The 905887-nt window shown below is 60.0% G+C and carries 837 protein-coding genes, 5 tRNA genes and 31 pseudogenes (2 of these 873 only partly in view); 458 read left to right on the top strand and 415 right to left on the bottom strand.

From position 1 onward, the window contains the following. Positions 1 to 3406, bottom strand: partial view of a transcription-repair coupling factor gene (gene mfd, locus ACI5GA_RS04850; RefSeq protein WP_421421971.1) — the 5' portion only. Its footprint begins 59 nt before the window's first position; only the first 3406 of its 3465 coding nucleotides appear in the window; the start codon lies at positions 3404 to 3406; its stop codon lies off the left edge, out of view. Between the two features lie 181 nt (positions 3407 to 3587). Here mfd and ACI5GA_RS04845 point away from each other — a divergent pair, with 181 nt between their 5' ends. Beyond that, positions 3588 to 5051 (top strand): glyceraldehyde-3-phosphate dehydrogenase, encoded by a 1464-nt coding sequence (locus ACI5GA_RS04845; protein WP_404630663.1) that lies wholly within the window; start codon positions 3588 to 3590, stop codon positions 5049 to 5051. A gap of 72 nt (positions 5052 to 5123) precedes the next feature. Here the strand turns inward: ACI5GA_RS04845 and ACI5GA_RS04840 are convergent, their stop codons facing one another. Beyond that, on the bottom strand, positions 5124 to 6413 hold the full coding sequence (locus ACI5GA_RS04840) for an MFS transporter (protein WP_404630661.1): 1290 nt from the start codon (positions 6411 to 6413) through the stop codon (positions 5124 to 5126). A gap of 294 nt (positions 6414 to 6707) precedes the next feature. Between ACI5GA_RS04840 and ACI5GA_RS04835 the strand changes: the two genes are divergently transcribed. The 3 genes from ACI5GA_RS04835 (at position 6708) to sthA (ending at position 12642) form a co-directional block, all read left to right on the top strand. Beyond that, positions 6708 to 10946: a dermonecrotic toxin domain-containing protein gene (locus ACI5GA_RS04835; protein ID WP_421421967.1), complete on the top strand. Its 4239-nt coding sequence runs from the start codon at positions 6708 to 6710 to the stop codon at positions 10944 to 10946. A 1-nt stretch (position 10947) separates the two neighbouring features. Then, positions 10948 to 11127, top strand: a complete 180-nt coding sequence (locus tag ACI5GA_RS04830; RefSeq protein ID WP_421421966.1) for a hypothetical protein — start codon at positions 10948 to 10950, stop codon at positions 11125 to 11127. Between the two features lie 120 nt (positions 11128 to 11247). Then, a complete protein-coding gene (sthA, locus tag ACI5GA_RS04825) occupies positions 11248 to 12642 on the top strand; it encodes a Si-specific NAD(P)(+) transhydrogenase (RefSeq protein ID WP_404630657.1) in 1395 nt (464 codons plus the stop codon). 42 nt (positions 12643 to 12684) lie between these two features. Here the strand turns inward: sthA and ACI5GA_RS04820 are convergent, their stop codons facing one another. After that, positions 12685 to 13407, bottom strand: a complete 723-nt coding sequence (locus ACI5GA_RS04820) for a glycerophosphodiester phosphodiesterase (RefSeq protein ID WP_404630655.1) — start codon at positions 13405 to 13407, stop codon at positions 12685 to 12687. A gap of 36 nt (positions 13408 to 13443) precedes the next feature. Beyond that, on the bottom strand, positions 13444 to 14031 hold the full coding sequence (locus ACI5GA_RS04815; protein ID WP_404630653.1) for a PilZ domain-containing protein: 588 nt from the start codon (positions 14029 to 14031) through the stop codon (positions 13444 to 13446). Between the two features lie 126 nt (positions 14032 to 14157). Here ACI5GA_RS04815 and ACI5GA_RS04810 point away from each other — a divergent pair, with 126 nt between their 5' ends. The 3 genes from ACI5GA_RS04810 (at position 14158) to ACI5GA_RS04800 (ending at position 17410) form a co-directional block, all read left to right on the top strand. Beyond that, a complete protein-coding gene (locus ACI5GA_RS04810) occupies positions 14158 to 15408 on the top strand; it encodes a lipoprotein-releasing ABC transporter permease subunit (RefSeq protein ID WP_421421964.1) in 1251 nt (416 codons plus the stop codon). Between the two features lie 7 nt (positions 15409 to 15415). Continuing rightward, positions 15416 to 16099, top strand: coding sequence for a lipoprotein-releasing ABC transporter ATP-binding protein LolD (lolD, locus tag ACI5GA_RS04805; RefSeq protein ID WP_404630649.1), 684 nt, complete (start codon positions 15416 to 15418; stop codon positions 16097 to 16099). Between the two features lie 66 nt (positions 16100 to 16165). Then, a complete protein-coding gene (locus ACI5GA_RS04800) occupies positions 16166 to 17410 on the top strand; it encodes a lipoprotein-releasing ABC transporter permease subunit (protein WP_404630647.1) in 1245 nt (414 codons plus the stop codon). A gap of 127 nt (positions 17411 to 17537) precedes the next feature. Here the strand turns inward: ACI5GA_RS04800 and ACI5GA_RS04795 are convergent, their stop codons facing one another. After that, entirely contained in the window at positions 17538 to 18905 is a 1368-nt protein-coding gene (locus ACI5GA_RS04795; RefSeq protein ID WP_404630645.1) for a heavy metal sensor histidine kinase, read from the bottom strand. Beyond that, the gene (locus ACI5GA_RS04790; protein WP_404630643.1) at positions 18905 to 19585 is read right to left on the bottom strand and encodes a heavy metal response regulator transcription factor; all 681 of its coding nucleotides are present in this window, start codon (positions 19583 to 19585) and stop codon (positions 18905 to 18907) included. Before ACI5GA_RS04790 ends, ACI5GA_RS04795 begins: the two co-directional genes overlap by 1 nt. Positions 19586 to 19730: 145 nt before the next feature. Here ACI5GA_RS04790 and ACI5GA_RS04785 point away from each other — a divergent pair, with 145 nt between their 5' ends. Both ACI5GA_RS04785 and queF read left to right on the top strand, forming a co-directional pair. Then, the gene (locus tag ACI5GA_RS04785; protein ID WP_421421961.1) at positions 19731 to 20243 is read left to right on the top strand and encodes a cupredoxin domain-containing protein; all 513 of its coding nucleotides are present in this window, start codon (positions 19731 to 19733) and stop codon (positions 20241 to 20243) included. 83 nt (positions 20244 to 20326) lie between these two features. Then, the gene (gene queF / locus ACI5GA_RS04780) at positions 20327 to 21157 is read left to right on the top strand and encodes an NADPH-dependent 7-cyano-7-deazaguanine reductase QueF (RefSeq protein ID WP_421421960.1); all 831 of its coding nucleotides are present in this window, start codon (positions 20327 to 20329) and stop codon (positions 21155 to 21157) included. Between the two features lie 217 nt (positions 21158 to 21374). Here the strand turns inward: queF and ACI5GA_RS04775 are convergent, their stop codons facing one another. Both ACI5GA_RS04775 and ACI5GA_RS04770 read right to left on the bottom strand, forming a co-directional pair. Then, positions 21375 to 21638, bottom strand: coding sequence for a DUF4404 family protein (locus ACI5GA_RS04775; protein ID WP_404630638.1), 264 nt, complete (start codon positions 21636 to 21638; stop codon positions 21375 to 21377). Positions 21639 to 21746: 108 nt separating this feature from the next. Then, positions 21747 to 22382 carry an HAD family phosphatase gene (locus tag ACI5GA_RS04770; RefSeq protein ID WP_421421958.1) on the bottom strand — a complete coding sequence of 212 codons (636 nt, stop codon included), beginning with the start codon at positions 22380 to 22382 and terminating at the stop codon, positions 21747 to 21749. 203 nt (positions 22383 to 22585) lie between these two features. Between ACI5GA_RS04770 and ACI5GA_RS04765 the strand changes: the two genes are divergently transcribed. Further along, entirely contained in the window at positions 22586 to 23287 is a 702-nt protein-coding gene (locus ACI5GA_RS04765) for an MlaA family lipoprotein (protein ID WP_404630634.1), read from the top strand. A gap of 99 nt (positions 23288 to 23386) precedes the next feature. On the opposite strand, the gene ACI5GA_RS04760 is transcribed toward ACI5GA_RS04765, so the two are convergent. Continuing rightward, positions 23387 to 23686, bottom strand: coding sequence for a PilZ domain-containing protein (locus ACI5GA_RS04760; protein WP_404630632.1), 300 nt, complete (start codon positions 23684 to 23686; stop codon positions 23387 to 23389). A gap of 267 nt (positions 23687 to 23953) precedes the next feature. Here ACI5GA_RS04760 and rssB point away from each other — a divergent pair, with 267 nt between their 5' ends. Continuing rightward, on the top strand, positions 23954 to 25135 hold the full coding sequence (gene rssB, locus ACI5GA_RS04755; protein WP_421421955.1) for a two-component system response regulator RssB: 1182 nt from the start codon (positions 23954 to 23956) through the stop codon (positions 25133 to 25135). Next, the gene (rssC, locus tag ACI5GA_RS04750) at positions 25135 to 25617 is read left to right on the top strand and encodes an anti-sigma factor antagonist RssC (protein WP_404630628.1); all 483 of its coding nucleotides are present in this window, start codon (positions 25135 to 25137) and stop codon (positions 25615 to 25617) included. The genes rssB and rssC overlap by 1 nt, the downstream gene beginning before the upstream one ends. Positions 25618 to 25828: 211 nt before the next feature. Here the strand turns inward: rssC and tal are convergent, their stop codons facing one another. Then, the gene (gene tal / locus ACI5GA_RS04745; protein ID WP_404630626.1) at positions 25829 to 26755 is read right to left on the bottom strand and encodes a transaldolase; all 927 of its coding nucleotides are present in this window, start codon (positions 26753 to 26755) and stop codon (positions 25829 to 25831) included. 512 nt (positions 26756 to 27267) lie between these two features. Further along, positions 27268 to 27597: pseudogene (locus ACI5GA_RS04740) on the bottom strand (helix-turn-helix transcriptional regulator); the annotation flags it as partial. A gap of 47 nt (positions 27598 to 27644) precedes the next feature. Here ACI5GA_RS04740 and ACI5GA_RS04735 point away from each other — a divergent pair. From ACI5GA_RS04735 to dusA, 3 genes and pseudogenes are all read left to right on the top strand, one after another. Continuing rightward, positions 27645 to 28014 (top strand): annotated as a pseudogene (locus ACI5GA_RS04735) (Rieske 2Fe-2S domain-containing protein); the annotation flags it as partial. A 71-nt stretch (positions 28015 to 28085) separates the two neighbouring features. Continuing rightward, a complete protein-coding gene (locus tag ACI5GA_RS04730; RefSeq protein ID WP_421421953.1) occupies positions 28086 to 28310 on the top strand; it encodes a hypothetical protein in 225 nt (74 codons plus the stop codon). A 40-nt stretch (positions 28311 to 28350) separates the two neighbouring features. Beyond that, the gene (gene dusA / locus ACI5GA_RS04725) at positions 28351 to 29361 is read left to right on the top strand and encodes a tRNA dihydrouridine(20/20a) synthase DusA (protein WP_421421951.1); all 1011 of its coding nucleotides are present in this window, start codon (positions 28351 to 28353) and stop codon (positions 29359 to 29361) included. Positions 29362 to 29435: 74 nt separating this feature from the next. On the opposite strand, the gene ACI5GA_RS04720 is transcribed toward dusA, so the two are convergent. The 4 genes from ACI5GA_RS04720 to ACI5GA_RS04705 all read right to left on the bottom strand — a co-directional run bounded on the left by ACI5GA_RS04720 (position 29436) and on the right by ACI5GA_RS04705 (position 31830). After that, entirely contained in the window at positions 29436 to 29852 is a 417-nt protein-coding gene (locus ACI5GA_RS04720) for a HipA domain-containing protein (RefSeq protein ID WP_421421948.1), read from the bottom strand. Between the two features lie 338 nt (positions 29853 to 30190). Next, positions 30191 to 30511, bottom strand: coding sequence for a transcriptional regulator (locus ACI5GA_RS04715; RefSeq protein WP_421421946.1), 321 nt, complete (start codon positions 30509 to 30511; stop codon positions 30191 to 30193). A gap of 150 nt (positions 30512 to 30661) precedes the next feature. Then, positions 30662 to 31105, bottom strand: coding sequence for a hypothetical protein (locus tag ACI5GA_RS04710; protein ID WP_404630616.1), 444 nt, complete (start codon positions 31103 to 31105; stop codon positions 30662 to 30664). 125 nt (positions 31106 to 31230) lie between these two features. After that, complete coding sequence (locus tag ACI5GA_RS04705; protein ID WP_421425441.1) at positions 31231 to 31830, bottom strand: eCIS core domain-containing protein; 600 nt, start codon at positions 31828 to 31830, stop codon at positions 31231 to 31233. A 225-nt stretch (positions 31831 to 32055) separates the two neighbouring features. Here ACI5GA_RS04705 and ACI5GA_RS04700 point away from each other — a divergent pair, with 225 nt between their 5' ends. Continuing rightward, positions 32056 to 32982 carry a Gfo/Idh/MocA family protein gene (locus ACI5GA_RS04700; protein WP_421421944.1) on the top strand — a complete coding sequence of 309 codons (927 nt, stop codon included), beginning with the start codon at positions 32056 to 32058 and terminating at the stop codon, positions 32980 to 32982. Positions 32983 to 33139: 157 nt separating this feature from the next. Here ACI5GA_RS04700 and ACI5GA_RS04695 read toward each other — a convergent pair whose 3' ends face one another. Together ACI5GA_RS04695 and ACI5GA_RS04690 are read right to left on the bottom strand one after the other, a co-directional pair. Next, on the bottom strand, positions 33140 to 34093 hold the full coding sequence (locus ACI5GA_RS04695; protein WP_404630612.1) for an alpha/beta hydrolase: 954 nt from the start codon (positions 34091 to 34093) through the stop codon (positions 33140 to 33142). Between the two features lie 184 nt (positions 34094 to 34277). Next, complete coding sequence (locus tag ACI5GA_RS04690; protein ID WP_404630610.1) at positions 34278 to 34448, bottom strand: hypothetical protein; 171 nt, start codon at positions 34446 to 34448, stop codon at positions 34278 to 34280. Between the two features lie 144 nt (positions 34449 to 34592). On the opposite strand from ACI5GA_RS04690, the gene nudK reads away from it, so the two are divergent. The 17 genes and pseudogenes from nudK to ACI5GA_RS04605 all read left to right on the top strand — a co-directional run bounded on the left by nudK (position 34593) and on the right by ACI5GA_RS04605 (position 78278). Beyond that, positions 34593 to 35171: a GDP-mannose pyrophosphatase NudK gene (gene nudK, locus ACI5GA_RS04685; RefSeq protein ID WP_404630608.1), complete on the top strand. Its 579-nt coding sequence runs from the start codon at positions 34593 to 34595 to the stop codon at positions 35169 to 35171. 366 nt (positions 35172 to 35537) lie between these two features. Continuing rightward, the gene (locus ACI5GA_RS04680) at positions 35538 to 36089 is read left to right on the top strand and encodes a sigma-70 family RNA polymerase sigma factor (protein WP_404630606.1); all 552 of its coding nucleotides are present in this window, start codon (positions 35538 to 35540) and stop codon (positions 36087 to 36089) included. Positions 36090 to 36136: 47 nt separating this feature from the next. After that, on the top strand, positions 36137 to 37831 hold the full coding sequence (locus ACI5GA_RS04675; protein WP_404630604.1) for a multidrug ABC transporter permease/ATP-binding protein: 1695 nt from the start codon (positions 36137 to 36139) through the stop codon (positions 37829 to 37831). A gap of 162 nt (positions 37832 to 37993) precedes the next feature. After that, positions 37994 to 39319 carry a lysine N(6)-hydroxylase/L-ornithine N(5)-oxygenase family protein gene (locus ACI5GA_RS04670; protein WP_404630602.1) on the top strand — a complete coding sequence of 442 codons (1326 nt, stop codon included), beginning with the start codon at positions 37994 to 37996 and terminating at the stop codon, positions 39317 to 39319. A 118-nt stretch (positions 39320 to 39437) separates the two neighbouring features. Further along, positions 39438 to 49169, top strand: a complete 9732-nt coding sequence (locus tag ACI5GA_RS04665) for an amino acid adenylation domain-containing protein (protein ID WP_421421943.1) — start codon at positions 39438 to 39440, stop codon at positions 49167 to 49169. Further along, positions 49169 to 65350 carry a non-ribosomal peptide synthase/polyketide synthase gene (locus tag ACI5GA_RS04660; protein WP_421421941.1) on the top strand — a complete coding sequence of 5394 codons (16182 nt, stop codon included), beginning with the start codon at positions 49169 to 49171 and terminating at the stop codon, positions 65348 to 65350. Before ACI5GA_RS04665 ends, ACI5GA_RS04660 begins: the two co-directional genes overlap by 1 nt. Next, complete coding sequence (locus ACI5GA_RS04655; protein WP_421421939.1) at positions 65343 to 66752, top strand: aspartate aminotransferase family protein; 1410 nt, start codon at positions 65343 to 65345, stop codon at positions 66750 to 66752. The genes ACI5GA_RS04660 and ACI5GA_RS04655 overlap by 8 nt, the downstream gene beginning before the upstream one ends. Before the next feature lie 178 nt (positions 66753 to 66930). Beyond that, positions 66931 to 69129 carry a TonB-dependent siderophore receptor gene (locus ACI5GA_RS04650; RefSeq protein WP_421421938.1) on the top strand — a complete coding sequence of 733 codons (2199 nt, stop codon included), beginning with the start codon at positions 66931 to 66933 and terminating at the stop codon, positions 69127 to 69129. A gap of 354 nt (positions 69130 to 69483) precedes the next feature. Next, entirely contained in the window at positions 69484 to 69684 is a 201-nt protein-coding gene (locus tag ACI5GA_RS04645; protein ID WP_404630592.1) for an MbtH family protein, read from the top strand. Between the two features lie 46 nt (positions 69685 to 69730). Then, positions 69731 to 70717, top strand: a complete 987-nt coding sequence (locus ACI5GA_RS04640) for a TauD/TfdA family dioxygenase (RefSeq protein WP_421425440.1) — start codon at positions 69731 to 69733, stop codon at positions 70715 to 70717. Positions 70718 to 70728: 11 nt separating this feature from the next. Beyond that, a complete protein-coding gene (locus ACI5GA_RS04635; RefSeq protein ID WP_404630590.1) occupies positions 70729 to 71562 on the top strand; it encodes a formyltransferase family protein in 834 nt (277 codons plus the stop codon). Between the two features lie 42 nt (positions 71563 to 71604). Continuing rightward, the gene (fhuF, locus tag ACI5GA_RS04630; RefSeq protein ID WP_421421936.1) at positions 71605 to 72357 is read left to right on the top strand and encodes a siderophore-iron reductase FhuF; all 753 of its coding nucleotides are present in this window, start codon (positions 71605 to 71607) and stop codon (positions 72355 to 72357) included. 146 nt (positions 72358 to 72503) lie between these two features. Beyond that, positions 72504 to 73328, top strand: a pseudogene (locus ACI5GA_RS04625) (cache domain-containing protein); the annotation flags it as partial. A 15-nt stretch (positions 73329 to 73343) separates the two neighbouring features. Beyond that, positions 73344 to 74186, top strand: coding sequence for a methyl-accepting chemotaxis protein (locus ACI5GA_RS04620; RefSeq protein WP_421425439.1), 843 nt, complete (start codon positions 73344 to 73346; stop codon positions 74184 to 74186). Between the two features lie 202 nt (positions 74187 to 74388). Then, the gene (locus ACI5GA_RS04615; RefSeq protein WP_404630586.1) at positions 74389 to 75138 is read left to right on the top strand and encodes a gluconate 2-dehydrogenase subunit 3 family protein; all 750 of its coding nucleotides are present in this window, start codon (positions 74389 to 74391) and stop codon (positions 75136 to 75138) included. A gap of 2 nt (positions 75139 to 75140) precedes the next feature. After that, positions 75141 to 76916: a GMC family oxidoreductase gene (locus ACI5GA_RS04610; protein ID WP_421421935.1), complete on the top strand. Its 1776-nt coding sequence runs from the start codon at positions 75141 to 75143 to the stop codon at positions 76914 to 76916. Positions 76917 to 76985: 69 nt separating this feature from the next. Then, a complete protein-coding gene (locus ACI5GA_RS04605; RefSeq protein ID WP_421425438.1) occupies positions 76986 to 78278 on the top strand; it encodes a c-type cytochrome in 1293 nt (430 codons plus the stop codon). A gap of 136 nt (positions 78279 to 78414) precedes the next feature. Here ACI5GA_RS04605 and ACI5GA_RS04600 read toward each other — a convergent pair whose 3' ends face one another. From ACI5GA_RS04600 to ACI5GA_RS04545, 12 genes are all read right to left on the bottom strand, one after another. Continuing rightward, positions 78415 to 79248, bottom strand: coding sequence for an oxidoreductase (locus ACI5GA_RS04600; protein ID WP_421421933.1), 834 nt, complete (start codon positions 79246 to 79248; stop codon positions 78415 to 78417). 268 nt (positions 79249 to 79516) lie between these two features. Further along, entirely contained in the window at positions 79517 to 80842 is a 1326-nt protein-coding gene (locus ACI5GA_RS04595) for an MFS transporter (RefSeq protein ID WP_404631696.1), read from the bottom strand. A 438-nt stretch (positions 80843 to 81280) separates the two neighbouring features. Beyond that, positions 81281 to 81550, bottom strand: a complete 270-nt coding sequence (locus ACI5GA_RS04590) for a hypothetical protein (RefSeq protein WP_404630578.1) — start codon at positions 81548 to 81550, stop codon at positions 81281 to 81283. Between the two features lie 87 nt (positions 81551 to 81637). Further along, complete coding sequence (hutC, locus tag ACI5GA_RS04585; protein ID WP_404630576.1) at positions 81638 to 82375, bottom strand: histidine utilization repressor; 738 nt, start codon at positions 82373 to 82375, stop codon at positions 81638 to 81640. A 43-nt stretch (positions 82376 to 82418) separates the two neighbouring features. Beyond that, positions 82419 to 83243, bottom strand: coding sequence for an amino acid ABC transporter ATP-binding protein (locus tag ACI5GA_RS04580; RefSeq protein WP_421425437.1), 825 nt, complete (start codon positions 83241 to 83243; stop codon positions 82419 to 82421). A 62-nt stretch (positions 83244 to 83305) separates the two neighbouring features. Further along, positions 83306 to 83974 carry an amino acid ABC transporter permease gene (locus tag ACI5GA_RS04575; protein WP_404630575.1) on the bottom strand — a complete coding sequence of 223 codons (669 nt, stop codon included), beginning with the start codon at positions 83972 to 83974 and terminating at the stop codon, positions 83306 to 83308. Beyond that, positions 83971 to 84630 carry an amino acid ABC transporter permease gene (locus ACI5GA_RS04570; protein WP_404630573.1) on the bottom strand — a complete coding sequence of 220 codons (660 nt, stop codon included), beginning with the start codon at positions 84628 to 84630 and terminating at the stop codon, positions 83971 to 83973. Before ACI5GA_RS04570 ends, ACI5GA_RS04575 begins: the two co-directional genes overlap by 4 nt. Before the next feature lie 150 nt (positions 84631 to 84780). Further along, a complete protein-coding gene (locus ACI5GA_RS04565; protein ID WP_404630571.1) occupies positions 84781 to 85632 on the bottom strand; it encodes a transporter substrate-binding domain-containing protein in 852 nt (283 codons plus the stop codon). Between the two features lie 129 nt (positions 85633 to 85761). Next, complete coding sequence (locus ACI5GA_RS04560) at positions 85762 to 87138, bottom strand: FAD-binding oxidoreductase (RefSeq protein ID WP_404630569.1); 1377 nt, start codon at positions 87136 to 87138, stop codon at positions 85762 to 85764. Positions 87139 to 87141: 3 nt separating this feature from the next. After that, on the bottom strand, positions 87142 to 88329 hold the full coding sequence (locus ACI5GA_RS04555; RefSeq protein WP_404630567.1) for an alpha-hydroxy acid oxidase: 1188 nt from the start codon (positions 88327 to 88329) through the stop codon (positions 87142 to 87144). Positions 88330 to 88579: 250 nt separating this feature from the next. Continuing rightward, positions 88580 to 89827, bottom strand: coding sequence for an aspartate aminotransferase family protein (locus ACI5GA_RS04550; protein ID WP_421421929.1), 1248 nt, complete (start codon positions 89825 to 89827; stop codon positions 88580 to 88582). Between the two features lie 69 nt (positions 89828 to 89896). Next, positions 89897 to 90958, bottom strand: a complete 1062-nt coding sequence (locus ACI5GA_RS04545; protein ID WP_404630563.1) for an ABC transporter substrate-binding protein — start codon at positions 90956 to 90958, stop codon at positions 89897 to 89899. Between the two features lie 328 nt (positions 90959 to 91286). Between ACI5GA_RS04545 and ACI5GA_RS04540 the strand changes: the two genes are divergently transcribed. Then, complete coding sequence (locus ACI5GA_RS04540; RefSeq protein ID WP_404630561.1) at positions 91287 to 91922, top strand: cupin domain-containing protein; 636 nt, start codon at positions 91287 to 91289, stop codon at positions 91920 to 91922. 7 nt (positions 91923 to 91929) lie between these two features. On the opposite strand, the gene ACI5GA_RS04535 is transcribed toward ACI5GA_RS04540, so the two are convergent. The 3 genes from ACI5GA_RS04535 to ACI5GA_RS04525 form a co-directional block, all read right to left on the bottom strand. Next, on the bottom strand, positions 91930 to 92832 hold the full coding sequence (locus tag ACI5GA_RS04535; protein ID WP_404630559.1) for a LysR family transcriptional regulator: 903 nt from the start codon (positions 92830 to 92832) through the stop codon (positions 91930 to 91932). A gap of 70 nt (positions 92833 to 92902) precedes the next feature. Next, on the bottom strand, positions 92903 to 93439 hold the full coding sequence (locus ACI5GA_RS04530) for a 2,4'-dihydroxyacetophenone dioxygenase family protein (protein WP_421421927.1): 537 nt from the start codon (positions 93437 to 93439) through the stop codon (positions 92903 to 92905). Positions 93440 to 93588: 149 nt separating this feature from the next. Next, entirely contained in the window at positions 93589 to 93825 is a 237-nt protein-coding gene (locus tag ACI5GA_RS04525) for a hypothetical protein (protein WP_404630555.1), read from the bottom strand. A gap of 159 nt (positions 93826 to 93984) precedes the next feature. Between ACI5GA_RS04525 and ACI5GA_RS04520 the strand changes: the two are divergent. Then, positions 93985 to 94407 (top strand): annotated as a pseudogene (locus ACI5GA_RS04520) (SDR family NAD(P)-dependent oxidoreductase); the annotation flags it as partial. A gap of 176 nt (positions 94408 to 94583) precedes the next feature. On the opposite strand, the gene ACI5GA_RS04515 reads toward ACI5GA_RS04520, so the two are convergent. From ACI5GA_RS04515 to ACI5GA_RS04500, 4 genes are all read right to left on the bottom strand, one after another. After that, a complete protein-coding gene (locus ACI5GA_RS04515) occupies positions 94584 to 95879 on the bottom strand; it encodes a PQQ-dependent sugar dehydrogenase (protein WP_421421925.1) in 1296 nt (431 codons plus the stop codon). Beyond that, positions 95876 to 96319 (bottom strand): DUF2231 domain-containing protein, encoded by a 444-nt coding sequence (locus ACI5GA_RS04510; protein ID WP_421421923.1) that lies wholly within the window; start codon positions 96317 to 96319, stop codon positions 95876 to 95878. Before ACI5GA_RS04510 ends, ACI5GA_RS04515 begins: the two co-directional genes overlap by 4 nt. 170 nt (positions 96320 to 96489) lie before the next feature. Beyond that, a complete protein-coding gene (locus tag ACI5GA_RS04505) occupies positions 96490 to 96783 on the bottom strand; it encodes a hypothetical protein (RefSeq protein ID WP_404630549.1) in 294 nt (97 codons plus the stop codon). A 149-nt stretch (positions 96784 to 96932) separates the two neighbouring features. Beyond that, the gene (locus ACI5GA_RS04500) at positions 96933 to 97886 is read right to left on the bottom strand and encodes a GlxA family transcriptional regulator (RefSeq protein WP_421421921.1); all 954 of its coding nucleotides are present in this window, start codon (positions 97884 to 97886) and stop codon (positions 96933 to 96935) included. A 207-nt stretch (positions 97887 to 98093) separates the two neighbouring features. Between ACI5GA_RS04500 and ACI5GA_RS04495 the strand changes: the two genes are divergently transcribed. Together ACI5GA_RS04495 and ACI5GA_RS04490 are read left to right on the top strand one after the other, a co-directional pair. Beyond that, positions 98094 to 99218, top strand: coding sequence for an alkene reductase (locus tag ACI5GA_RS04495; protein WP_421421919.1), 1125 nt, complete (start codon positions 98094 to 98096; stop codon positions 99216 to 99218). Between the two features lie 101 nt (positions 99219 to 99319). Next, positions 99320 to 100090, top strand: coding sequence for an SIR2 family NAD-dependent protein deacylase (locus ACI5GA_RS04490; RefSeq protein WP_404630543.1), 771 nt, complete (start codon positions 99320 to 99322; stop codon positions 100088 to 100090). Positions 100091 to 100118: 28 nt separating this feature from the next. On the opposite strand, the gene ACI5GA_RS04485 is transcribed toward ACI5GA_RS04490, so the two are convergent. The 8 genes from ACI5GA_RS04485 to ACI5GA_RS04450 all read right to left on the bottom strand — a co-directional run bounded on the left by ACI5GA_RS04485 (position 100119) and on the right by ACI5GA_RS04450 (position 106268). Then, positions 100119 to 100556: a YciI family protein gene (locus tag ACI5GA_RS04485; protein WP_404630541.1), complete on the bottom strand. Its 438-nt coding sequence runs from the start codon at positions 100554 to 100556 to the stop codon at positions 100119 to 100121. Between the two features lie 78 nt (positions 100557 to 100634). Beyond that, positions 100635 to 101237, bottom strand: coding sequence for a cupin domain-containing protein (locus ACI5GA_RS04480; protein ID WP_404630539.1), 603 nt, complete (start codon positions 101235 to 101237; stop codon positions 100635 to 100637). Positions 101238 to 101320: 83 nt separating this feature from the next. After that, entirely contained in the window at positions 101321 to 102031 is a 711-nt protein-coding gene (locus ACI5GA_RS04475; protein WP_404630537.1) for a DUF1989 domain-containing protein, read from the bottom strand. A gap of 34 nt (positions 102032 to 102065) precedes the next feature. After that, the gene (locus ACI5GA_RS04470; protein ID WP_421421916.1) at positions 102066 to 103298 is read right to left on the bottom strand and encodes a M20 family metallo-hydrolase; all 1233 of its coding nucleotides are present in this window, start codon (positions 103296 to 103298) and stop codon (positions 102066 to 102068) included. Continuing rightward, positions 103295 to 104101 carry an amino acid ABC transporter ATP-binding protein gene (locus ACI5GA_RS04465; protein ID WP_421421915.1) on the bottom strand — a complete coding sequence of 269 codons (807 nt, stop codon included), beginning with the start codon at positions 104099 to 104101 and terminating at the stop codon, positions 103295 to 103297. The genes ACI5GA_RS04470 and ACI5GA_RS04465 overlap by 4 nt, the downstream gene beginning before the upstream one ends. A gap of 4 nt (positions 104102 to 104105) precedes the next feature. Next, complete coding sequence (locus tag ACI5GA_RS04460; protein ID WP_421421914.1) at positions 104106 to 104753, bottom strand: amino acid ABC transporter permease; 648 nt, start codon at positions 104751 to 104753, stop codon at positions 104106 to 104108. Further along, a complete protein-coding gene (locus tag ACI5GA_RS04455) occupies positions 104753 to 105412 on the bottom strand; it encodes an ABC transporter permease subunit (protein WP_421421912.1) in 660 nt (219 codons plus the stop codon). The genes ACI5GA_RS04460 and ACI5GA_RS04455 overlap by 1 nt, the downstream gene beginning before the upstream one ends. Before the next feature lie 7 nt (positions 105413 to 105419). After that, positions 105420 to 106268: a transporter substrate-binding domain-containing protein gene (locus tag ACI5GA_RS04450; RefSeq protein ID WP_404630527.1), complete on the bottom strand. Its 849-nt coding sequence runs from the start codon at positions 106266 to 106268 to the stop codon at positions 105420 to 105422. Positions 106269 to 106689: 421 nt separating this feature from the next. Between ACI5GA_RS04450 and ACI5GA_RS04445 the strand changes: the two genes are divergently transcribed. Genes ACI5GA_RS04445 through ACI5GA_RS04435 form a run of 3 tightly spaced genes read left to right on the top strand, consistent with a single transcriptional unit; the run spans position 106690 to position 108065 of the window. After that, a complete protein-coding gene (locus ACI5GA_RS04445; RefSeq protein ID WP_421421910.1) occupies positions 106690 to 107076 on the top strand; it encodes a hypothetical protein in 387 nt (128 codons plus the stop codon). Positions 107077 to 107114: 38 nt separating this feature from the next. Then, complete coding sequence (locus ACI5GA_RS04440) at positions 107115 to 107531, top strand: organic hydroperoxide resistance protein (protein ID WP_421421908.1); 417 nt, start codon at positions 107115 to 107117, stop codon at positions 107529 to 107531. A gap of 60 nt (positions 107532 to 107591) precedes the next feature. Then, positions 107592 to 108065 carry a zinc-binding dehydrogenase gene (locus tag ACI5GA_RS04435; protein ID WP_421421907.1) on the top strand — a complete coding sequence of 158 codons (474 nt, stop codon included), beginning with the start codon at positions 107592 to 107594 and terminating at the stop codon, positions 108063 to 108065. A gap of 62 nt (positions 108066 to 108127) precedes the next feature. On the opposite strand, the gene ACI5GA_RS04430 is transcribed toward ACI5GA_RS04435, so the two are convergent. Together ACI5GA_RS04430 and ACI5GA_RS04425 are read right to left on the bottom strand one after the other, a co-directional pair. Next, on the bottom strand, positions 108128 to 108430 hold the full coding sequence (locus ACI5GA_RS04430; RefSeq protein WP_404630519.1) for a hypothetical protein: 303 nt from the start codon (positions 108428 to 108430) through the stop codon (positions 108128 to 108130). A gap of 98 nt (positions 108431 to 108528) precedes the next feature. Continuing rightward, positions 108529 to 109431, bottom strand: a complete 903-nt coding sequence (locus ACI5GA_RS04425; RefSeq protein ID WP_421421904.1) for a LysR family transcriptional regulator — start codon at positions 109429 to 109431, stop codon at positions 108529 to 108531. A gap of 98 nt (positions 109432 to 109529) precedes the next feature. Between ACI5GA_RS04425 and ACI5GA_RS04420 the strand changes: the two genes are divergently transcribed. From ACI5GA_RS04420 to ACI5GA_RS04410, 3 genes are all read left to right on the top strand, one after another. Next, positions 109530 to 110699 carry an aspartate aminotransferase family protein gene (locus ACI5GA_RS04420; protein WP_421421902.1) on the top strand — a complete coding sequence of 390 codons (1170 nt, stop codon included), beginning with the start codon at positions 109530 to 109532 and terminating at the stop codon, positions 110697 to 110699. A 61-nt stretch (positions 110700 to 110760) separates the two neighbouring features. After that, positions 110761 to 112230 carry an MFS transporter gene (locus ACI5GA_RS04415; protein WP_404630513.1) on the top strand — a complete coding sequence of 490 codons (1470 nt, stop codon included), beginning with the start codon at positions 110761 to 110763 and terminating at the stop codon, positions 112228 to 112230. Between the two features lie 113 nt (positions 112231 to 112343). Next, entirely contained in the window at positions 112344 to 112931 is a 588-nt protein-coding gene (locus ACI5GA_RS04410; RefSeq protein WP_421421900.1) for a LysE family translocator, read from the top strand. Between the two features lie 14 nt (positions 112932 to 112945). Here ACI5GA_RS04410 and ACI5GA_RS04405 read toward each other — a convergent pair whose 3' ends face one another. Both ACI5GA_RS04405 and ACI5GA_RS04400 read right to left on the bottom strand, forming a co-directional pair. Then, entirely contained in the window at positions 112946 to 113770 is an 825-nt protein-coding gene (locus tag ACI5GA_RS04405) for an AraC family transcriptional regulator (protein ID WP_421421898.1), read from the bottom strand. Between the two features lie 6 nt (positions 113771 to 113776). Continuing rightward, positions 113777 to 115371: pseudogene (locus ACI5GA_RS04400) on the bottom strand (phosphoethanolamine transferase). Between the two features lie 275 nt (positions 115372 to 115646). Here ACI5GA_RS04400 and ACI5GA_RS04395 point away from each other — a divergent pair. Then, positions 115647 to 116258: a glutathione S-transferase N-terminal domain-containing protein gene (locus tag ACI5GA_RS04395; RefSeq protein WP_404630505.1), complete on the top strand. Its 612-nt coding sequence runs from the start codon at positions 115647 to 115649 to the stop codon at positions 116256 to 116258. A 150-nt stretch (positions 116259 to 116408) separates the two neighbouring features. On the opposite strand, the gene ACI5GA_RS04390 is transcribed toward ACI5GA_RS04395, so the two are convergent. The 3 genes from ACI5GA_RS04390 to ACI5GA_RS04380 are packed head-to-tail and all read right to left on the bottom strand — an operon-like array spanning position 116409 to position 119295. Beyond that, entirely contained in the window at positions 116409 to 117158 is a 750-nt protein-coding gene (locus ACI5GA_RS04390; RefSeq protein WP_421421896.1) for a substrate-binding periplasmic protein, read from the bottom strand. Between the two features lie 17 nt (positions 117159 to 117175). Further along, positions 117176 to 118522 (bottom strand): GGDEF domain-containing protein, encoded by a 1347-nt coding sequence (locus ACI5GA_RS04385; RefSeq protein WP_404630501.1) that lies wholly within the window; start codon positions 118520 to 118522, stop codon positions 117176 to 117178. 2 nt (positions 118523 to 118524) lie between these two features. Then, complete coding sequence (locus ACI5GA_RS04380; RefSeq protein WP_421421894.1) at positions 118525 to 119295, bottom strand: substrate-binding periplasmic protein; 771 nt, start codon at positions 119293 to 119295, stop codon at positions 118525 to 118527. Positions 119296 to 119572: 277 nt separating this feature from the next. Between ACI5GA_RS04380 and cydP the strand changes: the two genes are divergently transcribed. The 7 genes from cydP (at position 119573) to ACI5GA_RS04345 (ending at position 125051) form a co-directional block, all read left to right on the top strand. Next, positions 119573 to 119770: a cytochrome oxidase putative small subunit CydP gene (gene cydP / locus ACI5GA_RS04375; RefSeq protein WP_404630497.1), complete on the top strand. Its 198-nt coding sequence runs from the start codon at positions 119573 to 119575 to the stop codon at positions 119768 to 119770. Further along, the gene (locus tag ACI5GA_RS04370; RefSeq protein WP_421421893.1) at positions 119767 to 121356 is read left to right on the top strand and encodes a cytochrome ubiquinol oxidase subunit I; all 1590 of its coding nucleotides are present in this window, start codon (positions 119767 to 119769) and stop codon (positions 121354 to 121356) included. The genes cydP and ACI5GA_RS04370 overlap by 4 nt, the downstream gene beginning before the upstream one ends. A 10-nt stretch (positions 121357 to 121366) precedes the next feature. Continuing rightward, on the top strand, positions 121367 to 122509 hold the full coding sequence (gene cydB / locus ACI5GA_RS04365) for a cytochrome d ubiquinol oxidase subunit II (RefSeq protein ID WP_404630493.1): 1143 nt from the start codon (positions 121367 to 121369) through the stop codon (positions 122507 to 122509). Between the two features lie 15 nt (positions 122510 to 122524). Further along, on the top strand, positions 122525 to 122641 hold the full coding sequence (gene cydX / locus ACI5GA_RS04360; protein ID WP_404630491.1) for a cytochrome bd-I oxidase subunit CydX: 117 nt from the start codon (positions 122525 to 122527) through the stop codon (positions 122639 to 122641). Beyond that, the gene (locus ACI5GA_RS04355; protein ID WP_421421890.1) at positions 122631 to 122930 is read left to right on the top strand and encodes a cyd operon YbgE family protein; all 300 of its coding nucleotides are present in this window, start codon (positions 122631 to 122633) and stop codon (positions 122928 to 122930) included. The genes cydX and ACI5GA_RS04355 overlap by 11 nt, the downstream gene beginning before the upstream one ends. A gap of 298 nt (positions 122931 to 123228) precedes the next feature. Then, entirely contained in the window at positions 123229 to 124149 is a 921-nt protein-coding gene (locus tag ACI5GA_RS04350) for a LysR family transcriptional regulator (protein ID WP_404630487.1), read from the top strand. Then, complete coding sequence (locus ACI5GA_RS04345; protein WP_421421888.1) at positions 124149 to 125051, top strand: LysR family transcriptional regulator; 903 nt, start codon at positions 124149 to 124151, stop codon at positions 125049 to 125051. The genes ACI5GA_RS04350 and ACI5GA_RS04345 overlap by 1 nt, the downstream gene beginning before the upstream one ends. Positions 125052 to 125059: 8 nt before the next feature. On the opposite strand, the gene ACI5GA_RS04340 is transcribed toward ACI5GA_RS04345, so the two are convergent. Beyond that, the gene (locus ACI5GA_RS04340) at positions 125060 to 126988 is read right to left on the bottom strand and encodes a transglycosylase SLT domain-containing protein (RefSeq protein ID WP_421421887.1); all 1929 of its coding nucleotides are present in this window, start codon (positions 126986 to 126988) and stop codon (positions 125060 to 125062) included. A 188-nt stretch (positions 126989 to 127176) separates the two neighbouring features. On the opposite strand from ACI5GA_RS04340, the gene ACI5GA_RS04335 reads away from it, so the two are divergent. Beyond that, entirely contained in the window at positions 127177 to 129099 is a 1923-nt protein-coding gene (locus tag ACI5GA_RS04335; RefSeq protein WP_404630481.1) for an ATP-binding cassette domain-containing protein, read from the top strand. A 217-nt stretch (positions 129100 to 129316) separates the two neighbouring features. Here the strand turns inward: ACI5GA_RS04335 and ACI5GA_RS04330 are convergent, their stop codons facing one another. Continuing rightward, a complete protein-coding gene (locus tag ACI5GA_RS04330) occupies positions 129317 to 129760 on the bottom strand; it encodes a universal stress protein (protein WP_404630479.1) in 444 nt (147 codons plus the stop codon). Between the two features lie 110 nt (positions 129761 to 129870). Here ACI5GA_RS04330 and ACI5GA_RS04325 point away from each other — a divergent pair, with 110 nt between their 5' ends. The 7 genes from ACI5GA_RS04325 to ACI5GA_RS04295 all read left to right on the top strand — a co-directional run bounded on the left by ACI5GA_RS04325 (position 129871) and on the right by ACI5GA_RS04295 (position 138311). Further along, on the top strand, positions 129871 to 130308 hold the full coding sequence (locus ACI5GA_RS04325) for a hypothetical protein (RefSeq protein WP_421421884.1): 438 nt from the start codon (positions 129871 to 129873) through the stop codon (positions 130306 to 130308). A gap of 598 nt (positions 130309 to 130906) precedes the next feature. Beyond that, positions 130907 to 133054 (top strand): fatty acid oxidation complex subunit alpha FadB, encoded by a 2148-nt coding sequence (fadB, locus tag ACI5GA_RS04320; RefSeq protein WP_404630475.1) that lies wholly within the window; start codon positions 130907 to 130909, stop codon positions 133052 to 133054. Between the two features lie 23 nt (positions 133055 to 133077). After that, entirely contained in the window at positions 133078 to 134253 is a 1176-nt protein-coding gene (gene fadA / locus ACI5GA_RS04315; protein WP_404630473.1) for an acetyl-CoA C-acyltransferase FadA, read from the top strand. Positions 134254 to 134355: 102 nt separating this feature from the next. Continuing rightward, entirely contained in the window at positions 134356 to 134592 is a 237-nt protein-coding gene (locus ACI5GA_RS04310; RefSeq protein WP_404630471.1) for a DUF1653 domain-containing protein, read from the top strand. A 110-nt stretch (positions 134593 to 134702) separates the two neighbouring features. Beyond that, entirely contained in the window at positions 134703 to 137306 is a 2604-nt protein-coding gene (topA, locus tag ACI5GA_RS04305; protein ID WP_404630469.1) for a type I DNA topoisomerase, read from the top strand. Positions 137307 to 137446: 140 nt separating this feature from the next. Beyond that, positions 137447 to 137968, top strand: a complete 522-nt coding sequence (locus ACI5GA_RS04300; protein WP_421421882.1) for a DUF6586 family protein — start codon at positions 137447 to 137449, stop codon at positions 137966 to 137968. 106 nt (positions 137969 to 138074) lie between these two features. Beyond that, positions 138075 to 138311, top strand: a complete 237-nt coding sequence (locus ACI5GA_RS04295; protein ID WP_093467610.1) for a hypothetical protein — start codon at positions 138075 to 138077, stop codon at positions 138309 to 138311. Positions 138312 to 138410: 99 nt separating this feature from the next. Here ACI5GA_RS04295 and sulA read toward each other — a convergent pair whose 3' ends face one another. Continuing rightward, a complete protein-coding gene (gene sulA / locus ACI5GA_RS04290; protein ID WP_404630465.1) occupies positions 138411 to 138914 on the bottom strand; it encodes an SOS-induced cell division inhibitor SulA in 504 nt (167 codons plus the stop codon). An 11-nt stretch (positions 138915 to 138925) separates the two neighbouring features. Beyond that, positions 138926 to 139534, bottom strand: a complete 609-nt coding sequence (gene lexA, locus ACI5GA_RS04285; protein ID WP_404630463.1) for a transcriptional repressor LexA — start codon at positions 139532 to 139534, stop codon at positions 138926 to 138928. Positions 139535 to 139784: 250 nt separating this feature from the next. On the opposite strand from lexA (ACI5GA_RS04285), the gene ACI5GA_RS04280 reads away from it, so the two are divergent. Both ACI5GA_RS04280 and nagZ read left to right on the top strand, forming a co-directional pair. Next, positions 139785 to 140498: a TetR/AcrR family transcriptional regulator gene (locus ACI5GA_RS04280; RefSeq protein WP_404630461.1), complete on the top strand. Its 714-nt coding sequence runs from the start codon at positions 139785 to 139787 to the stop codon at positions 140496 to 140498. A 102-nt stretch (positions 140499 to 140600) separates the two neighbouring features. Beyond that, positions 140601 to 141599, top strand: coding sequence for a beta-N-acetylhexosaminidase (nagZ, locus tag ACI5GA_RS04275; RefSeq protein ID WP_421425436.1), 999 nt, complete (start codon positions 140601 to 140603; stop codon positions 141597 to 141599). 56 nt (positions 141600 to 141655) lie between these two features. On the opposite strand, the gene ACI5GA_RS04270 is transcribed toward nagZ, so the two are convergent. From ACI5GA_RS04270 to ACI5GA_RS04240, 7 genes and pseudogenes are all read right to left on the bottom strand, one after another. Then, complete coding sequence (locus ACI5GA_RS04270; RefSeq protein WP_421421881.1) at positions 141656 to 142309, bottom strand: HAD-IA family hydrolase; 654 nt, start codon at positions 142307 to 142309, stop codon at positions 141656 to 141658. A 76-nt stretch (positions 142310 to 142385) separates the two neighbouring features. Beyond that, positions 142386 to 142598 (bottom strand): hypothetical protein, encoded by a 213-nt coding sequence (locus ACI5GA_RS04265; RefSeq protein ID WP_421421879.1) that lies wholly within the window; start codon positions 142596 to 142598, stop codon positions 142386 to 142388. 88 nt (positions 142599 to 142686) lie between these two features. Beyond that, on the bottom strand, positions 142687 to 143160 hold the full coding sequence (locus ACI5GA_RS04260; RefSeq protein WP_421421877.1) for a periplasmic heavy metal sensor: 474 nt from the start codon (positions 143158 to 143160) through the stop codon (positions 142687 to 142689). Continuing rightward, on the bottom strand, positions 143157 to 143591 hold the full coding sequence (locus ACI5GA_RS04255; protein WP_421421875.1) for a hypothetical protein: 435 nt from the start codon (positions 143589 to 143591) through the stop codon (positions 143157 to 143159). The genes ACI5GA_RS04260 and ACI5GA_RS04255 overlap by 4 nt, the downstream gene beginning before the upstream one ends. Next, on the bottom strand, positions 143588 to 144184 hold the full coding sequence (locus tag ACI5GA_RS04250) for an RNA polymerase sigma factor (RefSeq protein ID WP_421421873.1): 597 nt from the start codon (positions 144182 to 144184) through the stop codon (positions 143588 to 143590). Before ACI5GA_RS04250 ends, ACI5GA_RS04255 begins: the two co-directional genes overlap by 4 nt. Positions 144185 to 144286: 102 nt before the next feature. Continuing rightward, positions 144287 to 144607: a YXWGXW repeat-containing protein gene (locus tag ACI5GA_RS04245; protein ID WP_404630449.1), complete on the bottom strand. Its 321-nt coding sequence runs from the start codon at positions 144605 to 144607 to the stop codon at positions 144287 to 144289. Between the two features lie 103 nt (positions 144608 to 144710). Continuing rightward, a pseudogene (locus ACI5GA_RS04240) lies at positions 144711 to 144911 on the bottom strand (glutamine synthetase family protein); the annotation flags it as partial. 105 nt (positions 144912 to 145016) lie between these two features. On the opposite strand from ACI5GA_RS04240, the gene ACI5GA_RS04235 reads away from it, so the two are divergent. Continuing rightward, positions 145017 to 145274 (top strand): hypothetical protein, encoded by a 258-nt coding sequence (locus ACI5GA_RS04235; protein WP_421421872.1) that lies wholly within the window; start codon positions 145017 to 145019, stop codon positions 145272 to 145274. A 222-nt stretch (positions 145275 to 145496) separates the two neighbouring features. Here the strand turns inward: ACI5GA_RS04235 and ACI5GA_RS04230 are convergent, their stop codons facing one another. Next, entirely contained in the window at positions 145497 to 146441 is a 945-nt protein-coding gene (locus tag ACI5GA_RS04230; RefSeq protein WP_404630445.1) for an ABC transporter substrate-binding protein, read from the bottom strand. 335 nt (positions 146442 to 146776) lie between these two features. Continuing rightward, on the bottom strand, positions 146777 to 147001 hold the full coding sequence (locus ACI5GA_RS04225) for a DUF6555 family protein (protein ID WP_093467628.1): 225 nt from the start codon (positions 146999 to 147001) through the stop codon (positions 146777 to 146779). A gap of 491 nt (positions 147002 to 147492) precedes the next feature. Here ACI5GA_RS04225 and ACI5GA_RS04220 point away from each other — a divergent pair, with 491 nt between their 5' ends. The 6 genes from ACI5GA_RS04220 (at position 147493) to xylB (ending at position 154437) form a co-directional block, all read left to right on the top strand. After that, the gene (locus ACI5GA_RS04220) at positions 147493 to 147873 is read left to right on the top strand and encodes a hypothetical protein (protein WP_421421870.1); all 381 of its coding nucleotides are present in this window, start codon (positions 147493 to 147495) and stop codon (positions 147871 to 147873) included. 308 nt (positions 147874 to 148181) lie between these two features. Next, the gene (locus ACI5GA_RS04215; RefSeq protein ID WP_421421868.1) at positions 148182 to 149729 is read left to right on the top strand and encodes a sugar ABC transporter ATP-binding protein; all 1548 of its coding nucleotides are present in this window, start codon (positions 148182 to 148184) and stop codon (positions 149727 to 149729) included. A 181-nt stretch (positions 149730 to 149910) separates the two neighbouring features. Further along, positions 149911 to 150903 carry an ABC transporter permease subunit gene (locus tag ACI5GA_RS04210; protein ID WP_421421866.1) on the top strand — a complete coding sequence of 331 codons (993 nt, stop codon included), beginning with the start codon at positions 149911 to 149913 and terminating at the stop codon, positions 150901 to 150903. Positions 150904 to 150962: 59 nt separating this feature from the next. Continuing rightward, a complete protein-coding gene (locus ACI5GA_RS04205) occupies positions 150963 to 151904 on the top strand; it encodes an ABC transporter substrate-binding protein (protein ID WP_404630437.1) in 942 nt (313 codons plus the stop codon). 25 nt (positions 151905 to 151929) lie between these two features. Beyond that, complete coding sequence (locus tag ACI5GA_RS04200; RefSeq protein ID WP_421421863.1) at positions 151930 to 152928, top strand: LacI family DNA-binding transcriptional regulator; 999 nt, start codon at positions 151930 to 151932, stop codon at positions 152926 to 152928. 24 nt (positions 152929 to 152952) lie between these two features. After that, positions 152953 to 154437: a xylulokinase gene (gene xylB / locus ACI5GA_RS04195; RefSeq protein ID WP_421421861.1), complete on the top strand. Its 1485-nt coding sequence runs from the start codon at positions 152953 to 152955 to the stop codon at positions 154435 to 154437. Positions 154438 to 154518: 81 nt separating this feature from the next. Here the strand turns inward: xylB and ACI5GA_RS04190 are convergent, their stop codons facing one another. The 6 genes from ACI5GA_RS04190 to ACI5GA_RS04165 form a co-directional block, all read right to left on the bottom strand. Then, positions 154519 to 154782 carry a hypothetical protein gene (locus ACI5GA_RS04190; RefSeq protein ID WP_404630431.1) on the bottom strand — a complete coding sequence of 88 codons (264 nt, stop codon included), beginning with the start codon at positions 154780 to 154782 and terminating at the stop codon, positions 154519 to 154521. Positions 154783 to 154929: 147 nt separating this feature from the next. Then, positions 154930 to 155349, bottom strand: coding sequence for a cupin domain-containing protein (locus ACI5GA_RS04185; RefSeq protein WP_404630429.1), 420 nt, complete (start codon positions 155347 to 155349; stop codon positions 154930 to 154932). A gap of 104 nt (positions 155350 to 155453) precedes the next feature. Then, positions 155454 to 156785, bottom strand: a complete 1332-nt coding sequence (locus ACI5GA_RS04180) for an OprD family porin (RefSeq protein ID WP_421421858.1) — start codon at positions 156783 to 156785, stop codon at positions 155454 to 155456. Between the two features lie 221 nt (positions 156786 to 157006). Next, positions 157007 to 157273 (bottom strand): hypothetical protein, encoded by a 267-nt coding sequence (locus tag ACI5GA_RS04175; protein WP_421421856.1) that lies wholly within the window; start codon positions 157271 to 157273, stop codon positions 157007 to 157009. Positions 157274 to 157509: 236 nt separating this feature from the next. Beyond that, on the bottom strand, positions 157510 to 158394 hold the full coding sequence (locus tag ACI5GA_RS04170) for a dihydrodipicolinate synthase family protein (protein ID WP_421421854.1): 885 nt from the start codon (positions 158392 to 158394) through the stop codon (positions 157510 to 157512). A gap of 26 nt (positions 158395 to 158420) precedes the next feature. Then, complete coding sequence (locus ACI5GA_RS04165) at positions 158421 to 159203, bottom strand: aldolase (RefSeq protein WP_421421853.1); 783 nt, start codon at positions 159201 to 159203, stop codon at positions 158421 to 158423. A gap of 146 nt (positions 159204 to 159349) precedes the next feature. On the opposite strand from ACI5GA_RS04165, the gene ACI5GA_RS04160 reads away from it, so the two are divergent. Next, the gene (locus ACI5GA_RS04160) at positions 159350 to 159907 is read left to right on the top strand and encodes a helix-turn-helix domain-containing protein (protein WP_421421852.1); all 558 of its coding nucleotides are present in this window, start codon (positions 159350 to 159352) and stop codon (positions 159905 to 159907) included. Between the two features lie 8 nt (positions 159908 to 159915). Here the strand turns inward: ACI5GA_RS04160 and ACI5GA_RS04155 are convergent, their stop codons facing one another. The 5 genes and pseudogenes from ACI5GA_RS04155 to ACI5GA_RS04135 all read right to left on the bottom strand — a co-directional run bounded on the left by ACI5GA_RS04155 (position 159916) and on the right by ACI5GA_RS04135 (position 163020). Then, entirely contained in the window at positions 159916 to 160287 is a 372-nt protein-coding gene (locus ACI5GA_RS04155) for an NAD-binding protein (RefSeq protein ID WP_404631688.1), read from the bottom strand. 45 nt (positions 160288 to 160332) lie between these two features. Next, positions 160333 to 160803 (bottom strand): annotated as a pseudogene (locus ACI5GA_RS04150) (NAD(P)-dependent oxidoreductase); the annotation flags it as partial. 78 nt (positions 160804 to 160881) lie between these two features. Beyond that, positions 160882 to 161190 (bottom strand): hypothetical protein, encoded by a 309-nt coding sequence (locus ACI5GA_RS04145; protein WP_421421851.1) that lies wholly within the window; start codon positions 161188 to 161190, stop codon positions 160882 to 160884. 299 nt (positions 161191 to 161489) lie between these two features. Then, the gene (locus ACI5GA_RS04140; RefSeq protein ID WP_421421850.1) at positions 161490 to 162002 is read right to left on the bottom strand and encodes a GNAT family N-acetyltransferase; all 513 of its coding nucleotides are present in this window, start codon (positions 162000 to 162002) and stop codon (positions 161490 to 161492) included. A gap of 103 nt (positions 162003 to 162105) precedes the next feature. After that, positions 162106 to 163020 carry an SDR family oxidoreductase gene (locus tag ACI5GA_RS04135; protein WP_421421848.1) on the bottom strand — a complete coding sequence of 305 codons (915 nt, stop codon included), beginning with the start codon at positions 163018 to 163020 and terminating at the stop codon, positions 162106 to 162108. 100 nt (positions 163021 to 163120) lie between these two features. Here ACI5GA_RS04135 and ACI5GA_RS04130 point away from each other — a divergent pair, with 100 nt between their 5' ends. Then, on the top strand, positions 163121 to 163957 hold the full coding sequence (locus tag ACI5GA_RS04130) for a helix-turn-helix transcriptional regulator (protein WP_421421847.1): 837 nt from the start codon (positions 163121 to 163123) through the stop codon (positions 163955 to 163957). Positions 163958 to 163986: 29 nt separating this feature from the next. Here ACI5GA_RS04130 and ACI5GA_RS04125 read toward each other — a convergent pair whose 3' ends face one another. Then, positions 163987 to 164163, bottom strand: coding sequence for an MFS transporter (locus tag ACI5GA_RS04125; protein ID WP_421425435.1), 177 nt, complete (start codon positions 164161 to 164163; stop codon positions 163987 to 163989). Positions 164164 to 164320: 157 nt separating this feature from the next. On the opposite strand from ACI5GA_RS04125, the gene ACI5GA_RS04120 reads away from it, so the two are divergent. Next, a complete protein-coding gene (locus ACI5GA_RS04120; protein ID WP_421421845.1) occupies positions 164321 to 164797 on the top strand; it encodes a substrate-binding domain-containing protein in 477 nt (158 codons plus the stop codon). 39 nt (positions 164798 to 164836) lie between these two features. Here ACI5GA_RS04120 and ACI5GA_RS04115 read toward each other — a convergent pair whose 3' ends face one another. After that, positions 164837 to 165184: a hypothetical protein gene (locus ACI5GA_RS04115; protein ID WP_404631749.1), complete on the bottom strand. Its 348-nt coding sequence runs from the start codon at positions 165182 to 165184 to the stop codon at positions 164837 to 164839. Between the two features lie 95 nt (positions 165185 to 165279). Then, positions 165280 to 166302: a hypothetical protein gene (locus ACI5GA_RS04110; RefSeq protein WP_421421842.1), complete on the bottom strand. Its 1023-nt coding sequence runs from the start codon at positions 166300 to 166302 to the stop codon at positions 165280 to 165282. A 217-nt stretch (positions 166303 to 166519) separates the two neighbouring features. Between ACI5GA_RS04110 and ACI5GA_RS04105 the strand changes: the two genes are divergently transcribed. The 3 genes from ACI5GA_RS04105 (at position 166520) to ACI5GA_RS04095 (ending at position 167796) form a co-directional block, all read left to right on the top strand. Further along, positions 166520 to 166596, top strand: a tRNA-Val gene (locus ACI5GA_RS04105). 242 nt (positions 166597 to 166838) lie between these two features. Beyond that, positions 166839 to 167396 carry a DUF4174 domain-containing protein gene (locus tag ACI5GA_RS04100; RefSeq protein ID WP_421421841.1) on the top strand — a complete coding sequence of 186 codons (558 nt, stop codon included), beginning with the start codon at positions 166839 to 166841 and terminating at the stop codon, positions 167394 to 167396. Positions 167397 to 167451: 55 nt separating this feature from the next. Beyond that, complete coding sequence (locus tag ACI5GA_RS04095; protein ID WP_421421839.1) at positions 167452 to 167796, top strand: 2-oxoacid ferredoxin oxidoreductase; 345 nt, start codon at positions 167452 to 167454, stop codon at positions 167794 to 167796. A 74-nt stretch (positions 167797 to 167870) separates the two neighbouring features. Here the strand turns inward: ACI5GA_RS04095 and ACI5GA_RS04090 are convergent, their stop codons facing one another. Then, a complete protein-coding gene (locus ACI5GA_RS04090) occupies positions 167871 to 168449 on the bottom strand; it encodes a DUF5666 domain-containing protein (RefSeq protein ID WP_421425434.1) in 579 nt (192 codons plus the stop codon). Positions 168450 to 168807: 358 nt separating this feature from the next. Between ACI5GA_RS04090 and ACI5GA_RS04085 the strand changes: the two genes are divergently transcribed. From ACI5GA_RS04085 to ACI5GA_RS04075, 3 genes are read left to right on the top strand one after another with little or no spacing between them, the layout of a single operon-like run. Continuing rightward, positions 168808 to 169884 (top strand): ABC transporter substrate-binding protein, encoded by a 1077-nt coding sequence (locus ACI5GA_RS04085; RefSeq protein WP_421421837.1) that lies wholly within the window; start codon positions 168808 to 168810, stop codon positions 169882 to 169884. Continuing rightward, a complete protein-coding gene (locus ACI5GA_RS04080; protein WP_421421835.1) occupies positions 169871 to 170869 on the top strand; it encodes an ABC transporter permease in 999 nt (332 codons plus the stop codon). Before ACI5GA_RS04085 ends, ACI5GA_RS04080 begins: the two co-directional genes overlap by 14 nt. After that, positions 170863 to 171657 carry an ABC transporter ATP-binding protein gene (locus tag ACI5GA_RS04075; RefSeq protein WP_421421833.1) on the top strand — a complete coding sequence of 265 codons (795 nt, stop codon included), beginning with the start codon at positions 170863 to 170865 and terminating at the stop codon, positions 171655 to 171657. Before ACI5GA_RS04080 ends, ACI5GA_RS04075 begins: the two co-directional genes overlap by 7 nt. Positions 171658 to 171717: 60 nt before the next feature. Here the strand turns inward: ACI5GA_RS04075 and dacB are convergent, their stop codons facing one another. The 3 genes from dacB to ACI5GA_RS04060 all read right to left on the bottom strand — a co-directional run bounded on the left by dacB (position 171718) and on the right by ACI5GA_RS04060 (position 174174). Continuing rightward, positions 171718 to 173187 (bottom strand): D-alanyl-D-alanine carboxypeptidase/D-alanyl-D-alanine endopeptidase, encoded by a 1470-nt coding sequence (dacB, locus tag ACI5GA_RS04070; protein WP_421421831.1) that lies wholly within the window; start codon positions 173185 to 173187, stop codon positions 171718 to 171720. A 420-nt stretch (positions 173188 to 173607) separates the two neighbouring features. Next, positions 173608 to 173865 (bottom strand): hypothetical protein, encoded by a 258-nt coding sequence (locus tag ACI5GA_RS04065; RefSeq protein ID WP_404630393.1) that lies wholly within the window; start codon positions 173863 to 173865, stop codon positions 173608 to 173610. Positions 173866 to 173949: 84 nt separating this feature from the next. Beyond that, positions 173950 to 174174, bottom strand: a complete 225-nt coding sequence (locus tag ACI5GA_RS04060; RefSeq protein WP_404630391.1) for a DUF6555 family protein — start codon at positions 174172 to 174174, stop codon at positions 173950 to 173952. Positions 174175 to 174655: 481 nt separating this feature from the next. Between ACI5GA_RS04060 and ACI5GA_RS04055 the strand changes: the two genes are divergently transcribed. Beyond that, entirely contained in the window at positions 174656 to 174985 is a 330-nt protein-coding gene (locus ACI5GA_RS04055; protein WP_404631684.1) for a hypothetical protein, read from the top strand. 49 nt (positions 174986 to 175034) lie between these two features. Here ACI5GA_RS04055 and ACI5GA_RS04050 read toward each other — a convergent pair whose 3' ends face one another. Then, positions 175035 to 176093: an endonuclease/exonuclease/phosphatase family protein gene (locus ACI5GA_RS04050; protein WP_421421830.1), complete on the bottom strand. Its 1059-nt coding sequence runs from the start codon at positions 176091 to 176093 to the stop codon at positions 175035 to 175037. 78 nt (positions 176094 to 176171) lie between these two features. Then, positions 176172 to 176447: a DUF1654 domain-containing protein gene (locus tag ACI5GA_RS04045; protein ID WP_404630387.1), complete on the bottom strand. Its 276-nt coding sequence runs from the start codon at positions 176445 to 176447 to the stop codon at positions 176172 to 176174. A gap of 173 nt (positions 176448 to 176620) precedes the next feature. Here ACI5GA_RS04045 and ACI5GA_RS04040 point away from each other — a divergent pair, with 173 nt between their 5' ends. Further along, complete coding sequence (locus ACI5GA_RS04040; RefSeq protein ID WP_421421828.1) at positions 176621 to 176845, top strand: YgdI/YgdR family lipoprotein; 225 nt, start codon at positions 176621 to 176623, stop codon at positions 176843 to 176845. Positions 176846 to 176912: 67 nt separating this feature from the next. On the opposite strand, the gene ACI5GA_RS04035 is transcribed toward ACI5GA_RS04040, so the two are convergent. Then, positions 176913 to 177185, bottom strand: coding sequence for a hypothetical protein (locus ACI5GA_RS04035; protein WP_404630383.1), 273 nt, complete (start codon positions 177183 to 177185; stop codon positions 176913 to 176915). 346 nt (positions 177186 to 177531) lie between these two features. Here ACI5GA_RS04035 and ACI5GA_RS04030 point away from each other — a divergent pair, with 346 nt between their 5' ends. The 7 genes from ACI5GA_RS04030 to ACI5GA_RS04000 all read left to right on the top strand — a co-directional run bounded on the left by ACI5GA_RS04030 (position 177532) and on the right by ACI5GA_RS04000 (position 184564). Then, positions 177532 to 178491 carry a sugar ABC transporter substrate-binding protein gene (locus ACI5GA_RS04030; protein WP_404630381.1) on the top strand — a complete coding sequence of 320 codons (960 nt, stop codon included), beginning with the start codon at positions 177532 to 177534 and terminating at the stop codon, positions 178489 to 178491. A 73-nt stretch (positions 178492 to 178564) separates the two neighbouring features. Continuing rightward, a complete protein-coding gene (locus ACI5GA_RS04025) occupies positions 178565 to 180115 on the top strand; it encodes a sugar ABC transporter ATP-binding protein (protein ID WP_421421827.1) in 1551 nt (516 codons plus the stop codon). Continuing rightward, positions 180115 to 181110 (top strand): ABC transporter permease, encoded by a 996-nt coding sequence (locus ACI5GA_RS04020; protein ID WP_404630377.1) that lies wholly within the window; start codon positions 180115 to 180117, stop codon positions 181108 to 181110. Before ACI5GA_RS04025 ends, ACI5GA_RS04020 begins: the two co-directional genes overlap by 1 nt. 1 nt (position 181111) lies before the next feature. Continuing rightward, entirely contained in the window at positions 181112 to 182134 is a 1023-nt protein-coding gene (locus ACI5GA_RS04015; protein WP_421421825.1) for a LacI family DNA-binding transcriptional regulator, read from the top strand. A 40-nt stretch (positions 182135 to 182174) separates the two neighbouring features. Then, positions 182175 to 183092 (top strand): ribokinase, encoded by a 918-nt coding sequence (gene rbsK, locus ACI5GA_RS04010; RefSeq protein ID WP_421421823.1) that lies wholly within the window; start codon positions 182175 to 182177, stop codon positions 183090 to 183092. Next, on the top strand, positions 183089 to 183493 hold the full coding sequence (rbsD, locus tag ACI5GA_RS04005) for a D-ribose pyranase (RefSeq protein ID WP_421421821.1): 405 nt from the start codon (positions 183089 to 183091) through the stop codon (positions 183491 to 183493). Before rbsK ends, rbsD begins: the two co-directional genes overlap by 4 nt. Before the next feature lie 42 nt (positions 183494 to 183535). Continuing rightward, positions 183536 to 184564, top strand: a complete 1029-nt coding sequence (locus ACI5GA_RS04000) for a nucleoside hydrolase (protein ID WP_404630369.1) — start codon at positions 183536 to 183538, stop codon at positions 184562 to 184564. On the opposite strand, the gene ACI5GA_RS03995 is transcribed toward ACI5GA_RS04000, so the two are convergent. Beyond that, positions 184565 to 184762 carry a hypothetical protein gene (locus ACI5GA_RS03995; protein WP_421421819.1) on the bottom strand — a complete coding sequence of 66 codons (198 nt, stop codon included), beginning with the start codon at positions 184760 to 184762 and terminating at the stop codon, positions 184565 to 184567. 216 nt (positions 184763 to 184978) lie between these two features. Here ACI5GA_RS03995 and ACI5GA_RS03990 point away from each other — a divergent pair, with 216 nt between their 5' ends. Next, positions 184979 to 185302: an I78 family peptidase inhibitor gene (locus ACI5GA_RS03990; protein WP_421421818.1), complete on the top strand. Its 324-nt coding sequence runs from the start codon at positions 184979 to 184981 to the stop codon at positions 185300 to 185302. 59 nt (positions 185303 to 185361) lie between these two features. Here ACI5GA_RS03990 and ACI5GA_RS03985 read toward each other — a convergent pair whose 3' ends face one another. Next, entirely contained in the window at positions 185362 to 185574 is a 213-nt protein-coding gene (locus ACI5GA_RS03985; RefSeq protein WP_017904083.1) for a cold-shock protein, read from the bottom strand. Positions 185575 to 185872: 298 nt separating this feature from the next. Beyond that, positions 185873 to 186187 (bottom strand): hypothetical protein, encoded by a 315-nt coding sequence (locus ACI5GA_RS03980; RefSeq protein ID WP_404630363.1) that lies wholly within the window; start codon positions 186185 to 186187, stop codon positions 185873 to 185875. A gap of 394 nt (positions 186188 to 186581) precedes the next feature. Here ACI5GA_RS03980 and thrS point away from each other — a divergent pair, with 394 nt between their 5' ends. From thrS to ACI5GA_RS03935, 9 genes are all read left to right on the top strand, one after another. Then, positions 186582 to 188504 (top strand): threonine--tRNA ligase, encoded by a 1923-nt coding sequence (thrS, locus tag ACI5GA_RS03975; RefSeq protein WP_421421816.1) that lies wholly within the window; start codon positions 186582 to 186584, stop codon positions 188502 to 188504. Further along, positions 188504 to 189055 carry a translation initiation factor IF-3 gene (gene infC, locus ACI5GA_RS03970; protein ID WP_404631682.1) on the top strand — a complete coding sequence of 184 codons (552 nt, stop codon included), beginning with the start codon at positions 188504 to 188506 and terminating at the stop codon, positions 189053 to 189055. The genes thrS and infC overlap by 1 nt, the downstream gene beginning before the upstream one ends. A 60-nt stretch (positions 189056 to 189115) precedes the next feature. Further along, complete coding sequence (gene rpmI, locus ACI5GA_RS03965; protein WP_027620572.1) at positions 189116 to 189310, top strand: 50S ribosomal protein L35; 195 nt, start codon at positions 189116 to 189118, stop codon at positions 189308 to 189310. Between the two features lie 28 nt (positions 189311 to 189338). Continuing rightward, positions 189339 to 189695 carry a 50S ribosomal protein L20 gene (gene rplT / locus ACI5GA_RS03960; RefSeq protein ID WP_295479351.1) on the top strand — a complete coding sequence of 119 codons (357 nt, stop codon included), beginning with the start codon at positions 189339 to 189341 and terminating at the stop codon, positions 189693 to 189695. Positions 189696 to 189800: 105 nt separating this feature from the next. Continuing rightward, positions 189801 to 190817 carry a phenylalanine--tRNA ligase subunit alpha gene (pheS, locus tag ACI5GA_RS03955; protein WP_404630358.1) on the top strand — a complete coding sequence of 339 codons (1017 nt, stop codon included), beginning with the start codon at positions 189801 to 189803 and terminating at the stop codon, positions 190815 to 190817. Positions 190818 to 190848: 31 nt separating this feature from the next. After that, positions 190849 to 193230 carry a phenylalanine--tRNA ligase subunit beta gene (pheT, locus tag ACI5GA_RS03950; protein ID WP_421421814.1) on the top strand — a complete coding sequence of 794 codons (2382 nt, stop codon included), beginning with the start codon at positions 190849 to 190851 and terminating at the stop codon, positions 193228 to 193230. A 3-nt stretch (positions 193231 to 193233) separates the two neighbouring features. Continuing rightward, positions 193234 to 193536, top strand: coding sequence for an integration host factor subunit alpha (ihfA, locus tag ACI5GA_RS03945; RefSeq protein ID WP_002553164.1), 303 nt, complete (start codon positions 193234 to 193236; stop codon positions 193534 to 193536). Beyond that, a complete protein-coding gene (locus ACI5GA_RS03940) occupies positions 193517 to 193873 on the top strand; it encodes a MerR family transcriptional regulator (RefSeq protein WP_108238075.1) in 357 nt (118 codons plus the stop codon). The genes ihfA and ACI5GA_RS03940 overlap by 20 nt, the downstream gene beginning before the upstream one ends. 90 nt (positions 193874 to 193963) lie before the next feature. Further along, positions 193964 to 194040: transfer RNA gene (locus tag ACI5GA_RS03935), tRNA-Pro, on the top strand. A gap of 338 nt (positions 194041 to 194378) precedes the next feature. Here the strand turns inward: ACI5GA_RS03935 and ACI5GA_RS03930 are convergent. The 4 genes from ACI5GA_RS03930 to ACI5GA_RS03915 form a co-directional block, all read right to left on the bottom strand. After that, entirely contained in the window at positions 194379 to 195386 is a 1008-nt protein-coding gene (locus ACI5GA_RS03930; RefSeq protein ID WP_421421811.1) for a transketolase family protein, read from the bottom strand. After that, a complete protein-coding gene (locus tag ACI5GA_RS03925) occupies positions 195383 to 196231 on the bottom strand; it encodes a transketolase (RefSeq protein ID WP_404632746.1) in 849 nt (282 codons plus the stop codon). Before ACI5GA_RS03925 ends, ACI5GA_RS03930 begins: the two co-directional genes overlap by 4 nt. Positions 196232 to 196249: 18 nt before the next feature. Beyond that, a complete protein-coding gene (locus ACI5GA_RS03920) occupies positions 196250 to 197551 on the bottom strand; it encodes an MFS transporter (RefSeq protein WP_421421810.1) in 1302 nt (433 codons plus the stop codon). Between the two features lie 100 nt (positions 197552 to 197651). Then, the gene (locus ACI5GA_RS03915; protein ID WP_421421809.1) at positions 197652 to 198401 is read right to left on the bottom strand and encodes an SDR family NAD(P)-dependent oxidoreductase; all 750 of its coding nucleotides are present in this window, start codon (positions 198399 to 198401) and stop codon (positions 197652 to 197654) included. A gap of 191 nt (positions 198402 to 198592) precedes the next feature. Between ACI5GA_RS03915 and ACI5GA_RS03910 the strand changes: the two genes are divergently transcribed. Next, entirely contained in the window at positions 198593 to 199510 is a 918-nt protein-coding gene (locus ACI5GA_RS03910) for a LysR substrate-binding domain-containing protein (RefSeq protein WP_421421808.1), read from the top strand. Positions 199511 to 199522: 12 nt separating this feature from the next. Here ACI5GA_RS03910 and ACI5GA_RS03905 read toward each other — a convergent pair. Then, positions 199523 to 199609: pseudogene (locus tag ACI5GA_RS03905) on the bottom strand (thioredoxin); the annotation flags it as partial. 74 nt (positions 199610 to 199683) lie between these two features. Between ACI5GA_RS03905 and ACI5GA_RS03900 the strand changes: the two are divergent. After that, positions 199684 to 199834: pseudogene (locus tag ACI5GA_RS03900) on the top strand (IS5/IS1182 family transposase); the annotation flags it as partial. A gap of 68 nt (positions 199835 to 199902) precedes the next feature. Here the strand turns inward: ACI5GA_RS03900 and ACI5GA_RS03895 are convergent. From ACI5GA_RS03895 to ACI5GA_RS03880, 4 genes are all read right to left on the bottom strand, one after another. Further along, positions 199903 to 200166, bottom strand: a complete 264-nt coding sequence (locus tag ACI5GA_RS03895; protein ID WP_421421806.1) for an SDR family NAD(P)-dependent oxidoreductase — start codon at positions 200164 to 200166, stop codon at positions 199903 to 199905. Positions 200167 to 200247: 81 nt separating this feature from the next. After that, positions 200248 to 200640, bottom strand: coding sequence for an ester cyclase (locus ACI5GA_RS03890; RefSeq protein ID WP_421421805.1), 393 nt, complete (start codon positions 200638 to 200640; stop codon positions 200248 to 200250). 67 nt (positions 200641 to 200707) lie between these two features. After that, positions 200708 to 201172: a nuclear transport factor 2 family protein gene (locus tag ACI5GA_RS03885; RefSeq protein ID WP_404632734.1), complete on the bottom strand. Its 465-nt coding sequence runs from the start codon at positions 201170 to 201172 to the stop codon at positions 200708 to 200710. Positions 201173 to 201226: 54 nt separating this feature from the next. Further along, positions 201227 to 202021 (bottom strand): SDR family NAD(P)-dependent oxidoreductase, encoded by a 795-nt coding sequence (locus tag ACI5GA_RS03880; RefSeq protein ID WP_404632732.1) that lies wholly within the window; start codon positions 202019 to 202021, stop codon positions 201227 to 201229. 111 nt (positions 202022 to 202132) lie between these two features. On the opposite strand from ACI5GA_RS03880, the gene ACI5GA_RS03875 reads away from it, so the two are divergent. Then, a complete protein-coding gene (locus tag ACI5GA_RS03875) occupies positions 202133 to 203083 on the top strand; it encodes a GlxA family transcriptional regulator (RefSeq protein WP_404632730.1) in 951 nt (316 codons plus the stop codon). 42 nt (positions 203084 to 203125) lie between these two features. Further along, a complete protein-coding gene (locus tag ACI5GA_RS03870; protein WP_404632728.1) occupies positions 203126 to 203515 on the top strand; it encodes a hypothetical protein in 390 nt (129 codons plus the stop codon). 166 nt (positions 203516 to 203681) lie between these two features. Here the strand turns inward: ACI5GA_RS03870 and ACI5GA_RS03865 are convergent, their stop codons facing one another. Continuing rightward, positions 203682 to 204497, bottom strand: coding sequence for an alpha/beta fold hydrolase (locus ACI5GA_RS03865; RefSeq protein WP_404632726.1), 816 nt, complete (start codon positions 204495 to 204497; stop codon positions 203682 to 203684). Position 204498: 1 nt separating this feature from the next. Beyond that, the gene (locus ACI5GA_RS03860; protein WP_404632724.1) at positions 204499 to 205707 is read right to left on the bottom strand and encodes an MFS transporter; all 1209 of its coding nucleotides are present in this window, start codon (positions 205705 to 205707) and stop codon (positions 204499 to 204501) included. 223 nt (positions 205708 to 205930) lie between these two features. Between ACI5GA_RS03860 and ACI5GA_RS03855 the strand changes: the two genes are divergently transcribed. Beyond that, positions 205931 to 206578: a helix-turn-helix domain-containing protein gene (locus tag ACI5GA_RS03855; protein ID WP_404632722.1), complete on the top strand. Its 648-nt coding sequence runs from the start codon at positions 205931 to 205933 to the stop codon at positions 206576 to 206578. 68 nt (positions 206579 to 206646) lie between these two features. Here the strand turns inward: ACI5GA_RS03855 and ACI5GA_RS03850 are convergent, their stop codons facing one another. Further along, positions 206647 to 207564: a LysR family transcriptional regulator gene (locus ACI5GA_RS03850; protein ID WP_421425433.1), complete on the bottom strand. Its 918-nt coding sequence runs from the start codon at positions 207562 to 207564 to the stop codon at positions 206647 to 206649. 130 nt (positions 207565 to 207694) lie between these two features. Between ACI5GA_RS03850 and ACI5GA_RS03845 the strand changes: the two genes are divergently transcribed. The 6 genes and pseudogenes from ACI5GA_RS03845 (at position 207695) to ACI5GA_RS03820 (ending at position 214221) form a co-directional block, all read left to right on the top strand. Then, positions 207695 to 208447: an SDR family oxidoreductase gene (locus ACI5GA_RS03845; RefSeq protein ID WP_404632720.1), complete on the top strand. Its 753-nt coding sequence runs from the start codon at positions 207695 to 207697 to the stop codon at positions 208445 to 208447. Between the two features lie 29 nt (positions 208448 to 208476). Beyond that, the gene (locus tag ACI5GA_RS03840) at positions 208477 to 209148 is read left to right on the top strand and encodes an isochorismatase family cysteine hydrolase (protein ID WP_404632718.1); all 672 of its coding nucleotides are present in this window, start codon (positions 208477 to 208479) and stop codon (positions 209146 to 209148) included. A 72-nt stretch (positions 209149 to 209220) separates the two neighbouring features. Then, positions 209221 to 209886 carry a glutathione S-transferase family protein gene (locus ACI5GA_RS03835; RefSeq protein ID WP_404632716.1) on the top strand — a complete coding sequence of 222 codons (666 nt, stop codon included), beginning with the start codon at positions 209221 to 209223 and terminating at the stop codon, positions 209884 to 209886. A gap of 382 nt (positions 209887 to 210268) precedes the next feature. Beyond that, a pseudogene (locus tag ACI5GA_RS03830) lies at positions 210269 to 211550 on the top strand (IS1182 family transposase); the annotation flags it as partial. A 253-nt stretch (positions 211551 to 211803) separates the two neighbouring features. Then, positions 211804 to 212814 (top strand): AraC family transcriptional regulator, encoded by a 1011-nt coding sequence (locus ACI5GA_RS03825; protein ID WP_404632714.1) that lies wholly within the window; start codon positions 211804 to 211806, stop codon positions 212812 to 212814. Between the two features lie 567 nt (positions 212815 to 213381). Further along, positions 213382 to 214221: an oxidoreductase gene (locus tag ACI5GA_RS03820; protein ID WP_421421802.1), complete on the top strand. Its 840-nt coding sequence runs from the start codon at positions 213382 to 213384 to the stop codon at positions 214219 to 214221. 211 nt (positions 214222 to 214432) lie between these two features. Here ACI5GA_RS03820 and tnpC read toward each other — a convergent pair. The 3 genes and pseudogenes from tnpC to tnpA form a co-directional block, all read right to left on the bottom strand. Next, a pseudogene (tnpC, locus tag ACI5GA_RS03815) lies at positions 214433 to 216011 on the bottom strand (IS66 family transposase). A gap of 61 nt (positions 216012 to 216072) precedes the next feature. Next, positions 216073 to 216408 carry an IS66 family insertion sequence element accessory protein TnpB gene (gene tnpB / locus ACI5GA_RS03810; protein WP_421421800.1) on the bottom strand — a complete coding sequence of 112 codons (336 nt, stop codon included), beginning with the start codon at positions 216406 to 216408 and terminating at the stop codon, positions 216073 to 216075. Beyond that, positions 216405 to 216737, bottom strand: coding sequence for an IS66-like element accessory protein TnpA (gene tnpA / locus ACI5GA_RS03805; RefSeq protein ID WP_421421798.1), 333 nt, complete (start codon positions 216735 to 216737; stop codon positions 216405 to 216407). The genes tnpB and tnpA overlap by 4 nt, the downstream gene beginning before the upstream one ends. Positions 216738 to 216842: 105 nt before the next feature. Here tnpA and ACI5GA_RS03800 point away from each other — a divergent pair. Further along, positions 216843 to 216992: pseudogene (locus ACI5GA_RS03800) on the top strand (IS5/IS1182 family transposase); the annotation flags it as partial. A gap of 590 nt (positions 216993 to 217582) precedes the next feature. Further along, entirely contained in the window at positions 217583 to 218443 is an 861-nt protein-coding gene (locus ACI5GA_RS03795) for a LysR family transcriptional regulator (protein ID WP_404632704.1), read from the top strand. A 6-nt stretch (positions 218444 to 218449) separates the two neighbouring features. Here ACI5GA_RS03795 and ACI5GA_RS03790 read toward each other — a convergent pair whose 3' ends face one another. Continuing rightward, on the bottom strand, positions 218450 to 219904 hold the full coding sequence (locus ACI5GA_RS03790; protein WP_421421795.1) for an MFS transporter: 1455 nt from the start codon (positions 219902 to 219904) through the stop codon (positions 218450 to 218452). Between the two features lie 251 nt (positions 219905 to 220155). Between ACI5GA_RS03790 and ACI5GA_RS03785 the strand changes: the two genes are divergently transcribed. The 3 genes from ACI5GA_RS03785 (at position 220156) to ACI5GA_RS03775 (ending at position 221800) form a co-directional block, all read left to right on the top strand. Continuing rightward, the gene (locus tag ACI5GA_RS03785) at positions 220156 to 220914 is read left to right on the top strand and encodes an SDR family NAD(P)-dependent oxidoreductase (protein ID WP_404632701.1); all 759 of its coding nucleotides are present in this window, start codon (positions 220156 to 220158) and stop codon (positions 220912 to 220914) included. A gap of 192 nt (positions 220915 to 221106) precedes the next feature. Beyond that, positions 221107 to 221388 carry a nuclear transport factor 2 family protein gene (locus ACI5GA_RS03780; protein WP_404632700.1) on the top strand — a complete coding sequence of 94 codons (282 nt, stop codon included), beginning with the start codon at positions 221107 to 221109 and terminating at the stop codon, positions 221386 to 221388. Between the two features lie 19 nt (positions 221389 to 221407). After that, positions 221408 to 221800, top strand: coding sequence for a RidA family protein (locus ACI5GA_RS03775; RefSeq protein WP_421421793.1), 393 nt, complete (start codon positions 221408 to 221410; stop codon positions 221798 to 221800). Between the two features lie 195 nt (positions 221801 to 221995). Here ACI5GA_RS03775 and ACI5GA_RS03770 read toward each other — a convergent pair whose 3' ends face one another. Together ACI5GA_RS03770 and ACI5GA_RS03765 are read right to left on the bottom strand one after the other, a co-directional pair. Beyond that, the gene (locus ACI5GA_RS03770) at positions 221996 to 222685 is read right to left on the bottom strand and encodes an LrgB family protein (protein WP_404632698.1); all 690 of its coding nucleotides are present in this window, start codon (positions 222683 to 222685) and stop codon (positions 221996 to 221998) included. 10 nt (positions 222686 to 222695) lie between these two features. Beyond that, a complete protein-coding gene (locus ACI5GA_RS03765) occupies positions 222696 to 223154 on the bottom strand; it encodes a CidA/LrgA family protein (RefSeq protein WP_404632697.1) in 459 nt (152 codons plus the stop codon). A gap of 633 nt (positions 223155 to 223787) precedes the next feature. Between ACI5GA_RS03765 and rclC (ACI5GA_RS03760) the strand changes: the two genes are divergently transcribed. Beyond that, entirely contained in the window at positions 223788 to 224399 is a 612-nt protein-coding gene (gene rclC / locus ACI5GA_RS03760; RefSeq protein ID WP_421421791.1) for a reactive chlorine resistance membrane protein RclC, read from the top strand. Between the two features lie 157 nt (positions 224400 to 224556). On the opposite strand, the gene ACI5GA_RS03755 is transcribed toward rclC (ACI5GA_RS03760), so the two are convergent. Next, on the bottom strand, positions 224557 to 225492 hold the full coding sequence (locus tag ACI5GA_RS03755; protein WP_404632694.1) for an AraC family transcriptional regulator: 936 nt from the start codon (positions 225490 to 225492) through the stop codon (positions 224557 to 224559). An 81-nt stretch (positions 225493 to 225573) separates the two neighbouring features. On the opposite strand from ACI5GA_RS03755, the gene ACI5GA_RS03750 reads away from it, so the two are divergent. Then, on the top strand, positions 225574 to 226407 hold the full coding sequence (locus tag ACI5GA_RS03750) for an SDR family oxidoreductase (protein ID WP_404632692.1): 834 nt from the start codon (positions 225574 to 225576) through the stop codon (positions 226405 to 226407). 6 nt (positions 226408 to 226413) lie between these two features. Here ACI5GA_RS03750 and ACI5GA_RS03745 read toward each other — a convergent pair whose 3' ends face one another. Further along, a complete protein-coding gene (locus tag ACI5GA_RS03745) occupies positions 226414 to 226731 on the bottom strand; it encodes a putative quinol monooxygenase (protein ID WP_421421790.1) in 318 nt (105 codons plus the stop codon). 370 nt (positions 226732 to 227101) lie between these two features. Here ACI5GA_RS03745 and ACI5GA_RS03740 point away from each other — a divergent pair, with 370 nt between their 5' ends. After that, a complete protein-coding gene (locus ACI5GA_RS03740) occupies positions 227102 to 227863 on the top strand; it encodes an SDR family oxidoreductase (RefSeq protein WP_404632688.1) in 762 nt (253 codons plus the stop codon). 78 nt (positions 227864 to 227941) lie between these two features. Further along, the gene (locus tag ACI5GA_RS03735) at positions 227942 to 228583 is read left to right on the top strand and encodes a response regulator transcription factor (protein ID WP_421421788.1); all 642 of its coding nucleotides are present in this window, start codon (positions 227942 to 227944) and stop codon (positions 228581 to 228583) included. A 16-nt stretch (positions 228584 to 228599) separates the two neighbouring features. Here ACI5GA_RS03735 and ACI5GA_RS03730 read toward each other — a convergent pair whose 3' ends face one another. From ACI5GA_RS03730 to ACI5GA_RS03715, 4 genes are all read right to left on the bottom strand, one after another. Next, complete coding sequence (locus ACI5GA_RS03730) at positions 228600 to 230213, bottom strand: PAS domain-containing sensor histidine kinase (protein WP_421421786.1); 1614 nt, start codon at positions 230211 to 230213, stop codon at positions 228600 to 228602. A gap of 358 nt (positions 230214 to 230571) precedes the next feature. After that, positions 230572 to 231348, bottom strand: a complete 777-nt coding sequence (locus tag ACI5GA_RS03725) for a glycine betaine ABC transporter substrate-binding protein (protein ID WP_421421784.1) — start codon at positions 231346 to 231348, stop codon at positions 230572 to 230574. Between the two features lie 13 nt (positions 231349 to 231361). Continuing rightward, positions 231362 to 232543 (bottom strand): L-dopachrome tautomerase-related protein, encoded by a 1182-nt coding sequence (locus ACI5GA_RS03720; RefSeq protein WP_421425432.1) that lies wholly within the window; start codon positions 232541 to 232543, stop codon positions 231362 to 231364. A gap of 58 nt (positions 232544 to 232601) precedes the next feature. Next, the gene (locus ACI5GA_RS03715; RefSeq protein WP_421421782.1) at positions 232602 to 233609 is read right to left on the bottom strand and encodes a zinc-binding alcohol dehydrogenase family protein; all 1008 of its coding nucleotides are present in this window, start codon (positions 233607 to 233609) and stop codon (positions 232602 to 232604) included. Positions 233610 to 234051: 442 nt separating this feature from the next. Between ACI5GA_RS03715 and ACI5GA_RS03710 the strand changes: the two genes are divergently transcribed. From ACI5GA_RS03710 to ACI5GA_RS03700, 3 genes are all read left to right on the top strand, one after another. Continuing rightward, positions 234052 to 234588 carry a carboxymuconolactone decarboxylase family protein gene (locus ACI5GA_RS03710; RefSeq protein ID WP_404632678.1) on the top strand — a complete coding sequence of 179 codons (537 nt, stop codon included), beginning with the start codon at positions 234052 to 234054 and terminating at the stop codon, positions 234586 to 234588. Between the two features lie 40 nt (positions 234589 to 234628). Continuing rightward, positions 234629 to 235450 (top strand): alpha/beta fold hydrolase, encoded by an 822-nt coding sequence (locus ACI5GA_RS03705; RefSeq protein WP_421421781.1) that lies wholly within the window; start codon positions 234629 to 234631, stop codon positions 235448 to 235450. A 152-nt stretch (positions 235451 to 235602) separates the two neighbouring features. Then, entirely contained in the window at positions 235603 to 236463 is an 861-nt protein-coding gene (locus tag ACI5GA_RS03700; RefSeq protein WP_421421779.1) for an alpha/beta fold hydrolase, read from the top strand. Positions 236464 to 236623: 160 nt separating this feature from the next. On the opposite strand, the gene ACI5GA_RS03695 is transcribed toward ACI5GA_RS03700, so the two are convergent. Further along, positions 236624 to 237604, bottom strand: coding sequence for a DMT family transporter (locus ACI5GA_RS03695; RefSeq protein ID WP_421421778.1), 981 nt, complete (start codon positions 237602 to 237604; stop codon positions 236624 to 236626). 135 nt (positions 237605 to 237739) lie between these two features. On the opposite strand from ACI5GA_RS03695, the gene ACI5GA_RS03690 reads away from it, so the two are divergent. Beyond that, on the top strand, positions 237740 to 238234 hold the full coding sequence (locus tag ACI5GA_RS03690) for an Lrp/AsnC family transcriptional regulator (RefSeq protein ID WP_421421776.1): 495 nt from the start codon (positions 237740 to 237742) through the stop codon (positions 238232 to 238234). Positions 238235 to 238304: 70 nt separating this feature from the next. Here ACI5GA_RS03690 and ACI5GA_RS03685 read toward each other — a convergent pair whose 3' ends face one another. After that, positions 238305 to 239285: a LysR family transcriptional regulator gene (locus ACI5GA_RS03685; RefSeq protein WP_421421774.1), complete on the bottom strand. Its 981-nt coding sequence runs from the start codon at positions 239283 to 239285 to the stop codon at positions 238305 to 238307. 63 nt (positions 239286 to 239348) lie between these two features. Here ACI5GA_RS03685 and ACI5GA_RS03680 point away from each other — a divergent pair, with 63 nt between their 5' ends. From ACI5GA_RS03680 to ACI5GA_RS03665, 4 genes are all read left to right on the top strand, one after another. After that, complete coding sequence (locus ACI5GA_RS03680; RefSeq protein WP_404632666.1) at positions 239349 to 240062, top strand: TetR/AcrR family transcriptional regulator; 714 nt, start codon at positions 239349 to 239351, stop codon at positions 240060 to 240062. Between the two features lie 223 nt (positions 240063 to 240285). Then, complete coding sequence (locus ACI5GA_RS03675; RefSeq protein ID WP_421421772.1) at positions 240286 to 241146, top strand: N-acyl homoserine lactonase family protein; 861 nt, start codon at positions 240286 to 240288, stop codon at positions 241144 to 241146. A 126-nt stretch (positions 241147 to 241272) separates the two neighbouring features. Beyond that, on the top strand, positions 241273 to 242400 hold the full coding sequence (locus ACI5GA_RS03670; RefSeq protein ID WP_421421771.1) for an MFS transporter: 1128 nt from the start codon (positions 241273 to 241275) through the stop codon (positions 242398 to 242400). A gap of 262 nt (positions 242401 to 242662) precedes the next feature. Continuing rightward, the gene (locus ACI5GA_RS03665; RefSeq protein WP_421421769.1) at positions 242663 to 243154 is read left to right on the top strand and encodes a cupin domain-containing protein; all 492 of its coding nucleotides are present in this window, start codon (positions 242663 to 242665) and stop codon (positions 243152 to 243154) included. A gap of 53 nt (positions 243155 to 243207) precedes the next feature. Here ACI5GA_RS03665 and ACI5GA_RS03660 read toward each other — a convergent pair whose 3' ends face one another. Continuing rightward, on the bottom strand, positions 243208 to 244188 hold the full coding sequence (locus ACI5GA_RS03660) for a LysR family transcriptional regulator (protein ID WP_404632658.1): 981 nt from the start codon (positions 244186 to 244188) through the stop codon (positions 243208 to 243210). Positions 244189 to 244232: 44 nt separating this feature from the next. On the opposite strand from ACI5GA_RS03660, the gene ACI5GA_RS03655 reads away from it, so the two are divergent. The 9 genes and pseudogenes from ACI5GA_RS03655 to ACI5GA_RS03615 all read left to right on the top strand — a co-directional run bounded on the left by ACI5GA_RS03655 (position 244233) and on the right by ACI5GA_RS03615 (position 252427). Further along, positions 244233 to 245321, top strand: coding sequence for an L-dopachrome tautomerase-related protein (locus ACI5GA_RS03655; RefSeq protein WP_421421767.1), 1089 nt, complete (start codon positions 244233 to 244235; stop codon positions 245319 to 245321). Positions 245322 to 245709: 388 nt separating this feature from the next. Further along, entirely contained in the window at positions 245710 to 246081 is a 372-nt protein-coding gene (locus tag ACI5GA_RS03650; protein WP_421421766.1) for a helix-turn-helix transcriptional regulator, read from the top strand. A gap of 212 nt (positions 246082 to 246293) precedes the next feature. Then, complete coding sequence (locus tag ACI5GA_RS03645) at positions 246294 to 246671, top strand: termination factor Rho (RefSeq protein WP_421421764.1); 378 nt, start codon at positions 246294 to 246296, stop codon at positions 246669 to 246671. Between the two features lie 173 nt (positions 246672 to 246844). Next, positions 246845 to 246946, top strand: a pseudogene (locus tag ACI5GA_RS03640) (NAD(P)-dependent oxidoreductase); the annotation flags it as partial. Positions 246947 to 247187: 241 nt separating this feature from the next. Then, positions 247188 to 249296, top strand: coding sequence for a PAS domain-containing protein (locus ACI5GA_RS03635; protein ID WP_421421762.1), 2109 nt, complete (start codon positions 247188 to 247190; stop codon positions 249294 to 249296). Positions 249297 to 249327: 31 nt separating this feature from the next. Further along, complete coding sequence (locus ACI5GA_RS03630) at positions 249328 to 249720, top strand: VOC family protein (RefSeq protein WP_421421760.1); 393 nt, start codon at positions 249328 to 249330, stop codon at positions 249718 to 249720. A gap of 26 nt (positions 249721 to 249746) precedes the next feature. Further along, entirely contained in the window at positions 249747 to 250241 is a 495-nt protein-coding gene (locus tag ACI5GA_RS03625; RefSeq protein ID WP_421421758.1) for a DUF1543 domain-containing protein, read from the top strand. 357 nt (positions 250242 to 250598) lie between these two features. Continuing rightward, positions 250599 to 251987, top strand: coding sequence for an RAD55 family ATPase (locus ACI5GA_RS03620; protein ID WP_421421756.1), 1389 nt, complete (start codon positions 250599 to 250601; stop codon positions 251985 to 251987). A 71-nt stretch (positions 251988 to 252058) separates the two neighbouring features. Beyond that, the gene (locus tag ACI5GA_RS03615; RefSeq protein ID WP_421421755.1) at positions 252059 to 252427 is read left to right on the top strand and encodes a response regulator; all 369 of its coding nucleotides are present in this window, start codon (positions 252059 to 252061) and stop codon (positions 252425 to 252427) included. A 148-nt stretch (positions 252428 to 252575) separates the two neighbouring features. Here the strand turns inward: ACI5GA_RS03615 and ACI5GA_RS03610 are convergent, their stop codons facing one another. The 4 genes from ACI5GA_RS03610 to ACI5GA_RS03595 all read right to left on the bottom strand — a co-directional run bounded on the left by ACI5GA_RS03610 (position 252576) and on the right by ACI5GA_RS03595 (position 255663). Further along, the gene (locus ACI5GA_RS03610) at positions 252576 to 253700 is read right to left on the bottom strand and encodes a sensor histidine kinase (protein WP_421421754.1); all 1125 of its coding nucleotides are present in this window, start codon (positions 253698 to 253700) and stop codon (positions 252576 to 252578) included. A 315-nt stretch (positions 253701 to 254015) separates the two neighbouring features. Beyond that, positions 254016 to 254192 (bottom strand): hypothetical protein, encoded by a 177-nt coding sequence (locus ACI5GA_RS03605; RefSeq protein WP_404632638.1) that lies wholly within the window; start codon positions 254190 to 254192, stop codon positions 254016 to 254018. A 4-nt stretch (positions 254193 to 254196) separates the two neighbouring features. After that, a complete protein-coding gene (locus tag ACI5GA_RS03600) occupies positions 254197 to 254415 on the bottom strand; it encodes a PLD nuclease N-terminal domain-containing protein (RefSeq protein WP_404632636.1) in 219 nt (72 codons plus the stop codon). 21 nt (positions 254416 to 254436) lie between these two features. Continuing rightward, positions 254437 to 255663: a zinc-dependent alcohol dehydrogenase gene (locus tag ACI5GA_RS03595; protein ID WP_421421752.1), complete on the bottom strand. Its 1227-nt coding sequence runs from the start codon at positions 255661 to 255663 to the stop codon at positions 254437 to 254439. Positions 255664 to 255796: 133 nt separating this feature from the next. Here ACI5GA_RS03595 and ACI5GA_RS03590 point away from each other — a divergent pair, with 133 nt between their 5' ends. Both ACI5GA_RS03590 and ACI5GA_RS03585 read left to right on the top strand, forming a co-directional pair. After that, the gene (locus tag ACI5GA_RS03590) at positions 255797 to 256066 is read left to right on the top strand and encodes a hypothetical protein (protein ID WP_421421750.1); all 270 of its coding nucleotides are present in this window, start codon (positions 255797 to 255799) and stop codon (positions 256064 to 256066) included. A gap of 63 nt (positions 256067 to 256129) precedes the next feature. After that, the gene (locus ACI5GA_RS03585; protein WP_421421749.1) at positions 256130 to 256534 is read left to right on the top strand and encodes a low affinity iron permease family protein; all 405 of its coding nucleotides are present in this window, start codon (positions 256130 to 256132) and stop codon (positions 256532 to 256534) included. A gap of 144 nt (positions 256535 to 256678) precedes the next feature. On the opposite strand, the gene ligD is transcribed toward ACI5GA_RS03585, so the two are convergent. Continuing rightward, positions 256679 to 260134: a DNA ligase D gene (gene ligD / locus ACI5GA_RS03580; RefSeq protein ID WP_421421747.1), complete on the bottom strand. Its 3456-nt coding sequence runs from the start codon at positions 260132 to 260134 to the stop codon at positions 256679 to 256681. A gap of 606 nt (positions 260135 to 260740) precedes the next feature. On the opposite strand from ligD, the gene ACI5GA_RS03575 reads away from it, so the two are divergent. The 3 genes from ACI5GA_RS03575 to ACI5GA_RS03565 all read left to right on the top strand — a co-directional run bounded on the left by ACI5GA_RS03575 (position 260741) and on the right by ACI5GA_RS03565 (position 263962). Then, complete coding sequence (locus ACI5GA_RS03575; protein ID WP_421421746.1) at positions 260741 to 261244, top strand: ferritin-like domain-containing protein; 504 nt, start codon at positions 260741 to 260743, stop codon at positions 261242 to 261244. A 207-nt stretch (positions 261245 to 261451) separates the two neighbouring features. Beyond that, positions 261452 to 262354 carry a manganese catalase family protein gene (locus ACI5GA_RS03570; RefSeq protein ID WP_421421745.1) on the top strand — a complete coding sequence of 301 codons (903 nt, stop codon included), beginning with the start codon at positions 261452 to 261454 and terminating at the stop codon, positions 262352 to 262354. Positions 262355 to 262855: 501 nt separating this feature from the next. Beyond that, the gene (locus ACI5GA_RS03565; RefSeq protein WP_421421744.1) at positions 262856 to 263962 is read left to right on the top strand and encodes a Gfo/Idh/MocA family protein; all 1107 of its coding nucleotides are present in this window, start codon (positions 262856 to 262858) and stop codon (positions 263960 to 263962) included. Between the two features lie 80 nt (positions 263963 to 264042). Here ACI5GA_RS03565 and ACI5GA_RS03560 read toward each other — a convergent pair whose 3' ends face one another. Together ACI5GA_RS03560 and ACI5GA_RS03555 are read right to left on the bottom strand one after the other, a co-directional pair. Continuing rightward, positions 264043 to 264840 (bottom strand): EAL domain-containing protein, encoded by a 798-nt coding sequence (locus tag ACI5GA_RS03560; RefSeq protein ID WP_421421743.1) that lies wholly within the window; start codon positions 264838 to 264840, stop codon positions 264043 to 264045. Between the two features lie 130 nt (positions 264841 to 264970). Next, complete coding sequence (locus tag ACI5GA_RS03555; protein WP_421421742.1) at positions 264971 to 266584, bottom strand: sensor domain-containing diguanylate cyclase; 1614 nt, start codon at positions 266582 to 266584, stop codon at positions 264971 to 264973. A 594-nt stretch (positions 266585 to 267178) separates the two neighbouring features. Between ACI5GA_RS03555 and ACI5GA_RS03550 the strand changes: the two genes are divergently transcribed. Both ACI5GA_RS03550 and ACI5GA_RS03545 read left to right on the top strand, forming a co-directional pair. Further along, positions 267179 to 267511, top strand: coding sequence for a glycine zipper domain-containing protein (locus tag ACI5GA_RS03550; RefSeq protein ID WP_421421740.1), 333 nt, complete (start codon positions 267179 to 267181; stop codon positions 267509 to 267511). Between the two features lie 204 nt (positions 267512 to 267715). Continuing rightward, the gene (locus ACI5GA_RS03545) at positions 267716 to 267934 is read left to right on the top strand and encodes a DUF2934 domain-containing protein (RefSeq protein WP_421421738.1); all 219 of its coding nucleotides are present in this window, start codon (positions 267716 to 267718) and stop codon (positions 267932 to 267934) included. 149 nt (positions 267935 to 268083) lie between these two features. Here the strand turns inward: ACI5GA_RS03545 and ACI5GA_RS03540 are convergent, their stop codons facing one another. From ACI5GA_RS03540 to ACI5GA_RS03525, 4 genes are all read right to left on the bottom strand, one after another. Continuing rightward, the gene (locus ACI5GA_RS03540; protein ID WP_421421737.1) at positions 268084 to 268572 is read right to left on the bottom strand and encodes a MarR family winged helix-turn-helix transcriptional regulator; all 489 of its coding nucleotides are present in this window, start codon (positions 268570 to 268572) and stop codon (positions 268084 to 268086) included. Between the two features lie 108 nt (positions 268573 to 268680). Further along, positions 268681 to 269850, bottom strand: coding sequence for an MFS transporter (locus ACI5GA_RS03535; protein WP_421421735.1), 1170 nt, complete (start codon positions 269848 to 269850; stop codon positions 268681 to 268683). 142 nt (positions 269851 to 269992) lie between these two features. Next, the gene (locus ACI5GA_RS03530; protein WP_404632608.1) at positions 269993 to 270598 is read right to left on the bottom strand and encodes a GNAT family N-acetyltransferase; all 606 of its coding nucleotides are present in this window, start codon (positions 270596 to 270598) and stop codon (positions 269993 to 269995) included. A gap of 17 nt (positions 270599 to 270615) precedes the next feature. After that, entirely contained in the window at positions 270616 to 271773 is a 1158-nt protein-coding gene (locus tag ACI5GA_RS03525) for a murein transglycosylase A (RefSeq protein ID WP_421425431.1), read from the bottom strand. 250 nt (positions 271774 to 272023) lie between these two features. Between ACI5GA_RS03525 and ACI5GA_RS03520 the strand changes: the two genes are divergently transcribed. Further along, positions 272024 to 272746: a hypothetical protein gene (locus ACI5GA_RS03520; RefSeq protein ID WP_404632606.1), complete on the top strand. Its 723-nt coding sequence runs from the start codon at positions 272024 to 272026 to the stop codon at positions 272744 to 272746. A 158-nt stretch (positions 272747 to 272904) separates the two neighbouring features. Here ACI5GA_RS03520 and ACI5GA_RS03515 read toward each other — a convergent pair whose 3' ends face one another. From ACI5GA_RS03515 to ppnN, 5 genes are all read right to left on the bottom strand, one after another. Continuing rightward, positions 272905 to 273351 (bottom strand): CBS domain-containing protein, encoded by a 447-nt coding sequence (locus ACI5GA_RS03515; RefSeq protein WP_404632604.1) that lies wholly within the window; start codon positions 273349 to 273351, stop codon positions 272905 to 272907. Between the two features lie 163 nt (positions 273352 to 273514). Continuing rightward, positions 273515 to 273922 (bottom strand): type III secretion system chaperone, encoded by a 408-nt coding sequence (locus tag ACI5GA_RS03510; protein ID WP_404632602.1) that lies wholly within the window; start codon positions 273920 to 273922, stop codon positions 273515 to 273517. A gap of 44 nt (positions 273923 to 273966) precedes the next feature. Continuing rightward, positions 273967 to 278808, bottom strand: coding sequence for an AvrE-family type 3 secretion system effector (locus ACI5GA_RS03505; RefSeq protein ID WP_421421732.1), 4842 nt, complete (start codon positions 278806 to 278808; stop codon positions 273967 to 273969). Between the two features lie 78 nt (positions 278809 to 278886). Beyond that, on the bottom strand, positions 278887 to 279480 hold the full coding sequence (locus ACI5GA_RS03500) for a GNAT family N-acetyltransferase (RefSeq protein WP_404632598.1): 594 nt from the start codon (positions 279478 to 279480) through the stop codon (positions 278887 to 278889). A 134-nt stretch (positions 279481 to 279614) separates the two neighbouring features. Continuing rightward, positions 279615 to 280988, bottom strand: a complete 1374-nt coding sequence (gene ppnN / locus ACI5GA_RS03495) for a nucleotide 5'-monophosphate nucleosidase PpnN (RefSeq protein ID WP_404632596.1) — start codon at positions 280986 to 280988, stop codon at positions 279615 to 279617. Positions 280989 to 281328: 340 nt separating this feature from the next. Here ppnN and ACI5GA_RS03490 point away from each other — a divergent pair, with 340 nt between their 5' ends. After that, positions 281329 to 281901 carry a sterol desaturase family protein gene (locus ACI5GA_RS03490; RefSeq protein WP_404632594.1) on the top strand — a complete coding sequence of 191 codons (573 nt, stop codon included), beginning with the start codon at positions 281329 to 281331 and terminating at the stop codon, positions 281899 to 281901. After that, a complete protein-coding gene (locus ACI5GA_RS03485; protein ID WP_404632592.1) occupies positions 281867 to 282589 on the top strand; it encodes a dienelactone hydrolase family protein in 723 nt (240 codons plus the stop codon). The genes ACI5GA_RS03490 and ACI5GA_RS03485 overlap by 35 nt, the downstream gene beginning before the upstream one ends. Before the next feature lie 114 nt (positions 282590 to 282703). Here ACI5GA_RS03485 and ACI5GA_RS03480 read toward each other — a convergent pair whose 3' ends face one another. Next, positions 282704 to 283117: a PaaI family thioesterase gene (locus ACI5GA_RS03480; protein WP_404632590.1), complete on the bottom strand. Its 414-nt coding sequence runs from the start codon at positions 283115 to 283117 to the stop codon at positions 282704 to 282706. Positions 283118 to 283336: 219 nt separating this feature from the next. Between ACI5GA_RS03480 and poxB the strand changes: the two genes are divergently transcribed. From poxB to ACI5GA_RS03445, 7 genes and pseudogenes are all read left to right on the top strand, one after another. Further along, on the top strand, positions 283337 to 285058 hold the full coding sequence (gene poxB, locus ACI5GA_RS03475; RefSeq protein ID WP_421421730.1) for a ubiquinone-dependent pyruvate dehydrogenase: 1722 nt from the start codon (positions 283337 to 283339) through the stop codon (positions 285056 to 285058). A gap of 283 nt (positions 285059 to 285341) precedes the next feature. Beyond that, positions 285342 to 286376 (top strand): annotated as a pseudogene (locus ACI5GA_RS03470) (HAMP domain-containing protein); the annotation flags it as partial. Between the two features lie 93 nt (positions 286377 to 286469). Further along, positions 286470 to 287234 carry a methyl-accepting chemotaxis protein gene (locus ACI5GA_RS03465; RefSeq protein ID WP_404632792.1) on the top strand — a complete coding sequence of 255 codons (765 nt, stop codon included), beginning with the start codon at positions 286470 to 286472 and terminating at the stop codon, positions 287232 to 287234. A 382-nt stretch (positions 287235 to 287616) separates the two neighbouring features. Then, entirely contained in the window at positions 287617 to 288282 is a 666-nt protein-coding gene (locus ACI5GA_RS03460; RefSeq protein ID WP_404632586.1) for an amino acid ABC transporter permease, read from the top strand. Further along, positions 288263 to 288922, top strand: a complete 660-nt coding sequence (locus tag ACI5GA_RS03455; protein WP_404632584.1) for an amino acid ABC transporter permease — start codon at positions 288263 to 288265, stop codon at positions 288920 to 288922. The genes ACI5GA_RS03460 and ACI5GA_RS03455 overlap by 20 nt, the downstream gene beginning before the upstream one ends. Then, the gene (locus ACI5GA_RS03450) at positions 288919 to 289680 is read left to right on the top strand and encodes an amino acid ABC transporter ATP-binding protein (protein WP_421421728.1); all 762 of its coding nucleotides are present in this window, start codon (positions 288919 to 288921) and stop codon (positions 289678 to 289680) included. The genes ACI5GA_RS03455 and ACI5GA_RS03450 overlap by 4 nt, the downstream gene beginning before the upstream one ends. Beyond that, a complete protein-coding gene (locus tag ACI5GA_RS03445) occupies positions 289677 to 290510 on the top strand; it encodes a transporter substrate-binding domain-containing protein (RefSeq protein WP_421421726.1) in 834 nt (277 codons plus the stop codon). Before ACI5GA_RS03450 ends, ACI5GA_RS03445 begins: the two co-directional genes overlap by 4 nt. A gap of 63 nt (positions 290511 to 290573) precedes the next feature. Here ACI5GA_RS03445 and ACI5GA_RS03440 read toward each other — a convergent pair whose 3' ends face one another. The 5 genes from ACI5GA_RS03440 to ribBA form a co-directional block, all read right to left on the bottom strand. Continuing rightward, positions 290574 to 291725 (bottom strand): ABC transporter ATP-binding protein, encoded by a 1152-nt coding sequence (locus tag ACI5GA_RS03440; protein ID WP_404632578.1) that lies wholly within the window; start codon positions 291723 to 291725, stop codon positions 290574 to 290576. Further along, on the bottom strand, positions 291722 to 292537 hold the full coding sequence (locus tag ACI5GA_RS03435) for an ABC transporter permease (RefSeq protein WP_404632576.1): 816 nt from the start codon (positions 292535 to 292537) through the stop codon (positions 291722 to 291724). The genes ACI5GA_RS03440 and ACI5GA_RS03435 overlap by 4 nt, the downstream gene beginning before the upstream one ends. Before the next feature lie 6 nt (positions 292538 to 292543). Next, positions 292544 to 293500, bottom strand: a complete 957-nt coding sequence (locus tag ACI5GA_RS03430; RefSeq protein ID WP_404632574.1) for an ABC transporter permease — start codon at positions 293498 to 293500, stop codon at positions 292544 to 292546. After that, positions 293485 to 294510 carry an ABC transporter substrate-binding protein gene (locus tag ACI5GA_RS03425; RefSeq protein WP_404632572.1) on the bottom strand — a complete coding sequence of 342 codons (1026 nt, stop codon included), beginning with the start codon at positions 294508 to 294510 and terminating at the stop codon, positions 293485 to 293487. The genes ACI5GA_RS03430 and ACI5GA_RS03425 overlap by 16 nt, the downstream gene beginning before the upstream one ends. A 325-nt stretch (positions 294511 to 294835) precedes the next feature. Beyond that, a complete protein-coding gene (ribBA, locus tag ACI5GA_RS03420) occupies positions 294836 to 295945 on the bottom strand; it encodes a bifunctional 3,4-dihydroxy-2-butanone-4-phosphate synthase/GTP cyclohydrolase II (protein ID WP_404632570.1) in 1110 nt (369 codons plus the stop codon). 123 nt (positions 295946 to 296068) lie between these two features. Here ribBA and ACI5GA_RS03415 point away from each other — a divergent pair, with 123 nt between their 5' ends. Further along, positions 296069 to 296362: a DUF1330 domain-containing protein gene (locus tag ACI5GA_RS03415; RefSeq protein ID WP_421421722.1), complete on the top strand. Its 294-nt coding sequence runs from the start codon at positions 296069 to 296071 to the stop codon at positions 296360 to 296362. A 293-nt stretch (positions 296363 to 296655) separates the two neighbouring features. On the opposite strand, the gene ACI5GA_RS03410 is transcribed toward ACI5GA_RS03415, so the two are convergent. The 12 genes from ACI5GA_RS03410 to ACI5GA_RS03355 form a co-directional block, all read right to left on the bottom strand. Beyond that, positions 296656 to 298266, bottom strand: a complete 1611-nt coding sequence (locus tag ACI5GA_RS03410; RefSeq protein ID WP_421421721.1) for an ABC transporter ATP-binding protein — start codon at positions 298264 to 298266, stop codon at positions 296656 to 296658. A gap of 11 nt (positions 298267 to 298277) precedes the next feature. Beyond that, positions 298278 to 299300 carry an ABC transporter permease gene (locus ACI5GA_RS03405; protein ID WP_421421719.1) on the bottom strand — a complete coding sequence of 341 codons (1023 nt, stop codon included), beginning with the start codon at positions 299298 to 299300 and terminating at the stop codon, positions 298278 to 298280. Then, positions 299300 to 300370, bottom strand: a complete 1071-nt coding sequence (locus ACI5GA_RS03400; RefSeq protein ID WP_404632562.1) for a microcin C ABC transporter permease YejB — start codon at positions 300368 to 300370, stop codon at positions 299300 to 299302. The genes ACI5GA_RS03405 and ACI5GA_RS03400 overlap by 1 nt, the downstream gene beginning before the upstream one ends. Position 300371: 1 nt before the next feature. Then, positions 300372 to 302315 (bottom strand): extracellular solute-binding protein, encoded by a 1944-nt coding sequence (locus tag ACI5GA_RS03395; RefSeq protein WP_421421717.1) that lies wholly within the window; start codon positions 302313 to 302315, stop codon positions 300372 to 300374. A 167-nt stretch (positions 302316 to 302482) separates the two neighbouring features. Further along, positions 302483 to 305212: a TonB-dependent receptor gene (locus tag ACI5GA_RS03390; protein WP_421421715.1), complete on the bottom strand. Its 2730-nt coding sequence runs from the start codon at positions 305210 to 305212 to the stop codon at positions 302483 to 302485. A gap of 193 nt (positions 305213 to 305405) precedes the next feature. Then, positions 305406 to 305807, bottom strand: a complete 402-nt coding sequence (locus ACI5GA_RS03385; RefSeq protein ID WP_404632556.1) for an ExbD/TolR family protein — start codon at positions 305805 to 305807, stop codon at positions 305406 to 305408. After that, a complete protein-coding gene (locus ACI5GA_RS03380) occupies positions 305807 to 306514 on the bottom strand; it encodes a MotA/TolQ/ExbB proton channel family protein (protein WP_404632554.1) in 708 nt (235 codons plus the stop codon). The genes ACI5GA_RS03385 and ACI5GA_RS03380 overlap by 1 nt, the downstream gene beginning before the upstream one ends. 47 nt (positions 306515 to 306561) lie before the next feature. After that, on the bottom strand, positions 306562 to 307389 hold the full coding sequence (locus ACI5GA_RS03375) for an energy transducer TonB (RefSeq protein WP_421421713.1): 828 nt from the start codon (positions 307387 to 307389) through the stop codon (positions 306562 to 306564). Between the two features lie 1223 nt (positions 307390 to 308612). Next, complete coding sequence (locus ACI5GA_RS03370) at positions 308613 to 309470, bottom strand: NAD-dependent protein deacetylase (protein ID WP_421421711.1); 858 nt, start codon at positions 309468 to 309470, stop codon at positions 308613 to 308615. 224 nt (positions 309471 to 309694) lie between these two features. Then, complete coding sequence (locus tag ACI5GA_RS03365; protein ID WP_404632550.1) at positions 309695 to 310519, bottom strand: HDOD domain-containing protein; 825 nt, start codon at positions 310517 to 310519, stop codon at positions 309695 to 309697. A 209-nt stretch (positions 310520 to 310728) separates the two neighbouring features. Beyond that, positions 310729 to 311130, bottom strand: a complete 402-nt coding sequence (locus ACI5GA_RS03360; RefSeq protein WP_421421709.1) for a VOC family protein — start codon at positions 311128 to 311130, stop codon at positions 310729 to 310731. A gap of 29 nt (positions 311131 to 311159) precedes the next feature. Further along, complete coding sequence (locus tag ACI5GA_RS03355; protein ID WP_421421708.1) at positions 311160 to 311930, bottom strand: MBL fold metallo-hydrolase; 771 nt, start codon at positions 311928 to 311930, stop codon at positions 311160 to 311162. Positions 311931 to 312180: 250 nt separating this feature from the next. On the opposite strand from ACI5GA_RS03355, the gene ACI5GA_RS03350 reads away from it, so the two are divergent. Beyond that, complete coding sequence (locus tag ACI5GA_RS03350) at positions 312181 to 313200, top strand: branched-chain amino acid aminotransferase (RefSeq protein ID WP_404632544.1); 1020 nt, start codon at positions 312181 to 312183, stop codon at positions 313198 to 313200. Between the two features lie 246 nt (positions 313201 to 313446). Further along, positions 313447 to 314697, top strand: coding sequence for a serine hydrolase domain-containing protein (locus tag ACI5GA_RS03345; RefSeq protein ID WP_404632542.1), 1251 nt, complete (start codon positions 313447 to 313449; stop codon positions 314695 to 314697). Between the two features lie 2 nt (positions 314698 to 314699). On the opposite strand, the gene gloA (ACI5GA_RS03340) is transcribed toward ACI5GA_RS03345, so the two are convergent. Beyond that, complete coding sequence (gloA, locus tag ACI5GA_RS03340) at positions 314700 to 315227, bottom strand: lactoylglutathione lyase (RefSeq protein ID WP_421421706.1); 528 nt, start codon at positions 315225 to 315227, stop codon at positions 314700 to 314702. Positions 315228 to 315542: 315 nt separating this feature from the next. Between gloA (ACI5GA_RS03340) and ACI5GA_RS03335 the strand changes: the two genes are divergently transcribed. Then, on the top strand, positions 315543 to 316103 hold the full coding sequence (locus ACI5GA_RS03335; RefSeq protein ID WP_404632537.1) for a tat (twin-arginine translocation) pathway signal sequence: 561 nt from the start codon (positions 315543 to 315545) through the stop codon (positions 316101 to 316103). Positions 316104 to 316114: 11 nt separating this feature from the next. After that, the gene (locus ACI5GA_RS03330; protein WP_421421704.1) at positions 316115 to 317683 is read left to right on the top strand and encodes a GMC family oxidoreductase; all 1569 of its coding nucleotides are present in this window, start codon (positions 316115 to 316117) and stop codon (positions 317681 to 317683) included. A gap of 175 nt (positions 317684 to 317858) precedes the next feature. Here the strand turns inward: ACI5GA_RS03330 and ACI5GA_RS03325 are convergent, their stop codons facing one another. Next, a complete protein-coding gene (locus ACI5GA_RS03325) occupies positions 317859 to 318764 on the bottom strand; it encodes a LysR family transcriptional regulator (protein WP_404632533.1) in 906 nt (301 codons plus the stop codon). Positions 318765 to 318887: 123 nt separating this feature from the next. Here ACI5GA_RS03325 and ACI5GA_RS03320 point away from each other — a divergent pair, with 123 nt between their 5' ends. Next, on the top strand, positions 318888 to 319646 hold the full coding sequence (locus ACI5GA_RS03320; RefSeq protein ID WP_421421703.1) for an SDR family NAD(P)-dependent oxidoreductase: 759 nt from the start codon (positions 318888 to 318890) through the stop codon (positions 319644 to 319646). An 18-nt stretch (positions 319647 to 319664) separates the two neighbouring features. Here ACI5GA_RS03320 and ACI5GA_RS03315 read toward each other — a convergent pair whose 3' ends face one another. Both ACI5GA_RS03315 and ACI5GA_RS03310 read right to left on the bottom strand, forming a co-directional pair. Next, positions 319665 to 320594 (bottom strand): AEC family transporter, encoded by a 930-nt coding sequence (locus tag ACI5GA_RS03315; protein ID WP_421421701.1) that lies wholly within the window; start codon positions 320592 to 320594, stop codon positions 319665 to 319667. Between the two features lie 338 nt (positions 320595 to 320932). After that, positions 320933 to 321784, bottom strand: coding sequence for an SDR family oxidoreductase (locus tag ACI5GA_RS03310; protein WP_421421699.1), 852 nt, complete (start codon positions 321782 to 321784; stop codon positions 320933 to 320935). An 86-nt stretch (positions 321785 to 321870) separates the two neighbouring features. Between ACI5GA_RS03310 and ACI5GA_RS03305 the strand changes: the two genes are divergently transcribed. Then, positions 321871 to 322284 (top strand): winged helix-turn-helix transcriptional regulator, encoded by a 414-nt coding sequence (locus tag ACI5GA_RS03305; protein ID WP_421421697.1) that lies wholly within the window; start codon positions 321871 to 321873, stop codon positions 322282 to 322284. Positions 322285 to 322318: 34 nt separating this feature from the next. Here the strand turns inward: ACI5GA_RS03305 and ACI5GA_RS03300 are convergent, their stop codons facing one another. Genes ACI5GA_RS03300 through ACI5GA_RS03270 form a run of 7 tightly spaced genes read right to left on the bottom strand, consistent with a single transcriptional unit; the run spans position 322319 to position 328948 of the window. Beyond that, complete coding sequence (locus ACI5GA_RS03300) at positions 322319 to 323365, bottom strand: ABC transporter substrate-binding protein (RefSeq protein ID WP_421425430.1); 1047 nt, start codon at positions 323363 to 323365, stop codon at positions 322319 to 322321. A gap of 5 nt (positions 323366 to 323370) precedes the next feature. Beyond that, positions 323371 to 324555, bottom strand: coding sequence for an NAD(P)/FAD-dependent oxidoreductase (locus tag ACI5GA_RS03295; protein ID WP_421421696.1), 1185 nt, complete (start codon positions 324553 to 324555; stop codon positions 323371 to 323373). Further along, a complete protein-coding gene (locus ACI5GA_RS03290) occupies positions 324552 to 325913 on the bottom strand; it encodes an NAD(P)/FAD-dependent oxidoreductase (RefSeq protein WP_404632521.1) in 1362 nt (453 codons plus the stop codon). Before ACI5GA_RS03290 ends, ACI5GA_RS03295 begins: the two co-directional genes overlap by 4 nt. After that, positions 325910 to 326200 carry a (2Fe-2S)-binding protein gene (locus ACI5GA_RS03285; protein WP_421421694.1) on the bottom strand — a complete coding sequence of 97 codons (291 nt, stop codon included), beginning with the start codon at positions 326198 to 326200 and terminating at the stop codon, positions 325910 to 325912. The genes ACI5GA_RS03290 and ACI5GA_RS03285 overlap by 4 nt, the downstream gene beginning before the upstream one ends. A gap of 52 nt (positions 326201 to 326252) precedes the next feature. Beyond that, positions 326253 to 327047, bottom strand: a complete 795-nt coding sequence (locus ACI5GA_RS03280; RefSeq protein WP_404632517.1) for an ABC transporter permease — start codon at positions 327045 to 327047, stop codon at positions 326253 to 326255. A 3-nt stretch (positions 327048 to 327050) separates the two neighbouring features. Further along, positions 327051 to 327923, bottom strand: a complete 873-nt coding sequence (locus tag ACI5GA_RS03275) for an ABC transporter permease (protein ID WP_421421693.1) — start codon at positions 327921 to 327923, stop codon at positions 327051 to 327053. Next, positions 327920 to 328948 (bottom strand): ABC transporter ATP-binding protein, encoded by a 1029-nt coding sequence (locus ACI5GA_RS03270; RefSeq protein WP_404632513.1) that lies wholly within the window; start codon positions 328946 to 328948, stop codon positions 327920 to 327922. The genes ACI5GA_RS03275 and ACI5GA_RS03270 overlap by 4 nt, the downstream gene beginning before the upstream one ends. Here ACI5GA_RS03270 and ACI5GA_RS03265 point away from each other — a divergent pair. From ACI5GA_RS03265 to ACI5GA_RS03255, 3 genes are all read left to right on the top strand, one after another. Further along, on the top strand, positions 328942 to 329226 hold the full coding sequence (locus ACI5GA_RS03265) for a hypothetical protein (protein WP_404632511.1): 285 nt from the start codon (positions 328942 to 328944) through the stop codon (positions 329224 to 329226). The genes ACI5GA_RS03270 and ACI5GA_RS03265 overlap by 7 nt on opposite strands. Further along, positions 329223 to 330062 (top strand): IclR family transcriptional regulator, encoded by an 840-nt coding sequence (locus tag ACI5GA_RS03260; RefSeq protein ID WP_404632509.1) that lies wholly within the window; start codon positions 329223 to 329225, stop codon positions 330060 to 330062. The genes ACI5GA_RS03265 and ACI5GA_RS03260 overlap by 4 nt, the downstream gene beginning before the upstream one ends. Before the next feature lie 305 nt (positions 330063 to 330367). Beyond that, positions 330368 to 331987, top strand: a complete 1620-nt coding sequence (locus tag ACI5GA_RS03255) for a methyl-accepting chemotaxis protein (RefSeq protein ID WP_421421691.1) — start codon at positions 330368 to 330370, stop codon at positions 331985 to 331987. A gap of 77 nt (positions 331988 to 332064) precedes the next feature. On the opposite strand, the gene ACI5GA_RS03250 is transcribed toward ACI5GA_RS03255, so the two are convergent. Then, positions 332065 to 333648, bottom strand: a complete 1584-nt coding sequence (locus ACI5GA_RS03250) for an aldehyde dehydrogenase (NADP(+)) (RefSeq protein WP_421421689.1) — start codon at positions 333646 to 333648, stop codon at positions 332065 to 332067. Between the two features lie 192 nt (positions 333649 to 333840). Beyond that, entirely contained in the window at positions 333841 to 335274 is a 1434-nt protein-coding gene (locus ACI5GA_RS03245) for a PLP-dependent aminotransferase family protein (protein ID WP_421421688.1), read from the bottom strand. 165 nt (positions 335275 to 335439) lie between these two features. On the opposite strand from ACI5GA_RS03245, the gene ACI5GA_RS03240 reads away from it, so the two are divergent. The 4 genes from ACI5GA_RS03240 to selD all read left to right on the top strand — a co-directional run bounded on the left by ACI5GA_RS03240 (position 335440) and on the right by selD (position 340409). Next, the gene (locus tag ACI5GA_RS03240) at positions 335440 to 336087 is read left to right on the top strand and encodes a LysE family translocator (protein ID WP_421421686.1); all 648 of its coding nucleotides are present in this window, start codon (positions 335440 to 335442) and stop codon (positions 336085 to 336087) included. Positions 336088 to 336398: 311 nt separating this feature from the next. Further along, positions 336399 to 338468, top strand: a complete 2070-nt coding sequence (treS, locus tag ACI5GA_RS03235) for a maltose alpha-D-glucosyltransferase (RefSeq protein ID WP_404632499.1) — start codon at positions 336399 to 336401, stop codon at positions 338466 to 338468. A gap of 164 nt (positions 338469 to 338632) precedes the next feature. Further along, positions 338633 to 339289, top strand: coding sequence for an ATPase (locus ACI5GA_RS03230; RefSeq protein ID WP_404632497.1), 657 nt, complete (start codon positions 338633 to 338635; stop codon positions 339287 to 339289). Positions 339290 to 339374: 85 nt separating this feature from the next. After that, positions 339375 to 340409 carry a selenide, water dikinase SelD gene (selD, locus tag ACI5GA_RS03225; protein WP_421421683.1) on the top strand — a complete coding sequence of 345 codons (1035 nt, stop codon included), beginning with the start codon at positions 339375 to 339377 and terminating at the stop codon, positions 340407 to 340409. A 56-nt stretch (positions 340410 to 340465) separates the two neighbouring features. Here selD and ACI5GA_RS03220 read toward each other — a convergent pair whose 3' ends face one another. The 7 genes from ACI5GA_RS03220 to glgA form a co-directional block, all read right to left on the bottom strand. Next, positions 340466 to 341521, bottom strand: coding sequence for a permease (locus ACI5GA_RS03220; RefSeq protein WP_421421680.1), 1056 nt, complete (start codon positions 341519 to 341521; stop codon positions 340466 to 340468). Positions 341522 to 341660: 139 nt separating this feature from the next. Then, entirely contained in the window at positions 341661 to 343847 is a 2187-nt protein-coding gene (glgX, locus tag ACI5GA_RS03215) for a glycogen debranching protein GlgX (protein ID WP_404632491.1), read from the bottom strand. Between the two features lie 187 nt (positions 343848 to 344034). Next, a complete protein-coding gene (locus ACI5GA_RS03210; RefSeq protein WP_404632489.1) occupies positions 344035 to 344427 on the bottom strand; it encodes a DUF2934 domain-containing protein in 393 nt (130 codons plus the stop codon). 17 nt (positions 344428 to 344444) lie between these two features. Continuing rightward, complete coding sequence (locus ACI5GA_RS03205; RefSeq protein WP_421421678.1) at positions 344445 to 347243, bottom strand: malto-oligosyltrehalose synthase; 2799 nt, start codon at positions 347241 to 347243, stop codon at positions 344445 to 344447. After that, on the bottom strand, positions 347240 to 349309 hold the full coding sequence (gene malQ / locus ACI5GA_RS03200; protein ID WP_404632485.1) for a 4-alpha-glucanotransferase: 2070 nt from the start codon (positions 349307 to 349309) through the stop codon (positions 347240 to 347242). The genes ACI5GA_RS03205 and malQ overlap by 4 nt, the downstream gene beginning before the upstream one ends. Beyond that, positions 349299 to 351113: a malto-oligosyltrehalose trehalohydrolase gene (gene treZ, locus ACI5GA_RS03195; RefSeq protein ID WP_421421675.1), complete on the bottom strand. Its 1815-nt coding sequence runs from the start codon at positions 351111 to 351113 to the stop codon at positions 349299 to 349301. Before treZ ends, malQ begins: the two co-directional genes overlap by 11 nt. A 26-nt stretch (positions 351114 to 351139) precedes the next feature. Beyond that, positions 351140 to 352726 carry a glycogen synthase GlgA gene (gene glgA / locus ACI5GA_RS03190; protein WP_421421673.1) on the bottom strand — a complete coding sequence of 529 codons (1587 nt, stop codon included), beginning with the start codon at positions 352724 to 352726 and terminating at the stop codon, positions 351140 to 351142. A 601-nt stretch (positions 352727 to 353327) separates the two neighbouring features. Here glgA and ACI5GA_RS03185 point away from each other — a divergent pair. Continuing rightward, the gene (locus ACI5GA_RS03185; protein ID WP_404632479.1) at positions 353328 to 353819 is read left to right on the top strand and encodes a GNAT family N-acetyltransferase; all 492 of its coding nucleotides are present in this window, start codon (positions 353328 to 353330) and stop codon (positions 353817 to 353819) included. A gap of 509 nt (positions 353820 to 354328) precedes the next feature. Further along, a complete protein-coding gene (locus tag ACI5GA_RS03180) occupies positions 354329 to 355882 on the top strand; it encodes a TerC family protein (RefSeq protein WP_404632477.1) in 1554 nt (517 codons plus the stop codon). Between the two features lie 159 nt (positions 355883 to 356041). Here ACI5GA_RS03180 and ACI5GA_RS03175 read toward each other — a convergent pair whose 3' ends face one another. Both ACI5GA_RS03175 and ACI5GA_RS03170 read right to left on the bottom strand, forming a co-directional pair. Next, positions 356042 to 357787, bottom strand: a complete 1746-nt coding sequence (locus ACI5GA_RS03175) for a phosphoethanolamine transferase CptA (RefSeq protein ID WP_404632475.1) — start codon at positions 357785 to 357787, stop codon at positions 356042 to 356044. 332 nt (positions 357788 to 358119) lie between these two features. Then, entirely contained in the window at positions 358120 to 358293 is a 174-nt protein-coding gene (locus ACI5GA_RS03170; protein ID WP_404632473.1) for a DUF6026 family protein, read from the bottom strand. Between the two features lie 314 nt (positions 358294 to 358607). Here ACI5GA_RS03170 and gnd point away from each other — a divergent pair, with 314 nt between their 5' ends. Genes gnd through ACI5GA_RS03150 form a run of 4 tightly spaced genes read left to right on the top strand, consistent with a single transcriptional unit; the run spans position 358608 to position 363791 of the window. Beyond that, positions 358608 to 359585, top strand: a complete 978-nt coding sequence (gene gnd, locus ACI5GA_RS03165; RefSeq protein ID WP_404632471.1) for a phosphogluconate dehydrogenase (NAD(+)-dependent, decarboxylating) — start codon at positions 358608 to 358610, stop codon at positions 359583 to 359585. Between the two features lie 13 nt (positions 359586 to 359598). Then, complete coding sequence (zwf, locus tag ACI5GA_RS03160) at positions 359599 to 361122, top strand: glucose-6-phosphate dehydrogenase (protein ID WP_421421670.1); 1524 nt, start codon at positions 359599 to 359601, stop codon at positions 361120 to 361122. Beyond that, positions 361119 to 361937, top strand: coding sequence for an HAD family hydrolase (locus ACI5GA_RS03155; protein WP_421421669.1), 819 nt, complete (start codon positions 361119 to 361121; stop codon positions 361935 to 361937). The genes zwf and ACI5GA_RS03155 overlap by 4 nt, the downstream gene beginning before the upstream one ends. Before the next feature lie 42 nt (positions 361938 to 361979). Then, a complete protein-coding gene (locus tag ACI5GA_RS03150; protein WP_421421666.1) occupies positions 361980 to 363791 on the top strand; it encodes a glycoside hydrolase family 15 protein in 1812 nt (603 codons plus the stop codon). A 76-nt stretch (positions 363792 to 363867) separates the two neighbouring features. Here the strand turns inward: ACI5GA_RS03150 and alkB are convergent, their stop codons facing one another. The 3 genes from alkB to ACI5GA_RS03135 all read right to left on the bottom strand — a co-directional run bounded on the left by alkB (position 363868) and on the right by ACI5GA_RS03135 (position 365125). Next, positions 363868 to 364545: a DNA oxidative demethylase AlkB gene (alkB, locus tag ACI5GA_RS03145; protein WP_421425429.1), complete on the bottom strand. Its 678-nt coding sequence runs from the start codon at positions 364543 to 364545 to the stop codon at positions 363868 to 363870. Between the two features lie 20 nt (positions 364546 to 364565). Beyond that, positions 364566 to 364745 carry a hypothetical protein gene (locus tag ACI5GA_RS03140; protein ID WP_404632463.1) on the bottom strand — a complete coding sequence of 60 codons (180 nt, stop codon included), beginning with the start codon at positions 364743 to 364745 and terminating at the stop codon, positions 364566 to 364568. 74 nt (positions 364746 to 364819) lie between these two features. Continuing rightward, the gene (locus ACI5GA_RS03135) at positions 364820 to 365125 is read right to left on the bottom strand and encodes a DUF1883 domain-containing protein (protein WP_404632461.1); all 306 of its coding nucleotides are present in this window, start codon (positions 365123 to 365125) and stop codon (positions 364820 to 364822) included. A 169-nt stretch (positions 365126 to 365294) separates the two neighbouring features. Between ACI5GA_RS03135 and ACI5GA_RS03130 the strand changes: the two genes are divergently transcribed. Beyond that, positions 365295 to 365651: a hypothetical protein gene (locus tag ACI5GA_RS03130; RefSeq protein WP_404632459.1), complete on the top strand. Its 357-nt coding sequence runs from the start codon at positions 365295 to 365297 to the stop codon at positions 365649 to 365651. Positions 365652 to 365659: 8 nt separating this feature from the next. Here the strand turns inward: ACI5GA_RS03130 and ACI5GA_RS03125 are convergent, their stop codons facing one another. Beyond that, complete coding sequence (locus ACI5GA_RS03125) at positions 365660 to 365941, bottom strand: hypothetical protein (protein WP_421421664.1); 282 nt, start codon at positions 365939 to 365941, stop codon at positions 365660 to 365662. 147 nt (positions 365942 to 366088) lie between these two features. Next, complete coding sequence (locus tag ACI5GA_RS03120) at positions 366089 to 366274, bottom strand: hypothetical protein (RefSeq protein WP_404632455.1); 186 nt, start codon at positions 366272 to 366274, stop codon at positions 366089 to 366091. 371 nt (positions 366275 to 366645) lie between these two features. Here ACI5GA_RS03120 and galU point away from each other — a divergent pair, with 371 nt between their 5' ends. From galU to ACI5GA_RS03105, 3 genes and pseudogenes are all read left to right on the top strand, one after another. After that, the gene (galU, locus tag ACI5GA_RS03115; protein WP_404632453.1) at positions 366646 to 367515 is read left to right on the top strand and encodes a UTP--glucose-1-phosphate uridylyltransferase GalU; all 870 of its coding nucleotides are present in this window, start codon (positions 366646 to 366648) and stop codon (positions 367513 to 367515) included. 109 nt (positions 367516 to 367624) lie between these two features. Beyond that, positions 367625 to 368980: a glutathione-disulfide reductase gene (gene gorA / locus ACI5GA_RS03110; RefSeq protein ID WP_404632451.1), complete on the top strand. Its 1356-nt coding sequence runs from the start codon at positions 367625 to 367627 to the stop codon at positions 368978 to 368980. Positions 368981 to 369097: 117 nt separating this feature from the next. Further along, a pseudogene (locus ACI5GA_RS03105) lies at positions 369098 to 370783 on the top strand (response regulator); the annotation flags it as partial. On the opposite strand, the gene ACI5GA_RS03100 reads toward ACI5GA_RS03105, so the two are convergent. After that, on the bottom strand, positions 370774 to 371487 hold the full coding sequence (locus ACI5GA_RS03100) for a DNA-binding protein (protein ID WP_421421661.1): 714 nt from the start codon (positions 371485 to 371487) through the stop codon (positions 370774 to 370776). The pseudogene ACI5GA_RS03105 and the gene ACI5GA_RS03100 sit on opposite strands and share 10 nt — an antisense overlap. 347 nt (positions 371488 to 371834) lie before the next feature. Here ACI5GA_RS03100 and ahpC point away from each other — a divergent pair, with 347 nt between their 5' ends. Then, complete coding sequence (gene ahpC / locus ACI5GA_RS03095) at positions 371835 to 372398, top strand: alkyl hydroperoxide reductase subunit C (RefSeq protein WP_062381274.1); 564 nt, start codon at positions 371835 to 371837, stop codon at positions 372396 to 372398. A gap of 133 nt (positions 372399 to 372531) precedes the next feature. After that, a complete protein-coding gene (gene ahpF, locus ACI5GA_RS03090) occupies positions 372532 to 374094 on the top strand; it encodes an alkyl hydroperoxide reductase subunit F (RefSeq protein ID WP_421421659.1) in 1563 nt (520 codons plus the stop codon). A gap of 247 nt (positions 374095 to 374341) precedes the next feature. On the opposite strand, the gene gloA (ACI5GA_RS03085) is transcribed toward ahpF, so the two are convergent. Beyond that, positions 374342 to 374863 carry a lactoylglutathione lyase gene (gloA, locus tag ACI5GA_RS03085; protein ID WP_404632445.1) on the bottom strand — a complete coding sequence of 174 codons (522 nt, stop codon included), beginning with the start codon at positions 374861 to 374863 and terminating at the stop codon, positions 374342 to 374344. Between the two features lie 161 nt (positions 374864 to 375024). Here gloA (ACI5GA_RS03085) and ACI5GA_RS03080 point away from each other — a divergent pair, with 161 nt between their 5' ends. Then, on the top strand, positions 375025 to 375549 hold the full coding sequence (locus ACI5GA_RS03080; protein WP_421421658.1) for a DUF4946 domain-containing protein: 525 nt from the start codon (positions 375025 to 375027) through the stop codon (positions 375547 to 375549). 447 nt (positions 375550 to 375996) lie between these two features. Here ACI5GA_RS03080 and ACI5GA_RS03075 read toward each other — a convergent pair whose 3' ends face one another. The 6 genes from ACI5GA_RS03075 to ACI5GA_RS03050 form a co-directional block, all read right to left on the bottom strand. Beyond that, the gene (locus tag ACI5GA_RS03075; protein WP_404632443.1) at positions 375997 to 376359 is read right to left on the bottom strand and encodes a histone-like nucleoid-structuring protein, MvaT/MvaU family; all 363 of its coding nucleotides are present in this window, start codon (positions 376357 to 376359) and stop codon (positions 375997 to 375999) included. A 374-nt stretch (positions 376360 to 376733) separates the two neighbouring features. Continuing rightward, on the bottom strand, positions 376734 to 377831 hold the full coding sequence (locus tag ACI5GA_RS03070; protein ID WP_404632441.1) for a tetratricopeptide repeat protein: 1098 nt from the start codon (positions 377829 to 377831) through the stop codon (positions 376734 to 376736). Positions 377832 to 377978: 147 nt separating this feature from the next. Continuing rightward, the gene (locus ACI5GA_RS03065; protein ID WP_421421655.1) at positions 377979 to 379376 is read right to left on the bottom strand and encodes an efflux transporter outer membrane subunit; all 1398 of its coding nucleotides are present in this window, start codon (positions 379374 to 379376) and stop codon (positions 377979 to 377981) included. Continuing rightward, positions 379376 to 382567 (bottom strand): efflux RND transporter permease subunit, encoded by a 3192-nt coding sequence (locus ACI5GA_RS03060; protein ID WP_404632437.1) that lies wholly within the window; start codon positions 382565 to 382567, stop codon positions 379376 to 379378. Before ACI5GA_RS03060 ends, ACI5GA_RS03065 begins: the two co-directional genes overlap by 1 nt. Before the next feature lie 12 nt (positions 382568 to 382579). After that, positions 382580 to 383824 (bottom strand): multidrug efflux RND transporter periplasmic adaptor subunit MexE, encoded by a 1245-nt coding sequence (gene mexE / locus ACI5GA_RS03055; protein ID WP_404632435.1) that lies wholly within the window; start codon positions 383822 to 383824, stop codon positions 382580 to 382582. Positions 383825 to 384040: 216 nt separating this feature from the next. Further along, complete coding sequence (locus ACI5GA_RS03050) at positions 384041 to 384955, bottom strand: LysR family transcriptional regulator (protein WP_421421653.1); 915 nt, start codon at positions 384953 to 384955, stop codon at positions 384041 to 384043. Positions 384956 to 385425: 470 nt separating this feature from the next. On the opposite strand from ACI5GA_RS03050, the gene ACI5GA_RS03045 reads away from it, so the two are divergent. The 5 genes from ACI5GA_RS03045 (at position 385426) to pgm (ending at position 394436) form a co-directional block, all read left to right on the top strand. Beyond that, positions 385426 to 386460 (top strand): zinc-dependent alcohol dehydrogenase family protein, encoded by a 1035-nt coding sequence (locus ACI5GA_RS03045; protein ID WP_421421651.1) that lies wholly within the window; start codon positions 385426 to 385428, stop codon positions 386458 to 386460. Between the two features lie 683 nt (positions 386461 to 387143). Then, on the top strand, positions 387144 to 388649 hold the full coding sequence (locus ACI5GA_RS03040) for a hypothetical protein (protein WP_421421650.1): 1506 nt from the start codon (positions 387144 to 387146) through the stop codon (positions 388647 to 388649). 104 nt (positions 388650 to 388753) lie between these two features. Continuing rightward, positions 388754 to 390151: an aminotransferase class I/II-fold pyridoxal phosphate-dependent enzyme gene (locus tag ACI5GA_RS03035; protein ID WP_421421648.1), complete on the top strand. Its 1398-nt coding sequence runs from the start codon at positions 388754 to 388756 to the stop codon at positions 390149 to 390151. A 102-nt stretch (positions 390152 to 390253) separates the two neighbouring features. Then, the gene (locus ACI5GA_RS03030) at positions 390254 to 392572 is read left to right on the top strand and encodes an ATP-dependent DNA helicase (RefSeq protein ID WP_421421646.1); all 2319 of its coding nucleotides are present in this window, start codon (positions 390254 to 390256) and stop codon (positions 392570 to 392572) included. Positions 392573 to 392789: 217 nt separating this feature from the next. Continuing rightward, positions 392790 to 394436: a phosphoglucomutase (alpha-D-glucose-1,6-bisphosphate-dependent) gene (pgm, locus tag ACI5GA_RS03025; protein ID WP_421421645.1), complete on the top strand. Its 1647-nt coding sequence runs from the start codon at positions 392790 to 392792 to the stop codon at positions 394434 to 394436. Between the two features lie 286 nt (positions 394437 to 394722). Here pgm and ACI5GA_RS03020 read toward each other — a convergent pair whose 3' ends face one another. Continuing rightward, the gene (locus ACI5GA_RS03020; protein WP_421421644.1) at positions 394723 to 395928 is read right to left on the bottom strand and encodes an MFS transporter; all 1206 of its coding nucleotides are present in this window, start codon (positions 395926 to 395928) and stop codon (positions 394723 to 394725) included. Between the two features lie 98 nt (positions 395929 to 396026). Further along, positions 396027 to 396884, bottom strand: coding sequence for a LysR family transcriptional regulator (locus tag ACI5GA_RS03015; protein WP_421421642.1), 858 nt, complete (start codon positions 396882 to 396884; stop codon positions 396027 to 396029). 175 nt (positions 396885 to 397059) lie between these two features. Here ACI5GA_RS03015 and ACI5GA_RS03010 point away from each other — a divergent pair, with 175 nt between their 5' ends. The 4 genes from ACI5GA_RS03010 (at position 397060) to ACI5GA_RS02995 (ending at position 399437) form a co-directional block, all read left to right on the top strand. Next, entirely contained in the window at positions 397060 to 397746 is a 687-nt protein-coding gene (locus tag ACI5GA_RS03010; protein ID WP_421421641.1) for a GNAT family N-acetyltransferase, read from the top strand. A gap of 84 nt (positions 397747 to 397830) precedes the next feature. Further along, positions 397831 to 398208 (top strand): DUF2946 family protein, encoded by a 378-nt coding sequence (locus ACI5GA_RS03005; protein ID WP_404632415.1) that lies wholly within the window; start codon positions 397831 to 397833, stop codon positions 398206 to 398208. A gap of 117 nt (positions 398209 to 398325) precedes the next feature. Beyond that, complete coding sequence (locus tag ACI5GA_RS03000; protein ID WP_404632413.1) at positions 398326 to 398934, top strand: SCO family protein; 609 nt, start codon at positions 398326 to 398328, stop codon at positions 398932 to 398934. Continuing rightward, complete coding sequence (locus ACI5GA_RS02995) at positions 398934 to 399437, top strand: copper chaperone PCu(A)C (protein ID WP_421421639.1); 504 nt, start codon at positions 398934 to 398936, stop codon at positions 399435 to 399437. The genes ACI5GA_RS03000 and ACI5GA_RS02995 overlap by 1 nt, the downstream gene beginning before the upstream one ends. Positions 399438 to 399689: 252 nt before the next feature. Here the strand turns inward: ACI5GA_RS02995 and ACI5GA_RS02990 are convergent, their stop codons facing one another. The 3 genes from ACI5GA_RS02990 to ACI5GA_RS02980 all read right to left on the bottom strand — a co-directional run bounded on the left by ACI5GA_RS02990 (position 399690) and on the right by ACI5GA_RS02980 (position 402688). Then, positions 399690 to 401018, bottom strand: coding sequence for an Nramp family divalent metal transporter (locus tag ACI5GA_RS02990; protein ID WP_421421636.1), 1329 nt, complete (start codon positions 401016 to 401018; stop codon positions 399690 to 399692). A gap of 212 nt (positions 401019 to 401230) precedes the next feature. Then, positions 401231 to 401566: a hypothetical protein gene (locus ACI5GA_RS02985; protein WP_404632409.1), complete on the bottom strand. Its 336-nt coding sequence runs from the start codon at positions 401564 to 401566 to the stop codon at positions 401231 to 401233. Between the two features lie 333 nt (positions 401567 to 401899). After that, positions 401900 to 402688, bottom strand: coding sequence for a hypothetical protein (locus ACI5GA_RS02980; RefSeq protein WP_421421633.1), 789 nt, complete (start codon positions 402686 to 402688; stop codon positions 401900 to 401902). A 433-nt stretch (positions 402689 to 403121) separates the two neighbouring features. Between ACI5GA_RS02980 and ACI5GA_RS02975 the strand changes: the two genes are divergently transcribed. The 7 genes from ACI5GA_RS02975 to ACI5GA_RS02945 all read left to right on the top strand — a co-directional run bounded on the left by ACI5GA_RS02975 (position 403122) and on the right by ACI5GA_RS02945 (position 411556). Further along, positions 403122 to 406043 (top strand): multicopper oxidase domain-containing protein, encoded by a 2922-nt coding sequence (locus ACI5GA_RS02975; protein WP_421421630.1) that lies wholly within the window; start codon positions 403122 to 403124, stop codon positions 406041 to 406043. 74 nt (positions 406044 to 406117) lie between these two features. Continuing rightward, a complete protein-coding gene (locus ACI5GA_RS02970) occupies positions 406118 to 407119 on the top strand; it encodes an SCO family protein (protein WP_421425428.1) in 1002 nt (333 codons plus the stop codon). Between the two features lie 222 nt (positions 407120 to 407341). Then, the gene (locus ACI5GA_RS02965; RefSeq protein WP_421421627.1) at positions 407342 to 408424 is read left to right on the top strand and encodes a glycoside hydrolase family 3 N-terminal domain-containing protein; all 1083 of its coding nucleotides are present in this window, start codon (positions 407342 to 407344) and stop codon (positions 408422 to 408424) included. 81 nt (positions 408425 to 408505) lie between these two features. Further along, positions 408506 to 409270 (top strand): trans-aconitate 2-methyltransferase, encoded by a 765-nt coding sequence (tam, locus tag ACI5GA_RS02960; RefSeq protein WP_421421625.1) that lies wholly within the window; start codon positions 408506 to 408508, stop codon positions 409268 to 409270. A 138-nt stretch (positions 409271 to 409408) separates the two neighbouring features. Further along, positions 409409 to 409912 carry a cupin domain-containing protein gene (locus ACI5GA_RS02955; RefSeq protein WP_421421623.1) on the top strand — a complete coding sequence of 168 codons (504 nt, stop codon included), beginning with the start codon at positions 409409 to 409411 and terminating at the stop codon, positions 409910 to 409912. 142 nt (positions 409913 to 410054) lie between these two features. Next, on the top strand, positions 410055 to 410840 hold the full coding sequence (locus tag ACI5GA_RS02950) for a sulfite exporter TauE/SafE family protein (RefSeq protein WP_404632397.1): 786 nt from the start codon (positions 410055 to 410057) through the stop codon (positions 410838 to 410840). Positions 410841 to 410923: 83 nt separating this feature from the next. Then, on the top strand, positions 410924 to 411556 hold the full coding sequence (locus tag ACI5GA_RS02945) for a LysE family translocator (RefSeq protein WP_404632395.1): 633 nt from the start codon (positions 410924 to 410926) through the stop codon (positions 411554 to 411556). A gap of 93 nt (positions 411557 to 411649) precedes the next feature. Here the strand turns inward: ACI5GA_RS02945 and ACI5GA_RS02940 are convergent, their stop codons facing one another. Continuing rightward, positions 411650 to 411979 carry a hypothetical protein gene (locus tag ACI5GA_RS02940; RefSeq protein WP_404632393.1) on the bottom strand — a complete coding sequence of 110 codons (330 nt, stop codon included), beginning with the start codon at positions 411977 to 411979 and terminating at the stop codon, positions 411650 to 411652. Positions 411980 to 412715: 736 nt separating this feature from the next. On the opposite strand from ACI5GA_RS02940, the gene ACI5GA_RS02935 reads away from it, so the two are divergent. The 3 genes from ACI5GA_RS02935 (at position 412716) to ACI5GA_RS02925 (ending at position 414785) form a co-directional block, all read left to right on the top strand. Further along, a complete protein-coding gene (locus tag ACI5GA_RS02935) occupies positions 412716 to 413339 on the top strand; it encodes a helix-turn-helix transcriptional regulator (RefSeq protein ID WP_404632391.1) in 624 nt (207 codons plus the stop codon). 20 nt (positions 413340 to 413359) lie between these two features. Continuing rightward, positions 413360 to 413749, top strand: a complete 390-nt coding sequence (locus ACI5GA_RS02930) for a RidA family protein (RefSeq protein WP_404632389.1) — start codon at positions 413360 to 413362, stop codon at positions 413747 to 413749. Between the two features lie 67 nt (positions 413750 to 413816). After that, positions 413817 to 414785 carry a threo-3-hydroxy-L-aspartate ammonia-lyase gene (locus tag ACI5GA_RS02925; RefSeq protein ID WP_421421617.1) on the top strand — a complete coding sequence of 323 codons (969 nt, stop codon included), beginning with the start codon at positions 413817 to 413819 and terminating at the stop codon, positions 414783 to 414785. 138 nt (positions 414786 to 414923) lie between these two features. Here the strand turns inward: ACI5GA_RS02925 and ACI5GA_RS02920 are convergent, their stop codons facing one another. The 6 genes from ACI5GA_RS02920 to msrB form a co-directional block, all read right to left on the bottom strand. Beyond that, positions 414924 to 416219: an MFS transporter gene (locus ACI5GA_RS02920; RefSeq protein WP_421425427.1), complete on the bottom strand. Its 1296-nt coding sequence runs from the start codon at positions 416217 to 416219 to the stop codon at positions 414924 to 414926. 61 nt (positions 416220 to 416280) lie between these two features. Next, a complete protein-coding gene (tcuB, locus tag ACI5GA_RS02915) occupies positions 416281 to 417438 on the bottom strand; it encodes a tricarballylate utilization 4Fe-4S protein TcuB (RefSeq protein ID WP_421421615.1) in 1158 nt (385 codons plus the stop codon). Continuing rightward, positions 417425 to 418894, bottom strand: a complete 1470-nt coding sequence (tcuA, locus tag ACI5GA_RS02910; RefSeq protein WP_421421614.1) for an FAD-dependent tricarballylate dehydrogenase TcuA — start codon at positions 418892 to 418894, stop codon at positions 417425 to 417427. The genes tcuB and tcuA overlap by 14 nt, the downstream gene beginning before the upstream one ends. Positions 418895 to 419021: 127 nt before the next feature. Next, positions 419022 to 419741 carry a peptide-methionine (S)-S-oxide reductase MsrA gene (msrA, locus tag ACI5GA_RS02905; RefSeq protein WP_421421611.1) on the bottom strand — a complete coding sequence of 240 codons (720 nt, stop codon included), beginning with the start codon at positions 419739 to 419741 and terminating at the stop codon, positions 419022 to 419024. Between the two features lie 27 nt (positions 419742 to 419768). After that, on the bottom strand, positions 419769 to 421589 hold the full coding sequence (locus ACI5GA_RS02900) for a cytochrome c biogenesis protein DipZ (RefSeq protein ID WP_421421609.1): 1821 nt from the start codon (positions 421587 to 421589) through the stop codon (positions 419769 to 419771). A gap of 201 nt (positions 421590 to 421790) precedes the next feature. Beyond that, a complete protein-coding gene (gene msrB, locus ACI5GA_RS02895; protein ID WP_421421608.1) occupies positions 421791 to 422309 on the bottom strand; it encodes a peptide-methionine (R)-S-oxide reductase MsrB in 519 nt (172 codons plus the stop codon). 176 nt (positions 422310 to 422485) lie between these two features. On the opposite strand from msrB, the gene ACI5GA_RS02890 reads away from it, so the two are divergent. Both ACI5GA_RS02890 and ACI5GA_RS02885 read left to right on the top strand, forming a co-directional pair. Next, positions 422486 to 423211 (top strand): response regulator transcription factor, encoded by a 726-nt coding sequence (locus ACI5GA_RS02890; protein ID WP_421421605.1) that lies wholly within the window; start codon positions 422486 to 422488, stop codon positions 423209 to 423211. Next, positions 423208 to 424701 (top strand): sensor histidine kinase, encoded by a 1494-nt coding sequence (locus ACI5GA_RS02885; RefSeq protein ID WP_404632372.1) that lies wholly within the window; start codon positions 423208 to 423210, stop codon positions 424699 to 424701. The genes ACI5GA_RS02890 and ACI5GA_RS02885 overlap by 4 nt, the downstream gene beginning before the upstream one ends. 34 nt (positions 424702 to 424735) lie before the next feature. Here the strand turns inward: ACI5GA_RS02885 and ACI5GA_RS02880 are convergent, their stop codons facing one another. Then, entirely contained in the window at positions 424736 to 425368 is a 633-nt protein-coding gene (locus tag ACI5GA_RS02880) for a response regulator (protein ID WP_404632370.1), read from the bottom strand. A gap of 31 nt (positions 425369 to 425399) precedes the next feature. Continuing rightward, on the bottom strand, positions 425400 to 426773 hold the full coding sequence (locus tag ACI5GA_RS02875) for a cache domain-containing protein (RefSeq protein ID WP_404632368.1): 1374 nt from the start codon (positions 426771 to 426773) through the stop codon (positions 425400 to 425402). 320 nt (positions 426774 to 427093) lie between these two features. Between ACI5GA_RS02875 and ACI5GA_RS02870 the strand changes: the two genes are divergently transcribed. Both ACI5GA_RS02870 and ACI5GA_RS02865 read left to right on the top strand, forming a co-directional pair. Beyond that, positions 427094 to 429154 carry a carbon starvation CstA family protein gene (locus ACI5GA_RS02870; protein WP_404632366.1) on the top strand — a complete coding sequence of 687 codons (2061 nt, stop codon included), beginning with the start codon at positions 427094 to 427096 and terminating at the stop codon, positions 429152 to 429154. Then, positions 429154 to 429351, top strand: a complete 198-nt coding sequence (locus tag ACI5GA_RS02865) for a YbdD/YjiX family protein (RefSeq protein WP_346831135.1) — start codon at positions 429154 to 429156, stop codon at positions 429349 to 429351. The genes ACI5GA_RS02870 and ACI5GA_RS02865 overlap by 1 nt, the downstream gene beginning before the upstream one ends. Positions 429352 to 429414: 63 nt before the next feature. Here the strand turns inward: ACI5GA_RS02865 and ACI5GA_RS02860 are convergent, their stop codons facing one another. Together ACI5GA_RS02860 and gspG are read right to left on the bottom strand one after the other, a co-directional pair. After that, the gene (locus ACI5GA_RS02860; RefSeq protein WP_421421599.1) at positions 429415 to 430605 is read right to left on the bottom strand and encodes a type II secretion system F family protein; all 1191 of its coding nucleotides are present in this window, start codon (positions 430603 to 430605) and stop codon (positions 429415 to 429417) included. Positions 430606 to 430610: 5 nt separating this feature from the next. After that, on the bottom strand, positions 430611 to 431069 hold the full coding sequence (gene gspG / locus ACI5GA_RS02855) for a type II secretion system major pseudopilin GspG (RefSeq protein WP_404632362.1): 459 nt from the start codon (positions 431067 to 431069) through the stop codon (positions 430611 to 430613). Positions 431070 to 431278: 209 nt separating this feature from the next. Between gspG and ACI5GA_RS02850 the strand changes: the two genes are divergently transcribed. Beyond that, on the top strand, positions 431279 to 431926 hold the full coding sequence (locus ACI5GA_RS02850; protein WP_421421596.1) for a lytic transglycosylase domain-containing protein: 648 nt from the start codon (positions 431279 to 431281) through the stop codon (positions 431924 to 431926). A 281-nt stretch (positions 431927 to 432207) separates the two neighbouring features. Here ACI5GA_RS02850 and ACI5GA_RS02845 read toward each other — a convergent pair whose 3' ends face one another. From ACI5GA_RS02845 to ACI5GA_RS02830, 4 genes are all read right to left on the bottom strand, one after another. Continuing rightward, positions 432208 to 433653, bottom strand: a complete 1446-nt coding sequence (locus tag ACI5GA_RS02845) for a curlin (RefSeq protein WP_421421594.1) — start codon at positions 433651 to 433653, stop codon at positions 432208 to 432210. Between the two features lie 43 nt (positions 433654 to 433696). Continuing rightward, positions 433697 to 434191 (bottom strand): curlin, encoded by a 495-nt coding sequence (locus tag ACI5GA_RS02840; RefSeq protein ID WP_404632356.1) that lies wholly within the window; start codon positions 434189 to 434191, stop codon positions 433697 to 433699. 81 nt (positions 434192 to 434272) lie between these two features. Then, positions 434273 to 436519 carry an Ig-like domain-containing protein gene (locus ACI5GA_RS02835; RefSeq protein WP_421421592.1) on the bottom strand — a complete coding sequence of 749 codons (2247 nt, stop codon included), beginning with the start codon at positions 436517 to 436519 and terminating at the stop codon, positions 434273 to 434275. Positions 436520 to 436555: 36 nt separating this feature from the next. Further along, positions 436556 to 437917 (bottom strand): hypothetical protein, encoded by a 1362-nt coding sequence (locus tag ACI5GA_RS02830; protein WP_421421590.1) that lies wholly within the window; start codon positions 437915 to 437917, stop codon positions 436556 to 436558. A gap of 467 nt (positions 437918 to 438384) precedes the next feature. Here ACI5GA_RS02830 and ACI5GA_RS02825 point away from each other — a divergent pair, with 467 nt between their 5' ends. The 3 genes from ACI5GA_RS02825 to ACI5GA_RS02815 all read left to right on the top strand — a co-directional run bounded on the left by ACI5GA_RS02825 (position 438385) and on the right by ACI5GA_RS02815 (position 441969). Continuing rightward, a complete protein-coding gene (locus tag ACI5GA_RS02825) occupies positions 438385 to 439854 on the top strand; it encodes a sensor histidine kinase (protein ID WP_404632350.1) in 1470 nt (489 codons plus the stop codon). Beyond that, on the top strand, positions 439829 to 441277 hold the full coding sequence (locus tag ACI5GA_RS02820; protein ID WP_421421587.1) for a sigma-54-dependent transcriptional regulator: 1449 nt from the start codon (positions 439829 to 439831) through the stop codon (positions 441275 to 441277). Before ACI5GA_RS02825 ends, ACI5GA_RS02820 begins: the two co-directional genes overlap by 26 nt. A gap of 218 nt (positions 441278 to 441495) precedes the next feature. Continuing rightward, entirely contained in the window at positions 441496 to 441969 is a 474-nt protein-coding gene (locus tag ACI5GA_RS02815) for a Dps family protein (protein WP_404632346.1), read from the top strand. 70 nt (positions 441970 to 442039) lie between these two features. Here ACI5GA_RS02815 and ACI5GA_RS02810 read toward each other — a convergent pair whose 3' ends face one another. Beyond that, complete coding sequence (locus tag ACI5GA_RS02810; protein WP_421421584.1) at positions 442040 to 443332, bottom strand: glycosyltransferase; 1293 nt, start codon at positions 443330 to 443332, stop codon at positions 442040 to 442042. Continuing rightward, on the bottom strand, positions 443322 to 443684 hold the full coding sequence (locus tag ACI5GA_RS02805; protein ID WP_404632344.1) for a response regulator: 363 nt from the start codon (positions 443682 to 443684) through the stop codon (positions 443322 to 443324). Before ACI5GA_RS02805 ends, ACI5GA_RS02810 begins: the two co-directional genes overlap by 11 nt. A gap of 272 nt (positions 443685 to 443956) precedes the next feature. On the opposite strand from ACI5GA_RS02805, the gene ACI5GA_RS02800 reads away from it, so the two are divergent. The 5 genes from ACI5GA_RS02800 to ACI5GA_RS02780 all read left to right on the top strand — a co-directional run bounded on the left by ACI5GA_RS02800 (position 443957) and on the right by ACI5GA_RS02780 (position 450662). Continuing rightward, entirely contained in the window at positions 443957 to 447460 is a 3504-nt protein-coding gene (locus ACI5GA_RS02800; protein ID WP_421421581.1) for a response regulator, read from the top strand. A 48-nt stretch (positions 447461 to 447508) separates the two neighbouring features. Next, positions 447509 to 448330 (top strand): CheR family methyltransferase, encoded by an 822-nt coding sequence (locus tag ACI5GA_RS02795; RefSeq protein ID WP_421421579.1) that lies wholly within the window; start codon positions 447509 to 447511, stop codon positions 448328 to 448330. Then, positions 448327 to 448944: a chemotaxis protein CheB gene (locus ACI5GA_RS02790; protein WP_404632338.1), complete on the top strand. Its 618-nt coding sequence runs from the start codon at positions 448327 to 448329 to the stop codon at positions 448942 to 448944. The genes ACI5GA_RS02795 and ACI5GA_RS02790 overlap by 4 nt, the downstream gene beginning before the upstream one ends. After that, positions 448938 to 450119, top strand: coding sequence for a hybrid sensor histidine kinase/response regulator (locus tag ACI5GA_RS02785; RefSeq protein WP_404632336.1), 1182 nt, complete (start codon positions 448938 to 448940; stop codon positions 450117 to 450119). Before ACI5GA_RS02790 ends, ACI5GA_RS02785 begins: the two co-directional genes overlap by 7 nt. Positions 450120 to 450284: 165 nt before the next feature. Next, the gene (locus ACI5GA_RS02780; protein WP_404632334.1) at positions 450285 to 450662 is read left to right on the top strand and encodes a response regulator; all 378 of its coding nucleotides are present in this window, start codon (positions 450285 to 450287) and stop codon (positions 450660 to 450662) included. A gap of 148 nt (positions 450663 to 450810) precedes the next feature. Here ACI5GA_RS02780 and ACI5GA_RS02775 read toward each other — a convergent pair whose 3' ends face one another. Further along, positions 450811 to 452841, bottom strand: coding sequence for a response regulator (locus tag ACI5GA_RS02775; protein ID WP_404632332.1), 2031 nt, complete (start codon positions 452839 to 452841; stop codon positions 450811 to 450813). Continuing rightward, complete coding sequence (locus ACI5GA_RS02770; protein WP_421421573.1) at positions 452838 to 454322, bottom strand: ATPase domain-containing protein; 1485 nt, start codon at positions 454320 to 454322, stop codon at positions 452838 to 452840. Before ACI5GA_RS02770 ends, ACI5GA_RS02775 begins: the two co-directional genes overlap by 4 nt. 251 nt (positions 454323 to 454573) lie before the next feature. On the opposite strand from ACI5GA_RS02770, the gene ACI5GA_RS02765 reads away from it, so the two are divergent. Both ACI5GA_RS02765 and nudC read left to right on the top strand, forming a co-directional pair. Continuing rightward, on the top strand, positions 454574 to 455386 hold the full coding sequence (locus tag ACI5GA_RS02765; RefSeq protein WP_404632328.1) for a crotonase/enoyl-CoA hydratase family protein: 813 nt from the start codon (positions 454574 to 454576) through the stop codon (positions 455384 to 455386). 90 nt (positions 455387 to 455476) lie between these two features. Then, positions 455477 to 456325: an NAD(+) diphosphatase gene (nudC, locus tag ACI5GA_RS02760; protein WP_421421570.1), complete on the top strand. Its 849-nt coding sequence runs from the start codon at positions 455477 to 455479 to the stop codon at positions 456323 to 456325. Here nudC and ACI5GA_RS02755 read toward each other — a convergent pair. The 6 genes from ACI5GA_RS02755 to ACI5GA_RS02730 all read right to left on the bottom strand — a co-directional run bounded on the left by ACI5GA_RS02755 (position 456287) and on the right by ACI5GA_RS02730 (position 461744). Next, complete coding sequence (locus ACI5GA_RS02755; RefSeq protein WP_421421568.1) at positions 456287 to 457060, bottom strand: TSUP family transporter; 774 nt, start codon at positions 457058 to 457060, stop codon at positions 456287 to 456289. The two genes, nudC and ACI5GA_RS02755, sit on opposite strands and share 39 nt — an antisense overlap. A gap of 154 nt (positions 457061 to 457214) precedes the next feature. Further along, a complete protein-coding gene (locus ACI5GA_RS02750) occupies positions 457215 to 458354 on the bottom strand; it encodes a Gfo/Idh/MocA family protein (protein ID WP_421421565.1) in 1140 nt (379 codons plus the stop codon). Between the two features lie 226 nt (positions 458355 to 458580). Then, positions 458581 to 459348 carry an SDR family oxidoreductase gene (locus ACI5GA_RS02745; protein ID WP_404632320.1) on the bottom strand — a complete coding sequence of 256 codons (768 nt, stop codon included), beginning with the start codon at positions 459346 to 459348 and terminating at the stop codon, positions 458581 to 458583. Between the two features lie 43 nt (positions 459349 to 459391). Beyond that, positions 459392 to 460459 carry a phosphotransferase family protein gene (locus ACI5GA_RS02740; RefSeq protein ID WP_421421563.1) on the bottom strand — a complete coding sequence of 356 codons (1068 nt, stop codon included), beginning with the start codon at positions 460457 to 460459 and terminating at the stop codon, positions 459392 to 459394. Positions 460460 to 460660: 201 nt separating this feature from the next. Continuing rightward, positions 460661 to 460975 carry an SCP2 sterol-binding domain-containing protein gene (locus tag ACI5GA_RS02735; RefSeq protein WP_404632316.1) on the bottom strand — a complete coding sequence of 105 codons (315 nt, stop codon included), beginning with the start codon at positions 460973 to 460975 and terminating at the stop codon, positions 460661 to 460663. Between the two features lie 58 nt (positions 460976 to 461033). Continuing rightward, the gene (locus ACI5GA_RS02730; RefSeq protein WP_404632314.1) at positions 461034 to 461744 is read right to left on the bottom strand and encodes a histidine phosphatase family protein; all 711 of its coding nucleotides are present in this window, start codon (positions 461742 to 461744) and stop codon (positions 461034 to 461036) included. A 218-nt stretch (positions 461745 to 461962) separates the two neighbouring features. Between ACI5GA_RS02730 and sohB the strand changes: the two genes are divergently transcribed. After that, entirely contained in the window at positions 461963 to 462985 is a 1023-nt protein-coding gene (gene sohB, locus ACI5GA_RS02725) for a protease SohB (protein WP_404632312.1), read from the top strand. Between the two features lie 209 nt (positions 462986 to 463194). Here the strand turns inward: sohB and ACI5GA_RS02720 are convergent, their stop codons facing one another. Together ACI5GA_RS02720 and ACI5GA_RS02715 are read right to left on the bottom strand one after the other, a co-directional pair. Next, positions 463195 to 463689 (bottom strand): DUF934 domain-containing protein, encoded by a 495-nt coding sequence (locus ACI5GA_RS02720; RefSeq protein ID WP_421421561.1) that lies wholly within the window; start codon positions 463687 to 463689, stop codon positions 463195 to 463197. Next, positions 463673 to 465331: a nitrite/sulfite reductase gene (locus ACI5GA_RS02715; RefSeq protein ID WP_404632306.1), complete on the bottom strand. Its 1659-nt coding sequence runs from the start codon at positions 465329 to 465331 to the stop codon at positions 463673 to 463675. The genes ACI5GA_RS02720 and ACI5GA_RS02715 overlap by 17 nt, the downstream gene beginning before the upstream one ends. A gap of 557 nt (positions 465332 to 465888) precedes the next feature. On the opposite strand from ACI5GA_RS02715, the gene ACI5GA_RS02710 reads away from it, so the two are divergent. After that, positions 465889 to 466977, top strand: coding sequence for an ABC transporter substrate-binding protein (locus ACI5GA_RS02710; RefSeq protein ID WP_421421560.1), 1089 nt, complete (start codon positions 465889 to 465891; stop codon positions 466975 to 466977). Position 466978: 1 nt separating this feature from the next. On the opposite strand, the gene ACI5GA_RS02705 is transcribed toward ACI5GA_RS02710, so the two are convergent. From ACI5GA_RS02705 to ACI5GA_RS02680, 6 genes are all read right to left on the bottom strand, one after another. Further along, positions 466979 to 467200, bottom strand: coding sequence for a DUF2970 domain-containing protein (locus ACI5GA_RS02705; protein ID WP_404632302.1), 222 nt, complete (start codon positions 467198 to 467200; stop codon positions 466979 to 466981). A 159-nt stretch (positions 467201 to 467359) separates the two neighbouring features. Continuing rightward, positions 467360 to 468247 (bottom strand): alpha/beta hydrolase, encoded by an 888-nt coding sequence (locus ACI5GA_RS02700; protein WP_421421558.1) that lies wholly within the window; start codon positions 468245 to 468247, stop codon positions 467360 to 467362. A gap of 18 nt (positions 468248 to 468265) precedes the next feature. Beyond that, complete coding sequence (locus tag ACI5GA_RS02695) at positions 468266 to 470506, bottom strand: TonB-dependent siderophore receptor (RefSeq protein WP_421421556.1); 2241 nt, start codon at positions 470504 to 470506, stop codon at positions 468266 to 468268. 363 nt (positions 470507 to 470869) lie between these two features. Further along, a complete protein-coding gene (locus ACI5GA_RS02690; protein ID WP_421421554.1) occupies positions 470870 to 472207 on the bottom strand; it encodes a HAMP domain-containing sensor histidine kinase in 1338 nt (445 codons plus the stop codon). Beyond that, positions 472207 to 472911, bottom strand: coding sequence for a response regulator transcription factor (locus tag ACI5GA_RS02685; protein WP_421421552.1), 705 nt, complete (start codon positions 472909 to 472911; stop codon positions 472207 to 472209). Before ACI5GA_RS02685 ends, ACI5GA_RS02690 begins: the two co-directional genes overlap by 1 nt. A 145-nt stretch (positions 472912 to 473056) precedes the next feature. Continuing rightward, positions 473057 to 473995: a class I SAM-dependent methyltransferase gene (locus ACI5GA_RS02680; protein WP_404632292.1), complete on the bottom strand. Its 939-nt coding sequence runs from the start codon at positions 473993 to 473995 to the stop codon at positions 473057 to 473059. Positions 473996 to 474106: 111 nt separating this feature from the next. On the opposite strand from ACI5GA_RS02680, the gene ACI5GA_RS02675 reads away from it, so the two are divergent. Continuing rightward, positions 474107 to 474640 carry a GNAT family N-acetyltransferase gene (locus ACI5GA_RS02675; protein ID WP_404632290.1) on the top strand — a complete coding sequence of 178 codons (534 nt, stop codon included), beginning with the start codon at positions 474107 to 474109 and terminating at the stop codon, positions 474638 to 474640. Between the two features lie 7 nt (positions 474641 to 474647). On the opposite strand, the gene ACI5GA_RS02670 is transcribed toward ACI5GA_RS02675, so the two are convergent. Next, entirely contained in the window at positions 474648 to 475904 is a 1257-nt protein-coding gene (locus ACI5GA_RS02670; RefSeq protein WP_421421550.1) for an MFS transporter, read from the bottom strand. 234 nt (positions 475905 to 476138) lie between these two features. On the opposite strand from ACI5GA_RS02670, the gene hemB reads away from it, so the two are divergent. Then, complete coding sequence (gene hemB, locus ACI5GA_RS02665) at positions 476139 to 477113, top strand: porphobilinogen synthase (RefSeq protein WP_404632286.1); 975 nt, start codon at positions 476139 to 476141, stop codon at positions 477111 to 477113. A 224-nt stretch (positions 477114 to 477337) separates the two neighbouring features. Here the strand turns inward: hemB and ACI5GA_RS02660 are convergent, their stop codons facing one another. Then, on the bottom strand, positions 477338 to 478243 hold the full coding sequence (locus ACI5GA_RS02660) for a LysR substrate-binding domain-containing protein (RefSeq protein ID WP_421421547.1): 906 nt from the start codon (positions 478241 to 478243) through the stop codon (positions 477338 to 477340). A 230-nt stretch (positions 478244 to 478473) separates the two neighbouring features. Here ACI5GA_RS02660 and ACI5GA_RS02655 point away from each other — a divergent pair, with 230 nt between their 5' ends. The 5 genes from ACI5GA_RS02655 to ACI5GA_RS02635 are packed head-to-tail and all read left to right on the top strand — an operon-like array spanning position 478474 to position 482930. Continuing rightward, positions 478474 to 479319, top strand: a complete 846-nt coding sequence (locus ACI5GA_RS02655) for a transporter substrate-binding domain-containing protein (RefSeq protein WP_421421546.1) — start codon at positions 478474 to 478476, stop codon at positions 479317 to 479319. Positions 479320 to 479331: 12 nt separating this feature from the next. Beyond that, positions 479332 to 479994, top strand: a complete 663-nt coding sequence (locus tag ACI5GA_RS02650) for an amino acid ABC transporter permease (protein ID WP_421421543.1) — start codon at positions 479332 to 479334, stop codon at positions 479992 to 479994. 7 nt (positions 479995 to 480001) lie between these two features. Further along, positions 480002 to 480679: an amino acid ABC transporter permease gene (locus ACI5GA_RS02645; protein WP_404632278.1), complete on the top strand. Its 678-nt coding sequence runs from the start codon at positions 480002 to 480004 to the stop codon at positions 480677 to 480679. Between the two features lie 11 nt (positions 480680 to 480690). Then, a complete protein-coding gene (argH, locus tag ACI5GA_RS02640; protein WP_404632276.1) occupies positions 480691 to 482193 on the top strand; it encodes an argininosuccinate lyase in 1503 nt (500 codons plus the stop codon). Then, on the top strand, positions 482190 to 482930 hold the full coding sequence (locus ACI5GA_RS02635; protein WP_404632274.1) for an amino acid ABC transporter ATP-binding protein: 741 nt from the start codon (positions 482190 to 482192) through the stop codon (positions 482928 to 482930). Before argH ends, ACI5GA_RS02635 begins: the two co-directional genes overlap by 4 nt. Positions 482931 to 483082: 152 nt before the next feature. Here the strand turns inward: ACI5GA_RS02635 and ACI5GA_RS02630 are convergent, their stop codons facing one another. From ACI5GA_RS02630 to ACI5GA_RS02615, 4 genes are all read right to left on the bottom strand, one after another. Further along, positions 483083 to 484033, bottom strand: coding sequence for a VTT domain-containing protein (locus tag ACI5GA_RS02630; protein ID WP_404632272.1), 951 nt, complete (start codon positions 484031 to 484033; stop codon positions 483083 to 483085). A 100-nt stretch (positions 484034 to 484133) separates the two neighbouring features. Further along, entirely contained in the window at positions 484134 to 485570 is a 1437-nt protein-coding gene (locus ACI5GA_RS02625) for a catalase (RefSeq protein WP_421421541.1), read from the bottom strand. A gap of 306 nt (positions 485571 to 485876) precedes the next feature. Beyond that, complete coding sequence (locus ACI5GA_RS02620; protein ID WP_421421539.1) at positions 485877 to 486527, bottom strand: ferritin-like domain-containing protein; 651 nt, start codon at positions 486525 to 486527, stop codon at positions 485877 to 485879. A gap of 222 nt (positions 486528 to 486749) precedes the next feature. Continuing rightward, the gene (locus ACI5GA_RS02615; protein WP_404632266.1) at positions 486750 to 487679 is read right to left on the bottom strand and encodes a LysR family transcriptional regulator; all 930 of its coding nucleotides are present in this window, start codon (positions 487677 to 487679) and stop codon (positions 486750 to 486752) included. Positions 487680 to 487909: 230 nt separating this feature from the next. On the opposite strand from ACI5GA_RS02615, the pseudogene ACI5GA_RS02610 reads away from it, so the two are divergent. Both ACI5GA_RS02610 and ACI5GA_RS02605 read left to right on the top strand, forming a co-directional pair. Continuing rightward, positions 487910 to 488737 (top strand): annotated as a pseudogene (locus ACI5GA_RS02610) (methyl-accepting chemotaxis protein); the annotation flags it as partial. A gap of 165 nt (positions 488738 to 488902) precedes the next feature. Continuing rightward, on the top strand, positions 488903 to 489295 hold the full coding sequence (locus tag ACI5GA_RS02605) for a PDC sensor domain-containing protein (protein WP_421425426.1): 393 nt from the start codon (positions 488903 to 488905) through the stop codon (positions 489293 to 489295). Between the two features lie 226 nt (positions 489296 to 489521). Here the strand turns inward: ACI5GA_RS02605 and ACI5GA_RS02600 are convergent, their stop codons facing one another. The 6 genes from ACI5GA_RS02600 to ACI5GA_RS02575 form a co-directional block, all read right to left on the bottom strand. Then, positions 489522 to 490085, bottom strand: coding sequence for an NUDIX hydrolase (locus ACI5GA_RS02600; RefSeq protein ID WP_404632264.1), 564 nt, complete (start codon positions 490083 to 490085; stop codon positions 489522 to 489524). A gap of 1 nt (position 490086) precedes the next feature. After that, positions 490087 to 490839 (bottom strand): GntR family transcriptional regulator, encoded by a 753-nt coding sequence (locus ACI5GA_RS02595; RefSeq protein ID WP_404632262.1) that lies wholly within the window; start codon positions 490837 to 490839, stop codon positions 490087 to 490089. Positions 490840 to 491033: 194 nt separating this feature from the next. Then, complete coding sequence (locus ACI5GA_RS02590; RefSeq protein WP_404632260.1) at positions 491034 to 491534, bottom strand: flavin reductase family protein; 501 nt, start codon at positions 491532 to 491534, stop codon at positions 491034 to 491036. Positions 491535 to 491548: 14 nt separating this feature from the next. Next, positions 491549 to 493030, bottom strand: coding sequence for an aldehyde dehydrogenase (locus ACI5GA_RS02585; protein WP_421421536.1), 1482 nt, complete (start codon positions 493028 to 493030; stop codon positions 491549 to 491551). Then, positions 493027 to 493860, bottom strand: a complete 834-nt coding sequence (locus tag ACI5GA_RS02580; RefSeq protein ID WP_404632256.1) for an alpha/beta fold hydrolase — start codon at positions 493858 to 493860, stop codon at positions 493027 to 493029. Before ACI5GA_RS02580 ends, ACI5GA_RS02585 begins: the two co-directional genes overlap by 4 nt. A gap of 42 nt (positions 493861 to 493902) precedes the next feature. Next, complete coding sequence (locus tag ACI5GA_RS02575) at positions 493903 to 494493, bottom strand: amino acid synthesis family protein (RefSeq protein WP_400607078.1); 591 nt, start codon at positions 494491 to 494493, stop codon at positions 493903 to 493905. Between the two features lie 305 nt (positions 494494 to 494798). On the opposite strand from ACI5GA_RS02575, the gene lexA (ACI5GA_RS02570) reads away from it, so the two are divergent. Genes lexA (ACI5GA_RS02570) through ACI5GA_RS02555 form a run of 4 tightly spaced genes read left to right on the top strand, consistent with a single transcriptional unit; the run spans position 494799 to position 500569 of the window. Next, positions 494799 to 495416, top strand: a complete 618-nt coding sequence (gene lexA / locus ACI5GA_RS02570; RefSeq protein WP_404632254.1) for a transcriptional repressor LexA — start codon at positions 494799 to 494801, stop codon at positions 495414 to 495416. Continuing rightward, the gene (gene imuA / locus ACI5GA_RS02565; protein WP_404632772.1) at positions 495416 to 496033 is read left to right on the top strand and encodes a translesion DNA synthesis-associated protein ImuA; all 618 of its coding nucleotides are present in this window, start codon (positions 495416 to 495418) and stop codon (positions 496031 to 496033) included. The genes lexA (ACI5GA_RS02570) and imuA overlap by 1 nt, the downstream gene beginning before the upstream one ends. A 7-nt stretch (positions 496034 to 496040) precedes the next feature. Beyond that, complete coding sequence (locus tag ACI5GA_RS02560) at positions 496041 to 497471, top strand: Y-family DNA polymerase (RefSeq protein WP_421421534.1); 1431 nt, start codon at positions 496041 to 496043, stop codon at positions 497469 to 497471. Continuing rightward, positions 497447 to 500569 carry an error-prone DNA polymerase gene (locus tag ACI5GA_RS02555; protein WP_421421532.1) on the top strand — a complete coding sequence of 1041 codons (3123 nt, stop codon included), beginning with the start codon at positions 497447 to 497449 and terminating at the stop codon, positions 500567 to 500569. Before ACI5GA_RS02560 ends, ACI5GA_RS02555 begins: the two co-directional genes overlap by 25 nt. 120 nt (positions 500570 to 500689) lie before the next feature. On the opposite strand, the gene ACI5GA_RS02550 is transcribed toward ACI5GA_RS02555, so the two are convergent. From ACI5GA_RS02550 to ACI5GA_RS02505, 10 genes are all read right to left on the bottom strand, one after another. After that, a complete protein-coding gene (locus ACI5GA_RS02550) occupies positions 500690 to 501685 on the bottom strand; it encodes a GlxA family transcriptional regulator (RefSeq protein WP_404632248.1) in 996 nt (331 codons plus the stop codon). Between the two features lie 90 nt (positions 501686 to 501775). Next, the gene (locus ACI5GA_RS02545) at positions 501776 to 502507 is read right to left on the bottom strand and encodes a CbtA family protein (RefSeq protein WP_421421529.1); all 732 of its coding nucleotides are present in this window, start codon (positions 502505 to 502507) and stop codon (positions 501776 to 501778) included. A 116-nt stretch (positions 502508 to 502623) separates the two neighbouring features. Further along, positions 502624 to 502803, bottom strand: a complete 180-nt coding sequence (locus ACI5GA_RS02540; RefSeq protein WP_404632244.1) for a CbtB domain-containing protein — start codon at positions 502801 to 502803, stop codon at positions 502624 to 502626. Continuing rightward, positions 502800 to 503162, bottom strand: coding sequence for a nitrile hydratase accessory protein (locus tag ACI5GA_RS02535; protein ID WP_404632242.1), 363 nt, complete (start codon positions 503160 to 503162; stop codon positions 502800 to 502802). The genes ACI5GA_RS02540 and ACI5GA_RS02535 overlap by 4 nt, the downstream gene beginning before the upstream one ends. Before the next feature lie 10 nt (positions 503163 to 503172). Beyond that, positions 503173 to 503796: a nitrile hydratase subunit alpha gene (gene nthA / locus ACI5GA_RS02530; protein ID WP_404632240.1), complete on the bottom strand. Its 624-nt coding sequence runs from the start codon at positions 503794 to 503796 to the stop codon at positions 503173 to 503175. A 29-nt stretch (positions 503797 to 503825) separates the two neighbouring features. Beyond that, on the bottom strand, positions 503826 to 504569 hold the full coding sequence (nthB, locus tag ACI5GA_RS02525) for a nitrile hydratase subunit beta (protein WP_404632238.1): 744 nt from the start codon (positions 504567 to 504569) through the stop codon (positions 503826 to 503828). A 26-nt stretch (positions 504570 to 504595) separates the two neighbouring features. After that, positions 504596 to 505099, bottom strand: a complete 504-nt coding sequence (locus ACI5GA_RS02520; RefSeq protein ID WP_404632236.1) for a DUF1097 domain-containing protein — start codon at positions 505097 to 505099, stop codon at positions 504596 to 504598. Between the two features lie 51 nt (positions 505100 to 505150). Next, positions 505151 to 506125 (bottom strand): CobW family GTP-binding protein, encoded by a 975-nt coding sequence (locus ACI5GA_RS02515; protein ID WP_421421525.1) that lies wholly within the window; start codon positions 506123 to 506125, stop codon positions 505151 to 505153. Positions 506126 to 506455: 330 nt separating this feature from the next. After that, complete coding sequence (iolG, locus tag ACI5GA_RS02510) at positions 506456 to 507454, bottom strand: inositol 2-dehydrogenase (protein WP_404632232.1); 999 nt, start codon at positions 507452 to 507454, stop codon at positions 506456 to 506458. A gap of 59 nt (positions 507455 to 507513) precedes the next feature. Continuing rightward, a complete protein-coding gene (locus tag ACI5GA_RS02505; protein ID WP_421421523.1) occupies positions 507514 to 508539 on the bottom strand; it encodes a LacI family DNA-binding transcriptional regulator in 1026 nt (341 codons plus the stop codon). Between the two features lie 196 nt (positions 508540 to 508735). Between ACI5GA_RS02505 and ACI5GA_RS02500 the strand changes: the two genes are divergently transcribed. After that, on the top strand, positions 508736 to 509584 hold the full coding sequence (locus ACI5GA_RS02500; protein WP_404632228.1) for an SDR family oxidoreductase: 849 nt from the start codon (positions 508736 to 508738) through the stop codon (positions 509582 to 509584). Continuing rightward, on the top strand, positions 509581 to 510732 hold the full coding sequence (locus ACI5GA_RS02495) for a phytanoyl-CoA dioxygenase family protein (RefSeq protein WP_421421521.1): 1152 nt from the start codon (positions 509581 to 509583) through the stop codon (positions 510730 to 510732). The genes ACI5GA_RS02500 and ACI5GA_RS02495 overlap by 4 nt, the downstream gene beginning before the upstream one ends. A gap of 178 nt (positions 510733 to 510910) precedes the next feature. Here the strand turns inward: ACI5GA_RS02495 and ACI5GA_RS02490 are convergent, their stop codons facing one another. Continuing rightward, a complete protein-coding gene (locus ACI5GA_RS02490; protein ID WP_421421519.1) occupies positions 510911 to 511954 on the bottom strand; it encodes a LacI family DNA-binding transcriptional regulator in 1044 nt (347 codons plus the stop codon). Positions 511955 to 512136: 182 nt separating this feature from the next. Between ACI5GA_RS02490 and ACI5GA_RS02485 the strand changes: the two genes are divergently transcribed. From ACI5GA_RS02485 to ACI5GA_RS02470, 4 genes are read left to right on the top strand one after another with little or no spacing between them, the layout of a single operon-like run. Then, entirely contained in the window at positions 512137 to 513234 is a 1098-nt protein-coding gene (locus tag ACI5GA_RS02485) for a fatty acid desaturase family protein (RefSeq protein WP_421421517.1), read from the top strand. 35 nt (positions 513235 to 513269) lie between these two features. Next, positions 513270 to 513602, top strand: coding sequence for a MocE family 2Fe-2S type ferredoxin (locus ACI5GA_RS02480; protein ID WP_404632220.1), 333 nt, complete (start codon positions 513270 to 513272; stop codon positions 513600 to 513602). Then, entirely contained in the window at positions 513599 to 514843 is a 1245-nt protein-coding gene (locus ACI5GA_RS02475) for an NAD(P)/FAD-dependent oxidoreductase (protein WP_421421515.1), read from the top strand. Before ACI5GA_RS02480 ends, ACI5GA_RS02475 begins: the two co-directional genes overlap by 4 nt. Continuing rightward, positions 514836 to 515684: a sugar phosphate isomerase/epimerase family protein gene (locus ACI5GA_RS02470; protein WP_421421513.1), complete on the top strand. Its 849-nt coding sequence runs from the start codon at positions 514836 to 514838 to the stop codon at positions 515682 to 515684. The genes ACI5GA_RS02475 and ACI5GA_RS02470 overlap by 8 nt, the downstream gene beginning before the upstream one ends. Before the next feature lie 107 nt (positions 515685 to 515791). Here the strand turns inward: ACI5GA_RS02470 and ACI5GA_RS02465 are convergent, their stop codons facing one another. After that, positions 515792 to 516160 carry an NUDIX hydrolase gene (locus ACI5GA_RS02465; protein ID WP_404632214.1) on the bottom strand — a complete coding sequence of 123 codons (369 nt, stop codon included), beginning with the start codon at positions 516158 to 516160 and terminating at the stop codon, positions 515792 to 515794. Positions 516161 to 516735: 575 nt separating this feature from the next. Between ACI5GA_RS02465 and ACI5GA_RS02460 the strand changes: the two genes are divergently transcribed. The 8 genes from ACI5GA_RS02460 (at position 516736) to ACI5GA_RS02425 (ending at position 523328) form a co-directional block, all read left to right on the top strand. Beyond that, complete coding sequence (locus ACI5GA_RS02460; protein WP_404632212.1) at positions 516736 to 517584, top strand: transporter substrate-binding domain-containing protein; 849 nt, start codon at positions 516736 to 516738, stop codon at positions 517582 to 517584. A gap of 62 nt (positions 517585 to 517646) precedes the next feature. Continuing rightward, positions 517647 to 518309, top strand: coding sequence for an amino acid ABC transporter permease (locus ACI5GA_RS02455; RefSeq protein ID WP_404632210.1), 663 nt, complete (start codon positions 517647 to 517649; stop codon positions 518307 to 518309). A gap of 12 nt (positions 518310 to 518321) precedes the next feature. Next, positions 518322 to 518984, top strand: a complete 663-nt coding sequence (locus ACI5GA_RS02450; protein ID WP_421421510.1) for an amino acid ABC transporter permease — start codon at positions 518322 to 518324, stop codon at positions 518982 to 518984. Next, positions 518981 to 519769, top strand: a complete 789-nt coding sequence (locus ACI5GA_RS02445; RefSeq protein WP_404632206.1) for an amino acid ABC transporter ATP-binding protein — start codon at positions 518981 to 518983, stop codon at positions 519767 to 519769. The genes ACI5GA_RS02450 and ACI5GA_RS02445 overlap by 4 nt, the downstream gene beginning before the upstream one ends. Positions 519770 to 519793: 24 nt before the next feature. Next, a complete protein-coding gene (locus ACI5GA_RS02440) occupies positions 519794 to 520183 on the top strand; it encodes a RidA family protein (RefSeq protein WP_404632204.1) in 390 nt (129 codons plus the stop codon). A gap of 183 nt (positions 520184 to 520366) precedes the next feature. Continuing rightward, complete coding sequence (locus ACI5GA_RS02435; protein ID WP_404632202.1) at positions 520367 to 521131, top strand: IclR family transcriptional regulator; 765 nt, start codon at positions 520367 to 520369, stop codon at positions 521129 to 521131. Positions 521132 to 521176: 45 nt separating this feature from the next. Beyond that, positions 521177 to 522382, top strand: coding sequence for an amino acid deaminase (locus ACI5GA_RS02430; RefSeq protein WP_404632200.1), 1206 nt, complete (start codon positions 521177 to 521179; stop codon positions 522380 to 522382). Between the two features lie 10 nt (positions 522383 to 522392). After that, positions 522393 to 523328: a sugar kinase gene (locus ACI5GA_RS02425; protein ID WP_421421507.1), complete on the top strand. Its 936-nt coding sequence runs from the start codon at positions 522393 to 522395 to the stop codon at positions 523326 to 523328. Positions 523329 to 523354: 26 nt separating this feature from the next. Here ACI5GA_RS02425 and ACI5GA_RS02420 read toward each other — a convergent pair whose 3' ends face one another. Next, complete coding sequence (locus ACI5GA_RS02420; RefSeq protein ID WP_404632196.1) at positions 523355 to 523630, bottom strand: peptidylprolyl isomerase; 276 nt, start codon at positions 523628 to 523630, stop codon at positions 523355 to 523357. Positions 523631 to 523799: 169 nt separating this feature from the next. Between ACI5GA_RS02420 and ACI5GA_RS02415 the strand changes: the two genes are divergently transcribed. Next, positions 523800 to 524972 (top strand): PilT/PilU family type 4a pilus ATPase, encoded by a 1173-nt coding sequence (locus ACI5GA_RS02415; RefSeq protein ID WP_421421505.1) that lies wholly within the window; start codon positions 523800 to 523802, stop codon positions 524970 to 524972. Positions 524973 to 525211: 239 nt separating this feature from the next. Here the strand turns inward: ACI5GA_RS02415 and ACI5GA_RS02410 are convergent, their stop codons facing one another. The 10 genes from ACI5GA_RS02410 to ACI5GA_RS02365 all read right to left on the bottom strand — a co-directional run bounded on the left by ACI5GA_RS02410 (position 525212) and on the right by ACI5GA_RS02365 (position 537019). Further along, the gene (locus tag ACI5GA_RS02410; protein WP_404632192.1) at positions 525212 to 525982 is read right to left on the bottom strand and encodes a 3-hydroxybutyrate dehydrogenase; all 771 of its coding nucleotides are present in this window, start codon (positions 525980 to 525982) and stop codon (positions 525212 to 525214) included. A gap of 10 nt (positions 525983 to 525992) precedes the next feature. Then, positions 525993 to 527384, bottom strand: coding sequence for a GntP family permease (locus ACI5GA_RS02405; protein ID WP_404632190.1), 1392 nt, complete (start codon positions 527382 to 527384; stop codon positions 525993 to 525995). Between the two features lie 276 nt (positions 527385 to 527660). Then, positions 527661 to 529079 carry a sigma-54 interaction domain-containing protein gene (locus tag ACI5GA_RS02400; RefSeq protein WP_404632188.1) on the bottom strand — a complete coding sequence of 473 codons (1419 nt, stop codon included), beginning with the start codon at positions 529077 to 529079 and terminating at the stop codon, positions 527661 to 527663. Positions 529080 to 529141: 62 nt separating this feature from the next. Then, on the bottom strand, positions 529142 to 530725 hold the full coding sequence (locus ACI5GA_RS02395; protein WP_421421502.1) for an ABC transporter ATP-binding protein: 1584 nt from the start codon (positions 530723 to 530725) through the stop codon (positions 529142 to 529144). Position 530726: 1 nt separating this feature from the next. Next, the gene (locus ACI5GA_RS02390; protein WP_404632184.1) at positions 530727 to 531749 is read right to left on the bottom strand and encodes an ABC transporter permease; all 1023 of its coding nucleotides are present in this window, start codon (positions 531747 to 531749) and stop codon (positions 530727 to 530729) included. Then, positions 531749 to 532813 carry a microcin C ABC transporter permease YejB gene (locus tag ACI5GA_RS02385; RefSeq protein WP_404632182.1) on the bottom strand — a complete coding sequence of 355 codons (1065 nt, stop codon included), beginning with the start codon at positions 532811 to 532813 and terminating at the stop codon, positions 531749 to 531751. Before ACI5GA_RS02385 ends, ACI5GA_RS02390 begins: the two co-directional genes overlap by 1 nt. Continuing rightward, on the bottom strand, positions 532813 to 534681 hold the full coding sequence (locus ACI5GA_RS02380; RefSeq protein ID WP_421421500.1) for an extracellular solute-binding protein: 1869 nt from the start codon (positions 534679 to 534681) through the stop codon (positions 532813 to 532815). Before ACI5GA_RS02380 ends, ACI5GA_RS02385 begins: the two co-directional genes overlap by 1 nt. A 338-nt stretch (positions 534682 to 535019) precedes the next feature. Continuing rightward, a complete protein-coding gene (locus ACI5GA_RS02375; protein WP_404632178.1) occupies positions 535020 to 535301 on the bottom strand; it encodes a peptidylprolyl isomerase in 282 nt (93 codons plus the stop codon). 163 nt (positions 535302 to 535464) lie between these two features. Further along, complete coding sequence (locus ACI5GA_RS02370) at positions 535465 to 536550, bottom strand: 3-deoxy-7-phosphoheptulonate synthase (protein WP_421421498.1); 1086 nt, start codon at positions 536548 to 536550, stop codon at positions 535465 to 535467. Positions 536551 to 536875: 325 nt separating this feature from the next. Then, entirely contained in the window at positions 536876 to 537019 is a 144-nt protein-coding gene (locus ACI5GA_RS02365; protein ID WP_404632174.1) for a hypothetical protein, read from the bottom strand. Positions 537020 to 537158: 139 nt separating this feature from the next. Here ACI5GA_RS02365 and ACI5GA_RS02360 point away from each other — a divergent pair, with 139 nt between their 5' ends. After that, positions 537159 to 537608 (top strand): GNAT family N-acetyltransferase, encoded by a 450-nt coding sequence (locus ACI5GA_RS02360; RefSeq protein ID WP_421421495.1) that lies wholly within the window; start codon positions 537159 to 537161, stop codon positions 537606 to 537608. 84 nt (positions 537609 to 537692) lie between these two features. Here ACI5GA_RS02360 and ACI5GA_RS02355 read toward each other — a convergent pair whose 3' ends face one another. Then, a complete protein-coding gene (locus tag ACI5GA_RS02355; RefSeq protein ID WP_404632170.1) occupies positions 537693 to 537926 on the bottom strand; it encodes a DNA-binding protein in 234 nt (77 codons plus the stop codon). Positions 537927 to 538008: 82 nt separating this feature from the next. On the opposite strand from ACI5GA_RS02355, the gene ACI5GA_RS02350 reads away from it, so the two are divergent. From ACI5GA_RS02350 to ACI5GA_RS02315, 8 genes are all read left to right on the top strand, one after another. Next, positions 538009 to 538374: a helix-turn-helix domain-containing protein gene (locus tag ACI5GA_RS02350; RefSeq protein WP_404632168.1), complete on the top strand. Its 366-nt coding sequence runs from the start codon at positions 538009 to 538011 to the stop codon at positions 538372 to 538374. A gap of 183 nt (positions 538375 to 538557) precedes the next feature. After that, positions 538558 to 539202 (top strand): response regulator transcription factor GacA, encoded by a 645-nt coding sequence (gene gacA / locus ACI5GA_RS02345; protein WP_421421493.1) that lies wholly within the window; start codon positions 538558 to 538560, stop codon positions 539200 to 539202. 1 nt (position 539203) lies between these two features. Next, positions 539204 to 541027, top strand: coding sequence for an excinuclease ABC subunit UvrC (gene uvrC, locus ACI5GA_RS02340; RefSeq protein ID WP_404632164.1), 1824 nt, complete (start codon positions 539204 to 539206; stop codon positions 541025 to 541027). 32 nt (positions 541028 to 541059) lie between these two features. After that, a complete protein-coding gene (gene pgsA, locus ACI5GA_RS02335; protein ID WP_404632162.1) occupies positions 541060 to 541620 on the top strand; it encodes a CDP-diacylglycerol--glycerol-3-phosphate 3-phosphatidyltransferase in 561 nt (186 codons plus the stop codon). 61 nt (positions 541621 to 541681) lie between these two features. Further along, a tRNA-Gly gene (locus ACI5GA_RS02330) sits at positions 541682 to 541757 on the top strand. 45 nt (positions 541758 to 541802) lie between these two features. Then, positions 541803 to 541876 (top strand) — tRNA-Cys (locus ACI5GA_RS02325). A gap of 184 nt (positions 541877 to 542060) precedes the next feature. Then, positions 542061 to 542147: transfer RNA gene (locus ACI5GA_RS02320), tRNA-Leu, on the top strand. A 363-nt stretch (positions 542148 to 542510) separates the two neighbouring features. Next, positions 542511 to 542669, top strand: a complete 159-nt coding sequence (locus ACI5GA_RS02315) for a hypothetical protein (protein ID WP_421421490.1) — start codon at positions 542511 to 542513, stop codon at positions 542667 to 542669. Positions 542670 to 542685: 16 nt separating this feature from the next. Here ACI5GA_RS02315 and ACI5GA_RS02310 read toward each other — a convergent pair whose 3' ends face one another. The 6 genes from ACI5GA_RS02310 to ACI5GA_RS02285 form a co-directional block, all read right to left on the bottom strand. Next, positions 542686 to 545250: an excinuclease ABC subunit A gene (locus ACI5GA_RS02310; protein ID WP_421421488.1), complete on the bottom strand. Its 2565-nt coding sequence runs from the start codon at positions 545248 to 545250 to the stop codon at positions 542686 to 542688. A gap of 62 nt (positions 545251 to 545312) precedes the next feature. After that, on the bottom strand, positions 545313 to 546362 hold the full coding sequence (locus ACI5GA_RS02305; RefSeq protein WP_404632156.1) for a DNA topoisomerase IB: 1050 nt from the start codon (positions 546360 to 546362) through the stop codon (positions 545313 to 545315). Positions 546363 to 546434: 72 nt separating this feature from the next. Next, positions 546435 to 547523, bottom strand: coding sequence for a molybdenum ABC transporter ATP-binding protein (modC, locus tag ACI5GA_RS02300; RefSeq protein ID WP_421421486.1), 1089 nt, complete (start codon positions 547521 to 547523; stop codon positions 546435 to 546437). A 5-nt stretch (positions 547524 to 547528) separates the two neighbouring features. Next, the gene (gene modB / locus ACI5GA_RS02295) at positions 547529 to 548209 is read right to left on the bottom strand and encodes a molybdate ABC transporter permease subunit (protein WP_404632152.1); all 681 of its coding nucleotides are present in this window, start codon (positions 548207 to 548209) and stop codon (positions 547529 to 547531) included. Continuing rightward, positions 548210 to 548986: a molybdate ABC transporter substrate-binding protein gene (modA, locus tag ACI5GA_RS02290; RefSeq protein WP_421421484.1), complete on the bottom strand. Its 777-nt coding sequence runs from the start codon at positions 548984 to 548986 to the stop codon at positions 548210 to 548212. 124 nt (positions 548987 to 549110) lie between these two features. Then, the gene (locus ACI5GA_RS02285; protein WP_404632148.1) at positions 549111 to 550193 is read right to left on the bottom strand and encodes an NAD(P)H-dependent flavin oxidoreductase; all 1083 of its coding nucleotides are present in this window, start codon (positions 550191 to 550193) and stop codon (positions 549111 to 549113) included. A gap of 112 nt (positions 550194 to 550305) precedes the next feature. On the opposite strand from ACI5GA_RS02285, the gene ACI5GA_RS02280 reads away from it, so the two are divergent. Then, on the top strand, positions 550306 to 550944 hold the full coding sequence (locus tag ACI5GA_RS02280; protein ID WP_421421482.1) for a TetR/AcrR family transcriptional regulator: 639 nt from the start codon (positions 550306 to 550308) through the stop codon (positions 550942 to 550944). A 47-nt stretch (positions 550945 to 550991) separates the two neighbouring features. After that, the gene (locus tag ACI5GA_RS02275; protein WP_404632144.1) at positions 550992 to 551975 is read left to right on the top strand and encodes an MDR family oxidoreductase; all 984 of its coding nucleotides are present in this window, start codon (positions 550992 to 550994) and stop codon (positions 551973 to 551975) included. On the opposite strand, the gene ACI5GA_RS02270 is transcribed toward ACI5GA_RS02275, so the two are convergent. The 8 genes and pseudogenes from ACI5GA_RS02270 to ACI5GA_RS02235 all read right to left on the bottom strand — a co-directional run bounded on the left by ACI5GA_RS02270 (position 551966) and on the right by ACI5GA_RS02235 (position 557410). Then, a complete protein-coding gene (locus ACI5GA_RS02270) occupies positions 551966 to 552436 on the bottom strand; it encodes an RES family NAD+ phosphorylase (RefSeq protein ID WP_421421480.1) in 471 nt (156 codons plus the stop codon). The two genes, ACI5GA_RS02275 and ACI5GA_RS02270, sit on opposite strands and share 10 nt — an antisense overlap. Then, positions 552436 to 552888, bottom strand: a complete 453-nt coding sequence (gene parS, locus ACI5GA_RS02265) for a type II RES/Xre toxin-antitoxin system antitoxin (RefSeq protein ID WP_421421478.1) — start codon at positions 552886 to 552888, stop codon at positions 552436 to 552438. Before parS ends, ACI5GA_RS02270 begins: the two co-directional genes overlap by 1 nt. Positions 552889 to 552928: 40 nt before the next feature. Next, positions 552929 to 554037: pseudogene (gene ada, locus ACI5GA_RS02260) on the bottom strand (bifunctional DNA-binding transcriptional regulator/O6-methylguanine-DNA methyltransferase Ada). An 81-nt stretch (positions 554038 to 554118) separates the two neighbouring features. Then, the gene (gene copD, locus ACI5GA_RS02255; protein ID WP_421421476.1) at positions 554119 to 554982 is read right to left on the bottom strand and encodes a copper homeostasis membrane protein CopD; all 864 of its coding nucleotides are present in this window, start codon (positions 554980 to 554982) and stop codon (positions 554119 to 554121) included. A gap of 3 nt (positions 554983 to 554985) precedes the next feature. Beyond that, positions 554986 to 555372 (bottom strand): copper homeostasis periplasmic binding protein CopC, encoded by a 387-nt coding sequence (gene copC, locus ACI5GA_RS02250; protein WP_404632134.1) that lies wholly within the window; start codon positions 555370 to 555372, stop codon positions 554986 to 554988. Between the two features lie 139 nt (positions 555373 to 555511). Continuing rightward, on the bottom strand, positions 555512 to 556297 hold the full coding sequence (locus tag ACI5GA_RS02245; protein ID WP_421421473.1) for an anti-sigma factor family protein: 786 nt from the start codon (positions 556295 to 556297) through the stop codon (positions 555512 to 555514). Then, positions 556294 to 556791 carry an RNA polymerase sigma factor gene (locus ACI5GA_RS02240; RefSeq protein ID WP_404632770.1) on the bottom strand — a complete coding sequence of 166 codons (498 nt, stop codon included), beginning with the start codon at positions 556789 to 556791 and terminating at the stop codon, positions 556294 to 556296. The genes ACI5GA_RS02245 and ACI5GA_RS02240 overlap by 4 nt, the downstream gene beginning before the upstream one ends. Before the next feature lie 70 nt (positions 556792 to 556861). After that, complete coding sequence (locus ACI5GA_RS02235; RefSeq protein WP_421421472.1) at positions 556862 to 557410, bottom strand: tetratricopeptide repeat protein; 549 nt, start codon at positions 557408 to 557410, stop codon at positions 556862 to 556864. A gap of 852 nt (positions 557411 to 558262) precedes the next feature. Here ACI5GA_RS02235 and ACI5GA_RS02230 point away from each other — a divergent pair. Beyond that, positions 558263 to 559591 (top strand): OprD family porin, encoded by a 1329-nt coding sequence (locus tag ACI5GA_RS02230; protein ID WP_404632128.1) that lies wholly within the window; start codon positions 558263 to 558265, stop codon positions 559589 to 559591. 228 nt (positions 559592 to 559819) lie between these two features. Here ACI5GA_RS02230 and ACI5GA_RS02225 read toward each other — a convergent pair whose 3' ends face one another. From ACI5GA_RS02225 to gcl, 3 genes are all read right to left on the bottom strand, one after another. Then, positions 559820 to 560722 (bottom strand): 2-hydroxy-3-oxopropionate reductase, encoded by a 903-nt coding sequence (locus ACI5GA_RS02225; RefSeq protein WP_404632126.1) that lies wholly within the window; start codon positions 560720 to 560722, stop codon positions 559820 to 559822. A 132-nt stretch (positions 560723 to 560854) separates the two neighbouring features. Further along, entirely contained in the window at positions 560855 to 561637 is a 783-nt protein-coding gene (hyi, locus tag ACI5GA_RS02220; protein ID WP_421421469.1) for a hydroxypyruvate isomerase, read from the bottom strand. A gap of 49 nt (positions 561638 to 561686) precedes the next feature. Next, positions 561687 to 563462 carry a glyoxylate carboligase gene (gene gcl / locus ACI5GA_RS02215; protein ID WP_404632122.1) on the bottom strand — a complete coding sequence of 592 codons (1776 nt, stop codon included), beginning with the start codon at positions 563460 to 563462 and terminating at the stop codon, positions 561687 to 561689. A gap of 108 nt (positions 563463 to 563570) precedes the next feature. On the opposite strand from gcl, the gene ACI5GA_RS02210 reads away from it, so the two are divergent. After that, positions 563571 to 564479, top strand: a complete 909-nt coding sequence (locus tag ACI5GA_RS02210) for a LysR family transcriptional regulator (protein WP_421421468.1) — start codon at positions 563571 to 563573, stop codon at positions 564477 to 564479. 36 nt (positions 564480 to 564515) lie between these two features. Here ACI5GA_RS02210 and ACI5GA_RS02205 read toward each other — a convergent pair whose 3' ends face one another. The 4 genes from ACI5GA_RS02205 to ACI5GA_RS02190 all read right to left on the bottom strand — a co-directional run bounded on the left by ACI5GA_RS02205 (position 564516) and on the right by ACI5GA_RS02190 (position 568120). Next, positions 564516 to 565181, bottom strand: coding sequence for a response regulator (locus ACI5GA_RS02205; protein WP_421421467.1), 666 nt, complete (start codon positions 565179 to 565181; stop codon positions 564516 to 564518). A gap of 137 nt (positions 565182 to 565318) precedes the next feature. Continuing rightward, complete coding sequence (locus ACI5GA_RS02200) at positions 565319 to 566125, bottom strand: hypothetical protein (RefSeq protein WP_404632116.1); 807 nt, start codon at positions 566123 to 566125, stop codon at positions 565319 to 565321. Then, complete coding sequence (locus tag ACI5GA_RS02195) at positions 566122 to 567423, bottom strand: AAA family ATPase (RefSeq protein WP_421421465.1); 1302 nt, start codon at positions 567421 to 567423, stop codon at positions 566122 to 566124. The genes ACI5GA_RS02200 and ACI5GA_RS02195 overlap by 4 nt, the downstream gene beginning before the upstream one ends. Positions 567424 to 567517: 94 nt before the next feature. Next, positions 567518 to 568120, bottom strand: coding sequence for a helix-turn-helix domain-containing protein (locus ACI5GA_RS02190; RefSeq protein WP_421421463.1), 603 nt, complete (start codon positions 568118 to 568120; stop codon positions 567518 to 567520). Positions 568121 to 568410: 290 nt separating this feature from the next. Between ACI5GA_RS02190 and glnT the strand changes: the two genes are divergently transcribed. The 5 genes from glnT to ACI5GA_RS02165 all read left to right on the top strand — a co-directional run bounded on the left by glnT (position 568411) and on the right by ACI5GA_RS02165 (position 574366). Next, positions 568411 to 569745, top strand: coding sequence for a type III glutamate--ammonia ligase (gene glnT / locus ACI5GA_RS02185; RefSeq protein WP_404632110.1), 1335 nt, complete (start codon positions 568411 to 568413; stop codon positions 569743 to 569745). Positions 569746 to 569818: 73 nt separating this feature from the next. Then, positions 569819 to 570724, top strand: a complete 906-nt coding sequence (locus ACI5GA_RS02180; RefSeq protein ID WP_404632108.1) for a class II glutamine amidotransferase — start codon at positions 569819 to 569821, stop codon at positions 570722 to 570724. 11 nt (positions 570725 to 570735) lie between these two features. Then, complete coding sequence (locus ACI5GA_RS02175; RefSeq protein WP_404632106.1) at positions 570736 to 571419, top strand: protein glxC; 684 nt, start codon at positions 570736 to 570738, stop codon at positions 571417 to 571419. A gap of 15 nt (positions 571420 to 571434) precedes the next feature. Further along, positions 571435 to 572769, top strand: a complete 1335-nt coding sequence (locus ACI5GA_RS02170; protein ID WP_400595284.1) for an FMN-binding glutamate synthase family protein — start codon at positions 571435 to 571437, stop codon at positions 572767 to 572769. Between the two features lie 271 nt (positions 572770 to 573040). Continuing rightward, positions 573041 to 574366: an ammonium transporter gene (locus ACI5GA_RS02165; RefSeq protein WP_421421460.1), complete on the top strand. Its 1326-nt coding sequence runs from the start codon at positions 573041 to 573043 to the stop codon at positions 574364 to 574366. 137 nt (positions 574367 to 574503) lie between these two features. Here the strand turns inward: ACI5GA_RS02165 and folD are convergent, their stop codons facing one another. The 9 genes from folD to ACI5GA_RS02120 all read right to left on the bottom strand — a co-directional run bounded on the left by folD (position 574504) and on the right by ACI5GA_RS02120 (position 585536). Beyond that, positions 574504 to 575406, bottom strand: coding sequence for a bifunctional methylenetetrahydrofolate dehydrogenase/methenyltetrahydrofolate cyclohydrolase FolD (gene folD, locus ACI5GA_RS02160; protein WP_421421458.1), 903 nt, complete (start codon positions 575404 to 575406; stop codon positions 574504 to 574506). Between the two features lie 91 nt (positions 575407 to 575497). Further along, positions 575498 to 577177, bottom strand: a complete 1680-nt coding sequence (locus ACI5GA_RS02155) for an APC family permease (protein ID WP_421421457.1) — start codon at positions 577175 to 577177, stop codon at positions 575498 to 575500. Between the two features lie 69 nt (positions 577178 to 577246). Next, the gene (locus tag ACI5GA_RS02150; protein ID WP_421421455.1) at positions 577247 to 579589 is read right to left on the bottom strand and encodes a DUF1989 domain-containing protein; all 2343 of its coding nucleotides are present in this window, start codon (positions 579587 to 579589) and stop codon (positions 577247 to 577249) included. Positions 579590 to 579604: 15 nt separating this feature from the next. After that, the gene (locus ACI5GA_RS02145; protein ID WP_404632094.1) at positions 579605 to 580972 is read right to left on the bottom strand and encodes an NAD(P)-binding domain-containing protein; all 1368 of its coding nucleotides are present in this window, start codon (positions 580970 to 580972) and stop codon (positions 579605 to 579607) included. A gap of 30 nt (positions 580973 to 581002) precedes the next feature. After that, positions 581003 to 581869 (bottom strand): formyltetrahydrofolate deformylase, encoded by an 867-nt coding sequence (gene purU / locus ACI5GA_RS02140; protein ID WP_404632092.1) that lies wholly within the window; start codon positions 581867 to 581869, stop codon positions 581003 to 581005. A gap of 32 nt (positions 581870 to 581901) precedes the next feature. Beyond that, positions 581902 to 583032: an aminomethyltransferase family protein gene (locus ACI5GA_RS02135; RefSeq protein WP_421421452.1), complete on the bottom strand. Its 1131-nt coding sequence runs from the start codon at positions 583030 to 583032 to the stop codon at positions 581902 to 581904. A gap of 33 nt (positions 583033 to 583065) precedes the next feature. Continuing rightward, a complete protein-coding gene (locus ACI5GA_RS02130; protein ID WP_421421450.1) occupies positions 583066 to 584082 on the bottom strand; it encodes a heme-dependent oxidative N-demethylase family protein in 1017 nt (338 codons plus the stop codon). A gap of 9 nt (positions 584083 to 584091) precedes the next feature. Then, positions 584092 to 585027, bottom strand: a complete 936-nt coding sequence (locus ACI5GA_RS02125) for a PDR/VanB family oxidoreductase (protein ID WP_421421449.1) — start codon at positions 585025 to 585027, stop codon at positions 584092 to 584094. Further along, entirely contained in the window at positions 585024 to 585536 is a 513-nt protein-coding gene (locus tag ACI5GA_RS02120; RefSeq protein ID WP_404632084.1) for a dimethylamine monooxygenase subunit DmmA family protein, read from the bottom strand. Before ACI5GA_RS02120 ends, ACI5GA_RS02125 begins: the two co-directional genes overlap by 4 nt. A 228-nt stretch (positions 585537 to 585764) precedes the next feature. Here ACI5GA_RS02120 and ACI5GA_RS02115 point away from each other — a divergent pair, with 228 nt between their 5' ends. Genes ACI5GA_RS02115 through ACI5GA_RS02105 form a run of 3 tightly spaced genes read left to right on the top strand, consistent with a single transcriptional unit; the run spans position 585765 to position 588342 of the window. Next, on the top strand, positions 585765 to 586922 hold the full coding sequence (locus ACI5GA_RS02115) for a sensor histidine kinase (protein WP_421421447.1): 1158 nt from the start codon (positions 585765 to 585767) through the stop codon (positions 586920 to 586922). After that, positions 586891 to 587562 carry a response regulator gene (locus tag ACI5GA_RS02110; RefSeq protein WP_404632080.1) on the top strand — a complete coding sequence of 224 codons (672 nt, stop codon included), beginning with the start codon at positions 586891 to 586893 and terminating at the stop codon, positions 587560 to 587562. The genes ACI5GA_RS02115 and ACI5GA_RS02110 overlap by 32 nt, the downstream gene beginning before the upstream one ends. Further along, positions 587563 to 588342 carry a PAS domain-containing protein gene (locus ACI5GA_RS02105; RefSeq protein ID WP_421421445.1) on the top strand — a complete coding sequence of 260 codons (780 nt, stop codon included), beginning with the start codon at positions 587563 to 587565 and terminating at the stop codon, positions 588340 to 588342. Positions 588343 to 588390: 48 nt separating this feature from the next. On the opposite strand, the gene ACI5GA_RS02100 is transcribed toward ACI5GA_RS02105, so the two are convergent. After that, positions 588391 to 589428 carry an LLM class flavin-dependent oxidoreductase gene (locus ACI5GA_RS02100; protein WP_404632076.1) on the bottom strand — a complete coding sequence of 346 codons (1038 nt, stop codon included), beginning with the start codon at positions 589426 to 589428 and terminating at the stop codon, positions 588391 to 588393. 86 nt (positions 589429 to 589514) lie between these two features. After that, positions 589515 to 590000: a flavin reductase family protein gene (locus tag ACI5GA_RS02095; protein WP_404632074.1), complete on the bottom strand. Its 486-nt coding sequence runs from the start codon at positions 589998 to 590000 to the stop codon at positions 589515 to 589517. A gap of 369 nt (positions 590001 to 590369) precedes the next feature. Between ACI5GA_RS02095 and ACI5GA_RS02090 the strand changes: the two genes are divergently transcribed. After that, positions 590370 to 591791: a purine-cytosine permease family protein gene (locus ACI5GA_RS02090; RefSeq protein ID WP_421421442.1), complete on the top strand. Its 1422-nt coding sequence runs from the start codon at positions 590370 to 590372 to the stop codon at positions 591789 to 591791. Positions 591792 to 591825: 34 nt separating this feature from the next. Here the strand turns inward: ACI5GA_RS02090 and ACI5GA_RS02085 are convergent, their stop codons facing one another. After that, positions 591826 to 592710, bottom strand: a complete 885-nt coding sequence (locus ACI5GA_RS02085) for an alpha/beta hydrolase (RefSeq protein ID WP_404632070.1) — start codon at positions 592708 to 592710, stop codon at positions 591826 to 591828. Positions 592711 to 592923: 213 nt separating this feature from the next. Here ACI5GA_RS02085 and ACI5GA_RS02080 point away from each other — a divergent pair, with 213 nt between their 5' ends. The 9 genes and pseudogenes from ACI5GA_RS02080 (at position 592924) to ACI5GA_RS02040 (ending at position 600732) form a co-directional block, all read left to right on the top strand. After that, entirely contained in the window at positions 592924 to 593829 is a 906-nt protein-coding gene (locus ACI5GA_RS02080; RefSeq protein WP_421421440.1) for a LysR family transcriptional regulator, read from the top strand. 191 nt (positions 593830 to 594020) lie between these two features. Further along, positions 594021 to 594446, top strand: coding sequence for a VOC family protein (locus tag ACI5GA_RS02075; protein ID WP_404632066.1), 426 nt, complete (start codon positions 594021 to 594023; stop codon positions 594444 to 594446). A gap of 327 nt (positions 594447 to 594773) precedes the next feature. Continuing rightward, positions 594774 to 595559, top strand: coding sequence for a 5-oxoprolinase subunit B family protein (locus ACI5GA_RS02070; protein ID WP_421421438.1), 786 nt, complete (start codon positions 594774 to 594776; stop codon positions 595557 to 595559). After that, on the top strand, positions 595556 to 596497 hold the full coding sequence (locus ACI5GA_RS02065; protein ID WP_421421436.1) for a biotin-dependent carboxyltransferase family protein: 942 nt from the start codon (positions 595556 to 595558) through the stop codon (positions 596495 to 596497). The genes ACI5GA_RS02070 and ACI5GA_RS02065 overlap by 4 nt, the downstream gene beginning before the upstream one ends. Then, complete coding sequence (locus ACI5GA_RS02060; RefSeq protein ID WP_421421435.1) at positions 596490 to 597248, top strand: LamB/YcsF family protein; 759 nt, start codon at positions 596490 to 596492, stop codon at positions 597246 to 597248. Before ACI5GA_RS02065 ends, ACI5GA_RS02060 begins: the two co-directional genes overlap by 8 nt. Positions 597249 to 597450: 202 nt before the next feature. Further along, positions 597451 to 598788, top strand: a complete 1338-nt coding sequence (locus ACI5GA_RS02055; RefSeq protein ID WP_421421434.1) for an MFS transporter — start codon at positions 597451 to 597453, stop codon at positions 598786 to 598788. Positions 598789 to 598991: 203 nt separating this feature from the next. Next, positions 598992 to 599084 (top strand): annotated as a pseudogene (locus tag ACI5GA_RS02050) (hypothetical protein); the annotation flags it as partial. Positions 599085 to 599201: 117 nt separating this feature from the next. After that, a complete protein-coding gene (locus tag ACI5GA_RS02045) occupies positions 599202 to 599867 on the top strand; it encodes a GntR family transcriptional regulator (RefSeq protein ID WP_404632056.1) in 666 nt (221 codons plus the stop codon). Between the two features lie 13 nt (positions 599868 to 599880). Continuing rightward, positions 599881 to 600732, top strand: coding sequence for an urea carboxylase-associated family protein (locus ACI5GA_RS02040; protein ID WP_421421433.1), 852 nt, complete (start codon positions 599881 to 599883; stop codon positions 600730 to 600732). A 91-nt stretch (positions 600733 to 600823) separates the two neighbouring features. Here the strand turns inward: ACI5GA_RS02040 and ACI5GA_RS02035 are convergent, their stop codons facing one another. Continuing rightward, positions 600824 to 601225 (bottom strand): hypothetical protein, encoded by a 402-nt coding sequence (locus ACI5GA_RS02035; protein ID WP_404632052.1) that lies wholly within the window; start codon positions 601223 to 601225, stop codon positions 600824 to 600826. 36 nt (positions 601226 to 601261) lie between these two features. Next, complete coding sequence (locus ACI5GA_RS02030) at positions 601262 to 602161, bottom strand: LysR substrate-binding domain-containing protein (RefSeq protein ID WP_421421432.1); 900 nt, start codon at positions 602159 to 602161, stop codon at positions 601262 to 601264. Positions 602162 to 602370: 209 nt separating this feature from the next. Between ACI5GA_RS02030 and ACI5GA_RS02025 the strand changes: the two genes are divergently transcribed. The 18 genes and pseudogenes from ACI5GA_RS02025 to ACI5GA_RS01940 all read left to right on the top strand — a co-directional run bounded on the left by ACI5GA_RS02025 (position 602371) and on the right by ACI5GA_RS01940 (position 618508). Beyond that, positions 602371 to 603654, top strand: coding sequence for an MFS transporter (locus tag ACI5GA_RS02025; protein WP_421425425.1), 1284 nt, complete (start codon positions 602371 to 602373; stop codon positions 603652 to 603654). An 18-nt stretch (positions 603655 to 603672) separates the two neighbouring features. Beyond that, positions 603673 to 604947 carry a glucarate dehydratase family protein gene (locus ACI5GA_RS02020; protein ID WP_421421430.1) on the top strand — a complete coding sequence of 425 codons (1275 nt, stop codon included), beginning with the start codon at positions 603673 to 603675 and terminating at the stop codon, positions 604945 to 604947. Between the two features lie 458 nt (positions 604948 to 605405). Beyond that, positions 605406 to 605531: pseudogene (locus tag ACI5GA_RS02015) on the top strand (GNAT family N-acetyltransferase); the annotation flags it as partial. A 170-nt stretch (positions 605532 to 605701) separates the two neighbouring features. Further along, the gene (locus ACI5GA_RS02010) at positions 605702 to 606118 is read left to right on the top strand and encodes a DoxX family protein (protein ID WP_421421428.1); all 417 of its coding nucleotides are present in this window, start codon (positions 605702 to 605704) and stop codon (positions 606116 to 606118) included. Continuing rightward, positions 606111 to 606743, top strand: a complete 633-nt coding sequence (locus ACI5GA_RS02005; RefSeq protein ID WP_421421426.1) for an antibiotic biosynthesis monooxygenase — start codon at positions 606111 to 606113, stop codon at positions 606741 to 606743. Before ACI5GA_RS02010 ends, ACI5GA_RS02005 begins: the two co-directional genes overlap by 8 nt. A gap of 148 nt (positions 606744 to 606891) precedes the next feature. Beyond that, a complete protein-coding gene (locus ACI5GA_RS02000; protein ID WP_421425424.1) occupies positions 606892 to 608730 on the top strand; it encodes an amidohydrolase in 1839 nt (612 codons plus the stop codon). 100 nt (positions 608731 to 608830) lie between these two features. Beyond that, complete coding sequence (gene ycaC, locus ACI5GA_RS01995; protein WP_404632042.1) at positions 608831 to 609451, top strand: isochorismate family cysteine hydrolase YcaC; 621 nt, start codon at positions 608831 to 608833, stop codon at positions 609449 to 609451. Between the two features lie 428 nt (positions 609452 to 609879). Continuing rightward, entirely contained in the window at positions 609880 to 610677 is a 798-nt protein-coding gene (locus ACI5GA_RS01990) for an SDR family NAD(P)-dependent oxidoreductase (RefSeq protein ID WP_421421425.1), read from the top strand. A gap of 24 nt (positions 610678 to 610701) precedes the next feature. Next, the gene (locus ACI5GA_RS01985) at positions 610702 to 611109 is read left to right on the top strand and encodes an SRPBCC family protein (protein ID WP_404632038.1); all 408 of its coding nucleotides are present in this window, start codon (positions 610702 to 610704) and stop codon (positions 611107 to 611109) included. A gap of 182 nt (positions 611110 to 611291) precedes the next feature. Then, positions 611292 to 611600 carry an antibiotic biosynthesis monooxygenase gene (locus ACI5GA_RS01980; RefSeq protein WP_421421423.1) on the top strand — a complete coding sequence of 103 codons (309 nt, stop codon included), beginning with the start codon at positions 611292 to 611294 and terminating at the stop codon, positions 611598 to 611600. A gap of 1 nt (position 611601) precedes the next feature. Further along, positions 611602 to 611880: a helix-turn-helix domain-containing protein gene (locus ACI5GA_RS01975; protein WP_404632034.1), complete on the top strand. Its 279-nt coding sequence runs from the start codon at positions 611602 to 611604 to the stop codon at positions 611878 to 611880. Between the two features lie 220 nt (positions 611881 to 612100). Continuing rightward, entirely contained in the window at positions 612101 to 612775 is a 675-nt protein-coding gene (locus ACI5GA_RS01970; protein WP_404632032.1) for a GntR family transcriptional regulator, read from the top strand. A gap of 105 nt (positions 612776 to 612880) precedes the next feature. Beyond that, positions 612881 to 613687 carry an ABC transporter substrate-binding protein gene (locus tag ACI5GA_RS01965; RefSeq protein ID WP_404632030.1) on the top strand — a complete coding sequence of 269 codons (807 nt, stop codon included), beginning with the start codon at positions 612881 to 612883 and terminating at the stop codon, positions 613685 to 613687. 24 nt (positions 613688 to 613711) lie between these two features. Continuing rightward, a complete protein-coding gene (locus tag ACI5GA_RS01960; RefSeq protein ID WP_421421420.1) occupies positions 613712 to 614479 on the top strand; it encodes an amino acid ABC transporter permease in 768 nt (255 codons plus the stop codon). 1 nt (position 614480) lies between these two features. Then, complete coding sequence (locus tag ACI5GA_RS01955) at positions 614481 to 615260, top strand: amino acid ABC transporter ATP-binding protein (RefSeq protein WP_421421418.1); 780 nt, start codon at positions 614481 to 614483, stop codon at positions 615258 to 615260. Positions 615261 to 615302: 42 nt separating this feature from the next. Beyond that, complete coding sequence (locus tag ACI5GA_RS01950; RefSeq protein ID WP_421421416.1) at positions 615303 to 616913, top strand: gamma-glutamyltransferase family protein; 1611 nt, start codon at positions 615303 to 615305, stop codon at positions 616911 to 616913. Positions 616914 to 617072: 159 nt separating this feature from the next. Beyond that, positions 617073 to 617753 (top strand): GntR family transcriptional regulator, encoded by a 681-nt coding sequence (locus ACI5GA_RS01945; protein WP_421421414.1) that lies wholly within the window; start codon positions 617073 to 617075, stop codon positions 617751 to 617753. 542 nt (positions 617754 to 618295) lie between these two features. Further along, a complete protein-coding gene (locus tag ACI5GA_RS01940) occupies positions 618296 to 618508 on the top strand; it encodes a hypothetical protein (protein WP_421421413.1) in 213 nt (70 codons plus the stop codon). Positions 618509 to 618511: 3 nt separating this feature from the next. Here ACI5GA_RS01940 and ACI5GA_RS01935 read toward each other — a convergent pair whose 3' ends face one another. Continuing rightward, a complete protein-coding gene (locus ACI5GA_RS01935; RefSeq protein WP_404632018.1) occupies positions 618512 to 618838 on the bottom strand; it encodes an NIPSNAP family protein in 327 nt (108 codons plus the stop codon). A gap of 175 nt (positions 618839 to 619013) precedes the next feature. Between ACI5GA_RS01935 and ACI5GA_RS01930 the strand changes: the two genes are divergently transcribed. From ACI5GA_RS01930 to pcaC, 23 genes and pseudogenes are all read left to right on the top strand, one after another. Next, positions 619014 to 619895: an NAD(P)-dependent oxidoreductase gene (locus ACI5GA_RS01930; protein ID WP_421421412.1), complete on the top strand. Its 882-nt coding sequence runs from the start codon at positions 619014 to 619016 to the stop codon at positions 619893 to 619895. Positions 619896 to 619907: 12 nt separating this feature from the next. After that, entirely contained in the window at positions 619908 to 621335 is a 1428-nt protein-coding gene (locus tag ACI5GA_RS01925; protein ID WP_421421410.1) for an aldehyde dehydrogenase family protein, read from the top strand. A 93-nt stretch (positions 621336 to 621428) separates the two neighbouring features. After that, positions 621429 to 621824, top strand: coding sequence for a carboxymuconolactone decarboxylase family protein (locus ACI5GA_RS01920; protein WP_421421408.1), 396 nt, complete (start codon positions 621429 to 621431; stop codon positions 621822 to 621824). 56 nt (positions 621825 to 621880) lie between these two features. Next, positions 621881 to 623221: an MFS transporter gene (locus ACI5GA_RS01915; RefSeq protein ID WP_421421406.1), complete on the top strand. Its 1341-nt coding sequence runs from the start codon at positions 621881 to 621883 to the stop codon at positions 623219 to 623221. Positions 623222 to 623239: 18 nt separating this feature from the next. Beyond that, complete coding sequence (locus tag ACI5GA_RS01910; RefSeq protein ID WP_421421405.1) at positions 623240 to 624151, top strand: NAD(P)-dependent oxidoreductase; 912 nt, start codon at positions 623240 to 623242, stop codon at positions 624149 to 624151. Then, complete coding sequence (locus ACI5GA_RS01905) at positions 624148 to 624537, top strand: cupin domain-containing protein (RefSeq protein ID WP_404632006.1); 390 nt, start codon at positions 624148 to 624150, stop codon at positions 624535 to 624537. The genes ACI5GA_RS01910 and ACI5GA_RS01905 overlap by 4 nt, the downstream gene beginning before the upstream one ends. Before the next feature lie 139 nt (positions 624538 to 624676). After that, a complete protein-coding gene (locus ACI5GA_RS01900) occupies positions 624677 to 625444 on the top strand; it encodes a carboxymuconolactone decarboxylase family protein (protein ID WP_404632004.1) in 768 nt (255 codons plus the stop codon). Positions 625445 to 625489: 45 nt separating this feature from the next. Continuing rightward, positions 625490 to 626332 carry an N-acyl homoserine lactonase family protein gene (locus ACI5GA_RS01895; RefSeq protein ID WP_421421403.1) on the top strand — a complete coding sequence of 281 codons (843 nt, stop codon included), beginning with the start codon at positions 625490 to 625492 and terminating at the stop codon, positions 626330 to 626332. Next, positions 626329 to 627096 carry an SDR family NAD(P)-dependent oxidoreductase gene (locus tag ACI5GA_RS01890; RefSeq protein WP_421421401.1) on the top strand — a complete coding sequence of 256 codons (768 nt, stop codon included), beginning with the start codon at positions 626329 to 626331 and terminating at the stop codon, positions 627094 to 627096. The genes ACI5GA_RS01895 and ACI5GA_RS01890 overlap by 4 nt, the downstream gene beginning before the upstream one ends. A gap of 152 nt (positions 627097 to 627248) precedes the next feature. Continuing rightward, the gene (locus tag ACI5GA_RS01885; RefSeq protein ID WP_421421399.1) at positions 627249 to 628589 is read left to right on the top strand and encodes an MmgE/PrpD family protein; all 1341 of its coding nucleotides are present in this window, start codon (positions 627249 to 627251) and stop codon (positions 628587 to 628589) included. Further along, a complete protein-coding gene (locus ACI5GA_RS01880; protein WP_421421398.1) occupies positions 628532 to 629488 on the top strand; it encodes an NAD(P)-dependent oxidoreductase in 957 nt (318 codons plus the stop codon). The genes ACI5GA_RS01885 and ACI5GA_RS01880 overlap by 58 nt, the downstream gene beginning before the upstream one ends. 78 nt (positions 629489 to 629566) lie before the next feature. Next, positions 629567 to 630694: pseudogene (locus ACI5GA_RS01875) on the top strand (transglycosylase SLT domain-containing protein); the annotation flags it as partial. Between the two features lie 1063 nt (positions 630695 to 631757). Further along, entirely contained in the window at positions 631758 to 632705 is a 948-nt protein-coding gene (locus ACI5GA_RS01870) for a sigma 54-interacting transcriptional regulator (RefSeq protein WP_404631994.1), read from the top strand. 87 nt (positions 632706 to 632792) lie between these two features. Next, entirely contained in the window at positions 632793 to 633704 is a 912-nt protein-coding gene (locus tag ACI5GA_RS01865) for a sigma 54-interacting transcriptional regulator (protein WP_421421397.1), read from the top strand. Positions 633705 to 633897: 193 nt separating this feature from the next. Beyond that, positions 633898 to 635022: a diguanylate cyclase gene (locus tag ACI5GA_RS01860; protein ID WP_421421395.1), complete on the top strand. Its 1125-nt coding sequence runs from the start codon at positions 633898 to 633900 to the stop codon at positions 635020 to 635022. A 287-nt stretch (positions 635023 to 635309) separates the two neighbouring features. Then, positions 635310 to 636935: an NADP-dependent glyceraldehyde-3-phosphate dehydrogenase gene (locus ACI5GA_RS01855; protein WP_404631988.1), complete on the top strand. Its 1626-nt coding sequence runs from the start codon at positions 635310 to 635312 to the stop codon at positions 636933 to 636935. Between the two features lie 210 nt (positions 636936 to 637145). Then, positions 637146 to 637772: a biliverdin-producing heme oxygenase gene (locus tag ACI5GA_RS01850; protein ID WP_404631986.1), complete on the top strand. Its 627-nt coding sequence runs from the start codon at positions 637146 to 637148 to the stop codon at positions 637770 to 637772. Next, positions 637769 to 639982 (top strand): ATP-binding protein, encoded by a 2214-nt coding sequence (locus tag ACI5GA_RS01845; protein ID WP_421421393.1) that lies wholly within the window; start codon positions 637769 to 637771, stop codon positions 639980 to 639982. Before ACI5GA_RS01850 ends, ACI5GA_RS01845 begins: the two co-directional genes overlap by 4 nt. A 212-nt stretch (positions 639983 to 640194) precedes the next feature. Further along, complete coding sequence (gene pcaQ / locus ACI5GA_RS01840; protein ID WP_404631982.1) at positions 640195 to 641124, top strand: pca operon transcription factor PcaQ; 930 nt, start codon at positions 640195 to 640197, stop codon at positions 641122 to 641124. Positions 641125 to 641244: 120 nt separating this feature from the next. Beyond that, on the top strand, positions 641245 to 641964 hold the full coding sequence (gene pcaH / locus ACI5GA_RS01835) for a protocatechuate 3,4-dioxygenase subunit beta (RefSeq protein WP_421421391.1): 720 nt from the start codon (positions 641245 to 641247) through the stop codon (positions 641962 to 641964). An 11-nt stretch (positions 641965 to 641975) separates the two neighbouring features. Further along, positions 641976 to 642578 (top strand): protocatechuate 3,4-dioxygenase subunit alpha, encoded by a 603-nt coding sequence (gene pcaG, locus ACI5GA_RS01830; protein WP_404631978.1) that lies wholly within the window; start codon positions 641976 to 641978, stop codon positions 642576 to 642578. 45 nt (positions 642579 to 642623) lie between these two features. Further along, positions 642624 to 643988 carry a 3-carboxy-cis,cis-muconate cycloisomerase gene (locus ACI5GA_RS01825; RefSeq protein ID WP_421421389.1) on the top strand — a complete coding sequence of 455 codons (1365 nt, stop codon included), beginning with the start codon at positions 642624 to 642626 and terminating at the stop codon, positions 643986 to 643988. An 8-nt stretch (positions 643989 to 643996) separates the two neighbouring features. Beyond that, positions 643997 to 644392 carry a 4-carboxymuconolactone decarboxylase gene (gene pcaC, locus ACI5GA_RS01820; protein ID WP_404631974.1) on the top strand — a complete coding sequence of 132 codons (396 nt, stop codon included), beginning with the start codon at positions 643997 to 643999 and terminating at the stop codon, positions 644390 to 644392. Positions 644393 to 644546: 154 nt separating this feature from the next. Here pcaC and ACI5GA_RS01815 read toward each other — a convergent pair whose 3' ends face one another. Then, positions 644547 to 645797 (bottom strand): OprD family porin, encoded by a 1251-nt coding sequence (locus ACI5GA_RS01815; RefSeq protein WP_421421387.1) that lies wholly within the window; start codon positions 645795 to 645797, stop codon positions 644547 to 644549. Positions 645798 to 646141: 344 nt separating this feature from the next. Between ACI5GA_RS01815 and ACI5GA_RS01810 the strand changes: the two genes are divergently transcribed. The 12 genes from ACI5GA_RS01810 to ACI5GA_RS01755 all read left to right on the top strand — a co-directional run bounded on the left by ACI5GA_RS01810 (position 646142) and on the right by ACI5GA_RS01755 (position 654717). After that, a complete protein-coding gene (locus tag ACI5GA_RS01810) occupies positions 646142 to 647029 on the top strand; it encodes a DMT family transporter (protein WP_404631970.1) in 888 nt (295 codons plus the stop codon). Between the two features lie 374 nt (positions 647030 to 647403). After that, positions 647404 to 647739: a hypothetical protein gene (locus ACI5GA_RS01805; RefSeq protein WP_404631968.1), complete on the top strand. Its 336-nt coding sequence runs from the start codon at positions 647404 to 647406 to the stop codon at positions 647737 to 647739. Positions 647740 to 647792: 53 nt separating this feature from the next. Then, complete coding sequence (locus ACI5GA_RS01800) at positions 647793 to 648833, top strand: type III secretion protein HrpZ (protein ID WP_404631966.1); 1041 nt, start codon at positions 647793 to 647795, stop codon at positions 648831 to 648833. A 39-nt stretch (positions 648834 to 648872) separates the two neighbouring features. Further along, positions 648873 to 649247, top strand: a complete 375-nt coding sequence (gene sctI, locus ACI5GA_RS01795) for a type III secretion system inner rod subunit SctI (RefSeq protein WP_421421386.1) — start codon at positions 648873 to 648875, stop codon at positions 649245 to 649247. Positions 649248 to 649256: 9 nt separating this feature from the next. Next, on the top strand, positions 649257 to 650060 hold the full coding sequence (gene sctJ, locus ACI5GA_RS01790) for a type III secretion system inner membrane ring lipoprotein SctJ (RefSeq protein WP_421421384.1): 804 nt from the start codon (positions 649257 to 649259) through the stop codon (positions 650058 to 650060). Next, the gene (locus ACI5GA_RS01785; protein ID WP_421421382.1) at positions 650060 to 650593 is read left to right on the top strand and encodes a type III secretion protein; all 534 of its coding nucleotides are present in this window, start codon (positions 650060 to 650062) and stop codon (positions 650591 to 650593) included. Before sctJ ends, ACI5GA_RS01785 begins: the two co-directional genes overlap by 1 nt. A 22-nt stretch (positions 650594 to 650615) precedes the next feature. Next, entirely contained in the window at positions 650616 to 651200 is a 585-nt protein-coding gene (gene sctL / locus ACI5GA_RS01780) for a type III secretion system stator protein SctL (RefSeq protein WP_421421380.1), read from the top strand. A 211-nt stretch (positions 651201 to 651411) separates the two neighbouring features. Then, entirely contained in the window at positions 651412 to 651636 is a 225-nt protein-coding gene (locus ACI5GA_RS01775) for a type III secretion protein (RefSeq protein WP_404631956.1), read from the top strand. Continuing rightward, on the top strand, positions 651623 to 652054 hold the full coding sequence (locus ACI5GA_RS01770) for a type III secretion protein (RefSeq protein WP_421421378.1): 432 nt from the start codon (positions 651623 to 651625) through the stop codon (positions 652052 to 652054). The genes ACI5GA_RS01775 and ACI5GA_RS01770 overlap by 14 nt, the downstream gene beginning before the upstream one ends. Position 652055: 1 nt before the next feature. Beyond that, positions 652056 to 654155 carry a type III secretion system outer membrane ring subunit SctC gene (gene sctC, locus ACI5GA_RS01765; protein WP_421421376.1) on the top strand — a complete coding sequence of 700 codons (2100 nt, stop codon included), beginning with the start codon at positions 652056 to 652058 and terminating at the stop codon, positions 654153 to 654155. Next, entirely contained in the window at positions 654152 to 654358 is a 207-nt protein-coding gene (hrpT, locus tag ACI5GA_RS01760; RefSeq protein WP_404631950.1) for an HrpT family type III secretion system protein, read from the top strand. The genes sctC and hrpT overlap by 4 nt, the downstream gene beginning before the upstream one ends. Before the next feature lie 2 nt (positions 654359 to 654360). Beyond that, positions 654361 to 654717 carry a type III secretion protein HrpV gene (locus ACI5GA_RS01755; protein WP_404631948.1) on the top strand — a complete coding sequence of 119 codons (357 nt, stop codon included), beginning with the start codon at positions 654361 to 654363 and terminating at the stop codon, positions 654715 to 654717. A gap of 61 nt (positions 654718 to 654778) precedes the next feature. Here ACI5GA_RS01755 and ACI5GA_RS01750 read toward each other — a convergent pair whose 3' ends face one another. From ACI5GA_RS01750 to ACI5GA_RS01740, 3 genes and pseudogenes are all read right to left on the bottom strand, one after another. Beyond that, complete coding sequence (locus ACI5GA_RS01750) at positions 654779 to 655507, bottom strand: methyl-accepting chemotaxis protein (protein WP_421425423.1); 729 nt, start codon at positions 655505 to 655507, stop codon at positions 654779 to 654781. Positions 655508 to 655636: 129 nt separating this feature from the next. After that, positions 655637 to 656569 (bottom strand): annotated as a pseudogene (locus ACI5GA_RS01745) (cache domain-containing protein); the annotation flags it as partial. 351 nt (positions 656570 to 656920) lie between these two features. Continuing rightward, entirely contained in the window at positions 656921 to 657535 is a 615-nt protein-coding gene (locus tag ACI5GA_RS01740; protein ID WP_421421374.1) for a phosphohydrolase, read from the bottom strand. A 257-nt stretch (positions 657536 to 657792) separates the two neighbouring features. Here ACI5GA_RS01740 and ACI5GA_RS01735 point away from each other — a divergent pair, with 257 nt between their 5' ends. Next, on the top strand, positions 657793 to 658305 hold the full coding sequence (locus ACI5GA_RS01735) for a helix-turn-helix domain-containing protein (RefSeq protein ID WP_404631944.1): 513 nt from the start codon (positions 657793 to 657795) through the stop codon (positions 658303 to 658305). A 162-nt stretch (positions 658306 to 658467) separates the two neighbouring features. After that, positions 658468 to 659388 (top strand): LysR substrate-binding domain-containing protein, encoded by a 921-nt coding sequence (locus ACI5GA_RS01730; protein ID WP_421421373.1) that lies wholly within the window; start codon positions 658468 to 658470, stop codon positions 659386 to 659388. A 166-nt stretch (positions 659389 to 659554) separates the two neighbouring features. On the opposite strand, the gene ACI5GA_RS01725 is transcribed toward ACI5GA_RS01730, so the two are convergent. The 9 genes and pseudogenes from ACI5GA_RS01725 to ACI5GA_RS01685 form a co-directional block, all read right to left on the bottom strand. Beyond that, on the bottom strand, positions 659555 to 660949 hold the full coding sequence (locus ACI5GA_RS01725; RefSeq protein ID WP_404631940.1) for a UDP-glucose dehydrogenase family protein: 1395 nt from the start codon (positions 660947 to 660949) through the stop codon (positions 659555 to 659557). Next, the gene (gene arnF, locus ACI5GA_RS01720) at positions 660946 to 661362 is read right to left on the bottom strand and encodes a 4-amino-4-deoxy-L-arabinose-phosphoundecaprenol flippase subunit ArnF (protein ID WP_421421371.1); all 417 of its coding nucleotides are present in this window, start codon (positions 661360 to 661362) and stop codon (positions 660946 to 660948) included. Before arnF ends, ACI5GA_RS01725 begins: the two co-directional genes overlap by 4 nt. Next, a complete protein-coding gene (gene arnE / locus ACI5GA_RS01715; RefSeq protein WP_421421369.1) occupies positions 661359 to 661703 on the bottom strand; it encodes a 4-amino-4-deoxy-L-arabinose-phosphoundecaprenol flippase subunit ArnE in 345 nt (114 codons plus the stop codon). The genes arnF and arnE overlap by 4 nt, the downstream gene beginning before the upstream one ends. Then, on the bottom strand, positions 661700 to 663349 hold the full coding sequence (gene arnT, locus ACI5GA_RS01710; protein ID WP_421421367.1) for a lipid IV(A) 4-amino-4-deoxy-L-arabinosyltransferase: 1650 nt from the start codon (positions 663347 to 663349) through the stop codon (positions 661700 to 661702). The genes arnE and arnT overlap by 4 nt, the downstream gene beginning before the upstream one ends. Beyond that, on the bottom strand, positions 663346 to 664233 hold the full coding sequence (arnD, locus tag ACI5GA_RS01705) for a 4-deoxy-4-formamido-L-arabinose-phosphoundecaprenol deformylase (RefSeq protein WP_421421365.1): 888 nt from the start codon (positions 664231 to 664233) through the stop codon (positions 663346 to 663348). The genes arnT and arnD overlap by 4 nt, the downstream gene beginning before the upstream one ends. Next, on the bottom strand, positions 664230 to 666221 hold the full coding sequence (gene arnA, locus ACI5GA_RS01700; protein ID WP_421421364.1) for a bifunctional UDP-4-amino-4-deoxy-L-arabinose formyltransferase/UDP-glucuronic acid oxidase ArnA: 1992 nt from the start codon (positions 666219 to 666221) through the stop codon (positions 664230 to 664232). Before arnA ends, arnD begins: the two co-directional genes overlap by 4 nt. Further along, positions 666218 to 667225, bottom strand: coding sequence for an undecaprenyl-phosphate 4-deoxy-4-formamido-L-arabinose transferase (arnC, locus tag ACI5GA_RS01695; protein WP_404631930.1), 1008 nt, complete (start codon positions 667223 to 667225; stop codon positions 666218 to 666220). The genes arnA and arnC overlap by 4 nt, the downstream gene beginning before the upstream one ends. Beyond that, complete coding sequence (gene arnB, locus ACI5GA_RS01690) at positions 667222 to 668373, bottom strand: UDP-4-amino-4-deoxy-L-arabinose aminotransferase (RefSeq protein ID WP_421421362.1); 1152 nt, start codon at positions 668371 to 668373, stop codon at positions 667222 to 667224. The genes arnC and arnB overlap by 4 nt, the downstream gene beginning before the upstream one ends. Positions 668374 to 668997: 624 nt before the next feature. Further along, positions 668998 to 669135: pseudogene (locus tag ACI5GA_RS01685) on the bottom strand (RidA family protein); the annotation flags it as partial. A gap of 198 nt (positions 669136 to 669333) precedes the next feature. Between ACI5GA_RS01685 and ACI5GA_RS01680 the strand changes: the two are divergent. The 4 genes from ACI5GA_RS01680 (at position 669334) to ACI5GA_RS01665 (ending at position 674480) form a co-directional block, all read left to right on the top strand. Next, entirely contained in the window at positions 669334 to 670584 is a 1251-nt protein-coding gene (locus ACI5GA_RS01680) for a 2-aminoadipate transaminase (RefSeq protein ID WP_421421360.1), read from the top strand. 422 nt (positions 670585 to 671006) lie between these two features. Further along, complete coding sequence (locus ACI5GA_RS01675) at positions 671007 to 672428, top strand: ATPase domain-containing protein (RefSeq protein ID WP_421421358.1); 1422 nt, start codon at positions 671007 to 671009, stop codon at positions 672426 to 672428. 51 nt (positions 672429 to 672479) lie between these two features. Beyond that, positions 672480 to 672854: a response regulator gene (locus ACI5GA_RS01670; RefSeq protein WP_404631922.1), complete on the top strand. Its 375-nt coding sequence runs from the start codon at positions 672480 to 672482 to the stop codon at positions 672852 to 672854. Positions 672855 to 672923: 69 nt separating this feature from the next. Further along, the gene (locus tag ACI5GA_RS01665) at positions 672924 to 674480 is read left to right on the top strand and encodes a PAS domain S-box protein (protein WP_421421356.1); all 1557 of its coding nucleotides are present in this window, start codon (positions 672924 to 672926) and stop codon (positions 674478 to 674480) included. 181 nt (positions 674481 to 674661) lie between these two features. Here the strand turns inward: ACI5GA_RS01665 and ACI5GA_RS01660 are convergent, their stop codons facing one another. Continuing rightward, a complete protein-coding gene (locus ACI5GA_RS01660; RefSeq protein ID WP_421421354.1) occupies positions 674662 to 676773 on the bottom strand; it encodes a GAF domain-containing protein in 2112 nt (703 codons plus the stop codon). Between the two features lie 543 nt (positions 676774 to 677316). On the opposite strand from ACI5GA_RS01660, the gene ACI5GA_RS01655 reads away from it, so the two are divergent. Next, positions 677317 to 678720 carry a purine-cytosine permease family protein gene (locus tag ACI5GA_RS01655; protein ID WP_421421353.1) on the top strand — a complete coding sequence of 468 codons (1404 nt, stop codon included), beginning with the start codon at positions 677317 to 677319 and terminating at the stop codon, positions 678718 to 678720. A 58-nt stretch (positions 678721 to 678778) separates the two neighbouring features. On the opposite strand, the gene ACI5GA_RS01650 is transcribed toward ACI5GA_RS01655, so the two are convergent. Together ACI5GA_RS01650 and ACI5GA_RS01645 are read right to left on the bottom strand one after the other, a co-directional pair. Continuing rightward, positions 678779 to 679039 (bottom strand): type B 50S ribosomal protein L31, encoded by a 261-nt coding sequence (locus tag ACI5GA_RS01650; protein WP_404631914.1) that lies wholly within the window; start codon positions 679037 to 679039, stop codon positions 678779 to 678781. A gap of 156 nt (positions 679040 to 679195) precedes the next feature. After that, positions 679196 to 679582 (bottom strand): cupin domain-containing protein, encoded by a 387-nt coding sequence (locus ACI5GA_RS01645; protein ID WP_421421351.1) that lies wholly within the window; start codon positions 679580 to 679582, stop codon positions 679196 to 679198. Between the two features lie 111 nt (positions 679583 to 679693). Between ACI5GA_RS01645 and ACI5GA_RS01640 the strand changes: the two genes are divergently transcribed. Both ACI5GA_RS01640 and ACI5GA_RS01635 read left to right on the top strand, forming a co-directional pair. After that, complete coding sequence (locus ACI5GA_RS01640; protein WP_421421348.1) at positions 679694 to 680602, top strand: LysR substrate-binding domain-containing protein; 909 nt, start codon at positions 679694 to 679696, stop codon at positions 680600 to 680602. 194 nt (positions 680603 to 680796) lie between these two features. Continuing rightward, a complete protein-coding gene (locus tag ACI5GA_RS01635; protein ID WP_421421347.1) occupies positions 680797 to 681429 on the top strand; it encodes a glutathione S-transferase family protein in 633 nt (210 codons plus the stop codon). A gap of 171 nt (positions 681430 to 681600) precedes the next feature. Here ACI5GA_RS01635 and ACI5GA_RS01630 read toward each other — a convergent pair whose 3' ends face one another. Continuing rightward, positions 681601 to 682095: an MgtC/SapB family protein gene (locus ACI5GA_RS01630; RefSeq protein ID WP_404631906.1), complete on the bottom strand. Its 495-nt coding sequence runs from the start codon at positions 682093 to 682095 to the stop codon at positions 681601 to 681603. 270 nt (positions 682096 to 682365) lie between these two features. On the opposite strand from ACI5GA_RS01630, the gene ACI5GA_RS01625 reads away from it, so the two are divergent. From ACI5GA_RS01625 to ACI5GA_RS01615, 3 genes and pseudogenes are all read left to right on the top strand, one after another. Further along, positions 682366 to 682905 (top strand): (2Fe-2S)-binding protein, encoded by a 540-nt coding sequence (locus tag ACI5GA_RS01625; protein ID WP_421425422.1) that lies wholly within the window; start codon positions 682366 to 682368, stop codon positions 682903 to 682905. Further along, positions 682902 to 683891 (top strand): FAD binding domain-containing protein, encoded by a 990-nt coding sequence (locus tag ACI5GA_RS01620; protein ID WP_421421345.1) that lies wholly within the window; start codon positions 682902 to 682904, stop codon positions 683889 to 683891. The genes ACI5GA_RS01625 and ACI5GA_RS01620 overlap by 4 nt, the downstream gene beginning before the upstream one ends. Beyond that, a pseudogene (locus ACI5GA_RS01615) lies at positions 683888 to 685997 on the top strand (xanthine dehydrogenase family protein molybdopterin-binding subunit). The gene ACI5GA_RS01620 and the pseudogene ACI5GA_RS01615 overlap by 4 nt, the downstream one beginning before the upstream one ends. 268 nt (positions 685998 to 686265) lie before the next feature. On the opposite strand, the gene ACI5GA_RS01610 reads toward ACI5GA_RS01615, so the two are convergent. The 5 genes from ACI5GA_RS01610 to ACI5GA_RS01590 all read right to left on the bottom strand — a co-directional run bounded on the left by ACI5GA_RS01610 (position 686266) and on the right by ACI5GA_RS01590 (position 690022). Continuing rightward, positions 686266 to 686910, bottom strand: coding sequence for an SAM-dependent methyltransferase (locus ACI5GA_RS01610; protein WP_421421343.1), 645 nt, complete (start codon positions 686908 to 686910; stop codon positions 686266 to 686268). After that, positions 686907 to 687674, bottom strand: coding sequence for a PIG-L deacetylase family protein (locus ACI5GA_RS01605; protein ID WP_421421341.1), 768 nt, complete (start codon positions 687672 to 687674; stop codon positions 686907 to 686909). Before ACI5GA_RS01605 ends, ACI5GA_RS01610 begins: the two co-directional genes overlap by 4 nt. Beyond that, positions 687662 to 688699, bottom strand: a complete 1038-nt coding sequence (locus ACI5GA_RS01600; protein WP_404631896.1) for an acyl-CoA dehydrogenase — start codon at positions 688697 to 688699, stop codon at positions 687662 to 687664. The genes ACI5GA_RS01605 and ACI5GA_RS01600 overlap by 13 nt, the downstream gene beginning before the upstream one ends. Further along, on the bottom strand, positions 688696 to 689367 hold the full coding sequence (locus ACI5GA_RS01595; RefSeq protein WP_421421339.1) for a glycosyltransferase: 672 nt from the start codon (positions 689365 to 689367) through the stop codon (positions 688696 to 688698). The genes ACI5GA_RS01600 and ACI5GA_RS01595 overlap by 4 nt, the downstream gene beginning before the upstream one ends. Before the next feature lie 118 nt (positions 689368 to 689485). Then, entirely contained in the window at positions 689486 to 690022 is a 537-nt protein-coding gene (locus tag ACI5GA_RS01590; protein ID WP_421421337.1) for a hypothetical protein, read from the bottom strand. A 244-nt stretch (positions 690023 to 690266) separates the two neighbouring features. Here ACI5GA_RS01590 and ACI5GA_RS01585 point away from each other — a divergent pair, with 244 nt between their 5' ends. After that, complete coding sequence (locus tag ACI5GA_RS01585) at positions 690267 to 691124, top strand: SDR family oxidoreductase (protein WP_404631890.1); 858 nt, start codon at positions 690267 to 690269, stop codon at positions 691122 to 691124. 21 nt (positions 691125 to 691145) lie between these two features. Here ACI5GA_RS01585 and ACI5GA_RS01580 read toward each other — a convergent pair whose 3' ends face one another. Genes ACI5GA_RS01580 through ACI5GA_RS01555 form a run of 6 tightly spaced genes read right to left on the bottom strand, consistent with a single transcriptional unit; the run spans position 691146 to position 696581 of the window. After that, positions 691146 to 693095 carry a response regulator gene (locus ACI5GA_RS01580; RefSeq protein WP_421421335.1) on the bottom strand — a complete coding sequence of 650 codons (1950 nt, stop codon included), beginning with the start codon at positions 693093 to 693095 and terminating at the stop codon, positions 691146 to 691148. Then, on the bottom strand, positions 693088 to 693960 hold the full coding sequence (locus ACI5GA_RS01575; RefSeq protein ID WP_421421333.1) for a sensor histidine kinase: 873 nt from the start codon (positions 693958 to 693960) through the stop codon (positions 693088 to 693090). The genes ACI5GA_RS01580 and ACI5GA_RS01575 overlap by 8 nt, the downstream gene beginning before the upstream one ends. Then, on the bottom strand, positions 693947 to 694966 hold the full coding sequence (locus ACI5GA_RS01570; RefSeq protein WP_421421331.1) for an ATP-binding protein: 1020 nt from the start codon (positions 694964 to 694966) through the stop codon (positions 693947 to 693949). The genes ACI5GA_RS01575 and ACI5GA_RS01570 overlap by 14 nt, the downstream gene beginning before the upstream one ends. Continuing rightward, the gene (locus ACI5GA_RS01565; RefSeq protein ID WP_421421329.1) at positions 694957 to 695361 is read right to left on the bottom strand and encodes an anti-sigma regulatory factor; all 405 of its coding nucleotides are present in this window, start codon (positions 695359 to 695361) and stop codon (positions 694957 to 694959) included. Before ACI5GA_RS01565 ends, ACI5GA_RS01570 begins: the two co-directional genes overlap by 10 nt. Continuing rightward, complete coding sequence (locus ACI5GA_RS01560) at positions 695358 to 695720, bottom strand: STAS domain-containing protein (protein WP_404631880.1); 363 nt, start codon at positions 695718 to 695720, stop codon at positions 695358 to 695360. The genes ACI5GA_RS01565 and ACI5GA_RS01560 overlap by 4 nt, the downstream gene beginning before the upstream one ends. A gap of 3 nt (positions 695721 to 695723) precedes the next feature. Beyond that, on the bottom strand, positions 695724 to 696581 hold the full coding sequence (locus ACI5GA_RS01555; protein WP_421421327.1) for an STAS domain-containing protein: 858 nt from the start codon (positions 696579 to 696581) through the stop codon (positions 695724 to 695726). A 292-nt stretch (positions 696582 to 696873) separates the two neighbouring features. Between ACI5GA_RS01555 and ACI5GA_RS01550 the strand changes: the two genes are divergently transcribed. Continuing rightward, positions 696874 to 698214 (top strand): cation:proton antiporter, encoded by a 1341-nt coding sequence (locus ACI5GA_RS01550; RefSeq protein ID WP_421421325.1) that lies wholly within the window; start codon positions 696874 to 696876, stop codon positions 698212 to 698214. 35 nt (positions 698215 to 698249) lie between these two features. Here ACI5GA_RS01550 and ACI5GA_RS01545 read toward each other — a convergent pair whose 3' ends face one another. Next, complete coding sequence (locus ACI5GA_RS01545) at positions 698250 to 698810, bottom strand: type 1 glutamine amidotransferase domain-containing protein (protein ID WP_404631874.1); 561 nt, start codon at positions 698808 to 698810, stop codon at positions 698250 to 698252. A gap of 992 nt (positions 698811 to 699802) precedes the next feature. Here ACI5GA_RS01545 and ACI5GA_RS01540 point away from each other — a divergent pair. Further along, entirely contained in the window at positions 699803 to 700021 is a 219-nt protein-coding gene (locus ACI5GA_RS01540; RefSeq protein WP_404631870.1) for a hypothetical protein, read from the top strand. Positions 700022 to 700052: 31 nt separating this feature from the next. Here ACI5GA_RS01540 and ACI5GA_RS01535 read toward each other — a convergent pair whose 3' ends face one another. From ACI5GA_RS01535 to ACI5GA_RS01525, 3 genes are all read right to left on the bottom strand, one after another. Further along, on the bottom strand, positions 700053 to 700367 hold the full coding sequence (locus ACI5GA_RS01535) for a DUF6021 family protein (RefSeq protein WP_404631868.1): 315 nt from the start codon (positions 700365 to 700367) through the stop codon (positions 700053 to 700055). Between the two features lie 288 nt (positions 700368 to 700655). Further along, entirely contained in the window at positions 700656 to 700874 is a 219-nt protein-coding gene (locus tag ACI5GA_RS01530; protein WP_404632758.1) for a hypothetical protein, read from the bottom strand. Positions 700875 to 700951: 77 nt separating this feature from the next. Then, on the bottom strand, positions 700952 to 701206 hold the full coding sequence (locus ACI5GA_RS01525) for a hypothetical protein (protein WP_404631866.1): 255 nt from the start codon (positions 701204 to 701206) through the stop codon (positions 700952 to 700954). Between the two features lie 271 nt (positions 701207 to 701477). Here ACI5GA_RS01525 and ACI5GA_RS01520 point away from each other — a divergent pair, with 271 nt between their 5' ends. Beyond that, positions 701478 to 701708, top strand: a complete 231-nt coding sequence (locus ACI5GA_RS01520) for a hypothetical protein (protein ID WP_421421322.1) — start codon at positions 701478 to 701480, stop codon at positions 701706 to 701708. A gap of 273 nt (positions 701709 to 701981) precedes the next feature. Here the strand turns inward: ACI5GA_RS01520 and ACI5GA_RS01515 are convergent, their stop codons facing one another. The 3 genes from ACI5GA_RS01515 to ACI5GA_RS01505 form a co-directional block, all read right to left on the bottom strand. Next, complete coding sequence (locus tag ACI5GA_RS01515) at positions 701982 to 702968, bottom strand: methyltransferase (RefSeq protein ID WP_421421320.1); 987 nt, start codon at positions 702966 to 702968, stop codon at positions 701982 to 701984. Further along, entirely contained in the window at positions 702965 to 704329 is a 1365-nt protein-coding gene (locus ACI5GA_RS01510) for an iron-containing redox enzyme family protein (protein WP_421421319.1), read from the bottom strand. The genes ACI5GA_RS01515 and ACI5GA_RS01510 overlap by 4 nt, the downstream gene beginning before the upstream one ends. Before the next feature lie 138 nt (positions 704330 to 704467). Next, positions 704468 to 704701 carry a hypothetical protein gene (locus ACI5GA_RS01505; RefSeq protein WP_421421317.1) on the bottom strand — a complete coding sequence of 78 codons (234 nt, stop codon included), beginning with the start codon at positions 704699 to 704701 and terminating at the stop codon, positions 704468 to 704470. Positions 704702 to 704812: 111 nt separating this feature from the next. On the opposite strand from ACI5GA_RS01505, the gene ACI5GA_RS01500 reads away from it, so the two are divergent. Continuing rightward, positions 704813 to 705073 carry a DUF1652 domain-containing protein gene (locus ACI5GA_RS01500; RefSeq protein ID WP_404631856.1) on the top strand — a complete coding sequence of 87 codons (261 nt, stop codon included), beginning with the start codon at positions 704813 to 704815 and terminating at the stop codon, positions 705071 to 705073. Positions 705074 to 705112: 39 nt separating this feature from the next. On the opposite strand, the gene ACI5GA_RS01495 is transcribed toward ACI5GA_RS01500, so the two are convergent. Then, positions 705113 to 705391 (bottom strand): hypothetical protein, encoded by a 279-nt coding sequence (locus ACI5GA_RS01495; protein WP_404631854.1) that lies wholly within the window; start codon positions 705389 to 705391, stop codon positions 705113 to 705115. Positions 705392 to 705454: 63 nt separating this feature from the next. Then, a complete protein-coding gene (locus tag ACI5GA_RS01490; protein WP_421421315.1) occupies positions 705455 to 705973 on the bottom strand; it encodes a DUF4142 domain-containing protein in 519 nt (172 codons plus the stop codon). Between the two features lie 97 nt (positions 705974 to 706070). Between ACI5GA_RS01490 and ACI5GA_RS01485 the strand changes: the two are divergent. Then, positions 706071 to 706282 (top strand): annotated as a pseudogene (locus tag ACI5GA_RS01485) (DUF6555 family protein). Between the two features lie 79 nt (positions 706283 to 706361). Here the strand turns inward: ACI5GA_RS01485 and ACI5GA_RS01480 are convergent. The 3 genes from ACI5GA_RS01480 to ACI5GA_RS01470 all read right to left on the bottom strand — a co-directional run bounded on the left by ACI5GA_RS01480 (position 706362) and on the right by ACI5GA_RS01470 (position 709312). Next, entirely contained in the window at positions 706362 to 706661 is a 300-nt protein-coding gene (locus ACI5GA_RS01480) for an RcnB family protein (RefSeq protein WP_404631850.1), read from the bottom strand. A 477-nt stretch (positions 706662 to 707138) separates the two neighbouring features. Then, entirely contained in the window at positions 707139 to 708035 is an 897-nt protein-coding gene (locus ACI5GA_RS01475) for an EamA family transporter (protein ID WP_421421313.1), read from the bottom strand. Next, positions 708032 to 709312 carry an MFS transporter gene (locus ACI5GA_RS01470; RefSeq protein ID WP_421421311.1) on the bottom strand — a complete coding sequence of 427 codons (1281 nt, stop codon included), beginning with the start codon at positions 709310 to 709312 and terminating at the stop codon, positions 708032 to 708034. Before ACI5GA_RS01470 ends, ACI5GA_RS01475 begins: the two co-directional genes overlap by 4 nt. A 135-nt stretch (positions 709313 to 709447) precedes the next feature. Here ACI5GA_RS01470 and ACI5GA_RS01465 point away from each other — a divergent pair, with 135 nt between their 5' ends. After that, a complete protein-coding gene (locus tag ACI5GA_RS01465; protein ID WP_421421310.1) occupies positions 709448 to 709906 on the top strand; it encodes a winged helix-turn-helix transcriptional regulator in 459 nt (152 codons plus the stop codon). A gap of 74 nt (positions 709907 to 709980) precedes the next feature. Here ACI5GA_RS01465 and ACI5GA_RS01460 read toward each other — a convergent pair whose 3' ends face one another. Beyond that, on the bottom strand, positions 709981 to 710922 hold the full coding sequence (locus tag ACI5GA_RS01460; RefSeq protein WP_421421308.1) for a LysR substrate-binding domain-containing protein: 942 nt from the start codon (positions 710920 to 710922) through the stop codon (positions 709981 to 709983). A 99-nt stretch (positions 710923 to 711021) separates the two neighbouring features. On the opposite strand from ACI5GA_RS01460, the gene ACI5GA_RS01455 reads away from it, so the two are divergent. After that, on the top strand, positions 711022 to 712239 hold the full coding sequence (locus ACI5GA_RS01455) for an MFS transporter (RefSeq protein ID WP_421421307.1): 1218 nt from the start codon (positions 711022 to 711024) through the stop codon (positions 712237 to 712239). Positions 712240 to 712292: 53 nt separating this feature from the next. On the opposite strand, the gene ACI5GA_RS01450 is transcribed toward ACI5GA_RS01455, so the two are convergent. Next, a complete protein-coding gene (locus ACI5GA_RS01450; protein WP_421421305.1) occupies positions 712293 to 713195 on the bottom strand; it encodes an AraC family transcriptional regulator in 903 nt (300 codons plus the stop codon). A 103-nt stretch (positions 713196 to 713298) separates the two neighbouring features. Between ACI5GA_RS01450 and ACI5GA_RS01445 the strand changes: the two genes are divergently transcribed. The 5 genes from ACI5GA_RS01445 to ACI5GA_RS01425 are packed head-to-tail and all read left to right on the top strand — an operon-like array spanning position 713299 to position 717735. Further along, entirely contained in the window at positions 713299 to 713859 is a 561-nt protein-coding gene (locus ACI5GA_RS01445) for a carboxymuconolactone decarboxylase family protein (protein WP_421421303.1), read from the top strand. Positions 713860 to 713902: 43 nt separating this feature from the next. Continuing rightward, entirely contained in the window at positions 713903 to 714973 is a 1071-nt protein-coding gene (locus ACI5GA_RS01440) for an acyl-CoA dehydrogenase family protein (protein WP_404631834.1), read from the top strand. Then, on the top strand, positions 714970 to 715821 hold the full coding sequence (locus ACI5GA_RS01435; RefSeq protein WP_421421300.1) for an ABC transporter ATP-binding protein: 852 nt from the start codon (positions 714970 to 714972) through the stop codon (positions 715819 to 715821). Before ACI5GA_RS01440 ends, ACI5GA_RS01435 begins: the two co-directional genes overlap by 4 nt. Next, complete coding sequence (locus ACI5GA_RS01430) at positions 715778 to 716977, top strand: ABC transporter substrate-binding protein (protein WP_421421298.1); 1200 nt, start codon at positions 715778 to 715780, stop codon at positions 716975 to 716977. Before ACI5GA_RS01435 ends, ACI5GA_RS01430 begins: the two co-directional genes overlap by 44 nt. 8 nt (positions 716978 to 716985) lie before the next feature. After that, positions 716986 to 717735, top strand: coding sequence for an ABC transporter permease (locus tag ACI5GA_RS01425; RefSeq protein ID WP_421425421.1), 750 nt, complete (start codon positions 716986 to 716988; stop codon positions 717733 to 717735). A 45-nt stretch (positions 717736 to 717780) separates the two neighbouring features. Here ACI5GA_RS01425 and ACI5GA_RS01420 read toward each other — a convergent pair whose 3' ends face one another. The 14 genes from ACI5GA_RS01420 to ACI5GA_RS01355 all read right to left on the bottom strand — a co-directional run bounded on the left by ACI5GA_RS01420 (position 717781) and on the right by ACI5GA_RS01355 (position 731059). Further along, positions 717781 to 718623 (bottom strand): alpha/beta fold hydrolase, encoded by an 843-nt coding sequence (locus tag ACI5GA_RS01420; RefSeq protein WP_404631828.1) that lies wholly within the window; start codon positions 718621 to 718623, stop codon positions 717781 to 717783. Positions 718624 to 718688: 65 nt separating this feature from the next. Then, positions 718689 to 719534: an amino acid ABC transporter ATP-binding protein gene (locus ACI5GA_RS01415; RefSeq protein ID WP_421421296.1), complete on the bottom strand. Its 846-nt coding sequence runs from the start codon at positions 719532 to 719534 to the stop codon at positions 718689 to 718691. Beyond that, complete coding sequence (gene ehuD / locus ACI5GA_RS01410; RefSeq protein WP_421421294.1) at positions 719527 to 720177, bottom strand: ectoine/hydroxyectoine ABC transporter permease subunit EhuD; 651 nt, start codon at positions 720175 to 720177, stop codon at positions 719527 to 719529. Before ehuD ends, ACI5GA_RS01415 begins: the two co-directional genes overlap by 8 nt. A 4-nt stretch (positions 720178 to 720181) precedes the next feature. Next, a complete protein-coding gene (gene ehuC, locus ACI5GA_RS01405) occupies positions 720182 to 720850 on the bottom strand; it encodes an ectoine/hydroxyectoine ABC transporter permease subunit EhuC (RefSeq protein ID WP_421421292.1) in 669 nt (222 codons plus the stop codon). A 54-nt stretch (positions 720851 to 720904) separates the two neighbouring features. After that, a complete protein-coding gene (locus tag ACI5GA_RS01400; RefSeq protein WP_421421290.1) occupies positions 720905 to 721906 on the bottom strand; it encodes a succinylglutamate desuccinylase/aspartoacylase family protein in 1002 nt (333 codons plus the stop codon). Positions 721907 to 721942: 36 nt separating this feature from the next. Beyond that, positions 721943 to 722815 carry an ectoine/hydroxyectoine ABC transporter substrate-binding protein EhuB gene (gene ehuB / locus ACI5GA_RS01395; RefSeq protein WP_404631818.1) on the bottom strand — a complete coding sequence of 291 codons (873 nt, stop codon included), beginning with the start codon at positions 722813 to 722815 and terminating at the stop codon, positions 721943 to 721945. Positions 722816 to 723244: 429 nt separating this feature from the next. Then, entirely contained in the window at positions 723245 to 723859 is a 615-nt protein-coding gene (locus ACI5GA_RS01390) for a hypothetical protein (RefSeq protein ID WP_404631816.1), read from the bottom strand. 85 nt (positions 723860 to 723944) lie between these two features. Next, on the bottom strand, positions 723945 to 724580 hold the full coding sequence (locus tag ACI5GA_RS01385) for a helix-turn-helix domain-containing protein (RefSeq protein WP_404631814.1): 636 nt from the start codon (positions 724578 to 724580) through the stop codon (positions 723945 to 723947). A 3-nt stretch (positions 724581 to 724583) separates the two neighbouring features. Continuing rightward, on the bottom strand, positions 724584 to 724745 hold the full coding sequence (locus tag ACI5GA_RS01380) for a hypothetical protein (RefSeq protein ID WP_421421288.1): 162 nt from the start codon (positions 724743 to 724745) through the stop codon (positions 724584 to 724586). 114 nt (positions 724746 to 724859) lie between these two features. Further along, the gene (locus tag ACI5GA_RS01375) at positions 724860 to 725696 is read right to left on the bottom strand and encodes a CmcJ/NvfI family oxidoreductase (RefSeq protein ID WP_421421286.1); all 837 of its coding nucleotides are present in this window, start codon (positions 725694 to 725696) and stop codon (positions 724860 to 724862) included. 24 nt (positions 725697 to 725720) lie between these two features. Continuing rightward, positions 725721 to 726458, bottom strand: a complete 738-nt coding sequence (locus tag ACI5GA_RS01370) for an SDR family NAD(P)-dependent oxidoreductase (RefSeq protein ID WP_404631808.1) — start codon at positions 726456 to 726458, stop codon at positions 725721 to 725723. A gap of 118 nt (positions 726459 to 726576) precedes the next feature. Continuing rightward, entirely contained in the window at positions 726577 to 727503 is a 927-nt protein-coding gene (locus tag ACI5GA_RS01365) for an aliphatic sulfonate ABC transporter substrate-binding protein (RefSeq protein ID WP_404631806.1), read from the bottom strand. A gap of 36 nt (positions 727504 to 727539) precedes the next feature. Next, positions 727540 to 728874 carry an LLM class flavin-dependent oxidoreductase gene (locus ACI5GA_RS01360; RefSeq protein ID WP_421421283.1) on the bottom strand — a complete coding sequence of 445 codons (1335 nt, stop codon included), beginning with the start codon at positions 728872 to 728874 and terminating at the stop codon, positions 727540 to 727542. Between the two features lie 31 nt (positions 728875 to 728905). Further along, positions 728906 to 731059, bottom strand: a complete 2154-nt coding sequence (locus ACI5GA_RS01355; RefSeq protein WP_421425420.1) for a TonB-dependent receptor — start codon at positions 731057 to 731059, stop codon at positions 728906 to 728908. A gap of 345 nt (positions 731060 to 731404) precedes the next feature. Between ACI5GA_RS01355 and ACI5GA_RS01350 the strand changes: the two genes are divergently transcribed. The 15 genes from ACI5GA_RS01350 to ACI5GA_RS01280 all read left to right on the top strand — a co-directional run bounded on the left by ACI5GA_RS01350 (position 731405) and on the right by ACI5GA_RS01280 (position 744323). Further along, positions 731405 to 732451, top strand: coding sequence for a substrate-binding domain-containing protein (locus ACI5GA_RS01350; protein WP_404631802.1), 1047 nt, complete (start codon positions 731405 to 731407; stop codon positions 732449 to 732451). Between the two features lie 186 nt (positions 732452 to 732637). Next, on the top strand, positions 732638 to 733588 hold the full coding sequence (locus ACI5GA_RS01345; protein ID WP_421421281.1) for a LysR family transcriptional regulator: 951 nt from the start codon (positions 732638 to 732640) through the stop codon (positions 733586 to 733588). A gap of 206 nt (positions 733589 to 733794) precedes the next feature. Next, positions 733795 to 735255, top strand: a complete 1461-nt coding sequence (locus tag ACI5GA_RS01340) for an FAD-dependent oxidoreductase (RefSeq protein ID WP_421421279.1) — start codon at positions 733795 to 733797, stop codon at positions 735253 to 735255. Then, positions 735252 to 736226 carry an ABC transporter permease gene (locus tag ACI5GA_RS01335; protein WP_421421277.1) on the top strand — a complete coding sequence of 325 codons (975 nt, stop codon included), beginning with the start codon at positions 735252 to 735254 and terminating at the stop codon, positions 736224 to 736226. Before ACI5GA_RS01340 ends, ACI5GA_RS01335 begins: the two co-directional genes overlap by 4 nt. Continuing rightward, on the top strand, positions 736223 to 737143 hold the full coding sequence (locus tag ACI5GA_RS01330) for an ABC transporter permease (RefSeq protein WP_404631794.1): 921 nt from the start codon (positions 736223 to 736225) through the stop codon (positions 737141 to 737143). The genes ACI5GA_RS01335 and ACI5GA_RS01330 overlap by 4 nt, the downstream gene beginning before the upstream one ends. Further along, complete coding sequence (locus tag ACI5GA_RS01325) at positions 737140 to 738141, top strand: ABC transporter ATP-binding protein (protein WP_421421275.1); 1002 nt, start codon at positions 737140 to 737142, stop codon at positions 738139 to 738141. Before ACI5GA_RS01330 ends, ACI5GA_RS01325 begins: the two co-directional genes overlap by 4 nt. Continuing rightward, the gene (locus ACI5GA_RS01320) at positions 738131 to 739144 is read left to right on the top strand and encodes an ABC transporter ATP-binding protein (RefSeq protein ID WP_421421273.1); all 1014 of its coding nucleotides are present in this window, start codon (positions 738131 to 738133) and stop codon (positions 739142 to 739144) included. The genes ACI5GA_RS01325 and ACI5GA_RS01320 overlap by 11 nt, the downstream gene beginning before the upstream one ends. 54 nt (positions 739145 to 739198) lie before the next feature. Further along, complete coding sequence (locus ACI5GA_RS01315; protein ID WP_404631788.1) at positions 739199 to 740764, top strand: ABC transporter substrate-binding protein; 1566 nt, start codon at positions 739199 to 739201, stop codon at positions 740762 to 740764. A 66-nt stretch (positions 740765 to 740830) separates the two neighbouring features. Continuing rightward, positions 740831 to 741358: a CMD domain-containing protein gene (locus tag ACI5GA_RS01310; protein ID WP_421421271.1), complete on the top strand. Its 528-nt coding sequence runs from the start codon at positions 740831 to 740833 to the stop codon at positions 741356 to 741358. After that, positions 741358 to 741951, top strand: coding sequence for a peroxidase-related enzyme (locus tag ACI5GA_RS01305; protein WP_404631784.1), 594 nt, complete (start codon positions 741358 to 741360; stop codon positions 741949 to 741951). The genes ACI5GA_RS01310 and ACI5GA_RS01305 overlap by 1 nt, the downstream gene beginning before the upstream one ends. 99 nt (positions 741952 to 742050) lie before the next feature. Next, on the top strand, positions 742051 to 743043 hold the full coding sequence (locus tag ACI5GA_RS01300) for a GNAT family N-acetyltransferase (protein ID WP_421421269.1): 993 nt from the start codon (positions 742051 to 742053) through the stop codon (positions 743041 to 743043). A gap of 21 nt (positions 743044 to 743064) precedes the next feature. Continuing rightward, the gene (locus ACI5GA_RS01295) at positions 743065 to 743568 is read left to right on the top strand and encodes an HIT family protein (RefSeq protein ID WP_421421267.1); all 504 of its coding nucleotides are present in this window, start codon (positions 743065 to 743067) and stop codon (positions 743566 to 743568) included. A 140-nt stretch (positions 743569 to 743708) separates the two neighbouring features. After that, positions 743709 to 743978 (top strand): LysR family transcriptional regulator, encoded by a 270-nt coding sequence (locus tag ACI5GA_RS01290; RefSeq protein ID WP_404631780.1) that lies wholly within the window; start codon positions 743709 to 743711, stop codon positions 743976 to 743978. After that, complete coding sequence (locus ACI5GA_RS01285; RefSeq protein WP_421421266.1) at positions 743975 to 744229, top strand: LysR substrate-binding domain-containing protein; 255 nt, start codon at positions 743975 to 743977, stop codon at positions 744227 to 744229. Before ACI5GA_RS01290 ends, ACI5GA_RS01285 begins: the two co-directional genes overlap by 4 nt. Next, the gene (locus ACI5GA_RS01280; RefSeq protein WP_421421265.1) at positions 744156 to 744323 is read left to right on the top strand and encodes a hypothetical protein; all 168 of its coding nucleotides are present in this window, start codon (positions 744156 to 744158) and stop codon (positions 744321 to 744323) included. The genes ACI5GA_RS01285 and ACI5GA_RS01280 overlap by 74 nt, the downstream gene beginning before the upstream one ends. Here the strand turns inward: ACI5GA_RS01280 and ACI5GA_RS01275 are convergent. From ACI5GA_RS01275 to ACI5GA_RS01235, 9 genes are read right to left on the bottom strand one after another with little or no spacing between them, the layout of a single operon-like run. Continuing rightward, positions 744313 to 744465, bottom strand: coding sequence for a hypothetical protein (locus ACI5GA_RS01275; protein ID WP_421421264.1), 153 nt, complete (start codon positions 744463 to 744465; stop codon positions 744313 to 744315). The genes ACI5GA_RS01280 and ACI5GA_RS01275 overlap by 11 nt on opposite strands. Further along, on the bottom strand, positions 744465 to 744935 hold the full coding sequence (locus ACI5GA_RS01270; RefSeq protein WP_404631776.1) for an arsenate reductase ArsC: 471 nt from the start codon (positions 744933 to 744935) through the stop codon (positions 744465 to 744467). Before ACI5GA_RS01270 ends, ACI5GA_RS01275 begins: the two co-directional genes overlap by 1 nt. A gap of 39 nt (positions 744936 to 744974) precedes the next feature. Beyond that, on the bottom strand, positions 744975 to 746348 hold the full coding sequence (locus ACI5GA_RS01265) for an ATP-binding protein (protein ID WP_421421262.1): 1374 nt from the start codon (positions 746346 to 746348) through the stop codon (positions 744975 to 744977). Then, positions 746345 to 747007, bottom strand: coding sequence for a response regulator (locus ACI5GA_RS01260; protein WP_421421261.1), 663 nt, complete (start codon positions 747005 to 747007; stop codon positions 746345 to 746347). Before ACI5GA_RS01260 ends, ACI5GA_RS01265 begins: the two co-directional genes overlap by 4 nt. Before the next feature lie 10 nt (positions 747008 to 747017). After that, a complete protein-coding gene (locus ACI5GA_RS01255) occupies positions 747018 to 747659 on the bottom strand; it encodes a tetratricopeptide repeat protein (protein ID WP_421421259.1) in 642 nt (213 codons plus the stop codon). Then, positions 747656 to 748465 (bottom strand): SDR family oxidoreductase, encoded by an 810-nt coding sequence (locus ACI5GA_RS01250; protein WP_421421257.1) that lies wholly within the window; start codon positions 748463 to 748465, stop codon positions 747656 to 747658. Before ACI5GA_RS01250 ends, ACI5GA_RS01255 begins: the two co-directional genes overlap by 4 nt. Next, positions 748452 to 749141, bottom strand: a complete 690-nt coding sequence (locus ACI5GA_RS01245; RefSeq protein WP_421421256.1) for a TenA family transcriptional regulator — start codon at positions 749139 to 749141, stop codon at positions 748452 to 748454. Before ACI5GA_RS01245 ends, ACI5GA_RS01250 begins: the two co-directional genes overlap by 14 nt. After that, positions 749138 to 750619, bottom strand: coding sequence for an AMP-binding protein (locus ACI5GA_RS01240; RefSeq protein WP_421421254.1), 1482 nt, complete (start codon positions 750617 to 750619; stop codon positions 749138 to 749140). Before ACI5GA_RS01240 ends, ACI5GA_RS01245 begins: the two co-directional genes overlap by 4 nt. After that, the gene (locus ACI5GA_RS01235) at positions 750609 to 751286 is read right to left on the bottom strand and encodes a thermostable hemolysin (protein ID WP_421421252.1); all 678 of its coding nucleotides are present in this window, start codon (positions 751284 to 751286) and stop codon (positions 750609 to 750611) included. The genes ACI5GA_RS01240 and ACI5GA_RS01235 overlap by 11 nt, the downstream gene beginning before the upstream one ends. 177 nt (positions 751287 to 751463) lie before the next feature. Between ACI5GA_RS01235 and ACI5GA_RS01230 the strand changes: the two are divergent. The 4 genes and pseudogenes from ACI5GA_RS01230 to cynS (ACI5GA_RS01215) all read left to right on the top strand — a co-directional run. Continuing rightward, a pseudogene (locus tag ACI5GA_RS01230) lies at positions 751464 to 751685 on the top strand (cytochrome B); the annotation flags it as partial. A 147-nt stretch (positions 751686 to 751832) separates the two neighbouring features. Further along, on the top strand, positions 751833 to 752495 hold the full coding sequence (locus ACI5GA_RS01225) for a carbonic anhydrase (protein ID WP_404632750.1): 663 nt from the start codon (positions 751833 to 751835) through the stop codon (positions 752493 to 752495). Between the two features lie 102 nt (positions 752496 to 752597). Beyond that, a complete protein-coding gene (locus tag ACI5GA_RS01220; RefSeq protein ID WP_421421250.1) occupies positions 752598 to 752837 on the top strand; it encodes a DUF2790 domain-containing protein in 240 nt (79 codons plus the stop codon). Between the two features lie 94 nt (positions 752838 to 752931). Next, entirely contained in the window at positions 752932 to 753402 is a 471-nt protein-coding gene (gene cynS / locus ACI5GA_RS01215; RefSeq protein WP_421421249.1) for a cyanase, read from the top strand. A gap of 99 nt (positions 753403 to 753501) precedes the next feature. On the opposite strand, the gene ACI5GA_RS01210 is transcribed toward cynS (ACI5GA_RS01215), so the two are convergent. Beyond that, positions 753502 to 754404: a LysR family transcriptional regulator gene (locus tag ACI5GA_RS01210; protein ID WP_421421247.1), complete on the bottom strand. Its 903-nt coding sequence runs from the start codon at positions 754402 to 754404 to the stop codon at positions 753502 to 753504. A gap of 103 nt (positions 754405 to 754507) precedes the next feature. On the opposite strand from ACI5GA_RS01210, the gene ACI5GA_RS01205 reads away from it, so the two are divergent. The 3 genes from ACI5GA_RS01205 (at position 754508) to ACI5GA_RS01195 (ending at position 757468) form a co-directional block, all read left to right on the top strand. Further along, complete coding sequence (locus ACI5GA_RS01205) at positions 754508 to 755926, top strand: aldehyde dehydrogenase family protein (RefSeq protein ID WP_421421246.1); 1419 nt, start codon at positions 754508 to 754510, stop codon at positions 755924 to 755926. Between the two features lie 173 nt (positions 755927 to 756099). Beyond that, positions 756100 to 756474 carry a nuclear transport factor 2 family protein gene (locus ACI5GA_RS01200; protein ID WP_421421244.1) on the top strand — a complete coding sequence of 125 codons (375 nt, stop codon included), beginning with the start codon at positions 756100 to 756102 and terminating at the stop codon, positions 756472 to 756474. 85 nt (positions 756475 to 756559) lie between these two features. Further along, positions 756560 to 757468, top strand: coding sequence for a LysR family transcriptional regulator (locus ACI5GA_RS01195; RefSeq protein ID WP_421421243.1), 909 nt, complete (start codon positions 756560 to 756562; stop codon positions 757466 to 757468). A 9-nt stretch (positions 757469 to 757477) separates the two neighbouring features. Here the strand turns inward: ACI5GA_RS01195 and ACI5GA_RS01190 are convergent, their stop codons facing one another. After that, positions 757478 to 758416, bottom strand: coding sequence for a LysR substrate-binding domain-containing protein (locus ACI5GA_RS01190; protein ID WP_421421241.1), 939 nt, complete (start codon positions 758414 to 758416; stop codon positions 757478 to 757480). 281 nt (positions 758417 to 758697) lie between these two features. On the opposite strand from ACI5GA_RS01190, the gene ACI5GA_RS01185 reads away from it, so the two are divergent. The 7 genes from ACI5GA_RS01185 (at position 758698) to ACI5GA_RS01155 (ending at position 767946) form a co-directional block, all read left to right on the top strand. Continuing rightward, complete coding sequence (locus ACI5GA_RS01185; RefSeq protein WP_421421239.1) at positions 758698 to 759462, top strand: SDR family NAD(P)-dependent oxidoreductase; 765 nt, start codon at positions 758698 to 758700, stop codon at positions 759460 to 759462. 95 nt (positions 759463 to 759557) lie between these two features. After that, positions 759558 to 760013 carry an SRPBCC family protein gene (locus ACI5GA_RS01180; protein WP_404640237.1) on the top strand — a complete coding sequence of 152 codons (456 nt, stop codon included), beginning with the start codon at positions 759558 to 759560 and terminating at the stop codon, positions 760011 to 760013. A 172-nt stretch (positions 760014 to 760185) separates the two neighbouring features. Beyond that, positions 760186 to 760950, top strand: a complete 765-nt coding sequence (locus tag ACI5GA_RS01175; RefSeq protein ID WP_421421237.1) for an SDR family NAD(P)-dependent oxidoreductase — start codon at positions 760186 to 760188, stop codon at positions 760948 to 760950. 109 nt (positions 760951 to 761059) lie between these two features. Beyond that, positions 761060 to 762748 carry a DUF1302 domain-containing protein gene (locus ACI5GA_RS01170; protein ID WP_421421235.1) on the top strand — a complete coding sequence of 563 codons (1689 nt, stop codon included), beginning with the start codon at positions 761060 to 761062 and terminating at the stop codon, positions 762746 to 762748. A 32-nt stretch (positions 762749 to 762780) separates the two neighbouring features. Then, complete coding sequence (locus ACI5GA_RS01165) at positions 762781 to 764154, top strand: DUF1329 domain-containing protein (RefSeq protein WP_421421233.1); 1374 nt, start codon at positions 762781 to 762783, stop codon at positions 764152 to 764154. A 265-nt stretch (positions 764155 to 764419) separates the two neighbouring features. Then, complete coding sequence (locus ACI5GA_RS01160; protein WP_404640245.1) at positions 764420 to 765457, top strand: WD40/YVTN/BNR-like repeat-containing protein; 1038 nt, start codon at positions 764420 to 764422, stop codon at positions 765455 to 765457. After that, the gene (locus tag ACI5GA_RS01155; protein WP_421421231.1) at positions 765454 to 767946 is read left to right on the top strand and encodes an efflux RND transporter permease subunit; all 2493 of its coding nucleotides are present in this window, start codon (positions 765454 to 765456) and stop codon (positions 767944 to 767946) included. The genes ACI5GA_RS01160 and ACI5GA_RS01155 overlap by 4 nt, the downstream gene beginning before the upstream one ends. A 158-nt stretch (positions 767947 to 768104) precedes the next feature. Here ACI5GA_RS01155 and ACI5GA_RS01150 read toward each other — a convergent pair whose 3' ends face one another. From ACI5GA_RS01150 to ACI5GA_RS01140, 3 genes are read right to left on the bottom strand one after another with little or no spacing between them, the layout of a single operon-like run. Then, positions 768105 to 768914, bottom strand: a complete 810-nt coding sequence (locus tag ACI5GA_RS01150) for an HpcH/HpaI aldolase/citrate lyase family protein (RefSeq protein WP_421421230.1) — start codon at positions 768912 to 768914, stop codon at positions 768105 to 768107. A 12-nt stretch (positions 768915 to 768926) separates the two neighbouring features. Beyond that, a complete protein-coding gene (locus tag ACI5GA_RS01145; RefSeq protein WP_404640250.1) occupies positions 768927 to 770087 on the bottom strand; it encodes an acyl-CoA dehydrogenase family protein in 1161 nt (386 codons plus the stop codon). Positions 770088 to 770142: 55 nt separating this feature from the next. Then, complete coding sequence (locus ACI5GA_RS01140; RefSeq protein ID WP_404640252.1) at positions 770143 to 770970, bottom strand: FAS1-like dehydratase domain-containing protein; 828 nt, start codon at positions 770968 to 770970, stop codon at positions 770143 to 770145. A gap of 228 nt (positions 770971 to 771198) precedes the next feature. On the opposite strand from ACI5GA_RS01140, the gene ACI5GA_RS01135 reads away from it, so the two are divergent. The 10 genes from ACI5GA_RS01135 (at position 771199) to ACI5GA_RS01090 (ending at position 780475) form a co-directional block, all read left to right on the top strand. After that, positions 771199 to 772395: an acetyl-CoA C-acetyltransferase gene (locus tag ACI5GA_RS01135; protein WP_421421227.1), complete on the top strand. Its 1197-nt coding sequence runs from the start codon at positions 771199 to 771201 to the stop codon at positions 772393 to 772395. A 144-nt stretch (positions 772396 to 772539) separates the two neighbouring features. Then, the gene (locus ACI5GA_RS01130; RefSeq protein WP_404640256.1) at positions 772540 to 773430 is read left to right on the top strand and encodes an MBL fold metallo-hydrolase; all 891 of its coding nucleotides are present in this window, start codon (positions 772540 to 772542) and stop codon (positions 773428 to 773430) included. A gap of 117 nt (positions 773431 to 773547) precedes the next feature. Next, entirely contained in the window at positions 773548 to 774450 is a 903-nt protein-coding gene (locus ACI5GA_RS01125) for a LysR substrate-binding domain-containing protein (protein WP_404640258.1), read from the top strand. A gap of 253 nt (positions 774451 to 774703) precedes the next feature. Further along, positions 774704 to 775396 carry a 3-oxoacid CoA-transferase subunit A gene (locus ACI5GA_RS01120; protein ID WP_404640260.1) on the top strand — a complete coding sequence of 231 codons (693 nt, stop codon included), beginning with the start codon at positions 774704 to 774706 and terminating at the stop codon, positions 775394 to 775396. Positions 775397 to 775399: 3 nt separating this feature from the next. Further along, positions 775400 to 776065: a 3-oxoacid CoA-transferase subunit B gene (locus ACI5GA_RS01115; RefSeq protein WP_404640262.1), complete on the top strand. Its 666-nt coding sequence runs from the start codon at positions 775400 to 775402 to the stop codon at positions 776063 to 776065. 13 nt (positions 776066 to 776078) lie between these two features. Beyond that, complete coding sequence (locus ACI5GA_RS01110) at positions 776079 to 776963, top strand: acyl-CoA thioesterase (protein WP_404640264.1); 885 nt, start codon at positions 776079 to 776081, stop codon at positions 776961 to 776963. A 170-nt stretch (positions 776964 to 777133) separates the two neighbouring features. Next, positions 777134 to 778423 (top strand): MFS transporter, encoded by a 1290-nt coding sequence (locus ACI5GA_RS01105; RefSeq protein WP_404640266.1) that lies wholly within the window; start codon positions 777134 to 777136, stop codon positions 778421 to 778423. Positions 778424 to 778455: 32 nt separating this feature from the next. Next, positions 778456 to 778779 (top strand): 4-methylmuconolactone methylisomerase, encoded by a 324-nt coding sequence (locus ACI5GA_RS01100; RefSeq protein ID WP_404640268.1) that lies wholly within the window; start codon positions 778456 to 778458, stop codon positions 778777 to 778779. A 49-nt stretch (positions 778780 to 778828) separates the two neighbouring features. Beyond that, complete coding sequence (gene catC / locus ACI5GA_RS01095) at positions 778829 to 779107, top strand: muconolactone Delta-isomerase (protein ID WP_404640270.1); 279 nt, start codon at positions 778829 to 778831, stop codon at positions 779105 to 779107. A gap of 99 nt (positions 779108 to 779206) precedes the next feature. Beyond that, positions 779207 to 780475 (top strand): acetyl-CoA hydrolase/transferase family protein, encoded by a 1269-nt coding sequence (locus ACI5GA_RS01090; RefSeq protein WP_404640271.1) that lies wholly within the window; start codon positions 779207 to 779209, stop codon positions 780473 to 780475. Between the two features lie 115 nt (positions 780476 to 780590). On the opposite strand, the gene catA is transcribed toward ACI5GA_RS01090, so the two are convergent. The 4 genes from catA to salA form a co-directional block, all read right to left on the bottom strand. Beyond that, the gene (gene catA / locus ACI5GA_RS01085) at positions 780591 to 781526 is read right to left on the bottom strand and encodes a catechol 1,2-dioxygenase (protein ID WP_404640272.1); all 936 of its coding nucleotides are present in this window, start codon (positions 781524 to 781526) and stop codon (positions 780591 to 780593) included. Between the two features lie 49 nt (positions 781527 to 781575). Continuing rightward, a complete protein-coding gene (locus ACI5GA_RS01080; RefSeq protein ID WP_404640274.1) occupies positions 781576 to 782697 on the bottom strand; it encodes a muconate cycloisomerase family protein in 1122 nt (373 codons plus the stop codon). A 21-nt stretch (positions 782698 to 782718) separates the two neighbouring features. Then, on the bottom strand, positions 782719 to 784143 hold the full coding sequence (locus ACI5GA_RS01075) for an MFS transporter (protein WP_421421224.1): 1425 nt from the start codon (positions 784141 to 784143) through the stop codon (positions 782719 to 782721). A gap of 75 nt (positions 784144 to 784218) precedes the next feature. Beyond that, on the bottom strand, positions 784219 to 785520 hold the full coding sequence (salA, locus tag ACI5GA_RS01070) for a salicylate 1-monooxygenase (RefSeq protein ID WP_404640278.1): 1302 nt from the start codon (positions 785518 to 785520) through the stop codon (positions 784219 to 784221). 148 nt (positions 785521 to 785668) lie between these two features. On the opposite strand from salA, the gene ACI5GA_RS01065 reads away from it, so the two are divergent. Beyond that, positions 785669 to 786574 (top strand): LysR family transcriptional regulator, encoded by a 906-nt coding sequence (locus ACI5GA_RS01065; protein WP_404640280.1) that lies wholly within the window; start codon positions 785669 to 785671, stop codon positions 786572 to 786574. On the opposite strand, the gene ACI5GA_RS01060 is transcribed toward ACI5GA_RS01065, so the two are convergent. Continuing rightward, positions 786536 to 787489 carry a LysR family transcriptional regulator gene (locus ACI5GA_RS01060; protein WP_404640282.1) on the bottom strand — a complete coding sequence of 318 codons (954 nt, stop codon included), beginning with the start codon at positions 787487 to 787489 and terminating at the stop codon, positions 786536 to 786538. The genes ACI5GA_RS01065 and ACI5GA_RS01060 overlap by 39 nt on opposite strands. A gap of 138 nt (positions 787490 to 787627) precedes the next feature. Between ACI5GA_RS01060 and ACI5GA_RS01055 the strand changes: the two genes are divergently transcribed. The 6 genes from ACI5GA_RS01055 to ACI5GA_RS01030 all read left to right on the top strand — a co-directional run bounded on the left by ACI5GA_RS01055 (position 787628) and on the right by ACI5GA_RS01030 (position 792281). Beyond that, complete coding sequence (locus ACI5GA_RS01055) at positions 787628 to 788503, top strand: NAD(P)-dependent oxidoreductase (protein ID WP_404640284.1); 876 nt, start codon at positions 787628 to 787630, stop codon at positions 788501 to 788503. 47 nt (positions 788504 to 788550) lie between these two features. Then, the gene (locus ACI5GA_RS01050; RefSeq protein WP_404640286.1) at positions 788551 to 788865 is read left to right on the top strand and encodes an NIPSNAP family protein; all 315 of its coding nucleotides are present in this window, start codon (positions 788551 to 788553) and stop codon (positions 788863 to 788865) included. Positions 788866 to 788876: 11 nt separating this feature from the next. Continuing rightward, the gene (locus ACI5GA_RS01045) at positions 788877 to 789848 is read left to right on the top strand and encodes a VOC family protein (protein WP_404640288.1); all 972 of its coding nucleotides are present in this window, start codon (positions 788877 to 788879) and stop codon (positions 789846 to 789848) included. After that, complete coding sequence (locus ACI5GA_RS01040) at positions 789841 to 790218, top strand: YciI family protein (RefSeq protein WP_404640290.1); 378 nt, start codon at positions 789841 to 789843, stop codon at positions 790216 to 790218. Before ACI5GA_RS01045 ends, ACI5GA_RS01040 begins: the two co-directional genes overlap by 8 nt. 9 nt (positions 790219 to 790227) lie before the next feature. Further along, positions 790228 to 791181, top strand: a complete 954-nt coding sequence (locus tag ACI5GA_RS01035) for a fumarylacetoacetate hydrolase family protein (RefSeq protein WP_404640292.1) — start codon at positions 790228 to 790230, stop codon at positions 791179 to 791181. A 149-nt stretch (positions 791182 to 791330) separates the two neighbouring features. Then, positions 791331 to 792281, top strand: coding sequence for a SphA family protein (locus ACI5GA_RS01030; RefSeq protein ID WP_404640294.1), 951 nt, complete (start codon positions 791331 to 791333; stop codon positions 792279 to 792281). Positions 792282 to 792373: 92 nt separating this feature from the next. Here the strand turns inward: ACI5GA_RS01030 and ACI5GA_RS01025 are convergent, their stop codons facing one another. Together ACI5GA_RS01025 and ACI5GA_RS01020 are read right to left on the bottom strand one after the other, a co-directional pair. After that, positions 792374 to 793153 (bottom strand): coniferyl-alcohol dehydrogenase, encoded by a 780-nt coding sequence (locus tag ACI5GA_RS01025; protein WP_421421220.1) that lies wholly within the window; start codon positions 793151 to 793153, stop codon positions 792374 to 792376. A 23-nt stretch (positions 793154 to 793176) separates the two neighbouring features. Further along, positions 793177 to 794628 carry an aldehyde dehydrogenase gene (locus ACI5GA_RS01020; protein ID WP_404640298.1) on the bottom strand — a complete coding sequence of 484 codons (1452 nt, stop codon included), beginning with the start codon at positions 794626 to 794628 and terminating at the stop codon, positions 793177 to 793179. A 197-nt stretch (positions 794629 to 794825) separates the two neighbouring features. Here ACI5GA_RS01020 and ACI5GA_RS01015 point away from each other — a divergent pair, with 197 nt between their 5' ends. Continuing rightward, positions 794826 to 795710: an AraC family transcriptional regulator gene (locus tag ACI5GA_RS01015; protein ID WP_404640300.1), complete on the top strand. Its 885-nt coding sequence runs from the start codon at positions 794826 to 794828 to the stop codon at positions 795708 to 795710. Positions 795711 to 795820: 110 nt separating this feature from the next. Here ACI5GA_RS01015 and rclC (ACI5GA_RS01010) read toward each other — a convergent pair whose 3' ends face one another. Beyond that, entirely contained in the window at positions 795821 to 796432 is a 612-nt protein-coding gene (rclC, locus tag ACI5GA_RS01010) for a reactive chlorine resistance membrane protein RclC (protein WP_421421217.1), read from the bottom strand. A gap of 125 nt (positions 796433 to 796557) precedes the next feature. Here rclC (ACI5GA_RS01010) and ACI5GA_RS01005 point away from each other — a divergent pair, with 125 nt between their 5' ends. Beyond that, positions 796558 to 797547 (top strand): NADPH:quinone reductase, encoded by a 990-nt coding sequence (locus ACI5GA_RS01005; RefSeq protein ID WP_421421216.1) that lies wholly within the window; start codon positions 796558 to 796560, stop codon positions 797545 to 797547. A gap of 77 nt (positions 797548 to 797624) precedes the next feature. Here the strand turns inward: ACI5GA_RS01005 and ACI5GA_RS01000 are convergent, their stop codons facing one another. Then, positions 797625 to 798242, bottom strand: a complete 618-nt coding sequence (locus tag ACI5GA_RS01000) for an isochorismatase family protein (protein ID WP_404640306.1) — start codon at positions 798240 to 798242, stop codon at positions 797625 to 797627. A 100-nt stretch (positions 798243 to 798342) separates the two neighbouring features. Then, on the bottom strand, positions 798343 to 799188 hold the full coding sequence (locus ACI5GA_RS00995) for a pirin family protein (RefSeq protein ID WP_421421214.1): 846 nt from the start codon (positions 799186 to 799188) through the stop codon (positions 798343 to 798345). A gap of 115 nt (positions 799189 to 799303) precedes the next feature. Between ACI5GA_RS00995 and ACI5GA_RS00990 the strand changes: the two genes are divergently transcribed. Continuing rightward, positions 799304 to 800230 carry a LysR family transcriptional regulator gene (locus ACI5GA_RS00990; protein ID WP_421421212.1) on the top strand — a complete coding sequence of 309 codons (927 nt, stop codon included), beginning with the start codon at positions 799304 to 799306 and terminating at the stop codon, positions 800228 to 800230. Positions 800231 to 800251: 21 nt separating this feature from the next. Here ACI5GA_RS00990 and cynR read toward each other — a convergent pair whose 3' ends face one another. After that, positions 800252 to 801136, bottom strand: coding sequence for a transcriptional regulator CynR (gene cynR, locus ACI5GA_RS00985; protein ID WP_421421210.1), 885 nt, complete (start codon positions 801134 to 801136; stop codon positions 800252 to 800254). A gap of 141 nt (positions 801137 to 801277) precedes the next feature. On the opposite strand from cynR, the gene cynS (ACI5GA_RS00980) reads away from it, so the two are divergent. The 5 genes from cynS (ACI5GA_RS00980) to ACI5GA_RS00960 all read left to right on the top strand — a co-directional run bounded on the left by cynS (ACI5GA_RS00980) (position 801278) and on the right by ACI5GA_RS00960 (position 805456). Continuing rightward, entirely contained in the window at positions 801278 to 801748 is a 471-nt protein-coding gene (gene cynS / locus ACI5GA_RS00980; protein ID WP_421421208.1) for a cyanase, read from the top strand. Positions 801749 to 802160: 412 nt separating this feature from the next. Further along, positions 802161 to 803063, top strand: a complete 903-nt coding sequence (locus ACI5GA_RS00975; protein WP_421421206.1) for a LysR family transcriptional regulator — start codon at positions 802161 to 802163, stop codon at positions 803061 to 803063. 16 nt (positions 803064 to 803079) lie between these two features. Beyond that, a complete protein-coding gene (locus ACI5GA_RS00970) occupies positions 803080 to 803991 on the top strand; it encodes a LysR substrate-binding domain-containing protein (RefSeq protein ID WP_404638050.1) in 912 nt (303 codons plus the stop codon). Between the two features lie 200 nt (positions 803992 to 804191). Then, positions 804192 to 804818: a glutathione S-transferase family protein gene (locus ACI5GA_RS00965; protein WP_404638048.1), complete on the top strand. Its 627-nt coding sequence runs from the start codon at positions 804192 to 804194 to the stop codon at positions 804816 to 804818. 161 nt (positions 804819 to 804979) lie between these two features. Next, entirely contained in the window at positions 804980 to 805456 is a 477-nt protein-coding gene (locus ACI5GA_RS00960) for a DUF1348 family protein (RefSeq protein ID WP_404638046.1), read from the top strand. A gap of 122 nt (positions 805457 to 805578) precedes the next feature. Here the strand turns inward: ACI5GA_RS00960 and ACI5GA_RS00955 are convergent, their stop codons facing one another. Both ACI5GA_RS00955 and ACI5GA_RS00950 read right to left on the bottom strand, forming a co-directional pair. Further along, complete coding sequence (locus ACI5GA_RS00955) at positions 805579 to 807969, bottom strand: heavy metal translocating P-type ATPase (protein WP_421421204.1); 2391 nt, start codon at positions 807967 to 807969, stop codon at positions 805579 to 805581. A gap of 74 nt (positions 807970 to 808043) precedes the next feature. Continuing rightward, entirely contained in the window at positions 808044 to 810104 is a 2061-nt protein-coding gene (locus ACI5GA_RS00950) for a pyridoxamine 5'-phosphate oxidase family protein (RefSeq protein WP_421421202.1), read from the bottom strand. 364 nt (positions 810105 to 810468) lie between these two features. Here ACI5GA_RS00950 and ACI5GA_RS00945 point away from each other — a divergent pair, with 364 nt between their 5' ends. From ACI5GA_RS00945 to ACI5GA_RS00880, 14 genes are all read left to right on the top strand, one after another. Further along, positions 810469 to 811506: an acyl-CoA dehydrogenase gene (locus tag ACI5GA_RS00945; protein ID WP_421421200.1), complete on the top strand. Its 1038-nt coding sequence runs from the start codon at positions 810469 to 810471 to the stop codon at positions 811504 to 811506. Positions 811507 to 811678: 172 nt separating this feature from the next. Continuing rightward, on the top strand, positions 811679 to 812509 hold the full coding sequence (locus tag ACI5GA_RS00940) for an alpha/beta hydrolase (RefSeq protein WP_421421198.1): 831 nt from the start codon (positions 811679 to 811681) through the stop codon (positions 812507 to 812509). Between the two features lie 98 nt (positions 812510 to 812607). Continuing rightward, entirely contained in the window at positions 812608 to 814260 is a 1653-nt protein-coding gene (locus ACI5GA_RS00935; RefSeq protein ID WP_421421196.1) for a sigma-54 interaction domain-containing protein, read from the top strand. Positions 814261 to 814514: 254 nt separating this feature from the next. Then, entirely contained in the window at positions 814515 to 815063 is a 549-nt protein-coding gene (locus tag ACI5GA_RS00930) for an OsmC family protein (RefSeq protein WP_421421195.1), read from the top strand. Positions 815064 to 815120: 57 nt separating this feature from the next. Beyond that, the gene (locus tag ACI5GA_RS00925) at positions 815121 to 816266 is read left to right on the top strand and encodes an acyl-CoA dehydrogenase (protein ID WP_421421193.1); all 1146 of its coding nucleotides are present in this window, start codon (positions 815121 to 815123) and stop codon (positions 816264 to 816266) included. Then, a complete protein-coding gene (locus ACI5GA_RS00920; RefSeq protein WP_421421191.1) occupies positions 816263 to 817594 on the top strand; it encodes an FAD-dependent oxidoreductase in 1332 nt (443 codons plus the stop codon). Before ACI5GA_RS00925 ends, ACI5GA_RS00920 begins: the two co-directional genes overlap by 4 nt. A 141-nt stretch (positions 817595 to 817735) precedes the next feature. Continuing rightward, complete coding sequence (locus ACI5GA_RS00915) at positions 817736 to 819019, top strand: CmpA/NrtA family ABC transporter substrate-binding protein (protein WP_421421189.1); 1284 nt, start codon at positions 817736 to 817738, stop codon at positions 819017 to 819019. 12 nt (positions 819020 to 819031) lie between these two features. After that, positions 819032 to 819883 carry a nitrate ABC transporter permease gene (ntrB, locus tag ACI5GA_RS00910; RefSeq protein WP_421421187.1) on the top strand — a complete coding sequence of 284 codons (852 nt, stop codon included), beginning with the start codon at positions 819032 to 819034 and terminating at the stop codon, positions 819881 to 819883. Then, entirely contained in the window at positions 819873 to 820796 is a 924-nt protein-coding gene (locus ACI5GA_RS00905) for an ABC transporter ATP-binding protein (RefSeq protein ID WP_421421186.1), read from the top strand. Before ntrB ends, ACI5GA_RS00905 begins: the two co-directional genes overlap by 11 nt. A 45-nt stretch (positions 820797 to 820841) precedes the next feature. Then, positions 820842 to 821291: a cyanase gene (gene cynS, locus ACI5GA_RS00900; protein WP_404638022.1), complete on the top strand. Its 450-nt coding sequence runs from the start codon at positions 820842 to 820844 to the stop codon at positions 821289 to 821291. A gap of 61 nt (positions 821292 to 821352) precedes the next feature. Beyond that, positions 821353 to 822231, top strand: a complete 879-nt coding sequence (locus ACI5GA_RS00895; RefSeq protein WP_421421184.1) for an MBL fold metallo-hydrolase — start codon at positions 821353 to 821355, stop codon at positions 822229 to 822231. 8 nt (positions 822232 to 822239) lie between these two features. After that, positions 822240 to 823058 carry a sulfite exporter TauE/SafE family protein gene (locus ACI5GA_RS00890; RefSeq protein WP_421421182.1) on the top strand — a complete coding sequence of 273 codons (819 nt, stop codon included), beginning with the start codon at positions 822240 to 822242 and terminating at the stop codon, positions 823056 to 823058. A gap of 279 nt (positions 823059 to 823337) precedes the next feature. Further along, the gene (locus tag ACI5GA_RS00885) at positions 823338 to 823556 is read left to right on the top strand and encodes a hypothetical protein (RefSeq protein ID WP_421421181.1); all 219 of its coding nucleotides are present in this window, start codon (positions 823338 to 823340) and stop codon (positions 823554 to 823556) included. Positions 823557 to 823803: 247 nt separating this feature from the next. After that, positions 823804 to 825150, top strand: a complete 1347-nt coding sequence (locus tag ACI5GA_RS00880) for an MFS transporter (RefSeq protein ID WP_421421179.1) — start codon at positions 823804 to 823806, stop codon at positions 825148 to 825150. A gap of 66 nt (positions 825151 to 825216) precedes the next feature. Here the strand turns inward: ACI5GA_RS00880 and ACI5GA_RS00875 are convergent, their stop codons facing one another. Then, positions 825217 to 826122 (bottom strand): LysR family transcriptional regulator, encoded by a 906-nt coding sequence (locus tag ACI5GA_RS00875; RefSeq protein WP_421421176.1) that lies wholly within the window; start codon positions 826120 to 826122, stop codon positions 825217 to 825219. Positions 826123 to 826216: 94 nt separating this feature from the next. On the opposite strand from ACI5GA_RS00875, the gene ACI5GA_RS00870 reads away from it, so the two are divergent. Both ACI5GA_RS00870 and ACI5GA_RS00865 read left to right on the top strand, forming a co-directional pair. Continuing rightward, complete coding sequence (locus tag ACI5GA_RS00870; protein ID WP_421421175.1) at positions 826217 to 826843, top strand: RraA family protein; 627 nt, start codon at positions 826217 to 826219, stop codon at positions 826841 to 826843. 16 nt (positions 826844 to 826859) lie between these two features. Continuing rightward, entirely contained in the window at positions 826860 to 827729 is an 870-nt protein-coding gene (locus ACI5GA_RS00865) for an NAD(P)-binding domain-containing protein (RefSeq protein WP_421421174.1), read from the top strand. A 438-nt stretch (positions 827730 to 828167) separates the two neighbouring features. On the opposite strand, the gene ACI5GA_RS00860 is transcribed toward ACI5GA_RS00865, so the two are convergent. Then, positions 828168 to 828788 (bottom strand): tyrosine-type recombinase/integrase, encoded by a 621-nt coding sequence (locus tag ACI5GA_RS00860; RefSeq protein WP_421421172.1) that lies wholly within the window; start codon positions 828786 to 828788, stop codon positions 828168 to 828170. Between the two features lie 29 nt (positions 828789 to 828817). On the opposite strand from ACI5GA_RS00860, the gene ACI5GA_RS00855 reads away from it, so the two are divergent. The 13 genes and pseudogenes from ACI5GA_RS00855 to ACI5GA_RS00795 all read left to right on the top strand — a co-directional run bounded on the left by ACI5GA_RS00855 (position 828818) and on the right by ACI5GA_RS00795 (position 841597). Next, positions 828818 to 830563, top strand: a complete 1746-nt coding sequence (locus ACI5GA_RS00855; RefSeq protein ID WP_421421170.1) for an AvrE-family type 3 secretion system effector — start codon at positions 828818 to 828820, stop codon at positions 830561 to 830563. A gap of 421 nt (positions 830564 to 830984) precedes the next feature. Next, a pseudogene (locus tag ACI5GA_RS00850) lies at positions 830985 to 831929 on the top strand (methyl-accepting chemotaxis protein); the annotation flags it as partial. A gap of 9 nt (positions 831930 to 831938) precedes the next feature. Next, the gene (locus ACI5GA_RS00845; protein WP_108238895.1) at positions 831939 to 832307 is read left to right on the top strand and encodes a response regulator; all 369 of its coding nucleotides are present in this window, start codon (positions 831939 to 831941) and stop codon (positions 832305 to 832307) included. Positions 832308 to 832330: 23 nt separating this feature from the next. Beyond that, positions 832331 to 832618: an STAS domain-containing protein gene (locus ACI5GA_RS00840; protein ID WP_421421168.1), complete on the top strand. Its 288-nt coding sequence runs from the start codon at positions 832331 to 832333 to the stop codon at positions 832616 to 832618. 40 nt (positions 832619 to 832658) lie between these two features. After that, positions 832659 to 833370: pseudogene (locus tag ACI5GA_RS00835) on the top strand (Hpt domain-containing protein); the annotation flags it as partial. Positions 833371 to 833495: 125 nt separating this feature from the next. Continuing rightward, positions 833496 to 834695 (top strand): annotated as a pseudogene (locus ACI5GA_RS00830) (chemotaxis protein CheA); the annotation flags it as partial. Between the two features lie 27 nt (positions 834696 to 834722). Beyond that, positions 834723 to 836375 carry a methyl-accepting chemotaxis protein gene (locus tag ACI5GA_RS00825; protein ID WP_108238892.1) on the top strand — a complete coding sequence of 551 codons (1653 nt, stop codon included), beginning with the start codon at positions 834723 to 834725 and terminating at the stop codon, positions 836373 to 836375. Positions 836376 to 836408: 33 nt separating this feature from the next. Next, positions 836409 to 836948, top strand: coding sequence for a chemotaxis protein CheW (locus tag ACI5GA_RS00820; protein WP_421421166.1), 540 nt, complete (start codon positions 836409 to 836411; stop codon positions 836946 to 836948). A gap of 9 nt (positions 836949 to 836957) precedes the next feature. Then, positions 836958 to 837767, top strand: a complete 810-nt coding sequence (locus ACI5GA_RS00815; RefSeq protein ID WP_421421165.1) for a CheR family methyltransferase — start codon at positions 836958 to 836960, stop codon at positions 837765 to 837767. Continuing rightward, complete coding sequence (gene cheD / locus ACI5GA_RS00810; protein WP_421421164.1) at positions 837764 to 838267, top strand: chemoreceptor glutamine deamidase CheD; 504 nt, start codon at positions 837764 to 837766, stop codon at positions 838265 to 838267. Before ACI5GA_RS00815 ends, cheD begins: the two co-directional genes overlap by 4 nt. Next, entirely contained in the window at positions 838260 to 839342 is a 1083-nt protein-coding gene (locus tag ACI5GA_RS00805) for a protein-glutamate methylesterase/protein-glutamine glutaminase (protein ID WP_404638001.1), read from the top strand. The genes cheD and ACI5GA_RS00805 overlap by 8 nt, the downstream gene beginning before the upstream one ends. Before the next feature lie 208 nt (positions 839343 to 839550). After that, entirely contained in the window at positions 839551 to 840468 is a 918-nt protein-coding gene (locus ACI5GA_RS00800; protein ID WP_404637999.1) for an AraC family transcriptional regulator, read from the top strand. A gap of 76 nt (positions 840469 to 840544) precedes the next feature. Beyond that, positions 840545 to 841597 (top strand): aldo/keto reductase, encoded by a 1053-nt coding sequence (locus tag ACI5GA_RS00795; RefSeq protein WP_421421163.1) that lies wholly within the window; start codon positions 840545 to 840547, stop codon positions 841595 to 841597. 52 nt (positions 841598 to 841649) lie between these two features. On the opposite strand, the pseudogene ACI5GA_RS00790 reads toward ACI5GA_RS00795, so the two are convergent. Further along, positions 841650 to 843265, bottom strand: a pseudogene (locus ACI5GA_RS00790) (sensor domain-containing diguanylate cyclase). Positions 843266 to 843470: 205 nt separating this feature from the next. Between ACI5GA_RS00790 and ACI5GA_RS00785 the strand changes: the two are divergent. Further along, positions 843471 to 843878 (top strand): DUF2000 family protein, encoded by a 408-nt coding sequence (locus ACI5GA_RS00785; protein ID WP_421421161.1) that lies wholly within the window; start codon positions 843471 to 843473, stop codon positions 843876 to 843878. Positions 843879 to 843941: 63 nt separating this feature from the next. On the opposite strand, the gene ACI5GA_RS00780 is transcribed toward ACI5GA_RS00785, so the two are convergent. Both ACI5GA_RS00780 and ACI5GA_RS00775 read right to left on the bottom strand, forming a co-directional pair. Beyond that, positions 843942 to 844706: an aldolase gene (locus ACI5GA_RS00780; RefSeq protein WP_421421159.1), complete on the bottom strand. Its 765-nt coding sequence runs from the start codon at positions 844704 to 844706 to the stop codon at positions 843942 to 843944. Positions 844707 to 844723: 17 nt separating this feature from the next. Continuing rightward, the gene (locus tag ACI5GA_RS00775) at positions 844724 to 845428 is read right to left on the bottom strand and encodes a haloacid dehalogenase type II (RefSeq protein WP_421421158.1); all 705 of its coding nucleotides are present in this window, start codon (positions 845426 to 845428) and stop codon (positions 844724 to 844726) included. A 105-nt stretch (positions 845429 to 845533) separates the two neighbouring features. On the opposite strand from ACI5GA_RS00775, the gene ACI5GA_RS00770 reads away from it, so the two are divergent. Continuing rightward, on the top strand, positions 845534 to 846415 hold the full coding sequence (locus ACI5GA_RS00770) for a LysR family transcriptional regulator (protein ID WP_421421157.1): 882 nt from the start codon (positions 845534 to 845536) through the stop codon (positions 846413 to 846415). 191 nt (positions 846416 to 846606) lie between these two features. Here ACI5GA_RS00770 and ACI5GA_RS00765 read toward each other — a convergent pair whose 3' ends face one another. Continuing rightward, entirely contained in the window at positions 846607 to 847557 is a 951-nt protein-coding gene (locus tag ACI5GA_RS00765) for a helix-turn-helix domain-containing protein (protein ID WP_421421155.1), read from the bottom strand. A gap of 190 nt (positions 847558 to 847747) precedes the next feature. Here ACI5GA_RS00765 and ACI5GA_RS00760 point away from each other — a divergent pair, with 190 nt between their 5' ends. Genes ACI5GA_RS00760 through ACI5GA_RS00750 form a run of 3 tightly spaced genes read left to right on the top strand, consistent with a single transcriptional unit; the run spans position 847748 to position 850403 of the window. Further along, a complete protein-coding gene (locus tag ACI5GA_RS00760; RefSeq protein ID WP_421421154.1) occupies positions 847748 to 848179 on the top strand; it encodes a hypothetical protein in 432 nt (143 codons plus the stop codon). Between the two features lie 2 nt (positions 848180 to 848181). After that, positions 848182 to 849633: a M48 family metallopeptidase gene (locus tag ACI5GA_RS00755; RefSeq protein WP_421421153.1), complete on the top strand. Its 1452-nt coding sequence runs from the start codon at positions 848182 to 848184 to the stop codon at positions 849631 to 849633. 20 nt (positions 849634 to 849653) lie between these two features. Further along, positions 849654 to 850403 (top strand): hypothetical protein, encoded by a 750-nt coding sequence (locus tag ACI5GA_RS00750; protein WP_421421151.1) that lies wholly within the window; start codon positions 849654 to 849656, stop codon positions 850401 to 850403. A 44-nt stretch (positions 850404 to 850447) separates the two neighbouring features. On the opposite strand, the gene ACI5GA_RS00745 is transcribed toward ACI5GA_RS00750, so the two are convergent. Further along, a complete protein-coding gene (locus ACI5GA_RS00745) occupies positions 850448 to 850735 on the bottom strand; it encodes a hypothetical protein (RefSeq protein ID WP_404637981.1) in 288 nt (95 codons plus the stop codon). Between the two features lie 282 nt (positions 850736 to 851017). Between ACI5GA_RS00745 and ACI5GA_RS00740 the strand changes: the two genes are divergently transcribed. Next, the gene (locus ACI5GA_RS00740; protein ID WP_421421149.1) at positions 851018 to 852421 is read left to right on the top strand and encodes a hypothetical protein; all 1404 of its coding nucleotides are present in this window, start codon (positions 851018 to 851020) and stop codon (positions 852419 to 852421) included. A 51-nt stretch (positions 852422 to 852472) separates the two neighbouring features. Then, complete coding sequence (locus ACI5GA_RS00735) at positions 852473 to 852640, top strand: hypothetical protein (RefSeq protein ID WP_421421147.1); 168 nt, start codon at positions 852473 to 852475, stop codon at positions 852638 to 852640. Positions 852641 to 852856: 216 nt separating this feature from the next. Here the strand turns inward: ACI5GA_RS00735 and ACI5GA_RS00730 are convergent, their stop codons facing one another. The 10 genes from ACI5GA_RS00730 to ACI5GA_RS00685 all read right to left on the bottom strand — a co-directional run bounded on the left by ACI5GA_RS00730 (position 852857) and on the right by ACI5GA_RS00685 (position 860274). Then, on the bottom strand, positions 852857 to 853876 hold the full coding sequence (locus tag ACI5GA_RS00730) for an integrase (RefSeq protein WP_421421145.1): 1020 nt from the start codon (positions 853874 to 853876) through the stop codon (positions 852857 to 852859). Positions 853877 to 854265: 389 nt separating this feature from the next. Then, positions 854266 to 854472, bottom strand: a complete 207-nt coding sequence (locus tag ACI5GA_RS00725; protein ID WP_421421142.1) for a hypothetical protein — start codon at positions 854470 to 854472, stop codon at positions 854266 to 854268. 25 nt (positions 854473 to 854497) lie between these two features. Beyond that, positions 854498 to 855751 (bottom strand): zonular occludens toxin domain-containing protein, encoded by a 1254-nt coding sequence (locus tag ACI5GA_RS00720; protein WP_421421141.1) that lies wholly within the window; start codon positions 855749 to 855751, stop codon positions 854498 to 854500. 10 nt (positions 855752 to 855761) lie between these two features. Next, positions 855762 to 856073: a DUF2523 domain-containing protein gene (locus tag ACI5GA_RS00715; RefSeq protein WP_421421139.1), complete on the bottom strand. Its 312-nt coding sequence runs from the start codon at positions 856071 to 856073 to the stop codon at positions 855762 to 855764. Position 856074: 1 nt separating this feature from the next. Further along, entirely contained in the window at positions 856075 to 857613 is a 1539-nt protein-coding gene (locus ACI5GA_RS00710; protein ID WP_421421143.1) for a hypothetical protein, read from the bottom strand. A gap of 64 nt (positions 857614 to 857677) precedes the next feature. Next, on the bottom strand, positions 857678 to 857893 hold the full coding sequence (locus ACI5GA_RS00705; protein WP_421421134.1) for a hypothetical protein: 216 nt from the start codon (positions 857891 to 857893) through the stop codon (positions 857678 to 857680). A 226-nt stretch (positions 857894 to 858119) separates the two neighbouring features. Further along, positions 858120 to 858452 (bottom strand): hypothetical protein, encoded by a 333-nt coding sequence (locus ACI5GA_RS00700; RefSeq protein ID WP_421421132.1) that lies wholly within the window; start codon positions 858450 to 858452, stop codon positions 858120 to 858122. A 12-nt stretch (positions 858453 to 858464) separates the two neighbouring features. Then, the gene (locus ACI5GA_RS00695) at positions 858465 to 858719 is read right to left on the bottom strand and encodes a hypothetical protein (RefSeq protein ID WP_421421130.1); all 255 of its coding nucleotides are present in this window, start codon (positions 858717 to 858719) and stop codon (positions 858465 to 858467) included. Between the two features lie 101 nt (positions 858720 to 858820). After that, positions 858821 to 859117, bottom strand: coding sequence for a hypothetical protein (locus ACI5GA_RS00690; RefSeq protein WP_421421127.1), 297 nt, complete (start codon positions 859115 to 859117; stop codon positions 858821 to 858823). Next, complete coding sequence (locus ACI5GA_RS00685; protein ID WP_421421125.1) at positions 859114 to 860274, bottom strand: phage/plasmid replication domain-containing protein; 1161 nt, start codon at positions 860272 to 860274, stop codon at positions 859114 to 859116. The genes ACI5GA_RS00690 and ACI5GA_RS00685 overlap by 4 nt, the downstream gene beginning before the upstream one ends. Before the next feature lie 203 nt (positions 860275 to 860477). Between ACI5GA_RS00685 and ACI5GA_RS00680 the strand changes: the two are divergent. Further along, a pseudogene (locus tag ACI5GA_RS00680) lies at positions 860478 to 860777 on the top strand (helix-turn-helix domain-containing protein); the annotation flags it as partial. A gap of 622 nt (positions 860778 to 861399) precedes the next feature. On the opposite strand, the gene ACI5GA_RS00675 reads toward ACI5GA_RS00680, so the two are convergent. The 10 genes from ACI5GA_RS00675 to ACI5GA_RS00630 form a co-directional block, all read right to left on the bottom strand. Further along, positions 861400 to 861606 carry a hypothetical protein gene (locus tag ACI5GA_RS00675; protein WP_421421142.1) on the bottom strand — a complete coding sequence of 69 codons (207 nt, stop codon included), beginning with the start codon at positions 861604 to 861606 and terminating at the stop codon, positions 861400 to 861402. Positions 861607 to 861631: 25 nt separating this feature from the next. Then, positions 861632 to 862885: a zonular occludens toxin domain-containing protein gene (locus ACI5GA_RS00670; protein ID WP_421421141.1), complete on the bottom strand. Its 1254-nt coding sequence runs from the start codon at positions 862883 to 862885 to the stop codon at positions 861632 to 861634. Positions 862886 to 862895: 10 nt separating this feature from the next. Continuing rightward, on the bottom strand, positions 862896 to 863207 hold the full coding sequence (locus tag ACI5GA_RS00665) for a DUF2523 domain-containing protein (RefSeq protein WP_421421139.1): 312 nt from the start codon (positions 863205 to 863207) through the stop codon (positions 862896 to 862898). Position 863208: 1 nt separating this feature from the next. Then, positions 863209 to 863481: a hypothetical protein gene (locus tag ACI5GA_RS00660; RefSeq protein ID WP_421421138.1), complete on the bottom strand. Its 273-nt coding sequence runs from the start codon at positions 863479 to 863481 to the stop codon at positions 863209 to 863211. Further along, positions 863478 to 864674, bottom strand: a complete 1197-nt coding sequence (locus tag ACI5GA_RS00655; protein ID WP_421421136.1) for a hypothetical protein — start codon at positions 864672 to 864674, stop codon at positions 863478 to 863480. The genes ACI5GA_RS00660 and ACI5GA_RS00655 overlap by 4 nt, the downstream gene beginning before the upstream one ends. 85 nt (positions 864675 to 864759) lie before the next feature. Beyond that, the gene (locus ACI5GA_RS00650) at positions 864760 to 864975 is read right to left on the bottom strand and encodes a hypothetical protein (protein WP_421421134.1); all 216 of its coding nucleotides are present in this window, start codon (positions 864973 to 864975) and stop codon (positions 864760 to 864762) included. Positions 864976 to 865200: 225 nt separating this feature from the next. Then, positions 865201 to 865533 carry a hypothetical protein gene (locus tag ACI5GA_RS00645; protein WP_421421132.1) on the bottom strand — a complete coding sequence of 111 codons (333 nt, stop codon included), beginning with the start codon at positions 865531 to 865533 and terminating at the stop codon, positions 865201 to 865203. Between the two features lie 12 nt (positions 865534 to 865545). Next, complete coding sequence (locus tag ACI5GA_RS00640; protein WP_421421130.1) at positions 865546 to 865800, bottom strand: hypothetical protein; 255 nt, start codon at positions 865798 to 865800, stop codon at positions 865546 to 865548. A 101-nt stretch (positions 865801 to 865901) separates the two neighbouring features. Next, positions 865902 to 866198, bottom strand: a complete 297-nt coding sequence (locus ACI5GA_RS00635) for a hypothetical protein (protein WP_421421127.1) — start codon at positions 866196 to 866198, stop codon at positions 865902 to 865904. Then, entirely contained in the window at positions 866195 to 867355 is a 1161-nt protein-coding gene (locus tag ACI5GA_RS00630; protein ID WP_421421125.1) for a phage/plasmid replication domain-containing protein, read from the bottom strand. The genes ACI5GA_RS00635 and ACI5GA_RS00630 overlap by 4 nt, the downstream gene beginning before the upstream one ends. Before the next feature lie 129 nt (positions 867356 to 867484). Here ACI5GA_RS00630 and ACI5GA_RS00625 point away from each other — a divergent pair, with 129 nt between their 5' ends. Further along, positions 867485 to 867859 carry a helix-turn-helix domain-containing protein gene (locus ACI5GA_RS00625; protein WP_421421123.1) on the top strand — a complete coding sequence of 125 codons (375 nt, stop codon included), beginning with the start codon at positions 867485 to 867487 and terminating at the stop codon, positions 867857 to 867859. Between the two features lie 81 nt (positions 867860 to 867940). Beyond that, a complete protein-coding gene (locus tag ACI5GA_RS00620; RefSeq protein WP_421421121.1) occupies positions 867941 to 868123 on the top strand; it encodes a hypothetical protein in 183 nt (60 codons plus the stop codon). 1147 nt (positions 868124 to 869270) lie between these two features. Here ACI5GA_RS00620 and ACI5GA_RS00615 read toward each other — a convergent pair. Then, positions 869271 to 870176: a LysR substrate-binding domain-containing protein gene (locus ACI5GA_RS00615; protein WP_421421120.1), complete on the bottom strand. Its 906-nt coding sequence runs from the start codon at positions 870174 to 870176 to the stop codon at positions 869271 to 869273. A gap of 190 nt (positions 870177 to 870366) precedes the next feature. On the opposite strand from ACI5GA_RS00615, the gene ACI5GA_RS00610 reads away from it, so the two are divergent. The 7 genes from ACI5GA_RS00610 (at position 870367) to ACI5GA_RS00580 (ending at position 876922) form a co-directional block, all read left to right on the top strand. Further along, positions 870367 to 871317 (top strand): branched-chain amino acid ABC transporter permease, encoded by a 951-nt coding sequence (locus ACI5GA_RS00610; protein WP_421421118.1) that lies wholly within the window; start codon positions 870367 to 870369, stop codon positions 871315 to 871317. Next, entirely contained in the window at positions 871314 to 872414 is a 1101-nt protein-coding gene (locus tag ACI5GA_RS00605) for a branched-chain amino acid ABC transporter permease (RefSeq protein ID WP_421421116.1), read from the top strand. Before ACI5GA_RS00610 ends, ACI5GA_RS00605 begins: the two co-directional genes overlap by 4 nt. Continuing rightward, on the top strand, positions 872411 to 873184 hold the full coding sequence (locus tag ACI5GA_RS00600) for an ABC transporter ATP-binding protein (protein ID WP_421421114.1): 774 nt from the start codon (positions 872411 to 872413) through the stop codon (positions 873182 to 873184). Before ACI5GA_RS00605 ends, ACI5GA_RS00600 begins: the two co-directional genes overlap by 4 nt. Beyond that, positions 873177 to 873893 carry an ABC transporter ATP-binding protein gene (locus ACI5GA_RS00595; RefSeq protein ID WP_421421112.1) on the top strand — a complete coding sequence of 239 codons (717 nt, stop codon included), beginning with the start codon at positions 873177 to 873179 and terminating at the stop codon, positions 873891 to 873893. Before ACI5GA_RS00600 ends, ACI5GA_RS00595 begins: the two co-directional genes overlap by 8 nt. 78 nt (positions 873894 to 873971) lie before the next feature. Beyond that, positions 873972 to 875120, top strand: coding sequence for a branched-chain amino acid ABC transporter substrate-binding protein (locus tag ACI5GA_RS00590; protein ID WP_421421111.1), 1149 nt, complete (start codon positions 873972 to 873974; stop codon positions 875118 to 875120). A 78-nt stretch (positions 875121 to 875198) separates the two neighbouring features. Then, entirely contained in the window at positions 875199 to 875690 is a 492-nt protein-coding gene (locus ACI5GA_RS00585; RefSeq protein WP_404637957.1) for an L-2-amino-thiazoline-4-carboxylic acid hydrolase, read from the top strand. Beyond that, the gene (locus ACI5GA_RS00580) at positions 875687 to 876922 is read left to right on the top strand and encodes a Zn-dependent hydrolase (RefSeq protein WP_421421109.1); all 1236 of its coding nucleotides are present in this window, start codon (positions 875687 to 875689) and stop codon (positions 876920 to 876922) included. The genes ACI5GA_RS00585 and ACI5GA_RS00580 overlap by 4 nt, the downstream gene beginning before the upstream one ends. A 28-nt stretch (positions 876923 to 876950) precedes the next feature. Here ACI5GA_RS00580 and ACI5GA_RS00575 read toward each other — a convergent pair whose 3' ends face one another. Genes ACI5GA_RS00575 through ACI5GA_RS00565 form a run of 3 tightly spaced genes read right to left on the bottom strand, consistent with a single transcriptional unit; the run spans position 876951 to position 880986 of the window. Beyond that, the gene (locus tag ACI5GA_RS00575; RefSeq protein WP_404637953.1) at positions 876951 to 877892 is read right to left on the bottom strand and encodes a homocysteine S-methyltransferase family protein; all 942 of its coding nucleotides are present in this window, start codon (positions 877890 to 877892) and stop codon (positions 876951 to 876953) included. Next, on the bottom strand, positions 877856 to 878911 hold the full coding sequence (locus ACI5GA_RS00570) for a glycine betaine ABC transporter substrate-binding protein (protein ID WP_421421107.1): 1056 nt from the start codon (positions 878909 to 878911) through the stop codon (positions 877856 to 877858). The genes ACI5GA_RS00575 and ACI5GA_RS00570 overlap by 37 nt, the downstream gene beginning before the upstream one ends. Next, on the bottom strand, positions 878908 to 880986 hold the full coding sequence (locus tag ACI5GA_RS00565; RefSeq protein ID WP_421421106.1) for an ATP-binding cassette domain-containing protein: 2079 nt from the start codon (positions 880984 to 880986) through the stop codon (positions 878908 to 878910). Before ACI5GA_RS00565 ends, ACI5GA_RS00570 begins: the two co-directional genes overlap by 4 nt. 333 nt (positions 880987 to 881319) lie before the next feature. On the opposite strand from ACI5GA_RS00565, the gene ACI5GA_RS00560 reads away from it, so the two are divergent. Together ACI5GA_RS00560 and ACI5GA_RS00555 are read left to right on the top strand one after the other, a co-directional pair. After that, the gene (locus ACI5GA_RS00560; protein WP_421421104.1) at positions 881320 to 882357 is read left to right on the top strand and encodes an ABC transporter substrate-binding protein; all 1038 of its coding nucleotides are present in this window, start codon (positions 881320 to 881322) and stop codon (positions 882355 to 882357) included. Between the two features lie 69 nt (positions 882358 to 882426). Then, positions 882427 to 883744, top strand: a pseudogene (locus ACI5GA_RS00555) (tyrosine-type recombinase/integrase). An 11-nt stretch (positions 883745 to 883755) separates the two neighbouring features. Here the strand turns inward: ACI5GA_RS00555 and ACI5GA_RS00550 are convergent. Further along, positions 883756 to 884046, bottom strand: a complete 291-nt coding sequence (locus ACI5GA_RS00550; protein ID WP_421421103.1) for a helix-turn-helix domain-containing protein — start codon at positions 884044 to 884046, stop codon at positions 883756 to 883758. Then, positions 884046 to 885524, bottom strand: coding sequence for an efflux transporter outer membrane subunit (locus ACI5GA_RS00545; protein ID WP_421421101.1), 1479 nt, complete (start codon positions 885522 to 885524; stop codon positions 884046 to 884048). Before ACI5GA_RS00545 ends, ACI5GA_RS00550 begins: the two co-directional genes overlap by 1 nt. A 226-nt stretch (positions 885525 to 885750) precedes the next feature. Between ACI5GA_RS00545 and ACI5GA_RS00540 the strand changes: the two genes are divergently transcribed. From ACI5GA_RS00540 to mapR, 6 genes are all read left to right on the top strand, one after another. Beyond that, positions 885751 to 886845, top strand: coding sequence for an efflux RND transporter periplasmic adaptor subunit (locus tag ACI5GA_RS00540; protein ID WP_421421099.1), 1095 nt, complete (start codon positions 885751 to 885753; stop codon positions 886843 to 886845). Beyond that, positions 886842 to 889958: an efflux RND transporter permease subunit gene (locus ACI5GA_RS00535; RefSeq protein ID WP_421421097.1), complete on the top strand. Its 3117-nt coding sequence runs from the start codon at positions 886842 to 886844 to the stop codon at positions 889956 to 889958. The genes ACI5GA_RS00540 and ACI5GA_RS00535 overlap by 4 nt, the downstream gene beginning before the upstream one ends. A 143-nt stretch (positions 889959 to 890101) precedes the next feature. Then, entirely contained in the window at positions 890102 to 890740 is a 639-nt protein-coding gene (locus ACI5GA_RS00530; protein ID WP_404637935.1) for a TetR/AcrR family transcriptional regulator, read from the top strand. Between the two features lie 97 nt (positions 890741 to 890837). Continuing rightward, positions 890838 to 892214, top strand: a complete 1377-nt coding sequence (locus ACI5GA_RS00525) for a pyridoxal-phosphate dependent enzyme (RefSeq protein ID WP_404637933.1) — start codon at positions 890838 to 890840, stop codon at positions 892212 to 892214. Further along, on the top strand, positions 892211 to 893389 hold the full coding sequence (locus ACI5GA_RS00520; protein ID WP_404637931.1) for a cystathionine gamma-synthase: 1179 nt from the start codon (positions 892211 to 892213) through the stop codon (positions 893387 to 893389). Before ACI5GA_RS00525 ends, ACI5GA_RS00520 begins: the two co-directional genes overlap by 4 nt. Before the next feature lie 310 nt (positions 893390 to 893699). Further along, a complete protein-coding gene (gene mapR / locus ACI5GA_RS00515; RefSeq protein WP_404637929.1) occupies positions 893700 to 895145 on the top strand; it encodes a GntR family transcriptional regulator MpaR in 1446 nt (481 codons plus the stop codon). A 154-nt stretch (positions 895146 to 895299) separates the two neighbouring features. Here mapR and ACI5GA_RS00510 read toward each other — a convergent pair whose 3' ends face one another. The 5 genes from ACI5GA_RS00510 to ACI5GA_RS00490 form a co-directional block, all read right to left on the bottom strand. Beyond that, positions 895300 to 896046 carry an SDR family oxidoreductase gene (locus tag ACI5GA_RS00510; RefSeq protein WP_404637927.1) on the bottom strand — a complete coding sequence of 249 codons (747 nt, stop codon included), beginning with the start codon at positions 896044 to 896046 and terminating at the stop codon, positions 895300 to 895302. Between the two features lie 101 nt (positions 896047 to 896147). Next, positions 896148 to 898238 (bottom strand): putative bifunctional diguanylate cyclase/phosphodiesterase, encoded by a 2091-nt coding sequence (locus ACI5GA_RS00505; RefSeq protein WP_421421095.1) that lies wholly within the window; start codon positions 898236 to 898238, stop codon positions 896148 to 896150. 128 nt (positions 898239 to 898366) lie between these two features. Then, entirely contained in the window at positions 898367 to 899857 is a 1491-nt protein-coding gene (locus tag ACI5GA_RS00500) for an efflux transporter outer membrane subunit (protein WP_421421093.1), read from the bottom strand. After that, the gene (locus ACI5GA_RS00495) at positions 899854 to 902961 is read right to left on the bottom strand and encodes an efflux RND transporter permease subunit (protein WP_421421091.1); all 3108 of its coding nucleotides are present in this window, start codon (positions 902959 to 902961) and stop codon (positions 899854 to 899856) included. The genes ACI5GA_RS00500 and ACI5GA_RS00495 overlap by 4 nt, the downstream gene beginning before the upstream one ends. Continuing rightward, a protein-coding gene (locus tag ACI5GA_RS00490; RefSeq protein WP_421421089.1) for an MdtB/MuxB family multidrug efflux RND transporter permease subunit crosses the window boundary here: on the bottom strand, positions 902958 to 905887 show its 3' portion. Its footprint extends 172 nt past the window's final position; 2930 of the gene's 3102 nt are visible here — the last part of the coding sequence; the start codon falls outside the window, past its right edge — the gene reads right to left on this strand; it ends in the stop codon at positions 902958 to 902960. The genes ACI5GA_RS00495 and ACI5GA_RS00490 overlap by 4 nt, the downstream gene beginning before the upstream one ends.

The raw sequence follows: 905887 nt of genomic DNA, 5'->3' as shown, positions 1-905887 counted from the left end.
TGAAACGCTCTTCGGGACGCTCCATGGGTACCATGAATTTGAACAACGTAGCGCCTTCGAATTTGTAACGCTTGGGTTGGCCCTGAATCAGCTTGATCAGCGTCAACGGTTCCACTGGAGTATCGGCGCCGAATTCGATTCGTCCACCCTGCGGCCCGGCATCGATCTTCTTGATGCCCAGTTGCTCGGCCTTGAGTTTGAGCAGCGTCATGCGAACCAGATTCTTGGTCGGTTCGGGCAGCAGGCCGAAGCGGTCGATCATCTCGACTTGCAGATCCTTCAGCCCCTCTTCGTCGGCGGCGTTGGCGATGCGCTTGTAGAGGATCAGCCGTGCGTGGACATCCGGCAGGTAGTCTTCGGGAATCAGTCCCGGCACCCGCAGGTTGATTTCCGGCCCGCCGCCCAAGGGCTGCTCCAGATTCGGTTGCTCGCCCTTGCGGATCGACTTCACCGCACGTTCGAGCATTTCCATGTACAGCGTGAAACCCACGGCCTGAATCTGACCGCTCTGGCCTTCGCCCAGCAGTTCGCCCGCGCCACGGATTTCCAGGTCGTTGGTGGCCAGCACGAAGCCCGCGCCGAGGTCCTGGGTATTGGCGATGGCCTCCAGGCGCTTTTCGGCATCAGGGGTGATCTGCTTGCGTGGTGGCGTCAGCAGGTAGGCGTAGGCCTGGTGGTGACTGCGCCCGACGCGGCCGCGCAACTGGTGTAGTTGGGCCAGACCGAACTTGTCGGCACGCTCGATGATGATGGTGTTGGCGCTCGGCACGTCGATGCCGGTTTCGATGATGGTCGAGGCGATCAGCACGTTGAAGCGCTTGTGGTAGAAATCGCTCATCACCTGTTCGAGTTCGCGCTCGTTCATCTGCCCGTGGCCGATGCCGATGCGCGCCTCGGGCACCAGTTCGGCGAGGTCGGCGGCGCACTTCTCGATGGTCTTCACGTCGTTGTGCAGGTAATACACCTGACCGCCACGCAGCAGCTCACGCAGCAGCGCTTCTTTGACGGTGGGTTTGTTCTGCTCCATCACAAAAGTGCGCACCGACAGGCGACGGGCGGGCGGGGTGGCGATGATCGACAGGTCGCGCATGCCCGCCACGGCCATGTTCAGGGTGCGCGGGATCGGCGTGGCGGTCAGGGTCAGGATGTCGACTTCGCTGCGCAGCGCCTTGAGCTGTTCTTTCTGGCGTACACCGAAACGGTGCTCTTCATCGATGATCACCAGGCCCAGATTCTTGATCTTGACGTCGTCCTGCAACAGCTTGTGGGTGCCGATGACGATGTCGATCTTGCCCTCGGCCAGTTCGGCGACTGCGGCGTTCACTTCCTTGGCGGACTTGAAGCGGCTCATCACCTCGACCTTCACCGGCCAGTCGGCGAAGCGGTCGCGGAAGCTGTTGTAGTGCTGCTGCGCGAGCAGGGTGGTGGGCACCAGAATCGCTACCTGCTTGCCGCCATGAACGGCAATGAACGCCGCGCGCATGGCCACTTCGGTCTTGCCGAACCCCACGTCGCCGCAGACCAGCCGGTCCATCGGCTTGGGCGCGAGCATGTCGGCGCGCACCGCCTCGATGGTGGTTTGCTGGTCCGGGGTTTCTTCGAACGGGAAGCCGGCGCTGAAGGTCTCGTAGTCCAGCTTCGGATCGGCGAACGCATAGCCCTCGCGCGCGGCGCGGCGAGCGTAGATGTCAAGCAGTTCGGCTGCGACGTCGCGTACTTGTTCGGCGGCCTTTCGCTTGGCTTTCTGCCAGGCTTCGGAGCCGAGTCGATGCAATGGGGCCAACTCGTCGTCGCTGCCGGTGTAGCGCGCGATCAGGTGCAGGTTGGCGACCGGAACATACAGCTTGGCCTCGTCGGCATAGGCCAGCATGAGGAATTCGGCGACCTGGTTTTCCACTTCCAGTGTGGCCAGCCCCAGGTAGCGCCCGACGCCGTGATCGATGTGCACCACGGGCGCGCCTTCGCGCAGCTCGGCCAGGTTCTTGATCACGGCGTCGTTGGCGTGGCCGTCCATGCGTTTTTCGCGACGGCGACGCTGCATGACGCGCTGGCCGAACAACGGGCTTTCGGCGATCAGCGCCAATGCCGGTTGCTCAAGCACCAGACCTTCGTCCAGTGGCGCGATGGTGATCGCCAGGCGCTCCTTGCTGTCGACGAACTCCTGCCAACTGTCCACGGTCTTCGGGCGCAGTTTCAGGCGGTCGAGCAATTCGAGCAGCACTTCACGGCGACCGGCGGACTCGGCGGTGAACAGCACACGACCGGTGAAGGCGTCGAGGAAACCCGACAGGGCCGCCAACGGCTGATTGGCCTTTGCCTCGATGGCCAGGTTCGGCAGCGCCTGTGCCGGGAAACGCTCGCGGCCCACGCCGGTTTCGAGGTCATCCTGACTGGCCACGACCCGAGGCCAGCTTTTCAGGCGGGCAAAGCAGTCTTCCACCGGCAGGAACAGCTCATCAGGCGGCAGCAGAGGGCGGTCCGGGTCGATGCGGCGCTCTTCGTAGCGATTGCGCACGTCCTTCCAGAAGGTTTCCGCCGCCGCTTCGATGCCCGGCAGCGAGAACACCTGGGTGTCTTGGGGCAGGTAGTCGAACAGCGTGGACGTTTCTTCGAAGAACAGCGGGATGTAGTACTCGATGCCCGCGGGGGTGATGCCGCTGTTCAGGTCCTGAAAGATCGGGCTGCGTCGGAAATCCACGTCAAAGCGCTCGCGGAAGCGGGCCTTGAAACGCACCACGGCCTCTTTCTGCAGCGGGAATTCCTTAGCGGGCAGCAAACGCACCGAATCGACCTTGTCGATCGATCGTTGGGTGTCCGGCTCGAAGGTGCGCAGGGTTTCGATCTCGTCGTCGAACAGGTCGATCCGGTAAGGCAGTTTGCTGCCCATCGGAAACAGATCGATCAGCGCGCCACGCACTGTGAACTCGCCGTGTTCGTAGACCGTGTCGACGTAGCGATAACCGCTGGCTTCAAGCCGTGTGCGCATCACTTCAACATCGAGCTTCTGGCCGACGTCGAGCACCAGGCTGCTGCCAAGCAGGAATCTGGTCGGCGCCAGGCGATGCAGCGCGGTGGTGATCGGCACGACCAATACGCCGTGTTCCAGCTCCGGCAAGCGGTAAAGGCTGGCGATGCGCTGGGAAATGATGTCTTGATGGGGCGAGAAAAGATCGTAGGGCAGGGTTTCCCAGTCAGGGAAATGCAGCACCGGCAAATCGGGGGCGAAGAACTTCAGTTCCTGTTCCAGCCGCTCGGCGCTCTGGCTGTCGGCGGTCAGGAGCAGGGTGAAGCGTTTCGCAGCGCTCGCGGCCTCGGCAATAGCCAGGCTTTGGGCGGCGCCGGGCAGGTTGCCCCACTGTTGTTTGCCGCTGGCGGCAGGAAGAATCGGTAGGCGCAGAACGGGCACGGAAGGTAAGGCTCCAGGCGTTGCGGCAAAGCCGGGGATTGTAACTAAATCGGGATTCCGCTGTCAGTTTTGTGCGCGTCTTTGTGGGTGCCAAATTATGTAGTGCCCGGCAATCTCAAAACTCCGGATTGCTTATAAACAAAGGCTTGAGCATAATGTAGTCCCTTTTTTCAGCCCCTACATGTGGAAGGTTCCCGTGACTCAGAAGCCCGACCAGTGTCTTGGTGAATGGATCGATCGTGAAGCCCTCGCCGAGGCGATGATCCCGCTTATCGGTCAGCTCTACCGCAACAACAACGTGGTGAGTTCGATCTATGGCCGCACTCTGATCAACCGTTCAGTCATCGCAATTCTCAAGGCTCACCGCTTTGCCCGTCACCGTCAGGCTGACGCGACCGAATTGTCCGTACACGAGACTTTCCCGCTCATCAAAGCGATGAGCGAGCTCAAACTGGGTGCCGCTTCGGTGGACCTGGGCAAGCTGGCCGTCAAATACAAGTCTGAGGCCAATGGCCGTACCGCCGAGCAGTTTGTCCGCGAAGAAATGGCCGAAGTCGTCGGTCAGCAGAATTCCGGCGCCCGTAAGGGCACTGACGTCGTTCTCTACGGTTTCGGCCGTATCGGTCGTCTGCTGGCGCGTATCCTGATCGAAAAAACCGGTGGTGGCGACGGTCTGCGTCTGCGTGCCATCGTCGTGCGCAAAGGCTCGGAAAACGACCTGATGAAGCGCGCCAGCCTGCTGCGTCGCGACTCGGTGCACGGTCCGTTCGACGGCACCATCACCATCGACGAAGCCAACAACACCATCACTGCCAATGGCAACCTGATTCAGGTGATCTACGCCAAGAACCCGACCGAGGTGGACTACACCCAGTACGGCATCAAGGACGCCCTGCTGGTCGACAACACCGGCGTATGGCGTGATGCAGACGGTCTCGGCCAGCACTTGCAGTGCCCGGGTGTCGATCGCGTGGTGCTGACCGCACCGGGCAAAGGCAAGCTGAAGAACATCGTTCACGGCATCAACCATCAGCAGATCTCGGCCGATGACAAGATCGTGTCGGCGGCGTCCTGCACCACCAACGCCATCGTGCCGGTGCTCAAGGCGATCAACGACAAGTTCGGCATCGTCAACGGTCACGTTGAAACGGTTCACTCGTACACCAACGACCAGAACCTGATCGACAACTTCCACAAGGGTGACCGTCGTGGCCGTAGCGCTGCGTTGAACATGGTCATCACCGAGACTGGTGCGGCCACCGCTGCTGCCAAGGCACTGCCTGAACTGGCAGGCAAGCTGACCGGCAACGCGATTCGCGTTCCGACGCCGAACGTCTCGATGGCCATTCTGAACCTGAACCTGGGCGCAGAAACCACCCGTGAAGAAGTCAATGAATACCTGCGCCAGACTGCGCTGTATTCCGACCTGCACAAGCAGATCGACTTCGTGAACTCTCAGGAAGTGGTCTCCACCGACTTCGTGGGTTCGCGCCACGCCGGTGTGGTCGACGCTGAAGCCACTATCGTCAACGACAACCGCGTTGTCTTGTACGTGTGGTACGACAACGAATTCGGTTACAGCTGCCAGGTGGTTCGTGTGATGGAAGATATGGCCGGGGTCAACCCGCCTGCGTTCCCGAAGTAAGCTGACGCTAAATGAAAACGCCCCGACATTGTTCGGGGCGTTTTCATTTCTGCTCACAACTCGCAGCTGCTTTTACCCCGCAACAGCTTCCATACGCGTCTGGTTGCCTTTGCGGAACAGCACCAGCGTGGCGATCAGGCCCAGCACGGCAGCACCGCTCAGCCAGATACCTGGAGCCGCCTTGTTGTTCAGCTCATGGATCAGGTAAGTACAGGCCGCCGGGGTGAAGCCACCGAAGGTCGCAGTTGCCAGGCTGTAAGCCAGGGAGAAGCCGGTGGTACGGACTTCAACGGGCATGATTTCGGTCAGGGACACCACCATCGCACCGTTATACGAGCCGTACAGGAACGACAGCCACAGCTCGACCATCAGCAGGTTCCCGAAGCTCGGGTTGGACGTCAGCCAGGACAGGGCAGGGTAGGCGGTAATGATGGCCAGAATGGTGGCGGCCAGCAGCAGTGGTTTGCGACCGATCTTGTCGGACACAGCGCCCATCACCGGCAGCCAGATGAAGTTGGAAATGCCTACGCAGACGGTGACCAGCAGGCTGTCCAGGTCAGACAGGTGCAGTTCGGTCTTGCCGAACGTCGGGGTGTACGCCGTGATCAGGTAGAACGACACGGTGGTCATGACCACCAAAGCCATGCCTGCGACAACCAGGCCAAAGTTGGAACCGATGGACTTCATCACTTCGCCCATGGTTGGGCGGTGTTTGCGAGCGCGGGCTTCGAACTCAGGGGTTTCTTCCAGCGAGCGGCGGATGATGAAGATCGCCGGAACGATCATGCAGCCGACCAGGAACGGCACCCGCCAGCCCCACTGGCTCATGTCTTCCGGGGTGAGCCAGTGGTTCAGGCCGACTCCCAGCAAACCGGCGAATACCACGGCGGCCTGTTGGCTGGCGGACTGCCAACTGACGAAGAAGCCCTTGCGGCCCGGGGTCGAAATTTCCGCGAGGTAAACCGACACGCCGCCCAGTTCCACACCGGCCGAGAAGCCTTGCAGCAGACGGCCGATCAGCACCAGCAGCGGTGCGGCGACGCCCAGTGTCGCGTAACCCGGTACGAAGGCAATCAGCAATGTGCCCATGGCCATCAACGCCAGGGTGATGATCAGACCTTTCTTGCGGCCGTGATGGTCGATGTAGGCACCCAGGAAAATGGCACCCAGCGGGCGCATCAGGAAGCCCGCGCCGAAGGTCGCCAGTGAAAGCATCAGCGATGCGAATTCACTGTCGGCAGGGAAGAATGCCTTGGCGATGGCCGTGGCGTAGAAGCCGTAGACCATGAAGTCAAACATTTCAAGGAAGTTGCCGCTGACAACGCGAAAAATCGCCTTGCCTTTGCCTGTGTTCGAGGCCATTTGGAATTACTCACTTAGGCTGTCTAGCTGGGGGATCCGTTGTATTTGTGCGTCCTCGCCTGCGCCGTCCGAGCTTGGCCTCCAACTGCGCAGATTTGTAACGATATGTGTAAAAGTGGCGGATGGCAATCAGAAGACACTCATCATCCTGCGCTGTTTTTCCCGGCTAGACCGCTGATCGCAATATTTATCTATGTCATATGCAGCGCTGATCTTGCGTTAACTCGCCAGAACGAATCCTGACCGTCCAACGGATCGGCCAGGTTTGGCATAAACCTGCGAGTTGACGACAGAATGAATAGTAAGTTTCACCTGATTGATGTTTTTTCCCACCGGCCTTCGCTGCCCGTCGAAGCTTCCCGCGCGTTAAAGACCGAGCTTGAGAAGCAATTTCCTGAATTGAAGATCGATCCTGATCTCGCGACGGTCACCGAATTGGCTCAGACCAGCGGTACGACGCTGACGGCGGCGCTGCAGGTCAGCTTTCTGACCGGGAAAACGTTTCAGTGGCGCGCGGAGCAGCACAGGCTGATCGCTGACCCAGCAGCGACGCCACCTCTTGAACTGGCTGTGGATATGGCGCAGTTGGCGATTCTCATCGATAGCGTTTCGCTCAGTCTTCCGGATGTTTTCATTCAGGCGATTACCTGTTTTTGGGATCGTGAATTTGAGGGGGGAAAGAGCCCTGGCCGTCAACTGATTGATGCGTTTGAACAACGCAACCTCAAATTGCGGCGACCGGAAATGAGTGATGCGTACTGGCGCGAGCGCTGTGAGCAAAAAGCGCTGCATGTTCTGGACGCACAGCTGATGGCGATCGAACGGGTGTCGTCACTGGCGTTCCAAGACTACGAGGAAATGGAGCGTTATCTGGCCAAGGTCACCGATATTGCTCCGTTGCTGGACGATGAGCCATCGATCGGGGCCGCAACGGTCACCCGCATGGATCAGTTGCCACAATGGCTGGCCAGCGCCTCGTCAGCCGACCGTCTTGATTACAGTCGTCGCCTGTCTGCGCTGGCGGTCGTGGCGGACAATGCTGCGGGTGAGGCATGGAACGATGATTTGCCTCCAATTCTGGAGTTTGCGCGGCGGGAAATGCAGGACGGCATGCTCAAGGATCATCCGGAAGCGACAGGCCTGACCCTGGATGATGTGACCGTCCACGTCGCCAAGGTAGTGGCTGCTGCGGTGTCATCGGCTGGGCAAATGGTCGCCGTGGGTGGTGTGCAGGAAACACAGCGTATGAGCGTGGCAGCGTTCGCGCTGGGCAACCTTTCGAGCTTGCCCAACGCCACCATTACCCTGTCGATGCGCGACGGGGGGCCGTTGCCTGCATGGCTGACGGTCGATTATCTGAAAGCTCTGATGGTTCGTGCTGATGTCGGAGACGCCTATCCCAAGCGCGTGGAGCGCTATTTGGTGACCGACGTCGCTCAGGCGGCACGGCGGAAAATCCTGTTCACCGATCAGTTGCGCGTGCAGTTGCCACTCAAGGCACTTGAGCAAAAAATTCGCGGGCAAGGGCAATTGACGCAAGCGGGCGTGCGACTGATCGATGCGCTGGTCGATAAAAATTCGTCGACCAAAAACGTCGTATTGCGTCCGCTGGCCTGGGTCGCACACGCCGGTGCCAAGGCGGATGAGGTTTGCAACATGTTTGTGGTGGGCGCGGCGGATACCTCGGAGGGCCCCGTCGTGTTGTATCGCCCCTTTGTAGCCGAACCGTTGACGGAGTATTCGACATGGTCGGCCCTTCGAAAAGCGATCGTCGACGAGGGGACGTTGCAGGAGCAGGTGCTCGTCTGGATGACCGAACAGGGTCGTGAGCGTTACGCCAACGGCGGCTTTGAACAGCCTCATATCGCACGGTTCGGTCAAGGATCGGATTTCGCGCCGATCCCGACGCCTGCACCTGCACAACTGAGTGTCAGCCCGGTTCCGGGTGACGTCATGAGCGCGCTGTTCAACGCGAACGCCCAGGCATTGATCGATCTTGCGGATCGAGAGTCGATTTCCAATGCTGAAAGCCGCTGGGCGATGATTCAGCAGGGCGGGTGGTTGGCGCTGGAGGCCGTCATGCCATTTCTCTCAGGTGCAGTCGGCACGGCGCTGTGGTTGGTGCAACTCATGACGGGCGTTGAGCGAGTGCTGGCGGCAGGTGAGCAAGGTTCGTCTGCGGCAAAGTCAGAGGCCTGGAGCTCGCTGCTGCTGACGTTGGCCATGATTCTGTTGCATCAGGGATTCAAGCCAGGAATCGCTGTTGCTACCTCAGAAGTCGGAGGGCTCAAGCCCGCCGATGGGTCGGATCCTGTGCTCGGAGACGATACTTCTGTGAAGCCGGTCAGCACTGAGTCGACACCGCTGCTGGATTTCTCCTGGACGAACCTCGGTCATCGTCTGACTGGCGACCAGGTTCTCCAGTTGGAGCGCATGAAGGTGGAGGAGACATCGGCTTTTGAAGGCCCGTCCTCGATGTCTGGGCGAGAAGGGCTCTACCTTCATGACAATCGATGGCATGTGAGGCTCGACAGCGGGATGTATGAGGTTGTTTTTGTACAAGGCGACATTCATATCCTTGATCCACAGAATGTCCGTGTGCCGGGGCCTCGCATCAGACACGACAGGCTTGGCTGGGCGCTGGACCTGTCGCTACGGCTGAAAGGCGGAGGGCCTACGCGCAATGCCCGTCAGATGGCGCTGGAAAATGCCGCCAGGCTAAAGCAGGTCATGGCGCGCGACGTGGAACTCGGGCGACAGAGAGCGGCGTTGTACAAGAAATTTGAGGGTTGGGAACTGACCACTCGGAACGTGGACAGGCAACTCCCGGGGCCAATCTACGACCTGATCGAAACGGATCTGAATGCGCTCAGGGCGCTGTTCGAGGAGCGAAAGCAGCTCCAGCAAACCCTGCGTCCGGCCGACCGGCTCGGGGAAAAAGTCACAGCGACGGATTTGCAGGGCATAGCTCGGCGCATTGCGTTTCTGGAGGCACTGCTGCTGACGAACTCGGTAAAGCTGGCGCGTGATGCCTTGGTGGCGCTGCGTTCTGATGGCGGCTATGTGACGGTCACGAATGTCGATGCTTATCTGGCACTTTTTTCCGAGCTGGTGAAGCTTCAGGACCGGGCGGTGACGTGGTCTCAGGTGCGGGAGGATGTCTGGGTGGAGCTTCGGGACGTGCCCAAGGTCGGAGAGAGCTACTGGCGGGAAGAGGCGCTGGAATTGCAGCAAAACAATCTGGTCTCTCACTTGGCGTGGCGCGTTGACCGCATGTGGTCGTTACTGGAGCTGTGTTTCACCCGGGACGTTATTTTGTCGGGAGAAGGGGATCATCAGTTCAGAAGGTTACGCGTCGATGATCCCTTGCATGCCGCCTTCAGTTCACATGTGGAGCTGGAAAAGCCCAACGACTACAGCGTTCAGGAGCAGATTGAAGTGTTGGAAAGCTCGTTGCGTGAGTATGAGCGTTGTAGCCTCGTCGCAAATCATGCACGCGATGGTGGGGCCGATACGCTGGACGCCCATTTCATGGACCGCTTCATGGCCGAGTTGTCGGCGATTTCCGAGCGCGCCGAGAAACGATTGTCGGACTTGGTGCGGGAGAGTACGGAGTCGGTGCCCCGGCGCACGGAATATGTGCCGCGAGTGAAACAGACGCGCAAGCGCGTCATCAAGACCCGAAACCACCGAACTTTGGTGGGGCGCGTGAGGGATGGAGAAACGGACTTTCCGGGGGTTGTGGTCGATGTCACTAAAGCCACGAGCGATACGGTGGTCGGGACCTATCACTTGCACGAAAACGGAGAATGGGTCGAAGTCGAAACCGTGCGCCCCCCGAAACCAGAAAGGCCCAAGAGCGTTGTTACGCTGGATGAGCTCAAGCGTCGAGCCAGCACCGTTCTTGCTCGGGTCGACACAGATATCAACGAGGCTCGACGACTATCGCTAAAAACTTATGAGCCTGCAGACATCGAAAATATTCTGGTGCTTCAGGGCGACAGGTTGAACGAGCTGGCGGACAAGTTCGCCGCTCACGTCAGCGGATTGACCGAAGATCAGATGAAGACGGATCCCGCATCACTTGAAGCTGGGAAGTTGCGCGCCGCTGCGGCCCGGCTTGTCGCCGAGGGGCGCAAGTTGCGTATCAACATGATCAAAGCGCAACCGCCGACTGCGACGCGCCTCAGTTATCTCGCCAGCGAGCAGCAAGTCGACATCGCTCGTTACGAAGGGCGCAAGAATATGTCCGGCTCGAAACGCAATGACTTTCTTCAGGAGTACGTCATTCGCAACAAGGACCAGACCGTATTGTGGTGGGCGCACTTTCATTACGCCAACGAAGATGCGCCAAACGCGGCGTTTACCGCTGCCCACTTGAAATTGCCGAGCCAGCGATTGATGGGGTATAGCGCTCAGGTGAAAGCCGCTCGGGATAACAAGGACGTGGTCAGCATCTATCGTAGTTATATTGGCAAAGACGTGGCCCAGCGCTTGTTCCTCGACCTTGTCGTCGAGCCGAAAAAGAACTGATGTGAACGCGATGTCTGCGAGAAAAAAACCGCAGGAGCTGACACAAAACCACAAAATTGCAGCTTTTGTTGTGATTCAGAGCACCAAGGGCATTATTATCCGCAGCAATCCGGCATTCGACCGGCTGTTGGAGTGTCACGTAACGCACGCATTATTCGCCTGCGACGCGACCAAGGGTTAATGTCCACCGCGGCGCAGGCCGATTAGACTGCGCCGCGAGTTTATTCTTCATGCCGTCCGTGGCGGCGTGAGTTAGCCGGAGACGCCAGCGTGGCGTCTCGGCCTGTTCTGAGGAGTACGCATGGCTGTCTACAACTACGACGTAGTGGTGCTGGGTTCAGGTCCGGCGGGTGAAGGCGCGGCAATGAACGCGGCCAAGGCTGGACGCAAGGTGGCGATGGTCGACAGCCGTCGTCAGGTCGGCGGCAACTGCACCCACCTGGGGACGATCCCGTCCAAGGCGCTGCGTCACTCGGTCAAGCAGATCATCCAGTTCAACACCAACCCGATGTTCCGCGCCATTGGCGAACCGCGTTGGTTTTCCTTCCCTGACGTGCTGAAAAGCGCTGAAAAAGTCATCAACAAACAAGTGGCATCGCGCACCGGTTACTACGCGCGCAACCGTGTTGACGTGTTTTTCGGCACCGGCAGCTTTGCCGATGAGCGCACCGTTGATGTGGTGTGCAACACTGGTGTCGTGGAAAAACTGGTCGCCAACCAGATCATCATTGCCACCGGTTCCCGTCCTTATCGCCCGGCGGACATCGACTTCAGCCACAAGCGCATCTACGACAGCGACACCATCCTCAGCCTCAACCACACCCCGCGCAAACTGATCATCTACGGTGCGGGCGTGATTGGCTGTGAATACGCGTCGATCTTCAGTGGCCTGGGTGTGGACGTCGAGCTGATCGACAACCGCGATCAGTTGCTGAGCTTCCTTGACGCCGAAATTTCTCAAGGCTTGAGTTACCACTTCAGCAACAACAACGTGATGGTGCGCCACAACGAGGAATACGAGCGGGTCGAAGGCTTGGAAAACGGCGTGATCCTGCACCTCAAGTCCGGCAAGAAGGTCAAGGCCGACGCCTTGCTCTGGTGCAACGGCCGGACCGGCAACACCGACAAGCTGGGCCTGGAAAACGTCGGCATCAAGGCCAATGGCCGTGGTCAGATCGAGGTTGACGAGGAGTACCGCACCAGCAAGCCGAACATCTACGGCGCAGGCGACGTGATCGGCTGGCCAAGCCTGGCCAGTGCTGCGTATGATCAGGGCCGTTCGGCCTCGGGCAAAGCGGTGGACAACGGCACCTGGCGTTTCGTCAACGACGTGCCGACCGGCATCTATACCATCCCGGAAATCAGCTCCATCGGCCAGAACGAGCACGACCTCACCCAGGCCAAGATTCCGTACGAAGTGGGCAAGGCGTTCTTCAAGAGCATGGCCCGCGCGCAGATCTCCAACGAGCCGGTGGGCATGTTGAAGATCCTGTTCCATCGTGAAACCCTGGAAATCCTCGGCGTGCACTGCTTCGGCGACCAGGCTTCGGAGATCGTGCACATCGGCCAGGCGATCATGAACCAACCGGGTGAAGCGAACAGCATCAAGTATTTCGTCAACACCACGTTCAACTACCCGACCATGGCCGAAGCCTATCGGGTCGCGGCATACGACGGCCTCAACCGGCTTTTTTGAGCGGCTCCGGCCGGTGGCCTGAGCCGGCCGGAGAGACCGATTTCAGTAATTCCCGAGGGTGGCGCTGGCCAAACCGGGAAAGTCTGTAATCAGGCTGTCGACGCCGAAGTCGGCGAGTCTGCGCATCAGCGCAGGCTCGTTGACGGTCCAGACCGACACATGCAGGCCCTGACTCTGGGCTTTCTTCAGGCGTTCCGGCGTGCACAGCGTCCAGTTCAGCGCCAGAATCTCACAGCCATAGTTTTGCGCGACTTTGAGCGGGTCGAGCCAGGCGTACTCGGCCACCAGACCTCTCGAGATGTCCGGCGTCAGTTCCAGTGCGGCCCCCAGCACTTCCCGTGAACTGGAGGTGATGGTGATTTTGTCCAGCAAACCGTGACGCTGGGCCATTTCACGGATCGCCAGCACGGTGGTCGCCGAGCGGGTGCGTGAGGCGCTTTTGACTTCCAGTTGCCAGTGATCGAAATCGCACTTCTCGAACAGCTCTTCCAGACGTGGAATCGGGCATGGTTGAACCCAGCCCGGACCGCCTTTGCGCGCGTCGTAGGTCACCAGATCCGCCGCGTCGTGTTCGACCACCTTGCCGCGACGGTCCGTGGTGCGTTTGAGGGTGGGGTCGTGGATCACCATCAGTTCGCCGTCGCGGGACAGGTGCAGGTCCAGTTCGCAACGTTTGACCCCGTGTTTGAGGCATTCCTGAAAGCTGGTCAGGGTATTTTCCGGTGCTTCGCCTTTGGCGCCGCGGTGGCCATAAATCAGTGTCACAGGTGCTCCTTGGATAACGCGCCTAAAGGCTGAAAGTCAGTGTGTATCGGGATTGCTTTGCTCGCGTGCCAGTCTTCTCTGGGCGGCTTGTCGTTGCAAGATATGTCGGGCCAGTAGCTGGCGCTGGGCTTCGCTGAGGTCGACCCACTCGGTGCCCACCTCAAAATCGCCGATGGTACGGGAATGGCACTGGGTGACTTTGGCCCGCAACATCATCCCCGAGGCCTGCGGCATCAGCACCATTTTCACGGAGAGCAGGGTGTCGACAGGGAAGGGCTGATGCGACTCGAATTGCAGCCCGCCTTCGGACATGATCACTTTCTGCGGGGCGCCGAGTTTGCCCAGCACGGTTTGTGCGACCACCTGGCCGAGCAGGTCGATGCGTTTGCTCATGGCTCGCAAGAAACTGTTGGTAGTGCGATCACGGTCGTCGAGCTGACGCAGCAGATGCTGGGATTCGAATTCGGCGACGTGCAACTCGCTCAGCAGGTCGAAGAGGGTGGAGGTGTCATGGTGGCTGTGTTCGTCGACGGAACCCGAGGCTGGAATGCGTTGAATTTCCAGTGCGACGCTGTCCTCGATACGGTAGTATTCGCGGCGTTCTTCTTCATCTAGTGTCGGCATGGCGAACCCATGGTAGCAGCGGTTGTCAGAGTGATTGCGTTCGATTGCGCCTCAATGAATCGAGTGTAAAGCCGCAGGCCAAGGCCCGCCACAAGGACGTTCCCATTCCTCCGAACAAGCCCTTACATGTTCAGACCTCTTTTTGTATTTATCGGCACGCGGTACACCCGTGCAAAACGCCGTAACCATTTTGTCTCCTTCATTTCCCTGACGTCGATGATCGGTCTCGCCCTTGGCGTAGTGGTGATGATAGTCGTGTTATCGGTCATGAACGGCTTCGACCACGAAATGCGCACTCGCGTACTGGGCATGGTGCCTCACGCCACCATCGAATCCGGCGAGCCGATCAGCGACTGGCAAAGTCTGGCCACACGGGTCAAACAGAACCCGCAAGTGGAGGCGGTTGCGCCGTTCACCCAGATGCAGGGCCTTCTGACCAACAACGGCAACGTGCAGAAAATCCTGCTCAATGCCATCGACCCGGTCGAGGAACGCAAAGTTTCGATTATCGATGGCTTCATGAAACAGGGCAGTCTTGACGATCTGGTGTCAGGCGGCTTTGGCGTGGTCATCGGTGACAAGGCGGCCAACAAGCTGGGGGTGAAAATCGGCGACAAGGTCACGTTCGTTTCCCCTGAAATCACCGTCACCCCGGCGGGCATGTTTCCGCGCATGAAGCGCTTCACCGTGGTCGGGATTTTCCACGTCGGCGCGGGTGAACTGGATGGCTATCTGGGCGTCACCAATCTGCAGGATCTGGCGCGTCTGCACCGCTGGAAGCCGGATCAGGTGCAGGGCCTGCGCCTGAAGTTCACCGATTTGTTCAAGGCGCCGCGCTCGGCGTATGAAATCGCGCAAAACCTGGGCGAGCACGAGTATTACTCCCGCGACTGGACCCGCACCCACGGCAACCTGTATCAGGCCATCGGCATGGAGAAATCCATCATCGGCCTGCTGCTGTTGCTGATCGTGGCGGTAGCGGCGTTCAACATCATTTCCACGTTGGTCATGGTGGTGAACGACAAGCGCGGTGACATCGCGATTCTGCGCACGTTGGGCGCAACGCCGGGCCAGATCATGCGCATCTTCATGGTTCAGGGCACCGTCATCGGCGTCGTCGGCACGGCCATTGGCGCAGGCGTCGGCATTCTCGCAGCACTCAACGTCAGCGCGGCGATCGCGGCGCTGGAGCGCCTCATCGGCCACAAGTTTCTCAATGCGGATGTCTACTTCATCGACTATCTGCCATCGCAATTGATGACCGAAGACGTGCTGCTGGTTTGCGGCGCGGCGCTGGTCCTGAGTTTCCTCGCCACCCTGTATCCTGCCTGGCGTGCGGCGCGCACCCAGCCGGCGGAGGCGCTACGTTATGAGTGAGTCGCGCATGAGTGATAAAGCTGTATTGAGCTGCCGCAACCTGGGCAAATCCTACGAGGAAGGCCCGGAATCCGTGGTCGTGCTGTCGGGCCTGCAACTGGAACTGCACCCCGGTGAGCGCGTGGCCATCGTCGGCAGTTCAGGGTCGGGTAAAAGTACCTTGCTCAACCTGCTCGGTGGTCTGGATACCCCGACTGAAGGCAGTGTGTGGCTGGCAGGCGAAGAGCTGTCGGCGTTGAACGAGAAGGCCCGTGGCCTGCTGCGCAACCGGGCGTTGGGTTTCGTTTACCAGTTCCACCATTTGCTGCCGGAATTCACTGCGCTGGAGAACGTCTGCATGCCGCTGTTGATCGGCAAAACGCCGATTCCTGAGGCGCGTCAACGCGCCACGGCGCTGCTGGAACGGGTTGGCCTCAAGCACCGTCTGGCGCACAAGCCTGCGGAACTGTCCGGTGGCGAACGTCAGCGCGTGGCGATTGCCCGCGCGCTGGTCAACCAGCCGGGTCTGGTCATGCTCGACGAGCCGACCGGCAACCTCGACTCCCACACCGCCCAGGGCATTCAAGACCTGATGCTGGAACTCAGCACTTCGTCGCGCACCGCGTTTCTGGTGGTGACCCACGACCTGTCGCTGGCCCGCCAGATGGACCGCGTGTGGCGTCTGGAAGAAGGCCGCCTCATCGAGGCGTGACGCATTGAACCTGGCGCTGCGCTAAGCGGCGTCGGGGTGTACCTATTCAGCTACGGTGCTCCACGAATGTTCAGACCGTTATCCATTTTTATCGGCACGCGCTACACCCGGGCCAAACGCCGCAACCATTTCATTTCGTTCATTTCCATGACCTCGATGATCGGGCTGGCGCTGGGTGTCCTGGCGATGATCGTCGTGCTGTCCGTGATGAACGGCTTTCAAAAGGAAATGAGCTCCCGCGTGCTCGGCATGGTGCCCCACGCAGTGATCGACGGCGTGCAGCCGCTGGACGACTGGAAGCCCGCCGCCGACGCGGCCTTGAAGAATCCACAAGTCACGGCAGCCGTGCCGTTCACGCAGATGGACGGCATGCTCTCGTACAAGGGCGCGATGCAGCCGATCGAGATCAACGGCGTCGATCCGGCGCTGGAATCCCAGGTCTCCATCGTCACTCAGCACATCGTTCAGGGCCGCTTGCAGGACTTGAAGCCCGGTGAGTACGGCGTGGTGATCGGCGAAATCACCGCGCGGCGGTTCCGCCTTAATGTCGGCGACAAACTGACCCTGATCGTGCCGGAAATCAGCAACGATCCGGGCGGTATCACCCCGCGCTTGCAGCGCTTGACCGTGGTCGGCGTGTTCAAGGTCGGTGCTGAACTGGACGGCTCCATGGCGCTGGTCAACGTGGCGGACGCTGCGGCCATCAAGCGCTGGCAGCCGAATCAGGTGCAAGGCGTGCGGCTGGCGCTGAAGGACCTGTACGCGGCGCCGCAAGTGTCAGCGGCGATTGCGGGCGGTCTGGGCGCCGACTACAAGGCCGATGACTGGACCCACACCCAAGGCAGTCTGTTCAGCGCGATGAAGATGGAAAAGACCATGATTGGTCTCTTGTTGCTGATGATCGTCGCGGTCGCGGCGTTCAACATCATCGCGACCCTGATCATGGTGGTGAACGACAAGGGCGCGGACATCGCGATCCTGCGCACCATCGGCGCCACGCCTCGGCAGATCATGACCATCTTCATGGTCCAGGGCTCGGTGATCGGGGTGATCGGCACGCTCATCGGTGGCGTGCTGGGGGTGATCGCGGCGATCAATGTCAGCCAGTTGGTGGGCTGGGTCGAGCGGGTGACCGGGCAGCACATCTTTACCTCGGACGTGTATTTCATCAGTAACCTGCCATCGCAACTGGAAGGCAGCGACGTGGTGATGATCTGCGCAGCGGGGCTGATCCTCAGCTTCCTGGCGACGATCTATCCGGCATACCGGGCTTCGCAGATCGAGCCTGCGCAGGCGTTGCGGTATGAGTGATCGGTTACAGGGCTGACACTTCGTTTTCTTGTGGGGGGAGCTTGCTCACGAAGGCGGTATTTCAGGCGCTGTATTGTGTTGAGTACATGGCCTCAATCGTGAGCAAGCTCACTCCCACAGAAGTGCATTACCCGTCATTTATGTTCGGCAATTCGATCCAGAAGCGCGTCACGCCATCCTGCGATTCGCAGCGAATGGTCCCGCCATGGGCCTTGATGATGGATTGCGTGATTGCCAGCCCCAACCCCGCATGCTCGCTACCCTCATGGCGCGCCGGATCTGCCCGGTAGAACCGGTCGAACAGTTTGGGCAACGCGTCGGGCGCAATCGTCTTGCCGGTGTTTTCGATACGGATACTGAGTGTCTGAGCCGCTGACGTCAGAGTGACCGACACCCGACCCTGCTTAGGGGTGAAGCGCAAGGCATTGTCCAGCAGATTGGAGAGGGCGCGGCGTAGCATGTGCTGGTCGCCCTTCATGACGGCATGCCCCTCGCGAACCAATGTCACCTGCGCGTCTTCTGCCAGCGGCAGAAAAAACTCCAGCAACGCGTCAACTTCTTCGTGCAATTGCAAGTGTTCTCGGTTGAGGGTCAGTAATCCATGCTCGGCTTTGGCCAGATACAGCATGTCGTTGACCATCTGCGCCATGCCTTGCAGCTCTTCAAGATTGCCCAGCAAGGCCTCGCGGTACTCATCCAGACCGCGAGGGCGGGTGAGGGTGACTTGAGTGTGTGTCAGCAGATTCGACAGCGGGGTGCGCAGCTCATGGGCGATGTCCGCCGAAAACGCGGACAACCGTTGAAACCCGTCGTCGAGACGGCCGAGCATGGCGTTGAACGCCAGGCCCAGCTCGGCCAGCTCGGCGGGCAACTCGTGATGGGGCAGGCGGGTGGTCAGCGAGCTGGCCGATACGCTGGCTGCGACCTCGCTCATGTCGCGCAAGGGTCGCAAGCCGCTGCGGGCGGCCCAGGCCCCAAGCAGCGCAGTGGCCAGCGCAGACAAACCCACTGTGAGCCAGATCAGGTGTTGCATGCGTTCCAGAAAGTGCTGGTGGTGGGTGATGTCCAGCAGCAGAGTCAGTTGTGGAGAATCCGGCTGATCCGGGCGTAGGGCAACAACGTAAGAGCGGTAGGAAATGCCATTGCCTGTCAGAGTGTGCAGACCGGTGTGGCCACTCATCTCTGGCGTCGAAGTAGGCATACTGTCGAACCAGAGCGCGCCCTCCGAACTGCGCACCTGCAAGGCGAGGTCGGGAGAGTGCGCCAGTTCCCCCTGTAATGCCTGACGATGCTCATTGAGTTGATCGATACTGGAGACGCCCATCAGCGCGTCGCGCAGGGTGGGCAGTTTGCTCTCCAGCAATTGCTGGTCCAGCTCCATGAAGTGGGCTTCGCTGGCGCGGTTGAACAGCACACCAGCGGTCAGCGACACCACAGCGGTACAGGCCGCAAACAAGAGCGCCAGGCGGCTGCCCAGAGACATCCGCTTGAACATCACAGGCTCCGCTCTTCGAGGACGTAGCCCATGCCGCGCACGGTGTGGATCAGCTTGTTCGGGTAGCCATCATCGACTTTCAGGCGCAAGCGGCGGATCGCCACTTCGATGACGTTGGTGTCGCTGTCGAAGTTCATGTCCCAGACCTGAGAGGCGATCAGCGATTTGGGCAGGACCTCGCCCTGGCGACGCAGCATCAGTTCCAGCAGGGCAAACTCTTTGGCCGTGAGGTCGATGCGCTGGCCGTTGCGTTCTACACGACGGCGTAGCAGGTCCAGACGCAGGTCGGCCAATTGCAGATGGGTTTCCAGACTGGCGCTGCTGCCCCGGCGCAACAGGCTGCGCACCCGGGCCAACAGTTCGGAGAAGGCGAACGGCTTGATCAGATAGTCGTCCGCGCCCAGTTCCAAACCTCGGACCCGATCTTCCACGGCGTCACGGGCAGTGAGGAACAACACGGGCGTGTCGAGGCCCGCGTTGCGTACCGCTTGCAGAATCTGCCAGCCGTCGCGGCCGGGCAGCATGACGTCCAGAATCAGCAGCGCGTAATCGCCGGTCAGCGCCAGATGCTGGCCGGTAGTACCGTCGGCGACGAGTTCGGTATTGAACCCCGCCTCGGTCAGGCCCTGGCGCAGGTATTGGCCGGTTTTCGCTTGATCTTCAATGATCAGTAATTTCATGTACGGTTCACAGCTCGTTGGCAAGGCCGCTTTATAACGCGAGCGGGCCAGGCAGGGGCCAAGCTTACAAAGTTGTAATGTTACGGTCAGCTTAATGCCAGAGGTGGCGACCTACTGTGAGCGTATCAATGCGTAGTTAAGGGAAATGTATATGTTTGCTCGTTTTATCGCTGCTGCTGCCTTGTTGAGCGTCAGCCTGATGTCTCAGGCCGCACCGGGCGGGCATTTCGATTTTGGTCATGCGGAAAATGCCGATCAGGCAACACGCACCGTGGAACTGACGCTGGGTGACATGTACTTCGAGCCCAAGTCCCTGCGCGTGAAGGAGGGCGAGACCGTGCGTTTCGTGCTGGTCAACAAAGGCCAGTTGCTGCATGAGTTCAACCTGGGCGATGCGGCCATGCACGCGGCCCATCAGCAGGAAATGCTCAAGATGGTCGCCAGCGGCATGCTGACTTCCACTGGCATGAAGCATGACATGGCGGGCATGGATCATGGCAGCATGAAGCACGACGACCCGAACAGTGTGCTGGTCGAACCTGGTAAGACCGCCGAGTTGACCTGGACCTTCACCAAGGCCACCGATCTGGAATTTGCCTGCAACATTCCCGGCCACTATCAGGCAGGTATGGTGGGAAAAATCTCGATTGCCGAGTAAACGCTGAAAGCGTGGGGCAAAACCTATAAACTTGCCGGTCAGGATTTTACCTCCGCCCTTTTTATACGTTTTCAGGTCCCGCCATGCATCCCGCAGCCGAACACTCGCCGCTGGGCAAGTCCAGTGAATACATCGCCACTTACACACCGTCCCTGTTGTTCCCGATTCCGCGCACGGCGAAGTGGGCGGAACTGGGGCTGACCGCCGAGACACTGCCGTATCAGGGGGTCGATTTCTGGAACTGCTATGAGTTGTCCTGGCTGCTGCCGTCCGGCAAGCCGGTGGTGGCGATCGGTGAGTTCAGCATTCCGGCTGAATCGCCCAATATCATTGAGTCCAAATCGTTCAAGCTGTACCTCAACTCACTGAACCAGACGCCATTCGCCTCGCAGGCCGAGCTGGTCTCGACCCTGGAGAAAGACCTGTCGGCAGCGGCCGGCAAGCCGGTGGATGTGCGTATTCGTTCGCTCAAGGAGATCGAAGCAGAAGGCATTGTGGCGGTGCCAGGGGTTTGCGTCGATGATCTGGACGTGACCATCAGCAGCTACGATCGCCCGCAGCCTGAGTTGCTGCGCTGCGATGAAACGCGGGTGGTGGAGGAGGTGTTACACAGCCATCTGCTCAAATCCAACTGCCCGGTTACCAGCCAGCCTGACTGGGGCAGCGTGGCGGTAGAATACCGGGGTGCGGCGCTGGATCATGCCAGTTTTCTGGCTTATATCGTCAGCTTCCGTCAACACTCGGATTTCCACGAGCAGTGCGTGGAGCGGATCTTCATGGACCTGCAACGTCTGCTGAAACCGGAAAAACTGACGGTGTACGCGCGCTATGTGCGTCGCGGCGGGCTGGACATCAACCCGTACCGCAGCACTGAGAAGCTGACCCTGGAGAATGGGCGGTTGGCGCGGCAGTGACTTGAGCGCAAGGCTTGAGGTTGTGTGCGGTCTTTGTGGGAGCCGGCTTACTGGCGAAAGCGGTGTGCCTGTGACAGATGACGTGACTGACACTCTGCATTCGCAAGCAAGCCGGCTCACACAATAATGGAGTCCGGCTTAAGATATTCGTCCCGAATTCCTTAGCAGCACTGCCGGGCGGCTACAGCGATGGGGCGGTGCTGGCGAGAGGTGGTTATCAGATCCCGATATTCCCCAGCGTCTGCACAATATTGCGCAACGTACCGGCGATGGTCGGGTGCTCGACCTCAAAGCGCTCAATGGCCAGATTGACGCCGTCGGCCAGATTGTTGTCCGGAGTGGCGGTTTCCACGGCGATTTCGGCCTGAATCTGCGCCATCAGTTCATGCAAATGCACGCGCTCTTCTTCCGTCAGCGGCGGGTTCTGTTCGAGTTGCTCGCGCAGGGTGTCCAGCTGTTCTTGCAGTTCGCGGGCAGGCATAGGGTACTCCCTTCATGAATAGTCTCAGCATGGACCGCACGGCATCGGCAAAGGTCCTTTATCGCTAAGACTAATCCACTCCCGCACACTCTGCATGACCCTGATCAATCAGGGCTTTTCGGCCTTGAGACGACGCAGGGAGATGTCTGCCAGACACGATTCCAGTTCTGCCAGATGATCGATCACCGAGTGTGCACCCGAAGCATACAGCTCCAGCGTGGCACGACCGCGCAGGCGTTCGCGTTGCAAGTCGCTCAGGACGTCCCATTGCGCAGGCGACAGTCCGCACAGCGGACCGCAAGACGCCAGGCCCACGGTCCATAAACCGGCGTTGAGGCCGGCCATCAACAGGCGCGGGTCGCCGCTGACCAATACGCAACCGTCGATCTGGCCGACGCCGAGGCTCATCAGAGCCTGCCAGCAGGCATCTGGCGCAGGCCAATGGTTGTTCGGGCTGGGCGTGGGTTGAATCAGGTTTTCAAGCGGGGCAGCCAGTTGCTCGGCGATGCCTGCGGGATATTCGTCGATCCAGGCACAGGGAATACTTTGCTGTTTAAGGCGTTTCAACGCGGCGATGGCACCTGGCGTGGGCGAGGCGAACGCGCTGGCGTCCAGGGAAAGAAAGGATGTGCCGTCCGTGCTGCGCAACGTGCGGGTCTGGGCGCCGAAATCGACCAGACAACCGCTCAGGCCAAAGAGCACAGCGGTAAACGGCAGGGCGGGCGCAGCGACGGCGGCGAGCATGAAGTTCCCTCTCAAATGCCCATAACACTAAGGGTTTTGCATGACAGTGCGATGACTGATAGGTGACATTGTTCGCCGATGTTTAGCGATCTGTAGAATTCCTTCGGATTTCGGCGACGTAAATCGTTACAGAACGCTTTATACTCTCACCTTTGGTTTGGGGCGTAGCGCCCGCTTCATCACTTTGACTGGGAGTCTTTGCTATGCCCGTGACCGGTGCTGGCTTTATCAATCGTCTGGCTCGAACGTGCTTCTGGGCCGGTTTGGCACTGGTGCCAATGGCCGCTCAGGCCGCTGACGAAGATCCATGGGAAGGCGTCAACCGCGCCATCTTCCGCTTCAACGACACCGTCGACACCTACGCGCTAAAGCCCATCGCCCAGGGTTACGAGTTCATCACGCCGCAGTTCCTCGAAGACGGCATCCACAACATGTTCAAAAACATCGGGGAAGTGACCAACTTCGCCAACGATGTGTTGCAGGCCAAACCTGAGGCTGCCGGTGTCGACACCGCGCGCCTGATCCTCAACACCACCTTCGGCCTGCTGGGCTTCTTCGACGTGGGCACCAAGATGGGCCTGCAACGCAACGACGAAGATTTCGGTCAGACCCTCGGCCATTGGGGCGTGGGCAGCGGTCCTTTTGTGATGCTGCCGTTCTTTGGCCCGAGCACCGTGCGTGACGCGTTCGCCAAATACCCTGACACGTACACCATGCCGTACCGTTACATCGACCACGTGCCGACTCGCAACACGGCCTTTGGTGTGAGCGTGGTGGACACCCGTGCAAGCCTGTTGTCGGCTGAGAAGCTGATCAACGGTGACAAGTACATCTTCATCCGCAACGCCTACCTGCAAAACCGCGAGTTCAAGGTCAAGGATGGCAAGGTCGTCGACGACTTCTGATCGAGGCCGGTCGTTCACCCGATGCAAAAAAAGGCGACTTTCGGGTCGCCTTTTATTTTTCAAAACTTTTCTAAATTGTGACGTAGTTCCGAAGTGCCATTACTTCATGGTGAGAATCGTCAACCCCAGCTTTTGCTCTCCAACACCGATATCGGCTATCCAGACCACCTCGGTGTCAGCCTCCAGGCCCTTGAGCGCGGTGTGCTCGGATTCGATTTTCACGCTGATCCGGTCGCCGACTTTGAAAGTGCGCGGCGCCTGTATCTGCATGCCGGAGCTGGATAAGTCCACGCACACCGCCGGAATGATCTGGCCTGCATAGATCAGGCTGATGTCCGCGTCGACACGCATGCGGATGTAATCTCGTTTCTCTGCATAGTCGCGATCAATCTGGCCCATGGCGCATCCTTCGTTTTTGTTGCTGATTTAGGGGTTCTTATAACTCCCGGTGATTTGTGATGTAAAGACGCCTGCCGACCGCTGGAGCACGCTTGAAACGCCCGGCGGATGGGAGTACCGTCTGCGCCTTGAAGGGCAGCTCTGTTAAATGAAGCGTTTGACCAAAAGTCCGCTACCTTTGATTCAGAGAGGCTAAAAGCGAATCCAGTAGGCGGTCCGACATCCTCCGACCGCGTACGCCAACCTGATCTGGCGCCGTTTGCCCACATGCAAAAAACCAGTGCCACGCTGCTGATTATCGATGACGACGAAGTAGTGCGCGCGAGTCTCGCGGCCTATTTGGAAGACAGTGGGTTCAGCGTCTTGCAAGCCAGCAACGGCCTGCAGGGTCTACAGACATTCGAGCAAAACAAGCCTGATCTTGTGATCTGTGACTTGCGCATGCCCCAGGTGGGCGGCCTCGAACTGATCCGTCAGGTCACCGGCCTGTCGCCGGAAACCCCGGTGATCGTGGTGTCCGGCGCAGGTGTCATGAGCGATGCTGTCGAGGCGTTGCGTCTGGGTGCGGCTGATTACCTGATCAAACCCCTGGAAGACCTCGCAGTGCTTGAGCACTCGGTCAAGCGGGCGCTGGATCGCGCGCGTCTGCTTCAGGAAAACCAGCTTTATCGTCAGAAGCTCGAAACCGCCAACCGCGAGCTGGAAGCCAGTCTGCATTTGCTTCAGGAAGATCAGGACGCCGGTCGTCAGGTGCAGATGAACATGCTGCCGACCAGCCCTTGGGCTATTGACTCGTTCGAATTCGAACACGAAATCATCCCGTCTCTGTACCTGTCCGGCGACTTCGTGGATTACTTCCGGGTCGACGACCACCGCGTGGCATTCTATCTGGCCGACGTGTCGGGCCATGGCGCGTCATCAGCGTTCATCACCGTCCTGCTGAAGTTCATGACCACACGGCTGCTGTTCGAATCCAAGCGCGGCGGCTCGCTGCCTGCATTCAAGCCGTCCGACGTGCTGGGCCATATCAACCGTGGCCTGATCAGTTGCAAACTGGGCAAGCACGTGACAATGGTTGGCGGGATCATCGACGAGCAAACCGGGCAACTGACCTACAGCGTGGGCGGGCATTTGCCGCTGCCGGTGCTGTACACACCGAGCGAAACCCGCTACCTGGAAGGGCGCGGACTGCCGGTGGGATTGTTCAATGAGGCGACGTATTCGGACCATGTGCTGGAGCTGCCGGAGTCCTTTAGTCTGACTCTGCTGTCTGATGGCATTCTGGACCTGTTGCCAGGTGATACACTCAAAGAGAAAGAAGCCAGCTTGCCCGAATGGGTGAAGTCGGCGGGCGGCAGCCTGGATGGCCTGCGTCAGAAGTTTGGATTGGCCACACTCGGGGAGATGCCGGATGATATCGCCTTGTTAGTGTTGAGCAGGAACCTTTAATGAGTACCGGTAGAATCCAGTTTGCCGAGCAAGACGGCACGTTCGTCCTGAAGTTCGTGGGTGAAGTGCGTCTGACTCTCTGCTCGGCGTTGGATGCGACGATCGAACGGATCTTCACCGCGATGAATTTTTCGACCGTGGTGATCGACCTGACCGAAACGCGCAGCATTGACAGCACCACGCTTGGCTTGCTGGCCAAGTTGTCCATTCTGTCCCGTCAAAAAGCGGGGCTGTTGCCGACTGTCGTGACCACCCACGAAGACATCACGCGCCTGTTGCAATCGATGGGCTTCGATCAGGTGTTCAACATCGTAGGCAAGCCGATTCCTCGTCCGGAAGCACTTAGCGACCTGCCATCGCAGGATCAATGCGAGGATGTGGTCAAGGCCAAGGTGCTCGAAGCACACAAGATTCTGATGGGGTTGAATGACTCCAATCGCGCGGCGTTCTGTGATCTGGTGAATGCGCTGGAGCATCAGTAGCGCATTGAGATATGGCCTTGTCTGATGACAATGGTCTGTAGGTCTTGCGATGGTTGTGGGAGCCGGCGTGCTGGCGAATACGACGGATCAGAGACATTGGGATGCCTGACACGGCGAATTCGCCAGCAAGCCGGCTCCCACACAGGCGAGTGATGCTGGCACAAAAAAAGGGTGGCACCCGCGAGGAGGCCACCCTTTTTGTTTGGGACGATTACGCTTTGGCGCGCAACAACGCTTCCAGCTTTTCCTGGTCGCGGGCGAACTGACGGATGCCTTCAGCCAGTTTCTCGGTGGCCATGGCGTCTTCATTGGAGGCCCAGCGGAATTGGGCTTCGTTCAAGGTCTGACGCGGCTCGCCGCCGTTGCCAGGCTTGAGTTTCTGCACCAGAGAGCCGGTGTCTTCCGACAGCTTTTGCAGCAGATCCGGGCTGATGGTCAGGCGATCACAGCCTGCCAGTTCTTCGATCTGGCCCAGGTTGCGGAAGCTGGCACCCATGACCACGGTCTTGTAGTCATTGGCCTTGTAGTAGTTGTAGATGCGGGTCACGGACTTCACGCCCGGATCTTCAGCGCCCACGTATTCTTTGCCTTCGGCTTTCTTGTACCAGTCGTAGATCCGGCCCACGAACGGCGAGATCAGAAACACGCCTGCGTCGGCACAGGCTTGGGCCTGGGCGAAGGAGAACAGCAGGGTCAGGTTGCACTGAATGCCTTTCTTCTCCAACTGTTCGGCGGCGCGGATACCTTCCCAGGTCGAAGCCAGTTTGATCAGGATGCGATCACGGCCAATGCCCGCCTTGTCGTACAGGTCCACCAGGCGCTCGGCGCGCTCGATGCAGGCGTTGGTGTCGAAGGAAATGCGCGCGTCCACTTCGGTGGACACACGGCCCGGCACCACTTTCAGAATTTCCTGACCGATGGCCACGGCGAAACGGTCGCTGGCCAGGCCGATGTCGTCTTTGGCGCCGCTGAACGCTTCTTTCAGACGCTCGGCGTTGCTGTCGCTGGACGCAGCCTTGAGCAGCAGGGAAGGGTTGGTCGTGGCGTCGACCGGTTTGAGTTTTTCAATGGCAGCGAAATCGCCAGTATCAGCGACCACGGTGGTGATTTTCTTGAGTTGTTCCAGCTTGGAAGTCATGAGCGTGCTCTGTCCTGTGGGTTTGAAGACATTACCCGAGCGTCGCCGGTCACTCAAGGGCGTCAACCGCATCAAACACGCTGATTCCGGTGGCCTGCGTTTGCGCAAACAACTGTCCGGTACCTCAGCCGCCAATCCGCCGTGCATGGATATTTTGAGGAGCGGGGCAGAGAACGTGATGATCGGTCGCCGGGGAGGGCAACGCTCGATCCAGACTGCTTGGAGCCTGAGCGACAGGGGTTGTTCCCTGACGATCCCCATTGTTTCGGCTGTTTTTCCCGTAGCGTGTATAGCCAAAGGCTTACACGAAGAAAAGAAAACCCGCTCTATGAACTGTAACAATTGAGCGGCATATTGGATCCGTCAGCTGAAGCACAGGAACGGCTTCGGAGGTCAAGGATGATCAGCCATTGCGCGGAGCGCTACCGACAGGATGTTGGAATGGCCATGAAATGAAAAACGACCCGCTTCGGCGGGTTTTTTTATGGGGTGCGTTTTTTTGGGGAGGGGGCTCAACGCCGGAAACGCAAGGTTTCCGACGGCAGTTCACCATAGCGCTTGCGGTACTCCTGAGAAACACGCCCCAAGTGGGCAACCCCCCATTTCAATGCGATGCCCGTCACCGAGTCGGTGCCCCCACACAGTTCACCATGCACCCGTTCCATCCGCACGTCCCGCAGAAAGGCCATCGGGCTGATGTTGCGGAATTCTCTGAAACCGGCAAACAGTGTGCGCACACTGACGCCCGCCAGTCCTGCCAGTTGCTAGATCGACAGCGGCTCATGGGCGTGGGCGAGAATGTATTCCTAGGTGCGTTTCACAAAAAATGGCGAAATTTTTCTTAACGACAATCGCCCGTGACGCACAGGGTGCATCGATGCGCTGACTTGCGCTGATCAACGCCTGCCAGCATCGCGGCACGACGCTGACACGCGTCGGCAAGGGCAATCAGTCCACGTTCACTTGCCCATTCCACGCCTGGTGCTACAAGAGCGACGGTCGACTGGTCAAGGTCAAGCCCCCCCCCGGCGAGTACCCGGAAGGCTTCGACAACGCCACGCGCGGGCTGAAGAAAGCCAGGATCGAGAGCTACAAAGGCTTTGTTTTCATCAGCTTCGATGTGCAAGGCTCCGACAGCCTCGTGGACCACCTGGGCGATGCCAGAGTGGTTCTTCGACATGATGGTAGCCCAGTCACTGACCGGCGAGCTGGAAGTGCTGCCGGGCAAGTCGGCCAACACCTACGACGGCAACTGGCAACGCTTCCTACTGGAAGGCCTGGCGCGCAAGGCCGCTGAAGAAAACGCTCTGAAACTGCGTGACGTTTGATCATGAACAGCCAATTGCATTCCCGCGTCGAACAGTTCCTCTACGCCATGGCCGAGGCCTGCGGTGCCCAGGCTCGAATGTCTGGCTTTCCTGATAAACTGTCGCGCCTTTCCAGCGGTGCAGGTCCGACGAATCGTTCCTGTGCTCGCGAAGGGCTAACAGTGGCCCTGATTTTGCTGCACGGCCGACCGAGCTTGCTTATCGTGGCGACGGCTCTTCGGAAATGAGCGAGCACAGGGTAAATGGCAGTAAACGAGAATTTTGTATATGCAGAGCACACAAGCAGAAAACCTCGCCACCCCAGTAGATCCGGTATGTAGGAGGTTTTCTGTCGCCCCGATGATGGACTGGACCGATCGCCATTGCCGGTTCTTCTTGCGTCTGCTGTCGAAAAACGCGCTGCTCTACACCGAAATGGTCACCACGGGCGCGCTGCTTCATGGCGACAGCGAGCGCTTTCTGCGCCATGACGTGAGCGAGCATCCGCTGGCACTGCAACTGGGCGGCAGCAATCCGGCGGACTTGGCGGCCAGTGCGCGACTGGCGCAGTCGGCGGGGTATGACGAGGTCAACCTCAACGTCGGCTGCCCGAGTGACCGGGTGCAGAACAACATGATCGGTGCCGTGCTGATGGGCCATCCGCAACTGGTCGCCGATTGCGTCAAGTCCATGCGTGACGCGGTGTCCATTCCGGTGACCGTCAAGCACCGCATCGGCATCAATGGCCGTGACAGCTACGAGCAGCTTTGCGAGTTCGTCGGCACGGTGCGCGAGGCCGGATGCACCAGTTTTACGGTGCACGCACGTATTGCCATTCTTGAAGGGCTGTCGCCCAAGGAAAACCGCGAGATTCCGCCCTTGCGCTACGACGTGGCCGCGCAACTCAAGCGGGATTTCCCGGACCTTGAGTTCATCCTCAACGGTGGCATCAAGACCCTGGAGCAATGCCGGGAGCACCTGAACACCTTCGACGGCGTGATGCTGGGGCGTGAGGCGTATCACAACCCTTATCTGCTGGCTGAGGTGGACCGTGAGCTGTTTGGCGGCAGCGACCCTGCGATCACCCGCGCCCAGGCGCTGGCGCAACTGCGACCTTACGTCGAAGCCCACCTGCGTAACGGCGGCGCGATGCACCACATCACCCGCCACGTGCTCGGGCTGGGCACCGGCTTCCCGGGCGCGCGTAAATTCCGCCAGTTACTGTCGGTGGACATCCACAAGACCGACGATCCGCTGGGCTTGCTGGACAAGGCGGGGGCGTTGCTGGAGGGGCGGTGAGTCGGTTGTGCCTGGTGGTAAAGCCCTTCATCGGCCTGAAAACATTCTGGACGTGGTCGCTTCCTGGGCGAGTTTCAATTCCTCGCCCCGAAGAAACTGGCCGTAAATGGCGTGGTTGCGCGGATGGTCATCGGCATTGCCCACCATCGCGTTGAGACCATGCGCACGAACAGCTCGCGCCGGTCCTCGTCCGGTACGCTTCTTCGGTACATCTCGTCCGCCAGGCGCGCATAGGATCTGGCCCGCATGTCGGGGATGTTCCAGTCCGTGTCGAGCAAGGTCAGGCCACTGAGCATGGGGATGCGTCGGAATGTCCCGTTCACGTAGGTTCGATCGAAGCGCTCCACCAGCAGCGTCGTGCCTTTTGAGTCGTTGTAGAGCGAGGTATTGGCCACACGCATGCCTTTTTTCGCGGCAAATGTCATGCAGGCATGCTCCAGCGGCGCGAGGTCAAATTGATCGAAACGGTCGCGAGGCTTGGCGAGGATCAATTTTTTTCCCCCAGAAAGGTGCGCTTGGGGCGGGCGCCGCCTACGGATGAGCGCTGCTCCCGGACGCCGAGTTTCTTGACGGCGTCTTCATTCAGGTCCCGGTCGTAGATGACTTCGCAGACGTCCAGAAAGGTGTCCAGCCCTGATAGGCGAGGCAGGGGCTTCTGGCCGATTCCGGTGGGTGGGAAAACGCACGGGGTCGGGCACCCAGATTTTTGCTTCCAGCGCGGCGGGGGAGTAAACGAACTCACCGGGCTTGTTCGGTTGTAACGTCAGTCTGCCCAGTGTCAGCACTTCTGCCGTTTCGGGGTGTTCCATGTAGATATAGGCGTTCGGCATCAGAAATCTTCCGCTTTGGCGCGGCGTTGACGAACCCTGCGTCCGGCGGTCTCTTCTTTTAGGTCGAGGAAGGACGTGACGCTGTCTTCGAGCGGGCGGAATACACTGTCCATCAATCCCAGATTCCAAAGCACAAGCATCAGGGACTTCACGCTGACAGACGGGTCTCCCTGTTCGATGCGACGAATGACCTTTTCTGGAACGCCCAGTCTGGTCACGACATCCTGCTGTCGAACACCTTGTTTCAGGCGACTGGTTTTGACCAGCAAGCCAATCCGTTGCAGCGTAGAGGTGCAATCCACTGGGAAAAAATCAATCATAAGCGGCCGTCATCGACTGTTTAAACTCTATAAACGGTCAATTAAGGCCGCTTATTTTTAGTTGCGTTGCAGTCTAGCCTATCAAAATGAGCCGTTTAGGCAATATAAGCAGTCGCTGGGGGCGGATTAAGTTCGATGATGGGTCAGCGTTTACTTCGCCACCCGATCCAGATAGTCACAAAAATGCTTCTTCGCCTCGTCCTCCGGGGTGTACAGCCCGGCCTGGGTGACGAAGGTCATGGTCACTTTCGACCCGCTTCCGGCTTTCTCCACCAGAGCGTTGAGCGGTGCGACTTTGCTGGCGCCCACTTGCTGGTAAACGTTGACGATGCCGCTCTCAGGGTTCGAGACCTTCATCTGAAAGCCTTCGGTGGTAAGCACGTTGTTGACGTTCTTGAAGGCGCGTTTGTAGGGAGTATCCGGCAGGTACGCGTAGGTGGTGAAGCTTTTGCCCACCAGCAGGTTGCCGTCGGTGCGGAAATTGTCCAGGCACTGGCGGCCGGTGGGTTGCGAGGCGCAGCCGTGCAGCATGGCTGCGGCGAGAAAGGTGAGGGTGATGCGTTGCGCCACGCTGATGACGGACTGCTGTGTCATGCCAAATACTCCGTACTTCCTGTCTGGAATGGTCTGACGCAGGTCCAGGCCTGCGAGACGTTATGGGGACAGGCATCCTACAAGCTTTTCAGTGCCCGGACGATAGTGGCCCTCACGAACGCGTTTCACGGGTCCAACCCCCGCAGCACGCGGCTGACCGTGGTCTGAATGGTGTAGGCGGGCGCTTCCACGGCGTTGAAATCCTCGGTGTAGCGCTGTGCGAAACCGTCGACACCCCATTGCTGATATTGCTCAACATGTTTGAGTTCGTGTGCCCAGAGGGCGACATCGTTTTCGGCGGCCTCGGCGGTGCGAAAGACGATGATGTCGATAAGGGTGACGGCGCCAATGTCGGGATTTTGCAGCATGGTGTTGGCGGCGCTGAATTCACCGTTGTCGCCTACCTTGTACAGCGCAGCGTCCAGCACGCTGGGTGGATACCAGCGCAGCAGCTTTTCGCGAATGGCGTCGGGGATTGGCTGGGCGAGACCGGTCGCGGCTTGCGCGCGAGACTGGCTGATCCACAACGACAGTGCGGGTCCGGCAATCTGTGTGACGTCGGTGGGCATGCCGCTGCCCAGTACCTGACCGATGTCGGGCAGACAGAAACAGCCGTTGAGGCAGATCAGTTTCTCGCCGGTCGGGCACGTCGGGGGATTAGCGTGTGCAGAGTTGATCACCAGGGTGAGTGCGCACACGAACAATGTCTTGCAGGCCGTCTGCATCGTTCGTGCACTCACATGAAAGCTCCCATGGGCGTCGCTCGTCCGACCTGATTGCGCACCAGCATAGCGGTTGCGCGCAAGGGTTGCGACGGTCTCGTGGCTCTGATCAAATCGCCGGGATATTTCATGCATTTCGCTGCGTTTTGTCACCAGTTCGTGACATTAACCGCTTTTTGGCTGAAAGCGCGTCTGTAAACAATAACGACAAGATCACAGGAGTCATCAATGCGTCCGATTCGTTTGGGGCTGGTGGGGTACGGCAAGATCGCACAGGACCAGCATGTACCGGCCATCCGCGCCAACCCGCAGTTCGAGCTGGTGGCCGTGGCCACGTTGGGGCAACCCTGTCCCGGTGTCGAGCATTTCAGCTCGTTGACCGAGTTGCTGGCGCGAGGGCCGCAGGTGGATGCGATCGCGTTCTGCACGCCGCCGCAAGGCCGCTTCGCGCTGGTTAAGCAGGCGCTGAAGGCGGGGAAGCATGTGTTGGTGGAGAAACCACCGTGCTCGACGTTGGGCGAGGCATTCTCGTTGATCGACACAGTGGATGAGGCGGGCGTCTGCGGGTTGTTCGCCTGGCATTCGCGTTTTGCGCCGGGTGTGGCCTTTGCGAAAGCCTGGCTCAAGGGCAAGGCGCTGGAACACGTACGTGTGGAATGGAAGGAGCAAGTGCGCAAGTGGCACCCCGGTCAGGCGTGGATCTGGCAGGCGGGCGGTTTAGGGGTGTTCGATCCGGGCATCAATGCGCTGTCCATCGTCACTGAATTGCTGCCGGATGCGGTGTTCGTCGAATCGGCGAGTTTGAGTGTGCCGGGCAATTGCCAGTCGCCCATTACTGCATCGCTGAACATGCGCACCGCGGGGCAAACTGAGGTGCGGGCCGAGTTCGATTTCGATCATGGTGAGAACGAACTGTGGCGTATCGAGTTGTACAGTGATCAGGGCATGTTGCGTCTGGATTCCGGTGGTGCGGTGGTGAGTATCGACGGCGCGGCGCAGACCTTGCCGGACGAGGGGGAATACCCGGCGATGTACCGTCATTTCGCGCAACTGATTGCCGAGGGCCGCAGCGATCTGGACCTGCAACCGTTGCGGATCGTGGCCGACAGTTTCTTTGTGGGGAGCAAAGAGGCGGTGGCGGATTTCTTTGAATGATTGAGCGGGTTGTTGACATCAGACTCGTTTGCCTTGGGGGGGAGTCTCTCGGCGATTACCCTGTAGCAGTCCGGCTTGCCGGCGGCAGCGATTTTCAGGACGCCATCGTCGGCAAGCTGGACTGCTACAGGCAGTCGTGATCCCGATCACCAGCGCCTCAATTCAGCACGAAATCATTCTTGTGCAGCAGTGTCCGGCTCGGGATTGAGTTGCGGTCGATGCTGCCTTGAAGGGTGTACGCCAGATCGTCGTACCAGTTGCTGTCTTCCAGGTACCAGGAATGGGACACCAGCCCATCGATGGTTTTGAATGTGCGGTTCCGCACGGCCAGGTAGCGTGGTCCGCAATCAACGTCCAGTGCCTTGTCGTCTGCGGGGGTATCTTCGGGCATGCCAACGCGGCCCACCCGGGAGCTGATGTCGATGTTCTTGGCGTTGGAGACCGCGAGCGCCTCATCGTAGCCGCTGAAATAGTTGGTCAGCCGGCCGCAGTGATTGAAGGTCGGGATCATGTCCGAATTGCCCAGCGCAAAACACGACGACGAAATATCCGCGCCGAACAGCACCAGTTGGCCGATGCGCCAGTCGTTGGCCAGGCCCGAATCACGCAGTTTGTCGACCGAGCGAAACGCTTCGCGCACCACGAACGCGCCCATGGAGTGGGCCATGACGTGCACGTTGACCGGGCAGTCCGGCTGGGAAAACGTCATGAACGGCAGGATGCCGCGTTTGACCAATTGCGCCGCCGAGTCCTGGGCCTTGCTGCGATCTGCCAGGTACAACAGCGTTTGATTCTCCGATGGCCAGTCGAACCCCACCACCATGCACGCGTACTTGCGGGCGCGCAGTTCTTTCTCGATCAGACGCTGGCGGGTCAGCGCTTCCTTGGATGGCGTGTTGTAGCCGTGCACGAAAAACACCACATCCAGTGCCTGATGGCCGGTATTGGCTTGCTGCAGGATCGACTTCATCCACTGGTTGGCAGAGTTGACGTTATGGCTGGGCAGGGGATCGTTCACGTTGGCGGGGACTTGCAGAAAGGACACCGGGCCGACGTCCTTGCCGAATACGCCATTGGCTTTGCTGCGAGTGCTCAGAATGAAACTGTCCATGAAAGGAGGTCCTTGTATTCAGCGGTCGGGAAGTGAAGACGCTGAGCAATGACCGGACAGCCACAAGCAGGGGAAAGGCGGCCAGGGGCGGCGATTGCTCGACAGCCCATCAGGTGTAGCCTCGGCTCGCGCGCTTGTCCACCGCCGCCATCACCATCACGATACCCACGCGCGACGTACCGAATCAGTACTGAGCAACACCCGCCAAAGCGATGGAGAAGGACACGATCAGCATTAGCAGGATGGTCATGTTGATGGACATCGGGAAATCCTTGTTCGGTTCGTCAATGGCGCCATGATCCCGTGTTGCCTCGACAAAATGAACGGTGCTGCGCGGTATGTTGGCTATCGACACAATCGATAGTCCGCCCCTTTGAAGACGGTCAATCCGTTGTGTTAAGCGAAGTCATGGCCACTGGACCTGGCTCGCACCGCTCGGGAAGTCCTGCTAGGGTGGAGCCGTGTTCAATCCGGTACTGTCCTGTCATCAAGGCCATTCATGTCCAGCCACCCCATTCGCGTTACCGCCGAAGAAACCCTCTCTGACAACTGGTACGTGCTGAAGAAATACAGCTTCGACCTGCAACGCCGCGACGGTAGCTGGCAATCGCAGACGCGGGAGGTGTACGACCGTGGCAACGGCGCGACCATCCTGCTGTACAACCTGGAACGCCGCACCGTGGTGTTGACGCGGCAGTTTCGCATGCCTGCGTTCGTCAACGATCACAGCGGTTACCTGATCGAGACCGCCGCTGGGTTGCTCGACAATGCCAGCCCTGAAGAGCGGATTCGGCTGGAAGCGGAAGAAGAGACGGGCTACGTGGTCAGATCGGTGCGCAAGATCTTCGATGCTTTCATGAGTCCCGGCTCGGTCACCGAGCGCATTCACTTTTTTATCGGTGAGTATCGGTCTGATGACCGGGTCAGCGATGGCGGTGGTTTGGAGGAGGAGGGGGAAGACATCGAAGTGCTGGAATTGAGCTTCGAAAAAGCGATATCCATGGTAGAAACGGGCGAGATCGCCGATGGCAAGACCATCATGTTGTTGCAGTACCTGGAGCTGCGATTGATGACGTAGGAAGGGTCCTGCTTTTCGACGTGGACACTTGGCCGGACAAGATGAGAATGCGAAGTGATTCTCATCTTCTCGCGAATTTGTATCATGAGTGACACATTTTTTTGACAAGAAAAAATTGACGTCTAGGCTGTATTGCCACGCCTCTCCCTCAATCTTCTGATCTCTCTAAAGCCTTTTAAAATAAAGGCTTACAGCGATTTTGCCAGCATATAGCCGCCATTCGTCGGCTCACGAAACGACCACATCCATATAACGAAAGTTTCACCAAGCGGTAAAATTTCTTACATTGCAATGAGAATCGTTTGCGTTATTCTTCGCGTTCCTTTGTAACCAGGGATGTCGAACAAGATGGATTTTCATCCTGCAATGAGCCAGTCCACAAGGCTGCGCTCCACCGGTGTTGGCGGGTGTTGTGCGTCCGTGGATCCGCGTCTCGACGCGTTGATGGGGACGTACCACACCCATCGGGAAGGCCTGCTGCGCCTGGCGGCAAAATTCCTCGGCTGCCGTGCCCGTGCCGAAGATGTGGTGCAGGACGCCTTCGTGAAAATGCTCGAAAGCGATCTCGCCTCCATTGAGCCTGCGCACTACATGTTCCGCGTGGTGCGCAACCTTTCGATCGACCGTCTGCGGCGCCAACGGCTGGAGCGCAATCATGGTGCCGAAACCGAGCTGGAAGAGCAGCCACGTTTTGACGTCTCCCCCGAGCGCGTGCTGGCGGGGCGTGAATCGGTGAATCAACTGGTCGGCGCGCTCAACGAACTGCCCAAACGCATGCGCATCGTCTTCAACCTCAGCCAGATTCAGGGCTACACCCAGCGTGATGTGGCCAAGGTCATCGGCACCTCACCGACGATGGTCAATTTCCTGTTGCGCGACACCCTGTCCCATTGCCGCGCGCGGCTGGGCGAGATCTAGGCGTCGTTTCACCCTTTTCTGTTTTTGCTTCTCTGCCGGAGTCATTCATGAAACTAGTTCGTCTGGTCTTCCAGCAATACCGCTGGCCCCTCGCGATGGTGCTGTTGCTGAGCATCAGCAGCGGCCTGTTGAGCGTGGGCGTGATCGCCTTCGTCAATCAGCGCATGATCAGCGTCCACGAAGGACTGGGCGCTGCGCTGTGGCAGTTCGGCCTGATGCTGGCGCTGCTGCTGGCGCTGGCCTCGGGCGCGTCGCTGTCGCTGACGGCACTGGGGCATCGATTCGTGTACGGTCTGCGCCGGGTGATGGTCAAGCGCTTGCTGGACACCAATATCGAACGCATCGAATCCATCGGCGGGGCGAAAATTTACGCCAGCCTGTCCAGTGACATCCGCGCTGTGACCATGGCGTTCGTGCAACTGCCGGACCTGATCTACGGATCGGTGCTCAGCGTTGCGGCGTTCAGTTATCTGGCCTGGTTGTCGCCTTCGCTGTTCATCACCACGCTGTGCTGGATGGCGTTCACCCTGGGCGTTGGCTGGTTGCTGGTCGGCAAACTCAACGCCCACATTCGTGCGCTGCGTGAGTCCGAAGACAAGCTCTATCAGAGCTACCAGTCCGTGATCGACGGTCGCAAGGAATTGACCCTCAACCGCGACCGCGCCCGTCGTCTCTACGAAGAAACCTTCGACGCCGCCGCATTGCGCTATCGCGAGCATTTCACTCTGGCGGATCGTTATCACGGGCTGGCCAGTAACTGGGCGAACATCATGGTGTTGGGCACCATCGGCCTGGCGTTCTACCTGGCGAACGGTCTGGGCTGGGCGCCGACCGAAGTGGCGGCGACCTACGCGCTGACCGTGCTGTTCATGCGCACCCCGCTGGTGCTCGCTGTGGCTGCAATCCCGGCGCAAGTCTCCGGTCGCGTGGCGCTGGACAAGGTCGAGTCGCTGGCGCTGGCCGAGCATCACGAAAGCTTCGACGTTGCGCCGAGCCACATTGTCGGCCATTGGCAGACTCTCGAACTGCGCGATGTCGAGTACCACTATCCGGCCCAGGGCGATGAACCCGGTTTCGATGTCGGCCCGGTCAACCTGACCCTGCGCCGTGGCGAAACGGTGTTTTTGATGGGCGGCAACGGCAGCGGAAAATCCAGCCTGGCGCGCCTCCTGAGTGGTCTGTATCGCCCGTCGGCGGGCGCGATTCTGATCGACGGTCAAGTCATCGGCGCAGACGACTGGCTCGCCTACCGTCACCTGTTCGCCAGCGTGTTCACCGATTTCCACCTGTTCTCGCAACTACTTGGCGCCGATGGCGAGAACGCCGACGCGACGCAGGTCGATCACTGGCTCGATCAATTGCACATGAAGCACAAGGTGCAGATTGGCGAAGGGCATTTGCTCGACACGCGTTTCTCTCAGGGCCAGCGCAAGCGGCTGGCGTTGCTGCTGGCGGTGCTGGAAAAACGCGACATTCTGTTGCTCGACGAGTGGGCCGCCGATCAGGACCCGCTGTTCCGCCGGTTCTTCTACCGCGAGCTGTTGCCGATGTTCAAGCAGGCCGGGATCACCGTTTTCGCCATCAGCCACGACGATCAGTACTTCGATCTGGCGGACCGGCTGGTGAAGATGGAGGCAGGCCAGCTCAGCGAATTGCAGGGCGATCGTCGCGATAACGCCAGCCGTGATGCGGTGGAAGAGATCGGCGGCGCGTACCAGCGAAAAATCGTAAAGGCTTTGTAAGTTTTTCATCGCCAAAGACTAAACAGCCGGAAGGCTCAGGCGTCTTTGTAATGATAATCAGTCTTACTCAATTTCGATGCGCGCGAACTGCCCCAGGCGTCTGTGACACAGCTCATAACTCTGCCGGATCTGACCGCGCATCGCTCCTAACGAGAGGGAAACATGGAACTCGTCTACGACTACATCGGCATTGGTTTCGGCCCGTCGAACCTGGCTCTGGCGATCGCCACTCAGGAGCATGCATTGCGCAACGGTCTGGCGCCCCAAGTGTGTTTCCTCGAAAAGAAGCCAGCGTTCAACTGGCATGAAGGCATGCTGATCGACGGCTCCACCATGCAGATTTCCTTCCTCAAGGATCTGGTGACGCTGCGAAATCCAGCCAGCCGTTTCACCTTCATCAACTACCTCAAGGAGCGGGGCCGTCTGCAGGATTTCATCAACCTCAAAACCTTCTTTCCGACCCGCGAGGAGTACACCGACTACCTGAGCTGGGCGGCCTCGCACTTCAACGAACAGACCCACTACGGTGAGGAAGTGATCTCGGTCGAGCCGCATTTTCAGGACGGTCGTTTCGTCGCGGTGGATGTGATTTCCCGTGGTCCGAGTGGCGGTATTTCCCGTCGTCGCGCACGCAATCTGGTGTTCGGCATTGGCGGCATTCCGCAGGCGCCGGCGGCGTTCGACAGCGTGCAAGACCCGCGCGTTCTGCATTCTGCGGGCTACCGGGGCGGCATCGAAAAACTGCTGGTCAACCGCCCCGGCCCTGTGCGTGTGGCGGTGGTGGGCGGCGGTCAGAGCGCGGCGGAAATTTTCGAAGATCTGGCCACCCGTTTCGACAATGTCGAGGCCAGCCTGGTGATTCGCGGCAGTGCGTTGAAGCCTTCTGACGACAGCCCGTTCGTCAACCAGATCTTCAACCCGTCGTTTACCGACACCATTTTCAATCACAGCGAAGAGCGCCGCGATGCGCTGTTCACCGAGTTCCGCAACACCAACTACTCGGTGGTCGACACCGACCTGATCGAGACCATTTTCCAGCGCATGTATCAGCAGAAAGTGCGTGGCGAAGAGCGCCATCACCTGTTGACCAATCGCGAAGTGGTGCATGCCGAAGTCGGTGCCGCCGGGATCGAGCTGTTCCTGCGCGACGGCTCCCATGACCAGACTCACAGCGAGTCTTTCGACATCGTCGTGCTGGCCACCGGTTATCGCCGCGACTACCACCTGGAATTGCTGGCCGGTCTTCAGGAATACATTCAAGGCCCAACGGTCGACCGTGATTACCGCCTGCCGCTGCGTGCGGGCAGTGAAGCGGGGATCTTCCTTCAGGGCTGCTGTGAAGACAGCCACGGCCTGAGCGACACCTTGCTGTCGGTGCTGGCGGTGCGTTCTCAGGAGGTGGTGGAGTCGATCTTCGCCGAGTACGAGCAGCCCTGTTCGAGCCGACCAGCGCCCCATGAGCGCGTGGCGCTGAAGCTGGCGCGCTGATTCAGGTTTAGCCGTCACAGGGTGGTCGTCTGCGATCACCCAATCCTTTCTTACAACCTTGCGGGAGGCCTTTCGGTCTTCTGTGGGTTGAGTCTTGCCGAAACAAACAGGTGAAAGAATGAAATCCATACGAGATCAGGCCGCGCATTTTCCCGAGTTGGTGGGCCTTTATGCGCAGAGCCAGCCGGACCGGATTGCCCTTCGACACATCGTCCAGGAAGACCAGGACCCGATCCTGACCAGCTACGCGCAACTGGATCAGCAGGCGCGTTCGATCGCGGGCGTGTTGCAGCATCATCTCGGCGCACGGGGTGGCGAACGTTGTGTGCTGATCCTGCCGACCGGCGCGGACTACGCGGCGGCGTTTCTTGGTTGCCTGTACGCCAACGTCATCGCCGTACCGGCGTTCGCGCCCGAGTACAACCGCCAGACTCATCTGGACCGCCTGACCGGCATTCTTCAGGACGCCGCCCCCGGCATGGTGCTGGGCCGTCGCGAGGATCTGGATAAATTCCAGCACCTGTTGCAACCGTTCATGCCGGTGCACGGACGCTTCATCGCCATCGAGGATGTCCACGGCGGGCTGGGCGCTTTCCAGCCCTCGCTGATCGACACCTCGTCGCTGGCGTTCCTGCAATACACCTCGGGTTCCACCAGTGCACCGAAAGGCGTGATGGTGTCCCACGACAACCTCATGGCCAACGAGATCGCCATGGCCCGGCATTTCGTCACTGACGCCTCCACCGAGAACTGGGTCAGCTGGTTGCCGCTTTACCACGACATGGGCCTGATGTGCGGCCTGCTGCTGCCGCTGTACTACGGTGGCACCCTGACGCTGATGTCGCCGAACTATTTCCTCGGCCGTCCGGCGCGCTGGCTGGAAGTGATGAGCCAATACAACGGCACCTTCTCCGGCGGCCCGGATTTCGCCTACCGCTTGTGCGTCGAGCGCATCAAGCCGAGTGCGGTCAAGCATCTCAAACTGGACAACTGGAGCCTGGCGTTCTCTGGCTCCGAGCCGATTCGCATCGCCACGCTGGACGCCTTCAGCAAGCATTTCGCCGCCGCCGGTTTCGACCGTCGCGCACTGACCCCCAGTTACGGGCTGGCTGAAGCGACGTTGTACGTCAGCGCCGCCCACCGCGACGCGCCGTTCGGCATCAAACGCTTCGACGGCAGCCAGCTCGCCGCAGGCGACGCCGACGAGGCATTGTTCGCCAATCAAAACTCCACCAGTCGCCTGCCGGGTTGTGGCTGGTGCCGCCCGGATCACGATCTGCGCATCGTCGATCCGGCGAGCCAGCAAGTGCTGCAACCTGGCCAGGTCGGTGAGATCTGGATCGCCGGTCCAAGCGTCGCCCAGGGCTATTGGCAGAACGCCGAAGCCACCGCGCAGACCTTCGTTGAAGAAGACGGCAAGCGCTGGTTGCGCAGCGGCGACCTGGGCATCGCCAGCGGTGGCGAGCTGTTTATCACCGGCCGCCTGAAAGACCTGATCATCCTCAACGGCCAGAACCTCTACCCGCAAGATATCGAGCAGTCTCTGGAAAAGAGCGTCGAGCTGCTGCGTCGCGGGCGCATTGCCGCCTTCCCGGTGACCGACGAGCAGGGCGCCGAAGGGGTGGGCCTAGCGCTGGAAATCAGCCGCAACGTGCGTCGCCTGATGAAGCCGCAGATGATCTGCGAAGCCGTGCGCGATGCGGTGGCCGAACTGTTTTTGGTCGCCCCGAAAGTCATCGTGCTGCTGGAGCCCGGCGCGCTGCCGCGTACCACCAGCGGCAAGCTGCAACGCTCGGCGTGCCGTGTCGGTTGGCAGAACGGCAGCCTCGACAGTTTTGCGATCTGGCAGGACGGCCGCTTGCTGGACACCGAAGCGCAAGACAGCGCCGCCGATGCCGCATCACTTATGCCGGAAGTCGTGGCGGCCTGGCGTGAAGTGTTGGGCAAGGACGACCTGCAAGCCAGTGATCACTTCTTCGCCCGTGGAGGCGATTCGGTCAGCGTGGTGCAAGTGCTGTCCCGCCTCAACAGCGAGCTGGGTCTGAAACTGGAACCCGCTCACCTGTTCGAACACCCGACGCTCGGTGCCTTCAATGCCCACGTCGCCAGTCAGGGCCGTGGCACTGAGCGCCCGACAGCGGTGGCGCGCATTTCCCGTGACAGTGCACCTGAGCAATCTTTCGCCCAGCAGCGTTTGTGGTTCCTGGCGCAACTGGAGCCTGACAGCAGCGCCTATCACCTGTGCGGCCAGTTGAGCCTGAGTGGCGCCATTGATGATGTCGCCCTGCAACGCAGTTTCGACGCTCTTGCAGCCCGTCACGAAAGCCTGCGCACCACCTTCGCCATCGATGCCAACGAAGTGCTGGTGCAACGCATTCATGCCCCTGAGCCGGTGTTCATCGAACAGCATGACCTGAGCCTGCACGCCCAGCCGCTGGAAGCCTTGGGCGAACTGGCCAAGGCCGCTGTCGAGCAACCCATGGATTTGCAAACCGGGCCGCTGTGGCGGGTGTTGAACGTGCGTCTGGGTGAGCATCAGCGCCAACTGGTGCTGGTCCTGCACCACATCATCTCGGACGGCTGGTCGGTCCAGGTCATCCTCAAAGAACTGGCGGCGTTGTACAGCGCCCACGTTCAGGGCCGTAACCCGGAACTGGCGCCGTTGCCGATTCAATACGCCGATTTCGCCGCCTGGCAGCGCAGCCGTCTTGCCGGTGGCGAAGGCGAGCGTCAACTCAATTACTGGCGTGCTCGTCTGGGCGACACCCAACCCGTGCTGACCTTGCCTGCCGATCGCCCTCGTCCTGCGCAACAAAGCCATCGCGGCGCCCGCTATGCCATCGCTTTCGACACGACCTTGAGCCAAGGCCTGCGCGACCTCGCCAGCCAGCACGGCGCAACGCTGTTCATGGTCATGCTCGCCGCCTACAAAACCCTGTTGCAGCGGTACGCCAGCCAGACCGACCTGCGCGTGGGCGTGCCGGTAGCAGGGCGGACCTGCACCGAAGCCGAGGGCCTGATCGGTCTGTTCGTCAACACGCTGGTGCTGCGTACCGACGTCTCGCCGCTGCAATCCTTCAGCGCCTTGATCGAAGCGGTCAAACACACGGCCCTCGGCGCGCAGAACCATCAGGACTTGCCGTTCGAACAGTTGGTCGAGGCGCTGGGCGTTTCCCGCAACCTCAGCCACAACCCGCTGTGCCAGGTGAAATTCACCCAGCAGTTCCCGCTGCCGCAGAACGTCGACATGGGCGGTCTGCGCATGGACGTCAACCAACTGGACGACTTCTCCGCGCACTTCGACCTGGGGCTGGACATCACCGACACCGCCGAAGGCATTCAAGCGGTGTTCACCTATGCCTGCGACCTGTTCGACGAGCCACGTATTGCCGGTTTCGCCGCCGATTTGTTGCGCATCTGCGCGCAGGTAGTGACCCAGCCGAGCGCACGTCTGGCCGACTTGCAGGTCTCTGCCGTGCTGTCGCGACTGGACGCCGAAGCGGTGTCGTTCCCGGCCAGCGACGTGCTGAGCCTGTGGGACGCCAGCGTCCTCGCGCAGCCTGAGCATCTGGCGTTGCGCTGTGAAGAACAGCACATCGATTTCGCCACGGCGGACGCCGATGCCAACCGTCTGGCACAGCATCTGCGTCAGGGCGGCGTGGGCGTTGAAAGCCGCGTCGGCCTGTTGCTGGAGCGCTCCGTGGAGTTCGTCGTCGGCTTGCTCGCGGTCCTCAAAGCGGGCGCGGCTTACGTGCCACTGGACCCGAAATGGCCCGCCGAACGTCAGGCCTTCGTGCTGGCGGACAGCGGCGCGCGCTGGCTGGTTAGCGATGCTGCAGCGCCTGCGGACTTCAAAGGTGAGGTCGTTGCGGTCGATGCGAATGCGCACTGGCGCTCGCAACCGGCCACCGCGTTGAACCTGCGTCCGCATCCGGAACAGGCGGCGTACCTGATCTACACCTCGGGCACCAGCGGCACGCCAAAAGGGGTGGTCATCAGTCACGCTGCACTGGCCGATTACGTTCAGGGCCTGCTCAAGCGCGTGGACTTCGCGGCTGACGCGAGCATGGCCATGGTCTCCACTGTGGGCGCGGATCTGGGCCATACCGTGCTGTTTGGCGCGTTGTGTTCGGCGCGCACACTGCACCTCATCAGCCCGGATCGCACCAACGACGCCGACCGTTTTGCCGCTTACATGGCCGAGCACAACGTCGGCGTGCTGAAGATCGTGCCGACGCATTTGAGCGGTCTGTTGCAGGCCGCCCGTGCCGCTGACGTGCTGCCCGAGCACGCGCTGATTCTGGGCGGCGATGCGCTGCCATGGGAACTGGTGGCGCAGGTCAAGCGCCTGAAGCCTGCGTGCCGTGTGATCAACCATTACGGCCCGACCGAGACCACGGTTGGCGTGCTGAGCAATGAGTTGGGTGAGGCTTTCGCGACAGGCGATAGCGCGCCGATTGGTCGTCCGTTGCCCAACGCATCGGCGTTGATCCTCAACGAACAACTGGAGCCGGTGGTGCAGGGCGACGTCGGCGAGCTGTACATCGGCGGCCCCGGTCTGGCGCGGGGGTATCACGACCGTCCGGCCATGATCGCCGCGGTGTTCATCCCCGATCCGAGCGGCAATGGCCGTCGCCTGTACCGCAGCGGCGACCGTGCGCGTTTGCTGGCTGACGGGCAGATTCAGTTCCTCGGCCGTGCCGACGATCAGGTCAAGGTGCGCGGCTATCGCGTGGCGTTGGGTGAGATCGCCCAGCGTCTGCGTCAACTCGATGGCCTGCGCGACGCCCATGTGCGGGTCGATGATCGTGGTCAGTTGATCGCCTATGCGCTGATCGCCAAGGGCGCATCGGTCGATGGCGAGGCCCTGCGCTCGCAACTGGCCGACAGCCTGCCGGACTACATGGTGCCGAGCCACGTGTTGACGCTGGAGGCTTTCCCGGTCACCGCCAACGGCAAGCTCGACCACGCCGCACTGCCGACGCCGCAGGTGGTGTCGCAGAGCTTCGAAGCCCCGCACGACGGTGTTGAAGCGACCCTCGCTGCATTGTGGGAGAAGGCCCTGAACGTCGAAGCGGTCGGTCGTCACGACAACTTCTTCACCTTGGGCGGCGACTCGATCCTCAGCTTGCAGATCATCGCCCGTGCCCGCCGTCAGGGCATCCGACTGACGCCCAAGCAATTGTTCGAGAAACAGACCATTGCCGAGCTGGCGCAAGTGGCCGTGGTCGCGGAAGCCAAGCCCGCTGCCGCAGCCGTTGCAGCGCCGGTTGCGCCTCGCGATTTTGCCCTGACGCCAATTCAGGCGCGCTTCTTTGCCTTGCCGGTGGCCCAGCGTTCCCACTGGAACCAGTCACTGTTGCTCAACCTGCCGAACGCGTTGGACACCACGCTGTTGCAGCAGGTCCTCAGCGCGCTGCTGGCGCAGCACGACAGCCTGCGCCTGAGCTTCCACCAGGGTGACGACGGGCAGTGGCTGCAACGTTATCGCGACAGCGAAAACGTCGAGCGCCTGCTGTGGACCTGCGAGCTGACCCGTGAAGAAGACCTCGCGTCGCTGAGCGATGAAGCCCAGCGCAGCCTCAACATAGAAACCGGGCCGTTGCTGCGCGTGGTGCATGCGCGCCTGCCGTCGGGCGAAGGCCGCTTGTTGCTGGCGATTCATCACCTGGCCGTCGATGGCGTGTCGTGGCGCGTGCTGCTGGAAGACTTGCAACACGCCTACAGCCGTCTGGCCGCCGGGCAAAACATGGCGCTGGCCGAGAAAACCGCGAGCTTCCAGACGTGGTCGCACGCGCTGCAAGACCTCGCACGCAGCCCGGCCTTGGCCGCGCAATTGCCGCACTGGCAAGGCTTTGCTGCCGCCGATGCCTGCCTGCCGGGGGACTCCTCGGTTCAAAGCCTGATCGGCGCGAGCGAGAGCGTCAGCCTGACCCTTGATGCGCAAGACACTCGCCGTCTGCTCAGCGAGGCGCCTGCGGCCTATCGCACCCGCATCGACGATCTGCTGCTGGCGGCGTTGTCTCAGGCGTTGTGGCAATGGACCGGGCGCCGTCGTCACGTCATCAGCCTTGAAGGCCATGGCCGTGAGAACGTCGCTGGAACTGCCGCAAGCGCGCTGGATCTGAGCCGCAGCGTCGGTTGGTTCACCAGTCTGTACCCGCTGGCACTGGATGCCAGCGACGATGCCATCGCCACCCTGAAAACGGTCAAGGAAGCGGTGCGCGCCGTGCCGGAAAAAGGCTTGGGCTACGGCGTCCTCAAATACCTGTCCAAGGCTGACCTGCCCGAACTGGTGGGACAGGGCGTGACGTTCAACTACCTGGGCCGTTTTGACGACGCCGAGGGTGCGCTGTTCTCGCTGTCCAGCCAGACCCTCGAACATTTGCGCGATCCGCAAGGCCCGCTGGCCAACGCGTTGACGGTCGATGGCCAGGTGCGCAATGGCCAGTTGCACTTGGACTGGACCTTCAGCACCGAGCGCTTCAGCCGCGCAAGCATCGAGCAACTGGTGGCGCTGTATCGCGAGCAACTGGTGAAACTGATTGCCCATTGCAGCGACGAACACAACGCCGGTCTGACCCCTTCGGACTTCCCGCTGGCCGGTCTCAACCAGGCGCAACTGGACGCGCTGGCGATCCCGGCGCGGGAGATTGAAGACATCCTGCCGCTGGCGCCGATGCAGCAGGGCATTCTGCTGCACAGTCTGCTGGAGCGCGGCAACGGCATCTACCTGATGCAAGACCAGTACGAGGTCGGCAGCGCGGTGGATTTCGAAGCGTTCAAGTTCGCCTGGCAGCAAGTGGTGCAACGTCATCCGGCCCTGCGCAGCGCGTTCCACGGGTTGGAAAGCGGGGTGCAGCGTCAGGTGGTCATGCGCCGCGTGCCGTCGCCTGCGCAACTGATCGACCTCAGTCACTTGTCCCGTGAAGCCGCCGAGGCCGAGTTGGAAGAAGTGTTGGCCGCCGAACGGGAGCAGGGCTTTGATTTCGCCCGTGCGCCACTGCTGCGTCTGCGCCTGGTGAAGTTCGGCGAAGCGGATTTCCGCATCGTGCAGAGCCACCACCACGCCCTGATCGACGCCTGGTGCCGGGGCCTGATGCTCACCGAGTTCTTCGCCCATTACCGGGCGTTCCTCGACGGGCGTCACGTCAGCCTGCCTGCCGCACGTCCGTATCGTGACTTCCTCGCCTGGCTCACCGAGCAAGACGAAGCCGTCAGCCGCGACTACTGGCGTCAGGCGCTGGCCGGTTTCACCGACGTCACGCCGTTGCCGTATCGCCACAGCCCTCACGGCGAGCCGCAAATGCGCGACGTGACCCTGGCCCTCGGCAATGCGCAGACCACGAAACTGGCCGATCAGGCCCGGCAGCATCGCCTGACCGCCAACACCTTCGTGCAGGCGGCCTGGGCCTTGTTGCTGATGCGTCATGCCGACCGCGAAGAAGTGCTGTTCGGCGTCACGGTCGCGGGTCGTCCGACCGAACTGGAGGGGATCGAAGGCGCCCTAGGCCTGTTCATCAACACGCTGCCGCTGCGGGTTCAGCGTCCGGGCATGGGCGCCTCGGCGCTGGAGTTGCTCAACGCGTTGCAGGCGCAGAACGCCGAGATGCGTCAGCACGAGCACATGTCGCTGGCGGACATCCAGTTGCTGGCCGACACCCCCCGTGGCCAACCGCTGTTCGACAGCCTGTTCGTCTTTGAAAACGTTCCGTTGGGCGCCGAGGTTCAGCAGGCCGTGAACGAATACCGGATCAATCCACTGGCCAACCGCACCCACACCAACTACCCGTTGACCGTGGTGTTGCTGCCAGGCGAATCGCTGCAATTGCAGTTGACCTACGACACCCGCCACTTCAACGACACCGACATGGAAACGCTGGTCGGGCATTTCCGCCGCCTGCTGTCGCAACTGATCGACAACCCGCAGCAGACCCTCGACCAGTTGCAGGTCCTGGAGCAGGCCGAGCGCACGCAACTGCTGGGCTACGGTGAAGGGCCGGTGCAGAAGCACTGGTACGAGATCAGCTATCTGGAGCGTTTCGAGTCCCGCGTGCAGGCGCATCCGTCGCGGGAGGTCGCGCGTTGCCAGGGCCAGAGCCTGAGCTACGACCAGTTGAATCGCGATGCCAACCGCATCGGCCACGGCCTGATTGCAGCGGGTGTGCAGGGCGATGACGTGGTGGCGCTGTTCGCGCCGCGTGGCCTGCCGCTGCTGAGCATGATCATCGGTGCGTTCAAGGCCGGTGGTGCCTACCTCGCGCTGGACGATCGTCATCCGGCGGGGCGCAGTGCGCGGATGCTGGTCAGCAGCGCGGCGCCTGTGTTGCTGACGCCACGGGATTGCCTCGTGCACGTCGAAGCCATTCTTCAAGGGATCGAGACCAACAAGCCGCGACTGCTGATTCTGGAAGACCTGTTGGCGAACGGCCGTGATGACAATCCGGGTCGCTACGTCAGCGCCGAACAACTGGCTTACGTGATCTACACCTCGGGCTCCACGGGCGAGCCGAAAGGGGTGATGGTCAACCAGCGCGGCATGCTCAACAACCAGATGTCCAAGCTGCCGTACCTACGTCTGGGCGAGGGGGACGTGATCGCCCAGACCGCCGCCACCGGTTTCGACATTTCGGTGTGGCAATTCCTGACGGCACCGCTGTTTGGCGGGCGCGTGGAAATTCTGCCGGACATTGTGGTGCATGACTCGCAACGCCTGCTGGAAGAAGTGGTGGCCAATCAGGTCAGTGTGCTGGAGTGCGTACCGGCGGTGATCGACGGCATGCTCGCCGTCGCGCCGCACAAGCTCGACGCGCTGCGCTGGTTGCTGCCAACCGGTGAAGCACTGACCGTGGACCTGGCTGCGCGCTGGTTCAACCGCTACCCGAACGTGCCGCTGGTCAACGCCTACGGCCCGGCCGAATGCGCCGACGACGTGGCCCTGCACACCCTGACGGCTGCACCGGCTGCCAAGGCCAACATGCCGATTGGTCGCCCGACCGACAATAACCGCCTGTACGTGCTGGATTCCAGCCTGCAACTGGCGGCGCCGGGAGTGGTGGGTGAGCTGTACATCGGTGGTATCGGGGTAGGGCGTGGCTACGCGGCGCGTCCGGGCCTGACCGCTGAACGCTTCCTGCCGGATCCGTTTGGTGAGCCGGGCGCACGCCTGTACCGCAGCGGCGACCTGGCGCGCTGGAACGCCGAGGGTGCGTTGGAGTACGTCGGTCGCGCCGACTTCCAGGTGAAGATTCGCGGCCAGCGCATCGAGCTGGGCGAAATCGAAAACGTGCTGCTGGCGCAACCGTCGGTGCACGACGCCGTGGTCAGCGCGCAACCCACCGCCCACGGCCCGCAATTGGTGGCCTATGTGGTTGCCGAGGCTCAGCAAGCGCTGTCCATCGACGTGCTCAAGACCGCGCTGGGTCAAGAACTGCCTGCGTTCATGGTTCCGGCCCACGTGATGCTGCTGGAGCGCCTGCCGCGCAACGCCAATGGCAAGCTGGACCGCAAGGCCTTGCCTGCGCCGACCGTGCAGGCGCGTCACTTCGAAGCGCCACAGGGCGAACGCGAGGAAATCCTCGCCGAACTCTGGCAGGGCCTGCTGAACGTCGAGCGGGTCGGTCGCGACGACAACTTCTTTGAACTGGGTGGGCACTCGCTGCTGGCGACACGGCTGTTGTCGCGCATTCGCGAGCGCTTGGGCGTGAGCATTCCGTTGGCGCAAGCCTTCGAGGCCACCACCGTCGCTGCACAGGCCGCCCTGATCGACACCTTGCAGGGGCAGACCCTGACGCTCGACCGCCTCGATGCGCTGGACGAGTTAATGAATGAGCTGGAGGAAAGCAACTGATGTCGCAACCGAGCATGACTTCGCACAGCAAGCTGCTGGCACTGGCCACCCGCTTCCTCAGCCTCGGCGCGGTGCAGCGCCGGGTGTTTCTGGGCAAGTTGCGTGAGCAGGGGCTGGACGCGTCGGCCTTGCCAATCCCGTCCGGTGTGGCTGGCGAGCGCAGTCCGACCTCCTTTTCTCAGCAGCGTCTGTGGTTTCTCGAACAACTGGAGCCGGGCAACAGCACCTATCACCTGCCGGGCGCCCTGCGCCTGAAAGGCACGCTGGACGTGGCCGCCGTGCAACGGGCATTTGCCCGTGTCGCCGAGCGCCACGCCAGCCTGCGCACGGTGTTCGACAGCGCTGAAGACGGCACGCCGCAACAGGTGGTTCTGACGTCTCAGGCGATGCCGTTCGAGCAACTGAACGCCGCCGATGACGTTGAGCAGCAACGCCTGGCCGATGAATTCGCCCGTCGCCCGTTCGACCTCGCACAAGGCCCGTTGTGGCGGGTGGCTCTGGTTAAACGCGCCGTGGACGACCATGTGCTGCTGGTCTGCCTGCACCACATCATTGCCGATGGCTGGTCGATTCAAGTGCTGTTGCTGGACTTCGTACAAGCCTATCGCGCGGCGCTTGAAGGCGACGATTCGGCGCTCCCGGCGCTGCCGTTGAGCTATGCCGACGTGGCCCTGTGGCAACGCGCTTGCCTGGAAGCCGGTGAGGGCGACCGCCAACTGGATTATTGGAAACAGCAATTGGGCGACGAGCCGCCGGTACTGGAATTACCTGCTGATCGTCCACGTCCGGCGCGCCAGAGCTATCGCGGCGCGCGCCTGCCGTTCAGCTTCGACAGCGCGCTGGCTGCCCGCCTGCGCGAGGTGGCGAAACAGCGTGGCGTGACCCTGTTCACCGTGATGCTCGCCGCCTACCAAGTGTTGCTGCAACGGCTCAGCGGCCAGACCGACCTGCGTATCGGCGTGCCGATTGCCGGCCGTCAACGGGCTGAAACCGAGGGGTTGATCGGCTTCTTCGTCAACACCCAGATTCTGCGTGACGAGGTCACGGCCGACGCCACCTTCAACCAGATCATCGACACCGTACGCCTGACCTCCCAAGGCGCGCAGGCCAATCAGGATTTGCCATTCGAGCAATTGGTGGACGCCCTGGCCCCTGAGCGCAGCCTGAGCCACAACCCGCTGTTTCAGGTGCTGTACAACCATCAGCAGCGCCAGGACGAAGCGCTGCAATTGATGCCCGGCCTGAGCGCGACCCTGATGCCGCTGGACAGCGGCAGCGCGCAATTCGACCTGGCCCTGCACACCTGGGAAAACGCCGCCGGTGAGCTGGCGGGCAACTGGAATTACGCCACCGACCTGTTTGACGCCCGCAGCATCGAGCGCTTGCATGGCCGCTTCGTGCAGTTGTTCGCGCAACTGCTGGAACAGCCTGACGCTGCGATTGGCGATTTCGACGTGCTGGATGTGAAGGACCGGGCTCAGTTGGCGTTGGTCAACGACACGAGTCGTGAGTGGTCGGCTGAAACGCCGGTCGTGCATCGCCATTTCGAGCGTCTGGCTGCACTGCATCCGGAGCGTGAAGCGCTGCGTTGTGGCGATCAGGTGTTGAGCTATCAGCAACTGGATCAGCGTGCTAACCAACTCGCGCATTACCTGCGTGCTCAAGGTGTGGGCCGTGAGTCACTGGTGGGCGTGGCGACGCTGCGTTCCGTGGAAATGGTCATCGCGCTGTACGCCGCGGTGAAGGCGGGCGCTGCTTATGTGCCGCTGGACCCTGAATATCCCGTGGATCGCCTGCGCTACATGCTGGAAGACGCGGGGATTGGCCTGCTGTTGAGCCACGACGCGGTGATCAGCGACTTGCCTGTTATAGAAGGCTTGCAGGTGCTGAACCTCGACCATCTGGCATTGGATCATCAGCCGGTCACAGCGCCGGTTGTGGAGATTCACCCTGAACAACTGGCCTACATGATTTACACCTCGGGTTCGACCGGGAAACCGAAAGGCGCAGGCAATACCCACGCCGCGCTGTTCAACCGTTTGGCGTGGATGCAGGACGCTTATCAACTCGACGCCACTGACGCCGTGCTGCAAAAAACGCCGTTCAGCTTTGACGTGTCGGTCTGGGAGTTCTTCTGGCCGCTGATGGTCGGCGCGCGTCTGGTCATGGCCCAACCGGGTGATCATCGCGACCCTGCGCTTCTGACCGCGTTGATCGAACAACACCAGATCAGCACGCTGCACTTCGTGCCGTCGATGCTTGCGGCCTTCATGGCGCAGGACGATTTATCCGGCTGTGCCTCGCTGAAACGCATCGTCTGCTCTGGCGAAGCCCTGCCTGCGGACCTTGCACGGGACACCTTGCAGCGCCTGCCGAATGCGGGCTTGTTCAACCTTTATGGCCCGACCGAAGCGGCCATCGACGTCACCCACTGGACCTGCGTCAACGAGCCGGGTGCATCGGTGCCGATTGGCCGCCCGATTGCCAACCTACAAATTCACATCCTTGACAGCCGCCTGAACCCGCAGCCGATTGGCGTGCCGGGCGAGTTGTACATCGGCGGCGACGGCCTGGCCCGTGGATATCACCAGCGTCCGGGCCTGACCGCCGAGCGCTTCGTGGCCAGCCCGTTCGGCAAGGGTGAACGCCTGTACCGCACCGGCGACCTGGCGCGCTGGCGTGCTGACGGCGCAGTGGAATATCTGGGTCGTCTCGACCACCAGATCAAACTGCGCGGTCTGCGCGTGGAAATCGGTGAGATCGAATCGGCGCTGCTGGATCATCCTGCGATCAACGAAGCGGTTGTGGTGGCTCGTCAGTTGGCCACCGGCATGCAGCTCGTGGGCTATCTGGTTGCTGAAGCGTTCGACGAAGAACAGTTGCGCACCCAACTGAAACAGCGCCTGCCGGACTACATGGTCCCGGCCCACTTGGTCACGCTGGACAAGTTTCCGCTCTCAGCCAATGGCAAGCTCGACCGCAAGGCCCTGCCTGAACCGCAGGTGCAGCAACGTGATTTCGAGGCACCGCTGGAGGGCGTCGAGAGCGAACTGGCCGCCTTATGGCAAGACCTGCTTGGCGTAGCGCAAGTCGGTCGGCAGGACAATTTCTTTGCGCTGGGCGGCGATTCCATCCTCAGCCTGCAAATCATCTCCCGCGCCAAGAAACGGGGGATTCAGCTGTCGCCTCGGCAGATGTTCGAACGCCAGACCATCGCCGAATTGGCGCAGGTCGCCCAAGTTGTCCAGTTGGTCAACCGCGATGCAACCGCCGCCCTGGCGCGTGTCGAATTCAACCGTGACATCCCGCTGACGCCGATCCAGCATTGGTTCTTCGAACAACCGATGCGCCGTCGCAGCCACTGGAACCAGTCGCTGCTGCTGACCCCGAGCGAAGCGCTGGAAGCCCCGGCACTGGCGCAGGCGTTGCAGGCGCTGATTAACCATCACGACGCGCTGCGCATGGGTTTCGTGCAGCAGGACAACGGCCACTGGCAGCAGCGTTATCGCGCAGAGGAAAGCGCTGAAGGCGTGCTGTGGCAGCGCGAAGTCAACGCGGCCCAACTCACTCAAGCCTGTGGCGAGGCTCAAGCCAGCCTTGATTTGAAAGAAGGCCCGCTGCTGCGCGCCGTGCATTTCACGCTGGCCGATGGCAGCGAGCGCGTGCTGCTGGTGGTCCATCACCTGGTGGTGGACGGGGTGTCGTGGCGCGTGCTGCTGGAAGACCTGCACAACGCCTACGTTCAGGCGCAGGCAGGTTTGACCGTCGATCTGGGCGAGAAGGGCCTGTCGTTCCAGCGCTGGGCCAATCGTCTGCTGGACTTCGCCTACAGCGACGCCGTGCTGGCCGAAGCCGATTACTGGCGAAGCCTGCCCGCCGCAGCCCAATTACCTTGCGCCCACCCCAAGGGCACATCGCAGCAAGGCGCAGTGCAGCAGTTGCACCTGCAACTGGATGCCGAGCGCACGCAAGCGTTGCTCAACGAGGCCCCGGCGGCGTATCGCACGCAGATCAACGACCTGCTGCTGACGGCATTGACCCGCGCCATGCGCCAGTGGAGCGGCGAGCCTCGCGCGTTGATTGCGCTGGAAGGCCATGGCCGCGAAGACCTGTTCGACGGCTTCGACCCGTCGCGCACCGTGGGTTGGTTCACCAGCCTGTACCCGGTCAGCCTGCATGCGGATGACGACCTCGACGCTGCCCTCAAACACACCAAAGAAACCCTGCGCGCCGTGCCCCATGGCGGGGTGGGCTACGGCCTGCTGCGTCATCTGCGCGGCGAAGCGCTGCCAGCGCTGGATGGCTGCGTGCTGTTCAACTACATGGGCCGCGTGCAGAACAGCAGTGGCCTGTTCAACCTGGCGACCGAAAGCAGCGGCAACCAGCGCGCCGCCGACGCGCCGATGGCCTGCGAGTTGTCCATCGACGCGCAAGTGCGTGACGGCCAGTTCAGCCTGACCTGCAGCTACAGCGGCGAACGTCACGAAGCGGCGTCCATTCAACGCCTGCTGGACGCGTACGGCGAAGCGCTGGACGCGCTCATCGCTCACTGCCGCAGCCGTTCGGCGGTTACCCCGTCGGACTTCCCGGCGCTGGCGCCGACCCAGGCGCAACTGGACGCGCTGCCCGTTGCGGCGCGCGACATTGAACAGCTTTACCCGCTGACACCGATGCAACAGGGCCTGCTGTTTCACAGCGAACTTGCGGATAGCCACAGTGCGGATGCTGCCCGCGATCTGTACATCAACCAGGTCGCGCTGGACATCGACCACCTGCCGCTGGCCCGCTTCAAGGCCGCATGGACCGCCGCCGTGCAGCGCCATCCGATCCTGCGCGCTTCGTTCCTGCGCCTGAGCGGCACTCAGCAACCGGTGCAACTGATTCGTCGCGATGCGGCGTTGCAGGTGCGCGAACTGGACCTGCGCCACGGTGATCAAGCCTTGGCCGACGTGCTGGCCGCTGAGCGGGAAACGCCGTTCAACTTGCACGACGCCCCGCTGATGCGGGTATTGCTGGTGCGCCAGAGCGAGACCCTGTGGAAACTGGTGTGGACCTTCCACCACATCCTGCTCGACGGCTGGAGCAGTGCGGCGGTGTTGGGCGAAGTGATTCAGGCAGCGATGTCCGACATTGCGCCGATGCCTGCCGGGCATTACGGCGATTACGTCGAATGGCTGCTGAGCCGCGACGCCGAACAGAGCGCGCAGTTCTGGCAAACCCATCTGGCCGGTTTCGAGCAGCCGACTTTGATGGCCACTGCGTTGACCGCGCCAACGTCTGCTACCGGCGAGCCGCTGCCGACGCAGGTGCTGGTCAAATCGATGGATCTGGACAGCGCGCTGCTCAACAGCGCCGCACGCCGTCAGCGCGTGACCGCCAACACCCTGATTCAAGCGGTGTGGGTGCTGCTGTTGCAGCGCTACACCGGGCAGAAGCGCGTGGCGTTCGGTGCCACGGTGTCGGGCCGTTCGGCTCAGGTGCCGGGCATTGAGCGCATGCTCGGCCTGTTCATCAACACCTTGCCGCTGGTGCAGGCGCCAGACGCGCAACAGAAGGTCGGCGACTGGCTCAACGACCTGCAGGCCCACAACCTGGAACTGCGTGAACACGAACACACGCCGCTGTTCGAAGCCCAGCGCTACGCCGGGCATGCCGGGCGTGACCTGTTCGACAGCCTGGTGGTGTTCGAAAACTACCCGGTGGACGACGTGCTGCGTGAGAAACGGGACGGAGGTGTCAACCCCAACCCTATAAAGCTGGGCTCGGTCGAACTGAGCGACAAGACCCATTACCCGTTGAGCCTGGCCGTGGTGGCGGGTGAAAAAGCCCATATCCACGTCAACTACCACAGCAACGTGTTCAGCGCCGGGCAGATCGAACGCCTGTGCGGCCACTTCCAGGCGCTGCTGGACGGCATCTGCCGCTTCCCTGAGGCGCGCATCGGCGAACTGTCGATGCTGACCGAGCAGGACCTTTGCGAGATTCACGCCTGGAACCGCCCACCGTTCTCGCCGTACGTGGACCGCCCGATTCACGAACTGATTGCTGACCACGCACGCCTGCGTCCGGACTCGATTGCGTTGGTGCACGGCGAACAACGCCTGACCTTCGCCGAGTTTGATCGCCGCGCCAATCAGCTCGCCCACGCCTTGCGTGCGCGGGGCATCGGCACCGAAGTGCGGGTGGCGATTGCCATGGAGCGCGGTGTCGATTTGTGGCTGTCGTTCATGGCCGTGCTGAAGGCGGGCGGGGCGTACATTCCGCTGGACCCGGATTACCCGACCGAACGCCTGCGCTACATGCTCGAAGACGGCGGCGTGAAGCTGCTGATTTCCCACGATGCTGCGCTGAACCGCGTGCCGGTGGGCGACGTGCCGTTGCTCAATCTGGATCAACTGGACGTGGCCAACGAACCGGTCACGGCACCGGACGTGGTGATTCATCCGCAGCAACTGGCCTATCTGATCTACACCTCGGGTTCGACCGGCAAGCCCAAAGGCGCGGCCATCGCCCATGGCGATATTTCGATGCACATCCAGACCATCGGCGAGCGCTACCGCTTCACCCCGGAAGATCGCAAGTTCCACTTCCTGTCGATCAGCTTCGACGGCGCCCACGAAGGCTGGATGATGCCGATGTGTTACGGCGCCCGTGTGGTGCTGCGTGATCAGGAGCTGTGGAGCGTCGAGCAGACCTACGACACGTTGATTCGTGAAGGCATCACCGTCGCATCCTTCCCGCCGAGCTACCTGCGCCAGTTGTCCGACTGGGCGGGCTTGCAAGGGAAGGGGCCGGGGGTGAAAACCTACTGCTTCGCCGGTGAAGCCTTCAGCCGCGAAATGCTGCACGACGTGATTCGCAACTTGCAGCCGCTGTGGATCATCAACGGCTATGGCCCGACCGAAACCGTGGTCACGCCGACGTTGTGGCTGGCTTCGGCGGAAACGGCTGATTTCACCACCGCTTATGCGCCGATTGGTGATCTGGTGGGTGATCGCCAAGGCTACGTGATGGACGCGGATTTGAACCCGCTGCCGCAAGGCCTGGCCGGTGAACTTTATCTCGGTGGCGCCGTGGCACGGGGTTACCTGGACCGTCCGGGTGCGACCGCCGAGCGCTTCCTGCCGCACCCGTTCCGTCCGGGCGAACGCCTCTACCGCAGCGGCGACCGCGTGCGTTTGAACAGCGAAGGTCTGTTGGAGTACCTGGGCCGTATCGACCACCAGATCAAGATTCGTGGTTTCCGCATCGAGGCCGGTGAAATCGAAGCGGCGCTGAAAGGCTGTGAAGGCGTGCGTGAGGCGCTGGTCATTGTGCGTGACGGGGCGAACGGCAAGCAGCTATTGGGCTACGTCGGCGGTAACGACCTCAACGACGAGCAGATCAAACAGCAGCTCAAAGTGACCCTGCCGGAGCACATGATTCCGGCGCACATCATCGTCATGGCGCGCCTGCCACAGCTGCCCAACGGCAAGCTGGACCGCAATTCGCTGCCAGATCCACAGATCAGCTCCAGCGACTACCATGCGCCGCAAACCGCGCTGGAACAACAACTCGCCGCACTGTGGCAGCCGTTGCTGGGCATCGACGCCGTGGGGCGCAACGATCACTTCTTCGAACTCGGCGGCCACTCGCTGCTGGCGATGCAACTGATCTCGCGTCTGCGCCATGAGCACGGCCTCAGCGTGCCGCTGCGCGCACTGTTCGAAGCGCCGCGCCTGGCGGACTTTGCTCAGCGCGTCGCACAACTGGAAACGCCTGCGCAGCAGCTTGAACTGACCCCACGTCATGCCACGCAAGCGGTGCAGTCTTATGCTCAACAACGCTTGTGGTTCCTCGACCAACTGCAACCGGGCGGCCACACCTACAACCTGCCGGGGGCCGTGCGTTTCATTGGCGAGCTGAACGAAGCGGCCTTGCAGAGCGCTTTCGACGCGCTGACTGCACGCCACGAAGTGTTGCGTACCCGGTTCATGGCCGGTGAAGGCATTCCGTTGCAGAAGATCGAGGCTGCGCGTTCGGTCGAGATCGAACGTCTGGACATCAGCGCTGAAGATGACGTTGAAGCCACGTTCAATGCACTGGCGCAAGGCTTCGTCCAGCGTCCGTTCAACCTGTCCCACAGCCCGGTTTGGCGCGTGGCGCTGGTGCGTGTGACGGCAAACGAACAGCGCCTGCTGCTGTGCCTACACCACATGATTTCGGACGGCTGGTCAGTTCGCGTGCTGCTGCGGGAGTTCAGCGAGCTGTACGGCGCTGCCGTGGAAGCCCGTGCCGCGCAACTGGCCGAGTTGCCGGTGCAGTACGCCGACTTCGCCGCTTGGCAGCGCGACTGGCTGGCGGCGGGGGAAGCCGAGCGGCAACTGCGCTATTGGCGCGAGGAACTGGGTGACGACCATCCGGTGCTGGTACTGCCGACTGACCGTCCGCGTCCGGCGCAGCAAAGCTATCAGGGTGATCGTCTGCTGTTCGCCTTCGATGCCGCGTTCAGCGAGCGTCTGCGCGGCTTCGCCAAGTCCCAGGGCGTCACGCCGTTCATGGCGGTGCTCTCGGCGTATCAAGTACTGCTGCATCGCCTGAGCGGGCAGAACGATCTGCGCATCGGCGTGCCGATTGCCGGGCGTTCGCGTCTGGAAGTGGAAGGCCTGATCGGCTTCTTCGTCAGCACTCAAGTGCTGCGGGCCGAGGTCTCTGCTGAGCAAACCTTCCGTGAGGTGCTGGAGCAGGCCAAAGCCAGAACCCTAGGCGCCCAGGCCCATCAGGACCTGCCGTTCGAGCAACTGGTCGAAGCGCTGCAACCTGAACGCAGTATGAGCCACAACCCGCTGTTCCAGGTGGCGTACGACCACCAGCAGCGCGCGTTCGACCAACTGGCCTTGCCCGGCGTGCAGGCTGAAATCCTGCCGTTGGACGACGGCAGCAGCCAGTTCGATCTGGCGCTGAACACCCATGAGGACGCCAACGGCGCGTGGGGCGGGTCGTGGAATTACGCCACCGACCTGTTCGACCACGCCAGCATCGAGCGTTTGCATGGCCGCTTCGTGCAGTTGTTTGCGCAGTTGCTGGAACAGCCTGACGCAGCGATTGGCGATTTCGACGTGCTGGACCTGAAGGACCGCGCGCAATTGGCGTTGGTCAATGACACGGCTCGTGAATGGTCGGCTGAAACGCCGGTCGTGCATCGCCATTTCGAGCGTCTGGCTGCACTGCACCCTGAGCGTGAAGCGCTGCGTTGTGGCGACCAAATGTTGAGCTATCAGCAACTGGATCAACGTGCTAACCAACTCGCGCATTACCTGCGCGCTCAGGGCGTGGGCCGTGAATCGCTGGTCGGCGTGGCGACGCTGCGCTCCGTGGAAATGGTCGTGGCCTTGTACGCGATAGTGAAGGCGGGCGCTGCGTACGTGCCGCTGGACCCGGAATACCCGGTGGACCGCTTGCGCTACATGCTCGAAGACGCCGGGATTGGTTTGCTGTTGAGTCACGATCCAGTAATCGACGACCTGCCTGTGATCGAAGGCTTGCAGGTGCTGAACCTCGACCGTCTTGCGCTGGATGATCAGCCCGTCACCGCGCCGGTTGTGGAGATTCACCCTGAACAACTGGCCTACATGATTTACACCTCGGGTTCGACCGGGAAACCGAAAGGCGCAGGCAACACCCATGCCGCGTTGTTCAACCGTTTGGCGTGGATGCAGGATGCCTATCAACTCGACGCCACTGATGCCGTGCTGCAAAAGACGCCGTTCAGCTTTGACGTCTCGGTGTGGGAGTTCTTCTGGCCGCTGATGGTCGGGGCGCGCCTGGTCATGGCCCAGCCTGGGGATCATCGCGATCCGGCGTTGCTGACCGCCTTGATTGAACAACACCAAATCACCACGCTGCACTTCGTGCCGTCGATGCTCGCGGCCTTCATGGCGCAGGACGACCTGTCTGGCTGTACCTCGCTGAAACGCATCGTCTGCTCTGGCGAGGCCCTGCCTGCCGACCTCGCTCGTGAAACCCTGCAGCGCCTGCCAAACGCAGGATTGTTCAACCTCTACGGCCCGACCGAAGCGGCCATCGACGTCACCCACTGGACCTGCGTCAACGAGCCGGGTGCATCGGTGCCGATTGGCCGCCCGATTGCCAACCTACAAATTCACATCCTTGACAGCCGCCTGAACCCGCAGCCGATTGGCGTGCCGGGCGAGTTGTACATCGGCGGCGACGGCCTGGCCCGTGGATATCACCAGCGTCCGGGCCTGACGGCCGAGCGCTTCGTCGCCAGCCCGTTTGGCAATGGCGAGCGCCTGTATCGCACCGGCGACCTGGCGCGCTGGCGTGCTGACGGCGAGGTGGACTATCTGGGTCGTCTCGATCACCAGATCAAACTGCGTGGCCTGCGTGTAGAAATCGGCGAGATCGAATCGGCGTTGCTGGATCATCCGTCGGTGAGCGAAGCGGTCGTAGTCGCCCGTCAACTCGCCACCGGCATGCAGCTCGTAGCCTATTTGGTTGCCGAGGCGTTCGACGAAGAGCAACTGCGAACCCAACTGAAACAGCGCCTGCCGGACTACATGGTCCCGGCTCACTTGGTCACGCTGGACAAGTTTCCGCTCTCAGCCAACGGCAAGCTCGACCGCAAGGCCCTGCCCGAGCCGCACGTACAACAGCGTGATTTCGAAGCGCCGCTGGAGGGCGTCGAACGCGAACTGGCGGCCCTGTGGCAAGACTTGCTCGGTGTTGAGCAGATCGGGCGCCGTGACAACTTCTTCGAACTCGGCGGGCATTCGCTGCTGGCGATTCAACTGGTGGCGCAGGTCCGTCGCGACCTCGCGCTGGAGTTGCCGTTGCGCGCCTTGTTCGATGCGCCGGTGCTGGCCGATCTCGCCCAGTACCTGAGCACCCGTGCCGAGCGTGCGGCGTTGCCAGCTTTGCTGCCCCGCAGCGAGCAGAGCGTCGCACCGCAGTCGTTCGCGCAACAGCGTCTGTGGTTCCTTGCGCAACTGGAGCCGGACAGCGCGGCGTACAACCTGCCGTGTGTGCTTCACCTGAACGGCGCGTTGCAGCTCGACGCCTTGCAGCGCAGCTTCGACGCGCTGGCGGCCCGTCACGAAAGCCTGCGCACCTGCTTCCGGCCGGGCGAGCAGGGCATTCCGCTGCAACGCATTCTGCCGGTGAGCAGTGTGAAGATGGCGCGGCATGACCTGCGCGACAGTGCCGATGTCGAGGCTGATTTCAGCGAACTGGCCCATGCCTTCATGAACCAACCGTTCGATCTGGATGCCGAGTGCGCGCCGTGGCGTGTGGCGCTGGTGCGCGTGGCCGAGGATCAGTGGCGCCTGCTGCTGTGCATGCACCACATCATCTCCGATGGCTGGTCGGTGCAGGTCATGCTGGAAGACTTCGCCGCGCTCTATCGCGCTTTCTCTCAAGGCGAAGACGCCAGTCTGCCAAGCCTAAGCGTGCACTACGCCGACTACGCGATCTGGCAGCGAAAGGTGCTCAGCGGTAAAGAGCGTGAGCGTCAGTTGAACTGGTGGCGCGAGGCGTTGGGCGATGAACATCCGGTGCTGGAACTGCCTGCCGACCGTTCACGGCCTGCCGAGCGCGATGGTCAGGGCGGGCGCCATGCGTTCGTGTTGCCACAGGCGCTGGCCGACAAGCTGCGGCAGACGGCGCGGGCGCAGGACGCCACGCTGTTCATGCTGTTCCTGGCATCCTTCGACACCCTGTTGTACCGCCTGAGCGGCCAGCGCGATCTGCGCATCGGCGTGCCGGTGGCTGGGCGTGCCGAGCTGCAAACCCAAGGGTTGATCGGCTTCTTCGTCAACACCCTGGTGCTACGTGCGCAGGTCAGCGGCGATCAGCCGTTCAGTCAATTGCTGGCGCAGGTCAAAAACAACCTGCTGGGCGCCCATGCTCATCAGGACCTGCCGTTCGAGCAACTGGTGGAAGCGCTGCAGCCGGCGCGCAGTCTGAGCGTCAACCCGCTGTTCCAGGTCAGCTACAACCATCAGCAGCAACCGGACATGTCGCTGCTGCAATTCGACGGCCTGAGCTGCGAGGCGCAGCAGTGGGACATTAAGGGCGCGCAGTTCGATCTGGTGCTGGGCACGTTCGAGCATCAGGACGGTCGCATCAGTGGCTACCTCGACTACGCGACCGACCTGTTCGACGCTTCCACCGTGGAGCGTCTGTACGGCCAGTTGCTCACCGTGCTGAACGCCGTGTGCGCACAGCCCCAGACCGCGATTGGTGACCTGCCATTGCTCAGTGAGGCCGATCTGGCGGCGCTGGATCAGTGGAACACGCCACCGTTCTCGCCGTACGTGGATCGCCCGATTCACGAACTGATTGCTGACCACGCACGCCTGCGTCCGGACTCGATTGCGCTGGTGCACGGCGAACAACGCCTGACCTTCGCCGAGTTTGATCGCCGCGCCAATCAGCTCGCCCACGCCTTACGCGCTCGTGGCATCGGCACCGAAGTGCGGGTGGCGATTGCCATGGAACGTGGCGTCGATTTGTGGCTGTCATTCATGGCGGTGCTGAAAGCCGGTGGCGCGTACATCCCGCTGGACCCGGATTACCCGACCGAGCGCCTGCGCTACATGCTCGAAGACGGTGGCGTGAAACTGCTGATCTCCCACGACGCAGCGCTGAACCGCGTGCCGGTGGGCGAAGTGCCGTTGCTCAATCTGGATCAACTCGATGCCTCCAACGAGCCACACACCGCGCCGGACGTGGTGATTCATCCGCAGCAACTGGCCTACCTGATCTACACCTCGGGTTCGACCGGCAAGCCAAAAGGCGCGGCCATCGCCCATGGCGATATTTCGATGCACATCCAGACCATCGGCGAGCGCTACCGCTTCACGCATGAAGATCGCAAATTCCACTTCCTGTCGATCAGCTTCGACGGCGCTCACGAAGGCTGGATGATGCCGATGTGTTACGGCGCCCGTGTGGTGCTGCGTGATCAGGAGCTGTGGAGCGTGGAGCAGACCTACGACACGCTGATCCGCGAAGGCATCACCGTGGCCTCGTTCCCGCCGAGCTACCTGCGTCAGTTGTCCGACTGGGCCGGTTTGCAAGGCAAGGGGCCTGGGGTGAAAACCTACTGCTTCGCCGGTGAAGCCTTCAGCCGCGAAATGCTGCACGACGTGATTCGCAACTTGCAGCCGCTGTGGATCATCAACGGCTACGGCCCGACCGAAACCGTGGTCACGCCTACCTTGTGGCTGGCTTCGGCGGAAACGGCTGATTTCACCACCGCTTATGCGCCGATTGGTGATCTGGTGGGTGATCGCCAAGGCTACGTGATGGACGCGGACTTGAACCCGCTGCCGCAGGGTCTGGCCGGTGAGCTGTATCTGGGTGGGGCGGTTGCAAGGGGTTATCTGGACCGTCCCGGCGCCACCGCCGAACGCTTCCTGCCGCACCCGTTCCGTCCGGGTGAGCGCATCTACCGCAGTGGCGACCGCGTGCGTTTGAACAGCGAAGGCTTGCTGGAATACCTGGGCCGTATCGACCACCAGATCAAGATTCGTGGCTTTCGCATCGAGGCCGGTGAAATCGAGGCGGCGCTCAAGGGTTGCGAAGGCGTGCGTGAAGCGCTGGTGATCGTCCGCGACAGCCCAAGCGGCAAACGCTTGCTCGGCTATGTCGGCGGCGATGTCGAAGGCAGCGGCATTAACGAAGACAGCCTCAAGCAACAACTGGGCAACACGTTGCCGGAGTACATGGTGCCTGCGCACATTGTCGTGATGGAGCGCCTCCCGCAGTTGCCGAACGGCAAATTGGACCGCAACGCGTTGCCGGATCCGCAGATGGGCAATCAGGCGTTCGAAGCACCGCAGGGCGAGCGCGAAGAGCAGTTGGCCAAGGTCTGGCAACACCTGCTGGGCATTGAAGGCGTCAGCCGTCGCGACAGCTTCTTCGAGCTGGGTGGCGACTCGATCCAATCCTTGGCGGTGATCACTCGCTTGCGTCAGGTCGGTCTGAAACTGCTGCCCAAGGACGTGTTCAGCCACCCTCGGCTGAAAGACCTCGCGCTGCGTCTGACGGTGGTCGAGGCCAGTGCCGAAGTGATCGAAGAGACGCCGCACGGCGCGGTGGCGCTGACCCCGATTCAGGCGCATTTCTTCGAGCAGCCGATGGCCAACCGCGCGCACTTCAACCAGGCGTTGTTGCTGGAGGTGCAGCGCCCGGTGGAGGCGCCGCTGCTGGCCCGAGCGCTGGACGCCGTGCTGCGTCATCACGACGGTCTGAACCTGAGCTTCCGTTCGCAAGGCGAGCAGGGCTGGGCACAGACCTATCGCGAAACGCCTGCAACGGATGGGCTATGGGTTCGCGATGTCGCGGATGATCAGACGCTGACTGAACTCTGCGAACAGGCCCAGCGCAGCCTCGATCTGGAGAACGGCCCGCTGTTGCGGCTGGTACTGGCGCAGATGGCTGGCAATCAGAATCAGAGCCAGAACCAGCGTCTGTTGCTGGTGGCCCATCACCTGGTGGTGGACGGTGTGTCGTGGCGCGTGTTGTTGGAAGACCTGTCCCGTGCCTACACGCAACTGGCGTCGGAGACTCCGGTGAATCTGGGGCCGAAATCCAGCAGCTATCAGCGTTGGGCGCAGTATCTGGTGCAGGCGGCGCAGGCTCCTGAACGGGAAGCCGAAACCGCACAGTGGTTGACGCTGATCGGGCAAGAAGAGGGCGTCTGGCCGGTGGACAACGCCCAAGGCCGTGGGACCCAGCAGGATCTCGACCAGTGCGAACTGTTGCTGGACGCCGACCTGACCCATCGCCTGCTGCGTGAAGCCCCTGCCGCGCTGAATGCGCGCATGGATGAAATCCTGCTGGCGGCGCTGGCCCAGGCCCTCAGTGGCTGGACTGGCCAGACCAACAACCTGGTGGCGCTGGAAGGTCATGGCCGTGAGGCGTTGGCTGAAGGTCTGGACGTCGGCCGCACTGTGGGTTGGTTCACTAGCTTGTTCCCGGTGCGGGTCGAGGCAGCGAGCGACATCAAACAGACCGTCGAGCAGGTGCGTGCCGTGGTGCGTGGCTTGCCTGACAAGGGTGTCGGTTTTGGCCTGCTGCGTTATCTGGGCCATGAGCGGGTGCGCGAGCAACTGGCGGCGCTGCCGGAGCCGAAAGTGGTGTTCAACTACCTCGGCCAGTTCGATCAGGATCTGGGCGATGGCCGTTTCGCGCCGTCGAAGGTGAGCGCCGGTGCGTTGGTGGATCCGTCCACACCGCTGAACCGCGAGTTGGAAATCAACGGCCAGGTGTTCGCTGGAAAACTGGGGCTGACCTTCCGCTTCAGTGGTCAGCGTTACCAGCGCCAGTCCATCGAACGCCTGCAAGCGGCTTACCGCGCCGCGTTGATCGAGCTGCTGGACGGCCTGCCCGTAGGCAACGTGACACCGGCACAGGCCATACGCAGCCAGGGCGCACCGAATCCGCTGATTCGCCTGAGCACGGGCGTCAGTGAGAAGCCAACGGTGTTCTGCGTGCACCCGGTCAGTGGAACGGTGGTGGGTTACTACGCTCTGGCGCGCCGGTTGTCGACGCAGTGGGACGTGTGGGGCATTCAGAACCGTCAGGTGCTGGACGGCCAATGGCGCGACACCTCCATCGAACAGATGGCCCGGGATTACGTCAAGGCGCTGTTGGAGCACCAGCCTTCGGGGACGTATCGCCTGATCGGCTGGTCCATGGGCGGCACGATGGTGCTGGAAATGGCTCGTCTGCTGACCCGTCTGGGCAAACGCGTGGCATTCGTCGGCCTGATCGACGGCTACGTGCCGGGCGCGGGCCAGCCTCGTCCACCGGTGCCGGACAACGCGCCTCGACCTCAAATCGATGCGGATTCAGAAGAAGGCGATGAGCACTGGCAGCAGTTGCTCGGCGTCGAGCGCCACATGCGTCAACTGGCCAACCAATGCCGGGACATCCCTGCCCTCAGCGTGCCGGTGTACGCCTGGTGGGCCGAGCGGTCCCCGGAAAATAACGAAAACGCACCGGCTCTACTGGAGCAGGGCATGGGTGGGCGCATGCAGGTTTCGGCCTGGATCGATGCCGACCACCTCTCGATCGTCCGTGATCAGCAGTTCATCACTCAACTTGCCGAGGCCCTCGCGCAAGTCAACGAACGCCCTCAGTCCCACGATTTCCAGGAGCAGGAATATGCATAGTCAACAGAACGTGACGTCGATCAAAGAGCTGAACCCGGAGGCCGCACTGGCCAACGCCCACTACCAGTTCGCGCCGACCCCGCGTCTGGAGCGCCAGGCGTCGGTGGAGTCCAACGCGCGCAGCTACCCGCGACGCATTCCACTGGAACTCAAGCGCGCCCAGGGCATTCATGTGCAGGACAGCGAAGGGCGCTGGTTCATCGATTGCCTGGCCGGGGCGGGCACGCTGGCGCTGGGGCACAACCACCCGGAAGTGGTGCAGTCGATGCGCAGCCTGCTGGACGGTCAGCGTCCGTTGCACACGCTGGACCTGATGACCGAAGCGAAAGACGAGTTCATCAACGAACTGTTCGCCTTGCTGCCGCCCGAGTTCGCCAAGGACGCGCGCATCCAGTTCTGCGGCCCGGCGGGCACCGACGCGGTAGAAGCGGCGCTGAAACTGGTGCGCACCGCCACCGGGCGCAGCAACCTGATGGCGTTCCACGGTGCCTATCACGGTATGACCCAAGGCGCGCTGGGGCTGATGGGCAACCTGGGGCCGAAGATTTATCTGGATGGCCTGGCCTCGAACGCGCAATTTTTGCCGTTCCCCTACGACTACCGCTGCCCCTTCGGTGTCGGCGGTGAAGCGGGCGAACGCATCGGCCTGCATTACATCGAAAATCAGCTCACCGACCCGGAAAGCGGCGTGCTGCCACCGGCCGGGATGATTCTCGAAACGTTGCAAGGGGAGGGCGGCGTGGTGCCTGCGTCCGCCAACTGGCTGCGGGAAATTCGCCGCATCACCCAGAACGCAGGCGTGCCGCTGATCCTCGACGAGATTCAGTGTGGCGTGGCCCGTACCGGCAAACCGTTCGCCTTCCAGCACGCCGGTATCGTCCCGGATGTGCTGGTGCTGTCCAAGGCCATCGGCGGCAGCCAGCCGATGGCGGTGGTGGTCTACAACAAGTCGCTGGACGTCTGGAAACCGGGTTCCCATGCCGGGACCTTCCGCGGCAACCAGTTGGCGATGGTCGCCGGCGCCACCACGTTGCGCATCGTGCGCGAACAACAACTGGATCTACACGCCGCTGCCATGGGCGAACGGCTGAGCGGTCACCTGCGCGCGTTGCAGAAGGATTACCCGCAAATGGGTGATGTGCGTGGTATGGGCCTGATGCTGGGCGTGGAAATGGTCGACCCCGAAGGCCGTCCGGACACGCTGGGCCGCTTCCCGCAGAACGGCCAACTGGCGTCGAAGATTCAGCGTGAGTGCCTGCAACGCGGGCTGATCATTGAGGTCGGTGGCCGTCATTCCAGCGTCATTCGCTTCCTGCCCCCGCTGATCATCACCGCAATTCAGATCGATCAGGTGGCCGAGATTTTCGGTGCTGCCGTCAGCGCTGCCGTACGCCTGCGTTAATCCATTGGAATGTATCGGCGAAGTCGCAAAAAAAGCCAGGGATGGCACTTCGCTTTTATTCTTAATAACAATGGTAATGAGAAAGATTATTTGTTAGATTTTCTCGCTTTTTTGACATTTGTCAGCGAAACGTAAAGGGCTGGGGCCCGGCGTTTTTTCAAAGGGAGGGGGAGTTCGGATGGTCAGCAACAACAAGGGTCAATTCAAGGTGAAAGCCTTGGCAGCGCTGGTCGCAACGGTCGCTTGCCATGGTGTCGCATGGGCCGAGGATGCCCCGACCAAACCGGCAAAAGGGTCAACCATTCAACTGCAGAACTCGGTGGTTTCGGGCGAAGCACCGGTCGCTGAAACCGATGTCGGTTACCAGGCGAAAAACAGCACAGCGGGCACCAAGACCAGCACTCCATTATCTGAAACACCGCGTTCTGTATCCGTTGTGACACGTCAGCGGATGCAGGATCAGGCATCGCAAACCCTCACCGACGTCCTGGGCTATGTGCCTGGCATTTTCGCACCGCCGTTTGCGGTGGGTGACGGACTGGCCGGTGACCTGTTCTCCATTCGCGGCTACAACGCCACCGACTACGGCTATGGCTTGTTGAAAGACGGCTTGCGTCTGCAGGGCAACCGCTACGACACCACCACCGAGCCGTATGGCTTGGAGCGCACCGAAGTGTTCCGTGGCCCAAGCTCCATTCTGTACGGCGAAAACGCGCCGGGCGGTCTGGTCAACCTGGTCAGCAAACGCCCGACCGAAACCGCCCAGGGCGAAGCCAAATTCACCTACGGCAGCAACAACCGTCGCCAACTGGCGCTGGACGTCTCCGGCCCGCTGACCGACGACAACAGTATTCTGGGTCGTGTGGTGATGCTGGGTCGCAATGCCGACACCCAGGTCGACACGGTGCCGGACGACCGCCTCTACATCGCGCCGTCGATGACTTTCAACTTCGATGAAGACACCTCGCTGACGCTGCTGTCGTCCTACCAGCGTGACCGCACCAAGCTGCTGTTGGGCTACCCGGCGGCCGGTACGTTGCTGGACAACGTCAACGGCAAGATCGGCAAGAGCCAGTTCAACGGCAACCCGAACTGGGACGACTTCGAGCGCGAAACCTGGACCCTGGGTTACGAGTTCAGTCACCAGTTGAACGAAAACTGGCAGTTCCGCCAGAACTCGCGCTATATGGAATCGCGTCTGGACCGCCATGAAACCTGGCCGAACAACCTGAACAACGGCGGTTTCGGCAGCAACCTGACGGCCACTTACTACGACCGCGACAACAAATCCATCGCCTACTCGGTGGACAACCAGTTCGAAGGTCACTTCACCTCCGGCGCGCTGGAAAACACCGTGCTGTTGGGCGCCAGCTACGACCGCACCTCGTTCAACCAGGACTGGGCCGCGGGCTTCAGTGGCTCCATCAACGTGTTCAATCCGGTGTACCCGGCGACGAAGCCGACCACACCGTTCACCGTGCAGAACTCTCAGCTCGACCAACAAATGTATGGGCTCTACAGCCAGTTGCAGAGCAAGTACAACAACTGGATCTTCCTGTTGGGTGGTCGTCAGGACTTCGTCCACAGCATGTACCGCAACCGTGCGAGCACCACCAGCGGCTTTGCGGATCTGGACGGCTGGGATCATCGCTTCAGTTGGCAGACCGGTTTGATGTACCAGTTCGAAAACGGTATCTCGCCTTACGTCAGCTACTCGACCGCCTTCACACCGGTGCAGCAGTCGTCGCAGCCGAACGGTGACCTGCTCGATCCGATCCTGAGCCATCAATACGAGGCGGGTCTGAAGTTTGAGCCGAAGGGCTGGAATACCACCTTTAGCGCGGCTGTCTTCCAGTTGACCAAGACCCACGACGTGGTGGCGGGTTCCAATGGTTTCAGCCAGCAGGTGGGGGAGAGCGAGTCCAAGGGTATCGAACTTGAAGCCAACAGCGACATCACCAAGAACCTCAGCCTGACAGCGTCGTACACCTACACCGATGCACGGGTGACCAAGGATGCGCCAGGTTCGCTGTTCGAAGATCACCAGTTGACCGGTATTCCGCGTAACCAGGCGTCCGGTTGGGCAACCTACCGCTTCCTCGATGGCCCGCTGAGCGGCTTCCGGATCGGGGGTGGCGTGCGTTACTTCGACAATACCTTCGCGTACACGTCGCCGACCCTGTACGGCAAGCTGAAAACCGGCGACGTGACGCTGGTCGACGCGCTGATCGGTTACGACATCGACAAACACTGGTCGGTGGACGTCAACGCGAAAAACCTGTTCGACAAGGAATACGTCAGCGGTTGCAACAACGCGGGCCGTTGCTACTGGGGTGAAGAGCGTACCGTGCTGGGCACCGTGGCTTTCCGCTGGTAATCGATCGGGTGTGAAGAAAGGGCAGGCACGGCGACGTGACTGCCCTTTTTTTGTGGTTTGTCCCGTCCTGAATAAGAGACGGCCTCACCGTATTCGTCGGAACGCCGCCCGCACCAAGGCGGCTCCCACAGGTTCGGCGTCGAACTGAAGATTTGGATTCGACGCGACTCTTGTGGGAGCCGGCTTGCTGGCGAATGGGCATGAGCGGCGTTCCGACAAAAGCACTTGGCCACAGATCACCAGACACCCTCAATCCGGATTTTTAGCAGAATCACTAATCATCCCCGCCCCTCATTCGTCTTCTAGATAAGGCCCGTGCTGCACCGGGCGAATCAACATGACGAGGTTTTGCACATGAGTTTTGACGGCGAAAACACCCAGTTCCGCGTAGTCATCAACCACGAAGAACAGTACTCCATCTGGCCCGATTACAAGGCCATCCCCGAAGGCTGGAAAAGCGTCGGTGTCGAAGGCGACAAACAAACCTGCCTCAACTACATCGAAGCCACCTGGACTGACATGCGTCCCCTGAGCCTGCGCAAGGCCATGGCCTGATTCATCTCTCATTTTTCAACGCTTGCGGAGCGTCTTGCCCATGAACATGCGCATGCTTACGCCACAACAACTGCACGTCGAAACCGGCTTCCCGCTGCGGGTCTACCCCGGCCAGCCGGGCGCCGCGCTGGCGGCTGAGTTCGTCACCCTGCGCGGCGTCGTCGACCAGTGCCTGGAACGCGATGGCGCCATTCTGTTCAGCGGTTTCGACAGCGATGGCGTCGAAGGCTTTCAGCGTTTTGCCGCTGCGTTCGGCCATCCGCTGCTCAACTATGAATTCGGCTCGACCCCGCGCAGCAAGGTCGACGGCAAGGGGGTGTACACCTCCACCGAATACCCCGCACATCGCTCGATTCCGCTACACAACGAACAGGCCTACACCACCGAATGGCCGATGCGCATCTGGTTCTACTGCGCCAAAGCGGCGGCCAGCGGCGGCGAAACGCCAATTGCCGATAGCCGCGAAGTGTTCCGTCGCATCAACCCGACGCTGCGCAAACGCTTCGAAGAGAAGCGTCTGATGTACGTGCGCAACTACGGCAACGGTCTGGACCTGACCTGGGAACAGGTGTTCAACACCGAGCGCCACAGTGACGTCGAAGACTACTGCCGCAAGCGGGGCATTCAGTGCGAATGGAACGAAGACGGCGACCTGCGCACCCGCCAACTGGTACAAGGCGTGGCTCAACACCCGCGCACCCAGGACTGGGTCTGGTTCAATCAGGCGCATCTGTTCCACCTTTCCAACCTTGACCCGGAAATGCAGGAGATCCTGCTGGACACCGTGGGCGAGGAGGGTCTGCCGCGCAACGTCTATTACGGCGATGGCAGCCCGCTGGAAGAGGACGCGCTGGCGGAAATCCGCGGCGTGCTCAATGAATGTGAAGTGGTGTTCCCTTGGAACACCGGCGACGTCCTGATGCTCGACAACATGCTCACCGCCCACTCGCGCAAGCCGTTCAGTGGTGAACGCAAAGTGGTCGTGGCGATGGCCGAAGGCGTCAGCGGCGAGACGCTGCTCAATACCCCATGAGTTCGAAACCCATGCAAAAAACCAAGCTTGTGTACGTCTGGTCGCTGCGTAACGGCGCCGCTGACAAGGCCGGCCAGTACGTCGATTACCACGGCGAAAAGCGCTACATGAAATCGCCACTGGAGCATCTGGTTCAGGCGCTCAACGACACGCCGCTGGGCGATCATTACTCGCTGGAAGGCGTCATTTTCGACGACAACCCCGAGTCGGCCCGGGACCGCGAGAGCATCAAGGAATACGGCTTCGGTCCGGGGCAGGGCGAGCACTGGCTCTACCCGGCGGACCTGAAAGTGCAGGGCCGTCTGGTCACTGACCTACTGGAAAACGTGCCGTCGACGTACCGTGCGCTGCCACTGGGCGACAGCCAGCGGCCAGCGGGCAAGTCGGATTTCGAGCGTCGTCTGGGCGAGCGTCTGCACGCGCTGGAAGCCGAAGTCGTGGTGCTCGACGGTCTGTTGGTGATCCTCGACGAACTGGTGCGTCCGGGGGCGGATTTCCATCGCCGCATCGTCAATATTCATCCGGGCATCACTCGCCTGGAATCGCCGTACGAACGGCGAGGCGCCTATGCCACTCTCGATGCGCTCTATGGCGCCAAGGGCAAGAAGGTGATCGACTGGACGACCCGCGAAACCGTCGACATCCCGGTGGTGGACATGACCGGCGCGTCGTTCCATTACGTCGACAACGGCATCGATTCCGGCGAAGTGATCTTCGACGTGCTCGACACGCCAATCGCCCCGGACGACACCATCCTTGAACTGCGCTGGAACAACTTCAACAACAGCCTGTTCCCGGCGCTGGAGCAGGGCCTGTGGGTGCTGGCGCGGCGTCAGCCTCATTGACATCGCCTGCGCCTGGACGGCGTCAGCCGGGGGAGTAGCCTCGTGATCCCCGCGCTGGCGCCGTTGTTCATTGCCGACTTCGCCCATTACCGCGACGTGTTCGTGCTCGATGACGACTTGCGTCCGGGCATGCCGCTGCGCGCCTTCTTGACCCCCGAAACCTTCGATGACGTCCTGACCCGGTTCGCCGCGCAATACTCCGCCAGCGACCGGCGTGGTCTGGCCTCGATCTGGACCCAGTATTACTTCATCAAACTGATTCCCCCGGTGGTCGCCGCTTCGCTGATCCTTGATTACCGGTTGCCCGTTCAGCTCGATCACCTGCAACTGGTGCTCGACGAAAACGCCATGCCCGTGGCGTTCAAACTCCCCGGTCCGGGCGCGCACTGGGCATCCAAACCCCTCGACACCTTTCAGCGCTTCAACGACCTGCTCGAAGGCCATCTACGGCCTTTCATCGACAGCGTTGCCGAGCAGTCCCGCGTCTCCCCGAAAGTGCTGTGGAGCAACGCGGGCAACTACTTCGAATGGCTGCTGGGTGTGCTCACCAGTGCTCTGCCTCACGCGGACCTGCGCCACGGCCACGGGCTGATCAACGCCTTGAATCTGCCCGACGGCACCCGCAATCCGCTGTACCAGCCAGTGCGCTACTTAAAGGTGGACGGCCAAGCCGAATTGAAACGCCAGCGTCGCATCTGCTGCGTGCGTTATCGGGTGGGCGGGTTGGAGGTCTGCGGGAACTGCCCGTTGGCTGAAAGACCGGGGCGCAAGCGCTCCGCGTCGGTGCGCAAGTAAAAAAATTCTGAGCGCGAACCCCTGTATTCACAGTAGGTGAAACGATACAGCCAAATAATTGGCGTCAAATTGCCATCAAAATATTTCAAGATGTACGATCACCGGCCGATAGGGAATGACCACACGACCAGGAGGTGATTCGTCTCATGAAGCTTACCGTGAAGAGCAAACTGCTCTGTTTGGCCATCATCCCCGCGTTGCTCTTTGCCCTGATTCTCAGTGGCGTGGCAGCGTGGATGTTGCAGAGCAGCGCTGTTCAGGAAATGAAGGACACCCGCGAGCAACTGGTGGAGCGCAATCGCCAGGTGCTGAAGAACTACGTCGACGTGGCACTGACCACGATCAAGCCACTGCACGATGCCTCCGCCCAGGGTGACATGGCTGCGCGGGACAAGGCGCTGGAACTGCTCAAGCCGATGAAGTATGGCGACGACGGATACTTCTTCGGCTACGACACCAAGGGTGTGCGGGTTTTCCGTGGTGACAGCCCGGCAGGCATCGGCAAAAGCTTCTGGGACACTCGCGACCCCGATGGCTCCTACCACTACCAGACCTTTGTCGAGGTCGCGAAAAACGGTACCCATTACATCGATTACGCAGCGCCCAAGCCCGGCGACGAAGCCGTTCAGGTGCCCAAGCTGGGTTACACCGTGTACCTGGACAAGTGGAACATGGTGCTGGGCAGTGCCATCAACATGGACGACATCGACGCGGCCATGGTGCTGGAGCAGCAGGACGTCACCCGGCGTATGCGGGGGATTCTCGTCAGCGTGTTCGTCGTGACCCTCGTTCTGTTGCTGGTGACCGCTGCCGCCGGGATCTGGACCGCTAATGGCATCGTGCGTCCGTTGCGCATTCTCAAGACCAATCTGGATGACATCGCGGCCGGTGATGGAGACCTCACTCACCGTCTGGTCGTGACCAGCCGTGACGAGTTGGGCGACCTGGCCACCTCGTTCAACCTGTTCGTCGACAAGATTCACGCCATGGTCCGCCAGATCGCCCAGATGACCCACGACCTCGCAGGCCTGGTGGAGCAAGCCACGCAACAGACCCTGCGTTCCGAACAGGCCATGCAGCGTCAACGTGAAGAGACCGATCAGGTGGCCACGGCCATTCACGAAATGTCGGCGGCGGCGCAAGAAGTGGCCCTTTCTGCACAACGTGCCGCCGAAGCCGCATCGGAAACCGATCAGCAAGGTCAGGCCGCGCGCAAGGTCGTGGGCAACAGCATCACCGGCATGAGTTCGCTGGTGGAGGACATCCGTCTGAGCGGCACCAGCCTGGACAGCCTGCAACAGGACGTGCGCTCCATCGTGTCGGTGCTCGACGTGATTCGCTCGATTGCCGAGCAGACCAACCTGCTGGCGCTCAACGCCGCCATCGAAGCGGCCCGTGCCGGTGAAGCCGGTCGCGGGTTCGCGGTGGTCGCGGACGAAGTGCGGGCGCTGGCCAGTCGCACGCAGCAAAGCACCCAGGAAATTCAGGGCATGATCACCCGCCTTGAAACCGGCACTCATGCCTCGGTCGCGGCCATGCGCCGTTCCACCGAAGCGGGCGAGGGCGCCAACCAGCAGACCAACGAAGTCGGTGTGTCGCTGGATTCCATCTCGGGCCTCATCGGCACCATCAACGCGATGAACGCGCAGATCGCCAGCGCCGCCGAAGAGCAGACCTCCGTGGCCGAAGAGATCAACCGCAGCGTGCACCAGATCGCCGGTGCCGTGGAAAACCTCGCCGAAGAAACCGAACAGAGCGCGCGCACCATGCGTGACGTCTCGGCACTGGGTGGCAACCTCAGCGCGCTGGTCGGGCAGTTCAAGATTTGATGAATCGTTTAACCCGATCTCACGGGTAGTCCCCAGGGTCGGAAGCTGTTTTAGTAACGCCCGAATGCTTAGCTTGGTAATGATTAGCTGGCAATCAATCGCCGATGCTTTCCCCAAATGAATGGAAAGTGTCGGTGAGCCATAAAAAGAAAACACAAGAAAAACGAAGCACACCCGTGTTCAGTCTCAGGAGAAGTGAACGATGTACGATGACGACACCTCCCCGGCGCGTCGCGATTTTCTACGCAAATCGTTAACGCTGATTCCCGTCGTAACACTGGCCAGTACCGGCCTTCCTTCCAGCACCTTCGCCCAGACCCCGGCCAGCGATGCCGCCCCCCAACCTTCCGCCGTTACGCCGCTCTCGGCAGGCGATTACAAACCCACGTTTTTCACCCCGCAAGAATGGGCGTTCGTGATCGCCGCCTGTGACCGGCTGATTCCGTCCGACCACGTCGGCCCGGGCGCCGTCGAGCTGGGCGTTCCGGAGTTTCTCGACCGCCACATGCAGACCCCTTACGCCAACGGCGGTATCTGGTACATGCAGGGGCCGTTTCTGGAGGCCGCGCCCGAGTTTGGCTATCAGGGCCGTCTGAATCTCAAGGAAACCCTGCGTATCGGCATCAAGGCCATGGACGCGTACAGCAAGAAAACCTTCTCCGGCAAAGCATTCGCCGAGCTGAGCACCGCGCAACAGGAAGACCTGCTCAAGTCCGCCGAGAGCGGCAAGCTGGCGCTGGAGGACATCTCCTCGAAGCTGTTTTTCAGCAACCTGCTCAACGAAGTGCGCAACGGCTATTTCGCCGACCCCTCCCATGGCGGCAACAAAAACATGGGCGCGTGGAAGATGATCGGCTACCCCGGCATGCGCGCCGATTACATGGACTGGGTCACCGTGCGCGACAAACCATACCCGTTCCCACCTGTTGATCTGGCCGGACGGAGGGGCTGAACATGGCGAACGCAAAACCGAAAGTGGACGCCGTGATCGTCGGCATGGGCTGGACCGGTGCGATTCTGGCCAAGGAACTGACCGATGCCGGTCTCAATGTAGTGGTGCTGGAGCGCGGCGCGGACCGCGACACGCAACCGGATTTCGCCTACCCGAAAGTGGTGGATGAACTGGAAGGTTCGGTGCACCGCCGCTACCTGCAAAGCCTGGCGCAAGAAACCGTGACCGCGCGACACAACCTCACCTCGACCGCTGTGCCGTATCGGCAAATGGGCTCGTTCAAGCCGGGCACCGGCGTGGGCGGTGCGGGCAGTCACTGGTCGGGCTGCCATTTCCGTGCGCTGCCGGAAGACTTCAAACTGCGCAGTAACGTCGAGCAGCGCTACGGCGCGACATTCATCCCGCAGGACATGACCATTCAGGATTTCCCGGTTACCTATGAAGACCTGGAGCCGCACTTCGATCACTTCGAATATGTCTGCGGCACCTCGGGCAAAGCCGGGGTCATCAACGGCGTGAAGCAGGTCGGCGGCAATCCGTTCGAAGGTTCCCGCTCGCGGGAATTCCCGCTGGGGCCGAACCCCAATTACCTCGGCGCCGAGCTGTTCTACAAAGGCGCCCGTGAGATGGGCTGGGACCCGTATCCGATCCCGGCGTCCAACGCTTCGGGGCCATACGTCAACCCGTACGGCTGTCAGATGGGGCCGTGCAACGCCTGTGGTTTTTGTAGCGACTACGGCTGCCTGAACTATTCCAAGGCAAGCCCCAACATCAGCATTCTGCCGGTGCTGCGTCAGCGTAAGAACTTCGAACTGCGCACCCATGCGCAGGTGCTCAAAGTCAATCTGGACAGCGACGGCAAGAAAGCCACCGGCGTGACTTACCTTGACGCTCAGGGGCGTGAAGTCGTGCAAGAAGCCGACCTGGTGCTGCTCTGCGCGTTCTCGCTGTACAACGTGCACCTGATGCTGCTGTCCGGGATCGGCAAGCCTTACGACCCGCAGACCGGCGAAGGCACCGTGGGCCGCAACTACTCCTATCAGAACCTCAACCGCGTGGTGCTGTTCTTCAACAAGGACGTGCAGGCCAATCAGTTCATCGGAATCGGTGGCGCGGGCACGACCATGGACAACCTCAACGGCAATCAACTGGACAACGCCAAGGCCGGCTTCGTTGGCGGCGGCATCGTCTGGGCGCGTCAACCGGGGGCAGGTCCGGTACGCGGCATCAACGTGCCGCCGGGCACGCCGAACTGGGGCACTGCGTGGAAACAGGCGGCCAGTGACGCGTTCCGCCACTCGTTCTATTTCGAAGTGCAAGGCGCATGCATGTCGTACAAACAGCACTACCTGAGCCTCGACCCGACCTATAAAGACGGCTTCGGTCGTCCGCTGCTGCGCATGACCTTCGACTGGCACGACAACGAGATCAAGGCCTCGCAGTTCCTCGTCGGCAAGGCCATGGAGATGTCGAAGATTCTCAACCCGACTGCCCTGTCCGGCGACGCCAAGAAGCCGGGCGAGCATTACAACATCACCAAGTACCAGAGCACCCACACCTGTGGCGGCGCGATCATGGGCAGCGATCCGAAAACCTCGGCGCTCAATCGCTACTTGCAAAGCTGGGACGTGCACAACGTGTTCGCCATCGGCGCCAACGCCTTCCCGCAGAACAACGGCTACAACCCGACCGGCATGGTCGGCGCGCTGGCGTACTGGTCGGCCAAGGCGATTCGCGAGCAGTACCTGAAAAACCCCGGCCCACTGGTTCAAGCATAAGGAGAGACGACCATGAAAAAGCTTCTCTCAGGCCTGTTCGTCATTGCCGTGGTTGTGCTGGGTGTGGTGATGGGGATTGCCTTCTGGCCGACGTCCACGCCGAAAATCGCGGCGCAGACGTCAACCGATCAAGCGGCGTTGATCGAGAAAGGGCGCTACCTGGCCGACGCCGGGGATTGCACGGCCTGCCACACCGCCAAGGGTGGCAAGCCGTTTGCCGGTGGCCTGCCGATCGCCTCGCCGATTGGCACGCTGTACAGCAGCAACATCACCCCCGACAAGGCCTCCGGCATTGGCAGCTACACGCTGGATGACTTCGACCGCGCGCTGCGTCACGGTATCGCCGCCAACGGCAACAGCCTGTACCCGGCCATGCCGTATCCAGCCTATGCGCGCACCCGCGATGACGACGTACGGGCGCTGTACGCGTACTTCATGCACGGCGTCGCGCCGGTCTACGCCGAAAACCGCGCCAATGACGTGCCGTGGCCGTTGTCGATGCGTTGGCCGCTGGCGGTGTGGCGCAAGGTCTTCGCGCCTGCACCCGAAGCGGTGGCGTTCGACGCCTCGCGCTACAAGGATCCGCACGTGGCCCGCGGCGCCTATCTGGTGCAGGGCTTGGGGCATTGCGGCAGTTGTCACACTCCTCGGGCGGTGACCTTGCAGGAGAAGGCGCTGGATGAGTCGGGTGAGGCGTTCCTGTCAGGCGGCCCCGTGATCGACGGCTGGCTGGCGGTGAACCTGCGCGGCAACCCGGCGGACGGGCTGGGCAACTGGAGCGCGGACGACATCGTGGCGACCCTGCGCAGCGCGCGCAGTGAAACCCACGCGGTGCTGGGCGGGGCGATGAGCGATGTGGTGGTGCACAGCACGCAACACCTCAACGACGCCGACCTTCAGGCCGTCGCGGCTTACCTGAAAACCTTGCCTGCGACGGCGCGTCAGGTCTCGACCTTCAAGGCTGATCCGGCGACCGCCAAAGCGCTGCAAGCGGGGCAGGAGGGCAGCCGGGGTGCCGAGCTGTACGTCGACAACTGCGCGGCTTGTCACCGCACCGACGGTCAGGGTTATCAGCGGGTGTTCCCGAAGATCGCGGGCAACTCGTCGGTGCTCTCGGAAGACCCGGTGTCGATGATTCGTCTGGTGCTGGCGGGCAGCAAACTGCCTGCGACGGCTACTGCGCCTTCGCAACTGGGCATGCCGGGTTTTGCCTGGCGGATGTCGGATGAAGAAGTGGCGCAACTGCTGACCTTCATTCGCAGCAGTTGGGGCAACCACGCCCCGGCGGTGAATGCCGGGCAAGTGGCGCAATTGCGGGCGACGTTGCCGAAGGCATCGCCAGCGGTCATTGCCAAGCCGTGATGTAAACACCCCTTGTGGGAGCCGGCTCGCTGGCGAAAGCGTCCATTCAGTCACCTCAATGTCGACTGAGCCAGCGCATTCGCCAGCAAGCCGGCTCCCACAGGTTTCGCGCACGGTTGACGAATTACAGTGCCAATCAAATATCCGTTGATTGGGTCACGTCTTCCCACGCGGTGATTTCTGCCTGCAACTGCGCCAACTTCTCGCGCACCAACTTCAACGCATCACTGCCCAACAACAAATGCGCAGGCGGGTTGTCGCTGGCGATCAGTTTCAGCATCGCATCCGCCGCCTTCACCGGATCCCCCGGCTGCTTGCCGCTGCGTTCCTCGCGGGCTTTGCGGATCGGGTCGAAGCTCTCGTCGTAATCAGCAATCTGCCGTGGCGAACGCTGCATCGAGCGGCCTGCCCAGTCAGTGCGGAAACCACCCGGTGCAACGGCGGTGACGAACACGTTGAACGGTTTCAACTCCTTGCCCAACGACTCGGAAATCCCTTCCAACGCAAACTTGCTGCCGTGGTAGAACGAGATGCCGGGCATGGTCATGAACCCGCCCATCGACGTGATGTTGATGATGTGGCCGCTGCGACGCTGACGGAACAGTGGCACGAAGGCCTTGGTGATCGCCACAGCGCCGAACACGTTGACGTCGAACTGGTGACGCAGTTCGTCCAGCGTCGATTCTTCGAACACCCCTTCGTGGCCGTAACCGGCGTTGTTGACCAACACGTCCACCGGGCCAAAAGCCGTGTCGACGTCGTTGACCACGTTGTCGATGGCGGCGAATTCTGTGACATCCAGCAGCACGCCATGGGCGCGACCCGGTGCCTGAGCTTCGAATGCCTCAATGGCCTGCTGATTACGCAAGGTGCCGATGACCTTGTGGCCCGCGGCCAGTGCCTGAGCGGCGAGGGCTTTGCCAAAGCCGCTGCTGACGCCAGTGATGAACAGGGTTTTTGTCGTGCTCATGTCGTTTTCCTCACGAAGCGTGATGCCGTTACTTGAAGCCCCCATGGTAGGAACTGCAGACCGGAAAACGATGGCCTGGTTCTACGCAATCCTTGCCTGATTCTGTCGGGAGGGTGCATGCATCGAAGAGCTTCGGTCTGCCGTTGTTCGTGTGGGAGCCGGCTTGCTGGCGAAAGCGGTGGGTCAGTGACAGATGCTGCGCTTGAGGAACCTCATTCGCCAGCAAGCCGGCTCCCACAGGGTTTGGTGTCTGATGCCAGAATCTCATTCAGACAGAAGTATTCGCGGTGTTTTTCGTCACCAACCTCAACCCACTGGCAATACTGCCCACTGCCGCAAACCCCGCACCGATGCTCAACGCCAACACCGGCCCGTGCTCGCTGGAAATCCCGAAGCTCAACGCCACCAATGCCGCCCCCGTGGCCTGACCAATCAACCGAGCTGTGGCAATGGTGCCACTGGCGCCGCTGGCGCGGTGTTTCGGGGCGCTGGTCATCAGGGCTTTCTGGTTCGGCGCCTGGAAGAAACCAAAACCGATGCCACACAGAATCATCCGCGCGCCAATGGACAGCACGCTGGCGTCCGCAGGCATGGTCGCCAGCGAGATCATGCCGATGCACAGCATCGCCAGACCGATCCCGCCCAGCAGGCCCGGTGGGTAACGGTCCGACAAGCGCCCGGCCACCGGCGCGATCATTGCCACGACCACCGACCATGGCGTCATCAGAAAGCCGGTCTGCACCGGATCACGGCCCAGCGTGGTTTCGAAGAAGAACGGCAGGGAGACGAAAGCCAAGCCTTGAGTGGCGAACGAGCAAAACGCGGTCAAGGCCGACAGGGCAAACATGGGCCGCCTGAGCAAATCCAGCGGAAACATCGGCGCCGGGTGCCCGGCTTCGCGTTTGAGCATCGCCGCGCCGCCCACCAGAAAGATCGCCAGCGCAATCAGCACGCTGGTCATCGAACCCAGTTGCGCGGCCTGGCTCAAGGCAAAGATCAGCGCGCCGAAGGTGATGACATTGAGGATCGCGGTCACGCGGTCGAAGGTCAGGCTGCCGGGTTTGGTCATCGGCAGGGAGTTCCAGGCGAACACCAGCGCGAACACGCCAATCGGCAGGTTGATCGCGAACAGCCATGGCCAGCTCGCGACCGACAGCACCAGCGACGCGATGGTCGGGCCGATGGAAAACGAAGTGCCGACCACCAGCGCATTCATGCCCAGGCCGCGGCCAAGGCGTTCATGGGGAAAGATCGAGCTGATCAGCCCGGCGTTCACGCTCATGATCGCGCTCGCTCCGATGCCTTGCAGCACGCGGGCGATGGTCAGGGTCGGCAGCGACCAGGAAAACGTGCACAGCGCTGAAGAGACCACGAACAGGATCAAGCCACCGAGGTACACCTTGCGTTGCCCCAACACCCCGCCCAATGCGGCGAACGGCAGCAGCGTGGCGACGGCGGCCAGTTGGTAGGCGTTGATGATCCATACCGAGGCCGCAGGCGAGGCGTTGAGATCGGCGGCGATGGCGGGCAGGGCGGTATTGGCGATGGCCGTGTCGAGGGTGGCCAGGGCGATGGACAGCAGAATCGCCACCATCCCGCGAAATTCGCGAGGGGTGAGCTTGTCGTTGACGCGCGGGGGATCTTGAGGGGTGGGTTGATTAGCGGGCTGGACCATTATCGACAACGCTCCGGGAAAGCAGCAGGCAGGTCTGCGTGGACAGGCGAAAGGCTGATAGTGCCGGTTCGTTAGGGGGCTATGCAATGGGAAATGGGCTGATTTTGGCGGGCGAACGGAACCGTTTGGCGGGCAGTTGATTGTGGGAGCCGCCTTGCTGGCGAAAGCGTCGGACCCGCCACATCAACGCTGAATGACACAACGCTTTCGCCAGCAAGCCGGCTACCACAGTGATGCGTGTCGAACCATGGATGGTTGATTGGCGCCGATCCTGTGGGAGCCGTCTTGGTGGCGAAAGCGGCTGGACAGCCAACACAGAATCTCCCACACGATTGATCGACGCTCGAAGGGCTGGGTTTACCCTCCTGCTGTGTCGATATCCTTATCCGTTTCCCCGGTCTGATTCTCTTCTTTGGTCTTGTCTGGCGACTCATGTTCTTCCGGCTCGAAATCCGGGGTGTATGCGTTGTCGCCCGAGCGGTTGCCGTCGTTAGCCTCGCTCTGAGCACCATGATTGTCCTGACTCTGCGAACCGCCCTGAGACTGGCCCATGGCATTGTCCGGCGTGTCCGGGTCGATGGCGGGGTCGTGGCGGTCTTGAGTCTGTTGATTGTTCTGGGTAGCCATATGCACCTCTTCTCGATCCCCGATTTTCCGGGGCTTGTGCATGTCGAGGGTCAGGCGGCGCGGACGTTCGATGAATCGGCTGAACGGTCAACTGTCCCGATACGCGCCGGTCACGGGCAACCGACTGCCCAGCCGATAGCGGGAAGACGGATGCACCAGCCGCACATACGTCACCACCCGGCCGCTGTTCCAGGTGCGGCGCATCAACACCAGACACGGTTCGCTCGCTTCGATGTGCAGGTGTTTGACGTCATCGGCAGAAGGGTGGCTGGCCTCGACGATGTGTTCCATTTCATCCGGTTGAATGATCTGCAGCAGGTAGCGCGCCGACTGCACTTGATCACCGAACGGCTGTTGCAGAAACTCGGGTGCGGTCTGTGGATTGACGTAACGGTCTTCGAGTTGCACTGCGATGTCGTCCTCGTAATGCACGCAGAGCAGATGAAAGACCGACGCCCCGGTGGGCAATGACAGCGCCGCGGCAATGGGCATCGACGCCGACTCCCGCGCCAGATGCAGCACTTGGCAGCGGTAACGGTGACCACGGGCGAGGATTTCGTCGGCGATGTTGGTGATGTGCAGCAGGTTCGATTGCGGTTTGCTCTCGGCGACGAAGGTGCCCACGCCTGAGACCCGCAGCAGGCGGCCTTCTTCGGTCAGTTCGCGCAACGCGCGGTTGACTGTCATGCGCGACATGCCCAGTTCCAGCACCAGACGGTTTTCCGAGGGAATCAGGTCGCCGGGTTTCCATTCGCCGGAGAGCAGTTTGCCCTGCACGAAATCCTTGGCCTGGCGGTACAGCGCCTGTGGTGCGGGCTTTTCCATCGTGACCTCCTACAGGGTCTGCGTTTATCCCGATGGATCTCGGCTACGATTTCCCATCCTGCCAAAACGCATTGCGGTCCAGATAGTTCTGCAAAAACTGCTGCAAGCGCGGCTGCTCAGCGTTGTGGAAAATCTGCTGCGGCGTGCCTCGCGCAACCACTTCGCCTTGATCGAGAAAGATCACTGAATCCGCCACCTGCGCGGCGAAGCCCATTTCGTGGGTGACGACGACCATGGTCATCCCCTCTTTGGCGAGGGTCTTCATCACCTGCAGCACTTCGCCCACCAGCTCCGGGTCCAGCGCCGAGGTGGGCTCGTCGAACAGCATGATGTGCGGCTCCATCGCCAGCGCGCGGGCAATCGCTACGCGCTGTTGCTGACCACCGGACAGTTGCGCCGGGTAGTTAGTGGCTTTGTGCGCCAACCCCACCTTGTCCAGCATCGCCATGCCCTTGGTGTTCGCTTCATCCGCCGACAGCTTGCGCACCCGACGCAGGGCCTCGCAGACGTTGCCGATGGCGGTCATGTGTGGCCACAGGTTGAACTGCTGAAACACCATACCGACGTTGCGTCGCACCTGATTGATCTGCGATTGCGGTGCCCGACGACGGCCCTTGTCCGTGTCCTGCCAGCCGAGCAACTGGCCCTCGATGTGAATCTCGCCCTCGTCGTACTCTTCAAGGAACGCCATGCTGCGCAACAGCGTGCTCTTGCCGGAGCCGGACGGGCCGATCAGGCATACGACCTCAGAACGCTGCACCTGCAAATCGATACCCTTGAGCACGCGCAAATTGCCGAAGCTTTTGCCGACCTTGTTCAGCGTCAGAATGGTCGACTGCTCGTCGGGGGCTGTTGCCGAAGTCTTCATGGCGTCACCTTGTTGCTTGTGCGGGTTTGCAGGCGCGGTGCTGCGGATCAAGAAACTGTTCATCACGATTGCCTGTTCATGAAGCGGCCGACACGACGTTCCAGAAACATGCCCAGCCGCGAGCAGAGTTCCACCAGAATCAGGTAGCCGATGCACAGCATCAGCAGGGTTTCGACGAAGGCGAAGGTCTCCGAGCCGATGCCGGTCAGCACCATCGTCAGCTCCGGAATGGTGATGATCGACAGCACAGCGGTTTCCTTGCACAGCACGGTGATCATGTTGATCAACGCAGGGAGGATGATCACCAGCATCTGCGGCACTTGAATGCGCCAGATGCATTGCAGGCGAGTGATGCCCAGGCAATCGGCGGCTTCCAGTTGCCCACGGCTGACCGACTCGAAGCCGGAGCGGAAGATTTCCGCGAAATACACGCTGCCGTAAACGCCCAGGCCAAGGATGCCTGCGGGGATCGGGTCCAGGCTCAGGCCGAACGACGGGCCGCCGTAGTACACCAGAAACAGTTGCACCAGGAACGGCGTGCTGCGGATCAGTTCGATGAACACCCGCAACGGTGCGCGCACCAAGTTGTTGCCGAAGATTTGCGCGATGGCGATCAACATACCCAGCGCCATGCCGAGCACTACGCCGCTGCTCCAGGTGCCGAGGGTGACCAGAAAGCCCGAGCCGATATCGCCCAGGTGGTCGGTGATGATTTTCGGGTCGAAGATCATGCGCCGTTCTCCTTCAACCGTTTCTCCAGCAGGCTGCCGCCGTATGCCAGCGGGATGTTGATCAGGCAATAGAAGCCCGCGAGCATCAAATAGTCCTGCACGAACATGTAGTCACTGGCGGCAAGGTTTTGCGCGGTGCGGGTGAGGTCCGCCAGACCTACGACCGAGACCAGCGACGAGGCCTTGATCAGCAGGATCATTTCGTTGACCAGCGCAGGCAGGGTCAGGCGCACGGCTTGGGGTACGCGGATGCGGATCAGCATCTGGCTGGCGCTCAGACCCAGCAGGCCCGCGGCTTCCAGTTGCCCGCCAGGGATGGCGAGAAAGCCACCGCGCAGGATCTCAGCGGTGTAGGCGCCTGCGGCCAGCGACAGGCCGATCACCGCCGCCACAGTGGGCGAAACGTTGGGCAAGCCAATGCGCGGCAGGAAGTAATAGATGAACAGCAGTTGCACCAACAGCGGAATGCCGCGGAACACGAAAATATAGGCGCCGCCCAAACGGCGCAGTAGCGGCACCGGTGACAGGCGCAGGGCACCGACAACGATACCGATGACAAATCCAATCGCCAGCGCGGCAATCGACACCTGCAACGTCACCCACAGGGCGCCGAGCAGAAGCGGAGCGTTTTGTTGCAGCAAGGGCCAATCGAACACGAGACAACTCCAGCGATCTCGAAAATGTAGCGCTGTACCTGTAGGAGTGAGCTTGCTCGCGATAGCAGTGTGTCAAATACAGATGTATCGACAGGAAAATCGCAATCGCGGGCAAGCCACGCTCCTACAAAGGGTTGTGGCGTTCCGGCCTTACCAGGTCGGCTCAAAATCGCCCTTCGGCACGTCCATCTCGGCGCCCAGCCATTTCTTTTGCAGCGCGGCCAGACGGCCGTCGTCGTGCATTTTGGTCACGGCGGCGTCGAGGGCGGCGATCAGGCTGTCGGCGTCAGCATCCTTGCGCCCCAAGTAGGCGAAGTAGGACTTCTTGCCGAACGGCGGCTGCACCACTTTATACAGATTGGCCTTCTGCGCGGCGACGAACGAGATGTTCGGCAGCGAGTTGGCCACGGCGACAATGCGCTTGGCGGCAAGGTCCGCGTAAGCCTGGTTGTTGTCGACGTATTCGCGAATGGTCACCTTCTCCGGCAGGGTCGCGGCGAAGGTTTTCAGCTCTTCCAGTTGCGCCGAACCTTTACCGGCACCCACGGTTTTACCGGCGATGTCTTCAGGCTTCTTGATGCTGTCGTCCTTGGCGCCCACCATCAGCGCCACGGTGGCTTCGGCAATCGGCGAGACGAAGTGATAACGCTCCTTGCGCGCCTTGGTCACGATGATCGGACCGGCCACCACGTCGAATTTCTTCGCTTCCAGCCCCGGCAGCACGCTTGGCCACGGCAGGTCGAGGAACTTGATCTTGACCCCCAGCTCCTTGCCCAGCTCGGCGAACAGTTCGGCGTTCAGGCCCTGCTGTTTACCCGCTTCTAGAAAGTCGAACGGGGCGAACTGCATTTCCGTACCGACCACCAGTTCCCCGGCTTTTTTCACATCGGCCAACTGGTCGGCATGGGCCGCCATCGGCAGCAGGGCAATTGCGACAGCGATGCTCAGACCCTTGAGGGTTTTACCGAGCGCTTTTTCACCGAAACAGAAATCGAGTGGCATGGGTGACTCCTCATTCTTCAGATGCGATGGTGTGTCGTCGTAGTGGTGGCGTGTGCAGCGGTTGAACGGTGTTGAGCAGAAATGTGCAGTTAGCGTGCCATACCGGTATAGACAACCGGCACGGTATCGTCAGCCGAGGATTTTCCCCGGATTCAAAATGCCCTTGGGGTCGAAGCTGCGCTTGAGTTCGGCCATGACTTCCAGCGCTTCGTCACTGACCGAGTGGTGCAGGAATTCGCGCTTGAGCAGGCCGATGCCGTGCTCGGCCGACACCGCGCCGCCCAACTCACCGACCGCGCGATACACCAGATCCTCGACCTCGAACACTGGCGCAGGCTGCGGGAGGCTGTTGAGGTCCACGGTCAGGTGCAGGTTGCTGTCGCCGATGTGGCCGAAATAGACGCTGTGGTTGCCCGGCCAGCGCTGATCGATGCGTTGACGGCAGAGGTCGGCGAACTCGCCGATCTGGCCGATGGGCAGGCTGATGTCGAAGTTCAGCGGCGCCAGACGCACCGGGAATTCCGCCGTGGCTTCGCGGATCTTCCACAGGCTGCGGGCCTGGAATTGCGAGGTGGCAAGAATCGCATCGACCACTTCACCGGCATCGAGGGCCGCTTGCAGTGCCTGCTCCAGCACCTCGCGGGTGGCGGAGGACTCCAGCAGTGCGTACAGCGGGTGATGATCAGGCATCGGCGCGACGGGGTTTTCCAGCCACGACACGCCCATGCGGAAGAAGTCCTGCCACATCAGTTCATAGGCCTGGGGCGTTCCGGCGCTGCGTTGCAGGCGACGCAGAAAGGCCACTGCGCTGGCGTAATCGGGCAGGGCGCAGAGCAGGGTGGTGGTCGGACCGGGTTGCGGCGCCATCTTCAATACGGCGCGGGTGATCACCCCAAGGGTGCCTTCACTGCCGATGAAGCACTGTTTCAGGTCATAACCGCAGTTGTTCTTGATCATCGTGTTCATCAGGTTCAACACGCGACCGTCGGCCAGCACCACCTCCAGACCGAGCACCAGGTCGCGGGTCATGCCGTAGCGGATCACCGCGTTGCCCCCAGCGTTGGTGGCGATGTTGCCGCCAATCTGGCAAGAGCCGCGAGCGCCCAGGTCCAGCGGGAACAGATAGCCCGCATCGGCCACGGCCTGTTGAATCGCTTGCAGGGTCGAGCCGGCCTTGACGGTCACGGTGGCCGACGCCACGTCGATCTCTTCGATGCCACGAATGCGCTCCAGAGACAGCGCCATGTCGGTGGCGCGTGGCACGGCGCCGCCTGCCAGGCCGGTCATGCCGCCTTGGGGTACGACGGTTTGGCCCGCTTCGTTGCAGATGCGCAGGGCAGCCGACACCTGCCGTGTGTCCTTGGGCAGGATCAGCGCGGCGGGGCAGGCGGGTGCGTGGCGGGTCCAGTCGCTGTGATGACGCGGACTGATCGCCTCGCCAGTCAGCACCTGCGCCTCGCCCAAGGCTTCACGCAAAAGGGCGATGGTTTTTTCAACGTCACTCATGATTCAACTCACGGTAAAAGACGCGTCAGCGTTGGAACTGACGTGCAATTGATTCAGGTCCGGCTGGCCAAGCAGGGTCAGGGCCAGGCGCAATTCGTTCGTCAGCAAATCCAGCGCGTGCCCGGCACCGGCCTGACCGCCCACCGCCACGCCGTACAAGGTGGCGCGGCCCAGTAGCACCGCGTCAGCACCCAGCGCGCAGGCCTTGAGAATGTCGGTGCCGCGACGAATGCCGCTGTCCAGCAGAATGCTCAGCTTGCCTTTGGCGACCTCGGCGATGGCGGGCAGGCAGTCGAGGGTCGCAGGCACGCCGTCCAGTTGCCGACCGCCATGGTTGGTCACCACGATGCCGTCCAGACCCAACGCCACGGCGCGCTCGGCGTCCTGCGGGTGCATCACGCCCTTGAGTAACAAGCGATGAGGCCAGCGATCACGCAGACGGGCGAGGAATTCCCAGCTCAGTTGCTTTTCCATCTTTTCGCCAATGAAATGCGCGGCGCCCGAGGCGTTGCGCTGGTCGGCGGGCAAATAGCGGTCGAGGTTGGCCATGCTCGGCATGCCGTGGGGCCACAGCGCCTGCTTGATCCAGCGCGGGTGGCGCAGCACGTCGAGCTTGTTGCGCAGGCTCAACTGGCGCGGGCGGGCGAAGTTGCGTTTGTCCCATTCCCGATTGCCCAGCAACACGGCGTCCGAGGTCAGCAGCAACGTGCGGCAGCCCACGGACTCGGCCCTTTGCAACAGGTCTTCCTGCACCTGCGGGTCGCTCATGCTGTAGAGCTGAAACCACAGGTTGACGTCTGGCACGGCGGCGACGATCTGCTCCAGCGAGCTGGTAGAGACGGTGCTAAGCGTGAACGGCAGACCGCGCTCGGTGGCGGCACGGGCCAGATGAATGTCGGCGTCGCGGTGCAGCATGCCGTTGTAACCGGTGGGAGCGATGGCCATCGGCAGGGGCAACTCGCGGCCCAGCAGAGTACGGCGCGTGTTGGACGTTTCCCAGGGTACCAATGTGCGAGGCAGCAGGCTGACGTCATGAAAGGCTTGGCGGTTGCGTGCCAGGGTCAGTTCTTCCTCGGCGCCACCTGCCAGGTATTCCCAGGCGAAATGTGGCAAACGACGCTGGGCCATGTGCGCCAACTCGGCGATGCTGTGGGCGCGCAGAAAATCGCAACCGGCGTGATAGCGGCGCATGTCGGTCCTTTTTTCGGGGGAGAGCAGGCTGTATAGACAGCCGAGGCAAGATGCAGGCCAGTTCATGGCACCGGGTGAACCCGTGGGTTGGTGAGGAAGGCGATAGCAGGGGTGTCACCAAAAGTTGCACCGATTGCGTACCCGCTGCCCATTGCTGGGGCGTTGCGAAACCGGTGCTGCTGTGCTGTCCAGCGTTTCGATGTGGAGCGACGCAGCCCGTGCAGGGATTGCGCCGCTCCCCAACGCAGGATCAGGCGTCGCCAAACTCGGCTTTCATGCGGCGGGCGGCGATGTCGAAAGCCGCCTTCATGGCTTCGACCACCTCATCGCTGTGCTCGAATGAAAGGTAGACACGCCCGTATGGCGACGGCATCACCAGTACGCCCGCTTCGCGCAAGGTCAGGTGCAGGGCCTTGCTGAACGCCGGGTTGGCGATCTGCACCGCGTGTTCGTAGGTGGTGGGGGCGATTGCGGCGGGCCAGAGGCCGAAGACGTTGCCGTAACCGCTGGTCACCAGAGGGATGCCCTGCGCCTTGAAGCTGGCTTCGATTGCCGCACGCAGGGTGTCGCCGCGTCGGATCAGGCGTTCGTAATCCTCTGCATCCAGTTGCGTCAGGGTGCTGGTCACCGCTGCACAGGCCAGCGGGTTGCCGCTGAACGTGCCACCTCGGGCGACGCGTCCTTCTTCGAAGCCCGCCAGAATATGCGGTTTGCCCACGACTGCGGACACCGGCACGCCGTTGCCGATGGCCTTGCCGACGCTGGCCAGATCCGGGTCCAGCCCTTCGCGCAGCCCGGCCAGGCCAGGAAACAGGCGAAAGCCCATCAGCACTTCGTCACAGATCACCAGCGCGCCGTGTTGATGAGCGATGTCCTGGACGTGTTTGAGGTAGCCGGGCAAGGGCATGATGCACCCGGCGTTGGCGAGCACCGGTTCCAGGATGACCGCCGCGATATCGCTGTCCTCGGCGAACAGCCGCTCGATGTCGGCAAAGTCGTTGAAGCGGATCAGTGTGGTGCGTTCAGTGGAGGGGCGAGCGCCGTCTTTGAATCCGGCCTCGGTGGACGTCACGTTGCCGAAACTGACGTCGTCGAACCAGCCGTCGAAACCGGCGGCCATCTTGGCGATCTTTCCACGGCCTGTGTAAGCCCGAGCCGCGCGACAGGCCAGGTGCACCGCTTCGCTGCCGGAGTTGGTGAACATGACTTTCGTCAGTTGCCCGGTGTGGTGTGCCAGTGCGGTGGCGGCGCCATGTTCGCGCACGTGCGCCCAGGACGGTGACGCGCTGTCGGCGAGGGCCTGGATGACGTTAGCGTTCACCGCGTCATTGGCGTGCCCCAGCAGTACGGCGCCGAAACCCAGCGCGGTGTCGATGTACTGACGGCCTTTGTCGTCCCAGAGATGGGCACCTTTGCCATTGCGGATGAACAGCTTCTCGCCATTCAGTTCGGGCAGGATTCGGGCGGCGCTGGACACGTCGCCCACTAGATTCGTCATGCTTGACCTCAGATTCCGGGCAGTAAAAACGCCACTCAGGATCTGATCCCGAGTGGCTTCATCGTCGTGTTATTTAGAAGCGATCCAGGCATTGAAACGCTGGTTCAGCGATTCGCTGTTGTCGACCCAGAATTCAACGTCCAGCGGCAGCGACTCGGCCAGGTTTTCCGGCGTGGTCGGCAGTTCGGCCTTCAAGTCTGCGGGCACGAAGGCGTTGGCCTTGGTGTTGGGCAAACCGTAGGCGATGAATTTCGGCAGCTTGGACAGGTTCTCCGGTTTGCTGGCGAACGCGATGAAGTCCATCGCTGCCGCCTTGTTTTCGCTGCCCTTGAGCACGGTCCAGGAGTCGATGGCCGAGACGCTGCCGTTCCACAGGAATTTGAAGTGCTTGCCTTCGTTGCGGTTGAAGCCGCTGATCCGGCCGTTGTACGCCGAGCTCATCACCACGTCGCCGGCGGAGAGCATTTGCAACGGCTGGGCGCCAGCTTCCCACCACACGATGCTGGATTTGATACTGCCCAGCTTGTTGAAGGCACGGTCCACGCCGGCCGGGGTGCGCAGCACCTTGTAAACGTCAGCCGGTTTCACACCGTCGGCGAGCAGGGCGAATTCCAAGGCGTATTTCGGGCCTTTGCGCAGGCCGCGTTTGCCGGGGAATTTGGTGGTGTCGAAGAAGTCGGCCCAGGAGGTCGGGGCGGTTTTCAGTTTGTCGCCGTCCCACGCCACACCGGTGTTCCACACGATGTTGCCGACGCCGCAGTCATTGACCGCTTCCGGGATGAAATCGGCTTTGTTGCCGACCTTGGCCCAGTCGATTTTCTCGTAGAGACCGGCTTCGCAACCCAGCGCCAGGTCTTCGGCTTCCACTTCGACCACGTCCCAGTTCGGGCTGCCGACTTTCACCTTGGCGTCCAGCACACCCACGCCGCCATCCCAGCTTTGATCGAGGACTTTTTTGCCGGTCTGTTCGGCGAAGGGTTTGAAGTAAATCTCACGCTGTGCGTCCTGAAAGTTACCGCCCCAGGAGACGATGGTCAGGTCGCGGGCGCTGGCGGATTGCGCGGCGGTCAGACCTGCAACGGCAAATGCGAGAGCGGCTAGAGCGTGGCACGGCTTGTGCTTCTTGTGCATGTGGAACCTCGACGCAGAGTGAGTGTGGGTGGTGGTAAAAATATTTACCACCGAGCATTCTGCGGGGCAAGTTTTATTTTTTTGCTCGTCTGAAATCCTGAAATCGCCCGGACAATCGGTAAGCGATTGATTTTTCACGCCCGGAATTTGATAGTGGACGCCATCGTTCACTGCACCCGTTTCTCTGGCCTGCTGGCCGCTAGAAACGCCTGTGTTCGCCGCCTGTTACTTTCTGACCGGTCGGGCGGCGCACACGAACAGGGCATGCGCTACGAAACGCGCCACGAAAACCCCATCGGGTGCGCCGACTTCATTCGAGGAACACAACGTGACAGAAGCGCCGGCGAACAGCCGCAACCCCCACGCGCCCGAAGAGCGCATTGAAGACGACCCTGCAACAGACGACACCCTGTCAGTCGGCGAGCGGCTCAAGGCCTTGCGTCAAAGCCGGGGCCTGTCGATCCGCGGCCTGGCCGAGCTGGCGGGCGTGCCCCATGCCACGCTGTCGATCATCGAGCGCGACAAGTCCAGCCCCTCGGTCAGTATTCTCAAACGCCTGCTCAAGCCCCTGAACGTCACCCTCAGCGTGTTCTTTTCGGACTCAGCCGTGGTCGACCGCGCGGTGTTCTACAAAGCCAGCGACCTGGTCGAACTGGCGGACGGCAAGATGCTGTCGTACCGGCAGGTCGGGGCGAACCTGGCCAACAGTTCGATGATGATCCTCCATGAGCGCTACGAACCCGGCGCCGACACCGGCCAGGAAGGCGAAGAGCTGTATTCTCACGAAGCCGAGGAGGGCGGCATCATCATCGAAGGACGGCTGGAAATGACCGTCGGCGACGAAGTGCGCGTGCTGCATCCCGGCGACGCGTATTACTTCGACAGCCGCTTGCCCCATCGCATGCGCAACCCGTTCGATGAAGTCTGTGTGGTGGTCAGCGCGGTATCGCCGCCCACGTTCTGAATCGCCGTCAGGCCCATGGGTTCTCCCGCAGTCGTTGTTCGAGGAAATCACGAAACACGCGGATTCTCGGGCTCAGGTGCTTGCGGTTCGAATGAATCAGATAGATCGGTTCCGTGCCCGGCAGACTGAAATCGCTCAGCAACGGCACCAGTGCGCCCTGTCGCAGATCCTCGCCGATGTGAAATTGCGCCAGCTTGACGACCCCGGCGCCGCTCAAGGCCATCTCCCTGAGCAGATCGCCTTGGGCGAATACCGCTTTGGGCGCGATGGGCACCGTGCAGACGCCGCCTGCTTCGTCGCGAAACCGCCAGGTGTTCCACGCGCTGTGAAAACCAAAGGTGAAGCAGTCGTGATCGAGCAAGTCTTGCGGCGTGTTCGGCGTGCCATGGCGCGCCAGATAGTCGGGAGAGGCGCAGGTGATCCAGGCACTCTCGCCGATCTTGCGGGCGATGCGCGATGAGTCCGGGAGGCTGCCGCTGTGAATGGCAATGTCCAGCCCCTGATCGAACAGGTCCACGTATTGCGGCCCGACCTGCACATCGACGGTGAGGCCCGGATACGCCGCCAGAAAGCTCGGCAGCCACGGCAAAATCTGGTGCTTGGCGAAGGTGGTCATGGTGTGAATGCGCAACGAGCCGCTGACCCGGTCGGGAAAGGCCTCGGCCAGCGAGTCGGCTTCGGCCATGGCGTTGATCACCTCGCGGGCGCTGACCAGATACGCCGCGCCCTCTTCGGTGAGTGCCAGGCTGCGCGTGCCGCGTTGAAACAGCCGCACCTGCAAGCGGTCTTCCAGCCGCGTGATCAGCTTGCTGATCGCCGACGGCGTCAGCCCGTTCGCCCGTGCCGCCGCCGAAAAATTGCCATGTTCGTGCGCCCACATGAAGGCCAGCATTTGTGAATAGTGATCCATCTGCACGCTCGCGACAGGCTACGGTTGGACGCAGCCTGCCAGCATTGACCCCTTTTTAACAACCGGATGCTCAGCGAATGAAGCGCTCGATGTAATCGTCCGGCAGGCCCAGCGAGGCATAGTGTTTGCGCGCGGCTTCTAGCTTGGTGAACACGTCTTCGTAGCCCACGGCAACGCCTTGCGGATCGACATAGGTGTATCCGCCCTGAACGTGAAACCAGGTGATCATTTCATCGACGCCTTCGGGCACGAACAGCGTGTGGGTTTCCCCCGGCGGCTCATAGGCGAACGATCCTTGTTCTGCGACCCAGTCGTGTTCCAGGTAGTACCAGCGGCCTTTGAGCACGAGGGCGTGCACGCCACCGCTGTGCCGATGGCGCGACAGCACGCCACTCTGACGCACTCGCAACAGGTTGATGTAATAACCGCCTGTGGTGCTCAACAGCAGCGGTTTGAACGACACCGATGCGGTGACGGGCACCCAGAGTCCATCATCCGCGAGCCAGTCGGTCAGCACGCCGGGGTGCACCATGTCGGGCGTCATGAAAGGCACTTGCGGCAGTTGATAAGGGATCGCGAGTTCGTCTGGCTTGGCTGCGGTGCTCATCGGTGTCGTTCCACGGTCAGTGATCAGGCCCCCGGCTGCTTGAATGGCTGGGGTTGAACACAGACTAGGCGAGCGTCCACAGCAGAAAAACACCTGCCCAGGCACAGTGGGTGTGAATGCTCGTCACAGGTCAACCGTCAGGCGTACGCTCAATGCAGCATTCGCCGGGTGTCGCAGAGGTTGTCCTTGAGGATGTCGTTCAGTTCCTTCCAGGGATAACGCGCCCCGGTAACGGATGTGGCACAGGCGTCGTTGTGCCGGAAGGGCTGTTCGTCCAGCGTCGGGCATTGCCCGGCACCGCAACTGCGGCAGACCAGTTTATGGCCGTGGATGATCCAGTCCTTGTTCCAGCCATCCATGGTGAAAGGGGAACGTTTGTGGGCCATGCCTGCACCTCCTGGTCGATGAATTCAAGGATTGGACCTCTGCAAATCAGAGGTCCGGACGGAGGTGAGCGACGGCAGGACGTCATCCCCGGAAGCGGTTACTCCAGAGTGTAGGTGGGTTTCGGAAAACGATGAGCTGCACGTGAGTCCGGATGTGGGAGAACTGTATCGGGGCTGTTCACCGTTCAAAAGGCGCTGCCACTGTTGGCCAAGAATGCTTCGGTGATCCTGACCGGTTCTACTGCCGCCAGCTCCGGCACCCCGGCGTTCAGCGTGTACTCGGCCTCGAAGGCCGCCGTCCGGGCCTTCGCTCGCAGCTGGATTCTGGACCTAAAGGACCGCAACGTGCGCATCAACACCCTCAGCCCAGGCGCGACCAAAACCCCGGGTCTGGTGGACCTGGGCGGCCCTGATGCGGCTCAGCAACAAGGTCTGCTCGATTACCTGGCCTCGCAAATCCCGATGGGTCGTGTCGGTGAGCCGGTGGAAATCGCCAATGCGGCAGTGTTCCTGGCCTCTGAAGATGCCAGTTTCGTCAACGGCATCGAACTGTTCGTCGACGGCGGTCAGGCTCAGATCTGATGCTCAGAAGCGGGGCGACGCGATACGTCGCCCTTTCTTTTTTCAAGCACCGATCAACTTTGAGCACGTGGTCCCGGCAAGGCCAGCGCGATACCGTACAGTACGATGGCAATCCGTTGCAGATGGCGCCGCCGGAATTCGCGCCAGGGGCAGTTCAGGAATCTGCAGCGTGTCTGTTATCGATTTCGTGTCACGCGCCAGACTGTATTGGCCAGATCATCAGCAATGATCAGCGCGCCACGAGGGTCGACGGTGACGCCCACTGGCCTGCCTCGTGTCTTGCCGTCTGCGCCCCGGAATCCGGTGGCAAAGTCGATGGGTTCGCCCGTGGCTTGTCCGTTGCTGAAGGGCACGAAGACCACCTTGTAGCCCACCGGATTGTCGCGGTTCCAACTGCCGTGTTCGCCGACGAATACACCGTCGGCGAATTTCTCTCCCATGACGGGCGTTGAGAAATCAAGGCCAAGGGCGGCAACGTGAGACCCCAGGCTGTAATCCGGTTTGATCGCCGAGGCGACTTTTGCCGGGTCCTGCGGCTGAGCGCGGGTGTCGACGTTCTGGCCCCAGTAGCTGTAAGGCCAACCGTAGAAGCCACCTTCGCGAATGGACGTCAGGTAGTCGGGGACCAGATCCTCACCCAATTCATCACGCTCGTTGGCCACGGCCCATAGTCGGCCGGTTCCTGGCTGGATTTTCAGCGCGGTGGGGTTGCGCACGCCGGTGGCGTAAGGCTTGTGCGCGCCCGTTTGAGCATCGATCTGCCAGATCTGCGCACGGTCAAGCTCCACTTCCATGCCGCGCTCGGTGACGTTGCTGTTGGAGCCAATACCGATGTACAGCGTCTGGCCGTCCGGGCTGAGGGCCAGGGACTTGGTCCAGTGGTGATTGATCTTCGATGGCAGTTCGGTGATCGTCGTGGGTGCGCCGTTGGCTTTGGTCTGGCCGTCGGTGTAGTCGAAACGCACCAGTGCGTCCTGGTTGGCGACGTACAGCTTGCCATTGGCGTAGGCCAGGCCGTATGGCGCATTGAGGTTTTCGGCGAACACGGTGTTCAGCTCGTATTTTCCGTCGCCATCGGCGTCGCGCAGCAGGGTCAGGCGATTGCCGCCTTTGACCTGCGTGTTGCCCTGAGCCTTTATGTAGCTGGCGATGACGTCTTTGGGTTTGAGCTTCGGTGCGTCGGCGCCGCCACGGCCCTCGGCCACCAGAATATCGCCGTTGGGCAACACCAGGGTTTGTCGAGGAATGCGCAGATTCGTCGCAATGGCCGAGATGCTGTATCCCTCGGGAACCGACGGCTTCTGATCGCCCCATGGCGTGGGTTCGGCGATTTTCATGCTCGGCAGCAGACCACGTTGGGCCTGAGGCATTTTCGGGTCGGGGCCATGGGTTTGCTGTGTGTCTTTCTCACCGCCACACGCGCTCAGCAACAAGGCAGCGCTCAGCGTCGTCAGAGCAAAAGCGTATTTCATTGCGCACCTCCCGTGCGGACAGCGGCCAAGTCTGGACGGGTGAAGCCGATCCACGCCGATACGATGCCGAGCAAGGTCACGATCGCGGACAAGATCAGGCCCGACGGCATCACTGCCCAGGCATCTTTCGCGTGTTCGAAAGCGTCGACCCAACCCAATCCCCATGTCACTAGCAGTATCAGAAAGTACGCCAAGGGGCGCCCGGATTTCGGTCGTGTACGCAGTAGATCGACCAGCGCGAACAGCAACGCCAGACCGCAGAACAACATGCCGCCCGCAATCAGCCAGGAGGCGAAGTTGCTCCATTGAATCAGGTAGGTTTTGTAGTAGGCGATGTCGCTCAGCAAGGCGCCGAGAAACAGCGCGACGGTGCCGCCGAGCAGGATGGAGTGGAGAGGGCCGGGAGGGCGTCGGAGGGGGAACAGGGCTGTGTCGGTCACGATGGCTCCTTATCGTTCAGTCACTTGAGGTCGAATCCGCGTGCAGGGCGCTGGACAGGCCTTTACGCAAGCTGCGCGATAAAACTGATCGTGAGGCCGAACCGTTAGTTCAACGTAATTCCCGGTGCCGGGGGCAATCGCAGCCCGGCCCGGGCCATACCTGCGTGGCGTCAGTCGTCCGCGCTGCCAGCACCTGACTGGGTTTTGTTACCGGGGCTTGAATTGCCACCACTCCCGGCTTCGCCACCCGAGCCGGGCAGCGCCGTGCCTTTGGTGTTGGCACCATTGGTGCCTTCAGGGCGCGACGATTGTTTGGAGTGGGTCGAGTGGTCCTTCGCCGGAGCGCTCATGGTGCTTTTTGGCGTGGTGCTGGATCCGGTTTCAGTGGTGGCCGCCATTACCGGCAGCGACAGCAAGCAGGTCAATCCGGTCATCGTGACCGCGTAGCTCAGTTTCTTGTTCATGTCACAGGCCTCTTATCACACAGGGCAGAGAGGGTGCGGCAGGCAGACGTGCCCGCCGCTCCCTGGTTGTGACTCAAGGGGCAGCGTTCGGGATTAACGAAAATGAAGAATGGGCGATGAACGGCATACTCGTGAGTGCAGCAATGGCCTTAGCCACGTTGCCCGATGGCCAATGAAAACAGCTCGTTGCGCATCGTCTGTGGCGGTTTGCCGAACGCCCGCAGAAACGCCTGACGCATGCGCTCCCGGTCGCCGAACCCGGTTTCTCGGGCCACGATTTCGACCGGATGACGGCTGGTCTCCATCATCACCCGCGCGGCTTCAAGACGCAGGCTTTCGATGGCCTTGGCCGGGGTTTGCCCGGTTTCTTCCCGAAAGACGCGGCTGAATTGTCGCGGGCTGAGCCGAGCCACTGCTGCCAGGGCCTCCACGGACAAATCTTCAGTCAGGTTTTCGCGGGCGTAGGCCATGGCCAGTTGCACGCGATCGGAGCGCGGGTCCAGTTCCAGCAGCGCCGAGAGTTGCGATTGTTCACTGCCCCGGCGCTGATAGATCACCAGCTTGCGTGCCACCCGACGCGCCAAGTCCACCCCCAGATCGCTTTCCACCATGGCCAGCGCCAGATCCACGCCTGCACTCATTCCGGCGCCGGTCCAGAGGTGGCCATCGATCACGAACAACCGGTCCTCTTCCAGTCGAATCTTCGGGTAACGCTGTTTGAAGGCGGGGGCGTGGAGCCAGTGAGTCGTTGCGCGGCGACCGTCGAGCAATCCGGCTTCGGCCAGCACGAAGGCGCCCACGCACAACGACACCACACGCCGAGACTGTGCCGAGGCGCTTTGCACGAAGGCCAGGAGTTCGGAGTCCGGATCGTCCAGTTCCAGAAAGCTGCTGACGATGACCGTGTCGTAACCCTCGGGCCTCATCGCAGTGCTGTTGACCGAAAACCCTTGGGACGACATCACCGGGCCGCCCTTGGGGGAGACCAGATGAAACTCGTAGGCTTGCTCGCCTCGCAGCAGGTTCGCGCATTCAAACACCGACGCCAATGAAAGGCTGAGGGATTGAAAGCGCGGATAAACGATCAGCGCAACGCTGTGCATCGGGCGTCTCCTGGCGAGTGGGAAGGTGAATTGTCAGGGGGCGGGCAGCGGCTGGCAACGCCCCTGATCGACAGTGTGCCCGGTTTTTTCACGCCGCAACGCACGTTCGACCGCAGTGTCCGGAATCCTTGCGTATACGACATTGAGGGCGTTTTTAACCGCACCTACCATGGCCTCATGTCCTCACTTTGAACCGGAAAACCGAACATGCACTTTCCATCGTTGTTTACCCCTGTCCAATTGGGCAGTCATACGCTGAAAAACCGTATTGCCTTTCCACCGCTGACCCGCCAGCGAAGCGCTCAACCGGGGGATATTGCCTCGGACCTGATGGCTGACTACTACCGGCAACGCGCTTCGGCAGGTTTCATGATCACCGAAGGCACACAGATCGAGCCGCGCGGCCAAGGCTACGCCTGGACGCCGGGCATCTACAGCAAGGCACAGATCGACGGTTGGCGCAAAGTCACCGATGCCGTGCACGCTGACGGCGGCGTGATCTTCGCGCAGCTTTGGCACGTAGGCCGTGTGTCTCATCACGCCTTGCAGCCAGACGGCCAGGCGCCCGTCGCACCCTCGGCGATTCAGGCGACCAACGCCAAAGCGTTCATCGAAACTGCCGCAGGCGCGGGTGAGTTGGTGTTGCCCTCGATGCCTCGTCCCCTGAGCGTTTCGGAAATCAAAGAATTGGTGGCGCTTTACGCGACGGCCGCGCGCAATGCGATTGCCGCTGGTTTTGATGGCGTGGAAATTCATGCGGCGAACGGCTATCTGGTCAACCAGTTCATTTCCGAACACGCCAACCAGCGTGATGACGAATACGGTGGTTCGCTGGAAAACCGCCTGCGTTTTCTGAGCGAAATCGTTCAGGCGGTCTCCGAAGCCATTGGCGCTCAGCGTCTGGGCGTGCGCTTCACTCCTTTGTTCACCACCACCGATCAGGACCGCGTCTACATCGGCATGGTGGAAAACGACCCCCACCGCACCTACATCGAAGCGATCAAGGTGCTGGAGCGGGCGGGTGCGGCTTACGTTTCGATTGCCGAAGCGGACTGGGACAACGCCCCTGATCTGCCAGAGTCGTTCCGTCGTGAGGTACGCAGCACGTTCAGCGGGCGAATCATCTACGCGGGTCGCTACACGGCAGAGCGCGGCGCGCGGCTGGTTGAAGCCGGTCTGGCTGACTTGATCGCCTTCGGTCGACCATTCATTGCTAACCCGGACTTGCCAGCGCGGATCGTCAATGGCTGGCCGCTGAACCCGGTGGACCCGGCGACGCTGTATGGCGGGAGCGAGAAGGGGTTTACGGATTATCCGGCGTACGTCGGCTGACCCACAGGCGTTGGCCGTGTCCTGGAAAGGGTTGGGCGGTGTTGGACGGATTGCGTTATAAAAGTATCCGCCCCGTACGCAATCTGGAGTGTTCGAACCCCGTGCCCACCCCCACCCAAGAAACGGCCTTCACCAACGCTGTCAACTTCCTGCGTACTGCCAAACGCGTGGTGATTTTCACCGGAGCGGGTGTGTCGGCAGAGAGCGGCATCCCCACCTTTCGTGATCAGCTCACCGGTTTATGGGCACAGTTCGACCCTGCGCAATTGGCGACCGAAACGGCCTTTCGTAAAGACCCGGCGTTGGTCTGGGGCTGGTACGAATGGCGCAGGCGGCTGGTCATTCAGGCGCAGCCCAACGCGGCCCATCGGGCCATCGCCGAGTTGGCGCGTCGCATCCCGGAACTGCTTTTGGTGACCCAGAACGTGGACGACCTGCACGAGCGTGCGGGCAGTCACAACGTCCTTCACTTGCATGGAAGCCTTCAAGCGCCACGCTGTTTTGCCTGCACCCGCGCTTACTCATTACCCTTGAGCGCCCCACCGGAGTCACCGAGTGCACTGGAGCCGCCTCGATGCCCGCGCTGCAACGGCAAGATCCGGCCTGGCGTGGTGTGGTTTGGCGAGGCATTGCCTCAGCGAGCGCTGAAAACTGCGTTTCAGGCCGCTCAAGAATGCGATCTGTTGCTCTCGCTGGGCACCTCCGGTGTCGTGCAACCTGCTGCACAAATCCCGGAGATCGCCCGGCGACACGGCGCTCAGGTGGTGCACATCAACACTGAAAAGGTCGATGCGCCGGATGATCTTGTGCTCACCGGGAAGGCAGGGGAGTGCATGACGAAACTGCTTGGCGCCGCGTTCGCTGACGCGTAACGCATTGGCGTGCACGACGTCCGCCGCTCTACTCGTCATTCGTCTCCTGCTTCGTCAACCGGCTGCGCAGCTGCGCCTCCTGTTCCTTCGACTCCGGCGTCAAGTTCTCCGCAAAATCTTCCATTTCATACAGCGGACGGATTTCGAGGTCTGAATCCCCCGGCATCGGGTTGGGGCAACGTTTTGCCCATTCGATCGCGTGTTCCATCGAGTCGACTTGCCACAACCAGAACCCGGCGACCAGTTCTCCGGTGTGGGCGAACGGGCCTGGAATGACGGTGCGGGTGGAACCGGCAAAACGGATGCGCACGGCTTGTGAAGTGGGGTGCAGCCCTTCGCCAGCCTGCATGATGCCCGCCTTGACCAGCTCTTCGTTGTAGCGGCCCATGGCAGTGAGGAGTTCGGGGGAGGGCAGCGCACCGGCTTCGGAGTCGGCGGTGGCTTTGACCAGGACCATGACGCGCATGGCGATTCTCCTGAAGTTCGACGGGCAGACGGGGTTGCCTGCCCTCAACGTCTCAACAGGATAGTCACGATTGGCGGATCAGAACGTCGCCGGGGTGTTGATCCACAAAATCCGCACGATCTGATCCGTGGCATTGCGATAGCCGTGGGGCACGTTGCTGGGGAAGTGGAAGGAGTCGCCCGGGTTCAGGGTGTAGGTGGTTTCGCCCAGGGTGAGGTCCAGGCTGCCTTCGATGATGTAGCCCATTTCTTCACCGGCGTGTTCGATCATTTCACTGACCATGCCCGGTGAGACGATGTGGATGTCGCCTTGCAGCAGCCCACCTTTTTGCGGGTGGGTGATGCGTTCCAGGTCGATGTAGCCTTTGCGGGCTTGGGCGAAGCGGTTGACTTGACGGGCACCGGCACGCAGCACGGGTTCTTCGGACACCCAGTCTTCAGAGGTCAGTTCCGACACGTTGCTGCCCAGCGCGATCGCCAGACGATGAAGCATGGCCAGCGAAGGCGAGGCGGCGTCGTTTTCCAGTTTGGAGATCAGGCTTTCCGAGCAGCCGGCGGCTTCTGCGACCTGTTTGAGGGTCAGCCCGGCGACCTTGCGGGCATGACGCAGGCGCACGGCCAGACTGGGCAAGCCCTCGGAGTGCAGGGCTTTGGCGGCGGGCGGGTGGCTGGCTTTGGACATGCATTCCTCGATGAACACAATCGCTTGAAGTGGGCGACAGGCATCCTAGGGCGACGGATGCCTGCCGTCTACTGGGGGATGGATCAGCCGTGAACCGAGAAGGTCACTTCCACCGGGTTCAGGTCGTTGATCGGCACGATATCTTGTGGGCAGGCGGACATCACCACGACCACGTCCATGTCGGCGCGGATTTCCACGTAGTCACCGGCCTTGGAGACCGGCGGCAGCCATTCAATGGTGTGGTCGGGCTTGACCGGGATGTTCATCCACAGGTTGAACGGCTGCGGCACTTCGTGGGAGCGCAGGCCGATGGCTTGCAGCGCCAGACGCATGTTGTCAGCGCAGCTGTCGTGGTAACCCTCGACGCCGAGGTTGGTGTAGCGGTGCAGGTCGCAGGCAGCGATCAGGGTGTCGTGGATGCCCGGCGAGGTGTCGCTCAGCAGGGTGCCGATGGTGCGGCGACGGTTGCTGAACAACTCGTCACCGACTTTCGGAATGATGCGGTCACAGTGGGCCCGAGCGTGCTCCATCGACAGGAATTCGCTCATGTCTTCGCTGTTGAACAGCCAGGTGTCACAGACCTGAGTGCCGTGGGTGTTAACGATTTTGATCACCTGACCGGCCTTCAGGCGCACGGCGCGGCCGCAGCGGGCAGGCACGGTGTAGGTTTGGCCGAGGACGGGGGTGCCATCGACCGAAATCGGTTCTTGCAGGGTTGCGTTGACGCCCAGCGAGGCGCCGTTGTCCGGCTGGCAGCAGGCGGGGAAGTCGTGGCTGTGAGTGACGTGGTTCATGGTTGTTTCCTTAGGGTTAAACCCAGATGTGAGATCAGGGTTGTTCGGCCAGTGCAACCAGGCTCCAGGCGAGTGCCCGGACGCCCGCTTCCAACTGTGCGGGTTCAGTGAATTCCAATGGGTTGTGGCTGATGCCGTCGCGGCTCGGGACGAACAGCATTGCGCTGGGGCAGTGCTCGGCCAGGTACATGGCGTCGTGGAACGCGCCGGAGCGAATCGGTTGCCAGGGCAGACCCGTGGCGTTACAGCCTTGTTCGAGCACGTCCAGCACCTGTCGATCAAAGACCGTCGGGGCATGTGTGAACAGGCGAGTCAGCTCGGCGTCGACAGGCAGACAGGCGCTCAAACCGGCGTCGAACGCGTCGAGCACGGCCGGGTCGGCGTGACGGAAATCGATGCTGAAGGTGACTTCCCCGGCAATGGTGTTGATCGCATTGGGGTGCACGTTCCAGCGGCCGAAGGTCAGGCGTTTGTCGTCGCCTGCCAGCCGGTCGGCCAGCGCGTCGATGGGGCCGAGGGTGTTTGTCGCCATCAGCAGCGCGTCGCGGCGCATGGGCGTTGGTGTCGTGCCGGCGTGGGCCGAGGCGCCTGTGCAACGCACCTGATACCAGCGCACGCCCTGAATGCCAGACACCACGCCGAGCGGAATATCGGCCTGTTCCAGCACCGGACCTTGTTCGATGTGCAGTTCGACGAAGGCATGGGTGGCGATTTTGTCCCGATGGGGCAGCTCGGGGAAACGCTGCGCGTGAGCGTCCAGCGCGGCACCGACGGTGATGCCTGCCGCGTCCTGATGCGTGCGGTACTCCGTCAGTCGCGAAGGATCGACATAAGCGCTGGAACCCATCGCACCGGGGCTGAAACGGCTGCCTTCTTCGTTGGTCCAGACCACCACTTCAATCGGGCGAAGCGTCTGCACATTGGCCTCGGTCAGCGCATGCAGGACTTCCAGCCCGGCCATCACGCCGTAACAGCCGTCCAGTGTGCCGCCGGTGGGTTGGGTGTCGATGTGGCTGCCCGTCATCACGGGCGGCAGGTCTTCGCGGCCATTGCGGCGGATGAACAGGTTGGCGCAGCCGTCGGTCCAGACCGTGCAACCGAGCTTTTTCGCTTCGTCGATCAGCCAGGCGCGGGCCTGCAACTCTTCCTCGGACAGCGCCTGACGGTTCATGCCGCCGTGGGTGCCCGGACCAAATGTGGCCAGGGTTTCCAGCCAGTATTGAAGGCGTGCCGCCGACACGGCGCGCAGGGTTTTTTCGGCGTTCATGGGGTCACCTGCGCACGGGGGGTGAGGCTGCGGTTGAACCAGGGTTTGAGAAATTTTTGCAGGCGTTCGGTTTTCGGTGCGTTGAACAGCGGCTCAGGGGCGCCGGTCTCGACGATACGCCCGGCCTCCATGAACACCACTTGCGAAGAAATCTGTGCGGCGAAGCTCATTTCGTGGGTGACCATGACCATGGTCATACCGTCGTCGGCCAGGCTGCGGATGACCTGCAGCACTTCCTCGACCAGTTCCGGGTCCAGCGCGGAGGTCGGTTCGTCCAGGAGCATCAGCCGAGGTTTGACGGCGAGCGCCCGGGCAATACCGACGCGCTGCTGTTGCCCGCCAGACAGCCGTGCCGGGTAGGCGTCGGCCTTGGCGCTGAGTCCGACGCGGGCCAGCGCTTGGTCAGCCAATGTTTGCGCGTCGGCCTTGGTCATTTTCTTGCCCAGCACCAGCGGTGCCATGACGTTCTCGCGCACCGTCATGTGCGGCCACAGGTTGAACTGCTGAAACACCATCGACACCGGTTTGCGCACCTCGTCGACCTTGGCTTCGCTGTCGCGATCCTGCTCGCGGCGCCCGGCGCTGCTGTAGCCCAGCAACTGGCCGTCGATCCAGACCTCGCCCTCGTCGTAGCGCTCCAGAAAGTTCATGCAGCGCAGGGCGGTGGTCTTGCCCGACCCGGAGGGGCCGATCAGCGAGACGATCTCCCCCGAATACACGCGCAGATCAAAACCGCTGAGCACACGGTTCGTGCCATAGGATTTGCCGACGCCGCGCAGTTCAAGAAGGGGTAGGTTACTCATCAGGTCAGCCTCGCAGGTGACGGGTCATGCGCTGGCCCAGGGTGCGGGCCACGGCGGCGACCGTGGTGGTCAGCAGCCAGTAGCTCAGCACCAGCAGGGCGTAAGGCATGACGTAGGAAAAAGTGGTGGAGACGATGCGCCCGGCAGTCATGGTCAGTTCAGGGACGGTGATGATCGAGGTCACGGCGCTCTCCTTGATCGTCAGGATCACCTGATTGCCCAACAGCGGCAGGGCAAAGGCCATCGCCTGTGGCGCCTGCACGTGCCAGAACACCTGGCGGCGGGAAATGCCGTGGACCCGCGCCGCTTCCACTTGCCCGTGGGGCACGCTCGCCCAGGCCGAGCGAAACAGCTCGGCGAAATAAGCGCCGCTGTACAACGCCAGTGACAGAATGCTTGCCTCGACAGCCTCAAGGCTCAAGCCGATGACCGGCAACCCGAAGTACACGACCGCCAGTTGCGCCAGAAACGGCGTGCCGCGAATCAGCCAGACATAGGCGCCGTACACTGCCGAGAAACCCGGCACCGCCAGGCGCAAAGCGTTGAGGGTGAAACCCAGAATCAACCCGGCAAAGGCCGCCGCCAGGCTGATGCCTAACGTGACCAGCAACGCGTTGGCGAAATCGGGTAGATAACTCAATAACTCATGCATCAGGTGCGCTCCCGCCAACGGCGTTCCAGCAGGCTGCCGACCAGGCTCAACAGGCTGGTCAGCGCCAGGTAAAACAGGCCCATCACCAGGTACACCTCCAGCGGGCGATAGGTCTGCGAGACCAGTTGCTGGCCGACCCGCATCAAATCGGTGATGGAAATGACCGAGACCACGGCCGACACCTTGATCACGTCGATCAGCTCGGAAATCAGCGCCGGAGATGTCAGTCGCAAGACTTGAGGCAACTGGACGTGAACCAGGGTGTTGAACTTGCCCAGGGCGAACACCGAGGCCGCCTCCATCTGGCCTTTGGGAATCGCCGCGAAGCCGCTGCTGAGAATCTGCGACTGATAGGCGGCAGTGTTCAAGGCCAGTGCCGCGACGGCCGCCACCATCGGCGGCACGTCGAGGCCGAGCGCCGAGGGTAGGTAGAACAGCAACAGCAACTGGGCGAGCATGGGCGTGCCGCGAAAGAAACTGACGTACACCCGCGTGAAGGCCACGCCCGCGCGGCTACGCCCATGGGCCAACAGATGAAGCAGGACCCCCAGCACGAAGCCCAGCAGCATCCCGATGGCGCACAACCACAGGGTGGTCAGTGCGCCGTCGAGCAAGGCAGGCCAGTACAACGCCAGACGGCTGCTGAAATCGTTCATCATCGCAGGCTCAGATGCTCGGGACTGGCATGGCGTCGGTCGGCAGGGTCATGTTGAAACCGAACCATTTGTCTTGCAGCTTCTTCAGCGTGCCGTCCTGACTCGCGCGGGCGATGCCGTCGCTGAACAGTTTGACCAGCGAGGCGCTGTCTTCGCCCTTGCGACCCACCCAGCCGAAGTAGGTGGTCGGGCCGACCATCTCCGGCAGGGTGGCGAACAGGCCCGGACGCGCTTTCATCAGCGGGCCAAGGTTGGACAGCGACTGCGCCACACCATCGAGACGGCCGTTGGCCAGATCCGCATAGGCCTCATCGAAGCTCACGTATTCCTTGATGCGCTTGAGGCCCGGCTGGCCCTCGGCCTTGAGCTTGGTGTCCAGCGCTTGCAGCACCGCCAGTTGCCCGGAACCGGCTTGGGAACCGATGACCCGACCGTTGAGGTCGGCCAGGGTCTTGATGTTGCTGTCGTCGGCACGCTTGAGCAGGGCCACGGTGGATTCGGCGATCGGCACGGTAAACGCGAACTGATCGAAGCGCGCCTTGTTGACCGTGACCGAAGTCACTACGAAATCGAACTTGCTGCTGTCCAGCCCCGGCAGGATGCCCTGGAAGGGCAGGTCCAGTTGACGCACCTTCACGCCAGGCAGGTCAGCGTCCAGCACGTAATGCATGAGGTCGGCGCCGTAGCCGACGATCTTGCCGTTCTCCACCGATTCAAAGGGCGCGAAGCGCGCTTCTGTGGCCACCACGATTTCATGCTTCTGCTTGATGCGCTGCAGAAGGTCATCGGCGTGAGCCATCGACATGCTGCACAACGTGACCAGCGATAAGGACAAGGCTTTGAGTGTGAAGCGAGTCATCGGGAATCCCCTTGAATGGACCGTATTTATATTCAAGTTACTTGAATAAAAGTACAAAAGCATGAAGTGTGCCAACCCCTTTCTGGCCGTAAGACGAGAATCAAAAGCCGAGATCACTGCTCCCTCTGTAGCAGTCCGCCCTGGTGGCGGTGGCGATGATCAGAACGCCGCCGCAGGCAAGCCGTGCTGCTACGAGTGGTGGGCAGAATCCATAATTGCGCACTGAATCTGCACATGCCTGTTTGCGATCGCCTCGATGTGGTGCATCAGGTGCGCCGTGCAACTAACAAGCGCTAATACCCCCTAACTGGCCTTGGGATGCCACCACGCGCATCTTCTCGTCTCGGCCCTGAAACCCGTGGCAGCCCGTCAACGGCGCCTCTTCATTCAGGTGAATCGACGATCTGAAAGGGTTTTGAACATGACCGACTCTGATCGCAGTGGCTGTCTGCGCGAGATCGACCGGCTCAGCAACGAACAACTGGGTACGCTGATCACTGGCGTCGTGATCCACGGCAAGGGCGCGTCGCAGCCGTTGTTCGCGGCGGTGGCGCCATTGCTCAATGCGTTTTACGAGGGGCAGATCCAGGCCGGACGCGCCCGGCACGAGCACCTCGCCGGGCTGGTTCAAGCGGCGCTGATGGCTATTTATCAGCGCTGTGCGAGCTACGACCCGGCGCACCCTATCCGCGCCTGGCTGATCGAGATCGCCCGTTGCACCCTTGTCGACTACCTGCACGGGGTGTCGGGCGATGCTTCGACCGAATCGCTTTCCAGCCATCACCGCCGGTGGGCGAGAGCCCTCTGATTCGCGCTCCTCAGTGCCATCGTTCACCAGGAGATTTCATGATCAACGTTGAAAAAATTCTGTACACCGCCCACACCCGGACCACCGGAGGGCGTGAAGGCCAAGGGCTGAGCCAGGACGGCCGACTCGACCTCAAACTGTCGCCGCCCGGGGCGCCCGGCAACGGCACCAACCCGGAACAACTGTTCGCCGTGGGCTGGTCGGCGTGTTTCATCGGCGAGCTGCGTCACGCCTGTAATGCCCGCAAGATCGGTTTCCCTGCCGACACCTCGGTGGGCGCTCAGGTTGACCTCGGCCATGGCGAACACGGTTTCTTTTTACAGGCGCGGCTGGCGGTCTCGTTGCCGGGTCTGGACGCGACTATCGCGCAGCAACTGATCGACGCCGCGCACCAGAACTGCTCCTATTCGAAAGCCACACGGGGCAACATCGACGTCACCCTCACGGCGGTCTGATCCCGCGCGATCCCCCCACGGGAGGAGGCCCATGCACTTGATCGACCGGGCAGAACACCTATGATGCGGGTGTCTCAGGCAGACAAAGTCAAGTCCGTGCTGGCCGCCGGGGCGGATTACGTGGTGATCGGCCGCGCCGGAAACATCGCCGGGCAGATTTTCCGGCTGACCGAAGGGCAGCGGGTGAATGTGGTGTACGACGGCACGGGCGCGGAGGGTTTTCAGGAGTCCATCGACTTGCTCGACTACTTCGGAACGCTAGCACTGTACGGGCCGTTCATGGACCCGATTGCGCCGCTGGATGTGTTTTCCCTGCCTCGCAGCATCAAGCTGACGTACCCCTCGGTCATGCATCACGTGCACACGCGGGAGGCACTGCTGGCGCGCTCGGCGCAGGTGTTCGAGGGCTTTGCTTCAGGCCGGTGGAGGGTGACGATCGGCCAGCGTTACCGGCTGGAGGAGGCAGCGCAAGCGCACCGGGACATGGAATCCCGGCGCACCGTTGGGAAGCTGATTCTTCTGCCGGGGGAGTGATGCGCGTGAGCACTATCGCCGGACAGGCTTTCGTCAGCCAGCCGGCTCAACCGGCTTCGCATTTATTTGGAGCCGCTGGACCCGCTGGAGCCGTTCGAACCACTGCTGCTGCCGTTGCCATTGCTCATCCCGCCCTGACCGGACGAACCATTGCCGTCCGAACTCCCCATGCCTTTGGTGCCGGGCGTCGAACTGTTGGGGGCTTTGGGGGAGCCGTCGGCGTTCGGGCCGGCGCTGCTGGAGCGAGGTCCGTTGGTGTTGGTGTCTACCGGATCGGTGGGGCCGGTGGAGCCTGCGAATGCAGAGCCTGTGGCGGCTGCCATCAGGGCCGCGAGGGTCATGGCAGTCAGTCGTTGCTTGATCATGATGTGAATCCCTTTTCTGTTGTGGATACACATTGGTCCGAAGGCCGTTCGCAGAGGTGCCGTCTGGCCGACAGGCGGTAGGCCATCATCAGACACCGTTATTTCCCCCAGACGGCCAGAGCGCTGTCGACAAAATGCCTCACCTTGGGCAGTCGATAGCGGTCTTGCGGGTACATCAGCCACATGGGCCGACTGGGTGGTTGCCAGGCCTGAAGCAGCGGGATCAGTGTCCCGGCTTTCAGGTCTTCGCTGATCAATACATCCGGCAACATCGCCACCCCCATGCCCGTCAGGGCCGCCTGACGCAGCGCGGGCGAACTGTTGACGATCATCGGACCAGACACCGGCACTTCGATCACGCCTTCGGGGCCGGTGAGCTTCCACAGTTTGTCGGCGGCGCGCCAGTCATCCCCTGCCGGGTAGGCGAAGGCCAGGCAATGGTGATTGCGCAAATCGTCAGGATTTTGCGGCGTACCGCGACGGTCCAGATAATCCCGCGAGGCGCAGATGGTCAGGGTGTAATCCTGCAAGGGCCGAGCGATCAACGCCGAAGGCTCCGCAATGCCAAGGCGGATCGCTGCGTCGAAACCGTGTTCGATCAGGTCGTGCAACTGGTTGCTGAGCACCACTTCGACCTTCAGCTCCGGGTAGCGCTGGGTGAACTCGCTGAGCATCGGTGACAGGCGTTCGGCGCCGAACGCAGGCGGCGCGGTCAGGCGCAGCGTGCCGCTGGGCTGGGTTTGCAGGTGTTCGGCCATGCGCTCGGAGTCACTGACCAGGCCCAGCACTTCCACGCAACGACGGTAATACTGCACGCCAAATTCGGTCAGGTTCTGGCGACGGGTCGTACGCTGCAACAGGCTCACGCCCAGACGCTGCTCCAATGCCTTGAGGTGGTTACCGACCATGGTCGTCGACATTTCACACTGACGTGCTGCCGCCGTCATGCTGCCGCTTTCCACCACCTTCACGAAAACGGTCATGGCCTGGAAGACGTCCATTATCAATCCCTGCTTTAAAGTGACTCAAGAAAGACGATCTTTATACAGGAAAAAGGGTTAACGATACTGGCACCACACACCGTGATGGAGCCAGAGACATGACCGCCGCCTGCCTGATGAACACCTACAAGCCGCTGCCCCTGAGCTTCGTCAGAGGGGAGGGCGCGCGCCTGTGGGACGACACCGGTCGCCAGTACCTGGACGCCGTTGCGGGGGTGGCGGTGACCAACGTCGGCCACAGCCATCCATGGATCGTGTCGGCCATCACCGAGCAAGCCGGTTTGCTGCTGCACACCTCCAATCACTACCGCATCGACTGGCAACAGCGGCTGGCGGCGAAGCTGACGCGTCTGTCGGGGCTGGAACAAGTGTTTTTCAACAACTCCGGCGCCGAGGCCAATGAAACCGCGCTCAAGCTGGCGCGTCTGTACGGGTGGGCCAAAGGCATTGAACAGCCGCTGATACTGGTCATGGACAACGCGTTTCATGGCCGCACCCTTGGCACGTTGTCGGCCAGCGACAACGGGGCGGCGCGCCTGGGTTACCAGCCGCTGTCGGGGGATTTCATCAAGGTGCCGTTCGGCGACATCGTGGCCATCAAGCAGGCCACTCACACCTATGGCGAGCGCATCGTGGCGGTAATGCTCGAACCGGTTCAAGGGGAGGGCGGCGTGACGCTGCCGCCTGCGGGGTATCTCAAGGCGGTCCGGGCGCATTGCAGTCAGAATGGCTGGCTGATGATGCTCGACGAGATTCAGACCGGCATTGGCCGCACCGGGCAGTGGTTCGCGTTCCAACACGAAGGCATCGTGCCGGACGTGATGACACTGGCCAAGGCGCTGGGCAACGGCATTCCGATTGGCGCCTGCCTGGCCTCGGCGGCGGTGGCGCGGCTGTTCACCCCCGGCAGCCACGGCAGCACGTTTGGCGGCAACCCGCTGGCGTGTCGGGTCGGCTGCACGGTGCTGGACATCGTCGAGCAACAGGGCTTGCTGACCAACGCGGCCTGGCAGGGCGAGCGTCTGTTGGCGCGCCTGCGGGAAGCGTTGGCCGGGCACCCGGACGTGGTGCAGGTGCGGGGGTTGGGTCTGATGATTGGCATCGAGCTGAACCGGCCGATTCGCGACCTCTGCCTGAACGCCGCGCAGGCCCATGGGGTGCTGATCAACGTGACCCGGGGTCAGACGATTCGCCTGCTGCCGCCACTGGTCATCGACGAGGCGGACGTCGAAACGATCGTGCGCGGGGTGGTCGCAGCACTGAGCTGAACTCCCATGACGCCGACGGACTCTGAACCCACAGATCACCAACGGTCTGTGGGGCCATTGCATGACCATCGCCAGCGTTCAAGCCAAGACAGATGACGCAAAGGGAAGGCCGTTCGAAACCGATCTCCCGGCGCGTCTGGACCGCCTGCCATGGGGGCGGTTTCACACGCTGCTGGTCCTGGCGCTGGGCATCACCTGGCTGCTCGACGGGCTGGAAGTGACGCTGGCCGGTTCCGTGTCCGGGGCGCTCAAGGAAAGCCCGGTGCTGCGCCTGAGCAACGCCGACATCGGGCTGGCCGGAGGCGCCTACATTGCCGGGGCCGTGCTGGGGGCCCTGTTTTTTGGCTGGCTGACGGACCGTCTGGGGCGCCGCAAACTGTTCTTCATCACCTTGGCGCTGTACATCAGCGCGACGGCCGCGACGGCGTTCTCCTTCAGCCTGTGGAGTTTCATGCTGTTTCGTTTTCTGACTGGCATGGGCATTGGCGGCGAGTACACGGCGATCAATTCGACGATCCAGGAATTCACCCCGGCGCGCTTTCGTGGCTGGGTCGACCTGACCATCAATGGCACGTTCTGGATCGGCGCCGCACTGGGGGCGGGCGGTTCGATTGTGTTGCTCGATCCGGACTGGATCGGTGGCGACCTGGGCTGGCGATTGTGTTTCGGCATTGGCGCGGTGTTGGGACTGCTGATTTTGCTGATGCGCCTGTGGCTGCCGGAAAGCCCTCGCTGGCTGTTGATTCATGGGCAAGCCGATGAGGCGACGCGCATCGTGGAGGGCATCGAAGCGCGCTTTCGTCAGCAGGGGCATACATTGCCGCCCGTTGACGGCAAAACCCTGCGTTTGCACGCACGGGATCACACGCCGCTGCGGGAAATCTTCGACACGCTGTTTAACCGGTATCGTCAGCGGGCGGTGGTGGGGTTGACGCTGCTGACCGCTCAGGCGTTTTTCTACAACGCGATTTTCTTTACCTATGCCCTGGTGCTCACCGAGTTTTATCAGGTGCCATCGGCGTCCATCGGCTGGTACGTGCTGCCATTGGCGCTGGGGAATTTCTGTGGGCCGCTGTTGCTGGGCAGGCTGTTCGATGTGGTGGGGCGGCGGGTGATGATCAGCCTGACTTACGCTACTTCCGCGGTATTGCTGTGCATCAGCGGGTATCTGTTTGAACAGGGTTTGTTGAACGTCACGCAACAGGCCATCGCCTGGATGGTCATCTTTTTCTTTGCCTCTGCGGCCGCCAGCTCAGCGTACCTGACCGTTGCCGAAACCTTTCCGTTGGAGATTCGAGCGCTGGCGATTGCGGTGTTCTACGCCTTCGGCACGGCGCTGGGCGGGATTGTCGGGCCGATGCTGTTCGGCGAGTTGATCGACAGCCACCAGCGCGGGCCGGTGTTTATCGGTTACCTGATCGGTGCGGCGTTGATGTTGTTGGCGGCGGCCGTGCAAGCGATCTGGGGCGTGGCGGCGGAGCGTAAGTCATTGGAGCAGGTGGCCCGGCCGCTTTCTCAGGTGCGTGATTGAGCAGGCGGCACTCGGCCAGACGCTAATCCGCGCGTTGGTCAGTTTTCTTCAATACCCACCCAACGCCCACCGCGTAACGTCTGCGTTCATTCATTGAACGGAGCACGGCGGTAATGAATTTGATGATTTCCATGGCGGCATTCGCGCTGGCGGCGTCGATTTCGCCGGGGCCGGTCAACGTGGTGGCGCTCAGTGCCGGGGCGCAGTTCGGGTTGGGGGCGAGCCTGCGGCATGTCATGGGGGCGACGGTGGGGTTTGTCGTGCTGCTGATCTTCACCGGTTTCGGCCTGCATGAAGTGCTGCATCGATACCCGGTGCTGACCGACCTGATTCGCTGGGCAGGCATGGCGTTTCTGATTTACCTGGCCTGGAAACTGGCGATGGACGATGGCCATCTCAACGTCGACAAGCCCGTACGGGTGCCGTCGTTCTGGTACGGCGCAGCGATGCAGTGGCTCAACCCCAAGGCATGGCTGGCGGCGGTGGCGGGCATGGGGGCGTTTGTCGCGGATGGCGAGGCCCGGTTGATCGGTCTGTTTGCGCTGATTTACTTCGTGGTCTGCTACCTGTCGGTGGGCTGCTGGGCCTACGCAGGCGCGTTCATGGGGGCGTGGTTGCGCAGTCCGTCGCGCATCCGCACTTTCAATCGCAGCATGGCCGCATTACTGGCCGGGTGCGCGGTGTCGCTGATTTATGTATGAAGTGACCGGCCTGATCAGGCGCGGTATTGGCCGGGCGTCGCGGCCAAATGCTTCTTGAACACCCGCTGAAAATGCGCCTGATCGGCAAAGCCGCTCTGCTGAGCAATGTCGGCAATGGCTTCACCTTCGCGCAATTGCGCCTGAGCATGCTGGATGCGCCGGTTGATCAGGTAGGCGTGGGGCGTCATGTGGTAATGCTGCTCGAAGGCCCGAATCAGGTAGGCCTCCGACAAGTTCGCGGCCTGGCAGATGTCTTCCAGACGGATCGCCTGCAAGAAATGCTGGTGGATGTACTGCGCCGCTCGCTCGACCCGCAGGCTGGCTTTCTTCAGCGGAGCATCTGAGCCGCCCAGCCGCTGTTGCATCAGGGTGAAGAAGGCGACGGCTTTTTCATGCTTTTCCAGTGCCTCGCGCGCGGGGTCGATCAACGTTTGATGCAGACTCAGCAGCCCGTCGAACAGCTCAGGGTCGGTGCTGGAAATCGCCGGAATCGCCTGAAAACCGTCCACACCACAGGCGTGTTGCACCCGGCCCAGCCACTGCGCGTCCACGTAAAACATGATGTATGACCACGGCTGATCATCGATGGGGTTGCAGGCGTGCACGTCGCCAGGGTTCATCAACACCACGGTGCCGGTGCGGATGGTCTGGCGGGTTTTCTCGTGCAGATAAGTGCTTTGCCCGGCGGTGATCGCACCGATGGAAAACACCTCGTGGGAATGCCGTGAATAACAGACCTTGCGGCCATCGGCGATGGAGCGGGCTTCGATGAACGGCAACTGCGCATCCCGCCAGAACACCGGAATCGCAGAGTGGCTGTCCGGGTTCTGGAGGGGCATGTCAGGTCATCCTTTGGCGCGTTTGCAGCTGTGGAAGATGTCCAGAGCCGACTGGTATTCGGCGGTGTTGACGCCGAGCAAGCCTAGCACCGAATGGAACAGGTAGTCATGGCTCAGGTCTGGCTGGTTCTGCTTGGCGGCCAGTCGGCTGCATCCACGTGGGTCTGCGCGCTCGGGGCGATGGCGTATGGCGCGGCATGCAGGTAGATGCCGTTTTCGCCCAGCGACTCGCCATGGTCCGAGACGTAGATCATCGAGGTGTCGACCTTGTCCTGATTGCGCTTGAGCAGTTCGATGGTCTGCGCCAGGAAGTGATCGGTATACAGAATCGTGTTGTCGTAGACGTTCTTCAACTCATCGGAGGTGCAACTGCCCAGTTGGTTGGTATGGCAGACCGGGGTGAAGCGCTCCATGGATTTGGGGTAGCGGTCGTAGTATTCCGGGCCGTGGCTGCCGTCGGAGTGCAGCACGATGATGGCGTTGTCTTGCAGCGTGTCGATGTAATCCTGCAAGCCGAACAGCAGCGACTCGTCGAGGCAGTTCTGGCCGTCGCAGAACGGGCTTGGCTGGTTCTTCGGAATGTCGCTGTGGGGTACACGCAGGCAGGTGCCCTTGCAGTCGCTGTTGTTGTCCAGCCACACGACCTTCAGGCCCGCGCGTTGCAGCATGTCCAGCAGGCCCTCGTAGGTCTTGCCTTTCTTGTCGTTGTAATCGGTGCGCGGGAATTTGGAGAACATGCACGGCACCGACACCGCCGTGGACGTGCCGCAGGACGCCACTTGGGTGAAGTTGAGAATGTCCTGCTTCTTCAATTCAGGGTTGGTTTCGCGGGCGTAACCATTGAGCGAGAAGTGGTCGGCGCGGGCGGTCTCACCGACGACGAAGATCATCAGGCTCTTCTTCGGTCGTGCCTGGGCTTCGGGGCTGAGCACCGAATCGGTGCCGACGGTCTGGATCTTGACCGTTTCCTTGATTGCCACGGTTTGCTTGGTCAGCTTGCCGATGGCGTAGATGTAGTTGGTCGGGTTGATGAAGTGGGTCAGCTTGTCTTCATCGCGAAAGATAGGCGCGTAGGTCGAGTAGAACGGCCCGACCGAGGCGGCGATCACCAGCACGCAACCGATGCATACCAACACCTTGTTGACCAGGCCCGGCAGCACGCGGCGGTAAGTCACCGGGATCAGCCAGATCAGCGCGATGGGCAGGGCGCCCAGCAGGCCCAGATACAGAAACAGCTTGCCGCTGATCAGGTCTTTCACTTCACCGGGGTTGGTTTCCAGCACGTTCTGCATCATCACCGTGTCGATGGTGATGCCGTAGGTGTTCATGAAATACGCCGCCGCTGCCGAACACAGCGCGACCAGGCTCAATACCGGCTTGAGGGTCGGGCGAAACGAGAAGGGCGTCAGCAGCAGCGTGATCGCGGCCCAGAGGAACAGCGCGAATGAGGCGTAGAACGCGACGAGCTTGACGCCTTGCAATTGCGTCAGGCCGACAAGGGCGTGCCAGGTGGCCAGGTTGTAGAACACCACCAGACAGAGGGAAAACAGCATGACCAGGCGGGTGGAGGTGACGGGGCGCAGCTTTGAACGCATTTCCATATAACGCACGACTCGAATGGACCCGAATCTGGCCGGTCAGTCGGCTTATCCTTGCGACTCACATGGCAGACGGGCTGTGGTGAAAAACGGGATGGCGCGGAGTCTTTCAAAACGATTGTGAAGACTTTGTGAATACAGCGTAGACGTGATGTGACCGAATGAATTGTTTTTCAGGAGGATACGTTGCGCCCCGGAGCGCTTTTGCTAGCCTGCGAGCAGTCGGAGCAGGAAAAACGCCATTATCTTGATGTCATTCGCCTACAGGAGCGTGTTGGATGAAACTCGTCGGTATGCTGGATTCGCCCTATGTACGGCGCGTCGCGGTCAGTCTGAAACGCATGGAGATCGCGTTCGAGCACGAGTCAGTGTCGGTGTTTCGCGGCATGGAGCGGTTCAGGGAAATCAATCCGGTGATCAAGGCGCCGACCTTCGTGACCGATGACGGGCAGGTGCTGATGGAGTCGAGCCTGATCCTCGATTACGTGGAGTTTCTAAAGGGGCCGGGCAACGGGCTGATGCCAGAGACGCTGGCCGAGCGCACCCGCACGTTGCGCCTGACGGGGCTTGCGCTGGTGGCCTATGAAAAAGCGGTGCAGATTTACTACGAACGCAACCTGCGCCCGGCCGAGATCCAGCATGCGCCGTGGGTCGCAAGGGTCAGCGAGCAATTGAAAACTGCCTGCACCGAGCTTGAGCGTGAACTGACCGAGCGCCCGCTGAGCGCCGGGGCTGACATCGGCCAGGACGGCATCAGCATTGCGGTGGGGTGGTCGTTCATTCAATTGGTGGTGCCGGATCAGGCCACGGCCGATGCGTATCCGGTGCTGGCGGCGTTTGCCGGACGGGCCGAGCAACTGGAGATATTCAAGGCGCTGCCGATGGTTTAGGGGCTGCTCGCGTCCGCTTTCGCCACCCAGGCGGCTCCCACAGATGCGGCGTCGAACAAAAGGTCCGAATCCGGCGCGGTCAATGTGGGGGCCGCCTTGGTGGCGAAGGCGTCTGTCCTGCCCCATACGAGGTGACTAACGCCCACGCGATTATTGCGCCAACACCTTCGCCACGGTCCCGTCATCCTTCAATTGCGCGAAGGCCGTGGTAATGCGCTTGACGGTATCGTCCGGGGTCTTGGCGCTCAGGGCCACGTAAAGGCCCTTGGAGAGCTCGTCGAGGGTATAGACACTTTCCAGTTCGTCGAAATCGATGTGCAGGTCGTCGCACTGTTCCCGCGCCTCACGCTCCGGCATGGGCACCAGCATGACCTGGCCGCTGAGCAGTTTGCGCAGGTTGTCGAGGTTGTTCGACGACACCACCATCTTGCTGAAACCCTTGCCTTCCAGGTACTCCTGGCGGGAATCGTCACGGATCACGCCCACGGTGTAGTTCTTGGCGTCCTGCAATGTGTTGACCACGACGTCGCGGCGGGTGCGCAGTTTGTAGAACAGCGGCGTCACGTGATCCAGTTCACCGACCCATTTGAACAGCGGTTCGCGTTCGGTGCTGCGGATGATCGGGTAGATCAGCACGTTGGGTTCCAGCCGCGCCATGTCGTAGGCCCGCGCCCACGGGTACAGGCTCATGTGGTAATCGGTGATGCCCGCCCTGGCGAGTGTCTTCTCGACGAGTTCACTGGCGACGCCCACCACCTTGCCGTTTTCCAGCGAACTGTAGGACGAGTCCTCAGTGACCACTTGAAGCGTGTCAGCCTGAGCGTTGAAGCACAGCAACAGGGCCATGCTCAGGTACAGGCCATTCAAGCTCAGTTTGGTCGACGCTTGGGGACGGCTCATCTGCATCTTCTCCCTGTTCAGATCACGCACCGGTTGCGGCCCTCGCGCTTGGCCCGATACAGCGCCGTGTCGGCGGTTTGCAGCAACTGGTCGAAACGCTCCATGTTGGCAGGCTCCAGCTCGGCAATGCCGATGCTCAAGGTAATGAACGGCGAGACCGGTGAGGCGCTGTGGGGCAGCTTCTGATTGGCCAGCAGTTCTTGCAGGCGTTCGGCGGAGGCCAGCGCCTGCTGCTTGTTCTGCCCCGGCAGCAGCACCGCGAACTCCTCGCCACCCAGCCGCGCCACCAGTTCTCCAGATCGGGAAAACAGCGCGCTCATGGTCAGCGCCACGTCACGCAGGCACTGATCGCCCGTGGCATGCCCATAGGTGTCGTTGTAGGCCTTGAAAAAGTCGATGTCGCACATCAGCACCGAAAAGGGCTGTTCGTGGCGCAACGCACGGTTGAATTCCAGCTCCTTGAGTTCATCGAAGTGGCGACGATTGGCCAGGCCCGTGAGCGGGTCGAAGCGGGTCAGGGCTTCAAGACGGATGTTGGCGGCCTTCAACTGTGCAGTGCGTTGTTCCACCAACTCGGCCAACTGGTCGCGGCTGGCGGCGAGGGCCAGTTCGTCGCGGGTCTGACGTTCGATGTGGTTGGCCAGTTTGTCCTGCAAATCATTGACGCCCGCTTCGAGCAGGTCCAGTTCGTCACTGGCCTTGCCGTCCCGTTGCAGCACCAGGTGTTGTTTCAGGTTCTGGGGTGTCAGTTGCTCCAGATGCCGGGCGATGCGCCGCACGTGCAGGGTCACCGAGCGGTTGAACATGCCCATGATCAACCCGGCCAGGGCCAGCGATTGAATGATCTGGGTCAGCATGATGATCCCGACTTCTTTCCAGAGGCGCTTCCAGAGCAGGCTTTCATCACCTTCGATGGTCAACTGGCCCACCACCTCGTTAGCGCCGGGGTAGGGCGTGACGGTCAGTTGGCGGTGCAGCGAAGGGGCGAGGGCGGAGCTGTTGTGGCCGGGGTGCTGACGCGTCAGCACTTCTGGTGCACGGCCTGGGCGCAGAATGGTCAGCTCCACGCGCCCGACCGGTGCGGCCAGTGCCACGCTGTCGATCTGGGCCTGCAAGGCTTCGTTGTCCATTTCCCACACGGCCTTGGACAGCGTGCCTTGAAACACCTGATCGATCAGGCTCAGCTCGGCGTTCATGTTCGACAGATTGGTGTTCCAGGCGAACCAGGTGCGCACCGACACCGTGGCCAGGGTGAACAGGACACAGAACGCCAGTGTCGCCAACACCAGTCGACGCGCCAGCGAACCGGTGCGCGGCGGGGCGACGGCGTTTTCGGGAATCTTCGATTCGGACTCTGCGAGCATGCTCAATTCCATTTCCGCGCAATGGCATCGTAGGTACCGTTTTCACGGATGGTCTTCAGCCCTTGTTGAAACAGCTGCACAGTAGCATCGGATGTCCCGGTGCTGAAAGCCATGTTGAAGCCGCCGGCCTCTTCCAGTTCGGGGATACGCAAGGATTGCACCAGCGTGTGGTTCGGGTCATCTCCAGCCTGCCGCGCCAGGTAGTCGGCGTTCAATTCGTCGGAGATCCACAGGTCGACATGCCCGGTACGCAATTTCTGGTAGTTGAGTTCGTAGCGGTTGCTGGACTGCAATTGTTGGCCGACGACAAAGCGTTTGCTGATCAGGTACTGCTCGCCGACATCCTCGTTGACAGTGGCGGTCTGCCAATCGCGGGCGTCTTCCAGGTCCATGAGGCTGATCGGGTGCCCGGATGACGAATAGAGGTACCAGCGCGAGGCGGCGATGGTGCCCACCCATTTGAACAGGTGTTCACGCTCGGCGGTGCGGGTGATGGAATAGATGAGCACGTCCGGGTCGTGCAAGGCCAGGTCATAGGCCCGTGCCCAAGGCATCGATTGAATGCTGGCCTGCACGTTGACTGCCTTCAGAACGGCCTGCACCACCTCGGTGCTCATGCCGGTCATCTGGCCGTCGAGCGTCATGTTGTAGGGCGGCAGTTCCTCGGTGACGATCCGGATGGGCCCGGCGTTGGCATGGAAAATAATCAGACACGACAGCACTGCGCCGTACAGCACGCTGCGAGCCTTGTATCCGGGCTTGGGGGGTGTCATGGACAGCGACCTCATGGGCTGCAGTGGCGGTGGCTATCCGTCTCCCCATGGAATCGGACGAACAAAACCGGCGTGCCTCATACACCCATGCTATCGGCTGGAAAATCCGCCACTTGAGGCGGTTACCTGCCGTTTATCATGTCAATGCGCGGGCCGCTTCAACTAGCCCCGTACTGTGGCGTTGTGTCACATCGGCTCATCGGGCTTTCTTGATCTGGATCAACGGTCTCGGAAGGTGCTGTAGGAAAATTGCTACGCACCCCGACGAGTCTTCAACATGCCCGGTCCTTTCGATTTCCTCAAACACCCGCTGGCGAAAGAAATTGGCCTGATCCTGCTGATCAAGCTCGTCCTGTTGATGGGCATCCGCAGCGTCTGGTTCGACGCGCCGGTGGACGTCAAGGATGACGGGGTGCAAGCCGGCCTGCATGTATTGGGCGCCCCTCCCGTATCTGATGAGAAGAACCCACAATGATTTCGGAATCAGTCGTTGACCTTTCTCGGCTGCAGTTCGCGATGACCGCGCTGTACCACTTTCTGTTCGTCCCGCTGACGCTGGGCATGACCTTCCTGCTGGCGATCATGGAGTCGGTCTACGTCATGACCGGCAAACAGGTCTACAAGGACATGACCAAGTTCTGGGGCAAGCTGTTCGGTATCAACTTCGCCCTGGGGGTCACCACCGGGCTGACCATGGAGTTCCAGTTCGGCACCAACTGGGCCTATTACAGCCACTACGTGGGCGACATCTTCGGTGCGCCGTTGGCCATTGAGGGCCTGATGGCGTTCTTCCTCGAATCGACCTTCATCGGCCTGTTCTTCTTCGGTTGGGACCGCCTGAGCCGCGTGCAGCACTTGGCCGTGACGTGGCTGGTGGCGATTGGTTCGAACATGTCGGCACTGTGGATTCTGATCGCCAACGGCTGGATGCAGAACCCGGTCGGCGCCGAGTTCAACTTCACTACCATGCGCATGGAGCTGACCAGCTTCAGCGATCTGCTGTTCAACCCGGTGGCGCAGGTCAAGTTCGTGCACACCGTTGCGTCGGGTTATGTGACTGGCGCGATCTTCGTGCTGGCGATTTCCAGCTGGTATTTGCTCAAAGGCCGTGACATCGGCTTTGCCCGTCGTTCATTCGCCATCGCTTCGGCATTCGGCATGGCCTCGATTCTGTCGGTGATCGTGTTGGGTGACGAATCCGGTTACGAAATCGGTGACGTGCAGAAGACCAAGCTGGCGGCCATCGAAGCAGAGTGGGAAACCGAACCGGCCCCGGCGGCATTCACGCTGTTCGGACTGCCCAACCAGGAAACCCAGCGCACCGATTACGCGGTGAAGATCCCTTACGTGATGGGCATCATCGCCACGCGCTCGGTGGACAAGCAGGTCACCGGGATCAAGGATCTGGTCAGCGAGCACCAGGGCCGCATCCGCAACGGCATGGTGGCCTATGACCTGCTGGGCAAGCTGCGCGCGGGCGACAAGAGCGAGCAGACCCTCAACGCCTTTAATGATGTGAAGAAAGATTTGGGCTATGGCCTGTTGCTGAAGAAGTACACCGACAAAGTGGTGGACGCCAACAAGCAGCAGATCAAACAGGCCGCGCTGGATTCGATACCTCACGTGGCGTCGATTTTCTGGACCTTCCGCCTGATGGTGCTCAGCGGCGTGTTGATGCTGCTGTTGTTCGCCTGCGCCTTCTACGCCTCCGCGCGCAAGAACGAATCCAGCAAACGCTGGTTGTTGAAGTGGGCGTTGTTCAGCCTGCCGCTGCCATGGATCGCCACGCAGACCGGCTGGTGGGTCGCCGAGCACGGTCGTCAGCCATGGTCCATCGGTGAAGTGTTGCCGGTGCACCTGTCGGCCTCGACCCTGTCCAGTGGCGATGTCATGGGCTCGATTCTGGCGCTGGTGGGGTTCTATACCTTGCTGCTGATCATCGAAATGTACCTGATGATCAAGTTCGCACGCCTTGGCCCAAGCAGCCTGCACACTGGCCGCTATCACTTCGAACGACGTGAAAGCGACCTGGCCGCTGCCCAACAACCGACCCTGGCCTGAGGAACACACGATGTTCGATTACGAGACACTCAAACTCATTTGGTGGGTGCTGGTCGGCGTGCTGCTGATCGGCTTCGCCCTGACCGACGGCTTCGACCTGGGCGCCGCGATGCTGATGCCCTTCGTGGGCCGTGACGACAACGAGCGGCGGGTGGTGATCAACACCATCGCGCCGCACTGGGACGGCAATCAGGTGTGGTTGATCACCGCCGGTGGTGCGTTGTTCGCTGCCTGGCCGCTGGTCTACTCGGCGGCGTTTTCCGGGTTGTACTGGGCGCTGTTGCTGGTGCTGTTCGCGCTGTTCGTGCGGCCGGTGGGCTTCGACTACCGCAGCAAACTGGAAAACACCCGCTGGCGACAAAGCTGGGACTGGGGCCTGTTCGTCGGCGGTCTGGTGCCTTCGCTGGTGTTCGGTGTGGCCTTCGGCAACCTGCTGTTGGGCGTGCCGTTCCAGTTCGATGACACCCTGCGCTCCAGCTACCACGGCAACTTCTTCCAGTTACTCAGCCCGTTTGGTCTGCTGGCTGGCGTGGTCAGCCTGAGCATGCTCGGCCTGCACGGCGGCAGTTGGTTGATGATGCGCACCGAAGGGGCGATTGCCCGTCGCTCGCGGCGTGCAGCGCAGTGGCTGTCGCTGGTGTTCCTGCTGTCGTTCGTCGCAGCCGGTGCGTGGCTGTTGCTGGGTGGCATTCAAGGGTTGGCGATCACCTCGACGTTCGATGCAGGTGCCGCGCTGAACCCGCTGGCCAAGACCGTTGAAGCCACCAACCCAGGCTGGATGGCCAACTATCACGCTCATCCGCTGACCGTGATTGCGCCACTGCTGGGCATTTTTGGTGGTTTGCTGGCGCTGCTGGGGGCCAGTGCGGGGCAGGGCAGAACCGCGTTTCTGGGCAGCAGCCTGGCGATCGTCGGTGCGCTGTGCACGGCGGGCTTTGCGATGTTCCCGTTCGTGATGCCGTCGAGCCTTGATCCCGCGTCGAGCCTGACTGTGTGGGACGCGGTGTCCAGCCACAAGACCCTGATCATTATGATGGTGGCGGCGAGCATTTTCGTGCCGTTGATCCTCTGCTACACGTTGTGGTGCTACGCCAGGATGTGGGGCAAGGTCACCACCGCACACATCGACCAGAACCCCCACGGCCTGTATTGAAGAGAGGACGACATCATGTGGTATTTCGCCTGGATCCTTGGCGTATTGCTGGCTTGCAGTTTTGGCATCATCAACGCCCTGTGGCTGGAGTCCTCGGACGCCAGTGCCGCGGAGAACGGTCGTGATCGCTAAGGCGCTGAACGCACCTTTCAGGCATTCCATCAGTCGGGCCTTGTCCCTGCTGATGGCGGTGCCACTGAGTCTGGTGCTGCTGATCCACCCGGCGTCGATGCTTGACGCCAACGGCCACTATTCCCACAACCTGCTGATGCTGATCATGTGGGGCGTGGCGGCGGGTTTCGTCCACGGTGTGGGCTTTGATCCTCGGGCGTTGGTATGGCGGGTAGTGTTTCACCCGCTGCTGGGGTGGGGCCTGATGGCGCTGGGGTTCGGAATCTGGGGGATGGCGCGGGTCGCCTGATGGCGCATCGAGCTGCTCTTGATTCTGGCTGGAGGCCGTAGGAGCGAGGTTTGCCCGCGATCTGGCGCGCAGCGGCAGCGAAACCAGTACCTCTGTTGTATCAGATACAACGCGGTGGTTGGGTTTACTGCCAGTTCCCGGCAGATCGCGAACAAGCCTCCCTCCTACGGCCTTCGGCCAGAAGCGACGATTTCATTACAGCTTCTGGCGCACTCCGTCTCGCCGACGTTAGCGGTTTAAATTGCGCCTCACCTTGCTACTATCGCGTCCATTCGCCTCCGTTTTTCGCCGAGCCCCCATGGACAGATTTCAGGAAATGCAGGTCTTCATTGCCGTATGCGAGGAGCGCAGCTTCGCCACGGCTGCCCGGCGCTTGAACATGTCCGCCCCCAGTGTCACGCGGGCAGTCGCAGCGCTGGAAAAGCGCATCGGTACCCTGTTGCTGTCACGCACCACGCGCAGCGTGCACCTGAGCGAAGCCGGGCAGCGCTACCTCACCGATTGCCGTCGCATCCTCAGTGAACTCGAAGAGGCCGAAGACTCCGCAGGCGGCAGCATCGCCGCGCCCGTCGGGCAACTGACGGTCACTGCTTCGTTGCTGTTCGGAGAGCTGTTCGTCATGCCGTTGGTGGTGGGTTATCTGCAGGAGCATCCCGGTGTCAGCGTGAACGCCTTGTTGCTGGACCGGGTCACGCAAATGGTCGAGGAAGGCATCGATGTTGCGGTGCGTATCGGCCATTTGATGGACAGTAGTCAGCATGGCGTGAAAGTCGGTGAGGTGCGCCGTGTGCTGTGCGCATCCCCCGGTTACCTCGCCATACACGGGCGTCCGAAACACCCCTCGGATCTGAAAGAGCACCGTCTGATCGTCTCGTCTGCCAGTGTGCTGGTGCGTCGCTGGGCATTCATGGAGGACGGCAAGCCGTTGAACGTTGATTTACAGACCCGCCTGACCGTGTCCGCTAACCAGGCCGCGATCACCTCGGCCAGAATGGGTTGGGGCATCACTCGCGTGTTGTCTTATCAGGTCGCCAGCCAAGTGGCGAGCAGGGAGCTGGAACTGATCCTGGAAGATTTCGAAGAGCCGCCGCTGCCGATTCACGTCTGTTATCAGGCTGAGCGCAAGGTCTCGGCCAAAGTGCGGACGTTCGTCGATTACTGCGTCCAGCGCATGCAGCAAGATCCGGCCATTCAGGCCGTGGGGCGGGAGCGTCGCTGATGGAGCGCCATCGGCAGATGACCATCTTTGAGGCCGTAGCCCGCGAACAGGGACTGGCTGCGGCTTCAAGGGCGCTGGACGTATCCGAGGCCACGGTGAGTCGGTCTCTGGCGGCGTTGGAAAAACGCCTCGGTACCCGGCTGTTGGAGCGCAGTACCCGAGGTGTAATGCTGACCGACGCGGGTCGGCAGTTCGCCAGTGATTGCACGCGGTTGTTGCGGGCGGTGGACGAAGCGGACGCCTCGGCCAACGGGCTGCACAGTGAACCTCGCGGACTGCTGACCGTGGTCACGCCGCTGTTGTTCGGCGAACGCTTGTTGATGCCGATAGCGCTGGACTTTCTGGACGCCTGGCCGGGAATCGAAATGACGGTGGCGTATCAGGATCGTTTTCCCAACCTGCACGAAGAGGGTGTCGATGTCGCGGTGTTGATCGGTGCCTTGCCCGACGCGTACATGGTCGCGCGCAAGGTGGGTCACGTACGGCAGATGATTTGCGCCAGCCCGGCCTACCTCGAACATCATCCTGCGCCCGTCACGCTGAATGAGTTGAACGGGCATTCGCTGGTGTTCTGTAGTGCTGACAACCGGGTTCTGGAATGGCGATTTCAGCGCAACGGGTCGCTGCGCAGCGTGGCGCTGAAGCCGACGCTACGTTGCACCACGCAGGTCGCGGCCCTTGATGCGGCGCTCGGAGGGGCAGGGTTGGCGTCGTGCCTGAGCTATCAGGTGCACGAGCACCTTGAAGCGGGGCACCTGCTCCCCGTGCTGGAAGCCTTCGAGCCGGAGCCGCTGCCCGTGTACCTCATTTATCGGGAAGGGCGGCGCGCCTCGGCACGGGTGCGCAGCTTCGTCGACTTTGCCGTCGAACGCATGCGACAGCTCCCGATGCTGGTCAGTTGAATCCGTCCTTACAGATCATCGAAAAACCGTTCATGCCAATCCACCAGCGGCTGTGGTGCGTTGAGCTTCTGGCCGTAGATCACTGCGTAAGACAGCACGTTCTGCACATACTGGCGGGTTTCGTCGAACGGTATGCTTTCGACCCAGACGTCGAACGCCAAGTGGTTCGCGCCCTTGAGCCACTGGCGGACCCGGCCTGGCCCGGCGTTGTAGGCCGCTGACGCCAGCACGCGGTTGCCGTTGAACTGGCCGTGGATCTGGCTCAGGTACGCCGCACCCAACTGGATGTTGGTGTCCGGGTTAAGCACCTGGGCGGGGGAGGCCAGCGGAATGCTGAACTTGCGGGCGGTCTCTTTGGCAGTGGCTGGCATCAATTGCATCAGGCCGCTGGCACCGACGCTGGAGCGGGCGTCGTCCATGAACGCGCTTTCCTGACGGGTGATGGCAAACACCCAGCTCGAATGCAGACCGCGAATCTGTGCTTCGCGCACCAGCGTGTCGCGGTGAGCCATCGGGAATCGAATGTCCAGATCGTCCCAGTACTGCGCTTGGCTGATGGTACGAATGGCCGGGAAGTACCAGCCCATGTCGTAGGCCAGTTTCGCCTGAGCCACCATTTCATCGCGGGTGAAGTGGCGGGTGACGTGGTACCACTCGCGACGACCGTTCACCACTTCGCCGCGCTGGTAAAACTCCAGCGCCCGGCGCACGCCTGGAGTGTTGCGCACTTTGTTGATCGTCGCCTGGCTCAGCATCAGTGGTTTGTTGTTGAGCATGTAAGGGGTCTGCGTGCGATCAGCGGCGAGGAAACCGTAGAAATCACGCTCCTTGGAGACCGCGCGGTACAGCGCTGGCACCTGTGGGTTGTTCGGTTGCGACAGCTCCAGCGCACGGGCCTGCCAATAACGCCAGCGGTTGGTGGTGGCCAGGTCCTGCGGCAGTCGGCGGGTCAGTTCGTAGGCATCGCCCCATCGGCCAAGGCGCAGCAACAGGCGCAGGCGCCATTCGGTGACGGTGTTGTCCTTCAAGTCAGGGTCGTATCTGGTCATGACCTCAAGGGCGCGGTCATCGTAGCTGCGCGCCAGGGTCAGGCCGATTTCCTTGGCGATCTGCACCTGTTCTTCATGGGAGAAATGCAGCACGGGGGCGTAGCTGTCCAGCAGCTCCATCGCCCGTTGCGGGTCCTGTTTGGCCAGGCGTCGCAGGCCCAGTCCCACCACATCGGACATTGCCTCGTCGGCGGGCATGAACTGGCCCTGGTTGTTGACCATTTCCGGCTTCTGCGCGACCGCGATCAGCAAGCGACCCTGAGGGGCGAGGGTGGTCATGCTGTTGACCAGTTGATTGGCCAGCGCGTAGTTGCGCGCCTGAGCGGCCAGTTTGGCGCGCTGCCAGCGTTTCTGCTCGGTGAGCTGACCCTCAACCGCCCATTGGGTGAACAGGGTGTCGCAGGCGGTCGGCAGGGTCTTGCCGGTCATCCAGAGCTTTTCGGCGTTGGCGTAACCTTCAGAGCGCATATTGTGGCTGAGCTGGTAGGTGCCATAGAGGCAATCCAGCTCGGTGAAATTGAGTTTCGGGTCGTAATACTGGACGAATGGCTGCCAATCGCCACGGGAAGCCAGCAGGCGCAACCAACGCAATTTCATGAAATTGGCCTGCGGCAGGTCGCCGTGCGCGGCCAGAAACTTCTGAACTTCGTCGTTGCTGGCAGTGTTCAGACGAGCGGTCAACTCGTCGTAGGCCAGATAAGGTTCCAGTGGATAATCGGCCAGGGCCGAGGCGTACATCCGATAGGGGCCGGTATCGCCTTTGGCCAGCGCACGTTTGGCTTGATCGTAATATTGACGTTGGGTGGTGATATCGACCGCTTGGACGGACTGGGCAGCGGTGGCCGACAGAAGCAGGCAGGACAAAAGGCTGAACAAACGACTGCGCATGAGACTTCCGTGCAGATGAACGGTGAAAAGTGCCGCTAGCTTAGCGTGTTGCCTGCGCGGGGTGAAAGGGCTCGCTTGTTGGTTGTCATAGATGGATACAAACCGTTGTGGTTGGCATCAGAGTAAGAATCCAAAGCCATACCTCACACATCTCAGGTAGAATGCGCGCCCGGTTTTTGGAGAAGCTCATGACCCTGCTCAAATTAAGCGATGTGTCCCTTGCGTTCGGCGCCATGCCGTTGTTGGACAAGGTGTCCTGGCAGATCGCCCGTGGTGAGCGGGTGTGCATCATCGGTCGTAACGGCACCGGCAAGTCCAGCATGCTGAAACTGGTCAAGGGTGTGCAGTTGCCCGATGACGGCAGCGTCTGGCGTGCGCCGGGCCTGAAAATCGGTGAACTGCCACAGGAGTTGCCCGTAGCCGATGGCCGTACCGTATTCGATGTCGTGGCCGAAGGTCTGGATGGCGTGGGCGCCTTGCTCGCCGAGTACCACCACCTGAGCCAGAACATCGTTACCGCCGAAGACCTCGACAAACTGATGCACGTGCAGTCGGACCTCGAAGCCCGTGACGGCTGGCGCCTGCAGCAACTGGTCGAAAGCACCCTGAGCCGTCTGCAGTTGCCCGCCGACAAGACCCTGGCCGACCTCTCCGGTGGTTGGCGTCGTCGCGTGCTGCTGGCCCAGGCATTGGTCGCCGAGCCTGACCTGCTGCTGCTCGACGAACCGACCAACCACTTGGACATCGGCGCCATCGCCTGGCTCGAAGAAGCATTGAAAGATTTCCAGGGGGCGGTGCTGTTCATTACCCACGACCGCTCTTTCCTGCAAAACCTGGCCACGCGCATTCTTGAGCTGGACCGCGGCGGCTTGATCGACTGGAACGGCGATTACGCCAGTTTCCTGGTGCACAAGGAAGCCGCGCTGGCCGCCGAAGAAACGGCCAACGCGCTGTTCGACAAGCGTCTGGCGCAGGAAGAAGTGTGGATCCGCCAGGGCATCAAGGCTCGCCGGACCCGCAACGAAGGCCGGGTACGTGCCCTCAAGGCGCTGCGTGTCGAGCGCAGCCAGCGTCGTGAACGCACTGGCAAGGCGAACATTCAGCTGGACACCGCCGAAAAGTCCGGCAAGCAGGTGATGGTGCTGGAAAACGTCAGCTTCGCGCACCCGGGTGGCCCGACGTTGATCAAGGATTTTTCCATGGTCCTGCAGCGTGAGGACCGCATCGGTCTGCTGGGGGCCAACGGCACGGGCAAGACCACGCTGCTCAAGCTGATGCTGGACAACCTCCAGCCGACCTCGGGCACCGTTGAGGTCGGCACCAACCTGGAAGTGGCCTATTTCGATCAGTTACGCCATCAACTGGACCTGGAAAAGACCGTCATCGACAACATTTCCGAAGGTCGGGACTTCATCGAGATCGACGGTCAGAACCGCCATGTATTGAGCTATCTGGGCGATTTCCTGTTCAGCCCTCAGCGTGCCCGTACTCCGGTCAAGGCGCTGTCCGGCGGTGAGCGCGCCCGTTTGCTGCTGGCCAAGCTGTTCAGCAAGCCCGCTAACCTGCTGGTACTCGACGAGCCGACCAACGATCTGGACGTCGAAACCCTCGAACTGCTCGAAGAAGTGTTGTCGAACTTCAAAGGCACCGTGCTGATGGTCAGCCACGACCGGGCGTTTCTCGACAACGTGGTCACCAGCACGCTGGTGTTCGAAGGCGAGGGTAAGGTGCGTGAATACGTCGGCGGTTATCAGGACTGGCTGCGTCAGGGCGGCTCGCCGCGTTTGCTGGGGGTGACGGAAAGCAAATCCGGCAAGGCTGACCTGAATTCAGCGATTGTCGAGCCGGTGGCCGCTGCGCCTGCGCCGGTTCAGGAAGCTGCTCCGGCGGCGAAAAAGAAACTCAGTTATAAGCTGCAACGAGAGCTGGAAGCGTTGCCGGGTGAGATCGATGCCAAAGAGCAACAGATCGCAGCGGTTCAGGCCGACATTGCCAATCCGGGCTTCTATCAGCGCCCTGCGGCTGAAACCACTCAGGTGCTGGCTTCTCTTGAGCAGTTGAACAAAGAGCTGGATGCGCTGGTCGAGCGTTGGGCTGAACTCGACGAGTAACGGATCAGGTCGGCCGTAATCCTTGCATGCGCCAGCAAGTCGGCTCCTGCAAGGTTCGGCGTCGAACACAATCCCTGGATCTGGCTCGATTTCTGTGGGAGCCGCCTTGGTGGCGAAAGCGGTGAATCAGTTACGTGGCCGGTAGCTGAAGCACCGCTTTCGCCAGCAAGCCGGCTCCCACACCAAGTGCACGGCTTGCGATGGATCGGGCGGCTACTTACTCGGCGCGCTTAACCAGTCGTACCGCCAATACGTCACACGGTGCGCCATGCAGCACGTCATTGGCGGTGGAGCCCAGCAGCAGCGACAGGCCGTGACGGCCATGGCTGCCCACGACGATCAGATCGACCTTGTGCTCCTTGGCCAGTTGATGGATTTCCTGGCGCGGCTGGCCGTAGGTCAGGTGGCTGTCACCGGTTTTCACTTCCGGGTATTTGAGTTTCAGGGCCTCCAGCTTTTCCTTGGCTTGGTCGAATTGCTGTTGTTGCAATTGCGACAGGTCCATCGGCACGTCGCCGCCAAAGGCCATGGCCATGGGCTCGACGATATGCACCAGCGACAGTTTGGCGTTGGTGCCCAGGGCCAGATTCATGGCCTTCTTGATGACCGGATCGCACTCTTCAGTGAGGTCCACGGCAACCAGAATATGTTCATAGGACATGGGATGTTCCTTCTGAGGTCTGCGATGATTTTGATTATGGCTCTTTTCACGCGCCTCATGGCACGCCGTCATGTTTCGCTCGTCGCTCCCCGCGACAGGGGCATAGACATATGACGGTGTGGATAGTGCTGTCAATCATTGCGGTGGTACTGAGTCCTCTGGTATGGCTGCGCCCATCTCGATCCCAGAGCGGCCGGATGGCGATTCGTCTGGCCGCACGGCGCATGGGGCTGGCCATGCAACTGATGCCCCAAGAGTGGCCGCACTGGCTACCCGTCGAGCCTCCCAGCCCTTGCGCCCAATATCATCGGCCCCGCAGCCGGCGCGACCCTGATACGTGGACTTATTGGCAAACGACGCCAGGAACCTGGGTCAATCAATGGCGTGAACCCTGTGAGGATGCTCGGTTGCTGGGCCATTTTCAGACGTTGCCTGCGGACGTCTATAAAATCGAAGCCAGCCAGCAGATGCTGGCGCTGTACTGGGCCGAGCGGGGCAATGAAGAAGTGTTGCAACGCGTTGCCGTGGTGCTGAAAGCCCTGGCCTAAATCGGAACAAGGCGCTCACATCAAATCGCAGGCATTAAAAAGCCCGATAACAACATCGGGCTGGGGGTTGGCCAGGCAGGCCGTAATTCTGTTAGCGCTTCATTCGTGACGTTTTGCGGTGCAACACCGCAAAAGAACGCTCAAATTCGTTTCACTCCAAAAACCGAAAACGACCCGTCTTGATGCGCAGTGCGGTGAATGTAGACCTTATTGGTGCATTTGTCTGCTGTGGATCCCGATTTTTTTCGGTATTTGCGCACCGGTCGTCGCTTTACGTGTTTAGTCATCCCTTCATTCATTGAACGTGATCATTTTGCTGAATGGTCGTTTATCAAATGTGTCTTTTACCTGTGATTTGCCGGTTTTGTCCGCTGTCGGGCGAATTGACAATTGCTGGAATATGGCAGAAGGTAGGCGCACCCAAATCAAACGGGCGTATGAATTGAGTGTTTGCCGTAGGAATGCTCTGACAGACGCCCGAATCGCGTCGACGGGGTAACTGGCGTTTGGTGTTCGCAACCACGAAAACGTCGTGATTTGCGCCGGATTTCAGCGTCTGACGCGTATTGTTCAGCTTCCATATCGTGGAGATCAGTTGATGATTTACGAAGGTAAAGCCATCACGGTTAAGGCTCTTGAAAGTGGCATCGTCGAATTGAAATTCGACCTCAAGGGTGAGTCCGTCAACAAGTTCAACCGCCTCACCCTCAACGACCTGCGCCAGGCGGTCGACGCCATCAAGGCCGACGCCTCGATCAAGGGCGTCATCGTCACCAGCGGCAAAGACGTGTTCATCGTCGGCGCCGACATCACCGAATTCGTCGATAACTTCAAGCTGCCGGACGCCGAGCTGATCGCCGGTAACCTTGAAGCGAACAAGATCTTCAGTGACTTCGAAGACCTGAACGTGCCGACTCTGGTGGCCATCAACGGCATCGCGCTGGGTGGCGGTCTGGAGATGTGTCTGGCAGCGGATTTCCGCGTCATGTCCACCGAAGCCAAGATCGGCCTGCCGGAAGTCAAGCTGGGCATCTACCCGGGTTTCGGCGGCACCGTGCGCCTGCCGCGTCTGATTGGCGTCGACAACGCTGTCGAATGGATCGCGTCGGGTAAAGACAATCGCGCCGAAGACGCCCTGAAAGTGGGCGCTGTCGATGCGGTGGTCGTGCCGGAGAAACTGCAGGACGCTGCACTGGACCTGATCAAACGCGCCATTTCCGGCGAGTTCGACTTCAAGGCCAAGCGTCAGCCGAAGCTGGACAAGCTGAAACTCAACGCCATCGAGCAGATGATGGCTTTCGAAACCGCCAAAGGTTTCGTCGCCGGTCAGGCAGGCCCGAACTACCCGGCGCCGGTCGAAGCGATCAAGACCATCCAGAAAGCCGCCAACTTCGGTCGCGACAAGGCGCTGGAAGTCGAAGCTGCGGGCTTCGTGAAGATGGCCAAGACTTCGGCTGCCGAAAGTCTGATCGGCCTGTTCCTGAACGATCAGGAACTGAAAAAGAAAGCCAAGAAGTATGACGAAGTCGCCAAGGACGTGAAGCAGGCTGCCGTGTTGGGCGCCGGCATCATGGGTGGCGGTATCGCCTATCAGTCGGCGGTAAAAGGCACGCCGATCCTGATGAAGGACATTCGTGAAGAGGCCATCCAACTGGGTCTGAGCGAAGCGTCGAAACTGCTGGGAAAACGCGTCGAAAAAGGTCGCCTGACCCCGGCGAAGATGGCCGAAGCGCTGAGCGCGATCCGTCCGACTCTGTCCTACGGTGACTTTGCTCACGCGGATCTGGTGGTCGAAGCGGTGGTCGAGAACCCGAAAGTCAAACAGGCCGTATTGGCCGAAGTGGAAGGGCAGGTGGGGGAAGACACCATTCTGGCCTCGAACACCTCGACCATCTCCATCAGCCTGCTGGCCAAGGCACTCAAGCGGCCTGAGAACTTCGTCGGCATGCACTTCTTCAACCCGGTGCACATGATGCCGCTGGTCGAAGTGATCCGTGGTGAGAAGTCCAGCGAAGTCGCGGTCGCGACCACCGTGGCCTACGCCAAGAAAATGGGCAAGAACCCGATCGTGGTCAATGACTGCCCGGGCTTTTTGGTCAACCGCATCCTGTTCCCGTACTTCGGCGGCTTCGCCAAGCTGGTCAGCGCGGGTGTGGACTTCGTGCGCATCGACAAGGTCATGGAGAAGTTCGGCTGGCCAATGGGCCCGGCATACCTGATGGACGTGGTCGGCATCGACACCGGCCACCACGGTCGTGACGTCATGGCCGAGGGCTTCCCGGACCGCATGAAAGACGACCGTCGCTCCGCCGTTGACGCGCTGTATGACGCCAACCGCCTGGGCCAGAAGAACGGCAAAGGCTTCTACGTTTACGAGACCGACAAGAAGGGCAAGCCGAAGAAAGTCGTCGACGCTTCCGTGCTGGAAGTGCTCAAGCCGGTCATCTACGAGCAGCGTGAAGTCAGCGATGACGACATCATCAACTGGATGATGATCCCGCTGTGCCTGGAAACCGTGCGCTGCCTGGAAGACGGCATCGTCGAGACGGCGGCCGAGGCCGACATGGGCCTGATCTACGGCATCGGTTTCCCTCCGTTCCGCGGCGGTGCGCTGCGCTACATCGACTCGATCGGTGTGGCTGAATTCGTTGCCCTGGCTGACCAATACGCTGATTTGGGCGCTTTGTACCACCCCACTGCGAAGCTGCGTGAAATGGCCAAGAACGGCCAGCGCTTCTTCGGTTAAGTGCCCAACGAACAGGTGAGAATATGAGCTTGAATCCGAGAGACGTCGTGATTGTCGACTTCGGTCGCACACCGATGGGCCGCTCCAAGGGTGGCATGCACCGTAACACCCGTGCCGAAGACATGTCGGCGCATCTGATCAGCAAACTGCTGGAGCGCAACTCCAAGGTCGACCCGGCTGAAGTCGAGGACGTGATCTGGGGCTGCGTCAACCAGACGCTGGAGCAAGGCTGGAACATCGCGCGCATGGCGTCGTTGATGACCCAGATCCCGCACACCTCGGCGGCCCAGACCGTCAGCCGTCTGTGCGGTTCGTCCATGAGCGCGTTGCACACTGCGGCTCAGGCGATCATGAGCAACAACGGTGACGTTTTCGTCATTGGCGGCGTCGAGCACATGGGCCACGTAGGCATGATGCATGGCGTCGATCCGAACCCGCACCTGTCGCTGTATGCGGCCAAGGCTTCGGGCATGATGGGCCTGACCGCCGAAATGCTCGGCAAGATGCACGGCATCACCCGTGAAGCACAGGATGCATTCGGCGTTCGCTCGCACCGTCTGGCGCACCAGGCCACCGTGGAAGGCAACTTCAAGGACGAAATCATCCCTATGCAAGGGTATGACGAGAACGGCTTCCTGAAGATGTTCGACTACGACGAAACCATTCGTCCCGAGACTTCGCTGGAAAGCCTGGCGACGTTGAAGCCGGCGTTCAACCCCAAAGGTGGCACCGTGACGGCGGGTACATCGTCGCAGATCACCGACGGCGCTTCCTGCATGATCGTGATGTCGGGCCAGCGGGCGATGGATCTGGGCATTCAGCCGATGGCGGTGATTCGCTCCATGGCGGTGGCGGGTGTCGACCCTGCGATCATGGGGTACGGTCCGGTTCCGGCGACCCAGAAAGCGCTCAAGCGCGCGGGTTTGAGCATTAACGACATCGACTACTTCGAGCTCAATGAAGCCTTCGCGGCGCAGGCGCTGCCAGTGCTGAAAGATTTGAAAGTGCTCGACAAGATGGACCAGAAGGTTAACCTGCACGGCGGCGCGATTGCGTTGGGTCACCCGTTCGGTTGCTCGGGGGCGCGCATTTCCGGCACGCTGCTCAACGTCATGAAGCAGAAGGGCGGCACCCTGGGTGTAGCCACCATGTGCATTGGCTTGGGTCAGGGCATTTCCACCGTCTTCGAACGCGTTTGATCGGTGTGAGTGTTCAAGCCGGGGCCACGTGCCCCGGCTTTCGTTTTTGTCGGGAAACGTTTTTTGAAAGTTTTTTTAAGCGTAATCCGTGAGGTCCGCAGCATGCAGTTACAGCCAGGTCTCTATCGTCACTACAAAGGCCCCGAGTACCGTGTTTTCGGTGTCGCGAAGCATTCCGAGACTGAAGAGGCAGTGGTGTTCTATCAGGCCCTGTATGGCGAATTCGGGCTGTGGGTGCGCCCGCTGAGCATGTTTCTGGAGTCGGTCGAGGTTGACGGCGAGCAAGTGCCGCGCTTTGCTTTGGTGCAGGCCGAACCTGACCTTTTTTCACGGTCATGAGGCGAGACCTTGCAGTAGCCTCTGCTTGACCTCACCTTGTAGCCACTATATATAGCGGGGCCTCGACGGCTCCAACGTCTTTTTTTCTTGCATTAGGAATTTTCCGATCCATGGGCAAATCGCTGGTCATTGTGGAATCCCCGGCTAAGGCCAAGACCATCAACAAGTACCTGGGCAGCCAGTACGTGGTGAAGTCGAGTATCGGCCATATCCGAGACCTGCCTACCAGCGGTTCGGCTGGCGCTGCGAAAGAGCCCGCCGCCAAGAAGGGCAAGACGGCTTCCGAAGCGCCTGCATTGTCGGCCAAGGAAAAAGCCAAACGCCAACTGGTGGCGCGCATGGGCGTCGACCCCGAGCACGGCTGGAAAGCCAAGTACGAAATCCTTCCCGGCAAGGAGAAGGTGATCGACGAGCTGCGCCGTCTCGCCAAAGACGCTGACACCATCTATCTCGCAACGGACTTGGACCGCGAAGGGGAGGCCATTGCCTGGCACCTGCGGGAAGCCATTGGCGGTGACGACGAGCGCTACAAACGTGTGGTGTTCAACGAAATCACCAAGAAAGCTATCCAGGAAGCCTTCTCCAAGCCGGGAGAGCTGGACATCGCCCGGGTCAACGCCCAGCAGGCCCGCCGCTTCCTGGACCGCGTCGTGGGCTACATGGTTTCGCCGCTGCTGTGGCAGAAGATCGCCCGTGGTCTGTCTGCGGGTCGTGTGCAGTCGGTTGCCGTGAAGCTGGTGGTCGAGCGTGAGCGCGAGATTCGTGCGTTCATCCCCGAGGAATATTGGGAAGTTCACGCCGATCTGGGCACCTCCAAGGGCGCCAATGTGCGCTTCGAGGTCGCCCGCGAGAACGGCGAAGCGTTCAAGCCACTGAACGAAGCCCAGGCCATGGCAGCGCTGGAGAAGCTCAAGGCGTCGTCCTACAGCGTCGCCAAGCGTGAGGACAAACCGACCAGCAGCAAGCCGTCGGCACCGTTCATCACCTCTACGTTGCAGCAGGCGGCGAGCAATCGTCTGGGCTTCGGCGTGAAGAAAACCATGATGATGGCCCAGCGTCTTTATGAGGCGGGCTACATCACTTACATGCGTACCGACTCGACCAACCTGTCGGCCGACGCGGTGGCCATGGCCCGCGCCTACATCGAGAACGAGTTCGGCAAGAAATACCTGCCGGACTCGCCGAACGTCTACAGCAGCAAGGAAGGCGCACAAGAGGCTCACGAAGCGATTCGTCCCTCCGACGTCAACACCCACCCGAGCAAGCTGTCGGGGATGGAGCGTGACGCCGAGCGTCTGTACGACTTGATCTGGCGCCAGTTCGTGGCCTGCCAGATGCCACCTGCGCAATACCTGTCGACCACTGTCAGCGTTGCGGCGAGCGAGTTCGAGCTGCGCGCCAAGGGCCGTATTCTGAAGTTCGATGGCTACACCCGTGTGCTGCCACAAATGAGCAAGCCAGGCGATGACGCTGTGTTGCCGGAAATGGCCCAGGGCGAGACGCTGAAACTGATCAAGCTCGATCCGAGCCAGCACTTCACCAAGCCGCCTGCGCGTTACTCGGAAGCGAGCCTGGTGAAAGAGATGGAAAAGCGCGGAATCGGCCGTCCATCGACCTATGCGGCGATCATCTCGACCATTCAGGACCGTGGCTACGTGGCGCTGCACAACCGCCGCTTCTACTCGGAAAAAATGGGCGACATCGTCACCGAGCGCCTGTCCGAAAGCTTCTCCAACCTGATGGACTACGGCTTCACTGCCGGGATGGAAGAGAACCTCGACGATGTGGCCCAGGGCGAGCGTGACTGGAAAAACGTACTCGACGAATTCTACGGCGACTTCAAGAAGAAGCTGGAAGTGGCCGAGGTGGCGGGCGGCGGCATGCGTGCCAACGAGCCGGTGATGACCGACATTCCGTGCAAGGTCTGTGGTCGCCCAATGCAGATTCGGACGGCGTCCACTGGTGTGTTCCTAGGCTGCTCGGGCTACAGCCTGCCACCGAAAGAGCGTTGCAAGGCTACGGTCAACCTGACGCCAGGCGATGAAATTGCTGAAGATGACGAGGGCGAATCGGAGTCCCGCGTGTTGCGTGGCAAGCATCGCTGCCCAATCTGCAGCACGGCGATGGACGCTTATCTGCTGGACGAGAAGCGCAAGCTGCACATCTGCGGTAATAATCCTGATTGCGCAGGCTACGAAATCGAAGAGGGCAGCTATCGCATCAAGGGCTACGAAGGCCCGAGCGTCGAGTGCGACAAGTGTGGCGGCGAAATGCAGCTCAAGACCGGCCGTTTCGGCAAATTCTTCGGCTGCACCAATTGCAAGAACACCCGCAAGCTGCTCAAAAATGGCGAGGCGGCGCCGCCGAAGATGGACCCGGTCAAGATGCCGGAGCTCAAGTGCGAGAAGGTCGACGACACCTACATCCTGCGTGACGGTGCCTCGGGGTTGTTCCTGGCCGCCAGTCAGTTCCCGAAAAACCGCGAAACCCGCGCTCCGTTGGTGCTGGAAATCGTGCCGCACAAGTCCGAGATCGATCCGAAGTACCACTTCCTGTGCGAAGCGCCACAGAAGGACCCGGATGGCCGTCCAGCGGTGATCCGCTACAGCCGCAAGTCCAAAGAGCAATATGTACAGACCGAGGTGGATGGCAAGCCTACCGGCTGGCGTGCGTTCTACGATGGCGGCACCTGGAAGGTCGAAGACAAGCGTTGATCGCCTGATGCCGCACAGAAAGCGGCTGGCAAGCGAAGGCGCTTTGCGTTAAAAGAATCCCTCGGTGGCTGTCCTGTGCATCGAGGGATTTTTTTGCCTGGCGTGCTCGTTCACATTCATTGATGGGGAGGCCACAAGTCATGGCTCACGAACTCTATACCCGCACCAACCAGAAGCTGTTTTTCGCAGGTCTTGCCCTTGAAGCCATGGCCAAGGCGTCCACCAGCACCGCCATGAACGCGCAAGGCCTTGTGCAAGCGGAGCGCGAGTCCGCTGTGTTCCATTTGTATGGCGCGCTGTTGGGGTTGTGCCACGAAATTGCCGGTTTCTACCGTCTGCCTCAAGCGACGACGTCTCGGGCTGAAGACCTGCTGACGCCCAAGGTGCTGGAGGCGATTGCCATTCCAGAAATGGCTGAACTGGTCGAATTGGCCGGGCAGCGTGAAACCTGGCTTGCGCAATTGCTGGCGTCCTACAACGCGCTTTTTCAGCCGCCTCGCGCACCGAAGAAGCCAAAAGGTGACGTGACGCAGCCGCTGATCATCGCGGTGGGTGTCGAGGACGAAGCCGAGCCGGAACTGACCCGCGAAGAAATGGAAAGCTGGCGACAGCAGCTCAAGGGCCTGGCGATCCGCTTTCGTGAAGGGCTGAGTGAGTGCTGAGGCGTTCCTGATATCGCATCACCGGGCGTCAGGGCATTTCGAGCGAGGTCTAGGGCATGTGTCATCAGGCTGTTATACTGCGCGCCTTTCGTGGAGAACTGTCCTGATGCCAACCTCTTTTCTGGAAATTGTCGAACTGCCTGACGGCCGCATCGAGTTGCGCCGTGCCGAGGATGAAGGGTCTCTGGTGACCTTGAATTTCTCCGAGGATGCCAAGGCATTTCTGCAAGGCCAACACGTTGAAGTCGCCAAGGCGATGCTCAGTGTGGGTGTGCAAATGGCCGGTCGTCTGGCTGAAGGCGAACTGACCAAAGAAGAAGAGGGGCCTCGCGTCCTGCATTGATCCTTTATGGATCAATCTCGTATTACCTGTCTGGCGGCTTCTCTATCACGCAGAAGCCCCGCTCTCTGTCGTCTTTGCCCTGTGTGTCGCCTGGCTGAATCAGCCCAGGCGAATGTTCAAGCTTTGCGCGTCACCCGCTCGCGCCGCATTGATGAGTTGCTGCTTCGCACTGCCTGAAATCGGATTGACCCAGCTGACCACGGTGTGGCTGCGGCCCAGTCGCAGGGCTTCGCGTGTCAATTCCAGTGCGGTTTGGGTGCCCCGCGGGTGCATCAGGATAATGCGTTCCCGGTTCAGACCTGCGTCCCTCAGCCATGCTTGAGTCACGCTGGTGGGTGGGGCAATCAGGGTCAGCCAGCGATCGCTTCGACCTTCGCTCAGGTCGCGCAGGATGGGTGCCAGCAGGTTCAGGCAGTTCCCCGCCGCACCGCGCAATGACAATTCACTGAAGACCTCAGGCTCATTGCTCCAAGGCGCTTCGACGATGTCGTCAAGCACCGGGATCTGGCGAAGAGGGGTGTCCAGTAGCTGTGCGCGGGGCATCATGAATGCATCGAACAGCGGCAGTTGTGCGTGTTGTTGCGGTGTCTGTGGGAACTGCATAAACGTTCTCCTTAGCGGCGAATCACGCCGACGCTCAACCCTTCAATGACCAGATCCTGCTCTTTCAGATTGACTTCGATAGGCGCGAATTCAGGATTCTCGGCGATCAGCCAGACCTTGCTGCCTTCGCGCTTGAAGCGTTTGACGGTGACTTCGTCGCCAATCCGTGCGACGACAATCTGGCCGTTGCGGGCTTCGCGGGTTGTGTGGACGGCCAGCAGGTCGCCGTCGAGAATGCCGACGTCCTTCATGCTCATGCCGTGGACGCGCAACAGGTAGTCGGCACTTGGATGAAAGAAGGCCGGGTTGATCGCCAGAGATTCCTCGACGTGCTGCTGCGCGAGAATCGGTGCACCCGCGGCGACCCGGCCAATGATCGGCAGGCCGCTTTCCTCGGTCTTGGCTTCGAAGCCGGGAATGCGAATGCCACGGGAGGCGCCCGGGGTCATTTCGATGGCGCCCTTGCGAGCGAGCGCCTTGAGGTGCTCTTCGGCGGCATTGGGGGATTTGAATCCGAGTTCCTGAGCGATTTCCGCGCGGGTAGGCGGGTAGCCGTTGTCTTCCAGGCAGCGTTTGATGAAGTCCAGGATTTCGGCTTGGCGTGACGTCAGTTTGATCATGTGAATCGCTCTGTCTTTTTATACAGTGACTGGAATTATATACAGTGATCGTGACTTGGCAATCCTCCTTTTCAAGTCCATCCCGCGCAACCGGGAATGAATGCCCTCGCGGCAAATCATGGGAATGGCTATAAGCCGTGATTTCTATGGTTAAATGCCGTGACTGATCAGACAGAAAGCGAACAGCCAGGGTTGACAGGCGGTCGGCTGAAACGTATGTTTCAAACAAGTGTTTGTCAGGCGAATAACCATGGCTCAGTCCGAAACAGTTGAACGAATTCTCGATGCTGCGGAGCAGCTTTTCGCGGAAAAGGGTTTTGCGGAAACATCGTTGCGGCTGATCACCAGCAAGGCGTCGGTCAATCTGGCTGCAGTCAACTACCACTTCGGTTCGAAGAAGGCGTTGATTCAGGCTGTCTTCTCCCGTTTCCTCGGCCCGTTCTGTGCCAGTCTCGACAAGGAGCTTGAACGCCGTCAGGCCAGGCCCGAGCACAAACCCACGCTGGAAGAATTGCTGGAAATGCTTGTCGAACAGGCCTTGGTCGTACAGCCTCGCAGCGGCAATGATCTGTCCATTTTCATGCGCCTCCTGGGCTTGGCGTTCAGCCAGAGCCAGGGTCACTTGCGTCGTTATCTGGAAGACATGTACGGCAAGGTCTTCCGTCGCTACATGTTGCTGGTCAACGAAGCGGCGCCGCGTATTCCGCCCATCGAACTGTTCTGGCGCGTGCACTTCATGCTGGGTGCGGCCGCATTCAGTATGTCCGGTATCAAGGCACTGCGCGCGATTGCCGAGACCGATTTCGGCGTGAACACGTCCATCGAGCAGGTCATGCGCCTGATGGTGCCGTTTCTGGCGGCAGGCATGCGCGCCGAAACCGGTGTGACGGATGCTGCCATGATCAGCGCACAGCTCAAGCCGCGCAACAAGAGCACTGCGCCCGCAGCGGCCGCCAAAGTCTGATTTGCCCTTCAGGGGTGCAGCGCATTTGCATCGCACCCCTCGATCCCGCACCATGCCGCTCTGAGCAATGGTTGTTGAAGGATCTTCGTTATGAGTTCTGGCCTGCAAGGCTCCCTGATGGTGGACATCGCCGGTACCTGGCTGACGTCCGAAGACCGTCAGTTTCTGCGTCACCCCGAAGTGGGCGGCCTGATCATTTTCGCCCGCAACATCGAAAGCCCTCGGCAGGTGCGTGAATTGAGTGCGTCTATCCGCGCGATTCGCCCTGATCTGTTGCTGGCGGTCGATCAGGAGGGCGGGCGGGTGCAGCGCTTGCGTCAAGGTTTTGTGCGCTTGCCCGCCATGCGTGCCATCGCCGACAACCCCAATGCCGAGCACCTTGCCGAGCAATGCGGCTGGCTGATGGCAACTGAAGTGTTGGCGGTAGGGCTGGACCTCAGTTTTGCGCCTGTGCTTGACCTGGATTACCAACGCAGTGCGGTGGTGGGCAGCCGCTCGTTCGAAGGCGATCCGCAGCGTGCGGCGCGCCTGGCAGGTGCGTTCATCAAAGGTATGAATGAGGCCGGAATGGCGGCCACTGGCAAGCACTTTCCCGGTCATGGCTGGGCCGAGGCAGACTCCCATGTGGCGATTCCCAACGACGAGCGCAGTCTGGAGGTGATTCGCGCCAATGATCTGGTGCCGTTTGCGCGTTTGAGCAAGCAATTGGCGGCGGTCATGCCCGCTCACGTCATCTACCCGCAAGTCGACAACCAGCCTGCCGGTTTTTCCCGTCGCTGGTTGCAGGACATTCTGCGCGGAGAGCTGGGCTTTGATGGCGTGATTTTCAGTGATGATCTTTCGATGGCCGGGGCGCATGTGGTGGGCGATGCCGCGAGCCGAATCGAAGCCGCACTGACGGCGGGTTGCGACATGGGGCTGGTGTGCAATGACCGCGCAGCGGCCGAGTTGGCGTTGAGTGCTGCGCAGCGTATGAAAGTCACGCCTCATGCCCGTATCGCCAGAATGCGTGGGCGGGGCCTGGCAACGACGGAATACCGCCAGCAACCCCGCTGGCTCGAAGCGCTCGGCGCCCTGCGTGCGGCTCAACTGATCGATTGATTCATCGCCCGGGGAAACGCCGCCGGGCTTGCGCGATGTTCTGCGTGGAGACAGATTTAGCGGGGGTGCAATGTCAGCCAGCCGTGCGCGTTGGCGGTTACGCCATATTGGTCGTAGCTGAGCAGCGATGCGTGAGCGGTTTCAAGCGCGCGCCTGTGTGTCGCGGTGATCACCATGACGTGCGCGCCAGCCGCCTCGGCCGCTGCGATGCCTGCGGGGGCGTCTTCGAACACCAGGCAATCTTCAGGCTTTACACCGAGCTTGCGGGCGGCGAGCTGAAAACAGTCCGGCGCCGGTTTTCCCTGCTCGACGTCTTCGGCAGCGACCATGATCGAAGGCAACGGCAAGCCCGCGGCCTGAATTCGGCGCTCTGCCAACAACCGCGGGGCAGACGTCACCACTGCCCAGCGATCGGTGGGCAAGGCGGCGAGAAACGCCGCTGCACCTTCTATGGACACCACCCCTTCGACGTCATCCGTTTCAGCCTGTGCCAGCAACGCTGCCTCGCGCTCTGGATCGACACCCGGCAGGTCCAGGCGACGAAGGGTGTCGATGCAGCGCACGCCGTGAATGTTGGCCAACAGCGCCTCGACATCCAGCCCCTTGCTTTGCGCCCACTGGCTCCAGACCCGCTCGGCGGCGGCGATGGAATTGGTCAGCGTGCCATCCATGTCGAATAGAAACGCGGCGAATGTGTGCTGTTTCAGCATTGCGTTGGCCCCTTGCCTGGTAGGTGTCGACAGGTTCGGGATGCTAGCACGGCGCTGTCAGCACGGCGCAGCGTACTCAGTAACGGCGCCAGTGTCCCGGCACCCACAGCCAGGCGTTGCCAGCCCAGCGATAATGTCCGCCCACCCATTGTGCGCCGGGAGCGGGCATGACCGGGACCACTTCAACCGGTGGTGGAGGGCGGCGTGGGTGCACAGTTTCGACAACGCAACCGGACAGTAAAAGCGTCACGGCCATGGCCAGAAATACAGCTTTGGTTTTGTGCGACATGAGGAATCCTCGAGACGTCTGGCCCTCGTCTGGTTGACGGAGCGTTCAAGGGTTAAACGCGACAATCGGAAAAATCCGTCGCCGGACTTCAATCGTTGACGGGGCTGGCCCTTTTCCCCTGACGTCGGGCGGTCATGGCGTCGGCGAGGGTTTGGCGTTCGTCGGCGGGCAGGCTGGCCGCGAAGTCAGCCAGTGTGGCGTCGACCCGTGTCCGAAGCGTGATGTCGGCGGCGCGCGCCCGGTCCAGATCTTCATCCAGTGCGTTACGATCCAGCGCAGGGGCCTTGAGACGACGCACGACATCCTGATGGGCCTCCCGACTGGCCATGATCAATGGCTGATTGCCGGCGCGGGTTTCGCGCAGCATGTGGCGCAATTGATTGCGTCGGGCTTCGGGCAATTGAGCCAAGGCCTGACGCAAGCCGTGCTGAACCATGGCGCCTTGCGCGCGAGGATGACTGGACCATTGGTAAACCCCACCGGCCACTGCGCCGATCAGGAAAACGTTGCCCAACAGCGAGGCGATCAGCAGGGTTCTGAGGCGTTTTGGGGATTGAATCATTGTTCCGCCTCATCAGCATCCAGGCTGAGTATCAGATCAGCATCTGCGTGGTCGAAGATGCTCGGCAACACGTCCGGTGAGCTGGATATCGGCAGGCTGAGCGAGGCGACCAGCATGCCGGTGGCGATACCAGCCAGGCCGACGCCGACGAATCCCAGGCGTGACCACCAGTCAGCGTAACGTGCCCAGAACGAAAGACGCGGCGTTGTGAATGCCGATGCCACCGTCCGTTTTATCAGCACCCAGTCCGGCGCGGGCGCAACGTGACGGTCGAGTTGTTGGTCAAGCCAGGCGGCGTCTTGAAGGGCGGATCTGGCTGCGGGGTCATCGCAGGCGAGCAACTGTCGGGCGCCCTCACGATCGGCGTCCGGCCAGCGGTTCAGGTCTGCGCCGTAGGCCTGTGCCAGGTGTACAAAGCGTTCAGGCGTCATCGCGTTCCTCTCCTTGGGGGGCGCTTGTCTTCGGTGACGGCAAGCGCTGACTCGGCTAAATGGCGACGCAAATTGCGTCGCGCTCTGGACAACAGGCTTTCCAGCGCTTCGACACTGATCTCCATGAGGGCTGCAGCCTCGGTGTTGGACAATTCCTGGTAGTACTGCAGGACGATGGCCTCTCGCTGCCTGTCCGGCAGCGCCGCCAGAGCGGCGGCCATTTGTGCGTTCTGCCCGTCGGCCTGGCACTGTTCATGCGGAGCAGGCGCGGGGTCGGCGATCTCGATCAGGCGCACGTCATCGTCCAGCGGTGTTTCCTTGCGACGACGCATGCGGTCGTAGCACAGGTTCAACGTGACGCGGTGCAGCCAGGTGTCGAAACGCGCGTGTCCGCTGCGCCAGTTGCCGGCGGTTTTCCATATCCTGAGAAAGCTTTCCTGTGCCACGTCGCGGGCCTCTTCGGCGTCACCCAGCAAGCGACTGGCCAGCGCCAGAAGGCGCGGGAGCTTGCGTGACACCATTTCTTTCACGGCTTCCGGTTCGTTGTTGCCGATGCGGGCCAACAGCTCAATGTCCGGATCAGGTTCTTTCAATATGGCGTCTCGGTCGATGGCGGGGGCTGCCCTGCTCAGTCAAGAACTGGCGGGGGAGGTCGGAAATGTCCTGTAACTACAGACCACAGCCCCGCCATAGGTTCAGCGCACCCAGCGACCTTCTATCCAGTACCAATTAGGTCCGCGGGCTTCCCAGTGACCGGGTTGCCAGCGAGCGTTGTGGCGTACTGGCTGCCAGTGTCCCGGCACCCACACGTATTGCCCACGCTGCCAGCGCCAGTGGCCCTGGTCCCAGGCATAACCGGGGCGCGCCACTGGTACCGGCTCCATGCGCACAGGCGGTGGCGCCTGACGGATGATGATTTCTTCCCGGGCGTAGGTCGGCGTGCTGGCCAAGGTGGCGAGGGCGACCGGAATGAGCAAGGCATAGCGTAATTTCGCCAGAGATCGTGCTGCGCTCATGACAACTCCTTCAAACCTGCACACGAAGTGAGTGCAGTTGAGGGGTTAAACGCAGCACGTCGGAGAATCCGTCGCGCCATTTCGATTTATTTTTCGACGGCTCGATTCCCGCCAACATGGCGGCCGCCGCGAGATAAGGGTTGGCGTCGGCGCCACAGACGCGGTGTTCGATGTGTCGACTGTTGGCCGGGCCGCCGGGGATACGCAGGCTGACGGTACGGTTATCCACGCCCCAGGTAGGGGCCAGCGGCGCGTAGCTGTTGGCTTGGAAGCGTTGGTAGGAGTTGGCGTCGAGGATGAACAGCTCGAACAGTTCGATGTCAGGGTGGTGTGCCAGAAAATCACGGGCGCTTTCTACGGGTGCGAATTTCATCGATCTCTCGCTTGCGCCATGGGGGCGCGCGGGGCCGTGCCTGACAACGGAGAGTCTGGCGAGCAGGCGCAGGGTTGTCATGGCAGGTGGACCGAAAAAAAGGCGGAAAAGGAGGAGGCTGGCGCGGTTTTCCAGCGCGCTCAGGCGAGCGATGAAGTGTCCGGCGGGCGTGTGGAGTGGCGTACTTTGGCGCGGCGCAACGCCACGGGCAGGTTGGTGACGCTCATCTTAAGGGTCCATCCGGTCGACGAGGGCAGTGAGGAGGTCTCACTGTTGATTGGCGACGGTTATTGAGTAGACCGGTTTGGCCGAACCTGCGAGCGCCGAGTGATCTGTGTGAGGGAAAACTGGGAAAGTCAATGTGGAGTCGTGCTGAAAGTTGTCCACGAAAATCGTGAATATCTCTGTGGATAACCTGCTGTAAGCCCTTAAATGAAAGGGCTTACTCACAATGGTCGATTAATGATCAGTTCTTTCAATCGTGCTGATCGGCATCGCCAATTGTCAGAAAATGGTTCAGTGGAAGGCGCTGTTGAAGGAGGTGTCGATCACGCTTTGGGTCTCGAACGCTTTCGGCAGCGCGCCGGTCTGCACCAGAAAATCGGCTGTGCTTTGGTAGTCTTTCGCGGCTTCGGCGTCCACCGGTCCGATGCTCATGTCAGCCTGTCCAATCCAGTGACGTGAAACGGCCTGATCAAGATTGGCTTTTTTGGCCCACAGGTCTGCATAGGTTTCCTTGTTCGCCTGCACCCAGGCACGGGCTTTTTGCAGGCGCCCCAGGAAGTCGGCGATGGCGGCACGTTTGGGCTCGATCGAGTGGGCGTTCGCCGCGATGCTCGACAGACCTGGCATCAGGCCGCGTGCGGTGATGATCGGTCGGGCGCCCGAGAACACCTGTTGCTGCGAGATGTAGGGTTCCCACACCGGGAAGGCGTCGATGCTGCCTTGTGGCAGAGCAGCTGCGGCATCGATGGGCATCAGTTTGACGAACTCGACGTAATCCTTGGGCAGACCGGCTTTCTCCAGCGCGCGAAGGGTCAGTTGCTGGCTCCAGGCGCCAGGCCAGTAAGCGACCTTCTTGCCTTTGAGGTCCTGGATGGTTTTGGCGGGCGAGTCCTTGGGCACCAGCAGGGCGATGGTGTCCGGGTTCTGGCGAGACACGCCGATCAGTTTGACTGGCGCGCCCTTGGCAGCGAGGAAGATAAACCCGGAGTCCCCCAGAAAACCCAGATCCAGCGCTCCAGCCTCCAGGCCTTCGGCCACAGGGGCTGCGGACTGGAAGTGCTTCCAGTCGACGTTGTAGGGCGCGTCTTTCAGCACGCCGGAGGCTTCGACGGAGGCGCGGACGTTGTAGTAGTTCTGATCCCCGATGACCAGGGTGACAGGGCTGGCCGCATGGGCGAACGGAGTGAGCAGGGCCAGTGAAATCAGGCCGTGACGGAGGAAGCTGGACAGGGTCATTGCGGTGTCTCGATGAGTGTCGGTCGAGCGAGGTGATGCCGACGTGGAAGATTGAAGCGGTCAGGATCGGCCTGAGCGTGGAGCGGGGATTGCAGGGGATGTGCCAGACGGCATTCGCCTTGGGTGGCGCGTCAACAGGCGCATTGGCACCGGAAGCAGGGGATTTGGCGCGGGGTGGGTTTTCTCGACGGTACATCTGCTGCGCCGGCTGTTGGCGTATTCAGCATGTTGCGGATTGGGTGTTGCTCAGCGAACAGTGTTTCGATTGACCGGATATCGACCGGCCCCGCTCATGCGCGCGCGGCACATCAACGGGGTCGCCTCGGAACGGAAGGTCAGGATTCCGCCCACTCCACATCCGTCAATCCCAATTGCTCGGCTTTGGGCTTGCTGACTTTCGGCACTTTATCGGATCGGTACTTCGGGATCTGCCCAAACCCTGCATCCACGGACGCCCAATGCCAGGCCGAGGCGTTGTCCATGGTTTCAGCGCTGATGTAGAAGCTCTTGTACTTACCGTGCAGCAGATAATCGATTCTGAAATGCTTGTACTGTGCCACTCTCGCAAACCTCCCTATCAGTCGCTCACATTCCCTTGAGTCGGATCTGGCGGGAAAATTCAGTCGAATTATTTCTTTCGTTGCCAAACGGTTACGCGTGGTACAGACGGGTGGAATAACGCGTACAGATGTGCGCGAATGAAGGTTGATGCGTGACGGATGCCAGACACACCGCCGTCGCGAGCGTCGTGCCGACACCTCCGCTTTTGATCTTGATCTTCTCGCGCAAGAGCCCAGACACCACCGAACGCGACTTGCGCTCAGCCTGCACGCAAGTCGCGTTCGGTGGTGTCTGGGCTATTTGGGTATGAAAAGTGAAAGGCAAGGGCAACGGGCTAGGCCGAGAGATGCTTGTACAAAAAAACTTTCAAACCGGTGGAATAAACCCAGTCCCCAAGCGTTTACCTACGACTGCCGTGTCAATCGGCAGCGGGAGCCTGGGAGGTTTCTGGCGTTGCTCCCTCAATGACAAAAAAACCAAGGAGTTCACCATGCTGAAAAAAATCATCCTCACCGCCGCCGTTGCCCTGACCTGCGCCTCAAGCCTGGCGTTCGCCGCCAGCCCGGCGATGACCGGCAAGACCGACAAGGGCGAAGTGCTCACCGACCACATGGGCATGACTCTGTACACCTTCAACAAAGACAGCGCGGGCAAGTCCGCCTGCAACGGCGATTGCGCCAAGGCCTGGCCGCCACTGGCCGCAGGGGCCAGCGACAAGGGCGAAGGCAAATACAGCGTCGTGACCCGCGACGACGGCAGCAAACAGTGGGCATACAACGGCATGCCGCTGTACACCTGGACCAAGGACACCAAAGCCGGTGACACCACGGGTGATGGCTTCAAGGACATGTGGAAAGTGGCCAAACCCTGATTTTTTTACCGATGTGGGTAGCGCGCTGATCGTGGATCGGAACCCCGCGATCCAGAGCGTTTCGTGATGCGTCAAAGGCGACCCCACCCGGTCGCCTTTTTCTTTTGTGGCAACGCAAGCGCTTGCGTGAATCGTTTCAGCTCATCTATTGTGTTTCAACGTACTTCCCGAGGGCTGCCCGCAAGCGAGGTGGCTCAGGCATAAAAACAAGAAAGCCCGGAGACACTCATGAACAGCCCATCCGCTGTGCTGCCCCGTATGTTCTGTGCGCTTGACGCACCATTCTTTCCCGCCAAGGGTGCTCGACCATGAGCGCCGCCCTCGCCGAGACTCCCGTGCCCGTGCTGGAAATGAGCGCCATTTCCAAGACCTTCAATGGCCTGCGTGTGCTGAAAAACGTCGCGCTTCAGGTGTATGCCGCAGAGGTCCACGCGTTGATGGGCGAGAACGGTGCAGGCAAGTCCACCTTGATGAAGATTCTTTCCGGGGCTTACCAGGCGGATGCCGGAGGCGAGATCCGGGTGGCTGGTAAGGCGTTGTCGGCGCTTGATCCGTTGAGCGCCAAGGCACAGGGCATTGCGGTGATCTATCAGGAATTGAGCCTGTGCCCGAACCTCAGTGTCGCGGAAAACATCTACCTGGGGCGCGAGTTGCGGCGCGGCTGGAGCATCGATCGCAAGGCGATGGAGGCCGGGTGCGTGGAGGTGCTCGTGCGGCTGGGCGCTGATTTCAAGCCTTCGACCAAGATCAGTGCGCTCTCGATTGCCGAGCGTCAACTGGTTGAAATCGCTCGGGCGCTGCATGCCGAGGCGAAGATTCTGGTGATGGACGAGCCGACCACGCCGCTCTCGTCCCGCGAAACCGATCGGCTGTTCGCATTGATCAAGCAATTGCGCGATCAGGGCCTGGCGATCATTTACATCAGCCATCGCATGGCCGAGATTTATGAGCTGTCGGATCGGGTCTCGGTGCTGCGTGATGGCGAGTACGTCGGCATGTTACAGCGTGACGGGCTGTCGGCTGATGCGCTGGTGAAAATGATGGTGGGACGCGATCTGTCCGGGTTTTACAAGAAAGAACATGCGCCGTACAACCCCGGTGACGTGGTGATGCGCGTGCGCGACATGGCCGACGGCAAGCGGGTGAAACCGTGCAGTTTCGATCTGCATGCCGGTGAAGTGCTGGGCATTGCCGGCCTGGTCGGGGCAGGACGCACCGAGCTGGCACGGTTGATTTTCGCGGCGGACCCTCGCACTTCAGGCACGCTGGAAGTGGCCGGAAAACCGGTGGCCGAGCTGCGCAATCCCACTGACGCCATTCGCGCCGGAGTGGTGTACCTCACCGAAGATCGCAAGGCTCAGGGGCTTTTTCTGGACATGAGCGTACGCGACAACATCAACGTCTGCGCCTGTGTAGCGGATGCCCATGCCGGTGGGGTGCTGGATCGTGGTCGCGCTGCACAGCGCGCGGCAGACGCTATCGCGGCGCTGTCGATCCGAGTGGCGTCGGGCAAGGTCAACGTCGGCGCGCTGTCGGGCGGCAATCAGCAGAAGGTACTGCTGGCGCGGCTGCTGGAGGTCAAGCCCCATGTGCTGATCCTCGACGAGCCGACCCGCGGCGTGGACATCGGCGCCAAGTCCGAGATCTACCGGATCATCAATGAGCTGGCGAAGGCCGGGGTGGGAATTGTGGTGATTTCAAGCGAGTTGCCGGAAATCATTGGCACCTGCGACCGGGTATTGGTGATGCGCGAAGGGCAATTGGTCGCCGAGCTCGGCGGCGCATCGGGGCATGAGATTTCCCAGGAGCGGATCATTGATCTGGCGACTGGCGGGAGCGTTTCAAACGCCGTATGACCCGTGGGAGCGAATTCATTCGCGATGTAGCCAGGACAGACGACACACAGCTGTCGTCTGAAATGCCCTCATCGCGAATGAATTCGCTCCGGTACAGCGTTTCAGCGGCGCCACGGCGGTGGAGTGCAGATGTGGTTCATTCATTCCACGCCATTCAATAACAACAAAAGGAACCCAAGCCATGAGTCTGCCCTTGCAAAACGCACCCGCTGTCGCCGCCATCAGCCGACGCGAGCGCCTGCGCGAACGGATGCGCACCCTTGGCATGTTGCCGGTGCTAGTGTTGCTGCTGGCGGGCTTCGCGCTGATGACCGACAGTTTCATGACCTGGCAAAACCTGTCGATCATCACCCAGCAGGCGTCGGTCAATGTGGTGCTGGCGGCGGGCATGACGTTCGTGATTCTCACGGCGGGCATCGATCTGTCGGTCGGGGCGATTCTCGCAGCGTCGGCGGTGGTCGCGTTGCAGGCATCGATGTCGCCGCAATGGGGCATGCTGGGGATCTTCGCGGGGATTGGCTTCGGATTCCTGTTGGGCCTCGTCAATGGTGGATTAATCGCTTTCATGCGCTTGCCGCCGTTCATCGTCACCCTCGGTGCGCTGACCGCGATGCGCGGCCTCGCACGCCTGTTGGCAGACGACAAAACCGTGTTCAACCCGGATCTGCCGTTCGCGTTCATCGGCAATGATTCGCTGTTGGGCGTGCCGTGGCTGGTGATCATCGCGGTGGCGGTGGTGTTGATTTCCTGGTTCATCCTGCGGCGCACGGTCATGGGCGTGCAGATTTACTCGGTGGGCGGCAACCCGGAAGCTGCGCGGCTGTCCGGGATCAAGGTGTGGAAGGTCTTGCTGTTCGTCTATGCCGTTTCCGGCGCGCTGGCCGGGCTGGGCGCGGTGATGAGTGCGTCGCGCCTGTTTGCAGCCAATGGTCTGCAGCTGGGGCAATCCTATGAGCTGGATGCCATCGCGGCGGTGATTCTTGGCGGCACCAGTTTCACTGGCGGCGTCGGCACCATTGGCGGCACGTTGATCGGTGCGCTGATCATTGCCGTACTGACCAACGGCCTGGTGCTGCTCGGTGTCTCGGACATCTGGCAGTACATCATCAAAGGCATCGTGATCATCGGTGCGGTGGCGCTGGACCGTTATCGCCAGTCCGGCGCGCGGACGTGATCGTCTGAGCGAACGTTTCGATACCCGTTGCACGCGTTAATAACCACAAGAGAGAAGCCATGAACTTCAAACGCAAATTCCCTGCCGTTGTCTCCCTGTGCCTGGCGGCGTTGCTGTCCCAAGGCGTCGAGGCCCGCGAACTGAAATCCGTCGGCATCAGCCTCGGTTCGCTGGGCAATCCCTACTTTGTGACCCTTGCCGAAGGCGCCAGGGCCAAAGCGCTGGAGATCAATCCCAACGCCAGGGTCACCTCTGTGTCTGCTGATTACGATTTGAGCAAGCAGTTCTCGCAGATCGACAATTTCATTGCGGCGGGGGTGGATCTGATCCTGATCAACGCCGTTGACCCGAAAGCCATTGCCTCGGCGATCAAGAAGGCCCAGGCCGCCGGAGTCAAAGTGGTCGCCGTCGACGTCAGCGCCGCTGCCGTGGACGCCACGGTACAGACCGACAACGTGGAGGCGGGCAAACTCGCCTGCCAGTTCATCGTCGACAAGCTCTCGGGCAAGGGCAACGTGATCATTGAAAACGGCCCTCAAGTCACTGCGGTGACCGATCGAGTGGCCGGGTGTAAAGCTGCGTTCGCTGCTGCACCGGATATCAAGATTCTCTCCGACGATCAGGACGCCAAAGGCTCCCGCGACGGTGGCCTTAATGCGATGCAGGGCTACCTGACGCGCTTTCCGAAAATCGACGGCCTGTTCGCAATCAACGACCCGCAAGCCATTGGCAGCGATCTGGCGGCCAAACAGCTCAAGCGCAGCGGGATCATCATCACTTCGGTCGATGGCGCGCCGGACATCGAACATGCACTCAAATCCGATTCACTGATCCAGGCCTCCGCCAGTCAGGACCCATGGGCCATGGCGCAGCAAGCGGTGGTGATCGGCAACGACCTGCTCAATGACAAGAAACCCGCTGAGGCGGTGACCCAGCTCACGCCCAAGTTGATCACCCGGGACAACATCGGGTCCTACACCGGCTGGTCGAGCAAACGCTGAAGCGTCGGGCGCAGGAGCGAACGCGGTGGTCAAGATGGAGGACGTGGCGCGGCGGGCGCGGGTGTCGACGTCGACGGTGTCCCATGTGCTCAACGGCACACGCAAGGTCAGCCCGGAAACGGTGGGCGCGGTACAGCAGGCGGTGCGTGAGTTGGGTTATATCCCCAACACCCTCGCGCGCTCGCTGGCCCGTTCGCGCACCAACACCATCGGGGTGGCGATCTCGGCGCTGTCCAACCACTACTTCAGCGAAACCGTACATGCCATCGAAACCGAATGCGCGCGTCACGGGATCATGATGCTATTCGTTGACACCCATGATGATCCCGTTCAGGAACTGCGGGTGGTCGAGGCGCTACACCATCGACGGGTCGACGGAATACTGCTGGCGCCGAGCAGCGATCCCGAGCGTGCAGCGTTGGCGTACTTGCAGGCCAACGCCATTCCTGCCGTGTTGGTGGACCGGCTGGCGGCGCAGGGTTTCGATCAAGTGGGCGTGGAGAATCGAGATTCGACCCGCAAGCTGGTGACGCACCTGATCGGCCACGGTCATCGGCGCATTGGCATGATCGCCGGGCATCGTGGCCTGAGCACGACGGAGGAACGTATCGAAGGGTATCGCCATGCGCTGGCGGAGGCCGGCCTGACCTTCCAAGACAGTCTGTTGGTCAACGGTGAATCCAACAGCGAGTCGGCCCGGGTCGCGGCGGCTGCGTTGCTGGCTTTGCCAGCGCCACCGACCGCGATCATGGCGGCGAACAACCTGATGACCATTGGCGCGATGCACGCGTTGCGAGAGGCGAACATTGCTGTCCCGCAGCAAATGGCGTTGGTGGGCTTCGACGACTTCGACTGGGCGGATTTCTTCCTGCCGCGCCTGAGCGTGATCGCCCAGCCGGTGAAGGCACTGGGTGAGCGAGCCGTGCAATTGTTGTTACGACGCATCGATCATCCAGACGAGGAGCGGCAGTCAGAGCGGCTGGCGGCGACGCTGCGTATTCGAAACTCATGTGGATGCCCGTGAGGCGTCCCGCTCAAAGGAATCAATATGGCGCAAGCGCTTTCACTGGGCATTGATCTGGGCACCTCGGAACTCAAGGCCATTGTGCTTGACTCTCAGGGGAAGGTGCTGGCACAGGCCGGCGTGCGAGTGACGGTTTCCCGCAGGCAAAGCGGCTGGTCCGAGCAGGATCCGGCGCATTGGTGGCAGGCCTGCGTGAGCGCGTTGGCGCAACTGCGCAGTCACGCGTACGAGGCATGGGGGCGTATTGAGTGCATCGGGTTGTCAGGACAGATGCATGGAGCAGTGCTGCTCGATGATGAAGGACAGGTGTTGTATCCCGCGATCCTCTGGGATGACTCCCGGGCGCTGGCTGAGGCAGAACACCTGAACCGGGAGTTCCCGGCCTACGCGCAGGTCACTGGCAGCCTGGCGATGGCAGGCCTCACGGCGCCCAAACTGCTGTGGCTCAAGCAGCACGAGCCTGCTGTTTTCACCCGCATCGCCTGCGTGCTGTCACCCAAGGATTACCTGCGTCTGTTGCTGACCGGCGAGCGTCTCAGTGATGTGTCCGATGCGGCTGGCACGTTGTGGCTGGACGTAACAAAGCGCGATTGGTACGAGCCCATGCTGCAGGCGTGCGGCCTGACGCGGGCGCAGATGCCGGGGTTGCTGGAGGCCAATCAGCTCGCGGGGCGGCTGACGGCGGAGGCCGCGCAGGTACTCGGATTGCGCGAAGCGCTGCCGGTGGCAGCGGGCGGCGGTGATAATCCGGTGTCGGCGGTGGGTATCGGCGCGGTCAATGTCGGGGATGCCTTCGTCACGCTGGGCACCAGTGCGGCCTTCGTGGCGATCACCGATCACGCGGCGGGCAACCCGGCCAGCGCGGTGCACAGTTTCTGCCACGCGCTACCTGCGCGCTGGTACACCATGGGCGCGATGCTCGCGGGCGCCAGTTGCCTGCGCTGGGTGACGCGCCTGCTGGGGCAGCCCGACGAGCAGGCATTGCTCGATCAGGTGCGCGCCAATGTGCCGCTCGATCAGCCCGTTGCGCTGACGCATCCGCTGTTTTTGCCTTACCTCGCGGGCGAGCGGACGCCGCATAACGATCCGCTGTTGCGAGGCGGCTTCATGAACCTGGGGCACGATTGCACGCCTGCGATGCTCGGCTATGCCGTGCTCGAAGGGGTGGGGTTCGGACTGCGAGACGCCATGACGGCTGTGCTGTCTGCGGGCGCCTCGGTCAATGCCTGTGCCCTGGTGGGCGGCGGCGCACGCAGCGAATACTGGGCGCAGTTGTTGGCCAATGTCCTGGATCGCGAAGTGTTCACGTTGCAGGGCAGTGAGTTGAGCGCGTGTATCGGCGCAGCGAAACTCGGGTTTCTGGCCATCGGGCAGGGCACTGACCCGTTGGCGCAAGGCTTGCCGATCAAAGCCCGTTACCGGCCTATGGTGTCGGTGCAACCTGCGTTGCGAGCACGGTATGCGAAGTTCAACGGGCTGCTGGCGGCGGCGAAGGCGTTGCAGGGTTGACGAGTCCGCTCACTGTGATGGCGAGCGTGCTACTCCGGATATCCTCGGACTGCCGGTCTGGCTGCGGCGTCATCATTCAGCTCAATGCAACGCCCAAGACCGCGGTGCAGGGGGATGGCTGAACTTTGAAATGCCCTTGACCCAGAACCGGCGATGGGGCGTCTGGTCCGGCGGCAATAACGGTTGGCTGGACCATTGCTGCTGGCGTTTCGAGGCCTCGCGCCAGGCTTTCCATTCCATGGCTTCGGCGGTGTCCTTCGCCGCGCGTTCGTCGTCGAACCAGCCCAGAACGGACACCTCGCCCTGTTCGCGGCCATGTTCCACCAGCAGATAAATGTCGTACATACCTGTGCCTTTGATTCATCGATTCGGCCCGTTATTCGGGCACTACTGATGGCTTATCGACAGTTTTCGATAAATGTTGAGGTCTCGGGTGTTCGCGTCGGACCGGCGGCGGGCTGTCCCAAGCGGCGATGCAGCGCCATTGTCAGGCTATTTGGGCAGTGGCGTGAGGATTTCGCCGTTGTCGTCGAGCAGGATGAACACCAGCAGTTTCGCGGGTTTCGTGGCGCTGGCGTTGCGCGATTCGTAGTGCCTGGAGCCTGCCGGTTCGTACCAGGTTTCCCCGGCTTTGTAGGTGATGGCTTTGCCGTCGTTGACCCGCGAAATGACTTGGCCTTCCAGCACGTAGGCGATGGCGCTGCCGCTGTGGCTGTGAGGGACCGAGACCTGGCCAGGCAGGTAATCGACGGTCAGTACCATGGCTTTCTTGCCTGGCGCGTTGAGCATCGGGTGATTTTCCAGCACGGTGACTTTTTCATGGGCCTCGTCATGGGCCTGGACGTTGGAGGTGAACGGCAGCGCCAGCGTCAGACAGGGGAGGGCGACAGCGAGCAATGAGATGGCTTTCATGATGAAACCTCGGAAGTGACAGACGACACGCTATGCCTGACGTGCCGTCCGTCACACCGCCAATCCGCGGAAAGATCAAGAGTCCAATTGCGCCGTCTGCCTCCCTAGAGAATGGAAATCGGGTAGTCCACGATCAGACGGAATTCGTCCTGATCCCCTTCTGGCTGATCAGCGTTGCCGCGATGCCAGGCCTGACGGATACGAAACGACAGATTCTTGGCCGGCCCGTCCTGAATCACGTACTTGGCTTCCAGGTTGGTTTCATGGTGTTTGCCGTCTTCGCCATAACCATAGGCCCGATAGGGGCTGTCGGCGGCCATCTTGGTGCCGTCGATGTCGCGGCCGTTGACATAGCGCGCCATGAAGCTCAGCCCCGGAATGCCGTAAGCGCTCATCGCCAGGTCATAACGTGCCTGCCAGGATTTTTCGCCGGGGCCGTTGAAGTCCGAATATTGAATCGAGTTGGCGAGGAAGATCGAATCGCCTGTCGTTCCAGGCCCGTTATCGCCAAACGACACATAGTCGAAAGGCTCGTCGCCGTGCACTTTCTGATAGGCGAGGGTAAAGGTATGACCGGCCATGAAGTTATAGGCGGCAGCGAGCGACCAGGTCGTGTTATTGATTTCGCCCGCTTTGGCCTGACCTTCGTCGTTGGTGCGATAGATATTGAAATCGAACGTCATCGACTGATCGCTGGGCATGGCCAGAACATAGTTGGCATTGGCGTAATATTGCCGCCAGACGTCTTCGAACTCCGAACCGTACAACTGCACTGACAAACTGTCGTTGATCGCATATTTGCCGCCGACGAAATCGACACTGTTGGTCGTGACCCCGGCATAACTGGCAAACAGTTCGCCACTGGCGCTGGTGTGTTGCGGACCATTACCGGCAGTGAAGTGGCCCCCTTCAAGGTCCAGTCCGGTGATTTCGCTGCTTTGCAGGCTGAAACCGGTGGCCGTTTGCGGAAACAGCCGCGTGCCGCCCGCCGCGAACACCGGGGCGGTGGGTTGCATCGTGCCCCACTTGAGTTCGGTTTTAGATATGCGCGCCTTGATCGCGCCGCCTGCGGTGGCAAATTCATCTTCCGGGTTGCCGCTGCTGTCCACCGGAATATTGCCTGTGCCGGAGCGACCGGCGCCGCCGTCGAGTTTCAGGCCGTACCAACCGAATGCATCGACGCCGAAACCGACAGTGCCCGGCGTGAAGCCGGAGCTGAAGTTGGCCATCGCGGCCTGAGACCAGTCCCTTCGATCGCCGGCACCGCTTTTACCGTCGCGATTGAAGTAGTAGTTGCGTAACAGCACATCCAGTTTCGCGTCTTCGACAAAGCCCTTGGCATCGGCTTGATCACTGACGAAGGCTTCTGCTTCAACTGATCGGACGTATCCCGCTGACACCGCCAACGCGATCAGACTCAGACTTATCACTCTCATAATGGCATGACCTCTGGGAGATTGAGGCAAGGTGCTATTACCGATGAGGGTAATAACGCCCACTTGCCTGCACGTCGCCAAGCGTAATACCTGAAAGTGAGTTCGCCACTTTACGCGCACAATTGCCTTCCCAACGGTCGTTTTTCAGACGATTGGTTTAGTTAACAGGCAATTAAAGCGCGTGGTTAAAGTGAAGGTTCAAACATGACCAGCTCGAACGATCAAATGGCCCCTGGCAAATCGCAACGTTCGGTATCGCTGTCGAACGCGACCCTGCGAACGAAGCAGTTATTCAGCAAGCCATTGAGGCCTTCGTTACTGGGCTTGGCGAAGTGTTCGGACATCGCTTTGCAGGATGACCAATGCACGTCGATGATCCACAGGTCGGCATCTTGCGCATCGTGGGTCAGCCCGCTGCTCAGGCAGGCCGTCGAGCGGCCGTGGGCGGCGTAGATTTTAACGGTGTTAGAGGCTACTTCCTGGGTCATGCGGATGTCTCCGTCGCAACGAGATCGTCTTTTCAACCGTTGCCATAGTAGTGGGGACTTGAGCAATTGCCAGTATCCAATCATGTGATTGACGAGGAGGCCAATTGAGGGGTGAGCTTGCAGCGCGCTCGCTTCTGCGTTCCAGACTCAATTAGCCCGGACACCGCCGTACGCGGCGGCGTTCGGCGGTGTCCGGGCTGGCGTGGATGAAGCGCACACGCACTGGCGTCAAACGATCAGAGCACCGCAGCGAGCAGTTTGACCAGATGCTCTCGCGCCTGATTGTCAAGGGCGGACACCGGCAGGCGCGGTTCGCCGACGTTGAGTCCGGTCAGTTCCAGCCCGGCCTTGATGGTCGCGGGCAAGCCACCCTTGAGGATGAAGTCCAGCACTGGCAACTGCCGATAGAACGACTCGCGAGCGCCGGGCAGATCGCCCTCCAGAATGGCGTGGTACAAGTCCAGGTTCAGCGCCGGAATCAGGTTCGGTGCAGCCGTGCACCAGCCTTTTGCCCCGGCCACGAACGCTTCGAGGGCCAACGGGTTGCAGCCGTTGTAGAACGGCACCTGACCTTCTCCCAACAGATGCAGCTTGTGCATGCGTTGAATGTCGCCGGTGCTTTCCTTGACCATCGTGACGTTCTCGACAGCGTGGAAAATTTTCAGGATCAGATCCACCGACATGTCAGTGCCGCTGGTGGCCGGGTTGTTGTAGAGCATGATGGGGGTAGCGATGGCATCGCCGATCGCTGTGTAGTGTTGCAGGATTTCCTTCTCGCTCAGTTTCCAGTACGAGGCGGGCAGCACCATCACTGCGTCGGCGCCACGGGCTTCGGCAAAGCGCGCCCGCTGCACGGCCTTGGCGGTGGTCAGGTCGGACACGCTGACGATTACCGGCACCCGTTTGTTGACGTATGCGGTGCTGAATTCGGCGACTTCCTGCCATTCGGCATCGCTCAGATAAGCGCCTTCACCGGTACTGCCCAGTGGGGCGATGGCGTGGACGCCGCCATCGATCAAGCGGTCGATGGAAGTCCCCAGTGCGGCGAGATTCAGGCCTTTGCCGTCTGCGTCGAAGGGGGTGACGGTGTAACCGATGATGCCGTGAATGGCGGTGGACATGGCAATGCTCCTGAAGGGGTGATGGATCAGACGAGGCAGTCGACGTGCTGGTTGAGGGTGCGTCGCACGTAATAGTTGAAGGCGGCGCTATGGCGTTTGGGGCGGGACACCCAGTCATGGGCCTCGTTGCCCAGGTGGGCAGGAATGGGCTTGATCTGCCCGGCGGACATCGCCAGCAATTGCAGTTTCGCTGCCCGCTCGATCAGCACCGAGATCACGCAGGCTTCTTCCACCGTGCTGCCGGTGGAAAGTTGGCCGTGGTGAGAGAGCAGGATGGCGCGCTTGTCGCCCAGGGCGCCGGAGATGATTTCACCTTCCTCGTTGCCCACCGGCACGCCTGGCCAGTCCTTGAGAAACGCGCAGTCCTCGTAGAGCGGGGTGAGGTCCATGTGCGAAATGTCCAGCGGCACCTCCAGCATCGACAACGCGGCGATGTGGGTCGGGTGGGTGTGGATGATGCACTGCACATCGGGGCGTGCGCGGTAGACCCACGTGTGGAAGCGGTTGGCGGGATTGGGCATGCCATGGCCTTCGAGCACCTCGAGGTCTTCGTTGACCAACAGCAAGTTGCTGGCGGTGATTTCATCGAAGCCCAGCCCCAACTGCTGGGTGTAGAAGCTGCCGGGCTGTTCGCCGCGTGCGGTGATTTGCCCGGCAAGACCGGAGTCATGGCCGTTGTCGAACAGGATGCGGCAGGTCAGCGCCAGCTTCTGTCGCAGCGTCCAGGTGTTGTCTTTTAACGTACTATCCATCTGCGCGTTGGAGCGCGTCATCAGATGGTCTTTGGAGAGTTCCAGAGTCGTGGCCATGAAGCGGTCCTCGGCAGTTGGGTTCGCAAGGGTGAAGGCAGCGTGATCGTGAGGCGGTCGCGCTGCATATGACACAAAACAATACTAATGACACAAAGTGTCATTAGCAATGCACGGGTTTACCGGCCGACGGAAATGTTTTATCCATGTCCATTCGCTTGAAGCTGTTACGCAAAAAAATGGGGGTCACGCTCGAAGCCCTGGCTGAGCGCTCCGGCATGACCAAAAGCTACTTGTCCAAGGTCGAGCGCGGCCTGAATACGCCGTCCATCGCGGCGGCGTTGAAACTGGCCAAGGCGCTGCACGTCAACGTCGAAGAGCTGTTCAACGAGGCCGAAGCCGATCTGGATAGCTACAGCCTGGTGCGCCAAGGCCAGCGTCAGATGCTGACCAACAGCGAGCAAGGCTCAAGTTATGCGGTACTGGCCCATCAGGTCAGCGACCGCAACTTGCTGCCGTTCATGATGTTTCCGCCTGCCGAGTTCGCAGGCACCACGTTCAAGGAGCACGTGGGCGAAGAGTTCCTGTTCGTTCACGAGGGCCGGGTCGAAGTGGATTTCATGACCGAAACCGTGATCCTCGAACGCGGCGATGCCCTGCATTTCAACGCCCAGAAACCCCACCGTCTGCGTTCGCTGGGCGACGTTCAGGCGCAATTGCTGGTGGTGGTGCACAGCGAACCGGACGACGCGCACGAGCATTGAGCGAGCGGTCAGGCCGGGTTGTGCCGTTCGATGACTTCGGCCAGCACCGCCAGGTCCATCTCGCCTTCGCCGTGGTCGACTGCTTCTTGCAGATGGCCGCGAATCAGTTCGGCGCCGGGCAACTGCACGTTGACCTGCCCGGCAGCGGCGAGGATCAGGTCGACGTCCTTGAGTCCGAGCACGGCCTTGAACGCAGCAGGCTCATAGCGTCGCTCGCCGATCAGCGCGCCGTAGCCCGAATACACCGGTCCGGTGAAGATGGTGCTGGAAACCAGGTCTACCAGATCCGCTGACTTCAGGCCGTGTCGACTCACCAGTACGGCAGCCTCGCTCATGGCCTCGACAGCGGCGACCAGCAGGAAGTTGGTGGCCAGTTTCATCGCGTTGGCCGCCGAGGCTTTTTCGCCAAGACGCCACGTCTTGCGGCCGATCAGGTCCAATAATGGCTGGACCGTATTGATGGCCTGCTCGGGACCCGCCGCCAGAATGTTCAGTTGCGCCGCCGCCGCGACATTGGGACGGCCCATGACCGGTGCGGCGATGTAATCGATGCCTTGGGCGCGGTGCAGGTCGGCCAGTTCGTCGGCGAAGGTCACGGCGATGGTCGCCAGATTGACGTGAATCAACGGCGCCTTGAGCTGCTTCAAAAGCCCCGAATCCAGTAGCACGGCACGCAGAGCCTTGTCGTCGGCGAGCATGCTGAACACCACATCGGCAGCGAACGCCTGGGCCGGTTCACTCACTGCCGTGGCACCCAGTTCCACCAGCGGCTGCGTGGCCTGGGGTGAACGGTTCCAGACGCGCACGGCGTGGCCGCCCTTGATCAGATTCGTTGCAATCGCCTGGCCCATGTTGCCCAGCCCCAGAAAACCGATGTTCATTGGCGTGTTCTCCGCTTCGAGTGGTCGATGGTCAGCGACTCTAGCACTGTGTTTAGGTGCTGACGGTAGTACCTAGGTGTTGGGTGAAGTGTTTCATTCCGGTGTGCGCAAGCGCCAGATCAACAGCGCCGCCAGTAGCTGACTGACCCCGTAGAACGTGAACAGTTGCTGCACTGTCCAGCGATGGTCGAGCAAAAGACCGGCCACGGCGGGGGAGAGGATGGCACCCACGCGACCGGTGGCCAGTACAAACCCGACGCCCCGGGTCCGAATCGCGGTGGCGAATCCTTGTGGCGCGAGGGTGAACAACCCGGCGATGGCGCCATACAGCAGCAAGCCGCTGCTGACCCCCATGGTCACGGCTAGCCAGGCCAGGTGGGTGGCGGGGACCATCAACTTCATCAACACCGCATTGACCAGCAAAAAAAAACGGGAGCAGCCTGGCGCAACCGAAACGGTTGGCACTCAGCCCCATCAACAGCGCGCCCAACATGCCGCCGAGGTTGAGCAGCACGCCGCCTGCCGCGCCGTCCTTCTCCGAGAAGCCGCTTTGTGTCGGCAGCACGGGTGTCCAACTGGTGATGAAGTAAAAGCTGAACATGATCAGGAACAGCGCCAGTGCCAGCGATACCGTACGAGTCGCCTGACCGGCCGTGAACAGGAGGCGATAGCCGAGGGGGGGCGGCTGTCGTGGTTCTACGTTACCGCTCGATGCTGAATAGCAGGCTTTGCTTCTGGCCGGGCACATCGTCCAGCAAGCCGCACCGTTGCATTCCCAGCTTTTCCAGCACCTTGATCGAGGCTGCATGATCAGGGCGCACAACGGCCCAGACACGGTTGATACCCGGTCTGGCGAAGGTGTTCTCAAGCGCAACCCGGCCCATTTCCGTCGCATAGCCTTTACCCCAGGCATCACTGGCGAAGCGGTAACCCAGATTCAGTCTTCGATCGCCCAGAAAATCGTACAGCCCGACACCTCCAAAGCCGATCACCTGTTCAGGCGATGCATCTTCCGAGATCGCCCACCAGCCGAAACCGTATTCGTTCCAATGCTCCACCCAGCCCGTCAAAAGTGCTTGAGCCTGCCCCAGACTTTTCATCGGGCCTGCGGGATTGAATAGTTGAGTCTGCGGATCGCTGTAAATCTCGAACAACCGATTCACATCGCTCGGTTCAGGCGGGCGGCAAATCAGACGGTCGCTGGAAATCGGCATGATTCGGTCTTGTATTGAGGGCGAGCGGATAAACCTAGCACTATCCAAACGGTTCTATCCGTTTTTTAGTGTGAGCTACCACTCGCCAGTGACTGCACATTGATCAATGTGTTGACCTGCCGTCACTTTGCCCCGACGCAAGACAGACCCTCACGTCCTCAAGCAACCCCGGCCCCTCCGGCGTCCAGCCCAACCGGCGCCGGGTTTTCTCGTTGGACGCGGAAAAGTCTCGACCCGCGAACACGGACAGCCAGCCGAAATGCGCCGCGGCATCTGCCTCCGATAACGAGACGGTTGGCACGCCAAGCCCTTGGCCAATAACGTGCGCGATGTCACGGGCGGCAATGTGCTGTTCGGCGGTGGCATGGTAGCGGGCGCCGGGTTGGTGGTGCTCCAGCGCCAGGCGGTAGAGGTGCGCGGTGTCGGCCAAGTGGGCGGCCGACCACGGGTTGAGGCCCTCGCCGAGGTAGGCGGACACACCGGTCTGCCGCGCCAGGTCGATGAGGTAGCTGACCAGCCCTTGTCGTTGCGGGTTATGGATCTGCGACAGGCGCATCACCACCACGTTGAGGCCACGCTGCTTCAACGCTTCCCCCGCCAGTTCCGATGCCACGCGCGGGTTGGTGTGATGAGGGTCGAAATGGTCTTCATCGGCCAGCGGCTCCGACGCGGTGGCGCCCATGGCCGTGCCAGACGTGATGATCAAGGGGCGCGTCGAGCCTGCCAGTGTTTCGCCCAGCGCAGTGATCACGCGGGCGTCTTTCTGGCAGTTGTCCGCGAAGTGGGCGAAGTTGTGATCGAAGGCGGTGTGGATCACGGCGTCACAGTGCTCGGCGCCTTTTTGCAGGCTGGCCAGATCTTCGAGGGTGCCGTGATGAGCCTGGGCGCCGAGCCGGTGCAGAGCCTGGGCGCCTTCCTCGGAGCGGGTCATGCCCAGGACCTGATGGCCTGCGGCGAGCAACTCCCGTGTCACTCGAGCACCGATGAAGCCCGTGGAACCGGTCAGAAATACGCGCATGGGGTCATTCTCTCTTTGCGGAAAGCACCAGCCTGCGCGTAGTGTTTATCCGGTTAAAGCCGTGGCGTTATCAGGGTATAAACACTAACAGGGTAGGACGATGTCAGGTCAGTCGGTGCAATTGCTGGGCGCGTATTTGAAAGATTGCCGGGCGCGGCTTGACCCGGCCAGTTTCGGTTTTTCCAGCGCGCGCAGGCGTACGCCGGGGTTGCGCCGCGAAGAGGTGGCGCAGCGGGCGCACATCAGCGCCACCTGGTACACCTGGCTGGAGCAGGGGCGTGGCGGCGCGCCGTCTGCCGAGGTGTTGAACCGCATCGCTCAGAGTCTATTGATGACCGAGCCTGAGCGGGAGCACCTTTTCATGCTGGCATTCGGGCATCCGCCTGAAGTGGTGTATCGCGCGCCAGAAGGGGTGACACCGCGCCTGCAACGGGTGCTGGACACGTTCACCCACAGTCCGGCGATCATCAAGACGGCGACCTGGGACGTACTGGCCTGGAACCGCGCTGCCGCAGCGGTGTTCACCGATTACAGCCAACTGCCAATCAAGCAGCGCAACATCCTGCGTCTGATGTTCTGTGGCGACGGCGTGCGGGAGCGGCAGGACGATTGGGAAAGCATGGCGCGCTTTGTGGTGGCGGCCTTTCGTGCCGATGCGATTCGGGCAGGGGCGGCGTCCGAAGTCAGCCAGCTTGCAGAAGAGTTGTGTGTGCTGAGCCCGGAATTCGCCGCCTTCTGGCGGGACAACGACGTGCGGGTTCATGGCGAGGGCACCAAGCGCCTGCGCCATCCGGCGCAAGGCGTGATTGAGCTTGAATATTCCGGGTTCGCGGTGGACGGTCGTCCGGATTTGGGGATGATCGTCTATAACCCGGCGACTGAGGCCGACGCGGCGCTGATACGGCAACTGATGATTGATGGGGTGGCAGGGCCGTGAATGCCCCGCCGAAGGGACGCGTTGAGGGCTCAGTCATACAACCGATGCTCGATCTCTTCCAGCGTGGCGCCTCGGGTTTCCGGCACCCACCGAGCGACGAAAATCAGTGAAAGCACTCCGGCGCCGACGAATATGAAAAAGGTCTGGCCGATGCCAAGGGTCGCGATCATGCTCGGGAAGAACAGGCCGATCATGACGTTGGTCAGCCAGCACGGGCGTCAGTGGGAGTGAGCTTGCTCACGAAAGGGTGCTATCAGCCGCTACCGATGTCGCGGCACGAGCGTATTCGTGGGCAAGCCCAGTCTCACAGGGCTTTTGGGGCGTAACGTAGGTGTTACATGAGGTGTTCTCGCGCAGAAATCCATGCGTTGCCGCGAGACAAGGCCGATTCTGCTGGTGACCAGCGTGCCGTTTCGCTGCCAGCAGGAGCGGGAAATGGGATTTCGGCGTGTGCTGCGTTCAGATTTTCCGCACTTGAAAATCGATGAGCGCGTGATGTCCGACGATCGTCCGGAGACCACAGCCGAGCATCTGATGCATTACTTCTCAAAACACGACTGCCCGGCAGCGATCTATAACGTGGCAGGTGCAAGCCGGGGAGTGGCCCAAGCGTTGAGCAGGGTCACCGCTGAGCGGCGGCCCATTTTTGTGGGCCATGAGTTGACCGTCCACACTCGCGCCATGCTCGAGAGCGGGGTGATGGACTACGTGATTTCCCATGACTTCGTCGGCGAGACAGCCGCCGCTGTGCGCTGGATTCGCGAAACGCTGGAAGGCGCCAGGGCCACACCGCCCTTCATCCAGATTCTGGTGCATACGCGGTATAACTGTGAGGGGTAAAGCAGAGGGCGGTCGTCTCAACCGCTCCCCCCTCCTGGATCATCCTCCGGCGCCACCTGCGCTCGACGAGCTGCCGGACGAGCCCTTCGAACCACTGCCAGTGGAGCCCGAGCCGGTTTGCTCGCCACCGGGCAAGTCGACGCCGTTGCTGCCACCGGTCCCATTGCTCATCGATCCATTATTCATGCCCCGGCGAATGCCCGTGGCAGGATCGCCTTTGTCCATGTCGGTGCCTTGGCGTTGCACATCGTTGCCTTGGGTTCTTGGGTCCATGCCGGTTTGAGAAGGGGGCGCGCCCATTTCAGGGGTGGCTGCCCCGGCCAGCGCTGTAATCGATGCGCATGTCAGAACACAGCCCAGCGCCACTGTCGCAAATGATCTGTTCATCAGGAGATCTCCGTGTCTTGAATCCTGTCCTGAAATTGGGCAGTCGATCATCAAACAAGGTGCCATCATGGCGACAAGCGGCAGTCATCTGCCGTTCAAGGGGCCGAAACGTTGTCGAGGATGGAGGGCAGCAGCGGTGCGTCCCCCAGATTGCCTTCTATCTGTCCGGCCACGTAATACACCCCGGCGAGCACGCCGAAATCCGGGTTGTCGATCAGGCTGCGCTTTTTCTCGTTGAGCGCCGCATACAGACTGCTGCGCATCTGCTCTTCCATGTCGGCACGCTGGCTTTGATGGGCAAGGGCGCCAATGCCAAGGGTGCCGACGGAGATCATCAGCCCGGCCACGCGACCCACCGCAGCGGCAACGGCACTGGCAGCGCCCCGTGGGGCAAGGCTGGCTTCGAGTTTCTCACTGGAGCGAATCGCCACCGCCGAAATGCCCGCGTCCGGCCGCCCGGCGTCGGGGCCTGTGGCGGCAGTGTGAAGCTGTTCGATCAAAGCGGCGTAGGCGGGCATTTTTACCAGCGGCTCCGCATGGACCACTTCATAGAGTGTGGCGTTGCGGCTGGACGGCGGGGCGAGGGTGATGGCCGGGATCTGCTTGAGGTGAGCATCGAACTGTTCGTCGGGAATACGGTAGTGCCGGGCGATGGACGGCAATTGCTGCCCAAGTAACTGCACGTAGTAAGCGGTCGCCTGGGCGGTGACCGCTTCAGGGTCGATTTCTTTCGCGACCGGGTCCAGAACCCGCTCGTGATACTGCTCTTGAAGATAGCCATCGAGTCGTTGAGCGGCGGTCTGTTCGCCTTGCTTTGCACTGAGCTTGTACCAACTGACCTTGGCGGTCAGCCATTGCTGGGTCCAGTAACCGGTGAACCAAGGGATGAAATCCGATTCCGTGCGTTGGTAGACGCTGTCCATCCAGCGGTCCATGGTCTCGGTGGCGTATTGCCGGGCCGGGGCGGTGGCGTTTTTTGACGCGTCGAGGATCTCCTGATCCACCTGATGCCAGGTCTCGGGGGCAACGGGCACGATGACTGTAGGCGCGGGTTTGTGTGCCGAAGTACACGCGGCCAACGCCAGCAGCAATAACAAGCTCGGTGCACGCAGGTTCACGATGGCTATCCCTGGCGTTGCAGAACGATCTGCCCGGTGGCGTCGGACGGCGTATCGGCGGCGGGTTTGTGCAGTATAGGCAGCGAAAAGCGCTGGGCTGCGAAGGGGCGAGCCGCGTCGCTTGCCGGTTTGCGCAAAAAATTCGCATATTCATAGGCTTAGTGTGAAAAAAGACGTTGACACACTTTTGAATATCCGTAGAATGCCGCCTCACAGCAGGCACGTAGCTCAGTTGGTTAGAGCACCACCTTGACATGGTGGGGGTCGTTGGTTCGAGTCCAATCGCGCCTACCAAACAAATCCGCTCTGCTGGGCGGTGACGAAAAGGGCGAATCGAAAGATTCGCCCTTTTTTATTGCGCTTGTTTTATGTGTCCCGTTTCGCATCTCCAGGCCCGTGCCTCGGTCTTCTGCGCTGCATTTGTTAATGCGGCCTTCAACGCCGCCTCGAAAAAAATCCTGATTTTTCAAGCCATCGGCTGGACCTTTTGCCACGATGCGCGATCATCAGTGCATGGATATCGAAAGGAGGTGCGTATGTTAAGTCGGTCACTGACCCTTGCCGTTCTGTTGGCGGTTGCCAGTCCCCTGATGGCTGCCGATGGAGACACCCCACTGGCTCAGGAGCGCGGCAGGTCCCGTCCGTTGATCATCATTGCCTCCAGTTCCGTGGATTCGACGCTGACCACACTCAAGAAGCAGCTCGATGAACCTGCCAACAAAGAAGGCTTCGCCAAGCGCAGCATGGTGCTTTACACCATTGTCGGTCTTGCCGGGCAGCGTAACGGCAAGGAGATGGACGCGCAGTCGACCATGGCCCTGATTCGCGAGTTGAAGCTGGGTGTGCTGGACAAGGAGCAGGCGCAAGTGATTCTGGTCGGCAAGGACGGCGAGAAAAAGATCGACCACAAGGGGCCTATCGATCCCAAGGAGATTTTCAGCACCATCGATCAGATGCCCATGGCTGAAAAAGAGGCCGCCGCCCCGGCGCCGGTCGCCCCTGCCGCTGAAACCAAAGCCGCCGCGCAAGGGGGCAAACCGGGCAAGGCAGGCAAAGGCGCAGCCGCTGCGCCGCCTGCCGGCCTGGATGATTGAGCACCCGATGGGTCCTTGCTGGTAAGATCGCTCCTTTTCGATCGAAAGGACTGTCATGAAACACTGGGCGGGAGCGGTAGCGCTGGCGATGCTGGCGGGTTGCGTGAGCATGGATCAAATGCGTTCGGCCGGGCCTGCGCAGGTGTATTCGAGTCAGAAACCCGCAGCTGCAGTGGCCGAGTGCATCAAGGTGAGCTGGGCGAATGTGCAACTGTTCGGCGATGTGGCCGATGTGTTCATGGAAAACGGCAAGGCTGGCGACTTCACCGTCTACACCACTGAAAGCGAATATTTCGCTGACGTGAGCGGGAAGGGCGGTGCCACCACCATCAACTTCTACGCCAAGCCTGGCGCGAAGGTGGTCGATCAGCGTGGAGCGGTGGTCGCGACCTGTTTGTGATGGGCTGACAGCGATCCCTGAAAGCACGACACGCGCGTGCCTTCAGGGATTTTTCATATCTACGCACCCGATGACTACATCGGCGGTGTCACGCCATTCTCCCCGGCTGAAATCGACAGCGCCGTCAGCGCGCCATCGGCACCGGGCTGCGCTTGCAGCACCACCTTGACTCCCGGCTTGAGCAGGCTGCGATCTCCCGGCACCAGATTGACGATGGGCACGTCGTCCGGAATCACGATCTTCTTCTGGCCCCCTTTGTAATTCACTGTGATGGTGCGCCCGTTGCTGGTCACCAGATCACCCACCGAGCCGTTGGTCATGGTGCTGTCCTTGCCCAGATCGAACGCCCGATGCCCATCTCCCGTGCCGGCCATTTCCGGTGGAAAGACGTGCACCTCCAGCGCCTTGAGCGTGCCATCAGCCTGCGGAATGGCCGCTGAACCCACGTAGCTACCCGGTTTGATTTCCGAGACCTGCGCCAAGGTCACGCCGCGTACCTGTGTGTTTGGGGTCAGATTGACCTGAAGGTCTTCTCCTCGGTTGCTGTGGACCTTAAGCGAATCCCCTTCGATGGCCGTGATGGCGCCGCGCACGCGGGTGGGTTTGGCGTCATCGGCGTGTGCGGGGCCGGTCATCATCAGCGCCGATGCCATCAGGCTTGAAATCAGCAGGGTGTCACGCAGTCGCTTGCCTGTTGTGGTTCTCATGGGTGTCGCCGTCCTGTGTGGTCTGTTCGATTTTAAAGTGTCGAGCTTAGCGCCAGCGGCCGGAGAAGTTCATGACATCCCGGTCAGAAAGCGAACACTCGGTTGGGAGTGTGTGAGGGCGCATGATGCCGTGCCATGCAGGCCTATACATAGACTATTTGCATAGTGATTTAGAATTAAAATGAATTTATGTAATTAAAAAACCGGTGATAAGGTTTTAAACAGTCGCTGGAACCCTCCGTAACAGTTATTAAAACGGCCCAGATGACCACGTCCATTTCATTCATCTGGTAAAGGAACACCCATGGCCGTTTTCGATCATCTAAGCCGCCGTCGCGCGCTGGGTCTGGTGGGCGCTGCACTGGCGTCGCCGCTGTTGTTGTCATTGCCGCGAGGCGTCTGGGCTGCGGATGAACACGCGGGCCATGAGGCGCACGGCGCAGGTGCCGACCCTGCCGGGACGGGAGATTTCATCCGTCTTGATCAACCTCGTGCGCTGAAGCTGGCGGTCAATCTCAACGCGGTGTGTCTGGCACCAGTGGTGATCGCCCACGGTCAGGGCTTCTTCAAAAAGCACAATCTGGACGTTGAGCTGGTCAACTTCGGTAACTCCACCGAGGTCTTGCTGGAGGCCATCGCCACCGGCAAGGCAGACGCAGGCATCGGCATGGCGTTGCGCTGGCTCAAGGCGCTGGAGCAGGGCTTCGACGTCAAGCTCACCGCCGGTACCCACGGTGGCTGCCTGCGTTTGTTGACGGCAGCGAACGGCGGCGCGAACACACTGGAAGACCTCAAAGGCAAGGCCATCGGCGTGACCGACATGGCCAGCCCGGATCGCAACTTCTTCTCCATTTTGCTGAAAAAGCACGGTGTGGACCCGGTGCGCGACGTGGAGTGGCGGCTGTATCCGGCTGACCTGCTGGGCACGGCGCTGGAGCGTGGCGAAGTGCAGGCGGTCAGCGGCAGCGACCCGTTCATGTATCGCCTGATCAATGCAGGCAAGGCGCGAGAGTTGTCGACCAATCTGGTCGAGGAGTACGCCAACCTGAGCTGCTGCGTGGTCGGCGTCACGGGCAAGCTGGCACGGGACGACAAGCGAGTGGTCGCGGCACTGACGCAGGCCATTCTCGAAGCCCACGATTACTCGGTCAAACACCCCGAAGAAGTCGCCAAGGGTTTCCAGGCCTACGCCTTGAACACCACTACCGAAGAAGTGGTGGCGATCCTGCACGATCACACCCATGGTCATCATGCGGTCGGCGCGGCACTGACCGCCGAGATCGCCACCTACGTGCGGGATTTGAAAACCGTCGAAGTGATTCGCCAAAGCACCGACCCTGCCACCTTTGCCGGGGAGATCACTGCCGATGTCTTCAGTTGAACTGGTCGATGTACATGAGCCGGAGGGCGTACAACCCCATCGAATTTGGGTACAGGGACTGGTCGCTGCCGGGATGTGGATCGCTGCGGCGGCGTTGATTGTCTGGTGGCCTGATGTGTCGCGGCGCTGGCCGATGACTCAAGGGCTGGCCAATCTGTGTCTGGCGGTGGCGGCGCTGATTGTCTGTGCGGTGATTGGCAGTCGATGGTCAGCGGGTCTGGGGCGGCGCGCCCGATCCTTGGGGCCGTGGCTGATCGTTTTGCCGCTGGTCTTGAGCCTGTGGGAAGTGTTCACCGCCAAACTGGCCTGGCTGCCGGTGCCGTTTTTCGCGCCACCTCAAGCGTTACTCGATGTGTATTTCGATGACTGGCCGCGCCTGGCCGACAGTCTGTTTCACTCGGCGATCCTGCTGGGCAGCGGTGTGGCTGTGGGAGCGATCACCGGGTTTGTGGCCGGGGTGGCGATCGGTTGGTCGCGCAGCATCGGCTACTGGCTGCACCCGGTGTTGCGCATTCTCGGGCCGGTGCCGTCGACGGCCTTATTGCCGCTGTGCTTCTTTCTGTTTCCCAGCAGTTGGAGCGCCAGCGTGTTTCTGATTGCGTTGGCCACTTGGTTTCCGGTGACGGTGCTGACCTGGTCCGGGGTGTCCAGCGTTGACAAGGCCTACTACGACGTGGCCCGCACCCTCGGCGCAAAGCAGCGCTTTCTGATCTTCAACGTGGCGATTCCGGCGGCGCTGCCCCATGTTTTTGTCGGTTTGTTCATGGGCCTGGGGGCGTCGTTCTCCACCCTTGTCGTCGCGGAAATGATGGGCGTCAAATCCGGTATCGGCTGGTATTTGCAATGGGCACAGGGCTGGGCCGCCTACGCCAACATGTATGCGGCGTTGTTGATCATGGCGCTGGCCTGTTCGGGGCTGATTTCGGGCCTGTTTTTGATTCGTGACCGGTTATTGGCCTGGCAGCAGGGAGCAATGAAATGGTGAACACCGCTTACGTGAATGACGCACGGCAGGGAGCGGGGCTGGCGTTGCGGATCGACAACCTCAGCCATGGGTTTTCGCTGGAAGGGCATCGACTGCCGGTGCTGGAGCGGGTGTCTCTAAGTATCGCGCCTGGGGAGTTCGTCGCCTTATTGGGGCCTTCAGGGTGCGGCAAGTCGACGTTACTACGGTTGGTGGCAGGTCTGGAAACTGCTGATCGCGGGGCGTTGCAAGCCGATGGCGTTGACATCATTTCGCCTGATCCGAGTCGCGTGGTGGTGTTTCAGGACCCGACGCTTTACCCATGGCGCCGGGTCTGGGACAACGTCGCGCTGGGCCTGGAAGCCCAAGGCTTGCTCAAGACCACTCCGCACAAGGTCGATCAGGCGCTGGCGAAGGTGGGGCTGAGTCCGTTCGCCCGTGCCTATCCCCGGCAGTTGTCCGGTGGCATGGCGCAACGTGTGGCGTTGGCGCGAGCGTTGGTCAACGAGCCGCGTCTGCTGATTCTCGATGAGCCATTGGGCAAGCTGGATTCGTTGACTCGCATCGCCATGCAGCAAGAGCTGATCGACCTCTGGCAGCGTCAGGGTTACACGGCGCTGCTGGTGACCCACGATGTGGAAGAGGCGTTGCTGCTGGCCAATCGGGTGATTGTTTTTAGCGACCGGCCTGCGACCATCAAGGCCGAACTGACCATCGACCGCGGTTATCCCCGGCATCGTGACGACCCATACCTGCTGCAGTTGCGCAAACAGATTCTGGGGTTGTTGGGACTGGGCGAAAGCTGGTGACGAGCGAATAACGAAAGCGCGCATCGGTCGTCGTCACGACCGTGCGCGCTTCATTGAGCGTTACTGCTGTTGCAGGGAGAGGGTGGTGTTGGCCAGTTTCGGCTGGTTGAACATGCTCACTAGCACCTCATCGAGGATCGACGATGCGCCCCATGGACGGGAGTCGTTGAGGATCGCAACCACCGCCCAGGTGTTGCCGTTGCTGTCGCGGCTGAACCCGGCGATGGCGCGCACGGTGTTCAGGGTCCCGGTCTTGATGTGGGCTTCGCCACGCAGCGCGGTACGCTTGAGGCGTTTGCGCATGGTGCCGTCCATCCCAGCCAGCGGCAGCGAACTCATGAACTCGGCCTGATAGGGGCTGTTCCAGGCGGCCTGAAGCATCTGCGCCATTTCACGCGCACTGACGCGCTCTGCGCGAGAGAGGCCCGAGCCGTTCTCCATCACCAGATGCGGCGCGGTAATGCCCTTTTTCGCCAGCCACTGACGAATCACCCGCTGTGCAGCCTTGGCGTCATCGCCGTCGGCCTCGTTGCGGAATTCCGCCCCCAGGCTCAGGAACAGTTGCTGGGCCATGGTGTTGTTACTGAATTTGTTGATGTCGCGGATGATTTCCGCCAGGTCCGGCGAGTAGGCCTTGGCCAGCAGTTTGGCGCTGCCGGGAACGACGTCCAGACGGTCTTTGCCGAGAATGGTGCCGCCCAGTTCCTGCCAGATCGCGCGCACGGCGCCGGCGGTGTAGGTCGGGTGGTCGAGCAGCGACAGGTAGGTCTGGGAGTTGCAACCATCGCCCAACTGGCCAGACACCGTCACGGTGATGCCGCCATCTGCGTCGGGGACCGGGTTGTACAGCACGTCGCCCGTGCATTTGTTCGACGCCAGTGCCTTGACCTGATTGTTGATGTGGATCGCCGCGATTGGCGGTTCAACCGACACCAGAATCTTGCCGCCGTCGTTGCGGGTCACGAAACGCAAGGCCTTGAGGTTGACCATCAACGAGTCAGGTCGCACCAGGAATGGTTTGTTCTTGTCGTTGCCGTCGTCATCGAAAACCGGCAGTTGTGGCTGGATGAAGTGGCTGCGATCGAGCACCAGGTCACCGGTCACTTGCTGCACGCCGTTGGCTCGCAGATCGCGCATCAGCAACCAGAGTTTTTCCATGTTCAGTTTCGGGTCGCCGCCACCTTTGAGGTAGAGGTTGCCCCGGAGCACGCCGTTGCTCAGGGTGCCGTCGGTGTAGAACTCGGTTTTCCACTGGTGAGTCGGGCCGAGCATTTCCAGCGACGCGTAGGTGGTTACCAGCTTCATGGTCGAGGCCGGGTTGACCGAGACGTCGGCGTTGTAGACGGTGGGGGTGCCAGGACCGGTCAGCGGCAGCAGGACCAGCGACAGGGCGCTGTTGTCGAGTTTGCTGGCTTTGAGCGCAGCCTCGACTTTTGGCGGCAGCGCGGTATTGATCGGTGCGGCAGAAACAGACAAGGAAATCGGAAGAAGCAGGGTGGCAAGCAACAACGGACGCAAAGACTTGATCATTCAATAAAACCCTACTGCAAAAGAGGGGAAACAATGAGGGGGTGAATTCCCTCGTGACCTGAACATGAACCGGAACTGATAAAAGATCTCGTTCCTTGAGATGAAGGTATAGCCCAACCATGAGGCGGCATTATGCCCCAAGGCGACGTGACTTGCGCCGGGGAACCGCCGTCAAAAGCGGCTATTTTTACACATGTCAGCGAACTGTCAGGTGAAAAGGCGGTTTTTTGTACGCACTTCCCCGTAATGCCGTGCTCAAGGCGGATCGTCACCCATAAAAAACGCCCGAGGGACACGCTTTTGACAGGCGCATAAAAAATCCGATGCTCGTTTCCAGGCATCGGATTTTGCGGTTCACAGGCTAAACGTCAGTCTTACCTGACAGGCATCAGGCTTGAGCCGGTTTTTTAAGGGGGGTAATTATGAACTCTGCAAGTGCTTGGCAGCCTCGACCCCCGCCGAACTGAGCTTGACCGGGTAGCGCAATGAACGCTCGCCCTTGATGGGGTGGTCGACGCAGCCGTCGTGAATCAGGCCCGCGTTCTGTAGATGTTCCAGGGTGTCGGCGACGGCGTGTTCGCCCCGGTAATTATCCAACACTTCTTTGCCCAGTCCGACCGGGTGAGCGTGCAAGAGCCGGGTCAGCACCTCGTTCTTGAGTGCGTTATCGATGGTCATATTTTCCTCGCTTTGCTGGTTTGATGAGCGCTGCTTGTAAATACCGACCACGCGATACAGGGATCGTTTTGAGTTTTTACGTGCTCAGGTGCGTTTCCACTGTACCTGAGTCACGCCCAGGCCTTCAGCATAGAGCATCGCCAGACGCAGCGGCCCTGTGGCAATGCTGCCTTCAAGATTGCCGACGCCTGCGTGCAATGTGGCGAAGTGCAATGCTTCGCTTTCGCACAGGTGTTTGGCGTGATGGGAAAACTGTCGGGATTCGCCTCGAAAACGGTAATGAATTTCAAAATCCTTAGAGTCATTCATCATCATGGGCCTGTTGGGCGTCGTGTACGCCGGTCTGAAATTTGAGTACTTCCTGATGTACCTGACAGGGTGGTCGCTTAATGCATCGGCGATGCTGTCACTTCATTTCGAGATCGATACAGGCTGCTGGAGCGTTTTCCGGCCTTGGATCGTGGTGCGTTTTCTCTGCCTGAGACGAGTAACCTGCGTTGACTGAACCGGCTACTGACCGGCAGAGAATTGCATTGTTTTTGTGCTGTTTGCACCTTGTGCCGATGAGCGGCCATGTGCCATATCTGTTCGAGTGTGCTCGTACTTCGCCTGCTAAAAAACGCCTTGGCATTGCATGTTTTTGAATGGATGGGGAGCGTCGGTGATCGCTGCGCGACTCGGTGCAGCGTCCGCATGCTCGTTTTTTTCAGGTAGGGGCAATGTGATGGCCCGCGCCTCGCCTCATTTCTGGAAAAATCCTTCTCTTTCAGGGAATTCCGGGGCAAAGCGTATGCGAAGTATTGGGTTGGGCGTGACGGCATTGGCTTTGATGGTGGCAGTGATGCCCGCGCAGGCCCGTGATATCAGCAAAAATGATGTTCAGGTGTGCAAGTGGGGTTCAGGCGTCGCGGGGGCGGCGCAGCAATCCAAGTTATCGGGTACGACGCTTTACAGCGCCCGCAAGAAATTGCAATCGCGCAAGTACGCTCAGCCCTGGATGCGCAAAATGGCGCTGGGCATTACCGAGCAAACCTACAAGAGCCCGTCTCGCCTGAAACCGGCGGCCGTCAAGCAAACGTACTATGAGGGCTGCATTCAGCACGATCTGGCGCGCAAATGACACGAAAAACGGGGCAAGGTCAACCGCGCCCCGTTTTGTGTTTTTGCGGTCAGTGGCAGTTGCCCGCGAGGTGATAATGCTGCGCTTCAGCAGCGGCCGTGCTGTCGAATTCCATGCGGTTTTTCTCCGACACGCTGTTGTACGAAGGGCAATCCGGGCGGTGGTAGATCATGGTCTTCTTGTTGCCGCGGATCGCCACGGTCAGGTTTTTTGCGCTGTCATTGCCGACTGCGACAGGCTTCATCGGGTTGGGTGACGTTGATTTTACGGAAGCGTTGCCCGGGCTGCCGCCGCTCAGACTGGCGCTGAGAAAGATGGGGGCATGATCCGACACTTTGTCTCGGCCCTGCGCATGGCTCAACCCCAGAAATTTCGGGTAGTTGAACACCTGGATGCTATTCACCTTGATGGCAGAGTTGCGGCTGACGAAGATGTTGTCGTAGAGGTTGGAGAATTTGCCGTCAGTGGTCGACAGCGTACTCGCACCTTCGAGCATCAGCGGTCTGGCACTGGCGTCAAGCTTGTCCCAGGCCGGGGACGAAGGCGGGGTATTGAAATCGCCCATCAGCATGATCGAGTTATTGCCCGGATAAGTGTCTTTCAGCCAGGCCCAGTAGCTCGACAGCGCGGTGATTTCGGACGCGCGATCCGCCTGATTCTTACCATAAAGAATGTGCACGGTGGCGACTACGAATGTCGCGCCGTCCTTGAGTGACTTGAAGCGGGCGGAGTACGGCTCGCGCTCGAACGCATCGCCCCGGTCGAGGTAGGTGACTGCGCCGTCTTCGTAGGCAATGACGTCGTCACGCCACACAAAACCGTACATTTCCTTGTAGGAAGATCGTCCCACTGCATGTGAGGCCATCGCACTCCAGTGCTTGCCCGTCTGGCGGGTCAGCTCGGTTGCGAGCGCTTGAAGCGCTTCTTCGTTCATCAGTTCCTGTACGGCGAGAAAGTCGACTTTCTGGGCCACTTTGGCAATGGCCTGGAAATCCTTGTTAGGGCGCACACTCAAGTGCTCCAGGTTCCAGGTGCCAATGTTGATGTCAGCGAAAGCGTTTTGCAGCAGAGAAAGCGTCAGCAGGATAGAGGCGAAAAATCTGAGCATGAAGTCCAACTAGAGCGGGTTGAAACGAACGCGAGCCATTCAGTCTGGCTCGCGGTTATCAGTGAGGCGTCAGGGGAATCAGTCTTCCTTGGGCACGGTCCAGAAAATCTGCACGCCACCGTCATCACGCCAGGCCAGTGTCACGTTGTCGTTCTCGGCGATTTCTTCCAGCAACTGATTCCAGTCATCTTCCTGTTCGTTGGCGAGACGGAAAATCAACGCCGAACGTGACCGCTGTGCGGTAGGCGAGTTGATGATTTTCTGGATGCGCGTGGCCAGGTGCTCGTAAGAGACGGGCGCGGAAGCGGTGTTGTCAGACACGGAAAGATCCTTTGTTTTATGCTGTATGTGCATACAGTATTTTACTGTAGGGCGTTTCGCAACTCTGACGTAGGGAAAAACGTGATGAGGAACAATTTGTTGATTCTTCTGACGCTCGCTGGGGATGCGAACCAAAACGGCTCGCACCGATCAGATGCTCTGTTGGCGAATCGGTTCGCAGTGGTCCAGAGAAAAAAGGAGTCAGCATGAATATCAAAGGGGTGGGGTTGTACGTAGCGCTGTTGTGTTTTTTCGGGATGGCCGGCTGCTCGACGGCAACCGTGGTGACGCTGCAAAACGGTACTCAATACGTGACCAAGGACTTGCCCAAAACCAAGAGCAAGGATGGCTTCTATGAGTTTGAAGATATTTCCGGAAAAACGGTCAGGGTGCGCGCCGACGAAGTGGCAACGGTCAAAACAGAAGACTGAGAGGGACGCGCCTGATCGAACGGCATTCGATCAGGCGTCATGACCGTTCGACAGACGCATTGAGCGGTCAGCCATGATCCCGAAGTCGGAACGGGTGAGCAGACACCGCGTTCGAGCGTCGTCCGAACTCCGACCGGATGCGAAAAATCTCTGCGCGAATCTTGTCGCGCACCATCATCTGCTCTTCTTCCGACAACGATTCATACCACTGTCGCTGGGCTTCTCGACTCCTTCCTACCGGGCTTGAGCCGGGAAGGGCAGAGATCATGGATTGAACGAAGTCCGAGGCAGGATCGGATCCGTCCTCTGCCCGAATATCCTTTGCGGCCGGGTCTGTCATTTTTACTCCCGCAGTCCATCGGTAAACATGGTTATCGTTGTGTGACAAATGGCGATGTCAGATGGCCGTCATCTTAGCGCAGCCTCAAGCATTACAGTGCATTAGCGCGATAATTTAGTGTGGCGTGTGAACTGACAAGCAGTCCGCCAGGTATTTTCTCGGCGCAGGACGGGCAGCGGGAGGAGCGAGAGGGATACACAAACCGTCACGTCATTGCTCGGGGAAGTTGACAAAGCGCGTGTTGATTACCATAGTTTCGCTCACGCAAACGTTTGCGACTGATTCGATGCGTCGAATCGAGTCCCGTACGGTGCCGATACAATAATCATAATGTCGGAGTGATCCCATGAAGCTGCCATTCGCTGCACGTCTTCTTGCTGTTGCCATGCTCACCGCGAGCGCCGTTACCCTGCCTCTTTCATCCGCCTACGCCGACGACGCGAAAAAGCCCACGGTCGCGCTGGTGATGAAGTCCTTGGCCAATGAATTCTTCCTGACCATGGAAGACGGCGCCAAGGAATACCAGAAACAACATTCCGCTGATTTCGACCTGATTTCCAACGGCATCAAGAACGAGTCCGATACGGCTGCGCAGATCGACATCGTCAACCAGATGATCGTCAAGAAGGTCGATGCACTGGTCATTGCGCCTGCCGACTCGAAAGCCCTGGCTTCTGTGATCAAAAAGGCCATGGACGCCGGTATCAAGGTCGTGAACATCGACAACCAGCTCGATGCCGATGTGCTGAAAAGCAAGAATATCGAAGTGCCGTTCGTTGGCCCCAACAACCGCAAGGGGGCCAAGCTGGTGGGCGATTACCTGGCCAAACAGCTGACTGCAGGCGATCAGGTGGGCATCATCGAAGGCGTGCCGACCACCACCAACGCACAGCAGCGCACCGCCGGTTTCAAGGACGCGATGGACGCTGCGCAGATGAAGATCGTGTCCACGCAATCGGGTAACTGGGAAATCGACAAGGGCAACGCAGTCGCGTCCGCCATGCTCAATGAATACCCGAATCTGAAGGCGCTGCTGGCCGGTAACGACAGCATGGCGCTGGGCGCCGTGTCGGCCGTACGTGCGGCGGGTAAAACAGGCAAAGTGCAGGTTGTCGGCTACGACAACATCAATGCCATCAAACCGATGCTCAAGGATGGCCGTGTCCTGGCGACCGCCGACCAGTTCGCCGCACGTCAGGCCGTGTTTGGCATCGACACTGCGCTGAAGATGATCAAAGGCGACAAGCTCGACATCAAGGACGGCGTCATCGAGACCCCGGTCGAGTTGGTCACCAAGCCGCAGTAAGCCTTACCTTCAAACATCCGTGAATGCTGCCTGCCCTCCTTTTCATGGGAAGGGCAGGCGCGTGGAGAGCGTTATGTCAGCGTCTGCTCAGGCCGCTGTTCTATCTGTCAGCGGCATCGGCAAAACCTACGCCCAACCTGTTCTCGGCGACATCGACCTGACGCTCATGCGTGGGGAGGTGCTGGCGCTGACCGGGGAAAACGGCGCAGGTAAAAGCACCCTGTCGAAAATCATCGGTGGACTGGTCACGCCCACCACCGGCCAGATGCAGTTTCAGGGGCAGCCGTACACGCCCGACAGTCGCACTCAGGCCGAAAAGCTGGGCGTGCGCATGGTCATGCAGGAACTCAATCTGCTGCCGACGCTGTCGGTGGCCGAAAACCTGTTTCTCGATAATTTGCCCAGCCGGGCAGGCTTCATCAACCGCAAAAAACTCCGCGAAGACGCAATCAAGGCCATGGCGCAGGTGGGGCTGGATGCCATCGACCCCGACACCCTGGTCGGCGAGTTGGGCATCGGCCATCAACAGATGGTCGAAATCGCCCGCAACCTGATCGGCGATTGCCATGTGCTGATCCTCGATGAGCCGACCGCGATGCTGACGGCCCGTGAGGTGGAGATGCTCTTCGAGCAGATCACGCGTCTGCAGGAGCGGGGTGTTTCCATCGTTTATATCTCCCACCGTCTGGAAGAACTGGCCCGAGTGGCCCAGCGCATCGCGGTGTTGCGCGACGGCAAGCTGGTGTGTGTGGATGCCATGGCCCACTACAACAGCGAGCAACTGGTGACGCTGATGGTCGGGCGTGAACTGGGCGAGCACATTGATCTGGGGGCGCGACAGATTGGCGACGTGGCCTTGTCAGTCAAGGGCTTGAGTCGGTCCGACAAGGTGCGCGATGTGTCTTTCGAGGTGCGCGCCGGAGAGATTTTCGGTATTTCCGGGCTGATCGGTGCCGGTCGTACCGAGCTGTTGCGGTTGATCTACGGCGCTGATGTCGCCGACAGCGGAACCGTAGAAGTGGGCAGCCCGCTGCAAGCGGTGCGGGTCAATTCGCCGGTGGATGCGGTGAGTCACGGCATTGCCTTGATCACGGAGGATCGCAAGGGCGAAGGCCTTCTGCTGACGCAGTCGATCAGTGCCAACATCGCGCTGGGCAACATGGATGCGATTTCCAGTTCCGGTGTGGTCAACGGCAACGCGGAAATGGCGCTGGCCAGGCGGCAAGTCGAGGCCATGCGCATTCGCAGTTCAAGCCCCACGCAACTCGTCTCCGAGCTGTCTGGAGGCAACCAGCAAAAGGTGGTGATCGGGCGCTGGCTGGAGCGTGACTGCCAGGTGATGCTGTTCGACGAGCCTACCCGGGGCATTGATGTCGGCGCCAAGTTCGACATCTACACGCTGCTGGGCGAACTGACCCGTCAGGGCAGGGCGCTGGTGGTGGTCTCCAGTGATCTGCGCGAACTCATGCTGATCTGCGACCGCATTGGCGTGTTGTCCGCCGGGCGTTTGATCGACACCTTCGAACGCGACACCTGGACTCAGGACGAGTTGCTTGCCGCCGCCTTTGCGGGCTATCAAAAACGTGATGCGCTGCTGTCCGACGCTGCGCCCAGGAATTCTTGATGAAAACTTCAACCACTCCCGCCGCACTGCCTTCGCCGGGCAAGCGCAGCGGCAACTATTTCGGCCTCGGCACCTATCTGGGGCTGGCGGGCGCGTTGCTGGCGATGATCGTGCTGTTCTCGCTGCTCAGTGATCACTTCCTGTCGTATGAAACCTTCAGCACCCTGGCCAACCAGATTCCGGACCTGATGGTGCTGGCAGTGGGCATGACGTTCATCCTGATCATCGGCGGCATCGACCTTTCCGTTGGTTCGGTGTTGGCGCTTGCGGCCTCGGCGGTCAGTGTCGCCATGCTCGGTTGGGGCTGGGGCGTGTTGCCGTCTGCGCTACTGGGAATGGTCTGCGCCACGGCGGCCGGAACGCTGACCGGTTCGATCACCGTGGCGTGGCGTATCCCTTCTTTTATTGTGTCGTTGGGCGTGCTGGAAATGGCTCGCGGCGTGGCCTATCAACTGACCGATTCGCGCACGGCGTACATTGGCGATTCTTTCGCCTGGCTGTCCAATCCGTTTGCCTTTGGGATTTCGCCGTCGTTCGTCATTGCATTGGTCGTGATCTTCGCGGCTCAAGCGGTGCTGACCCGTACCGTGTTCGGTCGCTATCTGATTGGCATCGGCACCAACGAAGAGGCCGTGCGTCTGGCAGGTATCAATCCGAAGCCCTACAAGATTCTCGTGTTTTCCCTCATGGGACTGCTGGCCGGATTGGCGGCGCTGTTTCAGATTTCCCGTCTGGAAGCCGCAGACCCCAACGCGGGCTCCGGGCTTGAATTGCAAGTCATCGCGGCGGTGGTGATCGGCGGGACCAGTCTGATGGGCGGGCGCGGTTCGGTCATCAGCACATTCTTCGGTGTGCTGATCATTTCGGTGCTGGCCGCCGGGCTCGCGCAGATCGGTGCTACCGAACCGACCAAGCGCATCATCACTGGCGCAGTGATCGTGGTTGCAGTCATTCTGGACACCTATCGCAGTCATCGCGCACGGCGGCGCGGCTGATATGGCGACCATCAAGGATGTTGCTGCCATCGCGGGTATTTCCTACACCACGGTGTCCCACGTGCTGAACAGAACGCGGCCGGTGAGTGACGAGGTACGCAAGAAAGTCGAAGCGGCCATTGCGCAACTGGATTACGTGCCCAGCGCCGTGGCGCGCTCACTCAAGGCCAAGTCCACCGCCACCATCGGCCTGTTGATTCCCAACGGTATCAACCCGTACTTCGCCGAACTGGCCAGGGGCATCGAGGATTACTGCGAGCGCAACGGCTTCTGCGTGATTCTCTGCAACTCGGACGACAACCTGGACAAGCAGCGCAACTACCTGCGTGTGCTGCTCGAAAAGCGCGTCGATGGGTTGATCGTGTCGTCGGTGGGCGGCGGCGACAGTCTGGTGGATAGCCTGTCGGCGGTGCGCACCCCGATGGTCATCGTCGACCGGGACCTGGAAAACATCAGTGCGGATCTGGTACGCATCGATCACGAACTGGGCGCTTACCTGGCGACATCGCACCTGCTTGAACTGGGGCATCGCCATATCGCCTGCATTTGCGGCCCTGAAGAAACCAGCGTGGCGCGCATGCGTCTGGCGGGGTATCGGCGGGCGATGAAGGAGGCAGGTGTCGAGGTTCGCGACAGTTGGGTGGTCGAGAGTGACTTTACCGGCCCCAGTGGTTATCGGGCGGCCGGGCAGTTGTTGGGGGGGGAGCGCCCGACCGCCATCTTCGCGGCCAACGACATGGTCGGTATCGGCGTGCTGCGCGCGGCGGCTGAGCGGAATGTGCGTGTCCCGGCAGACCTGTCGGTGATCGGCTTCGACGATATCCAGATGAGTCAGTATGTGTATCCGGCGCTGACGACAGTGGGGCAGTCCATTCTGCACTTGGGCGAGCGCGCGGCGGAGGTTCTGCTGCGGCGGATCTCGACACGAGGTGACGGCCCGGTGCAGCAACTGATCGTCGCGCCCAGCATCGTGTTGCGCGAATCCACGGCGCCGCCCACCAATGCCTTCAACGAATTTCGCTGAACCGGGCCGCGAAAGGGCCGGAGAGGAGAGTACAGACGTCATGCAAGCAAACGTAGTGATAGTGGGCAGCCTCAACATGGACCTGGTGACCCGTGCGCCGCGCCTGCCGCGAGCGGGGGAGACCCTGGCCGGGCAATCGTTCGTCACGGTGCCGGGGGGCAAGGGTGCGAACCAGGCTGTCGCCGCCGCACGCCTGGGTGCAAAGGTCGCGATGATCGGGTGCGTCGGTAATGATGCCTATGGCGAACAGTTGCGCGCAGCGCTGCTGGCTGAAGGAATCGACTGTCAGGCAGTGACTGCCGTCGCAGGCGAGTCCACGGGGGTTGCGCTGATCGTGGTCGACGACAGCAGCCAAAATGCAATCGTGATTGTCGCCGGGGGCAACGGTCATGTCGCTCCAGCGGTAGTGGATCGGTTTGATGCGTTGCTGAGTCAGGCGCAGGTCGTTATTTGCCAACTGGAAATTCCAGTCGAGACGGTCGGACATGTCCTGAAGCGCAGTCGGGAACTGGGCAAAATCGTTATTCTTAATCCCGCACCGGCTGTGGGGCCGTTGCCTGACGACTGGTATCCGTGGATCGATTACCTGATCCCCAACGAAAGCGAGGCCACTGCTTTGACGGGTTTGCCAGTGGACAGCGTGACCACTGCCCAAGCCGCTGCGGCTACGCTGATGAAGGCTGGCGTGGGCAAGGTGATCGTTACCTTGGGCGAGCAGGGGGCGTTGTTCGCCACTCAAGCGAGTGCCCAGCACTTCGCCGCACCGAAAGTGCAGGCGGTGGACACCACGGCAGCAGGAGATACCTTCGTGGGGGGCTTCGCGGCCGCGCTGGCGGAGGGCAAATCCGAAGCCGAGGCCATACGTTTCGGGCAAGTGGCCGCAGCGCTCTCGGTGACCCGCTCCGGTGCACAGCCCTCCATTCCCACCGTTGAAGATGTTCAGGGCTATCCCTCATGAAAAAGACACCCTTGCTCAACATTGCCCTGTCGCGGGTCGTTGCCTCCCTCGGGCATGGCGACATCCTGATGATCGTGGACGCGGGTATGCCGGTGCCATCCGGCGTGGAACTGATCGATCTGGCGGTCACCCCCGGAGTGCCGGATTTCGTCAGCGTGTTGAACACGGTGCTGGCAGAAATGCAGGTTGAAAGCCACGTGCTTGCGGACGAAATGAATGAAAAGCGTCCACCTGCGCTGGCCGTGATCGAGACGTTGAACGCCAAGGGGCAACTGGGGCAGCAACGGTTTGTCAGTCACGACGCGTTGAAGCAACTGAGCCGCAACGCTCGTGCCATCGTGCGCACGGGCGAATGTCAGCCATACACCAACATTGCGCTGGTATCGGGCGTTGTCTTCTGATCGCTTCGAGTACCTTAACAGCCATGAAACAGGGAGTTTCCAATGCAACCCGGCCATCACTTCATCGTTCAATTGATCAGGAGTCTTGCACTGTTGGCGATCCTCACCAGTACAGCGGCCCATGGGGCTGAAAAACGTGACCTGATCATCGACACCGATCCGGGGGCGGACGATGTCGTTGCGCTGTTAATGGCGCTGGCATCGCCGCAGGAGTTGAACGTCTTGGCGATTACGACCGTGGCCGGCAACGTGCGGATCGACAAAACCTCGCGCAATGCGCGTCTGGCGCGGGAGTGGGCGGGGCGAGAGGAGGTCCCGGTCTATGCGGGCGCAGGGAGACCTCTGGTGCGCACGCCCATCTACGCCGAAAACATTCATGGCAAGGAAGGGCTGCCAGGTATTCCGGTGCATGAACCCAAGCGTGGTCTGGCCGAAGGCAATGCGGTGCAATACCTGATCGACACATTGAGCAAAGCGCCTCCTCACAGCATTACCATCGCCATGCTGGGGCCGCAGACCAACCTCGCACTGGCATTGATCCAGGCGCCGGAAATCACCCATGGCATCAAGGAAGTGGTGGTCATGGGAGGTGCGCACTTTAATGGCGGCAACATCACGCCGGTGGCCGAATTCAATCTCTATGCCGATCCTGACGCGGCGAAGGTCGTGCTGGCCAGTGGGGTGAAACTGACCTACGTACCGCTCGATGTGACGCACAAGATTCTGACCAGTGATCAGCGCATCAAGAACATTGAGGGCCTGAACAACCAGGCGGGCAAGCTGGTGGGGGACATCCTCAATGAATACGTCAAGGGGGATATGGTGCATTACGGGCTGCCCGGTGGGCCTGTGCATGACGCCAGTGTCATCGCCTGGCTGCTCAAGCCGGAGCTGTTCAGCGGCAAGGCGATCAATCTCGCGATCGACAGCCGAGAAGGGCTGACCATGGGCCAGACGGTGGCCGACTGGTACGACACGCTGGGACAGCCCAAGAATGTGTTCTGGGTTGAAAACGGCGATGCACAGGGCTTTTTTGATCTGCTGACCCAACGTCTGGCGCGCCTAAAATAGTCAGGCGCTGTTCAGCGCATCTGCCGCATGACGCAGCCCTATCTGATTCATGAAGTTCTGGGCGCTTTCGGTGCCCAGTTCTCTGACCAGCAAGTCGATCGCGATGATTGCCAGCTCTTCCGCGCTGCCGGGGCTGTGGGCGCATTGTCCCTGTGCCCATCTGGCCTTGATGTCTGCGTCGATGGATACGATTGCCATAACGTGCCTGTTCCTTTCCTTGAAAAAAAACGTCTTCGGGGTGCTCAGCATGCCAAATGTTTTGTGACGATTTGCTTGCCTTTGCGGCGTAAGGCTCGTGCAGACTTGCGCGTTATTCTCGACAAAGCCGAGGCCTGTACGGCGACCGTTTAGGAAACCATGCAGGTCGAGCGCTGTCGCAGAAGTTCTGGTTTACGTTAAGCACAAGGAGGCGGTATGCCCTGGAAACACGCATCATCGGGTCTGGTTCTGGTCGCAGCGGTACTGGCGGGTTGCAGCAGTACATCCGAGTCGACACAACCGTCGGCGAACCCTGCGGCTTCGGACGCTGGCCAATCTCGTTGCGATGCTGCCGCTGCCCAGTTCGCGGTTGGAAAACCGGCTTCTGCAGCGTTGCTGGAGCAGGCGAGGGTCAAGGCGGGTGCGCAAACGGCGCGGATTCTTGGTCCTCACGACATGGTCACGCTGGAGTACCGTTCCGATCGGTTGAACATCAATACCGATCAAAGTGCCACGATCAACCGTGTGAACTGCGGTTAACGATTTTCAGTCGGTATAAAAAAACCCCGTCAGTGACGGGGTTTTTCAGCGCGCTCGGATTACTCCGGGCGAACCTGAGCGGCTTGCATGCCCTTTTGGCCTTTCTCAGCCACGAAGGAAACGGTCTGGCCTTCTTTCAGGCTTTTGAAACCGTCAGCTTCGATAGCCTTGAAGTGTACGAACAGGTCGTCACCGCCACCTTGTGGAGTGATAAAGCCGAAGCCTTTTTCATCGTTGAACCATTTTACGGTGCCGGTTTGGCGATTAGACATGGTGGATCTCCAGAAACATAATTTTCAGTAGTGCTGTGCTGCTCAGGCCAACTGGGCACACGCGGGCTATCATAGTCGAATTGTGTGAATGCAGGACTTTTTCGATAAGAACTTTGCGCCAGTGCCGTAAAACGATACGGCATATGATGCCGTTATTCGCAGCGTCTTCCGCAAAAGAGAGCCGCTGCGAGTGAGGCGTTGGTGCCGCTGCGACCCCGGTATTTCGGGGGCTTCGGCGAAATGTAGGCCGTCTGGGGGGATGACGGCCCATTCATTTCGGTCCCGCAATGTAAATTTTTTATTTTTTGCCTTTCAGGCAGTTTTCGCCCACTGCTTTTTGCAGTCGGGCGGTCATCTCAGTGCTGGGAGGCGTCGTTTTGTCGCTCAGTGATGCGATCTCCTTGTCGGAGAAATTCTTGTTGATCTGCTGCGCGCCACATTCGCAATGCGCCTTGACGGCATTGGCATCCATCCCGGGGTTGTTCTGAGCCGCCGCAGCCGTGCATTCGCTCATGTAAGTGGTCTTGGTCTGTGCGTCCATGGCGGCATGAGCGCTCAGTGGAAGAGCCAGCGCCATCGGAGCGAGCAGGGCGGCAACACGTAGAAGCTTCATGGTGGTTTCCTTCTTGTCTGTGGGACCCGGAGTGGGCGGGTCTTAACGGAAGTCTCGGTTTATCTGACGGCAGTGGCGACTGCCAGTTCAGTATCCGGACGAATCCCACAAAAACTGTCTGCCGGTTTCTTCGTAATCGATGGTCTGTGCCCTGACGTAGAGCGCAAAGGCTGTGCTAGGATGCCCGTCCTGCAGATTCGCTCGCGTCTCGCGGGGCGGGCCAGATTGCGTATGAGGCCTGTCGATTTCGTATATTCCAGTCACTCTGGTTCGGTCATCGGGTTGGCCCTTGGGCTCCTGCCACTGTGAGGCAGGTACACCGCCGAATCGCGTACTGGCTCTATCCCAACCCACGTGACCTTTGGTAGGGGTCACCACTAGGAGAGGAGGCGCCATGCCAACTATTACTCTTCCCGACGGCAGTCAACGTTCTTTCGATCACCCGGTTTCCGTAGCCGAAGTCGCTGCTTCCATTGGCGCCGGTCTGGCCAAGGCCACCCTGGCGGGCAAGGTCAACGGTCAACTGGTCGATGCCAGCGATGTCATTGATGCCGACGCGAGCCTGCAAATCATCACCCCGAAAGATCAGGAAGGCCTGGAGATCATTCGTCACTCCTGCGCGCATCTGGTCGGCCATGCCGTCAAACAATTGTATCCGACGGCCAAAATGGTCATCGGTCCGGTCATTGACGATGGCTTCTATTATGACATCGCCTACGAGCGTCCTTTCACGCCGGATGACATGGCAGCGATCGAGCAGCGCATGCAGCAGCTCATCGAGAAGGACTACGACGTCATCAAGAAGATGACCCCTCGTGCCGAGGTCATCGAGGTGTTCAAGGCCCGTGGCGAGGACTACAAGCTGCGTCTGGTCGAGGACATGCCGAACGAAAAGGCCATGGGTCTTTACTACCACGAAGAATATGTCGACATGTGCCGTGGCCCGCACGTGCCGAACACTCGCTTTCTCAAGTCGTTCAAACTGACCAAGCTGTCCGGCGCTTATTGGCGCGGCGATGCGAAGAACGAGCAGCTACAACGCGTGTACGGGACGGCCTGGGCTGACAAGAAGCAGTTGGCGGCGTACATCCAGCGCATCGAAGAAGCGGAAAAGCGCGATCATCGCAAGATCGGCAAGCAGCTCGATCTGTTCCACCTGCAGGAAGAAGCGCCAGGCATGGTCTTCTGGCATGCCAATGGCTGGACGGTCTATCAGGTGCTTGAGCAGTACATGCGCAAGGTGCAGCGCGAGAACGGCTATCAGGAAATCAAGACCCCGCAAGTGGTCGACCGCATTCTCTGGGAGCGTTCCGGTCACTGGACCAACTACGCGGAGAACATGTTCACCACGTCTTCGGAAAGCCGCGATTACGCAGTGAAACCGATGAACTGCCCATGTCACGTACAGGTGTTCAACCAGGGGTTGAAGTCTTACCGTGATCTGCCGCTGCGCTTGGCCGAGTTCGGTGCCTGTCACCGCAACGAGCCGTCAGGCGCGTTGCACGGCATCATGCGTGTGCGCGGTTTCGTGCAGGACGACGCGCATATCTTCTGCACCGAAGAGCAGGTGAAGAAGGAAGCGGCTGACTTCATCAAGCTGACGCTGGATGTTTACAAGGACTTCGGCTTCACCGATATCGCGATGAAGCTGTCGACCCGTCCGGCCAAGCGTGTCGGCTCCGAGGAATTGTGGGATCGTGCTGAAAACGCGTTGGCCGATGCACTCAACGAATCGGGTCTGGAGTGGGAATACCAGCCGGGTGAAGGTGCGTTCTACGGACCGAAGATTGAGTTCACTCTGCGTGATTGCCTTGGCCGTAACTGGCAGTGTGGCACCTTGCAGTACGATCCGAACCTGCCGGAGCGTCTGGATGCCAGCTATGTCGCCGAAGACAACAACCGCAAGCGTCCGGTCATGCTGCACCGTGCCATCCTGGGGTCGTTCGAACGCTTCATCGGCATGCTGATCGAGCATTACGCTGGCGTGTTCCCTGCCTGGCTGGCGCCGACCCAGGCGGTGATCATGAACATCACTGACAAACAGGCCGATTTCGCCCTCGAGGTCGAAAAAAATCTGAACGAAAGCGGATTTCGTGCCAAGTCTGACTTGAGAAATGAAAAAATCGGCTTTAAAATCCGCGAGCATACTTTGCTCAAGGTTCCTTATCTCCTCGTTATTGGAGACAAGGAGGTTGAAGCGAGAACTGTCGCTGTGCGTACCCGTGAAGGCGCTGACCTCGGCTCGATGCCGGTCGCCCAGTTCATGGAGCTACTCGCGCAAGCGGTTTCCCGGCGTGGTCGCCAAGATTCGGAGTAATTATTATTAAGCGTGAAATGAGACAGGATAAACGAACTGCACCGAAGGCCCCGATCAACGAGAATATCTCGGCACGCGAGGTTCGGTTAATTGGCGCTGACGGCGAGCAGATTGGCATCGTCTCGATTGATGAAGCGCTTCGAATTGCTGAAGATGCGAAGCTGGATCTGGTAGAAATCTCCGCTGATGCCAACCCACCGGTTTGCAAGGTGATGGACTACGGCAAGCACCTCTTCGAGAAGAAGAAACAGGCCAGCGAAGCGAAGAAGAACCAGAAGCAGATTCAGATCAAAGAAATCAAGTTTCGTCCAGGGACGGAGGAAGGGGATTACCAGGTAAAACTACGCAACCTGGTACGTTTCCTGAGTGACGGGGACAGGGCCAAGATTTCCTTGAGATTTCGCGGTCGTGAGATGGCCCACCAGGAGCTGGGGATGGAGTTGTTGAAGCGGGTTGAGACTGACCTGCTCGAATACGGCTCGGTCGAACAGCATCCTAAGATGGAAGGACGCCAGCTGATCATGGTCATCGCCCCGAAAAAGAAAAAGTAACCACCAGGGCACGGCAGGCCTTGCGGTTATGTTTATCAACTGAATGCGGAGTATCCGAACATGCCAAAGATGAAAACCAAAAGTGGTGCAGCTAAGCGGTTTCTGAAAACCGCGAATGGCATCAAGCACAAGCACGCTTTCAAGAGCCACATCCTGACCAAAATGTCGACCAAGCGTAAGCGTCAACTGCGCGGTAGCAGCCTGCTGCACGCATCTGACGTGGCAAAAGTCGAGCGCATGCTGCGCCTTCGTTAATTTTGATCAAAGATAGAGGAAGTTACTCATGGCTCGTGTAAAGCGTGGCGTCATTGCCCGTAAGCGTCACAAAAAAATTCTGAAACTTGCTAAAGGCTACTACGGCGCGCGTTCACGCGTGTTCCGCGTTGCCAAGCAAGCGGTAATCAAGGCAGGCCAATACGCCTACCGTGACCGTCGTCAGAAAAAACGTCAGTTCCGCGCTCTGTGGATCGCTCGTATCAACGCTGGTGCTCGCAACAACGGTCTGTCCTACAGCCGTCTGATCGCTGGCCTGAAAAAAGCGTCGATCGAAATCGACCGTAAGGTTCTGGCTGATCTGGCAGTGAACGAAAAAGCGGCGTTTGCTGCGATTGTCGAGAAAGCTAAAGCCTCTCTGGCCTAAGTCCCCCGGCAATCACCGGGCTCCCTTCGGAGCTCGGTGTTAAACGTCATAAATAGGGGAAGAGCCTTGTAAGCTCTTCCCCTATTTCGTATCTGGAGTCTGTACATGGAAAACCTGGACGCGCTGGTTTCGCAAGCTCTTGAGGCTGTGCAAAGCGCCGAAGATATCAACGCCCTGGAGCAAATCCGGGTTCACTACCTCGGCAAGAAGGGTGAATTGACTCAGGTGATGAAGACCCTGGGAAATTTGCCGGCTGAAGAGCGTCCGCAAGTCGGTGCGCTGATCAACGTTGCCAAGGAGCGTGTCACAGAGATTCTCAATGCGCGCAAGGCTGCGTTTGAGGAGGCGGAGCTTGCCGCCAAGCTCGCTGCCGAATCCATTGACGTAACCCTGCCTGGCCGCGGTCAGACCACAGGTGGTCTGCATCCTGTCACGCGGACTCTGGAACGTATCGAACAATTCTTCACCCACATCGGGTACGGCATCGCCGAAGGCCCCGAGGTGGAAGACGATTACCACAACTTCGAAGCGCTCAACATCCCCGGCCATCACCCGGCCCGGTCGATGCACGACACTTTCTACTTCGATGCCCGCATGCTGCTGCGCACCCATACCTCGCCGGTACAGGTCCGCACCATGGAGGCGAACAAGCCGCCGATTCGCATCGTGTGCCCTGGTCGTGTGTACCGTAGCGATTCCGATATCACCCACTCTCCGATGTTCCATCAGGTCGAAGGCCTGCTGATCGACCGCGACATCAATTTCGCGGATCTGAAGGGCACCATCGAAGAGTTCCTGCGCGTGTTCTTTGAAAAAGAACTGGCAGTGCGTTTCCGTCCTTCGTATTTCCCGTTCACCGAACCATCGGCAGAAGTCGACATGGAATGTGTCATGTGCAGCGGCAAAGGCTGCCGTGTCTGCAAACAGACCGGCTGGCTGGAAGTCATGGGCTGCGGCATGGTGCACCCGAACGTCCTGCGCATGTCCGGGATCGATCCGGAAGAGTTCCAGGGCTTTGCCTTTGGCATGGGCGCAGAGCGTCTGGCCATGCTGCGTTATGGCGTCAATGATTTGCGCCTGTTCTTCGACAACGACTTGCGATTCCTTGCGCAGTTTCGCTAGGTCGCCGTCACGAACTTATTAGGAGAGCAGGATGAAATTCAGTGAGCAATGGCTGCGTGGCTGGGTAAGCCCGCAAGTGTCCCGTGACGAGCTGGTGGCTCGTCTGTCGATGGCAGGTCTGGAGGTCGACAGCGTGACCCCGGCTGCCGGTGTTTTCAGCGGTGTCGTGGTGGGAGAGGTGCTGAGCACCGAGCAGCACCCGGATGCCGACAAGCTGCGTGTTTGCCAGGTCAGCAATGGCGCAGAAACCTTTCAGGTCGTCTGTGGTGCGCCAAACGTGCGCCCCGGTCTGAAGATTCCGTTTGCGATGATCGGCGCGCAGTTGCCGGGCGACTTCAAGATCAAGAAGGCCAAGCTGCGCGGTGTCGAATCCAACGGCATGCTGTGTTCTCAGGCCGAACTGCAGGTGGGCGAGGGCAACGACGGTTTGATGGAGCTGCCCGCTGACGCGCCAGTAGGCAGGGATTTCCGTGCCTACCTGGAACTGGACGACGCGAGCATTGAGGTCGATCTGACGCCAAACCGTGGCGACTGCCTGTCTGTCGCCGGCCTGGCTCGCGAAGTCGGTGCGCTGTACGACGCCATGGTCACGCGTCCGCACGTTGCTTCGGTGCCTGCGGTGCATGATGAAGTGCTTCCTGTGGAAGTGTTGGCGCCCGCTGCCTGCCCGCGCTATCTGGGTCGTGTGATTCGCAACGTAGACCTGTCGCGTCCAACGCCGCTGTGGATGGTCGAGCGTCTGCGTCGTTCCGAGGTGCGCAGCATCGATGCCGCCGTCGACATCACTAACTACGTGATGCTCGAACTGGGTCAGCCGCTTCACGCGTTCGATCTCGCCGAAATCAATGGCGGGATCCGCGTGCGCATGGCTGAAGAGGGCGAAAAGCTGGTGCTGCTCGACGGTCAGGAAGTTACTCTGCGCGCTGACACGCTGGTGATCGCAGACCATCAACGCGCGCTCGCTATCGCTGGCGTGATGGGGGGCGAGCACAGCGGTGTGAACACCTCGACCACCCGTGACATTTTCCTGGAGAGTGCTTTCTTCGACCAGATCGCGGTCGCAGGCAAGGCGCGCTCCTATGGTTTGCACACCGATGCCTCTCATCGTTATGAGCGTGGTGTGGACTGGCAACTGGCCCGCGAAGCGATGGAACGTGCCACCGGTCTGCTGCTTGAAATCACGGGGGGCGAAGCCGGGCCGATCATTGAGACGGTCAGTGAGCAGCATCTGCCATCGATTGCGCCGGTCACCTTGCGTGCTGATCGTATCGAGCAAATGCTTGGCATGACCATGGACGCGGCAGAGGTTGAGCGTCTGCTGACGGCATTGGGTCTGAAGGTTTCCTCCGAAACGGCCGGTCAATGGCGTGTAGAGGTGCCTAGCCATCGCTTCGATATCAGTCTGGAAGTGGACCTGATCGAAGAGTTAGCGCGTCTTTACGGCTATAACCGCCTTCCGGTCCGTTATCCCCAGGCGCGCCTCGCGCCGCAAGCCCGTGCCGAAGCGCGTGCTGATCTGCCTGCGCTGCGCCGCCTGCTGGTTGCGCGTGGCTATCAGGAAGCGATTACGTACAGCTTCATCGATCAGAAATGGTTCGAACTGTTCACTCCGGGTGTCGAGCCTCTGTTGTTGGCCAACCCGATTTCTGCCGACATGGCGGCCATGCGCGCGTCGCTGTGGCCGGGTCTGGTCAAGGCATTGCAGCATAACCTCAACCGTCAGCAGGATCGTGTACGGCTGTTTGAAAGTGGTTTGCGTTTCGTCGGCCAACTGGACGGTTTGAAACAAGAGCCTATGCTGGCAGGTGTGATCTGCGGCAGCCGTCTGCCGGAAGGCTGGGCGCAAGGGCGCGATGCGGTGGACTTCTTCGACGTCAAAGCTGACGTGGAGGCGGTATTGGGCTTCTCGGGTGCACTGGATGATTTCCGTTTCGTACCGGGCAAGCATGCCGCGCTGCATCCCGGCCAGACAGCGCGTATTGAACGCGATGGCCGCGAGGTAGGTTACCTCGGTGCGCTGCACCCGGAGCTGGTCAAGGCATTGGGGCTTGATCGCCCGGTGTTCGTGTTCGAACTGGTGCTGGCTGAAGTGGTGGAAGGGCGTTTGCCGAAATTCCACGAGTTGTCGCGCTTCCCGGAGGTCCGTCGAGACTTGGCATTGCTGGCCGATCGAGGGGTTTCAGCAACGTCGGTACTGGACGTAATCCGTGAAAATGCAGGGGAATGGCTGACAGACCTCAGCCTGTTTGATGTTTATCAGGGTAAAGGCATTGATCCGCATAGAAAAAGCCTTGCGGTTGGCTTGACCTGGCAACATCCATCGCGCACTCTTACTGACGATGAGGTAAACGCTTCGACGCAGCAAATTCTCACCTCGCTTGAGGAAAGGTTAAACGCCACGTTAAGGAAGTAGCGTATGGGGGCTCTGACGAAAGCTGAGATGGCCGAACGTCTGTACGAAGAGCTAGGCCTGAATAAACGAGAAGCCAAGGAACTGGTTGAGCTGTTCTTTGAGGAAATCAGGCACGCTCTGGAGGATAACGAGCAGGTCAAATTGTCCGGATTCGGCAATTTTGACTTGCGAGATAAACGCCAGCGACCGGGTCGAAATCCCAAGACAGGGGAAGAAATCCCGATTACGGCTCGCCGTGTGGTCACCTTTCGTCCAGGGCAGAAACTGAAGGCCCGAGTTGAGGCTTATGCTGGAACCAAGTCATAACGACGAGCTGCCGCCCATTCCAGGCAAACGCTACTTCACCATTGGTGAGGTCAGTGAGCTTTGCGCGGTAAAACCTCACGTTTTGCGTTATTGGGAGCAGGAGTTTCCTCAACTCAACCCGGTCAAGCGTCGCGGAAATCGCCGTTATTATCAGCGCCAGGATGTGCTGATGATCCGCCAGATCCGCGCGCTGCTTTATGATCAGGGCTTCACCATTGGCGGTGCGCGGTTGCGCATGTCCAGTGATGAGGTCAAGGATGATTCCCTGCAATACAAACAGCTGATCAAGCAGATGATCGTGGAGCTGGAAGATGTACTGGTTGTGCTGCGTACATAACGCAGCCAATCAAAATACTTCCATCATTCAAAAGGTTAGGGTATATTCCTCGACGCTTTCGCAAGAAGCCCAAACAGATTCACGCCTAGTCGGGGCGTAGCGCAGTCCGGTAGCGCACTAGCATGGGGTGCTAGGGGTCGAGTGTTCGAATCACTCCGTCCCGACCATATAATTCAAGGGGTTGCGAGATTTTATCTCGCGACCCCTTTTTATTTATGATCATCTCTGTCCCTACAAACTGCGCTCACCGATCAGGCTGCGATGGCCGACAGCATGGGCGCGTCGGACTTGATCTTGGGGCTTGCTCACCTTCACCCGAAGCCTCCGCCCACGAAGGGTAAAAATCGGTCAGAAGCAGACATTTCACACGACCTGCTCTCGGTCTCCTAGGCTGACCTAAATTCACTCTGCGATCTTCACTCACGGCTCACTTCAACCGTGAAGAGGCTAATCGGTTAAAAAAAAAGCCGCCCAGTGGCGGCTTTCTTTTGTGCCGTCACGTGCCTCAGAGCCAAGCTTTGATCTGAACGCTTATAGCATGGGTGGAAATACCATAGCGATCATGCAAGGTCGGCAGGGCGCCAGCGTCGAGGAAGGCGTCGGGCAGGGCAATCTGGCGGAATGTCGGCGTTATGCCACTGCGCAGCAGCAGGCCTGCCACGGCTTCGCCCAGTCCGCCGATAATCGAATGGTTTTCAGCCGTCACCACCAGCCGCCCTGACTTGCGTGCTTCGGCCAAAATCGCCTGCTCATCCAGCGGTTTGATGGTCGGCACGTGCAGCACCGCTACGTCGACACCGTCCTTTTGCAACTGTGCAGCGGCTTCCAGCGAGCGCATGGTCATAAGTCCCGTGGAAATGATCAGCACGTCCTTGCCGGTGCGCAGGGTCTTGGCCTTGCCGATCTCGAACTTGTAACCGTACTCATCCAATACCAACGGCACATTGCCGCGTAGCAGACGCATATACACCGGACCTTGGTGGGCAGCGATGGCGGGTACGGCCTGTTCGATTTCCAGGGCGTCGCACGGATCGACGATCATCAAGTTAGGCATGGCGCGAAAGATCGCGAGATCGTCCGTGGCCTGGTGGCTGGGGCCGTACCCGGTGGTCAGTCCTGGCAGACCGCAGACGATTTTGACGTTGAGGTTCTCCTCGGCAATGGCCATGCAGATGAAGTCGTAGGCGCGGCGCGAGGCGAACACGGCATAGGTCGTGGCGAACGGCACGCATCCTTCGCGAGCCATACCGGCAGCGGCGCTCATCAGCAGTTGCTCGGCCATGCCCATCTGGTAGAAGCGATCCGGGTGAGCTTTGGCGAAGATGTGCAGATCCGTGTATTTCGACAGATCGGCCGACAGCCCGACGATGTCCGAACGCTGCTCAGCCAGCGCAGCCAGCGCATGGCCAAAAGGCGCAGAACGAGTGGCCTGACCTTCAGCGGCAATAGAGGCAATCATCGCGGAAGTAGTCAGGCGCTTCTTGCCTGCTTCGGGGGTATTTACACGGCTCATAAGGTTCTCCCGAGCTTCAGGTTATTCAAGGCCAGATCCCATTCGTTTTCATCCACTCGAATGAAGTGGGTTTTCTCGCGGGTTTCGAGGAAGTCCACACCCTTGCCCATCTTGGTGTCGCAGATGATGACCCGAGGCTGGGGACCTTGATGATTACGCGCGGCGTCAAACGCAGTGACCAAGGCGCTGATTTCGTTGCCGTCTACCCGCTGGGTGAACCAGCCAAAGGCCTGCCAGCGTTCGACGATGGGCTCGAACGCCAGCACTTCGCTGGAGTGGCCATCCGCTTGCTGGTTGTTGACGTCGATGATCGCGATCAGGTTGTCGAGTTTCCAGTGCGAAGCCGACATCGCCGCTTCCCAGGTCGAACCTTCGTTCAACTCGCCGTCGGATAGCAGGTTGTAGACGAACGAGTCGGATTTTTTGCGTTTGAGCCCAAGGCACGCACCCACCGCGATGCCCAGGCCATGGCCGAGGGAACCGCCGGTGATTTCCATACCCGGCGTGTAGGCCGCCATACCCGACATCGGCAGGCGGCTGTCGTCCGAACCGTAGGTTTCCAGTTCGTCGAGTGGAATCACTTCGGCTTCAATGAGCGCCGCATATAGGGCGATGGCGTAGTGACCGATCGAGAGATAGAAGCGGTCGCGTTTTTCCCACTCAGGGTTTTGCGGCTGATAGCGCAGCGCGTGGAAGTACGACACCGCCAGTAGGTCGGCGGCGCCGAGGGCTTGGCCGACGTAACCTTGGCCTTGCACCTTGCCCATGCGCAGGGCATGGCGACGGATGTTATGGGCGCGCTCTGCCAGAGCCGAAAGCGCGGTGTTTGGGACGTTGACAGTCATGGTGACGACTCCGTGGACTTAACGATTGACCGAAGCGGCGGGGATGCGCAGGACCAGCGAGGCCCCGATTAACAGCACGCCGGTGATCAGGTACATGCCGATGGCGCTCGAACCGGTTGTGGTTGTGATCCAACCGATCAGGTAGGGCGAGCAGAATCCGGCGAGGTTGGCGAAGCTGTTGATCCCTGCGATGCCCGCTGCAGCGGAAACCCCGCCGAGCAAGGTGGTGGGTAGCATCCAGAACAGTGACGACGCCGAGAGCACCCCGGCAGCGGCCAGGCACAGGCTGAGCACCGACAGCAGCAGGTTGCCGCCTAGCAAGGCCGCGAAGGTCAGGCCAATGGCGCCGGCGATCATCGGCGCAACCAGGTGCCAGCGGCGTTCGCGATGCTTGTCACCACTGCGGCCCATCAACAGCATGGCGGCGATGGCGCACATGTAGGGCAGGCTGGTCAGCAGGCCTATGTGCAGTGGGTCCGATACTCCGGCGTTGCGGATCAGCGTCGGCAGCCAAAACGTGATGGCGTACTGGCCCATGACCACACAGAAGTAGATGCACGCCAACAGCCACAGACGGCGGTCACGGATGAACTCCCGCGGCGAGGCGTGGGTAACCTTGCGGCTGTTGTCCTCGGCCAGCTCCTTGTTGACCAGTTCTTTTTCGTCCTCGCTAAGCCAGGTCGCCTGATGCACACCGTCTTTCAAATAGCCCAGCACCATGAGGCCTACGACAACAGTCGGGATGGCTTCGATGACAAACATCCACTGCCAACCCGCCCAGCCATGAAAGCCTGCGAAGCTGTTCATGATCCAGCCCGACAGCGGGCCGCCAATCATGCCCGACAGGGGAATAGCGACGAACCAAAGAACCGTCATCTTCGCGCGGCGATAGGATGGGAACCAGTAGGTCAGGTACAGCAACAAGCCTGGTGCCAGACCCGCTTCTGCGATCCCCAACAGGAAGCGCAGGGCGTAAAACTGCCAGGCGGTTTCGACGAAGGCGAACAAGGCGGAAATGATCCCCCACGAAATCATGATCCGGGCGATCCAGCGGCGTGCGCCGACCTTGTGCAGGATCAGATTGCTGGGCACTTCACAGAGGAAATAACCAATGAAGAACATGCCTGCGCCAAGGCCGTATACGGTCTCGCTGAGGGACAGGTCGTTCATCATTTGCAGCTTGGCGAAGCCGACATTGACGCGGTCCAGATACGCGCACAGGTAGCACAGCATCAGAAAGGGCATCAGGCGCCAGGCGGTCTTTCGATAAGCGTTTGAACGGACGGCCGAAACCGCGTCCAAGGTCATGGTGGTCATCATGATGGTCTGATCTCTTGTTTTTATAGACCACCAGGCGATCAGGCCTGGCGGATCATCGATCCAGAACAATGTGGGCCGTCACCGGCCCACCCACTGAGTCTCAGTGAATCAGCATTCCGCCGTTGACATCGAGCGTGATACCCGTGAGATAGGAGGACAAGTCGCTTGCCAGGAATAACGCGGCGTTGGCGACGTCCTGCGCAGCTCCCAGACGGCCCAGTGGAATACCTTCGATGATTGCGTGACGACGTTCGTCCTGCATCAAACCACCGGTGATGTCAGTGTGGATCAAGCCCGGCGCAATGGAGTTGACGCGAATCTGGTCAGGGCCGAATTCCCGCGCCATGGCCTTACCCAAACCCAGTACACCGGCCTTCGCCGCGCTGTAGTGAGGACCACCGAAGATGCCGCCACCACGCTGGGCGGAAACCGAGGACATGCACACGATGCTGCCAGAAGACTGGACGCGCATGGTTGGGATGACCGCTTGAGACATCAGCAGCGTGCCGCGCAGGCTGACATCCAGCACCTTGTCGTAATCGCTGTGTTTGATGTCCAGTGTCTTGATCGGTTGGGTGATTCCCGCGTTATTGACCAAAACGTCGATGCGGCCGAAGTGTTCCAAAACCTTGGCGACAGCGACTTTCACCTGCGACTCATCTGCCACGTTGGCACCCAAGCCCAGATGGCCTTCGCCAAGTGCAGCGGCGGCATCGCGTGCTGCAGACTCATCGAGATCCAGGATTACGACGCGAGCACCGTGGTGCGCGAATGTGACGGCAGTGGCACGACCGATTCCGCGTTCGGAAGCTGCGCCAGTGATGATTGCGACCTTGCCTTGAAGAAGCATGGGAGATACCTCTGATTGTTTTTATGATTCGATTCAACGATCGATGGGGCCAGGGTGTTCTCCGCGCGGGGGCTGAGCAATGGCGCAACACTCACTAGTGCATGAAAAAAATTCAGCACTCGCAAAGACAGGAGGGCGATGGTTGAATGAGCCCATTCCGAAACCGCACAAAAAAATAAGGGTTCAGCCGCATGCCCATTGACGACACATCGCCCGCGAACCTGCCACCGCTGAGAGCCATTCAAGCCTTCGAGCAAACCGCTCGATTTGGTAATTTAGCCCGAGCAGCCGAAGTGCTGGACCTGACGCCCTCGGCCATCAGTCATCAACTCGCCAAACTGGAGGCGATGATCGGTCGACAGCTGTTCATCAGGGCGGCGCGCGGGGTGACCCTGACCCCTGTTGGCGAGCAGTATCTCAAGGACATTTCGGGACTGCTGCACAGCCTGGAAGTCGCCACTGAACGGGCGACAAGCGATGTCAGCCTGGATTGCCTCAGGCTCCACTCATCCCCCAGCTTCGGTCTGCTGTGGATAATGCCGAGACTGGAAGCGTTTCGACTGAGCCACCCGGATATCCAGATCAACCTCTCATGCTCCTACGAGTCCCTACATTTCAGCCGGGATAAGATTGATGTCGATATCCGCCACGGCGAGCCGAACTGGCCCAGTTATGAAGTCCGTACCGTTCGCAACGAGAGCTTTGCTGTACTGGCGTCGCCAAAACTGCTGGCACGCAGACCTATAAGGAGCGCACAAGATCTGCTCGGTAGCGACTTGATCCTGTCCGAAGCGACACTGCTGAAGTGGCCAGCCTGGTTTGCCCAGCACGGCCTTGCTCGGCCGGAAAAGCCCTATACGTTGAGCTTCGACCGTTCCTACATGAGCCTTGAAGCCGCCTGCTACGGCTTGGGCTTCGCGCTCGAAAGTTCGTTATTGGCCCAGAAGTATCTGGCCAGCGGGGAACTGGTGGAGGTATCACCGCAGACACTGAGTGCGCCCGTGGCGGCCCACCACCTGGTATTTCCCAAGGCCCACTCCAGCTTCCCTCGTGTCAGGCGTTTTCTGGAGTGGATGGAGGGCGAGCTAGGGCACCGGTTCGACTTCTGAGTGCCGCTTTACTCAACCTAGATTAGCGAGCCAGTCAGAAACACGATCGCCACTGCTCATGCCCGGCTGTACCAGCCCATTAATCATGAATGTCGGCCCAGGAACACCTCGAAAACGCGAGGGCCATTTCCCCAGGCAAGTACATTCGATTGCATGGGTCGATTCTCCAATTGTTGCTTGCCTGCGAGCAGGCTGGCATCACCACCTTTGTACCGAACCCCCTGACATCAGGCAGTGAAGCCGAAGGCCGATATGGCAAGCAGGACTTCATCTACCTTGCCGCATCGGACGAGTATCGATGCCCTGCGGGAGAGTTGCTGACCCGGCGGCATTGCTCAGTGAAAGACAGCATGTTATTGCTCTGTTATGACTTCTCGGGATGCCAGTCCTGCTCAATGCACAAGCAATGTACGACCGGGAAGGAACGCCGGGTAAAGCGCTGGGAACATGAAGCCGTAGCCGGATTCTGAGACGTCTGTCGACCGCTTGACCGCCTGCTGCTTCGATATCTCTGACGACCTGTGCAGCTCTGCCATATCGCTGGCATAGTCGACCACCAACTTGGCGCCTTCTGCGCCGAAGCCTCTGGCGATTTCGGCCCCGATACCTTTCGACGCGCCGGTGATAAGCACAACCTTTTCATGAAATCTGGGCATTGGACTTCTCGCTCGTTCAGCGTGGCCCTGGCGCGCAGGCGATAGCTGTTAACGCCGGGCCATATGGATAGACGGTAAGGGTCAGGCGTCAGCGAATGCATCGCCGAACATGGGATGACCGCCCAATGATTCAGCCTCGCTGGCCTCGTTCTGAATCACGTCCCAGTGCTCGACCATCCGCCCATCGACGACGCGCAGAAGGTCCATGGTGACCCAGTTTCGCGGGTGGCCTGTGTTGCTGAAGCGGCCATGCAGCATGACCAGATCGCCCTTGGCCATGGCGACAGCGTTTTCGTACACCAGATCGTTTGCAACTTGGTCGAACAGGCCTTGGCGTCCAGGCGGGACTAAGGCACTGTGCTGGATGTAATGCTCCGACCAGTAGTTTTTGGCCGCTTCAAAGTCCTTGCGATTGAATAGGGTCTCGAAACCATCGAGTACTCGCTGAAGGTTCTGCTGCTCTTGCTCTGTCATCAAATTTCACCTGACGGGAAGGCGGCAATGGCCGCCCTATCACAAAAGGGGTGGTGGCTTCGGTACTTCAGCTCTGATAGCCAGGCTTCACCGAAAAAATCTCGTCTGTGAAAGCCGGCAGATCTGCCAATCCGTTCGGGTTCAGGGCCTGGGCTGCCGCCACCACGTTGAGTGACTCGCGCAGCAGTTTGATTTTTCCGTTTTCAGCCACCAAGCGCGCCGCAAACAAGTGGTGAATCAAGCGCCCGGTCCCTGCCGCAGTGGTATGCGCGGTGTACTCGGCGAAAACCTGATCCGGTGTTTCGATCAATACGTGGGTGTCTTCAGGCTTGAAGGCGAAGTCCGGGTAAAGCTGCTTGACCAGATCGTAGAAACCTTCAATCGCGGCGGCGCCTTCAAAGCGCGACTCAATGCCGACCGAGTGCAGGAATGGCAGTTCCACGGCGCCGTCCTCCGCGAACAACGCGGCGACTTTCTTGCCATCCGGGATGGCCGCGAGTACGTCTAGCAGCAGTGCTTTTGCGTCTTTCATGGTGTCTCTCCTCAACAAATGATTGGGGTGGGCTCTCAGGGCTGCAACAAGCGCTCAGGGCCAGAGGCGCGGAGCGGGTTGAGCCAGGGACAGATAGGGACGAAGTGCGTCAACGGCCTGCTCGAAGGCGTGCCAGTGGGCGATATCGGGCAGTGAGGGCAGGGTTATGACTTCTCCTGCGTCCAGTGCGGCGAGCGAGGCGTCGACCATGTCCGCTGCGGACATGACAATGCTGTCGGGCAGGTTGCTGACGGGCAGGCCTGCTGCATCCCAGAACTGTGTGGAAGTGGCGCCTGGCAGCACGGCCTGAACACGAATGTTCTTGTCATGCAGTTCATGGTGCAGGGATTGCGTCAGCGCCATGACGAAGGCCTTGCTGCCGCCATACACTCCGTTGAGTATGTCGGGGGCCAGAGCAACGATAGAGGCAATGTTGACGACGGTGCCCTCACCACGCGCAACCATGCCTGGTATGACTGCGTAAGTCAGGCGCATCACGGCGGTGACGTTAAGTGCAACCATTCGGGTCATTTCGTCGACATCAGCCTGCACCAGCGGTGCGGTTGCACCGACACCGGCGTTGTTGACCAGCAGGGTGATACTCGCGTCCTGTTTGAGGATCTGCTCTATACGCAGCAGATCCGTCGGATCTGCAAGGTCGGCCGCAGCTACTTCTACCGCGCGGCCAGTTCGATCGCTGATCCGGGCAGCAGTCTGATTGAGTTTTGCACGGTTGCGAGCGACGAGGATCAGGTCGTAACCGCGGTCGGCCAAGCGTTCGGCGTAAATCTCTCCGATCCCGGTCGATGCACCGGTGACAACTGCTGTACCCTTTTGAGTCTTGAACATGATGTTTTCTCCGGTGGGATTGTGTTTGCCTGACCGCAAAAGTACGCACCACCGCCCAAGTGCGAAATGTCGCAGACACAGCGTTTTTGGCCATTTACCCAGGAGCGAGTCATGCAACGAGTCGGCTTTATCGTCTATCCCGACTTTCAGTCCATCGGGCTGGCAGCCTCCACCGTGTTCGAGATTGCCAACCTCACGAACGGCACGCCGGTCTACGAGGTTCAGGTGATTTCCGAAGCGGGAGGGCGGGTCAACGGTTCGGCTGCTGTATCGGTGGATAGCACCCCCCTGGTGCTTGAACACTTCGATACGTTGATCGTGTGCGGTGGCACTGCACTACCCTCTGGCAGTCCCGCGATGCTTGCGTTTATCCAGCAGTCAGTCGGTGAGGTTCGCCGCATGGCGTCCATATGCACCGGGGCGTTCATCCTGGCCCAAGCCGGCGTATTGAACGGCCGAAGGGCGACGACGCATTGGCTGCTCGCCAGAGAGCTGCAATCGAGCTATCCCGAGATCTCTGTCGAAGAAGACCGTATCTTCATTACCGACGGCAACGTCTGGACCTCCGCTGGCATGACTGCGGGTATCGACATGGCATTGGCGATGGTCGAGAAAGACCTGGGCGTGGATGTCGCTCGCTCGGTGGCGCAGAAGCTGGTGATCTACCACCGACGGGCCGGGGGACAATCGCAGCATTCCGCCTTGCTGGAAATCGAACCCAAATCCGACCGGATTCAGACCGCACTGGATTTCGCCAAGCGCAACCTGCACACACCGCTGACCATCGAACAACTGGCAGAGGCGGCTCATCTGAGCTTGCGCCAGTTCAATCGTAGCTTCCAATTGGAAACAGGCATGACGCCGGCCAAAGCGGTGGAGAAACTTCGGGTTGAAGCTGCTCAACTACTGCTTGAGCAGGCCCGTCATCCCCTGGAGGTGATCGCTAGGGAAACGGGCTTCATGGATCGCGAGCGAATGCGGCGAGCGTTCGTGCGCGTACTGGGAATGTCGCCGCAAGATTTGAAAAAAGTGCAGAAACGGGCAAGTTCGATGGGGGGGTAGTCGAAAACATCGCGAGGGCATGTGGCCTTCTAGTGTCTTGTGATGTCAAGTCACATCCCGTCCTGTTCCGGGCAGTGTCCGCTTCTGGCTGATATCTGCCAGTCGCTAACCTACTATCTGCACAGAAATATCGTCGGCAAGCGAGACATTTGGCAGGCAATAAACGTCACCTATACCCAGAAGACCCGCCGGCGGGAGACTCGTAAGCGTGGAGATGTATTGGATCAGGTACTCAGCTTCGGCCAGCGGCTTTACCACCTGGACGTGATGGGCCGCGGAATTCACCCGGATGACGAACTCAAGCAAATCGTCGCCCTTGAGCAGTTGAGCCACTGGAATCCATCCTCCCTGAAGCTCGATGTCTTGAATGCTGGTTTTCTGGTGAAGGTCAGTGTCGGAGTACTTACACGTCAACCAGCATTTGAATGCTAGCCCTGTGATTGAAGTCCTGAGGCAGGCAGATTCATGAGGAGATGTATGTGCACCGACAACTGCCATGACTTCTAACAAAAGGTCGCCCTTGTTCAGCCAATCGGCGGAATGGCTGATCATAGGAGGGGGTGCGAGGCCATTAGCTAGCTTTCTGCGCGTGATACAGTCATGACAAGGTGTAGCTGAAAGCAGGCTCAAGCCAGTTGGGGGGATCACGGTCAAGCTGATTTGCGCTATGCCCAGCCGCAACGTCCAGCAGCTTTTTAACCAGCAGATCCGGAGCACTCATCATTGCGTTGTGGCCAGTGGCGATCTCGGTCCACGCCCAGTCCGGCCGTGCTTGGACACGCGCCCGGCTGCGTGCAAGTGGTTCATACGACGGAGTGGAGCAATACACGTATATTTTGGGTACGTTCATCTCTGAAGCGTTTGGCGCTACCAGCGAGTCCTCGTAGGTCTTCAGCGGATGCGGTGTGCAACGGGCCTCGATCAACGCCTTGTGATCTTGCGATACCACGCCGAATGATTCAGCAGTTGGCACCGGTATTGAATGACCCTGTCCGAATCGGAGGGCATTGGTTAAATGGGCGCTCACTCGTGAAGGCGGCAAATGGCAAAAAACGTTCTCGCCATGATCCAACACCAATGCATCGAGCATGACGAGACATCGAAGGTCTTTGGAGCATCGACTTGCAGCACCCATAGCAGGCACTCCGCCGTAGCTGTGCCCGACCAGCACAACGTCCGACAGACCTTCGTATTCGATGACGTTCGTAACGTCTTGTATGTGGGTTTGCAGCCCAACTTCCGCATTCAACAGATGCGAACGCTCACCCAATCCGGTCAACGTCGGTGCATAAACCTTATGACCCAGTGCGCGCAGTTGATGAACCACGCTATCCCAACACCATCCGCCGTGCCACGCGCCATGAACAAGCACAAATGTCATGGGGCTTGAATGTTCGATCTTTGTGTTATTCATCTCAGGCTTCCTGATGCGCCCAGAAGCGCAGTGCGATCACGGCACTGATGGCCATTACGAAGAGAATGAGGATGACGCACGCGGGCCAGCCGCCCATGGCGTAAGCGAAACCCGGTACATAAGCGCCCACGCTGCCGCCTGCGTAGTAGGCACACACGTAAAGTCCTGCCGCAGAAGACTTGGCTTTCGCAGCGACTTTGCCAAGGTTTGTACTTGCAGCGGAGTTGCCTACGAACACGCCCATTGAGATGAGCGCCAAGCCTAGAAAGGTCAACAGCAGGTAGGGTGTCAGTGTCAGCAGGAGACCGACCGCACTGGTCGTCAAAGCAATGATCAGTACTGTCCTGGAACCGATCTTGTCGATCCAACGGCCAGCGAAAGGCGTCGCAACCGCACCAAACAGGTTCAGTAAGAACATTGATCCGAGCTGCACAGTCGTGAGGTTGAATGGTGCACCGGCCAGGTGGAAGGTGATGAAGGTAAACACGGCAACGAAGACGAACAGCGTGTTAAAGCCGATGGCCCATACAGCGATGAGCGGAAGATTCTTAAAGTGGCCCAGCATCGCCTTGATGCCTTGGCCAAAATGACGTTGCGCCACAAAATTTTGCGACGCAGGCAGGAGTGCCCAAACCGCAAATCCACCCAAAACCAATAGCACTGACTGGGCTACGAAGGCGTAGTGCCAATCAGTCCACGTCGCTACGAAACCTGCGACTACTCGTCCGGACACGCTTCCGAGAACGTTCCCTGCGATGTATGCAGATGTGGCTAGCCCGGAGTTCGGTCCCTTCCACTCCTCTCCAAGGTAGGCAAGTGCCACGGAAAAAATCCCGGGGATGAACAAGCCCTGGAGAAATCGCCACACTATGAGCTGATTCAATGTGCTGGATGTCGCTGCGAGCGCCATAGGAATGGCCAGACCGAAGATGGCCACCACAATGACCCGTTTGCGACCGAGGGCATCGGCAATGAGCCCGATGATTGGCGCTGTCAGTGCCACAGCCAGGGTGGTGGCGGTGACAGTGATACTCACCGCTCCAACGGATGCCGAAAAGGCCTTTGCCAATAAGGGTAAAAGGGGTTGCGTGACATACACCGCCAGAAAAGGGCAAAAGCCACAGAGCGCGATTGCAAAAAGCTTGAGTGCGAGTTGCGTGGGCTGGGCGTTTGAAGGTGTCAGAAGATCTACAGATGCGCGGGTGTTCATGGTAGGAAACTTTCATCAGAAACAGATAGCTGCTAGCGTAATCTGACCTGTTATCGATGTGCGGCCAAGGACTATCGCGGAAATGCCAATTGCGTCTTACCCTAATTCACCTCCATCGGTTGAAACGGAGGTATCGCTCCTATCGCGCAGCTATCGATGTGGCACACAGCTGGGCTATCACGTGCATCGGCAAGGTCAGCTGCTTTATGCCTACCGAGGCTTGATGCAGGTCACGACCCTTTCCGGGCGATGGCTAGTTCCGCCGCAGCGCGCTGTATGGTTGCCGGCGTTTCGGGAACATGCGATCGATGTCCTCGCTGACATCGAAATGAGAACCTTCTTCGTCGAGTCCTCCCGAATCGTTAGACAATGTGGTGAAACAGCCTTGCAGGATGAGTTTGTGATTGAGGTCAATCCGCTTTTACGCGAGTCAATCCTGGCAATGTTTCAGCCCAATCTCACGGCTCAGCGACTCGACTTGCTCTCACATATCGCTTTATTGGAATTGCCGGAGGCAGGCGATGCAACGACGTTCATTCCAATGCCAACCGATCCTCGCGCGCGCCGTGTCGCTGAGCTTGCGCTTGAAGACATTCGGGGCATCAGGGATATCGACGAGCTGGCTACCGAAGCAGGTTCCTCGACTAGAACGATTGCCCGGCTATTCGTGGCAGAGACAGACATTACCTTCAAGAAATGGCGGCAGCGTGCGCGGATACTGGCAGCACTCCAGATGCTTAATGTGGACAAGATGATGATCAAACAGATCGCTCATCGCACAGGGTATGCGAGCGTTGCAGCATTCAGCGCAGCTTTCATGAAGGTGATGGGAATGACTCCGTCTGAATTTCAAGCCCACATCGGAAATTGAGACGCGACTTGTTTGCTGCAGGTTGATTTGAGAGCTATCGGAGCCGGCCGCCCGGAGGGTGCGGAGGACTAAACCCGTTCCCGTTGAGCCGGTATGTATGCAGCATTCAGCGCAGGAATCTTGGCGAAGGTTTCCGCAATGAAGTCCATGAAAACGCTAGCTCGCTTCGGGAGTAATCGATTAGCCACGTAGAGGATCTGAACCGGGACAGGTGGTGCATTGAACTGGCCGAGAATGACCTGCAGGTCCCCCCTAGCCAGGCCTTTATCAAATAACCAGCGTGGCCCATGACCAATGCCTAAACCGGCTCCCACCGCAGTCTGGACTGCTTCCGGCGAATTTACCCTGAACCGCCCGTCCACTTCGACAACCTCGTCTTTGAAATGCCACGTCGTACGGGAGGATAAAAGCGTGTAGATCACGCATTGATGAGATTTGAGGCCATGTGGGGTGTCTGGGATACCATGCTGGGCAATGTACCCTTTGCTGGCCACACATACGCGTTCGAACCAACCAATACGACGAATTTTCAGAGCACTGTCTTCAAGATGGCCAATACGGATGGCCAGCTCGGCGCCTTCGTCCACCAGGTTGACGTAGCTGTCACTGATCTGCAAATCCAAGGACAACGCAGGGTATTGGTTTAGAAAAGCGGGAAGATGAGGTAGAAGAAAAGCATGCGCTAAAGCCGTTGGACAGGCAACGCGCAACAGCCCTGATGGGGCGACGTTGTCGCGCATCGCCGATTCGGATTCCGCGACGGCATCAAGAATGCGACGTACCTCGGCGTAATACCGTTGTCCCTCTGGCGTTAGCACAAGTTTGCGCGTGGATCTGTGCAGCAATCTCGTTTGCAGGTGTTCTTCCAGCGCCGCGACGTATCGGCTCACATTGGGCTGCCCTAGGCCGAGCTGGCGGCCCGCTGCGGAAAAGCTCCCTGTTTCCACCGCTCTCGCAAAGCACGACATCAACAAAAACCGGTCCACTCCCACCTCGCAGTCATGCTGTCGTTGCATGAAGTATATACCGATTGGGCGTCTTATCATTTGTATGGCATGAATGCACTCTGTCGCTGACTTCACATCTGCAACGCATCACACAGCGACAGGAGCATCTATGTCTCGTTTGAATGGCAAACGTACGCTTATTACCGGTGGTACCAGTGGTATTGGCCTTGAGACGGCCAAGCAGTTTCTCGCAGAAGGTGCCCGCGTCATTGTCACGGGAGTCAATCCCGAGTCCATCGCCAGAGCCAAAGCTGAGTTGGGTAGCGATGTTGCAGTATTCAGCGCGGATTCGGGCAACGTAGAAGCGCAACGCAAATTGGCGCGCTATGTTCAGGATCAATACGGCGAGCTGGACGTTGCATTTCTTAACGCCGGAGTGTCGGTGTGGGTACCGATTGAGCAGTGGACCGAAGAGCAGTTCGACCGGTCTTTTGCGATCAATGTCAAAGGCCCTTATTTCCTGATTCAAGCGCTATTGCCGGTGTTCGCTAACCCAGCTTCCGTGGTGCTAAACACCTCGATCAACGCGCATGTGGGTGCCCCGAGTTCCTCCGTGTACGCCGCTACGAAAGCAGCCTTGCTCAACATGTCCAAAACGCTTTCTGGTGAGCTTCTGTCTGCGGGTATCCGCATCAATGCGGTCAGTCCCGGGCCGGTGGATACGCCGCTGTACGACAAACTCGGCATCCCTGACGCGTACCGGGAGCAAGTGAACCAGCAAATCCTCTCTACCGTGCCATTTGGCCGCTTCGGCACGCCAGAAGAAGTTTCCAAGGCAGTGGTGTACCTGGCGTCGGATGAATCCAAGTGGACCGTAGGCACCGAGATCATCGTGGACGGCGGTCGCACGCTGAACGGCTGACTTTCACTTTTTTCAACAGGAAACCCAAAATGAAAAAGCTTATTGGCGGCCTCCTGGCAGCCGTCGTGGTCGCGGCGTCTCTTTCGGCGCAGGCTCAGACGTTGGTCAATGACACTCACAAAAGCGCACTGATATTGATCGAGTACCAGAATGACTGGATGGCCTCAACAGGCGGCATCAACTCCCAGTTTAAGGACCGCAAACAGTTTGATGACTCGGTGAAGAACTCAAAGCTTGTCCTGGCTGAAGCACGCCGCCGCCACATGGAAATTATCTATGTGACCATGACCCTGGACCCCTCATTCAAGGTGCTCGGACAGGCCAAATACGGACTGCGCGCCATGATGCCTCAATACAAATCGTTCCTCGGAAAACAGGCGGAATTCTTCCCGGGCTTCGAGCCGACAGCCGGTGAGTACGTGATCCGTGAGCGAACCGGAAGCAGTGCTTTTGCCGGAACTTCGCTGGACAGCTACCTGCGCAACAATCACATCGAAGACATCTATCTGATGGGCTACTCCCTGCGTCAGTGCGTGGAATCGACCCTGCGAAATGCTCACGATCTTGGCTACAACACGAACGTGATCTATGACGCGTCAGCGGGCTTTTCCGAAGAGCAGCAGTCATCGTTTCTCACCGACATTTTGCCCTTCTACGGCAACGGGCTCACGGCGATGGACTTCATCAAGTCTGGAAGCTGACTGCACTTGGCGAGATAAACAACCCATGCCCACTGAGCATGGGTTTTCCACTACGCGATTTGGAACCCTGCGATGCTCACACTGATAAGCCATCCACTTTGTCCCTTCGTCCAACGGGTAGCTATTGTGCTGCGCGAGAAGCGCATCCCGTTTGAAAGGTTGGACGTGAATCTCGAGCACAAGCCGGAGTGGTTTGTCGCTATATCCCCAATGGGCAAGGTCCCGGTTCTACGAGTCACCCCAGAAACCGGCCCACCTGTGGCACTCTTCGAGAGCACTGTCATTTGTGAATACGTCGAGGACATCCAGCCGCTGCCAGCCATGTATACAGGCACTGCACTAGAGAAGGCACTGCAACGTTCCTGGTGTAGCGTGGCGTCCGCGATGCTGGCTGATGCATGGGGCTTTTTGATTGCCGCAGATCAGGGTACGGCCGAACGACACGCTGGTTTGTTCCGGCAAGATTTGGAGAGGTTCGAATCAGTGCTGGCTGACGGTCCCTATTTTGCCGGTCGGAGTTTCGGCATGGTGGATGCGCTGGTCGCTCCCGTTTTTCGCTACCTCGACCTATTGCCCGCGGTCGCATTTGGAGATCTGTTTGCAAAGTTGCCAAAGGTTTCGAACTGGCGGAAAGCCTTGTCGTTGCGGCCAAGCGTGCAGGGCGCAGTGGGTGAAGACTACGCCGAACGTCTACAACTCTACCTGGAGAAGCGCCAGTCGATTGTGCTGTCAGCATGAGCGAATAGATCAGATTCCTCGATACGAGACGATGACGTCGATGGCGCAGTATTACCCTTCCGGAATGTGCCTTCCAGGGTCGTATAAACTAGCGGATGATCTTCGACATGCATCGTAAGGCGCTTGCCCTGGGATCGAGGCATGGCTCCTCCGAAACAATTCAATTCTAAAAGACTTCCAAAAAGCTGCTTTCAAAGCATTCGAAGAGAAGGGGGCAGCATGCTCACTCGTTCCATAGCAACTGAATCCGGCACCGCCAGCGTTGGATCGAAACCAATCTGTCACGAGCGACTGCTTTCGACCCAGGCTGTGTGAAAACTCCCGCAATTGTCTAATCTTCTGATCGTCGAGATCGTAGCGGGGGCGATCATGAAGCGATTTATTGAAAGTCACCCTGCTGCCGGAGTGTCTGGACGATTACTTAGCCGAAGAAAATCCAGTGCGCGTGGTCGATGTTTTCGTCGATGAACTCGACCTGGGCGCACTTGGTTTTGAGGGCGTTGATCCTGCCGTTACGGGGCGTCCGGCCTATCACCCAGCGGTGTTGCTGAAGATCTATATCTACGGCTATCTCAATCGGATTCAGTCCAGCCGCCGACTTGAGCGAGAGGCCGAGCGCAACGTCGAGTTAATGTGGCTAACGGGGCGTTTGGCTCCGGACTTCAAAACCATTGCCGACTTTGGCAAAGACAACGGCAAAGCCATTCGCAGCGTATGCCGCCAGTTCGTAGTTCTTTGTCGCAACCTTAATCTCTTCTCCCAATCGATCATCGCCATCGACGGCAGCAAATTCAAAGCCGTCAATAGTCGCGACCGCAACTTCACTCAGGGCAAGGTGAAGGCACGCATGCAGCAGATCGAGCAAAGCATTGATCGATATCTGGCGGCGATGGATTTGGCGGATCGGGCAACGCCCGAAATGGCCAAGGCCAAAGCAGAGCGGCTTAAAGAAAAGATAGAAACATTGAAAAAGCAGATGCAGAAACTCAAGGATATCGAGACGCAGCTCCACAAAGTCCAGACCAGCAGATCTCCCTCACAGACCCAGATGCACGCTCAATGGCTACAAGCGGCCGAGGCACCGGAACGGTGGGATACAACGTCAAACAGCTGTCGACGACAAACACCATCTGATCGTTGCCCATGAGGTGACCAACGTTGGTAATGATCGTGGGCAACTGAGCGATATGGCAAACCAAGCGCGTGAAGAAATCGAGGCTGAATCGCTCATGGTGGTGGCCGACCGAGGCTATTACAAAGGTCTGGAAATCCTTGCTTGCGAGCAAGCCGGCATCACTACTTTCGTACCGAGACCTCTCACATCTGGCAGCAAAGCCGAAGGCCGATTCGGTAAGAGGGCTTCATCTATGCTTGCGGCGTCGGACGAGTATCGATGCCCTGCGGGGCAGTTACTAACCAGGCGGCATTCGTCGATGGAAGACGGTATGTTATTGCATTGTTACTACTTCTCGGGCTGCCAGTCCTGCTCAATGCAAAAGCAATGTACGACGGGTAAGGAGCGCCGTGTGAAGCGCTGGGAACATGAGGCTGTAGTTGACGCGATGCAGGTTCGGCTAGAACATGATCCAGCGATGATGAGGGTCCGTCGACAGACTGTTGAACATCCTTTCGGAACGCTAAAGGTAAGCGTCTGCCCAACACACCTTTCGTGATTAAACGTGCGCCCACCTGTGTGGCAACAGCTCGGTAATCTCACTCGCACACTGCATCGGTAGGTCGTGTGAACCCAAATCTATCTGGCTGGACAAGGTTTTTGGCGAGAGCAAAAATTTCGACTGCTGGCGCAGATTGCTGTTGATATGGCGCAATTTGCGTGCTTGCTGAAGTTCAAACCCCCTACACTTATCTTTTGATAATCAGAGATCAACTCGAAGCTTGGGCTGTGGTGGAGATTCGATGACACGTAATCAATCATTTTACTTGGACTTCGGTTGGCAGGTTTTATTGAAAGATATGGGCTTTCAACCGAGTCATGTACTGCGTAAGGCCGGGCTTCCAGAAGATCTATTTACTCGCGAGGGGTATGCACTTACTACTGAAGAGTATTTCCGCTTCTGGCGTAACCTCGAAGCCGAAGCAGGTGACCCCCTGTTTTCCTTGCGCATGGTCGAGAAGGTCTCAGCCGAGTTTTTCAATCCCCCCCTGTTCGCAGCCCTGTGCAGCGCCAACTTGATGCAGGCGGTGCAGCGCTTGGCCAAGTACAAGCAACTTGTGGCCCCCATGAGCCTGGAGGTCGATGTGGGCAACATGGGCGAACTGACGGTATCTCCGCGCTGGCTATCGGCACAGACCGATGTGCCGTGTTCGTTGCAAGTGGCCGAAATCGCTTTCTTCTTGCAGTTAGCCCGTATCGCAACCCGCGAGCCCGTAAAAGCGCTTCGCGTGGCGCTTCCAGAACTCCCGCCCAACGCTTACGCCCGGCGTTACGAGAACTTCTTCGCCGCCCCCATTCACCAAGGAACTAGCCCTAGCATCACCTTTGCCGCCGCAGATGTTCTGCGGCCTTTCCTGACGGTCAACGAAGGCATGTGGCGGGTATTTGAGCCCGACCTGCGTCGACGACTTAGCGAACTCGATTCGACGGCAACGATGGCGGAACGTGTGCGTGCCGTTTTGCTGGAGCTATTGCCGAGTAATTCAGCCACTATCGAGAAGACGGCAGAGCGCTTGGGCATGAGCAAACGTACGTTGCAGCGTAGGCTCGAAAATGGGGGAGCGAGCTTTCGCGCCTTAGTCAATGGCACCCGGGAGAACCTGGCGCGCCACTACTTGGGAAATACCAAGTTGTCTGGTGAAGAGATCGCTTTCCTGCTCGGCTTTGAAGATCCCAATTCCTTCTATCGCGCATTCCAGGACTGGACAGGGCAAACGCCTGACAGCGCCCGTCATGTCATGCATCTGAACTGAGGGAAACGCCGTGCCCATACTTTCTGATCAACTAAAGGTGCTGGTTGCTGATGCAACAGGTCTGATCGGTGGCCTGATACTTCAGGCCTTTCTTGCTGAACGGTCGGTCTCTGAGGTGCATGCGCTGAGCCGACGGCCATTGAGCGTCAGCCACCCTAAGCTACGCGTCCACATCATGGATTTGAGTCGCTTGGAGTCGCTACCGACCTGCGCGTGAAGGCAAGGCGGGCCTCCTCAGGCTAACGATTCGCAGAGGCTAAGCGCCCAACACCGAGGGTCTAAACGTCCCCTACCAAATGTATACCTCCCCTGGCGGCTCTATTCTCCACCTCAACGGGCAGGCCAAATCAGGTAGTGGTGAGTATGCAGCCAGGAACACTCAAACTCTCAGGAGGCGATCAGCAGGATACCCGCCTGATTCCGGCAGCCGAGAGTTTGGCGCAGTTTGCTTAGAAGTTGGCGCGGATCGCTAGGGCGATGGTGCCGCCCACTGCATAAAGTGGATGGCACAGAGGCGAGCCTAATATCCGCCACCCCGCACAAAAAACCTTCCCAAGGACTATCGAAATGAACTCCAAAGTTGCTCTCGTGACAGGCGCATCTTCCGGCATCGGCGAAGCCACCTCTCTGAAGCTAAAAGGCCTCGGCTATACGGTGTATGCTGCCGCACGCCGTATTGACCGGATGCAGCCACTGGTCAATGCTGGCATCCAAGTCCTGGCGATGGACGTGACAAATGATGCATCGATGGAGGCTGGGATCAAAGAGATTATCGCCAAGTCAGGCCGTATCGATGTGCTAGTCAATAACGCCGGTTACGGCTCATACGGGGCCGTGGAGGACGTCTCCCTGGACGAGGCCCGCGCCCAGTTCGATGTCAATGTGTTCGGCGCTGTCCGCCTGACACAATTGGCACTGCCGCACATGCGCCAGAAGCGCTCAGGAACTATCATCAACATTAGCTCGATGGGCGGCAAAATCCACACACCGCTGGGGGCTTGGTACCACGGCACCAAGTTCGCGCTTGAGGCGATTAGTGACTGCCTGCGCATGGAAGTGCAACCATTCGGCATCGACGTAGTGGTAATCGAACCGGGAGGGGTCAAGACCGAGTGGGCTGGCATTGCCGCCGATAAATTACGCGAAGTCTCTGGCAGAGGGGCCTATGCCGGCCAGGCAAAGGCGATGGCAGAGTCGATGGACGGCGAAGCCAGCCGCAAGCGCCAGTCTCCACCTGAGCTGATCGCCGACACGATTGCAAAGGCCGTTAGTGCCCGCCGTCCAAGGACGCGTTATGCGGTAGGGTTCGGTGCCAAGCCCATGATCTTCATGCGCAGACTCCTCTCTGATCGCGCCTTCGATAGCTTCATGCGCATGGCCACTGGCATCTCTCGCATTTCGTCCTGATGTTCGCAAGTAGACAATGATGATCGACGTCCAAGCAGCCTTTGCAGGATAAAGATTGACGTAGTGGCGCCCGGCTGTGGAACGTGCAGCGCAGTGGACACCAGCGCTCATGCATTGTGTTGGTTAGTCGAGAGTGACCGGGAATGGCCACTTTTGGCTTTCTGCCTGTCCCTTCCAGCGTCTATAGGCAGCTCTCTGCCGATCATGGTTACTAAACGTGCTGAGCGGGCACCCACTGATGCGGCAGCAGTTCGGTAAGCTTACTCGTCCGTTGCGTCGGCAGGCGCGTGAGGACGTCCTTCAAGTAGGCGTACGGATCATGCCCATTGAGCCGTACCGACTGGATCAAACTCATGATCGCCGCCGCCCGTTTGCCGCTACGCAATGATCCTGCAAAGAGCCAGTTCTTTCGTCCCAACGCCCACGGTCGGAATCTGATTCTCCGCCCAATTATTATCAATGGGTACGGCCCCGTCATAGAGGTAGCGCGACAGTGATGCCCAGCGTTTCAGGCTGTAATCGAGTGCTTTACTGATAACCGAACCTTCGGGCACGAGATTGCGCTGGGCGATCATCCAGGCATGCAGCATATCCATCACCGGTACGGATTTTTCTTGCCGTATTTGGCGCCGTAAATCTGGCTTCAGGTGGCGGACTTCGCTCTCGATTTCGTAAAGCAACTGGAAATAGCGCAGGGCTTGCTCGGCGAGTGTGCTTTTGTTGGTAGCGTGCAGTTCGAAGAACTTGCGCCGCGCATGGGCCATGCAGCCGATCTCGGTCACACCAAGTTCGAAGCTGGCCTTGTAACCGCCAAAATCATCACAGACCAGCTTGCCCTTCCAGTCTTGCAGGAAATTGCGAGCATGTTCACCGGCGCGGCTGGGGCTGAAATCGTAAACGACAGCCGCTGTTTCGCAGAACTGGCTGGTGGCGTATGCCCAAACATAGGAACGATGGGTTTTCTTCGAGCCCGGAGCGAGCATCTGCACCGGTGTTTCATCGGCGTGGATGACCTGCTGCCCGAGCACTACGTCACGCAGCGCGTCGACCAGAGGCTGCAACTGCACGCCAGTCATGCCAACCCATTGAGCCAAGGTTGAACGTGGAATTGCCAAGCCTGCCCGACCGAAAATCGATTCCTGGCGGTAAAGCGGCAGGTGGTCGGAGAACTTCGCGATCATGACGTGGGCAAGTAGACCAGCGGTCGGAATACCCTTGTCGATAACCTGCGCCGGAACCGGCGCCTGGATCAGCGTTTCGCAGTCATCACAGACCCACTTGCCACGGACATGGCGTTCAACAGTAAACACGCCGGGCGTGTAGTCCAGCTTCTCGCTGACGTCTTCACCGATGCGTTTGAGTGCGCAGCCACATGGGCAGTGACTGTTGTCCGGTTCGTGATGGATCAGCGTGCGTGGAAACTCAGCTGGTAATGCAGTGCGCCTGGGCTTCTGCTTTTTCTCGGTCGCCGCTGGCACTGTTTGCAAGGCTTGAAACTCTGCTTCAATCGCCGCGATATCGGTATCGATGAGGTCATCAAGCAAGCTGGCTTGCTCAGGACTCATCTGCTCGCTGCGCTTGGCAAACTTCAAACGCTTGAGTTGTGCGATCTCGTGTGTCAGCTTCTCAATCACCGTATGGTCGCGGTTGATCTTCTTGCCCATCGTCTCAACCGTCTTATCCAGCGTTTCTACTTGAAGGTCGAGCGTCTCGACACGCTGCATCAACTGCGCCGCCAACGCGCGCAGTTTTTCAGGGGGCAGGTGGTCGAGAGCAGGAAGAGAAGTCATGGTGCCGATTTTGCCAGACCAGACAACTCGCAGCGATAGATCGATAGGCTAATGGCAGCCGTTAAACCCGTGTGATCGCGCCGCCGGAACCCACGCGTTGCCATGGCAGGCCCAATACCAGGGCTTGGAGTTGCTCGGTATCCAACTCTATTTCGGCGCCTTGGCGAATGCCTGGCCAGTGAAACCTGCCTTGATTCAACCGCCTAGCAGCCAGCCAGATCCCGAAGCCGTCATGCACCAGAACTTTCATCCGAGTGGCGCGGCGGTTGGCGAACAGATAAGCACAGTGCGGCTTCGCCGCACCAAACACCGAGATCACCCTGGCCAACGCCGTCTCGGTACCAGCGCGCATGTCCATCGGCTCCGTGGCGAGCCAGATGAAGTCGATGCGGATCATCGCAGCAAGTCTCGAAGAAAGGTCGCGCAGGCAGCAGCACTTTCAGTTGGCCAGTTCACTTTGACGGTGCCACGCGGGTGCTGGATCTCAACGCAGATATTTGATGATGCAGCTTGCGAATTTATTCCTGCCGACTGGATAGGCAGCGGAATGAATGCAGGTTGTAGCGCCGTGCTTTTCTGCGCTTGCCCCCGAATCCATTTGTGGACGAGGTTTGCGTTGAGGCTATGGCTGAGGGCGACGCTGGCAATCGAAGCGCCGAGCTGTGCGCACTCTTGAATGATCTGGGCCTTGAAGGATTTGGAGTAGGAACGGCGTTGTGGCTGCATGAAATACCCGCTTAAAAGGCTGGAGCTGGTGTCCACTTAAATTTAAGTGCACACCGTGTCTTGGCTTTTTAGTGTGGGCTAGATGACTTTGCCGGACGCATACCGCTAAAGTACTGGCTGGGAAGTGCCCCCTTCCTGACCAAAATCCAGCCGAGGGTGAGCACTGAGATGAGTCTTCATGTGCTCGCCTACAACCTCAAACGAATGATGAACATCTTCGGCATCGCAGAACCGCTTGAGGCGATCAGGGCGTGAACCCAGCCACTTGACCCGCCAGTTAGAAGCCGTTTGGGCCGCTGACGCGGCCCAAACGGCATTACGAACGTCTATGTCACTGATTAAGCTAATTCGCGCTTCCGCCATCTGATTCCATAGGCATCCCTAGCGACTTTCAGTTTTCGAGGTGTTTAGCGCTTTTTCACACAGCCTGAACCGATAGCAGCCGCTCGCTGGAGGCCGCTAAAGGTCTTTCAAAATCAAACAGGAAGATCTTCGGGACAAAGGCGATTGTGGTGATCAGGAATGACAGCGTCACCCCGCGACATCAAAAATGCGAGGGCAGAATCGACCATGGCCATACGTCTTGAGCAAACGTACGACAGTACCAGCGGGCCAATCAGAATTTCGCCTTTTCCAAGCCCGTCAAAGCGTGCGTAGGTGCGGTTGTCGGTCTGCTTAGAACAGCAGGGGAATCATGACGCAACTCATGCTGCCCGTTCCGATACAGCCGATGTTCATGTTGAAGCCTCTCGGTGGGTTTGATGGATTGAAACTCTGTATCTCGGGGATTGCTGCGAGACTGCCATTGCTGCAACCTCGTCGTTCTTTTATATATGAGGTGGGGCATGGACTGGAGTGACATGCGGATATTTCTGGCAATCGCCCGCAGCGGCTCGCTTGGTGGCGCTGCCAGACTGTTGGGGGTCAGTCACCCCACGGTTGGGCGGCGCTTGCAGGTGCTTGAACAAACCAGTGGGCAACCTTTTTTTCTGCGCACTGCGCAAGGAATGGTGCTCACGGACAGTGGCGAAAGAATCCTCAGTCTGGCCCAGGATATGGAACACAGCGCTTTGGCTATAGAGCGTCGTCTGGCAGGACATGGCGATCAAGCGGAGGGGCTGTTGCGCATCTCTTCGGCTGATTGGTTCGCTTGCCATGTGTTATCGCCGGTCCTGACTGAACTGGTGCGACGGCATCCGTTGATCGTTCCCGAAGTCATCGCCGGGCATCGTTTATTCGACCTTGCTCGTCGAGATGCCGACATCGCCTTTCGGATCGTGCCCTTTACCGAACCGGACATCGTCCACCGCAAGCTGACAACCCTGCCGTACGGGCTCTACGCGGCTCAGAATGCCCCAACGCCGCACCTGGACGGCGAAGGTCTGGGCCTGATTCTGATGAATATAGCCCAGGCACATTATCCGGATGTGCAGTGGCTACAACAGCGCTATCCGCTGGCGCACACCGTGTTCACCAGCAGCAGCCGTACGGTTCAGGCGCAGATGTGCGCGAAGGGGCTTGGCCTCGCCGTCTTGCCGCGCGTCCTCGGCGACTCAGTGTCGGGCCTTCGGCTGCTTGATGAGGGCGAGCCACCGCCAGGTCGGGACATATGGATGGGGTATCACCGGGACATGCGCCAGATGGATCGGCTTCGCGCACTGGCCGACCTTGCCTCCAGCATGATCGGCGACAGGGGACAACGGTAAAGCTTCTCAGGTCGAGCGAGCAGCGGACGCTTCTAGCGCCACCGCTGGCTGCCGCGACAGGTTCAGACTCAAGGCAGTTCCCACGGCCAGGCACGCGGCGATACACAGAACAGAGATCGTAAAGGCGTGAGTGATACTGACCGCTGAGGCTTGATTCCCCAGCACGGTATAAAAAACGCCGCCGATGAGTGCGACGCTCAGCGATGTACTGATTTGCAACGTGGCGCTGGTGATGCCTGCGATCATCCCCGCATACGCTGGCGCGACCCGCCCCGTGACCATTCGCATCAGCGTGGGCAGCGCGAGCCCTTGTCCGAACCCTATCAGAAACAGGATGGCAGTCAGAGGCCAGAAGGGCGGGGCGAAGGTGGTCGGCGTCTTGGTCAAGAGCCAGGCAAGCCATAGAAGGCCCAGTACTTCCAGTCCCATGCCGGCGGGGTTCACGTACTCTCCAATGGCGCGTCTGAGTAGAGGCACAGATAGAGGTCCCATCAGAAATCCCGCGCCGAACGGCAGGAAGATCAGACCGGCTTGCAGTGCTGTCATGTGCAATGCGCCTTGCACATAGATCGAAAGCAGCAGGAAAAACACACCGAGTGCGTAGAAGCACAACGCGACCAACAACGCTCGGCCCAAGCCTGGTGCTTTCAGTGCTGCCGGGTTTAGGATAGGTGTACCCCCGCTGAGGTGCAGGCGGGTCTCGTATCGCCAGAACATCGCTGTCAGCACCGGGGCTGCGGCGAGCGACACCCAAGCCCACAAGGGCCATCCCGCTTCGCGACCTTCAATCAGCGGCACGACCAAAGCGGTCAGAGCCAGCATCGACAGCCCCGTGCCCACTAGATCTAGCTTGTTCGCGTGCAGCGCACGGGTTTCTTTGAGCACGGGAATGCCGAACGCGATAACCAGCAATGCGATCGGTAAGTTGACCAGAAATATCGCCCGCCATCCCATGCCCATTACGTCGAGCGTGATCAGAACCCCTCCCAGCGCCTGACCGATCACAGACGCCAGTCCAAACACGGCGCCGTACAAACTCAGTGCGAGAGGTCGTTCCGACGCTGGGAAAATTGCTTGCACCGATGCGAGTGCCTGAGGTGCCATCACTGCTGCGGTCACGCCCTGTAAGGCGCGTCCCAGGATGAGGATCCACGGCGAAGGCGCCAGACCACACATTACCGACGCGGCGGCGAAGCCCAGCAGGCCGAGGAAGAACATCCGCCCACGGCCGTACAGATCGCCAAGCCGCCCGCCGGTGATAAGCGTCACAGCATAGAGCGCCGCATAGGACGAGATTACGAGTTGCTCGGCAGACGATGCCGTACCCAGATCATCCTGTATGGAGGGCAGCGCAACATTGACGATGAAGAAATCCAGAGGTGGAAGAAACGCACCTACGAGCAATATGGCGAACATCAACCAGCGCCGCGGCTCGGGTTTTTCGGTTTGGATTTGAGACATGACAGGCATCCTGTGTGAACGCTCAGGTTTCACGACGAAAAAGGCGAATAGTTAAAGGCCAAGCGTCCGTCGGACTAACTTCTCAATCGCTCGCGTCGACGCTTGAGTGATGACCTGAATTTAGGTAATTGCTCTTCGCTTTTCGCCTGACAAAACTGCACGGCTGTTGTTCATACCTGTCAGTGCCGTTCTGCTCCGATCAGGCTCACCATGGATAAACCGACCATTTATTCAGGACTGAGGAGTCAGATATGTCAGGTAAATTCAGCGATCAGGTTGCCGTTGTGACTGGCGCGTCCACGGGGATCGGATTTTCCATTGCACAAGCCTTGATCGCCGAGGGCGCCAAACGCGTTTACATCACTGGGCGTTCGCCACTCACGCTGGAGACGGCGGTTGCCAGACTCGGTGACAAGGCTGTCGCCGTGGTATCTGATGTCTCGCACCAGCCCGATCTCGATGCACTCAAGGCAACAATCGAGGCACAGGAAGATCAGTTGGACGCCGTGTTCGCCAATGCCGGGATCTGCGAGAAGAACCCGACAGGAGAGACCAGCGAGGCCGCCTACTACTCAATGTTCGACGTGAACGTCAAAGGCGTGTTTTTCAGCGTTCAGACGCTGCTGCCCCTGATGAAAGACGCGGCGTCCATTGTCCTGACCGCCTCGATCTGTTCAAGCAACGGCATGGAAGGATTGAGCCTTTATAACGCCTCTAAGGCGGCGGTGAGATCATTCGCACGCACCTGGGCCAATGAACTCAAGGGCCGCAAAATCCGCGCGAACGTATTGAGCCCAGGCTTCACCCGCACGCCGCTGATGGACAACGGGCTAAAGATGAGTGAGAGCGACATCGCCGCTCTGCTCCAATATGTGGAGGAAATCACGCCATTGGGCTACATGGCCGCACCTGAAGACATCGCCAGCGCCGCGCTGTTTTTGGCCTCTGACGACGCCAGGTACGTGAACGGCGTCGAGTTGATGGTCGATGGTGGCTTGTCTCAAATCTGAAGTTTTGTTTGGGCATTCGCGAATGATCGATGAGGCAACCCTTGGCTTGGACGGTGGCCTAACCATAGGGTGCCCGTCCGTCCGCCAACTCCAACTTTCGTCTACTGAAAAAGTCACACGCCCGCACCTTGGCCCGGATTTCATTGGGAAGAAGGTCGGGACAGGGCGATCATTTCCTGTAAGGGGATCATTTTGAACATTGAAACTCTGAGCGCTCGACTCGAGGCGCTAGAAAGCCGCGCTGCAATAGATCGACTTATCAGTGCTTACGCGAACGCATTCGACCGCGTCGATGCGGCGCTTCTGCGTGACATCTGGCATCTGGACGCCTCCCTCGAACTTCCGGGGTTCGGCAGTGCCCAGGGCCGTGACGGGATCCTGGCCATGGCTCAAAGCAGTTGGCGCCAGATGCCTGCTTGCGGATCCCAAGTGGACGCCGCTCTGGCAGTCGGGTTAGCGTTCGTATCCGTCTAAATTCAGGGCTTCCCCGACCATGTCTGACCGCGAGATTATTGTTCCAGACGCTATGAAATTTCTCAGCGAACGCGCTGGTTATGCACCGGCTGTAAAGGTGGGGAAAACTCTGTACTGCGCCGGTCAGGTAGGCCGCACGCCAGACTTGTCCGTTATCGAAGATCCTGAGCAGCAGTTTAATGCAGCATGGGGCAACCTGCGGCTCGTCTTGGAAGCCGGGGGCTGCACATTTGAAGATGTGGTAGACATGACGACATATCACGTCGATATGCACCATCACATGCCCATCTTCAGACGTGTGAAAGATGCAATCTTTCCCAGGATCACTTGTGCGTGGACATGTATAGGTGTCGCTGAACTGGCTCGTCCCGGCATCCTCGTGGAGATCAAATGCGTTGCAGTACAGCGATAATTTTGCTTGTGAACTGGTTCTGCCCCGGCAGAGCCAAGCCTACGGGGCCGAACAACGGCTGAGCCTGCAAATTACTGGTGCTCAACTTGGCGCAGCTGTAAGCAGAAGCGAGGCCCGCCTTCCGTCTACGCGTCTGCGTTCAAGCCCCAGGTGGTTGGGGCCTACGCTCGGATTAGCGGACTCAGGTGCGCTGATTCAACCGATCACGGCCGCAATTCCAGGTGCCAGCAATACCATGATCACTCCACTGAAGATCATCGTAAGGCTGGCCACCGCGCCTTGTTCAGCTCCCAAAGACTTAGCGACACTCACCCCGAAGCCATGAGCGGCCGTGCCCAGGGGGGCTCCCTTCGCGGCTTTGGATTGCAGTGGTAGAAGCGCGAGGATCACCTCGCCAAAAATAATACCCAACAAGCCGGTGACCACAACGAAAAGGCTGGTCAGTTGTGCTGATCCGCCCATATGGGTGGTGGCCTCGAGCGCAAATGGGGTAGAGATTGAGCGTGCAAGTAAGCTATGTGCGATTAGCGGATCGAGGCTGAGCATTTTCCCCAGAATCAGCGTTACGCATACGGATGCCGCGATTCCCGCCAAGCTTCCCATCACCAAGGCAAGCCAGTACTGGATAATCAGTTTTCGTTGTTGGTAAATCGGTAAGGCGAAAGCGACAGTCGCAGGGCCAAGCAACCACACCAGCCACTGGGTGTCCTGAAAGTAAAGGTCGTAGGACGTGGCCGTGGCTTCTACCAACGCAATTATAAACAACGAAGAAGACACAGCCGGTACTAACCAGATTTTTCTATGACGTCTATATATCGATTGTGCCAAGTAGAAAGAAACCACGGTCATGACCAGAAAAAGAAAGGCGATGAGATGCGATGACATGGTGCGTGTCTCAGCTGGTTTGGTCGAAGCGGGGCACTGTCAACCGCCGTTTGCGTGTTGCCAAATGCGACTGAAGAAGGCGTTTGCGGGTCCACTGGAAAAACCAGTCTACTGTCAAAGCAGTCACCAGCATGACGGCTGTAAATCCGACGCAAATGGCAACCATCAATTTAAAACCGATACTTTCAAACAGCGCCGTGTATTGTATGACGGACACCACGAGCGGGACAAAGTACAGCATCATGTTTGCAAGCAATAGCTCGGCGCCTTTCTCTACTAGAGCAGGGCGGACAATTCGGGTCAGCAGTAATAGTAAAAGGATGAACAAACCGGATACGCCCCCCGAAATCGGAAGGTGAAAGAAGGTGGCGACCCGTCCGGAGCCTAACCAAATAATATAGATGAACAGAAGTTGACCGATGTTGATCACCCCGTGGCTCAATCGCTTCCATTGCATTTTTTCAATCATGGAATTCATCATGTTCTGCCGCAACTGAGGGGATAGGTTGGGCCAATCGATTCAAATTCGACCAGAGCATCCAGCATCACACGATTTTGTCATGGACCTGGTGCTGCCTGTTTTCGTGGTGCGAGCTCCGAAGTGAAATCGGCTCTGCATCTCCCACATGATGAAAAGCGCTGCACCAAGGGCGTTGCCGAGATGCCTGACTCGGCTGAGATGGCGGCGGGGAGTGTACATGGCTGGTCCTCTGGCTGGATTCGATAATGGATGATCGGATTCTTGCTCGCCAGGCACTGCTTCGGAAAGCCACGCAACGCAGGAAGAGTTTCTTCGCATTAATGAAAATGTGATTTCTTGGCTTATACATTAGTGTCAGTGACCTGTGCTGCAGGATAGTTACTTCTCATACGATTGCCATGTAATGTCGAGGGTGGGGCATGAGCGATTATCGGAGATCTACATTGCCGGAATTGCTTCAATTCAGAAATTCTTGAGAGTTTCCATTCGTCAGCGCTGTACCAGAGCATGCTCGCCTGCAGTCGCTGAGCGTATCGGACAAGAAAATGAGACGATTGAACATGCCAACTTCATTTCGCGATCGTACTCTCTCTACAACTTAACTGACGGGATGACTCATCCATGAATAGCTCACGACCTATCATCCAAAGCTTATTGGTCCGTTCCAGCCACCTGGACAAAATCGGCATACACTTGATCCGTCTCGGCGTCGCCATTATCTTCCTTTGGATTGGCGCTCTAAAGTTTGTGCCTTACGAAGCAGATAGCATTACCCCATTCGTTGCGAACAACCCGGTAATGTCTCTGTTCTATGCTCACCCCGAGCAATACAAAGAACACCTGACCCATGAAGGGCAACTTGATCCGGCCAAACGCGAATGGCAGACCGCCAACCACACGTATAGCTTTTCCCAGGGGTTAGGCACTGTGGAGATCCTGATCGGCCTCTTGGTGCTTTCCTACCTCTTCTCACCCGGTTTTGGCATGGTGGGATCGCTGCTTGCGTTTCTTACCCCTCTTGTGACGCTGTCATTTCTCATCACAACGCCAGAAGCGTGGGTGCAAAACCTCGGAGATGCGGATTACGGATTCCCTTACTTGTCAGGCGGGGGAAGGCTGGTGCTCAAGGATGTGTTGATGCTCGCCGGAGGCGTGGTGATGATTGCCGACTCCGCGCGTCAGTTGCTAGCAGAGCGTCCTGCTCGTATCGCCGCTGAATTGCATAGCCTCTGATAATCGGCTTGCAGCTCCCTGGCCCGACACGTATGTGTATCCAATCACAACCCGGCGTTCGGACGTTTTCTGGGCGTCGCGGAACAAGCTCGCGACACAGCGTTGGAACGGGCGTGGGTCGAGGAACACGACAGAAGATGGGTTAGAGAGCTTTTGGTCAGAGCGTTGCGCTTTCCCGATAATGCTTTGGTGACAAGCCTGTCACGCGCTTGAAAGCATTACTGAAAGCGCTTTCAGATGCATACCCAAATCGAGGCGCCATTTCAGAGACCTGCACACGCTCCTCCACCAGCGCCCGCTTCGCCAGACGCATTCGCCACATAGTGAGGTAGGTAATGGGAGCGATCCCGGCTACCTGCTTAAAGTAGGCGCAGAACGCTGCCCGCGACATGGCGCTGGAGGCCGCAAGCTCGCTGAGTTGCCAAGCGCGTGCTGTATCACTGTGAATCAAACGCAACGCAGGCACCAAACGTCTATCACATGCAGCTCTCAACACGCCTCCTGCGACGCTCGGCGTTGTTTCGAGATGCGTGCGCAAGATTTGAATAAACATCAGTTGGGCCAGTTGCGACGCTACCGCAATTGCTCCAGGACGATCCTCCTGCCGTTCCCTCACCAACTGATCCAGCAGCCACTGCAGCGTGGAAGCTACGGGCGATTTCGCATCCAGGTGAAGGTAAGGTGGGAGCGCATCCAAAATCAGATCCGAGCCCGCGTGCGCCAGGGCAACATTGCCACCGATCATGAAAAAGTCATCACCTTCGCCCAAGTGTGAGATCGCACCATCCCGTTTGCTCAGCAGATCATCGAGCTCTGTTCGGGGTGTGCTGAGGTCGCTACCCATCACGAGCGACCGAGGAGCGGTCAGGAGCAGAACGTCCCCGCCCTCAAGCCGCAAAGGGTTACTGACACCTTCGAGTTTGACCCAGCACCCACCTCGGGCCACACCCCAGAATTTGATGCCATTGGGCGGTGGGATTTCGAGCGCCCAGGTGCCTCCGGCCACCAATCCCCCGGAGGCGACTGTGCGAGCGGTCATTAACTGGATCAGATCAGAGAAAGGGTCAGAATTCATATTTGGACTTTCGCTCATGCAATAGAGACTTTAGCGTACTAATCATCCATGAGGTGCGTCGTAGCATACACATATCCCCAACATCAGTAAGGATCTGAAATGCACCGCACATGGCTTATCACGGGTATCAGCAGTGGCTTCGGCCGCCGCATGACTGAGCAGCTACTGGCGTGCGGCGATCGCGTCGCGGGTACAGTTCGCGTACTTTCCAACGTCCAGGACCTTCTGGACCGCTACCCTGGCCAGCTCTGGGTGGAGCAACTGAATATCGATGAGATTGCAGCTATCCGCGGTGTAGTGGACCGTGCGTTTGCTCACATGGGCAAGATTGATGTGGCCGTTAGTAATGCGGGATACGGCTTATTCGGAGCCGCCGAAGAAGCGAGCGACGAACAGGTCATCCATCAGATCAACACCAACCTCTTGGGCTCTATTCAGTTCGTACGCTCAGTTCTACCTCATTTTCGGCAAGCTGGCGGTGGCCGAATCCTTCAGCTCTCCACCATGGGTGGTCAAGCTGCCTTTCCTGGCGCAGCGCTCTATCACGCGTCGAAATGGGGTATCGAAGGCTTCATCGATGCGCTGAGTCGTGAGGTTGCGGTGTTCAACATCGGCTGCACGCTGGTCGAGCCGGGAGGCGCACGTACTGACTTCCGCTACGCGAGCTCGAAAATCGGGGACAGGTTGCCTTCTTATGATATTTCACCGGCAAGCATGGCGCGCAAGATGATCGAGGCAGGTACAGCCATACCTCCGGGCGACACGGGCAAAATGGTTGCACACATGATCGACAGCGTGAGCCAAACGCCTGCGCCTAAGCGCTTGGTGCTCGGCAGCGATGCGTTCGCCGCGATGCATCAACAGCTCTCCGAGCGCTTGGCGGATCTGGAATCTCAACGATCCACAGCACCCTTCACGGACGCGGTGGATTGAGATTCGTTAAACGTCGATTCGATCCAGCACCCTCACCTCTAAGGGAGCGGCTAAAAAAGGCTCAGCCGTTTTGAGGAATGTCTGGAAATGGTTTGAAGAGGCGTGTTGATCAAGAGCTTGCTGGTCTCGCCAGATCTCATACACGAGAAAAAGTGCGGGTTGGGCTGTGTCTACATGCAGGTCGTATTTGATGCAGCCTGCCTCTGCTCTTGAGGGTGGGACCAATGCTTGCAAATCAACCTGTAATTTCTCTTCATTTCCTTTTGTCGCCTTTAATGTAGCAACCAGATAAAGCAGCGCTGTAGCGCGGGCATCATTTTTCATGAAAATTGCCTGTGAAGTGGGAGGGCTGAGTGACTTCAATTTCATTCATCACCTACTGTATTGTCAATACGGCGATTTTCACTTTTGTGAGGAAGGTGTTTATGCGCCGCATAGGGTTATCTGTCCTCGATAACAAGATTACTATCTGCTTGAAACTGAGGGGATAAACGATTCAGCTGCCAGCTTCGCTAGGCTAAACGGCTCCGCAGATAGCAGACCTAAACGATAGTATAAGTTGACCCTCAGGGATGAATAGTCCAGATTCCAGGGATACACCCATGCGATTAACGAAGTGATGTCTAGCTAGCCAAAGTGCGTAAGTAGCACTGTGCTTATTTCAACTTTCTAAAAATGCTTGAGGCTATTGATTATGCAGATTACGGATAACACCATTTTCATCACAGGTGGCGGCTCGGGTATCGGTCGTGGCTTGGCTGAAGCTTTTCACAAGTTGGGTAACAAGGTCATTATTGCTGGCCGTCGCAAAGCATTGCTGGATGAAGTGACTGCAGCGAACCCGGGAATGGACGCGATCGAACTGGATATCAACGACCCCTCCAGCATCCATGATGTCGCGCAGCAACTGATCGCACGCTATCCAACACTGAACGTGTTGATCAATAACGCGGGCATCATGCCTTTTGATGAGCCGGCCGCGCAGATCGACGAAGAAACAATGCTGGGCACGGTCACCACCAATCTGTTCGGCCCGATCCGACTGACTTCGGCTCTGATCGAACACCTGAAATCCCAGCCTCGTTCAGTCATCATCAACAACACGTCGGTTCTGGCTTTTGTACCGCTGGCGGGCAATGCCGTCTATTCGGCCACAAAAGCGGCGTTGCACTCATATTCGCTGTCTCAGCGTTTCGCGCTGCGTGACACGTCCGTGACAGTCCAGGAAATTGCGCCACCATGGGTTAACACTGACCTGATCCACAAAGGTGATGATCCACGAGCTATGCCGCTGGATGCGTTTATCGAAGAAACCATGGCTGGCCTGGCGACGGATATTCCTGAAGTGATCGTAGAGGCTATCCGCCCATTCCGCGACAACCCAGGTTCAAATGAGCACGCGGTCATTCACGGTTTCAACCAGTCGCTGGTCGACAACCCGATCCCGGTAGGTTGAATCAGTAAATAGTCTTATCCCTCATGCCAAGCCAAGTGCTTGGCATGTTTTTATGGCTTCTCTGGAAGGGAATAGAGAATGAACCACGCTTCTTTCCGACTTCGTTCATCTGACTCAGCATCTACAATTTTAGTGGTTGACGACGATCACGTGTTTCGAGGCGCTGTCAGTAGCCTTCTCAGATCGGTCGGTCACACAGTTCAAGAGTTCTCAAATCCTTTGGATATGCTGGCACATCCGCAGGCAAGGGCAGCCCACTGCATGATTCTTGACGTCCGGCTGCAAGGCCATAGTGGGTTAGAGGTACAAACGCAAATGACGGCGTTGGGTATGTGTTTGCCTATTATCTTCATGACCGGGCATGGGGACGTGCCAATGTCTGTAAAGGCCATGAAAGCGGGTGCTGTGGATTTTTTCTCCAAGCCATTCAATCATCAGGACTTTCTTGATTCGGTCTCCAAAGCGGTATCACACTACCGGGAAGACCTGGAAAAACGTGAACAGTTGCAAAGTCTGCACGAACATTTCAGTCGGCTGACCAGTAGAGAAAAGCAGGTCATGGAGGGAGTGGTTGACGGCTTGCTCAACAAACAAATCGCAAACAATCTCAACATCAGCGAGATAACCGTCAAGGTGCATCGGGCGAACACCATGCGGAAAATGGGGGTCACCACACTGGCGGATTTGGTGCGGGTTTCTCAGTTGCTCACACCGCAATAGCCGCCACGTGTCCTCGCTAGACGGAATTACCCCCACCCATCAGGCAATCAGCGGTCGCCTCGGGCAAGGTCAGCACGATATCGGCGCCTTGTTGACCATCGGAGCGATTCGCCAGCTTGATCTCTCCACCAGCGGCTTCGATGATTGAGCGACAGATAGGCAGACCCATTCCCATTCCTGTCGCTTTGGTGGTGAAGAAGCTTTCAAAAAGCCTCTCCAAATGGTCTTCAGATATCCCAGGTCCGCTGTCGACAATGTGGACTGCTATCTTCCCGTCAAGCAGATGTGTGGTCTGAATGAACAATTCACGTCCGGCATTTTCCTTGAGCGCCATAGCCTGCACCGCATTCATCACCAGGTTCACCATGACCTGCTGAATCAGAACCCGGTCTGCTTTTATGTCGGGAAGTGAAGAAGCAAGCTCAAGCTCCACCCTTACTCGGTGTTTCTGGAGCTGATGACGCGTGAATTGGAGGGACTCTCTGATGACGTCATTGATCGGAATCACGCATTCGGCTGGAGCTCTTCTCACTGCCATATTCCGAACCCGAGTAATCACGTCGTCGGTGCGTTTAGCTTCACTCACGATCGATTGCAGCGCCATTTCCACTTCTTTGAGATCGGGATCTGGGCGTCTCAACCAGCGTAACCCCGCTTCGGCGTAAGCTGAAATTGCCCCGAGCGGCTGGTTGATTTCGTGTGTAATGGATGCTGTCAGCTCACCCAGGATGCTGATGCGCGCCGCATGAGCAAGTTCGGTTTGCATGACCTCCAAAGCCTGACGTGCCGCGACCTGTTCAGAAAGGTCGATGATGCCGATCAAAATAATCCCGCGAGCCATGTTTTCTTTGGAAAAGCAGGCGGTGAACAGGCACTCCAGTTCTCGGCCATCCAGGGTCTGGAGACGGGTGACCTCGATATTGTTTGGATGCCTCGCCAGCGATTTGACGATGCAGCGTGCATAAACCTGAATGCTCGCGTCGGGCCAGTACGGATCCACGGACCCCAGCATCTCCTCGCGATTGCCCCGACCAAAGAGCCTCACACTGTGGTCATTCAGATCAATGACTCGGGTGTCACGCAAGTACTCTCGCACAACCTCGGGATGGTCTTGAAAATAGGTTTCCAGATCCTCGACGCCTGAGTCGAGCAGTACCCTCAATTTGGCGCCGACCTTGGTGAAATCCAGCTCCCAAAATGACGCCGCCATCGCCTGGAAAAGATTGCGGTACCGGTACTCGCTATCAATCAGTCGACGTTCAATTTCTTTCGCTGCAGAAATATCATGGGACGTTTCGATGATGCCTACGGGGGCGCCTGACGCATCGCGACGCAGCGACCAGCGGACATTCACATCTCGACGCCCTCCGGATGCGGTAGTGCGACATAACTCTCCACGCCAGTGACCATCGGCCAACAGTTTGGCATCCGCTGCTTCAGGTCTACCAGTGCCTTGGCATTGCAGTAGCGCACGAGCATTGCTCCCGACAGCGAGTTGGGAAGACCACTCGTACAGGGTCTCAGAGGCGGAGTTCCAGAAATGTATCTGCCCCTGCATGTCCCTCACAAACACCGACTCATGAAAAAGCTCGAATACTTCAGCTTCAGCGCGGGTAATCGGCTTTGTCATTGTGCTCCCCTAGGTTCTGTTTGGTCTCCACGCAACTAAGCGAGACAGCACATTCCGTCTTGAATGGATGTGCTAATTCAATCGTTTCAGTCGCCTGCGTTAGCAACTTTTAGCTCACTATGGAGTCCGGATTTAGTTCTGATCCAAGTCCATAATCTTCTAAAGATGAGCGGCAGAACATATGCAAATCGGTGTAGCACCTACACTGCCGGGATGAAAATCGACGACTGAATATGCTGATTTTTTCCAACATCGAGTCAGGGGAGGGACAGGTGGGGAAGGGGGGCGCTGTTCGGTAAGATGGGCGTTAAAGCGGCGGCTACATTGGGTAGCCGCCATGAGAGCGGTTCCTGTCTATCTATTCAAAACACCGGAGGAGCCAACGATCGGCTGCCTCTAATGGTGACAAGCCTTCACGACAAATCAGATAGTCGAGCTCGCTGACTACAGTATTTCCGAGTGTCAGGCGAGTCAGTTGGTCCAGGAGCGCAGAGGGCATTTGTTGCGCGACGTCCTCTTTCACGATGAGCGTGGCATCGTCCTGACCACCTAACAGACCCTCAGGCTCTGCTAGTGCACGAATATCGTATCTGTGGTGCAGGAACTGCGGATGCCACAAAGGCACGACAATCCATTCGCCACGCTCCACCGCGCTCTCGAAGCGCGTGAAACATTCCTCTTGAGTGCCATTCTCGAAATGATACCCAGCGACGTCCAAGCCATATTGCTCGATGATCGCCCGAGAGAACCGACTGATGCCGGCACCAGGATTGATGCCCTGAATCAGGGAACTCATCTGCGGGATAACATCCGGACGCAACAGATCGCTGACACTGGCGACCTGTTCGACTGGCACATACTCGGGCACACCCCAGATGCAGTAAGGCTGATACAGCACACCCAGCTTGCGAGTTACGTCGGCAAAGGGAGCCAGATAGCCGCCATGGCTGGCGGGTAACCAGGCAGAGACCAGCATATCTACTTCACCGGCGCCGTAGCGCTGGAACATTTTTTCGTGTGGCGAGGCGCTGGATGTCACGATGTACCCGTGACGTTCCAGAATCCGTTGCACCACGGCCGCGCTGGCGGCGTGAAAGCTCAGATCAATATGGCCCAGACGAATCGTGGGTTTCATGGTCGACTCCGGATCAATGAGTTGGCGCAGGGGAGGCGTCAATCTTCACCCGCAAAAGGCTGTAGGGCTTGTCGCGCAGGTCCTTCCCGTCGTGGAATCCAGCCTGGCGCTGGAGTTGGTTGGCGGTGAAGTAGAGATATCCGTCCGGTCCAATGGACAGGGTGTCCGGCCACAGGACGCGTGGATCGTGGACGATGGTCTGCCAGGTTCCGTCAGCCAGGCGCTTGCGGATGCCATTGTGTTCGTAATCGCCGGCGTACACTGCGCCATTCGCGTCAGCCTCAAGTCCATCAGACGCGCCTTTCTCACCCAGGTCCTTCACGGCAGCGGCTAGCTGAGCTTCGCTGACATTCGGGTCACGCAGCAGGTCGGTCGGAACCGAATACAGATGACGGCTGGAGAGCGGGCAGAAATACAGTGTCTTGCCGTCGGCTGACAGGGCAATGCCGTCGGATGCCACAGTGAGTGTTTTTGCCTTGCCGTCCGGGCCTTTAGTGATCAAGGCCTGCTGCCCCTCCACCACAGGGATGAAGTCAGGATCCGGGGACGTTGATTTAGCGCCGTGCAGTCTCCGGACGGCCTTGCCGCTAGCAATGTCCATCACGATGATCGCGCCGGGGCCCGACACGGATGAGTCAGTGACATACACCGTCCCTTCCTTGCTGATACGGAAGTCGAAACGCATGTCGTTGACGTACGTGGTCGGTAAAATCACGTTGGACGGAAACACCAGTGTCTTGACGATCTTGTTGGTCGCCAGGTCGACCGCGACCAGCTTCGCACCGCCCCGTTTGGGGGCTGCGAAACCAGGCGCTGCGGTATCCAGCAGCCAGACTCGACCCTTGCCGTCGGCAACCACACTTTGAACGCTGATCAAACCTTTGGCTGGATTCTTTGCGTCCTCTTTGTTGAATGCCGCATCGGGATAAGCGACAACCTTGCCATCTCGGATTTCACCGACTGTGAACGGCACGTCGTCACCCCATTTCGGGTAGTTAACAAAGATGCGACCGGTTTCGGTGACCGTGACACCCGTTGGCATCGCATCACGGAACGTAAACACCTGTTCCAGTTGGCCAACCGTTTTCTCTGCAGGAGCATTGGCAGGCAGCGGCTGAGTCTCAGCCGCGAAGCTGTTCTGACTCGCGGCCGATATGGCAATGGCGAGAGTGGTTCCGAAAAAGTGGTTTTTCATGGACATGAAAGCGCTCCCCAGCCTGCCGAAGCAGGCCAGTTGAATGATGTGGAAAAAGTTAGAAGCCTTCGAGAACGATCTTGCCGGTTGCCTTGCCGCTTTCGATCAGGGCATGAGCGCGGCGCAGGTTTTGCGCATTGATGGTGCCGAAATGCTCGCCCAGCGTGGTTTTCAGAACGCCTTGGTCGATCAGGTCGGCAACACGGTTGAGCAGATGATGCTGCTCAATCATGTCCGGCGTCTCGTAGAGCGAGCGAGTGAACATCAGCTCCCAGTGCAGCGACAGCGATTTGCGCTTCAGCGGCATGACATCTAGGCCATCCGGATCGTCGATGACTGCCAGTTGGCCTTGAGGACGCAGTGCCTCTACGATCTGAGGCAGGTAGGTACCTGTGTGAGTCAGGCTGGCGACGTGGCTGACTTGGCCAACGCCGATCTTCTCCAATTGCTCAACCAGAGGTTGGCTGTGGTCGATGACGTGGTGCGCGCCCAAGCCTTTAACCCAATCCCGGGTCTGATCGCGGGAGGCGGTGCCGATGACAGTAAGCTTGGTCAATTGCCGAGCCAGTTGCACCAGGATTGAGCCCACACCGCCGCCTGCGCCGATGATAAGGAGGCTCTCTCCTTCGCCACCTCCTTGCGCCACTCCGAGACGATCAAACAGCAGTTCCCAGGCGGTGATAGAGGTCAGCGGTAATGCGGCGGCATGAGCATTGTCCAGAGATTTGGGCTTACGGCCGACAATGCGCTCGTCGACCACATGAAACTCACTGTAGCTGCCTGGGCGCGCCAGGGAGCCAGCGTAGAACACTGCATCACCTGCTTTGAACAGGCTGACTTCGCTCCCGGTTTCACGAACGATACCGACGGCGTCCCAGCCCAGCACTTTAGGCTCGGTCGCAGCAGAACGTGCACGAACCTTGGTATCTACCGGATTGACCGAGATGGCTTGCACCTCGACCAGCAGGTCACGCGGTCCTGGGGTTGGTTTTGGCAAATCCATATCCATCAGAGAGCGGGGATCTTCGATAGGCAGCGCTTGCTGGGTGTAGGCGATGGCTTTCATGGTGTGGCACTCCGTAGCAGTAGAGGGCAAATGTCAGTAGTGGCCATAGGATGTTCTTCGCATCGACGGAGAAAAACCGGTGGAACTCGCTAACACTTTCATCGTTTTTCTGAAAATGCCCGTTAGTGCAATTCAGTCAAGACAAGCCACAGACAAGTCGGATGAGCCGGTGGCCCTGAAGCGTCAGCGCCATTGCTTCGCGCATGCTCTGTAGGCTGCGTAACCAGGCTCAGGCAGTGAGTAGCATTCTCGATATTTCTTCGCCGGACCCTGTCCAGCCTCCTTTTCAGCCGGTCAACTCGGCGACACCATCATTACGTTTGGCTCCCGCAAAAGGCACCTATACAAAAGCGTAGGGTTGCCCTTCCGCAGGTACGAGTGTTTCAAAGCGTCTTATTCAATAAAGTTCTCCCTGTTCAATATCCAAACAGGAGATCCCTTCATGGCTCGTTTCACCGCAATCTCGGCCGACCAAGCCAGCGGGGCAACCGCTGAAGTTTTCGCAGCTATCAAGCAATCGGTGGGCAAGGTCCCGAATGCTTACGCCACTTTGGGCACGCTTTCGCCCGGCGCCCTCAAAGCCATGTTGGCAGCCGATAAGGTGTTGGCAGGCGGCCCTCTGAGCAAACCCGATCAAGAAACGGTAAAGCTGGTCATCAGTGAACTGGCTGGGTGTGACTACTGCGTCGCCGCCCATAGCATGGTCGGCAAGATGGTCGGTTTGTCACCGGAGGCGATTGCTCAGTTGCGCAAGGGCAGTGCAACAGGTGACGCCAAGCGTGATGCGCTGGTGCGCTTCGTACGCGTGCTGGCACTCAAGCCTGGCACGCTGCCGGAAAGCGAAGTACAGGCTTTGCAAGCTGCGGGCTATGACGGTGAGCAAATCGTTCACATCGGACTGGCGATTTCGGTGATCACGTTCACCAACGTCTTCAATCGCATTAACGACACAGTGGTGGATTTTCCAAAGCCTCACTGACCTGTGACCCCGCGCTTTCATCGTTCAAAGGAGCTGGATCGTGAGCCAAACCCTCGAATTGCAAGTGCCCAATCCCGAGATGGAAGAAGTCTGCCGAGCGCTTGCGGTGCCTGAGCGCGTGTCTGCGTCTCTTAGGGAAATGAACGTTCTGAGTAAGGGTTGGCAAGCGTTTCTGGAAGTCGATGAACAGCGCATTGCCTTCTGGATGTTCGGCAGCGGCCCTATCGCTCTACTGATGCACGGCTGGTGCAGCCGGGGCTCGCACTTGGCGGGGTATGTGAAACCCTTGCTGGCAGCGGGATACTCGGTCGTACTGTTCGATGCCCCAGGTCACGGTCACTCCAGTGGCACGTTCTCCAGCATCATTCATACAGGGAGGGTGGTGCTAAAGCTGGCCGAGCATCTGGGAGGCATCCATGCACTCATCGCTCACTCAGCGGGGTCGACAGCCGCTCTCTGGGCGCTGGCCAACGGCTTGATCGTTCGTCGCAGCGTTCATATTTGCGGGCCGACATCGCTCTCGGCTGTCGTCCTGGACATCGCGCGCTCGCATGGACTCAATGACCGCGAGACAGAGGCATTCTGCATTTGGGCAGAAGACTTCATGGGCGCCAGCCTGCACTCCCTTGATCTCCCAGCCCTGTCCATGGGGCTCAAACATCCAGGCCTGCTGATCCACGACGTCGATGACCCTGTTGTGCCGATGGCGCAATCGAACGCACTGCACGTCATCTGGACCCGGTCGACGCTGATGGAGACGTCCGGACTTGGTCATCGGCGAATTCTCTCCGACGCCCACGTCATCAGCAGTGCGGTCGAGTTTTTGGGAAGCTCACATTACGCCCTGGCCAAACGGGGCTGAGCATCCCATCGATAAATGCACTGAGTCGTAAAGGCACGCATGAAGTGCCTTGCATCGAGCCTGCGCCCTGCATGTCTCGGCGTTAGAGGGACGTTGCGCTCCGTGAAAGATGGCTGGTTCCTTGAATCCATAAACAAGAAGGATGCTCGAATATGACTGAACATTCGTTGAGCACTCATGCCGCAACCCAATTCGTTCAACTGGGTGATCGCCGCCTGGCTTATCGCACCTTTGGTAGCGGCAAGCCATTGGTCTTGTGCGTAAGATTCCGCGGCACTATGGACTCCTGGGATCCGCTGTTCCTCGACAGCCTTGCTGGCCAGGGATTTCAGGTAACAGTCTTCGACTACAGCGGCCTGGGCCAATCCACTGGGGAGCGGACCTACAACCCGGCTTCACTGGCCAAGGACGCCATCGAGCTAATCACCGTCCTCAGATTGGGAAAAGTGATCCTTGGCGGTTGGTCGGTAGGTGGCGTCGCCGCGCAGATCGTGCTCGCGCAGGCGCCGCAGTTGCTCAGTCATCTCGTATTGATCGGCACCACGCCGCCTGGCCATCTGGTGAAGCCCGGTGAGGCGCTGTTCTATGAAATAGCCAAACGGGACAACGATTTTGAGGATTTTGTAAGCCTGTTCTTCGAGCCCTCGTCTGCAGCAGCCAGGGCTGCCGCTGAACGTTCATGGCAGCGCCTAAGCGTCCATCGGGACGATCAGAGTCCTGAGGTTCCTTATGCATGGGCCGGCGTCCAGTTGGGCGAGGGACCAAAAAATCCGGTCTTCCCGGTGGAGGCGGTACTGCAGGTGTTGAAACAGACCAAAACACCTGTTCTCCACCTGGGCGCCGATCATGACATCGTGTTCCCGGTGGAGAACTGGTACGCCCTCAACGATCAACTGCCAACACTGCAGATCGTTACATTCCCGGACTCGGGGCACGGGCCGCATCTGCAGTTTCCGCAGGGAGCCGCCCGCCATATCGCGGCATTCGTCAGCGCATCCGAAACGCAGGATTGAAGCCTGCGGTGTGACGCTGCAAGCCCCTGAGTCCGACTTGCCAAGGCGTTTACGCCTGCGTGGGGTTGGGGCATCCCACGCAGGTGGCCGATCCCAGAAACAGATCCTGAAGGTTTCCCTCGATACATTTCCCGGCTTCCGCGATGTTGATCACCTCCGTTCAGTTGGACGGATTCGCGGGGGCCGCTTTTTTTCTCGATCCCATGCTGACGAACATGATGCCGCCGGCAATCGCAAGAACTCCAAGGGTGAGCGATGTCGTCAAGTGCTCGCCAAGTGTCACTACGGATACCAGCAGGCCGACGATGGGCACACCGAGCATGGCCGAAGACATGCTGGTCGTTGAGAGCCATGTGCTAGCTGCATTCACGGCACAGAAGCAGAATGCTGTTGCAAGCGGGCCGACGAACAGAATGACCTCCCAGAACGAGCGAGAGCCATCTCCCGTGAAGGGGCCTTCCGTCACTTGCGCAAGCACGATCAGAGGAATCGACGCTATACACATCTGCCACGGCGCCAGTTGGTAGGCACTTGACGTGCCTTTGTAATAGCGCAGGTGAAGGATGCAGATCGCCCAGCACAATGAGGCCGCGAGCAACAACAGGTTCGCTTTGATGATTGCCTGATTACCCCAGTCGAGTGCCATGGGATTGAACAGGGTAGCAACGCCGAGAACGCCGAGAACCGTGCCCACAAATTGTGAGCGGCTCAATTTTTCCTTGAAGAACAGAACCGCAGCCGGGGTCACCCACAGTGGTGTGGTATACGCCAGGACGGCGGACCGACCTGCTGGAATGTCGGCCATGGCGATTGCGCCCAGTACGGTAAAGCCAAGCATTTGCAGTAAGCCAACACTCAACAACAATGGTATGTCCCGCCGCTTCGGAAGGGCCAGGGTTCCCGTGAGCAATTGTAAAACCAGAAGACATGCTGCGCCGGTAACAAAGCGCGTCGCGGAAAACCAGATCGGTGTGATGTGCGAAAGACCGGTCTTCATGACTGGCCAATTCGCGCCCCAGATCAGGATCGCGATGAACAACAGCACCAACCCTTTGGAGCGGTTTGACAACAGGCTCAGGCCAGAGGCTTTGGGCCGCTCAATTATTGCTTCGCCAGTACAGTGATCGCTCGCATTTGCCATGGCCGTATCCCCAAAATAAAGAATGGAGACATTTTAAATTGCGACCGTCAGATAATTTCTCTGAAGTTCTTTGCATTTGTCTCGTTAACGATATAAAAATTCTTCAAATACCGCTTTATGAAGAGAATTTGACTCATGAATCGACTGGATAGAACCGATATCAACATCCTCAACCTTTTGCAGGATGATGCGCGCATCACAAACGCTGAACTGGCTCGGTCGGTCAATCTTTCACCCACACCCTGTTTCAACAGGGTCAAGGCGATGCAGGAAAAAGGATTGATTCGTCAGCAGGTAACGCTTCTGGATCCTGACCCTTTGGGCCTGCACTTGAACGTCTTCATCCACGTCAGCCTGGAGAAGCAAGTGATAGAAGTGTTGGCGAGATTCGAGGCCGCCATCGCCGAGCGCCCCGAGGTCATGGAGTGCTATCTGATGTCAGGAGATGCGGACTATTTGATCCGGGTTTTGGTGTCGTCGATACAAGATCTGGAACGCTTCATTCTGGAGCACCTCAGCAAGATCCCCGGTGTCGCCAACATACGCTCAAGCTTTGCGCTGAAGCAGGTCAGGTACAAAACTGCACTCCCGCTTCCTCCCAACGGTATGACACTCGCCGAGAAGCGTTAGGACTCGGGTTGTGGCATTGAGCATGGCCTCCAGGCTGGAGTCATGAGTGTTTGCTCTTATGTTGAGGCTCTCACAGCGGCATGACCGCGACGCCGCTTTTGATATCCGCACGGGGCGGCGCCAGTGTTTTTTCGTGTGTGAATTGCGGCATTTCATGAGCCAGTGTCATGCAATGCTCCCTTACCCGCCGATAAAGTTGTCGGATGGCCAAGGAAAACTGTTTACGGTGGGGGCAAATGAAATTCAGTGGAAAACCTTCACCCACGTAATCGGTAGACAACAGAACCAACGCTCCGCTTTTGACATCGGCACTGATGTCGAGCCAGGACTTGTAGATGATTCCCTGTCCGGCAAGCGCGCAGCGTCGGATGATGTCGGCGTCATCACTCACTACTGGCCCGTTAACGTTGACCCAGACATCCCCCTGCGCTAGCGGAAATCTCCATCGGTCGTAAACCTTTCCACTCAGCTCGAACTGAAGGCAGGCGTGCTTTGCCAACTCCGCCGGGTTTTTTGGCTGCCCATTTTTTGCGATGTATGACGGAGCAGCCGCAAGAACGCGCCGATTGTCTGGAACCAATGGTAGGCAAACGAAGTTGGCGTCCTGCAAGGTGCCGTAGCGTATTGCAACGTCGACTGGCTCTCGATAGACATCGGCGACCTTGTCGGATACGGAAAGACGCAGATTCAAGCCGGGGTGGCTTTGTCGAAAATCCAGCAACCAGGGCAACAGCAGGTTGCGTCCCAGATCCGATGGACAGGCGATCTGGATCGTTCCTTGAAGTTGTTGTTCGTCGTTACGCACGCCTTCCTGTCCCGCGTAAAGGGCGTGGAGCGCTTCCCGGGCATACGGCAGATAAAACTCGCCCTCGGCCGTTAATCGCAGACTTCTGGTCGAGCGGGCAAAAAGCCGGATATCGAGCTCGCGTTCCAGACGCTTGATTGCAGCACTGACCTGAGCTGGAAGCACATCGAGTTTACGAGCTACGGCAGAGAAGCTGTCCTGCGAGGCTGCCTTAACGAAAATGTCGAGGTCGTCGAGTCGGATCATGGAGGTGCATCTCTTCTAGAAGTTCTGTACGCGGTCAGCGCGCGATTTTGACCTAACGAGCTCGTGCTCGAAACCACGCGTTCGATTAACAGTTTCCGTCTGAGGAAGAAAATCAGCCGCGCACCTCTTTGTAAGCGGACGCTGGATCGCCAGACAACGGACGTAGTAGCATATCAAACCAATCGGTTCATTAAATTTATTGCTGCGTACAGCCTGACGAGAGATTCCATGGGCAGACCTAGAAAATTCAGTCGAGAAACAGTGTTGGAGAAAGCTCTGCCAGTGTTCTGGAAACACGGCTTTGCAGGCACCTCCCTACAGCACCTGGAGCAGGCTACAGGAGTCAATAAGTCTGGCCTCTACTCTGAGTTCTTGGACAAGCAAGACCTATTCTTCAATGCGCTGGCCTATTACTACGACCATCGTGGCGCACCTGAGATTCTGACTGCTGAACCCTTGGGCTGGGGGAACATCGAGAGATTTTTGCGGCTTGGCGATCCACAGGATAACGGATGCACTGGCTGCTTTTCGGTCAATGCACTGCGTGAATTTTCCACGCTGTCTGATGAAATAAGACAACTGCTGATCGACAGCCACCGGCGCCTGCTGCCCGAAATAGCCGCGAACGTTCGCGCAGAGAACACGAAGCTGTCTGCTGAGGTCATTGCCGACATCATCATGGTGTTCTTCTCAGGGGTATGTGTCGAAAGCAACCTGCACACCACGGACTCCGTCGACCCGGTAGATCACTTCATGCAGGCGGTACGACTGCTCTGACAATTATTTTCAAACTGATCGGTTTTTTATCTTGCTGACGGCTTGCTACTGACCTATATTGAACCGGTCGGTTCTAAACGTTCGGTCATTCGACTGGATTAGGGGGCACAATCTAGGCCCCCGGTTTCCCCGACACCTCAATCTACCTACGGTCTCGCCGAGCTCGCTTGCTCGGCGCTGGCGAAGCCTTGCCTCGACAAGGGCAATCAGCAGGAGAACTACCATGGCGTTGAAAATTCATCCGATCAATCTTGGCAACATGCAACTCGATTCCAGTGGTTTGGTGATGTTCCGCAATCCGGGGGAGCAGGTGACGATTCCTGTGCTGGGTTTCCTGATCACTGGCGGTGAGGAGCCGATCCTGGTGGACACTGGATCGCGCAGTGTCGAGCAGTACGCCGCGTTCGGCTTGCCTTACGAAGTGACACCCGAGATGACGCTGGAGTATCACCTTGCGCAGCATGGTCTGCGGATGAAAGACATACGCCACATCCTGCATACCCATGCCCACATCGATCACGTCGGCATGACGGATCGTTTCCCAATGGCGACCACGGTCGGCATCTCCCGTCGTGAATTGGAGTTTGCAGCTTCAGGCATCATGGGACCGCTGATGTATACCGCCGCCGATACCAAGCATCTGATCGACCGCCTGCACACACGTGGCGCCATTCGCCTGTTCGATGTTGATGGCACCTTCGAGGAAGAGGTCATTCCAGGGGTGGCTGTCAGGCTCTCGGGGGGGCATACCCCTGGGTCACTGTCGATTCTCGTCGAGACAGACGAAGGCATGGCCAACATTTGTGGCGATATTGCCTATAACCTTCAAGATCAACTGATTGATCCTATTCTCGATCAGGCCGCACACGAGCCGACCATCACAGCGAACCGTGCGATGTCGACGCTCGAAGAAAAGAAAGCCATCAAGCGTGCGCTCGCCGACAGCAAATTCTTGCTGCCCAGCCATGATGTCCCTGCCTTAATCCGCAACGGTCAAGTTGTGGGGCTGATGCACGATGCGATTTCTAATCCCAAGGCTGATGTCACCAAAGCTGCCAGCTACAGCTTGCTCGAAGGGGTTTGAGGAATGGCAGCGGTTGTTGCTGCAACCGCTCGCTCTTGGCGAGCGGTACGTTTCGCAGTGGGCATGGCGATATTTGGTTTTGGCGCATGCCTGTTAATCAGTGGATTTTGACGAGTTGAATTCGACATGACTGATGTCTCGATGCATGGCTCCATTCCCGACGCTTCAGACTCCTACCAGCGGCTGTCTCCTCGTACGCGGTTCTGGTTGCTAGCGTCCATCACGCTGTCCTTTCTCGCGGGCTCCAGCGTTCCGACTCCTATCTATCCCATATACCAAAGTGCCTGGCATTTTTCGGCGGTTACGATCACCTTGATCTTCAGCGTCTACGCGCTGTCGGTCCTGGCAGCTCTACTGGTATTCGGCCGGGTTTCGGATTACATAGGCCGACGCCCAGTCTTACTGGTGACGACGGCGATGCAGTTAGTGGCCATGTATTCGCTGGGAACCGCAAATGGGCTGGGTGACTTGATCACCGGACGGGTTCTTCAGGGGTTGTCCACAGGTGCTGCAGTATCAGCTGTGGGCGCGGGGCTGATCCAGCTTCACGCCCAGCGTGGCGCAATCGCGAACGCCATCGCACCCGTGAGCGGAAGTGCGATCGGCGCACTGCTGGGGAGCGTGATGGTGCAATTCATTCCCTTTCCAACCCATACCGTTTTTGCGGTGCTCGCGGGTGTGCTGGTCATTCAATTTATCGGCGTGGTCATGCTGAAGGACACTCAGCCCTCCCGACCTGGAGCGATTCGCTCACTGATCCCCCAGTTCAGCGTCCCTGCGCAGGTGCGCTCTGCGATGTTAATCGCATCAGCTGTCTTCATCGCCGGATGGGCCGTGGCAGGATTTTATGCATCGTTGGGCCCAGGCCTGATCAAGCACGTCTTCGAGCTGCCGGCGTCTGCCATTGGCGGCTTGGCGTTGGCCGCATTTTCTGGGAGTGGCGTCGCCGCAATTTTGGCGATGCGCATGCGCAGTGCCCGCACCTTTGCTTGGGCAGGGAGTCTCGGGCTATTGATGGGGATGGTGTCCGTATTGGTATCGCTGCACCTCCATTCGCTGCTGTTTTTCTTTCTGGGCATCGCCATGGCGGGCGCCGGATTCGGAGCGGGATTTCAGGGGGGGCATTCGCCTGGTCGTGGCGCTCGCTCGCCCGGCGGAACTGGCAGGTGTGCTGTCGGTTTCCTTCCTCTGCTGCTATTTGGGAATGGGTGTTCCAGCAATCGCAGCGGGCTACGAAGTGGCAAATGGCGCTGACATCGTAGTGACCGCGCAGGTCTTTGGGGTGGTGATCATGGGGCTGGCTGTTCTCGCAATGCTGGGGCTGCTGAGAACGCGTGAGGCCTGAGGCGAACGGGCATCGGAAGGGCCATTTCGCTGTTCACTCCTGGGAGCGCACCGCTAAGAACGAGGTTTCATTTTCAGGGTTTCAGAGAAAGAGTTAAGGGGATAGACCGCTTTCTGACGACGCAGACCGGTAGGGATACTGAAGGTCATTCAACTCTGAACGAGGTCTTCCATGAAAGCATTTATCCTCCCTCTTTTCGCCTGCGTAATGCTGGCAAGCGGCGCATCAGTCGCGGCTGAATCCCCCGTCACCAATGCCTCTGGTAAGGGCGAGCAGGCTACGATTTCGCCGTTCCGCCATACACTTCCCGACCTCTACGACTTCAATCAGATACCGGTCGAGCAGATGGGGACCGGTATTACCCGCCAGACCATTCACAATGGTCAGAGCACCATGGCCAAGTGGGTATTTGCTAAAGGCGCAGTCGTGCCGCTTCATCATCATGTCAATGAGCAGATTACCTGGATTACTGCTGGCTCGGTCGAAGTACTTTCTCAAGGCAAACGGTTTGTCGTAAAAGCTGGCCAAGTCATCGTTTTCCCTCCAAACGTCCCGCATGAATTCCATTCGCTGGAAGATGGCACCATCGATATCGATATCTTCACGCCCCAGCGTCAAGACTGGATCGATGGTACCGCGAGCTACATCAAACCCGCATCCTGATAGTCCCGCACCTGCTACTTGATCCTCACAAGGACGTGAGGTGCTGCGAAAAACTAAGGGGCGGCGTCTGGCGATGGTGCCATCAACATGTCGTCGCATTTCATCGCCAAGAAAGTTCGCAGCTTGTGTATTGCAGGCGTCAGGAAGTTGCGATGGGCGCACACCATCTGCAGCGGTGCGGGTTGACCTACATCTTGAGGAAACAGCTCCACGAGATTACCCGCTTTCAGGTCCGCGCTGACGTCGATTCTTGACTTGTAGAGGATGCCAGCACCTTCCACTCCCCAGCGACGCACGATGTCCGCATCGTCGCTAATCCTGTCCCCGGTCACCGCAACGGTCTTGACGCCTTCGCGTGTATGGAACGTCCAGCGTTCATACGTTTGCTCACTCATCACGAATCGAAGACAGTTGTGGCGGGCCAGATCTTCCAAGGTCTCCGGTTTGCCAAATCGAGTGATGTAGGTTGGCGAAGCGCACACTGTTCGTGTGTTCAGAGGAGCCAAGGGCAATGCAATCAGGCTTGAGTCCGCCAACTGACCGTAGCGAATACTTACGTCGATCTGATCAGTGAAAAAATCCGCAACCTGATCGCTGATGCGCAATTGCAGCTGGATGTCCGGGTGTTCGTTCTGAAACTCATTGAGCCAAGGCAGAAGGACATTGCGCCCAAGGTCGGAAGGCATGGACAGGCGAATAGGTCCGGAGATGTTTCCACGACCTTCATCAAGCGCCATTTCTCCGCTCTCCATAGCGTTGATTGCAGCTTGAGCATGCGGCAGATACCGCTCGCCATCATCTGAAACACGTAGACGCCGCGTAGAGCGCACGAACAACCGAACGCCCAAACTGGCTTCAAGACGCTGAATCGCTGCGCTGGCAAACGCGGGCGAGGTATCCAGTAGGCGTGCAGCAGCGGAGAAGCTACCGAGTTTGACAGTGGTGACGAAAACCTGGAGATCATCCAGCCGGACAATTTTCTTCATAGCGCTGAAATTGATTCGTTTAAATGGGCGATTTTCAGCGTATCTCATGCAGATGATCATTGCCTCGTCTTTTTTGACCGGAGCGAAATGCAATGCATATGAAGCAAAAAAAGTGGCTGCATGCCCTTGCCTTGACGGCTTGCGCAGGATTGGCTCAGGCCGCCGAAAGACCGCTGGAGGTCGTGGCGCAAACCCATGACGCAATATGGAATGCCGTCGCGGTCGATGACGCTGATAACGTCTATGTGGCGGGTCCGAGATGGACAGGCATGAAGGGGCCATCAGTTTCCCGACTGGATGCCAATCGACGGCCCCAGGCGTTTCCAGACGCACGCTGGAACAGCACCGACAACTCCATTCCGGTATCAGAACGCTTCGTCAACGTGAACGCCCTGCACAGAGACGATCAAGGGCAAATGTGGATTGTGGATGCAGGCGTGTCGGACTTTGGTGGCCACGTCATCCCAGGTGCAGCCAAGTTGGTGGTGGTCGACTTGCACACAGGCAAAACGACCAAGGTCATTACGTTCAATTCTGATGTCATAAGGGATGGCAGCTACATCGATGACATCCGCTTCAGCGGTGACCACGCTTATCTCACTGACGCCGGGGTGCCCGGAATCATCGTTCTTGATCTGAAGAACGACAGCATGCGTAGAGTCCTCGATACCAGCCCTGCGGTCAAAGCCCCAGCAGACCGCGATATCGTGCTGAGCGGAAAGGTTGTCAGGGCGCCGAATGGCAAAGCGTTGCGTGTCAACTCTGACCCCTTGGAGACTAGCCACGACGGCAAGTGGTTGTACTTCGCCGCGTTGGAAGGCCCTTGGTACCGGATCGAAACCCGCTGGCTGAACGACCCGAAGCTGTCACCAGCGGTGCTGGCCGAGAAGATCGAGTTCTGGCGTGATTTGCCACCTGTTGGGGGAACCGCGCTGGACAAGCAAGGCAACTTCTATTTCAGTGATCTTGCGACTGATACGGTCAAGCGGATTCGTACGTCCGGGAAGATCGAAACAATCGTGTCGGATCCCAGCCTGCACTGGGTCGACGCGCCAACCTTCGACCGGGAGGGGCGTCTGTATCTCCCAGCTGCACAGGTTGATCGCGTGGCTCTGTTCAATGAAGGGGTCTCCCGCGTGCAATGGCCGCTGCGAGTGTATCGATTCAATCTCGATCAATAGCGCAACGCACCTTCCCGCGTCCTAATGAGGAACTGGCTTTCTTCGGACGCGGGAAAGCAATTGGCGGGCGTGTTTTGCGACAGGGTTTCACCCATCCCAAGACCACCGCTTCATACCAAGGTGTAACACCCATATCCCAACCGACGATGGTCACTTAACCGTTGCGAAACCATCATGAGCGAACATTCTGACTGTCCAGCTCAACTGCCTGCTATCTGCACGTGACTATCAGCTACCAACCGATGCAGGACTATGTCATGAGAAAAACACGCGAATGGGTAACGCTTTTGTTGCTCGTAGCGGCGACCTACGCCTCTACGACCACGTTGGCGGGAGCTGCTGAAAGACCAGTTGGCAAGGAACTGGACGCGTTTTCAGGGGGCAGACCATGGGCCGAATGAAACGAACTCCCGAAAGCCTGCCCGCGTGGAAAGTTGAAAGAGCGAAAGCCCTTATGCTCGATCATATGGCCCACAGCTGCTCTATAGAAATGGTGGCCCGCGAATGTGCTATTTCAAGAAGTCATTTCTCCCGAGCGTTCAAGAATACGACTGGAGTGCCACCCCATATCTGGCTCCGCCAAGAGCAGATTTCCAAGGCTGAGGCGTTGTTAACGCAACGAAACATCTCGATTTGTCATATAGCGCAGGAATGTGGCTTCTCAGATCAGTCGTATTTCACGCGCGTGTTTAGAGCGCTCAGGGGTATAAGTCCGAAACGGTGGCAGCTTCAGAACGGTCGTCAGTCAGATCACACATGATCTCCATGGGTTTGTGCAACGTGCGGCGAGTTGGCCATTTCGCCTCATCGTATGCGGTCTTCGACGCACCGCACTAAGTCAGACATGGTGAGCGCAAATCCATGAACCACCGTTGACTCGTCCTGCCTCGCTGAACTTTCTTCCACAATCGACTTCCTTACTCACATAGGTGCGAGCGTGCACCCTCGATTTTTGACCCGGAGGTATCAGCCATGCCACGTGGAAGCAAAGATAAGTACACCGCGGAGCAGAAACGAAAAGCGGAACATATTGAAGAAAGCTACGAGGATAGGGGCACGCCCAAAGGTGAAGCGAAGGCCCGTGCCTGGGCCACCGTAAACAAGCAGTCGGGTGGAGGTGAGAAAGGCGGCGGTTCAGGTAAGGCAACAACTGCCTCTGCGAAGGCCCAAGCCAAGTCTGACTCGGGCAAGAGGGCTGCGCAAACGCGGAGTGGACATGACCGCAATTCCAAGTCATCACTTGAAGGTCAGAGTAAATCGAGTCTCATGACAGAGGCGCGATCTCGCAATATTTCTGGACGCTCGAAAATGACCAAGGCTGAGTTGATCAAAGCGCTCCGGACGAAATAACCCTCTGATCAGCGCAAACGCTTCAAAGGGCCGGGCAACGGCGCTTGCAACGCTGGCTGGGTGGTTGAGACGCTCGTGCTACCTGAAGGAAGTGAGCCATGAGCAAGATTATCGGCGCTGCGGATCTGAATACTCATATGAGCAGCGGCGATGAGCAGGAGCTCCCTTGAGGCGTGAAACACTTTGGAGAAAACACGCCGTTGGGCCGCACGGGTCAGCCTGTGGAAGTTGCCCCAATCTATGTATTGCTCGCTTCTGACGAGGGGAGCTTTTGAGCTGGTTACAACGGTGTCGCCCAAAAGTCGGGAAAGGCCTACTTATGAGTGAACTCCTAAAGCTCCAAATCCTCGAAATGGCGCTGGATGGAGAACCGGTCATACTTGCTGGCACCTGCTCACCATTGAATTCTCTGCATGGGAGCGTTCCACTGCGTAACACACATCGCCCATGCCTGCTTGTGATCGCTTCGTTACGTGTTCTCGAGGGTGATCGCCAAATAATTTACCGAGGTTGTAAATGGATCAGGACAAGCCCACAGCAGTTCTCACAGCGGCGGCTTCTCCTCACTTGCCTCAAGCGGATGATAGTCAAGCCGACATTTCTGAGCGGCTGCAGCTCGCACTGGATGCGGGTGCAATCATCGGCACCTGGGTTTGGGATATCCCTAACGACCGAGTGACAGCCGATGATCGATTCTCCCGCGCTTTCGGCCTGCCGGCAGATCGGTGCAGATCCGGCATTCCCATCGCAGATGCGTTCTCTTCCATCCATCCTGAAGACGTTGATCGACTTGCATCGGACATCGAGTCCGCCATGGCGCGTGGCGGTGCGTTTCGTTGCGAGTACCGTGTTCGTCAGGATGACGGCTGCTACAGGTGGGTCGAGGCCAATGGGCGGGCCCAGTTGAATGCACAGGGGCAAGCCATTCGCTTCCCAGGCGTGCTGATGAATATAGAGTCTCGCAAGGCCGCGGAAGCCGAACGGGACAGAATGTCCGCCTTGTTGCGCACTTTCACAGCGGCTGTCCCCGGTGTTGTTTACGCCAAAGATCTCGAAGGGCGAATGTTGATCGCCAATCACGGCGCCACCGAGCTGATTGGTAAGCCGCCAGAGTTCTACATCGGCAAAACAGATCTGGAATTTCTGGAGGATAAGGTACAGGCCCTTCAAGTGATGGAGACGGATCAACGCATCATGCGCGCTGGTGTGGCCGAACAGGTCGAGGAGCGGGTGGACATGCCGGATGGATCGGAAACCACTTGGTTGTCCGCCAAAGCTCCTTTTTTTAACGACTCGGGTGAGGTCATTGGCCTGATCGGCTCATCCATAGATGTGAGCGCTAGAAAGAAAGCTGAAACCGAGATCAAAGAGCTCAATAGAACGCTGGAAGCGCGTATCGCGGCGGCAGTAGCCGAACGCGAGGCAGCTGAAGCTGCACTCCGCCAAGCTCAGAAGATGGAAGCCATTGGGCAATTGACCGGAGGAATCGCGCACGACTTCAATAACCTGCTTGCCGGCGTTCTTGGCAGCCTCGATTTGATCAAATTGCGATTGAGTCAGGGGCGCATAGCCGATGTCGAGCGATACGTTTCAGTGGGATACGGTGCCGCGCAGCGCGCCGCTGCGTTGACCCACAGGCTCTTGGCCTTCTCGCGCCGTCAAACCTTGCTCCCAGTCCTTACTGACGTGCATCTCCTGATTGCGGATATGGAGGAGTTGATCCGTCGAACAGTGGGGCCCACTGTCGAGTTGAAAGTTGAGCTCAATGCAGAATTCAGCACCTGTCTGGTCGACCAGGCACAGGTAGAAAACTCCTTACTCAATCTCTGTATCAATTCGAGAGATGCCCTCCCGGCCGGGGGGCAAATCTTGATTCGAACCGATAATCAAACGATGGCGGAGGGCGCTGAATCAGACCATGAGCTGTCGCCAGGTACCTATCTGACTATCACCGTCTCCGACAATGGTACAGGCATGAGCTCTGAGGCCTTATCGAGGGCTTTCGAGCCATTTTTCACGACCAAGCCGGTAGGATCGGGCTCAGGGCTTGGCTTATCCATGGTCTACGGTTTTGCGAAGCAATCCGGCGGACATATCAGCATTGCCTCGGTGGTTGGAACTGGCACATGTGTCAGTCTGCAACTGCCTTACCATCCAACTGAGATCAGTTGCGGGGCGATCAGAGAACCGGGTTCTCAGATCACGATGATTGGCGCTGGGCAGACGGTGTTGGTGGTTGATGATGAGCGCACAGTTCGGCTGTTTGTCAGCGAAGCGTTAAGCAGTATGGGCTACAGGGTTATCGAAGCAGCGGATAGCCAAGCCGGCCTCCAGCTCTTGCGATCAGATGCACGCATAGACTTGCTGGTGACAGATATTGGCCTTCCTGGAGGACTCGACGGGCGTCAGATGGCTGGTGAAGGAAGGGTGTGTCGCCCCGAGCTTCCTGTTTTGTTCATGACGGGGTATGCCCAGCCCCCAGCAGGTGATCCAACGGCGTCAAGCTCTGCCACAGCAATCCTGGTCAAGCCGTTTGCCCTGGAGGCGTTGGCGTCCAAGATCAATGAGTTGCTCAACCAGGTCGGCGCGACTGCTGAATCTAGCTACGCGGAGCGAGTCTCATGATGTATCCCTGACAATATCCCTGGAGGCGACCATGCTCAGTTATCTGTGGATCGGAGCAAACGATGTCGATGCATCCGTGGCGTTCTACGATTCAATTCTTCTGCCGCTGGGGTATGAAAAGGACTACTCCGAGGGGGTCTGTAGCTACTCGCTCCCAGATACGGTCGACCGATTGAATGGCCCAGGGACGGTGCATGTCGGCCGCCCTTTCGACGGTGGACCAGCCACTGCGGGCAATGGGATGATGCCGGCGTTCCGGGCTCGGTCACGGACCGAGGTAGACGCGATTTATGCTGCCGGCCTGGCGCAGGCAGGAGTGGACGAAGGCGCTCCTGGAACCCGAGCCGCCTACACGTCCAACTTCTATGTTGCGTACCTGAGAGATCCGACCGGTAACAAGATCGCGGTGTTTTTTAACGAGTGACAGACGTGGTTACGGATGGGCGTTGAATGCTTTTTGTGGTGATGCTGGGTGGCAAACATCCTCGGGCGAAGATAGAAGTTCACGACGTCGTTTTCGTTGTCGCTGATTCACTGGAGCAAGCCTACCCGCAGCTTCGTGATGGCTGGTTTGGCAGTCCCAAGGGCGTTCATATCGACTCGTGGATGGCCGTCGATGGCGTTGAAAATTGGCGTGTGGAACTCAGTCCATTAGCTCCATCCCCTGGTTCACCTCGGTTGTATTTCATAAACCTGGGTGGCTACGCGTCACAGACCTTTGGCGAAGCGCATCACTACCTTTTAGTGGTGGCCAAGGACAAGCGAGAGGCCATGACAAAAGGGAAGCGGCAGGCACTGTCTCATTGGACTCAAGCACACACCGATGCCGTGATGGATATGGACGACTGCTTGCCTGTTGATGACGTCAGTGGGCGGTACGTGCATTTGGTGGAAGGGCCACATGCTGGGATAGTTCAGCGTAACGATTACATTGTTCTTCCCTAGTCTTGGCTGAGGGCAGGCCCTCCTTTCAACCCCCTGGGCGCTCGAGGGTTTGAATCAGAGCATGAATACGCACGCTTGAGAGCACACCGCGATTGGCGTTTACAGCCGCGAGATGGCTTCTGCCTGTTACGGCCCCTTACGTTGACGGGTGAATTCAGAAACTCGAACGGAGAGGTCTACATAGACCTAATCGCACCTGCCGAGGATTCGTAGGGAATCGTCCCGATTGATACGGGTCTCAGAATTGAGTGCGAGTGAATCTATGTCGATGACCGAGGCCCTCGAGCCTTCGAACAGTCAGAGGCTTAAGGTTGAGGGCTCGTGCGAATTCTTGTGAGGTCTCAAGAGGACTGATACGTGAAACAGCTTGAACGCCTAGAAACGGGTGTCCCTGGCCTTGACACGTTGCTCAAGGGCGGGCTGGTCTCCGGTGCGTCGTACATCATTCAGGGACGGCCTGGGTCAGGCAAAACCATCCTGGCTAACCAGATTGGCTTCAACCACGTAAAGCGTGGGGGGAGAATGCTTTTTGCGTCTTTATTGGCCGAGCCACATGATCGCCTGTTCCAGTTTTTATCCACGCTGACCTTTTTCGACAAGGCGCAGGTCGGGAGCAGTATTCAATTTGTCAGCGCCTTCGATACTCTGGAGACCGATGGACTTGACGAGGTCGTCAAGCTACTGCGCCGTGAAATCAGTCGGCAGCAGTCGACGCTCCTGATACTGGACGGATTGCTGAATGCTCGATCAAAAGCCGAATCTCCCATCGATACCAAAAAATTCATCTCCGCCTTGCAAGGGCATGCGGCGTTTGCGGGATGCACAGTGCTGTTTCTGACCAGTTCTCAGATAGACGAGGGAAGCCCCGAGCACACCATGGTGGATGGCGTGATCCAAATGGGCGAAGAGAGCACCGGAGCTACTTCCGTGCGTCGCCTTCAACTACGCAAAACCCGTGGCAGCGGAGCGATTTCTGGCTCACACGAGTTCGAAATCAACGAGCACGGGCTCGTGATTTATCCTCGTTTGGAAAGTCTTCTCCCTGCATTGCGCATCGCAGAAGACAGTTCACCAGCGCGGGTCACCAGTGGCATCTCTTCCCTGGATAAAAGCTTGGGAGATGGACTGGTGAAGTCGTCCATCACCTTGGTTCTTGGGCCTTCGGGCGTCGGCAAGACATCTCTTGGCCTTCAGTTCCTTTCTGCCAGCACGCCCGATGAGCCGGGTCTGCATTTTGGCTTCCATGAATCTCCTCAGCGCGTGAGAAGCAAGGCAGATGCGCTGGCACTGGGGTATCCCAGGCTGATGGAAAAGGGTGCACTGCAAATCATGTGGCGGTCCACCAGCACTGGGCTTATCGATCAAGTTTGCTATGAACTGCTCCAGGTTGTGGATCGTGACAATGTCAGACGCGTTTTTATCGACAGTCTCAGCGGGTTCGAGAGAGTTTCAGCAGACCCGGCACGGGTGAGAGGCGTGCTTGTGGCCTTGCTGGAGCAGCTCCGATCTCGTGGAGTGACTGTATTGGCAACGTATGAGCTTCACCAATTTATGAGCTCGATGGCCGATTACTCAACGCCTGAACTGTCCAGCACAGTCGATAACTTGCTGCTCGTCGAATTTGCACGCAAAGGCGCTGAACTCCACAGACAGCTCACCATTCTGAAAGTCAGGGACAGCGCGTTCGATCCCTCAATCTTGCAGGTGGTGATGTCTGGTACGGGGATAGAGTTGAGAAGGGTCTAGAACATGCTGCAGAGACATCGGGGCGAGTGCTCATCATGGTCTTCGTCGGTGCCAGAAGGTGCGGGTGAAGAATGAAAACAGTCATGATCGTCGATGATGAATATCTGATTGCGGATATCTTGAGCTTCGCGTTGGAAGATGAGGGATTTCAGACCGTGACGGCGGCGAGTGCGATCAAAGCGCTGGAGATTCTGGACAGGGAAAGACCGGACATGATCATCACCGACTTCATGATGCCGGGTATGACGGGAATCGAGTTTGCCGAGGCGGTCAAATCCAGACCTCGTTTCAAAGACACACCGCTAGTGCTGGTGAGCGGAGCGCAAGCTCATCTCGGCGCCGTGCGCCCAGATCTGTTTATTGCCGTATTCATTAAACCCTTCGACACATCGCTCGTCATCCAGCAGGTGACGGCCGCGATCGATAATGAAGGGGCATGAGCTATTCGTAGGGGCATGTGCGGGTTTTCCAGTCCAGCCAAAGCTCATTGAGCGCTCGAAGCCTTGCATAAATGTCTGGCCCCAACCCTGACGATCTCCGATACATCCCGATCGGTTGGCTTCGCAGCACCATCACGCCAGAGGCAACCTAGGTGATCGGCAGATGAGCGGTGAAAACCGTGCCTTCCTCGGTGGTTGAGGAGACCTCGATTCGCCCTCCGTGTGCATCCACGATCTGGGCGGTGATGAACAAGCCTAACCCCAAGCCTGCAGACGAGCCTTTGTCCTGCGCAGCATAGGTGGAATAGCGACCCTCCGGGTTGAAGAGGTAGGGCATAGCGTGGGGCGGAATGAGTTCTCCCCGGTTGCAAACACTGAAAATCGCGCTCAGCCCATTGCTTGAGAGTTGAACGAGGACAGGGTACTGCGCATCGCCGTGTTGAACGGCGTTGCCAATCAGATTCGAAAAGACCTGCCCAACCCGAACCGAATCAAACCGCCCGGCGATCTCTTGACCGGGTGCGAACTCGATACGGGCATCGGGGTGTGCAGTGCGTATTTCGGCAACGACTGAATCGCAAACCTGGGTGAGCTCTGTGTTTTCGAGGTGAAGGGAGATCCCGGGAGCCAGGTTGCTGCGCGCTAGATCGAGGAGGTCGTTCACCATCTCATTGGCGCGATTGACACTCGTCCAGATCTGCGCGGCCAGAGTCGTCTCCCTGGTTGCGAGATTTGGTCGTTTACATAGCAGATCACTTGCCATCAATATCGCGCCAAGCGGGGAACGCAGATCGTGACCCAATATGCCAAGCACCCTTTTTCGGGTGACTGCTACGGCTTTGCCATAGGCCGAAATGGATTCCACCAACGCTTGATCGATGGCCTCATTGAATCGAATGATATCGGCTGCCTGATGCGAGTCTGCCGAGCAACCCTCAGACAGCCATAGTCTCAGAACGCTGGATCGCAGCGCACGGTACTCCGCCACCATCTGATCAAGGCTAAACCCATCTTCCAGCCTGGTGAGCGCATGCGATTGTGCGGCCGTCTCACCCTCGTTGGCGGGGCCATGTCCCTGAGATTTTGCGATTTCCTGACGCAAGGTCTGAGGCGTCTGCATGTCCCTCGCCGCCGTCCTGAGAATCTGTTCGGCATGGTTCCTGAGCCGTGAGGAACTCAATGGCGGCATCGGTGTTACCACCGTTTTGGCGAAGTCTTCCCAGGCCTGAAGTATTGGCTCCAGATTCTGCAGAATGAATTCCGAAAGTCTCATGGCGTCCTCGATTGTTCCTTAATGCGATGCGCCTGTATCGCCAGAAATCCAAGCGTACGATCTGTCAGTTGAACGGAAAAAAGTAACCGCCTAGCTTAGACCGGATGCTTCCCTTCTGCATTTTGAGATCGTCCGAATAAGTCGCAACGTGCCGTTTGAGGGGAGGTAGATTAGATATTCGAATGAATATACTGCCTAAGCGATTGTTATTTAAGCGAATTATCAAGCGCTTGGAGTGGTCGCGCGCTTAACGAGTGAGAGCAGGGAGGGAACCGCAGGAGTCAGCCCCGCTTTTGCGGGGCGTTCATTATGGATTCAACGAGGATTGGGTGGGTCATCGAACTCTGCGTTGTCGATATCGACGTCGGTCACATCATCTTGTCGGTTGGGGTCCTCTTCAGAGTCCTTTGATGTTGAACCTTCATTATCCGGAAACCCGTCAACACCAGGCTTATCGCCAGGATTTAGACCGGCACGGCCATTGGTATTCACTGGCTTAACCTTTGCTGTGCTCCTTGGACGTCGGAGGTTCGACGATCCCTCGGGGGCCGGCGATACCCCAAATCACCAATCCCACGAGCGGAAAAATCAAAATCAGCACTGTCCAACCCGCTTTCGTGCTCGATGCCTTCGTCGAGCGCCAAACGCTGGTGATGGCCCATAAGTCGACCAGCAAAATGATGATCGGCACAACAATCGAAAATAGAGTTTCCATGTTGATTACCTTCTGCGGGCGTCACTGAAGGACGGGAGCGCCCAGCTCGTCTTGAGTGTCTGGCAGCGCGATAGTGCTGTCCCCGGGAGTGAGGATGACCTTGCGGCAATCCTCTTGCTTCTTGTCGAAGATCTTGTAGCCCTCAGCCGCCTGCTCCAGCGACATTCGGTGGGTGATGATGGCCTCGGGTGAGAGACGACCGGTTTCGATGTGTTCAAGTAACTCGGGAAGGAACCGCTGAACATGGGTCTGGCCCATCTTGAAGGTCAGCCCCTTGTCGAACGCGTCTCCGAACAGGAAACCGTGAATGAAGCCCGAGTAGACGCCGGGCACACTTACAGTGCCGCCGCGCCTGACTGCCGCGATGCATTGACGTAGCGCCTTGCCGCTGCTGCCTTCGAGTTTCAGAGTGGCCAATACTGTTTCAGTGGTGCTGCCCTTGGCCTCGAACCCGACTGCATCCACCACGCCGTCGACGCCGCGCATGCCTGGAGTCTGCCGAATAATCGTGTCGGCGGGGTCATCATCCTCATCGAAGTTAATCGGTGTCACGCCGTAGGTAGCCTGCGCATAGGCGAGGCGATAAGGATGATGGTCAACCATGAAGATACGATCCGCACCCAGCATCCGGGCAACCGCTGCGCACAAAAGGCCCACCGGGCCAGCGCCATAAATGGCGATGCTGGAGCCTTGGCCGATGCCCGTGTTAGTCACGGCCTGATACGCAGTGGGGAGAATGTCCGAGAGAAACAGCACCTTCTCATCGGCGAGTGTCCCCGGCACCTTGAACGGGCCGGTATTGGCCCTAGGGACACGCACGTATTCGGCCTGGCCTCCAGGGATCCCGCCATACAGATGGCTGAAGCCGAACAGCGCCGCGCCGGGTGGAATGGCTTTCTTGTTGATGATTGCTCCGCGCCCAGTATTGGTGGTCTCGCACGCAGCGAACAGATCTTGCTGGCAGAAGAAACAGTCTCCGCACGCAATCACAAAAGGAATAACAACCCGATCACCTGGCTGGACAGCGGTCACGCCCGAGCCAGTCTCTTCGACGATGCCCATGAATTCATGACCGAAGATATCGCCATGCTCAACGGTCGGAATCTTGCCGCGATACAGGTGTAAATCCGAACCGCAGATCGCCGTCGCGGTGACCCGCAGGATGATGTCATCCGGTTGTTCAAGGACGGGATCTGGAACGGTATCCACTTTCACATCATGGGCGCCGTGGTAGGTAAGTGCTCTCATGGTCTGACTCCGCAGTTTTAGGGGTAGTAAACAGCGGAGGGGTGAATGCGGGGTTCGTTCAGGATTTTCCTGAGGAACAGGATCAGCGGCAGCTCATGCACCGTTGGTAAGACTGCGGTTATGAGAGCTGTCGATGACTGAAGCAACACTTTTGGAGCAACTGCTGATGGCTCGGGGGCCAAGTGGCGAAGAGCTAGAAGTCCGAGAAGTTTGTCAGAAGGAGCTGCAACAGCACTGCGACGAAACGTGGGTTGATGATGCAGGTAACTTGGTGGGGCTGATTCGAGCACAGTCAGCAGAAGGCAATGGCACCGGTGGTGTACTGGTGATGGGGCATCTGGATGGGATCGCGGCCTGTTCCTCGACACTTGTGCAATTGCTTACCGGTGATCTTCCGGTCTAGATGTAACAAGAATTTTCAGTGGTCACTCAGGTCAGATCGTTTACCTAACGTGGGAGTGCCATCATGAAATTCTGGAAGTTTTCCGAGCGGTTATCAAAATGGATGGGCAGTCCGAAGACGTTTTTGACTGCAATCGCGCTGGTGGTTTTGTGGGCGGCTTCGGGGCCATGGTTTCACTACAACGATGCCTGGCAGCTAGTGATCAACACCTCCACCACCATCATCACCTTTTTGATGGTTTTCCTGATCCAGAACACCCAAAACCGTGATACAGATATCTTGCACATCAAGATTGATGAGCTTTTGCGGGTGACCAAAGATGCTCAGAATGCAGTGCTCAGTTTGGACAACCTCGATCAGAAAGAGCTAGCGGCGCTCAGAAAGCGGTACAAGGCGCTAGGCGTTGATGAGGTCAACGATCCTGATACGACGCCTAACGATTCCTCTAATCAAAACACCACTCACTAAATCTACGCAGCTCCAATATTGAGCTTACTCGGGTAGTGAATGCGCTGTGATAGTTGATGGAGCGCCTTGTTTCTTGAGTGCCCAGCCGCTATCGGTTTTGGTGATGTGGTAGTTGTCCATGATGTTTCTCCTCAGGTGATTCCGCTATTTGATGCCTACCCGCCGACGCATTTCGGCAGTGATGGTTTGCCGGGTGGTCGGCAGGTCTGCCCATGGATCGCTGTCCAGCTGTCCGAGGCGTGCATGAAGGTTGTGAATGCTCCAGACATTGGCACCTTTGATCTCAAGCAGCTCCTCGCGAAAGATGGGTACTGATACCGGAAGGCCCTCCCGCGTGCGGACTGAGTAGGCGCTGATCGTCGTAGCGCCCAGCCCATTGCGCAGATAATCAATGAAGATACGAGCCACCCGATTTTTCGGGCCAGAGACGGCTGAGAAGCGATCAGGCAGCAGTTTGGCGATGTGCTTGACGATGGCGTGACTGAAGCCTTTTACAGCCTCCCAATCGGCTTTGGGAGTCAGGGGCACCACGAGATGAATACCTTTACCGCCGCTGGTTTTGAGAAATGACTTCAATCCCAGTTCATCAAGTACTGCCAGGGTAAGTTGGGTGGCTTCCACCATGCTCTTCCACGGCAGAGCGGGATCAGGGTCGAGGTCGAGCACGAAACGGTCGGGACGCTCCAGATCTTTGGAGACAGCGTTCCAGGTATGCAGCTCCATCGCGCTCATCTGCACGGCCCCGATCAGGGCTTCGAGAGTGTTGATAAGCATGACCGGATGGCCGGTGTACTCCTTGCCCATCGTTTCGATGCCCGGGATTGCCAACCGATCAGCGTTTTTCTGGAAGAACAACTCGCCGGTAATGCCTTCGGGCGCCCTGACCAGCGCGACAGGGCGCTGCGCTAACTGCGGTAGCAACCAATCGGAGACGCTGATGTAGTAGTCCGCCAAGTCACGCTTGGTCGATCCGGTAGCGGGATCAATGATGCGCTCGGGGTGGGTTAAGCGGATCTTTCCTGATGTCGACCGGGCAACGGACTCTGATTGTTGAGTTGGGGCAACCTTGGCGGTTTTGCTTAGAGCAGCTTTCGCATCCGAGGGCTTGTCGACGTCTGACGGCGGAGCAGGGCGTTCTTCAGTGATGGATTTGGCCGGCTTATCCGTGCGTAAACCGTGGAACACGGCGTGTCTGACTGAGCCGTCCTTCGTGATCTCAGCGAATGCCACTTCGGCCAGCAACTGAGGCCTGAGCCAGTGCACACCCTTGGCCTCAAAGCCAGTAGGTGGATTGACCACGGTCGATTTCTTTACTTCCAGCGGGACGAGCTGATGAAAGAGGGTGTTCAGCGTCGCTTCGTTGAAGCCTGTCCCGACCTTCCCTGAAAAACGCAGTTCGCCGCTGTCGGCATCGTGAAGCCCTAGCAGGAGGGCACCGAATTTGTTCCGAGCGCCCTTTGGTTCGGTGTAACCAACGACCACGAACTCCTGCCGGCGCTTGCACTTAAGCTTGATCCAATCACCGCTACGCCGCGACACATAAGTGCTGCCGACGCGTTTGCCGATCAGGCCCTCCATCTTCATCTGACAGGCGCTGTTGAGCAGAGCGTCGGGGGCTTCCCCAAAGTCCTCGGAAAATCGGAGTATTTCGTCCTCGCTGGCCTCCAGCACTTTGGCCAAGGCAGCGCGCCTTTGTTCGACCGGCACCTCGCGTAAATCCATGCCGTTGAGAAAGGGCATGTCGAACAGGTAGTAAACGATATTGCCGCTGCGCTCGGACTCGAACGCGTTCTGCAATGCCTGGAAGTCAGGGACACCGTCCTCGTTGGCGACCACCATCTCGCCGTCCAGCCAGGCAGAGGCCAGCCCGAGACTGGCGATGGCTTCGGCCTGGCGCGGGAGCTTGTGCGTCCAGTCATGACCATTGCGGGTTAACAGTTGCACCTTCCCGTCATCCACCCTGGCCATTACCCGATAGCCGTCGAACTTGATCTCGTAGCGCCAGTCGCCGTCGGGGGCTGACTCCACCAGCGTCGCCAGCTCTGGTTTAAGAGTGTCAGGGAGGTCTGCGGCCTGTGCCCCCTCAAGCTCGGCTTTCGCAGGCCTTTTCTTGCGTGCTGGCACTTTCTCGACGGGTTTTGGCTCGGCGCCTTTGCCACCTCGTTTCCTGGCCACGATTGTCCGTTCGCTCAACACGCTGTCGGGCTTATCCTTGACGATGTCGTAATCCGATTCAGCACGGGCAAACTCGTCCTGATGTTTGATCAGGAACCATTGCTCCTGCTTGCCGGGGATATGGGTCTTCACCAGGTTCCACACACCGCCAAGCTTCTCGCCCTGCAACTCGAATTTCAGTCGTCCTTTGGCGTACGCTTCGGCGGGGTCTGACAATGGTTTCCAGATGCCCCGATCCCACACGATGACATCGCCAGCCCCGTAATGACCCTCCGGGATGCTGCCTTCAAACGTCGCGTAATCGATGGGGTGATCTTCGACATGCACGGCCAAGCGTTTTGCTTTGGGGTCAAGGGACGGGCCTTTGGGTACGGCCCAGCTCTTCAACGTGCCATTCAGTTCCAGCCGAAAATCATAATGAAGCCGGGTTGCGTCGTGCTTCTGAATGCAGAACTGAAGCGCTTGATCGGAAGCCTTTCGCGTCGAGCCACGTTTGTGGTCGCCGCCGCCCGATGGCTCGGACGTTGCGTCGAAGTCACGTTTGCGGTTGTATTCTTCGAGGCTCGAATGGGTGTCGCTCTGAGCTGGCGGCGAGGCAGCGGGTTGGCTTCTCTTCCGGGTTTTCTTTTCCGGTTTCTGTTGCGCATCCCCGATGCGAATCCAGGTGGGTGCGTGATCGCTTGCGTGCTCTTCGCCGCGCACCCAAGCGTCAACGCCCGCATCTTCCAGACGTGGCGCCAATACTGGGTTGAGCAGGAGGTGGTCGATGCGCAGGCCAGAGTTTTTCTGCCAGTGCTGACGAAAGTAATCCCAAAACGTGTAGACGCGCTCGCCCGGATACAGGTGCCTGACCGAGTCGATCCATCCTTGAGCCAGCAGCCGGCGATAGCATTCGCGACTCTCGGGCTGAAGCAGGGCATCCTTGAGCCATGAACGTGGGTTGTAGATGTCTTCGTCAGTCGGCACCACATTGAAATCCCCGGCCAGCACGACAGGATGCTCGCTGGCCTGCAATGATTTCGCGTGCTCGATCAGGCGTTCGAACCAACGGAGCTTGTAGTCGAATTTCGGGCCGGGCTGAGGATTACCGTTGGGCAGGTACAGACAGGCGACAATGACGCCATGGGCTGCTGCCTCGAGGTAGCGCGCCTGGGCATCCTCCTCTTCCCCTGGCAAGCCCTTTCGGATCAGCAAGGGTTCGGAGTCACGGGCCAGGATGGCGACGCCGTTCCACGAACTCTGGCCCAGGTGCACAGAGCCGTAGCCCGCTGCTTCGAGGTCGCTGTTTGGGAACGCTTTGTCCGGTGCCTTGAGCTCTTGTAGGCAGACGATGTCAGGCTGTTCGCGCTCAAGCCATCGCAACAAATTGGGCAGTCGGGCACCGATGCCATTCACGTTGTACGTGGCGATCTTCAGGTCTTCCACCTTTGCGTACCTTCCAGCAGTCCGAACCTACTCATGTGAGGGTTAGCGGGGGGAAGGAGTTCGCGATTAATCTCGGGGGAATGACATCGCGGCGAAGTGCATCAGTGCAGAGAACCCGCCGAGCAAAATCCACAGGGTGGAAAAAATCCCAATGAGTTGACCATAGGGATCCTCGACCGAACCACCGGCGTCAACTTGGCGGTGGGCGGGATTGATGTCGCTACATTGGGTACCAGTCGTGCCATCTCGGAACGGATAGGAGAGCTCCGAGCAGAGCTCAGCGCCATGCCCCAACCGAACACGCACCTTCCGCCCAAAACTGCCTGATCAAAAAAACAGGGTGATCGCGCATGCGCTTAAACACTTGGCAATATCGATTTCCTCGTCGTTCCATCAAAGGCGTTAACGCCCAAAAGTATGAGAAAACAGTGGCAGAAACGTTCACTCGAATTGACTCATCGGGGCATGTAAATAGTGATAACTACCACCTGTCGGTAAAAGATTTTTCCTTTTCGAACCCTCGCCGTTTGCGTCGGGTCGAGTAATTAGCACCCCACGTAAGGGTTGCGCTTATTTCACCTGACGTCACCAGACGAGGATAATGACATGGCGAGTAGAAAGACGGTCGATGATCTCTTTATTCACGAACTATCTGATGTTTACAGCGCCGAAAAACAGATCACCAAAGCACTGCCACGACTTGCTCGTGCGTCCACTAATCCCAAGCTCGCCGAGGCGTTCGCTTCACATCTCGAAGAAACCCAAGGCCAGATCGAACGCATTGATCAACTCGTCGAGCAAGCCGGACTGAAGCTCAAGCGCATGAAGTGTGTTGCCATGGAAGGTCTCGTGGAGGAGAGCAAGGAACTGCTCGATGAAATCGAGAAGGGCGAGGTGCTGGACGCCGCGTTAATCGGGGCCTGCCAGAAAGTCGAGCACTACGAGATAGCGAGCTACGGCACGCTCATCGCGATGGCCAAACACCTTGGAATGACGGACGCTGCCAATCTCTTGGCCGAAACGCTGGCAGAGGAAAAGGCCGCCGATGAGAAGCTTTCGGTCATCGCCGAAGAGGGCGGTAACCAAGCGGCGACGCTCGCTAAAAAGTGATGGACTGCGTCATCGCCATTTCGGTGCCGCGAACTCACTTTGAGACTGAAACTGTACAAAACTGAAACTGTGTATAAGTCGAGCATCGTGAGTTTAGGGTCGGCTAAGCAGCTTTATGTTTGAAGTTGATTCTGATGAGTAAACCTTGAGCGATATCGGGTTTCGGCCCGAACTCGCCTTAAAAAAGCTACGGATGGGAGTAACAACATGTTCTTACATAACAAACGTTTGCAATATACCGTGCGCGTCGCTGAGCCTAATCCGGGTTTGGCCAATTTACTTCTGGAGCAATTTGGTGGAGCTCAGGGCGAACTGGCGGCTGCCACTCGTTATTTCACCCAAGCGCTCGCCGAGGAAGATCCAGGTCGCAAGGATCTGCTGTTGGATATCGCCACAGAAGAGCTGAGCCATCTGGAAATCATCGGGTCGATCATCGTCATGCTCAACAAGGGCGCCAAGGGCAAGCTAGCCGAAGGCGTTCAGGCTGAAGGCGAGCTCTACCGCGATATCAATGGTGCTGGCAACGATTCACACATTACCAGCCTGCTTTATGGGGGAGGCGCGCCCCTGGTGAATTCAGCAGGCGTTCCTTGGACTGCTGCGTACATCGACACCATCGGTGAACCGACGGCGGATTTCCGCTCCAATATCGCTGCAGAGGCCCGGGCCAAGATCGTGTATGAGCGCCTGATGAATGTCACCACCGATCCTGGCATCAAGGATGCGCTGGGGTTTCTGATGACTCGCGAAATCGCCCACCAGCTCTCGTTCGAGAAAGCCCTGCATTCGATCCAGCCCAACTTTCCGCAAGGCAAGTTGCCGGGCATGCCGGAGTTCACCCGTACCTATTTCAGCATGTCCAATGGCGAGCCGAACGTGCGTGGGCCCTGGAACAGCGAGACCGAGTTTGAATATGTCGAGAACCCTCATCCGGCGGTGGACGGTGGTGACGGCACGGCATCGATCACGCTGAGTGAAGATGACTCGGTCACGCTGACCATGCTGAAGGAACGTACCAAATCCGATCTTACATCCGACCCGGTAACCGGCGCAGACCTGGGCTCTGGCCTTGGCCAAGGCTCCGAGAAGGATATCGACCCAGCGCTGTAATTCTCTCCTGGCGGCAGCGCCAGTTGCTGCCAGTTTCGCAAATTCAGATCAGGAGATCGCTCATGGCCTCTGGTTCTCGGAATCTCTCGACCAACAGCCAAGGTGTCGGAAGTATCGAAGCGCATGTTTCAAATGAGTTTGAGCGTTGTGCTCGTAGCTTTGACTCGCAAGCCAATGCCTGTGCGCGCGGCCTACACACCGCATTGTTCATTCAGCGCTTTAAACAGGGATTGCTTTGCCGGTCGTAGACCGAGCCAAGCTTTTGCTCCACTGGATCGGATGCGCAGATAATCGGAGTAAGAACGTCTTGGCTCCGAGTCAGTCGGCTAAGTTGATTGATTCAGCCCGGTATCGTTCTGAGTAAAAGATCGCCGGATCACCGCTGCCAGTCGTTCGCAGTCTTCGAAGTACTCTGCCGCATGTCGCTTGATAAAGATGGAACCTTGTCAGGGCGAGCTTGCCCACTTCCTATGCGACTCATTGATGCAACAGGAGGAAATGATGCCCAGCTCTGACGGAAAGATACGGTACGCCGTGGTGGCAGGAGGTTCAATTTCGCAGGGCGCTTTCATGCCTGGGATTGGCCAGACGGACAATTCGATGATGACAGCCTTGGTCACAGGCGATCCGGTCAAGGCACAGGATCTGGCATCGATCTATGGCCTGAAGTCTTATACGTATGCTGAATACCCCGAGCTTCTGGCTTCCGGGGAAATCGACGCTGTCTACGTCGCGACACCGAATTTCCTGCATACCCAATATGTGATCCCAGCGCTTAACGCTGGCATCCACGTTCTTTTGGAAAAACCCATGGCAACTACCGAAGCCGAATGCCGGGAGATGGTGGACGTTGCAGAACGGACGGGCGCAAAACTCATGGTCGCTTACCGGCTGCATTGTGAGCCCGGGACGCTTGAGATGATTGAACGTGTGCAAAAGGGCGAGTTCGGTGACCCTCGGGTGTTCACGTCCACCTTCGCGCAAGTGGTTAAGGCCAGCAACCACCGTAACCAGAATGGTTTCGCCGCTGGCCCCGTGGCCGACATGGGGCCTTATCCCTTGAACATGGTGAGAAAGCTTTTCAACGCCGAGCCCATCGAGGTCATGGCATTAGGTTCAAAGACGCCAGGCTCCCCGCTGGATTCGTGGGACACAGTGACCGTCTCGTTGCGTTTCCCGCAAGAGCGACTGGCCCACTTCACCGTGAGCTATACACTACCGGACACTGAGCGCTTTCAGCTCCTCGGCACCGAAGGCGAGATCGAGGCATCGCCGTGCTTTGGGTATGGCGAAGGCGTTGCGATCAGTTATCGGGCGACGGTCAACGGCGAGACCACTGAACATGTTCATCCGGTTGTTGATCAGTTCGCTGGCGAGACCTCGTATTTTTCCAGCTGCATTCTCAATGACCTGGCACCTGAGCCTGATTGCGAAGAGGGATGGCGAGACGTGAGGGTTGTGATGGCGATTGAGCGAGCACTCAAAACTGGCCTACCGCAAAAGCTCGAGCCGCTGGCACCCAGGTCCCAGCCTCGTAGCACGCAGTGCCGAAAGCTGGCACTGGCCGATGTTCCTCCCTACATCAATACCGAATCGCCGACCGAGTGATAAGGCAAGCCGATGCGTGGTACTTATCCGGGCGTCGGCTTGCCCACGGGGAGGGGTAACCCATGCGCACATGGGCCGGATCAAGTTCCGCGAAGCGTCGAGATTAACGCTTCCGGCATTGTCTGCAGATCACCTACAACGGGTCTGGCAAAGAGATAGCCCTGCATGAGATCAATCCCCAACGCCAGCAGCGTGTCTCGTTCCTCCAACGTCTCGATGCCTTCAGCCACGACGGTGATCCCTAGTCGTTCGGACACAAGGACGATGCCCTCGACAATGGCGTGGCGTACGTTGTCTCGATCAATGCCGCGAGTAAGTGCCATGTCGATCTTGAGGACATTCGGCTGAAACATCGCTAGGAAATTCAGGCCTGAATAACCTGATCCGAAGTCGTCGATGGCAGTGGTGAATCCTTGGCGCTCGTACTCATGGAAGATGGATTTCAGATGTTCAGGGTCATCGACTCGCTCGCCTTCGGTTACCTCGAACATCAGACGCTCAACTGGGAAGTCAAACGTGCGAGCGGCCTCCAACGTGGCTCGGATGCAAGTCTCGGCCCTGTACACAGCGTTGGGCAGGAAATTAATACTGAGCTTGCAGTCTGGGATCGACGGCAGACCTAGCCCCGCTGCGAGTTCGATTGCTCGTACTCGACACGCCTGATCAAAGCGGTATCGGTTGTGGTCATTCACCAGCCCCAAGATGTTTGCAGCAGACTCGCCGTTCAAACCTCGAACAAGGGCCTCGTATGCGTAAGGCAACCCGGTTCGAATATTGAAGATCGGCTGGAAGGCCATTGTGAAGCTGAACCCCAGATCTTCTAGATTCCGGCATTGGGCGCAGCTGACTGACTTAAACGGGGGTAATTTGAGGTTCACAGGCGCTCCTGATACAGCGGCCATCCGATGCATGGCCTCCGTTCGGTAGGTGTTGCAGAATGCACAACGGATTGCATTAACGGGCGATCGCACAAGCTCGGATTCCGGTGTTGCAGGCTCCTGATGTCAACTAGCGAGGTTTTAGCTCGAATGGAAGCTGCGCCACGAATTTCTCTGCATCAATCGTCTCTTTGGAGCACCAGCGATTCCTCCCTTTACGCTTGGCTAGGTACAAAAAAGCATCTGCCGATTTGAGCATGGCCGCCCCGGTTGTTGGCTCCTTGTCTGGAGCGGCAGTGGTGATGCCCGCACTGGCGGTCACTATCTGGCAGGGGTGGTCTTCGTGCTCGATGTTCAAGTCTCGGATGGCTTGCAGTATCTCTTCTGTGACTTGACTGGCCCCGGTCGAATCGGTGTCGGGCAACAACACGGCGAACTCTTCCCCGCCATAGCGTGCAGCAAAATCTGCGGGCCGTTTGAGGGTTTGCTGGATCGCACGTCCGACCTGTTGCAGGCAGTCGTCACCGGCGGGATGGCCATATCGGTCGTTGAAACGTTTGAAATAGTCAACATCAAGCATTATGAGCGCCAATTGGGTTTTCTGGCGACGAGTTCGCTCGATCTCCTGATTCAATGTGATGTCCAATTTCCTCCGATTACACAGCCCGGTCAGACTGTCGGTTAACGCCATATTCTGGACGGCCAGGTGTGCACTACGAACCTTGCTTTCCAGGACGAAGCGCGCACGTAGTTGAGTCAATACGATCGCGCCAAAGCCGCACTGGCTTGCAACCAAGGCCAGTAGGACTAGCCCGGTTTTCATGAGGTCGTGTTGCCAGGGCCCTACGAAAGAATCTCGTGACAAACCAGCCTCGACCACCAAGGGATAAGAAGCCAAGGCTTTGTAAGCATACAGACGTTGAGTATTGTCGATGACCGCTGTGACTTCGGCAATACCTTCATCCGACTCGGGAAGGTACCGTGTAAAGATCTCGCTCTGTGCCAGGCTCTGATCCGTAGCGGGTGACACAAAGGGACGACGAACAAGGACGTGGCCACTTCGTAATGCCAGTACCAAGGCTCCTTTGTCGTCAATCTTGAAATCCCCGTAGTAGTCGAGGAAGTAACTGACCTTGATGGTGCCAAGAAGCACGCCTGCGAAGGATCCGTCGGGGTTGTTCAACCTGCGCGAAATCGGAATCACTAGCTCACGAGAGGAGCGGCTTTTCACGACCTCTCCAATAAGGATGCCTCGACCAGAGTGGGTGCGATGGTAGTTGAAGTAATCTCTGTCAGCATTGTTTGCAGTTTCAGGGGTAATGTATTGGTTGGTGACAACCCAATCTCCGGTCGGCCCGTACACGAAAATGCCCTGCAATTGCGGCATGATTTTCGTCTGTTGATCGAGGAGGGCACGAATCCTGGGTATATTGATGTGAGTCAATCCATCACCCTCAACGCGCTCGCGCAGTTCGGCTGTGATTACGTCCACTTGTCGCACTGCATCCTCTGCGTGCTGAGCGGTGGCTTGGGCCAGATTCTTGACGGCGTCTTGAGCGGTGGCGTAAGCCTGGCGATAATCCCGCCATGCCCTCCACCCTTCTACTCCCATAAAGGTCACCACCATCAGAAGCATGAAGCTCAGAGTCAGTCGAAACACTGCGGACGCGCGGCGTCCGCTTGGCATCGAGGCCTCGTCGAGTAATTCTTCTGCATGAGCGAATGGTTCGCTGCGTCCTGGCATTAGGCCCCCGGTGGGCTATTCCCGTTGAAACATCAAATCTGGGCGCTGCGTAGCTTGATCGACGCCCTGCAGATTAGGAAATCAGCGCAACATATCGTTGGGCTGTTCCATGGCGTGCTTTCTTCATAAGCACAGAGCGCTGTACTCGTGGTGGAAGTTCAAACATCGGAGCGGATGCGTTACGAGCCGAGCCATGCTTGTTAGCTTTAGGTCTGGTTAGGCAACGATGTCCATAGAATGGGAGCAATCCGCATACGACATCGTTCCCTCTATTTGCCGTTCAGCCGCCTCACGAGTCCAACAGGATAAGGGGAGCGTCGAACAAATCAGGGAGCGATCGATGTACAAGATTCAGAAGTTCGGCGAGTGTGTATTACTGTCAAGACGCTTGCTGCTGAGTGGTTGCAACTCAATTCTCTACGGGAAGCGGGCTAAGGAAAGGTTGGGCTTTTTCGTATCCGCTCGTTTTTATGACTCGTCTCCCGCGTCGTGTTGACGTCCCATTCCTTGCTTGTCGTCTCGTGAAATCTGATCGGAACGAATTCGGTCAACGTCGAGTCAACCGTTTTCGATAACCCGAGACCGGTAATGCCCATGAGCCAGATGATCGATGACCTGAGTGAGTCGCTGACCGACGATCTCTATCGGAAGACGCGCAACCAGATAAATACGTTTATCAATGAAACCAACGCTTTGCTGGCGGCAGGTGATGTGCTGCGTGAAGACCGGACTCGTCTGGCCCGAGCGCGCCTGGCTGAGTTCTTGAGTCGGACCGAGCCCCCGGCCCCGGCGGCGGATGCAGCCCCCCCGCTTGCACAGGCAGCGGTCAACGCCCGGCGTTTTGTCGAGGCGCATCCGTGGGCCGCAGTGGGGGCGGCTGCGGGAGTGGGGCTGATCGTCAGCCTCTGGCTCAGGCATCGGGATTGAGAGGGCTAGAGAATGCGTGGTCGTGGTATTCCTACGATGCGCCGCAATGCCAACGGTCTATTCTGGCCAGGCAGAGTGTATTTCAGTGGCGCTCGTCTTGCTGACAGACCGATGCTTGACGCTCGATGTGTCATGAGCTTGAGAGGGGCGGGCGTTGGTCCTGCGAGGGAGAAGTGGTTGACGCAGCGTTGCAGGGGGGAAGGTATGAGTGTGGACGAAGAAGCGGTTCGTCAGCTTGCGCAATTGATTTGGGAAACGGAGGGTCGGCCTCAAGGCCAGGAAGACCGGCATTGGGAGATGGCGACGAAGCTGGCCGAGTCTGCTGCGATGGCCCCGACCAAAGGGCCGTACCGGCCTAGCGTCGATACGTTGTTCCCTGAGCCGGATCTTGACGGGGAGCCCGAGGGCGAGGTCGGGCGTTAAGGCGTGCTGACGCGCCAGTCGTCGTCTTCGAGCCACTCATTCCAGCGGTGTTCGGCTTCTTGCGATGTGTCACCTTCGGGGTGAGGCTGCAGAGGGCAGCTTCGCTGCTGGGACTCGCGGCGTGAGACCTGTTCACCCACTCCTGTTGTTCAAGTCTGCCCGGCTTGCAGTTCGTTCAGCAGTGATTGGGCAAATCCCTCGGAAGCAATGAAGTCCAGCGCCTCCCTCAGCTTTGCCGTTTCCTCGGCGCCAAACGTCTTGTCGAAAATGGTCGAGACGCGCTCGGAGATTTTCCGTGCTTCCTGGTATTTTTGCTGCCCTGCGGCAGTCAGGAGCACTCGTCGGCTACGGCGATCCGTTTCATCGATCTGCAACTCGACCAGTCCGTCGCGCACCAGTGGTTTGAGGGTGTGGCCGAGGGCCGAGAGGTCCATCACCAACGCCTGGGCCAGATCGCGCATGCGAGGTTCATCGCTGCGAGCAATTTGCGACAACAGGGAGTATTGGGTGGCCTTCAGACCGCACACCACGAAGGCTTCGTCGTAGATTTGACCCAGACGGCGGGAGGCGCGGCGTACTGAGCCATTGGTACAACTGCTCGCCACGACCGGGTCTGAGCTGGGTGTCGCACGTTTCAAGGCCGGATTACTCTTCGCACGCTGTAGGTACGGCGATTATGCCTGCCCGAGCGAGGCGGACAAGGTTTTTCAGGCCGCTGCTCGGGTGACACGATGACGCACGTGCGATCAGGCTTGCTGGCCTGCGAACCGTTGTTCGGTACGTCGTGCATCGACGATTGCCCAGTACCACATGCCCAGCCCGCCCAGGGTCAATGCAGCGGCGGCATAGCCCGTGGCCGGAAGGCCGAAACCCATGGAAATCACGATTCCGCCGACCCATGGACCGATGGCATTGGCCAGGTTGAACGCGCTCTGGACCAATGCCCCGGCCAGTGATTGGGCGTGAGGGGCAACGTCCATCAGACGGGTTTGCAGGATGGCGGCCAGGCCCACGCCACAGCCGATGAAAAAGACCAGCGGGATCAGCAGCCACAGATTCTCGGTGGCGGATGGGTAGAGCATCAGCACCAGTGCGGTGAAGCTGAGGGAGATGCCGGCGGCGCGCATGGTGGCGCGATCCGCCGCCCACCCGCAGACCAGATTACCGACGGTGGTCCCCAGTCCGAAGACGGCCATCACGATGGGAATCATGATGCCCGACGTATGAGTGACCTCGATCAGCGTGGCCGCCAGATAGGTGTACACGCAGAACACCCCGCCAAAACCGATTCCGGCGATGCCCAGGGTGAGCCAGACCTGGCGGGAGCGCAATGCACCCAGCTCGCGCAGCGGGCTGGCGTCTGCCTGGGCTGGAGAGATCGGGGCAAAAGAGCGGATCAGCGCGGCAGTAACGGCCGCCAGTACGGCAACGATCGCCAGCCCCCAGCGCCAGCCGACGCTTTGACCGATCCAGGTGGCGAACGGCACTCCAACGATGGTGGCGATGGTCAGGCCGAGAAAGACGCGAGACACCGCTTGTGCGCGCTGATTTTTCGGCACCAGTGACGCGGCCAGCAGCATCGCGACGCCAAAATAGGCGCCATGGGGGAAGCCGCTCAGGAAGCGGAAGAACACCAGCCACGGCAGGGACGGCGCGATGGCGCTCAGGGCATTGGCGATCCCGATGAGTGCGGCCAGTCCCACCAGCAATGCGCGACGCTCCAGCCGGACGCCCAGTACCATGATCACCGGGGAACCGACCACCACGCCCAGTGCGTAGGCGCTGATGGCATGGCCCGCCAACGGCTGGGTAATCTGGAAATCACCGGCGATGAAGGGCAGCAATGTCATCGAAGCGAATTCGGTGGTGCCGATGGCGAAAGCGCCCATGGCCAGGGCAAAGAGCAGCCAGCCCATGTGGAAATCGTGTGGGGAATCAGTCTTGGTCATGTAGGAAAGGACGCGATGTTTTGTAGGATCAGCATCCTGTTATACCTGAAACCGGTTTCAGTTCAACCCGAAACCGGTATTTGCGTTGCAGATTCGCCTCACAAAGCCATCAGGCGAAACGCTGCATTCTGGTTTGCAACATGGCCTTCACGTCAGGCCATTCGTCATCGATGATGCTGAACCGCACCGAGTTGCGCTTGCGGCCATCGGGCATGATCCGCTCATGGCGTACGATGCCCTCTTGTGTGGCGCCGATGCGCAGGATCGCTGCGCGGGATTTCTCGTTGAGTTCGTCGGTGGTGAATTGCACCCGCACGCAGTGCATGACCTCGAACGCATATTCGAGCAGCAGGTATTTCATTTCGGTGTTCAGGCCGGAACGCTGAACCGATTGCCCCAGCCAGGTGTGGCCGATTTCCAGCTTGCGGTTCTTGCGGTCGATTTTCCAGAAGCGGGTGCTGCCGACGATCTGGCCGGAGTCGCGACGCACGATGACGAACGGCATCACGGTGCCTGCTGCTCGTCCGGCCAGGGCGGTGGCGAGGTACTGATCGACCGTGGAAGGTCCCGGAATGACCGTGACCTTCATGTTCCACAACTCGCCGTCTTCGGCGGCGCGCACCAGGTCCGCTGCATGCGCTGCCTGAAGTGGCTGCAACGCCACAGCGTCGCCCGTCAGCGTGACCTGTTCCGTGGCCGTCATTTCGGTGCTCATGCGCAGAAAACCTTGTGTCAGCCTTTGGGTTTATTGTCGGGCAGAGGAGCGCCTTTGGGCCACAGCATCCAGATCTGCCCTTGCTGTTTCATGTTGCCTGCCAGTTCACCCGCGGCATCGCCCGTGCCCCAGAACATGTCGGCGCGCACTTCGCCCGCGATGGCGCCCCCGGTGTCTTGCGCGGCGACCGGACGCACGAGGGGTGAGCCGTCAGGGCGGGTCGACGACAGCCACAACAGGCTGCCCAGCGGGATCACCTTGCGGTCGATGGCCACGCTGTAACCGGCGGTCAATGGCACGTTAAGCGAGCCGCGAGGGCCTTCATTGCTGTCCGGGCGCAGGGTGAAGAACACGTAGCTGGGGTTGCTGCCCAGCAATTCCGGCACGCGCTCGGGGTGGGCGATGGCCCAGTCTCGAATCCGTCCCATGGACACTTCATCCTTGGTCAGTTGGCCCTGTTCCACCAGCCAGCGGCCTACCGGTTTGTAGGGGTGACCGTTCTGGTCGGCGTAGGCGATGCGCAACTGACGACCGCTTTCCAGTTGCACGCGGCCGGAGCCCTGGATTTGCAGGAATTGCAGGTCAATGGGGTTTTCCAGCCAGGCGAGCACCGGTGCATTGACGCCTTTCTCGCCGATGGTGGCGGCGTCGTCGTAGGGACGCAGTACGCGACCGTCCAGGCGCCCACGCAGGCGCTTGCCTTTCAGTTCCGGGTAAATGCTGTCCAGATTGACGATGATCAGGTCATCCGGCACACCGTAGATCGCCACCGGGTGCTGGTCGTTACGCTGTTCGCTGCCTTTATAAATGGGCTCATAGTAGCCCGTGATCAGGCCGTTGGCGCCGTGTTCCGAAGAGCGCAGGCTGTAGACCTGTAGTGCGTTCTTGAGGAAGTCGCGCACGGCGGCAGGGTCTTGCGGTACTTGCGCAGCCTGCGCGCAGGTGGCGCCCCACACGGGGTCTTTCGCCAGACGCTTGCACGCCGAAAACCAACTGTTGTAACCGGCCATCAGGTCGGTGTCGTTGACCGCCGGTAGTTTGTCCCATTCAACGCTGACGTACGTAGTGGCCTCGGGTGGCTTGGGCTTGGGAGCACCGCCGTCACAAGCGGCGAGCAGGGCGATCAGCGGAGCGAGGCAGAACAGAAAGCGACGCCAGTGCAGGCTTGGGGTCATCACGCGGGGTGTTTCCTGAAAGCAAGTGAAGTCGGCTAGCTTGGTGAAAGGCGAGGGCGGCGTCAAATGTGTGCGCGCTAAAAAGACCACGAATCATGCTTCGGTTAGTGGGTGCTCAGCACGCATTTTGCGCGCCTGTCGCACTTTTTGCCGGTTTGCCGCTCTATGCATGGCCGGGACGCCACGATCCGCGTGGGGTCCAGTTCGTTGAAGCGTTGGATTGATGGTTTCTGTTTCCTCTTGTTTCCACATGCGCCGCCGTCTGTGCGTACCTCTCGCGGCGTGCCTGTTGGCGCTCTGCACGGCGGGTTGCACCCGTCAGGACGGGCGCGACATGGCGACCCAGTTCAGTGAAACCCGACCACAGGAATTCTTTCAGACCAGCGTTGACCGAATGGCCACCCTGGCCATGCACGACAACCTGCAAAGCCTCTATCTATTGATGAACAAGCTGTATTTGCGAAATCCGGCGGAATGGCGCAAGTCGGGTTTTGTCGATGCCCGTTCGGCTGAACGCAATGTGCGTGAGGCCATCGAGCAGAAAAAGCCGCTGCCGCAATTGGGTAACCGTCGAGACCTGGCAGCCTTGAGTTATGCCTTGAGCCCGGAGTTTTTGGGGGATCGGGTCGGCGCGTTCATCTATGCCATCGGCAGCATGCTGGTGACGGCGCACGGTGGGCGACTGGAATTTTTCATGACCGATCAGATCAATCCCACGTTCGTCAGCAACGCCGCGCGTAACATCGAAAAAGCGACCTGGTTGTTGAGCCAGCGGCAGAATGCTAATGGCGAGTTGATGCTGTTCTCCAACGAGATTTCAGAGGAAGGCAGCAATCTGAGCTTTGCCACTGAGTTCGGAAAGATCGTGGCTCGGCTGGACTTGCTGACTCAGATGCTTGACGAGCGTTATCGCCGGATCGGCCTCAACTATGCGCAAAGCCTGTTGTTCCTGAATTTCCTGCCGGTGCAGTGAAGCAGTACGAATCGTTCGCGGTACACCCTGTGGGAGCGAATTCATTCGCGAGACGGTCGTACATCCGACAGTCATCCATCGAATGTAGGGGCCAATCGCGAATGAATTCGCTCCCACAGGATCCCGTGTTTATTGCACGACAGCGTGGCGTCGAGGCGTCAGTAACTCTCCCCGCGAATGTACTCTTCCATCTTCTTGATCAGCCGCGCCTGTTCGGCGATGGCTTCCTTGACCAGATCGCCGATGGACAGCAATCCCACCAGCTGGCCCTCATCCACCACCGGCAGATGGCGCAGGCGGCCGTTGGTCATGATGTTCATGCATTCACCGACGGTATGTTGCGGAGTGATGGTTTTCACTTCGGGGGTCATGATTTCGCTGATCGGTGTGCCCACCGAGGCGCGTCCGGCCAGTTCCATCTTGCGCGCATAATCCCGCTCGCTGACGATCCCGACGACCTTGGCGCCCTGAACCACGGGCACGGCGCCGATGTTTTTCTCGGCCATCAGCTTGATCGCGTCGATGACCATCTGATCCGGTCTGACGGTATGCACTTCACCGTGATGCTTTTCTTTCAGTTTGAGTAGTTCGGCTACGGTCGTCATGCTGGCCTCTCCGGCGCGTATTGTGAGCACGGCCCGCTGATCGAGCCGTGTATACAGAATCGTAGAGAGATGGCATTCCGGCAAGTTTCGGATACGCCGTACAGATGGCGAAAAGCGTCATGTCGGCGCTGTTCGCCGCCTTTCATGCGTTTTTTCGAGCCGTTCAGCCAATCCGTCTTGCCGCTGCGGGGGCGGTGTGGGCGCGTAAAAGACGAGGGATGTCGTGAGTTTGTTTGACGAATCCCTGCACCCAGTGCACGAATGACACCTCGCTCAGCGTCTCCAATGGCAGTTCGGCGCACAACCGAACGTCTGAACGCTCGTCGAGAGCCAGCCAGCAGCCGCTCATGGCACCCGTGTCGAAGTTCAGGCGCAACAGGCGTGCATGCAGGCCGGGGTCCGGGCGCAGCGCTAGCTTGCAATGCAGGATCGCGACGTCCCCCGATGGCGGGATTTCGATGATGGCAACTTCCCTTTCCTGGTCGAACAGCGCGCACACGCCGTTTTCCAGTCGCAGAGCGGTACCCAGTTGTTTGCCCAGCGCGTCGAGCAGTATGGCGGCGTGACTCATTTTTTGCTTCCTTCGGTCCAGGTCGATAGGGTGTGTGAGGGCATTTAGCGCAAGCGAAACTCACCACTCGCTTCCAGGCCCAGCTCACGAGCTGCGGTGGTGTCACCTTGATCGGCGATGGCGCCGTCGGCCGTGACTTTTTTCGGGTTCAACTGGTCAGCGCCGTACTCAAACGTGAGTTCCCCCATCAAGCGCTCGATGGCCAGGCTGCTGCCGCTCTTGTAACTCACATAGGGCAGGGGAACACCCAGTGAGTCGTCCTTGGCCGCCGAGCGAAAGATCGCGATGCTTTTGATGCGCAAGTTGTCCCGGTCCGATAGCTGGGTTTTCAGCGCTTCATCGGACAGCCTTCCGACAATCGCCGCATCCTCGATGTTCTTTTTCACCGCGTCGGTCACTTCCAGCTTGATCTCGGCCCGGGTCGTGCCCTTGGCGCTTTTCATTTCATCGAGCAGTGCCTTGAGCTGCGGGTCGTCGTTCATCATTTGGTGAATGCGCTCTGCGTTACCCGGGTTGACGTCCTTGCCCAGCATCTCCTTGACCATATCGATACCCCGCTTGCTGACGGTTTTCTGGTCCACGCGATTGACGTTGTTGTGCTTGACCACCATGTCCATCAGCGACATCAAGGCCGAGCCTTTAACGTTGGCCAGCTGCTGACGGCGTGTCTGGGCCAGACTCATCAGGGCCGAATGCTGGGCGTCGTTTTGCGCAGTCTTGCTGCCGTACTGGTCGTGTAGCGCGTTCAGGCGCTCCGTCACGGGCTGGTCGTCACGTTTGTTCTGCTTGAGCTCAGGAAAGGCCTTCTCAAGGCTGCTGGCCAGGCTCTTCACATCACTGGCCTGTACGGGCAGGGCATCCTTGAAGCGCACGTCATAGGTTTTGCCGGTCTTGTTGTCCACCGACAGCGTGGCCGCGATACCAACGGGCGCGCCACCGGCAATGAACAGGTTGTCCGGACGCGCCGAGAAAACGGAGCTGAACATCCTCGCGTAGCCCGTCACGGCGCCTTTTTCAAGAAAGCGTGCACGGTTGCTGCTGTAGATGTCGGTTTGCAAGCCGTCGTTGCCGCGCCCCTGAGTGCGCTCCCGTTCGGCGCTCATGAGCGTCAGGCTGGCCAGCAGGCCGACACCGAAGCGCATGAAACCCGCCACGGGCTCGGCGTCGGTCTGGCCGTAGTTGGTGCGCGACTCGATATTGGCGCCCAGCTCCAGATCGAAGCTGTGCTTGGCGGTGGTGCGCACTTCCTGTTCGACGCTGCGGTTCATCAGGTCCATGGGCTTCAACCCGGTGAGCTCCGGCCGCTGGCTGCTGTGCAGTCGTGTATTGAGCAGGTCGTCCATGAACGCGTCCATTTCATCGTCGCGCACGAAAAAGCTCAGGGCGGTGTTGTCGGCGTATTTGTACTTCGCGTCCAGGCTGCCGCCGAACCAGCCGCTGTTGGATTGAATGTTGTTGTGACTGTCCCCGGCGGTGGTTTTGGTGTCCGATTTGCCGCCGCCAAACCCAAAACTGCCCGTGCCGCTAACGGCGCCTTCGCGGTTGATCGAGACTTTCAGGCCACGGTCAAAGCGGGTGAACGTGATGCCGTAGGTTCGCTCTGGATCGACGGAGCCGCGAAAGCCCAGGAAAGCATCGCCCGCGGGGCCGCTGATGCCCCCGGTCACGCCGCCCCCATAGTTGCGGTTGATCTTCAGACTTTCGCGGGGTTCGAGGTCTCGCAACGCCTGGGTCAGATTGCGGGTGAGCTCGGCGGGGGTGGTTTGTAACCCCTCCAGCACGTTGCGTTTGACCGGGTGATTGTCCTTGCGCATGTATTTGAGCAGGCTCTTGGTCGCGTCGTAGCTGGCCTCCAGCGCCCCATAGCTGCGGAAGCCCGCGTCGGTGTAGCGCTTGAGCGGGTTGCCGTCGTAATCGGTGTTGTGCAAGGCAGCCAACTGGGCGGCGAAGGTGTCCAGATCCGCCTGCGGTCGTCCGGGGTTGGCCGTCAGGTCGTCGACCTGGGCGCTGAGGCGCTTCATGATCTGTGCGTTGGCCGCCAGCCGTGCGCAGAGCAGGGTCTGGTTGTCGCCACGCTTGCGAGAGTCGTCGAAGCTTGATACGGGATCGCGGTGTTCGAGGGTGAAGTTCCGGCTTTGCAGTGTTTCGACCAAATCGCCGAGCGGATCGCCCGGTTTTATGCCGCTGTCTGTCAATACATGGGCGACCTCGTTGAACAGGTCGTTACGCGGAGGCTTGCCGGGCCGGAAGTTGAGGTTGATGTCGCCGCTGTTGTGCAGCGCGCCTTTGGCTTCAGCCAGTTCTCGCAGGGTCTTCTGCATGTCCTCGTTGACGGTTCGCTGGAACCAGGTGATCAGATCGACCAGTTCCGCGACCGGCGGCGACACAGGGGACCGGCTCAAGGTCGCCAGTCGATCGGCCATTGAGTCGGGCGCTTCGGCCGGGCGGGCTGCGGCGGCTGCCGTCAGACCGCGCAGCGTATCGACCTCGCGGGTGTAGACCTCCCGCAACCCTTCGCGCCCTTTCCAGGCGTGCTGGATACTGTCGGCCGGGACCTTGAACGCGCCTGTGGACGCCAGATGCGAGGTGACGTAGTTCTGCGTCAACGAGTTGGGCGCGTAGTTGCGAAGTTTGGCGGTCTCCACATTATTGCGGCCGCCAATATTGGCGCTGAGTTTGACGCCTTTCTTGCGGGTAAAGGGGAGTTCGCTACCCGCCAGGTTTTCAAAGTGGGCATGGGGACGCGGCGCAGCGTCCGCGGCCTGCTCGGCTTCTGCCGAGGCCGGCTCCCAACGGCCGTTCGGTCGGCGGATGTGCTCGCTGACGGCCACGGGATCTTCCGGCGTGGCGCCCGGGACGCTGATGTGCAGCCGCAGATGGCCCTTGTGATCGGTCTTGAGATCTTGCAGGGTCGCACCGGCGGGCAGGCCTTCCAGTGATGCCGTTGCCCAGGCACGAGTGGTCGACATGTTTTTCGGATCAGCGCCCGGACCGGACATTTGATGAAGCGCGCCGTCCTTGAGGGCGAACCAGTCCTGACCCGAACTGCCAATACCGATGATGTCACCGTTGCCCGGCAGGGGAGGCAGTTTGGCCCGCTCGCCGTTCTGATCGTGCAGACGCAGCTCGCCGCCGCTGAGTGTCATGTAACGTTGGTCATTCTGCACAGCCACCTTGTCCACGGTCAGGTGTTCGGCGCCGCGCATGAGGGTGCCCTTGGCTTCAGTGGCCCGTCCGGGCAGCGCCAGGTCAACACCCTGGCCCATGTCATGAGCGGTGGCTTGTGGCGCGACTTTCAGTTGCTTGAGCTTGTTGTCCTTGTCGATCAGGTAGGCGAAACCGTCGTGGGCGGCGACCAGCGACTTGATGTCGGTTTCGCTGGTTTTCTTCCATTCCCCGGTTCGAGGGTCCTCTGCGAGCAGCGTGTTGTCGTGTTGCGCGATACGGCCGCGGGCCAACTGGATCTGTTCATTCAGGGCAGGCGTCAATCGCGGCAGACCGTGCTGGCGGTCCAGCACCAGGGTCTGGCTCAGGTTCCAGCCGGGACGGAAGGTTTGTGAGTGAGCATCCCAACTGGCGCTGTGTTCAGTGCCGCGATGGTCTTTTACCCGTGCGAACAGTTGATTGTTGTCGACGAACATTTCACCGTACTGGTGCCGACCCAGCAGGTTCTGCAAGGCGTCGGAATGGCGTGTATCGGCCAGCGACAACGGTTCAAGCACGCGGGTTTCTTCCTCGGTCGCAATCGCTTCGATCATGTCGTCGGGAATGTTGACCCGGTGCAGCGTGCCTGTGGCCGTGCTGAGCAGCACCTGATTGCCCTGTACGGCGATGGCGGTGGGTTTGTCGGCGGCGTCAGTGCTCAGGGGGCCGTTGGCGTCGGTGAGCGCGTGAATCCCGTGAATGCCATGGCCCAGACCATCCCGTCGTTCGAGGTGCAATTGATTGTCGCTGTCGGCGGTGAGCGCGATAAGGGCACCGTCCAGATGGGCCAGCGCCTGAACCGGATGTTGGAACGCAATCGTCGTGTCTGGCGCACTGAGAGGGCGGATCTGGCCGGCGTCATCGAGTGCGTACAATTCGCCCCCCATGTCATGCAGACTTTTCAAGTCTACAGCGACACCTCGGTCCTTCCAGGTGCCTTCCTCCAACGCGTAGAGTTTCTTGTCGTGGAGTCGGAAGGCATTGCCGTCGGCGTCCACGTGTACCCCTGTGATCTGAGCGCGATGGGCATTGCCAGGCATCGCCACATGGAGGCGCGTGTAGGGGCGGTTTTCACTGCTTTTGAACACTGACACCGCCAGATCGCTCGCCTGGGCATGCAACAGGCGATGGCGGGAGTCCGTCAGCAGGTATTCGGTTTTGCCAGCGACTGCGGGATCGCTCAGGTTCTCAAGCGTTCGATACCGCTCTTGCGTCTTGTTAAGGACGCTGTCCAGCAGTTGTTCCGTGCGATTGGCACGCCCCGGCTCACCGACGATCAGGCGATGGTCCTCCAGTCGCATGGTCAGGCGAGGCGACAGTTCGATCGGCGCATGAGGCGGCGCTGCGACGGGCGGTGCAACGGGGGGCGTCGGAGCCGGAATTTCAGGTGGTTGCGGGGGATCGCCCCGGCCACTGGCATGGGACTGCGCACGTTCCAGTTGCGGCGGCTGGACGGGGGACTGCGCCCGAGAACTGCGCGGGGTGGATGACGCATCTCCAGGACGGGCCTTGAACCCTTCTTTGAGGTGGCGCCCTTTCTGGGCGACGGAATGGCTGAACGCATCCATCTTCGCCCGGAAGCCGAGGCGCTGCTTAGGGCCTTCACTGGAGCCAGCGTGAGTGCTGCCGACCACAGCGGCCACTGAAGCAGAGTGGTGGATTGATGAGGTAGGTGAAACCATGCTGACGCCGTCCCTGCAGTAAACAGTGTGTGGACTGAGTGGCGTCAGGCGGGAATGGGTTCCAGTGAGCGGTGAAAATCAGGCCGGGGTGTCCGGTTTGGCCCGTCGAGGCCGCGACACCACAGACTCGATGTTCTTGCGCCCGATCAACAGCGGGCTTTTGGCCTTGCGTGACGCCGGCATGTCCGCCAGCCATTTGAACATCACCAGGCAGTCGACCAGGCCGTGGCGAGCGTGGCGATAAGCACGGGGCAAGCGGCCAACGGTCTCGAAACCCAGCTTGTTCCACAGGGCGACCGCGACCTCGTTGGTCGCCACCACCGAATTGAACTGCATCGCCGAGAACCCGCTGTCCACTGCCAGTTGCTGGGAGTGTTCGCACATCGCTCGGGCCACGCCGCGACCTCGGGCCTCGTTGGTGACCATGTAACCGCAATTGGACACGTGACCGCCAGGACCGGCAGCGTTGGCCTTGAGGTAATAGCTGCCGAGCAGTACGCCGTCTTCTTCGGCGATCAGCGTGTGCAGCGGGTATTCGAGCCACAGGTGCAGCGCTTGTTCATAGGTCAGGTCGGGGTCGTAGGCGTAGGTTTCCTGCGCTTTAACCACGGTTTGAAAAGTCGGCCAGAAGCGTTCGAAGTCTTCGGGCGTCATGGGGCGGATGTGGATCATTGAGGGGCCATAAATTCTGGCGAAAACGGTGTGTCAGGCAACACATGCGCAACTGACACGACGCTTTCGCCAGCAAGCCGGCTCCCACAACGATCGCGCCGAGCCGGAAGGTTCCAGTCGACGCGGATTCAGTATCAGGAGACGACGCGGTAACACGGCACGTACGCCGCGCCGCCAGGCAGTTTCATGCGGTGCTGTTCGACGAACGCTTGCAGCAGTTTGTCCAGCGGCTGCATGACTTCGGCGTCGCCGTGGATTTCATACGGCCCGTGCTCTTCGATCAGGCGAATACCCTTGTCCTTGACGTTGCCCGCCACGATCCCGGAAAACGCCCGGCGCAGGTTCGCCGCCAGTTCGTGGGGCGGCAGGTCGCGGCGCAGTTGCAGGCTGGCCATATTGGCGTGGGTCGGGTCGAAAGGACGCTGGAAGCTTTCTTCGATCTTCAGCAGCCAGTTGAAGTGGAAGGCGTCGGCGCGCTCGCGGCGGAACTGGCGTACGGCGGCCAGCCCTTCGACCATTTGCCGCGCCACTTCGGCCGGGTCATCGATGATGATCTTGTAATGTTTGTGCGCTTGCTCGCCCAAGGTCGCGCTGACGAAGGCGTGCAGTTGCTCCAGATACGGCGCGGTGCTTTTCGGGCCGGTGAGGATGACCGGGAAGGGCAGGTCCTGGTTGTCCGGGTGCATCAGGATGCCCAGCAGGTAGAGGAACTCTTCAGCCGTACCAGCGCCGCCCGGGAAAATGATGATGCCGTGGCCGACCCGGACGAAGGCTTCCAGGCGCTTCTCGATGTCCGGCAGGATGACCAGTTCGTTGACGATCGGGTTCGGCGCTTCGGCCGCAATGATGCCCGGCTCGGTCAGGCCCAGGTAGCGGCCACCGCTGATGCGTTGTTTGGCGTGGGCGATGGTCGCGCCCTTCATCGGGCCTTTCATCACGCCAGGGCCGCAACCGGTGCAGATGTCCAGCTTGCGCAGGCCCAGTTCGTGGCCGACTTTCTTGGTGTATTTGTATTCCTCGGTGTTGATCGAGTGCCCACCCCAGCACACCACCATCTTCGGCTCGACACCCGCGCGCAGGGTGCGGGCGTTGCGCAGCAGGTGGAAGACGTAATCGGTGATGCCTTGGGACGAGTCCAGGTCGATGCGCTGGCTGTCCAGTTCGCTTTCGGTGTAGACGATGTCGCGCAGGGCGCTGAACAGCATTTCCCGAGTGCTGGCGATCATTTCGCCGTCAACGAAGGCGTCAGCCGGAGCGTTCAGCAGCTCCAGGCGCACGCCGCGGTCCAGTTGATGAATGCGCACTTCGAAGTCCTGGTAGGCTTCGAGAATGGTTTTGGCGTTGTCAACATGCGCGCCCGTGTTGAGGATGGCCAGGGCGCACTGGCGGAAAAGGCTGTACGTACTGCCTGAGCCAGCAGCGCTCAGTTGTTGGACTTCACGTTGTGAAAGCGTCTCCAGGCTACCTTTTGGACTGACCGAAGCGTTGATTACCTGTCTTGGAGCCATTCTGAATTCCTTGAAAGCGATGCCGGCCGTCGTGGTTGCAGGCCAGCATGTGGACAGTGAATGAAAACGCCATTCACCCTTGGGGCCATTTTTTACATCGGTCGGTCAGGAAAGCAAACGTTGGGTGTGAAATCTTTGAATGGGCAATGACGCTGCAGCAGTCCGGCTTGCCGGCGGTAGCGTAAAGCCAGAGAAGAATCCGATGAATGACACACCGCCGCCGGCAAGCCGGACTGCTACACAGAGCGAGGGTGCTCGCGCGATCAGTGACTTTTGATTTTTCGCCCCGCGCCGGTATGCTGCACCTCGACCCCAGATGCCCGTGACCACGCCGCCTCTTATGATTTTCAACTTCGCGATTTTCCTCTGCACCCTGATCGCCATGGAGGGGGTCGGTTTTCTTGCGCACAAGTACGTCATGCACGGCTGGGGCTGGTTTTTGCATCGCTCTCACCACGAAGAGCATCTGGGCGCGTTCGAAACCAATGACATTTACCTGCTGGTGCTTGGCGCAGCGGCCGTTGGCCTGATCGTGCTGGGAAACAGCGGTTATGACCCGCTGCAATGGGTGGGGGCGGGGGTTGCCGCGTTCGGGTTGATCTATATTCTGGTGCACGATGGCATCGTGCATCGGCACTGGCCGGTTCGTCCGAAACCGCGCAATCGCTACCTTCGCCGGTTGTACCAGGCTCACCTCATGCACCACGCGGTCAAGGGACGTCACAACAGCGTATCGTTCGGCTTTTTGTACGCACCGCCTGTGGCCACGTTGCACAAGCAACTTCGCCAGAGGCGCGTGGACGAGCAGCAGCGCGCCGCTGAACGTTCCGAGCGGCGTGCTACACCTATCACTCTTTTCACCGCTTCGGGAGACTCACGTGACGCAATCGAAAGCACAACCAGCCAGCGGTAAAACCATCACTTATACCCGCCCGGATGGCAAGGAGGTCAGCGGCTACCTGGCCAGCCCGGTGAAAACCGAAGGCGCTCCGGCCATCGTGGTGATTCAGGAGTGGTGGGGCCTGAACGATCAGATTCGCGGCGTGGCGGATCGCCTTGCGGCGGCCGGTTACCTGGCGCTGGTGCCGGATTTGTACCGGGGCGAAATGACCGTCGAAGAGGAGGAGGCTCATCACCTGATGAGCAAACTCGATTTTGCCGACGCCGCCACTCAGGACATTCGTGGCGCCGTGCAGTACCTCAAGGGCCATACGCCGAATGTGGGTGTCACCGGCTTCTGCATGGGAGGCGCATTGACGTTGCTGGCGCTGAACTTCATTCCCGAGTTGTCGGCTGGCGTGGTGTTCTACGGCATGCCGCCGCTGGAATACCTTGACCCCAACGCCATCAAGGTGCCGGTGCAAGCACACTGGGCGACACAGGATGAGTTTTTTCCGGCGGAAAACGTCGACAAACTGGAAGAGAAGCTGGGCGAGGGTGGGGTGGACATCGAATTCCATCGTTACCTGGCCCACCATGCCTTTGCCAACGAAACCGCCGTCGGGCCAGGACGTATTGCCGGGACGCAGTATGACCCAGTGTGGGCGCAACTGGCGTGGGACCGGGCGTTGACCTTCTTTGGGCGCACATTGTGGACATGAAGTCCTCAATACCCGCTGGATCGGAATGACTCGCGCCGATTCCTTGTAGCAGCACGGCCGTGCTGCTACAGAAAGTGCTCTCAGGACCCGTTCCCCGTCCCTGTTTTGCCCGGCTTAGCGCAGGGGGTGGGGCGGGATGGCGTAAGTGCCAACCACGTGGGCCACGGCATCGGCCAGCCCTTCGGAGTACAGCGAAACCTCGCCAATGGCCAGGGTCTTGCCGACTTTCATCAACTGACACTGCGCGATGATCCGCCGCCCGGCTTCGGGCTTGCGCAAGAAGTTGATCGTCAGGCTGGTGGTGACCGTCAGCGGCACAATGCCGATGACACCGAGCACCGCCACGTACAAGGCCACATCCGCCACTGCCATCAGGGTCGGCCCGGACACCGTGCCACCGGGGCGCAAGTCCGACTGATCGACCACCTGAGAAATCGTCGCCCGCTGATCGCCCACGTCCTCAACGACGATCCGGGTCTGTGGAAACTCTTGCGCGATAAACGCCGCGATTTCTGCCTTGCTCGCCATGGCCTGCTCCTGCCGGGTTGGAATCCGCCAGCCTTGATGAGCCGCAGACCGTTGTCAACGAGGGGCGGGGCGAACACCGGACGCTGTCACGGTCGCCGCAGACTCGCACATTCCGACAAGCACTGAACTGTTGACCGGTGCTACAGGTCGATTTGAAACGACGCGCGCTGCAGAAGGTTGCAACGTGCGGTCCATTCGACTCGACAAGGAACCTGCCCCATGTCCAGCAGAACCATCGCCGATTACCTTGCCCACACCCTCGCCGCCGCGGGCGTCTCGAAGATCTGGGGCGTCAGTGGCGACAGCCTGAACGGCCTGACCGACAGCCTTCAGCGGCTGGGCAAGATCAAGTGGATGCACACCCGTCACGAAGAAGTGGCGGCCTTCGCTGCGGGCGCAGAAGCCGCCACCACAGGCAAACTGGCGGTGTGTGCAGGCAGTTGTGGTCCGGGCAATCTGCACCTGATCAACGGCCTGTACGATTGCCATCGCAGCCGAGTGCCGGTACTGGCCATCGCGGCGCAGATCCCCTCGTCGGAAATAGGCCTGAATTACTTTCAGGAAACCCATCCCGTCCAACTGTTCAAAGAGTGCAGCCACTTCGTCGAGGCGGTGAGCAGCGCCGAGCAGTTTCCCCGTGTTCTGGAACGGGCGATGCGGGCGGCGATCAGCCAACGTGGCGTGGCGGTGATCGTGATCCCCGGCGATGTCGCCTTGTTGCCTGCGCCAGACGTCAAGCCTGCTTGGGTTGAACCCGTCGCTGCGCGGGTTATCCCGGCTGAAAAAGACCTGTTGCGGCTGATCGAGCTGCTGGATGCCTCCAAAAGCGTGACCATTCTGGCCGGTGCAGGCTGCGCCGAGGCCCATGATCAAGTCGTCGCCCTGGCGGAAAAGCTCGCAGCCCCCGTGGTGCATGCCCTGCGCGGCAAACAGTACATCGAGTACGCCAATCCGTTCGACGTGGGCATGACCGGGCTGATCGGTTTCAGCTCCGGCTATCACGCCATGATGAATTGCGACACGCTGTTGATCCTCGGCAGCAATTTTCCATACCGCAATTTCTATCCGGAAAAAGCCAACATCGTGCAGATCGACATCGACGCCGCTGCGCTCGGTCGGCGCACGCCTCTGATGCTGGGGCTGGAAGGGGGCATCGCCGAAACCATCGTTGCGCTGTTACCCCGGATCAAGGCGCACACCGATCGCAAGTTTCTCGACAAAGCGCTGGATCACTATGCCAAGGCCCGCGAAGAACTGGATGAACTGGCCACACCGTCGCCTCACGGTGAGCCGATCCATCCTCAGTATTTGACGCGTATGGTGGACGCGTACGCCGATCCCGACTCGATTTTCACCGTGGACGTCGGCACGCCAACCTTGTGGGCGGCGCGCTACCTGACCATGAACGGCCAGCGTTCATTGTTGGGATCGTTCAACCACGGCTCCATGGCCAACGCCATGCCCCAGGCGCTGGGCGCCAAGGCGGCGTTTCCTCAGCGCCAAGTGGTGGCGTTGTGTGGCGACGGCGGTTTGTCGATGCTGCTGGGGGACCTGCTCACGATTCGCCAGCTCAACCTGCCGATCAAGATCGTGGTGTTCAACAACAGCTCGCTGGGTTTTGTCGCCATGGAAATGCAGGCCAGCGGGTATGTGCCCCATGACACCGATTTCCATGCCACCAACTTCGCCAACATCGCCATTGGTGCCGGAATTCTGGGGATTCGCGTGGAGGATTCCGCCGACCTGCCCAACGCGTTGAAGAAGGCTTTTGAGCATCCCGGCCCGGTGGTGGTGGACGTGGTCACGGCGAAACAGGAGCTGGGCCTGCCGCCGAAAATCAAACTGGCCCAGGCCAAGGGTTTCAGCCTGTTCATGTTGAAGGCTGTGATGAGCGGCAAGGCGGATCAGGTGCTGGAACTGGCCAAGACTAACTTCCGCTGATCGTTTCCATGACCCAGTAGGCGCGGGCGACCTCACGCCTACTGGGTGCACTAAGTGCGCCGTATTGGATCCTGATCTAGTTACGTTAACCGTTTGTTCTAAAACATCGGCCAACTTCAACTAACACGGTTCGACGACCGGTATTCAACTTCGCGTTCAAGCGGCCGAAAGATATTTCAGGCCGCGTCTTCCCTTTCTTCGCACAACCCCGTAAAAAGCGCGGCGCGCGCCTGATCGGCCACGCATTCCCGTCGCTGTCATTCTTGGTTATGGACACAATCATATGATCAAAAGTCTGGGCTTCAGCAGAAAGATCCTGCTGGCCGCTGCACTGATAGTTGTTGTTGCTTTCTCGTGTTTCATTCTGGTGAATGATTACCGTCAGCGTGAAACTCTGAAAAACAACGTCGACACCGAACTGCAACAACTGGGCAGTCTGACCACACAAAACATTCAGACCTGGCTCGACAGCCGCACGCAATTGCTCTATTCGATGGCGCAGCAGATCGCCGTCGATGGCCCGTCGCCTGACAACCTGAAGCGCGCTGTGGGCCTGCCTGTGTACCCGGACAATTTCCAACTGAGCTACTTCGGTGGCAAGGACGGCCTGATGTTCTCGGTGCCTGCGGGTAACCGCGCCGCCGATTACGACCCGCGTGCACGGGGCTGGTACAAGGCCGCCGATGCGGCGCAAGGCACCATCGTCACCGAGCCGTACATCGCCGCATCGTCGGGCAAGCTAGTGGTGACCCTGGCCACGCCGGTTCGCCAGCAGGGCCAGATGATTGGCGTGGCGGGGGCCGATATTTCCCTGGAGGCCATTACCAAAACCATCAACTCGCTGAATTTCGGTGGCCATGGCTATGCCTACATCGTCAGCGCCGATGGCAAGATTCTGATTCACCCGGACAGCAAGCTGATCCTGAAAAACGTCAGCGAGGCCTACCCCAACGGTGCGCCGAAGATCGCGCCGGGCGTCGCGGAAATCCAGTCGGCGGGCAAGGCACAGTTCATCTCGTTCACCAAAGTCGAGGGCTTGTCTTCTGCGAACTGGTACGTGGCGCTGGTCCTGGACCGCGACGCCGCCTACTCGATGCTCAGCGAGTTCCGCGCCTCGGCGATCACCGCGATGGTGATTGTGGTGGCGATCATCATGCTGTTGCTGGGCCTGCTGATCCGCGTGCTGATGCAGCCGCTGCACCAGATGGGTCGCGCCATGCAGGATATCGCCGACGGTGAGGGTGACCTGACCAAACGCCTGTCGATCGTGTCGCAGGATGAATTCGGCGCACTGGCGCTGTCGTTCAACCGCTTCGTGGAACGGATTCACGGATCGATCCGCGAAGTGGCGTCCACCGCCGGGCAACTGGGCGAAGTGGCAGCGCGCGTGGTGGGCGCGTCCAACTCGTCCATGGGCAACTCGGATCAGCAGTCCAGCCGTACCAGTAGCGTTGCCGCAGCGATCAATCAGCTTGGCGCCGCTGCGCAGGAAATCGCCCAGAACGCCGCATTGGCTTCGCAGCACTCCAGCGAAGCCACGCAACTGGCCAGCGAAGGGCAGGGTGTCGTGACCCAGACCATCAAGGCGATGAACGAGCTTTCGGACAAGATCAGCGAATCCTGCGCCAACATCGAGACGCTGAACGCCAAGACCGCCAACATTGGCCAGATTCTAGAAGTAATCACCGGTATTTCCCAACAAACCAACCTGCTGGCGCTGAACGCGGCCATCGAAGCGGCCCGTGCGGGTGAAGCGGGCCGCGGGTTTGCGGTGGTGGCCGATGAAGTGCGCAACCTGGCTCACCGCACTCAGGATTCGGCCCAGCAAGTGCAGGGAATGATCGAAGAACTGCAAGTGGGCGCGCGCGATGCGGTGGCCAACATGACCGAAAGCCAGCGCCAGAGTGAAAGCAGCGTGACCATCGCCAACCAGGCCGGTGAGCGCCTGAACAGCGTGACTCGCCGCATTGGTGAAATCGACGGCATGAACCAGTCCGTGGCGACGGCCACCGAGGAACAGACCGCCGTGGTCGAGTCGATCAATGTCGACATCACCGAAATCAACACGTTGAACCAGGAAGGCGTCGACAACCTCAAATCGACGCTGGACGCCTGTTCCCACCTCGAACACCAGACCGCACGTTTGCAGCACCTGGTGGGGACGTTCCGCATCTGAGTCAACGCCGCTACGGACCGAGGCGCGCTGCGATGCACCTGGCATACGCGCCTCCTTGTAGCAGTCCGGCTTGCCGGCGTCAGCGATCTCTCGTGCGCCGCCCAGGCAAGCCATGCTGTTACGGACCGAGTCTTGCTGCGACGTTCTCGTTAGCCGCATCCCCCCGCCATGATCCGACTGTTTCTGGAGCAACAGGGGTTCAGCAATTTCGCTTTAAAACAATCAGTTAGCGTGTGCCAGAGGCTGCTTTCGTCTGCTGAAGACGGGGGGATTCGCGTATGGCACAAAGCCTGCAAAACCGCCTGATACCGTTTTTACGTTCAGGAGCAGCAGTGCTGACCACCGTTTTCCTTTCAGGCCCTGCGCATCAGTGTGGGCGCCGATGAACTTCGATCTTGATTTCGCGCTGTCTACGCTGCCTGCTTTCGTCACCGCCGTGGGCGTGACGTTGCAGGTCGGTCTGATCGCCATTGCCACGTCGCTGTGTGTCGCACTGTTAAATGCCACCATCAGCGTGTTCAACGTGCCGGTGCTCAAACCGCTGGTGCGCGGGTATGTCGAACTGGCACGCAATACACCGTTGCTCATTCAACTGTTCTTCATCTATTTCGCGCTGCCGAGCATCGGCATTCGCATTTCTGGGTTTACCTCGGCGGTGATCGCCATGACGTTTCTGGGCGGCGCCTACCTGACCGAAATCCTGCGCGCCGGGGTGGAAGCGGTGCCCAAATCGCAAATCGAATCGGGTTTATCGATTGGCCTGTCGCGCTGGCAATTGCTGCGTCACGTCATCCTGCCGCAAGCGGGCATTCTCAGCCTGCCCGCGTTATTCGCCAATTTCGTGTTTCTGCTCAAGGAGACCACAGTGGTCTCGGCCGTGGCGGTGCCGGAAATCCTCTATACGACGAAGAATTACATCGCGCTGTACTACAAGACCTACGAAATGCTCGCCGTCATGACCGCGCTCTGCGTGTTGTTGTTCGTGCCGCTGTCTGTGCTGTTGCGGGTCATCGAAAGGAGGCTTCAGCATGGCCAGTTCGGGTCTTGAGTTGTTGTGGGTGTCCGCGCCGCAACTGCTGACGGGGGTCGGTCGTACGCTGGGCATTTCCGCGTTGGCCATCGTCTTCAGCAGCCTGGGCGGTGTGGTGTATGGCGTGCTGCGCAATCTGGGTGTTCGCTGGGTCGACGTGGTGCTGACGATTTATCTGGAGGCGTTCAGGGCCATCCCGGTGCTGGTGTGGCTGTACCTGTTCTTTTTCGGATTGCCGATTTTCTTCGGCTGGAGCCTTCCGGGGTTCTGGTGTGCGGTGCTGGTGCTGTCGCTGTGGGGCATCAGTGAAACCGGCGAGGTGGTGCGTGGCGCATTGCGCTCCATTCCCCGAGGCCAGCGCGAAGCCGGGTTGGCCATCGGTCTCGGGCTGCCGGGGCTGTACGGCCGGGTTTTGCTGCCTCAGGCGTTGCAGCGCATGACACCGCCGATGATCAACGTCTTCACCCGCCTCATCAAAACCAGCTCGCTGGCGGTGCTGATCGGTGTGGTGGAGGTGATCAAGATCGGCCAGCAGATCATCGAACGCACCTATGAGTCGGTGCTGATCTACGGCTTTCTGTTCCTGTTTTTCTTTTTTGTCTGCTACCCGCTTTCGGCCGCCTCCCGTGTGCTTGAGCGACGCTGGAGTCATTCATGAGTGCATTGATCGAACTGTCCGGTTTCAGCAAGCGCTTTGGCGATGCACTGGTGTTGCAGGACGTGGATTTGCGCGTCAAGGAAGGCGAGGTGCTGGTGATCCTCGGCCCCAGTGGCTGTGGCAAAAGCACGTTGCTGCGCTGCCTCAACGGTCTGGAGTCGGGACACGCCGGGCAGTACCGGTTTATGGGCCGTGAGCTGGGCGCCAACGCCGATTGGCGCAGGGTTCGTCAGCAGATCGGCATGGTGTTTCAGAGTTACCACCTGTTCCCGCACATGAGCGTGCTCGACAACATTCTGCTGGGCCCGGTGAACGTGCAGAAACGGCCCAGGGCCGAGGCACTCCAACAGGCGGAGACGTTGTTGGCGCGAGTCGGCTTGCTGGACAAGCGCGATGCCTTTCCTCGCCAATTGTCCGGTGGTCAGCAACAACGCATCGCCATCGTCCGCGCCTTGTGCATGAACCCCAAAGTCATGCTGTTCGATGAAGTCACTGCCGCCCTGGACCCTGAGATGGTCAAGGAAGTGCTGGAGGTGATCCTCGACCTGGCCCGCAGCGGCATGACCCTGTTGATCGTCACCCACGAAATGGCCTTTGCCCGTGCCGTGGCGGACCGGATCCTGTTCATGGACGGCGGCCGTATCGTCGAACAGGGCCATCCCGATACCTTCTTCAGCTCCCCGCAGACCGCACGTGCGCAGCAGTTTCTGGAGAAATTTTCCTATGTCGAAAACATGCCCAAAAGGAACGCCTCGTGAATCTTAAAACTGCCCTCGCTTTTCCTCTGTTGGCCATCGGCTTGCTGGCGGGTGTCACTGCCCACGCCGACGGTTATCTGGACAAAATCAAAGCTCGCGACAAGCTGATTGTCGGGGTGTTCAGCGACAAACCGCCGTTCGGCTTCGTCAACGAGAAGGGCGATTACGTTGGTTTCGACACCGACCTGGGGCGTCGTTTCGCCAAGGACTTGCTCGGCGACGAGAAGAAGATCGAGTTCGTGGTCGTCGAGCCCGCCAGCCGGATTCCGTTCCTGCAAAGCGACAAGGTGGATTTGATCCTGGCCAACATGACCGTCACCCCGGAGCGCGCTCAGGTGGTGGACTTCACCCACCCGAATCTGCGCGTGGCCGTGCAGGCGTTGGTGCCTGAAAAGAGCGACGTGAAGACGCTGGATGACCTGGCGAAGAAGACCACCATCGTTACCACCGGGACCACCGCTGATCTGTGGCTGACCAAGAACCACCCGGACTGGAAACTGCTGAAGTTCGAGAAAAACTCCGAATCGCTGCAGGCGCTGGCCAACGGCCGTGGCGATGCCTACGCGCAAGACAATCTGGTGCTGTTCAGTTGGGCGAAACAGAATCCGGGCTACCGCGTGCTGGCGCAAAAACTCGGTGACGAGGCGCCGATCGCGCCTGCGGTCAAGAAGGGTAACGTCGAGCTGCGGGACTGGGTGAACACCGAACTGGCCACGCTGGGCAAGGAAAAATACCTGCTCAAACTCTACGACCAGTACGTGCGCAGCCAACTGGCGGATGGCACCGATCCGGCGGCGGTGATCGTCGAGGGGGGCGACTGGAAGCCGTAAGCCAAAACACGTTCGGGTCGCTGTTGGCAGCGACCCGAACGTCGTAGGTGGCGGGGCGGTGCGTCAGTGCGCGCCAGCCGCCTTGTTCAAATCGCTTTCCGCCCATTCGGTGTACACGCAGGCGTCCGCCGTTGCCCAGCGCACGCGCACCTGATCGCCGGCCTTGAGCGGCATGCCCGCCGCCGAAAGCGCCTTGACGGTCATTGAGGTGCCGCCTGTGGTCATGACCGTGCAAGTCTGGCTTTCCCCCAGAAACAGCACTTCGCCGACTTTGGCGCTGACTTCATTCCAACCGGTTTGCAGCGGTTGTGCATTCGCTTGTTCGACGCTCAGCGCCTGGGCTTTTTCCGGGCGGATCATCAGCAGCACATCCTGATCGATCACCAGTCCGGCGGTCAGTCGAATCGACAGCGGCTGGCCTTCGAACGTTGCCACGCCATTGCCCTGGGCCTTGAGCTTGAGGAAGTTCGAGTTACCGAGGAACGAGGCGACAAAGGCATTCGGCGGGTTCTGGTACAGCTCATAGCCGGTGCCCAGACCGACAATCTTGCCGTGGCTGAAGATCGCGATGCGCTGGGACAGGCGCATGGCTTCTTCCTGATCGTGGGTCACGTAGACGATGGTGATGCCCAGCCGACGATGCAGTTGGCGCAGTTCGTCCTGCAGGTCTTCGCGCAGTTTTTTGTCCAGCGCGCCCAGGGGTTCGTCCATCAGCAGAATGCGCGGTTCATAGACCAGCGCGCGGGCGATGGCGACCCGTTGCTGTTGGCCGCCAGACAGTTGCGAAGGGCGGCGGTGTGCGAATTTGTCCAGTTGCACCAGCTTGAGCATGGCGTCGACCCGCTTGTCGCGCTCCGCCGCCGCCAGCTTGCGGATGGTCAGCGGGAAGGCGATGTTGTCGCGCACCGAGAGATGGGGGAACAGCGAATAACGCTGAAACACCATGCCGATGTCGCGCTTGTGCGGTGGCACGTTCACCAGCGACTGACCGGCCACCAGAATCTCCCCCGAGCTGGGTGTTTCGAAACCGGCCAGCATCGACAGCGTGGTGCTTTTGCCCGAACCGCTGGAGCCGAGGAAGGTCAGGAACTCGCCATCCTGGATGTCCAGCGAGATGTTGTCCACGGCCGCGAAGTCGCCGTAATGCTTGTTCAGGTTACGCAGGCTGACCAGGGTCTGGGCGGGTTGCTTGGCATCTTTGATCACGGCACTCATTTAGGCATCCTCGCTTCATTACGGCGACGCAGGGTCGCGGCGATAAACATGACCAACACCGACAGGCCGATCAGCAGCGTCGAAGCGACGGCAATCACCGGGGTCAGGTCCTGGCGTAGAGTGGTCCACATCTTGACGGGCAGGGTTTGCAGGGTGGGGCTGGCCATCATCACGCTAAGCACCACCTCATCCCACGACACCAGAAAGGCGAACAGGGCACCGGCGACCATGCCCGGACGAATCGCCGGAAAGGTCACCTTGAACACGGCCTGCATCCGCGACGCGCCACAGATCACCGCAGCGTCCTCGATGGACTGATCGAACAACTTCAACGAGTTGATGATCGAGATGATGGTGAACGGCAACGCGACGATGACGTGGCTGACCACGAACGACAACAGCGTGCCGGTGTAGCCGAGTTTGAGGAACAGCGCATAGACCGCTACAGCGATGATCACCAGCGGTACGATCATCGGCAGGGTGAACAGGCCGTAGAGCATGTCGCGACCGGGGAAGCGCCCGCGCACCAGCGCAAAGGCGGTGGGCAGGCCCAGCAGCACGGCGAAGATCGTGGTCAGCACCGCGACTTTCAGGCTGGCCAGCGCCGCGCTCATCCACTCGGGATTGTTGAAGAACTGCATGTACCACTTCAGCGTCCAGCCCGGCGGGGGAAACACCAGCCACTGCGAGGAGCCGAACGACAACAGCACGATGAACACGATGGGCAGCAGCAGAAACAGCGCGATCAAGCCTGTGACCGAATACAGGCCCCAGCGCAGGCGCGGGCTCATGGCATTGGGTGTCAGGAGCATGGCGGTTTACCTCGCGTGGTTCGAGCCGACCGGCGATTCCGGTTGCAGCTTGAGGTAGAAGTAGAACAGCACCAGGGTGATCACGATCAGCAACGCGGCGGCGGCACTGGCCAGGCCCCAGTTGAGGAACGATTGCACCTGCTGAACGATGAACTCCGGCAGCATCATGTCCTGGGCGCCGCCAAGCAGGGCGGGGGTCACGTAGTAACCCAGCGACATCACGAACACCATCAGGCCCCCGGAAAACAGCCCCGAGCGGCACAGCGGCAGGAACACCCTGAAGAAATTGGTCCACGGGCTGGCGCCGCAAATGGAACCGGCCTGCAACACCATCGGGTCGATGGCCGCCATGGTGGCCTGCAACGGCAGCACGATGAACGGGATCATGATGTAGCTCATGCCGATCACCACACCGGTCAGGTTGTGCACCATTTCCAGCGGCTGATCGATGATGCCCATCGCGATCAGGGCCTTGTTGATCACGCCTGACGCTTGCAGCAACACCAGCCACGAATAGGTCCGCGCCAACAGGCTGGTCCACATCGACAGCAGGACGATGTTGAGCATCCAGCGGCCCCAGCCACGGGGCACCAGCGTGATTGCCCACGCCAGCGGGAAGCCCAGCAGCAGGCTGAACAGGGTCACCAGACCGGCGACTGAGAAGGTGTTGAACAGCACTCGGGCGTAGGCCGAATTGGCAAACAGTTGTTCGTAGTTGCCCAGGCCCGGCGTCGGTTCCAGCACGCCGCGCAACAGCAGGCCAATCAGAGGGGCGAAGAAAAACAGGCCGAGAAACAGCAGGGCGGGCAGCAGGTTGCGGCTGCCTTTCCAGCGTTGCGACAAAGAGGGCGTCTGTTTCATCGCCACGGCCTGAGCGGGTACCGCGCCGGCGGTGCTGGATGCACCACCGGCTGGCTGGGTTTGACGGGTCGCGAGGGCCGTCATTTTTACTTGACCAGCCATTCGTTCCACCGTGTCGCGATGGCCGGACCGTTCTTGGCCCAGTACGCGAAGTCGAGAGTGATTTGATCGTCAGGATAGGCGGTCGGCAGATCCTTCGCCAACGTCGAATCAAGGCGTTGCACGCTGTCCAGGTTCACAGGTGCGTAAGCGGTCAGGTTGGAGAAGTCGGCCTGCCCTTTGGCGCTGGACGCCTCGGCGATCAGTTTCATGGCGGCGGCCTTGTTCTTCGCGCCCTTTGGCACGACGAGGAAATCCGCCATGACCAGATTCTGCTTCCAGCTCACACCCACCGGGGCGCCGTCTTGCTTGAGCGCGTAGGTGCGGCCATTCCAGAACTGACCCAGCGATGCTTCACCGGAGGCCAGCAGTTGCTGGGACTGCGCACCGCCGCCCCACCAGACGATGTCTTTCTTGATGGTGTCGAGTTTCTTGAAGGCGCGGTCCAGGTCCAGCGGGTAGAGCTTGTCTTTGGGTACGCCGTCGGCCAGCAGGGCCAGTTCCAGCACGCCAGGGCTTGGCCATTTGTAGAGGGCGCGTTTGCCGGGGTAGGTCTTGGTGTCGAACAGGGCTGACCAGTCTTGCGGTTTGGCACTACCGAGCTTGTTCTCGTTGTAGCCGAGCACGAAGGAGAAGAAGAAGGAACCGACGCCGTGGTCGGACTGGAAGCGCGGGTCGATGCGGTCTTTCTTGATCACGCTGAAGTCCAGCGGTTCAAGCAGACCTTCACTGGCGGCGCGCAGGGCGAAGTCGGCTTCGACATCGACCACGTCCCACGACACGTTGCCGCTCTCGACCATGGCTTTGAGTTTGCCGTAGTCAGTCGGGCCGTCCTGAACCACGGCGGTGCCGGTGTTCTTGGTGAACGCGTTGGCCCAGGCCTCTTTCTGCGCATCCTGGGTGGAGCCGCCCCAACTGACGAAGTTGACGCTGTCGGCAGCGATGGCTGCGTGACAAGAGAGCGCCAACACACCTGCTGTCAGGACCGCTGTTGCACGTTGAATCAACACCATTTTCACGCCCTCATTTGTTGTGTTTTTGAGCGGGCTTTCAATTGCCCGCCTGTCGGGAGCAGTGGGCCTCTGGACGGTGACATCCTCGGACCTTGAAAAACGGGGCCTGTCAGGGGCTTTTATTTGTGCTGTCCCTCGCGGGCGCACCTGACGATAAATGCTTCGGCCTACGGAATGTCATATTATGGTATTCCAAACTTTCTGCAAGCATTTTGCCGTTCCGTAAACCGCGTTTTTTAAATTTTTTTGTAGGATTCGACCCCGTGTTTACAGGGCCAAATCCGTATTGACCGGTGAAAGGCTTCCGCTTTGATGAGCTGTCGTTTCAGACCGAAAACGGAATGCTTTCAACCACTTCCAGATCGTACCCGGTGAGGCCGGCGTACTTCAGTGGTGGGCCTAGGTGGCGCAGCTTGCCCACGCCGATGTCTTGCAGGATCTGGGCCCCGGTGCCGACTTCCGAATAAATCCGTGACTGGGAACGGGTGTACTGGCGTGGGGCCTGCGTGAGCTGCGGAATACGCTCCAGCAGTGCCTGAGACGATTCATGATTGGCCAGCACCACGACGACGCCCCGACCTTCCTCGGCGACCTTTTGCAGGGCAGCCCATAGCGTCCAGTTGGGCGGGCCGTTGTACTCGGCGCCCACCAGGTCGCGCAAAGGATCGACCACGTGCACCCGCACCAGCGTCGGTTCGTCGCGACGCACATCGCCCATGACCATCGCCATGTGCACACCGCCTTCAATACGGTCTTCGTAGCTGATCAGGCGGAAGGTGCCGTGAACAGTCGGCAGCTCACGTTCACCAATGCGCACGACCGTGTGTTCGGTGCTCAGGCGATAGTGGATCAGGTCGGCGATGGTGCCGATACGAATGCCGTGTTTCGCTGCGAAACGCTCAAGGTCCGGGCGTCGGGCCATGGTGCCGTCGTCATTCATGACTTCGACGATCACCGACGCAGGGGTAAAACCAGCCAGCCGCGCCAGATCGCAACCGGCTTCGGTATGACCGGCGCGAGTCAGCACGCCACCTTCGCGGGCGCGCAGCGGGAAGATATGGCCAGGCTGGACGACGTCCTCAGCCGTGGCATTGGCGGCCACCGCCGCTTGCACGGTGCGGGCGCGGTCGGCGGCAGAAATGCCGGTAGTCACGCCTGTTGCGGCTTCGATGGACACGGTGAATGCGGTGGAGAACACGCTGCCGTTGCTCGGCACCATCTGTTCGAGTCCCAGACGCTGGCAGTGTTCGTCGGTCAGGGTCAGGCAGATCAGGCCCCGCGCTTCATTGGCCATGAAACTGATGGCCTGTGCGGTGCAACGGTCGGCGGCGAGCAGCAGGTCGCCTTCGTTTTCCCGGTCCTCGTCGTCGACCAGCAGGACCATCTTGCCTTGGCGGTAGTCTTCGATGATGTCTTCGATGCGGTCGAACGCCATACTCGGGATCTCTGTGCAGTGGTGTAGATGCTTACACTGATTTTTCGTGGTATACCATAAGACAGAATATTTCACAGATTCGTCCGTTTTGAAACCACCCATTGATCAAACAGCGAGAGTGCGATGAAGGCTTACTGGATTGCTCACGTAGATATCACTGACCCAACGCAATACGCCGAATACACCCAGCGCGGCCCTGCGGCGTTCGCCAAATACGGCGGCAAGTTTCTCGCCCGTGGCGGTCGCGCCGAAGCACTGGAAGGGCGCAAGACCCCACAGCGTACGGTGATCATCGAGTTTGAATCCTACGAGCAGGCGCTGGCCTGTTACCACTCGACCGAGTACCAGGAAGCGATGAGCCACCGGCTGGGCGTGGCGCATGCGGAAATTGTGATTGTGGAGGCGTTTGCGGGGTAGGGGCGGGCCGCCAGAGAGACGAGTTCACTGTGTAACTGACCCACCGCTTTCGCCAGCAAGCCGGCTCCCACAACGATGGCGTCGGACCGAAGATTCCGGGCCGACAGGGTATCTGTGGGAGATTCTATGCTGTCTGGTCAGCCGCTTTCGCCAGCCCGTTGGCTCCCACAAAGGTTGCGCCGGATTTAGAATTTTTGTTCGATGCTAAACCTGTGGGAGCCAACTGGCTGGCGAAAGCGGTTTATCCGGCACCGTTGAGGTTTCTGTGCCCTCGTTTTCCTGGTTGGCCAAGGTCAGTGCACTGCATCGTCGCCAAATACCAACCCCGACGCCTTCAGTAGCTCTTGCGTATAGGCCTGTTGCGGGCGGGCGAAGATCTCTCGTGACGCGCCTTGTTCGACCACTTTGCCGTCCTTGATCACGATCAGGTCGTGGGCCAGTGCGTGGACCACCGCCAGGTCGTGGCTGATGAACAGGTACGTCAGGCCATGGCGCATCTGCAGATCGCGTAGCAGGGCGACGACCTGCTTTTGCACGGTGCGGTCCAGCGCTGAGGTGGGTTCGTCCAACAGGATCAGTTCAGGCTCCAGCACCAGCGCGCGAGCAATGGAAATGCGCTGACGCTGCCCGCCGGAAAACTCGTGGGGGTAGCGATGGCGGCTGCCCGGGTCGAGGCCCACTTCCCGCAGCACGCGAATCACCGTTTGTTCCCGTTCCTGAGGCGTGCCGATGCCGTGGGTCAACAAGCCTTCGGCGATGATCTGTTGCACCGTCATACGCGGGCTGAGGCTGCCGAACGGGTCTTGAAACACCACCTGCATCCGTTTGCGCAGCGGGCGCATCAGGTGTTGGCTGTGCAGGCTCAATTCCTTGTTGGCAAAGCGGATACTGCCCTCGGAATCGATCAACCGCAGGATCGCCTGACCCAGCGTCGATTTGCCCGAGCCGGATTCGCCGACGATCCCCAGTGTCTTGCCCTTGAGCAATTCGAAGCTGACCCCGTCCACGGCTTTGATGTACTGCCGTTCACGGCTGAACATCGATTTGGGCAACGGGAACCAGACTTTCAGCGCATCTACCGACAGCAGCATGTGAGGGTGCTGGCTCGGCACCGGTTCGCCGTCGGGTTCGGCGTTGATCAGCAGGCGGCTGTATTCATGCTGAGGATCGGTGAACAGGGTCTGACAATCCGCTTGCTCGACGATTTCGCCGTTGCGCATCACGCAGACCCGCTGGGCGATGCGGCGCACCAGGTTGAGGTCGTGGCTGATCAGCAGCAGCGACATACCCAGCCGGGCTTGCAGCGACTTGAGCAGTTCAAGGATTTTCAGCTGCACCGTGACGTCCAGTGCGGTGGTCGGTTCATCCGCGATCAGCAGGTCCGGCTCGTTGGCCAGGGCCATGGCGATCATCACCCGTTGCCGTTGGCCGCCGGACAGTTGATGGGGGTAGGCCTTGAGGCGTTTGAGCGGTTGCTGAATCCCCACCAGTTCCAGCAGTTCCAGCGTGCGCTCGCGGGCGGCTTTGCCTTTGAGACCTTTGTGCAGGGCCAGAATCTCGTTGATCTGCTTTTCCACGGTGTGCAGTGGATTGAGCGAGGTCATGGGTTCCTGAAAGATCATTGCAATGCGGTTGCCGCGCAGTTCACGCAACTGGCGGTCGGTGGCGTGCAACAAGTCGACGCCGTTGTAGCGAATCTGGCCTTGGGTGCTGACTTTCTTCGCAGGCAGCAGGCGCAGGATCGAATGGGCCGTGACCGATTTGCCCGAACCGGATTCACCCACCAACGCCAGGCACTCTCCGCGCCGGATGGTCAGGTCGATGCCGTGGACCACTTCAGCGCCGTTGAAGGCCACGCGCAGTTGGCGGATGTCGATCAGGGTTTCAGAGTGTTGTTCATCCATCGCAAGAGGCCTCAGGTTCGCGGGTCGAAAGCGTCACGGCAGGCTTCGCCAATGAACACCAACAGGGAAAGAATCAACGCCAGCGCGCAGAAAGCGGTCAGGCCCAGCCAGGGGGCTTGCAAGTTGCGTTTGGCCTGGCCAATCAGCTCACCCAGTGAGGCGCTGCCTGCGGGCATGCCGAAGCCGAGAAAATCCAGCGCGGTCAGCGTGGCGATGGCGCCGGTCACGATGAAGGGCAGGTAGGTGAGGGTGCTGGTCATGGCGTTGGGCAGGATGTGGCGCAGCATCAGCGCGCTGTCGGTCAGGCCCAGTGCGCGGGCCGCTTTCACGTATTCAAGGTTGCGTCCGCGCAGGAACTCGGCGCGCACCACGTCGACCAGCGCCAGCCAGGAGAACAACGCCATGATCCCCAGCAACCACCAGAAATTCGGTTCGACAAACCCGGACAGAATGATCAGCAGGTACAGCACCGGCAGGCCGGACCAGATCTCTTGCAAGCGCTGACCCATCAGGTCGGCCAACCCGCCGTAATAGCCCTGAATCGCACCGGCAATCACGCCGATGACGGTGCTGATCAGGGTCAGCGCCAGGGCAAACAGGATCGACACCCGCGTGCCGAACAACACGCGAGCCATGACGTCCCGAGCCTGATCGTCAGTACCCAGCCAGTTGCGGGCGCTGGGTGGGCTGGGAGAAGGTTCCTTGAGGTCGTAATTGACGGTGTCGTCACTGAAGGGGATCGGCGCGAACAGCATCCAGCCGCCTTTGTCGGCGATCAGCTTGCGCACGTAATCGCTGCTGTAGTCGGGTTCGAAGGGCAATTCCCCACCGAAATCGGTTTCCAGGTATTGATGCAGCGTCGGGTAGTACAGGTTGCCCTGATAACTGACGATCAGGGGCCGGTCATTGGCGATCAGTTCGCCACACAGGCAGACCACCAGCAGCGCGACGAAGACCCACAGCGACCACCAGCCGCGTCTGTTCGCTTTGAACAGGGCCATGCGCCGTTTGCTTTGCGGAGAAAACTCGAACATCAGGCGCTCCTCGCGGAAAAGTCGATGCGCGGGTCGACCAGCGTGTAGCACAGGTCGCCCACCAGCTTGATCAATAGGCCGAACAGGGTGAACAGAAACAACGTGCCGAACACCACCGGGTAATCCCGCGACACGGCGGCCTCGTAGCTCATGCGGCCAATGCCATCCAGGCCGAAGATGGTTTCGATCAACAGAGAACCGGCGAAGAACACCTCGATCAGCGCCTGCGGAATCCCCGCCACCACCAGCAACATGGCGTTGCGAAACACATGGCCGTACAGCACCCGGCGTTCACTCAACCCCTTGGCGCGCGCCGTGACCACGTATTGGCGGCTGATCTCGTTGAGGAAGCTGTTCTTGGTCAGCAGGGTCAAGGTCGCGAAGCCGCCGATCACCAGCGCGCTGACCGGCAGCACCAGATGCCACGAGTAGTCGCGCAACTTGCCCAGCGTCGACAGGCTGTCGAAGTCGTCGGAAAACAGCCCCTGTGCCGGAAACCAGCTCCAGTAGCTGCCACCGGCGAACAGCACGATCAGCAGAATGGCGAACAGGAACGCGGGAATGGCGTAGCCGATGATGATCAGCGAGCTGCTCCAGACATCGAAGCGGCTGCCGTGGTGCACGGCCTTGCGGATGCCCAGCGGAATCGACACCAGATAGGTGATCAGCGTCGCCCACAGGCCCAGTGACAGGGTTACGGGCAGTTTCTGGGCGATCAGGCCGGTGACCGTGGTGCCGCGAAAGAAGCTGTTGCCGAAGTCCAGGTGTGCGTAGTGGGTGAGCATCAGCCACAAGCGTTCGTGCATCGGTTTGTCGAAACCATATTGGTGTTTGATGGCTTCCACCAACTCCGGATCCAGCCCCTGTGCGCTGCGGCTGACCGTACCGGATGCAGCGATTTCGCCGCCACCACCGCCCACACCGCCTGCGGGCCCCAAGCCCTGGACGCGCGCAATGGCCTGCTCCACCGGACCGCCCGGTGCGGCCTGCACGATGAGAAAGTTGACCACCAGAATGCACAGCAGCGTCGGAATGATCAGCGCCAACCGTCTTAATGAATACGCCAGCATGTCAGTGCTCCTCCGAGGCGGAGGTGGACGGCACGCTGAGCTGCGCGCTGGTTTGCGGGGCCATGCGCTCGGCCATCTGCTGATCGGTCAGCGGCACCGGGCTGACCTGCCACCAGCTTTCCAGCCCCACGTCGTAGATCGGCTCGACCTTTGGTTTGCCAAAACGGTTGGCGTACACCACTGGGGTGCCTTGCGAGTAGTAGTTCGGAATCATGTAGAAACCCCAGAGCAGCACCCGGTCCAGCGCGCGGGCGTAATGCAGCATGTCGTTGCGGCTGTTGGCGGCGACCAGGCCGTCGATGAGGGTGTCCACGGCAGGATCACGCAGCACCATGGCGTTGGAGCTGCCTATCTGCCGCGCGCTTTGTGAGCCGAACAGGTTGTACAACTCGCGCCCCGGCGAAAGGATCGGGTTGCCGTTGTTGGGCAGGCTGACCACGATCATGTCGTAGTCGCGGGCGTTGAGCCGGTTCATGTACTGCGCCGAATCGACACGACGGAAGTTCAGGGTGATGCCGATCTGCGCCAGCACGCGTTTGTAGGGCAGCACCAGCCGCTCGAAACCGCCCTGGCCATCGAGAAAGGTGAACTCCAGCGGTTTGCCTGCGGCATTGACCAGGCGGTTGTTTTTCGCGTGCCACCCGGCGTCGGCCAGCAGTTTCAGGGCCTTGAGCTGCTTGTCGCGGATGTAGCCGCTGCCGTCGGTTTTCGGTGCGTGCCAGACCTGAGTGAACACTTCGTCGGGCACCTTGCCGCGCAACGGCTCCAGAATCTTCAGCTCTTGAGCGTCGGGCAGCGCCGTGGCCGCCATGTCGCTTTTGGGGAAGTAGCTTTCTTCGCGCACATAGAAGTTGCGCATGATCTGACCATTGATCCATTCGAAGTCCCAGAGCATCGCCAGTGCCTCGCGCACGCGACGGTCCTGGAACATCGGTTTATCGAGGTTGAACACGAAGCCTTGCCCGGCGACGGGGCGCTGCTTGGCCAGAATGGTCTTTTGCAGGCGGCCGTCCGCGAGCGTCGGTGCGGTGTAGCCAACCACGTAACCGGCCGATGAGAACTCGCGGTTGTAATCGAAACTGCCTGCTTGCACCAGTTGCCGGGCAACGTCGGTGTCACCGTAGAAGTTCACGGTCAAGCTGTCGAAGTTGTACAGCCCGCGGCTGACGGGTAAATCCTTGGCCCACCAGTCTTTCACCCGCTGGAAACTCACGCTGCGCCCGGCATCGACGCGCGACACCCGATACGGCCCGCTGCCCAATAGCGGCTCGAAACCACCGCCTTTGGTGAAGTCGCGGGTTTTCCACCAGCGCTCGGGCAACACGCGCATGCTGGCCAGGTCCAGCGCCAACGTGCGGTTGAGGTTGTTCTTGAAGTCGAAACGGATTTGCCCGGGGGCCTCGATCACCGCGTCCTTGACGTCGGCGTACAGCGGTCGGTAGCTGAAGCTGCCCTGGGTGATCAGGGTCTGGTAGGTGTAGCGCACGTCTTCGGCGGTGATCGGTGTGCCGTCGTCAAAGCGTGCCTTGGGGTTGAGGTAGAAGCGCACCCAGAGGTTGTTCGGGTCGCGTTCGAGTTTTTCTGCCACCAGCCCGTAAACGGTGTAGGGCTCGTCCAGAGAGCGGTAGGCCAGTGGGGCGTAAACCCAGGCGTCGATCTGGCTCACGGAAATACCCTGATCGACGTAGGGCGACAGGTAATTGAACTGGCCGATTTCCTCGGCAGCGCGGCTCAGCGAGCCACCTTTGGGCGCGTAGGGGTCGACGTAGTCGAAATGCTTGAAATCCGCCGGGTATTTCGGCGGCTCGCCGTACACGGTCAAGGCGTGCTGAGGGGCGGCAATCGCCAGCGGCACGCCACTGAGAAACGCGATGAAAAACGCCACGGTGTAAAGCAGTGCGATGCCGGGCAGCAGCCGTCGCAATGAAAGGGGGGAGACGCACATGGTCGGACAGTCCTTGGGGTACGGGTCGACGCACAACGGTTCGTACAACGCCTGGCGCTGAGAAAAAATCCCCCGGCCGGGGAAGGTGGATGAGACCTGTCTGCCGGGGGCGCGATTTCGCAGAAATGACCCTGACGCGCCGGAGCACAACGCGTCAGGGGGGAGGCTTAGAAGTGGTACGTGGCGCGGGCGAACAGGGTACGTCCCAGTGGGTCGGCGTAGCGCGGGTCATAGCCGGACTGGAAGTTGTAGGCCTGGTTGGTGAACGGAGGGTTGCGATCGAACATGTTCTTTACACCCACATCGATATCCAGCGCTTTGTCAAACGTGTAGCCGGCCGCGATATCCCACACCGAGTACGACGCTACGTGGTTGGTGCTTGGGTCGTAGTCGTTGTAACCGGTGGTGAACTGGTTGGTCAGGCTGGCGCGAGCCGGGCCAAGGTTCCAGGTGGCGGTCAGGTTGTGTTTCCAGCGCGCAATCACGCCATCGCCCTGAAAGTCGCCAACCTTGTCGGTATAAGGACCTTTGATGGTGCTCTGGAAGTCGTAGCGATCCACATACGTACCGGTCAGGCCCAGACCGAACTGCCCGTAAGGCGTGTTCGGGAACAGGTAGTTGAGCGTCACGTCGACGCCATTGGTCTTGACGATGCCCAGGTTGGCGTTGGTCGCGACGATGTAGTCCAGCGTGCCGTCGGCGTTGCGTACGAAGCGGTCGGCGTAGGTGTTCGGATCGTTGAACACCGTCGACTCCGGAAACGCCTGAATCTGGTTACTGATGTGCACCCACCAGAAATCCAGCCCCATCGACAGGTTGCTCATCGGCTGGAAAACAAAGCCGAAGGTGACGTTGCGGGCTTTCTCCGGGGACAGGTTCTGGTTGCCGCCCAGTTGAGAGTGGAATTGTTGATCGCAATCGCGACCGGCGTTGCCGCCAGGCTGCACGACACCTCCGGCACACAGGACCGGATCGTTGTAGTAGCCCTGAGTGAAGGTGATCGCTTGAGGCGCGTAAAGCTCATACAGCGTGGGTGCTCGGAAGCCTTCACTGTACGCCCCGCGTACCACCAGTTCCTTGAGTGGCTGGTAGCGGAACGAGTATTTCGGGTTCGTGGTGCTGCCGAAGTCGCTGTATTTGTCGTGGCGAATGGCGGCACTCAGTTCGAGGCTGTCGAGCACCGGCACGTTCAGTTCAGCGTATTGCGCCTTGACGCTACGATCGCCACTGACGCTACCGTTGGAGTCCAGGCCCAGGCTGCTGATGTCATCGACAAAAGCATCCAGGTTCTGATGGAACTTCTCTTTGCGGTATTCGCCGCCGAGCGCCAGACCTGCCTGGCCTGCACCGAACCAGTCGCCGATCTCGCGGCTGATGCGGCCATCGAAGCCGATGACGCGCCCGACCGCTGACGAATACTGGCCGTGATAGGTGTTCGCATCGATGTATTGCTGGCCCGCCGCCGATTGCGGCCCGAACGGGTTGATGATCCCCGAGGTGATGCCGTTGATCAGAGCCGAATCGCTGACGTACCCCTTGGTCACGGTCGACAGGATTTTGTTCTGGTTGTAGGAAGCGCCGACGTTGTAATCCCAGCCACTCACCGTGCCGTCGAAGGTCAGCAAAAAGCGCTGGCTGGTGTTCTGGTCTTTACTGGCGCGGCCACCTGCGGCGGTTTCGCGCCAGTTCAAGTCCACTGGCTGAGTGGGGTCGAGGGTGAAATTGGTCGGCGCCGGGGTGATGCCGTTACCCGGATAGTACGGCGACGAACTGTCCATGGTCAGGCCGGTCAGCGGAGCGGGGGCGATGGTCGTGGCGTTGTTGTTGCGCGCCCAGAAGTATTCGAGGCTGACATTGTGGTCCTCGGCGAGTTTGCCGGTGGCCTTGCCGAAGAACGAGGTCTTCTCGGTTTCAGGCGTCAGATCGATGTATTGCTTGGTGGAAAAACGGCAGACACCCCGATCAAGCACCTGACCCGGGCCGCTGCAATTGCTGTCCAGCAGCGGGTTGCTGGCGTTGTCGCCCTGGCTGTAGTTGGCCGGGAACGAGGTCCCGGACGTCTGGTTCAGGCCGCGGCCCGGCTGATAGTCGTTGACGAAGGAGCGGTCACGCGCCGCCAGATTGCCCTGCTTGTTGTAGTTGAAGACCCCCATGACGTTGAAGCGGTCTTCGTTCAGGTCGCCAAAGCCCCAACTGGCGCTCATGTCCTTGGTGTCGCCGCCCCCGGCTGCAGTGGGGGATGCGCCGCCCAGGGTCAGGGTGCCGTCGGTCATTTCCTTTTTCGTGATGAAGTTGATCACGCCACCGATGGCGTCGGTGCCATACAGTGCCGAGGCGCCGTCGCGCAGCACCTCGACCCGGTCGATCGCGGCAAACGGGATCATGTTCAAGTCCACCGCGCCGCCCGCTGAGTTGGTCCCGGACAGGGCGTTGTTGGCCAGACGACGGCCATTGAGCAGCACCAGCGTCTTATTGGCGCCGATGCCGCGCATGTCAGCGAACGACGCCCCGCCGGTCGATGCGCCCACCGAGCCTGCACTGTTGTTGATCGACTGGCTGCCTGTGATGCGCTGGACCAGTTCCTGAGTGGTGGTCACGCCCTGGCGTTTCAATTCCTCGGTGCGCAGGATGGTAACTGGGACCGCTGTCTCAGCGTCCACCCGGCGCACCGCCGAACCGGTCACTTCGACCCGTTTGAGCTGCGTGGTCGCAGGCACGGCAGCGGCGGCCGGAACGGCGGCCTCACTGGCGGGCGCGGCTTCGACGCTGCTTTCGGTGCTCTCGGCGGCGTACGCCGGACTGATGCCCACGGCCAGGGCGCAGATCAATGCGCGAGGCTGCCGTCGTACGGCCAGAACCAAAGGCTTGAGGGTAAAACCGGGAAAACTCATCAGCATGGTAATTTCCGACTTATTCCAGATGTTATTGAAATGGCCTTGTGAGCCCTCGTTGCTCCGACGCGGTGGTGGCGGTCGGGAATTCCGTTTTTCAAGCAAGCCGCTCCCCTCCATGGCAAAACCACGGACGGCCGTTACATCGGGAGTTGGGTGAGCAGGGCCGCGTCAGACGCAGCCCTGCTTCATGGGGGCGTCATTTGGAGGTCATCACGGAAATCTTCGTGATCCCCGAGCGCTCGATGGACGCCATGGCTTTCGCCACCTGGCCATAGTTGACGCTGGTGTCGGCCTGCAACTGCACGCGCACCTCCGGGTCTTTGGCCTTGACGTCCTTGAGGCTGAGCTCCAGCGACTCCGGCGCGATCTCGGATTTGGCCAGGTAGAACTTGCCGTCCTGATCGACGCTGACCACCACCGGGTCTTTCTTTTCGGCGGGGGCGACGGCGTCGGTTTTCGGCAGGTTGACCTTGATGGCGTTGGTCATCAGCGGTGCGGTAACGATGAACACCACCAGCAGCACGAGCATCACGTCCACCAGCGGCGTGACGTTCATTTCGCTGAGCACTTCATCGCTGTCTTGGGTAGAAAACGACATCAGCTCGCCTCCCGAACGGCCTGACCATTCTTCTGAGCGATGGGCTGGCGGTTGACGGCGAAGGCGCTGCGCTGGGCGAGGGCGTCGAAGTCGTGGGCGAAGTCATCCATGTCGCCGACGGCGGCTTTCAGACGACGCAGGAAGTAGTTGTAAATCAGCACCGCGGGCACCGCCGCCGCAATACCCACGGCGGTGGCGATCAACGCATGGCCGATGGGACCCGCAACCGTTTCCAGGCTGGCTGAGCCGCTGGCGCCGATGCTTTGCAGCGCTTCCATGATCCCCCACACCGTGCCGAACAGGCCGATGAACGGGGCGGTGCTGCCGATACTGGCGAGGATGGCTTGCCCGGCTTCCAGCGCCCGGCGCTCTTTCTGGATCTGCTGGCGCAGGTTGCGCTCCAGGCGATCAGCACGATTGATGGTGTGGGCCAGTTGCTGGGTGGTGCGTGGGTGTTCGTCCACCGACATGGCTTCGAAGCCACTGTTGGCGATGCGCGCCAGCGACCCCGGATACTGACTGGCGTGCTCGGCGGCGGTCAGCAGGTCCGGTGCGGTCCAGAACACTTTGCTGAACTGCCGGTTCTGGGTTTTCTGACGCATGTACTGCGCCGACTTGATCAGCAACATGGCCCAGCTCAGCACGCTGAACAGCACCAGCGCCCACAACACACCGGGAACAATCATGGAAGAAAGCGATTCGTTCATGGTTACACCTCACCCGCTCTATAAAAGTTGTCTGTTGGTTGGCCGGGTCATTCCGGCAATTTGAAGTCGATGGTCTGGGTCGCAAAGCCTTCAATGGGCGTGTCACCGCGCTTGGCCGGAATGAATTTCCAGTTGCGCACCGTTTCCACGGCCGCATCGTCGAGCACCTGTTTGCCGCTGGACTTGGTGACCTCCACTGAACCTGCGCGGCCGTTGGGCAACACCTTAATGCGCAGAATCACCCGGCCTTCCAGGCCCTTGCGCAGTGCCGCACCGGGGTATTCCGGCGGCGGGTTGCCCAGGCTGGCGAGGCCCGAAATCGCTGCAGACTCCTTGACCGGGGCAGCCGGCGCGGCAGGCGCAGCGGGAGCGGGTGGCGCAGGTGTCGGCGCCGGCGGGGCTGGCGTGCTCGGCGCAGCCGGAACGGGCGGCGCGGGCGGTGTCGGCTTTTTCACCGGCTCCGGTTTCTTGACGGGCCTGGGTTTCTCGACTTTCGGCTTTTCCACCGGTTTGGGCGGTGGCTTGACCGCGTCCGGATCCTCCACGGGCTGCTCCGGTTCCGGGGGCGGTGGCGGTGGTGGCGGCGGCGGTTCCGGAGGGGGTGGTTCCGGTGTCGGCGGCGTCGGGCTGGTCAGTTCAACGGTCATTTCCGGAACTTGCGGCGCAACTTCCGGAACATCGGCCTTTGCCGTTTGCATATACCACCAGATGGCCCCGTGAATGAGCACTGACGCTGCGATCAATAGCAACACGTGCGACCTGTTCAAACCGCCCGGTCGCGACGTGTTTTCCTTGAAAGGAATACTCGGCCACCCCGCAAGAAGTTCATTCGGGGGCGGCTCGGGTATGGCTTTCATGTTTACCGCGTCGTTCATTAAAGCTCCCTCGGAAAATGGAAGGGCAATACGGATCCGTTCGAACATTTCACGAATGTTCGACTGCATGACGCCTGCGCAATGACCAGGCGTAAGTTATCCATTAGCGGACGGATACGGGTCAGCTTCAGGTCAGAAAGAGTGTCGGTGAAGCGATTAAGAAGATGGCATGACGATGTCCTGATTTTTGTTGTGTACGTTCATGTACGAGACCGTGTTTCAACGGTTACAGGACTGATTTAGCAACCGGTATGCCAGCTACGGGCCTCTGGTGCGCGGGTTTCCACCGATTCGGCGTTAATGTCGCATTCTTGTAATTTTTTACCGATCTCACGATTCATTGGCTGTTTCATAAGGGTTGTCGAGTGCCTTCATTAAAAAACGCAGGATGAGCCTGCCCGTCGAACTGAACGAAGTGAATTCGAAAGAGTCCGGTCCTGGCAGGCCGATGATCAATGCACCAAACGTGTTAATTGAGACTCGAAATGGTGCGTCAAAGAATTAAGAGTGCATGCGTAGAAAGTCCTTGTTATGTGACTTATGGGTCACAGGGTTGTGAATATTGTTTTTAAGGGCGAGCGACAGCGTCCATCGGATATTGATGGCTATTTAATATTTTGTTGTCGCAAGGTGTACGGGAATGTCCCGAACGTATAAGTTTTAAAAGGTCGTCTTATTCTTGTTTCTCAATGAGGCCAATACGGACGAATATCAGTGACGCCAATAAAAAAGACGAATCACGTCCCGCGAAAGCCGAAGCCGTGGCGGGCGGTATATGAGAAAAAATCGGAGGGTATAGCGTTAAGGCTGGCGGATGCCTTCGGCGAAGGGCAAAACGGTGCGCTGAAGCAGGATCAAGGCGTCCCGTGCCGATCCTGGCAGTGATGAGCAGCGGAGGCGTACAGCAAATGGCGAGAACAGGTCAGACACGAATCGAATTCCTTATCGAACGGACGCGAAACTTTTGGTGAGCGTCCTGCACTGTTATTGGACAGGGTGATGTCCATCTCCTGCACCGTGGTGCGTGTTGCGCACCGGTGGGCAGCCTTAACCCACGATTTTGCGGCCTGTTTGGGCCGCTATTCGTGGTACGGGCGTTCCACTTGAAAAAAATGTGCCAAAAAGCTGCCTTTTTGTAACATTTTTGATGCGCCGGGGGTTTGACGGTGTTCGAGGGGGATGAGTCGTGCGGAAAGTGGGGGCAGGCAGGCGATGCCATGAGGCTATCGGGCAGTGGACGGTCCGACGATTCGCTGCACCAGTTCCGGCAGTAACACTTCGCACGGATCGCCGACTTTCCAATTCAGCAGTTCATCGGCGCGGGTCTTGCCCTGATTGATGGCGATCAAGGGTTTGCCTTGATCGATCACCGCGCGGCACAGGCGAAACGCCGAATAGGCCATCAGCGATGAGCCGACGACCAGCAGCCCATCGGCGTGCTGAACCCGGGCCATGGCTTTGGCGGCGGTGGCTGGGGCAACGTTCTCGCCGAAGAACACCACGTCCGGCTTCATCCGCTGGCCGCCGCAGTAGGGGCAATGGGGGACTTGAAAGTGTTCTTCAAAGGCAGGGTCCAGCAAGGTGTCGCCGTCCGGGGCCTGTACCGCGGCGACCTTAGCCATATAGGGATTCTGTTCCACGAGCGTCAACTGTATTACGTCTCGCGTGGTGCGCTGGCGGCAATCCAGGCACAGCACCCAGTGCAGGCTGCCGTGCAATTCGATGACGTCGTGGCTTGCGGCCTGATCGTGCAGCGTATCGACATTCTGGGTGATGACACCGCTGATCACGCGATGTCGCTCCAGGGTCGCCAGTGCCTCATGGGCGGCATTGGGCTGCGCGGCACGCACCCGAGGCCAGCCGAGCATGGCGCGCGCCCAATACCGACGACGGGCTTCGGGCGCGTTGAGGAACTCCTGGAACATCATGGGCTGGCGCCCGCGCCGCACACCTTCGCTGTCGCGGTAATCGGGGATGCCCGATGAGGTGCTGATGCCCGCGCCGGTCAGCACGGCGAAGGAGCGGTCACTCATCCAGTGCAAGAGGGATTCGACGCTGGAGGGGGTGGGCGTGTCGAGCATGGGCGGGGCCTCGTGAATACGGCGGGTGGGCTGATATTAAACGAGGAGTGTCAGCGCTGGTTAAAGCGGGTTCATCTTTCAAGGACAGCTGCAGACCCTCGTGGGAGCGAATTCATTCGCGATTGCATCCGGACAGCCAGCATCGCTTCAGGCTGACTCACCGCTATCGCAAATGAATCGCTCCCACCGGGCAAGCGGTCAGGCGCAGGAACGGGGTGCACCGCTTAGCTCAACAACTCGGCAAACGCCTTGTCGGCCTCCAGCACCGCAGGCAATGCAGCGAACAGCGCGTCTAGGTCAACGCCTTCGAACAGCGGCCCATCGACGGCTTGCTGCGCCTGTGGTGTGGCGCCGCCGTTGTTTTCCAGGGCATCGGAAACCAGGATGGCCTGCGCGACGATCCGCGCATGGGTCGCATCGCCGGGCGCCTGCATCGGACGCGCCTGATAGGCAATGGCGTGTTGAATCACGGGTGGCAATTGCCAGCGCCGCGCCAGTTCCGCCCCGACTTCCGGGTAGCCGAAGCCCAGTTGCAACGTTTCCAGCGCCGCGCGGCTGGTGGTGCCGGTTTTGGTCACGCTGTTGATGCGCTCGGCCACCTGTGGCGCGCCGGTCTGGATCAGCAGCTCGCCAATGTCATGCATGACGCCACAGGTGAAGGCAATTTCAGCGTCGGATTTGGACTGTTTGGCCAGCAGACGGGCAATCCCGGCCACTTGAAAGCTTTTCAGCCAAAAGCCTTTGAGGTCGAAGCTGGCGCTGGCCTTGAACGCGCCGGTTACCGCCGACGCCAGCACCAGTGTACGCAGGGTGTTGAAGCCCAGCCGCATGGCGGCGTCCTCGATACTCGACGACTCCCGCGCCCCCCGAAACCGCGCCGAGTTGGCCAGACGCAGAATTTTTGCCGAAATCACCGGATCCTTCTCAATGTTGCGGGCGATGTTTTCCAGGTTCGACGACGGGTTGTCGAACTGTTGAATCAGGTCCTGAGCCACTTTGGGAATGCTCGGAAGACTGCCCAAATCCGCGAAGAGTTGCTCGATGCCCATGGCCTTGCTCCTGTTTCGTATGACTTACAACACCATAGGCAAGATTGGCGAATCTGCACGTCGGGTGATAAGGTTTTGATACAGGATCCACAGATAGCAGGATGATGACACACAGGGTGCTGGATAACCGCCAACGTGTGGGAGATTCTATGTCGCCTGATCAACCGCTTTCGCCACCAATGCGGCTCCCAAAATGATGTGCGGCAAACTCATGCCCGTTCGCGAAACTGCACCACGGTGCCCTCTGGATCAAACCCATCACACGCCGTAAATCCCCGGGTTGAAAACTGGCCAGACGGCGCATCCACGTGTCCGCCCAGCGCAGGTGCCGCCGCGCGGGTTTCGGCGAGGCTTTTCACCGGGAACACCAGCTTGAGGGCCGTGTTTTCACGGCGTTCGGGTGGGGCGGTGATATTGATTCGGTCGCACACTGCTTTCGGAATGCCGTGAATCACCAGTTGATATACCTCGGACTCCAGCACAATCAGGCGGTTTTCCGTAACGGTCTGGGTCATTCCCAGCAGTTCGCGGTAAAACGCGGCCACCCGAGGCAGGTCTTTGGCAAAGAGCACGGCGCCGTGTTTGGGCAACGAGGGGGCAGATTCAGTCATGGCTCTTCCTTGATCGGTTGTTTTCAGGGTTATTCGTCGAACTTCTTCAAATACGCGTCCACCAGCTCGATCAAACGCTCGCGGCCGAAGCTGTTGCAATGGCCGCCATGCACCACGCGCACTGGCAATTCGCGCAGGCGCTGCATGGTGCGGATGTAGTCGTCGATGGAGGAGTGGGCGAGGTTGTCCAACAACTCACCGTCATAGATGGCATCGCCAGAAAACAGCGTCTGGGTCGAGGCTTCCCACAGGCCGATGCTGCCCGGCGAATGGCCGGGCAGGTGCAGCACTTCGAAATGTCGGTTGCCCAGGTCGATGATGTCACCTTCTTCCAGCGTCCGAGTGACGTGGGCAGCCTGGATTTTCCAGCTCTCAAGGTCGTAGTCGGGTGAGGGCAGGGCGCTGATGATCGGGCCGAGCTTTTCCCCGCCCAGCGTGGCCAGGCTGAAGTCGTTGGGGTCGAAATCCGGCTCTACCAAGGTGAAATAGCCGTCCGATGTGCGCAGGCCCTCAGCCTCTGAGCTGTGCACCAGGCATTCGTCGAATTCGTGGTGGCAGCCCACGTGATCCAGGTGCACATGGCTGGCGACGGCGCTGATGCGCTGCCCGAACACGTGTTTCGCCGCTTCCCGCAAACTGCAAATGCCCATGCCGGTATCGACGACCACGTCCTGATCGCGCCCGCGAATGTGCCAGATGTTGCAGCGCAGCCATGGGGTGACGTGGGGTTCGGTGATCAGGGTAATGGCGTCGTCGATCGGGTTGAACGCGTACCACTGGTCTGCGACTTTCCTGAGCATCTCCGGTGCCTCGATCAACGGGAAAGTCTGGAAGACTCGCAGGTTGGCGAAGTTTTTTGAAGGGCTGGATTCACCCGCTCGCCGTTCTTTTTCATGGCATGCGCGTTGGAGGCAGTTTGTCAGGCAAAAAATCAGTAATATGGCGCAACATCGGTGAGGGCTGCGCCTTCTGCCGAGCCTTCACGACCATATTGATGAAACGCCAGCCCCTGCGTTCGACGGGCGCGCTGGCCAGGAAATAGAGGGTGTCATGGGTAACGAAAGCATTAACTGGGACAAGCTGGGTTTCGACTACATCAAGACCGACAAGCGCTACCTGGCTCACTGGCGCGACGGTGAGTGGGACAAAGGCACCCTGACCGACGACAACGTGTTGCACATCAGCGAAGGCTCCACCGCGCTGCACTATGGCCAGCAGTGCTTCGAAGGCCTGAAGGCCTACCGCGCCAAAGACGGTTCGATCAACCTGTTCCGCCCTGACCAGAACGCCGCGCGCATGCAGCGCAGTTGCTCGCGTTTGCTGATGCCGCACGTGTCGACTGAACAGTTCATCGAAGCGTGCAAGGAAGTGGTGCGCGCCAACGAGCGTTTCATCCCGCCTTACGGCACCGGTGGCGCGCTGTACCTGCGTCCGTTCGTGATTGGCGTCGGTGACAACATCGGCGTTCGCACGGCACCGGAATTCATCTTCTCGGTGTTCTGCATCCCGGTCGGCCCGTACTTCAAAGGCGGCATGAAGCCACACAATTTCGTGATCTCCAGCTACGACCGCGCTGCGCCGCAAGGCACCGGCGCTGCCAAGGTCGGTGGCAACTACGCGGCGAGCATGATGCCGGGCAGCGAAGCGAAGAAAAACGGCTTCGCCGACGCCATCTACCTTGACCCGTTGACCCACTCCAAGATCGAGGAAGTCGGTTCGGCCAACTTCTTCGGCATCACCCACGATGACCAGTTCATCACGCCGAAGTCGCCTTCCGTGCTGCCGGGCATCACACGCCTGTCGCTGATCGAGCTGGCCGAGACCCGTCTGGGCCTGAAAGTCACCGAGGGCGAGGTGTTTATCGACAAGATCGACCAGTTCAAGGAAGCGGGCGCCTGTGGCACCGCCGCCGTGATCACGCCGATTGGCGGTATCAGCTACAAAGACAAGCTGCACGTGTTCCATAGCGAAACTGAAGTCGGCCCGGTGACTCAACGCCTGTACAAAGAGCTGACCGGCATCCAGTTTGGCGAGATCGAAGGCCCGGCGGGCTGGGTCGTCAAGGTCTGAGCCTGAACGGCAAGCGATAAAAAACCACCGCCAACAGGCGGTGGTTTTGTTTTGGAGTATCACATTCCCTCGGTCAGACACCGTTCTTGTGGGAGGCGGCCGGGTGGCACTCCGCTTGCTGGCGATTGCTGTATATCAGACACAGTTGAGCCGACTGACCCACAGCCTTCGCCAGCAAGCCGGCTCCCACCATTCACGCCTTCAGCGGGCACCTGCCCGACAAACAGGCCAAAGCAAGGATGTTTTATGTTCGCACGAGCAGTATCCCGCCCCCTGCAACGCATGCAGCCGCTGACCTTTTCCTTGAGTGTATTGACCCTCGGTGCCGCCTTCGACGCCTGGGCCGATGATTACGAATACCCTCATGCCCACGAACCCATCGGCACCGTGGAACAGTTGTACGAAGGCACGATGTTGCCGGATCTGGCGGTCAGCACCTACCGCAACATCGACCGACTGTTCCCGACGCGCACCATTACGGCAGGAAATCACCCTTATCCGTTGCCGATGGCGCCCAGGCAGTTGGAAAACGTGGCCTTCACCTGGCAGGGCAAAAAGTACGATCTGTTCGACTATGTCGCGCTGGACAGCGTCACCGCGATGCTGGTGCTCAAGAACGGCAAGATCGCCTACGAAACCTATCAGCGCGGCAACACCGAAAAGACCCGCTGGATGTCGATGTCGATGGCCAAATCCATCACCTCCACGCTCGCCGCTGCCGCGCTGCACGACGGCTCGATCAACAGCCTGGATTCACAAGTGGTCGATTATGTGCCGCGACTCAAAGGCAGCGCGTACGACGGCGTGACGATTCGCAACGTGTTGATGATGTCCTCAGGCGTGAAGTGGACCGAAGCGTTCACCAATCCGGATTCGGACCGCCGAGCGCTGCTCAGGGCGCAGATGTCGCAGACGCCCGGCTCGGTCATGGCGTTGATGGCCAGTCTGACTCGCATCGCCGAGCCGGGCGCGGCCAATAACTACAACACGGGTGAAAGTCAGGTGTTGGCCGAGGTGGTGCACAGCGCGATCAAAATGCCGTTGGCCAATTACCTGACGCAAAAAATCTGGCAGCCGTTTGGCATGGAACACGACGCCAAATGGTGGCTGGATTCGCCTGGTGGCATGGAAATCGGTGGCAGCGGCATCAGCGCCACGCTGCGGGATTTTGGGCGCTTCGGGCTGTTTTTCATGAATGGCGGCAAGATCAACGGGCAGTCGATCCTGCCGGACGGGTGGGTCAAGGAAGCGACATCGCCCACGACCCTCAAGGGCGGCAAACCGCTGAATTATGGCTACATGTGGTGGCCCGCTCAGACCGAGGCATCGATTCGGGACGGTGCGTACTCGGCCATCGGCATGCAGGGCCAGAACATCTACATCAACCCTGCGCAGCAGGTGGTGATCGTGACCTTTGGTGACCAGCCCAAACCGTTGCGCAGAAACCTCATCGCGCCGTTGGCGTTCTTCGATGCGGTGGTCGAGGCGGTGAAATAAGCTTACTGCCCCAGGTCGCCGAGCAGGTCAGCCTGCACGATTTCCACCCAGTATTCGTCTGGGTCGCTGATGAAGGCCACGTGTTTCATGCCTTTATCCAGACGTTTGACGAAGGGCACGCCTAACGACTCGAAGCGTGCGCACGCCGCTTCGATGTCCGGCACGGAAAAGCAGATATGACCGAAGCCACGCGGATCCTTGTTGCCGTTGTGGTACTGAGAGTCATCGCTTTCCGTGCCCCAGTTGTGGGTCAGTTCCAGCACCGATTCGCGGCTGAAGGTGTAACTCATGCGGCTTGATGTGTCGTCTGGCACGGGTTCGCCCTGGGTCATCGCCAGAAACAACAACGAAAACTTCGCCTCGGGAAAGTCCACCTTGCGCAGCAGCCGCATGCCCAATACCCGTGTGTAGAAATCCAGCGAGCGCTCGGGGTCCTTCACCCGCAACATCGTGTGGTTGAACACGTACTCCTGAGTGACGGCATCGGGCGTGAGGCACACACCGGGTTGGGTTTCGCTGACGAAAGACATGGCAGGGCGCTCGTATTGAAAGAGACGCCAGTCTAGAAAGCCCATGGGCGCAGCGGGTAATACCGGATTACTACGAACCAGAACTCCACCGCCTCTGTAGCAGTCCGGCTTGCCGCGGTAGCGCCCATCAAATCGCTACCTCCGGCAAGCCGGACTGCTACAGAGGGGGTGGTGCAATCCATTAATCCCGTGCCCGATCATGAAATTTTCGGGCTTATAACCACGTAGTAGGTCGCTATTACCTACCCGATTTTCGCCCGACTACTATCAAAACAGCTTGATGCACCGACAAAAAAAATAACAAGGACAAAAGCCATGAAAGACCTGACGCTCGATCGTCGCCGCTTTCTGCAGGGAAGCGGCGGGCTGTTGTTGGGAACACTGCTGTTTGGTTCCGGACCCATTGCACTGCTTGCGCCTAGCCGAACCTGGGCGTTGGAAATGAACACCCTCGACAGCGCCACCGGCAGCCGCTTGCTGCTGGTCATCCGGCGCATCTTCCCCCACGACACCATGGAAGACGCTGTCTATGCGTTCTCCGTCAAAGCCCTCGATGAAAAAGCCTCCCAAGACCCCGGCATCGCCGACCTCTTGAAAAAGGGCCTGGCCGATCTGGATCAGCGCGCCGGGGGCGACTGGAGCAAGCTGCCCGAAGACCAGCAAGTGGGCTTGCTCAAACAAATACAGGGCGAGCCATTTTTCGCGCTGGTACGCGGGGTCTCCGTCAACAGCCTGTACAGCAACGAACTGGCCTACAAACACTTCGGTTATGAAGGCGCCTCCTTCCCCCATGGCGGCTATATCCATCGCGGTTTCAACGACCTCAAGTGGTTGCCGAACCCGCCGGTCGATGCCAGTCCCGCTGTGCCTGCCTGAGGAGCGCAATCATGACGACTTACACGTTGGACGACGATTCAGTGGTGGTGATCATCGGCTCGGGCGCAGGCGGCGGAACGCTGGCCAACGAGCTGTGCCAGAAAGGCATACCCGTGGTGCTGCTGGAAGCCGGAGCGCGGCAATCGCCGGGCACGTTCATCAACGATGAATGGCCTTCGTTCTCGCAACTGTCCTGGGGCGACATGCGCACCACGTCAGGCTCGTGGCGGGTGGCCAGGGATTTCCCGAACCTGCCCGCCTGGATCTGCAAGACCGTCGGCGGCACCACCACCCACTGGGCGGGTGCCAGCCTGCGCTTTCAGGAGCATGAATTCCGCGCACTGGACACTTATGGGCAAGTGCAGGGCGCGAATCTGTTGAACTGGCCGATCACTCTCGCCGAAATGGAGCCGTATTACGCCCGCGCCGAAGACAAGATGGGCGTAACCCGGACGAATGACATCGATGGCCTGCCGGGCAACAATAACTTCAAGGTGCTGTACAACGGTGCGCAGAAAATGGGCTACACCGAGTGCTCCACCGGCCACATGGCGATCAACAGCAAACCCCGTGCAGGTCGCGCCGGTTGCCAGCAACTGGGCTTCTGCTTCCAGGGCTGCAAGATGGGTGCAAAGTGGTCGACCTTGTACACGGAAATCCCCGCCGCCGAGGCCACGGGCAAACTGGAGCTGCGCACCCAATGCCATGCGGCGAAGATCGAGCACGACGATAAGGGCCGGGTCAACGCCGTGGTGTATTTCGACGGTCTGGGCAAGGAGCAGCGGCAAAAAGCGCGGGTCGTGGCCGTGGCGGGCAATTCGATCGAAACGCCGCGCTTGTTGCTCAATTCGGCCAGCAGCCAATTCCCTCATGGGCTGGCCAATGGCTCGGGCATGGTGGGCAAGCATTACATGCGCCACACCACGGGCAGCGTTTACGCGTCGTTCAAGGAGGATGTGCATTTTTATCGCGGCACCATCATGGCCGGAATCATCAGTGACGAAATCCATCACAAACCGGACCGCGGATTCGTGGGTGGTTACGAGATGGAAACCATTTCCCTGGGGCCATCGTTCCTTGCGGCGTTCTTCAATCCGGGCGCCTGGGGGCGGGATTTCACCGACGTGATGGAGCAATACAGCAAGCTGGCCGGGATGTGGATCGTCGGCGAAGACATGCCGCAGGAGAACAACCGCATCACCCTCAACGACAGCGTCAAGGACAAGTTCGGATTGCCGGTGCCCAACGTGCATTACGACGATCACCCCAATGACGTGGCCATGCGCGAGCATGCATTCAAACAAGGGGAGGCGTTGTATTCGTCGGTGGGGGCGGTGAACACGTTCCGGGTGCCGCCATACCCCTCGACGCACAACCTGGGCACCTGCAGGATGAGTGAGAAGCCTCAGGATGGCGTGTGCAACAAGCACGGCCAAAGCCATGAGATTCCCAACCTGTTCATCTCCGATGGCAGCCAGTTCACCACCAGCGCTGGGGAGAACCCGACGCTGACCATCGTGACCCTGGCGATTCGGCAAGCGGAGTTCATTGCCGATGCCTTGCAGACCCGGGCGATTTGAACGCTGGTGAGATGAGCCCCTGTGGGAAGTCATTCGCGAAGGCGTGGGTACCCGCGACATTAATGTCGCCTGGCACTCCGCTTTCTCGAATGAATTCGCGTCCACAGGGTTACGTGTTTGCTGCGCCACAACGCTGCACCGAAGCGACAGTCATCTCCCACCCTGTCCCGGGATTTCAGGGCAAAACGCCGTATTCCAGCAACAACGCTTCCATCCAGTCCATGAACACCCGGCAGCGTTGCGGCACATGGCGGCGGTGGGCGTAGAGCAGTGAGACGGGCATCGGCGCGGGTTGGAAGTCAGGCAGGATTTCCACCAGTTCGCCGCGCCGAAGCTGGTAATCATGGGACAGACAGGGCACCTGCACGATGCCTAGCCCGCCGAGGCAGGCGGCTTCGTAGGCTTCGATGTAATTGACCGTGACGCTGCAGGGCATGGTGACGTAATGGTCTTTACCCTCGCGATGGTATTCGAACCTGGCCTGGCTGGCGCCGAATGCAGACACGTAGTTGATTAGCCGGTGTTGCTGGAGGTCGTCCAGTGTCTGCGGCACGCCATAGCGTTGCGCGTACTCGGCACTCACGCAATTGATCATCCGAAAATGCCCGACGCTACGGGCCACCAGTGAAGTGTCGGGCAATTCGCCGACGCGCATCACGCAATCGAAGCCCTCCCGAATCAGATCGACGCGGCGGTCTGTGCTGCTGATCTCCACTTCAATCAATGGATGGCGGTCCAGGAACTCACCGAGCCGTGGCATGACCAGCCGACGCGCCACGGCGGTGGGCATGTCGACCCGCAGGCGGCCAGAGAGCGCCGCGCTGTCCTGACGGAACAGACTCTCCAGTTCATCCATTTGCGCCAGCAAATCCTTGCTGCGTTCGTAGAGTGCCTGACCGTCCGGGGTGGTCTGGACCTTGCGCGTGGTGCGTTGCAGCAGACGCGTATCGAGCAGTTGCTCAAGGGCGCGAATCTGCTCGGACACACTGGAGCGCGGCAGGCCCAGCGCAGCGCTGGCCAATGTGAAACTGGACAGTTCGGCGACCCGGACAAAGGTCTTCAGCAAGTCGAGTGTGTTCATGCTCTTACGCCTGATTGTTCGGCCTGTGCGATCAGTGCTGTCGAATTGCACCGGTTTATCTAGGGCAGTTGCGAACAATACAGTGCGCCTCACGAACTGCAAACAACCCATTCGAGGTGATACATGAGCAACAAGATCGCAATTATTACTGGCGCCAGCCGCGGGCTGGGCAAGAACGCTGCACTGCATCTGGCACGTCAGGGCGTGGACATCATCGGCACGTACCACAGCCGGGAAGACGAGGCGCACAAGGTCGTCTCCGAAATCGAGGCGCTGGGTGGCAAGGCAAAAATGCTGCAACTGGACGTCGGTGACAGCAGCCGTTTCGACACGTTCGCCACTCAGGTTGCGGCTGTGCTGAACGCGTATTTCAAGGCCGAGCGGTTTGATTTTCTGGTGAACAACGCTGGCGTCGGGATGTACGCCAGTTGTGCGGACACCACCGAGTCGCAGTTCGATCAACTGATGAAGGTCCACTTCAAAGGGCCGTTTTTCCTGACCCAGAAGCTCTTGCCCCTGATCGCGGATGGCGGACGCATCGTCAACGTGTCGTCGGGTTTGGCGCGCTTTTCGCCCATCGGCTACGCGGCGTATGCGTCGATGAAAGGGGCGATCGAGGTGTGGACCCGTTACCTGGCCCGCGAACTGGGGCCTCGCGGTATCACCGTCAACGCCCTGGCTCCTGGCGCTATCGAGACCGATTTCGGCGGCGGGACGGTGCGTGACAATACTGAGGTCAACGCGTGGGTGGCGGCGAATACGGCGATGGGGCGTGCAGGCGTGCCCGATGACATCGGCGCGGCGATTGCGATGTTGCTGGGCGACGGTGGTCGCTGGATCACCGCCCAGCGCATCGAAGCGTCGGGCGGCATGTTCGTCTGATCCAGACTGTGAGGGTGCTTATCCGTTGATGTAATAGATGCACAGCGACAGGGTGACCAGCGAACCAATGGTCGAAATCAGGATCGTGCTGGACACCACCGACGCCTCGCGCTTGTAGTATTCGGCCAGCATGAACGGGCCGGTCCCAGTGGGCAGGGCGCTGAGCAGCAGGGCGCTGTTGGCCCACAGCGGCGGCAGGTGGAAGACCTTGAACGCCAGAAACCAGGTCAGCAACGGATGGGCGATCAGTTTGATCAGCACAAGAAGGCTCGTGCCATGGCGCGGGCCTTCTTGTTTATGGGCCAGAAACAGACCGAGGGAAATCAGTGCGCAGGGCGTCGTGGCCGCGCCGAGCAGGCTGAGAAACTTGTCCAGTGCACCGGGCAACGGAATCCCCGTTGAGGCCCAGCAGGCACCGAGGATGGGCGAAACGACCAGTGGATTTTTCGCCAGCGCGGTCAGCACCTTGAGCACGATGCGGTGTACATGGGCTTCACTCTGCAAACCAATCTCGATGCAGATCAGCGCGATACCGAACAGCACGCAGACCACCAATAACGATGCGATCAACGCCGGTTCAAGCCCGCTTTGCCCGAGCACCATTACGCACAGCGGGATGCCGATGTAACCGGTGTTGGCGTAGGACGCGCTCAAGGCGTCGATGCTGGCGTCGGCAAAATGGCCGGCTTTCTTGCGCCGCAGCAGGAGGGTGACGACGAACATTGCCATTGTCGACAGCGTAAAGACCGCGACAAAACCGGGGTGCCAGATCTGCTCCCAAGTGGCCGTTGCCGTGGCGGTGAACAGCAGCGCGGGCAGGCATAGCCAGACCACCATCCGGTTGATCTCCGACGCGGCGGTCGGGCCAAGGCGGTTGGTGCGACGACACAGATAACCGACCAGAATCAGGGCAAAGATGGGCAACAGCACGTTCAAAACGGAAGACATTGAATCTCGGCTCGGGCTTTCTCGGAGGGGACGCTTAAGAAGGGGCGTTGACGAACGGCTTCGAAAGGCGCGCGTTGAAACAAGCGGCAAAGATTAAAGTCGGAAATCGTGAGCGTCCAACCTTTCTCGCCCTTGACACGAGATTTTAATGTTGGCGGAGGGCTGAGCCAGAGCGGTTGGCAGCGATCGGCAGCGCGCCACCGCCGGCGAGCCGGACGGCTACAAGGGATTTGTGTTGCAGAGAGAAGGAGCACGCATCGGATTCGTAGCAGCATGGCTTGCCTGCGGCGGCGGCCTCTCAATCGCCGCCGTCGGCGAGCCGGCTGCTACAGAGAGGGTTAGAGCGCTTCGGCGACGCTCTGGCTCAACGGCGTCGTCGCCCGGCCGATCAACGCGCTCAACTGGTGGCCGTCATCGAACAACGCACCTTTGGCAGCGGCCGCGTCGGAGTTGGCCAGCAGTTCGGCCACGAACTCGGGCAACCCGGCGTTCAGCAGCGCGGCTTTGTACTGGGCTTCGGGAAGGTCGGTGTAGACCACCGGTTTACCGGCTTGTCGGGCCACTTCAGCGGCGAATTCGCTCAAGGTGTACGAGCTGTCCCCTGCGAGCTCATAGGTCTTGCCTGCCTGTGAATCGCTGGCGGTCAACACGGCAACCGCTGCGGCGGCGTAGTCGGCCCGCGCTGCCGAACTGATGCGACCTTCACCGGCGCTGCCGAAGTGCGCGCCGTGGGCCAGATCACCCGCAATGCCAGCGGTGTAGTTTTCGTGATACCAGCCATTGCGCAGCACCACCGCAGGCACTCCGGATTGCGCCAGGGCAATTTCCGTCTGATGGTGTTCTGCGGCCAGCCCCAGCAACGAGGTGTCGGCGCGCAGCACGCTGGTGTAGCCCAGCAATTTCACACCGGCCCGTTTGGCGGCATCGATCACGGCCTTGTGTTGAGCGAAGCGCTGGCCAATTTCGCTGGAAGAAATCAGCAGCACCTTCTCGGCCCCGGCAAAGGCACCGTCCAGCGTGTCAGGTTGCGAGTAATCGGCCTTGCGCACCTGAACGCCCAGCGCCGCGAGATCAGCCGCTTTTTCCGGGCTGCGCACGGCCGCGACGATGTGCGACGCCGCCACTTTCTTCAGCAATCGTTCGATGACCAGACGGCCCAGTTGGCCCGATGCACCCGTGATGACGATCATGTGGAGTTCCTTCAGTGAGTTGGGATGTGCATCCAGCATAGAGCGCATGCTAACCTTTCGTAAGTACGCACAAAAAGGTAAGTGCCATGAACGATATGTCCAGCCCCTCTCCCGAAAGCGTTTCACTGCTGGAGCGCATCCGCATGGGGGAAGTCCTGGCGCGGGATTGCCCGTCGCGAGAAATCCTCAACCACGTCTGTAGCCGTTGGGGCGTATTGGTACTGGTGGTGTTGCTGGACGGCATGCACCGCTTCAGCGAACTGCGGCGCAAGATTGGCGGGGTGAGCGAAAAAATGCTCTCACAAACCCTGCAAAGTCTGGAGCAGGACGGTTTCGTCGACCGCAAGGCCCTGCCCGTGGTGCCGCCTCACGTGGAGTACAGCCTGACACCCTTGGGCAAGGAAGTGGCGGTGCAGGTTGACGGGCTGACCACCTGGATCGAGCAGAATCTGCCACGAATCATGGAAGCCCGCGAGGCCCGGACAGGCGAGCCGGCGTAGGTGTCCGGGCCTTGCTGGATCTCCACTCGCTGATCTACCGCTCGATCGTGCGGCTCCAGCGGGCGTTCCATTCCGGGCGGATCTGGTTGACCTGATCCCAGTCGATGGTCACGGCCGTTTCCAGGTACTTGTTCATCGCTTCGACCTGCCCACGGGTGCGGTCGCTGGTCGGGGTTTTCGGGTTGGACGGGATCTGGTCGCCCAACTCCAGCGCCGGGGCCTGGGCTTCGGGGGTGAGCAGGAACTCGGCCAGTTTCTGCGCCAGTTCCGGCTGATCGTTGTTGGCGATGGTGCATTCGGCGACGTTCAACACCACACCGCCTTCCTTGGGCGGGGCGTATTCCACCGGCACACCCTTGAGCTTCAATGCCGTCACTTGGGTCGGCGTCAGCGGGAACAGCGCGGCTTCGCCAGTCTGGACCATCTCGGAAATTTTCGCCGAGCTTGCGATGTATTCCAGCACGTTCGGGCCGACGGTTTTCGGCCAGGCTTTGAAGCCCGGTTCGACGTTGGTTTCGTTACCGCCCTGCAAGCGGTTGAACATCAGGAAACCGTGCAGGCCGAAGGTGCTGGAAGCCAGTGACTGGAATACCAGTTTGTCCTTGTAGCGCTTGTCGGCCATGTCCGCCCATGACGTCGGTGCGCTCCAGCCGTTTTCCTGAAACGTTTTGGTGTTGTAGGCCAGGCCCGTGACGCCCAGGCTCACGGCCACTGCCTCGTCCTTGATTTTGCCTTTGGCCGGGATGTCGGCCAGGGTTGCGTTCGGTTGCAGCTTGCCGCACAGCCCCATGGAAATCGCCCGGTACATGATGCCGTCGTCGAGGAACATGACGTGCATCTGCGGGTTGTCCTTGCTGGCCTGCACTTTGGCGAGGATGTCCGAGGAGGTGCCCGGCACGATCACCACCTTGACGTTGTTGGCCTTCTCGAAGGCAGGCAGCACCTGATCGGCGTAGAGGCGTTCCATGGTGCCGCCGTTCATACCCAGATACAGCGTGGTTTCGGCGTGGGCGGTGGCCGATGCCAGCGTGGCGGCGGCCAGTGGCAGGCCGGTCAGGGCCAGACGTTTCATTTTTTTCAGGGTGTTCATGGCTGCGATCTTCCTCTGAGCAAAGGGATAACGTTGTCCGCGCTTTGAGGCGCGGCAGTGGCAGGCTGTACCGCTTGAAAACGGGTGATCGAGAAGGCATCGAGGGCGATGTCCGGCGCGCCGTTGCAGACCATCTGCGCCAGCGCTTCTCCTGCCGCCGGGCCAATCTGAAAGCCCGAACCGGCAAAGCCGAAACCGTGCAACAGACCAGGTTGCGTAGCACTGGCGCCGAGCACGGGTTCGCGATCCGGCAGGTAACCCTCGGTGCCGCTCCAGGTGCGAATCGCCTGAGCACCCGCCAGCGGCGGGTACAGTTCGACGGCGTTGCGCAGGATCTCCAGAATTGCCGCCTGGCCTGGCCGCGCCCGGGTTGGATCAAGCGCAAAGCCCTGACCGCCGCCGAGCACGCAATTGCCCCGCGCCACCTGCCGGGCGTAAATGCCACCGCCCTCGACCCCCGTGCTGACGTCCATGAACATCGGCAGTGGTTCGGTGACCAGCATGGCCGGATGGCCGGAGCGCATCGGCACCGGCTCGCCGAACTGTTCGGCCAATCCAGCCGCCCAGGCGCCAGCGCAGTTCAACAGCCACGGTGCGCGGAAATTCTGGCCGCTGGCGGTGCGTACATCGAAGGTGTATCCGTCATGGCTGACGCTGGTGACGTGCGCCTGTTCGAAGGCTTGCGCCCCCGCCCGCCGTGCTGCCAGGGCGAACGCTGGAGAAACGAGGCGCGGGTTGGCGTGGCCGTCGTCCGCGCACAGCGAGGCGCCCACCGCGACGTCGCCTGCCCATGGGAAGCGCGCGCGCAGTTGCGCGCGATCCAGCAATTGCAGGTTCAGGGCAAAGCCTCGCGAGGCCTGTGCATAGGCCGCCAGCGCGGCCATGTCCTTGTCACTGCGTGCCAGCTTCAGATGGCCGGAGCGCAGGTATTCGCCGTCGATCCCGATCAGGTTTTGCAAGTCGGTCCAGAGGCCGTGAGCGCGTTGCGATAAGGGTAATTGCGACAACGGGCGTCCCTGGCGCCGCACACCGCCATAGTTGACGCCGCTGGAGTGCGAGCCGAAAAAATCCCGTTCCAGCAAGGCCACGCATTTGCCCGCTCTGGCCAGAAACAGCGCAGCCGATGAACCGACAATGCCGCCGCCGATGACCACAGCATCCACTTCGAGTGGCCGACTCATGGTTCGATCTCCACGCCAAACGGCAGCGGTTTGATCGGCGCTTGCCCGCGCAAACGCCCAACGCTGGAGATCTCCCTGCCCGACGCCTGCGCGACGAGCTCAGTCGCCGCCATCCCGCACATTCGCCCCTGACAGCGGCCCATGCCGACCCGACACATGGCCTTGACCCGATTCACCTCCCAATGCCCCTCGGCGACGGTGCGACGAATGTCCCCCGCGCTGACTTCCTCGCAGCGGCACACGGTCATCTCGTCCGGTGCGTTGGCCGCCCAGTGTTCGGGGAAGGGGAACGCGGTTTCCAGGCCGTGGCGAAAACGCTGGATACGGTCGAGCTTGCGTTGCAGTTCCTCGCTGCGGGCCTTGTCGGTCTGATGCCCGGTGTCAGCCAGTAACGTCAGCGCGGCCAGTTCACCGGCCATTTCCGCAGCGTCGGCGCCCATGATGCCTGCGCCGTCTCCCGCCAGATAAACGTCTTCCCGGCTGCTGCGGCCTTGTGCATCGCGACGGGGCAGCCAGGCCCGATTCAACGGGCTCCAGTTGAACTCGCAGCCGAGCAGGTCGGCCAATTGGGTTTCGCTGCGCAAGGCGTGGGCGAACGCGACGGCATCGCAATCCAGACGTCTGAGTTGCTCACCCTCGCGCCATTGCACGCTGTTGATCCGTTGCTGCCCCTGAATGCTGTCCAGCGCAACGCCCTGATGCACGGTGATGCCATGGGCGGTGAGCCAGCTTCGGTAATAGACGCCCTTGGCCAGCGTGGCAGGTTGTCCCAGCAGCGCGGGCAGGGCGCGGGTCTGGGCGGACAGCGGCGAGCTGTCGAGTACGGCGACAACCTTCGCACCGGCCTTGGCGTATTGATACGCCACCAGGTAGAGCAACGGCCCGCTGCCCGCGAACACCACGCGCTCGCCAATGGCGCAGCCCTGAAACTTCAGCGCGATCTGCGCAGCGCCGAGGCTGTACACGCCGGGTAACGTCCAGCCCGGCACCGGCAATATCCGGTCGGTGGCGCCGGTCGCGACGATCAGGCGCCGGTAGCTCACCTGCGTGGCGACCCCATTCGACAGGGTGTCCAGCGTCTGCGCTTCGGCATTCCACACCAGGGTTTCAGGGCGGTAGTCGATGTCGTTCGCCAGCCGATCCAGCGTCGAATGCACGGCCTGCGCTTTCGCCGCTTCGAAGCCGTAGAGCGCTTTGGCCGAGCGCTTGAAGTTCTCCGGCTGACGCCGATAGATCTGGCCGCCGCCTCGCAGGCTTTCGTCGATCAGGCAAGGGCGCATACCGTAGGCGACCAGGGTTTGTGCGGCACGGATACCGGCAGGGCCTGCGCCGACGATGACGATGTCCGATCCGTTCATAGGCAGCGCCCCGGTTCGCGGGCCACCGTGAGTCCGGCTTCCAGCGGTGTGGCGCAAGCGCGCACCCGGCGGCCATCGCCCAGTCTGACCCAACAGTCCTGACAGGCGCCCATCAGGCAGAACCCGGCCCGGGGTTCGGCGCTAAAATCGCTGCCGCGCAGATGGTCGGCACAGGTCAACACGGCGGTCAGCAGGGTATCGCCTTGCAGGCCGTGGGCGGGCTGGCCGTCGAGGGTGAAGGGCAGAATCTGGCGGTCGTGTTCGGCCAGTCGTTTCAGTAATGCCATGGTGCGTTCCCCTTCAGGCCCGTGCAGCGGTGAATGTTCAAAAGGTCGGTCATCAGTGACGCCCCACCAATACGCGGTCCAGGCCGTAGACCCGGTCGAGGATGATCATCGTGGCCGCCGTCAGGGCGATGACCAGCGCCGACACGGCGGCCATCATCGGGTCGATGGATTCGGTGGCGTAGACGTACATGCGCACCGGCAAGGTTTGCGTCGAGGGTGAGGTGACGAAGATTGACAGCGTCACTTCGTCGAAACTGTTGATGAACGCCAACAGCCAGCCACCCGCCACACCTGGCAGGATCATTGGCAGGGTGATCTGGCGGAACAGCGTGAAGCGACTGGCACCCAGCGATTCAGCCGCCTGTTCGGCGCTGCGATCCATGCCGATGGCGGCCGCGATCACCAGACGCAGTACGTAGGGCGTGATCACCACGACGTGAGCGAGCATCAGCCAGACAAAGCTGCCGTTGACCCCCATCAGTGCGAACAGGCGCAGCATCGCCACGCCCAGCACCAGGTGGGGAATGATGATCGGTGACAGAAACAGGCCGTTGAGGAAGTCGCGCCCCGGAAACTGATAGCGGGTGATCGCCAGCGCAGCGGGGACCGCGATCAGGGTTGCCAGGGTCGCAGCGACCACGGCCAGGATCAGGCTGTTGTAGAACGACTGAATGAAATCGGCGCGTTCGAAAACGGCACGGAACCAGCGCAGGGAAAAGCCATGCCACGGCAGGCTCAAGGTGTTTTCCGGGGTAAACGCCACCAGACACACCACCAGCAGCGGCGCCAGCATGAACACCACGATCAGGGCGTGAAAAGACAGGGCCAGAGGGCCGTTCTTGGACATCGGTCATTCCCCCAGGGATTTTTTATAGCGGCCTTCCACCAGCCGGTTCCACGACAGCATCACCAGCAGGTTGATCAGCAACAGCGCGACGGCAATGGCGGCGCCCATGGGCCAGTTGAGTTCCGAGAGGTACTGGTCGTACACCGTGGTGGCGACCATCTTCAGACGGCGACCGCCCAGCAGGCCGGGGATCGCGAAGGAGCTGGCCGACAGGCCGAACACGATCAGGGTGCCGGACAACACACCGGGCATGACCTGCGGCAGCACCACCTGACGCATCACTGTGGCCTGGCTGGCGCCCAGTGACAGGGCGGCCTGCTCGGCGGAGCGGTCGAGTTTCTGCAACGAGGTCCACACCGGAATGATCATGAACGGCAGCATCACGTGCACCAGCGCCAGCACCACCGCGAACGGGGTATAGAGAAGCTTGAGCGGGCGCCCGCCCAAGGCCTGAATTGCCTGATTGATCAAGCCGTCGGCGCCCAGCAACAGGCTCCAGCCGAAGGCGCGCACCACCACTGAGATCAGCAGCGGGGTCAGGATCAGAATCAGAAAGATCGAGCGCCACGGCGTGCCCATGCGACTGAGGATGTAGGCCTCGGGAACGCCGATCAGCACGCAGAGCAGCGTCACCAGTGCGCTGATCCAGAACGTGCGAAAGAAGATCTCGTAGAAGTACGAGTCGGTGATCAGGTTCAGGTACTGGGCGAAGGTCCAGTGATCGCCCTTGACCCCCACTTCGTAGTCGAACACGTTGAACGACAGCACCAGGGTCAACAGCAACGGCACCACCAGCAGGCCGACGAACAGCACCAGTGCCGGGGTCGAGAGCAGGTAGCCGCGACCGCTGTCGCGCATCAGGGTTGTGGCACTCATGCCGACACCTCGTCAGCACTGAGCACCCGCAGCAGTTGCGCGGGCCAGTCCAGGCCCACGGCGGTGCCTTCGATCATGGGCGCATCGCCGTTGTTTCGACGCACCACCGTCAACTCGCCAATCGGGGTTTCGATGCGATAGAGCCACTGACTGCCGAGGAAGTAGCGGGTGATGATCCGTCCCTGCAAACGGCCTTCACCGGCACTCACCAGGTCGATCTTTTCCGGACGCAGGCTCAGGGTCAGTTCGCCGTCGCCATGTTGCTCCCGTACTTGCGCCGCGCCGCTGTGATCGCGATCGCCACGCAGCAGATTGGCCTTGCCGACGAAGCCGGAAATGAACCGCGTGCGCGGGTGCTCGTACAGTTTGTACGGCTCGTCGATCTGGGTGATGCGCCCGGCCTGCATGACCACCACGCGGTCACTGATCGACAGCGCTTCGGCCTGATCGTGGGTGACCATCAGCGTGGTAATACCCACTTCGCGCTGAATACGGCGGATCTCGAACTGCATCTCTTCACGCAGATTGGCGTCAAGGTTGGACAGCGGTTCGTCCAGCAGCAGCACCGGCGGTTCGATCACCAGCGCTCGGGCCAGCGCCACCCGCTGGCGCTGGCCGCCAGACAATTCGCGCGGGTAGCGCTCGGCGTGTCTGTCCAGCCGCACCAGCTCCAGCACCCGTGCCACGCGGCGCTGAATGTCGGCGCCTGGCACCTTGCGCATCTTCAGGCCGAACGCGACGTTGTCGCGAACGGTCATGTGCGGAAACAGCGCGTAAGACTGAAACACCACGCCCAGGCCCCGGCTGGCCGGTTTGGCGTGGGTGATGTCGCGCCCATCGAGAAGGATTTTGCCCGAGGTGACGTCGACGAATCCGGCAATCATTTGCAGCGTGGTGGTCTTGCCGCAGCCGGAAGGGCCGAGCAAGGACACGAATTCGCCTTGTTCCACCGACAGATCCGTGGCGACCACCGCGTCGACGGCGCCGTAACGTTTGCAGAGTGCCTGGAGCTGAAGAAATGCCATGGCTGCGTTCCACCTCTTGTTCGTGCACGCCGTCGGCATGCGTTTTTTATGGGCAGATGCGAAGAGAGAAAACATGCGCGTTGCGACGTCACTTCAACGTCGAAGCACTCTGGACGCTGGCGCTCGATCTGGTGTCGGCTGCCGCTGTTGTTCAAATCGCCCTGTGGACTGATCCTAGGTCGAAGAATAGGATGGGCTCAACGACGAATTTCATTGAGCGAGTAGTATTTTCAAGTTTATTCACTCAATGGATAGAAAAAGGAAAAAGTGAAAAATGAATTCCACTGATCGGAATGAAGAAACGAAAGAAACAGGAGTGGGCGCGGTGTCGCGACTGTTCGCGGTGCTGCGTTGCCTGGGCGAATGCCCTGAAGGCGGCGAGCGGGTGACGCAACTGGCGCAGCAGATCGGCCTGTCGCAACCCACGACTCACCGGCTGCTGCGCAGCCTGATGGACGAAGGCATGGTCGAGCAGGACGCTCGCAGCAAACGCTATCGCCTGAGCCTTGAATTCTTCGCGCTGGCTGCCAGAGCCGGGCAGACCGGTAACCTGCGGGATGTGGTGCGGCCGAGCCTGCTGCGCCTGTCGGCCTCGCTGGGGGATTCATTGTTTTTGCTGGCGCGCAGCGGGTTTGATGCGGTGTGCCTGGACCGCAGCGAGGGGCCGTACCCGATTCGCACCTTTACCGGCGACATCGGTGGGCGGGTGGCGTTGGGGGTGGGGCAGGGTAGCTTGGCGATTCTGGCGTTTCTGCCCGAGGAGGAGCGCGACACCGTCATCCGCTACAACTTGCCACGGCTGCGGGATTTTCACCTGTACGACGAAGTCATGCTGCGCTCGGAAATCGACAACGTCCGACGTCTGGGCTATGCCGCGCGCAACACCGGGGTGCTGGAGGGCATGGCGGGTCTCGCGGTGCCGATTCTTGATCGAGAAGGGCGTGCAGTGGCGGCGCTGAGCGTGGCGACCATCACCGACCGGCTCAACGCCGAACGCATGCCGACCGTGGTCGAGATGCTCAAACGGGAAGCGGCCGCCATCGGGCAGAAGATCAATCCGTTTGACCCGGTGCTGCGCAGGCCATCGCAGGTGTTTGGGCAGAAGGATGCATAAACCGGCGACACCTGTTTGGCTGTCGACGCGTGCAGAGCCGATCGCTTTGAATTCAACACGTTAGGGCGGGGCGCGTCAGGTTGTTGACTGCACATTTCGACTGTCCCTTGACGCTTTCAGACCGCCTGTCGGATCTCGCCCACAGCGCTTAAAGAACCCCCGCGCGAAGTCGAATCAGCCTGTGTAAGCCCACCGTTTTGAGCGTTGCTGAAACGGCGGCACAGGGATGTGGCCAGCAGGCAACTTTCGGCAACTGCCATACCGGCAGACCGAAGACCGCAGTCCTCCCTGACGAGATTCCCCATATGTTCAAATCCCTGAGATTGCAGATCCTCGCGCTGCTCAGCGCCAGCCTGGTGCTGGTGCTGTTGATCGCGCTGGCCTGTTTCCAATTCCTCTCCAGTAACGTTCACGCCTATCGCGGCCTGTTGGATGGCCCGCTGCAGGCGTCCCAACTGGTCGATCAGGCCAATCTTCAGTTCAAGGTTCAGGTGCAGGAGTGGAAGAACGTGCTGCTGCGTGGCAAACAGGCGGCGGATCGCGACAAATTCTGGGGCCAGTTCGAGGATCAGGAGCGTCAGGTGCAGGACACGCTGGGCCGTTTGAGTGCGATGAACGATCTGGATGCTGCTACCAAAAATCAGGTCGACAAGCTGCGTGACGAGCACCGGGCGCTGGGTGTGGCCTATCGCAAGGGCCGTGATGCCTTCGTGGCCGCTGGCGGTGACCCGGTCGCGGGCGATCAGGCGGTCAAAGGTGTGGACCGCGCCGCCAGTGACCAGATGAGCGAACTGGTGGTCAGTCTGCGCAAACAAAGCGATGTGCAAGCGACCGTGATCAGCAGCACCGCCGACCAGACCATTCTCATCGGTACGCTGGTGATGCTCGCTTCAGCGTTGCTGGTGGGCGTGCTGACGCTGTGGATGGTCAACCGCAACATTGTTGGCCCGATCAGCATGTTGATCGAGTACGTGGCGCAATTGAGCCAAGGGCGTTTCAGTGACCGAGTGAACGTGACCCGTCAGGACGAACTGGGGCGCCTGGCGGTCGCCGCCAATACCCTGCGTGATTTCCTCGCTGACACCTTCACTCGCCTGAAGCGCAGCACCACGGATCTGGACAGTGCCGGTGGAGAGTTGAAAGCCATCGCTGCATTGATGGCGCAGGGCACCCACGAGCAATTCGAGCGCACCGATCAGGTTGCCACCGCGATGACCGAAATGTCTGCCACGGCACAGGAAGTGGCGCGTCATGCGGCGCAGGCGGCCAATGCCGCGGATGAGGCAGATCGCAGTTCTCAGGACGGCGGCAAGGTCATGAGTGCGACCATCTCCGCGATCAGTCAGATGCGCGCCGAGATCAGCAACACGGCGGAGGTGATTCGTCGTCTGGAAAGCGACAGCGAGCGCATCGGCAAGGTGCTGGAGGTGATTCGCGGCATCGCCGAGCAGACCAACCTGCTGGCCTTGAACGCCGCGATTGAAGCGGCGCGGGCGGGGGATGCCGGTCGCGGCTTTGCCGTGGTGGCGGATGAAGTACGCACCCTGGCCCAGCGCACGGCGGCCTCGACGGCTGAAATCAATCAGATCATCAGTTCGGTGCAGACCGGTGCCGTGGATGCAGCGCTGGCCATTGAAAGCGGTCAGGCGCGCAGTCAGGAAAGTGTCGATCAGGTGGCCTTGGCCGGTTCTTCGCTGGCACGCATTACCGAGGCGGTGGAGGCGATTCGTGACATGAACCGACAGATCGCCACGGCGGCAGAGGAGCAGACCTCGGTGGCCGAAGACATCTCGCGCAACCTCACTGAAATCACCGCCATTGCAACGACCAACCAGAGCAACGTGCAGCGCACCCAGACCGCGAGTCAGGACCTGCATGAATTGTCGGTGGGATTGAATGATGTGATTTCTCGATTGAGCGCATAGGGCACAACGCGTCTGGAATGAAAAAACGGCACGCCCTGTTCAGAGCGTGCCGTTTTTATTGGCGCATCGGACGCTCATCAGGCGATGACGTCGCTGCTCCATTCGCCGTTGACCAGGCGCTTGAGTCCCAGCGGGTTGGCGTTTTGCAGAGCAGCAGGCAGCAGGCTGTCCGGGTAGTTCTGGTAGCAGACCGGGCGCAGGAAGCGATCGATGGCCAACGTGCCCACCGAGGTGCCACGTGCGTCGGACGTCGCTGGGTACGGGCCGCCGTGGACCATGGCGTCAGAGACTTCCACACCGGTCGGGTAGCCGTTGACCAGAATGCGGCCGACTTTCTCTTCCAGCACCGGCACCAGCCACTGGTACTTTTGCAGGTCGGCGGTTTCACCGATCAGCGTCGCGGTCAGTTGGCCACGCAGGGCCAGCAGCGCGGCTTTCAGTTCAGCGTCGTCAGCCACTTCGATCAGCAGGGTGGTCGGACCGAACACTTCTTCTTGCAGCAGTTCGTCGCCGTTGAGCAGCATGCTCACGTCGGCCTTGAACAGTTGTGCCTGCGCCTGACGGCCTTCCTGCGCCTTACCGGCCAGGTGCGTGACGCTCGGGTGCGCGAGCAGTTTCTGCACGCCTTTGCTGTAGCTGCGCAGGCCGCCTTCGTTGAGCATGGTTTGCGGCGCCTGGCCACCCATGTGCTCTTTTAGCTGTTCGGTGAAAGCGGTCAGGGCTGGAGAGCGAATACCGATCACCACACCTGGGTTGGTGCAGAACTGGCCTGCGCCCAGCACGACCGACGCGGCCAGTTCGCCAGCGATGGTTGCGCCACGGGCAGCGAGTGCGCCTGGCAGCAGGACCACCGGGTTGATGCTGGACATCTCGGCGAACACCGGAATCGGTTGTGGACGCTCGGCGGCCAGTTTGCACAGGGCGTTACCGCCGTGCAGGGAACCGGTGAAGCCCACGCCCTGAATGGCCGGGTGCTTGACCAGACCTTCACCGACGCCACTGCCGAAAATCATGTTGAACACGCCTTTTGGCATGCCGGTTTTCTCGGCGGCGCGGACGATGGCCTGACCGACCAGATCAGCGGTTGCCATGTGGCCACTGTGGGCTTTGACGACCACAGGGCAACCGGCGGCCAGTGCCGAAGCGGTGTCACCGCCAGCGGTGGAGAACGCCAACGGGAAGTTGCTGGCGCCGAACACGGCAATCGGGCCGACGCCGATGCGGTACTGACGCAGGTCAACGCGAGGCAGCGGCTTGCGATCTGGCAGGGCCTGGTCGATGCGCGCACCGAGGAAGTCACCGCGGCGCAGCACTTTGGCGAACAGGCGCATCTGGCCGCTGGTGCGACCACGTTCGCCCTGGATACGGCCCGCTGGCAGAGCGGTTTCCTGGCAAACGAGGGCAACGAAGTCATCGCCCAGTGCGTCCAGTTCGTCAGCGATGGCGTCGAGGAATTCCGCGCGACGAGCGGGGCTCAGTTGGCGGTATTCAGCGAAGGCTTCTTTGGCAGCGAGGGCGGCGGCGTCGATTTCGCCGTCGGTTGCCTGGTGGAAGGCATAAGGCAGGGCTTCGCCCGTGGTGGCATCCAGACTCTTGTGACGGGCTTCGCCGAGGCCGCTGCGGGCGCCGCCGATGAAGTTCTGGCCGAGAACGTTAGGCATCTGCTTCTCCTGTTATTGTTGGGTCGAAACGATTGTTGGATCAAAGCCATCAGGCAGTGGCCTGAAAGACAATCGATGGGTTGGATGAAGCGTGAAGAATGACCGGGAAGGAAGTCGGTCATTCTTTGTTGACGGACATCATACAACTGCATTTTTTTGCCCGCAACCGGTGGCTGTTCGGGCGTATTGCGCTCAGGTGATTTGCGTCAGTACATCCCGTAGCCGGTCCAGCGCCGGGTCGATGTCCAGGGTTTCAATGGCGCCGAAGCCCAGAATCAAGCCGTTGCGGGGCGTGACTTCGTGATAAAAACCCGTCAGCGAATAGAAGCCGATGTCCACTTTGCGGGTCAGCGAGATCAACAGCGGCAGATCGACGGGCACTTTGAACATTACCGCCATGTGAAAGCCAGCCGTGGACGGTATGGCTTCCATCCACGGTGACAGGTCGTTGGCGAAGCGCGCCAGAATTCGCTCGCGACGCCCGGCGTAGATGCCATGGCAGCGGCGAATGTGTTTGTTCAGCAGCCCGTCGCTGATGAATTTGGCCAGCGCCCATTGGGGCAGGGTGCTGGTGTGCCAGTCGGTGAGTTGCTTGGCTTTGATCACCGCTTCGCGAATCGCCTTCGGCAGCACCGCATAGCCCAGCCGCAGTTCGGGTAACAGCGTCTTGGAGAAGGTGCCGACATACGCAACCACGCCAAAGGCGTCCATGCTTTGCAACGAGTCGGTCGGACGGCCTTCATAGCGGAATTCACTGTCGTAGTCGTCTTCGATGATGATCGCGCCGATTCGGCTGGCCTTTTCCAGCAATGCCTGACGCCGGGCCAGGCTCATGGGCATGCCCAACGGCATTTGGTGCGACGGGGTGACATAAATCACGTGGGCGTCTTCGGGGATGCACTCCACGACGATGCCTTCAGCGTCCACTGGAATGCTCGCCACGTTTGCACCCTGTGCAGCGAACAGCAGGCGGGCGGGCGTGTAGCCGGGGTCTTCCATCGCCACGGTGCAACCCGGTTCGATCAACACCCGGGCGACGAGGTCCAGTGCCTGCTGTGCGCCGTTGCACACCACCATGTCGTCGGCCACGCACCTGACCCCGCGCGCGAACGCGATGTGTCCCGCGATCGCGCTTCGCAACTCAGGGACGCCTTCAGGCTGGCTGTAGAACCCTCGCACCTGGGCCATCTGGCGCAACGCGTACTGGGTGCAGCGCCGCCATTCGTCGAGAGGAAATTGAGTCTTGGCTGTCGCGCCGCCAATGAAGTCGCAACGCAACGTGCCTTCACGCGTCGGGTGGCGCAGGGGCAGGGAGAGGTTCTGCCAGGCGTCGACCCGCTTCTGGCTGGCCAGATGCGTGGCGCTCTGGTTGCGGGGCGAGGGTGTGTTCAGGGTGTTGACGAAGGTGCCGCTGCCGATCTTGCCCACCAGGTAGTTTTCGTAGGTCAGACGGCTGTAGGTGTCGGAAATGGTCTTGCGCGACAGCCCCAGTTGGGCCGCGAGCAGCCGACTTGGCGGAAGCTGCACGCCGGGCGCAAGACGTCCTGATTCGATGCTTTCGCGCAATTGTTCGTACAGCTGATTGGCCAGGTCCTTGCGGCCATGAATGACGATATGAAGTTCCACGCACAGCGCTCCAGCATCCGAGGGTCAAAACGGGCGAATCGAATTCTAGACCGCAGCCGATGCGAGCCGTTAGTGGCAACTTCGCCATCGGCAAAACCGGTCAATCCCGTTATCCTGCGCGCGGTTTTTCGTTCCCTTTGACGTGCAGCTCGACGGATACCCGATATGGAATTCACCAGCGGCTTTTTACTGAGTCTCTCCCTGTGCCTGGACATTGGCGTGGCCAACATCGCAATGATCACCCTGGCGATGCAGCGCGGCTATTTGCAGGGTTTCTGGCTGGGGCTGGGCACCTGTTTCGGTGATCTGTTCTACGCGGTCCTCGCCTTGGCAGGCATGACCGTGTTGCTGCAATACGACTGGGTACGTTGGGTGATGTGGCTGGGCGGTTCAGTTCTGCTGATCGGGTTTGCGATCAAGATGATCCTGTCGGCCATGAGCAGCCACAGCGAGCTGGCCGTGGCGGGCGACGCGGACAACCGATCCGGCTTGCGAGAATTCTCGCGAGGGATATTCCTGGCCGTGTCGTCACCCACGGCCATTCTCTGGTTCGCGGCGGTGGGCGGCACGCTGATTTCCCGGGCGGGCGGCCACGGCAACCTGAGCACAGCGTTTTTTCTGTCTGGCTTCTTCAGCGCAGGCGTGGCCTGGTGCGCGTTCATCTGCTTTGCTGCCAGCCAGGGCGGTCGTTTGTTGGGCGACCGCTTGCTGAAGTATTCCTACTGGGTGTCGGCAGCGATCTTCTGCTACTTCGCGGTGTACGTGATGGTGTCCGGTTATCGGGAGTTCATCGTCAACGCTGCGCACACCTGACACCGATATCCGGTATGGCCGTGCCCTTGTGGGAGCCGCCTTGGTGGCGATTGCGGCGCATCAGCGACACCTGAGCTGACAGACACAGCGCTTCGCCAGCAAGCCGGCTCTCATAAGAGATCCGCAATCGGTCACAAGGTCCTCCAGCCTCATGCTAGGGACAATCATCGTTCGCTGCGCTTTCTTCAAGCGCCGAACGTTTACGGCCATGTGTGCTCATAGACATAAGCAACGGCGTAGACAGGGTCGTCCCGAGCCACTTTGTGAGCACGACGGGCGGCCTGTTCGAACTTCTTGAAGACGGAGACCCCATGACCACACCGGACACGCAGTACGTGGAGTGGCTGGTTGGGCAATCGATGCTCAACGCCGCAAAACAACGGGCAAAACTCTATGGCGGTCAGGGGCGCCTCTGGCAACGGCCCTATGCGCAGGCCAGACCCAGAGACGCCTCGGCGATTGCCTCCGTCTGGTTCACGGCTTATCCGGCGTCGATCATTACCCGCGATGGCGGCTCGGTATTGGAGGCGCTGGGTGACGAAAAGCTCTGGCACACCCTCTCCGAAATCGGCATCCAGGGCATCCACAACGGCCCATTGAAAGCCTCCGGTGGCCTCAAAGGGAGGCAGAAAACCCCGAGCATTGACGGCAATTTTGACCGCATCAGCTTCGAGGTCGATGCCGAGCTGGGCACCGACGCCCAGTTCCTCAACCTCAGCCGCATCGCCGCCGCCCACAACGCCGTGATCGTCGACGACGTCATTCCGTCTCACACGGGCAAAGGTGCCGACTTCCGCCTCGCCGAACTGGCGTACGAGGATTATCCGGGCCTGTACCACATGGTCGAGATCAAGGAAGAAGACTGGCCGTTGTTGCCTGATGTCCCAGCGGGACGCGACGCGGTGAACTTGCCACCGGCGACCGTCGATGCGTTGCGGGACAAACATTACATCGTCGGCCAGTTGCAACGGGTGATCTTCTTCGAGCCGGGCGTCAAGGAGACCGACTGGAGCGCTACGCCGGTGATCACCGGGGTTGACGGCAAGGACCGGCGCTGGGTCTACCTGCATTATTTCAAAGAAGGGCAGCCGTCCCTGAACTGGCTTGATCCCAGCTTCGCCGCGCAACAGATGATCATCGGCGATGCCCTGCACGCCATCGATGTGATGGGGGCGCGGGTGCTGCGTCTGGATGCCAACGGGTTTCTCGGCGTCGAGCGCAAGGCTGAAGGCACGGCGTGGTCGGAAAGCCATCCGCTGTCGATCACCGGCAACCAATTGCTGGCCGGGGCGATTCGCAAGGCAGGGGGCTTCAGTTTTCAGGAGCTGAACCTGACCATCGATGACATTGCCGCGATGTCCCATGGCGGCGCCGACCTGTCTTACGACTTCATCACGCGCCCGGCGTATCAGCACGCGTTACTGACCGGGCGCACCGAGTTTCTACGCCTGATGCTGCGCCAGGTGCATGAATTCGGCATCGACCCGGCTTCGCTGATTCATGCGCTGCAAAATCACGACGAACTGACCCTGGAACTCGTGCATTTCTGGACGTTGCACGCCCACGATCAGTATCTGTACATGGGCCAGACCTTTCCCGGCAACATCCTGCGCGAGCACATCCGCGAGGAAATGTACGAGCGACTGGCAGGGGAACACGCGCCGTACAACCTCAAGTTCGTCACTAACGGGGTGTCGTGCACCACGGCCAGCATCATCACTGCTGCCTTGGGCATTCGCGATCTGGACGCCATCACGTTGAGCGACATTGAACGGATCCGCCACATTCATTTGCTGCTGGTGATGTTCAACGCCATGCAGCCGGGCGTCTTCGCGCTCTCCGGCTGGGACCTGGTGGGCGCCTTGCCACTGCCCGCCGAGCAGGTCGAGCACCTGATGGGCGATGGTGACACCCGCTGGATCCACCGAGGCGCCTACGATCTGGTGGACTTGGACCCCGACAACGAACGCTCGGCAGGCGGCATGCCTCGCGCGAAGACCTTGTATGGCAGCCTCACCGAGCAATTGCAGAAGCCGGACTCATTCGCCTCGCAACTGAAGAAAATCCTCGCTGTACGCCGTGCCTACGACATCGCCGCCAGTCGCCAGATCCTGATCCCCGATGTCGAGCATCCGGGGCTGTTGATCATGGTTCATGAACTCCCGGCGGGAAAGGGCACGCAAATCACCGCGCTCAACTTCAGCGCCGAGCCGTTGGTCGAAACCCTGCACCTGCCGGGCATCGCACCGGGGCCGGTAGTGGACATCATCAACGAACGGGTCGAAGGGGATCTGACCGAAGAAGGCGAATTCACCATCACCCTCGACGCTTATGAGGGGCTGGCGTTGCGGGTCGTGAGCATGGTGGCGCCTATGATGTGAGCGTTTTGCCATGGCTCGGCGGTTCCAGGTTCTGAGCCGCGAAACGTGCTCGGCATTATCGCTTTGATCAATGTTCACCATCGACCCGCTCAAGTTCTGATTTCCCCGACAAAGGCTCAGCATGGCCCCATGCCCTGAGCCCCTGTTTCGGAGACGTCTCCCCCATGAAAATCAAAATGGCTGCCCTGATTGCCCTTGTCGCTGTGTTGGCCGGTTGTGCCGTGCCCGGTGCGCCCCGTTATTCCAATGCGCCAGACGCGCCGTTCCACGCTTCCGGTGTCGCATCGGGCGTGACCCTCAAGCGCACGCAAACCGTGGGCGTGATTTTCTCCGAAAACACGGTTGCCAACCTGGCCTACATGAAAAGCTACAACACTGCGGCTCAGAGCGGTCTGGTGGCGAAGCTGACGGACAGCCGCATTACTGAGGCCTACGTGAACAGTTCCGATCCGGAATTGGCGATCAACTGGTTCGCGCAATCGCTGGAAAAGCAGTTCTCCAAAGTCGCGTTCTACGAAAACCTGGACGACGTCGTGGCCGCACGGCCTGATGTAATCGTGCTGCTCGACACCCGCAACACGCTGATCACCGAACGCAGCGCCGACGTGCAAGCGAGCATCAGCGCCGAGTTCTTCGACAGCAACTTCAAGTTCATCGGCAAGGCTGAAGGCAGCGATGCCAAATCCATGTCGCCGATCTGGGCGCACACCAAACGCGCCCCCGAAATTGCGGCACAGATCAATGAACAACGTGCTGTTCAGGTCAACGCCCTGCAGAAGTTCGACACCTCACTGGAGGCACTGATCAAGGCGCAATCCTGATCTTGCCTCTGCGCCTTGGTGGCGAACCTTCGCTTTGTGTAGCCTCTGATAAACTTCAGTGCCTCGCTACCTCGGGAGGTCATTTATGAGCGATCCGGTTCGTCTGACCCAATACAGCCACGGCGCCGGTTGTGGCTGCAAGATTTCTCCAAAAGTGCTGGAAACGATCCTCGCCGGTTCCGGCGCTCAGCACCTCGATTCGCGCCTTTGGGTGGGCAATGCCTCCCGAGACGACGCAGCGGTTTACGCGATCGATGATGAAAAGGGCGTGGTGTCCACCACCGATTTCTTTATGCCCATCGTCGACGATCCTTTCGATTTCGGGCGCATCGCCGCCACCAACGCCATCAGCGACATTTACGCCATGGGCGGCAATCCGTTGATGGCCATTGCCATTCTGGGCTGGCCGGTCAACGTGCTGGCGCCGGAGATTGCCCGGGAGGTCATCCGAGGTGGTCGCGCCGTGTGCGATGCGGCGGGTATCCCCTTGGCCGGTGGGCACTCCATCGATGCGCCCGAGCCGATCTTCGGCCTGGCAGTCACCGGGTTGGTCGAAAAACGCTTCATGAAGCGCAATGACACCGCCATTGCAGGCTGCAAGTTGTTTCTGACCAAACCCTTGGGCATTGGCATCCTCACCACCGCAGAGAAGAAGGGGCTGTTGCGCGAGGCCGACGTCGGGGTGGCGCGGGATGTGATGTGCACCCTGAACACCCCCGGCAGCCGGTTTTCGAAACTGGTCGGCGTCAAGGCCATGACCGATGTGACCGGTTTTGGTCTATTGGGGCACCTGGTGGAAATGGCCGATGGCAGTCGACTCACTGCACGCCTTGATGCCTCGGCCGTACCGCGTCTGGCCCATGTTGACGGGTACATCGAGCAACAGTGCATTCCTGGCGGTACTCATCGCAATTTCGACAGTTATGGCGAGCGCATCGGCCCACTGACCGACCTGCAAAAATGGCTGTTCTGTGATCCCCAGACCAGCGGCGGGCTGTTATTGGCGGTCGAGCCTGGCGCAGAACCTGCCTTTTTGGCGATGGCGAGCGAGCTGGGGTTGGCGCTGTCGCCCATTGGCGAGTTCGTCGAACGAGGGTCGCTGGCGGTCGAGGTGTTCTGATCCGCCGCGCAGAGTAACGCCCCTGGGCAGGCGGCGTTGACCGTCAGGCGCTTCCTTTACAGAATCGCCGCGCCCACCAGTCCGCTGACAACACCAATCACCATCGTCAGCACACCCACGGTCGCCAGCACCTTGCTGTCGAAAGATTTACGCAGCATTAATAGTGACGGCAGGCTCACGCTGGGTAAGGTCATTAGCAGTGCGACGGCGGGGGCGGTGCCCAGCCCGAGCGCCATCAAGGTCTGCACGATGGGAATTTCCGCCGCTGTCGGAATCACGAACAGGGTCCCGACAATCGCCAGCGGGACGAGCCACAACAGGCTGTTGCCCATGGCGCCGTCCACGTGGGGAAACAGCCAGACCCGGGCGGCGCCAAGCGCCAACACGGCGATGACGTAGATCGGGATGGTGGTCCAGAACAGTTGCCACAGCGTCTTGGCCCAGCGGCTGAGCAGGCTGCCATGGTCCGGCGCCTCGGCGTCGCTCACGGCATCGAGGGCTTCTTCCGGCGGCACTTCCGGTGGGGCAATGCGTTGCGCCACAAGGGACACACCGATGACCAGCACGATACCCGCCACCAGACGCAGCGCAGTGAATCCCCAGCCCAGGACGAAGCCCATGAACACTAGCGTGGCCGGATTCAACACAGGATTGGCGATCCAGAACGCCAGCGCAGCCCCCACCGAGACCCTTTGTTTGCGCAAGCCGGCCGCGACGGGCGCGGCGCAGCAACTGCACATCATACCGGGCAGAGCGAACAGACCGCCGCGTATCGTCGAGCCCAACCCGGCGCGCCCGAACAGGCGTAGCAGCCAGTCTCTGGGAATCAATACTTGCAACAGCGAGCCGAGAATCACCGCCAGCACGGCTGCTTTCCAGATCGCCAGAAAATACACCTGCGCATAGGCCAGTGCTGCGGCCCATGGATTGGCGGGGTTGTCGTTGATGATTGAGCCGCCGATGGTGTGGGTGTCGGCGGCAACGAAGGATTTGAGGTAGTACGGCGACCATTTGACGTAGTACAGGCCAGCGGCGGCGACCAGCAAGAACAGCAGCGGTTTCCACCAGAAAGACCAGCCACGGCGTGCAGCGACGAGCGGGAGTGTGGTCATGACAGGCACCCGGTCAGGAGGGCGGAGGGGGGGACGCGGTCACGGCTCAGTGTAGTAGGTGTTGCAGAGTGTGTCGCAATGGCGGGCGGCGAGTGCATGCCCTCGTCGCCCGCCATGTGCAGAGAGGAAGGCCGCTGCCTTAAGCCTCATCTTCCTTGTGCAGTACGAACAGCAGGAGCGAACGCGGGCTGACGGTGTATTCGGTGCCGAATTCGAAGCGGTCCTTGCCTTTGATGTCCGGCTGGTTAGTGTCGATCAGGCTGATCCAGTTCACCCCCTCCGGGACTTCCGGCAGGGTAAAGTTGACCCCTTCATGGTGCGAGTTGACCACCAGAAGCATGGTCGCGTCAGCGCCACGACGCAGAATGCCGGTCTCCTGCGCGCGCCCGTCGATGAGCATGCCCAGGCAGCGCGCATTGCGGTCGTGCCACTGCTCGATGCTCATTTCCTGTCCGTTTGGCGCCAGCCAGGTCACGTCCTTGACCCCCAGCTCTTCGTTGTAATCGCCCACCAGGAAACGCCCGCGACGCAGGACGGGGTAGGTGATGCGCAACTTGATCAGGCGTTTGACGAAAGTGTGCAGCGCGGTGCCGTCAGCGTCCCAGTCCCAGTTGACCCAGCCGATCTCGCTGTCCTGGCAATAGGCGTTGTTGTTGCCGTGCTGGGTGCGAGCGAATTCGTCCCCGGCCACGATCATCGGCGTGCCCTGTGAGAACAGCAGGGTGGCAAAGAAGTTGCGCATCTGACGCAGGCGCAGCGCATTGATTTCCGGGTCGTCGGTCGGGCCTTCGACGCCATGGTTCCAGGAGCGGTTGTCGTTGCTGCCGTCCTGATTGTTCTCGTCGTTGTCCTCGTTGTGCTTGTCGTTGTACGACACCAGATCGTGCAACGTAAAGCCGTCATGAGCGGTGACGAAGTTGACTGAAGCAAACGGCCTGCGGCCGCGCTGGTTGAACAGGTTGCCGGAGGCCGTCAGGCGGCTGGCGAGGTCCGCCAACTGGCCTTCGTCGCCTTTCCAGAAAGCGCGCACCGTGTCGCGGAATTTGTCGTTCCACTCGGCCCAGCCCGGCGCAAAGTGCCCCACCTGATAGCCGCCCGGGCCGCAGTCCCACGGTTCGGCGATCAATTTGACCTGACGCAGCACCGGGTCCTGACGGCAGGCGACGAGGAAGCTGTGGCGCTCGTCGAAACCGTCGTGATACCGACCGAGGATGGTTGCCAGGTCGAAACGAAAGCCGTCCACGTGCATCTCGCTGGCCCAGTAGCGCAGGGAGTCGGTGACCATTTGCAGCACACACGGGTGGCTCAAATCCAGCGTGTTGCCGGTGCCGGAGTCGTTGATGTAGAAGCGCTTGTCGTCAGGCATCAATCGGTAATACGAGGCGTTGTCGATGCCCCGCATGGACAGTGTCGGCCCCAGCTCGTTGCCTTCGGCGGTGTGGTTGTAGACCACGTCGAGAATCACCTCCAGCCCTGCGTGGTGCATATGCGCGACCATTTCCTTGAACTCGGCGATCTTGCCGTGGGCCAGGTAGCGCGGATCCGGGGCGAAGAAGGCGATGCTGTTGTAGCCCCAGTAGTTGGTCATGCCTTTTTGCAGCAGGTGCTGGTCGTTGACGAAGGCATGAATCGGCAGCAGTTCCACGGACGACACGCCCAGCCCCTTGATGTGCTGGATGACCTCATCGACCATCAACCCGGAAAACGTGCCTTTGAGTTCATCTGGCACCGAAGGGTGCCGCATCGTGAAGCCACGGGTATGGGTCTCGTATAGGATGGTTTTTTCCCATGGCACGTTGACCCGCTGATCCCGGCCCCAGGTATAGGCCGGGTCGATCACCTTGCTCTTGGGCACGAAGGGGGCGCTGTCTCGTTCGTCGAAACTGAGGTCGCCATCCGGGTGGCCGATGGTGTAGCCGAACAGCGATTCTGACCATTTGAGCTTGCCCACCAATTGCTTGGCATAGGGGTCGATCAGCAGTTTGTTGTGGTTGAAGCGATGACCGTTTTTCGGGTCATAGGGACCGTACACGCGATAGCCGTAAACCAGCCCGGGGTGGGCGTCAGGCAGATAGCCGTGAAAGATCTCGTCGGTGTATTCGGGGAGTTCGATGCGCTCAAGCTCCGTCTCGCCGGAAGAGTCGAACAGGCACAGTTCGACCTTGGTCGCGTTGGCCGAAAAAATCGCGAAGTTGACCCCCAATCCGTCCCAGTTCGCGCCGAGGGGGAAGGGCAGGCCTTCACGAATGCGCGAGGGGTTGATTTCCGGCACGTCGGCCTTGCTGGAGTCATTCTTGGGGGCGGTGTTTTTGTCTTGCTTGCTCATGGGGATTCCTGACGGTCGAATGATTTCCTGAAGGCGAACAACACCTATACCGCAGGCGGCGCGCAGGCGGCCGGAACTGCGTGATTGGTTGAAACGGGCAAAGGGGTTACCGCAGGTTCAGACGATCGTTTTCAGGCGATCCCTGCGGTAGAGGTCTGCTGTGCTGCGAAGCGTCGCCGTGAGCGAGTCAAGGCGCGGGAGGCTTGGCGGCCGGGGCCTTTTTCACAGCAGGTTTGGCTGCGGGTTTGGCGGCAGGCTTGGCAGCCGGTTTGGGGGCTGCTTCGGCACTGCTGGCGGCCGCTTTCGGCTTGGCGGGCGCCTTGGGTTTTGCCGCTGGCTTTTCCGCCGCTTTCACAGCAGGTTTGGCCGCTGCTTTGGCCGCAGGTTTTGCAGTTGCCGCTTTAGGTTCGGCCTTGGCTTTAGCGGCTTTTGGAGCCGCGGCTTTCTTCGGCGCCTTGGCTTCCGCCTCCGCCAGCTTGCGGGCCTGCTCCCAATGGATGGCATCTTTACCGTGGGGCTTACCCTCGGATTCCCAGATCTGGTGGGCTAACTCGCTGATTCGTTTTTCGTCGGCACTCATCTCGACACTCCCAGGTATTACAAGGTTTGAAAAAGCAGATTGACGGAAAAATCCTTGAGCGCTGCGCTGAGCGACAATTCCTTGTTGGTTGTGACTGTAGCTTGCGCAAAAAGTCCCTTCCAATTTGGATTCGAATCAGCGAACGGCAGGATGATTCTTGTATCGCCCCAATTTGCCGCGTTGATGAATGGAGTTTGCGCGGTGCCCAATAGTTCAGCCGGCAAACGTGGAACCACAACGATAGCCCGCTGATCCTCCTTTATCCGGGCAAAAGCCATGACGTGGGCGGCTTTTTCACCGATCACTTCAAGGGGTTGATAGTGGCCGTCACTGAACAGGGTCGGGTGTTGATTGCGCAGCATGAGCACCTGCGCAATCAACGTCTGTTTGATGCGGCCGTCCTGCCACTGGGCGAGCAGCTCGGTGAGCGGCGTGGCGTCGGTCAGCGCGCGCTGGCGAGCGGGGTAATCCACCGGACGACGGTTGTCCGGGTCCACCAAACTGAAGTCCCAGAATTCAGTGCCCTGATACAGATCAGGGACACCGGGCACGGTCATTCGCAGCAAAGTTTGCGCCAGACTGTTCAAGGCGCCCGCCGGGGCAATCCGGTTAGCTGTGGCACCGATGGACTGGCGCAAAGCGAGGGCGTCAGGGCTTAGCAGCAGTGTCTGCAGAAACTCGCGGCACGCCGTCTCGTAAGCCTCGTTTGGCGCGCTCCAACTGCTGTGCAATTTGGCTTCGCGCAGGGCCTTTTCCTGCCATTGGGTGAGGCGTTTTGCGTAGTCCTCAAAAGCGCCTTCACCCTCCATGTTCAGCGGCCAACTGCCAAGAATCGCTTGGTACAGCATCAACTCGTCACCAGGGCTGATCGGTGTCTCGCCGGTCTTCAAGGGCGCGGACAATTGCAGCCAGCGCTCGACCTGTTCGGCATACCACGGCGCATGTTCGCTGAGCACGGCCAGACGTGTTCGCGTGTCTTCACCGCGCTTGTGATCGTGAGTGGCGGTGGTCAGCAGGTTATTCGGGAAGTGTGCACCGCGTTCGACGCACGCCGCATGAAATGCCTCGACGGGTGCACTGAAATGTTGCGGATGAAAGCCCACGTCGTTGCGTGAGAGCAGCACGGCACTGCGGTAGAACGAGGTGTCTTCCACCGACTTGGCCGCCACCGGGGAGGTCAGTTGCTGGAAGCGGTTGCACGCCTTGCGACGCATCTCACGCAACGGACCTGTAGGGTAATCACGCAGGCTTTCGCCGCCAAGCCAGCGAGCCAGGTAATCCAGCACTGGCCAGTCGCCTTCGCTGAGGGTGGCTCGTGCACCCTCCATGGCCTGCTGAAAGAATCGCTCGTCTTCATCCGAGCGCCCGCAGGCGGTGATGTACGTACGATAGACCGGGAAGTTGCCCACCAGCGCCAACAATGCACGGCGGATCGCACCGAGGGTCAGGTCGCGGCTCATGACGTCACTGCGCGCCACTTGCAGCAAGGCTTGGGCGAGGTTCTCGAAATCCCCGGCGAGAGTGCCGTGCAGCACCAGATCGCGGGCCTCGCGCACCTCTTGGTTGAAGTCTGCGGTGCGCCCGCTGATGCGGCTCCATAGCTCGCCGAGCACCGATTCACCTTTCGGGTCGTGTTGCAGCAGCGAGACCTGATTCATGAATTCGTAGCCGGTAGTGCCGTCAACGTTCCAGTCGGCACGTACCTGTTCGTCAGCGCCAAGAATCTTCTCGACGAAGATCGGCACATGGTTCAGCTCTGTGCCTTTCGGGCGCAGGCGTAGCAGACTGTCGACGCGTCGACGCAACTTGCGGCAATAACCGCGCGGATCAGCCAGACCGTCGATGTGATCGATACGCAAACCGTCCACCAGGCCCTCGGCGATCAACTGGAAAATCTTGCCGTGGGTGGCTTCGAACACTTGCGAGCGCTCCACCTTCAGTCCGCCCAGTTCGTTGATGTCGAAGAAGCGCCGCCAGTTGATGTCATCGCCTGCAGTGCGCCAACTGGCCAAGCGATAATCCTGGCGCTCAAGCAACTGATGCAGACGCTTGAAGCCCTGCGGCTCGCGGGAGTCGAACTGCGCCAGACCGGTTTCAATGGCCTCGGCCAACGCCGGATTGGCCTTGACCAACGCGGCCAGATCCGCTTTGGCAATCAATGCCAGTTCATAGGCGTCAGGCTGGCTGTCCAGGTGTGCGAAGCGTTCGGCCAGCTCATCCAGCTCCGGCCTTTTCGCCGCCTTCAACAACGGCGTGTAAGTGCCAGGGTTGATTGGGAAGTGGTGCTGGTAGTGCTCGACGCGAAAGCTGCCTTGCTCGGCATCGAAGCGCAGCGGCACGTCACCGTTTTGCAGCGCGGTGCCGTAATCGGTACCCAGAAACGGTTGCAGCAACTGGCCTTTGAGCAGCGGGTCAGGGGAGTTCCACTGGATATCGAAGAACTTCGCATACGGGCTGCGTTGCCCCCATTCCAGCAGGTCCAGCCACCAGGGATTGTCCGCGCCGCCGACGGCCATGTGGTTGGACACAATGTCCAGAATCAGCCCCATGCCGTGCTTGCGCAGTTCGGCCACCAGACGCCGTAGCGCGGGTTCACCGCCCAGCTCGGGGTTGATGATGCGTGGATCGACTACGTCATAGCCGTGCATCGAACCGGCGCGGGCCTTGAGCAGGGGGGACGCGTAAAGATGGCTGATGCCCAGTGCCGCGAAGTAGGGGACCAGCGCCGTGGCGTGGTCGAGGGTGAAGTCCTTGTGGAATTGCAGGCGTTGAGTGGCACGCAGTGACTTGAGCGGGGGGTTGACGGAAGCACTCATTGATCACGCTCCGCTGCTTGGCGCCGCGCCAGTGCAAGGATTTCCAGCCGCCGGGTGGCATTGGCGCTGTCCAGCAATGTGGCACTGTCCCCCGGCAACCGTCGCCGCCAGTTGGGGTGGCTGTCGATGGTGCCCGGCAGGTTGGCCTGCTGCTCGACCCCGAGCGCGTCTTCGATGGGCAGCAGCACCAGCGGCGCGCGGGTGTGGCCCAGATAACGCACGCTGCCGTCGATGATGTCGCTGTCGTTGCTGTCATGCATGCCGTAGTTCTGCCGCAGCGCAGCCCGCAAACCCTGACATTCTCGTTCACGGCCTTCACGCCAGTGACGCTCGGTGTCGTCATCGATATGGCCGAGGGTTTTGTTCCAGTCGATGTCCAGCTCGCTGAGCCAGCCAGTGAGGGTTGGTAGATCGTGGGTGCTGGTGGTCGCCAGCGCGTCGTCGGACCATTTGATGATCGGTTTGAAGTGGCCGTTGTCCTGTTCGAACAACAGCACGCGCATGCCGAGAATGCCGCGAGTGGAAAGCTTCTCATGCAGGCCGTCAGGCACGGTGCCCAGGTCTTCGCCGAGGACCACCGCCTTGTGCCGCCAGGATTCCAGGCACAGCAGGCGCAGCATGTCGTCCAGCGGGTAATTCAGGTACGCACCCTCACTGGGAGGCGAGCCGAGCGGCACGACCCACAACCGTTGCAGGCCCATCACATGGTCGATGCGCAGACCGCCCGCGTGGGCGAAGTTGGCCCTCAGCATTTCGATGAAGGCGCGGAAACCGTTGCGTTTGAGCCCCGTGGGTGAGAATGCCGAGATGCCCCAGCTCTGGCCTGCGCGGTTGAGGATGTCGGGCGGCGCGCCCACGGTCAGTGCCGAGAGCAGTTCGTCCTGACGGCTCCAGGCCTGGCTGCCTGCGCCGTCGGCGCCGACCGCCAGATCACCGATCAGGCCGATGCTCATGCCGCTGCTTTTCGCGGCGGTCTGCGCCCGTTCCAGCCCTCGCGCGATCAACCATTGAGCGAAGGCGTGAAAACCGATCTGCGCGCTGTTCAGGGCCGCGAAGGTGTCGATGGCCTTGCTGCGCGGGTTCTTGTACTGCTCAGGCCATTCATGCCAGTTGCCACTGATGCCCAGGGTTTCGCGCTGGTCACGCAGGGCCTCGAAACGGCAATGATTTTCCAGCGCTTCGCCACCGGCATGGCGGAAGCTGTTGAAGTCCTCGTGCAGCGGATGAGCGCCGCCGATGAACGCTGCGTACAGCGCGCGATAGAGCTTCCATTTGGCGGCAGCGGCAGCGGGCCAGTCGATCAAGGGCAGGGTTTCGAGGCGATGCAGCTCTTCGCTCAGGCCGGTTTGTTCAATGGCCGCGCGGACAGCGCGTTCACCAAGAATGGCGCCGGGAGCTGCATACAGGGCGTTGAGAAACAAGCGGCTAGACGGGGAGTAAGGACTGAAATTCTGGCTGTCGTTGGCGAACATCGCGTGCACGGGGCTGATCGCGACGGCTGCCGCGCCGCGTTCACCCGCCGAGCGCACGAAGGCTTCCAGCGCCTGGGTGTCGCCAAAGCCGCCATCGCCTTCGCGGTGCAGGTAATAGAGTTGCAGCGTCAGGCCCCAGGTGCGCGGCACGCTGACGTCGCTGGCCATCGCCAGGGTGTAGGCGGTTTTGGGTGCGACGGCAATGGTCAGGTGCTGGCCGTCGATGGCCAGTTGCTGATAGCCCACGGTCGCCAGTGCGGGCAACTCGGCGTTGGCGGTCAGTTTGGCGTCGAGCCGCGAGCCGTCTTCCAGCTCCAGCACGAAGGGCGTCTCGGGTTTGAACCACGCCGATAGGTCCAGATTGCTGCCGTGGTCCACCGTCAACAGCGGTGGCGGGGTGGCCGAGAGGCTTTCGCTTTGCAGGCGTCTCAGGCTCTCGGCGATCTGGGCGTCGTTTTCGGCCGGGTAGCCCAGGCCGTCGAGCACTTTGCGCAGTACCGCGGGGCTGACCCGTTGCGGGCGGGCGTTGGCGTCTTTCCAGTCGACTGACAGTCCGGCCTCAGCGGCCAGCATTTCCAGTGGGTCATTGCTCATCCTGTTCCTCCACCACATCACTCGATATCAGGCTGACAATGGCCGTGTAGGGATTGAGGGTGCCGCGTTGGGAAAGTTCTGCCGATTTTGGGTGTGATTCATGAAGAACCTGTTGCACGCGGTGCGGGTCGATTTCCACGGCGTGAGCGCCCAGGTTCAGGTCGATGCGCAGCACCGAACCATCGCCCATTTTCCAGCGCGCGCTGACAGCCTTGTCGGCCAGTACCTCAGCGCCCAACGCTCTCGCCCCCTTCAGGCGCGGGACAAGGTGATCCTGGCGAACTTGCAGCAGGGTTTTGTAGAGCGCCAGCCAGTTGCGGTGGTCCTGGCCCTTGTCGGTTTCCAGCAGCAGGGCATCGAAAGCCGGGCGTGAGGCCTCGAAGGTTTGCAAGGCGTTGGGGTCGGGAATCCGCTCGCGCTGGGCCGGGTCGGCGAACGCGGCGAAATCGGCAAACTCCCCGCGACGACCTTCGCGCACGGCATCGGCCAGTTCGTCATGGAAATCGGTGAAGAACAGGAATGGCTCGGAGGCGCCCCATTCATCCCCCATGAACATCAACGGGATCATCGGCGACAGCAGCAGCAGAGCAGTGGCCGCTTGCAAGGCTTGCGGGGCGCACAGTTGCACCAATCGCTCGCCCAGCGCGCGGTTGCCGATCTGGTCGTGGTTCTGCAAGAACAGCACGAATGAGGTGGGCGGCAGATGCGCGCTGGGTTCTCCTCGGGTGTGCCCGTGGCGAGTGGGTTCGCCTTGATACACAAACCCTTCTCCCTGCAGGCGCGCCAGTTTATGGGTCGGTTGTTGAGCGAAGTCGGTGTAGTAGGCGTCCGTTTCGCCGGTCAGCAACACGTGCAGGGTGTTGTGGCCGTCGTCATTCCATTGCGCGTCGTAGCCCTGTTCCAGGCGATGGGCTTGGTTGAACTCGTTCTCCAGCATCAGCCAGACGTGGCGCGTCGGCGGGATGTCCTGACGAACACGCTCGGCTAGCTCCTTAAGGAAGGTCGGGTCCTCGATGGCGTGCACGGCATCGAAACGCAGTCCGTCGAAGCGATAGTCCTGTAGCCACATCAAGGTGTTGTCGATGAAGAAGTCGCGCACCTCCCGACGACGAAAATCGATGGCATCGCCCCACGGGGTCTTCTTGTCGCTGCGAAAGAAGTGTTTGGCATAGCGGCCCAGGTAATTGCCGTCCGGGCCGAAGTGGTTGTAGACCACGTCGAGAATCACTGCCAGACCCACGCCATGGGCGGTGTCGATCAGGTGCTTGAGCTGCTCTGGCGTGCCATAGGAGGACTGCGGTGCATAGGGCAGTACACCGTCGTAACCCCAGTTGCGGTTGCCAGGGAACTGCGCGATGGGCATCAGTTCGATGGCGGTGACGCCGATGTCCACCAGATGTTGCAGGCGCTGTTCCACCCCGGCAAAGCCGCCGAGGGCACCGACATGCAACTCATAAATGACCGCTTCATGCCAGGGCCGTCCGCTCCAGCCCGCGTGCTGCCATGAATAGGCGTGCGGATCGACGACCACGCTGGCGCCATGCACCTCGCTGACCTGAGCCCGGGAAGCCGGGTCAGGTACGAGAAGGTCTTCATCAATTTTGTAGCGGTAGCGTGAGCCTGCCGAACATCGAGTTTCCAGGACAAACCAGCCGTCCTCCTGCGGGAGCAGGGCCCGTGAAGGCCCTCCTTCTATCTCGACGCTGACGTGGTAGGCGTCCGGTGCCCAAAGGGCAAACCGGGTGTGTTCGGGATCCAGCAAGACGGCGCCGTGGCGCCACTTCTCATCCGTGCGCGAAGGCATCCGTTACCCCTTTTTCGGTTCATGAATCAATAATGCAGTGCAGTCCCCACGTTCTTTTTCAGCAGTTCCTGGTACAGATCAGCGTAGGGTTCAACGGCCTTGTGCCAATCGAACGGCGCGGCCATGGCGCGGCAACGCATGGCGTTGAGCAGCGTCGGGTTAGCGAACACGTTGAAGGCGCGAGTCAGCGCTTCGGTGTAGCTTTCCACAGTGGATTCGTCGAACAGGAAACCGGTGCAGCCGTCCTCGATGGTGTCCGCCAGGCCACCGGTACGACGGGCCACCGGCAGCGACCCGAAGCGCTGGGCATACATCTGGCTCAGGCCGCAGGGCTCGTAACGCGAGGGCATCAGCAGGAAGTCACTGCCCGCGAACATGCGACGGGCGTCGGTTTCGTTGAAACCGACACGCACGCTGATCTGACCGGGGAAGCGGGCGGCGAGGGCGCGCATGGCGTCTTCTTCATCCGGCTCGCCACGGCCAATGATCGCGATCTGGCCGCCGTTGTTGACGATGTGCTCAGCCACGCCGATGGTCAGGTCCAGGCCCTTCTGATAGACCAGACGCGACACCACGGCGAACAGAGGGCCGGTGGAGGGTTCCAGCTCGAACAACTCACGTACGTGGTCGGCGTTGATCTCCTTGCGCGTCCACTCGTTCGGGGCAAAGTTGCAGATCAGGTGGTCGTCGGTGGCCGCGTCCCAGCTTTCATCGATGCCGTTGGGAATGCCGCTTAGCTGGCCGCGATTGGCCTTGCTTTGCAGGAATCCCTCCAGGCCGCAGCCGAAATCCGGGGTGGTGATTTCCTTCGCATAGGTGGCGCTCACGGTGGTGATGTGGCTGGCATAGGCCATGCCCGCTTTGATGAACGACAGACGACCGTAGAACTCCATGCCGTCCGGCCCGAGCGCTTCATCGGGAATGCCCAGTTCGCGGCTCGACGCGGTGCTGACGAAACCCTGGTAGGCCAGGTTGTGAATGGTGAAAATGCTCGGCGTGTTCTGCCCGCGCCACTTCATGTAGGCAGGGGCCAGACCGGCAGGCCAGTCGTGGGCGTGGACCAGCTCCGGGCACCACTGGGTTTTCACGGCACCGGCTGCGAAATCGGCAGCGGCCAGGCCCAGGCGGGCGAAACGGATGTGGTTGTCAGACCAGTCGCGGCCATGGTTGTCGCCATACGGCGTACCTTCGCGCTCATAGAGCTCCGGGCAGATCAGCACATAAATGACCAGGCCGTCTTTCATGTCCATACGGCCGATCTTGCAGGGAGGCAGTGCGGCATGGCCGCTCAGTTGGCTGATGATGTGAATCGGGTTTCCGCTATTGATGACCTGTGGATAGCCGGGAATCAGCACGCGTACATCGTGCAGGTGGCGCATGGCGCGCGGCAGTGCAGCAGACACATCACCCAGTCCGCCGGTTTTCACCAGATCGGCCATTTCCGAGGTGACGAACAGGATCTTTTTCCGGCTCGCCATGGACATGCCTGGTTGTACAGGGGGCAGTTGCAGCACAGGTGCGCTCGTCGTTGCGAAGACCGGCAGATGGGTCAGCTCGCTGGCCGGCTGATTAAAACTCTCTCCCTTCTGGGTTTTGACAGCGGCACTAATCATCGTTTTCTCCCATTCGATACGCAGTGTTGGTACAGCACTTGAGTTGTAATTGGCCATGTCCTATGGCCAGGCACACAAGACCTACGCAAAATCGATACCCATTTACCGACTGCATAGTGAAGGACAGGGTGAAAGCGGCCTCTGCTCGGGCTTCATCCAATAGCATAGGCGCTCTAATCACCTGACCCATGGCGATCGCCAGAAGTTTCGACTTTTTTTCAAGGAAATGTCTGGCATGCGGCATGGCGGTTTTTTGTAGGGAAAAATGCACATCACTACAGAATCTTCCTGACAGCTGAATGCGCTGTTCTGGCGCATCAAGCATCGTATTCCGATGTTTCAAACCGTCGGTCGGATTGTTCGACAATCGAGCCATAGTGGCTGGAGGAGCATAGCTGTTCGTGGGTTTTTCGCGACTGGTCGGTCACGCTCTGTCTCGTGTCGCCTTTTCTCGGTGCAGCAGAGACCGATTCCTGTGCATGGCGAGAAAATTCCTACTTTTGTCTCGGGATCTTTTAGTGCACACCACGGTAGAATCCGGACCACGCGGCAGTCGGATGTTCAATCCATTGCCTGATAACCCCCGAGGTAGAGGAAGTCAATGCAAGCCCCTGAGGTGCTGGTCCTGCAAGCCAGCTATAGCAACCCGGTTCACGCGGAAGCCATCGGTTTCCTGCTCAATCAATACGCTGAAGACGCCATGGGCGGTGGGCAGTCCCTGTCGCTGGACACCCGTGAGCAACTGGCGATTGAACTCGCCAAGCGTCCCCACGCGTTCAGTGTGCTGGCGTTCATCTCCGGCGAGCCGGTCGGGCTGGTCAATTGCTTCGAAGGCTTTTCGACCTTCGCCTGCCGTCCGCTGGTGAATGTTCACGATGTGGTCGTGATCGGTTCGGCGCGTGGTCAGGGCATCAGCCAGAAAATGTTGGCCAAGGTCGAAGAAATCGCCCGTCAGCGCGGTTGCTGCAAAATCACGCTGGAAGTGCTCGAAGGCAACGAAGTGGCGCAAGGCGCCTACCGCAAGATGGGCTTCTCTGATTACCAACTCGACCCGCAGATGGGCCGTGCGCTGTTCTGGCAAAAGGCGCTTTAAGGCTGCTTCAGGAAAGAGCACAACGACTGGCACTGGTGGTGCGCAGTCTTTGTAGGAAGCCGGCTTGCTGGCGAATGCGGCGTGTCAGTCAACGTTAATGTTTTTGACACGACGCCTTCGCCAGCAAGCCGGCTCCCACAGTTTCTGCGTCGGACACGAGATTTAGGCTTGGCGCGATCCTTGTGGGAGCCGCCTTGGTGCGGGCGGCGTTCCGACGAAAGCTGTTGCCCGAGCAACACCATCCAAAACATTTGTAACAGTTCTATCCTGTAAGACGATTCAGAGGGCGATGTAGGATCGCCTCCCGTATTGATTTCAGGACCCTCATGTCTCCTTCACTGGAACCTCCCAGTTGCCCCTCCTGTTCCTTGAACAGTGATGCCTTTCTCTCTATCCGTGGCGCCGCGTCGCGCTTCCCCTCGATGACGATCCCTGCTGCCGACCCGCGTTCACGTGTGTCGCGCTTTGCTGTGCCCGTTGTCTTGCCTCTGACAAGGAAACACTGACCCATGGAATGGCTTGCGGACCCCACAGCATGGCTTGGCCTGCTGACCCTGGTCGTGCTGGAACTGGTACTGGGTATCGATAACCTGGTGTTCATCGCCATCCTTGCCGACAAACTGCCACCGGAGCAGCGCGACCGCGCCCGTGTATTGGGCCTGTCGCTGGCGTTGATCATGCGCCTTGGCCTGCTGGCCAGTATTTCGTGGATGGTGACCCTGACCGAACCGCTGTTCGATGTCTTCGGCAAAAGCTTCTCCGGGCGTGATCTGATCATGCTGTTCGGCGGCATTTTCCTGCTGTTCAAGGCCACCATGGAGTTGCATGAACGACTGGAAGGCCAGGTCGCTCAACACTCGGGCAGCACGACGTATGCGCTGTTCTGGCCGATCGTCGCGCAGATCGTGGTACTCGATGCGGTGTTCTCGCTCGACGCTGTGATCACCGCCGTGGGCATGGTCGATGAACTGTCGGTGATGATGATCGCTGTGGTGTTCTCCATTGCCATCATGATCGTTGCCAGCAAGCCGCTGACGGCGTTCGTCAATGCCCACCCTACCGTGATCATGCTGTGTCTGGGCTTCTTGATGATGATCGGTTTCAGTCTGACCGCCGATGGCCTGGGTTTTCATATTCCCAAGGGCTACCTGTACGCGGCGATCGGTTTCTCGATCCTCATCGAGGTGTTCAACCAGATTGCCCGCTCGCGGCGCAAACGCAGCCTGAAAGGGAATTTGCCGCGTCGTGAACGGATGGCACATGCCGTGTTGCGTCTGTTGGGCGGCCGCAAGCCGGGTGTGGAAGAGGTGGGCGAGGACATCGTCGACATGCTGGAAGGCGACAGTGAAGAACCGGTGTTCGAGCGTCGCGAGCGGGTGATGATCAGTGGCGTGCTGCAACTGGCGCAGCGCCCGATTCGCACCGTGATGACCGCGCGCAACGACGTCGACATGATCGACTTGGCGGACGATGAAACACAGATCCGTCAGCAACTGATGGCGTCGTCCTACTCGCGTTTACCGCTGATCCGTAATGGCCGCGTGGAAGAGCCGTTGGGCTTCGTGCATAAAAAGGAACTTCTCAACGCCCTGCTGGCGGGCGCTGAACCCAACCTTGAGCACCTGACCCGCAACGCGATCAACCTGCTGGATAGCTTCTCGATTCTCAACGCGCTGGACCAGATGCGCGCCGAGTCGACGCACATTGCATTTGTGGTCAACGAGTTCGGCGATTTTGTCGGCATTCTGAGCATGACCGACATCTTGGAGTCCATTGCTGGTGAACTGCCGGATGCCAGTGAGGCCGAAGCGCCGGATCTGGTCGAGGAGGGGGAGGGTGTTTTGGCCAATGCCGCCATGAACCTGAGCCATCTGCGTGAGCGCATCGGTTTCAGGGCGCCTGCCAGTGATGAGTATCAAACCTTGGCAGGGCTGATCATGAGCCTGCTGGACCGTTTGCCGGTGGTCGGTGATCAGGTGCAGTGCGACGGTTGGGACCTGAAGGTGGTTCAGGTGCAAGAGCGGCGGGTGACGCAGGTGTTGTTGCGCAAGGCGGGCGTGTAACGACTTCGCTGCCCGCCCCGTTCCAATGTGGGAGTCGGCTTGCTGGCGAAAGCGGCGTGTCAGTCATTGATAGTTAACTGAAATATCGCGTTCGCCAGCAAGCCGGCTCCCACAGGTCGAGGTCAAACAAAGAGCCCTCCCTTGGTGCTCACTGCGTTATTACTTGGCAGCCACTTCGGGCGTTGGGTTTTCCTGCTTGGCGGTCTTCTCCATCACCGCAAAATCACTCAAACCTTTTTGAGCATACGGATCACCGATCAAGCGCGGACGTGCCACGAAGTCGAAGCTGACCAAACTCTTGGTAGTGTCCAGTTCATCGAAGCTCAGACCCGCCAGTTGCGCCCACGTGTGAATCAGGTTGGAGCTGCTATAGGGGCGGTTGTGGATGCTGTCAAAGTTCCAGTTGTGGGTTTCACGCCATTTGGGCGAGGCGTAGGCAATGAACGGCACGGTGTACATCGGAATCGTCGGTTTGGCCTCGTTGCGACCCAGGGTGTCATGGCCGGGTGAGTCGTAGACGTCTTCGCCGTGGTCCGACAGGTACAGCAGGAAGCCATTCGGGTCGGCCTTGCTGTAGGTCTTGATCAGGCTCGATACCACGAAATCGTTGTACAGCACCGCATTGTCGTAGCTGTTGTACAACTCAAGTTTGCTGTCGTCGATGGCTGCCGGGACGCCGTCACGCCCGGTGAATTTCTCGTATTCCTGCGGATACCGGTACTGATAGCTCATGTGCGTGCCCAGCAGGTGCACGACGATTAGCTTGCGCGGTGCTGCGTCGGTCAACGCCTTGGCGAACGGTTCCAGTACGTCGCCATCGTACTGGCGAGCGTTCTGGTTGCGGTTGTTGTTCAGGTACACCTGCTCGTCGGCCTGCTCGGAGAAGGTCGTGAGCATGGTATTGCGTTTGGTCATCGTCTGCTGGTTGGTGATCCAGAAGGTCTTGTAACCGGCCTGTTTCATCACGCTGACGATGGACGGGGTTTTCAGGTACAGGTCCGGGTTTTCTTCGTCGGCGAAGGTCAGTACCTGTTGCAATGCCTCGATGGTGTAGGGGCGCGGCGTGATGACATTGTTGAAGACCTGCAACTCGTCTTTCATCGCGTCCAGGTTTGGCGTCGTCTGCCGCGGGTAGCCATATAAATGCATGCGGCCACGGTTGGTCGATTCGCCGATCACCAGCACCAGCGTGGTCGGCAAGCCTGCCTGCTGGTCCTTGAGGTTTTTCAGCGGCGCGATGTTGCTGCTGGTGGTGAGCATGTCCTGCATGCTGTTCAATTGCTGGGTGTAGCGGTGATAGGCCACCAGCATTTGCCAGGGCACGGCGGGCTCGATGCGCGATTCGAAGGCTTCAAGGCCGGCTTCGGTCGTGTCGAAGCGAGACATTTGTTTGGCCAGCGGGTAGCCGACAATCGCCACCAACAACGCGGTTGCGGCGACCAGCGCGCGGCCTCGCGGCATGTACACCGGGCGCAGGCGGGTCCACAGGAAGATCGCGAATGCGGTATGGGCGACGAAGGCCAGAACGATCCACCAGGCGAAGTATTGGGTCATGTACTCGCCGGCTTCCGAGATGTTCGATTCGAACATGATGAAGATGACGCTTTGCGAGAACTCCTGCTGATAAATGAAGAAGTAACCCAGGCTGGCCATCGAGCAGGCCCACAGCACCACACCGATAACGGCGGCCATGATTCGGGTCTTGTTGGGGAACAGCAGCATCGGTGCCAGCCAGATGCCGCTCATCACGAATGCCTGACGGAACCCGGAGAAGCCGGTGATGCCGGTCAGTTGAATCAACAGTTGGGTGATGCCGGAAAAGTACCAGAAGAAGACGAACAGCCAGATCAGGCCAGTCCAGTCGAAGCCTTTCGGAGTCGTGGTGCTCCGTTTCGTTGTTGCCATCAGGCGCTCCCGCTATGGATCTTTCGGGCGACCCTTTGGCCGCCGCGTGGGTCGTAGAGCGCGAACTGCGTGGCTGGGCAGCTCAAGAGACGCTCTACAGAGGGGCGGGAGTATGTTTTTGGATACGTGAAAAAAACGTGAGCGCAGCGTGAGCGGTGTGTTGAAGGCCAGGAACGGCATGTGGCAAGGGGGGGCGGAACGATACCGGATATGTCGAGTCCGACAAGAAGTCGATCAACAGGTCAGAAAATTCGAGGCTGGGGAGGGAGATGTTGCAGAAGGGCAAGCCAGCGAATCAGGCTTGCCTCTCATTAGACACGGCGGGGGATCAATCAGGCCGGCAGCGCAGTGCCCTGGCTTGCGAGTTGAGCGTGTTGCAACATCAGCGTCAGTTGAGCGACCTTCTTGTGCAACTGGTCACGTTCTTCCTTGAGCTGGCGCAGCTCGTCGCGACGAACGGTAACGTACAAGGTCTGTGGAGCGTTTGCCGGTAGTACTGTGCCCATTGCTTCACCTCGCAAATGGCGGGATTCAACGTCTTAAGGTTCAAGCAATGCGGCATCGCTACACGACTTGCCTATGCTTCCTACCTTTGTCGGCGCGGATTCTGATTTCTTTTGACGCAAAAGGGAACTTTTTATTTTTGAATTGTCGCTAAGGTGCGCCTCCAGCGACGAACGGCGATTTAGAGCTGGTTAACGCACCAAGATGAAACTATTTTCACCGGGAAACCTTCGTTTGCCTCTCCGGACTAACCCAATAAGCGGCACTGGGCTATAAAATGAGGCACCCCTGTTTTCGATTTAAGGAGCACCTTTACATGCAACTCGGGATTGTTGGACTTGGCCGCATGGGCGGTAACATCGCGCGCCGACTGATGCTCGATGGCCACACCACAGTGGTCTACGACCGCGATGAGCAGTCTCGCACCGTGCTCGCCAACGAAGGTTCGACGCCAGCCAATGACCTCAAGTCACTGGTCGCTGCACTGGAGAAACCTCGTGCCGTCTGGGTCATGTTGCCCGCCGGCGCTCCTACGGAAGACACCATCAACGAACTCGCCGGAATGCTGGAGCCGGACGATGTGATCATTGACGGCGGCAACACTTACTACAAAGACGACATTCGTCGTTCGGTCGAACTGAAGGCCAGGAACCTGCACTACGTCGACGTCGGCACTTCCGGCGGCGTCTGGGGCCTGGAGCGTGGCTACTGCATGATGATCGGCGGTGAAACCGAAGTCGTCGATCGTCTCGACCCGCTGTTCAAGACCCTGGCCCCCGGCATCGGCAACATCCCGCGCACCAAAGATCGCGCGAAGGATGCTGACCCGCGCGCCGAACAAGGCTACATCCATGCAGGCCCGCCGGGTGCCGGTCACTTCGTCAAGATGATTCACAATGGTATCGAGTACGGCATGATGCAGGCCTTCGCCGAGGGCTTCGACATCCTCAAGACCAAGAACTCGGAAAGCCTGCCTGCCGACCAGCGTTTCGACCTGAACATGGGCGATATCGCCGAAGTCTGGCGTCGCGGCAGCGTGGTGTCGTCCTGGCTGCTGGACCTGACTGCTGACGCGCTGGCTACCGACCCACAACTCAACGCGTACTCCGGCTCCGTTGCCGACAGCGGCGAAGGTCGCTGGACCATCGAAGCGGCCATCGAACAGGCTGTGCCGGTTCCGGTACTGTCCAGCTCGCTGTTCGCGCGTTTCCGCTCCCGTCAACAAAGTACCTACGGCGACAAAATGCTCTCGGCCATGCGTTTCGGATTTGGTGGCCACAAAGAACCTAAATAAGGAAGCCTCCCCCATGGGTTTATCCCGCAGCAAGCAGAAAGCCCCGGTCGCCCCGGCGACCACGCTGTTCCTGTTCGGCGCCCACGGTGACCTGGTCAAGCGGTTGCTGATGCCAGCACTCTACAACCTGTTCCGTGACGGGCTGGTGGGTGAGGACCTGCACATCGTCGGCGTTGACCACAACACGGTCAGCGACGCCGAGTTCGCGCAGAAGCTGGAAGATTTCATTCGCAAAGAGGCGGCCAACAAGGTCGCCCAGGGTGGAGACGAGCCTCTGGACCCGGCGTTATGGGGCAGCCTGGCCAAGCGAATCACCTACATCACCGGGGATTTTCTCGACGACGGCACTTATACGGCCATCGACGAGAAAATCCAGAGTACCGGCACGCAAAACGCCGTGTTCTACCTGGCGACCGCGCCCCGCTTCTTCAGTGAAGTGACCAAACGGCTCGGCTCGTCGGGCCTGATGGTGGAAAGTGATGACTACTTTCGGCGCGTGGTGATCGAAAAGCCGTTCGGCCACGATCTGCCCAGTGCCGTGGCGCTGAACAACTGCTTGCTGAAGGTGATGAGCGAGAAACAGATCTACCGGATCGACCATTACCTGGGTAAGGAAACGGTGCAGAACATTCTGGTCAGCCGTTTCTCCAACGGGTTGTTCGAGTCGTTCTGGAACAATCACTACATCGATCATGTGCAGATCACCGCTGCTGAAACGGTGGGGGTCGAGACGCGAGGCAGTTTCTACGAAACCACGGGCGCGTTGCGGGACATGGTGCCCAATCATTTGTTCCAGTTGCTGGCGATGGTGGCGATGGAGCCACCCGCTGCGTTCGGCGCGGACGCGGTCCGGGGCGAGAAGGCCAAGGTCATTGGTGCCATCCGGCCCTGGTCGGAAATGGAGGCGTTGGCCAACTCGGTGCGCGGTCAATACACCGAGAGCACCATCAGCGGCAAGAGCGTTGCCGGATACCGTGAAGAGGACCGGGTGGCACCGGACAGCAACACGGAAACCTACGTGGCGCTAAAGGTGATGGTGGACAACTGGCGGTGGGTCGGCGTGCCGTTCTACCTGCGCACCGGCAAGCGCATGAGCGTGCGTGACACCGAGATTGCCATCTGTTTCAAGCCTGCGCCATACGCGCAATTTCGCGACACCGATGTGGATCGGGTGGAGCCCAATTTCCTGAAGATCCAGATTCAGCCCGATGAAGGTATGTGGTTCGACCTGCAGGCGAAAAAGCCGGGGCCGACCCTCGACATGCAAACCATCGAGCTGGGCTTTGCCTACAAGGATTTCTTCGAGATGCAGCCGTCGACCGGGTACGAAACCCTGATCTACGACTGTCTGACCGGGGATCAGACCCTGTTCCAGCGAGCCGACAACATCGAGAACGGCTGGCGTGCCGTTCAGCCGTTCATCGACGCCTGGGCCAAGGATCCGCATGTCGAATTCTACAAGGCGGGCGAAGACGGTCCGGTGGCGGCTGATGAGTTGCTGGCGCGGGATGGCTATCACTGGCAACGCCTGGGATGAGTGAAGCGTCGCAACCCCTCATCCGTTTCATGCTGTCCGACATCGATGGCACCTTGTTGCGCCCCGATCACAGCCTGAGCCAAGCCAACATCGAGGCGGTGCGCAGGCTGCGGGAGGCCGGGATTCACTTCTCGGTTGCCAGCAGTCGACCGCCGCGCGCCATGCGCCAGCAGATCGAAGCCCTGGGCATCGACCTGCCGACCGTAGGATTCAATGGTGCCAATATCGTCAATCCTGATGGCAGCCTGCTCAGGGCGCATCGCATCGACGCTGCTGCGGCGCGCACCAGCCTAGAGCTGTTCGCCGCAGAAGAGGTCTCGGTGTGGGTGTTCGCCGACGATCAGTGGCTGCTGCTCGACCCCCAAGGGGATTATGTCGAGCATGAACGCCATACCCTGGGTTATGACTTCGTGCAGGTCACGCATTTCGATGAGTACATCGAACGCATCGACAAGATCGTCGCCGCCAGCAAGAACTTCGAGCTGCTCAAGCGTCTGGAGAGCCGACTCAACCCGCTGATCGCCGACACCGCACGGGCGGCTCGCTCTCAGTCCTACTACCTCGACGTGACGGCGCTGGATGCCAACAAGGGTTCTGCGCTGGCGACGATCGCCGAGGCGCTGGGTGTTCCTCTGGCGCAAACCGCTGCCATTGGCGATGCGGGCAACGATGTGGCGATGTTTCTGCGCGCGGGGTTGTCGATTGCAATGGGGCAGGCGGAGACCGTGGTCAAAACCCAGGCCCATTACGTCACCGGCAGCAATCTGGAGGATGGGCTGGCCACGGCCATCGGCCGTTACATTTTGCCGCGCTGAGCGGGCAATGCCTTTGTATACACCAGGAGGTCACATCACCCCATGGCTGTATTGATTGAGGATTACGCGCTGCTCGGCAATTGCCGCACTGCAGCGCTGGTGGCCCGCGATGGGTCGCTGGACTGGTTGTGTTTTCCGCGCTTTGACGCCCCTGCCTGTTTCGCCGCCTTGTTGGGCGACAGCGACAACGGTCGCTGGAAGATCGCACCCACAGACGCGCAGTACGAGTCTAGACGCCAATACCGTGACGGTACGCTGATTCTGGAAACCCTCGTCACCACGGATTCTGGTCGCGCGATGCTGCTGGATTTCATGCCCATGGACGTCGAAAACAGTGTGGTCCGAATCATCGTAGGTCTGGAAGGGCGCGTGGCGTTTTCCATGGACCTGGCGATCCGCTTCGACTACGGCAGCACCGTGCCGTGGGTGGAAAAACGTGAGCCTCACACCCTGACCGCTGTGGCCGGGCCTGACATGCTGGTGCTGCGCACGCCCACCGAATTGCACCCGATGGACCATCACACCGAAAGCCGTTTCACCGTCGAGGCGGGCCAGCGATTGGGATTTGCGTTGGGCTGGCAAGCGTCCCATGAGCCGGTGCACGAGGCGTTCGACATCGAGCAGGCGCTTCAGCAGACGGAGGTCTTCTGGCGCGAGTTCTCTGATCGCTGCCCGGACGTTGGCCCTTGGAGCGATCAGGTCAAGCGTTCCCTGATCACCCTCAAGGCCATGACCTACGCGCCCACCGGTGGCATTGTTGCCGCCGTCACGACGTCGCTGCCGGAACAGCTAGGTGGGGAGCGCAACTGGGATTACCGCTTCTGCTGGCTGCGCGACGCGACCATGACGTTGCTGGCGTTCATGAACCTGGGTTACTACGAAGAAGCGACGGCGTGGCGTAACTGGCTGTTGCGCTCTGTGGCCGGGAATCCTGAGCAAGTGCAGATCATGTACGGTCTGGGGGGCGAGCGGCGCTTGCCTGAGTATCAACTGCCTTGGCTGAGCGGTTATGAGCATTCCAGCCCGGTGCGAATTGGCAACGCGGCTGCCACTCAGATGCAACTGGACGTTTACGGAGAAGTGGCCGACGCCATGACCCAGGCCCTGAAAAGTGGCCTGCCGCGTTTGCCCCGCAGCACGGAAATTCAGAAAGTCATCATGCCGTTTCTGGAAAGTGTCTGGCATTTGCCGGATGCCGGAATCTGGGAGATCCGCTCTGAACCTCGGCACTTCACCCATTCCAAGGTCATGGCCTGGGTCTCGTTTGATCGCAACGCCGGGGTGCTTGTGCGCAGTGACAACCCGCAAGAGCGCGAGCGAGGGCGGCACTACCGGCAAATAGCCGACGACATTCATGCCGACGTCTGTGCTCATGGGTACGACGCGGAGTTGGGAAGCTTCGTCCAGACCTATGGCGGCAAGGCGTTGGATGCGAGTCTGTTGCAGATTGCCCTGACCGGGTTTCTGCCAGTGGATGATCCACGGGTCACCGGCACGGTGGCGCAGATTGAAAAAACGCTGATGCAGGACGGCTTGTTATTGCGCTACGACAGCGAGCGCAGCGTCGATGGCGTGTCGGGCAGCGAAGGGACGTTTCTGGTGTGCTCGTTCTGGCTGGCGGATGTGTACGTGCTGCAAGGTCGGGAGCAGGAGGCCAGTGACCTGTTCGACCGGTTGTGCGGCTTGTGCAACGACGTCGGTTTGCTCGCCGAACAATACGACCCTCGCGCCGGCCGCATGCTGGGCAATTTCCCGCAAGCCTTCAGCCACATCGGCATCATCAACACCGCGCTGAACCTGCACCGGGTGGTGTGCCCGGTGAAAGCTCGGGCGGCGCAGAGCGCACAAGATTGAGGTTCACAAAAACTTTTCGTACAGAGCCTGACTTGTGGGAGCGTCACCGCTGGAGTGGGGCCGGGACCGAGTGCGTTCAACCCGCCTTGCGAAAGGTGAAGTTGATCCGCTGCTCACCCAGCTGCGGATGCTCGGCCTGCCTGATCGGCATCACACCGTGATAGCGCAAGCGATCCTCACCGCCCCAGACCACGACATCGCCATGAAACAGCGGCACGCGCTGCGTGGCATCGCTACGCGCATGGCCGCCAAAGAGAAACATTGCGGCAATGCCCAGCGACACCGATACGACCGGCCATTGATAATCCCGCTCGTCCCTGTCCTGATGCAGCGCCAGTTTTGCGCCTGGAATGTAGCGGTTGATCAAACAGGCATCGGGGATGAAATTCTTGAAGCCTGCCGCTTCTGCCGCGCTGTGCGCCAATTCGAGGAAGACTGCGGGCATTTCGGGCCAAGGCAGGCTCGTGTGTGGATCGGTGGGAGAATAGTGATAGCCGTTGCGGTCGGTGGTCCAGCCAAAGCGCCCGCAACTGCTCAGTGCCACTGACATGGTGTGGCCTCCCGGCGTGACCATGTGACGGAAAGGGGCGCGGGTCAGGACCGATTCCAGCGCAGGCAGCAAACGGTCCACCCAGGACAAGGCAAAGCCGCGATAGACGAACGATTGAGGGCCGATCCGCTCAGCCGCCGAGGGTTGCGCTGCCTCGTCGGCGAACAGGTCGGGCGTCGTGGGTGTTGTGCCTATACGTCGCATCATTGCGCTGGAAAACCGGCTCAGAGTGCCTTGCTGACTTTCACATCGCTGATGACATCGTCGCTGCCACTGTGCATTTTCTGCAGCGCGGCGAGGGCTTCTTCAGCGGAAGGGGATTGCAAGAGCGCGAACTCGAAGCGGCGCTCGCCGTTGAGCTTGTAGCTGATGGCGTATTTGACGGTCGGGGTCGACGGAGTCATGAACATTTCCTTAAAAACGATCGGGGCAGGGCGCACAATACGAAACCTTGACGCCTGCCGCTGTTGAATGGGGATCAGCTCAGGCGCGACGCGGTGCGGCGAACGATCTTGATCGAATGGGTGAAGGTGGTCTTGCGGCCACCATGGCTGTCCATCTTGCGACCGGCCGTGTCGATGGTGATGTTCCAGAAACCGCTGCTGGGCACTGTGATCTTGGCTGGAAAGCGATCGAAGGCGCCACCGTGATAGGTGTGACGCCCGCCATTTTTGAAGCTGCGGAAATTCGCGTCGCTCATCAGACGGATGTTGCAGAGCTGGGAGCACTCGATGACGACCATATCATCTTCATTGAGGTGCTCGCGCTGGTGTACGAATTTCATGGGTGTCTCCGGGAAACGGGCATGCTTGAAAATCCGAAACGATATCATGACGCGCCCCGGCATTGATCGCCGCCCGGGCTTTTATTACAACGACGGCGCTGAAAAAAGGTGGCGCCCGGGGATCTAATCCCGGCGAAGCCTGTCGTAGCACCTTTACTGGAGGGATTGTATGAAACGGGCTGTTGTTGTTTTGGCATTGGCGATGAGTGGTTGCGCCAGCGTGGCGGACATCGAGCATACGCCAGCGACCATGAACGTGATGTCGGGTAAAAATCCGCAGGAGTATGCCGAATGTTTCGTCGCCAGAATCGCTGATAGCCGCAAGCCTCCGCAGGTCGAACCTCATCGAGAGGGGTTGCGGGTCATCGTTCCTCAGAAATTTTCCAGCGGCACGCCTACCGCGGTCGTCGTCATCGAGAAGCGCTCAGGCGGCAGTTCAATCCGGCTGTTCGAGAGTGGCGGTAACAATCCTTTGCGGCCCAAGGACATTCAGCACGCGGTGACCGCGTGCATTTCCGGTGAGTGAGTCAACGACTATTTGCACACGACCAGCACGCTGCGCGTCTTGTAATTGCCCACGTCCACGCCCAGGGTTTTGTCCGACTCCTTGGGTTGCGGGGTGCCGTTGGTGCTGACGATGTTGTAGCCAGTGCCTGCGCAGGAGGCGTCGGCCTTCTCGTAGCAGGCGGCCCAGGACATGGCTTCGCCCGAGCAGTCGATGCTCAGTGCCTGTTGGCCGTCCTTCAGGTAGGTGTTTTGCGCGGTGGCGCAGCCAGTCAGGCCCAGTATGGCGATGATGGACAAAATCTTGGTCATTTTCGGATGCTTCGCGGTGAGGGGCCGGGTTGAATGATCAGCTCTTCTCAGACTGAGCGGCTGTGCCATCGTTCCGGCATCATTGAAACATTTTTCATGCGGTGAAGCGTTCAAGCTCCGGTGGCCCGGCGCTTGAACAGAGATCCGTCAGGATTTTTTGTCGCTGCGTCCACGGGGCGCCGGTGTGTCTTCGAACACGGCTGCCACTTCACAGGCCAGGCTTTCACTCGGGAAGGGACCTGCGACCGCTTCGCTGTCATGGCCCACCAGCCACCACTGGCCATCCTGCAATTTCTTGATCTGATACCCGTTTACAACTTTGACTTCCGCCATCGACCTGTCTCGATTATTGATTCAAGTCAGCATGATACGGGGTGTGCGTATTATTTTTCCACGCAAAGGCCCGCAAACGAATGAACGCGACTACGCTTGGTTCTGTCATTGCGCGGACGTTTTGGGGAATGGGATGACCCCTCACGAGTGATGCTTCTGACAGCTAGCGGATACCAGTCTTACAACCGTTTGCGCGTGTCCGGAGGGTCACGTGGGAATGTTCGGTGGTCGCAATGTCGGAAATCGTGCGGAACTAACTGCGCAACTATTCCTCTACCCACTCAGCGAACGGCCAGTGGCGGGGGCATTGTAAGGTGATCGCCTCCTGATTAGACTGCGCCGCAACACCCCAAGCCCCATCAAGGACTTATATGATCAAGAAATGCTTGTTCCCTGCAGCCGGTTACGGCACTCGCTTCTTGCCAGCGACCAAAGCCATGCCCAAAGAGATGCTGGCAGTTGTCAACAAGCCGCTGATCCAGTACGGCGTGGAAGAAGCGCTGACTGCGGGTCTGAACGAAATCTCCATCGTGACGGGTCGTGGCAAACGTGCACTGGAAGACCATTTCGACATCAGCTACGAGCTGGAGCATCAGATCAAGGGTACCGACAAGGAGAAATACCTGGTCGGCATTCGTCAACTGATCGATGAGTGCAGCTTTTCCTATACCCGTCAGACCGAAATGAAAGGTCTGGGGCATGCCATTCTCAGCGGTCGCCCTCTGATCGGCGACGAGCCGTTCGCGGTTGTATTGGCGGACGACCTGTGTGTGAACCTCGAGGGTGATGGCGTTCTGGCGCAGATGGTTGAGTTGTACAAAAAGTACAAATGCTCGATCGTGGCGATTCAAGAAGTCGACCCGAATGAAACCAACAAGTACGGTGTCATTGCCGGTGAAGAAATCAAGCCAGGGCTGATCCGTGTTTCTCACATGGTCGAGAAGCCGAAGCCTGAGAATGCGCCCTCTAACCTTGCGATCATCGGTCGTTACATCCTGACGCCAGACATCTTCAAGTTGATCGAAGAGACCGAGCCAGGCAAGGGCGGCGAGATTCAGATCACTGACGCCCTCATGAAACAAGCGGCCAAGGGTGACGTGTTGGCCTACAAGTTCAAGGGGCAGCGGTTTGACTGCGGTAGCGCCGAAGGTTACGTCGAGGCGACCAATTTTTGTTTCGAGCATTTTTACAAAACAGGTACATCGCTGGATCCGGTGTCTGCACCGCACAAAGCCAAGTAACTGCATCGCAGCACAAGGCCACCTTCGGGTGGCTTTGTCGTTTCAGGGTGCAAGCCCTTGCCCGGCGCGCTGAAGCGGTTATGCTAGCCCTCCTGCCAAGGAGACAGACATGACCTACGACTACGACCTTTTCGTTATTGGTGCCGGATCCGGTGGTGTGCGCGCCGCTCGATTTTCAGCGGGCTTTGGCGCCCGTGTTGCCGTCGCCGAAAGCCGCTATCTGGGAGGCACCTGTGTCAACGTTGGCTGTGTGCCCAAGAAGCTGCTGGTCTACGGTGCGCATTTCTCCGAGGATTTCGAAAATGCCCGGTCGTTCGGCTGGACGGTGGGAGAGACGGAATTCGACTGGTCACGCCTGATCGCCAACAAGAATCAGGAAATCAGTCGCCTGAACGGCATCTACCGCAACCTGCTGAACAACAGCGGTGTGACCCTGATGGAAGGGCATGCGAAATTGCGCGGCCCTCATGAAGTGGAAATCAACGGCCAGGTGCATACCGCCGAGCACATCATGATCGCCACCGGTGGGTGGCCACAGATTCCGGACATCCCTGGTCGTGAGCACGCGATCACGTCCAACGAAGCGTTTTTCCTCAAGACACTGCCCAAGCGGGTCGTGGTGGTGGGCGGTGGCTACATCGCGGTCGAATTCGCCTCGATCTTCAACGGCATGGGCAGCGACGTTACCTTGATGTACCGCGGCGAGCTGTTCCTTCGCGGGTTCGACGGCACCGTGCGCGAACATTTGCGTGACGAACTGACCAAGCACGGCCTGAAACTGCAGTTCAACGCGCAGATCGAGAAGATCGAAAAGCGCGCCGACGGCACCCTCGACCTGACCCTCAACGACGGCAGTGCGTTCAACACTGATTGCGTGTTCTATGCGACCGGGCGTCGCCCCATGCTCGACAACCTGGGCATGGAAACGGTCAGTGTCGACCTCGACGACAAGGGGTTCATCAAGGTCGATGGTAACTACCAGACCAGCGAACCGTCGATCATCGCCATCGGCGATGTCATCGGGCGTGTACAGCTGACGCCTGTCGCGCTGGCAGAGGGCATGGCTGTGGCGCGGCGGTTGTTCAAGCCCGAAGAGTATCGCCCGGTGGATTACAACCATATTCCGACGGCGGTGTTCAGCCTGCCCAATATCGGCACGGTGGGGTTGACGGAGGAAGAGGCGAAGAAGGGCGGTTACGAGGTGCAAATCTTCGAAAGTCGCTTCCGCCCAATGAAACTGACCCTGACCGACAATCAGGAGCGCACCTTGATGAAGCTGGTGGTCGACGGCAAGACCGACCGTGTGCTGGGCTGTCACATGGTGGGGCCTGACGCGGGGGAAATCATTCAGAGCATGGCCATCGCGATCAAGGCGGGCGCTACCAAGCGCGTATTCGACGACACCATCGGTGTACACCCGACCGCGGCGGAAGAGTTCGTCACGATGCGTACCGTGACGCGCTGACCATTGATACCGCCCCCACGGAAGGGGGCGGTTTGCCATCGTATTCAAGGGAAGGACCCTTTTTTGACCAGCAAGAGCTTTTCGGCAGACATGCCCCTCAATCCCATTGCACCTGAAGATCGGCAGCCCGGCGCTCAGGATCCTTTGCGCAGCGAAGCCCTTCACGACAGTGAGCGGCAGTTTCGGACGCTGGCCGACAACATGAGCCAGTTGGCCTGGATCGCCGACCCGACGGGCAAGATTCACTGGTACAACGCGCGATGGTACAGCTACACCGGCACATCGCTGGAAGCCATGCTGGCGCTGGGATGGCGGTCGTTGCACCATCCTGATCATCTGGAGCGCGTCAATACGCGCATGCAGCGCTGCTTTGCGACCGGCTCGATCTGGGAAGACACCTTTCCGCTGCGAGGCAAGGACGGCCTCTATCGCTGGTTCCTGTCCCGTGCGCTGCCCATTCGCGACCCACAGGGCAATATCACCTACTGGCTGGGCACCAGCACGGACATCACGGCGCAAGTGAAGGCCGAGGACGCGTTGCGGGAGCTCAACGAGAGCCTGGAGCGGCGGGTGGCCGAGCGGACCCGCGAGCTGGCAGAGATCAACGAGCGTTTGCAGGTCGAAATCAGCGAGCGTGCGCAGGCGGAAGAGGTGCTGCGTCACGCCCAGAAGATGGACGCCATAGGCCAATTGACCGGCGGGATCGCCCATGACTTCAACAATATGCTGACGGGCGTGCTGGGTGCGCTGGACCTGATTCAGCGGCGTGTCGCGGCCGGGCGTGTTTCGGAGATCGATCGATACATCGATGCGGCCATGAGCTCGGCCAATCGTGCGGCGTCGTTGACCCATCGCTTGCTGGCGTTTGCCCGTCGCCAGTCGTTGAACCCGCAGCCGGTGGACGTCAACCGGATGGTGGCCTCGATGGATGAACTGGTGCGGCGCACCATCGGTGAAAGTATCGAGCTGGAAGTCGACTTGAACACCGCGCTGCGGCTGACCAACACCGACGAGCATCAACTGGAAAATGCGTTACTGAACCTGGTCATTAATGCGCGGGACGCCATGCCTGACGGCGGGCGGCTATTGATTCAGACCGAAGTGGTGCACATCGCCGTGCTGCACGACTCGCTGGTGCCGGGGGATTACGTGCGGCTCAGCGTGCAGGACACCGGCAGTGGCATGTCCAGCGAGGTGATCGCCCGGGCTTTCGACCCGTTTTTCACCACCAAGCCGATCGGGCAGGGCACAGGCCTGGGCTTGTCGATGGTCTACGGGTTCATCAATCAGACCGGTGGGCAGGTGCTGATCGACAGCGTCGAGGGGCGAGGGACGCGTATCGACCTGTACCTGCCCTGCCATTTTGAAGTGATCGAGCCGGACACGACAACGGCCTCGGATTCGGCACCTCCTCGGGCCAGTCAGGGTGAGCGGGTGCTAGTGGTGGAGGATGAGCCGGAAGTGCGCATGTTGGTGGTCGATGTGTTGCGTGAATTGGGTTACTCGGTGGAGGTGGCATCGGACGGTGCAGCAGCGCTGCCGTTCATCCAGGACACCGGACGTATGGATCTGTTGGTCACCGATGTCGGGCTTCCGGGCATGAATGGGCGGCAATTGGCAGACATCGCGCGGCAGCATCGACCTGGTCTGCCAGTGCTGTTCATGACCGGTTATGCCCGCAACGCGCAGGTGCGAGGGGACTTCCTGGAAAGTGGCATGGACATGCTGACCAAGCCCTTCAGCATCGACGACCTGGCGCAGCGCGTGCGAAGGCTGATCGAGAGGCCGTCCGCTCAGTCCTGATCGGGTGCGGGGGCGGGCTGGCCGGAGCGCGCATGCTCCAGCGCGACCTCGGTCTTGATCAGAATCAACTCCAGCACGCGGTTCTGCTGTTCCCGCTCGGTCAGGCGCTCCTGAAGCTTTTGACGCTCGTGTTGGGCGTTGTGCAGACGCTCCTCCAACAGGGCGCATTGAGTGTGGGCCTGCAAATGCTGGGCTTTGAGAGCGTCGATTTGCCGGTCCTTGTCGTGCAGTCGTGAGGCCGTATCCAGCGCCGCCTGGCTCAGTCGCGCATTGTCCTTTTGTTCTTTTTGGAGGTCTTGCTGAGTACCAAGCAGCGTCGCCGTCTGAGTGCCCAGTTTGGTGGTTTGCGCGGCATGGCGCTCGATCAGGTCGGCAAGCTGGCGTTGTGTCGCCTGAAGCGCGTCTTGCAGTTCTTTCTTTTCGGCGTCGAGCCGGGCCTGGGCAGCGTCGACGTGCTCCTGTGCCTGGCCTTTGAGTCGGTGGGCAAGGCGTGCCACCAGGCTGTTCAACTCTTCGTCGATCAGGGTGTCGGATCGCTCACCTTCGGTCGCATCCAGCTCGCGCATCAGACGATGAATCGTGCTTTTCGAACCTGTATTGCCCAGTTCTATTCGTACTGCATCAATACTGGGGTTTTCGCCCCGTGCGATGAGTGAAAGGCGTGCAGTCTGCACGTCTGTCTTGGTGATGCCGCTGCGGGACATGCGGATTCCTGTTATTCGATACCGAATACGTATGCGATGTTACGTACCATGAAAAGTGTGCATTGTGCGTCATTTTTTCGCTTCTGTCTGCTCGTCCGGCTGCCTAGGGGCGGTTGAATTGAGCAGGACGAACTCGTTAGGCTGACGGTGCTTCAGTGTTGCCTGACGCCGGGGAGGGCAGGCGATGTTCGCGAAGGTGTCACCGAATTCTTCTATATAAGAGTTCTTTTATAGCGAAAACCAATCACCGGCATCAGGTTTGCCAATGAGACCTTACCGGGGATTGTGCGTAAGCTCCTCCCCATCGAATCAAACACGTTCTATTCAACCCTAAGGAGATCCACCCGATGCCTATCATTAACAGCCAAGTAAAACCGTTCAAAGCTACCGCTTTCAAAAACGGCTCTTTCGTTGACGTTTCGGATGCTGACCTGAAAGGCAAATGGTCTGTGGTGTTCTTCTACCCAGCCGACTTCACCTTCGTCTGCCCAACCGAACTGGAAGACCTGGCTGACAACTACGACGCCTTCCAGAAACTGGGCGTTGAAATCTACTCCGTTTCGACCGACACCCACTTTGCTCACGCTGCCTGGCACAACACCTCGCCAGCCATCGGCAAAATCCAGTACACCATGATCGGCGACCCAACCCTGACCATCTCCCGCAACTTCGACGTGCTGATCGAAGAAGCCGGTCTGGCGGACCGCGGTACTTTCGTGATCAACCCTGAAGGCCAGATCAAAATCGTTGAACTGAACGATGGCGGCGTTGGCCGTGACGCTTCCGAGCTGCTGCGCAAAATCAAGGCCGCTCAGTACGTCGCAGCTCACCCAGGTGAAGTCTGCCCAGCCAAGTGGAAAGAAGGCGAGGCCACTCTGGCTCCGTCCCTGGACCTGGTTGGCAAGATCTAAGTCTTCATGACCGGATCGGGGGCGCTGAGCCCATAAGCACGTAAACCGCATCGCCCCCACAAAACGCCCGGGCGATCATCGCCTGGGCGTTGTTTTTTCTAGACTCTGCAAGTGAAGAAAAGGAAGCCGAATCATGTTGGACGCCAATCTTAAAGCTCAGTTGAAATCGTACCTGGAGCGAATCACTCGCCCGATCGAGATCGTCGCGTCCCTTGATGACGGCGCGAAATCTCAGGAAATGCTGGCCCTGCTCAACGACATCGTCAGCAGCTCCAATCAAATTACCCTGAATACCAATGGCACCGATGCACGCACGCCATCCTTTGCCCTGAACAGCCCGGGTCAGGACATCAAGTTGCGTTTTGCCGGTCTGCCAATGGGTCACGAATTCACCTCGCTGGTGCTGGCGCTGCTGCAAGTGGGCGGCTACCCGTCCAAAGCCACCGAGGAAACCATCGAGCAGGCCCGTAGCCTGACCGGTGAGTTCAAGTTTGAAACCTACTTCTCGCTGACCTGCCAGAACTGCCCTGACGTGGTTCAGGCGCTGAACCTGCTGGCCGTGCTCAACCCCAACGTGCAGCACGTGGCTATCGAAGGCAGTCTGTTCCAGCAAGAAGTCACCGACCGCCAGATCATGTCGGTGCCGAGCATCTACCTGAACGGCGAACTGTTTGGCCAGGGCCGCATGGGCCTGGAAGAAATCCTGGCGAAGATCGACACCAGTGCAGGTGATCGCCAAGCCGAGAAGCTGAACGCCAAAGAAGCCTTTGATGTCCTCGTCGTCGGTGGCGGCCCGGCAGGTTCTGCAGCGGCCATTTATGCAGCACGCAAGGGTATTCGCACCGGCGTCGCGGCTGAGCGCTTCGGCGGTCAGGTGCTGGACACCATGGCCATCGAGAACTTCATCTCGGTGCAACACACCGAAGGCCCGAAACTGGCCGTTGCCCTTGAAGAGCACGTCAAGGAATACGAAGTCGACATCATGAATCTGCAACGTGGCGATCAGTTGATCCCTGGCAAGGATGGCGCGCTGCATCAGGTCAAATTCGCCAGCGGTGGCGTGCTCAAGGGCAAGACCGTGATTCTGGCGACCGGTGCTCGCTGGCGCGAAATGAACGTGCCGGGCGAGCAGCAATACCGCAACAAGGGTGTGGCGTATTGCCCGCACTGCGACGGCCCGCTGTTCAAGGGCAAGCGCGTTGCGGTGATCGGCGGGGGTAACTCGGGCGTTGAAGCGGCCATTGACCTGGCCGGCATCGTGTCCCATGTCACCCTGCTGGAGTTCGACAGTTCGCTGCGTGCGGATGCCGTGCTGCAACGCAAGCTGCACAGCCTGCCGAACGTGACCGTGCTGACCAGTGCGTTGACCACTGAAGTGACCGGTGATGGTCAGAAGGTCAATGGCCTGCGCTACAAGAACCGCACCACTGGCGAAGCAATCACTGTCGAGCTGGAAGGTATCTTCGTGCAGATCGGCCTGCTGCCAAACACTGAATGGCTCAAGGGCACTGTCGAGCTGTCGCCACGGGGCGAGATCGTGGTCGATAACCGCGGTGAGACTTCGATCCCTGGTGTATTCGCTGCGGGCGATGTGACCACTGTGCCGTACAAGCAGATCGTGATCGCCGTGGGTGAGGGCGCCAAAGCATCGCTCAGTGCGTTCGATCACTTGATCCGCACCAGCGCCCCGGTGTGATTGCTGCTTGATCTGTCGCTGAAAAACAAAAAAACCTCATGAGCGATCATGAGGTTTTTTTGTTGGATGAGTGGGGCTATTGCGTTCGCGGAGTTGTCGCCGTAACCCGGCGGCTATCACGTGTTTCCTGTGGGAGCGAATTCATTCGCGAGACGTCGGCCAAGTCGATGCACATGTACGGCCCAAAATACCGAATCGCGAATGAATTCGCTCCCACAAGGTGATCAGCAGTCGTTCCTGGTGGTGATCAGACCGGCGTTGGCTGAATGATCTCAACCCAGTAACCGTCCGGATCCTTCACGAAGGCCAGGCTTTTCATGCGGCCATCGGTCAGGCGTTTCTGGAAATCGACACCCAGCGCTTCGAAACGCGCACAGGCGACATGCACGTCAGGCACCGAAATGCAGATATGGCCGAAACCGCGCGGGTCGGTGTTGCCGTTGTGATAGCTGAACGCAGGATCGTTCTCGGTGCCGTGGTTGTGGGTCAGTTCCAGGATGCCGGGAATGCCTTTCATCCAGACCGTGCGCGCCTCGGCGTCTGCCGGGATCTGTGCCTTGTCCACCAGCGCAAGGAAATACAGGCTGAATTCCGCTTCGGGGAAATCACGCTTCTCGACCAAGCTAAAGCCCAGTACGCGGGTGTAGAAATCCAGCGATGCGGTGATGTCCTTGACCCGCAACATGGTGTGGTTGAACACGAATTGCGCGGTGGCCGCGTCAGGCTGGGCGGTGACGCCGGGGAAAGTGTTCAGTTCGTTCAGGCTCATGATGACTCCGGGTGGGTCCTGTAAATGTTGCGCAATGATACGGGACACAGCGCCCGAGCCAAACCCGAAAGTGCTGCTCACTTGTCGCAGGCCTTGTGAGGGCGCGCGCTGTGGCCCACACTTTCCGCTCTATCGTCAGGTCATCGGTCAGGGTGTTCAGGTTGCGCATTTACCGTCTTGCAGGTCTTCTTCTCCCGCTGTGTCTAGGCAATGCCTGGTCGGCCGATTCGATGATCATCTGGCCCAGCGACTGGGAAGTTGAGGCGCTGCCTCAGGCGGATACGTCGGTCCAGATTCGCCAACGTGCAGTCAAGCATGATGCCAGTGGCGATCCGGCGATGGTCGTGGAGTTGACCCAGACTCGCCTTCAGCCGGGGCATGAGGTCAATGTGCAGGGCGTGCTGCTGGAGATGCGCAAGGCCATTCAGTTGAATTTCGTGCACAGCGGTTTTCAGAGCGTGTGCACGCAGATGAAGGCGAGCACCCTCAGTGACGTTCCGGCGATGGAGACCACCTGCACGATCACCCAGAATGGCGCTCACGTGATGACGCAGACTTTGGTGGCGGCGGCCAACAAGGAACTGGCCTGGTCGTTGTCCTACGCAGGCTCGAAGGACGGGTACGCCGCAAACAAGGATGAAGTGTTAAGGATTCGGGACAGCCTGCGCCTTAACGTATCTCCGTGATCAGGGATCTTCAGGCATAAAGAAGCCCGCCGAAGCGGGCATGGGGTGCTCATCCATTAGCAGTCTTCATCCTGTAGAACACCCTGTGAAAAAATCGTGAACGGGCCTTTCCTCTGATCGCCGCCGAGGCCATTTGACTGACCGGTCGTCTATCTTCATTTTGGCGAGGAGGGCGCGCGGGACTGTTTGAGTCTCGGCGCGACTAATAACACCAATGGATTATTGCTTTGTAGAGATATTGAGGCGCTGCCACGGTATTGCGTGCACGCCGAAGAAAGAGCGTGGCGAAAACGAAGTTCATTCTCGGCACCTGTGGCGCGGGGCAGGAAACTCGGTCGCGTAATCAAACGCGTATTTGATCTTTCGCGGCGCGCTTATTACGCTTATAAAAAAGCCCCGAAGATCGGGGCATTTTTTATAACACACGGGAAGAACGGCGAATCCGGATCAACCGCGCAGCCAGGATTCGACGGCTTCGACCCCGTATTGCTCTTTCCAGGCTTTCAGGCCACGGTGATTGCCACCTTTGGTTTCGATCAGTTCACCTGTGTGCGGATTGTGGTAAACCTTGACCACTCGTGCGCGACGGCGCTTTGGACCCGCAGGGGCGGCCAGCGCAGCCGAAGGGTTGGGGTCGAGGATGGCGATGATGTCACGCAGGCTCTTGTCATAGGTGCTCATGAGCGCCTGGAGCTTCTGCTCGAATTCGATCTCCTTCTTCAGTCCGGCATCATTCTTCAGGTTCTCCAGCTGGGCCAGCTGTTCCTGAAGGGCTTTTTCTGCGGCGCGAAACTCGGCAAGTCTGGACAAAATAATACTCCGGCGGTATTTGGCTGTTGTCAGCCCAACGCAAGCAACATGGACGTGGTTCGGGAATGCGATTCAGGTCCTGTGCTCATTTATTCACTACCCGGCGCCTGGCGGTGTCACCCGTGGATAAACTAACACGTGTTGTCAACGGCTCATCGGTCGCGGGGGAGTTGTGAGTCACTACGGGCAAATAATGCACGTTTTTTTCGAGTTGGAAAACAGGTAGAGCACATTTGTTATATGAAACTTGCCGGGAAAGATAATCGGACTCAAAAAAGATTACGACACAGGAGAACGACCTTGTAAGTAATTTCCTAAATTATGTCGTGAGCGGAAAATATCCAAACTCCCCGGATTTTCTTGCCTGCAGACGATTACAGGCCCTGTTGCAGGGCCGGATCATCTGGATTCAATTGTTCAAGCTCGGCCAGCAGCACTTGCACTTTCTGCAGTTGGCCCGATTCTTTCCAATAACGAACAAGCAGAATCCGCGCACTGCGATTGGCCGGTTGTCGCTGCAGGATGTCCTCCAACTGGCGTTGCGCCGGTTCAAGTTGCTGCAAATCGTGCAAGGCGACCGCCAGGTCGTAGCGGTACGCAGTGTTTTCAGGTTCCAGTTCCACGGCCTTGGCCAAGGCCAGCAGCGCGTATTCGTGCTGTTGATGGCGCAACAGCCATTGCCCCAAAGCATGTTGCAACAGGGATGACTGAGGGTGTTTTTCCAGCCATTGAGCCAGTTGCTGGCGCGAGCGGTCGGTCTGGCCTTGCCGGTCCAGCAAGTCGATGAGTGCCAGCTCGATCTGAACGTTATTGGGCTCCAGCTTCAGCGCCAGATCCAGCGCGTCGAAGGCTTTATGAATGTCGCCCCGATTGACGAACAGTCTGGCCAGTTGCAACTGGCTCTGTCCGCTGGGCGGCTGCGAAGCCAGTGAGTTTTCATAGTCGGCTGCGGTGTCTTGCAGTGCACCGTAATACAGGCCGACGTCATCGGGCGTCAGTCCCAGCAGAGCGCGCACCGCACCATATCGAACGCTTTGATCGGCATCGTCCAGCAGCGGGCCGATCAATACGCTGCGCTGTGCTTCGGGCACCAGAGCGACCACGGCATCGATTGCCGCTTGCTGGACCAGTGGCACGGGGCGTTTGAGGTCGCCGTCGAGGATTTTCAATGCCTGCGCGCTGGGGTAGTTGACCAGCTCGGCAAGCAGCCCGGCGCGGCGAATGTCTGAAAGATCCGTGCGGCTCAATTGCTGATAGAGCACGCGGGCAGCGCCGGGCTTGCCGTTGTGCGCCTGCTCCAGCGCTTCTGCGTAACTGTGGTTGACCACGGGCGGGGCGGGCGGGGCGTTCCAGTGACGCACCAGCAGTGCCAGTCCGACGATCAGCAGTCCTGCGGCCGTCGCGATCACGATCCGCCAGCGGCGACGTGCTTTGGAGTGGGCGGGTGAGGGCTGAACAGGCGCGTTGGGCATACCGGATTCCGTTTCTGCGAAGGAGCAGCTTCGAGGAGTCATTGGCGAGTGTCAAACGCTGGCCGTAAATAAAAAGCCCCGAACCTTGTGAGTTCGGGGCTTGAGTAAGGTAGGGGATAACGCTACCCCACTCAGGACACCGCTGGGTCAGGCGTTGGGTTGCCAGCCACCGCCCAGCGCTTTGTAGATGGCCACGATGCCGCGATACAGGTCGATCTCGGCCTGGGCCTGGCTGTCTTCGGCGGCCAGGCGCTCGCGCTCGGCGTCCAGCAGCACAAGGAAGTCAGCGGTGCCTTCGCGGTACTGGATATTCGCCAGGTCCGCGGCCTTGCGGCTGGATTCACTTTGGCGCACCAGCGACACAAGGCGTTGTTGGCGCTTGTCGTAATCGCTGAAGGCGTTGTTGGTTTCTTCCAGCGCCAGCAATACCTGCTGCTCGTAGTTGGCCAGTGCACCTTCGGCGTCGGCGTTGGCGCCGCGAATCCGCGCCTTCACGCTGCCCAAGTCAAACGCGGCCCAGGTGATGCTCGGGCCAAGGCCCCACGCTTGAGCCGCGCCTGAACCGATCTGCGAACCTCGGCTGGCGGTCCAGCCCAAGAAGCCGCTGAGGCTGACACGAGGGAACAGGTCGGCAGTCTGCACGCCAATTCGTGCGGTTTGCGCGGCCAGTTGACGCTCGGCACTGCGCACGTCCGGGCGGTTTTCCAGCAATTTCGCCGGGTCGCCAATCGGCAGCGCCTTGGAGATCGCAGGCAGTTTGGCCGGGCTCAAATCCACGGTCATGGCGTCCGGGCGTTCGCCCAGCAGGGTGGCGATACGGTTGCGCTCGCGGACCTGCTCGGCTTGCAGTTGCGGGATGGTCGCTTCTACCGCCGCCAGGCGCGCATCGGCACGTACCACGTCGATTTCGTTGCCCACGCCTTCGTCACGCAATTGCACGGTTACACCACGGGATTCCTGCTGGTTTTTCAGGTTGGCCCGGGCGATGTCTTCGCGCAGTTGTGCGCCGCGCAACTGACCATAGGCATCCACCAATTCGGCGATCATGGTCACCTGCAATTGGTAGAGGTTGGCTTCGGCCACTTGCTGGTCGGCTTCGCTGGCTTCCAGTTCGCGCTGAATACGGCCAAACAGGTCGATCTCCCACGCCATGTCCAGGCCCAGGTCGTAACGTTCCTGATTGACGCGGTGCTCGGTTTCACCCGGCACCTGAGCGCGGCCCACCTGGCTGCTGGCGCGACTGGTCACCACCGGCATCGCGTCGTTGCTGATGTCGTCACGAATGGCGCGCGCGGCCTTCAGGCGGGCGAACGCCACGCGCAGCTCACGGTTGCCTTGCAGCGATTGGGCGACCAGCTTGTTCAGGGTCGGGTCTTCGAACTGCTGCCACCAGATGGTTTCCGTGCGGCTGCGGTCATAGTTGCCCTGAGCGGCGGCCGGAATGTTGGCCGCCGCAGTGTCCGGCTTCTTGTAGTCCGGGCCGACGGCACAGGCCGCCAGCGCCAGGACCAGCAGGCTCGGCAGAAAGAGTTTTGCAGCCTTCATCAATGAGCCTCCGGAGCGATGTTTTGAACGCGAGCCGCTTTGGCTGCCTTGCGCGCCTCTTTACGCCCCACATAGTTACGAATCAGCACATAGAACACAGGGGTCAACAGCAGACCGAAGAAGGTCACGCCAAGCATCCCGGAGAACACCGCCACACCCATCGCATGACGCATCTCGGCACCGGCACCGCTGGACAGCACCAGCGGCACCACGCCCATGATGAACGCCACCGAGGTCATCAGGATCGGACGCAGACGCAGACGGCAGGCTTCCAGTACGGCCTCCAGCGGGGTCTTGCCCTTGTCCTGTTCGTCCTTGGCGAACTCGACGATGAGGATCGCGTTTTTACACGCCAGGCCCACCAGTACGATCAGGCCGATCTGGGTGAAGATGTTGTTGTCGCTACCGGCGATGATCACACCGGCAATGGCCGACAGCAGGGTCATCGGAACGATCAGGATGACCGCCAGCGGCAGGCTCCAGCTTTCATACAGGGCGGCCAGCACCAGGAACGCCAGCAGTACGCAGAGCGGGAAGACCAGCAGTGCGGTATTGCCCGACAAGATCTGTTGGTAGGTCAGGTCGGTCCACTCGTAGGTCATGCCGTTGGGCAGTTCCTCTTTCAGCAGTTTTTCCATCGCCGCCTGTGCCTGACCCGAGCTGTAGCCTGGGCCTGCGGCACCGTTGATTTCAGCGGTGATAAAACCGTTGTAGTGCATCACGCGGTCCGGCCCCGAGGTATCGGTGACCTTGATCAGCGTCGCCAGCGGAATCATCTCGCCCAGGTTGTTGCGCACTTTCAACTGACCGATCTGTTCGGCGTCCTGACGGAACTGCTGTTCAGCCTGAACGTTGACCTGATAGGTGCGACCGAAACGGTTGAAATCGTTGGCGTATAGCGAACCCAGGTACACCTGCAGGGTGTCGAAGATGTCGCTGATGGCCACGCCGTGGGTCTTGGCCTTTTCACGGTCAATGGCGGCGTCCACTTGCGGCACGTTCACGGTGTAGCTGGTGAACAGAGCCGCCAGTTGTGGCACGTTGTGGCTCTTGACGATGATGTTCATCGTCTCTTTATAGAGCTCGTCATAGCCCAGGTTGCCACGGTCTTCGATTTGCAGGCGGAAACCGCCAATGGTGCCCAGGCCCTGTACCGGCGGTGGTGGGAAGATCGCGATGTAGGCGTCCTGAATACCGGCAAACTTCTGGTTCAGCGCAGCAGCGATGGCACCGGCGGATTCGCTCGGGTCCTTGCGCTCATCGAACGGCTTGAGCGGGGTGAACACGATGCCGGAGTTAGGGCTATTGGTGAATCCGTTGATCGACAGGCCAGGGAAGGCCACCGAGTTGGCTACACCCGGTTGTTTCAGGGCGATGTCGGACATTTCCTTGATGACCGCTTCAGTGCGGTCAAGGCTGGCGGCGTCCGGTAGTTGCGCGAACGCAACCAGGTATTGCTTGTCCTGCTGCGGCACGAAACCGGTCGGGGTGGTGGAGAAGCCCAGCCAGGTCAGTACGATCAGACCGGCATACACCACCAGTGCCACGCCGCTGATGCGGATGACGCGGCCCACGGTGCCGACGTACTTGTTACTGGCCTTGACGAAGAAACGGTTGAACGGACGGAACAGCCAGCCACCCAGCAGTTTGTCGAGAAAGCGCGAGAACCCGTCTTTTGGCGTGTCGTGACCCTTGAGCAATACCGCCGCCAGCGCTGGCGACAGGGTCAGGGAGTTGAAGGCCGAGATCACCGTCGAAATAGCGATCGTCAACGCGAACTGTTTATAGAACTGCCCGGTGAGGCCCGAGATGAACGCTGCGGGTACGAACACCGCACACAGCACCAGCGCCGTCGCGATGATAGGACCTGTCACTTCGCGCATGGCGATCTGCGTGGCTTCCATCGGCGGATGGCCGAGTTCGATGTTCCGCTCGACGTTCTCCACCACCACGATGGCGTCGTCCACCACGATACCGATGGCCAGTACCAGGCCGAACAGCGACAGCGCGTTGAGCGAGAAGCCAAACAGGTGCATCACCGCAAACGTACCGATCAGCGACACCGGCACAGCGGCCAGCGGGATGATCGACGCACGCCAGGTTTGCAGGAACAGAATCACCACCAGCACGACCAGAATCAGCGCTTCGAACAGGGTGTGAATCACCGCCTCGATGGAGCCGCGTACAAAGATGGTTGGGTCATAGACGATGCTGTAGTCCATGCCTTCCGGGAAGTTCTTCTTCAACAGTTCCATTTCATCGCGCACTTCGTTGGAAATGTCGATGGCGTTGGAACCAGGGCGCTGGAAGATCGGGATTGCTACTGCGGGCTGGTTGTTGAGCAGCGAGCGCAGGGCGTACTGGCTGGAGCCGAGCTCAACGCGAGCGATGTCTTTGACACGAGTGATTTCACCGTTGTCGCCTGCGCGGACAATGATGTTCTCGAACTCTTCCTCGGTGACCAGGCGACCTTGAGTGTTGATCGACATCTGGAAGCTGGTGGCGCTCGGCGAGGGCGGGGCGCCCAGTTGACCGGCGGCCACTTGGCGGTTCTGCTCGCGAATGGCGTTGACCACGTCGGTGGCCGTGATGTTGCGCGACGCGGTCTTGTTCGGGTCGAGCCAGACACGCAGTGAGTAATCGCCCATACCGAACAGTTGCACGTCACCGACACCGTTCAGACGCGCCAGCTCATCCTTGATGTTGAGCACGGCGTAGTTGGACAGGTACAGCATGTCGTAACGCTGATCCGGCGAAGTCAGGTGGACCACCATGGTCAGGTCGGGAGAGGCCTTGTCCACGGTAATACCGATGCGCGTCACCTCTTCAGGCAGCTTCGGTTCGGTCCGCGTGACGCGGTTCTGCACCTGCACTTGCGCGGTGTCCAGGTTGGTACCCAGCGCGAAGGTGATGGTCAGGGTCAGCTTGCCGTCGGCGGTGGCCTGCGAGGACATGTACAGCATGTTCTCGACGCCGGTGATGGCCTGCTCCAGTGGAGCCGCTACGGTTTCGCCGATGACTTTCGGGTTGGCGCCGGGGAAGTTGGCGCGCACCACGACGGTCGGCGGAACCACTTCCGGGTATTCACTGATCGGTAGCTGGAACAGCGAGATCGCGCCGCCGATCAGAATCAGCAGCGACAGCACCGCTGCGAAGATCGGTCGCGTAATGAAGAATTTGGAAAAATTCATTGGGTGTGTTCCTTAACCGCGTGGCGTAGCGGCAGCAGCCACCTTGGCGTCCAGTTTTTTCTGGGCCTGAGGTTGGTTGCTGGCTTCAAGGGCTTGGCGTTGTTGCTGCAAGGCCGTGAGGGTCTCTGGGCTGGCCATCGGCGTATCTTGCGGGTCGATGGGAGAGCCTGGACGTACGCGTTGCAGGCCGCTGACGACGATACGGTCGTCTTTCTGCAAGCCGCTACGCACGATGCGCAAGCCTTCCAGTTTTGGTCCCAGGTCAACGTTGCGATAGGTCGCCTTGTTGTCCTTGTCGACCACCAGCACGAATTTCTTGCCCAGGTCGGTGCCGACCGCTTCGTCTTTGATCAGCGTGGCGTTGTAGGTGCCGCTGCCGACCAGTTTCAAACGGGCGTAGAGGCCAGGGGTGTATTCGCCCTTGCTGTTGTCGAATACCGCACGGCCCCGGATGGTGCCAGTGCGTGGGTTGACCTGGTTGTCGACGAAGTTCATCTGCCCCAGGTGCGGGTTTTCGACTTCATTGGACAAGCCCATGTACACCGGGGTGGTCGAGCCACGTTTGCCGTCGCGGGCCAGTTGGTTGTATTTCAGGAACACACGTTCATCGGCGTCGAAGTAGGCGTAGACCTTGTCGGTGGACACCAGGCTGGTGAGGATCGACTGGTCAGCGGTGACGATGTTGCCAGCCGTGATTTCCGCACGGCTGACGCGGCCGGTGATCGGTGCGGTGACGCGGGTAAAGCTCAGGTTCAGTTTCGCCAGATCCAGCTGCGCCTGAATGGCAGCGACAGCAGCCTTGGACTCTTGCGCGGTGGTGGTCCGCGAGTCAGCCAGTTCGGCGGAGATCGCGTTGTTGGTGCGCAGGCGCTCGCCACGCTGGGCTTCATTATTACTGCGCACCGATGCCGCTTTGGCCTGTTGCAGTTGGGCTTCGAGGCGATGCACTTCGGCTTCGAACGGGCGCGGGTCGATCTGGAACAGCAGATCGCCTTTTTTCACCAGATCGCCATCGGTGAAGGCCACTGCGTCGATCTGGCCGGAAACGCGAGGGCGAACCTGCACGGTTTCCGGCGCTTCCAGGCGTGCCGTGACCTCGTCCCATTCGTTGACGGGCTGCTCAAGCACCTTAGCCACATTGACCTTGGCCGCCGCCGGGGCTTGCGCTGCCGTTTCAGGGCCTTTACCGCACGCACTGAGCACCACCAGTGCCAGCGCGGCAAGGGGGTAGCGCAGAGGAGTAAGTGACTGAACCATGGAAAAATCCGCCGATGTTTATTGAGATTGGCGGATTCTGTTCCCGGGGGTTCTATTGCACGAATCGAATACGGCGAAGGTAAATATCAGTGGGAATGATATTTCCAGTTACAAACGCTCTGGGACGGGGCCTGACGAGGCGCAAGCCGCATCGGGCCGGGGCAGGCGTCAAAAAGGGCGCAATGGCGGCCTTTTCTTCAGTCGAGAAGGCGCTCATTACAGACTGTCTGGATCCCCGAAAAACATCTGAATCCGTGACCGCAACCAGCGCTCGCCCGGGTCGTTGTCCTGCGAGCCGCGCCAAGCCATGTGCAGTTCGAAGGTGCGTGCCTCCAGCGGCAGTTCTTCGGCGCGAACGCCACCTGCGGCGGTAAGCACGTCAGCAGTGTAGTCCGGCACTGTGGCGACGATGTCGGTACCGGAGATCAGTGTCGCCAGCCCGTTGAATTGCGGCACGGCGAGGACCACGTGACGCTTGCGTCCCAGCTTTTCGAGGTATTCGTCGATGAAACCACCCAGGTCGCCTGCGAACGACACCAGCGCATGGGGGCGTGCGCAGAAGTCATCGAGGGTGATGGGGCCAGGCATTGAGTCGGCGCGCAGCAGCTTGGGCTTGCTGCGACGCAGGACCTTGCGCTTGGCGTTGGCGGGCAGATCGTCGGTGTAGCTGACGCCGATGGAAATCTCGCCCGAGGACAGCAGCGATGGCATCAGGATGTAGTTGGTCCGACGCACCACCAGCACGATGCCCGGTGCTTCGGAGCGCAGGCGTTTGAGCAGGGACGGCAGCAGGGCGAACTCGGCGTCGTCGGACAGGCCGATGCGGAACACGGCCGTGCTCGTGGCAGGATCGAAGTCGGCAGCGCGGCTCACGGCAGTGGAAATGGAATCCAGTGCAGGGGAGAGCAGGCCGAAGATTTCGACCGCACGAGCGGTCGGTTCCATGCTGCGCCCGGTGCGCACGAACAGAGGGTCGTCGAACAGCCCGCGCAGGCGGGAAAGTGCTGCACTGATGGCAGGCTGGCCGAGAAACAGCTTTTCCGCCGCGCGCGTGACGCTGCGTTCATGCATGAGGGTCTCGAACACGATGAGCAGGTTGAGGTCGACGCGACGCAGGTCGTTGCGATTCATGACGGGGGTCTCGGAGACATGGGTCGATACGTTGACCGTCAGAGCGACGGCCTGTGTTCAGCTCGGAAACGCATAGTAGGGTAAACGGCGATTCTCCACACCGTTAAATGCATGTGCAAGCATACAAACGTGTTGGTCATCACGACCGTTGATAATGTGCGCTGAACCTCGAGCGTCGGGCAGTGACCCAATCCTGAGCAGGACCGAGCGCCGAAACCCGCAACAGCGTTGGCATCTGTCGCGCCCGGAGCCTGTACGTTCATCCGGAAATCGCCCGTCGGGTTGCAATGTCCGGGTGAGAAAAGAACAATGACCGCCTTGAATACGTGAGCATTCGATGGTTATCTAATGAACGCCTTTCAACAACAGAATCGATGACAGGCATGTCGACTATTAATAGCCACTGATAGTGTTACCGGCAGCGCCCGGATAGAGTTCATGGCATCAAGGTTCATAAGGCGAGGTTCGAAATGTCCCGCACGATCCGTTTTCATCAGTTCGGCCCGGCCGAGGTGCTCAAAGTAGAAGAGCTGCCAGTAGCGCAGCCCGCACCCGACGAGGTGCAAGTGCGCGTCCAGGCAATCGGTGTCACCTGGTACGACGTGCTGTGGCGTCAAAATCTGGCTTCTTCCCAGGCGCAGCTTCCTGCGGGTCTGGGTTCTGAAATGGCCGGCGTGATCACCGCCGTCGGCGAAGGCGTGAACGATCTGAAAGTGGGCGACAAGGTTGCCAGCTTCCCGTCTGCCAACCCGAATGTGCACCCGGTCTACGGCGAGCAGATCGTGTTGCCGCGCACCTCGGTCACTAAATATCCGGACATTCTGACGCCCAATCAGGCGGCCGTTCACTACACCCCCATGCTGGTGGCGTACTTTGCGTACGTTGAGCTGGCGCGGGTCAAAGAGGGTCAGGTGGCATTGGTCACCGATGCCGGTCATTGTGCAGGTCCGGCGTTTTTGCAACTGGGCAAGGCACTGGGCTTGAAGGTCATCGCGGCCATCAAGACCGACGACGAAGAGGGTACGTCTCGCAAGTACCTGACTTCGCTGGGTGCCGACAAGGTGGTGGTTACCGAAGAGCAGGACCTGCTGATGGCGGTCAACAAATACACCGACAAGCGCGGTGTGGACGTGGTGCTCGACGGGTTGGGTGGTCCACAGATGTCGATTCTCGGCGACGTGCTCGCACCGCGTGGCAGCCTGATTCTTTATGGTCTGCAAGGTGGCAATCAGGTTCAGTTCCCGGCCTGTGCTGCGTTCCAGAAAAACATTCAGTTCTTTGTACACTGTGTGGGCAATTTTACCGGCAAGCCGGAGCTGGGCATTCCACAAGACAAAGAAGCCGTCGAACGCGCACTGCTCAAGATCAACGAGCTGACCCGTGACAAGCTGTTGTTGCCGCAACTGACCAAAGTGTTCCCGTTCGAGCAGATCGTGGACGCGCACCGCGTGATGGATGGCTGCCCGGTGGGTGGTCGCGTGGTGGTTGAGGTCGAACCCGCTTGAGCGCAATTCACCGCGCTTCGTAGACTGTGCGGCGCCTCTGGCCAGGCGTCGACGTAGAGGAAACGTTCACCGGTTCAGGTGTCCGTCCCGTCATTCATCGGCCACGCAACGCCCGACAAAGCCTTCCCGAGGATTCTGGAAGGCTTTTTTGTTTATGGCGCGAAGTTGATTAAACGCGGGTGACCGTTATTGAAGTGGCGCGCCAGAGCGATTAACTAATAGGGGTCGAGCAACTATAAACAGCGTTGTTTAATCATGTGCTCATTTTAGGGCGTTGCTGACGGGCAAAGCGTTGAATATCTGTGTCTTGTAATTCCACTCATGGCTCTTGATAATGGCGGGGTACTTCATACTCAAGGAACGAGTCATGCCCCCTTCTTTATTGTGGCCGACTTTTATACGGCGCTCGCCGTTCGTCTCCGCCGGTTATTCAACTTGCGGCGCCGCACGCCGTCTCATACCCGATCTTCGGCTTGAAACACACCCTTCGCGCCCCTTGACGCCGCACGCGGCGAGGCATTCAGCAACTTCGTGGCGAACCGCTTGCATGCCCGACAGTTGTTGACGCCTCTCGGGCGTCCCGGCGGTGTTCAAACAAACGATAACTGTGAGTGTGCGCGAATGCTCATTCGTGTATCGGGCTCAGGTTTTCGCAGGATCGAATATTATTCAGGTGTGTGGTTATGGGTTCTCTACACGAACAGGCTATGAACTATGTCTATCAGCAAGTATTACAGCGGCTGCTAAGTTACTTGAACCGCGCGGAGCGAACAGCGTTGCAGTTGTTGATACAACGTCTGGTTGTTGCGGCAGGGGGTATTGACCGTATTGGCGACTATCGCGTACTCGTAGCATTCAGTGGCGGTAAGGACAGCGCGTATACGGTGGCGTTGTTGCGGGCCGCCCAACTGAGCATTGCGGCGCGGGCGCCGACGACGTTCCATCTGCGCGTTGCCAGCATGCGCCATGCCGGGATGACATCGGCGGTCATGGCGAACATTCATCGCTGTTACTCGGCGCTGTTCCTGCACGACGACCCCAGAGTGGAACTGCTAGTGGTGGATCATGAGTCTGTTCTGGGGTTCGATCCGGATCTGCCGTTCTCCACCGCCGGGCGGGAACAGAATCGTTCTGACATGCTCCTGGGTGGACATCTGACCGAAGGGGACGCCCGTACCACGTTCTGTAACAGCTGCTACCTGGGCGTCGCCGATTTTCTCGGGCGTGCGGTGTCGTGGGGAGACGGTGTCGATGCAGTGCTCAGCGGCGATTCATTGAGAGAGCAAAAGCAGTACGCCACCTGGGTGATGCGCTTGGCCAAAAACAATGGGTTGTTGATCGAGCATTGGCACACCCTCAGTTTCAGCGCGGCGCTGAGCACCATCGATACCATAGGACGCAGTTACTACCAAGAGCTGTACGGCGAAGAACCCACAGCGAGTGAGTTCATATCACGGCCGCCGCTGTATGCGAACCTACGACTGGCGCCGACATTTCTGACGGTGGCCGATCTCATCGGTTTCCGTCTGGAAGAGCGATGGGCGCTGTTGACTGATTTCCTGGGTTTTCGCTTCGACGACCTGGCCTTCAGCTTCAGTGAGTCCGATTGTGCCAATCCCTTGCTGATGGCCCACATGCGCGGGCTTAAGGCGGAGTTCGTGCAGGGCCGTGAGTACGCCGATGGCATTGCCGAATACCTCGAACTGGCGGTGGGGATGATGCGGCGCAAACGCATGCCCAAGCGGTTGATCAACCAGGCCATGGCCGCTTACGACGGGCCTGAGCGGCTTGAGGCGCGTCGAGTGCTCGCGGCGGGGTATGCGCAGGAAGCATTCGGACTGAGCGAAGCCCAATTGGTGTGCCTGATGTTCGCGCCTTTCGTCGACGGCGGTTTGCGGCTTGAGGGCTTTTTACGTCGATGCCACCCCGGCATGCTGATTGCGTTGGTGGAACTGCACAAAGCGTTGTCCGGAGAGCCTGCACCGGATCAGGTCATCCAGTGGTTGGTGGACGTGAGCGGCCTGAGTCTCAAAGGGTTGCAGAATCTCTACGTCAGGTCTCGGGTGGATTTCAATGACGAGCATTCAATCATTGCACGCGTGCGCGCCAGCGACCCGGACAAAGGGCGAGTGACGACCGTTGATCCGCACACCGGTCAGTCGGTGTCCGAGGTGATCTCCGGTCGCTGACCGTTCTACCGTTCAAGGTGATGCCTATTGCGTGTGCGACTTTGGCGGTCACCCGTGATTCCTTTCAATGACCCTGCGATTTGCGCATGGATGGGGTGTGTCCGATGCAAAACAACAAGACCGATTTCGCTTACCAGATGGTGTACCGCTACCTGTCGAGGCTGACCAATGAGTTGCCCCAGGGACCGGCGGTCAAACTGCCGTCGTTACGGCTGTTGGCGCGGCGTCTGCGAGTGTCCATTTCGACGGTGCAGAACGCCTACTCGCTGCTGGAAAAAGAAGGCCGCATCTGCGCCGTGCCCAAGTCCGGGTATTACGCACTGCCGCAGCCGTGCAATGACGTTCACTGCGAGGGCGAGGGATTGCTGGAGCGTTACCAGGCCAGCACGCGACGTGCTGACATGTTCGTGTTCGGTGCCGACGAGCCGACGTTGCTGCAGTCGCTGGACAGCACACTGTTGAGTATCGAGCGCGACCTCATGCGTCACTATCCCTGTCAGCCTGACCCCCGATTCCAGCCGTTCGGCGATATCGAGTTGCGTACGGCGCTGGCGGCTTACTACACCACCTCCACGGCATGCTGTTGGCACCCGGACAACGTGTTTGTCGGCCCGGACAAGACCGGGGTGCTGAAAACCGTGCTCAAGACCCTGCAATTGCGTGACTGTGCCGTGCTGGTGGAGACGCCCTGTGGCTGGAGTGTGTTGCGCACGCTGCAATCGTTCGGTATCCGGGTGATTGAATGGAGCGCTGCCGCCGACGGCGAAATGGATACGGCCGACCTGGAAGCCGTGCTGCAGCGCAATGAGGTGAAACTGGCGGTTCTGTCGTCACGCCTGACGCCGCTGCACGGGCGTATCAGGGATCAGGTGCAACGCGAGCAACTGGCCGAGGTGCTGAACAGGCACGCGCTGTGGGTGTTGGAGGACGACAGTCACGGCGGGCTATGCGCCGACGGGCTGTCGGTGCCCTTGCGTGATCTGATCGACCCGGAGCGGCTGCTGATTCTGGGGGCATTCGACAAGACCATCGGTCTGGAGGCACCGTTTGGCTATCTGCTGAGCCGTCATTCGCGGTCGCTGTGGCATCAGCAGATGTTGCTGCGCTCTTTCCGTCTGCCGCCGATCCGCCAGAAGGCCATCGCGCGCCTGTACGGTTCCGGGCAACTGGATCGTCACCTGCACCGGCTACGTGGAGCGCTTTACGAGCGAATGAGCCATCTGACGCACATGGTGGACAGTTTCCTCGGTGAAGACGTCCGTTTTCTGCACCCTCACGGTGGAGCGACGCTGTGGCTGGATTGCCAGTTCCGGGTTGACATGGGGCGGGTGTTCGAACGGCTGCTGGAGCAGCGCATTGTCATTGCGCCAGGAGAGCTGTTCAGCGTTCGTGGGCTGCACCAGCAGAGTCTGTGCCTGAGTGTGGCCGCAGACTGGGGTCAGGACATCGAATCCACGCTGGTGATCATCCGCAATGCGCTGTTGCAGGAACGGCTGAGCTGAGCCGGGTCGAGCACCGTCGATCCAATTCCATTTGCCAGACACGGCATACGGCTGGTATCTGTATGCCTGTCCAGTATTTCAGCCCATCGGCACGTCTCAGCAGTGACCTCCATTCTTCCCGTTTCATCCGGCGACCCTTCCCATGCACCTGCGCGGGCCACTCCGCCCGCCGGATATTCCATTGCCGTGCGCGCACTGTGCGAGTTCACGGCCAAGGTCGGCGATCTCGACCTGCGTTTCACACCGTCGCCCACGGCGCAAGAAGGCATGGCAGGGCACCGGACGGTGGCGGCACGGCGAGGCCAGGGGTATCAGGCCGAAGTGTCGTTGTCCGGGCAGTATCACGAACTGAACGTACGGGGGCGGGCAGATGGTTACGATTCGGTGCTCAATCGTCTGGAAGAGGTGAAAACCTACCGTGGCGATCTCGGTAAATTGCCTGACAACCACCGGCAACTGCATTGGGCACAGGCCAAGGTCTACGCCTGGTTGCTTTGCCAGCAGTTGGAACTGACGGAAATCGATGTCGCGCTGGTTTATTTCGACATCGTTTCCGAACAGGAAAGCCTGATCACCGAGCGTTGCAGTGCCGGGCGGTTACGCGCTTTTTTTGAAGCGCAGTGCGAGCGTTTTCTGGCGTGGGCGCGTCAGGAAATGGCCCATGTGCAGGAGCGCAATCGGGCATTGACCGGGCTGACGTTTCCGCACGCTGATTTTCGATCCGGCCAGCGAACCCTGGCCGAGTCGGTGTACAAGGCCGTCAGCACAGGGCGTTGCCTGATGGCTCAGGCGCCCACCGGGATCGGCAAGACCATCGGAACGGTGTTCCCGATGCTCAAGGCGACACCTGGCCAGGCGCTGGACAAGGTGTTCTTTCTGACCGCCAAGACCCCCGGCCGCAACCTGGCACTGGACGCCTTGCGGGTGATCGGGGACAGCGCGCCGGAGATGCGACTGCGGGTGTTGGAGATGGTGGCGCGGGACAAGGCCTGTGAATACCCGAACAACGCCTGCAATGGCGATTCGTGCCCTTTGGCCAAAGGGTTTTACGACCGACTGCACGCGGCCCGCAGCGCGGCATTGACGCAGCGCTGGCTCGATCAGGCGGGGTTGCGTGAGATCGCCTTGCAGCATCAGGTCTGCCCGTACTATCTGAGCCAGGAACTGGCGCGCTGGTCTGACGTGGTGATCGCCGACTACAACTACTACTTCGATTTGAGCGCGTTGCTGTTCGGCCTGTGTCAGCTCAACCAGTGGCGCGTGGCCGTGCTGGTGGACGAAGCGCACAACATGGTCGAGCGCGCGCGATCGATGTACAGCGCGGGGCTGGATCAGTACACCTTCAATCAGGTCCGGGCGAGTGCCCCCGATACCTTGAAAAAACCGCTTCAACGGCTCAACCGCGAGTGGAACGCGCTCAATAAGGCCCAGGTTGTGCCGTATCAGGCCTACGCCGCCGCGCCGGGCAAGTTCCTCAACAGCCTGAACCTGTGCATCGCTGCGTTTGGTGATTATTTCAATGATCACCCGCAGGCGGCCCTCGGCGAGCTGCAACGCTTCTACTTCGAGGCGATTCAGTTCGTTCGCATTGCCGAGCTGTTCGATGATTCGTTTTTGTTCGATATCGGCAAACGTGAGTGGGGCAGCGCTAAAACACTGTCACGACTGACCTTGCGTAATGTGGTGCCTGCCGGTTTTCTGCGCCCCCGATTGAGTGCGGCCCGCAGCACGGTCCTGTTTTCGGCCACGCTCAATCCTCGGCATTTCTATCGTGATCTGCTGGGGTTGCCAGACAACACCGCCTGGGTGGACGTCGAATCTCCGTTTCAGCGTGAGCAACTGGAGGTGCGCATCGTCAGCCGAATCTCTACTCGGTTCAACCACCGACAGGCGTCGCTGCAACCCATCGCGGCGTTGATGGCTGAGCAGTTTCATTCCAGACCTGGGAATTACCTGGCCTTCTTCAGCAGCTTCGACTACTTGCAACAGGTTGCCGAGAGGATGCAGTCGGATTACCCGGACGTCCCATTGTGGCTGCAGTCTCGTGGCATGGCCGAGTCTGACCGTCAGCAGTTCATCGACCGTTTCACGCCCGACAGCCGCGGTATCGGTTTCGCGGTGCTGGGCGGTGCGTTTGGGGAGGGCATCGATTTGCCGGGCGCTCGATTGATCGGGGCGTTCGTCGCGACCCTGGGGTTGCCGCAGCTCAACCCGGTCAACGAGCAGTTCAAGCAGCGCATGGGCCAGCTGTTTGGCGCCGGTTACGATTACACCTATCTTTATCCGGGCATGCAGAAAGTGGTGCAGGCGGCCGGGCGAGTGATACGCGGGCAGGATGATCGCGGCGTGGTGATGTTGATCGACGATCGTTTTGCCGAGAGTCGGATTCAGCGGCTGTTGCCAACGTGGTGGCAGCTTTGACCGCGTTACCGCCGGGGTCGAGACGCCCGTTTCGGCATGGGGCCATGAAACTCCATAGAGGGGGGCGTCGTTCGATCATGCCCTGGCCGATAATTGTCTCAAGGGTTTACGGATCAATACCCGAGCAGGACGGTCCAACTGCCAGTAAACTGCCGCGCAGCCGTTTTTTATTTCATCGAATGTCTTTTTTACGTTTTTCCATCCACGGAGGTTTCGCATGAGTATCAGTCCATTCGCGGGCAAACTGGCGCCTGCAGAATTGCTGGTCGATCTTCCTCGTCTGGTCACGGCGTATTACACCGGGCAGCCTGATGCTTCGGTTGCCACCCAGCGAGTTTCCTTTGGCACCTCCGGTCACCGTGGCAGCTCGTTCGACCTGAGTTTCAACGAGTGGCACGTACTGGCGATCAGTCAGGCGATCTGCCTCTACCGTCAGGCTCACGGCATCGACGGCCCGCTGTTCCTCGGCGCCGACACGCACGCGCTGTCAACCCCGGCCGCGGCGTCGGCGCTGGAAGTGCTGGCGGCCAACGGTGTCAACGTGATGATCTCTGAGGGTGACGAGTACACGCCGACCCCGGCGGTGTCCCACGCGATCATTTGCTACAACAAAGGCCGCACCTCTGGCCTGGCTGACGGCATTGTCATCACTCCCTCGCACAACCCGCCGGAAAGCGGCGGCTTCAAATACAACCCGCCCAACGGTGGCCCGGCCGATTCTCATATCACCAAGTGGATCGAGAACAAGGCCAACGAACTGCTCGCCGAGAAGATCGTCGGCGTCAGCCGCGTCAGCCATGAAAAGGCCTTGCGCGCCGAAACCACTCACCGCCATGACTACGTCAACACTTACGTGGCGGACCTGAAAAACGTCATCGACATGGACGCCATCCGTGGCGCCAGCCTGCGTCTGGGTGTCGACCCGTTGGGCGGCGCGGGCGTGCGCTACTGGTCGGCGATTGGTGAGCATTACGGCCTGAATCTGGACGTGGTGAACAAGCACGTCGACCCGACGTTCCGTTTCATGAGCGTCGACTGGGACGGCAAGATCCGCATGGACCCGTCGTCGAATTTCGCCATGCAGGGGCTTATCGGTCTCAAAGACCGCTTCCAGGTGGCCTTCGCCTGTGACCCTGACCACGACCGCCATGGCATCGTCACCCCGACAGGTGGCCTGCTGGCGCCGAACAACTACCTGGCGGTGGCCATCGATTATCTGTTCCAGAATCGTCCTGAGTGGCGGACTGATGCGGCCGTCGGCAAAACGGTGGTGAGCAGCGGCATGATCGACCGCGTGACTCAGCGTCTGGGCCGCCGCCTGTATGAAGTGCCGGTGGGCTTCAAGTTCTTCGCCGAGGGCCTGTTCGAAGGCTCACTGGGCTTTGGCGGCGAGGAGAGTGCGGGAGCGTCGTTCCTGCGTCGCGATGGCTCGGTCTGGACCACCGACAAGGACGGCCTGATTCCGTCACTGCTGGCTGCGGAGATTCGTGCGCGTAAAGGCCGCGATCCGAGTGAGATGTACAAGGCACTGACCGACGCACTGGGTGAGCCGGTTTCGACCCGTGTCGAGGCCAAGGCCAACTTCGAGCAGAAGGCGTTGCTGAGCAAGCTGTCGCCGGAGCAGGTCACGTCGACCGAACTGGCTGGCGAGAAGATCGAGCAGATTCTGAGCAAGGCGCCGGGCAACGATCAGGCCATCGGTGGTCTGAAGGTCATGACCGAAAACGGCTGGTTCGCTGCACGTCCATCGGGCACTGAGGACATCTACAAGATCTACGCCGAAAGCTTCAAGGGCGAGGATCACCTCAAGCGTCTGGTGGCCGAGGCTCAGGTGTTGGTGGATGCCGCGATTGCACCGAAGTAAAGACGCTGCCGCCTAGGTTCCGTACGAAATGTTTTGGGACGAAGGTAAGGCAAGGCGAAACGAGCTTCGCGAGTAACAGCCGCAGGCTGGCCCGCAGGGAGAGCGCCAGCGAATAAAACAGCCGAGGAACGGCCGGGGTCGCGGGCGACTTTAGGGGCCTAAATGAGCATTCCGAGGCTGTTTTCAACGCAGCATGACCGAGTACCAAGACTTTTCGCACAGAACCTAGTGACAGGCAGGGCAATTCAAGGGCGGGCTTCTTGTTCAGGACTCCGCCCTTGTTTTGTCACGCGGGTTGCCCGGCGTCACATGCCTGACCCGTCCCGTTGCGCTGCAACGCGGTCAACGCTGCCAGTGCCAGCAGCGCAATCACCCCGGTCAGTACGCTGATCGCGATGTGAACCCCGGACAGGTCGATCAGGTAACCGGTCGCCACCGGCAGGATGCCTGCGGGCACATAGCCCCCCATGTTGAAGATGGCGTTGGCTTCGGCGCGACGCTGCGGAGCAATGTGCCGCGCGATCAGCGTCAGACCACCCAGTTGTCCCAGGCCTTGTCCGGCACCTGCGAGCAGGGCTGCGACCACCAGCCACACCACAGAACCCACGTGCAAGGCGAGCCACAGACCGGCCATTGCCAGCATGGTCGAGATTCCGCTGAGCACGAACAACTGGGTCATGGGGCGTTTTTTCGCGGCAAACTGCACACCCACGGCCGTCAGGAACATCACGAAGGCCATGGCGCCCGCAATCAATGGGCTGTTGGCGTGGAGCAGGGTGGCCAGCAGTTTCGGACCCAACGCCAGCACGAAACAGGTGGAGGTCAGGCCCGGTCCGAAGAACGACACGCCTCGTGCGACCACCGCCAGATGTTGGCGAGCCACCGAAGGCAGTTTCGGGCGAAAGCGTCCATTGCCGAGTTTACGGTTCGGCTGGCGCAATACCACCACCAGCGCGAGGGCCAGCAGTACGATTTCGGCATTGAAGACCCAGTCGATCGGGTCGGCGACATATTGGGCGATGACCCCGGCCAGCAGCGGCCCCGTGCCTGCGCCCAGCACCATCGACACCGAAGCGATCAGTGAGGCGAAGGACTTGCGCGATTCGCTGGCGTGCTCGACCACGTTGGCCATACCCGCCGACACCACGATGCCGACGGATATGCCGCTCAGCAGGCGCGCCAGCATCAGCATTGCCACGCTGTTGGCGTGTTCGAACAGCACGGCGGCGATGATCGCAATGACCACGCCGGGCACCAGCAAGGCCTTGCGTCCGTAGTGGTCAGCCAGTTGTCCGGCCACGGCCAGCGTCAGCAGAAGGCCCAGAATGTACAAACCGAAAATTACGGTCAGGGTGCCCGAAGCGAAACCCAGCGCCTGTTGCCAATGGGCGTACAGCGGCGTGGCGGCGTTGGACAGGATGAAAACGGCGGTGACGATCCAGGCGGCCCGAAAAATGGGCAGTGTCCCGCTGGCTTGCGATGGTTGGCTCATGGACGAATCCTCTTGGCAATGTCTCTATTGCTGCCGAGGATAGAGAGCCGAGAGGAGGGCGAGAATTGGCGGGCGACGCATACGGCATGTGAAAAAATTCACAGTGCGTCGGGCGACGTCAGGCACTCGATGAGGACGTCCAGCACGGCGCGGATTTTCGCGGCGCTGCGCAGGTCCTCGTGGTAGGCCAGCCAGACCGGCAACGTCAGCGCCACCTCGCAGCCCTGAAGGCGCTTGAGTCGATATTCGCGGGCGAGAAACGCGGGCAGCAACACGACCCCGCCATCACCTGCCGCCGCAGAGGCTTGCACGCGCAGGTCATTGCTGGTGATCGTCAGTTCGCGGCCTGCCAGATACTGTCTCAACCATTGCTGATGGGGCGACTGCTCCATGCTCTGGTCGTAGCCGATGTAGACGTAGGCCTCGCGCTCATGGCTGGCCAGATAGTCCTCGCTGGCGTACAGCGCCAGCGGCAGGTCCGCGAGGTGCCTGGCCACCACTTGCGCCTCTTCAGGTCGGGCGTAGAGCAGGGCAAGGTCGGTTTCCTTGCGCGTCAACGAGGCGATGGATTTGGAACCGACCAGCCGCACCTGCAACCCCGGGTAGCGCTCGCGCAGGGTACCGATATGCGGCGCGACCAGGGTGGCGAGGAACGCGGGCGGGGAGGAAATCACCACTTCGCCTTCGATGCGGTCATGTTCGCCCCCGGCAAAACGTTGCAGGGCAAAAGAGGTGCTGGACATGTGCTCGGCAAACTCGCCCACTCGCACACCGTCGGTGGTCAGCTCGTAGACCCGGCCCCGGCGGTCCACCAGTTTCAGGTCCAGGGCCGCTTCCAGCGACGCAATGCGGCGCGCCACGGTGGCGTGTTCCACTGCAAGGCTTCGGGCCGCGGCGGCAAGGCTGCCTTCGCGCACGAACGTCGAAAAGAAGCGCAGATCGTCCCAGTCGAACATGGCGGCTGACGTCCTTGGAAAAAGGAGAGGTGAACAAGGCGCCACAATACCCGAATCGGTGAATCTGCGCGCCTTGTCGATGGCGTGCTCAGGGGATCGCCGGAACAGGGTATGATGCGCCGGCCTGGCCTCCGAGCGTGCGACGCCGGGCTGCCTTCAGCGAATCAGGAATGCCATGTTCACCATCACCCGCCTCGACTCCCCGCCGCCCGAATCCATCGACAGCCAGATCATGCAGATGGTGGTCGATTATGTGACCGACATCAGTAGGGTCGGCATCGCGCCGAGCAATCCGCTGTACCCGCTGTATCAATACGGCGTCGGGCATGAGGTGCACCAGTATGTGCAGGCCATGGACGGTTCGCGGGGCTTCGCGGTGGAACTGATCGTGGCGCTGGACGCCGAAGATCCCTCGATCGTTTCCGGCTTTCTGCTGTACCTGCCGGTGCAAGGAGACCCCCAGGCCTGTTCGGTTGCGTACATGGCGGTGAAGGCTGATCGGCGTCGTCAGGGTATCGCTCGGGCCATGGTGGGCAACATGCTTGAACGCTACCCCCACGCCGAGCTGGCCTGTTTCGTCAGCAAAGTGCCGTATTTTGCGGCCATGGGCTTTCAAGTGTTGAGTGCGCGAGGCCCGCAGGTGCTGATGAATACCCGCGATTATCAGACCGAGGGCTTACTGGCGGTGCTGGATATCGCGCCGATCTATAGCTCGGTGGAAGTGCGGCAGATTCACGCTTATCTGTTGAATCAGCATGGCAAGCGGGCGATGACCGATGCCGAGAAACAGCGTGACCGGCACCTGGACCAGTTGACCCGCCAGGCCCGCCTGTTCGTGCAAGAGCGTCAGCGTCTTCACTGAAGTGTCGACCTGCGCGGTTTTGTCGCACCCGGCAATCCGGACCCTGTCCATGGGCCGTGACGCAACGATGTAGAATGGCGCCCCATGAAATTCGTCCGAACCCATCAATCGCTCATCGCCTGGATGTTGTACGGCTTCATCTTGTTCAGCGGGCTGGTGTGCAGCCTCAGCCACGGACAGATGTTGCGGGCGTTCAACCAGATGGCGCCCGGCGTGGCGTGCAGTGAGCATCACGACCTGGCCGGGCATCCGGACATGGCGCAGATGAGCGACCACGCCCAGTTGATGAAGCTGTCGATGACCGATTGTGCCTTTGCGGGCACGCTGGCGCTGGCGTTGGTGTTTTTCATCGGGCTGGGCTGGTTGGCACGTCGCCTGCGCAGGTTGCTGACGCGTTCGGATGACGGGTTGCGTAAACCGCCCCGGCAGGCCTTTCCCGGGCTATCGCCCCAGGCGCCCTGATTTGGCCTTGTAACACTCGCACACTGTTTAGCGTCATCCCGCAGCCGCCTTTTGAGTAGGGTGCCGAGGATGGTCAAAGGTCGGCGTCAACGCTGACCGCTTCAGAGAGTTCGTCACATGAATGATTTACTGACCCGTCGCCAGCTGCTGGGCGGCATGGGCATTCTGGGCCTCGGCCTGCTCACCGGTTGCGACGGTTCCACCACCGCGCTGAATTTCAAATACGGCAAGGATTTGAGCAACGAGATCCGTGGCCGTACCTTCAAACTCACGGACACTGACGGCGAGGTGAAAACCCTGTCCAGTTACCGTGGCCTGATGCCGATGGTGTTCTTCGGTTTCACCCAGTGCCCTTCGGTGTGCCCAACCGCATTGGCGCGTGCGGCCCAGATCAAGAAAATCATGGGCGAGGATGGCAAGACCCTTCAGGTGATCTTCATCACCGTCGACCCTGAGCGTGACACGCCGCAGATCCTCGACGCCTACGTCAAACAGTTCGATCCGAGCTTCGTTGCCCTGCGCGGCACGCTGGAGCAAACGCAACAGGTGGCCAAGGAGTTCGGCGTGTTCTATCAAAAAGAACCGATTGGCAACACGTACACCATGTCCCATACGGCCACCAGTTTTGTCTTCGACTCGCGCGGCAATCTGCGTCTGGGGCTGTCGCCGTCGCTGTCCGCCAAGCAATGCGCGGAAGATTTGCTCACTGTCATGGAGGTCTGCTGATGACCGGTCTGTTTTCATCTGTCGTTTCCCATTCGGCGTTGCGCCGTTTTCTGGCGGTGTCGTTACTGGCGGGCGTGAGTGCATCTGCCATGGCTCAAACCAAGGTCGACGACGCCTGGGTGCGCACCACGGTGCCGGGCCAGCCGTCTTCAGGTGCGTTCATGCGCATCACGGCAGACACCGACAGCAAGCTGCTGAGTGTCGGTTCGCCTGTGGCCAGCGACGTGCAGATTCATGAGATGAGCATGACCAACGACGTCATGCGCATGGGGCCGGTCGACTCGGTGGCATTGCCTGCGGGCAAGACCGTCTCGCTGGACCCGGACGGTTATCACGTCATGCTCATGGGCTTGAAAGGGCAGATCAAGGACGGCGATCAGGTGCCGCTGACCCTGACGGTCGAGAACGACAAGGGCGTGCGAGAGACACTGCACGTCACGGCCCCGGCGCGCTCGATGAAAGCATCGATGGACATGGGGCACGATCACGGCGCCGGGAGTTGAGGTGAGTGAGAGATTGTCCATAACGGACGATTTCTTCTGAGTACCGCAGCTATTGTGGGCGCCAGCTTGCTGTCGAGAGTATGTTCTCATTCAACGTCGATGTGACTGATCCGACGAATTTTCCAGCAAGCCGGCTCCCACTGTGATCGCATCGGATCCATTCCTTGTGTTCGATACCGCGCCTGTGGGGGCCGCCTCTGGTGGCGAAGGCGGTTGACCTGCCAACCTGGAATTTTCCGTAACCGCAAGGCGTCAATCCCCAAACATCCCCACCAGCAACACCCCATTCAAGCCGATGATCAACAGGGCAATGGCCCATGCCAGCGCGGTCAGTACGGGGCCGGTCACCAGGTTGCCCATCAATTTGCGATTCGACACGAAGCTCACCAACGGCACGATCGCGAACGGCAGTTGCATCGACAGGATCACCTGACTGAGCACCAGCAGTTTCGCCGTACCCTCGGCGCCGTACAGGCTGGTGATCACGATCACGGGAATGATCGCCAGCCCCCGAGTCAGTAGCCGTCTCACCCAGCCGGGCAGTTTCAGCCGGAGAAACCCCTCCATGACGATTTGCCCGGTCAGGGTCGCCGTGACGGTGGAATTGATGCCGGACGCCAGCAACGCCACGGCAAACAGTGCCGACGCAATCCCCACGCCCAGCATCGGAGAGAGCAAGTGATAAGCCTGTTCGATCTCCACCACGTCGGTCCGACCGGCCTTGTGGAATACCGTGGCGGCGGTGATCAGTATCGCAGCGTTGACGAACAGCGCCAGCGTCAGGGCAATGGTGCTGTCCGTCACAGACCAGCGCAGGCCAACGCGGCGGCCTTCTTCGGTGCGAGGGTAGGCGCGGGTCTGGACGATGGACGAGTGCAAATAGAGGTTATGGGGCATGACCGTCGCGCCGATGATGCCGATGGCCAGGTATAACGCCGCCGGGTTGGTGACGATTTCAGCCTTGGGAATGAAACCAGCGAATAGCTCGGCCATGTCCGGCCGTGCCAGGACCATCTGGATCGCGAAGCAGCCAAAGATGATCAGCAGCAAGGCGATGACGAATGCTTCCAACGCACGGAAACCCTTGCCCATCAGCAGGAAAATCAGAAAGACGTCCACCGCTGAAATCACCGCGCCCCACACCAGCGGTATGCCGAACAGCAAATTCAAGGCGATGGCAGTGCCGATCACTTCGGCAAGGTCGCAGGCGATGATCGCGATTTCGCAGGCCAGCCACAGTGCGATGCAGATGGGGCGGCTATAGCGTTCGCGACAGGCTCGGGCCAAGTCCCAGCCGGTGACGATGCCCAGTCGGGCAGACAGCGCCTGCAACACGATGGCCATGAGGTTCGACAGCAGGATCACTGACAGCAGCAGGTAGCCGAACTGCGAACCACCGGCCAGGTCGGTCGCCCAGTTGCCAGGGTCCATGTAGCCGACGGCGACCATGTAGCCGGGGCCGGTGAATGCCAGCAACCGCTTGAGCCAGTGGCCCGTCTGAGGCAGGGCGACGCTGGCACTGGGCATACCGCCGCCCAGTGTGTCGTCACCGGGTTCGGCCCGGTTCTTGATCGGTTGCATTGCGCGTGTTCCCGCTCTGGTGAGGCTTTTCGGGCGTATTCAGGGTTAGCCTAAAGACGTTCGAGTCGCCAATGAATTTAGCGCGGTATCGATATTTCTGCGATCACGCAGGCCTGAGGTTATCGACCGAAGAAACGGAGGAGGGTTGCGGATATTTTCAGAGGGGATGACCGGCGTTGAATCCGGTCATGCGAGGCAGGGCAGCGAAGCGCTTACAGACATTCGCGAGCGGCTTTCTCCAGCGCACTTTTGCCGAAGGCCGAGGCCAGTGGAGCGCGCTGATACAGGAACACTCGGGTATTGGGGTTGCCTTTGAACACTTCGAGAATGTCGTCTTGCGACACTTTGCCCGTGACCAGCAATTTATAGTGCCCTTTGCTTTCGGTCATCGTGGTCGAGGGTTTGAGCGCCTGCCATTTGGGCAGTACGCATTGCACATAGTCACTCGCCGTTTTAGGCGATTCCAGATCCACCGAAGGATTGTTCGGGGTCGAGCCACAGCCAGCGAGGGTCAGCGCGAGTGCGCTGGTCAGCAGTAAAAGACGCATCTCTTTCGTCCTGAAAAAAGAATGGGGGTCACTTTAGAAGGCGGCAGGATCATACGCCATATCAATTCAATATCATTGAAGACGTGTTCAGCAGGCGTTCAGAAGCGATTGTTTTATAAGGGTTAAATAACGAGCAGTGTTGGGAGCTACCATCATTTGCATTAATGAAGCGTTAGCACTTCATGAGTTGGTGCGTATGTTGACGAGACGGGGCGCAAATGAAAAGAGCATCCCGTGAAATATCTTCGATGACCGTTGGTAGGCAAAAACGAATATTAATTCTCATTGACGTGTTCACCTGATGAACCCCGTCCGGCCCCGGGTGTGCCAACGCTACATCGGTGGCTGGGTCTCGCGGTACATGCGGATACGGGCTGTGTGCCTGCCGTGTTTTGTGTGCTTTTTCGAGATGTGCTGAAGCTTCGATTGCCCTCGGCAATGGCCTTCGTTTTGCACCGGCTCTGTTTGCGGTTCGATAACCAGAACAAGAAGGTGGAGGTAGTGATGCAATTCAAACAAGCGATTCTGGCCCTGGCCATCGGTGGGGTGCTGTCGGCATCCACCGTGCTGATTCCTGACACGTTTTCCCATTCCAGCGCGTACGCCAAAGATGGTGGCGGTGGCGGTGGCGGTTCGGGTGGTGGAGGAGGCGGCGGTGGCGGTAGCGGCGGCGGTGGAGGTGGCCATGGCGGCGGTGGCTCCGGCGGCGGTGGCGGCAGTGGTGGTTCGGGCGGTGGTGGCTCCGGAGGTTCTGGCGGTGGCAGCGGTGGCGGCCATGCTGGCAACGATCATGGCAATGACCATGGCAACCATGACGGCGCCAATCACGACCGAGGCGATGACCATGGTAATGACCGGGGCAATCACGATGTTGGCGATGATCACGGTAACCACGCGGCCGATCACACCCAGATAGGGGATGATCGCGGTAACGATCAGGCTCGCGCGGGCGACGATCATGGCCGGGATCGCGGCAATCATGATCGCGGAGACGACCATGGCGGGCGTCGCGGTGCACACGCCGAACCGGGTGATGATCACGGCGTTCACGCGGGCGATCAGGCTCGTGCGGGCGATGATCATGGCCGGGACCGCGGTAATCATGACCGTGGTGATGACCATGGCGGGCGTCGTGGCGTACACGCCGAGGCAGGTGACGACAGCCGCGTCTGACAGCCTTTCAACCGGTGGAGGAAGCCGCGCAAAGCGGCTTCATTCACGGGATCTCGCCTTCAGTTCAATCCCCAATACCTTGTAAATTTCCCCACCGGCAGCGGGGGCCAATCCCCGGCCCTGTCACTTAGCGTGCCAACTGTTCTTGCTGAATTGTTACGACATCTTTCACTGAAAACCGCGAGTTATCTGGCGTGGCGCGCCACTGTTTTGCTTCTACGGTTCCCGTGTTTTGACTCTGGCAAGGGATTTGCCCCTTCACCCATCACCTGCAGGCGTTTCGCGCGATGTGCGGCCCCAAATACCCCTGACGCGCGACGCTTCACCAGGGCAGTCGGATGAAACACAAATGCTCCTGTGCATGAGTTGAAGGTGAACCACCATGAAACAACCTGCGCGTTTAAAGTTTCCCCCCATCCACGGGTTTCAGCTTTTGCGCGGATCCTCCGCCGTATTGATTGCCCTGAGTCTGGGCTTTGCGTGTGTCAGTGCCGCACCGGTCGACAACGAGGATCAACCACCGCCCACTGACCCGTCGGCCTATAACGATCCGCCTGCCGACCCGACCGCGGCGCTCAATAACTTGCTGACGTTGCCTGAAGCCAACGAAGGCGCGCTCGATCTGCCCAACGGCGTTCAAGGCGATCGTGCGAGCACCCGGGTGGAAAACGTCTTGCCGCCGTCGGCGCAAACCAGTTTCAACTTTCCCACCAACGGTAAACCCAGCCCGCTGTTCGGCGCTCAACCGTTCACCCAGCCGGTGCTGTTGTTCGAGGAGTTCGGGCCGACCAAACTGGACCCGACCCATTCTCCTTCGCTGATTCCGTTCCCGGCACCCACGCTCGGCCCTGGCCCGGCGCAGGATCCGACCAACGTCGCCCGCAGCGGTCCTTCACCGGATGCGCTGGCCGCCTTCCTCGCTCAACCAGGGTTGACGCCATTTCCTACGCAGTTCGCCAACTCGTTGGACCGCAACCCTTGGCAGTCGCAGATCGAAGGCTTCCTTAACCGCCACATCGATGCGCCCGCTGAAGGGCGTCCGCCGGGAAAAGGCTGGTCGCACCAGCGCTGGAACGAGTTCTACCCACAGATCGCCTACAAGACCGTGCAGACCGGCGCCCACAGCAACAGCGGCTTTCGTGATCACCTGCAATTGCACGATTACAAAGGTGGGGAGTGGGGGCCGGGCGGGCTGAATTACTACCCCGATGGCAGCACCAACCATGGCGGAACCGCGTCAGGCATCGGCGTGCGTATTCACCCGTTGATGCCGGTGCAGGACCACAATTCGATCTGGACCTTCGACGGCACGCTGCCGCCCAAATTGCTGATGGTGCGTTACGGCCAGCCGGTGTTGATGCGTCACTACAACGGCCTGCCCATCGACCCGTCGGCCAACAAGGGCTTTGGTCTGCATACCATTTCCACCCACGAACACAACGGTCATAACCCGGCCGAAAGCGACGGTTATGCCAACGCGTTCTTCTTTCCGGGGCAGTACTACGACTATCGCTGGCCAATGCAACTAGCCGGTTACGACACCATCAACACCAACGCCAAGGACCCTCGCGCCGCATTCCCCTGCGCGCCGGGTGAAACCCTGTGGGTGAACGACGACTCGCCAGGCCTCAAAACCTGCGATCACGGCACTATCAAGATTCGTGGCGACTGGCGCGAAACCATGAGCACTCACTGGTTCCACGACCACATGATGGATTTCACCGCGCAAAACGTCTACAAGGGCAACGCGGCGATGATGAACTACTACAGCGCGCTGGATCGCGGCAATGAGGCCATCGACGATGGCGTCAACCTGCGCTTCCCCAGCGGCTCGTACCTGGCCTGGGGCAACCGCGACTACGACGTCAACCTGACCGTCGCCGACAAGGCCTGGGATCAGAACGGCCAACTGTGGTTCAACCCGTTCAACACCGACGGCTTCCTGGGTGACGAAATGGTCGTCAACTGGGGCTACAAACCATTCCTTGACGTCCGTGCCCGCAGCTATCGGTTCCGCATTCTCAACGGTTCGGTGTCGCGCTACGTGAAGATCGCCATCGTGCGTGAAATCAAGGGCAACAGCGGCGAGTTCCCCGGCCCGCAAGGCTCGGGCGTGTCCTATGCCCGCGTGCCGTTCCACATGATCGGTAACGACGGCAACATCATGGAACATGCCGTACCGTTCGACGGCACCATGGACCTGGACGGTGACGGGGATCTGAAAAACAACTTCGGCATCCTGCCGACCCAAGGCATCGCCGAACGCTACGACATCATCGTCAACTTCGCGAAAAACGGCATCAAGGTCGGCGACAAGTTGTATTTCGTCAACGTGATGGAACACGAAACCGGCAAAGGACCGAAAGGCGAAGTGCCGCTGGCCGATGTGCTATCCGGCAAGTATCAGGCAGTGATCAAACAGGGCAGCAAAGGGCCGCAGTGGGACAGGGGAGACCCGGTGGTCGGCCTGTTCATGCAGATCAACGTCAAGCCTTACTCCGGCCAGGATTTGGCCATGGATCCGTCGCTGTATGAACCGGCCAAACCCGGCAAGGCAGAAGGCAAGGTGATGATTCCGCTGACCCTGCACCGCGACAACGCCAGCGACATCGCGTTGCTGAATCAGGCACGCCACCGCACCTTCATCTTCGGTCGTTCCGACGGTACGGACTCGGTGCCCTGGACGATCAAGACCGACGGTGGCCTGGGCTTCAACATGGACCCTCGCAGGCTGTCGGCGGGCATGCACCTGGCCAACGGTCCTGAACCTGCGGGCTATCAAGGCACGGGCACCCTGGAAGTCTGGAAAATTCAGAACGGTGGTAATGGCTGGACCCACCCGGTGCACGTCCATTTCGAGGAAGGGATCATCCTCAGTCGTGGCGGCAAGGCACCGCCTGAGTGGGAAAAATGGGCGCGCAAGGACGTCTATCGCATCGGCACCGACAGCGGCGACAACGTGGAAATGGCCATTCACTTCCGCGAATTTGCCGGGACCTACATGGAACACTGTCACAACACGCAACATGAAGACAACTCCATGCTGCTGCGCTGGGACATCGAGCATCCGGGGCAATTCCAGTTGATGCCAACGCCGATGCCGAGCTGGGACGGTGTCACTTACGTCAGCTCCGCCGCACTGCCTACCTACCACGACGGTGACGGCGCAGGCCCTACGGTCAAGTTGACCGCCGCCACGTCCACATCGAGTTCGGGGTCTGGCTCTTCAGGCGGCTCGGGTTCCTCTGGCGGGTCCGGCTCGTCGGGTGGTTCAGGTTCGTCGGGTTCGGGCAAAGGCAAATAGCGATCTGAAGAATCGCGGAGGGTGCTGTCATGTTCCAGATGCTTCGCAAGGCGGTCATTGCAGGGGCCGCGTCGATGATCACCATGGTCTGGGGCAGCCTCCCCGGGGTGGCCGCCGACGCCTCATCGGCCACCCCGTGGGGGGAGGATTTCTTCCCCAATACGGCGCTGGTCAATCAGGATGAACAACCGGTGCATTTCTACGACGACCTGATCAAAGGCAAGGTGGTAGTGATCAACTTCATCTTTACCTCCTGCACGGATTCCTGCCCATTGGAGACTGCGCGGCTGCGGCAGGTGCAGCGCCTATTGGGGGATCGGGTCGGTCGTGACGTGTTTTTCTACTCCATCAGCATCGACCCGGACACCGATACCCCGGCGGTCCTGAAACAGTACGCGGCCAAGTTCAAGGTGGCGCCGGGCTGGCAGTTCCTGACCGGCAAAAAGGACGACATCGATCAGTTACGGCGCAAGCTGGGGCTGTTCATCGAGGGCGTCGACAACGGCCGCACGACGGATCACAACCTGAGCCTGATCGTCGGCAACCAGAGCACCGGTCGCTGGATGAAGGCCTCGCCGTTCGAGAATCCCTACATCCTGGCCGACCAGTTGGGCAACAGCCTGCAGAACTGGAAAGTCGCCAGCGCTCAACAGGACAGTTACGCCAACGCGCCTGAAGTGCGTGCGCCGAGCCTGGGCGAGCAGATTTTCCGCACCCGTTGCGGCGCTTGTCACACCCTTGGGCATGAAGGTGAAGAAGCGACCGGTTTGCGCGGCGTCGGGCCTGATCTGCTGGGCGTGACGCGCCAGCGCGATGGCCTGTGGTTGGGGCGCTGGCTGAAGGAACCGGACGTGATGCTGGCCGAGAAAGACCCGCTGGCGGTGAGTTTGTACGAGGCCTACAACAAGGTCGCGATGCCCAACCTGCGCATGGCCGACAACGACATCGCCGAAGTGCTGCGTTACTTGCAGGACGAGACCGACCGGCAGCAACCGCACGCGCACATTCACATGGCGGGTGAAGATCCTCATGCGGGGCACGACGTGCACGCCGGGCATGAAGGGCACCAGATGTAGGCAGGCCGTCCGGTGGATGCGGCCCCCAGGTTTGCGCGTCATGGGACACGCTGACTGCCAATGCTCGTTACTGAAGCAGATCGCTCGGTTGTTGCGCAGTTAAGGCCATTTATTTCGTTGACTTTGCTCGTTATAAGCATAGAGTGAGCTAAATCGAGCAATTATGATCGCTAATCGTTCATTGGCGAGCATTGCTCCAGTCAATCGATCGCAGGGTGAGAAATGTCGAGCGAACTGCAACGGGCTGCTTATGCAGTCCTGCTGCCAGCCTTTGCCGGGTTGGAACTGGATGAGACGGTGCGCCGTTATCTCAATCGAGGTGGGGTTTCGATCCTGTTGGGCGAGACCCGCGAGGAATACCTGGCGCGGAACATGAGTTTCGAACGTCGGCGCACGGAAACCCACGCGCACTTCACCGGCATTGCCGATGCTGCTGCCGTGTGTGCCGGCGCGCCGATTCTGGTGGCGGTGGATCAGGAACTGGGCGGCATACAGCGCCTGCATCGGCTGGTTCCGGGGTTGCCCTCGGCGCAGGCGTTGACACACCTGAGCGCTGAAGAGATCGAGGCGCGCAGCTACGAAATGGCCAGTGCGGCCCGGGTCATGGGGGTGAATCTGTTTCTTGCTCCCATCGTCGACGTCGTCACGGGGAGCAACCCCTGGTTGTACCAGCGCAACCTGGGGCCCGACCCGGCTGAGGTCTCGCGCATCGCCTGCGCCTTCATTCGTGGCGTGCAACTGGCTGGCGTGATCGCCACTGCCAAGCACTTTCCCGGTCACCACCAGACCGAGCATGATCCGACAGAGGCGCTCGCCAGCGTGCCCGATTCGGCTGAAGACTTTGCGCAGGGCCTGAAGGTGTTTCGTGAAGTCATTGCGGCAGGGGTTCAGGCCATCATGCCGGGTCCTGCGGTGTTTCCGGCGCTGGATCCGGAACGTTCGGCCAGTACCTCGGAGAAGGTCATCGGTCTGTTGCGTGGGCGTCTGGGTTTCGAGGGTTTGATTGTGTCCGATGACCTGGATGCTGTATCGATTCTACGCGGCAACAGCCTGGCGGTGACGGCGGTCAACGCGTTGCGAGCGGGGGCTCATCTGCTGCTGGTGTCCAGCGAGTCGGGGCTGGACGCGCTGGCACAGTCCATCGTTCAGGCGGTTGAGAACGGTCAGCTCGCCGAGGCTCAGCTGCTCGCGGCTGCCGAAAAAGTGCGGGGGGCCGCCCGGGTCTCGAAAGCGCAGGTCGATTCGGGGCTGTACGTGTCGTATTCCATTCCGGGCGGACATTTGACCCGTCGCGTGGCGCGTTGAGCATGCACGACCTTCATTTGTAATCGGCTCGTTCAGGCCTTACGCTCCACGGCATGCCTGTCACGACAAAAGGAATGCCTGATGAGTTGGTCTGCCAAGCAGTATTCAATGTTCGAACAGCAACGCACGCGCCCGGTCCGTGATCTGGTCGCCGCGATTCCCACCGAGCAGGTGAACACGGCCATTGACCTGGGCTGCGGGCCGGGTAACTCCACCGAGGTGCTGGTCGAGCGCTTTCCAGACGCCGTGATCACAGGGCTGGACAGCTCCGAAGACATGCTGGGCGATGCTCGACAGCGCTTGCCGAATATCTCGTTTGAACTCGCCGATATCGGTTTATGGAAGCCTGCGAAAACCTACGACGTGATCCTCGCCAACGCGTCGCTGCAATGGGTGCCGGATCACGCCGAGCTGTACCCGCGTCTGGTCAGTCTGCTCAACCCCGGCGGTAGTCTGGCGGTGCAGACCCCCGACAATCTGGAAGAGCCGGCACACCGTCTGGCCAGAGAGATCGCCGCGAGTGGTCCCTGGTCGAGCAAGATTGGCTCGGTGAAACACCCGGATCGTCATCCGGCGGCCTATTACTTCGAACTGCTGCAACCTCATTGCACGCAAGTCGATGTCTGGCGCACGACCTATCATCACCCGCTGGCGGGCGGTCACGGGGCTGTGGTCGAGTGGTTCAAGGGCTCGGCGTTGCGACCGTATCTGCAAAAGCTGGATGACGGCGAGCAGGCCGCGTTTCTTGACGCCTATCTCAAGGCGATTTCACAGGCTTACCCCGCATTGGCCGATGGCTCGGTGCTGTTGCCATTTCCGCGCCTGTTCATTGTGGCCAGGCGCTGAGCGTCAGGGTTCGCCGTCCAGTTGGCTTTCGCAGGTTTGGCGTCGAGCACGACATTTGGAAATGGCACGATCCTTGTGGGAGCCAACATGGAAGCTTCCACAAGCGTGGCGTCCGATGGGTTAAAACCGGGGTGACAAATGAACAAAAATGAAGCGACGCTGGCTGAGCGTCTGATCCGCAACTTCAACGAAATACCTTTGCAGGACGAGCGCCGTGACCCGCTGTACCAGAGCCAGGCGGCCAGGTTGGGGACAGGCACCGCGGCGCGGAAACTGGGCGCGTCGGTGGACATCGTCGCGCCGGGCAAGCGCTCGTGCCCTTACCATTTTCACCATACGCAGGAAGAAATGTTCGTGGTCATCGAAGGGCAGGGCAGCCTGCGGGTGGCCGGTGAGCTTCTGCCGATCAAGACTGGCGACGTGATCTTCATCCCCCCAGGCCCTGAATACCCTCACCAGATCATCAACACCTCCGAGGCGCCACTCAAATACCTGTCAATCAGCACCCGTGAAACGCCGGAGGTCTGCGAGTACCCGGATTCGGGCAAGTATCAGGCGATGGTCACGATCAACGGCGCCCGGGCCTTCACGGCGGTGCAGCGCACGGACGTCTCGCTGGATTACTGGGACGGCGAGCCTTGATCGGCCCAGTCATCCTGGTGATGTGGTTTTGGTTATAACCATAGATCCATTCGGTCTACGACCTATATAAGAAAAAGTGAGGGCTTTAGACGAAATATCGCTATCCTGCGCGCCAGTTTTTTCGTGCGCATCAGGCAGAACAATGGATTTTGGCAATATCGGTTTCGTCGTGGCAGGTCTGGCCGTTGGTTTCGTCGTCGGCATGACGGGTGTGGGTGGCGGGTCGCTGATGACCCCGATCCTGTTGTGGTTCGGCATCAACCCGGCGACCGCCGTCGGCACCGACCTGCTGTACGCCGCCATCACCAAAAGTGGTGGTGTGCTGGTGCACAAGAAGAACGACAACATCGATTGGGGCATTACGGGCTGGCTGACCCTGGGCAGCGTGCCTGCGGCGGGCTTGACCCTCTGGTTCCTCAGCACCCTGCACACGGCGCCTGATGCGATGAATGCCGTGATCAAGCAGGGGCTGGGTATTGTCCTGTTGCTGACGGCTCTGGCCATTTTCTTCAAGAAGCGCCTGCTGGCGTTCGCCCAACGGCATGCCGGTGATCACTATCGCCTGCGCGACCGCAGCCTGAATGTGCTGACCGTGGTCACGGGCGTGGTGCTCGGTGTCATGGTCGCCCTGACCTCTATCGGTGCAGGCGCGCTAGGCACTGTGGCCTTGTTCATCCTGTATCCGTTCCTCGACACTCGCCGGCTGGTAGGCACCGAGATCGCCCATGCCGTGCCGCTGACCCTGATCGCAGGGTTGGGCCATGCGAGCATGGGCAACATGAGTTGGGCGATGTTGGGTTTTCTGCTGATGGGTTCACTTCCCGGCATCTACATGGGCAGTCAATTGACGGGGCGCGTGCCTGATGCCGTGCTACGCCCGTGTCTGGCGATGATGCTGATCGCCATCGGCTACAAGCTGGCGTTCTGATTCACAAGCGATACGCGGCTCGTCAATCCATGGCGTGCCGCTTAAACTGACGCTCTTTCTGCCCGACCTCGAACGGACGTCCCATGCTCGCGCTCTCGACCCTTGCGCTGTTTTCCGGTGCCTGCCTCGCACTGGCCATCACCCCAGGCCCGGACATGCTGCTGATCGCCTCGCGCAGCGCCAGCCAAGGCAAGGCAGCGGGATTCGCGTCCCTTGCAGGGATTCAACTGGGCACTTATTGCCACGCTCTGGCCGCCGCGCTGGGGCTGTCGCAATTGTTCGTCACGGTACCGGTCGCCTACGACGCGGTGCGTTTCATCGGCGCAGCGTATTTGCTGTACCTGGCGTTCAAAACCTTCCGCTCCACCGGCACTGCACTGTCGGCCAACGCATCACTGCCACGCTACTCGCGGCTGCAAATCTTTCGGCAGGGCCTGTTGACCAACGTACTTAACCCGAAAATGGCGCTGTTCGTGCTCGCACTGTTTCCCCTGTTCATCGACCCGAATGCCGGGTCCATCGTGGTTCAAATGCTGGTGCTGGCCACTGTGCTCAACGTCGTCGGCGTCATCGCCAACGGCGCGGTGATCCTCATGGCCAGCCGACTGGGGCAGCGCATTGGCAGCAGCGAGCGTGCGGCGCGTTGGATGCAGAAGATTCTGGGGACGGTGTTTCTGGGTCTGGCGTGCCGTCTGGCGCTGGTGGGGCGGGACTAGCAGGACACTGTATGCGCTGCCCTTGATGCGTACCCAGATCCCGTCAAACACCACGGCCCGCCTTAATCTTCAGGCGGGCCGTGGTGTTTTTGCTTAGCAGAGCCGGTCAATCACGCGAACGCCATCCTGATGTCGCGCGTTGCCCCACTCACTGCTGAGGGTGTCGAGCACTTGCCCCAGGAATTGCTTGTCGGCCGCCGCTTTCTTGCCGACGTAGCCCTGGCCTTTGCGGTACATCTTCAGCCGCGCACGCATGTGCGGGTGCTGATCAACGAACTCTTGTTCCTCGGTGCAGGCGCCCAGGCCGTCCATGTGGACATCACCCTTTTCGCAGACCCAGAGAATGTGGCTATCGAGGGAGTCCTTCTGCGCCGCGAACAGTCGAGCCAATTGATCAATGGTGGGTTGATTGTTCAGATTCATGATTGGATACCCCTTTTTGCCCATTTGTTAGCTATCTGGTTAGTTCACACACGGTTCGTATACATAGCGGCGAATCGTCCGTCGATCCGCAGTCATTCCACACGCTGACAACTGGACTCCTTGATGCACGAATACATCGGTAAACAGAGCCGGAATCAGAGCCGGGCGCACTGGATGTAGTGATGATGGAGGGCTGCTACGGGATGAGGCGAAACGCAGGGGAGAAACAGCGGACGTCAGCGGACACTGGCGACGTATCGTGGTCGGCCACAAGTGTCATGAGGACGTTTCGCCAGCGCTCGGCCTATGGGTCGATCATGCCGGTTCAGCTTCATCAATCTGCCTTGTGGGCAGCACACATCCAGAGGTTGTTCGACGGCTATGTCGAACGGTCCCGGAATACTTTTGCCAGCTCTCCCGATCGGGGAGACGGCCTCACTATGCAATCGCGAAAAGACTTCGTCAACCGTTTTGTAGTGAATATTTTCAAGAACTACATTTTCTGTAGTTCCAATACACAAAGGTCCGTTCGTGACTACAAAGTCAGTGAAATCGGGCCTTTGGCGCCAGGTAGACGTTCACAAAACAACGTGATGGCCGCTCGGACTATGGATCTGCGTGCGGAATACACCGGCTTACGTCACTCGTCTGTCAAAATGTCCAGATGTAGACTAAATGACAATATTTGGATAATGTGTCCTGAACTGAATCACTGAATCACAGGTCACCACAGCCCATGAAAACGTCTCGCGAAGGCGATCAACATTTGTTGCAGCAGATCAAACGGGTCGCCGAAGGGCTGGCCGAAACCTTCGCGCCGTTCTGCGAGGTGGTGGTTCATGACCTCAAGGACACTGAGCATTCGATTCAAGCGATTCACAACAATCTTTCCGGGCGTCAGCCGGGGGATCCGACCACTGAGTTGGGGCTGGCTCGCATCGCCGACCCGGAATACCCGGAAATCATCGCCAACTACGCCAACCGTTTCCCTGATGGACGTCAGGCGAAAAGCACGTCCATTGGCATCAAGGGAGAGGACGGCCAGTACGTTGCCGCGCTGTGCCTGAATATCGACCTGACCCTGTTTCAAAGCCTGCAATCGGCGATGGCGCAATTCACCCGTGTCGAAGCCAAGGTCAGCGAGACGCTGGAGACCGGCAGCGCCGACAGCATTCGCGAGCGCATCGATCAATTTGCGGCCCGACTGGCCAGCACACCCCGCGCCCTCAAGGCTCCCGAACGTCGGCAATTGCTCCAGGAGCTAAAAGAGGCGGGTTATCTGGACATTCGCAAATCCATGGAAGTGGTGGCGCAACATCTGGGCGTATCGCGGGCGGCGGCGTACAGCTACATCAAATGAGCGATGAGGTGATTGTGGTGATGAATTCGAAGGTATGCAGCAACAGCCCGGACTTGCCGACGCCCGTCGGGCATTACACCCACGTCTGCGCGGCGGGCAACCTGCTGATGATTTCCGGGCAATTACCTGTGAGTCGGGAAGGTCGACCGCTGACCGATGCGCCATTCGAGACTCAGGCGCTACAAGTGTTTGCGAACCTTGATGCCTGTCTGGCGCAGGGTGGGACTGACAAATCGCGGCTGGTGCAGGTGCGGGTCTACGTGACCGATATGCAGCATTGGCCGCTGTTCGACAGGCTCTATGCCCAGTGGCTTGGGGATCATCGCCCGGCGCGGGCGGTAGCGGGTGTCGCCCAGTTGCATTACGGGCTTGCGGTGGAAGTCGAAGCCATGGCGTTGCGGCCTGAGTGATCGACGCTGCCTGTGTCTGGCCCTCGATTGATGAGGGCTTTGTTTAATCGAACCTTTGAGGATGATCATGCAAACGCTCGTACTCCCGACCTATGACGATGTGCTCGCGGCGGCCCGGCGTATCGAAGGCCATGCGCACAAGACGCCGGTCCTGACCTCGCGCACGGTGGATCGCGAACTGGGCGCTCAGGTGTTCTTCAAGTGTGAAAACTATCAGCGCATGGGGGCGTTCAAGTTTCGCGGCGCGTTCAATGCGTTGTCCAGGTTCGACGCGACCCAGCGCAAGCACGGGGTGGTGGCGTTTTCCTCGGGCAATCATGCGCAAGGCATTGCGTTGTCGGCGCAATTGCTGGGCATTCCCGCGACCATCGTCATGCCCCACGATGCACCGGCCGCCAAAGTGGCAGCGACGAAGGAATACGGCGCAACGGTGGTGGCTTATGACCGCTACAAGGAAGACCGTGAGGCGATTGGCCGCAAACTGGCCGAGGAGCATGGGCTGACGTTGATTCCGCCGTACGATCACCCGGATATCCTCGCGGGGCAGGGCACGGCGGCCAAAGAGCTGTTCGAGGAGGTCGGCCCGCTGGATGCGCTGTTCGTCTGTCTGGGCGGCGGTGGATTGCTCAGCGGATCGGCATTGTCGACCCGAGCACTGGCGCCGAATTGCAAACTGTATGGCGTCGAGCCGGAAGCAGGCAATGACGGTCAGCAGTCGTTGCGTGCGGGGCGCATCGTCAAGATCGACACCCCAAAAACCATCGCTGATGGCGCGCAGACGCAATACCTGGGCAACTACACCTTTGGCATCATTCAGCGTGACGTTGACGATATTCTGGTGGCCAGCGATGCGCAGTTGGTGGATGCGATGCGTTTTTTCGCCGAGCGCATGAAGATGGTGGTCGAGCCGACTGGCTGCCTGGGCTTCGCCGCTGCGCGGGAAATGGCCGCGCAGTTGGAGGGGCAGCGCGTGGGGGTGATCATCAGTGGCGGGAATATTGATTTGAATACTTACGCGAAGCTGCTGGCGCGGTAACTCCGCCGTTTTTGTCGCCACGCAACGACTCCAATTGGGCGGGGCAACACGAACCCTGTAGCAGTCCGGCTTGCCGGCGGCAGCGGTTGTGAGGACGCTACTGCAGGCAAGCCGTGCTGCTACAGGAGACTCACGACGTCAGACAGGTTTCGCCACCCACACCTTCTGCCGACGGTACAGCACCAACGTCGCCGCCAGCCCGCACACCGCCGCGAACATCAGCCAGAACGCGGGCGATGCCTTGTCGCCGGTGGCCTGCACCAGCCAGGTCGACATCGCCGGGGTGAAGCCGCCGAAAATGGCCGTTGCCAGGCTGAACGCCAACGAGAACCCCACCACCCGCACGTTCTGCGGCATGACTTCCGTCAGCGCCGCAACCATCGCGCCGTTGTACATCCCGAAGAAAAACGAGAAATACAGCAATACAACCAACAGGCGCTCGAAACTCGCCGCCTGAGCCAGCCAGTGCATCGCTGGGTAGGCGGTGAGGATGCACAGCAACGAGATACCCAGCAGCAGCGGACGACGGCCGATGCGGTCGGAAATCGCGCCGCCGATCGGCAGCCAGATGAAGTTGGTCAGGCCCACGAACAGGGTGACGATCAGGCTGTCGGTGGTGCTCAAGTGCAGCACCGATTTGCCAAAGGTCGGGGTGTAGACCGTGATCAGGTAGAAGGTCGTGGTGGTCATCGAGGCCAGCAGCCCCCCCGCCAGCACCGTGCGCCAGTTGTCACGCATCGAGCGAAACACTTCGCGGGCGGTCGGGTGATGGGCCTGAGCTTTGAACGCATCGGTCTCTTGCAGTGAACGACGGATCACGAAGATGAACGGGATGATCACACAGCCGACAAAAAACGGGATGCGCCATCCCCACGCCGCAATTTGCGTGGCGTCGAGCCAGGCGTTGATGCCGTAGCCCAGCGCGGCCGCGAGGATAATCGCGATCTGCTGACTGGCCGACTGCCAACTGGTGTAGAAGCCGGTGCGTCCCGGCGTGGCGATTTCCGCCAGGTACACCGACACGCCGCCCAGTTCAGCACCCGCCGAGAAGCCTTGTAACAGACGTCCGAGCAGCACCAGAAACGGCGCGGCCAGACCGATGCTGGCGTAACCCGGCACCAGTGCGATCAACACCGTGCCGCAGGCCATGATCGACAGCGTGACGATCAGGCCTTTGCGACGCCCGACTTTGTCAATGTAGGCGCCCAGCACGATGGCGCCCAAGGGGCGCATCAGAAACCCGGAGCCGAATACCGCGAAGGTCATCATCAACGAGGCGAACTCGCTGCTGGCGGGAAAGAAGGTCTGGGCGATGTAGGTGGCGTAAAAACCGAACAGAAAGAAATCGAACTGTTCGAGAAAATTGCCGCTGGTGACCCGCACGATGGCCGCGAATTTCGCGCCCCTCGATGGGCTTGGATGGGAGGTGTTCATCATGGCTGTGGTGCTCGGTCTTGTTATTGGAGGGGTCGGTTCTTGCGGTGAGTCGAGGCCGTCAGTCGGACCCGGCATTGATGGGATTGGGCTGACGTTTTTCGATGGAGAACTTCAACAGCGCGGCGCTGCGAAAAATGCCGTGGGCAAACTTGCTGTAGGGCATGGTCAGGAAGAACGCCATCACGAAACCCAAGTGAATCGCCAGTAACAGGCCAAGTGCTGTCGTTTCGCGAAATGCCAGCAGCGCCAGGCCACTGATGCTCAAGGCCAGCAACAGGGCGATGAAGCCGCGATCCATGGGTTTCTGCTCGGCGTCGCCGTGTTCGGGGTGGCGTCGCAGGTTCAGCCACAGCAGGCCTGCCGGTCCGATCAGCAGGCCGACACCGCCCGCGATGCCCAGCATCACTGGCAGGCTGAGCACCGGGTAGGGCGCGTGCCAGTTCAGCAGGAAGTGATAGAGCGTCGCCACGCCCGTCGCCGCCAGGCAGAGCATGAAGCCATAGAAAGTCAGGTGATGAAAACGCCGACGCCAAAGCGTGAAGCGGTCGTCGTCGTTATTGCAGCCCTGACCGTGGCCGCCGTCGAGGTATTTGAGTTGTGCGACGTTGGCGCTGGCTTCCAGCGCGGCGGAGGTTTTCAGGGAGGTCGAGGCTTCGCCCGGCGTGACCTCGCGCCAGAACCGTCGCACGCCTATGGCCAGCGCCAGTACGGCAAAACCGAACACCGTGCCAAACATCAGCGCCAGGGTGTTGTGCGGGAAAATCCCGTAGAAATTCCCGCCTGGCATGGCGGTGAACAGGTTGCCCATGATCAGCAGCGTCAGGCACAGGAACAGCGCCAGCCCGGCGCCTGCCGCGAGGGCGAGGGTCAGGCCGTTGCGCTGGTAGAGCTTGCCCAGCGGTCTGGGCCAGGCGTATTCGGCGTAGGTGTCCAGGCGCACCTTGGCCATGGCCTTGGGCACGTTGACCGCGAATTCGTGAGGCGCTGCGTATTGGCAGGCGTGCAGACAGGCGCCGCAGTTGTGGCAAAGGTTGGCCAGGTAGTGGATGTCTGCCTGAGTGAAATCCAGACGCCGGGTCATGGCCGGGAACACCGCGCAGAAGCCTTCGCAATAGCGGCAGGCATTGCAGATGGTCATCTGGCGCTGCACTTCGGTTTCTTGCAGGTTCAGCACCGGGATCAGCTCGCCCGCCGAGGTGGGTTCAAACAACTGCATGGCGCGACTCCCGCTGAGTGATGCCCGATTGAGACGTGGTAGAACCGAAACCCGCCGCCGCAGCGGCCTGAGTCCCGGCGATGCGGCCGAACGCGGTGCCGATGGCCATGCCGATCCCGGCGGTGTAGCCCTTGCCCAGCACGTTGCCCGCCATCATTTCTCCGGCGACGAACAGGTTGCGGCTGGGTTGGCCGTTGAAGTGCACGGCGGCGGTTTCATCGGTGGCCAGGCCCAGATAGGTGAAGGTCACGCCGGGCTTGAGCGGGTAGGCGTAGAACGGCGGTTTGACCAGCGGACGCGCCCAGTGCGTCTTCGCAGGTGTCAGGCCTTCAGTGTGGCAGTCGTCCAGTGAGGTGTGATCGAACGTGCCCACGTGGCAGGCGCGGTTGTAGTTTTCCACGGTCTCGACGAACGCCGTTTCAGGCAGGTCTAGCTTGCGCGCCAACTCCGCGAGGGTATTGGCCTGAGTGCCGGGAAAAACCGGTGGCATGAAGCGGCCCACGGCTTGCTGGTCGATGATCGAATACGCTTGCTGGCCGGGTTGTCCGGCCACCAGTCGGCCCCAGATCGCATAGCGTTTGGGCCAGAAGTCCTCGCCCTCGTCATAGAAACGCTCACCGTCGCGATTGACCACCACGCCCAGCGACACGCAGTCGATGCGCGTACAGATACCGCCGTCGTACAGCGGTGCGCGGGCGTCGATGGCGACCATGTGCGCCTGGGTTGGATCGCCGATCACGTCGGCGCCCAGATCGATCATCCTGCGCAGCAACACGCCAGTGTTGAAACGCGTACCGCGAATCAGGAAATTGTCCGAAGGCCATTCGCCGCGCTCGTTCTGGCCCCAGGCTTCTCGCAGCCATTCGCGGTTCGACTCGAAGCCCCCGGCCGCCAGTACGCAGGTGCGGGCCTCGATGCGTTCGGCGGGCATGGCTTGGCCATCGACGAAACGCTCAGCGAGATGCGCAGCGACGAACTGGCCGTCCTTGAGTTCGATGTCGCTGACCTGTGCGTTGTAGCGAATTTTCACCCCCAACCGCTCGGCGCTACGGAAATAGGCGTTCACCAGCGCTTTGCCGCCGCCCATGAAGAAGGCGTTGGTGCGCGCCACATGCAGCGCCCCGGACAAAGGCGGCTGGAAGTTCACCCCGTGGCTGCGCATCCAGTCGCGGCACGATGACGAGTCGCGAATGGCGATCCGGGCGAGTTTTTCGTTGGTCAGCCCGCCGGTCACTTTCAGCAGGTCTTGCCAGTATTCTTCTTCGGGGTAGGCGTCCACCAGCACGTCTTGTGGGGCGTCGTGCATGCAGCGCAGGTTGCGGGTGTGCTGGGAATTGCCGCCCCGCCAGATTTTGGGCGAGCCTTCGAGCAGCATGACGCTGGCTCCGGCTTCTCGTGCCATCAGGGCTGCGCACAGTGCGGAGTTGCCACCGCCTATGACTAGAACATCGATCATGGTTTCTCCTCGAACGCCGACAGTCAGAACAGGGCTGTCGGCGAATGGGAGAACAGTAGGGAAGAGGGCGAGCCCTTCGAAAGACCGGATTTACCGTGGGGTGTTTAGTTTTACTAAACGGTTTGGGTCACTCAGCCGTCTTCAGCAGCACAGGCTGTTCGCTGTAACGCGTGGCGAACAACTGCTTCAACTGCCCGACCTTGGGCAGATCGTTGATCACGATGTACGGGTAGGTCGGGTGGGTGGTCAGGAAGTTCTGGTGGTAATCCTCGGCGGGGTAGAAGCCGTTGTAGGTTTCGATCTTGGTCACGATGGGCGCGTTAAACGATTTGGCCGCGTCCAGTTGCGCGATGTAGGCTTGGGCCACCGCTTGTTGTTCGGCGCTTTCCGGGAAGATCGCCGACCGGTACTGGGTGCCATGATCCGGGCCCTGGCGGTTCAGTTCGGTCGGGTTGTGGGCCACCGAGAAGAAGATTTGCAGCAGCGTGCCGTAGCTCACCTGCGACGGGTCAAAAGTGATTTCCACCGATTCGGCATGGCCGGTGTCACCTTCGCTGACTCGCTCATAGTGCGCGGTGTCGGCCTTGCCCCCGGCATAGCCTGAAACGACTTTCTTCACGCCCTGAACGTGCTGGAACACCCCCTGAACACCCCAGAAGCAGCCCCCGGCGAGCACGGCCGTTTCGGTGCCGGGGGTGCTGACGATTTCGTCTTTCTGGGGTGGCGCGATAGTCACCGCGTCTTCACCGGCGAAGGAGCAGGCGGCGGTTTGCAGCAGGGCGGCACCGAGCAACAGACGCAGGCCCTTGCGACGCAGAGTGGGCAAAGCAGTGTTGAGCTTTTTCATGACTGACACTCCTGAAACGAGGCGAGATCAACCGAACGTGAAGGCGTAGGCCGACACACCCGGATCGCTGAATTCGATGGTGAAGGTGTGATCGGCCACGTCGCCGGGCTGACGCACCAATTGGTACAAACGTTGTTCGGTCACTGTGCCGCTGCCATCCGGTGCGACGTCGGTGCCGTGTGCGTCACCGGGCGCCTTGCCGTCGATGGAGACCTTGAAGCGCACCGGTTTGCCATCGTTGCCCGGGCCGAGCACCAGATGCAGGTCGCGGGCGTGGAAGCGGTAGACGATCTTGCCGTTGGCGGCATTCAGGCTGGCGCGCTCGGAGCCGATGTTCCACTGACCGTCCAGGCCCCAACTGTTCAGCGACAGGTTTTGCGGGGTGATGTAGCTGGCCACGCGATCACCTTTGGCACCGCCCGGCGAGACGAAGTTTTCGGCGCGTTCGAAGCCCAGATAGGTTTCCGGAGACTTCACTTCACCCATGTCCGGCGCCTGTTGCACGCCCTTGCCGCTGGTGTCGATCAGGTCGCTGGCGACTTGCTGGCTGCCGGCTTCACGCAGCAGTTCCTGAATCACACGCTCGGATTCGTCGTAAGCGCCCTCGCCAAAGTGGTGGTAGCGAATCTGGCCTTTGGCGTCGATGAAATAGTGGGCAGGCCAGTATCGGTTGTCGAACGCGCGCCAGATTTTGTAGTTGTTGTCGATCGCCACGGGATAGGTGATGCCCAGATCGGCCATGGCCTTGGTGACGTTTTTTACGTCGCGCTCGAAGGCGAATTCCGGTGCGTGAACACCGATCACCACCAGCCCCTGATCGTGGTATTTCTCGGCCCAGGCTTTGACGTAGGGCAGGCTGCGCAGGCAGTTGATGCAGGAGTAGGTCCAGAAGTCGACCAGCACCACTTTGCCTTTCAGTTGTTCAGCGCTCAACGGTGCTGAGTTCAGCCACTGCACGGCGCCATCGAGGGACGGCAACTGGCCTTCGACCGGCAGGCTCGGCGTGCTGTTTTTCGCGGCCATCATCATCGCCCCAGAGGCTTGCATGCTGGTGCCTGCGTCGTCTTTGCCGGGGATGTTCTGCGCCATCATCGCGCCGCCGCCCTGCATCAGATTGCTTTCAGGCTGGCCCTTGAAGCGCGACACCAAGGACTGCTCCAGGCTGTTGGTCGATGCGGTGGAGACGCGTGTCAGCAGACCGGTGTCCAGGCCCAGCGCAATGGCCGCGACACCGGCGAGCATGGCAGCACCCAGGCCACGACGGATCCACTCACCGGCACCCAGCGAGCGTTTCATCGTCGCGAATACCTTGCCGCCGACCAGCAAGGCCAGCGCAAGAGAGGTGGCGGCGCCCGCCGCATAGGCCAGCAGCAACAGGGTGGTGCCGACGCTGGCGCCTTGCAGGGCCGCGCCGGTCAGTACCAGACCCAGAATCGGACCAGCACATGGCGCCCACAGCAGGCCGGTGGCCACACCGATCATGAACGAGGCCCACGGGCTGGGCTTGGCATCGACGCCTGCGTTTTCGGACAGGCGACTGCCCGCAGCCACCAGCGGCCGGGTCAGGCGTTCAGCCAGTTTGGGCAGCAACAGGGTGAGGCCGAACAGCGCCACGAACACCAGCGCCAGGCCTCGCCCGTACTGGTTGAGCTGCACGACCCAGCCACCACCGACGGCAGCGAGGGTGGCGACCAGCGCAAAGGTCACCGCCATGCCGACCAGCAGCGGCAGACCGCTGCGCACGAAGGGCTGCCCGGTGCGGGCAAAAACGAACGGCAGCACCGGCAGGATGCAGGGGCTAACGATGGTCAGCACGCCGCCGAGGTAGGCGAGGATGATCAGGAGCATGGGTCAATTCCCTTCAAGTGAATCATGTAGGCCCGTAGTTGAAATGACGTTACGGACTGATGTGCGCCGAATTTCCAGGGTTGGACGCCTTCTTGTGGGAGCCGGCTTGCTGGCGAAAGCGTTGGGTCAGCCACAGATGGGTTGACTGTCGAACCCCATTCGCCAGCAAGACAGCTCCCACAGGGGGGGGCGTGTCAGCCGCTAACTGGTTTGCGCTGCGAAATTCATCGCCAAGCCGTTCATGCAATAGCGCAACCCCGTGGGCTTCGGTCCGTCGGTGAAGACATGCCCCAGATGCCCGCCGCAACGGCGGCAGTGCACTTCCTTGCGCAGCACGCCGAACGAGGTGTCGGTGCGCACGGCGGTGGCGTTGTCCAGCGGCGCCCAGAAGCTCGGCCAGCCGGTGTGGCTGTCGAACTTGGTGGTCGAGGAGAACAGCGACAGCTGGCACCCGGCGCAGGCGAATGTGCCCGTGCGATGCTCCTCGTTCAGCGGGCTGCTGTAGGGGCGTTCGGTGGCTTCGCGGCGCAGCACCTGAAACTGATCGTCGCTGAGCAGCGCATGCCACTCGGCGTCGCTGTGGTTGACTTCAAAGCTGCCTATCGGCCCGTCTTGCGGGGCCATGGTTTCGCCCTCTGCGAACTTGGGCAACAGCCCCAGCGCAATGGCCGCCACCCCTGCGCCACCACTCAACACCATGAATTGTCGTCTTGAAAACATGTTGGACCCCTCGACATGGCCCGCCAAGCGCAGGCAATGAATGCGATGAGCCCAGATTAGGGGGCCGCTGTTCCCGGAATCCTCACCGAGAGTTAAACAATTCGTGATAACTGAACGCCGACAAAATCGGCACAATGGCGGCATCGCGCACGTCGCACTGGCAAGGTTTGCTTTCGATGGATCAGCCCAAACGCATTCTGGTGGTGGAAGACGATAGCCATATCGCCGACCTGATTTGCCTGCACCTGCGGGACGAACATTTCGAGGTGGTGCACAGCGCCGACGGCGAAAAGGGCCTACGCCTGCTGGAGCAGGGCGGTTGGGATGCGTTGATCCTCGACCTGATGCTCCCCGGCGTCGATGGCCTGGAAATCTGCCGCCGCGCCCGGGCCATGACCCGCTACACGCCGATTATCATCACCAGCGCCCGTTCCAGTGAAATGCACCGGATTCTCGGCCTTGAACTGGGCGCCGACGACTACTTGGCCAAACCGTTCTCGATGATGGAACTGGTGGCGCGGGTCAAAGCGTTGTTGCGCCGGGTGGACGCCATGGCCCGCAATCTGAAAATGGACGCGGGCAGCCTGTCCAGCGCCGGGCTGTTCATCGACCCGCTGACCCGAGAGGCATCGCTGGAAGGCCGTTTGCTCGACCTCACGCCCCGCGAGTTCGACCTGCTGTACTTTTTTGCCCGCCAACCCGGCAAGGTGTTTTCCCGTCTCGACCTGCTCAATTCGGTGTGGGGCTACAACCACGAAGGCTATGAGCACACCGTCAACACCCACATCAACCGCCTGCGAGCGAAGATCGAGGTCGACCCGGCCCAGCCTTTGCGCATTCTGACCGTGTGGGGGCGCGGCTATAAATTCGCCGAGCCGGGTGAGGGGAGTGACGCTTCGTGAAGATGACCCTGACCCAGCGCCTGTCGCTGGTCTTCGCCCTGTTGCTGTTGATCTGCTGTGGCGCCTCGGTGCTGCTGCAGGTGCGTTCCAACAAGATGCATGAGCTGGAAGTGGTGCAGGGCCTGTCCCGCGACCTGGCCCAGCACATCGCTCGCGACACTCAGTTGATGGACGCCAATGGCTTGAAACCCGATGCCGTGCGCGAGCTGTTCAGCCAGTTGATGCTGGTCAACCCCAGCGTTGAGGTGTACTTGCTCAATGGCGAGGGCAAGATTGTCGGTGATGCCGCGCCCAAGGACCGGGTGCTGCGCGATCACGTCGATCTGGCCCCGGTTCGCCAGTTGCTGGCTGGGAACCCGCTGCCGATTCTCGGCGATGACCCTCGCAGTATGGATGCGCGCAAGGTGTTCAGTGCCGCGCCACTGATGGTCATGGGCAAACCCGCGGGCTTTCTCTACGTGGTGCTGTTGGGTGAGGCCCACGACCGTTTTGCCGAACGCGGCGCCACCAGTGAGGCGCTGAGTACCGCGCTGTGGTCGATTGGCTTGATCGCCTTGCTGTGCTTGCTCGCGGGCCTGACCGCGTTCGCCTGGATCACCCGCCCTCTACGGCGCCTGACCGATGCGGTGGGCCAGTTCGACATCAACGCAGCCCCCGCCGCGTTGCCCGCCTCGGCGAGCGAACCCGCCCGTCACGACCACGATGAAATCGCCGTGCTCGACGCTACGTTCAAGCAGATGCAGCACCGCCTGAGCGAGCAGTGGCAGACCTTGACCCGCCAGAGTCAGGATCGACGCGAGTTGGTGGCCAATATCTCTCACGACCTGCGCACGCCGCTGGCCTCGTTGCACGGCTATCTGGAAGTGCTGTCGGTCAAGGACGCCAGCCTCAGCCCGGAGGAGCGGCGACGTTATCTGGGCATCGCGCTGGATCAGAGCCGCAAGGTCGGTGGCCTGGCGCAATCGCTGCTGGATCTGGTGCGTCTGGAACATGGCTTCGTGGTGCCGGTGATCGAGCGTTTTTCACTGACCGATCTGGTACAGGACATCTTCCAGAAGTTCGAACTGGGGGCTGAAAGCAAGGGCGTGAGGCTGATCCCGAATTTTGCACCGTCGATTCCGGGCGTGCATGCGGATCTGGGATTGATCGAGCGGGTGCTGACCAACCTGTTCGACAACGCCTTGCGCCACACTCCGGCAGGTGGCGAGATTCGCATTGCCTTGCAGCCCAAGGGCGCGTTCGTTGAGGTGACGGTCAGTGACAGCGGACCGGGGATTGCTGCCGAGCTGCGCGAGGGGTTGTTTCTGCGGCCGTTCAACATCGGCGGCGCGCGGCGGGACGGCGGGCTGGGATTGCGGATCGTGCACCAGATTCTGCAATTGCACGGGAGACGGATCGAGCTGCTGGATGTACCGGGGCAGGGCGCGACGTTCCGGTTTGCGTTGCCGGTGGATCAGGAGACGGCGCAGCGAGGATTGCCAAAGGAATAAACCTGGTACCCTGTTGGGGCGTCGAGTTACTGGGTCACGGCAACAACAACCCATGCTCCATCGCGTACTTCACCAACCCCGCCGGTTTGTCGATATTGAGCTTGCGACGAATGCTCAACCGGTGGGTTTCCACGGTGCGCACGCTGATCGCCATATCCCGGGCGATGGTCTTGTTGTCCAGCCCCTTGGCCAGCCCCACCAGCACCTGCACCTCACGGGGCGTGAGTTCGTTGTCGTCGACTTTTTTCGACACCAGCTTGAGGGTGACTTCCGCGCTGTAGAAGGTCCCGCCGGTGGCAATCGCCTCAATGGCCGCGACGATTTCCCGTGACGGCGCGTTCTTTAGCACGTAGCCGCTGGCCCCGGCGCGGATCGAGGTGGCGACGTATTCCTGATTGTCGTACATGCTCAGAATCAGGATTTTGATCGCCGGGCAGCGCTGGCGAATCAACTGGGTCAGTTCCAGGCCATTCATGTCCTGCAAACCGATGTCCACCAGGAGAATGTCCGGCTTGACCTCTTCACACATCGCCAGGCCTTGCGCGGCGTTCTCGGCCTCGCCCACCACCTCGAACAGGGGGCGGGTCGAGAGCAGGGCACGCACGCCGTCGCGGACCAGAGAGTGGTCGTCGACGAGGGCGATGCGGATGGTCGGGCTGGCGCTCATGCGGGACGGGATTCCTGTTTGAGTGAATGATTCAGGCGGCAACGCTGACCGGCATGACCACCGTCAGTTCGCTGTGCCCCGGCACGGAGTACAGGTTGAGCTGACCATGGAAATGCTCGACGCGCTCGCGAATATTACGCAAACCGATGCCCCCCTGTATCTCCTGCAAGTGCGCGACATCGACCCGGAAGCCCACGCCGTCGTCGCGCACTGTCAGTTGCACCTGTTTTTTCGTGCCCTGTAAATCAATGAACACGTTCTGCGCGTGGGCGTGGCGTTCGATGTTGGTCAACGCTTCCTGAAGAATGCGGAACAACGCCACAGGAGCGCCGTCGGCCAGCTTCAGGTCCCCCAGATTGTGGGTGTAGTGAATGGTCAGCCCGGTCTGCTGTTCGAACTCGGCCACCAGTTGAGTGACGGCGGCCGCAAGCCCCAAGGTGTCGAGCAGGGACGGGCGCAGGTCGTGGGAAATGGTGCGGATCTCGCCGATGGCCTCGCCCAGCCGCTCGGTGCCTTGGCGCAGGGTGTCGAGGCCCCGTTGATCATTGCCTTCCAGTTGCACGCTCTCCAGTTGCAGGGCCGCCAGTTCGAACTGGAACTTGATCGACACCAGCACCTGGCTGATGCCGTCGTGAAGCTCACGGGACAGCCGCGAGCGTTCTTCTTCCTGCAAATTCATGATGCGTTGGTTGAGCAATTGCAATTTGCGGTCGGCCAGCCGGTGCTCACTGGCGTTCAGAGTCAGGCCGCAGACAAACACCAGCAGCACGGCAATCAGCGCGACCGCGCCGATGTCGAGCATGGTGGCGTAAATGCCGCGGGCGACTTCTTGACGGGCCTGCTGCGTGGCGCGCTCGACGTCTTCCAGATAAATGCCGGTGCCGAGCATCCAGCCCCAACGCTTGAGCATGACGACATGGGCGAGTTTGTCGGTGACCTGGCCGGTGGAAGGTTTTTCCCAAGCGTAATGCTGAAAGCCGTCACCGGATTCGGCGCTTTGCAGCAGCGCGCGAATCACCAGCAGACCTTGGGGGTCGGTCATGTTCCACAGATCTTTGCCCACCAGCGCAGCTTGCCGGGGGTGCATCAGGTTGCGGCCGCTCTGGTCATAGACGAAAAAATAGCCATCGATGCCGAAGCTGAGTTTGGCCAATTCATCGAGCACCTGCTGCTTGGTCCGCTCGTCATCGCGTCCGCTGTCGTAGATCGGTGCGAGGGCGCTCATGGCCATCTCGACGTAGTTTTTCAGCTCCGCGCGCTTGCTGGCCAGGATGCTGTCTTCGATCAACTGCGCCTGCTGCTCGCCCAGACGCTGGTTTTGCACGATGACCAGCGCGCAGATCACGCAGACCGCGAGGATCAACGGCAGAATGCCCAGGGCGACGATCTTGTGTTTGAGTTGCATGGCAGGCGGTGTCCGGCGCGGGTGTTGTTATGGGCCGTATTAGACACGCATTGGTTCACGCTGGACACCTGTAGGAGTTGCCACCTAAATCCGGAATGCGCGGATCAACCTGTGGGAGCGAATTCATTCGCGATTGGCCGGTACATCCGAATCATTCAGAAATCGTGTCGTGATCTGGTCTACGTAGAACTACGCAGGAAGAACCGTAGTAGTACGAATTTCTCTTCGTGACAACAGCGGGGATAGTGGCGACGCTCCGTTACCCCGGATCGAACAATAACAATGACGCCGTTGCCATGAGCCGCGGCAGGAGACTCACCATGACCCGACTGACCAAACACCTGGGTTGGTTCGCCGTTGCAGCCCTTGGGGCCTGCGCCCTGGGTGTCGTCGCGCTGCGCCGCGGCGAGGCCATCAACGCCCTCTGGATTGTCGTCGCCGCCGTAGCCATTTATCTGGTTGCGTACCGCTACTACAGCCTGTTCATCGCCAACCACGTCATGCAACTCGATCCGACCCGGGCCACTCCGGCGGTGATCAACAATGACGGCCTGGACTACGTTCCGACCAACAAACACATTCTTTTCGGTCACCACTTTGCCGCCATCGCAGGTGCAGGCCCGCTGGTCGGCCCGGTGCTGGCTGCACAGATGGGCTACCTGCCCGGCACGCTCTGGCTGATCGCCGGTGTGGTATTGGCCGGTGCGGTGCAGGACTTCATGATCCTGTTCCTGTCCACCCGCCGTAACGGCCGCTCGCTGGGCGACATGGTCCGTGAGGAAATGGGCCGTGTGCCGGGCACCATCGCCTTGTTCGGCTGCTTCCTGATCATGATCATCATCCTCGCGGTGCTGGCGCTGATCGTGGTCAAGGCCTTGGCCGAAAGCCCATGGGGCATGTTCACGGTGCTGGCGACCATTCCGATCGCAATGTTCATGGGCGTGTACATGCGTTACATCCGCCCGGGCCGCATCGGTGAGATTTCCATCATCGGCGTCGTGCTGTTGCTGCTGTCGATCTGGGCCGGTGGCCAAGTCGCTTCGCACCCTGAATGGGCGCACGCCTTCACCTTTACCGGCGTGCAGATCACTTGGATGCTGGTGGGATACGGTTTCGTCGCCGCCATGTTGCCGGTCTGGCTGCTGCTGGCGCCACGTGATTACCTGTCGACCTTCCTGAAAATCGGCACCATCGTCGCGCTGGCCATCGGTATCCTGATTCTGGCGCCCGAATTGAAAATGCCTGCCCTGACCCAGTTCACCGACGGCACTGGCCCGGTGTGGAAGGGCGCGCTGTTCCCGTTCCTGTTCATCACCATCGCCTGTGGCGCGGTGTCCGGCTTCCATGCGCTGATTTCTTCGGGCACCACGCCGAAGCTGTTGGATAACGAAAAGAACGCGCGTTACATCGGTTACGGCGGCATGCTGATGGAGTCGTTCGTCGCCATCATGGCCATGGTCGCCGCTTCGGTCATCGATCCGGGCGTGTACTTCGCCATGAACAGCCCGGCCGCTGTGGTCGGTGCCGATCCGGTTGCCGTGGCGCAGACCATCAGCAGCTGGGGTTTCGCCATTTCCCCTGACACCCTGATCGCCACCGCCAAAGACATCGGCGAAAACACCGTACTGGCCCGTGCCGGTGGCGCGCCGACCCTGGCCGTCGGTATCGCGCAAATCCTGCACCAGGTGCTGCCTGGCGAAAACACCATGGCGTTCTGGTACCACTTCGCAATCCTGTTCGAAGCGCTGTTCATCCTGACCGCTGTCGATGCAGGCACCCGTGCCGGTCGTTTCATGCTGCAAGACCTGCTGGGCAGCTTCGTACCCGCGCTGAAACGCACTGAGTCCTGGACCGCCAACGTGATCGGTACCGGTGGCTGCGTCGCGCTGTGGGGTTACCTGCTGTATCAAGGCGTTATCGATCCGCTGGGCGGCATCAACACCCTGTGGCCGCTGTTCGGCATCTCTAACCAGATGCTGGCGGGGATCGCGCTGATGCTGGCGACCGTGGTGCTGATCAAAATGAAACGTCAGCAGTACGCGTGGGTCACCATCCTGCCTGCGTCGTGGTTGCTGATCTGTACCGTGACCGCTGGCTTCATCAAGCTGTTCGACCCAAGCCCGGCCGTTGGTTTCCTGGCCCTGGCCAAGAAATACAGCGCAGCGGCCGATGCCGGTCAGATTCTCGCTCCAGCGAAGACCGTTGAACAAATGCAGCACGTGATTTTCAACGCTTACACCAACGCAGCGCTGACCACATTGTTCCTGTTCGTGGTGCTGAGCATCCTGTTCTACGCGGTGAAAGTCGGCCGTGCGGCGTGGGTCAAGCAAGAGCGCAGCGACAAGGAAGCGCCGTTCCAGGCCATGCCGGAAGCGCACTGATGTTCAACGACCTGAGTCGCCTCGGCAAATATCTCGGGCAGGCTGCTCGCCTGATGGTGGGCATGCCTGACTACGACAACTATGTCGAGCACATGCAAAAGACCCACCCTGACCAGCCGGTGATGTCGTACGAGGCGTTCTTCCGGGAACGCCAGGATGCGCGTTATGGCGGGAAGGCGGGGCCGAAGTGTTGTTGATGTGATGATCGTTCCTACGCTCCGCGTGGGAACGATCAGATAAGCGTGCTACGGCTGTCGCCATCAATGAATACTCGACGCCAGCTCGAAGATCGGGATGTACATCAAGATCACGATCATGCCGATCAACAGCCCGATGAAGGTCATCAATAGCGGCTCGAACAGGCGCACGAACCATTCGATCCAGCGGCTGATTTCCTCGTCGTAGAAATCAGCGGTGCGTTCCATCATTTGCCCCAGATTTCCCGATTGTTCCCCCGCACGCAGCATGCGCAGAGACACCGGCGTGGACAGTTGATTCTGCTCCAGCGCGATCGACAGCGCCTGGCCCTCGCGAATGCGTTCGCTGGCCGCGTCCAGTCTGACCTGTGAAGCGCTGCCCAGCAGGTTACGCACCATGCCCATGGCCGTGAGGATCGGAATCCCGCCCTGCAGCAGAATGCCCAGCGAGCGATAGAAGCGCGCCAGCTCGTACATGAACACTCGCTGATGCACGGTGGGCACCCGTTCCAGCGTGCGGTTGAACGCCAGACGAAAACGCCGTTGGCGCACCAGCAGCGCCGTCCCCAGCACCACCGCAACGAAACCGATGGCGAAGTCCATCTGGTGAGCGTGCAGGAACAGCCCGGTTTCCATCAGGATGCGCGACAGCCACGGCAGATTCGAGCCCAGCCCTTCGAACACCAGACTGAAGCGCGGCACCACGTAGCCCATCAAAAACAGCACCACGGCGCCGCCGACGATCAACAGCAGCATTGGGTACACCGAGGCGCTGACGATGCGCTGGCGCACTTCGTCCATGCGTTTGCGATAGGAGACATAGCGCCCCAGCGCCTCGCCAACGGCACCGGTTTTTTCGCTGGATTGCACCAGCGCCACATACAGCGTGGGGAATACCGCCGGGAATTGGGTCAGCGCCTGGGAAAACGATTTGCCTTCATACAACAGCCGCACCAGACCGCAGAGGGTTTTGCGGGCCTGGGGCGCGGTTTCCTTTTCAGCCAGGCTTTCCAGCGCGTCGATGAGCGGCAGCCCGGCGTTGAGCAGGGTGGTCAGTTCCTGGCTGAACAGCACCAGATTGAAGGTGTCCGGCTTACGCATCCCGCGAATCACCCAGCGCGATTCGGCGCGAACGTTCAGCACCCGCATGCCCTGGGCTTCCACCAGCGTCTGGGCGTCCACCGAACTGTCGGCGTCCATGGCCAGCGACAACACTTCCCCCCGTTTGCCCACGGCCTTGATGGTAAATTTCATGGTCGTCACTGCCAGTTGGTGATTTCAGCGTCTTCGCCCTCGCCACCGGGCTGCCCGTCCTTGCCCATGGAGAGCAGGTCGTACTCGCTGTTTTCTCCCGGATAGCGATAGACATAACTGCGACCCCACGGGTCTTGAGGCACGGCTTTTTGCAGATAAGGACCGGTCCAGTGCGATTCCTCGGCAGGCGCGACCACCAACGCCTGCAAGCCCTGCTCGGTGGACGGGTAATGACCGATTTCCAGCCGGTACAAATCCAGCGCCTTGGACAGCCCCTCGATCTGCGCCCGGGCCACTTTGGTCTGGGAGCGGCCCAACTGACTGAAATACTTGGGCGCCACGATCCCGGCCAGCAGCCCCAGCACCACCAACACCACCAACAGCTCAAGCAGGGTGAAGCCCGCGTGACGGCGGTGCCCCGACGGTGGGTTGAGCGATGACGCACAGCGGGTGAAATTCCCCATAAACACCTCCGTAAATCGGGTTGTCCAGAGGGCTCATGCAATTGCCGTGCGCGCCGACAGACGCGACCTTGAGCGATTGCGTGCAGCCTTCTGGGCCGGGCATTTGCGAGGTGGGGATTGGGCGGCACAGCCTTTGCGTTGACCCTTTCCATGGCACCGCGAGTGGGGAATAACCCCCAGTTTTAGCGAGCGTGCCAGAGGAGGCACGGATGGATGTTGAACGCGCGTTCAGAGGCGTATTGCTGACGCTGTGCATACTGCCGCTGGCCGCCGAGGCCGACGTGTACATCTCCCGGACGGCGGACGGCGGCATCATCATTTCCAACGTCAAGCGGGCCGGTCGCGAGGTGCAGCGGGTGTTTCATGAGCCGGTGTCCGTACCTGCGTTTCAGGCTGCCGCGCCGGCCTTGGTCGGGCGTGATGAAAAGAGCATGACGGTGAGCCAGCGGCCCTATGCTCAGGAGGTGTCGCAGGCAGCGGCCAGCAATGATCTGCCAGAGGCGTTGCTGCATGCGGTGATTCGTATCGAGTCGGGCTACAACCCCTCGGTGTTGTCGGTGAAAGGCGCTGCCGGGTTGATGCAGTTGATGCCCGATACCGCTCGGGACATGGGTGTGACCAACGTTTGGGATCCCCGTTCGAACATTCAGGGTGGGGCGCGCTACCTCAAGCAATTGATGGTGATGTTTGGCAACGACGTGTCGCTGGCCGTGGCGGCCTACAACGCGGGGCCTGCGGCGGTGAGCAAGCGTGGCAACGTGATCCCACCGTTTGCCGAGACCCGGCGCTATGTGCCGGATGTGTTGCGTGATTACCATCGGTTGTTAGGGGATGCGGGGACAGCGTTGGCAAATTGAAGCGCGGGATTCGCCGTAACGGCCAGGTGCAAGGCACAGAGATGCCGACCGGTGCCGTTGATCTTGATCCTGGAACGCGTCACTTCAGACACCGCCGAACGCAAGTCTCGGTCGGTGGTGTCTGGGTTATCAGTGCGTGAAGAGCAGAAGCAAAAGCAACAGCAATGGTCGTACGGCTACGGGAGCGCAGTGTGCAAACAATCGATTCGTTCTCATGCGGAGCGCGACGGTTGAATCATAAAAAAGCCGCCTTGCGGCGGCTCTGGGTCCTGCAAGAGCGGTTATCGCTGATTCACCGTCGCCTGGTTCGAGTTCCCCACTTGAGTGATGTTCGCCGCCTGATTGGTCGCGCTCTGATTGACGTTGGCCATGTTGGCGTTCCCTGTCTGGCTCACGTAAGCCACGTTGTAGGCATCGGCCTGTTTGACCGTGGCGATGTTGCCGTCGCCGTCCTGGCTGGTATACGCCTGATTCTGGGTGCCCGATTGGGTGATGTCAGTGGTGTTGCTGCTGCCGAACGAGGTGCCCTGAGCGTAGTTGTTATCGCCGCGCTGGTCGGCAATCAGAATGTTGTCGCTGCCGTTCTGTTCAAAATACAGCTCGTTGTAGTTGTTGTCCTGACTGACCGTCGCGTCGTTACGCGCACCGCTCTGTTTCAGGTTGGACAGGTTGCCCAGCCCTTTCTGGGTAAGGGCGATGCTGTTCTGCTGGCCATTCTGGTTGAGGAACGCTGTCTGGCCGTTGCCGAACTGGCCGCCCAGTTTGGCGCCTTCGAACTCGTTGGCGTAGACCTTGTTGCCACTGCCGGTCTGCACCGAGGTCATGCTTTGCCCGGTGCCCGCTTGCGAGCTGTAATGCAGGTTGTCCTGGCCGTTTTGATACACGTTGGTGCCGCTGTTGGTGACGTTGTACTGCGCCACGCTGGCGGCATTGCGGTCGCCCCATTGGGTGACGGCGCCAATGTTGGCCGAGCCGCGATACTGGTCGACGATGCCTTCGTTCAGGTTGCCGGTCTGCGAAATACTGGAATGGCTGTCGATCTGGCTGTCCTGGAACATCTGGGCGGTGTTCAACTGGCCGAACTGTTCGACCGTGATCGAGCCGCCGAAGCCGTTACGCTGATCGGTGTAGGCGTAGTGGCCCTGGCCGTCCTGGTGGATCTGGATCTGCCCGTTGAGGTGCTCGACCTGTTCGCTGAACGCCTGGTTGGCGTCGCCACGCTGGATGACTTGCGAGTTGTTGCCGCTGCCGCCAAACAATTGCTCGGCGGTGATTTCGTTGTTGTTGCCCGCCTGATCGGTGTTGATGGTGCTGCCCGACTGGGTGTCCTGATAGGCGAACACAAAGTTGCCGGTGCCCGACTGGTGGGTGGTGATCTGGTTGTCGTTGCCGCCGATCTGACTGGCATGGGTGGTGTTGCGTTGATCGGTCTGGCGTTGGGTGATGGTGCTGGAGATTTCCTGGATCTGCTCGCCATAGGCGCCGTTCTGGTTGCCGTTCTGTTGCTGGTCAATGAACGAATTGGTGTCCTGCTGGAACGCGGCGGTGTCGTTGCCGTCACCGATCTGCACCTGCTGGACGCTGGCCTGGGCAGCATCGATCTGTTGCACGTCGGCGGTGTTGGCCGAACCGTTCTGGTATTGGCTGGAGACGCTGTTGGCCGCCATGGCATGGCCGGTAACGAGGACCAGAACCGCAGCAGCGACAGGGGTGAGTTTGAAAAACATGGTGTAGACCTCCTGATGGTGAGTTGCCGAGGTGTCGAGCGCGTCAACGTATCTGACGAACCTCTACGCTCTGGCCGTTTCCAGACTGACTGACGCTGCTCTGCAGCCCTGTACCGGTCTGTTCGATGCTGGCGCTGTTGTTGGCGCCTTTCTGCGTGATGGCGGCCTGACTGTTGGAGCCGTTCTGCACGATGCTGGCCTGGTTGCCGCTGCCCTGCTGATTGATGGACGCCGTGAGATTGGCGCCCTGTTGCAGGATGTAGGCTTCCTGAGCACTGCCGACCTGAACGATGTTGCCCAGCAGCGAGGTACCGTTCTGCGACAGGTTGGCGATGTTGGCCGTACCCTGTTGCAGAATCGTCGCCTGCTGACCGACGAAGGCGCTCCCCGGAAAACTGACCGGGGCACCCAGTTCCGAACCTTCGCCGAGTTCGTCGCCCATGCCCAGGTCGTCGGCGTGAACCGACAGGCAGGTCATGAGCAGCATCAGCAACAGCGCGATCGGGTGTTTCGTCAAACGGCAGTCAGACAGCGACATGGTGTTCTCCTGTCCCGATTCGGCGAGGCCTTTCGGGACGTTCGGCCCGTCTGTGTGAGTGCACAGACGGGCCGTTTTGCCTCAACGAACGGTGACTGGCAGTGTCCGCACCGTGCCTTTGGACGAGGTGGCGGTCGCGGTCGGGTTGGTGGCCGACGGCGCGATGGTGTTCACCACCGAACTTCTCCAGCGTCCGGTCGCCGGTACGGTCACCCGATCCAGCTCTTGCACGCCGGTCGGTGTGGTCACGGTGATGACGATGGTGTTGCCGGTGGTCACCGAACTGGTGCCCGCCAGGTCCCAACTGAACAGCGCGCCACCGCCACGCACCTGCACTTGCGCCGAAGTGATGGTCAGGGTCTCGTTACCGGCCGGAGGCGCGGTGACCGAAACGCTGACCGTGGCCGGGGTCGACAGGGCACCGAACGAGTCCGCCGCCTGGTAGGTGAAGGTCGCGGTGAACGCAGCGGTCACGGTGGCCGGTGGTGTGTAGGTCACGGTGGTGCCGTTGGTGGTCACGGTGCCGCGTCCCACCGCCGGTTGTGTCAGGTTGGTCACGCTCAGCGGCACGTTGCCTTCAGGGTCGGTGTCGTTGGCCAGCACGTTGACCACCAGTGGCGACCCGGCCAGTGTTGCCCCGGTGTCATTGCCCGCGACCGGTGGGCGGTTAGGCGCCACGGTGACGCTGACAGTGGCCGGCGAGGTCGACTTCAGTCCCTTGCTGTCCACGGCCTTGTAGGTGAAGGTCGCCGTGATTGGCGTGTTCACCACGGCAGGCGGGGTGTAGACGATGGACGTGGTGCCGTTCAGCGCGACGGTGCCCAGGCCCGATGCCGGTTGGGTCAGGTCGCTGATGGTCAGCGGCAGGTCGCCGTCCGGATCGCTGTCGTTGGTCAGTACGCTGAGGGTCACAGGGACGCCGAAGCCCGTGCTGCCGGTGTCATTGACCACCACCGGTGGCTGGTTGGCGCCGGAGTTGGGCGCAGTGCCCAGCACCGTGACCGGCTCGGTGTCTTCGCCACCACGTGCCGATTTCACGGTCACGAAAGGCGGTGGCTGCAACAGGTTAGGCACGGTCAACTGCTGCAAGGTGCCGGTTTTCGACAGCGCGCCATAGCCTTGGGCAATCATGTCAGGCACCGAAGTTTCGTCGCTGGACGCGGCCTCGATCACCAGCGCGTGGTTGTCCCAGGTGTAACGGGCTGTTCGGATTTTCACCACGTCGACCAGTTTGGTGGAGACGGCCGTTGGCTTGGTGGTGCCCACCGGGTTGCTGGCGGTCAGGATCACGAACGGCGGCAGCGTCGAGGCTGAATGGGCGACGAAGAAGTTGCCGTTGTTATCGCCAAGCAGATTGAACTGGCAAGGTGAAGCCGGTGTGCCGGGAACCAGCGCAAGGGTTTCCCGGTAGCACAGGCTGGAGCTGTTCGGGGATGAGGCGAACAGTTCGACGCGAGTGCCGGAGCTGTTGCGGCTGTACGTGCCGCGCTTGACTTCGACCGGGGTTTGCACCCGTGGATCGCGCACCTTGCCACTGACGGTGAAGAGGTTCTGGATGAGCGTGCCCGCCGGACCCTCGATTTTGACGAAGTTGGTGCCGAACGGGCTGCCGGTGACGGCTTCTGGCACATTCGGGTCACCGATGTAGGTGTTGACCGCACCGGTGTCAGGATCGACCTCGGTGTAGGGACCTCCAATGCCTTTGACGAACGGCCCGATGTTGCCGGTCAGCGCACCACTGAAATCACCCGCTGCACCGATGCCGATGTCGCGTGTCAGGTTGATGGCCCGGCGCCCGGTGGTGGTGACGTTGAAAGTGTCCACGCCATAGGGGTGGGTGACGGTGTAGGTCCCGGGCCGCCCGGCGGGGATGTCGATGCGCATGCGGATGCGCGCGAAGCTTTGTTGCGAGCCGTCAGTGGGTGGATCGGTGGCGAACGCCGCTTCCACCCCGGCGGTGTAGATCTCAAGACCATAGCCGGCGATCGGGCTGGTGTTGGTCCTGATCTGCGCTTGCAGCAGGTACCAGAACATCTCGTCCGGGAAGTTGTCCGGGTAGACCATGGGAAAGGCATCGTCGTACAAGCCGGGCACGGCGCCCAGAGTGCACATGTATGCCGGTGGAACGGCGGCCGCCACGCGCGAGCTCACGGCTCTGGACTGGCACAGTTCCAGTTCCAGATCGTTCTGGTCCTTGTACCACTGCGGGAAACGTCCTGTGGCGACGGTATAGGGGCCGGGGTCGACCGCAGCGAGACCGGCGTGTGCCGCCTCGGTGGCTGCGATCAGACTCAGGGCACCGAAAATCAGACTTGGCCAACTGTTCATGTTGCCTCCAGATTCGAGAGCAAGACGTGGTCGCGATCAGGGAACGATCACCACTTCTTCGGTATCGCTGCCGCCATTGGTCGAGGTCACCGTGACTTTGGCCGGTGGAATCGGCGAAATGCCGGTGATCAGGGTTTTCGTGGTCCCGCCACCTCCGAGGGTGCCGATGGCGCCGCCGGAGCTGCCGGTGGCCGTCAGGGTGGTGGCCGCGGTCGCGTCACTGGTCGTGGCCGACAACGTCAGTTGCCCGGACGCCAGGCTGTAGGTGGCGGTGTCGATACTGACCAGGTCGGTCAGGGCGCGGGTGACGGTGGTCGGCGTGCTGGTGGGGATCGCCAGGTGGTTGTCGGCGGTGACGCTCAGACTGACGGGCAGCGTCGGGTTCGCCGAAGACTGGCCGTACCAGGCGCCAGTGGCGGTGGCTTCAGTCATGGTGATCGGCGCGCTGGCGGTGTCGACGAACGAAGCGGTGCCCGGCGGCGGCGGGGCGAGGGCGAACACGTCCTCTTGTGCCTGAACGCCAGCGTTGCCGGTGCCGCCAGGGCGACGGGTATAGGTGGCGCGCTGTACGACGTTCGGGGTCGGACGCACGACGGTGGAGAGTTTGCCGGTGATGCCGAACACGTCGGTGCGGCCATCGATACCATTCGGGCCCTGAACCCTGATGAAGTTGGTGCCGAACGGGCTGCCCGTGACCTGCTCGGTCAGGTTGGGATCGCCGATGTACTGCGAGGCTACCCCCGTGGTGGGGTCGGTTTCGGTGTAAGGCCCGTTGACGCTGCGCAGGAAGGGGCCGACATCACCCGTCAAGGCACCCGTGAAATTGCCGATGGCACCGATGCCGATGTCGCGGGTCATGTTGATGGCTTTGGTGCCGGGCGTGTCGATCTGGAAGACATCCACGCCGTAAGGGTGCGTGATGGTGTAGGTGCCTGCGACCGGCGCATCCATGCGAATACGAATACGCGCGAAACTGATCTGATCGTTAGGGGCAGGATCGCCGCCACTGAACGCGGCTTCAAGTGCGGCGGTGTACTTCAGATTGAGCGTGGCGGCGCCGGCCGTGGGCAAGGCACCGTCAGCCAGAAACCAGAAGGCTTCATCCGGGAAGTTGGTGGGAAACACCATCGGCTGTTGATCATCGAAGACCCCGGCGGCGACGGCCAGCGTACACATGTACGACGGCACACCGGGCGTGGACGGAACGCGGGAACTCAGCGCTTTGCCCAGGCACAGGTCGAGGGTGCGGCCGTGAGTGTCCTGATACCACTGGGCAAAGTTGCCGTTTTGTGGGCTGTAGACGCCCTGATCGACCGCGAACAGAGCGGCCTGGGTGGAACCGTGAACGGCTGCGATCAGTGTCAGCAGCGTCACGGCGTGGGTCAATGTGCTGGGCATTTGTCTTCCCTCTCGCAATGAACCTGCCTCTGGCGTGAGTCGGACGAAGGCGTCGGTTCCAGGAGGCTGCGAGGGCTAGCGCAACATCTGTACCAGAATGCTGAACAGTTGTTTAACTCATTGTTATTCAAGTAATAAGTGGCTGAAATCTCAGCGTCGAGACAGGTCGTTGCTCAGGTGAAACAGGTGGGAAGTGGGGGGCTCTCCCCAGAGTTGGGGGAAGGTGCAAACCGCAGGAGGCGAAACCGTCGGACGGACGGCAATCGTTTAAAAAAGTTCAATATTTTTTGTAAAACTGCCTTGGCAATCAGGGACTAAGCGCGGCGTAGGTGAGGTGAGTGGTGTCGTTGTGATATCAAAAGTCTCGAGAGGCGCTAAAAATCCGCTACCGCGATGCAGCGGCTTACGCTATACCGACTAAAAAAGTGACCAGGACGGCCGCCATGGGATCGATAGGGCGCAGCGATATGCTGACTCAAGCCAGCCTCAAAGAAATAGAAAAAAAGCCACGGCCTCGCTTCAATCTCCTGCGCTGGTTCTCGCTGGTCAGCCTCTTGGTCATTGCCTCGGTGGCCATCGGACTGGGGCTGATTTCCACCCGTTTCGTGGTCAGCGAAGCGGTGCAGCGCGACTCGCTGCTGACCTCGCAATTCGTCCACGCCATCGCCTCTGCCGAGATCCGTCACGCGGAAATTCCCACCAGCCGGACCATGGCCGAGCTGCTCGACACCCGCCGTGATCTGCCGGTCGCCGATGTCGACCCGGAAACCCGGCGCAAATCCCGCGATGAATTCCTCGACCATATTTCCTCGCTGCCAGACGCCTTGTTGGTCAACGTCTACGCGCCTGATCGCGTCATCATCTGGTCCACTAACCCGGCATTGATCGGCAAGGCGATTCTGGGTAACGACGATCTGGAAGCCGCGTTTCGTTCCCGCCAGCGTACTGGCAGCGCCCACCACGAGACTCAACGCCATCAGAACGAGCAAAAGTTTCTCAACCCACCGGATTACCTGTTCATCGAGAACTACATTCCGCTGTTCGACGCCGAGGAAAAAGACGTCCTGGCCATCGTCGAAATCTACAAGGAGCCCAAAGACCTGATCGCCAGCATCGAGCGCGGCTACGTGGTGATCTGGGTTTCCACCGGAATTGGGGGCATGTTGATTTACCTGGGGCTGTTCTGGATCGTGCGGCGGGCCTCCAGATTGCTGGAGTCCCAGCAGCGGCAACTGATCAACAGCGAAAAATTCGCCGCACTGGGGGAAATGTCCTCAGCGGTCGCCCACAGCCTGCGCAACCCGCTGGCGACCATCCGCTCCAGTGCCGAGCTGGCTCTGGAAGTGGTCGATCCGGCCGCGCAAAAGAACATCAACGACATCATCAATCAAGTCGACCGCATGTCAAAGTGGGTGCGCGAACTGCTGTTGTCGCTACGCCCCATTAGTGGGGAATCCGAGGCGGTGGACGTGGTGGCCTGCATGCAGGATGTGCTGGTGTCGTACGAGCAGCAACTGCGGCGGGCCAGCATCAGCGTTGAGTTTGCGCCCACAGAGACCCCTCTGGTGATCAGCCAGCGCATTCTGTTGGCGCAGATTTTGAATAGCCTCATGGCTAACGCACTGGAGGCCATGACCAAGGACGGCAAACTGAAGATCGACATCGTGTCCGAGCCTGCCAGCGGGCGTGTCTACCTGACGGTCGCCGACAACGGCAAAGGCATGTCCCGGCAGCAGGAAGCGATGGTGTTCAAACCGTTCTTCACCACCAAACAGGGTGGTCTGGGTGTGGGGCTGGTGTTGGTAAAGCGGATCATGGAGCGGTTTTCCGGCAAGGTCTCCCTGACCAGCCGAGAGCAGGAAGGTACCCGTGTGAAACTGACGTTCAAAATTGCGGCGGAAGGGGGACTCGATGGAACACAGCATACTGGTGGTTGAAGACGACGAGCTCCTGGCCAGCAATATCCAGACCTATCTGGAGCGTCGGGATTTTGAGGCGCGGGTCTGCCACTGCGCCGAAGAGGCGCTCCAGACCCTGCAAAACTGGCGGCCTGACGTGGTGCTCACCGACAACTCCCTGCCGGGCATGAGCGGTCACGAGCTGATCAACGCGCTGAGGGAAAGCGCGCCGGACCTCAAACTGATCATGATGACCGGCTACGGCAATATCGAAGACGCCGTGACGGCGATGAAGGAGGGCGCGTTTCATTACCTGACCAAACCCGTCGCCCTGCCCGAACTCAAGTTGCTGCTGGACAAGGCACTGGCCACCGAGCGCCTGGAGCGCACGCTGTCGTTCTATCAGGACCGCGACGCCAAGCATTCGGGCTTGCAGGCGCTGATCGGCGACTCCCCGGCGATGATGGCGGTGAAGAATGTGGTCACCCAATTGCTCGACGCTGAGCAGCGCATGACCAGCAGCGACTTGCCCCCTGTGCTGGTGGAAGGCGAGACCGGCACCGGCAAGGAACTGGTGGCTCGCGCGCTGCATTTCGACGGGCCGCGCAGCAAGGGGCCGTTCGTGGAATTCAACTGTGCGTCGATTCCCGCGCACCTGATCGAGGCCGAGCTGTTCGGTCACGAAAAAGGCGCGTTCACCGACGCCAAGGATCGTCGTACCGGGCTGGTGGAAGCGGCAGATGGCGGCACCCTGTTCCTCGATGAAGTGGGGGAAATGGACCTGCTGTTGCAGGCCAAACTGCTCAAACTGCTGGAAGACCGCACCGTACGACGCATCGGCTCGGTGAAGGAGCGCAAGGTCGACCTGCGCATCATCAGCGCCACCAACTGCAACCTCGAACAGATGGTGCAGCAGGGCAAATTCCGTCGCGACCTGTTCTTCCGCCTGCGCATCATTTCGATCAAGGTGCCACGCTTGCAGGCTCGGGGTGATGACGTGATTCGCCTGGCCCGGCATTTCCTGCAACTGCACGGCAAGCGCTACGGCAAGACCGACCTGCGGTTCAGTGCCGACGCCGAACAGTTGATGCGCGGCTACAGTTGGCCGGGCAACGTGCGTGAGCTGCGCAACATGCTTGAACAGACGGTATTGCTGACCCAGACCAATTGCATCGCGCCGTACCAGTTGGGCCTGTGCCCCAGCCTGATGGACGAGCCGATGACCACCCCGGCCTTCGTGCCACAATTCAACCCGCAACCCCAATCCCACCCACAGGCGATGAACGACGGCATGGGCAACATGAACCTGCCGGAGGTGGAAAACGAAATGGTGCGCAAAGTCCTCGACAAGACCGACTGGAACGTCACCAAATCGGCCCGGCTGCTGGGGCTGACTCGGGACATGCTGCGCTATCGCATTGACAAACTGGGGCTGACACGACCGGATCGTACGCAGTCATAGGTCGCGCAGCAAAACCGGACCCCTGATCTGACCCCAAAAAAGTCCGTGTTGGCGTCCAGCTTTGGGGGCGGCTGGCCAGAGTTTCGCTGCGCCAGCCAAACGTGCCACCCATAGTCTGCATCGATGGCTGCGATTGCCATGGGTGATTTCCGCTATCGGAAGTGCTTTCCTAAAATGGCCTCATTACGAGAAATCATAGAGACCAAAGGGAGCGTCACATGCCTATCGAAATCGGTATCAACGAACAGGATCGCGCGGACATCGTCGAAGGGCTGTCGCGGCTGATATCCGACACCTACGTGCTCTACCTCAAAACACACAATTTCCATTGGAACGTCACCGGCCCGATGTTCCGTACCCTGCACTTGCTGTTCGAAGAGCAGTACACCGAACTCGCCACTGCCGTCGACGCCATCGCCGAACGCATCCGCGCCCTGGGCTTCCCGGCGCCGGGCACCTACTCGACTTACGCGCGTCTGTCCTCGATCGAAGAGGAACCGGGCGTGCCGGCAGCGACCGACATGATCAAGCAACTGGTGGCCGGCCAGGAAGCGGTCGTGCGCACCGCCCGTGGCATGTTTCCGCTGTTGGAGAAAGTCAGCGACGAACCCACCGCCGACTTGCTGACCCAGCGCATGCAGGTGCATGAAAAGGCGGCGTGGATGTTGCGGGCATTGCTTGAGAGCGATTGAGCGACGGCATCATGAAAAAAGCCCCTGAGCGCGTGAGCGTCAGGGGCTTTTTCATCTCCGCTATTCACACTCAAACGCTGCGATTCTTCGCCTCAATCCACTGCGACATGTACTGCGTGCTCTTGTGTTGATGGTGTCGCAACATCGCCCCGGTGAAATTCGCCGCGCGATGCGCCGCCAAGTCACCGCGTATCTGCTCGATGCGCTCGATCAACGTTTTGCAGTGCGGCGCAAACCGAAACCTCGCTTGCAACACCTGCCAACCTTCCTGTTGTGCCTGTTCCCAACGCGTTCGATCGGTGTACAAGCGCACGGCTTCGTCGGCCAGCGATTGCGCGTCCTCAGCGATGGCGCCGGGGAAAGGCAGGTCGCCGTGCATGGCTTCTGCGCCGATGGGAGTGGTGACGGTGGGAGTGCTGCAGGTCATGGCGTCGATGATCTTGCCTTTGATTCCGGCGCCGAAGCGGATCGGTGCCAGTGACACCCGCGCAGCCGACATCACTTCCAGCGCATCTTCGGCCCAGTTCATGATGTGAAAGCCCTGGACCGGGTTGTGCAGCGCGGCAGCCTTGGGCGGGGTGTAGGCGCCGTAGACATGCACCTGCGCGCTCGGCAATTGCTGGCGGATCAACGGCCAGATGGAGTTCTTGAGCCACAGCACGGCGTCCCAGTTGGGCGCGTGACGGAAGTTGCCGATGGTCAGGAAGTGCGTGCGCTCTTCAAAGCCTGGCGCCTGTTTTGGCACGTGGTGCACCAGCAGTGGCGCCCAATGCAGGATCGAAGCGGGCAGGCCGAATTGTTCGGTGAGCAGTTCGATTTCCATGTCCGAGACCATCAGGCTCAGGTCGCTGCGGTAGATCGCGGCGATCTCGCGCTGGGCCATGTCAGTGGTCGCCATCCGCGAAAACAGCTCGCAGCGGGGCATGGCGAAGTAGTCGGACAGGTCGCCGTCGGGTTGTCCCTTGAGCAGCTCCTTGACCTGATGGTGCCGGGCGTGACGCATGCTTTGCAGATCGGACGTTTCCAGCACGCGGACGGCATTCGGCGCGTGTTTCTCGACCCGCCAGCCAAACTGTTCTTCCATCAGGAATTGATCGAACAGCACCACATCGGGTTGTAGTTCGCTGATGAACACGTCGAAACTGCTGTTGTTCAGTTCGATGGCCACTTCGTCGATGCCGAGTGCGGCAAGGTCGGCCTTGTGCTCGCCTTCAGTCGCGGCGCTGGCGAAGGTGATCTGCCAGCCCTGCTCGAGAAAGCAGTCGATCAGTTGCATCACGTGGCCGCTGGCGGCCGACGAGCGCGGCTCCGGCCAGACATAGCCAATGATCAGGACGTGGGTGGTGCGTTGTTCAATGGCCAAGGATGCTGGTCACCTTGTCGCGCAGTTGATCGATCGAGAACGGCTTGCCGATCAGGTGCATACCGGACGGCACATCGATGTTTTCGGCGTAGCCGCTGGCGAACAGAATCGGTAGGGTCGGGCGCAGCGCCGCCGCCCGGCTGGCAAGCTCGGTGCCTTTCATGTCGGGCAGGCCCTGGTCGGTCATCATCAGGTCGATGGCTTCGCCGTCATTTTGCAGGTGCGCAAGCGCTTCACTGCCGTCAGCGGCTTCGAGCACGGTGTATTCGAGCTCTTCGAGCACATCGACGATCAACATGCGCACGATGTCGTCATCTTCCACCACCAGAATCGTGCTGGTTGGGTCGGGCATGAACATTTTCCTTCAAATGGCGGGAACTGGATCCGGCGGATTGTGCCTGATCTGCGAGACAACTGAGCCGGTGATTGTGACAAGTTCCAGACGTCAAAAACACAATTCAATTGAGTTAGATGGCGTAAAGGAATCACTCAATCGTATAGTACGCGCGTTTTTAGCCTATAACTTAAACCTGAAAATTCAGCGTTGTGTCCTATAAGTCGGAGTTTTTTGCCAAAAAATGCGGCAAACTCCGTGGTTTAGCCGAATTTGCCCGAGCACTTGCGATGATCCAAACCTCTGCCGTCGATGAGCAACGTTTTCGCAAATTATTGACCCGCAACGTGAGCCTGCCCTTGGCAGTGGGAGTTTTGAGCGCTGCGTTTTTCGTGATCCTGATCACGTATCTGTTGTCGGTCATCCAGTGGGTGGAGCACACCGACCGGGTCATCAACAACATCAACCGCTCGTTGAAACTGTCGGTGGACATGGAAACCGGCATGCGCGGTTTCTTGCTGACCGGGGACGAGCGCTTCCTTGATCCGTATGAAGTGGCCAAGCCGAGCATCATTTCCGAGTTGAAGGGCCTGGAGGAACTGGTCGCTGACAACCCGGATCAGGTTGACCGCTTTAGACGCCTGGCCGCGATGCAGGAATCGTGGAACGAATTCGCGCAGAACATGATCATGCTGCGCCGTAACAACGGCGATTACGCGACGCCCATCCTGAATCGCCAGGGCAAGCGCCTGGCTGATGAAATCCGTGATCAGTACGATCAGGCGGCGAACATCGAACACCAGTTGCGCCTGACCCGCAACGCCGACGTCACCCACACCACGCTGCTCTCGGTGTCGTTGTACATTGCCTTTATCGTGATCGTCAGCGGCATCCTGGCCTGGGTCGGCCGCCGCGATATGACCACCTTGTCCAACACTTACGCGGCGAACATCAAGGCGCAACAGGAAGACGCCGAGCGTCTGGCCCATGTCGCCTGGCTGCGTAACGGCCAGAGTGCGCTGGCCGAACAGGTCATCGGCCAACTGACGTTGAACCTGCTGGGCCGCAATGTGCTGCAATTCTTTGCCCAGTATCTGGGCAGCGTGGTCGCCGCCGTGTACGTGCGTCAGGAGCATGGCGGGCTGGTGCGGGTGGCCTCCTACGGTTTCTCGCGGCAGCAAGAGTTGCAGGAACAGTCGATCTTCAGCGGCGAAGGCGTGGTCGGCAAGGCCGCCGAGCAGAGCGAAGTCATCCTGCTGCAAGACGTACCGCAGGAATACTTCAAGGTCAGCTCGGGTCTGGGCGACGGCTCTCCACGCAGCGTGATCGTGGTGCCGACCACCAACGATGATCAGGTCAATGGTGTGATCGAACTGGGTTTTCTGCGTGAACTGACGCCGCGCGACCGAGAGTTCCTCGAACTGGTGGCCACGAATGTCGGTATCTCCATCGACGCCGCGCGCTATCGTCAGCGGCTTCAGGAAGTGCTGGCCGAAACCCAACAGCTCAACGAAGAGCTGCAAGTGCAGCAGGAAGAACTGCGCACCGCCAACGAAGAGCTGGAAGAGCAGTCACGCATTCTCAAGGAATCCCAGGCCCATCTGGAAACCCAGCAGACTGAGCTTGAGCAGACCAACGTGCAGTTGTCGGAGCAGAGCAAGGCGCTGGCCGAACAACGGGATGCGCTGGACCGCAACAACGAAGAGCTGAATATCGCGCAGGTCGAACTGGAGGCCCGCGCCGAAGCGTTGCAGCGGTCGAGCAAATACAAGTCCGAGTTCCTCGCCAACATGTCCCATGAGCTGCGCACGCCGCTGAACAGCTCGCTGATTCTGGCCAAGCTGCTGGCGGAAAACCCCCACGACAACCTCACCGACGAGCAGGTGACATTCGCCGAGTCGATCTATTCGGCAGGCAACGACCTGCTGAACCTGATCAACGACATCCTCGACATTGCCAAGGTCGAAGCGGGCAAGCTGGAAGTGCGCCCGGAAAACAGCAGCGTCAGCCGTCTGGTCGATAACTTGCGCATGATGTTCGAGCCGCTGGCAGCGGACAAAAAGTTGCAGTTCTCCGTGGAAATCCAGCCTGGCACGCCGGTCTCGCTGTACACCGACCGCCAGCGCCTGGAACAGGTGCTGAAGAACCTGCTGTCCAACGCCGTGAAGTTCACAGAGAGCGGTGCGGTCAGCCTGACAGTGTCGCGCCAGCCGGGCGAAGGCGTCGTGTTTGCCGTGCGCGACTCGGGCATTGGCATTGCCGAAGATCAACAGGAAAGCATTTTCGAGGCGTTCCATCAGGCCGATGGCACCACTGCACGCCGTTACGGCGGCACCGGTCTGGGGTTATCGATTTCCCGCGATCTGGCGCGACTGCTGGGCGGATCGATTTCGGTGACCAGTGCGCTGGGGCAGGGCAGCATCTTTACGCTGGTGTTGCCGGAGAACTACGTTGAACAACCGCAATTCATCGAATCCTCTCCCGTAGCGACAGTGGCTGCGCCGATCACCACGCCACTGGCTGTTCCGGTGGCGGCGGTGCCCGTGCCGGTGCCTGCCAGCGAAACCGTGCCGCGTTTTTCCGATGATCGGGAAAAAGTGCCGTTCAGCAAGCGCTGCATTCTGGTGATTGAGGACGAGGTGCGCTTCGCCCACATCCTCTACGACCTGGCGCACGAGCTGGGCTACCACTGCCTGGTGGCTCACGCGGCTGACGAAGGTTTCGATCTGGCGTCCAGTTTCCTGCCGGACGCGATCCTGCTGGACATGCGCCTGCCCGATCATTCCGGCCTGACCGTGCTCCAGCGTTTGAAGGAAATGCCATCGACCCGGCACATTCCGGTCCATGTCATTTCTGTCGAAGACCGTCAGGAAGCGGCCTTGCAGATGGGCGCCATCGGTTATGCCGTCAAGCCAACCACCCGTGAAGAACTCAAGGACGTGTTTGCCCGTCTCGAAGCCAAGCTCACGCAGAAAGTGAAACGCGTGTTGCTGGTGGAAGACGACGCTTTGCAGCGCGACAGCATTGCCCGCCTGATCGGCGACGACGACATCGAAATCACCGCCGTCGGTTTTGCTCAGGACGCGCTGGAGTTGCTGCGCGACAACGCCTACGACTGCATGATCATCGACCTGAAACTGCCGGACATGCTGGGCAATGAACTGCTCAAGCGCATGTCCACCGACGAAATCTGTGCGTTCCCGCCAGTCATCGTCTACACCGGGCGCAACCTCACCCGGGAGGAAGAAGCCGAGCTGCTCAAGTACTCGCGCACCATCATCATCAAGGGTGCGCGCTCACCTGAGAGGCTGCTGGATGAGGTCACCCTGTTCTTGCACAAGGTCGAGTCGCAACTGTCCAACGAGCGCCAGAAAATGCTCAAGACCGCTCGCAGTCGCGATCGAGTGTTCGAAGGCCGCAAGATCCTGGTGGTGGACGACGACGTGCGCAACATCTTCGCCCTGACCAGCGCACTGGAGCACAAAGGCGCCATCGTCGAAGTGGGGCGTAACGGTCTGGAAGCCATCGACAAGTTGAATACGGTCGAGGACATCGATCTGGTGCTGATGGACGTGATGATGCCGGAAATGGACGGCTACGAAGCCACCACCCAGATCCGCAAGGACCCGCGCTGGCGCAAGCTGCCGATCATTGCCGTGACGGCGAAGGCCATGAAGGACGATCAGGAGCGCTGCCTGCAGGCCGGTTCCAACGATTACCTGGCCAAGCCGATCGATCTGGACCGGTTGTTCTCGCTGATTCGCGTGTGGCTGCCAAAAATGGAACGTATCTGAATGGAGCGGATCAATTGACCACGCCCGTAGAAAGACCAGGTTTTACCGATGGCCCATGAGCGAAACGTCGAGATCGAGCTGCGTCTGTTGATCGAAGCGATTTACCTGAAATACAGCTATGACTTTCGTGATTATTCCGGCGCGTCGGTGAAACGACGCGTCGCTCATGCATTGCGCCAGTTCGAGTTGAAAACCATCTCCGCCTTGCAGGAGCGGGTGCTGCACGACCCTACGGCATTCATGCAATTGCTGCAGTTCCTGACGGTGCCGGTCAGCGAGATGTTTCGCGACCCCTCGCATTGTCTGGCGGTGCGTCAGGAAGTGGTGCCGATCCTCAAGACCTACCCCTCGCTGAAAATCTGGATTGCCGGATGCAGCACGGGTGAAGAGGTGTATTCGACGGCCATCATGCTGCGTGAGGAGGGGTTGCTCGATCGCACCATCATTTATGCCACCGACATTAACCCCGATTCTCTGGAGAAGGCCAAGCAGGGCATCTTTTCCATGGAGCATGTGCAGAAGTACCACGACAATTACCTCAAGGCGGGCGGCAAACGGCTGCTGTCGGACTACTACACGGCCGCCTATGACTACGCGATCTTCGACAAGACGCTGCGGGAAAACGTCACCTTCGCCGACCATAGCCTGGCCACTGACAGCGTGTTTTCCGAGACGCACCTGATCTCTTGTCGCAATGTGCTCATCTACTTCAACAAGAAGTTGCAGGACCGGGCATTCGGGTTGTTCCATGAGTCCCTGTGTCATCGCGGTTTTCTGGTGCTGGGCAGCAAGGAAACCCTGGAGTTTTCCGGTTACAAGGATCAGTTCGAGCCCTTGGTCAAACAAGAGCGGATCTATCGCAAATCATGAGAACCACCTTTCCTGGCACGGCTTCGGATCTCCTCGCATTGCCGAAGGTCGATGCCATCGTCGTCGGTGCGTCGGCGGGCGGGGTCGAGGCGCTGCTGAAGATTTTCCGGCCGCTGCGCAAAGGTTTTCGCTTGCCGATCATCGTGGTCCTGCACCTGCCCGACGAACGTCGCAGCCTGTTGGCAGAGGTGTTCAGCTCACACCTGGCGATGCCGGTCAAGGAGGCGGACGACAAGGAGCCCATCGTGCCCGGCACGTTGTACTTCGCCGCCCCCGGCTATCACCTGTCGGTGGAGAACGATCTGACGTTTTCCTTCAGCCAGGAAGAGCGCGTTTATCACTCCCGTCCCAGCGTCGACATCCTCTTTGAATCGGCTGCCGATGCCTATGAAAACAGGCTCGCCGGGGTCTTGCTGACCGGGGCCAACAATGATGGTGCCGAAGGAATGGCACGAATCAGTGAGTCCGGTGGTCTTACCGTGGTCCAGGACCCGGCGCAGGCATTGGCCCGTGCCATGCCCGACGCGGCGCTGGCTCTGCACACACCGGACTTTCTCCTGCCTTTGGCCGATATTGGCCTTTTGCTCGTTGAGCTGGAACGAATTGCATGCTGAGTGAAATCATTGCCAAGTTGTTGATCGTCGACGATTTGCCGGAAAACCTGCTGGCCCTCGAAGCGCTGATCAAGCGTGAAGACCGTCAGGTGTTCAAGGCCACCTCGGCCGATGAAGCGCTGTCGCTGTTGCTGGAGCATGAGTTCGCCATGGCCATTCTCGATGTGCAGATGCCCGGCATGGACGGCTTCGAACTGGCCGAGATGATGCGAGGCACCGAAAAGACCAAAAGCATTCCCATCGTGTTCGTCAGCGCGGCCGGGCGCGAGCTGAATTACGCATTCAAGGGCTATGAAAGCGGGGCCGTGGACTTTCTGCACAAGCCGCTGGACATCCATGCGGTGAAGAGCAAGGTCAACGTGTTTGTCGACCTGTTTCGTCAGCGCAAGGCGATGAAGGAGCAGGTCGAGGAGCTGGAGCGCAGTCGTCAGGAACAGGAAGCGCTGCTGCGTGAACTGACCTCGACCCAGAACGAGCTTGAGCATGCGATCCGGATGCGCGATGACTTCATGTCCATCGTCTCTCACGAAGTGCGCACGCCCCTCAACGGGCTGATTCTGGAAACCCAGTTGCGCAAACTGCACCTGGCCAAAGACAACGCGTCGGCCTTCACCATGGACAAGCTCAAGGCCATGGTCGAGCGCGATGAGCGCCAGATTCAAAGCCTGATTCGGCTGATCGAGGACATGCTCGACGTGTCGCGCATTCGCACCGGCAAACTGTCGATCCGCACCAGCGCATTCGACCTGTCGGAACTGGTGGTCAATCTGGTGGAGAGCTACGCCGCGCAGATTGCCGCTGCCGAAAGCGTCGTGACCCTTCATGCCAGTGAGCCGGTGATTGGTATCTGGGACGAGTTCCGCATCGAGCAAGTGGTGGCGAACCTGCTGACCAACGCCTTGCGTTATGGCGCCCACAAGCCCATTGAAGTGCGGGTATACAGCGCTGGCAGTGAGGCGCGGGTCGAAGTCAAGGATCAGGGCATCGGTATCAGTGCCGAAAACCAGAAACGGATCTTCCAACAGTTCGAGCGGGTGTCGGCCAGCCATGCGGTGTCAGGGCTGGGATTGGGTCTGTTCATCTCTGACCAGATCGTCGCCGCCCACGGTGGCGCCATCAGCGTCGAGAGCGAAGAGGGCTGCGGTTCGCTGTTCCGCGTCAGTTTGCCGCTTTAAGGCGCAATGGCCCGTCATGGGCGGGCCAGAGCGGCGTCGACCGAGGGGTTGACGCTGCTGTCGCACAGCCCCTGACCGTCCAGCTAAATATCTGATTTTTCTGCGCAACCTCCAGAGCGGGCCATGGTCGTAATGGCAGCTATTTAAAAGATCGAAGGCGTTCCCATGAGCTCTGATGCAGAAAATGTCGTATTGATTGTCGAAGACGAGCCGCTGATCCTGATGCTGCTGTCCGACTATCTGTCGGGGGAGGGGTATCGGGTATTGCAGGCGGAAAACGGCGAGCAGGCATTCGAAATCCTTGCCACCAAACCTCACCTGGACCTGATGATCACCGATTACCGTCTGCCGGGCGGTGTGTCCGGGGTGATGATCGCTGAACCCGCGGTGAAGCTGCGACCGGAGCTCAAGGTGATTTTCATCAGTGGCTATCCGGCGGAAATCGTCGAATCCGGCAGCCCGATTGCCCGCAAGGCGCCGATTCTGGCCAAACCGTTCACCATGGACAGTTTGCAGTCGCAGATTCAGCGTTTATTGAACTGATGGGACGATTGAGCTTCGGTTTTTCACACACGCACTCAGGAAGCCCAAACACCGCCCAACGCGACGTGGGCGCAGACTGAGCGCAAGTCGCGTTCGGCGGTATCCGGGCGATCGCGTAAAAAGATCAGGATCAAGTGCTAGGGCTGGGTCAGCCCTCGATCATTTCCCGCACTTTGATGGTCAACTGCTCGAACGCGAATGGCTTGCTGATCATCTGCATACCGTCGTCCAGAAACCCTGCATGCGTCCCGGCATTCTCCGCATAACCGGTGATGAACAGCACTTTCAGCGCCGGTCGCAACTGCCGACCGATATCGGCCAGTTGCCGACCATTCATGCCTGGCAGGCCGACATCACTGATCATCAGGTCAATCCGCTGCCCCGATTCCAGAATCGGCACAGCGGCCAGCGCATCTCCCGCCTCAAGGTAGTCGTAACCCAATTCGCTGAGCACCTGACTGACCAGCGCGCGCACGGCGGGGTCGTCCTCGACGATCAGAATCGTCTCGCCTTCCCGGGCTTCCAGCGCCTGCGCATCGAGTGTCGTGGCTTCGTTTTCTTTGTCACCGTTGAAGCGTGGCAAGAACAACTGAACAGTAGTGCCATGGCCCACCTGGCTTTCGATGGCCACGTGGCCGCGAGATTGCTTGGCGAAGCCGTAGATCATCGACAGGCCAAGACCCGTGCCTTGGCCAATCGGCTTGGTGGTGAAGAACGGATCGAATGCCCGGCTGACGACGTTTTCCGGCATGCCGGATCCAGTGTCCGTCACGCTGAGCACCACGTAATCGCCGGGCAACAGGTTCTCGTAAGCGTTGGTGAAGGCTGGGTCGAGCTTGCGATTGAAGGTCTCGATCATCAGCATGCCGCCGCCGGGCATGGCGTCACGGGCGTTGAGCACCAGATTGAGCAGCGCGCTTTCCAGTTGGTTGGGATCGGCTTCAGCGGTCCACAGGTCGGGTGCCAGGCACATGTCCAGACTCACGCTTTCGTTGACGCTGCGGTGCAGCAACTCACCCATGGAAATGACCAGTCCGTTCATCTCCACCGGCTTTGAATCCAGTGACTGGCGACGGGAAAACGCCAGCAGCCGGTGGGTGAGCGCAGCTGCCCGATTGGCCGAGGTCACGCCCAGATCGATCAGGCCGTCGAGGTCGTCAGTGCGCCCCTTGGCGATGCGCCGTCGCAGCAGTTCCAGGCTGCCGATGATGCCGGTGAGCATGTTGTTGAAGTCGTGGGCAATGCCGCCGGTGAGTTGGCCCACCGCTTCCATTTTCTGCGATTGGCGCAGCACTTCTTCGTTGTGGCGCAACTGAGAGGTGCGCTCTTCGACCTGCTGCTCCAACGTTTCGTTGAGACGCCGCAACTGGGTTTCCGCCAGTTTGCGTTCGGTGATGTCCGACGTGACGCCAGCCAGCAGGCTGACCCGGCCATTGCGTGCACGAATGGCCCGAGCGCGAACGTCGACCCAGTGCAGCGAGCCATCGCCCCAGACGTTGCGAAACTCGATGACGAAGTCGCTGCCAGTGTCGAGGCTGTGTTGCAACGCCGATTGCATGCGGGGCTGGTCTTCGGAATACACCGCGTCCAGCCAGTCGTGATAGGTAAAAGGCGCGTGCTCGTCGCGTCCGAAGTGGGCGCGGCTGATGGCCGAGCAGTCCAGTTCCAGATACTCGGCCTCCAGTTGCCAAGGGCCCAGACGTCCCGCCTTGAGCGCGTGTTGCAGGCGCTGTTCACCTTCAGCCAGGTCTTCCATGCGACTGCGCGCTTCGTATTGACGGCGACGACTGCGCACAGCGGTGGTCACCAGACTGACCAGCGTCACGGGGTGAAAAGGGCGTTCAAGGAAGGTGACATTGCCCAGCAGTTTGCCCAGACGGGCAGAGGGGTTCTGTTCCGGGCCGCCATGGTGAGTCAACAGCACGATGGGCAGATCCGACCAGGCGGCCTGATTGCTCAGCAGGCTCATCAACGGGTTGATGTCCACGCCGCGCAAGGCTTCATCGGCGATGATCGCCAACCCGGCACCGGAAATGAGTTCCCGGCACAGACCTGCAAGATCATGGGTAATGAGTGCCGGGAAACCTGCTTCCTGCAGGATTCTCAAGGCGATCTGGCTGTCCCGTCCATGGGGCGCCAGAATGATTGCGCGTTCCGACAGTTGTCCCGGTGTACTCACTCGTCCTCGTCCCTAAGCAGGGGGTTACCTTCGCCTGCGTAATCGGGCACGCCGCGCAGCACGCCTTGAAACGCTTCCAGCGGTACGCCGATCTTCAGTCCGGCACCGCTGATCCGGTATTCGCGAATGGTGGATTCGTGAATTCCGGTCCGTTTTTTGATAATGGAAATCGCTCGGCGAACTTTGCCTAGGGCCTCGAAATAACGCAACAGGATCACGGTGTCGGCCAGATAGGTAATGTCGACTGGCGCTTGCATGTCGCCGACCAGGCCATGCTGGGCCACGGTCATGAAAGTCGAGGCGCCGCGCCGGTTCAAGTACAGCAGCAATTCGTGGATGTGCAGCACCAGCGCATTTTCTTCCGGCATCGCCGCCTTATAGCCGTTGAGGCTGTCGATGATCACGGTGCTGATCTGCTGTTCGTCGACGCTATTGCGCACCATATGAGAAAACTCGCCGGGGGACAGTTCGGCCGCGTCCACTTGTTCGATCAGCAAATTGCCGCTCTGCTGAAGAACTTCCAGATCGATGCCCAGTTTCTTGATTCGGGCAATCAGCAGACCTTTTTCTTCATCGAAGATGAACAGTCCAACCTTTTCGCCCCGGCTCGCTGCTGCGGCTGCGAACACCAGTGCCAGCAACGACTTGCCGGTGCCGGCAGGGCCCAGAATCAGTGTGCTCGAACCGCTGTCGATACCACCGCCGAGCAGCGAATCCAGCTCGGGAATGTTGCTGCTGAGCTGTCGGCTGTCGTAAGCGGATCGATGCTCGGCGGCAATCAGGCGCGGGAACACCTGTACGCCGTCGGTCACGATCGTGAAATCGTGATAACCGCCACGGTATTTTTGGCCTCGGTACTTGACCACCCGCAGGCGCCGACGCTCAGTACCGTACGTGGGGGGCAGTTCTTCAAGGCGGATCACGCCGTGAGCGACGCTGTGCACGGTTTTGTCCTGCTGCTCTGCCGTCAGGTCATCCAACAGGATCACTGTTGCGTCGTAGCGTGCGAAGTAGTGTTTGATCGCCAGAATCTGTCGGCGGTAACGCAGCGAACTTTGCGCCAGCAGGCGAATTTCGGACAGGCTGTCGATCACTACCCGAGTCGGTTTGACCCGTTCCACGACCTCGAATATCTGCCGGGTGGCTTCGCCCAGCTCCAGATCCGATGAATACAGCAGGCTTTGCTGATGCTCGGTGTCGAGCAAGTCTTCAGGTGGCGTCAGTTCGAAGACCTCGATCTGTTCACCCAGCTCCCAGCCGTGGGACAGGGCGCCGTCGCGCAGTTCGCGTTCGGATTCGGACAGCGTGATGTACAAGCAGCGTTCATGGACGGCTGCTCCTGCCAGCAGAAAATGCAGGGCCACGGTGGTCTTGCCCGTGCCCGGTTCGCCTTCCAGCAGGAAGACATGACCTCGCGAGAGGCCACCGGAGAGAATGTCATCCAGGCCGGTAATGCCGGTTGCCGCTTTCGATGTCGTCAAGGATCGCCCTCTTGTGAGGTAAAGGAAGAGTCTGGCGCCGTCTGCCACTGATGGCTGGACGGGCAGGGTCACAGGATATAGTTGACCTCATGCTGCCATTGCTCTGGACCGTTGTCGCATGCAAGCGTTCCTTTTTTCAAACGATCTGTGGTCCGGCAAATGGCGCAACCGTGGCCTGTTTCGATACCTGCCCCTTGGTATAGTCCGGCCTCGAGGACTTCACCCACCCAGGTCATACAAGGATCATCGCCGTGTCCGACTACAGCGCCTTCAAGGTCGAGCTGACCGACCACATCGCCCATGTGCAAATCAATCGCCCGGAGAAGATCAACGCCATGAATGCGGCGTTCTGGAGCGAGATCATCGACATTTTCCAGTGGATCGAAGAGACCGACGAGGTGCGTGTGGTGGTGCTCAGTGGCGCGGGCAAGCATTTCTCCTCGGGCATCGACCTGATGCTGCTGGCCTCGGTGGCCAACGAACTGGGCAAGGATGTGGGGCGCAACGCGCGGCTGCTGCGCCGCAAGATCCTGCAGATGCAGGCCTCGTTCAGTGTCGTGGACCGGTGCAGCAAGCCGGTGCTGGCAGCGGTTCAAGGCTATTGCATCGGGGGTGCCATCGACCTGATCAGCGCCTGCGACATGCGCTACGCCGCAGACGATGCGCTGTTTTCCATCAAGGAAATCGACATGGGCATGGCCGCCGACGTGGGCACCTTGCAGCGCCTGCCGCGCTTGATCGGCGACGGAATGATGCGCGAACTGGCCTACACCGGGCGCACCGTCAAGGCCGACGAAGCGCTGCGCATCGGCCTGGTCAATCGCACCTTCCCGGGTGCCGGGCAATTGCTGGAAGGGGTTTTCGCCATTGCGCGGGAGATCGCTGAGAAGTCCCCGATTGCCATCAGCGGCAGCAAGCGCATGATCGCCTATATGCGCGATCACAGCGTCGATGACGGGCTTGAATACGTTGCCACATGGAACGCTGCCATGTTGCAATCGGCGGATCTGAAACTGGCAATGGTTGCTCACATGGGCAAGCAGAAGCCGGTCTTCGACAACTGACCGTGAAACCGAACAGCCTGCCACCTGCTGTCTCCAAAGTCTGAATCCGGGCGTTGGGCGGCGCGGGTCGCTCAACAGAGGAGAACTTTCATGACGCGCCCCAGGCGTTGGACCACCGCTGTGCTCGATCCCCATGACGTCGGCGGATGGGCCGTGGTCCACAGCGATCAGGGTTTTCTGCTGGATGACAACGGGGCCATGTTCCCCCGCGAATGGCTCAAGCGCCAGGAACTGCCGCTGATCAGCGAACACGGCATCGGTCATTTCGATGGCGAGCCGGTTTACGTGTACGTCCTCAAGCACGCGGTGGAGTTGGAAGGCACTCGCTGGCAGACGTTGCGCCAGTTCATGCTGGGCGATGATGCCGATCTGTTTCAGGTGCTGGGTTATGCGGCGCAGATCAGCACCTGGGCCAAAGAGCATCGCTTTTGTGGCAATTGCGGGCAGCGCAATGAGCAGGTTCCCCGCGAGCGCGCGATGTATTGCAAGGATTGCGACCTGCGCGCTTATCCGCGCATTTCGCCGAGCATGATCGTCCTGATCACCCGGGGCGACGAAGTCCTGTTGGCGCGCTCTCCGCGCTTCGTCACCGGGGTCTACAGCACGCTGGCCGGGTTTGCCGAGCCGGGGGAGTCCGCTGAAGACTGCGTGCGCCGCGAGGTGATGGAAGAGGTGCAGATCAAGGTCAAGAACATCCAGTACAAGGGCAGCCAGTGCTGGCCGTTCCCGCACTCGATGATGCTGGGCTTTCACGCCGAATACGACAGCGGCGAGATCGTGCCCCAGGCCGATGAGATCGAAGACGCGCAATGGTTCAGCGTTCACGCGATGCCGCCGCTACCGGCCAGCCGTTCCATCGCGCGCTATCTCATCGATCTGTATCTGGCCCAGCGCCTGGGCTTAGTTGAACCAGTGCTGCCAGGCCAGGCGGACAGTTAGTCCCAGCACCACGGTAATGAACACAGGGCGGATGAACTTCGCGCCGCCCTGAATCGCTGTCCGGGCGCCCAGAAACGCGCCCACCATCAAGGCCGAACCCATCGACAGGCCAACCGCCCAATCCACGGTGCCATTGATCGCGAAGACGGTCAGTGCCGCCGCGTTGCTGACGAAGTTCATGCTGCGCGCCACGCCGCTGGCCTTTACCAGATCCACCGGGTATATCAGCAGCGTGCTGACGGTCCAGAACGCGCCAGTGCCGGGGCCGGCCACGCCGTCGTAAAAGCCCAGACCGAAGCCTTGTGGCGCCTGCCACCTGGTTTTGATCGGCGCGTCACTGTCCAGTGGTGCCTTGGGTGTGCCGCCGAACAGCAGGTACAGGCCACAACCGAAGACGATCACCGGCAGCATCTGGTTCAGCAGCTCGGCAGGGAGGTAGTGCGCGACGATGGCGCCGATCAATGCGCCGACGAACGTGCCAATGATCGCGCGAGTCCACTGTTTCGGGTGAAACAGCTTGCGACGGTAAAAGGTGAAACTGGCGGTGGCCGAGCCGAAGGTCGAGCTGAGTTTGTTGGTGCCCAACACCAGATGCGGCGGCAGCCCGGCGGTCAGCAGCGCGGGAGTGGTGAGCAATCCACCACCACCGGCGATGGCATCGATGAAACCGGCCACGAAGGCGACAAGGGCTAGCACCACCAATGTGGTGGGGTCTACGGAAAGTTCGAAGGGCATGGGTCAGGGCTTACTGGGCAGTTGGGCAGAATGGCTGCCCGGAAGCGCGGCATTCTACCTGTAAGCCCTGTGTTTGGCTTTTGATTCTGCCCCGAACATCGACTCGTAGCGACTTGCTTCTGGCCGACAGGCCGTAGGCTGAATAAGAGCGCGTTCAAATCTCCGCGACTTTCACCCAGCGCATTTCCTTCGCTGCCCTTCGAATTGCGGTCGCCAAGCGCTCCACTTCCAGCGCTTCGGCAAAATCCGGCCCTTCATTGCCTTTGCCGCACAGCGCTTGAATCAGCGCATGAACTTCCAGCGTCTTCAGTTCGTTGTAGCCCAATTGATGACCCGGTGCCGGGCAAAACGCCGCATAACCGGGCTGGGTCGGTCCGGCCAGAATGCGCTGGAAGCCATCTTGCCCCGGCACGCCCGGACGATACAGACGCAATTCATTGAGGCGTTCCTGATCGAACGACAGCGTGCCTTTTGTGCCGCTGATCTCGAAACTCAGGTGGTTCTTGTAGCCATGCTTGAGCCAACTGGTGCCAAACGTGCCGCGTGCGCCGTTGGCGAAGCGCAGCAGGGCGTAGGTCTGGTCGTCGATGGCGATCTGGCGGTTCTCCGGGCTGCCTTTGCTCGCAGGGCGCTGGCCGTGAACGGTCTGCGAATCCGCGCAGACTGCTTCGATATCGCCCAGCAGATAACGCGCCATGGCCAGCAGGTGACTGCCCAGATCCGCCAGCGCGCCACCGGCATGGGCCTGTTCGCAGCGCCACGACCACGGCGACTGCGCATCGCCCATGAAGTCCTCGCTGAATTCGCCCTGGAAGCTGACGATCTGCCCCAGCTCGCCGCTTTGAATCATCTGCCGGGCCAGGCCCAGAATGGGGTTGTGCTGGTAGTTGTAACCCACACGGGTCACGACCCCGGCTTTTTCTGCGGCGCTGTGCATCTCGCGGGCTTGTTCAAGGCTGACCGCCAGCGGCTTCTCGCAATACACCGCTTTGCCGGCCTCAAGAGCGGCCATGGCCATGGGGAAATGCAGGTGATTGGGCGTGGTGATCGCCACCAGATTGACCGCCGGATCGTTGATCAACTGTTGCCAGTCGGCGTGGCTGCGATCGAAACCCCACGACCGCGCGCACTGTTCGGCACGGGCGGCGTCGGCGTCGGCCAGCGCAGCGAGCTTGAGGTTGACTGGCAGCTCGAAGGTGGTGCGGGCGTTGTGGAACGCCAAGGTGTGGGCACGGCCCATGAAACCGGTGCCGATCAGCCCGATACCCAGATCCGGAAGAGAAGACTCGCGCATGACAAACGTCCTTGAAGGATTGTTGTTGTGCGCAAAATGTATTCGCGGAGGGGCGGGGATGGAATCTTTATTCCATCAAATGAACCTCAGATTCGCCTCAGGATTAAGGCCTGCACAAAAACTCTGGGAGCCGACTTGCTGGCGAAAGCGGTGTGTCAGGCACTTACCCGTCGCAGATACGCCGCCTTCGCCAGCAAGCCGGCTCCCACAGAGTTTGTGTGTGGCTTTAGGACAAGAACCCGCCATCCACATTCAGCGCCACGCCCGTGGTGTAGCTCGACGCGTCGCTGGCCAGATACAGTACGGTGCCCGCCATTTCACTCGGTGCTGCTACGCGCTTGAGGGGGATCTGCGCCAAAGCGGTCTTGAGAATGGCGTCGTTGCTGACCAGCGCTGAGGCGAATTTGGTGTCGGTCAGGCCCGGCAGCAGGGCGTTGCAGCGAATGCCGAATTGCGCGCACTCCTTGGCGAAGACCTTGGTCATGTTGATCACTGCCGCTTTGGTCACCGAGTAGATACCTTGGAACACACCCGGCGAAACGCCATTGATCGACGCCACGTTGATGATGCTGCCGCCACCGTGCTCGCGCATCAGCTTGCCCGCTTCCACGGACATGAAAAAGTATCCGCGAATGTTTACATCAACGGTTTTCTGGAAGGCGCCGAGGTCGGTGTCCAGTACGTTGCAGAACTGCGGATTGGTGGCGGCATTGTTGACCAGAATGTCGAGGCGGCCGAACGTTTCGCGAATTCGCGCGAACACGCTGCTGATCTGTTCCATCTCGCCAATGTGGCAGGCGATGGCCGTGGCTTTGCCGCCGTCGGCGATGATCGCGTCGGCCACCTGCTGGCACCCGTCCAGTTTGCGGCTGGAGACGATGACGTGAGCGCCTTGCTGGGCCAGCAGCCTGGCGATCGCTTCACCAATGCCACGGCTGGCGCCAGAGACGAAGGCGATCTTGCCGTCGAGGTCGAACAGTTGGGTTTTGGACATGTTGTTTTCCTTATCCTGTCGCAATCGGGTCGGTAAAAAGCGCTTAGAGAGTGGAGCGGTCAATCACTTGCAGCGCCATGTGCTCCAGCAGCTTGTTCATGTGGATGAACTGGGCGAAGCGCTTGTCCTGGGTCTGGCCGTGGAAGAACCGGTAGTAGATCTGCTGGACGATGCCGGCCAGACGGAACAGCCCGTAGGTGTAATAGAAATCGAAGTTATCGATGCGAATCCCTGAGCGTTCGGCGTAATAGGCCACGAACTGATCGCGGGTCAGCATGCCGGGTGCGTGGCTGGGCTGGCGGCGCATCAGTTGCACGGGGGCGGGGTCATCGGCCTGAATCCAGTACGCCAGGCTATTGCCCAGGTCCATCAGCGGATCGCCCAGGGTGGTCAGTTCCCAATCCAGCACGCCGATGATTTGCATCGGGTTGTCGGGATCGAGGATCACGTTGTCGAAGCGGTAGTCGTTGTGCACCAGGCTTGAGGTCGGATGATCGGCAGGTTGCTTGTCGTTGAGCCAGCGCGCGACCTTTTCCCAGCTTGGTGCGTCCGGGGTGCGGGCTTTATCGTAGCGTTCGGTCCAGCCGCGAATCTGCCGTTCGACGTAGCCCTGCGGTTTACCCAGATCACCCAAACCGCAGGCGGTGTAATCGACCTGATGCAGGTCCACCAACTTGTCGATGAAGCTCTTGCAGAGGGCTTCGGTCTGCGCGGCATCGAAGCCCAGTTCGGCAGGCAGTTCGGCGCGCAGGATGATGCCCTTGACCCGTTCCATGACATAGAACTCGGCGCCGATCACCGATTCGTCGGTGCAGTGCACGTAGGCTCTGGGGCAGTAGGGGAAGGCGTCTTTGAGTTGGTTGAGGATGCGAAATTCGCGGCCCATGTCATGAGCGCTTTTGGCCTTGTGGCCGAAGGGTGGGCGGCGCAGCACGAATTCCTGTTCGGGGTATTTGAGCAGGTAGGTGAGATTGGAGGCGCCTCCGGGAAACTGGCTGATCTGCGCGGTGCCGCTCAGGCCCGGAATCTGGGCTTTGAGATACGGGTCGATCAACGCGGCGTCGAGTTCTTCGCCGGATCGAACCTGGGTGGACTGGTCGGTGAGCGCCATGTTTATCCCTGTTGTTTATTTTGGAGGATCAGGATCATTGACTAATCTAATGCGCGCACGAGAGGCCGAACAAGCGACGACGGGCGTTATTGGCGAGCGTGTTACAGGTCGATCAGCCGCTTTGATCCGCAGTGTTCAGAAACCATAGAGCAAAAAAAACCGAAGCCGGTGAGCTTCGGTTTTTTGCGTTTCACGCAGGCATTACGACGGAAACAGCTCGCTCAGCTTCATCGCCAGCATCATGTCGCCTTCAGCGCGCAGCTTGCCTTGCATGAAAGCCTGCATGCCGTCGGTCTCGCCGCTGACGATGCCTTTCAGGGTTTCGCTGTCCATGACCAGGGTCACTTGTGCGTCAGAGTTTTCGCCTTCCTGCAGCTCGCAGGTCTTGTCTTTGACGATCAGCGAAAAGTGCTTTTCTTCGTCGATGCGAAAACCGAAAACCAGGTCCAGGCCTGCAGCGGCGCTTGGGTCGAACTTGGCTTTCATCGCTTGTACGGCGTCGGCTACGGAGGTCATGGTGTCATCCTTTTATTAAGTGATTTGCAGGCACCTTTTACGGTGCATTTGGCCGGGCTCAGCGGTAAGTGATGAGCTCCGGCGCCTTCAACAGTTGCAGGTGCGCGTGGCTGTTGAAGGAAGCCAGTGACACCTCGCGTCCCCTGAATTTCAGGTGGTTGAGCGAGGTGTTGACGATTTGCCAGTTGAGTTCGAACGCCTGAGGCGCAGGAATTTGCGTGATCAAGTGAAGCAGGGCGGTGATGGTGCCGCCGGAGGTGAACACGGCGATACGATCGCTGGGGCCTGCCTGATCGAGAATGGCGTCGAGGCCGGATCGGGCCTGTTCGATGAAGGCCAGCCAGCTTTGCAAGGCCGGGGTATCGTGTTCGCCGCCCAGCCAGCGGCTGATGATCAGTGCGAACAGACGCTGAAACTCGGCGCGATTGTGGGCAGCATTGCGCATGATCTCCAGCGCCTCGGGCTCATCCGGCAGCATGGCCGGGAGCAGGGCGCGGATCACCGCTTCGGCATCGAATTCGTTGAACGCCGGGTCGGTTTCCAGCGCGGGAACGTTCTGGCCTGCGGCGTTGAGTTGCGCCATCGCCGTTTCGGCGGTGTGGCGCTGGCGAAACAGGCTGCCCGAGATGCAGCGATCAAACGTCAGGCCCAGTTGCGCCAAATGCGCACCGAGCACTTCAGCCTGGCGATAGCCGGTGGGCGACAGCACGTCGTAATCGTCCGCACCAAAGGAGGCCTGGCCATGTCGTATGAGGTAGATGCTGCCCACGTCCGCGTCGTCCCGGTACGTTGAAAGTGTTGGGAGGTTAGGGGGCGGGCGCCGGGTCTGTCAACGAAAAAACATACGCTTGTTTGAATTGGTCATTTGTCATGATCTTTGACGGTCCCATCGCTGGCCCCACGCGGGGTGCAACGGTATGCTGGGTTCAATCGCGATTCTGTATCGGGCCTTTGAGTGAGGCCCTCACATGTAGGTAAGGAGCCTCTGTGGAGTTTATGTTCGATTACGCCAGTTTCCTGGCAAAAACCGTCACGGTGGTCATCGCGATCATCGTGGTACTGGTCATGATCGCGTCGCTGCGCGGCCGTGGACGCCGGGGCGGCGGTGGCCAGTTGCACGTGACCAAACTCAATGACTTCTACAAAGGCCTGCGCGACCGTCTGGAAGGCTCGCTGCTGGACAAGGCAAAGCTCAAGGCGCTACGCAAGTCCCAGGCCAAGGAGTTGAAGAAAGACAAGAAGCAGGCTGAGATCAAGCCACGGGTTTACGTGCTGGATTTCGATGGTGACATCAAGGCTTCGGCCACTGAAAGCATGCGCCATGAAATCACTGCGTTGCTGACACTGGCGACCGACAAGGATGAAGTGGTGCTGCGTCTGGAAAGCGGCGGCGGCATGGTCCACAGCTACGGTCTGGCCTCCTCGCAATTGGCGCGGATTCGTCAGGCGGGCATTCCGCTGACCATCTGCATCGACAAGGTGGCTGCCAGCGGCGGGTACATGATGGCGTGTATCGGCAATCGCATCATCAGCGCACCGTTCGCCGTGCTGGGGTCGATTGGCGTGGTGGCGCAACTGCCCAACGTCAACCGCTTGCTGAAAAAGCACGACATCGATTTTGAAGTGCTGACGGCGGGGGAATACAAGCGCACTTTGACGGTGTTCGGTGAGAACACTGAGAAGGGTCGTGAGAAATTCCAGCAGGATCTGGACATCACTCATGAGTTGTTCAAGAACTTCGTCGCCAGCTACCGACCGCAATTGCAGATCGATGAAGTGGCGACCGGCGAGGTTTGGCTGGGCATGGCGGCCAAGGACAAACTGCTGGTGGATGAGTTGAAAACCAGCGACGAATACCTGGCCGACAAGGCCAGGACCGCTGATGTTTTCCACTTGCACTACGCCGAGCGCAAGAGCCTGCAAGAGCGCGTAGGGCTGGCGGCCAGCGGTTCGGTGGATCGCTTGGTGACAGGCTGGTGGAACCGGTTGATGCAGCAGCGGTTTTGGTAATTCGCCTGCGCTAATGTGCTCTGTGGGAGCCGGCTTGCTGGCGAAGGCGTTCGACCAGACACCTGTTTGGTGACTGAACTGCCGCGTTCGCCAGCAAGCCGGCTCCCACAGTTGCTGTTCCATGGCAAAAATGCATTTATAACCCCAAACAAAAAGCCCCGGCTTCGTGAGAAGTCGGGGCTTTTTGTTACTCGACCATCAGCGTCGAATCAACGACGACGGAACAGCGGCAATGGCTCGTCGGTCGCCGCCTGGTACGTCACGGAGAAGTCTTTCAGGCTCTCCAGTGCTTCGTACGGGTCTTTGTCCGCGCGAATCGCGAAGGCATCGAAACCGCAACGACGCAGGTAGAACAACTGGTCACGCAGCACGTCGCCGATGGCGCGCAGTTCGCCTTTGAACCCGTAGCGATCACGCAGCAGGCGCGCATTGGAGTAGCTACGCCCGTCCGTGAACGCCGGGAAGTTCAGGGCGATGACCTGAAAATCATTGACGTGCTCGCCAATTTCCTCGGCTTCTTCGTCGCTGTCCAGCCACACGCCCAGGCCACCGTCGCGAGCCTTGAGTGCGTGGCCGTGGTCACGCCACAGCGCCAGCGGCACGATCAGGTCGTCGCAGTTGGACAGGCCGTCAAGGGTGGTGTCCTTGGGCAGCAGGTGCCAGGTCTCGTCAACGACCTCGTTGTTCTTAATGATTCGCTGCATAGACGCGCTCCTTGAAAGGGTCGATGCCGATACGCTGGTACGTGTCGATGAAACGCTCGTCTTCGTTGCGTTTCTCGACGTAGACGTTGATCAGCTTCTCGATCACGTCCGGCATGGCGTCCTGTGCGAACGACGGGCCAAGGATCTTGCCCAGGCTTGCGTCCCGGCTGGCGCTGCCACCCAGAGACACCTGATAGAACTCTTCGCCTTTCTTGTCCACGCCCAGAATGCCGATGTGGCCGACGTGGTGGTGACCGCATGCGTTCATGCAGCCAGAGATGTTCAGGTCCAGTTCGCCGATGTCGAACAGGTAGTCCAGGTCGTCGAAGCGGCGCTGGATGGATTCGGCAATCGGGATCGACTTGGCGTTGGCCAGCGAGCAGAAATCACCGCCAGGGCAGCAGATGATGTCGGTCAGCAGGCCGATGTTTGGCGTTGCGAAGCCTTGCTCGCGCAGCTCGCCCCACATCGTGAACAGCTGGCTCTGCTCGACGTCGGCCAGAATCACGTTCTGCTCGTGGGAGGTGCGCAGCTGGCCAAAGCTGTAGCGGTCGGCCAGGTCGGCGATGCCGTCCAGTTGCTTGTCGGTGACGTCGCCCGGTGCCACTCCGGTCGGCTTGAGCGACAAGGTCACGGCTGCGTAGCCGGTCTTCTTGTGCGCCAGGACGTTGCGGGTGCGCCAGCGGGCAAAACCCGGGTGTTCTTTGTCCAGAGCGGCAAGTTCTGCGCTGAAATCAGGCAGTGTCTTGTACTCAGGATCGACGAAGTGCTTGGCCACGCGATGCACTTCGGCTTCGGTCAGGGTGGTCTGGCCGCCACGCAGGTGGGCCATTTCCGCCTCGACCTTCTCGGCGAAGACTTCCGGCGTCAGCGCCTTGACCAGAATCTTGATCCGCGCCTTGTACTTGTTGTCACGACGGCCATAGCGGTTGTAAACCCGCAGGATGGCGTCCAGGTAACTCAACAGGTCTTGCCATGGCAGGAACTCGTTGATGAAAGCGCCCACGACCGGGGTACGGCCCAGGCCACCGCCCACCAGCACGCGGAAGCCCAGTTCACCTGCGGCGTTCTTCACCGGCTCAAGGCCGATGTCGTGCACTTCGATGGCGGCCCGGTCGGAGGTAGAACCGTTGATCGCAATCTTGAATTTGCGTGGCAGGTAGGCGAATTCGGGGTGGAAGGTCGTCCATTGACGGACGATCTCGCACCATGGGCGCGGGTCAACCAGCTCGTCGGCAGCGACGCCGGCAAACTGGTCCGTGGTGACGTTGCGCAGGCAGTTACCGCTGGTCTGGATGGCGTGCATCTGCACGGTGGCCAGTTCAGCGAGAATATCGGGAATGTCTTCCAGCGCAGGCCAATTGAACTGCACGTTCTGGCGGGTGCTGATGTGCGCGTAACCCTTGTCGTAGTCACGGGCGATCTTCGCCAGCATGCGGGTCTGGCGCGAGGTCAGTTGGCCGTAAGGCACAGCGACGCGCAGCATCGGGGCGAAGCGCTGGATATAAAGGCCGTTTTGCAGGCGAAGCGGGCGGAACTCTTCTTCGCTCAGCTCGCCGGCCAGATAGCGGCGGGTCTGGTCGCGGAACTGCTTGACGCGGTCCTCGATGATCCGCTGATCGTACTCGTCGTATACGTACATGGTGGTCCTGTTCTCAGGCGGTTCACTGCTGCTTGGATGAACTGAGAGGCGATGCGGTGCCGCCTGCATTCAGGTCATCCCAACAAATCTGCGCGCACGGTCGCGCAGCCTCCAACGAGGCCGGGGGGAGGTTACCTGTTTTCGGTTATGCGCAAAAGTGATGTTTGAATATAAGCAAATAACGGAACGTGCTAAGCGCTTCGTCAGGTCTTTATGCCCACACTTGTAATAAGGACAAGCCTCAACTTTACTCTGGGAACGATCAGGGTCAACCGTCTCTGGTCGGCTTGATCTGCGATCCCCATAAGAACGATAAAGAGGCGATGCAATGAGCAAATCCCATCCCAAAGCTGCCAAGTCCGACAGTCACGTTGACGCTTGGGCGATCCTGTTTCTCATCATTCTTGTCGTGGGGGCCGCCGTCTTCTGGGTGAGTCACCAGTAACTCGGACACCTCGCTTCACGTTCGGGTGCAACTTACCCGAGAGCAGCCGATAAGGTATAAGCAGGCCTGAAGAAGGTCGGCGTTATCTTTGGGGCGGTGAGGCTCGGTGTCCATGATCAGGTTTTTCAGTGGCTGCCTTTTATGTCTCGTGGGCTGGGTGTGGGGTGGGGGTGCGTGGGCGGCGTCCGTGGTGTTTTTGAACCCTGGATCGGCGCCTGACCCCTACTGGAACAGCTATTCACGTTTCATGCAGGCGGCGGCTGATCGGCTGGGCATGCAACTGACCATTCATTACACCGAACGCGACACCCGCATGCTGCTGACGTTCGCCCGTGAAGCGCTACAAGGCACCGATCGGCCAGACTATCTGGTGTTTTCCAACGAGCTGAACGTTGCGCCAGAAATTCTGCGCTTGTCCTTGGGCAGCGGGGTGAAGCTGTTGGCGGTCAACAACACCTTTACCGCCAACCAGTTGAGCATTCTGGGTGATCTGCGCAGTCGTTATCCAGACTTTCTCGGCAGCGTCGTGGCCAATGACGAGGAGGGCGGCTACCTGATCGCTAGACGGCTGATCGAAACCCGCCCGCCGACTGCCCCCGACCAGCCGGTAGAGATGATCGCGTTTTCCGGAACCAACACCACGCCCGTGTCGCTCCAGCGTGAACAGGGCTTGTATCGCGCACTGGCGGAGCACCCTGAAATCCGTCTTCGGCAGATCGTGCTCGGTGGCTGGCGGCGAGACAGGGCGTATGAACAGGCGCAGGTGCTGCTCAAGCGTTATCCCAATGTCAGCCTGATCTGGACCGCCAGCGACTTGATGGCTTATGGCGTGATGGATGCGGTCCGGGAAACCGGCAAGCGGCCAGGCAAGGACGTGCTGATCGGCACCATCAACGACTCCACCGCCGCGTTGCAGGCCTTGCTGGAAGGGCATCTGAACGCGGTGGTCGGCGGTCATTTCACCTTGGGCGGCTGGGCGTTGGTCTTGCTCAATGACTACGATCACGCCGATAGCCGCACGCGTCAGCCCATCGGAAATTGGCGCGTGCGGGCGATGGAGATTCGCGAACGCAGCGACAGTGTGCGCTTCATGCAGGCCAATAATCAGGACGACTATGGCATCGACGTACGTCAATTCGTCGGTGGCCGCAGCCCGGCGGGTGTCGAATACCCCTTCGTGCGGACCGAGGCGTTGCGTTGAATCAGGGGGCGGCGAAATAGAGCACCAGTTGCACGATGCCCATCAACACCAGCGCAAACAGCGCGGTGAAGGCAATGCCCATGATCACGAAGTGTGACGGCTTGCCGTGGGTGAAGTCCCGCGTGCGGTTTTTTTGACTTTGCACGCCGAACGCGGCGGCCATGACGCTGTGCAGCATCTGCCAGAAAGTGGGGGGCTTTGGATCGTCAGAGGGGGTGGTCATGTTCGCTCCAGCGCGTGCGAAGGGCTGAAGAAAGCATAGTTGCGAATGGCGCGAGCGCTTCGTAGCCGCCCGGTTTGTCGGCGGCAGCGATTTCAGGACGCTACCGTCGGCATGCCGAACGGCTACAAGGCGGGGTGACCTGAACGGACGATGGGTGCGTTATCGGCAGTACGCCCGCTCCATCACGTAGCGCAGCGACGCGGGCAATGTCTCGCCATGGCTCATGCCGTCGAAGGCGTGGTACTCCAGTTTCAGGCCTTTTACGTTGCTCAGCCGCGCCACCATTTGCCGGGCCAGTCGATCCGGCTTGGCGGCAAGCGGGGCCTGTGGTGTGGCAGGCTCTGCCGTGCCACGCATCAGCAACAGGCTGGCGTGGGGCGATTTCAAATGCTGGCTTTCGGCAGTGATTAACGGCTCATCCCACCACAACGACGGGCTGGCCGCCGCGTAGTGATTGAACATCTGTGGCCGGGTGAACAGCGTGTGCAGCACCAGCAATCCGCCATAGGAGTGCCCCCACAGTGTCTGGTCATGGGCGTTCAGTTTCACCTGCTCCTGGACCTGCGGACGCATCCGGTTCTGCAACAGGTCGAGAAACGCGTCGGCACCGCCGCTGGGCACGTTGGTCAGCGGGTCTTTCTGTTCCGCGACACCGTTGCGTAGCGGGGTGTAATCCCGCGTACGCGCACTGCGTTCGATGCGCAGTGGCGTCTGGTAACCGATGGCCACCAGCAGCGGTGCGCGCCCCTTGGCCAGTCGTTTGAGCAGGTCTTCATCCAGTGCACCGACGGCCGCATTGCCATCCAGCATCCACAGTGACGGATAGCCCTGCGCTGGCGCCGGACGGTTCGGTTTGCCGATCCACAGGCGGTAGTGGCGCTGGCGGTCTGCGGAGTCGAAATCAAGGGTATTGAAGGTGTACGGCAGGTCCTGGCGTTGCAGGATCTGCGTGTCCATTGGCTGGTCCGGAGCAGGCCGCGCCAGGGTGGTCAGCCCCGGTGCGGTCAACAGGAGGACGAGCGCCAGAGGTCTCATCAACGCGTTCATCAGGCGGTCTCGTCAGGATCAGAACGATGCGGTCAGGCTGGTGTACAGCGTGCGGCCCGGTTCGTTGTAGGTCGCGGCGCCCGCACCGTCGATGTTGGTCACGCCCTGGGCGTTGCCTTCACGGAACAGGCGCTTGTCGAACAGGTTGTCGACGCCGGTGGTCAGGCTCAAGTTTTTGGTGATGGCGTAGGTGCCGCTGACCCCGACGATGGCGTATGGCGACAATTGGTTGTTGGCGCTGCCGGTCACACGGTTGCCGTGGTAGTCGTATTTTTTCGGCGTCTGTTTGCCGTACCACGCCACGCTGGTCTGGAACGACAGGTCGTTGGTGGCCTGCCAGTCGAGCATCGAGTTCAGGGTGTACTTCGGCGTCACCGAAAGCACGTCACCGGTTTCCTTGTTTTTCGATTGGAGCATGTAGGTGAAGTTGTTGGTCCAAGTCAGTTCTTCGGCCAACGGAATGGTCAGGTTGCCTTCCAGCCCCTCGACCAGCGCCTTGGGCACGTTGTCCCACTGGTACACCGCCGCGTTGGCATAGGTGCCGGTGCCGCCGGTGGCGCTGCTGATCGGGCTCAGCCCCGACTCGATCTTGTTCTTGTAGTCGTTGCGAAAGTAGGTCAGGCCCGCGACCCAGCCGTTGGAGGTGTACTCGATCCCCAGCTCCTTGTTGACGCTGGTCTCGGCCTTGAGGCTGTCGTTGCCTTGCAGGTAGCAACTGGTGGTCTGGCCGTAGCAACCCTGGCCACGGGAGTAGAGCAGGTAGTTGGGGTTCAGTTGATAGAGGTTCGGCGCTTTGTAGGCCCGGGCAATACCAGCCTTGAGGGTCAGGGTGTCGGTCAGTGCGTGGGACAGGTTCAGCGACGGGCTCCAGTTGTCGCCGACGATGTCGTGATGGTCGAAGCGCAGGCCCGGTGTGAGCATGGTGCCGGGGAACAGTTCGATGTTGTCTTCGGCGAAGACCGAGAAAATGTGTGCTTCGGAGGTGGTGTCACGGCCGGTGCTGCTCAGGCCGCTGACGGCGCCACCTTCGGTGGTGGTCTGAGTGTTGGCGCTGGGGTCATCGAGTTTCTGCTCGACCCACTCGGTACCCAGCGTCAGCGTCTGGTCGAAGCCTGCGTGCAACGGCAGGTTGACCTCGCCGTGGGCGGTCAGGTCGTGCAGGGTGGCGGTGTAGAAATCGCTGTTGCTGAAGATACCTTCGGTGCCGCCCGCCAAGCCTTCGTTGATCCGCCGGTTGCGGGTTTTTTCATATTGCAGGTAGGCCAGGCTGGTGCCGAAATCCCAGTCGCCGCGATGGGTGACCGAGTAGGTTTCGCGGTAGCTGCGGTTGGTTTCGTGACCCAGCAGGCTGTTCACCGTGGCGTTGGTGTTGGTGTTCTGGGTGTCGCCGGTGTAGATGTTGCCCTGACGACTGAAACCGGCTTCGACCTCCAGGGTTTGTTCCGGGGTGAGGCGCCAACTGAGCATGCCGTTGACGTCCTTGTTGCGCACACCTTCACGGCCTGCGGGCAGGGTGCCGACCTGGTTGCCGATGCGCAGGGATTCGTGGCCTTCGTTGATGTCGGCATCGTCGGCGTCGGTTTTGGCGACGTTGCCGTACACCCGATAACTGAGGGTGTCGGTGAGCGGCCCGCTCAGGCCGAAGTTCATGCGCTTGGTGGCGCCTTCGTCCTTGTGGGTGGGGAACGACGTGTAGACCGTGGCGCTGCCGTGGGTCTCGGCACCGGCTTTTTTGGTGATGATGTTGACCACACCGCCTGCTGCGCCGTTTCCGTAGCGCGCGGCGGCGGGGCCTCGGATGACTTCGATGCGCTCGACCATTTCCGCAGGCACCCAGTTGGTGTCGCCGCGACTGTCCCGCTCGCCGCGCCAGCCATAGCGCACCGAGTTGCGGCTGCCGACCGGCTTGCCGTCCACCAGAATCAGGGTGTTTTCCGGCCCCATGCCGCGAATGTCGATCTGGCGGTTGTTTCCGCGCTGGCCGCTGCTGGAGTTACCGGTGAGGTTCACGCCCGGCATGGTACGGATGATCTGCGACAGGTCGTTGGACGGCGGACGCTTCTTGATGTCTTCGGCGGTGATCACCGATACGCCGGGCGCCTGTTTGATTTCTTCCTCCGCCGTGGCGACCACGTTCTGCTCGGGCAACTGGAGCGCTGTTGAAGTGTCAGGCTGGGTAGCGGCGTGCACGGCAGTGGCAAGCAGGCAACTGGACAGCAGCGCAAACGGGATGAAGGCAGGCAGGGGACGAAACGACATCGATGATCTCCGAGGGAACGACGTGACGCGAGAAGATCACGGATGATAATAAATGGCGTTTGCGAGTAAAGCGCATTAACTTTCTAAACACTTTGCAGTGCGGCCGACGCTGAATCTGCGGGAAACTCAGTGTTGGCTGGTCAACTGCATTCGCCACCAGAGGCGGTTCCCACAGGTGCGGTGGCGAACAAGAGGAATGGACCCGACGCGATCGCTGTGGGAGCCGGCTTGCTGGCGAATGGGGTTTGACAGACGCCGATGTATTGAATGACAGCGCGAATTCGCCAGCACTCCCCGGCTCCCACAAAGACCGATTGGATCAAAATCTGTTATTCGCCGCTGGGCCTGTGGGGAGGTCCATATTCAACGCGCCACTGGCAATGTCATGTGCATGATCAGCCCCGGCGCGCCATTGCTGGCCCACAACCTGCCGCCCTGCAATTGCACCGCGCGGCGGGCGATGGCCAGGCCCAGGCCGAAGCCCTCGGTGTTGTTGTCCAGTCGCTGATAGGGCACGAAGATCCGCTCCAGATCCGTCTCCGCCACGCCCGGCCCTTCGTCTTGCAGGCACAGGTGCCAGTGATCATCCTCGCGCCAGCCGGTGAGGGTGACCTTGCCGTTTTCGGGTGAGAAACGGATCGCATTGCGCAACAGGTTTTCCAGCGCTTGCGCCACGCTGTCCAGGTGCACCTGCACGCAGCAATCGGTGCTCAGCAAGCAAATCAGTCGTTGCGCAGGCCAGCCGCTTTCGAAACAGGCGTCTTCACACAGCGCCTCCCAGATCGACAGCATCAACACAGGCTCCGTGGGCAGTTGTGGGCGTTCGGTGTCGAGCCAGGCAAGGTCCAAAGTGTCTTCCAGCAAGCGCTGCATGTCGCCGATTTCCCGGTCCAGCCGCTCGCGCAATTGGTCGGGGGGCAACTCGCTGTCGTGAGCGATGCGCAGCCGCGCCAGTGGCGTTCGCAGTTCATGAGACAGAGTGCGCAACAGCAGTCGTTGCTGGTTGAGGCTGTGGCGCAGACGGTCTGCCATGTGCTCGAACGCGCTGGCCAGTTCGCCCAATTCGTCGCGACGCGCCATGAGGGGCACGCCAGGTCCTTCGCTGTCCAGATCATCGGCCCGCAGGCTGTCGGCGCGATCGCGCAGTTGGTTGAGCGGCACCACCAGATGGCGATAGATCAAAAGCCCCAGCAACGCCGCGAGCAGGGTCGGCACCACGCCGTGGCTGAGCACGTGGGTCCAGGGCGTCAGGCCGGTGGGCAAAAGACGCTCGGGCAATTGCATCACCAGTCGGCCTTGCTCCGGTGCGTCGGGAAACTCGATGCTGACAAACGGCAGCTCATCCTGAAGGCGTCGGCTCATGGGCCAGTCGAGCTTGCGCATGAACGTCAGATGGCTCGATTCCAGCGCTGTCAGCGGCGTGGTGCCCAGGCTCTCCAGATGCGGCCCGATGACCGCCACCCACGTGTCTTCTTCGTGGGACAGTTGTTGACGGAAGCGCTCGACGCCCGCATTGCCCTCGTTGTGCCAGATGCCTTCGGCCTGCTGCGCGTAGCGGGCCAGGTAAAGACGGTCGGCCTGATCCAGAAAGTAAGTGCTGCGCTCAGCCGAAAGGCCCCAGGTCCAGATGATCCAGGTCAGCAGCAGGCAGAAGGAAATCTGTAGAAGCGCCAGCTTCCACAGCAGAGGATGGCGGCGCATCAGGCCCCATTCACGTCGATGTTCGCGTCGATCAAGATATAACCCTGACCCCGGACCGCCTGAATTTGCAGGTGCTGCACGCCGATGGAGGCCAGTTTGCGCCGCAGGTTGCAGACGTGGACATCCAGCCCGCGATCCAGCCGGGTGTAGATGCGATGCAGGACGTGCTGATAGAGAAACGGTTTGCTCAGGGCTTCCCCGGCGTGTTCGCGCAGGGTCACCAGCAGACGATACTCGGAATGGGTCAAGCCCGCGCGTTGCTGATCATGAACCACATCCTGCACGTGGTCATCGAATTGTACGGCGGCTTCTTCGCGAGGTGCTTTGGCCACCTGAGTGCGCGCCATGCGGCGCATCAGCGCGTTGGCGCGGGCATCCAGTTCGGCGAGGCTGAAGGGCTTGGGCAGGTAGTCGTCGGCACCTCGGGTGAAGCCGGTGATCCGGTCCTGCTCGGCGCCCAATGCGGACATCAGCATCACGGGGGTGTCATCGACGTCACGCAAGGCTTCAAGCAGTGACAGGCCGTCCATGCCCGGCAACATGATGTCCAGCAAGGCCAGATCGAAGCGGGTGCTGCGCACGGCGGCCAGCCCCTGATGGCCGGACTGGCAGGCGGTCACGGCAAAGCCGCGCTTTTTAAAATGCAGGTTCAGATCGTGGCGCAGGCGCGCGTCATCTTCGACCAGCAGCAGAGTCGGGGTCATGGGAATGCTGTGATGAAAAGGACTTTATGAGAATCGTTCGCGGTTGCGAATATCGCATTCCTGACCCGTTTGCGCAAACGTTGCGTGATGTCGAGAGGCTGGCACTGATCCCTGTTTGTCAGTACATGGCCCGTCAAAACGGGTTTCAGCCCTGGCGAAACACCAACGCCTTGAGTCCGCCTTCCGGCTCGATGTCGGCGAATTCCGGCGGGTTTTCGATGCGTTGTTCGAAATGCAGCCCCGGTGCCTCCCGCGCCATTTCACCGATCAGAAAGTCCGGCCCCAACGCCGGGTCATTCATGCAGGCGAGCACCGTTGCGTCGGGTGTCAGCAGCTCGGGCAATTTGCGCAGCACGCGCTGGTAATCCTTGGTCAGCAGAAAGCTGCCTTTCTGAAACGACGGTGGATCGATGATCACCAGATCATACGGCCCGGCGTTTTTCACCTTGCCCCAGGATTTGAAGAGCTCGTGGTCGAGGAAGCGCACCTTGCTCATGTCGTGGCCATTGAGGCGATGGTTGTCGCGACCCCGGTTGAGCGCCGCACGGGACATGTCGAGGTTGACCACGAAGGCCGCACCGCCCTCGATGGCGGCCACCGAAAAGCCGCAGGTGTAGGCAAACAGGTTCAGGATACGTTGACCGCAGGCGTTGGCCCGCACCCAGTCGCGACCATGGCGCATGTCGAGAAACAGCCCGGTGTTCTGCTTTTTGCCGAAATCCACGAGGTAGCGCAGGCCGCCTTCGCTCAGTTGCCATTGCTCCGGCATCTCGCCGAACAGGGCTTCAGTGGTGCTGTCGGGCAGGTAGCGGTGTTGCAACAACAGGGCGCGGGCCTGGCTGTTCGCCCAGACCGGGGTCTGAGTCAGTGCTGTCAGCAGGTGTTTCAAGGCATCCAGATCATCGACTGCTGGCTCCTTGAACAGCGACACCAACACCACGCCCTGCATCCAGTCCACCGTCAGTTGCTCAAGACCTGGCCAGCGACGTCCACGGCCATGGAACAGGCGACGGGTTTCGGCAGGTGCCGGGGCGAGGGCGGCGAGCAGGTGCTCATTGAGGGTGTTGAGTGCGTCGGCGTTCATTCGAAGGGCGAGGGTCGGCAGTGAAGAAGGGCGGCATTCTAAACCCAAATGAACTAGGTGAATGAGTATCCTGTGCTCCACCCCTTATCGTATTTTTGAAGAAGAGTGTCCATGTCAACGCCTCTAATCCTGCGCAACGCCCACGAAGACGACATGCCAACGGTGCAGGCGATCTATGCGCACCATGTGATTCATGGCACCGCCAGTTTCGAGCTGGACCCGCCAAGCCTGGCGCAGATGCTGCAACGGCGCGCTGATATTCTGGGTAACGGGCTGCCTTATCTGGTAGCCGAGCGCGACGGCGAGGTGGTGGGGTATGCCTATGCGACCCTGTACCGGCCGCGTCCGGCTTATCGCTTCACCGTCGAAGATTCGGTCTACGTGCGTGAGGGGATGGCAGGACTGGGCATCGGCCAGCGGCTGCTTGAGGCGGTGGTTCAGCGATGCACCGACGATGGACGGCGGCAGATGGTCGCGATCATCGGCAACAGCGAAAACGTCGCCTCGATTCGCCTGCACCAGCGACTGGGCTTTCGCACTGTCGGGGTGTTCCAGTCTGTGGGTTTCAAGCACGGTCGCTGGCTCGACACGGTGATCATGCAGCGCGAACTGGGCGAGGGCGCCAGCAGCGATCCACAAGGCTGACGACGCTTCAAGAACCTGCGGCTGCCCCGGGCAGTCCTGCCTCCGTCGCGGGTTCCACACGCTTGCCTGTTTCGGGAACACCGAGCCACAACAGCACGAACGCGAGCGCGGCGATGGCGGCCAGCGTGAGGAACGCAGCGCTGTACCCGGCTTCGCGGATCACCAGGCCCGCTAGTCCATTGCTCAGGGCAGCGCCGAGGCCGAACACTGTTGAGATCGCGCCAAGGCTCACGTTGAAACGGCCGCTGCCGTGGGTCAGGTCCTTGACCACCAGCGGCATCAGCGCACCGAACGCCCCGGCGCCGATGCCGTCCAGCAATTGCACGCCCACCAGCCACCACGGATTGTCCGAGAGCACATAGAGCACGCCGCGCAATGGCAGAATAATGAAGCCTGCCAGCAGCAACGGTTTGCGCCCCCAATTGTCGGCCTTGGCGCCCACCAGCCAGGCCACTGGCACCATCACCAGTTGCGCGGCGACGATGCAGGCCGAGGTCAGGGGAGTTGCCAGGTTCAGGTCGATCTGCGAGAGCTTTTGGCTGACCAACGGCAACATGGCGGCGTTGGCCAGATGAAACAGTCCGCAGCAGATGGCGAAGATCATCAGTGGCCGGTTGTGCATCAGCACCGACAGGCCACTGGGTGATTCATGGGCGCTGTCTCGCGCGGGGTCGAAACCCCGAGCGACATCGTGATCAATGGCGTTCGCGTCGACGAAACTGATTGCCACCACGCTGGCCACCGCCATGAACGCCATCAAATAAAACACCGCAATCGGCCCGAACAACCAGGACAGGCCTCCGGCCAGCAGCGCCGCGCAGGCATTGCCTGCGTGGTTCCAGGTTTCGTTGCGCCCGGTGCGTCGGGTAAAGGCCTTGGGGCCGGTGATGCCCAGTGAAATCGCGGCAATAGCCGGGGCGAACACGGAGCCGGCAATCGCGCTCAGGCTTTGGGTCAATGCCACCCAAGTAAAGCTGCTGATGAAAGGCAACACCAGACAACTGGCTGTCACCACCAGCGCTGCGATCACCACCACCAGACGCTTGCTACGGGTGCGGTCAATCAGCGCACCCGCTGGCGTCTGGGTGAGCAAAGCGGCTATACCGGCAATCGTCATCACCAGACCAATGCTGGCCGGGTCCCACTTGTGCACCGCCAGCAGGTAAATCGCCAGATACGGCCCCAGCCCGTCGCGCACGTCGGCGAGGAAGAAGTTGAGGCCGTCCAGCGAGCGGTTGTTACGGTGTTCGGAAGAGGTGTTCAAGGCAGGCCCCGCCACAGAGGTCGCGCAGCCGGGAATGAAAGCTGCTTCCGATAAATGACCGATGGGGCGGTGAATTCGTTCGATGCCAGTCGCTGAATTGTTGCGGGCACGACAATTGTCTTTATCGCCCCGATATTTGAATCCGAAGCGGGGCAGGAATAAGCTTCGCGCCATTGATGACGACCTGGCGGTATCAAGCGGGTCGCTTTTCGCCATTTTTGATCAGGAACTGCCATGTCCAGTCTGTTTCCCGCCGCCCGTCCACGTCGCCTGCGCAGCAATGCCAACTTTCGCGCGCTGTTCCAGGAAACCGAATTCACCCTGAACGATCTGGTGCTGCCGATCTTCGTCGAAGAAGAAGTCGACGATTTCGTGCCAATCAACAGCATGCCGGGCGTGAGCCGCATTCCCGAGTCGAAGCTGGCCCAGGAAGTCGAGCGTTATGCCCGCGCCGGGATCAAGTCGGTGATGACGTTTGGCGTTTCGCATCACCTGGACGCCACGGGCAGTGACACCTGGCAGGAAAACGGTCTGGTGTCGCGTATCTCTCGCACCATCAAAGACGCGGTGCCGGAAATGATCGTGATGTCCGACACTTGCTTCTGCGAGTACACCGACCACGGCCACTGCGGTGTGCTGCACGACGGTCATGTCGACAACGACGCCACCATCGAAAACCTCGGCAAACAGGCGGTCATGGCTGCTCGCGCAGGCGCTGACGTGATTGCGCCGTCGGCAGCGATGGACGGCCAGATCAAGGCCATCCGCACCGCGCTGGACGCAGCCGGTTTCACCCAGACGCCGATCATGGCCTATTCGACCAAATTCGCCTCGTCGCTGTACGGCCCGTTTCGCGAGGCCGGTGGTTCGGCGCTCAAGGGTGACCGCAAGACCTACCAGATGAACCCGATGAACCGCCGCGAAGCCCTGCGCGAGTCGCTGCTGGACGAAGCCGAAGGCGCTGATGCGCTGATGGTCAAGCCAGCGGGCGCGTATCTGGACATCATCCGCGACATCCGCGAAGCCTCGAAGCTGCCGCTGGCGGCGTATCAGGTGAGTGGTGAGTACGCGATGATCAAGTTTGGTGCTCAGGCCGGGGCCATCGACGAAGGCCGCGTGGTGCGCGAAAGCCTCGGCGCGATCAAGCGTGCCGGTGCGGATTTGATCTTTACCTATTTCGCGATGGACCTGGCGTTGCAGGGGATTTGATCCTGCTGGCTTGACCAGTTAGTAAAGTTGGCACACATCGTGTGGGAGCCGGCTTGCTGGCGAAAGCGGTACATCAGTCGATATCTCGTTGACTGACATGACGCCTTCGCCAGCAAGCCGGCTCCCACAGTGATGTGTGTTGACCCATGGATTCAGGACCTACACAGATTCTGTGGAAACTGCCGGAACGGAACGACCGCTCGGGCCGCGTTCGGACGAAGGCTTCACACCTCCCACTCCTTGCTCGCCTCGGTGAGCATCTCCTCGATCAACACGCTGAAGCGCTGGCTCAACAGGCTTTGCGGGCGGTCTTCGGGCAGCAGCAGGTAGGTTGAAAACCGGATCTGCGGGGTAAAGGCGCGGGTTTCGATGCCCATGTGCAGGTACTCACGCGCCACCATCGGGCTGACAATGCTCACCCCCAGCCCCAACGCCACCAGCGAGCAAACGGTCGCCGCGTAAGGCGTTTCCACGTTCAGCTTGCGGTATTCCTTGTCGGCGCTGAACGCACGGTCCACGCGGGTGCGCGAGCCGTCGTTCTGCGACAGCGAGATGAACTCCTCGCCGTGCAGATCCTCCGGCTTCACCGACGTCAGCGCGGCGAGCCGATGGCCTTTGGGAAACACGCACACCCCCGGCACGTCGCAGATCTTGCGCGTGCGCACCCCCGGCATGCCTTCACCGACATAGGAGGCCAGCCCCACGTGGCAGAACTGCGAGGCCGCCCAATGCGCCACCATCGGTGAGTCGTTGGTGTGAATCGAGATCGCCGCTTCCGGGTTCTCCTGACGAAAGCGCTGTATCACTTTGGGCAGCAACGTCAGTGACAGCGAAGGCACCGCCGCAATGCGCAACTGACCCGTCCCGCCCCGGCGAATGTTCTGCGCCGACTCCTCAATACTCTGCAAGCCAATGAACGCCCGTTGCACGTCATCGAACAACGCCGCGCCTTCATCGGTTGGCAGCAACCGCCCGCCGACACGCTCGAACAGCTTGAAGCCGCTGCCCCGTTCCAGTTGCGCAATCAGGCGGCTGACGTTGGGTTGCGAGGTGTGCAGGGACTCGGCAGCGGCGGTCATCGAGCCGCTCAACATCACGGCGCGGAAGGCTTCGACTTGTTTGAAGTTCATGAGGGCATATCAATTTGGTATGGACGACCAATGTATTGTCATTTGTTGGCATGAGCCAGAGGCTTTATAACTGTTTTCGACACCGACAGTTCGCGCAGACGGACACGGTGCTCAGGCGCGCCCTACTCACTCCATACCGCGCTGCATGACCCTCAAAAAAATCTGCCCTTGAAATCGTCGCGCGATGACCCGCGGTGCGTCGTCGCGCTGGTAGCCAACCAGGAGGCAATATGTCGTTTTCGTTGAATGTGCTCGTTCGTGCTGTGGCGCTCTCATGTGTCTCTCTCGCTGGCGTGGCAAGCGCCTGGGCGGTGGACCTTCCGCCCGTGCCCGATGAAGTCAAGGAAGCCGGTCAACTGCGTGCCGGTGTGCGTTGCGACCAACCTCCTTACGGCTTCCAGAACGGCAACGGCGATTTCGCCGGGGTGGAAGTGGAAATGTCCAGGCAGATCGCGCTTTGGGCCCTTGGCTCCAAGGACAAAGTGACCTTCACCTGCGTCACTGCTGAAAACCGCGTGCCGCAACTGCTGGGCCGCAAGGTCGATTTCCTCATCGCGACATTGGGCGTCACCCCGGAACGTCAGCGGGTCATCGACTTCACCACGCCATATCGCTGGGGCGCCAGTGACGTGGCGGTCAAGAAAGACAGCCCGATCAAATCCATCAAAGACCTCAACGGCAAGACCCTCGCCACCCTCAAAGGCTCGGTGCAGGCCAAGTGGTTCGAAGACCACATGCCCGAGGTCAAGACCCTGCGCATGAACAGCGCCGCCGACGCCTTGCAGACCTTCCGCCAAGGCCGCGCCGACGCCTACACCCACGACGCCGCGACGCTGGTGGTGGTCGCCGCCAACGACGGCGACGCGCGCCTGATCAACGAACCGTTCCAGATTTCCGACGCGGCCATTGGCGTGCGCAAGAACGACGAAGCGTTTCGTGACTACCTGAGCGCCGCCGTGGCCAAAATGCACGAAGAGAAGTTGTTCCGTGGTTGGGTTCAGCAATACGTGCCCGAGAACATCCAGAGCTACTACCTGAGCGTGTTCGAACAGGCCAAGCCTGAAGAAAAACTCTGATCGGGCGCCGTCATGGATTTCGATTTCAATTACCTGTTGGCGCAATGGCCCGCCTTGCTCAACGGCGTGTTGATGACGCTGCGGGTCTCGCTGCTGGCCATCGGCTGCTCGCTGTTGATCGGCGTGCTGGGCGGCGCGGTGCGGGCTTTCCGCATCCCGCTGCTGTCGCAGATCGTGGTGCTGTACGTCGAGCTCATCCGCAACACGCCGATTCTGGTGCAGTTGTTTTTCATCTTCTACGGGCTGCCTGCGATCGGCACGGAGCTGTCGCTGTTCTGGTCTGGCGTGCTGTGCCTGTCGCTGTGGGCGGGCGCCTATCAGGTGGAAAACATGCGCGGCGGGCTGGCCACGGTGGAGCACAAGATGCGTGAGGCGAGCATGGCCCTGAGCTTGAAGACGCACCAGTACTTCTATCTGGTGGCCTTGCCGATTGCCTTTCGCACCAGCCTGCCTGCGGTGCTCAACACTTCGATTTCGCTGCTGAAGAACTCGTCGTACCTGCAGGCCATCGGGCTGGCTGAGCTGACCTTCGTGGCGGTGGACCGCATTGCCACGGATTTCCGCGCCATCGAGATGTTCAGTGCGATTTGTGTGATGTACCTGCTGCTGGTGGCGATTCTGTCGCTGGCGACCGGTCGTCTGTCCGCCCACCTGCAACGGCCGTTCAGGCACTGAGGCCCCGATGAATTTTTTGATTGAGAACTGGGGTTTCGTGCTCAAGGGGCTTTGGATGACCGTGCGCCTGGCGCTGGTGATCCTGCTGTTCACCACGCTCATTTCGGCGGTGTTCGGCGTCCTCGCCACCCTGAAAAACCGCGTGCTGTGGTGGGCGATTCACGGCTATGTCGAGCTGTTCCGCTCGATTCCGCTGATCGTCAACGTGTTCTTCATCTTCTTCGGTGCGCCGATGTTCGGCCTTGACCTGAGTCCGTTTGCAGCGGTGGTCACCGGGTTGACCTTGTGGGGCAGCGCCAACGGCATCGAGATCGTTCGCGGCGGGCTGGAGTCGGTCAACCGGCACCAGTGGAAAAGCGCCTGGACCCTCGGCCTGCGCCCCTGGCAGATCTACCTGCACGTGATTGCCCCGCAATCGATGAAGGCGATTCTGCCTGCGTACACCGGGCTTCTGACCATGCTGGTGCAGGCCACCTCGCTGGGCGCACTGGTGGGCGTCAGTGAGTTTCTCAAGGTCGGCCAGATCATCGTCGAACGCTCTACGGTCATGACCGGCGTCAGCCCCGCATTCGCCGTCTATGGCGCGGTGTTGCTGGTGTACTTCGCCATCTGTTCATTGCTGAGCTGGCTCAGCCGTTATCTCGAACGTCGCCTGGGCCGCCCAGCGATGCGCGCCACTCGTTAAAGGGTTTGATCATGCAAGAGTCCAAAGTCAGTCGTCGCTTGAAAGAAGCCACCGCCCCTGAGGTCAACGAGTACATCTATCGGCCCCGTCTGGAAGGGTTTGCCAACGGTTTCCTCAACCTGGGCAACGTCAACAAAGCGCACATCGTGATGCTCGCCGAGCAGGGCCTGATCCGCAACGAGCACGCCACAGCGCTGGCCAAAGGCGTGCTGGACATGGAAGCGGCAGGACCGGGTGTGGTGACCCTCGACCCGTCCCGCGAAGATGCCTATTTCAACTATGAAGCGCACCTGATCGAGCAGATCGGCACCGATGTCGGCGGCCGTCTGCACACCGGTCGTAGCCGCAACGACATCCTCGCCACGCTGGACCGCCTGCGTTGCCGTGAAGTGCTGATGGAACTGATCGATCTGTTGATCCAGACCCGCCAGACCGCACTGAACAACGCCGAAGTCTTCGCTGAAGTGGTGATGCCCGGTTACACCCATTTGCAACCCGCGCAGCCGATCACCTATGGCTATTACCTGTCGGCGGTGGAGCAGGCGCTGGAGCGCGACTGCAAGCGTCTGACCCAGACCCTGGAATCCATGAACCAAAGTCCGCTGGGCGCAGCAGCCTTTGCCGGTACGCCGTTCGACATCGACCGGGCGCGCACCGCTGAATTGCTGGGCTTCGACGGTTACCTGGACAATGCGCTAGACGCGGTGGGTTCGCGGGACTTCATTCTTGAAAGCTTGTCGCACCTGAGCTTGCTGTCGGTGTTCTGGAGCCGTGTAGCGCAGGATTATTTCGTGTGGAGCACCCACGAATTCAGCCTCATCGACTTCCCGGACAGCGTCGCCGCGACCTCCAGCATCATGCCGCAGAAGAAAAACCCCACGGTGCTGGAATACCTCAAAGGCCGCACCGGACATATTGTTGGCTTGCTGATGGCAGCCAGCGTGACAGTCAAGGGCAGCAACTTCTCCCACACCGGTGATGCCAACCGCGAGGGCACCCGTGGCTTCTGGGAGGCGGCTGAAGAGAGCCTGCGTTGCCTGAAATTGCTGGAACTGGTGCTGCGCACCGCCACGCCCAACACCGAATTGGCGGTCAAGCGCGCCGGGGAGGATTTCTCGACCGCCACAGGATTGGCCGACCTGATCGTGCGCGAAGCAGACATGTCGTTCCGCGAAGCCCATCACATCGTCGGCGCTGCCGTGCGCATGGCGATGGACGCCGGTTTGCCGGCCCATCGCATTGACACCGACATGGTCGATGCCTGTGCCATGGAGCAAGTGGGTCACGCCCTGAACCTGCCTGCTGACAAGGTTCGCGAGTGTCTCGACCCAACCGCCAACGTGCAGTCCCGTGCCTCGTCGGGTGGGCCTGCGCTGTCGTCGCTGCGTCCGAGCCTGCTGCGTGCCAACGCGCGTTTGCAACTGGAGCGTCAGGCCAATCAGGCCCGCCGTGATCGCCTCATCGCCGCCCAGGAAAAACTTCAGGCGGCCACTCGCGCGCAGGCCGGCCTATGAACAACATGCTGACGGTACGTGGGCTGCACAAACATTTCGGTTCGGTGGAGGTGGTCAAGGGCGTGGACCTGGATGTGGCGCAAGGGGAGGTGGTGGTGATCATCGGTCCCAGCGGCTCCGGCAAATCGACCTTCATTCGCTGCCTGAACAGCCTGGAAGAGCCTTCGGCGGGCAGCGTGGTGGTGGACGGCGGCGAGTCGGTTCGCGCTGACGACCGCAAAGCCATGGCCCGGCTGCGTGAGGACATCGGCATGGTGTTTCAGGATTACACCCTGTTTCCGCACATGACGGTCATGGCCAACATGATTCTGGCGCCGGTCAAGGTCAAGGGCGTGAGCAAGGCGGACGCTCAGGCCACGGCGCTGGCGTTGCTGGATCGAGTAGGCTTGAAACACAAAGCGGATGGGTATCCGAGCGAGCTGTCCGGCGGCCAGCAACAGCGGGTGGCGATCGTGCGGGCATTGGCGATGAAGCCGCGTCTGTTGCTGTTCGATGAGCCGACTTCGGCACTGGACCCGGAAACCGTTGGTGAAGTGCTGAGCGTGATGAAAGGACTGGCGGCGGAGGGCATGACCATGATCGTCGTCACCCACGAAATGGGCTTTGCTCGGGAAGTGGCGGACCGGGTGGTGTTTTTCGATGGTGGCAAGATCGTCGAAATGGGGCCGCCCGCGCAGATATTCTCCGCGCCGGAGCATCCCCGCACGCGGCAGTTTTTGCAGAGTGTGTTGCATTGATTCAGAAGCCGCCAGCGCCGCGAACCCTGTAGCTGTCCGGCTTGCCGGCGGCAGCGAATTTTAGGACGCCACCGCAGGCAAGCCATACTGCGGGCTTATGTTTTGATGTCAACGTCCGCCGCAAACGCCTCGGTCAATCGATAGCCAGTGATTCAGGCGGCTGCGGTCTGGCCGGGGGCGTCCTGTTCACCCTGCGCATCACGCCAGGCGTCCAGACCACCGACCAGCGCCTTGCCTCGCGTCAGCCCTCGCGCCCGCAGTTTCTCTGCCAGCAAGGCGGCGGAGAGTTCGTTAGGGCAGGCGCAATAGAACACCATGTCCACATCGCCCAATTGCTGAACCCACGGATCGAGGGGTTCCTCCAGACTGATGGACAACGCGCCGGGAATGCCCTCGACCACGGCGGTGTGGAATTTCGGACGCACATCGATGATTACCGGCGCGTCGTCGGTGTCGCGCAGGGCCAGCAATTGCGGCACGGTGATGCGCGGCACTTTGGCGGTGCGCACCATCAGGCGACGCCGCTTCCAGTATTTCCAGCCGATGAACAGGCCCAGCGCCACCAGTACGGCGACAATGGCCACCGGCAGATAGCCGGTCAGCCAGCTCAGCAGGGGAATGATGGCGTCGGTGAACAGCATGCCCAGCAACAGCGCGGAACCTGCCCAGATGAAGGAACCGGCCAGCGAGTAACGCATGAACAGCGCGAACGGCGTGGCGTTCATCCCCGCCACCGTCGTGACCAGCGCCCCGGCGCCGGGCAAGAATTTGGACAGCAGCATGGCCCGAGGCCCGACGCGGTCGTAGATGTTGAGGCCCTGACGAATGCAGGTGTCTTGAGAAAGGGAAATCTTGCAGATGGATTTGAGCAGCACACTGCCGTAGCGCTTGCCCGCGAAATACCACAGGGTGTCGGCAATCAGGCAGGCCAGCATGGCGATCAACACCCCGGCGCCCAGCAGCGGCTTGCTTTGCATGGCCAGCGCCCCGGTGACGATCAATGTGGGGTAGGCCGGGACCGGCAGGCCGATCTGCTCCAGCAACACGTTGACGAACACCAGCAACAGGCCGTGGCTTTCATTCAGTTGCTGAAGTTCGTTCATGGCGAAGGCTCAGGTCGACGAGCGCCACAGGCAGCGCTCAATAAAAAAGGGATTCAGTACCGTGGCCTGAACCCCTTTTGATGTCAACGCTGATTATCGCTTAGCTCAGCTTCTCGATCGCCGCGGCCACACCCGCGCCATAGGCAGGATCGGCCTTGGTGCAGTTGTCGATGTGACGCTGTTTGACCTGCGCCGACGCGTCGCCCAACGCGCGCGCGGTGTTGTCGAACAGCACTTGCTGCTGGGCCGGAGTCATGAGGCGGAACAACGCACGGGGCTGGGAGTAGTAGTCATCGTCGTCCTTGCGGAAGTCCCAGTTCGCCGCCGCGCCATACAGCTCCAGTGGCGGTTCGGAGAAGTCTGGCTGCTCGACCCATGCGCCCTTGCTGTTGGGCTCGTAACCGATGGTGCCGCCGCCGTTGGCGTTGACCCGCATCTGGCCATCGCGGTGGTAGCTGTTGACCGGGCACTGCGGCGCGTTGACCGGGATCTGGTGATGGTTCACGCCCAGACGGTAGCGCTGCGCATCGCCGTAGGAGAACAGACGGCCTTGCAGCATTTTGTCCGGCGAGAAACTGATGCCCGGCACCACGTTGGCCGGGTTGAACGCGGCCTGTTCCACGTCGTGGAAATAGTTTTCCGGGTTGCGGTTCAGTTCCAGGGTGCCCACTTCGATCAGCGGGTAGTCCGCGTGCGGCCAGACTTTGGTCAGGTCGAACGGGTGGATCCTGTACGTGTTGGCGTCCTTCTCCGGCATGATCTGCACGAACAGTTTCCACTGCGGGAAGTCGCCGTTTTCGATGGCGTCGTACAGGTCGCGTTGGTGAGTCTCGCGGTCACCGGCCACCAGATCAGCGGCTTCCTGATCGGTGAGGTTCTCGATGCCTTGCTGGGTTTTCATCGTGAACTTGACCCAGAAACGCTCGTTGTTCGGGCTGATGAAGCTGAAGGTGTGGCTGCCGAAACCGTGCATGTGGCGGTAGGACTTGGGCAGGCCACGGTCGCTCATGACTACGGTGACCTGGTGCAGCGCTTCAGGCAGCGAGCTCCAGAAGTCCCAGTTGTTGTCGGCACTGCGCATGTTGGTGCGCGGGTCGCGTTTGATCGCGTGGTTCAGGTCCGGGAATTTCAGCGGATCACGCAGGAAGAATACTGGGGTGTTGTTGCCCACCAGGTCCCAGTTGCCTTGCTCGGTGTAGAACTTCACCGCAAAACCACGGATATCACGCTCGGCATCGGCCGCACCACGCTCACCGGCCACGGTGGAGAAACGGATGAAAATATCGGTCTTCTTGCCGATGTCGGAAAACAGCTTGGCCTTGGTGTACTGGGTGATGTCGTGGGTCACGGTAAAGGTGCCAAATGCACCGGAACCCTTGGCGTGCATGCGACGCTCCGGGATCACTTCACGGTCGAAGTGCGCCAGTTTTTCCAGCAGCCAGACGTCTTGCAGCATCAACGGGCCACGGGGGCCAGCCGATTGAGAGTTCTGGTTATCAACGACGGGTGCACCCGCCACAGTGGTGAGTTTATTCATGATCAGGCTCCGGTTAAGAGGCGGTTAGTCTTGATGAATGCAGAACAGGTTTATTGGACGCTCGTGCGCCTCTTTTAACCTGCAGTCGTGTCGTCGACGGGCTAGCTAAAGCGTTCGTACCTGTTGCGACAGTAAAAAATTCCAGGCAAGTGGAAAGGTTCGTCGCAGCAGGGTTGAGTCAGCGTAGTACGTGTTGTGTGATACGAACGTGTCAGCGTAAAAAATTTATATTTCGATGTTCATTTCAATAAAAAAGACGCCCCGCAGGGCGCCAAAGAGAGGAGAGTCCGGTGACACAAAACAGGCTTAGAAGCGATAACTCTCGGCCGCGCTGACCGCAATCAGACCGGGGCTGTGCGCCCACACCTCCATCGTGGAGAACCACGTGTGAGGACGGCTCGGCTGACGGCATTCGCTGGTGAACGAGGCTCCGGACGGGATGTCCATCCGGATCTTGCAAATCAACTGGTTGGCGCGATATAGCACCTCGCTGACCAGATTGGCCGTGGCGTAATCGCCGGCGTCCACGGCGCGGTCCATGAAGCGCTGGGTGCGTTCCACCAGCGTTTCAAGGTGCTGCGCCAGTTGGTGAATCTCTTTGAAGCACTCCCGAAAACCGGGTGCCTGTTCGGCGTCTGCCTGCTGGACGGCGGGCAGGGTGTCCTGATTCAGCCCGCCGCCCAGACTCTGGATGCGGGTTTGCAAAAACGTAACGTACTGTTGGGTCGATTGATCCAGACCCTTGAACAGTTCCTTGATCGCCTGATAGTTCAGCTTGCGCAGACGCCAGCGTACTTCTCGGGCAAACCCCCAGACTTGCTCGGTTGTGCGCAAATGTTCATCCAGCAGTTGCAGAAACAGCGCGCGTTCCTCGCCCAGCAGGGTGCTGTGCAGACCATGGGCGTCGGCGGCGAATTCTGCGTGCAGCTCACGTTTGGGATCGGTTTCGGAAAACATGGTGAATCTCCTCACAGTGTTCTTCGACGGGCCTGTCCGGTACGGTCTGTTTCCCACGGCTTGAAGAGCGATCAGCGCCGGGTGACAGGAATGGCTCCAAGGTATGCCTGCCGAGGGCTGACGTCACTTGTACCTTGGTACTGCACGCTGATACGGAGGTTTTTGCCCCTCATACGATGGTTTGGGGCCAGGTGTCTTGCGCAGGGGCAGCGTGGCGGCGGATCAGCTTTCTCCGATCCAGCTCGCCCCCGGCCATTGCTGGTTGTTGACCAGTTGTCGCGCAACGTCGGTGATAACGACACGGGTCGCCAGCGCTGCCGGTGACAATTCATCATCGCTCAGGGTCGCCAGCAGATTGCGCCGCCCGACATGGCTGTCGGCGATCTGCACCAGCGACAGGCCCGATTCGCCCTTGAGTGCGGCGGCGGCACCAGGTTGAATGGTCGCCGCGTGCCCGGCGCGAACGGCGTTCATCAGCACCGCCAGGCCATCCACTTCCATGATGATGTTGGGCACCACACCTGCGCGCTCGAAAGCGGTCATCAACGTCGAGCGCAGGCCGTGTTGTGCGCTGGGCGCGACCATCGGCAGGTTGCCCAGCTCGGCCAGATGCACGCTGTCGCCGCAAGGAGCATCAGGCAGTGAAGGGGAAGCAATGACGAACAGCTTTTCATCCAGCAGCGGTGTGACACTCCAGCGCTTGCCTCCTTCAAGCTGGAACAGGATCGCCAGGTCGATCTGCCGCGCGTTGAGCTGAGCGGCGAGGTGTCCCGAGAGCATTTCCACCAAGTGCAACTGGATGTCCGGATAACGCTCGCGCATGGCATCGATCAACGGCAGCGCCAGGACCGTCGCGGTGGTGGGCGGCAGGCCAACGCTGACGTAGCCGCTCATGCGCCCTCGGTGGGCGGCCAGCACGGCGTTCTCGGCCTGACGCAACGTCAGTTGAGCGTGGTGCAGAAACGCCAGTCCTGCGCTGGTGGCCGTGACCCCCGTGGTGGTGCGATTGAGCAGGCGAGTGCTCAACTCGTTTTCCAGCTTGCCGATTTGCTGGCTCAGTGCAGAGACCCCCACGTCCAGTTCCAGCGCCGCTCGCCCGAGACTGCCCAGTTCGACGATCTTCACGAAGTAGCGCAGTTGGCGTAGTTCCACGGGGTGCAGCTCCAAAGGCAGGAAAAGGGCAGGGATGCGGCGATCGAAGTTTACATGCACTCGCGCAGGGGCATTGACGAGCGTGCACCAAAAACGGCTGGCGCAGAGGGGTTAACGTCGAAAATCGGGCATTTTTCAGTGACAGTCGTTCCCGGCGGCCCGCCATCATGGGGCGTCACTGATGGCACTCTGCTTGCAACGTTCGTCGTACACATGGAGGGAGATGCCGAATGTTTTCACTGCGCGCCAACAAACGCCGGGCCCATGACGATGATGCCCTGAGCCTGTTGTTCGAGGATCTGGACCTGACCGTGCAACTGTCCGAGCATTCGCCGCTCAACGCCCGTCTGAACGGCTTCAGCAAGACCCTGCATCAGCGCCTGGGCGAGAGCCTGGCGGCGTCGGTGGACATTGCCGCCCATGCCCCTGAGCTGGCGCGCATCGCCCGCGCCACCGAGCAGAGCGGACAGATGTTAGCCCAGGCTTCGGAATTGATCGCCAGCGCCAGTGAACAGGTCAGCACCTCGCTGGACACCGAACTGGTGCCTGGCGCCGCGCAGGTGGCGAAGCTCTCCAGTGAAGTGACCGTAACCCTGCGCCAGTGCCAGCAGACCGGCGAGCAAGTGCTCGGGCAGGTCGACGCCATTGGCGCCAGTGAGCAGAAGCTGGAAGCGGTGATCGGCCAGTTGTTCGGTCAGCTTGAAGAGGTCAGCCAGGTGCTGGGCGTGATTGCCAGCATCTCTCAACAAACCAACTTGCTGGCGCTGAACGCGGCCATCGAAGCGGCCCGTGCGGGGGAGCATGGGCGGGGCTTTGCCGTGGTCGCCGATGAAGTGCGGCGACTGGCGGGGCACACCACTGAATCCACGGCCCGCGTCAGCCAGATCATCGAGCGCTTCCGGGCGGACATGGATCAGTTGGGCGCTGCCGGGAAAATCATGCACGCCGCGGTCGCCGACGGCCGTGACGGCATGACCCGCATGGGCGAGGACTTGCTCAGCACTCAGTCGGCCATGGACCAACTGGATCAGCGCGTCGGCCACATCGCGTCGGGCACCGAACACATCGGCATCGCCGTGCACGCCATCAACCGCGATGTGCAGAACATCGCCGGGGTGGCCGCCGAACTGCTGAGCAACGCCGGACAGGTGCTGACCCACAGCGACGCAGTGCGCAGCAGTGGCGATCATCTGTTGAACGGGCTGGGCGGGTTTCGTCTGGAGATGCACAAAGCCATCCAGCACAGCGTCGAGCGATTGGGCAGTGAGGCGGCCATGAACGGCGATGTTCAGGCCGCCGAGCGTTTCATGCACGACACTCTGCTGCGGGATCAGCGTTTCGAGCTGTTCTACATGGTGGATCGCAACGGCACGCAGATCAGCGAAAACGTCGGGCTGGACACCGACAGCAAGGCGCCGAGCTGCAAGGGGCGGAATTGGGCACAACGCCCGTGGTTCCGTGAGGTGGCCGAGCAACTCACCAGCCACATCACCCCGGTGTATCGCTCCTCGGCCACCGATGCCTTCTGCGTCACGGTCTCAGTGCCGATCTTTGCGGCCAATGGTCAGTTGCACCGCGTGCTGGCGGCAGATGTGCGGTTGTCGGCGTTGTTGTAGGCAGGGTTGAGGACGAATGCGACCTGTCAGTCAGTACGCTTCTGGCTGATCCAGCGCTTTCGCCAGCAAGCCGACTCCCACAAATATCGCGCCGAACGCAACGCCCGGGCCGACAGAAAGTGTGGGAGCCGGCTTGCTGGCGAAAGCGGTTGGCCAGACAACACAGAATCTCCCGCAAAAACGGCGTCCGGTTGTCGGCAATCGAGAGCGAGTGTCGTGTGTAGGGTCAGCGAATGAAATGCACCTTGCCGGTGTCGTCATTGCCCACGTAAATCCCGTACACCCCGGCCTGACGCTCGGCGATGTAGCGCTCCAGAATCTGCCGGATCGCGGGGTAGTAGATGCTGTCCCACGGGATATCTTCAGGGGCGAAGAATTGGCAGGCGAGAGTTTCCGGGCCAAACTGGTCGGTCACTTCCAGCGCGATGGCGCGAAAGACGATGTACACCTCGCTGATCTGCGGCACGCTGAAGATCGAGTAGGGCGAGACGATCTCGGCGCGTACGCCGCTTTCTTCCCACACTTCACGCAACGCTGCCTGTTCGGTGGTCTCACCGGCCTCCATGAAACCGGCGGGCAGGGTCCAGGTGCCGGGGCGTGGCGGGATGGCGCGCTGGCACAGCAAATACTTGCCCTCACGCTCGATGATGCAGCCGGCGATGATCTTCGGATTGACGTAATGGATGTACTGGCACTGGCCGCACATCAGCCGCGCATGGGTGTCGCCGTCGGGTGTGCGCTGAGCGAGGTCAGGGCTGCCACATTGCGGACAGAAGCGCGGCGCGGGCATGTCAGCGTCCTATGCGCGGTTCCTTGAGAACCACGGGTTCGACGATGTCGCGCACCTGGGTGCCATCGTCCTGTTTGGATTTGAGGTAGTCGAGCGCCACTTTCGCCGCGCTGCGCACGTGGTCTACCGAGGCCTGATGCGCCGCCAGCGGGTCGCCGCTCTTGATCGCCTCGACGATCTTTTCCATCTCCCGGTTGCTTGCGCCACGGCGGTTTTCCTGGGACACCGAGGTCGCTCGCAGGTAACTGATGCGCGCCTGCAACTGGCGCAACTGGGTCGCGGCGACGTGGTTGCCCGAGCCTTCCAGCAGCACGTCGTAGAAGCCTTGCACCGAATCCAGCACCTGCTGCAGGTCGCCTTCTTTCAGGGCTTCGCTGTTTTCATTGAGGGCCTTTTCCAGAGCGCGAATGTCCTTGGCCTTGGCACGCAGGGTGAACAACTGGACGATCAGGCCTTCGAGCACGCAGCGCAGCTCGTAGATGTCGCAGGCATCTTCCAGGGTGATGATGGCGACCCGCGGACCTTTGGCGTCGGCGAACTCCACCAGACCTTCGGATTCCAGGTGGCGCAGGGCTTCGCGAACGGAGGTACGGCTGACACCGAGGCGGTCGCACAGGTCGCGTTCGACCAGGCGATCACCGGGCAGCAATTGGAAATTCATGATCGCGCTGCGCAGTTTGTCCAGCACGATTTCCCGCAGGGTGACGGGGTTGCGATTGACCTTGAAGCTGTCGTCGAGTGGCAGGCGTTTCATGGGGTCCGCTCTGAAGTTGGCTGTCCGAGCCGAGGTATGTCGGGGACAGCCAAGGGTGATTAGGGGGCCGGAGTTAAAACCCAAAGGCCAAAACGTGGCGCAGTTTATCACGGCGCGACACGTCAACCAGCAAGCCCATCGCGGACGATGGGCTTGAATTCACCTCTTTTTTGCCGTTTTCAGCACTGAAATTTTCAATTCAGGTCCGGCAAAGGACCCAGTTTGCCCCGGTGATAGACCATCGGCGTCACCGGCTCTTCCGGCAGGATCAGGTTCTTCACCGCGCCGACGATGATCGCGTGATCGCCGCCGTCGTACTCGCGCCACAGCTCGCATTCGATGATCGCGGTGGCGCGGATCTTCGACGACGTGCTCAGCAGCGGGTTGCCCAGTTCACTCAAGTGCCAATCGATGCCTTTGGCCTTGTCCTTGCCTTTCCCGGCAAAGGCGTAGGCCTCGGCTTTCTGGTCGGCGGACAGCAGGTGAATCGCGAATTGCTTGCTGTCGCGCAACACCGGGTAGGTGTCCGAGCCATAGTTGGGGCAGAACAGCACCAGCGCCGGGTCGATCGACAGCGCGCTGAACGCACTGGCAGTGATGCCGACGATGCCGCCGTCCGCATCCAGCGTGGTGACCACCGTGACGCCGGACGGGAAGGAGCCCATCACGTCTTTGTAAATGCCGGGTTCGATCATGTCGTCAACCTCGCTCAACGCATCACGAAAGGATCGGGCATCGGTTCTTGCGAGAGGTTGATCCACACCGTTTTCAGCTCGGTGTAGGCCAGTACCGAATCGATACCGCTCTCGCGACCATAGCCGCTGTTCTTGAAACCGCCGATGGGGGCCATGGCCGACACGGCGCGGTAGGTGTTGACCCAGATGATCCCGGAACGCACGTCGCGGGCCAGGCGATGGGCGCGGCCCAGATCGCGGGTCCAGATGCCCGCCGCCAGACCAAACTGCGAGTCGTTGGCGATGGCCAGCGCTTCGGCTTCGTCCTTGAAACGGATCACCGAGGCGACCGGTCCGAAGACTTCTTCCTGCATGATCTTCATCGAGTTGCGGTCGCATTCGAACAGGGTTGGCTCATAGAACCAGCCGTCGGTGCCCACATCCGCACGCTTGCCGCCGGTGCGCAAACGCGCGCCTTCGGCCAAGGCATCAGCCACCAGGCTTTCCACCACGGCCAGTTGCTGAGCGGTCGCCATCGGCCCCATTTCACTGGTTTCATCCTGCGGGTTGCCGATACGAATGCGCTGGGCGCGGGCGACCAGACGCTCGACGAATTCATCGTAGATGTCGTCCTGCACCAGCAGGCGCGAGCCTGAGACGCAGCTCTGGCCCGAGGCTGCGTAGATCCCGGCCACGGCGCCATTGATCGCGCTGTCCAGATCGGCGTCTGCAAAGATAATGTTCGGCGATTTACCGCCCAGTTCCAGCGACAGCTTGGCAAAGTTTTCCGCGCTGCTGCGCACCACGTGGCGCGCCGTGGCAGCTCCGCCGGTAAAGGCGATCTTGCGCACCAGTGGATGGCGGGTGAGGGCGGCGCCGGTGCTTGGCCCGTAACCGGTCACGACGTTGACCACGCCCGGCGGAATCCCGGCTTCCAGCGCCAGACGTGCCAGTTCCAGAATCGTCGCCGAAGCGTGCTCGGACGGCTTGAGCACGATGGTGTTGCCTGCTGCCAGTGCCGGAGCGAGTTTGATCGCGGTCAGGTACAGCGGGCTGTTCCACGGGATGATCCCCGCCACGACGCCGATGGGTTCGTGCACGGTGTAGGCAAACAGGTCGGGCTTGTCCAGCGGGAGGGTGCCGCCTTCCAGTTTGTCGGCCAGGCCTGCGGTGTAATGGAAAAACTCGGGCAGGTAGCTGACCTGACCGCGGGTTTCGCGAATCAGCTTGCCGTTGTCGCGGCTTTCCAGTTGCGCGAGTTTTTCTTTGTTCTCGGCAATCAGATCGCCCAGACGGCGCAGTAATTTACCCCGTGCGGTGGCGGTCAGTTTGCGCCAGGCCGGGTTTTCGAAAGCGGCTTGCGCAGATTGCACGGCACGTTCGACGTCCGCTTCGTCAGCGTCCGGCAGCTCGGCCCACGGTTGGGCCAGCGCCGGGTTGAGGCTTTCGAAGGTTTTGCCGGACAGCGCATCGACCCACTCACCGTCGATACACATCTGAAAACGGGTAAGACTCATGCCACGATCCCCTCTGCCGAAGTGTGTTGCGCGTCTGCCTGCTTGAGAAAATCCAGCAGCATCTGATTGACCAGACGCGGCGATTCCACCGGCATCATATGCCGCTGCTCGGCCAGTATCTCCACCCGCGCGCCGTGAATGCGCAAGGCCAGTTGCCGGGCCATGTCCGGGGTCGAACCCGGGTCCAGCTCGCCCGTAGCGACCAGCGTCGGCGCCTGAATGCTGCCCAGGTCCTCGGCGCGGTACATGTCTTGCGTCGCGAACAGTTTGTAGGTGGTCAGGTAACCCTGCGGATCATTGCCCGCCAGCACCTGGCGAATGGCCGCGATCTGCGCCGGGTTGGCCGCTTGATACTCACGGCTGAACCAGCGGGACAGCGCTTCGGCGGCGTTGGCATCCGGGCCGTGTTCGGCCGCCTGGCTGGTGCGGGCGATGACCCCGGCACGTTGCTCGGCGCTGCGGTTGAACACGCTGTTGAGAATGACCAGACCGGCCAGGTGTTGCGGGAAGTGCAGGGCAAACGCCCGCGCCACCAGACCGCCCATGGAAAAGCCGATCACCGTGGCGCTTGGCAGGCCGAGGTGTTCCAGCAGCTCGCGCAATTGCTCGGCGTAACCCGGCAAGCCCGTTTCCGGGTCCGGACGCGGGCTGTCGCCATGGCCCAGCATGTCGTAGGCGATGACGCGGTAGTGCGGGGCCAGACCGACGATCTGGCCACCCCACATTTCCTTGTTCAGACCGACCCCGTGAATCAACACCACAGGGTGGCCTTGGCCGGTCGCCAGATAACTGGTGCCGGCCGGGGTGCGTTCAGCGGTGAGCCGAATCATGGAATGCTCCTGCACAGGCCTTATTAGTATGTGTGGCGGGAATCACTGCGCCTTTTCAGCGGCCAGCTCTTCCAGATCGATGTAACGGTTGCCGATGCGCGGGTGCAGACGGCCGCCGTTGGCTGCGCCCAGTACCACGATGATTTCGTCGGCACGGGGCGAGTCTTCGATCTGCATTTCCAGGGTGATGTAGTGCGAGCGAAGGCCTTCATCGTCCTTGTGCATCATCGGGATCTGAATCGAAGTGCCCGGGCCGCCGCGTTTGTTGGTGAAGCTCAGGTAGCTCTTGGCTTTCACGGCTTCGCGGTAGTGGTTGCCGAAGCGCAGGGTGTGGATGACGGCAGAGGCGTGTTCGATTTCGCCTTCAGCACCGACCACGGCCGCTTTGCCGTAAGCCTGAATCTTGTCGGCGCCGCCAATCAGGCCGGTCAGACGCTCAACCATCATCGCGCCCAGATCGGAGCAGTTGGCGCGGATTTCCGGTTTCAGGTCTTCAACGAAGCCACGGCCCAGCCATGGGTTTTTCATCACCACGGCCAGGCCGACCATGGTCACCGGCGTGTCAGTGGCCTTGCCGCCTTCGATCAGGGTTTCTTCGAGGTAGCTGACGATTTTGCGGATTTCGAAACTCATGAGGGGCTCCCGGGTTTTTGGATGAGCGTTTGGGTGTAAATCGGTATTTGGTCTGATGGTATACCATAAGATTGTTCATGCAAATGGTTTGTGTGAAGTTGTGACGAAAGGGGATGAATGAGGGGCGTCGTCTGTGGAATATCCCGGGACGCGGACAGGTGGGAACCGGCTTGCTGGCGAATGCGTTGTTTCAGTCACTACTGCTGGGTCTGATGTATGGCATTCGCCAGCAAGCCGGCTCCCACACGGGTCAGGTGTCCGATTTTAAAGATTGTGATAGCCAGATTTTTTAGAAAAGAGTACAAATGTACTCCATGACGACTTTATCCCCCCGACGCGCTGCCATCCTCACCTTCATCCGGGATCGCATCGCCCAAAACGGCCAGCCCCCGAGCCTGGCGGAAATCTCCGAGGCCTTCGGGTTTGCTTCGCGCAGCGTGGCGCGCAAGCACATCGTGGCGCTCACCGAGGCAGGTTTTATCGAGGTTACGGCCAATCAGGCCCGTGGCATCCGCTTGGTGGAACACCGTAAACGCGCCGACATGCTGGAAATCCCGGTGCTCGGTCGCGTCGCCGCCGGTGCGCCCATTGGCCCGGACATCGACATTCACGACACCTTCACCCTCGACAGCCGTACCTTTCTTCGTGTGCCCGACTACCTGCTGCGGGTCAAAGGCGACTCGATGATCGAAGACGGTATTTTCGATGGCGATCTGGTGGGCATTCTGCAAAGCGCCGACGCCAAAGACGGGCAGATCGTCGTGGCGCGGCTGGATGGCGAAGTCACGATCAAACGTCTTGAGCGCGGCGACAATCAGTTCCGCCTGCTGCCGCGCAACCCGGCTTATGCGCCCATCGTCGTGCGTCCCGATCAGGACTTCGCGATTGAAGGCGTGTTCTGCGGTCTGGTGCGCCGCGAATGATGGGTGCAGTGGTCAGCCTTGACGCGCTGCTGGACGAGCGTCGGGTCTGGAAAGGGCGCCCGCAGGTTCAGCCGGTGGCCGCACAGCCCACCGGTCATCGGCTGCTGGACAGCGCGTTGCCCATGGGCGGCTGGCCGCCTGCGGCCTTGACTGAACTCTTGATTCCGGCGCCCGGCAGCGGTGAGTTGCGCCTGTTGTGGCCAACCCTGGCCCGGCTGGCGGACAGCGGCGAACGCATTGTGCTGGTGGCGCCGCCCCATGTGCCGTACCCGCAAGCCTGGGCTGCGGCGGGGGTGGATTTGCGTCAGCTGTCGATCATTCAGGCGAGCGAAAAGGACGCCTTGTGGGCGGTCGAGCAATGTCTGCGCTCAGGCAGTTGCGGCGCGGTGCTGTGTTGGCCGGGCAAGGTCGATGACCGGGCCCTGCGCCGTTTGCAGGTGGCGGCAGAAACCGGAGAAACCCTGGCGTTCGTTTGCCGTGGGCAACACGCGGCAGTCAATCCGTCGCCCGCCGCCCTGCGGATCGCCATCGACGTGCGCCCCAGCCAGTTGCGTGTCCTCAAATGCCGTGGCGGGCTGGCGCCTGCTTCACCGATTCCCTTTATTCCCGACGCTTGAGGTGTCCATGCTCTGGGCCTGTGTCCTGCTGCCGCAACTGGCGCTGGACGGCGTCATGCGTCGTCGCGCCGAACCCGAACGCCCGCTGGCTCTGATCACAGGCCCGGCGCAACGGCGCGTGCTGCAAACGGTCAATGCACCGGCCAGAGCGTTGGGCCTGCGCGCCGGTCAGTCGCTGACGGCAGCTCAGGCCATGACCCGCGAGTTCGACACGGTCGAGTACGACCCGGCGCAAACCGAACATTGGCACCGTTTGCTTGCCGCATGGGCCTATCGCTTCAGCTCCAATGTCAGCCTGAAATACCCGCGAGTGCTGTTGATGGAGGTCCAATCCAGTTTCGGCCTGTTCGGGCCATGGCCACTGTTCGAAGCCCGTTTACGGGAGGAATTGATGGCCATGGGCTTCAGCCATCGCATCGTCGCCGCGCCTAACCCGGTGGCGGCACGGGTGCTGGCCAACGTGCACGACGGGCTGGCGGTGACCTGCAACGACAGCTTGCGGCAAAGGCTTGAGCAGATGCCGGTCAACCGTATCGGCCTGTCACCCGAGGTTTCCACGGCGTTGGGACGCATGGGGTTGCAGCGGCTGCATCAAGTGCTGGCCTTGCCCCGTGACACCTTGGCGCGACGCTTTCCCGCACAGGTGCTTCAACACCTCGACAGCTTGCTGGGTCAACGCCCCGTGGCGCTTGAGTGCTACACGCCGCCGGACCACTTCGAGACCCGGCTCGAACTGAATTTCGATGTGGAGTCCCATCAGGCGCTGCTGTTTCCCCTCAAGCGCATGATCGTTGATCTCGCACTGTTTCTTGGCGGGCGCGACAGCGGCGTGCAGCGTTTTGTCATTCATCTGGAGCACGTGCCCAGCGTGGGCAGCGTGGCGCCGGACACGTTGATCCCCGTGGGCCTGCTCAGTGCCGAGCGCGAGGCCGACCGGTTGTTCGAATTGGCGCGCGGGCGTCTGGAACAGATCGTGGTGCCGTCGCCGGTGCGAGCGTTGAAGCTGCTGGCCAAAGACTTGCCAGCCTTCGTGCCGTCCCACCGCGAGCTGTTCGACGACCGCCCTCAGCAGAATATGCCGTGGGAACAACTGCGCGAGCGCTTGCGGGCACGGCTGGGTGACGAATCGGTCAGAGGCCTGAGCTTTCATGGTGACCATCGCCCTGAATGCGCCTGGCAGCCGACCTCTCATAACAAACCGGCCACAGGCTTTAATTCGGTGCCGCGTCCGGGCTGGCTGTTGCGTGAGCCTGAGTTATTGTCCGAATCCGGCTGGCGGGTGCTGGCCGGGCCTGAGCGCATCGAATCCGGCTGGTGGGATGGCGGCGATGTGCGTCGTGATTATTTCCTCATCGAAACCCGCCACGGCCAACGCGGCTGGGCCTATCGCCATGTGGGGGATGACAGCGGCCTGTGGTTGCAGGGCTGGTTTGCATGAACGCCGAGTACGTCGAGCTGCATTGCCTGTCCAACTTCAGTTTTCAACGCGGCGCGTCCAGTGCGCAGGAACTGTTCGAACGGGCCAGACAGCACGGTTATCAGGCACTGGCAATCACCGATGAGTGCACGTTGGCGGGGATCGTGCGGGCGTGGCAGGCCTCGCTCAAGCACGAACTGCCCCTGATCGTCGGCAGTGAAATGACGCTGAAGAACGGGCCGAAACTGGTGCTGCTGGCCGAAAACCTCACGGGGTATCAGGCCCTGTGCAAGCTGATTACCCAAGGGCGGCGGCGCAGCCAGAAGGGCGAATACCGGCTGCTGCGGGAGGATTTCGAGACCTCCCTCAATGGGTTGCTGGCCCTCTGGCTGCCGGATTTGGACGAGCCAGTCGAAAACCGAAACGAGCAGGGCGACTGGCTGTGTCAGGTCTTTCCTCGAACCCTGTGGCTGGGCGTCGAATTGCACTGTGGTCCCGATGACCGCCAACGGTTGAGTGCGCTTCTGGCATTGGCCGATGAGTTCGCTATTCCGGCAGTGGCCTGTGGCGACGTGCACATGCACGCCCGAGGTCGTCGCGCCCTGCAGGACACCATGACTGCCATCCGTCATCACACCACGGTGGCCGAAGCCGGGCAGCGATTGTTCCCCAATGGTGAGCGGCATTTGCGCTCACGGGCTGCGCTGGCCGATGTGTATCCCGCGCAGTTGCTGGCTGAAACGCTGGTGATTGCCCGGCGCTGCACCTTCGATTTCAAGCAGCTCAAATACGAATACCCCAGAGAACTGGTGCCGGATGGGCACACAGCGACCAGTTGGTTGCGCGAACTCACCGAGCAAGGGGCGCGCAAGCGTTGGCCGAACGGGGTGCCGGAGATCGCCCGAGCGCACATCGAAAAAGAGCTGCGCATCATCGCGATCAAAGAATACGAAAGCTACTTTCTGACGGTGCACGACATCGTGCGCTTCGCCCGCGACCGCGCGATTCTGTGTCAGGGCCGCGGCTCGGCGGCCAACTCGACAGTGTGTTTTGCGTTGGAAATCACCGAGCTGGACCCCTCGAAAATCAACCTGCTGTTCGAGCGCTTCATCTCCGAGGAGCGCAACGAACCGCCTGACATCGATGTGGATTTCGAGCACGAACGCCGCGAGGAAGTCCTGCAATACGTGTTCAAACGATACGGTCGACACCGCGCGGCCTTGACGGCCGTGGCCAGCACCTACCACGGCGCCGGAGCGATTCGTGATGTGGCGCGGGTACTGGGTTTGCCGCCGGATCAGATCAACGCGCTGGCCGATTGCTGTGGGCGCTGGACCGACAATCTGCCACCTGCCGAGCGTCTGCGTGAGGCGGGCTTCGAACCCGACAGTCCGATTTTGCGCCGGGTACTGACGCTGGCGGGTGAATTGATCGGTTTCCCTCGGCACTTGTCGCAGCACCCCGGTGGCTTCGTGATTTCCGAGCAGGCGCTGGAAACCCTGGTGCCAGTGGAGAACGCCGCCATGGCCGAGCGCACCATCATTCAGTGGGACAAGGACGATCTCGACCTGGTGGGGCTGCTCAAAGTGGACATTCTGGCGCTGGGTATGCTCAGCGCATTGCGTCGCACCTTCGACCTGGTTGCACTGCACCGGCACCAGCGCTGGACCATCGCCAGTATCCCCTCTGACGACAAGCCGACCTATGACATGATCAGCCGCGCTGACACCATCGGCGTGTTCCAGATTGAGTCGCGGGCGCAGATGTCGATGTTGCCTCGATTGAGACCCAAAGAGTTCTACGATCTGGTGATCGAGGTCGCCATCGTTCGACCAGGGCCGATTCAGGGCGATATGGTGCATCCGTATTTGCGCCGTCGGAATAAAGAGGAACCTGTCACTTACCCCTCCAAAGAACTTGAAGCCGTGTTTGAGCGCACCCTCGGCGTGCCGCTGTTTCAGGAGCAGGTCATGCAACTGGCCATCGTCGCGGCGCAGTACACGCCGGGGGAGGCCGATGAACTACGCCGTTCCATGGCCGCCTGGAAACGTCACGGCGGGCTGGAACATCACTACGCCCGCCTCAGCGAACGCATGGGTGCCAAGGGTTACGATCAGGACTTCATCGACCGCATCTTCGAACAGATCAAGGGCTTCGGCAGCTACGGGTTTCCCGAATCCCACGCCGCCAGTTTCGCGTTGCTGACTTACGCCAGTTGCTGGCTCAAATGCCACGAACCGGCGGCGTTCACGTGCGCGCTGATCAACAGCTGGCCCATGGGGTTCTACAGCCCCGACCAGTTGCTGCAGGACGCTCGACGCCACCACATCGACGTGCACCCGGTGGACATTCGCTACAGCGATTGGGATTGTTCGCTGGAACCGATAGAAGGGCGCGAGTACACGCAGAATCTGGCGATCCGCATGGGGCTGCGGATGATCCGTGGCTTTCGTGAAGAAGATGCCCGACGCATCGAGCAGTCACGCCAGCAGCGCCCGTTCAAGGACGTAACGGACCTGTGCGTTCGTGCCGATCTGGACAACCGGGCACGGGCTTCGCTGGCCGATTCAGGCGCCTTGCGCGGTCTGGTCGGCCATCGCCATCGCGCGCGCTGGGAAATCGCCGGGGTCGAAGTGCAACGTCCGTTACTCGGTGACGACTGCTTTGGCCAGGAGGCTCAGGTCGCGCTGCCGTTGCCGAGTGTGGCGCAGGACTTGATGGCGGACTACGACACCACAGGCACGACCTTGGGGCCGCACCCCATGGCGCTGTTGCGCAGCAAGCTGGCGGCGAAGCGCTTTCGCAGTTCGAAGGATTTGCTGAAAGAGGAGCACGGCCGCTGTTTCAGCGTCTCTGGCCTGGTGGTGGGGCGCCAGCGACCGGGTACTGCCAGTGGTGTGACGTTCGTCACGCTGGAGGATGAACACGGGATGATCAACGTGGTGGTCTGGCGCGACCTGGCCGAGCGTCAGCGCAAGGTGCTGGTGGGGTCGCAATTGATGCAGGTCTTCGGCCGGTTCGAATTTGAGAAGGGGGTGCGCCACGTCATTGCCCAGCGCCTGTTCGACCTGACCCCGCTGCTGACCGGGCTGGACGTGCGCAGCCGGGATTTCAAATAACTCCCCGTAGTTTGCGGTTGAGGTTATGTGGGAGCCGCCTTGGTGGCGATTGGGGAGTGTCAGCGGATAGATGCAGGGATGACACGCCGCATTCGCCACCAAGGCGGCTCCCACAACACATCACAGCGAATGGAAGGTTTTGACGGGCACGGAATCTGACCGAAACCGCTGCCGATATTCCAGCGGGCTGATGGCCAGCCGTTTGACGAACACCCGGCGCAGGCTGTCGGCGCTGTCGAAGCCGCAGCGGTGGGCGATTTCCTTGATCGATTGCTCGGTGGTTTCCAGATAGCGGCGCACGGCGTCGATGCGCGCGTCGGCGAGGAAGGCCATGGGCGGGGTGCCGGTTTCCTTGGCGAACAGCCGCGACAGGTTGCGCGGGCTCATGTGCACGCGCTCGGCCAGTGAGGCGAGGCTGTGGTCGATGTGCAGGTGGGCGAGCATGTAATCCTGAATCGCCTCGACCTGCGAATCGACGCCGCCCTGTACGTCCAGCAGCGGGCTGAACTGCGATTGCCCTCCGGCACGGCGCAGGTACACCACCAAATACTTGGCGACGTCGATGGCCATGCGCTTGCCGAAGTCTTCCTCGATCATCAGCAGCGACAGGTCGATCCCCGCCGTGACCCCCGCCGTGGTGTAGATCGTGCCGTCCTTGACGTGAATGTGATCGGGGTCGACTTGAGCGGAGGGGAACAGCTCGCTCAGGTGCGCGGCGTCCATCCAGTGGGTGGTCACCGACTTGCGCTCGATCAGCCCCGCTGCGCCAAAGGCGAACACCCCGTTGCAGATCGCCGCCAAACGTCGGCAGCGTTTTTCCTGAACCTTGAGCCAGTCACACAGGGTTGAGTCGGCATAGACATCGAATATGCCCAGTCCGCCAGGCACGATGATGGTGTCGAAGTGGGGGCAGGGGTCGAAAATCGTGCGATCGGGGATCACCGTCAGCCCGCTGGACGACAGCAACGGGCTGCGTGTGGTGCCCACGGTGAGCATTTCGTACTCGCACTCGCCGTTGCTCAGGACCTTGACCTGAGCGAAGGCGTCCTTGGGACCGGCGATGTCCAGCAGTTGAAAGCCGGGGAACAGCACCATGCCCACGCTGATTTTGCGCATAGGGTTTCCTTGTTCGAGTGTCTTCAGCGGGACGCGATGATTGTGGGAGCCGCCTTGAAGCGATATTCAGACTGACATGCAATTCCCGGGCTATCTCACCGACACCAACGCGCTCATGTCCTGCGCAACCGGCGTCTGCCGCTTGAACCACCACGCACTGACCCCACCCAGCGCCATCCAGAACACACCATTGACCAGCAGCGACGCCAGACGGAACTGCGCCTGCACGTCATCCGGCGCCAGCGCGTGGTGCTCGGGCGGTTGCGGTGCGCCGTAAAGATGCGGTGCGGCGATCAGCACCACCGCCAGCACACGCCAGACCCAGTGCCGACCGAACACGATCAGCGCCAGTCCGACGGCAGTGGCCAACGCCGTCGCGCCCCACCAATCCTGGCGCAAGGTCAATTCGGCGGCCTCGGTGCCGGGCAGTTCCGGCGGCAAACCCGCCGACGGCGCCAGACAGAACGTCGCATAACCGGCCAACCCCCACAGCACGCCGTGCCAGGCGTTGGCCGGGGTGCGCAGGTTGTACAGACCGCTGAGCAACAGGGCAAAACCGATGGCCACGACCAGATCGCCGCCAAAAGTCGACAGCGTGCGCTGCCAGCCCTCTTCAGGCGACCAGGCTTCGGCGCTGTGCTCGTGTTCATGAGCTGCGGTGCTGTGTGCGTGAGCATGCACCTGTTCATGGGCGGATCCAGCGTTTTCATACACTTCGGCCTGCAGAATCAACGGGGTGATCCACAGGCTTTGCAGCAGGGTCAGCAACAGCGCCGCCAGGGCACCGGTGTAACAGGCGGTGGTGAGGATGCGTTTGAACATGTTCGGGTGCTCCGCAAAAGATTGGGGGTAACGCTTGCGTAGTTGGCCGATTTACCGACAGCACCGATCATCAATCCGTCACCGCCGGCAAGCCGTGCTGCTAAAGGGGGATCGCGTTAGTGACAGGGAAAACCCGAACTGTGACGGGTGTCATGGGCGGCGTTATGAACCAGTTCCAGATGCGAGAAACCGGCGAAATACACCAGCGACAGGCCCATCAGGATCGAGCCGACGGTCACTCGCAGGCGATGACTGCGGGTGCCGATGGTGGTTTGTGTCAGTACGGAGCTGCTCATGAGGCGATCCTCGATTCAGTGTGGTCGGTTTTGAGTGCGTTCAAACGGGTGTTCAGTTCGTCGGTGTCCAGCAGCGAATGCTCCTGCAAGACCTGGATCAGCGCCTCCAGGTAGCGCTCGTAGTAATCCCATGGCGGCTGGTTGTCACAGGGCAATTGCTCCCAGGTCGAGATCGAGCCGATCAGCTTCTGACGAAAAGCCTCCCACTCGAAATGGCCGGCTTTGGACAGGGCCAGCGCCAGGCCATACAGGCTGCGCTGCCAGTCCTGGGTGAAATGCAGTCGCCCCTGCGAGCGTGGCGGCGAGTCCTTGTGGCCGAGCATGCTGTTGGCGGCGAATTCTTCGAAGCGGGTAAACATGGCGTGCTCCTCAGGCGGCAGGCAGTTCAACCAATGCCACGCCCATCATCGATTCCGGGGTGACCAGCTCGGCCAGTTGCGCCTCGCTCAAATGTTCCGAATTCGCCGGGCGTTCAGGCACCACGAACCAACGGATCTGCGCGCTGCTGTCCCACACCTCGACCTTCGTTTCATCGCTGATGGGCACACCGAATTCGCGCAGCACGGCACGGGGCTCACGCACGCCACGGGCGCGGAACACCGGGTCTTTGTACCAATAGGGCGGCAGGCCAAGGATCGGCCACGGGTAGCAAGAGCACAGGGTGCAGATGATCAGGTTGTGCACGTCCGGGGTGTTGGCCACCGCCAGCATGTGCTCGCCCTCGGCGCCGTCCATGCCCTGGGCCAGATTCAGTTCGGCGATGGCCTTGGGCGTGTCGGCCAGCAGGCGTGCCTTGTAGGCCGGATCGACCCAGGCCCGGGCGACGATTTTCGCGCCGTTGAAGGGACCGGCCACGGTCTCGAAATGCGCCAGTACGGTGTCGACCGAATCGCTGCCGATTACGCCTTTTTCGATCAGCAGGGCTTCCAGCGCCCGGACCTTGGCCGCACTTTCGGCCTCGCGTTGTTGTTCATAGTCGAAGAGTTGGCTCATGAAACGGCTCCGTTGTCGCAAAAAAGGGTTCAGCGCAGTGGCTGCACATAGGCTTCGAACAGGTCGGCGTAGATCGTGGTGTTGGGTTCGCTTTTTTCCGCGCCCCAGATGTCGGCGGCGTCGAAGGCCACGCGGTACACCGGCATCGGCTCACCGATCCCGTCCAGCCCGGTGTTGACGAAGTAGGCGAACGCACCCGGATAGACCTCGACGATGTTCCCCGGCTTGTTGCGCAGGTAGCCCGGCAGGCGCGTGTGGTCCACGGCCACGGGGTCGGCGACGATCACCGAATCGCCTTCGGTGAACAGCGGCGCGGCGTCATAGGGGCGAAGGCCCGAGTCGCCTTGCTCCAGGTAACGCACGATCTGCTCGCGAATCGGGGCGCTGGGTTTGTCCGGCAGGGGGGCGTCAGGCCGTTTGCGGTAGTGCTCGGCGCGCGCCTTGAGTTCGTCGCCACTGATGTAGCCCTCATTGATGAAAAACGCCGAGATGCCACCCAGCCATTTCTCGTAGTAGCGGAACTTGAAGTATTCGAACGGCTGCATGCCCTCGGCACCGGTACGCAGCGACGCCCAGGTCCAGTCGCTCTTGAATGCGGTCGGCAGGCTGTCCATGGGGTACTTGGGCAGCGCGTCGGCCAGGTGTGCGCTTTCGGCCATCATCGTGGTGTGAATGCCGAAAATGCGCTTTTCCCATGGCTGCACGAACACTTGTTTCTCGAAGTCCACAGGCCCCAGGTTTTCGAGGCCACCAAGGTAGTGTTGTAGTTTCATCAAGCGCTCCAGTTTGAAGAGGTGAGTCAGGCCAGTTGTGTGCGCGGTTTGCGGGTCAACGCGTCACCCAGGCGTTCGGAGACATAACCGAACACTGCCCCGGTGATCAGCGCAGCCGCTGCGATCAGCGCCGGGTTTTCCAGACCAGGTGTAGTCATCGGTTTCCCGCCCACTGCGGTGGTGCCAACAGTGGAGGCAAAGCCCCAGACGATGGCGGGCAGAATGCTCAGCAGCGGCACTTTCGAGGCCTGCACCATCAGCGCACTGCCTGCGCCAACCAGCAGGGCAATGAAGAACGGCGCCTCACTGACTGTGGCGATGCCCAGCAACACCAGTGAGCTGATCACCAGCCCTGTGAGGTTCGACGCCACGCTGCGCACGAACCCGGCGCTGCCGCCGCCGACGATGAAGAACGAGGCCCAGGCGATGAACGTGACCCAGACCGGAACTGGCCACACGGTGGCGGTCAGGTAGGTGTCCAGCACGGCGAGCAAGCCGATGCTGACGGTGTAGGCTTCTTGCTTTTTCATGAGGTCATTTCCTGTTGTGGATGAAGAGCGGAGGTAAGGCAGAACAATGGTTCAAGCCGCGTGCAGGCAGTCGAGAAAGCCCTGGCGCAGTTGTTCGCTGTCCAGATCGCGACCGATGAACACGAAGCGGTTGTCACGGGCTTCGTGATCCTCCCAGCGGCGGCCGGGCATGGCCTCCAACAGCATGTGCACGCTGTGGAAGTGGAAGCGCCGGGCCTCGCTGGTGAAATTCAGCAGGCCCTTCATGCGCATCAGGCGCTGGCCCTGATCGTTGACCAACTGGTTGATCCAGCGGTTGAAGCGATCCGGGTCGAGGGCGCCAGAAGTGACCACCGAGCAGGACGAAATCGAGGTGTCGTGTTCGTGGTCATGGCCTTCGTCGTCAAGGATGTCCGGCTCGATCATCAGCAGGTTGGGCAAGGAGAAGCGTTTGGTGCCCAGCAAGGCATCCACAGCGACATGGGAGTGGTTGGTCGCAATGATCTGCGCGGTCTGGTTGAGCTGGCGCACCTGACGGCTGACCTCTGCCAGCGTCTGGGGATTGACCAGCGCGGTTTTGTTGAGAATCAACGTGTCGGCGAACGCGATTTGTTCGCGGACGATTTCATCGCTCAACTGATCGCCGACATGCACCGCATCCAGCACAGTGACCACCGACTCCAGCTCGACCCGCGTGCGCAGGTCCGGGTCGGCGAGAAAGGTCTGCAGCACCGGCGCCGGGTCGGCCAGCCCCGAGGTCTCGACGATCAGGCGGTCCAGACGGTGGCCGGCCAGGTCGAGCATCTGTTTGACGCTGGCCACCAGATCGGCGCGGACGGTGCAGCAGACGCAGCCATTGTTGATCTCGATCAGTGCTTCCTGTTCGGCGACGATCAACTGGCCGTCGATGCCCACCTCGCCGAATTCGTTGACCACCACGCCGATGCGCTCGGTTGCGTTGTGCGTGAGCAGTTGATTAACCAGCGTGGTCTTGCCTGCGCCGAGAAACCCGGAAATGACCGTGACTGGAATTTTGCCGTTTGCCATGAGTTCGCACCCTGTCGCTGTTGGGGGGGCGCTGCCGGATCGAGCAGCTTTCACGGCAGGAAGTGCGATTTTCAGTCCGCTTTGCGGCGCCTGTCCGGGGTGGACAGGCTGTTGTCACGATTGGTCAGGTTCTGTGGCGCGAAAGGTATGAACGGTTAAAAAAGGACAGAAAGCGGGCGGGGATGGCGTGTTTTGCTGGAAGGGTCTGAACGCGCAATTGCACTGTTTTGAAGCGTCAGGCCATTAACGCGATCCCACAGCGGGGCTGCGTTGATGATCGTTCCCACGCGGAGCGTGGGAACGATCACTGGGGGCTGCGTTGATCGTTGATCAGATTTCGACTTTCACCGCACGCCCGGTCTTGATCGATTCCAGCGCGCAGTTGGCCAGATGCAGCGCCTTCAACCCATCGCGGGCGTTGGTCGGCAGCGGCTCGTTGGCGCGCACCGCATCGATGAACTGGTTCAGTTCATTGCGATAGGAGTCGGCGTAACGCTCCAGGAAGAAGTTCTCCAGCGGCTCGCGCACTTCGGTCTGAGTCGCGCTGTAGGTGCGCACGGTGCTCGGGCGGTGGTTGTCGTTGAGCACCATGCCTTTGGAACCGAACACCTCCAGACGCTGATCGTAGCCATACACCGCTTCGCGGCAGCAGTTGATGTGGCACTGTTTGCCAGAGGCGGTGCGCAGCAGAACCATCACGCTGTCATAGTCGTCGATCTGCGCCAACGCCGGGTCCACCAGACGGCTGGCGATGGCCATCACTTCCACCGGCTCCTCACCCAGCAGGGTGCGCGCGGTGTCGAAATCATGGATGGTCATGTCGCGGAAAATGCCGCCGGAATGTTTGAGGTATTCCACGGGGGCCAGGCCCGGATCGCGACTGGTGATCACCACCTGACGCACTTCGCCGATGTCACCTTGGGCGATGGCCTTGCGCATCTGCAGGGTGTCGGGGTCGAAGCGGCGGTTGAAGCCGAGCATCACTTTGCCGTTCTGACGCTCGATGTCTTCGACCGCCTTGGCCGCCTTGGCGAAGTCCAGGTCGATGGGCTTCTCGCACAGCACTGGCTTGCCCAGTTTGACCGCACGCAGCATCAGGTCGATGTGGGTATCGGTCGGGGTGCCGATGACGATGGCGTCAACGTCGTCGCGGGCAATGGCTTCAGCGCAGTCGTACGCCGCTGCGCAACCCAGCTTTGCCGCCAGCTTGTCGACGCCTTCGCGCCAAGGGTCGGCAATCACCGACAGTTGTACGTTGGGATTGGCCGCGACGTTGGCAGCGTGGATGTTGGCGATGCGGCCTGCGCCGAGGACAGCGATGCGTAGCATGGGTGGATCTCCGTGGATTGTTGTTGTCTGGGATGATCAGGGTCGCGGTGCAGCGAAACTCAGTGAGCCAGGTTGAACGGCGTGACGATCTGCACCGGGGATGCAGGGATCGGGTCGGCCTTCCATAAACGGTGAAATTGCAGGATCTGGGTGAACGCATGCCGGGCGTCCATTTGCAGGTTGTGATCGATGATCACGGTGATTTTTTCTTCGGCCAGCAATTGGCGATTTTCCTGATCCAGATCGTGGCCGATGAACACGGTCAGCGGGCGCTCCAGCGCCGCGAAGGCATCGACGATCGCCCGGTTGCCGCCACCAACGCTGTAGACGGCCTTGATCGACGGGTTGTCCTTCAAGGCCTGAGTGACCCGCTCCAGCGTGGGCTGGTACACGCCAAAGCCGCCGCTGATATCGACCACCCGCAAATGCGGCGCACGGCTGCGCAGCCAGGTGCGAAAGCCCATCTCGCGTTCCTCTTCTCCACGAAACAGCTCGCTGCTGATCACCACCGCGACGTCTTGCACGGCATTGTCCAGCCAGCGCGACATCAGGTAGGCCGCCGTTTGCCCGGCGGTGCGGTTGTCCATGCCGATGTAACCGATGCGCTCGCTTTGCGGCAGGTCCGAGACCAGCGTCACCACCGGAATGCCCGCCGCGGTGACCTGATTCACCGCCTCGTTGATCTGCGGCTCGTCGGCGGCCTTGAGGATCAGCCCCTGGCTGCCTTTGCTGACGCAACGCAGGATCAGGTCGTGCATCTGCTGGGTGTCGATTTCCTGATACAGATGAAAGCGTGGAAAGATGCGAAACGGCGCCAGATTGCCCAGTTGCGCGTGAATGGCTTCCTGCACCGCGTCGCTGAAGCGCTTGGGGGTGTGCAGGATGATGTCGATGTGAATGGTGCGGCCCACCGCAGGTCCGGATTTTTCCTGGGCTTCAAGCTCCGCGAGGGCCTGCTGGATGCGGCGGTTGGTCTGGTAATGAACGCTGCCGCGTTCGTGCAGGACGCGGTCGACCGTGGCTTTGCTGACGCCTGCCTGAGCGGCGATCTGCTTGATGGAAAAACGTCTGGCGCGGTCGAGCATGGAATCCCCTGAGCCTTTTTTGAGGTCTTGTTGAGGTCGATTCGGGTCTGACAACTCTGAGCGCAATGCTAGTCTCAGTTCTATTCGTTGTACAGATGGAATTTAAATTCTATTAAGAATTCTGGATTCCCCGCTTCAATCAGCCAAGCGGCGACGAATCACCCGCAGCCAAAAACAACAACAGCAGGAGACAGGCATGTCAGTTCCAGACCTTTGCACTTCGTTTACCGGTCGTTATTTCATCGTCACGGGCAGCACACAGGGGCTCGGCGCTGCGGTGGCGCGCACCCTGGCGCTGCGCGGCGCCGCCGGTTTGATCATCTGTGGCCGCAGCCGCGACAAGGGCGAGCAGCAGGCACGGCAACTGGCCGAGCTGGACTGCCAGGCGTATTTCGTCGAAGCCGACATGGAGAGCGTCGACGACTGCCGTCGGGTCGTCGCCGAAGCCAAGACCCGCTTTGGCACCGTCCACGGCTTGGTCAACTGCGCCGGGATGTCCGATCGCGGCACGATTCTCGACACCTCGCCGGAACTGTTCGACCGCCTCTTTGCGGTGAACGTCAAGGCGCCGTTTTTTCTGATGCAAGAAAGCATCAAGCTGATGATCGCCAACAATGTTCAAGGCTCGATTGTCAGCATCCTCAGTGTCACCGGCCATGGCGGCCAGTCGTTTCTCTCGGCCTATGCCGCCTCCAAGGGGGCGCTCGCGGTGCTGACCAAGAACGTGGCATTCAGCGCCATGCGCAACCGCATTCGGGTCAACGGCCTGAACATCGGCTGGATGGACACGCCTCATGAAGACCAGATCCAGCGCCAGTACCATGGCGCTCAGGACGGCTGGCTGCAGCGGGCCGAAGCCGAAGCGCCTTTCGGTCGGTTGCTCAAGCCTGAAGAAGTGGCCAACAGCGTGGCGTACCTGTTGTCCGACCAGTCCGGGCTGACCACGGGCGCGATCATCGACATGGAGCAGGGCATCATCGGTTGCGGCGACGGCTCGGCACCGCGTCCTGATGCGCCGCTGACGCTTGACGGGCTTGCGTCATGAGCCTGTTTGCCAGCCGTGCCGATATTGATGTCGAGGCGTTTGCTGCGCTGTGCGAGCAGTCGGTGAAGGCGAGGGATTACCCCACGGCGCAGGAGGTGGTCAGCCGGGTGGTGATCTATCAGGCCGATGCGTTGCGCCGTGCCGCGCAGCAGAACCGAACGGCACTGATGAGCGAGCTGCATGGCCTGTTTCTCGATGGTCCGGGCGTCATGGTGGTGCGTCATGCGTACCCCGATGCGGACGTGGTCGACCGCCACAGCGAAGTGTTTCGCCAGATCATCGCAGAGGAGGCTGCCAGTGTGGTGCGGGCGGATCACTTCGCCAAGGCGGGGGCCAACCAGCGGATCTGGAATTCGTTGCAAAAGGCCGTCGAACATTCGCCGGATTCGTTCATCGAGTATTACGCCAACCCGTTCATTGGGTTGATCGCCGAGGCCTGGCTGGGGCCGCATTTTCAGGCCACGGCGCAGGTCAACGTGGTGACGCCGGGCGGTCAGGCGCAGCAGCCCCATCGCGATTATCACTTGGGGTTTCAGACCGATGAGGTGGTGGCGCGTTTTCCGTTGCCCATGCACCGTTTGTCCCAGCACCTGACGTTGCAAGGGGCCGTGGCGCACACCGACATGCCACTGGAAACCGGCCCGACCTTGCTGTTGCCGTTTTCCCAGCAGTACGACTTGGGCTATCTGGCGTGGCGCGATCCGGCGTTTATCGATTACTTCGCCGGGCATGCCGTGCAGTTGCCGCTGAACAAGGGCGACTTGCTGTTCTTCAATCCGGCGCTGTTTCACGCGGCAGGTACCAATCGCACGGCAGACCAGTTCCGCATGGCCAACCTGTTGCAGATTTCCTCGGCATTCGGCAAACCGATGGAAACCGTCAACCGGGAAAAGATGGTGCTGGCGCTGTACCCGTCGCTGCTCAAGCGCGTGCAGGAGGATGAGCTGGATGAGGAGGGCATGCACTCGGTGATCGCGATGAGCGCGGAGGGGTATTCGTTTCCGACCAATCTGGACACCGATCCGCCGCTGCACGGCATGGCGCCGCAGACCGGGCAACAGTTGTTGGAACAGGCGTTGCGCGAGCGCTGGGGCGTGGCGCGATTTGGCGAGGCGGTGGAGCAGATGCGTTACAAGCGGTTGGCGTGAAGGGTGTGCACCGTTGTCACGTTGTTCGCATGTGTGGGAGCCGCCTTGGTGGCGAATGCGTCGGGTCAGCAGCATCAATGTTGACCGACAGATCGCTTTCGCCAGCAAGCCGGCTCCCACAGGTCTAGGTTACGCACCACACCCCTGTTTGATCGGTGATCGAGTGTCGCAAAGTGGGTCAGATATTCTCGGGCGTCACGATCTGCAACGGCACCAGCACCCGGTGGCGTTGCGGGTCGATGGCCTCGGCTTTCGGCAGTTGCACCATCACGTCAATCAGTTCCTTGGCGATCAAGCGCGGTTGCGAATCTATCACCAGCGTCACCAGGCCCTTGCGCATGGCTTGGCGCGATTCCACCGTAGGCTCTTGCAGGATGACGCACAGCTCGTCGCGCCGGGGTGAGGAGGCCAACGCACTAATGATGCCTTCGACACCGCCGCCTGCCACATAGATGCCGCGCAAGTCGGGGTGACGGGCCAGCAGATCCAGCGTGGCCTCTTCGGTAATCGCTCCATTGTCCAACGTGATAATCGGCGGCAACACACGAAAGTGCGGGGCTTTTTCGGCAAAAAAACTGCGCACGCCTGCTTCTCGTTGCTCATGGCCTAGAAAACGATGCCCGCCGAGCATCACCGCCACACTGCCGCCCTCTTTGGGCGCGCCATGGGCGATCAGCCAGGCCGCCGTACGGCCCACTTCACGGTTGTCCGTGCCGACGTAGGCGCTAGGCGACAGGGTCGGCAACTCGGTCAACAGCGACACCACGTGCACCCCGCGCTGACGGACCTGCTCGATGGCCTCGATGATCAACGGGTGCTCGAAACTCACCAAGGCAAGGCAATCGCAGCGTTCAGCCAGACGATGAACCTGCCCGACGATGGCCTGGGGCGAGCGATCGTGAATCAACTCGACATGGCAGACGATATTGGCCGCCCGCGCATCCCGAGCCGACTCAACAATAGCGTCGCTCAGGGTTTTGTAAAACGTCTGCGAAGTGCCCAGCAGCAGGATGCCGAAGTGGTAAGCGGGTTTCTTTTCATTGATGCGTTGCGAGATCAGGCGGGCAGCGAAATAACCCACGGCTTCGGCGGCTTCATGGACCTTTTCGGCAGTGTCGGGATTGACCGGCGCCCGGGCGTTGAGCACGCGATCGACAGTGGCGACACTCAGGTTGGCGTACTGCGCAACCGTGGCAATGGTGGGGCGTTTTGTATTATTCATTCGTTTATGCGTAGCACTTGGAAAAGTGTCGCTTGATAGAAAACTATCAAGCACAAACAAGGCCCGATGATAGCTTGAGAGAGAATACTTTCAAGCGCTTGTGGCGCCCCGGACGATCCCTATAGTTTGAGTCAGCACGATCAATCACCGATGCGCCTTTTATCATCCGGAGAACAATAACAATGTCCCAGATACCGTTTGATCCTGAACGCGGAAAAGATTACAGCCTGACCGGCGAACAAGCCCGCCGTGCCGAAGAAGCCGGTCTGGTGTCGGCCACCTGGTATCAATGCCCGGTGCCGCGCAAACGCATGAAAGAGTTGATGCAACGCAGCGATGGCCGCGCCTTGCGTGACACGGCGATCTGGCTGGGCGCCATGGTCGTGACCGGCATCGGTGGTTACCTGTTCTGGGGCGGTTGGGCCTGCGTGCCGTTCTTTCTGGTCTATGGCCTGTTGTATGGCACCGCCGCTAACTCGCGCTGGCATGAAGCCGGTCACGGCACGGCGTTCAAGACCCGCTGGATGAATGACGTGGTCTATCAGATCGCCTGTTTCATGGTGATGTACGAGCCGCAAGTGTGGCGCTGGAGCCATGCCCGCCATCACACCGACACCATCATCGTCGGTCGTGACCCAGAAATCGTCGAACCGCGTCCGCCGCGCCTGAACATGATCTTCCTCAAAGTGTTCTCGCTGCCTCACGTCTACAACGCGTTCAAGTCCTTGTTTCTGCATGCCTCGGGGCAGATGAGCGAAGAAGAAAAAGTCTTCGTGCCTGCAACCGAGTTCTCCAAGGTCTATCGCACGGCGCGGATCTGGCTGGCACTACACGGATTGGTGATTGCCTCGGCGCTGTACTTCAACTCCTGGCTGCCGCTGATGTATGTGCTGTTGCCGACGATGTACGGTGGCTGGCTGAGTTATGTGTTTGGTCTGACTCAGCATGTGGGGTTGGCCGAAGATGAACTGGACCACCGCAAAAACTGCCGCACGATTTACATGAATCCTGTCTTCCGTTTCTTTTATTCGGACATGAACTACCACCTGGAACACCACATGTTTCCGATGGTGCCTTACCACGCACTCGCCAAACTTCATGAAGAAATAAAAGACGACTGTCCACCGCCCTACAACAGCCTTCTCGATGCCTACCGGGAAATCATTCCGACGCTGCTCAAACAGCGCAAGGACCCCACGTATTACGTGCAGCGCCCGATTCGCGAACGTGCCCCGGACGTTACCGAAACCCCTGAGCGTCAGGAATCGGCCTTCAACTGAATCTTCTCCATCTACAAGAACAAGAGAGCACTGCCATGAGCAATCAATGGGTAGAGGTTTGCCACGTCGACGATATTGATGAAGAGGACGTGATTCGCTTCGATCATCAGCAGAAAACCTACGCGGTGTATCGCTCGCAGAACAGCGAGTTCTTCGCCACCGACGGCTTGTGCACCCACGAAAAGATTCACCTGGCTGATGGGCTGGTCATGGACTTCGTCATCGAATGCCCCAAGCACAACGGGCGTTTCGATTACCGTAATGGCAAGGCGCTGAACGCACCGGCCTGCATCAATCTGAAAACCTATCCGGTGAAAGTCGAGTCCGGCAAAGTGCTGCTGGACTTGCTAGGGCAGGGTGATGCATGAGCCAGCCTGAGACTCTGGTCATCGTCGGTGCCGGACAGGCCGGGGGTCGCGCGGCGCTGACCTTGTGTGAAGCCGGTTTCACCGGCCGCATTGTGTTGATTGGCGATGAGGCGCACTTGCCTTACGAGCGGCCGCCGCTGTCCAAGGCGCTGCTCAAGGGCGAGACGGATCTGGCCGCGTGCAGCCTGTTCAGCGAAGCGAGTTTCATCGCCTCCGGCATCGAGCACTTCAAGTGTGTGCGGGTGAGCGCCATCGATCCCGCTGCCCACACGCTGAGGCTGAGCGATGGCTCATCACTGGGTTACAGCAAATTGCTGCTGGCCATGGGCGGCGCATCGCGAACACTGGATCTGCAAGGCCGCGGCTTCAACAACGTGCGTTACCTGCGTACCGCCGATGACGCGGTGACGCTCGAAAAAAAGCTGACCCCCGGTACTCGACTGGTCGTCGTCGGCGGCGGTTTCATCGGGTTGGAAGTGGCCTCCAGCGCCCGGGAGCGGGGGTGCGAAGTGACGGTGCTGGAGGCCGGATCGCGACTGGCCGCCCGAGCGCTGCCCGAGCGGTTGTCCGAGGCGCTGTTGACGCTGCATCGGCGCAAGGGCGTGACGATTCATCTGGGCGCGCAAATCGCCCGTTTGAACGGGACAGACCGAGTGCAATCTGTGGCGTTGGCCAGCGGCGAGTGTGTGCCGTGCGACGTGCTGCTGGTGGGCATCGGCATGCAGCCCAATGTCGAACTGGCCCGTGAGGCGGGGCTTTCGACCGGCAGCGGGATCAAGGTCGACGCGTACCTGCGCACCAGCGCGCCCGATGTCTACGCGGCAGGGGATGTCTGCGAATTTCCTCGAGGCGACGGTCAGCTTCATCGTCAGGAAACCTGGCGCAACGCCGAAGCCCAGGGGCGTCTGGCGGCGTTGAACATGCTCGGTCAATCCGAGCCGTTCAACAGCGTGCCGGGCTTCTGGTCCGACCATTATGAATTTGGCTTGCAGACCGTCGGTGTGCTCGCAGCGGATGCGCGAATCATCGAACGGGAAGGCGCTGAAGACGGTTTCCTCCTTTTATACATGGATGCGCACTCGAAGTTGGTGGGCGCCAGCGGTTGGGGCGTCGGCAACAGCGTGGCCAAGGACATCAAACTGTGCGAGCGCCTGATCGAAAGTCAGGTGTCGCTGCCCGTCGAGCAATTGGCCGATGCCAGCGTGTCGTTGAAAGGCTTGTTGCGAGGTGCCCATGCCTGATTTCAATCGTGAATTCGTAGTGTTCCAGTCGATGTGGGCCATGCAGAACGAGCAGGGGGCCTTGCCGTCGCCGCTGGAGGCGCAGTTGACGAAGATCGCCGAAGCGCGTTTCGATGGCGTCAGCGATCATTTTTATGAGCCGGTGGCAGCGCCGGAATTGTGGCGCCTGGCCAGCGCGCTGGGTTTGCAGATCGAGGGGCAACTGTTCCCCAAGACCGTCGATGACCTGCAACCGGCGCTGGACATCGCCAGTCAGTACGGCTGCCACCACCTGACGATTCAGGCCGATGTGCGACCCCGTACGTTGAAGGAGGCTGTGACCCTGATCGAAGGCTGGCAACGTCTGGCCGAGCAGGTGGACTTCCCGGTGCTCATCGAAACCCACCGCTATCGCATCACCAACGACCTGCATTTTACCCTTGATCTGCTCAAGGCCGTGCCGGACATGAAACTGCTGGCGGACTTGTCGCATTACGTGGTCGGGCGCGAGATGCCGGCCGTCCCGGGTGCCGATGATCAGCAGCAGATCGAAACCATACTGCGCCACAGTTGGGGCTTTCATGGGCGGGTGGCCAGTTGCGAGCAGGTGCAGGTGCCGATCAGCTTCGAGCAGCATCGGCCCTGGGTCGAGCTGTTCAGTCGCTGGTGGACACTGGGGATCGAGGACTGGCTGCGACGTGATCGCGTGCACGGCAGCTTGTCGTTTACTTGCGAGTTGGGGCCACCGCCTTACGCGATCACTGACCGGTTCGGGCGCGACATCACGGACCGTTGGGAAGAGTCGTTGTTGATGAAGACGCTGATCAAAGGGATTTGGGAGCGAGTGTCATCAACGCCATAGCGTGGCGAAACCCAATCCACTACGGCGTTGGCTTCTGCTCTTCATTCACGAGGGCCAGGCATCGCCGAATGCCACTGGGGTAGCACCAGCAAGACTGATCGGTTCAATCAGCGGGCATTGTCGCTCAGAAACGCCTTGACGATGGACTTCGCGGCGGGGTTGACCTTCAAATCCCCCAATTCCTTGGCAGTGAACCATTTGCAGTCGGCGATTTCGTTCATGGGGGTAGGGGTCACCATGAACGTGACCGAGACTTCAAAGACGTGATGCAACACTTCACCGCCTTCAAAGCGGGTCACGAAATCCAGTTCTTCGAGGATCAGCCCGGTCTCTTCACGCAACTCGCGTGCGGCGGCTTGGGCTGGGGATTCGTGGGCCTCGACCTTGCCGCCGGGCAGGGTCCAGCGAGATTTGGGCTTGCGCACATACAAAATGTGGTTGTCCCGTCGGCAAATCACTGTGGCGCGTTGTTTCATTGGATAGTCCCTCCACCGTACAACCCGTGAGATGCGCACAGTGTGCGGATGGTCACGTAGCTGTCACAAAAGCTTCATATAAGGCTTCGAAGCACTAACGGTGCCAATGTTCCCTTTACCTGCCGATATCGGCAGGTATTTTTTTATCCTTAATATCCGCAGCTTAGCCGACGCTTCGATTGCACAAGCTGCATTACGGTTACTGTTTTTTGACCGCGGCCTTCTGATGTGGAGCCAGTCTCCCGTGCGGCTTGCAAACTCGGCCTGTGGGAGTCGGCTCCCACAGCGCGGTGTCGACGGGTGCTATCTCTTCCGTGCCCATACGCCCACTTGTGGCGCATCGCGCACAACCCTGGGGCCTCGGTACCCAGGGGTTGTGGTGAACGGTAGCGGGGCAAACCCGACCTCGTTCTTCTTTTCTAAATCATCCCCTCAGCTAGCCCCTTGATCTCTCGGGCTTTTCGAACGCTGTTGTGTTCTCGCGGTTCTGTGGCACACTTTCTGCTGTCTATTCCGTTGTTACATACTTTGTTCCGCTATAGCGGAATACACACAACCTCGGCGGAGTTCATCCCATGCATCGCGGACCTTCTTTCTTGAAAGCTTGTGCATTCGTACTGGCAGCAACGGCAACGCTGGCGACCACCGCTCAGGCGGCAGATAGCAAGCTCGACAGCGTGCTGCAACGCGGTCATCTGGTGGTCGGCACCGGCAGCACCAACGCTCCGTGGCATTTCCAGGGCGCGGACGGCAAGTTGCAGGGTTTCGATATCGACATCGCGCGCATCGTCGCCAAAGGCCTGTTCAATGACCCGAGCAAGGTCGAATTCGTGGTGCAGTCGTCCGATGCCCGGATTCCGAACCTGCTGACCGACAAAGTGGACATGAGCTGTCAGTTCATCACCGTCACCGCCAGCCGTGCGCAGCAAGTGGCGTTTACCCTGCCGTACTACCGCGAAGGCGTGGCGCTGCTGTTGCCGGCCAACAGCAAATACAAGGAAATCGAAGACCTGAAGGCGGCAGGTGACGGCGTTACCGTTGCGGTGCTGCAAAACGTCTACGCCGAAGAACTGGTGCATCAGGCGCTGCCTAAAGCCAAGGTCGATCAATACGACAGCGTTGACCTGATGTACCAAGCCATCAACTCCGGCCGCGCCGACACTGCGGCCACCGACCAGTCCTCGGTGAAATACCTGATGGTGCAGAACCCGGGCCGCTACCGCTCGCCAGCCTTTGCCTGGAGCCCGCAGACCTACGCGTGCGCGGTGAAACGTGGCGATCAGGACTGGCTGAACTTCGTCAACACCGCGCTGCATGAAGCCATGACCGGTGTGGAATTCCCGACCTATGCGGAATCGTTCAAGAAGTGGTTCGGTGTCGAGCTGCCTACCCCGCAAATCGGTTTCCCGATGGAATACAAATAACGCAGCCTGATCTGAGGGGGACGCCAAGGGCCAGACCTGCGGCGTCCCAGGTACTCCTGACCATGAATTATCAGTTGAATTTTGCAGCGGTCTGGCGGGATTTCCCCAGCCTGCTGGCGGGGCTGGGTCTAGGGCTTGAACTGGCCCTGATCTCGATCGCCATCGGTTGCGTCATCGGCTTGATGGCGGCGTTTGCCATGTTGTCGAAATACCGCGCGTTGCGGGTGGTGTCGTCGGTGTACGTCACGGTGATCCGCAACACGCCGATTCTGGTGCTGATCCTGTTGATCTACTTCGCGCTGCCGACCCTGGGCGTGCGGCTGGACAAGATCCCTTCGTTCATCGTCACCCTGTCGCTGTACGCCGGGGCGTACCTGACCGAAGTGTTTCGTGCAGGCTTGCTCAGCATTCACAAGGGCCAGCGTGAAGCGGGGCTGGCGATCGGTCTGGGTGAGTGGCAAGTGCGCGCTTACATCATCGTGCCGGTGATGTTGCGCAACGTCTTGCCTGCGCTGTCGAACAACTTCATTTCGCTGTTCAAGGACACCTCACTGGCGGCAGCCATTGCCGTGCCGGAGCTGACCTATTACGCGCGCAAGATCAACGTCGAGAGCTACCGGGTGATCGAAACCTGGCTGGTGACCACGGCGTTGTATGTCGCGGCCTGTTACCTCATCGCCATGCTGTTGCGCTACCTCGAACAGCGCTTGGCGATTCGCCGCTAGGAGGCCCCGGACATGTACGAACAACCGACCTGGTTACAGGAATTGTGGATCGCCCGCGAAGCGCTGTGGAACGGCTTTCTCACCAGCGTGCAGTGCGCGGGGCTGGCGATCATTTGTGGCACCGTGATCGGCGTGTTTGCCGGTCTGATTCTGACTTACGGCAAATGGTGGGCACGTCTGCCATTTCGCGCCTATGTCGATTTGATTCGCGGCACGCCGGTCTTCGTGCTGGTGCTGGCCTGTTTTTATATGGCCCCGGCGCTGGGCTGGCAGATCACCGCGTTCAATGCTGGTGCGTTGGGCCTGACGCTGTTTTGCGGCTCCCATGTGGCGGAAATCGTAAGGGGAGCGCTGCAAGCCATTCCCCGTGGCCAACTGGAAGCGGGCAAGGCCATCGGCCTGACATTCAGCCAGTCGCTGAGCTATGTGCTGCTGCCCCAGGCGCTGCGCCAGATCCTGCCGACCTGGGTCAACTCGTCCACCGAGATCGTCAAGGCTTCGACCCTGCTCTCGGTGATCGGCGTGGCCGAGTTGTTGCTCAGCACTCAGCAGGTGATCGCGCGCAACTTCATGACCTTGCAGTTTTACCTGTTCGCCGGATTCCTTTTCTTCGTCATCAACTACGCCATTGAGCTTCTCGGGCGGCAAATCGAAAAACGGGTGGCCTTGCCATGACACAGATTCAAACCGCGACCGCCCCGGCTCTGTTGAGCATCGAAGGGCTGCACAAATCCTACGGCCCCGTCGAAGTGCTCAAAGGCGTGGACCTGAAAATGAACAAGGGCAACGTGGTGACCCTGATCGGCTCCAGCGGCTCGGGCAAGACCACGCTGCTGCGTTGCGTCAACCTGCTGGAAGAGTTTCAGGGCGGGCACATTCGCCTTGAAGGCCAGGACATCGGTTACAGCGACGTCAACGGCAAGCGTGTGCGTCATCCCGAAAAGGTCATTGCCCAACACCGCGCCATGACCGGCATGGCCTTCCAGCAGTTCAACCTGTTTCCGCACCTGACCGCCTTGCAGAACGTCACCTTGGGCCTGCTCAAGGTCAAGAAGCTGCCCAAGGACCAGGCCATCGCGCTGGCCGAAAAGTGGCTGGAGCGCGTCGGTTTGCTGGAACGTCGCAATCACTACCCGGGGCAGCTTTCTGGTGGACAGCAGCAACGTGTGGCCATCGCCCGGGCCATTGCCATGAACCCGAGCCTGATGCTGTTCGACGAAGTGACCTCGGCGCTGGACCCGGAACTGGTCGGCGAAGTGCTCAGCGTGATCAAGGGCTTGGCCGAAGAGGGCATGACCATGTTGCTGGTCACCCACGAAATGCGCTTCGCCTACGAAGTGTCGGACCAGATCGTCTTCATGAACCAGGGCCGCATCGAGGAGCAAGGCCCACCGAAAACCCTGTTCGAGCAGCCGAAATCGGCGCGTCTCGCAGAATTCCTCAAGAACATTCGTTTTTAAACGCTCAACCGAAGGAGAGATTTCATGAGCATTACCCGTTACGGCGCCGGTAGCACCGCAGGTGGCGGCCAGCCACGTCCGTTCGCTCGCGCTGTAGAGGCCGATGGCTGGCTGCACGTGTCCGGCCAGGTGCCTGCCGAGAACGGCGAAATCATCGTCGGCGGCATCGTCGAGCAGACCCACAAGACGATGCAGAACCTGATCGCCATCCTTGATGAAGCCGGTTATGCCCTGGAAGACGTGGTGCGCGTTGGCGTGTGGCTGGAAGACCCGCGGGACTTCTGGAGCTTCAACAAGGTGTTCGGCGAATACTTCAAACCCGAACACGCCCCGGCCCGCGCCTGTGTACAGGCGAACATGATGGTCGACTGCAAGGTCGAGATTGATTGCATCGCCTACAAGAAGAAAGCTTGACTGCGAGTGCAATACCTGTGGGAGCCGGCTTGCTGGCGAAAGCAGAGTGTCGGTAACGCATGAGCCGACTGACACACCGCATTCGCCAGCGAGCCGGCTTCCACAAGCGTATGTCTATCCCTCGGGCCTCGGTAAACTGGCAGCCCTTATCACGAAAAAAGCCGCTCAATGGAAAGCACGACCATGACCGAAGACACCATCAAACGCCGAGCCCGTGGTCTGGATCGGGCGTTCGATATCCTCGACTTCCTCAAGGAAACCGGCACGCCGTTGCGCCCGAATGAAATCGCCAGTGGCATCGGCAGCCCGAAATCGACGGTCTACGAGTTGGTCGCGTCCCTGCTGGAACGGCGCATTCTGGAAAACGTCGGCAAGGACGGCCACGTTTATCTGGGTCGTCAGTTGTACTTTCTGGGTCAGGCGCATTTGCGCCATTTCGACTTCACCCGTGAGGCGGAAGTCAGCCTCGGCGAAATCGTTGAGCAGACCCGCGAAACGGCGCAGATGTGCCTACTGAACGGGCGTAAATACACGGTCGCGCTGATGAAAGAGGGCGCCCGGCATTTCCGGATTTCTTCGGACATCGGTGAAGACGCACCCATCCCATGGACCGCGTCAGGGCGTCTGCTGCTGGGCCACTTGAGCGATCAGGCGATCACTGACCTGATCGATCCCGACGACTTCATACTCCCGGATGGCCAGCGGCTGCCACTGGACACCTTCCTCAGTGAAATCCGCACGGCCCATGAGGAAGGCTTCTTTTCCTTCAACAGCATTGCCGACACCTTCACCCACTGTTTCGCCGCGCCCGTGCGGGACAAGCAGGGCATCTGCATTGCCACCCTGTGCATCGTCGCGCCTCGGGCCGATGCCAAGACCCACTACGAGCACTATCGGCGTGTATTGATCGACAGCGCGAACGGTCTCGCGCGTCGGGTCAACGATTAACCGGTTTTGTCATTCGTACACGAACAAGAATTCAGGAGAACACCCATGAACATCGCCGCCATCGAGAAAGGCGCCGCCCAGCCGGGCGATCACCTGGTGCGTGACGTCAGCCTGCCTGCGCTGGTGATTCACGACAAAGCGCTGGAACACAACCTGCGCTGGATGCAGAAGTTCGTCAACGACAGCGGCGCGGAACTGGCACCCCATGGCAAGACCAGCATGGTGCCGACGTTGTTCCGCCGCCAACTGGAGCACGGTGCCTGGGGCATGACCCTGGCCAGCGCCACCCAGACCCGTGCGGCTTACAGGGCGGGTGTACGCCGGGTGCTGATGGCCAACCAACTCGTGGGGGCGCCGAACATGGCGATCATCGCCGAGATGCTCGCCGATACCACCTTCGATTTCCACTGCATGGTCGATCACCCGGACAACGTCAACGCCTTGGGGGAGTTCTTCGCCGCCAAGGGCCTGCACCTCAATGTGATGATCGAGTATGGCGTGGTCGGTGGCCGTTGCGGGTGCCGCAGTGAAGAGGAAGTCATGGCCCTGGCCGACGCCATCGCCGCGCAACCGGCGTTGAAACTGACCGGAATCGAAGGCTATGAAGGCGTGATTCATGGCGACCAGGCGATCGCCGGTATTAGGGCGTTCGCCGCGTCGCTGGTACGTCTGGCCGTGACCCTGCAAGACAAGGGTGCCTTTGCCCCGGAGCGTCCCATCGTCACCGCGTCGGGTTCGGCCTGGTACGATCTGATCGCCGAGGAGTTCGACAAGCAGCAAGTCCGTGAGCGCTTCCTCGCCGTGCTGCGCCCTGGCAGCTACGTGGTGCATGACCATGGCATCTATAAAGCAGCGCAATGCTGCGTACTCGACCGTCGTCAGGACCTGAATGAAGGCCTGCAACCGGCACTCGAAGTCTGGGCGCACGTGCAGTCGATGCCGGAGCCGGGCTTTGCTGTGATTGCGCTGGGCAAGCGTGACGTGGCTTTCGACGCTGGGATGCCCAATCCGATCAAGCGCTACAAGGCGGGTGTAGCGCCTGCTCAGGGCGACGACGTCAGCGCCTGCAAGGTGACCGCCGTGATGGACCAACACGCGTTCATGACCGTCGCACCGGGTTGCGAACTGAAGGTGGGCGACATCATTTCCTTTGGCACTTCGCACCCATGCCTGACCTTCGACAAATGGCGCACAGGCTGTTTGGTGGGCGATGACCTGTGCGTCATTGAAACCTTCGAAACCTGCTTCTAAGAGGTCCGCAATGAGCGAACTGATCAGCCACAGCCACCCGCGCGTCGCCTTGATCGGCGAATGCATGATCGAGCTGCAACAACACGCCAACGGCACGATGAAACAAAGCTTCGGTGGCGACACGTTGAATACCGCAGTCTACCTTTCGCGTCTGCTGGGCTCGGCGGCGCAGGTGGATTACGTCACGGCGCTGGGCGACGACAGCTTCAGCGATGCGATGTGTGCGATCTGGGCCGAGGAGGGCATTGGCGTGGGCCGTGTGCAGCGTTTGCCGGGTCGTCTGCCGGGGTTGTATTGCATCCAGACCGACGCCAATGGCGAGCGGCGTTTTCTGTATTGGCGCAACGAGGCGGCGGTGCGTGAGTGTTTCACGGCGCCGTCTGCCGATGCTGTTCTGGCAGCGTTGCCGGAATACGATGTGTTGTATTTCAGCGGCATCACCTTGGCGGTACTGGGTGAAGTCGGCCGCGCGCGCTTGCTGTCGGCATTGGGAGACGCCCGTGATCGCGGCGCCCGCGTGGTGTTCGACAACAACTATCGACCACGGCTGTGGCGCAGTGTCGATCAGGCACGACAGGCGTACCGGGCGATCATGCATGAAGTGGACGTGGCGCTGTTGACCGAGGAGGACGAGCAGGCGTTGTTCGACTATTCGGACAGCGAGCAGATCATGGAGGCGTATCCGCGTCTGGGTGAAGTCGTGATCAAGCGCGGTGCGCAGAGCTGTCTGGTACGTGCAGGCGAGCAACGCTATGAGATACCTGCTCTGGCGGTGAGCAAGGTGATCGACACCACGGCGGCAGGGGATTCGTTCAGCGCGGCCTATCTGGCCCGCCGCCTGCGCGGTGGAAGCCCGCAGGAAGCGGCTGAAGCAGGGCACGCATTGGCGAGCCTGGTGATTCAGCATCCTGGGGCGTTGATTCCGCGCAGTGTGATGCCGGGGTGAACCCTCTCCCGGCCGCTTCTGGCGTCTCAATCCCGAAAAAACACCTGCACCAGGTGGTAACCAAACTTGCTCTTCACCGGCCCGTGCACGGTGCGCAGGGGCTTCTTGAAAATGATCTGGTCGATCACCGGCACCATCTGACCCGGACGCACTTCGCCTAGATCGCCGCCGCGCTTGCCGGACGGGCAGGTGGAGTATTTCTTCGCCAGGACGTCGAACGCCTCACCTTTGGCGATGCGCTGCTTGAGTTGTTCAGCCTCTTCGGCGGTTTTGACCAGAATGTGCCGGGCTTGAGCCTTCATGATGAAATCGCCTCGATAAAAAAGCCGCGCATTATGCCCTTGTCGGGCAATTTCAGGTAATTTCCTTCATCTCGATGAGGTAAACCTATACCGAACGTTGGTACCGGTCGATGGTCGCATCTGATGTCGACCTGCAGTCTTCTTCAAACCTTTATGTGCGGTGTGACTTATGGATTTCCCGGCGTTGTTGAAGGTGCTTGCCACCCAGGACGGATCGGACCTTTACCTCTCTACCGGCGCGCCACCTTGCGCCAAGTTCAACGGCGTGCTCAAGCCGCTGGGCACCGAAGCCTTCAAACCCGGCGATGTGGCACTGATCGCCGACGGCATCATGGACGCCGAGCAGCGTCAGGACTTCGAGCGTGAACTGGAGATGAACCTGGCGTTCTCGCTGTCGGGTGTGGGGCGATTCCGAATCAACATTTTCAAACAGCGCAACGAGGTGTCCATCGTCGCGCGCAACATCAAACTCGACATTCCAAAATTCGAAGACCTGCACCTGCCTGACGTGTTGCTCGACGTCGTCATGGAAAAGCATGGGCTGGTGTTGTTCGTCGGCGCCACCGGATCGGGCAAGTCCACATCGCTCGCCGCCTTGATCGATCACCGCAACCGCCACGCCAGTGGCCACATCATCACCATCGAAGATCCGGTGGAGTTTATCCACAAGCACAAGAAGTCGTTGATCAACCAGCGCGAAGTGGGGGTCGACACCCGCAGTTTCCATGCCGCGCTGAAAAACACCTTGCGCCAGGCACCGGACGTCATCCTGATCGGCGAGATTCGCGACCGGGAAACCATGGAGCATGCGTTGGCGTTCGCCGACACCGGCCATCTGGCGATCTCGACGTTGCACGCCAACAACGCCAACCAGGCGCTGGACCGCATCATCAACTTCTTCCCGGAAGAGCGCCGTCCGCAACTGTTGCAGGACCTGGGCAACAACCTCAAGGCGTTCGTCTCGCAGCGGCTGGTCAAGACCAAAGACGGCAAACGCCGGGCCGCAGTGGAAGTGATGCTCGGCACGCCGACCATTCGTGACCTGATTCACCGTAATGAGTTGACCGAGCTTAAAGGCATCATGGAGAAATCCGCCAACCTGGGGATGAAGACGTTCGACAACGCGCTGTATGACCTGGTGGTGGAAGGCGCGATCAGCGAGGAAGAGGCGCTAAAAAATGCTGATTCGGCGAACAACGTGCGCCTGCGTTTGAAACTGCACAACGAAAATAGCGCGACCGCCATCACCACACCGCCCCCGGCACCGCAGCCTGCTGCGCAGGTGAGTGTGAACGATTGGGGGCTGGTGGATGAGCGGGATGAGCCGGGCGGGCAGGCTTAGCAGACCACCCACGCTGGCGTACGCTGGACCTTTTGTGGGAGGCGGCTAGCTGGCGAACGCTGTTTGTCTGGGCTGTATCAGTTGACTGAAACGACGCTTTCGCCAGCAAGCCGGCTCCCACAGGTTTGGTTTCGAGCATGAATCTGTGGTTCGACACGCATCACTGTGGGAGCCAATTGGGTGGCGAAGGCGGTTGCCCGGCCAACATAGAACCTTTCACAGGATCGCGCCCGACCTGTTTAACGCGCCAACCACCCGCCATCAATGTTCCACGCCGCACCGCGCACCTGCGCGCCCGCCTCGCTGCACAGAAACAACGCCAGCTCACCCAATTGCGAAGGCGTGACGAACTCCAGCGAAGGCTGCTTCTCGGCCAGCAAATCATGCTTGGCCTGCTCCAGATCGCCGGTTTCTGCGCCCCGGTCGTCAATCTGCTTCTGCACCAGCGGTGTCAGCACCCAACCCGGGCAAATGGCGTTACAGGTGACGTTACTGGTCGCCGTTTCCAGCCCTACGACTTTGGTCAGGCCGATCACGCCGTGTTTGGCGGCCACGTAGGCGGCTTTCCCGGTAGAGCCCACCAGCCCGTGAACCGAGGCGATGTTGACGATCCGCCCCCAACCTTTGGCGCGCATGCCTGGCAGGCACAGGCGCGTGCTGTGGAAGACTGAAGACAGGTTGATGGCAATGATCTTGTCCCAGCTTTCCACCGGGAAGTCTTCCACGGCGTCCACATGCTGAATGCCCGCGTTGTTCACCAGAATGTCCACACCGCCGAATTCCCGTTCGGCGTAAGCGATCATGTCAGCGATCTGCGCGACGTCGCTGACATCCGCCGGATGGTGCCCGACCTTGCCGCCGAACTGCTCGACTTCCTTGATCACCGCCGACGCATCGCCAAAGCCGTTCAACACCAGATTGGCGCCGGCCTTGGCCAGCGTCAGGGCGATGCCCAGGCCGATGCCACTGGTGGAGCCGGTGACCAGCGCGGTTTTGCCTTGCAGACTCATGTTCGATTCCTCATACGATGCCAGTTGCATAGAACGTCGCGATCACCACGAAGACCGCCAGGGTCTTGATGATCGTGATGCCGAAAATATCTTTATAGGCCTCACGGTGGGTCAGGCCGGTGACCGCGAGCAGGGTGATCACCGCGCCGTTGTGGGGCAGGGTGTCCATGCCGCCGCTGGCCATGGCTGCGACCCGATGCAGCACGTCCAGCGGGATATTCGCGGCGTGGGCGGCGGAGATGAAGCTATCAGACATCGCCGCCAGCGCGATGCTCATCCCGCCAGAGGCAGAACCGGTGATCCCGGCCAGCAGGGTCACGGTAATCGCCTCGTTGACCAGCGGATTGGGGATGGACTTGAGCCAGTCCGCCAGTACCAGAAAGCCGGGCAACGAAGCGATCACTGCACCGAACCCATATTCCGATGCGGTGTTCATGGCGGCCAACAGCGCACCGCTGACCGCGCCTTTGCTGCCTTCGGCCAGCTTCGACTTCACGACACCAAAGGCGAACACCAGCACGAAGATGATCCCCACCAGCAGCGCGGCTTCAACGGCCCAGATGGCAGTGATCTTGGAAATGTCGGTGGTGACCGGTGTCGCCATGCCAGGCAACGCCAGCGAATGGGTCTTGCCGTACCACTGCGGAATCCACTGGGTGAACAACAGGTTCATCACACCCACCAACAGTAGCGGCGCGAGAGCGATCCATGGGTTGGGCAGCTTGATGTCTTCGGCGGTTTCCGGTTCGTTGCGCAAGTCGGTGCCATAACCCTCGCCCGCACGCTGGGCCTTGTTGCGCTGGCGCTGGAGAAACAGCATCCCGACGCAGAACACGAACGCTGTGCCAATCAAACCTAGCCACGGCGCGGCCCAGGCGGTGGTGTTGAAAAAGGTCGAGGGGATAATGTTCTGGATCTGCGGCGTGCCGGGCAGGGCGTCCATGGTGAAGGAAAACGCACCGAGGGCGATGGTGGCCGGAATCAGCCGTTTGGGGATATTGCTCTGGCGGAACATTTCGGCGGCAAATGGATAGACCGCGAACACCACCACGAATAGAGACACGCCGCCATACGTGAGCAGGGCGCAGACCAGCACGATCACCAACATGGCTTGTCGGGTGCCCAGTACCTTGATGGCGGCTGCCACGATGGAGCGGGAAAAGCCTGATAGCTCGATCAATTTGCCGAAGACGGCGCCCAGCAGGAACACCGGGAAATAGAGTTTGACGAAGCCAACCATCTTGTCCATGAACACGCCGGTAAAGGCCGGTGCCACGGCGGACGGATCGGTCAGCAACACGGCGCCAAGGGCCGCGATAGGCGCGAAGAGAATAACGCTGTAACCACGGTAAGCAGCCAGCATCAGCAGCGCGAGCGCTGCCAGGGCGATGATCACACTCATCGAGTGTCTCCTGTTGTTTTTGTTATCAACGCGGTCGAGCCGCTTGACAGGAGGTATAGCCAGTTTTATGCCAGTTGGCTAAGTAATTGATTTTCAGGTAATTAAAGTTAGCCAATCAAAGCTTTCTGGAAATTTGTCCAGTTTTTGAGACTGTGCGCTTCATCCTCGTAGCGGTCTGGCTTGCCGGCGGTAGCGTCCTCACCTTCGCTGCCGGCGGCAAGCAGGACTGCTACAGGATTTTCATAGGAAGTCTAAAAAATGAGACAGAATGTCTCTCTAACGAGACTCAGCGATCCCCAACGCCGCCATCTTCTTGTACAGCGTCGACCTCCCCAGCCCCAACTGACGCGCCGCCAGCACCACGTTGCCGCGACATTGCGCCAGTTTTGCCTGGATCAGTTCTCGATCGAAGCGCTCTCGCGCCTTGCTGTAGGTCTCAGTCGATTCGGTGGCGGATTGCACGGCCGAGGAAGGGGCTTCAGCGGGAATCAGCGTGCCAATGGCGGTGTGCATGTCACGCGCACTCAAATGCAGGTCATCGCTGAGCAACGCGGCGCGCTCAAGTACGTTGCGCAATTCGCGGATGTTGCCAGGCCAGGCGTGTCGGGCGAGGGTCGCGAGGGCATCCGGGGTCAGTTCATGCTGGCTGCGCAGCTCTTCCAGAATGGCCTCACTCAAGGCTGGCAGGTCATCCAGACGCTCGCGCAAAGGCGGCACCTCGATCGGCAGGACATTCAGGCGGTAATACAAATCGGCGCGGAATTCGCCGCGTTTGATCGCCGCCTCAAGGTCCGTGGACGTGGCCGCGATCAGGCGTATATCGCTTTTGATCATCTCGTTGGAGCCGACCGGCTCGTACTCTTTTTCCTGCAACACCCGCAGCAACTTGCTTTGCAGGGGCAGGGGCATGTCACCAATTTCGTCGAGAAATAGCGTGCCGCCTTCGGCCAGGTACAGTTTGCCCTGTCGGCCTCGGCGATCAGCGCCGGTAAACGCACCGGGCGCCGTGCCGAAGAACTCGGCTTCAAGCAGGGTTTCCGGGATTGCCGCGCTGTTGATGCTGACGAAAGGCTTGTGCGCCCGGGGCGAGGTGTTGTGAATGGCATGGGCCAGCAGCTCCTTGCCGGTACCGGTTTCGCCCAGCAGCAGGACCGGCGATTCGGTACTGGCGCTGCGACGGGCGCGACGTTTGACTTCAAGGCTCGCCGCGCTCGTACCAATGAAATGCGCAAAACTGTATTTGGCCTGCCGGGCACGCAGCAGCGAGCGGGTCGAGGCCAGTTCCTGTTGCATGCTCAGGTAGCGTTTGAGCAACGGCGACAGGGCATGCAGTTCGTCGAACAAGGCAAAACCGATGGCGCCGATGACACCGCCAAGGTCGTCATGGATCGGCAAGCGCATGACCACCAGCGGGTCTTTGGCGGTGTCCATCATGTCCAGCAGGATGGGCTGGCCGTTGCTCGCCACTTGGCGCAGCAAGCTGCCGGGGATCACTTTCTCGCAGGGCTGGCCGACGGCACGGCTGGCGTCGTCGAGGCCGAAGCGCCGGGCATAGCGCTCGTTGATCCAGACAATACGGGCCTCTTTGTCGACGATCACCGTTCCTTCGCTGGACTGCTCGATGATTTCAAACAGCGAACGGATCGCGAGCCGACGTACGCGCCGGTAGTCCTTGAGGCTGTCACTGTCTTTCATGCACTGTTCCGTCGGTTCCGTTCCGGCATCTGGCCGCACAGACTGCTGGTGATCGCTTTTATTCAGTTGAAACCCGGATGTGCCGCTGCCAGCAATTCCTTGGTGTACGGATGCTGGGGCGCGTCGAACACATCGTGACTGGCGCCACGTTCGACCACCTTGCCGTCCTTGACCACGATCAGATCGTGCGCCAGTGCCCTGACCACCGCCAGATCGTGGCTGATGAACAGGTACGTCAGGCCATGCTTCTCCTGCAACTGACGCAACAACGCCACCACCTGTTTTTGCACGGTACGATCCAGCGCCGACGTGGGTTCGTCGAGCAGAATCAGGGCAGGTTTAAGCACCAGAGCGCGGGCGATGGCGATGCGTTGCCGTTGACCGCCGGAGAACTCGTGGGGGTAGCGGTGCCGACTCAAGGGGTCGATCCCGACTTCCTCCAGCACGCGAACCACCTCGGCTTCGCAACACACCTTGTCCAGTTCGCTGTGAACCTCCAGCCCCTCGCTGATGATCTGCGCCACCGACATGCGCGGGCTGAGACTGCCGTAAGGGTCCTGAAACACCACTTGCATCTGCTTGCGCCACGGACGCATCTGTTTCTGGGTGAGGTGATCCAGCGCATAACCCTTGAAGCGGATACTGCCACGGGACTCCAGCAAACGCAGGATTGCCTGACCAAGTGTCGATTTGCCCGAACCCGACTCACCGACGATGCCCAGCGTCTTGCCGCGCTCGATGCTCAGGCTGATGTCGTCGACGGCCTTGAGGTACTCGACGTGGCGATTGAAAATCCCGCCCCCCAGCGAGAACCAGACGCGCAAATTGTCCACCTCAAGGACTTTCTCGCGGGTGTCCCGTGGCAAGGGTTCGCCCGCCGGTTCAGCATCCAGCAACAGGCGGCTGTAAGGGTGTTGCGGGTTCTTGAACAGGCTCTGGCAGTTGGACTGCTCGACAATCTCACCGGCGCGCATCACACAGACCTTCTGGGCGATGCTGTGCACCAGGTTGAGGTCGTGGCTGATCAACAGAAGCGACATGTTGAGACGTTGCTGTAACGCCTTGAGCAATAACAGGATTTTTCGCTGGACGGTCACGTCCAGTGCGGTCGTGGGTTCGTCGGCGATCAACAGTTCCGGCTCGCAGGCCAGGGCCATGGCGATCATCACTCGCTGACGCTGCCCACCGGACAGCTCATGGGGATAGGCCTTCAGGCGCTTCTCGGGGTGCTGAATGCCGACCATTTCCAGCAATTCGAGGATGCGCGCCTGCGCTGCTTTGCCACTCAGGCCTTTGTGCAACAACAGGGTCTCGCCAATCTGCTTGGCCACGGTGTGCAAGGGGTTCAGCGAGGTCATCGGCTCCTGAAAGATCATGCCGATCTGGTTGCCGCGAATCTGGCGCATCATCTTGCCATCGGCGCCGAGCAGCTCCTGTCCTCGATAACGGATACTACCTGTGCTGACCGTTCCGGATTGCGGCAGCAGTTGCAGGATCGAATGGGCGGTGACGGATTTGCCTGACCCCGACTCACCCACCAAGGCCAGACACTGCCCGGCAGGGATATCGAGGCTCAGGTTTTTAACCACTGTGTTGCCATTGAACGAGACCGACAAGTCGCGGATTTCAATCAGGTTTTCAGACATGTCAGGACCTCGGGTCGAAGGCGTCACGCAACGCCTCGCCAATGAACACCAGCAGCGACAGAATCAGCGCCAGCGTGAAGAAAGCCGTGAAACCGAGCCAGGGCGCTTGCAGGTTCTGCTTGCCCTGGCCGATCAACTCGCCCAGCGAAGCACTGCCTGCGGGCATGCCGAAGCCCAGAAAATCCAGCGCGGTGAGGGTCGAGATGGCGCCCGTCAGAATGAACGGCAGGTAGCTCAGCGTCGCGTTCATGGCGTTGGGCAGGATGTGTCGCAATATCACTTTTCGGTCGTCCAGACCCAGCGCCCGCGCCGCTTTCACGTACTCCAGGTTGCGGCCACGGAGGAATTCGGCGCGCACCACGTCCACCAGTGCCAGCCACGAAAACAGGGCCATGATCCCCAGCAACCACCAGAAGTTCGGCTCGACGAAACCTGACAGGATAATCAGCAGGTACAGCACCGGCAGGCCCGACCAGACCTCCAGCAAGCGCTGACCGATCAGATCGACCCAGCCGCCGTAGTAGCCTTGCAACGCCCCCGCGGCGATGCCGATCAGGGCGCTGATGACCGTCAGGGCGAGGGCGAACAGGATCGACACCCGAGAACCGAAAATCACCCGGGCCAGCACGTCGCGCGCCTGATCATCCGTCCCTAGCCAGTTGATTTCGGAAGGTGGACTGGGCGCGGGTTTGTTCAGATCGTAGTTGGGCGTGTCTTCGCTGAACGGGATCGGCGGGAACAGCATCCAGCCATCGCCCTTGCTGATCAGTTGGCGCACGTAGTCGCTGCGGTAGTCCGGCTGGAAGGGCAGTTGCCCGCCGAACTCCTGCTCGGTGTAGCGTTTGAAGGCAGGGAAGTACAGTTCGTGTTGATAACTGAGCACTAAGGGTTTGTCGTTGGCGATCAGTTCGCCGCACAGGCTGATGACAAACAGGCCGCAAAACAGCCACAGAGACCACCAGCCACGGCGGTTGTTGCGAAAACGCTCGAAACGTCGGCGAGCCACCGGAGACAGTCTGCGCATCAGGCGTTCCTCGCGCTGAAGTCGATTCGGGGGTCGACCAGGGTGTAGCAGATGTCCCCGACCAGTTTGATCAGCAGCCCGAACAGGGTAAAGATGAACAGCGAGCCGAACACCACCGGATAGTCCCGGGACACAGCCGCTTCGTAACTCATGCGCCCGAGGCCATCGAGGGAGAAAATCACCTCGATCAGCAGTGATCCGGCAAAGAACACGCTGATGAACGCCTGGGGAATGCCCGCCACCACCAGCAGCATCGCGTTGCGGAACACATGCCCGTACAGCACGCGACGCTCACTCAGGCCCTTGGCCCGTGCGGTGACCACGTATTGCCGGGTGACTTCGTTGAGAAACGAGTTCTTGGTGAGAATGGTCAACGTCGCGAAGCCACCGATCACCAGCGAGGCCACCGGCAGGACCAGGTGCCAGAAATAATCGGCAATCTTGCCCAACGTGGTCATCTGATCGAAGTTTTCCGACACCAGGCCACGCACCGGGAACCAGCTCAACGATGTGCCGCCTGCGAAAAGCACCACCAACAGCATCGCGAACAGAAAGGCGGGCATCGCGTAACCGATCACAATGGCCGTGCTGCTCCAGATGTCGAAATGGCTGCCGTGCTTGACCGCCTTGCGAATGCCCAGCGGAATCGACACCAGATAGGTGATCAACGTCGCCCATAGCCCCAGTGAGATAGAGACCGGCATCTTTTGCAGGATCAGGTCGGTGACCTTGGCGCCACGGAAAAAACTGTTACCGAAATCCAGCCGTGCATAGTGACTGAGCATCAGCCACAGGCGTTCGTGCAGCGGCTTGTCGAAGCCGTATTGGTGCTCGATTTCCTTGATCAGTTTGGGGTCCAGGCCCCGACTGGCGCGGGATTGGCCCGCGTTCATGGTTTCCGTGTGTCCGGCGCCAATCGTGCCGCCCGCCACACCTTGCAGCTTGGCGATAGCCTGCTCTACCGGGCCACCGGGAGCCGCCTGCACGATGAAAAAGTTCACCAGCAAAATGGCGAACAGCGTCGGAATGATCAGCAGCAGGCGCCGCATCAGATAGCCGAACATCACTTCATCTCCCAAGGCAGGGCCGAATTGCCACGTTGCTGGGCAAATTGGTCTTTGGTCAGCGCTTGCGGACTCAATTCCCACCAGGTGTCGATGGCTTCACTGTTGGCCGCCTGTACCTTGGGAATGCCGAAGCGGTTCCACCACACGGTTGATGAGCCGGGCGGGTAATAGTTGGGAATCCAGTAAAAACCCCATTGCAACGTGCGGTCCAGTGCGTGGGCATAATCGATCATGGCCGGTTTGCTGTCGGCCTTGGCCAGGCCTTCGATCAGGCTGTCAACGGCCGGGTCTCGCAGCACCATGTAGTTGCTGGAGCCTGAGTCCCGGGCCACTTTAGAGCCGAAGTTGTTGTACAGCTCCAGGCCGGGAGAGGTCGACACGCCGTAACCGGTGACGATCATGTCGTAATCCCGTGCCATGACCCGGTTCAGGTACTGCGCGGAGTCGATGCGACGGATTTCGAAATCGATGCCGATCTGTGCAAGATTGCGCTTGTACGGCAGCAGAATCTTCTCGAAACCGCTTTGGCCATTGAGGAAGGTGAAGCTCAGGGCTTCGCCTTCGGCATTCACCAGTTTGTCGCCTTTCGGCATCCAGCCCGCCTCTTCGAGCAACGCCAGCGCCTGTAGCTGTTTATCGCGAATGAAGCCGCTGCCATCGGTTTTCGGGGTATGAAACACCGTGGTGAACACTTCCGGCGGAACCTGGCCGCGCAGCGGTTCAAGAATCTTCAGCTCGGACTCGCTCGGCAGCTCAGTGGCCGCCAGATCGCTGTTGGAAAAATAGCTGTTCTGACGCACGTAGCCGTTGCGCATCATCTGTTTGTTGGTCCATTCGAAGTCCCAGAGCATGGCCAGCGCTTCGCGCACGCGGCGGTCCTGAAACTTGGGTCGGTCCAGATTGAACACGAAGCCCTGGGAGCTTTGTACCGCCCCCGGTGCCAGTTGCCCGCGTTGCAGGCGGCCTTCGGTCAGGGCCGGGCTGTCGTAACGCACCGCGTAGCCGGTGGCGGAATATTCGCGGTTGTAATCGTAACCGCCGCCCAGCAAAACTTGGCGAGCGACGTCGGTGTCGCCGAAATACTCGACGCTGAAGTGATCGAAGTTGTACAGCCCGCGATTGACTGGTAGGTCCTTGGCCCACCAGTCAGGATTACGTTCGAAGGTGATGCTGCGGCCCGGATCGACCTTGCCGATGCGATAGGGACCACTGCCCACTGGAATCTCGAAACCGCCGCCGTTGGCGAAATCCTTGTCCTTCCAGTAATGCTCCGGAAACACCGGCAGCGACGCCAGGTCCAGGGGCAGGGTGCGGCTCTCGTTGGTCTTGAAATCGAAACGGATCGTGGTCGGCGATTCCACTTCAACGCCCTGAACGTCGCCGAACTCGGTGCGATACGACAGGCTGCCCTGGGTCATCAGCAGGTTATAAGTGAAGCGCACGTCCTCGGCCGTGATAGGCGTGCCGTCGGAAAACGTTGCCTTGGGGTTGAGATAGAAGCGCAGCGACATGCCATCCGGTGCCCGCTCCATTTTTTCGGCGATCAGGCCGTAGACGGTGTAAGGCTCGTCAAGAGACTTGAACGCCAAGGGCGAGTAAAGGAGGCCATTGACCTGAGAGACGCCTGTCCCTTTATCGATGTACGGCATGATGTGGTCGAACTGACCGATTTCCTGCGCCGAACGGCGCATGCTGCCGCCTTTTGGGGCATCGGGGTTCACGTAGTCGAAATGCTTGAAGTTCGCCGGGTAACGCGGCGCTTCGCCGTACACGGTCAAGGCATGTTGCGGTGCGGCGGACAGGGACTGAAAACCCGAAACCAGGAGGAGTGTTGCAGCCATCAGCGATGAAAAAACAAAACGCATTACACAAATCCTGACTGACGTTGCGGCACAACATCAGGGTTGAAGGTCATGGGCCAACGATTGCCGTCTGCCCGGTGGTTTTTTCCGTTTGTTCTTGTTCGTTACCTCCGGTGGCAAGGTACCGGAATACCGTGATCTTTGTAACCGCACGTTGCTTGTGGTGGCTGAACGCTCCAAGCGTGAACAGGCGCTGCGCGCGCGTATGCGGGTAAACATCCGTGAACGAGCCAAAATAAAGCAAGTTCTTTGCCGGAATCGATACAGCACCGGTTTGCGGCGCACTAAATAGAAACGGCCCGCTTTTCAGGGCGAGCCGTTTCGAGATGTCCGCTGCAGGATCAATCCTGACGGCTGGTCACTTCCAGTAAGTGATACCCAAACTGGGTTTTCACCGGACCTTGCACCACATTGACCGGGGCGCTGAAGACCACGGTGTCGAATTCCTTGACCATCTGGCCCGGACCGAAAGAGCCCAGGTCACCGCCTTGGCGGCTCGATGGGCAACTGGAGTTGGCACGAGCCACTTCTGCGAAGTCAGCTCCGCCTTCAATCTGAGCCTTGAGCTCGTTGCATTTTTCTTCGGTGGATACAAGGATGTGGCGGGCAGTGGCTTTAGCCATGGGAAGGTTACTCCTGTGAAAAAGGGAAGAGCCTACCGGATTAAGTGCAGGTTTTCTCGAGGAAAGTTCCGACGGATGCGCCGATAACGCGATTGGGGCTGTCAGTAAGGTCGACAGGCAGTCAGCAGGCGTGGGCGTTCGCCTGCTTCCCTCAGCCACGGGCTTATCTGTAGCGCAGTTTGTCGACCGCATCGCGCAGCAACCGTTCGGTGCCTTCCCAGCCCAGGCAGCTGTCAGTGACGGAAACGCCATAGCGCAGCGATTCGCTCAAAGGCTGGCAGCCTTCGAACAGGTGGCTTTCAAGCATCATGCCGATCAGGGTGCGATCACCCGCCAGGCGCTGCTGCAATACGTCGTTGAACACCTGTGGCTGACGCAGCGGATCCTTGCCGCTGTTGGCATGGCTGCAATCGACCATGATTCGCGCTGCGATGCGATGTTTGTCCAGGCTCGCGTTGACGCGGGCAACGCTGTCTGCGTCGTAGTTCGGCCCGGCATGACCACCGCGCAATACGATATGCGTGTCCGGGTTGCCTTGAGTCTCGATGATCGCCGGATGACCGTGGCGATCGACACCGAAATGACGATGGGCGTGAGCGGCAGAGCGGATCGCATCGCAAGCCACTGAAACGCCGCCGTCCGTGCCGTTCTTGAAGCCGACGGGCATGTGCAGGCCGCTGGCCATCTCACGGTGAATCTGCGATTCGGTGGTGCGCGCGCCGATGGCGACCCAGCTCAGCAGGTCATCGAAATAACCGGCGGCCATGGGCTGAAGCAACTCAGTGGCGATGGGCAGGCCGAGGCCAATCATTTCGCGCATCAATTGCCGCGACAGCGTCAGCCCGCCGACCATGTCATCGCTGCCATCCAGATGCGGATCGTAAGCCAGGCCTTTCCAGCCTACGGTGGTGCGCGGTTTTTCAACGTAGGCACGCATCACCAGCAGCATCTGGTCGCTGACGTCGGTGGCCAGATTCGCCAGACGCTCGGCGTATTCGAGAGCCGATTGCGGATCGTGGATCGAGCAGGGGCCAACGACCACCAGCAATCGGGTGTCTTCCCCGTTGAGAATGGCGCGCACCGATTGGCGGTGGCTGGCGACTTGGGCGTTTGAAGCGGCGTCCAGTGGCAACTGGTTTTTCAGAGCCAGTGTACTGGGCAGGCGCAGGGGAGCAGGGTGGCTGTCGATCAGGGTGACAGGGTGGCTTGGCAGGTCTGACAGATTTTTTGCAGCGACGGACGAATTCATGAGCAGGGCTTCCTGGTCGGCGGGCGTTTCCCGCGCGGACCTACTGGGGTGTTCGACAAAGGGTCGTGAGGGCTGTACGTGTTGATTCGCCACCTGTGAGTGACCGATCGGAGGCGGCAGGCTGTCCCGAACGGAGGTTGCTAAATCGCCATGCAAAGTCGATGTCGCTGCGGTAATAGGTGCTGTAGTTCATGTGATGTTTCCTCGATTCGAAGCGTTGATCAGTGTGTTGAAGCCAAAAAAACAAAACCCCCGGTCGGGAGGCCGACCGGGGGTTAGAGTGTTCTCTGGTGGCGTCCCGTGATTCGTGGGCGCCGTTTGGGTATCAGGCGCGCCAGTGGCTAAACCAATACCCATAAAAATAAGAAGCCGGGGAGCCAGCGGTGGTTGCTTCCCATGCAGCCAGCGTCGCCGCCTGACGCGAGGCGTCGGCAGAGTGTGCAGGCTGTGAAAGGATGGAAAGCAACATGGTTTGTCTCCGTGGAATGTCGGCGAGCTTACTTCAGGGCATGCGGACGATCAATTGGAAATTTCAATGATCATGATTGAGGTGAGTCTGAATCGTGGCCAGACTGGAATCGCCTGAGGCTGGAAAGAGTACTGCAGCGATGAGAGCGGCACTGAAAGAGCGAAGACTTCGTCTGTCTCCGGCCAAGGCCGAGGATCTTGCGTTTGCACGAGAGCTGACCCGCGTCAACATGCGAGAATATTACGCCCGTTATGGATTGATCTGGCAGCCGGATGCATTCGACGCTCAATGGTGGACCCGTGAAAGTTATCTGGTTGAAAAAGAAGGCGCAGTGATTGGCTTTCTGGGGCTGACCATTGAGCGCGGATATTTATATGTGCGCGATATCCAGTTGATCGAGGCTCATCGTGGCGAAGGGGTAGGGGCATGGGTCATGGATCGCGTCTCGCAGATGGCCAGAGACAGAGGGTGTGGGCGTACTCGTTTGAAAGTGTTCAAGAGCAACCCGGCGACTGACTTGTACTTGAGGCTGGGTTACACCTTTGCGGGAGAGGAGTCAGCGCTATTCTGGATGGAACGCGTCGACTAGCGTTCAGTTGTCGTTACTCCAACTGAACGCTCGCATACTCTCTTTTGCGAAGAACATTCCTACATGAACAAAGCCGAAAACAACTTATTCCAAGGATATGTCTGACTTAGTCGACGGCGATGTCGGTATTACGCCGATCTTCATTCCTAATAGCACCGCAACTTTATGGGATTCGCCGCGACGACCTTTCTTACGGCCAGAAAGAATCTGGTAAGTCGTGGCCGGGTCAACGCTGTTTTCCCGGGCAAACTCTTGAACAGATTTACCCTGTTGTTCCAGCCAGGCCTTGGCTTGTGCTGCGGTGCGTATTCCGGGCATAGTTCAAAACCGTTCAAGTCTGTTTAAATTTATCTGGATTCTACCATTCGTAAGGATGGGGTCAACAAGGTTGTGCATTCAAATGAGTGGAATTGGAGCCCGTCTTAGGGAAGAACGCGAGCGCTTGGGGTTATCACAACGAGCGTTTGGAGAAATCGGCGGTGTCGAGCCCAATGCGCAGGGTAAATACGAAAATGGTGACCGCACGCCCAAGGCCGATTATCTGGCAGCCGTCGCGGCGAAGGGCGTCGATGTCCTGTATGTACTGACCGGTTCGCGGACACCCGCGCCAATCGAAAACCTCAGTGAAGTGGAAGAGTGGGTGCTGGGCAGTTACAGAACGCTGGTCAAAGAAGATCAGGATGCCATTCGGCGCCTGACCACCACGCTGGCCGAATACAAGGCCACCTACGCGCCTGAAAAAAAGCCTGAACCGGAGGAGGACTGAGTTCGCTCGCAAGCGTGCGTTTGAAGATTTTTTGCAAGTTCATTGGTCGGTAATGCTAGCGTGTCGGTATCTTTACAGACCATCTGTCATGGCCAGTCGAACAACGTTTTCGCGCTAGGTCATGCACTTTCTTTTTGCTAAGGTGGCGAGCATTCGTCATAAATCGTTCCGTGAGGTGTCTGCTTGATTAGGGTGCTGGTTGTCGATGACCATGATCTGGTTCGGACAGGTATCACGCGCATGCTGGCGGACATCGACGATCTTCAGGTCGTTGGGCAGGCCGAATCCGGTGAGGAGTCTCTCAAGAAGGCTCGTGAGCTTAAACCGGATGTCGTCCTGATGGACGTGAAAATGCCTGGCATCGGCGGGCTGGAGGCCACGCGTAAATTGATACGCAGCCACCCTGACATGAAAGTGGTGGCTGTGACCGTGTGCGAGGAAGATCCGTTTCCCACGCGGCTGTTGCAGGCGGGCGCCGCCGGGTATATGACCAAGGGTGCAGGACTGACGGAAATGGTTCAGGCCATTCGCCTGGTGTTCGCCGGCCAGCGTTACATCAGCCCGCAGATTGCCCAGCAATTGGCGTTGAAATCGTTTCAGCCACAAACCAGCAACTCGCCGTTCGACCTGCTCTCCGAGCGGGAAATCCAGATCGCCCTGATGATCGTTGGCTGCCAAAAAGTGCAGACCATTTCCGACAAGCTTTGCCTTTCTCCCAAAACCGTGAACACTTACCGTTACCGCATCTTCGAGAAACTGTCGATTGGCAGTGACGTAGAGCTGGCTTTGCTGGCTGTCCGTCACGGCATGGTCGATGCCAGCGCCTGAAATGAACCCACCGTTTGATCCCAGCGCTTTTTTGGCCACTTGCAGTGGCCGTCCTGGCGTGTATCGCATGTTCGATGCCGACGGGCGGTTGCTGTATGTCGGCAAGGCCAAGAACCTTAAGAAGCGTCTTTCCAGCTATTTTCGCAAGACGGGGCACGCGCCAAAGACCGGTGCGCTGGTTGCGCGCATCTCCCAGATCGAAACCACCATCACCGCCAACGAGACTGAGGCGCTGTTGCTGGAGCAGACGCTGATCAAGGAAACGCGGCCGCCGTACAACATTCTGTTGCGTGACGACAAATCCTACCCTTATGTGCATTTGTCCGACGGCGAGTTTCCGCGTCTGAGCATTCATCGTGGTGCCAAGAAAGCGAAAGGGCGGTATTTCGGGCCATATCCGAGCGCCGGAGCGATTCGCGAAAGCCTGAGCATTCTGCAAAAGACCTTTCATGTGCGTCAGTGCGAAGACAGCTTCTACAAGAACCGCACGCGCCCTTGCCTGCAGTATCAGATCAAGCGCTGCAAGGCGCCGTGCGTCGGCTTCGTCGAGCCTCTGGTTTATGCCGAAGATGTGCGTCACTCGGTCATGTTCCTGGAAGGGCGCAGCAATGCGTTGAGTGACGAACTCAATGCGTCGATGGAAAAGGCCGCGATGGCCCTCGATTTCGAGCACGCTGCCGAATTACGCGATCAGATCGCGTTGCTGCGCCGAGTTCAGGACCAACAAAGCATGGAAGGCGGAACCGGTGATGTCGATGTGGTGGCGGCATTCGTCAACCCGGGTGGGGCGTGCGTGCACTTGATCAGCGTACGGGGCGGCCGGGTGCTGGGCAGCAAGAACTTTTTCCCCCAAGTCGGCATTGAAGAAGAGGTCGGCGAAGTCATGTCGGCATTTCTGGCGCAATACTTTCTGGGCGGTGGCGAGCGCGAGCTGCCGGGCGAGGTGATCGTCAACGTGGTCAACGAAGATTTCCCGGCGTTGATCGAAGCCATCGAGGCGTCCCGTGGTCGCGAGATCACCATCAGCCATCGGGTGCGCGGCACGCGGGCACGCTGGCAGCAACTGGCGGTCACCAACGCCGAGCAGGCACTGGCAGCGCGCCTGGCGAACCGACAACACGTTGCCGCCCGGTTCGACGCATTGGCAGACGTGCTCAAGCTCGACGAGCCGCCGCAACGTCTTGAGTGCTATGACATCAGCCATTCCAGCGGCGAGGCGACGGTCGCATCGTGCGTGGTCTTTGGTCCTGAAGGGCCGATCAAGTCAGACTACCGTCGTTACAACATCGAAGGCGTGACAGCCGGCGATGATTATGCGGCCATGCATCAGGCGCTCACCCGGCGCTTTGGCAAGATCAAGGACGGGGAAGGGAAGCTCCCGGACATTTTGCTGGTGGACGGCGGCAAAGGGCAGTTGAACATGGCGCGTGAGGTCATGAATGAGCTGGCGGTGCCCGATCTTATCTTGCTGGGCGTGGCGAAAGGTACGACGCGTAAGGCCGGTTTCGAGACGCTGTACCTCAACGAAGCGGCCAACGAATTCACCCTGCGTGGAGACTCTCCTGCGCTGCATTTGATTCAGCAGATCCGCGACGAGGCTCACCGCTTTGCGATTACCGGGCACCGTGCTCGTCGAGGCAAGACCCGTCGCACCTCGACGCTGGAAGGCGTGGCAGGTGTGGGGCCGACACGGCGTCGCGACCTGTTGAAGCACTTCGGCGGGTTGCAGGAATTGTCCCGCGCGAGCATCGAAGAAATCGCCAAGGCGCCTGGAATCAGCAAAAAGCTTGCAGAGTCGATTTATGCCAGCCTGCACAGCGAGTAGAATGCCCGCTCACCTTGTAGCCAGTTGTGCCAATGAATATCCCTAATCTGATCACCGTATTACGTGTCTTGCTGATTCCGATCTTCATTCTGCTGTTCTATCTGCCGTATCACTGGAGCTACATGGCGGCCAGTTCTGTTTTCGCGTTGGCGGCTGCCACTGACTGGCTGGACGGCTATCTGGCTCGTCGTCTCGAACAAAGCACGCCGTTTGGTGCGTTTCTGGATCCGGTGGCCGACAAGCTGATGGTGGCCGTGGCACTGGTATTGCTCGTTCAGGTCCACGCCAACTTCTGGTTGACGATGCCTGCGGCGGTGATCATTGGGCGTGAGATCGTGATTTCCGCACTGCGCGAGTGGATGGCAGAAATCGGGGCGCGTGCTCAGGTGGCCGTGTCGAATCTGGGTAAATGGAAAACGGCAGCGCAAATGCTGGCGCTGGTGATTTTGTTAGCCAACCCGCCGGCGTTTACCTTTTGGGTAGTGATCGGGTATGTGTTGCTGATGGTGGCAGCAGGGCTGACGCTGTGGTCGATGATGCAGTATTTGCGGGCGGCTTGGCCGCACTTGCGGATAACCGCCGAAGAAAAATAAGTATTTTTAAATCAAGGGGTTGACGGGGTCATTTGAATCTATAGAATGGCGCCCACACCAAGCGGGAATAGCTCAGTTGGTAGAGCACGACCTTGCCAAGGTCGGGGTCGCGAGTTCGAGTCTCGTTTCCCGCTCCAGTTTGTACGCATTGAGCGCTAGCGGTTAGAGTGCTGAATGTTTGGGGCCGAGTAGCAAAATGGTTATGCCGCGGATTGCAAATCCGTTTACGCCGGTTCGATTCCGACCTCGGCCTCCACTATAAATGAGCTCTGTAGATCGTTGATTTACAGAGCTTTTTTATTTGCGCTGAACATGCATGTCAGACGCATTTTGAAGCGTTTCAAGCTTGCTTCAATGAGTGGGGATGTATATATTCCCACCTCTTGTCGGTACACGCGGTCTCCCAAGTTTTCGGGATTGCATGTCTGGCCCGCAACATTGCCCTGATGGTGAAATTGGTAGACACACCGGACTTAAAATCCGTCGTCCGAAAGGATGTGCCGGTTCGACTCCGGCTCGGGGCACCATCTAAAGCAAGGGTTGCAGAGACGCGGCCTTTGGTTTCTCTCTCTGTGGCTGGTCCGCAATCACTTCGCCGGAGTGATCTTTTTCTCCTTCCTGTCTTGGACGTGTTTCGCTGTCATCACGACGGTAGCATGCCCTGTTTGTTGTTCGTAGCGTGCGTGGGCGGCCTTGAGCATCGCACTCGCTGTGCGCGCACTTCATCGGCCAGTCGTTGAAGTCGGCTGAAAGAATCAGTAACGTTCGCTGGATGACAGATCAAGGAGGAACTGGCGATGACGTGCGTCATTTGCGATCTACAGGACAGAGAGATTTCCACCGTTGGCCAATTCGCGGTCAGACACTGCAAAGAGTGCGGCTTTTACGGTATGCCGGGTGAACTGTTTGAACAGCTTAAGGCCACCGGTCAGCGCCTCAATCACGAACGAACCAAAGCGTTTTTGACGTCTTGTCGCAGCAGCCAGCAGCCGCCGTGGATTTCGGCTGAAGATGCGGCAGCTCATTCGCTGATTGAACAGGGTTATTGACCATTGGGCAAAATCCTCACGAATGTCCGAGGGCCTTGTCGAGAAACGGTGCAGTCCGACTTTCTTTGCTCGTGACAACCTGTTCCGGCGCACCACTGACGACAATCCTCCCGCCCTGATCGCCTGCGCCCGGCCCGATATCGATTACCCAGTCGCTTTGTGCCACGACGCGCATTTCGTGTTCCACGACGATGACGGTATGGCCATTGTCCACCAGCGTATTCAATTGCTTGAGCAGCCGATCGACGTCGCTCGGGTGCAGGCCCGTAGTGGGCTCATCCAGCACATAGAGTGTGGCGCCCCGCGCATTGCGTTGCAGTTCCGTCGCCAGCTTGATGCGTTGCGCTTCGCCGCCGGAAAGTTCAGTGGCAGGTTGTCCGAGGCGCAGGTAACCCAGGCCAATGTCACGTAGCGTGAGCAGTGAGCGCAGCACGCCGGGCTGTTCGGCGAACACGTCGACGGCCTGCTCTACGGTCAATTGCAAGACTTGTGCAATGTCAAGACCGTGCCACTGCACGGCGAGCGTGTCCGGGTTGTAGCGCGCGCCGTGGCAAGTCGGGCAGGGCGCATAGACGCTGGGCATGAACAGCAATTCCACGCTGACGAAGCCCTCGCCCTCACACTGTTCGCAGCGACCTTTGGCAACGTTGAACGAGAACTGTCCGGCGTCGTAGCCGGCTGCTTTGGCGGCGTCGGTGGCAGCGAACAGTTTGCGCACGTTGTCGAACAGGCCGGTGTAGGTCGCAAGGTTGGAGCGTGGGGTACGGCCGATGGGCTTCTGGTCGACTTGCACCAGGCGTTTGATCGATGCCAGGCCGCCGGTGATGCGTCCGCCGGTCAATTGCGGGGCGTCGTCTTCCAGGCTCGGCTCTTCTTGATCGGCCGTCGGAGCGGGGCGTCCGAGTTCTGCGCCTACCAGTTCGAGCAGTGCCTGGCTCACGAGGCTGGATTTGCCTGAGCCGGAAATGCCCGTGACGGAGGTAAAGCAACCCAAAGGAAATTCGGCGGTCAGGTCGCTGAGGTTGTTGCGGGTGACGCCTTCCAGGCGTAACCAGTCTTTGGCCGCGCGACGTTCCGTGCGCAATGCACTGTAATCGGCAAACAAATGCTCTCGGGTTTTCGACGCGACAATCTGGGCGAGGCCTGCCGGTGGGCCGCTGTACAACACGCGGCCCCCGTGCTCGCCCGCTGCCGGTCCGACGTCCACCAGCCAGTCAGCCCGGCGCATGGTGTCCAGATCGTGTTCAACGACGAACAATGAGTTGCCCGCGGCCTTGAGTTGCTGAAGGGCGCTGAACAGCGCTTCGCTGTCAGCGGGGTGTAGGCCTGCGGACGGTTCGTCGAGCACATAAATGACGCCGAACAATTGCGAGCCCAGTTGTGTCGCCAGGCGCAAGCGTTGCAGTTCGCCAGAGGAGAGGGTCGGCGTGCTGCGATCGAGGGCGAGGTAGCCAAGGCCGAGTTCGGTCAGCGTGCTGACGCGGGCCAAGAGGTCCTGAGCGAGCCGCTGGGCGGCGAGCTTTTTCTCGATGGAGGCATCGGTTTCGGCGTTGCCTGCTGCCACAGGTCGGAGGATCTCGGCTACCCGCAGCAGCGGCATCTGTGACAGCTCGCCGATGTCCAGCCCTGCGAACTTCACCGAAAGTGCTTCCCGTTTCAGACGCTTGCCGTTGCACACTGGGCAAGGACTGCCGCGCATGAATTGCGAAACGCGCTTTTTCATCAGCGCGCTTTGCGAGTGGGTGAAGGTATGCAGTACGTAACGCCGTGCACCCATGAACGTGCCTTGGTAGCTGGGTTCGAGCTTTTGCTTCAGGGCTTGGCGGGTTTGCTTGGGCGTCATCCCGGCATAGACCGGGGCGGTGGGCTGTTCTTCGGTGAACAGAATCCAGTCGCGCTGTTTCTTCGGCAGGTCGCGCCACGGGATGTCGACGTCGTAGCCCAGCGTCACCAGAATGTCCCGCTGGTTCTGGCCTTGCCACGCCAGCGGCCATGAAGCCACGGCCCGCTGGCGGATGGTCAGGGAATCGTCGGGCACCATCAGTTCTTCGGGCACTTCATACACGCGGCCCAGACCATGGCATTCAGGACACGCGCCTTGGGGCAGGTTGGGCGAGAAGTCTTCGGCGTAGAGCATCTGTTGCCCGGCAGGGTACTCACCGGCGCGGGAGTAGAGCATGCGGATCAGACTCGACAGAGTCGTTACGCTGCCCACCGACGAGCGCGTGCTCGGTGTGCCCCGCTGTTGTTGCAAGGCCACGGCAGGCGGCAGGCCGTCGATGGAGTCGACGTTGGGCACGCCGACCTGATCGATCAGTCGTCGCGCATAAGGCGCGACCGATTCGAAATAACGGCGCTGAGCCTCGGCGTAAAGCGTCGAAAACGCTAGCGACGACTTGCCCGAGCCAGACACCCCGGTGAACACCACCAACGCGTCGCGCGGAATGTCGACGTCCACGTCCTTGAGGTTGTGCTCGCGAGCGCCGCGCACGTGGACGAAGCCGGGCCTGTCCGGGGCGACGGTAAGTGATACACCTGGCTGTGCGTGGGCCTCGTCAGGCAAGTTTGGCGCAGTGGTCATGGGCGGGCCTTGGTCTGAAATCAGTGCAGGGAGCTTACCTGCGTTGGTGGTCTGGTCGCGAGTCAGGATTCGTCTTTGGGGAGCGCCTCGGCGACTTGCAAGCCTTTGAGAAAGCCCGCCAGTGCGGCCTCTTCAAGACGCAGGCCCTTGCGTTGGCGCGAGCGGGGCAGTTTGGCCAATTCGCCGATCACGAACGCTTCCAGAACCGCCGGGTGGATGTAGCATTTGCGGCAGACCGCCGGGGTGTTGCCCAGCAGTCGGGCGACTTCCTTGACCATGGCGACGATGTGCTTCTTGGCGTCGGCTTCCGGTTCCCAATCGAGCTTGCGCAACGTCGCCAGAGCCATCGCGCTGCCAGCCCAGGTGCGATAGTCCTTGGCGGTGAAATCGGCGCCGGTCAGTTGGTGCAGGTATTGATTGATGTCATGGGAGCTGACGGTGTGGCGCTGGCCCTCATCGTCCAGATACTGAAACAGATTCTGCCCCGGCAGCTCCATGCAGCGTTTGATGATGTTCGCCAGGCGCCGGTCGGTGACGCTGACCTGATGTTCGACGCCGCTTTTGCCGCGAAACTGGAACAGGATTTTGCTGCCATGCACATCAACGTGTTTGTTGCGCAGGGTGGTCAGGCCATAGGAACGATTGTCTCGGGCGTATTGGCTGTTGCCTATGCGGATCAGCGTCTGATCGAGCAACGAAACCACCGCTGCCATCACTTTTTCCCGCCCCATGCCAGGAGTCGCCAGTTGCGCTTCGATTTGCTTGCGTACCTTGGGCAGCGCGAGGCCGAACGCGATCATCCGCGAGTATTTGTTTTCATCCCGGACTTCTCTCCAGCGTGGGTGATAGCGGTATTGTTTGCGACCCCGCGCGTCACGCCCGGTAGCCTGAAGGTGACCTTGGGGGTCGGCGCAGATCCACACGTCCTTATAGGCGGGAGGGATCACCAGCGCGTTGATGCGTTTGATCTGCGCCTCGTCTCGAATGCGTACGCCGTCGGTGTCGAAATAGGCGAATTTGCCCCGCAAGATCTTGCGCGTGATGCCCGGCAGGCTGTCATCGACATAATGCAGGTCTTTGGGCAGGTCTTCGAAGGGGGTGGTGTCCGGCATGAGTGGCAGTTCCGAGCGTTGGTCTTTCGATGGACCACTCGGTTGCGCAGACGTGCCGGATTTTTAGCAGGGTCAGGCCAGCAGGGCTACCGATTTGATCTGCGCCCAGAGCGATTGGCCGGGGTGCAGTTGTAGCTGATCACGGGAATAGCGGGTGATTCGGGCCAGCAGCGGCGTACCGGCAGCGTCCAGCCGCACCAGCACGTGGGCGGCGTTGTCGGCGGGGATCTCACTCACCACCGTCACCGGCAAGCGATTGAGAATGCTGCTCTGGTCCTCCGGTTGCAGGCTGAGGCTGACGTCGCGCGCCTGAACTTTGAAACGCAGCGGCTTGTTCATTTCCAGTGAGGTGTGCGCGACGCGCAACGTCAAGTCACTACGCGGGATGCGCACGGTCACCAAATGGTAAGCGGCATCGTAGGCAATCACGGCGCCTTCGATGACCACACCGGCGTCATCGCCCATGGCCAGCGGCAGGTCGAGGCGGGCGAGGGTTTCGGCGATTGGGCCACTGGCAAGCGCCTTGCCGCCGCTGAGCAGCACCAGATGATCCGCCAGCCGCGCCACTTCATCCTGCGAGTGGCTGACGTACAGCATCGGGATGTCCAGTTCGTCGTGCAGGCGTTCCAGATATGGCAGGATTTCGCTTTTGCGGTGGGCGTCCAGCGCCGCGAGCGGCTCGTCGAGCAATAACAGGCGCGGGCTGGTCAGCAGGGCGCGGGCGATGCCGACGCGCTGGCGTTCGCCACCGGACAGCTTGTCGGGCTGCCGAGCCAGCAGATGATCGATCCCGAGCAGGGTGGTCGCCTGTTCCAGATCCACTCGCCGCTCACTGGCCGCAATGCGCTTGAGGCCGAATTCCAGGTTGCCGCGCACGGTCAGGTGCGGGAACAGGCTGGCCTCCTGAAACACGTAGCCCAGCGAGCGTTTATGCGGTGGGACGAAGACGCCCTTGGCGCTGTCCTGCCAGACCTCGCCATTGATCGAAATGAAACCGCTGGAGGCTTTTTCCAGCCCGGCGATGCAACGCAGGCACGTGGTCTTGCCAGAGCCGGAATGGCCGTACAGCGCCGTAACGCCGTGCCCTGGCAGGGACAGATCGACGTTCACGGAAAATTCGGGGAAGTCCACGTTCAGGTGCAATTCGATGGAAGCGGTCATGGCTGTCAGCTCCAGGCTGCTTTGGTCTTGCCGCTGGAGTAGAGCGCCAACAGAACCAGAAAGGAAAACACGAGCATGGCACCGGCCAGCCAGTGGGCCTGTGCGTATTCCATGGACTCGACGTGGTTGTAGATCTGGGTCGACACCACTCGGGTTTTCTCCGGGATGTTGCCGCCAATCATCAGCACGACGCCAAACTCGCCGACGGTATGGGCAAAGCCCAGGATCGCGCCAGTGATGAAACCGGGGCGCGCCAGCGGCAGCACGACCGAGAAGAAGGTGTCCAGCGGACTGGCCCGCAGGGTTGCAGCCACCTCAAGCGGTCGCGGGCCGATGGCCACGAATGCGTTTTGCAGCGGCTGCACCACGAACGGCATCGAATACAGCACCGAGCCGATCACCAGGCCACTGAAGCTGAACGTCAACGTGCCCAGGCCGATGCTGTGGGTGAATTGCCCCAGCGCACCGTTCGGGCCGAGCAGCAGTAACAGATAGAACCCGATCACCGTGGGTGGCAGCACCAGCGGCAGCGCCACCACCGCGCCCACTGGCCCTTTGAGCCAAGAGCGGGTGCGGGCCAGCCACAACGCGATGGGGGTGCCGACGATCAACAGAATCACGGTGGTCAACGACGCCAGTTTCAGCGTCAGCCAGATGGCCGCCAGATCGGCACTGCCCAGCGGCATTTACAGCTGGTATCCGAAGGACTTGATCACCGCAGCGGCTTTCGGGCCTTTGAGGTAGTCCATCAGCGCTTTGGCGGCGGCGTTGTCCTTGCCCTTGTTGAGGATCACAGCGTCTTGCTTGATCGGTTCATGCAGGTTGGCCGGGACGATCCACGCCGAACCGCTGGTCAGCTTGCCATCCTTGTAGACTTGGGACAGGGCAACGAAACCCAGCTCGGCGTTGCCGGTCTGCACGAATTGATAGGCCTGGGCGATGCTCTGGCCCTCGACGATCTTGGCTTTGGTGGCTTCGGTCAGGCCTTCTTTTTCCAGCACCTGAGTGGCGGCCAGGCCATACGGCGCGGCTTTAGGGTTGGCGATCGACAGGTGTTGGTATTCGTTTTTCTTCAGCACGGCGCCCTTGTCGTCGACGTAGCCTTCTTTGGCCGACCATAGCGCCAGGGTGCCGACGGCGTAGGTGAAGCGCGAGCCTTTGACGATCTCGTTCTCGCTTTCCAGCTTGGCCGGGGTGGTGTCGTCAGCGGCGAGGAACACTTCGAACGGCGCGCCGTTCTTGATCTGGGTGTAGAACTGGCCCGTGGCGCCGAAAGAAGCCACCAGCTTGTGACCGGTGTCTTTTTCGAAATCCTTGGCGATGGTCTGGATGGGCGCGGTGAAGTTGGCCGCGACGGCGACCTGCACTTCATCGGCGAACGCGCTGCTGACCGAGAAGGCCGCGACGGCGATGGCCAAAGATTTGAGCGTTTTGGATGTGAGGCGAAGGGACGTTGCGCGCATTGAAGCAGCTCCATGGTGTTTTTATGAGGTGATGACGGACGTCAACCCGATACAGGCCAAACGCTATGCATCGAAATATATAGCGAGTGAGCACCTCAAGGAAGCCTGAAGTTTGCCTCGGCAGTCAGTTTCTGACGCCACCCAGCCGTTCCAGAGTTTGAATCGCCAATTGGCGGGTCAGCGCCTCCCCGGAAAGTGAATGCTTGATCCCTACCGCCTGACCGGCCCATAGGTTCATGAAGCCATCGTTGCCTTGAGGCTCGGCCTTGCTGCGCAGTGGCATCAGCGCGCCGCCTGCCGTGGGGAATGCGGGCGCGTTGGCATTCATCGGGCCGATCTCGCTCATGATGCGGTTGACGATGCCGCGGGCGGGGCGTCCGGTGAACAGGTTGGTGAGTGCGGTCTGGCTGTCTTTGGCCGAGGCCAATGCGGCCTTGTGCAGCTTCGACACCTTGGCTTCAGGGGTGAACAGGTACGTCGTACCCAATTGCACGGCTGACGCACCGAGCATGAACGCAGCCGCGATCCCGCGACTGTCAGCGATGCCTCCGGCAGCAATGACTGGAACGTTGACCGCGTCGACGACCTGGGGCACCAGCGCGAGCGTACCGACCTGAGTGTGCAGTTGATCGCTGAGGAACATGCCGCGATGGCCACCGGCTTCAACGCCCATGGCGATGATCGCGTCACAACCGTGCTGTTCCAGCCAGACGGCTTCATCGACTGTCGTGGCGGAAGACAGGATGACGGCGCCAGTGGCTTTTACTCGGTGGACGAATTCGGCAGAAGGCAGTCCGAAATGAAAACTGACCACTTCGGGCCTGAGTTCTTCAACCAGTGCACAGCTGGCTTCATCGAACGGGGCGCGGTTGGACACAGGCGTCGGAGCATCGAAGTCGGCGCCCAGTTCTTGATAGTAGGGCTTGAGCTGATCCTTCCAGACCTTGTCGCCCGCAGGGTTCGGCTCGGGATTCTGGTGGCTGAAGAAGTTGAGGTTCAGCGGCGCGCGAGTTCCGGCGCGAATCAACGCCACCTCTTCGCGAATCTGTTCGTGACTGAGCATCGCGCAGGGCAACGAGGGCAATCCACCGGCTTTGCCCACGGCAATGGCAAGTGCGGAGCCTGCGGCGCCGGCCATCGGGGCAAGCAGGATGGGGACTTCAATGCCAAACAACTTGAGCAGGCGTGTGTTGGGCCAGGCGATCATGGGCAGTTTCTCCAAATGGGGTCGCGGTCATGAGGATGCGACAAACGTTTGTTTTTAGCGTTCTGGAAAAGTCCGGTTGATTTAATAGACGGTCAGTCTAATATGCAACCCTATGACTGACTCTCCTGCAAAGCCAAGGCGCCCCGGGCGTCCTCCGAAAATTGCCCGTCCCGACGACTTCGACACCCGTGAAGCGTTGATTCGCTGCGGTGTCGAGGTGCTGACCGAACAGGGTTTCATGGCCACTGGCATCGACGGCATTCTCAAGCGCGTCGGCGTGCCCAAAGGCTCGTTCTATCACTATTTCGCCAGCAAAGAAGCCTTCGGCCTCGATGTGCTGAACAGCTATGCCGGGTATTTCGCCCGTCGGCTGGACCGCTGGCTGTTGGACGAGACGCTGTCGCCGCTGGAGCGGTTGGCCGGTTTCGTTCAGCACTCCAAGGCCAGCATGGCGCGCTACGGCTACCGTCGTGGTTGCATGGTCGGCAACATGGGGCAGGAAGTCAGTGTGTTGCCAGACGGTTTCCGTGACGCCCTGGAAGCCATTTTTCTCGACTGGCAACGGCGTCTGTGCACATGTTTCGAGGCTGCCAAACAGGCGGGCGAATTGCCTCGATATACCGACTGTGCCGAGCTTGCGGCCTATTTCTGGATCAGCTGGGAAGGCGCAGTGCTGCGTGCCCGGCTGGTTCAAAGCGACGCTCCTCTCAATACATTCATCGCCGGATTTCTCCGTGGCTTGCCACGGTGATTTTCCGGCTTCATTTATAGACGATTGGTCTATACCGGAGGCAAGGCATGTTCAACGGCATTCTGATCGACAAGGACGACACTGGCTATCACGTCAAACTCAGCACCATCGACGAAGCGCAGCTGCCTCCGGGCGATGTGACCGTAAGGGTTTCCCACAGCACGTTGAACTACAAGGACGCGCTGGCCATTACCAACAAAGGCCCCATCGTACGCAGTTTTCCCATGGTGCCGGGTGTCGATCTGGCGGGGACTGTGCAGGCGAGCAGCGACCCGGATTTCAAGCCGGGCGATCAGGTACTGCTCAACGGTTGGGGCGTGGGGGAAGGCCATTGGGGCGGGCTGGCACAGATGGCGCGTCTGCAAGGCAAATGGTTGATCCCGCTGCCAAACGCGTTTTCTGCTTCCCAGGCGATGGCCATCGGAACGGCGGGCTACACGGCAATGCTGGCGGTCATGGCGCTGGAGAAAAACGGTGTGACGCCAGACAAGGGTGACGTGCTAGTGACGGGCGCCAATGGCGGTGTCGGCAGCTTTTCTATCGCCATTCTTGCGAAGCTGGGTTATCGCGTCGTGGCGTCGACGGGCCGTATGGCTGAAGCTGGCTACCTCCAGCAACTGGGTGCGGCCGAAATCATTGATCGCGCCACGTTGTCCGAGCCGGGCCGTCCGTTGGCCAAAGAGCGCTGGGCCGCAGCAATCGACTCCGTGGGCAGTCACACCTTGGCCAACGTCTGCGCCAGCACCCGTTACTGGGGTACCGTCGCGGCCTGCGGGCTGGCGCAGGGCATGGAGTTTCCCGCCTCGGTCGCACCGTTCATTCTGCGTGGAGTCACGCTGGCGGGCATCGACAGTGTGATGCGTCCACGACAGGACCGTATTGCGGCCTGGGGCCGCTTGGCGACCGATCTCGATCGTGACGCGCTCGCGCTGATCACCCACGAGATTGGCCTCGGTGAGGTGATCGACACCGCCCATCGATTGATGGATGGGCAGGTGCGCGGGCGGGTGGTGGTCGACACTCAGCGATAAGGCGCCGTCCTCACAGGGCGACCCAACTCGAAGTCTGTGACCTTTAGCACCTCGATCCGTGCGCAGGCGGGGTGTTTGGGGTTGATCAATACGCAATGGGCATTTTCCACCGTGGCCGACGGCAGGATCAACCCGAGCTGCTCGCCGCGCGCCAACCAGTCGCTGCCAAACGTCATGGAAGGCCTGTCGGGCGGAAGTGAATTCCAGCCAGCGGGCAGATGCGCGAACGGGGGCTCCAGATACAGCTCTGGATCAGCGGGCAGTTGAAGGTGCATTAATTTCAGCGGCAGAGCGGGCAAGTGCCCGGCAATGATTACGGCGTCCAGTGCGCAGGCCGCAGGGCTCAAACCCAAATACAGGGCGGGGTATTCGGGATGGTTCCAGCGACCCCCATAAAGCGCTGCGCCGTCGCCGGAGAAGTCTGAAATGGCCTCGGCCTTGGCGATCCTCCAGGCCTGCATCAGACGACACCGCCATGTTCCAGCGCCGCCAGCACCCGTCTGGCCTGCAGGGCGCCAATGTCGGTTTCGCACAATGTAATCGGCGTCTGGTCGTTCAGGGCTCGATTGGGGGAGATGATCCAGTGCTGGGCGGTTTGCTGGTCGTTGAACACTTCAGCCGCGCGAACGGCCAGCGAGGCGATGCGGTCAAGGCGCTCGGAACTGACGATGTCCAGCGGCCGTCGCTCTTTCAGGCGCCGCTCCAGCGTTGACATCGACGCATTGAGCAACCGTTCAAGCTGGCTGTTGCTCAATTGAAACGCGGTGCGTACCGCCTTGACCCATCCGGGAGGAAAACCGGTGCGAATGTACGCCAGGCGTTCGGTCTCATTACGGGTGTTGAGCTGATCGGCGATCAGCCAGAAGGCAGGTGCGGCATTGGTCGACGATTGAAAAATGGCTGGCACGTCCATGCTCCTCGGTCTGAAATCCTGCTCAAAACTTACGCGCCTGTCATGTTTTCTCAAGGGCCAAGCTGTTACCTGAGGTTGCCTGGTTTTCGCGTTCCAGCAACTGGCGCTTGCGTTCCACCCCCCAGCGATACCCGAGAGCGCACCGTCGCTGCGCACCACGCGATGGCATGGAATTGCTACGGCCAGATGGTTCGCGCCGCACGCTTGTGCCACTGCGCGAAATGATTTGGGTGCGCCGATGCGGTGTGCGATCTGCGCGTAACTGACCGTCGTACCCGGAGGGATGTCTTTCAGCGCCTGCCAGACTCGCTGCTGAAACGCGGTGCCCCGCAAATCCAGCGGCAGGTCCAGGCCAACGCCCGGCGCTTCGATGAAGCCCACCACCTGGGCAATGACGCGCGCAAAATCGGGGTCGTCACCGATCAGCGTTGCAGCGTGAAACTGGTCTTGCAGATCGATGAGCAATTGCTCGGGGTCATCCCCCAACAGAATCGCGCAGACGCCCCGAGGGCTTTGGGCGACCAGAATCGAGCCGAGCGAGCACTCGCCGATGGCAAAGTGGATGGCGTCTTTGCCACCGCCCTTGCGATAGTCCGAGGGGGTCATCCCCAGCAGTTGGTCGCTGGTCTCGTAAAAGCGGCTGTTGGAATTGAAACCTGCGTCGTACATCGCTTCGGTGATGGTGCGCCCATCGCCCAGACGGGCACGAATCCTGTGGGCGCGGTGCTCGTTGGCCCAGGCTTTGGGCGTTACTCCGGTCACGGTTTTGAACACCCGATGAAAATGCCAGGGGCTCATGCCGGCCTGATCAGCCAGTGCATTGAGGCCCAGTGGCTGCTCGGCGCTGGCGATCTGTCGACAGGCCTGTTCCACCAGCGCAGCGTAATGCTCCGTCAACTGTGTCTGGTCACCCGTCGCGCGCTTGCTGGCGCGGTAGCCTGCGGCTTCGGCTTGCTCGGCGGTGTCGAAGAACACCACGTTTTCGGGGCGAGGCAAGCGCGACACGCTGCTCGGTCGACAGTACACACCTGTGGTGCGCACGGCATAGACGAATTGGCTGTCGGCAGCCGGATCCCTGGCGAGCACCGCTGCCCAGCGGGGATCGTCTTGTGTCTGTCGGGTGTCGGGTTGAAAACTGCGCCGGGCCATGGTCGATTCCTTTGGGAGAGCGTGGGATTCAAAGGTTAATCCGTGGACGCCACGCTGAAACCCCGACTCTTGCGTTCAAATTCAGCCCAGCATCGGCGGCAGGGTGCCCAGCAGGGAAACCGCAGCCAGCGCCGCCGCGCCGAACAGGCCTTCCAGCACGACACTGACGCGCAACCACGCTACCTGCAACGTCTGGGCGCGGGCCAGGCTGCGGTTGAGGCCGGCCAGGGCGAGCATGCACAGCACCATGGCGACCTTGATCGCCAGTACCTGTCCGAATCCCGCCAGCGCCGGGTCGGGCCAAAAGCCGCCACTCAGCGCGCGAACGTTGATCATGCCGGTCACGATAATCACCGCCACGAGGGCATAGCCGATGCCGCTGAAGCGCGCCAGAATCGCCCGCAGGTCTATGTCATCAGGACGCATCAGCAGGACCGTGAGCATCAGAAGCCCGCCAAGCCAGGTGCCCGTGCCGATCAGGTGCAACATTTGGTTCACAATCAACAGTGCGCCTTGGGTGCCGTCGAACATGGCACCATGCCCCACCGGCGCCAGCGTCAGCAGCAACAACGTGCTGATCAGCAGTCGGTGACGCGGGGCGCAACGCGGGAGGCAAATCAGCGCCAACAGGCTAAGCAGCAAGTGAACGCCCCACACGTGGCCAAAAAACGTATGGCCCAGCACCAGCGCGTTGGTGTGCAGGTCCAGTGCGTCGTGCCAGTCATCCGCCATGTTCGCCGCCGTCAGCATCAGCCAGCCCAAGGCACTGAGCAGCGCCATCGCAGCCAGCGCGCCTTGAGCTTTTTCAACACACCATCGCGCGGGGCGAGACTCAGTGCCTGGCAGTAAAGCCTTGAACAACACGTAGCGAAACACATCGCTGCCGAACAGAAGCAACACTGCGCCGAAATGCAGGAATCGGCACAGGATCAGTCCTTCATGCATGGATTATGGCGTGACCTTGAAGCGATAAACGCCTTCGCTCTTGTGGGTGTCCACGGACACCGCATGCCATTCGACCTTGTACTTGCCCGGCGCCAGCGGCACGGCCGGGACCACGATCAGCACTTTCTTGTCAGCCGGATCGGTGGTGACGCTCTGGGTCTGAATGATTTCGGTGCTGTCACCGGGGCCGTCGAGGCTGATGGCGACTTTAGTGAACTTTTCTTCGACGCCTTCCGAGAAATTCAGGCGCAGTTCTTTCGGCGTTGTGACCTCACTGTCTGCCGCAGGCAACTGACTTTCAAGATGGGCATGGGCGAAGGCGGACGGCGCGGCCAGGCAGGCCAGCAACGGCAGGCAGGAGAGGGCAAGTTTCAGGCGATGGGCAGACATCAAGGGCACCTTTGGTTATGCGGCAGCAGGGTGCAGCAACGGACGTGACTGAAATCGATACGTGCCGATTTCAACAAAAATCGTGCGCTACTAGACCAGAAAGTGTGCCCGGACTCCAGTTAATCTCCATTACGTTCAGTCATGCAGACAAACCTCGCTGGGCGCTGCGGGCCATGATTTCCAGGTCCTCGAACGGATTCTTGCCGATCAGCATGAACGCGTGGGTCGGGTTGGACCAATACACCACGTTTAGCCCAAGGCGTTCTTCCGTGGCGAGTTTTTCCGCCCCGGACCGCGCGGCGGTGATGCACAGCGCCAGCGGGCCATGCCGAGCGTCCAGATAGGTCAGTTGGCCAATCAGCGCGCCTTCATAGTCGAGGATCTGGGCGCGACGGAACTCGGCGCCCGGCAGGTTCACCGTCTCTGGCGACAGCGCCAGGCCCAGCTGTTTGCCCACGGAGCCAAGCTGCAAGGCGTGGGAGGCGACGTCGTGGGTCAGGTTGTCCAGCGTTTCGGGGGTGTACAGCACCATGTATTCGGCCACCGAGCCGCGCCAACCCTCATCGCTTTCGGTGGCTTGCCAGTGCAGGAACAGGCGATCGGCGGCTATGCCAGCGATCACGAAACTGGCCGCAGTGGCGAGAAAGCCACGACGGCTCATGGTCGCGCGGTGCCGGGGTGCTGCCGGTGGCAGTGCGTCAAGCATCGCTTGCAGCCGCAACGTTGGAGCGTCCTGAAGCAGCGAGTCGAACGCGGCCAGAAACGGCAGATCGCCGCCTTTGAGTTGCTCCAGTCGCGCGGCCACCGGAGCCTCAGTGCGCAGGAGATGGTCGATGTGCTGGCGCTGCTCGCGATCCAGTTCATCGTCCAGATAAGCCACCAGCAATTCATCAGACGGTGGCGAATGGGCACTGCTGTAAGTCATCGCCGTTCTCCTGTCGATTTATCCGACATGGCGTGGGTTGGTGCGGTTTCGGCCAGTTTCAAACGTGCAGCCGCCAGCCTGCTCATCACCGTGCCAACCGGGATGTGCAGGATTTCAGCGGTTTCCTTGTACGACAGCCCCTCGACATACGTCAGAAAGACCGTCTCTCGCTGCGCTTCCGGGAGTGCGTTCACCCGCTTGATCACCTGCGCGGCCAGCACCTGGTCCTGCGCCTGGCTCTCTCCGTCAAACGACAGCTCCTGCTCGGCATCGACGAAGCCCTGGCCCTGACGCACACGCTGGGCGCGGATTTCGTTGAGCCAGATCGAATGCATGATCGCCAGCAGCCAGCGGTCCAGCCGCGTGCCAGCGATGAATTGCTCGGCACGCTCCAGCGCTCGAACGCAGGTGGCCTGGACCAGATCGTCTGCCAAGTGCTTTTGTCGGGACAAGACCAGCCCGTAGCGCCACAGACGTGGCAACAATTGGCCCAGTTCGCTACGAAATTCAGCGTTGCTGGCTATAACCGCCTCCCGATGTTCCGCTTTTCAACCGCTGTTGCGCTCAGGTCTGGGGAGCCGCTGCGATCGCGTCCGCCAGGTCCTCGTACTCTTCACACGTGGTGCTGCACAGCGCTTTGATCTTGACCAGTTGTTCCTGCGCGAGATCGATTCGACCCTTGATCACATAGGCTTCGCCCAGGTATTCGCGCACCTGCGCATAGTTGGGGTCCAACGCCACGGATTTCAGGTAATAACCAATGCCCTCGTCCGTGCGACCCAATTTGCGCGTTGCATATCCACGATAGTTCAGCGCCTTGGCGGTGTCTGGATTTTTCAGGGTGTCGAGCAACGACAGCGCTTCTTCGTAACGACCGTCTTTAGCCAGCCGATAGGCGTAATCTGTGCGGTCCTCATCGGAGGTCGCCTGACTGGTTTGCAGGGCGCATTTGCGGGTTTTACTGTCCCAGACCTGGCCTTTCGGGCAATTGGGTTTGGGCGGCGTAGACTCGTCGCCGGACGCGCGGGCCTGTCCCGCCGCGATGACCAGCGTCACGCAGGCGCCCAGAAGCCAAGTGTTTCGAAAGCCAGCAGCCAGGTAGCGGTTGTTCATTGCGGTCATGCTCCATTGCGACGCAGCAGAAAAAGTAGCGGTTCACCTGTCAATAAACAGGAGAAGGCCCGGATTTATTCCCGTCAGCGCCGAAGTCCAGCGCTCACAGCGGCGAATCCCTAAACGTGTCTGGTGATGAACACTTCAGCGCGGCGAGTTATTCGGTTGGGCGCGAGGTATTTTTCAGGGCGGCTTGTGAAAAAAGCCGAGCGATGGAGGGGGCTATCGGGGTGAGAAGGGGAAGAGAAGCTGAGGCGCACGAGCGAAAAATGAATAAACAGAAACTTGCCTGATTCTGCCAAATAACCCAATTTCAAACCGGGTTATTCAATAGCGGCATTCATTGATTGAACGAGACCATTAATACAGGATGAATAATTATTTAATAAAAAAAGCCACCGCACGGGCGTGAGGTGGCTGAAAAAGTCTTACCAAAGGAATGATGAAGTGGAGCAGGATTCGATGACCTGATGCTGCGGATTCATCAGGCTATTGAGTCGTGTGCTTCATCGACGACAACGGTAACACCGATGGAAAGATTTCAACTATTACGAAAATCGATAGTGACTATCACCTCTCGTTTATGATCCGTTCGGCGGAAAAATGCTAAAAGTTTTTGCGCCGGCGGAGCACACGCCGGTAAATATGAAGTGTCCGACGCTTCGTCGAAACAATAAAGAAATGGGCTGAAAGCCTGTCGTTTTGCCGTGAATAATCATCACGGTGTTGATGTTTTTAGCCCATCTGCCGTAGCGCGATTTCCACCGTTTCAAACTTCGCCTGATCTCAGGGGGATGCCCCGACTCTCGGGGTTTGCGGAACGTTGGGCCTTAATTGAGACAGGGGATAATAATGACGTTTGTAAAATGGAACCTCGTGACGCTCGCGGTTTCGCTGGGCGTGAGTCAACTGGCATCGGCAGGCGTTGTCAGTGATCAGTCCGACGCCAAGGGCTTTGTCGAAGACAGTAGCCTGACGGTGCATCTGAAGAACTATTATTTCAACCGTGATGTTCGGGACGGCGGCAACGATCGCAAGGACTGGACACAGGGCGTTCTGGGTAATTTCAGCTCCGGCTTCACTCAAGGCACTGTAGGCTTTGGCGTAGATGCCTATGGCTACTGGGGCATCAAGCTTGACGGCGGTGGCGGCACCACCGGTACGGGTAACCTGCCGATCGACAGCCACGGCAACCCGGAAGATGAATACGGCACCGCAGGCGGTGCAATCAAAATGCGCATTTCCAAGACCGAGTTGCGGTATGGCGACCTGATGCCGACTGCGCCGGTATTCGCCGCCGGCGGATCGCGTCTGTTCCCGCAAACGGCCACCGGTTTCAACCTGCTGAGCAGTGACATTGCGGGTCTTGAGCTGGATGGCGGCCACTTTACTGGCGGCAACGGGCCGGTCACGACTAACCACGATCACGACATCTACGCCTCTTATGCCGGGGTGACGGCATCGAGCATCGACTATGTCGGCGGCAAGTACACCTTCAACGATAACCTGACCGCGAGCCTGTATGGCTCCAATCTCAAGGACGTTTGGGATCAGTACTACGCCAACGTCAACTACACCCAGGGGATTACCGACACGCAGTCAGTCAACCTGGATTTCAATATCTACCGTACCAATGATGCGGGCTCTGCCAAGGCCGGTGATATCAGCAACACCACGTGGTCGATGGCCGCTGCTTATTCTTTCCTGACAGCACACACCCTGACGCTGGCGTACCAGAAAGTTCATGGCGACACGCCATTCGACTATGTAGCCTTCGGGATTAACGGCCCGGGTGATACCGCGGATTCGATTTTCCTCGCCAACTCCGTTCAATATTCGGACTTCAACGGCCCGGGCGAGAAATCCTGGCAGGCCCGTTATGACTTGAACATGGCGAGTTATGGCGTGCCGGGGCTGAGTTTCATGGCCCGCTATATCACCGGCGATAATATCGATGGATCGCATATGCCGGCGAATAGCACGTATGTCAACTATGGCTATGGTGACGATGGCAAGCACCACGAGACCGATATCGAGGCCAAGTACGTCGTGCAGTCCGGTCCGGCGAAAGACTTGTCGTTGCGCATGCGCCAATCCTTTCACCGTGCCAACGCTGACCAGGCGGAAGGGGATAACAACGAACTGCGCCTGATCGCGGACTATCCGATCAACGTGTTCTGATTCATCGGCGTCACCCACAAAAAAGCCAGGCGTCTCTTGTGAGTGCCTGGCTTTTTTGTGGGAGGTCGGCCGCTGATCTTACGCTTTCGCCACCAAGGCGGCTCCCACAATGATCGCGCCGAACTCGAATCTCGTATCGACGCCGAAACTGTGGGAGCCGGCTTGCTGGCGAAAGCGCTTGGTCAGACGAGATAGAATCTCCCACACCTCTCTTTTTTCAATGCGCCATCAATCCGGCTTGTGATCACCCCGAATCGAGAAGTTGGACATGTGCTCCAGCCCTTTGATCAGGCCCGAATGGTCCCAGCCACTGCCGCCCAGCGCGGCGCAGGTGCTGAAGACCTGTTGGGCGTTGGCGGTGTTGGGCAGGTTCAGGCTCAGCTCTTTCGCGCCTTCTAGCGCAAGATTCAGGTCTTTCTGGTGCAGGGCAATGCGGAAGCCCGGATTGAAGGTGCCTTTGATCATGCGCTCACCATGCACTTCAAGAATCTTCGACGACGCGAAGCCGCCCATCAGGGCCTCACGGACTTTCGCGGGATCGGCGCCGTTTTTCGAGGCGAACAGCAGTGCTTCGGCCACCGCCTGAATGTTCAGCGCGACGATGATCTGGTTCGCCACCTTGGCGGTCTGGCCGTCGCCGTTGCTGCCGACCAGGGTGATGTTCTTGCCCATGGTCTGGAACAGGGGCAGGGCACGGTCGAACGTACCTTGATCACCCCCGACCATAATGCTCAGTGTCGCTGCTTTGGCGCCGACTTCACCGCCCGAGACCGGGGCGTCGAGGTATTGCGCGCCGGTGGCGTTGATGCGCTCGGCGAAACTCTTGGTGGCAGACGGCGAGATCGAACTCATATCGATCACCACTTTGCCCGGCCCTGTGCCTTCGCTCAGGCCGTTGTCGCCGAACAATACGTCGTTGACCTGCGGGGTATCAGGCAGCATGACAATGATGAATTCCGCTTCCTGAGCCACTTCGCGCGGGTTGTTCAGCACGGTGGCGCCGCCGTCGACCAACGAGGCGGGCGGGGCGACGAAGTGGCTGGACAGGAACAGTTGATGACCTGCTTTTTGCAGGTTTTCTGCCATGGGCAGGCCCATGATGCCGGTGCCGATAAAGCCGATGTTAGCCATGATGTATGTCCTTTCTTGATGTCGGTTTGCCCCTGTAGGAGTGAGCTTGCTCGCGATAGCGATGTGTCAGGTACCCCATGCTTGAATGTTCCACCGCTATCGCGAGCAAGCTCACTCCTACAGAGGGTGTGATCAGATCAGGTTGTGGGTCTTGAGCCAGCCCAAACCGGCTTCGGTGGTGGTCAGCGGCTTGTATTCGCAACCGATCCAGCCGCGATAGCCCAACCGGTCCAGATGCCCGAACAGAAAGCCGTAGTTGATTTCCCCGGTGCCCGGCTCATGACGGCCCGGGTTGTCCGCCAGTTGCACGTGACGAATCACCGGCAGGTTTTTCTCCAGGGTCCGGGCCAGATCGCCCTCCATGATCTGCATGTGGTAGATGTCGTACTGCAACGACAGGTTGCGGCTGCCGACTTTCTCGCGGATGGCCAGAGCCTGGGCCGTGGTATTCAGGTAGAAGCCCGGAATGTCGATCGTGTTGATCATTTCCATGACCAGATCGATGCCCTGAGCCTGCAACTTGGCAGCGGCGTACTTGAGGTTGTCGACGAAGGTCTTTTCAATCAGCGCATCATCGAAACCCTGCGGTTTGATCCCGGCCAGGCAGTTGACCTGGGTGTTGCCCAGGACCTTGGCGTAGGCGATGGCCAGGTCGACCCCGGCGTAGAATTCTTCGACCCGGTCCGGGTGGCAGGCGATCCCGCGTTCACCCTTGACCCAATCACCCGCAGGCAGGTTGAACAGCACTTGGGTCAGGCCGTTGGCGTCCAGTTCGGCCTTGATCTGGGCCGAGCTGAAGTCGTACGGAAACAGGTACTCGACCCCGCGGAAGCCCGCATTGGCAGCGGCTTCGAAGCGTTGCAGAAAGTCCAGTTCGGTGAACAGCATGGACAGGTTGGCGCACAGACGTGGCATGGCTTGCTCCTTTCTTGCTTTTTATTCGGTGGCGAATCAGTGCCGTTATTTAGTCGAGCAGGCAGACAGCCGTCGGGGCGTCGGCGCGGGTCTCGGCCAGCGATTCGAATTCGTTGATCGCGTTGATCTCAGTGCCCATGGCAATGTTGGTGACGCGCTCAAGGATCACTTCGACCACAACCGGCACGCTGTACTGCTGCATCAGGCTTGACGCCTCGGCGAATGCCGCCTGAATGTGCGCCGGGTCGCTGACGCGAATCGCCTTGCAGCCCAGCCCCTCGGCCACCGCGACATGGTCCACGCCATAGCCTTCAAGTTCCGGGGCGTTGACGTTATCGAAGGACAACTGCACGCAGTAATCGATGTCGAAGTTGCGCTGCGCCTGACGGATCAGGCCCAGATACGAGTTGTTCACCACCACGTGGATATACGGCAGCTTGAACTGCGCACCTACCGCCAGTTCTTCGATCATGAACTGGAAGTCATAGTCACCCGACAGCGCCACGACCTTGCGGCTCGGATCGGCCTTGGCCACGCCCAGCGCTGCCGGAATCGTCCAACCCAACGGGCCCGCCTGACCGCAGTTGATCCAGTGACGCGGCTTGTAGACGTGCAGGAATTGCGCACCGGCAATCTGCGACAGGCCGATGGTGCTGACGTAGCAGGTGTCCTTGCCGAAGTACTGGTTCATTTCTTCGTAGACGCGCTGCGGCTTGACCGGCACGTTGTCGAAGTGGGTCTTGCGCTGCATCGTGCGCTTGCGTTCCTGGCAACTGGCGAGCCACGCAGCGCGATTTTTCAGTTTGCCAGCGGTGTGCCATTCGCGAGCGACTTCGAGGAACATCGCCAGCGCCGCGCCTGCGTCGGACACGATGCCCAGGTCCGGCGTCAACACACGACCGATCTGGGTCGGTTCGATGTCAACATGAATGAACTTGCGGCCCTCGCTGTACACCGAAACGGTGCCAGTGTGGCGGTTGGCCCAGCGGTTGCCGATGCCCAGTACCAGGTCCGATTCGAGCATCGTCGCGTTGCCGTAACGATGAGACGTCTGCAAACCGACCATCCCGGCCATTTGCGGGTGATCGTCAGGAATGGTGCCCCAGCCCATGAGGGTCGGGATGACCGGAATACCGGTCAGTTCGGCGAACTCCACCAGCGCATCCGAGGCATCGGCATTGATGATGCCGCCACCGGCGACAATCAGCGGACGCTCGGAGGCGTTGAGCATCGTCAGGGCTTTTTCGATCTGCGTACGGCTGGCTTGCGGTTTGATCACCGGCAGCGGTTCGTAAGCGTCGATGTCGAATTCAATCTCGGCCATCTGCACGTCGAACGGCAGGTCGATCAGCACCGGGCCCGGACGGCCGCTGCGCATCAGTTGAAAGGCTTTCTGGAACACGTAGGGCACCTGACCCGGTTCCATGACGGTGGTGGCCCATTTGGCGACGGGCGAGGCGATGGCGGCGATGTCCACGGCCTGGAAGTCTTCCTTGTGCATGCGGGCACGTGGCGCTTGCCCTGTGATGCAGAGGATCGGGATGGAGTCGGCAGACGCAGAATACAGGCCGGTGATCATGTCGGTTCCAGCAGGGCCGGAGGTGCCAATGCACACGCCGATGTTGCCTGCGATGGCGCGGGTGTAGCCCTCGGCCATGTGCGACGCACCTTCGACGTGACGGGCCAGCACGTGATCGATACCGCCGAGTTTCTTGAACGCTGCGTACAGCGGGTTGATGGCAGCGCCGGGGATACCGAATGCGGTATCGACCCCTTCGCGACGCATCACCAGAACGGCGGCTTCGATGGCTCTCATGATGGTCATTTGTTAGTCTCCTGAACTCGGTAGTTTTTGTACGTGCTCAGCCTGATTTGAATCGTTGATTTTGTGAATGGCTGCTTTTGGCAGTTCTGTCGGTATCAGGAGTATCGAATGGACCGTTACACAGAGGTGCGCAGTTATGTACTGGTGGCCACCCACGGCAGTTTCGCTGCGGCGGCGCTGGTGGAGGGCGTCACCCCGGTGATCATGGGCAGGCGCTTGAGCGCGCTGGAGGAGCGACTGGGCGTTAAGCTGATCCACCGCTCGACCCGTGGCCTGACATTGACCGATGCCGGTGAGTCGTACCTGGAAAACGCCAAGACCGTGTTGCAGTCCTTCGAAGAGCTGGACGCCAGCATCAGCGAGAACGAAAGCAGCGTGCGCGGGCATTTGGTGGTATCCGCGCCCGCCGGGTTTGGCCGCCAGCACGTGGCGCCCCATGCGCCGGAGTTTCAGGCGCGATTTCCGGATTTGCAGTTGTCGTTCAACCTCACCGACAACGTGGTCGACCTGGTGCGCGAGGGGTACGACATGAGCATCCGCATTGGTGAAGTGCTCGACCCCAATTACGTGGCGATCAAGCTGTTTGCCAACAAACGCGTGGTCTGTGGTTCACCGGCGTACTTCGCCAAACATGGCTTTCCGCAAACCCTGGAGCAACTGGCCGAGCACAATTGCCTGTCGTTCAACCTGCAAGGCGGCCAACATCGTGGCTGGACTTTTCAGCGGGATGGCAAACAGGTCGCGATCAAGGTCGCGGGCAATCTCTACTGCAACGACGGCGAGCTGTTGTATGACTGGGCCAAACGGGGGTTGGGATTGTGCTGGCGTTCGACCTGGGAGATTCAGAACGAGGTGCGGAGCGGGGCGCTGGTGACGGTCCTCGATGAGTTCGCGCTGCCCAGCTATGACATTCAGGGGGTCTATCCCCAGCAGCATTACTTGCCCGCAAAAGTGCGGTTTTTCATTGCCTTCTTGAAGGAGGTCTATAACCGGCCAGGGTATTGGCAGCAGGCGTGATTCCCGCCAGCGACGCTGACAATGCGCACGTGCTGGCTAGCGCCGCAAATAGGCTGCGAAATCGATGTCTCCGGCGCTGAGAATCGCCTGCACCCGGTTGTGCACATTGAGCTTGCGCAGAATCGCCGAGACATGGGCTTTGACCGTGGTTTCGGCGATGGCCAGGCTGAACGCGATCTGCTTGTTGGAATCGCCCTTGGTCATGCGTTCCAGCACCAGCAATTGTTTGCGGGTCAGGGCTTGAAGCAGTTCGGGCGGCAACTGTGGGGTGTCTGCGTTGTTGCGTCGGGAAGGGGCTTTCTGGCTGCGGATGATGTCTGACGGCAAGTACACGTTGCCGTTGAGGATCTGCTCGATGGCCTCGGTCATCTGCTTGCGCGGCGATGACTTGGTGATGAAGCCTACTGCACCATAGGTGATGGCCTGCAGCACCACCTGTTTGTCCTGCTCGGCAGAGACGATCACCACCGGAATGGTCGGCGCCTCGTTGCGCAGGGTGATCAGCCCGTTGAGGCCATGCATGCCGGGCATGTTCAGGTCCAGCAGAATCAAATCGAGATCGTCGTGGTCGCGAGTCAGCGCCAGCGCGCTGTCCAGGTCTTCGGTCTCCATGACCTCACTGCCTGGAAAACCGTCGCAAATAACGTTGTGGATGGCCTCGCGAAACAACGGGTGATCATCGGCAATCAGGATCTTGTACATGGTTTTTCACCTTTCTTATTGTTCAGCCCTTGTGGGGTGAGGGCGACATCACGGCGTTGAGACATTACATGTCAGGCACGGCACTTTGTGAATGCGACCATAGAGACGAAAACCAGTACCAAAGTCGTAGTTTGCCGTCACCAATCCAACGCTTCAGGGGCTTTTGCGAACAACATCGCGATGTCGGGATGAGCGGCGTGTGATCGCTTCATTTCTGCCCAGACGGCAGGGTTGGCCATGGATTTAAGGCTGATGACCAATGCTTCCAGTTGCACATCGGGTGTTCCTGCGTCGCGCCGATGTATGTACTCGAACAAGCGGGCCCGGTAAGAGCCGAAAGCCAGACGCCTGGCTTCGATCAATACATCCCGGTTGTTTAACGCAAGAAGTTGGCAAGTGTAGGTTGCTCTTTTTTCGGAACGAGTTCCCGGCTCGTCTATTGCCACGAAGTTGAACGTGTCGATGATGTCCAGCCATAGAAAGTCTTGAGGATTTTCTATCCGTGGATTGATCAACGCATGCTCTCCCGCTGTGGGCTCGACGACGTTGGCGTCTTTGGTCCTGCCGACGTGTATCAGCTCATCACTGGCATTGATGACAGCGAACTTATTGCCCTTGGGGCTGTTACAGGGACCGCAGGCATACACGTAATTGCCCCAGTCGAATACGCGCTCAGGGTAGAGATCCTTGGGCGCGATGTGCTCGACCTCATCGGCCATCGAGTCTTCACAGTAACAACACCGCCGAGTGTTCGAGCACATCCTGGTGAGTTCGGCGCGCACCTGTTTGAATATGGGATTGGTTTTAGTGTTGCGTGCCTTGAACTCTGATTTTGCGCTGACCACTCTTTCAGCGTATGTGGCATTTGCGTCCACGGTCTGTTGATACATCGCTAACCCGTCCAGCATGGACTTGGGCGCTGGAAACTCAGCCAACCGGATCATTCCACTTCCAACCCTGACCGGGCGGCTACAGACGCCGTGGTTGGCATGCAGGCACGCAGTGTTTCGATTCGCTTGCGTCCTGCTTCGTCGATTTTTCCCAACACTTCCTTGCGATTGAGTTGAGCAAGCTCAAGAAGCTGTGCCTTGGACGTTTCCGAGCGCGTGACCTCGGCACCGAAGAACGACGTGTCGTAGGCTTCGAGGATGTTGCCGAAGATGAGCCGATTGAGCGTGTCACCCTGAACCTGGCCACCTGCCTCGTCAGTGCCCGGTGTTGGCAGGCGCCAGACGGTGCCATGTTCTGCGGCTTGGCAGATGATGGGGCTGTGGGTGGTGACGATAAATTGGAGGCGGGGAAATACTTTGAGGAACCACGGAGCGATCCGCTTCTGCCAGGAAGGGTGCAGGTGTGCGTCAACCTCATCGATAACCACCACGCCAGGCAGTGAAATGACGCCCGTACGAATTTCTGGCTCAACGATCGCCTGCCCGTAACTGATGGTGAGCTGGCGTATAAGCTCAAATGTCAGGCTGAGGATCGATCTGTACCCATCACTCAGGAAATCGACACTGACCTCATGACCATTGCCATCGACAAAAATGATTTCCTCAGAGCTAATTCGACTGATGCGCGAGCCGTGAGGTAACAGCTCACCGTTGTTGATGAACGAGATAACACAGTCCAGAAATTGGGAGTCATCCTTGCTCTCCAGCTGTTTGATATGGAGTGACTTCAACCATTCAAGGCATTCCGTTAGCGCAATGTCTTCGCCAAATGCAGTGAGGTGGGGGGCCAGGCGCGGGTTGGTGTAGAACATCCTCTCATAGTCGCGGTTACCACCAGTAAACCGTCTAAACGGCCCGAATGACGCTGAGAACCAGCCTCTGCTGCGACCCCAAAGTGCACGCTCAAGCCCTTTCGAACTGTTGCCTTCCACCAGGATTGCACCGGTGCTCAGGGCTTCGTTGTTGGATTCGATCACGATTTCGCAGACCAGCTTTTTCACTGGAGCACGACCTTGGCCAGTGATCGAATCGACTGCAGGGTTCCAGGTCAGGTGTGCGGTGACGTTGGCCTGGTTGCAGCCCGTTCGCAGCCAGGTGCTCCAGTCCTGCCGTAATGCCCGGGCCTCGGCAGGGCCAGCAAGGGCCAACGCTAGAGATTTCACGAAACTGGACTTGCCTGCACCGTTGTCACCCAGAATGACGTGCCAGCCCCACGGTTTGTCTTCAGGGACCTGAAAGACAAACCTCTCATGAGAGCGGATGCCGGCGATTTCGAGTTTCGTCAGGTACATGGTTGAGTCCAATCCAAGGCAAGGAAGGCATTTTGCGTCAGGTTGTCGAGATGGTCCATGGCTGGTCCGGAAAGCAACGCGCTACTGAACCTGATCACTCCCCCGACGCCCCATAGTTCATGATCGACAGCAGACGAATCGGCACCTGCACCAGTTGCTCCGGCCCGTGGGGAATGTCGCCGTCGAAGGTCAGGCTGTCACCTGCTTGCATGTGGTAGAGCTGGTTGCCGTGGCGATACACCAGTTCACCTTCCAGTAAGTGCAAAAACTCGGTGCCGGGGTGGGAGAAGGTCGGGAATTCTTCGCTGGCGTCGTCCATGGTCACCATGTAGGCCTCGAAGTTCTTCTTCGGCCCGCGGGTATGGTTGAGCAGATGATAGGTGTGGCCTTTCTCGGTGCCGCGCCGCACCACTTCCAGCCCGTCATCGCGTTTGACCAGCAGCGCGCTGCTCCCTTGTTGATCGTATTGGCTGAACAGCTTGGACATGGGCATGCCCAGCACGTCGCAAAGACGGCTGAGGTTATCAAGGCTGGTGGAGACCTGGGCGTTCTCGATCTTGCTCAGCATGCCCTGACTGATCCCGGCGATGCGCGCCACATCGGCCAGTTTCAGCTCCTGCGCCTGACGCTGGCGCTTGATCTGAATGCCCAGGTATTGCTCCAGCTTCAACTTCGGTTGTTCGTCAGGCGTACTCATCGGTTTTGCACGGTTTCCGTTCGATAATTTTAAATTCGCACCAGGAATGTGCGATTCGGCTCCGGGCTGTTTTGTCTGGCGCCGGATTATTCCCACAGTGAAAACGAGTTTCCCATATATACAGCAGAAATTCCGCCCCAAACCGCACACACTTTTTGGTATACCGAGTTGGCAAGACGTTTGCATTCCTGTTGAGAAAGTAAGTTTCCTGAATGGAATAAACACCTTTCAGGTCACGGGACAATGGTCGTTGACCTCAACGTTTTGCTTATCGCCAGGAGTGAATGCTCATGTTGCCACCCGAAACACAGCGGCTGATCGAGGAACACGGGATCAAGTACGTGCTGGCTCAATTCGTCGATATTCACGGTTCGTCCAAGACCAAATCGGTGCCGGTCTCGGGCCTGGAGGCCGTTGCCGAAGATGGCGCGGGCTTCGCTGGTTTCGCCATCTGCGGCATGGGCATGGAGCCCCATGGCCCGGACTTCATGGCCAAGGGCGACCTGTCGTCGCTGACCCCGGTGCCGTGGCAGAAGGGCTACGGTCGTGTCGTGTGCATCGGTCACGTTGAAGGCAAACCCTGGCCGTATGACAGCCGCTACGTGTTGCAAAAACAGGTCGAGCGTCTGAGCGACCGTGGCTGGACGTTGAACACCGGTCTTGAGCCTGAGTTCAGTCTGTTCAAGCGTGACGCCGCAGGCAGCCTGCAACTGGTCGACGCCAGCGATGCGCTGGACAAGCCTTGCTACGACTACAAGGGCCTGTCCCGTTCCCGCGAATTTCTTGAGCGTTTGACCGAAGCCCTGCAACCGGTAGGTTTCGACATCTACCAGATCGATCACGAAGACGCCAACGGCCAGTTCGAAATCAATTACACCTACAGCGACGCCATGGAGTCGGCAGACCGCTTCACCTTCTTCCGCATGGCGGCCGGTGAGATCGCCAACGACATGGGCATGATCTGCTCGTTCATGCCCAAACCGGACCCGAAACGCGCGGGTAACGGCATGCACTTCCACTTGTCGATCGGCAGCGCGACCCACAAGAACCTGTTCCACGACGCCAGTGACCCGAGCGGTATGGGTCTGTCGAAAATGGCCTATCACTTTGCAGCCGGTCTCCTCGCTCACGGCCCGGCGCTATGCGCTTTCGCTGCGCCTACCGTCAATTCCTACAAGCGCCTGGTGGTGGGTAACTCCCTGTCCGGAGCGACCTGGGCGCCAGCGTTCATTGCCTTCGGTGCCAACAACCGTTCGGCCATGGTTCGTGTGCCGTATGGCCGTCTGGAATTCCGCCTGCCGGACGCCGGTTGCAACCCGTATCTGGTCAGCGCCGCGATCATCGCTGCCGGCCTGGACGGCATCGACCGCAAGCTGGAAATCGATCAAGTCTGCAACGAGAACCTCTACAAGCTGAGCCTTGAAGAGATCGCCGCTCGCGGCATCAAGACCCTGCCGCAGTCGCTGAAGGAAGCCTGCGACGCGCTGGAAGCCGACCCGCTGTTTGCCGAAGTGCTGGGCAACGAAATCGTTGGCGAATTTATCAAGCTCAAGCGCATGGAGTGGGTGGAATACAGCCGCCATGTGAGCGACTGGGAAATCCAGCGTTACACCGAATTTTTCTGATTCGAGCGCTTTAAACAACCCTTTCTGACGCCCAGCCAATGGGTTGGGCGTCGTCTGCCCTGGAGTTATGAATATGTGTGGAATCGTGGGTTTATACCTCAAGAACCCGGCGCTGGAATCCCGGCTCGGCCAACTCTTTGAACCGATGCTCGAAGCTATGACCGACCGTGGCCCGGACAGCGCAGGCTTCGCCATTTACGGCGATGAAGTGGCTGACGGCTGGGTCAAGCTGACCCTGCAAGCCACCACCGACGGCTATGACTTCAAAGCGCTGATCGCCGCGTTGGAAGGCAAGTTGGGTGCTTCGCTGGACTGGTTCCAGAACGCCAGCGCCATCGTGCTGAAAATCAAGGCTGAAGAAGCTGCCGTACGCGCCGCGTTGGGTGAATTGGCCCCGACGGTGCGCATCATGAGCGCAGGCAAGAGCATTGAAATCCTCAAGGGCATGGGCTTGCCGAAAGAAATTTCCGAGCGCTTTGGCTTGGGCTCCATGAAAGGTAGTCACATCATCGGCCACACCCGTATGGCCACTGAAAGCGCCGTGACCATGGAAGGCAGCCACCCGTTCTCTACCGGCGCTGACCTGTGCCTGGTGCACAACGGCTCGCTGTCCAACCACTTCCGTCTGCGTCAGGAACTGCGACGCGAAGGGATCAATTTCGACACCGAGAACGACACCGAAGTGGCCGCCGGTTATCTGGCTTGGCGCCTGCAACAGGGCGATTCGCTGAAGACCGCACTGGACAGTTCGCTGGAAGCACTCGATGGCTTCTTCACCTTCGCCATCGGCACCCGCAACGGCTTTGCGGTGATTCGCGACCCGATTGCCTGCAAACCGGCGATCCTCGCCGAGACCGCCGACTACGTCGCCATGGCCTCGGAATATCAGGCGCTGTCGAGCCTGCCGGGCATCGAGAACGCCAAAGTCTGGGAACCCGTTCCCGCCACGATGTACATCTGGGAACGCGAGTCGGCTTAAGGAGCACGCACATGAAAACCATCGATCTTTCCATCGCCAGCGTGCGTGATCTCAATCAGGCGCTGCACGACCAGGTCAAGAATCTTGAGGAACGGGAGTGGGTAGTGACCCATCCCAACGGCGCCCACAACTTGGCCGTCGGCGTCAACGAAGCGGTGTCCGTGGATATTCAGGGGCACGCCGGTTACTACTGCGCGGGCATGAACCAGAAGGCCTCAGTCACGGTGCACGGCAACGTCGGCGTGGGCTGCGCCGAGAACATGATGTCTGGCTACGTCCGCGTCAAAGGCAGCGCCTCCCAGGCGGCGGGCGCCACGGCCCACGGCGGTTTGCTGGTGATCGAAGGCGACGCCGGTGCCCGCTGCGGGATTTCCATGAAAGGCATCGACATCGTTGTCGGCGGCAGCATCGGCCACATGAGCTGCTTCATGGGCCAGGCCGGGCGCCTGGTGGTGTGCGGCGACGCAGGCGATGCGCTGGGTGATTCGCTGTACGAGACGAAGATTTTCGTCAAGGGCAAGGTCGAGTCGCTGGGTTCGGACTGCATCGAGAAAGAAATGCGTCCGGAGCACCTCGAAGAGCTGCAAGCGTTGCTGAACCGCGCCGGTTTCAACGAAAAGGCGTCGGACTTCAAGCGCTACGGCTCGGCCCGTCAGTTGTACAACTTCAAAGTCGACAACGCCTCCGCGTACTGATTCAGGAGCACGAACATGAGCGAATCCAACACCCCGAAAGCAGCTCCGGTCCTGCGCGAGTCGGCGACCTTCGATCGTCTGGCCATCCAGGAAATCCAGCGCGCTGCCGAAACCGGCATCTACGACATTCGCGGCGGCGGCACCAAGCGCAAGCTGCCGCATTTCGACGACCTGTTGCTGCTCGGTGCTAGCGTGTCGCGCTATCCGCTGGAAGGCTATCGCGAGAAGTGCGGCACTGACGTGATCCTCGGTAACCGCTTCGCCAAGAAGCCGATTCACCTGAAAATCCCGGTGACCATCGCCGGTATGAGCTTCGGTGCATTGTCGGCCAACGCCAAAGAGGCGTTGGGCCGTGGCGCGACCATCGCAGGCACCAGCACCACCACCGGTGACGGCGGGATGACCCCGGAAGAACGCGGCCAGTCGCAGCACCTGGTTTATCAATACCTGCCGTCCCGTTACGGCATGAACCCGGATGATTTGCGCAAGGCGGACGCCATCGAGATCGTTCTGGGGCAGGGCGCCAAACCGGGCGGCGGCGGCATGCTGCTGGGTATGAAAGTCACCGAGCGTGTAGCTGGTATGCGCACCTTGCCGATCGGCGTCGACCAGCGTTCGGCGTGCCGTCACCCGGACTGGACTGGCCCGGACGATCTGGCGATCAAGATTGCCGAGATCCGTGAAATCACCGATTGGGAAAAGCCGATCTACGTGAAGATCGGCGCCAGCCGCCCATATTACGACGTCAAGCTGGCGGTGAAGGCCGGGGCCGACGTGATCGTGCTCGACGGCATGCAAGGCGGCACGGCGGCGACGCAGGAAGTGTTCATCGAGCACGTCGGCATCCCGATTCTGCCTGCCATTCCTCAGGCGGTTCAGGCGCTGCAAGAGATGGGCATGCACCGCAAAGTGCAGTTGATCGTTTCTGGCGGCATTCGTAACGGCGCCGACGTGGCCAAGGCCATGGCGTTGGGCGCGGATGCGGTGGCCATCGGTACGGCGGCGTTGATTGCTCTGGGCGACAACCATCCGCGTCTGGATGACGAGCTGAAGAAAATCGGTTCGGCAGCCGGTTTCTACGACGACTGGCAGAACGGTCGCGACCCGGCGGGGATCACCACCCAAGACCCGGAATTGTCGAAACGTCTGGACCCGGTCGAAGGCGGACGCCGGTTGGCCAATTATTTGCGTGTGCTGGTGCTGGAAGCGCAGACCATGGCCCGCGCGTGCGGCAAGTCTCACCTGCACAACCTCGACCCCGAGGATCTGGTGGCCTTGACCGTGGAGTCGGCGGCCATGGCCCGGGTGCCATTGGCAGGGACATCGTGGATTCCGGGGCAGCAGTATTAAGGTTTTGAAAAGGGGCTGATTTTTTGGCAGCCCCGATTCGTATGACCTGGCGCAATCCTGTGGGAGCGAATTCATTCGCGAGAGGCCGGTATGGTCGATGGAGATTTTTCGTCTGATATGCCGCCATCGCGAATGGATTCGCTCCCACAGTTCTGGCCAGCCTTGCATTCAATGCTGCGTCATCACCCATTCAAAGAGGCCAGCAAGGCCCGGTGCTTCTTCACATCGCTTTCTGCCAGACACTTTTCCATTCATTGCAGGAGCTTCGAAAATGGTTAACCGTCTACCCGGCAAATCCCTTCTTACGCTATTGGCGCTCAGCGCCTGTATTCCCCTGGCCCAAGCGGCCGACGCCCCCACCCTGAACACCGGCAGCACCGCGTGGATGGTCACCGCCGCGGTGTTGGTGCTGTTCATGTGCCTGCCGGGCCTTGCGCTGTTTTACGGCGGCCTAGTGCGGGCGAAAAACATGTTGTCGTTGTTCACCCAGTGCTTTGGTATCGCCGGTTTGGTCGGCGTGCTGTGGGTGATCTACGGCTACAGCATGGTGGTGGATACCACCAACATGGTCGAGGGTGAAGTCAGTTTCAACAGCTTCGTCGGCGGTCTCAGTCGCGCGTTTCTCGCAGGATTGACCCCGGAAAGTCTGGTGGGTGACATCCCCGAAGGCGTGTTCGTGACCTTCCAAATGACCTTCGCCATCATCACCCCGGCGCTGATTGCCGGTGCCTTTGCCGAGCGCATGAAGTTCTCGGCGGCGCTGCTGTTCATGGCCGTCTGGTTCACCCTGGTCTACGCGCCAGTCGCGCACATGGTCTGGGGCGGGGCGGGTGCGCTGATGCACAACTGGGGCGTGCTGGATTTCGCGGGCGGGACGGCGGTGCACATCAACGCGGGTGTGGCGGCGCTGGCGGCGTGCCTGTTGCTGGGCAAGCGCAAAGGCTATGAAAACGCACCGATGCCTGCCCACAACCTGAGCCTGACCATGACTGGCGCAGCGATGCTGTGGGTGGGCTGGTTCGGTTTCAATATCGGCTCGGGCGGCGGTTTGAACGGCCTGTCGGGCATCGTCATGCTCAACACCCAACTCGGCGCCTGTGCCGGAATCCTTGGCTGGATGTTCACCGAGTGGTTCAAGGTCGGCAAACCGAGTGCATTGGGTCTGGCCAGCGGTGCGTTGGCCGGTCTGGTGGGCATTACCCCGGCGTGTGCGTATGTGGGCGTCGGTGGCGCGTTGGCGATTGGCTTGTTGTGCGGCGTGTTCTGCTACCTGAGCGTGACGGTGCTGAAGAAACGCTTTGGTTACGACGACAGCCTCGATGTATTCGGCCTGCACGGTATCGGCGGCATGATCGGTGCGGTGCTGACGGGCGTATTTTGCGTGCCGTCGCTGGGCGGGCTGGTGGAAGGCGTGACCCTGGGCGGGCAAGTGATCGCGCAGATCAAGGGCGTGGTGTTCACCACCGTGTATTGCTTCGTGGTGAGCTGGGTGATTCTCAAGGTGGTCAAGGCCATTGTGGGGCTGCGTGCTGATGAGCACGTCGAAGAAATGGGCCTGGATTTGGCCGAGCACAATGAGAGTGCGTACAACCATTGATCACGCGTTGATTTAACGCGCATTGATTGATCGTTCCCACGCTCCGCGTTGGAACGCAGGTTTGGACGCTCTGCGTCTGCCCCAGGTGACGCAGAGCGTCACAGGATGCATGCCCACGCGGAGCGTGGGCACGATCCTCACAGGGTAGTGGCCAACTGCGGGTGTCCAGCCCTCTGCAATTGGGTGGCGATCACGGTGTTTTTCAACAGATAGGCAATCGTCATCGGCCCGACGCCGCCCGGCACCGGGGTGATGGCGCGGGCCACAGTACGGGCGCTGGCGTAGTCGACGTCACCCACCAGCCGGTCACCTTTTGCCGTGGCGATCCGGTTGATTCCCACATCGATCACCACCGCGCCAGGCTTGAGCCAACTGGCTTCGATCATCTGCGGTCGACCGACCGCGACCACCACGATGTCCGCCAATCGGCACAACGCTGCCGCATCGACGCTGCGTGAATGCACCACACTGATCGAGCAGTTGGCTTGCAGCAGCAAGGTTGCCATCGGCTTGCCAACGATGTTGGAGCGGCCAATCACCACCGCATGCAGGCCGCTCAGGTCGCCGCAGGTTTCATGCAGCAGGCGCATGCAGCCGCTGGGCGTGCAAGGCGTCAGTACTTCGGCGCCTTGGACCAGTCCGCCGACGTTCTCGCGATGAAAACCGTCCACGTCCTTGATGGGGTCGATGGCGTGAATCACCGCCTTTTCGTCGATGTGTGCGGGCAGTGGCAGTTGCACCAGAATGCCGTTGACCTCAGGGTCGGCATTGAGTTGATCCAGCAATGTCAGCACTTCGTGCTGGGTGGCGCTGGCAGGCAGACGGTGTTCGAGGGAGCGAATGCCCACTTGCCCGGCCTTGAGCAGCTTGTTGCGCACATACACTTGGCTGGCCGGATCCTCGCCGACCAGCACCACGGCCAGCGCGGGGTACACCTGTTGCCGGGCCAGGGCGAGAACATCGTCTTTGACTTCGTCGAGAACCTGAGCCGCGATGGCCTTGCCGTCGATATCGCGGGCGAGTGCAGGGGTCATGCTCATGGGATGCGTCACCATTGTCGGTAGGGAAGGAACGTCGATGGAACACCGAGGCCCGAATGGGCCCCGATGATCAGTCACAGGCAGGGGGTGGTCAAGCGACCAGGTGATGACAGGCGTAGACCACCACGGCGCCCGCAATCAGCGTGACGTAGGGCAAGACACCCGCGCGTTTGCTGCCCCCGTCGGCTTGCAGGTGCAGGTCACTGAGCATCGCGGCGGGGAAGCGGCCCTTGTCCTGCCCGTAATGGCGGAAGCAGAACACCGGCAGGATCAGCATCGCCAACAGCAGGCCGGTGACCAGCGTGCCCGCGCCCCAGATGTCCGCACCCAGGCCCATGCAGGCCAGGTTGACGAAGCTCAATACGCCACCGGCGGCCAGCAGCAGCGTCGGGGCCTTGTACGGGCGCGCCCATTCAGGGCGATCCAGACGGTGAATCCAGCCCGCATTGAGGTTGAGGAAGTTGAAGATGATGTAGCTGACGTTGGACGCCGCCAGCACGAATACGTAGTCGGACATCAGCAACAGCAGCAGGTTGAACGACAGGTCGGTCCACATGGCCGCGGTCGGGGCGCCGTGCTCGTTGGTGCGGCCCAGGTACTTGGGCAACCAGCCATCCACCGAGGCCTGGTACAGCGTGCGCGACGAACCGGACATCGAGGTCATGATTGCCAGCAGGGTGGCGAGCACCAGCATGATCAGCACGATGTTGGCGATCACTTTGCCGCCACCAATACTGTCGGCCATGGCCTTACCCACGCCCATGCCGCTGTAGATTTCAGGTGACAGCAGCCCACTGTAAACGGCCGGTGTGACCACTGCGCCGCTGGCGTCGAGTATCGCAGGGGTCACCAGTTGCCCCAGCCCCAGGCTGCCCTGAAACGCCAGTGGTACGAAGGTGAAGACCAGAATGCACAGTAAACCGGCGTAGAAAATCGCCTTGAAGGTGTCACGCTTGGGGTCCTTGAACTCGCGGGTGTAGCACACCGCGGTCTCGAAACCGTAGGTGGACCACGCCGCCATGAACAGCCCGCCCGCCATCAGCGACCAGCCGGAAATGTCCCAGGTGCCGTCGATCACTTGCCCGGCTGCGTCGTGGGCCAGCGGAAACAACGGCAGGAAGTTGGCCTGGGTGGCGTCACCGGTCAGCAGTGGCACCACACCGACCAGCACCAGCGGTATTAGCGAGGTGGCGCCAAGCACCAGGGTCAGGCGGGCCGAACGCAGGATGCCGCCGTGCTGGATGGCGAACACGGTCAGCAGAATCACCAGGCCGATGACAAAGGTGGCGTTGATGCGCAGGGACAGCCCGCTTTTGACCCAGCCCAAATCCACCAGCGTCAGTTGCCAGGTGTTGATCAGGGCATCGGCGGGGAACAGCGCGGTGAGGATGTACCCCGCCGCCAGCCCCGAGCCGATGGACAGCACCGGCGACCAGGCCAACCAGTTGCACCACACCGAAATCGGCGCGATCAGCTTGCTGTACCGCACCCAGGCGATGGCGCCGTACACCGAGGCGCCGCCGGATTTGTGCGGAAACAGCCCGGCGATTTCGGCGTAGGTGAAGGCCTGGATGAAACCGAACAGGATCGACACGATCCAGACGATCCACGCCGGTTTGCCCACTGTGGCGGCAATCGCGCCGATGGAAAACAGCACCAGGGCCGGTACGCCGCTGGCTACCCAGAAGGCGCCGCGCCAGTCTATCTTGCGTTGCAGGCTGCCGACGCTGTGGTCGGCCTGCGGTAGAGCCTCGAACGTAGTCGCTTCCATCTTGGTAATCCCATGTCTGAAATGTGGTCGGAGGGCAGTGGAAGGGGGCGCAGCCAGGGGTGATACGGATCAACTGCGCACTCGGCTCTTGTCCGGGTCGTAGAAGATCGGTGCCGTGACCTCGGCGCTGATGCGCTTCTGCAGGCCGTCGATTTTGCCGATTTCAAGTGCAGTGCCCGGCTCGGCACAGGACACGTCAAGGCGACACAAGGCGATGTTGCGATTGAGCAAAGGCGAGCGACAGGCGCTGGTGATCACGCCGACTTGCGCGCGCCCACGGAACACCGGGTCGCCGTGGTGCGCGCCTTCGTTACCGCTCAGGTCCAGTCCGACCAGTTTGTGGCTCGGCGTGGCGCTGCGCCGCAGCAGGGCTTCACGACCAATGAAGTCATCGGTCTTGGTCTTCAGTGGCACGCTGAAACCGATACCGGCCTCGAACGGATCGGTCTGATCGCTGAATTCATACCCTGCGAAAATCAGTCCGGCCTCGATGCGCAGCATGTCCAGCGCTTCCAGCCCCAGCGGCACGATGCCCAACGGTTGGCCCAACGCCCAGATGCGATCCCAGACCTGTTCGGCGCGGTCCGGGTGGCACCACACCTCGTAACCCAGTTCGCCGGTGTAGCCGGTGCGGGAAATCATCAGCGGGCAACCGTCGTAGTCGTCCATTCGCCCCACCAGAAAACGGAACCAGCCGAGGTTTTCCAGCGCCGGTTGCGTGGGTGGAGTCCAGACCATTTGCTTGAGCAATTCGCGGCTCAACGGACCCTGCACCGAGAGGTTATGGATCTGTTCGCTGGCCGATTTGACCCAGACCTTCATGCCGAGCTTTTGCGCCTGCTCGCGCAACCAGATGCCCGCGTAGTCTTCGCCGCAGATCCAGCGGAAATTGTCCGGCCCCAGACGCAACAGGGTGCCGTCATCGAGCATGCCGCCGTGTTCGTGGCACATCGCTGAATACACCACCTGGCCGATGGCAAGGCGGCGCACGTCGCGGGTCAGGCAGTGTTGCAACAGGGCTTCGGCGTCCGGGCCGATGATCTCGAATTTGCGCAGGGCGGTGAGGTCCATGACCGCGACTCGCTCGCGGCAACCGTAGTATTCGTCGATGGCGCCAAAGCCGTCGTAACGCAGGGGTAGCCACCAGTTGCGGTAATCGACGAAGCTGCCGGTCAGTTGGCGGGTGCGTGAATGGAAACCCGACTGACGGGTGAGAACGGGGTCGGCGTCGGCCGTGCTGCGAGTGCTCATGGCGAGGGCAAAGCGCTCCTTTTCGCTGTAGACGCGGATATGGATATCGGTCGGCTCCCAGCCATTGGCCGGGTCGATGTCGTCAGGGCAGGACGAGCTGCCGCAGACCAGATCGGTCATGGCTTTCAACAGCACATAATCACCGGGGCGCGACCACGGTTCATCAAGGGTCATCTGCTGATAAGCATCAATGGCGGTGTTGAAGAAAAAGTTGATCGCTGGCCAGCCTTCCCTTGCCTGCACCCCGTGGGCGGCCAGCGCGCGACTGAGGTTGTCGCTGCAGTTGTCGTGCCCGAAATAGCCGTGGCTCTCGTAGTAGCGGGCGGCGCAGGCGAGGGCAAAGGCGTCGTGACGCCCGACGGTGTCCTGCACCACTTCCAGCATCGGCTGCATGCGCCGGTCGAAGAATTTGCCGAACAGCCCCGGTGCCGGATAAGCACTGCCATTCAGGGTGCGGGTGACGGTCTGGTCAAGGTCCAGCTCAATGCCCCGGTCCAGTGCGCGACGGTCAAAGGCGACGAAGTCCGAGCACTGCCGACCGGCCACGTCGAGCACCTGAATGTACTGCCCCTTGGCGACGGTGTAGCTGTGAGCGGTGCCTGCGCGAATGGTGAATTCATCGAGCAGTTCGCCCAGAGGTTCAGGTAACGCTGGGGTCAATACTGCCGACGGATGAGCGCGCTCGACCACCAGCCGCAGTTCGCTGGGGCAGTATTGCCGGTCGACTGCTGTGGCTTCATCAGGGGCTGCGGCGATGATCAGCAGACGGCCTTCGGCCACGAACTGACGGCTGAAACCGGCGGGCGTCTGTGCCTCCCACAGCGATGCGGGAGTGGGCAGAGCTCGCCCGTCCAGCCCGCGTTTTTCCAGCGCCTGTGCGATACGCCGAGCCTGCACACCGCCCGCAGCCAGCTGCCGAGGGATGAAAGCCGCTTGACTCGCCGGGCTCAATGACCAGTCGGCCAGCGCGCTGCGGCCCTGGGTGTCAACCACCAGCAGCTCGCAGGGTTGCCAGCCTTCCAGGTCGATCACCTGCAAGCGGTCGCCAGCTTCCAGCGCCAGCAGGGTCAGCCCGCCAGCGCCCAACCGATAACGCTCAAGGGCTGGGGTGCGGGCGAACAAACCGGGTTCGCGGGGCGAGGAGATGCGCGGTGCATTCATGTCCGGGCTCCGCGGTCAACCGACCGACTTGATGGGCGTGGTCGGTTCGATGAGGTACGCGGCCATCGAGTCGTCCAGCGCTTGCAGCCACGGCGTGTGGTGCGGCGGCGACTGGGTGCCGGTCATCAGCGAGCGGTACGACTTGTCGCGATAGCCCATGATGTCTTCGGCCTTGTCGTGCTTCCAGTGCAGGAAGGTGTCGTTGACCGCAGCGATATCGAAGTTGGGGTAATCGGTGGCGTCGACCAGTTGCTGGATGTAGGCGCCCTGGTATTCGAACATTTGCTGATTGGTTTCCAGGGTCTGTTCGCGCTCGAACCACTGCTGGCTGTCGGCGAGCATGTCAGCGTGGGATGGCAGGGCGATGCGCCCCAGAATGACGTCGCGGGCGTACCAGGCCTGGGCATCGAACATATTGAAGGAGTACCACTGGTCCTGCATGCCGAGGTAGATCATGCGCGGGTTGGCTTCCCAGAACACGCCCTTGTAGAGATTGCGCGGCCACAGGCGGTTGTCGGTTTTCAGGCGCAGCGACTCGTCGAGGAACGGGAAATGGTGCTGGTAGCCGGTGCACAGAATCACCGCGTCGATGTGCTTGCTGGTGCCATCGGCGAAATACGCCCGGCTGTTTTCCAGACGTTGCAGCAGCGGTTTTTCTTCCCAGTTGGCGGGCCATTTGTAGCCCATGGGCGCGGTGCGGTAGCAACTGGTGATGCTGCGCGCGCCGTATTTGTAGCACTGCGAACCGATGTCTTCGGCCGAATAGCTGCTGCCGACGATCAGCAAATCCTTGCCCTTGAATTCCAGCGCCTCACGGAAATCGTGGGCGTGCAGAATGCGTCCGGCGAACTGCTCGAAGCCCTTGAAATACGGCACCTTGGGCGTCGAGAAATGGCCGCAGGCGTTGATCACGTAATCGAACTGTTCGCTCACGCTGACATCGTTGCCGTGGTCGTGGGACAGCACCGTAAAAAGCTGCGTCGCTTCGTCAAAGGTGACTTGGCGCACCACGGTATTGAAGCGAATGTAGTCGCGCACACCGGCTTTCTCGACGCGCCCCTTGATGTAATCCCACAGCACTTCCCGCGGCGGGTAGGAGGCAATCGGCCGACCGAAGTGTTCTTCAAAGGTGTAGTCGGCGAATTCCAGGCACTCCTTGGGACCGTTCGACCACAAATAGCGGTACATGCTGCCGTGCACCGGCTCGCCGTGTTCGTCCAGCCCGGTGCGCCAGGTGTAGTTCCACATGCCGCCCCAGTCGGCCTGTTTTTCGAAGCAGACCAGTTCCGGGATGTCAGCGCCCTTGTCCCGCGCCGACTGGAAAGCTCGAAGTTGGGCCATGCCGCAGGGGCCGGCGCCGATGATGGCTACGCGTACAGTCATGTCTGTGCCTCGCTAGAGAAAAAGGGGCGATCAGCGGAAGATCACGGTCTTGTCCTGGTTGATGAATACCCGGTGCTCCAGGTGGTATTTCAAGGCTTTGGAGAGCGCGACGGTTTCCGTGTCGCGGCCAATGGCGACCAGCGATTCAGGCAGGTAGGTGTGGTCGACGCGCTGCACCTCCTGCTCGATGATCGGGCCTTCGTCCAGGTCGCTGGTGACGTAGTGCGCCGTGGCGCCGATCAGCTTTACGCCCCGGTCAAACGCCTGGTGATAGGGCTTGGCGCCTTTGAAGCCGGGGAGGAACGAGTGATGAATGTTGATGGCCCGCCCCGAGAGCTGCTTGCACAGGTCGTCGGAGAGGATTTGCATGTAGCGGGCGAGCACCACCAGATCGGTGCGAGTTTCCTGAACGATGCGCAGCAATTCGGACTCCTGACGGGCCTTGGTATCTTTGCTCACCGGCAGGTAAACGAAGCGGATGCCTTCGCGCTCGGCCATGGCGCGCAGGTCCAGGTGGTTGGACACCACGGCGGTGATCTCCATGTCCAGTTCACCCTTGCGATGGCGGTACAACAGGTCGGTCAGGCAGTGGTCGAACTTGCTGACCATCAGCAGCACGCGGGTCGGCTGTGACGAGCGGAACAGTTGCCATTGCATGTCGAAGCCGCCCGCCAGTGACGCCAGTTCCCGTTGCAGGGCGTCGATATCGCCGTGGGCGCCCCGGTTGAAGCGGAACACCGCGCGCATGAAAAACTGCCCGGTGAATTCGTCGTCGAATTGCGCCAGTTCGCTGATGTAGCACTGCTGGCTGGCCAGGCAGGAGGTCAGGGTGGCGACGATCCCGGAGGTGGCCGGGCAGTTGATCTTGAGGATGTATTGCTCGTTTGAAGTGTCCATGGCGCTCTCGTGTCGGCAATGAAAAACGGCAATCAGCCCTTGGCCGTGCGCTTGGTTTTCTGCGGGTCGTCGAAGGGCATGGCGTGGGTCACGGCGGCGACCTGCTGACTGCCGCGCACCTGTAGAGCGACGCCGGGCTCGGCGCAGTCGACGGCGACACGGGCGATGGCCATGGAACGTTGGGTGAGGCGTGAATACATGGCGCAGGTGATCACGCCCACTTCCTGACCGGCGTGCCACAGGGTGTCTCCCGCTTCGGCAGCGAGGCCGCTGTCGAGCAGCACGCCGGCGATTTTGAAACGTTCCTGGCCTTGCAGTCGGCGGTGCTCTTCTGCACCGCGGAAGTCGCGTTTGTCTGGCGAAACCGTGAAGTCCAGACCCAGTTCCCACAGGGTGTCGCCGGCCTTCTGGTCGGCGAAGGGGTACATCTGCGAGTTGTCGTAGGGGAAGAACATCAGCGCGCTTTCCACCCGCAGCCAATCCAGCGCGGTAAAGGCGCAGGGGATGATGCCCATGGCCTCGCCGTGGCGCAGGATGGCGTCCCAGATGGCCGGGGCATCGGCGGCCTTGCAGAAGATTTCGTAGCCGCGTTCGCCGGTGTAGCCGGTGCGCGAGATCATCACCGGGCGGCCGAACAGGCGGGTTTGCAGGTGATGGAAGTAGGGCAGGTCGCGGATGCCAGGCACGTGGTCAGCGAGGAAGTCCACCGCCAGCGGGCCTTGCAGCGAGAGGTCGTGCAGGTCGTCATCGAACAGCACGGCCACCTGACGGCCCTGGGCCGAACGCACCAGCATCTCGTAACCGGTGCCCGCGCCGTGCACCACCATGAAGGCGTTGGGGCCGGTGCGGTAGACGATACAGTCATCGACGAATTTGCCTTCTTCGTCGAGCATCGAGGCGTACACCGACTTGCCGGGGTACAGCTTGCTGATGTCCCGGGTCGTGGCCCATTGCAGCAGGCTTTCGGCGTGAGGGCCGACGTAGTGGACTTTTTTCAGCCCCGAGACGTCCATCAAACCGGCACGGGTGCGGATGGCTTCGTGGTGATCGGCCAGGTCGCTGGCGTAGGTCCAGGCGGTGCCCATGCCGTTCCAGTCTTCCAGCTGTGAGCCGAGCGCGCGGTGACGGTCAGCGAGTGCAGAAATGCGCCATGAATGAGCCATGTGAAGATCCTTGTCGGTGAGTGATCGGAAAAGTCAGGCCTGCGGGTCGAACTGGCTGAGCCATTCGATCAGTGCGTGGCGGTAACGGGTCATGCCTTTGTAATCGGCGATGGCGTCGGGCAGGTCGCGGATCACCCGGTGCAGGCGGCAGCCCCATTCAGGCTGGGTGACCAGCTCGTTGAGGCTGATCAGGTAGGTGCGGATGCTGAACATCATCGCGTTGCTGCGCGGCAGCCGAGCCATGACCTGCAATTCGACGCGCAGGTGCACGAGTTGCCCGGCGTTCTGCGCGGTGACGGTGCCGCGGTCGGCGCCCCATTCGTGAAAGGTTTCCGGTGACGAATCCAGACGTGGGTTGATGGTCAGGGTCCAGTTCAGACGCCGCACGGGGTGGTCGACTTGCAGGTTGAGCAGGTATTTCAGCGCCCGGTCGAACACCCCCATCTGATGGGCCATCGGCACCGGCGAATGCCATTGCTTGAAGCTCATTCCGGCATCAAACGCCAGCGACCAGTCGGCGGGGCTGGTGACCAGTCCGGCGTCCATGAACAGGTCGCCGTCGCGCTGATCGAGCAGGGCAAAGTCGCCCTGCACCTGACGGCCAATGAATTCCAGCGGCTCGCTGGGCAAGGTTGTGGAATCGCCAAACACGAAGCGCTGATCGATGCCCAGCGCGTTGTTGCGCCAATGCCAGTGGTCGCCGTCGCGGTCGAGTTCGAACCACTGCGGATAGTCTCGGGCCAGGTGTTCCATCAACATCTGCAGGGCGTCCCAAGCGGCATTCTGCATGTGTGGCATGACCAGATAACGACGAGGGTCTTTGCCCAGCACCTGGGCGCGTTCGGCCATTTCCGAGCGGTAATGCTCATCGATGTCAAAGCAGTGTTCGTAGACCGAGCCGGGGTCACGGGAGGTGGCCGGTTCGATGTTCACCGAATACAGGTAGCTGTCCTGGGGGAACGGAAACGGGAAACGCTTGATCGCAGTGGGGCTATTGCGAAAGCTGAAGTCTTCACGGTACGTCTGGGTAGGGCTGAATGGCACGGTCATGCTCGACTCCTAGAGATCCAGTGATACACACGGGCCACAGCCACGTGACACGCACGGCATGAGAAATTCGGCCTGTTCGTTGCGGGTCAGAAAGTGGTCGCGGTGTTCGATGTCGCCGCCACCGTGACGGGTGATGCACTGCCCGCAGACCCCGCCACGGCACAGGTTGGGCACCTCGACGCCGATGGCCTCCAGGGCTTCCAGCAGGCTTTGGTCGGCAGCGACGGTCAGGCGTTTGCCGCTGCGCAGCAGTTCCAGTTCGAACGGCGTGCCGGGTTGCGGCGCGCTGAAGGCTTCGTGGTGCACGCGACTGGCGGGCCAGCCCAGCGCCAGGGCGTATTCCTGAACATCGGCGAGCAGGCGTTGCGGGCCGCAGGTATAAACGTGGGTGCCCAAGGGCCGGTTACCGAGAATGGCGGGCAGATCGATGCGCCGTTGGCCGTCATAGACATACAGGCGTGCGCCCAGGCGTTGTTGCAAGGTGGCGAGGTAGGCATCGCTCAGGCCCGGGCGACACAGGTAATGCAGTTCGACAGCGGCATTGCGCTTTTCCAGCTCGCTCAGGTAGGCCATGAATGGCGTAATGCCGATGCCCGCGGCGATCAGAATGTGCTGGCTGGCCTGACTGTGCAGGGCGAACAGGTTGGCCGGAGGCGACAGGGTCAAGGTGTCACCGACCTGCACCTGTTCATGCAGATGCCGTGAGCCGCCCCGGGAATCGCTCTGTAAACGCACGGCGATGCGGTAGTGGTCGTGTTGCGCCGGATCGCTGGTCAGCGAATAGGCATTGCGCAACGTGCGCTCACCCAATGGCAGGTGCACTTGAACGTGGCTGCCTGCCGAAAAGCCCGGCAGACGGCCTGTGCAAGGGGTCAGGGTGAATTCGCGCACCAGCGGGGTGAGCATTCGTGCCTCACTGACCTTTACTTTCAGTGTCGCACTCATGGCCGGAACCCCGCGTAAGGCTGGTCCGGATTGCCACACACGCCCAGGTAGGCGCCCAGACGTCGGGAAAAGTGTTCGCGAATCTCCAGCAACACCCGGCAGCCGCTGCATTGCAGGCTGTCCTGTTGCGTGCCGGGCTGACGCTGGCCGCAGTGCACGCAGTAAACGGTGCGCACACCGGGCACGCTGAGGGTCATGTCGATTTCGTCATCCTGCAGCCCGGCGCTGCGGGCCAGGGCATGAATGCGCCAAATGAAGGCTTCATCGCCGACGAGGTACAGCCGGGTGCCAACGGTGCAGGTCGCCAGGCAACGGCCCAGACGGTCGTTGAAATCGCCGTTCTCGGCGTTCAGCACGGTGGGCTGGTCCAATGTGCCGACAAAGGCGGGGCAACTGTCGGCCGATTGAATCACCACCAGCGGCTGACACACTGCCTCCTGTGGCGCTGGCTGACGATAGCGAGGAAGGCTGTGCAGCCTTGCGCGTTCGATGTCGGGTTTATCCATCATGGCGGCTTCCCGGTGGACCTGCGGTGGGCGTGAAACGACGCGAATCGCCGAAGCGGGTGAGCGGTCGCTGTTCTCTGATGGGCAAGATAATTTCTCGAAAGGAAAAATCGCTCAATCCGGAAAAAGGGGTATCTCTTTGGAGGTAGTCCGTGGCGAAGGGGGACTGCGGGGCATGGAAGTTGCTGGTTTGCCAGTCACAACGGCGCAACGGAAAAGGAACATTCGACAGTGCAGACCCAAGCGAATTGGTGGCGACGCTGGCCCCGCTGGTTTCGGCGCGCCAGCCCCCGGCAGGTGAACGAACTGCGTGGGTTGCTGGCTGAACTGCCGCTGTGTCTGATGCACGCCGACGGTGCCTTGCCGCGCTTTCTGGACCGTTTTGAGGCGCTGCAGCCCGGCGTCACGCTCAACCTGATTCAGGTGGACGAAGACCTGGGGCCCGCGCGCCGGGTATTGACCGCCGAGTGCGAGCGCAGCGCCGATTGCCCGTGGCGCAGCGGGGCGTGCGTGACAACGTCGCCGGTGGCTTGCGACCCGTGCCGCCAGCGGGGCGTGCATCGCTTGATCTGCGGTTTGCCTGAAGCGCGGGTGCCCGGCAGCGCCATGGTGCTGCTGGACACGCCGCGTGAGGCCGACCGCTTCTGGCAGCAGATGCTGGGTGAGGTGAGTGAGGCGCTCGGGGTCACCGTCCAGTTACTGCGCCATCGCCGTGAACAGCAACGCAAGCAGGCCACCGCGCAGCACGGTGCGCTGGCCCGTGAGCTGCACGATTCAGTGGCGCAACAGCTGGGTTATCTGTCGTTTCAGGCGCGGCTGGTCCAGACCCGACTGACTGATCCGGAATTGGCAGGCACTTCACTGACCGAGCTGCGCAACGGCTTGAGCCAGTTGCAACGGCAAGTGCGCGAACTGATCACCAGCGCCCGGCTGACCATGGACGGGCGCTCGTTGCGCCAGGCGCTGGCTGACTCGGTGGCCGAATTTTCCCGGCGCTGCATCATCGTCTTTGAGCTGGACAACCGATTGCCGGACAACGCCCTGAGCCCGGAAACCGAATTGCAGATCCTGCAAATCATCCGCGAAGCCCTGACCAACGCCGTGCGCCACTCCCATGCCCGACACGTGCGCATCGAGCTGCGCCAGCCCCCCTCCGGCGACGTCCTGGTGTCGGTCGAGGACGATGGCATTGGCCTGAGCCCGGCGTCCGGCGATGACAACCACTTTGGCCTGGCGATCATTCGCGAGCGTGCCGCCAGTATCGGCGCGCGGCTGGCAATCGAGCCGATCCAGCCCCACGGTGTGCGCGTGCACCTGTGGCTGACCTGCCACCCCGCTGATTTTTCGGAGAGTCACGATGCACGCCACGACCTTGTTACTGATCGATGATCACCCGCTGTTCCGCAAGGGCCTGGCGCAGTTGTTCAGCGCCAGCGACGACTTCGAGGTGGTGGGCCAGGCGGCCAGTGGCCGGGAAGGGATCAATCTGGCGGTGAGTCTGGCCCCACAACAAGTGCTGCTGGACCTGCACATGCCCGGTCTGAGCGGGTTGCAGGTGCTCGACGAGTTGCGTCAGTTGCGTCTGGGCTGCCAGGTCGTGGTGCTCACGGCATCCATGGACCGCAGCGAGCTGCTGTCCGCGTTGCGCCTGGGCGCCAGAGGTTATGTGCTCAAGGAAACCGAGCCTGACGCGCTGCTGGCCTACATGCGCAACTGCAATCAGGGGGCAATTGTGCTGGATGACTCGCTGGTGTCGTTGCTGGCTGCCCATGATGCCCCCGAATCAGGCCCGGAACGGCTGGATCCGGGCCCGGAGCTGGGCAGCCTCACCGAGCGCGAGGGCCAGACCCTGACCCTGATCGCCGGCGGCATGAGCAACAAGCAGATCGCCCGCGAGCTGGGCATCAGCGACGGCACGGTGAAGATTTACGTCAAGAACCTGCTGCAGAAGCTCAGCCTGCATTCGCGGCTGGAACTGGCGGCCTGGGTTCATCAGTCGACGGTCGCTAGAAAAGAGGAGCGCCACTGAATGAGCGAAGACAGTGCTGTGCGAGACCTGCTGTCAAACGTCAGCTCAGGCGCTGCGTTGGACCGCTTTCCGGTCGCCTTGCTGGAACTGGCGGAGAACGGGCAGATCACCGGATTCAATCAGGCCTGGACCGATCTGATGGGCACCTCGGCCCGTATGCGCAATGCGCTGGACTATGTGCATCAGGAGGACCGTCCGCTGTGGCTGCAAGCCCTGGCCCAGTTGCGCGCCCGCCCCGGCACGTCATTCCGGCAGCGCTTGCGCTTCGTTCATCCTGACGGCGATTTGCGCTGGTGTGAGGTCGGGCTCAAATCGGTGGCTTCAGGTTTCTGTCTGGTGCTGGGGGACATCACGGCGCACAAACGTCGGGAAACCGCGTTGCAGGCCAGCCAACGCAGCGCCATAAGCCTGCTCGACAGCATGCCGGGGCTGATTTATCGCGGGCGCAACAACCGCGACTGGACCATGGAGTTTGTCAGTGCCGGTTGCCTGCAATTGACCGGTTACCCGGCGGAGCGTCTGGTGGACAACCACGATTTTACCTACAACAGCCTGATCCTCCCTGAAGATGCCGATTACGTCTGGCGCGAGGTGCAATACGCGCTGGCGCGGCAGGTGCCGTTCGAATTGAGTTACCGGATTCGCTGTGCGAGCGGTGCGATCAAGAATGTCTGGGAGAAGGGCGTTGGTATTTACGCGGACAACCGCGAGGTGCTGGGCATCGAGGGGGCGATCTTCGAGCGCACGCGCTGTGTCGGCGAATGCCGGGCGGCAGAATGAACAATGCCGCGGGAGGCGCCGCGGCACTGGGGGCAAGCGTAGGGTCAATCAGCGAAACGCAGGCACCACGTGCTTGATGAACAGTTCCAGCGATTTCTTCTTCTCGGCGTGAGGCAGGCTGTTGTCGCACCAGAAGCTGAACTCATCCACGCCCAGCTCTTTGTAGTACTGGATGCGCGGAATGATTTCTTCCGGGGTGCCGATCATGGCGGTTTTGTGCAGGCTGTCGAGGGTGAACTCAGGACGTTCGGCGAATTTCGACTCCGGACTCGGGTCGAGGAAGCCGTTGACCGGCGTGGTCTTGTTGCCGAACCAGGCATCGAAGGTGCGGTAGAACTTCGAGATGGCCTTGGCGCCGACCTTCCAGCCTTCCGGATCGTTGTCCGCGTGGACGTGGGTATGACGCAACACCATCAGTTGCGGACGGGGTACGTCAGGGTTGGCGGCCAGGGCCGCTTCGAATTTATTCTTCAGGTCGACCACTTCTTCGTCGCCTTTCATCAATGGCGTGACCATCACGTTGCAGCCGTTTTTTACCGCGAAGTTGTGCGAGTCCGGGTCGCGGGCCGCGATCCACATTGGCGGTGTCTTGATCGGCTTTGGCACGCTGGTAGAGGTGGGGAATTTCCAGATTTCGCCATCGTGGGCGTAGTCGCCTTGCCACAATGCCTTGACCACCGGAACCATCTCGCGCAGGGCCTTGCCGCCTTCGGAGGCAGGCATGCCACCGGCCATGCGGTCGAATTCGACCTGATAGGCGCCGCGCGCCAGACCCACTTCCATGCGCCCGTTGCTGATGACGTCCAGCAGCGCGCACTCACCGGCCACTCGCAGCGGGTGCCAGAACGGCGCGATGATGGTGCCCGCGCCCAGGTGAATGGTGGTGGTGCGGGCGGCGAGGTAAGCCAGCAGCGGCATCGGGCTTGGCGAAATGGTGTATTCCATGGCGTGGTGTTCGCCGATCCACACGGTGCTGAAACCGCCTTGTTCGGCCATCAGCGTCAGCTCGGTCAGGTCCTCGAACAACTGTCGATGGCTGACCGATTCGTCCCAGCGTTCCATGTGTACGAACAACGAAAATTTCATGACGCTTACCTCGGGTAAATATGCCGTCCGCTGCTCGGCGGTCGGGCGTTTTTTTCGATAGACCGTATGACTTCGTATCGTCAGGCTCAAGCCAGCGCGGGCAGGGCGCCCATTTTGCCACGGCAGTAAACCATGGGGCTGGCGGGCTGCTCCGGCACGATCAGGTTCTTGACGGCGCCGACCATGATGGCGTGGTCGCCACCTTCGTATTCGCGCCACAACTCGCATTCGATGATCGCAGTGGCATTCGACAGCAGCGGGTTACCCAGCGCACTCAATGTCCATTCGATGCCAACGGCCTTGTCCTTGCCTTTGCGGGCGAACGCATAGGCTTCGCTCTGTTGCGTGCCGGACAACAGGTGAATGGCGAAGCGCTTGTTCTTGATCAGCGTCGGGTAGGAGTCGGAGCTGTAGTTGGGGCAGAAGAGCACCAGTGGCGGGTCCATCGACAGCGAACTGAAGGCACTGGCTGTCAGACCGACCACTTCGCCATCGTCATTGAGGGTAGTGATTACCGTCACGCCGGAAGGAAAGGAGCCCAGGACGTTCTTGTAGGCGATTGCGTCGATCATGTTGCTACCTCTGCGGTTCGGTGCCGAAGGTGATGAGTTTTATGTGTCTGATGGTATACCGTAATACTGATGATGCAAGTGTTTTTTCTTTCATGTTCGCAGAGTGCAGGTGGCAATCGACGTTGCGTGGTCCTTTAAAAACGCGGCTTTGATGCCTGCTGAACCGGTTTTTCCCTCATCGACTGAGCCTTGCAATCTGTCAGAAATAGCCCAACCGACGGTTGTCAATTGTTGGTATACCATAATATTGTGATGGCGCTCGTGAGTGCAGGGATGTGTTTGCGGCGTGACAGGTGTCCTCCGGCCACAGGCTCGGCGAGACGCTGCATGGTTTTAGCTGGCCACAAAGACAAGAATTCAGGCGAAACGATGACTACATCCGATACTCATGGCGGCAACGCCACCCCTTTGATTGAAAACCACACTGTCGATTACGTGCCGCTGGCCGAACGTCATGGCAAGGCGCGGGACCTGTTCACCCTGTGGTTCAGCACCAACATTGCGCCACTGCCTATCGTCACCGGAGCCATGGTGGTTCAGGTGTTCCATCTGAATCTGCTCTGGGGGCTGATCGCGATTGCCCTGGGCCACATGATCGGTGGGGTGTTCATTGCCCTGGCCTCGGCGCAGGGGCCACGCATGGGCATCCCGCAAATGGTGCAGAGCCGAGGCCAGTTTGGTCGCTACGGTGCGCTGTTGATCGTGTTCTTCGCGGCGTTGATCTACGTGGGTTTCTTCATTTCCAACATCGTGCTGGCAGGGCAGTCGATCCATGGCATGGTTCCCAGCGTTCCGCTGCCAGCAGGTGTGGTGATCGGCGCCTTGAGCGCCACGGCCATCGGTGTGATCGGCTACCGTTTCATTCACACCCTCAACCGCATCGGGACCTGGGTGATGGGCGCAGCGCTGCTGGCCGGTTTCATCATGATCTTCAGCCAGGACCTGCCCGCCGACTTCTTCAGTCGGGGCGGTTTCAACCTGTCGGGCTTTTTGGCGACGATATGCCTGGGGATCATCTGGCAGATCAGCTTCTCGCCTTACGTTTCGGATTATTCACGTTACCTGCCGAGCGACATCGGCATCGCCAAACCCTTCTGGGCCACGTTCTTCGGCGCGACCCTGGGCACCACGCTGTCGTTCAGTTTTGGTGCTGTGGCGGTCCTGGCCACGCCAGAAGGCACCGAAGCGATGGCGGCAGTCAAACAGGCGACCGGCGCGTTGGGGCCGATTCTGATGCTGCTGTTTTTGCTCAACATCATCAGCCATAACGCACTCAATCTGTACGGCGCGGTGTTGTCCATCGTCACCTCGATCCAGACGTTCGCCGGGCAATGGACGCCCAGCGTCAAAGTGCGGGTGATCCTGGCGACGTTGATTCTCGCGGGCTGCTGCCTCACGGCGGTGGGCGCGTCGGGTGACTTCATCAAAGAGTTCATCGGCCTGATCCTGACGTTGCTGATCGTGCTGGTGCCGTGGGCGTCGATCAACCTGATCGACTTCTACCTGATCAAACGCGGCAGTTATGACATTGCCTCGATCTTTAGCGTCGACGGCGGGATGTACGGGCGTTTCAACCTGCACGCCATCGTCGCGTACTTCATTGGCATCATCGTGCAACTGCCGTTTGCCAATACGTCGTTGTACGTCGGGCCGTATGCCAATTACCTGGAAGGGGCTGATCTGTCATGGCTGGTGGGCTTGCTGGTGACCTGCCCGCTGTATTACTGCCTGGCGACCCGCAACCGGTCGGAGCGGGCCAAGGCGGCGCGTTTGGGGTTTGCCGAGTCGTGAAGGTGACTGACCGCACGCTCGGCTCCGGGGCCGTTCAGTCGCTATGCTGATTATGCTCGGGTAATCCGGCCGCTCTGCGCAGTCCCAAGTGCAGAGCGGTGCTGAACATCTGGCCGTGATTGCGACCGCTGAACGATTGGTAACTGGCCTGAGTGCCTGGCAGTTCAGCCAGGTGTTCGGCCAGCAAGCGATTGGCATCGGCAGGCACGGCTGCCATCGCCGCTCTGCGTTCCGGTGAGCCACCATCGAACTGAGCGACCGGCGGTTTTCCCTCTCGTTCGCCTCTGACCAGCCGTATCGTGGGTGTCACCCCGGCGGGAAACCGGTTAAGCGCCATGCCGTTGTCGTAGGTGATGGGCTGATACCACAGCGACGCACTGGCGGCGATCCAGGTCTGGAACAGGTCGGGCTTCTGAAGCAAGGCATAAAGCGTGAACAGGCCGCCGAACGAGTGCCCCCACAGTGTCTGTCGTGTCGGATCGACAGGGTAATGCGACTGCACTTCTGGCTTGATCGTTGTCTGGAGCAGATCAAGAAACGCATGGGACGTATCACCGGTGTAATCCCGGGTGCGTTGCTCGCCGTCGTACGTGCCCTCGATGTCGTACCCGATCATGACCAGCAGCGGCGGAGCGCCTGCATCCAGTTCGCCAAGCCAGTCTTCCTTCAATTCAGCCATCACGTTGTTGCCATCGAGCAGGTACATCACCGGATAGCCCGCCGCCGAGGGTGCCCGGCGGGGAATACCGATATCCAGCCGGTAATGCCGTTGGCGGTCGGGGGAGTCGACGTTCAACCGTTCGAAGCGATAGTGAGCGGAGCCGGTTTCCGCCAAAGGGGGAATCTCCTGAGCGTCGGCCACTGCAATCGATGGCAGCGCGCCAAACAGCGTAACGATAAAGAATGCTTTCCAGTTCATGAGCCGCTTCGATTCCAAAGGCACTGGGTGGGGCGTTTTCCTGCGCGAGTCATCGATGCGCATGTGCAGAGATTCGCGCATCACGTGCCGATCGTCTACGAGACATCTTTCTTCCTGCGCGGGATGATCTGAAGCGTTATTCAGCCACCTGTTCGCTCCTGGCTGTTCAGTTCACGATAAACTCGCGGCTCTCCACTTGCCCGAGGCCCCAGCGTGATCAGAGAACTCAAAACCTTCATCAGCGTCGCACGACTCGGTACCTTCGCCGCAGCGGGGCAGGAGGTGGGGTTGACCCAGTCGGCGGTCAGCGCGCAGATCCGCAACCTTGAAGACAGCCTGGGCGTGAAGCTGTTCGACCGCTCTGGGCGCGCCGCCACCCTCAACTCGGCGGGGCAACGGGCGATTCCGCTGGCCGAAGAGATTCTGCAGATTTTCTCCCGCATGGGCGCACCGGACACCGACAACGACTTCCATGGCGCCTTGCGCATCGGTGCCATCGGTACGGTGCAGACCGGCATTCTTCCGCAAGTGCTGGTGGCCTTGAAGGCCAAGGCACCGTTCATCGAGGCCAGCCTGATCCCCGGCGTTTCGCTCAATCTGCTGAGTCTGGTGGACTCCGGTGATCTGGACCTGGCGATCATGATCAACCCGCCGTTTGCCTTGCCCAAGGACTTGCGCGCCGAGGTGATTGCCCGCGAGCCGTTCGTGCTCATCACCCCTAAAAATGTCCGTGGCAATGATCCGATTCAGTTGCTGCGAGACCATCCGTTCATTCGCTATGACCGCAATTCGTTCGGCGGCCGCTCGGTCACGCAGTTTCTGCGCGAACAAAAGCTGCATGTGCGCCAGGCATTGGAGCTGGATGAACTGGATGCCATCGTGAAAATGGTGCGCAGCGGTTTGGGTGTGGCACTGGTGCCGATGGCGGGGGTGTGGCTGGAGAACGCGTCGGAGGTGCGAATCCTGCCGTTGGGCGAGTTGACCTTCTCTCGGGAAATCGTCCTGCTGAGTCGTTATCAGCAGCGCCATGCGCCATTGTTCAATCTGTTTCGCACCTGTGTGATGGATGCGATGGCCAAACACAACGCCCAGACACGGCAGGCCAGAGCTTCTTTTTGAGCGTCAACGGTTTAGTCGGCCAAACGATAAGTGCACGGCTTTGGGGCGTTGCGTGTGTCTTTGGTGCAAAACGCTTTAAAACTCCACGACTCATCAAAATTATTGTTGCTCAGAACTAAAAATATCCGCTTTTACCGCGGGGTCTCTCAGTCAAGAATCAGCTCACGCACAACAACCTGTAGGAATACACCGTGAGCCTTTCTCCTTTCCACCTCGCTATCCCTGTTTACGACCTCGCTGCTGCACGGCACTTCTACGGCGACGTCTTCGGCCTGTCCGAAGGCCGCTCCAGCAATCAGTGGGTGGACTTCGATTTCTACGGTCACCAACTGGTGATCCACGAGCACCCGAAAACCGCTTCTCAAGAGTCGGTGCATTCCAACCCGGTCGACGGCCATGACGTGCCGGTCCCGCACTTCGGCATCATCTTGCACTGGGAAGAGTGGGAAGCACTGGCTGACCGCCTGCGTGCCCGCGAAACCAAGTTCGTGATCGAACCTTACGTGCGTTTCAAAGGCCAGGTGGGCGAGCAGGCGACCATGTTCCTGTTCGACCCGTGCGGCAACGCGCTGGAATTCAAGGCGTTCAAGGACATGAGCCAGTTGTTCGCCAAGTAATCGATACACCCTGAGTGACCGCGACCGTCGCCGGACAGGTTGTGTGAAAACGTCACGAGCGAAGGTAAGACAAGGCAAAAACAGGCGAAAAACGGCCGGGGTCGCGTCCGACTTTAGATGTTCTAAATGAGCATTTTTCGCCTGTTTTTAACGCCGTATTACCGAGCGCAGTAGTTTTCACGCGGCCTGTACAAGAGCGACGGCGCCCTTTGCCGTCTAGCCTTGCAGCGCCCTGATGATGTGTGGACTCCGCGTAGTCAAAAGCGGCGTTCCGTCCTGTGCTTGCCTGGCTGAACACCTGCCTGCTGCATAAGGATAGAGAACGGTATGTTATACATCAGTGCCCATGCGCCATCCGCGCCCGTTCCGGACCTGCGTCCGCCTGCCCGATCCTGGCGATTCGAGCCCTGTGGCGAGCGCTGCGTCATCCTTGTTTTCGACAGCGTTTTTTCGATCGAGGCCAACCGCGAGGCCGCCTCGGTTGCCAATATTCTGCGCACGCTGGCCAGCCAGGGTGCATTGCCTGGCATCACCGATGTGGTGGCGGCCATGGTCACAGTCGGCGTGCATTATTCACCGCTGGCGTTCGTGACGCTGGACGCTGATGCATCGCCATATGACGTGGTTTGCCAGGCGTTGAGCGCTGCACTGTTGCAATCGATCGGCGCGACTGTGGGTAATACGAACCGCATTGAAATCCCGGTCTGCTATGAGTCCGAATACGCACCCGATTTGGCAGCGATCGCCCAAGCTTGTGCGTTGACTGTCGACGAGGTGATTGCGGCTCACACCGCCGACTGGCTCGACGTGCTGATGGTCGGTTTCGCGCCGGGCCATCCTTATATCGGTCTTCACCCGCAGGCGCTGTCATTGCCTCGCCGTTCGGTGCCGCGCAAGCGCGTGGCGAAGGGCAGTGTGGGCATTGCCAACGGCCAGAGCGTGATTTACCCCGCCGAATTGCCCGGCGGCTGGAACCTGGTCGGGCGCACGCCGCTCGACCTGTTTTCCCCCTTCAACGACGTTCCCTGTCTGCTCAAGGGGGGTGACCAAGTCCGTTTCACCGCCATCAGCAGCCGTGAGTTCGAAGCGCTGGCGCGTGGAGAATCGTTATGACCATTCATGTCATCAAACCGGGGCTGCTGTCTTCGTTTCAGGACACTGGGCGGCATGGTTTCCAGCATTGGGGTGTGCCGGTGTCAGGCGTCATGGACGAAGCGGCGCACGAATTGTGCAACCTGCTGGTGGGCAATCCCAGGTCGTTCACCACGCTGGAAATGACCCTGCAAGGCCCGACGTTGCGGTTTCAGGCCAAGGCGTTGATCGCGCTGGCCGGTGCCGATCTGGGCGCGACACTCAATGGCGAGCCTTTCAAACCGGGCACCGCGCAGATCGTTGCGGCCAACTCGACGCTGAGTTTCGGCAAGCGTTTGCACGGTGCGCGCAGTTATCTGGCGGTGGCGGGCGGCTTCCTGTTGCCCGAGGTCATGGACAGCACCAGCACCAACACCCGTGGCGGGTTCGGTGGGCTGCGGGGGCGGGCGTTGCAGGCGGGCGATCTGATTCCGATTTGTTCCTCGTTCGCCAACCCGCCGCGTCTGGCCAAAACCTATGAGCCGTCGTCTGCGAGCCATGATGAAGATCAGCCGATCCGGGTCATGAAAGGGCGTGAGTGGGCGTTGTTCAGCGAACAGTCGCAGCAGGACTTCCTCAACGGCACCTACACCCTGAGCGGCGATTCGGACCGCATGGGCTATCGCCTGACAGGCCAGGCGCTGACCCTGTTGGCGCCCTGTGAGCTGCTTTCCGAAAGCGTGGCGTTCGGCACGGTGCAGGTGCCACCCAGCGGGCAGCCGTTGATTTTGATGGCGGACCGGCAAACCACCGGCGGCTATCCGCGTATCGCTCAAGTGGCCAGCGTGGACCTGCCGCGCCTGGCGCAAATGCTGCCGGGCGATGCGCTGCGCTTCTCATTGATTGACCTGCACGCTGCGCAAAAGCTCTTCATCGAACGCGCGCGCACTGTAAAAGCAATGGAGGCCTTCAATGCCTGAGATCGATTTCAACAGTGATGTGGGCGAGGGGTTTAGCCTATACCACGCTGGGGATGATGCTGCCGTCTTGCCGCACATCACCTCTGCCAACATCGCTTGCGGCTTTCATGCCGGTGACTCGCGCACCATGCGCCGAACGGTCGCGTTAGCGGCGCAACTGGGTGTAGCGGTGGGCGCCCATCCTGGCTTTCAAGATTTGCAGGGCTTCGGTCGTCGACTGATGAAACTGTTGGAAGACGAAGTGTACGAAGCGGTGGTGTATCAAGTCGGCGCGTTGATGGGCTTCACCTGTGCGGCGGGTGTGCCGCTCAAGCACGTCAAACCCCACGGCGCGTTGTACAACCTGGCGGCGACTCACCGACCGACAGCCGATGCGATCTGCCATGCAGTCAAGGACATCGACCCTGGCCTGATGCTGTTTGGCCTGTCAGGCAGCGAACTGACGGCGGCGGCGACCGCATGCGGCTTGAAGGTGGCCCATGAAGTGTTCGCCGACCGCACCTATCAGGACGACGGCACGCTGACCCCGCGCGGGCAGCCCGGCGCGATGATCGAGGATGTCACCGTGGCGGTCGATCAGGTCCTGAACATGCTCCATCCCGGTGAAGTGCGCAGCATCCAGGGCAACTGGGTTCCAGTGCGCGCCGAGACCTTGTGCATTCATGGCGATCAGCCGGGCGCGGCGGCGTTTGCGTGGTCGATCAAACAAGCGCTGCTAAGCGAAGGGGTGGTGATCAGAAGTCCTGTTTGACGGCGTGGTTTAGTGACACACACATAAAACGTTCGTAGCCATTCAACAATAATAAGGAGCGCTACATGCAGAACAGATTCATCAACATTTACCTCTGCCAGGGTCAGCGGAAGTTAACTATTCAACGCGTTTGATTAGCCACTTCTTGTACGACCTACCGCCCAATAACTCTATTAGCCAGCGGCTAAGATGGAAGGTAAATATGTCTCGCGTGCTTTCTGAAATCGATACAACTTCCGGTGTTGCCCGTTCGTTCAGTCAGGACAGTGATTCGACCATGATTGCCAAGCGTGCGGCCATGGCGTCGGCCACCGGCACAGCGGTTGAATATTACGAGTTCAGTATCTACGGCTACATGGCAACCATTATTGCGCCGCTGTTTTTCCCCAGCGGTAACTCGACCGCAGCGTTGCTTGCCACCCTTGCGGTGTTCGGCATTGCTTTCGTGGTGCGGCCCATTGGCGGCATTGTGCTGGGTCGATTGGCTGATCGCTTTGGCCGCCGTAACGTGCTGCTCAGTACGGTGATCGGCATGGGCTTGGCGACGGCGCTGATCGGCGTGTTGCCGACGGCAGCGCAAATTGGCATCGCGGCGCCCATTTTGCTGGTGCTCCTGCGGCTGTGTCAGGGCTTTTTCGCCGGTGGCGAAGTGGTCGGCGCGGCGGCATTCGTGGCTGAGTCGTCGCCTAACGGGCGGCGCGGTTTCTTTGGCGCCTTCACTCCGGTGGGCGTGGCGATCGGTGGCGCGACCGGGGCAATCGTCTGTGGCGTGACCACGGGCCTGCTGGATGCCGAACAACTGCAGAACTGGGGCTGGCGCATCCCGTTTTTCCTGTCGATTCCGCTGGTGGTGTTCTCGTTCTACATGCGTCACAACGTCGAGGAAACCCCGGAGTTCAGGGCGTTTCTGGCCAAGGACAAACCACCGGTTGCACCGATTCGCGAAGTGTTCAGCCTTGACCTGCCGTCGCTGTTGCGCGTCATCGTGTTCGCCTTTGCACAGAACGCCGGGTACTTCATCGGCATGGTGTTCATGAACATCTACCTGACGACCTACCTGCACTTCGAAAAGACCAAGGTCTACTGGCTGATCGCAGTGATCAGCCTGTGCATGGCGGCGATGATGCCGTTCTGGGGTGGACTGTCTGACCGGATAGGACGAAAAAAAGCGCTGACCATTGGTTTCGTGGGTTATGTCGTCCTGGTGGTGCCGATGATGCTGTTGATGGGCAGCGGCAGCTTCTGGATCGCCGCGCTGGCGATGTTCATCGCAACCCTGCCGATGCCCGTGGTGCAGTCGGTGGGTTATCCGACCTACGCAGAACAGTTTCCGACCCGTGTGCGTTATACCGCCATGGCGATCAGTATTAACGTTGGGGCCATTCTGGGGGGCGGCCTGACGCCTTATGTCGTGACGTCGTTAATTGGCAGTACCAGCAACTTGTTGTGGCCTGGTTATTTCATGGGCGGTGCGGCGCTGCTGGCATTGATCGCGTTGACGACCTTGCGCGACACCTCCAAAGGCGATCTGCGTCGGTAAATAAACAATGCGTGCCCGCTTTATTGATCGGGCACTGTGGAAAGTGTCGCCATTGTAAATGTGCTTTTGAGTGGATATTCAGAGGGCGGACAGGCGCATATTGAATTAAGTGGGATATTGCAAAAGTCAAACAACGTGTGGCACTGATCGAGACGTCCAGTCTGGCAGCGCTTGAACTGAAAGAAGGCAAAAGTCATCTGCGCTTGCGGCGTGATCTGACCCGCGATGAAGGCTTCTGCAAAGGCGGCGTCAACATTCACTACTTGGAACACAAGCTGGCCGGTGAGAAACGCTGATCCAGTGATCCGTCCTGCTTTGCCCCTGGATGCACTTTTTGTGCAGTTGGCACAGCCTGTGCTGTCCTGATAGTTATCGGTTTGTTGAACAATCCGCCCTGTCAGGAAGTTCAGGCTGTGTCCATTGCCAAAGAAAACGGCCTCTCGCTGGCCGACCAAGTCGCTCATGAACTGCGCGAAGACATCATCAACGGGCGTTTGCTGTCCGGCATGCCGTTGGTGGAAAGCGAGCTGGTGCGCGGCTATAACGCCTCGCGTAACACCGTGCGCGAAGCGTTGCACCTGTTGGGTCGTGAGGGCCTGACCACCTATGTACGACACAAAGGCGTCATCGTCCGGCGGCTGACCGTCGACGATGTGCGGGACCTGTTCAGTGTCCGGCGGACCCTTGAATCCCGCGCCATTCTCGCAGGCGCGCCAGTGATCGAGGGGCAGTCGCAACCCATGGCCAACGCCATCGAAGCGGCCGAGCTTGCCTGCGAGCGGGAAGACTGGCGCGCTTTTGGCAGCCACAGCCTGCGCTTTCATCAGCACGTGGTGGGCCTGCTGGGCAGCCCGTCGTTCGACGAATTCTTCACCAACATCGTGGCGCAGATGCGCCTGGTGTTTTCCAGCGCCCGAGACGAAGCCCGCTATCAAACGCCGTGGCTGGCGCGGGACCGCCACATTTACCAGTTGCTCATCGAAGACCGTCGTCTGGATGCAGGCGAGGCGATGGACAGTTACCTCAACGATTCCGAACGTCAGGCACTGGATCTACTGTCCAGTGTCGCCAGACCCTGAGCAGGAGATTGCCATGTACAAAGACTACCCCGCCGCGTATCAGGTCAGTAAAGGCGCGGCCTTGCAGGTCGATACCGCTTTTTACGAGCGCATTCGTCAGGCGCAGGATGCCCGCACGCAGGTCGAGCAATTCGAGGTGCCGATTCGCACCGGACGAGCCTGGAAGGTCAAGGCCGGACAGGTGTTCCGCGTGACCACGCCAGTTGGCCCGCAGGTCGGCGACTTCAACGTGTGGAATGCCAACGACCCTCGCGAGCGCATGTGGGCGGCGCGCACCCGCCAGCTGCAGGGCGCCCACGTCACCACCCATGACCGCCTGTGGTCGAACCTGCCGTTCCTGCGTCCGATGGTCACCATCACCGATGACAGCCTGGCCGGTTACGGCATCGACGAACACGGCGGTCGCCTGCACGACCTGCTTGGCACGCGCTGCGACCCGTACGTGAACAAGATGCTCACCGGCGAAGACTTTCATCACCATTGCCACTCCAATCTGACCCGCGCCGTGCTGCCCCATGGCCTGACCGAGTTCGACGTGCACGATGTGTTGAACATCTTTCAGTGCACGGGGCTGAACCACGACGACATGTATTTCATGAAGGCTTGTCCGGCACAGCAGGGCGATTATCTGGAGTTCTTCGCGGAAATCGACCTGCTGTGCGCGTTGTCGACCTGTCCGGGCGGCGACCTGTCGCTGCCCATGTGGGGGCCGGAGGCGCAGGATCCGCTGAGTGTCTGCCGCCCGTTGGGCGTGGAAATCTATGACCTTGATCCAGCGTTGCTGGAAGGTTGGGAGCAGCCCAGACGCGCTGATTACAACGGCTTGCACGGGTTGAAGATTGGCAAGGCTGAGTGGGAGCAGTGAGCTCGCAGTCTGGCCGTAGCCTGTAGGAGCGTGGCTTGCCTGCGGTCGGGCGCGAGCAAGCCACGCTTCTACAGAACGATGAAGTCAGTTTTCACGCATCCCGCAACAGGTCGTGGGCGTCGAGCAGTCGCCAGGCGATTTCCGGGTGCTTCTCCATGCCTTTGCGGATGGCTGCTGGAATCGCGGTGCGGGTCTTGCGGCAGAGGCCGGGGAGTTCGGCGATGTCGATGGCGATCCCGCGCATTGTCCGCACCTCATTGAACCCCGGCGCCACATCCACCCGCAGGCCGAGCAGCTCGAACATGCGTTGCTGCATGTGTTTCAGGTCGTCCAGTGTGGTGATGTTTTCCAGTCGATCGAGCAGGCGCTTCTCTTCCTGGCGGGTCAGGTGGAGGATGCGCCGATCGGCTCCCGCCGTTTCCAGCAGGCGCTCGCGATCGCAGACGCAAGCGCCGGGCGGGCAGGGGGAGCGAATCGGCATCGGGGTGGTCATGGGCCGATCATAGCGAGGCGCACCGGCAAATCACAGTCACAGGCTCTCGGCTTTTACCGCCGCCCGAATGGCCTCCAGCAGCATGGTGCACGCCGGGTTGTCATTGTCCGAGCGCCAGACCAGATGCAATTCACTCTGCACCCCTTCGCCCAGATCGATTTCTCGAAACACCACGTCCCGAAACACCACATTGGTGGCACAGCGGGGCACCAGCGCCAGTCCCATACCCGCGTTGACCAGCGCCAGAATCGTCAAGGACGAACCCAGCCATTGCACGTATTCCGGCGTCACCTGTGCCGAGCGCAAGGTCCCGGTGAGCAGTTCGTTGAACGGCGGATAGGCGGAGTGGGAGTACATCAGAAATGGCTGCGCATCCAGGTCCTGCACGCCGACGGTCTCGGCATGGGCCAGCGGATGGTTGCCCGGGATCGCCAGCACAAACGGCTCGCGCACCAGACACTCCGTTTCATAACCGGGCTGCAACAGCGGTGCCCGCACTATACCCAAATCGATCCGCCGCGCTCTCAGCGCTTCATGTTGGGAATAGGTGTTCATCTCGGTCAGGGAGATTTTCACGTGGGGCTGTTTCAGTCGCGCTTCGGCGATGACCCGTGGCAGAAACTCGTACACAGCGCTGCCCACGAAGCTGATGGTCACCGAGCCGATATCGCCTTCGGCAAAGCGCCGCGCAGCGATGGCTGCTTGCTGCGCGCGTTCGAGCAAGGTCTGGGCTTCGATGAAGAACGCACGCCCCGCCGCGGTCAATGCCACGCTACGGGTGCTGCGAGTGAACAGCTCGACACCCAGATGGTGTTCCAACAGTTGAATCTGTCGGCTCAGGGGTGGCTGAGTCATGTTCAGACGCTCGGCAGCACGACGGAAGTTGAGTTCGGTCGCGACCGTCGTGAAGCAGCGCAGTTGAGCGAGTTCGAACATTGATATATTCCGGGTATCAATCAACAGTCAATCTAGATTAGACGGGAACAATACCAGCGTCCATCATCGAGGCATCCCAAAGAAAGCCCCCCAAAAAAACAATCAACGGGAGTCGCCTCTTGAACAATCCTCGTGGGTCTGTGGACCCGAATGCGCTGGCCCGAGCGGCCGCCAAGGTCAAACGGCATGTGCTGCCGTTGTTCGTGATCATGTTCATCGTCAACTACATTGACCGGGTCAATATCGGCTTTGTGCGCAGTCACATGGAAGCCGACCTCGGCATCGGCGCGGCGGCCTACGGCCTGGGCGCCGGTCTGTTCTTCGTTGGCTACGCGCTGTTCGAAGTCCCCTCCAACATGCTGCTGCAACGTTTCGGCGCCCGCGCCTGGCTGACCCGCATCATGTTCACCTGGGGCGCGGCCGCAATGGCCATGGCGTTCGTCAAGGGCGAAACCAGCTTCTATGTGTTGCGCTTCGTTCTGGGCGCGGCAGAGGCGGGGTTCTTTCCCGGTATCATCTATTACTTCACCCAATGGCTGCCTGCCAGCGATCGGGGCAAGGCCATGGCGATCTTTCTGAGCGGCTCGGCAGTGGCCTCGGTGATTTCCGGGCCGGTGTCTGGTGCCTTGTTGGGCATCAGCGGTTTCAATCTGCACGGCTGGCAGTGGATGTTTCTGATTGAAGGTTTTGCCTCGATCGCGCTGTGCGGTTTCGTCTGGTTCTGGTTGCAATCCCACCCCCGCGAGGCCAAGTGGTTGAGCGAGGAGGAGAAGGGCGCCTTGATCCTCGCGGTCGAAGCGGAACAGCGTGCTCGCGAAGCGACGCAGATCGTCAAACCATCGATGTTCAAGCTGCTCGCTGACCGCCAGATCGTGCTGTTCTGCTTCATCTATTTTTCGGTGGCCTTGACCATTTACGGCGCGACGTTCTGGCTGCCGAGCATGATCAAGAAGATGGGCAGCCTGAGCGACTTCGACGTGGGTCTGTTCAACTCGATCCCCTGGATCATTTCCATCGTCGCCATGTACGGCTTTGCCGCGCTGGCTGCCCGCTTCAAACACCAGCAGGCATGGGTTGCGGTCACGTTGGTGATCGCCGCCTGCGGCATGTTCATGTCCACCACGGGCGGGCCGGTGTTCGCGTTCGTCGCCATCTGTTTTGCGGCCATTGGTTTCAAGGCCGCATCGGCGCTGTTCTGGCCGATTCCCCAAGGTTATCTGGATGCGCGCATCGCTGCGGCGGTGATCGCGTTGATCAACTCCATCGGCAACCTCGGCGGTTTCGTCGCGCCCACCGCGTTTGGTTTTCTGGAGCAGACCACCGGTTCCATTCAAGGCGGCATGTACGCGCTGGCGATCACGTCGCTGGTGGCTGCCGTGGTGATCTTTTTCGCCCGTACCACCCCGAAGGGCGATCAACGGCCGTCGTTTGAGCCGACCGCGAATCCCTTGCAGCCCGCGCCCTTGAACTCCACCTCCAGCCTCAAACCCTGATTGACCGGGAGAAGTCTTTTGAAAATCACACGTGTCACCGTCACCCCGATTGCCTTTCGTGACCCGCCATTGCTTAACGCCAGCGGCATCCATGAACCCTACGCGCTGCGTTCGATCATCGAAATCGAGAGCGACAACGGTTACATCGGCCTGGGCGAAAGCTACGGCGACGCCCCCGCGCTGGCGATTCAGCAACAGTTGCAGCAGCAATTGATCGGCATGGACCCGTTCAACCTCAACGCGCTGCGTGCGCGGGTCAAGGCCACTGTTGCGGCGAACAAACCGGCCAGCATCGCCGGGGCTGAACTGGCGCCGGGTTCCCATGCGAGCAAGGCGGTGAGCAATGCCTATTCGGCGTTCGAAGTGGCGTTTCTTGATTTGCAGGCACGCTCGATGAACCTGCCGTTGGTGGACCTGCTGGGCGGCGCGGTGCGCGATCAGGTGCCGTTCAGCGCCTACCTGTTCTTCAAGTACGCCCAGCATGCCGATTCGCCGTATGCGCCAGACAGTTGGGGCGAGGCCATCAGTGAAGAGCAAATCGTTGCCCAGGCGCGGCGCATGATCGAGGCTTACGGATTCAAGAGCATCAAGCTCAAGGCCGGTGCGTTGGAGCCTGAGCACGAAGTGTCGTGCATCAAGGCGCTGAAAAAGGCGTTCCCGGGCTATCCGCTGCGCATCGATCCGAACGGCAACTGGTCACTGGACACGGCGATCCGCATGGCCGAACTGCTGGGCGATGACCTGCAATATTACGAAGACCCGACCCCCGGCCTTGACGGCATGGCCGAGCTGCACAAACGTACCGGGCTGGCGCTGGCGACCAATATGGTGGTCACCGATTTCGACGAGTTCCGCCGCAGCGTGGCGCAGAACAGCGTGCAGATCGTGCTCGCCGACCATCATTACTGGGGCGGACTGCGAGACACGCAGGCGCTGGCGAAAATGTGCGAGACCTTTGGTCTGGGTGTGTCGATGCACTCCAACTCGCACTTGGGCATCAGCCTGATGGCCATGGCCCACGTGGCGGCGGCGGTACCGAATCTGGACTTCGCCTGCGACACCCATTACCCGTGGCAGGAACCGGACGAGGAGGTGATCAAGGGCGGCAAGCTGCCCATTGTCGATGGCTGCGTGAAGATCACCCGCGAGCCGGGGCTGGGCCTTGAGCTGGATTACGACCAGTTGGGCAAGCTCAACGATCAGTACCTGACGTGTGGCATTCGCTCGCGCGATGACGTGAAGCAGATGCAGAAGTACAAGCCGGAGTGGAAGGCGGTCAAACCGCGGTATTAAAACGCAAGCTCACGCGGTGGGAGCCTCTATGGTCCAACCGCATTCACCGCCTGGGCGGATTCCTTGCCTCCAGGCTTCTGCCGTTGCCGTTGCTTTTGATCTTGGGACGCGCCAGTTCAGACACCACCGAACGCGACTTGAGTTCAGCCTGCACCCAAGTCGCGTTCGACGGTGTCCGGACCGGCGTGTCCAAAGATCAAGATCAACAGCCACGGCCAACGCGGGATCTTCAAGCTGGCAAGTGACCCGTGGTAGCCGGCTTGCTGGCGAAGGCAGTGGACAGTCAGCCTGTGCGTATCTGACACTCCGCACTCGCCAGCAAACCGACTGCCACATCTTTTAAAGCTTCGTTCATGACCCCACCATCGCGCACCTCTCAGATCACCGACGTTCGCCCCGACCAGATCCCCGAGGTGGTGAATTTCGTCATGCAGGCACGGGCGCAAATGTTTCCCATGCTGTACCTGCACACCCACCCGTTTCTGCCGGGCGCGATCAGTTTCTGGCAGCGTCAGGGCTTCACCATCGTCGACATCGAAGACGATCCGCTGTGGCAGACCACCCACATGCAGCGCGTGCTCTGAGCGGTTCGGGGTGACCAGAAACAATTCGTAGCAATCACTCCTCACACAAACGGTCCAAGTGCAGCACGTCTGTTCAAGACCCCAAAGTCCTACCGCGACACTATGGCTTCATCCTTCGTCACTGGCGTTTTTCGCAGGTGGCGGACTTTCGATGATGACTGTGGTGCGCAATGAGCCATTCAACTTCCAACGACCGCGCGCAAGACCTGGGCCTGCTGTTTCTGCGGGCCAGCGGGGCGTTGTTTCTGCTGTTCGTTCACGGCCTGCCGAAGCTGCTGGACTTCAAGGCGCAACTGGCGCTGATCGAAGACCCGTTCCACATGGGGGCGAGCCTGACCCTGTGCATGGCGATTTTCGCTGAGGTCTTGTGCCCGTTGCTGATCCTGTTCGGTGTGCTGACGCGTCTGGCCTGCCTGCCGATCCTGTTTCTGCTGCTGGTGGCGATGGTGGTGGTGCACAGCGAGTGGACCGTGGAACAGGGCCAGTTTGGCTGGTTGCTCACCCTCATCTTTACCAGTGTGCTGATCGCCGGACCTGGCCGTCTGGCGCTCAATGTTCGTTTGCCGGGAGCGCTTCGCTATGCCTGAGTCCGCCATCTCCACCGACGTTTCCACGACGTCGAAACTGTCCGCCGACGAGATCGTCACGCTGGTGGTCAAACACCGGGTCAAGCAAGGCCTGGAGGCGCATTACGAAGCGTGGTTGCGCCGCATTGTGGCGATTGCCGCCAGTTATCCGGGGCATCTGGGGGTCGACGTCATTCGAGGCAAAGCCGACGGTTTGAGCCTGTTTACCTGCGTGCTGCGTTTCTGCTCCACCGACGCCATGCAAAGCTGGCTGGACTCCAGCGAGCGTCGCGAACTGGTGGCCGAAGCGTCGCCGATGCTGGCCGATGGTGACGTCACTGAAGTCAATCGCCACAACGAATTCTGGTTCGTGCCCGCCAGTGAACTGCCGCCACCACCGCGCTGGAAGCAGGCCGTGGTGACTTTTTTCGTGATCTGCCCGCTGACCTTGCTGATCCCGCTGCTGTGGGGGCCGGTGTTCGGTGCGTTCCCGTTGCTGGGTAATTACGTGATCAGCACCGCGCTGGTCACTGTGACTATCGTTCTGCTGGTGGTGTACCTGTTGATGCCCGCGGCGACCCGCCTGGCCGCCCCTTGGCTGAACGCCCGGCCAGCGCCGGTGCCCGGTGGCGATCATGAAGGATGAATCCAACGATGAATCGCTGACCAGCAGCGGGCGCCGCGATTTCGTGACCAAGGGCTCTCTGCTCGGTGCCGCCGCTGCCCTTTTGTCTTCACTGCCTGTCGCCGGCCTTGCGGTCGGCGCTTCAAAACATTCTGCCCATGGAGGCGCGATGAACGTCGATCTGATTCTCTACAACGGTAACTTCCACACGGTTGACCCGGAAAAGCCCAGGGCCAGTGCCGTGGCCATCGGCGGTGGCAAGTTCGTCGCGGTCGGTAACGATGCCGAGATCATGGCCCTGCGCGGCAGCGCGACCCAGGTCATCGACCTGCACAAGCGCACGATGATCCCGGGCCTGAACGACTCGCACCTGCACCTGATTCGTGGCGGCCTGAACTACAACCTGGAACTGCGCTGGGAAGGCGTGCCTTCGCTGGCCGATGGCCTGCGCATGCTCAAGGCCCAGGCTGATCGCACGCCGACCCCGCAGTGGGTCCGTGTCGTGGGAGGCTGGAACGAATTCCAGTTCGCCGAGAAGCGCCTGCCAACCATCGAAGAACTCAACCAGGCTGCGCCGGACACCCCGGTTTTCGTCCTGCACCTGTACGACCGTGCCCTGTTGAACCGCGCTGCGCTGCGCGTGGCCGGTTACACCCGTGACACGCCAAACCCGCCGGGCGGCGAGATCGTGCGTGACAGCAATGGCGACCCAACCGGTATGCTGGTGGCCCGCCCGAACGCGATGATCCTGTACTCCACGTTGGCCAAAGGGCCGAAGCTACCGCTGGAATATCAGGTCAACTCGACCCGTCAATTCATGCGCGAGCTGAACCGTCTGGGCCTGACCAGCGCCATCGACGCTGGCGGCGGTTTCCAGAACTACCCGGACGATTACGAGGTGATCAACCAACTGGCCGAAGCCAAGCAGTTGACCGTGCGTATCGCCTACAACCTGTTCACTCAAAAGCCGAAAGAAGAGCTGAACGACTTCAAGCACTGGACCAGCACCGTCAAACTGCACCAGGGCGACGACTTCCTGCGGCACAACGGCGCGGGCGAAATGCTGACCTTCTCGGCGGCGGACTTCGAAGACTTCCTCGAACCGCGCCCGGACCTGCCGCCTGGCATGGAGCAGGACTTGGAGCCGGTGGTTCGCCATCTGGTGGAAAATCGCTGGCCGTTCCGCCTGCACGCCACCTACGACGAATCGATCTCGCGCATGCTCGACGTGTTCGAGAAGGTCAACCGCGACGTTCCGTTCGGCGGCATCCCGTGGTTCTTCGACCACTGCGAAACCATTTCGCCAAAGAACATCGAGCGTGTGAAGGCGCTGGGCGGCGGCATCGCCATTCAGGACCGCATGGCGTTCCAGGGCGAATATTTCGTTGATCGTTATGGCAAACAGGCCGCTGAAGCCACGCCACCGATCAAGCGCATGCTGGCTGAAGGCGTGCCGGTCGGCGCGGGCACCGATGCCACTCGCGTGTCGAGCTACAACCCCTGGACGTCGCTGTACTGGATGGTCAGTGGTCGCACCGTTGGCGGTCTGGAACTGTATCCGGAGGGCCTGTCCCGCGAGACCGCGCTGGAACTGTTCACCCGTGGCAGCGCCTGGTTCTCGTCCGAGCAGGGCAAGAAGGGCCAGATCAAGGTCGGCCAGTTGGCGGACGTGGTGGCGCTGTCCCAGGACTTCTTCAGCGTGCCGGAAGAGTCGATCAAGTGGATCGAGTCGGTGCTGACCATCGTCGACGGCAAGGTCGTTTACGCCACCAACGAGTTCGATCAACTGTCGCCGCCGAGCGTACCGGTGCTGCCGGACTGGTCGCCGGTCGCCAAGATGCCGGGTCACTGGCGTCAGGGCGCACCGATGGCGGCTGCCGTGCACCAGTGCAGCGGTCCGTGCGCGGTCCACGCCCACAGCCACGACAAGGCCCGTCAGTCGAAAGCCCCGGTCAGCGACTTCCAGGGCTTCTGGGGCGCCTTCGGCTGCTCGTGCTTCGCGTTCTAAAAGAGCACAAAACGCCTTGCCAGGGTTACCTGGCAAGGTCACTCGCTGACGTCGTTCGTTGGCAATGCACACACCCGCAACTCAACTGATGGAGTCAATCATGACCGTTCCTTACAAGCGTCTGGATATCAACGATGCCGTCGTGCTGCTGGTCGATCACCAAACCGGTCTGATCTCGCTGGTGCAGGATTTTTCCCCGAACGAGTTCAAGAACAACGTGCTGGCCCTGGCCGACTGCGCCAAGTTCTTCAAACTGCCGACCATCCTGACCACCAGCTTCGAGTCCGGCCCGAACGGCCCGCTGGTGCCTGAGCTGAAAGAAATGTTCCCGGACGCGCCGTACATTGCTCGTCCTGGCCAGATCAACGCCTGGGACAACGAAGATTTCGTCAAGGCCATCAAGGCCACCGGTCGCAAGCAACTGATCATCGCCGGTGTGGTGACGGACGTCTGCGTGGCGTTCCCGACCCTGTGCGCGCTGGAAGAAGGCTTTGACGTGTTCGTGGTGACTGACGCTTCGGGCACCTTCAACGACGTGGTTCAGCAAGCGGCCTGGGCGCGCATGTCCGCTGCTGGTGCACAACTGGTCAACTGGTTCGCCGTGGCCTGCGAGCTGCAACGCGACTGGCGCAACGACATGGAAGGCCTGGCCAACCTGCTGTCCCAGCGCATCCCGAACTACCGCAACCTGATGAACAGCTACGCGGCGTTCAATAAGTAAGCTGAGGATCCACCGGTCCTGCATCCGTCTCAGCTTTTGGCGGGCACGATCGTTGTGGGGACCGGCGTGCTGGCGAAGGCGGTGTTTCAGTTATGGATGAGTCGACTGATACACCGCTTTCGCCAGCAAGCCGGCTCCCACAATTTCTGCGAGTTAGGCTCGGCGCGATCCTTGTGGGAGTCAACTGAGTGGCGAAAGCTGTTAGTCAGGCAACAAAAAATTTCCGACAGTGGCTGCGTCAGCAAGCTCACTCCCACGGGTTGTCCGTCGGCATGTGCTAATGTTCAGACCTTGCAGGCATCAACTCTTCCAAATTCCGTCTTGGACGGTCTCGTCATTCCCCTCTACGCTTCACCTCAACGTCACCGCCGGTGACCGGCCACACTGGCTGTCTTGTCAGCCCGGCCAACCCCTATTGAGGTGCACACATGAAAATCGATCTGACTGGAAAGCTGGCCGTCGTCAGCGGCTCCACCGCCGGTATTGGCCTGGGCATCGGCAAGGCGCTGGCGCTGTCGGGCGCGACGGTGGTGATCATCGGCCGCGCAGCGGCGAAAGTGGACGAGGCCATTGCCAGCATCAAACGGGACGTACCCGAAGCTCAGCTGCGCGGCGTGGTCGCGGATCTGGGCACTGCCGAGGGCGCGCAGCAGCTATTCGCTGCCGAGCCGCGCGCGGACATTCTGGTGAACAACCTGGGCATCTTCAACGAAGTGGATTTCTTCGACACCCCCGATGAAGAGTGGACCCGCTTCTACGAAACCAACGTCATTTCCGGCGTGCGTCTGGCGCGGCATTACGTGGGCGACATGGTGGCGAATAAATGGGGGCGGGTGATCTTCGTTTCGTCCGAATCCGGCGTCGCGATTCCGGCCAACATGATCAACTACGGCACCACCAAGGCGGCGAACCTTGCGGTCTCCCACGGTCTGGCCAAGCGACTGGCGGGCACCGGCGTGACGGTCAACGCGATTCTGCCGGGGCCGACCTTCACCGACGGCGTGGAAGACATGCTCAAGGACGCGATGGCCGAATCCGGGCGCAGTGCGCGCGATGAGGCCAATCACTTTGTCCGCCAGGCTCGGCCTTCATCTATCATCCAGCGCGTTGCGGAAGTCGATGAGGTGGCCAATCTGGTCGCCTACCTGGCATCCCCCTTGTCCTCGGCCACCACTGGAGCCGCCTTGCGCGTCGATGGCGGTGTGGTCGACAGTCTGGCTATTTAAGCGAACATTCATTGGAGCATCATCATGGCAAAAGCCTCTGCAACCCTGCGCATCCCGGCCTCGGCAGACAAGGTCTGGCAACTGGTGGGCGGTTTCGACGCACTGCCGACCTGGCTGCCGTTCATCGTTAAAAGCGTGGCCGATGCCGGTGGACGCATCCGTCACCTGACCACTCAGGACGGCGCGCAGATCAGCGAGCAACTGCAAACCTTTGACGAGAAGGGGCGCACTTACAGTTATTCGATCACCCAAGGCCCGTTCCCGGTGACGAATTACCTGGCCACCTTGAAGGTCAGCGCCGATGGCGATCAGGCTTCGCTGGTGGAATGGTCCGGCAGTTTCACCCCCAACGGCATTTCCGATGCCGAGGCCGAGGCGTTGTTTCTGGATGTCTATCAGGGTGGATTGGAAGCGCTGAAAGGCAATTTCTGAGGTCTGTGATCGTTCCCACGCTCTGCGTGGGAACGCCGCCTTCGACGCTCCGCGTCACCGTACGATCAGATGTAACGCCGTTAATTGTCGCTTAATCCGCAAAGCTGAAACTCCGAACACGCGGTTTATCCGCATGCCTTCGGACGTCAAACTTGCCCGATCATTTGTCGCAGGAGAGGATGATGCTTGTTTCGGCCATCAACACCGTGGAAATACACGCCGCTTCGGGTCGTTGCAGTGAAATCAGTGCGGGCATCACCCGCATGCTCGATGTGTTGAACAACTCCACCCCATGTATCGCCTACACATTGACCCCCAACAATGCCGACGCCACGTCCTGGATCGTCAGTGGCTACTGGCGGTCCGAGGCCGAAATGCAGGCACATTTCTCTCATCCGGAACTCGATGGCTTCATGACGCTGCTGCTCAGCGGCGCCATCAGTCGTTTGCAGTTCAACAGTTTCGTCGTCGCGGCGAGCAAGGCGGCCTGACATGTCCCTGAATGAAGACATCCTGTTGGGCATTGACCTGAACCTGCTGCTGACCTTCCTGGTGGTGTTTCGCGAACGCAACGTCAGCGCCGCCGCACGCCACTTGCACGTGACTCAGCCTGCGGTCAGCGGTGCCTTGGTACGTTTGCGCCAGTGCTTCGATGATCCGCTGTTTCTGCGGCGCAACCGCTGCATGCAGCCGACGGCCAAGGCTCAGGAAATCGCTGATTCCCTGTTGCCCGCGATGCAGCAAATCGAAGCCGTGATTCGCCACGCCTGATCGAATCACTCCGCGGTTTCGTTCCCAAACGCACACTTGTTGTGCGCGCCTGACCTCACGCTGATCCGTTATGTAGCAGTCCTTGGCGACTGCTCCTCGGCGTTGCTTGCGCTCATTTCCCATACAGATCATCACCTTGCTGACGTATCCGTGATGTGGCATCGCTTTTGCCTTTATGTATTCGTGGATGATTGGATGCAAAAATTCAAAAGGTAACGCCATGCGCCTTGCACCCGGATACGCCGAACGTCAACCCGTCACTGCTGAAGAAGAGGCCTACGCCTTTTTGCTCGATGCCATCTGCAAGGGCATTTACCGCATGGGCGAGCGCTTGATCGCCGAAGACATCGCCACGGAAATCGGCATGAGCCGCATGCCGGTACGCGAGGCGTTTCGCCGCCTGGCCGCTGATGGCCTGGTGACGCTGCGCCCGAACCGGGGGGCGGTGGTCAGCGGCCTGAACATCGAAGAAATGCGCGAAGTGTTCGAAATGCGCAGCGCACTGGAAGGGCTGGCGATTCGCGTCGCCGTGCCGAAGATCACCGAGCGCCACTTGATCCATCTTGAACGTCTGCTCGACGACATGGACGACTACCGCGACGACAGCTCGGAGTGGGTCAGCCGCCACCGCGCCTTTCATGAATACCTGTGCAGCCTCAGCGAACGCTCGCGGCTGATGCGTCAGATTTCTGCGCTCTATACCGTCATCGAGCCGCACATGCGGGTGTGGCTTGAGCACGGCGAAAAGCCCCTCAGCGCCCGCGATGAACACGCGGTGATTCTCGATGCCGTGCGCGCGGGAGACCCCGATCACGCCGAGCGCGTGTTGCGCGAGCACATCGAAGGCACGGTGCCGAGCCTGATCGCCTTCCTCGAACAGCAAACCCGACCCTGATTTCTGAAAAAAACAGAGCGGACAGCCAGTCCGCACGCTGCATTGCCGCACCGCTGTGACGTTCACAACTGCCCTTACTTTCTTACCGAAACCGGAGCTTTCGTCATGCATAAACCCGCTGCGCTGGCCGCCCTTGTGTCCCTGAGCCTGTGTGTACCGCTGGTGTCCGCTGCCCCCACCGTGCCGGACCGTTTGCAGAAGGTCGACAAAGTCACTTACTGCTCGGGCATGGACTCGCCGCCGCTGGTGTCCTTCGATGCTGCGCAGAAACCGGTGGGCCTGACCATCGATCTGGGCGTGGAAATCGCCAAGCGTCTGGGCGGCAAAAAGGTCGAATGGCGAGTGATCCCGTTTTCCGGGTTGGTGCCTGCCTTGCTGGCCCAGCAGTGCGACATGATCGTCGACCAGTTGTTCGACAAGCCCGAGCGCCGGGAAGTGATCAACATCGTCAATTACATGTACTCCAGTCAGTCGGTGGTGGTGCCCAAGGGCAATCCGAAGGGCATCCAGTCGCTGGATGACCTGTCCGGGCACAAAGTGGCGGTGCTCAACGGCTCGACCATCAAATCCTTGCTCGACACCCAGAACGAAAGCCTCGCCAAAGCGGGCAAAGCGCCGTTGAAACTGGTGGTCTACAACACCGATACCGATGCTTTCCAGGCCTTGCGCATCAATCAGGTTGACGCCTATGGCACTACCGTGGAAACCGCCGGTTACTACGCCGCCATGGCGCCAGACCTGTTCCAGGAAGGCGTGCCTGCCTTCAGCCGAATCCTCACTGGGCTGGGCATCCGCAAGGACGACGCGCAACTGACCGCCGCCGTGCAGCAAGTGATCAGCGACATGCGCAGCGACGGCAGCTACACCCAGTTGCTCGCTAAATGGCACGTCGAAAGCGACAAGCTCGACTGACCCCGCGCTGAACGGAAGAGACCGATGAATTTCAATTGGGAAGTGTTCTGGCAGTACCTGTCCCAGCCCAGCGGGGTTTACCTCACCGGGCTGTGGCTGACCTGCCTGATCAGCGTGCTGGCGATGTTGCTGGGTTGTGCATTGGGCTTGATCGCGGCGCTTATGCGCCTGTCGAAGAACCCGCTGCTGAACCTGCCGGTGCGGTTTTACGTGTGGCTGATGCGCGGCACGCCGCTGCTGGTGCAGATCGTGTTTCTATACACCGCGCTGGCCGCGGGCGGGATTTTCCGCTTCGAGGACATCGACCTAGGCTGGGTTGTCATACCGGGCAACATTCAGGCGGCGATCATCGCGCTGGGCTTGAACGAAGGCGCGTACATGGCCGAAATCATCCGCGCCGGGATCGGCGCCGTGGACAAGGGCCAATACGAAGCGGGGCGCTCGCTGGGCATGACGTTCAGCAAGCTGATGCGCCGCATCGTGCTGCCCCAGGCGTTCCGGGTGATCGTGCCGCCGTTGGGCAACGAGTTCAACGTGATGCTGAAAAACACCACGCTGGTCAGCGTCATTGGCGTGCAGGAGCTGCTGTTGAGCACGCAGATGATCACCTCGGCCACCTTCCGTGTGTTCGAGCTGTACCTGGTGGTGGCGATCTATTTCCTGATGCTCACCACGCTGTGGGGCTTCTTCCAGCGCTGGCTGGAACAACGCTTCGGTCAGTCGGATCGCCAGCCACCGGCAGCCAAGCGCATGTTCGGGCGTGGCGCCATGAAATTGCTGAGGGGGCGTTGAGATGGCGCATCAAAGTGAAGAACTGATCATCGAAGCGCTGGACGTGCATAAGTCGTTCGGCGATCTGCAAATCCTCAAAGGCATCTCGTTGCAGGTGCGCAAAGGCGAAGTGGTGGTGCTGATCGGCGCGTCCGGTTCAGGCAAGACCACCTTCATTCGCTGCATCAACCTGCTCGAAGACATTCAATCCGGGCGCATCCGGGTCAACGGCCAGGCCATGGGCTACCGGGAAAAGGCCGATGGCAGTCTGGTCCGGGATTCGGAGCGCAACATCGCTCGCCAGCGCCGCGACATTGGCATGGTGTTTCAGCGCTTCAACCTGTTTGCCCACATGACTGCGTTAGAAAACATCATTGAAGCGCCGATTCACGTGCTCGGTGTGTCCCGCGAAGCTGCGTTGAGCCTGGGGCGTGAATTGCTGGCGCGGGTGGGACTGGCCGACAAAGCCGGGCATTACCCGTCGATGCTGTCTGGCGGCCAGCAACAGCGGGTGGCGATTGCCCGCGCGCTGGCGATGAAACCCAAAGCAATGCTGTTCGACGAACCTACCAGCGCGCTGGACCCGGAAACCGTGGGCGAAGTGCTGCAAGTCATGAAAGAACTCGCCGAAGACGGCATGACCATGGTGGTGGTGACCCATGAAATGGGCTTCGCCCGGGAAGTGGCCGACCGCGTGGTGGTGCTGGACCAGGGCGAACTGATCGAGCAGGGGGCACCGGAGCAGATTTTCAGCCGCCCGAGCCATCCACGCACGCAGGCGTTTCTCAGCCGTGTCCTGTGACCTGTTTGGGTCAATGAATCCCGAATTTACCGAGCGTTTGCCATGTTGAATTTTTCTGCCCACGAGTACCCGTATCCGTCCCGTCGCCAGAGCGTGTTTGCCCGTCGGGGCATGGTGGCGGCCTCGCAACCGCTGGCCGCACAGGCCGGTATTGAAATGATGCAAAAGGGCGGCAACGCCATCGACGCAGCGATCGCCACGGCGGCCGCGCTGACGGTGGTCGAACCCACTGGCTGCGGCATTGGCGGCGACGCTTTCGCGCTGGTCTGGTGCAAAGGTCAGTTGCACGGTTTGAACGCCAACGGCCATGCGCCTGCGGCCTTGAGCATCGAAGCGGTGAAAGGCGCGGGGCATCAGCAGATGCCTTTGTATGGCTGGACGCCGGTCACCGTGCCGGGCTGTCCGTCGGCCTGGGCGGAGTTGTCCCGGCGTTTTGGCAAGCTGCCCTTTGCCGTTCTGCTGCAACCGGCGATCCATTTGGCGCGGGGCGGTTTTCCGTTGTCGCCGGTGGTTGCTCATCAATGGCAGATGGCATTCGATGAGTTCAACGCGCACCGCAGCCCGGAGCTGGACAGCTGGTTTGACACCTTTCTCATCGACGGTCGTGTACCGAAAGCCGGGGAGCTGTTTCGCAACCCGGCGCAAGCGCTAACCCTTGAAGAGTTGGCCAACACGCAATGCGAAAGCCTCTATCGCGGCGCGCTGGCCCAGCGCATCGACGCCCACTCCCGTGCCACGGGCGGCCATCTGCGGGCTGAAGACCTGGCCAGCTTCCGCCCGCAGTGGGTCGATCCGATCAGCGTCAATTACCGGGGCTACGACGTCTGGGAAATTCCGCCGAGCGGCCAGGGGCTGGTGGCGCTGATGACGTTGAAGATCCTTGAAGGCTTTGAGTTCGACCACCGAGACAGCCAGCAAACCTGGCATCGCCAACTGGAGGCCATGAAGTTGGCCTACAGCGACGGCCTGCATCACATCACCGATCCGCTGCACATGAAGGTGGCGGTGGCGGATTTGCTGAGCGATCGCTACAGCGACGAACGCCGCGCGTTGATCGGTGAGCAGGCGCAAGCGCCGAAGCCAGGTGACCCTCACGCCAGCGGCACCGTTTACCTGGCCACGGCCGACGCTGAAGGCAATATGGTGTCGTTCATCCAGAGCAACTACCACGGCTTCGGTTCGGGCGTGGTGTTGCCGGAGAGCGGTCTGTCCTTGCAAAACCGGGGGCAGGAATTCAGCCTCGATCCCGCTCATGCGAACTGCCTGTTGCCTGGTAAAAAGACCTTTCACACCATCATTCCGGGCTTTCTCACCCAGGATGGCAACGCCGTAGGGCCGTTCGGCGTGATGGGCGGTTACATGCAGCCTCAGGGTCACGTGCAGATGGTGATGAACCTGGTGGACTTCGGCCTAAACCCGCAGGCCGCGTTGGATGCCCCGCGCTGGCAATGGCTGGGGGGCAAGAAAATCGGTATCGAGCAGGGCGCGTCAGCGGACCTGGCGGCCGCGCTGGCGCGACGCGGACATGAAATCAGCATTGCCTTTGACTCCACGGAATACGGCCGCGGGCAGATCATCGTGCGCGATCCCGTGACCGGCGTGCTGTGCGGAGGGACCGAGCCAAGGGCCGATTCGACCATCGCGGTGTGGTGAGACGAAAATGCGCTGATTTATTTTTCCGAAATGACCTGTAATACAATACGATTGCTTCAGCGGGGCGGCATCATGAGGATCAGTCCCCGGATTTGACTGCTGGCGGCCAGTTCGAGGGTCGCCAGCGGCACGGCATTCACAGGTCTTCGGGAATACAGCATGAAAGTACTACGCCAAGCGTCGTCCTTGCGGCATCAAGTGCAGGATGCACTGCGCAACGAAATCATCTCGGGCCGCTTCAAGCCCGGCGACCGTCTGGTGGAGCAGCAGTTGTACACCGCGCTGGATGTCAGCCGCACCTCGTTGCGCGAAGCGTTGCGTCAACTGGAGGCCGAGGGGCTGGTGGAGCAGGTGCCGCACCGTGGCGCTTATGTGGCGTCGGTGGACGCCAAGGATGCGGTGCAGATCTACGACGTGCGCGGCGCGCTGGAGGTGTTGGCCGTGCGCAATTTCGTGCGTTACGCCACCGATGAAGACGTGGCGGAGCTGGCGGAGGTCTTCGATGAGTTTGAAGAGCAGTCTCACACCACCAGCGTTGACGGCACTGCGTTGCTGGACATCAAGCGGCGTTTCTATCACGTGCTGCTGGACATCGAGCAGAGCCGGGTGGTCGGCGGGATGCTGGAACAGTTGAACAACCGCGTGAGCCTGCTGCGGGCGTTGTCGCTGGGGCGGGAAGGGCGCATGCCGCACACGTTGGCTGAATTGAAGGCGATTGTGCGCAAGATTCAGCAGCGCGATGAGGGGGGCGCCTGTGCGGCGGCGTTGTTGCACGTTGAGAACGCCTCGAAAAACGTGCTTGAGCTGCTGGCGGAGAATGACGGGCATACGGTGCAATAGCCGTTGCCGTTGCCGTTGCCGTTGCCGTTGCCGTTGCCGTTGCTTCTGCTTTTGCTCTTCATACACAAAACGTCCAGACACCGCCGAACGCGACTTGGGTGCAGGCTGAACGCAGGCGTCGCGTAGTGGGTTGAGCCGCAGGGATGCGGCGAGAGCGAGGTGGCCATGGATGGCCATCCCTCGCGTGCCCACGGAGCGGCGCCGGAGTGAGGGGACCTTGACGCAGTCAAGGCCAAACCAGGAGCAGGTGGCTTTGCCTACTTTCCCCGTAAGGAAAGTAGGTCGCCCGAGGGGGCGAAACCCTAAATCCCTATATCCCCAATAACGGATCTGCCCCGGATTTCAACGTCTCCAGCTTTAAAAGCGCGGTCCAGATATCCGGGTCTGATCCGTTCGTGGGGGTGACGCTGATTCACCTTTCCGCTCTTACAGCGGGTAACTTTTTCTTTCGGGAAAAAGTCACCAAAAACCATTGCTCCTGGTTTGGCTCTGACTGCGTCAGAGTCCCCTCACTTCGGCGCCGCTCCGTGGGCACGCGAGGGATGGCCATCCATGGCCACCTCGCTCTCGCCGCATCCCTGCGGCTCAACCCACTACGCAACGCCTGCGCTCAGCCAGCACCCAAGTCGCGGCCGGCGGTGTCTGGGCTATTGCGTAAGAAGATCAAGATCAAGATCAAGATCAACGGCAACGGCAACGGCAACGGCAACGGCAACGGCAACGGCAACGTTATCTTTGTCGTTTCAGGCTTTTGATGCTCAACGCAATGCCGAATACGCCGTCGGGGTCAGGAATTGGTTCTCGATGCGCTCGACGATGATCGCCTGCGCCTCGCTCGCCGCCCGTTTGGCGATCCACTCGGCGTCGCTTTGAAACGCATTCCACTTCGCCTCGCGCTCAGCGAGACTTTCCCATTGCAGCAAGTAGGTCAACGACTGGTTGGTCGGGCCGCTCAGGTTGGTCCAAAAGCCAATCTGCTTGATCCCGTATTTCTCAAAGAAACCCAATGTCGTGCTGGTGAAACGGTCGTGCAGGGCCGGCAGGCGGCCCGGTGCGCAGTGGTAAATCCGTAATTCGACGATCATCCGTTAACTCCTCTTTCAAAGTACCGCTGGTAAGAATCTGTAAACTAGCCTATTGACCGACTGTATGACAATCCGATAGTTTCGCCTCACCTGCTGGCGACCATCCTGCTGCAGCTTGTGCAAGACGCCGCCTCGACCCGATTGACAAGAACATAAGAAATCAAAGGGCACGAACATGACGCAACCGCAACGGATCGGCTTCATCGGACTGGGCATGATGGGCACGCCCATGACCGCCTGTCTGGCCAAAGTCGGCTTTCAATTGTTCCTCGCAGACGCCGATGCCGGGCGTCTGCGCGATGTGCAGGCGACCCTCGACGCCAGCGCACTCACTCCCGAAAACGCCCAGACCCTCGATGTGCTGATCACCATGCTGCCCAATTCCAACATTGTCGAGACGGTGTTGCTGGGTGAGGGCGGTTGGGCCGGCTCGTTGGCCCCGCAAACCGTGGTGATCGACATGAGTTCGTCAGAGCCTGCGCGCTCTCGCGAGTTGGGGCAGAAACTCAACACTCTCAACCTCGCTTACCTCGACGCTCCGGTTTCCGGAGGCGTGAAACGCGCGGTGGACGGCAGTCTGGCGATTCTGGTGGGCGGCGACGCCGCCGTGATGCAGCGCTGTCGACCGGTGCTCGACGCCATGGGCAAGAACATCCTGCACATCGGCGATGCCGGTTCCGGCCACGCCGCCAAAGCACTGAACAACTTCGTTTCGGCGGCCGGTCTGATGGCCACGGTCGAAGCGTTGCACGTGGCCAAGCGTTTCGGCATCGATCCCGATGTGATGGTCGATGTGCTCAACGCCTCCAGCGGCGGCAGTAACACTTCACTGAATAAAGCCAAGCAGTTCATGCTCAGCGGCACCTTTGGTTCCGGGTTCTCGATGCAGTTGATGAACAAGGACCTGAAGATCGCCAAGGGCCTGTCCGACGCGCTGGATTACCCGCTGATCTTTGGCCAGAGCGCGATCAAGGTCTGGAATGACGTGGCGCAAGGTGCAACGCCCACGACGGACCACACCGAGATGTACCGCATGCTGGCCAACGAAGGCGAGTGAGGGGCTGTTGTCATGTCAAACGCTGATCGCTTTTATATCAATGGCCGTTGGGTCGAACCGGCATCCCCGACCTGGTTCGATGTGATCGACCCCGCCACGGAAAACGTTGTCGAGCGTCTGGCACTGGGCGATGCGACGGATGTGGACCGCGCAGTAGCGGCCGCTCGGGCAGCGTTGCCGAGCTATGCGCAGACGTCGGTTGCTGAACGCATTGCCTTGCTCAAACGCGTGGTGGCGATTTACGAGCGCCGCCAAGAGGCATTCGCTCAGGCCATGCGCGTGGAAATGGGTTCGCCGATCACCTTTTCCCGCAAGTTTCAGGTCCCTCGGGGCTGGCTGCACCTGAATCAATTGATCGAAGTCTTGCAGCGCTTTCAGTTCGAAGAGCCGCAGGGCAGCACCTTGATCCGCCACGAACCCGTCGGCGTCTGCGGCCTGATCACGCCCTGGAACTGGCCGATCAACCAGATCGTGGTCAAGGTTGGTCCGGCCTTGGCCGCCGGTTGCACCATGGTGCTCAAACCCAGTGAATACTCGCCACTGAGCAGCCTGTTGTTCGCCGAAGTGCTGGACGAAGCGGGCGTGCCACCGGGGGTGTTCAACCTGATCAACGGCGACGGTCCCGGCGTGGGCGCGGCGCTGTCGGCGCACCCGGACATCGACATGTTGTCGTTCACCGGCTCGACCCGCGCAGGCGTTCTGGTGGCCAAATCTGCCGCCGATACGGTCAAGCGCGTGGCGCAGGAACTGGGTGGCAAGTCAGCGAACATTCTGCTCGACGACGTCAATCTGCAAGATGCGGTGACCCGAGGCGTGGCCGCGTGCTTCACCAACAGCGGGCAGTCCTGTTCGATCCCGACGCGGATGCTGATCCCCCGTGCGCTGATGGCCGATGCGGTGCAGATCGCCAAAGTGGCTGCCGAGGGTTACAGCGTTGGCCCGAGCACTGACGAAAGCACTCAACTGGGCCCGCTGGTCAACCGCGCCCAGTTTCGCCGCGTGCAGGCGTTGATCCAGAACGGCATCGACGAAGGTGCCACCTTGGTCACGGGCGGCGTGGGCCTGCCGAGCGGCATTGAAAAAGGCTACTACGCCAAACCCACGGTGTTCGCCGACGTGACCCCCAAGATGACCATCGCTCAGGAAGAAATCTTCGGCCCGGTGCTGTCGATGATCCCTTACGACAGCGAAGCCGAAGCGATTGCCATCGCCAATGGCACCCACTACGGGCTGGCGGCCTATGTGCAATCGGCCGATCACCAACGTGCTCGTGACGTTGCCCGGCGGTTGCAGGCGGGCACCGTGCATTTGAATTACCCGCCTGCGGATTTCGCCGCGCCTTTTGGCGGCGTCAAGCGCTCGGGCAATGGCCGCGAGTGGGGCGAGTACGGCTTGCGCGAATACCTGGAAGTGAAATCGATGATCGGTTACGGCGCCTGATCCGTATTCGGACAGCCGCGCCGTGACCTAAAAAAATTTGCCTGCTTTAGCTGTATGACAATCAGTCGATCGTACGAATAAGGTGCCAGAACGATGGAAGACAACGAACGTTTCAATCAGGGCTTCAACAACCGCAAGGAGGTGCTGGGCGACCGTCACGTGGAGAAATCCTGGGCGGCGGCAGACGACTTCAACCGGCCAATGCAAAAGCTGGTCACCGAATACTGCTGGGGCGAGATCTGGGGCGACCCGACGCTGCCGTTCAAGACCCGCAGCATCATCAACATCGCCATGCTCACTGCCATGAGCCAGCACCACGAACTCAGCGTTCACGTGCGCGGTGCGCTGCGCAACGGGGTGACCCAGGACGAGATCCGCGCCGTGCTGATGCAGGCCGCCGTGTATTGCGGTGCACCGCTGGGCCTGGCGGCGTTTCGGGTGGCGTCGGAGGCGATCAAGGCCTACGAGGCTGAAACCGCAAAAGGCTGACTCCGTTCCCCAAAACACACACGACAGGCGTTCAACAATAACTACAAGGAACCGTCATGAGCACATACGCCCCGGCCACTGCGGTGGCTGAATCTGAGCAGTCGATCGAGAAGAAGAGAAGGAACGCCATCAAGGGCGCGTTTTTCTCCGAATACATCGACATGTTCGACATCTATCTGCCGGTGGTGGTGTTATCGCCGGTATTGTTCTTCTTCCAGCCCGCTCAGTTGTCGCCGGGCATGGCGGCGATTCTGGCCTCGCTGGTGTTCATCACCACATTGCTGGGGCGTCCCATCGGCGCGTTGCTGTTCGGCATGATCGCCGACAAGACCGGGCGCCGCATGGCCTCGATCTATTCGGTGTCCGGGTTTGGCATTGTCACGTTGCTGATCGCGCTGTTGCCCGGTTACGAGACCATTGGTATCGCCTCGTATTGGGCGCTGGTGCTGCTGCGTTTCGTGGATGGCATCTTTCTCGGCGGCGGCTACACCGGGGCCATGCCGCTGGCCATCGAGTATTCGAAAAAGCATCAGCGCGGTTTCGTGGGCGGTTTGATCATCGCCGGTTTCCCGCTGGCCTACGTCAGCATCAACCTGGTGGCGATGCTGATGTTCATGCTGTTCCCGCTGGATGGCCCCGGCTCGCCGTACGTGCAGTGGGGCTGGCGGATTCCGTTCGTGATCGGCGCGCTGTTGGCCGGTGTGCTGGCGCTGTACTACGTGTACGCGGTGTCGGAATCGGAAATCTGGGAAAGCGAAACCGGTAACAAGCCTCGGGAAAAACTGCCGCTGACCGACCTGCTCAAAGGCAAGAGCGGCCGCAACCTGCTGCAAGTGCTGCTGATGATGACCGGTTTCTGGCTGACCCAGAACATCATCACCATCTTCCTGCCCACCGGCTTGCTGGTGAACACCTTGCACCTGTCCGGGCTGCAAGTGACGGGCACCTTGCTGCTGGCCTATTCGATTCTGTTCTTCAGCTACATCGCCTCGGGAATCATCGGCCAGAAGATCGGCCGTCGACGCTTTTTCATCACCCTGGGGCCGATCATCGCCACGGCGGGCGCGGGGATCATGTACGTGCTGGCCAACGTTCAAGGATTGTCACTGCCGGTGATCATGACCCTGGTCTGTATGTTGTCGGTGTTAGTGACCGCGCCGTGGGGCGTAATCGTGACCTACATCAACGAGCGCTTCGTGACTGATGTGCGCGCCACCGGGTTTGGGGTCGGCTTCAGTCTGTCGGTGATCATTCCCTCTTTCTACGCCTTCTACATGGCCTGGCTGGGCCAGTTCATCCCATTCACCGTCACGCCCGCTGTGCTGCTGGTGATTGGCGGGGTGATCGCGACCCTCGGCGCCTACATGGGGCCGGAAACCAAAGACGTTGATTTCTAATCCACGAGGAGAGCCGTCGTGAAGAGCAAAACCGTGGGTTTCATTGGGCTGGGCAACATGGGCGGGCGCATGACGCGCTGCCTGGTGAATGCCGGACTGCCGGTGCTGGGTTTCGACACTGACCCCCAGCGGGCCAAGGCCGCAGGCGCGCAGGTGGCTGCGTCCATGGCCGATGTCATGGCCGAGGCGAATGTGGTGCTGTTGTCGCTACCGGACAGCAAGGTGGTGGAGGCGGTGGTCGAGGGCGCCAACGGGCTGCTGGCACATTGTCGTGAAGGTCAGATTGTCGTGGATTTGAGCACGGCGGCGGCCAGTTCGACGATGCGACTGCACGGTCTATTTGCCGAGCGCGGCGTGCAGTACGTCGATGCCGGGATTTCCGGGGGTGCTGCGGCGGCGGAAAAGGGCGCGTTGACCCTGATGGTTGGCGGCGACGCGGCCACGGTCGAGGCACTGGCCTGGGTGTTCGAACCCATCGCCAGTAAGGTGTTTCTGATGGGCGACAGCGGCGCCGGGCATACCACCAAACTGCTCAACAATTTTCTCAATGCCGTCAGCCTCGCAGCCACGGCGGAGGTGATGGTGGCGGGCAAGAAGGCCGGGCTGGACCTGCATCGGCTGCTCGACGTGCTCAACAGCAGCAGCGGGGTGAACTTCGCCACGCTCAACCGCTTTCCGCACATCGTCGACGGCAATTACCTGGAAGGTGGACTGACCGGCAAGTTGATGAGCAAGGACGTGGTGCTCTACCTGGAGCGCGTTCGCGAGTTGGGGGTGGCGTCGCTCAATGCGTCCGGGCCGCTGGCCAGTTTCGGGCTGCAGACGGCATTGGGTTATGGCGACCTGATCAGTAATCGCGTGGTGGACGCCATTGGCGACATGTCCGGTGGCGTGCGGCTTCACGCATCAAAAGAAGGAGACAAAGCATGAAGGTGTTTCACGGCAGCGTCGAAGGGGCAATTTCCGAGCAGCGTGGCGCCACGTTCACCGGCGTGGTCTGGGCCGATCCGGTGATGCCGACCACCGATGGCGTGACCATCAATAACGTGTCGTTCAACCCCGGTGCGCGCACCCACTGGCATTACCACGAACAAGGCCAGGTGCTGTACGTCACGGCGGGCAGCGGCTGGATTTGTCTGGAGGGCAACGACCCGCAACCGATCCGTCAGGGCGACACGGTGTGGATCGGCCCGCACGAACGGCATTGGCACGGCGCCAACACCAAGAACTTTATGGTCCACACCGCCACCTCCATCGGCAAAACCGAGTGGCAGGAAGCGGTGGCGGATGTGGATTACCTGCGCAGCGCGGATTGAATTGCACGATGGGTTCTGGCTGAACGCCGCAATGCTTTTGATTCTGGCCGAAGGCCGTAGGAGCGTGGCTTGGTCTGGGCCGCAGAGAACGGCCTTCGGCCAGAAGCGGTTTGAGTTGCATCCATATAAGAGGAACACCATGAGCCTCACCGAAAAACAACAACAGGCCAAAGCCGCTTTTGAACGCAGTCAAGGCACGTGGAGCGCCGGGTGGGACAGCCTGCTGCGTCTGGACCCCGGCTTTGTCGAGGCCTACGCCGGGTTTGCCGCCGTGCCGTGGCAAAAGAATTACCTGCCCGACAAGGTCAAGGCCTTCATCGCGCTGGCGGCCAGTGCCAACGCCACTCACCTGTTTCGGCCCGGCATGCAGGCGCACATCGCCATGGCGATCCGCTCCGGCGCCACCCGCGAAGAGCTGGTGGAAGTGCTCCAGTTGATCAGCACGGTCGGCATTCACGCCTCCAACGTGGGTGTGCCGACGCTGCTGGAGGTGCTGGAAGAAGAGGGCATGCGCGACGGCCCGGCGCCACTGGACGCCAGGCGCGAGGCACTCAAGAGCAGCTTCATCGAAAACCGCGGCTACTGGCATGCGTCGTGGGAAGGCCTGCTGGAGCTGGACCCCGAGTTGTTCGACGCCTACGTCGAATTCTCTTCAGTGCCGTGGCGCACGGGCGTGCTCGAACCCAAGGTCAAGGAGTTCATGTACTGCGCCTTCGACGCCGCCGCCACGCACCTGTACGTGCCGGGCCTCAAGCTGCACATGCGCAACGCGCTGCGTTACGGAGCGACGAAGGAAGAAATCATGGAGCTGCTGGAGATCGTCAGCCTGATCGGGATTCACGGCGCCCTCGAAGCGGCGCCGCTGCTCGAACAGGCCTTGGGCCGGAGCGCACCCGACTCGCCATAACGTCGCCTGCGATACGCCTCATAAAAACAACAACGAGGAACGCACATGAACACGCCATCCAAACCCGTGAAACCGAACTGGACTGACCCCGAAGTGATCGTGGTGCGCTACGGCACCCGGCAAACCAGCAAGGGCGAGTGCTATTACAACTTCCGCGCCTACCGCGAGCCGGACGTGGAAATCACCATGGATTACTTCTTCTGGATCTTCCGCAACGCCGAGCAGACCATCGTCATCGACACCGGTTTCAGCCCTGAAGCGGCTGCGGCACGGCGTCGGCAGCCGGTGGTGGCGCCTGCCGATGCGCTGGCAAGGCTGGGCATCGACCCCAAAGACGTCAAGTTGCTGGTGTTGACCCACGCCCATTACGACCACGCCGGAAATCTGGGCCTGTACCCCAACGCGCAGATCGTCATGTCGCGCAAGGAGTTCGAGTTCTGGGGCACCGACATGGGCAAGCGCCCGCAGTACGGCCACCACATTGACCCGCTGGACATCGAGCGCATTCAGGCATTGCACCGCGACGGGCGCATCACGTTGCTCGACGGGCCACGTCACACGCTGATTCCCGGTATCGAGCTGCATGAAGTGGGTGGCCACACGCCAGGTCAGATGGCGGTGGTGGTGGAAATGCCCGAAGGCCCGGTGATCCTCGCCTCCGACGCCATTCACTACTACGAAGAACTGGAACTGGACCGGCCGTTCGCCGTGCTCGACAGCCTCGCGGACATGTACAGGGGCTACGAGCTGATCCGTGAGTGGATGCAGCGGCCCGGTGCGCTGGTGATTCCGGGGCATGACCCGGATGTCATGAACCGCTTTGCACCCGTTGACCCGCAGGACCCTTCGTTCGCGGTACGGATCGATGCCCATGGAGCCGGGGTATGAAAGGCAAAACGGCATTGGTGACCGGCTCGTCCGACGGTCTCGGGTTGGCCATGGGCAAAGGGTTGGCGGCGGCAGGCTGTCATCTGGTGCTGCACGGATTGGCCGCGCCGGAATCGATGCAGCAGACCTGCGATGAGCTGATGCGCGCCCATGATGTCGAGGTGCGCTACGTTCATGCGGACCTGTCGGATGTCGACCAGATCGGGCGCCTGATCAAGACGGCGGGGCCCGTCGATGTGCTGGTCAATAACGCGGTGGTACGGCACTTCTCGCCGCTGGAAGATTTCCCGACGGCGTGCTGGGATCAGGCGCTGGCGGTGAACCTGACGGCCGCTTTCCGCGCCATCCAGCTGGTATTGCCCGGCATGCGCGAAAGGCAATGGGGGCGCATTTTCAACCTGTCTTCGGCCTACGGCGCGCGCGGCATTGCCAACCGCATCGATTACGTGACCACCAAGACTGCGCTGCTCGGCCTGACCCGCGCCGTGGCCGTGGAAACCCAGGGCCAGGGCATCACCTGCAATGCGGTGTGTCCGGGCTCGGTGCTGACGCCCAACATCGAAGGCCGTTTGACGGCGTTGATGGCGCAAAAACAACTGGATCGCGAGACGGCGACCCGTGAGTTTCTGCAAGGCAAACAGGCCACCGGGCGTTTCGTCGAGGCCAGTCATGTGGCCGATCTCATCGTTTATTTGTGTAGCGAATCGGCCGGGTCGATCACGGGCGCGACGTTGCCGGTGGATGATGGGTGGATGGCGGGGTGAATAACAAAATCTGAATTGAAAATACGCGTCTTTTGTAGGCGTGAGCTTGCTCGCGATGCGTCCGCCTATACGACATCAATATCCGGCCCAACGCCTCGCGAGCAAGCTCACTCCTACAGGGATTGCGTCAGGCATTGCATAAAGGACACCTCATGACCTCAACCCTGAGCCTTCAACTGGCTGAGTTCGTCGAAACCACCCTGTGGGCGGACATCCCGGCCAACGTGCGCCACGAAGCCCGGCGCGCGCTGCTCAACTACTTCGCCGTATCGCTGGCCGGTTGCAGCGACCCGGACGTGGTCAAGGCTGCGACGCTGTTCGCCCGCTTCAATGCAGGGGGCAACGCCCATGTCATCGGCCGTGACGAAACGATGGACATGCTCAACGCCGCATCGCTGAACGCCATGAGCGCCAACGTTTTCGACTACGACGACACCCACATGCCCACCATCCTGCACCCGACCGCGCCCGTGGCTGCGGCCTTGTTCGCGCTGGCTGAAAGCCGGGTCATCTCGGGTGAGCAACTGCTGTTGGCCTTTGTACTGGGTGTGGAAATAGAGTGCCGCCTGGCCATGGCCATCTCTCCCGAACACTACCGTCGTGGCTGGCACATCACCGCGACCTGTGGCGTATTCGGTGCAGCAGCGGCGGTGGGTAAAGTGCTGGGGCTGTCCGCAACCCAACTGGTGTGGGCCTTTGGCAGCGCCAGCGCGCAAGCATCGGGCCTTGTCGAGACGTTGGGCAGTGCCGCGAAAAGCGTCGGCGTGGGCAATGCCGCACGTAACGGCGTGCTCTCGGCCTTGTTGGCGCAGGACGGCTTTGCCGGGCCGGATCAGCCGCTGGAAGGCGAGCGAGGCTTTCTGCGCGTGTTCGGCGAACAGCCGCGCTTCGACGAAATCAGCGCCGGGTTGGGCGAACGCTGGGCGCTGCTGGCCAACACCTATAAACCCTGGCCTTGCGGCGTGGTGCTCAACCCGGTGATTGAGGCTTGCTTGCACGTGTCGCGCGAGCGCGACTGGGCACTGGACGACATCACACGCATCGAACTCACCGGACACCCTTTATTAAGGCAGCGCACGGATCGTCCTGACATTCAACGGGGACGGCAATCTCAGGTCAGCGCTCAACATGCCGTGTCGGTCAGTCTGGCGAGGGGCAAGGCGGGGCTGGCCGAGTTCAGCGATGCCGCCGTCAGCGACCCGAACCTGCGTGCGTTGTACGCGCGGCTGCACTTCATCGACGACGCCTGCTATCGGGTGGAGTCGGTGCAAGTGCGGATCTGCTTTCACAACCGCGAACCGCTGACCCACGTTATCGATGTATCACTGGGCAGCCTGGGTGCGCCGCTGAGCGACCGGTTTCTCGAAGACAAAGTGCGTGAACTGGCCACCTTTGGTGGTTCGGGGTGCACGCCCGAGCCGCTGATCGAGGCGGTATGGGCACTGGAACAGTCAATCGACGCAGGCGCACTCATGCGTCTGGCCAGTCGCTAACCCACAGGAACGTCATCATGGCTGATCAACAACTGGGATTCATTGGCGTGGGCGTCATGGGGCGCCCTATGGCGCGGCGTCTGCTGGAGCAGGGGCATTCGCTGGTCATTTATGACAAGGATCAACGCGCGCTGGATGAGTTGGGTGCACTGGGCGCTCGGGTCGCCGGTAGCGTGCGCGAGGTGGCGGACACTGCCGACATCATCTTCACCAGCCTACCCAGCCCGGCCATTTTCAAGGCCGTGGCGCTGGGTGACGATGGCATCGTCGACGGCTGTGCGGTGCGGATTCTGGTGGACCTCTCGACGGTCGGCTCTCGGGCTGAGCAGGAAGTGGCTGCGGGGCTTGCGGCCAAAGGCATTGAAACGGTGGACGCCCCGGTCAGCGGTGGCGCCGCAGGTGCGAAGAAGGGCACGCTGGCGCTGATGATCGCGGGCAAGCCTGCGGTGGTCGAGCAAGTGCGTCCGCTGTTCGAGGTGTTCGGCAAGGTGTTCATCGTTGGCGAACAGCCGGGGCAGGGGCAGTTGCTCAAATTGCTCAACAACATGCTGTCCACCACGGCCTTTGCGATCACCAGCGAAGCCTTCGTCGCAGGCGTCAAAGGCGGGCTGGAACCTGAAGTGATGATGTCGGTGATCAACGCCGGGAGCGGCAAGAACGGCGCCACGCTGGATAAATTCCCCAAACACGTGCTGCCGGGCACCTACGATTTCGGTTTTCCGCTGTCCAGCGTGTGCAAAGACGTCGGGTTGGCGGTTGAAGAGTGTCAGGCCCTGGGCGTGCCCATGTGGCTGGGCAATGCAGCGCGTCAGTTGTGGAACGTCGCAGCACAACAGGACGGTGGGGAGCGGGATCTGACTGAACTGGTGCGCACGGTGCAGGGTTGGTCGTACCGCTGACGGGTGGATTGCGGGTCGACATGGAACCGCTCGGGCGCGCAGGCCACCTAGGGAGATTGCCCTCAGGACCCTCGCCCTATGCCCCCTGCTTTTTTCTCCCTCAACGAGCGCGCGACGCTGGCGCGTCAAATTCGTTTCGGTTCGCTGAGTCTGGCGCTGCTGTGTGCGGGTTGTCAGTCGTTCGATTATTCAGCGGCCATGGGGTATCCGCCCAAACCCTCCATAGAACGTACGCCGAGGCTGGTGGCCGGACTCAATCGTTCGTCAGATACAGGCGCAGCGCCGGGCAAGGTGCAGGGTAAAAGGGCCGCGCCCGTGGCCTATGACGGCAGTGATATCTGGGGGCGGCTGGGGCAAGGCTTTACGCTCGTTGACGACAACGGCCTCAATCAGCGGATCGAGCGCCAGCGCGACTGGTTGCTGAGCAACCCCGGCTTTTTGCGTAACGCCAGTCTGCGGGCCAGCCCCTACCTGCATTTCATCGCCGAAAGTCTCGACGTGCGCGGCATGCCCTCCGAACTGGCGCTGCTGCCTATCGTGGAAAGCGCCTACAACCCCAAAGCCAATTCCGTACGGGATGCGGCGGGATTGTGGCAATTCATGGCCGCCACCGGCCGTGATTTCAACCTGCGCCAGACCGCCTGGTACGACGGACGGCGAGACGTGGTAGCGTCCAGCAAGGCTGCGATGGATTACCTGACACGATTGCACGACCAGTTCAATGGCGACTGGCTGCTCGCGATGGCGGCTTACAACGCAGGTGAGGGCACGGTCAGCCGCGCGGTCGCGGCCAATCAGCAGCGAGGATTGCCCACCGACTACTGGCATCTGAATCTGCCTCGGGAAACCCAGGATTACGTGCCGCGCCTGCTGGCGCTGTCGATGCTGGTGCGAGAACCCGGCGCCTATGGGGTCGAGCTGAATCCGGTGGCCAACTCGCCATATTTCACGGCCATTGAGCTGACCCGACCCGTGGACCTGAGCCAGTTGGCCGCCAGTGCCGGGGTCGACGAAGCGGTGCTGCTGGGGCTGAACCCTGCGTTTCTGCGCAAGAAAACTGTGGATGGCCCGGCGCACCTGCTGGTGCCTAGGGATCAGACGCGTCAGATTACAGCCAGCCTGGCCCGGATGAATTCGCCGCAAACCGCCGCCGAGACCCTGGCGGTCAGTGCGGCTCCCGCTGCGCCGTCCGTCCGATCGCTGCCGTGATCACGCCATTCGTGGCGGCAGGACAATGACCTGATTCGGCGCAAAAGATCGCCACTCGTTCGCGTAACGGCACTGATACAGAGCGATTTTTCCCTGAAAGTGGCACCTGTCCTGCCCATAAGCGCGTTCTTCCTGGCCTCGCGCTAATCCGATTCGGCGCATTCTTAATGAACTTTTACAGCGCCGTGTAACGTCGCTGATACACCTGTGTAGATTTCAGCGGCGGACATATCTTGAAACACCGAAACAGTATTCAATAGCCGAATGTTCAGCTAAGGCCACCGTTTTCCACCCGATGGCCACGCTGTTCGTTAGTTGGATCCCGATTGCCAGAGTGTGCCTGTTGACGCAAAGCGTCGAGCAGGTATGCGTAGAAAGTGCCAGCGCAATGCCACCGTACCCCCCGAAAAACAAGGGCCTCCGTCCGGTGTGGCTGAATGGATAAAGCAATGTTCGGAAAACCGAATGGCCTTAGTTGGAAAACCGAACGCGGAACAACAGTCGTACTTAAAATAATCAAATAACTAACGGGCGACGGCGGTGAATGAAAAATACCGGAAGCTGATAGAAAGTCAGCGAGGAGAATAAACAGCACTTAAATGTGAGTGTTAGTATCGAAGTGCGAGGACTTAAGTAAGTTATAAACAGTGGGGTGGTGCGTGCGTTTAAAATTAAATGCCCCGTCACTTATTAAAAAACACTGAGGCGGGGCATCGTTGCATTCGATGTTTTTCTGACGGCTAGGCTGCTCATCGGCGATCGGCGCACTGAAACAGAGCATAACCCGTTGATTGTTAAGGTTGTGTGATGCTGGATGAGAACGGTTCCGGCTTGGCGTGGTGTTAATAAAACATCGACGCTGCGCAAGCAAGTCGTAAATTTAAATAATCGTTTGAATGTTTGAGTGCAAGTAATTGGGCGCTGTCATATGAAATCATATTGATATCATATGTAGCGATGTGAACAGGTTCTCACCAAGTGCGGGAACTAAAATTAAATAGTGCTGCCTCTGTATTGCGTGATACTAATAAATCGCTTGCACCCACTTTGAGAGGTATCGATGAAGGAAGAAATCGATGTAAGCGGCTGGGCGTCATTAGGGGCAAATGCATCGCTGGATATTCATCAGATTGCATTGAATACCGCGAATCTGAGCATGGATCTGTTGCTGTGCGGGGAGACCGGAACTGGCAAGGACACGCTGGCCAAATGCATTCATGAGTTGTCCGGTCGGACAGGTTCCTTTATAGGCATGAACTGCGCCGCCATTCCCGAATCCCTGGCGGAAAGCCAACTGTTCGGTGTGGTCAACGGGGCGTACACGGGGGTCAACCGCGCCCGCGAAGGCTACATCGAGGCGTCCAGCGGCGGCACGCTGTACCTGGATGAAATCGACAGCATGCCCCTGAGCCTACAGGCCAAGCTGCTGCGCATTCTGGAGACCCGGGGCATTGAGCGTTTAGGCTCCACCGCGTTCATTCCCGTGGATTTGCGGGTGATTGCTTCGTCCCAGCGACCGCTGGATGAACTCGTGGAACAAGGGCTGTTTCGTCGCGACCTGTTTTTTCGACTCAATGTGCTGACCATTCAGATGCCAGCGCTGCGCAGCCGTCGCGAACAGATCCTGCCGTTGTTCGACCAGTTCACCCAGGCCATCGCCGCGGACTTCAATCGCGCAGTGCCTGTGCTGAGCAATGGCCTGGTGCAAGTGCTGCTCAGCCACGCCTGGCCCGGCAACATCCGCGAGCTGAAGTCGGCCGCCAAGCGTTTCGTGCTCGGATTTCCTCTGTTGGGCGCGGACATCGAGCCGGATCGCGACCCCGAAACAGGGCTTAAAACGCAATTGCGGGTCATCGAGAAAATGCTCATCGAGGATGCCCTCAAGCGCCACAAACACCGCCTGGATGCCGTGCTGCAAGAGCTCGAAATCCCGCGCCGTACCTTGTATCACCGGATGAAAGAACTTGGGCTGGCCTGTTTGAGCACCCCGGATCCGCTGTTTTCGTAACACCCGAATACCTGTTGTCTCGCCAATTGTGTGGAAGGTCTGCGGCGTCGTCTTGGCCGCAGGCGCGTTAACTGCCCGAGGTCGTGGATGAGTGTGTACGATTTTTTCGATGAACAACTGGAAGACGACCGTCATGTGCCCAACCTGACGGTCGTGGCCCAGAGTATTTCGCAACTGGGGATCGACGTGCTGCTGTCGGGCGAGACCGGCACCGGCAAGGACACCGTCGCACAGCGCATACATGAATTGTCCGGGCGCAAGGGAAGGCTGGTGGCCATGAACTGCGCGGCGATTCCGGAATCGCTGGCCGAAAGCGAACTGTTCGGCGTGGTCAGCGGCGCGTACACCGGCGCCGATCGCTCCCGGGTCGGTTACATCGAGGCCGCGCAGGGTGGCACTTTGTATCTGGACGAAATCGACAGCATGCCGCTGAGCCTGCAAGCGAAGTTGTTGCGCGTGCTGGAGACCCGTGCGGTCGAACGGCTGGGGTCAACCGCCTCGATTGCGCTGGATGTGTGCGTGATTGCTTCGGCGCAGCATTCGCTGGATGAACTGGTGGAGCAGGGGCGCTTTCGCCGCGATCTCTACTTCCGGCTCAACGTGCTGACCCTCAAATTGCCGCCCTTGCGTGCCCGACGGGAACGGATACTCCCGCTGTTTCGCCGTTTTGCTCTGGCCTCGGCGCGAGATGCGGGCCTCGCCCTGCCGGATATTGGCTGCGTGCTGCGCCACGTGCTGCTGAATCACGACTGGCCCGGCAATATCCGTGAGCTGAAGTCGGCGGCCAAACGCTTCGTGCTGGGTGTACCGCTGTTGGGCAACGGTACGGATGAAGAGCGTGACTCCTCGACGGGATTGAAATCGCAATTACGGGTCATCGAGAAGGTATTGATACAGGCCTCACTCAAACGTCACAACAACAGCATTGACGCCGTGAGCCAAGAGCTGAACATTCCTCGCCGCACGCTCTATCACCGGATGAAAGAGCTGGACGTTTAAGCCGTGAATGCTGCCGTTTGGGTGGCTCCATTTGAGGAGATGAGGGCACTGGCTGGCGCTTTTGCGGGGAGTCCGGGCTTCTTTTGTCCTGCGGATGCTCAATTCTGACCGGTTTGTCATCGCGCGTGTTGTATAGCGTCATAGCAGGGTGCCACAATCGACCCCATCACCGGGGTATGGATAGGCGTATTCGATGTATCTCCTTGAGTTTCAGCACGAGCGCGATGTCCTGATTCGGGCCCAGGTGCGAACGGATTGTCTGCACCTGCTGTTTCGACAAAGCGTGTTCTCGGTGACCGGCAGTTTTCTTGGCGCTGTGATGCTGAGCTGGCTGTGCTGGGCACGCGTGGACCACGACGTGGTCACCACCTGGCTGGCCCTGTTGAGCGCCTCTACCTTGCTGCGCGTATTGTTGCTGTCCTCCTGGTTTCGCAGCCCGGCGGACTTGCGCACGCCTGAGCGCTGGGAACTGAAATACTGGCTGACCCTGGTTTTGTCAGCCGGGATCTGGGGCGGCGGCGCGCTGGCCCTGGTGGGGCCGGATGACGTGCTGACGCAAACGCTGGTGTTGTTGTTCGCCGTGGGGATGTCGGTGAGTGCGGTGTCCTGTTATTCCGCTTATCGCTCCATGACCATCGTTTCCATAGGCCTGGTGTTGCTGCCCTGCACGTTGTGGTTGCTGTTACAGCCCGGTGGCACGCAGATCGGCATGGCGGTGGCGTCCCTGGTGTTCGCCTCCTTCGTCATCAGCGCCACGCGCAAGTTGTCCGAAGCCATGGAAAAGGCGTTCTACATGAAGCGAGAGATGGAGTACGCCCATCGTATCGCCAACCACGCGGCGCAAACCGATGAATTGACGGGGTTGAAGAACCGTCGCGCGTTTTTCCGGCAGGCCGAGCAAACGTTCGACCACTGCAAGCGCAATCGCCTGCCGCTGAGCGTGTTGATGCTGGACATCGATCACTTCAAGCGAATCAACGATTCTTATGGCCATCAGGCCGGGGACCAAGTGTTGCGGCAGATTGGCGCGGTTATCTGCGATTCGATCCGTGATGCCGACATCTGTGGTCGGTTGGGCGGAGAAGAGTTCGGGTTGCTGTTGACCAACGCGACCATCGATGTGGCGCAGACCCGCGCCGAGCAACTGCGTGATGCCATCACCCGATTGACCTGCGAACACGGCGAAGTCATCACGGCGAGTCTGGGTGTGGCGACCATGACGGCACACGATCAGGCGTTCCAGGCCTTGCTCAACAACGCCGACAAAGCGCTGTTCCGTGCCAAGGCGCAAGGGCGTAATCAGACAGCAGTGGCCTGAGCGAACCGAAACGCGCTCAGCACTGCTCTCGCTTTTGCTCTTCAGACACAAAACGTCCAGACACCGCCGAACGCGATTTGGGTGCAGGCTGAACGCAAGTCGCGGTCGGCGGTGTCTGGGCTATTGCGTATGAAGAGCAACGGCAAAAGCGGGAGCAAAAGCAGAAAGCGAAAGCAGAAATGGCGCTCTGTCACGGGGCGGTGACATGTGCCACAAGTCTTTTCATTCCGCGCTGGCTGTGGCGTAGTGTCGTTCGCACCATTGCCGACTGGAAGAGGTAACGAGAAATGACCCTGCAAAACCGCCTGGACAACCTGTATCCGCGCGCCGAAGACATCCCTGAGCAGTTCCGTGCAGGGCCTGCGATCGAGCAGCGTGAGTATCTGGTCAATGGTGAGCTGCGTCAGTGGCATGGACCACTGGCGCCAGTGCTCAGTCCGGTGTCGCTCAAAACCGATGCGGGGCTGGAATCCGTAGTGCTGGGCAGCACGCCACTGATGGACGCGGACACGGCAATGACCGCGCTGGACGCGGCAGTCAAAGCCTACGACCGAGGTCAGGGCACCTGGCCGACGATGCGCGTCGTGGACCGCATCCGCCACGTCGAAACCTTCCTCAAGAAGATGCGTGAACAGCGTGAAGCCGTGGTCACGCTGCTGATGTGGGAAATCGGCAAGAACCTCAAGGACTCGCAGAAAGAGTTCGACCGCACCTGCGACTACATCGTCGACACCATCAATGCGCTGAAGGAACTGGATCGCCGCTCCAGCCGTTTCGAACTGGAGCAGGACACGCTGGGTCAGATCCGCCGCGTACCCCTGGGCGTGACCTTGTGCATGGGGCCTTACAACTACCCGCTGAACGAAACCTTCACCACACTGATCCCGGCGCTGATCATGGGCAACACCGTGGTCTTCAAACCGGCGAAATTCGGCGTGCTGCTGATTCGCCCGTTGCTCGAAGCCTTCCGCGACAGCTTCCCGGCAGGCGTGATCAACGTGATTTACGGCAGCGGCCGCGAGACGGTCAGTGCGCTGATGGCCAGCGGCAAGATCGACGTGTTCGCGTTCATTGGCACCAACAAGGCTGCCAGCGCCCTGAAAAAACTTCACCCCAAACCGCACCGTCTGCGCGCAGCGCTGGGGCTGGATGCGAAGAACCCGGGTATCGTGCTGCCCGATGTCAACCTGGACAACGCAGTGTCCGAGGCCATCACCGGCTCGCTGTCGTTCAACGGTCAGCGCTGCACGGCGCTGAAGATTCTGTTCGTGCACGAAAACGTGGTGGGCAGCTTCCTGGAGAAATTCGAGGAAAAACTCGCCCAGCTCAAGCCGGGGATGCCGTGGGAGGCGGGTGTGTCGCTGACGCCGTTGCCGGAACCGGGCAAGACCGATTACCTGCAAGGGCTGGTGGACGACGCGGTGAGTAAAGGCGCCAAAGTGGTGAACGAAGGCGGTGGCGCCACCCATCAGCAGTTTTTCTACCCGGCGGTGCTGTACCCGGTGACCCCGGACATGCGCGTGTACCACGAAGAGCAGTTCGGCCCGGTGGTGCCGGTGGTGGCTTATCGTGATCTGGAAGACGTGATCGAATACGTGCTGGATTCGGATTTCGGCCAGCAGTTGAGCATTTTCGGCAACGATTCCAAACAGGTCGGACGGCTGGTGGACGCGTTCGCCAACCAGGTCGGACGGATCAACATCAACGCTCAGTGCCAGCGCGGCCCGGACAGCTTCCCGTTCAACGGGCGCAAGAACTCGGCCGAAGGGACGTTGTCGGTGCACGACGCCTTGCGGGTGTTCTCGATCCGAACATTGGTCGCGACCAAATTCCAGGAGAACAACAAGGCGCTGATCAGCGACATCATTCACAATCGCGAGTCGAGCTTCCTGACCACTGACTACATTTTCTGACTGAGGTCAGCGCAATCACGATGGTCGGTTGTGTGCCGCTGCGCAACCGATCACGACCGCGCATGCGCCTACAGCTGATCGCAGGCGTATTTACACCGAACGGCCGCGTCCATTAGTGTGCGCGGTAGTCATTTGCGTTGCACGAGCTGAATCTGCGGATGTCTGTGTACTTGAACGTTTCCCTTCCTTCCAGCCAGGACGCCACCGCCCTTGGTCGACGCCATCTCCGAATTCTCTATTCCCTCTGCCTGCGCGCCGCCTGCTAGCCTCTTGCAGCAACTGCGCATCGCGACCGCGGTGCAACATAAAGCGCTGGAAGCACGCTTGCCATTGACGCATCCCGATCTCGATACCCGCGCCTACACACGTGTCATCGCCGCCTATTATGGTTTTCACGCACCGCTGCAACGGCAGATCGATGCTTTCCTCGATGCTGACGCCGTCGATTCCGAACGGCAAAAAATCCCGGCGTTGATCAAGGATCTGCGTGCTCTGGGGTTCAGCAACGCCGATATCGCAGCGCTGCCGTTGTGCGATGAACTGCCGTCACTCGGTAGCCAAGCACAGTTGCTCGGTATTCAGTACGTGATGGAAGGCGCCACGCTGGGCGGCCAGGTGCTGCGGCGGATCATCGGCGCGCGGTTGGGCATCGATGCCAACAATGGCGGTGAATTTCTCGATGTGTATGGCCGCGACACCGGGCGGTTGTGGAAGGCGTTTCTCGCACGACTGGCTGAGTTCGATCACCCTGACGCCAACCCGCAGGTCGTGGACGCCGCGTGCGCGACGTTTTACTGCTTCGAGCAATGGCTGGACCGTGCGGGAGTGTTGCGATGACGTCTGAACTCGAGCCAAACCTCAATGCCTTGCTCCAGCGGTGCGCTGACGAGCCGATCCGCATTCCCGGTGCTATTCAGCCCCATGGCGTGATGTTGACCATCGATGAGCGGTCATGGACCGTTCAGCAGGCCAGTGCCAATGCCCCTGACGTGCTGGGTGTGGCTGCGGAGCAGGGGCAGCCGTTGTCCCACTGGCTGGGCGAGGCTACGACGCAGCGCTTGCAAGGCGCGCTTTCGAACGATTCGCTGGACGACCTTAATCCGTTTGCCGTGCAGGTGAATGCCGTTGCGTTTGACGCTTCGCTGCACCGGCATGACGGGGTGCTGTTTATCGAACTGGAAGCGGTGGCCACTTCGGAGAGCGGCACATCTGCCGATCAACACCTGACGCGCACGTTACGCCGCCTGCAGTCGGCAAAAAGCCTGGCTGACTTGTACGAGATCAGCGTCAACGAAATTCGCGCGCTGACCGGCTATGACCGGGTGCTGATCTACCGTTTTCAGGAGCAGGGCCACGGCCAGGTGATCGCCGAAGCCGCCACCCCTGAGCTGGACACCTACCAGGGGCTGTTTTTTCCGGCCAGTGACATTCCCGAGCAGGCGCGGGAGTTGTACCGCCTGAACTGGCTGCGGATCATTCCCGACGCCACCTACGTGCCGGTGCCGCTGGTGCCCGCGCTGCGTCCGGACACTGGTCAGCCGCTGGACATGAGTCATGCAGTGCTGCGCAGCGTCTCGCCGATTCATTGCCACTACATGCAGAACATGGGCGTGCGTTCATCGATGAGCATTTCGCTGCTCAAGGACGATCGTCTGTGGGGCCTGATCAGTTGCGGCAACCGCCAGCCCCTGCAAGTGCCACACGCGTTGCGCGCTGCCTGCCAGACCATCGGCCAGGTGCTGTCGATGCAGATCGGCGCGTTGGAGGATCTGGCAGCGCAACGTGAGCGCAGGGCCAAGGACGGGTTGCTGGTGTCTCTGGCCGAGTCGATGGCGGCTGCCTGTGGGGACGTCTATCACGGTCTGGTCGAACGCTCTCGCGACCTGATGGATCTGACCGGTGCCACAGGCGCCGCAGTGGTGATTGACGATGCTGTTCATCTGTTCGGCCAGTGCCCGGCGGCGGACCAGGTCAAATCGCTGCATCAGTGGCTCAAGGCGCAACCCACCGCGGTTTTCGAAACGCCGAGCCTCAGTGCAGTGTTCCCCGAGGCGCAGGGGTATCGCCGGTTCGCCAGTGGACTGCTGGCATTTACCTTGCCCAAGCCGGTCGACAACGCGGTCATGTGGTTTCGTTCCGAGATCAAGGAAACCGTGCAGTGGAGCGGCAACCCCGACGCATCGAAAGTGATCGTTGCCGACCGCTTGCAGCCACGTGAGTCGTTCGAAGCCTGGAAGCAGGAGGTCGACGGCATCTCGCGCCTGTGGACGGTGGGCGATGTGTATGCGGCCACCGACTTGCGGCGTTCAGCGTTGGAGTCTGACCTTGCACGGCAAGTGCTGCGCGAGCAGGACGCCGTGCGCGCCCGGGACGAACTGGTGGCCGTGGTGTCCCACGACCTGCGCAGCCCGCTGACGGTGATCAGCATGCAGTGCGGCATGATGCAACGGGTGATCGCGGCCGATGTCAGCCCCGCGTCCAAACGCCTGAATTCGGCCATCGACACGCTCCAGCGGGCGACGGCACGCATGACCACGCTATTGGAAGACTTGCTGGACACCTCGAAGATCGAAGCCGGGCGTTACCTCATCGACGCCCAGACGCTGGAACTGAGCCAGTTCTTCGAAGATGCCTGGACACTGCTTACACCGTTGGCGCTGAACAAGTTCATCGACCTGTCGTTCACCGGAGAGCCGGACCTGAAGATCCTGGCCGATCCTGAGCGGATGTTTCAGGTGCTGTCCAACCTGGTGGGCAACGCGATCAAATTCACGCCCAAGGAAGGCAAGATCAGCGTCACGGCGACGGTGGAGGGGCATTTCGTGGCCGTCAATATCGTCGATTCCGGGCCGGGCATCGCAGCGGATCAACTGCCCCATGTGTTTGAACGCTATTGGCGGATTCGTGAGGGCAACCCGAGTGGCACCGGGTTGGGTCTGTACATCTCGCAAGGCATCGTGAAGGCCCACGGCGGTGAATTGACCGCCACCAGTGAGCTGGGGGTGGGCAGCGTGTTTCGTTTCACGTTGCCGTTGGCGACCCTGTAATCATTGAATGGGGTGAATGCAGTACGTCAGTCGCTGACGATGTCTTCGCTCCCTCGCTTTGGCCAGCACGCCGGCTCCCACAAGTCTTGAGCCGAATCCAGATCGGGTGTTTGACGCTAAATCTGTGGGAGCCGCCTTGGTGGCGAATACGGCGGTTCATTCACCGCGAGGTATAGGCTGCGCACCGTTGCAAAGAACAAGGTCGTTTTAACGTGAACATCGACACCCGCATCAAATTCCGCCATCTGGTGTGCTTTCTCGAAGTGGCGCGTCAGGGCAGTCTGGCCAAGGCTGCCGACAAGCTCGCGATCAGCCAGCCTGCGCTGTCCAAGACCCTCAAGGAGCTGGAGGGTCTGTTGTCGGCCAGTCTGTTTCTGCGCAGCAAGAGCGGCGCTGCATTGACCGAAGCCGGTGTGGCGTTCATGCGCTATGCAGGGCCTTGTGTGCAGGCGCTGCGCGAAGGGGTGAACAGCCTGCGATCTGGCGAGCACGAACCGCTCACTGTGCGGCTGGGCGTTTTGTCGACGGTTGAAAGCCTGCTGGTGCCTGAGGTGATCTGCCGCCTGCATGCCCGTCACCCGGCGTTGGTGGTCAGTGTCGCGACAGGCCCCAGCGCCTATTTGCTGTCGCAACTGCGCTTGGGTGAGCTGGATCTGGTTGTCGGGCGCATGACCGACAGCCCGCAAATCCTCGGCCTGAGCTTCGAGCACCTGTACAGCGAATCCATGACGCTGGTGGTGCGCGACGGCCATCCGCTGTTGTCCAGCACCGACACCCAAGGTTCGCTGGAAGACTTTCCACTGGTGTTGCCACTGGCGGGCACCACCATTCGCAAGTTCGCCGACAGCCTGTTCGTCCAGCACGGCATCCGTGCGCCCCGGCAACGACTGGAAACCCTGTCTCTGACCTTGAGCCGTCGTTACGTGCAATGCAGCGATGCGGTGTGGATCGCGCCGTTCGATGCGGTGCGCCAGGACTTGAATCGGGGTGAACTGGTTGAGCTGGAACTGGGGATTCGCGAACCGGGCGGCTCGGTGGGACTGTGCAGCAATCCGGCGTTGCCGTTGTCGATTGCCGCTCAGGGTTGTGCCGAGGTGTTGCGCGAAGTGGGGCAGGCTTACCGTGAAGAGCGCTTTCCGTAGCCGGTATCCATAGCCGTCATCCATAACCAAACGGTTATGGATGACGGCGTTCTTTTCAATTTTGCCGAAGGCGGCTAAGCGGGACACTGCCAACCTCCAACAACTACAAAGGAGCCTGGCATGTCCGACGCCCACGACAGCCGTTTCGCCATTCGCGACCGCAATTGGCACCCCAAAGCCCTGACCCCTGATTACAAGACCTCGATCCTGCGCTCGCCGCGTCAGGCCCTGGTGAGCATTCCGCAATCGGTGTCCGAAACCACGGGGCCGGATTTCACTCACCTGCAATTCGGTCGTCATGACGCCGATTTGCTGCTCAATTTCAACAACGGTGGCCTGCCCATTGGTGAGCGTATCATCGTCGCTGGCCGGGTGATCGATCAGTACGGCAAGCCAGTACCCCACACCCTCGTGGAGATGTGGCAGGCCAACGCCGGTGGTCGCTACCGCCACAAAAAAGACGCCTACCTCGCACCGCTGGACCCCAATTTCGGGGGCGTGGGCCGTTGCCTGACCGATCGTGACGGCAACTACATCTTCCGCACTGTCAAACCCGGCCCTTATCCATGGCGCAACGGCCCCAACGATTGGCGCCCTGCGCACATTCACTTCTCCATCAGCGGTCCGTCGATCTCGACCAAGCTGATCACCCAACTGTATTTCGAAGGCGACCCGCTGATCCCGATGTGCCCCATCGTCAAGTCGATTGCCGACCCGCAAGCGGTGCAGAGCCTGATCGCCAGGCTCGACATGAGCATGGCCAATCCGATGGATTGCCTGGCTTATCGCTTTGACATCGTGCTGCGCGGTCAGCGCAAGACTCACTTCGAAAACGTCTGAGGAGGTTGATCATGCCCGTTCACATTTTGCCGGAAACCCCTTCCCAGACCGCTGGCCCTTACGTGCATATCGGCCTGGCGCTGGAGGCCGCGGGCAACCCGGCTCGCGAACAGGAAATCTGGAACGAAATGGCCAGGCCCGGTGCGCCTGGCGAGCACATTCTGCTGCTGGGGCACGTTTATGACGGCAACGGTCACCTGATTCGCGACTCGTTTCTGGAGCTGTGGCAAGCCAACGCCGACGGCCAGTACGAGACCGATTACGACCTGAGCAAACCCTTCAACAGCTTCGGCCGCACGGCCACTGCCGACGAAGGCGAGTGGGTGGTCAAAACCATCAAACCTGGCGTGGTGCGCAACGCGGCCGGGGTGCCCATGGCGCCTCACGTCAACGTCTCGCTGTTCGCCCGGGGCATCAACATTCACCTGCAGACCCGCCTGTATTTCGATGACGAAGCACAGAGCAACGCGGTGGACCCGGTGCTCAATCTCATCGAGCAACCCGCCCGGCGCCAGACACTGGTGGCCAAACGCTGCACCGTCGACGGCAAAGTGGCCTATCGTTTTGACATCCGTGTGCAGGGCGAAGATGAAACCGTGTTCTTCGACTTCTGACCACGGCGGGACCTACGCTATGGACGAGCCGTCAGGAGCAGTACGTTGAGCAGACCCACACACCAACTTTTCGACCGTTACTTCACCCAGCAGGCCATGGCCGAGGTCTTTTCCGATCACGGTCGTGTGCAAGGCATGCTGGATTTCGAGGCCGCACTGGCCCGGGCCGAAGCCGCCATTGGCGCGATTCCTCCGGAGGTGGTGCAGGACATCGGCGCCGCCTGCGATGCCTCGCTGTATGACTTCGATGCGCTGGCCATCGCCATTGGCAATGCAGGCAACTCGGCGATTCCACTGGTCAAGGCACTGGGCAGACAGATCGCGTCGCGCAACGAGGCCGCCGAGCGCTATGTGCACTTGGGGGCGACCAGCCAGGACGTGATGGACAGCGGCCTGGTGTTGCAACTGCGCGAGGCCATAAACCTGTTGGAGCAGGATCTGGGCCATCTGGCCGAAGCACTGGCGCAACAGGCTCAGCGGCACGCGGGCGTGGCCATGGCCGGGCGCACCTGGCTGCAACAGGCGACGCCTGTGACCCTCGGCGCGAAAATCGCCGGTTGGCTGGGGGCGATCACGCGCCATCGCCAACGCCTCAAGGAGCTGCGACCGCGCGTGTTGTGCCTGCAATTCGGCGGTGCCTCGGGCAGTCTGGCGGCATTGGGCGAGATGGCGTTTCCGATTGCCGAGGCGCTGGCCAAAGAGCTGAAACTCAATCTGCCGGACCAGCCTTGGCACACTCAGCGCGACCGTCTGGTGGAGTTCGCCAGCCTGTTGGGGTTGATCGCCGGAAGCCTGGGCAAGATGGGGCGCGACATCAGCTTGCTGATGCAGACCGAAGCCGGGGAGGTGTTCGAACCGGCAGCGGCGGGCAAGGGCGGTTCATCGACCATGCCGCACAAACGCAACCCGGTGGGTGCCGCAGTGATGATCGCAGCGGCCACTCGCGCACCGGGGCTGGTGGCGACGATGTTCAGCGCCATGCCTCAGGAGCATGAACGCAGCCTCGGGCTGTGGCATGCCGAATGGGAAACCCTGCCCGAGTTGTGCTGCCTGGTGTCAGGTTCGTTGCAGCAGGCGTTGGCAGTGACGCCTGGCCTCGAGGTGGACGCCGCGCGCATGCTGCGCAATCTGGACCTGACGCAAGGGCTGGTACTGGCCGAAGCCGTCAGCATCGCCCTGGCGCAACGCATCGGTCGCGACAAGGCGCATCATGTGATCGAGCAGTGCTGCCGTCGCGCGGTAGAGCAGGGCAAGCACCTGCGTGAAGTGCTCGGCGCCGAGCCCGAGATCACGGCGCAGTTGTCGGCCTCCGCGCTGGATAGCCTGCTCGATCCCACTCACTATCTGGGGCAGTCTCGGCGTTGGGTCAAACGCGCCGTGGCCGACCATCAGGCTTTCAATCTTCGTTAGGACCAAAAATGGACGAGAAACAACGTTACGAGGCGGGCATGAAAGTGCGCCGCGAAGTGTTGGGCGATGCTCACGTCGATCGCAGCCTGGAAAAACTCACGCCGTTCAACGGCGAATTTCAGGAAATGATCACCCGCCACGCCTGGGGCGACATCTGGACCCGTCCGGGTTTGCCGCGCCACACCCGCAGCCTGATCACCATCGCCATGCTGATCGGTATGAACCGCGAAGGCGAATTGAAGCTGCACTTGCGTGCGGCGAAGAGCAACGGCGTGACCCGCGACGAGATCAAGGAAGTGCTGATGCAGAGCGCGATCTACTGCGGGATTCCGGCGGCCAATGCGACGTTTCATCTGGCTGAGGAGGTGTGGAACGAGTTGGGGGTTGAGTCGTTGCAGGAATAACGTCCTGCAAACCCCGTCTTCCCTGTGGGAGCGAATTCGTTCCGGGCGGCGATCCGACGATGGGCCATTGCGTCCGATGTATCTCTATCGTCTGTACGATTTTTTCGCGAATGAACTCGCCCCCACAGGGGATTGGTGTTGCCTGAAGGGGCCGTTACAGAATCGAAATCGGGTAACTGACAATCAACCGGTTCTCATCGAACGCGTTGGTGCTGAAGTCCCGGCGCATGGTCGAGTTGCGCCAGCGCACCGACAGGTTCTTGAATCTCCCCGCCTGAATCACGTAGGCCAGTTCCGATTCCCGCGCCCATTCTTCGCCATCGGTGATCGTCCCGGTGTGCACGTTGTCGCCCTTGATGTAGCGGTTCATCAGCGTCAGGCCCGGTACGCCGAGCGCTGCGAAATCGAAGTCATGACGCACTTGCCACGAGCGCTCTTTGGCGTTTTCGAAGCTTGAGTTGTAGCTGTCGTTGGCCAGGGTGCCGCCGCTGGTGCCATTGACGCGCATCCACGCGCTGTCGCCGCTGATTTTCTGCAAGCCCACGTAGAACGTGCTCGACTGGTAACGGGCCGAGAGCAGGGCAGACCAGGTGCGGTTATCCAGAGCACCCGCCAACGCACTGCCGTCTTCCTTGCCGGTGAAGTAGCCGAGGTTGGCGCCCAAGGTCCAGTCGCCCACGCCCTGTTTGTGCACCAGGTTGAAATACTTCTGCCGGTAGATGTCTTCCAGTTGCGCGTACCACACGCCGATCTGGGTCTGTTTGTCGTTGAAGGTGTACTCGGCGCCGCCGAAGTTGAAGCGATCCGAGGTGAACGCCGCTTTGCCGAACAGCGACATGTCTTCCATGCTGGCGTCGTTACGCGGACTGTTACCTCGGAATTGGCCGCCATACAGCGTCACGCCGCTGATGTCCTTCGACGTGATCTGCCCGCCGCGAAATGTCTGGGGCAAGGAGCGGCCGTCGTCAGAGCGCAGAATCGGCAGGACCGGCATCCATTCGCCGATCTTCACTTCAGTGTTCGACACCTTCGCTTTGGCTGCCAGCGCAAGACGACCGAAATCATCCGCCGGACGACCATCATCGTGGATCGGCAGCAACTGCGTACCGCCCGAGCCTTTGCCACCATCAAGCTTGACCGAGTACAGCCCCAACGCGTCGACACCGAAACCCACGGTGCCCGGCGTGTAGCCGGAGCGGGCATCGAGGATGAAGTTCTGGGTCCATTCCTGCGCGAGTCCCTGGGCGTGCGCCGGGTCGACGAAGTTACGGTTGATGAAGAAATTGCGCAGGTTGAGATTGACCTTGGCGTCGTCGACGACCCCGTCGGCATTGGCCGCAAAAGGGGTCAGGGCGCTGGTGGCGATGGCGACGCAGAGAGCGCTGAAAACAGGGGATTTGTGCATCTTGAGACCTTTTTTGTAGTTATGAGTGGCGCGAAACCGAAGTCCATGGTGCGAGGCGGGTGAGCAAGGGATCAATCGGGTAAAACGGCTTTTGGGCGATAATCGCCCACAAACTAACCAGTTAGTCCATAAAATATCGTCCGTGTATTTCACTTGTCCGCGTGGAGTGTTCCTCTGATGAACAGCGTCGAAACGGCGGCTGACCGGCGATTCAGAAAAACAACTGAATGTTTCATGAATGTTTGGTCATCTGACGACGCCTTCTATATGCTTTCTGCGTCTACCCTAATGCCCGGAGAGGCAGCGGAACGACGAAGCACTCACGCAAGGCCAAAGGACAGCTGATGAGTACCACCAGCACGCCGCTTTCCGGCGTCAACCAACCGCTCAAGGGCATTGCACTGATCGTCCTGGCGACGTTTCTGTTTTCCAGCCACGACACCCTGTCCAAATACCTCTCCGGCATCTACCCGATCATGATGGTGGTGTGGGTGCGCTATGTAGTGCACACCGGATTGATGGCCTGCATCTTCATGCCGTCGTCCGGGTTGCGGGTGTTGCGTACCAAACGTCCGGGGCTACAGGCGTTGCGGGCAACCTGTCTGTTGGGCACCAGTCTGCTGTTCACCAGCGGGCTGATGTACATCCCGATTGCCGAGGCCACGGCGGTCAACTTTCTTGCGCCGTTGCTGGTGACGGCGTTGTCGGTGCCGTTGCTCAAAGAGAACGTCTCCCGCGGGCAATGGATCGCGGTGTTGGTGGGATTTGGCGGGGTGATGGTCATCGTGCACCCCGGTGGCGAACTGTTCACGCCCGCCGTGCTGCTGCCCTTCGGTTCGGCGTTGTGTTTCGCCTGTTATCAACTGCTGACCCGATTGGTGGCCGCTCACGACAGCCCGACCACCAGTAACTTCTTCGCCGGGCTGTTCAACAGCCTGCTGATGAGCGCCATCGTGCCGTTCTTCTGGCAGTCGCCGGCGTGGACTCATATCCCGTTCATGCTCGCGCTGGGGACGTGCGGGATGGTCGCGCACTTGATGCTGACTCAGGCGTTTCGCTTCGCTGCCCCTGCGTTGCTGGCGCCGTTTGGGTACTGCCAGATTGTGTTCGCCGGATTGTGGGGGTACGTGGTGTTCAATCACGCACCGTCACTCACGGCTCAGGCCGGCATTGCGATCATCTGTCTGAGCGGGCTGGCCGCGGCCTGGCAGCAGCGTAAGGCGGGCGGCTAGGCCGTTACGTCCTTTCCCCGCGAGAGATCGATGGTTGAAGGCGCATTCGTTGAGGGCGTCTCGCTCGTTCGCGATGTCGACTGACGGACTGCTTTCGCCACCAAGGCGGCTCCCACAGGTTTGGCTGTTTACTCACGTGCCGGGGCGGGCGACAAAACGTGGGAGCCGCCCTGGTGACGAAAGCGGAAGGGCAGAAACATCCACGCCCGCTGACAAACGGCTCATGGCCGTGCACATCGCCTCGTCTTTTTCAGGTCTTTGCGTACGAAGCGCAGAGGCAGAAAAATTACGCTTCCCCACGGAACCGATCCTGCGCTCGATACCACCCATCGACACCAAGCACTTTCGCTGGTGATGACCCAGGAGTATTCGACATGGCAATTAACCCAATCTCGATGGCTGGCAACTTCGCAAACAGCCTGATCAGCGGCGGTGGCCAGGCCGCTCAGCAGGCCGCCAGCGCCGTCTCCAACTTCAAACAGGAAAGCAACATCACCGACGCCGCTGGCCCTTCCAAGGCCGAAGCCGCACAAAGCGCGGCCACCGAAAAGGCCGATGCCAGCCAGGCTCGCCTGATCGCGATGCAGACCGACGCCGACATCCGCAAACAGACCAACGACGTGCTCAGCGCCATCCGTTCCGGCAAGGAAGACAGCGCGAACAAAGCGATCAGCGCCGAGGCACAGAACGCCAAGGGCATCAGCTACTGATCATTCAGAGCGCCCCCTGAAAACGGGGGCATCCACCTGACGTTGGAGGTTTCATGCTTAGTCTCAATGCCAGTATCAACCCGCTGCAGAACGCCCACATCGGCACGGTGATTTCCACCGGCGGGATCGGTGGTCAGCAAGGCCCGCAGCAGTCGTTGAAGGATGTGATCAACCAGTTGGCCGATGCGCTGACCAAGGACGGCCATCTGGATCAAGACTCCCCACTGGGCAAGATGGTGGGCGATCAGATGAAGAAAATGAACCCGCTGGCCGCCCTCGGCGGTGGTTCGCCGGACATGGTCAAGGCCGCCTTGGGCGAATTGATCAAGGACAAGCTGGGCGACAACTTCGGTGCCGCCGCGGATTTCGGCCTGGGTGGCGGTTCGGGGACCGGCGCAGGCAAACCCGATCTGATGTCCCAAGTGCTCAATGGCCTGGGTAAAGCTTCGTTGGATGACCTTCTCAGCAAGCAGGGTGATGGAACGAAGTTTTCCTCGGACGACATGCCGCTGCTAGACAAGGTCGCGCAGTTCATGGATCAGAACCCGAGCAAGTTTCCGGCGCCGGACTCCGGCTCCTGGAAGAACGAGCTGAAAGAGGACAACTACCTCGACAAGAGCGAGACCAGCGCTTTCCGTGCAGCTCTGGACATGCTCGGTGGTCAACTCGAACAGCAGCAGAACGGCATCGGCGAGGGCGGTGGCCAGTTGGGCAACACGCTGGCGGCCGATCCGTCCGGCGGGCAGAGCGGACTCAGCGGCAATCCCACTCAGGACCTCGGTCAACTGCTCAGCGGGCTGTTGCAGCAAGGCCTGAATGCCAACGCGGGCAATGGCAACAACGTCGGCGGTGGCCTGGGGTCGCCGGTCAGTGACGCGTTTCAGTCGGGCAATTCCGGCCATAGCGTGACCCAGGATCTGGGCCAGTTGCTGGGCGGCCTGATCGAAAAAGGCCTGGAGGCCAGCCAGAACGGCGGCAACAACATCGGCGGGCACAACCCGCTGTTTGCCCAGCACGACCTGCAAAACAGCCTGGGGCAAGCGGCCAATGCCATCGTCTCGGCGCTCCTGGGCGCGGACAAAAACCTCGCCTGATTCGTCAATCGTTTCGACACCGTCTGCCGGAGAATCCCCGTGACCGTTTCCAACATCAATCAACTCAAATCGCCATCCCCCGATCTTGAGCCACGGCTTGATCAGGGACTGGTCAGCGGGCCTTCGCAGGCGGATGTCGACCTGTTCAATGCGGCGATGCGTCCTGACGCGGCGCTGCAACCCAGTCAGTTGTCCGAACAGATCGCCAGCGCGCTGTCCGAACGGCTGGGCAGGATGGACAAGCTTTCCCAGCAGGCGGTGCGCAAGATGAAAAAGGCGTCCACCACGGATGACCCGCTGGAGATCGCGCAAATGAGCCGGTCCCTGTCCCAGTACTCGCTGCAAATGGCGTTGACCACCAAAGTCGTCAACAAGAGCGCTCAGGCGTTCGACAAGCTGACCAACCTGCAATAGAGGTCTGCCGTGAGATATCTGACCGCAGCGCTGATGTGCCTGATGTTGCTGCTCAGTGGGTGCAGCGACGAGACCGATCTGTTCAGTGGTCTGTCCGAGCAGGACTCCAACGACGTGATCGCCAGCCTGGCCGATCAACACATCGACGCGCGCAAGCGCGTGGAAAAGACCGGGGTGGTGATTTCCGTCGCCACCGCCGACATCAACCGCGCCGTGCGGGTGCTGGATGCCGCTGGCTTACCCCGGCGCTCACGCACCAGCCTGGGCGAGATTTTCAAGAAAGAGGGCGTGATTTCGACGCCACTGGAGGAGCGCGCCCGCTACATCTACGCGTTGTCTCAGGAGCTGGAAGCCACGCTGTCGCAGATCGATGGGGTGATTGTCGCACGGGTGCATGTGGTGCTGCCCGAGCGCATTGCGCCGGGGGAGCCGGTGCAGCCTGCGTCGGCGGCGGTGTTCATCAAACACACCTCGGCGCTGGACCCGGACAGCGTGCGCGGACGGATTCAGCAGATGATCGCCAGCAGCATTCCCGGTATGTCCGGTGAGCCACTGGACTCGAAAAAATTCGCCATCGTGTTTGTGCCCGCAGCGGAATTTCAGGACACCGAACGGCTGGTTCATTTCGGCCCGTTTCTGGTGGACAGCGATAACCTCGGGTTCTGGAAAGGCGTGCTTTGGGCATCGCCCGCGGCAGGAGTGCTGTTGATCCTGTTGCTGATCCTGGCGCTGCGCAGCGACTGGCGTAATGCGTTGCTGCAACGCATCGGACTGCAACGAGGAGAGCGTTCGAGCCTGCCGGTGCGCGCCTGATGGACACGGTCAACGCGCGCTGGATTCAGTGGTGGTGCGCGCCCTGGCAAGGGGCACATCCGGGCTGGATCGAGCCGCTGGCTCGGGCGTGTGGATGGCCTGCAATGGGCGCAGAACAGCTGTTGCGGGGGCGGCACGCGGCGTTTCTGTCCGAGGTGGGCATCACGCCCAGTCAACCCCCCGAGCCGGTGGACGGCATCGTGCAATGGCTGTCGTTGAGCGCCGGGCAGCAGGCCTTGGCGCTGCGTCTGGTGGCGAGCACTTGCCTGGGATGGCCTTTGCAGGATGAGGAGAACACCACCCACGAAAGCTGGTGCCGCGCGATTGCCAAGGCGTTGCGTCCCGGTGCCTGGCTCGATTCTGGGCTGAGCGACCCCCGCGGGCTTTTGGCGGCGTGGGCCGGGGAGGCGTGCTGGTCCCGTCTGCGGCTGAGCTGGGCACCGGACGTCTTGTCAGCGTCGGTCATCGACCTGCCCGCGAACAAATTACACACCCTCTGGCACGCCGTGCTCTGGCGTGTCACGAACGCTTGAAACCCCTTGAAAGGAATCCGACATGCTCGCCAAACGCAGCCTTTCTCTGGCGTCCTCCGCCGTCCTGGCCGAACCCCTTCTGCGCCGAGATGACTTGGTCGACCTGCAACGCGCTTGCGAAGTGTTGCGCAACGCCCATCTCGACGCGCAGCAGATCCTCGCCGATGCCAGGGAGCAAGCGCAGCGAGAGCGGGATCAGGCACTGGCGCAATTCTGGATGGACGCCAATGCGGTGCTTCAGGATCTCGAGCAGCAACGCCAGACCTTGCAGCGCGAATCCATGGCGGCGGTGGAAGAGCTGCTCAACCAGACACTGGCGCGCCTGCTGGACGAAACGACGCTGGCCGAACGCACCCGCGCCCTGGTCCGTCATCTCGCGGACAGCCAGCGTTACGCCGTGAGCGCCACCCTCAGTGCTCATCCCGACAGGCTCGACGCCCTGGCGGACTGGCTCACGGACAGTCGGTTTTCCGAGCACTGGCAACTCAAAGGCGACCCGCTGATGCCCCCCGAAGCGCTGCGCCTGAGTGATGACAACGGCGCGTTCGATATCGAGTGGGCGTCGTTGCGCCGTGGGTTGCTGGGCACGGATGCCACAAACCTGTAGCCGACCGGCTTCCCGATGGTGTCGATAGCTGGCGTCACCCTCTCTAGCGTCTGCCTTGTTGGCGGCAGCGATGCCACACGCCACCGCAGGCAAGCCATGCTGCTACGGACATTCCTGGCGTGACCTCGCCACGTTTTTGTGATTGCGCAGGGAACCAGATCCCGCGCCGCTCCCACTCAGGGCATGAACCCTTACATCGGAGTTGTCCGCAATGATCAGTTTCAAATCCCTGCAAAACCACCTCGACCACGCTTACAGTCGCGCCCAGAACGACATGGAAGACGCCGCCGAAACCGCGTCGGAAAGCGGCACCATGGAAGACCTTCAGGCGTTCAACGATGCGTCGCAACAAACCAACGTCGCCAACATGATCCTCAATGAAGGGTTGCGCGCCAAACACGGCATCACCAAAGCGATCATCGATGGAATTCAGTGAGTTCACGGCGATCCTCGCCCAGTGGTGTGAGCAGCGTCCGCTCGCGCCACTGGACTGCTGGATCGACGACGCCAACGCGAGACTGGCCGTGTTCGGCAACGGCGTGCGCATCAGTCTGGACCTGCTGGACCCCTACGACGGCAGCGACCCGCAACGCCTCGACGCGCTGCTGGCGCAAGGCGGCGCCAGTGTGGCTTGCGATTGCGCAGGCGCGCTGGCCATCGACCCGGACAGCCGTTGCGTCGTCCTGCTCACTTGGCTGGCCGATCCCTGCGGTCCCGCTGATCTGCTCAACCGGCTGGAACAACTGGCCAACCAGCGTGCAGCCATGCTGAGCCTGATGCAAACCTCCATGCGCCACGCCACGGCTCTGTCGTCGCCTCGCGCCACCTTCAATACCTGGCAACCAGGAGTGTGAAATGCGCAAGGCCTTAATGTGGTTGCCTTTGCTGATGATCGGGGTCGCAGCGCCCACGCTGGCGGCGGTGCCCGACGCCTGGAAACACACCGCGTACGCCTACGATGCGCGGCAGACCGACCTGGCCACCGCGCTCAAGGATTTTGCCAAAGAGTTCGGCATTGGCCTGGACATGGCGCCGATTCAGGGCACCCTCGATGGGCGTATCCGCGCCCAGAACCCGCAGGAATTCCTCGACCGGCTGGGGCAGGAGCACCATTTCCAGTGGTTCGTGTACAACGAAACCCTTTACATCAGCCCCACCAGCGAGCAGACCTCCGCGCGCATCGAAGTCTCCCCTGAAGCGGTGGATGACTTGCAGCAGGCGCTCTCCGATGTCGGTCTGCTGGACAAGCGTTTCGGCTGGGGCGCCTTGCCCGATGAAGGCGTGGTGCTGGTGCGCGGCCCGGCCAAGTACGTCGATTTCGTGCGCAACTACAGCAAGAAGGTCGAGGCGCCGGAAAAAGCCGAGAAGCAGGACATCGTGGTCCTGCCGCTGAAGTACGCCAACGCCGCCGACCGCACCATTCGTTATCGCGATCAGCAACTGACGGTGGCGGGCGTTGCAAGCATTCTTCAGGAACTGCTGGAGAGCCGGTCCCGTGGCGAGTCCATCAATGGCGTGAATCTGCTGCAAGGGCAGGGTGGCGCCAACGGCCTGTCAGCGAACAACGGTGCCGGGCTGAATTATGGCGGTCTCGAAAGCGGCGGTTTTGACACCAATGCGCTGGAACAGGGGCTGGATCGGGTGCTGGGCAGCAGTGGCAAACGGGGCAGCAGCTCCGGCGCGTCGGGAGGTCGTTCCAGAATCCGCGTCAGTGCAGACGTGCGCAACAACGCCGTTTTGATCTACGACCTGCCCAAACGCAAGGCCATGTACCAGAAACTGGTCAAGGAACTGGACACCCCGCGTAACCTGATCGAGATCGACGCGGTCATCCTCGACATCGACCGCAACGAACTGGCCGAGCTGTCCAGCCGCTGGAATTTCAACGCGGGCAGCGTCAGCGGCGGTGCCAACCTGTTCTCTCAGGGCACCAGTTCGACGCTGTTCATTCAGGACGCGGGCAAGTTCGCCGCCGACCTGCACGCCCTGGAGGGCAATGGTGCGGCCTCGGTGATTGGCAACCCGTCGATTCTGACCCTGGAAAACCAGCCTGCGGTGATTGATTTCAGTCGCACCGAATACCTGACCGCCACCTCCGAGCGGGTCGCCGATATCCAGCCGATCACGGCGGGCACCAGTTTGCAGGTCATCCCGCGCTCGCTGGAGAAGGGCAACAGCTCCCAGGTGCAACTGATCGTCGACATCGAAGACGGCCAGATCGACACCTCGAACATCAATGAAGATCAGCCTGCGGTGCGCAAGGGCAATGTCAGCACCCAGGCCGTCATCGCCGAGCACGGTTCGCTGGTGATCGGTGGGTTCCATGGGCTGGAGACCAACGACAAAGTGAACAAGATCCCGCTGTTGGGGGACATCCCGGTGATTGGCAAACTGCTGTTTCAGAACCGCACCCGCGAACTGAATCAGCGCGAACGGCTGTTCATTCTGACCCCGCGCCTGATCGGCGATCAGGTCAACCCGTCGCGCTACGTGGAAATCAGTAACCCCCATGACGTCGATGATCAGATGAAGCGCATCAAACAACGCCGTGATGGCGGCGAAGAGCCGACCCGTGGCGATGTGCAAAATGCGTTCACACAGTTGCTAGACGGTGTGGCGCCAGTGGGCTTCAACAGTGGCGAAGCCTTGCCGTTCGAACCTGACAGCCTGTGCGATCCGGGTGTGGGGCTTGAGCTGGATCGCCAGCGTTCTCAGTGGTTCTCGCGCAAGGATTGGGGCATCGCTGTGGTGGTGGCGAAAAACACCACCGCAAAACCGGTGCGCATCGATGAAAGCCGGTGCGGCGGGCGCTGGGTGATGGGCGTCAGCGCCTGGCCTCATGCCTGGTTGCAGCCGGGTGCCGAGAGCGAAATCTACATCGCCTTGCGTCAGCCTCAGGTGTCGACCAAGGCCAAACAAAACCGACCTTCGCTGCTCAAGGGGGCTGCACGATGAATCTGCGCGGTTGCGTTATTCTTCTGCTGTTGTTCGCCACACTGGGCGGCTGCGCGATGCATTCTGGCTGCGCCGGTTACGCCTGCAAACGCCCGGACTCCAACGACCGGGAACTGGTGATCTGGTGGCCGCCCGACATGCGCCAGGGGATCGACGAGCGTGATCACGAACAGGACTTCACCGTTGTGCCACTGAAGGATTGAGCATGATTCGGGTATCGGAAAAAAAGGCGTTCTACGCGCACGTCGCAGCTGAGCAGGCGGCGATCTGGCCAGTGGCAACCGGCGTGGCGTTCGTCAGCCGTCGGGAACATCGGGATTGGGGCATCGCCTTGCACATCGAAGGCAGGGCGCTGCGCCCCGAGCAGTTACGCGACGCATTGGAGCGACGCTTCGCTCAGGCGGAAATCTTCAACGAATACTTTCTGTTTCTCGACGTGCAGAGAGATTTCGTGGTCTGGCACGCGGTGCCGGACGTGTCGGAATCGACGATGAGTCTGGACAGCATTCGCCAGCATGAGTTGATGCTGGCGGGGTTGGAGCATTTGAATAACGACTTGTAGCAGCCTGGCTTGCCTGCGGCGGCGTCGGTGAACTCGCCACCACAGGGTGATCCCCTTTGAATCAGGTCCTGAACCGCCGCACCAACCCGTCCAGTTCATTGGAAAGCGCCGCCAGATGGCTTGAGTCGCCCCGCGCCGAGTCGGCCAGCTCGGCCACGCGCTGGGCGTCGCCGTGGATCTGGCTGATGTGGCGGTTGATGTCCTCGGCCACCTGATGCTGTTCTTCGGCGGCGGTGGCGATCTGCGTGTTCATGTCACGGATCACGTCCACCGATTCGCGGATCTGCCCGAAACTGCTGCGGGCCTGGCCGATCTTCGCCACGGACTGTTGCGACACATCGAGACTGGCGTGCATCTGCTGCGCCACCGATGCGGTGCGTTTGGCCAGGTTGCCCAGCAGCGCATCGATCTCGGCCGTCGAGTCAGCCGTGCGCTTGGCCAGGGCACGTACCTCGTCGGCGACCACCGCAAAACCTCGCCCCTGCTCACCGGCGCGGGCCGCTTCGATGGCGGCGTTGAGCGCCAGCAGGTTGGTTTGCTCGGCAATCGAGCGGATGGTGTCGAGAATCGACTGGATGTCGTTGCTGTCCTTCTCCAGTTGAGACATGTCGCTGGCCGATCGGGAAATCTCGGCGCTCAACTGATCGACACTGTGCACCGCATCGTCGATCTGGCGCTGCCCCTCGCGGGCCTGACGCTGGCCGTTGTCGGCGGATTCGGCCGCCTGGCTGCATGAACGGGCCACTTCGTTGGCGGTGGCGACCATCTCATGGAAGGCGGTGGAGACCATGTCCACCGCCTCGCGCTGGCGCCCGGCCGCTTCGGCCATTTCGTTGGACACACGGGTCGAGCTGGCGGAACTGTCGAGAATGCGGGTTGCGGCCAGACTGATGTGTTGAATCAGGCCACGAATCGCCGCCAGAAACTGGTTGAACCAGTTGGCCAGTTGCGCGGTTTCATCCTTGCCGCGAATCGTCAGGCTCTTGGTCAGATCGCCTTCGCCTTGAGCGATGCCCTCCAGACCATCGGCGACGCCGCGAATCGGGCGCACGATCAGGGTCGCGAAACTGGCGCCGACGAGGGCGAAAATCACCGCCAGCACCCCGGCGATCACAGCGATCAACCACGTCAGGTGAGTCGCCGAACTCATCACTTCGTCCTGTTTGATCAGGCCGATGAAGCTCCAACCCAGTTGATCGGACGGGAACACGTTGGCCATGAAGTGTTCGCCGTTGAGGCTGACTTTGGTCAGCCCCGGCCCGGCCTTGGCCAATTGGCTGAAGCCATCGCCCAGCTCACCGAGTTTTTTGAAGTTGTGTTCCGGTTGTTTGGGGTCGACCAACACGGTGCCGTTGTTCTCGATCAGCATCAGGTAGCCGCTTTCGCCCAGCTTGATCTGCTTGACGAGGGTGGTGAGCTGCTTCAACGAGACGTCGATGTTGACCACGCCGCCGGAACTGCCCAAGGCGTTGTTGACGGCACGCACGGTGCTGACCAGCACGGCGTCGTCGCCTGCCCAGTAATAGGCCTCGGTGCGCAGGGTTTTGCCGGGGTTGGCCTGGGCGGTCTTGTACCACGGGCGTTGGCGTGGGTCGTAGCTGGCCATCTTCGGGTCACCCGGCCAGAACGCGTAAGTACCGTTGGCCAAGCCGTAAGAGACATAGGAATAGGCCGGATGGCTTTTGGCGATACTGGCGAAAAAGTCGAACAGTTGCTTGTCGACCTCCGTCTGCGCGATGTCCGGCGCCTGAGCGCTCATGTAGCTTTTCACGCCTTCACCGGCAGCGGTGATCAGCGGGTGGGCCGCCAGATAGTCGACGTTCTGGCTGATACCTTCGAAGAACAGTTGCATGGCGTTGGCGACCTGGCGAATCTCGCGGCCGCTACTGTCGACAAAATCGCGCTCGGCGTCGTCCCGCAGATTGATAATGACCAGCGTCGCGACGAGGACGATCGGCAGGCACGCAATCACCGCAAAGGCCCAGGTCAGTTTTTGTTTGATGTTCATCGGCGCTCCTGATTGTTCTTGTAGATCACACGTATAACGGCCGCCTCAACGCGGCGGCGAGGTCGATCAGGACAGTGCGATGGGAAAGGCAAATCCGTCTGATGGTATGCCAGTATCGGCCTGCGGTGACGTTTCTTGAGGCATGCCGCGATAAAGACAGGTGCGATGAGAGGCCGACAGGCCAACGGCACTCGCTCAGTAAGGCCACGTTGACATCAGCAGGCGTTCGCAGAATCCCCCCGCATTGATACGGTGGTCGTGGAATGACAAGACGTCGGCATTGATGGTGCCTTGCGTGCTTTTCGGGCGATGCAGTTGCCCCGTGGCCAGGGTGTGCAGAAATTTGAGCTTGAACCCTGGCTCCCGAGGGAAGGCGCTGAGTACGAGGGCTAGCACGCCCGGACAGAACGCCTGGCAATGGGTGCCCAGCAGATCGGTTTCCACGGCCGCTGCGAGCAGGGCGGTCAAGGCCGGTTTGTAATGGGGAATGCCAGGCGTGGTGTGCAGAGCTATGGCGTCCCAGACCTGCGCGATGTCCGCACCGGAACGCCCATAGCCTCGCAAAAACTGCGCTGCTGCGTCGGCGCTGTCGACCTCGAAGCGTTGCTGGGAGTGGCCATACAGCGGCGTGACACCGATGCGCAGAAACAGGGCGCTGATGTAGAGCAGTTCCGGGTCATAATGCAGTTCGCGGCTGTGCCCCAAGAGGCTGGCGAACACGAAGGTGCGCAGCGCAGCGTCGAACATCAGCCTGGTTTGCGTTTCCCGCATCAGCTCGCTCGCGGCGCGGGCCATCGCGCTGTCGGGCATGAGGATTCCAGCAACGTATCGGGTGGTCACTGGCAATCCCTCGCAGCGCACCGGGCCTCGTGGAATCCTGACGTTAAACGCCTGCAGTGGCGGCGTCCCCCTTAAATCCCTTAAATGTTCTTAAACGGTCTGTTCCGGGCTTCACCGGCCTGTCTCGTTATTAACCATTCAGAACATTTAATGCCCCGAGAAGGACTTTAAGGCAGGGCCGAACCAGACTTTACGAACCGTCCCCCTCGTGATCTGGAGAGCCCGGAATGAATGCATTCAACCCGTCACTGTTTCGCTCGCTGCTGGCGTCCATTCGTGCCCTGCCAGGCAGCGAACAGGTATTGCTCGAACAGGTGGTACGTGAATTGACTGACCGCCTGGCCGCCGAGGAGCAGAAGCAGGAAATCGAAATCCCGACGGAAAAGGTCGCGCTGTCGCCGTGGCAGGAGCGCCGGGCCAAGGAGTTGATGTCCAGTCAGATGGACAAGGGCCTGTCCATCGCTCAAGTGGCCAGCGAGTGTTCGCTGTCGCGCAGCCACTTCTCTCGGGCGTTCAAGAAGAACACTGGCCTGTCACCGCGCGACTGGTATTTGCAGATGCGTCTGGACAAGGCCAAGGGGCTGTTGGGCGAGTCGGGCCTGACGATATCCCAGATCAGCCTGGATTGCGGGTTTGCCGACCAATCCCATTTCACCCGGGTATTCACCCGCGTGGTGGGCGTGACACCGTTCAACTGGCGCCGCTCCATGGCACAAGCCGTCGTGTGTCGCGCGGGCTGACGCGACCGGCGTTTTGTAACAGCGCCATTGGACAGGGCAGCACAAGTGTTCAATTTTTTTACGGGCTTGTCGTGGCAGCCTGTCGAGGTATATTGGCCGCAGTTTTAAGCAGCCTGTCTGGCCATCCCGCGCCTTCCTTTTTGCCACTCCCGGAACCGATCCATGAACCGCAATGACCTGCGCCGCGTCGACATGAACCTTCTGGTGATCTTCGAAGCCCTGATGTTCGAACGCAATCTGACGCGGGTGGCCGAGAAGCTGTTCATGGGCCAGCCAGCGATCAGTGCGGCGCTGGCGCGTCTGCGTGACCTGTTCGACGATCCGCTGTTGCTGCGTAACGGTCGCGCCATGGAGCCAACCGCCCGCGCGCTGGACATCCTCAAGGAGCTGCAACCGGCGCTGGACACCATCTCTGGCGCGGTGAGCCGGGCCAAGGAGTTTGACCCGGCCACCAGTTGCGACATCTTTCGCATCGGCCTGTCCGATGACGCCGAGTTTGGCTTGTTTCCACCGTTGCTGACGCGTCTGCGCGAAGAGGCGCCGGGCATTATCGTTGTGGTGCGACGCGCCAACTACCTGTTGATGCCGTCGCTGCTCGCGTCGGGTGAAATTTCGGTGGGCATCAGTTACACCACAGAGTTGCCTGCCAACGCCAAGCGCAAGAAGTTGCGCGACATCACCGTCAAGGTATTGCGTGGCGACAAGCGCCCCGGCGAATTGACGCTGGATGACTACTGCGAACGGCCACACACCATGGTGTCGTTCTCGGGGGACCTGACCGGCAACATTGACCTGGATCTGGCCAAAGTCGGGCGGGCGAGAAGGGTGGTGGTGGCGGTGCCGCAATTCAGTGGCTTGCGCGCGCTGCTGGCCGGCACGGAGTTGATCGCCACGGTTCCGGATTACGCTGCCTGCGCGTTGGTCGAAGGCTGCGCATTGCGTGCCGAAGACCCGCCGTTCCCGATCGAGCCTGCAGAATTGTCCATGGTCTGGAGCGGCGTACACGACAACGACCCCGCCGAGCGCTGGCTGCGTGCGCGGATCTACGAGTTCATGTCCCAGGAAACCCGACCCATGCCCTGATTCAGGGGGAGACGCGACAGCGTGCACCTGAAATTCTTGTCCCTGTCCGGTTTGCCGGGGGTGGCGGTTTTGAGGACTTGTTGAGTCTGGCGTTCACACGAGTGGAGCACCATGAGCGGCGTTCCCACGCTCAGCGTGGGAACTCGCGCAACGTTGAAACCCTCGATCAAACCGCGTGATGATTCGCCAACAACTCATAAGGCGCCCATTGCTGCAGCGGAATCGGCAGGTTGCACGAGTCGCCGCGACCGATCGGGAAGTACTGGAACCCCCGTTTGGCCATGCGCTCGGTGTCGTACAGATTACGGCCGTCGAACACCACGGGCGCCTTGAGACGCTGCTGGATCAGATCGAAATCCGGCGCCTTGAATTGTTGCCATTCGGTGCACACGATCAGCGCATCCGCCCCCAGAAGCACCGATTCGGGTGTGCCCATCAACATCAGGTTCGGCTGCTCGGCGTACAGACGCTGGGTCTCTTGCATCGCCTCCGGATCGAATGCCCGCACGGTCGCGCCTGCGGCCCAAAGTGACTCCATCAACACCCGGCTCGGTGCATCGCGCATGTCATCGGTATTGGGCTTGAACGCCAGCCCCCACAGCGCGAAGGTCTTACCCTGAAGGTCACCCTTGTAAAACGCGTTGATGCGGTCGAACAGCTTGTTTTTCTGCCGCTCGTTGATGTCTTCCACCACGCTGAGCAAGTCATTGGAGCAACCGGCTTCCCGCGCGCTGTGGATCAGCGCCCGGATGTCCTTGCCAAAGCATGAGCCGCCATAACCGCAACCGGGATAGATGAAGTCATAGCCGATGCGCGAATCGGCGCCGATCCCCAGTCGCACCGACTCCACATCAGCCCCCAGGTGCTCGGCCAGTTCGGCGATCTGGTTGATGAAGCTGATCTTGGTCGCCAACATGCAGTTGGCGGCGTATTTGGTCAGCTCAGCGCTGCGCAGGTCCATGAACATGATGCGGTCGTGGTTGCGGTTGAACGGGGCATACAGTTCCCGCATCACCGGGAACACGTCCGGGTTGCCGCAGCCGATGACGATACGGTCCGGACGGCGACAATCCTTGACCGCCGAGCCTTCTTTGAGAAATTCGGGGTTGGAGACGATATCGAACTTCAGCAGGCGAGCCGACTGGCGCAGGTGATGTTCGATATGGCTGCGCAAGGCATCCCCGCTGCCCACCGGCACGGTGGATTTCTCGACCACGATCACCGGTGCCACGCGGTGCCGGGCAATGGCTTCACCGACGGCGAAGAAACCGCTCAGATCCGCTGCACCATCCGGGCGAGAAGGGGTGCCGACCGCGATGAACAACACTTCGCCGTGCTCCACAGCCCGTTGTTCGTCCGTGGTGAAGTGCAGGCGACCGGCCTCCAGATTTTCTCGCACCAGGCTTTCCAGCCCCGGTTCGTAGATGGTCACGTGGCCCTTGCTCAGTTGCTCGACCTTTTTCGGATCGATGTCCATGCACACCACGTCGTGGCCCACTTCCGCCAGCACCGTGGCCTGCACCAGACCCACATAACCGCTACCGAAGACACTGATTTTCATCGGGAAAACTCCTTGGCGCTGTGATCGCAGTCACGCCGGAAATTGATCGTCACCACACCGAGCACGATCAGGGTCACACCCACCGTTCTGGAAACAGTGAGTGTTTCGTTGAAAAAAGGGAGAAACGCCGCCAGCAGGTACACCAGCGCGTAGCTGACGCTGAGCAGTGAATACGCACGGCTCAGGGGCAGATCGCGCAGGGCGCCGAGCCAGCAGAGCATCGACAGGCCGTACGCCGCGATGGCAGCCAGCACCACCGCGAAAGCCATGGCGTCGACGCTGCCGTTTTCAATCGATGCCAGCCATTGCGCAGGCTGAGGCAGCCTGAGCATGCTCCAGCGCATGGCCAGTTGCGCCGCACTGACCAGCGCCACGCTGGCCAGTGCCAGGGCTATGCCGCGTTGCACGCTCATGCCTGACGCCCCAGCAGGGCGACGCCCAGCAAAATCATCGCGATGCCCAGCCAGTGTCGACGGTCCACCGTCTCCTTGAAGCCAAAACGTCCGATCAGGGTGATCAGCACGAAATTGAGCGCCAGCATGGGATAGGCGATGCCCACGTCCATGCGTTGCAGCACCAGCAACCAGAGCAACAGCCCGCCGCCCAGACACGCAAGCGCCAGCCACAGCCAGACGCTGGTCAGCGCCTGAGCGATGCTGGGGAAATAGCCGCCCCATTGCTCGATGGTCAGCTTCTGCGCGACTTGCCCCAGACAGGTCAGCAGACAGGCGCAAAACAGGAGAACGAACGTCATGACGGCGTCCTGTCGAAGATCAGAATCAACAGATTGCCTTGCTGATATTGCTGTCCGTCGGTGGGCAGCAAACTCAATTCATGTTGTTCATCCTCGCCGTCACCGCGCATGACCACGGCCACCGAACCGGTTCGCCGGGCCTGGGTCATCCAGTCGTTGATCTGTCGCAGGTTTACCGTGCGGGCGTCTGCTTCTGGATAGCTCAGGCCGTATTTCAGCTCGCCAAAGGTGTTGTAAAACACCACATCGTTGCGTTTGAGCCGCCATGACAAGGCAGCGGCGACGCCCAGATCGTTGCTGAGCAGGTGAGTGCTGGTGGCGAGCGCTTGTTGATGATGGGCGACGAACTGGTCCGGCGTCTTGTTGAACACCACACTGTTGGGCAACGCCGAGGGAATCAAGGCCACGAAAAACCAGGCGGCCACTGCTGGCATCAACCAGAAGCGCAAGGGTTTCAACCCTTGCAGGGCATTGCCGACGATCCAGACGGACAGCACCACAATGGCCAGCGTCAGGTGCTGCGGCTCTTGCTCATACACGGTCTTTTTGACTTGCATGAACACCAACGCCACCAACGCAATTAAGCCGAACACTGCGTTGAACGTGCCGTTGATCCGCAACGCCGAGACTCGGCCAGCCTTCAGTCGATCGACCAACGCTTGACCCATCAACAACGCCAGCGGAATCAGGCAGGGCAAAATGTAGGTCGGCAGCTTGCCACTGGCTGCGCTGAAGAACGTCAGCGGCACCAGCAACCACAGCAACAGGAAGCCACTTTCGTGGGTCCGTCGCTGTTGCCAGGCCTGCTTGAACGTGACCGGCAGCATCAGGGCCCACGGCAGGCAAGACACCACCAGCAGCGGCAGGTAAAACCACCATGCCTGCGCGTGCTGGGCATCGTCTCCACCGGCAAAGCGACGGATGTGCTCGTGCCAGAAGAAGAAATTCCAGAAGTCCGGTTCGCGCAGGTGCACCGTCAGCACCCAGGGCAGGCTGACCAGCACCGCCGTCAGCACCGCCAGCGGGCCGAAGGTAAACAGCTCGCGCAGGCGTTTTTGCCAGAGCATGTAGGGCAAGGCGACGATCACCGGTAATGCCAGCGCCAGAAAGCCCTTGGTCATCAGGCCCATGGCACAGGCGGCGCCGAGCAAAGCCCAGTACAGCAGGCGTGCTTTGTCCGCGCTGTGCACGGCAAGCCAGAAGGCGGTGAGCGACAGGCTGACCCAGAAGGTGAACTGCGGATCGAGGTTGGAATAGCCGCCTTGCCCGGCCACGAACATGAAGCTCATGTACAGCAGGGTGCTGGTAAAGCTTTTGCGCGGGTCATTCCACAGTTTGCCGGCCATCAGGTACACCAGCATGGCGGTCAGACCGGTGGCCAGTGCCGAGGCAAAGCGCACGCCGAACAGGTTTTCGCCGAAGATCGCTTGCGAGAGGGCGATGAACCAGTAACCGGCAGCGGGCTTTTCGAAGTAGCGCACGCCCATGAAATGCGGTGCGGCCCAGTTGCCGCTGTGCAACATTTCCTGAGGAATTTGCGCGTAGCGGGTTTCATCGGGAATCCACAAACCGTGGAAGCCCATGGGCAGCAGATAGGCGAGTAGAAAGGCGCTGATCAGCAACAGCAGCGATTGATTTCGGGTCATGGCTGTTGCACTCCCAACCAGCCTTCACGGCCCTGTAGCGCGCCGCGCACCAGATGCCCAATAGGCAACGCGTCCGGGCTTGCAGGCAGCAAATCACCCAGCGGTTTGAAGGCCACGCCTTGGCGCCTGGCCTGTCGGAGCAATTGGCGAAACGGTTCGGCCATGACGATGCCTTCGACTTCGGCATGCACGGTGTAGACGTTCAGCTTTGTGGGTTTGAATTGCCGCAACAGGTAGTCGTTGAAGGCGCTGGCCTCCAGTTGCGGGCCGACCACTTCATCGAACGTGGGCAAGTCCACGGGAACCTGAGGCGTGCCGGGTTGACCGTCGGCGAGCAACGGACGGAACAGGCTCTGGCCCCGGCAATCGCTGTTGTAGCGAAAGCCAAAAGCCTGCTTGGCTTGCACCACATGCTCGTCGGCGCGCCAGCCGGCCGCCGCTGAACAGGTCACCGGTTGACCCAGAATGTCGGTCAGGCAATCGACGCCGTGGGCAATCTGTTCGCCCAGTTGCGTCGGCGACCAGCGTCCGGCATTGGCTTGCCAGCCATGGTGGTCCCAGGCATGCAGGCCGATTTCGTGTCCGGCCTCCTGAGCGCGTCGCATCAGCGGACCCAGGTCGCGCCCGATCGGCTTGCCCGGCCAGGCCGTGCCCGCCAGCAGAATGTCCCAGCCATACAGGCTCGCGGCCTTGGAACGCAGCATTTTCCAGAAGAACTGTGGCCGGATCAGGCGCCACAGGTGGCGCCCCATGTTGTCCGGGCCGACGCTGAAAAAGAACGTGGCCTTGATCTGGGCTTCGTCGAGCAGATCCAGCAGTCGCGGCACGCCGTCACGGGTGCCGCGATAGGTGTCGACGTCAATACGCAGGCCGGCCGGAATCAATGTGCGTTCGCCTTTTCAGCCATGGCTTCGCGCAGGAAGAAGTCCAGCGTCTTGCCGATGGTTTCGCTCAGCTCGATGGACGGCGCCCAGTCGATCAGCCGCCTGGCGTTGTCGATGCTGGGCTTGCGATGGCTGACGTCCTGATAGCCCTTACCGTAGAACGACTGGCTCTCGACTTCACGGAAACCTGCGAACGGTGGGAAGTTGTTACGCAGCGGGTGAGCTTCGAACTGACGCAGCAGCTCTTCGCCCAGTTGGCGGATGCTCGCTTCGTTGTCCGGGTTGCCGATGTTGATGATCTGGCCGTTGCAGCGCTCGTCGCGGTTTTCGATGATCCGCGCCAACGCTTCGATACCATCGGCCACGTCGGTGAAGCAGCGTTTTTGCGCGCCGCCGTCCACCAGGCGAATCGGCGTGCCTTCGACCAGGTGCAGGATCAATTGGGTGATGGCCCGTGAACTGCCGATGCGCGCCGAGTCCAGACGGTCCAGACGTGGTCCCATCCAGTTGAACGGGCGGAACAGGGTGAATTGCAGGCCTTTCTGGCCATAGGCCCAGATCACCCGGTCCAGCAACTGCTTGGACACCGAATAGATCCAGCGCTGTTTGTTGATCGGGCCGACGATCAGGTTCGAGGTGTCCTCGTCGAAGCTGGGGTCCTGACACATGCCATAGACTTCCGAGGTCGACGGGAAGATCACCCGCTTGTTGTACTTCACGCAGTAACGGACGATTTTCAGGTTTTCTTCGAAGTCCAGTTCGAACACCCGCAGCGGGTTGCGCGTGTATTCGATGGGTGTGGCGATGGCCACCAGCGGCAGCACCACGTCGCATTTCTTGATGTGGTATTCGATCCACTCGGTGTGGATGCTGATATCGCCTTCGATGAAGTTGAAGTTGGGGTGGCTGCGCAGACGGTCGATGGCGTCGGAGCCGATGTCCATGCCGAAGATTTCGTAGCGGTCGTCCTGCAACAAACGCTCGGACAGGTGGTTACCGATGAACCCGTTAACGCCGAGGATCAAGACCCGCGTGCGACGCAGTGGACGACGTTTTTCACCGCCCAGCAGGCGCGAACCTTCCACCAGACCGAACTCGCGGGCCAGTTGCGGGCCGCTCAGGTACAAACCTTCGTCGCCGCGCTGACCGGCGCTGATCACCAGCGAATCTTCGCCACAGGCAATGCGCAGCGGCTCGCAACTGATTACCGTACCGGGTGTCTGGCCGTTGTTGCCGGATTGCACCTTCGAGGCCCATACGATCAGCTTGTGCTCGCCCACCGGGCAAAAAGCGCCGGGGTAGGGCTGGGTAACGGCGCGCACCAGGTTGTGCAAGGTCGAGGCCGGTTGCTGCCAGTTGATCAGGCCATCTGCCGGTGTGCGGCGACCGAAACAGGTGGCTTTGGATTCGTCCTGCTCCACCCCCGGCAACTGGTTTTTGCCCAACAATGGCAGGGTTTCCGACAGCAAATCGGCAGCGGCGCTGCGCAGCTTGCCGTGCAGGCTCAACGCCGTGTCAGAGGCGCTGATGGCGACGCGCTGCTGAGCGACGATGGCGCCTGCGTCAGCACGTTTGACCATGCGGTGCAAGGTCACGCCGGTTTCTGTTTCGCCGTTGACCAGCACCCAGTTGGCGGGGGCGCGGCCACGGTAGCGAGGCAGTAGTGAACCGTGCAGGTTGAAACCGCCGTTTTTGGCGCAGGCCAGCAGATTTTCGCTGAGCAGGTGGCGGTAGTAAAACGAGAAGATGAAGTCGGGAGCCAGTTTGCCGATGCGCTCGATCCACAGCGGGTGGTTGGCGTCTTCCGGGGCATGCACGGGAATATCGTGATGAGCACACAACTGAGCGACCGAGCCGAAAAAGGTCTTTTCCTTCGGATCATCGGCGTGGGTGAACACGGCCGAAATGTCGTAGCCTGCGTTCAGCAGGGCTTCGATCCCCACGCAACCGATATCGTGGTAGGCAAAAACAACGGCTTTGAGGCTCATGGCGCAACCTTATTCAATACAGGAGAAGGAGAGTCGACTTTGCTGACGTGCGTAGCGGGGCTGCGCACGACTTTTTCAATGAAGTAGCGAGGACGGGCGCGCACGTCGCTGTACATGCGACCCAGGTATTCACCCAACAGGCCCATGCCGATGAACTGGCCGCCCGTGAACACGAACAGCACGGCAAACAGCACGAAGGTGCCGTGACCGGCCCAGGACGCACCGAAGATCAGGCGCAGCACGATCAGCATCGTGGCGAAGGCCATGCCCAGAAAGGCCATGCTGAAACCAATGATGCTCAGCAGGCGCAGCGGGGTGGTGGTCATGCAGGTGATCAGGTCGAACATCAGGTTGATCAGCTTCATGGCGCTGTACTTCGATTCGCCGTGTTCGCGCTCGGCGTGCTCGACCACGATTTCCGTAGTGTGACGGGCGAAGCTGTTGGCCAGAATCGGGATGAACGTGCTGCGCTCGCTGCACGCCAGCATGGCGTCGACCACGCTGCGCCGGTAGGCGCGCAACATGCAGCCGTAGTCGGTCATGGCCACACCGGTGGAGCGCTGCACGGCCAGGTTGATGAGTTTCGACGGCCAGCGACGCAGCGCCGAATCCTGACGGTCGCCGCGCACCGTGCCGATCACGTCGTAGCCTTGCTGAGCGAGGGCGACAAGGCGCGGGATTTCTTCAGGCGGGTTTTGCAGGTCGGCGTCGAGGGTGATCACCAGATCGCCCTTGCATTGTCCGAATCCGGCCATGATTGCCGCGTGCTGACCGTAGTTGCGGTTGAGAATGACCGCTACCACCGGGCTGCCTTCGCGTTGACTGGCGTGCAGCAGAATCTCGGCGGATTCGTCGCGGCTGCCGTCATCCACCAGGATGATTTCCGCCGGAACGCTCAATTGCGCGCAGGCCGCTTCGGTGCGGCGCAGCAGTTCAGGCAGGCTCTGTTCTTCGTTGTAGACCGGGATGACGATCGACACGCGATGGATAGGATACGGTTTCACGAGCGGGCTTCCACAACAATGGATTCAATGGCGCTGACCACGCGGTCGACATCGGCGACGGTCATGTCCGGAAACAGCGGAATGGAGCACAGACGGGAGGAGTTCCATTCGGTTTCGGGCAGGCTGACTGTCGGGAAACGCTCCCGGTAGTAGCGGTGCAGGTGGGTGGCGATGAAATGAATGCCGCTGCCGATGTGCTTCGCTTGCAGGGCCTTCATGAAGGTGTCGCGATCCAGGCCGCAGCGTTCGGGGTCGATGCGCAGGATGAACAAGTGCCAGGCGTGCTGCTGGTCGTACTGCGGCTGGGCCAATGGCAGCACCGGGCTGCCGGCCAGACGTTCCAGATAATGATTTGCCAGTTCAGTGCGACGGGCATTGATGGCTTCCAGACGTTCGAGTTGCACCAGGGCCACCGCAGCGTTGAGGTCGGCCAGGTTGTACTTGAAGCCGGGTTCGATCACTTCGGCCTGGGGCTTGCGGCCATGTGTCATGCGGTCGTAGGCATCGACGCCCAAGCCATGAAATTTCAGACGCCGCACGCGATCGGCCAGCTCGGCATCGTCCGTGACAAACATCGCGCCCTCGGCGCAGCTCATGTTCTTGATCGCGTGAAACGAGAAAATGGCGGTGCCTTTCGCGCCCACCGCACGGCCTTTGTAATACGTACCTGCCGCATGGGCGGCGTCTTCGATCAGCGCGATGCCATGGCGTTGGGAGAGGGCGTACAGCGGGTCGAGGTCCAGCGCGGCTCCGGCGTAATGCACGGGAATGATGGCTTTGGTGCGGGGAGTGATGGCCCGTTCGATGCGCGCAGCGTCGACCATCAACGTATCGCGGTCGACATCGACGAACACGGGCGTCGCCCCCAACAGGCAGATCATGTTGGCGGTCGAGACCCAGGTCTGGGAAGGGGTGATGACCTCATCGCCCGGGCCGATACCCAGAGCCAGCAACGTGATGTGCATCGCTCCGGTGGCAGACGACAACGCCACCGCCTGTTGCGCACCGCAGCGCTCGGCGAATTGTTGTTCCAGACGCAGGGCTTCGGGACCGGTGGTGATCCAGCCCGAGCGCAGCACGCGAGTGGCCGCAGCGACTTCCTCATCGCCCATGCTCGGGCGAGAAAAAGGAAGAAAGTCCTGACTCATTTATATCCCCTCCGGCAAATCATCGATAGCCAGGCGCGCGGGCGCCCACGGTTAACCCCAATAAGGCGGGGAAACTCGTTATTTGTTTGAATAAGGTTGTAACTGACGAGCAGGCGTAATGACTGAAATGACTTGCCCCTCCATGGGTTAACACACTTACATCCGTTGCATTCGAACTTTACGGTCTGAACGATAGAAGATTAATTATGAAAATTCCGTTTACGAGCTGTTGTTTTTTCATCGTAAGGCTGAATTTATGATGACCCGTTCAACTATTTAAAACGTGAAATGGAAATTTCATAAAAGTCGTCTATATTATTTCGCTTTTTTGTCGAGGCTCCCGGTTTTAAAGGGGATTGGCTTACCTTGCGATCGTGTTAAGACATCTGTCTGTCGCACAATTCGCTCTATTCTGTGTTTGAGCGTACGCCCGTTAAGCTGAACGAAAACTGAAGCCAATGCGATCTGGAAGTAGGAGCGCACGGTAGACGGGCATCGGGTGAGCGGGCGCGGGCGGTCTGTCGATAATGACAACCAGAGGAGAAGGGCAGTCGGTGGCAAGGTGTTGGCGCTATCTGTAACTAACGGATAGCGCGTAACGTTATAAGTGCAGAACCGGTGTGTTCAATCGGGAATCACCGCGATCACATCGATTTCCATCAACCATTGCGGCTGGCTCAATGCCGAGACCACCAGACCGGTCGACGCCGGGAACACCCCTTTGAGCCATTTGCCGACCTCGCGATAGACCTCTTCACGGTGTGGCATTCGAGGAATGAAATTGGCGTGTCAACGCTCGTGAAGGGGCACGCCCCATCGTGCGTGGCGCTGGTGCGCCGCACCGTTGAAGTGCGACATCAGTCCCTGACGGAATGAACCGTTGCCTTTATTTCGCTTGTGAGCCAGCCCTGTTCATCGTTTACATAGCCGCCATCCTCATTGTCCCCAGGGCGCACGCGCATGGCTTTTCCAGGTGTCAGCAATTCCATTTCCTTCGTTCATCCGGTCAACCTGACCCACGGCAAGAACGCCGAGGTCTGGGATGCCGAGGGCAAGCGATACATCGATTTCGTCGGCGGCATCGGCGTGCTGAATCTGGGGCATTGCCACCCGGTGATTGTCGCGGCGATTTGCGAGCAGGCGCAGCGCATGACCCATTACGCGTTCAATGCAGCGCCCCATGTGCCGTATCGGCAATTCATCGAGCGTCTGGCGGCGTTCATTCCGGTGAGTTACCCGGTCAGCGGCATGCTGACCAACAGCGGCGCCGAAGCCGCCGAAAACGCTTTGAAGATCGTGCGAGGTCACACCGGGAGGTCGGCGGTGGTCGCATTCGACGGGGCCTTTCACGGGCGCACACTGGCCACCCTGAACCTCAATGGCAAGGTGGCGCCTTACAAACAGAAAGTGGGCGTGCTGCCGGGGCCAGTTTTCCATTTGCCGTACCCAAGCCCTGACAATGGCGTTTCAGTCGCCGATGCCGTGAAGGCCATGGAGCGTTTGTTCAGCGTGGAAATCGACATTGACGAAGTGGCGTGCTTCATCATTGAGCCGGTACAGGGCGAAGGGGGCTTTCTCGCGCTGGACCCGGCGTTCGCGCGTCTCCTGCGCCAACTGTGCGACGACAAGGGCATTGTGTTGATCATCGATGAAATCCAGTCCGGGTTTGGTCGGACCGGCGAGCGCTTTGCGTTCAGCCGATTGGGCATCGAGCCCGATTTGCTGTTGCTGGGTAAAAGCATCGCAGGTGGCGTGCCACTGGGGGCGGTGGTCGGGCGTAAAGCGTTGATGGACACCTTGCCCAAGGGCGGACTGGGCGGCACCTACTCGGGAAACCCCATTGCCTGCGCCGCCGGGCTGGCCACGCTGGATGTGATGAGCGATGAGCATCTCACGCGCTGGGGCGAGGCGTATTCGACGGCGGTGCAAGCGCGCTACGAACATTGGCAGACGCAGGAACTCACGCCGTACCTGGGACGTTTGACGGGCGTGGGGGCGATGCGCGGTATCGAACTGCGCACGCCGGATGGCCAACCGGCCACCGCGCAAATGGCCCAACTGCTGGAAAGCGCCCGCGCACGGGGTTTGTTGCTGATGCCCAGTGGCAAGTCGCGACACATCGTGCGGCTGCTGGCGCCGCTGACCATCGAACCCGAGGTGCTGGAGGAGGGGCTGGATATCTTGCAGGCGTGCCTGGCTGAGTTGCATTGATGTCATGGTCCTGTTGCGAAACCACCCTGTGGGAGATTCTATGGTTGAACGCACGGTTTTTTTCTCTATCGCTCTTGCGCGTTCGGCGGTGTCAGGGCAATCGGGTTTGAAGGTCAAGATCAAAAGCGACGGCGACGGCGGCAGACCGAAATATTTCCGACGCAGAGATCCACTGTGGGAGCGAATTTATTCGCGAAGGGCCAGTCCATCCAACACATCAACGTCGCCTGTAAGCCGTCATCGCGAATGAATTCGCTCCCACAAAGAGGGCGCGTTTGAGGTGCGACGGCGGTCATCCGTCATGGGCCAGCGGACCCCGAATGCTGATTGTTCTTGGAAAGCCGCGCCAAACACGGAAGAATGCGCTTTTCGTCGTGCGCAATCGTACGCACCGCTGACGAACAATGGCGGAGGAAGCACATTTGAATCAGCTAAAACGCCTTCAGAGCGGGATTCCAGGACTGGACGAACTGCTGAAGGGCGGCTTCGTCGCAGGGTCTTCATACATCATTCAAGGGCGTCCAGGATCGGGCAAGACGATCCTCGCCAACCAGATCGGTTTCAACCACGCCCGCAATGGCGGCCGTGTGCTGTTCGCCACCTTGCTGGCCGAGCCTCATGAGCGCCTGTTCCAGTTTCTGTCCACGCTGAGCTTCTTCGACCGCAACAAAATCGGCGATCAGATCCAGTTCGTCAGCGCCTTTGACACCATGGAAAACGACGGTCTGGAAGACGTGGTCAAACTGCTACGCCGCGAGATCGTGCGCCAGAAATCCACGGTGATGATTCTCGATGGCCTGCTGAACGCGCGCTCCAAGGCCGATTCGCCCATCAACACCAAACGCTTCATTTCCGAATTGCAGGGCCATGCGGCGTTTGCCGGTTGCACCGTGTTCTTCCTGACCAGCTCACAACTGGACGATGGCAGCCCCGAGCACACCATGGTCGATGGCGTGCTGGAGCTGGGCGAAGAGCAAGTGGGCACTCGCTCGATTCGACGCATCAAGATGCGCAAGACCCGTGGCAGCGGTGCCATCCCCGGCGCCCACGAATGCGAAATCACCGATGATGGACTGGTGGTCTATCCACGGCTGGAAAGCACGATCATCTATTCGGCCATGCGCGACAGCGACCATTTTTCGCTCCTGCCCAGCGGTCTGCCGTCGCTGGACCCCCTGATCGGCGGCGGCCTGACGTCGTCTTCGGTGACCTTGCTGGTGGGGCCTTCGGGCTCTGGCAAGACCTGTTTCGGCCTCTCGTTTCTCGGGCAATGCACCCTCGAAGAACCCGGCCTGCATTTCGGTTTCTACGAATCCCCTCAACGGTTACGCCTGAAGGCCGCAGCCTTGGGGCTGGACTTTCATGCCCTGGAGCAGTCCGGTGCGTTGACGGTCATGTGGAAGTCGATCACCACCGAGCTGATCGACAAGCTCGCGCTCGAATTGCTGCGCACGGTCGAAGAGAAATCGATCAAACGGGTGTTCCTCGACAGTCTGGGCGGCATGGGCCGTGCTGCGGCCGACAAAACGCGGATTCTGGATCTGTACACCGCGTTGATGGGCGAGCTGCGCGCACGCAATGTCACGGTCGTCGCGTCTTGGGAAGTCAGAAGCCTGTTGGGTGGTGAGATCGACGCCCCGGCTCCCGATCTGTCGGGCATCGTCGACAACCTGTTGTTGCTGCGCTTCGTTCAAGAACCGGCTGAACTAAAGCGCCAGTTGTCGATTCTTAAAATCAGGGACAACCCCTACGACCCCGCCTTGCTGGAAGTTGTGATCGGCAAACAGGGTCTGGACGTTAAAAAGGTTCATTTCCATGCCCTTGGCGATACCAACCACGTGTAAGGGTCGCGGTCGCGATCCGATTCACGTCGGGTCCAGCGGATCGAGGGCGCTATGAGCACGATTCTGATTGTCGACGACGAGTACCTGATCGCCGACATCCTCAGCTATGCCCTCGAAGACGAAGGCTATCTGACGGTGACGGCGGGCAGTGGCCAGCGGGCGTTGAACATTCTGGAGCGAGAGCGGCCGCAACTGATCATCACCGACTACATGATGCCGGGGATGAACGGCATCGAGCTGGCGGAAGCGGTGCGCGAGCGCAAACACCTGGCGCACCTGCCGATCATGCTCATGAGCGGTGCACAGGCGTATCTGGGAATGGCGCGGCCCGACCTGTTCGTCGAGGTGTTCGATAAGCCCTTCGACATTCAGGCGGTGCTGACCCGCGTCAAGGCGCTGATTGGTCCGGGGCCTGGGTCGCACTGAGGCGCGTCGGGCATTTGCGGTCGAACTTCGTCATAATGCCCAAGTGCCGCCCCTTTGCCCGAGGCCATCATGCCGCCACTTGAATCCTCCTCCGCCTTGCTCGCTCAGGAAGACCGTTATCGGTTGCTGGTCGATGCCGTCTTCGATTATGCGATCTACATGATCGACACGGCGGGCATCGTGCGCAGTTGGAACTCGGGCGCGCGCCGGATCAAGCAGTACGAAGAATCGGAAATTCTCGGGCGTTCCTTCTCGCTGTTCTACACCGAAGAGGACCGCCTCAACGGGTTGCCTGCCAGGGCGCTGGAAATCGCTGCCACCTCCGGGCGTTTCGAGGGGGAAGGCTGGCGCGTGCGCAAGGACGGCACGCGACTCTGGGCGCTGGTGGTCATTGATCCGATCCATGCCAGCGATGGCAGCCTGATCGGTTTCGCCAAAGTCACCCGTGACCTCACCGAGCGCAAACAGGCGCAGGCGGCTTTGAAGGAAGCGCGCGAGGCGCTTTATCAGTCGCAGAAGATGGAATCCATCGGTCAGCTTACCGGTGGCATCGCCCATGACTTCAATAATCTGTTGACCGTGATCTTGGGCAGTCTGGGACTGGTGAAGAAACGCCTGCAAGGTGACGCAAAAACCCTGTCGCTGTTGGACAACGCCATGGCCGCGGCTCATCGAGGTTCGTCGTTGACTCAGCGCATGCTGGCGTTCGCCCGTCGTCAGGAGTTGGACCCCAAACCCGTCGATGTGTTGGCGTTGATCCGAGGGATGTCCGAATTGCTGGGCGCCTCCTTGGGCGCCAACATCAACGTTGAGACGCGGTTTCCCTTACGGTTGCAGCCGGTGTTCGTCGATCCGGGGCAACTGGAGATGGCGATCATGAACCTGATAATCAACGCTCGGGATGCCATGCCGGGTGGTGGCAAAATCATAGTCTCAGCCCGTGAAGCGCTGTTTTCCGCCCTGCCGGGTGCTCAGAGAGAAGAGCCCTTTGTGTGCATCTGCGTTGCCGATACCGGATCAGGCATGGATGAGGCCACGCTTGTACGGGCGATGGAGCCGTTCTTCACCACCAAAGGGTTGGGCAAGGGCACCGGGCTGGGGTTGTCGATGATTCATGGCCTGGCCGAGCAGTCGGGCGGCAAGCTGATCCTGAGCAGCGTGCAGGGGCAGGGCACGACTGCCGAGTTGTGGTTGCCGGTGTCCGTCGCGGTGCCCGAGTATCCCGCTGGCCCTATCCAGGACGATGCGTCGGGCCATTCCCGCTTCTATCGGACGTTGAAAATTCTGTTCGTCGACGACGATCCGCTGGTGCTCCTGAGCACGCGCGCGATGATTGAAGACTTGGGGCATCGTGTGGTGACCGCAGCAGACGGGGCCGAGGCGCTGGCGCAGATTCAGCAGCAATTGGATTTCGACCTGGTGATTACTGATCACCTGATGCCGAACATGACAGGTACGGAGTTGGCGCAACACATTTCCCGGGTATTGCCGGCGCTGCCCGTCGTCATAGCCTCGGGGTTCACCGACACGCCGTCCTTTGCCAACAGTGGACGTCCACGCCTGCCCAAACCGTTCAATCAGGCGGAACTTGCCCGCGTCATTGGCCAACTCCTTGACGATAAATGATGCGCCGCCCAAAAACGATGCCGAATGGGGCGAATCGGTGGTGGCCTTTGTCGTGCCCCCGTGAAACCGGAGCGCGCCGGGTTTCCTGCTACCCCGGCAAGATCAGATCCATCGACGCATGGCCAAAGTGATCAGGGCCGTGGCGTCCAGGACGGCCAGCCCGGCGCCTTGAGGGCACGGGCTAGCGTCTGGCCGACACTTTCAACAGGACGCGGGACAGTTGATCGATCGAATAGGGCTTGTGCAGCAGTTCGAAGCCATCGACTCCGTAGCGGGCCAGGATATGGCTGTAACCGGAGGTCAACACCACGGGCAGCGCCGGGTAGAGCGTGCGCAGCTCCCGGGCCAGTTCGATACCGCTGATGCCCGGCATCACCACGTCTGAAAACACCACATCGAACTGGCTGGCGTGGGCCTGAAGCAGTCCCAGCGCTTCTGCGGCCGTACGCGCCAGGGTCGGCACATAACCCAGTTCGGAAAGCGCCTGAGTGGCGAAGCTGCCGACATCGCCGTTGTCTTCGACGACCAGGACACGGGTGCCATGACCGTCTTCGAGGCACAGGTCTGGCCGCTCCTCGTCACGCACCCGTTCTTCACCGGCCACGCGTGGCAGGTACAGGGTGAACGTCGTCCCTTTGCCCATATCACTGATGACGGCGATTTCCCCACCCGACTGCTTGGCAAAGCCGAACACCTGGCTAAGCCCCAGCCCCGTGCCTTCGCCCACGCCCTTGGTGGTGTAGAACGGCTCGAAGATCTGCTGCAGTTGCGTGGCCGGAATGCCCGACCCGGTGTCGGTGATCGACACCGCGACGAACGGCCCGGACAGTGCAGCGTGCTCGCGTATGGCGGGCACCGACTCCACTGCACGCACGGCAATCATGAGTTTGCCTTCACCTTGCATGGCGTCCCGCGCGTTGGCGACCATGTTGATCAGGGCGGTGTCGAACTGGCTCGGATCGGCGTTGACGAAGCACGGGGCGTCGGCAAGGTCGATCAGGGTGTCGATTCGGGCGCCCGTGAGGGTGCCCATCATGCCGCTGATGGCCCGCACGTTGTCACAGGCACTGAACACTTCCGGCTGCAGCGCCTGCCTGCGGGCAAAGGCGAGCAATTGGCCGGTCAACTTGGCGGCGCGGTCCACGGTTTCGGAAATGGCCGTCACGTAACGCAGACGGCGCTCTTCGGTCAGCGTGGGGCGCATCAGCAGGTCGGTCGAGGAACGAATGACGGTCAGCAAGTTGTTGAAGTCATGCGCTACACCACCGGTCAACTGGCCGACCGCTTCCATTTTTTGCGACTGACGCAGCGCTTCGGCCTGTTCTTTCTCTGTGGTGATGTCGCGGGCGCTGCAATAGATCTTGCCGTCCTCCAGCACCGCAACCCAGGCGAGCCAGCGATAGCGGTTGTCACGGTGCCGATAGCGGTTCTGAAACCGCGAGACCGGGCGGCCTTTGGCGACGTGGCCGAGGGCCGCCTGGGTGGCTGCGAGGTCGTCGGGGTGCACCAACGACAGCAGATTGGTCTGCAACTCCTCCGGCGACCAGCCCAGCGCAATCGTCCACGCCGGGTTCGAGGCCTCGATCGTGCCATCGGTGGTGATCACGGATAACAGGTCCGGACTCAACAACCAGGTGCGGCTGCGCTCCGTGGCCCGTTCGTTGACCTTGCTCTCCAGTTCCGAGCTTAAATCGCGCAGGGCATCCTGACTGCGCCGCAGGCGAACGTCCGAACGATGCCGCTCGATGGCCAGCGCCACCGTCTGGGCGATAACGGCGATCGCTTCGATGTCGCTGGCGGTCGGGGCGCGTGGCTCGGCGTAATACACGACGAAGGTGCCGACGACCGTGCCGTCGGCCGCCTTGATCGGCATCGACCAGCACGCGCGCAAACCGTTGGACACGGCGAGATCAGCGTAACCGTCCCAGAGCGGATCGCTGGCGATGTCGTTGACGTAAACCGGGGTTCCCCGGGCCGCTGCCGTACCGCAGGAGCCGATCCCTTCGCCGATGGCGATGCCGTGAATCGCTTCGTTGTAGCGGGTCGGCAGGCTGGGGGCCGCACCGTGGAGCATGTATTGGCCGTCCTCGCTGAGAAACAACACGGAGGCCATCATGTTGTTGCTCTGGGCTTCCACCGCCAGCAGCAGCTCGTTCAGCACTTCGGTCAACGGTACGCCCGCGGCGAGTTGGCCAAGGACCTTACGCTCGCGCTCAATGAGCGCTACGGGCGAGTAATGCCCCCCCAGCAGGCTGAGATCGATGGAGGGCGGGGTGCCTGGCTTGTCATTCACGACGGGTTACGCTCGACGGGAAATTGATTGAATGGTAGAGGAGGCGGGGTATCGCTTTCAAATGGCGCTTTGCAGCGATGACATCCCTAAACCCTGTGGGTGCGCATTCATCCGCAAAAACTCAGGCATTCGCCTACGAAAAAAAGCACCGGGCACGGTATCTTCACTCCACCTGCCCATTGCCTATTTGCCGAACGCGGTGCAGAAGAGCGCGGGCACCGATAACCTCAAGCCGCTGGGCGTTGCCGGGCAAGCCAATCCCGCTTTCACAGCTCATCGAGGCCTGGGCGAGTGGCGCCGAGCACGCCCACAGAGTACGAGCAGGCGATAGGGGTGGTTCATGGAAGGTTTCCAGTCCGGGTTTGCCGCCATCGTACTCACACCTGCCTGCCCATGTCATTGCAGCGTTGCTGCGTGCTGCCCGCCGTCTCGAATGATTCTCTTCTGGAAACATGACGTTACCGGCTATGTCAGGTTCGCAGGCAGGGCGAGAGGCGATATCGCGGTATCCGATAATCCATCGAGACGACTCAGGAGATGGATGTGAAGCTGGAAAAGCGAAGTATCGAATTTGTCCCTCACGATGAGCGCTACGGCACACCCCGGCGCCTGTTCACCATTTGGTTCAGCTCCAATTTCCAGGTGACGGCCCTGATGGTCGGCACACTGGGGATCGCTTCAGGGTTGAGCTTTGGCTGGACGTTGCTCGGCCTGCTGATCGGTAATTTGATCGGCACCGTGTTCATGGCGGCCCATTCGGCCCAAGGCCCTCATCTGGGTATCCCGCAGATGATCCAGAGTCGCGCGCAATTTGGCGTGTATGGGGCGGCCATCCCGCTACTGGTGATGGTGATCGCCGCCGTGCTGTTTCTGGCCGCCAGCGGTGTGTTGATGCGCGATGCGCTCAAAGCCCTGATACCCATGAGCGATGACACGGCGATCATGGTGGTCGGCGTCCTGACCTTTGTCATCGGTTTTGTGGGCTATGAACTGATTCACCGCCTGGGCGCCTGGATGAGCCTGTTGTCCACACTGGTATTCGGAACCGCGCTGGCATTGGTACTCATGCAACCCGATGGTGCGACACCTGTGGCGGCGGGCGCCGGATTTTCCTGGATCGCCTTCAACCTGGTCATTGCACAAGCGGCGTCCTGGACGTTGGGGTATGGTCCTTATGTGGCCGATTATTCGCGCTATCTGCCAGACAACGTGAGCAGCCGCGCCACCTTCTGGAACACCTACTGCGGCTGCGCGTTAGGGTCGTTTGCGATGATGGCGCTGGGCGCGTTGCTGGCCCAGACGCTTTCGGCTGCGCTTGAACGGGATCCGTCCACCGCCATTGCCGGGCTGTTTGGCCCTTGGGCGCCGCTGGCGCTGACCGTAATTGCGCTGGGCGTCATTCAGTACAACGTGCTATGCCTGTACAGCGCGTACATGTCGTCAGTGACGATCTTCGGGGCGTTCGGCAAGCTGACCGCCGTCACGCCTCGGGCCAAAGCCGGGGTGATGGCGGTGCTGAGTGTGGCTGCGACCTTGATCGCCATCGCCACACAGTACCGCTTCGACACCTTTTTCTCGGACATCCTGATCGGCCAGTTGTACCTGCTCATTCCGTGGAGCGCGATCAACCTAGTCGACTACTACTGGGTGTGCAACGGGCACTATGACGTGGCGGCCTTGTATGACTGCCGCAAGCGCTATGGGCGGTTCAACCGTAAAACGCTGGCGGTCTACGCCGTCTCGATCGTCGGCACCATTCCATTCATGAAGTTGTCCTTCTTCACCGGTGTCGTGGCGCAATGGCTGGGAGCGGACGTCAGTTGGGTGGTCGGGCTGGTGCTGGCGGGGGCGTTGTATTGCATGGTTTACGGGCGGGGGTCGATGCAGTGCTCGGCGGCAACGTCCACGCCGTTCGCACCTTCGCCCCACAAAAAAACAGCCCCCTGAGACGGGGGCTGCGGTTGGGCTGCAAGGGTGACTGCCACGCGACGAATGGGTTCGCTTATCACGCCGCGACCGAGCCGAAGCCCGCGAAGCGCTTGTTGAAGCCTGCGATGCGTCCTTCGCTGCCCGCCTTGCGTTGCTGATGGGTGTACAGCGGGTGTGAAGCGCTGGAGATGTCCAGCGCCACGTAAGGATAAGAATGGCCGTCGCTGTGAACGCGCACGCTGTGACTCTCAACCGTGGACGGAATCAGAAAGAACGCGTCAGCGGCGGTGTCGTGGAACAGCACGTTGCGGTAATCCTGATGGGTATTCGTTTTCATGATGTTCTCCGTCGTTCAGTGTCGCCGTCGACAGGACGGCGGCCTGATGAAGAGCATCGGCCTTTTGGCGCGAGAAGTGGAATCGATTTAGATGATTAGATTCATGTAAAGCAACGATACACGCCAGCAAGCTCAATGAAGACGGGCCTCAAAGGGTCAGCCCAATTGCTGTTCCACGGTTTTGGTGAGGGGCGAATAGGCCGTGCCGGTATGCAGCGTGTCTGCCGGTTCGATCAGCACAATCCAGCATTCCTCTTCGGCTACCGGGTTGTGCAAAACACCGCGCGGCACCACGTGCATCGACCCGGCAGGCAGTTCCACCGCACGACCCCCTTCGTACTCGATGCGCAAATGCCCCTTGACCACATAGAACAGTTCATCCTGGGTTTCGTGGTCGTGCCAGACCAGCTGCCCCAGCACTTTGGCCACCTTCACATACTGATCGTTGACCTGTGCAACGACCTTGGGGGACCAGTGTTCGGAAAGGGTGGCGAAGCAGTGATCGAGATCGAACGATTCAGCGAACGGGAGGAGTGGAGGCATTTTCTTGAACCACGCAGGAAGGATGAACGGATTCGCGTACGCTACCGAGGCGTCATCGATTACAAAATCGAATATCCTTAATGCCCGACATTACACTTCGTAATCCCGACCATGATTCGCAACCTCGACCTCGCCCTGATCCGCACCTTCGTGGCGGTTGCCGACCACCAGAGCATGACCACTGCTGCCAATTTGCTGTTCATGACCCAAGGCGCGGTAAGTCAGCAAGTCAAGCGTCTGGAGGAGCACCTGGGCTGTGTGCTGCTGGCGCGCAAACCTCGGCAACTGGAACTGACCCCGCAAGGCGAGTTGTTCCTGGGCAAAGCCCGCCGCCTGTTGCAACTGAACGACGAAATCTGGGCGGACACCGTGGGCAGTCCCAAGCGCGGCCGCGTGCGCATCGGCGCGCCACCGGACTTGATCACCTCGCTGGCGCCTGCCTTGAAAGCGTTCACCGAATCGCACCCGCTGGTGGAACTGTCGTTGAAGTGCGCGCCGTCGCCTGAACTGCATGACGACATCAAGGAAGGCCATCTGGACGTCGCGCTCATCGAATACCTGGCGAGCAACCCGCAAGGCGAAATCCTTCGCACAGAGCCTCTTGTTTGGGTGGGTAGCGCGGGCAGTGAGATCTGGAAAGCCAGGCCATTGCCGCTGTCGCTGGTGGACGAGCGCTGTGTGTTTCGGCCTCTGGTGCTGGGCGCGCTGGCAAACGAGGGGATTATGTGGCGCACGATCTTTGAAAATGGCAGCTTCGAAGCGACGGCGTCTACCGTGCGGGTCGGGCTGGCGATCACCGCGTGGCTGGCCTCGACGGTTCCGGAGGATTTGATCACCCTGGAGAAGTCGGGGCTGCCTGAATTGCCGGAATTCGCCGTGTGTTTGCGAATGTCGTCTTCCGCGCAGCCGGTGGTAGAGGATTTTCGACGCTGTCTGCTGGATGTTTTGAAGATCGCCTGTGCAGATACGGATGACTCTGAACCTGCACAGGCAGCCGCTTGCACCATTTGCTTGAAATAAAGGAGCGGTTGGACGCTGCGCGGTGTTGATCAGCTTATTGGGGTAGCACATGCGAAACGATGTGACCCTTGACGACTTGATATGTGCACTAAAACCGCACCTTGCCAGCGAAAGGGGCTCCTTGATCGCTCACCGGTCTGATACCTTTGATGGCCCGATCCGTGAGCCGTTTTTTGAGTGAGCAAGGGGGAGACATGAGCATCCAGTTGTACACCTACGACACGCCCAACGGTCGAAAGATCAGCGTTGCCCTTGAGGAGTTCGGCCTGCCGTACGATGTGAACATAGTCGATATCAGCCGCGGCCAACAATTCGAGCCGGCTTTTGTGGCGATCAATCCCAACAGCAAAATCCCCGTCATCATCGACCAGAACGGACCGCAGGGCGAACCCGTCACCGTGTTCGAATCCGGCGCCATCTTGCTCTACCTCGCAGAAAAAACCGGTCGCTTTCTGCCCCGGAACCTTAGTGAACGCGTCGCTGTTTACGAATGGCTGATGTGGCAGATGGGCGGTTTCGGCCCGGCGCCCGGCCAGGTTCATCACTTCCTGCAACTCCCCGACGGCGAAGCCCGCGATTACGGCCTCAAGCGATTCAGCAACGAGACACACCGCTTGTACCACGTCCTCGATACACGCCTGGCCGCACGCGAGTTTGTCGCGACCTCAGGCGAGCCGTCCATTGCCGATTTCGCCATCCTTGGCTGGGCCTGGCGTCATGAACGGCATCAGGTGTCGTTTTCGGCGTTGCCAAATGTCGCGGCGTGGTATGAAAGGATGATGGCGCGACCGGGAGTACGGCGGGGGTTTGAGGTGAGGTTGGCGTGAGCAGAGGTTCAGGGGTCCAGATTTGCCATAGCAGCGCGCAAGGATGGCGATTTCTCCGCTGAAGGCATGCCGGGTCGACTGTTTTCTAAAGAATCGACCCAAAACGGACATTGGAAGCTTCAACGAATTTGCACCTGACATTTTTGTATCGAACGTCTGACCTGCCCCCCATTAAGTTTTGCGCTCAAAGAATTTAACGAACCATGGCATTACACTGAACACCAGCAACGCCAAGAGCGTGCTGAACACAGCAGTGGCCTCTTTGCCCATACCGGCTGCGACGCCTATGGCCGCCGTCATCCATAGCCCTGCAGCAGTCGTCAGCCCTTTAACCTGATGCGTGTCGAGATCACTATTTTTAAGGATCGTGCCTGCGCCCAGAAACCCGATCCCGGCGACCACTCCTTGGACTACGCGGCTAATGGCGTCATGCTCCGCGCCTGAAATATCAGGTACGAGTACAAAGAGCGCTGCGCCGATCGAGACCAGCATGTGAGTGCGCACCCCTGCCGATTTGCCCTGCGACTCGCGCTCAAATCCCAAGATAGCGCCCAGCAGCGCGGCCATCACGAGCCGAACGGCTATGAGGGTCAGTTGGGAAGCATCGGCGATGTCAGAGAATTCTCGTTGTAGCGCTGCTGCGACTTCTTGCCGCCATGTATCCATCTCTCTCTCCATATCCAGCGTCCATAGATGCTATGACTTCCTGCACGCGGTGGAGTGCGATGTGTGGCCAGCATTAGAACTCGGGATTGCGTGAGTCACTTCTGCGCTTCTCCTAAAAGGCGTCTGTCCCCTGGGATCGTTTCTCTGCTGCTGATCAATGGTTCCCGCCATGTTGCTCATCGAAAAAGGCTGAACGTTCAGGAAACACGTCCGGTCGTACCTCCAAGACGCAGCACACTGCGCGCCTGGCTTACCTACCGTGAGGTCAATATGAACCCGAGTCCTTCTACCGGCGTCGAGCGGCATCGCATTTCCATCATCCTGAACGGCGATCACAAAGCTCTTGATGTCTTTCCCTGGTTGACCCTGCTGGATCTGCTCAGAGACGAGCTTGATCTGACAGGCACCAAAAAAGGCTGCGATCACGGCCAATGCGGTGCCTGCACCGTTCTGCGAAATGGTCAGCGCATCAACGCTTGCCTGACCTTGGCCGTAATGTGTGACGGCGCCGAGCTGACCACCGTTGAAGGCCTTGCCAACGGCGACGAACTGCATCCGATGCAACGCGCATTTATCACCCATGATGCGTTTCAGTGTGGGTACTGCACCCCCGGTCAGATCTGTTCGGCGGTGGGGCTCGCGCGTGAGGGGCGGGCCTATGACCGCGACAGCATCAAGGAAATGATGAGTGGCAATCTCTGCCGTTGCGGTGCGTACACCAACATCATCCGCGCCGTCGAGGAGGGCGTGTCTCGTACCCGCAATGATCTGCAGCAGGATCATTTCAAACCGAGAGGTGCGCAGTCATGATGCCCTTCCAGTATTCCCGCCCAGCGCACGTTAGCGAAGCCATCAAGCTGGCAGGCGCCACCACACGCTTCATCGCGGGCGGTACCAACCTGCTCGATCTGATGAAAGAGAACGTCGTACGCCCGACCCGCTTGATCGACATCACCGGGCTGGGGCTCGATGGCGTCGAAGAACTACCGGACGGTGGGTTGCGCATTGGCGCGTTGGTCAGCAATGCGGATCTTGCCTGGCATCCGCTGATCGAACAGCGCTACCCGTTGCTGTCACAGGCCATTCTGGCGGGGGCCTCCCCACAGCTTCGCAACATGGCGAGCACCGGCGGTAATCTGCTTCAGCGCACCCGTTGCTACTACTTCTACGACACTGGAACACCGTGCAATAAACGCGAGCCTGGCAGCGGTTGCCCGGCACGCTCTGGCCTCAACCGAATTCATGCGATTCTGGGCGCGAGCGATGCTTGCGTCGCCACCCATCCTTCCGACATGTGCGTGGCGCTGGCAGCGCTGGAAGCGGTGGTGCTGGTGGAAGGCCGTGCAGGCTCGCGTCGCATCGAGTTCGCAGACTTTCATCGCCTGCCGGGAGACGCCCCGCAGCGGGATAACCAGCTCGCCGATGACGAGTTGATCACGGCGATCGAGTTGCCACCCCCGCGTTTCATGACGCATTACCGCTACCTCAAGATTCGTGACCGCGCCTCCTACGCCTTTGCACTGGTCTCGGTGGCGGTTGCGCTGACACTGGACGGTGATCGTATTGCCGAAGCGAGGCTGACCCTCGGCGGTGTCGCGCACAAGCCGTGGCGCGACAAGGCTGTGGAAGCTTCGCTCAAGGGCCAGTCCGTCGCCCATGAGACCTTCACTCACGCTGCAGAACTTCTATTGCGAGAGGCCAGACCGCTGAGCCACAACGGCTTCAAGGTCAGGCTCGCCCGACGTGCTGTCGTGCGGGCGCTGAGTGATGCGGCGATGGGAGGACATGCCAGATGAACACTTTCAATGCTGTGGTGGGGCAACCGCTGGATCGTGTGGACGGCGTGGCGAAAGTCACGGGGCAGGCGCGTTATGCGGGCGAGTTTCCTGAACAGGGATTGCTGTTCGGCAGTGTCGTGTCCAGCACTATTGCCAAAGGCCGCGTGCTGGACATCGACACATCAGCGGCGCTCAAGGTGCCGGGGGTGGAGCTCATTCTCGACCACCGGAATCGGCCACGCTTGTCCAGTTACGACGATGACTATAGCGATGCTGATTCGACAGGGGGCGGCGCAACGGCGGCTGGCGGCGCCGCCGCCGCCGCCGCCGCCGCCGCCGCCCCTGAGCGCCGACTTCGACCGCGCACACACGGCACCGGCAGAGACGCCCAAGGCCCGTGGCGATTTCGCCCGGCACTACGCTGATGCCACCACGCAAGTGGACGTGACGTATACCACGCCCGTCGAACACCACAACCCGATGGAGCCACATGCTTCAACCGTACTGTTCAAAGCGGATGGCAGTCTGGAGATCCACGACAAGACCCAAGGCACGCAGAACTGCCAAGACTACCTGCACAAGGTCTTCGATCTGCCCAAGGAGAAAATTCGCATCCTCGCCGCTTTCGTGGGCGGGGCGTTTGGTTCGGGGCTGCGCCCACAGTATCAACTGCCTCTGGCGGTGATGGCTGCGCTCACCCTCAAGCGTTCGGTGCGCGTCACGCTGACTCGTCAGCAGATGTTCACCTTTGGCTATCGCCCGCGTACGTCGCAACGGGTGCGTCTGGGCGCGGACGGGGAAGGGCGGCTGGTGGCCGTCGGGCATGACGCCACCGGCCAGACCTCACGCTTCGAGGACTTCACCGAGCACCTCGTCGAGTGGAGCGGCATGCTCTATCGCTGTGACAACGTTGCATTGAACTATCGCCTCGTGCCGCTCGACGTCTATACGCCGTTGGACATGCGCGCGCCGGGGGCAGCCTCGGGTGTGATCGCGCTGGAAGGTGCGATGGATGAACTGGCGGTGGCCGCCGACATCGATCCGCTGCAATTGCGTCGGATCAACTTTGCTGACAGCAATGGGAACGAAGGCAAGCCGTATTCGAGCAAAGCGCTGCTGGCCTGTTACGACGAGGGTGCCGAGCGCTTTGGCTGGCACCGGCGTAACCCGGCGCCTCGGAGCATGCGCGAAGGGCGCGAGTTGCTTGGCTGGGGCGTAGCCGGCGGGGTATGGGAAGCCATGCAGATGAAGGCCAGTGCCAAGGCGCGTCTGGATGCCCACGGCAAGTTGACCGTCAGCAGCGCGACTACCGACATCGGCACCGGCACGTACACGGTCATGACTCAGATCGCTGCTGATGCGGCCGGGGTCATGCCGCAGGATGTGACGTTCGTACTGGGCGACTCATCGCTGCCTACCGCGCCGTTGCAGGGCGGTTCGTTCACGGTGTCGTCGGTGGGCTCGGCAGTCAGGCAGGCTTGCCAGATCCTGCGCGCTCAGGTCCTTGAGGCGTTGCGTCGTCTACATCCGGAGGTTGCCGGTGTGCCGGTCGAGCAGGTGGGATTCGGTGACGGGTTCGTGCACATAGGTGATCGCCGCTTTTCCATCGCGCAGGTGGTCGCCCGTTGCGAAGGCGATGCGCTGGAGGTGCAGATTGATGCAGAGCCCGGCCCTCAACGCAGCGGATTTTCAACCGCGACGCATTCGGCGGTGTTCGTCGAGGTACGGGTGGATGAGGACCTTGGCACGATCAAGGTCAGCCGCGTAGTGAGCGCGGTCGCGGCAGGCCGGGTGGTCAACCCGAAGACTGCGCAGAGCCAGTTGCTCGGAGGCGTGGTATGGGGCCTTGGTATGGCCCTGCAGGAGGACACCCTGACTGACCACAACCTGGGCCGCTTCATGAACCACAGCCTGGCGGAATACCACATTCCGGTGCATGCCGATGTCGGAGAGATCGACGCGTTCTTTGTCGAAGAGCAGGACGACATCGTGAATGAGCTGGGCTCCAAAGGCGTCGGCGAGATCGGGATTGTCGGTGTTGCAGCGGCCGTGGCGAATGCAGTGTTTCATGCCACCGGCAAACGGGTGCGGGATTTTCCGGTCACCCTCGACAAACTGGTGTGAACTCGGCCTTTGGCTGAGGGTGCAGTATCGGGCCGCGCGAGGCATTCAACGCGCGGCCCGAGCATCGTATCAGAACGAGCGAGGGTGACTGTCGCTCAGACGAGGCATCGGCCGCTCATTTGTCGGAACTGTTCATGCGCCCGGCTATCAGACGACCAATCCCTGATGTGAAGTGAGCGTAGGCTGATGAGTGACCGAATGATTCTGGCTTGCTACGTGGGCGTCTCCATGGCGTGGGCAATGCTGTTTTATGTATTTCTCGACGTGCTTATCGGGTTTCAGAACTGAGCGACCTGCAAGCGCTGTCTTCACATGAAGCGGTGCGCTCGCTCAAGTCGAACCGGAATGGCCGAACCGTCCAGTATTCGAGGATAAAGTCAGGTTCTTCGTGTGTGATCAGGCGGCTCATTCCCAAGTGCTCACGCAAGCGCTCATGCACTTCGCGACCGGTTTGTGGGCAGCCTTCGATGGGCGCAAGCCAATGACAGGCCAGAACGCCGCCCTCGGCAGTCAGGCTATTGCGGCATCGCTCGATCACGGTCTGCCATTGCGTTGGTGTCAGGTAGTAGCCGATTTCACCCAGCACGATCAGGTCGAACCTGCCAGGTGGCCAATCCTTCGGCAAAGTGGCCTGATTGACGTTGGCGTGGGCCACGCCGCTCAGTCGGTCACGCGTCAGCATCACGGCCTTGGCGTTGACGTCCTGGCTCAGCAATGACGACGCCCGCTCGGCCAACGGCGCACTCAGCTCACCATTGGCGCAGGCCGGCTCAAAGATCCGTTCGTAATGTTGTCGGGGAAGGCAGGCCATGATCAGCGCGCGTTTGCGCTGTTCGTACCAGCGGGTGCGAAACGACCAAGGGTCATCGCTGTCGGCAAACATCTGCTCGAAATAGGCTTCGTTCACGGTCATATGAATATCAACTCGAAAGGTTGTAACAGGCGTTGCAGGGTGGCCGGCGTCAGCACAGCAGGTTGCTCACCTTGAGGTGCTAACTGGGTGGCGTGCGCGGCGATGGCGGCGCGCTTTCGTTGCAGGCATTCGTTGCTCAGGGGCACCTTGCGCGCCCGCGACCATGGTAGCCGCGCATCCTCAGGATCGGCCCAATGCCAGGCCCAGATGGGCACCTCGATCAAAGGCAGGCCTTTCTCTTCGGTCACCCTCGCGCACGCTTGACCGACGGCTTCATGATCGCAATGCCCGTCGTGACGCCAAGTGGTCAGCACCGTGTCGTGGGGCCGCAAGGTCATGCGTAAATGCGCTTCGAGTTGATCAATGCCAGAGGCGGCTTCGCTGTCCGGCAGGCCCAGCCGATGCCAGACGATGTGCTCGCTGCGCAGCCCCAGTCGCTCCAGCGCGTGGCGGCTTTCCAATGGCCGCTGTTGCCGTAATGCGTCCGGGGACCACTCCTGTGAGTCGGGGTGGCTGGCCTCGCCATCGGTGACGGCGATCATCAACAGACGCTGTTCTTCGCCCAACAGGGTGGAAAGCAGGGCGGTGCTGCCGAGGATTTCATCGTCCGGATGCGGCGCGACCACCACCAGGCGTTCGAAGGAACTCCGTACTTGCTGTGGGTCGATGCACGGGGTATTGGCCAGGGAACGGGATGCTTTCCAGGCCTCAAGACGCGTGCCGTTGCCCTGAATCAAATTCTGATCGGCGCTCAGATCATCCATGTGTGCTCACCTTCGCTGGCGACCGCCTGGCCCAACTGAGCCAAGTCGCGCTCTGCATGGCTTTGGCGGACGAATACCGGCAAATCCGCCGCCAGCCGGGCAAAGTGGCTGTTCTGGCAAAAGGGCGCCGCACCCAATGCGCGTCCGACGTGTTCCTGAACCTGCTGCACCGCGTGCTCCACTTGAGCGCGGGTTTGTTGCGCCAGCCGAGCGGCGTCTGCGCAGGGATGGGCGTCGATCCACGCGGCGCTGCTGTGCAACGTTGCCCGTGCTCCGGCCAGCGCTGCGTCGACGGCGCCCAGATGCGCCAGCGCGTGAGGATCAGCCTTCGGGGATTGGCAGCGCAGGTGCAGATGGCGAGCCAGCCCGACGGCGGCGCCGTACCAGCATGCGGCAATGCCGATGCTGCCGTGCCAGAAGCCGGGGCGATGCACATACTGACCAGGTTCGCCCACAAGCACCGCGGGACAATCGGTCAGCTCCAGGTCGATGGTCTGCGTTGCAGCCATGCCGACTGCCTGCCACTGATCGATGAAGGTCAGACTTTCGCGACTATCCAGATGGATCACTGCCATCTGCGGTTGCTGCGATTCATCCCAGACAGTCAGCAGCCCGTGATCCACCTGCAAGGCGCCCGAACACCAGGCCTTGCGCCCGGTCAAGCGCACCTCTCGGCCCCGGCGCTGGACAATACGAACGCGAGCGTCTGGCGGCTCGGCAGCCCATACCGCCCAGAGGCCTTCGTCCATGGGCACACCCGCCTGACATTCGGCGAGAATGGCCAGCGCGTCGGTGTGGGACTCATAAAACTTGGCCAGTGACAGATCCGCCGCCGCCACGTGGGCCAGCCGTTGCCAACGTTGCAGGGTGGCACCTGAGCCCGGTAAAGGCAGACGATCAAGACCTTCGGCTTGAAGCGCGAGCAGGGTATCCATGATCCGGGAGGTGGAACGATGCTGAGTGTCAGTCTCAGTCAGTGCGCGAAGCAGTTCGGCCAGCCGGGCCGCTGAATTCATCGCCTTCATGCCGCACCGCCTTCAAGACTGGCGGCCAGGCTCAACAGGTAACTCCCGAATCCGCCCTGTGCCTTGAACGCCATACGTGCACTGGTGCGCACTCGTACTGATCGGCTCCAGGCAATGTTGGCCCCCGAAGCCTGAAGTGCTTGCACCAGGTGAACGTCCTCATGGCAGCGCATCGCCGGAAACCCTCCCGCCTGTACATAGGCGGCACGGGTCATGCCCAGGTTAGCCCCATGAATGTGGCGATGGCCATCCTGATCCATGTAAGCGGCTTCATAACGCTGGCGGACCATCGCACCATGTTCGCTCCAGTCGTCCACTTCGACCACGCCACAGACGGCGTCGGCGCCATGGGCCAACTGCGCGGCGAGCCAGTCCAGCGGCACGATCGAGTCTGCATCTGTGCACGCCAGCCATCGGGCGTCTGCGTCGATCAGATACTGAGCGCCCGCCGCGCGAGCGACGCCGACGCTGCGTGCCTGTACTTCGATGACGGTGACCGCATGGCGTTCGGCGATGGCGCGGGACTCATCGCAGCAGGTATCCAGCACCACCACGATCTCGACGCGTTCGGCGGCCAACAGTGGATGGGCGGTGGCGGCCAGTACGCTGAGCAGGCAGGCCTCCAGGCAAAGCTCTTCATTGTGAGCAGGAATGACGACACCGATCATGGCTGACCCTCGGGATGATATTGAGAACGAGACCGGCCACGCAGGGCGAAACATGCAGTGGTCGGTAGAAAGCCTGACTGGGGTAGTGCAAGACGGTTTCGTCGTTCCGACAGAGTGCTCATAACTTCACGCCGACGAAGTGAATGAACCCGGAAAATCCACCCAGCACGATCCAGAGGGTCGAGAAGATCCACGGTGAGCGTATGGAAAATTTCAGCGCGTCCCGGTATCCCCGCTGGTTGGATTCGCGCTTGGCGAACAACGGCGAGTCGTCGTACACATCGCTCATGCCAGGCTGGCTCTGCAGCAGATGGGTCTGCTTCAAGTACCAGTGACCGATGATCTCCGACGCCGCCTTGATGCCTGACCAGGCGTGTAGTGAGGTGATAAGGCCCAGCACGGCCAGCAGAATTGAAACCACCAGTGAAAAGAAGTTTCCCCACTGCGGATGGGTGTTGCCCATGGAAGATGAATACGCAATGACCAGAAACGACTGCGCCCCAAGGTAGGCGTTGGTGCGATTGGAGAGCATGGTGGTCTCGTACTGAATTTCCTTGCGGTAAAAATCCAGACGATCTTTCAGCGAGCCGAACATGATCGCGTCGTCGGCGGGAGTGGCATGGGACTCTGACGGGCGAGTGATGATGTGGCTCATGCGGTTCTCGACGTTAAGGATATGGGTTGAGCGACGCACAGGGTGAATGTTGTCTGGCACCGGAAAGCACGTTGTCTTCAGCGTGGGAGCATGCGCCCGTCAGAATCGTTCAGCGTTTTTTACCGGGCGGCCACGGTTTGTCACGTTGTGTGGAGGCTTGTGTAAAAAGTGCGAACTCCTGCGTGAGCCGCAAAGTCCACCCCTTACCCATGCACAGTGCGTGTGGACAGCGAAGGAGAGTGTGATGACCGATTATCCAAAGCCGCCGTTCAAGGCCCAACAGCAACCTGTGCCGGGTGATCAGGGCCGGATGGAGCCTTATCCCGATTGTGGCGAGACGCGGTACAAGGGCTCCAATCGGCTGGCCAACAAAATCGCGCTGATTACAGGAGCCGACAGCGGTATTGGGCGTGCGGTTGCCATTGCGTTCGCCCGGGAGGGCGCCGATGTGGCGATCTCGTACCTGGATGAGCACGAAGATGCCAGGGAGACCGCGCGTTGGGTCGAAGAAGCGGGGCGCCAGTGCGTCTTGTTGCCAGGTGATCTGGCCGACAAGGCGCATTGCTCGGCGGTCGTCCAGCAGACCGTGGAGGCCTTTGGTCGCATCGATGTGCTGGTGAACAACGCGGCGTTTCAGATGAGCCATGAAAGCCTCGAGGAAATCGCCGACGAAGAGTGGCTCCGGACGTTCGATATCAACGTCACGGCGATGTTTCGCTTGTGCAAATCCGCGCTGCCGCACATGAAGCCAGGCAGCTCGATCATTAATACCAGCTCGGTGAACTCGGACTCGCCCAAACCCACGCTGTTGCCCTACGCCACCACGAAAGGGGCGATTGCCAATTTCACCGCGGGTTTGGCGCAAATGCTTGGGCCGCGTGGCATTCGGGTCAACAGTGTCGCGCCGGGGCCGATCTGGACGCCTTTGATCGTGTCGACGATGCCTAGCGAAGAAGTGCAAAACTTCGGCGGGAACACGCCGTTGGGACGGCCCGGCCAACCGGTCGAAGTCGCACCCATTTACGTTCTGCTGGCTTCCGACGAAAGCAGTTACATTTCCGGTTCGCGGTATGGCGTGACGGGAGGAAAGCCCATTCTCTGACTCATTCACACGATGAGGGGATCACCCTTGCGCGGAGGGTGGTCCCAGCATCCTTTTCAGCTTGCCAAGCAACTCCGGGATCTGGAATGGCTTCGTGATCATGTCCATCCTGTCGCCAATGAACGCTTGGCGATTGTGGGCGTTTTCCGTATAGCCGGTCATGAAAAGCACCGGTACCTCTGGGCGCCAACGGCGCATCTCGTCAGCCAGTTCTCGCCCGGTCATGAGTGGAAGGCCCACATCACTGAGTAACAGATCAATGGTCGGATCGTGCTGTAGCAGGTCCAACGCCGTTTTGACATCTGCCGCCTGGCTGCATCGGTACCCGGCGTCGGTCAGTATTTCTGTTACGAACATGCGCACCGAGTCGGTGTCCTCGACGATCAGAACATGCTCACCCTTCCCGGCATCGGTGGGTTCAACGGGCAATGGCGGGGGAATCGACCGGGTTTCGGCGGCGGGCAGCATGAGGATCACTTCCGTCCCTTGCGCCAGAACACTGCGCAGCTTGACCTCCCCGCCTGATTGGTGCGCGAAGCCGTAAATGGTAGAGAGGCCGAGCCCCGTACCCTGACCTACAGGTTTGGTGGTGTAGAACGGGTCGAAGACTTTATCGATGACCTGAGGATCGATGCCGACGCCGTCGTCCCGCACGCTCAAGGCGATGTAGGGGCCATCCGTGAGCTGTGCATCACCTTTGGAGTGGGTCTGGAAGGTGCTGATGCGAATGTTCCCGCCGTTGGGCAGGGCGTCACGCGCATTGATCACCAGGTTGAGAATGGCACTTTCCAGTTGGCCCGCATCGACAAGGGCTATCGCATTTTGCGACGTCAGTTCCAGCGTCAGATAGATGCGCTTACCGATCGTGCGATTGAGCAGGTCTTCCAGAGAACGAATGTGCAAATTGATATCGCAGGGGCGGGCGTCCAAAGGTTGCTGACGTGCGAACGCCAGCAGGCGATGGGTCAAGCTGGCAGCGCTTTTGGCTGACGCCAGCGCCGCGTCGGCGTAGTTGAGCAGCTTTTGGGTCTGCGCATCTACCGCGCGTTTTTTGATCAGCTCAAGGCCTGTGATGATGCCGGTCAGAAGATTGTTGAAATCGTGCGCGATCCCGCCCGTGAGCTTGCCAATGGCGTCCATCTTCTGAGCCTGTAGCAGCTTTTCTTCGGTCTTGGTGCGCTCGGCCACTTCAAGCGCCAACTGATGGCTCACCGACTTGAGTTCCTGCTGATGGGTTTGCTCACGACGATGCTGTTCGGTCACATCCTCGATGAACACCAGGCTCAAACCATTGGCTCGGTAGGGCGATACACGCCATTCCGTCTCGCGCAGCTCATCTCTGACCCACATGCTCAATGTGCCCTCCCAGCGTTCGCTGTTACCAAGGGCTTCGCGCAGTCCGTTCAGCAGGTGTTCCTGACCCTCTGCGAAACGCGGCTGCACCGTCTGGCCGGATCTTCCTGCCAGCAGGGTAAAGGCGTGGTTGCATTCATGAACATTCAACTCGCCGTCCATCACGGCAATCGGCGCGGCCACGTTGGCGAATATTTCGCGAAAGCGCTCCTCGCTCTCGCGCAACGCCCGTTCAGTGTCCCGGACCCTTAGCAAGGTGCCAATCGTTGCCATCAGAACGTCTGGATCCACGGGGTGGATCAGATACGCATCGGCGCCAGCTTCCAGCCCCGTCACGATGTCCCCGGTGTGGATCGATGCCGCCGACACGTGGACGACGGGCAGCAGGGCCGTGCGAGGAGAGCTGCGCAACTGACGAACGATGTCGAAGCCGCTCATGTCCGGCAGGTTGACGTCCAGGATCAGGGCATCCGGCAAGCGGGCCGTGATCAGCGCCAGTCCTTCGGAGCCCGTGCCGACGTCATCGACGCTGAAGCCATGTTTCTCCATGCGCCGACGCAGGGCATAGCGGGTCGCCTCGTTGTCGTCGACGATGAGCAGGCGGGTATGTCTATTCATCATCTTGCTCCTGCGCCAATGCCAGCGGAATGACGACAAAAAACGTCGAGCCACGGCCCGGCTGGCTGGTCAGGCCCACACGCCCACCCAGCAATTCTGCGAAGCGTTTGCACAAGGACAGCCCAAGCCCTGTTCCTCGCAAACGCTTCTGCAGCGGGGAGTCCACCTGGCTGAAATCTTCGAACAGTTTTCCGTGCAGTTCTTCGGGTATGCCGATACCGGTATCACTCACGGCAAACCGTATTTCGTGTTCACTCTCCAGCTTCGCTGAAATACGCACCTCGCCGCGTTGCGTGAATTTGAGTGAATTGGAAATAAAGTTGCGCAGTATCTGGGCCAGCTTTTTGTCATCGGTGTAGAGACGCGGCAAACCGACAGGCTCTTCAAAAATCAGGTCGACGGCGGAGGTGTCGACGATTGGGCGAAACATGCCACGCAGCGCGGAGAACAGATCAAGCATGTCAAACCACGCAGGAGAGATCGTGATGCGTCCGGCTTCGATTTTGGCCAGGTCCAGCAGGTCATTGACCATGTCGCTCAGTTCTCCCGCCGAGCTGCGGATATAGGAAACCTGCTTGTGCTGCTCCGGACTCAGTGGGCCGTCCAGTTCATCCGACAGCAGGCTGGCAATGCTCAGAATCGACCCCAGTGGTGTCCGAAACTCATGGCTCATGTAGGAGAGAAATCGACTCTTCAAGTCGGACGCCTGGCGCAATTGCTCGGCCTGAATGTCCAGCTCGGCGTACAACGCCAATACGCCTTGATTGGTTTCATCCAGTTCGGCACGCAGTGCTGCCACTTCCGCCCTTAGCTGCGCCACTTCATCGGACGCCCCGCCCGCATCGTGAGTGTCAGCGTCTGTCATCGGAAGTCTCCAGGGTAATAACCAGCACAGTCACGTCATCCTTGCCGCGGCAGTAGTCGCGGTGCAGTACGGCGGCGATGATCGCCGGGTGTCGAAACGCTAACCCTGCATAGTCACGCAAGTTCCATCGCGACTGCAGTCCATCGCTGTAGAGGATCAGCAACTGGCCGCCACAGTCAGGATAGGCCACGGTCGGGACTCGACGGAATTGCAGACCGACAATACCTGGATGCGACGCAAGCCCTCTGGGTTTCTCTCCGCCGATCAGCAGCGCACCGATGTTACCGATACCGTTGAATTGCAACCGACGTTGCGCCCCATCGTATTGCGCGATCGCCACCGCGCCGCCACGAGTACCGCGCATTTGCTGATGGATTGCATCCAGCACGCTGCCGGGCTCTTCCATGGCATGGCGGGAGAACGCGTCAGCACCGGCCAAGGCGGCCTCTTCGGCGACGGGGCCATGGCCCAGCCCATCGATGACCAGCACGCTCACTGTCTGGTCTCGGGCGCAAATGGCCCACAGATCACCGCACGCGGGATCGTTATGCAGCGAGTGATGGCTGACGCCGTAGCGGCGATCCTGCACGGGGGCCTGGCGCGGGTAAAATCGCGCCAGCAACACCGAGCCGCGCGAATCGCTGTGCACATCAAATACCTGGGCCTGACGTAGCGCCGCCCCCAGCCCGATACCTTGGGTGCCTCGCGTTGAAAAACCGTCAGCGAGGCCATGGGTTGGGTCGAATCCCGGACCACGGTCCACCGCAATGACTTCAACACCCGGTGAACTGCCGAGCAGGCTGCGCAGATGAATCTCCCCATGAACGGCATGTTTGAGGATGTTGGTCGCCAGTTCAGTGGCAACAAGGCTGACGCGGCCAGCGTCTACCTCATCGAAACCGAGGTCTTCCGCCAGTTTACGCGCCGTTCGCCGTGCGTGCCCGATGTGGCTGTCGTCTTCAATTGGTAATACCTGCGTCAAGCTACCGGCCAGGTTCAGATCCATTTTCCAATCATCACTCGCGTGCCCTTGCCCGGTGCAGTGTCCAATTCAAAATCGTCGACCAGACGCTTCGCCCCTGTGAGGCCCAGACCCAATCCGCCCCCTGATGTCCACCCATCGGTCATGGCGAGTTTTATATCGGGAATACCGGGACCTTCATCTCGAAACGTCAGCCGCAGGCCGGTGCGCCCGGCCTCATCCACGACCTCCCAATCCATGATGCCGCCTCCGCCATACACCATCGTATTGCGCGCCAGTTCCGAGACGGCGGTCACCAGCTTGGTCTGGTCGATCAAGCGCATGCCGTAGTCTTGCGCCAGTTTGCGCACGAACTGACGGGCTAGCACGACATCTTGCTCGATGCGAATGTCACGGCTGCCGCTGTTCGGCGCGCTCATCGGGCGTAGGCTCGTTCACGCAGCAGGGCCATGCCACGTTCGACGTTCAGCGCGGTGCTGACGCCTGGCAGGGTCATGCCCAATTCGACCAGCGTGATTGCCACAGCGGGTTGCATGCCGACGAGCACGGTTTCAGCGTCCATGATCCGGGACAGGCCTGAAATCATGCCGATCATCCGGCCAATGAACGAGTCGACCATGTCGAGGGCGGAGATATCGATCAGCACGCCACGGGCAGAGGTCTTGCTGATGCGCTCGGACAGGTCGTCCTGAAGGGTCATTGCCAGTTGGTCATGCATATCCACCTGAATGGTGACCAACAGGAAATCACCCATTTGCAGAATCGGGATCCGTTCCATGCCTTACACCACCGACTGAGTGACGGTCAGACCCAGACGGCGCAAGGCAAGCCCAAGCGCGTCGGCAAGGTTGGCTTTGGTCACGACGCCTTGCAGATCCAGACCCAAGTGAACGATGGTCTGTGCGATTTGTGGGCGCACGCCGCTGATGATGCAATCGGCCCCCATCAGTCGAATGGCCGTAACGGTCTTGAGCAGATGCTGGGCCACTAGGGTGTCCACCGTCGGTACGCCGGTGATGTCAATGATCGCGATTTGCGAGCCTGTGTCGACGATGCGCTGGAGCAGCGACTCCATGACCATCTGGGTTCGCTGAGAATCCAGCGTACCGATCATGGGCAGGGCGAGGACGCCGTCCCAGAGTTTGACGACCGGTGTGGACAGCTCCAGTAATTCTTCCTGCTGGCGTTTGATCACTGCCTCGCGGGATTTCTGGAAGGTCCGGATGGTGTGCATCGCCAGCAAATCCAGCAGTTGGGAGATTTCCCAGAGCTGCTCGGCCAGCAACGCCGGTTGCTCGGCGTATTCGGTCTGTAGGGTCGCGAACAATGGCCCTTTCAACGCAAAAATGAAGTGCGCGGTTTGCTGGGAGTCCTGACCGGCCAGCGCCCGTTGGTGCGACAGCTTTTCGAGGAAAAGCCGAGTGTCTGCCCATTCTGCCGCCGTCGTGATGTTCTGAGAGGCCCCACGCGCCAGGACGGACATGAGCAACTGTAGAAACTCGGAAATTTGCTGGCGTACATCTTCCGCCTTGAGAATGCGTGTAGAGCCACTGGCTTCCAGTGCCTGCCACCAGCTCTCCGACAGTTGCGCCTCGGATCGGGTGAGGGCGCTCAAGGTGTTTTGATGCAATGCTGCCATGAAGTAACTCCTGGTAAGGCTAAGCGCCTTTTTTTGATCATAGGAAGAGCGTGGCGCGATTCAGAGGTTCAAAAAAATCTGAGGCTACCCGCGCTTGGCGTAAAGTTGACAGCGGTCTGATGCTCCCGGAGCTGGCGAGCGATGCACCGAAATACCTGTCGGCATGGGTGATGTCAAGATAGCAGCTCATGCCACCCTGGGTGCGAAGTCATTCTCCTGTCGATTCCTGCAACGATGCGGGCCATTCATCAGTCGTACACGTATTCAATACTCGATCAGGATTTCATGACCGATGACCTTCATCGTCTGGTTGGCCATGCTCGGCGCCGTACTGTTGTTGCTGGCGCTCTCATCATCCTATCTGCGCTGGATGCCCGTCACCTCTTCGGTGGTGTGTCTGGGCCTGGGTGTAGCGTTGGGCGCGCGTGGTTTGGGGCTGGTGCAACTGGACATGACGCAGGCCAGCGTCTGGATGGAGCATCTCACCGAGGTCGCCGTGCTGTTTTCGTTGTTTTTCACGGGGCTGAAGTTGCGTCTGCCTTTGCAAAATCGCAGATGGTGGGCTGCCAGTTATCTGGCCGGTCCGGTCATGGTCGCCTGCATCGCGGGTGTCAGTGCATTGCTGCATTTCGGGTTGGGCATGGCCTGGGGCGGCGCGGTGCTGGTAGCGGCGATTCTGGCACCGACAGACCCGGTGCTGGCGACTTTGGTCCAAGTGGTCGATGCGCAAGACTCGGACTCCGTGCGTTTCAGCCTGTCCGGCGAGGCCGGGCTGAATGACGGGGTGGCGTTTCCGTTCGTTCTGCTCGGGCTGCTGCTCCTGAATCACCCTCGACAGGGCTGGCTAAGCGGCTGGTTGCTTGAGGATGTGCTGTGGGCAGTGACAGCCGGTTTGCTGTGTGGCTATTGGCTAGGGCGCGGCCTCGGCAAGTTGACGCTGTATCTGCGGCTGCAAAATGACGACAGTACGGTTTCCCCCAATGACTATCTGGCGCTGGCCTTGATCGCCATCGCCTACGTGGTGGCCGAGGCCATTCACGGCTACGGCTTCCTGGCCGTTTTCGCCGCCGGTGCGGGGCTGCGTCAGGCGGAAGTCAGAACCTCATCCGACCCGCAGGACCCGGCCGCGGAGCACCTGGTGCAGCCGGTCGTGGGGCATCAGCATGTGGCGCCCGAGCATGCGGTCAAAGGGGACATTGACGCCCTCGACAGCAAGCAGATCGCAGCAGGCATCATGCTGGGAGACATGCTCGCCTTCGGCAGCCTCATCGAGCGGGCGATGGAAGTTTTTCTGGTGACGCTGATCGGCGTCGTCCTACTGGACCATTGGGACAGCCGTTCACTGATCGTCGCAGCGGTGCTGTTTCTGCTGCTGCGCCCCCTCAGTGTGCTGCTCATGCCATTGCCCGGCCTGCTGAACGTTCGCCAACGCAGTCTGCTGGGCTGGTTCGGCATCCGGGGAATAGGCAGTCTCTACTACCTTTTTTACGCGCTCAACCATGGCCTGGAGGCTGACATCGCTCGGCAAGCCACGAACCTGGTGCTGTCCGTGGTGGCGCTGAGCATCGTCGTTCATGGCATCAGCGTGCAGCCCATGCTCACCCGCTATGAATCGTGGAAGCAACGGCGGTGACTGCACGCTTGATATCGTCTGAACAAGACCGAGTCTTATGCCGCTTGCAAGGCGTTGCTGAGGGCTTCATTGAACGCGGGCAAGTCGTCGGGTTGACGTGAAGTAATCAGCGTCCAGCCTTCAGCGGGGCAGACCTTGACTTGAGCGTCTACCCAATCTGCACCGGCATTGACCAGATCCGGGCGGATACTCACGTAGGAGGTCAGCGTTTTGCTGTCCAGCACGCCAGCATCGATGAGTAGCCACGGACCATGACAAATGGCGGCCACAGGCTTGCCGCTCGAACTGAATTCACGCACCAGACGCTGCGCATCGGCGTCCTGCCTCAGCGTATCGGCATTGACCGTGCCGCCGGGAATCACCAGCAGGTCAAAGTCTTTGGCCTTCAAACCTTTGAGCGTGGCGTCCGAATGCACGGACACGTCGTGCTCGCTGTCATGTAGCCATGTTTGCGCCTCACCCCCTTTCAACGTTGCATGGACCACTTGGGCGCCATGCGCCTTCAACGCCTCCATGGGTTTGAGCAATTCATCGCGTTCGATACCGGTATTGGCCGTGATGATCAAAACCTTCTTGCTGTGCAAATCCTGGGTCATGGTGAGCCTCCATCGAAGTGCCAGAGGTGGCACGAATCAGCTGCGCGAGAACCGTGCAGCCATGTCCTGTGTGGGCATTGCCGCTGCCAGGAAGTTCGAACAATTTGCCCATCGGGCATAAAGGCGACGTGACTGGATCTGCCAGACGTTCGCGTACCACTGGCGAAATTCATCGAACCAAGCCACTGGCTGCGATTCGAAATCGGTAGGTCGCGGCCTTTCCGTGGCCATGCGAGGTGAGTATGAATAGCTCAGCAGGCATTCCTAGCGGCACCGAAAACGCCGTCGATTCGATTCAGCCCCTGGAACCGGGCAGGCCGGACGTGATCCCGACGCCACCAGCGAGCAGTGAACCGGGGGCCGAGGATGATCACATTCCTCTGCCATCTGACGATGAGGCCCCGGTAGAGGAGGAGGGCGCTACGAAGGTGGAGCGAAACAACTCATTGACGCCTGAGCATCCAGGGGAAATTTGAAAAGTTGTCGACCCTTCAGGCCCGGTCGCCTTGAGCAACCGGGCCCGTTGAGCCTCTGGCTACCGCATCCACGAGTTCCAGCAGTTGTTGCCGAGAATAGGGCTTTGACAGGCGGGGGACTTCGGGAATTTGTCCAGGTGCTATAGTTCCTGGCGATATAGAGTCCCTGGTGGTATAGCGCGAGGCCTCGACACGGCAGGGGCGCAGTGACTGTACCCTGATCATAGGTCATGGATGATTCATTACGGGCCACTGTATCCAATCCAGTGAATTCATTGTTGGATTCTCCCGCAACGGCATAAGGAACCGAGGGCACAAGGCGGCTAAGCGAGTCCAGTGGCAGTTGTGCGGTTTCGACTGGGAGAAGTTCACTGTGCCGTTAGTCCAGACAAGCCTCGAGACGTGTCGAAAACCCCTTCTGTCGGTGGTTTGGGTGGCGGATCGAAATTCACCGAACCTTTGCCGGCAGGCTCTGCCTCATGTGTAAGTCTATCGACGAACGGCAAGGAGAGCCTGATGACCAGCAATACTCGATCCCCGCGTCAACTCGAAAGTTTGCGTCGTATCCGAGAGTGGCACTTGGATAGCGCGCTGCGCGCACAACTGGATGGACGAGATGACGAGTCACGTTTTCATATGCACTACTACCGATTGTTAAAGTCGGCGGTCGCGGATCCCGAAACCGATACCGTTGACGGGGCCGCTGCAACAGCCTCAGTGCCCTACGGCAACTGAGGCTGACGCCAGGGGCAAAGGCTGTAACGCCTTAAGGTGCAGGGTCGTTACTGGTGCGAGCCGGGTGCAGCGGGTCAACTTGAGGATCAGACACATCAGGTGAGTCGGGGTCGAAGCCTAATTCTTCCTCATCACTGGATTTACCGGTTTTATCATCAGTCTGAGCATCAGGATCCGAGCCGGGATTAACCGGTGGGGGATTCCAGTCCTCTGGTCGTTCTTCCGTACCTTGTTTGGGCTCCGAAGCGGTTTTTTCGAGGCCTGAATCATGACCTTCTCCGGTACTGGAGACCCCTTGAGTCGGCCCGGGATAAGCAGCCTCCGGTCCGTTGTTATCGATTGACATGGCAATTCTCCTCTCTGAACGCAGTTCATCCGCGCATGAAGTTCAGAGAGGTCGCAGACGTTATAAGTGCACCAAGAGCGACGGGCGGAGCAGGTTTGTGTCGAGCGGCTCAGTACCGCCGGAATGCGTTCAAACTCAGTGTAACTTTCTGGGAGATATCGGCTTCCTTATCCGCATGGATACGCGACTCAAGATGCTCCGTCCTGCTTGAGCAAGGTGCGACCGTCAACGGACAATCTGATGAGTCCGCCAACTTCCAATGGGCACTGAAGGACTATCCACCGTGAATCAAGGTTCGCGAGATTGATGATGGCGCAGGTTTTTTGTGAAACCACGGAGGTTCAGGGCGAATAAAGCGATTTGCAGAATGATCAACGCGTAGGCGTGGACAGGCCAGCCCCAAAGAATCCACAAAACATTACTGGCGATAAAGGCCCAGAATCCCATCATGCGTCGACGAGGTTGCTGCGAGCCTATGAGCCACGCGGCTATTACGGTCACAACCATCGCTGGCCATTGCAGCCAGTCCAAATCGTTCAAATGATCGATCTCCTTAAAATAAGTTGACAGGCGATGCTCATCGGCTACTTACCTGCGCCGTATGCGTCCATTCGAGTTGCGGCTCTGTTCTTTAGAAAACCTCTGACATTCATCCCGCAGAGCGTGATGTCCAGCAGCGCGAGGGCGTAGGCTTCGATATAGAACCCCCAAGCAACCCACAGCAGGTTTCCAATAATGAATATGGCGAAAGCCGTAGTCCGTCTCTCGGCTCGCTTCGATCCGACCAGCCAAGAGGCCAAGACGATCGCCAGCATCGCCGGCCATTGAACCCAGTCCATGTCGCTCCCTACGTTCTGAGGCAACCCTATGTCATTCCGCTATTTGAGACTAATCCGCCGGTGCCATTGACGTTGAACGTGGCGATCTTTAGATCCTGCACCTTTGTGTACCTACGAATAGTCCGAACCTGTTCATGTGAGGGTTCGTCATCCGCAGAGTTCGCACTTTATCGTCTCAGCACGACCATTCGAGAACTTCATCGAACGCTGGGGCAGGCCCCGATCTCGAAATCAGGAGATCGCGAATCTCTTGTGATCAAGCGAGGTGCTTATGAACAGTTCCGCAATACCCGGTGATGATAAAGATGCTAATGATCCAATCCAGCCACTGGAACCCGAAAGTCCAGACGGCATGCCCGACCAGAATCAGGACGACGCTCAAGAGCAAACGAACAACAGCAAGCCCGCGCCAATCCTGGATGGTGACATCTTGGTGGATGAGGATATGTCGGATGTCGAGGCCAATGATTCCGTGTCGCAAGAGCATCCGCCTCAGCGCTGAAGTGGCGCAGATCAGGATGAGCAGCAGCTGGCCAACCGGAGGCCAGAACGAGGTGAGCCATGGGTAAGAAGATCAGCGCTACAGACCTCGACATTGACTTGGGAAAAGCGGATGAACGCGCGTTGTTCAAGTGGTTCATCGCAAGCTTTTTGATGGGCAAGTCGTACTGAATTTCCTTTCGATTGAAGTCCAGTCGATCCTTCAGCGATCCGAACGTGACCGCATGAGAACCCGCCTGGACATCGACCGCTGAGCGCTGGGCGATCACTGGCCTCATGAGAGCCTGGTCACGGTCAGTACCACCGCCGCAATTCGTTCCGCGCGTGAGTAAATGTCGGTCTCAAGTTCTTCTCCAAAGACATCAGGATCGACCTCGCGATACGACCAGCTATAGCCTGGCTTGTCCACCAGTGGTCGGGCGTGTTTCAAAAACAGATCCATCCCGTCAACCCAAGGTGAGCCGGTGTAGAGTACGAGGCTGCCGCCTATCGTCAGGCGGCTCATGGCTTGATCCACAATACGTACAGACAACTCCGAACCCAGGCGGTCCCCGCCGTGGCGGTAGGCGCGTTTCCGGCTGTCCTGCATGTAGGGCGGGTTAGCGACGATCAGATCGAAATCGCCAGAGGCGCTGTCGAGTAGATCGCTGTGCCATGCAGAGACATTATCGGTCTCAGCCAGCGCGGCGTTCACGGCTGTAAACCTCAGCGCCGTGGGGTTGATGTCTAGCGCCAGTACTTGGGCGTCGTGCCTGGCCTTGGCGATCAGGATGGCGCCCGCTCCACTTCCACAGCCTATGTCGACTGCCGTCCGGATGGGATGCGTCGAGGTGCGCAGGTGCTCCTCGATGGCCTGTGCAAACCGGTAGGTGTCAGGGCCGAAGAACACTGAGTCGTTCGAGACGGTGGGGAAAGCGGAGTGCACGAACAGATGATCGTGCAGGCTCGCCCAACGTACTTCGCTGATCCACAGGCCGGCATGGGCGCGCAGGATGCCCCGGCTGAGCAGGGCCTCGAGTTCTGCCTCGGGGAGTAGCTCAGAAGCAAAGGGTCTGTTCCAACCGAAAATGTCTCTGAGGTCGCGTGCCTGATGATTCTCGGCACGGCTGTTATTGCGCTGGTGAGTGAGTGGGGTAACGGTAATGAATCGATAGTCGTCTGCCAGAAGACGCCGTCCCAACTGCAGCAGCGCCAGATCATGGGTTTGATCTTCGGGGTTGATCACATCGAGGGGCTGGGAATGGACAGTAGCTTGGCTCATCGGATTGAAGATCCTTCGGCAAGTTGGCGGGAAAACACACGGGTAGCATCCAGGCCGTCTGGGGTGGAATGCATGGACGGAGACAGGAGGGGGGTCAGGTGCTCAATAGAAAAACACCCTGAGGCTGTTGATGGGCGCTCAACACAAGGTGCTCGACGACGGAATTGCGCGCGAAATGGGCTGGTTTTTTTCAAGAGGTGTTCTGCCCGCCAACTCCCGGCAATCCAGTCCCACAGCAGCTGCATTTCATAGCCGCTGAACACCCCGAACATCGCTGCACCCGGGCCATTGCACAGTTGCCAGAAACGGCTATCAGCCGGATCTTGATGTCGTTTGATCCACCCCTTGTTTTCGAGAGCGGCAAGAAAGGCTCGGCAACGCCCGGGCTCAGAAAGCCATTCATTGACCGTCATGCCATCGAGGCGGCAATAGTCAGAATGCATGTGCTGTCCGAATGCGCATTTGCGTTCCAGCATCGCGACGACTTCCTGCTCAAGATCGAAGCTCGAAATCACAGCCTGGGTGCCTTTGCCCAGCTCGTTGAGGAGATACCCCGTGCGCATCCGTGCGATGAATTCCTCTCGCGAGTCATCGGTGGGCAAGAGATCGAGTACGGCTTGCACGGCCTTGTAGGCGTGGCCCGTGCTGGCGTTGTCGATGGTGACGTGGAGGGTGAAATAGTAGGGGTCGATGCCCAGTTCGTTAAGCTCGAATGCGGTAATCAAGAGATGCAGCGGCAGTTGCTCATAACCCAGGTTGTAGCCCAGCACCTCAGGCAGATACGCGTGGCCTGCATGCCCCAATGCCAGTTGGATGGCGCCTTGTACGTAGTACGCCTGATCAAGCACTTCACGCGGCGCGCAATCATGATCTGCCAGCAGTTTGCGGTAGAGCACGACGTGATTCATGGCTGGATCGCCATCGCCTAGTTCTTCCAGATACGTGCGAATCAGAGGGTGATATCGCCAGTCACCCGCATGATTCACTGCGCCATATAGCCATGCGCCGTCGACCAGTTTGGTCGGTGCCACGTGCTGCAGGAAGTACAGAGCGTGGGCTTTGTTGATAAAGAATTCTCTTCCATGCCCGTCGTGTCGACTTTCCAGATAGTCGCGATAGGCGCTTGCCACCTGTCTTGCGTTGCCCTCGATCCACGCTGTCCAATTGCTGGGGTCGTCAGGAAGCGCTACGGCGTCAGTGTGCTGTTGGGCGAGCGTCAGCTGAGCGTTCAGAAATTCCCGAATCACTGGGAAGGCAACGTCCTGAGGCCGGTTCAAGAGGGCGTGATAGATGGAGACCGCGTCTGATGTTTGCGTCGGTTTCGAGATCAGGCGGTCGGCGACACTTCGCAGAGAAGTCATAAGTAGGCCTACACAGTTTTCTTGGTATGTAGGTGAGAGAAAGGCTTGGAGGATTAATTCAACGAAGTTTGATCGGCGTGGACAGATGACACCGCGGACGTGACCGGAAGGGCGGAGTCAGTATTCCTGGTGCCTGGGTCATCCGGGGTGTGTGGCTTCCACGATGGTTGCGAGGATCTGCTGCATTTCGTCGACGCAGGCCTCCAGCCGTTCGAAGCTGAGCAGCAGGCTTTGCCGTGAATCCACCGTCTGATGGCCGGAAAGCTCATGGCGTTCAGAGGTGTGTCGTTCAGCGAAAGCTTGAATAGCGCTACGCAGTCTGAGCAAGTGCCCTGCCACCTCTGCTTCAGCGTTGGGATGGGAATGGTTCATATGCCCTCCTGACAGGTGATGGGAACGTTTCTGTCGCCGCCTTCAGGCCGAAAGATTGAATTAACACAATTGTCTCGGAGTCGACCGCACACACAAAAAAAGGAAAACACCATGTCTATTTCTCTGCTTGAGTTACGCCACATCATCGAGTCAGGATTTTTGCCTCTCGAATGTCGATGCACGTCACCTTCGGCCAATGAGTTAACCATCGAAATCATCGACCGAGCCACGGGTGCCAATTTAGCGGTAGGTGGGATTGATATCGCGACGTTGGGCACCAGTCGGGCCATCTCGGAATTGATAGGAGAGCTTCGAGCCGAGTTTGCCGCCATGCCCCACACCAAGAAACAACTGCCTCCTAAAATTGCGTGATCAGCCGCTTTATCGCTCCAGTAGGTGGAAAGCAACAGGTCATGATCCACCTACCTCGAACCTGATCCAGCCCCCGTTCCCATGCTCTAGATAATCAATGATTTCTCCTGAAAGCGATGGCCCTCCTGAGGTGCAAATCTGCACGTGTTTGAAACCCGTGGGACGATTCAAATGACCCACGAAGTCCACCAAGCCTAGCCCTTTCGGATATTCACTCCTGAGCTTGATGAAAGCGATGGTGTGCAGGCGACGCGTATGCAATGGGTCTTTGCCAGCAGAAACACACAGCGAAGCGATACCGTCGTAAGAGATGACCATAACGAAATCCTTTTCTGCGCGTGGTGAAATGCGCCGCCGTTGAGAAGCGCGGCGCAGGTGGTGTCAGTTCGCGGCATCACCGCCATGGGCTTTCGCTAGCGCCTTTGCATGCTCCAGGTGGGTCTTCAGTTTTGGCAGGGTGTCGGATGCGAAAGCTTTGAGTTCCGCATCCTTGCCGTCGGATACCTCTTTCTCGAACAGCTCAATGGTCGCTTCGTGAGCCTTGACCTGATTGTTGGCGTACGCCTGATCGAACGACTTGGCGCCTCTGAGTTCAAGAATCATCGCCTTCGCTTTGTCGACCAGCTCAGCACTGTCAGATACCTCAAGATTTTTCGCATCGGCAATCGACTTGAGTTTGGCGTTGGCGGCAGTGTGGTCTTGGACCATCATGTCAGCAAAGCTTTTCACGTCGGCGGCTGTACCCTTTTCCTGGGCCAGCTTCCCGGCTTCCACTTCCGCCACGCCTTTGGCAGAGGCGTCTTCTACGAAATCATCGTCCTGAGCTGCGTAGGCCAGGGGAGTACCCAACGCAGCGATGAGGGCGAACGCTGGAACGGATCTTTTTATTGGATTGAACATGCTGAATTCCTCTTCATTCCTTGATGGACAACGGCTGTCCATGGAGTAGGGAGCGGTGCAATGGACGCATCGTTCCCAGTATTTGCCGAGCGGAAGTATTCACTTTCGGATCGACTACCTACTGAACGGTGCCTACAAGACGTTCTACATTCGGGCAACTGATATGAATAACGCGCAAACGTGGCACTGGGCGACCGTGAACGCTGGGATCGGCCAGCTCCCTAAGTATCGAACTGACCCATCAAAAAGCTGAGTCAACCCCAAGCGGAGAAGCTCGGCGTCACCGATGTAGAGTGGAAGCTGGGGTGACGCCGCGACTGTCAGGGCTAAGCCCATCTGTCGAACATGCTTCTCAACGGTAGCTGAGGAGGTTGTGGCCTCCTGCGGACTATTTGTCGACCATCTCCTTGATGGTGCCCGTAGGCACGCTGATCAAGGCGTATTTGCCTTTTATTTGCACCCATTGCTCGTGCTCAGTCGGCGCCTTCAAGTGGCGGCTTTTCCAGTCTTTGACCTCCATGCTTTCACGTTGATATTCATCGGGGACAGGATCACCCACTTTGTATTCCCTGTCCCCGGTACCAGGGCGATCCAGCGTAACGCTGGGATCATCTGCCGCATAAGAGACGGTTGAGACTGCGCATAGCAGAGCCATGGCTAAAGCAACGATGGGTTGTCTGGACTGCATAGGTCATTCCTTCGGTGGCAACATCCGGAGGATGTTGAGTGGTGAATGCCTGTGGTCACCGCACTTGATGTGGGGACACGGCAATGATCATCGGTACAAAGTTGAGGCGGCTTCGACCGTCAGCAGGGTCACCCCGGCACAGAAGATCACCATTCCCAGCATCAGCCTCGGGCGAGAAATGAAACTGGCAACAGCTCGGGAGTTTTTAAGGTCATCCAAGGTTTGCATGGTGTGTGCTCCGCCTTATCAAATCCGGAAAAATCCGGACGGGCCGTGAGAGGCCCGATTTTAAATCCGTCCCTTAAGATGAGTTCCTCAGCCCAGTATCGTTCCGAGTGATAGATCACTGGAGCATCGGAGTGGCAGAGTTACGCAAGTTAAACGTGCGTACTGGCGGCGTGCCTACAAAGATGGAACGCTGGCAAAGCAGGCTTGCCCACCTCTTGTATGAACAATCGAGACTCAACACCTGACACGTCAGCGCTGTGGCTGTATCGGTCGGTTGATCAGTGCGCTCATGAGCCGTTGCCCGTACAGCCCCACACCCAGGCCTGTCACGATGAGCACCACGGCGACGATTTTGTTGAGTGACAGGTTCTCGTTGAAGATGATCACGGAGCCGAGCAGGCCGAACACCGGCACCAGCAGCGATAGCGGCGCAATCGTGGAGACCGGATAGCGTTTCATCAGGGAATTCCACACCCAGTAGCCGAACAAGGTGTTGGGGTAAACCTGAAACAGGATCGACAGCACAGCGCGATCGTCCATCTGAGTGATCAGCGTTTGATACCCGGTTGTGCCGTTCACCGCGAAATCGAGGGCAAACAGCGCAATGGGTGAAAACGCGCTGGACCACACCAGAAAGGCAAACACGTGCGGGGTCTTGGCCTTCTTGTTGATCACGTTCGCCACGCTCCACGCCAGCGCCCCCATCAATACCAGCGCCAGGCCGCTCGATGTCACGCTCCCGTCGACGATAGCAATGATGCTGAGCAAACCGCAGAAGGCGATGGCCATTCCAGCGATCTGATAACGGGACACTTTTTCTTTGAAGACGCGGGCGCCCAGCAGGATGGTAAAGAACGCGCTGAATTGCAGCACCAGCGACGCGATGCCCGCCGACAGCCCCGACTGGATGCCCAAGTTGACCACGCCCCACAAACCGACGCCAAAGACCAGACCATACCCAGCGAGGTAGCGCAATGGGACATCCGGTTTGGGTATGAAAAATATCGCGGGGAGGGCGCACAGGGTGAACCGCATGCCGGCCAGGATGAACGGGTCGACGGTGGCAAGTCCCAGTTTGATGACCGAGAAGTTCACGCCCCATATCGCAGTGATCGAGATGGCAAGCAGCAGGTGTCTGAGTTTCATAGGGATCTTCCTTGACGGGAGGTTGAGTAACGGGCGGTGACAAACCACAGGAGCAAAGCGGTGGCGCTGATCGACGCGCCCAGCAGGCTGACGGCAGGCCATCCGTAGCGTTCGTAGGTCTGGGTTGCAGCCGCAGCGCCAAGGGCGCTCCCAATGGAGTAGAACAACATGTAGGCGCCGACCATGCGGCTTTGGGCGTCCGGCCGTGCGGCAAAGATCAGGCTTTGATTGGTGACGTGAACGGCCTGAACAGCGAAGTCGAGCACAATCACGCCGCAGGCAAGGGCGAGCAGTGAGGTCTGGGCGAAGCCGATGGACAGCCATGACAGCGTCAACAGGCCCAGAGCGATGCCGCTGACTCGCTGGCCGAGACCTTGGTCGGCCCAGCGACCGGCTCTTTTCGCAGCCAGCGCACCGGCCACACCTGCCAGGCCGAACAAGCCGATGGCCGTGTGAGACAACGAGAGCGGCGGTGCGCTCAGCGGCAATACCATCGCCGTCCACAACACGGAAAATGCAGCGAAGATGAGCAGGGCCAGCAACCCCCGGAGTTGCAATACCGGCTCACTCAGCAGCAATGTGAACAGTGAACGGATCAGCCCCGCATACGTGCCGCCGGTTCGCAAAGGCGGGGCATCGGGCACGCATTTGAACAACACTGCAGTAAGGGTCAGCATCAGCCCCGAAGAAGCGAAATACACCGCTCGCCAATCGGCCATATCAGCGATCAGCCCGGACGTGAAACGTGCCAGCAGAATCCCCAGCACAATGCCGCTGGTCACGGTGCCGACGGCCTGTCCGCGCTGTGAGGGTGGCGCCAGCACTGCCGTGTAGGCAACCAGCACCTGAACAACCACGGCCATCAGGCCGACGATGACCATGGCGCCCAAAAGGACTGGCCATGCCTGTGACGCGCCGACGCCCGCAAGTGCCAGGGCGCAGATTCCGGTCTGAGTCAGCACCAGCCGTTTGCGATTAATCAGGTCGCCCAGTGGAACGAGAAACAGCAACCCCAGCGCGTAGCCGACGTGAGTCATGGTGACCACGATGCCGATCAGCCCCGACGCGACGCCCAGACTTTCAGCCATGGAATCGAGCAGCGGCTGAGCGAAGTAGACGTTGGCGACGGCCAGTCCGCAGGTCACGGACAGCAACAGGCTAAGTGACGCGCCAAGACCGGTGGGCGGTGTGTCGGCATCCGGATTTTCGCCACGAGGCAGCCCCGTTGAGCCGGGTTTTGGCGGGTGACCCGAGGGTGATTTGAACGCTGCTGTCATAACGTCTTCCATGCAGGTAATCTGGTTGCAAATCGAAACCTGACTGGATTTTTGCTTGATCTTGTTTCAAATTACAACCGGATTTGTACGGGTCAAGTCGCTTCCACACAGCCCCATGATTGGAAAGGTAGAAAAATGGCTGACACCTTTTTGCACGACGCTCGGGAATGCCCGGTCGCCAGATCGCTTGAGGCGATTGGTGATCGCTGGTCGTTGATGATCATTCGCGACGCGTTCGACGATATCCGCCGTTTCAGTGAATTTCAGAAGAGCTTGGGGGTCGCCAGGAACATTCTGGCGTCACGGCTCAAAGCGCTGGTCGAGATCGGCGTGTTCGACATCTGCCCGGCTTCGGACGGCAGTGCTTACAAGGAATACGTGCTGACAGACAAAGGGCGAGCGATTTTTCCGATTGTGGTCAGCCTGCGGCAGTGGGGCGAGCGTTTTGAGTTTGAACCTCATGAGACGCGCTCGCTGTTGTTGGACACTGCATCCGGCCAGCCGGTGATGCCACTGGTGGTCCGTTCAGCCAGCGGCGAGCCACTGGGGCCGTCTGATTGTCATCGGATCAGGGTTGTCGCTGGAGGGGACTGACCGGGGTTGCACACCGGGCGAAGATGCCGTGTCCGCGCAGCGCTGGGTTTACCGACGCTCTGAAGACGATTGCATCAAGCCCCAACAGGCGACTGATCCCCGCATTCGGATTTCAACCAGTCGAGGATCGCGCGAATCTCTGGCGAGTTCTGTCTCCCCGGAGAACACAGAAAGTGATAGCCGGTGTCACTGTCCATTTCCTCATCGAGTAACTTCTGCAGCGCTCCCGTGTGCAGTTCATCCGAGATGTGCGAGGTCCGGGCCATGGCCACTCCCAAGCCCCGTATGGCCGCAGAAACGGCCATGTTGGAATGCGGCACGACCAGTGCGCAATTGAGCGAGGAGCGTGTCAGCCCGTGCTTCTGAAGCCAGTAGTCCCAGGAGGGCGTCGAGATTTGCTCGCCATTGGCCATGCTCCTGGCGCGCAGGATGACGGGAAAATCGAGAACGTCCGCCGCGGTTTCAGGAGATCCCAACCGCTGGACGAGGGCAGGGCTGCAAACAGGAAAGATGCGTTCGGCCAGGATGAATTCCGAATACAACCCCGGCCAGGACGCCTCTCGCGCCTCAAGGCGTATGGCGGCTTGTCCGCTTGCATTGTCGAACCTGGAAAAGTCCTCGGTATTGAGCAGAATGCGGATACCCGGGTGTTTGGCATAGAAGGCCGAAAGCCGAGGAATCAGCCAGGTGTTGGCAAAGGAATCATGAACGAACAGTTCGATCGAAACGGGCCCCTGAACGTCTCTGTCGAAGCGTGTGGCCAGCGCTGAGAAATCTTTTAAAAACCGGCGGACGATGGGCAGCAGCTCAACGCCAGCCTGGGTCAGCATCATCGCCCCGGCAGTCCGGGCAAAAAGCTCGGTTTCCAGCAGCTCTTCCAGTTGCCTGATTTGATGGCTGATTGCACTTTGCGTGACATGCAGTTCCAGCGCCGCTTGCGAGAAGTTGAGGTAGCGGGCGCAAGCTTCAAACCCCCTGAGCGCGGCCATCGAGGGAAACTTTCTAGCGGCCATCATCGAGGCTCTGAAGCACATTCATAGGGCATTAAATCCTTTCATTAACCACGGTTCCTTTGGCCGGGACACAATGAGCTTTCTCTGCCGCGATTGTCGACCATGACCTCTTTAGTCCCAGCGCCTGATTCGTCGGATACTAAACCAACCACACGTAAAAGTACGCTCATCGCGGCATGCACCGCGCACGCAACGCATGACGGGCTGAGCGACTTGGTGTACGTGTTCCTGCCAGTCTGGCAGGACATGTTCATGCTCGGTTACGTAGGCTTGAGCGTGCTCAGAAGTGCCTACGCATTGACGTTGGCGGTATTGCAAATACCCGCCGCGTCGTTGTCTGCGAGGATTCGACCGGCGAAGCTGCTTGTCCTGTCAACGGTCATCACCGCGCTGGGCTGGTTGTTGGCGGGCCTGGCAGGTAGCGGAATTGCGCTGGGTGCGGCGTTGGTGGTCGCCGGGGTCGGCGCAAGTGTTCAGCATCCCATTGCATCGGGCCTGGTGTCGCGTGCTTACGGCAAGGCCGCCAAGCGGCCTTTGGGTCTCTACAACTTTGCTGGCGATGTCGGTAAGTCATTGCTGCCTGCCTCGGCGGCGGCACTGTTGGCTTATGGTGCCTACCGCGATGTGGTGATGGTGTACGCGGGCGTCGGACTGTGTGCGGCATGGGGCATCGGAGCACTGCTGAAAAACACCGGCACCCTGGCTGAGCATGCGACGAGTCAAAAGATTTCCAGCACTGGCGAAGGGCGCGGTAACCCACTCGGATTCCGGGCATTGCTCGTCACTGCAGTGCTGGACAGCGCCGTGAGGATGGGGTTTCTCACGTTCCTGCCCTTCGTCATCAAGGTCCATGGCGGTTCGCTGACGCAGACGGGACTCAGCCTGACGCTGGTTTTCATTGGTGGTGCGATCGGCAAGTTCTGCTGTGGCTGGATGGCCGATTCTTGGGGGAGCGCCAGAACGATCATGCTGACGGAGGTCGCGACCGCCGTGCTCATTGTGGCCGTTCTGGTCGCGCCGCTGACAGTGGCCATGCTGGTCCTGCCTTTGCTCGGCGTGGTGTTGAACGGCACCTCTTCGGTGCTCTATGGTGCCGTCACCGATGTGGTTGAGGCACCCGGGCTTGAGAAAGCCTTTTCGATTTTTTACACCGGCACGATTGGCTCCGGTGCACTGGCTCCGGTGCTGTACGGCTATGTGGGCGACCATGCCGGTATCACCGTTGCGGTGACTGTCATTGCGATCACTGCTGCCGTGTCGTTTCTGCCTGTCACGGTCATGGCGGCCAGGCACCGGGATCTCTTTGAACAGCCGCGCTGACCCCCGTCTGTTCTTGAAGCAAACGGGCTGACTTAAAGCAGGAAGGGCGTGCCCTACTGACGCTTACGGTAAGCGCCCGGTTGTATCCCGACCACTTTGGTGAATGCGCGGGTAAAGGCGGCGATGGACTGGTAGCCCACACTGTCGGCCACCGACTCCACGGTGTTGTTGGCCTTGAGCAGTTGCGCGGCGTGACGCATGCGCAGGGCCAGCAGCACATTGCCCGGTGATTGCCCGGCGACTTCATTGAAGCGCTTGAAAAACGCCGAACGTGACAGCCCGGTGCACACCGCCATGCTTTCCAGCGTCCAGTTCTGCCCCGGTTCGGCAATCAGCTGCTCAAGCAAGGTCGCGAATACCGGTTGCCGAGCGAGCGCCACCAGTCCGCCGAGAGCGGGGTTGTCACTGACATGCTGGCGTAGCACGTAAAGAAACAGCAGGTGACTCAAGCGCTCCAGCAATGCCGCCGAGGGGCCGGGTACACGCTGACATTCTTGCAGGATCAGCTCGAACAGGCTGCGTGCCGCGCTGGAGGAAGGATCGTCGGCACGCAGCACGATCACGTCCGGCAACGACTCGACGATCAGCGACGACAACCCCGCCCGGAAGTGAAAGAAACCGCACACCAGCCCGACGCCGTCCGTTGCACGATTGTCCAGCGCCTGCATGTCGACACGCGGCTGGCAGGCGGCGGTCTGGGGATCTTCCTCACCGGACAGTCGATAAGGCAGATCACGCAGCAGAAACACGGCGTCGCCGCTGTCCAGTCTCAGCCCGTGCGCTTGGCCATCGATGTGCAGCCAGCAATGGCCCTGCACCAGCAGATGGAAGCTGGAGCGTGCCAGGCCTTGTGTCGTGGCGTGCCAGCCACCGCAGTATCGGCCGACGTGGAACACGCTGGCGTCCAGTTCAAGGCTCTCTAATAACCAATCGACAAGGGGGCTGGAAGAATTCATCTAAGGGAAACACTCTGGAGCAAGTAATCGCTACTTTAGAATATGGATCGAAATTTTTATAACCAACACACTTGTCGGACGCCCTGTTTCGAGGAGTTCCTACATGTCACGCATTACCGTTCACACACCGCAAAGTGCCCCTGAGGCCGCCAAGCCGTTTTTGGAAAACGCGCTCAAAGCCAACGGCTACATTCCCAATCTGCTCGGCGCACTGGCCAATGCACCGGCTGCGCTGGAGACCTACCTGACCGTGTCCGGCTTGAACGGCAAGGCTGAGCTAAATCTGGCAGAAAGGGAAGTGGTGCAATTGATTGCCGCCACCCAGCATGGCTGTGGTTTTTGCGTCGCCGGGCATACCGCTGTCGGCCTGAACAAGGCGCGTCTTGCTCAGGACGTGGTGGATGCGCTGCGTGCAGGTCATACGTTGCCGGACGCCAGACTGGAAGCCGTGGCGGCCTTCGCGCGTGAAGTCATTGCCACGCGCGGCAACGTCAGCGATGAGACTTACGCCGCTTTTCAGGCCGCCGGTTACACCCAGGGTAACGCGCTGGAAGTGATCCTCGGGGTCAGCCTGGCGACGTTGTGCAATTTCGCCAACGTCTTTGCGCGCACCGAGCTGAACCCTGAACTGGCCAAATACCGCTGGCAGGGCCTGGCAGGCTGATGCTGCGCCTATTTTCGATCCAAGATGAACAAGGAAGCAGACCATGTTTGATCCGGCTCTCGGCCACTGGCTCGACGCCCGCGCCCAGGCGCTAGACCTCGGCACCCAGGAGCCGGAGGACGTGTTGACGCAACTGGCTGGCGCTGATGTCCTGCGCATTGGCGTCGCCGCTGAGTCAGGTGGCGCCGGTGGCACGGTTGCTGATGCGGTGGAAGCCGTGGCGGCAGTTGCCCGGCATTCGCTGGCCGCCGCGTTTGTTTTCTGGGGGCAACGGGCGTTTATTGAATACCTGCTGCAAAGTCCGAACGCCGGTCTGCGTGAGCGTCTGTTACCGGATTTGCTGCAGGGTCGGCTGGCCGGGGCCACCGGGCTGTCCAACGCAATGAAGTTCCTTTCCGGTATCGAGACGCTGCAGGTCCGGGCCGCCGATCGCGATGACGGTTGGGCGCTGGAGGGCCGTCTGCACTGGGTGACCAATCTGCGCAAGAGCGGTTTCGTGGTCGCGGCGGCCATCGAGCCACAGGCGGGCCAGCCTCCGTTTGTACTGGCGATCCCTGAGGGCCTCCCGGGTGTGCGCCGTTCGGACGATCTGCAACTGATGGGCCTGCAATCGAGTAACACGGCAGCGCTGGATTTCACGGATGTAGCGCTAAGCCGCGACTGGTTGCTCCACGAAGATGCCCGGCAGTTCCTGCCTGCGGTACGCCCCGCCTTTCTGGGCTTGCAATGCGGCATGTCCATCGGGCTGGCGCGTCGTGCGCTGGAAGAGGTCAATACCCACCTCGCAGGCACCCGTTCCGTGTTAAGTGATGAGTATCAGACCCAGCGTCATCGTCTCGAAGCCGCTGTCGATGAAGTGAAAGCCGGTTTGCTCGATGGCCGCTTCCTGGCCCGTCCTGCCGAGCTGTTCCGCCTGCGCATCGCCCTGGCTGACTCGGTGGCGAACGCGGTGCAACTGGAACTGCAGGCCAGTGGCGGCAAGGCGTTTCTCAGTGCATACGGCAGCGACTTTGCCCGGCGCTGGCGAGAGTCGGCCTTCGTGCCCATCGTCACGCCAAGCCTGGTGCAACTGCGGGCCGAGTTGCAGCGTCAAGCCGGAAATCACGCAGCATGAGCGGCGTACTGCAAGCGTCAGGCATCAGTTTGGGCTATCCCGGCGAACAGGGCTGGCACACGGTGCTGCAAGGTTTTGACCTGCACGTCGAAGCGGGCGAAGTGGTGTCGATACTCGGCCCCAGCGGCGTTGGTAAATCCAGCCTGTTGCGGGTGCTGGCAGGGTTGCAGAGCGCCCGTGAAGGCGGCGTCAGCGTCGGTGGCGAACGTCTCAGTGGGCCGCACCCGCGTATCGCCGTGGCCTTTCAGGATCCCAGCCTGTTGCCCTGGCTGACGCTGGAAAAGAATGTCGCCTTTGGCCTCGATTTCGCCAGTCAACCGGTGCTGGAGGCGGCAGAGCGAAAGAGGCGGGTCGAGCAGGCGATCGCTGAAGTCGGCCTGAGTCATGCCCGTACCTATCACCCGGCGCAATTGTCCGGGGGCATGGCTCAGCGCACTGCGCTGGCCCGTTGCCTGGCGCGCCATCCGGACGTGTTGTTGCTCGACGAACCTTTCAGCGCACTGGACGAAGTGACGCGCGCCGACATGCAGCAACTGGTGTTGGACGTCACCGCCCGGCACCGCACGGCCGTGGTGCTGATTACCCATGACATCGACGAAGCCTTGTTGCTCTCCAACCGCATCCTGTTACTGGGTGACACCCCGGCGCGGACGGTGGGGGAGTGGCGCATCGACCTGCCACGGCCAAGGGCCGACCGGGTCGAGGAACTGGGCGTGTTGCGTGTCGACATCCTTAAAACCCTTCGGCGGGCGAGCCGCACTCCTCAATCCCATCCTGAAACGCTCGAATCGCCGGAGAATGGCCATGTGCCTGGACGACTTCACTCACACACGTCGCGACTTTCTTAAACTCGGCGCGTTGCTGACCGCAGCCGGTGCCTTGCCGCTGCTCGACAGCCTGCAAGCCCGCGCCGCGAGTGAGCCTGACGCTCCGGTGCGCATTGGCTACCTGCCTATCACCGACGCCACGCCGCTGCTGGTGGCGCACAACAACGGTCTGTTCGAAGCCGAAGGCATTCAGGCCGAGCGCCCCGTGTTGTTGCGCAGTTGGGCGCAGGTGATCGAGGCCTTCATTTCTGGCCAGGTCAACGTCATCCATTTGCTCTCGCCAATGACCATCTGGGCGCGCTATGGCAGCAAGGTGCCCGCGAAGATCGTCGCGTGGAACCACGTTGGCGGTTCAGGCCTCACGGTGGCCCCGCAGATCAGCGAGGTTCGCCAATTGGGCGGGCAATCCGTGGCGATTCCGTTCTGGTATTCGATCCATAACGTGGTGGTGCAGCAATTGCTGCGTGACAACGGCCTGACCCCGGTGAGCAAACCGGCGAACGCCGCCTTGGCCAGCAACGAGGTCAATCTTCTGGTGCTGCCGCCATCGGACATGCCACCTGCGTTGGCCAGCAAGCGCATCGCCGGGTTCATCGTTGCCGAGCCGTTCAATGCGCTGGCCGAGGACCTTCAGGTCGGGCGGATCCAGCGCTTCACCGGCGACGTCTGGCGTAACCATGCCTGCTGCACCGTGTTCATGCACGAGCATGACCTGAACAACCGTCCAGCGTGGTCGCAGAAGGTGGTCAATGCCATCGTCAAGGCGCAAGTCTGGACCCGCGACAACCGCGCCGAAGCGGCAAAACTGCTGTCTCGCGATGGCGACAATCGCTATACGCCTCATGCGCAAAGCGTGCTGGACCGGGTGCTGGCGCCCGCTGTCAGCGAGCGGCAAGGCTATCTCGCCAGCGGTGCGATCCGGCATGCGCAGTGGGACGAGCACCGTATCGACTTCCAGCCGTATCCATTTCCCAGCTACACCGAAGAACTGGTGCGGCGCCTGAAAGACACCTTGATAGAAGGCGACAAGGGCTTTCTGGCTGCTCTCGACCCTCACCAGGTGGCCAGCGATCTGGTCGATGACCGCTTCGTGCGTAACAGCATTGCAGCGGTCGGTGGGCTGAAGACGTTTGGCCTGGCGGAAAGCTTCCAGCGAACCGAGGAGTACGGCGCGTGACGGGCAAGGTGTCTTTTGCCCGCCACTGGGCACTGGGGTTGGCCGGTGTGCTAGCGCTGCTGGTGCTGTGGTGGTTGGGCGTGCGGCTGTTCGGTGGCGGCAGCGGTCTGGCGGCGCGCTTTTCGCCTCAGGAAACCTTCGTCAGCCTGTGGCAGCTACTTGGTCGTCCGGAGTTGTACGAGCATGTGCTGGTCAGTCTGAAACGCATCGTCGTAGGTCTGCTGCTGGCACTGTTGATCGGCGTACCGCTGGGCCTGTTGATCGGTGGCTCGCGCAATCTGGAAGCCGCAACGACCCCGGCGTTTCAGTTTCTGCGCATGATTTCACCGCTGTCGTGGATGCCGGTGGTGGTGATGCTGATGGGCGTGGGCGATCGTCCGATCTATTTCCTGCTGGCGTTCGCGGCGGTATGGCCAATCCTGCTCAATACCGTCGCGGGTGTGCGTCAGCTTGACCCGCGCTGGTTGCAACTGAGCCGTAGCCTGAGCGCCAGTCGCTGGGAAACTTTGAGTCGGGTGATCATCCCCGGCGTGCTGGGCCATGTGCTGACGGGCGTCAGACTGGCCATTGGCATTCTCTGGATCGTGCTGGTGCCGTGTGAAATGCTCGGAGTCAGCGCGGGACTGGGTTACTTCATCCTCGATACGCGGGACCGGTTGGCGTATTCGGAGTTGATGTCCATGGTGTTGCTGATTGGCGTCTTGGGCTTTCTGCTGGATGCCTTGGCGCGCGGGCTGCATCGACGCTGGAGCCATTAACGCGAAAGCCGGGCAAATCGCCCGGCTTTTACCTGTGCCCGCGATTTATTTCCCGTCCAGAAAGTGCGTGACTGCTGCGTTGAAGAACGCCGGGTCCTGAATGAACGCGAAGTGACTGGTGTTGGGCAGGATCAGCAGCCCGGCATGGGGAATGGTGGCGGCGATGTATTCCAGATGATCGCGCTTGATCGCCTCATCATGATCGCCATCGACGATCAGCACGGGCGAGGTGATCTTTTGCAGATCGGCATCGCTCCAATTGGGTTGGCTGGCCCACATGTGGCTGATTTGCTCGACGAAGCCGTCGTACTCCTTCGGCGTGGGCGACAGCTTTGCGTACTCCTTGCCAGCCCGCTCGATGAAGGCAGCGAACGTCGGGTTTTTCTCTACGCCTTCCTTGACCCCGGAGGTTTGCGTGTTCGGCGCGAAGGCGAAGACTTTGCCGGTGCGCTCAGGGTGACGGATCGCCAGATCCAGCCCGATGATCGCACCGTCGCTCCAGCCCACGATATCGGCTTTGGCGATCTTCAGTGTGTCGAGCACGCCGATCACGTCATCGCTCATCAAATCGTAGCCATAAGGCTGGGCGTCTCGCGAGCTGCGGCCATGGCCCCGACTGTCGATGCGGATGACGGTGTGTTTGCCCGTCAGCGCTTTCACCTGATAGCCCCAGTAATCGGAATTCGACAGCCCTCCGTGCAGCAGCACCACGGGCGAGCCGTGACCGGACACGCTGTAGTAGATGCGCGCGCCATTGACCGTGGCGTAGCCGGTTTTGGTGGCGGCCACCGAGGCCGGGGTGGCGGGCAAGGTTTCCCAGCGCTCGGCGGCATGGACGCCTGCGGCAGACATCAGTAGCGAAAAGGCGAGGATCAGTCGACGGTTCATGGCAGTTCCCTTTGTGCGTGGTCGTCATGAGGCCGGTGCAGCGGGTGCTGATCCGGCCTGTTCGGTCACCGAATCAGTGTGCGGCGTGCCGGGGGGATGGCTGGCGGCCACTCGGCGAGTGTCTCGGTGTCGCGTCGTTCGACCCGATTGAGAAAGCGTCGTGTGCGCTCGTTCACCGGGTTGATCAGAATTTCCTGCGGCGTGCCGTCGGCGACGATCCGACCGCTCTCCATGAACAACACCCGGTCGGCGATATCCCGGGCGAACCCCATCTCGTGGGTGACCAGCAGCATTGTGGTCTGCTGCTCATGGGCAATGACGCGAATCACCGCGAGCACTTCAGCCACCAACTCTGGATCAAGGGCGGAGGTGACCTCATCGAACAGCAACACTTGCGGGCGCATGGCCAGCGCACGGGCGATGGCCACACGCTGCTGCTGACCGCCGGAGAGTTTGCCCGGCCAGGCGTCGGCCTTGTGGCTCAAACCGACTTTTTCCAGGTATTCCCGTGCGCGGTCCCGCGCCTGTTCCGGGCTGAGCCCGAGTACCCGCTGCGGGGCTTCGGCGATGTTTTCCAGCACCGTCAGGTGGGGGAACAGGTTGAACTGCTGAAACACCATCCCGACCCGGTGCACGGTCGCGGGCCGACGGCCGGGCCAGTGCCAACTGCGGTGTTTCTGCGAGACAAGGCTCCCGGCCACCTCAATGCTGCCTTGCTGATAGGCTTCCAGGCCTTTGATCAGGCGCAGCACGGTGGATTTGCCGGAGCCGCTGGGGCCGATCAGCGCGACTTTCTGTCCTCGGGGAATGCTCAGGCTCAGGTGGTCGATGATCAGCGTTTCGCCAAAACGCTTGACCACATCCTTGAAGACAATCTGCGCCGGTGCAGGAGAGTTCGGGCGCTCAGACATGACGGCGGTGCTCCAGATACCTGAAAAACAGGGAGGTCGGGACACTGATGGCCAGGAACATCAACGCCATCAGTGTGTAGGGTTCGTTGTAATGGTAAGTCATGCCCGCGATCTGCTTGGCGGCCTGAAACAGCTCGGGCAGGGTGATCACGGCCAGCAAGGGCGTTTCCTTGAACATGCCGATCAGGTAATTGCCCAGCACCGGGAACAGCGGTTTCAGTGCCTGGGGCAGAATCAGCCGACGCCAGGTGGTGGCGGTGTCGAAATCCAGTGCGCGAGCCGCCTCCCATTGCCCCTCGGGTACGGCCTCGATTGCGCCGCGAAAGGCTTCGGCAATGTAGGCGGCGTAGTACAGCCCCAGCCCGATGACACCGGTGGCGAATGCTGGCAGGGTCAGCCCGGCCAACGGCAAGGCGAAAAACAGCACATAAAGCTGGACCATCAACGGCGTGCTGCGAAAGAACCCCAGATAACCGGCGCACATCGCACCGAGCGTGCGCGACGACGAGCGCTGCGCCAACGCCAGCAACAGGCCCAACAACACGGCCAGCAGGAAGCCCAGCACCACCACCTGCACGGTCACCGACAGGCCGCGCAGCAGGTCCGGGACAATTGACCAGGCAAATCCGAAATCGAAATCCATGGCCTTACCCCCGTTCCCTTTGCCGCTGCTCGCGCCATGCCGTGAGATGGCGTTCATAGCGACGTACCAGACGGGTCAGTGGCCAGGCCATGAGGAAATACACCGCCAGCACCAGGCACCAGATCAACGTTTGCTGGCCGAGGGTGGTGATGAGCTGGGCACCGGAGAACGTCAGGTCGGTGAGGGTAATGAGTGACACCAGCGAAGTGGTCTTGAGCAATTCAACCAACTGGTTCCCCAATGGCGGCAGCATGACCGGCAAGGCCTGCGGCAGAATGATTCGACGCAGCGCGATGACGGGCCCGAAGTCCAGCGCGCGAATGGCATCACGCTGCCCCTGACTGACGTTGAGCAGCGCAGCGCGCACGATTTCCGAACCATAGGCAGAGAACGTCAGTCCCAGGCCGATGACCCCGGTGGTCATCGGAGAAAGGCTGATGTCGAACAGCGGCAGAATGAAGAACAGGTAAAACAGCAGCACCAAGGCCGAAATCCCGCGCAAAACCTCCACATACAGCGTGGCGATCCAGCGCACGACGCGCCACGGCGATAAACGCATCAGTGCGATCACAAACGACAGCACCAGCACCAATACCTCGGCCATGACGGTGATTTGCAGGGTCACCCAAGCGCCCTTGGCCAATTGGCTGGCGATGAACGTGGCGGTGTGCATCAAAGGGTGCTCCGGCAGCAGGTCAGGGGGCCTGACGACCCGGGCAGCAGGGGATCAATCAACATCGTCAGGGACTCGGTCGGGCAGCGGCGCGAGGCTGATCAGCCACTCGCCACGGTTGATGATGGGGTGATTGACCACCATCAACACCAGACCGGCATGGGGTGCGTGCAGTTCACCCAGGGGGTCGCCGAAGAGATCCTTGAGCACGCCCAGACGCTGGCCGGATTCCACCGTCTGACCGGCAACTACGTCCAGGTACAAACGGCCACTGGCAGGCGCCTCTACCTTGGCGAAGTTGTGCACCACCTGATTGCGCCGTTGCTTAACGGTCGTCGCAGGTTCGGCGGTCAACCCTAGATAGCGGGCAATGTTCAGCACGCCCTGAACGTGAAAGTCGATGCACACCGGGTCCAACACGCCATTGGCGCCGCCTTCGGCCATTACCGCGTGGCGTCCCAGCCACGGCAGTTCGTTGGTGGCGCGTCCGCGATTGTTGGTCTGGTCTGCGGCAAATTCGACGATGCTGTCGGCGTCGAACTGATGCGCCACAGCGCGAGTCCGGGCATCGAATTCCGGGTTGCCGGTGAGCTGGCACATCACGAACCGCGCCACTTCTTCGCGCAGGTCTCCGCCGTGCAAATCGATGAACACTGCGGCGTCTTTCGCCCACTCGTGCAGCACCTGATGGATCAACACCTGGCTGAAAGAACCATTCAGGTCGCCGGGCGACAGAAAGTTGATGTTCTTGCCGTCTACCGGGCAGACGAACTCCGCGTGCGCGTACAGGCCGGGGATGTTCAGTACCGGCAGGATCGACACGGAACCTCGCACCAGATGCCGGGCGAAGTGCTCTTTTACCTGTAGCGCCGCTTCCATGGCATCGACTTCGTTGGGGTGCATACCGGCGATCAGCGCGATATGCGGCCCTGGTTGTTCGGCAACAATGTCGAAATAAGGCAGGTGCAGGTCCTTGAGCAGCGGCTGGCTGAAGTCCAACGTGCCCCAGCTCAGCAGGCCGTCCTTACCCTGCAGCCGTTTGGTCAGTGCGCTCATTGCGAATCTCGTCTGTCGGTGGACATTACCTTGCGATCACAGGGCGCAGCGCTGGTCAGCGGTGATGTCGGCAGGTGGCAGTTCGTTCTCGGTGTAGCCGTATTTCTGCAGGATCTTCAGCAGCTCGCCCGACGCCCTGAGTTTGGCCAGTTGCGCGTTGAATGCCTGAATGAACTCCGGATCGTTCTTCGGCAAGCCATAGGCGTGGTAATTCCAGGTCGGTTTGCCCTGGGCGTCGGGGATCTGCTCGTAGGGCAACGCGCGTTCGATGGCCGGGTTGTTGGCCTTTTTCAACAGGCTGATGATTTCCGCGTCGGGAAAATACACCACGTCGACACGATCGGCCTCAAGGGCGGCCAGCGCTTCGGTGTCCTTGTCGAACAACACGACGTTGGCATTGGCGATACCGCTGTCCTTGGCTTCTTGCACCTGATTGCTGCCCGGCTGTGTGGCTAGGCGCGCCTTGCCGTTCTGCGCAACGTCCTTGAGGCTGTGCAGCTTTAACGGGTTGCCTGCCTTGACGATAAATGCGCCGCCGGAGCGAGTCACCGGGTTGGAATAACCGATCACCTTGCAACGTTGCGGATTGATGAACAGGCCCGCACCGATGAGATCGAAGCGCTTGGCGGCCAAGCCCGGTACCAACGAGCCGAAATCTGTGATCGGCGTCTCGATGTGGGTGATGCCCAATGGCGCCAGCACCGCTTTGAGAACTTCAATGTTGGCACCTGTGACCTGACCATCGGTGCCGATGTAAGCGTAGGGTTGTTCATTGGCAATACCGGCGGTCAGTCCGCTGCTGCGGCCTTTCTCCAGCAGGCCCGCAACGGAGGACGCCGACCACAGGCCGGTCAGCAGGCACAAGGAACCGATCAGGGCGGGCAGGGACACAGAGGAAGTGCGTTTCATCACGTACGCTCGAAATCGTCGAAGAGGGTGGGAGAGGCGTTAGCAGCGGCGAAGTGCAGAAACAACTTGTCACATAAGCCGTATCACAATGAATCTAAAGGTATAAAAGCAATAAGCTAAATACCTTAATGGCATATCAATATGCCGATCGTGTTTCGCCATCGCTCAGTTCGATCCCGCAATCCTGAATGTCTTCGCATAAACGCGGACGGATTTGCCGGGCATTGTTCCCCTGTCCACGCTCTGCATTCATTTCTTAGACCGATTATTCATGGTGGTTATTAGGTAATAACCCAATGCCATATCCATAGCGTGAACATGTAGGCTTTCGGTGCGGATCTATCTGTCAAAACAGTCCTTACATCGTTATTGCAGTCATTGCGTACGTCAGGCTGGTTTTCCGGGGCAAATCAGCACTGATTCCGTTTGCTAGGCTGTCAGCTTGCCCTGATCGGCGCGGGTCTTAGAATCGGCGCCACTGCTTCGCACACCCTTTGCCTCGCACGACTTTTCGCACTGACTTTTCGATAACGGAGTTTCGAACATGATGAACGCAATGCAGATGCCGATGAACAACACCATGCCGATGATGCCCATGATGGGCATGATGATGGCGACCATGAAGTGCGACATGATGGCCGACTGCATGATGATGACCCTCAAACCGGCTGCGGGCATGGACATGGCGATGTTCAAGAACAGCGCCGACATGATGGCCATGATGATGAAGTGCGGCATGCCGATGATGATGCACTGCGGCAACATGTCGATGATGTGCATGTCCGAAGACGGCATGAGCATGATGAACATGATGGCGGGCATGAACATGCCGATGATGATGCCGATGGGCATGCCGATGCCGATGATGAAGTGCATGATGGAATGCACCGTCGAGGCAGGCAGCATGACCTGCAAGATGATGCCGATGCCAGGCATGAGCATGGAAATGATGAACAACTGCTGCATGCTGATGATGAAAATGATGGTCGATTGCAGCATGCCGATGATGATGAGCTGCAACGGCATGCCGATGATGTGCTGCACCTGCTGATACGCCAGCCTGATTGAAAAAAGCCCGACGAATCGATTCGCCGGGCTTTTTTCAATTCAGGGCCGGGTAGGGTGGGGTTCAGTCCAGTCGCTCGGGATGGATAACCACCAGATAGGCGACAGCCTCGCTGTCGGCGGGGTTGCGATAGCGGTGAGGCTGGTCGGCGTAGAACAAAATGGAGTCACCGGTGGACAGCAGGTAGCGCTCCTCGTTGACACTGATTTCCAGCACGCCTTGTGCAACCACCAGATTCTCTTGAACCCCCGGCCCATGGGCGTCGGACACTTCTTCGCCCAGAGGCTTTACCCGAATCTCGTAAAACTCGGTCTGACGTGCCGTGTCGTAGGGAAACAGCGCTCGGCTAATGAAGTCGCCGCTGGCGCTGACCAGTTGCTTGCTCTGCCTGGCGGGCAGTAATGCGACCCCTTCAAAGGCACGGTTCTCCAGAAAGGCTGCCACTGACACCTTCAGCGCTTTGGCGATTTTGCACAGCACTTTGATCGACGGCACGCTGCGGCCCGACTCGATTTGGGCAAGCATCGCCCGGCTTACACCGGACGTACGGGCCAGCGCGTCCAGAGACAGGTAGCGTTTGGAGCGCAGACGTTGCAGGTTGATCGCGACCTGCTGGCCAATGGGGTCATGCTCGGAAAGGGGGCTGTCGATGGAGGTGGAAAGGTCGTTCTCGGCAGAGGCGGTGTCCAGGTAGTTCATGTCTCACGCCCAATGAATCTCGCGGGGATTGAGGACAGCTGGAGTTGAGTACATCGGCACGTTCATGCGGCTCAGGTACAGATTCCACATGGCCTGTGCCATCAGGCGCGCCTGTCGGCGCTTGCGGGCCAGGGTCAGGTCAATCACGTTTTCAGAAGCAGGCATGGTTGAGTCTCGCTAGGCGGGTTCGAATGAGTCCACAGTAACCCGCCTTGCGATAGAACTATAAATACTTGATTGGCATTTATTAATTCCTTTATGGCCTATAAAAGCATGCTGTCAAGTGTCAAAAAACACCAGCGCACGCAGTTCGATGCTGCGCCGAGGTGGCGCGTCATCAGGTGTGTTCGGGTCGTCGAAAGCGGTGTGGGCACCGGCACGGGCGGCGATGTCGGTGCGTGAGTCATAGATCTTCAGCAACAGGGCTTCTTCCGGCCGCAACTGCGGGAAGTAGTACCAACGATGGTGTGGGTTGGCGCGCAGGGCAAAGGTCTCGCCGACCTTGTCGCGGTACACCAGATCGCTTGGGATGAAGTCCGCTGCATCAATGCTGCTGGCATCGCACACCGCCAGCGGGGTGGTGAACACCGGGCCGCCGATGGGGCGCCAGAGGTTGATGATCGCAAAGCGCTTACGCAGCCGCTGCTCGGCTTCCTCGGCCGGCAGGTGATCGCGCACCCGGCGAATGGCCGAGCGTTCAGTCTGGTCGTTGTGCACGTAACGCACGGGTTCGCGCAGGCCGTTGGCTTCGCGACCCGGTTCGTCGATGCGGATGGTGTGGTCAAAAATCACCGTTTTGATTGCGCCGGTGGCCTGGCGGATCAAGGCGTCGGCTTCGGCGTAATAACGCTCGCGCACCTGCTGTTCGTCCTGCAGGTCGCTGACCGCGCTGGGTTGTTCGATCCGCTGAAAACCCTGATCGTCCAACAACGATGGCCGGGCCAGCAGGCGTGCATTGTGAATTTCCACGCGGGTCGGCTGCACCGTGCCGATGCGTTGCGGCAGGCCGTCTTCCCGTGGGTAGGCGTAGTTGACCGGGCGTGTACCGTCATCGAGCAGGTAATTGAGCTCTCCGGTCACGGCGTCGGGTGTGAGGTGTGGCTGATGAATACCCATGACAACTCCTTGCGGTGAGGCACGTCAGAAAGGTTCTTTGAAGGGGCGCAGATCCAGCTCCTGAGTCCAGGCGCTGCGAGGCTGGCGATGCAGATACCAATACGCGTCAGCGATGGCATCCAGGCCCAACAGGCCGTCTTCGCCAACCGTCTGGACGCGTTGCGGGGCATGCTGGCGTAGCCGTTCTCCGTTGATGCCGCCGTCGATCACCACATGGGCGACGTGCACGTTATGTGGGCCGAACTCACGGGCGAACGACTGGCTCAGCGAACGCAGCCCGGCCTTGGCGGCCGCAAAGGCGGTATACGGCGGCTTGCCGCGCAGTGAAGCGGTGGCACCGGTGAACAACAAGCTTCCGCCGTCGTTTTCCAGCAACAGGCGGGTGCTCTCCCGGGCAAACAGAAAACCACCGAGGGTCGAGGCGCGCCAGGTTTGCTCGAATAATTCCGCACTCAGGTCGAGGGCTGGGGCCGACACCGAATTGCCGACATTGAATACCGCGACATGCAACGGCCCAAGCGCCCGGACCTGCTGCACCGCAGCCAACAGATCGTGCTCGTTGCCTGCGTCGGCGACCACTGCGAAGGCCTCACCGCCCGCCTCACGAATGCTCGCCACCACGGCATCGAGTCGGTCCCGACTGCGGCCGGTGACCGCCACGCGATAACCGCCTTGAGCGAAGCGTCGGGCAATGGCTGCGCCCAGTCCCTGCACCGCACCGACACCATTGATCCAGGCCACTTGAAGAGCAGGTGAAGACATCGAGGTTTCCCCTTGGGATGCGCGATGCTTTCACTCTAACGTTATGAACCACGGTCCCAATAGAATTTCGAACGCTAACGATATAGCGCAGAAGGGCGCTGGTTTGAGCAAGTCCGTCTCAGTGAGCGACGGCGCTGACATCGATTTTTTTCGGCAGCAAGCGGTTCTCATAGAACAGATCCGCCGTCGCCTGTTGCGCCGCAACGATGGCAGGGCTGATGGGCTGGATCGGTGAGGCAGGGCGGCTGTCCATGTAGCGGGCGATGACTTCGGAAGGCAGCCCCATCGAGCGGGTCAGGACGTCCAGACTCGACTGGCGTTGGCTGCGGGTCAGTGCCTCGGCAGCAGACAGCTCTGCAAGCAGGGCAGGGATGAAGTCCGCGTATCGTGTGGCGTAAGCACGGCGTGCGGTGTAAATCGGACCGGACAAACCCAGCCCTTCGCCATTGGCCAGCAGGCGTGCATGGCCGCTCAGTTGTGCGAGCGCCGAGAACGGCTCCCAGATGGCCCAGGCATCGACGCTGCCCTGTTCGAACGCGGCGCGGGCATCAGCCGGGCTCAGGTACACCGGCTGAATATCGGTGTAGTTCAAGCCTGCGTGGTTCAGCGCTCGCAGGATCAGGTTATGGGAGCTGGAGCCTTTCTGAAACGCCACGCGCTTGCCTTTCAGGTCGGCCACTTTGTGCAGCGGGCTGTTTGCAGCGACCAAGATGGTTTCAGCCTCGGGCTTGGGTGGTTCAGCGCCGATGTACACCAGGTCCGCACCGGCGGCCTGAGCGAACAGCGGTGGAATATCGCCGGTGGAGCCGATGTCCAGCGCGCCGATGTTGAGGGCTTCAAGCATTTGCGGCCCGGCCGGGAATTCTATCCACTGCACGCGGGTGTCCGGAAAACGCTGTTCCAGCAGGTGGTTTTCCTTGGCCAGGACCAGCGCGATCGAGCCTTTCTGATAGCCGATACGCACCGTTTCCGGCGAGTCCGCCAGCGCTGTACCGGTCAGCCCCAAGGCCAGCAGGCCGGCCCACAACAGTTTGAGTGATTGCATGTCTTGCTCGCTTGATTGGCGGTGGCTTGATTGAGGCTAGGCATGGGCGAAGCGGTGTACGGGGCGTCGCAGGCCCAAGTGCTCGCGCAATGTGGTGCCGGAATACTCTCTGCGGAAAAGACCCCGGCGCTGTAACTCCGGGATCACGTGAGTGGCAACGTCTTCCAGACCACCTGGCAGGTGCGGCACCAGCACATTGAAGCCATCGGCCGCGTCTTGCTCGAACCAGGCTTGCCATTGATCGGCGATCTGCCGTGCGGTGCCGATCACGCTGAAATGCCCACGACCACCGGCAATACGGCGACCCAGTTCTGCCAAGGTCAGTTGCTCGTGCTGCGCCAGTTCGGTCAGCAATGCCTGACGACTCTGTTGACCGCTTTGGGTGAGCGGCAGGGGCGGTAGCGGCTCGTCTAGTGGGTAGCCGGACAGGTCGAAGTTTCCGAGCATGCGCCCGAGCAGCGCAACACCGACGTGCGGTTCGACCAGCGCCTGAAAGGCTTCGTACTTTTCCTGCGCCTGGGCTTCGCTGTCGCCGACCACGACGAACATGCCGGGCATGATTTTCAGGCTGTCCGGGTCTCGGCCAAAGGACGAGGCGCGTGCCTTGAGGTCGCGATAGAAGGCTTGCGCTGCACTCAGAGAAGGTTGTGCAGTGAACACCACTTCGGCGGTGCGCGCCGCCAGTTGCCGACCCGCTTCGGAGGAACCCGCCTGAAGCACCACGGGCTGGCCCTGTGGCGAGCGGGCCACGTTCAGCGGCCCCTTGACCTGAAAGTGCTCACCCCGGTGATCGAGCACATGCAATCGGGTCGGGTCGTAATACTCGCCGCTGGCTTTGTTGCGCACGAAGGCGTCGTCCTGCCAACTGTCCCAGAGGCCGGTCACGACCTGATGAAACTCGGCGGCCCGGCTGTAGCGTTGGGCGTGTTCCAGATGCTCGTCGCGACCGAAATTCTGCGCCTCGGCGGCCGCGTCGGAGGTCACCAGATTCCACCCGGCGCGCCCCGCCGACAGATGATCCAGCGAGGCGAACTTGCGCGCGATGTGATACGGCTCGTTGTAGGTGGTCGTCGCCGTGACCACCAGACCGATGCGCTCGGTGACCGCGCTCAAGGCCGAGACCAGCGTCAACGGCTCGAAATGGTCCGAGCGCGCCATGCGGCTGGCGATATCGCCGGTGGCGGCGGCCACGCTGTCGGCAATGAACAGCATGTCGAACTTAGCGGCTTCCGCCACGGCTGCCAGATGCCGGTAGTGAGCAAAACTCAGCCCGGCATCGGACGGCACATCCGGGTGGCGCCAGGCTGCCACGTGGTGCCCGGTGGCCATCAGAAATGCGCCGAGCTTGATCTGGCGCGATACGTCGCTCATGAAAGCTCCTTGTCCTGTGGGAGTCGGGTCATCAGAAGTCCTTGCGCAGTTGCACGCCGAAGTAGCGTTCGTCGTCCCGGGGCACCGCGCGGTAGATGTAGCCCGAGCCGCTGGCCAGCAACGGTGAATAGGATTTGTCGGTGAGGTTCTTGGCCAGGAGGGCCACGCGCCAGCCGTTGCTGTAGTCGGCCAGCGCGACGCTGGCGTTCCAGATACCGTAAGCGCCTTGCTTGGTGTCCGGGTTCTGGCTGATGTCGTACTGCACTTCGCTTTGCCAGCTGTAGTCGGTGCCCAGTTCGATGTCCAGGCCGTTGTCCAGCGGAATGCTGTAATCGGCGCGTATGTAGCTTTTCCAGTCCGGCGAATAAGGCAGTGGCTTGCCGTTGACGTTGCACGACGCCGCAGCGCCCACCGGGCAACTGAACTCGTCGATACGGGCCTTGGTGTAGGTCAGCGCCCCCGAGACCTTGAACTGGCGCGTCACCTGCAACGCATAGTCAGCCTCGACGCCTTCGGTGCTGACACTGCCCGCGTTGATCAGCCGCGTTACCACCTGACCGGCCACGGTGTCGTAGAAGTTGGCCTGGTAGTTGTCGTATTCGCTATGAAAGATCGCCAGATTGGTGGTCAGGCGGTTGTCCCAGGCGCTGGCTTTGAGGCCCAGTTCCCAGTTGTTCGAGGTTTCCGGCTTAAGCGCGCCAGTGTCACGCGGTTGCATGTTGAAGAACACGTTGTACGCAGGGCCCTTGTAGCCGCGCGAGTACGTCAGATACGCCATAACGCTGTCGCTGAGGTCGTATTGCACACCCAATCTTCCCGACCAGCCATCTTCTTCCACGGAACCGGAGCTGCTGGTCCCTGGCTGAATGCCGCTGACCGTGGTGGCAGACGTCGACACCCGGCGGTGATCGTATTCCAGGTCATCGTGGGTCCAGCGCAGACCGGCGATGCCACGAAACGCCGAGGTGAAATTGAGCGTGGTTTCACCGAACACCGCGTAGCTGTCGTTGGTGGTGCTGTAGTCGGCGATGCCGGTGTGGGTGGCCGTTGGCGTGACGAGCGTGCGGCGGTAGGTTTCTTCGTCCTTGCCGTGCATGTAAAACAGCCCGCCGACGTATTCGAGAAATTGGCCTTTGGGTGAGGCCAGACGCAGCTCCTGCGAGTATTGGTTGTAGTCCAGATCGCCTTTGTCTTCGGTGCCGGGGAACGCGGCGGTGATGTTCGCAAGACGATCGCCGTCCTGGTACTGCGTGTTGTTCCAGCCGCGCCAGGCGGTAATCGAGGTCAGCGTGTAATCGCCGAGGTTCCAGTCCAGTTGCGCGGACAAGCCCTTGTTGATGTCATCGACATGGCTGCGGTAATCGCTCACCAGATCGCGGTTGTCGCTGCTGGCGCGCACCGGCAGCAGGGCATTGGCGAAGGCCGGGGTCAGCGACTGGCTGATCACGCCGTTGGGCGTGTCGTCATGGGATTGCATGTAGTCGCCGATCAGCGTCAGCTTGACGTCATCGTTGGGTGTGAATTCCAGCTTGCCCCGTATCCCCTTGTGGTTGTAACCATTGACCTCCTGGCCGTTGGCCTTGTTGTGTACGTTGCCGTCGTAGGTGCCGAACAGGGTGGTCAACGAGCCTTTCAGCGTGTCGGGAATCAGGCTGCCGCCGATGCCGAAGCGGGTGCGGCTCTCGTTGCCGGTGTACCAGGACTGATCGATGTAGCCGTGGGTTTCCTCAGTCGGCTCCCGAGTGATGACGTTGAGTACGCCAGCCGAAGCATTCTTGCCGAACAGTGTCCCTTGGGGACCGCGCAGCACTTCGATACGTTCCAGATCCAGCAAGTCCAGCGTTGCCTGGCCGGGGCGACCGTAGACCACGCCATCTACCACGGTGGCGACCGTGGGTTCCACGCCGGGGGACGTTGAAATGGTGCCGACGCCGCGTACGAACAACGACGTATCCTTGTTCGACGCGCCGGTGCGAAAGTTCAGCGTAGGCACTTGCTGGGCGATGGCCGCGACGCCGTTGCGGTTGTCGCGTTCGAGCTGTTCGCCGTCCACGACCGTGACCGCCACCGGGACTTTTTGCAGCGACTCCTCGCGCCGAGTGGCGGTCACCGTAACGGCCTGCAAGGTGGCCGTTCCGGTCGCGGAAGAGGGTGATTCGACACGGGTCGCAGGCTCTGTCGCCAGCACCGGAAATGCGCCGAGTGCCAATGTCGCGCCAACGGCCTGGGCAAGGCGGGTCGGCACACAGGATGAGGCACGTCGTGGGGTGAAAACAGCGGTGATACGGTTCCCTGATGTCTGCTGCATAGCGATGCTCACTGGAAAGATGAATGCCGGGCGCTACGCCTTCTCTGGGCGCTGCGCGCATGTTGCGTCAGGTGTCCGGTGCGGGTGGCATTCGCTCAAGCGAGTAGCTGACAAGGCACTTGGTTAGCGCTAACATCGCCAGTATTGTCAACTGACACATAGACCGTCCAATACTCAAAAATTAGCCTGTTATGCGTTTTGGTTTTTAAAAAGGGGATAAGCGTGACAGATGCAAAAGAACCTGCGCGCAAGCGCCGAAGTGCCGGACGCGTGACTCAGGCCGTGGTGGCCCGGCATGTCGGCGTGTCGATGATGACCATTTCGCGCTACTTCAATCAGCCAGAACTCGTCTCGGAAGATCATCGCCAGCGAATCGAACAGGCCGTGGCCGAGCTGGGCTACGTGCCCAATCTGGTGGCAGGCGGTCTGGCGTCGGCGCGGGGCAAGATCGTTGGCATGGTGGTGCCTAACATCTCGGGGCCCATTTTCGCGGACACCATTCAGGGCTTCAGCGATACCTTGAGTCGACACGGTCATCAGCTGTTGCTGGCGTCCAGTTATTTCTCTACTGAGCAGGAAGAAAGCGCGGTGCGTGCCTTCCTCGGCTGGTCACCGGCGGCGCTGGTGGTCACCAGCCATTTTCACAGCGCCGGAACCGAGCGCATGCTGACCGATGCCGATATCCCGGTGATCGAGACCTGGGATTATCAGCCTGACCGCACGCCAGTTCAGATCGGTTTTTCACATCATCAAGTGGGCGTCAGCGGCACACAGTGTTTGCATGAGCGTGGTTATCGCCGGATCGCCTTTGTACTCAACAGCGCGGCGGGTGACTTGAGCGCCGTCGAGCGCTGTGACGGTTATCGCGACACGATGCGGGCGCTTGGGCTGACGCCGCAGGTCTATACCCCGGCCGCAACCCTGGCGCCCTTCGAGGCGGGCAAACAGGCCATGACCGACCTGATGGCGCAGCCCGAGCCGCCTGATGCGATTTTCTTCGCCAACGACAACCTGGCCGCAGGTGGGCAGCTCGCTGCGCAGCGGGCCGGGCTGAGCATTCCCGGAGATTGCGCCATTCTCGGCTTCGGCGATTACCCGTTCGCGCACATGTTGCTGCCCAGCCTGAGCACGATCAAACCACCGGCACTGGAGATCGGTGTGTTGGCGGCTGAACGGGTGCTGCAGAGCCTGGGGGTGCTCCACTTCGAAGGCGAGCTGCAGCGTCTGAACCTGCTGGCGTGCAGCGTGGTCGTTCGCGAGAGCATCTGACGTGGCTGGATCAGGCACGGTGCAGTGACGTGGCGCCGGATCAGGCCCGCATGGGATCCGCTGCAAACTGTCATTGCTCCTTGCAAACGTCTCTTCCATGCCGAGACCCATCTGCGTGTAGACTTCTGCGCCTCCACGAGGATGCTTTAAGCGCCCTCCTTGATTGGTCATTTGTAGGACGAGTGTATGGATCTGCGTCAACTGGAAGCGTTCGCGGCGGCAATGTCGGCAGGCAGTGTCACAGCAGCGGGCAAGATGCTTGGCCGGTCTCAACCCTCCGTTACCCGGGCAATCCAGGAGCTGGAACAGGAGCTGGGCTTTGCCCTGTTCGAACGCAGCGGGCCGAAGGTCACCCCGACGCAAAAGGCATTCATGATGTATGGCGAGGTCGAAAGCGCCTTGCTGGGGATTCGCAACATTCGTCAACGGGCCAAGCTCATCACACACGAGGAGAATCACCACATCAAGCTGGTGGCGATTTCGGCGTTGGCGGCCGGGTTGCTGCCTGCTGCCCTGGCGCAACTACCTGAGCCGCTGCGTCCGCAGCACGTCCAGTTGCAGAGCATGTCGCCGGAAAACGTCGTACAGGCCGTACTGTCGAAAACCACGGATCTGGGGGCCGTGAGTCTGCCGCTTGAGCACCGCGGGCTGGAGATTCATTGGATCGGCGAGGCCCCCTGCGTAGCGGTGTTGCCGGCTGGCTCACCGCTGGCGGGCCATCAAGTGCTGTCCATGGAGGCGCTGGCACGCGAAACGTTGGTGACCATGGCCAATCCCTACCGCTTCCGGCGTCGCATCGACAAGGCGTTTGTCGATGCCGGGTGCGGCACGCCGCGCATGCTCGACACCAACACCTCTCTGATCGCCATGCAGATGGCCGGGGCGGGGCTCGGCATTGCGCTGATCGACCCATTTACTGCCAAAGGCGTGCCGGTCGAGGGGGTAGTGGTTCGCCCCATCAGCAGCCACATCCCGTTCTTCTTCGGCCTGATCTCGGCCTTCGCCAGTCCACTGTCTGACGTGGCGCTAGCCTTGATCGAGGAGATTGCCCATGCGGCGAAGCGACTACTGCCGGAGATGGTGATGCACGAAGCCAGCGCCCACGATGCACTGCTGCAGAGCATCTACGCCGAATAGCGTACTGGCATTTTTGTATCAAATATTCTTTTAAAGAATATCAATATGCTTTTTTGCGCATTGCGAGAATAAAAAACGCCTTTTAGTATTCGATTTAAGCATTCAATGCCTTCATGAATTCATATTCTGTGGTTCTGGAACGCTTTTTGAAGTGATTTGAATCAAGGACCGGGCATTTGGCCCGATCGTCATGCCGAGTACCGAACATGTCCGAATCGTTTGCCCCCGCTGGCCTTGAAGTGCTGGAGGCGCGCCTGCGCCAGGATCTGGCCTGGCTCGACCTGCCTGCCAATCCGTGGGTCAAGCCGCGTCTCGATCAGGACGCGCCTGTGCTGGATGTGGCGATCATCGGAGGCGGCATGGCCGGTCTCGCCTTGGCGGCGGAGCTGCGTCATCTGGGCGTCGCGGCGGTGATTTTCGATCAGGCTCCCGCAGGTTTCGAAGGACCGTGGGCGACCACCGCCCGCATGGAAACCCTGCGCTCGCCCAAGCAACTGACAGGCCCTGCGCTGGGTTTGCCAGCGTTGACCTTTCGCGCCTGGTACGAAGCACAGTTCGGCGATAAGGGCTGGGCACAGCTGGACAAGATTCCGCGTCTGCAATGGGCTGACTACCTGCGCTGGTATCGCAAGGTACTGGCGCTGGAGGTGCGCAATGAGCATTACGTGGCCCGTGTTGCGCCAAGGGCGGACGGCATCGTCGAGCTTGATGTAGAAACCGCCGGACAGACTCAGCGTCTGCTCGCCCGTCACGTGGTCCTCGCCACCGGGCGCGACGGGCTGGGCGGCCCATGGGTGCCGGACTTTGCCCATCAGGTGCCGCGTCACTTGTGGGCGCACTCGGCCGATGGGCTGCAGAACGAGTGGTTCGAAGGCAAGCGTGTCGCCGTGATCGGCGGAGGGGCTTCGGCCATGGACAGCGCCGCCACCGCACTGGAAGCAGGCGCCACGCGAGTCGACCTGCTAATTCGCCGCGCCGAGTTGCCACGCATCAACAAGGGCAAGGGCGCGGGCAATCCGGGCATGACTCATGGTTACTGGCGCCTGCCCGACGCGTGGAAATGGCGTATCCGCAATTACCTCAATACCCAGCAAGTGCCGCCACCACGGGGCAGCACATTGCGTGTCTCGCGTTCGGGCAAGGCGCGGTTTCTGCTGAACAGCCCGGTGCTGTCGGTGCAGGAAAACCTCGCCGGTGGCCTGTTGCTGAACACACCTGACGCACAGATCGAGGCGGATTTTCTGGTGTTCGCCACAGGTTTTCGCACCGATTTTGCGCTGCGTCCGGAATTCGCGCCGTTCTCGGCGCAGATTCGGGTCTGGCGGGATCGCTTCGCGGCACCTGCTGGCGAAGCCGATGACGAACTGGCCGAGCTGCCGGATCTGGGCACCTGTTTCGAATTTCAGGAAAAGACCCCTGGCGTCTGCCCCGGACTGAACCACATCCACTGCTTCAGTTACCCGGCCGCCCTGAGTTATGGCGCGGTCTCCGGCGATATTCCGGCGATCAGCGAAGGCTCCAAGCGCTTGGCCCACGCACTGATCGGCCAGTTGTTCAACGAAGACATCGAGCAGCATTTCGAGGCCATGCGCAATTACGCCGATCCCGAACTGCTGGGTGACGAGTGGGTCGCCAGCCAGCCGACCGCTGAAGAGTTGCGTTCATGATGGGTTGGGCGATGAGAAGGCTGAGCCAGTCACTGCTGGTCATTCTGCTGATGACGCTGGTGGTGTTCATCGGCCTGAATGCCATTGGGAACCCAATGGACATTCTGGTCGGCGAGGACCTCAACCAGGCCGAACGTCTTCAGGCTATCGCTCATCTGGGGCTGGACAAGCCGTTGTGGCAGCAATACCTGCTGTTTCTGCAAGGCGCGATGCACGGCAATCTCGGCCAGAGTTTCGTCTATCACGAAGACGCCATGCGCCTGATCCTGCAACGCCTTCCCGCGACCTTCGAGCTGGCCTTCAGCGCGCTTTTTCTGGCCGTTGTGATCGGCGTGCCGCTGGGCACGTTCGCCGGGACTTACCCTGACCACCCGCTGTCACGCGTGATGATGGCCGCCAGCATTGTCGGGTTTTCCCTGCCTGCGTTCTGGGTGGCGTTGATGATGATCATGCTGTTCTCGATCAAGCTCGGCTGGTTGCCGGCCAGCGGTCGCGGCGACACCCGCGAGTGGTTCGGTGTGCAATGGTCGTGGCTGACCCTCGACGGGCTGCAACATCTGCTGCTGCCTGCGTTGAATCTGGCTCTGTTCAAGATCTCGCTGGTGCTGCGCTTGACCCGCGCCGGTGTGCGCGAAGTGCTGCCCCAGGAATTCGTCAAGTTCGCCCGGGCCAAGGGCCTGTCACCGCTTCGGGTGATGTGCATGCACGTCATGCGCAACACCATGATTCCGGTGGTGACAGTGTTGGCGATGGAGCTGGGGTCGACCATTGCCTACGCCGTGGTCACTGAAAGCATCTTTTCCTGGCCGGGGGCGGGCAAGTTGATTCTGGACAGCATCAACACCCTGGACCGCCCGGTGGTGGTCGCGTATCTGATGGTGGTCGTAGTGATTTTCGTCGTGCTGAATCTGGTCGTTGACGGCCTGTATTACCTGCTTGACCCTCGCGTGCGTGTCGAGGCTTTCCGATGAATGCAGTCTCCAGACCTGTGCCACGCGACGCGCGCTTGCAGGCCCAGTCCCCGTGGCGTCGCGTCGCGGTAGAGTTCGTCAGTTCACCCACCGCGGTGGTCGGCCTGATTGCGCTGCTGATCATTGTGCTGGTCGCGGTGCTCGCGCCATGGATTGTGGTGCAGAACCCGTATGACCTGATGCAGCTCAACGTGCTGGATGCGCGTCTGGCGCCTGGCAGTGCCAACATGGACAGCGGCTACACCTATTGGCTCGGCACCGACGGGCAGGGCCGCGATCTGGTATCGGCGATCATGTACGGCCTGCGCATCAGCCTGTGGGTGGGCATCGGTTCGGCGCTGATCGCGGCGGTCATCGGCACGCTTCTCGGGCTGGTCTCGGCCTATGTCGGCGGCTGGGTCGACGCCTTGCTGATGCGTCTGGTGGACCTGCTGCTGTCTTTCCCGGTGATCCTCATGGCGCTGATGATTCTGGCGTGGCTGGGCAAGGGCGTCGGCAACGTCATGCTCACCCTGGTGCTGCTGGAGTGGGCCTATTACGCCCGCACGGCACGGGGGCAGGCGTTGACCGAAAGCCGCCGGGAGTACGTCGAGGCCGCACGCGGACAGGGTATCGGGCCGTGGCGCATCGTCGTCGGCCACATTCTGCCCAACTGCCTGCCGCCGTTGATCGTCATCGGCGCGTTGCAGATCGCCCGGGCCATCACCCTTGAAGCGACATTGTCGTTCCTCGGCCTTGGCGTGCCGGTCACCGAACCCTCTCTGGGGCTGCTGATCGCCAACGGCTTTCAATACATGCTCAGCAACGAATACTGGATCAGCCTGTTTCCCGGGTTGGCGCTGCTGATCACCATCGTCGCGATCAACCTGGTCGGCGACCGTCTGCGTGACGTTCTGAACCCGAGGTTGCAGCGATGAGCCTGCCTGAATCGTCCGCCGTGGCGGCCCCGACCCTCGAAGTGCTCAATTTGTGTACCTCCTTCCACACCCGCGCAGGCGTGCTGCCAGCGGTGCGTGATGTGTCGTTGCGCGTGCAGCCCGGTCGTGTGTTGGGGCTGGTGGGGGAGTCCGGGTCGGGCAAGTCGGTGACCGGGTTCTCGATTCTGGGGCTGGTCGATGCGCCAGGCCGAATCAGTGGTGGTCAGGTGCTGTTCAAGGGGCGCGACCTCACCGGGCTTTCGCCCGCGCAGTTGCGTGACCTGCAAGGTAATCGGATCGCGATGATTTTTCAGGACCCGATGATGACCCTCAACCCGGTGCTGCGGGTCGATACACAAATGATCGAAGCCGTGCGCGCCCATCGTTCGCTGAGCAAGCGCGACGCCCGCGAGCACGCTGCACGTACCCTGGCGCTGATGGGCATTCCCAGCCCGGAAGAACGCCTGCGTGCCTACCCGCATCAATTGTCGGGCGGCATGCGTCAGCGCGTGGCGATCGCCATTGCCTTGCTGCATTCGCCCGACCTGATCATCGCCGACGAGCCGACCACCGCGCTCGACGTGACCATTCAGGCGCAGATTCTCAGCGAAGTGCAGAAACTGGTGCGTGAGCACGGCACCTCGCTGATCTGGATCACCCACGACCTGTCCGTGGTCGCTGGTCTGGCCGATGATGTGGCGGTGATGTACGCCGGGCGCATCGTCGAGCAGGGGGCGGTGGATGATGTGCTCGACCGCCCGCAACACCCTTACACCCAGGGCCTGATCGACAGCCTGCCAAGCCGCAACCATCGTGGCCAGCGCTTGCGACAGATCCCCGGCATGGCGTCGGACTTGTTGTCGATGCCTGCCGGTTGCGCGTTCGCTGCCCGTTGCTCGCGTGCCTCGCACCGGTGCGCAGAGGAGCCGCCGCTGCGCGATGTCGCCCCCGGCCAGACCGTTCGTTGTTTTCATCCGGGAGCCGCCGATGCGCAGTGAACAGATCCCGCTGATCGAGTTGAATCAGGTCAGCAAGACCTTTGGCAAACCGCCCCCCGACCACTCGGTTCAGCGCCTGCTGCAACGCCTGCAACTGAGCCGCATCAAGCCGGTGACCCACGCAGTCGATCGTGTCGATCTGCGCATTCATCGTGGTGAAGTGGTGGGACTGGTGGGCGAGTCCGGCTGCGGCAAGTCGACCCTGGGGCGCATGGTCGCCGGGCTGTTGCCGGTGTCCTCGGGCACGGCGTCGGTGAACGGCAAATCCCTCGACTCGCTGTCGGTCGAGGAACGCCATGCAGTGCGTCTCAAAGTCCAAATGATCTTCCAGGACCCGTCGTCCAGCCTCAACCCGCGTCTGCGGGTCGACCGGATTGTCGGCGAAGGCGCGCTGTTGCATGGCCTGACCGACAAGGCCGGTTTCGACGATTACGTCAGCGCGCAGTTGCAACGGGCCGGACTCAGCCCGCAGTTTCGTCAGCGTTATCCGCACCAGTTCAGTGGCGGCCAGCGTCAGCGCATCGGCATCGCCCGTGCGTTGGCCGTGCAGCCTGAGCTTTTGGTCTGCGATGAATCGGTGGCGGCGCTGGACGTGTCGATTCAGGCGCAGATTCTCAACCTGTTCATGGATCTGCGCGACGAGCTGAACCTGACGTACCTGTTCATCAGTCACGACCTGGGGGTGGTCGAGCATCTGTGCGACCGCGTGGTGGTGATGTACCTGGGTCGTGTGGTCGAGAGCGCGTCGGTAGACGACCTGTTCGTCCGGGCAAACCATCCCTACACCCAGGCGCTATTGGCTCAGATTCCGCGTTTCGATGTTCGCAATACCCGATATGACGCGATCAAAGGGGAAATCCCCAGCCCGCTGAACCCGCCCGCCGGGTGTCATTTCCACCCTCGCTGCCCGCACGCTACAGCACGCTGCCGCGAAGACGTTCCAGTGCTCAGGGAGGTTTCGCCGAACCACCTGAGTGCGTGTCACCTCAACGACCCGTCATGAGCGAGCACTTGAATGCTCGCCGTGTCCATTGCCATTGCGTACAAGGATTTCTTCATGCAACCACGTGTTCGTACACTGATCGCCTCGGCGCTGATCCTGGCGGCTGGCAGCGTTTCGGCGCAGTCGCTGCGCATCGGTTACGCCGATCCGGTGTCGTCTCTCGACCCGCAACTCAATAACTATGCCGGTGACCGTTCGGTGGCGCTGCACGCCTTCGAATCGCTGGTCAACCGTCACGACGACAAGACCCTGCCGGGCCTGGCGAAAAGCTGGAAAGTGCTGGATGACACCACTTGGCAGTTCGACCTGCGCGATGATGTGAAATGGCAGGACGGCACGCCGCTGACCGCCGATGACTTCGTGTTCTCCTTCGAACGGGCGCGCAACGTGCCGGGCAGCGTGGCGTCTTACGCCGGTGCCACGCGCACGGTGGAGTCGGTGAAGGCCAAAGATGATCACACCCTGATCATCAAAACCAAAACGCCGAACGCCAACCTGCTGCCTGACGTGGATTCGATCTACATCGTCAGCCGTCATGCCGGTGCCAGTGCCAGTAGTGCCGACTACAACTCGGGCAAGGCACTGATCGGCACCGGGCCGTATCGTTTCGTGTCCTACGTGCCGGGTGACCGCACGATCTTCGAACGCAACGACAGCTACTGGGGCGCCAGACCGACCTGGGACAAAGTGGATTTCCGCTTCATCGCCAACGCCGCCAACCGCACGGCGGCACTGCTGGCGGGCGATGTGGACGTGATCGACAAGGTCTCGCCCACCGATGTCGAACGCTTGCGCAAGACGGCAGGTGTCAACGTGTTCGCCTATCAGGGTTTGCGCGCGCTGATCATCCAGCCAAGTTTCCGCGAAGGCCCGAACGAATACATTCGCGACAATGCGGGCAAGCCACTGGTCGAAAACCCGCTGCGTGACGTGCGTGTGCGCAAGGCGCTGTCGCTGGCGATCAACCGTCAGGCCATCGACGAGCGCATCATGCAAGGCACCGTGACCGAGGCCAATCAGTGGATGCCCGCCAACACCTTCGGCTACAACCCGGACGTGAAGAACATTCCATACGACCCGAAACAGGCCAAGGAGCTGTTGGCGCAAGCGGGTTTTCCCGAGGGCTTTCAGCTGACCGCTCACGTGCCGGGCGACCGCTACCCGCAGGCACCCGAGGCAATGCAGGCGGTGGCGCAGTTCTGGTCGCGGATCGGCGTCAAGGTCCAGCTGGAAGTGCTGCCGTGGGCCGTGTACGCCGGTAAAGCCAATAAGAACGAACTGGCAATCAGCGTGATCGCCTGGGGCAACGGCACCGGCGAAGCGGCGTACGCACTGACCAACATCCTGACCACGGTCGACAGCAGTAAAGGGCAGGGTGCTTCCAATTGGGGTCACTACAGTAACCCGCTGGTGGACAAGGCTCTGATCGACTCCACCGCTGAATTCGACGACGCCAAGCGCCGCAAGATCCTTCAGGACTCGGTGAAAGTCGTCAGCGATGACGTCGGCATCATCCCGTTGTTCCACTACCAGAACATCTGGGCGGCGCGCAAAGGGCTGAAGGTCGAGCCGCTGGTCAGTGACCGAACGGCCGCCCTTATGGTCACCGAACAACCGTGAACCCGCGGTCATCCCGCATGGGCCACAGCCGATGCGGGATGGCTTCCATAGACTTCAGGAATTGCCATGTCCTCGACTTCTCCGATCGCTGTCACTGCCGATGTGCTCGACAGCCTGCTTGATATCCAGCCTGGCTCTGCGCTACACGGCGTGCGCCATGCCCGTGACAAAGTCGCCCTGGCGACTCAGGGCAGCCATAACCTGTTCTTCGCCCAGGATTTGGGGATTGACCTGTCACTGACCGAACGCCTGTGGGTGGCATACTTCGCTGCCCGTCTGACGCCGCAAGCCACGCTTTGCGCGTATTACCTGAAGGCTCTGCAAGCGCAGGGTATCGACTCCGATGGGCTGGCGTTGATCGATGCCGGAAAGCTGGATGAACTCAACGATGGCCGTCTGGCGGCGATCCTGCGCTTCACCAGGACGCTGATCGAGTCTCCGGTCCATGGTGATCGGGCTGCGTTGCAGGCCTTGCAGCAACAGGGGCTTAGTACCGGGGAAATTGTGGTGCTGGCGCAACTGATCGCCTTTCTTTCCTATCAGGTTCGACTGGCCGCCGGCCTTTCAGCCTTGTCGGCCACAGGAGCCGCGTGATGAGCGAAACCATTCGCAGCAACGGATTCACCAACGAGGTGCTGGGCTGGAAAGCCTGGTTGCCGACGCTTGACCTTGAAACCGCAACCCCTGAGCAGATCGCGGTGCTCGAAGAGAGTCATCCGCAAGCCAAGACCTCTGACTACTACCTGACCCTGGGACATCACCCGGACATCCTGCGTCAGCGTTCCCAGGCCTTCAACGCCATCATGTATGCACCCGGCGGGCTTCCGCGCAGCGAGCGCGAACTGGCGAGCACGGTGGTGTCGCGGATCAATAAGTGCGTGTACTGCGCCTCGGTCCACGCCCAGCGCTTCGAACAGTTGGCCAAACGCAACGATGTCATCCGGGAGATTTTTGCCGATCCGGCGACAGCCGGGACCAGCGAACGGGAAAAGGCCATCGTGCAATTCTCCATCGAGCTGACGCTGGCCCCCGCAGAAATCGGTACCCGTCACATACAGGCGCTCCGCGAGCACGGGCTGAATGACGGACAGATCCTCGATCTGATTCACGCGATTTCCATTTTTGCCTGGGCCAATCGGCTGATGCTCAACCTGGGCGAGCCGGTATTTGCGTTCGAACGGGAGTGAATGGAAGTGCGAGCGCTGATTGACCGGTGCCTGCCGTCGGCGCTAGCGCGTTATCCAATCAAAGGTGACACCTGACTTACCTACAGGACGTTTTTCAGAATGGATACCCTCGTTCCTCTGAGCTTCGAACCCATCGACCTCGACGCCCACGCCAAGGTTTGCGTTCGTTTCGCCCTTGATCTGCACATTCTCGGTTTTGGCTCGACCGAGGGCTTCCATGAGGCGGATGGCAAGGGGGCTGAGCGTCATATCGCTCATCTGCGCACACGGGCAGCATCGTGGCCGGGCTGTCTGGTACATGTCTGGCAGGGCGGCAGGATCATCGGCCAGATCAACATGAGTCGAGTCGAGAACGATCCTTCGGTCGGCTATATCAACCTTTTGTATTTGCTGCCCGAGGCGCGCGGCCAGGGCTTGGGGGCGCTGTTGGAGGCCTACGCGTGGGCGTTTCTGACCGGGCAGGGGTGTCGTTCATTACGTTTGTCCGCCAGTGTTGCCAACCTGTCGGCGTGGCGGTTTTATCAACGCAACGGCTGGCAGGATTTGGGGCCGCGGGAGGATGCGCCTGGCGTTCACTTGTTCGAGAAACAACCCGATGTGGCGAGCGCAGGTGAGCCGGTCGTCATCAACCCGGATCACTATCTGGAAACCCCGACTGGCCGCGTGTTCACCCTTGAGCGCAACCAGCAAGCGTGGGCGCAGTGTTGGCAGAAACTGCGCCGCGAACTGGCAAACACCCAAGGGCCTGTGTACCTGGTGATGGGGGTGCAAGGTGCAGGCAAATCCCGCTGGATTGCGAATAACGTCGGTCGTCTGGGCCCTCGCGCCATCGTGTTCGATGCCGCGTTGCCTGCACGGGTTCACCGCGAAACGCTGCTGACGATAACCCGCGAATTCGCAGTGCCGGTGATCGCCATCTTCATCAAGGCGCCACTGGAGCTGGCCTTACGGCGCAACGCTCGCCGCAGCGCCGATCAGCGGGTGCCCGAAGAGGCCCTGAACAACGTGCACCGCCTGCTGGAGCCGCCGGTGCTGGAGGAAGGGTTTGTCTGGGGCGAAACGCTCGAGCAACGGGAAACGACGCCCGTGTGATTCTCTTTTCAAGGAGTGGGTATGACGGTTATCGAAAGGCAGTTCTATGTTCCGCAGCCGTTCATCGTGCATGAGACCGAGCACTGGGTGCTCAATCACAGTTTCGCCTCGGCGTTGCCGGGCTACCTGATTCTCGGTGCCAAAGCACCCGTGGATTCTCTGTGCGACTTACCGCCCGAAGCGCTGCATGAGTTCGCCGAACTGCTGGCCCGTGCGCAACGCACGGTGCAAGACGTCCTCAAGCCCGAGCGGCTCTACATCAGCCGTTACGGCCACTCGGCAGGCTATCCGATCCACTTTCACCTGATCCCCGTTTACGACTGGGTGGAGCGGCGGTTCTGGGACGATGAGCGTTATCGTCTGCTGAACACCTTCGCCAACCCGGACAAAGCCCAGACCCTCACCGACGGCGCCGAACTGACGCTGTTCATCTGGCGAGAGTTCGGCGAGCGGGAGGTGCCAGTTGCGATCGAAGGGCCGTCCATCGAGCAGGTGATTCAGCAGTTGCGGACGGCCTTTACCTGATCAGCGCTGACCCCGTCCCGCCAGAATGGCGTCCGCCGCTTCGACAAAACCCCTGCCGCCTGGGCCTGCGCTGATCCAGGCAGGCGATGTGGATAACTGATCGATGCATTCAGCGACGGTGCTGACACCGAGTCAGTGGAATGGGAGTGCTGTCTGCAGTGGTCGACAGTGGAAGTTTCGTCAATGCGGCGCGTGCGCTGGACATGACCCAGTCAGGCGTCAGCAGAGCAGTCGACCGGCTTGAGGCAAGGCTCGGTATCCGCCTATTTGACAGAACGACCCGGTCAGTCACGCTCACGGCTGAAGGTCGCCAACTCTACGAAGAGATAGCGCCATTGCTTGCCGCACTTGAAGGGGCGGCGACGATGGCATCGGGCAGTGCTACTGCAGTGCGGGGCGACTCAGGGTGAATGTTGATCCGTATTTCTCCAGAGTGATCCTGGCACCGGCTCTTGGGAGCTTCATGGAAACCTACCCTGAAATCGAGCTGGATCTCGTCACTCGGGAACAATTGGGCGACTTGGTGGCAGAGGGAGTCGATCTGGCTGTGCGGTTCGGCGAGCAAAGAGGGGCAGGGCGTCGCTCAGGTGTTGGAACTCGGCGTAGAGGCTGCACTGCGAGAAGGACGCCTCATCGAACTTTTTGCCGATTGGCCAGATGAGTATTTCCCGCTTTACGCGCTCTATCCTTCGCGGCACTTGCCCCCGGCAAAAGTACGTGCATTCCTGGAGTTCGTTGTCGGCATCAGCCAATAACAAAAGTCTCGAACAAACTCGTATAGGGCTTGATTCGGCCTGTTATGTCGGCCAGGCCCAGCTTATCGGCGGTGGGGAGATCCATCAGCGACAGATCAAGGGCTGGAAAGGTCTCGGCGGAGTACCTATCAAATTCGCTCATCACAGTGCTCCGATCCGATCCAGGGCCTGTTTCAGATCCGCACCTTGAAGCGTTTTCAGATCCAGGGTGAAGAACGCGGAGAATCGCCTCTTGATGTGTTCAACCGTCGCGTCGAATGCGGCCTGACTATCTTCATCAGTGCCGTTTACCTCGGACGGGTCGGACAGCCCCCAATGACTTTTGATTGCTGGGCCGAAATACACCGGACAAGGCTCGCCGGCGGCCTTGTCGCACACAGTGATGACGACATCAGGTGGTGTGTCTGCGAAGGCTTGCGAGCCTTTGCTGTACAGGTCGGACGTGTCGATTCCCAATCCTTGCAGAGTGCTCACCGCACGCGGATTGAGCGTGCCGCTGGGGAAGCTGCCCGAACTGATGGCTGTGAATCCGTCCGGGGCTAGATGATTGAATAGCCCCTCGGACAAGACGCTACGGCAGCTATTGGCCGTACACATGAACAGGATTTTCATAAACTGACTCCTACGTGCTGATGCTCAACCCCACCCACACTATTGCGCCACGACGGAAACTGCGAGGATGGCAACCAATCCTGTAGGCACTCTGTTTTCCAGTCGAACTGCACCGCTGAGGCGTACTGCGACGGTCTTCACGATGGCAAGACCGAGCCCGACCCCGTGGTCGTTACCTTTGCTGTAGAAGCGCTCGAAAAGCCGTTCACGATCAGACTCACTGATGCCGGGCCCTTGATCCTCGACGCTCAATTCAAAACCGTCGTTTTTAACAGCCAGGATGACGTTGATTTGGCCGTTTGCTGGCGAGAAATTCACCGCATTCGTAATCAGGTTCTGTAGCGCGATATCGATCGCCGCGAAGTCAGTGTCCAGCAGATGCGTCTGCTCGTTGCACTCGAAAGACAGTTCCACACCTCGGCTCAAGACCCAGGGTGTCAACTGCGCAAGGCTTTCGCGTACGGAAGCCACAAGATCTCCAAGCTGCGTCTTGATCGGGTTAGTACCGGGTTCGAGCCGGGCAATCGTCAGCAGTTGATTGACTAATCTTGTCGTTCGATCAACGCCCACGACGAGGTAGTTCAGTGACTCCCGTCGTTGCGCGTCGTTTTGTGCCTCTAGAACGTTTTGAGCATGTACTCGAAGCACCGCAAGTGGCGTGCGCATCTCGTGGGCTGCATCGGCGATGAAACGCCGTTCGCGGCTCAGCACTTCCTGAATCTGCCCCAGCAGCCGGTTCAGGGCTGCTTGCATCGGTTCGAGTTCGCTGGGCAATGGCGCCAGTTGCAAGGGCTCAAGTGAGCCTGGATGGCGCCCCCGCAACGTGGCGGCCAGATCCGCCAACGGCTTTAAACCCCACCCAATGGCCAGCCAGATGGCGGCCATCAACAACAGGCTTCCGATAAGATTGGGAAGTACGGTATGGCGCACGATGCGATTGACCAGATCGGAGCGCACATCATCGCGCTCGCCCACCCAGATCAGCAGGTTATGCGTCTCGTCCTTGAGCACAAAGGTGCGCCACTGATGTTTTCCCAGATCATTGATATCGCTGAACCCGGTATAGGTCGGCGCATGCGTCAGGGTTGGCGCGCTGGGGGTGTGCACCAGCAGGTTGCCGTGTAGATCCCACACCTGAAAGGCGATCTTGCTTTCGTATGGATGGCCATCGACCTTGGGGTCTGCCTGGCTCAAGGCCTGGTTGAACGCCTGATACAGCTGGGCGTGCTCCTGACGCGCCAGTGGCATGCGCATCACCCCTTGCAGTAACCGGGCGTTGGTGGCGAGTTGCGCGTCGTAGACCTCGGCGATCTCGTGGTTGCTGTCATGGACATTGGTCAGCGTCAGGATCGTCAGCCCGATGAGTACCAGGCCAATGATGAGCGTCAGGGTGCGACGACGTATCGAGGTCAAAGGCGATCCTCCACCAAATAGCCGACGCCTCTGACGGTGCGAATCAGTTCACTGGAAAACTTCTTGCGCAGGTGATGAATGTGCACCTCCAGGGTGTTGCTGTCCGCTTCTTCGTTCCAACCGTAAAGCAACTGTGTCAGGCGCTCGCGAGTCATTACACGGCCGGGAGGGGACAGCAGCTCATGCAGTAGCTGGTATTCCTTAGGGGTGAGAGAAACGGGCGCTGCGTGATAGCTCACTTGCTGCGTCGCAGGGTCGAGCCGGATGCCGGCATGCTCGATCGCCACCTGTGCGCGCCCGGCGCTGCGTCGCAGCAGAGCGCGCAGCCGCGCCTTGAGTTCACTGAGGTCGAAGGGCTTGATCAAGTAATCGTCAGCACCCGCATCGAGGCCGGCGATGCGATCCTCGGTGGCATCCCGCGCGGTGAGAATCAACACAGGCAGAGCAGAACCGCTCTCTCGCAGACGCCGTAGCACCGACAGCCCATCAAGCCTGGGCAGGCCCAAGTCAAGTATCGCCAGATCGAACCCTTCGCTGAGCAGCGCATGCAGCGCACTGCTGCCGTCTTTCACCCAATCGACGGTGTAACCCTCTCGACTCAACGCCTGATGTATCCCTTCACCCAGCGCAACATCATCTTCGATCAACAGCAGACGCATGCAAGCTCCGTCATTTCAGTTTCTTGTTCACGTCGACCAGCAGCAGCTGGATATCCTTGCGTCGGCCACTGTCGGCCAACTCCCGACCCGGGCGGGGGGGCGCTTGCAGGGCTTTCTCCAACGCCTTCTTCGCTTGAGCATAGTGCCCCTGGCGGAAAAGATGATCGCCCCAGAAGTACAGCGGGTCGATACCGTCGGGATTGATTTTCAACGCCTGCTCCAACAGGTCTTGAGCCTTGTCCGCGTCGCCAAATCCGATGGGCCAGCCGGGCACTCGATCATACAAGGCCGCTAGGCTCGCATACGCGGAGCCTTGCAGCGCCGACGGATCCAGCGACAACGCCTTTTCCAGATCAGCCTTGGCCTGCTTGACCTTGCTCAACGCGCCGAGCCCAGCTTGGGCACCGGCCCAACTACTGGTGACGATACCTGACCAGATCCAGGCCTCGGCAGCCATGGGGCGCTCCTGCTTGAACCGTGCTGACTGGGAGGCCAGCTTTTCGAACGCGGCGACACGCTGGTCTTCAGGCAACTGGTACTGGATGTGTGCCCATTCCTGTTGAATGGACGCCAGGCGCTGTTGGTCCGGCGCATCTAGCGCCCAAGCAGGCAAGATGAACAACGAGAGCAGGGTGATGATCAGGGCTTTCATCGTTTGGGTTTCTCTTCAAAAGGCGTGCTGCTCAGCCGACGAATCAGCGGCAGGTGCTTGCGCAGGGAGCGGTCAACCAAGGCGGGAAGCAGACCATTGAGACGCACGAAAAAACGTTCCGGCCAGCCGAGGTAGAGTTCGCGTAGATTGCCAGCGATCGCGCTGACAACGGCGGCAGCAACGGTCTGAGGGTCGTCCTCATGGCTTTTTAGGACCGTATTCAAGGCGCGCGCCGCTGGGCCGTTCATCGAGGTGCGGGTCGCACGCGGGGCGACGTACAGCACACCGACTCGCGTATCCGCCAACTCTCGACGCAAGGCTTCGGAGAATCCACGCAGGGCAAACTTACTGGCGCAGTAAGTGGCGTAGCCGGCGTAACCGATCGAACCAAAGGTCGAGCCGACGTTGACGATCATGGCGCGTTCGACACGGCGTAACAGCGGCAGCATCAGGCCGGTAAGCAGGATCGGCGCATGCACATTGATGTTGAGCATCGCGTCGATCTCTCTGGCAGGGAGTTGCTCCAGCATCGCGAAGTGATTGACCCCCGCTGCATTGATCAGCAGGTTGATGCCCTCCATGGCCTGAGCTGTCATCAGGGCATGCTGACGACCGTCATGAGTCGTCAGGTCGGCTTTGACCCAGTGCAACAAGTGCGGGTACTGCTTCTGCAACGGTAGCAAGGGCTCCTGATGCCTGGACACCGCCAGCACCTCGGCGCCGTGGCTGCACAAGGCTTCGGCAATGGCGAGGCCGATTCCGCCGCTGGCTCCGGTCAATACGACACGGGCTTCAGACAGACGCATGAATAGATTCCCTCTCAGGTTCGACGAGCACGGCAGGGAGTTGCCGGAACATGTCGGTGTACAGCGCGTACACCATCTTCGACGCTTTGATCACCGCTGCCTGATCTTGCGGATCGTTCAGACGATCCATCAATTTGCGGTAGGTTTCCATGTGCTCGACGTCGAGGCTGCCGTGGGAACTGAGGTAACTGAAAGCAGTGGCAGGCAAGCCAAGCCGTTGTTGGATGCTACCCGCCGCATGAGTCGCCAAGGCGATGCTGGTGCCTTCCAGGACATTCACCATGCCGAACAGACCCACGGGATTGCCCCGGGCAATCAAGTCATAGAGGTAGGCGACCATCAACTCGATGGGCTGGCCCGGCGTGCCGTTGCGTACCGCGTCAGCGTCAGCACCGCAGGCGCGCAGGTCGTTGAGAATCCATTGCTCGTGACCGTACTCATCTTCGATGTATTCGCACACAGCACCGCGTAGCCATTCCAGCCGCGGGGGCAGGCGAGCGCCACAGGACATCATCAAGGGCACGGTATGGCGTACGTGATAATAGGCCTGTGTCAGGAAGGCGGTATAGCTCTCCAGCGTCACTTGCCCAAACAGCGCATGGTGAATCACCGGCAGATTGAACAGTGCCTCGCGTTCAGTGCGCGTGGCGGCTTGTAGCGTCTCGAAAAAACTCATGATGAATGATCCTCGGCTCGTGCGGGCTCGGTAAAAAGATGGTGGTAGTGCGCGAGAATGGCTTCCCGCTTGGGACGACCATTGGCGGTCGCCATGCCATTACCTGGGCTGAACGGCTGCCCTAGCCGTGTCCAGCCATGGACGCGTGCATAGTCGGGTAGCCCTTCATTGGCCATGGCGACGGTTTCGGCGATTTGCAGGTCAGTGGTTTCAGGACGCAGCGGCCAGATCAGCGCATGGTTGTGGGCCATCGCTTCGCCGTATACGAACGCCTGACCAATATGGCCGCGCTGGGTCAGCTCGGCCTCTACCCATTCAGGGCTGACGTTTCGGCCGAAGCTGGTGACGAACTGAGCCTTCTTGCGGCCGTGAAGATGGAGGAACCCATCGGCGTCCCATTCCCCCAAATCACCGCTTGGCCACCACTGAGGAACGGGCTGAGTATCGCCGAGGTATCCCAGCATGCCGGAGCATGCAATCAAGACTTCGCCGTCTTCAGCCTGACGCAACCGGACATGTGGCAATGGCTTGCCGACACTGCCCGGACGATGTGCCCCAGGGCGATTGAGTGCGACAACCGACGCGCATTCGGAGAGCCCGTAGCCCTCGTAAACGGGAATGCCTGCGGAGGCGGCGCGCATCAGCAGCTCATGGCTGACCTTTGCGCCTCCTACTGCAACGAAGCGCAACTCGCCGCCGTCGAACGCGCCGATCTCACAGGCCGTGACCAACAGCAGGAGCAGTTGCGGCACGAGAATCATGCTCTCAGGATGGCGGAGCTTCAGGCTAGATAGAAGCTTCGGCAGATCCACACCACTGGCGCCGTGAATGCCCAGCGTCCGCTGGCTGGGCAAACTGATCAAGGCACCGGCGTAGAGCGCAGCGTAGCAGCCGATGTTTTCCAGCAGAATGGCCAACGGTAATAGTGAGAGATGGTGACGAGGTTCCTGCGATTCACTGGCCAGTTGCAGTTCTCGCGCGACGGACAGCACGCTGTCGGCGCTCAGGCACACGCCTTTTGGTGTGCCGGTGGTACCGGAGGTGAAAGTCAGCTTCGCCGTGCCCGGCGGGAGCGGCGAGGGCTCAGCCGCAGGCCTGACCCAGAAACCATCACGGCATTGAAAACCCGCTTGCGCCATTTCTGCCCCATGGTCGGCGCCGCCGATGACCACGTCGGCCTGACTCTGTGCAAGGCAATGAAGGCGCTGAGCGGCGGTGAAGAAGGGCGGTAGAGCAAGGCAGGCCAGCTCCTCAAACAGAATCGCCAGATCCCAGATCATCATGTCAGGCCCGTTTTCCAGCGAGACTGCGACCACCTTGGCATCCAGGTCGCGCAGTCTCTGCTGGCGCAGCCGAATCTCGGCATCGAGTTCGGCGTAGTCGAGCTTGAGGTCATCGCCCCAAAGGGCATAGGCGTTTGGCTGATGGGTCGCCAGCTCTGCGATCCGCTGACGGAAAGCGCTGAGTTCAGGCGACATGGCAACTGCGCTCCAAGGTCAGTGGCAGGCCAAACCGCTCGAACACACCGCTGTGGCTCAAATGCAAGAAGCCGGAACGTATGTCCCCCACATGCACGCTGGGCTGAGTGTCGTAGTAATTGCCCCAGGCATGGCGATCATCTCCCAGCCGCATCGGGTCGGCAGCGCACAACATGACAGGGAGCAGACCCAAGCGATTGAAGCTGTTGACCAGCCCCGCATTACCCGTAAACGCCACCCATTCCAGGCCGCCCATCGCCAGTAACCAGGTGACGGTGATGATGCTGAGCCTGGCACTGCCCAGGTTGCTTGCGGCCAGGTTGCCGACCTCGACGATACCCTGGCGATCGACTGGCCGTGCCGCGTGCGCCTCGATGGCTCGCTCGATCGGCTCGTCCAGATATTGTTCCAGGAACAAAGAGCCTGAGGTCGCCGTGCGTACCCCTGCGACTGCACACAGGCTACCTGCGCCATCGTTCAGGCCGAACAGCTCAGGCATGAACTGACGGATCTCTGCGTCGTGGGCTTTGCGAAAGCGCTGCTGGATAAAGGCTTCGAAACGTTCGCGCTGCGGCTCGTGTGCCAAGGCACGATGGAGTGAGAGAGCGGGGGCTTCAGCGGTGCCGAAGCTCAGTGGTAGACAAATGTTCCAGTCCAGACCCTGCATGGGTGAGGCTCCTCCCCAGTGGTGAATGGAGGGGAGTATCGGTGCCGATTCTTAACGAAGTCTGAAGGTGAGAGAAAAGGGAGCAGGCCGCGTTCTTCAGATTGCCTTAAGACAGCTGCCGCACAGTCCGATCGCCGCCACGGCCCTCTCACCCTCTTCTTCAAAGCGAGCCCCGACATGACGTCATCAACACCGCGTTACGCCAACCTCTCCATGTATCTGCATTGGCTGATGCTTGCGCTGTTCGTCGGCGTCTATGCCTGCATCGAACTCAAAGGCCTGTCTCCACGTGGGAGCACGTTGCGCTCTGCACTCCTGGGGTTGCACGGCCTGTTTGGCCTATCAATCTTTGCGCTGGTCTGGATTCGCTTGCTCGGGCGCTTGGTATATAAGGCACCCGCGATCCGCACTGACTCTCAAAGCGCCTGTCGATGCGCCCTTAAGCTATAGGTACTGCTTATAGAAAGTATTGCATCTCGGTCTTGGACGTTATAGCTGGCGAAGCTCAATATGGCTCCAACAGCAAACGACACCGAGACCGACACCATGAAAGCATTGATCGAAGGCATCCTGAAGTTTCAGAAAGAAGCGTTTCCACAACGCACTGATCTGTTCAAACACCTGTCCACCACGCAAAACCCCGGGACGTTGTTCATCACTTGCTCGGACAGCCGGGTCATCCCCGAAATGCTGACTCAGCAGGAGCCCGGTGAACTGTTCGTAATTCGCAACGCAGGCAACATCGTTCCCAGCTACGGCCCTGAGCCAGGCGGTGTTTCGGCAACGGTGGAGTACGCAGTGGCGGTACTCGGTGTGACAGACATCGTGATTTGCGGCCATTCCGACTGCGGCGCCATGACTGCAATCTCCCAGTGCAAATGCCTGGATCATCTGCCGGCGGTTGCCAGCTGGTTGCGTCACGCTGACTCAGCCAAGGTCATCAACCAGGGGCGTACACACCTGACGCCGGCTCACAAACTGAGCTCGATGGTCCGCGAAAACGTCGCCGCGCAACTGAGCAACCTGCTGACTCATCCAAGCGTCCGCCTGGCTCGTCAGCAAGGCCAACTGAATCTGCACGGCTGGGTTTACGACATCGAAAGCGGCACCGTTGAAGCGCTCGATGGCCGCACCAATGAGTTTGTTTCGCTCAGCGCGCACCCAGAAGCTTGTGCCTACGGTTCAGATCCGCAGGCGGCCGTAGCCTGACACTCACCAACCTTTGACAACGATGCTTGTGCGCATGGATGGCCATGCGCCGGCGTCCTGCACCTGAAATTTGCCATTTACCCCATTAAAGAGGACTTCCCCATGTACAAGACTTTCCTAATCGCCGCCCTGACCTTTACCGGTTTCGCAGCCCACGCCGCAGACCAGACCCCGGTTGAGCACTATCAATACGGCACCGAACTGGACATCGCCAAGGTCATCAATCAGACCGCGCCAGATGAGTTCAAGGATGTCTCGACTGTCCAGATGACCTACGAGGATTCGAAGGGCGTCATCCACGTGATGGAATACGAAGTCGTCGGCACTGGCCATACCGGTTGAGTGCTACAGCTTCACCGGCGATGCGACAGCTGTCGCCAAAAATCGATTCCAACTAAATGAAACGAAACTGAATAAACCTATCGGAGTGACCGACATGACCCAGTCCAATGCTTACCAGAATCCAACCCTGACCCTGACCGCCAAACTGCTCGACAGCAAATCCCGTAAAGGTTTCACGTTTGAACAACTGGCCGAAGGCACCGGCCTGAGCCTCACCTATGTGACTGCCGCTCTTTTGGGCCAACACCCGTTGTCGGCCGAGGTGGCAGCGCTCATCGGCGAGCGTCTTGAACTCAGCGCTGACGATGTGCGCCAGCTGCAATCGATTCCGCTGCGTGGCAGCTTGGCCGCGGGTGTGCCGACCGATCCGACCGTGTACCGCTTCTACGAAATGATCCAAGTCTACGGCACCACCCTCAAGGCCCTGGTTCACGAGCAGTTTGGTGACGGCATCATCAGCGCGATCAACTTCAAGATGGACATCAAGAAAGTCGAAGACCCCGAAGGTGGCTCCCGCGCTGTGATTACGCTGGACGGCAAGTTCTTGCCTTACCGGCCTTTCTGATTGGCCTGCATGCCGCAGCGTCCGGCGCGTACCGGGCGCTGCCATGCCGACCAATCGCTTGTTGCACGTCGGCTCAAAACATCTGTTGTGCGCACGTTTTTAAAGATTGGCGCGGCGTTGCTCATGAATAAGATCGATCAACGCCCGAAGCCCGACCGGAATATGCCGGTGACCTGCGTAATAGAGCGATAAGCCTGGTAAAGGACTCGCCCAGCGCTGCAACACCTCGATCAAACGCCCTTCATTGATGTCTTTCTCTACATACCACCGTGGCAGTTGCGCAAGCCCAAGTCCATCTCTTGCGGCCTCCCGCATCAGCAGGGGCGCGTCAAGAATCAGCGACCCCGGCACCTCCACCGTCACGGTCGCGCCTTCTTGTACAAATTCCCACGGTGAGGCAATGCCACTGGGATACCGCGCGCGAATACAGGGTAGGGTTTTCAGGTCTTCCAGGCACGTGGGCCGGGTGTGGGTGGAAAAGTATTGCGCAGATCCCACCACGGCAATCGGGATGCTGTCGGTGATCGGGACTCGAATCATGCCACTGGCGACGCGAGAACTCAGGCGCAAACCCGCATCGAACCCATCCGCGATGATGTCCACCAGCTTTTCCTGAGTCGAGATCTCCAGCGTCATGGCTGGATAGCGCGCCATGAACGTGCGCATCAGAGGCTGGAATAACATCAGCGCAGCACCGAGGGAGCTATTCAATCGCAAGATCCCGGTGGGCTCGGGCTTCTGTTCCTGAAGCGATGCCATGGCCGCGTTGATGCTCGCGACGGCGGGCCGTATTTGTTCGACAAAGCGTCGCCCTGCATCAGTAAGCGAAACGCTGCGGGTGGTGCGATGAAACAGACGTTCGCCCAGCCGTGCTTCGAGCCCCCTGAGGGCATTGCTCACGCCGGTAGTCGACATGTTCAGCTCGACCGCGGCCGCGCGAAAATTCTGCTTGTTCGCCACCGCGAGGACGACTTCCAGTTCAACGAGGCCGTGCTTATACATTGTCCTGATTTTCCAGATAGTCCATCCGTATTTGAACTCATTATTTCGATTCCCTTCAACTGTTAGATTCGAACCTCTACAGCGTTTAAGGAGGACATTCGAGATGTGGAATGTAGACCAAGCCTATATCGATGGCGCATTCGCTCAGGTTCACGGTACTGAACGGGTGCCAGTCATCAATCCGGCATCCGAACAGATCATCGGCCATGTCACGCTTGCCAACCGTGCCGACGCGACCCGGGCAATCGAGGCGGCCATGCGCGCTCAAGGCACATTAGCGTCGTTCAGCAAGGCGCAGCGCATCGAGATGCTGAACGCCTTGCAGCAGGCTGTGCTGTCGAACTCGGATCAGATTCGCGATTCAGCCATCGAGGAGTACGGCGGTGTGTTCGCTCGCACCCAGTGGGTCAGTCAATACGCTGCCCAGTGCTTCGAAAATTCAGCGCGGTTGCTTGAGCGATACGAGTTCGTCAAAAAAATCGGCGATGCTTCGGTGATCATGGAGCCTATAGGGGTGGCGGCATTGATTGCCCCCTGGAACAGCGTTGCCGGGACAGTCTGCAGCAAATTGGCTTCAGCCATCGCGGCGGGTTGCACGTCGGTGATAAAGCCCAGCGAGCTCAGCCCGCTCCAGACTCAAGTGCTGGCCAACGCCCTTCATCAGGCAGGACTGCCCAGTGGGGTGTACAACATACTGCTGGGACGCGGCCACGAAGTTGGCGACGAACTGACGCGCCACCCGGGTATCTCCAAAATATCGTTCACCGGCTCCACGTCCACCGGCAAGAACATCGCGCGTGCGAGTGTCGACACGATGAAGCGTGTGAGCCTTGCGTTAAGCGGCAAATCCGCGATGGTGTTGCTGGCCGACGCTGATCTTGCGACAGCCATTCCATTGGCCCTGAACGCTGCGTTCATGAACAACGGTCAAGCGTGTGTTGCAGGCTCTCGGCTGCTGGTGCCACGAGCACGTCTAGATGAGGTGGTCCGCTGCGTACAGGCCTGCGTCAAGACGATGCGGGTAGGAGATCCGCGCAACCCTGCGACGGTCATCGGGCCGGCGGTGTCTCTGGTGCACTATGAGCGCGTGCAAGGCTTCATACGACGAGGTCTGGAGCAGGGTGCAACGTTGGTCGCTGGTGGAGAAGGCCGGCCTGAAGGGCTCAAGCGCGGCTATTTCGTGCGCCCCACGGTCTTCGCCAACGTCAGCGAGGACATGGACATTGCACGAGAGGAAATTTTCGGACCGGTGTTGTGCATCATGGCCTACGACTCGCTGGACCAGGCCATTGCCATGGCCAACCGCAGCGATTACGGCCTGCAGGCTTATGTCTTTTCCAACGACTTGGACATGGTGCAGCAGGTGGCCTCACGCCTGGAGGTCGGGACGGTCCTCGTCAACCGCTGCACGACCGAATTGCTGGCACCCTTTGGTGGGCGCAAGCAATCCGGGGTAGGGCGCGAGTTCGGATTATCTGGCATGGAGTCCTTTCTGGAACCGAAGACCGTCCTGGCCAGTTGATGCGCCCTGGTTGGAAGGCGTGAGATTGGCGTAGACCCGGTCCCAGGCATTCGCCAGATTGGTGCGCCAGTGCAACATGCTTTGGTGATTTTGCAGTATTGCCATGAGTGGAGGCAGAAAATAGAGTCAGTTCATACAAAAACAACAACGAGAGTGACCTCATGACTTTTTCAATGAAAAAAATGTTCGACTGCATTGATAGCCAGGATCTGGACGGATTTTTAGAACACCTGGCCGATGATGCTGTGTTCAGATTCGGCAATTGGCCTAGCATGAAAGGCAAAGAGGCCATTCGCGCCGGCACGTTGGGGTTCTACTCACAGATCCAGTCACTTCGCCATGAGATGACCGGCGAGTGGATCACCGGCAACGTGACCATCATCGAGTTCGACAGCTTCTACAAACGCCATGACGGCGTCATCGTGAATGTGCCCTGCTGCGTGGTGCTGCGCTTCAACACCGAGCGTCTGATCGAAGACTATCGCATCAATATCAACCTAGGGCCGGTGTTCGCCGAGACCCCCGAACCTCACCTCGTAGCTGCCTGATCGCTTCGGCGTCATGTGCCTCTGTGTGCGAAGCGACTGTCCCGTCGCGGCGTGCGCAGGGGGGGAGAGTGTGCAGGGCGCTGAGATGAAAGATCTAAATCTGCTGTATGTCTTCGAAGCGATCTGGCGTGACCACTCGACCTCTATCGCCGCACAGAACCTGGGCGTCACCCAATCGGCTGTCAGCGGCAGTCTCAAGCGTCTGCGCCAGACCTACGGGGATCGGCTGTTCACCCTGGTTGGGCGTCGCATGGAGCCTACGCCTTTCTGTGTGCAGATCGCCGCGCCTTTGCTCGAATCGCTCGAACTGATCAGAAACGCGCAAAGCCAGATGGTCGAGTTCGACCCAAAGCTGTGCCGCAAGACCTTCACCTTCAGGATGCTCGACGTGGGGGAGGTCGTGTGCCTCCCCCCCATCCTCAAGCGCTTGGCGAATCAGGCGCCATTGGCAAGATTGGATACTGTTCGCGGCGCCATGGATGAAACCCTCGCAGGTCTGGCCACCGGCAGGGTGGACATAGCATTGGGCTATCTGCCGTCTTTGCAGACCGATATCCATCGTTTGCCGGTGTTCTCCCAGCACTATGTCTGTGCGATGCGACGCCATCACCCATTGGCCGAACAGCCTTTAGGCCTTGATGAGTATCTGGCCAGCGATCATTTGGTGGTCGAAGCGGGGGGCACCAGTAATCAGGCCCTTGAGCGTGCGCTGGTGGATGCCGGTGGCAGATCGTGCATCAGAATGCGAGTGCCGCATCACCTGTCCAGCGCGCATCTGGTATTGCAGAGTGACATGCTGTGGACCTTGCCCAACGCCTTGGGCAAAACTCTTGCGCAGTTCTATCCCCTAGTCATCAAACCGCTGCCGTTACAGGTCCCGTCGTTCGAAATAGATCTTTACTGGCATGACCGTTTTCACCGCGATCCGCTGAACAAGTGGTTGCGAGAGATGGTCAGTGGTGTGCTCAAGAGTCAGCAGGCGGAGTGGCAGTGATTGCGGCGGTCATTGCGCCGCTTCTTTGGACAGAGTGCCTGCTCGGATGAGTTCTGGCAGATGCAGCCCCAGATAATCGATCACGCTGCGTACTGAGGGCAGCATGCCTTTGGGTTTCGGGTACACCAGGTGAATCAGGTGCGATGGTCCAGCCCATGAGGGCATGACTGTTTCCAGTGTGCCAGCACGAATCGCGTCCACCACGATCGGCTCGGGCAGCATGGCGATTCCCAGGCCATTGAGCGCCGCATCCAGCTGCATGCTCAGATCATCTGATATCAGGCATGGGGTGTGAGCCAGAAGAATTTCATGCTGCTGCGGATCGTGCAGCAGCCAGCGACCGGCCCCGTCGTGCATGTCGGCTGGAAGGCAAAGTGTAGGCAGCCCGGACAACGCCTTGATCGAAGTCGGACGTCCCAGGCTCTGCAGCAGGGCAGGGCTGGCCACAAGAATCCGCCTGGCTTTTCCCAGCGTCCTGGCAACCAGCCCCCCGGTGTCTTCGATATGAGTCAGCGCTCGCAGTGCGATGTCTATGCGTTCTTCGTACAGGTCTACCTCGCGGTCAACGGCAGTGACCTCCAGCCGCACCTTTGGAAAAGCCAACATGTAACTCGGAAGCAAGGGGGAAAGGTAAGCGCGCGCCATCAACTGTGGGCAGCTCAAGCGCACAAGTCCCACAGGCTCGCGACGCAGGTGCTCGATACTCTCGAATGCCGTTTGCGCGCCGTCCACGACCGCCTGGCTCAAATTGTAGAAATGTTGTCCGGCTTCGGTCAGAGAGACTTGCCGAGTCGTACGGTGCAACAGGCGGGCACCCAAATGTTTTTCCAATAATGCGATATGACGGCTGAGCAAAGTTTTTTCTATCCCGCTTGCCCTGGCCGCCGGTGAGAATCCACCGTGCCTGACTACCAGTACGAAGTAGTAAAGATCGTTCAAGTCATTCATGAGAGGCCTCTGTTTTTATTATCGACTTTCGTGCCCCGCTCAGGCTTGGCGAACCGAATGATACACAGGTTATTGGTGCATGGACGCAACAGTCTTTAGCGAATTCCTCGTCTAGTCACAGGTAAGTGCGCTGCTTAAAGTTCAGGCGTCACTTCCCTATCACCGGGAAGCGACCATGAAAAAATGGCAGTCATGGTTAGGGGCGAGCGACGCTACGCAGGGCGTGCATCGCTGCCTTTTAACGAGATGAATAACAAAAATGTGGCCAATGGAAGCATGTCATGAGCGAGTTAACGCAACGCAATATAATGGTCACCGGTGCATCTGGCGGCATTGGTCAAGCGTCTGTTATTGCACTGGCAGCGGCCGGTGCGAGAGTGATCGTACTGGACCGAGATATCGCCGGGCTTGAAGATCTGGTTGAAAGCGTGCTGGCCAATGGCGGCGCGATCCATGCCATTCCCTGTGATGTAACCGATGAGCAGGTCGTGGCTTCTGCCGTTGCAGAGGTGGTCACAAAGTTTGGTGCCCTGCATGGTGCTTTCAACAACGCCGGTATCGAACAAAGTCATCTCCCCCTTCACGAAATCTCGGCCGATGCCTGGCATCGCATCATCGACGTCGACCTGACGGGTGTCTTTTTCTGCATGAAACATCAGATCCGCGCCATGCTCGCAAGCGGCGGCGGTTCGATCGTCAATACTGCTTCTGCGTTGGGGGCCGTTGCCATTGCAGCGGCCTCGGATTACATCGCCGCCAAGCATGGGGTGCTGGGCCTGACCAAGGCCGCAGCCGTCGATTACGGGCCGCACAATATCCGCGTCAATGCCATCCTGCCGGGCATCATCGAAACGCCGATGATTCTTCGTCTGAGCCAGGAAGACAACTTCGCCAACCAGTTTCAGGCATTGCGTGAACGCCATCCCATCGGTCGCTTTGGCAAGCCTGAAGAGGTGGCCGCGGCTGCTCGCTGGCTGCTGTCCGATGCCTCAAGTTTTGTGACCGGTACCACGCTATCGGTAGACGGCGGATACCTCGCCATTTGAACCCTCTGCCCGATTCCCCATCGATTCGGCTAGAGCAGCACGTAATCACAAGGCATCGGTGATTGCGAACTTGAACAATAACAAAGGTGAGTCACATGATTAACGTGAGCAAGCGGCTGGAAGTCAATCCGGCAGGTGAAATCAAGCTGAGCCGTGCACAAGTCTGGGAAGGCCTGGTGCAAAAAGCCCGTAATCCGATCGGTTATGTCAAACCCATGGAAAACTGTGAACTGGTGGAAGAAGCGCCGGGGGGCAGCCCTTTCATTCGCGAAGTTCGTCTGCATGGCGAGACGTTGCAGGAGTTGATTACCTTGTTTCCGCAGGAGCGCGTCGAGTTTGTACGTCTTTCAGGCGGCGCGCGCGGCATTATCAAGAATATTATTGAAGAAGAAAACGGGACATTATTTCTGCGCTTCACCTTTACCTTTTCGTTAGAAGGCGTCCAAGCGGGCAGTGCCGAAGAAAAGGCATTCGCTGAGGGCATGGAAAGTTCTTACCTGGAAGCCGTCAACACGACCTTGGGCAAGATCCGAACACAAAGTGCCGCTTGATAGCGTCATTCTGCATTCATTAAAAGTTGAACACATCGCGCGGATAACGATGAACGTGCGAATTTAAAATGACGTGAGTCGTATGCGATGTTTTCTCTCAGCCTGCGGTTATTCCTGGCTAACGCTCGTAAGTTCTGAAACACCGATTGACTGTCCATGTAAGGAGTAAGTCATGAGTGATCGTCTAAAAGGCAAAGTTTGCATCATCACCGGTACGGGTGGGTCGATGGGACGTGCTGCCGCCTTAATGTTTGCCCGTCAGGGCGCCAAAGTCGTTGGCTGCGACATCCACCCCGAGTCAGCTGAAGCGACGATGGTCCAAGTCAAAGCCGCCGGTGGGGAAATGGTGTCGATGAATCATTGCGATTTGACTGAGACGGAGCAATGCAGGGCACTGGTGGATCTGGCGGTGACCAGTTATGGCCAAGTGGATGTGTTATTCAACAATGCCGCGATGGCGTATTTCGGCTGGATCGACCAGATTTCCGATGCCGATTGGCACAAGACGATTGATCAGGAGTTGAACCTGGTCTTCCATCTGGTGCGAGCGGCATGGCCAGAACTCATCAAGCGTCCCGGCGCTTCGATCATCAATACCGCTTCTGTTTCCGCGTGGTCGACTTACAAGATGTTGCCCGGCATTGCCCATTCGGCTGCCAAGGGTGCGATTCTCGCCATGACTCGCCAACTGGCGATGGAGGGGCGTGTATACGGTCTTCGTGCCAACACTGTTTCCCCTGGATTGATTGAAACAAAGCAGACGCTCCCGCTCTTGCAAGATCCTGAGTGGGTCGAAGTAATGGTCGGAAAAATCATGCTCGGGCGTATTGGTAAACCTGAAGAGGTCGCCGCTACCGCCCTGTTTCTTGCATCCGATGAAAGCTCTTTCATTACCGGTGCCGACATCAAGATCGATGGAGGAACGACGGCCTGGTAGGGCGCTTAATAAAACAGCTTTGCGGAAAGCTGAGCAATACCCCCATGACATGCGACAAACAGTTTCTTCCTGATCCAATGCACTTATAAAAACTAAGTTGGTGAAGAACATGACACCTAGAACAATAACAACGACTGCAGATGCTCTGGCGTGCACGACCCCGCAAGAGTTCACTCATCAATACCGTGCAGTGGCGTACGCGGTCATCACCGCCATAGCGACTTTCGGCACACCGATGGCGCGAGCGTTCGAGTTCAATACCGGCATCGAGGACTTGAAAGTACGCTGGGACAATACGCTCAAGTACAGCGCTGCGTGGCGGGTCAAAGATCAGTCTTCGAAACTGACTGGCGATGCCAACCAGGACGACGGTGACCGTAACTTTGACAAGGGCTTGATTTCCAACCGCGTCGATATTCTTTCCGAGCTCGATGTGACCCGCAATAACGTCGGGATGCGGCTCAGCGGTGCCGGCTGGTATGACTCTGTCTATAACCAGAGCAACGACAACGATTCGCCGTTCACCAACAACTCGACCTCCGCGTCATACGACCATTTCACCTCCGATACCCAAAAGCTGCATGGTCGCAAGGCAGAGCTGCTGGACGCGTTCGTTTTCGGTAAAACCGACATCGGTGACATGCCGGCGACCCTTCGCGTCGGTCAACATACCGTGTTGTACGGGGAAAGCCTCTTTTACGGCGCGAACGGCATCGCGGGTGGTCAGGCACCGACTGACATCGTCAAGCTACTTTCGGTGCCGGGTACACAGTTCAAAGAGCTGGTTCGACCGGTACCGCAGATATCCGGCCAGCTCCAGCTACGCGACAATCTGGCCCTGGGCGCTTACTACCAGCTGCACTGGGAAAAGGACCGGCTGCCGGCAGCGGGCAGTTATTTCTCCACCGTGGACCTGCTCGATGACGGCGGCGACAGCATTCTGGCCGGACCCGGCAGCCGCTTCATTCGCGGCAAGGACAAGGACGCCAAGGACTCAGGCCAGTTCGGTCTGCAACTGCGCTGGCGCCCGGAAAACATTGACGCCGAATTTGGCCTTTACGCCATTCAATACAACGCGAAAAGTCCGGTGGTTCATACCCATCTGAGCCCTGCATTCGCGCCAACCACTTATGAGCTGGTGTACCCCGAAGACATCAGGGCAGTAGGCGCCAGCTTCAGTACCACCGTCGGCGATACCAACGTTGCCGGGGAGTTCTCGGTGCGGGACAACATGCCTCTGGTGCCCGCGGCCGGGGCGGTCACCGTGTTCCCGGGTCAGGAAGCCAGCAACGGTAGCCATCCTCTGTATCCGGTTGGCCGGACCGCCCATGGGCAGGTGTCCTGGATCGGTCTGCTCGACGCAGGCCCGCTCTGGGAGGGCGGCAGCTTTATCGGGGAAGTCGCCTGGAACCGTCGCTTGAGCGTGACCAAAAATGCCGATGCGCTGGACCCCAACTCAACCCGCGACGCCGGCGCCATCAGGATGATCTTCGAACCGGCCTACTACCAGGTCCTTGATGGCGTAGACCTGACGGTGCCGATCGGCGTGGGCTATGGCCTGTTCGGTAAGTCTTCGGTGATCAACCCGGGTTTCAGTGTCAACCACGGCGGTGACTACAGCATTGGTGTGAAGGCCGACTACCTGAAAACCTGGAAATTCAGCCTCGTCTACACCGGCTTTTTCGGAGGGGAGGGGACCAGCGTAGAACCGGCCAACTCGCCCGTTCAGGCCTACTCGTATGGCCAGTCTCTCAAGGACCGCGACTTCATCGCGTTCTCAGTCCAGCGTTCGCTCTAGCTATAACAACAAGCCGAGCAGGAGATCTCAAAATGCAAGCGAAACACACCCTGTTATGCCTCGCGATGTGGAGCGCAGTCTTTTCTGCATCCCACGTTCTGGCCGCCGTTTCCGCTGATGAAGCCGCCGCGCTGAAAAGTACATTGACACCCACGGGGGCCGAAAAAGCCGGGAACAAAGACGGCTCGATCCCTGCCTGGACGGGTGGCTACACAACAGTCCCTGCCGGGTACAAGAATGGCGACTCCCGACCTGATCCGTTCGCCAGTGAAAAGCCGCTGTACAGTATCACCGCCAAGAATATGGACACCTACGGTGACAAACTCAGCGACGGCATCAAGGCGATGTTGAAGAAGTATCCGGACAGCTATCGCCTGGACGTGTACCCGACTCACCGGACCGCTGCCGCGCCACAGTGGGTGTACGACAACACATTTGCCAACGCCACACGGGCGAATCTGAAGGATGGCATCTGGGTCGATGGCGCCTACGGCGGGGTTCCGTTCCCGATCCCCAAGAACGGCGCGGAGGCCATGTGGAACCACAAGCTGACATGGGTGGGCGAGGCCACGTCCTACGCCTTCAACAACTATGTCGGGACTCCGGATGGCAAGCTTGTGTTGTCGGTGCGCGGCTACAACAAGGCGATGTACCCGTACTACAAAAAAGATGGGTCGCTTGAGACCTTCAAGGGCCAGACAGAGTTGCTGCGCGTCTGGATGACCGATCCACCCATCAAGAACGGCGAGCAGTTCGTGCTCATCGACTCGGTGAACAAACCCCGTCAGGCATGGCAGTACTTGCCGGGTCAGCGTCGTGTGCGCAAGGCGCCGACGCTGGGCTATGACACGCCGTCCGATGTCAACTCGGGTATGGAGTACTACGACGAGTCCTACATCTTCCTTGGCGACCTGGACCGCTATGACTGGAAGCTGGTGGGCAAGAAAGAGCTGTACATCCCCTATAACAACAACAAGTTCCTGCAGAAAGATGTCTCGATCGACAAGCAGTTGATGCCGCACCACATCAACCCGGATTCAACTCGCTGGGAGCTGCACCGCGTGTGGGTGGTAGAAGCGAACCTTGCACCGGGCAAGCGGCATGTGGTGCCCAAACGTCGTTACTACTTGGACGAAGACACCTGGGGCGCTGTACTGGCTGACGGTTGGGATGGTCAAGGCCAGTTGTGGCGTACCCAGATTGCGTTGCCTTTCCTGATGATGGACGGGCCATTCGTATTCCCGAACATTCAATGGTCGACCCACAACCTGCAGACAGGCGGCTGGAGCGGTGTGGGCGCTACGAACTGGAGCGATCCTTCCTACACCTATCACTTCAAGATGTTGAACGACGTCAAGACCGCGGACTTCACGCCCGAAGCCATGTCAGGTGAGGGTGTGCGGTAAACCGGCCCCTGACCTGGAGCCCCGTGCAGGTCTCCAGGTCAGTCGTCGCTAAGCGCCACATTGCTTGTGCGCAACGCGTGCAATACAGCGGTGGCGAGAGCGCCGCTACACGGCGGGCGTCAGGCCGACGCCCTATCTGACAGGCTAATGGGTAAGCGTCGCGAGCCACGTCAGATAAAAATTATAAGAATGGTGGAGAAGGTCTATGCGTGCGAATCGAGTGGTCTGTGCTGTCATCGCAGCCGCGTGTTTATGGAGCTGCGCCTTGACTGTCCAGGCGTCGGTGCCCGGTGTCCTGGAGCGACCTGCCCAGCTCTCCCCACACGCTCAAAACGCGGTCCTGATCGCGGTCACTGCAACGTCCGCACGTCTGGTGGCAGTCGGCGAGCGAGGCATCGTGGTGTTATCGGACGATAACGGTTTGACCTGGCGGCAGGCCAATGTGCCCGTGAGTGTGACCCTGACAGCGGTGCAGTTCCTCAACGACCAGGACGGCTGGATCGTGGGACACGGCGGCGTGGTTTTGCGCAGCCAGGATGGTGGAGAAAGCTGGACCAGGCAGATGGATGGCTTGTCACTGGCGCAGTTGCTGGTGCGGGCTTCCCAAGAGCGCCAGCAGAGCAAGGATGCAGATCCGGATGAACTGGAACGCGAAGCCAAGGCTGCGCAACTGATGGTCAAGGACGGCCCTGACAAACCTTTCCTGGATGTCCACTTCGTTAACGAACGCACCGGGTACATCATTGGGGCTTACAACCTCATCCTGCGTACCGACGATGGTGGCAAGACCTGGCAGCCATGGCAGTCCCACGTCGACAACCCTATGGGCCTGCACCTGTACGCCATAGGAGGGGGCGCTGCGAATCTTTATCTGGTCGGTGAGCAAGGCAGCGTGTTCCGCTCCAGCGATGATGGCGGCACCTTCGTTGCGCTGGAAACCCCATACCAGGGCAGCTATTTCAATCTGCTTGTCGATTCAAATGACCAACTGATCATCGCCGGCCTGCGGGGCAGTGCTTACCGCACCGATGACAGTGGCACGAACTGGACCCGAATCGATATTCCCTCTGGCGCGTCGATCACAGGCAGCGTGCAGCTCAAGGATGGCCGCCTGGTGCTGGTCAATCAATCGGGGCAACTGCTGGTCAGCCAGGACAAGGGCAACAGTTTTCAACTCTCGCCGCTCAAACAACTCTCGCCGCTTGCGGGCGTCACACAATCGGCTGATGGCAGCCTGATCGTGGTCGGCGTGCGTGGCGTCACCACCATCAGCCTGGCCAGCGTTACCGGGAGCGCGAAATGAAAGCAGATACCCCGTCCCACACTCAACCCCCCATCTGCAGCCTGGAAGACTTCGACAAGCGCTCAGGATCATGGGTGGAGCGCCTGTTCTTCAACAACCGCCTGATGGTGTTAGCTGTCTGCCTGCTGGTGACGGTGGTGCTGGCGTTCGAGGCGACGAAGCTGGAGCTCAATGCCGACTTCGAAAAGATGATACCCACCAGCCATCCCTACATCGCCGAATACCTCAAGCACAAAGGTGACATGAAGGGCTTCGGCAACGCAGTGCGAATTGCCGTGCAAGCCAAGGATGGAACCATCTTCACCCCGGCTTATCTTGAAACCCTCAAGGCACTCAACGACGAGGTGTTCCTGATGCCCGGCGTGGATCGGCCTTTCATGAAGTCTCTGTGGACGGCCAACACCCGCTGGCTGGGTGTCACCGAAGACGGTCTCGATGGCGGTCCGGTGATTCCGGACAACTACGACCAGTCACCTGCGAGCATTGCCCAGACCCGCACCAACCTGGAGCGCTCAGGCGACGCCGAACAACTGGTGGCTTCAGACTACAAATCGAGCATCATTTTCGTCCCGTTGCTGGACACCAACCCGGCCACCGGCGCGGCGCTGGATTATCGCCAGCTTTCAGATCAGCTTGAGGCTCTGCGCGAGAAGTACCGCGCTCAGGGTGTCGAGTTGCACATCACCGGCTTCGCCAAAGTGGTGGGCGACTTGATCGAGGGCATCCGTCAGGTCCTGATGTTTTTCGTCTTGACCATCATCATCGCAGGGGCTGCGGTGTACTGGTACACCCGCTGCATCCGTAGCACGCTGCTGGTGGTAGCCACGTCGCTGGTGGCCGTCATCTGGCAGCTGGGTCTGCTTCCGTTGCTGGGCTTTGAACTGGACCCGTATTCCATACTCGTGCCGTTTCTGGTGTTCGCCATCGGCATCAGCCACGGTGCGCAGAAAATGAATGGAATCATGCAGGATGTCGGCCGCGGCATGCACAAGCTGGTGGCTGCGCGCTACACCTTCCGGCGACTGTTTCTGGCCGGGTTGACCGCCTTGCTCTGCGATGCAGTCGGTTTTGCGGTGCTGCTGGTGATCAATATTCGGGTGATTCAGGAGTTGGCAATTACCGCGAGTATCGGCGTTGCGGTACTGATATTCACCAACCTCATCCTGTTGCCTGTGCTGTTGAGTTTTACCGGTGTCAGCGCACGCGCAGCGCAGCGCAGCATGCGTGATGAGGCGGGGGAGGCCTCAGGTATCCAGAAACATCTGGTATGGCGGTTTCTGGATCTGTTCACCGAGCGCAAGTGGGCGGCAGTCGCGGTAGTGGTATCGCTGATCCTGGGCGTGGGTGGCTTCATGGTGAGCCTGCATCTGAAGGTCGGTGATCTGGACCCTGGCGCGCCGGAACTGCGCAGCGATTCGCGCTATAACCTGGACAACACATTCATGGCCAACGCCTATTCGGCAAGCAGCGATGTGCTGGTGGTGATGGTAGAAACGGCGAATGACCAATGCACCTCATACAAGACCCAGGCGATGGTCGATGCGCTGGAATGGGAGCTGCATGACGTTGTCGGTGTTGAAGGCACCAACTCCTTGCCCTTGCTCAGCCGCCGTATCACGGTCGGGATGAACGAAGGCAACCCGAAGTGGTACGAGCTATTGCCCAACCAATGGACCCTCAACACGGTCGCGAACCGCACCCCACGGGAAATCTTCAACCAAGGGTGCAATCTGCTGTCGCTGTTCGTCTATCTGCAGGACCACAAGGCGGATACGCTGACCCGTGTGGTGGACAAGGTTGAGGCCTTTGCCGCCAAGAACAATACTGCTGAGGTGAAGTTTCTGCTCACAGCGGGTAACGCCGGCATCGAGGCCGCGACCAACATCGTCGTCAAGAAGGCCAGTCACGAGATGTTGCTCTGGGTCTATGGCGCGGTGATTCTGCTGTGTTTCATCTCTTTCCGCTCTTGGCGGGCGGTCGTTTGCGCGGTGGTGCCATTGGCGCTGACGTCGATTCTGGCCGAAGCGCTGATGGTTATGCTGGGCATGGGCGTGAAGGTTGCGACACTCCCGGTCATTGCACTGGGGGTGGGGATTGGCGTGGACTATGCGCTGTACGTATTGACTATCGTCCTGGGGCAACTGCGTCAGGGAGCCAGTTTGTCCGAGGCGTATTACCGAGCACTGACCTTTACCGGCAAAGTGGTGATGCTCACCGGCGTTACGCTGGCGCTGGGTGTCGCTTCATGGGCGTTTTCGCCAATAAAGTTTCAGGCCGATATGGGTATTCTCTTGGCGTTCATGTTCATCTGGAACATGCTGGGGGCGCTCATTCTCCTGCCCGCGCTGGCGTATTTTCTTTTGCCGCAAACCCGTGTTGCGCAGGGCGGGGCAAACCATGCAAATACGCTCGTCAAAGGCCTGGGCACGACCACTGATGACGCGCGGTGCCCTGCGCGTCAGTGCTCTTCGCAGGCGATGAGCCTGTGACGGATCTTGTATCCGTTGCGGCTCGCCGTCCGGGCCGCTTGTTCGTTTATTGAGTTCGCTCCCGTTTTCAATGACCCATTCGGCGTTTCGGATGGGTTTTTTTTGGCCAAAAAAAGGGCGACACTTTCGTGTCGCCCAGGTGTTTTGTCAGAGGTCGATCATTCACGCAACGCCAGCAAACGGTGAGCACGTGCGATCACCGGGGCGTCGACCATTGCGCCATCGAGCCTGAATGCCCCTCTGCCGTCACTGGCAGAGATGACTCTCTGTGCCCAGTCCAGCTCCGCTTCGCTGGGGCGCAGGGCGGTGTGGACCACCGCCACCTGCTTGGGATGGATGCACAGCAGGCCCGAAAAACCCATGCCTGCGGCCAGGCGTGTCGCGTGATCGAGCCCGGCATCGTTATCGATGTTCGGGAATACGCTTTCGAGTGGCATCGCCAGCCCGGCCAGGCGGCTATGCAGGATCAGCTCGTAACGCACATGATCGAGCATACGCTCTGCGCCAGAGCTGCCTTCGATCATGGCTAGGTCAAGTCCTAGGTCAAGCCGGCCATAGGTCAATAGCAACACGCCTGCAGTCTTTGCGAGGGAGGGAAGGGCCTCAAGCCCCAGCGCGCTTTCAATGATGGGCATGACCGGCTTGCCAGTGTTGGCGGCTTTCTCAACTTGAGCCCGGCACTCGGCCTTAGGCAACACGATGCCATCGACGCCGCTGTGACGACAGGCCTCAAGGTCGCGGTCATGCTGGTCATGACCAGCCTGGTTGGTGCGCACCCAAACCCGCGCTTGCGGAGTCTGATCGAGAAACGCGAGCAGGTTTTCCCGCGCCTGCGCTTTCTGGCTTTCTTCGACGGCGTCTTCGAAGTCCACGATGACAATGTCGGCGCCACTGGACAAGGCTTTGGCAAAGCGCTCAGGGCGGTTGCCCGGCACAAACAGTGCCGAGCGTAATGTTTTATGTCTCATTGAATATCTCGCTTAGAACGAGCGTGGCAGTTCGAGTAGGTGCTCGGCGACGTAGGAAAGAATCAGGTTGGTGGAGATCGGCGCGACCTGATACAGACGGGTCTCGCGGAATTTGCGCTCCACGTCGTACTCGTTGGCAAAGCCGAAACCGCCGTGGGTCTGCAGGCAGGCGTTGGCTGCTTCCCACGACGCCTTGGCCGCCAGATACTTGGCCATGTTGGCCGCCGCACCTGCGTTCTTGCCGCTGTCGTATTCTTCGCAGGCGCGCCAGCGCATCAGGTCCGCCGCTTCGATCTCGATATGCGCTTCGGCAATCGGGAACTGCACGCCCTGGTTCTGCCCGATCGGACGACCAAACACCACACGATCGCGGGCATAGGCCGCGGATTTTTCGATGAACCACCGGCCATCGCCAATGCACTCGGCGGCGATCAGGGTGCGCTCGGCGTTGAGGCCGTCGAGGATGTACCTGAAGCCTTTGCCTTCCTCACCGATCAGGCTGCTGGCAGGCAATTCGAGGTTGTCGAAGAACAGCTCGTTGGTCTCGTGGTTGACCATGTTGGCGATGGGCTGAACGGTCAGGCCGTTGCCGATGGCTTCACGCAAATCGACCAAGAAGATCGACATGCCTTCGGATTTCTTCTTTACCTCGGCCAGCGGCGTGGTGCGCGCCAGCAGGATCATCAGGTCCGAGTGCTGGATGCGCGAGATCCAGACCTTCTGGCCGTTGATCACGTACTTGTCGCCCTGTTTGACGGCGGTGGTCTTGATCTTGGTGGTGTCGGTGCCGGTGGTCGGCTCGGTCACGCCCATCGATTGCAGGCGCAACTCGCCGCTGGCGAGCTTGGGCAGGTAGTAGCTTTTCTGCGCGTCGCTGCCGTGACGCAGCAGGGTGAACATGTTGTACATCTGGCCGTGAATGGTGCCGGAATTGCCGCCACAATGATTGACCTCTTCAAGGATCAATGACGCCTCAGCCAGCCCAAGACCGGAACCGCCATACTCTTCGGGGATCATCGCCGACAGCCAGCCAGCTTCGGTCATAGCGGTGACAAACGCTTCAGGAAAGCCTTTATCTTCATCGATCTTGCGCCAGTATTCGGCCGGAAACTCGGCACACAGGGCGCGTACGCCTTCGCGAATGGCATTGAGTTCTTCGGTGTTGTAGGACATCGGGTGTTTCCTCGCAATAGGTGCCCGCAACGCTGGCGGGCGCATCGTGTACAGATCAGTCGAAATAAACTTCGGCGCGTTGACACAAGCCTCTGGCGTTACTTGCCCACAGTTCTGCGACGCCGGAATTGATGTGCTGCCCCCCCACTTGAAACGCATCGGGAGCGATGAGCGGGCGTAATCCGCGAAAGGCAAAGCGCCGCACACGGGCCAGAGGATTGGCGTGGACAAAAGCCGCCAGGCAAAGGGTTGCGGTCAGCGGCCCGTGCACCACCAGATTGGGATAGCCTTCAACTTCCGTGACGTAAGGCAAGTCAATGTGGATGCGATGGGCGTTGAAGGTCAGGGCCGAGTAGCGAAACAACAGAACTGGACTTGGGACAATGTTTTCGACCCAATCGGATTCGGGAACCAGCTCCCCCATGCTCAGCTTGGGTGGACTTGGCTCGCGATAAACGATGTCTTGCTCCTCACTGATGCACAGCTGCTCTTGCTGCCAGTACTCATGAAACAGCGTGACGAACAGGAGAGATCCGCTGTCGCCGGTTTTCTCGGTAATCTTTTCGATTCGAGTCCGACGGGTCGCCGACCCGCCTACGCGCAAGGGATGATGAAAGCTCAGGCGCCCACCCGCCCACATGCGGTTGCGTCCATGGGCAGGGGGCATGAATCCGCCTAAGGCCGGGTGGCCGTCTGGCCCTAGATCGCTGGTATTGGCCGGGTCCAGGAAGAAGCACCAGTGCCATAGCCACGGCAACTCGTCGCCTGCCTTCGGCACTGGCGCGTTAAAGGTGGCGGCGATGCGTTGGATCAGGTTGTCGCTGAGCTGTTCTTGTACTTCCAGAGTACGTCCCAGCCATTGGGATGGATCGAAGCTGAGCATGTCGTGCATCCATTGGAGTTATGCGCGCATCATGCAAGCCGTCTGCGAGGGGGAGGAATTCGATTTTGCAGAAGACAGTTTCAACCAAAGACTAAACCACCCGGCTGCACGTGCGCGCCCCCAGGTCATTAGCCCCGGCGAAAGGCCGCCTTTCGCGATACAAAATTGCAGCGAGGCCGACCGACCAACCATGCTGGACACATTGCTCATCATCGAGGTTTGGCTGCAATGAAAGACGCGCTGATCGTTTCTCCACTTCGCACGCCCATCGGCAAGTTTGGCGGAGCGTTGGCTCCATTGACCGCCGATCAACTGGCTGCACAGATGATCCAGCAACTGCTGGCGCGTGTTTCAATTGCGCCGCAAACGCTGGACGAAGTCATCGTCGCGCAATCCTATTCCTCCAGTGAGGCGCCCTGCATGGGACGCTATGCGGCGCTGGCAGCGGGGTTGCCTATCGAGGTACCTGGCTACACTCTGGACCGTCGTTGCGGTTCGGGGCTGCAAGTTGTCATCGACGCTTCGATGCAAGTACAGACAGGCCATGCACACGCCGTGCTGGTGGTGGGTGTCGAAAGCATGAGCAACATCGAGTACTACAGCACGGACATGCGCTGGGGAGCGCGAGCGGGCAGCGTGCGTTTTCATGACCGCCTTGAGCGTGGCCGCGAGCGATCACAACCTGTGGAGCGCTTCGGTCACATCTCCGGCATGCCCGAGACCGCGGATAATCTGGCCAGAGACTACGGCATCACCCGTGAGCAAGCGGACAGTTTTGCGGTGCGAAGCCACTTGAATGCGGCCGCCGCCTGGCGCGAAGGGCGATTTGCCGACGAGGTTATTGCCGTGGACGTTCCTGGCAAGCGCAACAGCGTAAACCGCGTGGAGATGGACGAGGGCATTCGCGAGGACGCCAGCGTGGAAACCATGAGCCAGCTGCGGTTACTGCGCCCGGAAGGTGTCTGTACTGCGGGTAATTCCAGTCAGCAGAACGATGCTGCTGCTGCCTGTCTGGTGGTCTCGGCTGAGTACGCTGCGCGTCACGGGCTTACGCCAATCGCGCGACTTGTGGATTGGGCCGCTGCAGGTTGCGACCCTTCGCGCATGGGCATCGGTCCGGTTCCCGCTACAGCCAAGCTGCTTGCGCGCACCGGCCTTACCCTGGACGACCTGGATTTGATCGAGGTCAATGAAGCTTTCGCCGCCCAAGCGCTGGCGGTTCTCAAGGCCTGGGACTTGAAAGATTTCTCCAGAGTCAATGTCAACGGATCGGGGATTTCCCTTGGCCACCCCATTGGCGCCACTGGTGTGCGCATCATGACGACGTTGCTTCATGAACTGCGACGTCGCGAAGCGCGTTACGGGCTGGAAACCATGTGTATCGGTGGTGGGCAAGGACTGGCGGCCCTGTTCGAACGGCTCTGATTAACCCTGGCGCCAACGGGTCTTAGCGACGTGTTAACAGGATCTTAACGAGAAACCAAAAGCGCCCATGGCAACCATGGGCAGATAATTCGAAGGACGTCGGCGATTGCCGCACACTAACAAGAACTGATGAGGTGCAATGCGATGATGCAGTCCCGCATGATCGGCGACATTAAAGTGACGCGTATCCTTGAGTACGCAGGTCCGACCCATGATCCAGCATTCCTGTTTCCAAAGATGGAAGCTGGAGTGTTGCAGGAGCACAGGGGCCTGATGGCGCCGAATCACTGGATCGAGCACATGAACAAGCTGTTGGTGACGATCCAGTTTTGGGTGGTTCATGCCGGCAGCAACATCATCGTGATCGACACCGGCGTCGGCAACTTCAAACCTCGCCCCGGTATTGCGCGGATGAACATGCTCAACACGCTGGTGCGCGAGTGGATGATCGCCGCCGGTGCCCCTCCTGAGAAGGTGACCCATGTGGTCATCACCCATTTGCACTCCGATCATGTCGGCTGGAACACCACCTGGCAGGATGGCCGCTGGGTGCCGACCTTCCCCAATGCGAACTATTACTTCCCCAAAGATGACTTTGACTTCTGTTATCAGGGCAAGAACAAGGAAGCGGGGGTCATCGATGTGTTTGGCGAGTCGTTTTTCGACAGTGTCATGCCGATCGTCAACGAAGGGCTGGCGAAGATGATGTTGCCTGGCGAGGAGATCGCCGACTGCCTGCAAGTCGAGGCCGCGCCTGGTCACAGCCCGGGCCAAGTGACCTTCCGCGTGCGCTCTCAAAAGGAAGAGGGCATCTTTTGCGGCGACATTCTCCATAGTCCCATCCAGATCGTGCGTCCCGACATCAACTCCGGGTACTGCATCTGGGAAGATATTGCGCGCAAGACGCGCCTGGACTTCCTCAATCGCGCCGCCGACAGCGAAGCGTTGATCATGCCGGTGCACTTCGGTGAACCACATTGCGGATTCATCCGGCGTCAGGGCGACGGGTTTGCTTTCGAACCTTCTCACTGGTGATCAGCAGAGCTCCCCGGCGGCAATCGCGAGGCCGTTGGGGAGCCGCCTAGGAGCGCCCCTAGCCAGACACAATGCCTGCGGGTACAGTTCGTTTCTACCGGCAAGAAGTTCCTCCTCATGGCGATGCATTTCGATATCACTGATTTCCGCTTGTTCATCAATATTGCGGAGACCAGCAGTCTGACGCGCGGTGCCGAGCGCTCGTTTCTCTCTGTGCCTGCCACCAGTAACCGCATCAAAAACCTCGAAGAAAATCTGGGTATCCGATTGCTCGAGCGCTCGCCGCAAGGTGTGACCCTGACCAATGCTGGCAAAACGTATCTGCAGCATGCCCGGGTAATCCTTTCCCAACTGACGATGCTCACCGGTGATCTGCAGCAGTACACCGATGGCCTCAAGGGCCAACTGCGGTTGCAGGCCAACACCACAGCCGTTACCGAATACCTGCCGCCTGTGGTCGGTGATTACTTGATCAGCCATCCCGATGTGCACATCGACATGCGCGAGCGGCTCAGCGATGACATCGTCCGTGCGGTGCGCGACGGCAGTACCGATCTTGGCATCGTTTCAGGCAGCGTCGTGACCGATGGTTTGCAGAGCGTACCGATCGTGTCGAGTCGCTTGATGGTCATTGCTCCTCTGGGGCATCCGATCCTTGAACAACAGGAGGTATTCTTCAAGGATGCGCTCAATTACGCCTTCGTCTCACTGCTGGAAGGCAGCGCGATCAACGTTTTTTTGAGCCGTGCCGCCGCCTCGCTGCACCTGCCATTGACCATTCGTGTGCAGGTCGCCAGTTCTGACGCTATCTTTCGCATGGTCGAGGCAGGCGCTGGTATCGCGATCGTGCCTCAGGCCAGCTATGACCGCCTCAAGGACAGGCAAAAGATTGGCGCATGCCAACTGGTCGATCCGTGGGCGCTGCGCACGTTCCAACTGTGCGCCCAGGACTTCGACAGTCTGTCGACTTTCGCCCGGGAGTTCGCCGATTGCCTGATCGCGCGCTATCGCGCCGACTGATCGCACACGCAAACCGGAACACCACCTACCTTCTTCAAGCCTGGATGCGTCGCCGGCATCGGTGACGCTGCGCACTCATGGGTATCGATCCTCGCCTGACGGGCTATTTAATCGAGCGTTAATTCGTCCTTTCGAAGTCCGAAATTGTGGCCGAAGGAGCACGCTGGCAATCTCGTTCCTACGCGGGGTACCGCCTTGCGCACTGCGAGCCAGTCTTATGCCTGGCCAAAAGAACGAATAAGGAAGGGTCGCGATGATCAATAAGTTGTTACCGAGCCCCGCTCAAGCGCTGGCGGATATTCCCGATGGAGCTGTTGTGGCTGTTGGCGGTTTCGGCGGGGCTGGTATGCCCGACGACTTGATTCAGGCGCTGATCGCCCAAGGAGCCCGTAACCTGACGCTGGTGAGCAACAACGCAGGGCAGGGCGATATTGGTTTGGCCGCGCTGCTCAAGACCGGCCAGGTGCGCAAGATCCTGTGCTCCTACCCGCGCATGGTGGGTTCCTACGTGTTCGAAGAGCTCTACCGGGCGGGCAAGATCGAGCTCGAAATCGTCCCGCAGGGCAATCTCGCCGAGCGCCTGCGCGCCGCCGGTTGCGGCATCGGGGGTTTCTATACGCCTACAGGCTACGGAACGTTGCTGGCCCAGGGCAAGGAAACCCGCCTGATCGATGGACGCCACTATGTGTTCGAGTCCCCGATTCATGTCGACTATGCACTGATCAATGCGCAGGCCGGGGACCGCTGGGGCAATCTCGTTTATCGCAAAACCGCGCGCAATTTCAGCCCGGTGATGGCCATGGCTGCCCGTAACACCATCGCATCGGTCGGCCGGGTGGTTGAGCTGGGTGAGCTTGATCCCGAGCACGTCGTCACACCAGGCATTTTTGTCAAACACATTGTTCAACGCACAGCTGTGCCGTTGACTCAGCATCAGGTTGGGTGAGCTATGGATAAAGAAACGCGCAATGCAATGGCGATCAGGGTCGCGCGTGACATCCCTGAAGGCGCCTATGTCAATCTGGGTATCGGCCTTCCTACCTTGGTGGCGAATCATTTGCCAGAGGACAAGGACATTTTCCTGCACAGTGAAAACGGTGTGCTTGGCCGTTGGGTGGCCGCGCCCAGTGGTGAAGAAGACTGGGACATGATCAACGCCGGGAAAGAGCCTATCAAACCGTCCCCAGGCGTTGTGTTCTTTCATCACGCCGACTCGTTCGGGATGATGCGCGGTGGCCACCTCGATATCTGCGTGCTGGGGGCATTTCAGGTGGCTGCCAATGGAGACCTTGCCAACTGGCACACCGGTGCACCTGACGCAATACCGGCCGTAGGCGGCGCCATGGACCTGGCCATCGGCGCCAAGCGTATCTTCGTGATGATGGATCACTTGAGCAAGGACGGGCAGAGCAAGTTTTTGGCGGCCTGTACCTACCCGCTGACCGGCCTGGGCTGTGTCAGCCGCGTCTATACCGATCTGGCGACACTGGAATTGACGCCTGAAGGGGTGAAGGTTCTGGAGTTGGTGGGGGGCATCACTCCCGAATGCTTGCAGGAAATCACCCCCGTGCCGCTGGACATGAGCGCCATCACCCAGCCGTCGACGGCTGCCTGACAGGATGTCTGCCGTGGCGCTTTACGGGTCTTTGCCTTCCTGGGACCAGCGGGATTTGGCCGAACTGCTGACCTTGGACTCGGATGGACAAAATCGCTTTCGTAGCCACGTCTGCGATATCAATGTTCACGGCGAGGTCTATGGCGGGCAATTGCTCGCGCAGGCTTTGTGGGCGGCTGCTCAAAGCGTTCGCGCCCGCAGTCCCAGTGTTCTGCAGATGACTGCGCTGCAAGCAGCGCACACCCGCAATGCTGTGGAGTTCAGTGTGGAAACGCTGCAGGACGATTCGCGCTTTTCGTATCGACACGTTTATGGCGTGCAGGGTACTGGCCTGATCTTCAGCGCGAGTGTCGCTTTCAAGCAGCCCGAGCGAGACTTGAGGCAATCCTCGCGATTCGACGTTCAGGTGCCGGATCCGGAAAGTCTGCCGACCCTTGACCAGATGGTCCCCAGTCACGACCGCAGGTCAGCCTGCTTTCAATTGCGTTTTACGGGTAACAAGGTACTGGATGTCCGGCCAATCCACGCTCAGGCCTCAGAGCTCACACAGACAGGGCCTGGCCTAGAGGGCTACTGGATACGCCTGAGTGAGGCTTTGCCGGATGAAGGATGTTTGCACCACGCGGCACTGGCTTACATGTCCGAGTGCTGGCTCACTAATTTGTCGCCCATCGCGCCTGCCGGCCTTGATCGTTCGCCTCTTTTTTCCACCCGAAAGCTCAACCATAGCCTGTGGTTCCACAGCGCCGATATCAACGCCAATGACTGGTCATTGTTCCTCCATGACCCTGTCAGAAACGATGGTGTGAGGGATCTTGTGACCACACGTATTTATCGACGCAACGGTCAACTGCTGGCCAGCCTGACTCAGGACATCCTGATGTCTCTGCAGGGCTGAAGGGGGGCTGTTCGACAAATCAAAAGAGGGGCTTTCGTAACGGGAAATGGGCGAACCCCTGAAACTGACGCATGCTGCGTAAGCCGACTCACAAGCTGCCCGGCGGCGTTATCTAATGCGCTGGTGACCTGACCGCAGTCGCCACTCCAATAACAAGAAGGACGTGCAAAATGTTTGATTGGTACAGGGCAGGTTCGCCTCGCGAACGCAAAACCTTCTGGGCATGCTTTTCCGGCTGGGCGCTGGATTCGTATGACATGCAGATGTTCAGCTTCCTGCTTCCAACCATCATCGCACTTTGGGGGCTGACCAAGGCAGAAGCCGGGATGGTCGGTACAGCCGCGCTGCTTTCGGCCGCTGTGGGCGGGTGGATCGCCGGTATCCTGAGCGACCGCTACGGCCGTGTACGCCTGCTGATTTTCTCCATCATCTGGTTCACGTTCTTTGGCGTAGTGGCAGGTTTTGCCCAGAACTTTGAGCAGTTGCTGATCGCGCGAACGCTCCAGGGTTTTGGCTTTGGCGGGGAATGGGCCGTAGGCGCCGCATTGATGGCCGAAGTGATCAAGCCTGCGCACCGTGGTCGCGCCATGGGCTTTGTGCAGTCCGGATTCTCCTTGGGCTGGGCCGGCGCTGTGTTGATCATCACGGTGATTCTCGCTTCGTTCCCGCCTGAACTGGCATGGCGGGTGGCTTTCTGGTTCGGAGTCGTACCTGCGCTGGTCGTGCTGTACATCCGCCGCCATGTTCAGGACTCGGACGCTTTCGTTCAGGCGCTCGCCAGCCCGGCACCCAAAGCATCGGTATGGACCGTCTTCCAGACTCAGTATGTGAAGCTGACGATGCTTTCGAGCATTCTGGTGATCGGTCTGCAGGCCGGCAGCTACGTCATTCTGGTCTGGATACCCTCGTTGCTCAAGGAGCGCGGGGTTGAGTCAGGTTCTTTGATTGCCACGATCCTGGTCATGGCTGCAGGGTGCTTCGCCGGGTTTGCCAGCACGGCCTATCTGGCCGACAGGCTCGGCAGGCGCCCGACGTTGATCCTGCTCTCGCTTGTCTCCTGGGTGGTCACCGTCACTTACATGTTCATCCCGCTCAACCCGTTGATCACCCACATCATGGGTTTTCTGGTGGGCTTCGCAGCCATCGGCATGTACGCCGCGCTTGGGCCGTTTCTGAGCGAATTATTCCCAACCCATGTTCGTACCACCTGTATGGGTTTTTCTTACAACGTCGGCAAATCTCTGGGCGCAACCGCCATCACCGGTGTGGGTCTGCTATCAGGACACGTCGGTCTGGCGCAGGCCATCGGCATTTTCTGCCTGGCTGCCTATGCCATTTCCGTCATCGCTTTGCTGCTTCTGCCCGAGACCAAAGGCATCAGCATCCAGGAGCTGGACGCGCAGGACCCGAACGCGTCCGTCCACGAAACCTCATCTCCCAAGAACCCGAAGACCGCCTGACGAGCGCCTTCAGCCAGCCATTAGAGGCCCATATGATTCGTATCCTTTACCTTCTGGTTAAGCCCGACAGCATGACCCACGAGCAGTTCGAGAAGGAATGTGTCGTTCACTTCCAGATGTCTGACGGCATGCCGGGCTTGCACAAATATGAAGTGCGTCTGGTTGACCGCAATCCGACCGATACTCATGTGCCTTATCTGGATGTGGGTCGCATTGACGCAATTGGCGAATGCTGGTTCGAAAGCGAAGCCGCGTATCAGGTTTACATGGACTCGGATATCCGTAAGGCCTGGTTCGAGCATGGCAAATATTTCATTGGAAAACTCAAGCCGTTCGTCACTAAGGACGTGGTTTGAGTCCGCACGTTGCAAATGGCCTTACACCTCTGTCTATCAGGAGCACACCATGCTGTATTGCGTAGAAATGACCGTGAATATTCCTCGTGACATTCCCGCAGACGAAGTTGAAAAAATCAAAGTTGCCGAGAAGGCACGGGCTGTCGAGTTGCAAGAATCCGGCAAGTGGCCGCATCTGTGGCGCGTCGTTGGGAAGTACTCGAACATCAGCATCCTGGACGTCGACAGCAATGACGAACTCCATGCGCTGTTATCCAGCCTGCCGCTGTTCCCGTACATGACCATCCAGGTCACTCCATTGGCCAAGCATCCGTCGTCGATTTTCTGATGTCCATGGCGGCCCCTGGCGGGCCGCTTTTTCACTCTGAGCTCTGTCACAGGGGCCAACCGTGCTTCCACGACGAGCTCTTTGCGTGAGCTCTCAAAAATGCCTCTCGAACTCAATCCTGCCTCTCCTGACTTTTCCAGCCTGATCCACCCCGGCGCTACCCTATTGTGGGGGCAGGCCAATGCCGAGCCAGTAACGCTGACGCGGGCGCTCTTGGCGCAGCGCCACGACTTCAAGCGGCTGCGCATCATGCTGGGCATAGCCGGTAGCGATACGTGTCTGCCCGAACACGCCGACGCGGTCGATTTTTTCGCGTACTGTGGCGCTGGCAGTAATCGTGCCCTGGCAGATGCCGGTGTTCTGGACATCCTGCCCATTCACTATTCCCAAATGACGCAGATGCTGCGCAGCGGCGAGCTGCACATTGACGTCCTGATGCTGCAGCTGTCGCCCGCCGACGCTCATGGTCGCCATAGCCTGAGTCTGGCCAATGAATACCTGGTCGCGGCCCTTGAGCACGCCACTGTCGTAATTGGGGAAGTCAACCGACAGGCCCCTTGGACTTACGGCGAGCGCACACTGAGCCTGACGGATCTCGACGCGGTCATGTATACCGATCGCAGCCCCTTGACCAGCGGCAGCGCAACGATCCGCGCTATCGACACCCAGATTGCCTGGCATATCGCACAGCTCGTGGAGGATGGCTCGACTTTGCAGACCGGGATCGGTGCAATCCCCGACGCCGTGCTCGGCGCGCTGACCGATCATCGAAACCTGGGTGTGCATTCCGGCAGCATAGGTGACGGCGTCATGCGTCTGATGCAGAACGGAGTAATCAACAACTCGCGCAAGACTCGCGATACGGGGGTGAGCATCGGTGGCATCCTGATGGGCAGCCAGACACTCCACCAGTTCGCTCACCGTAACGACGCTCTTCAACTGCGTTCGACAAGCTACACCCATGACGCCCAGGTATTGGCGAGCCTTGACCGTCTGGTGGCGATCAACTCTGCCGTGGAGGTCGATCTATCAGGTCAGATCAATTCCGAAGCCGCCGCAGGGAGTTACCTTGGGGCGGTCGGTGGCGCACTGGATTTCATGCGCGGTGCGCAGCAATCGCGAGGGGGGTTACCTGTCATTGCGTTGCCATCGAGCGCGGGCGCCAAAAGCCGAATCGTGCCTCGACTCAATGGCCCGGTAACCATCCCGCGCAGTGATGCCGGGTTGATCGTTACGGAACATGGCGTAGCCGACCTGCGGGGGCTGACCATCAAACAACGGGTTCGCAAGATGCTCGATATTGCGTCACCTCAGCACCAGGCAGACCTGGAACAGGCGTGGGCAAGCGGGGGGATCGCCGGGCGTTAAACATCTGCGCTAAACGGTATACCCAATGCGCAAAAGCCCCGTCACAACGACGGGGCTTTTGCCAGAGGAAGGGCAATCAGGTGAGATTGTCCCGTCTGATGTTCGGGGTCGGTCTTCACTGGCCCATGCGAGGACGATGGCTGCGCCGCTGGGCTTCGGGGCTCACTGCGCTCTGTAGCTGAAAGTCGAATCTGAGCTCGGCGAATCGTCGCCCGTCCAGACCACGCGCTTTTGAGGCATCAGGGTTGTCGTTGATCACCGCCTCACCCACCAGCCCCTCGCGGGTGGCGTAAGCAAAGTCATCCCAGAGGTAGGCATCACCTGCCAGATTGATTTGGCTCGTCAGGTGACGATGACCGTCGGCGCTGACGAACACATGAATGTGCGCAGGACGCTGCCCGTGGCGACCAATCGCATTCAGACACTCCTGAGCAGGGCCGTGCGGATCCAGACCATAACCACTGGGAATGATACTGCGCGCCCTGTATCGACCCTCGGCGTCGGTCTGTATACGGCGTCGCAGGTTGAACTCCGATTGACTAGGGTCGAAAAAAGAGTAGGTGCCATTGGTGTTGGCCTGCCACATATCGACGACCGCCCCGGCAACGGGCTTGCCGGCGGTGTCACGCACCACGCCCTCGATGAACAGCGGCGTGGCAACGTCGTCCTCGCTGCCATCGTCCATGCGCGTCTGGCCCACGCTCAAAGGCGCGTTGGCAACGTAAAGAGGCCCTTCGATGGTTCTGGGTGTTCCACCTGTGAGGCCTGCCTGTGCGTCCTTGGCATCCTGCAGCAGGTCAATGAAGTGCTCCAGGCTCAAACCTGGCAGCAGAAGACCGAACTCGGTGTGCTTACCGACCCTGTTCATCAGGTCGACGGCAATCCAGAACTCATCTTCGGTCACCTCAAGGTCTTCGATGACCTTGGCGGCGTCGGTGATAAGGCGCAGCAGAATCTGCTTGAGCCTGGGGCTCCCTTGATCGTTGTTGAGGCCGGCAGCCTCCTTGAAAAGGGCCTGGACTTCTGGCGTGTGGCTGATTTTTACGGTCATGTTCTATACCTCTTTTTTGTTGTAGGGGCAGGCATCCACGGTTCTTCCGTCAGGTGCGACGGAACCGCGTGAGGCGATCTTCGTCCAGGAAAAGTCCCAGGCCGGGCGTGTTGGGAACGTGCAATTCAAAATCACGGTAAACAGGTGCCTGGGTGACGATCTCCTCGGTCAGCAGCAGGGGGCCGAACAGCTCGGTCCCCCACAACAGCTTCTTGAGGGTCACGAACGCATGCGCCGAGGCCAGCGTACCGATGGCACCTTCCAGCATCGTCGCGCCATACAGCGAGATGCCTGCAGCCTCGGCGATCTGTGCCGTGCGAAGCACTGCGCGCGGACCACCGTTTTTGGCAATTTTCAGGGCGAAGACACTGGCTGCTCCGTCTGCGGCCAGGCTGAAAGCGTCCTCGACCGACTCTATCGATTCATCGGCCATGATCGCCGCCGGACTGCGCTGATTGAGTCGGACCTGACCGGCGCGATTGACCCGTGTGATCGGTTGTTCAATCAGTTCGATACCGTTGTCGCCCAGCACCTGGCAACCGCGAATGGCCTGTGACTCGTCCCAGTACTGGTTGACGTCCACACGCACACTCGCAAGGTCACCCAATGCACGTTTGATGGCGATGACATGCTTGAGGTCCTGGTCCAGTGGATTGGCACCGATCTTCACCTTGAAAATGCGATGACGACGCAGGTCCAGCAGCTTCTCTGCCTCGGCGATGTCCCGGGCAGTCTCGCCACTGGCGAGCACCCAGCCCACTTCAACGCTGTCACGAACACGACCACCGAGCAGTTCACTGACGGCCAAACCATGGCGTTTGCCCTGAGCATCTAGCAGTGCGCTTTCCAGTCCCGACTTGGCGAACGTATTGCCCTTGGCGATCCTGTCCAGACGCTGCATGGCCGCGTTCAGGTTGTCGGCGTCCATTCCCAGCAGTGCAGGTCCCAGATGACAGTCGATGTTGGTCTTGATGCTTTCCGGGCTTTCGTACGCATAAGACAAGCCGCCCACCGTGGTCGACTCGCCCAGCCCCTCCACGCCATCGCTGCACCGCAGACGAATGATGACCAGGGTCTGCTGCGAGATGGTGTGCATCGCCAGCTTGTGTGGCCGAATGGTTGGCAGATCGACAAGGATTGCCTCGATACTTTCAATTTTTGCAGCGCTCATGTTCGATTCCAGTTCCAGGTTTTATAGATCAGGCGGCCGCACCCACAGCCGCGGGTCGGTGCCTTGCTCGACTGAAGCAGGTGAGGGCAGAGGTGACGATGCAGAGGCTGCCACCGGTCTTTCAGAATCGACAGTTATCAGATGCCAGTGGCTTAGCCTGATCATGAACACCGCGATGGCGGCTGCTCCGATCAGGCCAGGAACCGCAAAGGCCAGAAACGAGAAGTGCAGGGGCAGCTCCAGCGCATGCGCGGAGGCACCCACCAGCGGGCCGGCAATGGCCCCGAAACGTCCGATACCCATGGCCCATCCCAGCCCAGTTGAACGAATGTGCGCCGGGTAGTACTGGACTGCGAAGGCATTGGCCAAAATCTGCGCGCCTGTCGTACCGGCACCGGCGGCGGCAATCAACGCATACAAAACCGGCGCTGGCGCTTCAATCGCCATCATCGCCAAGACCACGCCGCTCGCCGCAAGAAAAACCAGCAGCACTTTGCCCAAGCCAAGCCGATCGGCAAGCCAGCCCCCTGTCAGCGAGCCGACAATGGCACCCAGATTCAGGATCAATAGGAAGGCGATGCTCGACGTTGTGCCGTAGCCGGCGGTGTTCATCAGCTTCGGCAGCCAGGAGCTCAGGCCATAGATCATCAACATGCTGCAGCAAAAGGCAAGCCACAGCATCAGCGTGTTGACCAGCCTGTGCTCGGTGAACAACTGCCCGATCGAGACCTTGTCACTCTGGCCGGCCTCGGGTCGCAGCACATCATTGGTATGGGGTGTATAGCTAGCTACTACTTGGCTCAGAAGCACCTGTGCGCGAGGCGTATACCCGCGTCTCAACAGGAAGTTGATGGATTCCGGCAGTTGCCTGACCATCGATGGCAACACCAGCAATGGGATCGCTGCGATGAAGAACACCGAGGGCCATCCCCACTCTGGAATCAGCGCCATGCCGAGCCCGGCGGACGCCATCCCGCCCACCGAGTAGCCCGTGAACATGAGCGCAATCAATCGGCCGCGAAGGCGTTGCGGAGCGTACTCATTCATGAGCGCGATCACGTTGGGCATCACGCCACCGATACCGATGCCGGCTATGAAACGCAAAACTGCGAACTGTGTCGGTGAGTCGGCGAAGCCGGTGACGGCCGTTACGCCACTGAACAATACGACACACACGGTGATGGTATTGCGTCTGCCAACACGATCGGCCAGCGGTCCGAATAGCAGAGCCCCCAACATCATGCCCATCAGCGCGCAACTGGCAAGCAGACCCGCCTGTAGGGCGCTCAGTCGCCACTCTTGCATTAAAGACGGGAGCACAACGCCGTAGATGACCAGGTCATAGCCGTCGAACACGATGATCAACGCGCACCAAAACAGCAGGCGTAGGTGGAAGGGATTCAGCCGTGCTTCAGCGAGCAGCGCAGAGACATCGATGTTTCGCATGGGTGGGTTCTGTTTGTCGTTATTATTGAGCCGAGGGCGCGATCGTGGCGCGCCCTCGGGTACAGCCCCAGCCGGTCAGGACGCGGCCAGTTGGTGCTCCCAGCCCAGAAGCGAACGCGCCTGAGCGACATCGGTTTGCGGATCGTGATGCCACAACCAGTTGAAACGGGTTTCGAGCTTGTCGGCCAGGACCTTTTCGTCGGCCGCAGCTTCCGGGTCACGCATTTCGTAGAGTTCGCCAGCCTGAGTCGAGGTGCGCTGAACCTTGCATGCCCTTGGGCGGCGCACTTGGTCGTAGGTCTTCAGCACGGCGTCGAGATTGCCGGTGTTCAAGCGCGAGTCACCCAGCAGGCGCGCCAGGAAGTAAGCATCTTCGAGGCCCTGGCCGGCTCCTGCGCCCTGGTGAGGCAGCATGGCGTGAGCCGCATCACCAATCAGAACGACACGGTTGTAGACATAGCCTGGCAGTTCAGCGAGATCGTGCAGCGCCCAATAGGTGGGTTCGGGGATGCATTCGAGCAGGGTGCGGGCAGCTTCGCCCCAACCTGCGAAATCTTCGAGCATCTGCGCCTGACTGGTTTTACGCACCCACGGCTCGCTGGCCGGCCACTGCGGAGAATCAGAGGAGCGGTCAGACAGAAACGCAACGACGTTGATGATTCGGCCTTGTTTGACCGGGAAGGTCAGGATATGGCCATCTTTGACCAGATACATCTGGGGAACATCCACCAGATGGGTGTCCAGACCCTTTGCTCGATAGGCAGCGCGCAGGGTTTCACTGTCAATCATGCCGCGATAGGCGCAGGTGCCAGTAAATCGAGGCTCGGCAGGTTCAGCGCCAATGCCCTGCAGCACGTGGCCGCGAATGACCGACTTCACACCGTCGGCGGCGATGAGCAGATCACAACGGTAATCGGTGCCGTCGGCAAAGACGACCCTGGCTTCATCACCATTCTGTTCGACGCTGACAGCGCGCTTGTCGAACTGAGCAATGCCTTCTGGCAGGTGGGTGGTCAGTACATCGAGAAAGTCGGCACGGTGGACTGAAGATTGCCCCACTCCAGGCATCACCGTCGTCGCCAGGTACTTGGAGTCGCCTTCGCCGCGGCGCCATTCGAACCACACATCTTGCCAGGGAGCTGGTGTGCGGTCTTCGACTTTGCGGTAGGCGTCACCAATGCCCAGACCATCCAGGGCGCGTACCGAGTTGGCACCGAAGGCGACGCCAGCGCCGACTTCACCAAAGGCTGGAGCTGCTTCAAATAGCTGGATATCAAGATTGCTGTTGCGTGCCAGATCAAGTGCCAGGGCGACACCGGAAATGCCGCCACCCACGATGCCGACGCGCAGAGTTGGTTGGGAGTTGTTGTTGGACATGTGTGGTTACCCATGGAGAGTTCTTGTTGTGGTACTCATCATGGGTTTCGTCGCGACATTGATAAATGCAGCGATCGATATATCGAATATCACAGTTATGAATATTTCTCTGAGGTATGCTTTGGTCAGGCATTCAGAGTGAAGCACGATGGAACTACATGATCTGGACATGAATCTTCTGGTCATCTTCAACCAGTTGCTGCTGGACAGGCGTGTATCAACCGCTGCGGACAGTCTGGGATTGACGCAGCCGGCGGTCAGTAATGCGCTCAAACGCCTGCGTGGTGTGCTGGGCGACGAACTGTTCGTGCGCACCTATCACGGCATGCAACCGACTCCTTATGCCGAGCAGTTGGCAGAGCCGGTGCTGCAGGCGATGGACACGCTGCGTGATGCCCTAAGTCGGGCGAACACCTTCGACCCTTCCACCAGCGTCCGGACTTTCCGGTTGGTGATGACCGACATTGGCGAAATCAATCTGATACCTCGGCTGATGGATGAACTGGCCCGCCTAGCGCCTGGTTGTGTCATCAGCACCGTGCGGGAAAGTCAGGTAGGCCTGAACGAAGATCTGCAAGACGGTACGGTAGACCTCGCGATCGGTCTGATTCCGCAACTTCGGGCGGGCTTTTTCCAGCGTCGGCTGATGCGTCAGCATTACGTCTGTCTGTGCCGCAAAGACCACCCTGCGACCCGCGAGGCATTGACCCTCGACCGATTCAGCGCCTACGGCCACGTGCGAGTGGTTGCGGCCAATACCGGACATGGCGAAGCGGACGTCCTGATGACGCGCCTGGGCATCAAGCGCTCAGTGCGGTTGGAGGTGCCGCACTTCGCTGCAGTGGGCCATATCCTGGAGCGCACCGACCTGCTGGCCACGGTTCCCGAACGTTTTGCCGCCATCAGTCGGGAGCATTTCGATCTCACTGCGCTGCCTCATCCGGTGCCGTTCCCGGAATTCTCGGTGAACATGCTCTGGCATGCCCGGTATCACCGTGATCCGGCTAATCGTTGGTTACGACAGCTGATTTTCGATCTGTTTTCCGAGGGCTGATCCCGGTGTTGCGGGCTGCTCGAGGGACTCGCGCAAGGCTTGAGCGACCAGTTCCCTGAACCATCTGCTTTGTGGGTCGCGATGGAAACGGTCGTGCCAGTACAGAGCGATATCGAACGCCGGCAGCTTCAACGGCAGTGGTTTGAGCCGCAGCGCAAAGAACTGCGCCAGTGTGCTAGCCAGCACTTGCGGTGCCGCCCACAGCATGTCCGAAGCGAGCAGCAGGTGAGGGGCCGAGAGGTACTGGGGAATGCGCACACCTATGTTGGATCGTGCGCCTTCCTCGACCAGCGCACGCTCAAGCGCAACATGCCCTGTACCCCCGGTTTCGACCAGCAGATGCTGCTGGGAAAGGAAGCGCGACAGCGTCATCTCCGAGTCGGCGAGGGGGTGTCCTTCCCGCATTACGCAGACGTAGTGTTGGGATGACACACAGGTTCGATGAATGTCTGTTTTCAACATCGGAAGGTAGCCGATCGCCAGATCGATGCGCCCGGTCGATAGCCCGCTCAAGGTGTCTTCAACTGTGCTGGCGACCGTCTGTAACCGGCTTGCGGGCGCCTGGTGATGCAGTGCCTTGATGATCGCGGGCAGGCACACGGCCTCACCGATATCCCGTGTGCGCAGGGTGAATGTCTTTCGGCAATGCCTGGGGATGAACTCAAGCGTGTGACTTTGCGCCTCGCGCACCAGGTCCAGCGCCTCCAGCAGCCCTGGCGCGATCTGTCCGGCAAAGGGCGTAGGCTCCATTCTGCGTCCGACCATGGTGAACAGCCGGTCGCCATACTCCTGCCGCATCCTCTTGAGCGAGCCGCTTACTGCCCCTTGGGTAACCCCCAGATTCTCTGCCGCGACGGACACCGAGTGGTCGCGCCACAGGGCCTCGAATGTAAACAGCAGATTCAAATCTTTCATCAGGCGAGCCTCGTATCACTTTCATTACTACTTAAGAATCACTGTAGCTATTTGTTCTGGGGGGGCAGTCAGGCCTAAGTTAACAGCCATCAACGTCCTGCGTTCGCGCAGGTCACAATAACAACAAGAGAGTGTCCAATGTCTTCTATCACCATAGGCATGGTGGGGATCGGCCAGCTCGGTCTTCCCATCGCAACCAACCTGCTCGCTGCAGGTTTTCGAGTGGTGGGTTACCGCCGCCGTGATCGTGACGCTTTTGTCGAACTCGGCGGCATCGCGCTGGAGTCTCCAGCCCAGGTCGCCAACCAATCCGATTTTATCCTCACGTGTCTTCCGGGCGAGGCTGCCCAACTGGAAGTCATGGAAGGGCCTGAAGGGTTGCTCGCAGCGCTGCGGCCAGGGCATACCTTGATCGAAATGGGTACCTATCAACGCAGCTTCAAGGAAGAGATGGCCCGGCGTATCGAAAGCAAAGGCGCCCGTGTCCTGGAAGCTGAAGTCAGCGGATCCCCACCGTTGGTTCTGGCTCGCAAGGCTTCGCTGTTTCTGGGCGGTGATGAGTCACTGATCCAAGACTGTCAGCCGGTGCTCAGTGCTATCGCCGACATTCAGTTTCGCATCGGTGAGTTCGGTTGCGCTGTGGCGATGAAGCTGATCGCCAACTATCTGCTCACCATCCACACCCTGGCCGCCGCCGAGGCATTGAATCTTGGGGTCAAGGCAGGCTTCGACGCCGAGAAAGTGGTCGAGGTGATCAGCAAGAGCGCGGGTAACTCAATGATGTTCACCGTTCGCGCTCCCATGATGGCCGCCAGGAAGTTCACCCCGGCGCCAGGCCCACTGGTGACGTTGGAAAAGTATCTGGAGATGGCAGGTGAACTTTCCGAACGTTTGGGATGCGCCTCACCGTTATTCGATGTTGCCCAATCCTATTTCAACCGTGCCCGCGACATGGGCATGGGCGAAGAAGACATTTCGGCGGTGATCAAGCTGATCGAACGAGATTCGAACTGATCCGGCACCGATTCCTTTCGTGTACGTCCCCAACAAGAGAGAACGACATGCTTATCGAACAACGCACCTACTACCTCAAGCCTGGCACCCTGCATGACTTCCTTCGTATCTACGAAGAGGAAGGTTTGAAGATGCAGAGTGAGGCGTGGGGCAACCTGATTGCCTATTTGAAGCCTGAGACCGGCGACGTCAATCGCGTCATTCACCTCTGGGGCTTTTCAAGCTTTGAAGACCGTGCCCAACGCCGTGCGGCGCTGTCGAGTAATCCCAAGTGGCGTGAGTTTCTCGGCAAGGCCGGGCACATGGTCACAGCCCAGCATGCCGAGCTGCTGAGCGGCGCACCGTTTTCTCCGATCAAGTAAGGAGATCCATCATGATCCGTTTTCTTCATCATGTAGGCCTGTCGGTCCCGGACCTGGAAGTCGGTCGCGCTTTCTACGAGACCTTTGGCGTTGAGGCGCGAGTGTCCGGCGAACATCTGGTCCTGCGTTGCAAAGGTCGGGCTCAAGACCAGATCCGTCTGATGCCAGGCAGTCCCAAACGCCTGAGCTACGTGGCGTACGGCACTGATGCCGAAGGCATCAAGCAAATCCGCAAGAACCTCAAGAAGCATAACGTGACGCTGCACGATGCACCGTTCGAAATCGATACGCAGGGTTTGTGGTTCCTGGATCCGAGCAACGACTGGGTTCATGTGTGCGAAGGTGTTGAAGCACCATCTTCACCGCGCCCCACGCCTGAGGTAAATACCCATGGCCGCTATCGCCGGATAGGCGAGCGGGCGTGTGATCTCACTTCGTCGTCCCGTCAGGCCTCGCCCTTGCGCCTGGGACACTTGATCAAATTCAGCCCCGACGTGGACCGCTCAGTGGCGTTTTACACTCAGGTCCTTGGCATGAAGGTGTCAGACAAGGCTGCGGATATCCTGGCGTTTCTGCGATTCGGTTGCGGCGGTGATCACCATGCCCTTGGCTTGGCGAAAAGCTCTCACAGTGGATTGCATCACTTGAGTTTTGAAGTGATGGACATTGACGAGATCGAACTGGGCGCCCAGAACCTGATTTCCAAAGGCTACACCAACGCCTTTGGCCTCGGTCGGCATGTGGGTGGATCGAACTACTTCCATTACATTCGGGATCCGTGGAACAGCCTGGTCGAATATTTCTGGGACATCGACGTCGTGCCCGAGGACGACAGCGACTGGGTGGTACTCAACGCATCTGGTCCTCACGAGTTGGCCGCGGTATGGGCAGTGAGCCCGCCACAGGAAGACTTCGCGCAGAACTACGAAGCACCGGCTGATGCCGCCTCTCCGGCGCTGCTGGAGGCTCTCGCCAATGGCTGACCTGACCACCGAGAAAGACCTGCTGGCCGGGATGCTCAACAAGCCGTTGTTCGTCGCGTTCCGCAGCCCTCGCAACCTTACGCGCATGTCTGAGCTGCTGGGCGCTCATTTGCAGTGGGCGATCGCCGCGCAGAATCGTGGCGAGTTGTTCGCCTCCGGGCCTTTCGTGTCCGACCAATACAGCCCGGGACAATTGGGCGGCATGAGCATCTTGCGTGCATCTGATCAGGAGGAGGCAGAGCGCCTGGTCCAGGCCGACCCTTTTATCGCCAACGGCGTGTTCGGCGTCGAGGTCCGCAAGTGGATGCTCATGGAAGGGGGCCTCACGGTGCACGTGACCTTCTCCAATCAACGCGCTTCGCTTCTGTAAGGGTGGCCCATGAAATACCAACTTTTCGCTTACCAGTCGGATGCGGCAGTGCCTGTCACCGGAATGCTCATCGACAACCGTGCCTATGATTTGAGCCAGCTCGCCGCCACGATTGCGCCTGAGCTGGCCGGACAGGCTCTGGACGCGTTGCTGGAAGAGTGGAGCAGTGCCAACGAGCACCTGCAGGCGCTCGCTGACCGTGTTGGACGACACCCTGCAGCGTTTGAGGACCAGGCTCTTGATCTTGAGATGCTGGAATTTGCGCCGCCGTTGCAACGTCCGGGGGCCATTTATGCCGCCGGGGCCAACTATCGCGATCACGTTGCAGCCATGGCCCGCGCCTTCAACATGAACCTTTCGCTTGACCCGCGCAGCGAAGGCATCGCGCCCTGGCATTTCATCAAGGCCGGACGCGGTACGTTGTCGGCCCACAAGCAGATCGTGGAAATGCCTCACGGGACGCAAAAACTCGACTGGGAAGCCGAGCTCGCTGTGGTCATCGGTCGTCGCGCGTACCGCGTCAGCAAGGACAAGGCCCTGGACTACGTGGCCGGATACAGTTGCGCCAACGATCTGTCATCACGCGACAGCCTGGTACGTGCCAACGTCGACACCAGCTCACCATTTCGTTTCGACTGGATCGGCCACAAAGTATTCAACGGCGGCTGTCCGCTGGGCCCTTACTTCACCCCTGCGCAGTTTGTCGAAGATCCGGAAAACCTTGATATCAAGCTGTGGCGCAACGGGAAGCTGGAGCAGGACTCCAACACGTCCAACCACCTCTACGGGGTAGCTGACCAGATCGAATACCTGACGCAGCGGGTCGAGCTGTTCCCCGGTGACATCATATTGACCGGAACGCCAGCCGGCGTCGGTATGGAAAAAGGCGTGTTCCTCGCGCGTGGCGACGTGCTGAAAGTGTGGATCGATGGGCTGGGCGAGTTGGACACCATCATTGCCTGATCCCGCTTGACCCCGCCCACCCTTTCGGTCGGCGGCTTCCGAGGCTGACCTTTGCTCATTCCCTGTCACAGGGAAGGGCTTTGTGCAGCCTCAAATCCGTAACACCTGCACACACGACCTACACAAGCATAAGAAGAAGGTACGAGGATATGAGGCGTATAGCCCGATTCCCCAACGCAGCAGTACATCCGTTCGCCACAGCCTTGATCGCAGGTGCGCTGCTCAACGCCACGTCAGCCCATGCCACCGAAGGTGGAGGAAGCGGGTACCCGGTCGGCGTCAACACCGTGCAATCAGGAAGACTTCCTCCTCCGGGTTTGACCACGTTCTATTACCTGAGTGACTACAACGCCAACTCCACAAAAGACAGCAGCGGTCATGACAAGGCGGGGATCCACAACTTCGATCTGGACGTGAAGGCGCTATCGATCCGGGTCGACTATGTCTATTCGGACTTCACCCTCTTCGGCGCCAAGGTGGAGAGCCGCTTCGCACTGCCTCTGGTCAAGGGCGACATCAGTTTCGACGTGGACACGCCAAGAGGACGCGTTCATCGCTCGGAAAAACAGGATGGCGTTGGCGACCTGACCGCGGTTCCGCTGATTCTGAGCTGGAGCACCCCACGGTTTCATCAACTGCTGGGGCTGGACATCGTCACGCCGGTGGGGTCTTACGACAAGGACAGGTTGTTCAACCCGGGACGCAACACCTGGTCGTTTGGGCCGTGGTATGCCTTCACCGCGTACCCGATCGAGAACCTCGAAATCAGCTCCAAGATGGTTTACTTCATCAACAAGAAAAACGATGCAACGCGCTATCGTTCAGGTAACGAGTTCAACGCCGACTACAACATTGGCTACAACATCACCAAGGAGTGGCAGGTTGGTGTAAACGGTTACTACTACAAGCAAACCAGTGATGACGTGCAATTTGGGGAGACCGTAGGCGATGGTAACCGCGGCCAGGTATTTGCGTTCGGCCCAGCGATCAAGTACCAGGTGCCCGGCTATGGGTTCGCCATGAAGTGGCAGCACGAAATGAAAGTTGAAAACCGGTCTGAGGGCGACCGTCTTTGGTTACAGGCCGTTTACAGGTTCTGATTTCAGCTTCCGCCGCTGGCGCAGCTCATGCGCCACGTCATGGGTCGGGCCGCCTGCGGTTCAAAGACCGGAGGAGGCCCGTGCCGAGCATCTCAAGCCAGCCCGTGCCGGGCAAGGGTCAACATGGATGACATGCCGCCATCGGCGGTGATGTTCGCACCCCGCAGCCAGGTCGCCCCATCGCTCTGAAGGAAAGCCACGATCGGTGCAATATCGCTGGGGCTGGCGGGACGATCCATTACGCGCATGTCTTCCTCAGCTCGTTCGCCGAGCGTCTGGATAAAGTCCGCCAGGATAGGGGTATCGACGGGACCGGGGCTGACGCAATTCATGCGAATCCCTCTTTCACGCCACGTCCAGCGGTTCATATGCGTCCAGACCACCAGATATTCCTTGGAGAAAAAATAACTCCTGGAGCCCTCAATGCCATGGTTTTGGCAGAACGCATCGACGGTTGAAAAATCGACGGATTCGAATGCCTTGATCGTGTCGACTGAATCGGGCCAGCCGATGCCTGCCAACGACGCCAGGTGGGTGATTGATGCACCGTCCGCCAGATTTGTATCGATCAAATCCAGCGTCAGTTTCTTCAAACCCAACACATTGACCTTGAGCACCTGCGTGGCAGGAGCCGTCGGAGGAAGGCCTGCAATATTGCACAAACCGTCAATGTGCTTTGGCAGGGCCTGGACCAGCTTGTCGATGGAGGCTGGGTCGCACAAATCAGCCCTGTAGAAGTCGTCTACGTTTTCGACAACCGCATTGCGGTCGACACCTATCACCCTCGCGCCCTGCAGTTTCAGTTCCCTAGCAGTCTGGGCGCCGATGCCCGACGCTGCTCCAGTCACGACAATGACTTTACCGTTCAACATCGTTTTCTCCTTTTGATCGACCATCAGATGGGAAAATGCCCAGGCGCTGTCTGGATGGTGATCCAGCGTAGATCCGTGAATTCGTCGATGGCGGCCTTGCCGCCAAATCGCCCGTAACCACTGGATTTGACGCCTCCGAACGGCACCTGGGGTTCATCCGCTACCGTCGGCCCATTGATGTGACAGATGCCCGATTCGATCCGGCGTGCAACCTCGATCGCCTTGGTGATGTTCTGGCTGAAGACAGCGGCCGAGAGGCCATATTCGGTGTCGTTGGCCATGGTGACGGCCTCGTCCAGACAGCCTGCGCGGATGATGGAAACACAAGGGCCGAAGCTCTCTTCATGAAAGACCCGCATGCCACGCGTGACGTGATCGATGACAGTCGGCTGGACGATGGCGCCCATGACATGCCCACCCGATACCAGGGTGGCGCCTCTGTCCAGGGCGTCGGCGACCAGCGCGCGGAGGCGCTCGGCTGCTCCCTCGTTGACCACCGCACCGAGCGGTGAATGGTCTTCTCGAGGGTCACTTGCTTGCAGAGTGTCGACCTTGGCCTTGAAGCGCGCGACGAACTCGTCGGCGATTGAGTCCACTACAATCACGCGTTCGGTAGACATGCAAATCTGTCCCTGATTCATGAAAGCACCGAAGGCCGCAGCTTTCACCGCTTCGTCCAGGTCGGCGTCTTGTAGCACGATCAAAGGTGCCTTCCCTCCCAATTCCAGCAAGCAAGGCTTGAGGTGACGAGCGCAGGACTGAGCGATCAGGCGGCCGACCCGCGTCGAGCCGGTAAAATTTACACGTCGCACGGCTGGGTGGGCGATGAGCGCCTCGACGACCGCGCTTGCGTCCTCAGGAGCGTTATTCAACACATTCACAACGCCTTTGGGAAAACCGGCTTCGCGGCACACGTCAGCAATCAGCCAATGGGTTTTGGGGCACAGTTCTGACGCTTTGAGAACCACGGTATTGCCACATGCCAACGGCATCGCAATGGCGCGTGTACCGAGAATGACCGGAGCGTTCCATGGCGCGATGCCGACGCAGACGCCCGCCGGTTGCCGTATCGACAGGTTGAGGGAGCCGCTGTGGTCAGAGGGAATGACCTCACCGCTTACCTGAGTGGTCAGGCTGGCGGCTTCACGAAAGATGTTTGCGGCCAACTTGCAGTTGAACAGGATCCACATTCGGGTCGCCCCGGTTTCCTGGACTGCGGCGTCGGCAAACTCGCTCGCGCGCCGTTGCAGAATATCAGCGGCGCGGTTGAGCAAAGCACGTCGCTCGCCCGGAGGCATGGCAGACCAGGCGGGGAATGCAGCGGCGGCCGCGTTTGCAGCACTGTTGGCGTCATCTGCCGTGCCAGCCGCGGCGAGGGTTACGGGTTCCCCACTGACAGGGTTTATACGTTGAAAACTCTCTCCCGAATCGGCATCAAGATCTTCATTGTCGATGATCAAACGCGCTTCATGCATTTCCTAACCTCCAGCATTTGTATTGTTTTTAGTGAGTGCCGCAGATGTTTTCGAGATGCGCGGTCGACACCAGGTACTCCAGAAGCTCTGGACGGATTTAAACAACTTGGATCAGGATTGAGAATGCGTTTTTTTGGGCGAATATTGCGAGAAATTGGCATTCTGTCATGCGACATTCTGCGGATCAGGTGATCGTCTTGAATACATCGGGTCATATCCATTCACATGCCTGGTGCGAAACGCTCGAGGTTTCACTACGGTCGCGAACTCTCGATCTGACGAGGCGTTCGCCCGCCGGCAAGCACCACCTTCTCTTGATCGAGTCTGGCGAAGCGATTGTGACGATTGCAGACCAACGCCACGTCGTTCAAGCACCAGCCATCTGCAGCATTGCCGGCGAAAGTGTTGCTCGGGTGCAAGTGCGTGCAGGCGCCAGTGTCCGATTGATCGCCTGTTCCGGCGAGATGCTGGTCGATTCGATTGGGGACTTGCCAGAGTCGTTCGCGTTGAGGATTCTCACGGGACGCTCGATCTTCAGTGGCATGGACAACGAAGTCTTCAGGCAAATCAAGCAGCTGTTTTCCGGGATCGCACGAGAGCTGACTCACGGTCAATCGTCCTGGATCGCGACGTGCGCCTATCTGCGGCTGCTGCTGGTTGAGCTCTCGCGTATTACGGGCCTGACCGAACAGACGCGTGGCGGCGAGGTGACTTCTGTGTTGCAGCGCTTTCGCAATCTGGTGGAGATTCACTTTCGAGTCCACCGCCCCATCAATGATTATGCATTGCAACTGGGTATCACCCAGGATCGCTTACACGCGATCTGTACTCGCGAACTTCAGCGCACGCCGCTGGCGTTGCTGCATGAGCGGGTGCTGCATGAGGCGAAACAGCGACTGGAGCGCTCATCGAATACTATCCAGCAGATATCGGCAGGGCTCGGGTTTCGAGACGCAACCTACTTCAGCCATTTTTTCAAAAGGAAGACCGGCTTCTCGCCGGCGCAATATCGGCAGCAGGTTCTTCACAACGGAGCGGTTAGCGCAGCGGCGCAGCCTTGTGAGTTTTCGGACTGGCCATGACGGGGGCAGCGGCTGGACCAGCCGCGCCCAATATTGGCATCGTCAGGGATGAGACTCGATTTGAGGGGCATCATTGAGCACCGCCGCTGGCTTCAGGTCGCATGCCTCAATCAGATACTCGCCGCTTCATAAGGCCGCGCTACGCGCTTGGCTTCGAGCAACTGGCGGGCGGAGTCCGCGATCATGACCACTGCGCCAGCGAGCATGAGCACGTCCTTGAGTACCAGCCTGCCGCCGCCGGAGAGATACGGGAATCCGAAATTGGCGTCACCCATGCTCGACACCCATGCTTCGGGCGTCGTAATCAGGAACGAGAGGGTGACGATCGGGGTCAGAAACGCGAGGATCGAACCCACCATGCCCAGACGACGGGAGAAGCCATACGACAATACCAGCAGGCCAATCAGGATCTCGACCGAACCCAGACCGTCAGAGAAAGCGTAGGTATGGTTCTCGGTCTGCCATTGGCGTTTGACCGGGTCGAGTTGCCCCTCGTGAGTCAAATGTTCCTTGTATTGCTCCGGGTGTTCGTAGAAAAACGACATCACCGGACTGTTGGCTACAAAGGGCGTAATACTGTCGGCTTCGTAGGGAACGAACTTCAGTGCGCCGATCCACAGGAATATAATGGCCACGCCAACCCTGATCAGATGGACGCCGAGTCGGTCCAGTCTGGTGGCCTTGGTAAGGACTGTTTCAAGCAATGTATTTTGAGCGGTCATGGCGCGAGCCCCTGATCTGAGTTGAGGGGTTCAGCTTAAGATTTACAGGCAGATGCTTTGTCCGTGATCGGCTCAATTTCTATCGCAATCATCTCATTCACGGACTTTTCGCCGGGACAGGTTTTATGAAAGCAGCGTATTACGATCAGGTGGGTCCCGCAGGTCAGGTATTGAAGGTCGGTGAAGTGCAGACGCCGCTGCCGGGACCGGGAGAGGTGAGGGTCCGAATCGCTTTTTCGGGGTTGAACCCAAGCGACATCAAGGGGCGTGGTGGTTTCAAAGGCGCGATGGCTTATCCGAGAGTCATCCCCCATCAGGATGGTGCGGGCATCATCGATGCGGTGGGTGAGGGCGTTGCCCAGTCAAGGCTCGGCGAGCGTGTCTGGGTCTTCGAGGCACAGACGGGGAGGGCATTTGGCACTGCTGCCGAGTTCGTGGTTCTGCCAGCCGATCGCGCGATCGCTCTGGCCGATGAGGTCAGTTTAGAGCAGGGGGCAAGTCTGGGGATCTCTGCGCTCACTGCCCATCGCTGTCTGTTCGCCGACGGGGATCTTCGCGATAAAAAAGTGCTGGTTCATGGCGGGGCCGGGGTGGTTGGACGCAGCGCCATCCAGTTGGCAAAGTGGGCCGGTGCCTGGGTCGTGACGACGATCCGCCACGAACGTGATCGGGAAACAGCACGAGCATCAGGTGCTGATCTTGTCGTCAATATGCACGATGACGATGTCCCATCCAGAGTCATGGCGGCCACTGACAATACCGGAGTGGACCGGATTGTCGAAGTCGACCTGGCGAGCAACCTGGAGTTGGATATGGCATGTCTGGCCAGGGGCGGCACGGTGAGCGCCTACTCGGTTGAGGCCCCTGATACCGCTGTCTCAATTCCCGTGCTCAAGGCCATGGTCAATTGCTGGGTGGTGCGCTTCATCCTGGTCTACACCATGCCAGAAGAGGCCAAACGCGCCGCGATACGCGACGTGACTGCTTGTCTCGCTGCGGGAAGCTACAAGCCGTTTGTGGGCCAGGTTTTTTCGCTTGAGCAGATCGCCCAAGCTCACGACGCGCTCGACGCTCGCAACGTCAAAGGGCACATGCTTATTCGGGTCTCGGACTAACGAAACGGCGTGACCTTCGGGCGGGCGAGTCGGGCGTTGAGTCATCACTCAACGCCCGACTCTGGTGCGGCAGACTGTCAGGCCTTGGCAGCCAAGTAGCTGGCGTTGAGGTTACCGTAGAACGGCAGGTGTTCGCCCATGATGTCGGCGAGGGCCTGTCCGGTTTCGTTGCGCCAGTCGGCTTGTATCTCGGCAGCCACGGCAACCCACGTCATCGGCACCACCCCGGCCTGAACCATGCGTGCGATCGCGACTTCCTGTACCAGCTTGCTCCATGTCCCGGAGGCGTCGATCACGGCGTACACCTCATAGCCTGCCTTGATTGCAGAAAGCGCGACGAAAGTGACGCAGACCTCGGTCGAGACACCCGCGATGATCAGTTTCCGGCGGCCGGTTTTCTCGATGGCCGCGACCATGTCCGGGTTGTCCCATGCGTTGATTTCACCAGGACGATGGATAATCGGTGCGTCCGGCAGCGTCTGTGTGATGATCGGCAGGACCGGACCGTTAGGGCCGTCGGCCGCACTGGTGGTGATGATACTCGGCAGTTTGAACGCTTTCGCAAGTTTGGCCAGCGCCGCCACTGCGGTCATGTATTCGGGAAGGCTCTGGTCGTGTATGCCATTGGAAAGCCCGGTTTGATGGTCGACGAACAGTACGGCTGCCGTATCAGCGCCAAGATGGTCATAACTCATGGATGACTCCTTGATTGAGTGGAAGTGATCTTCGCGCAGCACACCCGTCAAGCGGGAGCTTTGCGCGGGGAAACCGGATGCAAGGGGAGTGATGCAGATGTCAGAGAGGCGACAATCGCCCCATCTCTCCAGCCACGTAGCGGGAGTAGGCAGCCTGAAGTCCCGCCTGGTCGTTCATGACGAACGGGCCATAAGCCGCTATGGGCTCCTTGGGGTCCACACCGGAGAGGATCAGCAGGTGAGCACCTGCATCTGTGGTTATACTCACGTGGTCAGGTTCAGCACCGTAGCTGAGCGAGATAGCCTCATGGGCGGATAGTTGATGCTGTTCACCGCTGCCTTCTATTTCTAGGTTGCCGGACAGCACGTAGAACATGACGTTTTGTCGATCCACGAGATTGAGCGAGAAACGGGATTCAAGCTTCAAGTCAAAGAAACTGAACGGCTCGGCAGGCTTGATCGGGCCTGTCACGCCATTGAGCGTCCCGGCTACGACCCTGATATGGGCGCCTTCTGTCGTCACACTGGGGATCTGATCACTGTCAGCGTGGAGCATGGCCGGTGCCAGAGTCTTGTTGGCTTTGGACAAATTGACGAACAGCTGCAAGCCGTGAACTTCGATACCGGGTGTGGCCGGTTGTTCATCATGCACGACGCCGCGTGCCGCCTGAGTCCACACCATGGCCCCTGGTTCAATGACGATGTCGTGGCCGAGGGAGTCTCGGTTACGCAGGCCGCCGGCTGAGTCTTCGAACAGATAGGACACTGCAGAAAAGCCCGCATGGGGGTGTGGCGGAAATGTTGGGCCCGACGTGCGGAAATGATCGAAACCTATCACCGGCGCGGCTAAACCATTCATTGCATCGACGTTCAGGCGATGCGCCGAGAAATGGGCGCTGAATGCCGAGTACGACGCCTGCGCAACTGGGGAGAACTTTATAGACATTCCTGAAAATCCTGCTTAGGCATCTAGATGCCTGAATCGAGTGAAGCATGTTAGGCCACACCCTCATCACCGATAAGGTGGCCCGACCACCCTAGACTGTTGCAGGACAGCACTAATGATAGAAGACCTCAATGATCTTCAGTTTTTCGTACTCGTGGTGCGCCATAGTGGGTTCACGGCGGCCGCCAAAGCATCGGGTATTGAAAAGACCCGCTTGAGTCGACGCATCGCCATCCTCGAATCCCGATTGGGCGTTCGTTTGTTGCACCGGAGCACGCGGCAGATTTCGCTCACCGAAGCCGGACAGCAGTTCTACGCCCAATGCCGCGTGATCGTGGAGGGGGCCAACGGGGCCTTTGACAGTGTCGCGAACCTGCAGGTCGAGCCCACAGGGCTAGTGAGGCTCAGCTGCCCTCAAGTCATGGCCGAATCCTATCTTTCACCTATCTTGCCTGCATATCTCGCGGCGCACCCGAAAGTGCGCCTGGAGCTGGATGCTTCGGATCGGGCTGTCAACCTTGTGGAAGAAGGTTTCGATCTAGCGCTGCGTGCACGGGCAGAGATTGAGGACGCTTACGGTTTGGTCGCCAGACGTCTTGGGACAGCTCGGCGGGTTTTGGTTGCCAGCCCATCGTTTCTCTCCCGCCATGGCACGCCTGCTTCATTGCAGGAGCTGGCACTGCTCGATACGTTGTGCCGTCCTGGCGAAGTACAGGACGGGAAGGGGAGGTGGTTGCTGCACAACGGCAATGAACAGCAGGTGTTCATTCACTCGCCGCGCATGCTTATGGATGGTTTGAGAATGCAACTTGAAGCTGCAGTCAACGGGCTGGGTGTTGCGTTGCTGCCAGAGTCCATTGCGGCTTTGGCGATACAGCGCGGTCAGCTGCAACTTGCATCTCAGATGTGGACGGGCGCGGCGCATATTATCCACCTGTTGTATCCCACCCCGAAAGGCATGCTGCCTTCGGTTAGAAGCCTGATCGACTACCTGTCGATTCATCTCCCCGCGAGTATTCAAGAGCGAAGCGTCGAGGTTTGACTGCCCGTTATGGCCTTGCCGTTAACCCATTGAAAGGGTATTGCGTACAAGCCTTTCAAATGCCATCGAGGCAGTGCTCTGGTAAGTGTTTCTTTTCTTGAGAAGCGCTGCTGTGCGCTGCGGAGCCTCATCGGCGAAGTCGATTTTCCTGATCGAACGATCGTCGTTGGCTGTGGCTTGCGGCAGAACGGTTGCCAGCCGCGCATGCCGCACAATCTCAAGCAACGCATTCACTGAGCTGGCTTCCAGCACGACATTGGGTTTTATGCCTTGGCCGTGGCAGTAGTCATCTATGCAGGTGCGGGTGATGAACGTACTGGTCAGCAAGGCCAGCGGCAGCGTTGCCAGTTCTGTGGTTGCCAGAGGTGTTTGAAGTTCGTATAGCGGGTGGCCTTGACCCACCATCAGTGCCAGGCGTTCTGTATAGAGCGCCGACCACTCGATGTCCGGGTTCCACACATCGCTGAACGCGATGGCAATATCGAGTGAGTCCTCGGCCAGTCCCGCCTCAATGTCACTCATCGATAGCTCAAAGACTTCCAGATGGATACGAGGGTACTCGGCAAGGAAATCGCGGACCAGGGGACCCGCCAGATAGGCCATGAAGGTAGGCGTCATGGCCACCCGAAGATTGCCTCGGGACAGGTCTTTGACGTCATGGATCGCCCGTTTTCCGGCCTCGAGATCTCTGAGCACCCGCCGTGCGTACTCCACATATACCGCACCAGCATCTGTGGTCTGCACGGTACGTCCTCCACGATCGAGCAACTCCGCTCCGAGTGATTCCTCCAACTGCTTTATCTGCTGTGACAACGTCGGTTGAGACACGTAGAGCGCTTGGGCTGCACGGGTGAAGTTGCCGTGGTCGACGACGGCCAGAAGATAACGCAGATGGCGCAGTAGCATGGTGGACACCTATAGGCTGTGCTTATTCGAAGTATTGCATATGGGTCTTGGATCTAATAATTCGTTTGCTCCATTCTCGACTCCACAGCCAGCCAATACGACGGCGCTGTTCAACCAGACCCTTGCACCGGAGTGAACATCATGACCCAGTCCAATGCCTACCAGGATCCAACGCTGGCCCTGACCGCCAAACTGCTCGACAGCAAATCCCGTAAAGGTTTCACGTTTGAACAACTGGCCGAAGGCACCGGCCTGAGCCTCACCTATGTGACTGCCGCTCTTTTGGGCCAACACCCGTTGTCGGCCGAGGTGGCAGCGCTCATCGGCGAGCGTCTTGAACTCAGCGCTGACGATGTGCGCCAGCTGCAATCGATTCCGCTGCGTGGCAGCTTGGCCGCGGGTGTGCCGACCGATCCGACCGTGTACCGCTTCTACGAAATGATCCAAGTCTACGGCACCACCCTCAAGGCCCTGGTTCACGAGCAGTTTGGTGACGGCATCATCAGCGCGATCAACTTCAAGATGGACATCAAGAAAGTCGAAGACCCCGAAGGTGGTTCCCGCGCGGTGATCACTCTGGACGGCAAGTTCCTGCCTTACCGGCCTTTCTGAGCGGTCCCGAATTCGGGCGCCGAATGTCAAACAGACAGGAGGCGCAACGAAGCCAGCGGCGACTTCGCACCTGCACAGGCGCGCAATGCATCGAGGCTTCTGTTTTTACGAAGTCTCGAGCGCTTGTTCACCTGTGAGCCGTTGACGATCATTTGATTAACTAACTCAGCATTTCAAAAAACGAAATGCTCTGTTCCGGTTTCTAAGTGTTCTACTCGCGCACATAACAAACGAGCATGTGAATCAGATGCGTTTGTCATGTTGACCGACCAGCGATACGGCGCGAATCATCACCCGTGCTTACCTGAAATCTGATCCGCGAAGCCCGTCGTGGAATGTTGCGAATCTCGTCGTGTGCCGGGATCGGCTCCGCGTGCCCACCAGGCACTTCAATGAGTAGGTTATTTATAGAATGGATCGTTTCTATGAGATGCAAATATTCATAGCCGTTGCAGAAGAAGATGGCTTTGCCGCTGCGGCACGTCGGCTAAATATATCGCCGCCTACGGTCACGCGCGCGGTGGCATCCATAGAGGAGCGCATTGGAACTCAGCTGTTGTCGCGCTCCACCCGAAGCATGCATCTGAGTGAGGCGGGGTTGCGGTATCTGGAGGATTGCCGACGGATCCTGTCTGAACTTGAAGAAGCTGAAGAAGCAGCGGCGGGGAGCTACTCCGTTCCTTGCGGCAATCTCACCATTACCGCGCCGGTCATTTTCGGAGAGATGTTCGTGGCTCCGACGCTGGTCGAATACATGGACCGTTTTCCAGCCGTGACCCTGAACGCCATGCTGGTCGACCGTGTTGTGAATATGCCCGACGAAGGTGTCGATGTCGGTATCCGGATCGGACATCTGCACGATCCCGGGCAAGTTTCAGTCAAGGTGGGTGAAGTGAGTCTTGTGGTATGCGCCTCACCGCAGTACCTGGACAGGGTAGGCCGCCCTGGTCATCCGAATGATCTTGCGGGGTACAACCTGGTGAGCTCCTCCGCCAGTCATCTGCTACGCGACTGGCAATTCGTCCATCACGAAAAACAACTGAGTTTCAGCCCGTCTCCCCAGTTAATCGTCACGGACAATAAAGCAGCGATCAATGTCGCCTGTCTGGGTTGGGGAGTTACGCGTGTACTCTCCTATCAGGTTGATAACTTCATCAAAGCGCATAAGCTCGAGGTCGTTCTTGGCGATTTCCAGCCTGCACCGCTTCCCATTCATATCGTCTACCAGAAAAGTGCCAGGGTACCCGCTAAAACCCTCACATTCGTAAGTTTCTTGGCAGATCGCCTGTTGAGCACCCCTTCATTGCAGTTGTGACGACAAGGGAGAAACAATGGATCGCTATCACGAGATGGTGATATTCCGAGGACTGCATGGATGTCGCAGCCTTTCCATGTCCTCGAACCGGACAGGCGTTGCCGTGACGACCATTGTGCGGGCCATCGGCCGCCTGGAAAGCAGGCTGAAGGTACAGCTCATTGTTCGCACGACTCAGGGTATCCGGCTGACCGAGCAAGGCGAAAAGTTTATGACCGACGCCATACGGATTCTGGATGATGTTCAGCGGTTCGAGTCTTCAGCGCGCGGCGCCCAGAGTATTGTCAAAGGCAGGCTGACGGTTATTGTTCCGGCGTTGTTCAGCAGCTATGTGTATCCGGAGATCATCAGCGAGTACTCAAGACTGCATCCCGAAGTCACCGTTTTCACCCGGTTCACCGATCAATATCCCGCCGTCCTCGATAATGGAGCCGACATCGCTTTACATGTCGGCAGCCTGCCTAGTAGCGCACTCATTGCCAGGCAAGTCGGCCATGTCAAATCACATATCTGCGGCAGTCCGGCCTACTTGCAGGATCGTGGCGCCCCGCGTGTGCCTTCGGAACTTAGAAAGCACCGCTTGATTGCCACGCACGGTTACCGAGAGGATATTCGCTGGGACTTCCAATCAGCGGGGCAGCCAATCAGTTTCAAGGCCAGCTCGCAACTCAGGTGCGCCACCATGCAAGCTGCCATCAATGCATCCTGCCAAGGTGCAGGTCTGCTGAGTTGCCCAAGCTTTGCGTTGTTCAACTATCTGGAGAGTGGGAGGTTGTGCCGTACGCTCAGTGAATTCGAAGTCCCTGCAGCCCCGCTGCATCTCGTTTACCGAGAAGGCCGTCATGCTTCACTACGGGTTCGAAGCTTTGTGGATTTCTCCGTCGCTGCCCTGCGAACGCACCCTGCGTTACAACCAGTTACAAACTAATGCAGTGTCTAATACAAGAACAACCGCCGTAACTAGCGTCTGCTCAACGGCCCGCTACGCTACCCGATCAAGTGCAAATCAATGATCGTTTCACAAACAGGAATGGTCGGTTTCGGTTTCTGAACATTCCTTGCCCCGTTCCAACAGTGGAAGATGACCGCACATCCAAACCCCGTACTACAACAAAGAAAGGTGCCGTCATGTCGAACCCAATCAAGTTGTATCGCCACGCGTTGTCCGGACATGCGCATAGAGTTGAGTTAATGCTCTCGCTCTTGGGCCGTCCAGTTGAGATCATTGATGTGGACCTGGCCAAAAGCGCGCAAAAGTCTCCTGAGTTTCTCGCAATGAACCCCTTCGGCCAGGTCCCGGTCATCGATGACAACGGCGCGGTGCTGGCGGACTCTAACGCCATATTGGTGTACTTGGCTCGTCAGTATGGCGACGCCCATTGGCTGCCGACGGATGCCGTTCAGTTGGCGCAAATCGTTCGATGGCTATCCGTTGCAGCCGGCCAGATCAACAACGGGCCCGCCAGAGCACGTCTGATCACCGTTTTTGGCGCGGGTTACGATGCCAAGGAAGCGATCGCCAAATCCCACGAGCTCTTTAAGGTGTTCGAGAAAGAACTGTCCCAGCGCGACTTCCTGGTGGGCGATTTGCCCACGGTCGCAGATGTCGCCGGCTATACCTACATCTCCCATGCGCCAGAAGGCAATGTTTCCCTCGACGATTACCCTTCAGTGCGGTCGTGGCTAGCCCGCATTGAAGCAATGCCGGGGTTTGTGCCTATGCGCCGTACCGCGGTAGGCCTGCAGCAGGCTTGAATCCACTGCATGAACAAATTTCTCCCGGCTGTACAGGTGAGTTGGCTCCTCGGGGATTCGTATCGGGCTATGCGCAGCATGGCGAGGTTCGGATGGAGACAGCTCAGGCGCACCGGCCCGGGTGCGCCTTTGTTTATCACTCTTCTGTCAAGGTGACTGTGATGTCCAACGAAGAAAAACGCCTTCCCCTTCCGCCGTTTACGCGTGAGTCCGCCATCCAGAAAGTGCGTCTGGCTGAAGATGGATGGAACACTCGAGATGCAGCGAAGGTTGCGCTGGCGTACACACTCGACACCAAATGGCGAAACCGATCCGAATTTGCAACCAATCGTGCAGAAGCTGAGGCGTTCTTGACGCGTAAGTGGATCAAGGAGCTCGACTATCGATTGATCAAAGAACTGTGGGCCTTCACTGACAACCGCATCGCTGTCCGCTATGCATACGAGTGGCACGATGATTCGGGGAACTGGTTCCGCTCGTACGGGAACGAGAATTGGGAGTTCGCCGAAAACGGTTTGATGGCTCACCGTTTTGCGTGCATCAACGACTTACCCATCAAAGAATCAGAGCGCTTGTTTCGTTGGCCGCTGGGTCGCCGTCCGGATGACCATCCCGGCCTCTCGGAGCTGGGCCTCTGAGACGACAGACTTGGGCGGGGAAGGTTGTTGATAGGGACATCGTTTTGAATCAGGTCAGCTGTCAGCACTCACCTCTGACAGTGAAGAGAGTCCGCTCGCGGACTCTCTTTTTTGGGCTGCGTTCATCGCGCAGTGCCGGGTTTCCAGGTTTTCAGCCACAGAGCGTTGCCCACGACGCAGACACTCGACAGCGCCATCGCGGCGCCAGCGATTACTGGGCTCAGCAGCCCTGACGCCGCGAGTGGGATGCCGATCGCGTTGAAAATGAATGCCCAAAAAAGGTTCTGGCGAATCTTGAAATAGGTCTTGCGGCTGATTTCAAGGGCTGCCGGGATGAGCATGATGTCGCCACGCATCAACGTAATACTGGCGGTATGCATGGCGACATCGGTGCCGCTACCCATGGCGATTCCAAGGTCGGCTGCTGCCAGCGCGGGTGCATCATTTACACCGTCACCCACCATCGCGACGACCCGTGACTTCTTGAGCTTTCTGACCGTGTCGGACTTGTCCGCAGGCAGTGCTCCTGCACGGAAATCGGCAATTCCCAAAGCATCGGCGACGAGTTTTGCGCTGCCCACATTGTCACCCGTCAACAGGTGGCACTCGATGTTGCGCTCCTGCAATTTACGGATCGCAACAGCGGCACCGGCCTTGATTTGATCGGTGAAGGCGAACAGTGCCAATACCTTGGGCCTGTCACCTGCATCCACTAACCAGGATAGCGTATGCCCATCGGACTCGAGTACCTGCGCCTGCTTGATGACGTAGGCCGGAATATTCATGCCCGGGCTCAGGAGGCGACGACTTCCGAATTTCAAACGGCGGTTACCCACCGAACCCTCAATACCTTTACCGGGCAGGATGCGGCTCGTCGCTAGCGGCGCTAGTCCAACAGCCCGCGCGCGGCAAGCCTCAACCACGGCTCGTGCCAACGGATGCTCGCTGCCTGCCTGCAAAGCGCCAGCGAGTGCCAGGACTTCTTGTTCGTCACCGTTGACCGCAATGACAGACGCTATTCTCGGCCTGCCTGTGGTCAGAGTGCCTGTCTTGTCGAGCACAACCGCGTTGATGTTATGCGCACGCTCAACGGCTTCGGCGTCCTTGATGAGAATGCCATAACGAGCTGCGACTCCGGTGCCCGCCATTATCGCCGTGGGGGTCGCAAGCCCCAGGGCGCAAGGGCAGGCGATTACGAGTACCGCAACTGAGTTGATCAGCGCCGTTTCCCATGATGCCCCAAGGCTCAGCCAAACGATCAGTGTGATGAGCGCGATCACGAGCACTAGCGGGACGAACACCGCGCTCACTTTGTCCACGAGCCGCTGAATCGGCGCTTTTGCCCCCTGGGCATCTTCGACCAGTCGAATGATCTTCGCCAGGACCGATTCTGCCCCGATCGCGGTGGTACGAATGAGCAGCCGGCCATTACCGTTAATCGCACCGCCTGTGACCTTTGCACCGAAGGGTTTAAATACGGGCATGCTTTCGCCGGTGATCAGTGATTCGTCTACATGGCTTTCACCGTCAGTGACTTCCCCATCGACCGGGATTCGCTCACCGGGCAACACCGAGACGACGTCGCCCAGACGCAGAGCGCTGATAGCGACATCGCATTCAACGCCGTCGATCACCTGAGTCGCACGTTCGGGTCGTAGGGCTTCGAGCGCGCGGATGGCACCTGCCGTCTGGCGCTTTGCCCGATTTTCAAGGTACTTGCCAACCAGTATCAGTGCGATGACCACCGCAGAGGCCTCAAAGTACAAATGGGGCATGCCACCCTCTGGTGTTCTCGCCCATTGGTACAGGCTAAGACCGTAGCTGGCCGTGGTCCCCACGGCGATCAACAGATCCATGTTGCCGCTGCGCGCTTTTAAGGCTTTCCAGGCCGCAACGTAAAAGCGCGCGCCTATCAGAAACTGCACCGGAGTAGCCAACGAAGCCTGGACCCAGGGGCTGAGCATCCAGTGAATGCCGAAAGGTTCGAGCAGCATGGGTAGTAACAGTGGAAAGGCGAGGGCAATGGCGAACCCCATGGCGGTGCGTTCCGAATTGCCTCTGATACGCGCCCGGTAGTCGCTGGTCTGGCGATCGGTAATTTCCCGTGCTGTATAACCCGCATCATTTACTGCCTGGATCAACACCTCAGGGTCGGGTAGACCGACCATCTCTACCAGTGCCCGTTCGCTGGCGAAATTCACGTTAACACTGCGCACACCCGAGACCTTGGCAAGCGCTCGCTCGACTCGACCTGAACAGGACGCACAGGTCATGCCCTCGATCGCCAGTTCCAAGCGTTCATTCATCACGCTGTAGCCTGCCTTGTCCACCGCATGGATGAGGGCAGGCATGCTGTCGGCTCTCGCCTCTACGTGAGCTTGTTCTGTCGCAAAATTGACGATGGCCTTGCTTACACCTGGAACAGCGCGCAGGGTGCGCTCAATTCGTCCGGCGCAGCTCGCGCAAGTCATCCCGGTGATGGGTAAGTTAAAGTGAGTCGTAATCGGTGGCATATGGTCGCTCCGTTTCTGACAGATTTTTCTTATGTGTCATCTGAAACCGGTGTTCGACGCCGGGCTGGGCTAAGTCACAGATCAATCACCAAAGGAGGACTGCCCGGTGCGGGCACCGAGCAGCACAGCAAAACTTCTCCATTAGGGACCGGATCCAGCGGTGGGATCAGATAGTTCACAACTCCCGCGCCAAGACCGGTTTTACAGGTTCCGCAGGTACCTGATCGGCAGTTGAACTCAGGGCTCAAGCCTCGAGCTTCGGCCAGCTCCAGCAATGTCCCGCTTTGCGGTTCCCAGCGAGCCTCTTTGGCGGACTTCGCGAACATGACCTTCACCGGCACGGTAGAAGATGTCGGTTGCAGATTCTGCGGTAACGGGGCCCCGGTATCTCGTATCAGTGTCGACACACCGAACGCTTCTGCGTGGATACGATCATCGGGAATGCGGATTGCCCTAAGCCCGTCGTAGAGCCCTTGAGTAAAACTGGCGGGGCCGCACACATAAAAGTCATAGTCGTCGAGTGGCAACAGGCCCTTAAGGGTTTGGACTGTGATTCTTTCTGCGTGGTCGTAGTCGACACCTGCGACTGTTCCTGATTCTGGCTGACTAACATAGCGCAGCAGGTTGACCTTCTTCCCACCACGCTCCATCAGGGATACCAACTCCCGGCCAAACGCCAGGTCCGCAACCGTGCGCGCACCTTGCAGCACCCATGTGGGCCTCATGCGACCTATCCGCTGCCCTTGGTAAATCACCTCTCTGAACATCGCCAGCATCGGGGTGATACCTACGCCGGCGCCTATCAATACCAGCGGGCGCCTTAGGGAAGGCTCCACGGTAAACAGACCCCGAGGACTGCGGGCCTCAAGTCTGTCGCCAAGTTGGATGCGCTGATGCAGATGGGAGGAAAACACACCTTGGCGCTTGACGCTGATCCGCAGAAAATCATCAGAAGGGGCACTGGAGATGCTGTAATTTCTGATCATCGGTTGATCATGGCTGCTTTCTTGCGGCAGGCGAACGGGCAGGTGCTGGCCTGCCTGATAGGGGAGGAGGCCGCCACCGTCGACTGGCTGAAGATGGAAGGATCTGATCTCGGCGCTCTCGTCTTCGATACGAACCACCTCGAACACGCGCCAGCGATCTTGCCAGGCCAGAGCCTGCAGCCGTTGAGCAGCCTCCGGCCAATCGCCCGTCATGAGCGAGCTGGAAGACTCTGCGTCTGGGCCAGTTGTCCACCGAAGCCCCAATGCTTTCTCACGGTACACCATGCGCTGCGGCGTAAAGCGCCACAAACGCTCGGCTCCCTGAAAAGCCGCGATTTCAGGGCTGTCCAGCAAAACCTCGGTATCGCCTGTCATCTGCAGCACATCACCCTTCTCGAAATCCACGAATATCAATCCGGCTTTCGGATTGAGCATCAGGTTGCCCAAGGTGTTGAAAAACAGGTTGCCGTTGAAGTCAGGGATCAAAAGGGTACCGTCATCATCCTGCCTCACGAATCCGGGCTTGCCGCCTCGGTGCGACGCATCTACTTCTGTCACGCCATCTCGAATGGCATAGGAGGCCACGAAAAACGAATCGGCGCGCGCAATCATCTGCCGGGACCGGTCATCGAGCCCATGGAGTTCAGTGTCAGGACCGGCAGGCTCGTCCACGAAATGAAACTGGCGCAGCTTGATGTAACGCGGACAGTTGCCATATGCCTGGGATACAGCGATCTGAAAACCGCTGTCGCCGGCACAGCGTATAATGCCGTTCATTCGGTTGCGTCGACGTGTGTGCAGTTCGATGCCCAGTAACCCGATGGCGCTGCCATCAGCAATACCCGCCTGAGCAGGGTCGGCGGGTTGCGCAGGGAGCGAAAGGGTCAGGATATTGGGACGGGGCGAATCCATGAAGCCGGGTTGGCCTGTACGCAGCGTCGCCCAAGGCTGGCCATCGCCGTCTACCGTGCCAAGTACCACGAAGGGCAATTGGGCATAAAAATCACGATGTTGATCAGGCATCCAGTCGCGGGCCATTTGTCGCTCACCCGGGCCCACCATCAAAGCTACCGCGTCAACCGAACGCTGTAGTTGCAGCTCACCATCGTGCCAGGGCGATCGCTTATCAGATTCACTTCCTTCATTCATGAAGATCTCCCCGGGTGACTTGTCGAGTGGTTCATTCACCTGAATTGCGGGTTGCAGAGCCCATCATGATGGTCCGATTTTGTTTTCCTCATTGGAAGACTCGCACACGACAATCAAGCATTTCAGGTTATGAAATGATTGAGGGCTGATGCAGGTGTTGGCAGGCATCAGGCATAGGCCGGACTTATAGAAAGCATTGGATCTGCGTCTTGGACGTGGCGTAACGCGCCGAGCACGATACCGCCTCCATCCGTACATCAGGCTGAACCTCCAGGGAGCAAAGAGCATGGATTTTACGGCGCTTGTCGAATGGCTTAATTCCCACGCGTACTAACTGGACTCAGGGTCGATAGATTCAGGCCAGGTGCTGTCGCGACTGGCCAGTGCCGACGTTCTCAGAATAGGCGTGAGCCGTGTTTGGGGTGGGCACGGTAAAACCCTTGCCGATGCCGTCGAAGCATTGTCGATGGTAGCTGCCCACTCCATGGAAGCCGCCCTAGTCTTATGGGGACAGCGCGCGCTCATCGAATATCTGGTTCATACATCTAACGGATCGTTGCGCGAGAAGCTTCTGCCTTCATTACTGGACGGCAAGTTAGCCGGCACGGTTGGGTTCTCAAATGCAGTCCGATTTCTGTCAGGCCAAGGCCCTCTGGCAATGCGGAGCAAGCTGATAAGGGGAGGGTGGAGGTTGAACGGTGACCTGCGAGCCGTCACTCATCTGCGGCCCCGCAACTTTGTAATCGCCACTGCGGTGGACAGCGATGAGGGAGGCAACGCGTTCGTCGTTGCGGTGCCTTGTTCTTGCGCTGGTTTGCGACATTCAGACGACCTGTCTCTCGCAGAAACGCAGCTCGGACATCTGGCTTCACTTAACTTCAACGACGTGAAAGTGGGCAGTGAGTGGATAGTACATGAGGATGCGCAACGCTTTCTTCGCTCGGTACGCCCCGGGCTGCTTGGTTTGCAGTGCGGGTTCTCCATGGGACTCGCTCAGAGAGCTCTGCTGGAGGTCGAGCGTCTTCAACAGAATCGGCCCGTGCTGCTGGACGCGCTGATGTTCCAGCGTCAACGGCTCGGACAAGACGCTTGTGAACTCAAGAGCGGGCTGCTTGATGGCCGATTCCGAACTGACCCTTTTCCCTTGTTCAAACTGAAGATTGCATTGACGCAAAGTGCGACGGACGCGCTTGAGCTGGAACGTCAGGCGTTGCAGGCCGTTAGCGGGGAAGGGGAGCAGAGTGGTTTTTTGCGCCGCTGGCGAGAGTCGAACTTCGTGGCGACGATCATACCCAGTCTTGCTCAGTTGAGCAGTCAGCTGTCCAACGACGCCACGCCAGAGGGTAGCGCTATGTCGGGCTACCGCCAAGCTAATGCTGGTGAACAATCATTGGCTGAATAACCAGCGCCAAACACTCATGCAGCCCCGCATAAATTCACCCTATGAAATTTTCTATTGTCAGGATCGTAGCTTTTTGCCGGAAACGATTGCGTCGATGATTCAATCCCGCCGGATTTGCCTGTCGCCGGGTACGTCCCGCCAATCATTGATGCGTCGTTCATGAGCTACGAATATGTCTTCTCTTGCCAAGGGCTATCTGGATGTACTTCTTGCCTCGGTGCTTCTCATCTGCCAAGCACATGCTTCGTCAGTAGATTCGGATTCCGCACAGCTGGCTTATCGCGACGTCGTCGTGGACGGGGTGAAGATTGCATATCGCGAGATCGGTGATCGGAATGCGTCGACGGTGTTGTTGCTGCATGGCGTACCTATTTCTTCGCGCATGTATGACGCCTTAATGCGTCGGCTGGGTGAACGCTTTCATTTGATCGCGCCGGACTACCCAGGATTCGACAATAGCGACGCGCCTGCCCCCGGTCAGTTCAGCTACACGTTCGATCATTACGCCCAACTGATACAGCAATTTATCGATGTCGTAGGGGTGAAGCAGTACACCTTGTTCATGCAGGATTACGGCGCCCCGGTTGGCATACGTCTGGCCATCAGCAGACCGCAAGCTGTAACCGCGATGATCTTCCAGAATGGCAACGTGTACACCCAAGGCTTGGGCAAGATGTGGGAAACCCGAAAGGCGTACTGGGAAAATCGTTCGGCAAATGAGGGCAAGATCCAGGCAGCGCATCTCTCGGTGGAGTTGACCCGCGCGCGCCATATCGGGACTGATCCGAACGTCAGTGCCTATGAGCCGGACCTGTGGCAGGACGAAGTAGCATTTCTCAACCGTCCTGGGCAGGCTGCCATTCAGATGGAGCTGATCTATGACTATCGCACCAACATAGCAGCTTACCCGGCTTGGCAGGCGTGGTTGCGCAGCCATGCGCCTCGTACTTTGGTGCTGTGGGGCAAGTACGATCGAAGGAAACTCGTTTCATGGGGGTTCTAGGCTCTGTAGCTTCATCGATAGCGGGCAGGTCGAGGATTTTGTCAGCGTGATGTTTGCTATCGGCCGAAGGCGGCGGTCGTAACCGGAAGGGTTCTTGCATGATTGCCGGTGAGGCGCAGTACAACTCCGATACGAGACGCAGCAAGAATCTGGAGAAAGCAGTGGAGAACGTCACGACTGATAAAGACATAGAAGCCTCACCGGCGTTCTGGCGATCTCAAGAGATGCTTTTGCTCCAGCAGGTCACCGGTTTGATGGGCAAAGATCTAACTTCAGATACGGTGCTCAACGAGATGCTGCATCTGCTTTCCGAACTGTTGGGTTTGAATCGTGGGCGCATCGTGCTGTTCGATGAGGCGTCAGAGCAGGCCCGTATCCGCTATGCCTACGGGCTGACCCGGGAGGAAATCAAACGTGGCGTGTACGGGCTGGATGAGGGCATTACCGGTCGGGTCCTGGCCCGTGGGCAATTGATCATTGTTCAGGACATCGACAAGGAACCCTCATTTCTGGGGCGGGTCGTTGAACGGGTCAAACTGCCGCCGGGACCGGTGTCGTATATCGCCTTGCCGATCATGATCGGGCAGAAAGTCATCGGGGTGCTCGCGACGCACCGAATCCGCATGCGGGCGCGGCCATTGACTGACGACATCAGCATCCTGCGGATTCTGGCGACCATGGTCGGGCAGATCCTGCACTTGCGCGCCTACATCAGGGAGAAGACCGAAGCGCTGGAAATACGCAATCAGCAACTGGTGCGAGCCTTGGAAACCCGCACCAGTCGCTATGGCATCGTCGGCAGCTCGCCACAATTGCTCCAGGCGATTTCGGAGTTGGAAAGGGTGTCTAATTCCACTGCCAGTGTTCTGTTACTGGGAGAGTCAGGCACCGGCAAGGAGCTGTTTGCACGGGCGCTGCATCTGGCCAGTCCCAGGCAAGACAAACCGTTCATCAAGATCAACTGCGCCGCGATTCCCGACACGCTCTTTGAGTCCGAATTGTTCGGCTATGAACGTGGCGCATTCACGGGCGCCAACACCGCCCGCGAAGGTTGGTTCGAGCAGGCCGATGGTGGAACGATTTTCCTTGATGAAATCGGTGAGCTGCCGCTGTCGATGCAGACCAAGCTGCTGCGCACGTTGCAGGAGGGCACCATTACCCGGCTGGGTGGCACGCGCGAGATCAAGGTGGATGTCAGGCTGGTAGCGGCCACCAACCGTGATCTGGCCGTGGAGGTCAGCCAGGGTGTGTTCCGCCAGGATCTGTATTACCGACTCAACGTGATCCCGATTCACCTGCCGACCCTGGCCAGTCGCCGTGAGGACATTCCCGCGCTGGCGTTGCAGTTCCTCAACCGGATCAATCAGGCCAATCAGCGAAACGTCAGCTTTGACGCCACTGCGATTGAGCGTCTGCAAGCGCACAGTTGGCCAGGCAACATTCGGGAAATGTCCAACCTGATCGAGCGGCTGGTGCTTTTGGCTGAAAAGCCGGTATTGAGCGCGCGGGACATCGAATATTTCCTGCCGGCACTCGGGGCGAAAACCTCACCCGTCGCCGCTGCGCGAAGTGCACCCGCGACCGATTTCAATCACGACCTTGTGCGCCCCTACGTGGCGGTCAGCTCTCATTCCGCAGATGAGCTGGTACACGCTGTCGAGCGCTGCGGGGGCAACAAGTCGCGTGCGGCGCAGATGCTGGGAATGACGGCTCGGCAATTCAACTACCGCTGGAAGAAGCTGCAAACCTAGCGGGCGGGTGAGACTTACACATTGTCGACATTGTTTACATTGTCGACAATTTGAAGGTCGTTCAGGTGAGGCGCTTGCAAGGAGTAAAGCCTGGTAAAGCGCCAATCGTCCCTTTCAACCTACTGATTTATATAGCGAATAAAAATTTGCTATCCGGCTCATAGAATCTGGCACAGCTGTTGCGATAGTCCATTGGCGAACGGGCGCTGCACATCATGCAGCCAGCCCATTGCTCAGCCCAATGGAGATCAGACATGTCCGCAACAACTGCTCAAGTCGCCACCACTTACCTGAAACCCATCGATCAGGCCGGCCTGGAAGCGTTTGCCGAAAAGGGCCGCAATAACCCACAAACCCGCGGAACCAACAAGGTCCATACCGTAGGGCAAGGCGTGTTTCGTACGCTGAGCTACGTGGGCGATCACACGCCGGTGGTGGTTGACGAGCCACTGCACCTGTTCGGTGAGAACACCGCGCCGGCGCCGGGCGAAGTCATTCTGTCAGGTCTGGGCGGCTGCATCGCCGTGGGCGTCACCGCCGTAGCCACCTGGATGAACGTCAAGCTCAGCAAGCTGGAAGTGTTCCTCGAAGGCGACATCGGTAACCCGGCCGCGTGGGGCGCTGGCGGTGCCGAGAAACAGCCGCTGGAGATGGGCTTTCAAGACATCCGCGTCAAGGTGCTGGTGGAAGGCGACGCCTCCCGTGAAACCCTGGACGAGATCGTTCGTCTGGCCAACTACGCCTCGCCGATGGCCAACACCCTGCGCAACCCGATCCAGTTCAGCATCAGCCTGGCCGATTGAACCGGCAGCGCTGAGCCCAGCACGCCGCATACGCAAACACTGACGGGAGGGATTGCCATGAACAACATCGCGCTTGCACTCGAACCGGCGGGACGTACCGCAGACTGGGGTGATGATGCCCAGGTGCTCGGGGAGGTTAGCCGCATCTCCATGGGGCCATTGGCCGAATCAGCGCAGCGGATCGATGAAGGTCATTACCCGCTGGATATCATGGCTTCCCTCGCGCAGGCGGGTGCCTTTGCTGCACACCTGACGCAGCAGGGGCAGCGTTTCGATGTGGCGGTGGGCAGCATGCATGAAGCCAGTCGCAGTTGTGGTTCCACCGGCTTTTTGATGTGGTGCCATGACGTCTGCGGCCTGTACATGGACCAGTCCGACAACACCGCGTTGCTGTCGCGACTGGCGCTGCACACCCAAGGCCAGACGTTCGGCGGCACGGCCTTGTCCAACCCGATGAAGGCGCTGGCCGGCATCGAAACGCTGATCCTGCGCGCGCGCAAGGTGCCCGGTGGCTATCGGGTCAATGGCGCATTGCCGTGGGTCAGCCATATCAACCGTGGTCAGTACTGCGGCGCTATCGCCGGGGTGGAGCGTGATGACGGCTCCATCTCCCACGAAATCATGTTCATGCTCGATCTCGACGAGCGTGTCGAACTCAAGACCTGTCCGGAGTTTTCCGGCATGGAAGGCACCAGCACCTGGGGTGTGCGTCTGGTCGATTATTTTGTCCCGCAAGATGCCCTGATCGCCGATCCGGCGCGGCCATTTGTTCAGCGCATTCGCGGCGCCTTCATCCTGTTGCAGTCAGGCATGGCCAGCGGCGTTGCCCAAGGCAGTATCGATTCGATCCGTGAGGTCGAGCCGACGCTGGGCCATGTCAACCAGTTCCTGCACAACGGCGCCGACGAGTTGCAATTTGAACTCGATGATCTCAATGCGCGGGTGCTCAGGCTGTGCCGCACCCCGTATGAAACCAGCAAGGACTTCCTGCTGGATGTGCTGGACGCCCGGGTGCAGGGTGCCGAGCTTGCCCTCAAGGCGTCGCAGTCGGCATTGCTGCATCAGGGCGCGCGGGGCTATCGCATGAGTGCCGCGCCGCAACGGCGCATCCGTGAAGCGCACTTCGTCGCCATCGTGACCCCGGCGATCAAGCACCTGCGCTGGGAAATGGCCCGCCTGATGAAAGAGGAGATGCCGGCATGAGTGCCCTGACCAAACCCTGGCTGCAATTCATCTGCCGCGCCTGCGGCGTGATCTACGACGAAGCACTGGGTGACCCGGACAGTGGTCTGCCGCCGGGTACGCGCTTCGAAGACATTCCGGACGACTGGGAATGCCCGTTGTGTGGAGTGACCAAGAGCGACTTTGAGCTGTTCGTCAAACGTGAAGTGGAAGCGGTCAGCCAGATGCCGATGTTTCAGCAGGGCACCGGAATTGTCGTGGTCGGTGCCGGTCTGGCTGGCTGGGCGGCTGTCGAGGCCATTCGCGAACTGGACCGTAGCGTGCCGATTACCCTGGTCAGCGCCTGTAACGGCAACCGCTATCACAAGCCCGAATTGTCGCTGGCGTTGAGCCGGGGCCAGACCGCGCAGTCGCTGATTCGCGAAACCGCGCAGGATGCCGCGCAACGTCTGGGGGTACGGCTGTACAGCGAAACTTCGGTGGTAGGGCTGACGCCAGCACTGCATCAACTGCGCACCACCCGCGGCACCCTGAACTATACCAAGCTGGTGCTGGCACAAGGCGCACGCCCGGCGCTGCCCGCGGCCTTGCCGCCGACCTTGTGCTGGCGCGTCAACAACCTGAACGAATGGTCCGGCTTGCAGGCACGCCTGAGCGAAAGCGCGCAGCGCATCGCAATCATCGGCGCGGGCATGGTGGGTTGCGAGCTGGCCGAAGACTTCGCCCGGGCCGGGCACAGCGTCACGCTGATTGATCGTAACCCATTGCCATTGGCAGGGCTGCTGCCCGATCTGGCGGCCGAATTGCTGCTGAGCCATCAATCCCGACAGGGCATCGAGTTCATCGGCTCGGTACAGGTCGCGCAGATCAGCGGTTGGGCAGATGGCAGCAAAACCCTGAGCACCGAGTGCAATCGCCATTTCGAGTTCGATCAGGTAGTGGCCGCCACCGGTCTGATGACTGAGAGCCGTCTGGCGCGCAACGCGGGCCTGGCGTTCGACCGGGGCATTCAGGTGGATCCACAGACGCTGGTCACCAGTGACGCCGACATCTACGCGCTGGGCGACTGCATCAGTCTGGCCGGGATGCCATGCCGTTTTGTCGAACCGATTGCCTTGCAGGCCCAGGTCATCGCCCATGGCCTGCTGGGGCGGGAACATGCCGGTTATGCCCATGTGCAACCGGTGATCCGCCTAAAAACCCGGTCTTTACCTATCGTGCTGCGTGGCCTGCCATCCATGGCCGGCACCTGGCGGATCGTCGAACAGGGCGAAGGGCACCTGCGCATGGAACAGGACCTGGACGGCCACATGGCGTCCAGCTTGCAAGTTGGCCAGGCAGCCGCCTGAACATCATTTACCAGAGGGACTGCGGGCATGAGCGACGAGAACTTTTACCGACCGTACAGCAGTGACGCGCCCTTGTCGGGGTGCAGCTGCGGCCAGCATGCCAGCCAGTCAGTCCACGACAGCGAGGCGGAGCGCGCACGAATGGCTCGGGGGCAAAACCCCGAAAGCCTGTCCCGTGATTTTGTCGAGGCAGCAGCCGTCCGTGCCCTGTTTCCCCATGACGCCACGCGCCGGCGCTTTCTCAAGGCGGTGGGTGCAGGCGCGGCCATGGCGGCGATCAACAGCTTGTTGCCGATACAGGCCATGCAGGCGATGGCCGAAGACAAGAACGGTGCGCTGGAGAAGAAGAACCTCAAGATTGGCTTCATCCCCATCAACTGCGCCACACCACTGATCATGGCCGACCCGCTGGGCCTGTATAAGGCCCAGGGGCTGAACGTGACCTTGCAGAAGACCGCCGGCTGGGCGCTGGTGCGCGACAACATGCTCAACGGTGAGCTGGACGCCTCGCACTTTCTTGCGCCCATGCCGCTGACCATTTCGCTTGGCCTGGGCTCCAACGCTCAACCCATGCGCGTCGCCAGCATCCAGAACACCAATGGCCAGGCCATCACCCTGGCGCTCAAGCACAAGGACAATCGCGATCCGCGCAACTGGAAGGGCTTCAAGTTCGCCATTCCGTTCGAGTTCTCGATGCACAACTTCCTGTTGCGTTACTACCTGGCCGAGCACGGTCTGGACCCCGACCGCGATGTGCAACTGCGGGTCACGCCGCCTGCCGAAATGATCGCCAACCTGCGCGCCGGCAACATCGACGGGTTTCTCGGTCCGGACCCGTTCAACCAGCGTGCGGTGTATGACGAGATCGGTTTTATCCATGTCCTCTCCAAGGACATCTGGGACGGCCATCCCTGCTGTTCGTTCGGCACTTCGCAGAAGTTCATCGAGGAGAACCCCAACACCTTTGCCGCGCTGTACAGGGCGATTCTCAACGCCGCTGCGCTGGCCCGTGATCCGGCCAACCGGACAATGATCGCGCAAACCATCTCCACACCGAACTACCTGAACCAGCCGGAAATCGTCATTCGCCAGGGATTGACCGGCCGTTTCGCCGATGGCCTGGGCGTGGTGCAGGACCACCCACGTCGCTCGGACTTTGACCCGATGCCCTGGTACTCCATGGCGACCTGGATGCTCACCCAGCTCAAGCGCTGGGGCTACATCAAGGGCGATGTGGATTTCAACGGCATCGCCGAGCAGGTGTTTCTGATGACAGACGCCCGCAGGCAAATGCGTGAACTGGCGATGAGCGAAGCCAGTGTTGAACCGCTGTCGGGCTACAAGGCGTTTTCGGTCATGGGCCGGCCATTCGATCCGACCCAACCCAAGGCCTATCTGGATGGCTTTGCCATCAAACGCACGTAAGAGGAGCAGGCGATGAAAACACTGAGATTCAGGGCGGCCCTGCTGTCGCTGGCCATGCTTGCCGCGTTGCTGCTGGTGTGGCAGTTGGCGACTTTGCCGACAGCAAAAACCGCGAAGGCGGCGATGGACGAAGAGTACGCCATGCTGATGGGCAAAAGCCTCAGCAGCGAGCAACGCAAGGCCAATGGTTTTCCGACGCCAGCGGAGTTCTCGACCCTGGCGCTCAAACAACTGAGCGACCCGTTCTACGACCGTGGCCCCAATGAAAAAGGCATTGGTATTCAGTTGGCGCATTCACTGGGACGGGTTGCCATCGGCTACTTGATCGCCTTGCTGGTGGCGATTCCGCTGGGCTTTGCCATCGGCATGTCGCCGCTGCTGTACCGAGCCCTCGATCCGTTCATTCAGGTGCTCAAGCCGATCTCGCCGCTGGCCTGGATGCCGATCGCGCTCTACACGATCAAGGATTCGTCGGTGTCGGCCATTTTCGTGATCTTCATCTGCTCGGTATGGCCGATGCTGATCAACACCGCCTTCGGCGTCGCTGCGGTACGCGAGGACTGGCTCAACGTCGCCCGCACCCTGGAGGTCAGCCCGTTGCGCAAGGCGTTCATGGTGGTATTGCCGGCCGCGGCGCCGACAATCATTACCGGTATGCGCATTTCCATGGGCATCGCCTGGCTGGTCATCGTCGCTGCCGAGATGCTGATTGGCGGCACCGGCATCGGCTACTTCGTGTGGAACGAATGGAACAACCTGTCGCTGTCCAACGTGATCTTCGCCGTGCTCATGATCGGCGTGATGGGCATGTTGCTGGATCTGCTCTTCGCCACCCTGCAAAAAAAGGTGACTTATGCTGAATGAAAACTCCGGGCGCACGCCTGCGTTCATCAAGGTCGAAGGGCTGACCAAGCGCTACGGTGCCGCTTCTGCGCCGGTCTTCGAAGACATCAGTTTTTCCATCCAGCGCGGCGAGTTCGTGTGCGTGATCGGCCACTCCGGCTGCGGCAAAAGCACCATTCTCAACATCCTCGCCGGGCTGGACGAAGCCAGCAGCGGGACGGTGGTGATGGGCGGCCGTGAGGTGTCCGGGCCGAGCCTGGATCGCGGTGTGGTGTTTCAGAACCACGCACTGCTGCCGTGGATGACGGTGGATCAGAACATTGCCTTTGCCGTGCGCTCGCGCCACCCGGAGTGGTCGAAAGCGCAGGTGGCGGAACACGGTACGCGCTTTCTGGAGATGGTCGGCCTGAAAGGGGCAGGGCAGAAGAAGCCCAGCCAGTTATCCGGCGGCATGAAGCAGCGTGTCGGCATTGCCCGCGCCTTTTCGGTGGAGCCGCAAATGCTGTTGCTCGACGAGCCGTTCGGCGCACTGGACGCCCTGACCCGTGGGGTGATTCAGGACGAGCTGCTGAGCATTTGCGCCGCCACCCAGCAGACTGTGTACATGATCACCCACGATGTCGACGAGGCGATTTTGCTGGCCGACAAGATCATGTTGATGAGCAACGGCCCCCATGCGCGCATCGCCGAAATCGTCATCAACACGCTGCCTCGCGACCGCTCGCGGGAAACCATTCATCACGACCCGCAGTTCTACCGTATCCGCAACCACTTGGTGGACTTTCTGGTGCGCCGCTCCAAAACCATTCAGGAGCAGAACGCGCAAGCCGCCACGCCCGCCGAGCCGCTGATCGTCTATCCCGGCCTCACCGATGACGGTCCACCTTCGGGGCCGGATGGCCCAACCAGTTCCAAGCTGCGCATCGTTGCCTGAACCCTGTTTGACAATCCCGCTGCATGACTGATGAGAGAGGTTTCCATGATTTCCAATCGCGACCAAGTGACCCAGATGATTCTCGCCGCCAAGGTCAGCAAAGGCCTGAAATGGCGTGACGTGGCGGAGCGTATCGGCCTGTCCAAGGAGTGGACCACCGCCGGCTGCCTGGGCCAGATGACCTTCGACAAGGCTCAGGCCGAGACCCTGGGTACGCTGTTCGAACTGTCGGACGAGGCCGTGGCGTGGCTGCAAGTGACACCGTACAAGGGCTCGCTGCCGACGTCGGTGCCAACCGACCCGCTGATCTATCGCTGGTACGAATTGGTGAATGTCTACGGCACCACCATCAAGGAACTGATCCATGAGGAGTTCGGCGACGGCATCATGAGTGCGATCGATTTCTCCATGGACATTCAGCGCCAGCCGGACCCCAAGGGCGATCGGGTCAATGTCGTGTTGTCCGGCAAGTTCCTGCCCTACAAAAGCTACTGATCCCGCAGTGCACCGGCCGCACCTGGGTGTGGCCATTCCATGATGGCAAGAGGAGGGCGGCATGCTCATCGACGACAATATTCTGGTCGAGGCCTTTCTGGATGATGCCAGTTCCACCTTCAGCTACCTGCTGGTGGACCGCTTGACCCTGAGCGGCGCGATCATTGATAGCGTGCTGAACTTCGATTCCAAATCAGGCCATACCCAATCGGCTGACGCGATCGTTGCTCGCGTGCGGGAACTTGGCGTGCGGGTGCGGTGGATTCTGGAAACCCATGTGCATGCCGATCACCTGTCCGCCGCCCCTTATTTGAAAGACAGACTGGGCGGCGAAGTCGCGATCGGCAGCCACATCACCGACGTTCAGCGGGCATTTGGTACGTTGTTCAATGAGGGCGATCAGTTCAAGCGTGACGGCAGCCAGTTTGATGCCTTGTTCGAGGATGGCGACCATTTTCTCATCGGCAGCCTCAACGCGCAGGCGTTGCACACGCCCGGCCACACGCCGGCCTGCATGACCTATGTGATCAGCGCGGGCGACCTTACGCTGGCATTCGTCGGCGACACCCTGTTCATGCCGGATTACGGTACCGCCCGCTGTGACTTCCCCGGCGGTGACGCCAGAACCCTGTTTCGCTCCATCAGAAGAATCCTGGCGTTGCCCGCCGCCACACTGATTTTCATATGCCACGACTACCGCCCGAACGGTCGGCCGATTGAATACCTGACGACGGTCGACGCCCAACGCAAGCACAACATCCATGTGCATGACGGCCTCGGGGAGGATGACTTCGTGGCCATGCGCGAAGCCCGCGATGCCACTCTCGCCATGCCCGCGCTGATCCTGCCGTCGGTGCAGGTGAACATGCGTAGCGGACACTTGCCGGAAGCCGAGGCCAATGGCGTGCGGTATCTGAAAATTCCGATCAACGCCCTGTGAGTTCAATCATGTTCGACCATGCGATGCTGAGCGTGCTGTTGGGCGGTGGTATCGGTGCGATCCTCGCCCTGACCGGCGCCGGAGGAGGGATTCTCGCCGTGCCGGTTCTGGTCTTCGGTCTGGACTTGTCACTGGCTCAGGCGGCACCGGTTGGACTGCTGGCCGTGGGGCTGTCGGCGGGGGTGGGGGCAGTGCTTGGCTTGCGGCAAGGAGTCGTTCGCTATCGTGCCGCAGCCCTGGTCTCGATGATTGGAGTCGTCGTTGCTCCGCTTGGGCTCTACATCGCCCATAGCGTGCCTAATCCACCGCTAGCGCTGGTCTTCTCCATCGTCCTGCTTTATGCGTGCCTACGGATGCTGCACAACGCCAATCGGGACCTGCGGCATGGAGAAGCACCACCGCGCCTGACTTCAATGCCTTGCGTGCTCAATCCGGCCTGCGGGCGCTTGCGCTGGACACTGCCCTGCGCACGCGCGCTGGCACTGACCGGAATGCTTTCGGGTTTGCTGTCCGGACTGCTGGGGGTGGGCGGTGGCTTTGTCGTCGTTCCGGCGCTGAGCCGCTGTACCAACTTGGAAATGAAGAGCATCACCGCGACGTCGTTGGCAGCCATCGCCGTTGTGTCAATGGGGAGCGTGACCACCGCGGCAATGACAGGGTCACTGTATTGGCCGGCGGCGCTGCCCTTTGCGGCGGGGGCTGTGCTTGGGTTACTCGGTGGGCGTTTGCTGGCAAGTCAGTTGGCCGGGCCTCGCTTGCAACAAGCCTTCTCGGTGACGGGGATGATTGCGGCCATCATGCTCGCCGGGCATGCTCTTTGTTCTTAAGTACGGGCGAAAGTCTTGTGTAGCGGAAGGAGCTTCAGTATCCGGCCTGGACTTGCATCCCCTGGTTCGAGTCGGCTGTGATGATCACGAACCCGTGTCCTAAATTTGCCACTCGGTTCAAGTGTATTGCCAGCGCTGCGACGAGCATTGGGGCTCTATCTTCGGGGCAGATGTAGAGCGGCTGCTTCTGGCCGATAGCGGACTGTTTGCTTGGGACAAGCTTGAAGGTTCGGTAGCGAGTTGTTACGTTTCGGTCGTCTTGCTGATGGTAGTCCGTAAATGGAAAACGATTCGTCGTTGCAGATTGAACGCGCCGCTTATGAAGAGTTTAGGTGCTTGTGGAACTTGGGAAACTTCGAGCAGCAACGACTTGGCCAAGCGTTCTATAACCACTTCGAACTGCACAAAATTACCGATCAGGCTGCATTGCGTAGCCTTTACGAAGCAGATGGCGAGAAAGCGTCGAGCTTGATCTTGAGGCTTTTCCATCTGCACTGAATGGCCGCTTTCGACCCATAGCGGACGCTAGTAACTCACTACTGTCCTCCAGACATCATTCAACGCCTTAGTCAACGTTTTCTTCGCGACGCTGTCCGATAAGTAAGAGCAGCCAATAATTATTACTTGAGGCCATGGGTAAAATATTCCCTTAAGGAATGAAGCTAGTTTCCTATTTATCGCTTTTTCTACGCTTGAAGAATGCTGACCATGGTCACTCCAATAAGCATAAAAAATGGGAGGGGCCATGACTGCAATCGCCACCACGGACACCGCCGTGCAGACGGCTAGGTCAAAGTATCGCTGGGTAGTCCTGTCGGTCATCGTCGTTGTCTACATGCTGGCGGCCGCCGACCGGGCCAACATCGGTATCGCGCTGCCCTATATCCAGAAAGAATTCGGCGCGACCAACGCCCAGGCAGGGCTGCTGGTCAGCGCGTTCTTCCTGTTCTATTCCTTGGGGCAGATTCCCGCCGGCTTCCTGCTCAGCCGTGTGGGCGTGCGTCTGGTGGCGCCGGTGTCCATTTGTCTGACATCTGTGGTCACGCTGCTCATCGGCACAGCGCACAACTTCGGGTTGCTGAAGATCTACCGGTCAGCCCTCGGGATTGCCGAAGCGGCGTTGCCTTTGTCGATGCTCAGCACCATCAACCGCTGGTTTCCAGCCCGTGAGAAGGGGCTGGCCACGGGGGCGTTTCTGTCAGCGGCGAAGATGGGCGCAGTGATCGCGCCGCCTATTGGTGCTGCGCTGATCATGCTCGATGGCTGGCGCACGATGTTCTTCGCCTTCGCCATTCCGGGGATCGTGATGGCGCTGATCTGGTGGTGGCTGGTGCCCAACGACCCACGTTCCGGACAGCGGGTCAACGAGGCCGAGGCCACCTACATCGAAGATCAGACCAAGAGCGAAACCGGCGCTGCACGGGCTCGTAAAAACTTCGGCGCGCTGGATAAAATGCTGCGTTACAAGCACACGACGCCGCTGGCCACTTCGCGCTCGGTGTTTGCGTCCTGGAACATCTGGGGCTGTGGGCTGGGGTATTTGCTGATGACCGGCGTGGTCAATGTGCTGCTGGCCTGGCTGCCAAAGTACCTCGGTGAGGTGAAGCATTTCGAGCTGATGCAGATCGGCTTCGTCGCCTCCCTGCCGTTCGCAGGCGGCGTGTTGGGCAACATCGTCGGGGGTTGGCTGTCGGACACCGTTCTGGACCGCCGCAGAAAACCGACTATGATGATCAGCGCCGTGGCCACGTGCCTGATGATGGCCGCACTGGTCTCCGCGCCAAACGATCTGCTGTCCGTCAGCCTGTTGCTGTTCGGCACCGGCTTCTTGCTGAACATCGGCTACTCATCATTTTCGGTGTATTCGATGGGCGTGACCACGCGCACCACCTACCCGGTCGCAGCCTCGCTGGTGAACAGCGCAGGGCAGGCGGGGGGGGCCATGGCACCGCTGATCACCGGCATGTTGCTGGACAGCTATAGTTGGACCGCAGTGTTCCTTTTTCTAGGGGGCTGCTCACTTGCGGCACTGGTCGTCGTGCTAACCATTCATGAACCTGCCGACCTCAGCGAGCAGCAAGGCGTTCGATAGACGCCCGGCCATTCTCCACACCTGCGTGATTGGACAAGGCGCACGGGCATCATCCCGTGCGCCTTGTCAGCTTTGCAGTTGTCGCGAGAAGTCGCACAGCTCCACAGCCCGGGATGCCACTTCAGTGACGAACGCAGATGGCCGGTCGTTACGGTACATCGCCATGTACGGCACCGCCGGTAATTGGGGGTCGGTCTTAATGATCGTCAGCTTGCCTTCGTTCACCAGCGGACGAAAGCACTCCAGCGGCAGATAGGTCACGCCCAGCCCGGCGGCGGTCAGGCCGAGCATCGCCGTGAGGCTGTCGGACGATAGCGTCTTCGGCAATTCAATGCCCAATGCCCCCAGCCATTTGTTGACGAATAAACCCGACCCCGAGCGCTTGCCCTGCACCAGCACCGGGTATTTGGCCAGCTCTGCCAGGCCCACCACCCCTGAATGCCCGATCAGCCCGGGCGCCGCCATCCAGGCGTTTTCCACGATGGCCAAAGGCACCGCTGTTACCTCGGGCGCCGTGAAGGTGTCGGGGATAATGATAAGGTCCACCAGATCGTCCATCAGCTTTTCGTGGAGGGTGCGGCTCATGTCGACTTCAGGCTCCACGATAAGGCCTGGAAAATCCTTCACCAACCTTGAAATCAGGCGCGGCAACCAAGTCAGCGCGGTGAGTTCGGTTACGCCCAGTCGCAAGCGTCGTGTGATGACTTGAGTGCCGTCTTTCAACGAGGTGATTTGATCGGCAAGGTTTAGCATTTCACGGGCAATGATCAGCAGCTCCTCGCCAGCGGCGGTGAGCCTTGCACCACGTTGTGAGCGGTCGAACAGCTGCAGCCCAGTGGTCGACTCTAACTCCTGCACCCGCTTGGAGATGGCTGACTGTGTGGTATGAAGATGTTCTGCTGCACGTTCAAATGTTCCAAGACGTTCGATCCAGTGCAGCGCCGTGAGTTGCCGAAGGGTAATCACATTCATTCCTTATGGGCATGCATTTTCATACAATAATATCGCTTTTTTCTATTTTGCAGCGTCTTTATCCTCAGGGTTATCAGCCCTATGAGGAAACCCCATGAACGCCATCGCCTCAACGTCAGAAGTCAGCGCCCTGTTGGCGGCCTTCACCCGCACCTCGACCTCCATCATCAGCGACTGCCTGGATCGTCTTCCCGGCGCGCGGCTCAAGCCGTTTCACCGCATCGAAGGCACCATGGCCGGCATTGCCCTGACCGTGAAGGTCCCCTGTGGTGATAACCGTGCGATCCATCAGGCGCTGGAAATCCTCACCCCTGGGCAGGTGCTGGTGGTTGACGGCGGGGGCGACATCAGCCGCGCGCTGATGGGCGACATCATGGCGGCGATCGCAGAAAAACGTGGTGCTGTGGGCGTGGTGGTGGACGGCGCGATTCGGGATCTGGCAACCATCGGTAAGGGGACATTCCCGATGTTCGCCCGCGCAGGATTCCATCGCGGCCCTTACAAAAACGGCCCAGGGGAGATCAACGTGCCAGTCAGTATCGGCGGCATGCTGGTCTCGCCGGGGGACATCGTCGTGGGCGATCATGACGGCATAGTCGCGTTCCCGGCCGCCCAGGCCGAAAGCCTGTTGCAGCGCTGCTTGGCCACTGAGCAAAAAGAAGCGGAGATGCTGGCGCAAATCGCCGCCGGCACTTACAAAGGCGCCTATGCGGCCCACTGAAGCGGAAACCAGAACAATGAAAATCGGAATTATCGGAGCGGGTGAAGTCGGCCTGACGTATGCGCGGCCGTGGTTGGCGGCAGGGCATGACATCGTGCTGTGCGACTTGAAACCCTCCCCCCGCGCCCAGGCATTTGCGTCAGAACTTGGGTTCGACGTGTTCACCTCCATCGCCGACATCGCGCCTGCCTGCGACGTGGTCGTGTCCTGCGTCTTTGGCACAGTCTCTCTGCCGGTGGCCGAGCAGGCCCTCGCCGGCATGCAAAAACACGCTCTGTTCGTGGACATGACCACCGCCGATCCGGCGCAGATCCGTATCGCAGCGGCCCACGCGGCGCAACTGGGCGTGGCCTACGTGGACGTCGCGATCCTCGGCGCCATTGCCCTGACCCACGAGAAAACCAACCTGCTCGGCGCAGGCGTCGGGCTTGATCAGGCCATTGAGTTGTTCGCCTCGGCAGGCGCACCGCTCAAGCCTGTGGAAGACGGCGTAGCGGGAGACGCAGCCGCGTTGAAAATCCTGCGCAGCGTGTTCACCAAAGGTCTCGAAGCACTGACCATCGAATGCTTCATGGCCGCCGAAAAGCAGGGCGTGACCGACAAGCTTCACGACGCCTTGAGCGACATCGATCAGGCCAGCCTGCGTGACTTCCTCGGCGCCCTGATTCGCACCCACGTCGTCCATGCACCCCGTCGTCTGAAGGAGGTCGAAGAGGCCGAGCGCCAGCTGCGTGCCGCCGACATGCCGGTGTCAGTGCTGCCCGGGGTCAAGGACCTGTTCCAGCGCACCGCCAACCAAACCAGCGCCAACCCACCGCAAGCTGCCGCGCCCACGCTGGAGCAGGCATTCGAATGGCTGTTCAAGGCGAACGGTATCAGCCGTTAGTCGTGGATAGCGTCTGTAATACCTTCAGAAGCATGGGAGCCTGCTATTGAAGGGTCCATGGTGGCTGGGCGTATCGGTCGAGCCACTTCGCTATCTTACCTATCAAGTCCGTATCGTTTAGGAGTGTGGGCACTCCAGATAGGCGGCTTCAACCTAAAGCGGATAGTTTTCGGCCGCTGATGCCGGGCAGTAGTGCATGGTTCGTAGGGCTCCAAACCGCGCGCGCAGAGTTGAAGTCGGATCGATCTTGAGTGTGCTGGCGTGGTTGCTCAGATCGTCTCGCATGGACGCTGTTTCGATCAACGGAATTGGACACCATCCTGATCGCTTCAATGATTTGAGTTCACGTAAGCCAGTGTTTGGTGCCGAATGGCTAGCTGTCCAAAGTCCGCTTCTGGCCGAAAGCGACGGGATGGCTACCCCGTCGCCATTGCCTGCTCACACTTCAGTCTGCTCTGCCATTTCAAGCGCGTCGTCCACTTCGATGCCAAGGTATCTGACAGTGCTTTCCAGCTTGGTGTGACCGAGAAGTATCTGTACTGCTCTGATGTTTTTCGTCCTCCGATAGATCAATGAAGCCTTCGTCCGACGCATCGTATGAGTGCCATATGGGACTGGGTCGAGGCCGATGGAGGCTACCCAAGCTTTCACTATGCGTGAGTATTGGCGTGTGGATAGATGTTCGGAAGTTCTTAGCCGACTTGGGAACAGAAAATCCCCATTTCCAAGTCGAGCCTCTTGCACCCATTCCTCCACGGCGAGTCGCGTTTGAGCAGTGATCTCGAACTGTAAGGGCCGTTTTGTTTTTTGCTGCATCACCATTGCCCTGGCTACAACTTGATTTCCGTGCGCGACATCACGAACGCGTAGCTTTGTCAGGTCGCATGCACGAAGCTTGCTGTCGATTGCCAAATCGAAAAGTGCTAGATCCCTCACGTTTTGCGCTAGCTCAAGCCTGATCCTGATGCCCCAGATATCCCGCATGCGGAGCGGTGCTTTTTGACCGACCAGTTTGCCTTTATTCCAAGGCTGATATGAGGAAGTGGTTTTTGCGCTCATGTCGTTACCTCCGTTGGTGGAGGTCTAGCATGTCCCCTGTGCACGAAGGGCGGCAGTCGACCCAAAGCGGAACAAAGGCTGGGATCAACCGGGTCTACAGCGGCGGCGCGGCGACCCTGGGTTTCGACGCGGGTATTGCGGTGCTGGGGCCTCGGGTGAGCGTCGATCCCGAGCGCACCTATGCCTTGACCCTTACGCGCTTTGACCGAGGGCTGAAGATGTCGATCGGTCGTGACGGAGCGCTCACCGTGGGCACGTCCATGATCGCGGGCGGCGTGGTGACCGGAAAGGACGCTGGCAATTCGGGCAACGTCCCAGGGAGCACGGAGGTGCACACGTCCAGCTCTTCCAGTGACCATCAACGGCACATGACAGTGGGTGGCCGTTTCGGTGGCTCACTGGACGTCAAGAACAAATTCACTCAAACCCAGGCGCTCAGTTTTTTCGTGCGCGAGAACGAGGTAGACGCGTTCATTCACGACCTCACCTCCGCGCCACTGAACAGCAGCAAGAACCCGACCCAGGAAGGGCTGCGGCCCATGGCGCTGATCGACCGCGGCGTCGAGCACGAAGTGCGCACCGGGCAGAAATACAACCTCGACATCGAAACCACCGCCGCCGCAGAGTTTCGCGTCAGCCTCGGGCAGACCAAAGCCAAGCCGGTTTCGGGCTTCATGCGGTTCGGTGCCGGTCTGGTCGCCACTCAAACTCTGCTTGGCGTCGAGCGTCAACGCACGGCTGGGCGCGGCGACGATGGCCTGAACACGCGCATCAGCAGCGATAACCGCCCGCGTTTCTTCGAGCAGACGAAACTCAATGGTTACGCGCGGCTGTTCGACACGACCTTTGTCGCCCAGCCCGACGGCGCCTTTATCTCAGGCGGTATTCCGATGGGTATCAGTGCGAGCCTGGTACTCAATTCCAAGACCGGGAAGTCCTTTGACTCCAGGTTCAAGGCCGCCTTGCCGCCGCAGCAGAGTGAAGTGGATGCGCTGAAAAAAAGCCTCAAGAAAGCGTTTCCCGACATCGAAGCCCCTCCCAAGGCCGACGAGGCAGACAAACCGGACCCTTTGGCGCGCTTCACTGCGTTGAGCCCCGCCTATGGGGGGCAGGCCGCGACAGTGGACGACAGTCAGTACGCGGAGCTGAAAAGCTTGCGCCAGATGCAGCGCCAGGTCACCGCGGCAAAACAGGGTGGCGTACTGATGACGATGATGGACATGACGATCACCCACAACAACATTCGACGCGTCGGCTCGGCCAGCAACACCAAGCGCGCTGTCGACTGGGCGACGCAGTGTTTCCGCGAGGGGCATCAAGGCAATGCGGAAATCATCCAGGGCCTGATGGCCAAGGATCCGCATCTCAAGTCGCTGCTCGACACCTTGCAGAAGGGCAGTGGTACGCGGGCTGAAGTGATCCTGGAATTGCGCGACGACATCAAGGAACAGATCGAAACCGCTGCCGCCAATGGCACCCTGGACGATGCGCAACTGAAGCGGCTGGTCACCGACCGCAATAACTTGCGCATCAGCAGCATCGCTGTGTTCAAGGCAGCCACCAAGGAGGACTCTTTCGTGCTTCCCACCCCTTGGGTGAATTACAGCAGCAGTAGCTCGTTGAGTGTGGAGCGTCTGCAAGGCGAGGTGAATTTCGAGTACGGCAAAGATCAGCTCGAACCCAAGTCCTTCAAGCTCAAAGGCGAACGCGCGCGCAGCGCTGACACGTCGGCCAGGGTCATGGCCGAGAAGGGTGAGAACTGGACACCGACATGAGGGACCAGGCCGCGGCGTGAGCGATCACTCACGCCTCGACAGGTCATGAACCGGACGGAAGGTATACAGACGAGTCTCAAGTTGCGACACAGTGGGCAGATAACCTGTATGTCACTTTTATGTCTGCAACAACGTTCAAGGACCGAACTCCATGACCTCGTCTCGACACGACCGTCCAGCCTTTTCCGATCACCCGCGCTTCTTCAGCGGGGTCGCATTCATTCCGGTCGTTCCCGCCGTGGCGTGGATCCTCGCGCAGTCCACTTCCCTCGCCAACTGGATCGCGTCTGCCGCTCTGATCGCCATCGGCCTGATCGCCTGTGCCTTGAGCGCATCGAGGCACAAAGCCGTACTCCAGTCGATGGAACAGGCGCGACAGACTCAGGCCGGTTCGCATGCACAGCACAGTGGCTCGGCCTCACGCACCCAGCTGGATGAGGTATTGCTGGGCGCGATGCCCATCTGGTCGCGGCAGGTAGAAAGTTCGCGCCAGCAGACCGAAGAAGCGATCGTCAGTCTGACCAGCCGGTTCACCGGCATCGCCGAGCGCTTGCAGGACACCGTTCAGGCTTCGCAGCAAGCCGCCGGTGAGCTGGACGGGCAGGGCTCCGAAGGGGCGCTCAAGGTGCTCGCCACCAGCGACACCGAACTGAGCCAGGTGATCGATTCCCTCAAAGCCAGCCAGACCAGCCGTGACCAGACCCTGGCCCAGGTCCGCGGCCTGACAGCCTATACGGGCGAGCTGCGGACGATGGCCGCCGATGTCGCTGCCATTGCCGCGCAAACCAACCTGCTGGCCCTGAACGCGGCCATCGAAGCGGCGCGCGCGGGCGAGGCCGGTCGAGGGTTCGCGGTCGTCGCCGATGCGGTGCGCAGCCTGTCGAGCAAGTCCAGCGAGACCGGCCAGCAGATGTCCGCCAAGGTCGACATCATCAATACCGCGATCACGCAATTGGTCCACGCCGCTTCCAGCAGCGCCGACCAGGACAGCCACTCAGTGGCCTCGTCCGAGAAAAGCATCCAATCGGTGCTCGAACGCTTTCAGACCATCACCGCCAGCCTGGCTGAATCCGCCGATCTGCTCAAACAGGAGAGCTACGGCATTCGCGATGAAATGACCGAGGTGCTGGTCAACCTTCAATTCCAGGACCGGGTCAGCCAGATCCTCAGCCACGTGCGCGACAACATGCACGCGCTGCACGAGCATCTGGTGCAGGCCAGTCAGTCGCCCGATCAGGCCGTGGCCATCGATGCGCGCCAGTGGCTCGCCCGAATGGAGGCCACCTACGCCACCGACGAACAGCGACGCACTCACCACGGTGAGGCCGCGACGCAATCCAGTACTCAAGACATCACCTTCTTTTAGGAACACACCATGGCGAAGAATGTATTAGTGGTCGACGACTCCAGCAGCGTTCGGCAAGTGGTCGGTATTGCCTTGAAAAGCGCGGGTTACGACGTGATCGAGGCCTGTGATGGTCGGGATGCCCTGAGCAAACTCACCGGTCAGAAGGTGCACCTGATCATCAGCGACGTGAACATGCCGAACATGGACGGCATTACCTTCGTCAAGGAAGTCAAGAAGCTGGCCAGCTACAAGTTCACGCCCATCATTATGTTGACCACCGAGTCGCAGGAGTCGAAGAAGGCCGAAGGCCAGGCGGCCGGCGCCAAAGCCTGGGTCGTCAAGCCGTTTCAGCCGGCGCAGATGCTGGCGGCGGTCTCCAAACTCATTCTGCCCTAACACGTTGCGCCAGGGAGGCAGCCATGCCGATCACTCACGAATTGGTCGATGACACGATCCAGGTGGCCATCGAAGGCGAGTTGACGATCTACACCGTCGCCGAACTCGCCGAAGCGCTCTTGCGCCACGTTGGCTCGGCCCCGAGCCTGGCGCTGGACCTGTCTCAGGTCACGGAAATCGATGGCGCCGGTGTGCAGTGGCTGGCCGTGATCCACCGTGAAAGCGTCCACGAGGGCACGGCGCTCCGCCTGACCGGGCAAAGCCAGGCAGTCGCTCAGGCGCTGCAACTGTGTGGCCGTGCTGCGCTGTAGCAGCTTGACCACCGACCAGAGACAGACAAAGGAAGTCAAGGTGAGCATCAATCTCGATCAGGCACTGCAGACGTTCATCGTCGAAGCACGCGAACAGTTGCAAGTCATGGAGCAATCCCTGCTGCAATTGGAAAGCGAGCCGGGCGATCAGGACAGCATCGGCGCGATTTTCCGCGCCGCACACACCATCAAGGGCTCCGCCGGCCTGTTCGGGCTGGAACCTGTGGTCAGTTTCACGCATATCGTCGAGGACGTGCTCGACCGCTTGCGCGATGGCAGCGTCGAGGTGGACGACACGCTGATCGCCGTACTGCTCAGGTCCTGCGATCACATGCTGGAGTTGATCGATACCGTCGCCGCCAAAGGTGAGGCGCTCAGCCCCGCAGCCCTTGAGCGCGAGGGGGCGCTGCGGCAGGCGCTGCTTGCCTACCAGGCCACCCACGAGGCCGTTCGAGAGGTTCTGGCCGTTGCGGCTGAGCCGAGCAGCGAAGCGCGGCTGTGGCACCTGTCGTTACGCTTCGGGGTGGACGTTTTCCGCAACGGCATGGACCCGTTGTCGTTCCTGCGCTACCTGGGCACCCTGGGGGAGATGATTCAAGTAACGACCCTGACCGATACCTTGCCCGCGCTGGAAAGCTGGGACCCGGAAAGCTGCTACCTGGGCTTCGAGATCGATCTGCGGTCGGCAGCCAGCCACACCAGCCTCAATGAAGTTTTCGACTTCGTGAGGGACGACTGTGAGGTCAGCATCGTGGCCATCGAGGACGCTTTGGCCGATACCGTCTGCGCCGACCACCCACTGATTGGACCGGTCGAGGAAAGTCCCTCCGCAGCGCTCGCGCAACGCTCGCCGGCCAACCGCGACGCGAGCAGCCGAGATGGCAATTTCGTGCGGGTCAATGCCGACACGCTGGACCAACTGATCAACCTGGTCGGTGAACTGGTCATTGCCAGTGCCGGCGCCAACCTGCTGGCGCGGTCGTGTCATCACGCCCCGTTGCAAGAGGCGACGTCGACGGTGTCGACCCTCGTCGAAGAAATACTCGACGGTGCCCTGCACCTGCGCATGATCCCGATCGGCGACACCTTCAACCGTTTCCGGCGCGTGGTGCGCGATGTCAGCCAGGAATTGGGCAAGGACATCGAGCTGAGCATCAGCGGAGCGGAAACCGAACTGGACAAGACGGTCGTCGAAAAGATCGGCGACCCGTTGATGCATCTGCTGCGCAACGCCATGGACCACGGCATCGAAAGTGCTGATGCACGGCGTGCTGCGGGCAAGTCGAGCAAAGGCCACCTCAGCCTCAACGCCTACCATGACTCTGGCAGCATCGTCATCGAAATCGCCGATGACGGCGCAGGTCTCAACCGCGACCGCATCCTGGAAAAAGCCCAGGCGCGAGGGTTGGTGGCCAGCGGTGCAGTGCTCACCGATCAAGAGATCTACAACCTGATTTTCGAGCCGGGGTTTTCCACGGCCGAAGCCGTGACCAACCTGTCTGGCCGCGGCGTCGGCATGGACGTGGTCAAGCGCAACATCACCCTGTTGCGCGGCAACGTCGAGCTCGACAGCCAACCGGGCCAAGGCACGCTGGTGCGCATCCGGCTGCCGCTGACGCTGGCGATCATCAATGGCTTTTTGGTCGGTATCGACCGCTCGACCTACGTCATTCCGCTGGACATGGTCCAGGAATGCATTGAACTGGATGAACACCAGCGTGAATCCGGCCGCCAGCAGGGTTATCTGGACTTGCGTGGCGAAGTGTTGCCGCTGGTGGACCTGCGCGCTCATTTCAGCCACGAAGGCCCTCCGGCCCGTCGCCAGAACGTGGTGGTGGTGCGCTATGCCGAGCACAAAGCCGGGCTGGTCGTCGATGACCTGCTGGGTGAATTCCAGACCGTGATCAAACCACTCGGTAAGCTGTTCGGTGCACTGCGCGGCATCAGCGGCTCGACCATATTGGGCAGCGGAGCGGTAGCGCTGATCCTCGATGTACCCGCGCTGCTCAATCAAATCGTACAACTTGAAGCCCGCACCAGCCCGTCGCCTTTACCGGTGTCGGTCGTTGCCCGCTGACGTGTTTGCAAGACAAGGAGATTCTCGATGAAATGGTTTTACGATCTCAAGATTTCAACCAAGCTGGTTGGCTCATTCCTGGTGGTCCTGGTGCTGACCGCCGCCATGGGGGGATACGCCATCCTCCAACTGGGTGCCGTCAATCAGGCTGCCCAGGACATCAGGGGCAACTGGATGCCGTCGATGCGTGCCGCCTCGGGCATGCGTTTCTTCATCGCCAGCTACCGCTTGCAAGAGTACCGGCATTTGGGCACCGACAGCAGCGATGAAAAGGTCCAGGCCGAGCGCGAAGCGGCAGACGCGGCGCAGCAGTTCGAAACCCGCGTCAACACCTACCAGCAACTGCTCTCGAATGACGAAGACCGTCAGTTGCTGGCGAGTGTCACCAGCGCATGGAGTGCCTACCAGGCGACCAGCAAGCGGTTGTTCGAGCTGTCCCGGCAGAACCAGACAGACCAGGCGCGAACGGTCTTCAGTGGGGAATCCAAGACTCACTACGACGAACTGACGAGCCGTCTGCAGAAAATGGTCGAACTCAATGCCGCAGGCGGCACCGCAGCCGGCGACAAAGGCACCGCGCTTTACGAAAACTCACGGCTATCGATCGTTGTGGCGCTGGTAGTGGCGCTGCTGATCAGCCTGACACTGGCGCTGCTGATCGCACGGATCGTTTCTCGTCCGCTGCGCCAAGCCGCGAGGGCGGCCGAACAACTGGCCGAAGGCAACCTGAACGCCCACATCGAGCCGGGTGCCAAAGATGAAACCGGCATGGTACTCAACGCCATGCGCAACATGGTCGGCAAGCTGACGCATATCATCGGAGAAGTCCGCAACGCGGCCGACAATCTGGCCAGCGCGTCGGAGCAAGTCAGCGCCACGGCCCAATCGATGAGCCAAGCCACCAGTGAACAGGCCGCCAGCGTCGAGGAGACGAGTGCGTCGATTGAGCAGATGAGCGCCAGCATCAATCAGAACACCGAGAACGCGAAGGTGACCGATGGCATGGCCAGCAAGGCGGCCAAGGAAGCCACCGAGGGCGGCGAGTCGGTTCAACAGACCGTGGTGGCGATGAAGAAAATCGCTCAGCGCATCAGCATCATTGACGACATTGCCTACCAGACCAACCTGTTGGCGCTGAACGCGGCGATCGAAGCCGCTCGGGCCGGGGAGCACGGTAAAGGGTTCGCCGTTGTTGCCGCTGAGGTGCGCAAGCTGGCCGAGCGCAGCCAGGTCGCGGCCCAGGAAATTGGCGAGCTGTCGTCCAGCAGTGTCGACATGGCGGAAAAAGCCGGTCAGTTGCTGGGGGAAATGGTCCCGTCCATCAACAAGACGTCCGATCTGGTGCAGGAGATCAGTGCGGCTTCGGAAGAGCAGGCCGCGGGCGTCGCTCAGATCAACACCGCCATGACCCAGCTCAATCAGGTCACCCAGCAAAACGCGTCCAGCAGCGAGGAACTGGCGGCCACGGCCGAAGAGATGAACAGTCAGGCGGAACAATTGCAGCAGGCCATGAGCTTCTTCGTCCTGGATTCCAGCCCTCGCGCCGCCGCGCCGGCCGGCCCGCAGGACGGTGCCGCAAGCATGCCGCGTCAGCCCGTGCGCAAGGTGCAGCCGCCGCGCAAGGCCGTGGCCTACGCCATGGAAAGTACATTGGACGAGTCGGAATTCACGCGTTTCTGATCGCAGACGCGAGCGGGTCACAAGGAGAACGAAATGGGCGCAGTGATGACGACGCGTGATGCAGCGGTTGGCGAAGACGAAGGCGCGCAGTACCTGACCTTCATGCTGGGGGGGGAAATGTTCGCCCTCGGCATTCTCGGGATCAAGGAAATTATCGAGTATGGCAGCCTGACCGTGGTGCCGATGATGCCGGACTTCGTGCGCGGCGTGATCAATCTGCGCGGTGCGGTGGTGCCAGTGATCGATCTGTCGGCCCGCTTTGGCCGGGCGAACTCAGCGATCACTCGACGCTCCTGCGTGATCATCCTCGAGGCAGGCTCCGGAACGAGTCAGGCGCAGGATGTCGGGTTGCTGGTCGATACCGTCTCGGCGGTGCAAGAGATTCCGGACGCGCAGATCGAGCCACCGCCCAGCTTCGGCGCACGTATTCGTGCCGATTTCATTGGTGGGATGGCGAAGGTCGATGGCAAGTTCGTGATCGTGCTGGAGGTGGACAAGGTGCTCTCCCTCGACGAGATGTCCAGTCTCGCGGAAGCCGCTCAAACGCCTGCTCTCGATTTCAATCCACGCTAGGGTCGAGCCATGCCACACAACGCATCGCTCGATGACCGTGAGTTCAGCCAGTTCCAGGCCTGGTTGCACCGGGCTGCGGGGATCAACCTGTCGCCGGCCAAAAAATCGCTGGTCGCCGGCCGGTTGTTCAAGCGCCTCAAACACTATGAACTGAAAAGCTATGGCGATTATTTCAAGCTGATCATGACCGATCAGCGTAAGGACGAGTTGCAGGTGGCGCTCGATCTGCTGACGACCAACGAAACCTATTTCTTCCGTGAGCCGAAGCACTTCGAGTTTCTGCGCCAGCACGTACTGCCCGGTGCGGCCCCCGGCAAAGTGTTCCGCATCTGGAGTGCGGCCAGTTCGTCCGGCGAGGAACCCTACAGCCTGGCGATGACCCTGGCCGAGGCGCTGGGCACCACGCCATGGGAAGTGATCGGCTCGGACATCAGCACCCAAGTACTGGCCAAGGCGCGCACTGGTCATTACCGCATGGAGCGAATCGGCAACCTGCCGCAGTCGCTGCTGACCCGATACTGCCTGAAGGGGATTGGCCGCCAGGCGGGCACGTTCCTGATCGAACGCAGCCTGCGTAACCGGGTGAGTTTCATTCAGGTCAACCTCAATGAAGCGTTGCCCAATCTGGGCGAGTTCGACGTGATTTTCCTGCGCAACGTGATGATCTATTTCGACCCGCACACCAAAAGTCAGGTCGTCGCACGCCTGCTGCCGCTGCTGAAAGCGGGCGGCTACTTGATCATCAGCCACTCCGAAAGCCTCAACGGCGTGAACGACACGTTGAAGCTGGTGGCGCCGTCCATTTACCGCAAGCCATGAAGAAGCCTGTCGGCGCGGCCGAAGTGATCCTGGCACCTGGCGACGTGAGCTTCGCCACCCAGCCAACTCGCCTGCGTACCTTGCTAGGCTCATGTGTGGCCATTACCTTCTGGCACCCACAGCGGCACATCGGTGGCATGTGTCACTTCATGCTGCCGGCGCGTGCGTGCCATGCTCAACCCCTCGATGGCCGTTATGCCGATGAAGCGCTGGAAGTGCTGTTGCGTCATGCCCGCGCCAACGGTACGCGGGCTGAGGATTATCAGGTCAAGCTGTTCGGCGGCGGCGAAATGTTTCCCGGGCAGCCGCCCACGCTCCCCCTGCAGGATGTCGCCCGTCAGAATGTGCGGGCGGCGCTGGCCCTTGCCGAGCACCATCATTTGAAGCTCATCGCCCAGGACCTGGGCAGTACGGGCTACCGCACGATCATGTTCGACCTGTGGAACGGCAACGTTTGGGTGCGGCACAAACCAATGGGAATACTCCGAGACAATGCCTAACAGAAAAATCAGCGTGCTATTGGTCGATGACTCAGCCGTGGTGCGTCAGGTGATGCTGGCGATCCTCAATGACACGCCGGATATCCATGTGATGGGGGCCGCCTCCGACCCGATTTTCGCCATGGACAAACTGGCGCGGGAATGGCCGGATGTGATCGTGCTGGATGTGGAAATGCCGCGCATGGACGGCATCACCTTCCTGAAGAAAATCATGAGCGAGCGGCCCACCCCGGTGCTGATCTGCTCGTCGCTGACGCAGAAGGGGGCGGAAACCTCCCTGCAAGCGCTGGCGGCTGGCGCGGTCGAAGTGATCGCGAAACCGGAAACCGGTCTGAAAAATTTCTTGCTCGAATCAGCGAACGAGCTGGTCGCCGCGATCCGCGCCGCAGCCCTTTCCAACGTCAGCAACCTGGGCAGGCGCAGCGTCCGCGCCGCGTCACCGATGGCGCCGCCCGGGAAGCTCACGGCCGATGCAATCCTCCCGGCTGCCAATGGCCAAGCCATGGCACAGACCACCGAACGCCTCGTCGCCATCGGCACCTCGACCGGTGGCACCCAAGCACTGGAGGCCGTTCTGACGGCCTTACCGCGGGTCTGCCCCGGCATCGTCATCGTGCAACACATGCCGGAGAAATTCACCGCCTCGTTTGCCGACCGCCTCAACAGCATCTGCCAATTGGAAGTCCGCGAAGCGCGGAACAGCGACCGCATCCATCCGGGGCTGGCCCTGATCGCGCCAGGCGGCAAGCACCTTATGGTCACGCGCAGCGGGGCCTTCTATCACGCGCAGGTGATCGACGGTCCGCTGGTCAATCGTCACCGGCCTTCGGTGGACGTGCTGTTTCGCTCGGTGGCCAAATCGGCCGGCAAGAATGCCACCGGCATCATCATGACGGGCATGGGCGACGACGGCGCGCGAGGGCTGAAAGAAATGCTCGACGCCGGTGCCTCCACCGTGGCGCAGGACGAAGCGAGCTGTGTGGTGTTCGGCATGCCCAAGGAAGCCATCAAACTCAACGCCGCGCAGCGCATTCTGCCGCTGGACGCGATTCATCAGGCAATCCTGCACAAATGAAGTGACGCCCACTGCGCCTTTGGATGGGCCAGTGGGGCAGGTCATCGCAAAGCGCGGCCCCATCACGTCCTGACACGATGCCCTATCGATAAGCCAGTAGCACGGTTGTCCGGGATGATTGCACGATCCTCCACCGAGGCGAACCAATGCCTGTCGTATGTGCCGAAAGCGTGAGACAACGCTGGACGTCATCACAGGAGGGCACGGTATGTCGCCGCAGGCACGCTTGGCGAATCTCATCTCACGTCGGACCATCGGGGACGGCACGTTCGACACGCCCGTGTCAGCGGTAACGTTGATTCGCTGGTCGGCGCCCAGCGAGCCGATGCCCGCCATCTACGAGCCGACCGTCTGCTTCGTCGCGCAAGGCCGCAAACAGGCGAGCGTGGGCACCACCACCTTGACGTACGACTCTGCCCGCTACCTGATTGCCTCGATCGCTCAACCGGTCATGGGCTCGGTCGTCGAGGCCAGTGCAGAAAAGCCTTATCTGTGCTTGCAGATCAACCTCGACAAAAAAGAGATCGCGGAGCTGGCCGCGCTCCATCCCTCGTCTCTGGACCCTGATTCTCCGCCGCTGGGGCTGGCGATCAACGACGCGCCCCCAGAATTGACCGATGCGGCCATCCGCTTGTTGGCATTGTTCGATGCGCCCCAGGATGTCCCGGCGCTGGCGCCGCTTATCTTGCGCGAAATCTACTACCGGCTGTTGACCGGACCCAGCGGCAGCCTGCTGCGGCACATGGTCCACAGCCAGAGTCAGTTCCAGCAGATCAGTCGGGCCATTTCCTGGATACGACGGCATTTCCGCACCGCCTGCCGAATCGAGGATGCCGCTGAAGTGGCCGCCATGAGCCGGTCAAACTTTCACCGGCATTTCCGTGCGGTGACCTCGCTCAGTCCCCTCGCGTTTCGTCTGCAGTTGCGCATGCAAGAGGCGCGAAGGTTGATGCTGGCCGAAGGTCTCGACGCCGCCAGTGCCGGTGCGCGGGTTGGCTACAACAGCCCCTCGCAATTCAACCGCGACTACTGCCGAATGTTCGGCGCACCGCCAGGACGGGACGTGGCCCGGCTGCGGGAGTCGGGGAATTACTACTGCATGGCCGTTTCCGAGCCGAACACCTGAGTCGCGTCTGGCGCGCGTCGGCCGTCAGACCTGTTTTTTCAAATGAAGACAAGTATCGTCCTGGGAGGAAGAGCAGATGAAATACAAGACATTGGGCAACACCGGCCTGCTGGTTTCGCAACTGTGCCTGGGCACGATGACGTTCAGCGACGGCACCGGTGTATACGAACACATCGGCAATGTGGACCAGGCTGGTGCCGATGCGTTGGTCAAAGCCAGCGTCGAGGCGGGGATCAATTTTTTCGACACGGCGGACGTCTACTCGGCTGGGGCAAGCGAGCGCACCCTCGGGCAGTCCTTCAAGAATCTGGGCATCGCCCGCCACGAAGTGGTGCTGGCGACCAAGGTCTATAGCCGCATGGGGCCGGGCCGCAACGACGTGGGCGCGTCGCGTGGGCACATCATGGATGCGGTCGATGCCAGTCTCAAACGCCTGGGCACGGACTACATCGACCTGTACCAGATCCACGCCACCGATACGCTGACGCCCCTCGACGAAACCCTTCGCGCATTGGACGACCTGGTACGGCAGGGCAAGGTGCGCTATCTAGGCGTGTCGAACTGGCAGGCATGGCGGATCGCGACGGCCTTGGGCGTGTCCGCGCGGCTCAATCTGCAACGCTTCAATACCCTGCAAGCCTATTACTCTGTCGCAGGGCGCGATCTGGAGCGAGAACTCAAGCCGTTGCTTGAGGCCGAGAAGATGGGATTGATGGTCTGGAGCCCGCTGGCTGGCGGCCTGCTGTCGGGCAAATTCAGCCGTGACCACCAGACGCCCGTGGGCTCACGCCGCTCGACCTTCGATTTTCCCATCGTCGACAAGGCGCGCGCCTGGGACGTCATCGATGTGCTCAAACCGCTGGCCGAAGCGCATGGTTGCAGCCCAGCGCGCATCGCCTTGGCATGGCTGTTGGCCAAGCCGGTCGTGACGTCCATCGTGGTGGGCGCCAAACGCCTCGACCAATTGGAGGACAACCTCGCGGCCATCGACATTGAGCTGAGCCAGGATGAAATCGCCAGGCTCGACGCCGTCAGTGAACTGCCGCCTGAATACCCCGGTTGGATGCTCGACACCCAGATGGCCGACCGCCTGGGCCCCTTGGACCTTTGGGCCGGCAAAACCTCATGACGTGGAGTGCCAGCCGTCCGGGGAGGCCTCTTGCACGCTGCCTCAATCGGGCTCACTGGCAAGTTTCGCCTTGGCGGGGAGGGGGCGTTTGGGCGTTTCCCTTGTGAAGGGTCGCGTCCGAACACCATCGATTCCTGCCCGAATGCTTGGCCATGTACAAAAAAGCGTCGGCTGATTTGATCATGCCGGCGGCATTGGTGGGTTCCTTCGCGGGCGTTACCGCCGCGACGCCGGCGCTCGCTGTCACAATGCCCAGCGGGTGGTCGGCGTGATCGATGTTCAAGGCGCGAACACGCTGGATCATGTCCTCCGCCACCTGGCTCGCTCCGGTGGCATCCGTTCCCGGCAGCAGCACGGTAAACTCTTCACCCCCGTAGCGAACCGCAATATCGGCTGGCCGTTTCAGCGCCCCTCTGATGACCTGCGCGACCTGCTGCAGGCACGTGTCTCCGGCAGGGTGGCCGTACCGGTCATTGAAGCGTTTGAAGTAGTCAACATCGAGCATGATCAGCGCCAAAGGCTCTTCTTGACGCCTGGCCCGCTCGATCTCCTGCTCCAGGACCATGTCCAGTTTTCGGCGGTTACCCAATCCTGTCAGGCTATCCGTCAGGGCCATATCCTGAAGCGTTTGGTGGGCCGCCCTGATTTCCCGCTCCAGTCGAAATCTGGCTCGCAATTGCGCCAGCACGATGGTGCCAAAGCTCGCGAGAAAGCCCATCAGCACCAGCAGCACCATCGCGGTTTTGAACAGGTCGTGGCGCCATGGACCGATGAACGACTCGCGCGACAGCCCGGCCTCCACGACCAGGGGATAGGAGCTCAGCGCGCGGTACGCCTACAGCCTTCGCGTGTTGTCGATGACGGCCCTGACTTCCGCGACCCCCTCGTTGGATTGCGGCAGATAACGCGTAAAAATTTCGCTCCGGGCCAGGCTTTGCTCCGTTGCAGGGGAGATGAAAGGTCGGCGCACGAGCACTTCACCGCTGCGTAACGCCAAAACCAGGGCGCCCTTGTCGTCAATCTTGAAGTCCCCGTAGAAATCCAGGAAATAACTCACCTTGAGGGTGCCGAGCAGAACGCCCCCGAACGAACCGTCGGGTTTATCGAGGCGGCGAGACACGGGGATGATCAGCTCACGGGAGGATCGGCTTCTCACCACTTCGCCGATCCGTATGTCCCTCCCGGGATGCGTGCGGTGATAGTTGAAATACGCACGGTCGGAATTGTTCGCCGTTTCAGGCGTGATGTACTGATTGGTGACGATCCAGGCCCCATTGGGCGCGTAGACGAACAGGCTCTGCAGTTGGGGCATGATCCTGGTTTGCTGATCCAGCAATGCCCGTATGCGGGGTATGTCGATGTTTTGCAGCCCATCGCCCTCAATCCGTTCGCGCAGTTCAGCCGTCAGCACATCCACTTGCCGAATGGCGTCCTCGGCATGTTGTGCTGTCGCCCGGGCGAGGTTTTTCGCAGAGTCCTGAGCGGTGACATACGCATGGCGGTAATCGCGCCATGATCGCCAACCCTCCACCGCCAGAAAACTCGGACCATCAGGAGCATGAAGGTCAACGTCATACGGAACACGGCCGATGCGCGGCGTCCGCTCGGCATCAGGCCTTCCTCTGCAGTGGTTCCTGTTGCGAAGTGCGTTTCCTGGCGTCCTGGCATCGAAACCTCCCTGGCCAATTCAATCATAGCGTCAGGATGCATGCGCGTTACCGGGTAGACACCAAGTGCGGTTCATAACTCAACGCAAAATCGCGTTGCGCGCTCTGCGGTACGGCATTCCATCTCGAAGCGCGCTTGCACGAACGTTACAGACTGAGGGGGGCAGCGCACTCCATCATCGCCAGCCAGCCCTTAGGAGTCGCCCATGTTTGATACCAAGATCGCTTTCATCGTCCGCAACGACCTTGCTCACTGGCAACGGATGAATGTCGTGGCTTTTCTCGCAACCGGCATCGCCTCTGCGGCGCCCGAGATTCTGGGCGAACCGTACGTGGATGCACGCGGACACGAATACGGGAGCATGTCGATCCAACCCATGCTTGTTTTCGAAGCAGGGCTGGACGGCCTGCAAAAGGCTCATCGCATAGGCCTGGAGCGAGGGCTTACGATGCTGCCGTACGTGTTCGCGATGTTTTCCACCGGCCATGATGAGGCCAACCGAGCGGTATTCCAGGAGGAAGATCCCGATAACCTGCAACTGGTGGGCTTGGCGCTCAGAGGCCCCAGGAAAGCGGTCGACAAGGCGATCAAAGGGTTGCCGTTGCATCCCTGAGCGAATGCCTGCGCTGGCTCCACGTGTTTCCGATTGGCTGTGAAGCCGAACGGCACGATTCTCTTACGCCAGACGCCGCATTGCGCTCGCCAAATGCGCACGGGCGCTTTCAGGGTCGCCCTGGCGCATTTGCTCGTACGCGCGTTGCGCGATGTCGTGGGGTATTGGCTTGAGGTCTCGCTGCGTGGACATCGCCAGCAGTTGCACCTGGGCGGCGCGCTCCAGATAGTAGAGGTCGTCCCAGGCTTCGGCGATGGTCGGGCCGGCAACGATTACGCCGTGGTTCTTCAAGAACAACACGTCGGCCCCGCCCATGACACCGGAAATGCGGTCACCTTCAGACTCGTCGAGTGCCAAGCCGTTGTAGGCCTCATCGACCGCCGTGCGCCCGTAAAACTTCAACGCCGTCTGCCCCAGCCCTAACAGCGGAGGTCCCTGCAGTGAACACAACGCCGTGGCGTAGGGCATGTGCGTATGAAACGCCACTCTGACCCTGGGCAGTCTCTGGTGAAGGCGTGCGTGAATATAGAAGGCCGTGGCCTCGGGCTGGCCTTCGCCAGCGACCACCTGGCCATGGAAGTCGCAGACCAGCAGGGTCTCGGCGCGAATTTCCTCGAATGCATGCCCATAGGGGTTGACGAAAAACACGTCATCGCGCCCCGGCACCATGGCAGAGAAGTGGTTGCAGATGCCTTCTTCCAGACCGTGCCGCGCTGCCAATTGAAAGCATGCGGCCAACTCCGCGCGCGCAGTGACGATGGCGGGCGACTCGAGATCCAGGTCGGTGTAGCGGGCGGTACGGATACCGCCTTCAAGGGTGTGCGCCATGGCAATGACTCCGTGGGTTACCAGCCAAGGGATTCGAACAGGGGCACGACTTGATCCAGCGTGCTCACGGTCGCATCCGGGCGGTAGTCGGGCAGTAATTTCCGACCCGTACCGCGGTCGATCCACACGCAGCGAAACTGCATGTCGCGTGCGGCGGTGTGGTCCAGGTGCGGGCTGGCACAGATGTGCACCACTTCATCTCGCCGTACGCCCAGTTGCTGGTGAGCGTAGTCGAAGAGGCGCGGATCAGGCTTGTAGGCGCCCGCCTGCTGGGCGGTGATGACCCGGTCAACGTGCCCACCGAGCTGCGCGACGTTGCCGGCAATGATGTCGTCGTCGGTATTGGACACGATGCACAGGTTGAAGCCCATGGCCTTGAGGCGCTCGAGCGTATCGAGCACTTCGGGGAACGGCGGCATCTGGGGAATGGCCTCGGCCAACCGCTGGCTGTCCTCGGCCGAACCGGGCAACCCCAACTCTTCCAGCGCAAGTTGCAACCCCAGGGTACTCAAGTGACGGAACGAGCGGTGAGGCGGCGTCTGCTCCAGCCGATGCTCGTGCCGGTCGTACACCCCAATCAGGCGATGGACATCGACATCGTGCTGGCCCTTGGTGCCAAGAATTGTGGCGGCGACCCTCTGCAAGCCCTCGTCCCATTGAATCAAGGTGCCGTAGCAGTCGAACGTCAGCCATTGGGGACGTGCGGTATTTTCGAGTGTCATGCTGTTCTCCTCTATCGAGAGATTCAGCTTACGAGCGAATGCCGTTAGCGGGAAATTAAATTAATATGCGCAACTCAGTGGAAAAACGAATATCAAGGAACTGCCATGCTCGACCTTGAACTGCTCAAAACCTTCGTGTGCGTGGTGGATGAGGGCAGCTTTACCCGAGCTGCTGAACGGGTCCATCGCACGCAATCGACGGTCAGTCAGCAGGTGCGCAAGCTGGAAAAGACGGTCGGCCACACGCTGCTGCTTCGCGACCGCACCGGGCAGAACATCGCCCTCAACCCACAGGGCGAGATGCTGATTCAGTATGCGCGGCGTCTGCTTGCGATCTCGTCGGAAGCGCTGGACGTGCTTGCCAGCGATTGCGATCTGGAAATCCTGCGTGTCGGCGTGCCGGAAGACTTCGACTCACGGCGCATGGCGAGCCTGCTGGCAGGATTCAATCTGGCCTGCCCGCAAGCACGCCTGGAAACCATCAGCGGCATGAGCATCGAACTCAAGCAGAAGCTGACGGCAGGAGAGATCGACATTGCGTTGGTCAAGCGGGAACCCAACAGCGGGCCCAGTTGGGCGAGCTGGCCGGAGCGGCTGGTGTGGGTGAGGGGGGTGGAGCACTCTTTTGCCCAGGGTGTGCTGCCGCTGGCCTTGTTTCCGCAAGGCTGCATTTATCGGCAACGGGCCATTCGCTTGCTGGATGTTGCGCAGCGGCCATGGCGGGTCGCGTTCGGCAGTCATAGCCTGACCGGCATCCAGGCCGCCGTCGCCGCCGGACTGGCCGTCTCGGTACTGCCGATTTCGGCGGTCTTGCCAGAGCACACGCTGTGTACCGACCTCCCCGAATTGCCGCCGACCGAGCTGGCGCTGATCAGCCGCGACGGCGCGTTGACCGGCTTGCAGCGAGCGCTGGTCGAGTTTTTGCGACAGGCACTGGGCGAACAGCGCCTTGGCCCCAACACCTCACCTGAGCCAACGCGCACTTGATGTCCGTTTGCATCCTTGGCAATACGTAGCAGAGTGTCTTCCTGCCCAGCTGTACGTGAAGCTCGCGGATGGGCTTGGGTGTACGGGGTAGGTGATCCAAGACGCTGTGGTTCAACGCTTACACGCGAAAGGGGTGACTCCAAGGGTGTTTCGGTTAATCGAGACCTTGGCGTCTACCTGCAATGCGCCGCTCACTCCAGCCTCGGCGGATAACCGAACCGAGCTTTGTAGGCATGGGTGAAATTGGCCGGGTCTGCGTAGCCGACGCGGTAGGCGACCTGCGCCACCTGCCATTTGCGTTCGCGCAACAACTGGCGAGCCACTTCCAGGCGTCGATCGCGCAGGTAGTGCAGCATCGACCTGCCAAAGGCCTGCTTGAAGGCGCGGCGCAGCGTGGTTTCCCCTACACCCAGCATGCGTGCCAACTCTTGGCTGGCCGGTGGATGGGCAAGGTTGTCTTCAAGCCGTTGCCGGGCTTCGTGTGCCAGCTCGCGCTGGGCTCGAGTCTGGCCTTGGAGGCGGCTTTGCGGGCCGCCCAGGTGCACGGCCAGTTCCACCAGTACCGCCAGGGTCAGGCTTTCCTGATGCAGTCTGCCCAGTGCGCCGTGGTAAGGCGTCTGATACAAACGCTCGAACAGCGAGCGCAGCGCCATGCAGCGGGGCAGTGGCGTGAAACGAACGCCGTCCTGTTGCAGACGCAGCAGGGGCAACAGCGTGGTGTCACCTTCCTCGGCCTGTTCATGTATGAACGAGCCGGCAATGCGCAGCCCCGCCAGCCGTGCGTGGCTGCCGGCCGGCAGGATGTCGACCGCTTCCATCGGCTCGCTCAGGCCCAGGCTGGCCGTGGCTTGCGGCGTATAGTGATTGGGCGTGCGGCGATCGATACTGTGGCTCCATCCCCCTTCGAGGACCTGCACGATGCACAGGCTGTCGGGCAGCACCTTTTGGATGCGCAGAGGCTCGGTAAAGCGTAGGTCGCAGTCGAAATACTGCATCGACGGGCGCACGGTTCGCGCTTGATAGTGGCCGCTGGCACTGCCGATGATCTCCCGCGCGGACGCGTCGAGGATGTTCGACCGGCTCAGGGGTTGTGGGCCATCGAAGAACACTTCGGTGTCGTGGTAAGGGGTCCAGCTCTGCATGGCGTTCAATACTGGCTAACGGTTATTTGACGTCAATCCGACAACGGGGCCGCAGTATAGTGCGGGTGGTGCTTTTTTAATCAATACCTGTGACCGGTGGTCATTCACTTGTGTGATGCGGTCAGCCATCTTGCCGATTCGGTGGCTCTGGCTTATCAGGTGTCCTCACTCTGTTACCGAGGACACTGGCATGTTCCTGAGCACGTGCATACGCGTACTTACCCTTGGCGCGCTACTGCTGACTTCCGCTATCACCCTGGCCGATGACGCCCGCCCGGAAGTGGCCGACAAGGTCATGGCTTATCAGGGCGAGCAAGGCGTGAAGGTATGGACGCTGCGCATCGGTGCCCGCGGAGCCAACGAGGCCTTGGTGCAGGTGGAAGGGGTGGACCATGACTGGAACCTGCGCATCCAGAAAATGAACGTGGAAAAGACCGCCAAGGGCACGCGCTACAGCACCGAGGTCAACGGCCAGAAGTTCGTGGCGCTGATCCTTCAGGACGGCTATGGCGAGCTGTATCTGCCCGGTGAAAGTCAGGAATTGAACGTGGGCTACAGTGAAGGGCTGTCGTCACAGGGCGACGCCCAGGCGTTCCTCACCGACTACCTGAACCAGAAGTGATCATGTCCACCCCATCACGCAGGCTGCGGTTGCTGGCGTTTCTGTTTCTGGTCCCGCTGGGGCTGATGCTCTACGCACTGCTGCAAGACGGTCGTGTGCACTGGGCATTGAGCGACGAGCAGCAAATGCGCGACTGGATCGTAGCCGCCGTGAAAGACCCCGCACATCTGTTGCCCATTCACCACCGCTTGACCGGAGGCCATGTAGGGGCCGAGTCCATCGTGCCGTACATGCAAAAGGAGATTGCCCGTATCGTGCAGGACCACGGCTGGCTGACGCTGCGTGGGGGCCTCGCGCACCTGGCTGAGCTCTGTGCGCTGGCAGCCGCCCTGACTGGTGTGGCGCTGTTGACCAAGCTCAAGTACGACGCCCTGCGCTCAATGCGTTCACAGGACTACATGCTGCAGCACTTGACGAAGGCCTGGCGGGGGGTCACCCAACTGATCTTCCTTGATGTGGCGTTGTTGGTAGCGGGTGTCAGCCTGTGTCTGCTCTACGAAATGGCCTGGGCCTACAGCCACTGGGACCGGGGTGGGGCGATGGCGCTGCTGTTCACTCTGCCGCTGTGGGGGGTATTGACCGGTGGCGTGCTGGTGCTGCGCAGCATCCGCAAGCGGCTCGCACCGCTGGAGGCACCTGCAATTGGGCTGTTGGGTCGTGAGTTGCCACGCGAGCACGCACCGGGTCTGTGGCGCTGGGTAGATGGCATTGCCCGCAAAGCCAATGTGCCTTCCCCGGACCATATCGTGGTGGGCGTCGATCGCTCCTGGTTCGTGACCAGCAGCCCGGTGTTTTTGCAGTCGGCGCAGGCGCCGTTGCTTGGGCACACACTGTACATCCCGCTCACTTACGCCTCGGCCATGAGCCAGGACGAAGCGGCTGCGGTGGTGGGGCACGAACTGGGGCACTTCGCGTCCGGCGACACGAAGAAGGGCTCGCAGCTGTCGTCACTGTTCCACAGCGTGCGGTCACGCATCCACACCCTGCTCGAAGACAATGACAGCGACACTCTGCTGGTCGGGCCAGGCATCTGGGTATCGCTGTACTTCCTTGAGCAATTCGATCATGCCTTTCATCACTGGAGCCGGCGGCAGGAGCTGGCCGCCGACGAAGTGGGGGCACGTGTGGCCGGCGCCCGTATGTTCGCCATTGCCTTGCTGCGAGTGTGTGCCTTGTCCGAGCTGATCGACCTGCTGCTGGCCAGCCCGCAGACCCGCAACGTTGTGCAAGCGCTCAACATTCACTTGGGGCAGCACGCGTTGCCGCTCAGCCCCCACACCCTCGAACACCGTGTCGAGCACCCCTTCGACACTCATCCACCCACCTTGCAGCGCGTACACCACCTCAAGGTGGCACTGGACGACGACTTACTGCGTCAGGCGTCCCGTCCGGCCAGCGAGGCCGACAGCCAGTGGTTCAATCAATTGCTCACCGAAAAGACACACGCCGCGTGACCGGCACGGAGACTCGACCCATGAATCAACCCTACCAACCTGGCAGCGCTACCGATCTTGCTGCATCGCTGACCGACGAATACAACCAGGCCATACGCACCAAAGCCGAGGACGCCGCTGACACCTTGCAAAGCTTCATCGAGTCGGTGCCCGACAAGACCGAGTTCACCTCTTCGCCCAGCGTGAAATACGTCCTGCCCATCGCCGCGCTGGTGATGGCACTCCTGGCCTGGGTGGTGCTGCGTGACATGGGTGGGGAGCACCGTCCAGGTGAGAAGGGAAGCGTGACGGGCTTGATTTTCTGCCTGGTCGGGTTTGCCGTACTGGTTGCTGCCAGCTGGGCCAACCGCCACTCAGGCAAGTTTGTGTTCATGACCCTGGATCACCGTCAGCTACGTGTGCACAACCTGAAGCAGCCGATCGATCTACTGCAGGTGGGGCATGTGAGCTACAAAAACGGCGGTTGGGTGGAATCGTTGATGCTCGAACTCGGCCCTGACTCCGGCGAGAACGCGCACCAACGCAAGGTCAGCTTCCAGTTCTCCAAGGCCCTGTTGACGCGCACTGGCGGTACGCCCAAGGTACGTATCATGTCCGTGGGCTACCGGGTCAACGGAAAAACGCTGCGCGATGACCAACTCATGGGCGTGATAGAGAGTTACTTGAATGTCGCTCGCGCCGAGCAGGAGCTGGCAGCGCTGCGTCAGCGTCAGGCGGGTTTCGTCGGAAGCCCGCATGGATCGCCGCAGGGCTGTCGGCCGCAGCGGTGAGCGCTTCGCCATACGCAACTGAGCACTTGCCGCTGGATCGTTGGTTATCGCTGCGCAACCGCGATCAATGCGGTAGATGGAATGGGCAAGACAGGATTATCGCCAGCCATTTCCCTGACGTGCGCAATCACTGTTGCCTTTTCTGTGTCGGTCAGGCTCGTCCAGTCGGGTGACACTCCAAACAGCGTGTCAGGGTTATCGAGCGACTTCACATCCAGCTGATAGGCATGTGTCACGCTCTCGATGACAGGATCCCGAAATTCGGCGGCGATTAATTCGCGGGCGAAATCCAGTGTGTTGCCCAACGCTTTTACCGCCTCGGGCATCACCATGCCCTTGCGATCCGGGAAAAGCTTTCGCCTGGCATTTCCCAATAAAAGAAACGTCGCCGCACCCGTTTCTTGCCACTTTTTGGCCGCCTTGAGGATCCTTGAGCGGCATCAGTTGCCGACAGACGCCCCCTCTGAAGGGTTGCTTTGGGTCGATAGCGGCCTCAAGATTGAGTGTCACGGTCGCGGACTGGCTTCAGCACTATCGATCCCCCGATCAACTCGATCCTCAAGGAATCACCCAAACCAACGTGCATTTCTGCAAGGAGATCCGGAGGGAGATCAATGATGACGTCTCCGCTGTTATCACCCGGATCTTGGCATTTTACGACTGCCCGCACGGATTCACTCGGTGTATTTGAAGGAAGCGAGGCCCGGCAGACCCTACTCAAAGCAATCCTCGACAACCTTGCGGAGTCCGACTTCAAGACCTTGGCCGATGACGCTCTGACGGATCTGGTGCCCACGATCGACAGCCTGGAAGATGCATCACGACTGATGCCAGGACTGGAAGGCAATGCTGGGGCGTGGGCGTGGCTAAGAGCGCACCCGATCCAGTTTTCCTCACTTGGCAATGTGATGAGTCTCTCAGAGCTCGTGCGGCTGATCGAATGGCGCTGCATCAAGATCAATTTGCCGATGTTGTCGCTGGTATGCGCTAAGTCAGAAGGTGGGCAGGGCAGTAAAAGCTCCAAGACCGAGGCTGGGGATGTGGGCGTCATGTCCTTTCGGAGACTGCAGGCTTTGGGCGTCGATGGGCTGATCGATTTGCTGTTGTCGCACGCCGACGAGTTCGTCGCCGCACTTCTGGATCAGGCAGCCCCCTTGGATGAGTCCAGCGAATCGCTTGCGAGTTTACTGGCAGAGCTGGACACGTTTAACGATCTGGCGACCAGACTCTTCGATCACACCACATGTGAGCTACGGTCGATCCAGGACGCCCCAATGCATCTGTGGGCCAAAGCACTTGAGAGTGATCGCTTTACCGCCAAATCTGACGCCGTATGGACTTATTTTGATGAGATCATCGCAACTGAGCGCCATGCTGCGGGCGATGAAAGCGGGCTGAATCCGGCGACAGTGTTCGCTGGTTTTATCGCTCGGAATGCACTCCAGCTCAAGGGCAACCTTTGGCAGTCAACCAGCGAAGACTTGGCGCTGCTGCAGTATCTTCTACGCTCTTCCGATATCAGCAACGACGTGCTCAAGGCATTGCTCGATGGCGTCGTGCTTCGAGACCTATCGGTGCTGAAAGACAAAATGCCTGAGGGACGCTGGGTCATGCTGGTGACTTCAACGTTTTTGCCATATAGCTCGGAAGTCCGAGACGTAGTTCTGGCTTCATGCCGGCACCTTGAGGGCCAATACTTGGCTGAACGGTTGAATCTCGCGAAAGCAGAGGTCGATATCGGCTCGCTCCAGCTTGAATCTATGATCACGCTAAGCAAAAGCAACGCGCTGCCACTCACCCAGAAAATCCAGATGTGGTCAGGGCTTACTTTGGAGGTGATTGAAAGCAGACCTGAAGCGGTTTCAGAGCTCGGTCGCGTGGCGACCCTGGCCAACCAAGTGGGCGAAAGGTTTGCTGATTCGCTGATGCCTGTGCTGCGAAATCTGGTACGCAGCGCAAGCTTAACCTCGGAGCATCGATCTGAAATGCTCGTGCAATGTCTCCCCGGGATGAAGTGACCTGACGTTTCGGCAGCGCTCGCGTTACTCGATGATGCGGACTTCAAAACCGTGAGCCACAAGGTGAAGAAGATCAAGGTCAGAAACACTGAAACGAACTGGAGATTGCTCAGCGCGCTGAAGGCCGGGAACTACCTGGCAAAGCTCACCCAAGAGGACGACATCATCATCGCGACCACTAGGCCCTCATCGATGACTGATCAGGACGGCTGGCTATAGGCGCTCGTCGACGGGGAAATGGATCTTTGGCGCAATTGATGTGTTTCTTGCCCTGAATGGCTCTTTGAAAGCCTGGTTATGCAAGCGGAGCGCGCCGGCGTGAGGTTGGAAGCCCGCAGGGTCGAGACGGCCGCTTGCGGACGGCTTGATTCACGACAGCCAAGCTCGCAGAGCCACGCCAAGGTCTCATTTCCCTGATCAGTGGCATGAAGTTGGTCAGTCGCTCTCGCCAGGCGTGCGACTCACCAACATGAACGTCAAGCCGCGAATCTTCTCCGAGGCCCCGGAGATTTCAGGGTCAGCTGACCCAGCCGCACTGTCGGCCAGAGTGTTCCTGACAGAAACCAGGATCCTTCCAAGGGCTTTGGAGTTGAAGGAGTGCGCGTTGTCTTTTGGAAATATTGGGATCGATGGGAGAGGGTGAAGGTGAAGGTGAAGGTGAAGGTGAAGGTGATCAATATTCAGGTAATGCAGGTAACGCTCGAAAACTTTGTCGAAATGGGGTGACAACGGACACCAGCCATCTTTGGCTGATCGGAATTCAACCCATCGGCCGTCCGCCCGACGGTGGAATTGGTCGAGATGGCCGGGCGCTCGGGCGTTGCCCATAATGCTCCACAGCTGGCGACCCGAGTATCTGGCAATGACCAGGTACATCTCAATTATTCGATATTCATGCACGCCCATGAAGTTTGGAAGGGATCTCAGCACCCATTCAAGCTCTGTGTCGGTCAAGAATCCTACCGCCGTGGGCTTCTTGAAAGAGAGCTCAGGGAGTGCTTTCGCGGCAACGTTTTCGCGAGTAGCTGACGAATCTTTAAGGTAGAAATCCAGAAATTGGGTTGCGCAGCGAATCTCTCGTTTCCAAACGTTTTTCTCTATTTCGCCATCATCACCGACAGAACGAAAATCAAGGAATGGGCGCCATACCGAATTGATCGACCAATGCTCATATTCGACGCCAGGCTCTGGCACGTAGCGCAGTTGAGACCCGGTAACAGTCCAGGCCTTTGGTGGATTTACGACAAATTCCGCGTAGTTTTCGAAGTCGGTACGGCGCCAGTCAATGAGGGACACGCCATGCGCAAAGCTCCAGTTGAGCATTTTCTCCAGGCCAATGATGCAGCTGTGGTACTTACGGTGGGGATTCTCTGCACCCCAGTTATGAGCGATCCAATTTACGAATCTGTCGACGTACCAGATGTTGGTGAAGGGATTGGCCGCAGGATCGATCATGGCCACCCGATCAGACACGGCTATGTTTGTAGGAAAGCGCTGAACCTGATTAGGCCTCCAGTACACGTACGGAGGGAAAATCGGGAATGGGATGAACGGCCGAGTCATGGCGCAACCAGGAGGCTAGAATGAATGATGGCTTCTTAAGCTGTAGCACAAAGCTGCGGCATTGCCATCGTCGAATCGCTGTTGGTGATTTGGTGAATCCAACCGGAGTTTAGTGAGGGACGATGATGAGGAACGGAATGAGGAAGGTTGGCCAAGCTACTGATTTTTTAGGAGCGGAGGTTTGTGGGGATTTGACCGGAGGTATGTGGGATTGGACACAAACAGACAAGCTAACGTGCGATGTCTGATTTAACATAATATACATTATACGAACCCCTGAGTCATTCAGATTGGGCCATCTGCGCGCGACGGCGTTCGAGCTCGTTGCCGACTACACGCTGGACATCAGAAAGACGCTCATAAGCAGCGCGAAGCTGGTTTGAATCAAGCTGAACAGCAAAATGACGAAGATGAATAAGCTCGTCGAGAAGCTGAGGAAAATCAAAATCTTGCATCGTCATAACATATCCGGGTTTGGTCATTTTCATGGTGATCATTATACGAATCACTGAATCATTGGTGACGCCATGGGCGGCTTGCAAGCTCAGTGTCAGCAACGATTGTCGGAGTCGTTGCGTGTGATGAGACGTCCCTTCGATCTGCGGCTGCGAGCCCTCGCCGCTGATCTACGGGAACGTCAGGTTTTCGGGATGAAAGACCGGATGGCGTGGAAATCGCGGGCATCTGCCTGGTGTCGTCGAAATAACCATTCTCAACGACTGACATGCAGAATTCCAAGCTGGTTTTGATCCTGGTGGACTGCTGCGAATAACACTGGCAGGCAGTCTGTTGGCCGCGGTATTCACCTACCTCCTGACCGCGTTGTTTGGCGGTACTAACAAGACGAATATCGGTGGACGCGAGACAAGTTGGACGAGGAAAATCACGGGGCTTATTGACCTCATCATAACGTGGTGAAGTTGAAGGAACGTCAGCGATACGTGGCCTGTATTGCTCAGTGTAATCAGTCTGAACAGTCTTAACGGGGACAGTCTTAATACGGGATGCAGGCTCAGCGGAAACAACATCAGGCTTAGTGGACGTGGCAGAAAGGCGCTGCTTTTCCTCGTCGCTATTATGAATTACCCACCAGAGTCCTCCAGCGAGCAAGGCAATAGGCACGAGTGTAAGAAGAATGATAAGGGGCATCATTTTGACAAAAGAAGGAGTGACTTTCTTATGAGTATGAACGGTAGAGGATTTGTATAGACCAAAGTAATGAGAGTCGAATTCTATCTTGGATTCCTGAGCCATCTTGAAATTAGAACGACGCTCAGGGCTGTCGATACACATTTCATATTCATGCCTAAATATGCCTTTGGTCCTGCCATAAGGCCTCAGAAAGTTAATGTGCTTACCGACAAGCTTGCGGACTGGAAGGCAAACAAGAGACGGATGTTGCGTAATCAAGTGGATGTCATGGCCCTGATGACGGTGTTTTTCAAACCGTGTAACCTTGTCAACACGCGTTCTAACGTCAGTGCCAAAGGTGCCTTGTGCTTCGTCAATGACGATAACGGAACCGTCTGGAAGATCGTACCAAAGGTCTGGAGTATCGAACTCGACCCATTTGGACCGGAGCTTATCAATTTTGAGTTCAGGGATACCATGATAGTAAATGGTGCGAGGAGGCAAAGAAGGATGTTCAGGATCTTTATGCAAGCGAAGATCGGGATTGAAAGGATCAACGGCGTGCTCTTCATCGATCTCCTTAATGGTGTTGAGAGTCTTACCAGCACCCGGCAAACCAGTACGTAAAAATAACATGATGAGATACCTATTTAGGACCGAGCCATTTAAATGACTTTTGAGAACCGGACTTATCCAGCCCAGACAAAGTAAGGCGGGCAATAAGCGCAGAAAAAATGATGTTGATACAAACGTCTATTTTCAAAAGACCAAGAACATTGATCCACTGAGCAGGAACAGCTCCGAGATTTGAAAAGGCATAATCCTTGGCTGCGTCTATGCCGAATTTAAGACCAACATAAGAAACGGCAGCAAAGCCCAAGCCACGAAGGAGTTTCCAGCCAAGTGCAGGCAGGGCAATACCGAGCATGCGCATGAACAAAGCAATTACTGCGGGCATTTTATGCGGCTCCTGTTGCAATAATTTGAGCAGCCCTGCGAGTTGCAAAGGCAACCATTAAGTAACCAAACCAATTTAAAAAGTCACAAAGACCATCAACGTTGGGATCAAACTGGCGAGAGGAACCATCAACCCATTCATAACTGACGGTGCTCAAAACAGGGCAAGAGGAACCGAATCTAGATGAAGTATCGATAAGTTTGGACATGTCATATGTATTTTCTGACTCAGGCTTGAGTGGCTGGAAGTCAGAACCAGCGAGATCCGAATTCATGGAATCAATTGCGGGTTTTGTTTTGGAATCGCTGAGGTCTCGGAAGTCCTTATCAGCGCAACGAGATTGTTGCTCTTGGCGAAGGACAGCGCATTGAATTACATCGCCAGAACAGGCGACGACGGTTTCACACTGCATGTCACCGGATACGGAATCCTGTTCGTCATCACCCTCCTCCCCTTCACCAGTACCAGAGTTACCAGTGCCAGAGCCATTACCGGGGGTGAGCTTGCCACCACCACATTCAGGACCGGTGCAAGTTGTAGAGTTCGGTTTACCAGTACCGTTTGCGTTGGTGCCACCGGTTGTAACAGTGACAGTTGTACCTGTCGTGCAGTTACCAATGCCTTTGCAAACAGTAGTGGTCGTTGTATTTGTGGTCTTTGTTGTAGTAGAGCCGTCAGAATTGCTAGTTGTAGTTTGCTCAGTCTTTGTAATAGATGCAGATGAAGACGGTTTAGGATTATCAACACAGACATAGGCACCGTTTGCAGTTCCGCACTGAGATTTGCCGGGATTGTCCTCGGACTTGGATGATATGCAAGTAAAACCACTGCCTGCCGGTATAGCGTTACATGGATCTTCCTTTACTTCCTTCTGAGGCTGGCCATCTGTACAGCTTGCACCGGAGCAATCAGAGGTTGATTGACCGTTCTTATCGTCCATCTTATCGCCAGTAACAGTGCCGGAGAATGTGCAGTCATAAAAAGGCGCAGTGCGAGTTACACAGATGCCAGTGCCGAGCTGGACAGCACAACCGTTCTTTGAAATGACACCCGAAGGACCGTCAGTTGTAGATTGAAATCTAAACGAAGGAATTTGGGTGCCTTTGAGAAGTGCGCACTTGTCGTCTGGGACAGAGCAAACGCCGGTTGAAGGGTCGTATGTACCACCAGAAGCACAAGAATCACCAACACGGGTAACAGACAAACCATAGATTTGACCAGTACCACCGCCTGCATCTTGCGAACGTTCAAATGTAGCAGAGCAACTTGCTTGATCACCTGAAACAGAGGTGCCAGTAACAGCAGGATTGTTGTAGCCCATCTGTTTAGCGAGCGCTAGACAGGCACTGGAGGGGCTGGAATACGTGAAACCCAACTGAGAAGTGCCCCAACGATACTCAGAAGCATGGGCAACAACAGGAACGAGTAAAAGCAAGGACACAAGGAGAAATTTAGCGACCTGTGCAGAGTAGGAAAAGGCCAGCTGTAACCCAAAACCAAACAAAATCATCAGGCGAGATATACATTTAATATTCCCCATAACTATCTCCGAGGCAAAAAAAAGCCCGGATGGAGAAAATCCACCCGGGCGAACGGAACAGGTATTAAGTACCTGCGCGCATGGCCTTCTTAGCGGCACCAATCAAGGTGACCAAGCCAAACATGGCACCGGTAACGAGACCAGCAGCAGTGATGCCACCGGCGATGTACAGAAGCGCCTTAGTAGTGTCGATATCACCCTCAGCAGCCTGTGAAAGCGAAGCCAAGGAAATCAGACCAATTACAGCAGACGCACGAAGTGCAGGAACATTGATACGCATAAATGTGACCTCAATTAAACAGCAGTACGAACGGTTCTACAGACCCAAACGAAAACGAAGAAACAGAGCAAGCCCGTTCCGATTTCGGCACGCTGAGCCCAGGTTAACGAGGGAGTTAAAGAATCCCTCATTTCTTGAACGGTGAAAGTCTGTAGATGACCGTCACAGACGGGAGTACCGTCATTCTGGACTTGCCACATACCATCACAGCCCAAAAAATTCATGATCAAGCACTCTTAACAGATTGAGGCGAACTAGCAGCACGCTCAACAAGTTGAACAGGTGGACCTTGCAAGTTGTAACGAATACGGGGGTTGTCTTTGTAGTAAGTATCAATCTCGTCGGTAAAAGGAGCATAAACCTCAGTACCGATGAGCTGGCGATAAACGTTCTGAAGGCCGCGCTTGTAATCCTCGCCGCGTACCTGAAACTCCATAACATTGGTCACATCAAAGCCATTTCGATTCTTTGAAGTAACACCGAGACCGATGATGGAGTAAGCCTTGTCGCCCTCCCCTCGGTTCAATACGTCTTGGATAAAACCTTTAGCAATTTTCATATTAATTACTCCCTAAATATCGCGCAATGCGGACAGCTTGCGAGGTTTGTGCAAAGCCCATTGGGGCACGGTGATTTCTTTGTCTCGTCTAAAAGTGCGAAACGAACGCTTTCCGGCAGCGCGTTTAATGTGTGAATCTGCCAAAGACTGTACAAACTTACGCATAAGCTCGTTACAGAGGTCGCGAGCAAGAACAGGGTCAGAGATAAAACGAGCAATGTGCATCTCCACAGACCAGCGCAGCAATTGATATTCTGATTTGTTCATGAGAAAAAATGCTTAATCGCAAGAAAGATGAAAATAGAAAGACCAAGAATTCCACAGAAATCAACAAATCCGTGTAAAAGACTTTTCAGATACCATTTCATTCAAAAGCCCATCCATTCAGCAATGCATGGTGTTCCGGTTTCACGAACTTCGGGATAACCGTAACGGGTGAATTCATCAGCCATGCGCCAGTAGTTACGAGACTCTTGCGAAGGCGCAAGTTGATAAAACTCTACGGGCTTTGGAGGGCCGACAAACATTCGGGATTCCAATTTCTCACGAAGAGCAGAAAAATCAGGAACAGTATACGAACGCTGATGGCGCAAAGACTGCTCTAACTTATTTCGCGCAGCTTCACGATAACCCTCTGTGCGAGTGGAGAGGCTGATACGATTCATGCTGCCACCAATTGGAGATGTCGCGGAAGTTGCGCGGCGCGATAAAACGATGGTGCAACAACGTCGAGTGAAACCTCAACCTCACGAACATTATGAATGAAGACAACACCATGGCGGGCAGAGTCATGTGGCATCTTAATGTCGATACCAATGCGTCGAAGACGAGCGCGGTGCTCCTGAACAGCGGACTTGTTGAAATCAAAGGTTGCGCCATTCATCCACTCATACGCATAACCAGCAGTGCGACCAGCAGCCTGAACTGACTTGCAAACGCCCTTGCTAATAAGTTCCTGCGTAATACTGACAACGTCATAAGCTTCGAGATTCATCTTGTCACCTACTCTCAGAAATTCACCATGAACTTCCCACAAATCAGCCTCTTTAAAGAGACCCCAATAGCAATGACGCTCACGCTGCAAATGCTCAGAGCGCAACTTAATCTCATATCGGACCATTCCGACAGAGGCACACCAGTCCCGCAAAGACAGGACGTAACGATATTCATCAGAATCTTCAGTAAAGGTCCGCTTGACCTTACGGAGCAAATGCGCAGTTATTTCAGCAGCTTTGTTATAAACACCGGGATAAACCAGCCTGCCCGCTTTTTCACCACCCTTTGGAGTCCAAACGACAGTGTTGCAATCTGGATAAAGGTAACCAATAGAATGGCGAAAGCGCTGACTGGACAAGCCACGAAGATAAGCCCGCTCATTGTTACGGCCAACATAAGCGTTGCAAGTCAGGTCAAGACGCTGAAATACAGCACCGTCAACAATAGCGTTGCCGTTTTGTAAACGCTGAACACTTGTGCAACGAGTCATAGCAGGCAAGCCAAGCTCGATAAGAATTGAATTGATGACACGCATGCAATGATCAAGACTCGTAAGACCAAACACGTTATCGAGACGATTGATGCGTGAAGGATTCCCATCAACGGTGATTTTTCGGCCGCAAACGTGAATGCGCATGCTTGTGCAATAGCTGCCTTCAGCCATGAAGGCTGGAGCGGTTTCGGCAAGAAGCTCGTCAGTCTCACCGTCAAAATGACGAATGATCCGACTAGACTTCTTCGGAAGGTCAAAGGGGTATTCCTGATAGACCTTCACCCAGTCGTAGAAGCCAGGGCAATCGCTTTCATGGGTCCAAGGAGCTTTCACGCCGAAATCCTGTCAATACCAATATTCCGACCGAAACGATACGATTTTCAGTAATGCACGGTCAACTGAAATTTCGACCTGAATGGTCGGAATATCGAAACTGTATGGACAGACAGGAGATAGGATCAGGTGCAGATTTTCGACCATAGAGAAATCGACATGAGCATCGGGGAAAACCTACGCAAAGCAAGAAACGCAAAGGAGTCTCCCAAGCTGCGATCGCCGAAAAAGTGGGCGCGGGGAAGACCACATACATCGGATGGGAGCACGACACGAACCCACCACCGGCAGACAAGCTGGTGGACTTAGCGAAAGAGCTAGGCGTTTCCGTTGAGGGGCTTCTATTCGGCGACGATGGGGGAATTAGCGCGGAAATGATGGATATTTTCAGAAGATTTGACGCACTACCTGCTAACGCGAAGACTCAAGCACGCATGCTTTTGAGAGCGCTACTGTTCACGCTGGAAAACGGCACGGACGGAAAAGCAGAAGTCGCGGCATGACAAAAACCCCGGAGTTCCGGGTAAAGTGGGGGTGTTACAGCACCCACCCCGCCAGATCCAAAACCGCAGGAAGCGCGATGCTGAAGTGGATACTGATTTTGGCCCTGAACGGGGCCTATGAGTGCAAGGCACCTTCATGAACGAGACAGACTGCGAGAAGGCCGCAATGGCAGCAGTGAACGACGCAAAAAGCCAGAACAAGCGACTACTCGCCGGCTGCTATCAGCAGGTTTCAGTCACTAGCTGGTCAGGCCGATAAGATCAAGAGCCCCTCCGGGGGCAAGCCCTTTGCTTGGCGGCGGGAGGCCGGGAGGAAAAGCGCCTCCCAGCCACCCTTGCGGAGGTTAAAGGGGATCGGGGCTGGTAAAGGGTCCGCTACGCTCCGGGTCTCCGTTTATCGCGACGATAAAGCGTGTCACGACAAGCCGGGGACGCGGCCCTTGACCTGAGAGGGATCGGGGAAGGATTAGCCGAAAAAAGCGCTCAGAAGCGATCAAAGGGGCCTCGCATAATGGACGTTATGCGAAATCGGCGACCGGGCGCTGTGCGATTTTCCCGGTCACCGATTCAGCCTGGCGGCAGCGAGTAACATAACGTCTGTCACATTATACGAACCCCTGAGTCATTCAGATTGGGCCATCTGCGCGCGACGGCGTTCGAGCTCGTTGCCGACTACACGCTGGACATCAGAAAGACGCTCATAAGCAGCGCGAAGCTGGTTTGAATCAAGCTGAACAGCAAAATGACGAAGATGAATAAGCTCGTCGAGAAGCTGAGGAAAATCAAAATCTTGCATCGTCATAACATATCCGGGTTTGGTCATTTTCATGGTGATCATTATACGAATCACTGAATCATTGGTGACGCCATGGGCGGCTTGCAAGCTCAGTGTCAGCAACGATTGTCGGAGTCGTTGCGTGTGATGAGACGTCCCTTCGATCTGCGGCTGCGAGCCCTCGCCGCTGATCTACGGGAACGTCAGGTTTTCGGGATGAAAGACCGGATGGCGTGGAAATCGCGGGCATCTGCCTGGTGTCGTCGAAATAACCATTCTCAACGACTGACATGCAGAATTCCAAGCTGGTTTTGATCCTGGTGGACTGCTGCGAATAACACTGGCAGGCAGTCTGTTGGCCGCGGTATTCACCTACCTCCTGACCGCGTTGTTTGGCGGTACTAACAAGACGAATATCGGTGGACGCGAGACAAGTTGGACGAGGAAAATCACGGGGCTTATTGACCTCATCATAACGTGGTGAAGTTGAAGGAACGTCAGCGATACGTGGCCTGTATTGCTCAGTGTAATCAGTCTGAACAGTCTTAACGGGGACAGTCTTAATACGGGATGCAGGCTCAGCGGAAACAACATCAGGCTTAGTGGACGTGGCAGAAAGGCGCTGCTTTTCCTCGTCGCTATTATGAATTACCCACCAGAGTCCTCCAGCGAGCAAGGCAATAGGCACGAGTGTAAGAAGAATGATAAGGGGCATCATTTTGACAAAAGAAGGAGTGACTTTCTTATGAGTATGAACGGTAGAGGATTTGTATAGACCAAAGTAATGAGAGTCGAATTCTATCTTGGATTCCTGAGCCATCTTGAAATTAGAACGACGCTCAGGGCTGTCGATACACATTTCATATTCATGCCTAAATATGCCTTTGGTCCTGCCATAAGGCCTCAGAAAGTTAATGTGCTTACCGACAAGCTTGCGGACTGGAAGGCAAACAAGAGACGGATGTTGCGTAATCAAGTGGATGTCATGGCCCTGATGACGGTGTTTTTCAAACCGTGTAACCTTGTCAACACGCGTTCTAACGTCAGTGCCAAAGGTGCCTTGTGCTTCGTCAATGACGATAACGGAACCGTCTGGAAGATCGTACCAAAGGTCTGGAGTATCGAACTCGACCCATTTGGACCGGAGCTTATCAATTTTGAGTTCAGGGATACCATGATAGTAAATGGTGCGAGGAGGCAAAGAAGGATGTTCAGGATCTTTATGCAAGCGAAGATCGGGATTGAAAGGATCAACGGCGTGCTCTTCATCGATCTCCTTAATGGTGTTGAGAGTCTTACCAGCACCCGGCAAACCAGTACGTAAAAATAACATGATGAGATACCTATTTAGGACCGAGCCATTTAAATGACTTTTGAGAACCGGACTTATCCAGCCCAGACAAAGTAAGGCGGGCAATAAGCGCAGAAAAAATGATGTTGATACAAACGTCTATTTTCAAAAGACCAAGAACATTGATCCACTGAGCAGGAACAGCTCCGAGATTTGAAAAGGCATAATCCTTGGCTGCGTCTATGCCGAATTTAAGACCAACATAAGAAACGGCAGCAAAGCCCAAGCCACGAAGGAGTTTCCAGCCAAGTGCAGGCAGGGCAATACCGAGCATGCGCATGAACAAAGCAATTACTGCGGGCATTTTATGCGGCTCCTGTTGCAATAATTTGAGCAGCCCTGCGAGTTGCAAAGGCAACCATTAAGTAACCAAACCAATTTAAAAAGTCACAAAGACCATCAACGTTGGGATCAAACTGGCGAGAGGAACCATCAACCCATTCATAACTGACGGTGCTCAAAACAGGGCAAGAGGAACCGAATCTAGATGAAGTATCGATAAGTTTGGACATGTCATATGTATTTTCTGACTCAGGCTTGAGTGGCTGGAAGTCAGAACCAGCGAGATCCGAATTCATGGAATCAATTGCGGGTTTGTTTTGGAATCGCTGAGGTCTCGGAAGTCCTTATCAGCGCAACGAGATTGTTGCTCTTGGCGAAGGACAGCGCATTGAATTACATCGCCAGAACAGGCGACGACGGTTTCACACTGCATGTCACCGGATACGGAATCCTGTTCGTCATCACCCTCCTCCCCTTCACCAGTACCAGAGTTACCAGTGCCAGAGCCATTACCGGGGGTGAGCTTGCCACCACCACATTCAGGACCGGTGCAAGTTGTAGAGTTCGGTTTACCAGTACCGTTTGCGTTGGTGCCACCGGTTGTAACAGTGACAGTTGTACCTGTCGTGCAGTTACCAATGCCTTTGCAAACAGTAGTGGTCGTTGTATTTGTGGTCTTTGTTGTAGTAGAGCCGTCAGAATTGCTAGTTGTAGTTTGCTCAGTCTTTGTAATAGATGCAGATGAAGACGGTTTAGGATTATCAACACAGACATAGGCACCGTTTGCAGTTCCGCACTGAGATTTGCCGGGATTGTCCTCGGACTTGGATGATATGCAAGTAAAACCACTGCCTGCCGGTATAGCGTTACATGGATCTTCCTTTACTTCCTTCTGAGGCTGGCCATCTGTACAGCTTGCACCGGAGCAATCAGAGGTTGATTGACCGTTCTTATCGTCCATCTTATCGCCAGTAACAGTGCCGGAGAATGTGCAGTCATAAAAAGGCGCAGTGCGAGTTACACAGATGCCAGTGCCGAGCTGGACAGCACAACCGTTCTTTGAAATGACACCCGAAGGACCGTCAGTTGTAGATTGAAATCTAAACGAAGGAATTTGGGTGCCTTTGAGAAGTGCGCACTTGTCGTCTGGGACAGAGCAAACGCCGGTTGAAGGGTCGTATGTACCACCAGAAGCACAAGAATCACCAACACGGGTAACAGACAAACCATAGATTTGACCAGTACCACCGCCTGCATCTTGCGAACGTTCAAATGTAGCAGAGCAACTTGCTTGATCACCTGAAACAGAGGTGCCAGTAACAGCAGGATTGTTGTAGCCCATCTGTTTAGCGAGCGCTAGACAGGCACTGGAGGGGCTGGAATACGTGAAACCCAACTGAGAAGTGCCCCAACGATACTCAGAAGCATGGGCAACAACAGGAACGAAAAAAACACAAAGAAAAAAGAGAGAAAAAGGCCAAAAAACCAAACAAAATCATCAGGCGAGATATACATTTAATATTCCCCATAACTATCTCCGAGGCAAAAAAAATGGAAAAAAAACGGAACAGGTATTAAGTACCTGCGCGCATGGCCTTCTTAGCGGCACCAATCAAGGTGACCAAGCCAAACATGGCACCGGTAACGAGACCAGCAGCAGTGATGCCACCGGCGATGTACAGAAGCGCCTTAGTAGTGTCGATATCACCCTCAGCAGCCTGTGAAAGCGAAGCCAAGGAAATCAGACCAATTACAGCAGACGCACGAAGTGCAGGAACATTGATACGCATAAATGTGACCTCAATTAAACAGCAGTACGAACGGTTCTACAGACCCAAACGAAAACGAAGAAACAGAGCAAGCCCGTTCCGATTTCGGCACGCTGAGCCCAGGTTAACGAGGAGTTAAAGAATCCCTCATTTCTTGAACGGTGAAAGTCTGTAGATGACCGTCACAGACGGGAGTACCGTCATTCTGGACTTGCCACATACCATCACAGCCCAAAAAATTCATGATCAAGCACTCTTAACAGATTGAGGCGAACTAGCAGCACGCTCAACAAGTTGAACAGGTGGACCTTGCAAGTTGTAACGAATACGGGGGTTGTCTTTGTAGTAAGTATCAATCTCGTCGGTAAAAGGAGCATAAACCTCAGTACCGATGAGCTGGCGATAAACGTTCTGAAGGCCGCGCTTGTAATCCTCGCCGCGTACCTGAAACTCCATAACATTGGTCACATCAAAGCCATTTCGATTCTTTGAAGTAACACCGAGACCGATGATGGAGTAAGCCTTGTCGCCCTCCCCTCGGTTCAATACGTCTTGGATAAAACCTTTAGCAATTTTCATATTAATTACTCCCTAAATATCGCGCAATGCGGACAGCTTGCGAGGTTTGTGCAAAGCCCATTGGGGCACGGTGATTTCTTTGTCTCGTCTAAAAGTGCGAAACGAACGCTTTCCGGCAGCGCGTTTAATGTGTGAATCTGCCAAAGACTGTACAAACTTACGCATAAGCTCGTTACAGAGGTCGCGAGCAAGAACAGGGTCAGAGATAAAACGAGCAATGTGCATCTCCACAGACCAGCGCAGCAATTGATATTCTGATTTGTTCATGAGAAAAAATGCTTAATCGCAAGAAAGATGAAAATAGAAAGACCAAGAATTCCACAGAAATCAACAAATCCGTGTAAAAGACTTTTCAGATACCATTTCATTCAAAAGCCCATCCATTCAGCAATGCATGGTGTTCCGGTTTCACGAACTTCGGGATAACCGTAACGGGTGAATTCATCAGCCATGCGCCAGTAGTTACGAGACTCTTGCGAAGGCGCAAGTTGATAAAACTCTACGGGCTTTGGAGGGCCGACAAACATTCGGGATTCCAATTTCTCACGAAGAGCAGAAAAATCAGGAACAGTATACGAACGCTGATGGCGCAAAGACTGCTCTAACTTATTTCGCGCAGCTTCACGATAACCCTCTGTGCGAGTGGAGAGGCTGATACGATTCATGCTGCCACCAATTGGAGATGTCGCGGAAGTTGCGCGGCGCGATAAAACGATGGTGCAACAACGTCGAGTGAAACCTCAACCTCACGAACATTATGAATGAAGACAACACCATGGCGGGCAGAGTCATGTGGCATCTTAATGTCGATACCAATGCGTCGAAGACGAGCGCGGTGCTCCTGAACAGCGGACTTGTTGAAATCAAAGGTTGCGCCATTCATCCACTCATACGCATAACCAGCAGTGCGACCAGCAGCCTGAACTGACTTGCAAACGCCCTTGCTAATAAGTTCCTGCGTAATACTGACAACGTCATAAGCTTCGAGATTCATCTTGTCACCTACTCTCAGAAATTCACCATGAACTTCCCACAAATCAGCCTCTTTAAAGAGACCCCAATAGCAATGACGCTCACGCTGCAAATGCTCAGAGCGCAACTTAATCTCATATCGGACCATTCCGACAGAGGCACACCAGTCCCGCAAAGACAGGACGTAACGATATTCATCAGAATCTTCAGTAAAGGTCCGCTTGACCTTACGGAGCAAATGCGCAGTTATTTCAGCAGCTTTGTTATAAACACCGGGATAAACCAGCCTGCCCGCTTTTTCACCACCCTTTGGAGTCCAAACGACAGTGTTGCAATCTGGATAAAGGTAACCAATAGAATGGCGAAAGCGCTGACTGGACAAGCCACGAAGATAAGCCCGCTCATTGTTACGGCCAACATAAGCGTTGCAAGTCAGGTCAAGACGCTGAAATACAGCACCGTCAACAATAGCGTTGCCGTTTTGTAAACGCTGAACACTTGTGCAACGAGTCATAGCAGGCAAGCCAAGCTCGATAAGAATTGAATTGATGACACGCATGCAATGATCAAGACTCGTAAGACCAAACACGTTATCGAGACGATTGATGCGTGAAGGATTCCCATCAACGGTGATTTTTCGGCCGCAAACGTGAATGCGCATGCTTGTGCAATAGCTGCCTTCAGCCATGAAGGCTGGAGCGGTTTCGGCAAGAAGCTCGTCAGTCTCACCGTCAAAATGACGAATGATCCGACTAGACTTCTTCGGAAGGTCAAAGGGGTATTCCTGATAGACCTTCACCCAGTCGTAGAAGCCAGGGCAATCGCTTTCATGGGTCCAAGGAGCTTTCACGCCGAAATCCTGTCAATACCAATATTCCGACCGAAACGATACGATTTTCAGTAATGCACGGTCAACTGAAATTTCGACCTGAATGGTCGGAATATCGAAACTGTATGGACAGACAGGAGATAGGATCAGGTGCAGATTTTCGACCATAGAGAAATCGACATGAGCATCGGGGAAAACCTACGCAAAGCAAGAAACGCAAAGGGAGTCTCCCAAGCTGCGATCGCCGAAAAAGTGGGCGCGGGGAAGACCACATACATCGGATGGGAGCACGACACGAACCCACCACCGGCAGACAAGCTGGTGGACTTAGCGAAAGAGCTAGGCGTTTCCGTTGAGGGGCTTCTATTCGGCGACGATGGGGGAATTAGCGCGGAAATGATGGATATTTTCAGAAGATTTGACGCACTACCTGCTAACGCGAAGACTCAAGCACGCATGCTTTTGAGAGCGCTACTGTTCACGCTGGAAAACGGCACGGACGGAAAAGCAGAAGTCGCGGCATGACAAAAAACCCCGGAGTTCCGGGGTAAAGTGGGGGTGTTACAGCACCCCCACCCCGCCAGATCCAAAACCGCAGGAAGCGCGATGCTGAAGTGGATACTGATTTTGGCCCTGAACGGGGCCTATGAGGTGCAAGGCACCTTCATGAACGAGACAGACTGCGAGAAGGCCGCAATGGCAGCAGTGAACGACGCAAAAAGCCAGAACAAGCGACTACTCGCCGGCTGCTATCAGCAGGTTTCAGTCACTAGCTGGTCAGGCCGATAAGATCAAGAGCCCCTCCGGGGGCAAGCCCTTTGCTTGGCGGCGGGAGGCCGGGAGGAAAAGCGCCTCCCAGCCACCCTTGCGGAGGTTAAAGGGGATCGGGGCTGGTAAAGGGTCCGCTACGCTCCGGGTCTCCGTTTATCGCGACGATAAAGCGTGTCACGACAAGCCGGGGACGCGGCCCTTGACCTGAGAGGGATCGGGGAAGGATTAGCCGAAAAAAGCGCTCAGAAGCGATCAAAGGGGCCTCGCATAATGGACGTTATGCGAAATCGGCGACCGGGCGCTGTGCGATTTTCCCGGTCACCGATTCAGCCTGGCGGCAGCGAGTAACATAACGTCTGTCACATTATACGTAACAATGTGTTTCGTTTTAAGGGAGGCCTCTTGAGAATTTCACAAACCAATCAACCCCTCCATATCACTCCAACCTGGTCATCAACCACACCTGCCGTTATCCCCGGATTATTCACTCACATCCCAGTCATCGTCGCCACATTCCCCCACGACTGCACGCCGGACCACTTCGTCAAGATTCTCGCCCACGATGTTTCGCGCATCCCGCATCTCTGCACCACCAGGATTTACCATGTCTTGCGCTGAAACAATCATCCTGCGTGCGCAAGTTTTAGTGCATCGGTGTCCGCTCGCCAGGCGTTTGCAAATTCAGCGCTGTGCGGCGCCGCTGCTAGCGACAGTCGTCGCTTGGCAACGAGATGAACAGGCAGCGCCATAATCGTCAAAGCGCTGAATTCGTTGCATTTAAAGAACAGAAGTCGCGGTAGACTTCATCAAGCCGGGAAATGTCATCGACGAAGATGTACGTAAGCGTATGAAACGACCGGAAAACATTTGGTGATACGGCTGTTGATCCAGGCCCGTTTGGATGATGTTTAACGTGTGCCTCAGCTATTTGGAGGATGCTGGTGCAAAATTGCAATATCCGATAACTGTCAGACCCGGATATCGCACATTGTTGCTCACCGGATCTGCTGCCGCCTAACCAGCAGATCCGGGCCAATCTCTTCAAGGCGGCTCAGCCCTAACATCCCGATATCATTCTTGGGGCGGCGTTAATACACTCGGCGCGGCTGTTTCGGCGGTTTTGGCGGTCGCATTGACGTCCGGGGACGGGGTGTAGATCGTTCGGCTACAACGGGGAACCCACCAGGCTGCGCCTGATCCAGCCATACAGGTTCAATCCCTCACGCGACAACTCGCTGTCGGCCCGCCGGCACAGGTAATAGCCGCGCCCGTCATCGACCGTGGCGTCGAACAGCTTCACCAGTTCACCACTAGCCAGATAAGGTGCCACCAGCGGCTCGCGCAGCAACGCACAGCCCAGCCCGGTCAGGGTCGCGGTCAACGCCAGTTGCCCATCCTCGAACAGCAAGCCGTTGAGCGCTGCCGGATGCCGTACGCCCTGCGCCTGAAACCATTGCGCCCAGGTCCCGCGTTCTTCGTCGTGCAGCAGAGGCAGATCGGCCAGCGCGTCAGGCGCCTCGATCGGGCCGTGGCGCTGCAAAAACGCCCGGCTGCAAAACGCGGCCATGGCGCCGGAAATCAGCGGCTCGCTGTGGTAGCCCGGCCAGTGCCCGGTACCGAACCGAATCGAGATGTCTGCCGCGTCACTCGGGTAGCTGCGGTGGTTGGCGTAAGTGACATTGATGTCCAACCCGGGATTCTCACTGAGAAACGTCGGCAGGCGGGGAATGAATAGGTTAATACCAAACAGCGGGATCAGGCTGATGGTCACCTGGCGCATCGCCGATTTTTCCCGCACATGGTCCGTGGCGCTGCGCAGCACGGCAAAGGCTGAGCGAATGGCCCGGTAATACTCGCGCCCTTCTTCGGTCAGGATGAGGTTGCGCCCCTGCCTGAAGGTCAGCGGCTGCTGCAAAAACTCCTCCAGTAAACGCAACTGATGGCTGATGGCCGACGCCGAGATGTCCAACTCACGGGCAGCGGCGTTAACACCGCCGTGCCTGGCAAAGGCTTCGAATGTGCGCACTGCACGCAGCGGCGGATCATTGTCTAACTGTTCTGTATTTTTCATGTATTGAGGATAATCTAAAATAACGCGCTGAAAACAGGCCTAAATCGACGATAAAATCGCTTTTCTCTTTCGTTATAAGCATAGCGCTTTCAGATATTTGATAAATATAGAACACATCATTACTGTGGCGCGTCCTTCTGGCCGACGCTACGCGCGCGGTCTTTACGCCGAATGAGGCTTTACCGCAACAATGGATACCCTGATACAGCAATTGCTCAACGGCCTGATGCTCGGCAGCTTGTATGCCTTGATCGCGCTGGGCTACACCATGGTCTACGGGATTCTGCGCATCATCAACTTCGCCCACGGCGACCTGTTGATGATGGGTGCCCTGATCGGCCTGTCGATCATTCGTTTCCTGCAAGCCCTATTCCCTTCCCTGCCCGGCTTGTGGGTGTTGTTGCTGGCGACCCTGGGCGCCATGGTCGCCTGTGCGGTGCTCGCGATGCTGATCGAGCGCGTGGCGTATCGGCGTCTGCGCAACGCGCCACGCCTGGCGCCGCTGATCAGCGGCATCGGCGTGTCGCTGCTGTTGCAGACCGTGGCCATGCTGCTGTGGTCACGCAACCCGCAGATGTTCGTACAGTTGCTGCCGCTGGACCCGATCGAAATCACCGCAGGCGACGACAGTCACGCACCTGCCATTACCAACGCCACAGCCATCGCCACCGTAGGCATTGCCTTGGCGCTGATGGCCGCGTTGCTGGTGCTGGTGAACCACACCCGCCTGGGGCGCGCGATGCGAGCTGTGGCAGAGAATCCGCAAGTCGCAAGCCTCATGGGCATCAACCCTGACCGGGTAATCATGCTGACGTTCGCCATCGGCGGTGCGCTGGCGGCACTGGCCGGCATCATGATGGCCAGCAACTACGGCAGCGCGCACTTCTACATGGGCTTTTTGCCCGGTATCAAGGCATTTACCGCAGCCGTTCTGGGCGGCATCGGCAACCTCAAAGGGGCGATGGTCGGCGGCATTCTGCTGGGCCTGATCGAAGCCTTGGGCACGGGGTATCTCGGGGAGGCTACTGGCGGCGTGTTCGGCAGCAATTATCAGGATGTGTTCGCCTTCATGGTGCTGATCGCCGTGCTGGTGCTGCGCCCTTCCGGCCTTCTGGGCGAACGACTGGCGAGCCGCGCATGACTGTCGAATCCATTCTGTCCACCCCCGCACCCCGCGCGAAAATCGGCCTTGTGCTGTTCACTGTCGCCTTGCTGTTGGCCCCGTGGTTAGTGGGCCAGGCAGGCGGCAACGCCTGGGTTCGCACGCTGGACTTCGCGCTGCTGTACATCATGGTCGCACTGGGCCTGAACATCGTCGTCGGTTACGCCGGGCTGCTCGACATGGGCTTCATCGCCTTCTATGCCGTGGGCGCGTACTTGACGGCGCTGCTCACCTCGCCTCACTTGCTGACTCAGTTTCCGGCACTGGCAGCTGCCCTGCCCGATGGCTTGCACCCCCCACTGTGGTTGACCCTGCCGCTGGCGGCACTGTTGGCCGCCGGGCTGGGTATACTGCTCGGTGCGCCGACGCTGCGTCTGCGCGGCGACTATCTGGCGATTGTCACGTTGGGCTTCGGCGAGATCATCCGCATCCTCATGCGCAACCTCGACCGTCCTGTCAATATCACCAACGGCGCCAAAGGCATCGCCTCGGTGGACCCGGTGCACCTGTTCGGCGTGAACCTGGCCCGCACGCAGGAGTTGTTCGGCCTGCGCATGCCCTCGGTTTACCTCTATTACTACCTGTTCGCCGTCGCAATGGTGCTGATTCTGTTCGCCTGCATCCGCTTGCAGCAGTCGCGCATCGGCCGCGCCTGGCTGGCGATTCGCGAAGACGAACAGGCCGCCGAGGCCATGGGCCTCAACACCCGCAACCTGAAATTGCTGGCGTTCGCCATGGGCGCCGGGTTCGGTGGTATCGGCGGTGTGTTGTTCGCCTCGTTTCAGGGCTTCGTGTCGCCCGAGTCGTTCAGCCTCAACGAGTCGATTGCCGTGCTGGCGATGGTGGTGCTGGGCGGCATGGGCCACATCCCCGGCGTGATCCTGGGCTGTGTGCTGCTCGCTGCGTTGCCGGAAATCCTGCGCGCCAGCATGGGCGCCTTACAGCAGACGCTGTTCGGTCAGGTGCTGGTGGATCCGGAAATCATCCGCCAGTTGTTTTACGGGCTGGCCTTGATTCTGGTCATGCTCTATCGCCCTTCCGGGCTCTGGCCTGCACCTCATGGAGGTGCGCGATGAGTACCGCACTGCTGCAGATCGAACACGTCAACAAGCACTTCGGCGGTGTGGCGGCGTTGTCCGATGTCAGCCTAAGCATCGAAGCCGGGCATATCCACGGCCTGATCGGGCCCAACGGCGCGGGCAAGACCACGTTCTTCAACGTCATGACCGGGCTGTACCGCGCGGACGCCGGACGTTTCAGCCTCGCCGGTCAGACCTATCAACCGTCGTCGGTGCACAAAGTGGCGCAGGCGGGCATTGCCCGTACGTTCCAGAACATTCGCTTGTTCAACGCCATGAGCGCGCTGGAGAACGTGATGGTCGGCCGTCACATCCGCACCCGCAACGGCCTGTGGGCGGCGCTGACCCGTCATCGGCGCGCCCGCCAGGAAGAACAGGACACCCGTGAGCGAGCTCACCAGTTGCTGGACTACGTGGGCATCGGGCACTTCGCCGATTACCGCGCCGACAGCCTGTCTTACGGCCACCAGCGACGTCTGGAAATCGCCCGGGCACTGGCCACCGAACCGCGCCTGCTGGCCCTCGACGAACCTGCTGCCGGGATGAACCTCAGTGAAAAGCAGCAGTTACGTGAATTGCTGGAAAAAATCCGCGACGACGGCCATACCGTGCTGCTCATCGAGCACGACGTGAAGCTGGTGATGGGCATTTGCGACCAGTTGACCGTGCTCGATTACGGCCAGGTCATCGCACGGGGCACCCCCGATCTCGTCCGCCAGCACCCCGCCGTCGTTCAAGCCTATCTGGGAGCCAGCGCTCATGTCTGACACCTTGCTGAATATTCAGGGGTTGAGCGTTCATTACGGCGCCATCGTTGCGGTGAAGTCGCTGGACCTGCACATTGCCGAAGGCGAACGGGTCACCCTGATCGGTGCCAACGGCGCGGGCAAGACCTCGACCCTTAAAGCCCTGACTGGCCTGCTGCCAATCAGCGCAGGCCAGATCCGGTTCGCAGGCCGCTCGACGCAGGGCGCTGCCGCACACGACTTGCTGCGCCAGGGTATCGCGATGGTGCCCGAAGGCCGGGGTGTTTTTGCCCGCATGAGCGTGGTGGAGAACTTGCAGGCGGGCGCCTTCCTGCGCCGCGATCAGGCGCAGATAAAAGCCGAGATCGATCACTGGCTGACCCTCTTTCCTCATCTTCAACGCCGCGCCCGGCAGCCTGCGGGCCTGCTGTCCGGTGGCGAGCAACAAATGCTGGCGCTGGCCCGGGCATTGATGTCGCGCCCGCGCCTGCTGGTGCTGGACGAACCGTCGATGGGGCTGGCGCCGATCATGGTGGAGAAGATTTTCGAGGTCATCGACCGCGTCTGTGGTCACGGCATGACCCTGCTGCTGGTGGAGCAAAACGCCCGTCTGGCGTTGCAGGTCTGTCAGCGCGCCTACGTCATGGACAGCGGCCGGATCAGTCTGCAAGGCGCTGCGAAAGACCTGCTGGACGACCCATTGGTCAGAGCCGCCTATCTGGGCGAATGAATCCGAACCGCCACCGGGCCTCCGGAGCCACTTAAAACCAGCGCTCATCAAGGGCGCGATCTGCCACAGGAAACACACATGCACATTTCTGCCCTCATCAAACGCGCCGCGCTGATCGGTGTCGCCATCAGCAGCCTGGCCGCCGCCGTGGCTCAGGCCGATCAAACCGTCCTCATCGGTTTGGCCGGACCGCTGACCGGCCCTTCCGCCCGTATCGGCAAGGACCTGGAAAACGGCGCGCAATTGGCCATCGATGCCGCCAACGCCCGTCACCCGAAAATCGGCGGTGAAGCGGTGACGTACAAACTGGTCTCCGAAGACGACCAGTCTGACCCACGCACCGCCGTCACCGTCGCCCAGCGTCTGGTGGACGCGGGTGTAGTCGGCGTGGTTGGCCACTGGAACACCGGCACCAGCATTCCGGCGGCGCGGGTTTACCACGACGCCGGTATCGCGCAGGTGGCTCCGGTCGCGACCGGCCATGCGTACACTCAGCAAGGCTTCGACACCAGTTTCCGCATCATGGGCCACGACGATGATGGCGGCCAGGTGGCCGGCGGCTATGCGCTGAACACGTTGAAGGCCAAACGCATTGCTGTGATCGACGACCGCACCGCCTTCGGTCAGGGTCTGGCTGACCAGTTCGTCAAATCCATCGACGCGGGCGGCGGCAATGTGGTGTCGCGGGAATACGTGGACGACAAGACCGTCGACTTCAGCGCGGTGTTGACCACCGTGCGCAGCAAGAATCCGGACCTGATTTTCTTCGGCGGCGTCGATGCGCAGGCCGCGCCCCTTGCCCGTCGCATCAAGCAATTGGGGATCAAGGCTACGCTGATGGGGGCAGGTGGTTTCGTCAGCCAGACCTTCCTCGAACTGGCGCAGAAGGAAGGCGACGGTGTGATTGCCCTTGAACCCGGCTTGGCAGTGGCGCAGATGCCAGGCGGCAAGGCGTTCGAACACGCCTATGAGCAACGCTACAAGCACCCTATCGAGCTGCACGCGCCGTTCGCCTATGACGGTGTCGGTGTGCTGATCGCCGCCATCGAGAAAGCCGGCTCCACCGATCCGGTGAAGTACCTGCCAGCCCTCAAGGCCAGCCAGTATCAGGGCGTAACCGGCGTGATTGCATTCGACAGTGAAGGCAACCTGAAAAACCCGACCTTTACCGTTTACCAGGTCAAGGCCAACGCGTGGCAACCGGTCAGCGTCGCTGGCGGAAAATAACGAAAGAACCAAGTGCCCGGTGATCGCGGCGTGTGTCGCGCTCACCGGGTCAACCGTGAACCGATGGAGGCACCCTACATGAGTCAACATGACGGTGAACTGGGCATCCTGGCCCGGCGGCGCATCGAAGCCGAGATCATCAAACCCATCTACGAAATCCTGGTGCGCGACTACGGCAAGGACAAGGCCGCCGCCGTGATTGGCGAGGCCGTCTCCGAGGCCGCAGTCAACGCGGGCAAGCAATTCGCCGCCCGCGAACCCAACGGCCCGGACCTGCAAGGGTTCATTGCCCTGCAAGAGCTGTGGGAAAAAGACGATGCGCTGAAAGTCGATGTGATCGCCACCGACGCCACCCATTTCGATTACGACGTGCACCGCTGCCGCTACGCCGAGATGTACCACGCCATGGGGCTGGGCGAGATTGGCCACCTGTTGTCGTGCAACCGCGACGAGCTGTTCATCGTGGGTTACGACCCTCGGGTCGAACTCAAGCGCACCCAGACCATCATGGGCGGCGCATCGCATTGCGACTTCCGTTACAAAGTCAAATCCGCGGAGCAGGACACATGAGCGAACTGTTGCACATCAACGGCGAGCGCCTGTGGGACTCGCTGATGACCATGGCCCGGATCGGCGCCACCGAAAATGGCGGCGTATCGCGCCTGGCGCTGACCGAGGAAGACCGCCTCGGTCGCGACCTGTTCGTGCAATGGGCACGTGACGCAGGCTGCACCGTTCGCGTCGATGCCATGGGCAATATCTTTGCTCGCCGCGCCGGTCGTGACGACAGCCTGCCCCCCGTGATTACTGGCTCTCACGGCGACTCGCAACCCATGGGCGGCAAGTTCGACGGCATCTATGGCGTGCTGGCCGGGCTGGAAGTGATCCGCACACTCAACGACCTGAACATTCAGACCGAGCGCTCTATCGAAGTCGTCAACTGGACCAACGAAGAGGGTTCACGCTTCGCTCCAGCGATGATTGCCTCGGGGGTTTACGCGGGCGTGTTCGACTTGGAATACGGCCTGTCGCGCAGCGATGCCAAGGGCGTCAGCATCGGTGAGGCACTGAAAGCCATTGGGTATGCGGGCACAGAACCCATGGGCGGGCGCGACATCCATGCCGCGTTCGAACTGCACATCGAGCAAGGCCCGATTCTGGAAGCCGAAGACATCACCATTGGCGTGGTCACCGGTGCCCAAGGGCAGCGCTGGTATGAAGTGGAACTGATCGGGCGCAGCGCCCACGCCGGGACCACACCCATGAACCATCGGCTGGATGCCCTGCTGGGCATGGCGCGGGTCGCCGAGGCGGTGAATGCCCTGGGGCTGGCCCAAGGGGATGCCGGGCGCGCCACCATCGGTCTGGTGAACGTTTTCCCCAACTCTCGCAACGTGGTGCCAGGCCGGGTGTTCTTCAGCGTCGAATTCCGCCATCCACGGGAAGACGCGTTGGCCGAGCTGGATCGCGACTTCCGCCAGCAGGTGCAGCAGATCGCGCAAGGGATCGGCTTGCAGGCGAAGGTCGAACAAATCTTCCAGTACGCGCCGATCGAGTTCGACAGTGGCTGCATCGACAGCGTTCGCCGCGCTGCCGGGCAACTGGAGTATTCCCATAAGGACATGGTGTCCGGTGCGGGGCACGACGCTTGCTACCTCAATCGCGTGGCCCCGACTTCGATGATTTTCGTGCCCTGCGTCGACGGCCTGAGCCATAACGAAGCCGAGCACATTCATCCTGAATGGGCCGAGGCCGGGGCCAACGTATTGCTGCTGGCCATGCTGGACAAAAGCGTGCGCTGATCTGCCCGTTTCAGCGGGCAGATGCAGATCAGGTGGGAAGCAGGTGATCCTGCAACGCGGCGATGTGTTCCGGGCCGATGCCGCAACAACCGCCGACGATGCTGGCGCCCTGCTCAACCCAGCACCGTGCCCAGCGCAGGTACGATTCGGGGCCGAGGTCCTGGCGAATGTCCAGCAACGTCGCATTGGCCTCTGCCTCGGCACTGACCACCGGAAAAGCGTTGGCATAGACGCCGACGGCCACCTGCACTGGCGCATCGTCGATCACCTGCCGTGCGACGATCACCGCCTGCCCCATGACTTCGGGCTGGCTGCAATTGAACAGCACGGCTTCAGCACCCAGCGCCAGCGCCGCACTCACGGCCTGCGCCACCGACTCGCCGGAACGCAGGCGCGGGCCATGCTCCGGGTCGTCGCTCAGGGTGAACGACAGCCACAAAGGCGTGTGTTGCAAGGCATCGGCCTCGCTCAATGCCTGATGCACGGCGCGGACTTCGGCAATCGAACTCTGGGTTTCCGCCAGCCACAGATCGACGTGGCTGCGCAGCCCTTCGATCAACGTACGGTGAATCGCCACCGAGCGCTGATGATCGAACAGGTCCGGGCGATAAGACCCCAGCGCCGGAGGCAGCGAACCGGCAACCCGCACCACATCGGCGCTCTGCCCGGCAGCCTCGCGGGCCAGACGCCCTGCCCGGTCGGCCAGAACCTGAGCATGGTCGGCAAACCGCTCTTCGCCCAAATGGAACGGCACCAGCGCATAACTGTTGCTGGTCACGATCCGCGCGCCCGCGTCGATAAACGCGCGATGGGCTTGCAGCACGTATTCCGGCGACTCGATCAACGCCAGTGCCGACCACTCTGGCTGGCGAAACGGCGCACCGATGCGTTGCAGCTCACGGCCCATGCCGCCGTCGAGCAGCGTGACGGCCGTCACTGCGCGCTCCCCACGGCCTGCACGCCCAGCCATTTGTCGACCACCTTCGGGTTGGCTGCAATCCAGGCTTTGGCAGCCGCCTCGGCCGGTTGTTTTTCCTTTTCGATCTTGAGGATCAGGTCATTCAGCGACTGCGGGTCGATGGCGACGTTTTCCAGGAAACTGGCGATTTTCGGCGCCCTCTTTTCCAGCGCGGTGGAAGTCAGCACATACACCTTGGCGTCCGGGTAGGCGCAGGTGATCCGGCTCTTGTTTTTCCAGTCCGCGTCGACGGTCGGGCTGATGAATTTCCAGCAGCCATCGGCCTTGTACAGCGGATCGCCCTGCTTGTTGTCCTGGGCGTAGCCGTCGAACGCGGGTTCGTCGAGGCGGCGCAGATCGAACGCCGAGAAAATCCAGTCCGGCGTATAGGCGTAGAACACCACGCCGCGATTGGCCTTGTAGGCCGCCGAGAGTTTAGCGTAGGTCACCGAAGCCTCCGTGGACACCGCCTCGAACTTGTCGGCGAAGCCGTAATCCTTGGCCTTGATCTCGCCGATGTAGGTCGACTCCCAACCGGCCGGGCCCACCAGTAATTGCGCTTCACCCCCACCCAGCGGCTCGAACAGCTTGGCCACTTCCGGCTTTTTCAGGTCATACACCGAATGCACATTGTATTTGTCCTGAATGTAGCCGGGGATGTAGAAGCCCTGCACGCCAAGGTACGGCTGCTTGTTCGGCACCAGCGAACGGGTGCCGCCCGTGACGTATTTGGCCCATGCCGCCGATTGGTTGGGCAGCCAGATGTCGGTCAGCACGTCGACCGAACCATCACCCTTGGCGGCGGCCGCGAACAGCACTGGCACGTCACCGGCCAGGTAGGACACGTCGCCGTCCAGACGGGTGCTGATGATCTGGCCCAGGATGTGCTGGATGGCGATGGCGCCGGTCCAGTTCTGCTCGCCGATTACCACTTTATCTTTGGCAAACGCGCAGGACACCGAAAGCGACGCCGCGAGCAGCGCGGTAGTCAGAGCAGTACGGGGGAAGACAGTTTTCAAGGCAAACCTCACGAACGATGGAAAGAGCGATCTCGCTTGCGCAAGGTCGATTGAATGATGCGGTCGGGGATCAACGCGCAGAACACGATCGCAGCGCCGGCCAACAGGCCCTCGCCGCCCTTGATGTTGCGCAGTGCGGTCATCACGTCGTAGCCCAGCCCTCCGGCGCCGATCAGCGCCGCAACGACGACCATCGACAGGCTCATCACCAGGGTCTGGTTGATGCCCAGCAATAACGAACCCGCTGCGAGCGGTAGCTCGACCTTGGTCAGTGTCTGCCAAGGCGTGGCACCGTGGGCCACGGCAGCTTCGACGGTGTTTTTCGGCACTTCATGAATACCCAGTGCTGTCAGACGGATCATCGGCGCCAGGGCGAAAATCACCGTGGCGATCACCGCCGGCGTTTTGCCCACCGAGAAGAACGCTACGGCCGGAATCAGGTAAACGAAGGTCGGCAAGGTCTGCATGACATCGAGAATCGGCGTGATCAGGCGCCGGGCCAACGGCCGTTTCGCCACCAGAATTCCCACAGGCACACCGATCAGCAGCACGATCAACACCGAGGAGCCGACCAGCGCCAGGGTCGACACCGTGCGCTCCCAGAACCCGAACAGGCCGATATAGGCGACGGCGCCCGCCGTGGTCAGCGCCAGCGCCACGCCCGCCGCACGCCAGGCAAGAAACACCAGCGCCAGCGCCGCTACCGGCCAGGGCAGCCAGGCCAGCACGCTTTCGATGCCTTCGATCACCGTGCGAACGATGAGAATCACCCCGACAAAACTGGTTTCGAAGGTGCTCTGGGACCAGCCGATGGCTGAATCGATCACATCGGCAGTGCTCAGCATCCAGGTGCGTTGCGCGGGAAATTGCAACCATGGCCCGCTGGCATCTACGACAAACGCTCGCCACAGCACCAGCGCCTGACACAACGACTGAACCACCAGCGACAGCCCACGTGAGCGGTCTGTACTGAGTCCGGGCGCCCATAACGTTGCCGTTGCCCGGCTCACCGCCAACAGTGCCAGACCCGCAATCCCGAGCAGCCACTGAGTGTTCAAAAGCCCCTGCCCCAACGCTGCCAGCGCCGCGAGTTCAGCCATTAACAGCGCCCAGAACAGACCGGTTCGCCGCGTCGCGTCGAAGGCGGACGGCCCCAGCAACAGCGCCTGCCAGCGCGCCAACGACGAACGTGTTGCGGTGTCAGTCGTTGCAGTGGCTGGCACAAGATGGGTTTTATTCAGCGGTTTAATGCTGGCGACGGCACTCTGCGCCTGCTCATCCCGGAAAAAATCCGCGACCTCGGCATCCGCTGGCGCGCGGAGGATTTCTTCGGCGCTGGCCACTTGAATCAGTCGCCCTCCCCGCAGCACGGCAATCCGGTCCCCCAGACGTAAGGCCTCGCCCGGATCGTGAGTCACCAGCAAGGTGGTGATACCCCGCGCCTTCACCAGTTGCAGGAAGTGGCTTTGCAGATCGCGGCGAATGGTCGGGTCCAGTGCGCTGAACGGCTCGTCCATCAGCAGAATGTCCGGTTCGCTGATCAAGGCCCTCGCCAGGCCGACCCGCTGCTGCATGCCACCGGACAATTCGCCGGGAAAGTGATCGCCCCAGCCGTCCAGACCTACGGCACGCAGTTGCTCATCTGCCGCCGCATGACGCAGGTGTTCCGCTTCGCCACGCAATTCCAGCGGCAAAGCGACGTTGTCGCGTACGCTACGGTGCGGCAACAGGCCGAAATGCTGAAAGACCATGCCGATCCGCCGCGAACGCACCTCACGCAAGGCGGCCGGGCTGAGTTGGCTGATGTCGGCGTCATCCAGCAGAACGGAGCCATTGGAGGGTTCGATCAGACGGTTGATGTGCCTCAGCAGTGTCGACTTGCCGCTGCCCGAGGTGCCCATCAGGCACAGCACCTCACCGCGGCGCACACTGAGATTCACCTGACTGACAGCGTCTTGCGCCGCCTGGCCTGAACGGCTTTTGTAGCGTTTGCTCAGGTTGCGAAACTGCAGCACCACGTCGGTGTGACCGCCATCGACAGGGATGGGTGCAAGACCTCGGGTTTGAGGGGAAACGGCGGCAGACATGGCGACTCCTGACAATTCGCTGCGACGCTTGCGACAGCATCGAGAGGGTTTGTCAGGGGCAATTGCAGGCTTTGTGCCACAGGTCAACGGCGCGAAAGCCGGGCCTTTTGGACACCTGACCCTTCACATAACTGTCTGTTTTTTAAGCGAACTGCTCCGCAGGTGTTGCTGTAGCAACAGCCGGATCAGAGGTGCGAGCAGACGATCGAACCCGGCATATTCATATTCTCTAACGATATTTAAACTTAATTATTTATACCTATAAATTCGTTCCAACTCGCAGGTGCCGCTCTCTGGTACTTGCCCGATCAGCCGATCCTGAAGGAGCGACGTGTGCTCAAACGCCTTTTCAATTCACCCCGTACCGGTCGACTGGGGACCGCGCTGCTACTCGCCGCCAGCATCAGCGCCGGCAGTCTGATTGCACCTCAAGCCGCCCAGGCTGAGGGCCAGTTGCGCATCGCCGAGCAATTCGGTGTGGTGTATCTGCTGCTCAACGTGGCGCGGGATCAACATCTGATCGAGAAGCACGGCAAGCAGGCCGGCATCGACATCAAGGTGGACTGGACGCAGCTTTCCGGTGGTTCGGCCGTGAACGACGCTCTGCTCTCCGGCGCAGTCGATATCGCCGGTGCCGGGGTCGGCCCGCTGCTGACCATCTGGGACCGCACGCAGGGTCGGCAGAACGTCAAGGTTGTCGCGTCGCTGGGCAACTTTCCCTACTACCTGGTCAGTAACAATCCGAATGTGAAATCCATCGCTGACTTCAGCGAAAAGGACCGCATCGCGGTGCCAGCCGTCAGCGTGTCGGTGCAGTCACGTTATCTGCAACTCGCCTCCGCCAGACTGTGGGGCGACAAGGACTATGCACGGCTGGACAAATACACCATCAACCTGCCTCACCCCGACGCCAGCAACGCGATCAAGACCGGCGGCACCGAAGTGACCGCGCACTTCTCCAACCCACCGTTCCAGGAGCAGGAACTGGAAACCGACGGGGTACACGTCGTGCTCAATTCCTACGATCTGCTCGGACCCAACTCGCCGACCCTGCTGTTCGCCACCGAGAAATTCCGCGAAGAGAACCCCAAGACGTACCAGGCCTTCATCGATGCGCTGGTCGAGGCGTCCGATTACATCCAGCGCGATAAAGCGGGCGCGGCAGACACCTACCTTCGCGTCACCCAGTCAAAGGCGGATCGTGAACAACTGATCAAGATCATTTCCAATCCACAGTTCGAGTTCACCATCACGCCAAAGAATACGTACCCATTGGCGGAATTCCTCTACCGCGTCGGCGCGATCAAGCACAAACCGGCGTCATGGAAAGACTATTTCTTCCAGGACGCGAAGTTACTGCAAGGCAGTTGAGGCCTCTGCGTTGCATGTCCTGGCAGTGCAGAGGATCATGGGCGCCTTGTCCTCTGCCTGCCGTTCGCCATGCCCGCGCCTTCCAGTCCACACCCGCTTTTCGAAACCTACGCCCGCTTCTCCGAGCTCAATTTCAGCTCGCTGAAAGCCGAACTGCCCGCCATCACCGGTTATCTGGCTGCATTTCCCGCTGACCTGCAGGGTGTGGAGGGTTATCGCGCGGTTCGCAGCTTTTTGAAGTCCTACGCGGGCAACGAATCCACGTTCAACTCCTATCGCACCCATGTCGAGCGGCTGTTGTTGTGGACGCTGATCAAATCCCGAGTGCCGCTGCTCGACCTGCGCCGTACCCACGCCGAGGATTTTCTGGAGTTTTGCCTTGCACCGGACCCTGCCTGGGTCGGCCCGGTGGTCAAATCCCGTTTCAACCGAGTGGGCGCGCGCAAGAAAACCGCCACCGACACCTATGTGTTGAATCCGGACTGGCGGCCCTTCAGCCAATCGGCCTCCAAGGAAGAGCGCAAGCGCGCAAAAGAAGAGAACCGACCGCTTCAACAGGAGCATTACAAACCCGCACAGGGTTCCATCGCGCAGATTTTCGCGGTGTGCGGCAGCTTTTTTCAGCACGCCATCGACGAAGGCTTTTGCGAACACAACCCGTTCAGGGCCGTGAAACAGAAGAGCAAATACAAACAACGCACCACCGGGGATCAGGACACCCGCATCCTGACCTCATTGCAGTGGGATTTTGTGCTGGAGACCGCCGAGCAGATGGCCGTTGAAGACCCCGTGCACGAACGGACGCTGTTCATCGTGGCGACCATTTTCGCGATGTACCTGCGGGTATCTGACCTGGTGGGTCGCGACAACTGGACCCCGACCATGGGCGACTTGCGTCAGGACGGCGCGGGCAACTGGTGGTATCACGTGGTCGGCAAAGGCAACAAGGCCGGGAAAATCAGTGTCCGCGACGACTACGTCGAGAACTACCTCAAACGCTGGCGCGTGCATCAGGGGTTGTCGCCCTTGCCGGGTTTTCGCGAGGCGACGCCCCTGATTGCCACGCGTCGAGGCCGCGCCGAGTTGCCGGGTTGTCGAATCGCCATGTTCGGGTACTGCTGCAACAAGTGTTCGACCGCGCGCTGGAGCGCATGCAGGCCGAGGGCTGGTCGGATCGGACGAGGACGTGAGCCGGTTGCGGGCGGCATCGCTTCACTGGTTGCGGCACACCTCCGCCACCTTCGACGCGCCGCACCGCGACATGAAGGATCTTCAGGTCGACCTGCGCCACAACAGCCTCAGCACCACACAGAACATGTATTACAACTCTGAAGATGAAAAACGTGCGTACTCCATCAAGCGCTTGCCGATGAAAGAACGCACCTGACCCAAGTGCGCTCAACCCATCGCTATGTGTTGTAACCGTTCCAGCGCGGGCAGAATATCGTTGGCCAGGGCGATGGCTCTGGGCGTGGGGTGCATCGTGCGGTAGCCGCGAATGAATAACGGGTCGTTGAAGTGACGACGCAATTTGGCCAGCGCATTGCTCACCGCAGGCTGTCCCACCGAAAGGCAACGGGCAGCCCGGCTGACGTTGCCCTCTCGAAACAACACGGCGAAGGTCAGTAACAGGTTCAGGTCCAACTCGCAGAGCAAGCCCTCTCTCAACCGCACCACATCGCCGTCCATCAGAGGGCCGCTTTCGCGACAGTGGCCGATTGCGGTGCATTCCAGCCACCGCCCAGGGATTTGAAACATTCCACAGCGGCGACCGATGCGGCGGACTGCGCCAACAGCTTTTGTTCCTGAGCCTGTTGCAGACGGTCATCGGCATCGAGCACTTCAATGAAACTCACGCTGCCTTGCTGGAAGGCCGAAAACGCGGCCTGACGTGCCTCGGCAAGAGAACGCACACCGTCTTCGAGCACGGCGTTCTGCTGCTCGCTCTGCACCAGTTGAGTCATCGCGTTTTCGACATCGGCAGTGGCCTGCAACAAGGTCTGCTGCCAGGCAGCGAGCGCTTCAGCATCCCGGCCCTTGGCGAATTCGACTTCAGCCTTCACCCGGCCAAAGTCGAACAGACGCCAGCGCAAGCCCAGCACGCCTTGCGCCAGGTTCGCGTCACCCGACAACAGATTACCGCTGACGTTGGTGGCCGAGCCGAGCAACGCGCCCAGCGAGAACTTGGGGTAGTAGTCGGCAATCGCTTCGCCGATGCGGGCGTTGGAAGCGGCCAGGGTGCGTTCTGCTGCGATCACGTCCGGGCGACGCCGGAGCATGTCAGTGCGTCCTCCGGCGGTGTCGATGGCCGGGGCCGAGGGAATCGGCGCGTGGACTGCCAACTCATCGTGCAACGTACCGGGCATCAAACCGCTGAGCACTTCCAGCGAGTTCATCGTGCTTTCGATGGCGCTGCGCAACGGCGGAATTTGCGCGGACACCGTCGACAGCACGCCCTCTGCCTGTTTCAACTGCAAACGGGCGACCACGCCGTTGGCGTACTGCAACTGGAGCAGCTTGACCAGATCGGACTGGGTTTTCTCGCGGCTCTGCACCACCTCAAGCCGGGCCTGCAACGTGCGCAACTGAATGTAGCCACTGGCCGTCGACGAGGTGACGATCAGGCGCACGGCCGCTTGCTGAGCCACTGCCGCCTGCCGGTCAGCGTCAGCGGCCTCCAGCCCACGGCGCAATCCGCCGAAAACGTCGGCCTCCCAACTCACTCCCGCGCCCACTTGATACAGGCTACTGGTTCTGTCGAAGCCCGGCGATGCACTGGCCAGACGGCCTGTCGGGTCCTGAAGCGACTGACGGGTGCGCGACGCCTGCGCATTCAGCTCTCCCGAAGGCAGCAATGCGGAACGAGCACCAAGCGTCAAGGCGCTAGCCTGATCGACGCGTGCCACCGCCTGCCTCAGGTCAAGGTTTTGCGCCAGCGCGCGATTGACCAGGGTTTCCAGTTCCTTGTCGCCAAATCCCGCCCACCAGGCGTTCATGTCGGCGGCAGGCAGACTGACAGTACGTTGATCGAGCACCTGCTGGCCGCGAAACGGCGCCGACGCAGGCAGTTCTGGGGCGTGGTAATCGGGGCCGACTGCACACCCCGCCAGCAACAGGGCGGGAAGCAGTCGCACGTACCACGTGATTCGGTGTGATGGGCGTGTCATGGGCAAGTCCTGTGATCTCGTGGGGCAATTATTTCCACGAACATAAATCTGTCAACACATTCTTGAATTCGTCACACTGGCTTTTAAGCAAAACAGGCCAAAATCCCCATAGATACGTAGATATAGAGTGACGCTATGGCGAATCGTAAAAAATTTATCGAGTGACGTATTTACACATCCGTAAACATTTCCAAATAATGCGAGCCTGAAATTTTTGGAGCTCGCCATGTCTCTACGTCCCGCTGCACTCTTCTCTCTCACCGTCGGCGCATTACTCCTCGCAGGCTGTGGCCACCCCACCGAATCCGATCCCAGACTGGTGGATCCGGTGGTGGACATCGCCACGGTTCGTCCCGACCTTTCAGCCACTCAAACTTTCACCGGGGTGGTCGCCGCGCGGGTTCAGAGCGATCTCGGCTTTCGGGTGTCCGGCAAAGTGATTCAGCGTCTGGTGGATGTGGGACAGCGCGTCCATAAAGGTCAGCCGCTGATGCGCATTGACCCGATCGACCTGAATCTGGCGATCACCAATCAAAAAGGCGTCGTGGCGTCGGCCAAGGCCAAACTGGTTCAGGCCCAGGCCGATGAAGCGCGGCTGCGCAGCCTTGTCGCCGCAGGCGCGATTTCGGCGATGACCTACGATCAGGCCGTGTCCGCACTCAACAGCGCCAAGGCGCAACTGGACGCCGCGCAGGCCCAGGAAAACGTCGCCAGCAACGCCAGCCAGTACGCGGAACTCAAGGCGGACGTCGATGGGCTGGTGGTCAACACCTCCGCAGAACCGGGCCAAGTGGTTGCCGCTGGCCAGACCGTCGTTCAGTTGGCCAAGGACGGCGCGCGGGAAGCGGCGGTCGAACTGCCGGAAACTCTGCGACCGGCGCTGGAATCCGTCGCTCAAGCGACGTTGTACGGACGCGACGGCAAAACCGCCTCGGCCCGGCTGCGCGAATTGTCTGAAGCGGCCAACCCGATCACCCGCACCTACGCGGCGCGCTACGTGTTGAGCGAGGCCCTCAAGGACGCACCGCTGGGGGCCACGGTCAACGTCACCCTTCAAGCGCAGAGTGGCGGCGACAAGACCACTTTCACCATTCCCCTCGGCGCCCTGCGCAATGGCGGCGAAAAATACAGCGTCTGGGTCGTCGATCACGCCTCGATGACGGTTCAAGAGCGCGCCGTCGACGTGCGCAACCTGGGCGTCGAAACCGCCACCGTGACAGGGGAACTGAACACCGGCGAAACCGTGGTTGCGCTGGGTGCGCACCTGCTGCACGCCAATCAAAAGGTCCGGCTGGGCAATGAACTGGCGGTGACGCCATGAGCGGTTTCAACCTGTCGGCATTGGGCGTTCGCGAACGCGCTGTGACCCTGTTTCTGATCATCGCCATTACCCTGGCCGGCCTGGTGGCCTTCATGAAGCTCGGCCGCGCTGAGGATCCCGCGTTCACGGTCAAGGTGATGACCGTCACTGCCGTCTGGCCAGGTGCGACCGCCGAAGAAATGCAGAATCTGGTGGCCGAACCGCTGGAAAAGCGCCTTCAGGAGTTGAAGTGGTACGACCGGGTGGAGACCATCACCCGGCCGGGCCTGGCGTTGATGACCCTCACCCTGCTGGACACCACACCGCCCAAACAGGTGCCGGATGAGTTCTATCAGGCGCGCAAAAAGCTGTTCGACGAGACCCGCAAGTTGCCCAATGGAGTACTGGGGCCTTACGTCAACGACGAATACTCTGACGTCTCGTTCGCGCTGTACGCCCTCAAGGCGCCGGGGCTGCCCCATCGTTACTTGACCCGCCAGGCCGAAGAGGTGCGTCAGGACCTGTTGCAAGTCCCCGGCGTGAAGAAAGCCGACATTCTGGGCGAACGCCCGGAGCGCATCTTCGTTGAGTTTTCCTACGCACGACTGGCCAACCTCGGGGTGAACGCGCAGGAGATTTTCGCCCAGTTGCACAACCAGAACGCGATCACCCCCGCCGGCTCCATCGAAACCAAAGGCCCGCAAGTGTTCGTGCGCCTGGATGGCGCGCTGGAGGATCTGGAGAAAATCCGCAACACGCCGATTGCCGCCTCCCAGGGCCGCACGCTCAAGTTGAGTGATGTCGCGGACGTCAAGCGCGGCTACGAAGACCCGGCCACCTTCCTTATTCGTCATGACGGCGAGGAAGCTTTGGTCCTCAGCGTGGTCATGAAAGAAGGCTGGAACGGCCTCGACCTGGGTAAATCGTTGCAGGCCGAACAGCAGAAAATCTCCCAGAACCTGCCGCAAGGCATCAGCTTCAGCAAGATCACCGACCAGGCCGTAAACATCACCGAGGCGGTCGATGAGTTCATGATCAAGTTCGTCGTCGCGCTGGCGGTGGTGATGGTGGTGAGCCTGATCAGCCTTGGCTGGCGCGTGGGCATCGTGGTGGCCGCTGCAGTCCCCTTGACCCTCGCGGCAGTGTTGATCGTCATGCTGGCGACCGGGCGCGTGTTCGACCGGATCACCCTGGGTGCGCTGATTCTGGGTCTGGGCCTGCTGGTGGACGACGCGATCATCGCCATCGAAATCATGGTGGTGAAACTCGAAGAGGGCTACACGCGGATCAAAGCGGCTTCCTACGCTTGGAGCCACACCGCCGCCCCTATGCTGGCGGGCACGCTGGTGACGGTCATCGGCCTGATGCCCGTGGGTTTCGCCCAGTCCACCGCGGGTGAATACGCGGGCAACATTTTCTGGATAGTCGGCTTTGCGCTGATCATTTCCTGGCTGGTGGCGGTGTTTTTCACGCCGTATCTGGGGGTGAAACTGCTGCCTGACATCAAGAAGATCGAGGGCGGCCACGAACAGATCTACAACACGCCCAACTTCCAGCGCTTGCGCCGCCTGATCAGCACCGCGATTCGCCACAAGTTTTGGGTGGCCGGTATCGTCTTAGCCCTGTTCGGGTTGGCCATCGTGGGCATGGGGTCGGTCAAACAACAGTTCTTTCCCAGCTCCGACCGCCCCGAATTGCTGGTGGAAGTCCAGTTACCGGAAGGCTCTTCCATCAATGCCACCAGTACAGCCACCCAAAAGGTCGAAAACTGGATCAGAACGCAACCCGAAGCGAAGATCGTCACCAGCTATATCGGTCAGGGCGCACCCCGCTTCTTCCTGTCCTATAACCCCGAATTGCCCGATCCGTCATTCGCCAAAATCATCGTGCTGACCGACAACGAAGCCACCCGCGACGCCCTCAAGCTGCGCTTGCGTGAGCAGGTGGAAACACAGCTCGCGCCCGAGGCCCGTGTGCGTGTGTCGCAACTGGTGTTTGGCCCGTACACCCGCTTTCCAGTGGAATTCCGGGTCATGGGGCCAGATACCGAAAAATTGCGGGGCATCGCGCAGCAGGTCGCCGACGTCATGCGCCAGAACCCGAACATGCGTCAGGTCAATACCGACTGGAGCGAGCGCCAGCCGACCGTGCATTTCGTGCTGGACCAGGACCGCTTGAATGTCATGGGCCTGACTTCCGCTCAGGCGTCCGAGCAACTGCAATTCCTGCTCACCGGCACCTCGGTGACGCAGGTGCGCGAAGACATTCGGACCGTGGAAGTGATGGCCCGGACTCAGGGCGAAGACCGGCTCGACCCGGCCCGCATCGAGAACATGACGCTGACCAGCAAGACCGGCCAGTTGATCCCGATCCGGCAGATCGGCCATGTGGAGATTCGCGCCGAAGACCCTATCCTCAAGCGCCGCAACCGCATTCCGACCATCACCGTGCGCGGTGACATCAACGAACAGACCCAACCGCCACAGGTGTCGATGGAGGTGATGACCGCCCTGCAACCGATCATCAGCGCGTTGCCTGCCGGCTATCAGATCCAGATGGGTGGCAACATCGAAGAGGCGCTGAAAGCCAATAACGCATTGGCGCCGGTGTTCCCGGTGATGCTGTTGTTCACCCTGATCGTGATCATCATTCAGGTGCGCAGCTTTGCGGCGATGACCATGGTGATCCTCACCGCGCCGCTGGGCCTGGTGGGCACGGTGCCGATTCTGCTGGCGTTCCATCAGCCGTTCGGGTTCAACGCGATCCTCGGCCTGATTGGCCTGTCCGGGATTCTGATGCGCAACACGCTGATCCTGATCGGGCAGATTCACACCAATGAGGCAGACGGGCTCGATCCCTATCACGCAGCGGTCGAGGCCACCGTTCAGCGGGCGCGTCCGGTCATTCTCACGGCGCTGGCCGCGGTACTGGCGTTCATCCCCCTGACGTTCTCGGTGTTCTGGGGGTCGATGGCCTTCACCCTGATTGGTGGTACCGCCGCCGGGACCGTGCTGACCCTGTTGTTCCTGCCAGCGCTGTACGCCATCTGGTTCAAGATCAAGCCGCCGAAAGCCGGTGTCGAGGCTGGGCACGCCAAGCGCGAGCACGCCGCCGTCGAAACCAGCGCCACGTGAGCCAAAGGCGCAGCCGAGGATTGGCTGCGCCGTTTCATGGGACGGGATCAGGCCCCTTCGCCGGGGCCCACCCCTGTTGACTTGGAGTGCCTTCCATTTTGAGTAAAATGCCCCCCTCAGCCCCCACCCGACGTAAAGGCCCCATGCGTAGCGAAACCGATACCGACGCCATCTCCCTGCCCACCTCCGGCCAGCGAGGCCCCGTCGAGCACGAACGCCGCACCCAGATTCTGGACGCTGCCGACACACTGTTCCGCGAGTTCGGCTATCGCAAAAGCTCGGTCGCGGACATCAGCAAGGCCATGGGTATTTCTACGGCGTACATCTACCGCTTTTTCACCTCCAAGCAGGCCATCGGCGAGGCGTTGTGCGCTGCCACGCTGGAAAAAATGGACGAAGAACTGCAACAGGTGGTGCAACTGGACCTGCCGCCCACCAAACGTTTTCGCCTGTTCATGCAAACGGCGCTCAAGCGCAGCTATGAACTGTTCGTCGTCGAACGGGAAGTCAACGACATTGTGCTCGCCGCGATGGAAGGCAACTGGTGCACGGTGGGCGGGCACAAGGAACAGCTTCGCGCGATGCTGCAACAGCTCATCGTTGACGGTCGCCAGGCCGGAGAGTTCGAGAAAAAGACCCCTCTAGACGAAGTGACCGACGGTGTGGCCGAAGCGATTCTGCCGTACACCAACGCCCACAGCATGAGCCATCGCACCTGGGCCGAACTGGAAAACGGCCTGACCGCCACCACCAATCTGGTGCTGCGCAGCCTGGCGCCCTGAGCCGCAAGGGCTATTCTGGAAACCTGACGCACCGCAGAAGTGCACATTCATTACGCGCAGCTGTCCATTGTGATGTCTCTGCGCGTGAGGTCATGCCATGTCAGCTGATTCCCGTCCTGCCGTCCTCGAACTGATCGGTAACACACCGCTGGTGCGCGTCACGCGCATCGACACCGGCCTGTGTACCCTCTTCCTCAAACTCGAATCCCAGAATCCCGGTGGCTCGATCAAAGACCGTATCGGTCTGGCGATGATCGACGCCGCCGAGCGCGACGGCCGCCTGAAGCCAGGCGGCACCATCGTCGAAGCCACTGCCGGAAACACCGGGCTGGGCCTGGCGCTGGTGGGCCGCGCCAAGGGCTATCGCGTGGTGCTGGTGGTGCCCGACAAGATGTCCACCGAAAAGGTGCTCCACCTCAAGGCCATGGGCGCCGAGGTGCACATCACCCGCTCCGATGTCGGCAAAGGCCATCCCGAGTACTATCAAGACGTGGCTGCCCGGTTGGCAAAGGACATCCCTGATGCGTTCTTCGCCGACCAGTTCAACAACCCGGCCAACCCGCTGGCCCACGAATGCAGCACCGCCCCGGAAATCTGGGCGCAGACCCAGCACGATCTGGACGCCATCGTGGTGGGCGTCGGCTCGGCGGGCACCCTCACCGGCCTGACGCGTTTTTTCAAGCGCGTGCAGCCGGATCTGGAAATGGTCCTGGCGGACCCGGAGGGTTCCGTCGTCGCCGAGTACAGCCGCAGTCGTACATTGCCCACACCGGGGTCGTGGGCGGTGGAAGGCATTGGCGAAGACTTCATTCCCTCGTTCACTGACCTGTCCACGGTACGTCACGCGTACTCGATCAGCGACGAGGACAGCTTCGAACACGCCCGGCAGTTGCTGCGCACCGAAGGCATTCCAGGAGGCTCGTCCACCGGTACCTTGCTGGCCGCGGCGCTGCGTTTCTGCCGCGAACAGAAAACGCCGAAACGGGTGGTCAGCTTTGTCTGCGACACGGGGACCCGCTATTTATCCAAGGTCTACAACGATCAGTGGATGACCGATCAAGGCCTGCTCCAACGCAAAAAATACGGCGACTTGCGCGATCTGATCGCTCGGCGTTTCGAAGATGGCCGAGTGATCAGCGTCGGCCCGGATGACACGTTGCTCACCGCTTTTCAACGCATGCGCCTGGCAGACGTCTCGCAATTGCCTGTGCTGGTCGCGGGACAGCGGCTGGCGGGTGTGATCGACGAATCCGACATCCTGATCGGCATGCATCAAGACCCCTCGCACTTTAGTACCACGGTGGCCGACGTCATGACCGACAAACTCGAAACCCTCCCTCCCGACGCGAACCTGGCCCGGCTGCAAGAGGTGCTGGACCGGGGCCTGGTGGCCATCGTTGCCGACGCTTCGGGTTTCCATGGCCTGATCACCCGGGTCGATCTGCTCAACCATTTGCGGAGATCCCTTGCATGACTCAGTACGACGATTCAAACCCGCACCATGCTTTCGCCACCCGGGTGATTCACGCCGGACAGACCCCGGATCCCACGACTGGCGCGCTAATGCCGCCGATCTACGCCAATTCCACCTACCTGCAAGACAGCCCCGGCGTGCATAAGGGATTCGACTACGGGCGCTCGCACAACCCGACCCGCTTTGCGCTGGAACGCTGTGTCGCCGACCTGGAAGGTGGCACTCAGGCGTTCGCTTTTGCCTCCGGACTGGCCACGATCGGCTCGGTGCTGGAATTGCTGGAAGCCGGGTCACACATTTTGTCCGGTGATGACTTGTACGGCGGCACCTTCCGTCTGTTCGACAAAGTCCGCAAACGCAGCGCCGGGCACCGCTTCAGCTTCGTCGATATGACCGACCTTTCGGCATTCGAGGCCGGGCTCCAGGACGACACGCGGATGATTTGGGTCGAAACCCCGAGCAACCCCCTTTTGCGGTTGACCGATCTGGCCGCCATCGCGCGCATCTGCCGCGACCGGGGCATCATTTGCGTGGCGGACAACACCTTCGCCAGCCCTTGGATTCAGCACCCGCTGGCGCTGGGCTTCGACATCGTGGTGCATTCCACCACCAAGTACCTCAATGGCCATTCCGACGTCATCGGCGGCATTGCGGTCGTCGGCGACAACCCGGAACTGGCCGAGCGACTGGGCTTTTTGCAGAACTCGATCGGGTCGATCGCCGGGCCTTTCGATGCGTTTCTCACCCTGCGCGGCGTGAAAACCCTGGCCCTGCGCATGGAACGCCATTGCAGCAATGCGCTGGACATCGCCCAGTGGCTGGAGCAGCAGCCACAGGTGGCGCGTGTCTATTACCCGGGCCTGCCTTCCCATCCCCAGCATGCGCTGGCGTGTCGGCAGATGCGCGGGTTTGGCGGGATGATTTCACTGGATTTGAACACTGATCTGGCGGGCACGCGACGCTTTCTGGAACGGGTCGAGCTGTTTGCTCTCGCCGAAAGTCTGGGCGGCGTCGAGAGCCTGATCGAACACCCGGCGATCATGACCCACGCCAGCATTCCAGCGGAAAACCGCGCCAGACTGGGTATTGGCGATTCGCTGGTGCGCTTGTCGGTGGGCATCGAGGATGTGGAAGACCTGCGCGCCGACCTGGCTCAGGCATTGGCCGCCATCTGAATCGCGCTTTGTCACTGCGCGGCGTAAGGGCATTGTTTCCGGATGCGCAACACAGTCTTGCCGAAAGTGGAGTGGCTGAAATTCTGATAGCTTGCTAACGTTTAACGCGTCAAATCCGCCGATTTGATGGATGTCCTTCAAGCCGCCAACCCGTCCGAGATACCGGGTTCGCGGCTTTTTTATGTGCGCAATTCATCTGATCCGCTGTTTATCGAAAAATCTGCACCTGTACTGAAACCGCTACCAGGCTCATAGTCCGGGGCTAACAGGCTGTCACCCTGCCCTGCACCGGATATTCAGCGAGCCCGCCATGAAGCGTTATGAAAAGTTTGCCGACGACATTGCCGAGCTGATTCGCTCCGGCGTACTGGCTGCCGGTCAGCGCGTGCCTTCCGTGCGCTATGCCAGCCAGACCCACGGCATCAGCCCCTCCACTGTATTCCAGGCGTATTACCTGCTGGAGCGCCGTGGGCTGATCCGAGCCAGACCTCGCTCTGGGTACTTCGTCAACGACAGCCTGATCAACGAAACCTTTGCCGCCCAGCGTTTCGACGTGCCTGCGGTACTGGACAGCCTGACAGAGCCGCAGGTCAGTGAATCCACTGAGGTGGATGTCAGCGAACTGGTGTTTTCGGTGCTCGAATCGATCAAGGACCCGAATACGGTGCCCTTCGGCTCAGCGTTTCCCAGTGCAGGATTATTCCCGCTGCAACGCCTGGCCCGCTCGCTGGCCAGCGCCACCCGTGACATGGACCCGAGCATGGTAGTCAGCGACCTCTCGCCGGGCAATCCGGTGCTGCGTCGGCAGATTGCCTTGCGCTACATGGTAGCCGGGCAAATGCTGCCCATGGAGGAGTTGTTGATCACCAACGGCGCACTGGAAGCGCTGAATTTGTGCTTGCAAGCCGTCACCGAACCGGGCGATCTGGTGGCCATCGAGGCCCCTGCGTTCTACGCCTGCCTTCAAGTGCTTGAGCGCCTGAAACTCAAGGCCGTAGAAATCCCCGTGCATCCGCACACCGGCATTGACCTGGCGGTGCTGGAGCAGACGCTGGAACGCTACCCGATCAAGGCCTGCTGGAGCATGACCAGCTTTCAGAACCCCACGGGGGCCAGCGTCCCCGAAGCACGCAAACGGGAACTGGTGGAACTGCTGCGCAAGCATGAGGTGCCGCTGATTGAGGACGACGTCTACGCTGAGCTGTATTACGGCCAACACGCGCCGAAACCGGCGAAAGCATTCGACACCGAAGGGCTGGTGTTGCATTGCGGGTCGTTTGCCAAGAGCCTCGCGCCTGGTTATCGAGTGGGGTGGGTTGCGGCCGGGCGTTATGCACAGAAGGTCGAACGTCTGAAACTGATGACCTCGTTGTGTGCCTCGATGCCAGCGCAGGCGGCCATCGCCGATTACCTGCAACACGGTGGTTATGATCGGCATTTGCGCAAGTTGCGCATCAGCCTGGAGGATCAGTTGCGCGCCATGCTCGGCGCCGTCGCACGTTACTTTCCGCCGCAGACCCGGGTCAGTCAGCCTTCGGGCGGTTATTTCCTGTGGTTGGAGCTGCCAGAACAGATTGATTCGCTGAAAGTGTTTCAGGTGGCGCTGGCCCAGGGCATCAGCATCGCCCCCGGCCCGATCTTCTCGCCGACCCGGCGTTTCAAGCACTGCATCCGTCTGAATTACGGCAGCCCGTGGAGTGACACATCAGAGCGGGCGATGGAGACGTTGGGCAAGATCATTCGATCAATGCTGTAACCGCCTCAGTCCCGCGCCGCGTTGCTTTTGATCTTGATCTTCGTACGCGATGGCTCAGCCACCGCCGAACGCGACTTGCGTGCAGGCTGAGCGCAAGTCGCGTTCGGCGGCGTCTGGACTGTTGCGTTAAAAGATCAAGATCAGACGCGGTGCTTCAGCGTCCGCCCCCCAGATCGACGAACGTCCCGGTCGAATATGAGGCCTTGTCCGACAGTAGCCACAGGATTGCTTCGGCCACTTCGTCCGCCAGCCCGCCACGCCCCATGGGGATGGTCGGCTCAAGCTTGGTCACGCGCTGCGGGTCACCGCTCAAGGCATGGAAATCCGTGAAGATGTAACCCGGTCGCACCGCATTGACCCGCACGCCCTCGCCCGCGACTTCCTTGGCCAGCCCCAAGGTGAAGGTGTCCAGCGCACCTTTGGACGCCGCATAATCGACGTATTCGCCCGGCGAACCCAACCGCGCGGCCACCGAAGACACGTTGACGATACTCCCGCCGTGCCCACCATGACGAGGCAGCATACGCAGCAGCGCATGCTTGGTGCACAACATAGGACCGACCACGTTGCTCATCATGATCTTGAGCATGCGGAATTCCGACATGTGCTCGACTCGGGATTTTTCGCCAATGGTGGCGGCGTTGTTGACGAGGGCATCAATACGCCCCAGTTCGGCATCCACCCGGGAAAACAGATGAATGATTTCGTCTTCGTTGCTTACGTCCGCCTGAACGGCGATGGCATGCCCTCCCGCTTCGCGAATCTGGGCACAGACCCGTTCAGCGGCACCGTGATCGGAAAGGTAGTTGATGCAAACGCGATAACCTTGTGACGCCGCCAGAACTGCCGTGGCCGCCCCAATACCTCTGGAGCCACCCGTAATAAGGAGGTTTTTATCCATGGGATGTCCGAATCAATGCTCAATCTTTTTCGAGCTCGTCCGTGCATCGGCTGCGCTGGCCGACACGCGGGACGAACCCCTGTTATGCAAAGCGTGAAACGTCAACGTGTGTGTGCGGATACGCGTTTGTGCGCCGCGCTAATATCCGCCATGAAGCGGTCGGCTGGCAATGGATGTCCGAGCAGATAACCTTGCAGCGAGTGGCATCCCAACTGGGTGAGGAAGCTTTGCTGGCTGGAGGTTTCGACCCCTTCTGCGACGATGCGCAGGTTCAGCGCCTGGCCCAGTGCCACGATGGCAGAAACAATCGCCGCATCATCGCTGTCCCGCTCCAGGTCGCGGACGAACCCGCGGTCGATCTTCAGCTCATTGGCCGGCAGGCGTTTGAGGTACATCAGGCTGGAATAGCCTGTACCGAAGTCATCGATGGACAGGTCCACTCCCATGTCCGACAGCTGTTGCAGCACCTTCATGCTCGCATCAGCGTCGCTCATGGCGGTGGATTCGGTGATTTCCAGGGTCAGGCAATTGGGGGGCAGGCCATGCGCCGAGAGCGACCGGCCCACCACTTTCACCAATCCCGCATGACAGAACTGCAAGGCCGACAGGTTCACCGCGATACGCCAGTGCGTGTAACCGGCGTCGTACCAGACCCGCATTTGCCGACAAGCTTCGTTGAGCACCCATTCGCCGATGTTGATGATCAGGCCGGTTTTTTCGGCCAGGCCGATGAACTTGTCCGGCATCAGCAGACCGTGGTCCGGGTGATTCCAGCGCACCAACGCCTCGGCGCCAATCGGCTCGCCCGAACCGGCCGCGAACTTGGGCTGGTAATGCAGACAGAACTGCCCGTCACGCAGGCCGATGCGCAAGTCTTGCAGCAGTTGCAGTTGATTGCGGGCGTTGGTGTTCATCGAGGCGTCGAAGAAGCTGTAGCCGTTCTTGCCCGCACTTTTGGCGTGGTACATCGCCGCGTCGGCGTTCATCAGCAACTCTTGTTGAGTGCGGCCATTGCCGGGATACAGGCTGATGCCGATGCTGACCGTCACGTGCAGGTCGTGGCCCTGCACGTTGAACGGCTTGTTGACCAGCGACACCTGCCGCGAGGCGACCGTGGTGGCGTCATCGATTTCTTCCAGTTCCACCAACAACACGAATTCGTCGCCACCAATGCGCGCCAGGGTGTCGTGGCGATGGAAGTTTTCACGCATGCGCGACGCCACTTCCCGCAGCAACAGGTCGCCCACATGGTGGCCAAATGCGTCGTTGACCGGTTTGAAACCATCCAGGTCCATGAACATCAGCGCAAACAGGCCGCCTTGTGAGTCGACTTTGCGCATCGCCTGCTCGATCCGGTCCGCCAGCAGAATGCGGTTTGGCAAGCCGGTCAGCGTGTCGTGCAACGCCAACTGGGTCAGTTCACGGTTGGCTTCGCTCAGGGATTTGGCCAACTGCGCGGTGCGTGCCTCCAGTCGGGCATCCAGCACCGACGTCAGCAGCGTGATACTGAGCACGGCCAGGCTGGTGATCAGCACCAGTTTGTCGAGGCCATCGGTACGCAGACCGGTCACGGCACCGCCGCAGAAGCTGCCTTCCGGGAAGTTCGCCGCCGCCATGCCGGTGTAGTGCATCCCGACAATCGCAAAGCCCATGACCACGGCAGCACCGCCGCGCAGAAGCCGAATGTAAGGGCTTTCCTTGCGCAACTTGAGGGCGATGCCCAGCGCGGCGCCCGATGCAGTGACGGCAATCAGCAACGAGGCGCCAAACAGGGTCGGATCGTAATCAATGCCCGGCTGCATGCGCAGCGCGGCCATGCCGGTGTAGTGCATGGTGCTGATGCCGACGCCCATGGCCAGTGCGCCGAACAGAATATGCAATGGCGGAACGTGATGATGGCTGACCAGCCACAGCGCAAAGCCGGACGAAAGAACGGCGACCAGCAGGGAGAGTAACGTGAGGGTCAGCTCAAAGCCCAGGTCGATCGGCAGCTTGAACGCCAGCATGCCGATGAAGTGCATGGACCAGATCCCGATGCCCATGGACAGAGCGCCGCCACAGATCCACATGACCCTCGCCCTGCCCTTGGCGGTGGAAATCCGCCCGGCGAGATCCAGCGCCGTGTAGGACGCCAAAATGGCCACGAGAATGGAAACCAGGACCAGCGACAACGTGTAGTGTCCAATCAACATGGGGCGCGACTCACGACTCAACGACCAAGGCTTTGCAGCCCAATGAATTCGGGGGCGATTCTACCGAAATCGGCAGAAATGTCGCGTCGCTCCGTCGAAATAATGGCACCGCGCCATTTTGTCCATGCTTACCGTCTGGATATCTCCGGATCCTGCGACAGACCGCTCTGAGCGTTCCACCCACCGCCCAGTGCCGCGATCAATTGAACGCTGGCAATCAGTCTGCTTTGCAACAGCGTCAGCACGCTACGTTCATTACTCAACGCTGTGGTTTGCACGTTCACTACATCAAGATAGCCAATCAATCCGGCCTTGTACTGATTAGTTGTCAAACGCAGCGAATTGCGCGCGGCTTGCAGGGCCTCCTCACGCACACTCGCTTCCTGTTCATAGACGCGCAGTTGCGCCATGTAATCTTCAACTTCCTTGAAGCCGTCGAGCACCGTCTGGCGGTATTGGGCGACCGTCTGGTCGTAAACCGCTTCGGTACGGTCGACTTCAGCACTGCGTCGACCGCCGTCGAACAGGGTCATGGCCATTTGCGGCCCGACCGACCAGAAACGGTTCGGCAGCGTCAGCCAGTTGCTGTACGTACTGCTGCTGTAGCCGCCATTCATGCTCAGGGTGAAATCGGGGTAATACGCGGCCTTGGCCACACCGATGTTGGCGTTGGCCGCCATCACCGAACGTTCAGCCGCCGCGATGTCCGGACGACGCTCCAGCAGTTGCGACGGCAATTGAGCAGGAATCTGTGGCAAGACGGGCACGGTGGTGGTCGGCGCAAGGCTGAAATCAGCCGGGGCCTGGCCCATCAGCACGGCAATCGCGTTTTCGTACTGCGCCCGCTGCCAGGCCAGGTCAATGAGGTCGGCCTGGGTGCTCTTGAGCTGGGTTTGCGCCTGCGCCACGGCGTCCTGCCCGGAAATACCGGCGCGATACTGGTTCTGCGTCAGCTTGAGCGAACGCTCGTAGGCCTCGACGGTGGCCTCCAGCAAACGCTTCTGTTCGTCGATCACGCGCAATTGCAGGTAGTTTTGCACCAGTTGCGATTGCAGGCTCAGGCGCATCGAGGCCAGGTCCGCGAGGCTGGCCTGAGCGCTGGCCTTGTCGGCTTCCAGGCCCCGGCGCAACTTGCCCCACACGTCGGCTTCCCAGCTGACACCCAATTGCGCGTTGTAGGTATTGCGAATGCCGCTGCTGGAACTGCTCAGGCTCGAATTGCTGCTGCCGGTGCCCTGGCTTGAACGGTTCTTGCTGGTGGTCAGGTCCAGCGTCGGAAAGAACGAGGCCCGCGCGCTTTTTACCAGCGCATCGGCCTGTCGGTACTGCGCCTCGTACTGGGCGACGGTCTGGTTGGAACGGTTGAGCGTTTCCACCAGACCATTGAGCTGCGTATCCCCGTAGATTTCCCACCACGCACCTCGGGCGATGGCGTCGCTTGGGTTGGCTTGGGTCCAGCCTTCGGCCTGTTTGAACTGCGCCGGGGTGGTCACGTCGGGCTTTTTGTAGTCGGGACCGACCGCACAAGCGCTGAGCAGCAGCGCGCACAAGGCAACGCCGAACGTCCGTCGAAACGGCTGATTCCGCTGTAAGGCGCGTCGGTTCAAGGTGTCGGTCATAGCGGCGTTTCCAGAGCGGCATCCGTCTGCACACCGCGCCAGGCGTTGAAGCGGTGGCGCAGACGGTCGAGGTAAAGGTAAACCACGGGGGTGGTGTAGAGCGTGAGAATCTGGCTGAGCACCAGGCCACCGATGATGGTCAGGCCCAATGGGCGGCGCATTTCCGCCCCCTCGGCACTGCTCAGCAGCAATGGCACAGCACCGAGGATCGCCGCCAGCGTGGTCATCAAAATCGGGCGCAGGCGTTGCAGACAGGCATTGCGGATCGACTCCAGCGGCGTCATGCCGCTGCTGCGCTCCAGTTGCAGCGCCAGATCGATCATCAGAATGGCGTTCTTTTTCACCACGCCGATCAGCAGGAACAGGCCCAACAGCGAAATCAGGCTGAACTGGCCGCCCGTGAGGTAAATGCTCAACAGCGCGCCGACACCGGCCGAGGGCAGCGTGGAGAGAATCGTCAGCGGGTGAATGTAGCTTTCGTACAGGATGCCAAGCACCAGATACACCGCCACCAACGCGCCGAGGATCATCCACGGCTGGCTTTTCTGGGTCGCGGCAAAAGCGTCGGCGGTCCCGGCCATCTTGGCGATCACGTCTTCCGGCAAGCCCACTGCGGCGACGGCGCGCTCGATGGCTACCGTGGCCTGATCCAGATCCACGCCTTCGGCGAGGTCGAACGAGATGTTCTCGGACGCAAACTGGCCGTCGTGGCTGACCCGATCGTCTTCCAGACTGCGCTCGTAGTGGGCGATGGTCGACAGCGGCACCCGCGCGCCCTGCGCGGTGATGACCTGCACTTGTTCCAGCGTGACCGGGTCGAGGGCGTATTTCGGGTTGACCTCCATGACCACCTGATACTGGTTCAGCGGGTCATAGATGGTAGACACCTGGCGCTGGCTGTAAGCGTTGTTGAGCACCGTGGTGACCATGTTCATGTCGATGCCCAGACGTTTGGCGGCATCGCGGTCGACGATCAGCGTCACTTGCTGAGTACCGCCGCCGTCCCGAGCGTCGATGGCGGTCAATTCCTTGAGCGACTTGAGCGCCGCGACCACTTTTGGGTACCACTCGCGCAGGCTTTCCAGATCACCGCTTTGCAGAATGTACTGATACTGCGAGGTGGTCTGCTCACGCCCACCGCCCAGTTGCAGATCCTGATCGGGTTGCAGGAACAGGCGCCCGCCCGGCACGGGCGGCATTTCCTTGCGCAGACGCTCGACGACCTGTTCGGCGCCGATCTTGCGCTCGGAAATGGGCTTTAACCGCACGATGATGAACGCGTTCCCGGTGCCGCCGTTACCACCGATGAACCCGGCGACACTTTCTACGGCGGGGTCCTTCAGGATGGCATTGCGGAACACGTCCATCTTCGGCTGCATCACCGAGAACGACAGCCCATCGTCGCCCCGCACAAAGCCCATCAACTGGCCGGTGTCCTGTTGTGGCAGGAAGGTTTTGGGCACCACGACATACAGCGCGATGTTGACCCCAACGGTGACCAACAGCGACAGCAGGGTGAGACGGCGATGGCGCAGCACCCAGCCCAGGCTGCGATCATAGGCGGCGACCATACGGTCGTTGACCCGCTGACTCCAGCGTTGCAGGCGGTTTTCAGATCCGGGGACATGGGGTTTCAGCCAGCGCGCGCAAAGCATCGGCGTCAGGGTCAGCGACACGATCAGCGAAACCACGATCGACACCGACAGTGTGATCGAGAACTCACGGAACAGGCTTTCGACCAAACCGCCCATGAACAGGATCGACAGGAACACCGCCACCAGCGAGACGTTCATCGACAACAGGGTGAACCCGACTTCTTTGGCACCGAGGTAGGCGGCCTGCATCGGCGGCACACCTTCGTCGATATGGCGGGAAATGTTCTCCAGTACCACGATGGCGTCGTCCACCACCAGTCCGGTGGCCAGAATCAACGCCATCAACGAGAGGTTGTTCAGCGAGAAACCGTACAGGTACATGATCGCGAACGTGCCCACCAGCGACACCGGTACCGCCAGCGTCGGGATCAACGAAGCGCGGAAATTGCCAAGGAACAGGAACACCACGATGATCACCAGCACCACGGCAATCAGCAAGGTCATCTCCGCCTCATGCAACGTGGCCTTGATCACCGGCGAGCGGTCCATGGCCAGGTCCAGTTTGACACTGGCGGGCAACACCGCCTGCAACGCCGGTAACTGGGCTTTGATCGCAGCCACCGTTTCGATGATGTTGGCCCCGGCCTGACGGTTGATCACCAGCAATACCGCCGCCTTGTCGTTGAAAAATCCGCTGTTGTAGCGGTCTTCGACCGAATCCTTGACCTTGGCCACGTCCTTGAGGCGCAGGGCGGCGCCATTGGCGTAATGAATGATCAGCGGCTCGTAATCCATGGCTTTCTCCAACTGGTCATTGGCCTGCACCTGCCAGTTGTGTTCGTCCGTTTCGACGAAGCCCTTGGGGCGCCGGACGTTGGAGCCGGAAATCGTCGTGCGCACGTCATCCAGTGACACGCCGTACTGATCCAGCAGTTTGGGTTCCAGTTCGACCCGCACCGCTGGCAGTGAACTGCCGCCGATCTGCACCTCGCCGACGCCTTTCACCTGCGAAAGGCTCTGGGACAGGATGGTCGAGGCCATGTCGTACAGTTGGCCCTTTTCCAGCACATCCGAGGTCAACGACAGCACCATGATCGGCGCCTGCGACGGATTGACCTTCTTATAGGTGGGCATGCTGCGCATACCGCTGGGCAGCAGGTTGCGCGAGGCATTGATCGCCGCCTGCACTTCCCGCGCCGCGCCGTTGATGTCCCGATCCAGATCGAATTGCAGAATCACCCGTGTGCTGCCCTGACTCGACCGGCTGCTCATGGTGTTGACCCCGGCAATGGTGCCCAGGGAACGCTCCAGCGGCGTGGCCACGCTCGACGCCATGATTTCCGGGCTTGCCCCCGGCAGAGACGCACTGACCACGATCACCGGGAAATCCATGTTCGGCAGCGGCGCCACCGGCAACAGGCCGAAGCTCATGCCGCCCAGCAGCATGATCGCCAGGCTAAGCAGCATGGTCGCTACTGGCCTGCGGATGAAGGGGGCCGAGAGGTTCATGCGTCGGCCTGTTCCAGCGATGCGGGTTTGGAGGACCAGCGACGCCCGAGACGATCAAAGTACAGGTAGATGACCGGCGTGGTGAACAGCGTCAGCACCTGACTGACCAGCAGCCCACCCACCATCACCAGCCCCAGTGGCTGACGCAGTTCAGCGCCGGAACCGGTGGCGAACATCAGCGGGATGGCACCGAACAACGCCGCCAGCGTGGTCATCAGGATTGGCCGGAAGCGCAGCAAGGCCGCCTCGTAAATCGCCTTTTGCGGATCAACGCCCCGGTTGCGTTCGGCGTCGAGGGCGAAGTCGATCATCATGATCGCGTTCTTCTTGACGATGCCGATCAATAGAATGATGCCGATGATAGCGATCATGCCCAGGTCGTTGCCGCTCAGAATCAACGCCAGCAACGCACCGATGGCCGCCGATGGCAACGTCGAAAGGATGGTGATCGGGTGGATGTAACTTTCGTACAACACGCCGAGCACGATGTACATGGTCACCACTGCCGCCAAAATCAGCAGCAGCGTGCTGGACAACGACGCCTGAAAGGCTTCGGCGGCGCCCTGGAACTGGGTCTGCACGCCGATCGGCATGCCGATGTCCTTCTGCACCTGTTCGATGACCTGCACCGCCTGGCCCAAGGCCACGCCCGGCGCGAGGTTGAACGACATCATCACCGCCGGAAACTGGCCCATGTGGGCAATCGCCAGTTGCGCCTGACGCTGCTCGACTTTCGCCAGACTGGACAGTTTCACCTGCCCGCCGTCGGTGGTCTTGACGTGAATCTGCTCCAGCGCCTTCGGCCCCAGATCATTGCTGGCGGCGGCCTGTAGCACCACACGGTACTGGCTGGCTTGCGTATAGATAGTGGAAATCTGCCGCTGACCGAAGGCGTCGTACAGCGCGTCGGTGATCGCTGACACGTTCACCCCCAGACGGCTGGCCGCGTCGCGGTCGATATTCAGATAGACCTGCAACCCTTTGTCCTGAAGATCGCTGGCCACATCGGTCAATTCCGGGCGTTCGGCCAGCGCATCCACCAGCTTGCCGCTCCATTCGGCCAGCAAGTCGGCATCCGGCGAGGACATGCTGAACTGATACTGCGTGCGGCTGACGCGGTCTTCGATGGTCAGGTCTTGCACCGGCTGCATGAACAGGCGGATTTCTGACAACTGATCGACCTGCGGTTGCAGACGCTGAATCACTTGCGTGGCCGTGACATCCCGCTGGCCGTGGGGCTTGAGGTTGATCAACATTCGCCCGCTGTTGAGGGTGGCGTTGTCGCCATCGACGCCGATGTAGGACGACAGGCTCTCGACGGCCGGGTCTTGCAATACGATGTTCGCCAATGCCTGTTGACGCTCGCTCATGGCCGCGAAGGACACCGATTGCGGCGCCTCGGAAATGCCCTGAATCACGCCGGTGTCCTGCACCGGGAAGAAGCCTTTCGGCACCGCCAGGTACAACAGCACCGTGATGCCCAACGTGGCAATGGCGATCAGCAGGGTCAGCGGCTGGTGTTTCAACACCCACTGCAACTGACGCCCATAACCGGCGATCAGCCAGTCGATCCAGGCGCCGCTGGCGCGGTAGAACCGGCCCTGCTCCACTTCTTTGGGCTCGCGCTTGAGCAGGCGCGCGCACATCATCGGCGTCAGGGTCAGGGACACCACCAACGAAATCAGGATCGCCACGGCCAGCGTAATGGCGAATTCACGGAACAGTCGCCCGACCACGTCGGCCATGAACAGCAGTGGAATCAGTACCGCAATCAGGGAAATGGTCAGCGACACCAGCGTGAAGCCGATCTGCTTCGCCCCCTTGAGCGCCGCCTGCAGCGGTGACTCACCCTCCTCCAGATGCCGGGAAATGTTTTCCAGCATGACGATGGCGTCGTCGACCACGAACCCCGTGGCAATGGTCATCGCCATCAACGTCAGGTTGTTCACCGAGAACCCGGCCAGGTACATCACACCGAAGGTGCCCACCAGCGACAGCGGCACGGCGACCGATGGAATGATCGTCGCGCTCAGGCGGCGCAGGAACAGGAAGGTGACCAGCACCACCAGCACGATGGCGATCAGCAGTTCGTGTTGTACGTCTCGCACCGAGGCGCGGATGGTCTGGGTGCGGTCGGTCAACACCACCACGTCCAGCCCGGCAGGCAGGTTGTTGGTGATGCTGGGCAGCATCGCTTTGATCCGGTCCACCACCTCGATGACGTTGGCGCCCGGTTGGCGCTGAATGTTCAGCAAGACCGCCTGATTCTGGTTGGCCCACGCGGCCAGGCGCTCGTTTTCAGCGCCGTCGATGATCTGCGCCACGTCCTTGAGGCGCAACGGGCCGCCGTTGTTGTAAGCCAGAATCAGGTTGGCGTATTCCTCCGGGGACTTGAGCTGATCGTTGGCATCGAGCATCGATACCCGGGTCGGGCCGTCGAAGTTACCCTTCGGCGTGTTGACGTTGGAGGCGCTGACCAGCGTGCGTACGTCTGCCAGGTTCAACCCGTTGGCCGCCAGCGCTTCGGGGTTGACCTTGATGCGCACCGCCTGACGCTGCCCGCCCGCAATACTGACCATGCCCACGCCACTGATTTGCGCGATCTTCTGCGCCATGCGCGTGTCGACCAAGTCGTTGAGCTTGGGCAACATCATGGTTTTCGAGGTGATCGCCAGCGTCAGCACCGGGGTGTCGGCCGGATTGACCTTGTTGTAGGTCGGCGGTGCAGGCAGGTCGTTGGGCAGCAGATTGGTGGCGCCGTTGATCGCCGCCTGCACTTCCTGCTCGGCGACGTCCATGTTGATGTCGAGGCTGAAGCGCAGGGTGATCACCGAGGCACCGCCTGAACTGGTCGAGGCCATTTGTGTCAGCCCCGGCATCTGCCCGAACTGACGTTCAAGCGGCGCAGTCACCGCACTGGTCATCA

Origin of the sequence: Pseudomonas sp. Pseu.R1 (assembly GCF_045764065.1) — a bacterium.
GTDB lineage: Bacteria > Pseudomonadota > Gammaproteobacteria > Pseudomonadales > Pseudomonadaceae > Aquipseudomonas.
The sequence above is the reverse complement of the archived record's forward strand: the minus strand, read 5'-3'. Positions and strand labels throughout refer to the sequence as shown.

What these genes read in the sequence shown, in the direction of transcription:
- ACI5GA_RS02230 (WP_404632128.1), top strand. Translation starts at nt 558,263, where the DNA reads ATGACGTTTGTAAAATGGAACCTCGTGACGCTCGCGGTTTCGCTGGGC.
- ACI5GA_RS03890 (WP_421421805.1), bottom strand. Translation starts at nt 200,640, where the DNA reads ATGACAGAGCAAGAGCAGCAGAACCTTCAGCGAGTACTCGATGGTTTC.
- modA (WP_421421484.1), bottom strand. Translation starts at nt 548,986, where the DNA reads ATGCGCGCAACGTCCCTTCGCCTCACATCCAAAACGCTCAAATCTTTG.
- ACI5GA_RS01650 (WP_404631914.1), bottom strand. Translation starts at nt 679,039, where the DNA reads ATGAAAACGAATACCCATCAGGATTACCGCAACGTGCTGTTCCACGAC.
- ACI5GA_RS02825 (WP_404632350.1), top strand. Translation starts at nt 438,385, where the DNA reads ATGCTGACTCAAGCCAGCCTCAAAGAAATAGAAAAAAAGCCACGGCCT.
- ACI5GA_RS04255 (WP_421421875.1), bottom strand. Translation starts at nt 143,591, where the DNA reads ATGACGCCTGAACGCTTTGTACACCTGGCACAGGCCTACGGCGCAGAC.
- ACI5GA_RS04680 (WP_404630606.1), top strand. Translation starts at nt 35,538, where the DNA reads ATGAGCCAGTCCACAAGGCTGCGCTCCACCGGTGTTGGCGGGTGTTGT.
- ACI5GA_RS03375 (WP_421421713.1), bottom strand. Translation starts at nt 307,389, where the DNA reads ATGAACGACGCGGTAAACATGAAAGCCATACCCGAGCCGCCCCCGAAT.
- ACI5GA_RS03910 (WP_421421808.1), top strand. Translation starts at nt 198,593, where the DNA reads ATGCCCATTGACGACACATCGCCCGCGAACCTGCCACCGCTGAGAGCC.
- ACI5GA_RS01120 (WP_404640260.1), top strand. Translation starts at nt 774,704, where the DNA reads ATGATCAATAAGTTGTTACCGAGCCCCGCTCAAGCGCTGGCGGATATT.
- ACI5GA_RS02135 (WP_421421452.1), bottom strand. Translation starts at nt 583,032, where the DNA reads ATGGCTCATTCATGGCGCATTTCTGCACTCGCTGACCGTCACCGCGCG.
- ACI5GA_RS01630 (WP_404631906.1), bottom strand. Translation starts at nt 682,095, where the DNA reads ATGGATACATGGCGGCAAGAAGTCGCAGCAGCGCTACAACGAGAATTC.
- ACI5GA_RS01915 (WP_421421406.1), top strand. Translation starts at nt 621,881, where the DNA reads ATGAGCACATACGCCCCGGCCACTGCGGTGGCTGAATCTGAGCAGTCG.
- ACI5GA_RS04515 (WP_421421925.1), bottom strand. Translation starts at nt 95,879, where the DNA reads ATGAAATACGCTTTTGCTCTGACGACGCTGAGCGCTGCCTTGTTGCTG.
- ACI5GA_RS03985 (WP_017904083.1), bottom strand. Translation starts at nt 185,574, where the DNA reads ATGTCTAATCGCCAAACCGGCACCGTAAAATGGTTCAACGATGAAAAA.
- ACI5GA_RS01855 (WP_404631988.1), top strand. Translation starts at nt 635,310, where the DNA reads ATGACCCTGCAAAACCGCCTGGACAACCTGTATCCGCGCGCCGAAGAC.
- ACI5GA_RS02865 (WP_346831135.1), top strand. Translation starts at nt 429,154, where the DNA reads ATGTTCAACGACCTGAGTCGCCTCGGCAAATATCTCGGGCAGGCTGCT.
- ACI5GA_RS00620 (WP_421421121.1), top strand. Translation starts at nt 867,941, where the DNA reads ATGCTGAAGTGGATACTGATTTTGGCCCTGAACGGGGCCTATGAGGTG.
- ACI5GA_RS04325 (WP_421421884.1), top strand. Translation starts at nt 129,871, where the DNA reads ATGACGGTGTGGATAGTGCTGTCAATCATTGCGGTGGTACTGAGTCCT.
- ACI5GA_RS03270 (WP_404632513.1), bottom strand. Translation starts at nt 328,948, where the DNA reads ATGGCATTTCTTCAGCTCCAGGCACTCTGCAAACGTTACGGCGCCGTC.
- ACI5GA_RS03155 (WP_421421669.1), top strand. Translation starts at nt 361,119, where the DNA reads ATGAGTGAAGCGTCGCAACCCCTCATCCGTTTCATGCTGTCCGACATC.
- ACI5GA_RS03230 (WP_404632497.1), top strand. Translation starts at nt 338,633, where the DNA reads ATGAAAATCAAAATGGCTGCCCTGATTGCCCTTGTCGCTGTGTTGGCC.
- msrB (WP_421421608.1), bottom strand. Translation starts at nt 422,309, where the DNA reads ATGTTTTCAAGACGACAATTCATGGTGTTGAGTGGTGGCGCAGGGGTG.
- treS (WP_404632499.1), top strand. Translation starts at nt 336,399, where the DNA reads ATGACCACACCGGACACGCAGTACGTGGAGTGGCTGGTTGGGCAATCG.
- ACI5GA_RS02440 (WP_404632204.1), top strand. Translation starts at nt 519,794, where the DNA reads ATGAGCATTACCCGTTACGGCGCCGGTAGCACCGCAGGTGGCGGCCAG.
- ACI5GA_RS03695 (WP_421421778.1), bottom strand. Translation starts at nt 237,604, where the DNA reads ATGGCAAATGCGAGCGATCACTGTACTGGCGAAGCAATAATTGAGCGG.
- ACI5GA_RS03820 (WP_421421802.1), top strand. Translation starts at nt 213,382, where the DNA reads ATGAACTCCAAAGTTGCTCTCGTGACAGGCGCATCTTCCGGCATCGGC.
- ACI5GA_RS01065 (WP_404640280.1), top strand. Translation starts at nt 785,669, where the DNA reads ATGGAACTACATGATCTGGACATGAATCTTCTGGTCATCTTCAACCAG.
- ACI5GA_RS04080 (WP_421421835.1), top strand. Translation starts at nt 169,871, where the DNA reads ATGTCTTCAGTTGAACTGGTCGATGTACATGAGCCGGAGGGCGTACAA.
- ACI5GA_RS00880 (WP_421421179.1), top strand. Translation starts at nt 823,804, where the DNA reads ATGACTGCAATCGCCACCACGGACACCGCCGTGCAGACGGCTAGGTCA.
- nthB (WP_404632238.1), bottom strand. Translation starts at nt 504,569, where the DNA reads ATGAAACTACAACACTACCTTGGTGGCCTCGAAAACCTGGGGCCTGTG.
- ACI5GA_RS03610 (WP_421421754.1), bottom strand. Translation starts at nt 253,700, where the DNA reads ATGAGACTTTCGGAATTCATTCTGCAGAATCTGGAGCCAATACTTCAG.
- ACI5GA_RS01105 (WP_404640266.1), top strand. Translation starts at nt 777,134, where the DNA reads ATGTTTGATTGGTACAGGGCAGGTTCGCCTCGCGAACGCAAAACCTTC.
- ACI5GA_RS02305 (WP_404632156.1), bottom strand. Translation starts at nt 546,362, where the DNA reads ATGCCGGACACCACCCCCTTCGAAGACCTGCCCAAAGACCTGCATTAT.
- ACI5GA_RS03765 (WP_404632697.1), bottom strand. Translation starts at nt 223,154, where the DNA reads ATGATTGAAAAAATGCAATGGAAGCGATTGAGCCACGGGGTGATCAAC.
- ACI5GA_RS02990 (WP_421421636.1), bottom strand. Translation starts at nt 401,018, where the DNA reads ATGCAACCGATCAAGAACCGGGCCGAACCCGGTGACGACACACTGGGC.
- ACI5GA_RS02980 (WP_421421633.1), bottom strand. Translation starts at nt 402,688, where the DNA reads ATGGTCATCACCACGGTCATGATTACCGCGGTCCCGGCCATGATCATC.
- ACI5GA_RS01725 (WP_404631940.1), bottom strand. Translation starts at nt 660,949, where the DNA reads ATGAAAATCAGTGTCTTCGGTAGCGGTTATGTGGGTCTGGTGCAGGCC.
- ACI5GA_RS01530 (WP_404632758.1), bottom strand. Translation starts at nt 700,874, where the DNA reads ATGGTTGTGACCGTAATAGCCGCGTGGCTCATAGGCTCGCAGCAACCT.
- ACI5GA_RS02500 (WP_404632228.1), top strand. Translation starts at nt 508,736, where the DNA reads ATGTCAGTTCCAGACCTTTGCACTTCGTTTACCGGTCGTTATTTCATC.
- ACI5GA_RS03255 (WP_421421691.1), top strand. Translation starts at nt 330,368, where the DNA reads ATGTTCAAATCCCTGAGATTGCAGATCCTCGCGCTGCTCAGCGCCAGC.
- ACI5GA_RS00675 (WP_421421142.1), bottom strand. Translation starts at nt 861,606, where the DNA reads ATGAAAATGACCAAACCCGGATATGTTATGACGATGCAAGATTTTGAT.
- ACI5GA_RS00505 (WP_421421095.1), bottom strand. Translation starts at nt 898,238, where the DNA reads ATGTTGATTGGACACTACACGTTGTCGCTGGTCCTGGTTTCCATTCTC.
- ACI5GA_RS03690 (WP_421421776.1), top strand. Translation starts at nt 237,740, where the DNA reads ATGAATCGACTGGATAGAACCGATATCAACATCCTCAACCTTTTGCAG.
- ACI5GA_RS02795 (WP_421421579.1), top strand. Translation starts at nt 447,509, where the DNA reads ATGGCCCATGAGCGAAACGTCGAGATCGAGCTGCGTCTGTTGATCGAA.
- ACI5GA_RS03645 (WP_421421764.1), top strand. Translation starts at nt 246,294, where the DNA reads ATGCCACGTGGAAGCAAAGATAAGTACACCGCGGAGCAGAAACGAAAA.
- ACI5GA_RS02245 (WP_421421473.1), bottom strand. Translation starts at nt 556,297, where the DNA reads ATGACTTACAGCAGTGCCCATTCGCCACCGTCTGATGAATTGCTGGTG.
- ACI5GA_RS02450 (WP_421421510.1), top strand. Translation starts at nt 518,322, where the DNA reads ATGTACGAACAACCGACCTGGTTACAGGAATTGTGGATCGCCCGCGAA.
- ACI5GA_RS00855 (WP_421421170.1), top strand. Translation starts at nt 828,818, where the DNA reads ATGTCCCCTGTGCACGAAGGGCGGCAGTCGACCCAAAGCGGAACAAAG.
- ACI5GA_RS04065 (WP_404630393.1), bottom strand. Translation starts at nt 173,865, where the DNA reads ATGACCATCGATAACGCACTCAAGAACGAGGTGCTGACCCGGCTCTTG.
- ACI5GA_RS01600 (WP_404631896.1), bottom strand. Translation starts at nt 688,699, where the DNA reads ATGAAGGCGATGAATTCAGCGGCCCGGCTGGCCGAACTGCTTCGCGCA.
- ACI5GA_RS03995 (WP_421421819.1), bottom strand. Translation starts at nt 184,762, where the DNA reads ATGGCAATCGTATCCATCGACGCAGACATCAAGGCCAGATGGGCACAG.
- cynS (WP_404638022.1), top strand. Translation starts at nt 820,842, where the DNA reads ATGATTTCCAATCGCGACCAAGTGACCCAGATGATTCTCGCCGCCAAG.
- ACI5GA_RS00550 (WP_421421103.1), bottom strand. Translation starts at nt 884,046, where the DNA reads ATGGACGGCGATGTGGTGCGGTTGAGAGAGGGCTTGCTCTGCGAGTTG.
- ACI5GA_RS01985 (WP_404632038.1), top strand. Translation starts at nt 610,702, where the DNA reads ATGGCAAAAGCCTCTGCAACCCTGCGCATCCCGGCCTCGGCAGACAAG.
- ACI5GA_RS01005 (WP_421421216.1), top strand. Translation starts at nt 796,558, where the DNA reads ATGAAAGCAGCGTATTACGATCAGGTGGGTCCCGCAGGTCAGGTATTG.
- ACI5GA_RS01510 (WP_421421319.1), bottom strand. Translation starts at nt 704,329, where the DNA reads ATGACTTCTCTGCGAAGTGTCGCCGACCGCCTGATCTCGAAACCGACG.
- ACI5GA_RS02035 (WP_404632052.1), bottom strand. Translation starts at nt 601,225, where the DNA reads ATGACCACCCCGATGCCGATTCGCTCCCCCTGCCCGCCCGGCGCTTGC.
- ACI5GA_RS01990 (WP_421421425.1), top strand. Translation starts at nt 609,880, where the DNA reads ATGAAAATCGATCTGACTGGAAAGCTGGCCGTCGTCAGCGGCTCCACC.
- ACI5GA_RS04785 (WP_421421961.1), top strand. Translation starts at nt 19,731, where the DNA reads ATGTATATGTTTGCTCGTTTTATCGCTGCTGCTGCCTTGTTGAGCGTC.
- ACI5GA_RS02780 (WP_404632334.1), top strand. Translation starts at nt 450,285, where the DNA reads ATGAGCTCTGATGCAGAAAATGTCGTATTGATTGTCGAAGACGAGCCG.
- ACI5GA_RS04430 (WP_404630519.1), bottom strand. Translation starts at nt 108,430, where the DNA reads ATGATCAAGCAACGACTGACTGCCATGACCCTCGCGGCCCTGATGGCA.
- ACI5GA_RS03170 (WP_404632473.1), bottom strand. Translation starts at nt 358,293, where the DNA reads ATGGGCACAGTACTACCGGCAAACGCTCCACAGACCTTGTACGTTACC.
- ACI5GA_RS04505 (WP_404630549.1), bottom strand. Translation starts at nt 96,783, where the DNA reads ATGAACAAGAAACTGAGCTACGCGGTCACGATGACCGGATTGACCTGC.
- ACI5GA_RS04470 (WP_421421916.1), bottom strand. Translation starts at nt 103,298, where the DNA reads ATGAACGCCGAAAAAACCCTGCGCGCCGTGTCGGCGGCACGCCTTCAA.
- ACI5GA_RS04390 (WP_421421896.1), bottom strand. Translation starts at nt 117,158, where the DNA reads ATGAGCCGTCCCCAAGCGTCGACCAAACTGAGCTTGAATGGCCTGTAC.
- tcuA (WP_421421614.1), bottom strand. Translation starts at nt 418,894, where the DNA reads ATGATCGATGTTCTAGTCATAGGCGGTGGCAACTCCGCACTGTGCGCA.
- ahpC (WP_062381274.1), top strand. Translation starts at nt 371,835, where the DNA reads ATGCCTATCATTAACAGCCAAGTAAAACCGTTCAAAGCTACCGCTTTC.
- ACI5GA_RS02475 (WP_421421515.1), top strand. Translation starts at nt 513,599, where the DNA reads ATGAGCCAGCCTGAGACTCTGGTCATCGTCGGTGCCGGACAGGCCGGG.
- ACI5GA_RS04760 (WP_404630632.1), bottom strand. Translation starts at nt 23,686, where the DNA reads ATGGGCCAGATTGATCGCGACTATGCAGAGAAACGAGATTACATCCGC.
- ACI5GA_RS02105 (WP_421421445.1), top strand. Translation starts at nt 587,563, where the DNA reads ATGAGCGAAGACAGTGCTGTGCGAGACCTGCTGTCAAACGTCAGCTCA.
- ACI5GA_RS01905 (WP_404632006.1), top strand. Translation starts at nt 624,148, where the DNA reads ATGAAGGTGTTTCACGGCAGCGTCGAAGGGGCAATTTCCGAGCAGCGT.
- ACI5GA_RS01645 (WP_421421351.1), bottom strand. Translation starts at nt 679,582, where the DNA reads ATGCCTCCACTCCTCCCGTTCGCTGAATCGTTCGATCTCGATCACTGC.
- ACI5GA_RS02100 (WP_404632076.1), bottom strand. Translation starts at nt 589,428, where the DNA reads ATGAAATTTTCGTTGTTCGTACACATGGAACGCTGGGACGAATCGGTC.
- ACI5GA_RS00690 (WP_421421127.1), bottom strand. Translation starts at nt 859,117, where the DNA reads ATGAATCGTATCAGCCTCTCCACTCGCACAGAGGGTTATCGTGAAGCT.
- ACI5GA_RS03520 (WP_404632606.1), top strand. Translation starts at nt 272,024, where the DNA reads ATGCGCCGCCGTCTGTGCGTACCTCTCGCGGCGTGCCTGTTGGCGCTC.
- ACI5GA_RS03825 (WP_404632714.1), top strand. Translation starts at nt 211,804, where the DNA reads ATGACACGTAATCAATCATTTTACTTGGACTTCGGTTGGCAGGTTTTA.
- ACI5GA_RS01865 (WP_421421397.1), top strand. Translation starts at nt 632,793, where the DNA reads ATGAGTGTGTACGATTTTTTCGATGAACAACTGGAAGACGACCGTCAT.
- ACI5GA_RS04095 (WP_421421839.1), top strand. Translation starts at nt 167,452, where the DNA reads ATGAAACACTGGGCGGGAGCGGTAGCGCTGGCGATGCTGGCGGGTTGC.
- ACI5GA_RS01090 (WP_404640271.1), top strand. Translation starts at nt 779,207, where the DNA reads ATGCCTCTCGAACTCAATCCTGCCTCTCCTGACTTTTCCAGCCTGATC.
- mapR (WP_404637929.1), top strand. Translation starts at nt 893,700, where the DNA reads ATGAAGCGTTATGAAAAGTTTGCCGACGACATTGCCGAGCTGATTCGC.
- ACI5GA_RS02090 (WP_421421442.1), top strand. Translation starts at nt 590,370, where the DNA reads ATGACTACATCCGATACTCATGGCGGCAACGCCACCCCTTTGATTGAA.
- ACI5GA_RS04205 (WP_404630437.1), top strand. Translation starts at nt 150,963, where the DNA reads ATGAACTTCAAACGCAAATTCCCTGCCGTTGTCTCCCTGTGCCTGGCG.
- ACI5GA_RS02850 (WP_421421596.1), top strand. Translation starts at nt 431,279, where the DNA reads ATGGATGTTGAACGCGCGTTCAGAGGCGTATTGCTGACGCTGTGCATA.
- ACI5GA_RS04245 (WP_404630449.1), bottom strand. Translation starts at nt 144,607, where the DNA reads ATGAGCGCAGCACGATCTCTGGCGAAATTACGCTATGCCTTGCTCATT.
- ACI5GA_RS00845 (WP_108238895.1), top strand. Translation starts at nt 831,939, where the DNA reads ATGGCGAAGAATGTATTAGTGGTCGACGACTCCAGCAGCGTTCGGCAA.
- ACI5GA_RS02480 (WP_404632220.1), top strand. Translation starts at nt 513,270, where the DNA reads ATGAGCAATCAATGGGTAGAGGTTTGCCACGTCGACGATATTGATGAA.
- ACI5GA_RS02210 (WP_421421468.1), top strand. Translation starts at nt 563,571, where the DNA reads ATGGACCGTTACACAGAGGTGCGCAGTTATGTACTGGTGGCCACCCAC.
- ACI5GA_RS02975 (WP_421421630.1), top strand. Translation starts at nt 403,122, where the DNA reads ATGAAACAACCTGCGCGTTTAAAGTTTCCCCCCATCCACGGGTTTCAG.
- ACI5GA_RS02205 (WP_421421467.1), bottom strand. Translation starts at nt 565,181, where the DNA reads ATGTACAAGATCCTGATTGCCGATGATCACCCGTTGTTTCGCGAGGCC.
- ACI5GA_RS01475 (WP_421421313.1), bottom strand. Translation starts at nt 708,035, where the DNA reads ATGAAACTCAGACACCTGCTGCTTGCCATCTCGATCACTGCGATATGG.
- ACI5GA_RS02755 (WP_421421568.1), bottom strand. Translation starts at nt 457,060, where the DNA reads ATGCCCTTCGAACTTTCCGTAGACCCCACCACATTGGTGGTGCTAGCC.
- ACI5GA_RS02705 (WP_404632302.1), bottom strand. Translation starts at nt 467,200, where the DNA reads ATGACCACCCCCTCTGACGATCCAAAGCCCCCCACTTTCTGGCAGATG.
- ACI5GA_RS02350 (WP_404632168.1), top strand. Translation starts at nt 538,009, where the DNA reads ATGAGTGGAATTGGAGCCCGTCTTAGGGAAGAACGCGAGCGCTTGGGG.
- ACI5GA_RS02735 (WP_404632316.1), bottom strand. Translation starts at nt 460,975, where the DNA reads ATGACCTCCGTAGCCGACGCCGTACAAGCGATGAAAGCCAAGTTCGAC.
- ACI5GA_RS02620 (WP_421421539.1), bottom strand. Translation starts at nt 486,527, where the DNA reads ATGTTTTCCGAAACCGATCCCAAACGTGAGCTGCACGCAGAATTCGCC.
- ACI5GA_RS03870 (WP_404632728.1), top strand. Translation starts at nt 203,126, where the DNA reads ATGTCAAGTCACATCCCGTCCTGTTCCGGGCAGTGTCCGCTTCTGGCT.
- ACI5GA_RS03980 (WP_404630363.1), bottom strand. Translation starts at nt 186,187, where the DNA reads ATGAAGCTTCTACGTGTTGCCGCCCTGCTCGCTCCGATGGCGCTGGCT.
- ACI5GA_RS01050 (WP_404640286.1), top strand. Translation starts at nt 788,551, where the DNA reads ATGCTTATCGAACAACGCACCTACTACCTCAAGCCTGGCACCCTGCAT.
- tnpA (WP_421421798.1), bottom strand. Translation starts at nt 216,737, where the DNA reads ATGCAGCCACAACGCCGTTCCTACTCCAAATCCTTCAAGGCCCAGATC.
- ACI5GA_RS02805 (WP_404632344.1), bottom strand. Translation starts at nt 443,684, where the DNA reads ATGCCCGACCCAACCAGCACGATTCTGGTGGTGGAAGATGACGACATC.
- ACI5GA_RS00765 (WP_421421155.1), bottom strand. Translation starts at nt 847,557, where the DNA reads ATGCAGAGCTGGACCCCTTACCACGACACCGAAGTGTTCTTCGATGGC.
- ACI5GA_RS03385 (WP_404632556.1), bottom strand. Translation starts at nt 305,807, where the DNA reads ATGTCGTTTTCTACCCAAGACAGCGATGAAGTGCTCAGCGAAATGAAC.
- ACI5GA_RS04055 (WP_404631684.1), top strand. Translation starts at nt 174,656, where the DNA reads ATGCGAAGTATTGGGTTGGGCGTGACGGCATTGGCTTTGATGGTGGCA.
- alkB (WP_421425429.1), bottom strand. Translation starts at nt 364,545, where the DNA reads ATGCGACGTATAGGCACAACACCCACGACGCCCGACCTGTTCGCCGAC.
- poxB (WP_421421730.1), top strand. Translation starts at nt 283,337, where the DNA reads ATGTCCAGCAGAACCATCGCCGATTACCTTGCCCACACCCTCGCCGCC.
- ACI5GA_RS03595 (WP_421421752.1), bottom strand. Translation starts at nt 255,663, where the DNA reads ATGAGAGCACTTACCTACCACGGCGCCCATGATGTGAAAGTGGATACC.
- ACI5GA_RS02315 (WP_421421490.1), top strand. Translation starts at nt 542,511, where the DNA reads ATGCCGGGTGAACTGTTTGAACAGCTTAAGGCCACCGGTCAGCGCCTC.
- ACI5GA_RS03295 (WP_421421696.1), bottom strand. Translation starts at nt 324,555, where the DNA reads ATGAGTCGGCCACTCGAAGTGGATGCTGTGGTCATCGGCGGCGGCATT.
- ACI5GA_RS03630 (WP_421421760.1), top strand. Translation starts at nt 249,328, where the DNA reads ATGCTCAGTTATCTGTGGATCGGAGCAAACGATGTCGATGCATCCGTG.
- ACI5GA_RS04190 (WP_404630431.1), bottom strand. Translation starts at nt 154,782, where the DNA reads ATGTACGACATTTATCTGCTGGTGGAACATGGCCGCGAACAGGGCGAG.
- ACI5GA_RS04620 (WP_421425439.1), top strand. Translation starts at nt 73,344, where the DNA reads ATGGTCCGCCAGATCGCCCAGATGACCCACGACCTCGCAGGCCTGGTG.
- ACI5GA_RS00860 (WP_421421172.1), bottom strand. Translation starts at nt 828,788, where the DNA reads ATGAGCGCAAAAACCACTTCCTCATATCAGCCTTGGAATAAAGGCAAA.
- zwf (WP_421421670.1), top strand. Translation starts at nt 359,599, where the DNA reads ATGGGTTTATCCCGCAGCAAGCAGAAAGCCCCGGTCGCCCCGGCGACC.
- hrpT (WP_404631950.1), top strand. Translation starts at nt 654,152, where the DNA reads ATGAATCTGCGCGGTTGCGTTATTCTTCTGCTGTTGTTCGCCACACTG.
- ACI5GA_RS03930 (WP_421421811.1), bottom strand. Translation starts at nt 195,386, where the DNA reads ATGAGCCGTGTAAATACCCCCGAAGCAGGCAAGAAGCGCCTGACTACT.
- ACI5GA_RS04330 (WP_404630479.1), bottom strand. Translation starts at nt 129,760, where the DNA reads ATGTCCTATGAACATATTCTGGTTGCCGTGGACCTCACTGAAGAGTGC.
- imuA (WP_404632772.1), top strand. Translation starts at nt 495,416, where the DNA reads ATGGGTGCAGTGGTCAGCCTTGACGCGCTGCTGGACGAGCGTCGGGTC.
- ACI5GA_RS01345 (WP_421421281.1), top strand. Translation starts at nt 732,638, where the DNA reads ATGGATCTGCGTCAACTGGAAGCGTTCGCGGCGGCAATGTCGGCAGGC.
- arnB (WP_421421362.1), bottom strand. Translation starts at nt 668,373, where the DNA reads ATGAGTCAGGACTTTCTTCCTTTTTCTCGCCCGAGCATGGGCGATGAG.
- ACI5GA_RS01870 (WP_404631994.1), top strand. Translation starts at nt 631,758, where the DNA reads ATGAAGGAAGAAATCGATGTAAGCGGCTGGGCGTCATTAGGGGCAAAT.
- ACI5GA_RS03450 (WP_421421728.1), top strand. Translation starts at nt 288,919, where the DNA reads ATGAGTGCATTGATCGAACTGTCCGGTTTCAGCAAGCGCTTTGGCGAT.
- ACI5GA_RS02235 (WP_421421472.1), bottom strand. Translation starts at nt 557,410, where the DNA reads ATGAACAACCGCTACCTGGCTGCTGGCTTTCGAAACACTTGGCTTCTG.
- ACI5GA_RS01435 (WP_421421300.1), top strand. Translation starts at nt 714,970, where the DNA reads ATGAGCGGCGTACTGCAAGCGTCAGGCATCAGTTTGGGCTATCCCGGC.
- ACI5GA_RS01490 (WP_421421315.1), bottom strand. Translation starts at nt 705,973, where the DNA reads ATGTTCAATCCAATAAAAAGATCCGTTCCAGCGTTCGCCCTCATCGCT.
- ACI5GA_RS03000 (WP_404632413.1), top strand. Translation starts at nt 398,326, where the DNA reads ATGAATGATTTACTGACCCGTCGCCAGCTGCTGGGCGGCATGGGCATT.
- ACI5GA_RS01135 (WP_421421227.1), top strand. Translation starts at nt 771,199, where the DNA reads ATGAAAGACGCGCTGATCGTTTCTCCACTTCGCACGCCCATCGGCAAG.
- ACI5GA_RS00955 (WP_421421204.1), bottom strand. Translation starts at nt 807,969, where the DNA reads ATGCCACCGATTACGACTCACTTTAACTTACCCATCACCGGGATGACT.
- cynR (WP_421421210.1), bottom strand. Translation starts at nt 801,136, where the DNA reads ATGCTACTGCGCCATCTGCGTTATCTTCTGGCCGTCGTCGACCACGGC.
- ACI5GA_RS02965 (WP_421421627.1), top strand. Translation starts at nt 407,342, where the DNA reads ATGTCGAGCGAACTGCAACGGGCTGCTTATGCAGTCCTGCTGCCAGCC.
- ACI5GA_RS03265 (WP_404632511.1), top strand. Translation starts at nt 328,942, where the DNA reads ATGCCATGGCTGCGTTCCACCTCTTGTTCGTGCACGCCGTCGGCATGC.
- ACI5GA_RS03855 (WP_404632722.1), top strand. Translation starts at nt 205,931, where the DNA reads ATGCAGGTCACGACCCTTTCCGGGCGATGGCTAGTTCCGCCGCAGCGC.
- ACI5GA_RS00915 (WP_421421189.1), top strand. Translation starts at nt 817,736, where the DNA reads ATGGCTCGGGGGCAAAACCCCGAAAGCCTGTCCCGTGATTTTGTCGAG.
- ACI5GA_RS00775 (WP_421421158.1), bottom strand. Translation starts at nt 845,428, where the DNA reads ATGACACTCGAAAATACCGCACGTCCCCAATGGCTGACGTTCGACTGC.
- ACI5GA_RS02065 (WP_421421436.1), top strand. Translation starts at nt 595,556, where the DNA reads ATGACCATTCATGTCATCAAACCGGGGCTGCTGTCTTCGTTTCAGGAC.
- ACI5GA_RS04545 (WP_404630563.1), bottom strand. Translation starts at nt 90,958, where the DNA reads ATGCACAAGAAGCACAAGCCGTGCCACGCTCTAGCCGCTCTCGCATTT.
- cynS (WP_421421249.1), top strand. Translation starts at nt 752,932, where the DNA reads ATGACCCAGTCCAATGCTTACCAGAATCCAACCCTGACCCTGACCGCC.
- hemB (WP_404632286.1), top strand. Translation starts at nt 476,139, where the DNA reads ATGTCCAGTCTGTTTCCCGCCGCCCGTCCACGTCGCCTGCGCAGCAAT.
- ACI5GA_RS04135 (WP_421421848.1), bottom strand. Translation starts at nt 163,020, where the DNA reads ATGCGCGTATTTCTGACCGGTTCCACGGGCTTCATCGGTGCTCGAGTG.
- ACI5GA_RS01060 (WP_404640282.1), bottom strand. Translation starts at nt 787,489, where the DNA reads ATGAAAGATTTGAATCTGCTGTTTACATTCGAGGCCCTGTGGCGCGAC.
- ACI5GA_RS01220 (WP_421421250.1), top strand. Translation starts at nt 752,598, where the DNA reads ATGTACAAGACTTTCCTAATCGCCGCCCTGACCTTTACCGGTTTCGCA.
- ACI5GA_RS00825 (WP_108238892.1), top strand. Translation starts at nt 834,723, where the DNA reads ATGAAATGGTTTTACGATCTCAAGATTTCAACCAAGCTGGTTGGCTCA.
- ACI5GA_RS02680 (WP_404632292.1), bottom strand. Translation starts at nt 473,995, where the DNA reads ATGAACGCCGACGCACTCAACACCCTCAATGAGCACCTGCTCGCCGCC.
- ACI5GA_RS04380 (WP_421421894.1), bottom strand. Translation starts at nt 119,295, where the DNA reads ATGACACCCCCCAAGCCCGGATACAAGGCTCGCAGCGTGCTGTACGGC.
- ACI5GA_RS01195 (WP_421421243.1), top strand. Translation starts at nt 756,560, where the DNA reads ATGAAAGATCTAAATCTGCTGTATGTCTTCGAAGCGATCTGGCGTGAC.
- ACI5GA_RS02225 (WP_404632126.1), bottom strand. Translation starts at nt 560,722, where the DNA reads ATGGCTAACATCGGCTTTATCGGCACCGGCATCATGGGCCTGCCCATG.
- ACI5GA_RS02890 (WP_421421605.1), top strand. Translation starts at nt 422,486, where the DNA reads ATGGATCAGCCCAAACGCATTCTGGTGGTGGAAGACGATAGCCATATC.
- ACI5GA_RS03755 (WP_404632694.1), bottom strand. Translation starts at nt 225,492, where the DNA reads ATGAGCGAAAGTCCAAATATGAATTCTGACCCTTTCTCTGATCTGATC.
- ACI5GA_RS01580 (WP_421421335.1), bottom strand. Translation starts at nt 693,095, where the DNA reads ATGAATAGACATACCCGCCTGCTCATCGTCGACGACAACGAGGCGACC.
- ACI5GA_RS00530 (WP_404637935.1), top strand. Translation starts at nt 890,102, where the DNA reads ATGCGTAGCGAAACCGATACCGACGCCATCTCCCTGCCCACCTCCGGC.
- ACI5GA_RS01040 (WP_404640290.1), top strand. Translation starts at nt 789,841, where the DNA reads ATGGCTGACCTGACCACCGAGAAAGACCTGCTGGCCGGGATGCTCAAC.
- ACI5GA_RS04790 (WP_404630643.1), bottom strand. Translation starts at nt 19,585, where the DNA reads ATGAAATTACTGATCATTGAAGATCAAGCGAAAACCGGCCAATACCTG.
- ACI5GA_RS03070 (WP_404632441.1), bottom strand. Translation starts at nt 377,831, where the DNA reads ATGCCCAACGCGCCTGTTCAGCCCTCACCCGCCCACTCCAAAGCACGT.
- ACI5GA_RS00840 (WP_421421168.1), top strand. Translation starts at nt 832,331, where the DNA reads ATGCCGATCACTCACGAATTGGTCGATGACACGATCCAGGTGGCCATC.
- ACI5GA_RS03725 (WP_421421784.1), bottom strand. Translation starts at nt 231,348, where the DNA reads ATGAAACCCACGATTCGTCTGGGCCATATTGATCTGAGCTTTCACGCC.
- uvrC (WP_404632164.1), top strand. Translation starts at nt 539,204, where the DNA reads ATGAACCCACCGTTTGATCCCAGCGCTTTTTTGGCCACTTGCAGTGGC.
- ACI5GA_RS04450 (WP_404630527.1), bottom strand. Translation starts at nt 106,268, where the DNA reads ATGACTCGCTTCACACTCAAAGCCTTGTCCTTATCGCTGGTCACGTTG.
- ACI5GA_RS04665 (WP_421421943.1), top strand. Translation starts at nt 39,438, where the DNA reads ATGAAATCCATACGAGATCAGGCCGCGCATTTTCCCGAGTTGGTGGGC.
- ACI5GA_RS02420 (WP_404632196.1), bottom strand. Translation starts at nt 523,630, where the DNA reads ATGAAGGCTCAAGCCCGGCACATTCTGGTCAAAACCGCCGAAGAGGCT.
- ACI5GA_RS03435 (WP_404632576.1), bottom strand. Translation starts at nt 292,537, where the DNA reads ATGCTCCTGACACCCAATGCCATGAGCCCGCGCCTGCGCTGGGGCCTG.
- ACI5GA_RS02740 (WP_421421563.1), bottom strand. Translation starts at nt 460,459, where the DNA reads ATGGCGCTCACCGACCAGTCCACCCAGGTTCGATCCGGCGAAGAACTC.
- ACI5GA_RS01975 (WP_404632034.1), top strand. Translation starts at nt 611,602, where the DNA reads ATGTCCCTGAATGAAGACATCCTGTTGGGCATTGACCTGAACCTGCTG.
- rclC (WP_421421217.1), bottom strand. Translation starts at nt 796,432, where the DNA reads ATGACCGCTCAAAATACATTGCTTGAAACAGTCCTTACCAAGGCCACC.
- ACI5GA_RS02715 (WP_404632306.1), bottom strand. Translation starts at nt 465,331, where the DNA reads ATGTACGTATACGACGAGTACGATCAGCGGATCATCGAGGACCGCGTC.
- ACI5GA_RS01400 (WP_421421290.1), bottom strand. Translation starts at nt 721,906, where the DNA reads ATGAGCGCACTGACCAAACGGCTGCAGGGTAAGGACGGCCTGCTGAGC.
- ACI5GA_RS02400 (WP_404632188.1), bottom strand. Translation starts at nt 529,079, where the DNA reads ATGAAAGACAGTGACAGCCTCAAGGACTACCGGCGCGTACGTCGGCTC.
- ycaC (WP_404632042.1), top strand. Translation starts at nt 608,831, where the DNA reads ATGACCGTTCCTTACAAGCGTCTGGATATCAACGATGCCGTCGTGCTG.
- ACI5GA_RS01800 (WP_404631966.1), top strand. Translation starts at nt 647,793, where the DNA reads ATGCTTAGTCTCAATGCCAGTATCAACCCGCTGCAGAACGCCCACATC.
- ACI5GA_RS01325 (WP_421421275.1), top strand. Translation starts at nt 737,140, where the DNA reads ATGAGCCTGCCTGAATCGTCCGCCGTGGCGGCCCCGACCCTCGAAGTG.
- ACI5GA_RS03915 (WP_421421809.1), bottom strand. Translation starts at nt 198,401, where the DNA reads ATGCTTCTTCAAGGCAAGGTCGCAATCATCACTGGCGCAGCTTCCGAA.
- ACI5GA_RS04345 (WP_421421888.1), top strand. Translation starts at nt 124,149, where the DNA reads ATGGAGCGCCATCGGCAGATGACCATCTTTGAGGCCGTAGCCCGCGAA.
- ACI5GA_RS04730 (WP_421421953.1), top strand. Translation starts at nt 28,086, where the DNA reads ATGAACAGCCAATTGCATTCCCGCGTCGAACAGTTCCTCTACGCCATG.
- ACI5GA_RS04270 (WP_421421881.1), bottom strand. Translation starts at nt 142,309, where the DNA reads ATGCTGAAACAGCACACATTCGCCGCGTTTCTATTCGACATGGATGGC.
- ACI5GA_RS00800 (WP_404637999.1), top strand. Translation starts at nt 839,551, where the DNA reads ATGTCGCCGCAGGCACGCTTGGCGAATCTCATCTCACGTCGGACCATC.
- modB (WP_404632152.1), bottom strand. Translation starts at nt 548,209, where the DNA reads ATGCCGCTGGGCAGTGCCGATCTGGCGGCCATCTGGCTGACGCTGAAA.
- ACI5GA_RS03325 (WP_404632533.1), bottom strand. Translation starts at nt 318,764, where the DNA reads ATGAACACACTCGACTTGCTGAAGACCTTTGTCCGGGTCGCCGAACTG.
- ACI5GA_RS03205 (WP_421421678.1), bottom strand. Translation starts at nt 347,243, where the DNA reads ATGAGTGCTTCCGTCAACCCCCCGCTCAAGTCACTGCGTGCCACTCAA.
- ACI5GA_RS01020 (WP_404640298.1), bottom strand. Translation starts at nt 794,628, where the DNA reads ATGCATGAAGCGCGTTTGATCATCGACAATGAAGATCTTGATGCCGAT.
- ACI5GA_RS04115 (WP_404631749.1), bottom strand. Translation starts at nt 165,184, where the DNA reads ATGAACAGATCATTTGCGACAGTGGCGCTGGGCTGTGTTCTGACATGC.
- ACI5GA_RS00525 (WP_404637933.1), top strand. Translation starts at nt 890,838, where the DNA reads ATGTCAGCTGATTCCCGTCCTGCCGTCCTCGAACTGATCGGTAACACA.
- ACI5GA_RS01955 (WP_421421418.1), top strand. Translation starts at nt 614,481, where the DNA reads ATGGCGCATCAAAGTGAAGAACTGATCATCGAAGCGCTGGACGTGCAT.
- rpmI (WP_027620572.1), top strand. Translation starts at nt 189,116, where the DNA reads ATGCCAAAGATGAAAACCAAAAGTGGTGCAGCTAAGCGGTTTCTGAAA.
- tnpB (WP_421421800.1), bottom strand. Translation starts at nt 216,408, where the DNA reads ATGATCCGCATCGACTTCATCTGGCTCGCCACGGAGCCGATGGACATG.
- ACI5GA_RS02625 (WP_421421541.1), bottom strand. Translation starts at nt 485,570, where the DNA reads ATGAATAAACTCACCACTGTGGCGGGTGCACCCGTCGTTGATAACCAG.
- ACI5GA_RS02900 (WP_421421609.1), bottom strand. Translation starts at nt 421,589, where the DNA reads ATGCTCCTGATCATCCTCGCCTACCTCGGCGGCGTGCTGACCATCGTT.
- ACI5GA_RS01335 (WP_421421277.1), top strand. Translation starts at nt 735,252, where the DNA reads ATGATGGGTTGGGCGATGAGAAGGCTGAGCCAGTCACTGCTGGTCATT.
- ACI5GA_RS03535 (WP_421421735.1), bottom strand. Translation starts at nt 269,850, where the DNA reads ATGGGCTGGCTGCTCTTTGCCCTGGCCATGGGCGCTTTCGCCATCGGC.
- ACI5GA_RS02465 (WP_404632214.1), bottom strand. Translation starts at nt 516,160, where the DNA reads ATGAAACAACGCGCCACAGTGATTTGCCGACGGGACAACCACATTTTG.
- ACI5GA_RS03865 (WP_404632726.1), bottom strand. Translation starts at nt 204,497, where the DNA reads ATGAATAACACAAAGATCGAACATTCAAGCCCCATGACATTTGTGCTT.
- ACI5GA_RS04435 (WP_421421907.1), top strand. Translation starts at nt 107,592, where the DNA reads ATGATGCGGGTGTCTCAGGCAGACAAAGTCAAGTCCGTGCTGGCCGCC.
- ACI5GA_RS02815 (WP_404632346.1), top strand. Translation starts at nt 441,496, where the DNA reads ATGCCTATCGAAATCGGTATCAACGAACAGGATCGCGCGGACATCGTC.
- parS (WP_421421478.1), bottom strand. Translation starts at nt 552,888, where the DNA reads ATGGACGTGCCAGCCATTTTTCAATCGTCGACCAATGCCGCACCTGCC.
- ACI5GA_RS04495 (WP_421421919.1), top strand. Translation starts at nt 98,094, where the DNA reads ATGCACTTTCCATCGTTGTTTACCCCTGTCCAATTGGGCAGTCATACG.
- ACI5GA_RS03175 (WP_404632475.1), bottom strand. Translation starts at nt 357,787, where the DNA reads ATGGCAACAACGAAACGGAGCACCACGACTCCGAAAGGCTTCGACTGG.
- ACI5GA_RS01185 (WP_421421239.1), top strand. Translation starts at nt 758,698, where the DNA reads ATGAGCGAGTTAACGCAACGCAATATAATGGTCACCGGTGCATCTGGC.
- ACI5GA_RS02195 (WP_421421465.1), bottom strand. Translation starts at nt 567,423, where the DNA reads ATGTACCTGACGAAACTCGAAATCGCCGGCATCCGCTCTCATGAGAGG.
- ACI5GA_RS04160 (WP_421421852.1), top strand. Translation starts at nt 159,350, where the DNA reads ATGTCCATTCGCTTGAAGCTGTTACGCAAAAAAATGGGGGTCACGCTC.
- ACI5GA_RS01315 (WP_404631788.1), top strand. Translation starts at nt 739,199, where the DNA reads ATGCAACCACGTGTTCGTACACTGATCGCCTCGGCGCTGATCCTGGCG.
- ACI5GA_RS02515 (WP_421421525.1), bottom strand. Translation starts at nt 506,125, where the DNA reads ATGGCAAACGGCAAAATTCCAGTCACGGTCATTTCCGGGTTTCTCGGC.
- ACI5GA_RS02365 (WP_404632174.1), bottom strand. Translation starts at nt 537,019, where the DNA reads ATGTTGCTTTCCATCCTTTCACAGCCTGCACACTCTGCCGACGCCTCG.
- ACI5GA_RS02970 (WP_421425428.1), top strand. Translation starts at nt 406,118, where the DNA reads ATGATCACCATGGTCTGGGGCAGCCTCCCCGGGGTGGCCGCCGACGCC.
- ACI5GA_RS04710 (WP_404630616.1), bottom strand. Translation starts at nt 31,105, where the DNA reads ATGACACAGCAGTCCGTCATCAGCGTGGCGCAACGCATCACCCTCACC.
- ACI5GA_RS01300 (WP_421421269.1), top strand. Translation starts at nt 742,051, where the DNA reads ATGGATACCCTCGTTCCTCTGAGCTTCGAACCCATCGACCTCGACGCC.
- ACI5GA_RS03425 (WP_404632572.1), bottom strand. Translation starts at nt 294,510, where the DNA reads ATGGTGTTGATTCAACGTGCAACAGCGGTCCTGACAGCAGGTGTGTTG.
- catA (WP_404640272.1), bottom strand. Translation starts at nt 781,526, where the DNA reads ATGACCGTAAAAATCAGCCACACGCCAGAAGTCCAGGCCCTTTTCAAG.
- ACI5GA_RS01515 (WP_421421320.1), bottom strand. Translation starts at nt 702,968, where the DNA reads ATGAGCCAAGCTACTGTCCATTCCCAGCCCCTCGATGTGATCAACCCC.
- ACI5GA_RS02995 (WP_421421639.1), top strand. Translation starts at nt 398,934, where the DNA reads ATGACCGGTCTGTTTTCATCTGTCGTTTCCCATTCGGCGTTGCGCCGT.
- ACI5GA_RS02925 (WP_421421617.1), top strand. Translation starts at nt 413,817, where the DNA reads ATGCAAACGCTCGTACTCCCGACCTATGACGATGTGCTCGCGGCGGCC.
- ACI5GA_RS03660 (WP_404632658.1), bottom strand. Translation starts at nt 244,188, where the DNA reads ATGAGATACGCTGAAAATCGCCCATTTAAACGAATCAATTTCAGCGCT.
- ACI5GA_RS03515 (WP_404632604.1), bottom strand. Translation starts at nt 273,351, where the DNA reads ATGACGACCGTAGCCGAACTACTCAAACTGAAAGAAAAGCATCACGGT.
- ACI5GA_RS03720 (WP_421425432.1), bottom strand. Translation starts at nt 232,543, where the DNA reads ATGAAAAACCACTTTTTCGGAACCACTCTCGCCATTGCCATATCGGCC.
- ACI5GA_RS02355 (WP_404632170.1), bottom strand. Translation starts at nt 537,926, where the DNA reads ATGCCCGGAATACGCACCGCAGCACAAGCCAAGGCCTGGCTGGAACAA.
- copC (WP_404632134.1), bottom strand. Translation starts at nt 555,372, where the DNA reads ATGTCTGCCCATCGCCTGAAACTTGCCCTCTCCTGCCTGCCGTTGCTG.
- ACI5GA_RS01330 (WP_404631794.1), top strand. Translation starts at nt 736,223, where the DNA reads ATGAATGCAGTCTCCAGACCTGTGCCACGCGACGCGCGCTTGCAGGCC.
- ACI5GA_RS04475 (WP_404630537.1), bottom strand. Translation starts at nt 102,031, where the DNA reads ATGAACCACGTCACTCACAGCCACGACTTCCCCGCCTGCTGCCAGCCG.
- ACI5GA_RS02695 (WP_421421556.1), bottom strand. Translation starts at nt 470,506, where the DNA reads ATGTCGTTTCGTCCCCTGCCTGCCTTCATCCCGTTTGCGCTGCTGTCC.
- ACI5GA_RS02125 (WP_421421449.1), bottom strand. Translation starts at nt 585,027, where the DNA reads ATGAGTGCGACACTGAAAGTAAAGGTCAGTGAGGCACGAATGCTCACC.
- ACI5GA_RS01370 (WP_404631808.1), bottom strand. Translation starts at nt 726,458, where the DNA reads ATGTCTTCACCTGCTCTTCAAGTGGCCTGGATCAATGGTGTCGGTGCG.
- ACI5GA_RS01525 (WP_404631866.1), bottom strand. Translation starts at nt 701,206, where the DNA reads ATGGACTGGGTTCAATGGCCGGCGATGCTGGCGATCGTCTTGGCCTCT.
- ACI5GA_RS02630 (WP_404632272.1), bottom strand. Translation starts at nt 484,033, where the DNA reads ATGAACGAACTTCAGCAACTGAATGAAAGCCACGGCCTGTTGCTGGTG.
- ACI5GA_RS02840 (WP_404632356.1), bottom strand. Translation starts at nt 434,191, where the DNA reads ATGTCGCTGTCTGACTGCCGTTTGACGAAACACCCGATCGCGCTGTTG.
- ACI5GA_RS04040 (WP_421421828.1), top strand. Translation starts at nt 176,621, where the DNA reads ATGAATATCAAAGGGGTGGGGTTGTACGTAGCGCTGTTGTGTTTTTTC.
- ACI5GA_RS04465 (WP_421421915.1), bottom strand. Translation starts at nt 104,101, where the DNA reads ATGAGTAACCTACCCCTTCTTGAACTGCGCGGCGTCGGCAAATCCTAT.
- ACI5GA_RS01945 (WP_421421414.1), top strand. Translation starts at nt 617,073, where the DNA reads ATGAAAGTACTACGCCAAGCGTCGTCCTTGCGGCATCAAGTGCAGGAT.
- ACI5GA_RS03365 (WP_404632550.1), bottom strand. Translation starts at nt 310,519, where the DNA reads ATGGGCATCGAGCAACTCTTCGCGGATTTGGGCAGTCTTCCGAGCATT.
- lolD (WP_404630649.1), top strand. Translation starts at nt 15,416, where the DNA reads ATGAGTGATAAAGCTGTATTGAGCTGCCGCAACCTGGGCAAATCCTAC.
- ACI5GA_RS03875 (WP_404632730.1), top strand. Translation starts at nt 202,133, where the DNA reads ATGCAACGAGTCGGCTTTATCGTCTATCCCGACTTTCAGTCCATCGGG.
- ACI5GA_RS04455 (WP_421421912.1), bottom strand. Translation starts at nt 105,412, where the DNA reads ATGATGAACGATTTCAGCAGCCGTCTGGCGTTGTACTGGCCTGCCTTG.
- ACI5GA_RS04605 (WP_421425438.1), top strand. Translation starts at nt 76,986, where the DNA reads ATGGGGATTGCCTTCTGGCCGACGTCCACGCCGAAAATCGCGGCGCAG.
- ACI5GA_RS03730 (WP_421421786.1), bottom strand. Translation starts at nt 230,213, where the DNA reads ATGACAAAGCCGATTACCCGCGCTGAAGCTGAAGTATTCGAGCTTTTT.
- ACI5GA_RS00575 (WP_404637953.1), bottom strand. Translation starts at nt 877,892, where the DNA reads ATGGCTGGGCGTGCAGGCCGTGGGGAGCGCGCAGTGACGGCCGTCACG.
- ACI5GA_RS02585 (WP_421421536.1), bottom strand. Translation starts at nt 493,030, where the DNA reads ATGAGTCTTACCCGTTTTCAGATGTGTATCGACGGTGAGTGGGTCGAT.
- ACI5GA_RS01270 (WP_404631776.1), bottom strand. Translation starts at nt 744,935, where the DNA reads ATGAAAATCCTGTTCATGTGTACGGCCAATAGCTGCCGTAGCGTCTTG.
- ACI5GA_RS00600 (WP_421421114.1), top strand. Translation starts at nt 872,411, where the DNA reads ATGAGTACCGCACTGCTGCAGATCGAACACGTCAACAAGCACTTCGGC.
- ACI5GA_RS01365 (WP_404631806.1), bottom strand. Translation starts at nt 727,503, where the DNA reads ATGCAATCACTCAAACTGTTGTGGGCCGGCCTGCTGGCCTTGGGGCTG.
- ACI5GA_RS02635 (WP_404632274.1), top strand. Translation starts at nt 482,190, where the DNA reads ATGAACAACATGCTGACGGTACGTGGGCTGCACAAACATTTCGGTTCG.
- ACI5GA_RS01030 (WP_404640294.1), top strand. Translation starts at nt 791,331, where the DNA reads ATGAGGCGTATAGCCCGATTCCCCAACGCAGCAGTACATCCGTTCGCC.
- ACI5GA_RS01590 (WP_421421337.1), bottom strand. Translation starts at nt 690,022, where the DNA reads ATGAGCCACATCATCACTCGCCCGTCAGAGTCCCATGCCACTCCCGCC.
- ACI5GA_RS04525 (WP_404630555.1), bottom strand. Translation starts at nt 93,825, where the DNA reads ATGGCCCACAAACGTTCCCCTTTCACCATGGATGGCTGGAACAAGGAC.
- ACI5GA_RS00965 (WP_404638048.1), top strand. Translation starts at nt 804,192, where the DNA reads ATGTCGAACCCAATCAAGTTGTATCGCCACGCGTTGTCCGGACATGCG.
- ACI5GA_RS00545 (WP_421421101.1), bottom strand. Translation starts at nt 885,524, where the DNA reads ATGACACGCCCATCACACCGAATCACGTGGTACGTGCGACTGCTTCCC.
- ACI5GA_RS03710 (WP_404632678.1), top strand. Translation starts at nt 234,052, where the DNA reads ATGGCTCGTTTCACCGCAATCTCGGCCGACCAAGCCAGCGGGGCAACC.
- ACI5GA_RS03460 (WP_404632586.1), top strand. Translation starts at nt 287,617, where the DNA reads ATGAACTTCGATCTTGATTTCGCGCTGTCTACGCTGCCTGCTTTCGTC.
- ACI5GA_RS01605 (WP_421421341.1), bottom strand. Translation starts at nt 687,674, where the DNA reads ATGGATGATCTGAGCGCCGATCAGAATTTGATTCAGGGCAACGGCACG.
- ACI5GA_RS03490 (WP_404632594.1), top strand. Translation starts at nt 281,329, where the DNA reads ATGATTTTCAACTTCGCGATTTTCCTCTGCACCCTGATCGCCATGGAG.
- ACI5GA_RS01200 (WP_421421244.1), top strand. Translation starts at nt 756,100, where the DNA reads ATGAAAAAAATGTTCGACTGCATTGATAGCCAGGATCTGGACGGATTT.
- ACI5GA_RS03990 (WP_421421818.1), top strand. Translation starts at nt 184,979, where the DNA reads ATGCCCTGGAAACACGCATCATCGGGTCTGGTTCTGGTCGCAGCGGTA.
- ACI5GA_RS03480 (WP_404632590.1), bottom strand. Translation starts at nt 283,117, where the DNA reads ATGGCGAGCAAGGCAGAAATCGCGGCGTTTATCGCGCAAGAGTTTCCA.
- ACI5GA_RS00565 (WP_421421106.1), bottom strand. Translation starts at nt 880,986, where the DNA reads ATGTCTGCCGCCGTTTCCCCTCAAACCCGAGGTCTTGCACCCATCCCT.
- rssB (WP_421421955.1), top strand. Translation starts at nt 23,954, where the DNA reads ATGCAAAAAACCAGTGCCACGCTGCTGATTATCGATGACGACGAAGTA.
- ACI5GA_RS03665 (WP_421421769.1), top strand. Translation starts at nt 242,663, where the DNA reads ATGAAAGCATTTATCCTCCCTCTTTTCGCCTGCGTAATGCTGGCAAGC.
- ACI5GA_RS01000 (WP_404640306.1), bottom strand. Translation starts at nt 798,242, where the DNA reads ATGAGTTATGACCATCTTGGCGCTGATACGGCAGCCGTACTGTTCGTC.
- ACI5GA_RS03130 (WP_404632459.1), top strand. Translation starts at nt 365,295, where the DNA reads ATGAAACGGGCTGTTGTTGTTTTGGCATTGGCGATGAGTGGTTGCGCC.
- ACI5GA_RS04835 (WP_421421967.1), top strand. Translation starts at nt 6,708, where the DNA reads ATGAATAGTAAGTTTCACCTGATTGATGTTTTTTCCCACCGGCCTTCG.
- arnF (WP_421421371.1), bottom strand. Translation starts at nt 661,362, where the DNA reads ATGAGCGTGCAACGCGGCATAGCCCTGGCACTGGCCAGCGTGGCGCTG.
- ACI5GA_RS02190 (WP_421421463.1), bottom strand. Translation starts at nt 568,120, where the DNA reads ATGAGTACGCCTGACGAACAACCGAAGTTGAAGCTGGAGCAATACCTG.
- ACI5GA_RS03650 (WP_421421766.1), top strand. Translation starts at nt 245,710, where the DNA reads ATGGGCCGAATGAAACGAACTCCCGAAAGCCTGCCCGCGTGGAAAGTT.
- ACI5GA_RS03740 (WP_404632688.1), top strand. Translation starts at nt 227,102, where the DNA reads ATGCAGATTACGGATAACACCATTTTCATCACAGGTGGCGGCTCGGGT.
- ACI5GA_RS01770 (WP_421421378.1), top strand. Translation starts at nt 651,623, where the DNA reads ATGGAATTCAGTGAGTTCACGGCGATCCTCGCCCAGTGGTGTGAGCAG.
- ACI5GA_RS03525 (WP_421425431.1), bottom strand. Translation starts at nt 271,773, where the DNA reads ATGACCCCAAGCCTGCACTGGCGTCGCTTTCTGTTCTGCCTCGCTCCG.
- ACI5GA_RS04615 (WP_404630586.1), top strand. Translation starts at nt 74,389, where the DNA reads ATGTACGATGACGACACCTCCCCGGCGCGTCGCGATTTTCTACGCAAA.
- hutC (WP_404630576.1), bottom strand. Translation starts at nt 82,375, where the DNA reads ATGGAAAAGCCCGCACCACAGGCGCTGTACCGCCAGGCCAAGGATTTC.
- ACI5GA_RS00605 (WP_421421116.1), top strand. Translation starts at nt 871,314, where the DNA reads ATGACTGTCGAATCCATTCTGTCCACCCCCGCACCCCGCGCGAAAATC.
- ACI5GA_RS02055 (WP_421421434.1), top strand. Translation starts at nt 597,451, where the DNA reads ATGTCTCGCGTGCTTTCTGAAATCGATACAACTTCCGGTGTTGCCCGT.
- ACI5GA_RS02520 (WP_404632236.1), bottom strand. Translation starts at nt 505,099, where the DNA reads ATGAAAAAGCAAGAAGCCTACACCGTCAGCATCGGCTTGCTCGCCGTG.
- ACI5GA_RS01170 (WP_421421235.1), top strand. Translation starts at nt 761,060, where the DNA reads ATGACACCTAGAACAATAACAACGACTGCAGATGCTCTGGCGTGCACG.
- nthA (WP_404632240.1), bottom strand. Translation starts at nt 503,796, where the DNA reads ATGAGCCAACTCTTCGACTATGAACAACAACGCGAGGCCGAAAGTGCG.
- ACI5GA_RS01890 (WP_421421401.1), top strand. Translation starts at nt 626,329, where the DNA reads ATGAAAGGCAAAACGGCATTGGTGACCGGCTCGTCCGACGGTCTCGGG.
- ACI5GA_RS01570 (WP_421421331.1), bottom strand. Translation starts at nt 694,966, where the DNA reads ATGGATCTGAACCTGGCCGGTAGCTTGACGCAGGTATTACCAATTGAA.
- ACI5GA_RS00695 (WP_421421130.1), bottom strand. Translation starts at nt 858,719, where the DNA reads ATGAACAAATCAGAATATCAATTGCTGCGCTGGTCTGTGGAGATGCAC.
- ACI5GA_RS01900 (WP_404632004.1), top strand. Translation starts at nt 624,677, where the DNA reads ATGAGCCTCACCGAAAAACAACAACAGGCCAAAGCCGCTTTTGAACGC.
- ACI5GA_RS02560 (WP_421421534.1), top strand. Translation starts at nt 496,041, where the DNA reads ATGCTCTGGGCCTGTGTCCTGCTGCCGCAACTGGCGCTGGACGGCGTC.
- ACI5GA_RS03845 (WP_404632720.1), top strand. Translation starts at nt 207,695, where the DNA reads ATGTCTCGTTTGAATGGCAAACGTACGCTTATTACCGGTGGTACCAGT.
- ACI5GA_RS03005 (WP_404632415.1), top strand. Translation starts at nt 397,831, where the DNA reads ATGAAATTCGTCCGAACCCATCAATCGCTCATCGCCTGGATGTTGTAC.
- ACI5GA_RS00815 (WP_421421165.1), top strand. Translation starts at nt 836,958, where the DNA reads ATGCCACACAACGCATCGCTCGATGACCGTGAGTTCAGCCAGTTCCAG.
- ACI5GA_RS04770 (WP_421421958.1), bottom strand. Translation starts at nt 22,382, where the DNA reads ATGCTCGCCGCCGTCGCTGCGCCCGCCCTGCCGTTTACCGCTGTGCTC.
- ACI5GA_RS02750 (WP_421421565.1), bottom strand. Translation starts at nt 458,354, where the DNA reads ATGCGCGAGTCTTCTCTTCCGGATCTGGGTATCGGGCTGATCGGCACC.
- ACI5GA_RS03150 (WP_421421666.1), top strand. Translation starts at nt 361,980, where the DNA reads ATGGCTGTATTGATTGAGGATTACGCGCTGCTCGGCAATTGCCGCACT.
- ACI5GA_RS01595 (WP_421421339.1), bottom strand. Translation starts at nt 689,367, where the DNA reads ATGATCGGTGTCGTCATTCCTGCTCACAATGAAGAGCTTTGCCTGGAG.
- ACI5GA_RS00875 (WP_421421176.1), bottom strand. Translation starts at nt 826,122, where the DNA reads ATGAATGTGATTACCCTTCGGCAACTCACGGCGCTGCACTGGATCGAA.
- ACI5GA_RS00925 (WP_421421193.1), top strand. Translation starts at nt 815,121, where the DNA reads ATGAACAACATCGCGCTTGCACTCGAACCGGCGGGACGTACCGCAGAC.
- ACI5GA_RS02110 (WP_404632080.1), top strand. Translation starts at nt 586,891, where the DNA reads ATGCACGCCACGACCTTGTTACTGATCGATGATCACCCGCTGTTCCGC.
- ACI5GA_RS03530 (WP_404632608.1), bottom strand. Translation starts at nt 270,598, where the DNA reads ATGAGCACCGAAATGACGGCCACGGAACAGGTCACGCTGACGGGCGAC.
- ACI5GA_RS04030 (WP_404630381.1), top strand. Translation starts at nt 177,532, where the DNA reads ATGAAGCTGCCATTCGCTGCACGTCTTCTTGCTGTTGCCATGCTCACC.
- catC (WP_404640270.1), top strand. Translation starts at nt 778,829, where the DNA reads ATGCTGTATTGCGTAGAAATGACCGTGAATATTCCTCGTGACATTCCC.
- ACI5GA_RS03685 (WP_421421774.1), bottom strand. Translation starts at nt 239,285, where the DNA reads ATGATCCGACTCGACGACCTCGACATTTTCGTTAAGGCAGCCTCGCAG.
- ACI5GA_RS01180 (WP_404640237.1), top strand. Translation starts at nt 759,558, where the DNA reads ATGATTAACGTGAGCAAGCGGCTGGAAGTCAATCCGGCAGGTGAAATC.
- ACI5GA_RS03280 (WP_404632517.1), bottom strand. Translation starts at nt 327,047, where the DNA reads ATGTCCAAGAACGGCCCTCTGGCCCTGTCTTTTCACGCCCTGATCGTG.
- ACI5GA_RS00740 (WP_421421149.1), top strand. Translation starts at nt 851,018, where the DNA reads ATGATGACGTCTCCGCTGTTATCACCCGGATCTTGGCATTTTACGACT.
- ACI5GA_RS04590 (WP_404630578.1), bottom strand. Translation starts at nt 81,550, where the DNA reads ATGGCTACCCAGAACAATCAACAGACTCAAGACCGCCACGACCCCGCC.
- ACI5GA_RS02935 (WP_404632391.1), top strand. Translation starts at nt 412,716, where the DNA reads ATGAAAACGTCTCGCGAAGGCGATCAACATTTGTTGCAGCAGATCAAA.
- ACI5GA_RS03220 (WP_421421680.1), bottom strand. Translation starts at nt 341,521, where the DNA reads ATGACCACACTCCCGCTCGTCGCTGCACGCCGTGGCTGGTCTTTCTGG.
- ahpF (WP_421421659.1), top strand. Translation starts at nt 372,532, where the DNA reads ATGTTGGACGCCAATCTTAAAGCTCAGTTGAAATCGTACCTGGAGCGA.
- ACI5GA_RS04015 (WP_421421825.1), top strand. Translation starts at nt 181,112, where the DNA reads ATGGCGACCATCAAGGATGTTGCTGCCATCGCGGGTATTTCCTACACC.
- ACI5GA_RS04695 (WP_404630612.1), bottom strand. Translation starts at nt 34,093, where the DNA reads ATGGACAGTTTCATTCTGAGCACTCGCAGCAAAGCCAATGGCGTATTC.
- ACI5GA_RS02860 (WP_421421599.1), bottom strand. Translation starts at nt 430,605, where the DNA reads ATGAAATTTACCATCAAGGCCGTGGGCAAACGGGGGGAAGTGTTGTCG.
- ACI5GA_RS02720 (WP_421421561.1), bottom strand. Translation starts at nt 463,689, where the DNA reads ATGCAGCGAATCATTAAGAACAACGAGGTCGTTGACGAGACCTGGCAC.
- ACI5GA_RS04445 (WP_421421910.1), top strand. Translation starts at nt 106,690, where the DNA reads ATGACCGACTCTGATCGCAGTGGCTGTCTGCGCGAGATCGACCGGCTC.
- ACI5GA_RS01380 (WP_421421288.1), bottom strand. Translation starts at nt 724,745, where the DNA reads ATGCCTGCTTCTGAAAACGTGATTGACCTGACCCTGGCCCGCAAGCGC.
- ACI5GA_RS03040 (WP_421421650.1), top strand. Translation starts at nt 387,144, where the DNA reads ATGGGTTCTCTACACGAACAGGCTATGAACTATGTCTATCAGCAAGTA.
- ACI5GA_RS02435 (WP_404632202.1), top strand. Translation starts at nt 520,367, where the DNA reads ATGACCGAAGACACCATCAAACGCCGAGCCCGTGGTCTGGATCGGGCG.
- ACI5GA_RS01420 (WP_404631828.1), bottom strand. Translation starts at nt 718,623, where the DNA reads ATGAACCGTCGACTGATCCTCGCCTTTTCGCTACTGATGTCTGCCGCA.
- ACI5GA_RS04530 (WP_421421927.1), bottom strand. Translation starts at nt 93,439, where the DNA reads ATGAGCACCGCAGCCAAGCCAGACGAACTCGCGATCCCTTATCAACTG.
- ACI5GA_RS01260 (WP_421421261.1), bottom strand. Translation starts at nt 747,007, where the DNA reads ATGCGTCTGCTGTTGATCGAAGATGATGTTGCGCTGGGTGAAGGGATA.
- ACI5GA_RS00920 (WP_421421191.1), top strand. Translation starts at nt 816,263, where the DNA reads ATGAGTGCCCTGACCAAACCCTGGCTGCAATTCATCTGCCGCGCCTGC.
- ACI5GA_RS02155 (WP_421421457.1), bottom strand. Translation starts at nt 577,177, where the DNA reads ATGGAAGCGACTACGTTCGAGGCTCTACCGCAGGCCGACCACAGCGTC.
- ACI5GA_RS02575 (WP_400607078.1), bottom strand. Translation starts at nt 494,493, where the DNA reads ATGAGTTTCGAAATCCGCAAAATCGTCAGCTACCTCGAAGAAACCCTG.
- ACI5GA_RS03455 (WP_404632584.1), top strand. Translation starts at nt 288,263, where the DNA reads ATGGCCAGTTCGGGTCTTGAGTTGTTGTGGGTGTCCGCGCCGCAACTG.
- dusA (WP_421421951.1), top strand. Translation starts at nt 28,351, where the DNA reads ATGCAGAGCACACAAGCAGAAAACCTCGCCACCCCAGTAGATCCGGTA.
- ACI5GA_RS01980 (WP_421421423.1), top strand. Translation starts at nt 611,292, where the DNA reads ATGCTTGTTTCGGCCATCAACACCGTGGAAATACACGCCGCTTCGGGT.
- ACI5GA_RS01130 (WP_404640256.1), top strand. Translation starts at nt 772,540, where the DNA reads ATGATGCAGTCCCGCATGATCGGCGACATTAAAGTGACGCGTATCCTT.
- ehuC (WP_421421292.1), bottom strand. Translation starts at nt 720,850, where the DNA reads ATGCACACCGCCACGTTCATCGCCAGCCAATTGGCCAAGGGCGCTTGG.
- nudC (WP_421421570.1), top strand. Translation starts at nt 455,477, where the DNA reads ATGACGCGCCCCAGGCGTTGGACCACCGCTGTGCTCGATCCCCATGAC.
- folD (WP_421421458.1), bottom strand. Translation starts at nt 575,406, where the DNA reads ATGAGCATGACCCCTGCACTCGCCCGCGATATCGACGGCAAGGCCATC.
- purU (WP_404632092.1), bottom strand. Translation starts at nt 581,869, where the DNA reads ATGGACACTTCAAACGAGCAATACATCCTCAAGATCAACTGCCCGGCC.
- ACI5GA_RS02370 (WP_421421498.1), bottom strand. Translation starts at nt 536,550, where the DNA reads ATGAATTCGTCCGTCGCTGCAAAAAATCTGTCAGACCTGCCAAGCCAC.
- ACI5GA_RS00640 (WP_421421130.1), bottom strand. Translation starts at nt 865,800, where the DNA reads ATGAACAAATCAGAATATCAATTGCTGCGCTGGTCTGTGGAGATGCAC.
- ACI5GA_RS03335 (WP_404632537.1), top strand. Translation starts at nt 315,543, where the DNA reads ATGAAAGACCTGACGCTCGATCGTCGCCGCTTTCTGCAGGGAAGCGGC.
- ACI5GA_RS02485 (WP_421421517.1), top strand. Translation starts at nt 512,137, where the DNA reads ATGTCCCAGATACCGTTTGATCCTGAACGCGGAAAAGATTACAGCCTG.
- ACI5GA_RS00535 (WP_421421097.1), top strand. Translation starts at nt 886,842, where the DNA reads ATGAGCGGTTTCAACCTGTCGGCATTGGGCGTTCGCGAACGCGCTGTG.
- ACI5GA_RS03275 (WP_421421693.1), bottom strand. Translation starts at nt 327,923, where the DNA reads ATGAGTGCCACAACCCTGATGCGCGACAGCGGTCGCGGCTACCTGCTC.
- ACI5GA_RS03700 (WP_421421779.1), top strand. Translation starts at nt 235,603, where the DNA reads ATGACTGAACATTCGTTGAGCACTCATGCCGCAACCCAATTCGTTCAA.
- ACI5GA_RS01965 (WP_404632030.1), top strand. Translation starts at nt 612,881, where the DNA reads ATGCATAAACCCGCTGCGCTGGCCGCCCTTGTGTCCCTGAGCCTGTGT.
- ACI5GA_RS00595 (WP_421421112.1), top strand. Translation starts at nt 873,177, where the DNA reads ATGTCTGACACCTTGCTGAATATTCAGGGGTTGAGCGTTCATTACGGC.
- hyi (WP_421421469.1), bottom strand. Translation starts at nt 561,637, where the DNA reads ATGCCACGTCTGTGCGCCAACCTGTCCATGCTGTTCACCGAACTGGAC.
- ACI5GA_RS01500 (WP_404631856.1), top strand. Translation starts at nt 704,813, where the DNA reads ATGTCTATTTCTCTGCTTGAGTTACGCCACATCATCGAGTCAGGATTT.
- gnd (WP_404632471.1), top strand. Translation starts at nt 358,608, where the DNA reads ATGCAACTCGGGATTGTTGGACTTGGCCGCATGGGCGGTAACATCGCG.
- ACI5GA_RS02130 (WP_421421450.1), bottom strand. Translation starts at nt 584,082, where the DNA reads ATGACCGTGCCATTCAGCCCTACCCAGACGTACCGTGAAGACTTCAGC.
- ACI5GA_RS04480 (WP_404630539.1), bottom strand. Translation starts at nt 101,237, where the DNA reads ATGTCCAAAGCCAGCCACCCGCCCGCCGCCAAAGCCCTGCACTCCGAG.
- ACI5GA_RS03345 (WP_404632542.1), top strand. Translation starts at nt 313,447, where the DNA reads ATGTTCGCACGAGCAGTATCCCGCCCCCTGCAACGCATGCAGCCGCTG.
- ACI5GA_RS00760 (WP_421421154.1), top strand. Translation starts at nt 847,748, where the DNA reads ATGTTCCTGAGCACGTGCATACGCGTACTTACCCTTGGCGCGCTACTG.
- ACI5GA_RS04635 (WP_404630590.1), top strand. Translation starts at nt 70,729, where the DNA reads ATGCAAAAAACCAAGCTTGTGTACGTCTGGTCGCTGCGTAACGGCGCC.
- ACI5GA_RS04280 (WP_404630461.1), top strand. Translation starts at nt 139,785, where the DNA reads ATGGCTCAGTCCGAAACAGTTGAACGAATTCTCGATGCTGCGGAGCAG.
- ACI5GA_RS03750 (WP_404632692.1), top strand. Translation starts at nt 225,574, where the DNA reads ATGCACCGCACATGGCTTATCACGGGTATCAGCAGTGGCTTCGGCCGC.
- ACI5GA_RS03860 (WP_404632724.1), bottom strand. Translation starts at nt 205,707, where the DNA reads ATGAACACCCGCGCATCTGTAGATCTTCTGACACCTTCAAACGCCCAG.
- ACI5GA_RS04140 (WP_421421850.1), bottom strand. Translation starts at nt 162,002, where the DNA reads ATGCCGATTTCCAGCGACCGTCTGATTTGCCGCCCGCCTGAACCGAGC.
- ACI5GA_RS01245 (WP_421421256.1), bottom strand. Translation starts at nt 749,141, where the DNA reads ATGAGTTTTTTCGAGACGCTACAAGCCGCCACGCGCACTGAACGCGAG.
- gloA (WP_404632445.1), bottom strand. Translation starts at nt 374,863, where the DNA reads ATGAGCCTGAACGAACTGAACACTTTCCCCGGCGTCACCGCCCAGCCT.
- lexA (WP_404630463.1), bottom strand. Translation starts at nt 139,534, where the DNA reads ATGATCAAACTGACGTCACGCCAAGCCGAAATCCTGGACTTCATCAAA.
- ACI5GA_RS03410 (WP_421421721.1), bottom strand. Translation starts at nt 298,266, where the DNA reads ATGGATGAACAACACTCTGAAACCCTGATCGACATCCGCCAACTGCGC.
- ACI5GA_RS01540 (WP_404631870.1), top strand. Translation starts at nt 699,803, where the DNA reads ATGACCAGCAATACTCGATCCCCGCGTCAACTCGAAAGTTTGCGTCGT.
- ACI5GA_RS00960 (WP_404638046.1), top strand. Translation starts at nt 804,980, where the DNA reads ATGTCCAACGAAGAAAAACGCCTTCCCCTTCCGCCGTTTACGCGTGAG.
- ACI5GA_RS02310 (WP_421421488.1), bottom strand. Translation starts at nt 545,250, where the DNA reads ATGACCACTGCGCCAAACTTGCCTGACGAGGCCCACGCACAGCCAGGT.
- ACI5GA_RS02030 (WP_421421432.1), bottom strand. Translation starts at nt 602,161, where the DNA reads ATGTTCGAACTCGCTCAACTGCGCTGCTTCACGACGGTCGCGACCGAA.
- ACI5GA_RS01895 (WP_421421403.1), top strand. Translation starts at nt 625,490, where the DNA reads ATGAACACGCCATCCAAACCCGTGAAACCGAACTGGACTGACCCCGAA.
- ACI5GA_RS01290 (WP_404631780.1), top strand. Translation starts at nt 743,709, where the DNA reads ATGGGAGTGCTGTCTGCAGTGGTCGACAGTGGAAGTTTCGTCAATGCG.
- arnA (WP_421421364.1), bottom strand. Translation starts at nt 666,221, where the DNA reads ATGAGCCTCAAAGCCGTTGTTTTTGCCTACCACGATATCGGTTGCGTG.
- ACI5GA_RS01635 (WP_421421347.1), top strand. Translation starts at nt 680,797, where the DNA reads ATGAGCATCCAGTTGTACACCTACGACACGCCCAACGGTCGAAAGATC.
- ACI5GA_RS04180 (WP_421421858.1), bottom strand. Translation starts at nt 156,785, where the DNA reads ATGAGAGTGATAAGTCTGAGTCTGATCGCGTTGGCGGTGTCAGCGGGA.
- ACI5GA_RS03545 (WP_421421738.1), top strand. Translation starts at nt 267,716, where the DNA reads ATGAGTGTGGACGAAGAAGCGGTTCGTCAGCTTGCGCAATTGATTTGG.
- salA (WP_404640278.1), bottom strand. Translation starts at nt 785,520, where the DNA reads ATGTCCAACAACAACTCCCAACCAACTCTGCGCGTCGGCATCGTGGGT.
- ACI5GA_RS04000 (WP_404630369.1), top strand. Translation starts at nt 183,536, where the DNA reads ATGCAACCCGGCCATCACTTCATCGTTCAATTGATCAGGAGTCTTGCA.
- ACI5GA_RS02415 (WP_421421505.1), top strand. Translation starts at nt 523,800, where the DNA reads ATGGATTTCCCGGCGTTGTTGAAGGTGCTTGCCACCCAGGACGGATCG.
- ACI5GA_RS03135 (WP_404632461.1), bottom strand. Translation starts at nt 365,125, where the DNA reads ATGAAATTCGTACACCAGCGCGAGCACCTCAATGAAGATGATATGGTC.
- ACI5GA_RS04795 (WP_404630645.1), bottom strand. Translation starts at nt 18,905, where the DNA reads ATGTTCAAGCGGATGTCTCTGGGCAGCCGCCTGGCGCTCTTGTTTGCG.
- rplT (WP_295479351.1), top strand. Translation starts at nt 189,339, where the DNA reads ATGGCTCGTGTAAAGCGTGGCGTCATTGCCCGTAAGCGTCACAAAAAA.
- ACI5GA_RS03305 (WP_421421697.1), top strand. Translation starts at nt 321,871, where the DNA reads ATGAACGATATGTCCAGCCCCTCTCCCGAAAGCGTTTCACTGCTGGAG.
- ACI5GA_RS01075 (WP_421421224.1), bottom strand. Translation starts at nt 784,143, where the DNA reads ATGCGAAACATCGATGTCTCTGCGCTGCTCGCTGAAGCACGGCTGAAT.
- ACI5GA_RS02655 (WP_421421546.1), top strand. Translation starts at nt 478,474, where the DNA reads ATGTCGTTTTCGTTGAATGTGCTCGTTCGTGCTGTGGCGCTCTCATGT.
- ACI5GA_RS02785 (WP_404632336.1), top strand. Translation starts at nt 448,938, where the DNA reads ATGCTGAGTGAAATCATTGCCAAGTTGTTGATCGTCGACGATTTGCCG.
- ACI5GA_RS02200 (WP_404632116.1), bottom strand. Translation starts at nt 566,125, where the DNA reads ATGATCCGGTTGGCTGAGTTTCCAGCGCCCAAGTCCATGCTGGACGGG.
- ACI5GA_RS03310 (WP_421421699.1), bottom strand. Translation starts at nt 321,784, where the DNA reads ATGATCGTCATCACGGGTGCATCGGGCCAACTGGGCCGTCTGGTCATC.
- ACI5GA_RS01860 (WP_421421395.1), top strand. Translation starts at nt 633,898, where the DNA reads ATGTATCTCCTTGAGTTTCAGCACGAGCGCGATGTCCTGATTCGGGCC.
- ACI5GA_RS00700 (WP_421421132.1), bottom strand. Translation starts at nt 858,452, where the DNA reads ATGAAAATTGCTAAAGGTTTTATCCAAGACGTATTGAACCGAGGGGAG.
- ACI5GA_RS02535 (WP_404632242.1), bottom strand. Translation starts at nt 503,162, where the DNA reads ATGTTTACCCGCTTCGAAGAATTCGCCGCCAACAGCATGCTCGGCCAC.
- ACI5GA_RS01575 (WP_421421333.1), bottom strand. Translation starts at nt 693,960, where the DNA reads ATGACAGACGCTGACACTCACGATGCGGGCGGGGCGTCCGATGAAGTG.
- ACI5GA_RS00870 (WP_421421175.1), top strand. Translation starts at nt 826,217, where the DNA reads ATGAACGCCATCGCCTCAACGTCAGAAGTCAGCGCCCTGTTGGCGGCC.
- ACI5GA_RS03590 (WP_421421750.1), top strand. Translation starts at nt 255,797, where the DNA reads ATGACTGAAGCAACACTTTTGGAGCAACTGCTGATGGCTCGGGGGCCA.
- ACI5GA_RS01520 (WP_421421322.1), top strand. Translation starts at nt 701,478, where the DNA reads ATGAACAGTTCCGCAATACCCGGTGATGATAAAGATGCTAATGATCCA.
- ACI5GA_RS03575 (WP_421421746.1), top strand. Translation starts at nt 260,741, where the DNA reads ATGGCGAGTAGAAAGACGGTCGATGATCTCTTTATTCACGAACTATCT.
- ACI5GA_RS01125 (WP_404640258.1), top strand. Translation starts at nt 773,548, where the DNA reads ATGGCGATGCATTTCGATATCACTGATTTCCGCTTGTTCATCAATATT.
- ACI5GA_RS04600 (WP_421421933.1), bottom strand. Translation starts at nt 79,248, where the DNA reads ATGAGCACGACAAAAACCCTGTTCATCACTGGCGTCAGCAGCGGCTTT.
- ACI5GA_RS02455 (WP_404632210.1), top strand. Translation starts at nt 517,647, where the DNA reads ATGAATTATCAGTTGAATTTTGCAGCGGTCTGGCGGGATTTCCCCAGC.
- ehuD (WP_421421294.1), bottom strand. Translation starts at nt 720,177, where the DNA reads ATGGATTTCGATTTCGGATTTGCCTGGTCAATTGTCCCGGACCTGCTG.
- ACI5GA_RS01670 (WP_404631922.1), top strand. Translation starts at nt 672,480, where the DNA reads ATGAGCACGATTCTGATTGTCGACGACGAGTACCTGATCGCCGACATC.
- ACI5GA_RS04120 (WP_421421845.1), top strand. Translation starts at nt 164,321, where the DNA reads ATGCGTTGCCGCGAGACAAGGCCGATTCTGCTGGTGACCAGCGTGCCG.
- mexE (WP_404632435.1), bottom strand. Translation starts at nt 383,824, where the DNA reads ATGGTTCAGTCACTTACTCCTCTGCGCTACCCCCTTGCCGCGCTGGCA.
- ACI5GA_RS04420 (WP_421421902.1), top strand. Translation starts at nt 109,530, where the DNA reads ATGACCGCCGCCTGCCTGATGAACACCTACAAGCCGCTGCCCCTGAGC.
- pgsA (WP_404632162.1), top strand. Translation starts at nt 541,060, where the DNA reads ATGAATATCCCTAATCTGATCACCGTATTACGTGTCTTGCTGATTCCG.
- ACI5GA_RS02470 (WP_421421513.1), top strand. Translation starts at nt 514,836, where the DNA reads ATGCCTGATTTCAATCGTGAATTCGTAGTGTTCCAGTCGATGTGGGCC.
- ACI5GA_RS03500 (WP_404632598.1), bottom strand. Translation starts at nt 279,480, where the DNA reads ATGATCCACATCCGCCCCATGACGCCCGAAGACTTCGAACGCTTCTGG.
- ACI5GA_RS01240 (WP_421421254.1), bottom strand. Translation starts at nt 750,619, where the DNA reads ATGTCGCCTGAACTCAGCGCTTTCCGTCAGCGGATCGCAGAGCTGGCG.
- ACI5GA_RS02085 (WP_404632070.1), bottom strand. Translation starts at nt 592,710, where the DNA reads ATGAACTGGAAAGCATTCTTTATCGTTACGCTGTTTGGCGCGCTGCCA.
- topA (WP_404630469.1), top strand. Translation starts at nt 134,703, where the DNA reads ATGGGCAAATCGCTGGTCATTGTGGAATCCCCGGCTAAGGCCAAGACC.
- ACI5GA_RS01465 (WP_421421310.1), top strand. Translation starts at nt 709,448, where the DNA reads ATGGCTGACACCTTTTTGCACGACGCTCGGGAATGCCCGGTCGCCAGA.
- ACI5GA_RS02745 (WP_404632320.1), bottom strand. Translation starts at nt 459,348, where the DNA reads ATGTCCAAAACCCAACTGTTCGACCTCGACGGCAAGATCGCCTTCGTC.
- ACI5GA_RS03360 (WP_421421709.1), bottom strand. Translation starts at nt 311,130, where the DNA reads ATGACTGAATCTGCCCCCTCGTTGCCCAAACACGGCGCCGTGCTCTTT.
- ACI5GA_RS02040 (WP_421421433.1), top strand. Translation starts at nt 599,881, where the DNA reads ATGTACAAAGACTACCCCGCCGCGTATCAGGTCAGTAAAGGCGCGGCC.
- ACI5GA_RS04610 (WP_421421935.1), top strand. Translation starts at nt 75,141, where the DNA reads ATGGCGAACGCAAAACCGAAAGTGGACGCCGTGATCGTCGGCATGGGC.
- ntrB (WP_421421187.1), top strand. Translation starts at nt 819,032, where the DNA reads ATGAAAACACTGAGATTCAGGGCGGCCCTGCTGTCGCTGGCCATGCTT.
- ACI5GA_RS02285 (WP_404632148.1), bottom strand. Translation starts at nt 550,193, where the DNA reads ATGATCGCCTGGCCCAACACACGCCTGCTCAAGTTGTTTGGCATTGAA.
- ACI5GA_RS04060 (WP_404630391.1), bottom strand. Translation starts at nt 174,174, where the DNA reads ATGAATGACTCTAAGGATTTTGAAATTCATTACCGTTTTCGAGGCGAA.
- ACI5GA_RS03120 (WP_404632455.1), bottom strand. Translation starts at nt 366,274, where the DNA reads ATGGCGGAAGTCAAAGTTGTAAACGGGTATCAGATCAAGAAATTGCAG.
- ACI5GA_RS03395 (WP_421421717.1), bottom strand. Translation starts at nt 302,315, where the DNA reads ATGTGCGTCTCCCCCCTTTCATTGCGACGGCTGCTGCCCGGCATCGCA.
- ACI5GA_RS01035 (WP_404640292.1), top strand. Translation starts at nt 790,228, where the DNA reads ATGAAATACCAACTTTTCGCTTACCAGTCGGATGCGGCAGTGCCTGTC.
- ACI5GA_RS00975 (WP_421421206.1), top strand. Translation starts at nt 802,161, where the DNA reads ATGGATCGTTTCTATGAGATGCAAATATTCATAGCCGTTGCAGAAGAA.
- ACI5GA_RS01320 (WP_421421273.1), top strand. Translation starts at nt 738,131, where the DNA reads ATGCGCAGTGAACAGATCCCGCTGATCGAGTTGAATCAGGTCAGCAAG.
- ACI5GA_RS03350 (WP_404632544.1), top strand. Translation starts at nt 312,181, where the DNA reads ATGGGTAACGAAAGCATTAACTGGGACAAGCTGGGTTTCGACTACATC.
- cheD (WP_421421164.1), top strand. Translation starts at nt 837,764, where the DNA reads ATGAAGAAGCCTGTCGGCGCGGCCGAAGTGATCCTGGCACCTGGCGAC.
- ACI5GA_RS02675 (WP_404632290.1), top strand. Translation starts at nt 474,107, where the DNA reads ATGTCAACGCCTCTAATCCTGCGCAACGCCCACGAAGACGACATGCCA.
- ACI5GA_RS01025 (WP_421421220.1), bottom strand. Translation starts at nt 793,153, where the DNA reads ATGTTGAACGGTAAAGTCATTGTCGTGACTGGAGCAGCGTCGGGCATC.
- ACI5GA_RS04185 (WP_404630429.1), bottom strand. Translation starts at nt 155,349, where the DNA reads ATGAAAGCCATCTCATTGCTCGCTGTCGCCCTCCCCTGTCTGACGCTG.
- ACI5GA_RS02165 (WP_421421460.1), top strand. Translation starts at nt 573,041, where the DNA reads ATGGTTAACCGTCTACCCGGCAAATCCCTTCTTACGCTATTGGCGCTC.
- ACI5GA_RS02385 (WP_404632182.1), bottom strand. Translation starts at nt 532,813, where the DNA reads ATGTTCGGCTATCTGATGCGGCGCCTGCTGCTGATCATTCCGACGCTG.
- ACI5GA_RS01275 (WP_421421264.1), bottom strand. Translation starts at nt 744,465, where the DNA reads ATGAGCGAATTTGATAGGTACTCCGCCGAGACCTTTCCAGCCCTTGAT.
- ACI5GA_RS04705 (WP_421425441.1), bottom strand. Translation starts at nt 31,830, where the DNA reads ATGCAGACGGCCTGCAAGACATTGTTCGTGTGCGCACTCACCCTGGTG.
- ACI5GA_RS01810 (WP_404631970.1), top strand. Translation starts at nt 646,142, where the DNA reads ATGAGTACCACCAGCACGCCGCTTTCCGGCGTCAACCAACCGCTCAAG.
- ACI5GA_RS03285 (WP_421421694.1), bottom strand. Translation starts at nt 326,200, where the DNA reads ATGGCATTACTGAAACGACTGGCCGAACACGACCGCCAGATTCTGCCC.
- queF (WP_421421960.1), top strand. Translation starts at nt 20,327, where the DNA reads ATGCATCCCGCAGCCGAACACTCGCCGCTGGGCAAGTCCAGTGAATAC.
- ACI5GA_RS04580 (WP_421425437.1), bottom strand. Translation starts at nt 83,243, where the DNA reads ATGAAGACTTCGGCAACAGCCCCCGACGAGCAGTCGACCATTCTGACG.
- ACI5GA_RS03250 (WP_421421689.1), bottom strand. Translation starts at nt 333,648, where the DNA reads ATGCCTAACGTTCTCGGCCAGAACTTCATCGGCGGCGCCCGCAGCGGC.
- ACI5GA_RS03625 (WP_421421758.1), top strand. Translation starts at nt 249,747, where the DNA reads ATGCTTTTTGTGGTGATGCTGGGTGGCAAACATCCTCGGGCGAAGATA.
- ACI5GA_RS03210 (WP_404632489.1), bottom strand. Translation starts at nt 344,427, where the DNA reads ATGAGTGCCGACGAAAAACGAATCAGCGAGTTAGCCCACCAGATCTGG.
- ACI5GA_RS01360 (WP_421421283.1), bottom strand. Translation starts at nt 728,874, where the DNA reads ATGAGCGACGTATCGCGCCAGATCAAGCTCGGCGCATTTCTGATGGCC.
- ehuB (WP_404631818.1), bottom strand. Translation starts at nt 722,815, where the DNA reads ATGAAACGCACTTCCTCTGTGTCCCTGCCCGCCCTGATCGGTTCCTTG.
- ACI5GA_RS02150 (WP_421421455.1), bottom strand. Translation starts at nt 579,589, where the DNA reads ATGAATGCACCGCGCATCTCCTCGCCCCGCGAACCCGGTTTGTTCGCC.
- ACI5GA_RS03715 (WP_421421782.1), bottom strand. Translation starts at nt 233,609, where the DNA reads ATGAAAGCCATCGCCTACACCCAGCAAGCGCTGCCTATCGAAGATCCC.
- ACI5GA_RS03045 (WP_421421651.1), top strand. Translation starts at nt 385,426, where the DNA reads ATGTCCCGCACGATCCGTTTTCATCAGTTCGGCCCGGCCGAGGTGCTC.
- ACI5GA_RS04840 (WP_404630661.1), bottom strand. Translation starts at nt 6,413, where the DNA reads ATGGCCTCGAACACAGGCAAAGGCAAGGCGATTTTTCGCGTTGTCAGC.
- ACI5GA_RS03790 (WP_421421795.1), bottom strand. Translation starts at nt 219,904, where the DNA reads ATGTCTCAAATCCAAACCGAAAAACCCGAGCCGCGGCGCTGGTTGATG.
- selD (WP_421421683.1), top strand. Translation starts at nt 339,375, where the DNA reads ATGAGCGATCCGGTTCGTCTGACCCAATACAGCCACGGCGCCGGTTGT.
- ACI5GA_RS01680 (WP_421421360.1), top strand. Translation starts at nt 669,334, where the DNA reads ATGGCTTTTCCAGGTGTCAGCAATTCCATTTCCTTCGTTCATCCGGTC.
- ACI5GA_RS02490 (WP_421421519.1), bottom strand. Translation starts at nt 511,954, where the DNA reads ATGAATAATACAAAACGCCCCACCATTGCCACGGTTGCGCAGTACGCC.
- ACI5GA_RS02930 (WP_404632389.1), top strand. Translation starts at nt 413,360, where the DNA reads ATGAATTCGAAGGTATGCAGCAACAGCCCGGACTTGCCGACGCCCGTC.
- ACI5GA_RS01445 (WP_421421303.1), top strand. Translation starts at nt 713,299, where the DNA reads ATGTCACGCATTACCGTTCACACACCGCAAAGTGCCCCTGAGGCCGCC.
- ACI5GA_RS04310 (WP_404630471.1), top strand. Translation starts at nt 134,356, where the DNA reads ATGCAGTTACAGCCAGGTCTCTATCGTCACTACAAAGGCCCCGAGTAC.
- ACI5GA_RS03370 (WP_421421711.1), bottom strand. Translation starts at nt 309,470, where the DNA reads ATGCTCGACACGCCCACCCCCTCCAGCGTCGAATCCCTCTTGCACTGG.
- ACI5GA_RS00895 (WP_421421184.1), top strand. Translation starts at nt 821,353, where the DNA reads ATGCTCATCGACGACAATATTCTGGTCGAGGCCTTTCTGGATGATGCC.
- ACI5GA_RS03290 (WP_404632521.1), bottom strand. Translation starts at nt 325,913, where the DNA reads ATGAACGGATCGGACATCGTCATCGTCGGCGCAGGCCCTGCCGGTATC.
- rbsK (WP_421421823.1), top strand. Translation starts at nt 182,175, where the DNA reads ATGCAAGCAAACGTAGTGATAGTGGGCAGCCTCAACATGGACCTGGTG.
- ACI5GA_RS03895 (WP_421421806.1), bottom strand. Translation starts at nt 200,166, where the DNA reads ATGCCCAGATTTCATGAAAAGGTTGTGCTTATCACCGGCGCGTCGAAA.
- ACI5GA_RS01960 (WP_421421420.1), top strand. Translation starts at nt 613,712, where the DNA reads ATGAATTTCAATTGGGAAGTGTTCTGGCAGTACCTGTCCCAGCCCAGC.
- ACI5GA_RS01100 (WP_404640268.1), top strand. Translation starts at nt 778,456, where the DNA reads ATGATTCGTATCCTTTACCTTCTGGTTAAGCCCGACAGCATGACCCAC.
- ACI5GA_RS00610 (WP_421421118.1), top strand. Translation starts at nt 870,367, where the DNA reads ATGGATACCCTGATACAGCAATTGCTCAACGGCCTGATGCTCGGCAGC.
- ACI5GA_RS01970 (WP_404632032.1), top strand. Translation starts at nt 612,101, where the DNA reads ATGCGCCTTGCACCCGGATACGCCGAACGTCAACCCGTCACTGCTGAA.
- ACI5GA_RS02700 (WP_421421558.1), bottom strand. Translation starts at nt 468,247, where the DNA reads ATGAACGCGTTGATGAGACCTCTGGCGCTCGTCCTCCTGTTGACCGCA.
- ACI5GA_RS04350 (WP_404630487.1), top strand. Translation starts at nt 123,229, where the DNA reads ATGGACAGATTTCAGGAAATGCAGGTCTTCATTGCCGTATGCGAGGAG.
- ACI5GA_RS01165 (WP_421421233.1), top strand. Translation starts at nt 762,781, where the DNA reads ATGCAAGCGAAACACACCCTGTTATGCCTCGCGATGTGGAGCGCAGTC.
- copD (WP_421421476.1), bottom strand. Translation starts at nt 554,982, where the DNA reads ATGCATGAAGGACTGATCCTGTGCCGATTCCTGCATTTCGGCGCAGTG.
- ppnN (WP_404632596.1), bottom strand. Translation starts at nt 280,988, where the DNA reads ATGGCTCCAAGACAGGTAATCAACGCTTCGGTCAGTCCAAAAGGTAGC.
- ACI5GA_RS02390 (WP_404632184.1), bottom strand. Translation starts at nt 531,749, where the DNA reads ATGCGCAGACTGTCTCCGGTGGCTCGCCGACGTTTCGAGCGTTTTCGC.
- cydP (WP_404630497.1), top strand. Translation starts at nt 119,573, where the DNA reads ATGCCCGGTCCTTTCGATTTCCTCAAACACCCGCTGGCGAAAGAAATT.
- ACI5GA_RS00935 (WP_421421196.1), top strand. Translation starts at nt 812,608, where the DNA reads ATGATTGCCGGTGAGGCGCAGTACAACTCCGATACGAGACGCAGCAAG.
- ACI5GA_RS02000 (WP_421425424.1), top strand. Translation starts at nt 606,892, where the DNA reads ATGAACGTCGATCTGATTCTCTACAACGGTAACTTCCACACGGTTGAC.
- ACI5GA_RS02645 (WP_404632278.1), top strand. Translation starts at nt 480,002, where the DNA reads ATGAATTTTTTGATTGAGAACTGGGGTTTCGTGCTCAAGGGGCTTTGG.
- ACI5GA_RS03065 (WP_421421655.1), bottom strand. Translation starts at nt 379,376, where the DNA reads ATGAAGGCTGCAAAACTCTTTCTGCCGAGCCTGCTGGTCCTGGCGCTG.
- ACI5GA_RS02505 (WP_421421523.1), bottom strand. Translation starts at nt 508,539, where the DNA reads ATGCTCGACCGCGCCAGACGTTTTTCCATCAAGCAGATCGCCGCTCAG.
- ACI5GA_RS03550 (WP_421421740.1), top strand. Translation starts at nt 267,179, where the DNA reads ATGAGCCAGATGATCGATGACCTGAGTGAGTCGCTGACCGACGATCTC.
- ACI5GA_RS04370 (WP_421421893.1), top strand. Translation starts at nt 119,767, where the DNA reads ATGATTTCGGAATCAGTCGTTGACCTTTCTCGGCTGCAGTTCGCGATG.
- ACI5GA_RS00745 (WP_404637981.1), bottom strand. Translation starts at nt 850,735, where the DNA reads ATGGTGATGCCCGAGGCGGTAAAAGCGTTGGGCAACACACTGGATTTC.
- ACI5GA_RS04675 (WP_404630604.1), top strand. Translation starts at nt 36,137, where the DNA reads ATGAAACTAGTTCGTCTGGTCTTCCAGCAATACCGCTGGCCCCTCGCG.
- ACI5GA_RS01535 (WP_404631868.1), bottom strand. Translation starts at nt 700,367, where the DNA reads ATGTCAATCGATAACAACGGACCGGAGGCTGCTTATCCCGGGCCGACT.
- ACI5GA_RS04175 (WP_421421856.1), bottom strand. Translation starts at nt 157,273, where the DNA reads ATGACCCAGGAAGTAGCCTCTAACACCGTTAAAATCTACGCCGCCCAC.
- ACI5GA_RS02010 (WP_421421428.1), top strand. Translation starts at nt 605,702, where the DNA reads ATGAGCCATTCAACTTCCAACGACCGCGCGCAAGACCTGGGCCTGCTG.
- glnT (WP_404632110.1), top strand. Translation starts at nt 568,411, where the DNA reads ATGTTGCCACCCGAAACACAGCGGCTGATCGAGGAACACGGGATCAAG.
- ACI5GA_RS00665 (WP_421421139.1), bottom strand. Translation starts at nt 863,207, where the DNA reads ATGCCCGCAGTAATTGCTTTGTTCATGCGCATGCTCGGTATTGCCCTG.
- ACI5GA_RS02540 (WP_404632244.1), bottom strand. Translation starts at nt 502,803, where the DNA reads ATGAGCAGCTCCGTACTGACACAAACCACCATCGGCACCCGCAGTCAT.
- ACI5GA_RS03140 (WP_404632463.1), bottom strand. Translation starts at nt 364,745, where the DNA reads ATGACTCCGTCGACCCCGACCGTCAAATACGCCATCAGCTACAAGCTC.
- ACI5GA_RS04165 (WP_421421853.1), bottom strand. Translation starts at nt 159,203, where the DNA reads ATGGCCACGACTCTGGAACTCTCCAAAGACCATCTGATGACGCGCTCC.
- pcaG (WP_404631978.1), top strand. Translation starts at nt 641,976, where the DNA reads ATGCCCGTTCACATTTTGCCGGAAACCCCTTCCCAGACCGCTGGCCCT.
- ACI5GA_RS04025 (WP_421421827.1), top strand. Translation starts at nt 178,565, where the DNA reads ATGTCAGCGTCTGCTCAGGCCGCTGTTCTATCTGTCAGCGGCATCGGC.
- ACI5GA_RS04660 (WP_421421941.1), top strand. Translation starts at nt 49,169, where the DNA reads ATGTCGCAACCGAGCATGACTTCGCACAGCAAGCTGCTGGCACTGGCC.
- ACI5GA_RS02145 (WP_404632094.1), bottom strand. Translation starts at nt 580,972, where the DNA reads ATGACTGTACGCGTAGCCATCATCGGCGCCGGCCCCTGCGGCATGGCC.
- ACI5GA_RS03380 (WP_404632554.1), bottom strand. Translation starts at nt 306,514, where the DNA reads ATGAACGAATCGCTTTCTTCCATGATTGTTCCCGGTGTGTTGTGGGCG.
- ACI5GA_RS00705 (WP_421421134.1), bottom strand. Translation starts at nt 857,893, where the DNA reads ATGCGTATCAATGTTCCTGCACTTCGTGCGTCTGCTGTAATTGGTCTG.
- ACI5GA_RS00510 (WP_404637927.1), bottom strand. Translation starts at nt 896,046, where the DNA reads ATGGATAAAAACCTCCTTATTACGGGTGGCTCCAGAGGTATTGGGGCG.
- ACI5GA_RS03060 (WP_404632437.1), bottom strand. Translation starts at nt 382,567, where the DNA reads ATGAATTTTTCCAAATTCTTCATTACGCGACCGATCTTCGCAGCGGTG.
- ACI5GA_RS02945 (WP_404632395.1), top strand. Translation starts at nt 410,924, where the DNA reads ATGCTCGCGCTCTCGACCCTTGCGCTGTTTTCCGGTGCCTGCCTCGCA.
- ACI5GA_RS03615 (WP_421421755.1), top strand. Translation starts at nt 252,059, where the DNA reads ATGAAAACAGTCATGATCGTCGATGATGAATATCTGATTGCGGATATC.
- ACI5GA_RS04595 (WP_404631696.1), bottom strand. Translation starts at nt 80,842, where the DNA reads ATGGTGGCGATTCTGCTGTCCATCGCCCTGGCCACCCTCGACACGGCC.
- ACI5GA_RS02095 (WP_404632074.1), bottom strand. Translation starts at nt 590,000, where the DNA reads ATGATCGACGCAATCGCCTACAAGAACGTCCTGGGCTCCTTTCCTTCC.
- ACI5GA_RS01145 (WP_404640250.1), bottom strand. Translation starts at nt 770,087, where the DNA reads ATGTCCTACAACACCGAAGAACTCAATGCCATTCGCGAAGGCGTACGC.
- ACI5GA_RS03795 (WP_404632704.1), top strand. Translation starts at nt 217,583, where the DNA reads ATGGACTGGAGTGACATGCGGATATTTCTGGCAATCGCCCGCAGCGGC.
- ACI5GA_RS04220 (WP_421421870.1), top strand. Translation starts at nt 147,493, where the DNA reads ATGCTGAAAAAAATCATCCTCACCGCCGCCGTTGCCCTGACCTGCGCC.
- ACI5GA_RS03555 (WP_421421742.1), bottom strand. Translation starts at nt 266,584, where the DNA reads ATGCCAGGACGCAGCGAACCATTCGCTCATGCAGAAGAATTACTCGAC.
- ACI5GA_RS00995 (WP_421421214.1), bottom strand. Translation starts at nt 799,188, where the DNA reads ATGTCTATAAAGTTCTCCCCAGTTGCGCAGGCGTCGTACTCGGCATTC.
- ACI5GA_RS01930 (WP_421421412.1), top strand. Translation starts at nt 619,014, where the DNA reads ATGACGCAACCGCAACGGATCGGCTTCATCGGACTGGGCATGATGGGC.
- ACI5GA_RS00890 (WP_421421182.1), top strand. Translation starts at nt 822,240, where the DNA reads ATGTTCGACCATGCGATGCTGAGCGTGCTGTTGGGCGGTGGTATCGGT.
- ACI5GA_RS04775 (WP_404630638.1), bottom strand. Translation starts at nt 21,638, where the DNA reads ATGCCTGCCCGCGAACTGCAAGAACAGCTGGACACCCTGCGCGAGCAA.
- arnT (WP_421421367.1), bottom strand. Translation starts at nt 663,349, where the DNA reads ATGACCCGAAATCAATCGCTGCTGTTGCTGATCAGCGCCTTTCTACTC.
- ACI5GA_RS00710 (WP_421421143.1), bottom strand. Translation starts at nt 857,613, where the DNA reads ATGGGGAATATTAAATGTATATCTCGCCTGATGATTTTGTTTGGTTTT.
- ACI5GA_RS03240 (WP_421421686.1), top strand. Translation starts at nt 335,440, where the DNA reads ATGGAATTCACCAGCGGCTTTTTACTGAGTCTCTCCCTGTGCCTGGAC.
- ACI5GA_RS01140 (WP_404640252.1), bottom strand. Translation starts at nt 770,970, where the DNA reads ATGCTCAGCTTCGATCCATCCCAATGGCTGGGACGTACTCTGGAAGTA.
- ribBA (WP_404632570.1), bottom strand. Translation starts at nt 295,945, where the DNA reads ATGGCGTTCGACCGCATCGAAGACATCATCGAAGACTACCGCCAAGGC.
- ACI5GA_RS04460 (WP_421421914.1), bottom strand. Translation starts at nt 104,753, where the DNA reads ATGCATGAGTTATTGAGTTATCTACCCGATTTCGCCAACGCGTTGCTG.
- modC (WP_421421486.1), bottom strand. Translation starts at nt 547,523, where the DNA reads ATGACCGCTTCCATCGAATTGCACCTGAACGTGGACTTCCCCGAATTT.
- ACI5GA_RS00715 (WP_421421139.1), bottom strand. Translation starts at nt 856,073, where the DNA reads ATGCCCGCAGTAATTGCTTTGTTCATGCGCATGCTCGGTATTGCCCTG.
- ACI5GA_RS01555 (WP_421421327.1), bottom strand. Translation starts at nt 696,581, where the DNA reads ATGGCAGCATTGCATCAAAACACCTTGAGCGCCCTCACCCGATCCGAG.
- ACI5GA_RS01495 (WP_404631854.1), bottom strand. Translation starts at nt 705,391, where the DNA reads ATGGTCATCTCTTACGACGGTATCGCTTCGCTGTGTGTTTCTGCTGGC.
- ACI5GA_RS04565 (WP_404630571.1), bottom strand. Translation starts at nt 85,632, where the DNA reads ATGCCACTCGATTTCTGTTTCGGTGAAAAAGCGCTCGGTAAAACCCTC.
- ACI5GA_RS00660 (WP_421421138.1), bottom strand. Translation starts at nt 863,481, where the DNA reads ATGAATTCGGATCTCGCTGGTTCTGACTTCCAGCCACTCAAGCCTGAG.
- ACI5GA_RS00905 (WP_421421186.1), top strand. Translation starts at nt 819,873, where the DNA reads ATGCTGAATGAAAACTCCGGGCGCACGCCTGCGTTCATCAAGGTCGAA.
- ACI5GA_RS01815 (WP_421421387.1), bottom strand. Translation starts at nt 645,797, where the DNA reads ATGCACAAATCCCCTGTTTTCAGCGCTCTCTGCGTCGCCATCGCCACC.
- cydB (WP_404630493.1), top strand. Translation starts at nt 121,367, where the DNA reads ATGTTCGATTACGAGACACTCAAACTCATTTGGTGGGTGCTGGTCGGC.
- ACI5GA_RS01055 (WP_404640284.1), top strand. Translation starts at nt 787,628, where the DNA reads ATGTCTTCTATCACCATAGGCATGGTGGGGATCGGCCAGCTCGGTCTT.
- ACI5GA_RS03390 (WP_421421715.1), bottom strand. Translation starts at nt 305,212, where the DNA reads ATGCTGATGAGTTTTCCCGGTTTTACCCTCAAGCCTTTGGTTCTGGCC.
- ACI5GA_RS04265 (WP_421421879.1), bottom strand. Translation starts at nt 142,598, where the DNA reads ATGTCGCACAAAACCAAAGCTGTATTTCTGGCCATGGCCGTGACGCTT.
- ACI5GA_RS04535 (WP_404630559.1), bottom strand. Translation starts at nt 92,832, where the DNA reads ATGGATCACTATTCACAAATGCTGGCCTTCATGTGGGCGCACGAACAT.
- ACI5GA_RS00865 (WP_421421174.1), top strand. Translation starts at nt 826,860, where the DNA reads ATGAAAATCGGAATTATCGGAGCGGGTGAAGTCGGCCTGACGTATGCG.
- ACI5GA_RS02800 (WP_421421581.1), top strand. Translation starts at nt 443,957, where the DNA reads ATGATCCAAACCTCTGCCGTCGATGAGCAACGTTTTCGCAAATTATTG.
- pheS (WP_404630358.1), top strand. Translation starts at nt 189,801, where the DNA reads ATGGAAAACCTGGACGCGCTGGTTTCGCAAGCTCTTGAGGCTGTGCAA.
- ACI5GA_RS04715 (WP_421421946.1), bottom strand. Translation starts at nt 30,511, where the DNA reads ATGATTGATTTTTTCCCAGTGGATTGCACCTCTACGCTGCAACGGATT.
- ACI5GA_RS02875 (WP_404632368.1), bottom strand. Translation starts at nt 426,773, where the DNA reads ATGCAACTCAAACACAAGATCGTCGCCCTGGGCATTCTGCCGTTGATC.
- ACI5GA_RS03180 (WP_404632477.1), top strand. Translation starts at nt 354,329, where the DNA reads ATGGAATGGCTTGCGGACCCCACAGCATGGCTTGGCCTGCTGACCCTG.
- ACI5GA_RS02180 (WP_404632108.1), top strand. Translation starts at nt 569,819, where the DNA reads ATGTGTGGAATCGTGGGTTTATACCTCAAGAACCCGGCGCTGGAATCC.
- tam (WP_421421625.1), top strand. Translation starts at nt 408,506, where the DNA reads ATGAGTTGGTCTGCCAAGCAGTATTCAATGTTCGAACAGCAACGCACG.
- glgX (WP_404632491.1), bottom strand. Translation starts at nt 343,847, where the DNA reads ATGAGCAAGCAAGACAAAAACACCGCCCCCAAGAATGACTCCAGCAAG.
- ACI5GA_RS02005 (WP_421421426.1), top strand. Translation starts at nt 606,111, where the DNA reads ATGCCTGAGTCCGCCATCTCCACCGACGTTTCCACGACGTCGAAACTG.
- ACI5GA_RS03015 (WP_421421642.1), bottom strand. Translation starts at nt 396,884, where the DNA reads ATGTTCGACTGGGACGATCTGCGCTTCTTTTCGACGTTCGTGCGCGAA.
- iolG (WP_404632232.1), bottom strand. Translation starts at nt 507,454, where the DNA reads ATGCTACGCATCGCTGTCCTCGGCGCAGGCCGCATCGCCAACATCCAC.
- ACI5GA_RS04335 (WP_404630481.1), top strand. Translation starts at nt 127,177, where the DNA reads ATGACCCTGCTCAAATTAAGCGATGTGTCCCTTGCGTTCGGCGCCATG.
- cydX (WP_404630491.1), top strand. Translation starts at nt 122,525, where the DNA reads ATGTGGTATTTCGCCTGGATCCTTGGCGTATTGCTGGCTTGCAGTTTT.
- ACI5GA_RS04425 (WP_421421904.1), bottom strand. Translation starts at nt 109,431, where the DNA reads ATGGACGTCTTCCAGGCCATGACCGTTTTCGTGAAGGTGGTGGAAAGC.
- ACI5GA_RS01255 (WP_421421259.1), bottom strand. Translation starts at nt 747,659, where the DNA reads ATGAAAGCCCTGATCATCACCCTGCTCTCGTTGTTCATCTTGCCTGCT.
- ACI5GA_RS01310 (WP_421421271.1), top strand. Translation starts at nt 740,831, where the DNA reads ATGTCCTCGACTTCTCCGATCGCTGTCACTGCCGATGTGCTCGACAGC.
- ACI5GA_RS04555 (WP_404630567.1), bottom strand. Translation starts at nt 88,329, where the DNA reads ATGCGCCGCTATCACGCCGGTTGCGATTTTCTGCGCGCCCACAGCATC.
- gspG (WP_404632362.1), bottom strand. Translation starts at nt 431,069, where the DNA reads ATGGGGAATTTCACCCGCTGTGCGTCATCGCTCAACCCACCGTCGGGG.
- ACI5GA_RS02940 (WP_404632393.1), bottom strand. Translation starts at nt 411,979, where the DNA reads ATGAATCTGAACAATCAACCCACCATTGATCAATTGGCTCGACTGTTC.
- lexA (WP_404632254.1), top strand. Translation starts at nt 494,799, where the DNA reads ATGTACTCCATGACGACTTTATCCCCCCGACGCGCTGCCATCCTCACC.
- sctL (WP_421421380.1), top strand. Translation starts at nt 650,616, where the DNA reads ATGCTCGCCAAACGCAGCCTTTCTCTGGCGTCCTCCGCCGTCCTGGCC.
- ACI5GA_RS03835 (WP_404632716.1), top strand. Translation starts at nt 209,221, where the DNA reads ATGCTCACACTGATAAGCCATCCACTTTGTCCCTTCGTCCAACGGGTA.
- ACI5GA_RS01625 (WP_421425422.1), top strand. Translation starts at nt 682,366, where the DNA reads ATGAACCCGAGTCCTTCTACCGGCGTCGAGCGGCATCGCATTTCCATC.
- ACI5GA_RS00820 (WP_421421166.1), top strand. Translation starts at nt 836,409, where the DNA reads ATGGGCGCAGTGATGACGACGCGTGATGCAGCGGTTGGCGAAGACGAA.
- ACI5GA_RS02580 (WP_404632256.1), bottom strand. Translation starts at nt 493,860, where the DNA reads ATGATTCGGCTCACCGCTGAACGCACCCCGGCCGGCACCAGTTATCTG.
- ACI5GA_RS04230 (WP_404630445.1), bottom strand. Translation starts at nt 146,441, where the DNA reads ATGACCCTGTCCAGCTTCCTCCGTCACGGCCTGATTTCACTGGCCCTG.
- ACI5GA_RS03505 (WP_421421732.1), bottom strand. Translation starts at nt 278,808, where the DNA reads ATGGTTTCACCTACCTCATCAATCCACCACTCTGCTTCAGTGGCCGCT.
- ACI5GA_RS02650 (WP_421421543.1), top strand. Translation starts at nt 479,332, where the DNA reads ATGGATTTCGATTTCAATTACCTGTTGGCGCAATGGCCCGCCTTGCTC.
- cynS (WP_421421208.1), top strand. Translation starts at nt 801,278, where the DNA reads ATGACCCAGTCCAATGCCTACCAGGATCCAACGCTGGCCCTGACCGCC.
- rbsD (WP_421421821.1), top strand. Translation starts at nt 183,089, where the DNA reads ATGAAAAAGACACCCTTGCTCAACATTGCCCTGTCGCGGGTCGTTGCC.
- ACI5GA_RS02690 (WP_421421554.1), bottom strand. Translation starts at nt 472,207, where the DNA reads ATGCGCCGCCATCCTCTGCTGTGGAAGCTGGCGCTTCTACAGATTTCC.
- ACI5GA_RS03925 (WP_404632746.1), bottom strand. Translation starts at nt 196,231, where the DNA reads ATGACTGTCAACGTCCCAAACACCGCGCTTTCGGCTCTGGCAGAGCGC.
- ACI5GA_RS01505 (WP_421421317.1), bottom strand. Translation starts at nt 704,701, where the DNA reads ATGAACCATTCCCATCCCAACGCTGAAGCAGAGGTGGCAGGGCACTTG.
- ACI5GA_RS01305 (WP_404631784.1), top strand. Translation starts at nt 741,358, where the DNA reads ATGAGCGAAACCATTCGCAGCAACGGATTCACCAACGAGGTGCTGGGC.
- ACI5GA_RS00795 (WP_421421163.1), top strand. Translation starts at nt 840,545, where the DNA reads ATGAAATACAAGACATTGGGCAACACCGGCCTGCTGGTTTCGCAACTG.
- ACI5GA_RS04145 (WP_421421851.1), bottom strand. Translation starts at nt 161,190, where the DNA reads ATGAAGTTGATGGTCCCCGCCACCCACCTGGCCTGGCTAGCCGTGACC.
- ACI5GA_RS02600 (WP_404632264.1), bottom strand. Translation starts at nt 490,085, where the DNA reads ATGCCCGCGCCGCGCTTCTGTCCGCAATGTGGCAGCCCTGACCTCGCT.
- ACI5GA_RS01620 (WP_421421345.1), top strand. Translation starts at nt 682,902, where the DNA reads ATGATGCCCTTCCAGTATTCCCGCCCAGCGCACGTTAGCGAAGCCATC.
- ACI5GA_RS00990 (WP_421421212.1), top strand. Translation starts at nt 799,304, where the DNA reads ATGATAGAAGACCTCAATGATCTTCAGTTTTTCGTACTCGTGGTGCGC.
- ACI5GA_RS02820 (WP_421421587.1), top strand. Translation starts at nt 439,829, where the DNA reads ATGGAACACAGCATACTGGTGGTTGAAGACGACGAGCTCCTGGCCAGC.
- ACI5GA_RS04170 (WP_421421854.1), bottom strand. Translation starts at nt 158,394, where the DNA reads ATGTCCACCGCCATTCACGGCATCATCGGTTACACCGTCACCCCCTTC.
- ACI5GA_RS01775 (WP_404631956.1), top strand. Translation starts at nt 651,412, where the DNA reads ATGATCAGTTTCAAATCCCTGCAAAACCACCTCGACCACGCTTACAGT.
- ACI5GA_RS01940 (WP_421421413.1), top strand. Translation starts at nt 618,296, where the DNA reads ATGGCCATCCATGGCCACCTCGCTCTCGCCGCATCCCTGCGGCTCAAC.
- ACI5GA_RS02880 (WP_404632370.1), bottom strand. Translation starts at nt 425,368, where the DNA reads ATGAGCGCCAGCCCGACCATCCGCATCGCCCTCGTCGACGACCACTCT.
- ACI5GA_RS00930 (WP_421421195.1), top strand. Translation starts at nt 814,515, where the DNA reads ATGTCCGCAACAACTGCTCAAGTCGCCACCACTTACCTGAAACCCATC.
- ACI5GA_RS02710 (WP_421421560.1), top strand. Translation starts at nt 465,889, where the DNA reads ATGATCAGGTTTTTCAGTGGCTGCCTTTTATGTCTCGTGGGCTGGGTG.
- ACI5GA_RS02120 (WP_404632084.1), bottom strand. Translation starts at nt 585,536, where the DNA reads ATGATGGATAAACCCGACATCGAACGCGCAAGGCTGCACAGCCTTCCT.
- ACI5GA_RS03840 (WP_404632718.1), top strand. Translation starts at nt 208,477, where the DNA reads ATGAAAAAGCTTATTGGCGGCCTCCTGGCAGCCGTCGTGGTCGCGGCG.
- ACI5GA_RS02460 (WP_404632212.1), top strand. Translation starts at nt 516,736, where the DNA reads ATGCATCGCGGACCTTCTTTCTTGAAAGCTTGTGCATTCGTACTGGCA.
- ACI5GA_RS01455 (WP_421421307.1), top strand. Translation starts at nt 711,022, where the DNA reads ATGACCTCTTTAGTCCCAGCGCCTGATTCGTCGGATACTAAACCAACC.
- ACI5GA_RS01295 (WP_421421267.1), top strand. Translation starts at nt 743,065, where the DNA reads ATGACGGTTATCGAAAGGCAGTTCTATGTTCCGCAGCCGTTCATCGTG.
- ACI5GA_RS01550 (WP_421421325.1), top strand. Translation starts at nt 696,874, where the DNA reads ATGACCTTCATCGTCTGGTTGGCCATGCTCGGCGCCGTACTGTTGTTG.
- ACI5GA_RS02425 (WP_421421507.1), top strand. Translation starts at nt 522,393, where the DNA reads ATGAGCGAACTGATCAGCCACAGCCACCCGCGCGTCGCCTTGATCGGC.
- ACI5GA_RS03315 (WP_421421701.1), bottom strand. Translation starts at nt 320,594, where the DNA reads ATGTCTTCCGTTTTGAACGTGCTGTTGCCCATCTTTGCCCTGATTCTG.
- ACI5GA_RS03465 (WP_404632792.1), top strand. Translation starts at nt 286,470, where the DNA reads ATGGGCAACTCGGATCAGCAGTCCAGCCGTACCAGTAGCGTTGCCGCA.
- ACI5GA_RS01080 (WP_404640274.1), bottom strand. Translation starts at nt 782,697, where the DNA reads ATGAGCGCTGCAAAAATTGAAAGTATCGAGGCAATCCTTGTCGATCTG.
- ACI5GA_RS01885 (WP_421421399.1), top strand. Translation starts at nt 627,249, where the DNA reads ATGACCTCAACCCTGAGCCTTCAACTGGCTGAGTTCGTCGAAACCACC.
- ACI5GA_RS03785 (WP_404632701.1), top strand. Translation starts at nt 220,156, where the DNA reads ATGTCAGGTAAATTCAGCGATCAGGTTGCCGTTGTGACTGGCGCGTCC.
- ACI5GA_RS04670 (WP_404630602.1), top strand. Translation starts at nt 37,994, where the DNA reads ATGGAACTCGTCTACGACTACATCGGCATTGGTTTCGGCCCGTCGAAC.
- ACI5GA_RS04560 (WP_404630569.1), bottom strand. Translation starts at nt 87,138, where the DNA reads ATGAGTGACGTTGAAAAAACCATCGCCCTTTTGCGTGAAGCCTTGGGC.
- ACI5GA_RS04485 (WP_404630541.1), bottom strand. Translation starts at nt 100,556, where the DNA reads ATGCGCGTCATGGTCCTGGTCAAAGCCACCGCCGACTCCGAAGCCGGT.
- ACI5GA_RS03020 (WP_421421644.1), bottom strand. Translation starts at nt 395,928, where the DNA reads ATGAGCCAACCATCGCAAGCCAGCGGGACACTGCCCATTTTTCGGGCC.
- ACI5GA_RS00540 (WP_421421099.1), top strand. Translation starts at nt 885,751, where the DNA reads ATGTCTCTACGTCCCGCTGCACTCTTCTCTCTCACCGTCGGCGCATTA.
- ACI5GA_RS02550 (WP_404632248.1), bottom strand. Translation starts at nt 501,685, where the DNA reads ATGCGCAAAATCAGCGTGGGCATGGTGCTGTTCCCCGGCTTTCAACTG.
- ACI5GA_RS00670 (WP_421421141.1), bottom strand. Translation starts at nt 862,885, where the DNA reads ATGTTATTTTTACGTACTGGTTTGCCGGGTGCTGGTAAGACTCTCAAC.
- ACI5GA_RS00615 (WP_421421120.1), bottom strand. Translation starts at nt 870,176, where the DNA reads ATGAAAAATACAGAACAGTTAGACAATGATCCGCCGCTGCGTGCAGTG.
- ACI5GA_RS03675 (WP_421421772.1), top strand. Translation starts at nt 240,286, where the DNA reads ATGGCGTTGAAAATTCATCCGATCAATCTTGGCAACATGCAACTCGAT.
- ACI5GA_RS00720 (WP_421421141.1), bottom strand. Translation starts at nt 855,751, where the DNA reads ATGTTATTTTTACGTACTGGTTTGCCGGGTGCTGGTAAGACTCTCAAC.
- ACI5GA_RS02595 (WP_404632262.1), bottom strand. Translation starts at nt 490,839, where the DNA reads ATGAAACGCCTGCCACTCGACGACAGCTTCAAGGTCAATCGCAACCCC.
- ACI5GA_RS01225 (WP_404632750.1), top strand. Translation starts at nt 751,833, where the DNA reads ATGAAAGCATTGATCGAAGGCATCCTGAAGTTTCAGAAAGAAGCGTTT.
- ACI5GA_RS03585 (WP_421421749.1), top strand. Translation starts at nt 256,130, where the DNA reads ATGAAATTCTGGAAGTTTTCCGAGCGGTTATCAAAATGGATGGGCAGT.
- ACI5GA_RS04075 (WP_421421833.1), top strand. Translation starts at nt 170,863, where the DNA reads ATGGTGAACACCGCTTACGTGAATGACGCACGGCAGGGAGCGGGGCTG.
- fadB (WP_404630475.1), top strand. Translation starts at nt 130,907, where the DNA reads ATGATTTACGAAGGTAAAGCCATCACGGTTAAGGCTCTTGAAAGTGGC.
- ACI5GA_RS01565 (WP_421421329.1), bottom strand. Translation starts at nt 695,361, where the DNA reads ATGAGCGCGCCGAACAGCGGCAGCCGTGACATTCGCATCGAGCAAGAT.
- pcaH (WP_421421391.1), top strand. Translation starts at nt 641,245, where the DNA reads ATGTCCGACGCCCACGACAGCCGTTTCGCCATTCGCGACCGCAATTGG.
- ACI5GA_RS03010 (WP_421421641.1), top strand. Translation starts at nt 397,060, where the DNA reads ATGTTCACCATCACCCGCCTCGACTCCCCGCCGCCCGAATCCATCGAC.
- ACI5GA_RS03745 (WP_421421790.1), bottom strand. Translation starts at nt 226,731, where the DNA reads ATGAAAAATGATGCCCGCGCTACAGCGCTGCTTTATCTGGTTGCTACA.
- ACI5GA_RS04550 (WP_421421929.1), bottom strand. Translation starts at nt 89,827, where the DNA reads ATGACGAATCTAGTGGGCGACGTGTCCAGCGCCGCCCGAATCCTGCCC.
- ACI5GA_RS03405 (WP_421421719.1), bottom strand. Translation starts at nt 299,300, where the DNA reads ATGTTCGAGTTTTCTCCGCAAAGCAAACGGCGCATGGCCCTGTTCAAA.
- ACI5GA_RS01210 (WP_421421247.1), bottom strand. Translation starts at nt 754,404, where the DNA reads ATGTATAAGCACGGCCTCGTTGAACTGGAAGTCGTCCTCGCGGTGGCG.
- ACI5GA_RS02380 (WP_421421500.1), bottom strand. Translation starts at nt 534,681, where the DNA reads ATGCGTTTTGTTTTTTCATCGCTGATGGCTGCAACACTCCTCCTGGTT.
- ACI5GA_RS03880 (WP_404632732.1), bottom strand. Translation starts at nt 202,021, where the DNA reads ATGTTCAAGACTCAAAAGGGTACAGCAGTTGTCACCGGTGCATCGACC.
- ACI5GA_RS01755 (WP_404631948.1), top strand. Translation starts at nt 654,361, where the DNA reads ATGATTCGGGTATCGGAAAAAAAGGCGTTCTACGCGCACGTCGCAGCT.
- ACI5GA_RS01470 (WP_421421311.1), bottom strand. Translation starts at nt 709,312, where the DNA reads ATGACAGCAGCGTTCAAATCACCCTCGGGTCACCCGCCAAAACCCGGC.
- ACI5GA_RS01340 (WP_421421279.1), top strand. Translation starts at nt 733,795, where the DNA reads ATGTCCGAATCGTTTGCCCCCGCTGGCCTTGAAGTGCTGGAGGCGCGC.
- ACI5GA_RS03415 (WP_421421722.1), top strand. Translation starts at nt 296,069, where the DNA reads ATGAAGGCTTACTGGATTGCTCACGTAGATATCACTGACCCAACGCAA.
- sthA (WP_404630657.1), top strand. Translation starts at nt 11,248, where the DNA reads ATGGCTGTCTACAACTACGACGTAGTGGTGCTGGGTTCAGGTCCGGCG.
- ACI5GA_RS02405 (WP_404632190.1), bottom strand. Translation starts at nt 527,384, where the DNA reads ATGAGTGTGATCATCGCCCTGGCAGCGCTCGCGCTGCTGATGCTGGCT.
- ACI5GA_RS01560 (WP_404631880.1), bottom strand. Translation starts at nt 695,720, where the DNA reads ATGGAACGGATCCCGATTCTGCAAATGGGTGATTTCCTGTTGGTCACC.
- ACI5GA_RS02920 (WP_421425427.1), bottom strand. Translation starts at nt 416,219, where the DNA reads ATGAACACCTCCCATCCAAGCCCATCGAGGGGCGCGAAATTCGCGGCC.
- ACI5GA_RS01880 (WP_421421398.1), top strand. Translation starts at nt 628,532, where the DNA reads ATGGGCACTGGAACAGTCAATCGACGCAGGCGCACTCATGCGTCTGGC.
- ACI5GA_RS02395 (WP_421421502.1), bottom strand. Translation starts at nt 530,725, where the DNA reads ATGTCTGAAAACCTGATTGAAATCCGCGACTTGTCGGTCTCGTTCAAT.
- ACI5GA_RS00755 (WP_421421153.1), top strand. Translation starts at nt 848,182, where the DNA reads ATGTCCACCCCATCACGCAGGCTGCGGTTGCTGGCGTTTCTGTTTCTG.
- ACI5GA_RS01115 (WP_404640262.1), top strand. Translation starts at nt 775,400, where the DNA reads ATGGATAAAGAAACGCGCAATGCAATGGCGATCAGGGTCGCGCGTGAC.
- malQ (WP_404632485.1), bottom strand. Translation starts at nt 349,309, where the DNA reads ATGAGCAATGACCCACTGGAAATGCTGGCCGCTGAGGCCGGACTGTCA.
- ACI5GA_RS01440 (WP_404631834.1), top strand. Translation starts at nt 713,903, where the DNA reads ATGTTTGATCCGGCTCTCGGCCACTGGCTCGACGCCCGCGCCCAGGCG.
- ACI5GA_RS01920 (WP_421421408.1), top strand. Translation starts at nt 621,429, where the DNA reads ATGGAAGACAACGAACGTTTCAATCAGGGCTTCAACAACCGCAAGGAG.
- ACI5GA_RS03185 (WP_404632479.1), top strand. Translation starts at nt 353,328, where the DNA reads ATGCAAGCCCCTGAGGTGCTGGTCCTGCAAGCCAGCTATAGCAACCCG.
- ACI5GA_RS04395 (WP_404630505.1), top strand. Translation starts at nt 115,647, where the DNA reads ATGAAACTCGTCGGTATGCTGGATTCGCCCTATGTACGGCGCGTCGCG.
- ACI5GA_RS01640 (WP_421421348.1), top strand. Translation starts at nt 679,694, where the DNA reads ATGATTCGCAACCTCGACCTCGCCCTGATCCGCACCTTCGTGGCGGTT.
- ACI5GA_RS02605 (WP_421425426.1), top strand. Translation starts at nt 488,903, where the DNA reads ATGCACAAAGCCATCCAGCACAGCGTCGAGCGATTGGGCAGTGAGGCG.
- ACI5GA_RS04260 (WP_421421877.1), bottom strand. Translation starts at nt 143,160, where the DNA reads ATGATTCAATCCCCAAAACGCCTCAGAACCCTGCTGATCGCCTCGCTG.
- fadA (WP_404630473.1), top strand. Translation starts at nt 133,078, where the DNA reads ATGAGCTTGAATCCGAGAGACGTCGTGATTGTCGACTTCGGTCGCACA.
- ACI5GA_RS01740 (WP_421421374.1), bottom strand. Translation starts at nt 657,535, where the DNA reads ATGCCCGACAGCGCGATGGCCCGCGCCGCGAGCGAGCTGATGCGGGAA.
- ACI5GA_RS04090 (WP_421425434.1), bottom strand. Translation starts at nt 168,449, where the DNA reads ATGGCATCGGCGCTGATGATGACCGGCCCCGCACACGCCGATGACGCC.
- glgA (WP_421421673.1), bottom strand. Translation starts at nt 352,726, where the DNA reads ATGATTAGTGCCGCTGTCAAAACCCAGAAGGGAGAGAGTTTTAATCAG.
- ACI5GA_RS04405 (WP_421421898.1), bottom strand. Translation starts at nt 113,770, where the DNA reads ATGCCCCTCCAGAACCCGGACAGCCACTCTGCGATTCCGGTGTTCTGG.
- ACI5GA_RS00730 (WP_421421145.1), bottom strand. Translation starts at nt 853,876, where the DNA reads ATGATCGATCCTGCGGCCAATCCCTTCACCAACATCTGGTACGTCGAC.
- ACI5GA_RS01045 (WP_404640288.1), top strand. Translation starts at nt 788,877, where the DNA reads ATGATCCGTTTTCTTCATCATGTAGGCCTGTCGGTCCCGGACCTGGAA.
- rssC (WP_404630628.1), top strand. Translation starts at nt 25,135, where the DNA reads ATGAGTACCGGTAGAATCCAGTTTGCCGAGCAAGACGGCACGTTCGTC.
- ACI5GA_RS01415 (WP_421421296.1), bottom strand. Translation starts at nt 719,534, where the DNA reads ATGTCTGAGCGCCCGAACTCTCCTGCACCGGCGCAGATTGTCTTCAAG.
- galU (WP_404632453.1), top strand. Translation starts at nt 366,646, where the DNA reads ATGATCAAGAAATGCTTGTTCCCTGCAGCCGGTTACGGCACTCGCTTC.
- ACI5GA_RS01730 (WP_421421373.1), top strand. Translation starts at nt 658,468, where the DNA reads ATGAACCGCAATGACCTGCGCCGCGTCGACATGAACCTTCTGGTGATC.
- ACI5GA_RS01190 (WP_421421241.1), bottom strand. Translation starts at nt 758,416, where the DNA reads ATGAATGACTTGAACGATCTTTACTACTTCGTACTGGTAGTCAGGCAC.
- msrA (WP_421421611.1), bottom strand. Translation starts at nt 419,741, where the DNA reads ATGAAAAAGCTCAACACTGCTTTGCCCACTCTGCGTCGCAAGGGCCTG.
- tcuB (WP_421421615.1), bottom strand. Translation starts at nt 417,438, where the DNA reads ATGCAGTTGTTTGAACCCACCTCGGCGGGCGAGCTGATCCCGGTGCTG.
- ACI5GA_RS01750 (WP_421425423.1), bottom strand. Translation starts at nt 655,507, where the DNA reads ATGGTCTCCACCGCCTTCCATGAGATGGTCGCCACCGCCAACGAAGTG.
- ACI5GA_RS01250 (WP_421421257.1), bottom strand. Translation starts at nt 748,465, where the DNA reads ATGCGTCTGTCTGAAGCCCGTGTCGTATTGACCGGAGCCAGCGGCGGA.
- ACI5GA_RS01545 (WP_404631874.1), bottom strand. Translation starts at nt 698,810, where the DNA reads ATGACCCAGGATTTGCACAGCAAGAAGGTTTTGATCATCACGGCCAAT.
- ACI5GA_RS02955 (WP_421421623.1), top strand. Translation starts at nt 409,409, where the DNA reads ATGAACAAAAATGAAGCGACGCTGGCTGAGCGTCTGATCCGCAACTTC.
- ACI5GA_RS03635 (WP_421421762.1), top strand. Translation starts at nt 247,188, where the DNA reads ATGGATCAGGACAAGCCCACAGCAGTTCTCACAGCGGCGGCTTCTCCT.
- ACI5GA_RS01460 (WP_421421308.1), bottom strand. Translation starts at nt 710,922, where the DNA reads ATGATGGCCGCTAGAAAGTTTCCCTCGATGGCCGCGCTCAGGGGGTTT.
- ACI5GA_RS04810 (WP_421421964.1), top strand. Translation starts at nt 14,158, where the DNA reads ATGTTCAGACCTCTTTTTGTATTTATCGGCACGCGGTACACCCGTGCA.
- ACI5GA_RS00950 (WP_421421202.1), bottom strand. Translation starts at nt 810,104, where the DNA reads ATGAATGAAGGAAGTGAATCTGATAAGCGATCGCCCTGGCACGATGGT.
- ACI5GA_RS04845 (WP_404630663.1), top strand. Translation starts at nt 3,588, where the DNA reads ATGTGGAAGGTTCCCGTGACTCAGAAGCCCGACCAGTGTCTTGGTGAA.
- ACI5GA_RS04385 (WP_404630501.1), bottom strand. Translation starts at nt 118,522, where the DNA reads ATGCTCGCAGAGTCCGAATCGAAGATTCCCGAAAACGCCGTCGCCCCG.
- ACI5GA_RS01925 (WP_421421410.1), top strand. Translation starts at nt 619,908, where the DNA reads ATGTCAAACGCTGATCGCTTTTATATCAATGGCCGTTGGGTCGAACCG.
- ACI5GA_RS02060 (WP_421421435.1), top strand. Translation starts at nt 596,490, where the DNA reads ATGCCTGAGATCGATTTCAACAGTGATGTGGGCGAGGGGTTTAGCCTA.
- ACI5GA_RS02070 (WP_421421438.1), top strand. Translation starts at nt 594,774, where the DNA reads ATGTTATACATCAGTGCCCATGCGCCATCCGCGCCCGTTCCGGACCTG.
- ACI5GA_RS03655 (WP_421421767.1), top strand. Translation starts at nt 244,233, where the DNA reads ATGCATATGAAGCAAAAAAAGTGGCTGCATGCCCTTGCCTTGACGGCT.
- ACI5GA_RS00650 (WP_421421134.1), bottom strand. Translation starts at nt 864,975, where the DNA reads ATGCGTATCAATGTTCCTGCACTTCGTGCGTCTGCTGTAATTGGTCTG.
- ACI5GA_RS04765 (WP_404630634.1), top strand. Translation starts at nt 22,586, where the DNA reads ATGCCCGTGACCGGTGCTGGCTTTATCAATCGTCTGGCTCGAACGTGC.
- ACI5GA_RS01375 (WP_421421286.1), bottom strand. Translation starts at nt 725,696, where the DNA reads ATGGGTATTCATCAGCCACACCTCACACCCGACGCCGTGACCGGAGAG.
- ACI5GA_RS03770 (WP_404632698.1), bottom strand. Translation starts at nt 222,685, where the DNA reads ATGTCATCGCATCTCATCGCCTTTCTTTTTCTGGTCATGACCGTGGTT.
- gorA (WP_404632451.1), top strand. Translation starts at nt 367,625, where the DNA reads ATGACCTACGACTACGACCTTTTCGTTATTGGTGCCGGATCCGGTGGT.
- ACI5GA_RS00590 (WP_421421111.1), top strand. Translation starts at nt 873,972, where the DNA reads ATGCACATTTCTGCCCTCATCAAACGCGCCGCGCTGATCGGTGTCGCC.
- ACI5GA_RS03260 (WP_404632509.1), top strand. Translation starts at nt 329,223, where the DNA reads ATGAATTCCACTGATCGGAATGAAGAAACGAAAGAAACAGGAGTGGGC.
- ACI5GA_RS00940 (WP_421421198.1), top strand. Translation starts at nt 811,679, where the DNA reads ATGTCTTCTCTTGCCAAGGGCTATCTGGATGTACTTCTTGCCTCGGTG.
- ACI5GA_RS03940 (WP_108238075.1), top strand. Translation starts at nt 193,517, where the DNA reads ATGCTGGAACCAAGTCATAACGACGAGCTGCCGCCCATTCCAGGCAAA.
- ACI5GA_RS04210 (WP_421421866.1), top strand. Translation starts at nt 149,911, where the DNA reads ATGAGTCTGCCCTTGCAAAACGCACCCGCTGTCGCCGCCATCAGCCGA.
- ACI5GA_RS03355 (WP_421421708.1), bottom strand. Translation starts at nt 311,930, where the DNA reads ATGCTCAGGAAAGTCGCAGACCAGTGGTACGCGTTCAACCCGATCGAC.
- ACI5GA_RS00580 (WP_421421109.1), top strand. Translation starts at nt 875,687, where the DNA reads ATGAGCGAACTGTTGCACATCAACGGCGAGCGCCTGTGGGACTCGCTG.
- tal (WP_404630626.1), bottom strand. Translation starts at nt 26,755, where the DNA reads ATGACTTCCAAGCTGGAACAACTCAAGAAAATCACCACCGTGGTCGCT.
- ACI5GA_RS00805 (WP_404638001.1), top strand. Translation starts at nt 838,260, where the DNA reads ATGCCTAACAGAAAAATCAGCGTGCTATTGGTCGATGACTCAGCCGTG.
- ACI5GA_RS04035 (WP_404630383.1), bottom strand. Translation starts at nt 177,185, where the DNA reads ATGACAGACCCGGCCGCAAAGGATATTCGGGCAGAGGACGGATCCGAT.
- ACI5GA_RS02275 (WP_404632144.1), top strand. Translation starts at nt 550,992, where the DNA reads ATGTTCAACGGCATTCTGATCGACAAGGACGACACTGGCTATCACGTC.
- ACI5GA_RS02360 (WP_421421495.1), top strand. Translation starts at nt 537,159, where the DNA reads ATGAGAGCGGCACTGAAAGAGCGAAGACTTCGTCTGTCTCCGGCCAAG.
- ACI5GA_RS03600 (WP_404632636.1), bottom strand. Translation starts at nt 254,415, where the DNA reads ATGGAAACTCTATTTTCGATTGTTGTGCCGATCATCATTTTGCTGGTC.
- pheT (WP_421421814.1), top strand. Translation starts at nt 190,849, where the DNA reads ATGAAATTCAGTGAGCAATGGCTGCGTGGCTGGGTAAGCCCGCAAGTG.
- ACI5GA_RS03430 (WP_404632574.1), bottom strand. Translation starts at nt 293,500, where the DNA reads ATGGCTGGTCAAGTAAAAATGACGGCCCTCGCGACCCGTCAAACCCAG.
- ACI5GA_RS04215 (WP_421421868.1), top strand. Translation starts at nt 148,182, where the DNA reads ATGAGCGCCGCCCTCGCCGAGACTCCCGTGCCCGTGCTGGAAATGAGC.
- ACI5GA_RS00585 (WP_404637957.1), top strand. Translation starts at nt 875,199, where the DNA reads ATGAGTCAACATGACGGTGAACTGGGCATCCTGGCCCGGCGGCGCATC.
- ACI5GA_RS02545 (WP_421421529.1), bottom strand. Translation starts at nt 502,507, where the DNA reads ATGTTCAAACGCATCCTCACCACCGCCTGTTACACCGGTGCCCTGGCG.
- ACI5GA_RS01175 (WP_421421237.1), top strand. Translation starts at nt 760,186, where the DNA reads ATGAGTGATCGTCTAAAAGGCAAAGTTTGCATCATCACCGGTACGGGT.
- ACI5GA_RS02835 (WP_421421592.1), bottom strand. Translation starts at nt 436,519, where the DNA reads ATGAACAGTTGGCCAAGTCTGATTTTCGGTGCCCTGAGTCTGATCGCA.
- ACI5GA_RS04300 (WP_421421882.1), top strand. Translation starts at nt 137,447, where the DNA reads ATGGCTCACGAACTCTATACCCGCACCAACCAGAAGCTGTTTTTCGCA.
- ACI5GA_RS02375 (WP_404632178.1), bottom strand. Translation starts at nt 535,301, where the DNA reads ATGGCTAAAGCCACTGCCCGCCACATCCTTGTATCCACCGAAGAAAAA.
- ACI5GA_RS00495 (WP_421421091.1), bottom strand. Translation starts at nt 902,961, where the DNA reads ATGAACCTCTCGGCCCCCTTCATCCGCAGGCCAGTAGCGACCATGCTG.
- ACI5GA_RS02660 (WP_421421547.1), bottom strand. Translation starts at nt 478,243, where the DNA reads ATGAACTTCAAACAAGTCGAAGCCTTCCGCGCCGTGATGTTGAGCGGC.
- ACI5GA_RS04085 (WP_421421837.1), top strand. Translation starts at nt 168,808, where the DNA reads ATGGCCGTTTTCGATCATCTAAGCCGCCGTCGCGCGCTGGGTCTGGTG.
- ACI5GA_RS01735 (WP_404631944.1), top strand. Translation starts at nt 657,793, where the DNA reads ATGAATGCATTCAACCCGTCACTGTTTCGCTCGCTGCTGGCGTCCATT.
- ACI5GA_RS02445 (WP_404632206.1), top strand. Translation starts at nt 518,981, where the DNA reads ATGACACAGATTCAAACCGCGACCGCCCCGGCTCTGTTGAGCATCGAA.
- ACI5GA_RS04130 (WP_421421847.1), top strand. Translation starts at nt 163,121, where the DNA reads ATGTCAGGTCAGTCGGTGCAATTGCTGGGCGCGTATTTGAAAGATTGC.
- ACI5GA_RS00780 (WP_421421159.1), bottom strand. Translation starts at nt 844,706, where the DNA reads ATGGCGCACACCCTTGAAGGCGGTATCCGTACCGCCCGCTACACCGAC.
- ACI5GA_RS03320 (WP_421421703.1), top strand. Translation starts at nt 318,888, where the DNA reads ATGAGCAACAAGATCGCAATTATTACTGGCGCCAGCCGCGGGCTGGGC.
- ACI5GA_RS02430 (WP_404632200.1), top strand. Translation starts at nt 521,177, where the DNA reads ATGAACATCGCCGCCATCGAGAAAGGCGCCGCCCAGCCGGGCGATCAC.
- ACI5GA_RS04155 (WP_404631688.1), bottom strand. Translation starts at nt 160,287, where the DNA reads ATGAAACTGGCCACCAACTTCCTGCTGGTCGCCGCTGTCGAGGCCATG.
- ACI5GA_RS04050 (WP_421421830.1), bottom strand. Translation starts at nt 176,093, where the DNA reads ATGCTCAGATTTTTCGCCTCTATCCTGCTGACGCTTTCTCTGCTGCAA.
- ACI5GA_RS04655 (WP_421421939.1), top strand. Translation starts at nt 65,343, where the DNA reads ATGCATAGTCAACAGAACGTGACGTCGATCAAAGAGCTGAACCCGGAG.
- ACI5GA_RS00645 (WP_421421132.1), bottom strand. Translation starts at nt 865,533, where the DNA reads ATGAAAATTGCTAAAGGTTTTATCCAAGACGTATTGAACCGAGGGGAG.
- ACI5GA_RS02270 (WP_421421480.1), bottom strand. Translation starts at nt 552,436, where the DNA reads ATGCAGGCCTGGAGGATCGCCAAGGCCGAGGCCATTTCAGACTTCTCC.
- ACI5GA_RS01950 (WP_421421416.1), top strand. Translation starts at nt 615,303, where the DNA reads ATGTTGAATTTTTCTGCCCACGAGTACCCGTATCCGTCCCGTCGCCAG.
- ACI5GA_RS02845 (WP_421421594.1), bottom strand. Translation starts at nt 433,653, where the DNA reads ATGTTTTTCAAACTCACCCCTGTCGCTGCTGCGGTTCTGGTCCTCGTT.
- dacB (WP_421421831.1), bottom strand. Translation starts at nt 173,187, where the DNA reads ATGATCAAGTCTTTGCGTCCGTTGTTGCTTGCCACCCTGCTTCTTCCG.
- ACI5GA_RS03330 (WP_421421704.1), top strand. Translation starts at nt 316,115, where the DNA reads ATGACGACTTACACGTTGGACGACGATTCAGTGGTGGTGATCATCGGC.
- ACI5GA_RS01935 (WP_404632018.1), bottom strand. Translation starts at nt 618,838, where the DNA reads ATGATCGTCGAATTACGGATTTACCACTGCGCACCGGGCCGCCTGCCG.
- sctC (WP_421421376.1), top strand. Translation starts at nt 652,056, where the DNA reads ATGCGCAAGGCCTTAATGTGGTTGCCTTTGCTGATGATCGGGGTCGCA.
- ihfA (WP_002553164.1), top strand. Translation starts at nt 193,234, where the DNA reads ATGGGGGCTCTGACGAAAGCTGAGATGGCCGAACGTCTGTACGAAGAG.
- ACI5GA_RS04640 (WP_421425440.1), top strand. Translation starts at nt 69,731, where the DNA reads ATGCGCATGCTTACGCCACAACAACTGCACGTCGAAACCGGCTTCCCG.
- nudK (WP_404630608.1), top strand. Translation starts at nt 34,593, where the DNA reads ATGTCCAGCCACCCCATTCGCGTTACCGCCGAAGAAACCCTCTCTGAC.
- ACI5GA_RS04100 (WP_421421841.1), top strand. Translation starts at nt 166,839, where the DNA reads ATGTTAAGTCGGTCACTGACCCTTGCCGTTCTGTTGGCGGTTGCCAGT.
- ACI5GA_RS00520 (WP_404637931.1), top strand. Translation starts at nt 892,211, where the DNA reads ATGACTCAGTACGACGATTCAAACCCGCACCATGCTTTCGCCACCCGG.
- rclC (WP_421421791.1), top strand. Translation starts at nt 223,788, where the DNA reads ATGAATAGCTCACGACCTATCATCCAAAGCTTATTGGTCCGTTCCAGC.
- thrS (WP_421421816.1), top strand. Translation starts at nt 186,582, where the DNA reads ATGCCAACTATTACTCTTCCCGACGGCAGTCAACGTTCTTTCGATCAC.
- ACI5GA_RS04295 (WP_093467610.1), top strand. Translation starts at nt 138,075, where the DNA reads ATGCCAACCTCTTTTCTGGAAATTGTCGAACTGCCTGACGGCCGCATC.
- ACI5GA_RS04575 (WP_404630575.1), bottom strand. Translation starts at nt 83,974, where the DNA reads ATGATCTTCGACCCGAAAATCATCACCGACCACCTGGGCGATATCGGC.
- ACI5GA_RS01585 (WP_404631890.1), top strand. Translation starts at nt 690,267, where the DNA reads ATGACCGATTATCCAAAGCCGCCGTTCAAGGCCCAACAGCAACCTGTG.
- ACI5GA_RS02495 (WP_421421521.1), top strand. Translation starts at nt 509,581, where the DNA reads ATGAGCCTGTTTGCCAGCCGTGCCGATATTGATGTCGAGGCGTTTGCT.
- ACI5GA_RS00770 (WP_421421157.1), top strand. Translation starts at nt 845,534, where the DNA reads ATGCTCGACCTTGAACTGCTCAAAACCTTCGTGTGCGTGGTGGATGAG.
- ACI5GA_RS01430 (WP_421421298.1), top strand. Translation starts at nt 715,778, where the DNA reads ATGTGCCTGGACGACTTCACTCACACACGTCGCGACTTTCTTAAACTC.
- ACI5GA_RS04800 (WP_404630647.1), top strand. Translation starts at nt 16,166, where the DNA reads ATGTTCAGACCGTTATCCATTTTTATCGGCACGCGCTACACCCGGGCC.
- ACI5GA_RS03125 (WP_421421664.1), bottom strand. Translation starts at nt 365,941, where the DNA reads ATGACCAAGATTTTGTCCATCATCGCCATACTGGGCCTGACTGGCTGC.
- ACI5GA_RS01845 (WP_421421393.1), top strand. Translation starts at nt 637,769, where the DNA reads ATGACGTCTGAACTCGAGCCAAACCTCAATGCCTTGCTCCAGCGGTGC.
- pgm (WP_421421645.1), top strand. Translation starts at nt 392,790, where the DNA reads ATGAGTATCAGTCCATTCGCGGGCAAACTGGCGCCTGCAGAATTGCTG.
- ACI5GA_RS03050 (WP_421421653.1), bottom strand. Translation starts at nt 384,955, where the DNA reads ATGAATCGCAACGACCTGCGTCGCGTCGACCTCAACCTGCTCATCGTG.
- ACI5GA_RS02685 (WP_421421552.1), bottom strand. Translation starts at nt 472,911, where the DNA reads ATGACCCCGACTCTGCTGCTGGTCGAAGATGACGCGCGCCTGCGCCAC.
- treZ (WP_421421675.1), bottom strand. Translation starts at nt 351,113, where the DNA reads ATGCCTTCGCGCACGGATGAGAAGTGGCGCCACGGCGCCGTCTTGCTG.
- ACI5GA_RS02950 (WP_404632397.1), top strand. Translation starts at nt 410,055, where the DNA reads ATGGATTTTGGCAATATCGGTTTCGTCGTGGCAGGTCTGGCCGTTGGT.
- ACI5GA_RS01665 (WP_421421356.1), top strand. Translation starts at nt 672,924, where the DNA reads ATGCCGCCACTTGAATCCTCCTCCGCCTTGCTCGCTCAGGAAGACCGT.
- ACI5GA_RS00500 (WP_421421093.1), bottom strand. Translation starts at nt 899,857, where the DNA reads ATGACCGACACCTTGAACCGACGCGCCTTACAGCGGAATCAGCCGTTT.
- ACI5GA_RS02280 (WP_421421482.1), top strand. Translation starts at nt 550,306, where the DNA reads ATGACTGACTCTCCTGCAAAGCCAAGGCGCCCCGGGCGTCCTCCGAAA.
- ACI5GA_RS03885 (WP_404632734.1), bottom strand. Translation starts at nt 201,172, where the DNA reads ATGAAAGACGCAAAAGCACTGCTGCTAGACGTACTCGCGGCCATCCCG.
- ACI5GA_RS04410 (WP_421421900.1), top strand. Translation starts at nt 112,344, where the DNA reads ATGAATTTGATGATTTCCATGGCGGCATTCGCGCTGGCGGCGTCGATT.
- ACI5GA_RS01610 (WP_421421343.1), bottom strand. Translation starts at nt 686,910, where the DNA reads ATGACCGTGAACGAAGCCTATTTCGAGCAGATGTTTGCCGACAGCGAT.
- ACI5GA_RS02985 (WP_404632409.1), bottom strand. Translation starts at nt 401,566, where the DNA reads ATGCGTCTTTTACTGCTGACCAGCGCACTCGCGCTGACCCTCGCTGGC.
- ACI5GA_RS04650 (WP_421421938.1), top strand. Translation starts at nt 66,931, where the DNA reads ATGGTCAGCAACAACAAGGGTCAATTCAAGGTGAAAGCCTTGGCAGCG.
- ACI5GA_RS02410 (WP_404632192.1), bottom strand. Translation starts at nt 525,982, where the DNA reads ATGAGTCTGCAAGGCAAAACCGCGCTGGTCACCGGCTCCACCAGTGGC.
- pcaC (WP_404631974.1), top strand. Translation starts at nt 643,997, where the DNA reads ATGGACGAGAAACAACGTTACGAGGCGGGCATGAAAGTGCGCCGCGAA.
- ACI5GA_RS01785 (WP_421421382.1), top strand. Translation starts at nt 650,060, where the DNA reads ATGGACACGGTCAACGCGCGCTGGATTCAGTGGTGGTGCGCGCCCTGG.
- ACI5GA_RS01480 (WP_404631850.1), bottom strand. Translation starts at nt 706,661, where the DNA reads ATGCAGTCCAGACAACCCATCGTTGCTTTAGCCATGGCTCTGCTATGC.
- ACI5GA_RS03510 (WP_404632602.1), bottom strand. Translation starts at nt 273,922, where the DNA reads ATGAGTCACGCCGCCATACTGCTCGACGCGCTGGGCAAACAACTGGGT.
- ACI5GA_RS03440 (WP_404632578.1), bottom strand. Translation starts at nt 291,725, where the DNA reads ATGAGTGCCGTGATCAAAGATGCCAAGCAACCCGCCCAGACCCTGGTC.
- gcl (WP_404632122.1), bottom strand. Translation starts at nt 563,462, where the DNA reads ATGACCATCATGAGAGCCATCGAAGCCGCCGTTCTGGTGATGCGTCGC.
- ACI5GA_RS00750 (WP_421421151.1), top strand. Translation starts at nt 849,654, where the DNA reads ATGAATCAACCCTACCAACCTGGCAGCGCTACCGATCTTGCTGCATCG.
- ACI5GA_RS01155 (WP_421421231.1), top strand. Translation starts at nt 765,454, where the DNA reads ATGAAAGCAGATACCCCGTCCCACACTCAACCCCCCATCTGCAGCCTG.
- xylB (WP_421421861.1), top strand. Translation starts at nt 152,953, where the DNA reads ATGGCGCAAGCGCTTTCACTGGGCATTGATCTGGGCACCTCGGAACTC.
- ACI5GA_RS04045 (WP_404630387.1), bottom strand. Translation starts at nt 176,447, where the DNA reads ATGCACATACAGCATAAAACAAAGGATCTTTCCGTGTCTGACAACACC.
- ACI5GA_RS02590 (WP_404632260.1), bottom strand. Translation starts at nt 491,534, where the DNA reads ATGATCGAACCCGGCATTTACAAAGACGTGATGGGCTCCTTCCCGTCC.
- ACI5GA_RS03035 (WP_421421648.1), top strand. Translation starts at nt 388,754, where the DNA reads ATGCAAAACAACAAGACCGATTTCGCTTACCAGATGGTGTACCGCTAC.
- ACI5GA_RS04815 (WP_404630653.1), bottom strand. Translation starts at nt 14,031, where the DNA reads ATGCCGACACTAGATGAAGAAGAACGCCGCGAATACTACCGTATCGAG.
- ACI5GA_RS02170 (WP_400595284.1), top strand. Translation starts at nt 571,435, where the DNA reads ATGAGCGAATCCAACACCCCGAAAGCAGCTCCGGTCCTGCGCGAGTCG.
- ACI5GA_RS03565 (WP_421421744.1), top strand. Translation starts at nt 262,856, where the DNA reads ATGCCCAGCTCTGACGGAAAGATACGGTACGCCGTGGTGGCAGGAGGT.
- ACI5GA_RS00785 (WP_421421161.1), top strand. Translation starts at nt 843,471, where the DNA reads ATGTTTGATACCAAGATCGCTTTCATCGTCCGCAACGACCTTGCTCAC.
- ACI5GA_RS04645 (WP_404630592.1), top strand. Translation starts at nt 69,484, where the DNA reads ATGAGTTTTGACGGCGAAAACACCCAGTTCCGCGTAGTCATCAACCAC.
- ACI5GA_RS04440 (WP_421421908.1), top strand. Translation starts at nt 107,115, where the DNA reads ATGATCAACGTTGAAAAAATTCTGTACACCGCCCACACCCGGACCACC.
- ACI5GA_RS00970 (WP_404638050.1), top strand. Translation starts at nt 803,080, where the DNA reads ATGGATCGCTATCACGAGATGGTGATATTCCGAGGACTGCATGGATGT.
- ACI5GA_RS02830 (WP_421421590.1), bottom strand. Translation starts at nt 437,917, where the DNA reads ATGCCCAGCACATTGACCCACGCCGTGACGCTGCTGACACTGATCGCA.
- ACI5GA_RS00725 (WP_421421142.1), bottom strand. Translation starts at nt 854,472, where the DNA reads ATGAAAATGACCAAACCCGGATATGTTATGACGATGCAAGATTTTGAT.
- ACI5GA_RS02870 (WP_404632366.1), top strand. Translation starts at nt 427,094, where the DNA reads ATGACCCGACTGACCAAACACCTGGGTTGGTTCGCCGTTGCAGCCCTT.
- ACI5GA_RS03570 (WP_421421745.1), top strand. Translation starts at nt 261,452, where the DNA reads ATGTTCTTACATAACAAACGTTTGCAATATACCGTGCGCGTCGCTGAG.
- argH (WP_404632276.1), top strand. Translation starts at nt 480,691, where the DNA reads ATGCAAGAGTCCAAAGTCAGTCGTCGCTTGAAAGAAGCCACCGCCCCT.
- ACI5GA_RS00635 (WP_421421127.1), bottom strand. Translation starts at nt 866,198, where the DNA reads ATGAATCGTATCAGCCTCTCCACTCGCACAGAGGGTTATCGTGAAGCT.
- ACI5GA_RS03735 (WP_421421788.1), top strand. Translation starts at nt 227,942, where the DNA reads ATGAACCACGCTTCTTTCCGACTTCGTTCATCTGACTCAGCATCTACA.
- ACI5GA_RS02025 (WP_421425425.1), top strand. Translation starts at nt 602,371, where the DNA reads ATGTTCATCGTCAACTACATTGACCGGGTCAATATCGGCTTTGTGCGC.
- arnE (WP_421421369.1), bottom strand. Translation starts at nt 661,703, where the DNA reads ATGACGTTCGTTCTCCTGTTTTGCGCCTGTCTGCTGACCTGTCTGGGG.
- ACI5GA_RS01150 (WP_421421230.1), bottom strand. Translation starts at nt 768,914, where the DNA reads ATGAGACATAAAACATTACGCTCGGCACTGTTTGTGCCGGGCAACCGC.
- ACI5GA_RS04500 (WP_421421921.1), bottom strand. Translation starts at nt 97,886, where the DNA reads ATGCACAGCGTTGCGCTGATCGTTTATCCGCGCTTTCAATCCCTCAGC.
- ACI5GA_RS03775 (WP_421421793.1), top strand. Translation starts at nt 221,408, where the DNA reads ATGTCTGACCGCGAGATTATTGTTCCAGACGCTATGAAATTTCTCAGC.
- ACI5GA_RS01205 (WP_421421246.1), top strand. Translation starts at nt 754,508, where the DNA reads ATGTGGAATGTAGACCAAGCCTATATCGATGGCGCATTCGCTCAGGTT.
- ACI5GA_RS04020 (WP_404630377.1), top strand. Translation starts at nt 180,115, where the DNA reads ATGAAAACTTCAACCACTCCCGCCGCACTGCCTTCGCCGGGCAAGCGC.
- ACI5GA_RS03400 (WP_404632562.1), bottom strand. Translation starts at nt 300,370, where the DNA reads ATGCTGGCGTATTCATTAAGACGGTTGGCGCTGATCATTCCGACGCTG.
- ACI5GA_RS00885 (WP_421421181.1), top strand. Translation starts at nt 823,338, where the DNA reads ATGGAAAACGATTCGTCGTTGCAGATTGAACGCGCCGCTTATGAAGAG.
- ACI5GA_RS04700 (WP_421421944.1), top strand. Translation starts at nt 32,056, where the DNA reads ATGCGTCCGATTCGTTTGGGGCTGGTGGGGTACGGCAAGATCGCACAG.
- ACI5GA_RS03920 (WP_421421810.1), bottom strand. Translation starts at nt 197,551, where the DNA reads ATGATGACCACCATGACCTTGGACGCGGTTTCGGCCGTCCGTTCAAAC.
- gloA (WP_421421706.1), bottom strand. Translation starts at nt 315,227, where the DNA reads ATGTCTTTCGTCAGCGAAACCCAACCCGGTGTGTGCCTCACGCCCGAT.
- ACI5GA_RS03100 (WP_421421661.1), bottom strand. Translation starts at nt 371,487, where the DNA reads ATGTCCCGCAGCGGCATCACCAAGACAGACGTGCAGACTGCACGCCTT.
- ACI5GA_RS02175 (WP_404632106.1), top strand. Translation starts at nt 570,736, where the DNA reads ATGAAAACCATCGATCTTTCCATCGCCAGCGTGCGTGATCTCAATCAG.
- ACI5GA_RS04340 (WP_421421887.1), bottom strand. Translation starts at nt 126,988, where the DNA reads ATGCGCAGTCGTTTGTTCAGCCTTTTGTCCTGCCTGCTTCTGTCGGCC.
- ACI5GA_RS01385 (WP_404631814.1), bottom strand. Translation starts at nt 724,580, where the DNA reads ATGAACTACCTGGACACCGCCTCTGCCGAGAACGACCTTTCCACCTCC.
- ACI5GA_RS04415 (WP_404630513.1), top strand. Translation starts at nt 110,761, where the DNA reads ATGACCATCGCCAGCGTTCAAGCCAAGACAGATGACGCAAAGGGAAGG.
- ACI5GA_RS03670 (WP_421421771.1), top strand. Translation starts at nt 241,273, where the DNA reads ATGACTGATGTCTCGATGCATGGCTCCATTCCCGACGCTTCAGACTCC.
- ACI5GA_RS01235 (WP_421421252.1), bottom strand. Translation starts at nt 751,286, where the DNA reads ATGCAGGGTCTGGACTGGAACATTTGTCTACCACTGAGCTTCGGCACC.
- ACI5GA_RS01805 (WP_404631968.1), top strand. Translation starts at nt 647,404, where the DNA reads ATGGCAATTAACCCAATCTCGATGGCTGGCAACTTCGCAAACAGCCTG.
- sulA (WP_404630465.1), bottom strand. Translation starts at nt 138,914, where the DNA reads ATGCAGTTCCCACAGACACCGCAACAACACGCACAACTGCCGCTGTTC.
- ACI5GA_RS02790 (WP_404632338.1), top strand. Translation starts at nt 448,327, where the DNA reads ATGAGAACCACCTTTCCTGGCACGGCTTCGGATCTCCTCGCATTGCCG.
- ACI5GA_RS01450 (WP_421421305.1), bottom strand. Translation starts at nt 713,195, where the DNA reads ATGAATTCTTCCAGCCCCCTTGTCGATTGGTTATTAGAGAGCCTTGAA.